Source organism: Rhizobium sp. CECT 9324 (assembly GCF_918741265.1).
Taxonomy (GTDB): domain Bacteria; phylum Pseudomonadota; class Alphaproteobacteria; order Rhizobiales; family Rhizobiaceae; genus Allorhizobium.
Genome location: NZ_CAKKMZ010000002.1, coordinates 542201 through 1276996, shown reverse-complemented (window position 1 = coordinate 1276996; position 734796 = coordinate 542201). Strand labels below are relative to the sequence as shown.

At 58.2% G+C, this 734796-nt stretch carries 634 protein-coding genes, 34 pseudogenes, 2 CRISPR repeat arrays and 2 riboswitches (1 of these 672 running past the window's edge); of the genes and pseudogenes, 269 read left to right on the top strand and 399 right to left on the bottom strand.

Going from position 1 to position 734796, the window contains the following annotated elements; translation table 11 throughout:
- Window positions 1-809: CoA transferase (locus tag LQ231_RS25755; RefSeq protein ID WP_230174978.1), on the top strand; the 809-nt coding region annotated here is incomplete at its 5' end.
- Between the two features lie 18 nt (window positions 810-827).
- Here LQ231_RS25755 and LQ231_RS25750 read toward each other — a convergent pair.
- The 11 genes from LQ231_RS25750 to LQ231_RS25700 form a co-directional block, all read right to left on the bottom strand.
- Entirely contained in the window at window positions 828-1043 is a 216-nt protein-coding gene (locus LQ231_RS25750; RefSeq protein WP_230174977.1) for a hypothetical protein, read from the bottom strand.
- On the bottom strand, window positions 1040-1813 hold the full coding sequence (locus LQ231_RS25745) for a hypothetical protein (RefSeq protein WP_230174976.1): 774 nt from the start codon (window positions 1811-1813) through the stop codon (window positions 1040-1042). Before LQ231_RS25745 ends, LQ231_RS25750 begins: the two co-directional genes overlap by 4 nt.
- Complete coding sequence (locus LQ231_RS25740) at window positions 1810-2913, bottom strand: Rieske 2Fe-2S domain-containing protein (protein WP_230174975.1); 1104 nt, start codon at window positions 2911-2913, stop codon at window positions 1810-1812. Before LQ231_RS25740 ends, LQ231_RS25745 begins: the two co-directional genes overlap by 4 nt.
- Window positions 2910-3068, bottom strand: coding sequence for a hypothetical protein (locus LQ231_RS25735; RefSeq protein ID WP_230174974.1), 159 nt, complete (start codon window positions 3066-3068; stop codon window positions 2910-2912). The genes LQ231_RS25740 and LQ231_RS25735 overlap by 4 nt, the downstream gene beginning before the upstream one ends.
- A 4-nt stretch (window positions 3069-3072) precedes the next feature.
- Complete coding sequence (locus tag LQ231_RS25730) at window positions 3073-3300, bottom strand: hypothetical protein (protein ID WP_356637609.1); 228 nt, start codon at window positions 3298-3300, stop codon at window positions 3073-3075.
- Window positions 3301-3304: 4 nt separating this feature from the next.
- Window positions 3305-4012: an SDR family NAD(P)-dependent oxidoreductase gene (locus tag LQ231_RS25725; protein ID WP_230174973.1), complete on the bottom strand. Its 708-nt coding sequence runs from the start codon at window positions 4010-4012 to the stop codon at window positions 3305-3307.
- Between the two features lie 273 nt (window positions 4013-4285).
- Window positions 4286-5275: an ABC transporter permease gene (locus LQ231_RS25720; protein WP_230174971.1), complete on the bottom strand. Its 990-nt coding sequence runs from the start codon at window positions 5273-5275 to the stop codon at window positions 4286-4288.
- Window positions 5276-5284: 9 nt separating this feature from the next.
- Window positions 5285-6781 carry a sugar ABC transporter ATP-binding protein gene (locus LQ231_RS25715; protein WP_230174969.1) on the bottom strand — a complete coding sequence of 499 codons (1497 nt, stop codon included), beginning with the start codon at window positions 6779-6781 and terminating at the stop codon, window positions 5285-5287.
- A gap of 76 nt (window positions 6782-6857) precedes the next feature.
- Window positions 6858-7808 carry a sugar-binding protein gene (locus tag LQ231_RS25710; RefSeq protein ID WP_230174967.1) on the bottom strand — a complete coding sequence of 317 codons (951 nt, stop codon included), beginning with the start codon at window positions 7806-7808 and terminating at the stop codon, window positions 6858-6860.
- A 128-nt stretch (window positions 7809-7936) separates the two neighbouring features.
- The gene (locus LQ231_RS25705) at window positions 7937-8929 is read right to left on the bottom strand and encodes a sugar-binding protein (RefSeq protein WP_230174965.1); all 993 of its coding nucleotides are present in this window, start codon (window positions 8927-8929) and stop codon (window positions 7937-7939) included.
- A gap of 41 nt (window positions 8930-8970) precedes the next feature.
- Window positions 8971-9951 (bottom strand): NAD(P)-dependent oxidoreductase, encoded by a 981-nt coding sequence (locus tag LQ231_RS25700; protein WP_230174963.1) that lies wholly within the window; start codon window positions 9949-9951, stop codon window positions 8971-8973.
- A gap of 155 nt (window positions 9952-10106) precedes the next feature.
- Between LQ231_RS25700 and LQ231_RS25695 the strand changes: the two genes are divergently transcribed.
- Genes LQ231_RS25695 through LQ231_RS25685 form a run of 3 tightly spaced genes read left to right on the top strand, consistent with a single transcriptional unit; the run spans window position 10107 to window position 12905 of the window.
- Window positions 10107-10847 carry an ATP-binding cassette domain-containing protein gene (locus tag LQ231_RS25695; RefSeq protein WP_113139710.1) on the top strand — a complete coding sequence of 247 codons (741 nt, stop codon included), beginning with the start codon at window positions 10107-10109 and terminating at the stop codon, window positions 10845-10847.
- 12 nt (window positions 10848-10859) lie between these two features.
- On the top strand, window positions 10860-11849 hold the full coding sequence (locus LQ231_RS25690; protein WP_230174962.1) for an ABC transporter permease: 990 nt from the start codon (window positions 10860-10862) through the stop codon (window positions 11847-11849).
- A gap of 45 nt (window positions 11850-11894) precedes the next feature.
- Window positions 11895-12905, top strand: coding sequence for a LacI family DNA-binding transcriptional regulator (locus LQ231_RS25685; RefSeq protein WP_230174960.1), 1011 nt, complete (start codon window positions 11895-11897; stop codon window positions 12903-12905).
- On the opposite strand, the gene LQ231_RS25680 is transcribed toward LQ231_RS25685, so the two are convergent.
- Complete coding sequence (locus LQ231_RS25680; protein ID WP_230174959.1) at window positions 12902-13294, bottom strand: transporter substrate-binding domain-containing protein; 393 nt, start codon at window positions 13292-13294, stop codon at window positions 12902-12904. The two genes, LQ231_RS25685 and LQ231_RS25680, sit on opposite strands and share 4 nt — an antisense overlap.
- Window positions 13295-13620: 326 nt before the next feature.
- Between LQ231_RS25680 and LQ231_RS25675 the strand changes: the two genes are divergently transcribed.
- The gene (locus LQ231_RS25675) at window positions 13621-15897 is read left to right on the top strand and encodes an FdhF/YdeP family oxidoreductase (RefSeq protein WP_230175083.1); all 2277 of its coding nucleotides are present in this window, start codon (window positions 13621-13623) and stop codon (window positions 15895-15897) included.
- Here the strand turns inward: LQ231_RS25675 and LQ231_RS25670 are convergent.
- From LQ231_RS25670 to coxB, 4 genes are read right to left on the bottom strand one after another with little or no spacing between them, the layout of a single operon-like run.
- Complete coding sequence (locus LQ231_RS25670; protein WP_230174957.1) at window positions 15881-16537, bottom strand: cytochrome c oxidase assembly protein; 657 nt, start codon at window positions 16535-16537, stop codon at window positions 15881-15883. The two genes, LQ231_RS25675 and LQ231_RS25670, sit on opposite strands and share 17 nt — an antisense overlap.
- A complete protein-coding gene (locus LQ231_RS25665) occupies window positions 16534-16917 on the bottom strand; it encodes a hypothetical protein (protein ID WP_230174955.1) in 384 nt (127 codons plus the stop codon). The genes LQ231_RS25670 and LQ231_RS25665 overlap by 4 nt, the downstream gene beginning before the upstream one ends.
- Window positions 16917-19424, bottom strand: a complete 2508-nt coding sequence (gene ctaD / locus LQ231_RS25660; protein WP_230174953.1) for a cytochrome c oxidase subunit I — start codon at window positions 19422-19424, stop codon at window positions 16917-16919. The genes LQ231_RS25665 and ctaD overlap by 1 nt, the downstream gene beginning before the upstream one ends.
- Window positions 19421-20413, bottom strand: coding sequence for a cytochrome c oxidase subunit II (coxB, locus tag LQ231_RS25655; RefSeq protein WP_230174950.1), 993 nt, complete (start codon window positions 20411-20413; stop codon window positions 19421-19423). Before coxB ends, ctaD begins: the two co-directional genes overlap by 4 nt.
- Window positions 20414-20623: 210 nt before the next feature.
- Between coxB and LQ231_RS25650 the strand changes: the two genes are divergently transcribed.
- On the top strand, window positions 20624-21127 hold the full coding sequence (locus LQ231_RS25650; RefSeq protein ID WP_230174948.1) for a cytochrome b/b6 domain-containing protein: 504 nt from the start codon (window positions 20624-20626) through the stop codon (window positions 21125-21127).
- 206 nt (window positions 21128-21333) lie between these two features.
- Here LQ231_RS25650 and LQ231_RS25645 read toward each other — a convergent pair whose 3' ends face one another.
- Window positions 21334-21654 carry a hypothetical protein gene (locus LQ231_RS25645; RefSeq protein WP_230174946.1) on the bottom strand — a complete coding sequence of 107 codons (321 nt, stop codon included), beginning with the start codon at window positions 21652-21654 and terminating at the stop codon, window positions 21334-21336.
- Window positions 21655-21715: 61 nt separating this feature from the next.
- Between LQ231_RS25645 and LQ231_RS25640 the strand changes: the two genes are divergently transcribed.
- Genes LQ231_RS25640 through LQ231_RS25630 form a run of 3 tightly spaced genes read left to right on the top strand, consistent with a single transcriptional unit; the run spans window position 21716 to window position 25685 of the window.
- The gene (locus tag LQ231_RS25640; protein WP_230174944.1) at window positions 21716-23788 is read left to right on the top strand and encodes an EAL domain-containing protein; all 2073 of its coding nucleotides are present in this window, start codon (window positions 21716-21718) and stop codon (window positions 23786-23788) included.
- 54 nt (window positions 23789-23842) lie between these two features.
- Entirely contained in the window at window positions 23843-24739 is an 897-nt protein-coding gene (locus tag LQ231_RS25635; RefSeq protein ID WP_230174942.1) for an amino acid ABC transporter substrate-binding protein, read from the top strand.
- 13 nt (window positions 24740-24752) lie between these two features.
- Window positions 24753-25685, top strand: coding sequence for an amino acid ABC transporter substrate-binding protein (locus tag LQ231_RS25630; protein ID WP_113139724.1), 933 nt, complete (start codon window positions 24753-24755; stop codon window positions 25683-25685).
- A gap of 67 nt (window positions 25686-25752) precedes the next feature.
- Here LQ231_RS25630 and LQ231_RS25625 read toward each other — a convergent pair whose 3' ends face one another.
- The 14 genes from LQ231_RS25625 to LQ231_RS25560 all read right to left on the bottom strand — a co-directional run bounded on the left by LQ231_RS25625 (window position 25753) and on the right by LQ231_RS25560 (window position 42827).
- Window positions 25753-27402, bottom strand: a complete 1650-nt coding sequence (locus tag LQ231_RS25625; RefSeq protein WP_230174941.1) for a GMC family oxidoreductase N-terminal domain-containing protein — start codon at window positions 27400-27402, stop codon at window positions 25753-25755.
- 58 nt (window positions 27403-27460) lie between these two features.
- Window positions 27461-28960, bottom strand: coding sequence for an FGGY-family carbohydrate kinase (locus LQ231_RS25620; RefSeq protein ID WP_230174940.1), 1500 nt, complete (start codon window positions 28958-28960; stop codon window positions 27461-27463).
- A complete protein-coding gene (locus LQ231_RS25615; RefSeq protein ID WP_230175081.1) occupies window positions 28953-29795 on the bottom strand; it encodes a class I fructose-bisphosphate aldolase in 843 nt (280 codons plus the stop codon). Before LQ231_RS25615 ends, LQ231_RS25620 begins: the two co-directional genes overlap by 8 nt.
- The gene (locus LQ231_RS25610) at window positions 29795-31522 is read right to left on the bottom strand and encodes a glycerol-3-phosphate dehydrogenase/oxidase (protein WP_230174939.1); all 1728 of its coding nucleotides are present in this window, start codon (window positions 31520-31522) and stop codon (window positions 29795-29797) included. The genes LQ231_RS25615 and LQ231_RS25610 overlap by 1 nt, the downstream gene beginning before the upstream one ends.
- A gap of 60 nt (window positions 31523-31582) precedes the next feature.
- Window positions 31583-32581 (bottom strand): aldo/keto reductase, encoded by a 999-nt coding sequence (locus tag LQ231_RS25605; RefSeq protein ID WP_230174938.1) that lies wholly within the window; start codon window positions 32579-32581, stop codon window positions 31583-31585.
- 4 nt (window positions 32582-32585) lie between these two features.
- Window positions 32586-33551 (bottom strand): sugar-binding transcriptional regulator, encoded by a 966-nt coding sequence (locus LQ231_RS25600; protein ID WP_230174937.1) that lies wholly within the window; start codon window positions 33549-33551, stop codon window positions 32586-32588.
- Between the two features lie 31 nt (window positions 33552-33582).
- Window positions 33583-34584, bottom strand: coding sequence for an ABC transporter permease (locus LQ231_RS25595; protein ID WP_230174936.1), 1002 nt, complete (start codon window positions 34582-34584; stop codon window positions 33583-33585).
- A 13-nt stretch (window positions 34585-34597) separates the two neighbouring features.
- Window positions 34598-36136: a sugar ABC transporter ATP-binding protein gene (locus LQ231_RS25590; RefSeq protein ID WP_230174934.1), complete on the bottom strand. Its 1539-nt coding sequence runs from the start codon at window positions 36134-36136 to the stop codon at window positions 34598-34600.
- Window positions 36137-36211: 75 nt separating this feature from the next.
- Window positions 36212-37225 carry a substrate-binding domain-containing protein gene (locus tag LQ231_RS25585; protein ID WP_113139729.1) on the bottom strand — a complete coding sequence of 338 codons (1014 nt, stop codon included), beginning with the start codon at window positions 37223-37225 and terminating at the stop codon, window positions 36212-36214.
- Between the two features lie 450 nt (window positions 37226-37675).
- The gene (locus tag LQ231_RS25580; protein ID WP_230174932.1) at window positions 37676-38455 is read right to left on the bottom strand and encodes an SDR family oxidoreductase; all 780 of its coding nucleotides are present in this window, start codon (window positions 38453-38455) and stop codon (window positions 37676-37678) included.
- A 2-nt stretch (window positions 38456-38457) separates the two neighbouring features.
- Window positions 38458-39321 carry an aldose 1-epimerase gene (locus LQ231_RS25575; RefSeq protein ID WP_113139731.1) on the bottom strand — a complete coding sequence of 288 codons (864 nt, stop codon included), beginning with the start codon at window positions 39319-39321 and terminating at the stop codon, window positions 38458-38460.
- Window positions 39318-40268 carry an L-arabinose ABC transporter permease AraH gene (araH, locus tag LQ231_RS25570; protein WP_113139732.1) on the bottom strand — a complete coding sequence of 317 codons (951 nt, stop codon included), beginning with the start codon at window positions 40266-40268 and terminating at the stop codon, window positions 39318-39320. The genes LQ231_RS25575 and araH overlap by 4 nt, the downstream gene beginning before the upstream one ends.
- A gap of 12 nt (window positions 40269-40280) precedes the next feature.
- Entirely contained in the window at window positions 40281-41783 is a 1503-nt protein-coding gene (gene araG, locus LQ231_RS25565; RefSeq protein WP_113139733.1) for an L-arabinose ABC transporter ATP-binding protein AraG, read from the bottom strand.
- A gap of 60 nt (window positions 41784-41843) precedes the next feature.
- Entirely contained in the window at window positions 41844-42827 is a 984-nt protein-coding gene (locus tag LQ231_RS25560; protein WP_113139734.1) for an arabinose ABC transporter substrate-binding protein, read from the bottom strand.
- A gap of 190 nt (window positions 42828-43017) precedes the next feature.
- On the opposite strand from LQ231_RS25560, the gene LQ231_RS25555 reads away from it, so the two are divergent.
- The 3 genes from LQ231_RS25555 to LQ231_RS25545 all read left to right on the top strand — a co-directional run bounded on the left by LQ231_RS25555 (window position 43018) and on the right by LQ231_RS25545 (window position 45393).
- Window positions 43018-43791, top strand: a complete 774-nt coding sequence (locus LQ231_RS25555; RefSeq protein WP_230174930.1) for a FadR/GntR family transcriptional regulator — start codon at window positions 43018-43020, stop codon at window positions 43789-43791.
- 38 nt (window positions 43792-43829) lie between these two features.
- The gene (gene dgoD, locus LQ231_RS25550) at window positions 43830-44978 is read left to right on the top strand and encodes a galactonate dehydratase (RefSeq protein WP_230175079.1); all 1149 of its coding nucleotides are present in this window, start codon (window positions 43830-43832) and stop codon (window positions 44976-44978) included.
- A 118-nt stretch (window positions 44979-45096) separates the two neighbouring features.
- Window positions 45097-45393, top strand: coding sequence for a PRC-barrel domain-containing protein (locus tag LQ231_RS25545; RefSeq protein ID WP_113139736.1), 297 nt, complete (start codon window positions 45097-45099; stop codon window positions 45391-45393).
- A gap of 238 nt (window positions 45394-45631) precedes the next feature.
- On the opposite strand, the gene LQ231_RS25540 is transcribed toward LQ231_RS25545, so the two are convergent.
- The 6 genes from LQ231_RS25540 to LQ231_RS25515 all read right to left on the bottom strand — a co-directional run bounded on the left by LQ231_RS25540 (window position 45632) and on the right by LQ231_RS25515 (window position 51146).
- The gene (locus LQ231_RS25540; protein ID WP_230175077.1) at window positions 45632-46924 is read right to left on the bottom strand and encodes an MFS transporter; all 1293 of its coding nucleotides are present in this window, start codon (window positions 46922-46924) and stop codon (window positions 45632-45634) included.
- Between the two features lie 70 nt (window positions 46925-46994).
- Window positions 46995-47396: a MarR family winged helix-turn-helix transcriptional regulator gene (locus tag LQ231_RS25535; protein ID WP_230175075.1), complete on the bottom strand. Its 402-nt coding sequence runs from the start codon at window positions 47394-47396 to the stop codon at window positions 46995-46997.
- Between the two features lie 120 nt (window positions 47397-47516).
- Window positions 47517-48227: an SDR family oxidoreductase gene (locus LQ231_RS25530; protein WP_230174928.1), complete on the bottom strand. Its 711-nt coding sequence runs from the start codon at window positions 48225-48227 to the stop codon at window positions 47517-47519.
- A gap of 327 nt (window positions 48228-48554) precedes the next feature.
- Entirely contained in the window at window positions 48555-49637 is a 1083-nt protein-coding gene (locus LQ231_RS25525; RefSeq protein ID WP_230174926.1) for a nitronate monooxygenase family protein, read from the bottom strand.
- 149 nt (window positions 49638-49786) lie between these two features.
- Complete coding sequence (locus LQ231_RS25520) at window positions 49787-50044, bottom strand: 4-oxalocrotonate tautomerase family protein (protein WP_230175073.1); 258 nt, start codon at window positions 50042-50044, stop codon at window positions 49787-49789.
- 169 nt (window positions 50045-50213) lie between these two features.
- Window positions 50214-51146, bottom strand: a complete 933-nt coding sequence (locus LQ231_RS25515) for a LysR family transcriptional regulator (RefSeq protein ID WP_230174924.1) — start codon at window positions 51144-51146, stop codon at window positions 50214-50216.
- 472 nt (window positions 51147-51618) lie between these two features.
- On the opposite strand from LQ231_RS25515, the gene LQ231_RS25510 reads away from it, so the two are divergent.
- Window positions 51619-52107 carry a twin-arginine translocation pathway signal gene (locus LQ231_RS25510; RefSeq protein WP_230174922.1) on the top strand — a complete coding sequence of 163 codons (489 nt, stop codon included), beginning with the start codon at window positions 51619-51621 and terminating at the stop codon, window positions 52105-52107.
- Between the two features lie 15 nt (window positions 52108-52122).
- Window positions 52123-52725, top strand: coding sequence for a ferric reductase-like transmembrane domain-containing protein (locus LQ231_RS25505; protein WP_356637593.1), 603 nt, complete (start codon window positions 52123-52125; stop codon window positions 52723-52725).
- A 76-nt stretch (window positions 52726-52801) separates the two neighbouring features.
- On the opposite strand, the gene LQ231_RS25500 is transcribed toward LQ231_RS25505, so the two are convergent.
- From LQ231_RS25500 to LQ231_RS25475, 6 genes are all read right to left on the bottom strand, one after another.
- Window positions 52802-54400, bottom strand: coding sequence for an MFS transporter (locus LQ231_RS25500; protein ID WP_230174918.1), 1599 nt, complete (start codon window positions 54398-54400; stop codon window positions 52802-52804).
- Window positions 54397-54840, bottom strand: a complete 444-nt coding sequence (locus LQ231_RS25495; RefSeq protein ID WP_230174916.1) for a DoxX family protein — start codon at window positions 54838-54840, stop codon at window positions 54397-54399. Before LQ231_RS25495 ends, LQ231_RS25500 begins: the two co-directional genes overlap by 4 nt.
- Window positions 54841-55010: 170 nt before the next feature.
- Window positions 55011-56993 carry an amidohydrolase gene (locus LQ231_RS25490; protein WP_230174914.1) on the bottom strand — a complete coding sequence of 661 codons (1983 nt, stop codon included), beginning with the start codon at window positions 56991-56993 and terminating at the stop codon, window positions 55011-55013.
- Window positions 56993-57280, bottom strand: a complete 288-nt coding sequence (locus LQ231_RS25485; protein WP_113139747.1) for a XapX domain-containing protein — start codon at window positions 57278-57280, stop codon at window positions 56993-56995. The genes LQ231_RS25490 and LQ231_RS25485 overlap by 1 nt, the downstream gene beginning before the upstream one ends.
- A 66-nt stretch (window positions 57281-57346) precedes the next feature.
- A complete protein-coding gene (locus LQ231_RS25480; RefSeq protein ID WP_230174912.1) occupies window positions 57347-58036 on the bottom strand; it encodes a hydrolase in 690 nt (229 codons plus the stop codon).
- Between the two features lie 728 nt (window positions 58037-58764).
- Complete coding sequence (locus tag LQ231_RS25475) at window positions 58765-59697, bottom strand: VOC family protein (protein ID WP_230174910.1); 933 nt, start codon at window positions 59695-59697, stop codon at window positions 58765-58767.
- Between the two features lie 119 nt (window positions 59698-59816).
- On the opposite strand from LQ231_RS25475, the gene LQ231_RS25470 reads away from it, so the two are divergent.
- Window positions 59817-60716 (top strand): LysR family transcriptional regulator, encoded by a 900-nt coding sequence (locus tag LQ231_RS25470; protein WP_113139886.1) that lies wholly within the window; start codon window positions 59817-59819, stop codon window positions 60714-60716.
- Between the two features lie 334 nt (window positions 60717-61050).
- On the opposite strand, the gene LQ231_RS25465 is transcribed toward LQ231_RS25470, so the two are convergent.
- The 3 genes from LQ231_RS25465 to LQ231_RS25455 form a co-directional block, all read right to left on the bottom strand.
- Window positions 61051-62031 (bottom strand): alpha/beta hydrolase, encoded by a 981-nt coding sequence (locus LQ231_RS25465; RefSeq protein WP_230174908.1) that lies wholly within the window; start codon window positions 62029-62031, stop codon window positions 61051-61053.
- A gap of 387 nt (window positions 62032-62418) precedes the next feature.
- Entirely contained in the window at window positions 62419-62691 is a 273-nt protein-coding gene (locus LQ231_RS25460) for a hypothetical protein (RefSeq protein WP_230174906.1), read from the bottom strand.
- Between the two features lie 292 nt (window positions 62692-62983).
- Window positions 62984-63970 (bottom strand): MBL fold metallo-hydrolase, encoded by a 987-nt coding sequence (locus LQ231_RS25455; protein ID WP_230174904.1) that lies wholly within the window; start codon window positions 63968-63970, stop codon window positions 62984-62986.
- Between the two features lie 156 nt (window positions 63971-64126).
- On the opposite strand from LQ231_RS25455, the gene LQ231_RS25450 reads away from it, so the two are divergent.
- Window positions 64127-65023 carry a LysR family transcriptional regulator gene (locus LQ231_RS25450; protein ID WP_230174902.1) on the top strand — a complete coding sequence of 299 codons (897 nt, stop codon included), beginning with the start codon at window positions 64127-64129 and terminating at the stop codon, window positions 65021-65023.
- Between the two features lie 160 nt (window positions 65024-65183).
- On the opposite strand, the gene LQ231_RS25445 is transcribed toward LQ231_RS25450, so the two are convergent.
- A complete protein-coding gene (locus LQ231_RS25445; protein WP_230175071.1) occupies window positions 65184-66647 on the bottom strand; it encodes an aminotransferase class V-fold PLP-dependent enzyme in 1464 nt (487 codons plus the stop codon).
- A gap of 128 nt (window positions 66648-66775) precedes the next feature.
- Here LQ231_RS25445 and LQ231_RS25440 point away from each other — a divergent pair, with 128 nt between their 5' ends.
- The gene (locus LQ231_RS25440) at window positions 66776-67258 is read left to right on the top strand and encodes an Lrp/AsnC family transcriptional regulator (RefSeq protein ID WP_113139757.1); all 483 of its coding nucleotides are present in this window, start codon (window positions 66776-66778) and stop codon (window positions 67256-67258) included.
- An 85-nt stretch (window positions 67259-67343) separates the two neighbouring features.
- Here LQ231_RS25440 and treZ read toward each other — a convergent pair whose 3' ends face one another.
- From treZ to LQ231_RS25425, 3 genes are all read right to left on the bottom strand, one after another.
- Window positions 67344-69203 (bottom strand): malto-oligosyltrehalose trehalohydrolase, encoded by a 1860-nt coding sequence (treZ, locus tag LQ231_RS25435; RefSeq protein WP_230174900.1) that lies wholly within the window; start codon window positions 69201-69203, stop codon window positions 67344-67346.
- 1 nt (window position 69204) lies between these two features.
- Window positions 69205-71688 carry a malto-oligosyltrehalose synthase gene (gene treY / locus LQ231_RS25430; protein ID WP_230174899.1) on the bottom strand — a complete coding sequence of 828 codons (2484 nt, stop codon included), beginning with the start codon at window positions 71686-71688 and terminating at the stop codon, window positions 69205-69207.
- Window positions 71689-71849: 161 nt separating this feature from the next.
- The gene (locus LQ231_RS25425) at window positions 71850-72041 is read right to left on the bottom strand and encodes a hypothetical protein (RefSeq protein ID WP_113139759.1); all 192 of its coding nucleotides are present in this window, start codon (window positions 72039-72041) and stop codon (window positions 71850-71852) included.
- A gap of 225 nt (window positions 72042-72266) precedes the next feature.
- Between LQ231_RS25425 and paoA the strand changes: the two genes are divergently transcribed.
- The 4 genes from paoA to ligD all read left to right on the top strand — a co-directional run bounded on the left by paoA (window position 72267) and on the right by ligD (window position 78753).
- Window positions 72267-72785, top strand: coding sequence for an aldehyde dehydrogenase iron-sulfur subunit PaoA (paoA, locus tag LQ231_RS25420; RefSeq protein WP_113139760.1), 519 nt, complete (start codon window positions 72267-72269; stop codon window positions 72783-72785).
- A complete protein-coding gene (locus tag LQ231_RS25415) occupies window positions 72782-73747 on the top strand; it encodes a xanthine dehydrogenase family protein subunit M (RefSeq protein WP_230174898.1) in 966 nt (321 codons plus the stop codon). The genes paoA and LQ231_RS25415 overlap by 4 nt, the downstream gene beginning before the upstream one ends.
- Window positions 73737-75941, top strand: coding sequence for an aldehyde oxidoreductase molybdenum-binding subunit PaoC (gene paoC, locus LQ231_RS25410; protein WP_230174896.1), 2205 nt, complete (start codon window positions 73737-73739; stop codon window positions 75939-75941). The genes LQ231_RS25415 and paoC overlap by 11 nt, the downstream gene beginning before the upstream one ends.
- A 166-nt stretch (window positions 75942-76107) precedes the next feature.
- Complete coding sequence (gene ligD, locus LQ231_RS25405; RefSeq protein ID WP_230174894.1) at window positions 76108-78753, top strand: DNA ligase D; 2646 nt, start codon at window positions 76108-76110, stop codon at window positions 78751-78753.
- 69 nt (window positions 78754-78822) lie between these two features.
- On the opposite strand, the gene LQ231_RS25400 is transcribed toward ligD, so the two are convergent.
- Window positions 78823-79632, bottom strand: coding sequence for a Ku protein (locus tag LQ231_RS25400; protein ID WP_230174892.1), 810 nt, complete (start codon window positions 79630-79632; stop codon window positions 78823-78825).
- A gap of 15 nt (window positions 79633-79647) precedes the next feature.
- The gene (locus tag LQ231_RS25395) at window positions 79648-80544 is read right to left on the bottom strand and encodes a Ku protein (RefSeq protein ID WP_230174890.1); all 897 of its coding nucleotides are present in this window, start codon (window positions 80542-80544) and stop codon (window positions 79648-79650) included.
- A 222-nt stretch (window positions 80545-80766) separates the two neighbouring features.
- On the opposite strand from LQ231_RS25395, the gene LQ231_RS25390 reads away from it, so the two are divergent.
- Window positions 80767-81531 carry an EAL domain-containing protein gene (locus LQ231_RS25390; RefSeq protein WP_230174889.1) on the top strand — a complete coding sequence of 255 codons (765 nt, stop codon included), beginning with the start codon at window positions 80767-80769 and terminating at the stop codon, window positions 81529-81531.
- 308 nt (window positions 81532-81839) lie between these two features.
- Here LQ231_RS25390 and LQ231_RS25385 read toward each other — a convergent pair whose 3' ends face one another.
- From LQ231_RS25385 to LQ231_RS25375, 3 genes are all read right to left on the bottom strand, one after another.
- Window positions 81840-82160, bottom strand: a complete 321-nt coding sequence (locus LQ231_RS25385; RefSeq protein ID WP_113139767.1) for a hypothetical protein — start codon at window positions 82158-82160, stop codon at window positions 81840-81842.
- A gap of 157 nt (window positions 82161-82317) precedes the next feature.
- Window positions 82318-83040, bottom strand: a complete 723-nt coding sequence (locus tag LQ231_RS25380; RefSeq protein ID WP_230174888.1) for a response regulator transcription factor — start codon at window positions 83038-83040, stop codon at window positions 82318-82320.
- A complete protein-coding gene (locus LQ231_RS25375) occupies window positions 83037-84281 on the bottom strand; it encodes a sensor histidine kinase (RefSeq protein ID WP_230174887.1) in 1245 nt (414 codons plus the stop codon). Before LQ231_RS25375 ends, LQ231_RS25380 begins: the two co-directional genes overlap by 4 nt.
- Before the next feature lie 285 nt (window positions 84282-84566).
- On the opposite strand from LQ231_RS25375, the gene LQ231_RS25370 reads away from it, so the two are divergent.
- The 5 genes from LQ231_RS25370 (at window position 84567) to LQ231_RS25350 (ending at window position 89977) form a co-directional block, all read left to right on the top strand.
- Window positions 84567-85583 carry an ABC transporter substrate-binding protein gene (locus LQ231_RS25370; RefSeq protein ID WP_230174886.1) on the top strand — a complete coding sequence of 339 codons (1017 nt, stop codon included), beginning with the start codon at window positions 84567-84569 and terminating at the stop codon, window positions 85581-85583.
- A 117-nt stretch (window positions 85584-85700) separates the two neighbouring features.
- Window positions 85701-87167: a sugar ABC transporter ATP-binding protein gene (locus tag LQ231_RS25365; RefSeq protein ID WP_230174885.1), complete on the top strand. Its 1467-nt coding sequence runs from the start codon at window positions 85701-85703 to the stop codon at window positions 87165-87167.
- Window positions 87164-88111 (top strand): ABC transporter permease, encoded by a 948-nt coding sequence (locus LQ231_RS25360; RefSeq protein ID WP_230174884.1) that lies wholly within the window; start codon window positions 87164-87166, stop codon window positions 88109-88111. Before LQ231_RS25365 ends, LQ231_RS25360 begins: the two co-directional genes overlap by 4 nt.
- Window positions 88108-89049, top strand: coding sequence for an ABC transporter permease (locus tag LQ231_RS25355; protein WP_230174882.1), 942 nt, complete (start codon window positions 88108-88110; stop codon window positions 89047-89049). Before LQ231_RS25360 ends, LQ231_RS25355 begins: the two co-directional genes overlap by 4 nt.
- Before the next feature lie 13 nt (window positions 89050-89062).
- A complete protein-coding gene (locus tag LQ231_RS25350; protein ID WP_230174880.1) occupies window positions 89063-89977 on the top strand; it encodes an SMP-30/gluconolactonase/LRE family protein in 915 nt (304 codons plus the stop codon).
- A 54-nt stretch (window positions 89978-90031) separates the two neighbouring features.
- Here the strand turns inward: LQ231_RS25350 and LQ231_RS25345 are convergent, their stop codons facing one another.
- The 11 genes and pseudogenes from LQ231_RS25345 to LQ231_RS25295 form a co-directional block, all read right to left on the bottom strand.
- Window positions 90032-90292 carry a hypothetical protein gene (locus tag LQ231_RS25345; protein WP_230174878.1) on the bottom strand — a complete coding sequence of 87 codons (261 nt, stop codon included), beginning with the start codon at window positions 90290-90292 and terminating at the stop codon, window positions 90032-90034.
- 393 nt (window positions 90293-90685) lie between these two features.
- Window positions 90686-91717: an L-idonate 5-dehydrogenase gene (locus LQ231_RS25340; protein ID WP_230174877.1), complete on the bottom strand. Its 1032-nt coding sequence runs from the start codon at window positions 91715-91717 to the stop codon at window positions 90686-90688.
- A 10-nt stretch (window positions 91718-91727) separates the two neighbouring features.
- Window positions 91728-92675 (bottom strand): 2-hydroxyacid dehydrogenase, encoded by a 948-nt coding sequence (locus tag LQ231_RS25335; protein ID WP_230175069.1) that lies wholly within the window; start codon window positions 92673-92675, stop codon window positions 91728-91730.
- An 81-nt stretch (window positions 92676-92756) separates the two neighbouring features.
- Window positions 92757-93188, bottom strand: a pseudogene (locus LQ231_RS25330) (gluconokinase); the annotation flags it as partial.
- A 31-nt stretch (window positions 93189-93219) separates the two neighbouring features.
- Window positions 93220-93987, bottom strand: a complete 768-nt coding sequence (locus LQ231_RS25325; RefSeq protein WP_230174876.1) for an SDR family oxidoreductase — start codon at window positions 93985-93987, stop codon at window positions 93220-93222.
- A 57-nt stretch (window positions 93988-94044) separates the two neighbouring features.
- Window positions 94045-94719 (bottom strand): 4-carboxy-4-hydroxy-2-oxoadipate aldolase/oxaloacetate decarboxylase, encoded by a 675-nt coding sequence (locus LQ231_RS25320; RefSeq protein WP_113139779.1) that lies wholly within the window; start codon window positions 94717-94719, stop codon window positions 94045-94047.
- Window positions 94720-94820: 101 nt separating this feature from the next.
- Window positions 94821-95657 (bottom strand): ABC transporter substrate-binding protein, encoded by an 837-nt coding sequence (locus tag LQ231_RS25315; RefSeq protein WP_113139780.1) that lies wholly within the window; start codon window positions 95655-95657, stop codon window positions 94821-94823.
- 42 nt (window positions 95658-95699) lie between these two features.
- The gene (locus tag LQ231_RS25310; protein ID WP_113139781.1) at window positions 95700-96467 is read right to left on the bottom strand and encodes an amino acid ABC transporter ATP-binding protein; all 768 of its coding nucleotides are present in this window, start codon (window positions 96465-96467) and stop codon (window positions 95700-95702) included.
- Complete coding sequence (locus LQ231_RS25305) at window positions 96464-97222, bottom strand: amino acid ABC transporter permease (protein ID WP_113139782.1); 759 nt, start codon at window positions 97220-97222, stop codon at window positions 96464-96466. The genes LQ231_RS25310 and LQ231_RS25305 overlap by 4 nt, the downstream gene beginning before the upstream one ends.
- A complete protein-coding gene (locus LQ231_RS25300) occupies window positions 97219-97926 on the bottom strand; it encodes an amino acid ABC transporter permease (protein ID WP_113139783.1) in 708 nt (235 codons plus the stop codon). The genes LQ231_RS25305 and LQ231_RS25300 overlap by 4 nt, the downstream gene beginning before the upstream one ends.
- A complete protein-coding gene (locus LQ231_RS25295; RefSeq protein WP_230174875.1) occupies window positions 97923-98705 on the bottom strand; it encodes an SDR family oxidoreductase in 783 nt (260 codons plus the stop codon). The genes LQ231_RS25300 and LQ231_RS25295 overlap by 4 nt, the downstream gene beginning before the upstream one ends.
- A 205-nt stretch (window positions 98706-98910) precedes the next feature.
- Between LQ231_RS25295 and nac the strand changes: the two genes are divergently transcribed.
- Window positions 98911-99813, top strand: coding sequence for a nitrogen assimilation transcriptional regulator NAC (gene nac, locus LQ231_RS25290; protein WP_113139785.1), 903 nt, complete (start codon window positions 98911-98913; stop codon window positions 99811-99813).
- Between the two features lie 28 nt (window positions 99814-99841).
- Here nac and LQ231_RS25285 read toward each other — a convergent pair whose 3' ends face one another.
- The 8 genes from LQ231_RS25285 to LQ231_RS25250 form a co-directional block, all read right to left on the bottom strand.
- Window positions 99842-101047, bottom strand: a complete 1206-nt coding sequence (locus LQ231_RS25285; RefSeq protein ID WP_230174874.1) for a pyridoxal phosphate-dependent aminotransferase — start codon at window positions 101045-101047, stop codon at window positions 99842-99844.
- A 59-nt stretch (window positions 101048-101106) separates the two neighbouring features.
- The gene (locus LQ231_RS25280) at window positions 101107-101874 is read right to left on the bottom strand and encodes a 5-oxoprolinase subunit PxpA (protein ID WP_230174873.1); all 768 of its coding nucleotides are present in this window, start codon (window positions 101872-101874) and stop codon (window positions 101107-101109) included.
- Between the two features lie 33 nt (window positions 101875-101907).
- On the bottom strand, window positions 101908-102903 hold the full coding sequence (locus tag LQ231_RS25275; RefSeq protein ID WP_230174872.1) for a biotin-dependent carboxyltransferase family protein: 996 nt from the start codon (window positions 102901-102903) through the stop codon (window positions 101908-101910).
- Window positions 102900-103607 carry a 5-oxoprolinase subunit PxpB gene (pxpB, locus tag LQ231_RS25270; protein ID WP_230174871.1) on the bottom strand — a complete coding sequence of 236 codons (708 nt, stop codon included), beginning with the start codon at window positions 103605-103607 and terminating at the stop codon, window positions 102900-102902. The genes LQ231_RS25275 and pxpB overlap by 4 nt, the downstream gene beginning before the upstream one ends.
- The gene (locus LQ231_RS25265; RefSeq protein ID WP_230174869.1) at window positions 103604-104011 is read right to left on the bottom strand and encodes an acetyl-CoA carboxylase; all 408 of its coding nucleotides are present in this window, start codon (window positions 104009-104011) and stop codon (window positions 103604-103606) included. Before LQ231_RS25265 ends, pxpB begins: the two co-directional genes overlap by 4 nt.
- The gene (gene accC, locus LQ231_RS25260) at window positions 104008-105399 is read right to left on the bottom strand and encodes an acetyl-CoA carboxylase biotin carboxylase subunit (protein ID WP_230174867.1); all 1392 of its coding nucleotides are present in this window, start codon (window positions 105397-105399) and stop codon (window positions 104008-104010) included. The genes LQ231_RS25265 and accC overlap by 4 nt, the downstream gene beginning before the upstream one ends.
- On the bottom strand, window positions 105399-105830 hold the full coding sequence (locus tag LQ231_RS25255; protein ID WP_230174865.1) for an acetyl-CoA carboxylase biotin carboxyl carrier protein subunit: 432 nt from the start codon (window positions 105828-105830) through the stop codon (window positions 105399-105401). The genes accC and LQ231_RS25255 overlap by 1 nt, the downstream gene beginning before the upstream one ends.
- Before the next feature lie 302 nt (window positions 105831-106132).
- Window positions 106133-106921, bottom strand: a complete 789-nt coding sequence (locus LQ231_RS25250; RefSeq protein WP_230174863.1) for an alpha/beta hydrolase — start codon at window positions 106919-106921, stop codon at window positions 106133-106135.
- Between the two features lie 145 nt (window positions 106922-107066).
- Here LQ231_RS25250 and LQ231_RS25245 point away from each other — a divergent pair, with 145 nt between their 5' ends.
- Window positions 107067-107534 carry a MarR family transcriptional regulator gene (locus tag LQ231_RS25245; RefSeq protein WP_230174861.1) on the top strand — a complete coding sequence of 156 codons (468 nt, stop codon included), beginning with the start codon at window positions 107067-107069 and terminating at the stop codon, window positions 107532-107534.
- A gap of 22 nt (window positions 107535-107556) precedes the next feature.
- On the opposite strand, the gene LQ231_RS25240 is transcribed toward LQ231_RS25245, so the two are convergent.
- The gene (locus LQ231_RS25240; RefSeq protein WP_230174859.1) at window positions 107557-108336 is read right to left on the bottom strand and encodes an SDR family oxidoreductase; all 780 of its coding nucleotides are present in this window, start codon (window positions 108334-108336) and stop codon (window positions 107557-107559) included.
- Window positions 108333-108653, bottom strand: a complete 321-nt coding sequence (locus tag LQ231_RS25235) for a nuclear transport factor 2 family protein (RefSeq protein WP_230174857.1) — start codon at window positions 108651-108653, stop codon at window positions 108333-108335. The genes LQ231_RS25240 and LQ231_RS25235 overlap by 4 nt, the downstream gene beginning before the upstream one ends.
- A gap of 98 nt (window positions 108654-108751) precedes the next feature.
- On the opposite strand from LQ231_RS25235, the gene LQ231_RS25230 reads away from it, so the two are divergent.
- The 10 genes and pseudogenes from LQ231_RS25230 (at window position 108752) to LQ231_RS25185 (ending at window position 122985) form a co-directional block, all read left to right on the top strand.
- A complete protein-coding gene (locus LQ231_RS25230; RefSeq protein ID WP_230174855.1) occupies window positions 108752-109657 on the top strand; it encodes a LysR family transcriptional regulator in 906 nt (301 codons plus the stop codon).
- Between the two features lie 1317 nt (window positions 109658-110974).
- Window positions 110975-111580, top strand: a pseudogene (locus LQ231_RS25225) (transposase); the annotation flags it as partial.
- 504 nt (window positions 111581-112084) lie between these two features.
- Window positions 112085-112693, top strand: a complete 609-nt coding sequence (locus tag LQ231_RS25220) for a TetR family transcriptional regulator (protein WP_230174852.1) — start codon at window positions 112085-112087, stop codon at window positions 112691-112693.
- 136 nt (window positions 112694-112829) lie between these two features.
- A complete protein-coding gene (locus LQ231_RS25215; protein WP_230175066.1) occupies window positions 112830-113942 on the top strand; it encodes an efflux RND transporter periplasmic adaptor subunit in 1113 nt (370 codons plus the stop codon).
- A gap of 44 nt (window positions 113943-113986) precedes the next feature.
- Entirely contained in the window at window positions 113987-117067 is a 3081-nt protein-coding gene (locus LQ231_RS25210) for an efflux RND transporter permease subunit (RefSeq protein ID WP_230174849.1), read from the top strand.
- A 501-nt stretch (window positions 117068-117568) separates the two neighbouring features.
- Window positions 117569-119167, top strand: coding sequence for an ABC transporter substrate-binding protein (locus LQ231_RS25205; protein ID WP_113139801.1), 1599 nt, complete (start codon window positions 117569-117571; stop codon window positions 119165-119167).
- A 174-nt stretch (window positions 119168-119341) separates the two neighbouring features.
- Window positions 119342-120346, top strand: coding sequence for an ABC transporter permease subunit (locus LQ231_RS25200; RefSeq protein WP_113139802.1), 1005 nt, complete (start codon window positions 119342-119344; stop codon window positions 120344-120346).
- A gap of 14 nt (window positions 120347-120360) precedes the next feature.
- Window positions 120361-121269 carry an ABC transporter permease subunit gene (locus LQ231_RS25195; protein WP_113139803.1) on the top strand — a complete coding sequence of 303 codons (909 nt, stop codon included), beginning with the start codon at window positions 120361-120363 and terminating at the stop codon, window positions 121267-121269.
- Window position 121270: 1 nt separating this feature from the next.
- Complete coding sequence (locus LQ231_RS25190) at window positions 121271-122122, top strand: ABC transporter ATP-binding protein (protein WP_230174847.1); 852 nt, start codon at window positions 121271-121273, stop codon at window positions 122120-122122.
- Window positions 122119-122985 carry a dipeptide ABC transporter ATP-binding protein gene (locus LQ231_RS25185; RefSeq protein WP_230174845.1) on the top strand — a complete coding sequence of 289 codons (867 nt, stop codon included), beginning with the start codon at window positions 122119-122121 and terminating at the stop codon, window positions 122983-122985. The genes LQ231_RS25190 and LQ231_RS25185 overlap by 4 nt, the downstream gene beginning before the upstream one ends.
- A 48-nt stretch (window positions 122986-123033) precedes the next feature.
- On the opposite strand, the gene LQ231_RS25180 is transcribed toward LQ231_RS25185, so the two are convergent.
- Window positions 123034-123510 (bottom strand): Lrp/AsnC family transcriptional regulator, encoded by a 477-nt coding sequence (locus LQ231_RS25180; RefSeq protein ID WP_113139806.1) that lies wholly within the window; start codon window positions 123508-123510, stop codon window positions 123034-123036.
- Window positions 123511-123672: 162 nt separating this feature from the next.
- On the opposite strand from LQ231_RS25180, the gene LQ231_RS25175 reads away from it, so the two are divergent.
- Both LQ231_RS25175 and LQ231_RS25170 read left to right on the top strand, forming a co-directional pair.
- Window positions 123673-124845 (top strand): amino acid aminotransferase, encoded by a 1173-nt coding sequence (locus LQ231_RS25175; protein ID WP_230174843.1) that lies wholly within the window; start codon window positions 123673-123675, stop codon window positions 124843-124845.
- 6 nt (window positions 124846-124851) lie between these two features.
- On the top strand, window positions 124852-125481 hold the full coding sequence (locus tag LQ231_RS25170; protein ID WP_230174841.1) for a YitT family protein: 630 nt from the start codon (window positions 124852-124854) through the stop codon (window positions 125479-125481).
- A gap of 40 nt (window positions 125482-125521) precedes the next feature.
- On the opposite strand, the gene LQ231_RS25165 is transcribed toward LQ231_RS25170, so the two are convergent.
- The 3 genes from LQ231_RS25165 to LQ231_RS25155 all read right to left on the bottom strand — a co-directional run bounded on the left by LQ231_RS25165 (window position 125522) and on the right by LQ231_RS25155 (window position 128673).
- Window positions 125522-126274 carry an ABC transporter ATP-binding protein gene (locus tag LQ231_RS25165; RefSeq protein WP_113139809.1) on the bottom strand — a complete coding sequence of 251 codons (753 nt, stop codon included), beginning with the start codon at window positions 126272-126274 and terminating at the stop codon, window positions 125522-125524.
- Window positions 126268-127335, bottom strand: a complete 1068-nt coding sequence (locus LQ231_RS25160) for an iron ABC transporter permease (protein ID WP_230174840.1) — start codon at window positions 127333-127335, stop codon at window positions 126268-126270. The genes LQ231_RS25165 and LQ231_RS25160 overlap by 7 nt, the downstream gene beginning before the upstream one ends.
- Before the next feature lie 198 nt (window positions 127336-127533).
- Window positions 127534-128673: an ABC transporter substrate-binding protein gene (locus LQ231_RS25155; RefSeq protein ID WP_230174839.1), complete on the bottom strand. Its 1140-nt coding sequence runs from the start codon at window positions 128671-128673 to the stop codon at window positions 127534-127536.
- 115 nt (window positions 128674-128788) lie between these two features.
- Here LQ231_RS25155 and LQ231_RS25150 point away from each other — a divergent pair, with 115 nt between their 5' ends.
- The 4 genes from LQ231_RS25150 (at window position 128789) to LQ231_RS25135 (ending at window position 131998) form a co-directional block, all read left to right on the top strand.
- Window positions 128789-129592: a class I SAM-dependent methyltransferase gene (locus LQ231_RS25150; RefSeq protein WP_230174838.1), complete on the top strand. Its 804-nt coding sequence runs from the start codon at window positions 128789-128791 to the stop codon at window positions 129590-129592.
- Window positions 129593-129664: 72 nt separating this feature from the next.
- Window positions 129665-129901 carry an AbrB/MazE/SpoVT family DNA-binding domain-containing protein gene (locus LQ231_RS25145; RefSeq protein WP_230174837.1) on the top strand — a complete coding sequence of 79 codons (237 nt, stop codon included), beginning with the start codon at window positions 129665-129667 and terminating at the stop codon, window positions 129899-129901.
- Complete coding sequence (locus LQ231_RS25140; RefSeq protein WP_230174836.1) at window positions 129898-130302, top strand: type II toxin-antitoxin system VapC family toxin; 405 nt, start codon at window positions 129898-129900, stop codon at window positions 130300-130302. Before LQ231_RS25145 ends, LQ231_RS25140 begins: the two co-directional genes overlap by 4 nt.
- 175 nt (window positions 130303-130477) lie before the next feature.
- On the top strand, window positions 130478-131998 hold the full coding sequence (locus LQ231_RS25135; protein WP_230174835.1) for an aromatic amino acid ammonia-lyase: 1521 nt from the start codon (window positions 130478-130480) through the stop codon (window positions 131996-131998).
- 44 nt (window positions 131999-132042) lie between these two features.
- Here the strand turns inward: LQ231_RS25135 and LQ231_RS25130 are convergent.
- A pseudogene (locus LQ231_RS25130) lies at window positions 132043-133254 on the bottom strand (LysR family transcriptional regulator); the annotation flags it as partial.
- 184 nt (window positions 133255-133438) lie between these two features.
- Between LQ231_RS25130 and LQ231_RS25125 the strand changes: the two are divergent.
- The 8 genes from LQ231_RS25125 (at window position 133439) to LQ231_RS25090 (ending at window position 142159) form a co-directional block, all read left to right on the top strand.
- Window positions 133439-134821, top strand: a complete 1383-nt coding sequence (locus tag LQ231_RS25125) for an amidohydrolase family protein (protein WP_230174833.1) — start codon at window positions 133439-133441, stop codon at window positions 134819-134821.
- Window positions 134818-136086 carry a Zn-dependent hydrolase gene (locus tag LQ231_RS25120; protein ID WP_230174832.1) on the top strand — a complete coding sequence of 423 codons (1269 nt, stop codon included), beginning with the start codon at window positions 134818-134820 and terminating at the stop codon, window positions 136084-136086. The genes LQ231_RS25125 and LQ231_RS25120 overlap by 4 nt, the downstream gene beginning before the upstream one ends.
- A 2-nt stretch (window positions 136087-136088) precedes the next feature.
- Complete coding sequence (locus LQ231_RS25115; RefSeq protein ID WP_230174830.1) at window positions 136089-137177, top strand: DUF917 family protein; 1089 nt, start codon at window positions 136089-136091, stop codon at window positions 137175-137177.
- Between the two features lie 67 nt (window positions 137178-137244).
- Window positions 137245-138903, top strand: coding sequence for a urocanate hydratase (locus LQ231_RS25110; protein WP_230174829.1), 1659 nt, complete (start codon window positions 137245-137247; stop codon window positions 138901-138903).
- Between the two features lie 68 nt (window positions 138904-138971).
- Window positions 138972-139409, top strand: a complete 438-nt coding sequence (locus tag LQ231_RS25105) for a globin domain-containing protein (protein ID WP_230174828.1) — start codon at window positions 138972-138974, stop codon at window positions 139407-139409.
- A gap of 233 nt (window positions 139410-139642) precedes the next feature.
- Window positions 139643-140383 carry a GntR family transcriptional regulator gene (locus tag LQ231_RS25100; protein WP_230174827.1) on the top strand — a complete coding sequence of 247 codons (741 nt, stop codon included), beginning with the start codon at window positions 139643-139645 and terminating at the stop codon, window positions 140381-140383.
- A 44-nt stretch (window positions 140384-140427) separates the two neighbouring features.
- On the top strand, window positions 140428-141183 hold the full coding sequence (gene kduD / locus LQ231_RS25095) for a 2-dehydro-3-deoxy-D-gluconate 5-dehydrogenase KduD (protein ID WP_230174826.1): 756 nt from the start codon (window positions 140428-140430) through the stop codon (window positions 141181-141183).
- Window positions 141184-141208: 25 nt separating this feature from the next.
- Complete coding sequence (locus LQ231_RS25090) at window positions 141209-142159, top strand: sugar kinase (RefSeq protein ID WP_230174825.1); 951 nt, start codon at window positions 141209-141211, stop codon at window positions 142157-142159.
- Here LQ231_RS25090 and LQ231_RS25085 read toward each other — a convergent pair.
- A complete protein-coding gene (locus LQ231_RS25085; RefSeq protein ID WP_230174824.1) occupies window positions 142146-142301 on the bottom strand; it encodes a hypothetical protein in 156 nt (51 codons plus the stop codon). The genes LQ231_RS25090 and LQ231_RS25085 overlap by 14 nt on opposite strands.
- A gap of 488 nt (window positions 142302-142789) precedes the next feature.
- Here LQ231_RS25085 and LQ231_RS25080 point away from each other — a divergent pair, with 488 nt between their 5' ends.
- Window positions 142790-143881, top strand: coding sequence for a PAS domain-containing protein (locus tag LQ231_RS25080; protein WP_230174823.1), 1092 nt, complete (start codon window positions 142790-142792; stop codon window positions 143879-143881).
- Between the two features lie 16 nt (window positions 143882-143897).
- Here LQ231_RS25080 and LQ231_RS25075 read toward each other — a convergent pair whose 3' ends face one another.
- The gene (locus LQ231_RS25075) at window positions 143898-145190 is read right to left on the bottom strand and encodes a pilus assembly protein TadG-related protein (RefSeq protein WP_230174821.1); all 1293 of its coding nucleotides are present in this window, start codon (window positions 145188-145190) and stop codon (window positions 143898-143900) included.
- Between the two features lie 330 nt (window positions 145191-145520).
- On the opposite strand from LQ231_RS25075, the gene LQ231_RS25070 reads away from it, so the two are divergent.
- A complete protein-coding gene (locus LQ231_RS25070; protein WP_230174819.1) occupies window positions 145521-145925 on the top strand; it encodes a host attachment protein in 405 nt (134 codons plus the stop codon).
- Window positions 145926-146019: 94 nt separating this feature from the next.
- On the opposite strand, the gene LQ231_RS25065 is transcribed toward LQ231_RS25070, so the two are convergent.
- From LQ231_RS25065 to repA (LQ231_RS25040), 6 genes are all read right to left on the bottom strand, one after another.
- Window positions 146020-147228, bottom strand: coding sequence for an MFS transporter (locus LQ231_RS25065; RefSeq protein ID WP_230174817.1), 1209 nt, complete (start codon window positions 147226-147228; stop codon window positions 146020-146022).
- A gap of 59 nt (window positions 147229-147287) precedes the next feature.
- Complete coding sequence (locus LQ231_RS25060; RefSeq protein ID WP_230174815.1) at window positions 147288-148274, bottom strand: AraC family transcriptional regulator; 987 nt, start codon at window positions 148272-148274, stop codon at window positions 147288-147290.
- Window positions 148275-148714: 440 nt separating this feature from the next.
- Window positions 148715-150472, bottom strand: a complete 1758-nt coding sequence (ggt, locus tag LQ231_RS25055; protein WP_230174813.1) for a gamma-glutamyltransferase — start codon at window positions 150470-150472, stop codon at window positions 148715-148717.
- A 665-nt stretch (window positions 150473-151137) separates the two neighbouring features.
- Entirely contained in the window at window positions 151138-152352 is a 1215-nt protein-coding gene (gene repC / locus LQ231_RS25050) for a plasmid replication protein RepC (RefSeq protein WP_230174811.1), read from the bottom strand.
- A gap of 155 nt (window positions 152353-152507) precedes the next feature.
- Window positions 152508-153506: a plasmid partitioning protein RepB gene (repB, locus tag LQ231_RS25045; protein WP_230174809.1), complete on the bottom strand. Its 999-nt coding sequence runs from the start codon at window positions 153504-153506 to the stop codon at window positions 152508-152510.
- Complete coding sequence (gene repA, locus LQ231_RS25040; protein ID WP_230174807.1) at window positions 153503-154750, bottom strand: plasmid partitioning protein RepA; 1248 nt, start codon at window positions 154748-154750, stop codon at window positions 153503-153505. The genes repB (LQ231_RS25045) and repA (LQ231_RS25040) overlap by 4 nt, the downstream gene beginning before the upstream one ends.
- Window positions 154751-155460: 710 nt before the next feature.
- Here repA (LQ231_RS25040) and traI point away from each other — a divergent pair.
- The 12 genes from traI to trbI are packed head-to-tail and all read left to right on the top strand — an operon-like array spanning window position 155461 to window position 165784.
- Window positions 155461-156099 (top strand): acyl-homoserine-lactone synthase TraI, encoded by a 639-nt coding sequence (gene traI / locus LQ231_RS25035; protein ID WP_230174805.1) that lies wholly within the window; start codon window positions 155461-155463, stop codon window positions 156097-156099.
- Window positions 156096-157067, top strand: a complete 972-nt coding sequence (gene trbB / locus LQ231_RS25030) for a P-type conjugative transfer ATPase TrbB (RefSeq protein ID WP_230174803.1) — start codon at window positions 156096-156098, stop codon at window positions 157065-157067. The genes traI and trbB overlap by 4 nt, the downstream gene beginning before the upstream one ends.
- Window positions 157057-157461, top strand: a complete 405-nt coding sequence (trbC, locus tag LQ231_RS25025; RefSeq protein WP_230174801.1) for a conjugal transfer pilin TrbC — start codon at window positions 157057-157059, stop codon at window positions 157459-157461. The genes trbB and trbC overlap by 11 nt, the downstream gene beginning before the upstream one ends.
- On the top strand, window positions 157454-157753 hold the full coding sequence (locus tag LQ231_RS25020; protein WP_230174798.1) for a conjugal transfer protein TrbD: 300 nt from the start codon (window positions 157454-157456) through the stop codon (window positions 157751-157753). The genes trbC and LQ231_RS25020 overlap by 8 nt, the downstream gene beginning before the upstream one ends.
- A 3-nt stretch (window positions 157754-157756) precedes the next feature.
- Entirely contained in the window at window positions 157757-160225 is a 2469-nt protein-coding gene (locus LQ231_RS25015; RefSeq protein ID WP_230174796.1) for a conjugal transfer protein TrbE, read from the top strand.
- On the top strand, window positions 160197-161006 hold the full coding sequence (gene trbJ, locus LQ231_RS25010) for a P-type conjugative transfer protein TrbJ (RefSeq protein ID WP_230174794.1): 810 nt from the start codon (window positions 160197-160199) through the stop codon (window positions 161004-161006). Before LQ231_RS25015 ends, trbJ begins: the two co-directional genes overlap by 29 nt.
- Window positions 161003-161230 carry an entry exclusion protein TrbK gene (trbK, locus tag LQ231_RS25005; RefSeq protein ID WP_230174792.1) on the top strand — a complete coding sequence of 76 codons (228 nt, stop codon included), beginning with the start codon at window positions 161003-161005 and terminating at the stop codon, window positions 161228-161230. Before trbJ ends, trbK begins: the two co-directional genes overlap by 4 nt.
- Window positions 161224-162411 carry a P-type conjugative transfer protein TrbL gene (gene trbL, locus LQ231_RS25000; RefSeq protein WP_230174790.1) on the top strand — a complete coding sequence of 396 codons (1188 nt, stop codon included), beginning with the start codon at window positions 161224-161226 and terminating at the stop codon, window positions 162409-162411. The genes trbK and trbL overlap by 7 nt, the downstream gene beginning before the upstream one ends.
- Window positions 162412-162428: 17 nt before the next feature.
- A complete protein-coding gene (locus tag LQ231_RS24995) occupies window positions 162429-163106 on the top strand; it encodes a conjugal transfer protein TrbF (RefSeq protein ID WP_230174787.1) in 678 nt (225 codons plus the stop codon).
- A 16-nt stretch (window positions 163107-163122) separates the two neighbouring features.
- The gene (gene trbG, locus LQ231_RS24990; RefSeq protein WP_230174785.1) at window positions 163123-163974 is read left to right on the top strand and encodes a P-type conjugative transfer protein TrbG; all 852 of its coding nucleotides are present in this window, start codon (window positions 163123-163125) and stop codon (window positions 163972-163974) included.
- Entirely contained in the window at window positions 163974-164450 is a 477-nt protein-coding gene (trbH, locus tag LQ231_RS24985) for a conjugal transfer protein TrbH (RefSeq protein WP_230174783.1), read from the top strand. Before trbG ends, trbH begins: the two co-directional genes overlap by 1 nt.
- An 11-nt stretch (window positions 164451-164461) precedes the next feature.
- Window positions 164462-165784: an IncP-type conjugal transfer protein TrbI gene (trbI, locus tag LQ231_RS24980; protein WP_230174781.1), complete on the top strand. Its 1323-nt coding sequence runs from the start codon at window positions 164462-164464 to the stop codon at window positions 165782-165784.
- A 73-nt stretch (window positions 165785-165857) separates the two neighbouring features.
- On the opposite strand, the gene LQ231_RS24975 is transcribed toward trbI, so the two are convergent.
- The 7 genes from LQ231_RS24975 to LQ231_RS24945 form a co-directional block, all read right to left on the bottom strand.
- The gene (locus LQ231_RS24975; RefSeq protein ID WP_230174779.1) at window positions 165858-166175 is read right to left on the bottom strand and encodes a MarR family transcriptional regulator; all 318 of its coding nucleotides are present in this window, start codon (window positions 166173-166175) and stop codon (window positions 165858-165860) included.
- A gap of 1159 nt (window positions 166176-167334) precedes the next feature.
- The gene (locus tag LQ231_RS24970) at window positions 167335-168366 is read right to left on the bottom strand and encodes a hypothetical protein (RefSeq protein ID WP_230174777.1); all 1032 of its coding nucleotides are present in this window, start codon (window positions 168364-168366) and stop codon (window positions 167335-167337) included.
- A 381-nt stretch (window positions 168367-168747) separates the two neighbouring features.
- Window positions 168748-169293, bottom strand: a complete 546-nt coding sequence (locus tag LQ231_RS24965) for a hypothetical protein (protein WP_230174775.1) — start codon at window positions 169291-169293, stop codon at window positions 168748-168750.
- Entirely contained in the window at window positions 169274-169927 is a 654-nt protein-coding gene (locus LQ231_RS24960; RefSeq protein ID WP_230174773.1) for a hypothetical protein, read from the bottom strand. The genes LQ231_RS24965 and LQ231_RS24960 overlap by 20 nt, the downstream gene beginning before the upstream one ends.
- 1 nt (window position 169928) lies before the next feature.
- Window positions 169929-171635 carry a hypothetical protein gene (locus LQ231_RS24955; RefSeq protein WP_230174771.1) on the bottom strand — a complete coding sequence of 569 codons (1707 nt, stop codon included), beginning with the start codon at window positions 171633-171635 and terminating at the stop codon, window positions 169929-169931.
- A gap of 225 nt (window positions 171636-171860) precedes the next feature.
- A complete protein-coding gene (locus LQ231_RS24950; protein WP_230174770.1) occupies window positions 171861-172721 on the bottom strand; it encodes a hypothetical protein in 861 nt (286 codons plus the stop codon).
- Window positions 172721-173083: a hypothetical protein gene (locus tag LQ231_RS24945; RefSeq protein ID WP_230174768.1), complete on the bottom strand. Its 363-nt coding sequence runs from the start codon at window positions 173081-173083 to the stop codon at window positions 172721-172723. Before LQ231_RS24945 ends, LQ231_RS24950 begins: the two co-directional genes overlap by 1 nt.
- A gap of 149 nt (window positions 173084-173232) precedes the next feature.
- Here LQ231_RS24945 and traR point away from each other — a divergent pair, with 149 nt between their 5' ends.
- Window positions 173233-173937 (top strand): transcriptional regulator TraR, encoded by a 705-nt coding sequence (gene traR, locus LQ231_RS24940; protein WP_230174766.1) that lies wholly within the window; start codon window positions 173233-173235, stop codon window positions 173935-173937.
- 11 nt (window positions 173938-173948) lie between these two features.
- On the opposite strand, the gene LQ231_RS24935 is transcribed toward traR, so the two are convergent.
- The 5 genes from LQ231_RS24935 to traA form a co-directional block, all read right to left on the bottom strand.
- Window positions 173949-174257 carry a transcriptional repressor TraM gene (locus tag LQ231_RS24935; RefSeq protein WP_230174764.1) on the bottom strand — a complete coding sequence of 103 codons (309 nt, stop codon included), beginning with the start codon at window positions 174255-174257 and terminating at the stop codon, window positions 173949-173951.
- A 339-nt stretch (window positions 174258-174596) separates the two neighbouring features.
- On the bottom strand, window positions 174597-175220 hold the full coding sequence (locus tag LQ231_RS24930) for a TraH family protein (protein WP_230174763.1): 624 nt from the start codon (window positions 175218-175220) through the stop codon (window positions 174597-174599).
- 4 nt (window positions 175221-175224) lie between these two features.
- Complete coding sequence (locus LQ231_RS24925; RefSeq protein WP_290371392.1) at window positions 175225-176373, bottom strand: conjugal transfer protein TraB; 1149 nt, start codon at window positions 176371-176373, stop codon at window positions 175225-175227.
- 16 nt (window positions 176374-176389) lie between these two features.
- Complete coding sequence (gene traF / locus LQ231_RS24920; protein ID WP_230175064.1) at window positions 176390-176872, bottom strand: conjugative transfer signal peptidase TraF; 483 nt, start codon at window positions 176870-176872, stop codon at window positions 176390-176392.
- A gap of 44 nt (window positions 176873-176916) precedes the next feature.
- Window positions 176917-180219 carry a Ti-type conjugative transfer relaxase TraA gene (traA, locus tag LQ231_RS24915; protein WP_230174760.1) on the bottom strand — a complete coding sequence of 1101 codons (3303 nt, stop codon included), beginning with the start codon at window positions 180217-180219 and terminating at the stop codon, window positions 176917-176919.
- Between the two features lie 255 nt (window positions 180220-180474).
- Between traA and traC the strand changes: the two genes are divergently transcribed.
- The 6 genes from traC (at window position 180475) to LQ231_RS24885 (ending at window position 184108) form a co-directional block, all read left to right on the top strand.
- On the top strand, window positions 180475-180771 hold the full coding sequence (traC, locus tag LQ231_RS24910) for a conjugal transfer protein TraC (RefSeq protein WP_230174758.1): 297 nt from the start codon (window positions 180475-180477) through the stop codon (window positions 180769-180771).
- Between the two features lie 4 nt (window positions 180772-180775).
- The gene (locus LQ231_RS24905) at window positions 180776-180991 is read left to right on the top strand and encodes a type IV conjugative transfer system coupling protein TraD (RefSeq protein WP_230174756.1); all 216 of its coding nucleotides are present in this window, start codon (window positions 180776-180778) and stop codon (window positions 180989-180991) included.
- The gene (gene traG / locus LQ231_RS24900; RefSeq protein ID WP_230174754.1) at window positions 180978-182939 is read left to right on the top strand and encodes a Ti-type conjugative transfer system protein TraG; all 1962 of its coding nucleotides are present in this window, start codon (window positions 180978-180980) and stop codon (window positions 182937-182939) included. The genes LQ231_RS24905 and traG overlap by 14 nt, the downstream gene beginning before the upstream one ends.
- 147 nt (window positions 182940-183086) lie before the next feature.
- A complete protein-coding gene (locus LQ231_RS24895; RefSeq protein WP_356637526.1) occupies window positions 183087-183389 on the top strand; it encodes a thermonuclease family protein in 303 nt (100 codons plus the stop codon).
- 90 nt (window positions 183390-183479) lie between these two features.
- Window positions 183480-183746, top strand: a complete 267-nt coding sequence (locus tag LQ231_RS24890; RefSeq protein ID WP_230174750.1) for a WGR domain-containing protein — start codon at window positions 183480-183482, stop codon at window positions 183744-183746.
- 83 nt (window positions 183747-183829) lie between these two features.
- Entirely contained in the window at window positions 183830-184108 is a 279-nt protein-coding gene (locus tag LQ231_RS24885; RefSeq protein ID WP_230174748.1) for an HU family DNA-binding protein, read from the top strand.
- Between the two features lie 43 nt (window positions 184109-184151).
- Here the strand turns inward: LQ231_RS24885 and LQ231_RS24880 are convergent, their stop codons facing one another.
- From LQ231_RS24880 to LQ231_RS24870, 3 genes and pseudogenes are all read right to left on the bottom strand, one after another.
- Window positions 184152-184460: a DUF736 domain-containing protein gene (locus LQ231_RS24880; RefSeq protein ID WP_230174746.1), complete on the bottom strand. Its 309-nt coding sequence runs from the start codon at window positions 184458-184460 to the stop codon at window positions 184152-184154.
- A gap of 614 nt (window positions 184461-185074) precedes the next feature.
- Window positions 185075-185740: pseudogene (locus LQ231_RS24875) on the bottom strand (dienelactone hydrolase); the annotation flags it as partial.
- Window positions 185741-185756: 16 nt separating this feature from the next.
- Window positions 185757-186692 carry a DUF3991 and toprim domain-containing protein gene (locus LQ231_RS24870; protein ID WP_230174744.1) on the bottom strand — a complete coding sequence of 312 codons (936 nt, stop codon included), beginning with the start codon at window positions 186690-186692 and terminating at the stop codon, window positions 185757-185759.
- A 196-nt stretch (window positions 186693-186888) separates the two neighbouring features.
- Between LQ231_RS24870 and LQ231_RS24865 the strand changes: the two are divergent.
- A pseudogene (locus LQ231_RS24865) lies at window positions 186889-186975 on the top strand (AAA family ATPase); the annotation flags it as partial.
- A 64-nt stretch (window positions 186976-187039) separates the two neighbouring features.
- On the opposite strand, the gene LQ231_RS24860 reads toward LQ231_RS24865, so the two are convergent.
- From LQ231_RS24860 to LQ231_RS24850, 3 genes are all read right to left on the bottom strand, one after another.
- Complete coding sequence (locus tag LQ231_RS24860; RefSeq protein ID WP_230174742.1) at window positions 187040-187807, bottom strand: alpha/beta hydrolase; 768 nt, start codon at window positions 187805-187807, stop codon at window positions 187040-187042.
- Window positions 187808-187879: 72 nt separating this feature from the next.
- Window positions 187880-188701 (bottom strand): alpha/beta hydrolase, encoded by an 822-nt coding sequence (locus LQ231_RS24855; RefSeq protein WP_230174740.1) that lies wholly within the window; start codon window positions 188699-188701, stop codon window positions 187880-187882.
- A 222-nt stretch (window positions 188702-188923) separates the two neighbouring features.
- The gene (locus LQ231_RS24850; protein WP_230174738.1) at window positions 188924-189325 is read right to left on the bottom strand and encodes a cupin domain-containing protein; all 402 of its coding nucleotides are present in this window, start codon (window positions 189323-189325) and stop codon (window positions 188924-188926) included.
- 624 nt (window positions 189326-189949) lie between these two features.
- On the opposite strand from LQ231_RS24850, the pseudogene LQ231_RS24845 reads away from it, so the two are divergent.
- Window positions 189950-190238, top strand: a pseudogene (locus LQ231_RS24845) (type II toxin-antitoxin system RelE/ParE family toxin).
- A 177-nt stretch (window positions 190239-190415) separates the two neighbouring features.
- Here LQ231_RS24845 and LQ231_RS24840 read toward each other — a convergent pair.
- The 7 genes from LQ231_RS24840 to LQ231_RS24810 are packed head-to-tail and all read right to left on the bottom strand — an operon-like array spanning window position 190416 to window position 196890.
- Window positions 190416-191483 (bottom strand): 4-oxalomesaconate tautomerase, encoded by a 1068-nt coding sequence (locus LQ231_RS24840; protein WP_230174736.1) that lies wholly within the window; start codon window positions 191481-191483, stop codon window positions 190416-190418.
- Window positions 191484-191508: 25 nt separating this feature from the next.
- Window positions 191509-192015: a tripartite tricarboxylate transporter TctB family protein gene (locus tag LQ231_RS24835; RefSeq protein ID WP_290371388.1), complete on the bottom strand. Its 507-nt coding sequence runs from the start codon at window positions 192013-192015 to the stop codon at window positions 191509-191511.
- Window positions 192012-193001 (bottom strand): tripartite tricarboxylate transporter substrate binding protein, encoded by a 990-nt coding sequence (locus LQ231_RS24830; RefSeq protein WP_230174733.1) that lies wholly within the window; start codon window positions 192999-193001, stop codon window positions 192012-192014. The genes LQ231_RS24835 and LQ231_RS24830 overlap by 4 nt, the downstream gene beginning before the upstream one ends.
- Window positions 193002-193033: 32 nt before the next feature.
- Complete coding sequence (locus LQ231_RS24825; RefSeq protein WP_230174732.1) at window positions 193034-194551, bottom strand: tripartite tricarboxylate transporter permease; 1518 nt, start codon at window positions 194549-194551, stop codon at window positions 193034-193036.
- 1 nt (window position 194552) lies between these two features.
- Entirely contained in the window at window positions 194553-195437 is an 885-nt protein-coding gene (locus LQ231_RS24820; protein ID WP_230174731.1) for a DUF1932 domain-containing protein, read from the bottom strand.
- A 47-nt stretch (window positions 195438-195484) separates the two neighbouring features.
- Window positions 195485-196159, bottom strand: coding sequence for a 4-carboxy-4-hydroxy-2-oxoadipate aldolase/oxaloacetate decarboxylase (locus LQ231_RS24815; protein ID WP_230174730.1), 675 nt, complete (start codon window positions 196157-196159; stop codon window positions 195485-195487).
- Entirely contained in the window at window positions 196156-196890 is a 735-nt protein-coding gene (locus tag LQ231_RS24810) for a PIG-L deacetylase family protein (RefSeq protein WP_230174729.1), read from the bottom strand. The genes LQ231_RS24815 and LQ231_RS24810 overlap by 4 nt, the downstream gene beginning before the upstream one ends.
- Window positions 196891-197001: 111 nt before the next feature.
- Here LQ231_RS24810 and LQ231_RS24805 point away from each other — a divergent pair, with 111 nt between their 5' ends.
- Window positions 197002-198237 (top strand): LysR family transcriptional regulator, encoded by a 1236-nt coding sequence (locus LQ231_RS24805; RefSeq protein ID WP_230174727.1) that lies wholly within the window; start codon window positions 197002-197004, stop codon window positions 198235-198237.
- A complete protein-coding gene (locus LQ231_RS24800) occupies window positions 198234-198410 on the top strand; it encodes a hypothetical protein (protein WP_230175089.1) in 177 nt (58 codons plus the stop codon). Before LQ231_RS24805 ends, LQ231_RS24800 begins: the two co-directional genes overlap by 4 nt.
- Here LQ231_RS24800 and LQ231_RS24795 read toward each other — a convergent pair.
- The 6 genes and pseudogenes from LQ231_RS24795 to LQ231_RS24770 form a co-directional block, all read right to left on the bottom strand.
- A pseudogene (locus tag LQ231_RS24795) lies at window positions 198389-198593 on the bottom strand (ATP-binding protein); the annotation flags it as partial. The gene LQ231_RS24800 and the pseudogene LQ231_RS24795 overlap by 22 nt on opposite strands.
- A gap of 308 nt (window positions 198594-198901) precedes the next feature.
- The gene (locus LQ231_RS24790) at window positions 198902-200050 is read right to left on the bottom strand and encodes an HPP family protein (protein WP_230174725.1); all 1149 of its coding nucleotides are present in this window, start codon (window positions 200048-200050) and stop codon (window positions 198902-198904) included.
- 482 nt (window positions 200051-200532) lie between these two features.
- Window positions 200533-200805, bottom strand: coding sequence for a hypothetical protein (locus LQ231_RS24785; protein ID WP_230174723.1), 273 nt, complete (start codon window positions 200803-200805; stop codon window positions 200533-200535).
- A gap of 134 nt (window positions 200806-200939) precedes the next feature.
- Entirely contained in the window at window positions 200940-201641 is a 702-nt protein-coding gene (locus LQ231_RS24780) for a SatD family protein (protein ID WP_230174721.1), read from the bottom strand.
- 143 nt (window positions 201642-201784) lie between these two features.
- A pseudogene (locus LQ231_RS24775) lies at window positions 201785-202207 on the bottom strand (HipA domain-containing protein); the annotation flags it as partial.
- Between the two features lie 15 nt (window positions 202208-202222).
- Window positions 202223-202834 carry a glutathione S-transferase family protein gene (locus LQ231_RS24770; RefSeq protein WP_230174719.1) on the bottom strand — a complete coding sequence of 204 codons (612 nt, stop codon included), beginning with the start codon at window positions 202832-202834 and terminating at the stop codon, window positions 202223-202225.
- A 94-nt stretch (window positions 202835-202928) separates the two neighbouring features.
- Here LQ231_RS24770 and LQ231_RS24765 point away from each other — a divergent pair, with 94 nt between their 5' ends.
- The gene (locus LQ231_RS24765) at window positions 202929-203648 is read left to right on the top strand and encodes a YafY family protein (RefSeq protein WP_230174717.1); all 720 of its coding nucleotides are present in this window, start codon (window positions 202929-202931) and stop codon (window positions 203646-203648) included.
- 450 nt (window positions 203649-204098) lie between these two features.
- On the opposite strand, the gene LQ231_RS24760 is transcribed toward LQ231_RS24765, so the two are convergent.
- Entirely contained in the window at window positions 204099-204896 is a 798-nt protein-coding gene (locus tag LQ231_RS24760; RefSeq protein ID WP_230174715.1) for an SDR family oxidoreductase, read from the bottom strand.
- A 117-nt stretch (window positions 204897-205013) separates the two neighbouring features.
- Here LQ231_RS24760 and LQ231_RS24755 point away from each other — a divergent pair, with 117 nt between their 5' ends.
- The gene (locus tag LQ231_RS24755; RefSeq protein ID WP_230174714.1) at window positions 205014-205961 is read left to right on the top strand and encodes a GlxA family transcriptional regulator; all 948 of its coding nucleotides are present in this window, start codon (window positions 205014-205016) and stop codon (window positions 205959-205961) included.
- Window positions 205962-206078: 117 nt separating this feature from the next.
- Window positions 206079-206449: pseudogene (locus LQ231_RS24750) on the top strand (mechanosensitive ion channel domain-containing protein); the annotation flags it as partial.
- Between the two features lie 29 nt (window positions 206450-206478).
- Here the strand turns inward: LQ231_RS24750 and LQ231_RS24745 are convergent.
- On the bottom strand, window positions 206479-207270 hold the full coding sequence (locus LQ231_RS24745; RefSeq protein ID WP_230174712.1) for an aldolase: 792 nt from the start codon (window positions 207268-207270) through the stop codon (window positions 206479-206481).
- Window positions 207271-207280: 10 nt separating this feature from the next.
- Entirely contained in the window at window positions 207281-207988 is a 708-nt protein-coding gene (locus tag LQ231_RS24740) for a haloacid dehalogenase type II (protein ID WP_230174710.1), read from the bottom strand.
- Window positions 207989-208074: 86 nt separating this feature from the next.
- On the opposite strand from LQ231_RS24740, the gene LQ231_RS24735 reads away from it, so the two are divergent.
- From LQ231_RS24735 to LQ231_RS24725, 3 genes are all read left to right on the top strand, one after another.
- Window positions 208075-208941: a LysR family transcriptional regulator gene (locus LQ231_RS24735; RefSeq protein WP_230174708.1), complete on the top strand. Its 867-nt coding sequence runs from the start codon at window positions 208075-208077 to the stop codon at window positions 208939-208941.
- A 312-nt stretch (window positions 208942-209253) separates the two neighbouring features.
- Window positions 209254-210576, top strand: coding sequence for a HipA domain-containing protein (locus LQ231_RS27350; protein WP_356637508.1), 1323 nt, complete (start codon window positions 209254-209256; stop codon window positions 210574-210576).
- A gap of 17 nt (window positions 210577-210593) precedes the next feature.
- Window positions 210594-210887, top strand: coding sequence for a helix-turn-helix transcriptional regulator (locus tag LQ231_RS24725; RefSeq protein ID WP_230174704.1), 294 nt, complete (start codon window positions 210594-210596; stop codon window positions 210885-210887).
- 251 nt (window positions 210888-211138) lie between these two features.
- On the opposite strand, the pseudogene LQ231_RS24720 reads toward LQ231_RS24725, so the two are convergent.
- Together LQ231_RS24720 and LQ231_RS24715 are read right to left on the bottom strand one after the other, a co-directional pair.
- A pseudogene (locus LQ231_RS24720) lies at window positions 211139-211303 on the bottom strand (IS110 family transposase); the annotation flags it as partial.
- A gap of 65 nt (window positions 211304-211368) precedes the next feature.
- Window positions 211369-212463 (bottom strand): GSU2403 family nucleotidyltransferase fold protein, encoded by a 1095-nt coding sequence (locus tag LQ231_RS24715; RefSeq protein WP_230175062.1) that lies wholly within the window; start codon window positions 212461-212463, stop codon window positions 211369-211371.
- Window positions 212464-212770: 307 nt separating this feature from the next.
- Here LQ231_RS24715 and LQ231_RS27345 point away from each other — a divergent pair, with 307 nt between their 5' ends.
- A complete protein-coding gene (locus tag LQ231_RS27345) occupies window positions 212771-213094 on the top strand; it encodes a diguanylate cyclase (RefSeq protein WP_356637504.1) in 324 nt (107 codons plus the stop codon).
- A 597-nt stretch (window positions 213095-213691) separates the two neighbouring features.
- Here the strand turns inward: LQ231_RS27345 and LQ231_RS24710 are convergent.
- From LQ231_RS24710 to LQ231_RS24700, 3 genes are read right to left on the bottom strand one after another with little or no spacing between them, the layout of a single operon-like run.
- Window positions 213692-214060, bottom strand: a complete 369-nt coding sequence (locus tag LQ231_RS24710; RefSeq protein WP_230174701.1) for an Atu4866 domain-containing protein — start codon at window positions 214058-214060, stop codon at window positions 213692-213694.
- On the bottom strand, window positions 214057-214569 hold the full coding sequence (locus tag LQ231_RS24705; RefSeq protein ID WP_230174699.1) for a carboxymuconolactone decarboxylase family protein: 513 nt from the start codon (window positions 214567-214569) through the stop codon (window positions 214057-214059). The genes LQ231_RS24710 and LQ231_RS24705 overlap by 4 nt, the downstream gene beginning before the upstream one ends.
- Window positions 214570-214615: 46 nt before the next feature.
- Window positions 214616-215338, bottom strand: a complete 723-nt coding sequence (locus tag LQ231_RS24700) for an SDR family oxidoreductase (protein ID WP_230174696.1) — start codon at window positions 215336-215338, stop codon at window positions 214616-214618.
- A gap of 109 nt (window positions 215339-215447) precedes the next feature.
- Between LQ231_RS24700 and LQ231_RS24695 the strand changes: the two genes are divergently transcribed.
- The 3 genes and pseudogenes from LQ231_RS24695 to LQ231_RS24685 form a co-directional block, all read left to right on the top strand.
- Window positions 215448-216344, top strand: coding sequence for a LysR family transcriptional regulator (locus LQ231_RS24695; RefSeq protein ID WP_230174695.1), 897 nt, complete (start codon window positions 215448-215450; stop codon window positions 216342-216344).
- 104 nt (window positions 216345-216448) lie between these two features.
- Entirely contained in the window at window positions 216449-217090 is a 642-nt protein-coding gene (locus tag LQ231_RS24690) for a LysE family translocator (RefSeq protein WP_230174694.1), read from the top strand.
- 63 nt (window positions 217091-217153) lie between these two features.
- Window positions 217154-217455: pseudogene (locus tag LQ231_RS24685) on the top strand (transposase); the annotation flags it as partial.
- A 302-nt stretch (window positions 217456-217757) separates the two neighbouring features.
- Here LQ231_RS24685 and LQ231_RS24680 read toward each other — a convergent pair.
- Complete coding sequence (locus LQ231_RS24680; RefSeq protein WP_132669948.1) at window positions 217758-218162, bottom strand: OsmC family protein; 405 nt, start codon at window positions 218160-218162, stop codon at window positions 217758-217760.
- A 184-nt stretch (window positions 218163-218346) separates the two neighbouring features.
- Here LQ231_RS24680 and LQ231_RS24675 point away from each other — a divergent pair, with 184 nt between their 5' ends.
- Entirely contained in the window at window positions 218347-218967 is a 621-nt protein-coding gene (locus LQ231_RS24675; RefSeq protein WP_230175059.1) for a plasmid pRiA4b ORF-3 family protein, read from the top strand.
- Window positions 218968-218999: 32 nt separating this feature from the next.
- Here LQ231_RS24675 and LQ231_RS24670 read toward each other — a convergent pair whose 3' ends face one another.
- On the bottom strand, window positions 219000-219887 hold the full coding sequence (locus LQ231_RS24670; protein WP_230174693.1) for a LysR family transcriptional regulator: 888 nt from the start codon (window positions 219885-219887) through the stop codon (window positions 219000-219002).
- Between the two features lie 211 nt (window positions 219888-220098).
- Here LQ231_RS24670 and LQ231_RS24665 point away from each other — a divergent pair, with 211 nt between their 5' ends.
- The 5 genes from LQ231_RS24665 to LQ231_RS24645 all read left to right on the top strand — a co-directional run bounded on the left by LQ231_RS24665 (window position 220099) and on the right by LQ231_RS24645 (window position 224147).
- On the top strand, window positions 220099-221217 hold the full coding sequence (locus LQ231_RS24665; RefSeq protein ID WP_230175057.1) for an MFS transporter: 1119 nt from the start codon (window positions 220099-220101) through the stop codon (window positions 221215-221217).
- Between the two features lie 59 nt (window positions 221218-221276).
- On the top strand, window positions 221277-222389 hold the full coding sequence (locus LQ231_RS24660) for an alpha/beta hydrolase (RefSeq protein ID WP_230174692.1): 1113 nt from the start codon (window positions 221277-221279) through the stop codon (window positions 222387-222389).
- 176 nt (window positions 222390-222565) lie between these two features.
- On the top strand, window positions 222566-223015 hold the full coding sequence (locus LQ231_RS24655) for a cytochrome P460 family protein (RefSeq protein WP_230174691.1): 450 nt from the start codon (window positions 222566-222568) through the stop codon (window positions 223013-223015).
- A 41-nt stretch (window positions 223016-223056) separates the two neighbouring features.
- Window positions 223057-223731, top strand: coding sequence for a hypothetical protein (locus tag LQ231_RS24650; protein ID WP_230174690.1), 675 nt, complete (start codon window positions 223057-223059; stop codon window positions 223729-223731).
- 62 nt (window positions 223732-223793) lie between these two features.
- Window positions 223794-224147, top strand: a complete 354-nt coding sequence (locus tag LQ231_RS24645; RefSeq protein WP_230174689.1) for a cyclophilin-like fold protein — start codon at window positions 223794-223796, stop codon at window positions 224145-224147.
- A gap of 266 nt (window positions 224148-224413) precedes the next feature.
- Here the strand turns inward: LQ231_RS24645 and LQ231_RS24640 are convergent, their stop codons facing one another.
- The gene (locus LQ231_RS24640; RefSeq protein ID WP_230174687.1) at window positions 224414-225328 is read right to left on the bottom strand and encodes a LysR family transcriptional regulator; all 915 of its coding nucleotides are present in this window, start codon (window positions 225326-225328) and stop codon (window positions 224414-224416) included.
- Window positions 225329-225464: 136 nt separating this feature from the next.
- Here LQ231_RS24640 and LQ231_RS24635 point away from each other — a divergent pair, with 136 nt between their 5' ends.
- The 4 genes from LQ231_RS24635 (at window position 225465) to LQ231_RS24620 (ending at window position 228318) form a co-directional block, all read left to right on the top strand.
- Window positions 225465-225944: a carboxymuconolactone decarboxylase family protein gene (locus tag LQ231_RS24635; protein ID WP_230174685.1), complete on the top strand. Its 480-nt coding sequence runs from the start codon at window positions 225465-225467 to the stop codon at window positions 225942-225944.
- 67 nt (window positions 225945-226011) lie between these two features.
- Entirely contained in the window at window positions 226012-226764 is a 753-nt protein-coding gene (locus tag LQ231_RS24630) for an SDR family oxidoreductase (RefSeq protein WP_230174683.1), read from the top strand.
- Between the two features lie 33 nt (window positions 226765-226797).
- A complete protein-coding gene (locus tag LQ231_RS24625) occupies window positions 226798-227220 on the top strand; it encodes a cupin domain-containing protein (RefSeq protein ID WP_230174682.1) in 423 nt (140 codons plus the stop codon).
- Between the two features lie 72 nt (window positions 227221-227292).
- Entirely contained in the window at window positions 227293-228318 is a 1026-nt protein-coding gene (locus LQ231_RS24620) for a mechanosensitive ion channel family protein (protein ID WP_230174681.1), read from the top strand.
- On the opposite strand, the gene LQ231_RS24615 is transcribed toward LQ231_RS24620, so the two are convergent.
- Together LQ231_RS24615 and LQ231_RS24610 are read right to left on the bottom strand one after the other, a co-directional pair.
- Entirely contained in the window at window positions 228301-228789 is a 489-nt protein-coding gene (locus tag LQ231_RS24615; protein ID WP_230174680.1) for an Rrf2 family transcriptional regulator, read from the bottom strand. The two genes, LQ231_RS24620 and LQ231_RS24615, sit on opposite strands and share 18 nt — an antisense overlap.
- Window positions 228790-229072: 283 nt before the next feature.
- A complete protein-coding gene (locus tag LQ231_RS24610; protein ID WP_230174679.1) occupies window positions 229073-230050 on the bottom strand; it encodes an oxidoreductase in 978 nt (325 codons plus the stop codon).
- 91 nt (window positions 230051-230141) lie between these two features.
- Here LQ231_RS24610 and LQ231_RS24605 point away from each other — a divergent pair, with 91 nt between their 5' ends.
- Window positions 230142-231083, top strand: coding sequence for an AraC family transcriptional regulator (locus LQ231_RS24605; protein WP_230174678.1), 942 nt, complete (start codon window positions 230142-230144; stop codon window positions 231081-231083).
- Window positions 231084-231248: 165 nt separating this feature from the next.
- Here the strand turns inward: LQ231_RS24605 and LQ231_RS24600 are convergent, their stop codons facing one another.
- Both LQ231_RS24600 and LQ231_RS24595 read right to left on the bottom strand, forming a co-directional pair.
- A complete protein-coding gene (locus LQ231_RS24600) occupies window positions 231249-231542 on the bottom strand; it encodes a type II toxin-antitoxin system RelE/ParE family toxin (RefSeq protein WP_230174677.1) in 294 nt (97 codons plus the stop codon).
- Window positions 231539-231781: a type II toxin-antitoxin system ParD family antitoxin gene (locus LQ231_RS24595; RefSeq protein WP_230174675.1), complete on the bottom strand. Its 243-nt coding sequence runs from the start codon at window positions 231779-231781 to the stop codon at window positions 231539-231541. Before LQ231_RS24595 ends, LQ231_RS24600 begins: the two co-directional genes overlap by 4 nt.
- Before the next feature lie 188 nt (window positions 231782-231969).
- On the opposite strand from LQ231_RS24595, the gene LQ231_RS24590 reads away from it, so the two are divergent.
- The gene (locus LQ231_RS24590) at window positions 231970-232533 is read left to right on the top strand and encodes a DNA-binding protein (RefSeq protein ID WP_230174673.1); all 564 of its coding nucleotides are present in this window, start codon (window positions 231970-231972) and stop codon (window positions 232531-232533) included.
- 349 nt (window positions 232534-232882) lie between these two features.
- Window positions 232883-233526, top strand: a pseudogene (locus LQ231_RS24585) (LysR substrate-binding domain-containing protein); the annotation flags it as partial.
- A 303-nt stretch (window positions 233527-233829) separates the two neighbouring features.
- On the opposite strand, the gene LQ231_RS24580 reads toward LQ231_RS24585, so the two are convergent.
- Entirely contained in the window at window positions 233830-234294 is a 465-nt protein-coding gene (locus LQ231_RS24580; RefSeq protein WP_230174671.1) for a hypothetical protein, read from the bottom strand.
- Between the two features lie 11 nt (window positions 234295-234305).
- A complete protein-coding gene (locus LQ231_RS24575; protein WP_029620523.1) occupies window positions 234306-234569 on the bottom strand; it encodes a hypothetical protein in 264 nt (87 codons plus the stop codon).
- Between the two features lie 372 nt (window positions 234570-234941).
- Here LQ231_RS24575 and LQ231_RS24570 point away from each other — a divergent pair.
- Window positions 234942-235175: pseudogene (locus tag LQ231_RS24570) on the top strand (DUF892 family protein); the annotation flags it as partial.
- Window positions 235176-235381: 206 nt separating this feature from the next.
- Here LQ231_RS24570 and LQ231_RS24565 read toward each other — a convergent pair.
- The 3 genes from LQ231_RS24565 to LQ231_RS24555 form a co-directional block, all read right to left on the bottom strand.
- A complete protein-coding gene (locus LQ231_RS24565; protein WP_230174669.1) occupies window positions 235382-235804 on the bottom strand; it encodes a type II toxin-antitoxin system VapC family toxin in 423 nt (140 codons plus the stop codon).
- Window positions 235801-236055, bottom strand: a complete 255-nt coding sequence (locus tag LQ231_RS24560) for a type II toxin-antitoxin system Phd/YefM family antitoxin (protein WP_230174667.1) — start codon at window positions 236053-236055, stop codon at window positions 235801-235803. Before LQ231_RS24560 ends, LQ231_RS24565 begins: the two co-directional genes overlap by 4 nt.
- 167 nt (window positions 236056-236222) lie before the next feature.
- On the bottom strand, window positions 236223-237329 hold the full coding sequence (locus LQ231_RS24555) for a Fic family protein (RefSeq protein ID WP_230174665.1): 1107 nt from the start codon (window positions 237327-237329) through the stop codon (window positions 236223-236225).
- A gap of 384 nt (window positions 237330-237713) precedes the next feature.
- On the opposite strand from LQ231_RS24555, the pseudogene LQ231_RS24550 reads away from it, so the two are divergent.
- Window positions 237714-239320: pseudogene (locus tag LQ231_RS24550) on the top strand (hypothetical protein); the annotation flags it as partial.
- 197 nt (window positions 239321-239517) lie between these two features.
- On the opposite strand, the gene LQ231_RS24545 reads toward LQ231_RS24550, so the two are convergent.
- Together LQ231_RS24545 and LQ231_RS24540 are read right to left on the bottom strand one after the other, a co-directional pair.
- Window positions 239518-240300: an NAD(P)H-dependent oxidoreductase gene (locus LQ231_RS24545; RefSeq protein ID WP_230174664.1), complete on the bottom strand. Its 783-nt coding sequence runs from the start codon at window positions 240298-240300 to the stop codon at window positions 239518-239520.
- 30 nt (window positions 240301-240330) lie between these two features.
- Window positions 240331-241338, bottom strand: coding sequence for an NAD(P)-dependent alcohol dehydrogenase (locus tag LQ231_RS24540; protein ID WP_230174662.1), 1008 nt, complete (start codon window positions 241336-241338; stop codon window positions 240331-240333).
- 120 nt (window positions 241339-241458) lie between these two features.
- Here LQ231_RS24540 and LQ231_RS24535 point away from each other — a divergent pair, with 120 nt between their 5' ends.
- Entirely contained in the window at window positions 241459-242352 is an 894-nt protein-coding gene (locus LQ231_RS24535) for a LysR family transcriptional regulator (RefSeq protein WP_230174660.1), read from the top strand.
- A gap of 464 nt (window positions 242353-242816) precedes the next feature.
- On the opposite strand, the gene LQ231_RS24530 is transcribed toward LQ231_RS24535, so the two are convergent.
- Window positions 242817-243620 carry a hypothetical protein gene (locus tag LQ231_RS24530; protein WP_230174658.1) on the bottom strand — a complete coding sequence of 268 codons (804 nt, stop codon included), beginning with the start codon at window positions 243618-243620 and terminating at the stop codon, window positions 242817-242819.
- A gap of 168 nt (window positions 243621-243788) precedes the next feature.
- Here LQ231_RS24530 and LQ231_RS24525 point away from each other — a divergent pair, with 168 nt between their 5' ends.
- The 3 genes from LQ231_RS24525 to LQ231_RS24515 all read left to right on the top strand — a co-directional run bounded on the left by LQ231_RS24525 (window position 243789) and on the right by LQ231_RS24515 (window position 250039).
- A complete protein-coding gene (locus LQ231_RS24525) occupies window positions 243789-246923 on the top strand; it encodes a peptidoglycan-binding domain-containing protein (protein WP_230174656.1) in 3135 nt (1044 codons plus the stop codon).
- Between the two features lie 126 nt (window positions 246924-247049).
- Window positions 247050-247748 (top strand): hypothetical protein, encoded by a 699-nt coding sequence (locus tag LQ231_RS24520; protein WP_230174654.1) that lies wholly within the window; start codon window positions 247050-247052, stop codon window positions 247746-247748.
- A gap of 515 nt (window positions 247749-248263) precedes the next feature.
- Window positions 248264-250039, top strand: coding sequence for a diguanylate cyclase (locus LQ231_RS24515; RefSeq protein ID WP_230174652.1), 1776 nt, complete (start codon window positions 248264-248266; stop codon window positions 250037-250039).
- 558 nt (window positions 250040-250597) lie between these two features.
- On the opposite strand, the gene LQ231_RS24510 is transcribed toward LQ231_RS24515, so the two are convergent.
- From LQ231_RS24510 to LQ231_RS24500, 3 genes are all read right to left on the bottom strand, one after another.
- Window positions 250598-251014 carry a hypothetical protein gene (locus tag LQ231_RS24510; protein ID WP_230174650.1) on the bottom strand — a complete coding sequence of 139 codons (417 nt, stop codon included), beginning with the start codon at window positions 251012-251014 and terminating at the stop codon, window positions 250598-250600.
- A gap of 65 nt (window positions 251015-251079) precedes the next feature.
- Window positions 251080-252006: a nucleotidyl transferase AbiEii/AbiGii toxin family protein gene (locus LQ231_RS24505; RefSeq protein WP_230174648.1), complete on the bottom strand. Its 927-nt coding sequence runs from the start codon at window positions 252004-252006 to the stop codon at window positions 251080-251082.
- The gene (locus LQ231_RS24500) at window positions 251993-252844 is read right to left on the bottom strand and encodes a type IV toxin-antitoxin system AbiEi family antitoxin domain-containing protein (protein ID WP_230174646.1); all 852 of its coding nucleotides are present in this window, start codon (window positions 252842-252844) and stop codon (window positions 251993-251995) included. Before LQ231_RS24500 ends, LQ231_RS24505 begins: the two co-directional genes overlap by 14 nt.
- Window positions 252845-253114: 270 nt before the next feature.
- Here LQ231_RS24500 and LQ231_RS24495 point away from each other — a divergent pair, with 270 nt between their 5' ends.
- Window positions 253115-253366: a zinc ribbon domain-containing protein gene (locus LQ231_RS24495; RefSeq protein WP_230174644.1), complete on the top strand. Its 252-nt coding sequence runs from the start codon at window positions 253115-253117 to the stop codon at window positions 253364-253366.
- A 1081-nt stretch (window positions 253367-254447) separates the two neighbouring features.
- Here the strand turns inward: LQ231_RS24495 and LQ231_RS24490 are convergent.
- The 4 genes and pseudogenes from LQ231_RS24490 to LQ231_RS24475 form a co-directional block, all read right to left on the bottom strand.
- Window positions 254448-254534, bottom strand: a pseudogene (locus LQ231_RS24490) (transposase domain-containing protein); the annotation flags it as partial.
- Between the two features lie 461 nt (window positions 254535-254995).
- Window positions 254996-255562: an NAD(P)H-dependent oxidoreductase gene (locus LQ231_RS24485; protein WP_230174642.1), complete on the bottom strand. Its 567-nt coding sequence runs from the start codon at window positions 255560-255562 to the stop codon at window positions 254996-254998.
- A complete protein-coding gene (locus LQ231_RS24480) occupies window positions 255559-256683 on the bottom strand; it encodes an NAD(P)/FAD-dependent oxidoreductase (RefSeq protein WP_230174641.1) in 1125 nt (374 codons plus the stop codon). The genes LQ231_RS24485 and LQ231_RS24480 overlap by 4 nt, the downstream gene beginning before the upstream one ends.
- Window positions 256684-257059: 376 nt before the next feature.
- Entirely contained in the window at window positions 257060-258232 is a 1173-nt protein-coding gene (locus LQ231_RS24475; RefSeq protein WP_230174640.1) for an MFS transporter, read from the bottom strand.
- Between the two features lie 86 nt (window positions 258233-258318).
- Here LQ231_RS24475 and LQ231_RS24470 point away from each other — a divergent pair, with 86 nt between their 5' ends.
- The 3 genes from LQ231_RS24470 to LQ231_RS24460 all read left to right on the top strand — a co-directional run bounded on the left by LQ231_RS24470 (window position 258319) and on the right by LQ231_RS24460 (window position 261779).
- Window positions 258319-259089, top strand: a complete 771-nt coding sequence (locus tag LQ231_RS24470; protein ID WP_356637478.1) for a LuxR family transcriptional regulator — start codon at window positions 258319-258321, stop codon at window positions 259087-259089.
- A gap of 202 nt (window positions 259090-259291) precedes the next feature.
- Complete coding sequence (locus LQ231_RS24465) at window positions 259292-260362, top strand: class I SAM-dependent methyltransferase (protein ID WP_230175056.1); 1071 nt, start codon at window positions 259292-259294, stop codon at window positions 260360-260362.
- A gap of 268 nt (window positions 260363-260630) precedes the next feature.
- Window positions 260631-261779, top strand: coding sequence for a hypothetical protein (locus LQ231_RS24460; RefSeq protein ID WP_230175055.1), 1149 nt, complete (start codon window positions 260631-260633; stop codon window positions 261777-261779).
- 97 nt (window positions 261780-261876) lie between these two features.
- Here the strand turns inward: LQ231_RS24460 and LQ231_RS24455 are convergent, their stop codons facing one another.
- A complete protein-coding gene (locus tag LQ231_RS24455; RefSeq protein WP_230174638.1) occupies window positions 261877-262104 on the bottom strand; it encodes a helix-turn-helix domain-containing protein in 228 nt (75 codons plus the stop codon).
- A gap of 316 nt (window positions 262105-262420) precedes the next feature.
- Here LQ231_RS24455 and LQ231_RS24450 point away from each other — a divergent pair, with 316 nt between their 5' ends.
- The 6 genes from LQ231_RS24450 to LQ231_RS24425 all read left to right on the top strand — a co-directional run bounded on the left by LQ231_RS24450 (window position 262421) and on the right by LQ231_RS24425 (window position 270021).
- Window positions 262421-264013, top strand: a complete 1593-nt coding sequence (locus LQ231_RS24450; RefSeq protein WP_230174637.1) for an ABC transporter substrate-binding protein — start codon at window positions 262421-262423, stop codon at window positions 264011-264013.
- Between the two features lie 10 nt (window positions 264014-264023).
- Window positions 264024-264995 carry an ABC transporter permease gene (locus tag LQ231_RS24445; protein WP_230174636.1) on the top strand — a complete coding sequence of 324 codons (972 nt, stop codon included), beginning with the start codon at window positions 264024-264026 and terminating at the stop codon, window positions 264993-264995.
- 11 nt (window positions 264996-265006) lie between these two features.
- The gene (locus tag LQ231_RS24440) at window positions 265007-265882 is read left to right on the top strand and encodes an ABC transporter permease (protein WP_230174635.1); all 876 of its coding nucleotides are present in this window, start codon (window positions 265007-265009) and stop codon (window positions 265880-265882) included.
- On the top strand, window positions 265879-267546 hold the full coding sequence (locus LQ231_RS24435; protein WP_230174633.1) for an ABC transporter ATP-binding protein: 1668 nt from the start codon (window positions 265879-265881) through the stop codon (window positions 267544-267546). The genes LQ231_RS24440 and LQ231_RS24435 overlap by 4 nt, the downstream gene beginning before the upstream one ends.
- A 96-nt stretch (window positions 267547-267642) precedes the next feature.
- Window positions 267643-268878: a CapA family protein gene (locus LQ231_RS24430; protein ID WP_230174631.1), complete on the top strand. Its 1236-nt coding sequence runs from the start codon at window positions 267643-267645 to the stop codon at window positions 268876-268878.
- 618 nt (window positions 268879-269496) lie between these two features.
- Window positions 269497-270021: a cytochrome P460 family protein gene (locus LQ231_RS24425; RefSeq protein WP_230174629.1), complete on the top strand. Its 525-nt coding sequence runs from the start codon at window positions 269497-269499 to the stop codon at window positions 270019-270021.
- 96 nt (window positions 270022-270117) lie between these two features.
- Here LQ231_RS24425 and LQ231_RS24420 read toward each other — a convergent pair.
- The 6 genes and pseudogenes from LQ231_RS24420 to LQ231_RS24395 all read right to left on the bottom strand — a co-directional run.
- Window positions 270118-270216: pseudogene (locus LQ231_RS24420) on the bottom strand (prevent-host-death family protein); the annotation flags it as partial.
- Window positions 270215-270359 (bottom strand): annotated as a pseudogene (locus LQ231_RS24415) (transposase); the annotation flags it as partial. The pseudogenes LQ231_RS24415 and LQ231_RS24420, both read right to left, overlap by 2 nt.
- A gap of 49 nt (window positions 270360-270408) precedes the next feature.
- Window positions 270409-271530, bottom strand: coding sequence for a hypothetical protein (locus LQ231_RS24410; RefSeq protein ID WP_230174626.1), 1122 nt, complete (start codon window positions 271528-271530; stop codon window positions 270409-270411).
- A 163-nt stretch (window positions 271531-271693) separates the two neighbouring features.
- On the bottom strand, window positions 271694-272056 hold the full coding sequence (locus LQ231_RS24405; RefSeq protein ID WP_230174624.1) for a hypothetical protein: 363 nt from the start codon (window positions 272054-272056) through the stop codon (window positions 271694-271696).
- A gap of 364 nt (window positions 272057-272420) precedes the next feature.
- Window positions 272421-272888, bottom strand: a complete 468-nt coding sequence (locus tag LQ231_RS24400) for a hypothetical protein (RefSeq protein WP_230174622.1) — start codon at window positions 272886-272888, stop codon at window positions 272421-272423.
- Between the two features lie 344 nt (window positions 272889-273232).
- Window positions 273233-273931 (bottom strand): hypothetical protein, encoded by a 699-nt coding sequence (locus LQ231_RS24395; protein ID WP_230174620.1) that lies wholly within the window; start codon window positions 273929-273931, stop codon window positions 273233-273235.
- 586 nt (window positions 273932-274517) lie between these two features.
- Between LQ231_RS24395 and LQ231_RS24390 the strand changes: the two genes are divergently transcribed.
- The 7 genes and pseudogenes from LQ231_RS24390 (at window position 274518) to LQ231_RS24360 (ending at window position 282298) form a co-directional block, all read left to right on the top strand.
- Window positions 274518-275336: a DUF1206 domain-containing protein gene (locus LQ231_RS24390; protein ID WP_230174618.1), complete on the top strand. Its 819-nt coding sequence runs from the start codon at window positions 274518-274520 to the stop codon at window positions 275334-275336.
- A 343-nt stretch (window positions 275337-275679) separates the two neighbouring features.
- Window positions 275680-276933: an aminotransferase class I/II-fold pyridoxal phosphate-dependent enzyme gene (locus LQ231_RS24385; RefSeq protein WP_230174616.1), complete on the top strand. Its 1254-nt coding sequence runs from the start codon at window positions 275680-275682 to the stop codon at window positions 276931-276933.
- Window positions 276926-277150 (top strand): helix-turn-helix transcriptional regulator, encoded by a 225-nt coding sequence (locus LQ231_RS24380; protein WP_230174614.1) that lies wholly within the window; start codon window positions 276926-276928, stop codon window positions 277148-277150. Before LQ231_RS24385 ends, LQ231_RS24380 begins: the two co-directional genes overlap by 8 nt.
- Window positions 277151-277248: 98 nt before the next feature.
- Window positions 277249-278153, top strand: a pseudogene (locus LQ231_RS24375) (nucleotidyltransferase and HEPN domain-containing protein).
- Between the two features lie 481 nt (window positions 278154-278634).
- Entirely contained in the window at window positions 278635-279201 is a 567-nt protein-coding gene (locus tag LQ231_RS24370) for a sugar transferase (protein ID WP_230174612.1), read from the top strand.
- Between the two features lie 4 nt (window positions 279202-279205).
- Window positions 279206-281152 (top strand): nucleoside-diphosphate sugar epimerase/dehydratase, encoded by a 1947-nt coding sequence (locus LQ231_RS24365; RefSeq protein WP_230174610.1) that lies wholly within the window; start codon window positions 279206-279208, stop codon window positions 281150-281152.
- A 207-nt stretch (window positions 281153-281359) separates the two neighbouring features.
- Complete coding sequence (locus tag LQ231_RS24360; RefSeq protein WP_230174608.1) at window positions 281360-282298, top strand: NAD-dependent epimerase/dehydratase family protein; 939 nt, start codon at window positions 281360-281362, stop codon at window positions 282296-282298.
- Window positions 282299-282330: 32 nt separating this feature from the next.
- On the opposite strand, the gene LQ231_RS24355 is transcribed toward LQ231_RS24360, so the two are convergent.
- From LQ231_RS24355 to rfbB, 15 genes are all read right to left on the bottom strand, one after another.
- On the bottom strand, window positions 282331-283500 hold the full coding sequence (locus tag LQ231_RS24355) for a glycosyltransferase (protein ID WP_230174606.1): 1170 nt from the start codon (window positions 283498-283500) through the stop codon (window positions 282331-282333).
- Window positions 283497-284438 carry an NAD-dependent epimerase/dehydratase family protein gene (locus LQ231_RS24350; protein WP_230174605.1) on the bottom strand — a complete coding sequence of 314 codons (942 nt, stop codon included), beginning with the start codon at window positions 284436-284438 and terminating at the stop codon, window positions 283497-283499. Before LQ231_RS24350 ends, LQ231_RS24355 begins: the two co-directional genes overlap by 4 nt.
- Window positions 284438-285358, bottom strand: coding sequence for a glycosyltransferase family 2 protein (locus LQ231_RS24345; RefSeq protein ID WP_290371386.1), 921 nt, complete (start codon window positions 285356-285358; stop codon window positions 284438-284440). The genes LQ231_RS24350 and LQ231_RS24345 overlap by 1 nt, the downstream gene beginning before the upstream one ends.
- Window positions 285345-285782: a hypothetical protein gene (locus tag LQ231_RS24340; RefSeq protein WP_230174603.1), complete on the bottom strand. Its 438-nt coding sequence runs from the start codon at window positions 285780-285782 to the stop codon at window positions 285345-285347. Before LQ231_RS24340 ends, LQ231_RS24345 begins: the two co-directional genes overlap by 14 nt.
- A 7-nt stretch (window positions 285783-285789) precedes the next feature.
- Window positions 285790-286889, bottom strand: a protein-coding gene (locus LQ231_RS24335; protein ID WP_113144399.1) for an IS3 family transposase whose coding sequence is annotated in 2 segments (ribosomal slippage) — window positions 285790-286637 and window positions 286637-286889 — 1101 coding nt in all. Because the reading frame shifts where the segments join, the coding sequence is not laid out codon by codon here.
- A 48-nt stretch (window positions 286890-286937) separates the two neighbouring features.
- On the bottom strand, window positions 286938-287915 hold the full coding sequence (locus LQ231_RS24330; protein ID WP_230174601.1) for a hypothetical protein: 978 nt from the start codon (window positions 287913-287915) through the stop codon (window positions 286938-286940).
- 8 nt (window positions 287916-287923) lie between these two features.
- Window positions 287924-288820 (bottom strand): hypothetical protein, encoded by an 897-nt coding sequence (locus LQ231_RS24325; RefSeq protein WP_230174599.1) that lies wholly within the window; start codon window positions 288818-288820, stop codon window positions 287924-287926.
- 115 nt (window positions 288821-288935) lie between these two features.
- Window positions 288936-289871, bottom strand: a complete 936-nt coding sequence (locus LQ231_RS24320) for a class I SAM-dependent methyltransferase (protein ID WP_230174598.1) — start codon at window positions 289869-289871, stop codon at window positions 288936-288938.
- Window positions 289868-291145 carry a lipid II flippase MurJ gene (locus LQ231_RS24315; protein WP_230174597.1) on the bottom strand — a complete coding sequence of 426 codons (1278 nt, stop codon included), beginning with the start codon at window positions 291143-291145 and terminating at the stop codon, window positions 289868-289870. The genes LQ231_RS24320 and LQ231_RS24315 overlap by 4 nt, the downstream gene beginning before the upstream one ends.
- A 15-nt stretch (window positions 291146-291160) precedes the next feature.
- A complete protein-coding gene (locus LQ231_RS24310; protein WP_230174594.1) occupies window positions 291161-292060 on the bottom strand; it encodes a KpsF/GutQ family sugar-phosphate isomerase in 900 nt (299 codons plus the stop codon).
- An 88-nt stretch (window positions 292061-292148) separates the two neighbouring features.
- A complete protein-coding gene (locus LQ231_RS24305) occupies window positions 292149-292856 on the bottom strand; it encodes a glycosyltransferase (RefSeq protein WP_230174593.1) in 708 nt (235 codons plus the stop codon).
- A 9-nt stretch (window positions 292857-292865) separates the two neighbouring features.
- The gene (gene rfbC, locus LQ231_RS24300) at window positions 292866-293405 is read right to left on the bottom strand and encodes a dTDP-4-dehydrorhamnose 3,5-epimerase (RefSeq protein ID WP_230174590.1); all 540 of its coding nucleotides are present in this window, start codon (window positions 293403-293405) and stop codon (window positions 292866-292868) included.
- Complete coding sequence (gene rfbA / locus LQ231_RS24295) at window positions 293405-294289, bottom strand: glucose-1-phosphate thymidylyltransferase RfbA (protein ID WP_230174588.1); 885 nt, start codon at window positions 294287-294289, stop codon at window positions 293405-293407. Before rfbA ends, rfbC begins: the two co-directional genes overlap by 1 nt.
- Window positions 294286-295182: a dTDP-4-dehydrorhamnose reductase gene (rfbD, locus tag LQ231_RS24290; RefSeq protein ID WP_230174586.1), complete on the bottom strand. Its 897-nt coding sequence runs from the start codon at window positions 295180-295182 to the stop codon at window positions 294286-294288. The genes rfbA and rfbD overlap by 4 nt, the downstream gene beginning before the upstream one ends.
- The gene (gene rfbB, locus LQ231_RS24285; RefSeq protein WP_230174584.1) at window positions 295182-296240 is read right to left on the bottom strand and encodes a dTDP-glucose 4,6-dehydratase; all 1059 of its coding nucleotides are present in this window, start codon (window positions 296238-296240) and stop codon (window positions 295182-295184) included. The genes rfbD and rfbB overlap by 1 nt, the downstream gene beginning before the upstream one ends.
- A 416-nt stretch (window positions 296241-296656) precedes the next feature.
- On the opposite strand from rfbB, the gene LQ231_RS24280 reads away from it, so the two are divergent.
- Window positions 296657-296860, top strand: coding sequence for a hypothetical protein (locus LQ231_RS24280; RefSeq protein ID WP_230174582.1), 204 nt, complete (start codon window positions 296657-296659; stop codon window positions 296858-296860).
- Window positions 296861-296875: 15 nt separating this feature from the next.
- A complete protein-coding gene (locus tag LQ231_RS24275) occupies window positions 296876-297556 on the top strand; it encodes a hypothetical protein (protein ID WP_230174579.1) in 681 nt (226 codons plus the stop codon).
- A gap of 256 nt (window positions 297557-297812) precedes the next feature.
- On the opposite strand, the gene LQ231_RS27340 is transcribed toward LQ231_RS24275, so the two are convergent.
- From LQ231_RS27340 to LQ231_RS24260, 4 genes are all read right to left on the bottom strand, one after another.
- Window positions 297813-298832: a hypothetical protein gene (locus LQ231_RS27340; protein WP_356637637.1), complete on the bottom strand. Its 1020-nt coding sequence runs from the start codon at window positions 298830-298832 to the stop codon at window positions 297813-297815.
- 84 nt (window positions 298833-298916) lie between these two features.
- A complete protein-coding gene (locus LQ231_RS24270; protein WP_230174577.1) occupies window positions 298917-300335 on the bottom strand; it encodes an MBOAT family protein in 1419 nt (472 codons plus the stop codon).
- Entirely contained in the window at window positions 300268-300732 is a 465-nt protein-coding gene (locus tag LQ231_RS24265; protein WP_230174576.1) for a ChuX/HutX family heme-like substrate-binding protein, read from the bottom strand. The genes LQ231_RS24270 and LQ231_RS24265 overlap by 68 nt, the downstream gene beginning before the upstream one ends.
- Window positions 300733-300876: 144 nt before the next feature.
- Window positions 300877-301785, bottom strand: a complete 909-nt coding sequence (locus LQ231_RS24260; protein ID WP_230174574.1) for a LysR family transcriptional regulator — start codon at window positions 301783-301785, stop codon at window positions 300877-300879.
- Between the two features lie 179 nt (window positions 301786-301964).
- Between LQ231_RS24260 and LQ231_RS24255 the strand changes: the two genes are divergently transcribed.
- The 4 genes from LQ231_RS24255 (at window position 301965) to LQ231_RS24240 (ending at window position 307441) form a co-directional block, all read left to right on the top strand.
- Window positions 301965-303065 carry a tripartite tricarboxylate transporter substrate-binding protein gene (locus LQ231_RS24255; RefSeq protein ID WP_230174573.1) on the top strand — a complete coding sequence of 367 codons (1101 nt, stop codon included), beginning with the start codon at window positions 301965-301967 and terminating at the stop codon, window positions 303063-303065.
- Between the two features lie 79 nt (window positions 303066-303144).
- Window positions 303145-305142, top strand: a complete 1998-nt coding sequence (locus LQ231_RS24250; RefSeq protein WP_230174572.1) for a tripartite tricarboxylate transporter permease — start codon at window positions 303145-303147, stop codon at window positions 305140-305142.
- A 79-nt stretch (window positions 305143-305221) separates the two neighbouring features.
- Window positions 305222-306313 carry a 4-oxalomesaconate tautomerase gene (locus tag LQ231_RS24245; RefSeq protein ID WP_230174571.1) on the top strand — a complete coding sequence of 364 codons (1092 nt, stop codon included), beginning with the start codon at window positions 305222-305224 and terminating at the stop codon, window positions 306311-306313.
- A gap of 69 nt (window positions 306314-306382) precedes the next feature.
- Window positions 306383-307441 carry an isocitrate/isopropylmalate family dehydrogenase gene (locus LQ231_RS24240; RefSeq protein WP_230174570.1) on the top strand — a complete coding sequence of 353 codons (1059 nt, stop codon included), beginning with the start codon at window positions 306383-306385 and terminating at the stop codon, window positions 307439-307441.
- A gap of 72 nt (window positions 307442-307513) precedes the next feature.
- Here the strand turns inward: LQ231_RS24240 and rraA are convergent, their stop codons facing one another.
- The 6 genes from rraA to LQ231_RS24210 form a co-directional block, all read right to left on the bottom strand.
- On the bottom strand, window positions 307514-307999 hold the full coding sequence (gene rraA, locus LQ231_RS24235) for a ribonuclease E activity regulator RraA (protein WP_230174569.1): 486 nt from the start codon (window positions 307997-307999) through the stop codon (window positions 307514-307516).
- Window positions 307999-308976, bottom strand: a complete 978-nt coding sequence (locus LQ231_RS24230; RefSeq protein ID WP_230174568.1) for a D-2-hydroxyacid dehydrogenase family protein — start codon at window positions 308974-308976, stop codon at window positions 307999-308001. The genes rraA and LQ231_RS24230 overlap by 1 nt, the downstream gene beginning before the upstream one ends.
- A 5-nt stretch (window positions 308977-308981) precedes the next feature.
- Entirely contained in the window at window positions 308982-310067 is a 1086-nt protein-coding gene (locus LQ231_RS24225) for an Ldh family oxidoreductase (protein WP_230174566.1), read from the bottom strand.
- Between the two features lie 99 nt (window positions 310068-310166).
- The gene (locus tag LQ231_RS24220; protein ID WP_230174563.1) at window positions 310167-311048 is read right to left on the bottom strand and encodes a LysR family transcriptional regulator; all 882 of its coding nucleotides are present in this window, start codon (window positions 311046-311048) and stop codon (window positions 310167-310169) included.
- The gene (locus LQ231_RS24215; protein WP_230174561.1) at window positions 310999-311289 is read right to left on the bottom strand and encodes a hypothetical protein; all 291 of its coding nucleotides are present in this window, start codon (window positions 311287-311289) and stop codon (window positions 310999-311001) included. The genes LQ231_RS24220 and LQ231_RS24215 overlap by 50 nt, the downstream gene beginning before the upstream one ends.
- A 120-nt stretch (window positions 311290-311409) precedes the next feature.
- On the bottom strand, window positions 311410-312507 hold the full coding sequence (locus LQ231_RS24210) for an AbrB family transcriptional regulator (RefSeq protein ID WP_230174559.1): 1098 nt from the start codon (window positions 312505-312507) through the stop codon (window positions 311410-311412).
- Window positions 312508-312655: 148 nt separating this feature from the next.
- On the opposite strand from LQ231_RS24210, the gene LQ231_RS24205 reads away from it, so the two are divergent.
- Window positions 312656-313315, top strand: coding sequence for a GntR family transcriptional regulator (locus tag LQ231_RS24205; protein ID WP_230174557.1), 660 nt, complete (start codon window positions 312656-312658; stop codon window positions 313313-313315).
- A 40-nt stretch (window positions 313316-313355) separates the two neighbouring features.
- On the opposite strand, the gene LQ231_RS24200 is transcribed toward LQ231_RS24205, so the two are convergent.
- The 4 genes from LQ231_RS24200 to acnA all read right to left on the bottom strand — a co-directional run bounded on the left by LQ231_RS24200 (window position 313356) and on the right by acnA (window position 319455).
- Window positions 313356-314747, bottom strand: a complete 1392-nt coding sequence (locus tag LQ231_RS24200) for a CoA transferase (RefSeq protein WP_230174555.1) — start codon at window positions 314745-314747, stop codon at window positions 313356-313358.
- Entirely contained in the window at window positions 314744-315898 is a 1155-nt protein-coding gene (locus tag LQ231_RS24195) for a PrpF domain-containing protein (protein ID WP_230174553.1), read from the bottom strand. The genes LQ231_RS24200 and LQ231_RS24195 overlap by 4 nt, the downstream gene beginning before the upstream one ends.
- A 32-nt stretch (window positions 315899-315930) precedes the next feature.
- Complete coding sequence (locus LQ231_RS24190; protein ID WP_230174552.1) at window positions 315931-316668, bottom strand: TSUP family transporter; 738 nt, start codon at window positions 316666-316668, stop codon at window positions 315931-315933.
- A 93-nt stretch (window positions 316669-316761) separates the two neighbouring features.
- Complete coding sequence (gene acnA, locus LQ231_RS24185; protein ID WP_230174551.1) at window positions 316762-319455, bottom strand: aconitate hydratase AcnA; 2694 nt, start codon at window positions 319453-319455, stop codon at window positions 316762-316764.
- 386 nt (window positions 319456-319841) lie between these two features.
- Between acnA and tcuA the strand changes: the two genes are divergently transcribed.
- Together tcuA and tcuB are read left to right on the top strand one after the other, a co-directional pair.
- The gene (tcuA, locus tag LQ231_RS24180) at window positions 319842-321263 is read left to right on the top strand and encodes an FAD-dependent tricarballylate dehydrogenase TcuA (RefSeq protein ID WP_230174550.1); all 1422 of its coding nucleotides are present in this window, start codon (window positions 319842-319844) and stop codon (window positions 321261-321263) included.
- Window positions 321260-322393 carry a tricarballylate utilization 4Fe-4S protein TcuB gene (gene tcuB, locus LQ231_RS24175; RefSeq protein ID WP_230174549.1) on the top strand — a complete coding sequence of 378 codons (1134 nt, stop codon included), beginning with the start codon at window positions 321260-321262 and terminating at the stop codon, window positions 322391-322393. Before tcuA ends, tcuB begins: the two co-directional genes overlap by 4 nt.
- Window positions 322394-322693: 300 nt before the next feature.
- Here the strand turns inward: tcuB and LQ231_RS24170 are convergent.
- Window positions 322694-322944 (bottom strand): annotated as a pseudogene (locus LQ231_RS24170) (ribulokinase); the annotation flags it as partial.
- Between the two features lie 440 nt (window positions 322945-323384).
- Here LQ231_RS24170 and LQ231_RS24165 point away from each other — a divergent pair.
- The 3 genes from LQ231_RS24165 (at window position 323385) to LQ231_RS24155 (ending at window position 327421) form a co-directional block, all read left to right on the top strand.
- A complete protein-coding gene (locus LQ231_RS24165) occupies window positions 323385-324644 on the top strand; it encodes a site-specific integrase (RefSeq protein WP_230174548.1) in 1260 nt (419 codons plus the stop codon).
- A gap of 205 nt (window positions 324645-324849) precedes the next feature.
- Window positions 324850-325512 carry a hypothetical protein gene (locus LQ231_RS24160; protein WP_230174547.1) on the top strand — a complete coding sequence of 221 codons (663 nt, stop codon included), beginning with the start codon at window positions 324850-324852 and terminating at the stop codon, window positions 325510-325512.
- A 229-nt stretch (window positions 325513-325741) separates the two neighbouring features.
- Window positions 325742-327421, top strand: a complete 1680-nt coding sequence (locus tag LQ231_RS24155) for a flagellin (protein ID WP_230174546.1) — start codon at window positions 325742-325744, stop codon at window positions 327419-327421.
- A gap of 256 nt (window positions 327422-327677) precedes the next feature.
- Here the strand turns inward: LQ231_RS24155 and LQ231_RS24150 are convergent, their stop codons facing one another.
- Both LQ231_RS24150 and LQ231_RS24145 read right to left on the bottom strand, forming a co-directional pair.
- On the bottom strand, window positions 327678-328379 hold the full coding sequence (locus tag LQ231_RS24150; RefSeq protein WP_230174544.1) for an endonuclease NucS domain-containing protein: 702 nt from the start codon (window positions 328377-328379) through the stop codon (window positions 327678-327680).
- A gap of 200 nt (window positions 328380-328579) precedes the next feature.
- A complete protein-coding gene (locus LQ231_RS24145) occupies window positions 328580-329554 on the bottom strand; it encodes a hypothetical protein (protein WP_230174542.1) in 975 nt (324 codons plus the stop codon).
- Window positions 329555-329650: 96 nt separating this feature from the next.
- Here LQ231_RS24145 and LQ231_RS24140 point away from each other — a divergent pair, with 96 nt between their 5' ends.
- The gene (locus LQ231_RS24140) at window positions 329651-329926 is read left to right on the top strand and encodes a DUF6626 family protein (protein WP_230174540.1); all 276 of its coding nucleotides are present in this window, start codon (window positions 329651-329653) and stop codon (window positions 329924-329926) included.
- Window positions 329927-329997: 71 nt separating this feature from the next.
- Entirely contained in the window at window positions 329998-331017 is a 1020-nt protein-coding gene (locus LQ231_RS24135) for an ABC transporter substrate-binding protein (protein ID WP_230174538.1), read from the top strand.
- A 61-nt stretch (window positions 331018-331078) separates the two neighbouring features.
- Here LQ231_RS24135 and LQ231_RS24130 read toward each other — a convergent pair whose 3' ends face one another.
- Window positions 331079-332086: a hypothetical protein gene (locus LQ231_RS24130; protein ID WP_230174536.1), complete on the bottom strand. Its 1008-nt coding sequence runs from the start codon at window positions 332084-332086 to the stop codon at window positions 331079-331081.
- Window positions 332087-332094: 8 nt separating this feature from the next.
- On the opposite strand from LQ231_RS24130, the gene LQ231_RS24125 reads away from it, so the two are divergent.
- Window positions 332095-332823 carry a hypothetical protein gene (locus tag LQ231_RS24125; protein WP_230174534.1) on the top strand — a complete coding sequence of 243 codons (729 nt, stop codon included), beginning with the start codon at window positions 332095-332097 and terminating at the stop codon, window positions 332821-332823.
- Window positions 332824-332865: 42 nt separating this feature from the next.
- On the opposite strand, the gene LQ231_RS24120 is transcribed toward LQ231_RS24125, so the two are convergent.
- From LQ231_RS24120 to LQ231_RS24075, 10 genes are all read right to left on the bottom strand, one after another.
- Window positions 332866-333435 carry a site-specific integrase gene (locus LQ231_RS24120; RefSeq protein ID WP_230174531.1) on the bottom strand — a complete coding sequence of 190 codons (570 nt, stop codon included), beginning with the start codon at window positions 333433-333435 and terminating at the stop codon, window positions 332866-332868.
- Between the two features lie 181 nt (window positions 333436-333616).
- A complete protein-coding gene (locus tag LQ231_RS24115) occupies window positions 333617-334381 on the bottom strand; it encodes an ABC transporter permease (RefSeq protein ID WP_230174529.1) in 765 nt (254 codons plus the stop codon).
- A 372-nt stretch (window positions 334382-334753) separates the two neighbouring features.
- The gene (locus LQ231_RS24110) at window positions 334754-336958 is read right to left on the bottom strand and encodes a hypothetical protein (protein ID WP_230174527.1); all 2205 of its coding nucleotides are present in this window, start codon (window positions 336956-336958) and stop codon (window positions 334754-334756) included.
- Between the two features lie 291 nt (window positions 336959-337249).
- The gene (locus LQ231_RS24105; protein ID WP_230174525.1) at window positions 337250-337432 is read right to left on the bottom strand and encodes a hypothetical protein; all 183 of its coding nucleotides are present in this window, start codon (window positions 337430-337432) and stop codon (window positions 337250-337252) included.
- A 24-nt stretch (window positions 337433-337456) separates the two neighbouring features.
- A complete protein-coding gene (locus LQ231_RS24100) occupies window positions 337457-338104 on the bottom strand; it encodes a DAK2 domain-containing protein (RefSeq protein WP_230174523.1) in 648 nt (215 codons plus the stop codon).
- Window positions 338105-338108: 4 nt separating this feature from the next.
- Window positions 338109-339110: a dihydroxyacetone kinase subunit DhaK gene (locus LQ231_RS24095; protein WP_230174521.1), complete on the bottom strand. Its 1002-nt coding sequence runs from the start codon at window positions 339108-339110 to the stop codon at window positions 338109-338111.
- Between the two features lie 15 nt (window positions 339111-339125).
- Complete coding sequence (locus LQ231_RS24090) at window positions 339126-340151, bottom strand: ABC transporter permease (protein ID WP_230174509.1); 1026 nt, start codon at window positions 340149-340151, stop codon at window positions 339126-339128.
- Window positions 340148-341692, bottom strand: coding sequence for a sugar ABC transporter ATP-binding protein (locus LQ231_RS24085; RefSeq protein WP_230175053.1), 1545 nt, complete (start codon window positions 341690-341692; stop codon window positions 340148-340150). The genes LQ231_RS24090 and LQ231_RS24085 overlap by 4 nt, the downstream gene beginning before the upstream one ends.
- A gap of 100 nt (window positions 341693-341792) precedes the next feature.
- The gene (locus tag LQ231_RS24080) at window positions 341793-342803 is read right to left on the bottom strand and encodes a substrate-binding domain-containing protein (protein ID WP_230174507.1); all 1011 of its coding nucleotides are present in this window, start codon (window positions 342801-342803) and stop codon (window positions 341793-341795) included.
- Between the two features lie 30 nt (window positions 342804-342833).
- Window positions 342834-343856 carry an ABC transporter permease gene (locus LQ231_RS24075; protein WP_113144348.1) on the bottom strand — a complete coding sequence of 341 codons (1023 nt, stop codon included), beginning with the start codon at window positions 343854-343856 and terminating at the stop codon, window positions 342834-342836.
- 185 nt (window positions 343857-344041) lie between these two features.
- Here LQ231_RS24075 and LQ231_RS24070 point away from each other — a divergent pair, with 185 nt between their 5' ends.
- Genes LQ231_RS24070 through LQ231_RS24060 form a run of 3 tightly spaced genes read left to right on the top strand, consistent with a single transcriptional unit; the run spans window position 344042 to window position 346894 of the window.
- Window positions 344042-345124, top strand: a complete 1083-nt coding sequence (locus LQ231_RS24070; protein ID WP_230174505.1) for a LacI family DNA-binding transcriptional regulator — start codon at window positions 344042-344044, stop codon at window positions 345122-345124.
- Window positions 345121-345816, top strand: coding sequence for an aspartate/glutamate racemase family protein (locus LQ231_RS24065; RefSeq protein ID WP_230174503.1), 696 nt, complete (start codon window positions 345121-345123; stop codon window positions 345814-345816). Before LQ231_RS24070 ends, LQ231_RS24065 begins: the two co-directional genes overlap by 4 nt.
- A gap of 16 nt (window positions 345817-345832) precedes the next feature.
- Entirely contained in the window at window positions 345833-346894 is a 1062-nt protein-coding gene (locus tag LQ231_RS24060; RefSeq protein ID WP_230174501.1) for an aldo/keto reductase, read from the top strand.
- 71 nt (window positions 346895-346965) lie between these two features.
- Here the strand turns inward: LQ231_RS24060 and otnC are convergent, their stop codons facing one another.
- From otnC to LQ231_RS24045, 3 genes are read right to left on the bottom strand one after another with little or no spacing between them, the layout of a single operon-like run.
- Window positions 346966-347628, bottom strand: a complete 663-nt coding sequence (gene otnC / locus LQ231_RS24055; RefSeq protein ID WP_230174499.1) for a 3-oxo-tetronate 4-phosphate decarboxylase — start codon at window positions 347626-347628, stop codon at window positions 346966-346968.
- On the bottom strand, window positions 347625-348926 hold the full coding sequence (gene otnK, locus LQ231_RS24050; RefSeq protein ID WP_230174497.1) for a 3-oxo-tetronate kinase: 1302 nt from the start codon (window positions 348924-348926) through the stop codon (window positions 347625-347627). Before otnK ends, otnC begins: the two co-directional genes overlap by 4 nt.
- Window positions 348927-348954: 28 nt before the next feature.
- Window positions 348955-349956 carry a LacI family DNA-binding transcriptional regulator gene (locus tag LQ231_RS24045; RefSeq protein WP_230174495.1) on the bottom strand — a complete coding sequence of 334 codons (1002 nt, stop codon included), beginning with the start codon at window positions 349954-349956 and terminating at the stop codon, window positions 348955-348957.
- Between the two features lie 199 nt (window positions 349957-350155).
- Here LQ231_RS24045 and LQ231_RS24040 point away from each other — a divergent pair, with 199 nt between their 5' ends.
- The 6 genes from LQ231_RS24040 to otnI (LQ231_RS24015) all read left to right on the top strand — a co-directional run bounded on the left by LQ231_RS24040 (window position 350156) and on the right by otnI (LQ231_RS24015) (window position 356484).
- Complete coding sequence (locus tag LQ231_RS24040) at window positions 350156-351274, top strand: sugar ABC transporter substrate-binding protein (RefSeq protein WP_230174494.1); 1119 nt, start codon at window positions 350156-350158, stop codon at window positions 351272-351274.
- A 70-nt stretch (window positions 351275-351344) separates the two neighbouring features.
- Complete coding sequence (locus tag LQ231_RS24035; protein ID WP_230174493.1) at window positions 351345-352865, top strand: sugar ABC transporter ATP-binding protein; 1521 nt, start codon at window positions 351345-351347, stop codon at window positions 352863-352865.
- Window positions 352862-353830, top strand: a complete 969-nt coding sequence (locus LQ231_RS24030; RefSeq protein WP_230174492.1) for an ABC transporter permease — start codon at window positions 352862-352864, stop codon at window positions 353828-353830. Before LQ231_RS24035 ends, LQ231_RS24030 begins: the two co-directional genes overlap by 4 nt.
- Complete coding sequence (locus LQ231_RS24025; RefSeq protein ID WP_230174491.1) at window positions 353827-354801, top strand: ABC transporter permease; 975 nt, start codon at window positions 353827-353829, stop codon at window positions 354799-354801. Before LQ231_RS24030 ends, LQ231_RS24025 begins: the two co-directional genes overlap by 4 nt.
- Window positions 354801-355715, top strand: coding sequence for an L-threonate dehydrogenase (gene ltnD, locus LQ231_RS24020; RefSeq protein ID WP_230174490.1), 915 nt, complete (start codon window positions 354801-354803; stop codon window positions 355713-355715). The genes LQ231_RS24025 and ltnD overlap by 1 nt, the downstream gene beginning before the upstream one ends.
- A 1-nt stretch (window position 355716) precedes the next feature.
- Window positions 355717-356484 carry a 2-oxo-tetronate isomerase gene (otnI, locus tag LQ231_RS24015; protein ID WP_230174489.1) on the top strand — a complete coding sequence of 256 codons (768 nt, stop codon included), beginning with the start codon at window positions 355717-355719 and terminating at the stop codon, window positions 356482-356484.
- A 126-nt stretch (window positions 356485-356610) separates the two neighbouring features.
- On the opposite strand, the pseudogene LQ231_RS24010 reads toward otnI (LQ231_RS24015), so the two are convergent.
- The 8 genes and pseudogenes from LQ231_RS24010 to LQ231_RS27330 form a co-directional block, all read right to left on the bottom strand.
- Window positions 356611-356778, bottom strand: a pseudogene (locus tag LQ231_RS24010) (type II toxin-antitoxin system VapC family toxin); the annotation flags it as partial.
- Between the two features lie 94 nt (window positions 356779-356872).
- Window positions 356873-357703, bottom strand: a complete 831-nt coding sequence (locus LQ231_RS24005; RefSeq protein WP_230174488.1) for a ChaN family lipoprotein — start codon at window positions 357701-357703, stop codon at window positions 356873-356875.
- 4 nt (window positions 357704-357707) lie between these two features.
- On the bottom strand, window positions 357708-358439 hold the full coding sequence (locus LQ231_RS24000) for a hypothetical protein (protein ID WP_230174487.1): 732 nt from the start codon (window positions 358437-358439) through the stop codon (window positions 357708-357710).
- Window positions 358440-358480: 41 nt separating this feature from the next.
- A complete protein-coding gene (locus tag LQ231_RS23995; RefSeq protein WP_230174486.1) occupies window positions 358481-360187 on the bottom strand; it encodes an SbmA/BacA-like family transporter in 1707 nt (568 codons plus the stop codon).
- 47 nt (window positions 360188-360234) lie between these two features.
- Window positions 360235-362469: a TonB-dependent hemoglobin/transferrin/lactoferrin family receptor gene (locus LQ231_RS23990; protein WP_230174485.1), complete on the bottom strand. Its 2235-nt coding sequence runs from the start codon at window positions 362467-362469 to the stop codon at window positions 360235-360237.
- A 338-nt stretch (window positions 362470-362807) separates the two neighbouring features.
- On the bottom strand, window positions 362808-363059 hold the full coding sequence (locus tag LQ231_RS23985; RefSeq protein WP_230174484.1) for a hypothetical protein: 252 nt from the start codon (window positions 363057-363059) through the stop codon (window positions 362808-362810).
- Window positions 363060-363150: 91 nt separating this feature from the next.
- On the bottom strand, window positions 363151-363573 hold the full coding sequence (locus LQ231_RS27335) for an SOS response-associated peptidase family protein (RefSeq protein ID WP_356637426.1): 423 nt from the start codon (window positions 363571-363573) through the stop codon (window positions 363151-363153).
- Window positions 363574-363595: 22 nt separating this feature from the next.
- Window positions 363596-363907 (bottom strand): SOS response-associated peptidase family protein, encoded by a 312-nt coding sequence (locus tag LQ231_RS27330; RefSeq protein WP_356637423.1) that lies wholly within the window; start codon window positions 363905-363907, stop codon window positions 363596-363598.
- 475 nt (window positions 363908-364382) lie between these two features.
- On the opposite strand from LQ231_RS27330, the gene LQ231_RS23975 reads away from it, so the two are divergent.
- On the top strand, window positions 364383-364634 hold the full coding sequence (locus LQ231_RS23975) for a hypothetical protein (RefSeq protein ID WP_230174483.1): 252 nt from the start codon (window positions 364383-364385) through the stop codon (window positions 364632-364634).
- A 233-nt stretch (window positions 364635-364867) separates the two neighbouring features.
- On the opposite strand, the gene LQ231_RS23970 is transcribed toward LQ231_RS23975, so the two are convergent.
- From LQ231_RS23970 to LQ231_RS23960, 3 genes and pseudogenes are all read right to left on the bottom strand, one after another.
- A complete protein-coding gene (locus LQ231_RS23970; RefSeq protein WP_230174481.1) occupies window positions 364868-365677 on the bottom strand; it encodes a nucleotidyl transferase AbiEii/AbiGii toxin family protein in 810 nt (269 codons plus the stop codon).
- Window positions 365677-366018: a hypothetical protein gene (locus LQ231_RS23965; protein WP_230174479.1), complete on the bottom strand. Its 342-nt coding sequence runs from the start codon at window positions 366016-366018 to the stop codon at window positions 365677-365679. Before LQ231_RS23965 ends, LQ231_RS23970 begins: the two co-directional genes overlap by 1 nt.
- Before the next feature lie 718 nt (window positions 366019-366736).
- A pseudogene (locus tag LQ231_RS23960) lies at window positions 366737-366880 on the bottom strand (IS3 family transposase); the annotation flags it as partial.
- Window positions 366881-367498: 618 nt separating this feature from the next.
- On the opposite strand from LQ231_RS23960, the gene LQ231_RS27240 reads away from it, so the two are divergent.
- The gene (locus LQ231_RS27240; protein WP_356637419.1) at window positions 367499-367768 is read left to right on the top strand and encodes an I78 family peptidase inhibitor; all 270 of its coding nucleotides are present in this window, start codon (window positions 367499-367501) and stop codon (window positions 367766-367768) included.
- A 71-nt stretch (window positions 367769-367839) separates the two neighbouring features.
- Window positions 367840-368556, top strand: a complete 717-nt coding sequence (locus LQ231_RS23950) for an MgtC/SapB family protein (RefSeq protein ID WP_230174475.1) — start codon at window positions 367840-367842, stop codon at window positions 368554-368556.
- Between the two features lie 148 nt (window positions 368557-368704).
- Here LQ231_RS23950 and LQ231_RS23945 read toward each other — a convergent pair whose 3' ends face one another.
- The 15 genes from LQ231_RS23945 to LQ231_RS23875 form a co-directional block, all read right to left on the bottom strand.
- Complete coding sequence (locus LQ231_RS23945) at window positions 368705-369454, bottom strand: SDR family oxidoreductase (protein ID WP_230174473.1); 750 nt, start codon at window positions 369452-369454, stop codon at window positions 368705-368707.
- A gap of 367 nt (window positions 369455-369821) precedes the next feature.
- Window positions 369822-371093, bottom strand: a complete 1272-nt coding sequence (locus LQ231_RS23940; protein ID WP_230174471.1) for a HipA domain-containing protein — start codon at window positions 371091-371093, stop codon at window positions 369822-369824.
- Entirely contained in the window at window positions 371090-371431 is a 342-nt protein-coding gene (locus LQ231_RS23935) for a helix-turn-helix transcriptional regulator (protein ID WP_113144386.1), read from the bottom strand. Before LQ231_RS23935 ends, LQ231_RS23940 begins: the two co-directional genes overlap by 4 nt.
- Before the next feature lie 144 nt (window positions 371432-371575).
- Window positions 371576-371836, bottom strand: a complete 261-nt coding sequence (locus tag LQ231_RS23930) for a hypothetical protein (protein ID WP_230174470.1) — start codon at window positions 371834-371836, stop codon at window positions 371576-371578.
- A gap of 177 nt (window positions 371837-372013) precedes the next feature.
- Window positions 372014-372898 (bottom strand): ABC transporter substrate-binding protein, encoded by an 885-nt coding sequence (locus tag LQ231_RS23925; protein ID WP_230174469.1) that lies wholly within the window; start codon window positions 372896-372898, stop codon window positions 372014-372016.
- 36 nt (window positions 372899-372934) lie between these two features.
- Window positions 372935-373669, bottom strand: a complete 735-nt coding sequence (locus LQ231_RS23920; protein WP_230174468.1) for a PIG-L deacetylase family protein — start codon at window positions 373667-373669, stop codon at window positions 372935-372937.
- A gap of 67 nt (window positions 373670-373736) precedes the next feature.
- On the bottom strand, window positions 373737-374975 hold the full coding sequence (locus tag LQ231_RS23915; RefSeq protein WP_230174467.1) for an MFS transporter: 1239 nt from the start codon (window positions 374973-374975) through the stop codon (window positions 373737-373739).
- A gap of 21 nt (window positions 374976-374996) precedes the next feature.
- Window positions 374997-376025 carry an amidohydrolase family protein gene (locus LQ231_RS23910; protein ID WP_230174466.1) on the bottom strand — a complete coding sequence of 343 codons (1029 nt, stop codon included), beginning with the start codon at window positions 376023-376025 and terminating at the stop codon, window positions 374997-374999.
- Window positions 376026-376055: 30 nt separating this feature from the next.
- Window positions 376056-377039 carry an ABC transporter substrate-binding protein gene (locus LQ231_RS23905; RefSeq protein WP_230174465.1) on the bottom strand — a complete coding sequence of 328 codons (984 nt, stop codon included), beginning with the start codon at window positions 377037-377039 and terminating at the stop codon, window positions 376056-376058.
- A 32-nt stretch (window positions 377040-377071) separates the two neighbouring features.
- Complete coding sequence (locus LQ231_RS23900) at window positions 377072-377920, bottom strand: aldolase/citrate lyase family protein (protein WP_230174464.1); 849 nt, start codon at window positions 377918-377920, stop codon at window positions 377072-377074.
- Between the two features lie 42 nt (window positions 377921-377962).
- A complete protein-coding gene (locus LQ231_RS23895; RefSeq protein WP_230174462.1) occupies window positions 377963-378889 on the bottom strand; it encodes an ABC transporter substrate-binding protein in 927 nt (308 codons plus the stop codon).
- On the bottom strand, window positions 378889-379755 hold the full coding sequence (locus LQ231_RS23890) for an amidohydrolase family protein (protein ID WP_230174460.1): 867 nt from the start codon (window positions 379753-379755) through the stop codon (window positions 378889-378891). The genes LQ231_RS23895 and LQ231_RS23890 overlap by 1 nt, the downstream gene beginning before the upstream one ends.
- 407 nt (window positions 379756-380162) lie before the next feature.
- Entirely contained in the window at window positions 380163-382226 is a 2064-nt protein-coding gene (locus LQ231_RS23885) for a tripartite tricarboxylate transporter permease (RefSeq protein ID WP_230174458.1), read from the bottom strand.
- A gap of 69 nt (window positions 382227-382295) precedes the next feature.
- Window positions 382296-383327, bottom strand: coding sequence for a tripartite tricarboxylate transporter substrate-binding protein (locus LQ231_RS23880; RefSeq protein WP_230174456.1), 1032 nt, complete (start codon window positions 383325-383327; stop codon window positions 382296-382298).
- 55 nt (window positions 383328-383382) lie between these two features.
- On the bottom strand, window positions 383383-384792 hold the full coding sequence (locus tag LQ231_RS23875) for an MmgE/PrpD family protein (protein ID WP_230174454.1): 1410 nt from the start codon (window positions 384790-384792) through the stop codon (window positions 383383-383385).
- 528 nt (window positions 384793-385320) lie between these two features.
- On the opposite strand from LQ231_RS23875, the gene LQ231_RS23870 reads away from it, so the two are divergent.
- The 3 genes and pseudogenes from LQ231_RS23870 to LQ231_RS23860 form a co-directional block, all read left to right on the top strand.
- Entirely contained in the window at window positions 385321-386556 is a 1236-nt protein-coding gene (locus tag LQ231_RS23870; RefSeq protein ID WP_230174452.1) for a LysR family transcriptional regulator, read from the top strand.
- A gap of 344 nt (window positions 386557-386900) precedes the next feature.
- Complete coding sequence (locus tag LQ231_RS23865; protein WP_230174450.1) at window positions 386901-387494, top strand: DUF6088 family protein; 594 nt, start codon at window positions 386901-386903, stop codon at window positions 387492-387494.
- A pseudogene (locus LQ231_RS23860) lies at window positions 387487-387663 on the top strand (nucleotidyl transferase AbiEii/AbiGii toxin family protein); the annotation flags it as partial. The gene LQ231_RS23865 and the pseudogene LQ231_RS23860, both read left to right, overlap by 8 nt.
- 131 nt (window positions 387664-387794) lie before the next feature.
- Here the strand turns inward: LQ231_RS23860 and LQ231_RS23855 are convergent.
- Genes LQ231_RS23855 through iolD form a run of 5 tightly spaced genes read right to left on the bottom strand, consistent with a single transcriptional unit; the run spans window position 387795 to window position 393590 of the window.
- Window positions 387795-388955 carry a Gfo/Idh/MocA family oxidoreductase gene (locus LQ231_RS23855; protein ID WP_230174448.1) on the bottom strand — a complete coding sequence of 387 codons (1161 nt, stop codon included), beginning with the start codon at window positions 388953-388955 and terminating at the stop codon, window positions 387795-387797.
- Complete coding sequence (locus LQ231_RS23850) at window positions 388952-390013, bottom strand: sugar phosphate isomerase/epimerase family protein (RefSeq protein ID WP_230174446.1); 1062 nt, start codon at window positions 390011-390013, stop codon at window positions 388952-388954. Before LQ231_RS23850 ends, LQ231_RS23855 begins: the two co-directional genes overlap by 4 nt.
- A 1-nt stretch (window position 390014) precedes the next feature.
- Window positions 390015-390827, bottom strand: coding sequence for an SDR family oxidoreductase (locus LQ231_RS23845; protein WP_230174444.1), 813 nt, complete (start codon window positions 390825-390827; stop codon window positions 390015-390017).
- Window positions 390824-391717, bottom strand: a complete 894-nt coding sequence (gene iolE / locus LQ231_RS23840; RefSeq protein WP_230175052.1) for a myo-inosose-2 dehydratase — start codon at window positions 391715-391717, stop codon at window positions 390824-390826. Before iolE ends, LQ231_RS23845 begins: the two co-directional genes overlap by 4 nt.
- Window position 391718: 1 nt before the next feature.
- Entirely contained in the window at window positions 391719-393590 is a 1872-nt protein-coding gene (iolD, locus tag LQ231_RS23835) for a 3D-(3,5/4)-trihydroxycyclohexane-1,2-dione acylhydrolase (decyclizing) (RefSeq protein WP_230174442.1), read from the bottom strand.
- Between the two features lie 105 nt (window positions 393591-393695).
- Here iolD and iolG point away from each other — a divergent pair, with 105 nt between their 5' ends.
- The 7 genes from iolG to LQ231_RS23800 all read left to right on the top strand — a co-directional run bounded on the left by iolG (window position 393696) and on the right by LQ231_RS23800 (window position 403516).
- On the top strand, window positions 393696-394703 hold the full coding sequence (gene iolG, locus LQ231_RS23830) for an inositol 2-dehydrogenase (RefSeq protein ID WP_230174441.1): 1008 nt from the start codon (window positions 393696-393698) through the stop codon (window positions 394701-394703).
- Window positions 394704-394706: 3 nt separating this feature from the next.
- Window positions 394707-396137, top strand: a complete 1431-nt coding sequence (locus LQ231_RS23825) for an NAD-dependent succinate-semialdehyde dehydrogenase (protein WP_230174440.1) — start codon at window positions 394707-394709, stop codon at window positions 396135-396137.
- A gap of 10 nt (window positions 396138-396147) precedes the next feature.
- Window positions 396148-396960 (top strand): aldolase/citrate lyase family protein, encoded by an 813-nt coding sequence (locus tag LQ231_RS23820; RefSeq protein WP_230174439.1) that lies wholly within the window; start codon window positions 396148-396150, stop codon window positions 396958-396960.
- The gene (locus LQ231_RS23815; RefSeq protein WP_230174438.1) at window positions 396960-397928 is read left to right on the top strand and encodes a hydroxyacid dehydrogenase; all 969 of its coding nucleotides are present in this window, start codon (window positions 396960-396962) and stop codon (window positions 397926-397928) included. Before LQ231_RS23820 ends, LQ231_RS23815 begins: the two co-directional genes overlap by 1 nt.
- Window positions 397921-399045 (top strand): Gfo/Idh/MocA family oxidoreductase, encoded by a 1125-nt coding sequence (locus LQ231_RS23810; RefSeq protein WP_230174437.1) that lies wholly within the window; start codon window positions 397921-397923, stop codon window positions 399043-399045. The genes LQ231_RS23815 and LQ231_RS23810 overlap by 8 nt, the downstream gene beginning before the upstream one ends.
- Window positions 399046-399149: 104 nt before the next feature.
- Window positions 399150-402584 carry a pyruvate carboxylase gene (locus LQ231_RS23805; RefSeq protein ID WP_230174436.1) on the top strand — a complete coding sequence of 1145 codons (3435 nt, stop codon included), beginning with the start codon at window positions 399150-399152 and terminating at the stop codon, window positions 402582-402584.
- A 47-nt stretch (window positions 402585-402631) separates the two neighbouring features.
- Complete coding sequence (locus tag LQ231_RS23800) at window positions 402632-403516, top strand: MurR/RpiR family transcriptional regulator (RefSeq protein ID WP_230174435.1); 885 nt, start codon at window positions 402632-402634, stop codon at window positions 403514-403516.
- 3 nt (window positions 403517-403519) lie between these two features.
- On the opposite strand, the gene LQ231_RS23795 is transcribed toward LQ231_RS23800, so the two are convergent.
- The 5 genes and pseudogenes from LQ231_RS23795 to LQ231_RS23775 form a co-directional block, all read right to left on the bottom strand.
- Window positions 403520-404281, bottom strand: a complete 762-nt coding sequence (locus LQ231_RS23795; protein WP_230174433.1) for a sulfite exporter TauE/SafE family protein — start codon at window positions 404279-404281, stop codon at window positions 403520-403522.
- Between the two features lie 33 nt (window positions 404282-404314).
- Complete coding sequence (locus LQ231_RS23790; protein WP_230174431.1) at window positions 404315-405328, bottom strand: ABC transporter permease; 1014 nt, start codon at window positions 405326-405328, stop codon at window positions 404315-404317.
- Between the two features lie 35 nt (window positions 405329-405363).
- Window positions 405364-406899 carry a sugar ABC transporter ATP-binding protein gene (locus LQ231_RS23785; RefSeq protein ID WP_230174430.1) on the bottom strand — a complete coding sequence of 512 codons (1536 nt, stop codon included), beginning with the start codon at window positions 406897-406899 and terminating at the stop codon, window positions 405364-405366.
- 83 nt (window positions 406900-406982) lie between these two features.
- Entirely contained in the window at window positions 406983-407909 is a 927-nt protein-coding gene (locus LQ231_RS23780; RefSeq protein ID WP_163897501.1) for a sugar ABC transporter substrate-binding protein, read from the bottom strand.
- Window positions 407910-408681: 772 nt separating this feature from the next.
- Window positions 408682-409203: pseudogene (locus LQ231_RS23775) on the bottom strand (FGGY-family carbohydrate kinase); the annotation flags it as partial.
- On the opposite strand from LQ231_RS23775, the pseudogene LQ231_RS23770 reads away from it, so the two are divergent.
- Window positions 409197-409319 (top strand): annotated as a pseudogene (locus LQ231_RS23770) (NAD(P)-dependent oxidoreductase); the annotation flags it as partial. The pseudogenes LQ231_RS23775 and LQ231_RS23770 sit on opposite strands and share 7 nt — an antisense overlap.
- Before the next feature lies 1 nt (window position 409320).
- Window positions 409321-410088 (top strand): 2-oxo-tetronate isomerase, encoded by a 768-nt coding sequence (otnI, locus tag LQ231_RS23765; RefSeq protein ID WP_230174429.1) that lies wholly within the window; start codon window positions 409321-409323, stop codon window positions 410086-410088.
- A 629-nt stretch (window positions 410089-410717) separates the two neighbouring features.
- Here the strand turns inward: otnI (LQ231_RS23765) and LQ231_RS23760 are convergent.
- The 14 genes and pseudogenes from LQ231_RS23760 to LQ231_RS23695 all read right to left on the bottom strand — a co-directional run bounded on the left by LQ231_RS23760 (window position 410718) and on the right by LQ231_RS23695 (window position 424692).
- On the bottom strand, window positions 410718-411740 hold the full coding sequence (locus LQ231_RS23760; RefSeq protein ID WP_036567425.1) for an IS110 family transposase: 1023 nt from the start codon (window positions 411738-411740) through the stop codon (window positions 410718-410720).
- 591 nt (window positions 411741-412331) lie between these two features.
- A complete protein-coding gene (gene hmpA / locus LQ231_RS23755) occupies window positions 412332-413540 on the bottom strand; it encodes an NO-inducible flavohemoprotein (RefSeq protein WP_230174428.1) in 1209 nt (402 codons plus the stop codon).
- 34 nt (window positions 413541-413574) lie between these two features.
- Entirely contained in the window at window positions 413575-414288 is a 714-nt protein-coding gene (locus tag LQ231_RS23750) for an MOSC domain-containing protein (protein WP_230174427.1), read from the bottom strand.
- Window positions 414285-414995 carry a glutamine amidotransferase gene (locus LQ231_RS23745; RefSeq protein ID WP_230174426.1) on the bottom strand — a complete coding sequence of 237 codons (711 nt, stop codon included), beginning with the start codon at window positions 414993-414995 and terminating at the stop codon, window positions 414285-414287. The genes LQ231_RS23750 and LQ231_RS23745 overlap by 4 nt, the downstream gene beginning before the upstream one ends.
- A 7-nt stretch (window positions 414996-415002) precedes the next feature.
- Window positions 415003-415569 carry a redoxin family protein gene (locus LQ231_RS23740; RefSeq protein WP_356637393.1) on the bottom strand — a complete coding sequence of 189 codons (567 nt, stop codon included), beginning with the start codon at window positions 415567-415569 and terminating at the stop codon, window positions 415003-415005.
- Window positions 415570-415630: 61 nt separating this feature from the next.
- The gene (locus tag LQ231_RS23735) at window positions 415631-416182 is read right to left on the bottom strand and encodes a peroxidase-related enzyme (protein WP_230174425.1); all 552 of its coding nucleotides are present in this window, start codon (window positions 416180-416182) and stop codon (window positions 415631-415633) included.
- Between the two features lie 77 nt (window positions 416183-416259).
- On the bottom strand, window positions 416260-416976 hold the full coding sequence (locus LQ231_RS23730; RefSeq protein ID WP_230174424.1) for a hypothetical protein: 717 nt from the start codon (window positions 416974-416976) through the stop codon (window positions 416260-416262).
- 45 nt (window positions 416977-417021) lie between these two features.
- The gene (locus LQ231_RS23725; RefSeq protein ID WP_230174422.1) at window positions 417022-417594 is read right to left on the bottom strand and encodes a MarR family transcriptional regulator; all 573 of its coding nucleotides are present in this window, start codon (window positions 417592-417594) and stop codon (window positions 417022-417024) included.
- A 124-nt stretch (window positions 417595-417718) separates the two neighbouring features.
- Window positions 417719-418804, bottom strand: a complete 1086-nt coding sequence (locus LQ231_RS23720; RefSeq protein ID WP_230174420.1) for a hypothetical protein — start codon at window positions 418802-418804, stop codon at window positions 417719-417721.
- A gap of 68 nt (window positions 418805-418872) precedes the next feature.
- The gene (locus tag LQ231_RS23715; RefSeq protein ID WP_230174418.1) at window positions 418873-420324 is read right to left on the bottom strand and encodes a catalase; all 1452 of its coding nucleotides are present in this window, start codon (window positions 420322-420324) and stop codon (window positions 418873-418875) included.
- 61 nt (window positions 420325-420385) lie between these two features.
- The gene (locus LQ231_RS23710; RefSeq protein ID WP_230174416.1) at window positions 420386-420949 is read right to left on the bottom strand and encodes a cysteine hydrolase family protein; all 564 of its coding nucleotides are present in this window, start codon (window positions 420947-420949) and stop codon (window positions 420386-420388) included.
- A 159-nt stretch (window positions 420950-421108) separates the two neighbouring features.
- A pseudogene (locus LQ231_RS23705) lies at window positions 421109-421270 on the bottom strand (pyruvate/2-oxoglutarate dehydrogenase complex dihydrolipoamide dehydrogenase); the annotation flags it as partial.
- A gap of 109 nt (window positions 421271-421379) precedes the next feature.
- Entirely contained in the window at window positions 421380-421919 is a 540-nt protein-coding gene (locus LQ231_RS23700; RefSeq protein WP_230174414.1) for a transporter, read from the bottom strand.
- Window positions 421920-422022: 103 nt separating this feature from the next.
- Window positions 422023-424692: a winged helix-turn-helix domain-containing protein gene (locus LQ231_RS23695; RefSeq protein ID WP_230174411.1), complete on the bottom strand. Its 2670-nt coding sequence runs from the start codon at window positions 424690-424692 to the stop codon at window positions 422023-422025.
- Window positions 424693-425018: 326 nt separating this feature from the next.
- Here LQ231_RS23695 and LQ231_RS23690 point away from each other — a divergent pair, with 326 nt between their 5' ends.
- On the top strand, window positions 425019-425927 hold the full coding sequence (locus LQ231_RS23690; protein ID WP_230174409.1) for an AraC family transcriptional regulator: 909 nt from the start codon (window positions 425019-425021) through the stop codon (window positions 425925-425927).
- Window positions 425928-426587: 660 nt separating this feature from the next.
- Here the strand turns inward: LQ231_RS23690 and LQ231_RS23685 are convergent.
- The 5 genes from LQ231_RS23685 to LQ231_RS23665 form a co-directional block, all read right to left on the bottom strand.
- A complete protein-coding gene (locus LQ231_RS23685; protein WP_230174407.1) occupies window positions 426588-427127 on the bottom strand; it encodes a hypothetical protein in 540 nt (179 codons plus the stop codon).
- A 27-nt stretch (window positions 427128-427154) separates the two neighbouring features.
- The gene (locus LQ231_RS23680; protein WP_230174405.1) at window positions 427155-427796 is read right to left on the bottom strand and encodes a hypothetical protein; all 642 of its coding nucleotides are present in this window, start codon (window positions 427794-427796) and stop codon (window positions 427155-427157) included.
- Between the two features lie 8 nt (window positions 427797-427804).
- A complete protein-coding gene (locus LQ231_RS23675) occupies window positions 427805-429193 on the bottom strand; it encodes a tetratricopeptide repeat protein (RefSeq protein WP_230174403.1) in 1389 nt (462 codons plus the stop codon).
- Between the two features lie 887 nt (window positions 429194-430080).
- Window positions 430081-430485, bottom strand: a complete 405-nt coding sequence (locus tag LQ231_RS23670) for a VOC family protein (RefSeq protein ID WP_230174401.1) — start codon at window positions 430483-430485, stop codon at window positions 430081-430083.
- Between the two features lie 236 nt (window positions 430486-430721).
- On the bottom strand, window positions 430722-432101 hold the full coding sequence (locus LQ231_RS23665) for a transposase (protein WP_230174399.1): 1380 nt from the start codon (window positions 432099-432101) through the stop codon (window positions 430722-430724).
- Between the two features lie 30 nt (window positions 432102-432131).
- Between LQ231_RS23665 and LQ231_RS23660 the strand changes: the two genes are divergently transcribed.
- Window positions 432132-432422, top strand: a complete 291-nt coding sequence (locus tag LQ231_RS23660) for a hypothetical protein (protein WP_230174397.1) — start codon at window positions 432132-432134, stop codon at window positions 432420-432422.
- Window positions 432423-432555: 133 nt separating this feature from the next.
- Here LQ231_RS23660 and LQ231_RS23655 read toward each other — a convergent pair whose 3' ends face one another.
- Window positions 432556-432963, bottom strand: coding sequence for a GFA family protein (locus LQ231_RS23655; protein ID WP_290371385.1), 408 nt, complete (start codon window positions 432961-432963; stop codon window positions 432556-432558).
- A gap of 250 nt (window positions 432964-433213) precedes the next feature.
- Between LQ231_RS23655 and LQ231_RS23650 the strand changes: the two genes are divergently transcribed.
- Window positions 433214-434080 (top strand): transglutaminase-like domain-containing protein, encoded by an 867-nt coding sequence (locus LQ231_RS23650; protein ID WP_230174393.1) that lies wholly within the window; start codon window positions 433214-433216, stop codon window positions 434078-434080.
- 400 nt (window positions 434081-434480) lie between these two features.
- Here LQ231_RS23650 and LQ231_RS23645 read toward each other — a convergent pair whose 3' ends face one another.
- Window positions 434481-437627 (bottom strand): response regulator, encoded by a 3147-nt coding sequence (locus LQ231_RS23645; RefSeq protein WP_230175051.1) that lies wholly within the window; start codon window positions 437625-437627, stop codon window positions 434481-434483.
- A gap of 322 nt (window positions 437628-437949) precedes the next feature.
- Here LQ231_RS23645 and LQ231_RS23640 point away from each other — a divergent pair, with 322 nt between their 5' ends.
- The 4 genes and pseudogenes from LQ231_RS23640 to LQ231_RS23625 all read left to right on the top strand — a co-directional run bounded on the left by LQ231_RS23640 (window position 437950) and on the right by LQ231_RS23625 (window position 440709).
- Complete coding sequence (locus tag LQ231_RS23640) at window positions 437950-438936, top strand: PAS domain-containing protein (protein WP_230174391.1); 987 nt, start codon at window positions 437950-437952, stop codon at window positions 438934-438936.
- A complete protein-coding gene (locus LQ231_RS23635; RefSeq protein ID WP_230174388.1) occupies window positions 438933-439307 on the top strand; it encodes a response regulator in 375 nt (124 codons plus the stop codon). The genes LQ231_RS23640 and LQ231_RS23635 overlap by 4 nt, the downstream gene beginning before the upstream one ends.
- A gap of 305 nt (window positions 439308-439612) precedes the next feature.
- Window positions 439613-439880: pseudogene (locus LQ231_RS23630) on the top strand (transposase); the annotation flags it as partial.
- A 247-nt stretch (window positions 439881-440127) separates the two neighbouring features.
- The gene (locus tag LQ231_RS23625; RefSeq protein ID WP_230174386.1) at window positions 440128-440709 is read left to right on the top strand and encodes a hemerythrin domain-containing protein; all 582 of its coding nucleotides are present in this window, start codon (window positions 440128-440130) and stop codon (window positions 440707-440709) included.
- Between the two features lie 247 nt (window positions 440710-440956).
- On the opposite strand, the gene LQ231_RS23620 is transcribed toward LQ231_RS23625, so the two are convergent.
- Both LQ231_RS23620 and LQ231_RS23615 read right to left on the bottom strand, forming a co-directional pair.
- A complete protein-coding gene (locus LQ231_RS23620; RefSeq protein WP_230174384.1) occupies window positions 440957-441460 on the bottom strand; it encodes an SRPBCC family protein in 504 nt (167 codons plus the stop codon).
- Window positions 441444-441800, bottom strand: a complete 357-nt coding sequence (locus LQ231_RS23615; protein WP_230174383.1) for a metalloregulator ArsR/SmtB family transcription factor — start codon at window positions 441798-441800, stop codon at window positions 441444-441446. The genes LQ231_RS23620 and LQ231_RS23615 overlap by 17 nt, the downstream gene beginning before the upstream one ends.
- 297 nt (window positions 441801-442097) lie before the next feature.
- Here LQ231_RS23615 and LQ231_RS23610 point away from each other — a divergent pair, with 297 nt between their 5' ends.
- From LQ231_RS23610 to LQ231_RS23595, 4 genes are all read left to right on the top strand, one after another.
- A complete protein-coding gene (locus tag LQ231_RS23610) occupies window positions 442098-443321 on the top strand; it encodes an epoxide hydrolase (RefSeq protein WP_230174381.1) in 1224 nt (407 codons plus the stop codon).
- A gap of 101 nt (window positions 443322-443422) precedes the next feature.
- A complete protein-coding gene (locus LQ231_RS23605; RefSeq protein WP_230174379.1) occupies window positions 443423-444298 on the top strand; it encodes a PhzF family phenazine biosynthesis protein in 876 nt (291 codons plus the stop codon).
- Window positions 444299-444350: 52 nt separating this feature from the next.
- The gene (locus LQ231_RS23600; protein ID WP_230174378.1) at window positions 444351-444722 is read left to right on the top strand and encodes a VOC family protein; all 372 of its coding nucleotides are present in this window, start codon (window positions 444351-444353) and stop codon (window positions 444720-444722) included.
- Between the two features lie 212 nt (window positions 444723-444934).
- Complete coding sequence (locus LQ231_RS23595) at window positions 444935-446140, top strand: tyrosine-type recombinase/integrase (protein ID WP_230174377.1); 1206 nt, start codon at window positions 444935-444937, stop codon at window positions 446138-446140.
- Window positions 446141-446578: 438 nt separating this feature from the next.
- Here the strand turns inward: LQ231_RS23595 and LQ231_RS23590 are convergent.
- Window positions 446579-447360, bottom strand: a protein-coding gene (locus LQ231_RS23590; protein WP_230174376.1) for an IS5 family transposase whose coding sequence is annotated in 2 segments (ribosomal slippage) — window positions 446579-447030 and window positions 447030-447360 — 783 coding nt in all. Because the reading frame shifts where the segments join, the coding sequence is not laid out codon by codon here.
- A 123-nt stretch (window positions 447361-447483) separates the two neighbouring features.
- Between LQ231_RS23590 and cas1 the strand changes: the two genes are divergently transcribed.
- The 7 genes from cas1 to LQ231_RS23555 all read left to right on the top strand — a co-directional run bounded on the left by cas1 (window position 447484) and on the right by LQ231_RS23555 (window position 458669).
- Complete coding sequence (gene cas1, locus LQ231_RS23585) at window positions 447484-449409, top strand: CRISPR-associated endonuclease Cas1 (RefSeq protein ID WP_230174375.1); 1926 nt, start codon at window positions 447484-447486, stop codon at window positions 449407-449409.
- A 1-nt stretch (window position 449410) separates the two neighbouring features.
- Window positions 449411-449698 (top strand): CRISPR-associated endonuclease Cas2, encoded by a 288-nt coding sequence (gene cas2 / locus LQ231_RS23580; protein WP_230174374.1) that lies wholly within the window; start codon window positions 449411-449413, stop codon window positions 449696-449698.
- A gap of 19 nt (window positions 449699-449717) precedes the next feature.
- The gene (locus tag LQ231_RS23575) at window positions 449718-450707 is read left to right on the top strand and encodes a hypothetical protein (RefSeq protein WP_230174373.1); all 990 of its coding nucleotides are present in this window, start codon (window positions 449718-449720) and stop codon (window positions 450705-450707) included.
- A 249-nt stretch (window positions 450708-450956) separates the two neighbouring features.
- Window positions 450957-451642: direct repeats of the CRISPR family, unit length 36 nt; unit sequence GTGAAGGGTTTCATCCCGCATGAAGGGAACTGAAAC.
- Between the two features lie 394 nt (window positions 451643-452036).
- Window positions 452037-453410, top strand: a complete 1374-nt coding sequence (locus tag LQ231_RS23570) for a hypothetical protein (RefSeq protein ID WP_230174372.1) — start codon at window positions 452037-452039, stop codon at window positions 453408-453410.
- Window positions 453411-455180 carry an RAMP superfamily CRISPR-associated protein gene (locus LQ231_RS23565; protein WP_230174369.1) on the top strand — a complete coding sequence of 590 codons (1770 nt, stop codon included), beginning with the start codon at window positions 453411-453413 and terminating at the stop codon, window positions 455178-455180. It abuts the gene before it with no gap.
- 11 nt (window positions 455181-455191) lie between these two features.
- A complete protein-coding gene (locus LQ231_RS23560; RefSeq protein WP_230174367.1) occupies window positions 455192-456532 on the top strand; it encodes an RAMP superfamily CRISPR-associated protein in 1341 nt (446 codons plus the stop codon).
- A 1-nt stretch (window position 456533) separates the two neighbouring features.
- A complete protein-coding gene (locus tag LQ231_RS23555) occupies window positions 456534-458669 on the top strand; it encodes a hypothetical protein (protein WP_230174365.1) in 2136 nt (711 codons plus the stop codon).
- Between the two features lie 363 nt (window positions 458670-459032).
- A CRISPR array of direct repeats spans window positions 459033-459569; the repeat unit is 37 nt; unit sequence GTGAACGGTTTCATCCCGCATGGTAGGGAACTGAAAC.
- Window positions 459570-459662: 93 nt separating this feature from the next.
- Here the strand turns inward: LQ231_RS23555 and LQ231_RS23550 are convergent.
- Window positions 459663-459881 carry a hypothetical protein gene (locus LQ231_RS23550; protein ID WP_230174363.1) on the bottom strand — a complete coding sequence of 73 codons (219 nt, stop codon included), beginning with the start codon at window positions 459879-459881 and terminating at the stop codon, window positions 459663-459665.
- A gap of 184 nt (window positions 459882-460065) precedes the next feature.
- Here LQ231_RS23550 and LQ231_RS23545 point away from each other — a divergent pair, with 184 nt between their 5' ends.
- From LQ231_RS23545 to LQ231_RS23530, 4 genes are all read left to right on the top strand, one after another.
- On the top strand, window positions 460066-460518 hold the full coding sequence (locus LQ231_RS23545) for a phage regulatory CII family protein (protein ID WP_230174361.1): 453 nt from the start codon (window positions 460066-460068) through the stop codon (window positions 460516-460518).
- A 100-nt stretch (window positions 460519-460618) separates the two neighbouring features.
- A complete protein-coding gene (locus tag LQ231_RS23540) occupies window positions 460619-462538 on the top strand; it encodes a hypothetical protein (protein WP_230174360.1) in 1920 nt (639 codons plus the stop codon).
- A 4-nt stretch (window positions 462539-462542) separates the two neighbouring features.
- Window positions 462543-463274: a DUF1887 family CARF protein gene (locus tag LQ231_RS23535; RefSeq protein ID WP_230174359.1), complete on the top strand. Its 732-nt coding sequence runs from the start codon at window positions 462543-462545 to the stop codon at window positions 463272-463274.
- Window positions 463275-463478: 204 nt separating this feature from the next.
- On the top strand, window positions 463479-464114 hold the full coding sequence (locus tag LQ231_RS23530; RefSeq protein WP_230174358.1) for a hypothetical protein: 636 nt from the start codon (window positions 463479-463481) through the stop codon (window positions 464112-464114).
- A gap of 56 nt (window positions 464115-464170) precedes the next feature.
- Here LQ231_RS23530 and LQ231_RS23525 read toward each other — a convergent pair whose 3' ends face one another.
- The 9 genes from LQ231_RS23525 to LQ231_RS23485 all read right to left on the bottom strand — a co-directional run bounded on the left by LQ231_RS23525 (window position 464171) and on the right by LQ231_RS23485 (window position 475742).
- Entirely contained in the window at window positions 464171-465592 is a 1422-nt protein-coding gene (locus tag LQ231_RS23525; protein WP_230174357.1) for a restriction endonuclease subunit S, read from the bottom strand.
- Window positions 465589-467124 carry an N-6 DNA methylase gene (locus tag LQ231_RS23520; RefSeq protein ID WP_230174355.1) on the bottom strand — a complete coding sequence of 512 codons (1536 nt, stop codon included), beginning with the start codon at window positions 467122-467124 and terminating at the stop codon, window positions 465589-465591. The genes LQ231_RS23525 and LQ231_RS23520 overlap by 4 nt, the downstream gene beginning before the upstream one ends.
- A 79-nt stretch (window positions 467125-467203) precedes the next feature.
- Window positions 467204-470611: a type I restriction-modification system endonuclease gene (hsdR, locus tag LQ231_RS23515; RefSeq protein ID WP_230174353.1), complete on the bottom strand. Its 3408-nt coding sequence runs from the start codon at window positions 470609-470611 to the stop codon at window positions 467204-467206.
- 279 nt (window positions 470612-470890) lie between these two features.
- Window positions 470891-471985, bottom strand: coding sequence for a tyrosine-type recombinase/integrase (locus LQ231_RS23510; protein ID WP_230174352.1), 1095 nt, complete (start codon window positions 471983-471985; stop codon window positions 470891-470893).
- A 183-nt stretch (window positions 471986-472168) separates the two neighbouring features.
- On the bottom strand, window positions 472169-472615 hold the full coding sequence (locus tag LQ231_RS23505) for a hypothetical protein (RefSeq protein WP_230174351.1): 447 nt from the start codon (window positions 472613-472615) through the stop codon (window positions 472169-472171).
- Window positions 472612-472989, bottom strand: coding sequence for a hypothetical protein (locus LQ231_RS23500; RefSeq protein ID WP_230174350.1), 378 nt, complete (start codon window positions 472987-472989; stop codon window positions 472612-472614). The genes LQ231_RS23505 and LQ231_RS23500 overlap by 4 nt, the downstream gene beginning before the upstream one ends.
- 176 nt (window positions 472990-473165) lie before the next feature.
- A complete protein-coding gene (locus LQ231_RS23495; RefSeq protein ID WP_230174349.1) occupies window positions 473166-473909 on the bottom strand; it encodes a helix-turn-helix domain-containing protein in 744 nt (247 codons plus the stop codon).
- Window positions 473910-474000: 91 nt separating this feature from the next.
- A complete protein-coding gene (locus LQ231_RS23490) occupies window positions 474001-474585 on the bottom strand; it encodes a dihydrofolate reductase family protein (RefSeq protein ID WP_230174348.1) in 585 nt (194 codons plus the stop codon).
- Window positions 474586-474695: 110 nt separating this feature from the next.
- Complete coding sequence (locus tag LQ231_RS23485) at window positions 474696-475742, bottom strand: RNA polymerase subunit sigma-70 (RefSeq protein ID WP_230174347.1); 1047 nt, start codon at window positions 475740-475742, stop codon at window positions 474696-474698.
- A 229-nt stretch (window positions 475743-475971) separates the two neighbouring features.
- On the opposite strand from LQ231_RS23485, the gene nrdF reads away from it, so the two are divergent.
- Together nrdF and fdhA are read left to right on the top strand one after the other, a co-directional pair.
- Window positions 475972-476925 carry a class 1b ribonucleoside-diphosphate reductase subunit beta gene (gene nrdF, locus LQ231_RS23480; protein WP_230174346.1) on the top strand — a complete coding sequence of 318 codons (954 nt, stop codon included), beginning with the start codon at window positions 475972-475974 and terminating at the stop codon, window positions 476923-476925.
- A 69-nt stretch (window positions 476926-476994) separates the two neighbouring features.
- Window positions 476995-477197: riboswitch (cobalamin riboswitch) on the top strand.
- Between the two features lie 169 nt (window positions 477198-477366).
- Complete coding sequence (fdhA, locus tag LQ231_RS23475) at window positions 477367-478557, top strand: formaldehyde dehydrogenase, glutathione-independent (protein ID WP_230174345.1); 1191 nt, start codon at window positions 477367-477369, stop codon at window positions 478555-478557.
- Window positions 478558-478796: 239 nt separating this feature from the next.
- On the opposite strand, the gene LQ231_RS23470 is transcribed toward fdhA, so the two are convergent.
- The 3 genes from LQ231_RS23470 to LQ231_RS23460 form a co-directional block, all read right to left on the bottom strand.
- Window positions 478797-479816 (bottom strand): zinc-binding dehydrogenase, encoded by a 1020-nt coding sequence (locus LQ231_RS23470; protein WP_230174344.1) that lies wholly within the window; start codon window positions 479814-479816, stop codon window positions 478797-478799.
- A 71-nt stretch (window positions 479817-479887) separates the two neighbouring features.
- Window positions 479888-480676, bottom strand: a complete 789-nt coding sequence (locus LQ231_RS23465; RefSeq protein WP_230174343.1) for an SDR family oxidoreductase — start codon at window positions 480674-480676, stop codon at window positions 479888-479890.
- On the bottom strand, window positions 480673-481002 hold the full coding sequence (locus LQ231_RS23460; protein WP_230174342.1) for a nuclear transport factor 2 family protein: 330 nt from the start codon (window positions 481000-481002) through the stop codon (window positions 480673-480675). The genes LQ231_RS23465 and LQ231_RS23460 overlap by 4 nt, the downstream gene beginning before the upstream one ends.
- Window positions 481003-481100: 98 nt before the next feature.
- On the opposite strand from LQ231_RS23460, the gene LQ231_RS23455 reads away from it, so the two are divergent.
- A complete protein-coding gene (locus LQ231_RS23455) occupies window positions 481101-482012 on the top strand; it encodes a LysR family transcriptional regulator (protein WP_230174340.1) in 912 nt (303 codons plus the stop codon).
- 165 nt (window positions 482013-482177) lie between these two features.
- On the opposite strand, the gene LQ231_RS23450 is transcribed toward LQ231_RS23455, so the two are convergent.
- The 9 genes from LQ231_RS23450 to LQ231_RS23410 all read right to left on the bottom strand — a co-directional run bounded on the left by LQ231_RS23450 (window position 482178) and on the right by LQ231_RS23410 (window position 492316).
- Window positions 482178-482996 (bottom strand): N-acetyltransferase, encoded by an 819-nt coding sequence (locus LQ231_RS23450; RefSeq protein WP_230174338.1) that lies wholly within the window; start codon window positions 482994-482996, stop codon window positions 482178-482180.
- A 251-nt stretch (window positions 482997-483247) separates the two neighbouring features.
- Window positions 483248-484237, bottom strand: coding sequence for an AraC family transcriptional regulator (locus tag LQ231_RS23445; RefSeq protein WP_230175049.1), 990 nt, complete (start codon window positions 484235-484237; stop codon window positions 483248-483250).
- 100 nt (window positions 484238-484337) lie between these two features.
- A complete protein-coding gene (locus LQ231_RS23440) occupies window positions 484338-485399 on the bottom strand; it encodes an NAD-dependent epimerase/dehydratase family protein (protein ID WP_230174336.1) in 1062 nt (353 codons plus the stop codon).
- Between the two features lie 506 nt (window positions 485400-485905).
- Window positions 485906-486331: a VOC family protein gene (locus LQ231_RS23435; protein WP_230174334.1), complete on the bottom strand. Its 426-nt coding sequence runs from the start codon at window positions 486329-486331 to the stop codon at window positions 485906-485908.
- 389 nt (window positions 486332-486720) lie between these two features.
- Window positions 486721-488355: an FGGY-family carbohydrate kinase gene (locus LQ231_RS23430; RefSeq protein WP_230174332.1), complete on the bottom strand. Its 1635-nt coding sequence runs from the start codon at window positions 488353-488355 to the stop codon at window positions 486721-486723.
- A gap of 54 nt (window positions 488356-488409) precedes the next feature.
- Window positions 488410-489138, bottom strand: coding sequence for an SDR family oxidoreductase (locus tag LQ231_RS23425; protein WP_230174330.1), 729 nt, complete (start codon window positions 489136-489138; stop codon window positions 488410-488412).
- 21 nt (window positions 489139-489159) lie between these two features.
- Window positions 489160-490422 (bottom strand): sugar ABC transporter permease, encoded by a 1263-nt coding sequence (locus tag LQ231_RS23420; RefSeq protein WP_230174328.1) that lies wholly within the window; start codon window positions 490420-490422, stop codon window positions 489160-489162.
- Window positions 490419-491240, bottom strand: a complete 822-nt coding sequence (locus LQ231_RS23415; RefSeq protein ID WP_230174326.1) for an ATP-binding cassette domain-containing protein — start codon at window positions 491238-491240, stop codon at window positions 490419-490421. The genes LQ231_RS23420 and LQ231_RS23415 overlap by 4 nt, the downstream gene beginning before the upstream one ends.
- A 74-nt stretch (window positions 491241-491314) precedes the next feature.
- Entirely contained in the window at window positions 491315-492316 is a 1002-nt protein-coding gene (locus LQ231_RS23410) for a sugar ABC transporter substrate-binding protein (protein ID WP_230175047.1), read from the bottom strand.
- A gap of 321 nt (window positions 492317-492637) precedes the next feature.
- On the opposite strand from LQ231_RS23410, the gene LQ231_RS23405 reads away from it, so the two are divergent.
- Window positions 492638-493651, top strand: a complete 1014-nt coding sequence (locus LQ231_RS23405) for a LacI family DNA-binding transcriptional regulator (RefSeq protein ID WP_230174324.1) — start codon at window positions 492638-492640, stop codon at window positions 493649-493651.
- Between the two features lie 202 nt (window positions 493652-493853).
- On the opposite strand, the gene LQ231_RS23400 is transcribed toward LQ231_RS23405, so the two are convergent.
- From LQ231_RS23400 to LQ231_RS23385, 4 genes are all read right to left on the bottom strand, one after another.
- Entirely contained in the window at window positions 493854-494567 is a 714-nt protein-coding gene (locus LQ231_RS23400) for an SDR family oxidoreductase (RefSeq protein WP_230174322.1), read from the bottom strand.
- 55 nt (window positions 494568-494622) lie between these two features.
- On the bottom strand, window positions 494623-495300 hold the full coding sequence (locus LQ231_RS23395) for a peroxiredoxin-like family protein (RefSeq protein ID WP_230174320.1): 678 nt from the start codon (window positions 495298-495300) through the stop codon (window positions 494623-494625).
- 93 nt (window positions 495301-495393) lie between these two features.
- Window positions 495394-496164, bottom strand: a complete 771-nt coding sequence (locus LQ231_RS23390; RefSeq protein ID WP_230174318.1) for an enoyl-CoA hydratase/isomerase family protein — start codon at window positions 496162-496164, stop codon at window positions 495394-495396.
- 45 nt (window positions 496165-496209) lie between these two features.
- Window positions 496210-496830 carry a glutathione S-transferase family protein gene (locus LQ231_RS23385; RefSeq protein ID WP_230174315.1) on the bottom strand — a complete coding sequence of 207 codons (621 nt, stop codon included), beginning with the start codon at window positions 496828-496830 and terminating at the stop codon, window positions 496210-496212.
- Between the two features lie 108 nt (window positions 496831-496938).
- Here LQ231_RS23385 and LQ231_RS23380 point away from each other — a divergent pair, with 108 nt between their 5' ends.
- The gene (locus LQ231_RS23380; protein ID WP_230174313.1) at window positions 496939-497814 is read left to right on the top strand and encodes a LysR family transcriptional regulator; all 876 of its coding nucleotides are present in this window, start codon (window positions 496939-496941) and stop codon (window positions 497812-497814) included.
- Window positions 497815-498057: 243 nt separating this feature from the next.
- Here the strand turns inward: LQ231_RS23380 and LQ231_RS23375 are convergent, their stop codons facing one another.
- Window positions 498058-498951 carry a LysR family transcriptional regulator gene (locus LQ231_RS23375; protein ID WP_230174311.1) on the bottom strand — a complete coding sequence of 298 codons (894 nt, stop codon included), beginning with the start codon at window positions 498949-498951 and terminating at the stop codon, window positions 498058-498060.
- Between the two features lie 108 nt (window positions 498952-499059).
- On the opposite strand from LQ231_RS23375, the gene LQ231_RS23370 reads away from it, so the two are divergent.
- Window positions 499060-500160 carry an aldo/keto reductase gene (locus LQ231_RS23370; RefSeq protein WP_230174310.1) on the top strand — a complete coding sequence of 367 codons (1101 nt, stop codon included), beginning with the start codon at window positions 499060-499062 and terminating at the stop codon, window positions 500158-500160.
- A 209-nt stretch (window positions 500161-500369) separates the two neighbouring features.
- Here LQ231_RS23370 and LQ231_RS23365 read toward each other — a convergent pair whose 3' ends face one another.
- Window positions 500370-501101, bottom strand: coding sequence for a prolyl oligopeptidase family serine peptidase (locus LQ231_RS23365; protein ID WP_230174309.1), 732 nt, complete (start codon window positions 501099-501101; stop codon window positions 500370-500372).
- A 250-nt stretch (window positions 501102-501351) separates the two neighbouring features.
- Between LQ231_RS23365 and LQ231_RS23360 the strand changes: the two genes are divergently transcribed.
- Window positions 501352-501594 (top strand): TOBE domain-containing protein, encoded by a 243-nt coding sequence (locus LQ231_RS23360; protein WP_230174308.1) that lies wholly within the window; start codon window positions 501352-501354, stop codon window positions 501592-501594.
- A gap of 109 nt (window positions 501595-501703) precedes the next feature.
- On the opposite strand, the gene LQ231_RS23355 is transcribed toward LQ231_RS23360, so the two are convergent.
- The 5 genes from LQ231_RS23355 to LQ231_RS23335 form a co-directional block, all read right to left on the bottom strand.
- Entirely contained in the window at window positions 501704-502507 is an 804-nt protein-coding gene (locus tag LQ231_RS23355; RefSeq protein WP_230174307.1) for an inositol monophosphatase, read from the bottom strand.
- Between the two features lie 30 nt (window positions 502508-502537).
- Window positions 502538-503596: an ABC transporter ATP-binding protein gene (locus LQ231_RS23350; RefSeq protein WP_230174306.1), complete on the bottom strand. Its 1059-nt coding sequence runs from the start codon at window positions 503594-503596 to the stop codon at window positions 502538-502540.
- Window positions 503593-505824, bottom strand: coding sequence for an iron ABC transporter permease (locus LQ231_RS23345; RefSeq protein ID WP_230174305.1), 2232 nt, complete (start codon window positions 505822-505824; stop codon window positions 503593-503595). The genes LQ231_RS23350 and LQ231_RS23345 overlap by 4 nt, the downstream gene beginning before the upstream one ends.
- A 77-nt stretch (window positions 505825-505901) precedes the next feature.
- Window positions 505902-506927, bottom strand: coding sequence for an ABC transporter substrate-binding protein (locus tag LQ231_RS23340; RefSeq protein WP_230174304.1), 1026 nt, complete (start codon window positions 506925-506927; stop codon window positions 505902-505904).
- 108 nt (window positions 506928-507035) lie between these two features.
- Window positions 507036-508022, bottom strand: a complete 987-nt coding sequence (locus tag LQ231_RS23335; protein WP_162742551.1) for an ABC transporter substrate-binding protein — start codon at window positions 508020-508022, stop codon at window positions 507036-507038.
- Window positions 508023-508272: 250 nt separating this feature from the next.
- Between LQ231_RS23335 and LQ231_RS23330 the strand changes: the two genes are divergently transcribed.
- A complete protein-coding gene (locus LQ231_RS23330) occupies window positions 508273-509013 on the top strand; it encodes a response regulator transcription factor (protein WP_230174302.1) in 741 nt (246 codons plus the stop codon).
- Window positions 509010-511133 (top strand): ATP-binding protein, encoded by a 2124-nt coding sequence (locus tag LQ231_RS23325; protein WP_230174300.1) that lies wholly within the window; start codon window positions 509010-509012, stop codon window positions 511131-511133. The genes LQ231_RS23330 and LQ231_RS23325 overlap by 4 nt, the downstream gene beginning before the upstream one ends.
- 359 nt (window positions 511134-511492) lie before the next feature.
- Here the strand turns inward: LQ231_RS23325 and LQ231_RS23320 are convergent, their stop codons facing one another.
- The 3 genes from LQ231_RS23320 to LQ231_RS23310 form a co-directional block, all read right to left on the bottom strand.
- Window positions 511493-511678 carry a hypothetical protein gene (locus LQ231_RS23320; RefSeq protein ID WP_230174299.1) on the bottom strand — a complete coding sequence of 62 codons (186 nt, stop codon included), beginning with the start codon at window positions 511676-511678 and terminating at the stop codon, window positions 511493-511495.
- 132 nt (window positions 511679-511810) lie between these two features.
- Window positions 511811-512764: a DUF2950 domain-containing protein gene (locus LQ231_RS23315; RefSeq protein ID WP_230174298.1), complete on the bottom strand. Its 954-nt coding sequence runs from the start codon at window positions 512762-512764 to the stop codon at window positions 511811-511813.
- 23 nt (window positions 512765-512787) lie between these two features.
- Window positions 512788-514113 carry a DUF3300 domain-containing protein gene (locus LQ231_RS23310; protein WP_230174297.1) on the bottom strand — a complete coding sequence of 442 codons (1326 nt, stop codon included), beginning with the start codon at window positions 514111-514113 and terminating at the stop codon, window positions 512788-512790.
- Between the two features lie 1218 nt (window positions 514114-515331).
- On the opposite strand from LQ231_RS23310, the gene LQ231_RS23305 reads away from it, so the two are divergent.
- The gene (locus LQ231_RS23305) at window positions 515332-515793 is read left to right on the top strand and encodes a hypothetical protein (protein WP_230174296.1); all 462 of its coding nucleotides are present in this window, start codon (window positions 515332-515334) and stop codon (window positions 515791-515793) included.
- Between the two features lie 156 nt (window positions 515794-515949).
- Here the strand turns inward: LQ231_RS23305 and LQ231_RS27325 are convergent, their stop codons facing one another.
- The 7 genes from LQ231_RS27325 to LQ231_RS23275 all read right to left on the bottom strand — a co-directional run bounded on the left by LQ231_RS27325 (window position 515950) and on the right by LQ231_RS23275 (window position 522525).
- Window positions 515950-516480: an acyl-homoserine-lactone synthase gene (locus LQ231_RS27325; RefSeq protein WP_356637341.1), complete on the bottom strand. Its 531-nt coding sequence runs from the start codon at window positions 516478-516480 to the stop codon at window positions 515950-515952.
- A gap of 159 nt (window positions 516481-516639) precedes the next feature.
- Entirely contained in the window at window positions 516640-517530 is an 891-nt protein-coding gene (locus LQ231_RS23300) for a LysR family transcriptional regulator (protein WP_230175045.1), read from the bottom strand.
- A gap of 279 nt (window positions 517531-517809) precedes the next feature.
- On the bottom strand, window positions 517810-518274 hold the full coding sequence (locus LQ231_RS23295) for a nuclear transport factor 2 family protein (RefSeq protein WP_230174295.1): 465 nt from the start codon (window positions 518272-518274) through the stop codon (window positions 517810-517812).
- A gap of 69 nt (window positions 518275-518343) precedes the next feature.
- On the bottom strand, window positions 518344-518892 hold the full coding sequence (locus tag LQ231_RS23290) for a peroxidase-related enzyme (RefSeq protein ID WP_230174294.1): 549 nt from the start codon (window positions 518890-518892) through the stop codon (window positions 518344-518346).
- A gap of 128 nt (window positions 518893-519020) precedes the next feature.
- Entirely contained in the window at window positions 519021-521087 is a 2067-nt protein-coding gene (locus LQ231_RS23285; protein WP_230174293.1) for a pyridoxamine 5'-phosphate oxidase family protein, read from the bottom strand.
- A 56-nt stretch (window positions 521088-521143) separates the two neighbouring features.
- On the bottom strand, window positions 521144-521755 hold the full coding sequence (locus tag LQ231_RS23280) for a glutathione S-transferase (RefSeq protein WP_230174292.1): 612 nt from the start codon (window positions 521753-521755) through the stop codon (window positions 521144-521146).
- A gap of 410 nt (window positions 521756-522165) precedes the next feature.
- Window positions 522166-522525 carry a helix-turn-helix domain-containing protein gene (locus LQ231_RS23275; protein WP_230174290.1) on the bottom strand — a complete coding sequence of 120 codons (360 nt, stop codon included), beginning with the start codon at window positions 522523-522525 and terminating at the stop codon, window positions 522166-522168.
- 156 nt (window positions 522526-522681) lie between these two features.
- Here LQ231_RS23275 and LQ231_RS23270 point away from each other — a divergent pair, with 156 nt between their 5' ends.
- On the top strand, window positions 522682-523803 hold the full coding sequence (locus LQ231_RS23270; protein ID WP_230174288.1) for an alkene reductase: 1122 nt from the start codon (window positions 522682-522684) through the stop codon (window positions 523801-523803).
- Window positions 523804-524231: 428 nt separating this feature from the next.
- Here the strand turns inward: LQ231_RS23270 and LQ231_RS23265 are convergent, their stop codons facing one another.
- Both LQ231_RS23265 and LQ231_RS23260 read right to left on the bottom strand, forming a co-directional pair.
- Complete coding sequence (locus LQ231_RS23265; RefSeq protein WP_230174286.1) at window positions 524232-524705, bottom strand: SRPBCC family protein; 474 nt, start codon at window positions 524703-524705, stop codon at window positions 524232-524234.
- A gap of 37 nt (window positions 524706-524742) precedes the next feature.
- Entirely contained in the window at window positions 524743-525612 is an 870-nt protein-coding gene (locus LQ231_RS23260) for an NmrA/HSCARG family protein (protein ID WP_230174284.1), read from the bottom strand.
- A gap of 106 nt (window positions 525613-525718) precedes the next feature.
- On the opposite strand from LQ231_RS23260, the gene LQ231_RS23255 reads away from it, so the two are divergent.
- Window positions 525719-526609: a LysR substrate-binding domain-containing protein gene (locus LQ231_RS23255; protein WP_230174282.1), complete on the top strand. Its 891-nt coding sequence runs from the start codon at window positions 525719-525721 to the stop codon at window positions 526607-526609.
- Window positions 526610-527105: 496 nt separating this feature from the next.
- A pseudogene (locus LQ231_RS23250) lies at window positions 527106-527270 on the top strand (AraC family transcriptional regulator); the annotation flags it as partial.
- Window positions 527271-527297: 27 nt separating this feature from the next.
- On the opposite strand, the gene LQ231_RS23245 reads toward LQ231_RS23250, so the two are convergent.
- Window positions 527298-528134: a transporter substrate-binding domain-containing protein gene (locus LQ231_RS23245; protein WP_230174279.1), complete on the bottom strand. Its 837-nt coding sequence runs from the start codon at window positions 528132-528134 to the stop codon at window positions 527298-527300.
- Window positions 528135-528280: 146 nt separating this feature from the next.
- Between LQ231_RS23245 and LQ231_RS23240 the strand changes: the two genes are divergently transcribed.
- A complete protein-coding gene (locus LQ231_RS23240; RefSeq protein WP_230174277.1) occupies window positions 528281-530641 on the top strand; it encodes an EAL domain-containing protein in 2361 nt (786 codons plus the stop codon).
- A 425-nt stretch (window positions 530642-531066) separates the two neighbouring features.
- On the opposite strand, the gene LQ231_RS23235 is transcribed toward LQ231_RS23240, so the two are convergent.
- On the bottom strand, window positions 531067-531426 hold the full coding sequence (locus LQ231_RS23235) for a DUF2934 domain-containing protein (RefSeq protein ID WP_230174275.1): 360 nt from the start codon (window positions 531424-531426) through the stop codon (window positions 531067-531069).
- Between the two features lie 473 nt (window positions 531427-531899).
- On the opposite strand from LQ231_RS23235, the gene LQ231_RS23230 reads away from it, so the two are divergent.
- Entirely contained in the window at window positions 531900-533555 is a 1656-nt protein-coding gene (locus LQ231_RS23230) for a sensor histidine kinase (protein WP_230174274.1), read from the top strand.
- Window positions 533556-533768: 213 nt separating this feature from the next.
- On the opposite strand, the gene LQ231_RS23225 is transcribed toward LQ231_RS23230, so the two are convergent.
- Window positions 533769-534278, bottom strand: a complete 510-nt coding sequence (locus tag LQ231_RS23225; protein ID WP_230174273.1) for a response regulator — start codon at window positions 534276-534278, stop codon at window positions 533769-533771.
- 413 nt (window positions 534279-534691) lie between these two features.
- Complete coding sequence (locus LQ231_RS23220; RefSeq protein WP_230174272.1) at window positions 534692-535606, bottom strand: NAD(P)/FAD-dependent oxidoreductase; 915 nt, start codon at window positions 535604-535606, stop codon at window positions 534692-534694.
- A 501-nt stretch (window positions 535607-536107) separates the two neighbouring features.
- Between LQ231_RS23220 and LQ231_RS23215 the strand changes: the two are divergent.
- Both LQ231_RS23215 and LQ231_RS23210 read left to right on the top strand, forming a co-directional pair.
- Window positions 536108-536340: pseudogene (locus LQ231_RS23215) on the top strand (hypothetical protein); the annotation flags it as partial.
- 91 nt (window positions 536341-536431) lie between these two features.
- Window positions 536432-536851, top strand: a pseudogene (locus LQ231_RS23210) (TetR/AcrR family transcriptional regulator); the annotation flags it as partial.
- An 81-nt stretch (window positions 536852-536932) separates the two neighbouring features.
- Here the strand turns inward: LQ231_RS23210 and LQ231_RS23205 are convergent.
- The 5 genes from LQ231_RS23205 to LQ231_RS23185 form a co-directional block, all read right to left on the bottom strand.
- Window positions 536933-537814, bottom strand: a complete 882-nt coding sequence (locus LQ231_RS23205) for a dihydrodipicolinate synthase family protein (protein WP_230174271.1) — start codon at window positions 537812-537814, stop codon at window positions 536933-536935.
- Window positions 537814-539460: an ABC transporter ATP-binding protein gene (locus tag LQ231_RS23200; protein ID WP_230174270.1), complete on the bottom strand. Its 1647-nt coding sequence runs from the start codon at window positions 539458-539460 to the stop codon at window positions 537814-537816. Before LQ231_RS23200 ends, LQ231_RS23205 begins: the two co-directional genes overlap by 1 nt.
- Window positions 539453-540370, bottom strand: a complete 918-nt coding sequence (locus LQ231_RS23195) for an ABC transporter permease (protein ID WP_230174268.1) — start codon at window positions 540368-540370, stop codon at window positions 539453-539455. The genes LQ231_RS23200 and LQ231_RS23195 overlap by 8 nt, the downstream gene beginning before the upstream one ends.
- A gap of 10 nt (window positions 540371-540380) precedes the next feature.
- The gene (locus LQ231_RS23190; RefSeq protein ID WP_230174267.1) at window positions 540381-541295 is read right to left on the bottom strand and encodes an ABC transporter permease; all 915 of its coding nucleotides are present in this window, start codon (window positions 541293-541295) and stop codon (window positions 540381-540383) included.
- A gap of 81 nt (window positions 541296-541376) precedes the next feature.
- Window positions 541377-542876: an ABC transporter substrate-binding protein gene (locus LQ231_RS23185; protein WP_230174266.1), complete on the bottom strand. Its 1500-nt coding sequence runs from the start codon at window positions 542874-542876 to the stop codon at window positions 541377-541379.
- Between the two features lie 360 nt (window positions 542877-543236).
- Here LQ231_RS23185 and LQ231_RS23180 point away from each other — a divergent pair, with 360 nt between their 5' ends.
- From LQ231_RS23180 to LQ231_RS23170, 3 genes are read left to right on the top strand one after another with little or no spacing between them, the layout of a single operon-like run.
- On the top strand, window positions 543237-544433 hold the full coding sequence (locus tag LQ231_RS23180) for an exo-alpha-sialidase (RefSeq protein ID WP_230174265.1): 1197 nt from the start codon (window positions 543237-543239) through the stop codon (window positions 544431-544433).
- A complete protein-coding gene (gene pdxA / locus LQ231_RS23175; protein ID WP_230174264.1) occupies window positions 544430-545386 on the top strand; it encodes a 4-hydroxythreonine-4-phosphate dehydrogenase PdxA in 957 nt (318 codons plus the stop codon). Before LQ231_RS23180 ends, pdxA begins: the two co-directional genes overlap by 4 nt.
- A gap of 4 nt (window positions 545387-545390) precedes the next feature.
- Window positions 545391-546509, top strand: a complete 1119-nt coding sequence (locus LQ231_RS23170) for an iron-containing alcohol dehydrogenase (protein ID WP_230174263.1) — start codon at window positions 545391-545393, stop codon at window positions 546507-546509.
- A 76-nt stretch (window positions 546510-546585) separates the two neighbouring features.
- Here the strand turns inward: LQ231_RS23170 and LQ231_RS23165 are convergent, their stop codons facing one another.
- The 6 genes from LQ231_RS23165 to LQ231_RS23140 form a co-directional block, all read right to left on the bottom strand.
- Window positions 546586-547287 carry a FadR/GntR family transcriptional regulator gene (locus LQ231_RS23165; protein ID WP_230174262.1) on the bottom strand — a complete coding sequence of 234 codons (702 nt, stop codon included), beginning with the start codon at window positions 547285-547287 and terminating at the stop codon, window positions 546586-546588.
- Window positions 547288-547290: 3 nt separating this feature from the next.
- Entirely contained in the window at window positions 547291-548325 is a 1035-nt protein-coding gene (locus tag LQ231_RS23160; RefSeq protein ID WP_230174261.1) for a four-carbon acid sugar kinase family protein, read from the bottom strand.
- 790 nt (window positions 548326-549115) lie between these two features.
- Entirely contained in the window at window positions 549116-550282 is a 1167-nt protein-coding gene (locus LQ231_RS23155) for a mandelate racemase/muconate lactonizing enzyme family protein (RefSeq protein ID WP_230174260.1), read from the bottom strand.
- A 34-nt stretch (window positions 550283-550316) separates the two neighbouring features.
- Entirely contained in the window at window positions 550317-551174 is an 858-nt protein-coding gene (locus tag LQ231_RS23150) for an ABC transporter permease (RefSeq protein WP_230174259.1), read from the bottom strand.
- Complete coding sequence (locus LQ231_RS23145) at window positions 551171-551980, bottom strand: ABC transporter ATP-binding protein (RefSeq protein ID WP_230174258.1); 810 nt, start codon at window positions 551978-551980, stop codon at window positions 551171-551173. The genes LQ231_RS23150 and LQ231_RS23145 overlap by 4 nt, the downstream gene beginning before the upstream one ends.
- The gene (locus LQ231_RS23140; RefSeq protein WP_230174257.1) at window positions 551977-552993 is read right to left on the bottom strand and encodes an ABC transporter substrate-binding protein; all 1017 of its coding nucleotides are present in this window, start codon (window positions 552991-552993) and stop codon (window positions 551977-551979) included. Before LQ231_RS23140 ends, LQ231_RS23145 begins: the two co-directional genes overlap by 4 nt.
- A gap of 101 nt (window positions 552994-553094) precedes the next feature.
- Here LQ231_RS23140 and LQ231_RS23135 point away from each other — a divergent pair, with 101 nt between their 5' ends.
- Complete coding sequence (locus LQ231_RS23135; protein ID WP_230174256.1) at window positions 553095-553802, top strand: GntR family transcriptional regulator; 708 nt, start codon at window positions 553095-553097, stop codon at window positions 553800-553802.
- Between the two features lie 38 nt (window positions 553803-553840).
- On the opposite strand, the gene LQ231_RS23130 is transcribed toward LQ231_RS23135, so the two are convergent.
- From LQ231_RS23130 to LQ231_RS23115, 4 genes are all read right to left on the bottom strand, one after another.
- Window positions 553841-554698, bottom strand: a complete 858-nt coding sequence (locus tag LQ231_RS23130) for a fumarylacetoacetate hydrolase family protein (RefSeq protein ID WP_230174255.1) — start codon at window positions 554696-554698, stop codon at window positions 553841-553843.
- A 561-nt stretch (window positions 554699-555259) separates the two neighbouring features.
- The gene (locus LQ231_RS23125; RefSeq protein WP_230175043.1) at window positions 555260-558526 is read right to left on the bottom strand and encodes an error-prone DNA polymerase; all 3267 of its coding nucleotides are present in this window, start codon (window positions 558524-558526) and stop codon (window positions 555260-555262) included.
- Window positions 558526-560037, bottom strand: a complete 1512-nt coding sequence (locus LQ231_RS23120; RefSeq protein ID WP_230174254.1) for a DNA polymerase Y family protein — start codon at window positions 560035-560037, stop codon at window positions 558526-558528. The genes LQ231_RS23125 and LQ231_RS23120 overlap by 1 nt, the downstream gene beginning before the upstream one ends.
- Window positions 559958-560713 (bottom strand): ImuA family protein, encoded by a 756-nt coding sequence (locus LQ231_RS23115; RefSeq protein WP_230174253.1) that lies wholly within the window; start codon window positions 560711-560713, stop codon window positions 559958-559960. Before LQ231_RS23115 ends, LQ231_RS23120 begins: the two co-directional genes overlap by 80 nt.
- A gap of 203 nt (window positions 560714-560916) precedes the next feature.
- On the opposite strand from LQ231_RS23115, the gene LQ231_RS23110 reads away from it, so the two are divergent.
- The 9 genes and pseudogenes from LQ231_RS23110 to LQ231_RS23070 all read left to right on the top strand — a co-directional run bounded on the left by LQ231_RS23110 (window position 560917) and on the right by LQ231_RS23070 (window position 570667).
- Window positions 560917-562983 (top strand): ATP-dependent helicase, encoded by a 2067-nt coding sequence (locus LQ231_RS23110; protein WP_230174251.1) that lies wholly within the window; start codon window positions 560917-560919, stop codon window positions 562981-562983.
- 9 nt (window positions 562984-562992) lie between these two features.
- Complete coding sequence (locus LQ231_RS23105; protein WP_230174250.1) at window positions 562993-563670, top strand: SOS response-associated peptidase; 678 nt, start codon at window positions 562993-562995, stop codon at window positions 563668-563670.
- Window positions 563671-563747: 77 nt separating this feature from the next.
- On the top strand, window positions 563748-564827 hold the full coding sequence (gene dinB / locus LQ231_RS23100) for a DNA polymerase IV (RefSeq protein ID WP_230175040.1): 1080 nt from the start codon (window positions 563748-563750) through the stop codon (window positions 564825-564827).
- Window positions 564828-564880: 53 nt separating this feature from the next.
- On the top strand, window positions 564881-565000 hold the full coding sequence (locus LQ231_RS23095) for a helix-turn-helix transcriptional regulator (protein WP_230174249.1): 120 nt from the start codon (window positions 564881-564883) through the stop codon (window positions 564998-565000).
- A 125-nt stretch (window positions 565001-565125) separates the two neighbouring features.
- Window positions 565126-565859 (top strand): annotated as a pseudogene (locus tag LQ231_RS23090) (HEPN domain-containing protein); the annotation flags it as partial.
- A gap of 687 nt (window positions 565860-566546) precedes the next feature.
- Window positions 566547-567410, top strand: a complete 864-nt coding sequence (locus LQ231_RS23085) for an SDR family oxidoreductase (protein ID WP_230174248.1) — start codon at window positions 566547-566549, stop codon at window positions 567408-567410.
- Between the two features lie 436 nt (window positions 567411-567846).
- Window positions 567847-569706, top strand: coding sequence for a diguanylate cyclase (locus LQ231_RS23080; RefSeq protein ID WP_230174247.1), 1860 nt, complete (start codon window positions 567847-567849; stop codon window positions 569704-569706).
- A 372-nt stretch (window positions 569707-570078) separates the two neighbouring features.
- Entirely contained in the window at window positions 570079-570360 is a 282-nt protein-coding gene (locus tag LQ231_RS23075) for a type II toxin-antitoxin system ParD family antitoxin (RefSeq protein ID WP_037125560.1), read from the top strand.
- Window positions 570350-570667 carry a type II toxin-antitoxin system RelE/ParE family toxin gene (locus LQ231_RS23070; RefSeq protein ID WP_230174246.1) on the top strand — a complete coding sequence of 106 codons (318 nt, stop codon included), beginning with the start codon at window positions 570350-570352 and terminating at the stop codon, window positions 570665-570667. Before LQ231_RS23075 ends, LQ231_RS23070 begins: the two co-directional genes overlap by 11 nt.
- A 379-nt stretch (window positions 570668-571046) precedes the next feature.
- On the opposite strand, the gene LQ231_RS23065 is transcribed toward LQ231_RS23070, so the two are convergent.
- Together LQ231_RS23065 and LQ231_RS23060 are read right to left on the bottom strand one after the other, a co-directional pair.
- Window positions 571047-571889 carry an alpha/beta hydrolase gene (locus tag LQ231_RS23065; RefSeq protein ID WP_230174245.1) on the bottom strand — a complete coding sequence of 281 codons (843 nt, stop codon included), beginning with the start codon at window positions 571887-571889 and terminating at the stop codon, window positions 571047-571049.
- A 195-nt stretch (window positions 571890-572084) separates the two neighbouring features.
- Window positions 572085-572603, bottom strand: a complete 519-nt coding sequence (locus LQ231_RS23060) for a DNA starvation/stationary phase protection protein (RefSeq protein WP_230174243.1) — start codon at window positions 572601-572603, stop codon at window positions 572085-572087.
- 377 nt (window positions 572604-572980) lie between these two features.
- Between LQ231_RS23060 and LQ231_RS23055 the strand changes: the two genes are divergently transcribed.
- From LQ231_RS23055 to LQ231_RS23035, 5 genes are all read left to right on the top strand, one after another.
- On the top strand, window positions 572981-574558 hold the full coding sequence (locus tag LQ231_RS23055) for an ATP-binding protein (RefSeq protein WP_230175038.1): 1578 nt from the start codon (window positions 572981-572983) through the stop codon (window positions 574556-574558).
- On the top strand, window positions 574551-575192 hold the full coding sequence (locus LQ231_RS23050) for a response regulator transcription factor (RefSeq protein WP_230174242.1): 642 nt from the start codon (window positions 574551-574553) through the stop codon (window positions 575190-575192). The genes LQ231_RS23055 and LQ231_RS23050 overlap by 8 nt, the downstream gene beginning before the upstream one ends.
- Window positions 575193-575283: 91 nt before the next feature.
- On the top strand, window positions 575284-575655 hold the full coding sequence (locus tag LQ231_RS23045; protein ID WP_230174240.1) for a response regulator: 372 nt from the start codon (window positions 575284-575286) through the stop codon (window positions 575653-575655).
- 30 nt (window positions 575656-575685) lie between these two features.
- Window positions 575686-575991, top strand: coding sequence for a UBP-type zinc finger domain-containing protein (locus LQ231_RS23040; RefSeq protein WP_230174239.1), 306 nt, complete (start codon window positions 575686-575688; stop codon window positions 575989-575991).
- A gap of 52 nt (window positions 575992-576043) precedes the next feature.
- Entirely contained in the window at window positions 576044-577717 is a 1674-nt protein-coding gene (locus LQ231_RS23035; protein WP_230174238.1) for an FAD-dependent oxidoreductase, read from the top strand.
- An 85-nt stretch (window positions 577718-577802) separates the two neighbouring features.
- Here the strand turns inward: LQ231_RS23035 and LQ231_RS23030 are convergent, their stop codons facing one another.
- Both LQ231_RS23030 and LQ231_RS23025 read right to left on the bottom strand, forming a co-directional pair.
- The gene (locus LQ231_RS23030) at window positions 577803-578918 is read right to left on the bottom strand and encodes a 2-polyprenyl-6-methoxyphenol hydroxylase (RefSeq protein WP_230174235.1); all 1116 of its coding nucleotides are present in this window, start codon (window positions 578916-578918) and stop codon (window positions 577803-577805) included.
- A gap of 9 nt (window positions 578919-578927) precedes the next feature.
- Window positions 578928-580151, bottom strand: coding sequence for an MFS transporter (locus tag LQ231_RS23025; RefSeq protein ID WP_230174233.1), 1224 nt, complete (start codon window positions 580149-580151; stop codon window positions 578928-578930).
- Between the two features lie 157 nt (window positions 580152-580308).
- Here LQ231_RS23025 and LQ231_RS23020 point away from each other — a divergent pair, with 157 nt between their 5' ends.
- Both LQ231_RS23020 and LQ231_RS23015 read left to right on the top strand, forming a co-directional pair.
- Window positions 580309-582594, top strand: coding sequence for an FdhF/YdeP family oxidoreductase (locus LQ231_RS23020; protein ID WP_230174231.1), 2286 nt, complete (start codon window positions 580309-580311; stop codon window positions 582592-582594).
- 268 nt (window positions 582595-582862) lie between these two features.
- Entirely contained in the window at window positions 582863-583918 is a 1056-nt protein-coding gene (locus tag LQ231_RS23015) for a Fic family protein (protein ID WP_230174229.1), read from the top strand.
- 768 nt (window positions 583919-584686) lie between these two features.
- Here the strand turns inward: LQ231_RS23015 and LQ231_RS23010 are convergent.
- Entirely contained in the window at window positions 584687-585658 is a 972-nt protein-coding gene (locus LQ231_RS23010; RefSeq protein WP_230174227.1) for an MBL fold metallo-hydrolase, read from the bottom strand.
- Between the two features lie 101 nt (window positions 585659-585759).
- Between LQ231_RS23010 and LQ231_RS23005 the strand changes: the two genes are divergently transcribed.
- Entirely contained in the window at window positions 585760-586752 is a 993-nt protein-coding gene (locus tag LQ231_RS23005; RefSeq protein ID WP_230174225.1) for a LysR family transcriptional regulator, read from the top strand.
- Between the two features lie 565 nt (window positions 586753-587317).
- On the opposite strand, the gene minE is transcribed toward LQ231_RS23005, so the two are convergent.
- From minE to LQ231_RS22985, 4 genes are all read right to left on the bottom strand, one after another.
- Complete coding sequence (gene minE / locus LQ231_RS23000) at window positions 587318-587581, bottom strand: cell division topological specificity factor MinE (RefSeq protein ID WP_113140188.1); 264 nt, start codon at window positions 587579-587581, stop codon at window positions 587318-587320.
- Window positions 587578-588393 carry a septum site-determining protein MinD gene (gene minD, locus LQ231_RS22995; protein ID WP_113140187.1) on the bottom strand — a complete coding sequence of 272 codons (816 nt, stop codon included), beginning with the start codon at window positions 588391-588393 and terminating at the stop codon, window positions 587578-587580. The genes minE and minD overlap by 4 nt, the downstream gene beginning before the upstream one ends.
- A gap of 35 nt (window positions 588394-588428) precedes the next feature.
- The gene (gene minC, locus LQ231_RS22990; RefSeq protein WP_230174223.1) at window positions 588429-589175 is read right to left on the bottom strand and encodes a septum site-determining protein MinC; all 747 of its coding nucleotides are present in this window, start codon (window positions 589173-589175) and stop codon (window positions 588429-588431) included.
- Between the two features lie 185 nt (window positions 589176-589360).
- The gene (locus LQ231_RS22985) at window positions 589361-591115 is read right to left on the bottom strand and encodes a GMC family oxidoreductase (RefSeq protein WP_230174221.1); all 1755 of its coding nucleotides are present in this window, start codon (window positions 591113-591115) and stop codon (window positions 589361-589363) included.
- A gap of 239 nt (window positions 591116-591354) precedes the next feature.
- Between LQ231_RS22985 and LQ231_RS22980 the strand changes: the two genes are divergently transcribed.
- Both LQ231_RS22980 and LQ231_RS22975 read left to right on the top strand, forming a co-directional pair.
- Window positions 591355-592545 carry a DegT/DnrJ/EryC1/StrS family aminotransferase gene (locus tag LQ231_RS22980; protein WP_230174219.1) on the top strand — a complete coding sequence of 397 codons (1191 nt, stop codon included), beginning with the start codon at window positions 591355-591357 and terminating at the stop codon, window positions 592543-592545.
- Between the two features lie 3 nt (window positions 592546-592548).
- Window positions 592549-593298, top strand: coding sequence for a 4'-phosphopantetheinyl transferase superfamily protein (locus LQ231_RS22975; RefSeq protein WP_230174217.1), 750 nt, complete (start codon window positions 592549-592551; stop codon window positions 593296-593298).
- On the opposite strand, the gene LQ231_RS22970 is transcribed toward LQ231_RS22975, so the two are convergent.
- The 6 genes from LQ231_RS22970 to LQ231_RS22945 form a co-directional block, all read right to left on the bottom strand.
- On the bottom strand, window positions 593250-594668 hold the full coding sequence (locus LQ231_RS22970; RefSeq protein ID WP_230174215.1) for a hypothetical protein: 1419 nt from the start codon (window positions 594666-594668) through the stop codon (window positions 593250-593252). The two genes, LQ231_RS22975 and LQ231_RS22970, sit on opposite strands and share 49 nt — an antisense overlap.
- 235 nt (window positions 594669-594903) lie before the next feature.
- Complete coding sequence (locus tag LQ231_RS22965) at window positions 594904-597417, bottom strand: condensation domain-containing protein (RefSeq protein WP_230174213.1); 2514 nt, start codon at window positions 597415-597417, stop codon at window positions 594904-594906.
- Window positions 597414-605555 (bottom strand): non-ribosomal peptide synthetase/type I polyketide synthase, encoded by an 8142-nt coding sequence (locus tag LQ231_RS22960; RefSeq protein WP_230174211.1) that lies wholly within the window; start codon window positions 605553-605555, stop codon window positions 597414-597416. The genes LQ231_RS22965 and LQ231_RS22960 overlap by 4 nt, the downstream gene beginning before the upstream one ends.
- Complete coding sequence (locus LQ231_RS22955) at window positions 605552-607468, bottom strand: non-ribosomal peptide synthetase (protein ID WP_230174209.1); 1917 nt, start codon at window positions 607466-607468, stop codon at window positions 605552-605554. Before LQ231_RS22955 ends, LQ231_RS22960 begins: the two co-directional genes overlap by 4 nt.
- Window positions 607469-607873: 405 nt before the next feature.
- The gene (locus tag LQ231_RS22950; protein WP_230174207.1) at window positions 607874-609244 is read right to left on the bottom strand and encodes a glycosyl hydrolase; all 1371 of its coding nucleotides are present in this window, start codon (window positions 609242-609244) and stop codon (window positions 607874-607876) included.
- A 55-nt stretch (window positions 609245-609299) separates the two neighbouring features.
- On the bottom strand, window positions 609300-610274 hold the full coding sequence (locus tag LQ231_RS22945) for a glycosyltransferase (RefSeq protein ID WP_230174205.1): 975 nt from the start codon (window positions 610272-610274) through the stop codon (window positions 609300-609302).
- A gap of 1197 nt (window positions 610275-611471) precedes the next feature.
- Between LQ231_RS22945 and LQ231_RS22940 the strand changes: the two genes are divergently transcribed.
- Window positions 611472-612881 carry a hypothetical protein gene (locus LQ231_RS22940; protein WP_230174203.1) on the top strand — a complete coding sequence of 470 codons (1410 nt, stop codon included), beginning with the start codon at window positions 611472-611474 and terminating at the stop codon, window positions 612879-612881.
- 100 nt (window positions 612882-612981) lie between these two features.
- On the opposite strand, the gene LQ231_RS22935 is transcribed toward LQ231_RS22940, so the two are convergent.
- The 5 genes from LQ231_RS22935 to LQ231_RS22915 form a co-directional block, all read right to left on the bottom strand.
- Window positions 612982-614487, bottom strand: coding sequence for an oligosaccharide flippase family protein (locus LQ231_RS22935; RefSeq protein WP_290371384.1), 1506 nt, complete (start codon window positions 614485-614487; stop codon window positions 612982-612984).
- Window positions 614488-614544: 57 nt separating this feature from the next.
- Window positions 614545-614697, bottom strand: coding sequence for a hypothetical protein (locus tag LQ231_RS22930; protein ID WP_230174200.1), 153 nt, complete (start codon window positions 614695-614697; stop codon window positions 614545-614547).
- Window positions 614690-615484, bottom strand: coding sequence for a glycosyltransferase family 25 protein (locus tag LQ231_RS22925; RefSeq protein ID WP_230174199.1), 795 nt, complete (start codon window positions 615482-615484; stop codon window positions 614690-614692). Before LQ231_RS22925 ends, LQ231_RS22930 begins: the two co-directional genes overlap by 8 nt.
- Before the next feature lie 129 nt (window positions 615485-615613).
- Window positions 615614-616060 (bottom strand): hypothetical protein, encoded by a 447-nt coding sequence (locus LQ231_RS22920; RefSeq protein WP_230174198.1) that lies wholly within the window; start codon window positions 616058-616060, stop codon window positions 615614-615616.
- Window positions 616053-618071, bottom strand: coding sequence for a glycosyltransferase family 1 protein (locus LQ231_RS22915; RefSeq protein WP_230174197.1), 2019 nt, complete (start codon window positions 618069-618071; stop codon window positions 616053-616055). The genes LQ231_RS22920 and LQ231_RS22915 overlap by 8 nt, the downstream gene beginning before the upstream one ends.
- A 1256-nt stretch (window positions 618072-619327) precedes the next feature.
- Here LQ231_RS22915 and LQ231_RS22910 point away from each other — a divergent pair.
- A complete protein-coding gene (locus LQ231_RS22910; protein WP_230174196.1) occupies window positions 619328-620539 on the top strand; it encodes a polysaccharide pyruvyl transferase family protein in 1212 nt (403 codons plus the stop codon).
- A gap of 92 nt (window positions 620540-620631) precedes the next feature.
- Here the strand turns inward: LQ231_RS22910 and LQ231_RS22905 are convergent.
- Window positions 620632-620853 (bottom strand): annotated as a pseudogene (locus LQ231_RS22905) (transposase domain-containing protein); the annotation flags it as partial.
- Window positions 620854-621081: 228 nt separating this feature from the next.
- Window positions 621082-621234 (bottom strand): annotated as a pseudogene (locus LQ231_RS22900) (IS110 family transposase); the annotation flags it as partial.
- 487 nt (window positions 621235-621721) lie between these two features.
- On the opposite strand from LQ231_RS22900, the gene LQ231_RS22895 reads away from it, so the two are divergent.
- Together LQ231_RS22895 and LQ231_RS22890 are read left to right on the top strand one after the other, a co-directional pair.
- Window positions 621722-622447: a Crp/Fnr family transcriptional regulator gene (locus LQ231_RS22895; RefSeq protein ID WP_230174195.1), complete on the top strand. Its 726-nt coding sequence runs from the start codon at window positions 621722-621724 to the stop codon at window positions 622445-622447.
- Window positions 622448-622725: 278 nt separating this feature from the next.
- Entirely contained in the window at window positions 622726-623460 is a 735-nt protein-coding gene (locus tag LQ231_RS22890) for a response regulator transcription factor (protein WP_230174193.1), read from the top strand.
- A 1749-nt stretch (window positions 623461-625209) separates the two neighbouring features.
- Here LQ231_RS22890 and LQ231_RS22885 read toward each other — a convergent pair.
- The gene (locus LQ231_RS22885) at window positions 625210-626385 is read right to left on the bottom strand and encodes a glycosyltransferase (protein ID WP_230174191.1); all 1176 of its coding nucleotides are present in this window, start codon (window positions 626383-626385) and stop codon (window positions 625210-625212) included.
- A gap of 409 nt (window positions 626386-626794) precedes the next feature.
- Between LQ231_RS22885 and LQ231_RS22880 the strand changes: the two genes are divergently transcribed.
- The 5 genes and pseudogenes from LQ231_RS22880 to LQ231_RS22855 form a co-directional block, all read left to right on the top strand.
- Complete coding sequence (locus tag LQ231_RS22880; protein WP_230174189.1) at window positions 626795-628051, top strand: SLBB domain-containing protein; 1257 nt, start codon at window positions 626795-626797, stop codon at window positions 628049-628051.
- 39 nt (window positions 628052-628090) lie between these two features.
- Complete coding sequence (locus LQ231_RS22875; RefSeq protein ID WP_230174187.1) at window positions 628091-630406, top strand: exopolysaccharide transport family protein; 2316 nt, start codon at window positions 628091-628093, stop codon at window positions 630404-630406.
- Window positions 630403-631344 (top strand): glycosyltransferase, encoded by a 942-nt coding sequence (locus LQ231_RS22870; RefSeq protein ID WP_230174185.1) that lies wholly within the window; start codon window positions 630403-630405, stop codon window positions 631342-631344. The genes LQ231_RS22875 and LQ231_RS22870 overlap by 4 nt, the downstream gene beginning before the upstream one ends.
- Window positions 631345-631346: 2 nt before the next feature.
- The gene (locus LQ231_RS22865; protein WP_230174183.1) at window positions 631347-632645 is read left to right on the top strand and encodes a glycosyltransferase family 4 protein; all 1299 of its coding nucleotides are present in this window, start codon (window positions 631347-631349) and stop codon (window positions 632643-632645) included.
- Window positions 632646-633389: 744 nt separating this feature from the next.
- Window positions 633390-633573 (top strand): annotated as a pseudogene (locus LQ231_RS22855) (IS701 family transposase); the annotation flags it as partial.
- 229 nt (window positions 633574-633802) lie between these two features.
- Here LQ231_RS22855 and LQ231_RS22850 read toward each other — a convergent pair.
- From LQ231_RS22850 to LQ231_RS22835, 4 genes are all read right to left on the bottom strand, one after another.
- Entirely contained in the window at window positions 633803-634888 is a 1086-nt protein-coding gene (locus LQ231_RS22850; protein WP_230174181.1) for a glycosyltransferase, read from the bottom strand.
- Window positions 634889-635388: 500 nt separating this feature from the next.
- Window positions 635389-635604: a hypothetical protein gene (locus LQ231_RS22845; protein ID WP_230174179.1), complete on the bottom strand. Its 216-nt coding sequence runs from the start codon at window positions 635602-635604 to the stop codon at window positions 635389-635391.
- 70 nt (window positions 635605-635674) lie between these two features.
- Window positions 635675-636349 carry a sugar transferase gene (locus tag LQ231_RS22840; protein ID WP_230174177.1) on the bottom strand — a complete coding sequence of 225 codons (675 nt, stop codon included), beginning with the start codon at window positions 636347-636349 and terminating at the stop codon, window positions 635675-635677.
- 255 nt (window positions 636350-636604) lie between these two features.
- Entirely contained in the window at window positions 636605-637051 is a 447-nt protein-coding gene (locus LQ231_RS22835) for a pseudoazurin (protein WP_230175036.1), read from the bottom strand.
- A gap of 232 nt (window positions 637052-637283) precedes the next feature.
- Between LQ231_RS22835 and LQ231_RS22830 the strand changes: the two genes are divergently transcribed.
- Window positions 637284-637799 carry an acyl-CoA thioesterase gene (locus LQ231_RS22830; RefSeq protein WP_230175034.1) on the top strand — a complete coding sequence of 172 codons (516 nt, stop codon included), beginning with the start codon at window positions 637284-637286 and terminating at the stop codon, window positions 637797-637799.
- A gap of 114 nt (window positions 637800-637913) precedes the next feature.
- Window positions 637914-638672 (top strand): SDR family oxidoreductase, encoded by a 759-nt coding sequence (locus LQ231_RS22825; RefSeq protein ID WP_230174175.1) that lies wholly within the window; start codon window positions 637914-637916, stop codon window positions 638670-638672.
- Between the two features lie 24 nt (window positions 638673-638696).
- Here the strand turns inward: LQ231_RS22825 and LQ231_RS22820 are convergent, their stop codons facing one another.
- Window positions 638697-639359, bottom strand: a complete 663-nt coding sequence (locus LQ231_RS22820) for a GntR family transcriptional regulator (protein ID WP_230174174.1) — start codon at window positions 639357-639359, stop codon at window positions 638697-638699.
- Window positions 639360-639797: 438 nt separating this feature from the next.
- Here LQ231_RS22820 and LQ231_RS22815 point away from each other — a divergent pair, with 438 nt between their 5' ends.
- From LQ231_RS22815 to LQ231_RS22780, 8 genes are all read left to right on the top strand, one after another.
- Window positions 639798-641012 (top strand): NRAMP family divalent metal transporter, encoded by a 1215-nt coding sequence (locus LQ231_RS22815; RefSeq protein WP_230175031.1) that lies wholly within the window; start codon window positions 639798-639800, stop codon window positions 641010-641012.
- Window positions 641013-641113: 101 nt separating this feature from the next.
- The gene (locus tag LQ231_RS22810; protein WP_230174173.1) at window positions 641114-641878 is read left to right on the top strand and encodes a 5-oxoprolinase subunit PxpA; all 765 of its coding nucleotides are present in this window, start codon (window positions 641114-641116) and stop codon (window positions 641876-641878) included.
- A 24-nt stretch (window positions 641879-641902) separates the two neighbouring features.
- Window positions 641903-642709 carry a putative hydro-lyase gene (locus LQ231_RS22805; RefSeq protein WP_230174172.1) on the top strand — a complete coding sequence of 269 codons (807 nt, stop codon included), beginning with the start codon at window positions 641903-641905 and terminating at the stop codon, window positions 642707-642709.
- 7 nt (window positions 642710-642716) lie between these two features.
- A complete protein-coding gene (locus LQ231_RS22800; protein WP_230174171.1) occupies window positions 642717-644315 on the top strand; it encodes a 5-oxoprolinase/urea amidolyase family protein in 1599 nt (532 codons plus the stop codon).
- A gap of 41 nt (window positions 644316-644356) precedes the next feature.
- On the top strand, window positions 644357-646087 hold the full coding sequence (locus LQ231_RS22795) for a biotin carboxylase N-terminal domain-containing protein (protein ID WP_230174170.1): 1731 nt from the start codon (window positions 644357-644359) through the stop codon (window positions 646085-646087).
- 314 nt (window positions 646088-646401) lie between these two features.
- A complete protein-coding gene (locus LQ231_RS22790; protein ID WP_230174169.1) occupies window positions 646402-646650 on the top strand; it encodes a type II toxin-antitoxin system VapB family antitoxin in 249 nt (82 codons plus the stop codon).
- Window positions 646647-646820, top strand: coding sequence for a type II toxin-antitoxin system VapC family toxin (locus LQ231_RS22785; RefSeq protein ID WP_230174168.1), 174 nt, complete (start codon window positions 646647-646649; stop codon window positions 646818-646820). The genes LQ231_RS22790 and LQ231_RS22785 overlap by 4 nt, the downstream gene beginning before the upstream one ends.
- Window positions 646807-647037: a type II toxin-antitoxin system VapC family toxin gene (locus LQ231_RS22780; RefSeq protein WP_230174167.1), complete on the top strand. Its 231-nt coding sequence runs from the start codon at window positions 646807-646809 to the stop codon at window positions 647035-647037. Before LQ231_RS22785 ends, LQ231_RS22780 begins: the two co-directional genes overlap by 14 nt.
- A 365-nt stretch (window positions 647038-647402) precedes the next feature.
- Here the strand turns inward: LQ231_RS22780 and LQ231_RS22775 are convergent, their stop codons facing one another.
- Together LQ231_RS22775 and LQ231_RS22770 are read right to left on the bottom strand one after the other, a co-directional pair.
- Window positions 647403-648233, bottom strand: coding sequence for a p-hydroxycinnamoyl CoA hydratase/lyase (locus LQ231_RS22775; RefSeq protein WP_230174166.1), 831 nt, complete (start codon window positions 648231-648233; stop codon window positions 647403-647405).
- Window positions 648234-648290: 57 nt separating this feature from the next.
- The gene (locus tag LQ231_RS22770) at window positions 648291-649871 is read right to left on the bottom strand and encodes an AMP-binding protein (protein ID WP_230174165.1); all 1581 of its coding nucleotides are present in this window, start codon (window positions 649869-649871) and stop codon (window positions 648291-648293) included.
- 150 nt (window positions 649872-650021) lie between these two features.
- Between LQ231_RS22770 and LQ231_RS22765 the strand changes: the two genes are divergently transcribed.
- Complete coding sequence (locus LQ231_RS22765) at window positions 650022-650534, top strand: MarR family transcriptional regulator (protein ID WP_230174164.1); 513 nt, start codon at window positions 650022-650024, stop codon at window positions 650532-650534.
- Between the two features lie 60 nt (window positions 650535-650594).
- Here LQ231_RS22765 and LQ231_RS22760 read toward each other — a convergent pair whose 3' ends face one another.
- Both LQ231_RS22760 and pobA read right to left on the bottom strand, forming a co-directional pair.
- Window positions 650595-652040 (bottom strand): aldehyde dehydrogenase, encoded by a 1446-nt coding sequence (locus LQ231_RS22760; protein ID WP_230175029.1) that lies wholly within the window; start codon window positions 652038-652040, stop codon window positions 650595-650597.
- Between the two features lie 244 nt (window positions 652041-652284).
- On the bottom strand, window positions 652285-653457 hold the full coding sequence (gene pobA, locus LQ231_RS22755) for a 4-hydroxybenzoate 3-monooxygenase (protein ID WP_230174163.1): 1173 nt from the start codon (window positions 653455-653457) through the stop codon (window positions 652285-652287).
- Between the two features lie 104 nt (window positions 653458-653561).
- On the opposite strand from pobA, the gene LQ231_RS22750 reads away from it, so the two are divergent.
- Window positions 653562-654503 carry a helix-turn-helix domain-containing protein gene (locus tag LQ231_RS22750; RefSeq protein ID WP_230174162.1) on the top strand — a complete coding sequence of 314 codons (942 nt, stop codon included), beginning with the start codon at window positions 653562-653564 and terminating at the stop codon, window positions 654501-654503.
- Here the strand turns inward: LQ231_RS22750 and LQ231_RS22745 are convergent.
- Complete coding sequence (locus tag LQ231_RS22745; RefSeq protein WP_230174161.1) at window positions 654487-656112, bottom strand: sulfatase-like hydrolase/transferase; 1626 nt, start codon at window positions 656110-656112, stop codon at window positions 654487-654489. The genes LQ231_RS22750 and LQ231_RS22745 overlap by 17 nt on opposite strands.
- A gap of 74 nt (window positions 656113-656186) precedes the next feature.
- Here LQ231_RS22745 and LQ231_RS22740 point away from each other — a divergent pair, with 74 nt between their 5' ends.
- Window positions 656187-657110 (top strand): lysylphosphatidylglycerol synthase transmembrane domain-containing protein, encoded by a 924-nt coding sequence (locus tag LQ231_RS22740; RefSeq protein WP_230174159.1) that lies wholly within the window; start codon window positions 656187-656189, stop codon window positions 657108-657110.
- 29 nt (window positions 657111-657139) lie between these two features.
- Here LQ231_RS22740 and LQ231_RS22735 read toward each other — a convergent pair whose 3' ends face one another.
- The 3 genes from LQ231_RS22735 to ribA are packed head-to-tail and all read right to left on the bottom strand — an operon-like array spanning window position 657140 to window position 659809.
- Entirely contained in the window at window positions 657140-657895 is a 756-nt protein-coding gene (locus LQ231_RS22735) for an FkbM family methyltransferase (protein WP_230174158.1), read from the bottom strand.
- Complete coding sequence (locus LQ231_RS22730) at window positions 657892-658677, bottom strand: CDP-alcohol phosphatidyltransferase family protein (RefSeq protein WP_230174157.1); 786 nt, start codon at window positions 658675-658677, stop codon at window positions 657892-657894. Before LQ231_RS22730 ends, LQ231_RS22735 begins: the two co-directional genes overlap by 4 nt.
- 25 nt (window positions 658678-658702) lie before the next feature.
- Complete coding sequence (ribA, locus tag LQ231_RS22725; RefSeq protein WP_230174156.1) at window positions 658703-659809, bottom strand: GTP cyclohydrolase II RibA; 1107 nt, start codon at window positions 659807-659809, stop codon at window positions 658703-658705.
- Window positions 659810-659970: 161 nt separating this feature from the next.
- Between ribA and LQ231_RS22720 the strand changes: the two genes are divergently transcribed.
- The 4 genes from LQ231_RS22720 to LQ231_RS22705 are packed head-to-tail and all read left to right on the top strand — an operon-like array spanning window position 659971 to window position 663222.
- Entirely contained in the window at window positions 659971-660975 is a 1005-nt protein-coding gene (locus LQ231_RS22720) for a zinc-binding alcohol dehydrogenase (RefSeq protein ID WP_230174155.1), read from the top strand.
- An 11-nt stretch (window positions 660976-660986) separates the two neighbouring features.
- Window positions 660987-661385, top strand: a complete 399-nt coding sequence (locus LQ231_RS22715) for a 6-carboxytetrahydropterin synthase (protein WP_113140148.1) — start codon at window positions 660987-660989, stop codon at window positions 661383-661385.
- Window positions 661382-662425, top strand: coding sequence for a glycosyltransferase family 4 protein (locus LQ231_RS22710; protein WP_230174154.1), 1044 nt, complete (start codon window positions 661382-661384; stop codon window positions 662423-662425). The genes LQ231_RS22715 and LQ231_RS22710 overlap by 4 nt, the downstream gene beginning before the upstream one ends.
- Entirely contained in the window at window positions 662422-663222 is an 801-nt protein-coding gene (locus tag LQ231_RS22705) for a class I SAM-dependent methyltransferase (protein ID WP_230174153.1), read from the top strand. Before LQ231_RS22710 ends, LQ231_RS22705 begins: the two co-directional genes overlap by 4 nt.
- Here LQ231_RS22705 and LQ231_RS22700 read toward each other — a convergent pair.
- The 3 genes from LQ231_RS22700 to LQ231_RS22690 form a co-directional block, all read right to left on the bottom strand.
- Window positions 663175-663990, bottom strand: coding sequence for a RibD family protein (locus LQ231_RS22700; protein WP_230174151.1), 816 nt, complete (start codon window positions 663988-663990; stop codon window positions 663175-663177). The genes LQ231_RS22705 and LQ231_RS22700 overlap by 48 nt on opposite strands.
- 21 nt (window positions 663991-664011) lie before the next feature.
- On the bottom strand, window positions 664012-664563 hold the full coding sequence (locus LQ231_RS22695; RefSeq protein ID WP_230174149.1) for a cytochrome b: 552 nt from the start codon (window positions 664561-664563) through the stop codon (window positions 664012-664014).
- A gap of 217 nt (window positions 664564-664780) precedes the next feature.
- Window positions 664781-665974 carry a hypothetical protein gene (locus tag LQ231_RS22690; RefSeq protein WP_230174147.1) on the bottom strand — a complete coding sequence of 398 codons (1194 nt, stop codon included), beginning with the start codon at window positions 665972-665974 and terminating at the stop codon, window positions 664781-664783.
- A gap of 440 nt (window positions 665975-666414) precedes the next feature.
- Here LQ231_RS22690 and LQ231_RS22685 point away from each other — a divergent pair, with 440 nt between their 5' ends.
- Window positions 666415-667389, top strand: coding sequence for a transglutaminase-like cysteine peptidase (locus LQ231_RS22685; RefSeq protein ID WP_230174145.1), 975 nt, complete (start codon window positions 666415-666417; stop codon window positions 667387-667389).
- A gap of 13 nt (window positions 667390-667402) precedes the next feature.
- Here LQ231_RS22685 and LQ231_RS22680 read toward each other — a convergent pair whose 3' ends face one another.
- From LQ231_RS22680 to LQ231_RS22655, 6 genes are all read right to left on the bottom strand, one after another.
- The gene (locus LQ231_RS22680; protein ID WP_230174143.1) at window positions 667403-668065 is read right to left on the bottom strand and encodes a ribbon-helix-helix domain-containing protein; all 663 of its coding nucleotides are present in this window, start codon (window positions 668063-668065) and stop codon (window positions 667403-667405) included.
- The gene (locus LQ231_RS22675; RefSeq protein WP_230174141.1) at window positions 668066-669358 is read right to left on the bottom strand and encodes an HlyD family type I secretion periplasmic adaptor subunit; all 1293 of its coding nucleotides are present in this window, start codon (window positions 669356-669358) and stop codon (window positions 668066-668068) included. It lies immediately after the preceding gene.
- Complete coding sequence (locus tag LQ231_RS22670; protein ID WP_230174138.1) at window positions 669355-671511, bottom strand: type I secretion system permease/ATPase; 2157 nt, start codon at window positions 671509-671511, stop codon at window positions 669355-669357. Before LQ231_RS22670 ends, LQ231_RS22675 begins: the two co-directional genes overlap by 4 nt.
- A gap of 21 nt (window positions 671512-671532) precedes the next feature.
- Window positions 671533-672966 carry a TolC family outer membrane protein gene (locus LQ231_RS22665; protein WP_230174136.1) on the bottom strand — a complete coding sequence of 478 codons (1434 nt, stop codon included), beginning with the start codon at window positions 672964-672966 and terminating at the stop codon, window positions 671533-671535.
- A 492-nt stretch (window positions 672967-673458) separates the two neighbouring features.
- The gene (locus LQ231_RS22660; protein WP_230174134.1) at window positions 673459-685725 is read right to left on the bottom strand and encodes an Ig-like domain-containing protein; all 12267 of its coding nucleotides are present in this window, start codon (window positions 685723-685725) and stop codon (window positions 673459-673461) included.
- A 283-nt stretch (window positions 685726-686008) separates the two neighbouring features.
- A complete protein-coding gene (locus tag LQ231_RS22655; protein WP_230174132.1) occupies window positions 686009-686806 on the bottom strand; it encodes an NAD(P)-dependent oxidoreductase in 798 nt (265 codons plus the stop codon).
- 156 nt (window positions 686807-686962) lie between these two features.
- Between LQ231_RS22655 and LQ231_RS22650 the strand changes: the two genes are divergently transcribed.
- From LQ231_RS22650 to LQ231_RS22615, 8 genes are all read left to right on the top strand, one after another.
- Entirely contained in the window at window positions 686963-687706 is a 744-nt protein-coding gene (locus tag LQ231_RS22650; protein WP_230174130.1) for a FadR/GntR family transcriptional regulator, read from the top strand.
- Window positions 687707-687775: 69 nt separating this feature from the next.
- Window positions 687776-688681: a 5-dehydro-4-deoxyglucarate dehydratase gene (gene kdgD, locus LQ231_RS22645; RefSeq protein ID WP_230174128.1), complete on the top strand. Its 906-nt coding sequence runs from the start codon at window positions 687776-687778 to the stop codon at window positions 688679-688681.
- 1 nt (window position 688682) lies between these two features.
- Window positions 688683-689819 carry a mandelate racemase/muconate lactonizing enzyme family protein gene (locus tag LQ231_RS22640; RefSeq protein ID WP_230174126.1) on the top strand — a complete coding sequence of 379 codons (1137 nt, stop codon included), beginning with the start codon at window positions 688683-688685 and terminating at the stop codon, window positions 689817-689819.
- Window positions 689819-690703, top strand: a complete 885-nt coding sequence (locus tag LQ231_RS22635; RefSeq protein ID WP_290371383.1) for an amidohydrolase family protein — start codon at window positions 689819-689821, stop codon at window positions 690701-690703. Before LQ231_RS22640 ends, LQ231_RS22635 begins: the two co-directional genes overlap by 1 nt.
- Window positions 690704-690759: 56 nt before the next feature.
- Window positions 690760-691734, top strand: a complete 975-nt coding sequence (locus LQ231_RS22630; RefSeq protein ID WP_230174124.1) for a TRAP transporter substrate-binding protein — start codon at window positions 690760-690762, stop codon at window positions 691732-691734.
- Between the two features lie 92 nt (window positions 691735-691826).
- A complete protein-coding gene (locus tag LQ231_RS22625) occupies window positions 691827-692348 on the top strand; it encodes a TRAP transporter small permease (RefSeq protein ID WP_230174122.1) in 522 nt (173 codons plus the stop codon).
- Window positions 692348-693628 carry a TRAP transporter large permease gene (locus LQ231_RS22620; protein ID WP_113140129.1) on the top strand — a complete coding sequence of 427 codons (1281 nt, stop codon included), beginning with the start codon at window positions 692348-692350 and terminating at the stop codon, window positions 693626-693628. Before LQ231_RS22625 ends, LQ231_RS22620 begins: the two co-directional genes overlap by 1 nt.
- 203 nt (window positions 693629-693831) lie before the next feature.
- Window positions 693832-694884 carry an ornithine cyclodeaminase gene (locus LQ231_RS22615; RefSeq protein WP_230174120.1) on the top strand — a complete coding sequence of 351 codons (1053 nt, stop codon included), beginning with the start codon at window positions 693832-693834 and terminating at the stop codon, window positions 694882-694884.
- Between the two features lie 73 nt (window positions 694885-694957).
- Here LQ231_RS22615 and LQ231_RS22610 read toward each other — a convergent pair.
- Window positions 694958-695306, bottom strand: a pseudogene (locus tag LQ231_RS22610) (4-hydroxythreonine-4-phosphate dehydrogenase PdxA); the annotation flags it as partial.
- Between LQ231_RS22610 and LQ231_RS22605 the strand changes: the two are divergent.
- Window positions 695187-695888: an FCD domain-containing protein gene (locus LQ231_RS22605; RefSeq protein ID WP_356637630.1), complete on the top strand. Its 702-nt coding sequence runs from the start codon at window positions 695187-695189 to the stop codon at window positions 695886-695888. The pseudogene LQ231_RS22610 and the gene LQ231_RS22605 sit on opposite strands and share 120 nt — an antisense overlap.
- Window positions 695889-695952: 64 nt before the next feature.
- Here LQ231_RS22605 and recX read toward each other — a convergent pair whose 3' ends face one another.
- The 4 genes from recX to repA (LQ231_RS22585) all read right to left on the bottom strand — a co-directional run bounded on the left by recX (window position 695953) and on the right by repA (LQ231_RS22585) (window position 700507).
- On the bottom strand, window positions 695953-696525 hold the full coding sequence (gene recX / locus LQ231_RS22600) for a recombination regulator RecX (protein ID WP_230174118.1): 573 nt from the start codon (window positions 696523-696525) through the stop codon (window positions 695953-695955).
- Between the two features lie 121 nt (window positions 696526-696646).
- Complete coding sequence (gene repC / locus LQ231_RS22595; RefSeq protein ID WP_230174116.1) at window positions 696647-697864, bottom strand: plasmid replication protein RepC; 1218 nt, start codon at window positions 697862-697864, stop codon at window positions 696647-696649.
- A 301-nt stretch (window positions 697865-698165) separates the two neighbouring features.
- Window positions 698166-699254 carry a plasmid partitioning protein RepB gene (gene repB / locus LQ231_RS22590; RefSeq protein WP_230174114.1) on the bottom strand — a complete coding sequence of 363 codons (1089 nt, stop codon included), beginning with the start codon at window positions 699252-699254 and terminating at the stop codon, window positions 698166-698168.
- Window positions 699251-700507, bottom strand: a complete 1257-nt coding sequence (gene repA, locus LQ231_RS22585) for a plasmid partitioning protein RepA (RefSeq protein WP_230174112.1) — start codon at window positions 700505-700507, stop codon at window positions 699251-699253. The genes repB (LQ231_RS22590) and repA (LQ231_RS22585) overlap by 4 nt, the downstream gene beginning before the upstream one ends.
- Before the next feature lie 985 nt (window positions 700508-701492).
- On the opposite strand from repA (LQ231_RS22585), the gene secD reads away from it, so the two are divergent.
- The gene (gene secD / locus LQ231_RS22580; RefSeq protein ID WP_230174110.1) at window positions 701493-704006 is read left to right on the top strand and encodes a protein translocase subunit SecD; all 2514 of its coding nucleotides are present in this window, start codon (window positions 701493-701495) and stop codon (window positions 704004-704006) included.
- Between the two features lie 100 nt (window positions 704007-704106).
- On the opposite strand, the gene mnhG is transcribed toward secD, so the two are convergent.
- The 6 genes from mnhG to LQ231_RS22550 are packed head-to-tail and all read right to left on the bottom strand — an operon-like array spanning window position 704107 to window position 710098.
- A complete protein-coding gene (gene mnhG, locus LQ231_RS22575; protein WP_230174108.1) occupies window positions 704107-704463 on the bottom strand; it encodes a monovalent cation/H(+) antiporter subunit G in 357 nt (118 codons plus the stop codon).
- Window positions 704460-704741: a K+/H+ antiporter subunit F gene (locus LQ231_RS22570; protein WP_113140111.1), complete on the bottom strand. Its 282-nt coding sequence runs from the start codon at window positions 704739-704741 to the stop codon at window positions 704460-704462. Before LQ231_RS22570 ends, mnhG begins: the two co-directional genes overlap by 4 nt.
- A complete protein-coding gene (locus tag LQ231_RS22565) occupies window positions 704738-705214 on the bottom strand; it encodes a Na+/H+ antiporter subunit E (RefSeq protein ID WP_230174107.1) in 477 nt (158 codons plus the stop codon). Before LQ231_RS22565 ends, LQ231_RS22570 begins: the two co-directional genes overlap by 4 nt.
- A complete protein-coding gene (locus tag LQ231_RS22560; protein ID WP_113140109.1) occupies window positions 705214-706842 on the bottom strand; it encodes a monovalent cation/H+ antiporter subunit D in 1629 nt (542 codons plus the stop codon). The genes LQ231_RS22565 and LQ231_RS22560 overlap by 1 nt, the downstream gene beginning before the upstream one ends.
- 5 nt (window positions 706843-706847) lie before the next feature.
- Window positions 706848-707177, bottom strand: coding sequence for a Na+/H+ antiporter subunit C (locus LQ231_RS22555; RefSeq protein WP_230174106.1), 330 nt, complete (start codon window positions 707175-707177; stop codon window positions 706848-706850).
- Window positions 707177-710098 (bottom strand): monovalent cation/H+ antiporter subunit A, encoded by a 2922-nt coding sequence (locus LQ231_RS22550; protein WP_230175023.1) that lies wholly within the window; start codon window positions 710096-710098, stop codon window positions 707177-707179. The genes LQ231_RS22555 and LQ231_RS22550 overlap by 1 nt, the downstream gene beginning before the upstream one ends.
- A gap of 155 nt (window positions 710099-710253) precedes the next feature.
- Here LQ231_RS22550 and LQ231_RS22545 point away from each other — a divergent pair, with 155 nt between their 5' ends.
- From LQ231_RS22545 to ribB, 4 genes are all read left to right on the top strand, one after another.
- Complete coding sequence (locus LQ231_RS22545) at window positions 710254-710526, top strand: helix-turn-helix transcriptional regulator (RefSeq protein ID WP_230174105.1); 273 nt, start codon at window positions 710254-710256, stop codon at window positions 710524-710526.
- Window positions 710527-710649: 123 nt separating this feature from the next.
- The gene (locus LQ231_RS22540) at window positions 710650-710883 is read left to right on the top strand and encodes a BrnA antitoxin family protein (RefSeq protein WP_230174103.1); all 234 of its coding nucleotides are present in this window, start codon (window positions 710650-710652) and stop codon (window positions 710881-710883) included.
- A gap of 195 nt (window positions 710884-711078) precedes the next feature.
- Window positions 711079-711226: riboswitch (FMN riboswitch) on the top strand.
- Window positions 711211-711351: a hypothetical protein gene (locus LQ231_RS22535; protein WP_230174101.1), complete on the top strand. Its 141-nt coding sequence runs from the start codon at window positions 711211-711213 to the stop codon at window positions 711349-711351. (Overlaps the previous riboswitch by 16 nt.)
- 3 nt (window positions 711352-711354) lie before the next feature.
- Window positions 711355-711999, top strand: coding sequence for a 3,4-dihydroxy-2-butanone-4-phosphate synthase (gene ribB / locus LQ231_RS22530; RefSeq protein WP_230174100.1), 645 nt, complete (start codon window positions 711355-711357; stop codon window positions 711997-711999).
- Between the two features lie 336 nt (window positions 712000-712335).
- On the opposite strand, the gene LQ231_RS22525 is transcribed toward ribB, so the two are convergent.
- The 5 genes from LQ231_RS22525 to LQ231_RS22505 are packed head-to-tail and all read right to left on the bottom strand — an operon-like array spanning window position 712336 to window position 717293.
- Window positions 712336-713544 (bottom strand): alpha-hydroxy acid oxidase, encoded by a 1209-nt coding sequence (locus LQ231_RS22525; RefSeq protein WP_230175021.1) that lies wholly within the window; start codon window positions 713542-713544, stop codon window positions 712336-712338.
- Between the two features lie 52 nt (window positions 713545-713596).
- Complete coding sequence (locus tag LQ231_RS22520; protein WP_230174099.1) at window positions 713597-715105, bottom strand: tripartite tricarboxylate transporter permease; 1509 nt, start codon at window positions 715103-715105, stop codon at window positions 713597-713599.
- A gap of 28 nt (window positions 715106-715133) precedes the next feature.
- Window positions 715134-715562, bottom strand: a complete 429-nt coding sequence (locus LQ231_RS22515; RefSeq protein WP_230174098.1) for a tripartite tricarboxylate transporter TctB family protein — start codon at window positions 715560-715562, stop codon at window positions 715134-715136.
- A 26-nt stretch (window positions 715563-715588) separates the two neighbouring features.
- Window positions 715589-716548 (bottom strand): tripartite tricarboxylate transporter substrate binding protein, encoded by a 960-nt coding sequence (locus LQ231_RS22510; protein WP_230174097.1) that lies wholly within the window; start codon window positions 716546-716548, stop codon window positions 715589-715591.
- A gap of 49 nt (window positions 716549-716597) precedes the next feature.
- Window positions 716598-717293, bottom strand: coding sequence for an IclR family transcriptional regulator (locus LQ231_RS22505; protein ID WP_230174096.1), 696 nt, complete (start codon window positions 717291-717293; stop codon window positions 716598-716600).
- A 132-nt stretch (window positions 717294-717425) separates the two neighbouring features.
- Between LQ231_RS22505 and LQ231_RS22500 the strand changes: the two genes are divergently transcribed.
- Both LQ231_RS22500 and LQ231_RS22495 read left to right on the top strand, forming a co-directional pair.
- Window positions 717426-718442 (top strand): hydroxyacid dehydrogenase, encoded by a 1017-nt coding sequence (locus LQ231_RS22500; protein WP_230174094.1) that lies wholly within the window; start codon window positions 717426-717428, stop codon window positions 718440-718442.
- Between the two features lie 33 nt (window positions 718443-718475).
- On the top strand, window positions 718476-719150 hold the full coding sequence (locus tag LQ231_RS22495) for an RraA family protein (protein ID WP_230174093.1): 675 nt from the start codon (window positions 718476-718478) through the stop codon (window positions 719148-719150).
- Window positions 719151-719392: 242 nt separating this feature from the next.
- On the opposite strand, the gene LQ231_RS22490 is transcribed toward LQ231_RS22495, so the two are convergent.
- Window positions 719393-720733, bottom strand: a complete 1341-nt coding sequence (locus LQ231_RS22490) for an ATP-binding protein (RefSeq protein WP_230174092.1) — start codon at window positions 720731-720733, stop codon at window positions 719393-719395.
- Between the two features lie 307 nt (window positions 720734-721040).
- On the opposite strand from LQ231_RS22490, the gene LQ231_RS22485 reads away from it, so the two are divergent.
- A complete protein-coding gene (locus tag LQ231_RS22485; RefSeq protein ID WP_230174091.1) occupies window positions 721041-721901 on the top strand; it encodes a MipA/OmpV family protein in 861 nt (286 codons plus the stop codon).
- 223 nt (window positions 721902-722124) lie between these two features.
- On the opposite strand, the gene LQ231_RS22480 is transcribed toward LQ231_RS22485, so the two are convergent.
- The 10 genes from LQ231_RS22480 to LQ231_RS22435 all read right to left on the bottom strand — a co-directional run.
- Window positions 722125-722847: a response regulator transcription factor gene (locus LQ231_RS22480; RefSeq protein ID WP_230174090.1), complete on the bottom strand. Its 723-nt coding sequence runs from the start codon at window positions 722845-722847 to the stop codon at window positions 722125-722127.
- Between the two features lie 104 nt (window positions 722848-722951).
- Window positions 722952-723569, bottom strand: coding sequence for an isoprenylcysteine carboxylmethyltransferase family protein (locus LQ231_RS22475; RefSeq protein WP_230174089.1), 618 nt, complete (start codon window positions 723567-723569; stop codon window positions 722952-722954).
- Window positions 723570-723770: 201 nt separating this feature from the next.
- Window positions 723771-726848, bottom strand: coding sequence for an efflux RND transporter permease subunit (locus LQ231_RS22470; RefSeq protein WP_230174088.1), 3078 nt, complete (start codon window positions 726846-726848; stop codon window positions 723771-723773).
- Entirely contained in the window at window positions 726845-728080 is a 1236-nt protein-coding gene (locus LQ231_RS22465) for an efflux RND transporter periplasmic adaptor subunit (RefSeq protein WP_230174086.1), read from the bottom strand. Before LQ231_RS22465 ends, LQ231_RS22470 begins: the two co-directional genes overlap by 4 nt.
- 331 nt (window positions 728081-728411) lie before the next feature.
- A complete protein-coding gene (locus LQ231_RS22460) occupies window positions 728412-729578 on the bottom strand; it encodes a GGDEF domain-containing protein (protein WP_230174084.1) in 1167 nt (388 codons plus the stop codon).
- 326 nt (window positions 729579-729904) lie between these two features.
- Window positions 729905-731368 carry an aldo/keto reductase gene (locus LQ231_RS22455; protein ID WP_230174083.1) on the bottom strand — a complete coding sequence of 488 codons (1464 nt, stop codon included), beginning with the start codon at window positions 731366-731368 and terminating at the stop codon, window positions 729905-729907.
- Window positions 731369-731373: 5 nt separating this feature from the next.
- Entirely contained in the window at window positions 731374-732345 is a 972-nt protein-coding gene (locus LQ231_RS22450) for a branched-chain amino acid ABC transporter permease (RefSeq protein ID WP_230174081.1), read from the bottom strand.
- Window positions 732342-733253 (bottom strand): branched-chain amino acid ABC transporter permease, encoded by a 912-nt coding sequence (locus tag LQ231_RS22445; RefSeq protein ID WP_230174079.1) that lies wholly within the window; start codon window positions 733251-733253, stop codon window positions 732342-732344. The genes LQ231_RS22450 and LQ231_RS22445 overlap by 4 nt, the downstream gene beginning before the upstream one ends.
- On the bottom strand, window positions 733250-733996 hold the full coding sequence (locus LQ231_RS22440; RefSeq protein ID WP_230174076.1) for an ABC transporter ATP-binding protein: 747 nt from the start codon (window positions 733994-733996) through the stop codon (window positions 733250-733252). The genes LQ231_RS22445 and LQ231_RS22440 overlap by 4 nt, the downstream gene beginning before the upstream one ends.
- Window positions 733993-734796 carry the 3' portion of an ABC transporter ATP-binding protein gene (locus LQ231_RS22435; protein ID WP_230174074.1) on the bottom strand. 6 nt of this gene lie beyond the right edge of the window, so only the last 804 of its 810 coding nucleotides appear in the window; the start codon falls outside the window, past its right edge; it ends in the stop codon at window positions 733993-733995. The genes LQ231_RS22440 and LQ231_RS22435 overlap by 4 nt, the downstream gene beginning before the upstream one ends.

Genomic DNA, 734796 nt, shown 5'->3' with positions numbered 1-734796 from the left:
TCTGGTGCTCGATCTCAGGTTTTGGCCAGACGGGTCCCTATTCCGACCGCACAGGCTATGATTTCCTAATCCAGGCCATGGGCGGGATCATGAGCATCACCGGGGAACCGGAGGCAGCCGGCGGCAAGCCGGTCAAGGTGGGCGTCGGGATCGCCGATGTTATGTGCGGCATGTATGCGACGGTCGGCGTGTTGGCAGCGCTCAGACATCGCGACCGCACGGGAGAGGGCCAGCATATCGACCTTGCTCTTTATGACAGCCAGGTTGCCTGGCTCATCAATGCTGCCACAAACCATCTGGTTTCAGGCCGGGTGCCCAAGCCGATCGGCAATGCACATCCCAATATCGCCCCTTACCAGACCTTTGCGGCATCCGACGAATATCTGGCCGTTGCGGTGGGGAATGACACACAATTCCAGCGCTTTGCCGAGGCGATTGGTGTTGCAGAACTCGCCCTCGATGACCGGTTCCGGAGAAACAGGGACAGGCTTGCCAATCTTGAAGACCTGCAGGCCCTGATCGAGGCGGAAATCGTCAAGGACACCGCGCTATCCTGGGAAAAACGCCTGCTCGCCGCCGGTGTGCCGGCGGGGCGCGTTGCGACGATCGATACCGTCTTGAGCGACCCCCATACGCTGGCGCGCGGCATGGTGGTGGAACTGCCAGGCGATGAGATCGAGGGCCCGGTTCGTCTGCTCGGCAATCCGCTCAAGATGTCGGCGACGCCGGTTCAATACCGCAGCCGCCCGCCGCATCTCGACGCCGACCGCGAGGCGGTCCTTAGGCTTCTGGAACCTGTCACGGATTGAGGCGGGGCGCGGCCTGCCTCAGCGCTTCGTCCAAACGCTTGCGATCCGCTCCGCCAGTGTCAGAACACAGAAAGCGGCCACGACATAGGCGACCAAAGTGAGATCCTGGAAGATGGTGCCGCGTAGGAACTTCGGGCCTGAGGACCACAGGACCGCAAGAGACCAGACAAGGCCCGCGACAAAGACGAGCCCTGAGAGATGGCGCAGGCGTGAAGGGCGGGCGTCCTCGCTCATGAGCCCATTCCAGGTTTGGCACGCGTTTCGACCTTGAAGATCAGCAGATCGTCGCGTTGCTCGACATCGCCCTCAAGCTCGACCAACACCGCCGTCTGATCCAGCAATTCGCGCGGCAAGGGGCCACCGTCTGCCCCGGCCATCAGCAGGAAGTTTTGGCCTTCCACCGGCGACGTCGTCACGAAAACGGGCGGCACGCCGCCGGTGATGCAGAGATTGGCGCATGCCTTGTGGGCAAGCCCGGTTCCCGGCCGCATGGCGCCGGCGTAACACTTGCCATCGCAGATTTCCCCCGTCAGCCGCCAGCTCCCCAGAGATACCGAGGGTTGGGGCTGACTGACACCCGCTGGCGGTTCTGTGCCCACCAGACCGGGCCTGCCGCCCACCAGCAGCATGTCCAGCGCACCACGCTTGACGAAGATTCCAGATACCGCCGCCCATTGTCCGTTCAGGGGATCAGCTTGGTTTGCGACACCCGCCTTTCCCTGCCCTGACAGCATGATGGCGCGTGGGCCTTGGCCATCCTGTGCGGGCACGCGCAGGATCGGATAGGGCAGCATTTCCAGGACACCGGACAGCTGCCCGCCCTGCAATTCGTCGACATAACCACCCGAGCCTGGGTTCTGCGTCGAGAGCGAAAAGGCCAGTGACGCCGAGACAAGGCCCAAAACCAAGAACACGCCGAAGAGAAGCGCACATTGCGCGATCACCGGCGGGACCTTCCTCGAATAGCCGATGAAGAAACTGGGATCTGGTGGTTGCGGCATCATGGCGACGTCCTCGTCGGCGTTGGTGTTGACGGAGCAGAGGCAGACAGAGCCTCGGCAATCGTGAAAGGCTCGATCCTTGTTCCGAGCGGCACCGCGACAGGATCGACCAGGACACGCGATCCGGAAACCTTCACGCGGTATTTGCGCACCCTTTCCTTGAAGGGCGGCGGCGCGCATCCGTCTTCCAGGCGATACTGGTAGCCGTGCCAGGGGCAGGTCGCAAAACCCAGGACGACCTTGCCCTCCCCGATCGGACCGTTCTGGTGCGAACACAGGTTGGACAGCGCCGACAACCGGTTCTTGAACCGAAACACGGCAACCCGCTCCCCTTGCGGCAACACGCCGACGATGGCGCGTCCTTCCTGAACGGCATCCAGTGCCCCGATATCCACCCAGCCCGTGTCCGCTTCGATCCGGGACGCTTCGTTGTCGATTGCCTTCTCCCGGCGTCCGGCAAGCAGATGGAGGATCGACAAGGTGGCCAGGCTGGCACTCAGGGACATCGCCGTCACCGGGTTCGTGCCATCGACTGCCGCCCCCAGGCCGACATGCAGCACGACGGCGGCATAGGCCGCATATATGCTCATATGCATCGCCTTCCAGACGGGAGGCGACAGGAAGGACAGCCAGAAGTCATGGCTGGTTGCCGCCAGCACGATCAGGATCACCAGCGCGAAGACGCCGAACAATTCGAACGGAAAACCGGCGATGCTGCCAAAGCTCGTATTGCTGGTGAAAAGCGCCGTGAGCTTTGGCGTGGCGCTGAAGGCAAAGTACCAGTCGAGCACGAACATCGCATGAGTAAACGCGACCGCCGCAGTCATGACGCCGAAATGACGTCGGTTGTACAGCAAGGGGAGGAACCGCGGATCGAGCCTGGCAAGCGGACCGATGGCCAGCACCAAGGTCAGCAACAGAAAGGCCAACGAGCCGAAGGCGCGCATCCGCATGATCGGTGTATCAATCGCGCGAACGGAGGGTGATAGAAGCGGTGCGAGCTTGAGATAAAGAAGGATGTAGGCGACCACCCCGCACAAGAGGATGGCGTCGTAAATGAGCTTGTTGCGGTTCCAGCCAACGGGCTTGTATGCCGTGCTCATGGCTGATCCTGTCCGTCGCCGGCATCGAGCCGTATGGACGGCGCGTCACTCGAAAGCTTCGGTTTCGATACGAAGGCGATCGCCAGAGCAAGAGGCAGGACGATCGCGAGCACAGTCCATACTAACTCATGTACCTTGCGGTGTGCGCGTTGCATCGGCTCACCTCTCCCTGTTTCGGGCGAGCACAGCCCAGCGGCACACCACCAAGGGCCATAGGAGAATGATTCCTGGTATCAACAGCGGACGAAACGCGTAGGCCCCCACGGCTGCATGATCGATCCGGTCGATGCCAACGGACAGGAATGCAATTGCTACAAGGGCACCCGGTGTTGCCCAGAGGAGGAGGAGGAGAAACCAAACAGGATCGGCGATCACATCGATGCCCACGACCTCACTCCAGTCCTGTTGCGGGAATGGCAGCACCGGACACGACCGCGGCCTCGGGCGAGATGAGGAAGGCGATCAGCCGCGCAATGGGCTCGGGCGAAACCCAGTCGGACACCTTGGCATCAGGCATGGCAGCACGGTTTTGCGGCGTATCGATCGTGCCGGGCAGGATACAATTGGCGGTGATGCGATTGACGCGGTGTTCAGCAGCAATGCTCTCCGTCAGCCTCAGCACCGCAGCCTTGGATGCCGCATAGGCGGCCTGGTTGGCGCCAGCCTTCAAACCTGGAGCCGCCGCTATATGCACGATGCGACCATAGCGGGCCGCCTGCATGACAGGCAGAACGGCGATGCTGGTGACCAGCGCGACCTGGGCATTCAGTTTCATCATCAGGTCCCACTGGGCAAAGACGTCGCGGCCGACCGGCCCGGTCGCAAAACCGCCGACCGTATTGACGAGGGCATCGATCCCGCCGAATCGATCGACGGCCGCCTCCACCATGGCCTGCGCGGCCACAGGATCGCCAAGGTCAGCCCCGGCAAACGTCAGCACTTTTGCCTCCGGGGGAAGCGACTGAACCAGGGCATCCAGAGCCTCGGTCGTTCGATCCACGCAGACAAGGTTTACACCCTCACTGGCAAGTCTCGCCGCTGTCGCTCGGCCGAGATTGCCGGCCGCACCGGTCACAATCACACATGTGGGTTTTCGCACGACATATACCTCCCATGAGAAAGGCAGAGCGACCGAGGGGGCCGCCGCAACTTTCAATGTTGGTTAGACGTTCTTCGCCTCGGGACGTTACACCGGCGCGAGATGGAATATTTCCTGTCGTTCATTCTTTGCTATCACGCCGCGCGGCGTGGCCAGCGCAACAAGACGCCAGTCGCGGCCTTTGCTGGAACGGGAGTGCTAAATTGATACCAAGACACGCGGCGCATCCTTTGGCATCGAACCACCAGATTTGCGACAATCAACACCACTTGGTTAGTCAGACGTGTCAGCCACGGCAGATTTTGCAGCCGCCTGGCGGCGGCGGTCACGAAAGGCAAGGAACTGACTGTCGGCAATCACGCCGACCAAGATCACGCCTCCCATGACCGCAAAGTTGAGCGACGACGGAATGCCCACCAGGTTGACGAGGTTTTGCAGGACCTGCAGCAATACCACACCCAGCACCACACCCACGATGGAGCCTTCGCCGCCGCGCAACGAAAATCCACCCAGCACTGCGGCCGCTATTGCATAGAGTTCGTAGAAATTTCCGTGGGAAGATGGCTGAACCGACTTCGTGTACATGGCGAAAAAGACGGCAGAAATCGCCGTCAGAAACATGCACAACACATAGGCCAGAATGATCACCCGTTTGGTGTTGATTCCCGAATAGCGCGCGGCCTCCTCGTTCTTCCCGACGGCGAGAAGATGCCGACCGAATACGGTTCTGTGCAGAAGAAACCAGGCAAGGACCGCGAATACGGCAAAAGCGATGACGGAGTGGGGAATGCCTGCCGTTCGCCCGACAAACAGGTATTCGAGCATCGGCAAGTCGGTTCCGAAGGTGAAGCCGGCGGTGCCATCGCGCGTGTAGAAGCGTGCGATGCCGCGATAGATCAACAGACCACACAGGGTAACAACAAAAGGCTGCAGCTTGAGCTGCGTGATCAGCCAACCGTGCAGGAGACCGATCAAGACGGACAGCGCAAGCACGATGGCAAATGCGACAGGCCAGGGCACTCCATGAGAGGCGATCAGGTCGATGAAGATGACGCCGAGCAGGGCGATCACCGATCCGATCGAGAGCTCTATGCCCGCCGTCACGATGACAAAGGCCTCGGCGATTGAAAAAAGCCCGAAAAGGCCGATCAGGTTGGCCGTATTGGCGAGGTTGATCGGCGACACGAAACGGGGATTGACCAGCGTGACGATCGCCCCAACGGTCATGACGAGGACGGCGAGGCCTATGTCCTTTTTGTACATCCGTTTCTCCTATTCCACGGCCAGCCGCAGGATCGCTTCTTCAGACAATTCGCCCTGGGAAAGCACCCCGGCAATGGCGCCGCGGCGCATCACGGCCACGCGGGTGGACACGCCGATCACCTCCTCCATGTCCGACGATATCATCAGCACCGCCGCACCGGCCTCCGCCAGATCGCGCATCAATCGATAGACCTCAGCCTTGGCCCCGACATCGATCCCCCGCGTCGGCTCGTCGAGAATGATGACCCGGGGCTTGAGACCGAGCCACTTCGCCAGCACGACCTTCTGCTGGTTGCCGCCCGAAAGCTCTCCGACGGGCCGATCAAGGCGACGGGCTCGGATCGCGAGGCGAGTGCGGAAGCGATCCGCCATGGCGCGCTCCGCCTTGCGATCCACGAAGCCCGCCGTGGCGATCTCGGAAAGGCTCGGCAGGGCTATGTTCTCCGCAAGCGAGAAATCAAGGAACAGTCCCTCGGACTTTCGGTCTTCCGGAACGAGGCAGATGCCGGCCGCAATTGCCGCCTGCACCGATCCGGACGCGATCTGCCGGCCATCGACCTCGACATGCCCACCCGCGATCGGATCTATGCCGAATAGGGCGCGCGCGAGTTCCGTCCGCCCCGCACCGACCAATCCGGCGAGCCCGAGAACTTCTCCACTTCGCACTTCGAGATCGACGGTAACCGCGGGATAAGTGCGAGTCCGCAACTTCTCCGTTCTAAGGACCAAAGGCCCTTTCTTCACGGCGGGGGCGGTATAGAACTGCTTGACGTCGCGCCCGATCATCAGGCGCACCATGGCGTCCCTGGTAATGCCGCCCGTCGGAAGTTCACCCACATTCTGCCCGTCCCGAAGCCCGACGACCCGGTCGGCGACCTCTTCGACTTCCGCCAGACGATGGGTGATGAAGAGGATAGCGACACCATCCGCCCGCAGGCGTCGGATGACATCCAGGAGCCTTCGGGTCTCCGCCAGGGTAAGGCTTGAGGTCGGCTCATCCAGGATCAGCAGCCGGACATTCGTCGACAGCGCCTTGGCGATCTCCATCAGCTGCTGGTCCGCAAGCGACAGTTCTGAAGCAGGCGTGGACGGCTGGAAGCGGGCACCCAGCATGTCGAGCAGTGGCCGGACGCGATCCGCCATCGCGGCATGGTCGATGAAGCCGAAGGGACGGCTACGCAATTCACGCCCCAGAAGGACATTGCCCGCGACATCGAGATTGGAGAAGGGATTGAGTTCCTGGTGCACGAAGGCGATTCCGCGGCCAAGCGCTCCCGCAGGTGTCAGAGAGGCAGCGCTTTGGCCATCGATCACGATCTCGCCTTCGTCGGGCGCAATCGCACCACCCAGAACCTTCATCAGGGTAGATTTTCCAGCCCCGTTTTCGCCGATGAGCCCGACAACCTCTCCACCCCGGATGCCGAGGGACACGCGGTTCAGCGCCACGGCGCTCGGATAGACCTTGGTGATCCCGACGAGATCGAGGGATATGCGCGCAGCAGACATCAACATCGCACCTTGGCTAAGGTTGAGGCCTGCGCGGATCCGAAGCATCCGCGCAGGCCGCCGACCGGCAGACCTGTCAGCCGCCGACCCGCTCCTTGAGCTGCTTCTCGAAAGCATCGACATTCGCCTTGTCGATCACCTGCGTCGGCACAATGATCAATCCGTCTGCCGGGACCTGTGACTTGTCACCCTTGAGATAGGCCGCCATCAGCTTCATGCCCTGATAGCCCCACTGATAGGGGTCCTGGACCACGGTCCCCGCAAACGTGCCTTCGCGCACGGCACCGAGTGTAATCGGGTCTTCGTCGAAGGCGATCACGGTGATGGCGCCCAGCTTGCCCGCCGCCTGCAGGGCTTCATAGATCTTCGGCGGATTATAGGAATAGAAGCCGACCATGCAGTCGATATCGGGATTGGCCGCAAGCACGTCGTCGACATTCGAACGCGCCCGGGCGAAATCCACGTCATCGCCGCGCACATCGACCAGCTCAATCGACTTGCCGTCGACCGCCTGGCGGAAGCCGTCGATGCGCTCCTTGGCATTGTCAGCGCCAAGGAAGCCGACAAATCCCATGCATTTGCCACCGTTCGGCAGGGCCTTGACCGCAATCTCACCGGCCTGAATGCCCGCTTGGACATTGGACGATCCAAGATAGGCGATCCGTTTCGACTGCGGTGCATCGCTATCCGTGGTGAACAGCGGAACCTGCGCGGCGATACGATTGAAGGCGTCGATTGAGTTCTTCGGATCGGCCGAGGAAATCATGATCGCATCCGTGCCGGCCGCAACAAGGTCATCCATCAGCGCATTCTGAAGCGCCGCCGTCCCCTGTGCGGGATAGCGGAACTGCAGCTCGAAATCCGGAAGCTCCGCCTGTGCCGCCTTGACGCCGGCCTCGGCCAGCTTCCAGAAGTCGGAAGCCGCGTTGACGACGAAGGCGAGTGCCTGCTTTTCCTGTGCGAGCACGGGCGTCGCCGCCAGGGTGAGTGCGGCCGCAAGGGCCGTGATCGATAGTCTCTTCTTCATGATATCCTCCCGCAACCCTCTCCACTCGGGCTGCATCCTGTTGAACTGCAACATGCGAGAAGGCTCCTGCCGGGCCATCCGCATGCGGGACGAGGTCGGCGAGAGAGCGTCGCTCTCTCCTCCGGGTGCTAATTGTCCTTGCAGAATCCAGGATCTTCAGTGTTGCAGACATCGAGACCGGTAAACAACGGATCCTCGACGGCTTCGCCCTTGATCAGCTGGATCATCACGTCAGGCGCCTTGTAGCCCATCTCGAATGGCCGCTGGCCGACCTGGGCATGGCTACGCCCCTCGCGGAACGCCTGGGTCTGTGGTGGCAGCGTATCGCCCGCCACGATAACCAGTTCCTTGGACTTCAGCTTGTCCATCACCTGATCCGTCACCTGCGTGTAGGCCTGGGGTGCGAACTGCGCCCATCCACCGATCAGGATGAAGGCATCGAGATCCGGATGCGCGGTAAAGACATCGGACATCTGCTGGTTGGCGAGATCCGCCTGGTCATTGGTATAGACGGGGCAGCCCTCGATCTCGGACCAGCCGTTCTGGCCGGTCAGACGCTCGATATCCTTGGCCCCGGCGATCGTATCGCGGAAGCCCTGGGCGCGGGCGTTGATATTGGCGGCGGCCACGTTGCCGAGCTGCAGGCAGACGGTTCCACCTTCAGCCTTCAGCTTCTTCGCCTCCTCGGCCATCTTGACGCCCATCAGATAGTTGTCGGTGCCGAGATAGGTCTTGCGGAGATCGTGATCCTTCTCAAGGAAATCCGCATCGACCGTCATGACGGGCACGGTCGGGGCGATCTCTCGCACCCGGTTCGCCATGGCCGGCGCATTCGACGGCGAGATGGCGATGGCCGCGACGCCGCGGGTCAAGAGGTCGTCGACGATCTGGACCTCGCCGGCCTCGTCAGCCGAAGAAGCAGGCCCCGTATAGAGGCACTCATATTCGCTGCCGGGATTTTCCGAGAGCCATTTCTTGCAGCCGAGATTGATCTGCTCGAAGAACGGGTTGTCGAGGCCCTTGACCACGATCGCCAAAGTCTTCTTCTCCTGCGCAGCGCTTTCGCCGGCCAGCAACATGAGAACAGGTATTGCAGTGAATGCCATATATCGGATGTTCATTGCCTTTCTCCTCCTCCAAATCGCCGGCCAAGCCCTCCTGCTCAACCGGGATACCAAACGATGCGCGGATCATCCGCCGCGCGACGGTAGCTCCAGGCACGCTCGATGAGCGCCTTGAGGTCGATCTCGGGCTCCCATCCGAGGATCATCCTGGCTTTCGAGTTGTCGAGCCAATTGCTGTGAAACGGTGTCGGGACATCGTGGCGCTGCCGATTACCGACAGCCACCAACCGGTCGGCCACATCGCCGTAGTCGACCGGGCGATCCATAGAGACGTTGAACAGCTCCCCAAAGGCGGCTGGATTGTCGAGCGCGGCAAGCATCGACGTCACAAGATCATCGACATGGATGAAACTCCGCTTGAGATAATTGCCCCTGACGTCCCGCATCGCCGGCATACCGCGTTGCTCCCTGAGCGCAACCAGTTCCGCAGGCGCGATCAAACTGGACCATGGCGGGCCGCCGAACTGGTCGTCGCCGAGCTCGAAAACGTAGCGAAAGTCATCCTTCTCCATGATCCATGGCGTACGAAGCGTCGTCCAGTTCAAACCTTCCTGCACGCCAAACTGCTCGAGCATCGTCTCTTCCAGCACCTTCGTGAGCGCATAGGCCCCGCGATAGGCCCGTCTCGGCGACTGCTCGGTGATTGGCGCGTCGTATCCATGGAAAATGTGGCCTACGACGCAGTCCCCGCTCAGCAACATGAACTGGCGCTTTGCAGACGAGCGGCAGAAGGCGTCGAGCAGCAGGTAGAGCCCCTTCAAAGCCACATCGATCGCCTGATCCCGGTTCTCCTTCACCGCGGCCAGATGCAGGACATGGGTAACGCCTTCGAGCGCGGCGACCACTGCCTGCGGATCGGCTACGGATCCCTTGACGACGGAGACGCGGGTGGCCGGGACAAGTGTCCGCCTGTTGCAGAGCGTTACCACGTCCCACGCAGCAAAGCGCGGTTCTGCCAGGAAGGCTGGAAGGAATGCCTGCCCCACCTTTCCAGTGGCGCCAGTCACGAGCAACCGCATCAACGCCTCCCGTCAACTCGTTCCCTGATTGCATCGATTAATAATTAGTAATATTATTATGTCAAGCATCATTAATATCAATTTGCGATCTGCCGCAACGCAAGCTATGGTCCCCAAGGAGTGTCTTCGTGAGATCGGCCGAGGGAGGGCGGAGAATGTCACGACTATCATTGCATTCAATTTCAAAGAGTTATGGCGCAATACACGCGCTTTCTCGCGTCAGCTTGTCGATCGAACCGGGGGAGGTTCTGGGCTTGATGGGAGACAATGGGGCCGGAAAAAGCACGCTGGTTAAAATCATCGCGGGCAATTTTCCGCCATCGACAGGCGAAATCCGCATCGACGACCAGCCTGTAGCCTTTCACAACCCGCGCGATGCTCAGCGACAGGGAATTGAGGTCGTCTATCAAGACCTCGCACTGTGCGACAATCTCTCTGCCGCCTCCAATGTCTTCCTCGGTCGCGAGCCGATGCAGAGGCTCGGCCCCTTGCGCTATATCGATTATGCCCAGATGAACCGCGTTGCAGCGACCCTCTTTCGGCAGCTTAAATCGGAGACACGACCTCGCGATCTTGTCAGGCGGATGTCGGGCGGTCAGCGCCAGGCCGTGGCGATCGCACGGACCCTGCTGTCGGAACCCAAGATCGTGGTGATGGATGAGCCCACAGCCGCCATTTCCGTCCGACAGGTGGCCGAAGTCCTCGACGTCATCCGCAGGCTGCGGGACCACGGTATCAGCGTGATCCTGATCAGCCACAGGATGCCCGATGTCTTCGGAGTGTCGGATCGGATCGCCGTGTTGAGACGCGGGGAACTGGTTGCCAGCAAACGCGCCGACCGGTCTTCACCTGAAGAGGTAACGGGGCTCATCACCGGCGCAATCGAAGCTGCCTGAGAGGATATCGCCATGACCACATTGGAAGATGTGATTGCCCAAAGCGAGCACCGGAACTGGTTTGCCCGCGTTTCAAGCCAGCAACTGTTCTGGGTCTTTTTGGCGGCCGTGCTGGCATGCCTGGCACTGAGCCTGCTGACCGACAGCTTCGCCACGGAACGCAATCTCTTCAATGTCGCCCGCAACTTTGCCTTCGTCGGCATCATCGCGATCGGGATGACAACCGTCATCGCCTCCGGAGGTATCGATCTTTCCGTCGGCTCCACTGTGGTGCTGAGCGCGATGGTGATCAGCGTGACGATGGAAGCGGGCACCCCCTTTCTGATCGCAGCGCCACTCGCCCTTCTGGCCGCTGTCCTTGTCGGTGTTTTGAACGGCCTTCTCGTCGCCTATGCCGGCATGCCGCCCTTCGTTGTCACACTCGGCACGCTGTCAGCCGCACGATCCCTCGCCATGGTTCTTTCCGACAACAAGATGATCTGGAACTTCGGCCCCGACCACGACCTGCTGATCTGGGTTGGCGGCGGCTCCACGCTCGGCGTGCCGCACCCTCTCTATGTGCTGGCCGCACTGACGTTCACAATGTCGCTCGTCTACAAGTGGACGCGCTGGGGACAACACCTCTTCGCGATTGGCAGCAATGAAAACGCAGCCTTGCTGACCGGCATTCCTGTTCGTCGAATGAAAGTCAGCATCTATGTGGTCTCCGCGCTGACTGCTGGCCTCACCGGCATCCTCATGGCGGGCTGGCTGGGCAGCGTCACCACCAATCTCGGACAGGGTATGGAACTGACCGTGATCGCCGCGGCGGTGATCGGCGGCGCCAATCTGGCCGGCGGGGAAGGAAACGCGCTGGGCGCCGTCTTCGGAGCACTGTTGATAGAAGTTATTCGCAACTCCCTGATCCTGCTCGGCATCTCGACATTCTGGCAAGGAATGTTCATAGGTACCTTTATTCTGGTCGCCGTTGCGTTCGACCGTGTTCGGCACTTCCGGTCTTGAACACGGGCAATACTAAGAGAACCACGGTTCTTCATGGAGAATGCCTTGAAACCGACAATGATGGACGTGGCTGCACTGGCGCGCGTATCGCAGGCGACCGTTTCCCTCATTCTCAACGGAAGTTCCGGCGCGCGCTTCAGCGAGGCAACCCGCAAGAGAGTATTCGACGCGGCGGAGCAACTGGGATACCGGCTCTCCAACAAATCAGCGGCAAGCAACGGTTCCGGCAGCACACCGGCCAACAAGGTCATCGTCTTCGTCGTCGACGAACTGACAACCGACCCCTGGATGTCCATGGCCTTCGAGGGCGCACGTGAAAAGGCTCTGGAACTGGGAATTATCGTCACGCTGGGCGTCTTCCGGAAGGGCGAAGACCCGGATGGCGGCATTTTCTCGATCTGTGATGGTCAGGTCCTGGTCGGCTACGTGTTCGGAACGATCCTGACGCGCAAAATCGACCCTCCAGAGCCCCTCCTGAAAGTGCCATCGGTCCTGGTCAACTGCTATGATCAGGAGCGCCGTCTGCCTTCTATCCTTCCCGGCGACGTCGCCGGAGGGCGCGCGGCAACAGAACGTCTGATCGCGGCCGACCGAAAAAGGGTGGCCCTGATCAACGGCCAGGAGGGGCTCGACAATCCGCGCGATCGCCTGCGCGGCTACAAACAGGCGCTGGCGAGCAATGATCTCGCCTATGATCCCGACCTCGTCCATTATGGCAATTGGGAACCCTCTTCCGGCTATGAGAAGACACATGCCCTGATGAAGCTGAAAAATCCGCCGGATGGCATTTTCTGCGCCAACGACCTGATGGCGCTCGGCTGCATCGAGGCCCTGAAGGAACTCGGCAAGTCGGTCCCGAAAGACGTCTCGGTCGTCGGCTTCGACAATCGCGATATCGCCCAGTTCACCATGCCGCCGCTAACGACCTTCCACCTGCCGATGTTCGAAATGGGCGCGATGGCAGTCGAATTGATCGCCGATCTAGCCGGCGGCCTGACCAGTTCACACGACCAGTTGAAGGTGGAGTGCCGCCTGGTGGAACGTCAGTCCGTCTAGTTGACTTCCTTCATGCGCTCAGTGGTGACGGAGAAAGCCGAAACGCCAATGTCGAACTTGGTGCCGGGAGCGGGCAATATCGCTTCGAATGCCGACGTCTGGCAGTCGACCTTCACGGCGAGTTTCTTGCCGATCGCGTTGGCGATATCGACATCAATTCCTTCCGGTGTCTGCCCATCCTTTTCGCTGAGGAACTCCCAGGGCCCATAGGCGGTATCGGAACCGATCGTCAGCACCCCCGTCGACTTGATTTTCTCCGGCAGCCGGGCGGCCAGCTCTTCCTCGATCTTGATCGAAGACGTGGCGAAACATTGCGCCATGCCTTGGCCGCTGGTGGCGGTCACGGCAATCGCGACGAATATTGGAAAGCGAGGCAGTTTCTTGAACATTTTTGTTCCCCATATTGTTTTGCGGCGGATTGAGTGAGGTTTGGGAGGACCGACCATCACCATCCGACAACAGCAATATGAGAGCGACAGGACATCCCGTCCAATAATAGACTGGGCCGATCTATTCGCTCAGTTCATTGCTTCGCTGTCTTTTCCGGATCAAGTCGCTCCAGCGCAGTACCTGGGAACTATCGCTGGCGACCGGCATTTTGCTTGTTTCCGTTGCCAATTCTTCATTCGAAGCAGCGCTGTTCAACTGATTGGAAGTCGATGGAAAGGCCGACGCAAGCAAAGCGGCTGGCGGCCCTCCACAGAAAGTGACAATGATGGCTGACACCATACAAAACCCTGAATCCAAAGGCCCGGCAGGTGGTTGGGGGTCGCTCAAATCCATCGCGCGTATCTATCGTGACAACCATCCTCCAGCATCCGCGCTTCACACCCTGTTGCGGCAAAACAAGCCAGGCGGTGTCATGTGCGTCTCTTGCGCGTGGCCAAAACCTGCCAACTATCATCCCTTTGAATTTTGCGAAAATGGCGCGAAAGCAACGATATCAGACCTGACGAGTGCGCGCTGCACCCCGGATTTCTGGAATGACCACGCAGTCGGTGAGCTAAGAGAATGGAAAGACTACGATCTGGAGCAGACGGGGCGACTGACGCATCCGATGCGCTATGACGCCAATGCCGATCGATATGTGGAAGTCACCTGGGACGAAGCGTTCGAGGGGATTGGAAATGTGTTAAAGTCACTCCCCCGTGAGAGTGTCGTCTTCTACGCGTCAGGTCATGCGGGCCTCGAGGCATCTTATCTTTATGCGTTGCTGGCGCGTGCCTATGGCAACAACAACCTGCCGCAGAGTTCGAACATGTGCCACGAGACGACGTCGGTGGGCCTCACGAAGGTGATCGGCTCGCCTGTCGGCACCGTCACATGGGACGACCTCGAACAGGCAGACGCCTTCTTCTTCTTTGGCCAGAACCCCGGTTCAAACAGTCCCCGCTTTTTGCATCCTCTTCAGGATGCCAAAAACCGCGGCTCCCGGATCGTAACCTTCAATCCGGTTGTCGAACAGGGACTCGTTTCATTCGTCAATCCGCAGAACCCTGTGGACATGCTGACCGGCCACGAGACGAAGATATCGGATGAATACCTTCAGGTGCAGTCCGGTGGCGACATCGCGGCGATTTTGGGGCTCTGCAAGGTGGTCATCGAAGCCGACGACGCGGCAATTGCCCGTACAGACAAGCGGGTTCTGGATGTTGATTTCATCACAAAACATACCAAGGGTTTTGACCGTTTCATCGAACTCGTCAGGGCGACGCCGTGGAGCGAGATCGAGCGCGAGAGCGGTCTGGCGGAAAGCGCCCTTCGCCGAGCCGGAGAAATCTACGTCACCTCGGAGCGCGTGATCGCGGTTTACGGCATGGGGTTGACACAGCATGTTCAAGGCTCCCTCAATATTGGCATGCTCGTCAACCTGCTGCTTCTGCGCGGCAATATCGGCCGCGCGGGGGCCGGTTGCTGTCCCGTTCGCGGGCATTCGAATGTCCAGGGCCAGCGTACCGTTGGGATCGCCGAGAAGACGGAACTCGTTCCCCTGGACAAGCTCCGGCAACTGTTCGACTTCGATCCGCCCACGCAGGATGGCACGACGATTGTCGATGCGGTGAAAGGATTGATGAACGGCAGAATTAAAGCCACCATATCGCTGGGCGGCAATCTGCTGCGCGCCGTACCGGATCAGATGGAGATGGAGCGCGTCTGGGCTGGGCAGGATCTGACGGTACTGATTTCCACCAAGCTCAATCGCAGCCATCTTTTCCCCGGCAAACACGCCTATATCCTGCCCTGCCTGTCGCGGCTCGAGGAGGATGTCCAGGCATCGGGTGTGCAGGCGGTCACCTCGGAAGACAGCTTCTCCCATATCTCGGGTTCGATCGGAAAGCGCCGCCCTGCGTCCCCGCACCTGAAAAGCGAACTTGCCATCATTTCGGGCATAGCCATGGCAACGCTCGACCCAAATCCCAAGCTGCGATGGCAGGAATGGACGGCGGACTACCGCCTCGTTCGAGACCTGATCGAATACACCTATCCAGACGACTTCAAGGACTATAATGCCCGCATGTTCGAGCCGGGCGGTTTCTATCGCGGCAATGATGCCCGAAGCCGCATCTGGAACACGCCAGAGAAAAAGGCCGTGTTCACCACGCCGTCCCAGTTGAACGCCCTGTCATTTGCCGATGCAGAAGGGCGGTATCGATTGGTGACGCTGCGGTCCAACGATCAATTTAACACGACGATCTACGGCTATTCAGACCGCTTTCGAGGTATTGAGGGAACGCGCGACGTCGTGCTGATGAGCGAGACGGACATGCGCGCCGAGGGTCTTGAGGAAGGCCAGGTCGTCACCCTCGTCAGCGATTTCGGCGATGGCGTTCGACGTGCGCTGGCAGGCTTGGCGGTTCGGATGCACAACTTGCCCAGAGGTACGATCGGCACCTACTATCCAGAAGCCAACGTTCTCAACGCCATCGATCACTTCGATGAACTGTCGAAAACGCCGGCATCGAAAGCCATTCCCGTCACGATCGAGACTTGACGATCCGAGCCCTCGTGTCCGCAGTGGGTGTCGCAGGCGGCTCTTCCACAAGGCGCTGCGCCAGCCACACCCCGCCGGCCAGATATACGATGGCGCCGACCAGCAGCATGATGATGCCACCAAGCTGCTGATCTTCCTGGGCGCCCAAAACCACCCCGAAGCAAGTCACTTCGCCCTCGCCGTAGAGCGGCCGCTGGCTGAGCGACAGGAGCGCGCCGAGCAGGGTCATGTGGATCGAGGTCAAGAGCAACGCGCCCGCGCCAATTGCTGCATGGATCTTGTTGCCAGGCTGCGCCAGACTGGCCCACCACAGCAGAACGCCTGCCAGCAGAAAGCTCGCTTGCTCGATCACGGTCGCCGGCACAGACGCCTCCGCTATGCGTCGCATGGCCGGTGCATGCCAGCCCCAGACGGTGAAAAGCTCCAGCATGGATGCAGCCACCGGCAGCGCGACGGGCATGGGTGTCCGTGGCCTCCCGTTCCGAGCCAGACCTATGGCGATCAGCGGCGCGGCGACGCCGACAACCCCCATATGCGCCACCATATGCGCCGAAAACGAATCTCGCCATCTGTCCAGCAAGGGGCCGAGCCAGACGACGGCCAACAGCAGCAGGCCTGCCGGCAGCGCGATGCGGCTCATCTGATGCACTCCGTGATGAACAGCGCCGGCAATGCGGAGAACGTCACTGCAACGAAGCTGAGCCCGGACAGCAAAAGCGTTGCATAGCCCTGGAACAGCAGCCGGTCCTTCCGGCTCGGGTCGTCATGCGGTGGATCATCGGTGCCAAAATTCCACTGGCGCCAGGCCAGTGTGGCCGAGACTACGATCAGGATGAGTGCAGCAACGGTCAAAACGCCGATTGCTATCCTGAGATTGTTGAAGTCCAGTCCGAGAAAATCGGGCTTCTCGCAGAAGATCGCGGCCCCGACATAGCAGAACAGGAAATGCAGCGCCCAGATGACGGGCGCCGTGAAGAGCGTCCAGAGGGATTCGACCTCGCGCGGCAGAAGATGCCACATCACAGCGCCTCCGGGAAAAGGCCGACGACGGCGAAGGTGGTGACGGCCGTGACAAGCATAAAATGCCAATAAAGCGCGACATTGCAAATTTCCATGTCGTGCCGGGATGTCATGCGACCGGTGAGGCTTCGCGCAAGACAATAGAGCTGCATGATCACGCCGACCACACCATGAGCCACAGTCCAGATGACCAGGATCCAGACGATTGCCGGATAGACATGGTCGGTCGGGTCCATACCGGTCGTCCAGGGGCCTGCGAGGGCAGCAACGCAACCGACCGAGGCCAGCAGCGCCCCGATCACGATCAGCGACCGCGCCAGCCCAACATGGCCACGCCGGTTGACCTCCCTTGCGCCGACCGTTGCTGCCCACGCCGTCGCGTAGAGGCCAAGTGCTGCCATCGGCCAAAACACACCGGGGCCGCGCAAGCCGCCGGTGAAATCCTGATTAATCGTCCAGAAAAAGAAGTAGCCGAAGATCAGACTGGCGAAGGCGGTTCCGTCTCCGACCATGGTGATGAACATGCCCCACCAGCCGACCGACTTTACGCCGGACGCATAGAGTGGAAGGGTAAGCCCTCGGCCAACATTCTTTTCCGCCTTTTCAGGGATGTGGCCAGTGCCAGTCCAGAGCCACCAAAGTATCGCCGCCAGGAAGGCGACACCGGAAAAGGCTGAGAGAACCCACCACTTGAAGGTCAGCGCGACGAAGACTGTGCCCAAAGTGACCGCGCTGATGATGGTAATATACGATGTCCCGCCGACGCGAAGGACCTGTTCCGGTTCGGCATCGAGTACGGAGGTAACCAACGTTTCTCGATGCCCTTCCTTGGCGTCCGGCAGATACCAGTCGCCACGCTTGACTTCTTCGGCCAGACCTTTCTCGTCCCACAACGGATAACGGCTTTTGATCCGGGGGATGGAGCGCATGCCCCATTTTTCCTCGGGCTCGCTGATCCATTCGAGAGTGCCCGCGTTCCAAGGATTGACCTCACCACGCGGCTGGCGGCGACGATGCAGGGTGACGTCGACGACGACGGCGAACATGCCGATACCGAGCACCACCGCTCCCATCGTGGACATCAGGTTCAGCCAATCCCAGCCGAGGCCTTCGGGATATGTGAATACCCGCCGCGGCATGCCGCGCAGACCCGCTATGTGCATAGGGAAGAAAGTGATGTTGAAGCCGACGAACATCATCCAGAAGGCAAAGCGGCCCACCCGCTCCGACATGTGTTTTCCATCGATCAGCGGATAGTAATAATAGAGGCCGGCAAAGACCGGAAACAGCATGCCGCCGATTAGCACATAATGCAGGTGGGCGACGATGAAATAAGTGTCGTGCGCCTGCCAGTCAAAAGGCACCAGCGCTACCATCACGCCTGTCAGGCCGCCCATGACGAAGATAGCGATTCCACCCATGGCAAAAAGCATGGGGATCGAAAAAATCACCCGGCCGGCCAGCATGGTGGCGATGAAGACGAAGATCTGCACGCCGGTTGGAATGGCGACCGCCTCGGATGCTGCTGAAAAGAAGGCAAGCGAGATCTGCGGCAGGCCCGTGGCGAACATATGGTGCACCCATAGTCCAAAGGAGAGAAAGCCGGTACCCACGGCGGCTAACACGATCCAGGAATAGCCTACAATGGGCCGGCCGGCAAAGGTCGGCACAATCATCGCCAGCAGCGCAATTGCTGGCAGGAAGATGATGTAGACTTCCGGATGCCCGAAAATCCAGAACAAATGCTGCCACAACAGGGGGTCGCCACCGCGCTCCGGATCAAAGAACGGCCAATCGAACATGCGCTGCATTTCAAACAGGAGGTCGCCGGCGATCAGCGGTGGAAATGCAAACAGGATCATCCCACCGACGATCAACAGATACCAGCCAAACAGCGGCATGATGTTCACGCGCATGCCCGGCGCCCGGCACTTCATGATGCCGACGATCAGTTCGACTGCCGCCGCAAGCGAGGCGACCTCGATGAAGGAAAGTCCAAGCAGCCAGATATCAGCACCGATTCCTGCCTGCTCGCTGGTTGCGAGCGGCGGATACATGAACCAGCCGGCATTCGGCGCAGCGTTAAAGAAGATCGAACCGCAGACGAAGACGCCGCCGATCAGGAAGCTCCAGAAACCGAAGGCGCCGAGCCTTGGAAAGGGCAGTTCGCGTGCGCCCAGCATTGAGGGCAAAAGGAAGATCGCCACCGCCTCGAAGATCGGCACGGCGAACAGGAACATCATGACGGTTCCGTGCAAAGTGTAGACCTGGTTGTAGAATTCAGCCGAAAGCAGGTCGTTTTCCGGTACAGCGAGCTGGGCGCGGACGAGCAAGCCAAGCAGCCCGGCAAACAGCATGAACGCAAAAGCGGTCGAGCCGTACCAGAGGCCGACTTCGGTATTGTTGACCGACGTCCAGTAGCGCCATCCCGGCGGATTTGCCCATACCGCCCGGAGCTGTTTTTCCTCGGCGGATGCGTCTTCCTCCTGGATCGGGTCGTCGCTCATTGCAATCCTTTCAGCCATTTGACCACCGCGGACAAATCCTCCTCAGATAGGTTTTGATAACCTGGCATCTGGCTGCCCGGTTTGATCGACCCGGGATCAGCGATGAAGCGTGCCATGTTGGTTTCGCTATTTTCCATCCGGCCAGCGGCGAGAGTGAGACGTGATCCCACATGCGAAAGGTCGGGGCCGGCAGAACCTTTCGCCGCGGTGCCAGCGACGCTATGGCATTCGCCGCATTTTTCGCGAAAGAACACAGCATGGCCGGCATTCGTCGGGTCTGTTGCTGCCGGAACGCTTCGTTGTTCAAGCCATGCCTCGAACTCAACCGGCCCCATCACGACTGCGGGGAAAGCCATAAATGCATGAGAGGTGCCGCAGAACTCGGCACACTGGCCGCGATAGGTGCCCTTTCGCTGGGCCAGCAGCGACAGGCGGTTGATACGTCCTGGGATAAGGTCCATCTTTCCGCCAAGTGCGGGAATCCAGAAGGAATGGATCATGTCCGAGCTGGTGAGGGAAAACTCAACCCGCTCGCCGACAGGCAAACGGATCTCATTTGCCGAGACGACTTTGCTGCCGTCGGCGCGGAGATAAACGACATGCCACCAGAACTGGTTTCCGACGACCTCGATGCGCGTGCTTGCCTCTCCGGATTTCGCAAAGGGACGCAGAAATGGCATCAGCCAAAGGGCGTAAACCAGGAGCGCCGTCAGAACGACGATGGGGAAAACCACCCCGCCCAACAGGATGACCTGGCCGGCCGCCTTCTCTGATATGGTCCCACGCTTCCATCGTGCGGCATATTGAGAAATGGCGACAACGATGGCCCATATGATGAGACCACCAATGGTCATTGCCCAAAATAGCGTTGCCACGCTTTTGGCCTCTTCCCCAGCGGGATCCAGTGCGGACTGCACGCCGGAGCATGATGCAATCACGGGACAGAGCCCCGCGCAAAATGCCATGCTACGCCATTGCGCCGACATCATACCGCCAAATCTGTTGCGCCCACGTCCTATGGCCAGCCCCCTTCACGACAATTATTCCCATCACTGCTCCGACCATTTAGCGCACCAAATGTCATACTGTAGGGGCAAAGGTCGGAAGTTTTGCAGACCGTCGCCAGTTAATGCCGAACTGTGGAACCTCGCGCATCTGAAAACATTGTAATTCTTTGAGCAGTACCCTGGAGCAGGCCTATGTCAGAAAAAGTATCTGGCTATTCTCGATTACAAGTGAGCCTCCATTGGGCAGTCGTAATTCTGGTGGCCTTCCAGTTCCTCGCGCACAACGCAATTGAAGCCACCTGGAACGCCCATCTAGATGGAACTTTACCCTCTCAGGGCTCGGGCTTGCTGACCTATCTGCATATAGCCTCAGGAGTACTGATCCTGGCACTAGCGTTATGCCGGCTCTATCTGCGCTACCGCCGCGGCGTCCCTCAACCGCCTGGCGATGAGCCACGCATTTTGAAAATTTTGTCCGAATCCGTCCACGGGTTGATCTATGCCATGCTCCTGTCACTGCCTGTATCGGGCGTGATCGGGTGGTTTTTCGATTTTCGACTAGCGGTGTTGGTCCATGAATACCTGCAAGCCGTGCTTCTGGGGCTCATCACCGCCCACATCGCCGGCGCCCTGTTCCAGCACCTCATCCGCCGCTCGGATGTTATGATGCGCATGTTTGCGCCGGAAAAGTCATAAGGTCCTGTCAGGCAGCATGCCACGCCGAGACCCATTTGAGATGCTCATTTGGCGGTGTGGCTCCCAGCGGCATACCTTTTGTTTCCGAGCTGTGAATTGCTGTCGACCGGCCAAGAAGCGTAGCGGACAATTGCTGGCGCGATCGATGTGGGTGGGCAGGCCGGGGGTGCCGCCGCTGGCGCCGCCAGACTACACTGTCGCTTCTATCATCGCGTACCGATCCAGCCGTGAATGAGCGTATGCTCCGCACAATTTAAGAGAGTATAAACGAAGAAGCTACAAATTCCACAGCGTCCGGCATCGCAGGCTATTTCCTCAATACATGGCATGTAGATTGTTTGCATTGGGCAAAAATCGCTTTCCCGTGAGCTATGTTTAATCTGGATGGAACCTTGACTGATGGTCGATGAAGCCTGCCAAGCGCAAGCCTCCGTTGCTGCCGGTAAAACACGACGCCCATTGCGGATCTTTCGCTCCATGTTGGTGCTGGCCTTGGCCTGGAAACGATCGCTTCTCTCCAAGGTCATTGTCGTTTTCCTTGGAGTGGCCCTTCTTTCGTACAGCTTGGGCGCTCTGGTCGGCTGGTCCATGTTCGTCGAAGCCGCCAAGGAGCAATGGAACAACCAGGCGCGGATAAATGTCCAGATCGCGAGTTCCACACTGCGCGGTGTCTACACCTATGTCATCATCAAGACCCACGCAGACGGTCAGGTGGAACGCATTGTAACCGCGCAGCCGATTGGCGATGACGATTCCATTCTTTTCACAGGGTTTACCCCGACCGACGTGCTCGCACTCGTCGCCGCCCAGACCAAGAACGACGCATGGCTGTTCCGCCGCGATCCAGAAACCGGGCGATTTTTTGAGGTGGCGACATCATCCGGCGTTGTGCCCAGCGAAGAGTCGTGGATCTCGAGCGAGGAGCTCCTGTTTGCAGGCGATGCCTCGGCCGGGCACGTTTCAACCGGCTTCGCCACAATCGCAGGTGACAGCCATTTTGTCGGTGTCTTGCCGATCGTCAGTCCAGACAATGTAATTCTGGGTGCGGTCGCTGTCTCGATAGGAAAGGCCTCCATCCTGAAACGCGCGCAGCAGGAACTGCTCAGCAATTCGCTGCTCATGATGCTGACGCTGCTGCTTCTCACGGGACTGCTCGCCACCATTTTTGCCAGGCGCCTCTTCCAGCCGGTTCCGGCGCTGGTTCAGGCGACACGGCAAATTGCCCTTGAGGTGACAGACAAGGTCACCCCCTTCCAGCTTCGCACTGACGAAATCGGCGAAATGGCGCGGGCTATCGAGGCACTGCGCGAAGCGGTGGTCGAGCGCGCCGGGCTGCGGGAGATCCGCGACATGGCCATTGAACTTGAGCATATGGCTCATCACGACACCTTGACCGGATTGGCCAACCGGGCCCTCTTGATGAAGACGCTGGAAAAGGCGCTCGATGATGGAGGCAACACCGGCGGCTTCAACATCCTTCTGCTAGACCTCGATCGCTTCAAGGTGGTGAACGACACCCTGGGCCATGGTTGCGGCGACCAGTTGCTGATCACCTGCGCCCAGCGTATCCGCGAGGTCCTTGATGACGGTGACCTTGCAGCTCGTCTCGGCGGCGACGAATTTGCCATCATCCAACTTGTGCGCACTGACGCAACCAACGAAGCGCGCGCATTGGGTACGCGTCTACTCCAGACGATCGCAAATGGCTTCATCCTGGAGGGCCAGGAGATGGTCGTTGGCACAAGCATCGGCGTGGCCTGCGCACCGGCCCATGGCACAAGCGCAGGACAGTTGCTTCAGAATGCCGACCTTGCATTGTACCGAGCAAAGGCTGCAGGACGGGGCAACCTTGTCGTCTTCGAACATGGCATGGACATGGTTGTGCAGGACCAGCATGCCCTGGAGATGGACCTCAGGCTTGCACTCCAGCGTGGCGAGTTTGAACTGCATTACCAGCCCTTCGTCAAAATCGCCACCGGGGACGTGTGCGGCTTTGAAGCGCTGGTGCGGTGGAGGCACCCCCAGCACGGGCTGATAGCGCCAGACCGCTTTATTCCACTCGCCGAGGAAACCGGCGGCATCGTAGCTCTCGGAGCCTGGGTACTCGAACGCGCCTGCACAGACGCCGTCGCGTGGCCGGACGCGATGCGCCTTGCCGTGAACCTCTCGCCGGTGCAGCTACGCCATGGCGGAATTGTCGAGACGGTTCGAGCAGCCATCACTGCTTCCGGTCTGCCCGCCGGGCGGCTGGAACTCGAAGTTACCGAAACGGTGATGCTTGCCGGGGCCGAAAGCCGTGAGGCACTCCGGGCAATCGGCGCCATGGGCATTTCCGTCGTATTGGACGATTTCGGCACCGGCTATGCATCGCTGAGCTATCTCGCCGAAATGCCCTTCAGCAAAATCAAGATCGACCGCGGCTTCGTCGCTGACCTGCCAACCCAACCGACATCCAGGGCGATCGTTGCCGCCATCACCAATCTGGCACGTGAGCTGGATATGGAAATCACGGCCGAGGGGGTGGAAACAGAAGAACAACTGCTGATCCTCAGGGCAGCAGGTTGCACCAATGCACAGGGCTATTATTTCGCCAGACCACGACCGATTGCCGAAATCGATCTTTGTCCGCAGACAGAAAATTCCAAAACGGCATTTGAATGATGCCTTCGGTTACCTGGGTGGAAGAAACCCGGCACCGCCAACGGGAGAAACGACATGCACAAATTGGCCATTGCAGTGCTTTCTCTGGCGTGGATCCCGCCATCGGTCCCGGCATTGGCACAAGAGACGAACAACACCCTGAAGAAAATTGCCGAAACCCACGTTATCTCCGTGGGTTATCGAGAGGCCGAACCGCCATTTTCCTATAAGACACCAGATGGCCAGATTATCGGCTTCTCGATGGACCTCTGTAACCACGTGGTGGAGGCCGTGAGGCAGTACCTGAAGCTCGACAAGTTGAGCATTGACTATGTCGCGGCAACATCTGCCACGCGCTTCGTACTTGTCAAAAGCGGCAAGATCGACATCGAATGCGCGGCCACCACCAACAATGCCGAGCGGCGAAAGATCGTCGGCTTTTCCTATCCGCATTTCACCACGGCCACCCAGTTCATGACAAGGCGTCAGGACGACATCATCAACCTTCAGGGCTTGGCCGGCCGCTCGGTTGCTGCCGCCTCCGGCACGGTCAATATCGACCAGTTGAACGCGATTAACCGCGTCAGACAGCTTAACATCGGCGTGATACCAACTAAAACCAACTCGGAGGCCTTCGATCTCGTAACCGATGGGCGTGCTTCCGCCTTCGTATGGGATGGCATCCTGCTTGCCGCCATGATCGCGCAAGCGCCAGATCCGTCGAAATTCGCGCTGTCGGAAGAAATGTTGAGTCCTCCAGAACCCTACGGGCTTTTGATGCGACATGGCGACGAGGAGTTTCGAACGGTCGTCAACACGGCGCTGAAGCAAGTTTTTACAAGTTTCGAGATCGAGGCTATCTACAGCAAATGGTTTTTATCGCCGATTCCACCCGACGGCATGAACCTGAATTTGCCAATGTCTCCGACCCTAAAGGCGGCATTTGCCGTGCCCACGGACTATCTGGAATAGGGAGGGTGAACAGATGATACGGTCAATTTCCCGACACTTACAAAAGCCAAAACAGCTTCTGTGTGTCACCACCACGGTACTCTCCCTGCTCATGACGGTAGCCGCAGGGCATGCCGAAGAGCCATCGCCGACGCTCCGCAAAATTGCTGAAACTGGGTTGGTCCGGATAGGCTACAGCGCCGAGGACTTTCCCTTCTCCTATCGCCAACCCGACGGTACCGTCACGGGCTACTCGACCGAACTGTGTCTGGAAGTGGTCGCCACCATACGCGACAGTCTAAAGCTCGCTTCGGTGAAGGTCGAGTATGTCGAACGAAACCCGCGCAACCGCGTCAGTATGCTGAGGAATGGCGACTTCGATATCGAATGCGTTGCCAGCACGAACAACGCCGAGCGGCGCAAGAGCGTCGGTTTCTCCTACCCGCATTTTGTCACCGGCACCCAATTTGTCTCGCTGAAAAAAAGCAACCTGAAGACCATTGCGGATCTCGCCGGCCACACGGTCGCCGCCACATCAGGGACGACCAATATCGGACAGCTCAACACAATGAATCGGGAGCGGGCTCTCAATATCGCCGTTGTACCGGTCGAGACCCACAAGGACGCTCTTCAGTTGGTGCGCGAAGGTCGGGCAGCTGCCTTTGTGATGGACGGCATATTGCTCGCTGCCATGGTGGCGAAATCGCCCGATCCAGAACAATTCTCGCTTTCGACCGAAGCGCTGGGATGGCCGGAACCCTACGGTCTTATGGTGCGGCTGGACGATACCGGGTTCAGAAATTCCGTGAATTCCGCACTGAAGAAAATCTATGCCAGCGGCAAGATTGAAGAACTCTATGAGAAATGGTTCAACGCACCGGTCCCGCCAATGGGTATCAACATGCGCCTTCCGATGTCGGCTGAGATACGCGCGGCCTTTGCAAATCCCGTTGATCCCGCCGACTGACACAAGGTAATCGACGTAGCGACATTGGCAATAAGGCAACGGCGCGGATATCACGGCTAGCGCCCGATCAATTCCCGCCGGGAGTGCCGTCACGCAGAAAACCCCTATTGGCGTGCCGGATCAAATCGGCTGCCTTTTCGGCGATCATCACCACAGGCGAGGCGGTGTTGCCGGAGACGATGCGGGGCATGATGGAAGCGTCGACGACGCGCAGGCCCTGAAGGCCTTTTACGCGCAGCGAGGGGTCGACCACGGCATCTGGATCCGGCCCCATTCGGCAGGTCCCGACGGGGTGGAAAATGGTGGTCGCGATGTCGCCGGCCTTTCGCAGAAGGGCCTCGTTGTCCTCGAACTCACGGCCGGGCAGGATCTCCTCGGGCTGGAAGGGACGAAGGGCGGCAGCCGACATCACCTGTCTTGCCTGGCGGATAGCGGCGATCGCGACGGAACGATCCTGGTCAGTGGAGAGGTAATTCGGACGGATCTCCGGCTGCAGGGCCGGATCGGCCGCCGTTATGTGGCAGGTACCGGCGCTGGTCGGGCGCAACTGGCAGACCGAGACCGTGATCGCCGGGAACGGGTGGAGCGGATCGCCGAGCTTGTCGGTGGAGAGCGGCTGGATGTGATATTCGATGTCGGGCCGGTCTTCGTCCGGGCTGGACCGGGTGAACATGCCGAACTGGCTGGGTGCCATCGACATAGGGCCAGAGCGGAAGAGCGCATATTCGGCAGCGATCTTCATCTTGCCGCGCCAGGAATTGGCAAGCTGGTTCAGCGTCACCGTGTTCTTCACCTTGAAGACCGTGCGAATCTGCAGATGATCCTGCAGATTTGCACCCACGCCCGGTTTCGGCAGGCTGACGTCGATGCCGAGCGGGCTGAGGCGTGCTGGATCGCCAATACCCGAGAGCTCCAGCAGCTTGGGAGAGTTGATAGCACCAGCGGCGAGGATCACTTCGCCTGATGCTTTCGCGGAAAATGAGCCTCCGGGCGTGCGATAGTTCACTCCAGTCACGCGTTTGTCCTCGAAGGTCAGGCGTTCGACCAGGGCATGCTGGACAAGGCGCAGGTTGGGGCGTTTTAGCGCCGGTCGCAGGAAGCCCCGCGCCGTGTTCCAGCGCACGCCCTTGTGCTGGTTGACGTCGAAGAAGCCGGATCCCTCGTTGTCACCGTCGTTGAAGTCGGCGCGCGGCTCGATGCCGAATTCGCGCGCGCCTTCTTGAACGGCCTTGAGGATATCCCATTTCAGGCGCTGGCGGCTGACTTTCCACGGACCACCAGTTGCATGCATCTCACCCGACGGCCCGTGATAGTCCTCGGACTTGCGAAAATAAGGCAGCACATCCGACCAGCCCCAGCCCGGATTGCCGAGGTCGCGCCAGCCATCGTAATCGGCCGCCTGGCCGCGCATGTAGATCATGCCGTTGACCGAGGTGCAGCCACCGAGCACCTTGCCGCGCGGATAGGCAAGGCTGCGGCCATTGAGACCCTCTTCGGGTGCCGTGCGCATCATCCAGTCGGTGCGCGGATTGCCGATGCAATAGAGGTAGCCGACCGGGATCTGCACCCAGTGATACAGGTCGGAGCCACCGGCCTCCAGCAGCAGCACGCGGATTGTCGGATCCTCCGTCAGGCGGGCGGCGAGAACGCAGCCTGCGGTTCCTGCCCCGACGATGACATAGTCGTAGTCGCCATCGAGCCGTGTCTTGTCCAGCATGGTCTGTCCTTTTGTTGGCGATCACGATCGCCGATATTCGACCGCATTTGAGTTCGGCCTAGGGCTTCAGGCGGAGCGTGTTCCAGAAATCCCGCATCTGATCGGTCAGGGCCAGATAGATTTCGTATCGCTTGCGAAAATGTTCCGTCAATTCGACATTCGGCCGGAAATCGCTGGCCGACCGGGTCATAGCGGCAACGGCCTCTTCGTAGGAAGCATAGAGGCCGATCGCGACCGTCGCGCCGATCGCCGCCCCCAGAGCGCCGGTCTCGCGGGCCTCCGCGACGGTGAGCGGGATTTCCAAGACGTCAGCCATCATCTGTGGCCAATGGGGACTGCGCGAACCGCCGCCGGACATGACTGCCCGGTCGACCGACAGTCCGGCATTGCGCAGCACTTCGATATGCCGTCGATGCTCGAAGCAGACACCTTCGAAAAGTGCCCTGAGCATGTGGCCCTCGCCATGCCAACCGGCGAGCCCATAAAAACCGCCGCGGAACTCGGCACCGAGGCGCGAGCCGAAGATGAAGGGATGGAAGAAGGGGTCGTCGGCACGGGCTAAGACCTTGCCAATCTCTTCATTGCAGCGATCGAAGGCCTTGCCGCCATGGTCGCCGCGCATGCGGTGCACATACCATTCGAGATTGGCAGCCGATGTCGCGCTCGACTCGATGTTGACGTATCGACCTTCCCCAAAGGTCGTGACCATGAAGACATCGGGGCTGATGACGGGCCGGTCGGCAAAAACCTGGTTGATGCTCCAGGTTCCCGCGATGACGGAGGCCTCGCCGGGATGGATGACCCCGGAGCCCATGGCGCTCGACACGACATCGAAATAGCCACCTATCACAGGCGTGCCCTCTGCAAGACCCGTTGCCTTGGCGGCTGCAGCGGTGACCCGGCCGACGATGTCTGCCGACTGCACGCGCTCGGGAAAGAAGGCCAAGGCATCCTCAAGGTGGTAGAGGCCGAGCAAAGCCGCGTCGAGTTCGGAACCCGGCATGGCAAGGAGTCCAGCGCCACTAAGGTCGGAGATATCGTTGGCCAGCCGGTCCGTCAGGCGGAAGTTGATGAAGTCCTTGCAGAAAAGGACGGCGCCAATCTTGGCATAGGTCTCCGGTGCGTGGCGCTTGACCCAGGCCAGCAGGCTCGGTGTCTGCGATGGCCAGGGGCGCTGAAGACAGCGCGCCTGGAGCGCGTCCCCGTTCTCGCGGTCGAGTTCTGCGGCGATATCGGCCGCCCGGCTGTCGAGCGACTGGATGCCCTTCAACGGTTGGAGGGCACGATCCAGCAGGTAGAGGCCGTTGCCATGGCCCGCGCAACCGATACCAAGTATCCGCGTCGGATCGACACCGGAGGTGGCGATGACTTCACGGATCGCCGCGCAGCCGTTTTCCCAGAGTTCGGAGAGGTCACGCTCGACATGGCCGGGTTCGGGAAAGCTCGACTGCCCGTCGATGGCGCAGTGTGCGATCTGGTGGCCCTGTGTGTCGAAAAGCACGGCCTTGATGACCGTGTTTCCGACATCGACGCCCAAAATGTAGTTTTTCTCAGCCACGGTTATAGATGTCCCATGCTTCCTCGCCACTGGCGCGCTGGTGGATGATCGCCATCAGCGCCTTAACGACCGCCTTCGGATTGTCATGCTGATAGATGTTGCGTCCATAGACCATCCCGTTTGCGCCTTGAGCCATCATAGCCGCTGATTTGGCAAGCACGACGCGCAGATCTTCGCGGCCGCCACCACGGACCAGAACCGGGCAACGGGCGGCTTCGATCACCTTGTGGAAGTCGGCGGGATCACTGGTCGGATCGGCCTTGATGATGTCGGCACCCATTTCGGAGGCAAGGCGGACCAGCGTGACGATCTTTTCGGCATCGCCGTCTACCTGATAGCCGCCGCGTACGTCATTGGGCAGCATCACCAGCGGCTCGATCATCAGCGGCATGCCGTAGCGATGGCAATCGGCGCGCACGCGGCTGATGTTCTCGACACATTGCCGGAAGAGCTCCGGCTCGTCCGGCAGCATGAAGAGATTGACGACGACGCAGGCCGCGTCCATCTCCAGCGCGCCGATGATCGGTTCGTCATGGTTCTGCAGTTGCGACCACATGCTGCGGTGGCGCGTGGCGTTGTAGGGATTGCCCATGTCAATGCGCATGACGAGCGCCGGCTTGTCGCGCTCGGGCCTCGCCTGCAGCAGATCCGCCTGGCCATAGGCCATCTGGATGGCGTCAGGCCCGGCTTCGATAAGCTTGCCCACTACGCCCGCCATATCCTCCAGGCCGATGAGGAAGCTTGGCTCGTTGCAGACGCCGTGATCGATGGCGACGTCGAGGCAGCCGCCTTGACGAAACAACCTGTTCATTCGTGCCTTCTTGGAAACTCGCATCATGACGCCTTGTCCTTTTCCTTGCATCTGTCCTGAAGCATTGCGACCGAGACCCCGTAATAGGTCTCAAGTTCATCGATGAGTTGCCGCCGCTCCGCCAACATCTGTTCGCCCGTCCAGGCGAGCTCGCGGGCCATCACGGTCAGCAGGGTGTCGAGAATTTCGAGATCGATCCGACCGGTGATCGCGAGGCTTGTGCGCCTCAAAACGATGTCGGCTAGATGATGGACGTCTTCGCCCCGGACGAGCCAGATAATTTCTGCAAGCGTCATCGCACTGTACCGAGAGAGGGTCACATCGTCCGGGCGCGCCTGGCAGAAGGCCATGAGATCGAAGGCCCGTGATCCATAGGTCGATGCCAGATGATCGGCGCGGGCCTTGCCGATTGGAAACTCGCGGGAGAGCAGCGCCGACAGCCGCTCGCCATCCGCCGGATGGTTCCGGCCGCCACCGATCGGGCGGTCGGTCGTCGTCGCGATGCGGGGACGGCCGAGGAAGGCGAGAACCTCGTCGGTCACCTGCTCGCCGAAGGCGCGGAAGGTCGTCCACTTGCCACCGACCATGCAGAGCTGCGGCGGGTCGCTTTCGACCCGGTGAATGACATGGCTCCTCGAGATCTTACCCGTGAATTCCGCATCGCTGCGCGGCAGCGGACGGATGCCGCTGAAGCTGAAGACGATATCGGAGGCCAAGACTGCGAGATCCGGAAAGACGGTGCGGATGGCGGCGAGGATGTAGTCGCGCTCCTCCGGCTCGCATCGCGTCCGGCCCGGCTTATCGACCTTGATATCCGTCGACCCGGCCAGCACGCGGCCGAGGTAGGGAAAGAGGACGCAGACGCGATTGTCGGTGTTTTCGAAGAAAATCATGTGGCCGTTGAGGGCCCGGTAAAGGGCCTCGTTTGCCAAGATGATATGCGAGCCCTTTGTACCGGTCACGGTCTTCTCGGTAGGTGCAGCGCCATCGCCGAGCGCCGTGATCGTCTCGTCGATCCAGGCACCCGTGGCATTGACGACCATGCGAGGGCGGACGACGATGCGTTCGTTCGAGCCTTCCACCGAGAGCTGGTAGCCATCGCCGATCCGCAGCAGTTTCGCATAGTTTAGCGCGATCGCCTGGGGCGCGTCGCGGCGCGTATCGAGGACAAGTTCCAGCGCCAGGCGTTCCGGCTGACTGATCCAGGCGTCGTAATAGGTGGCCGAATAGCGAACTTGCGGCGTCAGGGCCGGCCAAAGCGCCCGGGTGCTGCGGGCATTGCGGAACGCGTGACGCGGCAGAAGCCGGTTTTTGCGCGTGACAAAATCATAGAGCGAGAGGCCCGCCTTGATCGCCAGCGCCCCGCGGCTCGAGGGCTTGCCAGCCGAGCCGAAGAAGGTCGCAGCCGCGTTGAAGAGGCCGCTGAAAATCGAGTGGATAGGAATCGTCGTCGGCAGGGGGTGGACCATGTGGGGTGCGAGCCTCAGCAGGGCGTCACGCTCCGCCAGGGATTCCCGGACGAGATTGAATTCGCCATTCTCGAGATAACGCAGGCCACCATGGATCATGCGCGAGGGGGCAGCGCTGCAGCCCGAGGCAAAATCGGCGCGCTCGACCAGAAGCACGCGCAATCCCTGCAGCGCCAGGTCGCGATAGGCGGCAATGCCATTGATGCCGCCGCCGACCACGACGACATCAAAATCGCCGTCTTGCCGTATGCGCCTCAGCGCGTCCTCGCGGAATGTGGACATGGAAGTACCGTTCGCTGGTTTTGAAGCCAACGTCCCAATCTGCTGTTGTGGTGTTGATGCTTACCGGTCGAGGTCGACCAGATGCTCTCTTATGCCGGCCGTGATGGTCGATACGTCATGTTCGGTGAGGTGCAGGCGCGCAGCACCCGCATTCTCGATTGCCTGGCCCGGGTCGCGTGCGCCGCAGAGCGAGAAAGTGATGCCCGGCTGGGCCACCGTCCAGGCGATGACCACCTGGGCGACCGAGGCGTTGTGATGGTGCGCGATCGGGCGGATGACTTCCATCAGTCTCGCGACCTTCTCGCGATTCCCCATGCTGAAGCGCGCATTGCCATGCCGCTGGTCGTCGGCGGCAAAGACTCGGTCCGGACCGATCTTGCCGGAGAGCAGTCCAAGCGCCAGCGAGGAGTAGCTGAGAATGGAGACGTCGTTTGCGATACAGGTTGGAACGAAGCTCGTCTCGATGTCGCGCTTGACCATGGAGTATTCCTCCTGGATCGCATCGAGCGCACCGGTCGCGAGGTAAGCGGCCAGATCTGCCTCAGACACGTTGCTGGCGCCGATCGAGCGGATCTTGCCCTCGTCCTTCAGCCGAAGCAGTTCCCCGACCGTGTCGGCAATCGGCGTCGTTGCATCCTGCCAATGGGTGACATAGTGGTCGATGTAGTCGGTGCCGAGACGGCGCAGGCTCTCCTCAACCTCATGGCGGATGGAAGACGGGCCGAGGTAGCGATGAACCGGCTTGCCGTCCTGGTGGAAGAAATAAGTGCCCTCCGCTACATGCCAGACAAGACCACATTTGGAGACGAGGATGACCTTGTCGCGCTGGCCTGCAATCGCCTTGCCGACTATGAATTCGGCAAGGCCCATGCCATAGGCGGGCGCCGTATCGATGAGCGAAATGCCGGCTTCCACCGAGGCCCTGATGGCGTCGATCGATTGCTTCTCGTCGGTGCCGCCCCACATCCAGCCGCCGATCGCCCAGGTTCCGAGCCCAACGGCTGATGCCTCTATGCCGCTTCGGCCGATGGGCCGGGTCAATATGTCCTTGTCCGTCACCGGATTATCCTTCCCCAAGTGTAACAAGTGCCCGGGCGATTTCTTCATCGACCACGAGCGAGGTCAAAAACCGCCCGGCAAGGGTCGCTGCCACCGGACCTGCCTTCAGGCTGCCTGCCGCCACGCCGATGATGGTCGGGCAGTTGACGAGGTCTGCCGGATCGAGTGCAACGACCCGCGAATTGAGATCGATCTCGGCGAGCGAACCGTCAGCCTTGATCAGATGCGCAAGGAACTCCCCGGCAATGCCTGCGTCGACCAGCGCCTGGCCGCCCCGTGCCGGATCCGGCAAAAGGTCGTAGTAGCCGGAACCCGGCGCCTGGACCGACCCGATGCCGACCAGCGCCACCGTCGCCTGGCGCGCCAGATCGAAGACCTCGCGGATCGAGGCGACATTCATCAACAGGTCGCGCTGCTGCCCGTCCTCGGCAAACAGAGGTGCGTGGACGAGTTGCGCCGTGCCACCGAGCTTGTCAGCCAGTTGCGTCGCCAGATGGTTGACGTCCGTATAGTGCTTGCCCTGCACGCCGCCGGTGAGCGGCACGACCCGGACATCGAAACGACGCTCGGCCTCGAGGTTTTCGACCACGGCACTCACCGCCTTGCCGCCGGTGATGGCGATGACGTCGCCATCGCGAAGGGTTTCGAGGAGATGGTTGGCCGCGACACGTCCGACCATCTGCAGCGTCGTCTCCGGATTGTCGGACACGGTGGGCGTCACCACCGACTGCTTCAGGCCGAAGCGCTGTGTGACGTCGTTTTCCAGATCCATCAGCCGCTGATAGGGGCTGGCGATGCTGATCTTGACCATGCCCGCCTTGCGGCCGGCGGCGATCATGCGGTTCACCTTCGTATGCGAGAGATTGAGCTTCTCGGCGATCTCCGACTGCTTCACCCCCTCGATGAAATGCAGGACGAGAACAGAATACATCTGGCGCTGCTGATCGAATTCATCCCTGTTGTCCACCATGACGGATCGTCTCCTCCTTGCTCTCGGGTGCTCAGCGGCGACGCTTGACCAGGTAATGGTCGAACAGCACGGCGGTGAGCAGAATGCTTCCCTTGATGATGTCCTGCCAGTAAACCGACACGTTGAGCAAGGCGAGCGAGCTTGAAACCACCGAAAGCAGGACCGCGCCGAGGATAGCACCGAAGATGGTGCCGGCACCGCCCGAGAGGCTGGCGCCGCCGATGACGGCCGCCGCGATCACGTTCAGTTCCATGCCGACGCCGAAGCTGGGTTGGGCGGAACCAAAGCGGGCCATGTAGATGACGCCGGCCACACCGCAGAGGGCGGAGCAGAGCGTGGTGGTGGCGAAGATGACACGGCCGACGCGGATGCCGGAATAGGCGGCGGCCTTGGGATTGCTGCCGGTGTAGAAGACCTTGCGGAAGGCCGTGGTCCGGCGCAGCAGGAAGTCGAAGGTAACCACGACGACCACGAAGATGATCAGGACGAGCGGGATGCCGTAGATCGCGCCCTGGCCGATGAACTTGAATTCCGGCGGTAGGGTAAAGAGCCCGAGCGGCCGCCCGCCCGTCGCCAGAAGGCAGACACCGCGGGCAATCACCATGACGCCGAGCGAGACGATGAAGTGGTGCAGGCCGACAACCGTGGTCAGAAAGCCCATGAACATGCCGATGCAGGTGGTGACGGCAATGGCGACGGCCGCCGCTGCCCAAGGATCGATGCCGTTCAGGAAGAGCCAGCCGGCGACCACCATGGCAAGCGCCGTGACCGAGCCGACCGACAGGTCGATGCCGCCCGATATCAAGAGGATGGTCATGCCGACGACGACAATGCTCTCGACGGCAAAGGCCATGGACATTGCCCTGAGATTGTCGACCGTGAGGAAGTAGGGCGAGATGAGGGACATTACCGTGAACAGCGTGAGGATGATCACGATCAGGCCCGTCTCGCGCGCCTTGATCGCGGGTGTCCACCAATAGGCCCGGCGCTCGGCGGCCGAGCCTGCGTGATGCTGTGTGTCGATCGTTACCATTGTTCCCACTCCCTCATGCTTCACCCAGGGGCGAGGTATCGTCCTGGGGCAACTGACTGCTGATCGACGCAAGCTGCATGATCCGTTCTTCGGTCATCTCGGCGCCGGTTACCTCACCGGTGATGCGCCCCTCGCGCACGACCAGCACCCGGTCGCTGACCCCGATCAGTTCGGGGAGCTCGGAGGAGATGACAATGACGCCGACGCCTTCATTGGCCAGATCCCGGATCTGGCGATGGATCTCTGCCTTGGCGCCGACATCGACCCCTCGGGTCGGCTCGTCGAGAAAGACGACCTCAGGTTCGACCGACAACATCTTCGCCAGCGCGACCTTCTGCTGGTTGCCGCCGCTCAAAGTATTCACGGCATCGCCCACCCCATTGGAGCGCAGCCTCAGTCGCGTTCCATACTGCTCCGCCCGCGCCGTCTCCTGTCGGCGGCTGATCAAGCCGAATGGATTGGCCACGCGCTTGAGATCGAGCGCCGAGACATTGTCGGCGATTGACATGTTGAGAAACAGGCCGTCGCCCTTGCGATCCTCGGAGACATAGACCAGTCCCTCGCGAATGCTGTCGCGATAGTCCCGCAACGAGAGTTTGCGGCCTTTCAAGGCCACCTCCCCCTCGGCATTGCCTTCCAGCCTACAGATGGCGCGCACGATCTCGCTGCGCCCTGCCCCGATCAGGCCGGCCAGGCCCAGGATCTCGCCCTTGCGTAGGTCGAAACTGACATTGGACACCCTCCGGCCCTCGTTCAGATTGCGCACGGAGAGGATGACGTCGTCCGACTTAGCCTCAGGCGCCTGCTTGGGCGGATAGAGCTTGTCGAGCACGCGCCCGACCATGCTGTTGACCACATCTTCAGGGGTGATCGACGCGATGTCTGCCGTCTTGATGTGGCAACCGTCGCGCATGATGGTGATCCGGTCGCAATGCTGGAAGATCTCCGCCATGCGGTGTGAAATGTAGATGATCGCGATGCCGCGATCGACGAGGCGACGCATGATCTTGAACAGAGTCTGCGCTTCGGTTTCAGTGAGAGCCGCCGTCGGCTCGTCGAGGATCAGGATGCGGCAGTCGAGCGTCAGTGCCTTCGCAATCTCGACAATCTGCTGCTGCGAAATCGAGAGGTCACCGGCACGGCGTCTCGGATCGATATCGCCGATTTCTTTGAGGATCTCACCGGCGCGGACGACGAGCGCACGGTAGTCCATCAAAAGGGTACGGCTGCGGCCGGTTTCGGCCATGAACATGTTTTCGGCGACGGAAATCTCCGGGCAGAGTGCGATCTCCTGATGCACGAAGCCGATGCCAAGCCGGTTGGCGGCATTCGGCGATGCGATGCGAACGGGGGCACCGTCGAGACGGATCTCTCCGCGGTCGGGCTGCAGGATGCCGTCGATGATATGCATCAGTGTCGACTTGCCGGCACCGTTTTCACCGGCCAGCGCATGGATCTCGCCCCGGCGCAATTCAAGCTGAGCGCCGCGCAGGGCCTGAACCGGTCCGAACGACTTGTGCACGTCCGTCATGCTGAGGACGACCTCGGCCATGACACCCCTCCCTTCCATCGCTTCGACTTCCCCCGGCGCCGCGTGACGCGCCGCCGGGGTCATGCAGGTCGGCGCTCAGCGCCCCTTCATGTATTCGTTGAGATCGAAGGATGCGGCATTGGCCTTGGTGATGACCGCAAAGCCATTGTCCATCGACGGCACCTGCATCGGGTTGAAGCCCGATACCTTATAGTCGTTGAACGGATCGATCAGGTCGGGATGGGCGCCGAGGAAGGTATTCATGAAGCCCATGAAGCCTTGGACGCCCTGGTTGGGGTTGATCGACATGTGGATATTGCCCTGCTTGATGTGTTCGAGCGTGGTGGGCGTGATGTCTGCATGCAGGATCAGCACTTGCTTCTTTGCTTCGAGCACGGCTGCGACCGCACCTTCGGCCGAACCGGCTTCGGGGATCCAGAGCGCGCCGAGGTTCGGATTGGCCTGCAGCATGGCAGCGACCGCCTGGTAGGCCGCGTTGGAATCCTGGTTGGTTGCCTGGCGACCGACCAGCTTCATGTCCGGATGGGTGCGCTCCATGTAGTCGATGAGAGCGGTCACCCGCAGGTCGTGATTGCTCTGGCCCGGGTTTTCGAGAACCGCATATTCGCCCTTGCCGCCGAGCGCCTTTACGATCTCCTCGGCTGCGAACTTCGCCTCGGCGACATTGTCGGAAGTTATGTAGGCCGTACGCTTCGATTTCGGCGAGTCTGCCGCAAAGGTGGTGACCGAGATGCCGGAGTCGATGGCCCGGTTGATCGGCTCAATGAACGGATCCGACTGCATCGGATGCAGCAGGATGCCCTTCGGCTTTTTCACCACTTCCTGCTCGAAGGATGCGATCTGCTTGGTAATGTCATAGTCCGGCGTGCCGGTGAAGGCAGCTTCGCAGCCGAGAGCCTTGGCGGCCTGCTTGAAGCCCTCGAAGACGGGCACCCAGTAAGGATGGCCGGAGACCATCACGTTCATCACATAGGTTTCGCCCGGTTCGCAGGCGAATTTTCCTTCTGCATTCGCCGGCGCGACAGACCCGCCGGTGACGGCAGCTGCGACCAAACCGATGGCAGTCGCGGCCTTCAGAGACTTCAACATTTTCCCCTCCCAGAGATGACAACGATGCGCAATAAATATCTTCATACAGAATTTATTGCATGACGAGAGCTTTAATTGCTAAATCGACCAGCGTCAACTAGGCCGCATTATATTTTTGATGATGCAATTTATTTCATCTCGTTGCCGCTGGGAGACTTGCGGCGCGAAAAGCACGTAGGAAAGTCTCGATTGCAGCGACTGGGGCCTGCGCAGCGGTGATGCATCAGGGCTTTGCGGTAGCGCAGTACAGTCGTTCAAGCTTTGATCACGGTCCGTAAAAGCCGCTTTGATGAAGCCAGATCAGTCAGACCGGCGTAGTGGTGGCCACAGCCACGCTGCCAACTTGAGCACCAATGTCGCTGGCACCGACGTTGACTCTCCGGACCTCTGAAAGAGGTTCTCTTCAACCTTGCCGACCTGGCAAGTCTGAGCTTTTGCCGAGAAGCGGTTTCACGCCGGATGCTGCTGCATGCTCAGGCCCCCGTCGATGGTCAGGCAGGTGGCGTTCATGAAGGGACATTCGTCCGAAACCATGAACACAGCTGCCATCGCAATCTCCTGGGGTGAGGCGATGCGGCCACCGGGATGGAGTTTCAAAGTGTCGACCTTGGCAGCCTCTGGGTCGGGAAAGCTGTTCCAGTAGTCGATGACCTTCTGGGTCGCGACGTAGCCCGGCGCAAGCGCATTCACACGAATGCCCTGTGCGGCATATTCCAGGCCAAGCGATTTGGTCATACCCAGCAGCGCATGCTTGGCCAGAGGATAGGGAAAGGTGTGCTTGATGATGGTGAAGGCATGGGTTGAGGCAATATTGACTATGACGCCGCCGCCGCTAGCTATCATGCCCGGCAGCACCGCGCGGCAGCAGTTCCAGGCGCCTTTCAGATTGATGTCGAAACAGCGTGCCCATTCCTCGTCGGTCGAAGCGAGCGGCTCGGCAAAGACATTGACGCCGGCATTGTTGACCAGCGCGTTGATCTGGCCGATCTCGTGTTTTGCCTGGGACACCGCCTCAGCAATGGCTGCCGCATCGGTAATGCTGGCAGTCGCGTGGCTGACCTTGGTTCCGGAGGCCTTCAACGCCTCGACCGCGGTCGACAGCAGCGCACCATCAAGATCGATCAGCAGCAGGGCCGCCCCTTCGCGCGCGAATGCTTCTGCCATCGCAAGGCCGATGCCCTGGGCCGCACCCGTTATCATGATCCGCTTGCCGTCGAGCCTGCCGCCCATGCCTAAAGTCTCCTGATATGTATGGTGATCTCGCCGCGCATGCTGTCTGCGCCGCCCAGCCGTTTCAAGCCACCATGGTCTGGCATGTGATGACCGTTTGGCAAATGGGTCATCGGCTCGAAACAGAAGAAGTCGCGCCGATCAGACGGCATGTAGAGCATGAAGATGTCATGGACCGGTGTCGCCTCGATATCGGCGGCGAGGCCAAGTTCCGGCCACTCGATCCCAGCAAATCCATCCCAGCCGGCAAAGGCATTGTTGACGAAGCGATCGGGCAGATGCGCGCCGCCTGAGAAATCCAGGCCATCGGGAACTGGCCCGCTATGACCCGGCAGATGGCCCGCACGCTCGTTCCAGAAGTTTGGCGCGCGCACCGTCAGCCGCGTCTGCGGCGTCCGCGCGAAGAAAGGATGCTGGCCAAGCCCGTAAGGCAGCGGCAAACCGCCTTGGTTGCTCACGGAAAGCTGCAGCCTCAGGGTCTCGCCGGCCAGTGACAGCGTCTGGCGCGCGCAGTAGTCATAGAGTGAGGTTTGGTCGGGCGGATGACGCAGCGACAGCACGACATGGGCCTGGCCGAACTCCTCGACATCCCATAGAGCCAACCAGCCATCGCCATGGAGATAGAGCGGATCCTGGCTGTTCGGCTGGAAATGGTACTGCGTGCCCTCAAAGGCAAAGCCGTTGTGTTCGACGCGATTGCCGAAGGGCACCAGCGGGAAACTGGCGATCGTGCCTTCAGGACCGCCGCCCGGCACTAGGAAGGGCACCCCGTCGAAGCTCGCTTCGAGGATCGCGCCACCCTGGCGGGCAACCCGGACGGCAAGGGCACCGTCCGAGAGATCGATGGTTTCCGACGCCGGTATCACCGGTGACGGCCTGCGGCGGAGGAGCGGAGATTGTCAAGCAGAACGGCGATCAACAGGATCAGGCCGCGAACGACATATTGGTAGAAGGCCTGGATGTTGAGCAGGTTCATGACGTTTTCGGCAATGCCCATGATCAGAACACCGACGATCACGCCGCTCATGGCCGCCCGACCACCGGCCAGCGACACACCGCCGAGAACGCAGGCGGAAATGACCGAGAGTTCAAGACCGGTGGCGGCATTGGGCTGGCCCGACGTGATGCGCGAGGCGAGCAGGATTCCGGCAATGGCGCAAACCAGGCCCTGCAGCGCGAAAATCCAGATCCGCATATTGACGACATTAACGCCGGCCAGCCGCGATGCTTCCGGATTGCCGCCGATCGCCAGCGTGTTTTTGCCGAACACCGTGCGGTTGAGAATGAAGCCGAAGACGATAAACAGCGCCACCATGATCCAGATCGGCGTCGGGATACCGAGAAAGCGCGACAGCGCCAGCTGGTAGAAGCCGGGATCGTTGATGCCGACTGCGCGGCCATCGGATGCGATCAGCGCGAAGCCGCGCACGATCTGCATGGTGGCGAGCGTGGTGATCAGCGCGTTGATGCGGAAGCGGGCAATGACCACACCATTGATCAGGCCGACAAAGGCGCCGGCGGCCAGCGCCGCGACTAGGCCGAGGATGATCGAGCCCGTCGCATTGGAGGCCATGACGGCAATCATGCCGGAAAAGGCCACCGTCGATCCAACCGACAGGTCGAAATCGCGCGAGGCCAGGCAAAACATCATGGTACAGGCGACGATGCCGATGGTGACGACCGATTGCAGCAGGCCGAGCATGTTGCGCTCGGTCATGAAATTGGGAACCGTCAGCGCCACAATGGCAAAGGCGATCGCGAAGATCACCACCAGGCCCTGTTCACCGAGAAGAAGTTTTTTGAGGGAAGTCATTGGCGTCGTTCCTTAAGAGGCTGCGGCGGTGCGGTCGGGCAAGGCAGATGTCAGGATGCGGCGTTCGTCGAAATCCGGCCGCTCCACATCGGCAACAACATGGCCTTGGCACATGACCATGATCCGGTCCGAGATGCCCATGACCTCGGGCAATTCGCTGGAGATGACAACGATCGCCATGCCCCCGGCGGCAAGCCCGTAGAGGATCTCGTAGATTTCCGCCTTGGCACCGATATCGATGCCGCGTGTCGGCTCATCGATGACCAGAACCTTGACACCCTGTTCGGACAGCCAGCGGCCGAGAATGACCTTCTGCTGGTTGCCGCCGGAGAGATTGATGATGTCCTGCTTGCGCGAAGGCGTCCGGACCCGAAGGCGCGCGATGAAGTCGTCGGCGACCGAGGCTTCCTTACCGAGGCTTAAGATACCGAAGGGCGAAAAATGCCGCCGTGAGGAAATGGTGATGTTTTCCTCTATCGAGCGGCCTTGGATGATGCCGTCATGCTTGCGGTCTTCCGGGCACAGCACGATGCCGGCGCGGATGGAGGCGCCGGGGTTGTCGGCGGCAACGGCCATGCCATCGATGGTGACTGTACCGCCGTGGCGATGGTCGGCGCCGTAGAGCAGGCGGGCCATTTCACTACGGCCGGCGCCGATCAGGCCGAAAAAGCCCAGGATTTCGCCCTGCCGGACGGAAAAGCTGATTGGCCGCGGCAGATGCGATCCGCTAAGATCCTTCACTTCGAGACGCGGAAGGCCAAAATCGCGGCCATGCCAGCCCCAGATATTGCTGATCTCGCGGCCAACCATTTCGGCGATGATCTGGTCGCGGCTGGTGTCGGCAATTCGGGGATGATGCGCCGCGAGCTTGCCATCGCGCAGCACCGTGAGACTGTCGCAGAGCCGGAAGATCTCGTCGAGCCGGTGGGACACGTAGAGGATGACGGTGCCCTTGGCCTTCAGCTTCTCGATCAGTGCAAACAGCACTTCGCTTTCGCGCGACGACAGTGAAGAGGTTGGTTCATCCAGCGCGATGACGCGGGCGTCGAGAATGACAGCCTTGGCAATCTCCACCATCTGGCGGGCGCCAATGGACAAAGAGGACACCTTGGCGGCGGGATCGATGTCGATACCGATATCCTGGAGCTTTGCAGCAACGCTGTCGATCAGCTTTCGCCGGCTGATGACGCCGCCGGAGGAGGGAAAGCGACCGAGCCAGAGGTTTTCCGCCACCGTCAGTTCTGGCACCAGCTGCAATTCCTGGTGAATGACGATGACCCCTGCGGCAAAGGCGTCGCGCACCGATTTATAGGATTGCGCTTCACCGTCGATGGCAATGGTGCCAGTATCGGCAGACTGGTCGCCGGAAAGCAGGCGGATCAGGGTCGATTTGCCAGCGCCGTTCTCGCCCATCAGGCCATGGACCGCACCCTTGGCGACTGAAAAGGACACGTCCGAAAGCGCCTGGACGCCGGGATAGCCCTTGCTGATATCTTTGAATTCGAGGAAGGCCATGGAAGCTCCGCGGAAAGGCCCGGCGGTCTGGTCCGCCGGGCGTGCTTGCCAAAAGGCAGGTTACTCGATGCCGAGTTCCTTGCGGACGGTTTCGTAGTCGCTGCGCAGTGCAAGTGCACCGGCTGTCAGCGTCAGCTTTTCCGGTTCCTTGCCGTTGGCGATCCACTCGTACATGTTGAGTGCGGTCTCGTAGCCATGACGTTTTGGCGAAATGATCACGGTGCCGAAGAAGCCGGTCGCAGTTGGCTTTTTGAACTCGTTGATGGCCGATTCAGCGCCGCCGATGCCGACACCGAGGACGTTTTCAGCGGGGATGCCGACCGATTCCGTGGCGCGGACTGCCCCAAGCACGGCTTCGTCGTTGAGACCGAAGGCGATCCAGTGCTTTACGTCGGCATGTTTGTTCAACACAGTTGTCGCCGCGTTCAGAGCGGCTTCGGTATCAGTCTTGGCCTGCGGGGCGTCGTAGATGTTTTCAGCCGGGAAGCCGGCAGCCTTCAGGGCCGCGATCGCGCCTTCGACGCGGTCGACGGCAGTCGGCAACTGGTCGTAGGAAACACGGATCGCGCCGACCTGCTTCATGTCCCAGCCGCGCTTCTTGATTTCTTCGGCAAGAGCCTGCCCCACGGTTTCGCCGATCTTCGCGGCCGAGATGCCCATGTGCACCACATCCTCGAGCGGATTGCCATCGGCACCGACGAGACGGTCGTCAACCGTCATGACTTTGAGGTCATTGGCCGCAGCCTTGGCGACAATCCCGGGACCGAGTTTCACATCGGGCGTGCAGATGATGAAGCCCTGGGCGCCCTGGGCGGCAAGGTTGTCAATTGCCGACTGCACCTTTTCGCCGTCCTCGGCGCCGATCTTCACCAGTGTGAATCCCTTTTCCTTGGCGGCCTGGTCGGCGAATTTCCATTCGTCCTGGAACCAGGGCTCCTCCGGCTGCTTCACCAAAAAGCCGATCTTAACATCGGCTGCATAGGTCGAGCCGGCTGCCGCAAACGCGACGACGCCAGCCAGGATGGCTTTTTTCCATGAGCGCATGTGTTCTCTCCCAAATTCGAAAAAATGTGCAACTGCCTCCCCGGCAGTGTGCAAGAATTAGGTTAAATCATCATACCAGTCAATTGCCTTGGTATGATGATTGAGATAAACGTGTCCGCGTTGGTTTTTCAAGTGGCGGCGATATCGTAAGCCCTTGCGAATTCAGGTAGACGGGTAGAGGACGGCGCATATGGAGGCCAGGGTGGAAACGGGCGAGCAGCAGGACAAAGGGCAGCAACCGGCGACGGTTCGCCGACCGCGGGTCCGCCGCAATGTCACTGTGGCCATTGCCCAGGACATCTGCGCCGACCGCTATCCACCGGGCAGCCAGCTTCCGCGCGAAAACGACCTTTGTGATATCTATGGTGTCAGTCGCACGGTTATCCGTGAATCCCTGAAAATCCTCGAATCCAAGGGCCTGCTGCGCGGCAAGCCGCGGGTCGGCACCATCGTGTGCGACAAGGATGACTGGAATATCCTCGATGCCGACGTGTTGGAATGGATCGGCCCCTACATCAAGGATTTCGACCTCTTGGGCTGCATTCTGGAGGCGCGACGCACAATCGAACCGGTGGCCGCTGAACTCGCCGCAATGCGAGCCACGACCCAGCAGATCGCAGACCTTGAAAGTGCCTGGCGGCAAATGCGTGATTCGCGTGATGACCCGGAGCGGTTCACCGAAGCGGATGTGCTTTTTCATACGGTGCTTCTCGCTGCCAGCCACAATCAGGTCTTCCGCCGCCTCTCAAGCGCTATCCATGCAGCCCTGCGCTATGCGCTGCACGCCTCAAACATCGCGGTTGAAAACCGTGAAGGTGCAGTCGCCATTCATGGCGAACTGGTCGAGGCCCTGCGCATGCGGAATGGCGAAAAAGCAAAGCAAGTTGCCAACCGCATGCTTGATCTCGCCGTCCACGATCTGGCCGCTGCCGAACGGGCAATTGGCCGCAACAAGAATATGTAAGGCACGCACGGCCTGTAACAGCAGAGAAGATGAAGCGCATGAAAATCACCAAGCTCACAACCTATATCGTGCCGCCGCGCTGGTGTTTCCTCAAGATCGAGACCGACGAGGGCATTGTCGGCTGGGGCGAACCTGTGGTCGAAGGTCGTGCGCTGACGGTCGAGGCCGCCGTGCACGAGTTGTCGGATTATCTCATCGGCAAGGACCCCTTCCTGATCGAGGATCACTGGACAGTCATGTATCGCGGCGGCTTCTATCGCGGTGGCGCCGTGCATATGTCGGCAATCTCAGGCATCGACCAGGCGCTGTGGGACATCAAGGGCAAGGCGCTCGGTCAGCCGATTCATTCGCTGCTGGGCGGCCAGGTGCGCGACAAGATCAAGGTCTATAGCTGGATTGGCGGCGACCGGCCGTCCGACGTCGCCAACAATGCAAGGGAGGTCGTCGCCCGCGGCTTCCAGGCGATCAAACTCAACGGCTGCGAAGAACTGCAGATCGTCGACAGCAACGAGAAGCTCGACAAGGCAGTGGGGACGATCGGCCTGATCCGCGATGCCATCGGTCCTAATATCGGCATCGGGGTGGATTTCCACGGTCGCGTGCACAAGCCCATGGCCAAGGTTCTGGCCAAAGAACTCGACCAGTTCAAGCTGATGTTCATCGAGGAGCCGGTGCTGTCGGAAAACCGGGAGGCTCTGCGCGATATCGTCAATCACACGTCGACGCCGATTGCGCTTGGCGAGCGACTCTATTCTCGCTGGGATTTCAAACAGATCCTGTCGGACGGTTTTGTCGACATCATACAGCCGGATTTGTCCCATGCCGGCGGCATCACCGAATGCCGCAAGATCGCATCGATGGCCGAAGCCTATGACGTGGCGTTGGCGCCACATTGCCCGCTTGGACCGATCGCCTTGGCCGCTTGCCTGCAGGTTGATGCGATCAGCTACAATGCCTTCATCCAGGAGCAGAGCCTGGGCATTCACTACAACAAGTCGAACGATATCCTGGACTATATCGTCAACAAGGACGTGTTCCAATATGCCGACGGCTATGTTGCCATCCCACAGGGACCAGGCCTCGGCATCGAAGTGGATGAGGCCTATGTGATCGAGCGCGCTAAGGAAGGCCACCGCTGGCGCAACCCGATCTGGCGTCACGCAGACGGCAGCTTCGCGGAGTGGTGATGGAGGTGTCCACCACTGCAGCGGATCATGGCTTCTCCTAAGCATCGCAGACAAATACCTTGGAACAGTTTGCCCTCCATGGGGTTTCCCTCACTTAACACGAACAGGAGGAACCGCAATGGATCACAGTAACCATGTCCGTCTCACCCCGACAGAACTTACCCCGGGCACGCTGGAGGGGGCGACAGTATACGGCGCCGACGATCATAAGGTTGGCAAGGTCGATCACATCCACGGTGCCGGCGCTGGAAGCCAGGCCATTATTGACGTCGGTGGCTTTCTTGGCATTGGCGCAAAGCCAGTCGCCGTGCCACTCACTGATCTCGACTTCATGCGCGACGAGGACGGTGACGTCCATGCGGTCACGACATGGACCAAGGATCAGCTCAAGGACATGCCTGAGCACCACCACTGAAACACCCATCCCACCGACAGCCCGGCCTTCGCGCCGGGCTTCTTTTTGCGCATAACCTTGTTTCATTACATCATGACACGGCCCCCATTCGGTCCCTGCCCGGTAGTGCCTGTGAAACCTGCGCGACGTCGGAGACTTTAGGCTCCATGACGGTGAAGTCGACGTCTTGAGGGCAGGGTCGCAGGGCGGGCAGCCCGCAGGCCCAAACCTCTGATCAAGCTTAAGCCTTCCGAAGGCGCTAAGTGGAGTGGACCATGTCTCCCCTGTCTGCTTTTCGCATCAGTGCCACGGCGAAGGCGGCCATCATGCACATGACACCAGCGATCTGCAGCGCAGGCATGTAAGTATCAAAATCACTTTTGAGATGGCCGGCCCCAAATGCAGCCGTGGCCGCGCCGATCTGGTGTCCGGCAAAGATCCAGCCAAAAACGAGGCCCGCCTTCTCCTTCCCGAAGTGTTCGGCGGCGAGCTTAACCGTCGGTGGCACCGTCGCCACCCAGTCGAGACCGTAAAAAATCGCAAACACCGACAATTCGACAAAGCTGAAGCCGGAGAAGGACAGGTAGATCAGCGACAGGCCGCGCAGGCCGTAAAACCAGAACAACAACAAGCGATTGTCGAACCGGTCCGAGAGCCAACCCGCAAAGATCGTGCCGACGAAGTCGAAAATCCCGATCATTGCCAAGGTACCAGCCGCGGTGACCGCCGCCATCCCGAAGTCACCACATATCGAAATCCAGTGCGTCTGGATCAGCCCATTCGTGGACAAGCCGCAGACGAAAAAAGTGCCGAAGAGCACCCAGAAAACGGGATAGCTGGCAACACTCCTCAGGACAACAAGCGGCGAGACGAGCGTTGCAAGCAGGCTATGGTCTTTCTTCACCGGTTTCGAAACAATCGTGTCTCCAAAGGCCGGAAGGCCGACATCTGCCGGGTGATCGGCCATCAGTAACAAGATCAGCAGCAGGGCTGTGGCGATGACGCCAACGGTAAGGGCCAGAGCCACACGCCATCCATACGCTTCCGTCAGGCCCGCAAGGACAGGGAGAAAGACAAGTTGGCCCGTTGCGTTGCTTGCCGTCATCAGACCGATGACGAGACCGCGGCGCTTGGCAAACCAGCGTGCGGCGATGGTTGCACCGAGCACCAGCGCTGTCATGCCGGTGCCTATGCCGATGACAACGCCCCAGAGCAACAGCAGTTGCCAGACCTCCGTCATAGCCAAAGATGCAAGAATGCCGAACATGATCAGCCCGAGCGCGGTTGAGACCACCTGACGGATGCCGAAATGATTCATGAAAGCGGCGGCGAAGGGACCAAGCAGGCCAAACAGGACCAGGCGCACGGCCATCGCTGAGGAAATGTCGGCAATGTCCCAACCGAACTCCTGATGCAGCGGCTGTATCATGACGCCGGCTGAACCCATGGCGCCGGCTGTTGCAAGCATTGTCAGGAAGGTCGTGGCAGCCACGACCCAGCCGTAGTGAATATTCCTTGCTGCCATCCAGGGAGCAAGCGTTGTCGAGAGCATTGCGGCATTTCCTTTTTCTAGCTGCTGCTGACTGTAAGATCTATCGGTATATACCCGCTTAATGGAAAGATCAGAGCGCTGAAAGCAGCGCGTGCAATTGCTCCAATTTGTCGGATCCCAGACGATCCTCGATGCTCTTCTGCGCAATCTCCCAAACCGGCATTGCCGATGCCAGAACATCAACGCCTTTTGGGGCTATGGTGAGCAAGGCTTCGCGCTGATCCTCTCCATGAACAGAGATCACCAGACCCATTCGTGCCAGGACCTTTGTATTGCGACCCAGTGTCGACCGGTCCAGTTCCACCCTGTGGGACAGGTCCGTCAACGAGACCGGTTGCAAACTGCCGATATTGCGCAGCAGGCTGAACTGCGCAACATTGATCCCAAGCGGTTCAAGGGCTTCGTCATAGTGCGCCGAAACTCTTCGAGACGCCTTGCGCAATTGGATACAGTGACATAGGTCGTGGGCCATAGACATCGGTATATACCCTTATTTTTAAGAGTTCAATGCCGACGTGACGCTCATGGCTTCGGACTTCATTCCATCTGGCTGCATGGCGCTTTCACGCCACGCAGTCTGCTCGCTCAGCTTCTACCAACGGCCAGCATTCTGCCCACCGTCAACGTGAAGGATCTCACCTGTGACAAAGTTTGCGCCTTCGAGGTAGATGACAGCATCAACGATGTCGCGGATGTCGCCCATATGGCCGACTGGATGGAGCGCCGACAGGAACTCATGCGTTTCTGGCGGATGCATCGGCGTCTTGATAATGCCAGGTGAAACGGCGTTCACACGCACGCCGCTCGTGGCGAACTCGATCGCAAGTCCTTTCGTGACCGCATTCAATCCACCCTTGGTGAGGGAAGCGAGAGCCGCAGGCACACTGGCGACCGGTTGATCAACGAGGCTCGTCGTGATGCTCACGATGTGGCCGGATCCTTGCTTGAGCATTGCCCGGGCGGCGCGCTGCGTGATGTGAAAGAACCCCGCGACGTTCACGCCGAAATTCAAATCATAGTCGGCCTGGGTGAAATCGATGAAGGGTTTGGCAGTGAAGACACCCGCATTGTTGACGAGTGTGTCAATACGACCAAAATGCTGGAGCGCTTCACGAACGACGCGTTCCGCCGTCTCTGCCTGGGCGATGTCTCCGGCGACTGTGTGCACGCGATCGTCCGAACTCGGACCGATCGACCGTGAGGTAGCAACGACATTGTAATCACGCTTGCGATAGGCGCGAACAAGTGCTTCACCGATGCCTTGTGATGCGCCAGTGACGATGGCGACCTTCTGACTGCTCATGACATAATCCTTTTCAGTTGCAGCGCGCCTTCATTGGCCCGCCTGCCGCCTCTTGGGCCGGTGCAACTAACTTAGGTAATTTCTCTTTTCGGGAGAATTGTCGTCGATCGGCGATCACTCAACCGTTTTTCGGCATATTGCGGGGCCGAACTGCAACGCCTCACCCGACACCCGGCCCATATCGGCTCGGTGACATGTTCATCGCGGTGGATTGGTGCGCCAGTCTGATTGCGCGCTTTCGAATTGCCACGACCAGCGTTTTCACGTCACACCGTCGTGGACGAAGAACAATGCCTCGCTCGCAAGAACCATCGAATGGCGAGCGTTTCAAACTGATTTCTGGCTCAGGACATTGATGGCCGATTGGTACAGTTCTCGGGTAAGTTCCTCAGCACCCATCCTGGGTGCCAGTCTGGCCCCCTGTCCTGACCACAGACTGGTAAAATCGTCCCTGGAGGCTGCCTCGGCCTTTGCCCTGATTGGCGCAAGCGCGCCGCCGGCTGTCGGAAAGGCGGGAGCATCGACCGAAAGCGGGCCGATTTCGCGCATCAGGCGGTTGACCACACCCCTCGCCGGTCGGCCGGTAAACACGTTGGTGATCGCGGTGCTGTCATCTCGAGATGCCTCGATTGCGCTCCTGTGGACGTCGGGAATTCTTGCCTCTGGACAGAACAGATAGGCCGTTCCCACCTGAACGGCAGATGCACCGAGCATCAGTGCCGCGGCAACCCCTCTCCCATCGGCGATACCGCCCGCTGCAATGACCGGGACCCGGACGGCATCAACAACCTGTGGCACCAGTGCCATCGTGCCAACCTGCGTCGTCATATCGTCAGACAGGAAGTTGCCCCGATGTCCTCCCGCCTCAAAGCCCATCGCAATCACGGCATCGGCGCCGTTTGCTTCGAGCCAAATGGCCTCGGCCACAGTTGTCGCCGATGAGATGATTTTCGCACCCGTCGCCTTGACCCGCTGAACAAGGGCTTGCTCGGGCAGGCCAAAATGGAAACTTACGACTTCGGGGCGGAATTCTTCGACGACCTCGCAGAATGCAGCGTCAAAGGGCGCCCGACCGGCAATTGCGGCCGGGATTGCGGGATCGAGCTCTGCTTCGATATAATATGACGCCAGCATGGCTCTCCAGCGTGCTTGGCTCGCAGCATCGATAGGCGGCGAACGATGCGAGAAAAAGTTGACGTTGACAGGCGCCTTGGTTGAGCCACGGATCTCGACCAGGGCCTGACGCAATCCATCGACGTTCAACTGGGCACTGGGAAGAGAGCCGAGACCGCCGGCCCTGGTCGTTGCAATGACCATGTCGACCGTCGTCGCTCCAGCCATCGGTGCCTGGATTATCGGTAGATTAATTCCGAAAAGATCGAGAATGCGTTGATCCGGCCAGCTCGTCATATCTTCCTCCTCCAAAGTGCTGCAAACCCCGAAAATGGGATGCTCGCCCATTTGCCTAGCGATCGATCAATACAGGCCGTGGTAGCGTCAACACCTTTCAGACCAACCAAAGGCCGGCGCGCATGGTCCGACAGACGACGGGTGGATATCTATCTGTCCGGGGTCCGCGCGTTGGAAGCTGCGTCCGCGAGGAACTTCCGGTATTGCGCGGTCGGGACCCCGCCCCATCCCCAGTTATCGAGCCCGACTTCCTCGATGATCACGTAGGTGGATTCGAGCGGCTTATTGAGCACATCCAGCATGACCTGGCTTACGCCTGCTATGATGGCTGCCTTCTCCTCGGCGGTTGCACGAGACCGGTCGGCTGTGGTTCCTTCACGGGTGATCTGGACGGTGACGATTGGCATCATTTTCCCTTTCAAGGTTTCCCTGGGCGCCCAAGACCATAGCCAGCCAAAAAACCGGCCTGTTTGCAGCCTCACAGGTTTTGGATTTCAATGCCTGCGATTTTAGTCCCATTCGAACCTCGGGAAAACTACCGATCCATGCACGGCACCCGACCGATATTCGGCACAATCAGCCCAGACTGCCGGCCTCCGCCGCGATGGCGGCAAGCTCCGATCGAAGTCGTGGAACAGCAAAATCGATGAAGGCCCGTACTTTCGGGACGCTGGCTCGACCCTGTGGTGTCAACATATGCACGGGAAGCGCCGGCGGCTCGTCCTGCGGAAGAACGATTTTCAAGCGACCGTCGCGAACGTATTTTGCCACGTGGTAGGAATAGAGCCTTGTAACCCCCATTCCCTCGGCGGCTGACGCTGCTGCCGCGCGGACGCTGTTGACGACATATCTTGGGGTGAAGTGGACGGTTCTGGGAATGGACGTACCCGCCTGTGGTGGAAAGCTCCAGGATTCAAGCCCGAAATTCGAGAACGCGATAAGTTGATGTTTCGAAAGATCGGAAGGCGCTTCAATCTCGGGATTGTTTTCCAGATAGTGTGGGGCCGCGACCACGACACGGCGGACATCGCCCCCGATGCGCGTGGAGATGTGCGTCGAGTCATTCAGGTGTCCTATCCGCAGGACAGCGTCCACGCCCTCATCGACCAAATTGACGAAACGATCGAGCATCAAAAGCCGCACGGAGACGCTTGGATGGTCTTTAAGGAAGCGGTCGAGAATGGGTCGCAGCAGCTCCTCCCCGAGAATGGGAGGAGCCGAAATAGTCAGGGTTCCGCGAGGAAATGATCGTTCGGAGCCGGCAATCAGGTCAGCCTCTTCGAGTTCGAACAGAACCCTCCGGCACGCCTCGACATAGCGCTGTCCAGCCTCACTCAGCCGCAGGCTTCGCGTCGTGCGGTGAAGCAGTTCGACGCCGACGTGCTGCTCAAGCAGGTTCAATGCACGGCTGATTGCGGTCGGAGACCGTTTAAGCCTGCGGGCCGCCCCCGCCAGGCTTCCTTCTTCGACAGCCGTGACAAAGACCTTCATTGCGTCGATGCGATCCACAATTCAACTCCTTGAGCCATGCACGCGATTGCGGCTGACCTGATGTCTGCTCATACACCATTGACAAAAGTGCTCTCACTTTCCGTCGACCAAATGACTGCCTCCCCGTCCATTGGGACGCTCAGATAAATTCGAACGTAACGTGTAGAATCGATTGCGCCTGCCTCTACGGATTAATGACCTTAGTCTAGCAACCTCAAGCGGGCGAGCGTCTCGGCATTCAATCGCGATTACCGAAAAGGGGAAACCGACGAATCGCGCTCATTGGATGCTGCGGTCGATATCCTCATTGCCAGTGTAGTCGGGCTTCGGATTGCATTGGGCGGGGGTGCCGCATTCGTTTTAAAATTGCACGTTGCCGAGACTACTTCCCATCACGAAACCGTGCCTTGTTTTGAGCACCGCCCAGATTGGTCAACCGACGAAAGGGCGCTAGTATATGCGCAGTCCATCAGGCGGGAAGGAAATCAGAATGTCTGAGATCAATTTCGAGCGCCGAACTCTGCTTCTCGGTGGCGGCGCCTTTGCGGCAGCCGGGTTTTCTGGCCTCGCAATGCCGGCACGCGCCTCAGGTGTGGCCGCCACTCCCTCGATGCGCGGGGGAGCCAACAACTATATGCCCGGCGCGCCGATAGTCGAGCGAATTGGCGGCGGCGGCTTCTGGATGACGGGCACGGTGCGCCGCGCCGGAGACGGTGCCCCTCTGCCAGGGCAGCGCATCCAGATCTGGGCTCATACAACGGAAGGCAGCGAGCGCGACGCGCACAGCCATGGCGCTACACTGACAGACGCCAATGGCACCTTTCGGCTCGAAATGCCGCAAATCGTGCCGGCACTTGGTCAAGCACATGCCCACCTCGCCTATGACAGCGGCGAATACGATACCGTATTCCTCCGCCCTTTGCTGGCGAGTGCGAAAGACGCAAGCCTCGAGGCGCATTTTATCCTGCAGCCGGTCTGACCCGGCTTGATGCCCATGGCCCGCGCGTTTCTGATCTGGACCGGTCTGGCGCTTGCACTCTTCGTACCGCTGACCTTTGCCGCCACGAGCGAATACCTCGTTTGGCGTGACCCGGTCTACATAGCCGCCGGCTTGGCGGGCGTATTGGCCCTTTGCCTCGTGATGATGCAGCCCCTACTCGCGCGTGGGTGGCTGCCCGGCCTGCACCGACAGCGCGCCCGTCTTGTGCACCGTGCGGTGGGCCTGCTTTTGGTCGCGGCCGTTGTCGTTCACGTCACCGGCCTGTGGATCACCAGCCCTCCCGACATAATCGACGCGCTGCTGTTGCGTTCGCCGACCCCGTTTTCTGTCTGGGGGGTAAGCGCTATGTGGGCGCTCTTCGCCGCAGCACTCCTATCTTTTGTGCGGCGTCACCTCTCGCTGCGCGCCTGGCGCGTTGGGCACACCAGCCTTGCCAGCATCGTCGTGCTCGGCAGCGTTATCCACGCCATGTTGATCGAAGGCACGATGGACACGACGTCGAAGGCCGTCCTTTGTGGTCTAGCCGTTACTGCAACCGTGGCCGCGGTCGTGACCCCATGGCTGCGTGCAAGACGGCGCGCTCCAGGCAAGCAATGAACTTCTGTCGGAGAGACGAATGCCGGCACCGGTCGCTCGGCTAGGGCGGCCTAAGCCGCCCCACCTACTGCACTTTCTATGCTGCGCCTGCACGATTGATTGTCAGGAAGTGACGCACGACAGGCTTCTCAGGACCGAGATGGTAGGTCAGAACCTTGCCCTGCAAATCCGCATCGGCATTGGAGACCCTCTTGTGCTGGCGCAGGTGTTCGGCCCAGGATTCCACCATAAACCACTCGACGATTTTCTCCGGGTCAGCTGAATCCTCGGTGACACCCCACCCATAGGCACCGTCTCGGCGGCGTTCGTGCGAAAGGTTGTCGATGGCATGCAGGAAGGCTGCACGATGCTGCTTCTCGACCCTGTACTCGATCAGGATCAGAACTGGACCGCGGTCGTGGGCAATAGGCTCCGCAACAAGCGGCTCGGGCCAGTGGTTGGACGGCACCATGTCGGCATCGCCTGCGGGAAGCTTGACGCGGTGCATGATGACCCCAGCAAAAAGAAGGCCGACAGCGCCGATCAACAAGGTGGTTTGGATGCCGACCGCTTCACCGACGGCGCCCCAGCCCAGGCTACCAGCCGTCATCGCTCCGTTGAAGACCGTCAGATAGACAGCAAGGCCGCGACCACGAACCCAGTTGGGAAGGACGGCCTGGGCTGCACCATTCAGCGTGGTCAGGGCCGTAATCCACGCGCCGCCCAGGAAGAGAAGAGCGATCAGGGCGACGACCTTCGGCGGAGCAACCGACAGGACAGCCATAACGACTGCCGTGGTCAGCGCTGCACCGAGAAGCAGGCCGTCCGCACTCAAGCGCTCGCGCAACGTCGGCATGACCAGCGCTCCGCCGATTGCACCAGCGCCGACCGCGCCAAGCAGGATGCCATAGAAGCTCGCGTCACCATCGAGAAGCTGCCGGGCAACGAGCGGAAGAAGAGCCCACACGGCGCTGGCAAATGCGAAGAAGATTGCTGCGCGCAGAAGGACGACATGCAGCGGCCTGCTCGAGCGGGTGTAACGAAGGCCGGCACGGAAAGCGCCAAAGAAGTTCTCTTGCAACGCGTCGTTGGCATTCTTGGCCCGCGGCCACCAGACGAGCGCAGCGATCACGAAGATGTAACTGGCAACGTCGGCTCCGTAGGTTATCCCGGCGCCAAAGGCCGCCAGCAGCAGACCGCCAGCTGCCGGCCCAATGGAGCGCGCGATGTTGATGCCGAGCGAATTCAGTGCAACGGCGCTTTTCACGTCTTCGCGCTTTACCAGTTCCGGCACAATAGCCTGCCAGGTTGGCCCCATCAGCGCGGCACCAATTCCGCCGAGGAAGGTTAGGCCTATCAGGGCGCTGACGGAAAGCATCCCCATATGAGCCAGAACCATTAGCGAGATACTCACCGATGCGAGCAGGAGCTGTACCGCGATCAGGAATTTGCGGCGATCCAGAATGTCGGTCAGAACGCCCGCCGGGATCGCCAGCAGGAAGATCGGCAAGGTTCCGGCCGCTTGCACCATGGCAACGGCCGCAGGCGATGCCGACAGATCCGTCATCAGCCAGGAGCTTGCGACATCGCGCATGAAGCTTCCGGTATTGCCAAGGACGGTCGCAATCCAGATTACCGCGAAGACGGGTTGCGCAAGAGGCGCGAATGTCCCTGCAGGAGATTTTGTACCGCTCATTTGCCTGCTCCCTTGGTGAGGTCGGACGATGCTATCAGGATGAATGCACCTGCAAGACCAATGTGCTCGAAGAAGGCGTTGGTCGCCATCATGCGATCCATGCCGGGCGCCATTTCCCAGAAACGAAGGGCGATGACGGTTGCCAGCAAAGTGAAGCCGGCAAGCGCGAGTGCGCCCGCCCAGCGCAGGAAGCCCAAAACTACCATCGAGGATGCCGTAAGCTCGAACACAATGACAGCAACGGCAAAGAAGGCCGCCGGGTGGAGCCCAAAATGCTCCATCTCTGCCAGAGCGCCATTGAAATCAAAGATCTTGGTGAGCGGACCCTGGATGTAAGCCGCGCAGAGAGCGATCAGGGACAAAATACGTGTGATGGGAGAGCCAACGACACGTGCCAGTCCGTTGAGGGCTGAATTCAATACAGGGGATTGGTAGGTCATATCTGCTCCTTTTTGACCGCCGGCATGATTGAGCGGCCGCGTTGATGGAGCGATATTGACTGGCGATCGTCCAACCAACAATTGCAGCAATAGTTTCGATTTAATTGCGAATATTGCAATTATGGGATGGGATCGCTTGGGTGAACAGGCCACCCAAGCGGAGGACGGGATCAGACTGCCCAGCAGGAGCAGCCAAGAGCGCCGAAGAAGCCCTTCAGGTCAGCGATTGGAAGCTTCGAGGTCCATGCTCCTGCGTGGTCATGTCCGTGGACTCCGCAATCGCTTGTGCAGCCACAGGTCGAGATTGCCGTGCGCCGCAGAGAACGCGCGCCGGCACCCTCCGGCTCGCCCCACGCCGCATAACCACCAAATTTGCGGACAGGCGACCAATCGGGCATCGCCGGAGGTACGTCGTTTTCGTCGAGCGTTTTGAAGTCACCCGCTCCAAAGACGATCTTGCCACCGACCATGGTCAGTTGCGAGGTCAGAAAAGAGATTTCGTCTTCGGCGCAGGCGAAGAAGTCCTTGTCCGGCACGATGAGGTCGGCGAACTGGCCTTTCTCGATGCGGCCCTTTTTGCCTTCTTCATTCGAAAACCAGGTCACTTTCTCCGTCCACATGCGCAGCGCGGTCTCGCGGTCGAGGCAGTTGGCCCGCGGGTAGAGTTGCATGCCTCCGAGAGTTTTGCCGGTCACCATCCAGGACAGTGAGACCCAGGGATTGTAGGAGGCCACACGGGTCGCATCTGTGCCGGCTGACACGTTGACGCCCTTGTCCAGCATCTTGCGGATCGGCGGGGTGGCTTCGGCAACGCCGTGGCCATAACGCTCGACGAAATATTCGCCCTGATAGGCCATGCGATGCTGGGTGGCGATACCACCACCGAGAGCCGCGATGCGATCGATCGATCGATCCGAAATCGTCTCGGCATGGTCGAAGAACCAGTTCAGGCCCTCCAGCGGTACATCCTTGTTGACCTTCTCGAAGACGTCGAGCGCGCGTGTGATCGTCTCGTCATAGGTCGCATGCATACGCCACGGCCAGCGGTTCTCGGCCAGTACTCGCACGACCTCCTCAAGCTCACCTTCCATCTCTGGTGCCATCTCCGGCCTCGGCTGGCGAAAATCCTCGAAGTCGGCCGCAGAGAAGACCAGCATCTCACCGGCACCATTGTGGCGAAAATAGTCGTTGCCTTGCTTGTATTTGACCGAGGACGTCCAGTTGAGAAAATCCTCTTTCTCTTCCTTGGGCTTTTGCGTGAAGAGGTTATAGGCGAGCCGCACCGTCATCTGATTTTCGTCTGACAGCTTCTGGATGACTTCGTAGTCGTCTGGATAGTTCTGGAATCCACCACCCGCATCGATGACGCCGGTGACACCCAATCGGTTCAGTTCGCGCATGAAATGCCGGGTCGAGTTGACCTGGTAGTCCAGAGGCAGCTTCGGCCCCTTGGAAAGCGTCGAATAAAGAATACCTGCGTTCGGCTTGGCAAGCAGCATACCCGTTGGATTGCCGTTGGCATCACGGCTGATCTCGCCGCCGGGTGGATTTGGCGTGTCGCGCGTGTAACCCACGGCGCGAAGTGCCGCACCATTCAAGAGCGCGCGGTCATAGAGGTGCAATAGAAAGACCGGGGTGTCGGGGGCAATCGTATTGATCTCCTCAATCGTCGGCAGGCGCTTTTCGGCGAACTGGTGTTCGGTGAAACCACCGACGACGCGCACCCATTGCGGAGCCGGCGTGATCGCGACCTGCCGTTTGAGCATGTCCATCGCATCGGCAAGCGAGCGGACGCCATCCCAGCGCAGTTCCATGTTGTAGTTCAGCCCACCGCGCACAACGTGAGTATGGTTGTCGATCAGGCCGGGCAGGACGCTTTTGCCCTTCAGATCAACGATTTTCGTCCCGGCTCCGGCGAGAGCCATGATCTCGCTATCGGAACCGACCTCCAGAAACAGTCCATCCTGGATGGCGACCGCGGTCGCGGTCGGATTGCTGCGATCAAGAGTCGTGAAGCGCCCATTGTGGAAAATTAAGTCTGGATACATGGCATCTACTCCGGTCTGGTTAGGGTCGGCGGCACTGGCCGTTGAAAAGAGGTTCGAAAACGCCAGGCTCGATGCCCCTCCGAGAAAGGTTCGACGCGTCGTCATCAGCCCCGCTCCCCTACATTCGTTTCCGTGCGATCGGCAACCTCAACAGCATTCCCACCCTTCGGCATATGCCCAAACATGTGCGGCTTCACCTGGTTGAGCCAGGAAACGGCTGCGGGCTCCTTGCCCCAAAGTGACTTGGCGAGCGGAATGATCTGCTCACCGACGAGAATGCCGAGAAGACCCACAAGGGCGATCACAGGAGGTGCGGGCGAACGGACGTTGAGCAGACTGTAGATGATGCCGACCAGCAGACCCGCGCCAAGTGAAAGAAGATAGATTTTCATGGGAAGTCCTCCAAAATAAGAGAAATGCCGCTCCGAGAAGATCGTCGGAGCGGCCCGCTCAAATCTTTACTTGGCTGGATTTGGGCCGATGCGCTTGCCATGCTTGACGCGTTCCTGACCGCCATGAACGTGCGTAACCGCGTAATCGATACCCATTCCGTATGCGCCGGAATGCTCCTTCACCAGTGCGGTAACCGCATCGTAGGTTTCCTTGCGAGCCCAGTCGCGCTGCCATTCAAGCAAAACCTGCTGCCAGGTCACGGGGATGACGCCAGCCTGCACCATGCGGTCCATTGCATACTTGTGGGCATCGGATGAGGTGCCGCCGGAAGCATCGGCGACCATGTAGATCTCGTAGTCCGCAACGTCATGCAATGCGGAGAGCGCAAAGGTCGTGTTGCAGACTTCCGTCCAGAGGCCGGATACGACAATCTTCTTGCGGCCGTTCGCTGCATTCTTTGCAAGCGCATCGCGGACGTTCTGATCGTCCCAGGAATTCATCGAGGTGCGTTCGAGGATGTCGTTCTCCGGATAGACTGCCAAAAGTTCTGGGAAGGTGTTGCCGGAGAAGCTCTCGGTTTCGACAGTGGTGATCGTCGTCGGAATGTTGAAGATCTGCGCCGCCTTGGCAAGACCGACGACATTGTTCTTCAAGGTCTGGCGATCAATCGACTGGACGCCGAATGCCATCTGCGGCTGCTGATCGATGAAAATGAGCTGGCTGTTGGCGGGGGTCAGGACTTCGAGCTTGGACATTGTCAGTTCCTCTTCGGTTGCTTGGACCGCGGATGCGGTTGGTTGGTTGACGCAGCACCTGCCAGTCGTGCACCTTCTCCTGGTGCTCGGCTTGGAAGCTCTGAGTGACTGGACCGCTGTGGGTCTGCCCTTCACTCTTTCGGCTGCTGAAATGAAATCTAACGCGTCTTTGTGAAGTCTTGAATTGCAATATTAATTGCGAATGAATTGCGATTCTCGCAATTATTACCTCCGGGGAAATCGATCCGTTCGGCTGAGCTTGCGCTGTCTGTCGTTCGCTTCGCTGCACAGACGCTCAGGACTTGAAACAAAGGCAGTTGCACTTGGCGAAGATAAGCCTGCAGGCCGAGACTGCGAGATGAGCCACCATTCGCTGACCAGAAGCGTTGCGTCGCATACCCGGCATCGATCCTAGCACATGAGTAGACATCCGCGTGAAATAGCGGTGGTCGAAAAGCCACAGGAAATCGGGATTTCGTACAACGGAACATCAGATCCGACTAGGCATTCCGGCGCCCGAAGGACAGATTGGCGACGCAGCCATTGGTGCAGTGTCGTCCCTGCTCGTTTCGCGGAACGCACGGATGCGACAAGGTGCCCAAGCAGCGTCGCGACGCCACCGACAACCGCGCGGATTGCTACGGTCGCTCTCGCGAAACGCACTGAAGCGTCGCGATCCAGAGGATGCGACGCGTCGGTGTTCTCGGTACATGGGAATCCCCGCCGTATCAGGCGGCAAGCGGCTCGAGATTGGCCTGGATCTGGTCCCGGAACTCCTCGTAGCGGCTCGGGAGCTTCAACACCTCGCCCAGATGTGCGGTATCCTCGTCGCGGTTAAAGCCCGGTTCGTTCGTGGCAATCTCGAACAAAATGCCGCCTGGCGTACGGAAGTAGATGGCCCAGAAATAATCGCGGTCGATGACGGGCGTGACCTGATAACCGGTATCCATCAGCGCCTTTCGAACGTCTAGCTGCTTTTCGCGGTTCTCGACCGCGAAAGCGATATGGTGGACGGAACCGGCCCCCTGACGGGCAAACGGCGTTGTCGGCAATGATGCCACATCGATTGTATCGGCGCCGTTTCCATCGGGCATGATGAAGCGGGTGACCTCACCCTCCTTTCCGGCGCGCTGGTAGCCCATGAAGCCAAGGAGCTCTTCGGTCGCCGCCGTATCGTGTAGGTTGAAACGAGCGCCGGCAAAACCGCGGATCGCCGCATCGCTCGGAATGCCGTCAGCCAGCCACGGCGCGCGTGCGTCTTCAGCGGATTCAACCAATGCCAGGCTGTCGCCGTCCGGACCCGTAAACCGAAGCCTGCTCGCGCCAAAACTGGTGTCGCTTTCCAAGCCACCGATGCCTTCCGCAGTGAAACGGTCCTGCCAGAACGTCAAGGCGCCCTTCGGCACGGAAAACTGCGTTTCGCCAACCTCACCGACACCAGGTCGCCCAAGCATCATGTTTTTGAACGGGAAATAGGTCATGACGGTGCCGGCCGAACCGTTCTCGTCGCCGTAATACAGGTGGTAGATACTCGGGTCGTCAAAATTGACGGTTTGCTTGACGCGGCGCAGGCCCAGCGTGTCGCTAAAAAAGCGATTATTCTGGCGAGCATCCGAAGCCATCGAAGTAACGTGATGTAGTCCTTTGATCTCGGTGATCATGGTCTTACCTTTAATTCTGCCGTCGGCGTTTAGCTGTTGAGGAGTATCTAGGGCAATTGATCACAGCGGAGAATTGCAATATTCATTTTGACTGTATTGTCATTTTCGAAACAATCCCAATGAACGATTACAAAGCTCTGCGCACTTTCCTCCTCGCCGCCGAAAAGCGAAATTTCGCCCAGGTCGCCCGCGAACTCGACATGACACCGGCCGCCGTCACCCGGGCTATTGCGGCACTTGAAGCCGAACTCGGCGTGCAGCTGTTTGTGCGCACCACCCGGCAGGTCTCGCTGACAACAGATGGTGCTATCTTCGCCGCCCAGATCCAACCGGCCGTGAAGACGCTGGAAGAAGCACGCCGTGACGTGATGAACGCTCACAAGGCCGATCAAGGACGCCTCAGGATCAGTGCGCCCACGTGGTTCGGGAAGGCGGTGCTTCCACCGATCCTCTCCGGCTTCAAAGAGCGCTACCCGAAAATGGGATTCGAGATCTCTCTGTCCGACGGTCTGGTCGACATAGTCGATGACGACTACGATCTGGCGATCCGAATCTCGTCTCAACCATCGGACAAGTTCACCATCTGGCGGAAAATCCGTGTCGTGCCGCGCATCCTGGTTGCCGCTCCGGGAAGTCGGTTTGTCGAGATGCCGCATCCCAACGCGCTGACACCAGACGACTGCCTGGCCTACAGTGGCGAAAGCCGACGGGAGAACTGGGTTCTCTCGGACGGCGGCTCGAGCATGACGATATCGGCAGGGCGAGCCTTCAGCGCTAACAATGGTGAAGTCCTGGCTGACATGGCAGCGGACGGAGCAGGCGTTGCCATGCTACCCAACTTTCACGTGTCAGAACATCTGAGGACCGGGCGTCTCGTCCATGTGTTCAAAGGTTGGGCACCAGCCGATCTGTGGTTGACCCTTTACTACCCACCCTATCAGGCATTGCCTCCCCGCATTGCCTCCTTCTCAAAGTTCTTTGAGGAGCAGGTGGCCGCGCAAATGGTTATGCTGGACTGATATCCCGCACTCTTCCCCCCGCGACGTCATTGCTGTGCGGAAACGGCTGCTATCAGTGCCTGTAGCCGTCAGAGGTTTCGATCGCGAGCGCCCTCTACCTGAAGATCGACGATCGTATCGTGCAGATACCGGCCGCGGGATCACCCACCCCGCAGTCGTTCACAAGAACCCTCGCGGCCCAACGCTGGCGTTAAGCCGTGGCTCTTTGCCTGCCCGCTCACTCGAACGCGGACGTCCGGAACAGGCATGCTTGACCAGCCCGACCGGATCGCCTCGTTCTGAAACACCATTCGCGATGACCGTAGCGGGTATCCGCCACGGTCATCCGTTCGTGTCATGCCTGCACGAAGGCCAGCAGATCGGCATTCAGGACATCGGCGTTGACGGTCAGCATACCGTGCGAGAAACCGGGATAGGTCTTGAGCGTGCCATTCTTGAGGAGCTTGACCGCTTTCAGGGCCGCATCCGCAATTGGCACGATCTGGTCGTCTTCGCCGTGAAGTACCAGCGTCGGCACCTCGATCGACTTCAGATCATCCGTCTGATCGGTTTCGGAGAAGGCCTTGATGCCATCATAGTGGGCCTTTGCACCACCCATCATGCCCTGGCGCCACCAATTCTGGATTACGCCTTCTTGAACCGTGGCACCGTCGCGGTTGAAACCGTAGAAAGGGCCTGCCGGCACCTCGCGGAAGAACTGCGCCCGGTTGGCAGCGAGTGCAGCACGGAAGCCGTCGAACACCTCGATCGGCAGGCCTTCGGGATTGGCTGCAGTCTTCAGCATCAGCGGTGGCACTGCGGAAACAAGCACGGCCTTGGCAACACGGCCGGCTGGCTGCCCATGCTTTGCGACATAGCGGGCAACTTCGCCGCCACCCGTGGAGTGGCCGATATGAACGGCATTCTTCAGATCGAGATGCTCAACGACCGCGAAGGCATCGGCAGCATAATGGTCCATATCGTGCCCGTCCGAAACCTGGGCCGAGCGGCCATGGCCGCGGCGGTCATGGGCAACGACGCGGTAGCCGTTGGCAAGGAAGAACAGCATCTGCGCATCCCAGTCGTCAGACGACAGCGGCCAGCCGTGATGGAAGACGATAGGTTGGGCATCCTTCGAGCCCCAGTCCTTGTAGAAAATTTCGACGCCGTCTCTGGTGGTGATGGTTCCCATAGTCTGGTTTTCCTCTGTTGATGTGTTGGCAGAGGCAGCTTGCGCTGCGACGGTGAATGCGGGTGAAATGGCGATCGTGGCTGCCGCTGCGCCGGCTGAAAGCAGTGCCTCACGGCGCGTTGTGGAAAAAGAATTCTTGGTCATATCAGATCCTGCAATTCAATAGTTTCGGTTTCAGTCGACGCTGTCCCTCGGCTGTGCAGGAATATTGCTCCCAGGCTGCCGCCCCAACAATTGAACTAATAGTTCATTATTTATTGCGTTATTTGAAATAAAATAAGGCGAGATGACGGAGCTGGCCGAACCCCAAGCTATCGCTACCCTACGGCCGCGGACCGAAACAGGGGCTTCGGGTGCTCGCTCCTGCTGACCGCTATTGCCGTCCATGTTCACCAAGAAACGAAGCCGCGCATGGAAGCGCTCAAGTGGAGATGTCGTGGGTAAAGCGATAGTCCGGGATACGGCGGCGTCCTTTGTTCCAGGACGTGCTCGAGACTTCCGGCATCCAGGGCGAGCCCACCATCCAATTGGTCAAATAGGCAAGCCCTGCGCTGTCGATCGCGACTGCTGGAATGCGGTGGCAATGATCGAGGACCAGGCCGCCCCTTGTCTCGGTCGCAACAGCATCTGCCCGCCGCTCGAATTCAAGGGGCTTAGCACCGGTTCGGCAACCGTAGCATCCGAATTGATTCTCAACCTCTTCGACGGCTTGGCGTTGAAACCGCGTAGCGCTTCTGCTGCTTCCGCGATCCCCTCGAGAGCGGGTTCAAGCCGCATGAAAAACCGCTGCCCGGCATCGGCCAATGAGATGTCGCGCCTGGAGCGGTGGACGTTCAATCAGTTCTCAAGGCACGCTGTGGCTGAGCGCCGAGGAACTGAGATCACACATGCGAGCGGCAGCTCGAAATCCGTCGAACTGGACACCTGCACTATCGTATCATCACCTCGCAAACGGTGGACCGCGACATATCATCAGCCTTATCGCTACCAAGCAGTTCGCGGTCGATTGGGAAATCGGACGACCTCTCGTCGTCGAATCTGTGGACCACGTGACCTGACCCTCGTGACTTTGCCTTCGTAATCGCCGGAGCGCACTTCAGGTCTGTAACGCCCAGTCCGCGACCTCCCAGCGCATCTGCCCGCGATCGGCGACGACACGGCCGAGCCCTGGGAAAGGCATGTGCGTGGCGGCGATGAGCGCACCTTCCGCAGCGGCTTGCGGAAAAAAGCGGTCGCGCATCGCCTTGGCCGCTGCCTGGTCCTGCTCGAACAGGAAGAACACATCGGTTGCGGCGGGATGCACGACCGGGAAGATCATGTCCGAAACCATGATCAGGCTCTTGCCGTCATCTTCGATCCGCACCCCGATATGGCCGGGTGTGTGGCCGGTCAGGTCGACAATCGAAACGCCTCGCATGATCTCGCGCTCGCCATCAATCGCCTGGAGTTTCGGATAGAGGCGCACGACCTCATCTGCCATGGTAAAGCTGGTCTGCAAAAAATCGGGCGCGCCGCTGCGCTTGGCCGGATCGGTCCAATGCTTGACGTCGCGACGATCGATATAGACTTCCGCATTCGGGTAGTTGTTTTTGCCGCCCAGGATCAGGCCGCCCATGTGATCCTGATGCATATGCGTCACGATCACCGCGTCGATCTGGTCGGGTTGAAGGCCGAGTGTACCGAGCGCCTTGGGCAAATCGCCGGTCTGCCCGATCGAGCCCGCGGCACCTGCATCGATCAGGATGCGGCGCTCGCCATCCTCGACGAGATACTGGTTGAAGAGAAACCGCACGCCGCTTTGCCGGGCGGTGAACTGCGCGACGGCCGCCTTTTCCACCTCGTCGGCGGAACGTCCCGGAAAATAGTTGTAGGGCATATCAGCATAGCCGTCCGTCAGGGCTGTGACCGTGAAACGGCCAATGCGGATCTGCGCCAGCGGCGTAACGCTAACCGGCGCCTTGGCGGCAGCCTGCGTCGTAGCAAAGGCCGGCGCGCCACCGATCAGTCCTCCCGCGAGGAGGCTTCCCCCCATGAGGCTGAGAGGAAGGGCGCTGGCAAAGGCGCGGCGTGACAATTGAGGCATGATCTCGTCCTCCGGATCATTGGCAAATACGGGGCAATACAGGGGCGACACAGTAACTGCCGGCGCCCCCTCGACGACATGAAAGCTATGATATGTACAACCAATAGGGTATCGTGCCTTTTTGAGAACTTTCCTTTCAATTTCCGGAAGGATCCTATGGATCGGTTCGAAGCGCTGTCTGTGCTGCTAGCGGTGGTCGACGCTGGCAGCCTCTCGGCCGGGGCGCGGCGACTGGGCACTCCGCTCGCCACGGTCAGCCGCAAGGTAGCCGATCTTGAAAAGCACCTTGGCGTGCCCTTGGTCACGCGCACCCGACGCGGCCTTGCCTTGACGGAGGAGGGGCGCGCTTTCGTTGCCGCGTCCCGTCGTATTCTTGGTGAACTGGACGCAGCAGAGCGTCAGGCCAGCGGCGATTTCCGCGCGCTGCGCGGCGGGCTGCACGTGACCGCACCGATTGCCTTCGGCGAACGCCACCTGCTGCCACTTGCACTCGAATTCCTCAAAGAGCAACCTGACATCAACCTGCGTCTGACGCTCGCAGATCGGCAGCTCAGTCTGGTGGATGAGCATGTCGATGTGGCCCTCAGGATCGGCCATCTGACCGACAGCGCGCTGATCGCGACGCGGCTGGGCACCGTCCGCCGGGTGATCTGCGCGAGCCCCGACTATCTCGCCCGCAAAGGCATACCGCGTCAGCCGGAAGACCTCGCCCAGCATGACGGCATAAGCTTCCAGGGCTTCGCGACCGCGCCGCAATGGCGCTATCGCCGCGACGGCGTCGCCTTCACCATCGAGCCGCGCGCCAAACTCGCGGTCAACACGACGGAGGCTGCCATTCAGGCGGCACTGGCCGGCATCGGCATTGTCCGCGTGTTGTCCTACCAGATCTCCGAACAGTTGCGCTCAGGCGCGCTGCAGGAATTGCTGACGGAGTTTTCACCGGAACCGCTGCCGGTCAACGTCATCCACGGACCCGCCGATCCCCTGCCGCCGAAGGTGCGGTGCTTCCTCGATTGGATCGGGCCCCGCCTGCGCGCGCAAATCGCCAGCTAGCGCTCCCCCGGGTGGGCTATCCATTGGTGGTGTCGGGCACGTCCCGCAACGGTCGGTCAGCTGACCTTCGTCCATTCAAGCGCCAAACCGCTGGCGATTGATCGAAGCGACATACTGAGTTTTGCCCGTGCGAGCATCGTGATATTCGGTGACAGAAGGCTCAAGCAATCAATGCACCGTCGGCGGCGACCGCGCTCGGAAAGAATATCGCCCGGCTCGGATCGAAGCCATAGTCGTTCTCGAAGGTCGTGGCGTCGACTGCAATCTGCGCCACGGAATCGAGAATGAACCGCACTTTTTCGTCCGGCAGAAGAACGCTGAAATTCAAGCGCACGAAACCGGGCTTTCTGATCTCGTCGCCCGAGAGGATCGCCTGCCTGATTTCCTCTGACTGATCATCGTCGATCGACAGCAGCCGATGGACGTATGGCCCGGCACAGGCACAGCCGCCGCGCGCCTGAATCCCGAACCGATCGCTCAGCATTCGCGTGATCAGCTGCTGGTGAACGTAACCACCCTTCCCGTCCTTCACCCGGAAGGAAAATATCGGCAACCGGTTTGGTTCAAGGAGCCCGAGGATCTCCAGATTAGGAATGTCCCTCCAGGCGCGAAATGCCCGCTGCGCAAGCTCGCGATTGCGTGCAGCCATCTGATCGGCACCAATCGCATCCTTCACAATGAATGCAAGGGAGGCCCTGATGTCACCCACGACATTCGGTGTGCCAGCCTCTTCACGGGACTCGATATTGTCGCTGTAGTCGTGTGTGTGCGGCGAAACAAACTTCACCGTCCCTCCGCCTGGCCAAGATGGCTTGCTGGTCGTCACCGCATCGCGACGCAGGATCAGGATACCCGATGCGCCCGGACCGCCTATGAATTTGTGCGGCGAGACGACGATCGCATCGATTTCAGCATCCGAGGAGGGCGACATCGAAATCGGCACATACGGACCAGCACCCGCATAGTCCCATATCATCTTGGCGCCGGCCGCTTTCACCATCCTGGTGATCTCTGCGACATCGCTGGTGATGCCGGTAATGTTGGATGCCGCAGAAAGCGTGCAGATCGTCAGGTCCGGCGCATTCTGGCGCAGGGCTGCCTCGAGCAGTCCAAGGTCGGGCCCGCCGGAAGAATGCTCTGCGATTTCGACGACCTCGGCGCCACTTTCGCGCCAGGGCAGGATATTGGAATGATGCTCGTAGGGGCCGATGATGACGCGGACCCGCTTGCCTGCAGAAACAGCGCCGGTGACGCCAAAGAGCGCAACGAGACGATTGATCCCCGACGTTGCACCGGAACCGGTAAAGACCACCGCATGTTCGCGAGTGGCACCGCAGAACTCACCGATCAGCGCTCGCGCTTCCCGCCGCATGCGGGTCATCGCTCCGCCGCAGTAAGAGGCCTCTGTATGACTGTTGGCGTAGTACGGCAGCACGTCCTCAAGGACAAAACGCTCAATCTGATGCAACGCCCGGCCGGACGCCACATAGTCGGCATAGACCAAGGCTTTTTCGCCATAGGGTCCGGTCACCCTGGCCTTGGAGCCGACCAAGCCATCCCGAAGGACCGCAATCGTGTCCCCTTCGCCAAGCGTCCGACGGAATTCTGACAGCGGAGTCTCGATCGGCCTGATAGCTTGAATTTGGGCGTCCACGTCATTCTCCTTGCGGCACATGTTGACGAAGATTATATTCTGCCTCAGCCGGAAAGACCTCACCTATTTTTTGCCTTCTTTCATCGAGACCGTGTCATATGATCGCTGATAGTGCCAAAATCGACGATTTTGATATGAAGATTTTGACGGCGATGCAAATCGATGCTGGGCTCTCCCAACGAGACCTGGCCGAAAAGGTCGGCATGTCGCAAAATGCCTGCTGGCGGCGGCTGCAACGTCTTCATTCACTCGGGCTGATACGGGGTTCCCACAGCGAGATCGACCTGCAGGCACTGGGACTCGATCTCACCGTTTTCGTGATGATCCGCACACGTCACCATTCTCGGGAATGGAGCGAGCAGTTTCGAGCCCATGTCGAGAAACTACCAGAGGTCATTGATTTTTACCGCATTGGCGGTGAGTGGGATTACCTGATCAAGGTCGTAACCAAGGGAATGTCGGGCTATGACGCCTTCTATCAAAAACTGATCACCGACTTCGACCTTGCGACCGTTACGGGCTTCTTCTCAATGGAGGCGATCATCAACAACCGCCCGGTCGACCTCGGCAAACTGCGTTGATGCATCTCGCGACCGCCTGATACCGCTGTCCAGGATCATCGCTTCGCGCCGCAGTCCTCAACAGGCGGACCCTCCCGACCCGGTGCTAAGAACGACGGCAGAATATCTTGACGGATATCGGGGCAAGCGATCCTGCAGCACATTGTTGGCCTTCCTGCCATATGCAGTGGTCTGGACCATCATCCAAGGGGACAATCGTTCGGGACAGGTTGGCACGCATGTGTAAAACCATATCCCCGAGTACCCAGTCTATGAAGACACAGCCGTCCGGTGCATCAGAAACGGTTCCCGAATAGTGTTCCGTTGCCGCCAGATGAGGAACAATCATGTCTCGGCGCACGGCCAAAAGCGCTTGCAGCCAGGACGACCATTCCCGTGCCTTCTGGGTTTCGGCGTGTGACCAGTCGAGTTTCGAATCCAGGAATGTCGACAGTGCGTGCGGATCCGGCATGTCGCTTGCCGATGCACCTTGCGGATATCCGCCAAAATTTTCCGCCTGCTGCGGTCTGTCGTTTCGGATGGCTTCTGCCACCTCGCCACGATAGTCCGCAAAATAGTGAAAAGGTCCACTTTCCCTGTAGCAGTCGCCCATGAACAGAAGCGGGACCTGCGGGGAAAGCAAGAGCATGCTGGTGAGGACGCGATGCAGCGTTTCATCAATGCTTGTATGCAGCCGATCGCCCAGAGCGCGGTTTCCCACCTGATCGTGGTTTTGCAGAAAATGTACGAAGGCAGTCGGGGCAAGACAGGCGCTGGGAGGCAGGAATTCGCTGACGATGGGTTCGCCGGGCTCCAGATATCCTTCAGACAAGATTTTGCGCAGTTTGTCGAAAGGCGCGTGCTTGAACTCTTCGTAAAGACCCGTGTCTTCGCCCGTCGCAATCACATGCACGACATGATGGAAACTGTCGTTCCAATCCGCGACAAACAATTCTTGTGACAGAAGATCGGTACCATTCGGAGGATTTTCAGTGATCAGATGAATGTGGCGATCCGCCAGCACCCTACGAACGGTAGTGGATAGTTCCTCAAGGATATGCGTGCTGCTCGGATCCTTGATTTCGTTCACGGCGTCAAACCGCAATCCATCAAGCCGGAACTCCTCCAGCCAGTAGAGGGCATTGTCCACGAAAAACCGCCTGACCGGCTCGCGATCGAACGCGATTTCCGCACCCCATGGGTTGCTCTTGCCCTCACGGAAGAACTCCGGCGCATACCGGCTGAGAAAATTCCCTTCCGGGCCGAAGTGGTTGTAGACCACGTCGAGAAAGACCATCAGGCCAAGACCATGTGCCGTATCGATGAAGGCCTTGAAATCATCCGGCGTGCCGTAGGCATTGTGGGGCGCATAGTGCAATACGCCGTCATAACCCCAGCCTCGTTGTCCCGGGAAATGGGCGACCGGCATGACTTCAATGGCTGTAAAACCGAGATCGGCAAGGCGTTCCAATTTACTCGTGGCTGCCTGGAACGTGCCTTCCGGCGTGAATGTGCCTATGTGAATCTCATAGACAACGGTCTCGTGCCACGGGCGGCCACGCCAAAGCGAGTTTTTCCAGCGATAGACATTCGGATCTGGCAATAACGACAGCCCGGAAACCTCTGAAACCTGCTGACGAGACGCTGGATCGGCGACGATCGTGCCGTCACCCAGAACGAAGGCATATGGCTCGTCGAACGGCTGTCGATCGATCACGACCTCAAACCAGCCGTCATCGGATCGCATCATCGCGTGATCATCCGAAAGGCGAAGCGCAACATGCTTTTCATTCGGCGCCCACAGCCGGAAGCGTGTACCGGTTCCGATGAAATCCGGTCCCCATGTCGAAGCAACCTTCGCCCGTAACTTGCGGGACTTGATCGCGAACGTATCGTGCATAGCGCAGTAGTTCCTTTGATTTACACGTTCTAGCGGCGCTGGGTTTAAGGCTTCGTCACATCTCATCTCACGCTGTTGTCGTCGCAAGGAGAACCACGGGCAGCTTGAATAACTCTGAAACGGGCAGGTCCTCGCAGGCATGTGTCGTGCCATCCAACACATTTCGCAAAACCCCTGAAGAGACAGAGGAAAGGCGCACTGTCGTGTCCCCCCAGAAGGAGGCGTCAACCTTCATCGTGGCCTGCTTGACGGCACCAAATACCTGCAGGGGAGCGATGGCGACGACCAGATCATTTGCGTGACGCCGGGCAAAGGCGAGCACATGATCGCGCATTTGCCCCTCCACCGAGACAGCTATGTATTCGCCCCGCTCGAACAGCATCGGCTTCTGCCGTCTCAGCCACAGGCCGCGTCTGATCAGATCAAGCTTGGTTGTGGCGAGGCTTTCCGTGTCCTGCAAATTTACCGCAGCACCGACCCATGGCCGACGATTGTCGGGATCGACCAGCGACTGGTCGAGGCCCTCTGCGCCCTGGTAGAAGTCGGGAATGCCCGGCGCGACCAGTTTGACCAGGGTCTGCACGAGGCTGTTCACATTGCCACTCGCAACAAACGGCCGAGAGAAAGCGATAAAGTCGTTCACAAAGGCCAGGTTCTCCGGCGACAGAACACCTTCGGCAAAGTGCTGAACGGCCTTCTCGTAGGTCTGGTCCGGAGCACTCCAGTCCGTATGCAGCTTCGCTTCCCGGACCGCTTTCAGTGCGTAGGCACTAAAGCGTTCGCGAAGAACCGGGAGATCATCGATGTCGACACGCGACGGGATGATGCCGAGTAGCGCCTGGTAGAGCATCCATTCCAGATTGAGATCCGGAACCATACCCGTGGGTGGGTGTGAAACGAGAGCGGCGTTGCTCAGTCGCCACCGGGGCAATGCCGTCATCCAGTCATCGACGCCCTCGCTGATCGCATAGAGGCGGGCGCGCGCATCCTCGCCGCGTTTGGTATCATGGGTCGACGTGGAGGACATGCCAAGTGGCTGTTCACGCATTCGGCGCTGCATATGCCGATGGAATCCGGCAATTCCCATGGGCTCGGCAATGGGATCGCCGCCCACTTCGTTGGCAGCCAGCAGACAATTGTATCGATAGAGGAAAGTGTCTTCCATCGCCTTTGCCATGACAGGGCCTGCGACCTGCTGAAACCGCCGCCTGAATTCGGTCGGATCCCGTGTCGGATCGGCTTGTCCGCGCAGGACATTGACCACAGCATCAACGGCGGTTTGATCCTGGACATGTTCCCGCGCAACAAGTGCCGCGTGATCGAGGACGTGGTCTTCCGCGGCCGTCAAAGCCTGGGTCGTATTGTAAAGCCTGTAGACCGGGAATGCGACCAGCAATTCCCGGATCGAAGCGGCTATCGACTGCAAATCGATGCCGGGCAGCAGGCCTGCGGCAAGTTTTACCAACCGATCCACCTCGCCGGCAAAATTAACTGTCACCATCTGGAGTTTGGCCTGACGCAGCCCGGCTCCAGGATCTGCCAGATCTGGAACGAGGATACTGTAGTGCTGCCTCAGCTGCGCGACACCTTGCTTGCTGGTCAATATGTCACTGATGGCATTGATGAATTCGTAGCCCGTGGTGCCCTCGACAGGCCAGTCTGAAGCAAGCGCCTCATCACGGGCGAGAATTTTCTCGACGTAAATCGGCACTTTGCTGCCGACTGCGCGACGCAGGCATTCGAGGTAACCTTTCGGATCGGCCAATCCGTCAACGTGGTCGATGCGCAACCCGTCGACCTGGCCTGACCTGACCAGTTCAAGAACCAAGGCATGCATTGCGTCGAACACCATTGGGTCTTCGACGCGAACGCCGACGAGACCGGTGACCTCGAAAAAACGGCGATAGGACAAGTGTTTCGACGCGGTGGTCCAGGCCACAAGCTGCCAGTGTTGGAGGCGATGCAACGCGCTCAATTTTTCGGGTTGGCTCACAAATTTCCCGGACTCACCACCGACTTCCTCCAGCTGCGCATCCAGCCAGTCGAGGCTTTCTGCGGACAGAGGATAGAGTGAATCTCCAAAGTGAAGCCGAAAGGCCTGACCTCGGTCACGAACCAGATTGAACTTGCCACTGGCGGCCGTGTCATCGAATGCGAGCTCCAGATGGGGCAACGTCAGCGGCTCTGCCCAATCGATGTCAAAATGGGAAGCGTAACGGCTGCTTTCCCCGTTCGCCAGGACGTCGTGCCACCACGGATTGTCCAGGGAAGCGGCCATGTGATTGGGAACGATGTCAAGGATCAGCCCCATTCCATGGGCCTTTAAATGGCGACTGAAATCATCGAAACCAGCGCGCGCACCCAGCGATGGGTCGATCTCATTTGCGTTGGTGACATCGTATCCGTGGGTAGAACCTTGCGCTGCCGTGAAGATCGGGGAAGCGTAGATATGGCTGATTCCGAGACCCTGTAGATACGGCAGCTGTTCAATAGCCCGTTCAAAGGTCATGCCGTTGCGGAACTGAATGCGATAACTTGCGACCAGTTGCATATTTCCTCGCATATCGGACACAGGAAAATGCCAGGCAGCAATCATGCCCAGGCAAAATCCATCAAAACGGAGCGGATGAGCGACGCGGCAATATACGCGCGCAGCAAGTGGCGATTGCCTTCAGAGGCAGCTTGTCCTTTGACGACACGATGGCCATGACCCTAGTAGGTCCGGAACCGCTGTTCCCTGCGCGTATTGTGGCGCAACTCCGCAGCGGTCGCGAAGGCGCCAAAAAGAGCCACAAGCCGAGCTTGTTCGATCGCGTTGACGCCAACCCGTTTGCAGTAATCCTGAACGGACCAAACCTCGGTTGAACTGTCCGTGTCGAATTCGTGGGGCGTTCGCTTTTCCACTGCAACCTCTCATGAACGTGTGATCAACGCCAAACGCTCGGAGGGAGCAACAGTTCCAATCCGCCATGCGGTATACGCACAGAAATTCGCTGACAAGAAGAGCCTGGGGCCATACAAGTCAAACTTCGTTCTGGAACTTTCCCGGCGAGATTGACTTTACACGTTTGGCCGCAATATCGCGGGAACCGATTGCGCCGGGTTGATGGCGTACAGCGGGCGCAAAATATGAAATATGAAACGTCAGTGTCTTTGACGGTCAACGGCAAAGACTGTGAAATTGAGGTCGACAACCGAACAAGCTTGCTGGATGCCCTGCGGGAGCATTTGCACCTTACGGGCACCAAGAAAGGCTGCGACCATGGCCAGTGTGGTGCCTGTACCGTCTTGGTGGAGGGTCGCCGCATCAATGCCTGTCTGAGCCTGGCTGTCATGCATGCCGGCGATGAGATCCAGACAATCGAAGGCCTGGGCGAGCCGGGCAACCTGCATCCCATGCAGGCTGCATTTATCCAGCGGGACGGTTTCCAGTGTGGATACTGTACGCCGGGGCAGATCTGTTCGTCGATCGCCGTCCTGGAAGAGATCAAGGCCAATATTCCAAGCCATGTCACCGGCGACCTTGCTGCGCCAGGCAGTGTCACCGCTGCCGAAATCCGCGAGCGCATGAGTGGCAATATATGCCGATGCGGAGCCTATTCGAACATTGTCGATGCCATCATGGACGTTGCCGGAGCAGAAGCATGAGAGCGTTTACCTACGAGCGCGCGTCCACGGTGGACGCGGCAGTCAAGACTGCTGCGTCGAACCCGAATGCCCGATTTATAGCCGGCGGGACGAACCTGCTGGATCTGATGAAGCTGGAGATCGAAACCCCGACGCATCTCATCGACGTCAATGGACTTTCCCTGGACAAGATCGAGGTGACGTCGGATGGCGGACTTCGCGTCGGCGCCTTGGTGCGCAACACGGATCTTGCCGCCCATGAGGTGGTGCGGCGTGACTACGGCTTGCTCTCTCGAGCCCTGCTATCCGGAGCGTCAGGCCAGTTGCGCAACAAGGCAACCACCGCCGGCAACCTTCTGCAGCGCACGCGCTGTCCGTATTTCTACGACTCTAATCAGCCGTGCAACAAGCGGTTGCCCGGTAGCGGCTGTTCGGCGATCGGTGGCTATTCTCGTCAGCACGCCGTCATCGGCGCAAGCAATGCCTGCATAGCCACGCATCCCAGCGACATGGCGATCGCATTGCGCGCGCTGGATGCCGTGGTCGAGACGGTAAAGGGGGATGGGGCTACGCGCTCGATACCCCTCGCGGATTTTCATCGTCTCCCCGGCGATACGCCGCATATCGAAACCGTCTTGGAGCAAGGCGAGTTTATTATGGCCGTTGTCTTGCCACCACCGATCGGCGGGAAACACATCTACCGGAAGGTACGCGACAGGGCATCCTACGCTTTCGCGCTCGTGTCGATCGGAGCAGTCATCCAACCGGATGGAACAGGTCGCTTCGCCGTAGGCGGCGTGGCCCATAAGCCCTGGCGGGTCGAGGCTGCCGAGAATGAACTGCCCGGCGGTGCAAAGGCTGCGTTCGCGGCCGCCTTCGCAGACGCGCGCCCAACGGAGCAAAATCGCTTTAAACTCGATCTGGTGGAACGAACGCTTGGTTCGGTGGTCGCAGAAGCGGGAGGACTGAACAATGAAATTTGATCGGCCAGAGACCACCAATCCGATAGATCAGATGAAGGTTGTCGGTCAGCCTGTGCGCCGCATCGACGGCGAACTGAAAGTAACGGGCAACGCGACCTATGCCTACGAATGGCAGGATCCGGACGGCCCCTCCGCCTACGGTTACCCTGTCGGCTCTGCCATTGCCAAGGGTCGCATCACCGCCATGGATGTCGCCGCGGCCGAAGCATCGCCGGGTGTGCTCGCCGTTGTGACAACGCTTGCCGTGGGCGATCGCGAAAAAGGGCAATACAACACGGCCAAGCTTTTCGGTGGCGCTGAAATTCAGCATTATCATCAGGCCATCGCCGTGGTTGTTGCGGAAACTTTCGAACAGGCTCGCGCCGCCGCGGCTCTTGTCAAAGTGGAATATGCCGAAGTGCAGGGACAGTTCTCCCTTGCGGACGGCAGGGATACGGCACAAAAACCCAAGGATGTCGACGACACGCCGCCCGACACTGCCGTTGGCGATTTTGACAGCGCCTTCGCCTCCGCGCCGATGACCCTGGACGAAGAGTATACGACGCCGGACCACTCGCATTCGATGATGGAGCCACATGCATCCATTGCCGCGTGGAATGGGGAAGAGCTGACCGTGTGGACATCCAGCCAGATGATCGACTGGTGGCGTACGGATCTTGCTACAACCCTCGGCATCGACAAGGACAATATCCAACTCAAGTCACCCTATATTGGCGGCGGCTTCGGCGGAAAGCTTTTCTTGCGTGTTGACGCGGTGCTGGCGGCGTTTGCTGCCAAGGCATCGGGTCGCACGGTTAAAGTCGCATTGCCGCGTCCGTTCATGGCCAACAACACCACCCATCGGCCGGCGACCATCCAACGCATCCGTATCGGTACCGAGCAGGACGGCACAATCACAGCGATCGCCCACGAAAGCTGGTCCGGGGATCTTCCAGGCGGCGGGCCTGAGCCTGCCGTGATGCAGACGCGCCTGTTATATGCCGGCGCAAACCGGATGAGCTCAATGAGGCTTGCTGCGCTGGATCTGCCTGAGGGCAATGCCATGCGGGCACCGGGAGAAGCACCCGGACTGATGGCCCTGGAGGTCGCCATCGACGAGATGGCCGAAAAGCTCGCCATGGACCCGGTAGATTTTCGTATCCTCAACGACACACAGGTGGATCCCGAAAATCCGAAGCGCCGCTTTACCCATCGCAATCTGATCGGCTGCCTGGAAACCGGCTCTGAACGTTTTGGCTGGAGCGAGCGTCGCCGACCGGGTGCCCGCCGCGACGGGAACTGGCTTGTCGGCATGGGCGTGGCCGCAGCTTTTCGAAACAATCTGCTGCTTACGTCAGCTGCCAGGGTAAAGCTTGATCGCGAGGGCATCGTCACGGTCGAAACGGACATGACCGACATCGGAACCGGCAGCTACACAATCATTGCGCAAACCGCAGCCGAGATGCTCGGATTGTCGGTCGACAAGGTGGTGGTCAAGCTGGGAGATTCGCGCTTTCCCGTATCCGCCGGGTCCGGCGGACAATTCGGGGCGAACTGTTCCACCTCTGGCGTATACGCCGCCTGCGTCAAACTGCGGGAAGCGGTCGCGTCGGCCCTTGGCTTCAATTCGGACGACGTCGTGTTCGAGAATGGCGAAGTTCGCAGCGGCAACAGATTTGCACCGCTGGCCGCCGCCGCGGGTGTCGACGGTCTGGTTGCCGAAGATAAGATCGAGTGGGGCGATCTCTCCAAAACGCATCAACAATCGACATTCGGCGCGCATTTCGTTGAAGTGGGTGTCGATGTCGCGACAGGCGAGACGCGCGTACGCAGGATGCTCGCAGTCTGCTCCGCCGGGCGCATTCTCAATCCGGTCACGGCGAGAAGCCAGGTGATCGGGGCGATGACCATGGGCGTGGGTAGTGCATTGTCGGAGGAGCTCGCGGTCGATACCCGCCGTGGTTTCTTCGTCAATCACGATCTCGCCGGTTACGAAGTGCCCGTGCACGCCGACATTCCCCATCAGGAGGTCATCTTTCTTGAGGAAGAGGACCCGTATTCATCGCCGATGAAGGCAAAGGGTGTCGGGGAATTGGGGCTGTGTGGCGTTTCCGCGGCCATTGCGAACGCCATCCACAATGCTACCGGCGTTCGGCTCAGGCACTATCCCCTGACGCTGGATAAGTTGATCGGCGGTCTTCCGGAGGTCGCCTGAGGTGATGGCGGCAGCTGAACAGGCTGCCGCCCTATGCAATATGAGCCGACATGCTCGCCTCTAAATACCAAGGTCCGACCCGGTTTAAGTGGTTTGCGGTTGTCTCACAGAGTGTGAGGCAAAGGATGCGGAACCTGAACTCAACATCCTGGGAGAGTGATGAGCCATGGTCGATACCCTTTCGAATTACCGTGCGAAACGCGACTTCAAGAAGACAAGCGAACCGAGCGGCGAAACCCATGTCAAACCATCGAACCGTCGGCGATTTGTTATTCAGAAGCACGACGCGACGCGCCTGCACTATGACCTGCGACTTGAACTTGATGGAGTATTCAAGTCATGGGCGGTGACCCGGGGGCCTTCGCTCGATCCACAGGACAAACGGCTTGCGGTGGAAGTCGAAGATCATCCTCTCGACTACGGTGATTTCGAAGGCACGATCGCCAAGGGTCAATACGGCGGCGGCACGGTTATGCTGTGGGATCGCGGTTATTGGGAGCCGGAGGGAAACCAAACGCCCGAGCAAGCGCTGACAAAAGGTGACTTGAAGTTCACGCTGGAAGGCGAGCGGTTGCACGGCAGCTTTGTGCTTGTTCGCATGCGCCATGACAGGAATGGCGGGAAGCGGACCAATTGGCTGCTGATCAAGCATCGTGACGATTTTGCCGTTGAAAAAGATGGCGAAGCCGTGCTGGGAAAACACACGACGTCGGTTGCATCGGGTCGCTCGATGGACGCAATTGCCGCCGGCAAGGGGAAAAAGCCGAAGCCCTTCATGCTGGAAGGTGTGACAGTGACCGCAGACGCGGTGTGGAACAGCCGTGAAGGACTGGCGGCGGAAGAGCGCAAGGCGAGCGTCAAGGTGCCGAAGAAATCGAACGCCACGCTGGCAAAATCGACCATGCCGGCGTTCATTGCTCCGCAGTTGTGCGAAACTCTGGTGCGTCCACCAACGGCCGATGGCTGGATTCATGAAATCAAATTTGACGGTTACCGCATCCAGATGCGCGTCGAGAACGGGAGCGTCACGCTGAAAACCCGCAAGGGCCTGGACTGGACCGCAAAATATCCCGCGATCGCAAAGTCATCCTCAGTACTGGCCGATTGCCTGATTGACGGCGAAATCTGTGCCCTCGACGAAAACGGCGCTCCCGATTTTGCCGCACTTCAGGCGGCAATGTCCGAGGGAAGGACCGACAATCTGGTCTTTTTCGCCTTCGATCTGCTCTATGCTGCAGGCAGAAACCTTCAAGCGCTTCCCCTGACCGACCGCAAGGAACAACTGGCGACGTTGCTGGCTGAATCCGGTGAAGACGCCCGCCTTCGTTTCGTTGAGCATTTCGAAACCGGCGGTGACGCCGTGCTGAAATCAGCCTGCCGCCTCTCGCTTGAGGGCATCGTTTCCAAAAAAGGCGATGCGCCCTATCAATCCGGCCGGTCCTCTACATGGGCGAAGTCGAAGTGCCGGACCGGTCATGAGGTGGTAATCGGCGCCTATGCAAAAACCAACGGCGAATTCCGCTCTTTGCTGGTCGGTGTCTATCGCGGGGACCATTTTGTCCATGTCGGACGCGTCGGCACGGGCTATGGTGCAAAGACCGTCGCAACGCTCTTGCCCAAACTGAAAGCCATGAAGGCGGAGAAATCGCCCTTCACGGGTATTGGCGCGCCAAAGAACTCCCCTGATATCGTCTGGCTCAAGCCCGAGCTCGTCGCCGAAATCCAGTTTGCCGGCTGGACGGCTGACGGTCAGGTGCGCCAGGCTTCGTTCAAGGGGCTGCGGGAAGACAAGCCGGCAGCGGAGGTTGAGGCCGAAAAGCCAGCTCGCCCAGAGCAGGCCAAGGTGCCAGACCCGGATATGGCGAAACCCGTTCCGAAACGCTCTCGACGCGCTGGCGGGAAACAAGAGGTCATGGGCGTGATGATCTCCAGTCCGGACAAACAGCTCTGGCCCGATGCCGGTGATGGCGAGCCGGTAACCAAGGCCGATCTGGCAGGCTATTATGAAGCTGTCGGTCCTTGGATGATCGAGCATATCAAAGGCAGGCCATGTTCGATCATTCGCGCACCGGATGGGATTGCCGGCGAACAGTTTTTTCAGCGCCATGCAATGCCGGGCACGTCGAACCTGGTGGAACTGGTGACCGTGTCGGGGGACAAAAAACCTTACCTGCAAATCGATCGTATCGAAGGTCTCGCCGCCATTGCCCAGATCGGCGGCGTCGAACTCCATCCATGGAACTGCGAAGCGGGACAACCGGAGGTGCCGGGCAGGCTGGTGTTCGATCTGGATCCGGGGCCGGGTGTGGAATTCAAGGCAGTGATCGAGGCGGCGCGCGAGATCCGTGACCGGTTGGAGGAATTGGGACTTGTGAGCTTCTGCAAAACCACCGGCGGCAAGGGGCTGCATGTTGTGACGCCAATCGCGGTCCCCAAACGTGAAAAACTAGATTGGGACGCGGCAAAGAGTTTTGCGCACGATGTCTGCGAAGCGATGTCGCGCGACAATCCGGACCTCTATCTCATCAAGATGGCCAAGAAGCAGCGCGAGGGGCGAATCTTCCTCGACTATCTGCGCAACGACCGAACGGCAACGGCCGTCGCTCCGCTATCGCCACGGGCGCGCGCCGGGGCGACCGTTTCGATGCCGCTCAACTGGAGCCAGGTGAAAGCCGATCTCGATCCCAAACGCTACACGATACGAACGGTGCCCGATCTGCTCGCCAAATCGACCGCCTGGCAAGACTATGGGGATGCACGGAAATCGCTCGGCCAGGCGATCAAGCGGTTGAAGAAGACCACGGCCACGTGATCATCTTCTTGTCGGTCCAGCAATCGACAAGGCAACCTCTGCCAGTTATCGAACTGGCTTGCCGCCGGTTCATTTCCTCGACCGCGTTTCCGCGGCAATGGACTTTTTCAAGGCATCCATGATGTTGATGACATTGCTCGGTGGCGATGACGGCGGGGCTGGTTTCGGCTGGCGCGTGGTCTTTCTCTGGGCCTTCTTCTTCGTGTCAATAATATCCAGCAACCGATCCTGAACGGGGTCTACCACCATTTTCTCGGACCAGTCCTGCGTCTGCTTCTTGATCAGCTTTTGGATGAGCGGCATCATCGCAGTATCCGCTGTCGCCTCGCCAATGCCTTTGAAATAGGTATCTTCATCGCGAACTTCGTCGCCGTAGCGCAGTGTCCAGAGCAAGATGCCTTTGCCGCGTGGTTCTAGCATGACCGCGCGTTCGCGCCGGCTGATCACCAGGCGTGAGATGCCAACCATCTTCTTCGCCTGCATCGCTTCACGGATAACGGAAAACGCCTCGTGGCCCACGGCGTCGTTCGGCGCGAGGTAATAGGGCGTATCAAGCCAGATCCACTCGATACTGTCGCGTGGGGCGAAGGTGGAGACGTCAATGGTTTTGGTGCTGTCGAGTGCAACGGTGTCGAGTTCCTCTTCCTCGAGCAGGACATAGTCGTCCTCACCCCGCTTGAAGCCTTTGACCTCGTCGTCCTGCTCGACCTCCTTGCCGGTGACGGAATCCACATACTGGCTGACAACGCGGTTCTTCGTCTGGCGGTTGAGCGTGTGAAACCGCACCTTTTCGCTTTCCGAGGTCGCCGGCATCATCTGCACCGAACACGTGACCAGCGAGAGCTTCAGATAGCCTTTCCAATAGGGGCGCACTGCCATTTTAATCTGTCCCTGTTAACCGGCGCGACGCGTGGACGCTGCGGACTTTTTGGATTTTACAGATGGCTTCGCCGGCGTTTTTTTACCTCCGGCGTTTTTGTTAGCGTTTGCGGTAGGCCGTTTCCCTCGCTTCGTCCCATCCTTGCCAGCGCTTTCGCGCAATGCCTGCAGCAGATCGGTTGGTTTAAACGCAGCCTCTGGTTTCCTTTTCGGCAAAGAGCGGCCTTCGATCTTGGCCTTGACCAGATCGGCGACGGCCTCTTCGTAGCGGTCATCGAAAGCGGAGACGTCGAATTTGCCTTTTTTGGTACCTATGATGTGTTCGGCAAGCTCCAGCATCTCGCCACCGATTTCGATGTCCGGAATATCGACGAATGCCTCCTCTGCCGATCGAACCTCGTAGTCGAAGTTGAGGGTAGAAGCGATCAGGCCCTTTCCATGGGGCCGGATAAGGACGGTTCGCATGCGCCGGAACAGCACTGTGCTGGCAATTGCCGCCACCTTTTCCTTCTTCATGCCGTCGCGCAAAAGCACAAACGCCTCCGTGCCCAGCTTGTCGGGCGCCAGATAATAAGGCTTGTCGAAATAGGTGGTGTCGATCTGCCCGCAGGGGACAAAGGCTTCGATCTTCAGTGTTTTGTCGCTGTCGGGCACGGCGCCGGCGATCTCGTCCGGTTCAAGCACGATGAAATGACCGTCTTCCGTCTCGTAGCCCTTTACCTGATCGTCACGTTCCACCGGATCACCGGTTTCGCTATCAACAAACACCCGGTTGACGCGATTGCCGGTTCGGCGGTTGAGAGTGTTGAATGCGATGCGCTCCGATGAGGAGGCTGCTGTGTAAAGCGCCACGGCGCAGGAAACCTCCCCGAACTTGATGAAGCCTTTCCAATTCGCTCTTGCGGACACCATGGCGATCCGGCTCCTTTATCTTGTCGACCACATTCAACCAGTTGGATCGGCATTCGTTCCAGACTGACGTCAATAATCTGAAACCAGCGTGCGGCCCGCTGGAGCGCATGCAGAAATGCGACCATGCAGGCGTCTGTTTGCCAGGAGCACACGAAGCCTTAAGCAAGCTGTGATGGATTGTCTCGGCGATTAGACGACCTCAAAAATTTGGAGTGCCAACCTGTGTCGAAACAGTGCGAAGGATGCCGCGACGGTCGCTTGGATGTGCCGTTCTCGATGGCGTTCCAGCCGATTGTCGACATCCGGACAGGCGCGATCTTCGCGCATGAGGCCCTTGTCCGCGGACCGACCGGAGAAAGTGCCACGACGGTTCTTAACCAGATCGACGCCGAAAACCGCTATGCATTTGACCAGGAATGTCGGGTCAAGGCGATCGAACTGGCGTCAGCCCTCTACGACCCGGGCGACCAGGTGAAGTTATCAATCAACTTCATGCCAAATGCCGTCTACGAGCCACGCGCCTGTATTCGTCTGACGTTGGCGACCGCGACGAAAACCGGTTTCCCCCTGGACCGCATCATTTTCGAATTCACCGAGAATGAGAAGCTCGATACCAAGCATGTCCTTCATATCCTGCGCACCTACAGGGAGATGGGGTTCAAGACTGCAATCGATGATTTCGGCGCAGGCCATGCGGGGCTGGCGCTGCTGGCACAGTTTCAGCCGGACATCGTCAAACTGGACATGGATATGGTCCGCGGGATCGACATCGATCCTGTCAGGCGTACGATCGTCAAGCACACCTTACGCATGCTCGAGGAACTTGACGTTGTGCCGCTCTGCGAGGGGGTAGAAAGCGCCGAGGAGCTGAAGGTTCTGAACGACCTCGGCGTTTTTCTCATCCAGGGCTATGTCTTGGCCAGGCCGAGTTTCCAAAGCCTCGCGGTGCCGGTAGACCCCCATACGCTGTTGACCGTGGTGCCGTAGCAGGTCAGCCAGCCAATCGCTGGTCGATTGCGGAATCGACAGTAACTCGGTGATGCCTGCAGCGTGCTCGATGAAGCAGCATTTTGCCCAGGGAGCCTGGTCCAGCAGATTGGACAAGAGATAGCGTGCTAAACAATCGGCGGTAAACCGCGACGTTGTCGAGAGCCCTTCGCCTTCGCTTCCTGCAACCCTTCCGTTTCTGTCTGGGGCGAGCGAGCCATGCAGGCACGGAAACAGAAGGGTGCCAAACATGGGCGATGTGTCGCTGACCATTGTGTGCAACAGTCAGTCTGCGAAAAACTTCGTAATTATTTGTTCTTCAGCAGCCAGATTTTCCCGGCCATGGTAATTTCCTGGTGCAATTGGTCCGCGGCGTCATCCGAACCGAGTTCGTTCAGAAGGCCGAAATCTCTCAGCTGGTTCACGGTCGTTGTCGTGGCGAACCGAATTTTGCGCGCCCGTTCCTTGAAGCGATCGGTCTTGGCATAGGTGATGGTGGCGTTCAAATGTGTCCACTTGTTGCCTTCTTGCGGATAGAGATCACCTTCCAGAGCAAGCTTTAAGCCCCGTAATTGTACGGGCGTCAACGTGATCGGCAGTATTTCAATCTTGTCGGGTGCTGTGGTCAAAATCAGGTCCTTGCGTACTGGAATGAGAATAATCTAAGGCGGCTCATGGCCATCTGGGTTTGATTTAGCACGATGTAACGGCTGGCGACAACGAGGTGTGTGGACTTGCCCGCGCTCCCCTACCCCAAGCCGGCCCAAAATCGCCCTCGAACCATGCTCAATCCGCCTTCAACCAGTCGGCAAGCTCCGCCTCGGCACGCTCGAGAGCCGCGTAATTCAACAGCTTCCGCAGCAATGCCACGGCAACCGCACGCGCGCGCAGGTTGAATCGGCCGTCATCATGGTCGTCGGCCGCCATCTGGTAGACGTCCAGCTTCTCATACAGATGCTGCAGCCGGTTCTGCACGCTGCGCAAAGACAGGCCGCGTCGCCTGGAAATCGCCCGATCGGTCAGGCCCAGCGCGATATCGACGAGGATCTCGTATTCGGTGTCGCTGAAACCGTTGACTTGGCCGAGGCTTTTCTGCTGCATACCGCGCACCTCGCGGTCGATCACACATTGCGCCTCGACGAAGATGCTGCGCAGGGCCAGACGCAGCCGCTCGTCGGACGCCGATTTCAACACATAGCCATAGGCCGCCCCATCGGGCACGATACGCGAGACACCGCGTACATAGGCCTCGTCCGAATAGTTGGACCAGAAAAGGATCCTCGTATCTGGCCGTTCTTTCCAGATGGTACGTGCCGCTTCGATGCCGTTGCGCGCTTGCATCTGGAGATCCATCACCACATGGGCCGATTTGTTGTCGCGCGCGAGTTTTTCGCCCTGCGTGCCGTTATCGGCCTCGATCACCGTGTCGCATTCGGGCAAAGCGGCACAGACCGCCTCGTGCAGATAGGACCGATGCAGCGGATCATCCTCAACGATCAGAACCTTCATGCTCGCTCTCCTGCCGATTTCGGGGTCGCCGGCTCGACGGGCAACTGGACACGCACGACTGTGCCCTTGCCCTCGCGGCACGGGCCGATGGTGAATTTTGCCGAGATCAGCCGCGCCCGCGTCATCATGTTGTCGATGCCTCCACCGCTGCGGCGCCGTGGTTTCGTCATGCCATGTCCGTCGTCAGATACCTCAATCACAACGCCCAAGGCCTGATTGCGCAGCCGCACCGTGATGTGGCCAGCCTGTGCGTGGCGGGCAGCGTTGTTGATCGCCTCCTGGGCAATGCGAAAAAGGGCGATGCGGAGTGTCTTGTCCAAGGTGTCGATCAGGCCATCGGTTTCGTCCACGAGCTCCCAGCGGGTCTCTCCCCCCGTGTCGCGCAATGATCTGTCCAGATGGTTTTCGACGGCCTGGGCAAAGCCGAAGAGTTGCAGCACAGAAGGCTTCGCTTCCTCGATGATCTCACGCAGGTCCTGCATGCAATGCTGCAGGCTGCGCGCAAGCGGTTCCAGCGCATCGCCGGGCACGTCCTGCTCGTTCGTTAACCGGTCGAGCCGGCGCGAAAGCCGCGTCAGATCTGCCAGCGTCTGGTCATGCAGGTCCATGCCGATACGCTGGCGCTCCCGCTCCAGCGCCTCTGTCAGGTTCAATGCGCCAAGGCGCAGACCTTCTTCGCGCGCGCGGGCTTCTGCTTCGACGATGGCAGATTGTTTGGCCTGATCGGCTGCGCGAAGGGCGAAGAAGTAGGGCGACAGTAGGTCGGCGACGGAGCGCGCATTGGCCACGTCCTCGGACGTGTAGAACGAAACCTGATGCGAGGAACATGAGAGCGCGCCGATCACCTCACCCTCGACCTTCAAAGGTACATGGATACGGCTTCTCAGGTTGTGCTCGAAGATTGGCCGGGTGAACGCATCCTGGAAGTGGAAGCGCTGGTCAGCCTGAGCGTCGGGCGTGAGCATCTGGTCGACCTCGCCCCACAGCAACGAACGGATCGGGCTGTTGCAGACTGGTGCTGGCGCGTGCTCTCCCCACGCCGTATCGAGGCCCGTTTCATAGGCGGTGTGGTATTTGCCGTTGACCATCGTGATACAGACATCCAGGTGGTCATGGGGAATGATGTGTGACACCTCCGCACCCACGGCCTTGATGGCCGAGCGGAAGTCGAGCTGCCCCGCCAGCAGGCGCGATATGCCCAGGTAATGATCGAGCAGCGCCAGGGGCGCTATCTTCAACATGTCGTTCCTCTCCTCCCACGACCGCCCACTCCCGACAGGCGCCGTGCACATTGCTCCTAGGATAGAAGCCTTGCTGGCAGCGTCTTGCTGGATCCCGCATCATCTTGCGTAGTTCCCGCACTCACCCTGCTGTCGCAAGCCTATACAAGCCGCGCATTCTATACCATCCTGCCCTTGTCGAGAGGAGGTGCTCGGCATGGGAGTTCAGTTTCGTCCGCTCTATCGCGGGACGATTGAAAAAGAGGAAACCGACCGCCTGAAGGTCGGACTAGAGGGAGAGAGACCATGAAGAAATCCAGAATGCTTCTGGCGACGGCATCACTTTGCCTTGCCTTGACACCCCTGGCCGCGCAGGCGGATACCTCGGGCAAGAAAATCGCGTTATCCAACAACTATGCCGGCAACTCCTGGCGACAGGCCATGCTGACGAGTTGGGAAAAAGTGACCGGCGCCGCCGTCAAGGACGGCAAGGTCGCCGCCGCCGATGCCTTCACCACGGCCGAAAACCAGGCGACCGAGCAGGCTGCACAGATCCAGAACATGATCCTGCAGGGCTATGATGCCATCGTCGTCAACGCAGCATCGCCGACTGCGCTCAACGGCGCCATCAAGGAAGCCTGCGATGCGGGCATCACCGTCGTCTCTTTCGACGGTATCGTCACCGAGCCCTGCGCCTGGCGCATCGCCGTCGATTTCAAGGAAATGGGCCGCAGCCAGGTCGAATATCTGGCGGGCAAGCTGAAGGACGGCGGCAACCTGCTCGAGATCCGCGGTCTGGCCGGCGTCTTTGTCGACGACGAGATTTCGGCCGGCATCCATGAAGGTGTGAAGCAGTTCCCGCAGTTCAAGATCGCCGGCTCAGTGCATGGCGACTGGGCGCAGGACGTGGCGCAGAAGGCCGTCGCCGGCATTCTGCCAAGCCTGCCGGACATCGTCGGCGTGGTCACTCAGGGCGGTGACGGCTACGGTGCGGCCCAGGCCATCGCCGCGGCCAATCGCAAGATGCCGATCATCGTGATGGGCAATCGTGAAGACGAACTGAAGTGGTGGAAGGAACAGAAGGACGCCAACAGCTATGAGACCATGTCGGTCTCCATCGCGCCCGGCGTCTCGACGCTCGCCTTCTGGGTTGCCCAGCAGATCCTGGACGGCAAGGAAGTGAAGAAAGACCTCGTCGTGCCATTCCTGCGCATAGATCAGGACAATCTCGAAGCCAATCTGGCCAATACCCAGGCCGGCGGCGTCGCCAATGTCGAATACGCCCTGGAAGATGCCCAGAAGGTCATCGAGGGCGCGAAGTAAGCCCTATCCGGACCCTCCCTGTTCCGTCCGGCGCCGCGCCGGGCGGGGCAGGCGGTCAGGCAGTCGCGCGCCTTTCGCCGACAGTCGCCATCTTCACATTGCAGTGGGATTGAATACATGACAGAGGCCCGTTTTTCGCAAACGGTGGTCAGCGTCTCCGACGCCAAGGTCGTTTTCGGCGCAGTCAAGGCATTGGACGGCGTAACGCTTGCCATTCGCTCAGGCGAATGTGTGGGACTAGTCGGCCACAACGGCGCGGGCAAATCGACGATCGTCAACGTCATCAATGGCGGGCTGTCGCCGCATGAAGGCACGGTTATCTATGCCGAAGATCCAGCACGCGGCCACGGCATCAGCGCCGCCCGCCAAAGCGGCATCCGGTGTGTCTTCCAGGAGCTTTCACTCTGCCCCAACCTCACCGTGGTCGAGAACACCCGTGTCATGCACAAGCCGCTTTCCGGCTGGGGCTGGCGCCGGCGCGGGAGTGACATCATCGCGCGCAAACTGGACGAGATCTTCCCCGGCCACGGCATCGACAGCGGTGAGCATGTCGGCAATCTCTCGATCGCCGAACGCCAAATGGTGGAAATCGCCATCACCTTCTGCGAGATCGGTCATCCGGTGCGGCTGGTCATTCTCGATGAGCCAACCTCATCACTGGACTCGCGACTGGCCAGTCAACTGCTTGCCTATGTCCGCCGCTTCGTCGCGGCCGGCGGCTCCGTCATCTTCATTTCCCATATCCTGTCCGAAATACTCGGTATTGCCGACCGCATCATCGTGATGAAGGACGGCCGGGTCGTGACCGAGCGCGCCGCCTCAACCTTCTCCGAACACAACTTGATCGAGGCGATGGGTAGCGTGGTCAAAGAACACCGTGCCGCGCGGGTCTTGGCGGACAGGGGAAGTAGCCCGCCTACCCTCTCTGCATCACCTGTGCACGGGCGCGGGCTGGCCTTTGAGGCCTTTCCGGGCGAGATCGTGGGGTTTGCCGGCCTCGGCGGCCACGGCCAGACCGACATGCTGGTCAAGCTCTACCTGTCCCTCAGCGGTGACTGGTTCGGCAGGCGCGATCCGGCCGCAATGTTCGTTGCCGGCGACCGTGCGGTCAACGGCACCTTCCCCCTGTGGAGCATCCTGAAGAACATGAGCGTCGCGTTGCTGCCCGACCTTTCGCACCGTGGCCTGCTGGATGAAGACCGCGAACAGGCACTCGGCCGGTCCTGGCGAGAGCGGATCGAAATCCGCACGCCCGACATGGACAATAACATCCTGTCGCTGTCTGGCGGAAATCAGCAGAAGGTGCTGTTTGCCCGTGCTCTGGCGAGCCGCGCCCCGGTCGTTCTGATGGACGACCCCATGCGAGGCGTCGACATCGGCACCAAGCAGGAGGTCTACGGCATCCTCAGGACCGAAGCCGATCAGGGGCGTACCTTCATCTGGTATTCGACCGAAATGGACGAGGTCTGCCTATGCGACCGGGTCTATGTCTTCAACAATGGTGCGATCGTTGCCGAGCTCGCCGGCAAGGCGGTCACGGAAGAGAACATTCTGGCCGCCTCTTTCACCGAGGTTGCAGCGTGAAGAAAATCTTCTCACCCGATACGATCCGGCTCATCGTTCCGGCACTGTCGCTGACGGTGCTGCTGATCGCCGTCTTCTATCTTCAACCGCGTGCCATGAGCTACACCGGCCTCAACCTGCTCTTTAACCTCGCGGTTCCGATCGCGCTGGCCACGATCGCGCAAATGCTGATCATGACAGTCAACGACCTCGATCTTTCGATGGGCACCTTTGTCAGCTTCGTCGCCTGTGTCACCGCCACCTTTTTGCAGGCAACGCCGTTTCTCGGCATCGTCATCCTGCTCGCGGCCATCGCCACCTATGCCGCCATCGGCGTACTGATCCATCTGCGCGACCTGCCCTCGATCGTCGTCACGCTCGGCATGAGTTTTGTCTGGGGTGGGCTAGCGGTGCTGATCCTGCCTGCACCGGGCGGCCAGGCGCCTGACTGGATACGCGCCATCATGACGTCCAAGCCTCCGATCTTGCCGATGGCGATCGTCGCCAGCATCTTGATCGCCGTGTTTTCACATTTGCTGATCATGCGCTCGTCATTCGGCGTGGTGCTGCGCGGTGTCGGCGGCAATGCCCGCTCTGTCGAGCGCGCAGGCTGGTCGATCATCCGGGCGCGGGCGGCAGTCTATGCGCTTGCCGCCTTCTTCGCGATCCTGGCCGGCATTGCACTGGTCGGGCTGACCACCGCGGCCGATGCCAATATCGCGCTGCGCTACACCTTGCTGTCGATCGCCGGCGTCATCCTTGGCGGCGGCGAGTTCGTCGGCGGCCGTGTTTCGCCGATCGGCGCCGTGATCGGCGCGCTGACGCTGACGCTTGCCGGCTCCTTCCTCTCCTTCCTTCGGATTTCGCCGGACTGGCAAATCGGCGCCCAGGGGGCCATCCTGATCATCGTGCTGGCGCTCCGGCTGCTGCTCAACCGCTTTGAAGCAAGGAGGGCGCGCCGATGACCGCCTTGATGCGCAAGCCCTGGATCTGGTCCTTCATTGCCACGGCCCTGGTGTTCCTGACGACCATCCTCGTCACCGGCGGCGCGAGCATGGCGGGCCTTGCCCAGGCGACGCTGACATTTGCCGCCTTCTCCGTCATTGTCGGCATCGGCCAGATGCTGGTGATCACGCTCGGTCCCGGCAATATCGATCTTTCCGTGCCTGCCACTATGACGCTGGCCGGCACGGTGGCGCTCAAGCTGATGAATGTCGAAGACAGCATGGTGGTGCCGGGCCTGCTTGTCGCCATCGGCATCGGTGCCTTAATTGGAACGGGCAACTACGCCCTGATCAAGCTGCTGCGCATTCCGCCGATCATCGCGACCTTGTCGATGAGCTTCGTGGTGCAATCCACCGCGATCTGGACCAATCGCGGGCTGCGCATCAAGCCGCCGCCGGTGCTGGCGGATTTTACCACATCGACCACGGCCGGCATCCCCAATGTCGCGATCATCGCAATCATCCTCTCCGCCATCGTCTGGGTGCTCCTGCAAAAAACCGTCTATGGGCGCTGGATCGCCGCCATAGGCCAGAGCATTCGCGCTGCCCGCATGGCCGGCATTCCCATCGACGGCATCCGGTTGATCACCTATGTGCTTTGCGCGGTGCTTGCCTCGATCTGCGGCTATCTGCTGGCGAGCTTCTCGGGCGGCGCGGCACTCAACATGGGATCGGAATACCTGTTGATGTCGATCGCCGTCGTGGTTATTGGCGGCACGGCGGTTGCCGGCGGCGATTCCAACGTCCCGGGTATCTGGGGCGCCTCGCTCTTCATGTTCCTGGTGGTCTCCATGCTCAATACCTATGGGTTTGGCGCGGGTGTCCGCCTCATTCTCACAGGTCTCATCATCATCGCCGTCATCATGCTCGCCGGCGGGCGAACGGTCGGAAAACGCTAGGCAGGACAGTATCATGTCGCAAAACCCCAACTATGAGATTTTCGACCCGCGTTTCCGCTCGCTGGTCATCAGCAGCGCCGATCTGGAGGAACTTCATTCCGATTGCCGTTGGGCCGAAGGCCCCGTCTGGTTCGACGATGGCGGATATCTGCTGTTCAGCGATATCCCAAACCAGCGGATGCTGCGTTATGTCGAGGGTGGCGGCATCTCGGTGTTTCGCACACCGTCGAATTTCACCAATGGCAATACCCGCGACCGGCTGGGCCGGCTTGTCTCCTGCGAACATGGCCTTCGCCGGGTCACTCGCACCGAGGTCGACGGCACGATCACGGTGCTGGCGGACAGCTTCAATGGCCGGCGTTTGAACTCGCCGAACGATGTCGTGGTGCGCTCGGACGGTTCCGTCTGGTTCACGGATCCGACCTACGGCATCCTGTCCGACTACGAAGGATACAAGGCAGACCCCGAACAGAAGACCCGCAACGTCTACCGGCTGGAACCGGATACCGGCCTGATCGAGATCATGGTGGACGATTTCCTGCAGCCGAACGGGCTCGCCTTTTCACCCGATGAAAGCCTCCTTTATGTCGCCGATTCCGGCGCGAGCCATGTCGAGGGCGCGCCACGCCATATCCGCGTCTTCGACGTTGTCGATGGTCGCAAGCTCGCCAATGGCCGCATCTTCGCCGAGATCGACAATGGCATACCCGATGGCATCCGCCTCGATATGGCCGGCAATCTCTGGTCCAGTGCCGCAGACGGAGTCCACTGCTTTGCGTCTGATAGCACTCTGCTCGGCAAGATCCTCGTGCCGCAGACCGTTGCCAATCTCACCTTCGGTGGCCCGCGGCGCAACCGGCTGTTCATCACCGCGACGAAATCGCTGTATTCGATCTATGTCACGGCGACAGGCGCTCAAACGCCGTAGGTTCACCGGCGCGTTTGGTGAGCAGACCGGTCGACTGTCGCGACACCGCAACGGTCAGTCCGTGCCCTCGGCCTCATGTCTTTCATCTTGGTTCTGAAAATCCCGGATCTGGCCGTCCTGCAACTGCGCAGACCGCCTTGCCACCGAGTCCTGACGCAGGAGGTCTATAAATCTCCAGCGCATCTCCGGCATCGTGATCGAACCGTCAATCCACAGTTCGAGCAGATCGCGAAACTGCGGATGTGTATCGATAGGCCGACCGCGGTCCCTGCAGCGAGCGATGATGCGTTCCGCTATTTCCCGGCGCGAGTCCATGAGCGACATACGTCCTTATATTCGAATGGAGGCGGGTAGATATCAATGGTCGTCAGCCAGCGCCACCAACGAAAGAGATGTTTGATCGATTACCACAGTTTGTTTCACGCGCCTGTCAGCGGGCCTGTCCCATATCGTCGGACAGGTCGTCCGCTTCTCTCACCGGCGATCTCGCATTCACAACAGGCGCCGGCTGGGTTGGTAGCACACGGCAACTGAGCACACATTTGTGTCATTTCATCCGGCGACGTTCAATGCCTCCAAACGGTCAAATTCGGCTCGTCACTCCGAGCGAGCTTCGGGCCGGATGTACAATACGCACTTGTGTTGCTTGAGCAACGACCATGCGGGTTGATCAAGGCCAAGCCACATTCCGCAGCCCCAAGGCCACGTTCAGAAGGACAGCTGCACTTTCATCGACCGTGTCCTATCTCCGGCTGTTTCGAAGGCCGTGACGGCGTCTGCAAGCGGGAACACACCGGTCAGCAACGGCTTCAGGTCCACCCTGCGTTGATTGATCAGATCGACGGCCAGCGCAAATTCCTCATGGAAACGGAAGGTGCCCTTCATCTCGATCTCTTTTGCCACAACCATGTTTTGCGGAATGGCGACGTCACCGCCGAGCCCGAGCTGAACAAGGACCGAACGCGGCTTGAGCACGTCCAGACCGGAGCGCACTGCCCGCTCGTTTCCGGACGCCTCGAACTGGACGTCGAAATAGCCCTTGTTCGCCGCATAGGCCTGGAGTTGCTCTGGATTGGCGGCAACGTTGATGACGCGATCGGCACCGACCTCAAGCGCTTTTTCGAGAACCGCGTCCATCATGTCGGTCGCCACGATCTCGCGGGCGCCATGGGCGCGGGCAGCGATGATGGCCAGTGCGCCGATCGGGCCGCAGCCGGTGACCAACACCCGTTTGCCAATCAGCGAACCGGCACGAGCCACCGCATGCAGCGTCACCGCGAAGGGCTCGGCCATGGCGGCCTCGTGGATCGAGACACCTTCTGCCACCGTATGACACTGCCACTGCTCGGCCACGAGCCGCTGGCGGAAGGCGCCCTGGATATGCGGCATTGGCATGGCACTGCCGTAGAAGCGCATATTCAGGCAATGGTTCTGATGGCCGGCAAGGCAATAGTCGCAGGCGCTGCAGGGACGACTCGGTGAAACCGCAACTCGGTCGCCGACCGCAAGTGTCGAGACACCCGCGCCCAGAGCCCTCACCGTTCCGGCCACTTCATGACCGAGGATCATCGGCTCGCGCAGCCGCACGGCGCCGAAGCCTCCGTGATTGTAGTAGTGTAAATCGGAGCCGCAAATTCCGCCCGCATCGATTGCCACCTCGACCTGGCCGGGCTCGAGTACTTCGACGTCCCTCTCTTCGATCCTCAGATCCCTGGCGGCGTGAATGACAACGGCTTTCATGGACATGACCTCAAACGACTGCAGTGAGAAGGGAAGCGCCGGCAAAATGTGCGGCAAGATTGTCGCGAACGAGTTTGCCCATCGCCTTGCGGGTTTCGATCGTGCCCGACGCGTGATGCGGCTGCAGGAGCACGTTGTCGAGTGCGAGAAACCGCGGATTGAGCTTTGGCTCGCCTTCGAACACGTCAAGTGCCGCCGATCCCAGCAAGCCGGTCTCCAACGCTGCGAGCAAGGCCTCCTCGTCAATATTGGACGCGCGCGAGATGTTGATCAGCATGCCGTCTGGACCAAGCGCTGCGATCACGTCGCTTGAGACGATATGGCGGGTGACGTCAGATGCCGCCAGCGTGACGAACAGGAAATCGGCATAGTCTGCCAGCGCGACGGGATCGGCGATGAAAGTCATGCCGTCCGCGTAAGGTTTGGCGGACACATCACTATAGGCGATGTCCATATCGAAGCCCTTGAGCCGCTTGGCCACTTCGAATCCGATACGTCCGAGACCGAGCACGCCGGCCTTGCGCCCCCAGATCCGGCGCTTCAGGGGATAGAGGCCCTTGGCCGCCCAGCTTCCGTCCTGCACCCAGCGCTCGGCGCCGATCATGCCGCGCGACTGGCACAGCATCATGGCCACGCCGAGATCGGCCACGTCATTAGTCAGCACATCGGGCGTATTGGTGACACGGATGCCACGCGCGCGGCAGGCCGCAAGATCGACGGCATCATAGCCGACTCCATAGACCGAGACGATCTCCAGCTTCGGCAGCTTGCCGATCAGATCCGCCGAAGCACCGAGTTCACCGCGGGTGGCAATCGCCCTGACAGTGGCTCCGTTGCGGTCGAGGAAAGCTTCGCGATCGGCTGCCTCATAGAGCTTGTGCACCACATAACGGTCTTCGAGATCGACCAGATCCCAATCCGGATAGGGGCCTGTCATCAGAATTTCTGGCTTGCTCATCGTGTCCTCCACATATCTGTCAGTTTGCTCAGTGCCGGCCCTTCGGGCGGACATGCAGGTCATAGGCATATCGACGATGGCCTCCAGCGGCTGGTTGATGTCTATGCTGATCACGTCTGCCTCTGCCACCGGCGGCTCCAGCGCGGCCAACTGGCTATCGAGCAACGAGAGCGGCATATAATGGTCGGTGCGCTCCGCCATGCGTGCGGTCAGCAGGGCCCTTTCTCCGCGCAGGAAGACAAAGGTCACCGGTCGGTCGGCAAGCCGCCGCAACCGATCCCGATAGGCCCGCTTCAAGGCCGAGCAGGAGATGACGATATCGCCGGCTGCGCCCAGCTCCTGTCCAAGTGCATCCAGCCACGGCCAGCGATCATCGTCGTCAAGCGCCAGACCGATGCGCATCTTGCCGACATTGGCGGGCGGATGAAGGCTGTCGCCCTCCAGGAACCGACAGTTCAAGAGCTGCGACAGCCGCGCAGCGACCGAACTATTGCCGCAACCGCAGACGCCCATCACGACGATCGGACCAAACGGATCCTTCCCGTCAGAGGCTGGTGGTGATGCCGCCATCAACATAGAGCGTGTGTCCGTTGACAAAAGAGGAAGCCGGGCTCGAGAGGAAGACCGCAGCCCCGACCAGTTCGTCGACATTGCCCCAGCGGGCAGCGGGCGTGCGCTTCTCGAGCCATGAGGAGAACTCCGCGCTGTCGACCAGTGCCTGGTTGAGCGGCGTCTTGAAATAGCCGGGCGCCAGCGCGTTGATCTGCAGGCCGTACTTGGCCCAGTCGGCGCACATGCCGCGGGTGAGGTTCTTCACGGCACCCTTGGTCGCCGTGTAGGGTGCGATGCCGGGACGCGCAAGTTCGCTCTGCACCGAGGCAATATTGACGATTTTGCCCCGCCCGCGGTCGATCATGTGCCGTGCTACCGCCTGCCCGACGTAGAACACGCTGGAGACATTGGTCTTCAGCAGCTGTTCCCAGCGATCGACGGGAAACGCCTCCAGCGGCGTGCGGAACTGCATGCCGGCATTGTTGATCAGGATGTCGATTGGCCCGACAGTCTGCTCGATCGTGTCGACGCCGCGCTTCACCGCATCGGCATCGGTCACGTCGAAATCGCTGACCGCAACCGCATGGCCCGCCTGCCGCAAACTGTTAGCCGCAGCCGCAAGCTTGCTTCCGTCGCGGCCATTCAGAACGACGGATGCTCCGTGTTCGGCAAGCCCCTGTGCAAGAGCAAACCCGATCCCCTGCGACGAACCTGTCACCAAGGCACGATGACCGGAAAGATCAAAAAGTGGGAAGGTCATAAAACCTCCTTGCGATATGAGAAAACACTGACTCAATTCGGAAGCGGCGGACCGCATTCAGATATCGACGACCAGGCCCTTGGCTTTCAGAACCGCTTCGAGATTGCTGACCTCGATCACCGATTTGCCCTGCTTGTAGGCTTCGATAAAGCCGGTCTCGGCATCTTCCCTGGCCTGCGAAAGCTTGGCCGCATCCTGGGCGTCTTCGCGACGCACGACCACCAGTCCGTCGGCATCGCCGACGATGATGTCACCGGGATGGATGGTTTCTCCGCCGACGATGATGGAATCGTTCACCGCAGCGATGGTTTCCTTTACGGTCCCCTTGATGCAGACGCTGAGCGAAAAGACCGGGAAGCCTAGGTCACGTAGTTGCAGCGTATCGCGCACGCCGGTATCGGTCACCAAACCACCGATGCCTTTGGCAAGGCAGGCATTGGCGAGCACATCGCCGAAGGATCCGGCTTCTTCGTATTCGCCAGCCGACACAACGATGATATCGCCGGGCTTAGCATAGTTGATGGCAAGCTGAAGCATGATGTTGTCGCGCGGGGCGCATTTGACCGTGAAGGCCGGGCCACACAGCTTCATGCGGTAATCCACGGGCTTCAGGCGCGAGGATAGCGCGCCGCGACGCCCCTGGGCTTCATGGATCGTTGCCGGCGAGAATTTGGCAAGGGCGTCGATATCGGCCTGGGCTGGCCGTTCGGCGATGTCTTTAATGTGGATCACTGGATTCCTCCCACGGTTGGACCGGCGGCGGGCACGCCCCGCCGCCTTCTGTCACCATTGTTTTTCAGTTGAGCTGCCGACGGGGCTGAAGCCCTGCGGTCTTAGGGGATCGGGTCGAACTTCAGTTCGGAGAGCGGCACGACCTTGTCGGCGCGTGTCATCTTGTATTCGGTGTCAGGGCCAAGCCACTTGTCCCAGATCTTGTTGATTTCGCCGGACGTATCCAGCTTGCGCAGTACTTCGTTGATCTTGGCAGTCAGGGCCGGATTGTCCTTGGCCATGCCGATGCCGATTGGCTGAAACAGCATCGGATCCTGGATCATCCGCATCTCTTTGCCCTTGGTCTTCGATTCGTTGACGAACTTTGTCGTCGTCATGGTATTGGCTACCATGCCGCGCGCCTTGCCCTGCTGTACGGCGAGATAGGCAGACGCGGTATCCTGGAAGGTCAGGGGCTCGGACTTGTTGAGCTTGATCGACATTTCAGAGGTCGAGCCCTTGGTTGATGCGATGCGCTGACCTTCGTAATCGGACTTCTTCTGGCCGGCGTCGTCGGCTGGAACGATCAGCATTTCTTTTGCGAGATAATAGGGATCGCTGAACTGGATCTGCTCTGCGCGGTTCAGCGTGTATGCAAGGTTGGCGACCGTGATATCAACACGACCGAGTTTGACCTCCGGCACACGGGCTTCGACCGAGACAGGCTTCACTTCGGCCTTGACGCCAAGTTCGGCGGCGATCGCATTGCATAGGTCAACGTCAAAGCCGGCCATTTCGCGGGTTGCCGGGTCAGGCGAGGCGAACGGAGGCACGTCGGCAAACGTGGCGCACCGCAGCGTCTTGTTCGACAAGATCGTGTCGAGCTGATCTGCCTTGGCCGGCGAGATGGCCGATGCGCCGGCCAGCACTGCCGTAAGCGTGAGTGATTTCCAGTTCATTGCTGTTCTCCATTGTTTTGGTTTTGTTTGAGGTTGCGGATGTCAGTGGCGCAGATCGGCAAGGAACCGCTGTGCACGGGGGTGACTAGGTGCTTTGAAAAACTGTTCCGGCGGAGCCGTCTCAATGATTTCTCCGGCATCGATGAACCAGATCCGGTCGGCGACATCGCGGGCGAAGCCCATTTCGTGAGTGACGCACAGCATCGTCATGCCATCGGCTGCAAGGCTTTTCATGACCGCCAGAACCTCTCCGACCATCTCGGGGTCGAGCGCGCTAGTCGGTTCGTCGAACAGCATGACCGGCGGCTCCATGGCGAGCGCACGTGCGATCGCAACCCGCTGCTGCTGTCCACCGGAGAGTTGGGCTGGATAGGCATTCGCCTTGTCTGCAAGCCCTACTCGATCAAGCAGCTTCAACGCCTTGTCGTGGGCCTCCGCGGGAGCAACGCCTTTCACCCGGATGGGCGACATCGAAACATTCTCGACAACGGACAGATGCGGGAAAAGATTGAAGTTCTGGAAAACAAAGCCAATGCGGCTGCGCAGAAGATTGAGCTCCTTGGTCCGCATCGGAGCGTGGATATTCTGGCCGTCGAAGCTGATCGCGCCGCTGCTGATCTCTTCCAGGCGATTGATGGTTCGGATCAGCGTCGATTTTCCCGACCCCGACGGGCCGCAGATCACCACCACCTCGCCGCGGGCAACCTCGGCGTCGATATTCTTCAGAACAGGATGATCCCCGTAGCTCTTGTAGACATTTGCAATTCGAATAGCCTGGGGCTGTTGGGCTGATGTGTCTGACAGGGTCATGGCTGCTCCGATACGATTTTGGACATTGCCAGCGACACCGGCTTTGCGCGATCGGTCAAACCGGCCCGCCGGCGTGTGATCCGGCGCTCGATGACGTTGGCGACATGCGTCAGGCTCCAGCAGATTGCGTAGTAGACGACTGCCAGGATCAGGAAGACCTGGAATGGTTGGGTCAGCAGCTGATTGTTGACCTGGCTTGCCGCGAAGGTGAGATCCGGCACATTGATGACATAGCCGAGCGTCGTGTCCTTGATCGTCGAGACGAAGGTTGAGATGATGCTCGGGATCATGTTGTAGAGCGCTTGCGGCAGGATGACGAACCGCATGGCCCCGAGATAACTGTGGCCGAGTGCTTTGGCCGCCTCCATCTGGCCGTGACCGAGAGCCACAATACCGCCGCGAACGACCTCGCTGAGGAACGCGCCCTGATAGACCACAAGCGTCGTCAGCATCGTCACGAAGCTCGGAACGTCCGCGCCAGTCCAAAGAGGTACCAGGAAATAGCTCCACAGGATGAGCATCAGCAGAGGCACGCCGCGGGTTACATAGACCAGCCCTGTCACCGGCCACCGCAACAGCCGCCATTTCGAAAGCCGTGCCAGTGCAAACAGGATGCTGACCGGGAAGGCCAGTGCAATGCTGAGCGCAGACAGAATGAGCGTATTTGCCAGACCTCCAAGGGGGCCGTTGGGATATTGACCGATCAGTAGCAGCAGCCAGTAGTCGCTGATGATCGCGGTGATGTCGCTGATCATGCGCGTGCCCTCCAGGCTGGGTCAGCGCGCAGTGAGAGATAGGCGCCCGCCCCCATGATGAGAAGGGAGATGAAGAGGTAAAGCACCGTGCCGATCAGATAGATTTCAAAGGTTCGAAAGCTGAGATTTTCGATTTCCTTGACGGCATGCGTCAGTTCAGGCGCACCTATGACGATAGCGAGACTGCTATTCTTGAACAGGGAGACGCTATGATTGATGAGCGGTGGTAAGGAATTGCGGACGCCTTGTGGCATGACCACGAAACGCATTGCCGAGAGATAGCCGTGTCCGAGTGCCTTGGCAGCCTCCATCTGTCCAGGGCTCACCGATCGCAGACCTGAGCGCAAGTCTTCGCTGAAATAGGCCGCTTGGCATAAGCCGAGGCCGACGATGGCAAAGATCGTTTCGGCGTTGTGCTCCACCAGCCATGAGGTCAACCAATCCGGCAGCAACGTGAATATGCCGAAATACCACAGCATCAGTTGCACGAGTGTCGGGACGTTGCGGTGATAAGAGACATAGGCGGCAACAAATCTGTCGCCAAAACGGAACGGCGAGAAACGTATGCTGAGCAGGGTAAAAGCCAGCGTCATCGCCAGCATCCACGAGCCGAAGAAGATGACGAACGTCATTTCGATGCCGTGCAGCAGCATCTGGACATAGTCCGGGTTAGACAGGATTGCGGACAGATCGAATCCGGTCACGGCCGCTGCTCCTCGCCATTCACATCGCCCGCCGGAGCCGGCTGCGGCCGGGCCGTCTGCAGGCCGCCCATGACCTGAAGCGTCGGCGTGATCTCCATGTGCCCGATATTCATCGACACCGGTGCAGCGATAGCAAAGGCGATCGCTTCGGCAATGTCTGCAGCCTGTGGAAGTTCGTAACCGTCGATGAAGCGCTCGCGAATGCTGGGATCATTGCCGTGAACATGATTGAAGATATCGGTCGCCACGCGCCCGGGGCAGATTTCAGTGACGCGCACGCGTTTACCAAAGGCGTCAAGACGCAGCTGGTTCGACAGCATGGCGACGCCGGCCTTGACGGCATGATAGGTCGAGTTGCCACCGAAATTGTAATTCCCGGCGATGGACGAGATGTTGATGACGTGTCCTCGATCACGAGCAACCATACCGGGCACAATTAGGCGGCAGATATGCAGCACTGCACGCAGATTGACGTCCACGAGCAGGTCGATATCGCCTTCATCGGCTTCCAGGAATTTTTTCGGCCGATCGACGCCCGCATTGTTGACGAGAATATCGAACTGAACACGGCTGGCGAGTTCGGCGATTGCCGCGCGATCCGTGACGTCGATCACGTGGGCAATGCAGCCAGTGCGGGTGGCCAGGTCTTGAAGGGCATCGTGACTGCGGGCGATGGCGTGAACTTCGATGTTCTCGCGCCGAAACCGCTCCACGACGGCAGCGCCGATACCGGAAGATGCGCCGGTCACCAATGCAGTCTTGTAGTCGGAGAAAGGCATTATGATCCCCTTGTTGTTGCCTGAGACACTAGCGAAGGTTTAAATCCTTGCCTAAGACCGATTATCTCTGGAGCAATAAGCAACTTGTATGGAGGCGCAAAAACCCTGTCTTACAAGAGACTTGGGTTACCCGACGGATCGCGTTGCAAAAGGGCCTAGCGTCTGCAAACATGCATTTGCACAGCTCAAACAAAATGCGGTCCCAATGGACATCAGACGTCTCAAATCTTTTATCGTGATCGTGGATAGCGGCAGCATAACGCGCGCCGCCGATCTACTGCATATCGCCCAACCGGCGCTCAGCCAGCAACTGGCCGCGCTGGAAGAGCATTTCGGCCAGAAGCTTCTGATCCGCAGCCAGCAAGGCGTCAGCATGACGGATGCGGGTCTCGCTGTTTACCGCCACGCCCAGATCATTCTACGTCAGATGGAGCAGGCGCAGGCGGATGCATCTGCCGCCGGTAATTCACTGGCAGGGCGCGTGTCTGTCGGGCTTGTCCCGTTCAGCAGCGCCGCGACTTTGTCCGTCGAACTCCTCGCCGAAACTCGCCGACGCCATCCTGGCATCCTGCTCCACCTCACCGAAAGCGTCGGCCAGACCTACAGCCAGATGATCATGAACGGACGGCTGGAAATGGCGCTTATCCACGGCAATGGACCGATCAAGGGCGTTCGGTTCGATCCGATCCTCAGCGAGGAATTCTATCTCGTTGCCCATCGCGATCTTGGGATCGAAGGAGACAGCAAACCTGTCCCGCTGGCCGCGCTCGATGGCGTGCCGCTTCTGATGCCGCCGCCTTACAATTTCGTTCGCCGCGCCGTGGATACCGCCTTCACTCGGACACGCAATTCGATGAAAGTCGTGGCGGAAGTCGAGATCGTGCGGACCTTGGCCCGTGCGGTGGCGGCCGGTCTGGGCGCCACTATCATGCCGAAGGCAATTGCCGACCGCATTGTGACGGAAACAAGCGAACCGCTGATCTGCCGGATCATCTCCCCGCGAATCGAGGAGACGCTGTCACTTTGCGTCTCAGATCAGAACCCGCTGTCGGAACCTGCCCTTGCGGTCAGGGACATTCTTGTCGAGCTGACTGAAGGGTTGAAGTAATAAGTAGGCGGCTCGACCGATCAGAAATTCAGCGCATGTCGTGGCAAAACTGGGCGATGCGGGCGCAGCCTTCGGTCAGCATCTCTATGCTCGTCGCGTAGGAGATGCGGAAATAGGGGCTCATCCCATAGGCCGCACCTTGAACGGTCGCAACATGATGCTCGTCGACCAACGCCATGACAAAGTCGACATCGGTCTCGATCTTGCGGCCGCCCTTGCTGGTCTTACCGATCAGGCCGGACATGTTCGGATACAGGTAAAAGGCACCTTCGGGCTTGTGGCAGCGCAGGCCTTCCACTTTTGAGAGCTTTTCGATGACGAAATCGCGCCTCTCCCGATAGATCGCCGCACGCTCCTTGAGCAGGTCCTGCGGTCCGTCGAGCGCGGCGATGGCGGCAGCCTGGGTGAGCGTCGCAGTGCCGCCGCTGTTCTGGCCATTCACATTGCTGATCGCGGCCATCAGTTCCCTGGAACCACTGGCACAGAAGCCTAGCCGCCACCCGGTCATCGCATAGGCCTTGGAGACACCGTTCATCGTCAACACGCGATCATGTAGCCTAGGCTCGACCTCTGCAATCGTGCAGAACTCGAAATCGTCATAGACCAGATGTTCGTAGATATCGTCCGTCAGGATCAACACATGCGGATGGCGCAACATCACCTGGGCAATCTCAGCCATCTCGGTGCGAGAACACGCAGCTCCTGTCGGGTTGTTGGGGAAGTTCAAGAACAGCCATTTGGTCCGCGACGTGATCGCGGCCTCTAGATCCTCTGGCCTCAGCTTGAAACCGGCCTTTTCGTAACATGGGACGGCAACGGGCACACCGCCGGCGAATTTGACGATATCGGCGTAGCTGACCCAGGATGGCGTGGGGATCAGGATCTCGTCACCGGGATTGCAGGTGGCAAGCATCGCGTTGAATATCACCTGCTTGCCGCCGCCCGATACGACGATCTGGCTGGCGTCAAAGTCAAGATTGTTGTCACGCTTGAACTTCCTGCTGATTGCCGCCTTCAGTGCCGCCGTGCCGTCCATTGGGGGATATTTGGTATCACCCTTCAGCGCTGCCACATGGGCCGCCTCAACCACATGGGTAGGCGTTGGAAAGTCGGGCTCACCGGAAGAAAGGCTCACCACCTTTATCCCCTTGGCAGCCAGTTCCCTGGCACGCTGGGTCATCGCGGCGGAGGCGGAGATGGAAACATTTTTGAGACGGTCGGCAGTGATGGACATGAACGTGATCTTTCAGTGACAGATTGAAAAAGGAGCGCCCTGCAGGCGATCGATCTTGTCTAGCTTGCGAGTTGGCCAGCCGGTGCAAGAGTGGCGCCGGCAGCTTCGATCTCGCTTCGCACGATACGGGCGAGATCCAACGCGCCAGGGGTATCGCTATGGACAAGGATTGAGCGTGCCGGCATATCGATCTGCGTGCCGGCGATCGTCTCGACGGTGCCGTCGACAAGGAAACGGTGTACACGCGCGCGGACAGAGGCTTCGTCCTTGACGAGTGCACCTGGCAGACCCCGGGCAACCAGCGCCCCGCTGGAATCATAGGCCCGGTCGGCGAGAAACAGAGCCAGCGTCTTCAAGCCGGCCCGTTTCGCCGCCTTTTCGATCTCGCTTCCGGCCGTGACGAAAATGACAAGGTCGGCATCGACAGCAGCGATCGCATTCATCATCAAATCGGCAAGAACGGGGTCGCGATTGACCATATTGCCCATAGCTGCATGAAAGCTGAAATGCCCAACACGCACGCCTTCGCTCCGCGCAATCGCGATCAGGGCACCCAACTGGTAGAGCATCTGCTGGCGCAGCTCATCCGGCTGGAAAGGCATTTCGCGACGACCAAACCCCATACGGTCCGGCAGGCCGGGATGCGCTCCGACGGCGACGCCATTCTGCTTGGCCAGCCGCACCATGCGCGCCATCGTATCGGGATCGCCACCATGAAAGCCGCAGGCGATATTGGCCGACGATACCAACTTCATCATCGCCTCGTCATCGCACAAACGGTAGGGGCCAAACCCTTCGCCCATATCGGAATTCAGATCGATTTTCATATCGTCCCCTTTTGACCCTCGTTCGCCTGCACGCTAGGCCATCACTTTCAGGGCTCGCTTAACCATCTCGGATGTAACCCTGACATCGTCGAGATACCGAGCGACGGCAAGTTCCACCGTCCGCGCCTCCGCGTGCGTTGACCGCACGAACCGTAACCGACTGCCAATTCGGGCTTGGCCGAGGCGCCAAAAATCGCATTCCATTACGCCGGCGATCTTGGGATATCCCCCAGCTGTATTGGCGTCGCTCATCTGCACGATCGGTTCGCCGCCAGGCGGGACCTGAATAACCCCGGGCACGACGCCATGGGACCTCATCTCGACTGTCTCGACCGGTATGATCGGATCACCGGACAGACGGTAACCCGTGCGATCGCTGCGCGAAGAGATCCGCCAGGTCTGATCCCAGAAAGCCTTTGCGTCCTCGGCAAAAAGCCCATGCTCTCCGGCCGGCAAGGCGCGGATCAGCAAAACACCATCGGAAGATTGGGGGAACACACGATCTAAAGCAACGGCCGGCTCCACCACGGCGATGCCCGAATCTGGCACCGGAAGATTATCTCCACCGGCACCGATGGCGATCCTATCGCCCTTCTCCAATGTCCGGCCGGCATGACCACCAAAGCCCCCGCGGAGCGAGGTACTGCGCGATCCCATGATCGATGGAACGTCCAGACCGCCGGCGACGCAGACGTAGGCGCGCGCCAGTTTCGGCGGCTGCCTGATTTCAAGAACCTGACCTGCTTCGACACGATAGGCACACCAGGCAAGCAGTTCGACACCGTCCAAAAATGGATTGCCATCCGTGCCGGAGACGACGAAGACAGCGCGCTTGTCAAACCGTAAACGAAACGGAAAGGTCTGGATTTCCAGCGCCGCCGAACCTCCATGATTGCCAGCAAGGCAATTGCCAATCCTGACAGCAAGCGGATCCATCGCGCCACTGGCCGAGACACCGATATCGCGGTAGCCGGGACGCCCGAGGTCCTGGACAGCGTTGAACGGGCCGGTTTCGATAACCTCGATCATAGGTCGATCCTCGTGGGCACGAACCGAACAATATCGCCTGGTGCCATCAAGGCCGGCGTTGCCGACCGCGGGTCGAACATCTGCAATTCGGCAAAGCCTATGGAGTTCCAGCCGTTCGGGCCCGTCAACATGGCAACACCGGTCTGCATGCCGCCGATTGTCACGCATCCCTTGGCCATCTTGAGCGACGGAACGGTCTTGCGCGGCATGTAGATGCGCGGATCGAGACCGTGAAGATAGCCGAAGCCGGGTGCGCTCCCCAGAGCGAAGACCCGATAGATCGCTTCATGATGGATACGGATCACTTCCCGATCCGTAAGCCCGGAGAAATCGCACAGCGCCGCCAGATCCGTTGCGAACTCCCCGCCATACTGGACAGCGATCTCGATGGTCTTTCCGGCGAGATCGATGCTGGGGGCAACGTCCCAAGCTTCCGACAGCCGCAATACAACACCCTCTGGATCCTCGGGCGTTTCCGTGAGGATCGCCAGCAAATTGGTCATACCGGGAATGATTTCCGCCAGATCCGGCCAACCTTTCAGCGTTTGCGACAGTGCCCAGATCCGGCGCTGGGACGCGAGGTCGAAATCGCCAGGTGCCTCCAGCAGGAAGGATCGGGTGCCGATCGACGAAATGCGAGGGCGGCCCTTGCTGGCGGGAATGATCTCGTTTGGTGACACATGGTGTTTCAGCATGGCTGTCATGACTGGGGCTCGATCTCGAAAAGGGCATCGCCAAAACCGACCAATGCATTCGCCTCAACACGCAGTTTGGTCAAAAGCCCGGCTCGGCCGGCAGTCAGGGGCAGAAGAACGAGACCGATCCGTAGGAAACCCAATACCTCGGTCCCGGAAATCAATCTCGGCAACTCAGTTGACGTTCCGGAAATGCGGACATGCGAAAAGCACACCACCCCGGCCATGGGTGCCTTGACGATAAATGCCGGTGCGGTTGCCACGACTGTCGGGCGTACTTCGCCATCAGGAGCGATCATCAGGCGCAGGCTCCCCGACGCGGCGGAGATTTCGATACCGCCCACCCCGGCCGCCGTGAGCGCGTCGGTCAGGAATGCTATGGTTTTCGGATCGCTGAAATCGATCGCGCTCATAGCGTTCTCCGCAGCGTCAACCATTTTTCAAGATAGTGGATGTCCGTCTCGCCGTCCGCGAAGGAGCGATCCTCGAACAGGGCACGCAAGAAGGGGATATTTGTGGAGATCCCGTCCACCCGTGTCGCCGCAAGCGCCCCGCGCATTGTCTCCATCGCTTGCGCTCGCGTCGGAGCATGAACGATGATCTTAGCGATCAGCGAGTCGTAGTATGGCGAGACTTTATAACCCGCATGGATATGTGTATCGACGCGGACCCCCTCACCCATCGGCCAGTCAAGACCGGTGATCACGCCGGCCGACGACATGAAACTCTCGGGATCCTCGGCATTGATACGGCATTCGAAGGAATGCCCTTTGCAGTTGATATCCGCCTGGGTCAGTGCCAGCGGCAAACCCTGAGCGACCTTAATCTGTTCCTGGACGATATCGATACCGGCCGTCAGCTCGGTAACGGGATGCTCGACCTGAAGTCGCGTGTTCATTTCGATGAAATAGAACGCATTGTCCTCGTAGAGAAATTCGAAGGTCCCCACGCCGCGGTACCCGATCTGGCGGCAAGCCTGCACGCAGGCCTCGCCGACGGGTGCGATGATCTCCGGCGCCACGCCGGGTGCCGGGGCTTCCTCCACGACCTTCTGATGACGGCGCTGCATCGAGCAATCGCGATGTCCGAGCCAGACTGCATTGCCGTGGCTGTCGCACAGGACCTGGATTTCGATATGGCGTGGATGCTGGAGGAACTTCTCCACATAGAGAGCTGGGGAGCCGAAGGCCTGTCGTGCTTCTTCCCGCGTGAGCGCGATGGCGTCGTGCAGCAGTCCGGCCTCCGGAACGACGCGCATGCCGCGCCCGCCACCGCCACCGGCCGCCTTGATGATGACGGGGTAGCCGATGTCTAGCGCGATCTGCTCGACCGCCACAGCTTCTTCGGGAAGCGCTGTATCGGGACCGGGAACGCAAGGCACACCGGCCGCGATCATCGCCCGCTTCGCTGAAATCTTATCACCCATGGTGGCGATCGATTTGGCATCAGGCCCGATAAAGACAAAACCTGCTTTTTCCGCTGCATCCGCGAAGGCAGAATTTTCCGATAGAAAACCGTAGCCAGGATGAATGGCCCCCGCCCCGGTGAGGCGTGCAGCCAGAAGGATGGCATCCATGTTCAGATAGCTCTTTGCTGCGCTGGATGGCCCGATGCAGAGGAAGCGGTCGGCCGCCTTGACATAGAGTGCTTCGCGGTCTGCTTCCGAGCAAACTGCCACCGTCTTCACACCGAGATCGCGGCACGCGCGCTGGATCCGAACCGCGATTTCGCCGCGGTTGGCAATAAGGACGCTATCGAAGCGCGGTCCTGTCGCTGAGTTCTTGTGTAACGGTTGGGACATCAGGCGATCTCCGCAAGCACGTCACCGGTCTCAACCTCTCCGCCGTCAATGTCGGTGAGGTAGGCAATGCGCCCAGAGCGCGGCGCCGCAATGCTATTGAACACCTTCATCGCCTCGATAACAAACAAGGTCTGGCCTTCTTCCACCTGTTCGCCCAAGCTGACGAACGGCGCTTGCCCTGGTGCCGGGCTCCGATGCAAAATGCCAAAAACTGGCGCCCTAACCGCTACTGCTTTGTTCTCTGGGGCGTCCGCAGCGTCGGTCGGAGTGCCGGAGACGCCTTGAGGTTCACGAACACGGGCGCCCGGCGCGGTGGGGGACGCGGAGCGGCCGAAAATGCGGACTGTCAGGTCCTTTTCGGTCACTGACAGTTCGGTGATATTCGATCGTCCGACAAAGTCGATGAGGGTCTTTATCTTAGACAGGTCCATAAGCGTGCCCGACGTTTCAGGAAGGCTGCGACCGACCTCGGTTTGGCCGGGCCGGTTTCAACTGCCTTCTTCCGTAGCACGAGCTTTCTCTCGATGGGGTCAGACGAAGTTTTGATGGACCGGGTTCACCCGTCGCCAACACCCAGGAAATCTGGCGATCGCCGTCAGATGACTTTCGTCAGCTCCCATGTCCAATGATGGAAGTATCTTCGTCGGCAATTGGCCCAATTCAGCTGACTATACAAACGTTGCCGTCGTCATCGGAGCTGGGTGAAAATGCCCCGATGACGCAGCGTCGGTAACTACTTGGTCGCCGATACGGCCTTGGCAGCTTGGTCAATGGTATCCGCGATGGCCCTGGGCTGGGTCATGAACAAGGCGTGGCTTGCGGACACCTTGGTGATCTTGGCCTTGATGCGTTCGGCCATATGGATCAGCATGGCCTGGTCAAATGCCTTGTCTTCGGTGGCAATCACCGCCCAGCTGGGCTTGGTATGCCAGGCAGCATTTTCGAGCTTCGTGCCGAAAGCCGACATGTTGATCGGGACCTGTGAGTCCCTCATCAACGCAACCTCGGCATCGCTGACGTCATGCGCGAAACCAGCCTTGAATTTGTTCGGGCTTACATAACCAAAGCCGTCCTTCGTCGTCTCGATGACAAATTCGGATGCAGGTGCGAAGCCTTCATATTGTTGAGCCGTTGTCTCGCCGGCATCCGGGGAGAGAGCAGAGACATAGACGAGGCCCGCAACCTTGGCATCGACACCAGCTTCCGTGATGACCGTGCCGCCCCAGGAATGCCCGACCAGAATCGCCGGTCCATCCTGCCGTTCGAGCGCGCGTTTTGTAGCCGCGACATCGTCTTCGAGAGAGGTCAGGGGGTTCTGGACAATGGTGACGCGATAGCCGCGCGCCGTCAGGTTGTCGTAGACACCTTTCCAGCCGGAGCCGTCGGCAAAAGCGCCATGGACGAGGACTACATTTTTTACGGCCTGGTTCTGGGGGACTGTGTCGGCCGCGTGCACCTGCAGTGCTGCGGACATTGCGGCTGCGGCAAGCGCGGAAGCGACGGTTGTGGTCATGCGTGTCATGGCTTTCTCCTCGGTGTTTGTGCGATAACTATTATCGCGATATGTGTAAATAGTCAGATTGCAATTCATCCGTCAAGATAATTCTTATCGCGATATTGGTTTCGGCGATGCCATTGGGTATATTGACGTCGTACAGGAGATCAAAATGACAAAGCCACACAACGATCCGCCCCCCCTGCAAGAGCAACTATGCTACGCAATCTACACGACAGGCATCGCCATCCAGCGTGCCTACAAGCCCCTCCTCGATGCGTTGGGCCTGACTTACCCCCAGTATCTCGTGCTCAACGTGCTGTGGGCCGAAGATGGGCAGACCGTGGGGGCCATTGCCAACGCCCTTGCGCTCGAATCGAGTACACTGACGCCGCTCCTGAAGCGCCTTGAGACAGCCGGCTTGCTGCGCAGGACCCGAAATCTCAGCAACGAGCGGCAGGTGGTCATTTCGCTGACCGAAGAAGGCCGCGCATTGCAGCACGGCGCAGGGTGTCTCAGCGACACCTTGCTCGCAGCCTCGACCCAGACGCCGCAAGAATTGGCGAAACTGAACCGCGACATGCGCTATCTCCGCAACGCGATCTATTCGCAAATCGGCGGGTGGGACGCACCCGCCTGACTTGCTGAGACATATTTGTTGCTCATGCCGTGGGGACCGTTCCTCCATCAATCGTGTATTCGGTACCGGTAATCGAAGCAGCCCGGTCGGAGGCGAGGAATGCAATCAGGTTTGCGACCTCTTCCGGCTTTGCCGGACGACCGAGCGGAATGCCGCCCAGTCCGTCCATGATAATCTTCTTGCCACCCTCGAGGTCTGTCCCCGCCTGTTTGGCCAGGCGCTCGGCGAGATGAACCGAGGCTTCCGTTTCAATCCAACCGGGCGACACCCGAACCACCCGGACACCCTTCGGTGAGACCTCCTTGGACATCGCCTTGCTATAGGTCGAGAGAGCGGCCTTGGCTGCAGCATAGGCGGTCGTCGATTCCGGGAGCGGCAATACTCTCTGAATGGATGTGACATGCACAACCACACCGCTTCCTCTGGCGACCATGTCCGGAACCAGTGTCCGATCCAGTCGCACAGCTGGAAACAGATTGAGCGACAACTCTTTCCACCAGTCGTCATCCGACAGTGCCGCGAATCCGCCCCCGGCTGCGGAGGAGCCCCCCAGCATATGGACAATGACATCGACGCCGCCGAGGCGTTGGCGCGCTGTTTCTGCGACCATTGTGCATCCCTCTTCGGTTGTCAGGTCCGCCTCGACGAAGAGGTCTTCCGGCAGATTTTCCGGACGCGCCCGCGCCGTCGTCAGCACTTGCACGCCAAGTTCGCGAAACAGGCTGACAGTTGCGGCACCGGCTCCTTTCGTTCCGGCCGTAACGAGCGCGCGTTTGCCTTTCAGGTTGAGAAAATCGGTCATGACCGGATCTCCAGCCTGATGATCTTTTCGTCCTTGATCGTGAAGGCGTGGGTGAGCACTACAGGGCTACCGGTAAACTGGCCGCTGACACTCGCGCGGACGAATGCCTTGTCGCCATCGACGGTGGATTCGAGCGGTTCGGCGATGTATTGGGTCGCCTTCTTCGCGGACAACCACCATTGACGGATTGCGACGGAGCCCTGATGGCGGGCGTTCTCGTCCTCGACCACCGCATCGGCGGCAAGCGTGTTCAACAGCGCCTCGGCATCATTGCGCCTGTCGGCATCAAAATACATGGTCACAATATCTGGCATCATCTCACGTCTCTCCTTGTGGACTGACCTGAGAGTTAGCCCTCGACCATTGATTATATAAGTGGGATAGATCGGCATGCGGAAATGAACAGATCGGGACAATGGAGCAGGCCAATCTAAAGGAGCTGGAAGCGGTCATCGCGATTGCCCGGCGCGGGACATTCCGAGCAGCGGCGATCGACCTCGGCATGTCATCGACTGCGCTCAGCCACACGATCGGCCGGCTTGAGGCGAGCCTAGGCGTGCGATTATTCAACCGCACCACACGCAGTGTCTCGCTAACGGATGCTGGCAGGCTCTTCATGCAGCAGGTCGCACCTTCGCTGCAGGATCTCCACGCGGCGCTGGAAACGGTACGTTCGCAACGCGAGACACCTTCGGGAACGATACGCATCAACGCGGCACCTTTTGCAGCACGCGCCATTATCTCACCGCTGGTGCTTGAGTTCCTGCGCCGCCATCCGGACATGAACGTCGATATCGTTACAGAAGGCAAGATGGTCGATATCGTCAGGGACGGGTTCGATCTTGGTGTGCGGGTTGCTGGCCTCGTTCCCACCGACATGATTGCCGTGTCCCTCGGTCGACCTCAGCGCCACGCCGTGGTCGGTTCGCCGGAATATTTCGAGCAACACGGTAAACCTCTCGTACCCCCGGACCTTCTTCATCACAGGTGCATTCGCGTTCGGCTACCGGATGGCTCCCTGTTTCGATGGCGGTTTGAAAAAGATGGAGAAGCGGTCCAAATCGATGTGCAGGGTCAAGCCACCCTCGATGAGGCCAGCCTCGTGAAGATCGCCGTGCTCGAAAGCACGGGGTTGGGCTACACGATGGAACAGGAAGTTCTCAACGACATTGAGGCGGGGCGCCTTGTCCGAGTTCTGGAAGATTGGACCCCGCCCTATCCGGGGCTTTGCTTGTATTATCCTGGGCGCCGAAATCTATCGGCTGGGGTCAGAGCGTTCCTCGAACTGGCTCGCGATCACTCGCGACGACAGGTCAAGTGATCATGACAACGTCTCAACCTGCCATCTCGCCGGCACGGAACGTGCCTGACCAATACTGCGGCGCCACGGCCAAATCCGCCCCTCTCAAACCAAAAACCCGTCGTCGGCTTGGCGAATGAGACAATTCATAACAGATTGAAATTATTGGGGAGAAGCGCCACTACGAAATCGAAGCGGTACTTGGGTTTCTTCACTGCCGATCGTCGGATGGTTAACCAAATCTGACCGGAAATGCATTTCTCAGTCAAAAGACCCGCAGCGCAACATTATCGCTCCTGCAACACAGTCATATTGCCACATTGACCTACTGATTCCAAGAGTGCAGCGATCACTAACGAAAAAAATACGTAAGTTCGATGCTGAGCGTAGCTTCCAGTAAATGCAGAAGCCAGCAGATGGTCCGTCATCCGTTCGACATCCCGCACGCCCCGGAAAAAGGCTTGTAATTTCCCAGCCGGCGCATTTGAGAAGACTTACCCGCGCGGCTGCAATCGGTCGGCGCGGACGCCGTGGCGACCCTGTCATCCGGCGTTTCCGGTTATTGTGGTCAACCACGCTCATGTCCGCGCCTATGTCCATGCGATCAGTCGACGGGCCAAGGCCCACGCGATCGATGCGCGCTGATCGCCGCGGTCTCGACCGGTGGCAGATCGTATCACTTGCATGCCTCGCCCATTGGACCCGGAACCCCGGCAGATGGAGTGCCAAGCGCTTCATCGGGCGGTCGGGGCAATGTGCCCGCCTTGTTGTTCATGGCAGGCTCATCGCCAGCCCTCACAACCCTGTGCTCAAGGCCTTTAGAAACCGTCTATTTGCATCACGTGAACCCAGGAGTATCGTCGCCACCACAGGAAAACTGCTGACCTCCTCGACGCCATCATCCGGGAAGAAAAGCCATGGCACAACGCCTGACTGCCAAGACGGTCGCCCCCTCGGGCATTGGCCATAGGCCCGCCGATGTGCGCGCCGCACCTCACATCTCGATGCAGGCGTACCGGCCATTTCAAGCGGCCCCGGGGCAGTTTCGGCAGGAACGAGATGGGCCGCAGTTGCGAAACAGTGCGCCAACTCAAACCCTCAGACGCTCGACACTTGACCGGTCGCGTTCCGCCGGCCTGCGCCTCTCCCCTTGTAACTTAGATTTTGCCGTTTCTGGTATAGTGCTGGTTGCGGTCGCGGACGGGAGACCGGCCCCCCTCTGGGATGCCAAGCCCGTGAGTGAGCAAGGGTCCTCGTCCGCCGTTCCATCGAACCCAAACAGTCGCTTGGGCCGCTCGAAGCGAAGCCCGCTTGCGCAAGGATGGGATAGGGTGGACGCTCTCTATATTGGTATCGACGTTTCGAAAGATCGTCTGGATGTCGCCGCAAACACCCCCTCGATAGCCCCTACCCATGTCCCGCGCGATCATGGCGGACTGGCCGATCTGGTCGAGCGCTTGAAGCCGCTTCAGGCCGAACGGATTGCTATCGAGGCGACCGTTGGAACTTGCCGAAATCGATCAGGACATCGACGATACCATCCGCCGATTGCCTAACTGGCTCGACAAAGTCGAGCTCATGAAGTCGATCCCTGGCATTGGCGACCAGATCGCCCGCACGCTGATTGCCGAATTGCCGGAACTCGGCACGCTCGACCGACGCCAGGTCGCCGCACTGGTCGGCCTTGCTCCCTGGACACGTCAATCCGGCCAATGGCGCGGCAAGAGCTTTATCGGTGGAGGCCGCGCTAGCGTTAGAACGGCGCTCTACATGGGCGCACTCGTTGCCGCGCGCCACAATCCAACCCTCAAAACCTTCCGTGACTGCCTCGTCGCTCAGGGAAAGCCAAAGCTCGTCGCTATCATCGCCGTCGCTAGAAAGCTCATAACCATCCTCAACGCTCTCGTCAGGGACAATCAATCATGGCGCGAACAAAACGCTTGACTGGCAAGACAGTCGCTCACTCCGCTTTTTTGCGCCACCCAGTGCGATGGTCTCCCCCGGGATCTGGCAGCGCCCTGTGCGGCAACCTTCCGTCACGATCGTGCGCGCACAGATCGGCAATCCATCGAACCGGAGCCCGCTGACCTTCGTCGATCTGGCGCGACATCCTCAGATCGTCCTCTTTGATGGAAATCCGGTCCGCTGTCGACTCACCTGTCGGCTCATGCCTGTTGACAGCTGTCAACATCTCCACCGCGAGGACAAGCATGAGCGAACAGCCCCTGCCCTCCCTTGAGCTCTCACACCATTTCAGCCAGGCGCTCAACACAAACGCGGATAGTCGGCACTACATCTGTGAGCACTTTTTAACGGTCGCAGACCATAGTGCACCACAACTCTGGCGAGACGTCTTTCAGCGTTTTCTTTCATGCGATATATTGACAAATGCCGAGTGAGATTTTAATCCTGACGAAATTCGATATTCATCACTCCTCAGGAAAACCTATGCCCCAGACGCTCGAAGCCGATCAGGAACAGGTTCGCAGTGACAACGTCACGCGCATTCTGGCAGCCGCCGAGCGGCTGTTCCGGCACTACGGATATGCAAAGACAACCGTCGCCGACATCGCCAAGGACCTCGGCATGTCGCCCGCCAATATCTACCGCTTCTTCGCCTCGAAGGTCGAGATCCACCAAGCCCTCTGCGCCCGTATGCTGAATGAGAGCCTGGAGCTTGCAAAGGCATGCGCGGACCTCCCGCTCAGTGCCGAGGAACGGCTGCGCCGCTATTCGTTGGGCCACTATCAGTATACGGTCGAGACCATGCTTGATGCCGAGAAGGTGCATGAGATGGTAATCGTTGCCATCGAGCGAGACTGGCACGTCGTTGATGAGCACATCGACCAACTCCAGGCCATTGTGCGCGGCATCATCGCCGACGGAATGACAAGGGGCGAATTTGCAGCGGGTGATGCGGAACTCGCTACGCGCTGCTTTGGGGCCGCTACGTCAGCACTGCATCATCCACAACTCGTCGCCCAATGTATCGGCAAGGCCAATAGAGCCAGCGCCGCAGAACTGACTGAGTTTGCCATCCAGGCCTTGAAGGCCTGACCCGAGCGGGCGGCAAGCGCTCAAGCCGGCATTTTTTGTGTTTTAGGAGAGTATGTTCATGAGATCGCGTTCATTCGAATTGCCGAATTCCAGCCGCAGCATTGGATCGGCGCTCGCCCATGTGCTCGCACCGCTTATGGTCACACTCGCCTTGGTCTCCTGCTCGGACGATAAGGCAGAGGTCAGCGAGCCGCCAGCGCTGCGCCCCGTCAAGATCGTCGAGGTCAACGCCGCCTCACCTGCCCGGGAAATGCGCTATTCCGGCGCCGTCAAGGCGCGGAGCGAGGCCGCAGCCGGCTTCCGTGTCGCCGGCAAGATCATCGAGCGCAATGTCGATATCGGCGACAGGGTCAACCCGGGTGACGTTCTGGCACGGATCGATGCGACGGATTATGAATTGCAGCTGCGTAGCGCCGAAGCCAGCCTTGCGTCGGCCCAACGTCAGGTCGAGACCACCGAATTTGCCCTGACGCGCGCCGAGGCGCTTTACAAGCAACAGGTGACCACAAAGGCGCAGCTCGAACAGGCGCAGCTTTCCTACAACCAGGCGACGGCCACCCGCGACAGTGCCCGCTCGACCCTTGAGCAAGCCCGCAACCAGGTTGGCTACGGCGAGCTCAAGGCTGACAAGCCGGGCATCGTAACCGCGATCAATGCGGATGCAGGGCAGGTCGTGTCAGCCGGCAGCCCTGTTGTCACGGTGGCCGCCGACGGTGAGAAGGAAGTGCTGATTGCCGTACCCGAGAACGAGATTTTTGCATTTTCCAACGGCAAGATCGTTGACGTGACGTTCTGGTCGAATGCTGGCGTCACGCTCAAAGGCACAGTCCGCGAGGTTGCCGGCTCTGCCGATGCCAGCTCCAGGACATTCGCCGTTCGCATCGCACTTCCCGAAGACGCGCGCGTGCTGCTCGGCATGACCGCCGGCGTGATCGCGACAACGCCAACCGCCGACAATCATTTTAGCCTGCCGCTCTCGGCTTTGGCGCGCGATCCCGCCCAGCAGACAATCGTCTGGACCGTAGAGCGCCTTGATGGCACCGTGCATGCACGGCCGGTTAAGGTCGCCGAGTTCACCGATCTCGGCATCAAGATCTCCGATGGCATCCGTCCGGGCGACCTCGTAGTCGCGGCGGGTACGCAGTTCATGACAGAGGACATGAAGGTCAAGCTTCCAGAAGGCGTCATGACACATTCGGCCGAAGTCGCGGAGCCTGCCATCACCGGCAGCACCAGCGAAACGCCCTGATCGCTTCCTTTCCCTTTCCCGTTCCTCCCGCGCGGACCATTGCCATGAACACCCCACCCGTCGACCACGGCTCTTTCAATCTGTCGCGTTGGGCAATCGGCCACCCCAGCATGGCTCGCTTCCTCTTTGGTCTCATTCTGATTGCCGGCCTGTTCGGGCTGATGCGCATGGGCCAGAAGGAAGACCCTGACTTTACCTTCCGCGTCATGGTCGTGCAGGCCTTCTGGCCGGGCGCGTCGATCACCGACATGCAGGATCAGGTGGTCAACAAGATAGAACGCAAGCTGCAGGAAACGCCCTATCTCGACTGGGTGAAATCCTACACCCGCGCCGGATCGGCAATCATCACGCTTCAGGTCAAGGGAAATACCGACGCTCAGGACGTGGCGGATGCCTTCTATCAGGTGCGCAAAAAGGTCAGCGACATCGAAAACGAGCTGCCGGAAGGCCTGCTTGGTCCCTATTTCAATGACGAGTTCGGCGACACCTATATCACGCTCTATTCGCTGACCGGCGACGGCTACAGCTATCCGGAGCTGAAGAAATACGCGATCCAGGCCCGCGACGTGCTTCTGTCCACTGCCGGTGTCGAGAAGGCCGTGGTCCTTGGGGATCAGCCGCAGAAGATCTTTATCGAGGTCTCCTCGAAAGCGCTGGCCGAACGTGGCCTGACGTTTACCAATCTGCAGGACGCACTGGCCGGCCAGAACGCGATCGACGCCACCGGCTCGATCGACACGGGCGAACGCTCCGTGCGTATTGCCGTCGATGGCGGCTTCAGTGCCGCGGAAGACATCCGCGAACTCCGCCTCAAGGCGGGAGACCAGATCACGCGCCTTGGCGACATAGCCACCGTCACCGAAGGCCTCGAGGACCCTTATCAGCGCAAGTTCCGTTTCAACGGTCAGGATTCCGTCCAGGTCGGCGTCGTCATGAGCAAAGGTTTCAAGGTTACCGATGTCGGCAAGGCAGTGGAAGAAACGCTTTCGCGCTTTGAAGTGAGCCTGCCCCTCGGCGTCGAAGTCTCGCAGATCTCGAACCAGCCTGAAGTTGTCGAGGACGCCGTCGGTGAATTCATGAAGGCGCTCGGCGAGGCACTGTTGATTGTGCTTGTCGTGTCGTTCATCTCGATCGGCTGGCGCTCCGGCCTAGTCATCGCCATAGCCATCCCGCTGGTCCTCGCGGCGACGTTTGCCGTCATGTATCAGGTCGGCCTCGACCTGCAGCGTATCTCGCTCGGCGCGCTGATCATCGCCCTCGGACTGCTGGTCGACGATGCAATGATCGTCGTCGAACTGATGGAGCGAAAGCTGGAGGAGGGAATGAACAAGCTCGATGCGGCGAGTTTCGCCTATACATCGACCGCCTTCCCGATGCTGACCGGCACCCTGATTACCATTGCCGGTTTTATCCCAGTCGGCTTTGCCGAATCCACCGCTGGAGAATATGTCCGCTCGCTGTTCTACGTTGTCGGCATATCACTTGTGATTTCCTGGTTCGTGGCTGTCTATTTCACACCCTGGCTGGGCTACATGATTCTTAAGCAGAGACACCATGTCGGCAGCCATCACGACGCCTTCGACACACCTTTCTACCATCGCCTGCGCGCCACCGTCAGCTGGGCCGTCACGCACCGGATCATCGTGATCCTTGTCACGCTGGGGGCATTCGTCACCAGCCTCTGGGCCTTCCAATTCATTCCGCAGAACTTTTTCCCACAGTCGTCGCGCCCGGAAATCCTTGTTGATCTCTGGCTTCCGGAGGGAACCTCGATTTCCGAAGTGGAACGCCAGGCGACGATCCTTGAAGACCGGATCCTGAAGGAAGACGGTCAACGTTTCGTGGCGACTTATATCGGTGAGGGGGCACCGCGTTTCTTCCTGCCTTTGGATCAGCAACTGCGCAATCCGAATTACGCCCAGCTTCTCGTCATGGCCAAGGATGAAGACAGCCGCGAACAACTGATCACCAAGATCCGCGCCATGCTCGCCACCGACTTCCCCGACATCCGCGGCAAAGTCGACCGTCTGTTCCTCGGCCCTCCGACAGGCTGGCCTGTTCAGATGCGCGTATCGGGACCTGACCGTGCAGAGGTCCGCCGGATTGCCGACGAGGTCAAGAAGACCTTCAATGCCAATCCGGTGCTGGAGGCTGTTCACGATGACTGGCTTGAGCCGGTCCCGGCGATGAAGCTGGTGGTCGATCAGGATCGCGCACGCGCACTCGGCGTCACTTCGCAGCGGCTTCGTCAGATGCTGCAGGCAACAATGAGCGGCGCGCCGCTCGCCGATGTGCGGGCAGGGGAGGAGACAATTTCGATTGTTGCCCGCGAACCAGAGGAAAGTCGCAAGCTGTTGACAGCTGTCAACTCGATCTACATTCCGACCGACAACGGCGCATTCGTGCCCTTGTCCCAAGTCGCCAAAGTCATGCCGACAATGGAACAGGGCATCGAATGGCGCCGCAATCGCCTGCCAACGATTACGGTCCGCGCCACCCTTCCCGACGGCGTTCAGTCGAACGACGTGACGATGAAGATGTTTGCCGAGCTTCAGCCCCTGCGCGATCGCCTTCCACCCGGCTACCAGGTGGAAATCCAGGGCGGGGCTGAAGACAGCGCCGAAAGCCAGAATTCGATTGCCGCCAAAGCACCGATCATGCTGTTGGTCATCGTCGTTCTCCTGATGATCCAGCTCCAGCATTTCGGCAAGGCAATGCTGGTGCTGGCAACCGGGCCGCTCGGCATCATCGGGGCATCCGCCGCACTGCTCATCTCCGGAGCACCCTTCGGGTTCGTGGCTATCCTGGGCGTTATCGCTCTTCTCGGGATCATCATCCGCAATTCGATCATCCTGATCGACCAGATCGACCAGGACATCGCGGCCGGCATGGAACGGTCCGAAGCGATCATCGGCTCCGCTGTCCGGCGTTTCCGCCCGATCATGCTGACAGCCCTGACGGCCGTCCTTGCTCTGATCCCGATCTCGCGCGGAATTTTCTGGGGACCGCTCGCCTATGCAATGATGGGCGGCATCCTGGTGGCCACTGTCTTGACCATTCTGGTTCTGCCGGCCGCCTACTCCCTGTTTTTCGGTCGCACTTCCCCAATGCCCGCGACCGAATAGGGGCGGGAGGGGACCCCAAGCCCCTCCCGACTTCTCATTTTCTTGACCAATTGATCAAACCGCGAGACATGGTAAAATCGCTGTCAAGACGAGCCAAGGCTGGTTTCCGATTTGCGACGCCATCTCGCGAAGCCCTTGGAAACAAATGCTTCTATCATATCACTAAAACGAATTTCGTTCGTCTAGCATACAAATTAAATGTGCAAATTTTGCGCTGTCATTGGCGAATTCCGCCAAATTCCCGCCTAAAATGAAGTGATATTGCGGCAGAATCTCTCTTTACAACGTTTTTTAAGCCGATATGACGTTGATCATGCGGGCCTTGACGTCCGGCACATGCGCTGGCCTCTTTACGACAGCCATCGCGTTATCGCCGTTTGGGTACGCCGGAAGGAGGATCTACACCTCGTTCTGCAAAACACTGGGTGCGAAACACGCACCACGGAACCAAAAGAACCGGCGACCGGACAGTCATGGTCCAACGCCACTGGGAGACTGCTCATGAAATACAAGTTTGGCTTTGCCGCCGCAGCACTGCTCGCGGCTACGTTCCTTTCCAGCGCCGCCAGCGCCAAGACCTTTGTCTATTGCTCGGAAGGTTCGCCGGAAGGCTTCGACCCGGGCATGTACACCGCGGGCACGACATTCGATGCATCCGCCCATCCGGTCTACAGCCGCCTGATGGAATTCAAGCCGGGCACGACCGAAGCGGAAGCCGGACTGGCTGAAAGCTACACCGTCAACGCCGAAGGTACCGAATACACCTTCAAGCTGCGTCCAGGCGTCAAGTTCCACACCACCGAATTCTTCACGCCGACCCGCGAATTTAACGCAGACGACGTGATCTTCTCGCTGGACCGTCAGCTGAAGGCTGATCATCCGTGGAACCAGTATGTTGCGGGCACATCCTGGGAATATGCCGCCGGCATGGGCTTCCCGGAACTGATCAAGTCGATCGAAAAGGTCGATGACCTGACGGTCAAGATCACGCTCAACAAGCCAGAAGCACCGTTCCTCGCCAACCTGGCGATGCCATTCGCCTCGATCCTGTCGAAGGAATATGCCGACAAGCTCGAAGCTGACGGCAAGAAGGAACAGCTGAACCAGATGCCGATCGGCACCGGTCCGTTCTCCTTCGTCGGTTACCAGCAGGATGCCGTCATCCGCTTCAAGAAGAACGCCGACTATTGGGGTGGCGCACCGAAGATCGACGATCTCGTCTTCGCAATCACCACCGATGCTGCCGTTCGCTACCAGAAGCTCAAGGCTGGCGAATGCCACCTGATGCCGTTCCCGAATGCTGCTGACGTCGCCGCGATGAAGACCGACGACACCCTGACCGTCATGGAACAGGAAGGCCTCAACGTCGCCTATCTGGCCTACAACACGACACAGGCTCCGTTCGACAAGCCGGAAGTCCGCAAGGCACTGAACCAGGCGATCAACAAGCCGGCCATCGTCGATGCCGTCTTCCAGGGCATGGCAACGCCTGCCAAGAACCCGATCCCGCCGACAATGTGGTCCTACAACGAAGCCACGCAGGATGATGCCTACGATCTCGACGCCGCCAAGAAGGCGCTCGAAGCTGCCGGCGTCAAGGATCTGTCGATGAAGATCTGGGCGATGCCGGTATCGCGTCCCTACATGCTGAACGCCCGTCGTGCGGCCGAAATCATGCAGGACGACTTTGCCAAGATCGGCGTCAAGGTCGAGATCGTTTCCTACGAATGGGCCGAATATCTCGACCGTTCGAAGGCCAAGGATCGTGACGGCGCTGTCATGCTCGGCTGGACCGGCGACAATGGTGACCCGGACAACTTCCTTGACACCCTGCTCGGCTGCGAAGCCGTGGGCGGCAACAACCGCGCTCAGTGGTGCAACGAAGAGTTCAACGCTTTGGTGAAGAAGGCCAAGGTCACGTCCGATCAGGCTGAACGCACCAAGCTTTACGAAGAAGCCCAGCTGGTCTTCAAGCGCGAAGCACCATGGGCCACCATCGACCACTCCCTGTCCGTCGTACCGATGCGCAAGGAAGTCTCTGGCTTCGTTCAGAGCCCGCTTGGCGACTTCACCTTCGAAAACGTCGACATCGCCGAGTAATCGGATCCGAGACGCATTCGCCGCGGGTTTAAAACCCGCGGCGTTTCTCGTTAAGCGCCACCGGACAAAATCCGGCGATCTCCACGGTTCGAAACCCGATACGGCTTTTCGAGGGACCGAAGAGGCGACAAGCCCACGGTCCGACTTTCATAAGAAAAACAACAGGTCTCCTACATGTTTGGCTTTCTCTTGCGGCGGCTTGCCGTCTTGATCCCGACCTTCATCGGGGTATCGATCATAGCCTTCGCCTTCATCCGGCTTTTGCCGGGCGATCCCGTCGCGCTGCTGTCCGGCGAACGCGTCATGTCGCCCGAGCGGCATGCGGAAATCAGCGCCAATCTCGGCCTCGACCGGCCGATTGTCGTCCAGTATTTCGACTATATAACCGGCGTTCTCACGGGTGATTTCGGCACGTCAATCGTCTCGAAGAGCCCGATCATCGATCAATTCTTCGCTCTATTCCCGGCGACCGTCGAACTATCCTTCTGTGCGATCATGATTGCCATCGCCATCGGCGTACCGGCCGGCATCATCGCAGCGATCAAACGCGGTTCGGCCTTTGACCAGACGATGATGGGTATCGCGCTTGTCGGCTATTCGATGCCGATCTTCTGGTGGGGCCTGCTGTTGATCATCCTGTTTTCCGGCATCCTTCAATGGACACCGGTTTCAGGCCGTATCTCGCTGATGTTCTTCTTCCCGCCCGTTACCGGTTTCATGCTGATCGACAGTCTGCTGTCGGGGCAAAAGGGCGCCTTTACCTCGGCCCTCAGCCACCTGATCCTGCCGTCGATCGTGCTCGCCACCATTCCGCTGGCCGTCATCGCGCGCCAGACGCGGTCTGCCATGTTGGAAGTGCTGTCGGAAGACTATATCCGAACAGCCCGCGCCAAGGGACTTTCGCCGTTCCGCGTGGTCGGTCTGCATGCGCTTCGCAATGCGATGATCCCAGTCATCACCACGATCGGCCTGCAGATCGGCGTCATGCTTGCCGGCGCCATTCTGACCGAAACGATCTTCTCCTGGCCGGGTATCGGCAAATGGATGGTCGACAGTGTTTTCCGACGCGATTATCCGGTGATCCAGGGCGGTCTGCTTCTCATTGCCGGCATCATCATGGTCGTCAACCTGATCGTTGATCTGCTGTATGGCCTGATCAATCCGCGCATCCGCCACTAGAAGGATAAAATCCCATGGCTGAGACAACTCAAAGCCAGCCGGTCACCACAGCGGCGATGCGCCGCCAGATGCTGGCCGAGTTCTGGTTCTACTTCTCCGAAAACCGTGGCGCCGTCATCGGCCTCGTCGTTTTCATCGCCCTTGTGCTGATCGCGGTCTTTGCGCCGCTGGTCGCGCCGCATTCGCCGTTCGAACAGTATCGCGAGGCCATCCTCCTGCCGCCAGCATGGCTGGAAGGCGGAAGCTGGAGCTACCCTCTCGGGACCGATCCGGTCGGTCGCGATATCCTGTCGCGCCTGATCTACGGGTCACAGTATTCGCTGTTCATCGGCGTGTTCGTCACCACGCTTTCACTAACCACCGGCATCGCAATCGGCGTGATCGCCGGCTATTACGGTGGCTGGCTCGATACGACGATCATGCGCCTGATGGACATCGTCCTGGCATTTCCGTCGCTGCTTCTGGCGCTGGTGCTGGTGGCAATCCTCGGACCCGGCCTGACCAATGGCATGATCGCCATTGCGCTGACGCTGCAGCCGCATTTCGTTCGCCTGACGCGCGCCGCCGTGATGTCGGAAAAGACCCGAGACTATGTGACGGCAGCACGGCTTGCCGGGGCAGGGCCATTCCGCCTGATGTTCCGCACCATTTTGCCGAACTGCATGGCGCCGCTGATCGTTCAGGCGACGCTGTCGTTCTCGAACGCGATCCTCGATGCCGCAGCACTGGGTTTTCTCGGCATGGGCGCCCAGCCGCCAGCACCGGAATGGGGGACGATGCTTGCTGAAGCGCGCGAATTCATCCTGCGTGCCTGGTGGGTCGTCACTTTCCCGGGCCTTGCCATCCTGATCACGGTTCTGGCCATCAACCTGATGGGCGATGGCCTGCGCGACGCGCTTGACCCCAAGCTGAAGAGGTCCTGACATGGCACTTCTCGATATCCAAAATCTCACCGTCGAGTTCGAAACAGCATCCGGCTGGTTCAAGGCGGTGGATGGCGTCTCGCTCTCGGTCGACGCTGGCGAAGTGCTTGCTATCGTTGGCGAAAGCGGCTCTGGCAAGTCGGTCGCCATGCTTGCCGTCATGGGCCTTTTGCCCTGGACAGCAAAGATCACCGCTGATCGCATGTTGTTTCTCGGCCGCGACATCCAGGGCATGTCACCGTCGGATCGGCGCAAGCTGATCGGCAAGGATGTGGCGATGATCTTCCAGGAACCGGTCGCCAGCCTCAATCCGTGCTTCACGGTCGGCTTCCAGATCGAGGAAGTGCTGAAACTGCATATGGGCATGGGCGCCAAGGAACGCCGCGCGCGCGCCATCGAGCTGTTCAAGCTCGTCGGCCTGCCGGATCCGGCAGAACGCCTCAACCACTTCCCCCACCAGATGTCGGGGGGACAATGCCAGCGCGTGATGATCGCCATGGCAATCGCCTGCAATCCGAAGCTCCTGATCGCCGACGAACCGACGACGGCACTTGATGTGACGATCCAGAAGCAGATCCTCGATCTCTTGATGCAGCTGCAGGTCGAGACCGGCATGGGCCTGATCATGATCACCCATGACATGGCGGTGGTGGCCGAAACGGCCGACCGCGTCATCGTCCAGTACAAGGGCAAGAAGATGGAGGAGGCAGACGTGCTATCCCTGTTCGAGGCACCGAAGAACGCCTATACAAAGGCGCTTCTGTCAGCCCTTCCTGAGAATGCCACCGGCGACCGGCTGACCACGGTGTCCGACTTCATGGCGGCCGCCCAGACGACGGGAGGTGCAGCATGAGCATCGCAAGCGAAACAACCGGCGCTACACCCATGCTGGAAATCCGCGACATTAAGCGCGACTATCATGTACCGCAGGGCTTCCTGAAGGCAGACAAAACCGTGCACGCGGTCAAGGGCGTGTCGTTCAAGCTCGAAACCGGCAAGACGCTGGCAATCGTCGGTGAAAGCGGCTGCGGCAAGTCGACCCTTGCCCGCATCCTGACCTTCATCGATGAACCAACCGGCGGCGAACTGCTGATCGAAGGCAAGAAAGTCGATACCCGTCCTGGCTATCTGACAGCCGAGATGCGCCAGAAGGTGCAGATCGTCTTCCAGAACCCGTATGGATCGCTCAACCCGCGCCAGAAGATCGGTGACGTGCTGGGCGAACCGCTGCTGATCAACACTAAAATGACCGCATCGGAGCGCCGCGACCGTGCCAACGAGATGTTGGTCAAGGTCGGCCTCGGCCCGGAGCATTATAACCGCTATCCGCACATGTTCTCCGGTGGACAGCGCCAGCGCATCGCAATTGCCCGGGCGCTGATGCTCAACCCGAAGCTTCTGGTGCTCGACGAGCCTGTCTCCGCACTCGACCTGTCCGTTCAGGCACAGGTTCTGAACCTGCTTGCCGACCTGCAGGAAGAGTTCGGCCTGACTTACGTCTTTATCAGCCACGACCTCTCGGTCGTGCGCTACATCGCCGACGAAGTAATGGTCATGTATTACGGCGAAGCGGTGGAGTACGGGACACGCGACGCCGTATTTTCTGCGCCGCAGCATGAATATACCCGCACCTTGTTTGCCGCGACCCCGCGCGCCGATGTCGACTCGATCCGCGCGCGCATGGCGAAACGCGGCAAGCTTGTCAGCGCCGGCTAACCGATCAACGCAGAACAATCAGGGGAAGGGCGCCGGTGGCGCCCTTTTCTATTCCGGCAGATGACCGTAGGACATCTTCGGGCTGTCGAAGACCATGGTCGATCGAATCGTCTTGATCTCTGCCAGATGATCGAATTCCTGCCAGATCAGGCGCTTATAGTCGGCCATGTCACGCACCGAGATCTTGAGCAGGAAATCAAAATCTCCAGCCACCGCGTGGATCTCGACCACTTCCGGCAAGCGGCCGACCATCTGGATGAAGCGATCACCCACCTGTGGCGTGGTCCGGTCCAGCGTGATTTCCACATAAGCCTGAAGGCCCAGACCGACACGGGCCGCGTCGATGATCACCGCCTGACGGATAATGCCACTATTGTAGAGGCGCGCCAGCCTGCGCGACAAAGGCGCGGCCGTCAGGCCAACTCGATCGGCAAGCTCGGCATTGCTGAGGCTTGCATTGTCCAGCAGGCATTGGATAATCCGACGATCCGTACGATCGAGGTCAATGGGATGATCAACTGTCATGGCGCATTGTTGACCATATTCGAGCAATTTTCTAGCTCAATTAGAATTAACCGCGCAATTTTATACAACTCCATGACTACGACGATTAAAAATCGTGGAGGACTTTGCGCCTGCGAATCGTTATGATTTGCCCAACCATAGATCCAGCGGCAAAGGCCCTCCATGTTCGACACGCTCGCCTCCCAACCGAACGATCCCTTGCTCGCCTTGATCGGGCTCTACAATGCAGATGCGCGGACAGACAAGATCGATCTCGGAGTCGGCGTCTACCGCGATGACCTTGGGCGCACGCCGGTGTTGCGCGCCGTCAAGGCCGCCGAAAAGCAGTTGCTCGAAACCCAGGACAGCAAGTCCTATGTGGCGCCAGAAGGCGACCGGATCTTCCTGGACCTGCTGTGGGATCTGGTTGGCGGCACGGGAACCGGCAAATTCGCGGCAGGGGTTCAGACCCCGGGAGGCTCCGGCGCACTCCGACTAGCGTCTGACCTGTTTACCCGTGCCGGAACCCGCCGCCTCTGGCTCGGCGTGCCAAGCTGGCCAAACCATGCCGGTATATTCGGTGCGACCGGTCTTACGGTTGAAACCTATCCCTATTTTGACGTGCCGAGCCAGGCGGTGCGCTTTGCCAGCATGATGAAGGCGATGACCGGCGCCCAGGCAGGCGATGCGGTGCTGCTCCATGCAAGCTGCCACAATCCCACAGGCGCTGGTCTCACCGCCGCGCAATGGCAGGAACTGGCGGCCATCATTGCCGAGCGCCGGCTCATCCCACTGATCGATTCCGCTTACCAAGGTTTCGGCACGGGCATCGAGGAAGACGTGGCCGGCCTGCGTGAGGTGATTGCCGCTGCGCCCGAAGCGCTGGTCGCCGTCTCCTGCTCGAAATCCTTCGGCATCTACCGCGAACGCACCGGCGCGATCTTTGCCGTCGCCGAAACGCAGACTGCCGCCGATATCGCCCGCTCCAATCTGGTCACCATGGCCCGCACAAGCTATTCCATGCCGCCGGATCACGGTGCTGCGGTCGTTCGCACGATTCTCGCCTCAGACACGTTGCGCCGCGACTGGATCGATGAACTGAATTCGATGCGCGACCGGCTCAATGGTCTGCGCCGGGAACTGGCCAATGCGCTATCTGATAGCTGGCAGCTTGCGCCACAGATTGCCGAGCAACAGGGCATGTTCTCCCTGCTGCCGCTGAGCGAGAGCGACGTGCTGGATCTGCGCAAGGATCACGGCATCTACATGCCGACGTCCGGCCGCATCAACATCGCCGGGCTGAAAAGTGCCGACATCGCGCGGGTTGCCTCTGTCCTCAAGCCATTGTTCGGATAACGGTCCATGACCACCGCAACCGTCAACCCGATGGCGCCCGCCGAGCGCCACCGGCTCTATGAAGACGTTTTGGCGATGCTGTCCGGCACGCTTTTCGTCTCGCTCGGCACACTGATCTACACCAAGACCATGCTGACGGTTGGCTCCTCCGCTGGTCTGGCCTTGCTGATGTCGTACGCCTCGGGCTGGGGTTTCGGGCTGATCTTCTTCCTGGTCAACCTGCCGTTCTATATCCTTGCGGTCAAACGCATGGGCTGGGGTTTCACCATCCGCACATTCACCGCCGTGGCGCTGGTTTCGATCCTGTCAAAGCTCAACGGGGCGTGGATCGATTTCTCTCATCTCGACCCGCTCTATGCGACGATCATCGGTGGCGGATTGATTGGCACAGGCCTGTTAATGCTGTTTCGCCATCGCACGGGCCTTGGCGGCATCAACATCCTCGCGCTCTATCTGCAGGAGAAATTCGGAATTCGGGCCGGATACGTCCAGCTCGGCGTCGATCTGGCAATCCTCGCCGCAGCCTTTTTCATCCTGCCGGCAGACCGCCTGGCCTATTCAGTGTTGGGCGCTGCGATCGCGAACCTGATCATCGCCATCAACCACAAGCCTGGTCGTTATATGGGCTTGAGCTGAGCAACGCTCTTGCCGAAAACAGCAAGAACGTCGTCTTCGATCAGGCCAGGGCTGCATCCACGATCACCATCGGGCGACCTTGCGTACAGTTCTCGATCCGCGCATCCACGCGGTAAACCTGCCGGAGCAGGGCAGGGGTGATGACTTCGGCAGTCGGACCATTGGCAACAAGACGTCCGTCGGCAACGACCAGGGAATGCTCGCAGTAGCGCATCGCATGGTTGAGGTCATGCAGGGCTATCAGGACGGCCATGTCTGTCTGGCGGGCAAGCTGGTGCATGTGTTGCAGCACCTCGATCTGCCGGAAGAGATCGAGAGCCGACGTCGGCTCGTCCATCAGCAGAATTTGTGGCTTGCGCACCAGCGCCTGGGCAATGGCGACCAGTTGCCGCTGGCCACCCGACAATTCGCCCAGATCGCGGAAGGCAAGATCGGTAATGCGCAGTGACGAGAGGATGCGGTCGATATCGACCAGTTCCTGATCAGCCACCTTCCAGCCGGAGCCCTGCTTGGAGGCGAGCAGAACGCTTTCGTAGACAGTGAGCACGGCATTGGCGCCGGTATCCTGCGGCATATAGCAGATCGGCCGCAGGCTTTCCTCGCCACTGACATGCACGATGCCGGCGCCCTTCAACAGGCCGGCGATGCGTTTGAACAACGTCGATTTTCCCGCAGCATTCGGGCCAATCACCGCTGTCAACATGCCACCGACGATATCGCCGGTGGTGATATCGGTGAAAATGCGGTTGCGGCCATAGTGGGCGCCAAGCGCCTCGAGCTTCAGGGCTACCATGCGCGCCTCCGATGGGTGAAAATCAGCGAGAAGAAGAAGGGCACACCAACGAGCGCGGTGATGACCCCGATCGGCAGAATGGCACCCGGGATCAGCATTTTCGACACGACCGAGGTCGCCGACAGCAGCAATGCACCACAGATCACCGAACCCGGCAGGAAAAAGCGCTGATCTTCGCCGACCAACATGCGGGCGATATGCGGGCCAACCAGGCCGATAAAGCCGATCGTGCCGACGAAGGAGACGGGAATCGCCGCCAGCAGGCTGACCAGCATCATCGTCTCCAGCCGCAGGGCCTTGACGTTGACGCCGAAGGACGCTGCCTTGTCATCACCGAGACGAAGGGCGGTCAAAGCCCAGGCCTTGCGGGCAAAAAGCGGCACGCAAAACACCAGCACCGCCGCCGTTACACCGACCTTGGCCCAAGTGGCCTTGGTCAGCGAACCCATGGTCCAGAACACGACGGCGGCAAGCGCCTGTTCGGAGGCCAGATATTCCAGCAGCGACAGCAGTGCATTGAAGGTGAAAACCAGGGCAATGCCGAGCAGGACGATTGTCTCGACCGTTACGCCACGCAATGTCGAGACGCTGTAGATGAACAGCGAGGCGAGCATCGCCATCAGGAACGCATTGATCGGCACCATATATTGCACCGCGGCCGGAAACACGGCCACACCGCCAACCAGTGCCAGCGCTGCCCCAAAACCGGCAGCGGCTGAAATCCCGAGCGTGAACGGGCTTGCCAGAGGATTGGCCAGAATTGTCTGCATCTGCGCACCGGCGAGCGACAGGCTGGCGCCGACGGTCACCGCCATCAGTGCGATCGGCATGCGGATATCCCAGATGACGACACGCAGCTGGTTATTGGCTTCACTTGGTGACAAGATCGTCGAAACGACCTGGGCCAGCGTATAACGCGCCGGTCCGAGTGCCATGTCCACGGCAACACTGACAATCAGTGCGATGAGCAAAGCGCTCAGAATCAGGACGCGGCGTGCGGTCAAGGCACGGTAGCGACCGCGCCCCTCAACCCCGGCGACGTCTTCAGTCACGACGGCCATCCAATGTTATCCTTTTCAAGCAAAGCAAAATCGCCGGGCTTGGCAGCCTGCGGCGAGCGTTTCTGGTGGACCTGTGGGGCCGCGAAGGAAGGCGCCGCCAAAACGGCAACTGGGCAAGAATTGTCCGGTTTTTTGCGACCAACACGGGAACCCATCCCGTAAACAAAGGCCGGCGGGTTTCCCCGCCGGCAAAAACCATCAAAGGCCAGCCTTCAGCGAAGCGAAATAGCCCGGCTGGTAGTCGACCGGCAGGAAACGCTCGTGCATTTCCTTGAACGTCGCATCGGCATCGAGATCCTTGAACAGGTCCGGATGCAGCCACTTGGCGATCTGCTGGACAGCGACGAACTGGTAGGGGCTGTTGTAGAACTGGTGCCAGATGGCGTGCACATTGCCATCCTTGACCGCCTTCACGTCGGTAAAGCCGGGGCGCTTCATCAGATCGGACAGCTTCTGGGCAGCGACCGCCTTGTCAGCGCCCGGACCGACGCCAATCCACTTGCCACCTGGAACATAAAGCTCCCAGTTGGACCCGGTGACGATGACCTGGTCCGGGTTCGATGCGATGATCTGTTCGGGATTGACGGTACCGAATGTGCCAGGGATGATGTCCTTGGCCATGTTCACGCCGCCGGCGAGCTCGACCATCTTGCCGAAGTTCTCGTTGCCGAAGGACATGCAGCAATCGTCGGAGTAGCCGCCGGCACGCTCGATGAACACGAGAGGCTTCGTCAAGTCGGCAGCCTTGGCCAGCGTGTCGGTGACACGGGCAATCTGCTCGTCGTGGAATTTGACGAATTCTTCGGCGCGCTCTTCCTTACCGAACAGCTTGCCAATGATGCGCATGGAATCATCGGTGTGTTCCATCGGCTTTTCGCGGAAGTCGATGTAGACGAGCGGGATGCCGACCGCAGCCAGCTTTTCGATATAGCCGCTTTCCTCGGTCGCCGACTTTGCCTCGGTATTCATGATGATCACATCGGGCTTAAGGACCACGGCCTGCTCGATATCGAACGTGCCGTCCTTCATGCCGCCGAAGGTCGGGATCTTCTCCATCTCGGGGAACTTCTTGAGATAGATGTTGTAGCCGTCGAGGTCGGCCTTCTTGAAATCATCGCGCCAGCCGACAACACGGCCAAACGGGTTTTCGGTATCGAGCGCTGCGGTGAAATAGATCTGGCGGCCTTCGCCGAGGATGACGCGCTCGACAGGCACGTTGACCTCGACTTCACGGCCCGTGATATCCTTGATCGTCACGGTCTCGCCAGCATAGGCGGCCGTGGAAAAAAGAACGAGCGAAATCGCGGCGGCGGATGCCACCCTGTCGAGATAAAACACTGTCGCGTCTCCTGTTTGAGATTATGCGGTGATTTATGTTTTTATGACTTTCCCAGTCAAGAATTATCTTTTAGAAGTGTTCCAACCTCTCCATCACTTCCGGAAGATCCAGCCAATGCAAGCTGTTAGCTCTCTATCGAACCATGATCTGCGCGACGAGATAAAGGCCTATTGGTCACAAAGGGCAGAGACATTCGACAGCCAACCCGGTCACGAGATATTCTCGGAAGGCGAGCGGGCCGCCTGGCAGGCGCTATTTGCCAAGCATCTTGGAGTAGGGCAGGGCAGAGCCGCGCTGGATCTGGCCTGTGGTACAGCCGTCATATCGCATATCCTCGACGATCTGGGCTTCACGGTCACCGGCCTCGACTGGGCCGAGCCCATGCTGGAGCGGGCGCGGGCGAAGGCGGAAAAACGTGGCCGGCAGATCCGCTTCCTGATGGGGGATGCCGAAAACACCATGGAAAGTGACCAGTCCTATGATGTGATCACCAATCGCCACCTTGTTTGGACGCTGGTCGACCCGCTTGCCTGCTTTCGCGAATGGCACCGGGTGCTGAAGCCCGGCGGGCGCGTGCTCATCATCGATGGCGACTTCGTCAATGTATCGCCCCTGACCCGGTTGATGAAACGGTTGACGCAGTGGGCGGCCCGTATCGGGTTTGCCAAGGATGCGACGCATGGCGCGCCAAATGCCGATATGGCGGAAACACACAATCGTATCCTCTCGCGCGTGCATTTTTCCCGGGGCGCCCATGCTGTTGCAGTTGCGGAACTGCTGAAACAAGCAGGCTTCACCAAGATCACCATCGATACAGATCTTGGCGCAATCCACCGCGCACAACGCCAGAACTTTTCCTTCCTGAAGGGACTGGAGCGGGCAACACAGCATCGCTACGCCATCTGCGCCGAGAAATAGGCACGCGCCTGCATCTTGCATCGCATGCCCGGAAGTAATACCTTCGCTCAATCAGGTATTACCGAGGGCGCCATGGCGACAACAGTCACATCAAAGGGACAGGTCACGATCCCAAAACCGGTGCGCGACCTGCTTGGCATTGTGCCGGGCACGGAGGTCGAGTTTCGCCGCGCCGCCGATGGCAGCGTGGTACTGACCCGTTCCGACCGGAAGGCCGAGCCAAGCCGTTTTGCTGCCTTGCGCGGACATGCAGGCGTAGGCATGAGCACCGACGCGATCATGGCCCTGACACGGGGCGACGAGGCTTGATCCTCGTTGATACCAATGTTTTGCTCGATCTGGTCACCGACGATCCGGTATGGGCCACCTGGTCCATAGAGCGACTGGAGGCTGCGGCACTTGAAGGTCCGCTCCTGATCAATGACGTTGTCTATGCCGAACTTGCCGTGCGCTATGCACAGATCGAACGGCTGGACGAATTTGTCGACGCTGCAGGACTAACTCATGCTCCAATGCCCAAGGCCGCCCTTTTTTTGGCCGGTAAGGCCTTCACCGCCTATCGCAAGGCCGGCGGATCACGCACCGGCGTGCTGCCGGATTTCTTCATCGGAGCGCATGCTGCCATCGGTGGTTTCCCCGTTTTGACCCGCGACAGCGGACGCTATCGCAGTTATTTTCCCAAGCTGGTCCTGATCACACCTGAAACATGAGCGGGGTAGGCGCCAATCCCTTGGCCAACAACCTGCCAGGGGCGCAAGCGTCGCATTCGCGCATAGAATGTCCGGCATTTGGGATATGCCATGCATGCCAAGGCCTGTATTATCTCTTGCATGATGCGTCGCGACGACTGTTCCCCTGCGCCGCACGTTGGAGAAATTCCCGCCCGTGTCCGGCATCGTCCTTGATTCCCAGTCTCTCACCTTCGCCACCCTCGATGCCATCGGCTCGGGTCGCGTTTCCGTCAGTTTAAGCCCCGCCGGCATGGCGCGCGTGCGCAAAGGCCGCGAGGGCGTCGAGACAGCCATTGCCCGCGGCGAAACCATCTACGGTGCCAATACCGGCGTCGGCGCGATGAAGGATACCGACTGGAGCGAGGACGAAATCGGCACCTTCAACCTCGGCCTGGTGCATGCCCATCACTTCGGCACAGGTGCACCATTCCCCGTTCCCACCGTGCGCAAGGCCATTGCCATACGCATTAATACGGCACTTACCGGCTATGCCGGGTGCTCGCCGGAACTGGTGGAGGCTTTTCTGGCCTTGCTGAACAAGGACGTTATCCCGGTTGTGCGCCGGACAGGATCCATCGGCTGCGCCGATATCGGTCTGATGGGGCAGATCGGCTCGGTCCTCACCGGCGTCGGCGAAGTCTATTACCAAGGCCTGCGCCGCAAGACCTCGGATGTTTTTCCCGAAGTCGGCATCAGTCCACTCAGGCTCGCACCACGAGACGCACTCGCCTCACTGTCCGTAAATGGTGTCGGTTATGCAGCCAGCGCGGTGGCACTTCGCGATGCGGCCAAGGTGCTGCGGGTGTTGATGGGAACGGCGCTGATGTCCTCGGCCACACTTGGTGCGGCCCGCGCGCCCTGGCGGTCGGCGATCACGGTCGGCTGCGCCATGCAATCCGAGATCGGCCGATGGCTGACAGAAACATCGAGCGATTGGGACTGGAAAGACGCCTCGCATGTGCAGGACCCCTTGAGCCTGCGCATGCTGCCGCAGATCTTTGGTGTCGCGGTTGCCGAAATCGCGCGTATCGGTGCCGTCGTCTTGAAGGCCACAGGGCGCAGCGATGACAATCCTGTCGTGGTCGAGGGTGAAGTCCTGACTTCTGGCGGTTCGTTGCCCTTGGAAGTAGCGATTGCCATTCAGGCGGGCCAGTTGGTTCTTGCCCATGTCGCACGCAATATCTTCAACCGCTGTGTCCTGCTTGCCAATGGTGGCAGACGGGGTTTGCCGGTCAATCTCGTACCGTCCGGCGCGGTCGCAACCGGCTTCGGCCCGGCCCTCAAACTGGTCGGTGATCTCTATATCCGCGTATTGTCGATGACCTCTGCCCTGTCGCCTCAGTCGCTGGTTGTGGCAGACGGTATCGAGGACGAAGCGGCATTCCTACCGCTGATCGTCGAGCGGCTCGAGCGACAGGTCGAGGCCTTAAAGCGCATGGCAGCACTTGAGGCTCTATTTGCCGCGCAGGGCACGGATATCCTCGGCGATCGGCCGGAGGGTGTCGCCGCCTTGCTGCATGAGATCACCCGCAGTCACTCCGGCTTCTACCGCTCTGACCGGCCCTTGTCTTCGGAGGTGGAGGCGCTGGAAGAGGATCTGGCCGCCACCGGCACGCTGTCACGTCTCGTCGCGGCGGCGCCGCTGCCCGTCTTCGACAGCTTTTTCGCCCTCTGATCCAATAGTCTTGCATTGGGCTCCAGCGGCAATTCGCTCAAGATATCCAGTGCGACCTTCATCGCTCCGTCGGTCGCAGGCGAGGGCCTGCGTACCAGTGTCAGTCCGATATCGTAATGCTCGGGCAGCGCTATGGCATCCATACCGGCCTCCAGGCCCGCAAGGGCGGAAACCGGCATCACTGTCAGATAGCCGTGATCGACGACGAGATTGGCAATCACCGGAATCATGTCAATCTCGGTCACCGACAGGCGGTCACGCAGGTCACGCGGCAGTTCCTCCGCGATCAGCTGGGTAATCTTCTGGCGCAAGCCAGTGCGTGAAGACGGTGCCGCTAGCTTGTTGGCCATCAGGATTTCCGGCAGATCCGCCAGTGTTTTGCCGGCAAAACTGCCGGTCGGCCCGACCAGTGCCAATCGGGACTGCCAGACACGGCGCCCCAGGAGCCCATCCGGTATCTGGTCACAATCAACCAGAACCAGATCATAAAGCCCGCCGCTCAAACCAGCGAGCAAGTCATCGGCGCTGGCCGATGTCACAAACAGCGGCGCGCGGGCGCGTCGCCTCGGCCAGGCGGCAACGAGAGCTGCGATGATCCGGGCGACCCGGCTACCGGATCCAAGCGGGGATACCGCACCCAGCCGTGTTGTCACCCCAATCCGATGAAAGCGATCATCCGAGCCTTCATTGAGCCGGCCCCAGACCTGGTCGAGGTCTTCGGCCAGCGTCATCAGGCGGCGGCCGAATTCCGTAAGGGCCACACCGGCCTGGCCGCGTTGCATCAACGTGACACCCAGTTCGCTCTCCAGCCGCTGCATCTGGCGGGTCAGCTGTGGCTGACCCATGCCGATTTCCAGGGAAGCCCTGCGTATGCTGCCCGCGCGGGCAATCACCAGGAAGCGCTGCAGCGTGGCAAGCGAAATCGACAGACGTGTTGCCTGGCGGAGATCAGGCGGGGCAGAGGGCAGGGGAAGGGGAAGGGGAAGGGGAAGGGGGCTTTCCGATATCGCGCCATCGATTGGATCAATGCCGAGCCTGGCTATCGCCAATGATAGCTCTGCCGCGCGCGACAATGAACTTTCTAGCCGACGGCCTTCCAGCGTCAGCAGGTTGCGACTGCCCGACGGTGCGAACAGCGGCGTGGCTACTGCCGCCTGAAATCGGCCCAGTGCCGCCGAAACGCTGGATACCGGACGTTCAAGGCGGGCGGCGGCCTTGCGTACCCCGCCATCGATCAAAACGTGATGCACCGTCATCAGTGTCGCGATATCCAATCTGGCGCCTTTCCCACTTTCCTTGCCCCAATTCCGTTGGCCCAATTCCGGCGGCCTATGTCAGTGGCAAGCATAACTTGTCCATGAATTGGGATATGCCACAAAACTGCGCGCATGCCTAATCTCCCGTTCAGCGCCGGATCAACCGGCAGGTGGAGTGATGCTAATGGCTGATTTCGATCTGGTGCTGTCCGGCGCGGTGGTCCTGCCCGAACGTATCTTGGACAATGGCTTCGTTGCGGTGCGCGATGGTGTGGTTGCGCTCGTCGGCCAGGGAACGGCGCCAGCGGCCCGGGACCGTCATGTCCTTCCGGACGCCCTGATCTTTCCCGGTGCCATCGATGCCCAGGTGCATTCCCTGTCCCAGAAAGGCCAGGAGGATTTCATCTGGTCGACACGCTCGGCCGCGGCAGGCGGCATTACCACGATTGTCGACATGCCCTATGACGAGGGACATCTTGTCTGTTCGGCACAGGCAGTTGCGGAAAAAGTCGCTCATGCCAGCACTCAAGCCCGCGTCGACTTCGCGCTTTACGGCACCGTCGATCCCGAGGAGGGGGCCGCCCGTATCGCTGAACAAGCGGCAGCCGGCGTCGCCGCCTTCAAGTTCTCGACATTCGGAACAGATGCCAAGCGTTTCCCGCGCATCATAACGCCACTTCTGGCCGAATGTTTTGCCGAAGTCGCCAAGACAGGCCTTACGGCCGGTGTGCATAATGAAAACGAGGAATATGTCCGCTTCGCAATGAATCAGGTCAAGGCGGCCGGCATTGCTGACTACACCGCCCACGGGCTGTCGCGCCCGCCACTGACCGAACTTCTGGCGATGCTGGAGATTTACGAGACCGGCGCCCTGACCGGTTGCCCAGCCCATGTTGTGCATTGTTCACTGGCGCGCGGCTACGAGATCGCCGCCGGCTACCGGGCCCAGGGCCATCAGGCGACGGTCGAGTGCCTGATCCACTATCTGACACTGGATGAAGAAGTCGACGCCAAGCGCCTGGGCGGGAAATCGAAATGCAATCCGCCGATCCGGCCACGCGCGGAAGTCGAGGCGCTCTGGCGCCAGTTGACTGCTGGCAACGTGACACTTTTGGCCACCGACCATGTCAGTTGGTCGCTCGACCGCAAGACCCGGCCCGACATGCTGGACAATGCCTCGGGCCTGCCGGGACTCGAGATGATGATACCGCTTTTCGTCAAAGGCGCCCTCCAGCGCGGTGTTCCGCTGACCTGGGGCGCCAGATTGATGGCCGATAACCCCGCGCGGCACTTCCGCATTGATCATCAAAAGGGTGCACTCGCCGTCGGTCGCGACGCCGATATCGCCGTGCTGACACCAGAAGCCTTCATCTATGATGCCTCAAAGACCGGCAACAATGTTGCCGGCTGGTCACCCTATGACGGGATGAGTCTGCCTTATCGGGTCTCCGCCACCTACAATCGCGGCGAACTTGTCTATGACGGTCAGACCGTCATTGGCCAACCCGGCCGCGGCCGTTTCATCCGCCCGCCGGCCGCCAACCCCTATCGGGCAACAGCCGCATGAACCGGCGCAACTTTCCCGCCTCGGCCGAACGTATCGCGGCTGACATCGACGCTCTTGCCGGCCTGACGGAGCCAGGGAGGCCCTATACGCGTCGGGCCTTTACACCCCTGCATCTGGAAGGCCGGTCTTTTCTTGCTGAACAGTTCCGCAAGGCTGGCCTCGCTGTGCATGTCGATGCCGGCGGCAATCTGGTCGGACGCCGGGCAGGCAACAACCCCAGTCTCGGTACGCTCATGCTTGGCTCGCATTCCGACACTGTGCCGGATGGTGGTCGCTTCGATGGTATTGCTGGGGTGATTGCTGCGCTCGAAGTCGCCCGCACGTTGACCGAGCAGGGTATTGACCTGGAGCACGATCTCGAGATCGTCGATTTCCTCGCCGAGGAAGTCTCCATCTTTGGCGTCTCTTGTATCGGCAGCCGGTCGATGGCCGGCACCCGCCCGTCCGAATGGCTGTCGCGCGAGGTCGACGGACAGACCTTGGCCCAAGGCATCGCAAATGCCGGCGGCGATCCAGGAAGTCACGAGATCAGATCCGATATTCGCGCCTTTCTGGAACTGCATATCGAGCAGGGACCCATTTTGGAAGCCGAGCGTCTGTCGATCGGCGTCGTCACGGCGATTGCCGGCATTACGCGGATAGAAGTCAAGATCGAAGGTCGCGCCGATCACGCTGGCACGACGCCGATGGACCGACGGGCCGATGCGCTGGTTGCCGCGTCGCGCATGGTGCTGGATATCGAGGCATTGGCGACGACCATGGCCAGTGGCAGGGCGCATTTTGCCGCAACGGTCGGTGAATTCTCCCTGCTTCCCAATGCCGCAAACGTCATTCCATCGCATGTCAGAATGTTGATCGACATCCGCGCAGAAAAACCAGAGGACGCAAAACTCTTCGCCCGCGCCCTGCAGAAGACCGCGCACGAGATTGGCTCCGCGAGCGGCACCACCATCAGCCTCAACCCGATCTCGGAAGCTGCCGCCGTTCCGATGAACTCCTATCTGCAGGAGGTACTTTCGGACATCGCCGGCGTGATCGGCGAAGGGCACCGGCGGCTCGCATCCGGCGCGGGCCATGATGCCGCCTTCATTGCCAGGGTGGCGCCGGCAGGTATGATCTTCATTCCTTGCCGGGACGGGCGCAGCCATGCGGCGGAAGAATTAGCCGAGACCAACGACATCGCACTCGGTGCAATGGTTCTGCTCGAAGCGGTCAAGCGACTGGACAATGAGATGAGCACGACAACGGACAAAGAAAGGCACTGACCATGGGACGCATTCTGACCGAAAAGGACATTGAGCCCGCAGTGCGTGGCGGGTCCGTCTATGCGGCGGGTGGCGGCGGATGGGCCGATCATGGCCGCATGCTCGGTCGCGCCGCCGTCAATGCCGGGCAGCCGGAACTGATCTCGATCGACGAACTCGCAGCCACGGACTGGGTGGCCACGGCTGCGGCCATCGGCGCACCGGCCTCGACGACGCCCTGGGAGATGCGCGGCGTCGACTATATCAAGGCCGTGCAACTGCTGCAGAAAGCACTGGGTGAGCCGCTCGCCGCCCTGATGGTTGGGCAGAACGGCAAATCCTCGACGCTGAATGCCTGGCTACCATCGGCCATCCTAGGCACCAAGGTGCTCGACGCCGTGGGCGACATTCGTGCGCACCCGACCGGCGACATGGGCTCGATCGGCATGGCGGGTTCACCGGAGCCGATGATCCAGACGGCGGTGGGCGGCAACCGTACAGACAATCGCTATATCGAGCTGGTTGTGCGCGGCGCCACCGCCAAGGTTTCACCGGTGCTGCGCACCGCGGCCGACCAGTCCGGCGGCTTCATTGCCTCGTGCCGCAATCCGCTCAAGGCATCCTATGTGCGCGACAACGCAGCGCTTGGCGGCATCAGCATGGCACTTGCGCTTGGCGAAGCGATGATTGCGGCAGAAGCCAAGGGTTCGCACGCGGTGATCGATGCAATCGTGGACACAACCAATGGCGCCATTCTCGCGGAAGCGGAGGTGACGGCTAAGAACGTCGTCTACACAGCCGAAGCATTCGACATCGGCACAGTTACGCTCGGCACCGGCGAGAGGGCCGTGACCCTGCACATTATGAACGAATACATGGCGGTGGACGACGCGGCAGGAAACCGCATCGCGACCTTCCCGGATGTCATCACAACACTGTCGGCCGAGGCCGAAGCCATGAGCGTCGGACAATTGCAGGTCGGCATGAAGATCTTCCTCCTGCATGTGCCCAAGACCGTGATCCCGCTCGCCTCCAGCGTCAAGGATCCGGCCGTCTATCCGTCTGTTGAAAAAGCCATGGGCATCGAGATCGCCCGCTATGCCCTGAGCTGATCTGAACCAGTCTGGCCTGCCTGCCGTCACTGCACCCGCACCGTATTCGAACAAGAGAGTGAGAGCCATGCCGAAGCCCAACCCCCGCCATCCGCGATTTCCGATCCCCGGCGGGCCTTTGCTGCGTGCCAAGGGCTGGCGGCAGGAAGGACTTCTGCGCCTGCTCGAAAACGTACTCTCGGTCGGCGAAGACCCGGACAATCTTGTGGTCTATGCCGCCCTCGGCAAAGCAGCCCGCAACTGGTCTGCCCATGCCGCGATCGTCGAGACGCTGAAGACGATGGAGGAAGACCAGACACTGATCATCCAGTCGGGAAAGCCGGTCGGCCTGCTCAAGACTCATTCGCGCGCGCCTTTGGTCCTGATGGCCAATTGCAACATTGTCGGTCAGTGGGCAAAGGCGGAAAACTTCTATGACCTGCAGCGCAAGGGACTGATCTGCTGGGGCGGGCTGACCGCCGGCGCATGGCAATATATCGGCAGCCAGGGCGTCATCCAGGGGACCTATGAAATCTTCATGCGCATCGCCGAGAAACGCTTCGGCGGCTCGCTGGCCGGGCGCTTCATCTTGACGGCTGGACTTGGCGGCATGGGCGGCGCGCAGCCGCTGGCCGGCCGCCTGGCAGGTGCTGCCATCCTTGTGGTCGACATCGACCCCGAGCGGGTCAAAAAGCGCAAGGAAATCGGTTTCCTCGACGAAGCCGCAACCTCGCTCGACGATGCATTGGCGATGATCGAGAGAGCTGTGTCCGAGAAGAAGGCCATCTCCGTCGGCCTCGTCGGCAATGCGGCCGAAATATACCCCGCGATTGCCGCCCGTGGCATCACGCCAGACATCGTCTCGGACCAGACTTCGGCGCATGACCTCGTCTATGGATACGTGCCGAACGGCATGACGCTGGAACAGGCGCGATCCTTGCGCGAAGACGGGCAGGGCCAGTTGATGGCCGCCAGCCGCGCCTCGATCGTCACGCATGTCCGCGCCATGCTCGATTTCCAGAAAAAGGGGGCGGAGGTTTTCGACAATGGCAATCTGATTCGCACGCAGGCCTTCCAGGGCGGCGTGCAGGATGCTTTCGACATTCCAATTTTTACCGAGGCCTATCTGCGTCCGCTGTTTTGCAAAGCGATCGGACCGTTTCGCTGGATGGCCCTGTCGGGTGAGGAAGACGATATTGCCATGATCGACGATCTGGTGCTGGAGATGTTCCCTGACAATCAGATCGTCACCAACTGGATCCGGCTTGCGCGAGCAAACGTGCCCTTCGAAGGCCTTCCCGCGCGTATCGCCTGGCTTGGCCACGGCGAACGCACCCGACTGGCGCTCGCAGTAAACGCACTCGTGCGCGACGGCACGCTTGCCGGGCCGATCGCCTTTTCCCGCGACCATCTCGATGCCGGAGCAATGGCGCATCCCAATATCATGACGGAAAAGATGAAGGATGGCTCGGACGCCATTGCCGACTGGCCGTTGATCAACGCGATGACACTGGCCTCGTCGATGGCCGACCTGGTGGTGATCCATTCCGGTGGCGGCGGCTATGCAGGCTACATGACCAGTTCCGGCGTGACGCTCGTTGCGGACGGAACGACAGAGGCCGACTTACGCCTCGATCACGCGATTACCAATGACACATCGCTCGGCATCATCCGCTATGCCGACGCCGGTTACGATGAAGCGCTGGAGGCGGCAGAGGCACATGCGGTCGGTCATATCAAAACGTGATTTTGCATTGTCCAGTTTAGCGAAAGCTACTTGAGCTTATATGCCATTTCTCAATCAGGGGAAGTGGCATGACACCGGCACAAGTGGAACGCGTTCAAGACAGCTACAGCTTCATCTTCGCTGTTGGTACGCCGTTCATTCTCTCATTCTACGACAAGCTCTTTGCAATCGATCCGGCTCTGAGACCTTTGTTTCGCACGGAATTGTCAGCGCAGTCGGAAAAATTGCTGATGGCGCTGACCTATGTGGTGAAAAACCTTCACGATGCGGACCGGCTTCTTCCGGTGGCCGAAGTCATCGCCAGGCGACATGTTGGCTACGGCGTCAAGCGCGAAGACTATCTCAAGGTCGGGCAGGCCCTGATCGAAGCCTTGGACGATACGCTGGACATGCATTTTACGCCTGAAACACATCATGCATGGCTGGCCGCCTATACGCTCCTGGCCGGCATCATGTGCGACGCCGCCTATGGTTCTCCCGCTGAGGAGCATATGCAACAGCACTGACATATGAATAGCGTGTGCTGGATTTCCATTCGGCGATTGATTGCGCCGCCGCGTTGCCGCGGCGTATGAGCAAACCAGCGGCCAGGCGCTAAGTGACCGCCAGCACTGATCCGGTATCGTACTGACGCACGAAATCGACGCGCGCCATTCCAAAGCGCGTATTTCCCGTGTCTCTCACAAAATACTAGTATATCAATTTGTCAGGACAGGGAGTGAAGCGGGAGGCTTCAGCAATGGTCGAAGCCGAAAATCCAGGACGATCGGGCACGTCGCGCACCACTGACATGGTTGTCTCCAGAGGGCGCGGCGCGCGGGCCGCCAACCAGATACATGCAGCCCTACGCGCTGACATTGTAGAGATGCGCCTGAAGCCGCTCGATATCCTGAACGAAAAACACCTGGGAGAACGTTTCGGCGTGAGCAGGACACCGGTGCGAGAAGCGCTGTTGAGACTGTCCGACGAAGGCCTCGTTGACATTTATCCCCAATCAGGAACGTTTGTTGCCCTGATCCCCCGGCGCGCTCTGTTCGAGGCGATCCTGATCCGCAAGGCATTGGAAGCGACCACGGTCACACTCGCCATCGCCGGCGACACACCAGGCGGGCTTGCCGAACTTGAGGAAAAACAGGCGCAATTGATCGTCAGTGCGGAGCAGGGCGATATTCTTGCCTTTCACCGCATCGACAGCGAATTCCATCAACACATAGCCGAGCTCGCAGGTTATCCAGGCATCTGGAACGTGATCCGGCAGGTTCAAGTCCAGATCGATCGCTACCGCTACATCACACTCCCACGATCGGGGCGGCTTGATGTGGTCATAGAGGAGCATGCCGCGATCATCGACGGTATGCGTCGCCGCGATGACTGCGCAGCCGTCGCTGCCATGGAAATCCATATTGGCCGGATGATCGAGGAACTCGAAGACATCCAATATCTCGATCCGACCATTTTTATCGATGATCGGCAGTCGTAGCTGCCTTATGGAGCCGGCCAGCGCGCCGTTTGGGAGGTTTTTCTATGTCCGTTTCCTTTGATCTCACCGGCCGGACTGCCATCGTCACCGGCGCAAACACCGGCATCGGCCAGGCACTGGCTATAGCCCTTTCGGGGGCCGGCGCCGCGGTATTGGGTGTTGGCCGGTCGAGCATGGACGAAACGGCGAGCCTGATCGAGAGGCAGGGAGGACGTTTTGCCGCCTTCACTGCCGATCTCAGCGCGATCGCACCGGTCAACGACATCGTCGATGCGGCACTGGATCAGTTCGGCTCCGCCGATATCCTGGTCAACAATGCCGGCGTCATCCGCCGAGCCGATGCTATCGACTTCACCGAAGCCGATTGGGACGCTGTCATGGATATCAATCTGAAAAGTGCATTCTTCCTGTCGCAGGCTGTGGCCAAGCGCATGATCCCAAAAGCTTACGGCAAGATCATCAACATTGCGTCCGTGCTGTCCTTCCAGGGCGGAATACGTATCCCCTCCTATACAGCATCGAAAAGCGGCCTTGCCGGCCTCACCCGGCTTCTTGCCTGCGAATGGGCGAGCAAAGGGATCAATGTCAATGCGATAGCGCCTGGATACTTTGTCACCAACAACACGACCGCTCTTCGAGAAGATCAGAAACGTTCGGCCGAGATTCTCGGCCGTATTCCGGCGGCGCGCTGGGGCAATCCATCCGAACTGGGCGGCGCGGCCGTCTTTCTAGCCTCCGATGCAGCAGCCTATGTGCATGGCACGATTTTACCGGTTGACGGCGGCTGGCTGGCACGTTGAACAGATATAAAAAGGGTAGGGCAGGGTGATGAAACGTATCGTATCCATCGGCGAGTGCATGGGCGAATTGTCGGAAACGGGAGTGCCGGGGCAACTCTCAATGGGATTTGCCGGGGACACTCTAAATACGGCCTGGTACCTGCGTCGCAGACTGCCGGTCGACTGGACGGTGGACTATGTCACCGCAGTGGGTACTGACGGCCTATCCAACCGCATGGTCGACTTCCTCGACGGCGAGGGCATTGGAACGGACCACATCCGGCGGCTTTCCGACAAGACGATCGGCCTCTACTACATCGAATTGAAAGATGGCGAGCGCAGCTTCGCCTATTGGCGTTCCGATAGCGCGGCCAAGCAACTGGCAAGAGATGTTGAAAAGCTTGAGCTCGCGCTCACCGGCGCATCAATTGCCTATTGGTCGGGTATTACCCTGGCAATCCTTGCTCCGGCCGACCGCATCACGCTGATCGACGCCTTGCGAGGCTTTGCAGCACGGGGTGGAAAGGTCATCTTCGATTCCAATCTTCGCCCTCGCCTTTGGGAGAGCCCGGACGACATGCGGGAATGGATCACGCGGGCAGCCAGCATTGCCGATCTCTGCCTGCCCTCTCATGAAGACGAGGCGTCCTGGTTTGGAGACATCGATGCGGAAGCCACCGCCAGACGCTATCAGCGGGCCGGCTCCGGGCGTGTAGCTGTCAAGAATGGCGCCGGCGAAATCAGCCTGCTCGATGCCGACGGCCAATTGATCGTCGTTCCGGTCGAGCCGGCAGCAGAGGTTGTCGACACGACGGCCGCGGGCGACAGCTTCAATGCCGGTTTCATTGCCGAAGAACTTGCCGGTGGTACAATGGTCGAGGCGGCCCATGCAGGGGCTGCCCTTGCCGGCAGGGTTATCGGCGCCCGTGGTGCGCTGGTCCGCCAGGCGACCGGGGCCCAGGGGCCATGGCAGCAGAGACCGGCTAGCCACCCGTGACCGAGAAATAGCCCCAGGCAGCCGCGATCGCCGCGAGCCCGCCGATCCAAATCAGCGCCTTGCGGGCTGCCGGTGTAAGCGACCTTTTTGGCTTCGGCGCCTTGGGTTCCGGCGGACGCTCGAATTTGATGACATTCGACATGGTATTCTCTCGTTTCTCCGATTGATCCTTATAGATGCTTTGGGTTTCAAAAGTCCTGACAGTCTAACATCTCCTTCGGCCGCAAAGTGGCCGAAGGAGACATCGGATCTGGATTTTTCCAGCGTCATCCCAGCGCCATGCGGCCAATGAGTGATTCGGCCCTTGCCGCGGATGAGGTAAACTTGCGCTGAACCGGATTTTCCGTGCGTTGCAACTGGGGACGCTGTGCGTTCACTTGTGATCGTCGTTACACCCGCGACAGGTGTAAAAGATCATTAACCAGTCATGACGAACCCTGAAATATTCAGTCCATTCATTCGAATGTTCGAAAGTTTTTTCTGAACCTGCAAAGGTCTTGAAGTGTATATTTGTGCGCGCTAGCGTCCGCAAATGCAGGAAAACCGGGCTTTTCGGGGCGATGCACGTTCGAGCTTGCTTGTGGCAAAAACCTCGAGCCAGATCAGATAGTCAACCGGTGAACGGGACGAATGCAGGAAAAATCGGCGGTCGGAAGCAAGTCGGATACGGAACTGAGCTCGGAGCAATTCGAGGCAGCGGTGCGCAAGATGTCCGGCATCTCCTCGGCGCATTTTCTCAAGCTGGTTGAGGATCGCGGGACAATCGGATTCTGGTCCAGCGACATCGTGACGGGGGATTGCTCGGCAACCCTTGGTCTGCTTCGGGTGCTGGGACTGGATCACGGCGCGCAATTCCGTATCGGCGATTTTTCCCGATTCATTCACCCGGACGATCGCGGATACGGCGAGGATATCTGGACCACGATCCGCCATGGCATTCCGGTCAACCGGAATTTTCGCATTATCCGGTCCGATCGAACGGTCCGCTGGGTGGAATTCAAGAGCGAGGTGGTTCTGGACGGACAGCAGAAACCCTCAAAGGCCATCGGACTGATCATCGATGTCACCGACCAGCAAGAAGGCCGACAGGCGCTCGAGGATGCACTCGACCGGTACCGAGCCCTGGTTGGCTCTCTGGCAAAAATGGAATGGCGGTCAACGGCGGATGGCAACCCGATCTTTTCCCATGGTTGGACTGCGCTTACAGGACAGAACGAAATGGATGCGGCCAATAGCGGCTGGATCCAGACCATTCATCCCGATGACCGTGAAATGGTGCGCCGCAGATGGCAGGAGTCGGTCTCAACGCTCATTCCCTACGCGGTCAATCACCGTATCCTGCTGGTCAACGGCCACTACGAATGGTTTCACGCCCGCGCCGTGCCGATCATCAAGCGGGGAGGGAGGACCCATGAATGGCTCGGCATCATCATGCGCCAGGCCGATCTCAATCGCGAAGTGCAAGCGCTTCCACCGTCCATGAACATGCTGACGCCCGTTCAGGTCAGAGCCGCCCGCGCCATGCTGCAATGGACACTGGACGAGTTGTCGCGCTTTTCAGGCGTCTCTGTATCTTCCATCCGCCGGATCGAGGGCGAGGGCGACCGGGCAACCAGGCCGGCCTCGCTGCAGGCCATTCGCGCCGCATTCGAAGAGCACGGTATCGAGTTTGCGATCAACCCCGCTGGAACGGTCACCGTCGCTTTCCACAGCCCGAGATAAGCGCCACCAGCGCCAATCAACTTGTCAGGCGCGGCATGCTGACGATTTTCTTGAACAGGGCATTCATCGCGTTCGTGATGCCCTCGCTGGGGCTTACCTCGAAATAGAGGCCTGGCGACGCGCAGGCTTCCATGCGCTTGGGAATCTCCGCCTGGAACGGCTTTATCCAGTCATTGTACCAGTTGTTGGTCGGAAGAGGCAGATAGGTCGTGTAGAGCACCGCAATTCGATAGCCCTTGGCCTTCAGCGCGGTGCATTCAACGATGTCGATCGGCTCCTGGCATCGACCACCCGTCGTCCTTTTCGTACAGCTACTGGGCTTGTAGGCATCGCCGACACCATCGGAAACGAAGAAGACAACCTTTTCAGGACTTCCAGCCGATACTCCTGTTCCCGCGGCTCCGACCAGAGTGCCGATATTTTTCAATGCCCGGTCAAAATCGGTTTGCTGGTCATTGTCATAGCCCTGCTTCGGGATGGACATGAGACCAATCTTGGCCGCCTTGGTTTGCACTGCATCGAGGTTTTCGGTCAGTGAAGCCACTTCGAGAAGTTTGGTGTCCTCTGCCTTTTCGCCAAAGGTATAGACCGCCATGCGATATTGGTTCGCACTTTTGCGCATGCTTTTCGCCGTATCCATCAAGGCGGCGGTTGCCTTGGCCACAACATCGATACGAATGGTGACGCCGAGCCTCTTGGCAAGATTGTAGTAGCTGTTCTTGTCTTCAGTGCCATCCTTGACGATATGGCACGCAAACGCGCACTGATCCGAGGTGTTGTTCACCATCCTCGCGACATCGGCGGGCGTTGCGCCAACGCCCATCGACGGCGTGTTGTCGAGCAAGAGATAGAAATCCCGAAAGGTCTGGGTCTGGAACACGGCTTCGGCTGTCCCGGATACCGTGACCGCATCCTGACCCAGGACCCGCGCCAGTGTTGTCGGGACCTTTGCCTTGTAGCTGAAGACTGCCTTGAGTTCACTGCCCGTCTTGACGACCTGCACATCGGTGCTGACGAGCTCGTAGCCCATGCCGCTGCCGGCCTGTGCGACGAATATCTTGGTTGCGTCGGCAATCGCGGCCGTCAGCGGTCCGTCGGAACTCATCTGCATGGCTTCAGAGACCCCGGCGGAATTCTCCGCCACAGCGGCAATTGCCGCAGCATCTGCTGCGCCCTGAAGCGTGGTCTTAACCAACAAGGCATCGCTGATATCCAGCGCCAGCCCTGCCGTTCCGATGATCGGCACAAGCAGCAGCGCAGTCATCATCCCGAAATTGCCAGATCGATCACCCAAAATACGCTTAAACATAAAATACCCCGAATCCCTTGGGGCATCTTTTACGCCTCGATCGTGAGGAAATCGTTGGCTCGAATGGTTTATGATTTCCTGCTGTTGGATGCGACGGCGCCCGCACATTTCAACAGGATCAGAGGTCATACCGGCAGCTGCCGACCGCTCGGCATGGTAACGTGCCACCCACCCGGTCCATGCTTCGCATTGTCCGGGCTGGCCTTCTTGCGGGAGATCAAACCGTTGCGTTCTCTTGGAACATAGTAACGGTCAGAAGGGTTGATGCTGAGCTGAACGACACATTCGGCCACACTGCCGGCGCTATGCCGGCCAACCGTGGAGACCAAGATGCATCTTCCCCAGAACACCGTGATCGCTGTTGCCGACGGCGAAAAGCTTAGCCTGTTTCAGAATGAAGGTGACGCAGCCAACGTCAAGCTCAACGCAATGTCCGAACCTGAGATGGACAGCTCAAAAATCGCATCCGGCGCTCGCCATGCCAGCAGCGCGGCCAACCCCGATGACAGTCAGCAGGAAGAGGATGGTTTCGGCAGAGGTGTCGCGGATATGCTGAACAAGCAGGTCCTGGACGGCAAGATAGCCAATCTGGTGATCATCGCAGCGCCGCGCACCTTGGGAGAGTTGCGCAAGGGCTACCACAAGGCTTTGTCCGAAGTGCTGCTCGGCGAACTCGACAAGGATCTGACCGGTCATTCGATTCAGGACATTGAAAAGGCACTTGCCGCCGCCTGACGATAGCGAATACCACCTTCCGCCGATCTCCTTCGGCGGAAGAATTTGCATATGTTGGAAACGCCCGGGGCCTGAGAATGCCCGGTAGCGTAGATCAGCTCCTAGGCTGCAGGATCGCCAGCACAACCGTCGATGCGGCGAGGATAGCGGTCAGCGTCAACGGTCCCGTCGCGCCATATGTGTCGACGATATAGCCTCCGACAACCGCGCCAATCGTGATTGCCACCTGGAATGAGGTCACCATCAGACTGCCAGCAGCCTCCAGCGCGTCGGGCGCGGCGCGGGACAGGTTGGTCGGAAGAACGACCGGGGCCATGCCGAAGGCGAAACCCCACAGTGCCGCGAAGCCGAAGGCAATACTGATGTGCACGCCCCAAAATACCAAAGCAAGCGCCGCAACCGCCATCAAAGCGGCCGTGACGACGAGGGCGATGCGGATATTGGCGTCGGCCATGCGACCACCCGCAATGTTCCCGATCACAGCGGCGATGCCAAATCCGAGCAGTGCAAGCGCAATCGGCCCCGTTGTAAGGAGCGTAACCTGTTCGAGGAAGGGGCGAACATAGACCGAACCCGCGAAATGACCCGTCATCAGCAAGAGGATTGCCAGCATGCCAATCTGAATGCCACGTCGCCGTGTCAGCCGGAAAACGTCGCCAAGGCTGTTACTTGTGGTCGCAGGCAAGGTCGGCAGACTGAGCCACTGCAGCAACATGGCAAGTGCGGCCAGACCCGCTGTCATGGCCATGGCGGTGCGCCAGCCCAACCAATCGCTGATCAATGCGCCCATCGACGGTGCGGCAATGGTGGCGAGCGAGACGCCAAGAGTGACGATCGCCATGCCGCGGCCTGTTGCATTGGCGCCAACCAGTCTTGCCACGACGGCAACTGAAAGCGCCCAAAAAGCGCTGAGGGCGATGCCCAACCCCGCTCGACCTAACAACAGCAGCCAAAAATCGGTCGCAGTCGCCGCTAGAATGTTGGAGCCGACAGCCAATGCGCTCAGACCAACCAGCACCGTCTTGCGGTTCAACCGGCCAATTAGGACATTGCTCAAGATAGCCGTCACGGCGCCGACAGACGCGGTGGCGGTCACGACCTGTCCGGCCATTCCCTCGCTGACGCCGAGATCGCGCGCCATTGGTGTCAACATGCCTGCCGGCATGAACTCCGCCGACACCAGAGCAAAGCTGGTGGCTGCCATCGAAAGGACTGCGAACCACGTGGCCGAGCTCCACGCGGCTGGCGGAGCGGTGTCGGGATCGTTTACTGCGTCTTCAAGCTGGAACGTCGTGTCTGCCATTGAGGTATCTCCAAAAGTTGGAGATCTTCATAGACGAGTTTTCTCGGATGTGATGTGTCTTAAAATCCGAAATCCATGTCTGTTCGTCCGGAAATTGTGCGGCGCACAACGCCCGGCGAAACACTTGTGATCCGCTTGAACGCGCGCGCGAAGGACGCCTCGGACTCATAGCCCAGCCGGCTAGCGACATCGGCAACCGACATGCCGCTTTGGCCCAACAACTCGCGGGCGTGCTGCATGCGCATGCGGGCAAGATAATGCACCGCGCCTTCTCCCAACACTGCGCTGAAACGCTCCGCGAAAACCGAGCGGGATTGACCCGCCACGGCAGCGAGTCTTTCGAGCGTCCAGATATGTCCCGGATCTCGGTGCATAGCTGCCAAGGCGCGGCCGATATTGGGGTCACGGATCGCAGCGAGCCAACCGACCGTCGGGGCGCCGGTGCAGTTGACCCAGCAGCGGATCAGCCTCGCTGTGAGGAGGTCCGCCATTCGTGATAGGATTGTGGCGCTGCCCATCTGCGGATGAGTTGCCTCCACAGTCATCGCGGCCAGCAACGGGCCAATGATGGGGTCATTGCCGGCGACATCACAGCCCTTGATGATGGGCGGCATCAAAGCGATCAAAGGATCAAGAGCACAAACGCCCAAGGCCATCGAGCCGCAGAAAAGGGTGCTCGTCGCGCCAGTCCCTTCTCGCACCACGTCGCAAATGTTGGTCCCCAACTTGGTCACCTGACATTCGTTGAGGGAGTCGTCGACAACGTCTGGCGCACTGGCAAGTCGATGGGCGATACCTTGCGGCAGCAGCACCAGATCGCCATCGCGCAATTCCTGCCAACCTAGCGCCGTCGTATGGATCCAACATGGACCTTGGCTGACAAAGTGAAAACGAAGCAGCTGTTGTTGCGGAAAAGCGATGCTCCATGGGTGACGGAGTTCGCAGCGGCTATAGTTAACGCCGCTCAAGCGGAAGTCTTGCAGGACTTCGCTAAGCGGATCCATTGGAATATGCGGTGAAGACGGTTGGGACGAACGGTCAGGCATTTACCTGTTATAGATGCCAATTGTCCGAGAGGCAAATCGGAACATGCGCTCGTTGACACGTCATTCCGATCGTTTCGAGCGCAAAGGATGGGCTAGACGGCACGGCCGCTGACAACACAGCACGCCTTGTGGACGCGCGTCTCCGTAGCCAGTTCATGGCCACATCTGTCTTTTGAAGAGATGGTTGGCCTTGTTGGCGCAGGGCAAAGTCGGCAGATCATCTGCATGTCGGGATCAACTCGCCATTGCAAGCTGGCCCCGTCTTGCGTTCTGTCGCCGGCATCGATCGAATGACCGCCTTATTTTCCGAATGCTTCTTGAAGCCGTATTTTGGCGCCGCAATGACGCACTGACAAGAGCTGCATTGGACATGGTTCTAAAGAATGAAAACCAACATTGTCGGAATATGGCAATCCCGACAAGGTGAACCGGATTGGCACTCAATCGCCAACTGCAACTCCTTCGCGGCGAGGGTCCGCGCTGCCTGCAAGGCCATCTGCGGTCAGCTCCACTGCGTGCAGACCGGAGGTCATTTCCGTCTCGTTCACCTCATAGCCCAGCAACTTCAGCGGCTCTATGAAAGCCTCCGCCCGCGTGCCTAACTCAATGTCAAACTTGCCGAAGCGGTTGACCAGGTGCGGCTCTGCGACGATCCGCTCGACTGGCATGCCCCAGTCTATATATCCCAGGAGCGCCTGCACGACATAGCCAATGATCTGACTGCCGCCGGGCGATCCGATTGCGAGCACCGGCTTTCCCTCCTTCATCACAATGGTTGGCGCCATGGACGAGCGTGGCCGCTTGCCCGGTTCGACCCGGTTCGCAATCGGCAATCCGTCGTTATGTGTCTTGAAAGAGAAGTCGGTGAGTTCATTGTTAAGAAGAAAGCCACCTGTCATGAGGCGCGAACCGAAACCGTTTTCGATTGTGGTGGTCATGGAGACGACATTGCCTTCTCCGTCAACGATGACAAAATGGCTGGTGGATGGCAATTCCATCGAAACATCCTTCCCGAACAGGAGCGCATGATCCCAGGTCGGCTGGCCAGCTTTTACCTGATCATCAGAAAGCGCATTGTACCCATCGAGCAGTCGTGCTCTTTCCCCAAGATAATCCTTACGCAGCAGCCCCTTGACTGGTGCCGGTACGAAATCGGTATCGGCAAGATAACGTTCGCGGTCAGCAAAAGCGAGGCGCTCGGCGTCCCCAATCAGCCGCCAGCTTTGCACGTGGTCTGGACCGAGAGCCCTAATGTCGAAATTCTCAAGCATTCCGAGGATCTGCCCAACTGCCACAGCGCCGGACGAAGGCGGTCCCATGCCGCAAATGTCGAAACCGCGGTAGGCGAGACAGACCGGCTCACGCTCCTTGATCCGGTAACTGGATAGGTCAGTAAGCGACAACACGCCGGGATTGCCTTCGGCCTCACTGACCGTCCTGACGATCGCTTCAGCGATCGGACCGTTGTAGAAGGCCTCCGCGCCGCCTTCGGCTATTGCCCTGAGCGTCGTAGCATAGTCAGGGTTCTTCAACATCGCCCCTGCGGAGAGCGGTGAACCGTCTGGATTAAAGAAATAGGAGCGGGCATCTTGATAAAGTTTCAGCTTGTCGCCTTCCCCCTTCACTAGGTTTGACAGCCGCTGTGAGACCTCGAATCCATCGACGGCAAGCTTTTCCGCCGGTGCGAAGAGCTGAGCCCAGGAAAGCTTGCCATAGCGCCTGTGTACTTCATCCATCAGACGAACGGTGCCGGGCGTGCCAACAGAGCGCCCCCCGACCACTGCATCCAAGAATTTCAGCGGCTGGCCGTCAGAATCGAGAAACAGCTTTGGTGTGGCCTCCATCGGTGCAGTTTCGCGACCGTCGAAAGTCGTTATTTTCCCGGAGGCTGCATCAAAATAGACGAGAAAAGCGCCACCACCGAGACCGGAACTTTGCGGCTCCACGAGGCCCAGTACGGTTTGCACTGCTACGAGGGCGTCGATTGCATTGCCACCCTTAACGAGAATCTCTCGGCCGGCCTGCGCCGCGAGCGGATTGGCAGCCGCCACCATGAAACGTTTCGCTTCCACCCGTTTTGCCGAGGTGACACTCGTCGCCTTCTCTGGAGCAATAATGTCGGATGCCTGCTGCGACAGTGCCAATTGCGGACACGAAAAGGAAAATAAGAAAGCAAGTAACAATGAAACTACGCGCATAACCGCCTCCCTTTTGCTATTCGATTGTGCCGAACAGGGGAGAAAAGAACAAGATACGCTACGGGCTCCGTGCCGGTGGCAATCTTACAATCATGAGCTATCTATCGCACTTGCCTCAGCCCCAGCAAAACCCTGTCGAGGAACGACCTTCATATAGTCGATCCAAAGTTTGCATGTCTTTCAGCACCTTAAACGTGTTGGGAGCGACCAAAGGCCAAGTCTCGCAAGCTTACCTGCGCAATCATGCTGAATGATCGCCGGCATTCTCGCTGCCAGCGCAAGGTGTTCCCCGCGCCGCGTGTCTCATCTGCGGCCAACGCATTCGTTGGATGGCTCTTCGCACCTGCTCCCGGCTGCACTGGTCGTGCCCCACGTCTTTGCGCAGCAACGGTCGCTATCGATCGTAGGTTCAGATTTCGTGTCGGGCTGACGTTGGCACCTCTTCAGCCGCCGTCGCTGTTTCATCCTCGATCCGCCCGTTCGGAACGCTGTGCTGCTGGGGCCGAGCTGTGGATCTAAGCAGGTTCAAACGCGTCAGCAGTTCCGCCGCAGTTGCTTTCGTGTGCATTTCGTCATCGAAACGCTAACTGCCAACCGAATGCGAAACATTAAATCCAAAAAACATATGTTTTCATACGCTTGCGCGGGTTGGGAGCGACCAACAGCTAACCAGCCAGCAATCCTTCCTGCCCGTTCGCCTTGATTAGCGCCATGATCATTGGTCCGAGCGAAAACTCGCCGCGTGCCGCACGCTTTGTTAGGTCGCGAAGATATCCCCCGGCTGACGTGATCATGGTTGCACGTTCCAGGATACAGGCCACAGCTGAGGCCGCATTTTCCGGGCCCATGATTTCGCAGGCGTCCTGATAGGCCGACGGGCTGATGCCAAGCACTGAACGCACCACGACGGCCGCCTTCATCAAGCCGCGCCAGTTCTCAATCATGCCACCATCCCCATAGTCAACGATCTGCGGGCAGGCTTTCAGCACTATGCACAGCGGGAAGGCCTTCAGCAGCGCGTTGCTCGGTTGACGGACTAGGCTCGGCTTCTCGCCCTTCTCATCTCTTGAGCAAGGTTCAAGTTCATATATGGATTTGGTATTTGAATTCTGTTTGTGCTGCTCGATATGAGCGTCATTGGTGCTCGTTGCTGCTGAAACATCCTGAATTTCCAACCGATTGATGACTTCCTCGCGAAGCATCTGCATTTCATCGAGAATTTCTGCCGTGCGCTCCAATACGGCAACGCGAGGAATACGCCCAACCAGGGAGACATACATGTCCTCAATCTCTTGCCAGTCCCCTTCTGCCCCCTCCTCCATGGCAGCCGTGATCAGCTTGCGGACGTCTCTGCGGCAGATCGTCAGGCTCTCTTTTGCCTTCCTGAGTGCCGCTCTATCGGCCATGACCTGCTGTGCCAGGAACGCCAACTCCTCCGAGCGCGCCAGAAGCGGTGACAGATCGAAGCCGTAGGCACATTCAATCTCTCCCTTGCCATCCTTCCTGGCGTAGCGCTTTCCGTTGGCGCTGTCCTTTCTTACGATCAGACCGGCATCGACGAGCACCGCGAGATGGCGACGCAGCGTGGCGCCTGCCATTGAATGGGCCCGCAGACAAAGCTGGGCATTCGAAGGGAATACGACCAACTGCGCGTCCTGCCGGAGCTCATTGTCCGGATGAAATGTCAGCAGCGCGTCGAGAACAGCCAGGCTGTTCGACTGGATGCCCAATAAGTCGATCGCGGCGGACGCGTCCCTAAAGACTTTCCACTTGTCGACAACCTTTCCGGGCTTGATATCGGCCGAGGCTGTCTGCCGCCGCACCAGCGCAAGCGTCATCGGCCGCCGCCCGAATGGCGTCGTTACACTTCCGGTATGCATGGTCTCTCACCTTTCAGCAGGCAAAAGAAAAACGCTCATCAAAACGATGCCAAAGACTCTTGACGATGATTCCAGGAAATGCGATTCTGCGTTTGCTTAGGACACAGAATGGGCTTCCGGAACGGCGACGTTTTGGGGGCCCTTTCTTTTTGCGGTTACGCTTCCTTCTTTTTTAGCTGCGTGGCCTGATGCTCCTCGAAGAGACCGGGCAATTGATCAAGCACGAACGCCGCAAACTCCGGCGTCATCTTCTTGTCGATCGAAATCTCCAGTTTACCACGGCCCTCTTTCACAACGGCCAAGCGCACTCCTGTTGGCGTTGACAACACGCCTGGCGCGCCGCGCTCAACATGGCGTGGCTTGAGATGCGCAATCATCGCCTTGATACGCTCTGCCGACGGTAGGCTCTGGATCGCATCGGACATGGCGAATTTCGACCCCTCCAATGAAGTAGGGGCCTTCTCGAGCAACTCGGAGAGTTGCTGCCACCCACCACGGCCGACGCCCGGTGCCGGACCGATCGCATCGACCAGGTCGCTGGGCAGAGATTCGATCAGGTTAAGCATCCTCGACAGGTCGGCTTTGTCGAGCGACATCGCAGATATGATTGTCTCTCGCGAGAACCGCTCTTTCAACCGTGCTGCAAACCGCGCCTTCTCGATAAAGGTCAGGTCCTCGCGTTCATTGTTCTCCTGGCCCTGAGCGATGACGAGCTGTTCATCGCTCAGCTCGCGGACAATGGCCTTGGCCGGAAGACCCAGTGCGGCAACAGCGCGCAGGCGACGGTGGCCGAAAGCGACCTGATAGCGGCCTGGCGTCTCGGGGTGCGGACGAACCAAGATTGGGACCTGCTGGCCCTGTTCACGAATGGAGGCGAGCAAACCGTCGATATCACCCGGCATTCGATCCTGGACGAACGAGGGATCGACCGCGGCCGTGTCCAGCTCAATAATTACCTGGCCCTCAGCCAATTTCCGTTCGATCTCGTTGGCGCGACGGCTTCTTTCATTCAGATCGCCGATCGATTTGCTGACGGCCGCCATTGGCTTCGACTTGGCCGCATCAAGGAGCGGCCGCACGAATGGTGGTGATGCAGACACCGGGGTGGTCTTTGCTTCGCCGTGCAGTGAGGAGAGAAGGTTCTTGCGGCTCATGATCTGCCCCATGTCGCCTTGATCAGTGTTTCGATCTCGGCGTTGACGTTGTTCATCGACTCAAGTGCCCGGTCGTAAGTGGACCGCGTAAACTGGCTGCGTTCGACCTCGAAAAGCGTCTGGTTGGTTATGCCTGCGTCGGAAATCGCCGTGCTCTTGAGCATAGGATTGACGAGTACGTCCTCGCCGAACATCGATCGAAGGAAGGCCACCATCTGGTTCTGCGGTCCGTCAGTCGGCTCAAAGCGCGTAATCAGGTAACGCATCCAGCTGTTGCGATCTTCCGCGCCGGCTTCAGCGATCTCATCAAGCAAGGCGCTTGTCATCGACAGAAACTGGTTCATCGACATGACGTCCAGCATTTGCGGGTGGATTGTGATCAACACCGATGTCGCTGCCGTCAATGCGGACAGAGTGAGGAAGCCCAACTGGGGAGGGCAGTCAATGACCACAACATCGTAATCGTCACGAATGTCTTGAATGGCAGCCTGTAGCCGCGCAAAAAACAGCACATCATCGGGCTTGCGCTGCATCAGCGCCTTCGGCGTATCGTGCTCGAATTCCATCAGCTCCAGATTGCCCGGGATGATGTGAAGATCCGGGATATAGGTCCCGCGAATGATCTCCTGTATCGGTCGCCGCTCCTCATCATACCGGATCGCACCGTAAATGGTCTCATTCGGCCCTACATCAAATTCAGGTTGATTCCCGAATAGGGCAGAAAGGCTGGCTTGCGGATCAAGATCGATAGCCAGGACCCGGTAGCCACGCAATGCAAGGTACTGCGCGAGGTGAGCAGAGGTCGTCGTCTTGCCCGATCCGCCCTTAAAATTCATGATCGACAGAATCTGGAGACCTTCACCCTCGCGCCGATGCGGCACGTAGCGACCGTTCGCCCGCGCAGGCTTATCGAGATGTACCCTCATGGCCGAAATGTCCTGGACAGAATACATGCGCCGGCCGCCCGCGAGCGCCGGGCTGAATTCCTGCTCGCCGCCTTCGGCCGCTTTTCGCTCCAGCTCAACGGCCGCCGTGCGAAGATAGCCTTCGGCCACACCTAGCAGCTTAGCCGCTTCAGATGGCGTGAATGCCCGAATTCCCTTACGAGCATTGGGTGAGAATATGTTCGTTTGATGCTCTTGCAGCTTAGCCGAAAGCGAGGCCGCATGGCTCTTGATTTTAGAGCGAAGCGGATTTTTTTTGTAGGTTTCGGCCCTCGCGATTTTCGTCATCTTCTCGTCCATTTTGTCCCGTCTGCGGAACAAGGCCGGCAAACGCCCAAACTCCGCATGCGACGAATAAGACCCAATTCCATTCGGCGGGCAAGCTGTTGAAGGCAAATAAATCCCTAATGATATCGCACTGGCTTCAGACTAAGTAATTCAAATCCCAATGAAAAAATAGATTTTCCATCAGAAGTCCCCTCCGCTGCAACATACGAAAAGGAGTCAAAAAAATGCATGGTTGTCGCTCCTCACTTCAATTGAGCGCTACGAATGTCACCACGGATGCCGACTCGGTCAGACCGACTCACAATACGAACTCGAAGCGATTCTGCCGATTTCGCGGGGAAGGAATCGCCGGCGAAGTGCTCGCAATGGTACGGCACGCCCCCCTTGTAGCCCTGCGACAGCGGTGGGCTTAGGAATTTGTCCAGCGATTTCCCCCCTGCTGCAAGAGATTAAATAGGAACAAGGCGTTAATCCGCGCATCGTGGATTCCCCGTTTAAGGTGAATCCCCAATAGGTTTCGCATGCTTAGACTGACTTTCGCGTTTTCATGAAGCTCACCATTAATGCAGATCTGCAGAATTCTGCTGGTGTTACACAAACGCATTGCGCATTGCTTTTGGGCAATCCTAAGAAACGCCAGAACCACCGTCTGCAGATCTGCAGGTGGTCACGCGCCGTTTCAAATGATCTTTCACGCATGTCCACTTTATGCGGAGATCAAGATGCAGGTTTTCACCATTTCGCCAGATCGATATGTCAATCATGCCAATCATCTAAGTCAGATGCACCGCCTAAGAGCCGCAGTCTTCGGCGAGCGCTTGGAATGGAATGTCACAATCACTGACACAGGCGAGCGGGACGAGTACGACCAGCTCAACCCAACTTACATCCTCGCAGTGACGGGCGAAGAGAGGGTCGTCGGCTGTGTGCGGCTATTGCCGGCAGTCGGCCCAACCATGCTTGAACGCACATTTCCAGATTTGCTTTCAAGCGGTTCCCTCAACGCATCGGTCACAATGGTGGAGAGCTCCCGGTTCTGCGTCGACACATCGTTGCCCGCCCACAGGGGAGGGGGACGACTTCATCTCACGACGCTTGCCATGTTTGCCGGAATCATCGAGTGGTCGATGGCAAACAAATACGACGAGATCGTCACCGCAACCGATCTGCGCTTTGAGCGCATCCTGAACCGGGCCGGATGGCCGATGAAACGACTTGGCGACCCTGTGACTATCGGCAACACCGTGGCCGTCGCCGGAACCCTGCCAGCCGATCGGGAAAGTTTTGCACGAGTTTGCCCGCATGGTTACCGCTCAATCAACGCCGAAGATCACAGTCGTCAGATCCGGAGCGTCGCATGACCCAACTCCGTTCTCATCCCCGTCTCGTCCGCAAACTGCAGGATGCACTCGGCGACCAACTCTGCATCGCGCTCGATGACGCCACCGTAGTCGAGATCATGCTCAATCCAGACGGCCGGCTCTTCATCGAACGGCTAGGGCACGGCGTGGCGCCCGCCGGCGCAATGAGCACCAGCGCAGCCGAAGTTGTCATCGGCAGCGTCGCGCATGCCCTGCAGTCGGAGGCCGACGACGAGCGGCCGATCATCTCTGGCGAACTTCCGATTGGCGGACACCGCTTCGAGGGGCTGTTGCCGCCGGTGGTATCCGGACCGGCATTCACGATCCGCCGTCGCGCCTCGCGTCTCATTCCACTGACCGAGTATGTGAAGTCGAAGGTGATGACCGAGGCTCAGGCATCTGCCATTCGAAGCGCGATCGATGCGCGGATGAACATCGTCATCTCCGGTGGCACGGGGTCGGGCAAAACGACGCTCGCCAATGCCATCATTGCCGAAATCGTGACTGCGTCGCCGGATGATCGAATGGTCATCCTCGAAGACACGGCAGAGATCCAATGCGCGGCCGAGAATGCCGTGTCGCTGCACACAAGCGATACCATCGACATGGCGCGTCTGCTCAAGAGCACGATGCGCCTGCGTCCCGATCGCATCATCGTCGGTGAGGTCCGCGACGGCGCGGCACTGACGCTACTCAAGGCCTGGAATACCGGCCACTCCGGCGGCGTCACCACGATCCATTCCAATACGGCGATGTCAGCCTTGCGCCGACTGCAGCAACTGACGGCAGAAGCCAGCCATCAGCCGATGCAGGAGGTGATCGGCGAGGCAGTCGATCTCGTCGTCTCTATTGAACGAACGGGAAAGGGGAGGCGGGTTCGTGAGGTGATCCACATCGAAGGATACCGCAACGGCCGCTACCAGACCGAACACTATGCGCAGATCGACGAGGACAGCCATGTCGCGTAGAACCAATATCTCACTCACCTGTGCGGCACTGATCGCCGTCTCAACTGGTCTTGCAGAACCGGCGCTCGCATCCTCGGGAGGCGGCGGTCTCCCGTGGGAATCGCCACTGCAACAGATCCAGCAATCAATCACCGGACCTGTCGCCGGGTTCATCGCGCTGGCTGCTGTCGCCATTGCCGGCGCCATGCTGATCTTCGGAGGCGAACTCAACGATTTCGCGAGACGGCTTTGCTATGTCGCGCTGGTTGGGGGCGTCCTGCTTGGAGCCACCCAGATCGTCGCTCTCTTCGGTGCGACCGGAGCCTCGATCGGCGAGGGCCACGCACAGGCCGAGCAAGGAACTCCCGAACCGAAGGCGACGCCGGCCACAGCGGGGGAGGGGGCTCATGGCTGAGGCCGGATCCTCTCTGGCGCGCTCGCGTTTGCACAGGGCATTATCGCGTCCGAATCTGTTGATGGGCGCCGACCGCGAGCTCGTGCTGCTGACGGCGCTAGCTGCCATCATCCTGATCTTCGTCGTCCTGACCTGGTACGCGGCACTGTTCGGCATCGCGTTCTGGCTGGTCGCGGTCGCGGCACTCCGCCTGATGGCCAAATCCGATCCACTGATGCGGCGTGTCTATCTCCGCCACATCTCTTACAAGACGTCGTATCGCGCGACGTCGTCGCCGTGGCGCGAGTTCTAAGAGATGGTGGCGCTCAAATCATTCCGCCATTCCGGACCATCGTTTGCCGATCTGGTGCCCTATGCCGGCCTCGTGGATAATGGGGTCATTCTGCTGAAAGACGGCTCCCTGATGGCCGGCTGGTATTTTGCCGGGCCAGATAGCGAGAGCTCGACCGACGCCGAGCGCAACGAGGTGTCGCGACAGATCAATGCCATCTTTTCGCGACTGGGCTCGGGCTGGATGATCCAAGTCGAGGCCGTGCGCGTGCCAACCCACGATTACCCGACCGAGACTGAATCCCACTTTCCCGATCCCGTCACACGCGCCATTGACGATGAGCGGCGAACGCATTTTCAGAAGGAGAGGGGGCATTTCGAAAGCCGGCACGCTCTGATCCTGACATGGCGACCGCCGGAACCAAGGCGCTCCGGCCTGACGCGGTATGTCTATTCGGATGCAGCCAGCCGTTCCGCTACTTATGCCGACACGGTGTTGCAAAGCTTTTTGACCTCGTTCCGTGAGGTCGAACAGTATCTCGCCAATGTCGTGTCGATCCGCCGGATGATGACACGGGAAACGCCGGATCGCGGTGGGTTCCGTGTCGCGCGATACGACGAACTCTTCCAGTTCATTCGCTTCTGCGTGACCGGCGAGAACCATCCGGTTCGCCTGCCAGACATCCCCATGTATCTCGACTGGCTGGTAACGGCCGAATTGCAGCACGGCCTGACCCCAATGGTCGAGAACCGCTTTCTCGGCGTGGTGGCGATCGACGGTCTGCCGGCTGAAAGCTGGCCGGGGATCCTCAACAGCCTTGACCAGATGCCGCTCACCTATCGCTGGTCGTCACGCTTCGTCTTTCTCGACGCCGAGGAAGCAAGGGCGCGCCTCGAGCGCACCCGCAAGAAGTGGCAGCAGAAAGTGCGGCCGTTCTTCGACCAGCTGTTCCAGACGCAATCACACTCGGTCGATCAGGACGCCATGATGATGGTGGCAGAAACAGAAGACGCCATTGCAGAAGCCTCCTCGCAGCTCGTCGCCTATGGCTATTACACTCCGGTCATCGTGATCTTTGAAGAAGATCCGACCCGGCTCCAGGAGAAGTGCGAGGCGATCCGCAGGCTGATCCAGGCGGAGGGTTTTGGCACGCGCATCGAGACGTTGAACGCGACGGATGCGTTTCTCGGCAGCCTGCCGGGCGTCTCCTATGCCAATATCCGCGAGCCGCTGGTCAATACCCGCAACCTCGCCGACCTCATCCCGCTCAATTCCGTCTGGTCGGGCAGTCCAACCGCGCCTTGCCCATTCTATCCGCCGGCCTCGCCGCCGCTGATGCAGGTGGCATCGGGGTCGACGCCGTTCCGGCTTAACCTGCATGTGGACGATGTTGGACATACTCTGATTTTCGGCCCGACCGGATCGGGCAAGTCGACGCTGCTGGCACTGATTGCCGCGCAGTTCCGGCGTTATGCCGATGCCCAGGTCTTCGCTTTTGACAAGGGCGGATCGATGCTGCCGCTTACGCTCGGCCTTGATGGCGATCACTACCAGATCGGCGGCGATATTGGCGCGTCGGCCAGTGGAGAAGGGAAGGCGCTTGCCTTCTGCCCGCTCGCCGAGCTGTCGACCGACGGCGACCGCGCCTGGGCCTCCGAGTGGATCGAAATGCTGGTGGCGCTGCAAGGTGTGACCATTACCCCGGATTATCGCAACGCCATTTCCAGGCAGTTGGCGTTGATGGCAGAATCGCGCGGCCGCTCGCTGTCGGACTTTGTCTCCGGCGTGCAGATGCGCGAGATCAAGGACGCGTTGCATCACTACACCGTCGACGGCCCGATGGGTCAGTTGCTCGATGCCGAGCAGGACGGCCTGGCGCTTGGCGCATTCCAATGCTTCGAGATCGAGGAACTGATGAACATGGGCGAGCGCAATCTCGTCCCCGTTCTCACCTACTTGTTTCGTCGCATCGAGAAACGCCTGACCGGCGCACCCAGTCTGATCATTCTCGACGAGGCCTGGTTGATGCTCGGTCATCCGGTCTTCCGCGACAAAATCCGGGAATGGCTGAAGGTGCTGCGAAAGGCCAACTGCGCCGTTGTGCTCGCCACCCAGTCGATCTCGGATGCGGAGCGCTCCGGCATCATCGATGTACTGAAGGAAAGCTGCCCGACGAAAATCTGCCTGCCGAACGGCGCGGCACGCGAACCGGGCACGCGTGAGTTCTATGAGCGCATCGGTTTTAACGAGCGGCAGATCGAGATCGTCGCGACCGCCATTCCAAAGCGCGAGTATTACGTCGTCGCACCGGAGGGCCGAAGGCTCTTCGACATGGCGCTCGGTCCGGTCGCGCTCTCGTTTGTCGGGGCGACGGGCAAGGAAGACCTCAAGCGCATCCGCGCCCTGCATTCCGAACACGGGGCCGCATGGCCCCTCCACTGGCTCCAGCAAAGGGGGATCGCCCATGCCGAAACGCTCTTTCCGGCCGCTTGATGCGGCGCGCGCCGTCATGATCGCGGCCATCGTCATCCCGGTCGCGTTACCCATTCCAACCTATGCGGGCGGTGTCACGGGTCAGGCCACGGAATGGACGCAGATTGCCAACAATACCGAACTGATCTCGCTGGTCGGCAAGTCGGCCGAGCAGGTCAACAACCAGATTACCCAGATCTCGCAGCTTGCCGAGCAGATCCAGAACCAGATCAACATCTACAACAATATGCTGCAGAACACAGCGCAATTGCCGAGCCACATCTGGGGTCAGGTCGAGAACGACCTGAAGAACCTGCAGAATGTCGTGGCGCAAGGTCAGGGCGTCGCCTTCTCGATGGGCAATATCGACGATGTGCTCAAGCAGCGCTTCCAGAGCTTTGCCGAGATGAAGAGCAACCTGCCTGATGCACAAAGTTTCTCATCGACATACCAGAACTGGTCCGACACCAACCGCGATACGATCGGAGGTACCCTGAAGGCCGCAAACCTGACGGCCGACCAGTTCTCGAGCGAAGAGAGCACGATGTCATCGCTGCGGTCGATGTCGGAATCGGCCGATGGGCAGATGAAGGCGTTGCAGGTTGGACACCAGATCGCGGCACAGCAGGTCGCGCAGATGCAAAAGCTGCGTGGCCTGGTTGCAAGCCAAATGACGATGATGGGCACCTGGTTTCAGTCGGAGCAGGCGCAGAAGGATCTCGCCCAGGCGCGCCGTGAACAATTCTTCAGCGGAAGCGAGCGCGACATACGTGGTGGGCAGACGATGGAACCGCGCTGGTGAGCCCGCGTCTTGTCGTCATCCTTGCTGTCGTGGGGATCATCGCGTCCGGTATCGGCGTCGTTAGGTGGATCGTCCAGCCGCCTGCGGCACGCCTTTCCGGAGCGGGCGAAGCGTCTCTGCAAGCTGCATCCGACGCAGATCGCCGCGCTCACCGGGAAAGGTTCTTCGGTGGCGACACCGGGCACGACATTCGCAGTGGTCAGGAGGTGAAGCCGACATGCTGATTGTTCGACCCTACCGGCTCCTCGAACTCGCCTTCACCGCGATCGGACTTTTCCTGATCGCGAGCACACCTGCTCTGGCGCAGCAAGGACAGGTGCTCACCACACTGGAGACCTCCGTCGCCGCCGCCGCCAAGGGCTGGGAGACGACGGTCATGAATGCGGCGCGGTCGTTGTTCTGGATTCTTGCGGGCATCGAGGTCGGCATCGCCGCCGTGTGGCTGGCAATTAACGCCGCATCGCTCGACAGCTGGTTTGCAGAGCTGGTGAAGCGCATCATGTTCATCGGGCTCTTTGCTTTCATCCTCGATCACGGGCCGGCCTTCGCCAAGGCGGTCATCGATAGCCTCTACCAGATAGGCGCAGGCGATGGTTCGGCCTCGCCCGCCAACATTTTCGACGCCGGCATTCGTGTCGCAACAAAGATGTCCGAGCAAGCGAAGTTTGGCCTCTTTGAGGATAACGCCCTGGCGATCGCCGCTGTCTTCGCCATGGTCGTGGTCGTCGTCTGCTTCTCGCTCGTTGCTGCTATCTTCGTCTCGGTCATGGTGGAAATGTATGTCGGACTTCTGGCAGGAATGATCATGCTCGGATTGGGTGGAACGTCCTATACCAAGGATTTCGCCATCAAATATCTGGTCTATGCCTTCTCTGTCGGCATGAAGCTGATGGCGCTGGTGATGATTGCCAAGATCGGCTCCGACATCCTGCTGGGCCTCGCCGAGGCACCGACAGCTACTTCAGAGCAGTTCATCACGACGCTAGCGATCGCGGGCATATCGGTCGTGGTCTTCGTCATCGCGATGTATGTGCCGCCGATCCTGCAGGGTGTCGTCCAGGGCGCCTCAGTATCCGGGGGCATGGAAGCGATCCGCCACGGCGGGCAGGCCGCTTCGGTTGCGGCGGGCGCCGGCTTTTTGGCCACGGCAGCAGCCAGCAGAGGTTTTCAGGCAGCAGGCGCGGCAAGGGCAGGGGGAGCGTCGCTCGGTAGTGCCGCGATGCGCGGCATGGAAGCTGGGATCGGCGGGGCGGCAGGTGCGCTCAGTTCGGCCGCGAAAGACAAAGCAATCGGTTCGCCCGGGGCATACGCCGGTTCTCTGCTCGGGCTTGCCAATGCCAAACTCGACCAGCAGGCCAGCCGCCCCGGACCTCCTCCACCCCCGCCGATCAACGAGACCAAATAACTGGAGGCCGATCAGCCATGGCCGGACACAATCCGCTTGATCATCCCGATCTTGCCAATCCCTATATCGCCGCCCGCAACGAATGGAACGAGCGCTATGGCTCCTACGTCAGATCCGCCGCCGCATGGCGCATCGTCGGCATAGCCGGCATGACCATGGCCGTGATTGGCTTTGGCTATGCGCTTTACCAAAGCACGCAGGTCAAGCTCGTTCCCTATATCGTCGAGGTCGACAAGCTGGGCACGGCCGTCAACGCCGGATTTCCCCAACAGATCGAATACGCCGATCCGCGTGTGGTACGTGCCACCCTTGGCAGCTTCGTCTCGAATTTTCGGAGTGTGACGCCGGATGCGGTCGTGCAGAAGCAGTATATCGACCGAACCTATGGGCTGCTGAGGACAGCCGATCCGGCGACCGAGAAGGTCAATGCCTGGTTTCGCTCGAACTCACCCTTCGAGAAAGCGAAGAACTCGACGGTGGCCATCGAGGTCAACAATATCGTCGCGCTGTCAAACCAGAGCTACCAGTTGGACTGGACCGAATTCGAGCGTGACCGGCGCGGCAAGGAAACCGCCGTCCGCCGTTTCCGCGGTATCGCCTCCGTAACCCTGACGCCGCCGCACGACGAGGGTGTCATTCGCTTGAACCCCATCGGTCTCTATCTCCGCGACTTCGACTGGTCCGCACAGCTTTGAAAGGCATGGCCCCAAAATGATTATTCCGCACACAAGAACACCGGCCACCCTGACGAGCGTTTTCGCCTCGGCAATGTTGGCGTCTTCAGTGGTCGCTCCTCTGCACGCATATGCTGCCGATGGCGTCACAGCCAACGAAGCAAAGGGCATGGGTATCTCCACCCAGTGGCGCGGCTCGCGCGGTCTCGTCACCAAAGGCCCTGACGGCAAGGTGATCTTTCTCTACGGCGAGGTGCAGCCCTCCGTCGTCTGCTCGCCGCTGCAGGTTTGCGACATTGAATTGCAAGGCGGCGAGGTGGTCCGCGACGTACTGGTTGGCGACACGGTGCGCTGGAAGGTAGAGCCCGCGACTTCGGGTGCTGCCGGCGGACAGGCCATCCACTTGATCATCAAACCGTCGGAGCCTGGTCTCGTGACCTCGATGGTGGTGACAACGTCACGTCGCACCTATCACATCCAGCTCAAGTCGCATCCGAGCCAGTATATGGCACGTGTCGGCTTTGAATATCCGGAGGATGTTTCGGCGAAACTCGCCGACGTCAATGCGCGGCTGGAAGCGAGCACCATCCCGGGTGCCGGCGTCCCGGCCGAACAATTGAATTTTTCCTATTCGGTCTCGGGCAACGCCGGCTGGCGGCCGACGCGGGTCTATTCCGATGGGCTCAAGACCTACATCCAGTTTCCACGCTCGATCTCCGGCCAGGATGCGCCCGTTCTGTTCGTCACATCTGGCGGGCAGAACAGGATCGTCAATTACCGGATGAAGGGCGACATGATGGTCGTCGATTACCATGTCGATCGCGCGGTGCTCGTCTCCGGCGTCGGCTGGAAACAGGAGAAGATCGCGATCAGAAGGGGAGGGCGGTAATGAACATCCCTCTCTCCCATTCGCGCGCCTTGCACCCCCTCCGCAACTTTGCCGCAGCCTACGCCATAGCCGCCCTTCTTTCCGGATGCCAGTCGACCGGAACAGAAGGGCTCGTTTCCAGCACCGCGCCGCCGGAAATCTCCGGTCCCGCAGCCAGCGCAATTGCCGGCGATATGGTGAGCCGCCTTGCCGAACAGGTCGGGCCGGGAAAAGCGACCGTTGTGCTGAAGACTGATGCCTCGCTCTTCGGCCAGGCGCTGGAGGCGGCGTTGAAGGGATGGGGCTATGCCGTCGTCACCGACCAGAAGACAGATAGCAGCGCGACGGTCATCCAGCTCGCCTATGTGATCTTAGACGTCGATGGTCAGGTGCTGGCCCGTCTATCGACAAATCGCGTCGAACTCGGCCGCGCATATACGGTGACGGCGAACGGTGCGACGCCAGCGAGCGCCTTGTCGCTCATGCGGCGCGGGTGAGGGAGGATCATATGGTGCAATCTCTCAATCTCGGCGGCGCGCAAAATAGCCGGGCCCCATCCACTATCCGGCGGATCAACCGTCTGCCGATCATCGTCATTGTCGTTCTTGCGGTCGCGTTTCTGGGCATCATCTTTTATGGGCTCGCCTCGCGCGGGCTGTATTTCAGCAAGGACAATGGCCCGGAGACGAGTTCGGGCAACCCCGCTTCGACGTTCGCCGACCAGATCAAACGCGGCGTCACCGACGGAATTATCGGCGAGCCACAACAGCAGACAATCTTCCAGCCGACGCCCGTCGAGACGAAACAAGTCGACGAAAAAGCCAGCAATCCCTTCACACCACAGCCAGGCCAAAGCGAGGTGCAGCAGCGCGGTCAGGACCTCGAAGCGGAAGCCATCTGGCGGGCCCGTCTTCAGCGGGAACAACAGGAGCAAGTCCTGCGGGAGCGGCAGCGCCAGCGGATGGCCCGCCTGCAGGCGAACAACGCTGCCTATGATGCACCGCTTGCGATCGATCACGGCAAGCTGGAGGCGCGTACGGAGACGAATGACGCGCGTGCGGACGCGGCAGCAAGAGCCGCGACAGTTCCGACAAACACTGGACGAGCGCCCGATCTCTATGCAGCCGCGCTCCGCGCCGGGCTCGGTGGTCAAAACGCAGACCCCAATGCGCAAGGCGCCAAGGAGGACTTCTTCAACGCCGACCTGAAAGAGCTTGGCTACCTGCCGAACCGTGTCGTGTCTCAACAATCGCCATTCGAGCTCAAGCGAGGATCGGTCATACCGGCGACGCTGATCACGGGCATCAATTCCGATCTACCGGGCAGGATCACCGCCCAGGTAAGCCAGAGCGTCTACGACAGCGCGACAGGGCATCGTCTGCTCATTCCGCAAGGAACGAAGCTGTTCGGTCGTTACGATAGCAAAGTGTCATTCGGACAGAAGCGTGTGCTCGTTGTCTGGACCGACATCATCTTCCCGAATGGCTCGACGTTGCAAATCGGCGGCATGTCGGGGACGGACGCGCAAGGATATGGCGGTTTCAGCGACAAGGTGAACAACCATTATTTGAAAACGTTCGGCTCGGCGGTGCTGGTTGCCTTAATCGGAACTGGCATCGACATGGCCATTCCACAAAGCTCGACGCTTGCCACCCAGGATAAGGCCTCCGATGCGGTGCGGCGGAATTTCGCAGAGACATTCGGGCGCATTGCCGACCGGACTATACAGCGGAACATGGACGTTCAACCGACCCTTGAAATTCGGCCGGGCTACAAGTTCAATGTTCTCATTGACCAGGACATCATATTCACTGGCGAATACCAAGGTTGACGTGAGCGAGGGCAACGAATGGGCGCAAGCGACTTCGTGTCAATGACCGAGTTTGGCTCGCATGTTTTACTTTCTATTGATGCGGCTCAAAATTGGCCAGCATACGCTTCAATAAAGCGATGACTTGTTCAACCTCCTGACGGCTGAACCCCTCTACAGCCAAGTCATTTCCACTATCCATAATGTCAGAGATAGCCGGCAATGCATCTGCCGCTTTCTCGGTAAGGCGAATGAAGCTGCTCCTACCATCGTCTGGGTCCTTTCGACGCGTTACAAATCCGTCGCGCTCGAGCCGGCTTAGAAGTTGCGCAGTGCTGGATTGCTCCACCCCAAGATGTTCAGTCAATTGTTTTTGTGTCATCTCGCCGCACTCGGTAAGTGCATTGATCACTGGGTATCCAGCCAGTCCTGTGCCCAAAGGGTGGATGCGCTCTTCCGCATAGCGTGACATCAGCCGCGCTAGCCGCACGACGAGATAGCCCGGCCGATCGCGTAGGTTCCATCTGGGTCGATGCTCGTCCACTTGCATTATATCCTATCTATCTGTATAGGTTCCTATTTTGTATAGCCCATTCGAACAACAACGCAAGGGGCGAAAGGCTCCCTAGAGCAGCACGGTTACATCGCGTTGCTTGATTTTCCTTTCGAAATGGGGGCCGGATGGAACGGTGTTTTGTCGCCGGGAATGTTTCTGCACTCGAGGCACCAGATTTTATCTCAGTCCGCCCGATGCACTCAAATGCCGCTTGAAATGAGGCGGACCCGCATACTTTTGAGCGGCTAACCTCAGCGCCGCGGCAGCTGGGAACATCCGTGCAGTGGAACACCAAGGTCGTCGCTCAAGCGTCTGACGGGGCCCGCGCGTCAAATCTTCTGATGACAGTGATGAAGCCGTATCCATGTAACGGTCGGGCAGATTAACGACGAAATTTCTCTGTAGGTCGGTAACTTCAATAGGTTCCATAATATACCTTATGCGATCCTAGCCGCACAAACCGGGAACAGACGGTGACACTACACCTTTAACGCGAGTTGCGTTTGTGGGGCCGCTTTTTAGCGACCCCTGTTATCTTGCTGAACTGATTTGCGCTTTTTGGCAAGCGCCGTTCAGCGTTTTTTTACATCACACCACGGAATAAATTCGCGTGAGGTTCCCATGCCCGCTGTAGGTTGCGGTCTGGGTTTGCACGTGGGGCCGTCGCGCAACGGGGTTGAACTTTCGTGCTTGGCAGACGTGCTTGGACTGACTTTGTCAGTCACCCCGCGCTTCGCTTGGGGTAGAGGGCGCGCTTCGCGCGCCGGTAGGGGCTTTGCCCCTAGCGAACCCCAAGAGGAGGGGGAGACCCCCTCATCTACCACCCCCCTTTTGTTTCTGGAGGGATTGTTCCTTATCGGATCAACCCTTATTAGCGGTACGCTTACGCGGAAGGTTCCGACCCGCGCTGCGTCGGGAATGTTTTGTGTGATGATTTGAGAGGCCCTTTCGTGGGCCATCGAATGGCCCTCGTCATAGATTTGTCGCCTGTAGGCTCTGTTTTCAGCGGCATCGCTCAACAGATTGAGCGCAGCCAGACGGCTTGGCCGCTTTGGTTTTTGGCTTTCGCTTTTTTGTATCGGCCCAGCCCTTTTGAGAAGGGGCTTATCCACAGGACGAACAGCGGATTGACTACGTGACCGTAGTGAACGATTGCCTTGTTCGATCGGGCTTGGAGCCACTCTGTTTGCATTAGATAGGCCGATTTGGGCTTTGTCACTTGTTTTTCTACGCTTAGCCATTTGCCTCTTCTCTCATTGTACCATTCGAGGAATTCAGGATCCGCGACGAATTCGTCGCTATTCATGCGGTCTTCAAACTCTTGCACATATTCACTATCGGGATAGTGCCACGGCCTACCATGATCGATAGCAGGCGGACCGTGCCTACCCCAAGGTTTCGGCAGGCCGCGCCAGTTTAGAATGTAGTTTTCGCAGAACAGGTCCGAGGACTTGTTTGCGAGTTGGAACCGGATGACAGTTCCGTTTTTTCGCTTCGCTTGATTGGGGAACGTATAATAGGCGTCTTGCGGGCTAACGCCCTCATCTACCAGCTTCATAGAAAGCTGATCGAAGTATATAGCGCCTATCGGCGGGCGCTTTGACATGCAAAGCTTGGATTGTGCTTCAACGTCATCAACATCTTTGTTGATGTATTTACAGGCGTAGCGTACGCCGCCTTTTTCATGGCCGTAGTGGAGTTGATCCCACTGGCTAAAGCCGTGCGGCCAGCATGGTTCGTTGAAGCGTTTGTTCCAGACGAGAGGGACCCAAACCGCTTCGCGCTTTTTGCGCTTTGCGCGGTGCCATGAATTTTGGCCGTAATCCCAGAATCCGTCTGGTAGCTCTTCCTGAAAGAAGAGCAGGATATGCCAGTGAGTGCGGCCCTTTTTGGAGCCTATTTCTCCCACTATGAGGTAGCGGAATTTTAGCCCGCGCTTGCGGAGCTGTTTGAAATATTTCTGGCAATCCGAGTAGGTCAAGATCGATGAGCGGGTGTGACTTTCGTTGCCCTCTTCATCGCGTCCATAGGTCAGGGTTAGAAACACCGACTTGACGCTTGTCCTACTCTCGGCAATGCAGCGTCCGACCCATCCGTCTACGCGGGCTTCCGTGCATTGCCAGCATTTTCGACACCGGAACTCGGTTCCGTCACGCAAGTGACCTCTTTCGAGACACATTTTTTGTTCCTTTCGAGCCGGTGTCAGTAAATGCACATTGAGACAAGGGAGTATGAGGCGCGCGCCTACGTACACATGAGGGTGATACGTAGGCGCGCGCTTTTGCCCGTCGCAATTGTTGCGACGTTGCTTTGCTTATGAGGGCGGGAGGGGCCGTTTTGACGCGGGTTTACCGTCGTCGGTTTAGCACCGGCGTTTTCCCGTCCGCTGTTGAGGGGGTGCGGGGGCGCGCGTTAGCGCCCCCTTTGATCAGGCTAAAGCCTGATACTTTGGCGTCCAGTATTTGTCGCCCGTTCTGGCAATCTGTTTCCAGTTGGCCAGTTCGAAGTGAGCAGGATCGTATTTGGCGGGGGAGAAGTCCCCTCCCCACACGATCTTAATGGACATCGAGAGAGCCACCTCTTTGACGACGTGGCCGATGATGGGCCATGCCTGGGCAATGTAGGGCTTATCCATCCAGCCCATAGTGCCGTGGATCAGATCGACAGCGCCGAATCTGTGCGGCCAGAGGCCGTCGGCGGGGCTGTCCCATGACACTTTGGAGTCGAACGCCGCCTGTTGCTGTTCCTCCGTCCTGACGATGCAGTGCGGGAAAATGGGAATACCCATGCCGTGGAAGCGTTTGACGGACTTGCGGGCAAGCTCGACAATGTGGGGGTGCGCGCCCTCAGTGAGGGCGCGCTTTTGTTGCTCTTGGTATTTCGGCGTCTTGAGGAAGCCGGGATTGCGCATGGCGTTGAGCGCGGATTGATACCGGCTATCCGCCGACCAGCGGTCAGGCTCCGGCGTTGGCATTGGGTTCCCCGCCATTTGCGCTTGCAGCTGGTTCAATTGCCGGAGCAGGAGCTGGTGCGCCCACGGGGGCGACCCCGGCTGGAGCGACCGCTGGAGCTGGAGCTGGAGCAGGTGCAGGCGCAGTGACATTCGCGGCTTCCCTCAGAGCTTGCATTTCGGCCAACATGGCCATGCGTTCGGCGCGATCTTGCGCCATCTGGGCATCTAGCAGGCGCTTGTTCTGGAGCGCCTGATACTTGATCGCCGCAAGAACGGGGTCCTCTTCCTCACGTTCGAAGACGCGAGCGTAGTTTTCGTGATCGGCCTTTTCGACCACGAAGTTGCCCGCATCGTAGGTATGAAGCCAGATATCGCCGCCCGAGGGCGTCAAAAGGAAATTGCCCTGGTAAGCGAAATCGAGTTGTTCAGAACCCGCCTTGATAAAGGCGAGAAGCCGAGTGTCAGAGGCCCATTCGCCGGTCCCCGGGTCGTATTGTTCTTCCATGTTAGTAACGTACAAGGACACATCGCTGTCGCAGTTAAGAGACATCTTGATCGTGCGGGGCTGGTCGTTAAGATATTCCTCCGCCGTGAATGACACGCTCTCGCCTTCACCGATGAGCTTGTAGGCCTGAATTGCATTGAGCTTTTGCATGTTAGACGCCCTTAATGATGCGGGACTGGTCAACATTTGCCAGCACTTCCGCGTATGCGTTGTCGTTTTCGAGCAGCCGCTCACCGAAGATCGTATTGCCTTCGATGATGGCGGACCCCATGATTTGGGCTTCGCCAACGTCAGCATTGAGAAGCTGAAACGGCAATTGGTTCATGTTCTCAGAGATCATGAAGTCCGCATTGTATTGGACGTCGACTTGCTCGACCGTCCAGAACTGCGCACGGTCTTGATTGAACGTCGCGGACGGCGCGGAGCGGAAATACTTCCCGCCGAGGCGCGTGTAGGACGCTTGCCACGGCCAATTGAGAGGGGCATAGCCGAACAGGCCATTGAAGGCAGTATGACTGGTATCCAGCGCGCCGCTGGAAATACGCTGCACTTTCTGCGGATCTTGATCATCCCTGTCGGCGCGAGGAAGCGTTGCGACATCCGTCGTAAACAGGAGCGGGTCCTGCATACGCTCGAAAATCTGATCGGGCAGAATTTCAGCGACCACCATCATAATACCGCCAGTCGGGCAACGTGGCATGACGAGGTTCATAACCGTCATTGCCTCACCATTGACGACGGCGCTGGATAGGTTAGCACCATCAGTTGCCCAGCGTTTGTCAAGGTTCGCGACTTCCGTCTTGTCAGCGACAAGAATAGGCTGTTGCCACATCTTGTCTGGAACATTGATGCCTTGCATCAGAAGATCAATCGTGACGTTGTCGGGCAATTCACCCTGCACGAGACCTTCGAACCGCGCTTTCGCATCCGCGTACCATTGCGCTTTCTTTGCAAGCTCAATGTTCGCGAGCGAAAACTTAATGCCGGCCGACCCTAGATCCGCATACGCGTTTTGAAGATCGGCACGAAGGCCTTGAAGGTTATTGATATCCGCACCAAGGCGCGCGCCCGCGTAATCAACGCCAGTGGTAGACGCGGTAATAAGACTACGATTGGACAAGCCATTAGTGCCGCTGACTTGCAGGGTAGTGGCCCCGTCACCTGCGACAGGCACGTAGCGTTGCGCAAGCGTTCCACGGAGCGGTATGTTGCCCGTGGTGAACGTCAGGTCTACCGCGCCCTCCATAGCGACATCGTCCCAGTCGGGAACAATGTACTTGAACTGTTCATGGTTCCAGAAGGCCGGGGCGAGAGAAGTGGCGGTTTCAAGCCGTTTCTTGGCATTGAACAAGGTCTGCGACCGATTGCGAGCGCGGAAATTCCAAATCAGGTTATAGGCCCTGATATAGGCATCATTGACGTTCGCATTCGCGGGCGCATGAAGACCCAGGTATTTGTGGATCGGGATAGACCCGACAGCACCGGCATTGACGGTTTCGAAGAACGGCGTGACGGGCTGCCCGTTGGCACCCGCCGTCTTCATATAAGACCGGTCGAACTCGTCCCGGCCGCCGTCGAACTTCGAGAAGGCAAGGAACGGCACGAAGTAAGCCATGAAACGTACCCGAATAGGGTTGCGGACAGCTTCAACGGCTTCCATCAAATCGACCTTACAATAAATGGTCGAGGTTTTGAGAGCGTCTTCACGCAACAAAGGAAATGCCGTGACGGGCGTCATCTTGCCCGCAGGCACCGACGTACCAGCCATGATAGGCACTTCACGCGTCGAGCGCGGCAGCTGGAGCGGCGTCGTATTGGTCCGAGCAATATCGCGGATTTGCTTGTGGGTGGTTTGCATTAGCGTGTCCTTTTCCACTTAACCGCGCTTTGGGCCTTGCGCCACACGCGGATTGATGTTTCTTTCAGCTTTTGTGCCCGGGCCTCACAGCCGGAGCACTTGACTTTCGGTTTTTCACTCATTGGAGGCTCCTTTGATCCGGCTTGCTAAGAACGTCGCCGCCTTTATTTTCCTCGTAACAGTCGGTTGCGCCGTCCTACTTCTGCTGGCGGGCCTCTTTCTTGGTTAGTTACCAAACCTGTGCCAGCCATCGGGCGCAGACCGGTTATTCACAACCGGACGACGCGACATGACGCGATAGTTTGCAGCTTGCACTTTGCGATCGACGTAATTGTCGGCAGCGCCATAGGCACGTTTGGAATTATACCAAACGTCCTGCAGGGCAGGGATCACACCGAGGACACCGCCTACGAATTCGCCGTAGGCATCTTCGTATTGCGCGCCATCGACGCGACCGGGATCGCTTTCCCACCACGAGGTCTGTTTACCGACATCCGTGTTGGTGAGTTTCCCGTCTTCAAGATACGAGGCAAGCCTCGTCTTAGTAGCGGGATTAGACCGCGTGACGGGAGAGGTACGCGTGGTTTGACGCGGTGCGACAACCACGCTGCCAGCTCGCAGCGTAGAGCCGCGAAGCTGTTGCGAGACGAGGGGCGAAATAGCGCCCGTCGTTTTGTTTTTGACCTTGATAGGGTCAGCGCGTGCGGCAGACATCGACCCGAAAAGCGGAGCGATTTGGGCACCAGCATCAGCGATACCGGCGCCGATGCTTGCGCCGCCACCAGACGTCGTGGTGACGTTTTTGCCCTGCGTGCGGGTTTGCGTGGTTACGAACCCACCAGTGCCGCCATTGCGGATAGCGGTCAGGGGGTTAAACCCCGCCGCCGCCGCTTTGTCCGCCATGGCCTGATAATCGACCGAGCTTTCAGACGTTGTCGTCTGATCGGTAATCGTCTCTTCTTTCTTTTTCTTAGAACCGAAGAGACCGCCGATGATGGACCCGGCCGCGCCAATGGCCGCGCCGATCCAGCCCTGATAAACATTGCCGGAATAGTAGCTTTCGAGAAGTACCTCTTGGAGCGTCATCAGCCGCTTTCCCGTTCAAAACGGTAGCGGGCCGGATCAAAATAGGCCGTGCTGTCGAGGGGAACATTGCGCCATGGATCCGAGATCGGCGCAAAGCCAAACTCTGTAGCGGGCACGTAGATTGGAGCCTCGAGAGCGGCAGCAACAGCTTTGCCAGCGACTTTGTTTTGGTCACGAAGCTCGAACCAGACATTGACCACGAGGGTCACCCCCGCGATCAACGCCGCTTCGACTTGATTCACCATTCCGGTGCTAAGGCCTTGCGCTGTCAAGTACAGCGAAAGTGCGTTTGCGACATGTCTGACGACAGGCCCAAGCACCAAAAGCATAAGCTTCCGGTCTATGAACCGAGTTATTTTCATGCGAACCCCCTTATACTTGGGTTTCGCGCTTCGGTTGCAGGTTTCACCCTCTGTTCGAGTTCCAGTTTATACCTTATGCAATTTTAGGTCAAGTTTATGCTGGTATTACAGTCGACTCGTTCGACCCAATCAACAAGACGGAGGAAGTTATGCAGCAATTGTTGGACAAACTAACCGATCTCACCGCACTGCAAGGCGATGAGAACACAATCAAACAAGCCCTTGGCCAATTGGCCGGCGAGGCTGGATTTGGAGGCTATGCTTACCTCTTCATCCAGCCCGGCCAAATACTAGCAGTCTCAAACTATCATCCGGAATGGCGGTCTATCTATTTCAAGCGCAAATTCGCCACCCTAGATCCCGTCATCAAACGCGCCAAGACTCTGAAGCACGCCTTTGCCTGGAGCAACGAGCACAACAGCTATCGACTTTCTAAAGCCGAGCAATCGTTCTACGCACACGCCGCCGACTTCGGTATCCGCTCCGGCATCACCATCCCGGTAAAAGCGGCCAATGGGTCGATATCCATGTTCACTTTAGCCTCGGAAAAGACATCGCTCGACCTTGATCGCGATATTGACTGTATCGCCGCCGCCGCCGCGGTGGGACAACTTCATGCCCGAATGTCCCTTCTGCCGCTCACACCCAGCATTCAGCACCCCGCATGGCTCGATGCAAAGGAAGCGGCGTATCTAAAATGGATCGCTGTCGGCAAAACCATGGAAGAAGCGGCCGAGCTGGAAGGAGTCAAATACAACTCGGTCAAAAGCAAGCTTTACGAGACAAAAAAACGCCTCGATATTCACACGATGTCCCACTTGGTTGCACTGGCAATCCGCGCAAAACTCATTTGAGAGCTGCGGATCTAGTTTACTTGAACGTTCGGGACAAAGCCGAGAATGTCGAGAAGCGTGGTAACCGCGTGCATCTGCGCATGCATTGTGATCATGGCCTCGATGTACTCGAGATGCTGTGCGCCGCCGACGACCGCCCCTGTCTTGTACTCGTCGGGCAAGAACTGGAACAACTTATCGGCGTCTCCAACGAGCTGCCTATGTGTCCGAATGGCGTTGACCGTTAACGTTTCAAGGTCCGTTGCGGGAAGTCCGCGCGTAAGCCCAATCACAGGCCGAAGCTCGCATGTGTCAGTTACATTTTGATTTTCCGGTAACATGCCTGATCCCGCCTCGGTAGACGTTGGTCTGCGGTACGCCCCCGCTGACAACGAACCCTGTGAACTCTAGCCGGGGGTTAGAATCCGAGATGAATCGGCCCTGAGACCTTTAGCACCGAGGCGCCTGGACATACGTCACAGGCCCCCGGCCAATAAGGTCAGAGGGTTCTTGGCACCATTCCGGTCGGAACCAACCGTTCATCAGGGGATTCTAAGCCCCAACGCAGTGCGTACTGCGACTCTTTCACTATAAGGGTCAATGCGAAAGGATGCCAGAGGCGGCGCAAATAGAGTTGCTTACTCCGATCTCCCTAGCGCTTAGCTCTGGCCGCGAAGCTTCTATTCCTTGTGGGAACCGACGCCCGACAAATCGATTCGGATGCTTGCTGTGTTGGGGTCGCCTGAAGCCCTGCCCCCGACTGACGTGGTCTCGTTTCGGACTGGCCCTTCGGAAACCCGCGCGTCGACATTATCGGCGTCCGCCGATTTGGGCCGCTTTTCATCACCTGGATCAGCGGCCCCAAACACGGCAACTCCTTCGAAGTAACCTGTCTTCCAGGCGATGATCGCATCGTCGAGGACCAGCGGCAGAACTTCTTTCGCTGTCGGGTTTCCATACCACTTGGTGACTATCCGAAAGACCTTGCCGAACAGCGCGGTACCAAGACGGATGTTCTCACATGCGTCGATAAGATCGGGCTTCAGTTGCCCGGCCTCGATGATACCAAGCCCCGCGGGATATTGCGTGATGCCAACACGCACGGTATTGCGGCCGAGGTTGTCACGTATCAGTGCCAAGGTCTCGTCCGGCGTCGTGGGTTTCGGCACCAACACAATACGGGTTCCGGAGCGTACCGTTACGGCAAGCGGATCCTGCGACCCCGCCCGCTCGATGAACATCTCGGCGATCTCAGGCTTCAGAGCCTTGTCGCCGCATTGTTGGATTAGGGCTGCATCGATCATCTGGTCATTCCTTTGGGTTTTGATTGAAGGCCGTGACGATCGGCACGCCGAAGAGCCGTGACCATGCGCCGGCGCTCGCCCGCTGGATGGCGATGATCGACGTGCCAGATGTCCACCAACCATTTCCACTCGCCACAATGATGTCTGTATCGTGAAGCATCGACTGCAGGATCGGCCAGAGGATGAGCTGCTCGTAGCAGATCAACGGAGCGATCTTGATGCCCGCAACCTCGACCACCGGATTGGCAAAAAAGTGAGCGCGCGCGCCGCCGCCCTGCCCCATCCAGGCCCGCCACGGCTGCCACATTGAAACAGGGACCGGCATGCGCTCCCGGTAGAGAACAAGGGCTTTGGCGGCTGAGATGGCAACCATGACATTGTCGTAGCCTGTATCATCGATGACCGCCGCGCCCGCGATCACCGTAACTCTGGTGCCCCGTAAGCCATCTTGCCAGAGACGCGCCACGGTCGGCGTCCAGAACCCCAGCGCGCTCTCCGGCAGAACGACGAAACGAGCGTCTCCGGCCTTTGCTCTAACCGCTGCGATCAGATCACGATGATAGCTGAGCGAGCCGTCGCGACCGAGATTTTGCCCGATCTCAAGGTCGACCCCTTTCCAGCTGTCTGGTACCTTTGGCTGCGTCCGGTCCGTGGCGGACCAGGCGTATAGTCCCAACAGCACTGCGACAGCGATTTGCCACCGTCGACCTGATATGATGACCAACAGGATCGCGGTCGCGCCGAGGCCAAACCGTCCCCATCCTGGAAATAGGATGCCGGCGGCCGTCAGCGGATGCGCCCAACCGGTGATCCCGAAGGGCGGCAGAGCCATCAGCATCATAGCAACGATATACCGCGCCGCTCGCACCCTTCCCGGTTGCCTTGTCCAGAGGATGGCATGCACGAGGGTAAAGCCTACCGACGCCATCGCCCAAAGCAGGATGCCCGGCCAGAGATCGGCGGCGTAGAAGTTTCCGACACCCTGCGGCAAGCCCAGGGATGCGGCGAGGAAATAGCCTGCCGAGACGGCAGCCGCGACCACGCGTGATGGCGATTTCGCCCATAGCAACGGGAAGAACATGGCGACCGGAAGGGTTATCATGTTAACGCTCCAGGCGATGGCGCCCACCGCAATCGAAAGACCGATCAGGATCGGTCCGTGCAAGCGGTCAGGGGTCGAAGGTGAGGATCGGCTCGGCAAGTCCGAGGAGGCCGCTGTCGGGGACCGGTCCAAAATATCGGGAATCATAGGAGCTCGCAGAGGATGAGTGGAGAAACACGTGACCCGGCGGCACGATGCCCCCGGAATAGGGGATGATCGGACGGCCCTGCCCGTCGCTCGCGCGGACGAGAGAAGCGTTGAGAACAGCGCCGTCGATCGCGACGGTGTTGCCGATCTCGATGTGCTGGCCGGGGAGTGCTGCAATGGTCTTGATGAGGGGCGCAAAACCGCCGGCACACAGTCCGCGGCGGAGATAGCCGCGCTTCCATGCCTCTTCGAGTTGCGGCCTGGGCGGAGGGCAGATGAACACAAGATCCCCAACGACGGGGTCTCGGCTTAGAGGCTCGATACGCCAGATTCCGAGTGGCTCGCTCGGCGTCAGGTTCAGCCTGATGCCGTCGATAAACCCGGTCCCGGCAAGAGCCACCATGACGCTCACGCTCACCGCGGCGAACACAATTCCCCCTCGCCCGTTCACTGCTTGATCACCGGCGTCTGACGCTGGGCGAGCTTCAGGTCCTCTACCTGCTTCAGCGTTGCAACGGTGCGCTCATGGGCCGATAGCTGCTGAGCGGTCCGCATGACCGGCCACGCTTCTTTCAGCCGCCCCTTCTCTCGAGGTGCCAGCCCCTCGGAAAGCTCGTCGAACAGCTGGCCATGTGGTTCGCGTGCCGTGTTGGTCAGAAGCGTGCGCTCGCCGAACCGCTCGGTCACCGCCTTGCCGAAACCGTCGATCTCGGCCTTGGTTTCGCGGTTGCTCAATGCGTATGCCGCAGCAGTGGGAAGATCATTGCGATCGATCGCGTCGCGCACCCGTTCCAGCACGGTCTGCGCCGCCGGCGACAGAGCCGGTATATCGATCGACACGCGTTGGCGCATCATCTTCTCCTCACCTCCGATCCGCTGGAGGGCAACCTCACGGATCCGAAGGTAGGTTTCGATCTCCCGCTTCAGCGCTGGCACGTTGAGTTCCGCAACCCGACGGTCTTCGCGGTCAAACTTACTGGCGAGAATACCGGTCTTTCCCCTAAGCGGGCCGACTGACGCAGGCTCAAGAACAAGTTTGTCGAGCGTCTGCGCTGCCACCTGTTTGTCGGCGAGGACCGCATCGAAGTCCATTGCGCGGAAGGCGGTCTCGGGATCAGCAAACACGCAGCGGAAGCGGGTCGAGACCTCCTCCCATTGGTGTCTCACAGCGGGATCATCCGCTACCTTCCGATCGACGGCATCGCTCAGTGGTACCGGAAACAGTGTTACGCCAGACACCATCGGGCGGGTCTCCTTGGTCGTTTGAGTTTTCAGGGTTTGCAGCAGGCCAAGCCGTTCGCCGACTGTTCGCAGGCGGGTCGCCAGATCGGCAAGCTTCGACTTCTGCTGCAGCGTCCAGTCGAGCCGGTCGCGCAACAAGGTCCGGGCGACCTGAACGATGTGCAGGCCGCGGTTTTCGGCAAAGGCGAGCGCTGGGCGATAGAGACTGCCGCGCTCGTAGTCGAGCGTGGTCTCCTTGGCATTCCTGCGCGACAGGATTTTCGTCAGACCACCGGCTTTCGCGAAGGAACGGCTGCCATAATAGACTGCCAGATCCTCGCGGTGGCGGGTCATCGCGACATAGATGAGATGACGATCGAGCGAGAGGCTGGCCAGCACCTTCACCCGGTCGACCGTCGCACCCTGGCTCTTATGGATCGTCGTGGCATAGCCGTGATCGAGATTGTTGTAGAAGCGCTGCTCGACCAACACCTGACGCCGCTGATCGCCCTCGCCCACCACGACGGATATCCGGTTCGGCGCGGCCTCGACGACAAGGCCGATCATGCCATTCTTGACGCCAAGCGAACCCTCGTTTTTGAGGAGGATGATCTGGTCGCCGGTATCGAAATGGCGGATACCATCTGCCGTCTTGAACGCATGGCCTTCACTGAGAATGCCGCGCTCGACAAGCTTTTCACGCGCCAAGACATTGAGCATGCGCACGTCGCGGCGCAGGTGCGCCAGCATCAACATGGATTTCTTCGGATCGTAATCACGGTTCCAGTCGGCAACCAGGTGTTCGACAGCCTGAGCCTTCAGCTCCGCCCCAAGCACCCTGCCCTCGGAACGATAGGCAGCGAGCGCTTCGCTAACGCGGCCATGCGCCAGATCGAGCGAGGCTTTGCGCATCCAGTCTTCTCGCTGGCGATAGATGGTTTCCAGTTCGGCATAGCCAATTCGATCGGAGATGGCGCGAAACGCAGCGCCCGCTTCGATCGGCTGAAGCTGCTCGGGGTCGCCAACAAGCACAAGCTTGGCACCCGACCTGACCACGGCCTCGACAAACCCGACCATCTGCCTGGACGCGACCATGCCGGCCTCGTCCATGACAAATACTGTCCTGGCATCGAGCGTGTCGCGGTCCTTCCTCCAGCACAGCTCCCAGGATGCCAGCGTGCGGCTCTGGATCCCTGCTTCTTTTTCCAGACCCTCTGCCGCCTTGCCGGCAAGCGCTCCACCGACGACGCGATAACCAGCAAGTTCCCAGGCTTCGCGGGCAGCCTTCATCATCGTGGTCTTGCCAGCGCCAGCACGTCCAACGACCGCTGCTATGCAGGCAGAACCGGCGACGTGCTCGATCGCCGATCGCTGCTCATCCGATAGACGGGCATGGCGCGCGAAGGTCGCCTCCAGCACCGTCTTGGAAACAGCATGCGTTTCCCGCTCGGACAGCCAGAGTGATCGCCGTGCCATTTCCACTTCGAGCCGGATCAGCTCCCGCGTCGTGTATCGTGCCGGCAACCTCTGTCCGGTCGCGAACTCGATTGTGTCGCACTGCAGGCGCAGAGTTTCCGGGGCCTGGAGAATGCGCGCCAGGAGCTGCTGGAAAATTCCGGTATCGTCGATATAACGATGCAGCACCTTCGCCACATCGCGCTCGTCGAATACACTCTTCTCACGGGTGATCAGGTCAAGCACGATGCCTGGGCTACGAAGAATTCGGCGAGCATTCTCACTGCGCCGCTGCTCGTTCAACTCGATCCGCTCGAGCTCCGGACGCACGCCCTGTTCTTTGGTCTTGCGCTCGATCGCCTTGGCGCCGACGCCGAGATGGATGGTTGGCTCCAGGTCGATGCCCTGCTTCTCGAAGGATTGGCCGTCGATGCGAAGATCGATACCACCCAGCGCCAGGTGGTGGTTCTGACGTTCGAACCATCCATCGCGCAAGATGTTGAAGTCGTCCGTCGAGCCGGCCCAGAGCTGGTACAGGATCTTGCCGGTTTTGGTGCGGACTGGCTGGCCATCCTCTCCTGTCACCGCGACTTTCTTTGCCCCGAAACCATCTTCCGTCAGCGGGCGCAATGTCGTCATCAGATGGATGTGCGGATTGCCGGGGTTGTCGTGATAAACCCAGTCCGCCACCATGCCCTTGGCGAGAATGTGTTTTTCCACGAAGTCGCGAACCAGGGCAATGTTCTGCTGCGGCGTCAGCTCCAGTGGAAGAGCGATGGTCAGGTCCCGGGCAAGCTGCGCGTCGGAGCGTTTCTCGAACGTCTCGGCCTTGTTCCAGAAGGCTTCGACCGCGCCGGAGACAGAGCGGTCAGCAATCAACGCCCGTGCCCATTTCGGGGCATCGACGGGAAGCACAAACTCTTCGTGCAGCAGGCCCTGCTTGCGGGTGTAGTCGATGGTGCGGGCTTCGCGCTCGTATTCCATCTTGGCGCAGTGCCGGTACGCAGCAGACAGCACGGCGCTGCGGCCGTCGCCGCGGCTGACAATGCTGGCTGAGAAATGGGCGATGGCCAAGGCGATGAAATCCCCAAAGTTTAAACCTTCGTTTGTCGGGAGCGGCGGTCCAGCCCGGCCCCGCCAGGGCCGTGAGCAACACGTCGCGTCAGCGACGTATAATTGCGCCCTTGGAACCGCTCCTTCGGAACGGCGGGATCATCCACCAAAGCATCGGCTTTGCCGATCTGCAGATCTGCAGATTCCCTTCGTTAAACATCCAGGGAATTCTTGGCGTCGCAAGCAACGCCAAGGACCGCAAGGAGAACGACCGGAATGAAGAAGCCATCGTCGAAGATCAGGGAAGAGATAGCCAGATTGCAGGACCAGTTGAGAGCAGCTGAAACACGCGAGGCCGAACGCATCGGCCGGATCGCGCTGAAAGCCGGCATTGGTGAGATTGAGATCGACGAAACGGAGCTTCAGACGGCCTTCGAGGGGATTGCGAGACGGTTTCGCGGAGGGAAAGCGGTTTCGACGGATAAGAAAAACGGCGGGGACGTCCGAACTGGCAGTGGTACGCCTGCGTCGGACGCGTCTGGCACGGATGCGGGCGGATCTAGTGAGGCTTAATCGGATGGCGAAGGCGATGACGACGGAAGCGCGAAAGAAGGACACACGCGAGAAAATTGCGCTCGGCGGCCTGATCGTGAAGGCGGGCTTGCGTTATGAGAAACGGGCGCTGCTACTCGGCTTACTGATCGAAGCCAGCCACCGTATCAAAGGCAATGAGGCCGAGCGCTCGCGGCTGACGGCTCTCGGCGCGGAGGCGTTCGGCAATGACAGCGAATAGGCTCCGTCTCGGGATTCTTCCTGCAATCATCATGCTGGTCGTCATGTTCGGGACGACGGGCATAGAGCATCGGCTAGCACCTCTGGGAACGAGCGCGCAGGTTAAGCTTTTCCTCGGCCGTGCCGGTCTCGCCCTGCCCTACATCGCCGCCGCCGCAATCGGCGCCATCTCGCTGTTCGCAGCAAACGGATCCGCCAATATCAAGGCAGTCGCACTGAGTGTGCTTGCCGGGAACGGCGCAGTCGTGGTCATCGCGGTCGCCCGGGAAGCAATCCGGCTTGCCGGCATCGCAGGCAGCGTACCGACAGGGCAATCGGTCCTCGCCTATGCCGATCCCGCGACCCTGCTCGGCGGGAGCGCTGCATTCTTCAGCGCAGTGTTTGCCTTGCGAGTCGCCATCAAAGGCAACGCCGCGTTTGCTCAAGGAGGGCCAACGCGCGTCAGTGGCAAACGGGCAGTGCATGGTGATGCCAACTGGATGAGCTTGGCTGAGGCCGAGAAACTGTTTTCCGATGTGGGCGGCATCGTCGTCGGCGAGCGATACCGGGTCGATCGTGACAGTGTCGCGGCAATGGCGTTCCGCACTGACAATGCGCAGAGTTGGGGTGCCGGCGGCAAGTCGCCGCTGCTCTGCTTTGACGGCTCATTCGGCTCATCGCATGGCATTGTCTTTGCTGGCTCTGGCGGTCTCAAGACGACGTCCGTGACAATCCCGACGGCGCTCAAATGGGGCAGCGGGCTCGTTGTGCTCGACCCGTCAAGCGAGGTCGCGCCGATGGTCGTTGATCATCGACGCAATGCCGGCCGGAAAGTGATCGTGCTCGATCCCACCGAACCGGGCGTTGGTTTCAACGCGCTCGACTGGATCGGCCGTCACGGGAATACGAAAGAAGAGGATATCGTCGCCGTCGCGACATGGATCATGACAGACAATGCACGTGCGGCCTCGGCGCGTGACGACTTCTTCCGCGCGTCGGCCATGCAACTCCTGACCGCGCTGATCGCCGACGTCTGCCTGTCGGGACATACCGACACCAAGGACCAAACGCTGCGCCGTGTCCGCGCCAATCTATCCGAGCCCGAGCCTAAACTGAGAGAACGGCTGACGCAAATTTACCAACAGTCAGACTCCATCTTCGTGCGCGAGAACGTCGCAGTATTTGTCAACATGACGCCAGAGACTTTTTCTGGCGTGTATGCCAATGCAGTGAAAGAGACCCACTGGCTCTCCTATCCGAACTATGCCGCCCTAGTGTCGGGCAACAGTTTCTCGACCGACGACCTGGCGGCTGGCATCACGGACGTCTTCATCGCTTTTAACCTTAAAGTTCTGGAAGCCCATCCAGGATTGGCGCGGCTTGTTATCGGCTCCTTTCTCAATGCGATCTACAATCGCAACGGGGAGGTCGCGGGCCGCACCCTTTTCCTCCTTGAGGAAGTTGCACGCCTCGGATATCTGCGCATCCTGGAAACGGCCCGTGACGCCGGACGCAAGTATGGCATCAGCCTCGCGCTGATCTTCCAGTCGATCGGGCAGATGCGCGAAGCCTATGGCGGCCACGATGCCAGTTCGAAATGGTTCGAGTCTTCATCGTGGATTTCGTTTGCGGCGATCAACGACCCTGAAACGGCCGAATACATATCCAAGCGTTGCGGCGACACGACGGTCGAGGTGGATCAGACGAACCGCTCTTCCGGAACGAAAGGATCATCGCGCTCACGGTCGAAGCAACTCACTCGCCGTCCGCTGATCCTCCCGCACGAAGTACTACGCATGCGTGGCGACGAACAGATCGTCTTCACGGCAGGAAATGCGCCACTACGCTGCGGTCGGGCCATCTGGTTCAGGCGCAAGGATATGAGCGCCTCCGTCGGCGAAAACCGGTTTCACAGGCAAGCCCAAAAAGGGTCGGGAGCCAATGAGACGGATCCCGCCCAGGAGAATTAAGGAGACGAGAATTTGAGAATTTTACCGCCTATCGCCGCCCTATCGGCCATGGTGATCTGCCTCGTCGTATCTGTGGGGTTAGCACAGGAGCCGAAGAGCTCGAGCGAATTGTTTTCAGTTTGCGGAAAAGGGCAACGGATCACTTGCGTGGTGGACGGCGATACGTTCTGGCTCCGAGGCGAAAAGGTCCGGATCGCCGACATCGACACGCCGGAGCTCAGCCCGCCAAGATGCGAGCGTGAACGCAAGCGTGGCCTTGCGGCGAAACAACGTCTGCTCGACATCCTCAATTCGGGCCCGCTCTCGTTCAAGGTTGGCGCCAGAGATGAAGATCGATTCGGCCGGAAACTCAGGATCGTCTACCGAGATCGGCGTTCGGTCGGCGATATGCTCGTCGCCGAAGGCTTGGCTCGGAAGTGGGAAGGATCACGACGGAGTTGGTGCGAATGAAACGCACGGATCAACGTTGTGAATCGATAGCGCCCGTCCGATTCAAAACTCTCATTGGACCGCCGGATCCGAACGCGCGATTCTGCTTTTATGATCGTGCAGCCCTATCACATCTATGTCGAGCGTATCGCGCCGGAAAAGAACATGGCGCGGTTCTACGCCCTTGCCGTCCAGCCGACATTGTTCGGCGAGGTGTCACTTGTGCGCACCTGGGGCCGGATCGGTACGCGCGGACAGCAAATGGTGCATTTCTTTGACAACGAGAGCCAGGCCATCAACCTATTCCTCGACATGCTTCGCCGAAAGCGCAAACGGGGTTATCGGCCGAAACGACCTGTGGACATCCTACGGATCTGATCCTCGTCGCCGTCGTCGCCGATGACAATCCGGTCATAAGCTGACACGGATTTTATCTTTGCCAACAAAATGCGAGGAATTCCATGACGACCACCAATGAAATCGCCGACAAGATTGCAACCGATAACGGCCTGACGAAGGTTCAGGCCAAGGGCATTGTCGAGGCCGTCTTCCAGGCAATCGCCGATGCCGCGGGCTCCGACGCTGAAACCTCGATCCCCGGCTTCGGGAAATTCAAAGTGAAGGCATCGCCCGAGCGCGAGGGTCGCAATCCCGCGACTGGAGAGAAGATGACGGTCGCGGCTTCGAAGAAGCTGACCTTCGCGCCTGCCAAGGCGATCAAGGATGCACTGAACAAGTGATCCCTGACATGGAGAGCCCCGCCTCGCGGCGGGGCATCCAGTATCAGTCCCGGTTCGACCGGGACCAGATGACGGAGAGGCCTTCCTCGCCTTCGACCTCGATCAGCGTTGCGTAGATCGGGGCCGGGAAGCTCGGGTCGTCGAGCTTGACCGAGAGGAAGTCGCGGCCTTCGTTAGGGGTCTTCTTCCAGGCTGCGCCGAACTCCGTAGCTCCGGCGAAGATGCGGTAGTCAGGGCCTTTGTCGCTAGTGCGCTCCACGGCGCGGATGATTGCCTTGACGTTGAGGTTGAGGGTCTTGACGGTGCCGGAGAAGCCGTTTCCGGAAGTGGTGAAAGAGCCGATAGTTGCCATTGTCGTAGTCCTTTTCGGTTGTTCGGGCCGCGTCCATCGCGGCCTCGATGGCAGTCGATTGGACCAGAGACGATCGGCCTGCACCTGAAAGGCCGAAACGGAGTGGAGGACGGCCAGGGAGAGGCTTTCTTGGTCACCGCGAGGAATGGGCGCTTCAGCGCACAGGGGAAGAAAACGAGCCGGCCGTTGCGTATGCCGATCGAGCAGAGCATCGCGAGGCGGTCTTTGGTCAGACATGCCCCATCGAGACAGCAGTGGACGTACCAGATGGCAGTTGAAGGGAAACGACATTGGCATCGTCGGGCGGCGCCAATGGGAATGGATGCGTAGCGCCCACAAGCCCCAAACAAGTGGTCAAAGCCAACGAACGGAGAAGGGCGGGTGCAGGGAATGGCGCATCGCTTTTTCGCCCAGCTGGTTGTGGCGCCATGCCTGAATGACAATGCCGAGGCCGGCAATCCTCTCACTCGCAGCTTCAGCCGGGCCACGCCCCGGCCGGAAGACCTACCTGTGCTTCAAGCCGATCGATGTTTTCCGCCGGTCAACCCGTTCCTTAAAACCACGAACGGCCGGGTCGAGTGGAGCAACCTGGCCGCCAATCGACTTCACCGAATTTAGTGATAGCCTTGCGTGACATCCGCAAGCGGCGCGGCTTTACCCTCGAGTGCGAGGCACGCGCTGGGCCATGCACCTTCATCCGCTCGCAACGCCGTCTGAATCCAGGCGAGTGTCAGACGCCTCAAAGCTTCCAGCTGGTCGGGTGCCTCAGTTTCTGTTTCCTTCGCGCCGTCCAACATCAAGAGCGCACTCGCGCCCGGCGCATCGTGAAACGCATCCGCATGCCATTCGGGGCCGCGGTTTGTGAAATACGGATCGTCCGCATCACCGCAAACGACAAGGCTGCGTGTCGTCATTGTCGAGAAATCAACGTCGAAGAACGGAAATCGCGTGGCGTTCTCTTCGGTCATGTTCTTTCCCCTGCGTCCGGGCGCAGCCAACAGGATCCCGGCCGAGATGCGTGGATCGTAGAAAACCTCATCATTCAGCTGGGCGCCCAGTACGAGCCCGACTGTGTGCCCGCCGAAGGAATGACCGGCCGCCGCGATCCGCGAATGATCCAGCCGTCCCGAAACAGCGGGCGCCTGACGTTCGATCTCGGCCAAATGGTCAAGTATTGCTCGAAATTCCTCGACACGCTCGCGCCAGAAGAACGGCGCGCCGGATGAATCCGAAGGCAGTCCGCCAACGCGCGAACTCGCATGCGTCGGTTGGATCACCGCGAGGCGGGCGGTAGCTTCACCCTAGATGCGTTGGCCGCGTATGCGGTAGCTCTCCTCTTTCCCTCATCTCTTTCAATTCCTCATTCCAGTCTTCACATCGCGGCCTCAGCCGCGAGAAATCGCAACCGGCGCATCCCGCCGTCTGGCGCAGGCGATCAGCAAAAACCTCACCCTGGACGTTGTTGTCGGTTGCGGCCACCAGCCATGCGCCCTCGCCGGAGGCTAAGTTTTCCAACGCGAGCGCGGTTAAAGGCGACCAACCGCCTCCGGTGCTGACATAGAGCGTGTCGAATCTTGTCTGCTCGATCGCGGCCAGGCTGAGCGCATCGATCGCGGCCTCCGTGACACAGATCCGACGAGCGTCGTTCATTCCAAACTGGAAGAGCGCCTTGCTCCCGCCGGTGGAAAACCCGCGCCAGTCCGCACCGCGCTCCTCCCAGCCGATGACGGCGCCAGCCCCATCGACATGCTTCGCCCACATCGAGCCATATGGGCCTTCCCGAAGAACGTCTGCATCGATCGCCGCAGAGATGACCTGCCGTGGCAGCGCCCGGTTCTGTCGAAGATAGCTCCACGTCGCCGACGCTCGCCACGGCCGTTTTCTATGGTTCCAGCGGTCAGCGACCGAAGCTCCTGTTTGCGTTTGGCGGAGAGGCTTCTCCCAAGTCGGTGTGGTCGGCTGAAACGCAACGAGATCGCCGACCACCGCGAGGGTCTCGGCAAAGCCGATCCCATGCAGATAGCTTGCGAGCGCGAAAACATCGCCCTTGGCATCCGAACGAGCATCGAACCAGCCCCTGTCGTCGTGTATTACGATGATGATGTCGTCGCCGCGCCGGAATTTGACTGCCCGGCGTGTGCTCTCTTTCCTGTCCATCGCGAAGCCCTCATGCTCAAGGAGGGCTGCGCAGCCCACTCGCGTACGTAGCTCTTCGATGTCATTCTTTTCCATTTCGCCTCCTCTGCTTTCTAACTGTTCGGGCTGTCAGCACCCAGGCCAGAAAGATCGAAGCGCGCAAGGGCGCAGTTCGCAAGGTGCAGATCTGCAGGACAAGCTCACGGCGAACGGTCGGCGATAGGCAAGTCTTGAAAGGATGTGAACCGGCGGCCAGTCAAATTTCGCTCAACTGTTTATGGAACAAAGGTCAGCGCTTGGTCACAAAACTTGCCGGGAAATCCTCTCCATCGCCTATCACCGGGGTCCTCGGCTGTTCGCCACCCTCGCACTTGCAAGACGACCCGTACCGGACCGCGGCTGCGGTCGAAGACCGGTCGCATGCGACCGGTCTTCGACAGACATTATTGTGCAGCTTCTTCAATCAGATCAGCGACGGCCTGCGGCTGGGAGACCATGACCACATGCGAGGCGCCGTTCAAGACAACCGTGTGTTTTGAGCTTGCTCGCTCAGCCATGAAGCCAAGCGCCTGGGCAGGGATGTTCTTATCGCCGTCACCATAGATGAAGTATGAGGGCAACGCTTTCCACGCCGGCTTGCCGGACTTTTCTGTCAGAGCGGCCTCAGTGATCGGCCGCTGGCCGGCGGCCATCAGCGCAGCTTCGTCAGCATCCACGTCGTGAGCGAACTGATCCCGGAACTTTGCCTGATCGATCGAGAGGTCAGTGCCCCCGTCGGCAAGCTTCACTGGGGCGGCCAGCGCCTGACCGAGCGTGCCACCCGGGAACTTGCCGGCAAGATCGGCAGCCGCCTCCCCTTCATCCGGCGCAAATGCCGCCACAAAGACTAACGACTTGACGTTTTCCCTACCGTTGGCGGCGGTGGTGATCACTTGGCCGCCATAGGAATGGCCAATGAGCACCACGGGACCTTTGATGCTGGCGACGATATCGGAAACATAGGCTGCGTCGGAGGAGACACTACGCAGTGGGTTGGCGGTGGCAACGACATTGTAGCCATCCTTCTGCAGGATCCGGGTGACACCGTTCCAACTCGAGGAGTCAGCAAAGGCTCCATGAACGAGTACAATGGTGGGCTTGGCAGGTTGGGCAACCGCGTTCCCCGACAGCAGAGCGCCGACGACGGCAAGACTTGCAACGAACTTTGACATGATAGGTCCCTTTTTTAGGTTGTGCTTAATAGATAAGACGATGGTTTTACTCGCGCATCACGCAGCCGGCGTTCAGCCGCGGACAAAGGCGAGCACGTCAGCGTTGAAACGATCGGTCTCGGTCTCTGCCAAGCCGTGGGAGCCGCCGGAATAGACGTTCAGCGTGGCATTGGGCACGATTTCGACCGCGCGGTGGGCAGAGGCATCGATCGGCACGATCTGGTCGTCATCGCCATGGATGATCAGGGTCGGGCGGTCGATGCTCTTTAGATCCTGCGTATAGTCCACTTCGGAGAACTCACGGATACAATCATACTGCCCTTTGATGCCGCCCTGCAGACCGATGCGACGGAAGTTTTCCCGCAAGGTGTCATTGGTGTCGACACCATCACGGTTGAAACCGTAGAAGGGCACCGTCAGATCAAAGAAGAATTGCGAACGGTTCTTCGCTGTGTTTGCGCGGATGTTGTCGAATACTTCGAGGGGCGTCCCATGTGGATTGGCCTCGGTCTTCAGCATCAGTGGCGGGACTGCACCTACCAAAACCACCTTGGCTATACGTGCCGTGCCATGTCGGCCGATATAGTGCGCGACCTCACCGCCGCCGGTAGAATGGCCGACAAGGATCAAGTCCAGCAGATCAAGGTGAGCTATCAGCTCCGCTAAATCATCGGCATACCGATCCATATTGTTTCCATCGAAGGAATCGTCGGATCTGCCATGGCCACGACGATCATGGGCGATGACCCTAAAGCCGTTCTGACTGAAAAACAGTATCTGCTGCTCCCAGGCGTCAGAGGACAGAGGCCAACCATGTGAGAATAGGATTGGCTGGCCCACTCCCCGGTCCTGATAAAAGAGTTTGGTGCCGTCTGTGGTGGTAAAGATTGTCATGCTGCTCCCTCGCATCCCCGCCAATGTACATTGGATCCTATGTATATTCACACCTCTATATTCCGTTCCATTCCCAGAAGTCAATCTTGCGCAATTAGTTGGTCGACGATTTTATTCGAGTGAAAGCGAACACGGACATTGACGCGGGGAAACGGGTTGAACCCAGCCAAACTGTACCCGTCCCCCGCCGAGGCTCGAATTGCGTATCTCGAAAGTGCGCGTTCATTTTTCCATCACGACGAGGGGCAGATCAGTCTTGACGACATACGTCGCTAGCTCGGACGCCTCGCCGTCACCGACGTTCTTGGCCACGTGCGCTGCTCCTGCCGGAATGAAGAGTGACTCCCCGGTTTTGAGCGTGACTGGCGGCTTGCCTTCGAGCTGATATTCAATCGAGCCCTTCAGAACGTATGCGACTTCTTCGCCCGGATGCGAATGCTTGATGGAGACTGCGCCTGGGGCGAAGTCAACCCGCGCCTGAACGACTTCCAGGCCAGGGGCACTGATTTCATTCTGGACCAGGTCGGTACGTGTCAGAGCAGATTTCTCCTGCGCGAGCGCCATGAACGCAAATGCGGAACCTGCGATCAGAAAGGTGGCAGCAATGGTGTGGGTCAGTTTCATGTCAGTATCCTATAGCGCGTAGATCGAGAGCACGCTGCGATTGCTGCGTTTTCACACTCCATCAGCACGGACATATGAACCTCGCGGTGTATGGGTGATGTGTCGGCCACGGCTCCTTTTTGTAAGCTAGTGTAGCGAGCCTGAAAGGCTAACCCGCACATATCCGGCTTGACCGCGTCCATGGTTCTCGGCAGTGCAGTGCGCGACTTAAAACGCACTGATAGAAAGGGAAAAAACGATGGGGCCTTGACCGTACCTCATCGCCGAAAGCATCAGTTGTAAGGTCGCTTTCGCCTCAAGTGCGCTACGCGCGGTCTTCCTGATCGTGAGAAGAGGAGAAGGGGATCGCACGGCTCGACGGATGCTCCCCCTCGACCTGCTTCCTGTTGGAACCATCGAGCTGGCGCTGCAAAAGCGAAGACTGCAGCAGGAGCAAGATTGTAGGCGCGAGGAGAAGCAGAAGAGCCTGACACTTCAGCTTCCTCCCCCAAACGAATGAGGTCCGCCTTCTCAAGCCGACCTATCTTTGTCTCTTGAGAATGCCAACCATTCGATTGACGCCGACGTCTTCAACCGTCTCGATGCTAAATACCGCGCAATGGCTGACAAAGCCGAAAAGTCGACATGATCCTCGAGTTTTCAAGGGAGGCCGGAAGCCATCTAAAGCAGATCGCTGATTGCTTTGCCGAGCACAATCCACGGCGCGCTCTCATTCATTCGGAAGCTGCGCAGCAGGTGTGAAGATCTCGTCATCAACCCAAACGGCCTCGCCCTCGTCCCACGCTACGAACACCATGGTATCCGTCTGCGCGTTCACTGCAATTACCTGATCTTCTATCGCGCTGAACCAGCTAAGTTGGTCATCGTACATATCCTGCATGGCGCCACGGACTATGGCGTGTTTCGCGCGTAAGTGAGGAAAAAGGCTGGTAGTGCCGCAGCATGATATCCCCTCCCACGCCGTTTCAAAATTTTCGTCTTGAACATCGGTCGCAAAGACTTTGCGCTTGAAGCGCTTGTCTGCCGCTTCATCGCTCTGCGTCACTCACATCATGACGGAACAGGCCTCCATTGCGTGAAACACGGCATATCAATCCTCAAATACCCAGCCATCGAAAAGCTTGCGGGTAGTGCGCAGAAACGAGCACTCGCCAAGCCCGCCGGGCGCTTCCTTGTCAAGACGCAGCAGGATTTCCATGTTGCCGGTCGGGTGCTCGACGGCGACGGTCTTGTCCTCCCCTACCGGAAGAACAGCCATGGAAGCCGCCGGGCTTTCTGGGAACATGCAGGCCGTTGCAACGCTCAGCGCACCGAAGACGCCAATGGAGGCGTGGACCCGGTGCGGAATAAAGCTGCGAGTCATGATCGCGCCGCCTGCGGTCGGAGGCGCGACGAGCGTCATTTTCGGCACGGACTTCTTTGCGACATCCCCGAGGTTCATCAGGGGACCGGCGGCAAGACGGAGGCGTTCGATGCGCGCCTTGACGGTTTCGTTGGCTTCCAGTTCCTCGCGGCTTTCATAACCTGTCAGGCCGAAATCCGTGGCACGCATGACGACGACGGGCATGCCGTTGTCGATCAGCGTACAGGTCACGCCGTCAATCTCGGTTGCAGCGGAGCCGGTCGGCAGCAACGCCCCGCAGCTGGAGCCAGCAGCATCGGTAAAGGCGAGGTACACCGGCGCCGCCGATCCCGGAACGCCATCGATGCGTGCATTGCCGGCATAGACGGGCCGACCATTCTCCGTGCGGATCCGCGCGATTGCTGATTGTGCCGTATTCACCATGAAGATGCGGATCGAGGTCTCGCCCTCCTCGGCCTTGACGAGCCCGCGCTCGATGGCAAAGGCGCCCACACCCGCAAGAATGTTGCCGCAGTTCTGGTTGTCGCTGACAAGCGCCTGGTCGACAAAGACCTGCAGGAACAGGAAGTCGACGTCGAAGCCAGGGCGGGTTGATACCTGCACCACGGCAACCTTGCTGGTCAGCGGGTCTGCGCCTCCAATGCCGTCGATCTGGCGCGGATCGGGCGAACCCATGATGCGCAGCAGAAGCCGGTCTCGGGCGGCGGGATCCACAGGCAGGTCGTCGGCCAGGAAATAGGCGCCCTTGGAGGTACCACCCCTCATCATCATGCACGCGATGCCGTTTGGCGCCATGTCCTTCACTCCTATCGATATGTGTTCAGGGAAGCGGGAGGTCGAGCAATTTGCCGAACAAACCGTAGGCGATCACCCAGAAGCCGATGCCCGTCGCAACCGCCCGTATATACGGCCTGTCACCCGGGAAGAGCAGCGTCGCCACGCCCGTGCCCAGGCCAAGACACAGCGCGAGGCCGATCCAGTTGGCGCTCAGTGCCACCGCGACGAAGAGCCCAAGCAGGCCGGCAACGCGCGGCATGTCGACCCTGCCGCTCGACCCGCCGAGATCAACGCCGCGCAAGACCTGCACCAGATAGACCGCAGAGACGATGAGGCCGAAGACGGAGACCTGCATCGGCAGCGAGCCGGGCCCGACGTCACCGCGTGAATGGCCAGCCGGCAGAGCAAGGCTCATGAAGAGAAACGCCCCATTCCAGGCGCAGAAGATGAAGGCCGCGATTAGATTCTGCCGGAAATGCTTGCGCGTGGCCTCTCCCCCCGATGGGGAGGAGAGGTGGGAACCTGGAACAGCCGAAGCCTGGTTTGTCATTGGGCCAGTCCATTCGCCTTCAGGAATTCGAGCTGGTTGGCAAGGTCGCTCGCCGCGCGCTTGGTGAAATCCTCTTCCTTCCAGTCCGGGCTGTCCTGGAACTGCTCGGTCTGGAACTTCTTCCAGTCTGCCGATGCGGTGACCTTGTCGACTGCAGCCTGGATGGAGTCGACAACATCGTCGGGTGTCCCGGCCTTCACGGCGATGCCGCGCCAGACCGCGCCTTCGATGTCGTAGCCCTGTTCCTTGAAGGTCGGCGTGTCAGGCAGGAATTCGCTGCGCGTTTCGGTGGAGATGCCCAGCAGCCTGATGTCGCCATTCTTGACCTGCGCAAGCCCGGTGGAGGGCGTCATCATGGCGGCGTCGATATGCTTGCCGAGCAGGGCGAGTGTTACCTTGCCGGACGCATCGTGCGGAATCCAGCCGCTCTCGAAGCCACCCGACTTCATCAACTGGTAGAGCATGTACTGGTGGAAACCGCCCGGCGCATGGCCGCCGACCTTCTGACCGCTCGGATTCTCCTTCATGTATTTCACAAAATCGTCGACGGTATTGAACGGGCTGTCGGACAAAACGGCCAGCGAGGATGGTTCCGACTGCATGGCGCGCAGCATGCGGAAATCCTTGAGTTCGAAGGGAATGAGCCCCTGGGCGATGCCGAAGGTCAAAGTTCCCGTGAAGACGAGGATATTATAGCCGTCCGCGGGCTGGGTCATGATCTGCGAAACGCCGACCGCACCGCTGCCGCCTGGCCGGTTGTCAACCTTGACGCTCCACCCGGATTCCTTTTCGAGAAGCTCGGCAAGTTTGCGGCCATAGGTGTCGAGTGCTCCTCCAGCACCCGCCCAGACCACGAGCGTCACGGACTTCTCCGGGAAAACGGCCGCCATGGCCGGCGTCGGCAGGGCGACACTCGACAAGGCGAGCGCCAGTCCCAGAGCGGCCCCTGCCATGCGTGAGCCGAATGTTCTTCTGTTGATGGTCATGTCTTCTTCTTCTCCTCCTGTTAAAATTTTGATCAAAGCGCGACGCTGTTTGCTGCCTCTTCAGCAATCCGCCGCGCACGGCGCGCCTGTAGCCGTCGCCACAGCGGCGTCAGCAAGCTGACGAGGCTCAGGACGAGGAACAGCAGGCTGACCGGATCGGTGATGAAAATCATGTAGTCGCCCTGCGAGGACACAAGCGCGGTCCGGTAGTTGGATTCCACGAGATAGCCGAGCACCATCGCCAGAATGATCGGCGCGACCGGGAAATGCAGCTTCTTCATGAGATATCCGACAAGGCCGAAGCCGAGCATCAGATAGACGTCGAACATCAGATTGCGGATGGCGAAGGCGCCTAGCACGGCGAAGGCCATGATGCCGACGGCAATCACCGCATCCGGAAGCCGCATCACACGGGCCATCAGCGGCAGGAACAGGGAGCCGGCGGCATACTGCACCAGGGATGCGATGATCGTCCCGAACAGGATGGCATATACCAGCGCCGGCTCCTCGGTGAAAAGCTGTGGTCCGGGGTGCAGGCCGTGCATGATGAGCGCCCCGACCATGATGGCGGTCGTCGGCGATCCCGGCACGCCGAGGGCGAGAAGCGGAACCAGCGCGCCGCCGACGGTGGCATTGTTGGCAGCCTCGGGCGCAGCAATGCCGTTCGCAGAACCGAGTCCATACTCTTCCGGATGGCGGTCACGGGCCCGTGCATAGTCGCGTGCGACCCAACAGGCGATGTTGCCGCCGACGCCGGGCAAGATGCCGAGCAGGGTGCCGATCACCGAGCCCGACAGCATGGACCGCCATGTCTCCTTCCACAGCGCGCCCGACATGAAGACGTGACCGACCTTGTCCTTGATGACAGGGGCCACCAACACGCGGTTTTCGATCATCACCAGCGCCTCTGACACGGCGAAGAGGCCGATCAGTGCGGCGAGGAAAGGCACGCCTTCATAAAGCTCGAACATGCCGAAGGTAAACCGCGGCGTGCCGGCGATCGGGTCGATGCCGATCGTTGCGAGCGCCAGGCCGAAAGCCCCGCAGACCAGACCCTTGACCAGCGAGCCGCCGGACAGTGCGGCAACCGAGGTGAGCCCGAAGACGCCGACGGCGAAATAGCCGGCAGGGCCGAATTTCAGGGCGAGCGACGCCAGTGGCATCGCCAGCAGCAGCAAGGCCAAACCGCCGAAGACGCCGCCCACGGTGGAGGCGGTCAGCGAGATGGAAATGGCCTCGTTCGCCTTGCCCTTGCGCGCCATTGCGTAGCCATCGATCGCGGTGGCCGCGGCCGCGGCCGTGCCCGGTGTCGACAGAAGGATCGCGCTGATCGACCCGCCGTATTCGGCCGAGGTGTAAAGCGAGATCATCATCAGCATGCTGAGTTCGGGGCCGAGATTGTAGGTGAACGGAATGAGCAGGCTGAGCCCGATCGACGGGCCGAGGCCCGGCAGGGCGCCGATGATGATACCGAGCAGAGCGCCGATGATGAGGACTGCCATGCCCGAAAGCGAGAAAATGACGCCGAGCGACTGGATAATTCCGTCCATGTCAGATGTCCTTTGCCAGACGGCGGGCCAGCACAGGCACGAAACCGCGATATCCGTCCGTTACAGCAAGACCCTGATCCTTCATGGCCGCGTGCGCTGCGGCGATCGTCTCGCAAGCGGCACGCGACATATGGGCCCGGAGCCCGAAGGACTCGATAGTATCGGCGGCTTCGGTCATCTCGGTGACGCGACGCACACCGTGTTCGAAGGTTCGCGACAGGTAGTAGTCCGCGACCTGGCGCCAGTCGAGGCCCGGAAAGGTCTCCCCGACCGAGTCGAGAATGCGTTCGGTGACGCCGGCCCGCTCCGCCGAGGACAGCGCCTCGATCAACAGCGCTTCCACGCCCTTGATCATCACCGAGCGGATCATCTTCAGCGACGAGGCCTGCCCGGGTGTGTCGCCGACAGCTTCTAGATTCATGCCAAGCGCGTTCAGCCGCTCGGCCGCTTCAGCCGCCCGCTTCCCGGCGACCAGGATGGGCACCTTTTCCGCATAGGGCGGTACGCGCGCCATAACGGCGCCCTCGACGAAGCTGCCCTTGCCGGTGGCGATTTCGCTTGCGGCCAGCGCCTTGGTGTCCGGACCAACGGAGTTGAGATCGATGAAGATGGCATCCTGTGAGAGATAGGGCGCCGCCGAAGTGGCGACTGCCTTTGTCGCTGCTCCGACAACCAGCGACAGGACGACATCGGCCAAAGCGATGTCTGCCATGTCATCCAGCGGCCGGACGCCGCGCTGGGACGCTGCTTCGCGCAGAGCGGCCGAGGTGTCTGGATCCCTGAAACGCAGGTCGTAAGCAACGAGCCGCGCGGCATTGCGGCCGTTCAGTCCCCCGGCGATGGACTGCGCGGCTTCGCCGAAGCCGATGAAAGCAATCGTAGTCATTCGTCCTCCCTTGCGGAAAAGGTTCCTCCCCCTTTTCCGACTTTCATTCAATCAATGTAGGTCAGCCCCTTGGCGGCGAGCGTTTCGCGCATCTTGTAGATATCAAGACCAAGTTCTCCCGCGGCCAGTCGCTCGCGGCTCTGCCGCTCCTTGTCAAGCCTAGCCTTTGATGTCTGGAGTGCGATGTCCGCGTCCGCCTTCGGCACGACCATCACGCCATCATCATCGGCAATGATCACGTCACCAGGTGCGATGCTGACGCCGGCGCAAACAATGGGGACGTTGACAGAACCGATCGTCGCCTTGACGGTGCCCTGCGCCGAGATGAAACGCGACCAGACAGGAAAGCCCATTGCCTCGAGTTCCGCAATGTCGCGAACACCGGCATCGATCACCAGGCCCCGCACGCCGCGCACCTTGAGCGAGGTTGCCAGCAATTCGCCGAAGTAACCTGCGTCGCAAATGGATGTCGGAGACACAACAAGAATGTCACCCTCCCGGCATTGTTCAACGGCAACGTGGATCATCCAATTGTCGGCGGGCGGGATCGACACTGTGACCGCGGTGCCTGCCACCCGGGCACCCCGCCAGATTGGCCGCATGTAGGACTGCATCAAGCCGATGCGGCCCATGGCCTCGTGCACGGTCGCGACACCGCATTCTGCAAGGGCATCCACGACAGCGAGGGGCGCCCGCTCGATGGTCCGATGAACGACGCTCATGCCAGCGCTCCATGACCAAGCGTACCGGTCACATGCGGGAAGACCGCCTCGTAACCTTCGCCATAGATGATTTTGTAATCGGAGTTGCGCGACGCCTGAACACCGCGCTGGAGCGCCACACGGGTATAATATTCCCAAAGATGTTCCTGGCCCTCCATGCACTGGATGGCGGCCAATTTCTGCTCCCATACTCCGGTAATGTCGAGAAGGAAACTGGGGGTCCAGTTGCACTGTTCAGGCTGATGCGGCTCGAAGAGATAGACCGGCGGAGCGCCGAGGACCGGCACCTCCGGCCTGTGGCCATGGGCCTGGGCAATGACGCGCGCATGCTGGGCGAACTCGGTCGCCATCGGGTGATCGAAGTTATAGGGGTCCTGACGGGAGTGCGTCAGCACGAATTCAGGACGGATCCCGCGATAGAGATCGACCAGTCGATCAAATGCGTCCGGCGTGATCTGCAGGGGATAATCGCCAAGATCGTAGAACTGGATATCGTGCACGCCGAGTGCCTTGGCGGCGTTTTCCGCTTCGCGCTTGCGGTCGGCCTTCACGGCCTCCAGCGTCATGCCGGGCTTGCGCCACAGCTTGGCCGATTCGCCCCTTTCGCCAAATGACAGGCACACGACGGTGACGTCGTATCCGAGCTTTGCATGAGCGGCGATCGCACCGCCTGCCCTCCAGACAAAGTCGGCGGAATGGGCGCTGACCACCAGCGCGGTTTTCTGATGCATATCGATGCTCCTCCACTTTTCGAGGCTCACACTGTCATCTATCGGACCCCTGGTGTTAATACGAAAGCCGTTCGGCGTTATAGTTATTTGCGAATCAGCTTGTGAGGCAGAATGACCGGCATCGATCTCAATCTTCGTCATCTGCGCGCCTTCATGGAGGTATGCAGGACGGGCAGCCTCAATCGCGCCGCCCTTGAACTCAATGTTTCGCAGCCCTCCGTCTCGGTGGCGCTTTCTGGTGTCGAGGCTCGCTTCGGCGTCAAACTGCTGGATCGGTTTACCGCTGGCAGCCAGCCCACGACTGCTGGCGAAGTGCTTCTGGCGCGGCTACGCCGCATGGATGACCAATTGGCGCTGGCGCTGGGGCAGGCACTCGGCGCGAGTTCGCAGCGCGAGCCCGCCCTGATCTCCAAAACCCTTGCTCGAATCAGCTTTCGCCAGATCCGGGCGCTGATCGCGCTTGCTGGCAGCAGCTCGATAACAGAGGCGGCACGCGCCGGCGGCAGCTCGCCGGCAGCACTGCATCGCACGCTTCACGAATTGCAGGCCAATGTCGGCAAGGCAATCTTCGTGCGCGGCCCGAGCGGCGTGGCTCCCAACAGCGTTGGTCGCCGTCTCGCAATGCACTGTCAGGTCGCTCTGACCGAACTCGAACAGGCGGTCGACGAATTGAAGGAAGTCGAGGGCCGCATGGAGGGCCGGATCAAGATCGCTTGCCTCCCCCTCGCCCGCACTTTGCTTCTGGCGCGCGCGCTCAATCGCCTTCTTGCGGCCCATCCAAATGCCCGTATTGAGGTGATCGACGGCTCCTACGAACTTCTGTCCCAGCAGTTGCGCGTCGGGGCAAGCGACATCCTGATTGGCGCCTTGCGCTCGGCAAGCGATCTGGCGGGACTGAAAACCGAAGCGCTGTTCGATGACCCTTATGCGATCGTGGGACGGCCGGCACATCCGCTTATGTCACGCAGCAAAGGCGCTTCGCTGCGCGACCTCGCAGGACAGGAATGGGTGGCCCAACGCCCAGGGACCCCTATTCGCGCAGCCTTCGAAGCGCTGTTTGAAAATGGTCCCGCCTCTCCCCGCACCAGTATCGAGACAAGTTCGCTCGTGCTGACCCGCGCCATCATGATGGAAAGCGACCGCTTGTCCATGCTCTCCCGTCGGCAGATCGCCATCGAGGAACGCGAGGGCATGCTGACATGCGTGCCCGTTGCCGAGACTGTGCGCCAGCGGCTTGGCACCCGCACCATAGGCATCACCATGCGCGAGACCTGGCTGCCAAGCCGACTGCAATCCATTTTCCTCGATCACATCCGCCTTACGGCGTCGAGGCTGGAATCGGAGTGACTGCGCCTCCAGGCGGTCGCCCCGAGCACGAAACCTTCCTCGGCCAGACAGACGCCTGCCACTCGAGCGTGCTGGTCACCGATGTCACGGGAAAGACCAGTTCAAGATCGCCGCCTTCTACCACAGTCGGCCAGCGCCCCAGCTTGCCAGTGACGACGCTGGTCCGCTCGTAGAGCTTGCTCAGCAGGTGGAAGAGCAGCGTTGCGCCTGAGGCACTGAACGGACGATATCTCAATTCGCCAGAATCAGCAGATCGAGGCGAACCAGGTCTCGGCAATCTGGCCGGCCTTATCTCTGACCTTGTCCTGCTTGAGCGCGTTGACCAATTCGATCATAGAGAAGAAGCGGACCTTTCGGCGGTGATGCCGCGACGTGGGCCTCTCCGACGAAATCCGGGTTCAGGTTGCCGGCATCGGCGCGCTTGCCGCCCAGTACTGCCGGGCACAAGCGCTGAAGCGGCTCGACCCTTCGGTCGCGTCATGCCGATCGATCTGCTGCGCGTACCCTTGCCGCCATCGTCGGTCACTACGCCTATGCCGAAGCCATCGACCTCGGGGGCTTCCTCGACGGAGGCAATATCCTGCTTCCAAACTACAAGGTCTCTATCATTGATTGCCGCGCGAGTTTGACCCGGTGGGGATGCGGGCAGGTTATGTCTTTCGACTTATCCTCCTGCTCTATCCGCTAGCATACCGACCATCACATCCGATTGCGAAATAATCCCTAAAAGTTTGTTGTTGCCGCTAACAACCGGCAGATAGTGCAAGCCCTGTTCTGCCAGAATGATGATCGCGTCTTCGACTGGCGTTTCGGGGGACACGGTTTTAACCGGCGATGTCATGATGTCTTTAACCGTGCCGTTGGGAGCGCTACGTCCTGAGAATATCAGCCGAATTCGTTGAAGAAGGCCGATGGTCGGGCGACCACTTGCCCAGCTTGCTTTGTCGAGGAAATCTGTCTGCGTCACGATGCCGACGACCTCCGCATTGTCATTTGTCACGGGCAAAGCCTTAAAATGGTGGCTGCGCATTAATTCATGTGCTGTTTTCAACGGATGATCCGGTGCGACGCCCACAACGTCGCGGGACATGATGCTGGCGCAATCCAGATGGGTGGCTCGACGGCGATAGGAGCGCAGTTCGGTGCGACGCAGTATTGTTTCAAGATCGTCGCGATCGACGTCCAACACCTGATCGAAATCCTTCAGAACATCATCCAGATCAGCCGACGAGAAACCGATGCGCTGGACTGGCGCCGGGTCCTTCGTGCCGTGGTTGGTTGGCTGTATGCGCATCGCGTGCGGATAGCGACGACCAGAGAAATTGTTGAAGATGACCGCCACGGCGAGAAGCGCTATTGAATTGCCAGTCACCGGCCAAAGCACGAAGCCATAGCCAAGATCGTGAATGGCCGGTCCGCCAAGAACTGCCGTCAAAGCCACCGCACCGCTTGGTGGATGCAGGCATCGTAGAGCCATCATGGCCGCTATGGCGATGCCAATGGCCAGCCCCGCAGCTACGGAGGGATCCGGAACCAGCCTTGCAATCGTAACACCAATAAGAGCGGAGACGATATTGCCGCAGAGAATGGACCATGGCTGTGCAAGCGGGCTGGAGGGAACCCCAAACAGCAGGACGGCAGACGCGCCTATCGGGGCGATCAAAGCAGGCAGCGCGGTGGTGTTGCTGATTGCCAGATGCCCCAGAAAACCGGTCAGCAGAATGCCAATCAATGCACCCGTCGCGGAACGAAACCGCTCCTTATAGCTAACCGGCATCGCCTCTGGCAGGATCAAGTGCGACAGATGTCTCATTCTGCAAATTCTCGATTCTCATCAGGAATTCGCGTTCTAACAGAAAACAATCCGCTGTATGCATATCACATGAACTTGCCTGGGTGTCTGTCCCACAGAGCGTTGAAATACGGCGCTCTGTGGTCCATTCAAGCCTGCAGTGATTTCTCCGAGGGAGCGCATACAACGTGAAGACGGAGCAAACGATTGTTCTCGGCTGCCATTACGAAAGGCAACAATGCCAGCGCCTTGAAAGGACTCGAACGGCGGGACCGGTTGATATAGCAACATCTGACTATATTCAGAACCCACTGCTCGTGGCTCGCATGGCAATGGGGTCGTACGGCAGCAAATTTAGTTGAACTCGCCGCTTCTGTGTAACGGCTTGGTATGCCATCTCCGCATTTGCGCCGTCACAATCGAGGTAATCGTCGGGTACATGGTGAAACGACAGATGGCAGATGTTAGGCGCGGTGACTGTCCAAGACATTCATGTTCGAGCTTCACTTTGTCGGGATGATTGATGTGGCTTCAGTTGCGTCGATACCGAGCCACTGTTCGCTGTGGTTTCGTAGGTCGATTCCAAAGGTGTGATCGTATGAGAGCCAAGCGGTTGTCACCACCATCGTCCAAAAGATACTGAAAAGCGACCCAACCAGAAAATACTCGGCGAAGCCTCGTTCATCCATTTCTTTAAAGCGTGCAACGGTCTTTAACGCAATCACTGCGGCAAGTATTTCCCAGCTATGTGTGATAATGCCAGTAGCTATTATCATCCGTTCTAGAGCTCCTATCCAGCGTCCAGCGCTGGTGGTAGGGCTCGGAAATTTTATAATTGTGGCCGTTAAGCCCGTAACTTTGAAAACGCCTCGGCAGACGACATTGCCAACCCAGGTCAGCATTACCAAAGCTATAGCTGTGTAAATGAGTGCATGCACCACTTGTTGGCCCCCGGGAGTTGGTAATTCTGGTCAAGCGTTTTCAAAGCTTCGTGAATCGCATTCCACTGGATCACGTATAGATCAAAGTCACCTGCGCTCCGAACCTTGTAAACATTGTGTGCGCTCACGTTGCGGGCATGCGCTATTTCAGCAACCGATGCACCCTGCAGCAATCTGATAATATCGTCACGCTGGGCGTCCGACCACTTACGCTCGATGGCACTCAAAGTGGCACCAGTGGCTTCAAGCATTGTCTCGAGAAGAGCATCATACGGCACAGAAAATCTGTAGCGGTTAGCAGAGCGCTTTTCATTCAGCCGCTCGCGTGCTCGCGCAAAACCTGGCCCCATCATATTCCAAGCGCGTTCGTGATTGACCGGCGTATTGAGATCGACGGTACCGATCACAAACCGGCAGTCTATATTTCTTTGCATCAACTCGAAGCGAATTTCTCGCGCGGCACTGGCCGCTGCTACCAGTGAACTGACCAGGCCCTGAAATTCATCACCAAGCGTAATTGTGAGCGGTGAAACAATATCTGTGCTGAGAACTTCATTCTGGCGATTAATCGCTGCATTGAAGTCGGCATGTAGATTTAGGGTGTCAGTATGACTTTCGCTATCAACGATATCACCCATAAGTACAGCGAAACGGGAAATAGAAGGCACCATTTTTCCTTTTTAGCATTAAACCAAATTCGGGTCAATTTTTGAATTATCCCATATTTGGGTGAATTTCCATATTACCCCAAAATTGGTGTAGCGAGGACGATGGATCCAGAGGAAAACACTGCTATCAAAAATAATGGACAGATCTACGGCGTCATCAGCCTTACATGCGTATCGATACGCTCGAGGACCTCCGCCGGAACGACTTTTCGTTCCGGCATCGACCACCAAAATCCGTTCACCTGTTTAACTGTATCGACCACCGCTTTAAGCGCGGCCGCTTCCGGCAGCCGTGCACGATTGGCAAAGGCTTTCCACCGCTGCACGTTCAGCGCCTTGAAGGACCGCTCGCCGGCCAGCGACAGAGCCATGGCATCCGCGGGGATTTAAGGGATTGTCGAGAGCACGTCGTAGACAGGCGCGAGTTGCGGCTACTCGCCTGCCTCGCGATAGATCAGTGACCAGTTCTTCAAGTGCATGTCGCCATTGCCGGTAATGGCAGCGAGAGCCAGCCGGCGGACGAACTCAAGCGCGGCAGCCAACGATACAGCGACGTTCAAAGCCCCCGCGGCCAGTGCCAGCGATCAAGCCGCAACCACGGTGCGGGCGTCATAGTCGGCGGTCCATTGCAGCGATGGCCGCTCGCCGCAACGCTCAATCCAGGCCTTGACCGCGTCGCTGTCCGGCGTCGCTTCAGGGTACCAGGCAAATGGCGAATACAGCAGCAGATCGACAGCTGTGTATCGCTCTCCCATCAGATAGGGCCCATCCTTGAGCGCGGTTTCGAGGCGTACCGCAAGTTCCGCCGGGCTGCGGAAGGTAAAATCCACAAAAGGATGGGAGATCCCGGCTGCCTGCATGATCAGTACAGGTTCGACCACGCCGGCATACCAGGCGAGCCAGCTGAGATACCGACCGCGCTGCGGATCGCCGGCAACAGGCGCCATCTTCTTTTCCGGGAAGAGATCCGTCAGGTACTGAATGATCGCGATGCTCTCCCAGATGACGACGCCGTCATGGTCGAGCAGCGGCACCTTGCCTTCCGGATGCGGGTTATTCGGATCTTTGCGACCACTGCCATCGACGCGGGTGATGTCGACGATCTCGATCGCGACCTTGTCGATGGCGTCTAGTTCGCGAAGCAGGGTGACGATACGCGTCGAGCGCGAGCGGGGGGAGTGAAAGAGAGTCAGCAAAGTCTGGATCCTCGGTTGCGTTTGGCAATGCGGATCCTATACAGTCCACCAACTGCCAGTTTCCGTCAGTAGGGTTCATCTATCCTCCAAAGTCATGGCTCGTAGTGATCGTCTGTTCCGCCTGCTCCAGGCGCTTCGCACTCTCCCCTCCCCGGTGACGGCCGCGCGCCTCGCCGAGGAAACCGGCGTGTCATTGCGTTCGCTCTATCGGGACATTGAGAGCCTGCGCGCAGCGGGTGCCGTCATTGATGGAGAGCGCGGCTTCGGCTACAGGCTGACGGAAGACATCGCATTGCCGCCGCAGACGTTCACACGGCTTGAAATCGAAGCCCTCGTGCTCGGCCTTGCCGAGGTGCGGCATATGGGTGAACCTGCTCTGGCGGCGGCCGCAGGGGCCGTGCTTTCGAAGGTCACGGCAACGCTGCCCGACCGACTACAACGCCAAGCACTACATGCCGCCTCCCAGGTCTATCGATTCGAGCGCCGCGATCCGCCGGTCGTCAATGTCGGCCTTCTGCGCGAGGCTTGCTGGCAAGAACGCGCCTTGGTGATAAGCTATGTGGACGCGGAGCAGCAACGGACCGACCGGCAAGTGCTGCCGCTGGCGATCGTCTATCTGGAGAGGGCGCTGGTGTTGCTTTCCTGGTGTTGCCTGCGCCAGGATTTTCGCAAGTTCCGCGTCGACCGCATCGCCGGCATCCAGATGACGGAGGAGAGCTTCCGTCCGCGCCGGGTTCAGATGCTCAGGGACTTCGTTGCCATTCTGAACGCCGGTGCGCCCGAAACATCAAAGATGATCTTGAGCAGCCAGTAACCAAAATGACGATGCGGCCGGTGTGGCCACGGACCGCGTTCGGACTGCTGTCGCAGACGCAGCAGATGTCCGAACGGCCGCGCTGAGGCGCAATGCTTGTCACCGCGGGTGGGCGGAATGGCTTCGAGCAAAATGCCTTGCCCGCGACTTCGCCTTGATGGCGCCCGAACGATAAACCCATCCCCCAGGTTTGCTAAGTCTTTGAAACTTCGATCGCTCGGTGCACGCGGGATGTTTCTGCGGCAAAAGGGCAATTCATGGAACGTGAGCCAGTAGGTTTTTGCGCGGGCACGGCGGATGCAACGCTGGCGGCGTGTATCTCTTGGCGTTCAAAAGGAGGCCCGTCTTTATTTGGACGGACCGATCCAATAGGGAATCGGCTGACGTCTCCGTAGCAGAAATGCCATGACTGCCTCTCGATCGGGGCAGCCATGCATTTACAAGAGACGCTTAAGCTGAGTACCGAGCTGCAGGAGCCGCAAGCGACAGGTTGGGACCGAGTGCCAAGCGCGCAGTATCGAAGGTATTCCAGTCGGCGATGTTCGGCAAGGCGGGGATCGTGACCAGTTCTCCCTGATCGAGCCCGGAAAGTGCTGCTTCGACCATGTCAGTCGCGGACATGACGATCTCGGAGGGCAGATGGCTCACTGGAAGCCCTGCAGCATCCCAGAAGTCGGTTGCTGTCGCGCCGGGAAGCACCGCCTGAACCCGGACGCCCTTGTCGGCGAGTTCGTGATGGAGGGATTGGCTGAAGGCCAGGATGAACGCCTTGCTACCACCATAGACCCCGTTGAGAACCTCTGGTGCAATGGCGACGATAGACGCGATGTTGATAATCGTACCGGTGCCGCGGGAGACGAAGGCAGGAGCGACGGCATAGGTCAGTCGCATTGGACCGGTAACATTCAAAGCCACCATGGATTCCATTTTCGCGATGTCGGATTGCAGAAGCGGCGCGGTGGCTCCGACACCAGCGTTGTTGACGAGGAGGGTGATGCTGGCGTCAGTGCGCAGCACTTGCTCGACACGCGCCAGGTCTTCCGTCTTCGTTAGATCGGCGGAAAGCGTTTCGACGGATCGCCCAGTTTCGTCTGTGATGCGTGCGGCCAGTTCTTTCAGCTTGTCTCCGCTACGTGCCACCAAAATGAGGTCGTAGCCGCGCCGGGCGAGACGATCTGCATAGACCGCACCTATCCCAGATGATGCACCTGTGACGAGTGCGGTTCCGTTGTGTGCAATTGTGCTCATTGCCATGCATCCTTCATTCAGAGCGAGCTTGATTGCTTGCCGTGAACAAAAGTACGCTCTATTCCGTCCGTCTCAAATGTCGTATATGCAACCTTTACAGCCATAGGAGAATTCGGCATGCAGCGCATTGGATTTGTCCTGGTACCAGGTTTTCAGCTCATGTACCTGGCGGCAATCTCGGTATTCGAGTTCGCCAATGTCTCCGCTGGCGAAAATGTCTATCAGATCGACGTCCTGTCTGAGGAGGGTGGCGCGGTCCGCAGTTCGCATGGCCTCACAGCCGATACCAAGGCTTTCGAAGATCCCAGTTTCGATACCATCATCTTCGGAGGCGGGATGCAGATCTCCGAGTCATCGTCCAGAATGATAGACTTCGCCCATCGGGCAAGTCTGGCGTCAAGAAGAACAGCTTCAATCTGCACTGGTGCTTTTGTACTTGCCCAGGCGGGTCTCCTTGATGGCAAGCGAGCGACAACTCACTGGCTGTCTGCCCGCGAACTTCAGGAGCGCTACCCCAAGGTGAAGATGGAGGAAGATCGAATCTTCATCATCGACGGAGATATTTGGACTTCAGCGGGCATGAGTGCTGGGATCGATCTGGCCCTAGGAATGGTCGAAAAGGATTACGGATCAGAACTCGCTCGCTCGGTTGCCCAGAAGCTTGTCCTCTATCACCGCCGGGCAGGTGGTCAGTCCCAGCATTCCGAACTGCTCAAGATGGATGCCAAATCCGATCGTATCCAGAGCGCCCTCGACTACGCTAGGAAGAATCTTAAGTCGGCTCTGTCGGTCGAGGAACTGGCCGATGCCGCGCATCTTAGTCCCCGTCAGTTCAGTCGTGCCTTTCGGTCGGAGACTGGACAGTCACCTGCCAAGGCTGTCGAGCATCTTCGTCTAGAAAGCGCCCGCCTGATGATGGAGCAAAGTCGTCACCCCATCGAGTACATCGCGGCCGAAACCGGCTTTGCAGATAGGGAGCGCATGCGCCGGGCATTCCTGCGTGCGTTCGGACAGCCACCTCAGGCTATCCGGCGCAGTGCGCGGGCCGTCGATGAGGACCAATGACGTGACGTCCAAACTTCTCCATTTCGACAGGCCTTGAAACGGTTAGCCCGAAGCGCCGCCATCCCAAGATGGCCAATGGGTAAATCGCCCACATCCCTGTCCGACCCGACGTAGCCTGCTCGCCAGGGACGTCTTCGGACCCTGCTGCCGATCTTTCGCAATGTGCTGGCGGTCATGGTCGCGGTTCTCGCAATTCTGATCGTACTGGCTGAACTCGGTGTCGAGATTGGTTCCCTTATGGCAGGTGCCGGTGTACTTGGGGTGGCACTCGGTTCGGCTCGCAGGCGCTGGTCAAAGATATCATCAGCGGCGTGTACTACATTCTCGATGACCCCTTTCTGGTCGGCCAATACATCCAGGCGAAGAGCGACAAAGGAACTGTCGAGTTCTTCAGTTTGCGATCTATGCGGCTGCGCCATCATCCTGGTCCGGTATATTCGGTACCCTTCGGAGAACTCGGGGCTGTCGAAAACATGAGCCGCAACTATGCCAAAGGCTTTGCCTTTTTCCTATTCCATCAATCGCGATACTCTGGCGCCTGCCGGTCGAGGACCCGCCGGATGCTCTCCAGATGCATCCTGGCACTTTCGGGGTCCCCTTCGCGCATCTGCCTTGCCGCTTCATCCGCGACAGCGGGCACGACCGGCAGAAGTTTCCGGCCGGAACCCATTGCCTTCAACTGAACTTCGGCAGCACGTTCGAGATAATAGAGATCGTCCCAGGCTTCGGCGATGTTCGGCGCGCAGACCATCACACCATGGTTTTTCATGAACAGGATATCCTTGTCGCCAAGGACGGAGGCGATCCTGTCGCCTTCGCTTTCGTCCAGGGCGAGGCCGTTATAGTCCTGATCCACCGCGACACGGCCGTAGAACTTGAGCGCCGTCTGGCCTGCCCAGACCAATGGCTCCCCCTCCACCATGCTGAGCGCGGTGGCATTCGGCATATGGGTGTGAAAGGCGGCCCCCACCCGAGGCAACATCTTGTGCAGGCGCGCATGGATGTAGAAGGCCGTCGCCTCCGGCACGCCATCCCCGGCAACCACATTGCCCTCGAAATCGCAGATCAGCAATGACGAGGCAGTCGCCTCCTGAAACGCCCAGCCGAGGCGGTTGACGATGAAGAGGTCGGGATGGCCAGGCACGACGGCCGAGAAATGATTGCAGATCCCCTCTTCAAGGCCGAGCCGTGCTGCCATACGAAGGCAAGCGGCAAGATCGACACGTGCCTGCCATATCTCGTCAGTATCCAGCGGGAGATTGCGCCGAAGTGCAGGATTTGTCTTCGAAACATTCAGTTCATGCGCCATGTTTGTCTCCTTATCGCTCCATCCAGCCTACTGTGGCAAGGATGGCAGGTATCTTGTCGAGCGCCGGGACGATCTCATTCGGGTGGTAGTCAGCGAGTGGTTTGCGGCCCGTGCCACGGTCGACCCAGACAGTACGAAAGCCAAGCTCACGCGCTGCGACAAGATCAAGATGCGGGCTGGCGCAGATATGCACCAGATCCTCAATGCCGATGCCGAGGCTTTTCCAGGCATGATGGAAGATCTGGCTGGATGGCTTGTAGGCACGGGCCTGTTCCGCAGTGATGACGCGGTCGATGTGGCCACCAAGTTGGGCCACGTTTCCAGCAATGATCGCATCATCAGTATTGGAGATGATCGCCAGGCAAAAACCTGCATCTTTCAACTCTCCAAGGGTTGCCACGACCTCCGGAAACGGCGGCATGTTGGCGATTGAGGAGGTCAGGATTTCGGCATCGATACTCGTGAACGGCAGGTCGAATTCAATCATGGCCCGTTCCAGCGCAAGCGCGCTGACCTCGGCAAACGTGCGGTGCGGACGCTCCTCCTCCAGCGCATGCTCATGGCGGTCGTAGACCGTGATGAAGGCCTTCTGATCGATATCGCCACCTTTTGCGGACAGTATTTTGTCCATTGCTGCAAGCAGGCCTTCGTCCCATTGAATCAGGGTTCCGTAGCAATCAAACGTCAGCCAGGTCGGCTTGGGTCCAGTCAGGGTCATGTGTCTTCTCCTTGATTTCCCGAGGTTGACAAAACTGGCATAGATTGAGAAATTAAATCTCCTCATCATCTTCATTGAAAAATCAAATGAACTTCGGCTTCGATCTGGATCTTCTGAAAACTTTTGCTGCAGTCGTCGATTGCAGCGGCTTCACCAAGGCGGCCGAACGGGTGCGCTTGACGCAGTCGACGGTGAGCCAACAGATCAAGAAGCTGGAGGTCAATTTAGGCACCTCACTGCTGCGGCGGGACAAATCGACCGGAACTGTTGAAACCACGGAAGCCGGTGAGTTATTGCTGAGCTATGCGCGCAGAATGCTCGCCATCGCAGATGAGGCCGCCGAGGTCATGCGAAAACCTCTGGCGCCGCGGACCGTTCGCCTCGGCGTTCCGGAAGATTTTGCCGGGCGGCGCCTCATCGATCTGCTGTCGGGATTTTCGACTGCATCCCCGCATATCAGGCTCGACACGGTTAGCGGCTGGAGCACTGAGCTTCGTCGCCTGCTGGATGCGGGCGAAATTGACCTTGCGCTGATTAAGCGCGAGCCCGGAGATGGGGCCTGTCTTGCGAGCTGGAAGGAAGAGCTGATCTGGGTGGAGAGCGCCACTCGTTTTGTCGAGACGGATCCGGTGCCACTCGCGGTGTTTCCCGTCGGCTGCATCTACCGGGATCGCGCCATCCGCGCGATCGAACGCAGCGGTCGTCGCTGGCGGATCGCCTATACCAGCCAAGGTTTAATGGGGGTACAGGCGGCGGTCGCTTCTGGCCTTGGAATCAGTCTCCTGCCTTCCGGCGCCGTACTTACCGAACACCGACGACTCGGACCAAAGGATGGGTTTGACGATCAGCCCGCGTCCGAGATGGCGCTGGTGAAAGGACGGGTAAGCCTCTCGACAGAAGCCCATTCCGTCGGGCAGTTCCTGGCGGATGGCCTGGGATTTAAATGCCCATGACGCCGGTGCATAGGTTGGCTTGCTCCCTCCTCAGGAGCTATGAAGCAAGACCTTCAGGCCTTTGATGTGCAGATCAAGCCCAAAGGCAAAACGCTGATCGGCATTCGCCTTAGTGATTTCCGTCATTGCAATCGCAGCGAGCGGAGCCTTCGTTTGAGACCGCTCTCAGAGAGGCCGAAAGATGTTCAGCCGGATCAGATGCTTCAACAACCGGTTCGGTAGCTGGCGGTTCTAGTGACATTTATTGAACCACTTTGATGGGTTGAATAAGCTATAAAAATGCATTATTTGAACCATTGAAAGGGTCAATTGATGCGCCTAACACTCCAAATCAATTTTGATGGCCAGTGGCACCACGCCGCCACGCTAGAACTCAAGGACGACGCGGACGGCTTCCAGGGCGCGTCGATCGTTGATTACGATTTCGACTATTTCGTCACCGTGGCGTCGGCGGAATTTGCGGCCGGAAAGACGGTCCGCGACCATCGCGCCTTGTCCGTCCGTTACCCCATTGATCTTGAAAACCGATATAGCCGCAGTTGGCCGCCTTTCCTATTGGATCTCATGCCGCAGGGGCATGCAAGGCGAAAGCTTGCCGAGCATCTCAGTCTTGCTGAAGGCTCGCGCGCCTCTGATCTCCCGCTGATTCTGCGATCGGCGACGGGCGGCATAGGCAATATCCGGATCAAAGAAGCGGCCGAGGCCGAAACGGAACGGCTGCGCGGTGTTGAGCGCCAAGGGGTGACAGAGGCGGAAATCCTTGCGCGCTCGGATCGCTTCATGGAAGTCGCCGATCGGTTCGGAATGCTTGCCTCTGGCTCAAGCGGCCTGCAAGGCGAATGGCCGAAGGTCTCGATGACCCAAGCGAATGACGGTCTCTATTATCCCGACAGCTTCGTGACTGATGATGAGGCCGTGCGCCACGTTATCGTCAAGCTGGTACGCAGCAACGAGCCTGTGGACCGCCTGATCCTCGAAGGCGAAGCTCTATATTCGCGGATCGCACAAGAGATCGGTCTGAATGTCAGCGAACCATCAACCTATGCCGAAGGCGTCCTGATCATTCCGCGTTTCGACCGAAAGAAGAAAGAAGGCGGCGGAACAATCCGGCTGGGACAAGAAAGCCTCGTATCCGCGATCGGCGTTGCCGATTTCTGCCGTGTCGGCACGCATGAAGCATATATCGACGTTCTGCGCCAATTTTCGGCCGATCCTTTTTCGGACATCGTCGAATACCTGAAGCGCGACATCGCCAACCTGGCGCTCGGCAATCCCGACAATCACGGCCGGAATTCCGCATTGAGCAAACACCAGGACGGCACGATCCGCCTGTCTTCGCTCTTTGATTTCGCGCCAATGCGGCTCGCCAAAGAGGGAATCGTTCGTTCTACCCGCTGGGCGATGATGCGTGACGGTGGTCGAGACCATTTTCCTGATTGGAAGCGCATTTGCGCTGAATTGATGCCAGATCCTGCAGAGCAGAAAGCACTCGCGGTTATGCTTTCTGATTTTGCCGAACATCTGCATCAAGCTCCGCTTATGGCGAAAGATTTGGGAGCGTCTCCGGACATTCTGGACCTTGCGATGGGACGCTGCATCGAAATCGCAGATAGCGTTTTGGCTGCATGCCATTGATGACGAAGGGCAGCTAAATGGCTCGTTGGAAGAAACCGACGAAAGAGCAGATTCTGGAAAACCGGCGAACGCTGGCGGAGCGTGCTCGAACCGGTGACTTGAGGTTGCCTGGCGCTGTGGCCGATATCCGTAAGGGGTTCGGCTTGACACAGGAGGAGTTTGCCAAAACACTGTCGCTTACGAGGCGGCAAGTTGCCGAAATTGAAGGGGGGACGGCGAACCCCACGCTTGAAACATTGGAAAAGATCGGTCGGCTGTTCGGGTTCGGAATTGGTTTTGTGCCCAATAGCCGCCAGAGGCAGGCACCATAGGGCGGTCCTGCCCCCTTGATAGTGCCAAAGACCCCAAGCGCCGCATAAAAATCCATCAGTGGGCGAAGGTGAACTTGCTACTAGCTGTGATTGATTTTGCGGCATAGGACATATTAGGAGCTTTTTTTGGACCTTCGCCTTGAACATGGGGTAATCGCGGCGCGATTGTCCCAGGCCAAATATAAATGATGTCTGGTAAGGGGTGGTTGCCCCGATAAGATGGACATACGGGCTCACGATTGGCACCGGGTGTAGAAGCCGGCTTCGGCCAAATGGGCCAAGCCAGCCGCGTCGTTGGCGTCGGTCTTGTTGAGCGTCTCGTCCAAGACCTTTTGCGCGTGCCGAGCTTCGATGCAGATTGCTGGAACCCCTTCGGCCGCTAGCGCATGGTAGAACCATGTCGACAACGGTATCGAACTCTCGGCACTCTATTTGTCTTTGCTACTTCGAATTAAATCTTTGCCTGCAAAGCGTGTACCGCTTATTCGCCAAACGGAAGCTCAATGTCTTCGCGGTTTTTCTTTGCGCCCTCGATTAAGACCGTTTTGAACCGCTCGGCATCCGGTGCCGGCAGCATCCCTGCCCCGGTTCGAATACCTTCTTGCCACGCAGGCCCGCGCTCCCATGCTTCATTGTAGACGAGTGCCAAGTCAGTTGATCGCCGTGTTTGCTGCAGGGCCTCAAAGAGCAGCGCAGCTTGACGAACGTCCTTCCCTCGCTTTGCCGACCCCTGCCCGTCAGTATGCCGACGGCTGGCGACTATGAGCTTGTGGACCGCATACCGAGACGGATCGGGGACGACGACTGGGATGCCGCTTCGGTGGAGCAATGTTGTCCTGACGGGCTCTCTAATAAGAAAGTCGAGAAAGCGTAGTGGGTCCGCGCTGGCGCCGCCATGAGCGGGCATCTTCGCGGGCTGGTCGATGAAGTCGTTTGAACCGCGGTTCGACGTCAGGAATTCGACCCTGTAGCCGTCGGCATTCTGAAATGCCGACGAGGCCGCGGATCCCGATCTATGAGGAACTGGCCTGAAGCTGGCGTCGACGCCCTGCAGCAACTCAACGATCGGAGGCAGACTGTCTTCCACCTCCCGACTGATGGCATAGTCCTGGGCGATGTCGGCATCGCCGGTCAGGATTGCAGCCATGGGAAGGCGTACGCCCAGCAATCCTGAATAACATTGGAAGGCCACCGTACCGATGAGAATACCCCGGAATCGAAAGAGACCCCCATCGGCAAGAGCTTCGACGATATCGCCCGACATAGCGTCGGGGGAGATCATCCCGCCTTCACGGATTAGGGTATTTACCAAGCGCCTGCGAGCGCGTAAATCGTCCTTGTCCCGCTTATGATCAGCTACACGTTGCGCGATATCCGTTCCGTCAGCAGGACCTACATAACGACGCTTCGTGCCACCGTGTCCATCTGGGATGTCGAAGTACCAATATTTGCGCCCCTTAATGTTGGCAGGGGTGAACCGACCCTCTGGAGGGAAATCGGCCGTCCAAGCGGCGTCTAGCGAGCGCTGACCTAGCTCGGCGAGCATAGTCTGGTACATGAGGTCGATGGACTTCATAAGCTCGACTCCAAAGTTATACTGTTTTTCAAAAACAGTACAACGATCGAGAGGATAGGCAGCAAGATGGAATTCCGTTATTTCCGTCGCAGCTGCAAAATGCTTATCCTCACCGGTTTGAAACCCGCCCTCCAGCTCTATCGGGCCGCATCGATCGATCTTCTCGTATTTTTGTTTGCCGCCGTCATCTGGAACTTCGGGTTTCTCATTTGCGCTTTCGACCGACTGCAGGCGAAGGTCCAGCAGCTGGCAAATGAGGATGAGCTGACCGGGATCGCCAATCGCCGGATGTTCATGAACCGCCTGAATGGGATTTGCGGGAAACGGGACGGCGTCAGCTTCAGTCTGTTGCTGTTCGACCTTGATCGCCAAGCGGATCGTGAGCGCGGTAAAAGCCACGACCGTTTCGTGGGGAAGCCTTCAGCTGAGTCTCACAGTCAGCATCGGGACTGCTTCGTCGGAAGGGAGCCCGATCGATCCGGAGATCCTCGTGGACAACGCAGACCGTGCGCTCTACGAAACGAAACGTCGGGGCCGGGATGGGTACAGCGTGTTTGGCTCACCCCTCGAACCCGCCCGCAATATCGTTCGCTTAGGCGACTTCTCGGTTTCCAGCTCCGCCAGGACCTAGGGCTGGCGACTGGTCTATTTGGCGGCCAAACGGGTTCACCGGCCCCTCATGCACAGGTCGCGCTGCCTTGGCGCGGGAGAAGCCCCTCACCGGGGCTGCGCAGAGGTTGGACCATTTATGCAGTTGGCGGCTTCTCCGGCGGTAGCGCGCGCCGGCCATTTTCGCAAACCATTTAATCGCGGTTCTTTCCAAGTCTGGGGCCCACGATGCCAGCTGAAAAATACCCGAACGATATTGTCGGCAATCCGACGCGGCCGTTGAGATAAAGATCGGGTAGTCGAATGTCGGGGTTCTCGGCATGACCCTGAAGTGGGGCCGTTGGAACGTGGTTTTAACACCGCACCGCGCACGCGAGCGCTGCCGTCGCCCCGCCTACCATATATTTACCGCTTCGCCTGATCCTCGTCGTCAGCGACATCATCCTGTGGAATGCTTGCTATCTCAGCCGCGCCGTCAATTATATCCGCAGCCGGCGCCTGAGCATATGCCCACTAGCCCCTTTTGGAGCGGCGTCGCGTAAGTGCAGACGCCACTCATAGCCCTCCCTCCCTTGTGGGTCGAGGGTTACTTACCGCCGCTAAAGCACGGTTGGCAGAGCTAAGGCTTTTCCCTGTAGAAGATCATGCCACCGTGGTGCAGCGTGTCGTTGTCGATAAAGGTGCCGTCGGCAGTGAAGCCCGTGTCGTCCCAGTAGTCGATGTGATTGCCAGTTACAACGTAGCGGCCCTGATAGGCGCTACGGCGGTTGCCGCGAGCCTCGTCATACCGGCCGGTTGGCAGAAGTTCCTGGCGAATACGGCCGTCGCCAGTAACCCACATGCCGATATAGGGATGCTTCTGCGGCTGGGTCGGGGTGTCAGAGTGAAAGTGCATCGTGTTCTCTGCCTTAATGATAGGGGGCACCGCGTTCAGGCATGTGGCGGTGGGGATGATGATGGCGGCAATGATCAGCAGGGTATTGCTCATGGGCTCCCCTCCCCACCTGTCGCCGTCGCAGGGCTTGCTTCTGGGTTGTTTGCTTGGCTTCGCTCCTCGAAAAGTTGCCGGAACGCCTGGGAGGCAGCGATCGCTTTTGGGAATCCCGCCGGTACGGTCACCATGTAGATGACCTCCTTTAGCTCTTCCTCCGACACGCCGATATTGAGCGCATAGCCGGCATGAACCCTCATGAAAGCCGTTTCACCGATGGCGGCGAAGGCGGCTACCGCAGCCAGCTGGCGGGTCCGGTTGTCGAGACCCGGGCGCGACCAGACGTCGCCCAGTGCATAGGCTTCGGTCGCATCGGCCAGGAACGGGAATTCCCGCCGCATGCCTTCAAGCGTTGGCTGCGTCACGCCGTTGTTCAGGCTGCGGATCACCGCCGCCCCGCGCTCGCGCCTTTCGTCCGTAGTCTGGGCGAGAGCGGCGTCGGGAAAGGGGCCGAGAAGCGAAGCGGCGCCGGCCGCAGCGATTTGAGACCTGATTTGCTGAAACATTATAACCTCCTTTTATATCTCTTACTGGCCGTTTCTGAGTGGCTGGTTAGAAAACTGCCCTGGTCGGACGGATGACGATCTCGTTGACGTCGACATCGTCGGGCTGCTCGATTGCGAAACGGACGGCGCGGCCGATGGCATCGGGCGTGAGCGCGATGGCGCGGTATGTCTTCATGCCTTCGATCGCGCTTGGATCAGTGATCGTGCTGGCCAGTTCGCTTTCGACGACGCCCGGATGGATGCAGGTGACGCGCAGCTTGTCGTTTTCTTGGCGAAGGCCATCGGAAATCGCACGGACAGCATATTTGGTGGCGCAGTAGACGGCCGCCGTCGGTGACACCGCCAGTGCGCCGATGGAGGCGATGTTGATGATATGGCCTGAACCACGCTCGGTCATTTCCTGCAGAACCGCAGCGACACCGTAGAGCACGCCCTTGATGTTGACGTCGATCATCCTGTCCCATTCATCGACCTTCATCGAGGCCATCGGCGACAGCGGCATGACGCCGGCATTGTTGACGATGACGTCGACACGGCCGAACTCCCGGCGGGCAGCCTCAGCGAAGGCTGCCACATCGGCACGATCGGTGACATCGACCCTGCGGGTCATGACCTTGCCGCCGGCTGCCCGAATTTCCCCGGCGACGGCGTCCAACCGGTCGGTGCGACGGGCACCGAGCACGACAGTCGAACCGGCCTTCGCCAATTCGTGGGCGATACCGACACCAATACCGCTGGAGGCGCCCGTGATGAGAACAACCTTGTCCATGACTTTCTCCTCTTGCTTCCGCTTCTTCGCGGTTGTCAGGAAGATAAGCCTCGGGCATTGTCGTGATAAGCCATCTACTCGTAAACTAAGAGGTAAGGATTTCTAACCAATGCTGCCGGACTTTAACGCGCTTGCAGTGTTCGCTCTCGTTGCCGAGGAAAAGAGTTTTCGCGCCGCTGCCGACCGGATGGGCGTCACGCGCTCTGCCGTCAGCCAGACGATCCGCAAGCTCGAAGAGACGGTCGGTATCGCGCTGGTCAGCCGTACGACCCGCAGCGTGGCGCTGACGGAGGCCGGTAAAAAGCTCTACGCTGAGGCGGCTCCAGCACTTCTCGAGATAGAAGGCGCCATAGAGGCGGCAGCGAACCTTCGCGGGCGGCCGCGTGGGCGGCTGACGCTTGCGGTTTCGTCGATTGCCGAGAGCTTCTTGTCCGGGCCGCTGCTCGCCTCATTTCTGGATGAAAACCCTGACGTGACGATGCATGTGACCGTCACCGACGAGGAGTTCGATATCGTCGCGGAAGGGTATGATGCGGGGGTGAGGCTCGGGGAAGTCATCGCCCAGGACATGGTCGCCGTGCCGGTCTCGGGTGAGCAGCGCCAACTGGCCGTGGCGTCGCCGGTCTATCTCGAACAATTCGGGATGCCGCGCCACCCCAGCGAACTTGCAAGCCGCCGCTGCGTCGGTTGGCGTCGAGCGGCGAGCCTTGCACCGTACCGTTGGGAGTTTCGAGAGGACGGCCGGGAGTTTTCGGTGGCAGTGGGAGATACGATCACGACCACAGATATGGCGCTGATGGTCAAGCTCGCGACGGCAGGCGCCGGGATCAGCTTTGGCATGGAGGACAGTTTTCGGTCGGCGATCGCACGCGGCGAACTGGTGCCGATCCTGGAAGAATTCTGCCCATGCTTTCCCGGCTTCTTTCTCTACTATCCGAGCCGCCGCAACATGGCGCCGAAACTGAGAGCGCTGGTAGATCATTTACGCACCGGTGCTTTGTTGTAGCGTGAAGCCGGCGACTTAGTTTATGATGAGAAGTCCTCCCCGCTAGCGGCCAACTCCCGAGGCCCCCGCATGCCTTCCCATTTTGCATCGAAAAGAGAATGACAATGACTTGGCAGGACATCGCCACCTTTGCTTTCGCGACCTTCCTTCTCGTATCCTCGCCTGGCCCAAACGGCGCTTTGATCGTGAAAACGGTCTCGACATCTGGCGTCCCAGCCGGATTCGCTAACATCGCAGGGTTTTTCAGTGCCTTTTGGATCCACGGAACGTTTTCGATCCTCGGCCTTTCGGTCATTGTCATGCAATCGGCCATGGCATTCGCCGTGGTCAAATATATCGGCGCCGCATACCTTTTGTGGCTTGGTTTAAAGGCTCTTTATGAAGCTGCCTTTTATCGCGAAAGACAGGGTGGAGGGACTTCCCAGCCGCGGCCGAAATCGTTGAAGCACGCTTATCTCGAAGGACTCTTGACAAACGGCTTAAACCCGAAGGTGTCGATGTTTTATCTGGCCGTCTTCCCCCAATTCATGTCTCACGATGGGGGTCATGTTTTAGTCGCCGCTTACATGCTGGTTGCGATACATTCCACCATAAACATTGCCTGGTTCAGCTTGGTGATACTGTTGTTATCGCGTCTCAGGACGATCGCCCTAGCTGGCGGGCTCCGCCGCGGCCTGAAGGCTATTACCGGAGCCGTATTTATTGGATTCAGCGCAAAACTGGCTGCCGCACAGTCTCCAACTTAACCCGTCGGCCGACGGTAGAGATACCCCATCCGGCTGGTAGAAGGCTGGTCATAAAACCGCAAATCTCATCGCTTCGATGATAGTCGCGCTGGCGATCGGGTCGCCCGCATCTGAAGGGGTATCGCGGTATCCTTCAGAAGGACGGGCATGGTGCCTACGACACGCTCGCCCGATCTGACGGTGGAAATCACGGTGTGATACTGCCGGCTGCCGGTCCCATAGCAGGCGCAAGTTCTACGAACTCCACGCCTCGGAACTGATGGCAAAGCTCTGGAAGGTGGACGCGGCGGCGCGGCACGTCAGGCGGCATCTGCTGCTGTTGCTACCGAGCTCTTCGCCTCTGGCGAAAGACCCTGCCGCGGATCTAGAGCAAGTCGAAGCTGGCCGATGCGCTATGCCGCCTCGGGCATGCGTGGCGACGATGGGGTGCTGGGGATATCCGCTGTCAGTTTCCTCGGGTTTTTATCGTCGAATGGAAGCCGGCAGTGTATTTGGAAAAATTTTTCTGGACGATTTTCATACTATTTGCGTGAGTGATGCCGGACACATGGTCAGGGCTCTCGATGAGAACCGAACCGACGTGAAATAGCACAGGCTGCGGTTCCAAAGCCGGCGACATAGCAATGACGATGCGCTGCTGCTAGCGACCCGGAAATGGCTCCAGCAATCAGACTACCTTCAGCATGGTCTGGACGCCACGATTGAGAGAATTGGCTACCGTGCAGATCGACCATGCTTGATCGATCAAGCTTTTTGGGTCAGTCCCATCCAATGTCGTGCATTTCACGGAAAGGACGGCGCTGGTGGCGACAAGAGGTACACCGTCCAGTTCCAGGTTTACCGTCACGGCTATTTCTCCGATCTCGACGCCGAGATCATGGGCAACATATCGAAGGTCGTTACAGTAGCAACCGCCGACCGCCAAAGCGAGTAACTGCCCGCCGTTGAAGCCGAGGCCCGAACCACCGGCCTTGCCTTCCGGCCTATCGACCACGATGGTATGGCCTCCGGCCCAACCCACTGCGGCTTCCGTGCCGACGACATTCCGCAATTCGACGATCGACTGAACCATGCCTTCTCTCCGTTCTTGTGGTTTCAGGGGAAGCTCATGGCGTAAGCGGACCATGTCAAGCGGGATCATCATTGACTGATGCTGCTGTCGCCAGCTTACTATCGTCTTGAACAACAGTAGCTTGAAACCGGCCATATTCCGTGGCTACTCTCAGCAATCCTCCACCAACCTTGTTCATCAGGCAATGTTCGAAGCAAACGCTGTACAGGTCAGAGTTTCCATCGATGATATCGAGCCGGACATCTGGCGCCGTCTTATCCTGCCGGTCCATTGGAACCTGGAGCAACTTCATTTGGGGATCCAGGCCGCATTCAACTGGTGGAACTATCATCTCTATGAGTTCCGGATTGGTGGCCTGCGGTACGGGGACGTCGAAATCCTGACAGAGGACGCGACCGACGACGATCCTCGGGTCTTCGATCAGAGAGAGGTTCGATTGCTGGACTTCGAACAAGGTTCTGTCTTCAGCTACCACTACGATTTCGGTGATGGCTGGCGGCACACCGTCACCGTCGAGGAGTTCCTGACGCTCGCTACCTCACCCAGGAACGGGACCTGCGTCGATGGCAAGAGAGCGCGACCGCCCGAGGATGTCGGCGGTGTGTCGGGTTATGAGCGGTTTCTGGAGATTATTGCCGACCGGGAGGATCCTGAATACGCCGAAACCATTCGGTGGTGCGGTGGCCACTTTGATCCTGAATGGTTCGACCTTTCGATGACGGACAAAGATCTTCGCAATGCTTTACGGGCGAACGTTAAACGGCGGCTTTATCAACCGAAACCGAAAGCCATTCCAAAAAAATGAGTGAAGATAGGTTCCGCGGTTTGCTGAGATCTTCAGACCCTCAATGCTTCGACAATAACTCTGAAGGCGGGCGAATTCTGCCGGCGGCTCGGATAATACAAATAATAGCCCGGGAACATCGGCGACCAGTCGTCGAGAACCTGGACAAGCTCTCCGGAAGATAGTTCATCTCCGACGAGGCTCTCCGGCACATAAGCGATCCCGTACCCGCTGACGGCCGCGTCGATCATTGCGTAGGATGTGTTGAAGGTGAGCTGACCATCGACCCGGACCCGGACCTCTCCACCTTCTTTCTCGAACTCCCACGCATATAACCCGCCTGCCCGGGCCTGCCGGTGGTTGATGCAGTCGTGAGCAACGAGGTCACGGGGTGTTTCTGGAGCGGCCCGCTTCTCAAGATAATCCGGAGAGGCGACTGCGACCAAGCGCCAATCGGGACCGATGCGAACGGCAATCATATCCTTGTCCAGGCTCTCACCAAGGCGCACGCCGGCGTCGAACTTCTCCTCGACGATATTCCTGAAGCCGTTATCGCTGTTCAGTTCCACCTTGATGTCCGGATACTGCTTGAGCACGGGCCGAAGCTTCGGCCAGACGACGCTCTCCAGGGCGTGATCCGACAAGGTGATGCGGACCGAGCCGGTCGGCTTATCCCTGATTTCCATCAGTTCGTCGATCTCGGTTTCGAGCTCCTCAATCCGTGGTGCCAGCGAGCGGATCAGCCGCTCCCCGGCTTCTGTTGGAACGACGCTTCTGGTGGTCCGTGTCAAAAGACGAAGTCCCATTCGGGCCTCAAGCTTCTTGATCGTGTGGCTGATTGTCGATTGCGATGTCCCGAGCTTGGCAGCCGCCTTTGTAAAACTCCGCTCTTCCGCAACCGCCAGAAACCAGAGCATGTCGTTGAGATCTTCGCGCTTCATCGCCGCCTCCTGCATCGTCCATTCATGTCATAGGCCGATAAGTCCAAGCGAATTGCAATGACTAATCATAGAACCGCACCCGGCATATATTGCCGCCATGACACAGCAAGCTCTCACACACACAGAATTTCTCGATGGCGAAGCCGGACCGAACGCGGTGGCGCCTGCCAACTCGGCTGTGCCGAAGGCCGCCTGGGGCGCTGTCGTTTCGATGGCCCTATGCGTCGCCGTGCTGATCGCATCGGAATTCATGCCGGTCAGCCTTCTGTCGCCAATCGCCTCTGAGCTGGGCGTTACCGAAGGTCATGCCGGCCAAGCGATCTCGATTTCGGGGATCTTTGCCGTCCTGACCAGTCTCTTCGTGGCCGGGCTGACGCGTCGATTGGACCGGCGAGTGGTTCTCGCGTCCTTCTCGCTGATCCTGGTGGTCTCAGGAACGATCGTCACCTTTGCCCCGAACTATCTCGTGCTGATGATAGGACGTGCCATGCTGGGGGTTGCCATCGGCGGCTTCTGGTCGATGTCGACCTCGATCGTCATGCGGCTGGTCCCTGAGGAGTCTGTCCCCAAGGGACTGGCCATGCTGAACGCGGGCAATGCCATTGCCGCGACGATCTCCGCGCCGCTTGGAAGCCTGCTAGGCAGCTATATCGGCTGGCGCGGGGCCTTCTTCGCGGTCGTACCGCTCGCCCTCGTCGCGCTCGTCTGGCAGTGGATCAGCCTGCCCTCGTTGCCACCGCAGCGCAACGAGGGATCATCCAATGTCTTCCGGCTGCTTGCCCGCACACAGGTCGCGATCGGCATGGCCTCGGTCATGCTGCTGTTCATGGGCCAGTTCGCGCTGTTCACCTATCTGCGGCCATTTCTGGAGACAGTAACGGCAGTGTCGATATCGACCCTGTCCCTCCTGCTGCTGCTGATGGGTCTTGCGGGTGTCGTCGGGACTTACTTCGTGAGCCATCTGCTTCTGAACCGGCTGTTTCCCATTCTCGTGGCCATCCCGCTATTGATGGCCCTAATCGCCTTGAGCCTGATTGCCGCTGGATCATCCACTACCTCCACTGCCGCCCTGCTGATCGGCTGGGGCCTGTTCGGCACGGCAGCTCCAGTCGGATGGGGCACGTGGCTAAGCCGCACCATGCCTGACGACGCAGAGGCCGGCGGCGGGTTGCAGGTCGCAACCATCCAGCTTGCCATCACCCTCGGCGCGTCAACGGGCGGCGTGCTGTTCGACGCCACTGGCTGGTGGTCAACCTTCTTGTTCGCCGCAGTCCTGCTTGCCGGGTCATCCCTGCTGGCCTTGGCGGCCTGGCGGTCAACGCGCCCCTGAACCAGCGGTCATCCATTCAAATTGCATTCCACTAAGGTACCACAACAGGAGATATCCCAATGACACACAACATCATCCCAGACGACGACACGCATGTCTCAAGCGCCGGTATCGACCGCCGCAACCTGCTCAAGATGACCGGCGCAGGCGTAGCCGCGCTCGGCGCCATGTCGATGTTCGATATCATGGAAGCAAGAGCGCAGGACTTGTCCAACGGCGCAGACAATTTTTACACCAGTGACAAGGTGACCCTGCACAAGGTCACGTTCAAAACCCAGTACCAGACGTCTGTCGCCGGCAACCTCTACCTCCCCAAAGGCCTCGACCGGGCGGCCAAAAGCCCTGCTCTTATCGTCGGTCACCCGATGGGAGCGGTCAAGGAACAGAGCGCAAACCTCTACGCCACGAAGATGGCCGAGCAAGGTTTTGTCGCCATGTCGATCGATCTCCCCTTCTGGGGGGAGAGCGAAGGCCAGTCGCGCAATCTCGTTTCACCGGAAGCCTATGCCGAAGCATTCAGTGCCGGCGTCGACTTCCTCGGATCGAGTGACTTCGTGGACCGCCAGAATATCGGCGCGCTCGGCGTCTGCGGTAGCGGCAGCTTCGTCATCAGCGCGGCCAAGATCGACCCGCGCATCAAGGCCGTTGCCACGGTCAGTATGTATGACATGGGTGCAGCCTTCCGCGATGCGCTTAACAAGTCGCAGACGGTCGAGCAGCGCAAGCAGTTCATCGCGACCGCAGCCGAACAGCGCTGGGCTGAATCGGATGGTGCAAATATCCAGTACATCGGCGGCACCACGCTTGAACTGACAGCTGATACAGATCCAATCCAGCGCGAATTCTACGACTTCTACCGCACGCCGCGTGGCCAATTCACGCCTGCTGGCGTGACCCGCGAAACGACGACGAAGCCGACGCTGAGCAGCAGCGTCAAGTTCATGAACTTCTATCCGTTCAACGACATCGAGACGATCTCGCCGCGGCCGATGCTGTTTATCTCGGGGGACCAGGCGCACTCGAAGGAATTCAGCCAGGACGCCTATAACCGCGCGTCCGAGCCGAAGGAACTCGTCTGGGTCAAGGGGGCTGGCCACGTCGATCTTTATGACCGCGTCGATCTCATCCCCTTCGACAAGCTGAAGGGCTTTTTCGATCAGCACCTCGCATAGAAATCGAGCAAGAAACGAGCCTCCTGAGGCTTCTGCTTCGTTGCCGCCACGCGGGCCTTCCCGTCTGCGTTGGGGCAATTCCAGATCCGCCCCGTTTTAGAGCGATAGACGGTTCGGCAGTTATTTTGACCGCACGACTTGAAGGATAAGTTACGAAACTGTTTCGCCGGTCTGCCTTGCTGGTTGGGCCGCTCGCTATTGTCCTGACGGGCTACTTCATTGTTGGCACCGAGGTGTCGCCAACCCCAGCGCTTGCAGCGTCCAACTCCGTGACGTTTCCGCCGCTGGAACAGCTCGAGCATTATACAACGGTTCGGCGAGGGATCACCCGCGAGCATATGCTGACAAATCCGGCGGCACTTTCAGCACTCAAAGCCGGGCAACCCGTCCCAACCGGCACCCATATGGTTCTCGTCGATTATCAGAGCGATGTTCTGACACGTTACCTCGTGGCCCAGAAGATCGGTGCCGGCGCGGATCAGTGGGAATACCAGTGGTTCTGGCCGGATCGCAGCGTTAAGGCCGACGAGAATGTCGCCCGTTGCTACTCCTGTCATCGCTCGAAACAGTCCGAGCAGTTCATGTTCACGATGAGCGGAGCGATGTCCGACGATGATCCGCTGTGACGGAGGTGAGAGCTCCGATGTTGCGGTCAGCCAGAGATCGATTGCTTCTTCCTGCCGCCATGGCGGCTCTACTGATATCGGCCCTCGCCTACTGGTGGCTCGACAACGGTCCGCATGAAATCTTCGGCACGTTGATGTTCGGCCTGCTTGGATGGCACTTGACCACGAACCGGCGCTGGTTCTTGAAGCTCCGCAGCGGCCGTTACGACGCGCGCCGATGGGTGGTCCTGGTGACGCATATATGGCTTGGGATAACTATGACGGTGCTGGCCATCACCAGCGTGCTGATCTCACGGTCGGTTCTCAGCTTCGCGCAGTTCACCAATAACGTGCGCGTCGTCGAACTTCACTGGTTCTCAGCATACTGGGTCGCCATTATTGTTGCCGTTCATGCTGGAACCCATTGGACCCGAGTCATGACGGTGACAGGAAACGTCTTGAGGCTTTCTCCATCGCCGATCAGGGCTGGCATATTGCGGCTGGCTGCCCTGTTGCTTCTGGGCCTTGGCACTTGGAGTTTTACGGTGCTGGGCGTGTCGACTAAGCTCATGTTCGGCTACAGCCTCGAGTTCTGGGATTTCACCTCTGCAGTCTCGCCCTTCTTCGCGCATTGGACAGTTGTGATGGCAGGGGTGGCAGTGTTTTCCCACTACGCCATGATCTGTCTGAGACAGGTCGACAAGGTGCGTATTCATAAAATTGAGGGTCAAACATGAGACAGATTTTTAGCGCAGGTTTTATCGCCGCAGCTTTCACGCTCAACTCTGGAGGATCCGCCTTGGCGCAGGACCGTATTCTGATTTCGTCCGACTGGGGCAATGTTTCCGCAGAATTGGCGGATAACGACGCCACTCGCGCGCTCGTTGCGATGCTGCCGTTGACGATCGAAATGGATGATCATCTTCGTCAGGAGAAGACGGGGAACCTGCCGGCCGCCTTGCCGGCTGCTCCCCGTCAGCGCGAATTTTCCGCCGGTACTTTGGGTTTGTGGAGCTCTGGAGATTTCGTCATCTACTATCGCGACGGGGGCGTGCCAGAGCCCGGTATCGTGATCCTGGGGCAGGTCCAAGGCGACGTTTCGGTGTTTGACCGACCCGGGAAGGTCACCGTCAAGATCGAAAAGGCTCAATGAGCCGGCGTGATGGGCATTTGGGACTGCAAACTACAAGTCTTGAAAGGATCTGAACCGGCGACCCACCGTTCGGAGAAGATTTTCAATGAGAATTCCACGCTGTCACCTCCGGCTTATCTTGGGTATCCAGGACCAAACATATCGCGTGGGAGGAGACTCGGCTTCCGCGAATTTCGTCCCCCTTTCTCGGGAAAATGTATCGCCGCGGCCCGCCGTCAAGCTGACCCCCATCGCGGTTAGTCAGCCTTGACCGGCCTGCCGTGAGGTCACGCAGCCGCCTCGGCCGTCCCCATCGATACATCCTCACCAACGGCATCGACCAGGAAATCCAGAACAGCGCGGACACGCAGCGGAAGATTGCGGCGCGAGGCATAGACAATGGTGATCGGCAACCGTACAGGCGGAAAGGCGGGCATCACTTTGACCAAGCGACCCGCAGCGATGTCTTCACGTGCAAGAATATGTGACAGCACCGCCAGTCCACCTCCGGAGAGCGCCGCGCGATGCACCGCCGCGGTATTGTTGAAGATCATCCTCGGGGCGACCTTGACCCTTTGAATGTCGGCGCCATTCAAAAAACTCCAGGACCGCCCCTCGCCTCCACGATTGTAGCAGATGCAATCGTGGTCGGGGATCTCAAGCAGATGGTTGGGCATACCCCGCCTCTGGATATAACTGGGTGCGGCAACAAGGAAGGCTGTTGTCCAGCCGATCCGGCGACAGATCAGACTGCTATCGGACACCTCACCGAGGCGGACTTCGAGATCGATCCCCTCGCCGACCAGGTCCGAAGACTGTTCGCGAAAGAGGACGTCAACGGACAGGCCAGGACAATCCTTCAAGAAGGCAGGAAGCCGGTCGCTGATGTAGAGGCCGAGCGCTGCCGGCAGACTAATCCTGACTTTTCCGGAAGCGATGGCGCCATCAGCCGAGGCGGTTTCGCCCAGCGCTTCCACAGCATCGATAACCTTCTGCGCCATCGAAATCATCTGCTCGCCCTCAACGGTGAGGGAAAGGGCGTTGGTCGAGCGGTGGAACAGCCGTGTGCTGTAGTGTTCCTCAAGCGACGAGACCTGCCGCGACACCGCCGGCTGGGTCAGACCGAGATCCAGCGCCGCAGCAGAAAACGACCCAGTCTCGGCCACACGCAAGAATGACCTTAGCGCTGAAACGACGTCCATCTTGCTCCCCCTCTGCCCATACCATTTGGAATAAGCGTTATGTCGAGAGCTTAGTCCGGTTTTGGTTGCCTGTCCAACAATTAAGGATATTGAATATCCATAAGGATATTTGGAGTCCTTAATAACGGAGAAAACCATGACACAGCGCCTCAACTACGCCGCCCAGTCCCCCGAATTTTTTAAGAAGGTGTCCGAGCTCAGCATGTCGCTGAAAGACAGCGTCATCGAGCAGTCGATCCGCGATCTCGTCAATATCCGTGCCTCGCAGATCAATGGTTGCGCCTTCTGCCTCGACATGCATGTGAAGGAAGCCAAGATCCACGGCGAGAGCGAACTTCGCCTCTATCACGTTTCGATCTGGCGGGAATCCAACCTGTTCGCTCCCCGCGAACGCGCAGCCCTTGCCTGGACGGAAGCCGTTACCGAACTGCCCGAAGGCGGCATTCCGGACGAGCTTTACGAGCGTGTCCGCGGCCAGCTCTCGGAGAAGGAAATCTCCGACCTCACCTTTTCGATCATGACCATCAACGCCTGGAACCGCGTCAGCATCGCCTTCAAGTCCGTGCCCGGCTCGGCAGACAAGCTCTACGGTCTCGACAAGGCCGGCCTCAGCTGAGGCCTGCCAGACATCTGCACCGTATCACCAACCACACGATGTCAGCGCGACTGACGGAGGAACGACCATGAAAATCGTCATCATCGGCGGAACCGGCCTGATCGGTTCGAAGACCACTGAACGCCTTCGGGCAAAAGGCATTGAAGTGATCGCAGCCTCTCCCAATACCGGCGTCAACACCATTACCGGCGAGGGGCTGGCCGAGGCGCTGGCGGGAACGGATGTGGTTCTCGATCTCGCCAACTCCCCGTCCTTCGAAGACAAGGCCGTGATGGAGTTCTTCGAGACCTCCGGCCGCAATCTGCTCGCTGCCGAAAAGGCGGCTGGCGTGAAGCACCACATCGCGCTCTCCGTCGTCGGAACGGACAAGCTCCAGGAAAGCGGATACTTCCGCGCCAAGCTGGCGCAGGAGAAGCTGATCCGCGAGGCCGGTATTCCCTACACGATCGTCCACTCAACCCAGTTCATGGAGTTCCTCGGCGGCATCGTGCAGTCCGCCCTGGTTGAAGGCAAGGTGCATCTGTCGCCGGCCTTCGTGCAACCCATCGCCTCCGACGATGTCGCGGATGCGATGGCTGACGTGGCGCTTGAACCCCCGGTCAACGGTTTGATCGAGATAGCCGGACCGGAGCGCTTCCCGCTGAACGAACTGGTCGCCCGCTATATGGAAGCGACGGGAGACACCCGACAGGTCGTTGCCGATCCGCAAGCCAAATACTTCGGCGCCCGCCTGGAAGAACGCACGCTCGTTTCCGACAACAATCCGCAGCTCGGCAAGATCGGTTTCGAACAGTGGTTTGCCACCGCTCCTCGCAAGTGAAATCCCCCTCCGCATCAATGAAGGAAGAACATCATGATCAGAAAAACAGTTGCAGGAATGGCGATTGCACTCCTTGCCTCGGGAGCCGCCATCGCGCATGACGCCTCCGGCGGCTCGGCATCCAAGGTCACGCTTGTCTATGAACACGAGCTGCCGAATGTGCCAGGCAAAAGCCTCAAGGGCGTCCTGGTAGAATACGGTCCGGGTGGTTATTCCGACGCGCATACGCACCCGGACAGCGCCTTCATCTACGCCACCGTGCTGGAGGGATCGATCCTCAGCCAGGTGAATGACGGTCCGGTCACGGAATACAAGGCTGGAGAACACTTCTCCGAACTGCCGGGCGACCGCCACGGTGTCAGCAAGAACGGCAGCGACACGAAGCCCGCCAAGCTTCTCGCCGTCTTCGTGGTCGATACCAGTCAAAAGGAACTGACCTACGCGATCAAGAAGTAGAGTTCTCGACAAGGACCGGATGCCGTCGCCGCATCCGGTCCCTTTTGCCCTTTAAGTCTGGAGTGACCTGCCATGGCCGTTGACCTGTCCGCACTGGCATTCGCAATCGTCGATATCGTGGGCGTGATCGGCATCCTCGTCTGGCATGTTCAGGGCAAGGATAGACCAACGGCGCGCCTCATTGTCCAGATCCTGTTCTTTGCAGCAATGACCGCGACATTCCTGTCGCAGGGTATCGTCCCGTTTCGCGTGACATCAGGTGAGCTTGAAGGGCTGACCGCCTATCTCGGGAAATCCGCGCGCGTTCTCTGGTGGGTCCACCTCGCCTGGGCAACGATCGGCTTCGTACGCCTCTACATTGCGCTCGACCGCCGGCCGCAGGAGGCGAGACTGATCCAGGATCTGATCGTCGCCGGCGTTTATCTGGGCGTTACGCTTTCCATCATCGGCTTCGTGTTCGGCGCACCGATCGGAACGCTCGTCGCCACCTCCGGCGTCGTGGCCATCATCCTCGGGCTTGCCCTCCAGAACACCTTGGGCGACCTGTTCTCTGGCGTGGCCCTCACACTTGGCCGCCCCTTCTCGATCGGCGACTGGATCCAGCTAGCCGACGGCACAGAAGGACGCGTCATCCAGAACAACTGGCGCTCGACGCAAATCTTGACGCCGGCACATAACGTTGTTGTTCTCCCAAACAGCGCGCTCGCCAAACTCAGTCTCACCAACCTGACGCGACCGGATGAATCGCACCTCGTCATATTGGCCATCCGCATTGCGGCCGACCGACAGCCATCCGCCATCGAAGCAATTTTGTTGTCTGCACTGGAAGATTGCCGGTTCATTGTTCAGGAGCCGAAGCCAATCGTGGCATTCAAGGGGATCGACGCGATCGCAATCGATGTCGAATTGCTGTTCCGCGTGACCAGCCCTGCGAACCGAGTGCCGGCGCGCAACGAGATCATCGATGTCGTCAGCCAACACTGCGCGACCCATGGTCTCGGCTTTGCAATGCCGGCCCACGCCTATCTCGTCGTCGCTGGTCAGAGTGACAAGACGGAGGAACCCGGATCGGTCCGCGCTCTACCCCGCGCGCTTTAGCACCCAATCGAACGTTCCCGCCCAGATGCCCGGATCGATTTCCTGCTCCAGCGTTTTCCCGAGGTCTGCAAACGTAGCCTTCCGGAGCGCCGTCCGCCACGCTTCGTCGGCCTCCCACATGATCCGCGCAATCGCACACGAACCACTCTCACAATAGTCCTTGGGCCGGCAGGGATTGTTGGCACGGATGTTCTGGCAGACGAAGGTCCGGCCACTCCCCTCCACTGCTTCGACGACATCAAGAAAGGTCAGCTCCGCCGGTGCCTTTGCAAGTCGATAGCCGCCCGAAGGGCCAAGCGTGGTATTGACGAGGCCCGCCTGCGACAGGCTCTGCAGTGCCTTTGACAGATATTCCTTCGGAAGCCCGTGCAGTTCTGCCAGCGCCTTGGTCGACAAATAGCGCCCGTCAGGCAGGCCGGCGAGAATGGCGCAACAGTGGAGTGCCCATTCGACTTGGCTTTTGAGGATCATGCGATGGGGACCTTGGATTGCAATTAAGGATATATGATATCCCTATTTTGAATCGCTGTAAATACAGGCGATTGCTGGATGGACCATTTGGCCTGGCATGCCAAATGTCCATCATACGGCTATCGATCGATTTCGGTCCGATGCATCGCACCGATCCGTGCCGGAACGGTACGCGAGTTTATTGGTGAAATGGTGCGGCAGAATTGATTGATGGCATCTTCGAATAGCTGACAATCTTTCGGAGATACGGCCATCCCCAGGGGAATGGCCGTAAGTTGCGTGCTCAGCCCGGACGACCACCCAGCGACAAGCCGGTCAACTGCTCCGAAACCAGCCAGAGCCGTTCAGCTGCCTGTGGATCCATCGCCCAAGGCGCCACACCTTTGGTGCCGTCCGTGTCCGCCTGCGGCAGGGCGACCTCGCAATCTTCGCAATATACACCGCCGAGCCCGTCGAGTTCGGGCCGCGTTGCTGCCCAGACGCTCGTTGCTGCGCCTTGTTCCGGCGTCTTGAGGTCGCGCGAGGGATCGACCCGGCGATTGCCATTCTCTTCATAGACATCAAAAGAGTTGATCTCGTCTTCGCTGAGATGGCGGGCGAGATCGGTCAGGATAACGCCAGGGTGCAGTGAGAATGCCCGCACGCCACGCCATGCTCCACGCCGATCGAGCCCCAGCGCAAACAGAGCATTCGCCGTCTTCGCCTGGCCATAGGCCTGCCACTTGTCATAGGGGCGCGTCTTGAAATCAATGTCGTCGAAGTCAACAGGCCCGATTTGATGACCGCGCGACGATACAGAGATCACCCGCGCGCCGTCTGCCTTGACAAGTGCTGGCCACAGACCTGCAACCAGCCGGAAATGGCCGAGATGATTGGTGGCAAACTGGCTCTCGTGCCCAGCCTCATCACGGGCAAACGGCGTTGCCATGATGCCGGCGCTGTTGACCAGGATTGATATCGGCATGCCCGCCGCAACGATCCTGTCAGCAAAGGCGGCAACCGATGAGGGATCCGCAAGATCCATCGCTTCGATAACAACATTGCCGATACCCGCAAGTGTACATTCGGCCTTTTCGCGATTGCGGGCCGGTACGATGACACGAGCGCCGGCACCTGCGAGCGCCCGCGTCGTTTCGACGCCGAGACCGGAATAGCCGCCGGTGACAATCGCCGTCTTGCCGGAAAGATCGATGCCCTCGGTGACCTCGCGCGCCGTGCTGTATGCGCTGAAACGAGATCCAATAGGTTTTTGTTCGGACATGTCGTTGCTCCTTCATTTATGGCTCTGGTGTCCGTCCCTTATATTGGATAGGTTCTCGGAGCCCCCAGCCTGCAGGATCCGGATTTCTGTCGTGATCGTCCAAAACATCCAAGATCCTCTGTCCGACGTGCTCAGCGCTATCGATGCGCGGGCGCTGTTCTCCGTGCGATTTGCCGCCGGAGGCTCGTGGTCTGTTGCTTTTCCACCACCGGGTTACCTCAAATTCAATGCGATCCGCGAAGGCGGTGCCTGGCTGATCTCGGAGGGAGACGCACCGTTGCGCATTGAAGCCGGCGATTGTCTGGTGGTCAGCGGCAAGGCGTTTATGCTTTGCAGCGATCCCAACGTGAAGCCGATAGCGGCGGCAGAGGTGTTCGCCGGGGGCAGTCTCGATGTCTCAGTGGGCGATGGTCGGGATTTCGTTCTGCTCGGCGGCAGCGTTAACCTCGACACCATCGACGGATCACTCCTCACCGACGCCCTCCCGCCTGTCGTAGTGATCGACCGAGAAGAGGCCGGACCGATTGGCTGGCTGCTCGAACAGTTGGACATGGAGTGGAACAGCGCAGCACCTGGTGCTCGCATCGCCTGCAACGACCTGCTAAGGCTGGTGTTTATCCATGTCCTGCGTGCCTATATGGCGCGCCAGATATCACAGCATCCCGGCTGGCTCGCCGGCCTTGCGGATGCCCGCCTGGCGCCGGCACTGCGGGCAATACACGCCGATCCGTCGCACCGCTGGACGGTTGAGGCACTCGCGTCTCTTGCTGGCCAGTCCCGCTCCGGATTTGCCGAGAAATTTCGCGCCACTGTCGGAGCATCACCAATCGACTATATCGCGGGCTGGCGGATGCGGCTTGCAGCCGCTCGCCTGCGGCGTGGCAACGAGCCGCTGCCACGGATTGCTCAGTCGCTCGGCTATGCGTCCGATAGCGCTTTTGCCGCCAGCTTCCGCCGCGCCCTTGGCCAATCACCCGCGCGCTACCGTGCCCTGTATCGCGACAAAAAGCAGAGTGAGGTTGTCAGGTCGTGACTGCTGTCCTGCCAATTGTCCGATCGAGTGCGCCGGGAAATACAACGGCTAAACAAGTCGCCATTTTCTGTAACCGCCTCCGGTCGGCCCCCGGCAGCATCATATCGCTCTTGAACGGATTCGAACCTGAGGCAAACCCAATCCGACTGCTGCATCCGAAGCGCGCTAAATTGAACTGATAGCCCAATCTTCATGCCCGTGGCGAATTCGTATCACAAAAATTGTCTCATCGTCTTCGATCCGATAAACGATTAAATGCGCTTTGAATGGATGAATTCTCACGGGCGGATCAATCTCATCCCGCTCCCGCGCCATGCGTGGGTTGACAAATATCAGATCAAGCAACGCGAAAAGTTCATCGTGATAGCGCTTTGCCTGGCCCGCTCCGAACATTTGGACGCCTTGCTCGGCGATCGCAATAATGTCCTCTTCCGCTTCGACAGAAAGCTTAAAACTCATGACTTGCTGGCACGAGCCACCGCCTCAGCAAAGAGCTCATCCTTTGATCGGACGCCAACACCACTTTCGAGCCCGGCATCCACGAAGCTCTGCATTGCGGCGATCTTGTCGTTTCGGGTCTGGTCGCGCCGGATCAGGTCGCGCACGTAGTCGCTGGCATTTGAATATCGCCCGGTCCTGGCTTGGGCCTCCACCCAATCTTTCATCGAATCTGGAAGAGATACATTCATCGTGGCCATTGATAACCTCCATTTGAAGGCACCATATACGATTTTGGCAAAGTTTGTCAAAGGTTCGAATGCCTTGAGCGGAATCGAACGGGTGTTGCAAAAACCGCCCCTACCACCGCCCTTGAAATCAGTTCGCACTTTCAGTTATTGCAGTTATAGGTCCTGCTCGCTGTATTGGCGGCTAAGGAGATATCGTCATGGCCAGCCAGATTGTTCATTTCGCCAGACTGTCAGATCGCGATCAAAAAACAGCAACGCCCTTGCCAAAGCTGGTTGCAGGCGACAGGCTGGAACTCCACGTGCGTGATGCAGGCGGCAAGGAGCGGACGCTCCCGATCCCGCCGTCGGCTGCCGCGGCTGTTGAAGCCCTTCTGGCGCACATGCTGCGCGAAGAGCGCGTTGCCGTACTGGCCGAGGACCAAGAAGTGTGCCCGAGCGAAGCTTCCGCCATTCTCGGCATCTCTCGTCCCCTCGTCGTCTTGCGCATGGACCGGGGCGATCTGCCGTTTCGCTACGTCGGCAAACACCGCCGTGCCCTGCTGAAGGATGTGCTCACGTTGAAGTCTAAGCTCGGCAAACGACAGACGGCGATGGAAGCGCTAGCCGAGGACACAGAGGACCTGATCGAGACCTATGGCCTCTCATCCGCCTGTCGCGGTCTACGACGCCTGCGTCCTCTACCCCTCCCATCTGCGAAACATCCTGATCCAGTGCGCCTTCGACGGTCTCGTCGAGGCGCGCTGGACCGACGATATACATGATGAGTGGATACGCAATCTCGCCGCTAACACACCAGGTTTGTCCATCGACCGTCTGGAAGCCACGCGCGACCGGATGAACGCGGTCCTCCCAGAGGCAGTCGTGGCGGACTATCGCCCGTTGATGCACGAGCTCACGCTACCGGATCTGACGATCGACATGTCCTTGCAGCGGCCATCGCAGGGAAGGCCTCCGAGATCGTTACTTGGAACGTCAAAGACTTTCCCGCGAAAAACCTCCTCCCCCACGGTGTGACCAGCAAGTCGCCAGATGATTTCCTCACCGATCTCCACGCGGCGTTTCCTGATGCACTAATCTCCAGTGTCAGAAGTGCGAGGCATAATCTGCGCAAGACAATCCCATCGGGTGAGGCGTTCGTCGGAACTGCTATTGCTGCCCGATCTGACGGCGCGGTTGCGGGATATCGCGCCGGGCATCCGTATTCTCGCCCGCGGTGGTGATGCGCACGAGGTCGACGCGATGCTGGATGCGGGCGTCATCGATCTTTCCGTGGGGTGCAGTTACCTGCCGGATTCACGGCACCATAGCGAGCCGCTCTATCAGTCCAGCGTATTGTGCTGTTTCAATCCGCAGTTACTGAAACTCCCCAATCCGGTGGATCTTGATGCCTATATGGCCGCACAACATGCGGTGATCTCGCAGACGGACAGCCTGAAGGGCTGCGTCAAGGATGCGCTGGAGCATGCAGGTGCAGAACTGGAAGTCGTGGCGGCAGCTCCCGATTTCATGTCGATATTGGCCACCGCGCGTTCATCTGCGGTGATTGCCACCGTATCTTCGCGCATTGCGCTTCGTTATGGCCCGCTGTTGGGGCTTGAGGTCAGTCCGGTGCCATTGGCGCTTTCTTCTCCCCCGTGGCAATGGTCTGGCCGCTTCAGATGGACAGCGATCTTGGCTGCGTATGGTTGCGGCAGCAAATCCGTGAGGCGATGCTGAGGACGAACGAAAGCAACGTCGCGGATATTGCAGCCTGATGTCTCGTAAGTGATCCGTGTGTGTTCCGGGGCCTCGCCTTGAACTGATTCGAACCGTCGACCACGTGCCGTGGACTCGCTAAGCGTTTGGAAACCGCTCACTCACACGCGGGGATGTCGGTCATGATCACCAAGCCTCGCAGCAAGGACCTCCGCTCTCGCTGACGCCGCCCTCACTTGGTTTCGCTGGCTAACCAGCAATGATCCGCATCTAATGGATAGTTAACCGAACGGCAGTACAGCTGAAGTCGCCAGGTTGCTGAGAAATCAGCGCGGGAACGGAGAGGAAGGTGCGGCGGATACCTATGGCTTGTATTCGCACACCGCTTTCAAAAGCGAGATTGTCTTCGCTTGTGCAATTTTCGAAATATCTGCATATCCTTCTCTGTACTGAAGCTTCCCCATAACCGTACTAGCGAGGCCTGCGTTCATTCTCTCGGCGACTGCCAATGCAGCAGCGGCCTTGTTTTTGAACGGCAAGAGAGCTTCGACAACGTATCCATCGCCGAGTGCCTTGGCAATGCACGCGATATCGAACATGTCGCGTGGTTGAAGAGAGGCACCCCGGTAATGAACCTTCTTCGCCATGATCTCGCCCGGTGTCTCAAGGTCAACTTCGATCCCTCGCACCGTGACACGGGACGTAGGCTCGTCGGTCAGGCTTGGAGCGCAAATGTAGTGGATTTCACCAATGCCCGCGAACACGATCTTGAGCGCATGCGTCCCATCCGACACAGACTGGTCGAAGAGACTTTCCCATTGGCTCATCAGGACAGCCCTTAGGCGGCTAGAGCGAGCGGGTATCCGGCTAGCTGCGAGAATTTCTTAGCAATCTCGGATGCGGCCCCGTGGTCAATTTCCATCTCATCCAGAAACTGGTGCTGGAGCTCGGCTTTCACTTCGGAATAGAATGAGAATGCGGAAGCATCGAAATTCTCAACGCTCGCGAAATCGGAAATCTTCGAAGCGAGTTGCTCAGCCGAAAGGTTCGTCCCGTAGGGGGCGTTCACCGTCGACAGTACCTTAAACGCAACGCTAGACATCGTCATCACCACCAGTTTTCAATAAGCTATGTAATACATATCCGTCAAAAACGCAAGAAACACCGCAGATGCAGGCATTCAACGGCAATTGCACAAATGGGAAATGATGTCGCAACGAGCAAGCGCTAGTCGCGAGGTAATCAGCGACGCTGAAACGCTGCCGGCCGATTATAACATCCATGATCGCAATAAAATCCCGTAAGCCTCAGAATATTCGACAGCCGAAAGTAATCCGGCATGAAGGCTGCGCCTTGATGAAATCGAATGCGCCACGGCTCAACATATCCTGGCGTGCGGCGCGAGCTACCGTCCTGACGATCGTGCTCCCTCCATGTTCATTCGGACAATGTTCAAAGCCGCAAACGCTGTGCGGAAGAATACAAGAACTCGGCTGCTCTTGATGCAGGCCTGATCTCCTCGGCGCAAGCGGTCGAGCACTATGAGATCGCGCGCTACGGTACATTGATCGCCTGGGCAAAGCAGTTAGGGCTCAAGGACGTAATCCCTCTCCTTCAGGCAAACCTTGCCGAAGAGGAAGCGACGGACCAGAAGTTGACGCAATTGGCTGAAGCCTCGGCAAACCCCAAAGGCAAAAAAGCCGCCTGATCATTTCAGCGTCTCCTGAGACGCTGCCATTAGGGCGGCCTTTTCTCTGTTTGCCTACCCCATCATGAGGAGAGACCGATGGTCAAAACATCAACCGCGTCAAAAGCAGCTTCGTCGAAGATGCCTGTATCCAAAAATCTATCCGCCCCGACCCAAAACTCGGCCAACGCCGTAATGATCCATGACCAGCAGCTCCGGTCCGGACCTCAGACGCTCCAAGGGTCCAAAAGGACTACTCCTGTTCCCTGGAAATCCTGAATGTTCCGCGTCACCACCGCTAGCCCGTGGACAAGCGCCGTGGCGGCAATGATTGCATCAGCTTCATTACGGCGATCTGGTATGTGCAAATGGGCGCAACGAGTAGCAACCGCATCATCGATTACAATGGTGCGCTCAGCAAACTCCGGGCGAACCCGGCCATCCATCCAGGCGCGCAAACGAGAGCCCTGCGCAATGTCGCGGCGCTGAATGCTAAGTATCCCGCGCTCAAGCTCTAAAATTGTTATCGCAGAAATGTACAGATCACGGGCATCCTGCGCACCTATCCAAGCCGTTACATTCGGATCGGCTTTACCGTCGCCGACCTTTCGAAGTTCGGAGACAACGTTTGTATCGAGCAAATATTTCAAGACAGATCAACTTCGCGGGCTTCTATAGTCGATCGAGGAGGATCGAAATCGATGGCCGACAAACCCGGCATCGATAGCGCATCGACAAGATTATGACGTTTGCCTGTTAGACGCTCAAACTCACCGTAAGTCATCAACACGTGCGATGGCCTGCCCCGATCAGTAATGACGACAGGTCCAGCCTCAGCAGCCTTCTTTGCTCTGCCAACATCGTGGTTCAATTCGCGGCTGGTCAAACTGATGGTACCCATACGAGCCTCCATGTAGGAACATACCTACATGTATGACACCCGTCCTCAATACGCAATGCTCTCGTGGGAAATTGGGTCCTTGGTCAGGTTTTTAAGCTCTTGAAAGGAATCGAACAGCCGTTCGCCTAGATAATGACTATGGTGGTGTTCATTGGAGTGGTAGCGAATTATTTCTGCAATGACAGTGAGTACCGAGTATGCCGACGTTCACCCGTACGCGTCAGTGCACCGATCTCCACGAGTTGCTGAAGGTCGCGTGTTGCTGTAGCGCGGGATGTATCTGTGATCGAGATATAGTTTTCGGCACTTAGACCTCCCTTGAAGCCAGCCGTGCCTTCCTTGAAGATGCGCGCGACTACCTTTTCTTGCCGCTCGTTCAGCTTGTCCCGAAAACGATCATAGAACTTTGCTTTCTGGATGAAGAAATCTACGCGCTCTAGCGTCGCCTGTTGAGCATCCAGGATAGTTTCTGAAAAGAAAATGACCCAGTCGGTGATATCAAGCGTGCGCTGGTGCCGCTCAAGCTCTGAGTAATAGGCCTTCCGGCGCTTCTCGATTGTGAAGGCGAGTGAAATGAGGCTTGGCTGCCCTATGTTTTGCGCCAGGGATTTCTCGGCGAGCGCGCGTCCAATTCGGCCGTTGCCATCCTCAAATGGATGTATGCTTTCAAAGTAAAGGTGTCCTACTGCGGCGCGCGTCAAAGCTTGAAGCGACGTTTGACCATCTGGCCCGGATTGATTGAACCATGTGCTGAAGGTCTCGATCTCAGCGGCAACCTGGCGAGATGGGGGAGCCTCGAAGTGGATAGTGGGTTTGTCCAATCGACCCGATACAATCTGCATGGCGTCTTCATGCGTGCGGTAAGCACCAACCGTTTCAATATATCGGTTTCCGGCCATCAGCATTGAATGCCAGTGGAACAGTCCCTCATGACACAGCGGCCTATGCCAACTTCGATAGACATCCGCCATCATCTCGGCGATCCCCCGCTCTTGGGGGCGGATCTGTCTATCATCAGTGTTTAGCCCGAACTGCCGGCGGAGTGATGACTGGACACTCACGCGGTCCAGAAATTCCCCCTCAATCTCTGAGGTCTTGACCGCTTCGTCGCTCAGCAACTCAATGCGAAGTTGGTTGCTGTCGTCATCGTTGAAATGTCGAACAGCACCGATAACCTCGCCGGCGGACTGCAAGAATTTCTGCTCCAACGATATCAGGCTTGCGGTGTCGTATCTGAAGTTTGGCCAGCCAGTGTTTTGCCAGTTCCATTTCATGAGTTATAGAATCCCTCTCTATAGCTCATAATTATTGCTGAAAATGAGCTATTGCAAGCCCGTCTATTGCTCAGCACCACAATCTGCAGCTCTCCATTCCAGAAGCAGCGATCGACAGCTAACCTCTTGCCCTAAACATATTTTGTTAATGGGCGCCCCCTATTTCCGCTCGCCCTCGGCACTGGTGCCGAGCGAAAAGGAATAAGCATGACCAAACACGACCTTTCATCACGACATTTTCAGCGAAAAATTTCGAAATTCTGCGAGCTTCGTATCGCTCCAGTCGTATCCAGGCGGGTGTTCGAAAACATACGGCCCTATCTGGCCAGTTAGATCATCTACCGCAAATCGCCCCCGCTTCTGAATGGCCATATCGACTGGAAGATGATCGGTCAGGCCGGTGGGATCGAAGCCGAGTTAACGGCAGAACTCAAAAAGCAGGTCCGGCCAGGCTTGGATGCAATCATCCGCTGGCTCGGCGCACCACCAGCTACCGAAGAACGACGACCACCAAAGCCGACAGTTAGCACGGGTAAAATGACGCCCGCCAAGAAGGCAGCTTCCGCACGCTCCGCCCGACAGCCACAACGCGCGGCGATCGCTGGCACCTTTGTCCGGTCTGCGTCAACATCGCCCGGCCCAGCACCAAAACCGATAAGCCCTTTCCCAGAAGCACTATTTGAAGCGACAGAGGACCCGGCGAGTTTTCAGGATGCATTGGTCTACCATATGCGTCGGTTCGGCGACACCTATTGGCAGCTTTACCGCGCCGTTGTTCATCTGAATGAGACCTTCGACAACAAGACGCTGCTATCCTGGATCCACGGAGAGCGCGTGCCCCGATCTGTTGCCAGTTTCAACATCCTCCGCCGCATCGAGCGACGCTATCGACTTTCAGAGGGATATTTCAAAGAGAAACTGCCGCATCAGGCACGCTCGCTGTATGGTCACGATCTCGGTGACATCAGCCCAGCTGAGCGTCGACGGATTTCACTGCACCTGCCCGAAGACTTCAACAGCCTGCCCTTTACCAAGCGCGAGGAGATCCTCGATTGGGTGCGCCGGGTGATCATTTCCGGCTCTACGGAATATCGCCGCTATCAGGCGGCGGCCAGCAAGCAGCGATATGCCATCCGATTTCCCGGCGTCACCTATGCAGCAGTTTTCTTTCCTCTCGGTCATTGGCATCGGCGGCCGGCACCAGTCAAAACGTTGCCGCAGAACTTGATGACCCTGATCTGCTCTCCGGCATTGTCGACGCACCGCCGAGACTTGCCATGGAAATGGCTGATCTCATCCGCTTCAAGACTTCGACGCTGACGGCGATTGGGTTCCAACGGAACGGCGTCTGGGGTGAAGAAACGGCCTCCCAGAAGATTGAGCACCTCGGCTTGATGTTTGGTGCGCTTGCTGCCTAGCCAAACGGTGTCGTGAAGGGTTTCGGTGTGCCAGTCAGCCAGTTAAGCTTCGGCCTTCTCGTCTTCCCTGGCGTTTGGGACTGGTATCTGCAGTGGCGGGAACAGCGACGTGGCTTCTACACCAAGTGGGAAGAAGACATGCTGATGGTCGCCCAAGCCCTATCTCGCGCGGACGTCGGCTGGATCCGGCAGCATCCGGAGCTGCTTCGGAATCTCAGGCCCATTGCGGGCTTGATTGAGCAGGAAGAAATCGATTTCGCGGCTCGCGATTGGCATGGCGCCTGTGATGCGTTTCACCGACATGCCGCTAACCGTTCCAAGGAGATCCAGCGAGTGATGCGCGTGCATCGCGATCCATTTGAACCGATCATGTGTGTACTTGAAGCGGACAGCCCGCGAGCGGAATATCGAAAGATCACGGACGAGATCGTGAGACACATGCCGGATGAGAAGAGATATCCACGACCGGCCGCCGAAGCCGTTAGATCATTCCTATTGCTTCGGTTGGGCCTGCACCTTGGGCTCAGACAGAAGAACCTTCGCCAACTTCGTGTCTGCCCCCGTGGACACTATGGAAATAGCCCGCCTGCCCGACGAGAACCAATCAGGCTCCCTAAGTCCTGATAACCTCGGAAGCGCTGATCCCCTCAAGCGCCACCCCGTATCCAACGCCCGCGTCGATGGTGCGGCGGAGCTTCTGTGTGGCGCGTGGATCAAAGAGGTAGCCGCCGCCTCGGGCGGCCATGATCGACCGACATCGGCATTACACTTTATGCGTCGGCCAGATCGGCAAGGTGCGCGGCGAGGCCGGTCTGGCCTGGCGCAACGTGGTCGGCCATGGTGTGGCGATCGGGGAAGTCGCCGCCGTTTTGCGACCGGAAGGGAATTGGCGTGTCGGCGAATAGCCCGGCGAGGCGCACACGCCATGCTGCCTTAATCGCCTGCACTTCCTCCGCCGTGGAAACGTGACCCGCGCCATAGACCGCGTGCGTCGGGAGCACGTCCATACCGGGGTAAAACAGCGCGCCATGAGTCAGCGGGAACAGCAGTTGCTCGATCGGCCCGTTGATACCCCGCGGGCCATAGTCGGCCGATGGGCCGCCTGCCTGCACGTTGACCAGCGCTCGTTTGCCCTTGAGAATGCCTTCGCCAAAGCGGAACTCGTTGGAGCCATTCTGATAGCCGTAGGCAAAGCCGAAGGCATAGACCCGCTCGATCCAGCCCTTCAGGATCGCGGGCACGCCGTACCACCACAGCGGGAATTGCAGGATCACAGCATCGGCCGCGAGCAGCTTCTGCTGCTCAGCGATCACGTCGGGCGTCTGATGTCCGCTTCCGTAAGCATGGCCTGACTCCATGATGAACGACAGCCGTTCAGGGTTGTCGCGCACTGGAAAGTCATCGGCGTCGTACACCGCCTTCCACTTCATGCCGTAGAGGTCGGAATGGATCACGGTGTGTCCCGCTGCCGACAACGTCTCAGCGGTCACGTCGACCATCTGCCGCGTCAGCGAAGTGGGTTCAGGGTGTGCGTAAACAATGAGAACTTTCATGATAATCTCTTCTTGATAGTTGGGGGGTTGTCAGTATTCGACGACGATCTTGCCGAAGTGGCCGCCAGTCTCCTGGAGCCGGAAGGCGTCGGCGAGTTCGGCGAGCGGAAAGGAGCGGTCGATCACTGGGTGGCTGTGGACCGCGTCGATACCGCGGATCAGGTCCAATTGGTGCCGGCGACTGCCGACGATCAGGCCTTGGAGCCGTTGCTGCCGCGCCATGAGCATGGCTGTTGGCACATCGCCCGCCCTCCCGGTCAGCACGCCGATCAAAGAGATGTGTCCGCCGACGCGTGCGGCCTTAATCGACTGCGTCAGGGTGCCTGGGCCGCCTACCTCCACGACATGGTCCACCCCCGTGCCGCCTGTCAGGTCGCGCACCCGGTCGCCCCAGTTCTCGTCCTCGCGATAGTTGATGACGTGCGCAGCGCCCATCGTGCGAAGCCGCTCCAGCTTCTCGTCGGAGGAGGAAGTCGCGATGACCGTGGCTCCCATGGCCCGCGCGATCTGCAACGCGAAGATCGACACGCCGCCCGTGCCGAGGATCAACACGCTGTCGCCGGCCTTGAGGCCGCCGTTGACCACTAAGGCTCGCCAGGCGGTCACGCCGGCCGTGGTCAGGGTCGCTGCCGCGGCGTGGCTCCAGCCGGCCGGCGCGTGCGTGAATGAGGTGGCCGGCGCCACCACGACTTCCCGGGCGTAGCCGTCGATCCCGTCGCCCGGCGTGGTGGCGAAGTCGGCGAGGGCGGCCTCGCCGTCCAACCATGTCGGAAAGAAGGTGGATACGACATGGTCACCGGGCTTGAACTCCGTGACCTTGGAACCGACCGCCTCCACCACCCCGGCGCCATCCGCCATCGGGATACGTCCATCGGCGGCCGGCTGCCGTCCTGTCACCACGCCTCGGTCGTGGAAGTTCAAGGAGGTGGCATGCACACGCACGCGGATGGCGTCCGGTCCGGGTTCGCCGGGGTCGGGGAGATCCACCAGAATCAGGCCGTCGAGCCCCTGCTGCGGATAAGCCTTGATAGCTTTCATAGGCGAACTGGTATCCGTGTCGTCGATTGTGGCACCGCAGGATCTGACCTGCTCCTAGCTTAAGTAGCCCAACCACCTTGAGTATTGAAATCGAACGTTTTACGTGTTGTTATCGACACGATGGATACCAGGAACCTCGATCTCGGACTTCTCGTGACGCTTGAGACCCTGCTTACTGAGCGCAACGTCACACGCGCCGCGAGCCGGCTGAACCTCAGCCAGCCTGCTTTGTCGGCACGGCTGGCAAGACTCCGCGATGCATTCGGTGATCCGCTCCTGATCCCGGGCCAGCGCGGGATGGTTCTGACCCAGCGGGCACTCGAGCTGATGGAGCCACTGCACGAGGCACTGGAGGGTGTTCGTCGCGTCGTTGAGCAAGGAGCGCCGATCAATCCGGAGACCTTGCGCGCAACCGTGGCGATCGCGGCGAGCGACTACGTCCAGTATGCGCTGCTGGCGCGCTACTCGGTTGTTTTGCGGGCTGAGGCGCCGATGGTTCGCGTCGCCTGGCGGACGCTCGATGTGATGGCACTCACGACACAGTTGGAGCGTGGCGAGGTGGATCTGGCCTTGGCAAGGCCCGAAGAAGCGCCGGCGGCGATGCGCCAGCGCCGGCTATACGAGGAGGAGTATGTGGTCGTCGCGCGACAGGGGCATCCGGCCCTGCACGGCGTCCTTGATCTGGACTTGTTCTGCGCGCTGGACCACGTCGTCGTTTCAAAACTGGGCGGGGGCTTTGCCGGACCTACCGATGCGGCGCTTGAGGCGATCGGCCGCCGTCGTACCGTTGCCTTGTCCACGTCGGGCTTCCTGATCGTGCCGGAGATCGTGTCACGATCCGATATGATCGCGGTGATTCCACGTCGGATCGCAGACGGTTGGTCAGACCGGGTGCAGGTGCTAGAACCGCCGCTCCACATACCCGGCTTTGCCATCGCCAGTATCTGGCACGACCGGACCACCAACCATCCAGCACAAAGCTGGCTGCGTGACCGGCTCGCTGCACTGGTATGACGCTCTCCTCAACTTGTAAGCGACTAGGCCCTTTACCAAAACGCGATCCCAATGGACGGGATTGCAAAGCCTTGGGGTGTCACTCCCCTTCCAACCGCACCCAGCCACCAGCGGCCCATCTTTCAACTGCCCCGTCCGATTTCCTGACACCGACAAAGTCAATCTTTACGTCACCCGATCCAGGGCGGCGACTGGCAGGAATGATGTGCGGAAAGCAAATGTCCGGAAACCGTTGTGTTTTCGACCGCTCTCACTCGCCTTGAAGAGACCTGAACCAGCGACCCGCTGTTAAGCAGCCACATCTAAATCAATTTTCCCAATTGCGGCAGCTACTTGCTCTTCAGAATCGCGGGCAGTTGGGCCGGATGTCGTTTAGCCGCTGCTGTTGCACCCTAAACGACTGCTAACTGTCTCCCAGTTGGACACTGTCGATGTGGGACTGGACGTACACACATTTCGCTGGTTCAGGGTACGACTAGATACTGCGGCGGTGCATCGATCGTCGTGCCAGGGCCGTAGTTGACCAGATACGCATTGATCCAGATCCTCTTGCGATCCTGCCGACCAGGACCGACTGCTTGGTTCTTATAGTGGCCGGACCGCACATGCGGCTTTACATGGCCTCGACCCTCTTCATAAGCGTGCTGCTTTCCATGCCGGTCGGTAGTATATCCGATATGCACCGTGACATAATCTTTGGTGATCGGTGGTTTACCCCTCTTAATCCGCGCAGCGTCGAGCTTCGGGCTGATCGTGGCAGACTCTCGCGTTACGATGCCCCGGACATGCAGTGTCATTGCCAGGCAAAGAGCTATTCCCGCCGTTGGGGCGTAGGAGTTGATGAATGTGTACGTGAACGGTGACGGGACTAAACCATTGTATCGCTGAACGAAAGCTTCTCCCTCAGAAGTAAACGAAGCTGGGAAGTGATCAGCGAACACAAGGTCCCGGCTAGCGCGGGAGTAATGGAAGGCTGGCCAAATGCGATAAGTGTTCGCTCCCGTTCCCTCTATCAGCCAGAATATGCGCCCTTCCGAATTGTCCTGCCATTCGATAAGCATGGTTTCGTATGGAAGTTCGCTGCGGCCCGCGTTGATAGCGACAGCGACGGCATGAGCATATTCGGCGGAATGCTCCACGAGCCACTCTATCACCTCTCGCGAAAACACAAATTTCGGTGCGGTCTGCATACGGCCAAAGACCTCGGCCGCTCCCTGAAAATTGGGATGGGCCAGAAAGCGCAGATCATGAAAATGGCTAACAGGCAATTTGGTCTCCAACAGCAGCTGGTATAACTTTTTTAGGTATCTGCGGACTTTCTATCACTGAATTCAAACGCAAACCTCCGCAATTAACGCGTAAGTAGAATTTTCCCATTGCATTAGGATCATACGGTTGCATACGATCCTGATCGGGCGATTTGGGGGAATAAAACTATGCTGACGCGGACCAAGCTGTTCTGTTGCACGTGCCTGTTTTCTGTGAGCCTTGGAGTAGCCCATGGCTACTCGCAAGACTTTGGCGGCGTGATCAATCTGATGGGACGTATGATTGAACAGGACATGCACAATCAGCAGGAGCGCCGTCAACGCGATGCTGAGCAGCGAGTGTATCGCCAACAGCAGCAGGCGGTCCGCCGCGAAGAGCAGGCGAGGATCGATCAAGAGCGCCGTAAAGAAATCGCGCTTGTGAAGCGTCTGCAGACCGCTCTTTCCAAGCTCGGGTTCTATTCGTCAAAGATCGATGGCGACCGTGGTCCCGGAACCCAGAAGGCCGAAGTTGCCTTCACTCAGGCTTTCGGCGCCGGCAGCATCACACTCGATGACTATACGATCGCCGAGATTGAACAATTGGCTGATCGCGGCTTCCGAAGCTCTGCAGAGCTGCGAGCCGGATCAGACGCTGGGTTTGAGAACCGCGAGGACTTTATCGCCGCACGAGATGGCGGCTTCAGCAACGCACAGGACTTTGCCGTTGCTCGCCAAGAGGGCTTCAAAAGCCACGATCAATACAAGGCCTACAAGCTGTCCGGCTTCGTGAACTCGGCCGACTTCCGCATCGCCGCTGAAAATGGATTCTCCGAACGATCGGAGTTTGAGGCCGCGAAACAGGCGGGCTTCTATGATCGTGCGACATATGTTGATTTCCGGGCCTCCGGCCATGCCGACAAGGCATCGTATGACAAACACAAGGCAGACAAAGCCGCGGCGACCGCAGCATTCGACCTGTGCAAACAGTCAGCCGCGGGCGACAATGACGCGGCCTCTGCGGATCTCTGCCTGAAGGCAGTTGCTGCCGGCGCCAACGACGACGCGATCAAGCTTACTTTTGAACAGCTGAGAGAACGGTTCGAGCAGCAGCTGGCCAAAATGGAGAAAGCTTCAAATGGTTCTGGCACCGACGTGGCGTCGGTCGATGGTGCCGCCGGTGCCACGCCATCGGATGCTTCCACATTCCTGGTAGAACAGGCGAAGGTGCGGCATGTCCTGAACCAACTTGATTGCGGGCTCGCGATCGTTGGTCAATCTTGGTCTGATGCGGCACAGCAATGCGCACTTCCTGCACAAAGCGACACCTCTGTGGCCGTACAACAGCTTCAGACCATTGCCGCCACCGAACAAAAAATTGCCGAAGACAAGGCTGCAAAGGAGCAGGAAGAGAAACGCAAGGCGGCGCTTGAAGAGCAGCAACGCCTGGCTCTAGCGGCCGCGCATGAACGTATGACCGGCCTCTTGGCTGACATAGCGTCATTCACCGAAGCCAAACGCAGCATCGCGAAACCTCTCGACGTAGCCAAAGCGTTGGTACGTCTGCGCCAGCTGAATGGCTCCAAGGACGTGAATACCATCGAACAGGCTTTGGTATTCACCGAGGATCTTCTGAAGAACGAGCCAGACTTCCAGAAATTCCTGACCGAAAAGCAGAAGGCGAGCGAAGTAGCCCAGGTCAATGCACGCACGACCGCCGTGGCGGAGCTTCGTCGAACCTCTGCCTTCGTGGAGAGTTTCGTCGCAAAGAACCTGCTGGATGACTCCGTAAACGATCTTCTCCTGCTTCAGGAGAAGCTGAACGAGGCTCAGAATTCGGGCCAGTATGAGCAGATCTTCAATATGCAGAAGACCGCGAAGCTGGAAATCGAGCGGCTCGATCTCAACACTGATCTCGCCGCATTCGTCTACGAAGAAAATGCGCCGGTGAAATCCGATGTGCAGCAGGCGACCAATGGGTTGGCTGTCACCGACAGCAATCGCGCGCTGCTGGAAGGCGAGCGAAACGATGTCCTCATTCTTGGAAACTTCACCGCACAGGCACCGCACCTGCTGGTGGATCTGGTTGGAAACACGACCTTCGATGCCGGCAAGGTCGATGCGTGTTGGATTTCCAACACCACCACCGAGCTGCCGCTTCGGGATCACGTCGTTCCCGCTCTTAGGTCATTCGGTGGCCAGTCCATAGCGCCTCAGGGCTTTTGCACGGCTGCCACAGCGGCGAAGAGCGACGTGGTCGTCATTGAGCGTGGCGCTTTCCTGAAACAGAACGTTCTGGACGTTCAACCCATCGTCGATGCCTTCGAGCGAGGCGACCTCAAAGTCGTAAAGGCGATACTTTGGTCCGATGTCGGTCAGTCGGCTGAGAACGATGGCCAACTGGCGGAAACAATCCGCACTGAAGTGCTAGGCAAGGTGCGAACCGGCTTTGGTTTCCTGCGCTTCGAAAACGCATCACGGCAGCTGTGCCTCGTGCTCGATCCGGCAGAAGTCGAGTTTCATCAGAGGGCGCTGGCCATCCGTGCTCAGGATCTCGAGCGCGTCCTTCCGCAATATGCAGATTTCGCCACGTTGAGCCTGGATCGGGCATTCGCGGGTGTACAAAAGCAGTCTTGCGGCGCAATCTACGCCGGCGAGGGAGACATGGCTCGTCTCCTGGAAGGTCTCCAGAAAATCAACGCCTCCTATTCAGTGGCACCCATCTGGATCGACGATCAGTTGGTCGAAGAAGGCAGAGCACTCTCACTTCGTTCGGAAGAAGAAAAGCAACGCGAGATCGCCGCTCGGCGTCAGGAGTTGGAAGCCGAAGCCGCGGCATTGAAGGTCAAAAGCGAAGAGGCCGCGGTCGTGCGCGCCAAGGCGCAGGCGGAGCTTCGCGATCGCTATTCGCAGGAGTCTCGTGCAGCCTACAACGATATCGCCGAGTTCAGCAAACGGTTCACGAATAGTGATCCTGACGCTCTGGCGCAGATTGCGGCGCTGTTCCCTGATTTGGCTAGCTGGCGGTCCGAGCGAAGCTCAAATGGTTGGGTGGTCGACCGGTACAATGACGAGCTGGTCGACTATGGTACGGCCGATTGGCAGGGTCGCCGGCTTGAAGCAGTAGTCATCAAAACCTCGGTTACGACAAAGAATGCAGTCCGCGGCGAATACTCGGACGCCTGCTTCGTTCTTGGCTACCTCATCGATAACGAGTTCGAAATGCGCCGTGATCCGATCACCTTGCCCTGTGAGACGGCCAGCACAGGTCTACAAACCTGGCAGACCGGCAGTTCGTTCGAGAGCCGTTGGGTGAGCCAATAGCGTCGTACGTTCCCGGCAAACGAAAGCCGGAGGTGCATTGGGCTAGGTGCAATGGGTACCGAACCTCTTGTGACCTCCACGCCGGCGGTCCTATTCCTAAATCACCTCCTTGAACCGGGGAATACCGTGACAGAAAGCATTTTCATGAAGGCCTCTGCTGGCGCCATCACAGTGGTGTCAGTGCTCGGGATTGGCTACACCGTGGCCAAGTATGCGACCGACTTCGAAGCAGCTAAAGCAGAAATTCAGAACCTGCGTGGCCAGATCGTGCAGCTGCACGATATCCTGCAAAAAACACAGAATAGCGCGGTGGCCGGCTCACGGGGAGTCCCCGGTCCGAAGGGCGACCCTGGGGAAGCCGGCCCGCAAGGGCCACGTGGAGAACCAGGTCCTCCGGGTCCTTCCGGAACAACAACGGCGCAATCTGGACTAACCCTCCAGGATGTCGAGCGGGTCGCTCTTCAGATCGTTGAACGACGTATTGCTTCTTTGCCAACGCAAGCTGGAAACTCCATTCAGGTTTCGATTGATGGGGCGGATGTCTTCAAGTCGGCCGGGTGCATATCCATTCAGACGATCAAGGATCTCCCAGTTTTGACACTCCGTGCTGGCCAGGAGTTCTGCGACCGTGATGGCGCGCTATTGGCGCGCGTTGAGAAATTCAATCCAGATGGTAATTTTCAGATGAACCGTCCCGGTGAACCAAGTGACTATTGTCAAATGGGATCATCTTGCCGCTTGCGGTGGCTTGGCGGCAAACAATTCAATTATGAACGTGTTGGTGAGGACGCAGAAGGTACCGTCGCGCTGTTGCGAGCTCGATAGCGGATCTGCGCATTCCTATCTGACAAGATCGGACTGCGAACGTGGAGCAGGTATTCGCTCCCGGAGTGACGGAATAGATATGCGGGCAAGCGGCCGCGGAACACGTGCTGTCGGGAGCCCATCAGAATAATCGGAGCCGATACATTGCAGCAATGACGAGTAGCATCCTTGCTCTAGCAAAGGGTGTTCACACGACAACGCGGGACGACCTGACTCGGGTCGGCCTGGACCTCGATCAGGTCGCCGGGTCTGAGAGCGAGTTCGGTCGGGCCTAGTCCCACATTTCTTCGCTAGCAGGCTGAAACCGCATAGACTGTATGATCGGGGCGGTGGCGAAGAGCGGTTCCTGCGAATATCGGACAAGCCGCCAAGCGCGCGGCCAATCCTGAACCATGATCCGCAGCATGAGCGATCGTCCTTACGAGAAATTTAACGCTTTTTTACGGCTGTTACTTAGCCGGACAGTAACCGCCCCTTGATAAGCTCTAGCCCAAAGTTATGGCAGGAGATATCGCATGCCGTTCAGCCAATGGTCGTTCCAGAACGTTCGAAACAAGATGACAATCCGCCTTCAGGTGGCCATTGTGACAGCTGCGACCTGCATCGCGGCCGTGGGCATCGCTGCGACCGGAGCCGCTATGGTCGCAAAAACCGAAGCACAAGCCAACGCTAACGAAAAACTTCATACCCTTGCCCGCGCCATGGCTGATCGGCTCGACCAGCACATGTTCGAGCGCTATCGTGAAATCCAGAACATAGCCAATCTGGGTCCTCTCCAAGAAGTCTGGAGCAAGGATGCACCTGCAACCCGTGAAATCCTCGAGCAACTCCAAGCGAGCTTGCCAGAGTACGCTTGGCTGGGTTTTGCGACCCCCGACGGCATCGTTCATGCAAGCACAAAAGGCATGCTAGAAGGGGTCTCGGTTGCGCAGCGCCCCTGGTTCATCAGCGGGCTGGAGAAGCCGACGGTGGAAGATGTTCATGATGCAAAGCTGCTAGACAAGCTTTTGCGCACCTCGACCGATCAGGCTCCGTTCCGCTTCGTCGACGTCGCCATGCCGGTCTTCAACAGCAAGCAAGAGCTTGCAGGGGTCCTCGGCGCTCATATGAGTTGGACATGGGCGGACGACGTTCGCCAGACAGTTCTGACCAGTCAAAACGAGGAGAGTTCTGCAGACCTTTGGGTGGCCGCCCGCGATGGAAGTTTGTTGATTGGACCTGCTGATCACAAGGTCGAGCCCTCAATTCTGTCTGAGGCCGCAAAATCGAACGGCGCGCTTTTCACAGACCCATCGGGTGACGCACCGATGCTTGCTGCCGTGGTTACCACTCGCGGTCAGGGAGACTATCCCGGCCTTGGATGGGCCGTCGTCGCCCGCATGCCAGTTTCCGTTATCTACGCACCCGCAAATCGGCTTGTGCTGCAGATACTTCTGATCGGTGGGATTGTTGCAGCTTTGGCGTCTGCTATCGCCTGGGCTCTTGCCGGATCGGTGACCAATCCCTTGAAAGCGCTCGCCGATAGCCTGGATCTGATTGGACGTCAGCGCAACGTAACCAGCGTAGAGCGCCAGAACGGATCACAGGATATTCTCAAGCTGTCGGCGGCCATCCGTTCGCTGTTGCGGCGGGTTGGAGCTGCTGAGAGCGTCCAAATGTCCGATGCGGCCACCATCACCACTCTCCAGCGCGAAGTAGAGGAACAGAAGAAGGAAGTTGAGGAAAAGATCATGCGCTATGGCGCGGACTTCCATGCCCTTCAAATCTTAGCGGACACGGATGGGCTGACAGGGCTCTTGAACCGCCGAGCTTTCCTCCCTTTCGCTGAAGACGCTTGGAACTACTTCAAGCGCTACGACAGGGGATTCAGTATCCTTATGTTCGACATCGATCACTTCAAGCGCATTAACGATACGTTCGGTCACGCTGCTGGCGACGACGTGATTCGGAAGATGGGCGAGATCATCAGCGCCGGCATCCGAACGACGGACAAAGTGGCTAGGTTCGGGGGTGAGGAGTTTGTCGTTCTGCTGCGGGAGACGGATGAGGAGTCTGCTGCGATGATGGCCGATCGACTGCGCGAACAGATTGCGCGCACGGTGGTCATGTCCGAGGGGCATCAGATTCGGTTTACCACCAGTGTTGGCTGCGCTTTGGGGTCTAATGCTGCACGAGATCTGGAAGATGTCATCCACCTGGCCGACACCGCGCTCTACGCCGCAAAGTCAGGAGGGCGAAACCGTGTCGTGCTGGATGGCGGGGCGGCCGAAAGTCGCAGAGCTGCAGCATAGTCATTCGTCAGTCGTAGATATGGGTTTTAGGACAACCAAGTCGTCGTCGAAAATCGGGGCCAGGCGGCAGATGTTGACAACGGCGGCGCGGTTTGAGCAGGCCACGGACCTCGCGATCATCTCCGTCGACCACGTCGGCAATATCGAGTTCGCTAGTCCGTCTGCGTCACACCTGTTCGATTAGAGGCATACCAGGGCGTGGTGTCGCCGGGCTGCGCCTGCGGCCCGGTAGACATGAGCCATCCTTTGATGACATCACGCAGGAACCCATGTTGCAGGAGCCGCTCGCGGTGAACGCGGCTCATGTCACTCGATTTGAATATGCGTCTTCCCCCGCGTTGCAACTCCTGCAGGGCGCTTAGACAGTCAGCGAGCTTTTCATTGGGGGTAGCCATGGTGGGTCACATCAAGTTTTTTATGTTGCGCCATTACAAGTATATTATGCTGTGTCTTATAAAGTCAATTATGCCGTTAATGTTCAAGTTTTATATGCCGCGCGGTTTCACGTAAATAGTGTTAATAATATGTTTTGAAGCCATTTTCTGAATTTTACTACGACTATTCTTCTGTTGTGGTGTTAGCTTCCCGAGCCCTCAAAATCTGGTAACACCGCAGAAAAGCACAGAGCCACCCTGCATTACCTCTCCCTCTCGAAATCATGCTCACGGCCCCGCCGGGGCCGACGCTCGCTACGCTTTTCGCCGCGCGAGATACGCGGCGCATGGCCATCACGGCGACCGCTCTTGGCCATTCGATCACCATCTTATCAGCATCACGAACGACTACCTGATGCGCGCAATAATCAAGCGCCGCGCGGAGATGATCGAGGAGTTCCTTGACCACGATCTGCATCTCGTCCGAGACCACGCCGGTCTGCATGGCGAACTCATAGCGGTCACCGTGATCATCGCCAATCCATTCCTTGTGTGCCTTGGCCCGCGCCACCAGCGCGGACGCCATTGAAAGCCGATCCATCCCAAACCTCTCACCGCCGTGAATTTCGAACACTGATAATGCTGACAACGCCTCCAGCCGCGGCCTCAGCCATCGGCGATTCCGAGAAGCTTCGAAAGCCTTTCGACAAGCGCCTCGCGAACATCCATCTTGAGCTTATCGAGATTAAGCTGCTTAAATTTCACGGCCGGTAGGTCCGCCGCGCCCGCTACGCCCAGCTTTTCCCAGTCCGGCGCTCCCTTCTTGAATTCGGCCAGGAATTCCCGGTGCTCCACTGGCATGTCGTCGATAAGGATTTCGACCAACCGCGCGCGCGCCGCATATAGCTCTTCCAGCGGAACGGCGGTTTCCGTCATCCCGTCGAAGTTCTTATCGTACTCCGCCGCGATGTCCTTCTGCGCTGAGGTGATCACCTCTCCGATCGGCCGCCCGTGGCTGATCAGATAGACGATGAAGGCCTGGCGAAGTTCGTCCGTGATTCCCTCGTTGGCCAGCAGGTCCCTGATATCGAAGAGATCGCGCGGATGCTGGCGGTCGAGGGCGGCCATGATCTTGCCCGCATACAGATCAGGGAACGATACGACCTGCATCTCCGCGAAGCCGAACTCATCCTCGACGGCCGCCGACACGGCCCTCATTTCAGGGGCAAAAACACTGCCGCGCAGGACGGGCGTCACCTCGATCTTGATCTGCGTGCGGTTCTTGTCCTGAACGACAAGGCGGGTGAGACTGCCGTCATTCTGGCGGCTCTCATGGGCGCGGGCGCCCTTGATGCTCTCCTCGATCCGCTCCTTGATCCGCAGCAAGGCCGCCTCGATGGCGGCCAGCGATTCATCACGCGGCATGACGGGCAGGAATGTCAGGTCGATATCGACCGACAGGCGCGCCATGTCGCGGACAAACAGATTGATGGCGGTACCGCCCTTGAGGGCGAAGTCCTTCTCCTCCGCGACAGCGGGGATTGTCTGTATCAGCAGGGCGACCTGCTGGCGGTACCGTTCATTGACCGGCATACAATTCCTCCGGGACGGTGATCAGGTAGGTGGGGTCAAGGCGCCCGCCCGGCACGAGCATTCGCTTGCCGGTTCCCAGATTGACGGCGTTCTTGTCGAGATGCTTTCGCCAGGGATGGTTATGGCGGTCCGCGAAGAAGAAGAACAGGCGCTTGACCTTGATGCTCTTGCAGTCAAGCAGCAGCTTTTGCAGCCTCCGGGGACTGAGTGTCGCGAGCCCTTCCATGATCTTGTCGGCCTGATCGAAGCTCTCGTGGGCCGGTAGCCCGTCCAGCATTTCAAGGATCGCGCGCTCCGGGGTCGATAGCGTCAGCGGCCAGTCCCACTGTCCCCACGGCATGACGCGGAACGACGCGCCATGCGGGTTTTTGCCGCCGGCTTGGCTGCTCTCTTTCAGGTTCCAGCCAAGACTGGTTAGCCCGAAATGGATCGGCTCATTGCGAAACAGCGCGCCACTATTGTGAGAGACGAATTTGATAGGGAGCGGCAACTTGTTTAGCCAGGTGGGCGCGTCCTCCGGGCCGTAGAGATGAACCTCTTTCTCTTCTCGTCTGAGATAGTGGGAGAAACCGTGAAGCGTGAGCGCTGTTCCACCGCCGACCAGCAGGGGCTTCATAAGCAGGGTTTGCAGTGATATGACGACGTGCTCCCATAGAAGCTTGCCGCCGGGCTTGCGGTAGACGCCGTGTGCCAGTCTCTCCAGCCAACCTGCTGTGACGTACTTACGGCACAGCTGCGCGGAGTAGCCGCGCGCCTTCAGCCACGCCGAGTCCACGAGAAGACCCTCGGGTAGCTCGCGCTGTAGCTGGTTTAGCTTTCCTGAAAATTCTTTACTCATGGTTTATATTATAGGTGCTTCTCAAACCCATGGTCAAGTTTATATTTATCAATATTTGTAAACCTGAAGGCCACATTTATCGCCTTTCTCAAACCGTCGATCTTATGGCAATTAGGCCTGCTTCGTCTGGAGCCGATCATCGCACCGGTACTCTTCGACATGGTGCAGGCCCGGCTTAAAGCCCGAAATCCCAAGGTTACCCCGCCAAGGGTGGTCACCGGCCCCATCCTGCTCACAGGCATAGCAACCTGCGCCAGTTGCGGCGGCGGCATGACGCTTCGCACCGGCAAGTCCGGGCGCTACCGGTACTATACCTGCGCGACCTGCGCTCAAAAGGGCAAGTCCGCCTGCAAGGGCCGCTCGATCCCCATGGACAAGCTCGACAAGCTTGTGACGGATCGGCTCGCCGAAACCCTGTTCAAGCCGGATCGTGTACGAGCCATCCTCGGCGGCCTTCTGGAACGGCAGGCTTCACGGTCAGAAGATCATACCCATCGTATGACTGCCTTCAGAATAAGCTGACCGACGCCGAAGGTCGCCTATCGCGTCTCTATCAAGCGATCGAGAACGGCATTGCCGATTTCTCTGATCCAACGCTGAAGGAAAGGGTTTCCGCCCTGAAGACAGAGCGGTAACCGGTGTTCTGCTCCCACGTTGTCCAATGTCGGCTTATCTGCACGCGCTGTTTGCTTTTACCTTGACCGCGGGGTGTGATGCCTGCCGAAGGCTGGAACATCGCGGGCATGGCAACTCCGAGGCATTGGCGGATGTTCATTTCTCGCGCTGTGATCGCCCGCGAACATACCCGACAACAAACATAACACTCAGGTACGCCATGAGCGCCGAACCGAAGACCAGTGCCAATGCAAGGGGATAGAAGAGGTATGGGGCATCAGCGCTAGTGATGGATGATCCACGTCTGCCAGGCAGCTCTCCATGAAGGAAAGACGTAACTGAATAGGCAAGAAATGTCGGGCCTAGAAGGGAGAATCCTACGATCGCCGCCCACTTTCGAAACCAATTTTTCAAATCCATGTCCTCGATATAGTGGCGACGATAATCGCGGCGGGGGGCCGTTTAGATACATCTTACGCCTGTCCAACAATGAGCGCCGATTGCCTCGCACCTTGACTGATGCCTGGTGAGGCGTTGGAGGACCATCAATGCCCGGCAAGTGAAAACATCGTGGGCTCGATCTTAAAGACAGTTTAGCGGCCTCTGGGCGATACGAGAGCTGAGCCGATCTCATATGAGCTTCTTGGAGGCTTGCGGAGGCGCCGTCGTAGGATGATCCATGGACGCGCAACAGTAGTCGCCAGAACCACGAGAATAACCGTGTAAACAGGCACCGTAGCCAGCGCTGCAGATAGCAATGATCCGAAAACCCCGGCGATACCGACCCAAAATAGAAAAGCACGCGGGCCAGCGACACTGTAGTAGGCGAACAAATACATCATCTCGATGATAACATTCACGACTGTTCGCAACATGCATTGCCCTCCGAAACCCAGGCAATATGACATCGGCCGGTTAGTGACAGGTGAAGGGGAAAATTAAGATTGTCCGTCTGCTTTCCCTGAACGGCAGTGCTTAGGAAGTGCTGTTATTTGTAGTTCCAAGGCAGGAGTTCCACGATCCGGCTCTGCTTGTGGTCGTTTACGATGGCGGTGAGCGTCGTGGTCAGGTAGGCCGTGCGTTCGCAGAACTACGCCCGGAAACCCGCATCACCGAAGAGAAAATCAGCGCCTTCGCCAATTTGATGCGCGACAACGTCGCGAACGGCCCCATCCCCTTCCGCCGCGCCTATCTCCGCGCCACCATCGACGGAGCCGAAGTCGATGACACGGAAATCCGCATCCACGGCAGGAAGTCTATTCTGGAACGAATGGTGATGGGCGGCGGGATATCTCCGGCAGGAGTTCCCAGTTTTGTTCGCAAATGGCGCTCTAGATGAGATTCGAACCTGAAGCTCTGATGATGGCGTTTCGAAAAGCCTTTCTGGTTTCTCAAAGAGTTTCGCTTCAGATGTCGGAGCGTACTTTGCGGCTCCACCTGCTCTGGCAAGCAGAAACAACTTTTCGCTCCGGTCTCATTGACACAGCTGATAGTGGATCCAAAAGTCTTAGGTTCGACCGCGAGGCGGTTTCTTTTTCAGGTTGCGATGCGAACTGTGCGAAGGGCCTTTGCCCATTTCACTAACTGGTCCAACAATGCGTCGAGTTCCTTCAGCTTTTTTTCTGCCGGAACCGGTCTGGAGAACTGCTCGAAATCGCTAAATATCGAGAGGTCAACGTGGTTGGCGATCGTTGCCACGTTCAATGCTGCCAGGATTGAGCGCAACGGCTCCACGGCGCGGACGCCGTTCGCCTGAGCCCCATAGCTAACAAATGCGGCAGCTTTGTCAGCCCATTCCTTGAACAGATAGTCGATGGCATTTATCAGCGCAGGTGCTGGGCCGTGATTATACTCGGGCGTTACGAAGATGAATCCGTCGAACCTCGAAATGGCTTCTGACCACCGCCTGGTGTGATCATGTGAATACGAACCACGGGCCGGCGGAATTGGCTCATCGAGCATCGGTAGATCAAATGCGCTGATGTCCAGGGTTGTGACGTGCAGATCGGTACGGTTTTGCGCATGCCCTGTCACCCAATCGGCAACAGCAGGCGCTTTTGTTCCAGGACGTGTTGTTCCGGTAATGACAGCTATTTCGATCATTCGGCTGCTCCGTGTGTCTGTCGTGGATGCTTGCTGATGCTCTCAAAGAAGTCGAGGAAGCCTCTGGGCGCATCATCGGCAAATGCGAGAGCAAGATTGGAGGCTGACTTCTCCTGATGGGGCGTGCTGCGCTCAAACATTTTCGCCTCGTAGTCGGCGAACGCGGCATCAAGGTTGTCAGGATGAGCAAGTATTGCGGTCGCCAAGTCGCTTGCATCAGCCATGGCGAGATTGACACCCTCTCCGGCAAAGGGAGACATCAGATGAGCCGCGTCACCGACGAGCGTGACACCGTGCGAGCAAGACCAGTATTTCCCTGCCTGCACAGCGTAGATCGGCCTTGGCACCAACGCGCCATCGCTTCTGGAGAGCATGGAATGATAGTCCGATCCCCATCCGTTGAAATGATCGAGCAATACATCCCTGCTCATCCGTTCGCGGGCCATCTCCTCCGGCAGGCTTAGAGCGGCGTAGACGCACAGTTCATCGTTCGGCTCTCGGTGGCCAATAATTCCTTGGCCTTTCGCGAGTGCAAACATCAGGCCATCACCAACAAGACGCTTTGCAACAGAATGGTTGGATGTGGCTTTCAGATATCGCATCTCGATAAAGGTAATACCGGAGTAGATCGGCCTTTGGTCCGTGAGAAGCGAGCGAACGTGAGACCAGGCACCATCCGCGCCAATGACGGCGTCCGTATGGGTGACTGAGTTGTCGTCCATCGTGATTTTAAAACCCCGATCATCGCGCTCAATTGCGCGGACGGTTCGGTTCCATTGGATGATATTGTTGGGTAGGGCCCCGACGATCAGACGACGCAATGTGCCGCGGTCGATCTCGGGTCGGCTCCCGTTCCCCCTGTTGTAGAAAAGAAGTTCTCCATCGCGATTGAGGAGACGGATAGCGTCGCCTCCAGGCAGAACATGATTGAGCACGGACTCATACAGGCCAGCGTTTCGCAAAGCCGCCTGCCCTGTCCTCTCATTGAGATTGAGCATGCCACCCTGGTGACGCGCATCGAGCCCGTGGTCAGCCTCGAGAACGGTACACTCAACCCCACCCTTGTGGAGCATGTATGCGAGTAGGGGACCGGCAATTCCGGCACCGATTATGGTGATCACAACTTACCTCCCATCCGCATCGGAACAGTGCGTCATTCATTTTATATAGGGTCCTATATATAAGATGGCAGCGTAATGCAACGGTGAATGCCGTCATACTCACGTGCCTGTTTGAGATCGGGCGCGGCATAGCTCTCTGTAGAGTCGCCGTCCGCGAAGCCAAGCCATTTTGGTGCTCGGACCGGTTTCATCGATGGAGACGATGGGCGCTAAATCGGGGTCTGGCTGGCCGTCGACCCAGTCCCGCCTATGATTGAGAGGACTTGACCCTCCTGGTCCAATGTAGGTGCAGTCTTTTTGAGAAACATGCGCTTTCGTAAGAGCAGCGCTGCTACCAATGGAAGCCAAACCCGATTTCGGGTTCAACCGCGCCACTCTACCATTGTGACGACGCCTTGCCGGCTGCATAGAAAATCGCGCCGACAGTCGCGAACACGGCAAACAGAAGAAACATCGCAGTTCCCCCAAGTGTGCCAAGTACAGCGCCGCCAAGCGTCGGGCCGATAAAGCTGCCAATGGTCGAAAAGGAATGGGCTCCATAATAGCTTCCACGGTTGCCTGATCTCGATATGCCGTCGACCAGCACATACTCCGAAGGGACAACGAGAATTTCGCCAATGGTGAACGCGACCATCGATATTATGAAACCCGCAAGGTCGACCGAAACTGAAAACCCGATCTGGCTGACCACCAACAGAAAGGCCCCGATGACGAGAGCGCTCAGTGCGCCTCGACGTTCGATAAAACGGCGCGCAAGCGGGTTTCCGCTCAAGACGACGATGCCGTTGACCGAAACCAGATAGGCAAAGATTTCAACACCGCCGCCAATGTCGCGGGCAAGGTACGGGGCCAAGGTTGCAGTCCACTGCCCATAGACTGCAACAAGCGCCGTGCCGCCGCCGATAAAGAAGAGTAGCCGAGGGTCTTGCATGGCAGCCTTCAGACTTTCAGTCACCTGGGCTGGTCTGAAAGAGATGTCATCGCCGGCACCAATCATGGGTGGCAGGACCAACAGCTGCAACGCGAGCGCCAACGTCGCGTAGACAGCTGCTGCGGAAAGAAAGAGAGGCGTGGAGACGACACCTGCCGCAATTCCCAAGAGCGGACCAATCGCCCAACCCATGTTTGATGCCGTGTAGCGCCAGGAGAAGTACTTCAGGCGAGCGGACTCGGCACACATGTCGCTCATCAGGGCGCGTGAAATCGGCCCGTAGACCGCTATTGCGACGGCCGCAACGCATTGGGCAAGACAGAATGCCACGACTGTTTCTGCAATTCCCAATGCGACCGTCGCAAGGGCGAGTACAATCAGGATAAGCGACAACGCCGCCTTGCGACCTGTCCTGTCTGAGAGAGATCCTGCAAAGGGCACGACAAAGGCACCGATCAGCGGTCCCAAGCCCAGTAGAAATCCAATAGTTGCAGGATCCAGAGCGAAGGTCCGGTGCAACTTGATGGCAAGGAAAGACAGCGTCATTGCCCTGGCAAGGGTCACGAGCCCCGCCCCCATGACAAGAAAGACTATTCCATGCGTTTCATGCTTGCTCACACGCCCCAACCATCCTTTTGGCAGATTTGAAGCCACGGATATCTCCCCTAGTATCCCGGCTATTCCCGCCCTTCTCTGCAATGGCCATGCGGCACGGGCAGAGATGGCCTACGAACATCTGGCACTGGATCGGACAGTTGATGAGACTAGCCTTGTCGTTATCTGACATAAGATCTGCAAAGGCCCCGGAAGATCTAACTCCGGTGATCTTCGAAATCAGCGTGCGCTACGAGCTCTCACACATGTCCTTCCTCGTTGCCCGCAGTGGCACTCGGGACACGGGCTACCCACTGTATTTCACGACCTATCCCGCGACCTGGATCGAGGCATACTTGGCTCGACACTTTTTCGAGACCGATCCAGTTTTAGAGGCCGCTCGCAGTGGACATCTGCCGGTAGACTGGTCTTCTCTCGGTCGCACTGTGCAGGATCGCCACTTCTTTGAAGAAGCCCGTTTTCACGGAATAGGGCCAAACGGGCTGACGATTCCTGTCCGCGGCGCCTATGGGGAACTGGGATTTTTCTCCGTCGCTTCAGATCTTTGCAAGGATGACTGGTTTAGGCTGTGTGCCACCAGCACCAACGATTTGCATATTCTCTCCCACTACCTCCATGAAGCGGTGTTTGCGATTACGGGGCTTCGGAAAGGCGTCAGCCCAAGGAAGCTTTCGCGGCGAGAGACGCAGTGCCTGCATCTGCTTGCCACGGGCAAGATTCACAAACAGATTGCAGCGGCGTTGGGGATCTCAGAGAGTTCCGTGCGCCTTTACCTTCGGTCAGCAAGAGAAAAGCTTTTTGCGTCAACGAGCCACCAAGCGGTAGCCAAGGCGACCTACTTGGAGCTGATAAACCTCTGATCTTTAGTGATTGCAGCAGCAAAGATAGCTCGCTGTTGGGGCTGTCAGTCAACCTGCAGGATTCTGCAGATTGCGGTAGCGTCGCGGGACGGACAAGAATCCTGACCAGTATCTCACGAATGGCAGAAGAAGGCGGTGACCGTGCATCATCTTGATGACCGAGATGGGGAGCATTTGCCGACGACTTCCAACGGAGGCGATGATGATTGATCAGCAGACGCTCGAACGTTGGCGACAGGCGCCACGGCTAACCTCTTTTGCCGACTTTTTCGAACGGACGGCCAGTGGCAAGGGAGGTGCCCCAGACCTTGCAAAGCCCCAGCCAGACATGAGCCTTCTTGACTTCGATCTCGACTGCGCCGTTTTTTTCGATACGCACAGGTATCTATGGGGACCCTTTGACAGCCACTACTTCGCCAGCATTCCCTACCGGCTTGAAGAGGAATGCAGACTGGGTGCCGCGATGCTTACGTTTGCCTTACGCGCGTGGGTGAGGAACGCTTCTCCGACAACTGTCTATACCCTTGGTACGGGAACCGGATGCCTCGCACGCACCCTCGCCCTGCTTGGCGGTGGTCGTATCAAGACACTCGCCTGTAGTCCTACCGCTGCGAACCGGGAAGCTTTTCTTGCAAAAAGAGGAAGCGACCATGCGCATTTCTTTCTTGGGCCCTTCTTCGAACTGAACGGCGATCGCTACGCGTCCGACATGGACCTCCAGCCGTTCAACAGCGGCGTCGACATCCTTTTCGAGGACACGACTTTTCAGATGTATGATCGCGACAGGGTTAAACAGCTGGAGTTCATCGCTCCCCGCATTCGCCATGGCGGTGTGCTTGTACAGGTCCAAAAGCTCGCCCACCCGGATCGCGAGCTTTACGACGAGCGTGAGCGTCAGAAAGATGAACTGTTCAAAACCCGCTATTTTTCAACAAGCCGGATTTCCGAAAAGAAGGAAGAAATCCTGAAGACCATGACGGATTTCCAGGTCGACCTGCAAACCACTGAGTCCGCGCTGAGATCTTTTTTCCGTTACTCTGCGATGACGTGGAACAGCGGCAACTTCTACACGATCGTTTCGTCCAATTCTCGGGCATCAATCCTGGAGTTGATCTCGCTGATGAAAAGGCCAGCGATAGTTCCCGCCTTTTGCTACGAACAGCTGCCAACTGCGCTGATCGATACCGAAACGAGGCCACTTGGCTCCGAACTCGCGTGGCGCGGCGACAGCATGATGGCTTCGCTCGAACCGAAACGACAAGCGGCAGCGTGAGATGGGCCAGGAACGATCGCCGGGATCGGAACAGCATTGTAGCGCAAACGATGTTCGGCACTCACTATCGTATTTGATGCCGCATCTGGCGCCCTTCTGGAACCGCCCACTCCGCGAGTATTCGTCAACTGTCTACGAGATGGAGCATTTCCGTTCAGCGAGCGAGGTGCGCATCCAGTCCATGCATCTCCTGCGCAAAACCGTGGAAAACGCGGCACGGAAGGCTGGCTTTGGGGATGAGGATGCGCGCCGCGCTGGTGGTGAATTAGTGGCTTCGCCGGTGTTGCAGACCGGCCCGCATTGCCTGCTGCTCTACGAGCCGGACGCTTTCTACACCCATCTGTTCAGTCTATTGGGTCTGCAGGCCCAGAAACGGGAATGGCACATCACCTATTTCGTCTCAACCACGACATTCAAGGAGTCGGCCAAAAAGGGTGCAGGCTGGCTTCAGGTTGAAGGCACTCCCCTCAATCTCTTCGGACTTCCCCGGAGCCGGATGGACGGCCGCAGTATCGGCTGTTTGAATGGTCCTTATCGGTTCGCCCTTACAAATTCAAAAGGCGACGTCGCTCCGAACGCCTCCGCAGCTCGCCTTCTCTCAAAGCTACCGTCCGATTCTTTCGCGTCCGCCGCGGAAGCGATCAAACGAGCGAATCAGGTTCTCTGGGAGCGTGAATTTTCAACCCGGGTGAAGCTGCTTCAACTCGATGATTTCGACATCGCCGACCTGGTCGCCGACCACCTCGAGGAGACAGAATCATGGATGTCGGCATATTTTATAGGAGATGGTGCTGTTGCTGAGTGCATTCTGCGAGCAATCGACCGACTGAATGAGGGCGCCTGGGCCGGTTGGCTTCGCAGAACGACAGACCTCTTCTGGCGAGCGGAAAAGGACAGAATGATCCCTTTGCGCCTTCAAGACCGCATGCTGAAGACCACGGGGGAATCGAAATTCGAACTAAAGTTTAGCCCTCACGACCTCGCAACAGCACTTCGACAGCGCGCCATCCTCCCGAGCTTGTTTACTGCGTTTCTGGTGACGTCAATTCTACCGGGCGCAAGAGCTCTTGGGGGTTGTCGCCAGACAATCTACCTTCCCCTCATGCGGTATCTCGTTTCAATGGGGATCAAGCACTCAGGCGATTTGAGCCTTCTGAACGCCCTCAACGAACACAGTCGACCCGGCGCATGGGGTCACCGCGTCTTGACCCCAACTGGCGGCGATCCACTTCAGGAGATTGAACGCGCCGGCGGTGTACTGCCCCTTTTAACCAAATATGGTGGCCACTCATTGGCGCAATCGAGCGGCGATCTCGCAAGCTTTACGAGAGACCCTATCTGGGCCGAGCTATCGCGCCACATTGCATCCGGCTCTATCACTCGGGCATCGCAAGAATGGCGATGGTCTGCCTCATGATTCTGGTATGTCGCTCGATTGCTGCTGATGCTCTGCATAAAAAAATCTGGCTACGATCGATACGCCAATCATCGCGTTTGCCGTCGATAGAGCCTAGCTAGGTGGGATCCCTAAAACGAACACCCACACCACCACCGTTCTCGGGAATGAACTCTATTCCTGCATCCTCTAAAACTTGTCTAATTCGTTGGAGCGTGGACTCGCGCAAATCCTCTCCACGCTCGAGGCGAACAATTGTTTGCGTTGAAACCCTTGCCGCCTGTGCAAGCTCAACGACTCCCCAACCCAACGCCGTGCGGGCCAATTTGCACTGAATTGACTTCATATCACCATGGGATGGTGATTTTGGTTGCGTTTCATCGGTTCTTCCTGTACGTCCTCTGGTGCAAACGGCCAAATGGTGGGTTCAAGGACACCACTTGGCCTGACCACAATCAAGCTGTCTGGGAGCTCGGATCATGGCTGATTCTGAGAATAGCAGAACTTTGCCCGCAATCCATCTATGGAAACCTCTCCCGACCTCCGAGTGTGGCAGACCACACCGTTTGAGCGATAATCCACCGCTCCGCGGGCGCTAAAGCGTGCGCGGTGAGAACCTATTCACCGCTGCGCAATCAATAAAATTTAGAGGGAACACCGCAATGCCATTACTGCATCGACTCCGCACGACCATACTTCTCGCCAGCTTCGCTACCGTGACTTCGACTGGGTTCATAGGGACAGCCGCTTTTGCGGAGGATCTCCGGATCGGAACGCAACTCAAGCTGATGACGCTCGATCCGCACTATGCGGACCTCAATGAAAACAATTCGCTGCTCGCGCATGTCTACGAACGCCTCGTAAACCAGGATGCACAGCTGAACCCGGAGCCCGGACTTTCCCTTTCATGGAAGCGGCTCTCGGACACGCAGTGGGAGTTCAATCTGCGGGAAGGCGTCCGATTTCATGATGGTTCGCTCTTCACTGCAAAGGACGTCATCTACTCGATCGAGCGCGTTCGGGATTTTCTGAAGCCTCCTAGCGGCGGGTTTCAGGCGTACACGCTGGCGATCAAATCGGTCTCGGCTCCCGATCCGATGACGGTCCTTATCGAAACGACCGAAGAGGTGCCGACACTCCCGCTTTCGCTGACCTCGATTTTCATCATGCCGCACAGACCGGATGGCTTTTCGACGACAGAAGAACTTAATTCCGTGACAAAGCCGAATGGGACTGGGCCTTATCGGTTTGAGAGCTGGCAGTCGGGCGAACTTCTCACTCTGGAACGAAACGACGAGCATTGGGCCGGCATGCCTGCCTGGTCAGGCGTGGCTTTCCGCGTCATCGAGAGCCCTGCGGCCCGCGTCGCGGCTCTGACCACCGGCGACGTCGATGTGGCGGACTACATACCGGCGCGCGACGTAGAAGGGCTGAAGCAGCGCGGTCTAGAGGTCAATAGTATAAGTGCTGCCAGATCAAACTTCCTTCAATTCGACACGGGGCGAGAGAATGTACCTGGCGTAACCGACCAATCAGGGAACCCGATCCAGAATCCTTTCCGGGACAAGCGCGTGCGTCAGGCTCTGACAATGGCAACGGACCGCGCCTTTCTTGCCGACAAGATTCTCCTTGGATACGGAACGGCAGCAGCGCAGATCTTTCCAGGCGGATTGTCGGGAACCTCTGCGAAACTCACGGTGGCGCCGCCGGACTACAATCGCGCCAAGGCGCTTCTTGCAGAAGCAGGTTTTCCCGACGGCTTCAAGGTCGTGCTCGCCGGACCGGCGGGACGCTATCCAGGCGATGGTGAATCTCTGCAAGCCATTGCGCAAAACTGGGCCAGGATCGGAGTTAACGTGCAACCCGTTGTCGCCCCATTCTCGGTCTTTGCCACGCAACGCTCAAATGGCGACTATCCCGTCTGGTATGGCGGCTGCTCCGGCGAGGCGGTGACGTTTTGCCTCAAAGCCGTTCTGGCTAGTCCAGACGTTGGACTCGGAACGGGTTCGCTGAACTACGGCAAATACCAGAACAAATCGTTCGACGCGATGCTGGCGAAGGCGATGTCCATGGAGGATGGACCCGATCGGAACGCAGCGCTCGCTGATGCCACGGAATTTGTCATGGCCGACTATCCGATGCTCCCTCTCTATCATTTTCACCTGATTGTTGGGCATGGCGAGAAGATCGGTTCCTACGCGGTGCATCCGCGGGGATGGACAACCGCCATGCAGGCTGTTCCGTCAGAAGAGTGAGGGCACGTTCATGATGACCACAATCGTCGGAAGGCTCTCACAGGCCTTCCTTCTCCTCCTTGTCATGTCGTTGATCGGCTTTGTCGGCATCCACAGCGCTGGCAATCCCGTCTACAACATCGTCAACGTCGAAACAGCAACCGCTGCCGACATTCAAAACGCGACGATTGCCCTCGGACTGGATCAACCGGTCTGGCGGCAGTACCTGCTCTTCATGGGTAACGTCGTGACAGGCAATTTCGGTACGTCCTACATCTACCATCTGCCTGCCTTCGGCCTGGTGATGAGCAAATTCCCTGCGACACTTGAACTTGCCATGACCGCGATGGCATTCGCTGCACCCTGCGGCACGCTGCTCGGTCTATTCGCAGGCAGAAATCAGGGCGGGGCCATCGACCGCGTGGTCCTCAAGGCAAGTGTCTTTGCGCTCAGTGTTCCATCATTCTGGCTGAGCATGTTGCTCATCATGGTCGGCGCGATAACCATGGGCTGGTTTCCGTCCGGCGGCCGCGGACCAACGATCTCGTTGTGGGGCCAGGAATGGAGTTTCCTAACCTTGGATGGTCTGCGCCACCTGACGCTTCCCGCACTGGCCCTGGCCATTCCCAATATCGCGCTTATTGCCCGGCTTGCAAGGGCCGGAACAATCGAGGTGGCGGGCCAGGATTTCGTCCGATTTTGCAGGGCCAAAGGGCTCTCACCCAGCCGCATCCTGTTGCGGCACATGCTTCCGAACATCAGCATACCAATCATAACGATTGTCGGTATGCAGTTCGGCGGAATGCTCGCCTTTGCAGTTGTGGTCGAAACCATCTTCGCCTGGCCGGGCATAGGCAAGTTGCTGATCGACTCTATCCAACTCCTCGACCGACCGGTCGTGATGGCAACACTGACCTTCATCTCCGTCGCCTTCGTCGGGCTCAATGCGCTCGTCGATCTTAGCTACGCCGTGCTCGATCCGCGCGTGCGCCTTTCCCAATAAAAGGAAACTCCATGAAGGCCGATACAATCCGTGCGCTTTGGAAGCGCCCGCAGGGACACCGATTCAGCTTGTCCGCAATATTGATTGCTGGCTACATTCTCCTCGCGTTGGCTGCTCCGCTCATCGCACCGCAAAACCCCTATGACCCATTGCAGATCTACGGATGGGAAGCCTCATCGCCTCCCGGAATGTTCGGCGGTGGCGGCTACACTTACATGCTGGGGACGGACGCACTCGGGCGAGACATTGTCAGCACCATTCTCTACGGCCTGCGCATCAGCCTGATGGTCTCAATCACCAGCACGGCGATCGCAGCTCTGATCGGCATTACAGCCGGGGTCAGCGCAGCATATTTCGGCGGATGGGTCGATGCCTTCATCATGCGCATTGTCGATCTCCAGCTCAGCCTCCCCACCATCCTGGTGGCTCTTATCGCCATTGTCACGCTTGGCCCGGGGATCGATCGCATCATTCTGGCCATCATCATTGTGCAGTGGGCAACCTATGCCAGGGTCGTTCGTGGCGTGGCGTTGAGCGAAATCGGCAAGCCCTACGTGGATGCGGCACGTCTCCTGCGGCTGCCAACGATGCGGATTGTTCTTCGGCATCTACTGCCAAACAGCATGGCGCCGGCGATAACCTTGATCCCGATCGAATTGGGCCATGCCGTGGCGCTTGAAGCGACCCTGTCATTTCTCGGACTGGGTGTGCCGGTCGACAAACCGTCGCTCGGATCCACCGTCGCGAGCGGCTTCCAGTATCTGTTGACCGGCCAATACTGGATCAGTCTGTTTCCGGGTCTCGCACTGTTTGGTCTGATCGCAAGCATCAATTTCGTTGGCGAAGGCGTCCGCCGCCGCCTGGATCCGAGGAGCCATTCGATATGACCGAGCACAACAAACCAGAACCTTTGCTCGTCGTGAGCAATCTCACCATGAACTATCGAGCGACGGCGGGTTCAATGACAATCCTGCGCGATATCAGCTTAAGCCTCCAGCGTGGCGAAATCCTGGGAATTATTGGGGAATCCGGGGCCGGAAAGTCTACGCTGGGCAATGCGATCCTTGGCTCGCTGGCGCAGGAGTTCGAACAGATTTCAGGGGCGATCCTGTTCGACGGTGAAACCCTTGATGGGATGAGCGACCGGCGAAGGGACGCCATCAGGGGGAGGAGAATATCCGCTATTTTCCAAGACCATACGGCTTCACTTGATCCGTTGATGACCGTCGGCGCACAGCTCGAGGAGACCATTCTGGCTACCAATGCCAAGGTTTCTGGAAAGGAGGCCCGAAATCGCGCGATCGATCTGCTGGCTCGCGTGGGCATCCAGAACCCCGCCGAAAGGTATCACAGCTACCCCCATCAGTTTTCCGGAGGCCAGCGCCAACGTGTGGTCATCGCAATCGCGCTGGCAGGCTCGCCCGATATTATCATCGCGGACGAGCCGACCTCTGCCCTCGATGCAACCGTCCAGAAGCAAATTCTCCAGCTTTTGCGCGAACTCGTGGAGGAAACCCGCGTGTCCATTATTCTCGTCACACACGACATGGGCGTCGTGTCGGAGATCACTGACCGGGTCGTCGTGATGCGGCACGGGGAGATTGTTGAACAGGGCAGCACATCGTCGCTACTGGATGCACCCCAAAAACCCTATACCCGCAGCCTTCTTGCCGCCGTCCCAAGATTGCGGATGGCAGACCTCGCGGATCGCAAAGATCCCACGGAAGAATTGAGCGTCGGAGGCGTACAAGACGCCGGGGCCGCGCGACCCCTCCTCAACGTACGTGGAATAACAAAGTCTTTTTCCAGGCGAGGGATCTCATGGATCAGCAAGAGCACCTCCAGGCCGGCACTCCAGGATGTCTCAATCCAACTTGAACGCGGTGCCATTGTGGGGATTGTCGGCGAGAGTGGGAGCGGCAAGAGTACAATCGGCCGGATTATTGCGGGATTGGAAACCGCTGGCACGGGTCAGCTCGATATCGATGAAACTTGCTTCGATGTTTCGAAGGCCGGATCTCGAAACGGACTGCTGGGGAAAGTGCAGATGATCTTCCAGGATCCTGCAGTTTCGCTCAATCCCAGAATGTCGATCAGTGAAGCACTGCGGGAAAGTGTCCGTTTCGGCTGCTGCCGCACAGATGAACTCGCCGCGGTTGCGTTGATAATGGATCGACTTGGCTTATCGCTTAATCTTCTTTCTCGATATCCGCATCAGCTTTCGGGGGGGCAAAAGCAGCGCGTCTGTATCGCGCGCGCGCTTCTTGCCCGCCCGAGGATCATTGTGGCTGACGAGCCCACTTCGGCCCTGGATGTCTCAGTACAGGCGGAAATCGTGGCGCTGTTGAAGGAGAATGTCAGCAAAGAGGGCATATCGATGCTGTTTATCTCCCATGATCTGGCGCTCGTGCAGCAGCTCTGCAGCTTCGTCTACATTTTCCGGGACGGCAAGGTGGAAGACGCGGGCTCTTCCGCGTTCATTTTCGGTCGCTCACGAAATCCATACACGCGAAGTCTGATCGATGCGCGCCCTCAACGTTTCACGAGCTGATCTTCGACCGGCCCCATCCATCAGCCGGCCGGGACCGAATTCCTTCCACTTCATTCAAGATCGCTGCGATCTCTCGCAGCAGACGAAAGCAGATCAATGACGAACATGTTCACGATCGCCGTAACCGGGCAATCTCTTATCAAGCATGATATCCGCGGCGTGCGAAGTCCGGGATTTCAGGACGTGCAAGACGTACTGTCCAAGGCCGATTTTTCGTTCACCAACTTTGAGAGTACCATCCTTGGAAGTCATGGTGGATGGCCACTGAAAGGTACGTTCTTTGGGTGTAGCCAGCCGGTCGTTCTGGACAGCCTTCAGTCCCTGGGATTCCAGGCACTGTCACTGTCGAACAATCATGCATTCGATCTGGGTCCCTCCGGGATACTTTCCACCCTGGAGGAGGTCGATAGACGCGGCTTTCTTCATGCGGGTATCGGGCGAAATCATACGGCCGCTGCCCGCGCTGCAACAGGCTCGTTCGGCGGCCGAAACGTAGCTCTGATTGCCATGGACGGAGGCCCAGGACCAGACTTCATGTATGCTGCAGACGCCGCCAATGGTCGTCCGGAACGTCCGGGCGTCAATCGTCTGAAGCTCACGAAAGTGATAGACGTGGATACCGACGCCTTCGAACAATTGCGAACGGTCCGCGACAAGGTCGGCTATACAACAATGGACCTGGGCAACGACAGCCAACCAGACGATACCCCCTACGTGGAGCCCGAATCGGAAGTCAGTATTGCTCGTGCAGTTTTCAGACGTTCCGACCGGTTTGCACGAAGTATCAAGATTGATGAAGAGGACATTTCGCGAAACCTCGCCGCAATATCATCATCCGCAGAGGCAGGATGCCTGGTTATCGCCTACCTGCACCATCACCATTGGGCCTCTGACTGGTATCAGGTCCCTGAATGGGTCGGCGCCGTAGCGAAGCGATGTATCGATGCCGGGGCAACTATGTTCGTCAGCCACGGCGCCCCGGTCCTTCAGCCTGTCGAGATCTACAGAAGCAGACCAATCTTTTACAGCCTGGGCAATTTCATCTTTCACGTAAAGTCCGAGAAATCGCAATGGAGGGCCAGGGAGGTATGGGAGAGCGTCATTGGTTTGTGCTCGTTCGACGCAGACGGCGCGCTAGCGGGAATGACGTTTCATCCAGTCGTTATCGGAGGTAGCGAAGCGTCGAACAACGAAGCCCTGGAGCACCGTCTTGCCCCGGAAGTGGTACGTGGAGCTGATGCCGATCGCATTCTGCATCGCTTTCGAGACCAATCCGCAAGGTTTGGGACTGAGATCAGAGTATCTGAAAATATGGGTTCGCTGGAATTCTAGTTCAGGAAGGATCAAAAGGTCGAGGGTCGTGTCGGAACTTGGTTTGCACAACCTCGCTCGCCATCGGCGAATCTTGATGAAGTCCCATTCAAAAGCACGAGGAGTTCCTCCATGGACGGGCCATGAAGTCTCTAACGACAGCGCAGGCCGGGACGCATGGGCTCGTATCCAGCCTGAGATCGATCCATCAGATACCGCGAGACACGAGATCACTAGTCTCCCGCGTTTCGCAATTAGCTTGCAACTCGGCCAAAACGAAATAGCACCGGACGCCGCGAAACCACTATGCAAAAATTATTCCTTGCATCATATCCTATTTATTTATATAGGATCCTATAGGAAAGATTGATGTGCAGACATATTCCCCGAGAAAGACATGGAAAATGGCTTTCGGCAATCGCATCAGCGGTACGTTACAGTCCAACGATGATAGTGGCGGCGCCAATGCAAAAAAAGGTGCTCACCCGTGCAGAAGGTTTCTGCAGAGGCGGCTTTGACCTCTGCAAAAACTTTTCCAAAGAGGACGCCCTAGCTTGCCACACAGCTAATTTTACGAAGTCGCTACCGCGTGGCAACCGATTGTCGACACGCAGTCATAGACTAATGAGGAGAGGTATTGTGAAAAAGGTCTCCACGCTATGGGTGTTGCTTTCAGTCGCTTCCGCAGCGTTCATAACCGCCGTATCCACGGGCGGAGCGGGAGAAAATGTCTCACCCGTCTATGGCGTCAGTCTTCCCGAGGGCTACCGGAATTGGCGCGTCATAACGGTTGCGCACGAGGCAGGCCAAAACAATGACATCAGGGCGATCCTTGGGAACGACATCGCCTATGAGGCCTTCCGCAACCGCATGCTTCCGTTCCCGGACGGTTCGGTGATCGTCCGGCTTGCTTATGAGTTTAAGTCATCGCCAGAGAATGACGCAGTTTTTCCAGCACCGCAGTCGTTCGTGGCCGGCGCCCCAACAAACGTACAGATCAGCGTCAAGGACTCGAAGAGATATTCTGAAAGTGACGGCTGGGGCTATGGGCAATTCGAGAACGGGATTGCGAACCCGAGTGTACCGTTGGTGAACTCTTGTTACACCTGCCACCAAAAGCTGGACCGCTCGAAGGATTTCGTTTTCAGCCACTACTCGCCGTGACTCAATGCAAGCCTGCTGTGCGAGAGTGGCTCTGGTGTTCCCGGCAATTACCGACTTGCCGCTCAAGCTGGCGAAACGCCCAAAGAGGGTGGAATTCTGAGTGATGATAACTGGATGGCGCAAGGCCTCGGCTATAATGTCGCCTGACTTCCACGAGAGGTCACTCGTGGTGTAGGAACCGGTGCTGCTGGTCATCCAAGCCGCTATACTTCGCACGCCATTTGTAAAAACTGGCACTGCTGATACCATGCTCTGCATAAGTCGGGCGCCGGCATGCCACCTTCCGCCTGGCGCAACACGGCCACGATTTGGGCTTTGCTAAATCGGCTCTTCTTCATCAAAATCTCCTCAAGCATCTTGCCGAGAAAATTCTACTTTTGAAGCCCCTTATTCGCGGGGAGGATTACCATCAATCCACGTTAACATGTGTGCATCGTAGAACGATGCATCGAGCACAGCCTTAGCATCGACCCATCCATCATCGTTGGCGGAATACCACCAGTCACCCCACCAGTTCTGCACACGAATTGCGTCTCGACACTTTTTTCCCTTACAAACCTGTCGATAGCCGACAACAGCGACCGCATGATATTTGTCGCAGTCTTCACTCTTCCTCGCGACCAGTGGCACCTGGGCGCAGAACGCGAGTCCGAGAGGATAACCACCCTTGAGCACATCCTTTATCATCGCTATCGAGCTCAGATAGTCAGCCTTCTCATTTTCGTTGGGAAACACTTTAAAATAGTAAGGTCTTCTGAGCCGCAACATCTCGTTGTTACTCCAGCATTTCTTAGGAACAAGAACATGATCCAAAAACCTTGAAAACGACTCAGAGTAAAGTCCTGAGATTATATCCTCATCGGTAGCAATTAAACTGAAGCGGCTTTTAGCAGTATTACGAATATCATTCGCGAATAACAGACATTTTTCGCAACTATCCTTGCCTGTATTTTTCAGGACTTCGGTGTAATTATTGTATTTTTGCTCAAGCAACGCGAACATTTCGTGGTCTTTTTGCTGAGATTCTGCACTCACTTCAGTTGGTATAATCTGCGAAGTAGGGGCGCAGCGTTCATTGGTGACTTTTTGGACCCCGTTAATCAGATTGCTGAGCGTGTAGGCAGGGTCGCCCCCTTCTTTCAAGCCCCGGTATCTTGTTCGCTTATTGAAGTGATCCGTTGCCACGGTATTACTGTACCTCGACATATCAACCATGGAGGCTCGTTTTTCGTCTGGAGCCTTTGCGCATTCGGCGATATTTTCATCGCGACAGTAAGCATAATCGAACAAGTATGAAACAGTAGCAGCGTAGCAAATACCAAAATTTCCTTGGTTCCCAGATTTCGGCAGATTTCCCAGCGATATCAAACTACCTTTTAATTCAGTGAATTCTTTATCTAATACATTCAAATTGTCACTAGCTGAAGAAACTATCGGATTGAATAGAAAAAGTCCCACCCACCCGATGAAGAGAGCTATTCCAAATTTCCGAGCTAGAGATATTTTCACGTCTGATCGTCCGCCTGATTCAATATAAATGACTACGAGTGTTATTGCTTCGCTGCACGAAAGGTCGCAGATTCCGACAAATATCGATTATGGGCTTGTTATGAAATTATTCGCTCCTCGAGCATTGAGTGAATGTGTTGTTTTGCAATCACTTCAGTAGCCTTCACTCCAGACTTTCGAGACGATCGGCGCTCTGGTACGCGAGAGTCCTCAATCGGTTCCTATCGCGTTCACATTCAAACCTCGGTAAGCGGGCTTTGGCTATCGTCCAAGCTTCCTCCATAATCAGACGTTTCAACATCTCTTGCGATCCCGTAAGTCGTTCGATAGATGACGATGTTTGGTTCAAAGCTTCATTGTAGTCACCGATATATTTCGTCTCACGGCAAATATCCAACAGCAATCCCCAGAGAAGTACCTGACTGACATCCTGCACAATGGACATTTCGAAATCTGAACGAACTTGAGATATAGCATTATGTGGTGCCGTCAGCACTAAATTGATTGCAATGAACAGAAGCTTCATAAATTTTCTCTACTTTTAGCGCTAGTGGAATTCCCAGCCTTTACCTTCAGTGTATCTATATGCACGTTCAACGAAGACGGCATCATATCTTCGCCATCTGATAAATTACCGACGTGCATCATCTGTTCCTGGTGACCCGACGGGTTCTCGGGGTCGAGAGATTTTTTGAACTATTCTCCGCAACTTCAGACAAAAGGGCATGCTGTGTCCTCGCCACGCGCATCACTGCCAAAACCTCCTCTCCCTGCAGATCCACCCTCTCGAGCAATTCCCGATGCAGTCGCAAAGATGCGGCCCTGTCGCGTTCGAAAATCTCTTTCGACCTCGCAAAGCTGCTCGCGCAGAACGCCGTCGATCCTCATCATCAAACGAGCATCCAAGTGCTTGATCTCGTCCAGTCGTCGATCGCCAACATCGCCGAAAGATGCCAAAAGCTCCCCATTCCGTGCGCTTGCTCCATGTCGATGGCAATCCGCGTGGCGCGATGAAGATCAGACCCCTCGCCTGCGGTGGCTCCGTCGTCATACTCCCCGAGGAAAATCTCTTCCGCGGCGATGCCAGCCATGAATAGCGCGATCATATCCAGATAACGCTGGCGGGTCCCATGGTTCTGTCGCAATCTGGCAAACGTCCCTCCGTCGCTTTTGAGCGAGGCTTCATTTATCTGAGACGATCGGTATGCCGATGGAGTCGACAGGCCGTTCATGATGATGTTGTTGATCGCGGCGGTATCGATGGCGGGGACCATGGCCTCACGGACGCGACGATCGGTCATCGGGTCCTTGTCGAGAGCAATCGTCGGGCTCTTGGCACGCTGGTCGATCGCGACCACGACGTTCAAGAGGCTCGGCTGGGTGAGGACCTGTAGCGGTCGTCCGCCTTGCCGAGACAGCAGCCGATGGGAAGGCTGGGATAGCGGCGAACGACGCGATCAATCATTTTTCGCGGTGCCGCATTCAGTCCTCTGCGATGCATAGTCATAACCGCACATGTACCATAGGCCGCTAAACCATGAGCAGAGCGGGTTCTCCATTGCGTACCATATCGGCAGGACCAGCAGATCGTCAGTGCACGCTGATGCCAAGCACGAGGTCAGCGACAAGATGCCGTTCTCCGCGGCGTACTGGGACGCCACTCTACCGACAGTCGGGCGGGTCGCTCCACCGCGACAAACGCCTACTCCGCAAGGGGATCAGGGAACTGATCCCGCACAGCCGCGGCAGCGCTGCCGAACAATGGCGTCACGTTTGATCCATCCTGCGGAACGGCGGACAGACTGCTCCGACGTCGCCGCCAGAATGCCTCGGTTTCCGCAATCTTTTTCCTGAAACCCGCTTCAGGGCTGTAGTATGGGGGACGCTCCGGTCGCTTCACGCCATAAGCGGCACTCAGCCGGTCGATCAAAAAGAGCGCGTCCAGCCCGAGCCTTGAAAAATCCTCCTGCCGGTGCTGGAAAAAGTCACCATTACCGGGAAGAGAAAGATCAAGAGACTGCAAACCGTCGACCACGTTTTGTACGCGGTTAGGAAGCCATTGCAATTCTTCAGCGAGTTCCTGCTTGATCTCGCTCCAGTCCACGTTCGATGGCAAGACGAAGAGCGGGCTGTCGGCGTGGAAAACGAACTCGCCAAGGTCGTTCGGATTAAATTCGGGTGTATCGTGGACGGCCATATAGGCCTCCCCGACAAAATCATCCAAAGCGAGGATTGTCCGCATAGCAATGTCGCGCTGCATTGACGGCTTTGGGTGACGAACCAACCGAAGGCGTCGAGAAAGCCCCACGAGTATCGCTCCACCCAATCCGAACAGGACGCCCATAATTGCGATCAAGCTTCCCAAGACCATCGTGCCTTGCGCCGTTTCAAAAAATTGCATGAACAAGCAATCCTCGTTGGAGCCGGTCATCGGTGACGGCTATCAATACAGATATAGATACTCAGTCCCTCGTGAAAAAGACGGAGTGCTTTACTTATTCCAGTGGCGAATGGGGTTCGAGATGACCGAGTACAATTCTGTCGCTTCGTCCAGGTGGATCATTTTGGATTTCGGATAGCCTTCACTCAACTTGCCAGATCGCCCCTGAAGATGGCGCATTGTGTCAAAACGTGAAGCGCCACCGTCTCCGCTGCCGTTCAAGAATACGGATTTTGATCGCTGCTGAAGGTCAGAAAGCACCGACATTCGCCCAGACGCTTGCGTCCGTTGCGGCATTCTCGGTCACGGCTGACAGCAGGGCCCTGATCCGTCATCAAAGCGTGAAGACGCTTCTGTGCTCCTCGTTCCGAGCAATTTCGGCGCGCCGGCGGATGTAAGACAGTGCTCAACACTCCACATCGTCGGCGGCGCAATCTTGATCGCCACTACGATAGCGCAGGCTAAGGTTCCGTTTTTTTGCGTGGTCAGGTCAACCATCCGTCGAGTTGTGCGTTCCTGACGTGTTGAACACTTGATTGGATCAAGAATGCCTCAGACAATCCATTTTGAAACTCTGGCGAAATCGGGATACGTCGCCCGCGGGGTCGTATTCCTCCTCATCTCAGGCTTGGCCCTGTTTTCCGGGGTGGCCGGCGAAAACTCGGACTCAAAGTCGGCGCTGACAACGCTGCTGGAGCAGCCGTTTGGACGCATTTGGGTAGGCCTGATTGGCCTGGGACTCTTTGGGTTCGTCGCATGGCGACTTGCACAATCCCTCTTGGACAGCGATGGGCACGGCTCCAAAGCTCGGGGAAGGATCACCAGGGCAGCGCTGTTTGCGAGCGCGGTGACGTATTTCATTCTCGCTGTCTATGCACTGGGCCACGCTGTTGGCATGGGGAGCGGAACGGGAGGATCCGGGGAACGAAGTGCGGCCGAATGGATCATGTCGCAACCCTTCGGCCCCTATATCGCCATCGCCGTCGGCCTGGGCTTCGTTGTCGGAGGTGGAATTACGGCTGCCAAGGGCATCCTGCGTAAGTTCGAAAGATATCTCCACGTCCCTGCCCGGCAAACTGTCACGACATGGATCTGCGTCTACGGCCTCGTTGCGCGAGGAGTGGTTTTCGCGACGACCGGACTACTGTTCATATATGCTGGGATTGAAGTGGATGCCAACCAGGCCGGAAGCATGGCCGACGCTCTTCAATGGCTCCGCCGGCTACCCTTCGGATCGGTGATTTATGTTTTGATCGCCGCAGGACTGGCAGCTTTCGGCATATACAACCTCATCGAGGCACGCTATCGGATCGTGAGAGGTCCCGACCTGTCCGAGATGAAGGACGCCCTGCCAAAGTTGCCATAGCCTACAGGCGGCGCAGATCGTCTACGAAGGCTGACAGAGAAGCATCCACTTCTTGTTCTTGGAACCTATGTTGGTGGCGGCTCCCTTCGACAAGGGAGCCAGCGCCCAGAGCATTGAGGGTTCAACGCTTCAGGAACGATCGTTTGTGGGCAATCCCATCGTGACCGCATGCCCTTCCAACACCCGCATTCGGAACCGTATGATGGAGAGGAGGCGCTGTCATTGGAGAAGAGTGAAGCCCATTGGATCTTTGAACAATCTTGAACATTTCTTTGCATAGGCTTCGTTGTCACAAACGAGAAACAGTGGCCAACTGCTCGCGAAAATAGCGAGGAAGGCCAAGATGAGCAAAGCAGTTCATCCGCCGGATGGAACAAGCCGTCCGACCCGTTTCCGCAACGCCGCAACCATGATCGATGCCGCCGGCGCCAGTTTCCAGGCGGCGCATTACCAGGGCATAATGGCGCTGTATGCGGCACCCGCGTCAGGCCGCACGGTTCGGCTCACGGCGGAAGATCGCGACATCACCGATTTCGTCCGCTGCTCCTATCTCGGGCTCGACAATCATCCGGCAATCGTCGCGGGTGCTCAAAAGGCCGTGCACGATGCAGGCACCCTGCACTGGTCCTGCGCCAGAACACGATTGAACTTCAGCATCCTGGGCGAACTTGAAGAAAACCTGTCGGATCTGTTTCAAGCCCGGGTCATCACGTTTACCACCGTGCTGGCTGCCAATATGAGCGCCCTGCCTCTGCTTGCATCCGGCCATCTGACCGGCGGCGTAAGACCTCTTGTCGTCTTCGACCGAGCCGCCCATGCAACGCTTGCCCAGCACAAGGCGACGGTCGCCGGCGAAACCACGGTGGAGACCAGCCGGCACAATGACATGATCGCGCTGGAAGCACTCTGCCGAAGTCATCCTTGTGTGGCCTATGTCTGTGATGGCGTCTACTCCATGGGTGGCAGCGCGCCGTTGAAGGCACTTCGCGCGCTGCAGGAGCGGTATGGCCTCTTCCTCTATATCGATGATGCCCATGGCATTTCGCTCTTTGGCGAGAACGGTGCGAGCTTTGCCCGGTCCGAATTCACCGAGCTTGGCGACAGGACGATTGTTGCCGCCTCGCTTGGCAAGGGGTTCGGTGCGTCCGGCGGCGTTCTGATGCTCGGCACGGCTTCCCAGGAACTGCTGTTTCGCCGCTTTGCGGTAGCTCATGCGTTTTCAGCATCAATGAACACAGCGGCGATCGGGGCAGCGGAGGCGTCGGCGGCCATCCACAGGAGTGGCGAACTGAGAGAGCGGCAGCAGGCACTTCAATGCAATCTGTCACTGCTCGACCAGTTGCTGCTGACCCGTGACAGCACAAGAGACCTGCCGATCCGTACCATCCGTTTCGGCGACGAGCTGATTTCGGTCGCCGTTGCCCGGCAGTTGCTGAAGCTCGGCTTCCACACATCAGCAATTTTCTTCCCAACGGTGGCACGCGGCGACGCCGAATTGCGCATTTGTCTGACCGCATCGCATACAGAGGCGCAAATTCGCGATCTCTGCATGGCGATCGAGGTGATAAGAGCTGAGATCCGCGATGCTCATGCGTGACCAAAGAGAAGACGACAATACACCAGTCCGATTGTCGCCGGTGCAGCTCGTCTGCTTGCGCTGGTCGGCTGGAGGAAAGACGATGAAGGAGGTGGCGATGATCGAAGGCATCAGTGTGTCGGACGTCTCCTTTCACCTGAGCAATGCCCGGGGAGCGCTGGGCGCCGTCAGCATTGCCCAGGCGATCACCACTGCGACCCGGCTCCAGCTGATCTGAGTGCACGGCACACGAACGACGGAATAGAACGACCATCCCCACCGAAACTATGAAATGTGCGAGTAGACGGAGCACAACCTTTGTCCTATCGATTGGCTATGAAATCGAGCCTTGAGCACCTCCCGGAAAAGAAACAGCGTGAGCTTGCTCGCGTCGTCGAGATCATCGAGGAAGAGTTTGCCGACGCGCTTTCCGGCGCCGAAGCCGACTTCAAGAAGCGTGGCCGCATCCTCAAGATCATCCTCTTCGGATCTTACGCAAGGGGCACCTGGGTTGACGAACCGCATACGATGAAGGGCTACCGGTCCGACTACGACATCCTCGTCATCGTCAACACGGGCAAGCTCGCCGATCGGCAATATTGGGACAAGGCAGAAGATCGGCTCTTGTGGGATCCGGCCGTAAAAACACCGGTCGGCCTGATCGTGCATGGGCTACGCGAGGTCAACAAGGCGCTTAACGATGGCCAGTATTTCTTCGCAGACATCCGCCGCGAAGGCATCGTCCTGCATGAAATAGACGATGGACCGCTGGCTGAGCCTCAGTATCTCACTGCAGATCAAGCTCACAAACTGAGCGAGGGGCATTTCAATCAACAGGGACAGGCGACGTGGGAATTTGCGGAGCTGGCTAAAATCGCCTTTGAAAAAGGATGGCAGAACAGATCGGCCTTTCTTCTGCATCAAAGTGTCGAAACCGCCTACTCCCGCCTTCTTTTGACGCTAACCAACTACAGTCCTCCCTCGCATAATCTCAAATTCCTGCGTGGATTGGCCGAGGACCTAGATCGCAAGTTGGTGGAAGTCTGGCCTCGGGATCAGCACAGATTTACCGCCTGGTACAATGTGCTCAACGAAGCCTACGTGAACGCGCGCTACTCCGAACATTTCGAGATCAGCGATGAGCGCTGTCCTGGCTAATTGATCAAACGCAGTTACTGCAGGCGACCGTTGAGATAATTTGCCGGAATCATCTGGCAACCCTCGAAGCGAAAACCCGTTGATATCCGGCAAGCGTTCTCTTACCCGGATCAAATCCGCATGCATGCGTGATCCGGGGCCAGCAATGAAGAATATCGGAGGCATCAGCATCGCGACGGCTGCAAGCCGTGATGCCGGGAATTCTCGACACGCCAGGGACCGGTTAAAACGGTAGCCGCAGGAGCCTCAGCATAGCGACCCGAAGGGAGAGGCGGGATCCGACTGCCCCCGGGCCTGGCGTTCCGCTTGATACCCGCATGTGCGGCCATACCAAGAATGGGCGCTGTACTTTCAGCCGGCTGTGGTTGAAGGGTTGAAGTCGCGGCGGTTTGGCACCGATGACCGCGGCCTATTCTGCCGGTGTCCGGTCACAGGATGCATCGCACCAAGAGGGATATCCGAGGGAAATGATTCAATTAATACGTTCAGTGCTGGCGAATTGCAGCGATTTACCGTATTGACGCGCGTATCGAGTTTCGTAGGTTCAGTTCGGGACAGCCATCAATGAATTCGAAGCGAACATGCGACATCGCCGGCGTCCTGCTGGCGCTCACCATTTTTGCCGTACCCATGTTTATCCTTGCGCTTGCCGTACGCGTCACATCTCAGGGCCCGGCGCTTTACTGGTCGTTGCGCGTGGGGCAAGGCAATCGCTTGTTTTCGATGCCGAAGTTCCGCACAATGCGCACTAACACGCCCGTAGTCGCCACTCATCTTCTGGATGACGCCGCACGGCATCTTACGCCTATCGGCAGTTTCCTACGCAAAACCAGCCTGGACGAACTTCCGCAGCTCTGGTGCATTCTGAAGGGAGATATGAGTTTCGTCGGCCCTCGTCCGGCGCTTTTCAATCAGGATGACCTCGTCGCCGCACGCACGGCTCAGAATGTGCATTTGCTGCTGCCGGGACTCACAGGCTGGGCCCAGGTAAACGGCCGAGATGAGCTGGCGATCCCGGATAAGGTCGCGCTCGACGCCGAATATCTCAAGCGGCGGAGCTTCCTTTTTGATTTGCGCATTCTGGGCCTGACCGCCGTAAGGGTAGTGGGCGCCACTGGCGTCAAGCATTAGTAAGTTGAGTGAAAAAATCATGCTAGAGTCCGAATCGATCAACCAGCTTCTGGTCAAGCGCATCAGAGAAAGTATCATCAAGACACCTCGCCTCTGGAAGCGGGTCTTTATGATCAGCATTGATGTCATCGCACTGATGTTTGCCCTGTGGGCAAGTTATGCGATCAGGCTATCCGTGTGGACGCCGGCGATCACGAGCGAACGCCTGCTGCTCGTAGCATGTGCGCCCGTGGTGGCGATCCCCATATTCATCAGGTTGGGCCTTTATCGGTCCGTGATCCGCTATCTGCCGGAAGCTGCGATCTGGACCATCATCAAGGCTATGCTGATTGCCACGATGAGCTGGGTTATTATTATCTTTCTGATGGAAATGGCGGGCCACGGCATTGTGCCACGCTCCGTCCCTTTCCTTTACTTCATTCTCGGAACACTCTTGATCGGGGGCACACGTTTTGCAGCAAAATGGATCCTCGTGTCAGGCACCGGTCTGAGCCGCGACGAGGAGCCGATCTTCATTTACGGCGCGGGTCCAGCCGCCGCTCAACTCGCACACGCCCTCAGAGGCCACGGCAATCGCTACGTGATGGGGTTGATCGACGACGACCCAACCAATCACGGGCGGGACATCGGCGGCTACCGTGTCTATCCGGCTAGCGACCTGCCGTCATTGGTCGATCGCTACGGCATTCAGGAAATCGTTCTCAGCATGTCTTCCATACCAATGGACAAGCGCCACTCAGCGCTCGGACGCGTTACAGGCCTCGGCGTGAAGGTGCGCAGTCTGCCAGACATTTCGGACCTCGTGGACGGCCGCTATGTCGTCAGCCAGATCCGCGAAATTGAGATCGACGAGCTGCTCGGTCGCTCCTTCGTGCCGGCCGACACGGAATTGCTCGATCAGGCGATCGCCGGCAAGATTGTTATGGTCACGGGCGCCGGCGGCTCCATCGGCTCGGAACTCTGTCGCCTCATCATTCGCCGCAAACCGAAGAACCTCATCCTCTTTGAAGCAAGCGAGTATGCGCTCTACCGCATAGAACAGGAACTCCTGACGGCGGGAAACCATACGGTCGTTCCGGTCCTCGGCTCAGTGACAGACACCAAGACGGTCGAGCGGGCGATCCGGACCCACAATGTTCAGGTGCTTTATCACGCTGCAGCTCACAAGCATGTGCCTCTCGTTGAAGCGAATGTGCTTGAAGGAATCCGCAACAACGTTTTCGGCACATTGACCGTGGCGACGACCGCCGCTCAGCAAAACGTCGAAAGCTTCGTGCTGATCTCGTCCGACAAAGCGGTCCGGCCGACGAATGTTATGGGCGCGACGAAGCGCTGGGCTGAACTCATCGTGCGGCAGATGGCGATCGAGGCGCGGGGGAGACCCGAGAAACAGATTTTTTGCGCCGTCCGCTTCGGCAATGTAATCGGGTCGAACGGATCTGTTGTGCCGTTGTTCAAGCAGCAGATCGCCAAAGGCGGACCGGTTACTATTACCGATCCAGATATGACGCGTTATTTCATGGCGATCCCTGAAGCCGCAGAATTAATCGTTCAGGCGGGGGCACTCTCGGCTGGGGGCGATGTCTTCCTATTGGACATGGGCGAGCCAGTCCGCATCGGAGACCTAGCGGAAAACATGATCCGACTGGCCGGTTTCAACGTCAGAGACGCCAACAACCCAGACAGCGGCATAGCCGTCGAAGTCGTTGGGAAACGCCCGGGAGAAAAACTTTTTGAAGAACTGTTCTACGATCGCAACAATGCCAAATTGACTCGTCATCCTAAGATTATGCGTGCCGACTCGACTGCTATCGCCAACTACGACATCGCCGCATGGCTACGAAAACTCGAACATGCGATTGCCTCGGAAGATGAGGCTCAGGCTAGGGCACTTTTGTTTGCCCTGATTTCCGAAGATGAGATACCGGGTGAGGCAGTCGATCATGACTGAAGGCACTAAAATGACGTTGAGCCTCGACGAGAAGTGTTGAAAACGTACAGGTCTCATTTAAAATTCGGCTCGCGCTGATGAGCGTGAGGAATTGTCGGCGTAACTTGCGTAGTCCGCTTGCCTGCAGACCCTTTAAAGTAATTCCCGTCAGGGCAATGACCGCATCACTGTGAGCGTCGCCCACTTGATGAAATTGGATCAGATTTTATGGGATTGACCTTGGTAACAGGAGCCTCAGGCTTTGTCGGCTCGCACCTCATGCAGGAGATGACGCGACGCGGCCTGCCGGTTCGTGGTGTCACCCGGGGAGCGGCGCCGGGCCTGATCACCGTACCTTGGCATGGCCCCGAAATGGATTGGAGCAACTGGCTTAGGGACGTCGACACCGTCGTTCACCTTGCGGCGCGCGTTCATGTCATGCGGGAAACCGCATCTGACCCGCTCTCTCTGTTTCGGGAGACCAATGTCACCGCGACGGTGAATCTCGCCCGCCAAGCGGCCGCGGCCGGCGTACGCCGCTTCGTATTTGTCAGTTCCATCAAGGTGAACGGTGAACGGACCGAGCCCGGCAAGCCCTTTTCCGCCGACGACCCGCCGAATCCCCGAGACCCTTATGGAATTTCGAAAGCGGAGGCTGAATCGGGGCTAATGGCATTGGGTCGCGAAACGGGCATGGAGATCACGATCGTCCGCCCTCCGCTCGTCTATGGCCCGGGAGTAACAGGGAATTTTCGCAGCCTGATGAAGTGGGCAGCGAGCGGGATGCCGTCGATTTTCACCAAAGTGCCGAACAAGCGATCACTTGTTTACGTGGGCAACCTTTGCGATCTACTACTCACAGTGTTAGACCATCCGAATGCAGCCAACCGTATTTTTCTAGTAAGTGACGGGCGCGCTCTTTCGACACATGAATTGTTGACGAACTTAACAGTGGCGTTCGGACGAAAGCCAAATTGGCTTCCCATTCCCCCAGCCACAATCAAGGCACTCGCTCTTTTAGCCGGCAAAAGAGCAATGGCAAATCGTCTCCTAGAGAACCTTGAAATCAATATGGAGCAAAGCGTTACTGCACTTGCTTGGGCTGCTCCCTTCAACTGCTTGGTTGCATTGAGGTTAACAGCGCAATTAAACGGCAAGCCTGAATAGGACACGGTTCGAAGAATCCCTTCAACGGCAATCTAACGCTGAAACGCTCGCTTCGTTTCTTCCTGATAGAAATCGCTGAGACGCTTGCCGACCACAACTGACGAAAAGTCCGTTTGCACTCGCGCCTGAGCCCTTGATCCAAGCTCTTGAAGGAGGTGTCGATCATCTGCTAAATCACAGATTAAATTTGACAACGCAATGATGTCTCCGGCTTCGAAAAGAAGACCGGTCTCTCCATCAGATATCGAGTCCACCAAGCCTTTAATTTTAGACCCCAACGCCGGCACACCAACGGCTCCCGCATCGACGACTATGGAACCAAAGCCTTCACGATAGCTAGGAACACAGAGAAGATCGCTGACAGCAAGATATTCCTCGTGATTGCTGACTGAACCACGCTCTAATACACCGTGAAACAGTTCCGGTTCTTCAAACTTTAGCTGATCAAGCTTACCTTCAGTTTCATCGGGACCGATATATAGCAACTTGAGGTTCTCTCTCTTTTTTCGTGCCTGTGCGAAGCTTCTCAACATGTCAAAAGCACCCTTGTCTCGAGACTTTCGCGCGATATAGGCAACAACGAAATCGTTGTCAGCTATTTCCAGCGACATCCGAGATACCGGAGATTCTCGCAGCAGTCGGTCTGCATCAAACCTTTGCAGATCAACGCCGACCAGCGATCCTTTCCCAAGAACGCGTAGTGGACGTCCCTTATAATGAACCCCTTCCTGGAACAAGTGGCGGGACTGCGATGGACTATCTGTCAAACAAGACGTGTTGAGCCAAACTATCATCATATCGAGGTTGCGGTAGATCCAACGGGGAATCCCTTTTTTAGTGTCCCACACTTGACCAGTGAACGTGTGTAATCTGACGGGAACCCGAGCCAAGAAGGACGAAACAGCAGATATCATGCCTGCTTTAGGCATTATCGAATGGACTACATCTGGTGAAATCTTTCGGCACAACCTGTAAATCTCGTATGCAGCTATGAGATCCCGCAAGGGATCAGCTTTACGTGCGATGCGAATGTCCACGAAGCAGACACCAGGATATTGTGACGCGTAACGTGAGACACCGTCTCCAGCGACCGTTACTTCAAATTTTTCTTTCAAAGCCCTCAAGATAGGCCCAAGGTGCCAAGGAACGCACTCTGCAACTGTGACAACCCTTAAAACCTTCAGCCGTCGATTTTCTGTCACGTATTATTCGCCCTATAATAACGAACGAGATCTGCCACGCCGCGCTCGGTAGTGGTCACTGTTTTGTAGCCAAGCTCCTGTTCTATTCGGGCTGTGGAATAACGGGCGAAAGATGTCAGAGCATCCACGCGCGAAACCTTCAAAGGCCAATGGGGTATTACTTGCAGCATTTCTGCAGCCAATCTAACAGGGGCCTCGGGAAGCCGCAATCGAGGCGGTCGAGTACCCAGGACTGTCGCCATCCACATGACCATCGCTTCCATTGTACAGTACTCAGATACAATATAAGTCTTTCCAGATGCCTCTGCCTGACCACAGAGAGACAATGCATGAACGACGTTGTCAACGTGAACATAATTTGCCGAGGCGCCCGGTCTTCCAATGAAGAAAAAGATGCCCTTGTCGATCATTCGCAGCATCGCAAACATGGACTGGTTTGGCATGCCGGCGCCAAAGACGATTGTCGGTCTCACTATGGAGTAGGAAAACGCTCCCTGGTCACCAGCAGTTGCTACAAGATGGTCGGAAGCTACTTTCGTAATTTCATAGGCTCCATTCGGCCTGACATCGTCGTCATCTGTCACCACACCTGCACGTCTCGTCCCATAGGCCCCTGTGCTGCTTAGCTGAACCCATCGGCGAACTTTTCCCGCAGCCGCGTCTATGAGGCGAGCCGTGCCATCGACATGAACAGCTTCCATCAATGAGGGGCGGGTGATCTCACCAGCGCAATGGAAAAGAACGTCGGCCCCTTCCACGAAGTCCCCTAGCGCGGATGAAGACGCAAGGTCTCCCATCACGTATTGCGCTCCAGGAAGCCGCGGTTTCTGCCCATCCTCATCTCTAGTTAAAATCCTGACCTTGTTACCCTCAGCCAGAATTGCAGATGCTAGCTTCATACCGATGAAGCCAGTGCCACCAGTGATCGCTGCGAGCATCAATATCTCCCCAACAGAAACAGAAAACGCATAATGAAACTGTCGATCCTCGACTGGCGTGAAACGGGAGGACTGAGGAAGAGACTAACGCGAGCTTTCCAGGTCTTCTTCCCGTCCACCACGCGCTCAAGAATCGAGCGGTGTGAGCGACTAAGCTTGCTTTTATAGCACTCAAGAAATGCCTGGGCCTGTCGAGACAACGGATGTACTCCCCCGCCCTGCGTAATGTACCTGCGCCAGCGCCTGCGGAAATCGTCAATTGGACCTACTGCGGCCCCGATGGCGTTGCCTCCATGTTGGCGGTATTTGATCGACGCTTCCGGATCATAAATGATCCGGCCAAACGCTGAACAGTACATGTATAGCCACCAGTCGTGCATAACGACATCATAGGGTTCTCGCGCCAATACCTCACCAATAACCACACTCTTGATCGCCACAGTACATCCCGTCGCAATGTTTTCCACAACCGCGTTTTCGAACGAGAGTAGGCGAGGTCGACGTGAATAACTAAGGTGCCTCAGCTGGCTGTCGACGTACTCAAGACGACTGCAGTAGAGGACGATCTCCTCAGTGCAGCCCTCCATCGCTGAAACCACGCGAGCAATCTTGTTCGGGTACCAGTAGTCATCCTGATCTGCGAACATGTAGTACTGATGCCCGGGTGCACGACGAAGCAGCTCGAAAAAACTTTTCGCCGCACCTAGCCGCTGCTCAGACGCAATCAACTGGATGTCCAATCGACCTTTATATCCCGCTATCAAGTCCAAGGTATTATCGGTCGAACCGTCATCTCTTACGTAAACGCGGAACTGCCTGAAGCTCTGCATGCACAAGCTTTCGAGGAATTCCTCCAAATATGCAGAGCCATTATACGTCGCAAGCAATATTGCTACGGGGTATCGATTATCTTGTGACATCAAATGTTCCGGCAGCTTTACTCACCTCCACGGATATCCATAACGACAGGAGGATAGAGAAGATAAACATTCCCGTGAAACTGAAAAACACAGGGTTGGTATGGATCTGACAAAGGTAGCCGACGAAAGCTGGAAGCAGCGCCAGTGCGAGTCCGGCGTCGGCGCTGAGTGACCAAAGACGATAGCTGACAAAGGCGAGAAATCCACAATAGAGACCAAACCCAACGATCCCGAGTTTCATCAGCAGAGCGAACGGAACCATCTCATACAGAAAAGGACGTTCTTGATGTCTAACTAGGTCCGGGATGTATGCGCCGTAGCCGTGGCCAAACCAAGGCCGCACTCGCCACATTTCCAGAAGCTCTCGGGACTTGACCTGAGACCCAATTTCCCTCCAGTTTTCGAGAGAGTCTTGGGTTTTCAATCTGGCCTCATGCGGCCTGTTTTTCCATAGCCATTTTCGTTGCGAACTCGCTGGGGGTGATATTGCCCAGCGACGAGTGGGGTCTGTTTCTGTTGTAATCCTCCTTCCATGCAGTGATTGCGGCGCGGGCCTGAGCGAGCGACGAGAACAGCGTCTCATTCAGGCACTCGTCGCGGAAGCTGCCGTTGAAGCTTTCAATGAGGCCGTTTTGCATCGGCTTGCCGGGGGCGATGTAATGCCATTCGACCTTGGTCTCCTGGCACCATTTGAGGATGGCCATGCTGGTCATCTCCGTGCCGTTGTCCGAGACGATCGTCCTCGGTTTTCCGCGTCTGGCGATGAGACTATCCAGTTCACGGGCAAGCCTTGCGCCTGACAGGGATGTATCGGCGACCAGGCATAGGCATTCGCGGGTGAAGTCGTCGACAACCGCCAGCACCCGGAAGCGGCGACCGTCGGTGAAGGCATCGCTGACGAAGTCCAAACTCCAGCGCTCGTTGGGGCGTGACGGCAGAGCCAGGGGACGTCTCGTTCCCAAGGCCCGCTTTCGGCCGCCGCGTTTGCGCACCGTCAGCTTCTCCTCCCGATAGAGACGTCGAAGCTTCTTCAGGTTCATGACGATCCCCTGACGGTCGAGCATCACGTGGATACGGCGATAACCGAAGCGGCGGCGCTCGGACGCCACCTTTTTCATTGCCTCCCGAATGGACGCATCGTCAGGCCGCACGCTGCGATATCGCATGCTCGACCGATCCACCGATAGAACCTCGCACGCCCGACGCTGGCTTACTCCATGCTGCGCACAGACGTGAGCCACCGCATCTCGCTTCACATCGGGCGTCACCATTTTTTTGCAGCGACATCCTTCAGGATCGCATTGTCCAGCATGGCCTCGGCGAGCAGCTTCTTCAGCTTGGCGTTCTCGTCCTCAAGCGCCTTCAGCTTGCGGGCATCCGACACGTCCATGCCGCCATACTTCGCCTTGTATTTGTAGAAGGTTGCATCCGAGATGCCGTGCTTGCGGCAGACATCGACGGTCTTCGCGCCAGCCTCCTGCTCCTTCAATATCCCGATGATCTGTTCTTCCGTGAACCGTGAACGCTTCATTCGTCCGTCTCCTGGTTGTGACGGACTCTACCAAATTCTGGAGGAAGTTCAGGGTCTCAGGTCAGACTGTTTAACACGATCGACCATCCCTTCTTCCTCCGCAACCGAAAAGCCTTCTGCCGCGACATTCACTCGCGCCAAGATCGAGCTCGGCTCGCCAGTGAGGAAACTAGCAACATTGGTAAGCGCTACCGCGAGTAAAAACGCCAGCAGAGAGATCACCACGACACGGCTCCGAACAAGCCGCCCGCGCCACGCGCGTCGTCTCGGAACTACCACCGCTAGAAGAAGCACAAGGGCTCCCAAGATCAAGGCCAGCCAGATCCCTCTTGTAAAGGAAACTATAACTGCAATCGCCATGAGTGTCTGCACGAGCATGAGAACAGAAGATTTTCGAACGACATGCGGCGCAAGAAACATACACGGCACAAACCAGTAGGAGCTAATCCATACAATTCTGGTGTACCACACGCCCGCATTCCACTGCCTAAGGATGTTCACGCCTTCATTTGTGCCGAAGATCATCGTTTCTGCATTTTCGATCACCTCCTGCGGAACCGGATGTACCAGTAGGAAAAGCCAGATGCAGGTCTGGATGCCTGCGAGAACCGCCACCATGGTGACTATCCAGCGGATCCAATCGATCGAAAGGTAAACTCGCTCACGATAAGCAACGAACACCAGCGTGAACACGAGAGGCACGAGCAGTGACTGAGCATCCAGGGCTGCAAGCGAGAGGCCAGGCGCTCCATCATGGAAGATGGAGCGAAGCACCCAAACGAGATTGATCACCGCAAACAACCCGGGAGCAAGAACGATAGGGTGCGCTCGGACGAACTGCAGAGCTGCCGCTGGTCCACGTCGTATGAGCTCGATCAGCGAAGCGACAACCAGGACGGCGAGAAGGAGGTGGCGCTCCCCTCGACCGACGATTCCCAGCGGCCCCCCGAATACGATGCTGAACGTGAGGAGCAACAGAGCCGCAGCCGTAACCCTCTCGCGGAGGAAAGGGGTCGGCTTTTGCACCACTTCCCCTAGCATTGTCGCAGCTCGGCAAACTGTCTCTTTTCTATGAGACGGACCAACGGCGAAAGTGATTCGATGTTCTCCTTGGGCAGATAAACCGTAAGCTTGTAGGATGGACTTTCGTTGAGTAATGCAAAGACCGCCACCATGCTCTCTCCCACAACGATCTCGCCAGAGAAATCCTGCAGCGACCTTTCCAGAGCCACGTCCGCCCCCGCCACCTCCTTGCCTTCAGAACGCGGAAGAACCTGCTTGTTGACATTTGAGTGTCGAACGAGAAGCGTCCCGTTTTCATTCAAACGCAACTCGCTGGCCACGCGCGCGATCGGCGGCGATTCCACGATCAAGCGCCGTGTCGCGCTCAAGTCAATCATTTGTCGGCCCGACCCAGAGAGCACGCCGATGTCTGCGACCCTCTCCACGTTAAACCGACTCAGCCAACGGCCAAGTTCCACGTCATACCGGAACGTATAGAACGTGGTACCAGCGGCAAATTTCTCGGGCTCAACATTTCGCGGCACATTTCGCAATGTATCCAGTCCGTCGTCGATCAGCGACGTTTTCCTCGCAAATGTAAGCAGCCAGAGTATGGACCGGCCGAACCGGTGGTGAGGCAAACAGAGTTCTGCGTTTCCCAAAATGCAATACCTGATCAGCACGAGCGCACACAACCAGCGATGGGTGAACGGAACACAAAGAACCCCTCGCCGCTCCAATTCCTCCACATCGCAACGGTCGGAGTTGTAGACAACGATCGTCTGCTGTTCCTCCGTCTCTCGCCCGAGCAGCGCGTGAACGATAGCCACCGTTACTTGGTTGGCACACACCATCAGTCGGGTTCGCCCCACAAAATGCCGCCATAGAACCCTCTGCGAAGCCTCGATTGCCTTCGACGTTTCTCTCAAATTACACTCCAGTACTGCGCTTTGCAGAACGATTCTCTTGCTTCATCCTTACGTCGAACTACGCGCTCATCGTACGAAAAATTCTGTCAGGATCTACGAAGCCCTTCGGATCGGGCTACCAACGACCTCTGCTCATCAACAATCTATAGAATTTCCGCAGGTAAGGGATCTGGGCAATCGACCTCCTCACAAGATAACGCGCGACTGGTATGCGCCTTACTTGCATCCAAGCCACTTCTTCAGTTGTGCGAGATGTCTTAGTGCTCACTTCGACCGATGATGCTGGCTTGACCGCTACGAGACGTACTGATTTCGGATGATGTGGAGGGCAGTGCTTCTCAATCCTTACCACTTCGTAACCCGCCAGCTCTGCCATTCGCTCCAGAGTTCTCGTGGTGAAGTGAAAAAGGTGAGCAATGTGAAGGTCCGCCAGACTGTTGTATTCATCTGCATCTGGAACATCGACATAGACTATTCCACCATCCCTCACCCTCGTTCTGATTTCTCGGAGCAAGGTCTGTGGATTTATGGAGTGCTCTAGAACATGGCTCACGACGATGGCATCAAAATCGCCATCTAGTTTATCAAGACTTGAAACAACCTCCGCGCCAGTGGTTTGCTCAGCGAATTTGGCGAATTGCTCATTTGGTTCCACACCTAATAGGCGCCCCTCATAACCTTCGTTCCGCAAGGCGCTAAACAACGCCCCTTCGCTGCAACCTAGATCCAACAATCGCTCAACATTATGCACCTTCGTATGCAACATCAGGAACTTCGCCGTGTACGCAAGACGAACATCTTTCCTTGTGGCGCCAATATATTCACTGCTAGGAGTGGTGGTATTCTGATAAAATCTCCGATAGTCTTCCCTATAAAAACGGCCAAGAGCATCCTCATCAGGGCGCGGATTCGTTTGCAATAGTCCGCACTCGTCACAACCGACAGTCTTAGTCCCCATTGCGTATCGGTCGTTTGACTTCAGCAACGTGAAAGCAAGCCCTCCACACAGTGAACAGGGCCGAACCTCTCCGGACAGATATTCCAGCTTCATCTTTTGATCTCCAATCGAGATATTTTCAGCTCTAACGTGACAAGAAAGAGCAAGATATTCATAACGAAGTAGGTGCTGGTTGCAGCAGCCAAACCCAACACCCCGTAGGAATGGAAGAATGCCCACTTCAGCAGGAGACCTACCGAGAAACCGATGACCCCAATGTACACCGGCGTATGCGTATCGCCCATCGAATAGAAAACGTGCACAATGGCTGCACCAGCAACGCTGGCGAAAAGAAAACCTCCTAAAGCCGCAATGAGCGTCAGCAACCGTACCGAATCATCTGCATTTAAAGAGAACGCCCGCGATATGACCAGAACAATCGCGTCAGCGCCGAAATATGCAGCGCTCACGACGGCCACGGTGATCAACAATATAGAGAGAGTAAAGCGGATATATAGATATCGAGCTTCTCGATAGCGACCGGCATCGATTAGTCGCGACATTCTCGGCGCAAGGGGTACGACCGCTGAACGCTCCAATACGGTGGCGAAAGCAGTAATAAAAAGCTGCGCCAGGCTAAGGAGCGTAATGGCGCCAGCATCGGCTAGCGACCCCCAGTAACGATCTACGACCGGGGATGTTTTGTAAATTGACGCTCCCAACAGCAATGGACGCATCAATTTCCAAGAATTACGATCACGTAATCCGTCTTTCACGAAAATCGGCGGCCATTCCGCTAAGTGAAGCTGAATGACATAGATGGTCACGACTCGCCCAAGCGTGATCCAAGCTGCCGCTGCAAGTCCCCAACGCGGCACGAGTACATAGACCATACACAGCGCAACTAGGGTTGCAGCCAATGCCACAGCTTCCCCTATGAAGTAACGCTCCTGCGCCCTCAACGCAATGAGCAAAATTGAAGACTGTGTTGCAACAGCAAATGTACAAAGAAGAAAAATACTGTAGAAAATAGCCTCATGGTGCTGCTTCGGTGTAAAGCCGGGAAATAGAATTGGCAACCATATGCTTACAGTAGTACCGAGAAAGACCAAGAGGGCTCCTCCGAGAAGCGCGCTTTGGCCATTAGCCGTGCCTAGTTCTAGGCGCAGCTTGTTATCCTCTTTCGTTAGGAGGGAAAATCGTGGCAGCCAGACGCTTTGAAGAGCGCCAATCAATATGGCGCCAACTACAGTGGGGACAGCTTGCGCTGCCAGGTAAGCGTCTGTATTGGCACCCACGCCGACAAATTTTACGATGAGCAACTGCATCAGCATTTGAACCAGAAGCTGTGCAGCAGTCACTATCGCGAGATAAGCACCTCGTCTCATTCCGTGACATTCATACTAAACCACGCCTGCCTGCAAAAGTTGTCGCATGTTCAGCGCCCCCACGAGCACGCCGTCGCTGTCGACCACGGGCAGAGCCGATACCTTCCAACGTTCCATCAGTTCTACCGCTGCTACGGCCAATTGATCGTCGGCGATGGTCACGAAGGTCTTTGTCATCACATCGGAAATACAGGTTGCCTTGATATCAACATCGCGATCCAAGCATCGCCTCAGATCGCCATCCGTGAATACGCCAACTGGCTTTCGCACCGCATCTATTGCCACCAAAAATCCCATTCCGCTTTGTGACATTGCATATAGGGCATCTTTAACCATCTGATGCGGCGTCGACATGGGCGCCGCGTCTATATCAGCCATGACATCTTTGACAGCCACGAGGAGACGTCGTCCCAGTGTGCCATGTGGATGCGTCTGCGCAAAATCATTGGGGCTGAAATTCGCTGCCTGCAGCAGACAGATCGCGAGCGCGTCTCCTAGAGCCAATGTTAGCGTCGTGCTCGCTGTCGGAGCCAATCCGAGCGGGCAGGCTTCCTTCGGCACAGCTGTCGATATGACCACATGCGCATGAGCAGCCAACGGAGAAGCACGATCTCCCGTCATCGAGATCACCTTCACGCCGTTCCGCTTGAAGTATGGTATTATCCGCAGGATCTCATCACTTTTTCCCGACTGGGAGATCGCGATCACGATGTCGCCACGGGCAACCATACCCAGGTCGCCATGCCCCGCTTCAGCGGGATGAACAAAGAAGGATGGCGACCCCGTGCTAGCCAGAGTCGCCGCAATCTTTCGCGCCACGTGGCCTGACTTGCCCATACCCATCACGACCACACGGCCACCCTGGGCGATGACGTCGCGGATAAGCTCGATGGCCTCCGCGAAGTCGTCGCTCAATACGTCACGTCCAGCTTTCAGAGCCTCTATCTCTATGTCGAGAACGGCTTTCGCCCGAGAGATATGCTGCACAATGGACGTCATATGACTAGGTTTTCGGCCGTTGCTGAACAAAAGTCATGCGATCACGTTCCGCGAACCATTCATCGGCGAAATGGGAATTCCTGTATTCGTCGAAATAAGGTCCACCTACCGTCCAATGAACGTTCTTAACATCCGCAGGCGGTTCATCATATTCTCCCACCAGCCAATTCCAACGAACGTTCAGTTCGCCAATCTCTTCATCCTTGAGCCAAGTAAACCGGTGCAAGTCTAGAGGTGTAGCGGTGTTAACGAAGTCCGCAGTAACTGCTTTATTGGAGGAGTGACCGCAATCCCACAGAACCACCGACGACCAGTTTTTCCGCGGATAGGCATATTGTACCGTATTGAGATACTTAATGCCTTCCTTGGGCTGATAATCGTGTTGGACAACATACACGGCCTTGCCGGGCTGCTCCTCCAACACTTCAAAGATCTCAGCGATATCGGTACGCATCATCTGGTCGCAGTCGACAAAGAGGGCGTGGCCTTCAAAATTGCAGAGGTGAGGCACCAGAAAGCGGGTGAATGAAAACTCGTTCGACTGTTTCGGATCACGTTCCCTTGTGAAGATTGATTCGAGATTTCTCAGATTAATGGGCACCAGCGCGACCGGACGGCTGCTCCTGGACAAGATAGAGTGAGCCATCGTGTGCCAAGCTACACTCTCGACTGGATCAAAACCTATGAAGACCTTTACAACATCTCTATGCATAACGGTTACCTATTCTACTGGAGCAAAATTACGGGCATTCCGGTCCTTATCCGACACGATCGGTGACTCGTGAAGGGGCCATTTGATGCTGAGCTCTGAATCGTCCCACCTGATGGAGCGCTCATGATCGGGCGAGTAGTAATCGGTCGCTTTGTAAAGAACGTCGACCACGTCGGTCAAGGCGAGAAATCCATGGGCGAAGCCCTCAGGGATCCAGAGCTGCAACCTGTTCTCGCTGCTTAAAACACGTCCGACCCATTTTCCGCATGTCGGCGACCCCGCCCTTACATCCACAGCGACGTCGAAGATTGCCCCGCCAACCACTCTGATCAGCTTCCCCTGAGCCTTGGGGGCAGCCTGATAATGCAGACCTCGCAGAACATTTCTCCCACTCCGGGAATGATTATCCTGGACAAAAGTCTTGCGGATCCCTGTCAAACGCTCAAACTCGGCCGCATTAAAGCTCTCATAGAAGTAGCCACGCTCGTCCTCGTATGGCGACGGCTCGATAATCAGAATCTCGGTAATTTCAGTCTCATGCAGTCGCACTAGAAAATCCTCTCTTGGAGTATGCGCTGAATGTACTGTCCATAGCCGTTCTTCAACAATGGCTGGGCTAGTGCATCAAGCTGTTCAGCGCTGATCCAACCTGCCCGGTAGGCCACTTCCTCGGGACACGCGATTTTAAGGCCTTGACGCTTCTCCATAGTCGAGATGTAGAGTGAGGCTTCCAGAAGGGAGTCGTGTGTACCGGTGTCCAACCACGCATATCCACGCCCCATCACCTCGACATTGAGGCGCCCCGATGCGAGATAGCGGGTGTTTATATCAGTGATCTCCAACTCCCCTCGCGCGGACGGCTTTATACTCTCAGCAATGTCACACACGCCACCATCATAAAAGTATAGCCCTGTCACAGCGTAGTTAGATTTCGGTTGGAGTGGTTTCTCTTCGATGGAGAGCGCACGCCGATCACTGTCAAAATCAACGACGCCATAGCGATGGGGGTCGGTGACGTGATAGGCAAACACAGTCGCGCCTTCTGGGCGCTGGGTGGCTTTCCGAAGTAGCTGCTGAAAGTCATGGCCATAGAAGATGTTGTCACCTAAAATTAATGCGCTTGGCTGCCCGTCAACAAAGCTTTTTCCCAGGATGAAGGCTTGAGCAAGCCCATCCGGACTGTGCTGCACACAGTATGACAAGTTCACGCCCCACTGACTGCCGTCCCCGAGAAGAGCTTCAAATCTGGGCACATCCTGAGGCGTGGAGATCAAGAGAATGTCTCGTATGCCGGCGAGCATGAGCGTCGTCAGCGGATAATACACCATCGGCTTGTCGTAAACCGGGAGTAACTGCTTGGAAACAGCCAAAGTCGCGGGTTGAAGCCGAGTGCCGGAGCCACCGGCCAAGATGATACCCTTGCGATTGCTCATCGATCACAGACCTGTTGCATAACGTGATTTATCGGTATTGTCCAATGTGGCAAATGCACGCCAAAGCTAGTGCGCAGTTTGCTGGTATCAAGCCTTGAATTGAGGGGGCGAACAGCCGGCGTCGGATATTCGACCGAAGAAATCGGGATGAGCGCCTGCGGATGAAGCCGCAGTGGACGCCCAGCAGCTCGAGCCGCCTCCAATATGTACTGCGCATATTCATACCAACTTGTTTCTCCAGCAGCCGCGAGGTGAAAGATTCCCGATGAGAAACTTTTCCGGCCATTAACAAGCTCGCGAATGGTGTGCGCCGTAACGTCAGCAATCAATGCTGCTGAAGTTGGAGCACCGATTTGGTCAACCACAACGCGGAGTTCGTCTCGCTCAGTGGCTAGACGAAGTATTGTTTTTAGGAAGTTATTACCCCAGAAACCGAAAACCCAGCTAGTCCTGAATATCACATAAGCTGCGCCGCTTTCCCTTATCGCGACCTCTCCCGCAAGCTTACTGCTACCGTAAACTGACTTCGGTGAAGTAACCGACTGCTCATTGTGAAAGCCCGCGGCGTGACCGTCGAAAACATAGTCAGTTGAGTAATGGATCACGAGCGCTCCGTGACGCCCAGCCTCCTGCGCAAGCAAGCCGGGAGCAATAGCATTCACGATGAAGGCTCGGTCAGCATCATGCTCAGCAGCATCTACTGCGGTATATGCAGCCGCATTGACGATAAATTGGGGTTTTACCTTGTCAACAACCGCACGGATCGATTGCGTATTCGCGAGATCGCATTCAGAGCGATCTGGCGCGTATACCGTACCTAGCGGCAACAAAGCCCTCTGGAGTTCCCATCCAACCTGGCCGCGTTTTCCAATGAGTAGAATGCGCGCTTGCATTAGCCGTACTGCTTTCCGACCCAACCCTGATACTCGCCACTTACGACATTCGCCACCCATATCTGATTCTGCAGATACCATTGCACAGTTTTACGTAGTCCCGATTCAAACGTCTCCTCCGGTTTCCAATCCAGAGCCATCTCAATCTTACTTGTATCTACCGCGTATCTTCTATCGTGACCCGGCCGATCTTTCACAAAGGTGATCTGATCAGCGTATCCGCGGCCGTCCGAGCGAGGAGCGAGTTCGTCAAGTATGGCGCAGAGAAGCTTAAGAACCTCCAGGTTCGTCATCTCGCATTGTCCGCCGATGTTGTAGGTCTCGCCTACAACACCCTGCTGTAGAACGTGCATAATTGCGGAACAGTGGTCTCTAACGTAGAGCCAATCTCTAACTTGCTGACCGTCGCCGTAGACGGGCAAAGGTCTTCCGTTTATCGCGTTGTATATGCAAAGGGGGATTAGCTTCTCTGGAAACTGATAAGGCCCATAATTGTTCGAGCAGTTTGTCGTGAGCACGGGAAGCCCGTAGGTGTGGTAATAGGCACGAACGAAATGATCAGAAGCTGCCTTGCTTGCGGCATATGGACTATTTGGCTGGTACTGATTGGTTTCTCGAAATGCGCTGGCGCTAGCATCAAGCGAACCGTAAACCTCATCTGTTGAAATGTGGAGGAACCTGAACTCGGCCTTCCTGTCCGCGGGAAGTGATTGCCAAAACAAGCGCGTCGTTTCCAGAAGCCGAAATGTACCTACCACATTTGTCTCAACAAAGTCCGCCGGACTATCTATCGAACGATCTACATGCGATTCCGCTGCAAAATTGATTAGCGCACGTGGCTGATACTTATCCAGCAAAGCGGAAACGGCGGATATGTCGCCAATGTCTGCTCGGACGAAGGTATACCTTTCATCGGTGTGCACTTCGGCCAGGCTCTCACGATTCCCTGCGTATGTCAGCTTATCCAAGTTGACGACGCACTCTTCATTCTGTGACAGCCAATTCAAGACAAAGTTGCTGCCGATGAAACCCGCACCCCCGGTCACCACTACAGTCATTTTCCAAATCCTCACGAGCCGTTTCCCCTCTGCTTAGTCACGATCGGTGATCCCGTCAAACTTGAAGTGGTCGAGTTCTATCAAATGGCCAGTCTGAGCGTTGGAAAACCGCCTTTATTAACTCCCCAGGATCTCAATTGCGGATACCTCGCGCCGATTTTAGCGTACCGCGCTAGGCGAGCTCGCGCCGTACTACTCATACCGGAGCTCTTGTTGTTCCGAATGCGTAAGAGGTGGCTCGGAAATCACCTCAGTCCGTATCCGATACCATGATGTGGCGAGCTCATGTCTCGACCACGGAGAGAACTTTGAACCGGCAAGAGCAGCCAGCTGAAAAGAAGTTGACCTGGGGGATGCGATTAGAGAACTTCCCCCGACCGGGCGTTCCGCTTCCAGAAGCGCCGTGAGACAAGCAATTGGACCGCGCGCTTTCATTCTTGCAGATCCCCTGCACTCAGCATCCCAGCGCATCGTCCAACGCATTCATGGGCCTGCCTGCAAAGATGGTCGAGATCGGTGGGCAGATCATCGAGGGTCTTTGGCAGGGTATTCAGGCCCGATGGGAAGGCGTGAACACAAACGTCATTATTACCACGAACGGCTGGATCGACGATCTATAGCAGGAGGATTGCCCGATGCCATTCAATTCGAACGGGGTCGACCAGCGCACTGTCGATCTAAAAGTTCGCCCCAACGCTCCGATGCCTGACGATACCTGGTCTCTCGCGGGAAGAACATTGCGAAACATCTCCGAAATATCTGGTCGTGTCTGCAACATGATCTTGGTGGGGCAGTCGGCGGATCACAACAGTGTCCAGGGCACGACAACGCCAGCGAACCCGACGAAGATTTTTAATCTTAGCCTCTCTCATCCTATGTCGAGGCAGAATTTCCAGGCTAAAGAGCCTCTCCTCACCAGCGACTTGACAAACGGTCACCATGGGATTTCGCTGGCGGATGAGTTACTGACCGCTGGGCACCTTGACAACTTCGTCTTGACCCAAGTTGCTATCGGCTGCTGCTATGCAGCAGACTGCGCTCCTGGTGGTGGGGACGTCGGCGGCTTCTACGCAGGCAGCAGTAGCGGCGCCCTGGCCTATCGCATCGGATTGGCGGCTAGTCCGTCTATCATGCCGGGTTCTGGAGCACTCCCACAGTCATTGATTGGCAGCAGGGAGAGTGGGACAGCGATGGATCAACTGGCACCAGTTATGCCACTCACAATGCGGCGCTGGAAAAAATTATTGCCGAATTTCGGCCTGTTGGGCTGCTTCGGGCGAGAAACCGCATGCTCGTTCATCGTTGTACGAGGTTGACTAACAGCACCGGTAATCGCAACCCAGTTCGGCAGGCGCAGGCAGATGTTGTGGACGGAGCTCTGGTGAGGGCTGGTGCTGATATCGATACACTCGATCTCAGCCATCGCTATGACGATGATCATTTCACAGCCGCTGGCGCCGCGGCGCAGGCTGCTTTGAAGCTCCCGCTAATTGCTTCCTACCTCTCCACGTGAGGCTGCCTGGGAATCTGCCGGACAAAATTTAAGAACGTTCCTGAAAGGCCATCGATGCGCTAAGGCAGCTCATGGGCCGGTGGGAGGGCAGTGAATTGCGCACTTCGGGCGTCTCGTTGAACAACCGTGACGAAAACGTAATCGGGCTTGAACGACCGTACTAATTCCAGCAGGACGTTGTCGGAATACGCCTGATCCCAGCGAAGCTGAAGAACATTAGAGAATGTGGCAGCCATGAAAGGTGACATCGCCACTCCAAAGGAATCTCGGAGCCAAAGCACCTTCGCGTCATTTAGTGCGCCCGACGATTCGACGAGGAGAGGGGATGAGGGCGATTGGATCTGGGAAATAGGGCCCGTGTTCAAGATCTGGCCCGAGGTCCAGTCTCGCTGAATAACTGTCGTGGGCCAATCGTTGACAGAGAGTTGGGGATCGGCATCGCTCAGATCAGCTTCCAAGTGGAGAAATCTCGCCAAATCGCCTCCTTGGCGCTTTGGCGAGCCAGTAATTGCGTAGACTTCGCGGCTAGGCCAGCGGATAGGGAGGCCCATGTCTTTAGCTCGATCCGAAAGGCTACGAAATGCAGTGCCTGCACCTAACATGTTCCAGTGGGTGTCTGACGGGTAGTACAGTGGAAGAGGCGTGTCCCGCTTTTCACCAATGAGAGCGGCGCGCAGGTCGACATAGTGAGGTCCGGGATTGATTAGCAGCGCGTCTATGGGGCCGTTTTGCGAGGGTTGAGCCCATACAGGAACGGTCTCGGGATAAATCGAGCTCTTATTGGGGCCCACCAAGATAAGGTAAGCCTGAACGCCACGGCGTCGTAATTTATGCCCCCATGCGAGGGCGGCTGCCTTCAATCTAGCGGCCTCGGCTAGGTCAGCTTCAGTCGCGTGCCTACGATCGTCGGAAATGGTAGCGCGATAGTAGTCGCCGAGGTGCAGCCACCCCTCAGTCCCGACTACTGCTTGCGGTGGGTCTACGCTGATACCCCAGTTGTGCACAATTCGGGATGTGAAGCGGAGAGCGAGATCAAAGCTGTACAGGTTGTTGCTAAACCCCGACGACGACAGGTTCATCATTGGAATAGCTGACATCAATGCGGCTGTAACCGCAAAGAAAATTAGAATGCTCGTCCGATTGTAGTTTTGCATGGGCAGCCATTAGAACGTGAAGTACAGGAACACAGTTTCAGTCTGTGCCAACGAAAAGTACATCGCTATAGAAAAAATGAGCGCCGCATATACTGCGTGACTTGTTCGCCAGGAATCGGCAGCGATCTGCGTCGAGTTTTTCAACGGTATGAGGCAGAAGGCTACCGCAAGAAGGGGTATAGCAGGTAATTGGCCGATGAGCGTAATCGGAAGATGTGCTGCAAGCTTGCTCGCTAGCGTGCCGGCCCATGAGAGTTCGGAGGTCTTAATCTGCTCCCAACTTCCTGAGAAGGCAGTTTCGAAATCTACCATGCCCTGCAGTACCCTGACTGCATCTTCGAAGCTATGAGCTCGAAAAAAGACCCAACTGACATTGATGAACATGAAAGTTGTGATCCATGCCAACGCCTGTGGCATTCGTAGTCCCAGTGCTGTCCAAGCCCGGTGAAGGACCAGGGCGATACCATGAAGTGCCCCCCATACTACGAACATCCACGTCGGACCGTGCCACAGTCCGCCGAGCAGAAACGTGACAATCAAATTGAGGTAAGTTCTCGGATGAGACTTCCTGCCGCCGCCTAGCGGAATATAAATGAAGTCACGCAGGAAGCTGCTGAGCGTTATGTGCCATCTGCGCCAGAACTCTTGGATGCTCGTCGCCTTGTATGGCGAATTAAAATTGATTGGCAGCACGATATTGAAAAGCAGAGAAGCTCCGATCGCCATGTCGCAATAGCCGCTAAAATCGAAGTAAAGTTGAAACGTGTAGGACAGGCTAGTCGTCCACGCTTCGTAAAAATTCAAAGGATACTGGCTGTCGAAGCCACTGGTAGCCAACGGCGCCAAGCTGTCGGCAATCACGACCTTCTTGAAAAGCCCTATACTGAAGATCACCAGGCCCCGAGCTATGTTCTCGCTGCGCGGCCTGAACCCCGCAGCGTCTTCGAACTGCGGCATTATATGACCGTGTTGAACGAGAGGCCCGGCAATCAGGTGCGGGAAGAACGTCACGAACAAAGAGTAATTGAGCAACCCGTAGTGGCCGGTCTCACCGCGATAGCTGTCAACCAGATATATGATCTGGGTGAAGCTGAAAAAGCTGATTGCCAGTGGAAGAGCGATATTTTGGAGCGCAAAATCTGCGCCCGAAATCGCGTTGATGTTCTGCAAAAGGAAGTCGGTGTACTTGAAATATCCCAAGAGGCAGAGGTTGGTTGCGATTCCAAATGCCAGCAGCCATCTTCTTAAGGGCTCGGCGCTCATGGGCGGCGTGGAGCCAGTCTTTGCAAGACTGCCGCCGACATAGAAGTTGAAGAGTATAGACACTACTATAAGGGGCAAATAGGCCACATTCCAGTAGCTATAAAAGAACAGACTGGCCAAAACCAGCCACGCCCTCGCGTAGCGCGGCTGGCCGCGCTGGATCATCCAGAAATACGCGAAAAACGTCACCGGTAGGAAAATGCAGATGAACTGCCATGAGTTGAAGAGCATCGATCGCAGCACCTGACAAGCTTCCGCCCAAATACAAGCATGCTTCGTACTTGGCAACTGGCATCTGGAGGAGGGACGAACCTCCCGAAGAGCGGCTGATGCTGGAAATGTCGAAAATGACATCGGCGATGAGGTTCGGATCCATGCTGGACTTGTGATGTATTCCACCACAGACGAGCTTGCCGCTGACCTCCGTCACGGTTTCGACCGTGCCGATCCGTTCATGGGTCGCACCTTTGCCTTTGCCGATAATCATCACCTTGCCCATGGCTGGCAGTCGCTGGATGATATCGGAAGCTCGTGCTTCGAGGCGGTGACGGGTTTGCTTCATGCCTGAACTCTTCGGAAGGAAGTTTCCGCCAACCAGGAACGGAGAAGTCTAGCTTCTCGTTCTTACGGCCTTTGCTCACCTGGCAGCAGACCTAGGTCAAACGCCTGCCGGATGGATATGCCGAACGCGTGCCCTGTCATCGGTTCAATCGGGATCGTCTTTCTTCCAGACGCCAAGAAGCATTTGTCGAAATCGTTCGGCTGCGGGTGACAGTGTTGCAGCGCGACGCCGCACGATGCCGACGGTGCGTGATATCTGTGGGTTGAGCAGCGGCCGCGTTACCAGGAAGGGATGATCGTCTCCGGGCGTTGCCGTGCGCGGCAGAACGGAAATTCCGAGCCCCGCCTCCACCAAGCCGAGGGATGTGGAAAGATGTGTCACCTCATAGAACCAGCGCAACTTGATGTTCGCCTTGGCAAGGCTTGCATCAAGCATCGTCCGATTGCCGCTCGAGCGATGAACCGTAATGAGCCTGTAGGGAGCGAGATCCTCCCAGCCAACCTCGCTCTGTTGCGCCAGTGGGTGGTCTCGGCGCGCCGCCAAGACGAAGGGATCCTCCGCGAGATGCTCGAAAATGAGATCCGGGTCGGATGTGCCGATGAAATTGATCCCGAATTCCACTTCTCCGCGCTCGACTGCCTGAAGGCCGTCCGTGGCGGTCAGGTCCAGGATCCGAAACCGGATATGGGGATGTTTGTGATTGAACTGCTTGATCACGGTCGGAAGAAAATAGAATGCGGCGGTCGGGAGACATGCAATCGTGACCATTTCATTGCTTCGCACCCCGGGTTCTCGAGCAGAAAACAGAGAACCGTCGAATTCCTCCAGCATGCGTCTCACCAAGGGGAGGAGTTCAAGTCCAAGCGCGGTGATTGCGACGTGGCGGGTCGTCCTCTCAAGAAGCGGCGCGCCGATTGAAGCTTCCAGCTTCTGTATCCGGCGGCTCAATGCCGGTTGGGACAGGTTTAGCGCCTCTGCGGCACGGTGGAAGCTTTCGAGTTCAACCACGGCCAGAAAGGCGCGCAGATCGAGAGTTTCACAATTAATAGCCATAACGCATCAATCATCCAACTATTTGCATTTCACTTAATAATGCTATCGGCCCATACCGACAACTGTGGTGCGCCGATGTTCGGTGGCCAAAAATGAGCCGCTTGGTTCTTTACCGCGACCCAAAAGTATGTGTACGTATGTATACAATACAACGCAGTGCCATTCTGGGAGGAAAAAACATGGCAGATTTCACTCGTCGTCACCTACTCGCAACGGGATCGGCGGCCGCGGCCCTCGGGCTCATCGGCGCGCGCCCTTCATTTTCGCAGTCGACCGTCGATTTCGCCGGCAAGACCGTCGAATGGTGGATGCCCTTTTCGGAAGGTGGCGGATCCGACGTCTGGGCTCGTTTCTTCGCACCCTATTTGTCGAAGTATCTGCCTGGCAAGCCAAACATCGTCGTCCGAAATGTGCCGGGCGGCGGCTCCATCACCGGTAGCAACGAGTTTGTTGCCCGCGCGCGTCCGGACGGTCTCGCCATTCTCGGCACGTCTGGCTCGACGCAGTTCCCCTTCCTACTTGGCGACCCGCGCGTACGCTACGACTATGCCAAGCTCATCCCGGTTCTTGTCTCGCCGACGGGTGGTGTCTGTTATCTGCCTTCGAAATTTGAGGTGAAGTCGGCGGCTGACCTCGGCAAGCTCAAGGATCAGGAACTGGTCTATGGCAGCCAAGGCGCGACTTCGCTTGACCTCGTACCGATGCTGGCATTCCGATTGCTCGGACTGAATGTGCGCCATGTCTTCGGGATGAAGGGCCGCGGCGATGGCCGTTTGGCATTCGAGCGCGGCGAAGCGACGATCGACTATCAAACCTCGTCGGCCTACCTGACCAATGTCGTGCCGCTCGTCGAAGCAGGAACGGCCGTTCCCATCTTCTCCTGGGGTGTTCTGGACGCCCAGGGGAATGTCGCCCGTGACCCCACCTTCCCTGACCTGCCACACTTCGTGGAAGCCTATGAAATGCTGCACGGCTCCAAGCCGTCAGGCGTGGAATACGATGCCTATCTCGCATTTTTTGGCTCCGGCTTTGCCGCGCAAAAGCCATGCATGCTGCCAGAGGGCACGCCGGACGACATCATCGCGACCTATCGCAAGGCGTTCGCAGACGCTGTCGCAGATCCTGAACTCCAAAAGGCAAAGACTGAGATCCTGGGAGACTATGATCAAGCTGTCGGCGCTGATGTCCAGCGTCTCTACGAAGTGGCAACGTCGATTTCCCCGGACGCGCGTTCCTGGGTGCGCGATTTCCTAGCGAAAGAGCATAGCGTCCGCTTCTGATCCGCTCAGCCGACCGAAGTGACCGCCGCGCCAATTGGTGCGGCGGCACCCTTTCCCGTGTCCAGAAACGAGTGCCGTCATGTTCGACATCTTTGTACAATCGTTTGCAACTCTGCTCACATTCAATCACCTTTTTTACATGACGGTCGGTGTGGTCGTCGGCCTTGTGATCGGCATCCTGCCGGCTCTGGGCGGCATTGCGGGCATGTCTCTGCTACTGCCATTCATCTACGGCATGGATCCCACGTCTGCGATCGCGATGATGATCGGCATGCTCGCTATCTTGCCGACATCGGATACTTTCTCCTCGATCCTGATGGGCATTCCTGGGTCCTCCGCGTCACAGGCAACTGTGCTGGACGGGTTTCCGCTTGCAAAAAAGGGCGAGGCCGCACGCGCACTGAGCGCCGCATTCGCCTCGTCTCTCGTCGGAGGTCTTTTCGGCGCGCTCATCCTCACCGCGATGGTGGTGATCGCCCGACCACTGATTCTGAGCTTCGGCTCGGCCGAGCTTTTCATGCTGGCAATATTTGGCCTGTCGATGGTTGGCATCCTGTCCGGAAGCAGTCTCGGCAAGGGCATCGCTGCATGTGCCCTCGGTCTCGCATTGGGCAGCGTTGGTTCCGCACCCGCCAGCGGTAGCGAGCGCATGACGTTCGACTCGCTCTATCTGATGAGTGGAATTCAGCTCGCCATCGTCGGACTGGGCATCTTTGCCCTTCCGGAAATCGTGGATCTCCTTCGCAGCAACCAATCGATCTCCTCTTCCGGAAAACTCGGCAAGGGCTGGCGTACTGGATTAACAGACGTATGGCGCAACCGTTGGCTGACACTTCGTTGCTCGGGTTTCGGCGCACTGATTGGGATGATCCCAGGCCTTGGCGGCAGCGTTGTCGACTGGCTCGCCTATGGCCACGCTGTGCAGACGTCGAAGGACCGGGAGAATTACGGCAAAGGCGACATTCGTGGTGTCATCGCGCCGGAATCGGCCAACAATGCCTGTGCCGGTGGCGCGCTCGTTCCCACACTTCTTTTTGGCATACCGGGATCCGGCTCGATGGCGATCTTTCTCGCCGCGATGATCCTGATTGGCCTGCAACCGGGACCAGCCATGGCCGATCCCAACCGCGATCTCGGTCTGACATATACTATTATCTGGACGCTGGCGCTGGCCAATGTCGTCGGAGCTGGCCTCTGTCTGCTGCTGTCCCCTTCGATCGCCAAGCTGACGACCATCAAATACACGCTGTTTGCTCCCTTCATGATCATCGTGATCTCTTTCGGCGCATTCCAGGCGTCACGCTCGTTCAGCGACATGGTCGCTTTGCTGATCGTCGGCGTCATCGGGATCTTTCTGAGGCGGTTCGGCTGGCCACGCCCGGCATTCCTGATCGGTTTCGTTCTTGCCGGACAGGTGGAGACGTATCTCTATCAGGCCGTTCAGTTCGATGGTTGGGGCTTCTTGATGAAACCCATGGTGATCGCCATCGCAGTCTTGACCCTGCTCTCGGTGTGGTTTGGCAGCCGTTCGCGCGGCGGAGACGAAACCGAGAAGAGTCTCGAAGTCGAGGGGGATGGCGAGAACGCAAGGGCGACCAACTTGCGTCCGCAGATCATATTCACCTCGCTGGCTCTCGCAGCCTTCGCCTATGTCTTCTATGCAACGATCGACCTGCCGTTTCTCGACCGAATTTTTCCCATCGCGGTCGCGGTCGTGGGCATTGCATCCACTGCGCTGACCTTGCTGCCTCAGGTTCGGATCGCCAATGGCGGCACTTCAAACAAAGCCAATTTTGATCTCGACGCCCAAGCGACGGACGGTGGCCCATGGCGCTTTGTTGCCTGGCTGGTCGGGTTCATTGTCCTGATCGGTATCCTTGGCTTCTTTCTCGCGCTTCTGGTTTTCTTCATGGCCTTCATGCGCACCGTCGCCAAGACCAGCTGGTACCAGGCTGTCACCCTGACTGTCTCGGCAGCGTTGATGATCATTGTGCTCACCTGGTTCCTTAACATGCAGCTGCCCGGCGGCATCTTGCAGGAATATTTCTACACAGTTCTGCCCTGGCCCCTGAACTAGCCACCGACGCGCTTGCGGCGCGAAGGTGCGAGTTCCTGAATTGTATACGTTTGCACACTAGAAATCAGAGAGATAAATCATGCCGAAGCAACACCCTATTCCCTGCATTCTCATGCGGGGCGGCACCTCCAAAGGCCCATATTTCAAGATGGACGATATCCCGCAGGAGACCGAGGTTCGCGCGCGCGTGCTGCTGGCGGCGATGGGATCGCCCGATGCAAGGCAAATCGACGGCATCGGCGGCGCCGACACCCTGACAAGCAAAGTTGCGATGGTCGGTCCATCGACCCGCGACGGCGTCGATGTGGATTACCTGTTCGCGCAGGTGTCCGTCGATAAGGCGATCGTCGATACCTCGCCATCTTGCGGCAACATGCTCTCGGGGGTCGGACCGTTCGCCATCGAGACCGGCATGGTTCCGGTCAACGGTGAGAAAACCAGCGTGATCATCTACGACATCAACACGCAGAGCCGCATCGAGGCCATCGTCCAAACCACGGACGGCGCTGTCGAATACGAAGGTGATGCCCGGATTGACGGGGTGCCAGGCACGTCCGCGGAAATCAGGCTGAACTTCATGGATATCGTCGGCTCGAAGACCGGCGCACTGCTGCCGACAGGCATGCCCATGGAAGAAATTGACGGCATCAAGGTCACGCTTATCGATGTCGCTGTGCCCATGATGATTGTCCGCGCTGCCGATCTCGGTAAGACCGGCTATGAAACGGCTGCCGAACTGGACGCCGACAAGCCATTCTTCGCGCGAATGGAAGCGCTGCGCATGGAAGCCGGCAGACGCATGGGCCTTGGTGACGTCACCGGCAAGGTCGTGCCAAAGATGGCGATGGTGGCCGAACCGCGCGAAACTGGAAATGTAGCAGCACGCTATTTCGTACCGCAGAAGACCCACGCTGCCTTTGCCGTAACAGGCGCCCTCTGCGTCTCATCCTGCATCATGGTATCGGGATCGGTCTGTGACGGCATTGCAGTCCACCCCGATGGGAACGATTGCACGGTGATCATCGAACATCCCACCGGCGTCATCGACGTAGCAATGACCACACTGCCGAATGGAAATTCCGTCGATATCATCAGCGGCGGCGTCGTGCGCACCGCCCGCAAGTTGCTGCAGGGACATCTTTTCATACCGTCCTCGCTGCTGCAGCCCTAATCTGACCCACTCACCCTCCCCCATTTCTTTTGCAATGGAGCCCTGATGAGTGGCTCTGGAGACCAGAACATGAGACTGCTCGTGCTTCCAGGCGATGGCATCGGCCCGGAGATCATCACGTCCACCATCGCGATCCTTGACGCAATCGATCGGCGGTTTTCGCTAGGCTTACACTACACAACGCGAGATATCGGCTTCGCCGCGCTTGAGAAAACAGGCACGACGCTACCCGATGACATTCTCGATATCGCCCGCAGCCTCGACGGAACGTTGCTCGGGCCGATCTCGCATCTCGACTACCCGCCACGCGACAAAGGCGGCATCAACGTCTCGGCCGCGTTCAGGAGGGATCTCGATCTGTTCGCCAACATTCGTCCCGCGCGCACGCGAAAAGGCGTCTTCCATCGCGGCACCGAGATGGACTTGGTCATCATGCGCGAGGCAACGGAAGGCATGTACCCGGACCGAAACATGTTTGCCGGCACCGGCGAATACATGCCGACCGAAGACGTTGCAATCTCGATGCGAAAGGTGACGAAGAAGGCGATCGAGCGCATCGCCATAGCGTCGTTCGAGCTTGCGATGGTCCGTCGCCGCAAGGTCACAGCCGTTCACAAGGCAAACGCCTTCGTGCTGACCGACGGCCTCTTCCTGAAGGAATTCCGCAGGGTCGCTGCCGACTATCCGGAGGTCGTCGTGGAAGAGGTGCTGATCGACGCCATGGCAGCGCTGCTGGTGCGCGATGCCAGCCGCTACGACGTCATCTGCACGACAAACTTCTATGGCGACACGCTGTCGGATCTCGCTTCAGAACTCTCCGGCAGTCTCGGTCTGGCGGGATCGCTGAATGCCGGCGACGAGCATGCCGCTGCACAGGCGCAGCACGGTTCTGCCCCCGACATCGCCCGGCAGGACAAGGCCAACCCGACATCGATGATCCTCTCGGCCGCGATGCTGCTTCGCTGGCATGGCGAGAAGACCGGGAAGGGCTCCTATGTAGAGGCCGCGATTACGCTGGAAAACACAATCGATCTGGTTCTGTCTGATGCCTCCCGCCGAACCGGCGATCTTGGCGGCCCGCTCGGGACGCGGGCATTCACCGAAGTACTGGTGCAAGCCCTCGCTTAGGAAGCCACTGCCGACAAAAGATGCCGGGCGCCCCATCCTTGAGGCGCCCCGCTTTGTCTTGGGCGCATGATGTCAAAGATGAACGGGACCGTCGGAAACGAGAACGCCATCTACGTCCGCGTAGAGATACTGGCCAGGAACGAAATCGACATTACCAAACCGGACGGTGACATCACGCGCGCCGTGGCCCGTCTTGCCACTTTTCTTCGGCGACTGGCCGAGCGCCAGCACGCGAAAATCCATCAGGTCGATATCTGCCGCATCGCGGACCGCGCCGTGGATGACCAGCCCAGCCCAGCCGTTCTTCTCGGCAATTGCGGCTATCTGGTCTCCGACAAGCGCGCAGCGTAACGAACCGCCGCCATCGACGACCAGCACCTTGCCGGACCCCTCCCCTTCCAGGATCTGGCGAAGCAACTTGTTATCCTCGAATGTCTTCAGCGTGACGATCTCCCCGTGAAAGGCGGGTCGCCGACCATAGGCTTTCCACTGCTTTTCGCAGAAGCGGACCTCGGCATCGTTCGTATCGACCAAATCGGCGGTCTTCAGCATATTCATCAGATATTCTCCTGCCTGTTTGGCGCGGCAAGCACCCTGACCGGGTTGCCTGCGCGCCACTGCGCTATGTTCTCGACCGCATCGCGGTAAAACGCCGTATAGGCACCCTCGGTCACATAGCCGAGATGAGGGGTCAGAACGGTGTTCGGCGCGGTGCGCAATGGATGATCAATCGGCAAGGGTTCGATGTCGAAGACGTCGAGGCCGGCTTTGATACGACCGCCGTGCAGGGCGTCGAGCAACGCCTTCTCTTCAATCAGCGGGCCGCGCGACGTGTTGATCAAATAGGCGCCTGGCTTCATCAGGCCGATCTCATGCCGCGATACGATGTGCCTGCTGCGCTCCCCGAGGATCAGATGCAGCGAAACCACGTCCGCGTCGCGAAACAGCGTCTCCTTGTCGACACGGCGCGCTCCAACCTCTGCGGCTCTTTCCTCGGTCAGGTTCTCACTCCAGGCGATGACATTCATCCCGAATGCCTTGGCGATCGGCACCATGCGGGAGCCGAGCTTGCCCAGCCCGACGAGGCCAAGTGTTTTGCCACCGATGACGCTGCCGATCGTCCTTTGCCAACCGCCCTGATGGACGCGCGCATCCTCTTCGGGAATGGAGCGGGCGAGCGACAGGATCAGCCCCCACGCCAACTCCGGAGTGGCATAAGTGGATTCGCCAGCATGGGTATGGCAAACCGTGACGCCACAAGCGACCGCCGCGTCCATATCAATCGTGCGCACCCGCGCGCCGGTCACGACGATGAGTTTGAGCAGGGGCAGTCTGGATATCAGGCTGGCTGGCAAGGCCATGCGCTCGCGCATGAGGCACAGTACATCGAACCCCGCAAGCGCCCGGACCGCGTCATCCTCGCTCACCATGTTCCGGTCAAAGCGGACGATTTCGCAGTCGTTTCCGAGCAATGACCAATCGGCCAGCGACAGAGCTACGTCCTGATAGTCATCCAGTATTGCAATACGCAGCATGTTGTTCAGCCCTTTCGCAGCGCTTCGATATCCAGGGCAAAGCCTGCAAGCCCCGCCTGTTCCACAAGCATCGCCAGTTCATCCCCGGCCAGTGGAATGCCCGCTCGCATGCGTTCCGCCATGCGGGCGGCTTCCGGCTCGCCGGGCATGAGGATAGGCTGGTCTTCCTCGACGCGCGGGCAGTCGCGCGCACGACCGACGAGATCATCCATGCGATCGCCGTAGATTGCGCTCTCAAGGAACATGTCGGGTTTGAAGGCAATGAAGCTGTGGCCGACATTCTGCGGCTGGTCGAGGTCGCGGTACTGGTCGCCAACCTTGCCGCCATAGGCAGAGCCGCTCATGACCCCGGCGATCACCTCCATCATCAGCGACAGACCGGATCCCTTGGGACCGCCAAGCGGCAGGACGATACCAGCATAGGCGCGGCTCGCATCCGTCGTTTCCCGGCCATCGGCGTCCAGTGCCCAGCCGGCCGGTATAGGCACGCCCTTCTTCGCCGCCTGGCGGATCTTGCCCCGCGCAACCACGGAGGTTGCCATGTCGAGGATGATCGGAGGCGATCCTTGCCCACCGGGCGCGCCGAAGGCAAAAGGACTGGTCCCCAGGAAGGGTGTGCGCCCGCCCCAGACGGGCATGCTGGGCGACGCATTGGTGAAGACAAAGGCCGCATAGCCAGCCTCCACGGCTTCAAGCAGGTAGGCGGCTGCCATGCCGAAATGCGTGCTGTTGCTGACGGACGCCATGCCGATACCACATTGGGCGGCCGCGGCGATCGCTTCCTGCATGGCGCGGCGAGCCACGATGAAACCCAGACCGTTGTCGCCATCCACATGTACCGCAGCTGGCATGGGTCGTCGTATCCGGATCTCCGGCACAGCGGTCACGACGCCCCGCCTTATGCGCTCGGCATAGATCGGAATGCGCGACACGCCATGGGTCGCGATGCCACGAAGATCGGCCAGCACGAGATAGTGCGCCACCGCAGCTGCGTCGGCCGCAGGTACGCCCACGCCTGAAAAAATACGGGCGACCGCATCTTCAAGTCGCGCGGGATTTGCACGAAAATCTCCTGCAACGGTGGTCGGCATCGAGCACTCCTCCTGTCGAAACCCTCACTGCAACATCGACTACCAGCAATTCGCGCCACTGTATACTATTGTATCCAATCTTTTCGACGCACCTTCGGGTTATGCTGGCTCCGCCATATAGGTCTTTCGCGCAAGGGCCAGGAACACGCGGATTGGCGAGGATAATGGGCTTGACGAACGCCGCGCCATCACAAGGGAACGATGCGCCCAGTCGTCCGAGAGACGCGCACTGACGACATCAGTACCGGCCAAAAGATGAAGGCTGGTCGAGCGGAGGAAACCGATACCGAAACCAGCCTCGACCATGCGCACAAGCGACGGAAACGTCTCGACATTCACCCGCTCGCCGAGCGTTCGGCCGGCGTTTGCGGCAGCCACGCTCAGCAGCCGGTCAAGCGCGCCCGAGTGGTGGATCCCCACGACCTCATACTCAACCACCTCTTGGAACGCGACCATATTGCCTAAACTCAGCGTATCGGCCAGCTCATGATCCGGCGCACAGAGCACCAGCACATTATCATCTTCAAAGATTTCAGTTTCGAATCGGGAAAGATCGTTGTTGTCGGCGACAAGCGCAATGTCGGCCTGCCCGTCATCCAGTGCGGAGAGTGCCTTTGAAGCAGACATTTCCTGGATTTCAAGTTTGATGCCGGGATGCAACTTAGCGTAAGTCGCAAGCAGTTCAGGAAGACGACCCGAGAGGACAGAACTGGTGCAGGCAAGCCGCAAGGAACCGCGCGCTCCGGTCGCAAAATCGACCATTCGGGTGTTGAGATCGGCAACATGCCGGAGAATCTCGCGGCAGCCGTCCACATAGACTTCGCCCGCCTGGGTCAGTTTGGCGCCCTGTAGGGACCGATCAAAAAGTGCGACACCCAGCCGGCTTTCGAGTTCGCTGATCCGCCTGCTCACCGCAGAGGGGGCGATATTTTCACGCTCGGCTGCCCGTCCGATAGATCCGTACCGCGAGACCGCGACCACGAGGCGTGCCGTCACCGGATCGAAAGGCTGCATGACTGCCTCCTGAAGGCTTTGGTTCTTTTGCCTCGACGGCGAGCGGCGGGATCGCTTCCGGCGATCTTTCGGACAGTCCGAAATCGCGCAAGGCGAGATGTCTCACTTTCTCGCTCGAACCGAGGAGGCGATAGTCCCCAGCGCGCTGAACAAACGCGACATAGCGCTGCACGAGCTGCAGCATCTTCTTGTACGGAACCATTGACATTGTGATCTCCAGCGGACGAGGAATGTTCGATGGACATGATCTAGCAACTCCTATTGCAGTGCGGTAGCGGCGGTTTGCGATGGCGGCTTCGCGGTTTGGCAACACCTGCACCAATTCATTTCAGTCGCGATCAGGAGACCGCATCAAGCGCAGCCACAATGGCAGGATGAGCGGCGCGGAGATGACGATGATAACGACCCGGCACAGATGATGCAGGCTGACAAAGGCGGGGTTCACGTCGAGCGAAATGGCGATAAGGCTCATTTCCGGCAGACCGCCCGGCACCAGTGCCAGAAACCCGACTGCAAACGGAACATTGAGATAGTGATCGAAGAACATGGCGAAGATCACGGCAGTCGCAAGACTGAAGCAGGTCAGGATGATCCCCAGAATGACCGCTGTTGCCAGAAGGCGCCTTTCGACGCCGGCGAAGTGCTGGCCGATCGTCGCGCCGATGACAATCTGGGCCACTGCAAGGACAACGTCCGGCACTTCGGCCGCCGTTAGGCCGGTCAGGTGGGCCGCAGCGCTCAGCACCAACGGACCCGTGAGATTGGCCGCTGGTAGCCGCAGTCGCCGCCCGAGAATAAGGCCGAGGACAGCGCAGCCGAGGAGAATGGCAGCGTCTACTGGCGGAAGACCGATCGTCCAGTGGACCGTGCGATCGACCGAACCCGCTCCTATCGCCGCCAGAGCTCCCGACAGCGTAAGCGATAACGGCACCGTGGCAATGAGAATGACCAGCCGCGTTGCATGCACCATGCTGACGCTGCGGACGTCGGCTCCGAAGGCAGATGCCATAACGATCATTTCGCTAAGTCCGCCGGGCATTCCGCTCAGCGCCGCAGTTGGCGAATCGAGCCGTCCAAGGCGGGAACAGGTGAACACGCCGAATGCCGCCGTGATCACGGTGTAGACTGCCACCGCGACAAGACTTGCCCACCATTCGCCGACATAGCCGAGAACCTCAGGCTTGAAGGCACTGCCGACCATGAGGCCGATCACGGCGATCATCGCGGCACGCGGGTTCGGCGAAGCTGTCACGCGAATTCCGGCCATTGCAAGCACCATGGTCACGGCCATGGCGCCGAGCAGCCATCCCAGTGGCAGGCCAAGCAAATATCCGATGTACCCGCCTGCCGCACCCAAGGCGAGGGTGCGTAGGGTATAGTTCAGGCTGTGGCTTTCCTTGCCAGGTTGGTTCAAGGTTTGATGCATGGGATGCGCCGACGTCCTTCCGTTCGTCGCAATCATTCTAACTTTACGAACGAATACTGCATACCATCGCATGCAAAGCAACAATACCGTGGACAATTGGCTTTTCCTCCTATAGCCGGAATTGCTCCAGAAGGGGAGAACTGCCCGCATGACGGCATCCAAGGACGTGCTTGCCAAGACACGCGGCCAGAGCACCTATCATGCGATCCTGGCGGCGATTCGCGACGGCATCTACAGGCCCGGCGATCCGCTGCGCGAGGAGGAAGTGGCGACGCGCCTTGGCGTCAGCAGAACACCGGTGCGAGAGGCACTTGGTCGACTTCAGGAAAAAGGCCTTCTCGAAGCGGCGAGCGGACGGGGCGTCGCTGTGTCGATCCTCTCCATGCAGCAGATCTTCGAGCTGTACGCCATGCGCGAGGAACTGGAAGGGGTCGTGGCACGCTTTGCCGCGCGTCATGCGACCGACGCGGAAATCGCCAATCTCGAGCGGATCAACGAGAAATTCGCGGCGGCAACCGACGACCCGAAACTTGCCGCGAACTGGAACCGGCAATTCCACGCCCGGCTCTACGACGCTGCCCGCAACCGTTACCTGCGACAGGCCGTCGAGGACCTCCAGGAAACCATCGCTCTTCTGCCGGATACGACCTTCATCCAAAAAGGACGGACATCGACCGCCACCGACGAACACGTCCTTATTCTGGAAGCGCTCAGGAAACGCGACCCGGAGGCGGCCGAGCGCGCGGCGATCCAGCATATCAAGACGGCGCTCGAAGTGCGCTTGTTGATCACCAAGATCGAAGAGTAGCCTGCTCGTCCGTGGGTAGAGCGTCGCCTTACAAATGGCGTCAGACATCCGGCCAGCTTGCCGGATCGGATCCGAGCTGAGCCGGCACACGTGACCAGACGAGAGGAACACCGTCCATTCGCAGGGCCGGCTTCAACGCCGTCACGCTGCCGAAAGCCGTATCGTGCACCGCCAGCAGGTCCGAGATCCCGGCGGCCGTCGGATTGGCGGCAGGATGAACTGCATCATCGCCCGCCTGCGCGCGCAGGCGCCACATCCACTGCGCTGTTGCGGCAAGTGAAAGCGATGCGTGCCACCGACCCCCCTCTTCATGCCGGCGTATCAGCCCCAGCATGGCTGCAAAGGCTGCAAGATATCCCGTGAGATAGTCCAGCGGCTGACAGGGTAGAAGTTGTGGTGGCAAGCCGTCCGATTGCGACGTCATGCCCATCGTCGCCTGCACAAGACTGTCATAGCCACGCCGTCCGCTCCAAGGTCCCCTATCGGAAAATGCCGATAGCGAAATAGAGACCAGCCCGGGCTTCATCCCTCCCAGCTGTTGCGCGCCGAAGCCGCGCGCGCTGAGTGCACCTGGTCTATAAGCATCTAGGAAGACATCCGCATCGACAAGAAGGCCGCGCAGCATCGCCGGCCCTTCCTGATCGTCAAGATCGATATGAACGGAATGCTTGCCGAATCCGGTATCGATGACGAGGGACTGGATGAAGGGTAGACGGGGGCTGGCGATCAGCAGAACGGTCGCACCGTGTTCGGCCATCGTGCGCCCCGCCATCGGCCCGGCGATGACGCGCGAGAGGTCAAGCATTCTGATCCCGGATAGACCGGCCCCACCGTCTTCTAGCGCCATCACGGGCGCATCGCCGACACGCTCCATCCGGACGATCTGAATTTTGGTAAGCGCGTCCGCATGCGGCTCCGCCAGCCAGTCGGCACGGGTCCGCACACGCGCAGCGCAAAGCCCCCGCAAAATCGCTTCGGCTTCGATGTCACCAGCCTCGCGCTCAAGGACCGCCGCACGGATCGCGTCCGGGTCGTTTTCGACATCGAGCATGGCGAGAAGCCCGTCTCTCAAGTGCGGAAAGTTGCCGTGCAGATAGACCCATTCGCCGTTGGATGCCCGATAGAAGCCGGTAAACGGATCGCGGAACTTGACGGGACGTCCATCGACCTGAAGATAGCTTGAACTTGCCATGGCGAGTTCGGCAGCGCGCGTGTCGAGATGCACGGTCCTGCGTTCGCCGGTACGCAATTCATGGATACGCGAGGCTGCCAATCCAACGGCGCCGAGAGCCATGCAGGCCATCGTCGCAATCGGCCAGGGTGTGGCAAGCACTTTCGGCCTCGTTTCGATTAGCAGCCGGTCCAGGGGCGCATCGCTCCAGCCGACTTCGGCAAGCAATGCACCGAGCATTTCGCGCATCTTGTCGTTCATTTGGATGTTTCCTCCCCATAAGGCGAAACGGCGACTTCCCCTTGCATCAGGCGCCGTGCCGTCCGGTACACCGTCGCACTTGAAACGTTCCACTTCCCCCTCAGGCAGCCGACGGTCGCACCGACAGAAACCGTGCCCGACGGATGACCGACGCGGATCACTTTGGCTTGGGCGTCGGCCGTGCAAAGACCGGTCGGTAGAGAGCTTTCGATCCGGCAGGCAACGGCCAGGCACATCGCCCCGGTCAACGTGACCGCGCGGTGGGCGCGCTCCATCGACAGCATCCGCACCGCGATATCGAACTCCCCCGCCTCTACCATGCGCCCATCCAACGTCCGGAAAGATGCGGGTGCAGACACAATCGCAATCTTCGGATTGGCGAGCCCCACTTGTTCTGGAGCCGGTCCAAGCCCCATCAGCACGCCGGCAGCGCGGCGAAGTCGGTCGAGCAGACGCATGGTCTCAGGCGCCGCCTCGATCGTGTCGGGCAACTCAGTTCCACCGAGGCCGATGTCCTGCGCTGACAGGAAGGCAACGGGATTGCTGGCATCGACCAGCGACATGCTGAAGCGGCGTCCATCAATTTCGACCGTATCGATGACATTGCCCGTCGGCAGCAGGCCGGCCGTCACCGTGCCTCCGGGCTCCAAAAAGTCGAGTGCGATGCGCGCGCCAGTGCCGGACACACCATCGAGAGAGAAGTCGCCGGTCGTGACAGCTTTTCCTCCAGCAACGTTGAAACGGGCATGGATGATCTTCTTCGTGTTGACCTGATGGATGCGCACAAGCGCTGCACCGTCGCTGACTGAAACAAGGCCCTCGTCGACAGCAAACGGTCCGACGGCGGACGAGAGATTTCCACAGTTGGCCCCCCAGTCGACGACGGGGCGATCCACCGCGACCTGCGCAAAGGTGTAGTCGACATCGGCCTCAGGATGCGTCGAAGGCCCGATGATCACCGCCTTAGACAGCGATGAGGTCCCTCCTCCCATCCCGTCGAGTTGCCGGCCATAGGGGTCGGGGCTGCCGAGCGCCGACAACAACATGTGGTCAAGCGCGCGACCAGGTGCCGGACAATCGCGTGCGTGGAAAAAGACGCCCTTGCTGCTCCCGCCGCGATAGAAGGCAGCTGGTACGAAAATCTGTGTCATTGTTACTCTCCCTTGCTCGAAAACGTCGGTATTCAGGCGAGCTGTATGATGCCCCGGACGAAATAGACGGCGCCGATCGCTGTCACTATCCAACGCGTCCAGCTGCGGAAGTTGGCGTCTGTGATGCGCTGGAGAATACCGTTGCCGGCACGGGTCCCGAGGATTGCGATCGGCACTGCCGCCGCAACGGCAAGCCAGCCTTCCGTCGACAGCGTCAACGCAGCTTGCCAGTAGAAAGCCACCTTGGTGCCATGCGTGAGAAATTGTACGGCTGCCTTCGTGGCCACCACGGTGCGCCGGTCCATCGCCGTGCGGATGAAGAAGATGTCGATGATGGGTCCAGATACGCCGACGCCAATAGCCAGCCCGCCGGAAATAATGCCACAGACATAGGCATGCAGGGGTTTCGACGCGTCGAGTTCCATCTTTTTCACCGGTAGCCAGACGAGAACCGGCATGAGGCCGATGACGATCGAGATGACGATCAGGCTCGGACGATAGTCGACGAGCAGTAGCAGGGTAGCGGCGGTCACCAGACCGGCACAAAGCACTCCAAGGATTTTCAGATCAACATATTTGCGAGAAAACCAGGCACGCGACCCGTTCGAGACTACTTGCACCATGCCGTGGACCGCAATCGCTGTCGCAACGGGCATCAGGAACAGGAGGATCCACAACAGGATCAGTCCCCCCGCCATGCCGAAGATGCCTGACAGCAGCGATGTGAGGAAGACGGCCACGGTCAGGCCAGTGAAAAGCACTGCTGTCACGAAAGTTTCCGAGTTCGGTCGACACGGGATGCCGGTAATCGAGGGCAGCTTGCCGCCGGTCATCTCTGACGGGGCGGCAAGCTTCTCATGCGGTTAAGCAGCCAGGTCGCGAAGAACCGTCTGCAGGATGCCGCCATTGTTCATGTAGGTCACTTCGTCCAGCGTATCGATGCGGCAGAGGATCGGAATGTCCTTCACCGTGCCGTCGCTATAGGTGATCTTGGCGATCTTCTTCTCGCGTGGCTTGATGTCGCCCTCGAGGCCATCGATCTCGACGATCTCGTCACCCTTGAGGTTGAGGCTGGCCCAGGTCGTGCCCTCCTCGAAGGTGAAGGGCACGATGCCCATGCCGACCAGGTTCGAGCGGTGGATACGCTCGAACGACTGGGCGATCACGGCCTTGACGCCGAGCAGGTTGGTACCCTTGGCAGCCCAGTCACGCGACGAACCGTTGCCGTATTCGACGCCGGCGAAGATGACCAGCGGCGTGCCTTCAGCCTTGTACTGCATGGCCGCGTCGTAGATCGACATCTCTTCCTTGGACGGATAGTGGATGGTGTAGCCACCTTCCTTGCCGTTCGGGCCGAGCATGTGGTTGCGGATGCGGATATTGGCGAACGTGCCGCGCATCATCACTTCATGATTGCCGCGGCGCGTGCCGTACTGGTTGAAGTCGGCCACGGCCACACCGTTTTCGGTGAGGTAGGCACCGGCAGGCGAAGCCGCCTTGATCGAGCCGGCCGGAGAAATATGGTCGGTGGTGATCTTGTCGCCGAAGAGACCGAGAACGCGGGCGCCCTTGATGTTCTTCAGGCCGGTGCCGGTCTTGCCCATGCCAACGAAGTAAGGCGGGTTCTGCACATAAGTCGACTTGTCGTCCCAGGCATAGGTCTGGCCGGCAGGAACCTGAACGGCTTGCCAGTTGGCATCGCCCTTGAACACGTCGGCATACTTCGATTCGTAAAGTTCGCGGGTGACGTATTTCAGGATGAATTCCTGAATCTCGTGCGAGGTCGGCCAGATGTCCTTGAGGAAGACCGGGTTGCCGTCCTGGTCCTCACCGAGCGGTTCCGTGGTCAGGTCCTTCTGGACGGTACCGGCCAGCGCATAAGCCACGACCAGCGGTGGCGAAGCCAGGTAGTTGGCCTGGACGTCCGGCGAGATGCGGCCTTCGAAGTTGCGGTTGCCCGAGAGCACGCCGGCCGTGATCAGGCCCTTGTCGTTGATCGTCTTGGAGATCGGCGCCGGCAGCGGGCCGGAATTGCCGATGCAGGTGGTGCAGCCGAAGCCGACCAGGTTGAAGCCGAGTGCATCGAGCGAAACCTGCAGGCCGGACTTGGCCAGGTATTCGCCGACGACCTGGGATCCCGGTGCCAGCGAGGTCTTGACCCATGGCTTGGTCTTCAGGCCCTTGGCAACGGCGTTGCGGGCAAGCAGGCCGGCTGCAATCAGCACGCTCGGGTTCGAGGTGTTGGTGCAGGAGGTGATGGCGGCAATCGCCACGTCGCCATGGCCGATATCGTAGTCGGTGCCTTCGACCGCGTAGCGATTGGTCAACTGGCCCGGCTTCTTGTAGTCGGTTTCCAGGGCCGTCGCGAAGTTCGGCGCGATGGTTTCGAGCGGCAGGCGGCCTTCCGGACGCTTCGGGCCGGCCATTGACGGCACGACATCGCCGAGGTCGAGTTCGAGTGTGTCGGTGAAGACCAGCTCAGAACCGTCGCCATCACGCCACATGCCCTGAACCTTGGAATAGGCTTCCACCAACGCGATACGGTCCTTGGTGCGGCCGGACATCGTCAGGTAGTTGATGGTTTCGCCGTCAACCGGGAAGAAGCCGCAGGTCGCGCCATATTCCGGGCCCATGTTGCCGATGGTCGCGCGGTCGGCGAGCGACATCGAATCAAGGCCGGGGCCGAAGAATTCGACGAACTTGGAGACAACGCCCTTCTTGCGCAGCATCTGCACGACGGTCAGCACGAGGTCGGTCGCAGTCACGCCTTCCTTGACCTTGCCGGTCAGCTTGAAGCCGATGACTTCAGGCAGCAGCATGGAGACAGGCTGGCCGAGCATGGCGGCTTCGGCTTCGATACCGCCGACGCCCCAGCCGAGAACGCCCAGGCCGTTGATCATCGTGGTGTGGCTGTCCGTGCCGACGCAGGTGTCGGGATAAGCGGTGGTTTCGCCGTCCTCGTCCTTCGTCCAAACGGTCTGGCCAAGATATTCGAGGTTGACCTGGTGACAGATACCGGTGCCCGGAGGGACGACGCGGAAATTCTTGAACGCCTGCTGGCCCCATTTCAGGAAGCGATAGCGCTCGCCGTTGCGCTCGTATTCGAGCTCAACGTTGCGGGCAAAGGCGGTCGGGGTGCCGAATTCGTCGACGATGACCGAGTGGTCGATGACCAGGTCAACGGGAACCAGCGGGTTGATCTTTTCCGGATCGCCGCCGAGGTTGACCATGGCGTCGCGCATGGCAGCCAGGTCGACGACGGCGGGAACGCCGGTGAAGTCCTGCATCAGCACGCGGGCCGGACGGTAGGCGATTTCGTTTTCGGCCGTGCCCTTGTCGACGAGCCAGGCGGCGACTGCCTCGATGTCCTTCTTGAAGACGGACCGACCGTCTTCATTGCGCAGGAGGTTTTCCAGCAGGACCTTCATGGAATAGGGCAGCTTCGACACGCCGGCGAGGCCGTTCGCCTCGGCCTTCGGGATGCTGTAATAGACGTAGTCTTTGCCGTTTACGGTCAAGACCGAACGGCAATTGAAACTGTCGAGTGATTTAGCCACGGATAGAAACCCCGCTGATACTGATAGCCAACACAATCGTGCGGACGCCTATGCACTTCATGCACATCAGGATGCGGGTACGGCCATTTCCGCTGTCCGCCCGTGAAATATTGCTGTCGCAACCTTCATGTTCGGCACAAGGATGAAGTTCACGCCGACCGCTGGCGTGCTTGCAGGTCTTATAGATAGTTTTTTCCGCAGCCGCTAGTCGTTCGTATACTGTTATTTTGTCATTGGGGTCATCTCCGATGTAGAGGCAGTGCGAGCCGTGCCGGCACTGTTCTTCCCAGGGTTCCCTTACAGACAAAATCTGCGCTATTGACTGTATACAAATGCATGCAGTAAACCCATCTGCATCGGTATTAGAAAAGCGAGATAAACGAGGAATGATCGAACGGTCAGCAAGCTATGACGTGCTCATCGCCGGCGGCGGCAATGCAGCTTTGTGCGCCGCCATCAGTGCGCGGCGTGCCGGTGTGAGTGTTCTGGTTGTGGAAAGTGCGCCTCGCTTCTATCGCGGCGGAAACACGCGCCATACACGCAACATGCGTTGCGCTCACGACGAGGCGACGGCGACGCTCTCCGGTCCCTATACCGAAGACGAGTTTCTTGATGACCTTTTGCGCGTCACTGCCGGCAACACCGACGAGGAACTGGCGAAGATGATGATCGCCGAGTCAAAGGAGATGTTGACCTGGATAGCGGAACAGGGTGTCAGGTTCCAACCGTCGCTCGGTGGCACGCTCAGTCTTGGGCGGACCAATTCATTCTTTCTCGGCGGCGGCCGAGCGATGTTGAATGCACTCTACCTAACGGCGGAAAAACTGGGTGTTCATGTCATCTATGACGCAGAGGTTGTGGGGCTCCACATCGAGGGAAATCATTTTCGATCAGCCCTCGTTCGCCATGGTGGCGAAGATATATCCTTCAAAGCAAAAGCCTTCATCGCGGCCTCCGGGGGCTTCGAGGCCAATCTCGAATGGCTGCGCGAGGGTTGGGGTTCTGTCGCTGATAATTTTCTGATCCGCGGCACGCCGTATAACCGCGGCACGGTGCTGAAAATGCTGATCGAGAACGGCGCGCAACAGATTGGCGATCCGAAACAGTGTCACGCTGTGGCTATCGATGCACGCGCGCCCAAATTTGATGGGGGCATCATTACGCGTCTCGACTGCGTCGTGTTTGGAATCGTCGTCAACCAGCAAGGGCAACGCTTTTATGACGAAGGGGAAGACGTGTGGCCGAAGCGATATGCCATTTGGGGGCGCCTGGTCGCGGCCCAGCCAAATCAGATTGCCTACATCATCTTCGATGCCCCCACGCTTGAGCTTTTCATGCCTTCGCTTTTCCCGCCCGTAAGGGCAGCCACAATCGAGGAACTTGCTGACAAACTCGGTCTGGATCGAGCCACACTGAGCGGTACCGTCAATGGCTTCAATGCAGCGGTTTTGCCCGGGACCTTCGACCCGGCCACGCTCGACGATTGTCGCACCCATGGACTGGAACCAGACAAGACACATTGGGCACGACGCATCGAAACTGCGCCATTTTATGCCTATCCCGTCCGACCTGGAATTACGTTCACCTATCTCGGTGTCCGTGTAGACCGGCAGGCGCGCATCGTCATGACCGATGGTCGCCAAAGCGCAAACATGTTCGCCGCTGGCGAAATCATGGCGGGCAATGTGCTCGGCCAGGGCTACGCTGCGGGCATTGGCATGACGATCGGCAGTGTCTTCGGTCGGGTCGCCGGCCGCGAAGCCGCGGCCCTGCTTTCAACCAGATCACTGCCGCTGGAGGCCGTATGAACATTCACGCTTTGCTCGATCCCCATCATTCAACCGAGAGCCTAGCGGAGGCCGATCGTCTGATGACAGTCTGCAATTCCTGTCGCTATTGCGAGGGACTGTGCGCTGTCTTCCCGGCCATGGAAATGCGGCGTTCCTTCTCGGATGGCGATCTCAACTATCTTGCCAATCTCTGTCACAACTGCGGCGCCTGTCTCCCCGATTGCCAGTTCGCCCCACCGCACGAATTTGGCGTCAACGTTCCACAGACTCTGGCGATCGTCAGAAACGATTCCTACCGAGCCTATGCATGGCCGCGGCCCCTGTCCGGTCTCTTCCACCGCAACGGTCTGTCGATCAGTGTAATCGCGGCAATCAGCGTTGCTGTCTTTATTGCAGGCTTTGCCGGCTGGCATGATCCGTCCGTTCTGTTTGGCGTCCATACAGGTCCTGGGGCTTTCTATAAGCTTATGCCCCACAACACGATGGCCGTGATCTTCGGTGCGGCCTTTTGCTACTCGCTCTTGGCAATTGGCATGGGGGTGAGGCTTTTTTGGAAAGATATTGGCGAACCGGCTGGCACGTTGAAGGAGCCCGCGTCCCTGTGGCAGGCTATGAAGGACGCATCGACACTGCGCTACCTTGATGGCGGCGGTGTCGGATGTATGAATGAGAGCGATCGGCCGACAGACCGCCGGCGACTTTATCATCACATGACTTTTTACGGGTTTATGCTCTGCTTCGCAGCAACGTCGACAGCGACGCTTTACCACTATCTGCTCGGCATGGAAGCTCCCTATCCTGTGTACGACTTGCCAGTGGTGCTCGGGACAGTCGGTGGCATTGGCCTCATCATTGGGCCGGCTGGGCTCTTGAAGGCAAAATGGAGTCGAGATCCCATGTTGATGGATGGAACTCGCACAGGAATGGATGTCGCTTTCCTCGTTATGCTGTTCCTAACCAGTCTGACGGGCTTACTTCTGCTGGTATTCCGCGCGACACCGGCCATGGGGCTCATCCTTGCACTCCATCTCGGCGTCGTCTTCAGCCTCTTTATAACAATGCCCTATGGCAAGTTCGTTCACGGCATTTACCGTTTCCTGGCGCTCGTGCGCTACGCGAAGGAACACAGAATGATCGATCAATCCTGAAACCATTCCCCGCCGATTTCTGACGTTTTCCAGAAGATCAGGCCAACCGGCTCCGCTCTGACTGAAGGTGACGCGCGGTTGCGCCCTTTGTGTCACTTCACGTCGGTGGATTGCCATGCTCACACAGTCGCTTATGCGCATAGCTAGAAGCCGTGAGCGATCTCATGATAGCCACGAATGAACGCGATGGGGATGTGTTGGCGGCTCCGGTTCCCGTGCCTGCGTTCACGTCAGCCGCCGGTTTGGGGAAGTGAAGCGCTCTGGGCCTTGTTTCAGGGCAAGCGACAAGGGTCGTGACCGGGAAATGCGGCCGTCAACATAACGCAGGACATCATGGCCCATGGTGTTGATCCGCTCGGCCTGGTCAACAGCGCGGTGGTCCATCCAGACGAGGATGTCACGCTCGGCCTCCTCGGACGGCCCGACGGCGAGTGGGTAACCACCCTCCCCCAGCACCACCAGCGAGCAGGTCGCATCTAATCCCAATCCCATGACATGGGCCGGATCTACACGGCGGATGCGACCGCTTCACGGATGATCGCGCAGACCGCGTTCTAGATTCCAAAGGTCGTAGGTTCGAATCCTACCGGGTGCGCCACTGAATATATTGTTTTCATTGGCATATCAATTTTATCTTGTTCTGGCCTGCGACGGAAATAAGCTAGCTCAGCAGCGTATTCGGTTTTGAATTCATCAATGATTACAATGTACGCTTACCGGGCGTGGATGCGGAGCATAGCGCAGTTTTAGCGCAACGCTCCGACCATAATAACTCCTTTGGAGCCCTGGTTATGTTGCAGCATACCGAATCAACAAATGCCCCCTTTGCCCTTTTCAAGCGTGAGGGCACCCGCAACTGGTCCATGCGTTATTCGCTCGGTGGTCGGCAAATCAAAAATCATTAGGCACCCACGATTTCGACCGTGCACTTCAACGAGCAAACGAGATTTTCCATGAACAGAAGTATCGGCACAAACAGGGCCTATCGCTGGTGCAGCATCAGTTTCACGATGTTGCAGAGGAATTCATAGAGAAGGTCTGCGCCGAGGCCGAACGCGGTGAGCGTAGTCATTATCACCCGACATTCTGGCCACCGATGATTCGGCGTTTCCCGATGGCCTATTTCGAAAATAAAGCTGTCGACCTCATCACTACTGCCGATGTCGAGCGCTATCTTGAATGGCGAAAAACCTACTGGACCAATGGCCCAGGCTCGAAGATTGAGAAGATCAGATGCGAACGAGAAGATGGTCGCGTGTTCAGCCGCCCTGCCCCCCGAAAAGTCGCTGCGTTGGCAACCATGAAAGGCGAAATGGTCATCCTGCGAGAGCTTTTTCGTCAGGCGGCGCGTTGGGGCTACTGCAAGCCTCTGGAACTGCCCACCATTGATGCGCGGAAGAAACCCGATAACAGGCGGCCCGGCTTCAAACCAGAAGAGTACGAAAAGCTTGTTGCCAAAAGCATCGAACGTATCAACGAACACCATACAAAGCTGAAGGTCATTAAAGCTAAGGATGGGCGGGTCTGGACCCAAAAGGCCATCACCGAGGGCATCCGCGCCGATCGTGTCCGGCTGCACGCCTACATCGAACTGATGGCCAATTCCGGACTGCGCCCAACAGAAGCAAAGAACCTCACTTGGGGAGATATTTCACTCTTCCGCGAAACACGTCATCTTCCACTGCATCAACAAGATGCGCGGTTGGCAGTCCACGGCAAGAGCAAGCATGGCAACACTGTACCGCTTTACGGAGCGCTATCTGCACTCAGCATGCTTTGGGACCTTTTTGTCCATGACATGGACCGCGAACCAGAGAACGAAGATCCGGTGTTTGTTGACGAAAATGGCAACAGCATATTGTCGTTCAAGAAAAGCCTCACTGCTCTTCTAATTGCTGCCGGTCTTGAGAAGGACAATCGTGGGGTTCGCCGCACTTCCTATTCTTTCAGGCATTTCTATATCTCGCAAATGCTCGCCAACAATGTTTCAGTCCATCATGTCGCCCGCAACACCCGCACCTCGCTCACAATGATCGACAAGCACTATGCACAGGTGAACACGGAGCAGATCAAGGATTTCCTTCGCCCCGGCCAAGAGGATTTTGCCAAAGAGCCAATCCTGTTGGATGATGAGGCCTATGCTGAAATCAAACTTCTGGAAAGGCGTATCGAAGAGCTTAAGCGCGGTGGAGAACAAAGCTTTACCGAACAGGAGATGGCGGCTCGGCACTCAAACGAGCATGTGGGTTAAACGTTCATTTGGCCCGACGAGTGCAGTGAGATCCCTTGCGCAGTCATCAATACTGCCTCCAACTCCTGAGCCAATCCGCTTCTACTGAACTCGGATCGATCGAACGAATATTTGTCTGTACATTTTTCCAGTAGCCTTTCTTCTGGGTCAATATGGGGCTACATCCCCAGAATAGTGGCCTTACATCACCGAGGAACTTGCCAGAATGAGCGACGAAGGATCCGAAATAAAAGCGTTCGCGCGTCGGCTTTTCCAAGAGAACAAACAGTTTTTTGATCTATTGAAGGCGCGCAGTTCTGCTTCTGGCTTCGAGCTTGCTATTCACCGTTTGATGGGCGGAAGTCCCCAAGAGAAGAAAGTAGTATCGATTGGTGCAACTCCAATCATCTGTTCAGAGGCCACGAAAAATGCGCTGAGTTTTGTACCTCTGCGATGGCGGGATGAATTCGACAAGGCAAGTGGCCCTTGGCGTGGTTGCGAGAACTGGCGGGCAGGTTATCCGTTTATTGTCTGGGTCGAAATTCGAGGTCGAGATGACGGAACCAGAGGGCACCTCAAACTAAATGCGGAGGTCGGACCTATTGCAAACCGTAAGATACGAATGGGCATCATCGATGCGATCGCGATGGAAGCGTCAGCAAGAAACCTTGAACGCATTCATTTTCCCACTGGGAGCTCTGATGAGAAGAATCTCTACTCTCGGTTTTTGCGTCTAAATTCGATCCCCGTGAATGATGTCCAGGACGTCGGTGAAATTGAGTCGAAAATCGTGCAGCTTGTTAATGGCTTCACGCCGGAGTTCGAAATGATCGCCCGCCTGATACCGCTATTTTGCTCTTCGTCGAATCCGCTGTGGGCATCGCGTTAACTTCGCATTAACCTATTCTGTTGCAAAAGCATTAACGAAAATACTCGGTGAGGTTGAGAATCAATTTCTCCGAATTGGCTTTGGGGCGGATATCCGCCTCAGGTGACGGTCTCGCCATTAAGGCGGGCACCCTTGTGGTTAACCGTTAAAAGTGTTCCGACCATAGCTAGCGTTTTTCCCCGGACTGATAGACGTTCGGTCGCTAGCCTTTGCTCAAGGGGCTTTTAACTTGACCAGCATTCTTACAAATAATTCCGCCATGACCGCTCTGCAAACCCTGAGGTCAGTTGGCAGCAGTCTTGCTCAAACACAAGCCCAGGTAAGCTCGGGGTTACGTGTACAAGTCGCGTCGGACAATGCAGCCTATTGGTCGATCTCGACCACAATGAAGTCCGACAACATGGCGATATCCGCAGTGACCGATGCGCTCGGCCTCGGGGCGGCAAAACTGGATGTTGCCTATGCTGGAACGGAAAACGTTGTAGACCTCCTAAAAGAGTTCAAAGCCAAGCTGGTCGCCGCCTCCGAAGAAGGTGTTGATCGGACAAAAATCCAAGAAGAACTAGACCAGTTGAATGCTCAAGCAGAAAGCACGGTGCGGTCATCAGGCTTCAGCGGCGTTAACTGGCTCAATACCTCGTCACCATCCCACCTTCAGGATATCAGCGTCCTATCTGAGCAGCTAGTCACATCCTTCGTAAGAAGTGCCTCTGGTAGCGTTTCGGTCAAAACAGCTGAAGTTGATTTGAGACGATCGAGCATGCTGAACACCGGAGGCGGAGGTATATTGCAGAAGGATATATTAGACTATTACATGCCGATCGGTTCGATGTACTCCGAGAATTTTTTTCACCAGGCACATGAGGATCACAGCTTCACAGGGCCGGTGACCTTCAGCGCCTCGGAAACGGCAACCTTCGATCTAATTGTTGATCAGAGCGATCTCTCGCCTGGTGACACCTACCCGATCGTTGTGGATAGAACGGTCATTGACACAGCGCTCGGCACTTCGGATGGCATTATCAGTAATGTTGCGCAACTCAAACTGGTTCTGCAACAAGCATTCAACGATGCCGGCGCAGGCCCCTTCGTGACCCTCAACGGCACATTTGCGGCCCCCGCGAACCGGTACGCAATTGAATCTCTCGAGACGTCACCGCATCAGGGATCAAGCATAATTCTCGACCAGCTGACCGGTTCTTTTGGCAAGTTGGGATTAGATACCAGTTCCCAAATAGATCACGACAACATGCACCCAAACGCCGCGATGAGCTTCATTCAGCCGTTCAAGGTTTACCTAGATGCAACCATTGAATTCGACATCAGCATCAACAATGCGCCGGTGACCACCTACACCATAAATCGCGCTGTTGTGGACGCGGCTCTTGGCAGCAGCGATGGCATGATCAACAGCGCGAACGACCTTAAGACAATTGTTGACTATTTGACCCCTGGGATTGGGCTTAACGTCGATGTAGCTGGCAACCAGTTGGCTTACCGTCTCGATCAGACTGTCCACCCAGGCTATGGCGCCAAGGCGACACCGTTTACCATTTCAACATTTCGACCAGATCCGCCATTCACGTTGCGTTTCGATCTGGCCGAAATCGACGTGACATCCAATACCTTCACGGTGGACGAGTACCTTGAGGGGATCGAACATATGTTGAAGGAAGCAATCAGCAGCGCCAGCACCCTTGGCGCTCTTGAGAGCCGCGTCGCAATGCAGGAGGATTTCGCAGAAAAACTCATGGACAGCATTACAAAGGGTGTCGGACGCTTGGTTGACGCCGATATGAATGAGGCATCTACGCGCCTGAAAGCTCTTCAGACGCAGGAGCAGCTCGCGATCCAGTCGCTGTCAATCGCTAATTCCAGCGCGGAAAGTGTGTTGACGCTGTTCCGTTAAAAACTTAGCTCCAACGACGCAACAACCGCCACTGTTATAGTCGGGGACTGCCGTTCTCTTCATCCAAGGGAAGCTTTTCGAAGCTCGCTTGTGATTTGGTGCCCGACCCTTATCGGCAGGGCATCGCTCTATACGTCTCTTACTCAAGGCCGTGGCGGGAGACACGGCCTTGCGGGTGCCAAAAAATCCGACTTACGCTCCTAGACGTGGTGAACATTGGGCAATGGGGCCAAGTTGCACTGGGAATCCCCATCTATCACATGTCGATATCATGCGCAGGCATCACATTGAAGCTGACCGTGTATTCGAACAGGTAGATATTCGGGACAACCGTGCGGGCGTATTTCAAATTGCGATTGACCGATTTGGATACGATGATCCCCGAGACTTCCACGTCGCGGCCGATAGTTTGTTTGACCCATCCCATATAGCGCGCAATTTGCCCCAAGACCCGATCAGAGCTCTGGGCTCTTTTGAGTTCGAAGACAAAAAATGCTCCAGTGTCGTCCACAGCCAGAATGTCGATAGGCCCGACAGCAGTTGAATACTCAATACCGTCACGCCCAGTCGGATCGACATAGAGCCGCAGTCTCTTACCCCCGAAGTCGATGGATGAAAGGTTGGATGCCAGGAAATCTCGAAGCTGGTATTCAAGTGAGAAGTATGGGGCAGGATCGTCAACGGCCCCATTTTCAAAATTTTCATCCTCTGTTCCACCCAACAAATCCTCAACCACACGCGCAGAGTGTCCGGGAAAAATCAACCGCACTTCGCCCGGGGTTTCCTGCATCGTCCATCCTGATTGTCGCAGGGCGGCACGCAATTGGTGCGAGGTATTGTTGGTCCCATCCAGTCCCGCAGGCAAATATTCAGGATTTTGCCGCAGCCAGCTCTTCAGTGGGTAAATTTCCATCCCACCGTCATCCTTTGGGATGACAACCATATGCCGCTGAACCATGTGCCTCCAGATGCCTCCATTGTCTGAAACAGGATTATAAATATACGCTATCGGCCTTCGGCAATCTTTACCCTGACCAAGGAGGGTATTGCTACCTGATGATCTCAATGCTCGCCCTTTGGGTAGATGGCTGTATCCAGGAAACACGTTAAACGGTTTCGGAAAGGATCGCAGCATGTCTCACCTCAAGGCTCTTAAGCTCACCTCGGCAGTTCCCGCTCGTGCTTCGGCAGATCCCATCCTGCGGGCGCGTGAGAAGGTCGCCGCTGCATTGATCGAGCAGAAAAGCCGGATCGCTCCACACATAGCCAGTCAACATATGCGCGGACATCTGCAGCTGGCCACCACTGGCGCACAGTGGGCTTTGCCTCATCGGCTTGTTCAGCCTCAATGAAATTCTGAGCATCTGGCCGCTTGTAATCGCATTCGATACGGAATTTCAGGCAATAGCGGACGATATTCTGGATGTTGTCTCCGGCGTCGCGATGGGCGCGAAATGGTTGGATATCCACCTGATACTTTGCCGTGTGGGTCTCCTTGCGCAGGGCGCTCGCGATTTCCTCTGTCGTCAGCCCACCCTTGCGGACGATAGCATGGAGATGCGGAGGCCAGATTGTTTTGTCCTCGGCTTCCATCAACGGAAAGCCCAGCGCATCCAACGCCAATTTTGTATTACGGCCGCATGTTTCGTAATCACCAAAGCTCATGCGGTCTATTTCCCACCAGCCGAGCAGCTGAAAGTCATCCCAGCGATTATCTTTCTTCCGCTGGCGATCGATGAAAGTCCGAAGACGGCGTTTTTCATTTTCGACGAGATCCGTCATGCCAGAGAAGTTCAATTGCGGCGGCAACAGGATCGTTGCGAATGCAAGATCTTCGTTCACGGCGTCGCAGAATATCTTCTTGACGGCCTTCCCCGTTTGCACTGCTCGTTCCCTCATGTGACAGCGCGGACATAATGGGACGCCGCAATAATCGATGTTTCCGTGACAATCAACTTTGCCACAGGCTTCCATCCACCCTCGGGCCAGATGGTTTGCGGGAAGTGCCGCTTTTACATAGTGTCGTTGAGCTTCATTAGCTTTGGTCAGATATTTCATTTGGCGACGTTCGTGGCGGGTGAAGACACCCTTCGTCATCATATCTGCTTGTAGCTGTTCCATACTCGTCTTCATTGAAAATCCCCTGCTGAAATAACGTGCTATTTATCCAGCACAATTTTAGCACCGTGCCTTCTTGGAAATAAATATTTGTTTCAAGGAGATAGCAGAATGAAGATCAAGGAGATTTACGAGGCGTTGCGTGCGGATGGGCTGACCAGCTCGCAGATGGAGTTTTCGCGAATATGGCTTGGCCGTAGCCCGCGCTACTATTCGCACCTGATCGCCGTCGACCGAGAGCCGGGACTTGCCACGCTTTGCGGAGTTTCATGGCGGCTGAATCGGATGCGCCTAGAGAATTATCCGACGCTGCTAGATTTCCAGCAGAGGCTCGGCAGCGAGATCGAGCGTCGTGCAATAACCGATGTTCGCCGACGTCGATCTTAACGTTTGGCCAACAGCCACCTAATACAATCGCTGCGATTATCTTCCGCATCTTTAAGTATCAGGAATTTCCAATGAACGCGCATATCTTATCTGGCAAGGCAGCGATTGTTGCCGCGCTTGCGATCTCGTCGGTCTCCATCGCCTCACCCGCCTATTGCCTAGACAACGTGCGCTTCGGCACAGATTGGCTCGCCGAGGCCGATCATGGCGGTTTCTATCAGGCCGTCGCTGACGGCACCTATGCGAAATACGGGCTCAACGTGGAAATCCAGCAGGGTGGACCCGGTGCACAGAACCGCGCACTGCTGCTAACTGGCAAGCTTGACTTCTATTTGGGCACACAGCAGGAGCAGCTTGTAGGCATTGAGCAAGGTATCCCGCTCGTTGATGTCGCCGCGTTCTACCAAAAGAACGCCCAGGTCATTTTGGCCCACGCCGACAGCGGCGTTGAAAAGTTCGATGACTTGGCCGAGCTGGAAACGATCTTCATGACGCAGACCGGCTTCGGCGCATATTTCGAATGGATGAAGGCTAATTTTGGCGGTTTTCGGGATGAGCAGTACAGACCCTACAATTTCAGCACAGCGCCGTTTCTCGCCGACAAGAACTCCGCTCAGCAAGGTCTGATCACCGCTGAACCTTTTGAGATCCAGAAGCAGACCGGCACAGAACCTAAAATCTTCCTGCTTGCAGATAGTGGCTACAAGCCCTACGCGACCACGATCACGGTTCAACAGAGCCTCATCGACAGCAATCCCGATCTCGTGCAGCGGTTTGTCGACGCTTCAATTGAGGGCTGGTACAGCTACCTGTACGGGGATAACGCAGCCGCCAATGCGCTGATCAAAACGACCAACCCCGAGATGACTGATGGCCAAATTGAATATGCTATCGACAAGATGAAGCAATACGGAATTGTGGACAGCGGCGATGCGCTCGACAAGGGCATCGGCTGCATGACTGCCGAACGATATAATTGGCTTGCCGCCGAACTGGTGAAAATCAAGCTACTCAAGGCCGATACTGATTACACTAAGGCTTTCGACACCCGCTTTTCCTGCAAGGGCGTCGGGCTGAAATTGAAGAAATAATTGCTTGTCGATCAGCGTCGGGATCGATTGCCGGACGCCTTTCCTACATTAGCAGCGGCGATCAAGCCGCTGCCAGTGTATCGAGAAACGATTGCCATTGCGTCGTTTTCGACTGCGGGTCAGCCCAAATATCCTCGATAGCGAAACGCAGCCCTTTCAGGATGACGGGAATATCGTTCTCGTATTCCTCGGGACTATCGAAAATCCTGTTCACCTGCTTGAACACACGCAGATAGGCTTCGGCGTTGTGGTTCATGAGGATCATGATGCTATCATTGTCGAGATCGGACGAACCGTTCGACCCGACGCAGATGTCATTGACCTTCACACGTGCGCCGACCGTCGTTGACGCAGGGATCGCGTAGAGGGTCTGTTCGGCCCGCTTTGCCCTCGGGCGACGTTGTGCAATTTCCCATGCAAGCTCATTAAGAGTGCGGGTATCCAAGGGGCTTCCTTCTTTCGGCATGGATACCGTCGAGAACGTCCATCCGGTCTTATCCAGCCGGTGGGTCATCAGCGACTGAAACTTCGCAGCGGAAATAAACGGGCCTGCCGTGTCGAACGTGATCTGGAGATCGGGATTCATTTCAGTCACGCAGCGTTGCAGCGCGTTGAACAGGTAGGCGATAAAGGGCGTGGAAATGCCCAATATGTGTATCCACTTCGCTGTCTGCAGCAGGCCATCGTTGCGCATGTCGTGAAGGCGGTTGAGCAGCAACGAAAAGGAGCTCTGGTGAGCACCTGCAAATGCCCAGCCTTCGAGGCCATAACCCTTCACGGCCTCATACCATGCTTTGCTTTCCGCCTCGTTGCGCCCTTGAAGGACGTTGAGCAGTTCCGTTGCCCCAGACTTTCGATTTTGCACGAAATAATCGAGGTTGAGCAAAGACTGTTTCAGGCAGGCATTGAAATCCAGTGACAGGCCGTTGGCCGCGCACATCGCATCGAGATTGTGACCTTCGGCTATCAGCCGTTCGGCATGCATGGCGACATTGCCGGGCGTGATACCGCCGGTTGGGAAGTCCAGCGACATCGAATAGTCGGAATGTGTTTCCAGCCAGCGCAACATGCGCTCGCATGGAAGTTGCCGCCAGCAAGGAGTTTGGTCTGCTTGCCGGACATGGCGGCGGCATTACGCGCGTCGGTCCTCGCATCCTGATCGAAAACCGCATCGATTGCCTCAAACACCTATATGCCAGCGATTTCGATTGGGGCATCATCATGGATGACGATGCAGTGCTGATGCAGGCCGAAACCCATAACAGCAGCTACTGTCTGTTTGCGGAAATGGCAGCGAACGGGAAAGATGCCTACGATGGCGTTGATGTATTTGCCCCGATCTATGGGAGGAAGGTTCCTTTCAGCAAGGAGCTTAGTGCCCCCGGAAATCCGTACGCGATCAATCACGTCTTCAAGAAGAGCACGGATTTAAAGGGCAGCATGATTGTTGTACGCAACTTTGAAAAAGAGGGGCGGAAACCGCTGCTCCCTGATCCGAGCTTCCGAACACATGGCGAAGACACCTATGTCGTGCTGCAAGCCGTCTCACTCGGCTACTCAACCATGACCTCGTGGAATATGGTTCTGGAAGAGCTTTCAGGCGAAAGCACGTTCGCAAACGGTGACGATGACCGGACCGAAAAGATGCGCGAGGGACATGAACTGCTCGTCGAGAAATTCGGTCACTTTGGTTTGCGCATGAAGCCGGGTTCACACACCCTCGATAAGAAGGAGTTCGAAACCCTATGCTGGGGCAAGAAGTCAAAGCGGATCGAGGTTCCTAAACCTCTGCATCTTCGGTCATAAAAGTTCATTGAGTGAACTTTTGCATGTCGGATTGGGCGGCGGTCAGAGCAAATCGACCGCCGCTTTCATCATATCGTCGCGGACATCGATATAGCGTTGCGTCGTAGTCAGGTTCCGATGACCCGCCAGCGTCATGATGACCTTGGGGCTGACGCCGGAATGCGCAAGTCGTGTGATGAACCAACGGCGACCGCTGTGCGAGGTCGCGCCGTCAAGACCCGCGCTCTTATATAATTGCCCCATCAACTGGCAGAGCGTGTTTGCGGAAAACGTCGTACGCTTCTGCGTCAACAGCAGTGGTGCATCGGCACTCCGATTCTCCGACCAGTCCGTCTGATGCCGCTCAATCTCCCGGCGCAGCTTCTCATTCAGGAACACCACGCGGGCATGACCGCCCTTGGTGATCTCGGCCCGCAGCCGCAACTGCTCGCGCACCTTGCCTTCGCCGTCCATCACGTCGCGCACGGTCAGCGCAGCAATCTCACCGACACGCAATCCTGCGAGATGAGAGAGCATCAGCGCCAATCTGTTGCGCCCTGCATGCTTCATTTGCGCTACCACGGCCAGCAGCCGCTTGAATTCGGCATCTGTCAAAACGCGCGCTTGCTTCATCGGCACCTCACAAAAACCGGCATTTCCATGCCGTCCGTTATGTTGCCGATGAGCAGTAAGGGCGAGCCTCAGCGTGAAGTGAAAAATTGCCCTGCGGGATCAATGCGTCAGCGCCATCCGGAGCGTAAACATCAGAAAATGTGCGTTTTATTATGTTCCGATACTCTACACTTCGAACAGACTATTGCTGCTCGCTCACATGCCAACGACGAAGGGCAATCTCGGACATTTTGGAGATGAGTCCGAAGATTATTGCCCCAAGAATTGCGAGCAGGACGAGGCATGCAAAGAGGCGCGGCATATTCAGCCGATATTGCGCCTCGAGTAGCCGAAAGGCCAAACCCGCGTTGGTGCCGGCTTGGCCGGCCGCGAATTCCCCGACAACGGCTGCGACCAGCGCGAGCCCTCCTCCGATTTTTAGACCCGCGAGAAAGCTTGGCAGAGCAGATGGTAGTTTCAGGTAAATCAGCGTCTGCCAGCGGGACGCGTTGTAGGTCTTTAGGAGGTCCGCATGATGCCGGTCCGCGCTTTTCAAACCTTGCAGCACATTCAGCATGATCGGAAAAAACGTAACCAACAAAGCACATATCAACTGCGCAATCCATGGAGTCGGCGCATAGATCAAGATCAGCGGTGCGATCGCGACGATTGGCATAACTTGTATTGTCACCATAATCGGAGAAAGCAGCGTTTCAAGCGAACGCGATTGCGCTAGGATCACCGCCGCGCATCCACCTCCCGCCGCGGCCAAAAGCAACGCCACGACGGTCGTCTTCGTCGTCACCCACAAAGCCCGTCCTAATATTGCCCAGTCGCTAATAAGCGTGTTTATCACCGCTCCCGGCCCAGGCAGAATGTAAGGCGGCACGCCCGACAGAACAACATATGCAGCCCAGCAAGAAATCACTGCGCAGGCACCGACAATCGGTGCGGTCACGCGGTTCAACCAATCCCTCGTTGATGTCTTCAACAACCTTAGCTTGACAGACCTGGTGGTCACGTTGTCTCCCGAATGAAGCGATCGACCCCACAAATACCGAGGCGACATGTTGCGGGTCTTACGAAACTTGCAAAGCGAACATTGCGCCACTACGGAATCTTAGGGTGATGCCTGTGTCTGACGAATAGCCATCGCAATCAATTCTGTACGAGCGGATACGGTGGCAAAATTGATACCTCCGAACCAAAGGTTGATTCGAAGGATTCCCGGGCACCACCGAAGCCGGAGTGGGTGAATGCACCAACGGGCTAGCTTAGGAGAGTACCTCGGATAACATCTGGCGGTGAAGACCAAACTATCTTGGCGAATGGACGAAAGCTAGGCCACGCGCATAGTCCCAGCTTGCTCCGGTAGAAACATAGCCTCAGGGAGAGAATTGAACCACTGCGCAATAAACGCAGCAATATTCTTGCTGGCCTCCACTGTGAAATGTCCGTAGTCAACCATGCCGTTTTGCCCAACAATCTTATCAATATCGGCAAGTTCGACACAGTCGTATTCGCGCGCCATTTTCTTCCATACACCTCCGAATACATTCACTCGTTCCCTCGTGATCCCTAAATTGGGGAAAAGGAGCTCGTCTGAAATGCCTTTCGGATGTCCAACGACAAGCATTCGCTTGCCTTGCGCCTGCAAATGCGCACAAAATTCGCTTGCACACTGTTCATAGAGGCCAACGTCCAGACGCGCGCGCGCAAACTCTGGCCACTTGTCATTGTAGAAGTCCGTGCCAAACTCGTAAACGAGGGCCGGAGCAAATGAATCTCGGAGATAATCTTTAGACAGAACTTGAGGGAGCACAAAAGCTCGCGGAAAATTGTCGATCTGAGTTATCTCACGAAGACCTGAAAAGTGTGCCCAAACACCAGAATGGCAGTTTGCCATGATACGAAGTTTAGGAGGTAGCGACGCGACGCCATCTGATTTCTTTTCTTCCTTCATGATAAAATCGTGGATCTCGGGATCGTTAAAACTCACCTCTTTAAGCCAGGAAGGAGAATTAGGCGTGACCGTGAGCGTCGCGGTCGTGTTCAAGTCAGGAAACATCGCCAACGCCCTTAGAAGCAGCCAATTTTCAATACCCATGTGCATGACGCGGCAAGAGAATGCCATATGCAAGAGCGTCTTCGTCTTCATATCAACTGCGATGAATCCCACAAGACCGTGATAACCGAATCGATCCCAAGCGAAGACGGCCAGGCACTGGCGCAAGGAAGGCTCGGACACGAAATCGACCATTGCTCCCTGTTTGACCCTAGTCTTGAGGAAGTTCAATTGATTGGTTCGATTGATTAGTTCCTCGATACGAGTTGCGAAGTCAACGACATCAGCCCGCCAGGCAATTGCAACATGGATGTCACAGGTCGCCAAAAAGCTCTCTCTATCGCCATCAAATGCCTGCCCCTCGCCGACACGCCTCTGAAGCGAACGATACTCGGACACACGCGATTTTTGCACGTGACAATGCGCTTCTACAAGTTCGAGGAGGAAACTGTCGCAGCTTGAAGACATGGCATTGAACGTATGTAGATCTGGCAGAACTGCATTCGCTTCCGCGAGATTTAAAACGTTGTCATCAATGAAGACACAATTTTCAGGCTTGAGCTGCATGTCGGAAATCAGAGACTTCAGCGCATCACCCTTGGCTACAAAGGCAATGCGCGGAAATACAAATTCATCCCAAATTCCGAACTCTTCGAGCGTTGCTTTGGCCTTGTCTAGGTCATTTTTAGAGCAGATCGCTGACACAACACCTGACCGGTTCAATTTCTTGATGATGTCGACACGAAAGCTATTAAGTTTCAATTCGCCGACATCATCGAGTGTTCCATGCCAAAGAGTGTCGTCAAGGTCCCAGATCACCAATTTTATTTTTGCAGCATAGCCCTGCACCTGCGTGCCGGTACCTGCGTCGCGATCCCGATGAGCCGCAAACACGCCTTGTATGAAATACATGGCCGCATTAGCACCCATAGCATCGAGGCTCGTGGCAACCTTTGGGCGGAAGCAAGTAAAAGTGGGCACACCCGAACTTTCCAGGCGATGAAAATTTTGCAGAAATTCAGAAGGCGACACGAGTTTGTCGAGTTCGCCGTGAACCAAGAGCACAGGCGGAGCGCCCAAAACTTCGCCACCTAGTTCGTCAAAACCGCCAAGTTCCGCGCTGAAAGCGATGATCGCGCCCAATCTGCCCGACCTATTGAGACCGCAACTCAAAGCAACAGCAGCCTCTTTGCCGTACCCAACAATAATGATCTGGCTATCCGTGACACCGTATTTCGGCTTGAGCGCATCTATGTAACGTGAAAGTTCTGCACCGTCCTCGCCAAGAGAATTATCAGCGCATCTTTCGCCAGCAACCGAGCGATTGCGCTCCAAGGAAAGAAACACGGCATCCGGGAAATGCCCGCGCCACATATGCGCTAGTGAGTTAAGAGACGTAGAACCTCGCTCATCCAAGAAGAGAAATACGAATTTGCCTTCACGTCCAGATAACGGCTCGATAATGCTTTCGGAAATCATCGTATCAATCTACCCCTCGTTGCAACACGCCAGGGGTGTTATATATTTTTCCTTGCGTGTAGCTGAACTTTCAACCAGAAATACGTCAATGCATGAAGTATCCAACCCGTGAGACAAAAGATCATTACGGCGCGTGACTATCATCCTCACAGCGGCCATAGAGGGAACCTGTTCGATTCTGCGCTTAGCAGCCTCAGAGAAACGGACTGAGCTACTGGGTGATTAATTCACTAGCGCATTTCTAGCGCATTTCTAGCGCAGTTCAACGTATAAGGATTAAATATCAACTAGTTAGAACAAATGTCTTCCACTTCCGATTTCCGTGCTCGACTGTTCGAAGACCGCGCCGGCTTCGCGGAAGAGCGCAGTATCTCGTTCGGCGACCGACAGCATGCGACCGTCGAGGTCGAAGAGAGCCGCACGCGCACTGCCCGTTCCGACATCGACGCCGATGACGTAACGCTTACGAGTCAATACGGTCTCCATCGAACCCAGCTTTCAACGTGACGCAACGAAATCTGCCATCCGCCGGATCAGGAAGACGCCGACCGTTGCACCAGCATCCTGCAAGCCTATGGTCTTTTCCTGGAACGCCGCCGCCTTGCCGTGCTGCGCGACCATGGACTTCGTTGCTTCCAACGCGTCTTCGGCAGTCTTTGCTGCAAGGGTCAGGGCATCGCCAAGGCTTGCTCCCCTCTGAGCCTCGCCCTCAAGCGCCCTTGTCAGCGGATCCAGAACATCAAGGAGCGTCTTGTCACCCACCTTGGCCTTGCCGCGTTCAGCAATTCCATCCGTATAAGCCCGCCAGAAGGCCGCCAGTGCGGCCGTGTCCAGGGCGTCGAGCCCCTCGACGACCTTGCTCGCTCGCAAAAAGCCGGTTGCCGTCAGCGTCCCCATGGTTGAGGGAGCCGTCCGCGCCATAGTGGCACCTGCGGTTCGCAAGAGCTTTGACAGGCCGGCATCGGCACCTTCGGCGGCGACCGCTTCGGCTGCCGCGGCAAAGGACTTCGACATGGTGATCCCAAGATCACTGTCGCCGACCTTGCCATCGAGCGCGATCAGGAATTCGCGCTGCTCGGCAAAGAGCTGCTGCCAGCTTTGAAACAGGGCAATCAGGTTTGCCGCATCCAATCGTTCAAGGCTCATGCCCTTACCCCGCAACATGTTTGAAGAAAGGAGTGTTCGCCGGAGCGGCCATGAGGCGGTCGAGCTCGGAATCGAGATGCAGGATGGAAATCGAAGCACCTGCCATTTCCATCGATGTGGCAAACTCGCCGATCCAGACATGCTTGGCTTTGACGCCACGGGCCTGGAGGAGCTGATTGACGCGCCGGAAGAAGATGTAGAGCTCCTCGAGCGGCGTGCCGCCAAGACCATTGATCAAGACGGCGACATCGTCACCGGCCTTGTAATCGGTTTCCTTGAAGATCCGCTCCATCATTTCATCGACAACGGCATCGGCGGGTGCCAGTTTCTTGCGGATGATACCCGGTTCGCCATGGATGCCCATGCCGATTTCCATCTCGTCTTCGCCGATCGAGAAGGTCGCATGGCCGATTTCAGGCACAACACAGCTCGACAGCGCGACCCCCATGGTCCGCGTTTTGAGGCGCGCCTTGTCGGCGATCCGTGCCACTTCATCGAGCGAAAGACCCTCAGCGGCAGCAGCGCCCGCGGCCTTGTAGATGAAGAAGATGCCGGCCACGCCGCGACGCTTGTGTTCTTCGCCAACGACTGAGGAGGCGACATCGTCATTGCCGACGACCTGCTTGACAGCGATGCCGTCGAGATCGGCGAGTTCGGATGCCATGTCGAAATTGATGATGTCGCCGGAATAGTTGCCGTAGATATAGAGAACCCCTGCTCCCTGATCGACGGCCTTGGTCACCTGATACATCTGCTCGGCACTGGGAGACTGGAAGACGCCACCGACGGCCGCCCCATCCAGCATCCCGTCACCGACAAAACCGAGAAAGGTCGGAAGATGACCCGAGCCACCACCGGTGGTCAGCCCGACCTTGCCTGCCTTCGGCTTGGCGGTCACCAGGCAACGCAGGTCACCATTGGTATAGGTGACCATCGGATGGGCGGCGTAGATGCCTTCCAGCATCTCATCGACGAAATTGACCGGATCGTTGAGAAACTTCTTCACTCTATCCTCCACTAGTTATTTTTTGCGCTGACGCGTGACGAAGAAGGCAGCGGCGAGCAGGATGAAACTGCCCACGACAAGACGCTGCCAGGTGCTGGGTATGCCGACCAGGACAAGCACGCTGTTGATGATGACAATCAGAAGGACGCCGAGAATGGTTCCAAGAACCGTCCCGGTGCCACCGGTAATGCGGGCACCACCCAGGACCACAGCGGCAATCACGTTGATTTCGGTTCCCACGAGATCAAAGGGATTGGCTTGCCGGTTGGCGCAGACGTGGATGATGCCGGCAAGGCCAGCCAAGGCCCCGGCATAGCCAAACAAGAAGAGATGAACGGTGCGCAGACTATAGCCCATCCGCTCTGCGATACTGGCATTGCCACCCACGGCGAAGATTGCGCGGCCCATCAGTGTTCGATTGAGGATCCACCAGGTGAGGATCGCTGCTGCCGGCAGCACGAGAAAGTAGAAGGGCAAGGTGACCGTTGCACCGTTTGCCGTTTCGAACTGCAAGAGTGGCATACGGCCGAACGGGCCCATCTGCGGCGGCAGCGACATGATCCACACGGTGCCGATGAAGGACAGGAGGAACCCGCGAAACAGATACTGGGTCCCGATCGTCACGATCAGGGACGGCACGCGCAAATGATGAACGAGAAGACCGTTGATCACGCCGAGCGCCACGCCGCCGAGCATCGCGATCAGGATGATCAGCGGCATTGGCGTGCCTGGCAGGTGGTTTTGCACCAGCAGCGTCACCGAATACATGGTGAAGGCGGCAATGGCGGTGAACGAGACATCGATGCCGCCAGCTGCAAGGATGACAAAAACCCCGAGCGCGAAGAGACCCATGACCACGCTGGCACGGCCTATGTCGATCAGCGTCGAGGGCTGCAGGAAGGCGGGATTGGCAATCGAGACCGCGACGCAGATAGTGACCAGGAGTGCGAAGGTGATCGTTTCAGGGCGCCTCCTGATCAGGGAACCGATTCCACCGGGACGGCCCGAGGCCGGCACTACATCTGCTCTTGTCATAGTCATTGTTCAGCCACCTTCGCGCTGCCGAGCATCGCCCGGTACAAGTCATCTTCGGATGCCGTGCTTGCATCAAATTCTGAAACGATCCGGCCATCGTTCATCACCAGGATGCGATCGGCGTTCTGGAGAAGCTCCGGCAGATCGTCGCTGACGACGATGAGGCCCATGCCCGACGCCGAAAGCGACTGGATGACCCGGTAGATCGTGTCCTTCGAGCCGACATCGACGCCGACGGTCGGTCCATGCAGGATAAGCAGTCTGGGACGAATGCTCAGCCAGCGTCCGATCAGAACGCGCTGCTGGTTTCCGCCCGAAAGGGAACTGACAGGAAGGTCGATGTTCTTGGTATTCAGGCGCATCTGGACCGACAGCTCATCGGCAAGTTTCCTGCCTTTGTCGCGGTCGATCACCCCGATTGCATTGGTGAGTTCCCTGACGATCAGGGCAATCTCGTTGTCGAGGATGGACTTGTCCAGGAACAGTCCCTCAGCTAGACGATCTTCCGGCACATATCCGATGCCATATCGGATGGCGTCAGACGGAGAGGACAGACGGGCAGTCGCGCCATCGATCGTCACCGTCCCACCGGTGACGGGCATGACACCGGCAAGCGCCATTGCAAGCTCGTTGCGACCGGAATCGGCAAGACCGGTAATCCCGAGGATCTCGCCGGCATGAAGCGCGAGCGAAACACCCTCGACATTTTCCGTGCGCAGATCCTTGATGTCGAAGAACACGTTTCCTTCGGGACGTCCCTTCCGGTAGCGGGTGGCGGTGATCGCACGTCCCGTCATCAATTCCGACAGATGGTCCTTGGTATAGTTGGCAATCGGCCCCTGGGCGACACATTGTCCGTCGCGAAAGACGATCGCATTGCCGCCGATCCTGTAGCATTCCTCGAGCTTGTGGGTGACGAAGAGCACGGTCACGCCTTCCGCGCGCAGCCGCTCGACCACGTCGATCAGGTTGTCGACCTCGCGCCGGGTCAGCGACGTCGTGGGTTCATCCATGATCACCAGCTTTGCACGTGTTGCTATTGCACGCGCGATCGCCACGAGCTGGCGCACGGCCAGAGGAAGATCGGAAACGATCTCCTGCAGGAAAGCGCGGTCAGATGGAAGGCCGACAGCTGTAAGCGCGCGTGCGGCAGTTTCATTCAGCTGACTGCGGCTGAACAGGTGCGCGAGGCGTCCGGCGGCCGAGACAAGTTGCTCGGTCAGCGCTACGTTTTCGGCGACCGTCATGTTCGGCAGCAGCGACAGGTCCTGATAGACCGTTTCGATACCGGCAGACAGAGACTGGATCGGGGTCAGAGCCTGGAAACGCTTGCCTTCAAGGACGATCTCGCCGCTCGACGGCGGATGAGCGCCGGACATGATCTTGATCACGGTGCTCTTGCCGCAGCCGTTTTCGCCCAGAAGGTGATAGACCTGTCCGCGTTCAAGGGTGATGTTGATGCCACGCAAGGCATGCACGCCCCCGAACCATTTCTGGATATTCTCTAGTCTCAGCAGCTCTGCCGGCCGCCCGATATTGGTTTGCATTGCTACCACGGAGCACGATCCTCAATTTGTCCGCAGCCTGATCCTCGCTGCGGTGAGTGACCGGGAGACTGTCTCCCGGTCACGGTGCTGATCAACAGGATCAGAACAGGAAGCCCTTGTAGGTAGCCTTGTCCGCGAGAACCATGCCGTTGCCGACGACGAGCAGGCCCTTGCCAGCGCCCTGCTTCACGCTGACCTTTTCATAGCCGGGCACGCCGAGATCCATGCCATCCGTAAGCTCCTTCTTTTCGAGCAGGAGCTTTGCGACGGTGTTCATCGCCATGCCGGCCTTTTGCGGGTCCCAGAAGCCGATCGCGGTGATGGCGCCGGATTCCAGAAGATCGGCAGACGGATTGGGAAGGCCGGTGCCAACAAGGCAGACCTTGCCGCTCAGACCGGCTTCGTCGATCGCACGACCGACACCCAATACGTCATTGCCCGCAGACGTCTGGAAACCCTTTATGTCGGGATGCTTGCGCAGGATTTCCTTAGCCTTCTCATAGGTTGCATTGGCATCGTCGAAGGATTCGTTGTTCGCGTCGACGAGCTGCATGCCAGCGTATTTCTTGGCGTTTTCCTCGCCGGCACCGACCCACTGCATGTGGGTGCGGCTGCCAAGCGAACCGACAAAGGTCGTCCACTTGCCTTCCTTGCCCATGCATTCGGCGAGCCGTTCGTTGAGCGCTGCACCGTAGTCAGCGTTGTCGAATGCTTCGACATTGGCGTTGGTGTTGATCTGGTTGTCAGCTTCATGGGTGACCACCACGATGCCGCGCTCCATGGCACGCTGTAGGGTACCTTCGAGAACCGCCGGGTCCATCGGCACGACGGCGAGTGCGTTGACACCTTTGGCCACGAGATCATTGACGATCTGTAGCTGCTGGGCGGAATCGGCCGTGGCCGGACCACTCTGGCGGGCAACCACGTCGGCATTGGCCTCCTGGAAGGCGACGACACCGGTGTTCATACGGTCGAACCACGGGATACCGCTAATCTTGACCACAGTTGCGATCACTGGCTTTTCCTGGGCCACAAGCGCACCGACCGAGCCTCCCAGCGCGACCGCTGCGATCGCAGTGCCGACCATCATTCTCCTGGTAAACGAGTTCATGCTTTCCTCCACAAGTTTTCCCTCGATTTGTTACTTCGGCGATTGAGGGACCGGCGCCGAAGGATCTTCAGTGCGACGCATCGGAGCGAAGAAGCCGATCACGTCGTAACGGCCGACCGCGAGGAAGGTGAGCAGCAGGGCTCCCCAGGCGAAATCGCGGACAAAATTGGAAAGGCCGCCGAAATTCAAAAGGCTCGACATCAGCTGGAGAGCAACAGCGCTCAGAACGACGCAGACCACGCGGCCATAGCCACCCTCGGGGCGAACGCCCGCCATTACGACGATCAGGATCGCGATCAGAAGATAGGAGCTGCCATAATCGAACTTCACGTTAACGTTGCGGGCAGCGATGATGATGCCGGCCAGTCCAGACAGGGTCCCGGACAAAGCATAGGTTGCCAGAATGACCGCGCTTTTGGGAAAGCCGGCAAAGGTGGCAGCCTTCGGATTGGTGCCCATCAGCATCAACCACAGACCAAAAGGCGTGTATTTGAGCACGGCTCCGATTGCCGTTGCGACAACAAGGAAGATGACAAAGCTGATTGGCACGCCAAAGAGCATGTCATTGCCGATGCTCGACAGAAGTGCGGGGCTGCCGACGGTGACGGCGCGGCCTTGCGAGACGACAACGGCAAGCCCCATGAAGGCCATCTGCGTACCGAGCGTGCACAGGATCGGCGTGATATTGAACCGCGCGATTAGCATGCCGTTGAACAGACCACCGGCAAAACCGACGGCAAGGCAGCCTAACATGAAGCCGAGACTGAATGTCGTGGGATCGGCGGACGGTCCAAGCAGAGCGACCATGACGACGGCAGACGCGACGCCTGACAGATTGGCAAGCGCAATCCCTGAAAGATCGATCCCGCCATTGCCGGCGCACATTGCCAGCATGACACCGATCGCCAGGAGCCCGATTTCCGGAACCTGTCCAGCCATGGACTGCAGATTGAACAGCGACAGAAAGGAGCCGCCGGAGATCAGAACTCCAGCGACAAGCAGAAGCACGTTCATGACGACAAGCATCACGAATTGACCGCCAGTTCCGCGCATGGTCTCCTCCCATGTTTAGTGAACATTAAACGACTTCACTAAACGCTAACAAAGCTCAAAGACCGTGGCAAGCCCTATTTTCTGCGTAAATCCAGTTGCGATTGGGTTGCAATTGCCTTAAACATCGCGACTGATCACTATTCTGTTTAGTAAACTCTTTCGCACATGCAGCATCCGGAACCGCGATGAAGAACGGCAAGAACTTGACCATCAGGGACATAGCGGAGGCAGCCGGCGTGTCTGCAGCCACCGTCTCTCTGGTGCTGAACGGAAAGGGCGATATCTCTGGCGTCACGCGCGCCAAGGTTCTCGAAGCCGTGGCGCGCCTCAACTACGTGCCGCGGGCCAGCAGGGCGACGGCCGAACCCGGAGAGACACTCCGCTTTCTGAAGATTGCCAAGCACGGCCACACCGTCAACCGTGATCACAGCGTCTTCATTTCCGACTATATCGATGGGATGTCTGCTGAAGCCACGAGGCGCAACTACACGCTCGAAGTGGTGAGCTTCGAAGGCCAGCCGATCAGTTCGGTCGCCGAATCACTTGCAGGAGCGCCCATCTCTGGCGTGATTGCTCTTGGCACAGAGTTGACCGAAGCCGACATCAGGCTGATCCAGGGACTGGGATATCCGACGGTCTTCATCGATACGTTCTTTGATGTCGTCGATGCCAATTTCGTCGACATGAACAACGAAGACGCCGTCAACAAGGTGTTGTCACGCTTCCACCAACAGGGCTTCAGACGCATCGGCTTTGTTGCATCTCATGTGGAGACAACGAACTTCAGACTGCGCCGTGACGCCTTCTTCAAGAACATGGCACGCCTCGGGCTTGTCGTCGACGAAACCGACGTCCTTTCGGTCGAATCGACCTATGATGGCGCCTATAACGATACCCGCCAGTTGCTCAACGACGGGCTTGAGCTCGCGGAATGCTACTTCTGCACCAATGACATCATTGCCTATGGCTTTATCCGGGCCCTCACAGAGCATGGACTGCATATCCCCGATGACGTCTCGATCATCGGCTTTGACAACCTTCCGCAGAGCGCGACCATGAATCCTGGTCTCACGACAATCGAGGTCTCGAAACGCAAGATCGGCTACCTTGCAGTCACCATCCTTGACGACCTCATTGTTTCGGCCGAGCCACAGCCCGCGGTCAAGATCCTCGTTGGTGCAGATCTGGTCTTGCGTGGCAGCCACGAAAAACTTCGCGAACGCGGTACCAGAAAACGCGCACCCAAGATCGAGCAGCCTGCCGAATGACGAACAATGGGCTTCCAAGGCCAGCGAGAAGGCTGACTTTCATCCACACGGTCCCGGCACTCGAACCGGTCTTTGCGGCACTGGCGAGTGAGCGTCTCGATGGATGGCAAATCGCCGCGGTCGCGGATGAGAGCCTTCTGACGCGAACGATTGAAAGGGGTTATGTGGATGAAGAGGTCCTTTTCGATTTGAACACTCATGTTCAAAAGGCAAGCGCTGATGGCAGCGACGCGATTGTCGTCACCTGCTCGACGCTCGGAGAGGCAGTCGACAAACTGGCCCGAAAGACCGTGACGCCGCTTTATCGGATTGACCGGGGCATGGCTGAACAGGCCGTACAGCAGGCGTCTTCGATCGGCATCCTCGCAACCTTGCCAACAACACTTGACCCTACGACAAGACTTATCAAGGCGACGGCACAACGGGCCGGCCGCCACTGCACGATCGTGTCGAAGCTCTGCGCTGACGCATTCGACTGCCTTCGTCGCGGCGACAATGCGCAACATGACGAACTCGTCCGACGTGCTTTCGAGGACCTCTCCGGCGAAGTCCAACTTGTCGTGCTCGCCCAAGCATCCATGGCTCGCGCGCTTGAACGCGAGGGAGCAGACAAGCGCTATCTCACGAGCCCTGAACTCGGCATGGACCATATTGCAGGATTAATCCGTCTGTCGCGGATGAGCGATTACTGATTTTGAGGAGGACAGGATGGAATACAGAACTCTGGGCCGGTCTGGCCTCAAGGTGTCAGCGATTTCCATGGGCACGTTTTCATTCGGTGGGGTCGGTGATTTTGCCAAAGTCGCCAACCAGAGTGTCAGTCAGGCTCAGCGCCTGGTTGACTGCTGCATCGACCTCGGGGTCAATCTCTTCGACACCGCAAACATGTATTCGCTCGGACGGTCGGAAGAGATCCTTGGTGAAGCGTTGGGAACGAAACGTAACGATGTGCTCATTTCATCCAAGTCCCGGATGCGCATCGGCGATGGCCCCAACGACGAGGGCGCCTCCCGTCATCACATTATTCGTGAATGCGAACGCTCGCTCGCGCGACTGAAGCGCGATCATATCGACATCTATTTCATGCACGAATGGGATGGTCTCACACCACTCGACGAGACGCTGGAAGCGCTCCATACGTTGCGCGAGCAGGGTAAGATCCGCTACATCGGCTGCTCCAACTATTCGGGTTGGCATATCATGAAAGCGCTCCAGACTTCGCAGAGCAAGGGATTACCGCGCTTCGTCACCCAGCAGATCCACTACACGCTCGAAGCGCGCGAGGCGGAATACGAGCTCCTCCCTATATCTGTCGACCAAGGTCTCGGCGTGATGGTCTGGAGCCCCCTTGCCGCTGGCCTGCTTTCAGGCGCGTTCGGGCGCAACAAGACACCGGATCAGTCACGCCAGGCTCAGGGCTGGAGCGAGCCGCCAATTCGCGACAAGGAACGTCTATGGACAATCATCGACGTTCTTGAGGATATTGCCCGGGAACGAAGCGTCTCCGTCGCCCAGGTCAGCCTTGCCTGGACACTCTCGCGTCCCGCGATTGCAACACTCGTAGTCGGCGGCCTCAGCGAAAGCCAGTTTCAAGACAATATAGCGTCGAGCACTCTGACGCTAACCGAGGCCGAGTTGTCCCGGTTGAATGTCGTCAGCCGTCCGGCTTACATCTACCCTTACTGGCATCAGCACAATTTCGCGGCAGAACGCCTGTCGCCGGCCGACAGGGCGCTGCACGCGTCCTTCGACGACCTCGGGATGGTGTGATCAATCCCATCCGAATGACCAGTGGCAGGGTCCTCATGAGGTGAAATGCTCGTGAGGACGAACCACGCGCTCTAGCGTGATGGCAGACCGCTCTGTGCCGAGCGCAAAGCGTCGACCTGCTCAGAGGTCAACGGCCTTAGGCGCTCGCCTCGCAGCATCAGGAAGAGCTTGGCGGTCTCCTCCAGCTCCTCCATCGCATATTGGGCCTCTTTCAACGTCTTGCCCGCAACGACGGGTCCGTGGTTCGCCAAAAGTACCGCATGGCTTTGCGCAGCCCTTTCGCGAACGGCTTGGGCAAGCGCTGCGTCACCTGGGGGGAAATATGGGGCAAGCGGCAAGCGCCCGACCCGCATGACGTAGTAGGCCGTGAGCGGCGGCAAAACGTCGTCGGGATCCAGCCCGTCAAGGATGCTCACTGCAACCGCATGGGTCGAATGCAGATGCACGACCGCGCCCGATGTTTCCCGCGCGCAGTACATACACTGATGGAGAAATGCTTCCTTGGTCGGCTTGTCGCCGCCGACATGGACGCCCTCTGCGGAGAATTTTGACAGTCGCGCCGGGTCGAGGGACCCCATCGAAGCATTGGTCGGCGTCATCAGCATCTCGCCATTCGACAGCCGCGCGCTAATATTGCCGGTCGAGCCGAAGGTGAAGCAGCGATCAAAGAGAGATTTGCCGACCTCGGCGATCTCGTCGCGCAGACGGGTTTCTTCGGAAAGAATTGATGTCATGGCAGGAGGTCCCAGGCCTTAAGGAAGAAATCGGGTGCGCCGAAATTGCCGGACTTGAGCGCCAGCGCCATCTGCTCCGTCTGCCCGAGCGTCAGCGTCCATGGCACGCCGGGATCGATCTCCGGACCGATGAAAAGAGCATCGGGCGCCAGCGCCCCGACCACTGCACCTGAGGTCTCGCCACCGGCGACGATCAGCCGGCGGACGCCTGAGGCCCGCAGGCCAAGTGCTGTTTCGGCGAGGAAGTTCTCGATCAGCGATCCGGCCCGTTCGCGCCCGAGGGCCAACTGGGCGGCCTTGACCTCGTCCGGTTCTGCACTCGAGTAGATCAGTGGTACCGGTGCCCGCTGGGACAAGGTGCTGGAGAAGGCCCCGGACAGCGCCCAGGACAGCGCCCAGGACAGGGCGTCCTCGACAAGAAAGCGGCCTTCGGCGATGGCCAGCGGGTCGAGCTTGAGTGCGGGGGCGCCGGCCGCAACCGCGGTCTTGATCTGGCCGCGGGTCGCCTCAGAGCAGGACCCGGCAAGGATCATCGACCGCCCGGCCGGAGCGGAAAAGGCGGCTCGATCGCCGGACGGTCGCATCAAACCGACACGGCGGAAATTCTCTGGCAAGCCGAGCGCGATCCCGGAACCGCCGGTGATCAGGCCCAGTCCGGCAACTGCCTCGCCGATCACCCTGAGGTCTGCATCGGTCAATGCATCAACGACCAGCACCTGTTCTCCCTTCGCGCGAGCCGTCTCGAAGGCTTGGGTAACTGCATATGCTCCCTGAGCCACCGTCTCGCGGGTCACCAGACCCACCTTCAGCTGCGATTGGCCGGCCATCAGTCGGACCAACGAGCTGTCGGTCATCGGGGTCAGTGGATGGTTGCGCATGGGACTATCGGACAACAACTGGTCGCCGACGAAGAGGTGGCCCTTGTAGATGGTGCGGCCATTGGCTGGAAAGGCGGGACAGACGATCGTCAGATCCGTGCCGAGCGCCTGCATCAGCGCCTCGGTGACGGGGCCAATGTTGCCGTCAGGACTGGAATCGAACGTCGAGCAATATTTGAACATGAATTGCCGGGCACCCTCCGCCTGCAGGAAGGCGAGCGCCTCGAGCGACATGGCGACGGCTTCAGATGCCGGGTTGGTGCGGGACTTCAGCGCCACGACTACGGCTTCGGCGTCTGCGAGATCAAGGCCGGCCTTGGGAATGCCGATCGTCTGGATGGTCCGCATGCCTTCCCGCGACAGCATCAGCGCGAGGTCGGTGGCTCCGGTCAGGTCGTCGGCGATCGCGCCTAGCAGCATTTCAGTCTCCGATAAAAGAGGCGCGCGTTCAGGCCGTCGCGCCGTCGATGATGGCAAATCCGGTGTCGATGACCGCAGGCGTGTCCGGACGCTCGGCCCGCGACAGGAGCGCTTCGACCGCCGTCTTGCCGATGAGGAAGCGGTTCGAACGCACTGTCGACAACGGCATCGGTAGTGCCTGGCCGATCTCCAGCCCGTTGAAGCCGAAGAGGGCAAGGCGCTCGGGCACTGGGATTGCGGCAGCAAGGCAATGCATAAATCCGCCGACCGCCATGTCGTCGTTGGAGAAGACGACCGCATCGGCAATCGCGCCATCGGCGAGCAGCACAGCCAGTGTGTCGCGGCCGGCCATCGTCGAGCTTGGACCGTCATGCCGCTTTTCAACCGAAAGCGACAAGCCGGCCTCTGAGAGCGCTTCGCACAGCCCGTCATAGCGGGCCCGGGCACGGCGGTCTGCGGTCCAGTCGTGACCGACGTAGCCGATCCGGCTGTACCCGCGACGCACGAGATGCTCGGCCGCCGCGCGACCGGCCCGACGATGGGAAAGGCCAACGGCCAGATCGATCGGCGTGTCATCGATATCCATAAGCTCTGCAACCCGGATACGGCTGTTTTCCAGCATACGGCGCGCGGCATCGGTATGCTCGAAACCGGTGGTGATCAGGGCCGTCGGCTGCCAGGCGAGCAGAGAGGAGACGAGTTGCTGCTCCTTGCCGAGGTCATAATCTGTGACGCCGATCATCGGCTGGTAGGGGGTATCGGCCAGTCCGGCGTGAATGCCGCGCAGGACCTCCGGAAAGACGATGTTGGAGAGCGAAGGCAGGATCACACCGATGATCAGTGAAGCTGAGGATGCAAGTGAACCGGCTGCACGATTGGGTACGTAGCCTAGCGTATCAATGGCATCGAGGACACGCTTGCGGGTCTTGTCCGCAATCGGACCCTTGTTGCGGATAACGCGCGACACCGTGTTCTCGCTGACATTCGCCAGGCGAGCCACATGGGTCAGCGTCGGTGTTTCCGGTTGCATAAGTTGTCTCTCCATTTCGCCGCGTAGCCTCAGCAGACGACACCGCGACGCATGATCCGGCAAGCCAGGACCATGTCATACACTTTATCTCAGCGCTAACATAATTTGCTTGAACGTGGCTAGAGGATGTGCTTAAAAAATTATGTTAGCGCTGAGATCAGTGCTTTCTGGGAGATTACCACTTCGGGAGGAGTTCAACGTGAGAACCTTTAACAAGGCCGCGCTTGCCGCGTCGGCCGCGATGCTCTGCGCCTTCAGTTTCACCTCGGTCGTCCGCGCTGAGGATACCTATCGTCCGGAGTGCTTCTCTGCAGCACCCGACAATGCCAAGGTCATAAAGTACGAAAAGCGCGACGGCCCCTACAAGGTTGCCTTCGTCAACGGCTTTGCAGGCAATGACTGGCGCGTGACCGCCATCCAGGGTGCTAAGGCCTGGGCGGCCCGTGCAGAAAACAAAGCGAAGCTATCCGAATTCACCGTCGTCTCCGTCGGCAATGACAGCGCTGCCCAGATTGCAGCGATCGACAACTTCATCGCCGCCGGCTACGACGCGATCACCTTCATCGCCGTCAATCCGACCGCGTTTTCCTCCGTCATCAAGCGGGCCGAACAGGCTGGCACGGTGCTCGTGCCCTTCGATAACGTGCTCGATACCGATGCAATCGTGCAGGTGAACGAGAACCAGTTCGAACTCGGCGCGATGAAGGCCGAAGCCGTCGTGCGTGAAATCGAAAAGGCCAAAGGCAAGGTGGAAGGCAGCGTGCTCGAAGTCTCCGGGCTGCCAGGCAATGCGACCGACCGTGACAATCATCTCGGCATGCGCTCTGTGCTCGACAAGCACCCGGGTCTGAAGGTCGTCCAGGTGGTCGGTAACTGGGATGCCGGCACCGTCCAGAAGGTGACCGCCGACGCCATAGCCACCAACGGCAATTTTGACGGCGTCATGGTTCAGGAAGGCACGATCGGCGCGCTCAATGCGATGAAGAATGCCGGTCACCCGGTCGTTCCGATCGGTGGCGATGCCGGCAACGGCGCCCGCAAGCTGATCTCCGAAGGCAATTATCCGGGCGTTACCGCCGCACAGGCACCTGTCATGTCGGCCGTGGCACTCGAAGCTGCCGTGTCGCTGCTCGAAGGCAACAGCCTGCCGCAGACGGTCTTCCTGCCGATCCCGAACAAGGACAGTGCAGAGCTGAAGGAAGGAACGGACTACTTCCCGAACCTGCCGGATACCTTCTACACAGCGACAGGCTACCCGAACTGCTTCCCGGTATTCACCCCCGAAGAACTGCTCGGCCAGACCCCGGACAATACCTGATCCTCCCGGCTGGACGGCGGTTCCTGACCTCTTAAGGCGCCGCCGTCCGACCCATATCCAGGACATGCCAATGACGACAGCTCCGCTCATCGAGCTTTCGGGGATTTCGAAGTCCTATGGGCCGATCCAGGCCTTGAAGACGATCGACTTTTCCGCCCGCCCGGGCTCCGTGCACGCCATACTCGGCGAAAACGGCGCCGGAAAATCGACCCTGATGAAACTGCTCTCCGGAGCCATCCAGCCGACCACCGGCGAGATCCGGTTCGAAGGCCGTACCATAAGGTTTTCTAGTACGCGCCAGGCCTCGGCCGCCGGCATCGTCTGCATGTTCCAGGAGCTTTCACTGTTGCCGACACTCTCCGTCGGCGACAACATCACGCTCGCCCGCCCCCAGACCCGGTTCGGCTTCATGCTCACCAAAGCCTATGAAGAAGCCCGTGCCGCCCTCGATCTGATCGGTGCCGAGAGCATTTCTCTCGACACACCCGTCGAAGAACTCTCTCTCGCAGACCGGCAGCGGGTGGAAATCGCCAAGGCGCTCTATCAGAAACCGCGTCTTCTCATCCTCGATGAAGCCACCTCCGCACTCGGCGCCTCCGCCGTCGAAAAAGTGTTCACCGTCATCCGGAAACTGCGCGACGAAGGCTGCTGTATCCTCTTCATTTCTCATCGGTTCCACGAGGTCGAAGCGCTCGCCGACACGATCTCGGTCTTTCGCGCCGGACAGCATGTTCGCACCTTCCCGGCAGGCACGATCGACAACCAGAGCATTGTGTCGCTGATGATCGGCGAGACCATGGACCGGCTTTTCCCGCCACCGCGTTCGGCTGTGCCCGCAAATGTTGCGCCGCTTCTTTCCATCAAGCACTTGTCCTTTCCCGGTGAACTCTTCGATGTCGGCTTCACGGTACGCCCGGGCGAAATCTATGGTCTCGGCGGCCTGGAAGGTCAGGGCCAGCAGCGCGTTCTCGAAGCGATCTTCGGCACACTCTCGAGCGTCAGCGGGTCGATCGAGCTTTCCGGCAAAGCCTATGAGCGCCGCTCGCCGCATCGGTCGAAGTCACCGGAGATTGGCATCGCGCTGGTTCCCGAAGACCGCAAGACCGAGGGCATGATCCAGCCGCTATCGATATCAGACAACATGCGGCTTGCCGGTATCGGGCTTCACCACGACAGCGAAGCGCTTGATGCCCGCTGCCTCGCCCTTCTCGAACGCCTCGAGCTGACCTATGGCCAGCTCTCCGATCCGGTTATGTCACTGTCGGGTGGCAACCAGCAGAAGGTGCTGCTTGCCAAATGGCTGGCGCTCGGCCCACGCTGCCTGCTGCTGCTGGATCCCACCCGCGGCATCGACGTGAAGACCAAGGCGCAGATCTACCGCTTGCTTACCGACCTTGCCGGACAGGGTATCGCGATCGTCATGCAGTCGACGGACTACGAAGAGCTCGTGCATCTCTGCGACCGGGTCGCGGTCTTCTATCGGGGCCGCATCGCGCGAGAACTCAGCGGAGACACGCTGACGCCTGAAGACCTGATTTCAGCCGCCATGGGTCTCACCACTACCACACCAGCGCCGGAGACCGTGCAATGACCGCGCTCTACATCCGACGCAACCTACGCGTCATGATCCCAACCATCGCCTTCGTTGCACTCTTCGTGCTCTACATCGCCACGCATCCGCGGGGGCTCTCCACCTATGTACTGACGATCTGGTCCAACCAGTCGGCGCTCCTCGTGTTTGCTGCCTTCGCCCAGTTCTTCGTGGTCCTGGTACGCGGCATCGACCTCTCGGTTGGTGCGGTCGTGGCTCTCACCAATGTCACCGCTTCTTTCGTACTCGCTGGCGATGGTGGATCGCTTGTTTTCGGCATGACTGCCGTTCTGTTGGTCGGCATGGCCTGCGGATTGTTCACGGGCCTCTTCGTCTGCTTCGGCAATGTCCCGCCCATCGTCGCGACGCTGGCCACTGGTGCCATCTATTCGGGCATCGCGCTTTACCTCAGGCCCACACCGGGCGGCGGTGTAAACTCCGAGCTTTCCGATGCCTTCACCTACGCGATCGGTCCTATCCCGACCTCGCTGCTGTTGATTTTTGCCACCGTGCTCGTGATCACCATCGTGCTGCGCAAGACGAGTTTCGGCATGGCGCTGAAGGCGCTTGGAGCAAATGAGCATTCTGCCCAGCTCACCGGCATCAACACAACAGCGATGCGCATCTCCGCCCATGTGCTGGGCGGTCTTATGGCCGGCATGGCGGGGCTCTATGTCTCGATGGTCACGATGACCGGAGATGCCGGCATCGGCCCGACCTACACGCTGAACTCGATTGCAGCGATCGTGCTTGGCGGCGTGTCGCTTGCGGGCGGCATCGGCACGGCGATCGGCGTTGCCGTCGGTGCCATGCTTCTGAAGACCGTCGCCTCGCTGATGTTCTTCTCCGGCCTTCCTCCCCTCGCCCAGCCCTTCTTCGAGGGCCTGATTCTGGCGCTTGCGATTGCCTTCGGCTCCGTCGGCGTGCTGCGCGTCCGCAACAAACTGAAGTTGTTCGCCCAATGACAGACCGTGCGATACCGGGCCCATCGCGGCCGAGCCTTCCCATTGATCCCGCCGTTCTCATTGTTGCAATCGGCTGCGGTCTGCTACTGGCAGCTGGCGGGACCATTCTGCCGACATTTCTGACGGCGGGCTATCTGCTGCAGCAATTGCAAATTGCCTCCTTCCTCGGGATCATTGCGGCCGGCGCCACGCTGGTCATCCTGCTCGGTCATATCGACCTGTCGGTGCCGGCCGCAATCACGGCAATCGCTATCGTCACCACCACGATCGCTGGCTCCCAGGATCCAACGCTGGCGGCTTTTGCCATTCCGATTGGATTAGCCACCGGCGCCCTGATCGGCCTGGTGAACGGCATCGGTGTCGCATTCCTGCGCCTGCCGTCGATGGTCTGGACACTGGCGATGAACTCGATGCTGATCGGATCAGTCGTCTTCTTCACCGGGGGCTTCAAGCCGCGTGGCATGGCCCCGCCACTTTCGATCACGCTGTCGCTTGAGCGGAGTCTCGGCATCCCCAACACCTTCCTGTTCTGGCTGGTGGTGATGGCGGCCATGTTTTACCTGCTGCACCGGACCGTCTATGGCAAATACTTGATTGCCATAGGCAATTCGGAGAAGGCCGTCTATCTCTCCGGAATCCGGGTTCGACTTGTCACCACGCTCACCTTCGTCATTGCAGGCGTCTTTACTGCCATCGGCGCCATCCTGCTCGCCGGCTATGCCAACCAGGCCTATCAGGGCATGGGCGATCCCTATATGCTGCCGGTTATCACCGCCGTGGTTATCGGGGGCACGTCGATCATGGGGGGCCAGGGTGGTTACGGCGGCACGATCGTCGGCGCCATCTTCATTACGCTTCTGTCCTCGATCCTCTCTGTACTGCAGATGCCGGAAGCCTTCCGGCAGATCGTCTTCGGTGTCATCATTCTGGCCATGCTTTTGATCCGTGGCTACAAAAGGAGCTTCCGCTGATGTCTCACCTTCCGTCCGTCGCCGTCGTCGGCCTCGGCTCCATGGGCCTCGGCATGGCTCGCTCTCTGGTGCGCGCCGATCTTGCGGTGCGTGGCTTCGACATCAGTGCCGATGCCCTCACCGCGCTTGAAACCGCTGGCGGCGGCGCTGCCAAAAGCCCGGCCGATGCGGCAGCCGGGGCGGACATTGCCGTCGTCGTCGTGGTCAATGCGGCACAGACGGAGACCGTGCTGTTTGGTGAAAACGGTGTCGTATCGGCCATGAAGCCCGGCAGTGTGGTCATCGCCTGCGCCACCATCTCTCCGTCCGAGGCTAAGCGCTTTGCCGCCCGCGTCGAGCAAGCAGGTCTGCTTTATGTCGACGGTCCGATCAGCGGCGGCTCGAAGAAGGCCGAAACCGGCCAGCTGACTTTCATGGCCTCCGGCTCATCAGCCGCCTTTGCTGCGGCACGACCGGCACTTGATGCCATGGCTGGCACGGTCTACGAACTCGGCGACCAGCCGGGCATCGGTTCTTCGTTCAAGATCGTCAATCAGTTGCTGGCGGGGGTGCACATCGCCGCGGCCTGCGAGGCGATCACCTTTGCAAAGAGCCTCGACCTCGACATATCCAGGGTCTTCGACGTGATTACCAAATCGGCCGGCAATAGCTGGATGTTCGAAAACCGGATCCCGCATGTGCTGGAAGGCGATTACACCCCCCACAGTGCGGTCGCGATATTCACCAAGGATCTCGGGATCGTCTCCGATATCGGTCGCCAGACGAAGTTCCCCTTGCCGATTGCAAGTGCCGCCCTGCAACTCTTCATCATGACTGAAGCCGCCGGCATGGGCCGCGACGACGACAGCTCGGTTGCTCGCCTGCTCGCGAAGATCGCCGGCCTCAAGCTGCCCGGCATGGAAGAAGAGGACTGACATGCCGAAATTTGCCGCCAATCTTTCTATGATGTTCAACGAAGTGCCCTTCCTCGACCGCTTCGCGGCGGCGGCGGACTGCGGCTTCACTGCGGTCGAGTATCTCTTTCCCTATGACCATCCGGCCGAGGTTGTCGCCGAGCGTCTGCGGGCGGCGGGCCTCGCCCAGGCGCTCTTCAACATGCCTGCCGGCGACTGGGATGCAGGCGAGCGCGGTATGGCCGCACTGCCCGGTCGTGAGGCCGATTTTGCCGAAGCCCTGGACACGGCCATCGCCTATGCCAAGGTGATCGGGACGCCGCTCTTACACATGATGGCGGGACTGGCGCCGGCGACCGATCCTGAAGCGATCAAAGCCTATCGCGGAAACCTCAAGCGCGCCACTGAGCGGACCGGCGAAGCCGGCATTGGTCTCGTCATCGAGCCGATCAATGGTCGCGACATGCCGGGCTACTTCCTCAATGACTTCAACCGTGCGGTCGACGTCCTCAATGAGACCAATGCGGCCCATGTAAAATTGCAATTCGACATCTATCATCGGCAGATCCTGCATGGCGACGTGATCATGGCACTCCGGCAGATGATACCGATCATCGGCCATATCCAGATCGCCTCGGTGCCCGAGCGCCACGAGCCGCTGACTGGCGAACTCGACGACCGCAGGATCTTCGCGGAGATCGACGCGATCGGCTACCGAGGCTACATCGGCTGCGAATATCGTCCGGCCGGTGGTACGCACGATGGGCTCAGCTGGATGAAAAAACTCTAATCTTGGCGCGGGGACTCGGGCGGCATACGGCTGGGACCCGCTCCTACAAGACGATTCTTGTTGTCGATGACTCGATCGAACCGAAAACGGAGCCGCTTCCAGGCCGCCAACGCACCAGTCAACGCGTCAGCCCCCACCCATCGTACCAATTCCGGCGTCATTGCTTTCCGAAAGAATGTCCGCCTCTGTGAAGTGGTTGCCCTCGAATAGCAACAGCTCGTCGAAACCTGTGGCGAGAGCGTAGGCAAAACAGTCACCGAAATTCAGTCCAGTTTTTTGCCTGCCCTTGCCGAATAAGACCCAGACGGATGCAATACTTCGACGGAACTTGGAAGCGCACGGCCTGAGCGACTGATGGCTCAGTACTCACCTTCAATTGTCCGAAGTCTCAGGTGGAATCGATCTTCGTATCCAGGCGAAACACGGCGTTGGCGACACCACGGCGATGGCCGAGGTCGAATGAAGGCTCATCTTCCGGCAATAGAACGGCGACATCATCGACGCCGAGATCGCCAAGCTGCCATGGCGTGCCGTGACCGTATTCGAGATGCCCCCTGCCGATCACGCCGACGACAAGGGCGTCGGGCGTCTCTTCAAGGGCATGCGCGATGTTGCAGGCAAACGCTCTGTCCCAGGTTTGCTGGCCACGCACGAAACGATCGAATTCCGGGTCCTGCGCTTCCTTTGCAGTTCGATCAGACCTGGCGCCGCCGGTGATGTCGAACAGATACTGCCGGTAGGCCGCGGATGCCGTCAGGGCTGGGGTCAATCCGTCCCGATCGCTGACCGGAATGGCGTCCCATCCCAGTTTTCCAACCTCTGTTACCAGGGCTCGGCGGCAATTGAGCGCCTTCATCGGCACTCTGAATTGCCTGCAATAGTGGAAGATGGGCAGGTAAAGTTCGGCTGGAAAGCCCCAAACTGTTTTCCACTCTGACTGAGAGAGAAAGTCCTCTGTGTCCAAACTCCCCTCTGTCCATCGGTCCAGGGCAGGCTGGACACGTTGCGGGAACATTTCAAAGCCCACAACGACCTTTTTACGCAGCGCATGCAGAGCCGCAATCACATGCAGTTGCCAGCGGTGAATGTCATACCTGTCATGTGTCTCGCCGAGCAACACGACCCGCTTGCGAGCCATCTGCGCCATCAGAGCCTGATGGCTGACGGTTGATCCGGTGACGCCGTCGAGCCACGTGCCGGGTCGGTGCTCAATCTGCATGCTTTCAGTTTCCCGCGGCGTTTGACTGTGCATCGGACAGGATGAGGGTCAACCCGATCGGCTCACCTTCTGAATTGACGGCTGAGAGACGTTGCCCTGAATCCGCTGTCTCCTCCTTTGTCCAATGCACCACCGTGCCGCCGAGAAGATGCAGGTGGAAGTCTTCGGTCATCACATTGATGAAGCCCATGCCCGGGCTCACTTTCGAGATGATCCCGGTCCAGCTCTGGCTGAAGCCCGGCTCGTCATAGCGCAACGTGACCGGAGCGGCCGCTTCCAGTGCTTGGCTGAGGGGAGCGATTCCTGGATCGGCGGGGTCGAGTTCCGGGCGTTGCGGCCTGCTCATATCGCGGGTCGAAGGGTCTGTGCTGCGGCCGATATCCGCCAAGGCCGTCTCAAACTTTTCCAGCCCCTCGAAGCCGACCACTGCAAACAGGGTCGTGTCATCGGCCTTGCGGAAATCGAGCCGCGGATAAACTTGATTTTGCATGATGCTGGAAATGTCGAAAATGACGTCGGCGATGAGGTTCGGATCCATGCGGGACTTGTGATGTATTCCACCACAGACGAGCTTGCCGCTGACCTCCGTCACAGTTTCGACCGTGCCGATCCGTTCATGGGTCGCACCTTTGCCTTTGCCGATGATCATCAGCTTGCCCATGGCTGGCAGTCGCTGGATGATATCGGAGGCTCGTGCTTCGAGGCGGTGACGGGATTGTGGTTCGATGTCAGTCATTGGTTTTCCATTTGTCGAAACAGGATTGAAATTGGCCTCTCTCAGCGGGAGGCGGAAAGAAGTGCTGGCTGCAGGTCGAGATCGTGGATCTTGAAGTTTTGCAGCGACTGCGGCAGTCTGTGCGCGATCAGAATGAGGATGGTGTCGGGCAGCCGGCTGCGGATCGTCTGCAGCAGCGATGTCTCTGCCACCTGGTCGAGCGAACTCGTTGCTTCATCGAGAACCGCAAACCGGGGACGGTGCAGCAGAAGCCTTGCAAGGGCCAGTCTTTGCAGTTCACCACCGGAAAGCCTTGCCAGGTCTCGATCTGATGCAGCTTGGTGCTTGTGCATCAGGTGGGCGAGCCCGACATCTGTCAAAGCGACCTCGACGGCATGCGTGTCGAAATCTTCGACCCGTGCAGGATAAGCCGCAGCCGCAGCAAGCGATCCCAGTGGGAAGTAGGCTTTCTGTGGCAGGAAGAACGGCTCGCTGTCTGGAATAGCCAGATTACCGGCACCGTGTGGCCAGAAACCAGCCAGTGCCTTGACCAGCGTCGTCTTGCCGACCCCTGAACGTCCTCTAAGCAACAGGGTGTCGCCTGGCGTCAGCGTGATGTCCGGCAAACGGAGTAGCGTCCGGCCGTCCGACGCCATGACCTCGACGTGGCGAAGGCACGCACCGGTCTCCTGTAGTGATCGCGCAACGACGGGTCTGTGGCTACCATGTCGCTCTGCCGCCTGCAGGAACCCATCCAGTCGCGATGCCGTGGCAACCAGTTCCGCAAGATCTCGATAGGAAAAGATGAACCACGACAGCGTCGTCACGACCTGCGAAAATGCCATGCTCAACTGCATCAGGCCACCGAAGGCGACATGGCCTGCCAGATAGCCCGGCAGCGCGACGAACAGCGGTATGCGCAGCACGGAATGCCGGAACGGGAACGTGAAGCTTCCGAGCACGAGTTCAGCACGGATCAGCCTCTTCCAGTTTTCTGCGAGATCATCGAAGCGTTGGCGGAACTGCCGCTTTTCCGCCTCTTCGCCGTTGGACAGGGCGACCTCGTCAAACGCGGTGCGCCACCGAGCCATGCTGAAGCGGAAGCTGGCCTCCCGATGCTGCTGCTCGGCCAGAACGCCCTTCAGGGGCTTGCCAAGCAGATGGGTGACGAGACTGCTGATTGCGACATAGAGGAAAGCGGCCCAGACCATGTAGCGCGGCAGTTCGAGATCGATGCCGATCGGTGCCAGCGACAGGGCGAAGTTCGACAGACCCCAGAGAACGGCGAGATAGGAAAACAGCCCAACGATCTCGCCAATCAGGTCGAGCGTCTCTCCAAGCAGGCCGCGCGCGAACAGGCGACAATCCTCGGCGATGCGCTGATCAGGATTGTCGATCCGGTCGACTGGATCGGCTGCCATGTGCCAGAAGGCCTTGTTGCGGGTCCAGAGCAGCAGTGCATGGTCGGTCAGCGCCCGGCGCAAACGGATTTCCAGCACCTTGCGCAGATATTCATAGGAGAGGCCGCGAGCCGAATTGGCGGCTATAATTACTGCGAAGATGCCGATCTGCCGCAGGACTTCCGGACCGTTGACCTTTTCGATCGCGGAATAGAATTCGCCGGTCCATTGTACCAGACGAACAGCGGCATAAACGCTGCCGAGATTGAGCGCGACTGCGAGCCCATAGAGGAGCAGATTGAACCGTCCTCCGGGTGCCGAAACGCAGATGGCGATAAGCCGCTTGAATTGTCGAATAAGGGTCAACATGATGTTCCCGCTGAGAAAGGTGCCGGCTGAGCCGGCACCTCGTTGGCTCAGAATTTTACCGTGGCACCAATCTTGAAGGTCCGTCCCGCACCGGTTTGCAATTCCAGCGGATTGACGTTGGCGACGGCGGTAGAGCTCGCAACAGTGTTGAAGCCCGTGAGGGTGTTGGGGAAATATCGACGATCGAAGATGTTCTCGATGCCGAACGTCACCTCGACATTTTTCTTCGGTTCCCACTTGGCGTATGCGTCGAAGACGGCATAGCCGGAAGGCAGGTAGTAGGCCGCACTGCTGGCCTCCGTGCGACCGGCAGCAAAGGTGCCGAAGAGTTCAAACTGCAGATTGTAGTCCGGCAGCTCGTGCTTGACGCCCAGCACCGCCGTAAACGGTGCTGCCCCATCGAACGCGGTTGTCGCAGACGCGGCATTTACTTTCTGGCGTCCCTTGCTCCAGCTCAGGTTGGCTGAGAGCGTGGTGAAGTCGAGGACTTCATATTCCCCACTGAATTCGACGCCCCAGAGTTGCACATCCTCGACATTGTTGGACGTATAGGCCGTGACTGGCGTCCCGGATCCATTAAGGACGGTGGTTTCCTGCAGGCTGCGGATGAAATCGTGGTAGTCGGCATAGAAGGTGTTGACGCTGAAGAAGCCTTGCTCGTATTCGCCGCGCAGGCCGATTTCATAGCTCTGAACGGATTCCGGCCGAAGCTCCGGGTTCGGGATGATCGAGCTGCCACTGAACGGATCTGTGCTCGACTGGAAGAGCTGTGCCGAGGTCGGCATCTTGAAGCCTTCGCCGTAGGAGGCATAGACCGAATAAACCTCGTCGAGCTTGTAGACTGCGCTGAACGCCTTGAGCAGTTCGGTGCTTTCCTGCTTCGCCGGAGCATAGCCTGGCAGGCCAGGATAGCTGGCGTCGCCTGTCGGATCGATGGAGTAGGTTGCGAGGCGCACGCCGGGCGTCAGCGTCAGGCGATCATCGAGCAGCGCAATCTCATCCTGCAGGTAGATATCCGCGCGCTGGGTCTCCACCCTGGGAAAGCTGAACCCCTGGTTTGTGGCGATCGTGGTTACCCCGGTCAGGGCATTGTAGGTGGTGTTGGTTCCCTCGTAGTCACCCTGGGTCCGGTCGCCGTCGAAGCCATAGGTTAACGTATGATGGGTTGGGCCGAGGTCAAAGCTCGACGTCATCTGGATGTCGCCTTCGAAGAAGGTTTCGCTGTAGTCGCGGTATTGATTGTGCAGCTGGATCCGGTTCGAATAGACGCGCCGCTGATTGCTGTCGGTGGTGCGTTCCTGAGGCGAGTACGACAGGCGCCAGTTCAGGCTGTCGAGCCACGGCAGATCGGCCAACCACTCATGCTCGAGAGCGATGCGCTTGCGGCTCATGTCGAGGTCGCGGACATAGGGGTCGTTGACATAGGACGTCGTTGTGGGAATGCCGGTGGTCGAGGCGCTCATGTCGTAGAGCTGCAGAACCTCGGTCGCGCGGCCGAACAGTTCTCCGGTCAGCTTGACCGTATTCTGCGCGTCCGGTGTCCAGACCATCTTCAGTAGGGCATTGTCGACATCGGTGTCGGCGGGAAAGAGCTGATCGCAGCCGAAGTTCAGTCGCGTGCATCCCCAGATGCCGCCGTCGGCTCTAGCGTTGCTCAGTTCTGCCTCGCTTGCAGATGTATGGCCATAGCTGCCCAGAACCTGGATATCACCGAAATCATAGGCGCCGGTGATCTGCTTCTTCCAACTGTTGTCGAAGCTGTCATAGCTGCTCTTCAGCTCAAGCGCCCAGGGTTTGTCCGTGTCTGCAAGCAGGTCGGATGGATCAAGGGTTCGGAACATCACCGAGCCGCCAAGTGCATCCGCACCCCAGAGCACCGAGTTCGGCCCGCGCACGATCTCGACCGACTTGAAATTGCCCATGTCGAAGAAGTCGCGGCTACCATCGGTGATCAGTTCCTGGACACGGGAGCCATCGACCATCGTCAGCACACGATTGCCGCCCATGCCACGGATGGTAAAGCTGCTGAGCTGTCCCCAGGGATTGGTGATGGAGGTTGGACGGGCGACGGAAACGCCGGGTTCGCGGCGCACGAGATCCTGGATGTCACGGACGTTATAGTCCTGCAGTTCCTCGCGGGTTACGACGGTGATGTTCTGCGGCACGTCCAGAAGCTTCTTGTCCGAGCGCGTCGAGACGACGATCTGGTCAAGGACGGTGTCCTCGGCCAGAACCGGTGTTGGTAAGCAAACGGCAACAAAGGCAGCGCTTGCGGCCAGCATTTGGACACGGTGCTGCAATGACGCGCAAGGCGTCGCTCGACCCCGGAATTTCATGATTTGACCCCTCAAAATTAGTAGCAAGGCGGTCGTATTTAACATGAACGTTGGAGTCAAGTTTAAACATGATTCTTTTCATCATGTTTATGATTTAACGGAATTCCGTTGCTGCCGTGGCATTTTGAGATCGCGTGTTGGTCATGACTCGTGCTGCCATGAGCAAAAAAAAGACCCCCAAAGGCGGGGGTCAGTTCGTGATGGGAGTTATGTCGGGGAAACATAACGCGCTTCGAACGCGCATTCCCCAAGGTTGGTTCCATGGTGACGTCAAGAATCTCAACCTACTCAGACCCGCAGCCCGGCGCTTGTCTTCCATAAGAGAACTTTCCACCAGGAAGATACTGCTTGCCTTCCGCCATGCGTGTGAGTTCGACAAGCTCCTCTATGTCGGTGACACCTGAACTGACGAACTCGATTATGAGTTCGCGAGCATTTTCCAACTGATCTGGGGCGAGCGGACTCTCGCGCTCAATGTGGGAAAGGGCACGAACGGCGAGATTGGCAGGGGATAAAGGAAGTTGTTCTGTTGACATGGCGACCTCCATCTTCGCCGTGAGTCATACAACAGATTTCGGGCGGGTTGGAGTCTGAAATTTGACCTAGCCCATCTGAGCGTTGACCCGCTCACGTCGTGCCGTCTGGCAGCAGGACAAGTTTGTCATCGGAAAGCGGCCGCTGCAGAGCCCGTGCCTCTGACCAGGACGCCGTCATCCACATTTCGACTTCGTCGGGTTCCGTCAGCAGGACCGGCATCGCCTTTTCGTGGATCGGGCCGACGACGCCGTTTGGCTCTGTCGTCAGGAAGGCGAAGAGGTCGATCGTTGTCAGGCCATCCTTGATCTTTCTCACGCTAGTCCATTGCGGCACCCAGATGCCGGCAAAGAACATGAGGCTCTGCTGCGCATCACGCGCGAACCAGGCATTCGGCGTTCGTCCGTCGGCGGTCTTGTTGCCCGGGTTTGGCTCGGCGAACCTGGTGACGGGAACGACGCAACGATTTTCAACGCCGAGCCACCGCGTCCAGTGCTTACTGTCGGTCTTGCGCACATTGGTGGTGCCGCGATCGGGCTCAATCTTCAGCAGCTCGGCAAACTCGACCGGCTTTCCCCTTTTCCTCGCGCTTGGCGGCGCGCTTCTTTGCGGCCTGCATCAATGCGAATTGCGAGCAAGGCAGACCCCAACGCACGGCTGCAAGCTCACGAACGTCGTCATTATTCCTGACGATCGGCGCAGGGTAGTCAGGATGGACGTTAAGCGATGGTTCCATGTTTCCCATCAGATCGGACATGGTGCGGGCGTTGGCACGGATCGCCTCCTGGTTCGTCGTCACATTATAGAGGTTGCACATGTGTTCTCCGCCGTCGTCGAACTGCAAGGTCAAGAGATGTAGGTGACCAACTCCAAAACCATGGCACCTCACCAGAAAACTGCGAAAGCCAGCGCGCCGATTATCAAAATGGTTTCAAAGGCCCGCATGGGCGCCTGCCTGTCAGCTCTGCGAGAGCTTCATTCAATCGGTCGTTCTCGGACTTGGCAAGCATATGGTTTTTGGAAAGCTCAATTATCGCAGCGACAGATTCAGCCTCACTCCATCCTGCGGTCACGGCCTCTTCAATGAGATCCTGAAATGCGCGCTGGATTGCGTCCTTGCATGTCAGTTGGCGATCGGCACGATCTTCCTGCGGTGGCGGCTCAATTCTCATGACACTGATATTGCGCCGGAGATTTGAACTTCAAGAGCCGATCATCTCGCTACCGCTAGTGGGCAGCACCCTGCCGTCGTCACTACCTTATTTTTCGGAACTTGTGCTGTTCTTGGCGGTTGGTACCCTTCGGGCATAAGCGGCGAGACTTCCATGCATAAGACAGAGGTCCCAGAATTCATCGATGCAATCCTTGCGACCGGCACGCCGTTGATGGCTGTTGGTCATGATGTCTACGTGTTCGCAGAGGCGGATGTGCCAATTGAGGACTTCGACCGGGTCGTCAATGAGGTGCACGAGATTTGCGAACGGTACGGTGAGCGTGATCATCTGAGGCACGACATCGTCGCGTATCTAAGGCAGATCGGACGCTTCATCGATGATGATCATATAGCTCAACATTGAAGAGCCACAGAGTTTTACAGCCGGGTTTCACGCAGAGCGAGTAGGCGACGCGAGGTGCTCGAGCGCCGTATACGATCAACGGCTCAATGAGCTACGTGCCATTGATCTTTCGAGCTGAGCGATTTGGTTAAGCAGCCTCCATCGTCAGTCAACTTTTCCTCAGATCGGGCAGCAAGGCCTAAGACGACCGTCCGGGACGAAAGAAAGTGGCGAACTATCGTGCTTGGACAGAATCATTTTCCCCATCCAGGGGCTACTTCAGGTAGCTCCGGCGTGGTCTCAGGTTCTGAGGTCGCTTTCCGGTATCTTACGCCATCGGCGTCTAGAGCCTCCACCTCTAGTGGAATGTCAGCGGAGTCTGTTGCCAATATCCCAGAAAGGTCGCCTGGCGCCCTCCGAAGGTAGTTCTCCGCCCGATCCAGTGCGGTGATCAGTTCTTCCCGGATCATGGTAGCGCTCCAGTCGGACGGCAAACCGCGCACTGTGGCGTAGTCGTCGCTCGCAATAGACAACCCTTTGCGTCGAATTTCGTCGACGATGCGCAAGGGTGAGAAATGCGGGGGTTTTCCGGCCGCTGCCAGGATCACTGGCCCCAACGGGCACATCTGGTTTTCGATCATTACGAGATCGACGTAGTCGCGTGCCTTTCTCCGCAACGCAGCCGCCAGCACCTTGTTCACAGCGAGATCGGCGGGGTGCAAACGTGCTCCCCATTCTTCATCCCGTATAAGAGGGAAGAACCGCGTCCTAGTCTCACTCATCCATTGCACCAGAGTACGCTCCCCGCCGCGGATGACACTGGCCTCAATGCAGCCGTATGCGTTGACCTCAATGGAAACTTTGAAACCTTCAGCTTTCAATTTTGCAATGTCGGTCTCGGCGGAAGTCCCGATCTCTTCGTCCGTATCGTGGAAGATGTCGATGTCGTCGGAGAGGCGTGCCCAGTCCATATTCAGAACCAGTCCACCAGCGACATAACTGCTGTCGGATCGATTGCCCGCGATGGACGCCATGATCTCCTTCTGAATTTGCGTCAGGGCCATCAGCGAACTGCCTCAAGATAAGAGATCATTTTTCGCCCCATGGAATAAGCTCGCGCATCGCCACGCTCCATTAGGGCATTGGCAACGATGCGGGCCTTTGGTGGAAGTTCGCTCAACTTTTCAATGTCGATGTTGTCGAATACCCTCAGTCCGTAAAGCTCGGACGCTTTCTGGATAAAATCGACAAGGCGTCTCTTCTCAGCCCTGTGCGCAGAACGAAGTTCTGCCGCAGCTTTAACGATCTCGTCTCTGCGTGCCTTTGGGACAAGAACTTCCACCCTCACAAGATCGGCTGCTCCCCCAATCTCGCGGTACTTTTTGACACGTTCATTGACTGCCATCACATCGCTCCTTGTTGAAGGCAAATATAGGCGTATCCGGGACACATATCAAGCAGCGGAAATAGCGCGTGAAAAACTACCCTGTCATGCTAGGTTGCACCGCGCATCCGATCCGCCTCCATTCCCAAAGGATGTCGTCGCACTCCAACCAAGTGAGGCAGATGCCGCACCCGTCCTCATCGAAATCGGTCGCCTCTCGACAGAGCCGACAACAATCGCAGCCGACTGCTGTTCCGGTTGGTCGCCGAACCGACACAAGAATTTCCGTGAGAAGATATTCGACATCGTGTGCGTGGGTCCGCATCGCGACCTCCTTGATCGAGTTGATAACAAAAGAGATGGGAGCTTGTCCGTCGCGAATCCAGAGCCGCATCAAGCACCTTGCCTATCGCCGACCAAGGGCGTTTTGCGCATGATACCGGCGACGTATGGGTGGGGAAATTGTGATGACGTGGGGCAGAGGTCTTTTCAGATGTGCTGATCATACTGTGGATCATCGTCGCGACGTTTTCCGCGTGGCAGAGCGTGGCGCCCCCCTACATCGCTTGGCGCGGCTTCAAGATGGGCCAGGAAAGCCTTTCGAAGCTGTTTGGGCTGAGCCTCTATCGATGCTCACCCAGACGCGAACGCCACGGTCATAAGATGCAAGGCCGCCAGCGAGCACCTGGCCGCGATCTGTGTCTCCCATAGAGCCTAGATCATGTGGGCAGTCCACCAGAGCCGCGACCACAATTGGTGTCAGCACGTTAAAGAAGGCCTGATCCGGCGTCGGCCGGTCAAGTGATGAATGCGAGCGTCGGTATTGTAAAATGTCAGATAACGGCCGATGCCAGCGCGAGCCGGACACCGTTTTGTAGGCGTGCTTTGTCGGAGCCGTTGCCTCGGCGGACCAGTCGTGTGGAGGCAGAACTCGTCGCAAGTGCCAAACGTGTCACCAAAGTCGGAAAGCTGATCGACGGGACAATCCTTGGAACCCGATGCGATGCCGATTATCATTGCCACTCTTCTCAAAGAGCTTTCCGCTTTTCCGCGGCTCTCAGCGAATGCAATGGCTGCGCGCTCAGTCGGTGGGGCGCCTAGGTCAGAGGGTAGTAAACCGCGCGTACACCAAACCTTTCGCGCTGGTGACAAGAATATTCAACAAATGCAAATCGAGAGTTAACGCGTGGCTCGCAGTATTTGCAGCTTAACCGCTATCGAGATCAAGCGACTTCCCCCTCACTGACAGTGGCACATCTCTCGTGACCCCGCCCGCACCGTCGGACAATTTAGATAGTCGTTTGCTTCGGTGCGGCAAAGGCGCCTGCAGAAGATTGCCACCTATTCCTGAAACGATACAACTTGTCCCTTAGAATGCCAGCCGTCGACGCAGCAAGGGAAGTCTTTGCTGCGGCGACAAGGTCTCGAGGCATTTGCTACATAAATCCGTAAATCTCTGTAGGGATCTACATGTTCAAGCCGTCCATGTTCAGCCTAGTCCTTGTTGCAGGACTGGCATCAGCTCTTGCCTCAAGCCGCGCCGACACTATCTTCGATAGCGCCGGCCACAGGGCTATGCAATGCTGAAGCCGCTCAAAGCCTCGTCGACAAGCCGAAGCCCACAGACGCGCAGGCAATGCAACTGACCAACGCAAAGACCGTTCGCCAGATCGAGCCGGGCCAGATGGTGACACAGGACTTCCAAGAAGATCGCGTGACCATCGAGACCGGTACTGTGTCCGGCCTGGTCATTGCGGCCAGGTGCGGCTGAGCGTGATGAAGCGTTAAAGTTTAAGCTCAATCGTGGCTCTCCTTGTCGCGCATGCTGAACAGGAAATGCGAATGTCGTCTTTTGCATCGACCCTCCTGAATGAGCTTTCGATTGCGCCCAATCTCGCCATCGCTGCCTTCCTTGGTATGCTGATCGGACTGGAGCGCCAGTGGCGACAGCGATACACGGGTCTCACCACTCACGCGCTGGTTTCGCTGGGTGCAGCGGCCTTCACCTCGCTTGGCATGCTGATCGACGGCGGCACGGATGTGCGCATGGGCGGGCAGGTGGTGACCGGGATCGGCTTTCTCGGGGCCGGCCTGATCATGCGGGATGGGCTGAGCGTTCGGGGTTTGAGCGGAGCGGCGACAGTTTGGTCTACCGGTGCGGTCGGTGTGCTTGCCGGCTATGGCTATTTGATTTCAGCAGCTGAGGCCTGCGCCTTCGTTCTTCTGATCAACCTCACCATGCCTCGCATCGGCGCGCTGATAGAGCGACATGCGCCGGAGAAGGAGAGCGTTGAGCGTTACTACATGATCGAGCTGAAATGCCTTGCCGAGGAAGAGGCCGTCGTCCGCTCAGCCTTGCTGCAGGCGATGGAGACGCGAAAGCTGCGGCTCCGGGGGCTTGAAAGTCACTCTGCGAGCGAGACCGGCATCGTCGCGGTCGAAGCCGTCGTCTACACCGCGAGCGAGCAGAATCAGCTGGTCGAACAGGTCGTCGGCGATCTCAGCCTGTCGCCGCTCGTCCAGTCCGGCAAGTGGACATCGACGGCCGCACCCGAATAGATACTGCGGGCGTAGCGACAACGAATGTCGGCTCGTCTACTGGCGAGCACGTCGGTAGGTTTTGGCGCCAGTCCGACCGATATTGCCAAACAACCGCGCGAACGCTTGGCAATAGCAGTGAGGAACACGGCGTCCGGACATCGTATCGCTATTTGACGGCTGAATTCCCGCCGTCTGCGAACAACGCAGATCCGGCAACGAAACTTGACATGGAGCTCGCAAGGAACAACGCGGCGCTCGCTATTTCTTCCGGTTGCGCAATTCGTTTCATGGCGTGCAAGCCTGCGGCCCATTCTTTCTGCGCTTGGTCGCCAGCCATCGCAGTATCAGAACCGCCGGGCATGAGCGCATTTGCCCTGATGCCCCTGCTGGCATAGTCGGCAGTGATCCCCTTTACGAGCCCCATCAATCCGGCCTTGGACGCTGCGTAAACCCCCATGCCCGGAAGACCGACGCTGGTCCCGACAAAACTGGATGTGAATATGATAGAGCCGCCGCCTCTCTCGAGCATCGCGGGGATTTGGCTGAGGCTTGCCATGAAGGCTGAAGTCAAATTGGTCGCGAGCGTTTCGTGCCATTCTGACAGAGTCACTTCCGCGAGAGGCTTTAATGGTCCGACCATTGCTGCATTGTTGAAAGCAATATCCAGGCCGCCGAATAATCGCACCGCTTCAGCAGTAAGTTCGTCGTGCGTTTCCGGCTGACTTATATCACCCACCACGATATGGGCTCTGCCGCCTTTGCCCCGGATCGTGTCGGCGACTTTTTCCAAACCCGGAGTGCTTCTGGCATTCAGAATTACGGCAGCACCCTCGGCAGCAAACAGCAATGCTGCAGCGCGGCCTATCCCTGATGATGCGCCGGTGATGATAGCGACTTTCTCTTGCAACATTCCCATGATTGGCTACTTGTGTGGGAGCCTTGGCATAGGTGATAGGGGAAGTAAGCGACCACCCGTTTCTTGCCGCAAGATCCAATTGCCCCTTCATCCCGATACAAAGCTATGTTGATTGCCAACAACAGCTACCGTTGGCGAGAATGACCGAAAATGGCGCACGGCCGAAGGGTGTTGATTTTTCAGCAGGATTTGGCTCATTTTTCGTTTTGCACTCAACCAGCAAATCCGTTGTAACCAATTGTCTGCAAACATCTTTTCGGTGCCTGACCGAATTATCGAGAATGGAAAATTATGTAGCAAATGCCACAGAGCGGCCAGCATCCAGTCATTTCAAGTGCAAATCTAGGCACCTATCCGCCTTTTGTCTCTAGCCCGGAGGCTTCGGACAAAACGATACTTGCAACTCCTTCACGAGGGCTAGTTCGTGCGTTCGCTCAATGACTTTTTTTGCGAGGCGTTCAGGCATTGGGAGGTCCTGTAGTTCCTTCGACCAAGTATCAGCGGCTTTTTGAACCGTGTCGGTCACTACCTTACGGGCAACCTTGGCTGGAATATCGCAAAGTTCGGCTACTCGTTCGAACCGTTGCAGTTTGACGATGAAGGGATTCAGTGTTTCCCTGAATTTCAGCGCCAGATCGTCCTTGCCATCGTATAGAAAAGTGGGAACGATGTCGTAGGCTGGTGTAAGACTACCAGTTGCGCCATCGACATATAGTAACGAATTGTTCTTCAGGTGCGCGTCGCCATTTCCTATCATTATATTGACAGTCAATCTCCGCACCATCTCGACAAACGCTCGTGATCCACCCCCGAAACGACGGGACATGTTGACGACGGTCTCCTCGTTCGCAGCCGCATACTTACGGTCTTTGTGAGCGCCGAGAACCTGGCAGAAATCCTCCATATGGATTCGCCTACCGCCCGCGCGGTCAAATCTAGAGACGGCCAGAACATACGCACCGTGTTCAAGAATGTCTTCGCTGATATCAGACACCGAATCCGAGGCCACCAATTCGCAGTTCGGAATCGAAACGCCGGCAGACTCGGCGAGCTTCATCGAACTGAATTCGACTTCGGGCAGAAACTCGAACTTCGGACTGGGTAATTTGGCTATAATGTCGCCGTTGATTCCCGTAGCAGGAAATGTGAGGCGCTCGTCCCGTTTCATCATACTCATCTTGAGCTGCACACCTGCTAGAGAGAAGCGGATGGCCTTGGGTTGACCTGCTTCTTCGATCTCCTGATGCAGCGGCGTCGGATAACCCCCCTCAGCGCGAACGACAACAGCGCCCGGTAGATCGTGGCCAAGGTACGCAAGTACGTCGAAGTCTGACGTTCGCCCGCTGGGAAGCCCCTTGTTCACCAGATCGCGCAGGGCACCTTCGGGAAGCAGATTACTGAACCATGGATGTAAATCGCGGCCAGGCTGGGTTATGGGGCCGGATTGCAAAATTTTGACGGTGCGTTCTTCGTCTCCTAGAAATCGCACGGACGAACTTAGTATTGGTCGGCTTTCCCCAAGCTCGATGTATGAGCGTTCAACTTCGAAACTCATCATATCCGCTTCATCGCGTACAAGTGTACCGACACGAACTTCCTTTTCATTGGATACGATGCTTACACCAAGCGTATCGGTCATATATTCGATCCCCTTTGGCTTTCTTCATCATCGCCATCCGGAATAAAAATGTCATCCATGACGTTACCCGCGAACGGCCGCTTCGTTTGTGTGGGAGGGGACAGGTGTTCATCGATGATTGAATGCACCCGTCTCGCCAATTTCTTGGGAACGAAGATAATCTCAGCCTCCAGAGCTTCCGCGATCGCCTGAAGTGTTTCCGCCTGAGGGTTTTGTCTTCCCGTTTCGAGCCTGGAAACATAACCCTGATCGATCCCGATCAGCATACCCAACTCACTCTGGGTCATTCGAAGGCTTTTCCTCAGCTTCTTCACGCCTACCATAAACTGAAAGAACATGTGCACTCCAAATAATATGATATTTGATTCATTTTCAGAGAAAAATATGGGTTGTAATTCATATTAAATCAATAGGGCACAAACGCATAGTATGAATTGAAAATCATAAACTGATTTAAAAAATGTATCTGATATCATATTGCACTATGCTCTGTATGCTTGGAAATCAAGCGAGACAGGAGCGGATTGAACACCTCCCTGAGTATCTATCGATTGATCTCCCAAAGCCTGCGGCTGCCGACCTCGCCAGAGTGCTTGAATCAGGTCCTGCTTGTAGAGACCGTCGAGGATGGCGGCGAAACGGCTGGTGAGGTCTTCGACCATATCGCCTAGCTTCTCCTGGGCCACGAAACGCTGCGCTAGTTCCGCCACCTTACCCTTCAACTCGTCCACCATGCCTGCCATTCCCACCCTCCGGTTTCACAACCAGAAGGTAGTTCTCATGGCACCCGGAATCTTGTGGAATTTGCTACATAATTTTGCAATTTCCTGAGTGTTGTTGGCGAGCGACCGCCCCTTTTTCACCCTGACTTACCTCCGGCCATCGTCCTGTCATATGGACCACAACTGTGTGCAAAAACGCTATTCCAGAGCGCGCGTCACGTCGTCAAACAGTTCATCAACCGTAAGATCGCGGTCGATCAAACCCTGCTGCCGGCAATAGAGAATTATCGTTTCCAGCGTCTTGCGATTCGCATCGACACCGTAGGGCCGCGTATCCAGGCCCTTTAATCCTGCCTTTGCCTTACTTTCTTTCAGCATCCGATAAAGTTCACGCACCAGATCTGGCCGTTGTTTCGAAAGATCCTCGCGCACCACAAAAACGTGGTTGAGCGGAATGACCCCGGTGCGCTCGAACCAGGTCTTTGCCGCTTCCTGCGGATCGGCGATGACTGTTTTCAGACGGGGATCATCCGGCATATTACTACCCAGCATGGCCGCATCCAGCGAACCGTCGAGCAGCATGTTGGTCAGTTTTTGCCCCTCCTCACCACGCGTGACGTTCGAAGGTTCGCTATAGTTCTCAACATGGGCATCTTCGAAACAAACCCAGGTGATTTTGCTCAAGTCCACACCATACTCATTCTGCAGTATCCCGCGGACCCAGGCGCCGGTGGTCTGCGTATAGGCACGCACGCCGACCTTCTTGCCCTCCAGATCCTTTGGCGAGAGCACCTGGTTTTCAGCATTGTAGGCAATGCAATGGTGCTGGAAGCGGCCGGAGATAGGAGCCGGCATCAAAACCAGCGGCGCACCGCGCGCCTTGGCCATCAAAAAGGTGACGATCGCCAGTTCTCCGGCCTCGAAGGCTGCATCCCGGACAAATGCCTTGAAACCCAGGTTTGAAGGGTCGTAGTCGGCATAGTCCAGCCGCAATAGCGCAGAATTCACCTCTCCGCTGCGCAGCGCGCGGGTGACGCCGTATTCGGCAAGAAGCGTATAGATCGGGGTCTGTGTCTCGGTCATGGCGGTTTCCTCGGGTCCAAATGGAAGCTTGCGGGCTCAGAGTTCGTCGACGGTGCGCGGGAAGACAGACTGGAAACCTTCCGCGTATTTCGCCGCCCGGCCGCCTGACTGGCCGCCAGAATTACGCATGAAATGATTGGCCCGGTTTTCCGCGACGCGCGTGTAGTATTCCCAGAGGTGTTCCTGGCCCTCCATGCATTCGATCGCTGCGCGCTTCTTGTCCCAGACAGGTGTTATGTCGAGAAAGACGTCGGGCTTCCATGCCATCTGCTCGGTCTGGTGCGGCTCAAACAGGTAAAGCTGCGGCGCACCCAGAACCTCCTGGCCCGGTTTGTGGCCCCAGGCCTGCGCGATCATGCGGGTCTCGAGCGCGATCTGCGTCGCGTACATATGGTCGGTGTTGTAGGGATCGTATTGCGAATGGCTGAGCATGAAACTCGGCTGCACGTCGCGGATCACATCCACCAAGCGATACTTGTCCTCATCGGTCAGCCGCAGCGGATAATCACCCAGGTCGAGGCTGACGAGATTGTGCACGCCCAGCGCCTTGGCCGCCCTCTCAGCCTCCGAGCGGCGAGCTGATTTCACCTTGTCGAGCGTCATGCCCGGCTCCTTCCAGAGCTTGGCGGATTCGCCGCGCTCGCCGAACGAGAGGCACACAACGGTCACCTCATATCCTTTGTCCGCATGCAGGGCGATCGCGCCCCCGCAGCGCCAGACGAAGTCGGCTGCATGCGCACTGATAACCAGAGCTGTTTGTTTCTGTGACATAAACTTTCCTCCCGTAAGATTTCATCGGCCCCCGTCGTTCGGCGGCACAGTCTTCCTTGCGCGGCTCCTAGTCGCCGCCATTCAGTCGGGTAATCCGTCGCTCGCGAAGAAGCACCAATGCTCCAAAGACCAGGATGAACAGTCCGTTGATCCCCAGGGCCCAACGGGCGCCGATGAGACCAGCAAGACCGGCGCTTGCTGCGGTACCCAACTGCACCAAGCCACGGTTAAGCATGAGGATCGAGATAACCCGCCCCCTCACCTCGTTCGGCACCCGCATCTGCAGGATCGTATTATTTGCCGCGTTGTAGGCAATGTGGAACGCTCCCGCAGCCAGCAGCAGGACGGGCGCCACGGCGAGGTAAGGACTGGCTGCGAACACAACGAGAATGGCACCGAAGCCGATCAGGAAAGCCATCATCCACCAACCGGACGCAGCGATCCCTGGCAGACTTGCAAGCATTAAGGCCCCAATGACGGAGCCGCCTGCGGCAAAGGCCATCAACAGGCCAAGCCCTTCCGGTCCGATCTGGAAGACATCATGGGCAAACAAGGTCAGGATGCTCAGATAGGGCTGACCGAAGAATGTCGGCACCAGCGCGATCAGTACAAGCATCAGAACTGTTCGATCGCCACGCACAAAGGACAGGCCCTCGGCGATACTGCGGCCGAGCGGCAGTGATGGCGCGCGGATCGGCTCGGGCGGAAAGCGCATCGCTTGAAGTGATCCGATCACGACGACGAAGCTTGCTGCGTTCAGGGCAAAACAAACACCCGTACCCAGCGTTGCAATGATCAGGCCGGCGAGCGCCGGGCCGATGATCTTGGTCAGGTTCACGGTCATGGAATGAAGCGCTATCGCATTCGGCAGATCGCGCCTCGGCACCAGTTCGGAAATCAGCGAATGGCGAACCGGCATGTTGAAAGCCGTGAAGATGCCTCGCCCTGTCGCCACAGTCAGGATCGCCCAGAGTGGCGCACCGCCCCAAATGACCATCGCGGCCAGAAATATGGCCAGTACCATGGCGACCGCCTGTGTCAGCATCATCAGCCGACGGCGCGGCAGGCGATCAGCCATGGCGCCGCCGACCAGCACCAAGAGTAGGATTGGCAGGCCTCGGCAAAGATTGACCAGGGCAAGCTGGAACGGCGAACCGGTTGTCGCCACGACGAGCCAGTTCAGCGCCACCTGATCCATCCAGTCACCCGTGTTGGAAACAAGCGTTCCCGTCCACATCAGGCGATAGTTTCGGTGGCTCAGCGCCGAAAATGCCGTCCTTATCCTGCTTGCTGACCTGCGGACCATGGTGTTCCCCAAACCTTGCGATCAGCCGTTCATCCGCGCCAGCGCAGCGCCGAGCCTTGGATAGACATGCAGCACATTCTCGTAAAAGATCTTGCGGCGGTCCTCATCAGTCAGCCAGGGCACGTTGTCGATATAGCGCTTGGTGTCGTCGAAGCGATGGCCTGTCTCGGGATCGATACTCTTGACCGCCCCGATCATTTCCGAGGCAAACAGCACATTCTTGACCGGGATCACCTTGGTCAGAAGCTGTACGCCCGGATCATGATAGACGCAGGTATCAAAGAACACATTATCCAGCAGCAGTTCCGGCAAAGGCGGTCGCTTCAGATCCTGAGCCAGTCCGCGGTAGCGGCCCCAATGATAGGGAACGGCGCCGCCGCCATGGGGTATGATGAACTTTAAGGTGGGGAAGTCCTTAAAAAGATCCGACAGTAGAAGCTGCATGAAAGCCGTCGTGTCGGCCGCAAGATAGTGCGCACCCGTACCGTGGAAACACGGATTGCAGGAGGAGGCGACATGTACCATCGCTGGCACCTCTAGTTCCACGAGTTTCTCGTAGAGCGGATACCAGTAGCGATCCGTCAGCGGCGGATCGGTCCAGTAGCCGCCCGAAGGGTCGGGATTGACGTTGCAGCCAACGAAACCCAGCTCCGTCACGCAGCGCTCCAGCTCGGCAATGCAGTTTGCCGGCGATACACCCGGCGACTGCGGCAGCTGGCACACGCCAACAAAGCTTTTCGGGAAGATCTGCGTCGCGCGGTAAATAAGATCATTGGAGACCTCCGCCCATTGCTGGGACACTTTCGCGTCACCCTCGTGATGAGCCATCTTGCCGGCCCCCGGGGAAAGGAGCGTGACATCCGTTCCGCGCTCGCGCTGGAGGCGCACCTGATTGTCTTCCAGTGTCATGCGGATCTCGTCGTCGGAAATCACCAGTTCGCCGTTGTGAGGAGCGGCGACCTTGGCCTTGAACGCCTCGAGCTGGCGGGCGCGGAAGCCTTGCAGTGCCTGAGGCGCGGTCGTGTAATGTCCGTGGCAATCGATGATCATGTCTTTATCCTCTTGGATCGGCAAATGGGCTCAAAAGCCTGCTTCGTCGATAAACAGCTCGGCGACAGGCACGTCGCGGGCCATCAATTGCTGTTGTTCAGCGTAGAGTTTCAGCGCCTCGATCGAGGGGCGATTGGAAGCAAGACCGTAGGGCAGCGGATCCGGACCAACGATCTTCATCAGCTTGCGGCGATCCTCGTCCTGTTTGCTAGAGGCCTCACCCGAGCGCAGACGTGCCAGGTAGATCTCCTTGGCCTGCAGGAAGGCATTGTAGATCTTCGGCGCGACATCGGGGTGAGCTGCAAGGATTTCGTCACGGATCACGAGCGTCGAGTGCATCGGCAGGATGCCGGTTCGCGCATACCACTGCGCTTCCGCGACCTTGCCGTCGGGTATCAGTTCGGGATAGCTGTCTACCGGCTTGGCCGAGGCCGCCCAACCCTCGGTTGGCGGTCCGGCACGCCCGATCCCGGCATTGGCGGTGAAACCTGCCTGCACCTCGCCCGCCGCCATCAGATCCGCCAGAGAATGGCCATCATGCGCGTGAACGACATTGCTCGGCAGGCTCATCTGGGCGACATGCTCCTCATCGTCGACGACCCAGGTAACCTTCGAGCAATCGAGCCCGTATTCGTTCTGCAGCACGCCTCTGGTCCAGACACCGGTTGTCACCGAATAGGCGCGAACGCCGACTTTCTTGCCTTCTAGATCCTTCGGATGGGCGATGCCGGCATCCGGGCGGATGACGAGCCCGGTATGGTGAAACTTGCGCTCGAAGAAGATCGGCAGCGCCGTATACGGGGCACCATGAGAGCGGGCGATGTAGTAGGTCGTCGACGCCAGTTCGCAGACGTCGAACTCCAGATCTCGCACCATCCGGCGATAGGCGGCAATCTGGGGTTCCACCTCGATGAACTCGAATTCGATCCCATCGAGGGTGACGGTACCATCCTTCAACGGCATGGTATGACCCTGACTGCGGACGGATATGGTCAGGCGAAGTGTGTCGGCCACGGGAACGTTCCTTTTCTATCTTGTTCGGGATCTCAGGCGCGACCGGAAAGCCGGCGTCCCGTTTCGAGCGCCGAAAAAGACCTCGCCGGCGCCGCCAGCAGCAGGTCGAAACCGTCGGCGAGCACCTTCTCGACATTCTTTGAGCCCACATGCGGATGGCCGACCCGCATGCCGCGGGCCTTGCAGATACCAACGATCTCGGCCATGGCCGCCACCACCTCCGGATGGTCATACTCGCGCGGATAGCCCAGTTCCTGGCTGAGGTCGCCTTCACCGATCATCACTGCGCCGATACCCGCAACCTTCGTCAACATCTCATCAAGATTGGCGATGCCAGCGAGGTCCTCGATCATCAGGATCACCAGGATTTCGCCATCCGGCGCCAGCGGCCAGACATCGGCCTTGCTGTAATATTCGCCGGCACCGATGCCCCAGAAACGGGATGCCGTCTTGGGACTGTCGCCACGGATGCCCTGCGGTTCGAACAGTGGTGCCGTTTCGCGGCGGGGATAACGGCACGATGCTACGGCGTTATAGGCTTGCTCGGCAGTACTTACATGCGGCCAGACCACACCGAATGCGCCCATATCCAACGCCTGCTTGGCGAGAAACTGGTTCATCTCGCCACCGTTGGCAGGAATACGCACAATGGGCGTGACGGCCGGCGCGCCGGTTTTGGCGATCGACTTGCGGCTGATCATCCACTGGAGGGTGTCGCGCAACTGGGCGGGATCCCAGGGGCGGTGCTCCATTTCATAGATGACGCCGTCATAGGGCGCCTCGGTCACCCAGAGCGCCGATTCCATATCCGCCGGTGCGAATGTGCCGAACGCCTTGCGTCCCTGCTCGAAAGCGCCGATCACCGAGTTAAGTCGTGCCATTTTTTGTCTCCTCCCTTTGCTTGTGCAAGCTGCCCCGACCACTCATGCGGGCAGGTGTGCCTGCGTTCCCAGCAGGCGTGTCGTATCGTCGAACAAGTCATCCACATCGATCGGATGCGAAATCACGCCTTGGGCAAAGGCAAAGCGGATCGCGGCCTCAAGCGAGGGCCGCAAGGCCTCCAAGCCGAACTGGCGCATCTGCATTCCCCCTGCCTCCGGCGTATCGCGGTCGCGACTTTCCAAGAGCAACCGGTAGATGTCGCGCACGACATCGGGGCGTTGCGTGGCAAGATCGGCATGAACCACCGCCATGTGGTTCATTGGTATGACGCCGGTGCGCCGGTGCCAGTACAGTCCGGCCGTTTTGGGGTCAGGGATGACCGGCTGGAGACGCGGATCGTCGGGCATGTCGCTGCCCAGAAGGGCGGCATCGACTTCACCCGCAAGTAGCATGCCGAGCGGGGTCTTGCCCTCGTCCACACGAACCACATTGGCCGGATCACGAAACTCCTGCAGATGGGAATCTTCGAAGCACACCCAGGTCACACGGGCCGGATCGACGCCATGTTCCTCCTGCAGGACACCGCGGACCCAGACCCCCGTGGTCTGCGTGTAGGAACGAACCGCGACCCGGCGCCCCTGAAGGTCTAAGGGCGCGATCACGCCGCGATGTGCGTCGTAGCAGATGCAATGGTGCTGAAACCGTGCGCCGATGACGGCCGGCAGCAACACCAGAGGCTTACCGAGGGCGCGCGCCTGCAGATAGGTCACTATGGCAAGCTCACCGAAATCGAACCGGCCCTCTCGCACCATCGGCTTGAAGCCGTCGAAAACCAGCGGGAAATCGACATAGTCGAAGCTGACAAGATCGCTTCCGATCCGCCCGGCCTTCAGCGATTTCGTGCTGGCATTGTCGGCCAAAAGCGTCGTCAATGTCACAGGTCCGGCGGCCGGATAACGCTTGTCCATCAGTGCGCCTCGGCTGATGCAAGGCGCGGGTACAAAACTTCTGCAGTCCCACCAAGGATCATGTCCCGGTCTGCTTCGCTGAGCGAGGCAAGATTTTGCTTCGCGCGGGCAAGGATCTGCGTAAGCGTTCCTTCCGATGCGGGATAGTTCGACCCGAAGGCGCAACGGTTTGCGCCGAAGGCACCGACTAGCATTGGGAAAAACGTCTCAGGCGAGGCGGCACCTGACGCTGCAAGATCGAAGGTGCGCGGCGTTACTTTCAGGTAGATGTTGGCATGATCCGCCAAGTCAAATAGCGGGCGGGCGTTTGCGTATGGCGGCCCGTCGGTAATGTCAGCGCGCGCCAGATGATCGATGACGATCCGTGTCTGAGGAAATCGCTTGGCCATTTCGACAACAGTCGGAAAAGCCGGCATCCGGCACTGGACACAAATGGGAAGACCCAGTTCGCCAGCTTTCTGCCAGACGGGAAACGACCGCGGGTCGTTCAACCAGGAAAAATCGAATGTCAGCTTGCTGCCGCCGGTATAGAGGCGCAGGCCCGTAATGCCTTTGGCGATCCATCCTTGCATGACGTTGACCGCATTCGGCGAAAGCACGTCGATCGTGCCGACCGCGGTGAACCGGTCGGGATAGCGAGCCACAGCCTCGGCCACATAGCTGTTGTCATAGCCGTAGCAAGAGGCTGCCTGGACCAATGCGGAGCTGACGACGCCTGCCTCGTCCATCGCCGCGACCATGGTCTCAATGGTAACGTGATGCTCCTTGGACCAGTCCGACTGCTTGCCACCCAGCGGCGCACGCGGATAGCCTACTTCGTCGTCCGAGATCACATGTGGGTGGATATCGTGAATTCGCTGCTCCATGGGCTTTCAACCTTCTCCCTTCACTCTTCACGGACGGTAGCGGCATGCTCCCGGAGTGAGTTCCGGAAGACGCCTCAGCAAACGCCGGACGGTTGTTTCGACATACGGAAGCGAAGACATCCAGATGGGTGCCGCCAACAGCTGCTCCACTGGTCGTTCCGGATGGTCAACCGCTTCTTCTCGACCACGAAGCTAACGGGAGCGGAGAATTGAAGCCAATCGGAAGCGCGATACGGATCATAAGAAAATGAGAGACCAGGAATATCTGTTCTTAAAATATATATTGATATTATTTCATTTATTCGTCTGAACGATGCGTCTATCGGCAACGCCTAACGACGAAGCGGCCGCCCCTTGCACGAGGCGGCCGTGTTCTTTGGACTGGTGTTTGCGATGTGTTATGCGGATCATACCGACGGGATAACACGCAGAACGGGGAACATCTGTCCGATCCATGTCAGCGGCCAGTTCATCGTCAAGAGCTGGTCGAAAACGGTATAGACGAACAGCGTGACTCCAATCGCCATCGGCAGCACGAGGCTCCAGCGCTCTCGCCCTTCGAAGCGCATAAAGCCCGCAACGAAGAGCGGTATCGTCGGAAGGATGCCGATGGCACCCATCGAGACGAGGAAAGCCAGAAGCCAACCGGCAAACATCGATGCGCGGCGCAGGATTTCCGATGTCGCCAAGCCTTCGTTGTCATCGACAAGATCCATGTGGATCGCCTCGCTTACGCCGGCCCGCGCCTCCTCCAGTGGCGAGGGTGCGGTAATGCCCCTGCGGAAGACCGCATTGCACAAAGTACCCAGTACCGCGACGAAGGCTATTCCGGTTACGATCTGCGGCACCAGCGCCGTAGACCAGCCCCAGCCGGATGTCCTCCAGAACAAGAATGCCATTGCAGCGAGAAGAGCGACGGGAAAGATGTCAACGAGCGAGAACCTCGGCGATCCAAAGTTGAGGTCCCAGCCTTTGTGCCTTGCCAAAAGCGCAGCAATTACCGGCCGAAGAATCCCGAGTAGCGCAAGTCCGAGGACGATCACCACCAGCGGACGCAGCAGCCAGTCGGCGCCATAGAGGCGGATCGAAATGAAAAGCTGCCGCTCGATCGTGTCGCCCAGAACAACACCCAGGATCAAGGGTGCGCGCGGCCAACGCAAACGCTTCATTGTCCAGCCGGCAAGGCCAAGGACCAACAGCGTTACCAGATCGCCCCATTGCCGGGACCCCTCGTAGGCCCCGATAAAGATGATGCAGACCACGACCGGTAGAACCAGCGTGTAACGCAAGGTGGCCAGGCGGGCAAACTGGGGACTAAAAGCATAGCAGAGCCCAGCACCAATGATGTTTGCAATCGCGATGGACCAGACCATTGAATAGGTAATCGACAGGTTCTTGGTGAGCATGTCGGGACCAGGGACGAGGCCCTGAGACAGGAAAGCGCCCAGAATGATCGCCATGCCGGCGGAACCCGGGATGCCAAACGCGATTGTGGTGATGAGCGAGCCACCTTCTTTCGCATTGTTTGCGCTTTCCGAGGCGATGACGCCGCGTACATCGCCCTTTCCAAATGTCTGACTGCCACCCTTCACTGTCCTGGCGGCATGGGCATAGGCCACCCAATCGACAACGGCACCACCGATACCTGGAATGGCACCGAGCGCCGTGCCAATCCAGCTACAGCGCAGAATCAGCCACCATTCCCGAAAGCAATCCTTGGCACCTTGCACAATGCCGAGGTTCACGTTCTGCAGCGGTTTGCCTTTCAACGAGTGACGCGAGACCATCATGTCGCAAAGTTCCGGCAAGGCAAAAAGACCCAGCGTTAGCGGCACCAGAGGCAAACCTTCCCAGAGATACAGGCTTTCAAAGGTCCATCGAAAAGCACCGGTCCGCGGTTCTGAACCTATCATCGAGATCATGACCCCGATCGCCGCAGCCGCCAGCCCGCGCAGAGGCGTACTGCTGGACAGGGCCGCCACCATTGAAAGGCCGAGGATCGATATCGCCAGCATTTCCGGCGTACCGATATAAAGCATGACCGGTCGCAGCACCGGTACCGAAAGCCCCAGCAGCACCGCACCGAACAGGCCGCCCATCAGGGATGACATGTAGGCGGCACTCAGAGCGCGTCCGGCCTCCCCGCGCTTTGCCATCGGCAGGCCATCAAGCACGGTGGCCGCCGATCCCGCCCCGCCCGGCACACCGAACAGGATTGCGGGTATGGGATCGCCTGTTGAGGTGGTGGCGCCCAGTCCGAGAAGAAATGCGAATGCGGTGTAGGGATCCATGGCGAAGGTGAAGGGTAGCAGCAAAGCGGTGCCGGCCAGACCTCCGATACCAGGTACAATCCCGAGGATCACACCGAGAAACGCTGCCAGAAACAGAACACCCAGGCGCATTGGATCCGCAAGTATCACCAACGCATCCCAAGCCGCGCCCAGCATGCTTACACTTTCGACGGGGTCCATTGTTCGTCCTATTCGTCTTTGTAAGTTGATCTGCCGGAGCCGAGGCTCCGGCAAGCGACGTTGGCCGTGTTAGCGGGCGACCAGAAGTCCCTTGACCATGTCAAGCACTTCGGGCTTCGTCGCATAGAGGTCATCAAGGATCTTGTGGATCTCTAGACCGGGGACCATCTCAACCGTGGCATTCTGCTTGGCGACTTCGGCGATGAATCCCGGATCCTGTGCCGTAGCCTCGAATGCGGCACGCAGTGCAGCCAGCCGATCCTCCGGGACCTCGGGCGGAGCCGCGAAGGGGCGGCCGGCATCCAGTGGCAGGAACATGAATTCAAACACCGCGCGAGCCTTGGGGTCGGTGACGCGGTCGAGGATCATCGGCACATCTTTTACCGCAGGGTTTGGTCTCATTGCCAACTGCGCAACGACATTCAGTTTGCCCTCAGCCAACCAATTGGCGTCATTGCCTCCGAGAAGGCTGGTGGTTGTGACGGCCCGACCCTGTACCTCCCCCCGTTCCATGGCGAGCGCGATTTCGTCATTGCCCTTGTAGCCTGGAATGATCTCCATCTTGCTGCCGAGATATTCGTTGATCATCGCCGGGAAGGTCCGGTTCTCGTTGTTGAACGATGTCGAGCCGATGGTGAGTGGATGGGCAAACAGGTCATCCAGTGTTTTCACCGGGGTGTTTTCCCAGGTAATCAGGACATAGCTTTCCTTGTTCAGGCTGCCGACCCAGTTCACTTCGCGCGGATCGAAGGCAAGTTTTTCCGCCGAGACAAGAGGCAGGTAGAGATTGTTTCTCTGAAGCGCGCCGATCACGGTGCCGTCACGGGGCGCGCTGTTTTGCAACTGAGCCGCCGCCGTCAGGCCGCCGGCGCCGGGTACATTGGTCACGATGACATTTGGATTGCCGGGAAGATGCTTGGACATGAACGGTGCAAAGGCGCGGGCATAGAGGTCGGCACCGCCACCCGGTGCCGCCGAGACGATCAACGTTACGGTATTGCCCTTGTAGAATTCTTCAACCGTCTGGGCATAGGCCGGCGCGCAAAGAAACGCGGCAGACAGTGCGATGGTCGCTGCAGTAGCAAGTTGTTTCAGTTTCACGGTTTTCTCCTCCCGTTTGATGATGCCGGCCTGAAGGCCGGTATCCGTTGATGTTTCAGGCCGTCAGAAGTGACATGACCGGTGCGACGGTCTCCTTGTTACGCAGATCAAGCACCTCCTCGAGGATCTGGATCTGCCGATCGCTCGTCAGGAGGTCTCCCGTTACCTCCTTGAATTTTTCGACGACCGGCGCACGCGCAAGACCCCTGTCGGGGAACGAATGGCCCGGCGGATGGAGGCACTCCGTTGCGATGGTCTCCCCACCGGCCAAGTGAACGCGGATCTGACAGGGCATCGCGTCTGGCGAACGCGCCCGCAGATCCTCGGAGACCGACAGCCGAACCTTGGCAGTCAGCGCTCGCGTTGCGGGCTGAGCCCAGCGTTCGTTCTCATACTGGCGCTCAGTCAGTTCGCCGTCCATCAGCACCACCGCCGGCAGGAAGGTGAAGCTGTGGTCAGCGGTCTCGTGCGTCGACGGCGTCAGGCGTGCCTTCTCGGCCTGTTGTTTGCGGATGATCGGCAGGTCGGCCATGATCACGTCGATCGCCTCGATCTGATCTACCCGGCCCGCAAGTTGCCGATGCGCCTCCAGTGCCGCGATGATCGAGGCTTGGGCTGTGCCAATGCATGCGAAGGTCTTCACATGCGACCCCAGAATGAACAGGTCGTCTACCGGTGCCCAAAGCCTCTCAAAACCAAGCGCTGGATCAAAAACCTCCTGCATGCCCCAGCGATGATCGAGAACCTGCTGCGGTCCTGTCATGCCCTTTGCTGCGAGAAGAGTGAGTTGAACGCCTTCGCGCGCTAGCAGCGCGCCCACCATGTTCTTCGCACCCGAAAGCTCGCCATAGCGGACGATCGAGGGGGTCGCGCAGCGCGCAAACGCCAAAGCCAGGGCGTTTGCCTGGCGTATGTCGTCCAATCCCATGATCCGGCCTGCCATTGCGGCGGCAACCACACCCACGGCACTCGCCCCATCCCAGACGCTGTGCATCGGCATGAGGTCGCGCAGGCGGCGGAACAGCTCATATCCCATGATGATCGCCGTGAGCACATCGCGCCCCGCAGCACCCTGCGCCTCACCCACGGCTAAGGCCGCCGCCAAAACGTCGCTGCAGTGTCCTCCGATATGTAGTTTTCCATCCTTCTGGATAAACTGGACATCGTTGAAATCTTGCGAACGGACCAGGGCACAGTTCAGAAATGTCGCATCCAGCACTGAGCCTCGGCTGGAATGGCCAATCAGAGTACAGACAGGTTTGCTGCCCAGCTCATCGATCATGCCCGCCACCCGACGCGGGGCTGCTGCGTTTCTTGCCGAATAGGCACAGGCGACGGAATCAAGAGTGAGCAGTTCGGCTTGCCGCAGTGCCAAATCGCCATCATAGGCCGGATCCGCCGAAAGCGTCCATTTCGCCAAGCTTGCAATCGAAGTGTCCCGGATACTTGTGTTCATATCGCTCATCAGTTTCCTTGCGGTCGTCTAAAGCCGGTGGCCGGCTGGTTTTCGTGGTCGGAAGAAGGCAGGCGGTTCGTTGCCGACTGCAATAGGAGGCAGATCAACATCGACCTCCCCCTCAATCCAACGGTCATTTGACGCGCCGGCGCTTGAGACATCGAACCATGGTCCGGCTCGCCTCTAAGCGACCGGGTTCCCATCCCACGGGCCGAAACAGTAGACCCGCTTCCCGTCCTGACTTCGTCTATTGGATACTCCTCCTGCCGAACTCCCATCCGGCACGATACAGTCAGCCTTCAAAGGGCGGTAGTTTCAAATTAGAACTGCGTTACCCGGCATAAGAAAATAGGACCCAGCCTATTCGAAAGCCGATCGGCACCGCCGGGTGGGTCAAGTGACGACGGCAGACACCAATTCATCAACTAACTGATAAATATATATAATAAACAAAAAAATGGCGCCGAATTCAGCCTCGCAACGATTGTTAGTGGCCGCATCTTGACGCACCATCCATAATGGTGGCTGAATAAATCCATGTCGACGATTACCGCAGAACCGACAACAGCCGGTGACAACACGCCGCTTCCGAACCTGCGCCACTTGCGGGCGGTTGAGGCCGTGGGTCGACATGGGAGCATCGGAAAGGCCGCACTGGAGTTGCGTCTTTCCCAACCAGCCGTCACCCAGGCGGTCGCCAAGGTCGAAGCCGCGCTTGGGCGCAACCTGTTCGAACGACACCAGAAGGGCACTTACCTGGCGCGCACCGGAGAGGTCTATCTCAATCGGGTGCGACGCTTCATCGACCAGTGCGATGCAGCCTTTATCTCGGTTAGCAACGGAGAACCGGGACGGGCACGTTACCTCACCAGCGTGCAGGTCCGAGGCCTGATCGCCCTTTCCGCCAGCACCACCTTTTCCCAGGCAGCCCATATCAGCCGCATTTCGACCTCGTCACTTCATCGAACTGTGCGTGATCTCGAGGCGTTGGTGGGGCAGCCACTCTACACGAGTTCTCCCTCTGGCCTGCGGATGACCGATACCGGTGCCAACCTCGCCCGCCGGCTTGCTCTGGCACTGCGCGAGATGGATGCTGCCCTCGACGAAATCAGTTCACTCGATGGCCTTGAGGAGGGAAAAGTCCTTATTGGCGCGCTCCCCATGTCTGGAGCCTATCTGATCGGGGCGGCCATTGCGCGGTTGACCGAACGTTTTCCAAAAGCGAGGGTCGTGGTGACAAACGCCCCCTATGCGATCCTCTTCAACAGCCTTCGCAATGGCGGGATCGACATGATCTTCGGCGTTCTGCGCCGGCCAGACTGGGACATGGAGGTCACGGAAGTTCCGCTGTTCACCGATCCTTACTGTATCGTGGCCCGATCGGGGCATCCGCTCGCACGCCAAAGCAAGATCACGCAATCTGATCTCCTCAGTCACGACTGGATTGCGCCGGGTCAGGGCACGCCGCGGCGACGGGAATACGATGCTTTGTTCGAAGGGCAAAGCCAGCAACCGAACATGCTGATCGAAACAAGCTCGATGTCGACCATCCGGGCAATCCTGGCTTGTAGTAACCGGCTGGCGCTGGTCAGTCGTCACGAGATCGAGATGGACGAACAGCTGGGCCTGCTCGCTGTTTTGCCATGGGCGCCAAGCTTTCCGCCGGCGACAAAGGGCATCTCCATCCGTTCGAACTGGCTGCCGACACCGATTCAACATCAGTTCGTCGACATATTAAAAGAAAGCGTGCAGGCACTCGACAAGGGGTCATGATCACGCCTGTTCAGTACTCACAGAGGCCGGAGCCGTCGCCCCTTGCCACCTCATCGCTGACGCCGCCAGCCAACAAGCAGACTGGCGGCTCTCAGCAATAGTAGGGCTTTCGGGAGAACGGCTACAATGAAGGTGCGAAGTCGTCGTAGAGCGTGGACTGCAGTTGGCATTTGAGCACGCTCCCGGGCCAACTTCTTCGCGTTGAGAGGATCTGAACGTACGACCCGCCGCCCTAAAGTCCCAACCGACTGATATATTGATATTTTCTTCCAACGCCTGCGGCTGAAGGGTCTTGCATTGCAAACTGTCAGAAAACTGCATAAATTTCTGACAGGAGAATAGCCATGCAACGACTGACAACACAGATCATGGCCTACGCCGAACAGCTGCCCGAGGGAACGGCGCTGTCCGCAAAGGCCCTCCTGCATTTGGGAAACCGTGCCGCGCTAGACCAGGCTCTGTCGCGTCTATATGACCGCGGCGAGCTCGTTCGGGCTGGTCGTGGGATCTATCTCAAGGCGATCAAGAGTCGCTTCGGAAGCCGGCCGCCGACAGTCGAGCAAGCTGTCGAAGCCGTTGCACACCAGCGCGGCGAGGTCATCGTTTCGAATGGCGCCGCGGCTGCAAATTCATTGGGGCTATCCACGCAGGTTCCGATCCGGTCCGTCTACTTCACATCCGGCCGCAGCCGAACCATAACTGTCGGCAGCCAGATGGTCGAGTTGAAGCACGTGCCGCGTTGGCAGCTCGCCTTGGCTAACAAGCCCGCCGGCGTCGCTGTCCGCGCGCTGGCTTGGCTTGGTCCGGAAAGGGCAGAAGAGGCCCTTCAGAGCATCAAGCGGAAGCTTTCCGCAGAGGCGTTCGGTGAGCTTGTTGCAGCGGCACCTCAATTCCCCAGTTGGCTTGCTCAGAGTGTAGGAAAGGCCGCTCATGGCTGAACAGTTTTTGCGACTGTCCCGCGAAGATCGAAGAGAAGTCCTTGCGATCGCAGCGGAGAAGACTGGGCGGCCGATCCATCTCCTGGAAAAGGACGCGTGGGTTGTCTGGGCTCTGCAGACCCTTTATGGAACGGCGCTCGACGACCACCTTGTCTTCAAAGGCGGCACGTGCGTGCTTGCAACAAAAATTGCGCATTTCGCTCAGAGGTAGAGGCGCTAGCGTTTTCAACACGAAGACGCCAATGGAAAAGGCGGATGCAGCCACCTGAATCCGCCTATTGTCGTCAACCTGAAGGATCATCACACTGCGATGGGTGTTATCCAGGTAGGATTTGTGTTTTCGGCGCTATCAACAACCGCCTCGACAAAAGCGACACCCCTCAGCCCATCATACGCCAAGGGAATGTTACGCCCGACCGCCGTGGGTTCACGCCCCTCCAGCCGGGCACGGATCGCCTCCGCAAAACCACAATATAGGTTTGCAAAGGCCTCCAGATAGCCTTCAGGGTGGCCTGGCGGCGTTCGGGAACGGACTTTGGCATCTTCTGAAAGATCGTCGCCACCGCGCTTGATAGTCTGCACGCGGCCATCGAGTGGCGTGTAAATCAGCTCGTTCGGCTGTTCCTGAAACCACTGGAATGAGCCTGTCGAACCAAAAACCCGCAGCCGCACGCCGTTCGAGTTTCCGAGCGCTACCTGCGACGACCACAGAAGGCCCCGCGCCCCACCTTCATAACGCATCATGACATGTGCGTTATCATCCAGAGCGCGTCCTGGGACAAAGGTTGCAAGATCGGCGGCAAGCTTTTCGAGCGTAAGCCCGGTGACGAATCCGGCAAGATGGTAGGCATGAGTGCCGATGTCGCCGATCGAACCGCCACGCCCATTCTTTTTCGGATCGGTGCGCCACGCCGCTTGGGCATTGCCTTTCTGCTCGATCGCGGTCGCCATCCACTCCAGCGGGTATTCAACCTGTACCGTTCGGATGTCGCCGATCTCGCCTTGCGCCACGCGAACACGCGCCTCATGAACCATGGGGTAGCCGGAATAGGTATAGGTCACACCGACGAAACGGCCGGATTGCCGCGACAGCGCCTCAAGAGCAATTGCATCCTCGATCGTCGCTGTGAGAGGCTTCTCGCAGATGACATCGAACCCGGCTTCAATGAGGGCCTTGGCGATTGGATAGTGGGTGAAGTTTGGCGTACAGATCGCCACGGCATCGACACGGTCCGCGCGTCCACGTTCGCCAGCAATCAAATCCTGGTACGACCCGTAGCTTCTCGCCGGATCGAGACCCTCGTTGATGGCGAACTCCCGGCCACGATCCGGATCGACATCGAACGCGCCGGCGATCAAAGTCCAATGGCCGTCCAAGCGCGATGCGAGGCGATGGATGTTGCCGATATAGGCACCCTGACCGCCACCAACCATTCCGAGACGAAGCGGTCTCCTGCTCATTGTTCCTCCAGTCCGAGCATGGCCCGGTTCGCGCTGCGATTTGCGCCTGATTTTACGAAATCATCGAAAGCCCGGTCCGAGACGCGAATGATGTGATCGGCAATGAAGCGCGCGCCTTCAGCCGCGCCGTCCTCAGGATTTTTGACGAAGCACTCCCATTCGAGCACCGCCCAGCCGTCAAAGCCGTAAGTCGTCAGCTTGGTGAAAATGGCACCGAAGTCGATCTGGCCGTCGCCAGGACTTCTGAAGCGGCCTGCCCGTTTGGACCATGGCTGGTAACCGCCATAGGCACCTGATTTTCCGTCGGGGCGGAACTCGGCATCCTTCACGTGGAAGGTCTTGATCCGCTCGTGGTAGTGATCGATGAAGGCCAGATAGTCCATGCCCTGAAGGACCAGATGCGACGGGTCATACATGAGATTGGCGCGGGGGTGCTCATCGACCTTATCGAGGAACATCTCCCAGCTATGACCATCATGCAGGTCCTCGCTTGGGTGAATTTCATAGCACACGTCCACACCGTGCTCGTCGAAATCGTTCAGGATCGGTTTCCAGCGGCGGGCCAGTTCATCGAACCCCTCCTCAACAAGACCTTCCGGCCATTGCGGGTACGGGTAGAGATATGGCCAAAGGAGTGCCCCTGGGAACGTCACGTGACGATCGATACCGAAACGCTTTGATGCACGTGCGGCAAAACGCAACTGCTCTTCCGCCCAGGCGCGCCGCGCGCCGGGATTTCCGCGAACATGTTCGGGGGCAAAACTGTCCATGATCTTGTCGTGGGCCGGATGCACCGCTACGAGCTGTCCCGTAATGTGCGACGCCAGTTCGGTAATCTCCAGCCCATGCTCACCGAGCATGCCTTTGAGGTCATCGCAATAGGTCTGGCTTTCGGCGGCCTTCTTCATGTCGATCAGTCGAGTGTCCCACGTGGGTATCTGGACACCCTTGAAGCCCTTGTTCGCTGCCCAGCGACCGAGGGATTGCAACGAATTATAGGGGGCGTCGTCGGCTGCGAACTGTGCCAGGAATACGCCTGGTCCCTTGATTGTCCGCATCTCAGGCCTCCAGCTTCTTTGCTGGCACGGGAGCGTCATCGTAACCGCCATAAACCGATTGATCGAATGGGATGACTGCCCCGGTCATCATGCCACTCTCGTCGGATGCCATCCACAGCACTGTGCGGGCAACTTCCTTAGGATCGAGAATTCGGCCGAACGGCTTTGCAGCGGCTGCGCGGTCGATGAAGTCCGGATCGCCCGTCTCCGAGAGAATGAGTTTACGCTCGTGATCCGAGTTCATCCAGCCGATGTCCAGCTGGTTGACATGAATACGGTGACGCATGAGCGAGAAGCCGGCATGGCGGGTGACCGTCGACAGCGCGCCCTTGGACGCCGCATAGGGGGCCAGAAATGGCTGGCCGGCCAAGCCGGACATGGAGCCGATGTTGACGATCCGCCCCTCGATGCCTTCACGGATCATCACCTTGGCGGCGTCCTGAATGAGAAAAAACGGTGCGCGCGTATTGACCGCGAACATCCGATCGAAGAGGTCCGGCGTGGTGTTCAACATGTTGCCACGGTCGGTAAGGCCTGCGGAATTCACCAGGATATCGACGCGGCCGAAACGTGCGTCGGTCGCTGGGATGATGGCTTGCACATCTTCGATAATGCCGAGGTCGGCCGCCACCAGCTCGACCGGCACGCCGGTCTTGTCGGTGATGCGCTTGGCGACAGCCTGGCCCTTTTCCACGCCGCGACCGACGATGACAATGCCAGCGGCCCCTGCCTCTGCAAACTGCTCGGCGATCGCCGCTCCCAAACCTTGCGTGCCACCGGTGATGACCGCGACTTTTCCCTCAATCCTGCTCATTTCATGACCTCATAACCTGCAGCGTCCATGACGCGGAGAAGCTCTTTGTGTCCCTTTCGGGCCATTTCCAGTGGTGGGTTTTTGACGGGGTCTTGCTCCGCTTCGACGACGAACCAGCCTTCGTAGCCCTTGTGCGCCAAGGCCCTGACGATAGTTTCAAAGTCGAGGCTGCCATCGCCGGGAACGGTAAAGGCTCCCTTGATCACCGCGTCGAGAAAACTCTCGGATTTCCGGTCGAGCGCATCGACCACATCACCACGGATGTCCTTCGTATGGACATGGGTGATGCGTGCATGGTGATTTTCGATCACGCGCAGCACATCACCGCCCGCGAATGCCATATGTCCAGCATCGAAGAGGAGCGGCACGGACGAGTGCTTCATCAACAGGTCGAGTTCACTTTCCGTCTCGACCGCTGCTGCCATGTGGTGATGATAGGAAATTGGCATTCCCTGCCCGGCGCACCAGTCAGCATACTCCGACAGTTTTCGCCCATATGCAGCCATCTCTCGCTCGTCGAGCTTGGTCTTGGTTGAAAGGGGAGCAGAGCGATCACCCTGGATCGAGCGTGCTGTTTCACCGTAGACGATGCAAGGCGCACCAGCTGCGATGAAAAACTCCATCTGTTGGGCTATACGGTCCTTCTCGGCTTCGATATCGCCATCAAGCAGCAGGCCGGAGAACCAGCCGCCGCAGACGGAAATTCCGTAGCGCGCAAGGATCGGTCCGAGCTCGCCCATATCCATTGGAAAACGTCGGCCGGTTTCCATGCCGGTGAAACCTGCCTCTGACGCCTGCCTTAGGCATTCTTCGAGACTGACGTCGTCAGACAGTTCGGCGAGATCGTCGTTCCACCAAGCGATGGGTGCAATTCCAAGTCTTGCTTTCATGTCAAACTCCCAGCCGCTGCGCTTCGCGGATTTTTTCCTGAGCTGCGCGCGCAGCACGCACGCTTTCGAACGTCGAGACTTCGGGAACGCCGACATCCCAGTCCGCGTCGCCGGGAACCCACTTCCAGGCATCGGAGACAATCGAGATGAGCGTTACGCCGTCATTTCCTTGCGCCCAGATCATTGCATCTTCGAGATCGGCAAGGCTTTCGACCTTTCGTGCGCTGGCTCCCATGGCTTCGGCGTGCTTGACGAAGTCGACATGCAGGGGATTAGCGCGGTCCTGAACGCGGCAGTCGGCAAGGAGATTGTTGAAGCCCGGAACCCCTTTTGCCTGCTGAAGGCGGTTGATGACGGCGTAGCCACCATTGTCGCAAACCACGACGATCATCCGGTGGCCGGTGAGTGCGGCGGAGTAGATGTCGGAGTTCATCATCATGTAGGTGCCGTCGCCGAGCATGACGATCGGTGTGCCGCCGGCACTGCCTGGGCCGTCCTGGGCCATGGAAACGCCCCAGCCGGCGGCGATTTCATAGCCCATGCACGAGAAGCCGAATTCGCAGTCGAACGTGTTCGGGTTCTTGACGCGCCAGCCCTTAGTGACCTCTCCCGGTGTACCGCCAGCCGCCGCGATCAGAGTATCTTCAGGGCGGGCAACCTTGTTGAGAATGCCAACCACCTGAGCGTAAGACGGAACCGGGGCATTCGTCGGAGCCTGATGCTCGTCCAGCAACTGGTTCCACTCTGAAAACAACGATTTCGCCTGCTGCATGAGGGCTGGATCGGCTTTGTAGTTCCCGAGCGCTTCGTCCAGTTCGACGATCGATTCAAGTGCATCGCCGACGACCGCGAGCGCACGATGCTTGATTGCGTCGAAGCGGGCCGCATTGATCGAGATGAACTGGGCCTCGCGCGAAAATGCAGTCCAAGAACCGGTCGTGAAGTCCTGCAGTCGTGTCCCGACAGCTATGATGACGTCCGCTTCTTTTGCCAATGCATTGGCAGAGGTCGAACCGACGATCCCGATGGGACCCGCATGAACTGGATGGTGATGGGTGAATGCACCCTTGCCAGCGATCGTTTCGACAACGGGAATGCCACGCTTTTCTGCAAACGCTGCAAGTTTGTCTTCGGCCCCCGAATAACGGACGCCGCCGCCCGAGATAATCAACGGGCGCTTCGCATTGGCAAGCAGCTCGGCCGCCTGAGCAACCGAGTCCCGATCAGGACGCGGACGTGGAATCTTCCAGACTTTAGGTTCGAAAAATACCTCGGGATAGTCGTAGGCGAGTTCCTGCGTATCCTGGGCAAGGCCGATAAATGCCGGACCACAGTCGGCCGGATCAAGCATAGTAGCGATAGCCTGAGGCAGCGACTGCAGCAGCTGCTCCGGAAGGACAATGCGGTCCCAATACCGAACAACTGACTTGAAGGCGTCGTTTGCGGTCAGCGTCGGATCACCAAAATGCTCGACTTGCTGAAGGACTGGGTCGGGCAGACGGCTGGCGAACGTGTCTCCTGCGATAAGCAGTACCGGAAGCCGGTTCGCCATGGCAACGCCCGCTGCGGTGACCATGTTCAACGCACCAGGACCGATCGACGTCGCGGCCACCATGAGCTGCCGACGACGCTTCGCCTTGGCGAAGCCGATTGCTGCCAGCGCCATGGATTGTTCGTTCTGGCCGCGCCATGTCGGCAACTGGTCCTGAACCGTTTCCAGTGCCTCGGAGAGGCAGGTTACGTTGCCATGGCCAAAGATGGCGAAGACACCGGCGAACAGGGGCACGCGCTCGCCTTCTATCTCGGTAAACTGGTTGCATAGGTAGCGTACAAGGGCCTGAGCCATGGTCAGGCGTAAGGTCTTCGCGGTCATCTCGCCTCCTCCTGCGGATGTGAATTTAGGTTTGTTCTGGAATGCATATTGACAAATGGAATATTTTGCAATGATTATTGCGAAAATATCTCGGGAGGAATTCAGATGCTGAAAATAGCCGTTCTAGGCGTGGGTCGTATTGGCAAGATGCATGCGGAAAACATCGCGGCGCACCCTCGTGCCTCCCTTGCCGGGGTCTTTGATGTGCACGGGCCATCAGCGAAGGAAGTATCCCTAAAACTGGGCGTAAAACAATACGAATCGGCTGAAGCCGTGTTCGCATCGGGTGACGTTGATGCCGTCTTGATCGCAACGTCCACACCGACACACGCCGACCTTCTCGAAAAGGCGATAGCGGCTGGAAAGCCGGTTCTCTGCGAAAAACCAATCGACCTTTCCCTGGAGCGCGTGAACGCTTGTGCCGCAAGGATTGCAGGGACCAGCATCCCGATCATGCTGGGTTTCGTTCGCCGCTTCGACACCGGACATCGCGCAGTTCGGAACGCAATCGCATCCGGTGCCATCGGCGATCTGCATCAGGTGATCATCACATCACGTGACCCCGGCATGGCACCGGCCTCATATATAGAAGTGTCCGGCGGGATTTTCCGGGACATGACAATTCATGATTTCGACATGGCGCGCTTCATCCTCGGTGAAGACGTGACAGAGGTCAGCGCGACGGGTTCAAGGCTTGTCGATCCCGAACTTATGGCGAAATGCGCGGACTACGACACTGTAACGGTCGTCTTGAAAACAGCCTCTGGCAAGCAGTGCATCATCAACAACTCGCGGCGCGCGGTTTACGGATACGACCAACGGGTCGAGGCGCTGGGTAGCGGCGGAATGGCAATCTCCGAGAACCGGCCGCTCAACGGAATGCGTCTCTACAGCGAACAATTCACTGATCAGGCCGCGCCGTTGATGAACTTCTTCATCGAACGTTATGCAGACGCTTTCGCCGCAGAAATCAGCGCATTTGTCGATGCCGTCGAGAAGGGCGCACCGCCGGAAGTTGGTTTTGAGGACGGCCGCCAGGCCTTGATCCTTGCCGAGGCCGCCATGCTTTCGATTTCCGAAGGCCGCTCCGTCAACACGAACGAAATCGGTTAAGCCATGTACGCGAAATTTGGATTGTTCATCAACGGTAGCTGGGTCCCCGGCTCCGCGTCAGCAGACGTCATTTCTCCGGTCACGGAGAAGGCAATCGGAACCGTTCCTCTCGCAACGGCTTCAGAAACGCGCCAGGCAATTGACGCCGCCGCAAGCGCTTTGCCGAAATTGCGAGCCATGGGCGGGTTTGGCCGCGCCGAGGCGCTGCATAAGGCCGCCGATGAAATGCTCCGGCGGTCGGATGAAGCCGCGCGAATGATTGCAACGGAAACCGGAAAGCCTATCGCGCAAGCTGGCCGTGAATGGGTGCTCGCCTGTGATCAGTTCCGCTGGTTCGCCGAGGAGGCTCGCCGCATCTACGGCCGCATCGTCGACAGCCGCGTGCCGGGTGGACGATTTGAGGTCAGCCGCGAAGCTGTCGGTATTGTTGGGGCATTCACGGCTTGGAACTTTCCCGCTGCCTTGCCGGCGCGCAAGCTTGCCCCGGCTCTCGCGGCAGGTTGCTCCGTTGTGCTTCGGCCGTCTTCGCAGACGCCGGGTGTCGCGATGGTCATGGTCGATTGCCTTCGCGCAGCTGGACTTCCGGATGGTGCAGTCAACCTGGTTGTCGGTTCGACAGACAATACCTACGGTCCGATCATGGCCGATAGCCGCGTCCGCAAGGTTTCGCTAACGGGATCGACCCGCGTCGGCCAGCAGATGATCCGCGACGCTGCGGCCACGGTCAAAAAGGTCTCCATGGAACTGGGCGGCAATGCACCGTTGATCATCTACGATGACGCCGACCTGCAGAACGCCCTGGACCTCACAGTGCCGACCAAGTTCGCCAATTGCGGACAGGTCTGCGTCACGCCGGATCGCATCTTCGTCCACGACAGCTTGCACGACGCCTTTGTCGAGGGTTTCGTTGAGCGTGCTGCCAAGATTAAACTCGGCGACGGCCTCGACGCAGATACTGGCATGGGGCCGCTGATCAATGCGCGCCGCCTGCAGGAAATCGAAGAGATCGTCGCAACCGCCACACAAGCAGGTGCGACCATTGCCTATGGCGGAAAGCGGCCGGCGCAGTTGAACCATGGCTTTTTCTTCGAGCCGACGGTGCTGACCAATGTCACCGACGACATGAAGGTCTTTGCCGAAGAGAACTTCGGACCGATCGCGGCAATTACCCGGTTCGGCAGCGAGGACGAAGCTCTTGCAAGAGCGAACGCTTCCGACATGGGATTGTCGGCCTATGCTTTCACCCGTTCGCCTGACAGGGCGCGCCGAACGGTGGCCGCATTAAAGTCGGGCATGGTCGGCATCAACAGCTTTGCCCTTGCCGCGGCTGAAGCGCCGTTTGGCGGCACCAATCACTCCGGCATGGGACGCGAGGGCGGCATCGAAGGCATCGATGATTACCTCGACACCAAACTTGCTCAGCTCGTGTTCTAGGAAACCGATCATGAAAAAGAACAAGCTGAGACAAATCTGGGCGGAGGGACGTCCCGTTCTCCACGGATGGCTGTCAATCGCCAGTCCATTCACGGCCGAGATCATGGCCGCCCAGGACTATGATGCAATCTCCATCGACATTCAGCACGGCGCGGTCGATTACAAAGACGTGTTGGGCATGTTCCAGGCGATGCGCGCGTCGGACAAGGTGCTGATGGCGCGCGTTCCATGGCTCGACCCCTCCTGGATTTCCAAGGTCCTCGACGCTGGCGCGTATGGCATCATCTGCCCAATGATAAATACCCGGGCGCAGGCCGAGCAATTCGTTCGCTACATGCGTTACCCCCCGTTAGGCGAGCGCAGTTTCGGCCCTACACGCGCCGTCTACGCCGCCGGGGCCAATTATCCGGCGGAAGCCAATGACGAAATCCTCGCATTCGCGATGATCGAAACGGCTGAGGCCATGGGAAATCTGGAGGAGATCGCCTCCACGCCCGGTCTTGATGGCATCTATGTTGGTCCGGCAGACCTCAGCTTCTCACTGTCCAAGGGACAATTGATGCCGGCTTTCGACCGGGAAGAGCCGGAGGTCATCGGGGCGATCAAACGCATCAAGGATGCCTGTCACCGCAACGGTATCCAGGCGGCGATTCATTGTGGAACGGCCGAGTACGCGGCGCGCGCAGTCGAGTGGGGTTTCAACATGACCACTGTGTCGGGCGACAGTCGGCTGATCGCGGCAGCCGCGGCTGAGTCTGTCGCTACTTTCCGCAAGCTTACCACGAAGGCTACGGCCTCCACCGACCGACCGGGAGGCTACTGATGCCAAATCTTTTGGTTGCCGGGAAAATGCATCCTTCCGGCGAAGCCATACTGCGCGAACTGCCCGCGCACGGCTACACGGTCACCTACATTGAAGAAGTATCAGAGGCCTCATACGCACCGTTCATCGACGTTGCCGACGCGATCGTCATTCGCACCCAGCCTATGTCGGCTGCAACCATCGCCAAAGCGGAGCGCTTGAAGGTCGTCTCTCGCCACGGCGTAGGCTACGATTCAGTCGACCTGGCAGAACTGAACCGCAGAAGGATCGCGCTCACCATAGTCGGGGACGTCAACTCCGTCTCGGTTGCCGAACATGCGATCATGCAGCTCCTTGCCGGGGCAAAACGTGCGATCCTCGCAGACAGGTCTGTCCGAGAACCAGGCCAATGGGGATGGCGAAACAAGCTTGAGCAGCAGGAAATTTCGGGCAAGAACCTGCTCATTCTCGGTTACGGTCGGATTGGCCGGCACCTTGCCCGAATGGCATCCGGGTTCGGCATGCAAATCCGCGCTTATGATCCGTACCTCCAACAGACTGGTTGGCCAGATGGTGCCGTAAAGGCAACTTCACTGGAGGAAGGACTTCCCTGGGCGGATTACATTTCCGTCCACATCCCCAAAGGTGCAACACCCGCGATCGGTGAGGCTGAGATTGCCGCGATGAAGCGTGGCGTCGTGTTGGCGAACACCGCGCGAGGTGGCGTGGTTTGCGAGCGGGCCTTGAACGACGCTCTGGTCAGCGGACATATCGGCGCTGTGGGCCTGGATGTCTTCGATGATGAACCCCCGGCAAGTGACTCCCCACTTCTTGCACACCGCAACGCCATACTATCTCCGCACATCGCCGGCCTTACGGCTGAATGTGGTGAGCGCATGGCCATCGCCGCTATCCAGAATGCAGTGAACTTTCTGGCGGGCACCATAGACCCCAACCTTATCGTCAATCCGGATCACGCATATGCCTAACAAACCTGTTCTTCGCATCGGACTGATCGGCACTGGTTTCATGGGCAAGGCTCATGTCTTCGGTTTTGCCTCAGCACCAAAGGTGTTCGACCTTCCCTTTGATATCGAGTTGCATACCGTTGCAGACGTCACCGAGGAGGCAGCGGCACGAGCTGCGGCCGACTTCGGCTTTGCACATTCGACATCCGACTGGCGATCGCTGATCGCCAATGCCGATATCGACGTCATCGACATCACCGCACCCAATGCCTTGCACAAGGAGATGGCCTTGGCTGCCATCGCCGCCGGCAAACATGTCTATTGCGAAAAGCCTTTGGCACCGCTTGCGTCGGATGCTCGAGAGATGGCACAGGCCGCAACCGCGCGGGGCGTGAAAACCCAAGTCGGTTTCAACTACCTCTGCAATCCCATGCTCCGTTTGGCAAAGCAGATGATCGCCGACGGTGAACTTGGTGAAATCCGCGGATACCGAGGGCTGCACGCGGAAGACTACATGGTCGATGCCTCGGGGGCATTCACCTTCCGACATGATCCCGCTGGCGGCGGGGCTCTTGCCGACATTGGATCACATGCACTGGCGACCGCCGAATTCCTCCTCGGTCCGATCACCGAGGTCATGGGCGACTGCATCACCATGATCGGCGAGCGACCTGACGGCAAAGGCGGGACCAGGAAAGTGGAAGTCGACGATGTCGGGCGCGCATTTGTACGTTTCGCCAATGGAGCCCAGGGATCGATCGAAGGAAACTGGATCGCCACGGGGCGAAAAATGCAGCACGACTTCGAGGTCTATGGCACCGAAGGCGCACTCCATTTCAGTCAGGAGCGCTTCAATGAGCTACACTTCTATTCCAACCGCGACCCGGCAGGACGTCGCGGCTTCCGCAAGATCGAAGCGGCCCCTGACCACGAGCCCTATGGTCGTTTCTGCGTCGCTCCCGGCCATCAACTCGGGTTCAACGATCTAAAGGCCATTGAGGTCGCCGGCTACATCCACGCAATCGCCGGCACGATCGAAGAACCGTTCGGCTTCGCTGCCGGCCTTCGCATTCAGACACTGGTCGAGACGATCCAGCGCTCCTCTTCGACGCGTCAATGGATCAGCGTGCCAGCCTGACCAGCATAGCCGCCGGATAGCCTCGGCGCTATGAGGGGGCAAAAGCCCCTACTCCCCGGACGTCCGGCCCTCCCCCGGACGTCCGCTCCTTCACGAGGGCTCCGATGTTCAAGAAAATCCTGATTGCCAACCGCGGTGAAATCGCGATCCGTGTCATGCGCGCAGCCAACGAACTTGGCAAAAAAACAGTGGCCGTGTACGCGCAGGAGGACAAGCTCAGCCTTCACCGCTTCAAGGCTGACGAAGCATATTGTGTTGGCGAAGGACTGTCGCCCGTTGGAGCGTATCTCAGCATCTCCGAGATTATCCGTGTCGCCAAAGAGGCGGGCGCGGACGCCATCCACCCCGGCTATGGTCTTCTGTCGGAGAACCCGGACTTTGTCGAAGCTTGCTCCAAGGCCGGAATTACATTTATCGGCCCGCGCGCGGAAACAATGCGGTCGCTTGGCGACAAGGCGTCCGCCCGAAAAGTTGCCGAAGCCGCCGGCGTCCCTGTAATACCGGCAACAGATGTACTCGGCGATGACTTCGACCTCATCCGAGGCCAAGCTGCGGCGGTTGGTTATCCGCTCATGCTCAAGGCGAGTTGGGGTGGCGGTGGCCGCGGTATGCGCCCGATTAACACGGAAGATGAACTTGCCACCAAAGTGCGTGAGGGTCGCCGTGAAGCGGAAGCCGCCTTCGGGAATGGCGAGGGCTACCTTGAAAAGATGATCCTCAAGGCGAGGCATGTTGAGGTACAACTTCTCGGCGATGCCCATGGAGGTTTATACCACCTCTATGAACGTGACTGCACAGTGCAACGACGGAATCAGAAGGTTCTAGAACGTGCGCCTGCACCTTACCTCAATGAAAGTCAGCGCGCGGAAGTCTGCGGTCTTGCACTGAAGATCGGCAATGCCGTCGGATATCAGAACGCGGGCACTGTCGAGTTCCTGATGGATATGGACAGCGGCCACTTCTATTTCATCGAAGTGAACCCGCGCGTGCAGGTTGAACACACGGTCACCGAGCAGATCACCGGGATCGATATTGTGCAGGCCCAGATCAAGATCGCTGAAGGCGAAACACTGGCTCAGGCAACGGGTGTTTCCCGACAGCAGGACGTCAAACTGAACGGACATGCACTTCAGTGTCGTGTCACGACCGAAGACCCGCAGAACAACTTCATCCCTGACCATGGCCGCATCACCGCGTATCGAACTGCAACGGGCATGGGGATTCGTCTCGATGGCGGAACAGCATACGAGGGTGGCGTGGTTACCCGCCATTATGACTCGTTGCTGGTCAAGGTGACGGCATTGGCGCAGACACCGGATCAGGCAATCCGCCGAATGGACCGGGCATTGCAAGAGTTCCGGATCAGGGGTGTCAGCACAAATATCGAGTTCGTGGTCAACTTGCTCAAGCATCCAACATTTCTGGACATGAGCTATTCCACCAAATTCATAGATACGACACCAGACCTGTTTCAATTCAACAAGCGAGCTGACCGGGGCACCAAACTGCTTCAGTACATTGCCGAAATCACCGTCAATAGGCATCCGGAAACTGCGGGCCGTGCCAAGCCTGCGGCTGAAGCCAAATCAATCAGCGTTCCGACCGTGACCAAAGAAGTGCAACCCGGCACACGCCAATTGCTCGACCAGCAGGGTGCAAAAGCGGTCGCCGCTTGGATGGCGGCACAGAAGAAGCTTCTGATTACCGACACGACCATGCGTGACGGTCATCAATCGCTTCTGGCGACCAGGATGCGCACCAATGACATGGTCAAGATCGCACCGGTCTACGCCTCAGGCCTCGGAGACTTGTTTTCCGTGGAATGCTGGGGCGGTGCAACCTTCGATGTCGCCTATCGCTTCTTGCAGGAATGCCCGTGGCAAAGGCTGCATGCGATCCGCGAGCGACTGCCGAACGTGCTGACGCAAATGTTGCTGCGGGCCTCCAACGGCGTTGGATATACCAACTACCCGGACAATGTAGTCTCGTTTTTCGTCAAGCGTGCCGCCACGTCAGGGGTAGACGTCTTCCGCGTATTCGACAGCCTCAACTGGGTCGAGAATATGCGCGTGGCGATGGACGCGGTCATTGAAACCGGCAAGATTTGCGAAGGCACGATCTGCTACACGGGTGACATCCTCAACCCCGACAGAGCAAAGTACGATCTCAAGTACTACGTCGCCATGGCGAAACAGCTGGAGGCCGCCGGGGCCCATATTCTAGGCCTGAAAGACATGGCTGGCCTTCTGAAACCTGCTGCAGCTCGAGTCCTGGTCAAAGCATTGAAGGAGGAGGTCGGACTTCCGATCCATTTTCATACCCACGACACGAGCGGGCTCGCAGCAGCATCTATTCTCGCCGCTGCTGAGGCCGGCGTCGACGCGGTCGATGCCGCGATGGATGCATTTTCCGGCGGGACTTCTCAGCCCTGTCTTGGGTCCATCGTTGAAGCACTTGCGCGGTCGGACAGGGATACCGGGTTAGATATCGAGACTATCCGCCGGGTCTCGTCCTACTGGGAGCGGGTACGGCATCAATATGCAGCTTTCGAGAGTGGGCTGGAAGCGCCAGCGTCGGAAGTCTACCTGCATGAAATGCCTGGAGGGCAATTCACCAACCTGCAGGCCCAGGCACGAAGCCTCGGCCTTGAAGATCGATGGAACGAAGTCGCCCAGGCCTACGCGGATGCCAACCAAATATTTGGTGATATCGTCAAGGTCACACCGTCGTCGAAAGTTGTGGGTGACATGGCGTTGATGATGGTGGCGCAGGGTTTGTCGAAGGAAGACGTCATAGACCCCGCAAAAGAAGTGTCGTTTCCGGAATCCGTCGCCGACATGTTGGACGGAAACTTAGGGCAACCGCCTGGTGGCTGGCCGGAAGCCATCTCGAGTAAAGTTCTTAAAGGCAAGCTGCCATCAACAGAACGCCCAGGCAAAAACTTGGCCGAGGTCGATCTAGTTGCCACACGCAGTAAGCTGAGCGACGAGCTCGATGGATACGACGTCTCGGATGACGAGCTGGCATCCTATCTGATGTACCCCAAGGTCTTCCTGGACTTCATGGGGCGACGCCGTACGTATGGACCGGTTCACTCTTTGCCGACGCCAACCTTCTTCTACGGCATGCAGGAGGGGCAGGAACTGTCCGTCGAGCTTGCACCTGGCAAAACAGTTGAGATCAGATATCTGACCAAGGGTGAGCCAGACGAGAATGGTGATGTGAAGGTCTACTTCGAGATCAATGGCCAGCCGCGCTCCACAAAAGTTTCAGATCGGACGCGGTCGCCGAGAAAGACTGCACACCCGAAAGCTGACCCGACAAACCCTGGCCAGATCGGCGCGCCTATGCCTGGCATCATTTCGACCATTTCAGGGTTCGTGCATCAGACGGTCAAGGTAGGTGACCCTTTGCTTTCGATTGAAGCCATGAAAATGGAAACCAGCCTCAACGCTCACTGTGATGGCGTAATCGTTGCAATGCATGTCAGCGCAGGTATGCAAGTCGATGCGAATGATCTGCTAGTTGAGATCGTGTAGAGGTCGACCCCCTTGGTTTTTCGCAACAGATATTGCAAGGTTTTGTCATGAAGCAACAACCGACACCCACGACATCACCTAAAGACTACGAAGAGTTGATCCGTCTGATCCATGAACGCCATGATCAGATGAGCAAGACCTATCAGAAGATTTCTGTCTATCTGACCCAGAACCCCAATGAGGTCGCCGTCCAGTCGGTCAACACCATCGCTGAGCGGTGCGGGATGCACGCGTCGAGCTTCGTCAGGTTCGCCCAGGCGCTCGGATACAAGGGGTTCAAGGAGCTACAGGTTCTCTTTCAAAAGAGGCTCGCGACGGCTGCGCCGGGCTTTGAGGCCAGAATCAAGGCGCTCGACAACGAATTGATGAACAGGGAGGATCGATCCGAATACGGCTTCCTTCACGATTTGGTCGTGCGCGACATTGCATCCTTGCAGGACATTCTCGAACGGACCAGCGGCGAAGACCTCGCTATGGCGGCAGACGTCATAGAAGGGGCAGACACGATCTACCTCATCGGACAGTTGCGCTCCGCACCTGTTGTGGAATTGCTGCGCTACATCCTAACAATGCTGGGAAAACGTTGTGTGCTGCTCGATCCGGGAGGGGGCTTGGCTACGCACATGGCGCGGACGATGAAAAGCACGGACGCGTTGATTGCCGTGTCGTTCCGGTTTTATGCAAATGAAGTGGTGAACATCGTCGAAGAGGCGCAGAAGATTGGCGTCCCCGTCGTCGCGATCTCCGACAGCACGCTCTCACCGCTGGCTAAGTCCGCTAAGGTCCTGTTCTCTGTTCCCGAACATGACTATACCTTCTCCCGATCTCTTGCAGCGCCTATGTGCCTAGCTCAGGCCTTGACCGTCGCTGTCGCGGCCCGAGTTCAGAAGAACGATACCGCTCCCCGTATTCCGACAGTGACGGGCATTTAGCGTCTACAGACCAACTATGCCGTCCCAAACGAGCTTCACACCAACGACCGCGACCGAAATGTAAGTCATGGGATAGAACACGGCAGCGTCCATACGGCGTACTGCCCATGCTCCCAGCCATGTAGATGAGATAGCCAGGGGCATCATGATGGCCGCGCGGCTGAGGTTCTCAACACCCAAACCACCCAGTGCTGCATAGGGCACCAGCTTCACAGCGTTGGTGATCGCAAAGAACATCACCGTTGTTCCGGTGAAAACCTTGGGATCAAGTCGCAGTGGCAACATATAGACCTGCAAGGGCGGGGACCCGGCATGCGCGACGAAGCTTGTATAGCCGGCGAGTGTGCCCCAGAAACTGGCAGCCAATGGACGTTCACCGGTCACTGCTCCGGTAACGGTTCTTGCCAACGCGACGCGCAAGACGAATGTCAGGGACACCAATCCGACGATAAGCCGAACGACCGCGTCAGATGTCACTTCGGCCGTCAGCCAGGCTAGCCCAATACCGCCTAGAGCACCCGGCAAAACGAGAACCAGTATTTTCCAGTTTACCCACTTCCTCCAAGCGGCGACGCTGACGATATCCATGACCACAAGAATTGGCAGAAGTATCGCAGCAGCTGTGATTGGCGACATAACCAGAGCCATCAACGGCACCCCGAGAAGGCTCATTCCCCCGAGCCCTCCCTTAGACAAACCAACAAGGAAGACCGCCACCGCTGTGACGGCCAACTCCAAGGGGCTACCAAAAAATCCATCGGCCATGATTGCCTCGAAGACTGGCGAGTTCGATGACACTCAGCCCTTCTTGACCCGAGCTTTCTGCCGATAAACATCGGTGACCACAGCGGCGACGATGATCAGCCCTTTGACGATCTCCTGGTAGTAAGCGTCAACGCGCAGGAACGTAAAGCCGGACATCATCAGGCCGAGAATGACTGTGCCGATCACCGTTCCAAATATCCTTCCACGTCCACCCGAAAGCGATGTCCCACCAATGACGGCGGCTGCAATCGCATCGAGTTCATACATCATGCCCATTCCAGCCTGGGCAGTCTCCGCTCGAGCAGCCGTGACGACCCCTGCGAGACCTGCCAGCATGCCAGCGATCGCATAGACTTTCACAAGGTGCGCCTGGACGTTGATGCCTGAAACACGCGCAGCCTGTGCATTTGCGCCGATCGCGTAGGTGAACTTGCCGTACCGTGTATAGCGAAGGGCAAGATGAAAAATGACCGCTGCCAGCAAGAAGATGGCGACTGGCCATGCACCCGAGCCGATGCTGGCGAAACTTTCCGATGGGAAGGAAATCGGCTGACCCTTGGTGTACCACTTTGCGACACCGCGTGCGGTGACCATCATGCCGAGGGTCGCGATGAAGGGTGGTATACCTGTCAACGCGATCAGTGCACCATTGATGATACCGGCGATCAAGCCGAGGCCGACACCGATCAGGATGGGTACGATTGCCGGCAAGTCCGTAAGACCCGGGTAGATGGCACGCGCAAAATCACTCGTTTGCGCAAAGCTCATGGCAATCATTGCAGTCATCGCGACGACGGAGCCAGAGCTGAGATCGATACCGCCGGTGATGATGACCTGGGTTACTCCAATGGCGATGATGCCGACAACGGAAACCTGGAGGATCATGATGGTCAGGCGCTGGGGATTTCCCAGAAAGCTTTGTCCCTGGACGAACCACCCAAGAAGTTCAAAGACGAGCGCCACTCCGATCAATACGGTCAGGATATTCAGTTCCTGAGGCAGTTTTCGTCTCGTTGGGCTGGCCGGCTGCGCTTGCACGTTTTCCATTTCGTCTCCTCCTCGGCATTCTCGCCTTTGCGACCTCAGCGGGCCGCGAGTTCCATTATCTTGACTTGATCGGCTTCCGCCCGGTCCAGGATTCCGGTCATGTGTCCCTCATGCATGACGAGAATTCTGTCCGACATGCCGAGGACCTCGGGCAGCTCCGACGAAATCATGATGACGGCCACGCCTTCCTTGGCCAGGTTTGAAATCAGTCGATGGATTTCCGCCTTGGCACCGACGTCGATGCCTCGGGTTGGCTCATCCAGGATCAAAATTTTCGGCTTTGTCAGCAACCATCGCGCAATCAGCACCTTCTGCTGATTTCCGCCGGAGAGGTTTTCAATGCGTTCATCAAGGTTCGGAGTCTTGATCCGCATTGCGTTCTTCATCTCGTCGCACAAGATTCTGAGGCCGCTTTCATCGACATAGCCCATTTGGGAATGACCGTGCTGCAAAGCTGCGATCTGCATATTTTCAAGGATGGTCAGCGGCAAAAAACAGCCCGTTTCCTTACGATCTTCAGTCAGTAGCGCCATGCCAGCGCGCATCGCATCGGCTGGGGAACTGATTGTTATCTCCTCGCCGTTGACCCTGATCGTACCTTCGGTGGCCGGGACTACGCCGAAAATCGCTTCCGCGACGTTGGAGCGTCCGGAGCCGACCAAGCCAGCCACACCTAAAATTTCGCCACGGCGCAGATCGAAGGTGATGCCGCTGAAGACACCGTTTAGTCCAAGGTCTTTGACCTCCAGGATTACATCACCGATCGGTGCCTCTTCCTTCGGAAACATGTTGGTGATTTCGCGCCCAACCATCATTCGAATGATATCGTCGCGGGTCACGTCGGTGCTGGCGTGAGTGCCGACGTAGTGGCCGTCACGGAATACCGAAAACTCATCCGCGATTTCGAACAGCTCGTTCATTTTGTGTGTAATGTAGACAATTCCGATATTCCGGGACCTAAGGTCACGGATAATCTCAAAAAGATGACTCACCTCGGATTCAGTGAGGGCAGAGGTTGGCTCATCCATTATCAGAACGCTGGATTCATAACTGACCGCCTTGGCGATCTCGACCATCTGCTTCTGCGCGACTGTGAGCGTGCTGACTTCGGCCGAAGGGTCGATCCCGATCTTTAGCTGATCGAACAACTCCCGTGTGTTCGCCATCATGCGCTTGTGGTCTATGAGACCAAGCGCGTTCAGCGGCTCCCGCCTTATCCAGATGTTTTCGGCGACCGTCATCCAGGCCATCAGAGCGAGTTCCTGGTGGATCATTGCGATCCCCTGCTCCAAGGCATCCCTTGGGCTCTTTAACCGGACTTCGTCACCCCTCAGTTTGATCGTGCCTTGATCAGGCGCATACACTCCCGCGATGATTTTCATCAACGTACTTTTGCCGGCACCGTTCTCTCCCATCAGGGCGTGAACAGTTCCTGGCCGAAGGCGAAACTCAACGCCATCTAGCGCAACGACGCCCGGGAATTCTTTCCGTATGCCCTCAATCTCAAGCAGATACGGCCTCGCCTTCGCTTTGAAGTCCTCTATGGCCTGACGGGTCGATGTCGAAATCATGTATCACCTGTGGTGTCTGCAGGCAGCGCCCAGTTGCCAAGGCGGGGACGATCATGGAAACCCTGATCGTCCCCGCCAGTTGCTTAGTTACTGGACTTGTACTTCGCGACGTTTTCCGGCGTGACGAGCTCGAACGGGATCGCGACCCGCTGTTCGGACTTTTCACCACGGGCAATCTTCAGAACCGTGTCGAGCGAACCTTCGCCCTGGCCCTTCGCGGACTGATAGACGGTGACGTCGAGATCGCCGGCTTCGAGAGCTGCGAGCGCATCCTGGGTCGCATCCACGCCACCGATGATTACGTCATCCATGGCAACACCCGAGGCCTTCAGCGACTGGATCGCGCCAAGCGCCATTTCGTCGTTGTTGGCGAACACGATGGTGGGCTTGATGCCTGAGGTGGTCCAATTGGTCATCAGATCGAGGGCCGGAGTACGCATCCAGTTTGCGGTCTGCTGGTCGAGGACCTTGATGTCCTTGCAGGCATCGCTTTTCAGGACGCGCTCGACGGCGGCCGTACGACCACGCTGGCCGGTCGTTCCGAGCTGGCCCATCAGGATAACTGCGTCACCCTTGCCCGCTGCAAGCTTGCAGATTTCGGTCGCCTGCAGCTCACCTGCCTGCTCTTCGTCCGAACCAACCCAAGCCTGCTTTTCCGGGAACGTGTCCATGTTGGCCGGCAGCATGTTGACGAAAACCAAGGGAATCCCGGCATTTTCGGCAATCTTCGACATAGCCCTGCCGGAGTCAGCATCGACCAGCATCGTGATGATGCCGTCGACGCCGGCGGCGACGAAGTTTTCGATCTGAGACTGCTGGCGTGCGATGTCGCCTTGCGCGTCTTCCATCTGCACTTCCACGCCAAGGTCCTTCGCGTGGCGCTCAATATTATGACGAAGCACTGTCAGATAGTTGTCGTCGAACAGGGACATTGCGACACCGATGGTTTCGGCATGTGCAGCTCCCGACATCAGGGCACAAAATGCAGTAGTGATTGCGAACTTCTTCATCATGAGATTTTCTCCTCCGTTAAATCCCTGCACGCGTCGAACCTGTACGAACGCCCATTCAAGTCCCATCTGGCCATCGCGGACACAGCTTCGCCTTGGCGGACAACGCAAGCGTGCCACCTGGATAAGTTTCGGTCCTTGCGATTAGCCTCCTCGGCACCATCACGAGCGAAGCGTTATGAACGCTTCGCGCTTCTCTCCCATGCAGCGGGTATCCCCCGGTGCATGGTCAACATACTCACGTAAATTCTATTGCGCAACAAAAATTGCGAGAATAATTATACGGCAATATTGCTTCCGGAATTGCGCCTGCATTGCGCGACACCAGCCGACTGATAGGCAACCAAAGAGGCTGCTGTTCACTTATCCCCGATCTCGGACCAGCCAATTGTCCGGGTCCCGTAGGCCCTGTCGGAAGAACCGCGCCATTTGTTCGACAGGCACCTAGCTGCCACATTCGCTATTCGATCGGATCGCCGACTGGATGAATGCCGCGCCTGTATTGCCTGCTTTCAGACCGGGATAAGTCAGGAGCTGGGCGGAATTTGTTACGAACTTGGGAGCCTGCAAGGCCTAAACTTGGGAGTTTGTAATGTGCAAGGGGTGATCTCGCTCCATTGACGCAGTGCTTTGGCATCATGCTATTGAAAATCCCGAGCTCCGAACTGCCCGACGGGGAGCTGAATTCAGCAGCGATTTCGGTGCCGTCATCCCATTCAGAGATCGAGAGACGGCAGCAGACCGGACCTTCTTGCCATCTTAAACAACGGCATCAGACAGCGCGCATCGTTTTCGAAACCGCCTGGAGTTTGACGAAGGCCTGATAACGTTGCTCATGGATTTGCCCAAGTTCGTTGCACGTCGGCTTGTGGACAGCGCAAATCGTGGAGAGGGCTTCCATGGCTTGACGAACATTGGGGTAAACGCCCGCCGCCACGCTGCCAAGAATGGCCGAGCCGAGGAGGACTGGCTCTTCGGCCGCAATTGCGACGACCGGCTTGCCGCAGGCATCCGCGAGGATCTGGCGCACCAGAGGGCTCGCCCCCGCACCACCACTGATCACCACCTGCTCAACGCTAGCCCCGGACTTCGCCTGGGTTTCGATGATCTGGCGCAACCCGTAGCCAATGCCGCAGAGGCCGGCGATGTAAAGCGCAACGAGATTATCGAAGTCGCGCTCCATCCCGAGCCCCGCAATTACGGCTCGGGCATGAGGATCGGCGAAGGGCGCTCGATTGCCGAGGAATTCCGGGACAACATATATGCCGGCAGCGAGCTCCACCGCCTGCGACGCAACTCTTCATCATGACTGAAGCCGCCGGCATGGGCCGCGACGACGACAGCTCGGTTGCTCGCCTGCTTGCGAAGATCGCCGGCCTCAAGCTGCCCGGCATGGAAGACGAGGACTGACATGCCGAAATTTGCCGCCAATCTTTCTATGATGTTCAACGAAGTGCCATTCCTCGACCGCTTCGCGGCGGCGGCGGACTGCGGCTTCACTGCGGTCAAGTATCTCTTTCCCTATGACCATCCAGCCGAGGTTGTCGCCGAGCGCCTGCGGGCGGCGGGCCTCGCCCAGGCGCTCTTCAACATGCCTGCCGGCGACTGGGAGGCAGGCGAACGCGGTATTGCCGCACTGCCCGGTCGTGAGGCCGATTTTGCCGCAGCCCTGGACACGGCCATCGCCTATGCCAAGGTGATCGGGACGCCGCTCTTACACATGATGGCGGGACTGGCGCCGGCGTCCGATCCTGAAGCGATCAAAGCCTATCGCGGAAACCTCAAGCGCGCCACTGAGCGGACCGGCGAAGCCGGCATCGGTCTCGTCATCGAGCCGATCAATGGTCGCGACATGCCGGGCTACTTCCTCAATGACTTCAGCCGTGCGGTCGACATCGTCAATGAGACCAATGCGGCCCATGTAAAATTGCAATTCGACATCTATCATCGGCAGATCCTGCATGGCGACGTGATCATGGCACTCCGGCAGATGATACCGATCATCAGCCATATCCAGATCGCCTCGGTGCCCGAGCGCCACGAGCCGCTGACTGGCGAACTCGACGACCGCAGGATCTTCGCGGAGATCGACGCGATCGGCTACCGAGGCTACATCGGCTGCGAATATCGTCCGGCAGGTGGTACGCACGATGGGCTCAGCTGGATGAAAAAACTCTAATCTTGGCGCGGGGACTTGGGTGGCACGCGGTACACCGATTGGTTCGAAATCGTTGACCCGCGTTCAAATCCCTGATTTTGCCAAATGTACATGCCGAGCTGCTCTGCGCGGGGGACGCTGGCCGGAGGGGTCAGCCGCGCAGTAGAATTTCCCTTCCCTAAAACCAGCCATTTGTCCACGTGGCAAAGTTAGACCTTGGAGCGATTGCAAAAATGGCAGCGCAGCCTCCAGCTACTAATCTTTGGAGGTGAGACCAGCCTGGGCGACGTCAAGCTTGCCCTCCAATTCTGCCGTCAAGGATTCTACGACATCCGCCACACTGTAAATATCGGGATAAATTGTAGGCAGACCTTGGCGCACAAAAAGCTCCGGTTCCTCATGTGTGGACGGCCCGTGGAATGCAAGACTTTTGTATCGATGGGATCGGTCAGGTTCAGTCATGTGTCCGGCCTTCTATCGTGGCATTGTAGCCACTGGCCCTGATGAAGTCCGCGGATGGAGAGCCAATCAATTTGTCGAGCTCAAGGCTCTGGGGGAACCTAGGCTTTGCTCCATCCCCGGTCCAACCGGTTCGCCATCATTACTCAGTCCTTCATTCCTCCGGTCGACGATTGCCGAGCCGGATTCCTTCAAACGGCTGCGTGCCGGTAAGTCTCCTCTCTTCTCAGAAGAGCCCACGCGACGCGGGCGGTCTTGTTTGCGATCGCTACCGACACCATGCGTGCCGGTTTGCGCTGCAAGAGCTTCGCGATCCATGGGAATGATGGGGCATCAATGCGCGCCCGTCGTATGACGGCAGTGGCGCCGACTACCAGCAAGCGTCGGATTGTCCGATCGCCCTGCTTGCTGATCCGCCCTAGCCTCTCCTTTCCGCCACTACTATTTTGTCGCGGCGTTAAGCCAAGCCAAGCCGCGAACTGTCGCGCTGATTTGAATTCCTCGGCATTGCCGACCGAAGCCGCGATTGCTGCCGCGGTGAGAAAGCCGACGCCTGGGATGGTCATCAGCCTCCGAGCGGCAGCTTGGTCCCGGCACCACTGCATTATGGTGCGATCAAGCTCGGCGATCTTATTGCTCAGCTCTTCTAGCTGCATCTGAATGTGCTTGAAGGGTTGCCACGACGGTTCAGGAAGATGGTCTTTCGCGACGTGTAAGGCTTCGAGAGCAGCTTTCAGTCCGAACTTTCCTTGAGGCGTGATGATACCGAATTCGGCCAAATGGCCTCGGAGTGCGTTGATCAGAGCCGTTCTCTGCCGCACGAAAAGATCTCGGGTCTTGTGCTGCATAAGAAGAGCCTGACGCTCGCAATTTTTCACCGGTACGAAGCGCATGGTGGGACGGGTGACTGCCTCGCAAATCGCTTCGGCATCTGCTGCATCGTTTTTCCCACGCTTCACATACGGCTTTACATATACCGGAGGCATAAGCTTCACATCGAAGCCTAAGGCACCGAGTTCCCTCGCCCAGTAATGTGAAGTCGAACAAGCTTCCATGCCGACCAGGCAGGGTGGCAACTGCTCGAAGAAATGCAGGAGCTGGTTTCGGCGAAGCTGCCGCCGGACAATAACATTGCCGACGTCATCGATAGCATGAACTTGAAACACGTTCTTGGCCAGATCCAGGCCGACGACAGTGATCTTCTCGAAAGTCATGACACGGTTCCTTCTCTGAGTTGCGCAGAATGATCTTAGCATCTCGCGCGACGGGTTCGGAGGGCCGTCCACATCATCAATTTTAATTTGATAGCGCCCCCTGAATGCTTGGGACAAAAAAGGCTACGGCAGTAGTCGACGACACTGCTGCCATTGTAGCTCATTTCCATAAATTCGTTTCGAAGCCCTACCGCTTTCCGATGTGATTTGCCGAATTGCCAATAGCGATCACGGCTTGTTTGGATTCGATCATAAAGTTCTCATAGTCGCATGGCCGGTATGTCTTGGTGCGTTTCCACTGCAATTGAAGCTTATGAGGTGACTTGAACATTCGTCAGGTTTGCAGCTTCAATTGCCCCAGACTGAAATCCAACCTCTCACCGTAGGATGCCTCGATCGGCTCCAAGGTCGTTCACAATCTCGCGTAGCCCTAGAACGTGGAGCTTCGTGACTGGCGACTTCCAATGCTCGCACTCAACAAGCCACATTATTTCGAAGCCTACATGCATCGACCTAACCACAACGTCTGTTCGACCCCTTCCTTTGATTGCATGACCCGGGAACACGAGATGCGCTCCCGGGTGATTGTTCTCAAGAGGCAAGTTCGACGGCCGGACCGAAAAACTCGTAGTGAATTCGATTTTTTTCAACGCCTTTCGATATCAGACCATCCACCATCGCAGACAGGAAAGCATCCGGGCCACAAACATAGAAGTTCGCATCGGTGAGCGGCGTGTTCCGTGACAGCCAGTCAATGTCGATCCTGCCCGCGTGGTCATAATGTCTTCCGTGTTCATCGTTGTCGCGCGGTGACGTGTAGAACACTGCCGCCTTGATTTCAGGATGATTTTCAGCGAGCGCTCTCACGTGTTGGCCCATCGCGTGGACATCGCCGTGCTGGGTAGCGTGAACGAAGAACAAAGGAGCGTTGCAACCAGTTTCGACTATCGACTCCAGCATGCTGACCATGGGGGTCAACCCCACGCCGCCGCTCAACAAGACAACAGGTCCTTGCGAGGCTTTGGCGAGAAAAAAGTCTCCAGACGGTGGAGCTACGGACAGCGTGTCGCCTTCATGGACGCTGTCGTGGAGAAACCTCGAGACAAGGCCATGAGGTTCGCGCTTGACGGAAATCCTGTAGGTCCTGTCATTTGGGCCAGACGAGATGCTATAGTTTCGACGTTGGGGGGCTTGTCCCAAGAACGGGAGCTGCAGGGTGATATACTGGCCTGGCAGGTGCCGGGATGCAGGACCGCTATCGGCCGGACGCAGGACAAAGGAGGTAATGGTCGAACTCTCGCGATGTTTGGTCTCCACGACAAAGTCGCGCCAGCCATTCCAGCCGCCGTCCGCCGCAGCCTGGTCGGAATAGATCACCCGTTCTCTTTCCATCAAGATTTCTGCCAGGAACCAGTATGCCTCGCCCCACGCATTTAAGATTTCTTCTGTCGCGACATCGCCGAGGACATCCTTGATGGCGCTGAGCAGTGCGGTCGCAACATGCGGGTAGTGTTCGGGCAGGATGCGGAGGCTGGCATGTTTGTGCGAGATGCGCTCGACAGCCGCTGACAAGACTTCGAGGTTGTCGATGTTCTGGCCGTAGATGACCAGCGCATTGGCAAGCGCATGGGTCTGACGTCCGCCTCCGCCCTGGTTAGACTGGTTGAATAGCGCTTTGACATCTTCGTTCTGGAACAGCCGATCATACATTGCGGCCGCTACCGCGGCCCCGTGTTCGGCCAGCACCGGAACGGTTGCCCTGACGATTGTTTTCGTATGTTCAGTGAGAGTGCGTGGCATCTTCGTGCCCTCCTTCGCTTAAAACTGTATGTTTTCAGTGTCTGGTTGCGACGGGTTCCGGATCAGCACCCGTCAGGCGTTTGGTCCAGTCTTCGACCTTGTTTGTCTTGAGCCTTCGGAGAACGTGGTTGCGCCAGGCCTCGGCGAGTGCCGGGACCTCCGAGAGGCGGGCGAGTTCCTCCGCATTCAGGGTGTCAACGTAGAAGGCGCGCCAGACGCGGGCGACGGTCCACTCCGCCGATCTGCGGGCAACGAGATTGAGTCGATCCGAAGGACCGACTATTCCAGGCGATAGGACGCGGTAGTACCATCCCGTCCGACCCGAAGACTGGACGGCCGTTGCCATGTCAGGTCTGCCGAAACGCTCGTTGAGTTTCCAGCAGGGCTGTCGTCCCTGGCTGACCTCGATCGTCGCGGAGCCGAGTTCGAAAACGTCACCGATCGAGACGGCGTCTTCTGTCAGCCCGACAGTCGAAACGTTCTCCCCAAAAGCCCCGGGTCGATGGAGAAGTTCGTGAGATCCGATCTCGGTCGCCCACGACGCATAGTGCTCGAACGGATAGTGGTGGACTGCCTTTTCGGGGCCGCCGTGCCTAACCAGATCGCCCTGGGCATCACCTTGGAATCCAGTCGAAGTCAGCCGCGTCGGGCCGTCGACAGCCGATTTCACGATGCCGCTTGCAACGGCGCGCTTGCCAAGTGGTTTCAGTGAGCCTGTGAGCAAGGCCGACAGGTGAAAATCGGTCACGGCTTCACCCGAAGCTGGGCCAGCCAGTCCCTGAGTACGAGCGTTGCGACCTCGCGCAGAAGCGGGCCGCGCTCCCGCGCTTCAAACCTCAATGCAGAAATGTCGATCCCGGCCGAGGCCAGCTCGAAGGCGTGCCCGACGAGCCAGCGGTCGAAAGCCTTCTCCGTTTCCGCTTCGAGGTGAAACTGAAGTCCAAGAATAGCCGGCCCGATTGCAAATGCCTGTTGCTCGATCAATGACGATGACGCGAGGTTCGTGGCACCCAGAGGTAGGGAATACGTGTCGCCGTGCCAGTGTAACACCGCGACACCCTCAAGATGCCTCAATGGGCTTGCGCGTCCGGCATCGGTCAGTCTCAGGCTCGAAAAGCCGATTTCCTTGGAACCGGACGGGAAAACGGTTGCCCCAAGCGCAGAAACAATGAGCTGCGCGCCAAGACAAATGCCCATTGTCGGACGATCTGCGACAACGCGGGTTCTGATAAACTCCCGTTCGACGGTTATAAACGGATAGGCGGAGTGTTCATAAACGCCGATCGGTCCGCCGAGAACGACGAGCAGATCAGGCTCCAGGGGATCGCCCTTGCAGAAGTCCAAGTCTCCTACATCGCTATAGACGAAGCGATATCCGGCGTCTTCCAGGAGTTGCGCGAAGGACCCGAGGTCCTCGAAATGTACGTGCCTAAGCACAAGGGCGGTCTTTTCCATGGAGCCCTCACGCGGCGCTCTGCGACGGAAATTCGCAACGGCCGTCGGCGCATCTTTCGTCATCCCCCGAGAAGGACGTCGGGGCAGCGATATCTGGAATGCGGGCAGACAGCGCCATGGCGATCCGAGCTCCGACAGCCAGGTCCTCCTCAACGCCGAATGCCTGATGAATGAGCGCACCGTCGCGGCCGATCAGGATGGAGGACGGGGTCCCGCGCAGCGCGAACCGCTGCATCGTAATCGGGGTATCCGTGCGCTCGTCGGCGAGATCGACAGCGACCGGATGCCTGATGCGGTACTCGTGCAGAAATGCCTTCAAGGTGACGGGAGACATTGCAGCATGGTGTTCAAACACCGTGTGTAAGCCGATAACCTGGAGGTCGGTTTGACCAAAGATGCGCTCGATCCGCTGAACCTGCGGTATCGATTCTGCCACGCAGCCAGGGCAGAGCAGCTGGAAGGTATGAATGAACACAGGGCGACCGCGCAAGGTGGCCAACGTCAGCGGTGCGGGCGTGTTGAACCATTCACTCACCGCCAATTCGGGGGCGAGCGTCGATGATGTCGTAGACATGATTTTAATCCTTATGTTTTGGGGCGGACCGGAGGGGAGGTCGGTCCGCCCCCCAGGTGGTTCAAGCGGCGGCGGCTCGCGTGAGTTTCACACCTGGAAAGTCGACCGGCACGTCGAGAGCGACGTTCAGGTAGTTGGTGAACAGGTTCAACGCGATGTGCGCGACGATCTCTACGACTTCCTCGTCGTCGAAGCCTGCTGAGCGCAGAGCGTCTACATCGGCTGCATCAATTCCGGCGCGCTTGTCGACGACGGTAATCGCAAAGGCGAGAGCGGCGGCCGTACGCGGATCAGCCGAGCGGCCGGCCTGGGCTTCTGCCATCTCCTGCGCTGTAGCACCAGCCTTGCGGCCAAGACCTGTGTGGGCAGCCAGGCAATAATTGCAATTGTTGCGGTCGGCGATTGCGACGGCGATCTGCTCGCCGAGCTTGGCACCCAGGCGACCGCTACCGAGCGCACCGAACGCGCCCCACAGGCTGGTCAGGGCGGCGGGAGAGTTCGCTGCAGCCTTGAACATGTTCGGCACCATGCCGAACGCACCCTTGATCTGGGTAAGCTGCTCCGATGTCTGGCCTGTTGCGTTGGCCGGGTCGATAAGTGTAATTCTGGACATGTTCTTTCTCTCTATTAGCCTGGAGGGGGGAATATGCGGGTTCGTCGATGGCTGTCGGCGGACCCGCGCAGTTCAAGTCACTTCGAAGGCATGACCTTTCCGGGAAGGCTGAGATTGCCGGAAGCGACCTTGAAGACGTTGCTGACGCACAGAAGCGGCGCGTGCAGATTGCCATTGACCTTAAGACCTGCCGTTACGCCGTCGTAAGATGCGCCGGCGATTCCGCCGATCAGAGACAGCGGGATAGTGACGTCCACGGCATCGCCCTTGAACGTCGTTGGATATTCCGGGCTGTCGATGAGCAAGGGTACTCCCGGCCATGTTTCCGGAACTTTCGGCTTAGTGCCTTCCGGGATGTCGATGACCTTCAAGCCACCACCACAGGCCTTGTCGTCAGCCAGCACGACCCAGTGAGGGTGCCACACATCACGGTTCTTTCCACCCTTGGCCGCATCGTCGAAATCCGGATGGAAGGTGACGGCCAGCGCGACGATGCCCTGATCCTTGTCGAAACCGATCTCGCCGCTATTGAGCGATGTCGGCCAGACATAGGCGTAGACATCCGAGCCTTCAAACTTGCCTGTCGCGGCAGGTTTCTCCGAGCCGGCCTCGCCTCGGACGCGTGTTGTGAAGACGGCAGAGTCACCCTTGGTGACGATTGTCGTCTCGATAATGTCGAATGGTGCTTGTATCGCCTCTGCGGGATCGGCCTTGATTGTGTGGGCGCTGGCGGACGTCAGCCATAGCGAGGCCGTTCCGGCGAGAAGCGCGCCGGCTGCAAATATCCTGGTCATTTCCGTATTCTCCTCTTGTCTCCATAGCCTGGAGGGGTTGCAGAACTATCCCTGTTGAAACACGTCCCAGGTGGCTGCCCGTGACGCGGGATCGGCGGTCTCGTGTTCGCGACAGTCGATGCGGATATCCCGCTGGCCGAACGCCGCGTCGACAAAATTGCAGTGATGCGGTTGTGCCGCATCGGAATGGGCGAACGGCGCGAAGTAACGACAGCTGGCGCACATGCGCTGGATCGGGATCGCGTCGATCTCCTGCAGATGTCTGATCATCTTGACCAGTGTAATCAGCAGTTCTTCCTGTTCGTGGTCTGCCAAGGCATCGACCGATTGCTCAGCGACGTTTGGCGAATTTTGGCCTTCCTCAAGCACCGAAACCCCCTCACCCGTGATGCCGACATTAACGCCGCGCCTGTCCGCGCCAGCGCTTCGCTTCGCCACAAAGCCCTTGCGCTCGAGGGCCGCGATCGAGTCTGTCGCCGTCGGCTGCGAGACGCCGAGATTGGCGGCGATTTCTTTTACACCCAGCCCATCCGCTCGCCCTTCCAGCAATTCGAGAATGGCGAGTTGCGTTGGGTTCAGGCCGCTCGTCTTGGCGCGGGTCCAGTCATCGGTCCGCATGGCCATTGCTAAGCGAGAAAGACCTTCGCGGATGCGGTGATTGACAGACGTGGGGTTCTTCGGTGTTTCCATGAGGGCAATATAAATAGGACTCCTATTTAAAACAAGGGCTGATCCGAGATTTTCATTTCGTCGGCGGCGCACCGATACCCGTGTCCGATATCGGCCCGTGTGGTTGTTCTGCGTTGTGCGAATGCGTTGCCCGCTCAGTGGTTGCCAGGCCCGTAAACCCTTCGGCTCCGTAGAAGGCGAGATGCAGGCCCCAATATGCGGTTGCAAACACCACCAACGCGCTGGCTATCCCTCCTGGTATGGCCGGGAGGTGGACCTTCAGTGAAGGCAGAAACCGGGTCACTCGACACTGATCGCAGGCGACCGCCACCAGAATAGCCATGATCAAACCGTGGCCGATCAGATCGACACGCCCGAACGGCCAGACTGCCGCCGTGAAAATCACAATTAGCGCGATTGCCGACAACCGACGGATCAGTGGTGTCCAGAGCAGTCCGAAGCCCATGGTGAATTCCGCGACGCCTGCCATCGGGATGAACACGTCTCTCGGCATGCCGAAAGTCAGGAAAGGTTTTTCGACGACAAGCGGATAGAACCAGTCCGGGTAGGCGAACTTTTCGAGGCTCGACCACATCAATGCAATGGCGAGTCCCCAACGCAGAGCCTCAAAGCGATGCGACCGCCAGGTCTCGTTCTTCGAAGGCTCCAGGATGAGGTAGGCTGCGACACCCGCACCGAGCGCCAGATAGTCGAACAGATGAAACAGGTCGTAATCGCGAATGGCGAGGAGCCAGAGCGCCAAAATTCCAATGCCCGCCAGCGGCATTGTCTTGCGCGAGAAGATGCAGGCGGCGATCAACAATTGAAGCCAGGATACCCATTCAGCTGGGGTTTTGAGATCAGGCGTAAGGTAAACGCCGCCGACAGAGAAGATCGCCACGAAGAACGCGCCGACCGTCACACGGACGTAGTCGTCCAGCCTCTTCCATAGAGGTCCCGCGACACGGTCCAGTCCGTCGTGAACGCGGGCACCAAATGGACTGATCTCAACCAGGCGGGTCAACACAAAGAATACGACGACGAGAACAATGCCGATCCAAAACCACGAATCGGTGAGCACGGTCGCTATCGGTTGCGGAGGTGCGCCTACGATGTACGGGGCGAACCATTTGACATGAGCCTGGGCGGGTATGGCCACCGCGATACCGCTGAGAAAAGCAGCACCTGCAATTGATCGTCTCATCACTCTGCCTCTCACTCTGCCTCTCACTCCGCCGCTTGGGCGATATCGACGCCGATGGCCGCCGCGACACCCGCACCATAGCGTGGGTCGGCCCGCATGCAGTTAACGACGTGGCGTTCCTTGATGTGGTGGTCCGCTCCCGAAATGGCGCGAGCGGTATTGTCGAATAGCGCCTGCTGCTGTTCCGGTGACATCAGCCTGAACAGATCGCCCGGCTGCTCGAAATGGTCCTCGTCAACCCTGTGGTCGAAATGCGCTGCGTAGTCGCCTGTCGGCCATGGCGGCTCTGCCATGTCAGGCCGGGTCTCCCATTCCGCCTCTGAGTTCGGATAGTAGTGGAGCGTAGACCCGAGGTTTCCGTCGGTTCGCATTGCGCCGTCACGATGGAAGGAATGGAACGGGCATTTCGGCGCGTTGACTGGGATGTGGTTGAAGTTGACACCAAGTCGATAGCGCTGGGCGTCGCCATAGGAAAACAGGCGCGCCTGCAGCATCCGATCCGGTGAGAACCCGACACCTGGAACGATGTTGGCAGGACTGAACGCTGCCTGCTCAACCTCGGCGAAGACATTGGCCGGGTTTCTGTTCAGCTCCAAGACACCGACTTCGATCAGCGGATAGTCGCCATGCGGCCAGACCTTGGTAAGATCGAATGGATTATGCCTATGGCCGGCCGCCTGTTCTTCCGTCATCACCTGCACGCATAAAGTCCATCGCGGGAAGTCTCCGGCCTCGATAGCCTCGTAGAGATCGCGTTGATGGCTTTCACGGTCATTGCCGATCACCGCCGCCGCGTCCTGGTCAGTGAGATTGTGGATACCCTGCTGGCAGCGGAAATGGAATTTGACCCAGACACGTTCGTTGTCAGCGTTGGTAAAGCTGAAGGTGTGTGACCCGAAGCCGTGCATGGTCCGGTAAGACTTCGGCGTGCCTCGATCGCTCATCACGATGGTGACCTGGTGCAGCGCTTCGGGAAGCAAGGTCCAGAAATCCCAGTTGTTGGTCGCGCTCCGCATGCCCGTACGGGGGTCTCGCTTGACGGCGTGGTTAAGGTCTGGAAAACGCAGCGGATCACGGAAGAAGAAGACGGGTGTGTTGTTACCGACGATGTCCCAGTTGCCTTCCTCTGTGTAAAGTTTGACCGCGAAACCCCGGATATCCCGCTCGGCATCGGCCGCGCCGCGTTCTCCGGCGACGGTTGAGAAGCGAACGAACGCGGGTGTTTGTTTGCCGATCTCGTTGAACAGCTTCGTCTTCGTAAATCGGGAAATGTCACCCGTGACAGTGAACGTGCCATAGGCTCCCGATCCCTTGGCGTGCATTCGCCGCTCGGGGATAACTTCGCGGTCGAAATGGGCGAGCTTCTCGAGAAGCCAGATATCCTGGAGTAGCGCAGGGCTGCGCGGGCCTGCAGTCTGTATGTTCAGGTTGTCGACGACGGGCGCGCCGTTTGCATGGGTGAGCTTGTTCTTCATAGCGGTCCCCTATTTGCTTTGTGGAGTGTGACCGGACGGCAGCGATTGCCGTCCGGAAACGTCAGGCCGCTTTCGCTGCCGATCCGAGATACTCGTCGGTCGACTGCATGCGCGCGTAGGCGAAGCCGAGCGCCGCCATGAAGGCAGCGTGGGCAAGATGGGCAGGCACGGTCACGCCGTTGAATTCGAGGTCGCGGGAGGCGCATGCGTCGTGGACCACGGTGACGGGATAACCGAAGTCTGCCGAAGCGCGGGTGATGGCATCGACGCACATGTGGCTCATGTTGCCGCAGACAACGACCGCGCCGATGCCGTTTGCGTCGAGGTGTTGCTTGAGATCGGTGTCCCGGTACGAGTTGATATGGTGCTTTAGCACCACATGCTCGGTATCGAGATTGATCACGCTCGGATGCAGCGCCGCACCCTGCGAGCCGGGTTGGAAGAACGGCGCATCGGCAGTCGGAAACTCGTGCCGGATGTGAACGACCAGGTCGCCTGCAGACCTTGCCTCCGCTATCAGCAGCGCCGCGTTGCGGGCCGCGGCTTCCACGCCGGACAATGTCCATTTCCCACCAGGGAAGTAGTCGTTCTGGATATCGACGACGATCAATGCTTTCTTGCTCATGGTACTTTCCTTCATCCAATGCGCTGCCATCCGCGCGGCGGGTGCCGCTGGTGGAAGCCTGTTGCGGGATTGACGACAGGAAGCTTGTCCTTCCTCACCAGTGGCCTGCAGGACAAAACCGAGCCGGCAGGGGTACACACTTCACTTTCCGGGTTCAGCTCAGGAGGCTGCTCGGAGGTCTCCGATAAGCGTGGGCACGAGTTCCGACACGGTCGGATGGATAGGCACCGACCATTGCAGGTGCGGATACGGCGTGCGTGCATTCATAGCGTCGATGATGCCGAGAAAAGCCGCCCCGAGTGTCAGTTGTGTTCCTGCATTTTATCCTCCGCCGCCAACCTTCGATGGAATGAGGTTGCCCAATCTGCGGTCGTTTGACGAGTTAAGCGTCATAAATCTTTGCAAACGGAAGTTTTGACTGCAAAAGGCGTCAACCGATGCGATGGCGGCGTTCCTTCACGATCGCCAGCAGTGCGTGCGCAGCCAAGATAGGCGCTTCATCCATCTTGCCGAAGATCAAAAGACCATCGCCTTCGGCATCAGGGGTAACCGCGCCGGTGTTGCCTGGTATGACTGCAACGGGCTTGCCGTCTCGCAACAGGGAGGTGAGTATGGCGGCTACGCCGTCAATTTCGCTTTCCCACAATGTACCGGAGAACCCGAGGGAAAGAGCCGCGTCGAAGTCCTCGGAGACTATCTGGCTGGCAGCTAAGGTATCGGCGAGATCGTCCCTGGCTGCTCTGTCGAGGAGAAACCGGCGAACACTCGGTTCCTGTGGCTCTGCGGCTCTAAAGTCTGGAAGACTGGGATGACCGCCGGTCAAAGTGGCAAGTACCACCTCCGCGCCTTCATCTTTGAACAGATAATAAGGTGACACAATATGTGCGAGTGTGACTGAGCCATCTGATACATCGGCCCCTTCGTCTGTCGAAAGAATGACAAGTAAACGGATCGGCTGGCTGCCTTCCATGTCGGACTCCTCTTCATTGTAGACAATGCCGGCGCAAAGAGAAGGAAGCGAGTTTAGAGTTGCAAATCCGTGTAAACCGGTCAGCAGGGCCGTGTGCTCCCGGTCAGGCCATGTCGCGTTCGACAAGCCGGGTTAATGCGATTGCCCCGGAAGCACTGGCCGTACGTACCGCGATGTCGAGGCTCAGCCTCGCGTTTGCCACATCTGACATATTAAACTGGATGTTCGCCTTGGCTCGGTAAACTTCCGGAAGATACCAAGCCTCTCCCGAGGCCTTCGTCTTTTGCAAGATGGTATCCAGCACAGCGACAGCTTCTGTATTACGGCCAAGCCTGGACAGTGCGCGGGCTTCAGTCGTCACGAACATCGTCTCGAACAGAATGAAACCAGCTTTCCGGAGTGACTGAAGCCCATGTCGGAGTTGGCGCAGTGCTTCCTGATCGTCACCGCCTCGTCGAATGAGTTCGGCCTCGAAACACTCTGCATAGGTTCGCCAAACATCAAGCATGGTCGCCTTCGTGTGATTTCTGAGCATCGCAACATAGCGTGCAGCCAGTTCGTTGTCGCCGGACATCAGTGCAAGGGGGCAGGCCGCTTCCGCAAGGGCATTGGTCAGAGACGCATAATGGCCAATGCTTTCTGCGTACCCAAGTGTGGCCACCACGTCTGACATGGCCTCCTGCTCACGGCCGAGGAACCACTTGCATCGTGACAGCACGATCCGTGCGGTCACCCGCTGGTCGAACTGGAATCGTATTGCATGCCCAGCCGACGGAAGGTGTTCGTACTCTTCCAGCATGGCGTGGAGGTAATCGGCAGCCTCCGCATGGCGGCCAAGCCAGTGAAGCGTTGCACCGGTCATTCGGCGGCCGATGACCATGTCAGCCGGATCAGGTGACGCTACGGCCACCTCCGCGAACTGCTTGGTCAGGGCAAGCGCCTTGTTTGGCTCGCCCCTGTTCAAGGTGTCCACCCATAATCCCCAGATGGCCCGCAACTGATGATCAACATCTCCCAATCTCTCAGCGATGCGGGCAGATGCCGCCCACGCTTGAGCGCCGCGTCCCGGGGCATCAGCGGCGATAAGTTGAGGCCATCCCAAAGCGGTGTAAAGTTTCATTCTGCTGGCCTCGTCGACATCCGGATTGGCGTCCAGGAAGCTGATCGATGCTTTGACGGCGGATATGCATTCGTCATAGAGCGAAAGTTTGAAGAACAGCGGTAGAGCTGCGACCGTGATTTTTGCACCGAGTAGCCTGTCACCCTGACCGAGAAATGCCCAGTCGAGGCAGGCCCGGAGGCTGGGTACCAAGTAACCGAAGTCCTGCGCGACATCGGCGGTGGCATGCGTATGCATCGTCGAAGCCGAGGTATCCAAAAGGTCCCAAAGAAAACTTCCAAGCCTCCTCATCGTGTTGTCGTAGTCACCGCGTCCTGCCAACTTCTCGCCAGCATATATCCGGGTTGTGTCCAGCAGGCGGTATGACGGGTTGATCGCGGTTGGGTCGGTGACAACCAATGATTTTGCGACAAGCGTTGTCAGGAGATCATAGGCGCTTTCAGTCATGACCGCCTCGGCCGCGCACATGGAGAAGCGACCGCGGAAGACAGAGAGTTCGGCGAGGCCTCCTTGCTCGGCGGGTGTCAATAACAGATAGCTCCAGTCAAGGGCCGCCCGTAGCGTCTGGTGTCTCGGCAACGCCGTCCGCCGCCCGCGGCCCAGAACCTTGAAACAGTCAGTGAGCGATTTGTTCAGCGATTCGACACCCACGGATTCGAGGCAGCCAGCCGCTAGCTCTATTGCCAGCGCTATCCCGTCAAGGCGCGTGCATATCTCAACAACAGTCGGAACATCTGCCTGGCTCAATTCGTACCCACCGAGACAGGCATCCGCTCTTTCGACAAAAAGCTGAACGGCAGGAAACTTCAGCGCCTCGTCCACGCTCACTTGCTCCGCCGGAACTTCGAGCGGCAGGAGGCGGTGAACACGTTCACCGTTGCCCCGGAGCGGTTCGCGGCTTGTGGAGAGGAATCGGACCGTGGTCGTGCGGTTCAATACCGCCTCGACGAACCTGGTCGCGTCATCGATCAAGTGCTCACACCCGTCGAGTACTACTAGCGAGGGTTTACTTTCAAGCGCACCTGAGATGGTTTCCAGCATATCACCCGAGCGGGATCGAACGCCGAGCGTTGTCGCGACGACGGTCGATACTAGTTCGCCCGAAGCCACTTCGGACAACTCGACCCTATAAACAGCAAGCCTACGGGCCAATATGGCTGCTACGGCTTTCGCGACCGTGGACTTTCCAATGCCGGCGGGTCCTGTCAGGGTGACAAGGCGACCTTTGTCCAGCTGAGAGAGGATCGCTTCGATGCTTCTATCGCGACCGAACACCTTGAGCTGTTCGGGATCGCGAAAATCGCGAACCGTGTTCGACACGGACGGAGCCTCCGAGGAGCGGCGCTCCAAACGCGCAATAAATGTGTAACCGCGTCCTGGGACATTGGCGATAAACTGCGGCTCGGCTTTCGTATCGCCAAGAGCCTTCCTCAAGGCGGAGACATGAACCCGAAGGTTGGCATCGTCCACGAAAGTGTCGGGCCAGACATGCTTCAAGATCTCCTGATTGGTTTTAACTTCGCCAGGGTGTGCGATCATGAACAAAAGGATGTCCATGGCTCTGCTTCCGAGGGAGACGGTGACCGCGTCCCGCATCAGACAGCGTCTGACGGGAATCAAAGAGAACGGTGCGAAATGCAGTTCTTCTTCCAACCTAAAACCCTTGCGACACTAATCCGATGTCGAGCGCGTTACTATTTCCCACGCCGTTGACCGGTGCTTCAAACTAACATTAATCAAATCTGCCGAACAAGGCGACGAAAGTACGAGACTGCCAAGCAACCGAACATTGGCAATATTTATCTGCGCGCCGCCACCACGAAAAATCTGTCATTTCGTCCGCCATGATCTACGCGTTCCTGTCAGGCGTCTTGCCCCGCAGTGCCTTCGTTTTGATCCTACGTGCTGTTCCGCTTGATTCCGCGCGGTGCGAGGCTTTACAACATCGCAGGGGCGAAATCTCCATGGAGGCGGCTGTGATGAACTCTTTGCATGAGCATGGATTACAGAAATTCCCTGATGCTGGACTGCTCGCATCCTCCCGTGGGCGAGGATGGGCTGGATTGGCGGCCGAGTTGCGAGCGCATCCAGCAGGTGAAATCCCCGATATCTGCTCGTCAAAAACAGAGATCACATTTGCGGTCCGAGGAACCCGCGACGGCACGGTCGCGCGCAGGGGAAACGGCGATTTCCAGGTTACTCCCAGCCGATCGGGAACGATCTGGCTCTGCCCGAAGGGAGTGGAAGAAGACGAGATCAGGATAACCGAGGCGATCCCCGAAGTTCTGCACGTGTACATACCCGACGAGCAGATCAACGCGCTATCCTCACTGGCTTCGCGGCCCGTAGCTTTTGACGAAAGCCTCTATCAGGCGGGTCTCGAAGACGAGTTTGTCCGCCAGATTTGTTTCCGCATCCTCGCCGAACTCCGGGAAGAAACCGCGGGCGGCGGGATGTTGATGGAACATCTAGCCAGCGTGCTCTTGACCCATATATGTGGGCGCTACACCGACCACCATGCCACCGCGAGCCGGATCGGCAGTCCCGTTGGAGCCCTGGACCAACGACGGTTGAGAAGGGTCCGGGAATACATAGAGGACAACCTGGAAACCGATTTGACCGTGACGGAAATCGCGGCGGTTGCATGCCTGAGCCGCCATCATTTTGCAAGGGCGTTCAGAGCAGCCACAGGTGAGAGCCCGAACGGTTACATCGGCGCGTGCAGGATCAATCGAGCCTTGTCTTTGCTTTCAACTTCGGACATGCCGCTTGCCGAAATTGCGTTCGCCTGCCGCTTCTCCTCCCAGGCCGCATTCGCGAGGGCTTTCCGACGGCAGCTTGGCCAGTCGCCTGGTGAGTACAGAAGGGAAAATTTCTGCCGACGGTAGTTCACATGCTGCATGCGGCATACATCTTTCCTAATCCCGATGAATATCGTCTCCTCCTGATCGCGTTGCGGAAAGGCAGGAGAGCTGCGGTTTTCTCTGCGGAAAAGGAATTTGATCTAACCTGGTCTGTGACCGCTCTCCTGGACATTGGAATGCAGCCGCCGACTGGCTTATGAACAGGCGCCGCCAGGGCGATGACAATTCCGAGCTTCGCCATGATCGCGATGTCGCCAGTGTCAGCAAAGGCCGGCGGGCAACGGGTGTCGTCGGGCCTTCTGGTAAGAGAGACACTCGTGAATTCGGCTTTATCTCGTCGGGCCGGATGCTGATCCACCCGCCCGTGTGAAGTTGCTGACAGACTGTCTCGCAAAACGGCTTGGAAAGTGACCACGAGAGATACGGCTGCGGACGTGATGACCGCTTTTGATGCTGTGGACGGCTCCTCCGCCGGCATCGCGATGTGCCATATTTGCGGTGTTGTTCAGGAACCGCCCCGAGCGCCATTCTGCCGGGTGCGCTCCACGGGCTAGAGCTGGGCCATTCCAAGACCATGTTGGCCGCCTCTATCGTCGCTATACGTGGCACGGTTACCCAGGCGGTCTTGCTCGGCATCGCCGCAACGGTCTCGCACACCCCAAACTCCGTCGTTGCCTAGCAGCCCTAAGTCACTCCACCAGACAGTTTTTCCAATGCTAGCCCCACAAGCATCAGTGCGGTGATTGCGCCACTGCACACGACGATCAGGGAGAAGAGCAAGAAGCTCAGGAACGGCTCGCCGTCGAGCATGCAGCCGAGTCCAAGGAATGATTGTGAATTGCAGGCCGCTTGCCTGGCATATGCCTCGGCGAACGAACTGCCGACATACCATCCGAGAGGGCCAAGTGCCACGAACCCCAGACCCGCCACCTCGAAGCCCTTGCGGTTTCGCGTCAGGTAGATCAGCAAAGGTATGGCGACGGTCAGGAATCCCAGCGCTTTGCCATTCCACGAAAGAACCAATGCGAGGCCGGCCTCCAGAAGGCCGTCGGCGGTCTCCCACATCCGTGCCCCTACCCCAAGCCGTTCATAATAATCAAGCATGGGGACTGCCGATCTGGCGAAATAGATGACGATGGCTGCGACCAGCAGCTCGCCTATCCAAGAGTTGTCCACCGCGACCCCATCCGGTCCCGGATCCGACGGCGTTGCCTCTCCGCTCATGCCTTACCCCTCCACCCGTTTGCAATGCTATTCGATCATGAATTGCGCATAGTCACCCTTTGCGTCGAACATTTCCCTTTGTTCGTGGAAGGTGTTTGAAATTCTCTTAGCCTGTTCCCAGGTGGTCACCTGAAGGCTATTCGCCTTCGTTCCATCCCCACCTGCGATGATGTCACCCGCCACTCCCGCGAGGTTCCCGTCGGCAAACATTGTTCGCGACCGCAGCGCTTCATCCTTGATACCGGTGAGGAGGAAAAAACGGTCGCCGCCGGCGCTAAGGAACCCGATCCCCGTCTGTTCCGTCTTGCCTGACTTGATGGCAGCGTGCCTCACTACGTACCGACCAGGGCCGAGTTTCTTGAAAAAGAGGACCGAGTAATCGGTGCCCGCTACCGCCCGCTTTTTGGTTTCTTCGGGTGCTTCACCAGGTTTTTGGATAAGGAAGGACAATCCATCGACGTCGCGATGTGGAACGATTTCGGCCAGTACCTGCCAAGTTCCCTTTTGTGGATCGAGGCCGCTGAGCTTTGAGATCCTGACAGAACTTAGGCCCTCGACTTCGTCGCTGTTAATGCCGGTCGCCCACAGGACTGTGTCTGACTGAAATGTGCAGGAGCTTAGGACCAACAGCACCAATGACGCTGCCATTCCGCAAATCATTTGCCGCATGTTTCCCCTCACCACTCGCACCGTATCTGGTTGTTGTTCACGACTTTGGGCGACAGGGGCACATGGCATGCGCTCCACTGTATTTTGGATCCGGATATCAGCTGCCATCCGAGTGCGTCATCGCTGTCGGCGAGATACATGGAATCAACAAATGACCGACCGGCTATCTGCTTGACCTCGCACCGGGTCGCGTCCTTCTCGGTAAAAATCGATATGAAATCAGTCAATGCAAAATTCTTGCATATCAGGACGTTAAGGCCAGTGTCGCAATCACTGTAAATTTCGAATTGGGTGTCGTCATAGGACGAACGCCTACCCTTGAGGCAGGCCTGCGCCTCGGTCTTTGGCATAGACCTCAAGGCGGCCAGTAGCGGAGCGAGCGTCTCATCGTTGAACTTCTTTGCGTCAGCGCTCCCGAGTGACACGGCCTTTGCGGTATAGGTTTGTGACAGCGCAGCATCCTTCGCCGTTCCATGGCCGTTGAAGTACATGTGGCCAACGACATAGCTGGACCATGCGTGACCCACATCAGCCGCCTGTCTCAGCCATTTCAGCGCTTCCTTGTAATCACCCTGAGTTCCCCTCCCGAAATAGTAGGCGCTGCCCAGGAGTGAGTAGGATTCAACGACCTGCCGTTCGGCTGCATTCTTGAAGAAGTTGAACGCCTTCACCGGGTCTGCTGCCGAAAAAGCCTGGTCCGCATAGATTGTACCGAGCACATGGAGCGCGTAGGCATCGTTGAGCGCCAGCCACTGCAGCGCATACGCATGCGCTCTACCGAGGTCCTTCTTGCCATAGGCGTCGTCCGAAAACATATCGACGATGCGGGAATAAGAAGCACGCGCAGTCAGAGGATGCAGCGCCGACTTTTCGAGAGCCCGAATGGCCCCGTCGAAATCGTAGGTCGGCGTGCCTGGCTGTCCGATCGCAAATCCAAGTGTGTAGTTCGCAGGAACGTATCCCGCCACAATCGCTTTCCTTGCAAAATCCGCCGCCTTGGCGAGGTTGGCGTCATTCTTCCCATTACCGTACCATGCCGAAGCAAGCCCATTGTAAGCAAGATCGGGGCGGTAGCCGGCCGCGAGCGCGGCTTCGAACATGGGTACACTCTCGGTGTGTTTCCCTCCGGCAAAAAGCGCCCTTCCCAGACCGAATATCGAGCGTGGTGAGCGGTCCCGGTCAACGGCCTTTCGGCACGCGGGGATCGCCAGGTTCGCATCTATCTTTTCAGATGTTAGGGGAGTGAACCCTTGAAGCCCTTCGTCGGGATGCGCAGTCAAGGCAGCGCAATCGGCGTTTAGTTGTTCGGTGGTCAAGAACCAACCAGCTTGGCTGGCCAAAATCGCCAGGCACATGCAGCAGAAGAAAACGCCACCAGCGAGTTTGTACCAACTCATCAATTGCCCCCTCAACGCGCTGGTGTGCATCCGTTCGCCTTGAAACGCGACACGGATAGCCAAACAATAGTGCAAATAAGACGCAGTCGACTAAATGTACTTAAGTGTATTTATACTGCGATTCCTACTCAATTTGGTCAATAATGCGTCTGAAAAACTAGCTGCCAGCTGCTCCGTCTGACTGTGCGAGCACCGGTTGTTGTATTGCGAGCAGACGAAGCACAAATTATGAATTTCGATGTCTGCGCCGAACCCTGCACTGGTGCTATATTCCGTGACGGGTAAAGCCACCAAAATCGTCTCAATCAAAAATATTACTAGCGAACACACTTTCGATGCCGGACGGATTACTGCCAATCCGGCGAGAAGGATAATCCAGGTCGCATCTCACAAGCCGGTGACGCCGATGTTCGGGCAACGCTCTAAGCGGCCGCCAATGCGATGCTCATGCGCTCGATCGCCTGGAGCAAGTTAAAAGCATGGGGTGTGCGACTGATGAAAAGCAAAGGGAGGCGGCGAGCCATCGTCGCTGTTGCCCGCAAAATTGCCGTCTTGCTCCACCGGATGTGGATCGATGGCACTGAATTCCGGTTCGGATCGGAGGCTGCAGCATGAAGTAAGACAGCCAAAGATTCCGATCCTGGCCGGTTAGTCCCATGCGGACGACGGGGTGGATGAAGCCGACTATGACTGCTGCGCTTCGAGCGCGTCCCAAAGCAAGTCTCTCCAGACCGTGATCCCATGCATACGTGCAGCGGCTCCAAACGAAACGGAGCCAACAGACTGCGAAGAGAAGCGTGACACGCGTGAACGATCAGGCCGTCAAAGATCAGAAAGCGATTAGAGAAGCAGTCATATACTCTTTGACGGTATCGCAGGTAGAGCTTTCAAGCTGCTCCATTGATCTCGACGACATTTAAGTCGGGGTCACGGAGATAGAGCTGTGCGAAGCCGGCCAGGCCAGTGCGGGAAACCAGCAGGTACTTGGGATCATCTTCGGGCAGGTCCTCGCGGAAGCCAAGGGCCGTGAGGCGTTCGAGAGTGGCGTCAAAATTATCGGTCCGGAAGGCAAAGTGCCAGTCGTTACGATCGACAACAGGTCGTTGGCGGAACGTGCCTTCGGGATATACGACGAGGTGGACCTGCAGGCTGCCGCAGGCGAGCCATGCTCCCCCGACCGGAAAGTCCGGTCGAGGAATTTCAGAAAGACCGAATACCTCGCAGTAAAACGGAAGTGACTTCTGCAGATCAGCGGTAATGATCGACACATGGTGCAGGGCAAGCGTTGGCATGAATGTCCCCCAAAGAACGTCCGCGTGACCCTAAGATATAGAAATCCTTAACCAAACACCATCGAGGCCTCACCCCTTTTCTCGAACGAGCTTGAATCTAGTTTGTCTGCTTCTGGCGGATTTCGTTGAAAAACTCGACGGATTATCCGCTAGGATGCTTCCTTGGTCTTTCGGACGCTGAACTATGCTGCGATCTGCCCCGCGCCTTGGCGGCAGGGTACAGGTCGATGCCGCCCTCAGGCGGCAATGGCACCGCATGGCGGCATCTGAGGCCTGAGTTTGGCCAGCCTCCTCAAGTTCTGTGCCGTTGCCGCGAGCAGGAATTCGTCTCTCGCGCCACATGGTCCTCGAAGCCGCAACCGTGCCATCCGCAAAATGCGTTTGAGGTGAGCGAAGAGCATTTCGACCTTCTTTCGACGATGCCGTGACTGCTCATATTCAGGTGTCTTGGCAATCGCTCTGGCTACATCGCGCGCATCCTCGTTGAGATCGCGCGGTACTTTGCGCATAGGCATTTTCGGGCAGCATCGAGGCTTCAGTTCACACTGATTACAATCCTTCTTGCTGGCACGGTAAAGCCGGGTCCCCTCGGCCGTGATTCCCGATCTGGGTGGGTCATAGGTGCGGTGGAATTGCTTCAGTTCCTTTCCTGCAGGGCAAAGGTACTGCTCTTTCTCAGCGTCCCAGGTGAAGTCGGAACGCGAGAAGGTGCCGTCCGTCCGCTTTGACTTATCGAAGACCGGAATGTGCGGTGCGATCTCCTTCTCTTTGACCAGCCAGGCGAGGTTGTCGGCAGAGCCGTAGGCACTGTCGGCCGCGAGGTAGTCGGGCCGCAAGCCGAAGCGGTTCTCGGTCCTGTCGAGCATCGTACGGGATGCCCCAACCTCCGCCTGACGGATTGCCCGTGTCGCCTCCACATCCACAATGACGCCGTGATCGGTATCGATCAGATAATTGGTGGCATAGGCGAAGAAGGCATGGCCTTTGTGGGCACCGGTCCATTGGGCGGCCGGATCGGACGGGGAGATAAACTTCGGCGTCACTGGTGAGGCCGCGCCGAAAGCAGCATCGTCGAGAACGGCCAGATATTCCTGTACCGAGCGGCCAGCATCTTCTTTGGCCTCCCATTCCGAACCGGGCACCGACCGCTGCTTGTTGGCGTCGGCCGCGATCAGGCTGGCATCAACCGCAAATCCTTCCGCACCAACCAGTCCCTGGGCAAGACAGCGTTCCACCACCGTCTCGAACATAAGACGCAGGATGTCGCTTTGCCGGAACCGGCCATGACGATTCTTCGAGAAAGTGGAGTGATCCGGAACTTTGCCATCCAGTCCAAGGTGGCAGAACCAGCGATAGGCGAGGTTGAGATGGACCTCCTCACATAGCCGCCGTTCAGACCGTATACCCATGGAGTAGCCGATGATTAGCATCCGCATCATCAGCTCAGGATCAATCGAGGGGCGGCCGGTATTGCTGTAAAAGGGCTTCAACTGTGCTCGCACACTGTCGAGTTCGAGATGACGGTCGATACCGCGCAGCAGGTGGTCGGTAGGAACGTGATCATCAAGGCTGAAGTCGTAGAAGAGCTGCGCTGGAGCTGCCTGACATCCCATCATCGCTCAATCCTCCCCAAATCAATGAGACGATTGAATCATGCCTACCGTGAAAAGAGAATTCGATATTATATTCAATCAACAAAGGCTTCGAAACGAACTGGTTTTGCCATGACGCAAGAAAAAGCCACAGCCATGCGGCGCATAGTCTCGCTCATCAAGATCGTATGGTCAGTGTCGATCATCGTCGCAGCGACTGCGGTGGGAGCCTTGATTGGTTGGGAGAACCATGGCGTTGTCGGAGCGGTTGCTCTTGGATTCGTTGGCCTCGTTGTTGGCGGCTTCCTGAGTTCGCCTTCGCTACTTCTGCAACTCATTACTTGATATCTCGCCAACGTTGAGCCACCTCACATCGAGGGTGTTTTTCAACGATATCGGCGCTATGACGCCTTTTGGACAAGCGACTTACTACCTTACCGGAATCCGCTGATGACGGGATGGCAGTGCGTCAAAGCTCTCAAAGATGGCGCGTCTCTGAGGGCTCGCTGCCCCAGTTGTCGTTTCGGCCATCTCTGAACGACATCGGAGCTGTCACCAGCACGTCGACATCCACACCATCAAGGCACGCGACATTGACGTTGTAGTAGGTCATGCCGCTCATGTTGGGCATGTCGACGCGCGCGAATGGGTGGACACCACAGTGGGAACAGAAAAAGTGATGCGCTACTGGATTGTTGCCGCGGTAGACGCTTAAGTCCGATGCGCCACCTGCCAGATAAAACGCGCTCGGCTCCACCTGCACGGTCCAGTTCCGTAGTTTGGTGCATATTGAACAGTTGCATTTCGTTGTACCTCGAGAGAGGTCCACACTAGCCTCGAATGCCACAGCACCGCAGTGGCAGCTCCCCAAATATCGCTTACACATGCCACGCCCCCAACCACCGCGCTTCTTCGTTCAAGCGGGAGCGTCATTTAGCCAAAGGTGGATCTAAGGAGCAATATGGTCTCTCCAGAATCAGCCTTGCTCTCACTCGTCTTGAAGTCGTTCAATGCGTGAAAGCCACGTCCCCTACTGGCGCTTCTGTGGCAAGACCGGGGTCGGCCCGAAGCGGGCGTTCGCCGTGCGCTTGACACCAATGCGCCCTCGCCGGATCATCCGGCCTTGGAGGATACTCATGGACATGGTTACGCTTGACTACTTCCGAGAGCCGGGCCCGCATTCCACGGCAAAGAGGAATAAGGTCGGGCTGGCAGGCGCTCCAACGGACATCGCCGACCTAGCCGCCTGGATTCAGGGAAGAATGCTTCACGAACACTGGGCGTCGAGATATGGTGAAGAGCTGACCCCGGAGCGCCGTGAACTCTCGCAAAGGAGATCGGTGGACGCCGTACTGGACGGCATCCTTGCGGGGGGCAATTCACCACGTCCTGCTGCGGGTCGCGCGGTTGGTGTCTGCAGCCATTTCTCGCTGCTCGCGGTGTCGGCCTTGCGAGCGAACGGCCGCCCGGCCAGGTCGCGGTGCGGTTTCGGCACTTATTTTGCTCCCGACAAGGCGATCGACCACTGGGTGGTGGAGGTCTGGAATGGTGATCGCTGGCGGATGGTCGATTTTCAGATCGATGACTTTCAGCGTGCAGAACTGGGGCTGGTCTTCGACACTCTCGACTTGCCGTCGGGTGAGTTCTTGCTGGCCGCCCAGGCCTGGCAACTCTGCCGGCGTGGCGAGGACGACCCCAATCGCTTTGGCATCTTCGATGAAGGCGGCTTCTGGTTCATCGCCTCAAATATGATCCGTGACCTCGCCAGCCTGAACAAGGTCGAGATGCTGCCGTGGGACGACTGGGGTGCGATGCCATCCCCAGACGCGGAGATCAGCACCGAAGAACTGCGACGCTTCGATCATCTGGCGGAGGTCCTGCTCGACCCCGACCGTCATAGGGAAGAGCTCCGTTTGCTCTATGGCGATCCAGGGTTCGGCATGCCTGGAGAGGTCTTCAATGCTGTCAGGCAGGTTCATGAGACGGTTTCGGTCGCGCATTAGGTACTCAAAGCTCGTCGGCTGAAGTTCAGCACGCTCGGGTACTACGCGACCGCAAATACCAATGACCGCTGTTGGCGCTTCTGCGCCATGACGGCCGTCGGCCCGAAGGAGACATGGCTGGCCGAACTCCACGGCGCAGCTTCGCGCCCTCATCTCGGCCGTTCCTATTGTCGGCGGGAAGGCTGAAAGCAGACTTTCCGCTCTGGTGATTGCCACAACTGTAACGCGGTATCTTCGATCTCCGAAGTGGTGGAACAGTCTGTGGATATTGGCTCCAAAGCTGCACCACACGCTTGGTGAGTAAGCCGCGATAGCTGGCGTGTAGTCGCATATTTGCGACATGCGACTACACGCCAGAAGTAAAGTACTCCCGGCGTAAACCTGCAGCATCAGAGATCCATCAGCACTTTTCCTGCGCCTGCAACAACACGGTTTTCAGCGCATCGAGCGTGAAGGGTTTGGAAAGTTGCAAGGCGTCATCGATGCCTGACGTCGTTTGGGCTGTATTGTCGCCGCTGGCGAATATGATTTTCACATTCGGCCATCTCTCTCGGACGGTCCGGGCTAAATCCATCCCGGTCATTCGGGGAAGGCCTACATCGGTCAACAAGATGTCGATGTGTCCTTCATCCATGATCTCCAGCGCTTCTTCTGCAGATCCAGCCTCCTCGACGTCATGTCCGAGCTCTTCCACCATATCCACGTTTGACATCAGAATGAGCGGTTCGTCTTCCACGACCAGTATGCGTGTGCGTGTCCTTTGCTTGCCGTTATGCTCGGGTGCGGTTGCCGGTGCCGATGAGATGGCTGTCCGCGACTGCTCGTGACGCCCCAGGCGCTCCACCGCAACCCGATGCTGCTGTGCGTTGCCGAGGACATGGCGGACTTTGCGTGCCAGTGCCTCACGCGTATACGGCTTCGACAACAGCTCGACACCGGCGTCCAATTTTCCGCCATGCACGATTGAATTCTCAGTGTAGCCCGACGTAAAGAGGATCGCCATGTGCGGGAAGAGTGCCTTGGCCTTCCGGGCAAGCTCGGTGCTGCGCATCGGACCCGGCATAACGACGTCTGTGAATAGGAGGTCGATCTGCACGCCGCTGTTGACGATCGCGAACGCCGAGTGCGCATCCTGTGCCTTTAACACGCGATATCCAAGATCGGCCAGAAGCGCGACCGAAGTATCGCGAACGCCGTCATCGTCTTCCACGACCAGGACTGTCTCACTTCCACCTTTCACCGGATGTGAACTGAGATCGGTCAGGCTGTCCTCGACCTGCATGGTGCGAGGCATGTAAAGTCGCATCGTCGTCCCATGCCCTGGTTCACTGTAGATCTTCAGGTGGCCACCTGACTGTTTCAGGAAACCGTAAACCATCGAGAGCCCCAGACCGCTGCCTTTGCCGTCGGACTTCGTCGTGAAAAACGGCTCCAACACATGCTCGATGATCTCGGCAGGGATCCCAGATCCGGTATCTGTCACCGCTACCATGACATATTGGCCGGGCCCAACGTCATCATGCATCCGGGCATAGTCGTCGTCCAAGACCGAGTTTGCCGCTTCGATCGTCAGTCGTCCGCGGCCGTCCATAGCATCGCGCCCATTGATCGCCAGGTTCAATATGGCGTTCTCGAGCTGGCTGGGATCGATCAGTGTGTTCCACAATCCTCCCGAAACGACCGATTCCAGTTCGATCTCCTCGCCGAGTGCGCGACGGAGCATGTCATCCATGTTCTGGATAAGTCTGCGCACGTTGACGACCTTCGGCTCAAGCGGTTGGCGCCTGCCGAAGGCGAGGAGCTGCGAGGCGAGTTTCGCGCCGCGCGCAACCCCGGACAAGGCATTCTGCAGACGCTGTTCGGCCCGCTCGTTTCCTTCTATATCCTTGGAAATCAATTGCAGATTGCCACCCACGACCTGAAGAAGATTGTTGAAGTCGTGTGCGACGCCGCCCGTCAGATTGCCGAGTGCTTCCATCTTCTGAGCCTGTCTGAGGGCAAGCTGTGCACTCTCTCGCTCGACCGTCTCGCTTTCCAGCTTGAGAAGCGCTGTCCTCAGCTCTTTCGTGCGCTGCTCCACCCTTTGTTCGAGCGTGTGGTTGAGGCTATGCAGTTGCTCCTCCGCACGCCGCTGATGGGTGACATCGAAGCCATCGACGAAGATGCCCGTGACCTGGTCTGCCTGATCGAGGATCGGTTGATAGATGAGATTGAGGGACCGCTCGTCGGGCTCGGTCGAGCCCTCCCGCTGGAGAGTAACCTGCACGTTGCGCCCGATATAGGGCTTTCCTGACTGGAACACGCTGTCCAGCAATTCGAAGAACCCTTGGCCCTCGACCTCGGGAAGTGCCTCGCGCACGGTCGACCCCACCAGTTCGCGCTTCCCGACGAGTTGGAGATAGGCGTCGTTGACCAGTTCGAACTTATGGTCGGGACCGCTCAGAATGCACATGAAGCTCGGAGCTTGCTGAAACAGAGCGCGCATCCGGTCCCGCTCGGCCGTGCGCAGTTCCACCTCGGAGGAGAGCTGACGATTGATCTGCTCCAGGGCGGCGGCCGCCTGATCTCGCAGCTCTGCAGCTTCCGCGAGGGCTGCTGCTCTTCGCCGCTCGGTCTCAAAGGCTTCTGCGCTGGCAAGACGAGAGGTGATCTGGCCGGCAATCAGCTTGAGGAAGTCGAGATACTCGTCGGTCACTGCCCGATGGGGGTTGAGACCGGTAAACAATACGCCGGTTGCCTTGCCGTTCCCTTGCCCCGCAAGAGGAATGATTGCCGCCTGCACAGGCGCATTCTGCCATACACCTCGGGGCACATCAGGCGTTCCGGAGAGGTCAACGAGTTCCAGCGCCTGACAGGCCTCAACATCTTTCAGGTTCCAGATGCTGTGTGTCGTATCAATAACAGGTGGAAAAAAAGTAAGACTATCCTCGGTGCCCGAGGTCCATTGCCGCCCGGCCTTGCCTTCTTCGTCGAAAAGGTAAAGCGCACTGAATGGCAGGTCGTAGAGATTGTCTCTCAGAGCTTGATGCGACGCATCGAGCACTTCTCGCTTGGTATCTGCGGCTGCCAGACCGGAGGCAAGTGTGCGCATTGTGCCCATGCGCCGTTCACTGATCACCCGCTCAGTTTCCTCAGTGACGGCACAGAAGACCCCTTCGACTTTGCCGGTGTCGCCGATCAGTGGGCTGTAAGAGAAGGTGTGGTAGGTTTCCTCGGGATATCCGCCTCGCTCCAGGAAAAGAAGTAAGGCCCGGTCCCATGTTGCCTGGCCGGTTCCGTAGACCGTTGCAAGCCGGTCCTTAATATCATCCCAGATCTCCGCCCAGAGGACATGTGTCGGCACGGCAAGTGCGTTGGGATGCTTATTGCCCAGGGTGGGGCGATAGGCGTCGTTATAGAAGAACGCGATGTCTGGGCCCCAACCGAGCCACATCTCGAATTTCGAAGTCAAAAGAAGCCGGATGGCTACCTTGAGCGCCTCAGGCCACCGTTCTGGCGGTCCGAGCGAAGTCTGACCCCAGTTATGTTGCCGCATCATCTGCGCCATCTCGCTGTCACCGATGAAGATGTCCTGATGCAAATTCGGTGCTGCCAGATTCACGCCATTTCCCCAAATGCCCGCATTTCGATGCGAGTAAACTTTTCTGCACCAATTTGGTTCCGCTGCAGCATGCAAAATCTTGGAACGCTTTTTCGGTTGTGGAACTTTTGATAGTTCCCCGAATTCTCCTGCACGATTAGTGAGTACGCAAATGGGGCACCGGGAGTGCTCACACGGCCGATGCCCTGACGCGCCCTCATCGCTCCGCCGATCACCGATTGCCTCGGCTGGTGGTCCGGATTTAAGTCATGCGTCTAAGGGCAAACAGATGATGCTAGAGGACCTTTACCGCTTGTTGAGATCGGGACACATCCAGGCCCAGGGTGTCGTTGACACGATGACCCAGCCCATTGTGGTTCTCGATCAAAACCTGTGCGTTTCCACGGCCAACAACGCTTTCCTGAGAACCTTTCAGGTGGAGAGGGACGATGTTTCTGGCCGAGCGTTTTTTGATCTTGGAAATGGCCAATGGGATATTAAAGATCTTCGCGAGCTCATTGCCTCAGTCGTCCCCAAGGCAAACGCTGTCGTCGGCTACGAGGTCAAACATGAGTTTGCGAATATCGGCGAGCGGACCTTCCTCGTTGATGCGCGTCGCCTGGTTCATCCCGACGATAATAGCACCAGCATGCTCGTTCTTTTCGACGACGTGACCGAGCGGCAGCGCCATGACTTGGAGAAGGACATGATCCTCTCGGAAACCCGACATCGAATGAGGAACCTCTTCGCTGTCGTTCGTTCCCTAGCCATGCGGATCAAAGTCGACGACCTCACAGCGGCCGAATATCGCGACCGATTTCTCAACAGGTTGCAAGGAACCCTGCGTGCCCAGGAGGTCGCCGCCTCTTCCGAGGCCGTGGACCTGGAAACACTGGCCTTGCAGGCGGTGGGGGAGACAGCCGTGCCACAGTTGACCTGCGTCGGCCCGACCGTTGTTATTGCGGGGCATCGTATCGTCTCTCTCAGCATGATTTTTCATGAGCTTGCGACAAACTCCATGAAATACGGCGCACTGTCCGTGCCTGAAGGGAAAGTTCATGCGCGCTGGTCCATGGAGCCTGCGCCCGATGGGGCAAGCCAGGTACGCTATGAGTGGCGCGAAGAGGGTGGCCCCATGGTTTCACCTCCTCAACACAGGGGGTTCGGCTCCGAGCTTATTGTCCGAATGGCTACTCATCTGGGCGGCTCGGCGGAACTATCTTACCATTCGCACGGTTTGGCGGTGGTGTTAGTTTTTCCAAGCGAGTCAGCATGACCGACCTGTTAATCGACAACCAGCCCGCAAAACGAATCCTGGTCGTTGAAGACGAAGTCTGGCTTGCGATCGAGCTGGAGGATGCCCTGCGGGAGGGCGGGTTCGATGTCATTGGTCCTGCCGCATCCGTGAGGCAAGCCTTGACCCTGTTGAATGATCAGCGGCCTGACGCTGCCGTACTGGACGTGACGCTGGGTGGGGAGAAGGTTACGCCCGTCGCGCTTCTGTTAAAGTCGATCGGGATCCCTTTTATCTTGGCAAGCGCCAGCGACCCTGCCGAGCTTGCACGGCATGACTGCCTTGCCCACGCGACGAACCTCGGAAAGCCGACCGATCTGATGAAGCTAGTCGAGGTCGTGCGAGGCCTGTGAGCGGGCTCGTCAAAATGACCAGGCGCGGAATTAGGAGCATCCGGTCGCTGCTGGCTCGCTTGCGTGGATGTCAGCTTACGCTTTGACTTTCTGCTGACGTATACACGCTTGACGAGCGGTAAGCGGAAGATGAGGTGAGCATTCTGGCGTGGCACCTTTGCGCCTTCAAGGCGGCCATTCAAGCCGAAACGCCGAATAGTGGAAAGCTGCCGGTCTGTTTGCATAACTCCCGTGTCAGTGACGGGTGGAGGCTGTGTAAAAAAAGGGTTCTGATGTAGAATCATCTTCGTTGATCGGAGGTGGCAGTGGCAGGCTATATCGAGGGCATCAGCCGTGATCAGGGTACACTCTTTCCAGATCGTCTTGAGGACTGGATCGACGAAGATCACCCCGTTCGAGTGATCGACGCTTTCGTTGACGCCATGGACTTGGTGGGTGCTGGCTTCGGCCGCATGTCGCCTGCGCAAACTGGACGCCCCTGTTATCACCCTTCGGTGTTGCTGAAGCTTTTTTATCTACGGCTACCTGAACCGCATTCCCTCAAGCCGACGCCTTGAACGTGAAGCCGGGCGCTTGGCGCAAAAGCACTTTTAAGAGCCATAACAGCTTGACGGAGCTGCTCAATACGCCTTCTTCTGCCCCAAAACCCGTCCACTTACCCACCAGGGCCGTCTCTGACGCCTCCCAGCCTACGATAAGCGCAAAATCCACCGATCCCGCTCGCTGGCAAAATCCCGACGGTCAAGCTGGAGTTTTCACACAGCCTCGGCCCAGAGCAGACGTCGTTGACTTGGTTCATAATACGCCAATATCATGTTCCATGACTGATCTTTCGACCCAACTGCTGGATGAACTGAGTGTCGATGAGGCTGCGCGACCCAAAGCCCCGCCGGTTCCCGAGGCGACAGACATGCACCGTCAGCAAGGCCGACAACTAGCCGCAATCCACAGCCATCATCTCAGAGAAATGGGTCAAATCGGCGGGGTCCTCGCGAGGATCGAAGCGCGAGAAGCTCCGCCGGAGCAGCTAAAGCAGCTCGTGCTTTCACTCGATATGGCTGAGAATTTTCGAGCGTTCGGATCGCTTTGCGGCCGTGAATGCCAAGTGCTCAAGTTTCACCACGACATTGAAAGCGCCGACATGTTCCCCCGGATTGAGGCAGCGGGTGGCGGCAGGTTTCGCGAGATTGTGGCAAAGCTAAAGGCGGAGCACGAGGTCGTCCATGAGTTGATTATCCGCCTGAGTCGTGCGGCTGAAACATTGGCAGAAGCCCCGTCGGAGAAAAATTTTATTCAGGCGGGCAACACATTCCGAAAACTGGAAGAGGTCGTACGCTCCCATTTCGGCTATGAGGAAACCGAATTGGAGGAGGCCATCGGGTATTACCTCGGATTGATCTGACGCCGCCCTTTTGGGGGGCTGGGCCTTGAAGTACAGAAATAATGGCTCATTCAAATAAGCCGTCGTTGACGAGACATGCAGTCTGCTGGCCGTACGTTTCGTCCGCGTGACAGCCATGCCGACTGTTGGGCCCGAAGCATGCCATCATACTAGCCGGTGCGAATGGCCGCTTTCCTCCCCGCGCCGGCCGAAAGCCCTGGTGTCGCGTCCCAAGATCAGGCGCTCCCTCGAGGCGGGCTTTACCCCGCTATTGGCCTTTGCTCGAAAGCAACTTGTCGAGCTGCTCCAGCTGCTCCGGCAATGCGGCCGCCGATCCCTGTAGTGCTTCTTCAAGCGCCTCTCTCGAGGGATAGACTTCGTTGAAATGCATCAGCGTCTTGCCTGCCTGATCTTCGAAATTCACGGTCGTGACCGCACCCTCTTCGCCCTCGTCATTGGTCCAGACGATGCGCTCGTTCGGCACAACTTCGAGATACTTGCCGTAGAAAGCCATCGTGTTTAAGTCGCTGGTGGTGAATTCCAGCCGATATTTTCCGCCGGTGCGGACATCCATATCGCATGATGTGAGGGAAACGCCGGATACCGATTTTGGCATCCACCAGCGCCGAAATAGCTCGGGCTCGCTCCATGCCCGGAAAACTATGCTCAGTGGCGCATTGAATGTCTGTGTAACGACGAGTTCGCGATCGCCTCTGCGCTCGAGCGATGTGCGGTTCTGCGTACCATCTGCGTTGCTACCTTGCTGGCTCATCGTTTTCCTCCTGCTGCATTTGCATGATGATCTCTTCCAATGCGTCAAAGCGGGCCTCGAAGAGCATGCGATGCGTCTCGATCCACTCGGCCTCCGCCTTGAGACCGCGTTTCCCGAGCTGGCAGGTCCTCACCCGTCCCACTTTCTGTGTCACCACGAGCCCCGCCCGCTCGAGAACCTGTACGTGCTTCTTTATTCCGGTCAGCGTCATCTGGAACCTGTCCGCAAGACTGGTGATCGACGCGTCCCCTCGCACAAGCTGACCGATGATCCCCCGGCGTGTCGCATCGGACAACGCCGCAAACGATAGGTCGAGAGGGGCATTTGAATACTGAACCATACGGTTCAGTATATGGTCTGCGAGCAGAGGTGCAAGTGTCGCAAACGTCTACTGCCCACGGCGTGGCTGGGGTCATTCCGCATGTCCGCAGGTGGCGTAATTCCGACGACGGCCCTTGGCGCTGAGCGGCAGACCCATTTCGGCGCGATGCGGTCGTCAACAGCGCCACAGCCTGCGCATCTCGCCCGCCATAGCAACGTCGCGCGACCTACAACGGAGGGACCGGCACGGAAATTTGCGCTTTTGTACAATCGTCCGGCGGCCACTTGGTCTAGGTTGGTTTCATCGGAACCCAGCATGGACCGACCAGATGAACGCTGTCAGTTTGCCAGCACTCTTGCCGCTTCAACGCTTCTTGGCGGTGTTGTGGCTCATGACGCCTTCGCACAGGAGACGACTGCCATGATCATGCCAACACCATTTAAAATTGCCTTCCCCGCGGCGGACATCGAGGAGCTCAAAGCGCGCCTTCGGTTGACACGCTGGCCAGACGAGCCTGACGGCGCGGGCTGGATGTTGGGCACCAACCTTGACTACATGCAGCGGCTGACGGACTACTGGCTGGACGGCTACGACTGGGGCAAGGCCGAGGCCGTGCTGAATGCACTGCCGAATTACAAGGCGTTGATCGACGGGATTGACCTGCATTTTGTCCACAAACCCTCAACCCGGAAGGATGCGACGCCGCTTCTGCTGTTGCACGGCTGGCCAGATTCCTTTTTCCGCTACCACAAGGTCATCGACCGCCTGTCTGAAGAATTTCACGTCGTCGTTCCTTCGATTCCGGGCACCGGCTTTTCAGGCAGGACCGCGCTGCGATTTGACACTGTCGCCGACCTTGCCGCAAAGCTGATGACCGAGGCTCTGGGGTATCCGAAATTCATCGCCGCGGGGGGCGACATGGGATCGATCATCGCCATGTCCCTGTCGCAGCGCCATGCGGAGAAACTGCTGGGCTATCATGTCACCGATGTCGGCTATCCCGACCACACCACCGACTTCGTGGCACTCAGTGGACCCGAGCAGGCCTATGCGGGGGCTTTGCGACAATGGTTCTTCCAGCACGGCGCTTTCAACATGGTGCAGTCCTCGAAACCGCAAAGCCTGGCCTTTGGCATAACCGACTCGCCCGTCGGGCTTGCCGCCTGGATCCTCAGCTTCATGGCGGGGATGGGGGTCGGTGACGAGGCTGACAGCCGCTTTGGCCGCGACGCGCTTTTGACCAACATCATGATCTACTGGCTGACGGGCACGGCGGCCTCGTCCTTCCGGATCTACAATGTGAACGCCATGCAGCCGCCGACAACCACCGGAACGGACACCAAGGTCCCGGTTGCTGTCGCGACCGAAGCCCCGATCCCCGGCATGGTACGGATGCCGCGCGAATGGGCAGACCGGCAGACCGGCGGGAATGTCGTTCAGTTCCACGACATGGAAACCGCCGGTCACTTTGCCGCCTGGGAGGACCCCGCATTCTACGTCCAGGACTTGCGGGACTTTGACGCGCTGCTACACGGCTGACCGGCGGGTTCCTGGCCGGTGGACTGCTGTCCGACCGGCCAGTTTGCGTCACGGGGCCGATGTCCCCGGCTTGATCGACCCAAGGTCATATGGAGACCTGAATGAACAACTATACCTGTGCCCTTGTGGACGTTTTCGCCGAATCGCCTCTGCAGGGAAATCCTCTTGCTGTGGTCGATGCGGCGAACGGTCTGGCGGACGAGGCGATGCGAAGGCTGGCGGCCGAGTTCAACCAGGCCGAAACCACGTTCATCTTCCCCAGCGACCGGGCGACGCGCAAATTGCGGTCCTTCACGGCCGCCGGATCCGAGGTCTTTGGCGCCGGGCACAACGCCCTAGGTGCCTGGATCTGGTTGGGCTCTAGCGGCCAGCTTGGGGAGCTGGACCAGCCAGTAATCTTCCAGCAGGAAATCGGGGACCATGTCCTGCCGATCCGCGTCTGGCAGCAGGACGGCCGCATCCACGGCGCGATGCGGCAGGCGGCCCTGACCCTTGGCAGAAGGATTGATGATCTATCGGCCCTGGCAGTGGCGCTTGACCTTGGAGCCGCAGATCTACTGCAGCATCCCGGGGCGCGGGTGGCCGACACCGGAGCGAGCCATCTGATGGTCAGGGCGCTCTCGCGCGATGTCGTCGACGCGGCTAGGCCAGACGCCCGGGCGCTGCTGCCCTGCCTCCGCGACAGCGGGGCCGAGGGCTGCTACCTTTACGCCTTCGACGAAGGTGCGCTCGAAGTGGCCTACGCGAGGTTCTTCAACCCGACGGTGGGACTTTGGGAAGATGCTGCTACCGGCACGGCTGCCGGGCCCCTGTGCGCCTATCTGGACCATCATGGGATGCTGTCGGTCAGGAAGCTGTTGGCGGTCGAGCAGGGCAGGCTAATGGGACGACCAAGCATTTTGAGGGTGAGAATGGCTCCGGACGCGGAATTGAGCGGCTCGGGCGTCGTCGTGATGCAGGGACAACTTTCCCTGTGATCCGGGAAGCAACTGCCGTGAACTAAAGACGCGATCAAGTGAGGAATTTGCAATGCAGAAAGTCGTTGGCATCGGTGGTGTCTTCTTTCGCGCCAAGGACCCGAAGGTGCTGGCCAGATGGTACGAGGACGTCCTTGGCGTCGACATCGATAACCGGACCTGGGTGCAGGAGCGTGGCCAGACCATCTTTACACCGTTCAGAGCCGACACTGACTATTTCGGCAGCCCGGACCAGCAGTGGATGCTTTGCTTCCGTGTGAATGATCTTGCTGCGATGCTTGAACAGCTTCGTGCTGTGGGGATCACCGCCATCGAGAACCCCGAATGGAACAGCGAGGTCGGGGTGTTCGCGCGAATCCACGATCCCGAGGGAAACCCGATCGAACTCTGGCAGCCGTCGGACTTCTCCCTTGGTCTGATGTAGCCCTTGTCCCCGTCAGATCCGGTGTCTGCCATACATCGGAATATATAAGACCAAATGATATGGCATAACATATTGTATATGTTTTATTTTCTCGCAACTCGTTTTGTAAAAACATCGTATCCGGACACATCCAGCCACATCCAATCCAACGTCTTGTGATGGGCTGATTGATGGGCTAGGGGATGGACAATGCATATTGAGGATGGTTTGCGATGCTGAGTGACGCGAAGGCCCGAAAGCTGAAATCTAGCGACAAAGCAGTGACCGATGGGACGGTGAAAGGGTTATACCTCTTCCCCACAAGCTCGACCGGCAACGGTAAATGGATCCTTCGATACGTCTCGCCAGAAAACAGCAAGCGACGCGACCTGGGGCTGGGGAGTTATCCGAGTGTGTCCATACGCGACGCCAGGGCAAAGGCACTTGAGCTGCGATCCGTTATCGAAAGTGGTATTGATCCACTTGAAGAGCGAAAGGCGCGGGAGGCTGAAAAGTGCAAACAGGCGCTTATGCCCACATTTGAGGAAGCCGCGAGAAAGCACTACGCCGACCGAGCACCAGGCTTCAAAAACAAAAAACATAGCGCACAATGGATTACGACTCTGGAGGCTTATGTCTTTCCGGCAATTGGCAAGAGATTGGTTATCGAGCTCGGACCTGCTGATTTCGCCAACTGCCTAAGACCAATCTGGCTAAAAAAGGCAGAAACCGCCTCTCGCATCAAACAGCGTTGCGATGCTGTGATGGAGTGGTGTGCGGCCAATGGATTTATCCTTGCCAGTCCTGTTCGGGTGATCGACAAACTCCTGCCGAAGCAACCGGGCAAACGCGAGCGAGTTGAGCATCAACCAGCTGTGCCATGGAGAAAGGTGCCTGCATTTTTTGCGGACGTCCTCCACGCCGGGACGGCAAGCTCGACCATGGCAATGCTAGAACTGCTGATCCTAACTGCCTGCCGCTCCGGCGAGATTAGACAGATGCAGTGGAATGAGATCGATTTTTCAAATGGGATCTGGACAGTCCCGGCGTCTCGTATGAAGGCGAAGCTCGTCCACCGGGTTCCTCTTGGATCGCGAGCTCTAGACCTTCTCCAAAAACAGCTAGAGAAAAACACCTCCGGCGAAGGACTGGTCTTTCCCTCAAGAAACAATACCCCATGCAGCGACATGATTCTGACTAAGTTTCTGCGAGACAAGGAGATTGAAAGCGACGTCCCAGAGCGATTTGCAACTGCACATGGCTTTCGGTCCAGCTTCAGGGATTGGGCATCAGAAAACGGATATCCCCGCGACGCCGCAGAAAGAGCGCTTGCCCATACAGTCAAAAATGCTGTTGAGGCTGCCTATCATCGCACAGACCTATTGGATCAAAGGCGACCCATGATGGAATCGTGGGAGAGCTTCTGCCTTGGGCGCTGACAGAAAGCGCCACAAGGCAGCACAGAAAAATTACTTGCACCGCCGATCAGATTACGGAACTAAGCAAATTGTTGATCTGCCGGCTAGTCATCCTGCAGCTTGGAGCGATGGTGTCTGTCCTGGCATCGCTATCGACATGGCCGCCTCGGCGCGCGACGAGGCGGCTACCTTGGCTAATAGTCGTCCCGCAACGTAGGTGGGTCGTTTCTGATTGAGGGGACGGGCCAATGAATATCCAGACACGAATATGAACCGAATGACCGCAGCCTTCATCGGTAATGTTGAGCAAAAAGTCACTTACAAGTTTCCATGGGAGGTCCTTCCCGACATGGAGAATTGCCAAGGGTGAAATAAATGTCATGATCAACGCCCGGCCTCTTGCCCTGCCACGAACTCCCAATCAGTGCAATACTTTGCAAACTTTCACATACCTCAGTGCTAGGTCCTGTTGACAAAGTATGGCAACCATATCTTTGCAGCGGCCAGGGCGAGGAATGCTGAGAAGGATTTCCGTGTTTTATCGTATCGGGTCGCAACGCGACGGAATTGCTTGAGGCGATTGAACATCCGCTCGATGCGGTTCCTGTCCTTATAAGCCCGGAAGTCGCAGGCAGGTGGGTTCTTCCGGTTTGCTTTCGGCGGAATGACTGGTCTGATCCCATGGATCAGGAGTTCCTCGCGCAGGAAATCGCCGTCATAGCCTTTGTCTGCAAGGAACAGTCTCGGTTTGCCGACCGGTATCGCCAACAAGTCAGGAACGGCGTTGTAGTCCGAAGCTTCGCCGCCTGTCAGGACGAAGCCAAGAGGGCGGCCCTGACCGTCTGCTCGGGCGTGGATTTTCGTCGTAAAGCCGCCGCGTGATCGACCAAAAGCCTCCTGATAAGTCCCCCTTTAGCGCCCGCAGCCTGAGAGTGGCCGCGAACCGTGGTGCTATCGATCATGTGCTGCCAGTCATCCGTCAGCCCCAGTTCAACCAAGGTCTCGAGCATAGCGTCCCACACACCCTGCTCGGCCCAACGGCGGAAGCGCACATAGACCGAATTCCACTTGCCGTATCGCTCATGCATGTCGCGCCAGGGGCATCCGACCCGAAGGACATGCAGCATGCCGTTCAGATATTGCCGATTATCGTGCGACGGTCGGGACTTCCTGCCACGCTCGCTGGGCAAAAGCCCCTCGATGATCCGCCATTCCATATCTGTCAGGTCGCCGCGAGCCAAAACTGCCTCCTAAAAAGCAGTCTTGAATCACGCTTCCGCTGATTTGGGAATCCACTTTGTCAACAGGACCTAGCTTTTCGGCCCATTGGTGGGGCGCCACATCAGCGACAATGACGGTGAAAAATGGGGAAGCTCAAAGGCTTATTTGCCGATGTCGTCGACGTCGAAGCGCTCCGTGCGGCGTTTGACAGGGTTCGGGACAATGATGGGGCGCCGGGGGGTGACGGTCAAAGTATAGCCCAGTTCGAGCGACACCTGGAGAAAAACCTGCAAGAGTTGGCGGCTGATCTGATCAGAGGTTCCTATCGGGCAGAGCAAGCTCGGGCAGTGAAGATCCCAAAACGCAGTGGCGGCATGCGGCAGTTGATGATCCCGGCCGTGCGGGACCGCGTGGTGCAAACCGCTGCAGCCAATCTTCTAGTGCCGGGGCTTGAAACTGTCTTCTCGCCACTGAGTTTCGCCTATCGTCCCGGTCGGTCCGTGCAGCAGGCGGTGCGCATGGTCGATCGCTTCCGCCGCGAGGGGCTAGACTGGGCTGTCGATGCCGACATCCATGCATATTTTGACAGCGTTTCCCATCGTACTCTGATCGCCGTCCTGCAGGTGCATGTCGATGATCCAGCCTTCGTTGATCTTGTGAGTCTATGGCTGGAAACCTATGGTCCGCGCGGGCGTGGACTTCCACAGGGTTCGCCAATCTCGCCAGTTTTAGCGAACCTCTTTCTCGATAATCTGGATGATGCCTTTGTGACTGGCCCCTCGAAACTGGTCCGATATGCCGATGATTTTGTCATCCTTTCGCCAAGCCGAGACGATGCTGAGCGGGCAAAGGCGAAGGCTACGGCCCTTTTGGCCGAACGTGGGCTTGATCTGCATCCGGTCAAGACGCGCATCGTTCACTTTGATCGAGGTTTCCGGTTTCTCGGACGGCTTTTTGTGCGCTCGTTGGTTATAGAAGACCCGTGGGACGAACCGGATGGAGAACAGGTCGAGCAGAAAAAGCAACAGGATCGACTGCAGTCGCGCTCGGGGCGAACAGTTCCGCAGCGCCGGAGCCTCTATCTGGCTACTGAGGGGACCACCGCGCTAGTCGGCACTGGCGGGTGCCTTGAGGTGTGCGAACAGGGCCAGGTAAGGTTGCGCTTGCGTCCTGAGATGCTGGAGCGGGTCGAGATCTATCCCAATGTGACTATCAGCTCAGACGTCTTGCGCATGCTGATGGAAAACGAAATACCGGTCTGCTTTATGGGAGGTTCCGGCCAACACGTCGGCTCGGTGCTCGGACGCACAGGCACCAAGGGCCACCTTCATCTGGCTCAGGCGCGTGCCGTGTTAGATGATGGACGGCGTGTCGCATTGGCACGTAGTATCGTCGAGGCGCGCATTCACAATCATCGGGCGCTGCTGCGTCGGCTGAATCGCAAACGCGGCGATCTCTCGGTTGTGCGCGCGTGCGAGGACATCAACCGCGTTTTGAGGAGACTCCCCACCGCAACGACGGTTGCGGGTTTGATGGCGCATGAGGGCCATTCTGCGAAACTGTACTGGGGGGTGCTGGGCCAATTGCTGCCCGATGGCTGGATCTTCGAACGCCGCGCGCGACGCCCGCCGGCGACCCCTTTCGACGCATTGTTGTCCTATCTATCGACCATCCTGACGAACGATCTTGAACAGGTGGTCCTGCGGGCGGGATTGCATCCCGGACTGGGCCTGTTGCATGCCACAAAGGACAACGGCTCTGCGTGTGCGACCGATCTCGTGGAGGAATTCAGAGGGCCTGTCGCCGAGGCCTGCGCGGTAACTATGGTGAAACAGAAGGCAGTCCGGCCGCAGGATTTTCAACCATCGCATGGAGCAGGGTTTCGCTTGAACGATCATTCCCGCGCACGCATCATTAGCTATTATGAGCGGTGGACGCATCGTGAAGTGAAAGATGCCGAGGCTGATTGCCAGCGCCCCTGGCACCAGATGATGCAAGCGCAGGCTGGACGGCTGGCACGTGCCCTGCTGCGAGACGAACCCTACCAGAGCTATCGGATGGATTACTAATATGCCTCGCGCCCGCATGTTTACAGTGTTCGCCTATGACATTTCTGACGACCGCAAGCGACGCCGGGTGGCCACCATTCTCGAGGATAGTGCGGTGCGGGTGCAAAACTCCGTTTTCGAGGCATGGCTTTCAGCGCGCCAGACCGAGGCGCTCAAAAGAAGGATTGAAGTGTTGCTGGTGGCGGGTGATAATTTGCGCATATATGTACTTGCCCAATCCGGACTTTCCCGGTCCAGCGCGTTTGGCGGTCCGGCGCTGGGAAGCACACAAACCTTCCTATTGATCTGAGAAGATTGTGAGATATCGCATGACTTACGATGAACTAGCACGATTTGCGGCGACATGCGATGGGGCCACCATGCGTTCCTTCCTCACCGAAAACCTGCAGACCGTGTCGCCGGAAGGCTTTCTAAATAAGTTTACGTGGGCAACAGTAACACTTCTACTGGAAGGTCCCATGATCGAGCTGGAAGGGCATGATATTGCCCGAATGGTACGCGGCGGTCTTTGGCCTGCTCTGCAGGCAACATCGAGCCAAGAAGCTGCGGCGGGTCGACCCTGTACCCGCACGCCCGCATGCCTTCTCGATCTTCTATGGAACGATTTTGGGCGCTTGTCCCGGGGACGTGATATCCCGAAACCTTGGCTGATTCGCGCAGGTAATCCGGTACCGAAGGCCGCCAGCACATCGCGCGCCGTCGTTCAATTCATTCTGTTCGGCTTGGCGGCCACTTATTGCGAAGAGGCGGCCGATATCCTGTGCAGCCTCTTTGGGGGAACCGGTAGGACCGCAGACGGGGTCGCTGCTTGGCGGGTTCTGGAGGAAGAGATCGTCATTGATGAAGGCCTTGAGCAGCTATGCTTACCAAACCAGATCCGCATCGATCTTTTGTCTCCACTCAGACTAGCCCGCAATGGCGCCGCCAGCGCCGACTATAATGCGTTTCTGCCCGGCTTGGTTGACCGCGTAGACGGTCTTGCCCTCTGGCAGGGTCTAAAGCTTCATTGCGATTTTTCAGCGCTTCGCCAACATGCACGAGGCATCGAAGTGTTGGATGACGAAACTCAGCAGCATGATTGGCACAGGCGCTCGGGCCGAACGGGCAAAGTGGTGGCATCCAGCCACGCGACAGGCAGCCTGGTGATCCGGGGCGGCCTTGCGCCACTTGCTCCCTTTCTATCGCTTCTTCCTGTGTGCCACGCCGGAAAGGACACACGCCTTGGTCACGGCTGGTGCGCTGTTAACGGCCGTGATGCATACACAGATCTCGCCGGCGCCTTCGCGGTTCGTGCGTAAGCATCAGCCGTTGAACCGTCTTGTTCCGGCAGGGTTATCAATGACCTAGCCGACTCTCGAATGCGACCTGCCATCGTGCAGGCGGCTACCGAGGTATGTGGATAATGAACAGCGCATTGATAAATATAATAAAACTTCTCTTAGTACGTGAAAAATTTGCTCTTGTGGCTCGGCCCAAAAGAACACCTGTCGAGGTATGTGGAAACACCTTGTTTTTTCTCAACCGATGTGGAAGCTTGCGAGGGGCAGGTGAAGGGTTTCATCCCGCATGAAGGGAACTGAAACCTCCTCGTCACTGCGAAGAGGGTTTCGTGGATTGAGGTGAAGGGTTTCATCCCGCATGAAGGGAACTGAAACCCGGATACAATCCGGAGCGTGGCCACCCTCACGTGAAGGGTTTCATCCCGCATGAAGGGAACTGAAACCTCCAGCTCGTGTCGAGCATGACCTTGTAGGCGCAGAAGTGAAGGGTTTCATCCCGCATGAAGGGAACTGAAACCCATCGACCTTGATGGTGACGAAGTTGCCTTCGGCCATGTGAAGGGTTTCATCCCGCATGAAGGGAACTGAAACCCTGCACAGTTGCACCATACATCATGCCTGCAGGTGAAGGGTTTCATCCCGCATGGAAGGGAACTGAAACGGCGCCGGGGCTGACTTCGTAGCCCCGAATGTTGGGTGAAGGGTTTCATCCCGCATGGAAGGGAACTGAAACCAGGTCGGCATCGCCCGTGTCGAGGGTGACATAGTGAAGGGTTTCATCCCGCATGGAAGGGAACTGAAACTTCCGACGAATCGCGTCGACGTATCCGGTCCAGGTGAAGGGTTTCATCCCGCATGGAAGGGAACTGAAACCTTGATACTGCACCTTGACGGGCAGATGCACGAAGCTGTTGTCGTGAAGGGTTTCATCCCGCATGGAAGAGAAACTGGGGCTGTTTTCGGTGACCATGCCGGAACCTAGCCCGATCTCGGCCCAGGTTTCCAAAGCGTAGCTTTCAAAATGTGATTGTATCTCAAAACATGACGTATTTTTTGTTGCGGGGAACACAAAATTTCAATTTTAACGCTTGCACGCTTTAGTCGCATATCGCAGTCTGTGGCTAATATTATGGGGCGTGAGAAATGCGGCAATTTGTTGTACGGGTAGAGGCAGTTAATCTTGCCTCCTCAATGTTTGATACTGAAGATCTTTCAGCAATTCGCGGTGGAAGTTTCGCTGCGCTGGAAACTCCTGGCGCCCTACTGGGGGCGCTTCACGCGCTACGGGTCCAACCTGTGTTTGCAGGCGCATCGCAAGCTATTGCGGTTGTGGATGCTTCCGACGAGATGACGGTTGCCGGATTGGAAACTGTGCTGGATGCGCTGGCCGCCGGCAGTGACCTGCCGGATGAATTTCCACAAAGAATAGCCCAGGCTTTGCCTTTCCTTACAGTAATCGGCGTGGCCGTGCCCTTTGACGGAAACTTCCAGGCGGCCAGCGCGATGGCAACGGCTCGCCTGCGGCGAAAGCAACTGAGCCGCCTTTCACTCGATGTCGGTGCGCCGCCATCGACGACAGCACACCGCCCCTGCGAGATCGACGGGATACGCCCGGCTGCAGTGTCCATCCGCAAAGGTGACGACAACATAGAGGTTTCGGAAAGCGTTGCGGCGCGGCGGCGGATCGGCATCCAGAGCCGAAGCGGCATATATGGACACGAACTCGCAGATACTGTGGCTGACTTGCAGTTTGCGGACAGCTTCGTCGAACTCATCGAACATTCTCCAGCCGGCCTGCCGCCATCGCTTGCCGGCAAGATGGCCGTGGTAAGGCTGGATGGGAACCAATTCACGCGCGTCCGGGATGCATGGATTGCGAGAGATGCTGACAGTCTACAGGCGGCAGCATCCTTCTCGCAAAAGGTAATTGTTGCGCGTCGCCAATTCCTCGCCGGCATTTTGGCGATGGCAAAGGACGACACGCGCATGCGCACTCCGGGCAACAAACTGCGGCTGGAAACCCTGATGTGGGGTGGCGACGAATCACTGTTCGTCATTCCAGCCTGGAAGGTCCGCGACTTGCTTGACGTCATTGCACAAGACATGGTGGGCGACCACTGGACGCTGGCTCCCGGCCTGAGGCTGACAACCAGCTTTGCGATTCTTGTCTGCAGCGTCAAGACACCGATCGCCATTGCATCACGATTGGCGGAATCCATGCTGTCCGGTTCCAAGCGGCTGAATGACACCGGTACCGTTGAGGATCGCCTCAGCCTTCAGGTCATCGAAAGCATCGAGGCCCCAGCAGGCGATGTCGATGGCTTGCGCAAGCAGCTTCATAACACTGATGCTCCGCAGGCATACACCATTTCCGGCGGCAGCGGCTTACGCCGCTATATCGACATCTGCGATCGGATCACCGATCCACAAAGCGGTCTGCCACGGAGTCAGTTGCAGGGCATCCTCGCACGCGGACGCAATGGCATGGCCCTTGTTGCCTCCGGAGATCCGCCCGTCCATCCCGTGGATGATGCCGTTCGCCGCAGCCGCGCAGAACAGGCCGGCGAGCGGAAGGTCGGCATTGAAGCATTGATCGCGGATTTGCGCGACCCCATACTCGGTGCGGCCGCAGGTTTTGACTATCTGCCCTATCAGCGCCTTGCCGAACTGTGGGACGTATTGCGCCCCTTTGGTCACATCGCTGCCGTGGAGGCTGCCTGAATGCTCATCTATCCGCTGAAGCTTTCTGTGGCTGGCCCGCTGATGGCGACCGGCCTACAGACAAATATCAATGGAATTGATGCCCCCTTCCTTCGGGATCACGCAGGCAACTTCATTATCCCCGGCACACAACTTCGAGGCATTCTGCGCCACGTCCTAGAGGCGATGGCGGAGGCTGCGCCGCATCTGGATATTCCCGAAAAGATTGCTCTTCTCTTCGGTCGACCATCCGGTTCAGCAGGAAGCGGCGGCTTCGAGTCCGGCGCCAAAGACTGGGAACCCGATAGGGGGCATGCCGTGATCTCGGATCTCATTGCCAATCCAATCAAGAACGTTTCAAAGACGATGACGCGAATCGCCGTGGATGATTTCTCCGGCAGCGTGAAGCCAGGGCATCTGCAAATACTCGAACAGCCGGTCGGACTGGGCAAAGTCGTGGAATTCCATGGTACATTGTCACTTCAACTCCCGGAGGATCGGGCCAGCGAGTATCTAAACTGGCTGGCCAAGGCCCTGGCCCTTGTGCCTGCGATCGGCGCCCACAAGAGCGCTGGCTTCGGCCGCGTTGTCGATGCCACGCTCGGCCAGACAGCACAGAACAGAACAGCCGAGACACCCTTCGATTCAAAGACAATCGAGGCTGTCGCCGAGGCCGACGCTGCCGAAGTCATCATAACCTTCGACGGACCATTCCTGATTTCAGCTGAAACATGGAACAGCAACCTGCTGAGTGGAAAAAGCCGCGTTCCCGGATCGGCCATCAAGGCAGTCATTGCGCAGCAGATGGGCGCGAAAGATCCGCAACACAAGCTTCATGAGGTGCTCGCAGATGTCATCATCAGCGAATTCCGTCCATCGAAGCCGGCAGGATCGCGAGGCAAGACGCTGCCTCTGTCATATTTCGCCGTCCAGGGAATGGACGAGTTGGTCGATGCCTTTGACTTTGATCCAGAGGAATGGGCTGCTGATGGCGCTGTCGTGTCGTTTCAGCCCGACTGGAAAGATGACAATATCGCCGTTGCAAGTATGAAAACGCAGTTGAACGATCGATACGAAGAACAGCGGCACGTCAGGACACGAACTGCGATCAGCAAGAATGGCACCGCAGCGACAGGTCAACTGTTCACCTATTCCTCCGTCATTCCCGGGGAGTATGTCTGGAAGGGCATCATACGACGTGGGTCCGCGTCGCGCAAAGCGTTTCTGGCGTTGCTATGCTGCCTGCCCGAGCGGCTGGAAGCTTTCGGCAAGACGCGCACCGGTGCGTCGCTCACCATCGCACCGCTGGCGACGAAATCACGATTGACGGCTAAAGGACGGGTGCGGATCGTTCTTGAGACGGCTGCCTGCCTTCATACTCCCGCTGATCTTCATGGGTTTTCCGATGTCACCGATCCGAGCGAAAGGCTGCGGCGACAGTATCAAGCCTACTTCGCTAACGCGTTGCGACAGGCTGGAGTACAGGATGCGCCAAGCTTTGAGGATGACAGCTTACAGCTTCTTTTCTTTGCGCAGCAGCGTCGGGTGGGCGGCTATCTGGCGGCACGATATCCCGTCACTGACGAAGGTTACTACCCCTGGCTCCTGACCGTTGAAGGATCCGCGTTCGAATTTGTCCTGCCTGATGGCTACGAGCAGGCACTACAGACTTTCTTGGCGGCCGGACTGCCATTGCCTGTCGGCTTCTCGGGTCACCGGAGAAGATGGCAGGGCAACCCATTCGTGCCGGAAAATGGCTACGGCGAGATCCGCATGATGAGTGATTGCTGAGGGATAGGGCCATGTTTCTGGAACACGTGAGATTTTCCTTCGACGTCGAGCTACTGACGGACGCGCATATCGGCAACGGGGGCAGCCTCCCGTTGAAGGCCATGCGCCCCGGTCATATTGTTGATGGAGAGCAAGCTGATGTCGAGGTCGCGACAATAGCAAGGGATGACGCTGGAGATCCGGCCATACCTGCAACATCGCTTAAAGGCTCATTGCGCAAGGCCTTAATCTCACAGATGCACCGCAACGAGCTCGACCACCTCTTCGGCTCCATAAAAAGCGACGCTGAAGGTGCCATGGGTCAGTTCAGCTTCTATGCTGGCGTGTGGGACAGCAAGTCTGTTGGCGATCACTTGGCGCTTCCCTACTGGGAGGCGGTCGCAGGAAGCTGGATCGCAACCCGTGTTGCCATTTCACGCCAGCATGGGGCAGCGGAGCACATGAAGCTGTTCAGCAGCGAAATGTTGCCGGCCTGCTCGGTCTTCCGAATTGATGGTATCTGGTTCGACACGCTTGAGCGCGCGCAAACCCATCTTCCCCGTATCCTGTCACCGCTTGGCGCGCGCGAGGGCTTGCCGATCGGCGCCGGCTCCAGGCTCGGCCAGGGAGGCTTGCGGATGCGCAAGGCGGACAAACAGGTTGCTCTCAGCGTAACCCGCTTCGTAGCGGAAACCGGCAACGTGGAAACCCGCTCCGTAAAGGAAAACCTGACGGTTCGTGCGCCTTCAACGACGCAGCCTTCCGCCACACTGAAACTCACATGTGAGGGGCCTTTTCTGTCCGTTGACCAATCTCGCAAGAAGGGTACCAATGAGGCCAACCGCATCCTGGCGTTGAAGCGGGACCAAGATACTCCAGCACTATATCTTTCATCAATCTCCGGCGCATTGCGTAGCCGTGCTGCATGGTTATCTGCCTGCGAGGGATTGGGAGGAGACGAACGTTTCCGCAAATCGTCCAGTTGGAGCGACGCCTGTGAATTGACACCGGTGGAGAGACTTTTTGGCGTCGGCGGATGGCGCGGTCTCCTGCGCCTGTCTCAGCCGAAGCTCATCTCGGCCAAGGGCCATCGCGATCTGACATCGGTGGCGATCGACAAGTTCTCAGGTGCCGTGCTTGATTCCGCCTTGTTCAGCTACGAAGTGTTTACCGGCGTGGAGCTGGAGCTTTCGCTGATGCTGGAACAGCGAATTGATAAACACGGTACGAGTGTGCCATTTGAGGTCGACAAGCGTCTCTTCGAGATACTGCTGAATGACCTTGCGGGTGATGTATTGCTGCTTGGCCACGCCACTAACCGAGGCTTTGGCTGGTTTGCTGTCGATGCCATCCAACGCCAGGAGGCGACGTGAAATGAGTGCTACCGCTCCCTACAGATTTATCCCGATCGAGCGGGATTTTGTACCCCAGGGGCCTGTTGCCCGTGATGCAATCCGATTTGATAGCCCTCTTGAAGGCTGTAGCGTCAGCGGCGTTTTGAACGTCGATTGGACAGCGCAGACCCCCGTTTGTATCGGCGATGTTGCCGGAGAAGCCAGTGAAAACTCGTCGCGGGTCGTGGAACCGCTGAAGATCGGGCAACGGTACTGCCTCTCAGGCACAAGCCTGCGTGGCATGTTGCGCGCCGTCACGGAGATTATTTCCTTTTCGCATCTCGGCCGCATCAATGCCCAGCACCATCACGGCGAGCGAGATTTTAGCGGCATTGGCCCTTTTCACCAGGTGCGTCCGCAGGACATACAGGCCGGCTGGCTGCGCTGGGAAGAGGACGAGGCGGGCAAGGCAGTATGGAAGATCTATCCTGCGCGAAAGACGAAAGACCAAAGCAAGTTCATATTGACTCCCATTTCGAGCATAGTGGACATCATCCCGGATGCCAATCGGCCGTCTGTTGATCAATGGCTGCAAAGTCTCAGCGTGCAGGAAAAGTACGAAGCGCTCCCTCCCGCCTATCATTTCAACGCTCCAATCAAATGGGTCTATAGCAGGGATGGGGGAGACAGTTCACGGAAGCCGTCAAGACCAGGCTTTGACCGCCCGCGCGTGAGTCTGAAATCGACGGGCAAGTCTTTCTCATCGCCGGATTATCCTATCAAGGATTTCTATCTTGTGCTGACCGGCCCCTTTCAGCAGGAGGCGAAGGGAGCAGCCAAAGGCGGCGAAAATGGAAAGAGAAAGGCAACTGAAGCTCTTTTCCCTGGACCGGGTCCTGAAGGCTTTGCAATACCTAACCATTGGATCAACATTTTCCACCGCATGCATGCCGACAGCAGTCGCGAGGGAGGCAACCCGCGCGGCGCTTGGCGCATGTGGCTGCGTGCCATGGGATGGCAGCATAAACTTGCCGGCTTCAAGGAGGGAATTGACAAGCCCGTGCCTCCTGGATTGGTAAAGCCGCTGCTCGGCATTCCAGTTTTCTGGAAGGGCGATATTGGTATTCTGAAGACGGTAGACCAGAACAATCCGTCGTCGCCGGGCATGCAGGACTTCTGGTTCTCGTTGTCGCGCGTGATGCGGTTGCCGCATGCCTTTTCCGTAGGTCATGTTGCCCAACGGTTGTACGGGGGTGCCGACGCAGCGCCGTACCACGTCCCACTCCTTTCCGAGAGATCCGGCTTCGATCTTGGTCGAGCACTGTTTGGAGAGGTTGATGGTGCCAATATCGAGGCTGGCCGGGATAGTGGCATTGCCCGCAGCGATGGAACAAACCGTGCGGATGCGCAGCGCGGACGCGTCGCCGTCGGCTTTGCCTTTGCGCCTGCCGCAACCAAGCCAGAGAGGGAAGTGAAGCGAGGCGTATTCGGCCAGCCACGGGAGAGCTTCTGGCCATTTTACCTGAGACACATGGACGGCGTTGCGCAAGCCGGCAGTCGCAAAGACCTAACCGCCAGCTATTCATCCAACGGAGCAATCCCGGCTGGACGCAAGCGCACATTGGTGCGGCGCACCGCTATCGATTTCCCACAAGGCAATGGCAATGAGGACGTGAAAAGCGGGATACGCTTCCTGCCGACCGGGACGCGTTTCACTGGTCAAATCCGCTTTCACAATCTGCATCCAGTCGAACTTGGCGCGTTGATTTACGCCCTCAGTCTCGGCAGGCCAGACGGTTCGCGGTGGCATCAAATCGGCAAGGCCAAAGCCATGGGCCATGGAGCGCTGTCGGCGCAGGTGTCCTTTGCGAGAGCACCACGCATTACCGGCCTGTTGCCCGAGGAACTGGATCAGAAAAAGCCCGAGATTTTAGAGCCTTGGATGAAGCTTTTTTGCACATGGATGTCGGATCAGCTGGGGAGGCATGGGTTGCCGTCTTTCGGTGACCATGCATCGATCAAGGCCCTCCATGCGACGGCTAATCCCGCAACAGCCGCCCAACTATCATCGAACCTCGGCACAGGTGATATTCCTATGTTCAAGAGGATCCGCGACGATTTGAAGGCAGCTCGAGATGGTTCCTGGGACGGACCCTATCCCCTGGCTGGACCCTAGTCCCGTTCCGGACATCGCCAACGGCCGATCTCAGCATATTTTATCACCGGTATGCGATGTTGGGCTGTGCAGAAGCTGCACAGCCCTCTTTCATCGTAGGCTCTGCCAAGCTGGGCTCATTCAAGTCCAATCTTCTGAAATCGAATAGATTTTATTCGATTTATTCCGCTCAGTCTCAATCGAGGTCCACGAGAAACCAAGAGCTTGGTATGTGGAAGTTTTCTATCTATCTGAATTTAAAGAAAAATACACAACGACTATGTAGAAGTATGAGCAATATGACGTTCGTGTGGCGCAGATTTGGTGCGGTATGTGGAAACAGCTTGATTGATGTGAGATATTCTAAGATCTTACAGATGTTAGGTGAACGGTTTCATCCCGCATGGTAGGGAACTGAAACGTGGAGGAGTATTTCGGGAAATCGGCGATGCGAAAAAAAAAAGTGAACGGTTTCATCCCGCATGGTAGGGAACTGAAACCCTGCACGTTCAATGCCTGAAGCGGCAAGTACGGTGAACGGTTTCATCCCGCATGGTAGGGAACTGAAACAGGAATTCCTGATTGTTCAATCCAATATAGTGTGAACGGTTTCATCCCGCATGGTAGGGAACTGAAACTCGGGCGCGTTGCACGAGCCTTCATGGCGAGGAGGGTGAACGGTTTCATCCCGCATGGTAGGGAACTGAAACATGGAGACCACCCAGAGCCATACCGCGAGAGACGCGGTGAATGGTTTCATCCCGCATGGTAGGGAACTGAAACTGCGAATCGCAGGTGAACGTCAGGTTGTACTGTGAACGGTTTCATCCCGCATGGTAGGGAACTGAAACCCGCAGGCGTTCGGCTTCTGCTTCGGCTGTGCTGTGAATGGTCTCATCCCGCTTGGAAACGAGCTGGGTGAGCGCGTTTGTCTGAATCGTGATTGCCGGGAAATCGGAGTTAGGGTCTGAATTCCAGCCCTTGGAACAGCTTGCGATACCCATATCGGGATTGTTATTTTTTGATGAGAACAACAATACCAATGGTCAGAGCCACCGCAGCCAAACAGACAAGGAAAACCTGCGCGCTCCCTTCAACCCCGGCCAGCATTCCAAAAAACGCGACAATCCCTGTCAGGACTGCGCCAGTCAGAAGCATGACAGGCACGATAGCGAGCCCGATTTCCGACAGGCCGATCAGTAAAAACAGTAACAATAGAATAAAAATGACCACGGTGAGATCTCCAGTTGACGGCGATCATACCCCGCCCCGCGGGACAGGGCGCGCAAGACAGCAAGAACGTTTTGTAGACATCTTGTGACCTACGCCAAATCGGGACGAGGAAACCTGATTTACGTCTTGCGAGAGCTTTAAAATTCCGCTCTGTTGCCGCTTAGGACTGTCTTCAGGGGTAAATATGCTGGATCGCGGCAAAAGCTTTGCGCAACTCGTCTATCAAGTCCTGGTTGTGGAGAGGAAACTGACAGTTGCCACGGCTGCGGCAGAGATTGGGCTGGGCTACGATGCGTTTCATGCGCGCATCAGTGGTCGTACGCTTTTTTCAGCCGATGAGATTTCCAAGCTCATCGCAGCGGTTCCAGATGCGCGCCTGGTGGCCTACCTGCTACGGGACAGCAGCTTTACAGCTGTTGAACGCATCAAAGATCCGCTTGAAAACCCTGAGGATAGCGTTGTCAGGGCAACGCACCGCATCCTGATAGAGACCGCCGATGTGCTGGAGGCCGTAGACGAGGCGCTTCAAGACAAGCGCATAGACCACCGTGACGCTTTATCTATCCAGAAAGAAATCGAGGTTGCAGAAAGGGCGCTTGTCTCTCTGCGCGAACATGTTCGCAACTTGACAAGATGATGCTCGATCAACAATTCCGGCCAGTGCTTTTGCTGGCGGGTGATCTTCTCGTGCTCCATGAGTTTTCCAAGATCTTGCCATGCAATAGGACCTGCCACAGATGACCATGCGCCAATACGGCAATGCACGGGCCGAAGATATTCAACTCAAAAGCGGAAGAGTGACACTGATATGGCCACTGACGCTCCATCTGCATGACCCGCCCGAGCGATCGTCCGTGGTCGACTACACGTCAGACGGAATCGCCAACGACATTCGAGACGCCTACGAAGCGGCAAACGGGCACTCTCGCACCCATATGTGGGAGCCTGTGATCGATCCACTGTGCCACTACCCACGTCCGGAACGGCCAAAGGAAAGCTCAAAAGAAGCCGAAGCGGCGTATGCAGCGCGGTTGACTGCCTGGGAAAATGAGGCATACGCGGAAGCGGTTTACTTTCACGAATTTGTCCAGGCATTTCTCTATCGACAGCATGAAAGCAAAGACAAGCTCGCGCCATTTCGACTGTTTCGGCGCAGCGATGTGCGTGCGGCAAAGATCGTCTTTCAGGTCGGGAGCGGGCAAGTCGAGAAGACTGTCGAAGTTGAGCGCGTCAACCTCTACATTTTCCGCACGGGCGTAGCGCTTTTTACAATGGACATGGTGATACCCCAGATCGGTGAAGCGTCCAGCTGCGGCTGGTCCTTGGCTGAATTTCAGAATTTCCATGATTGCGTACGACGGCTTTACGCGCCCTATTTTCTCAACAACGGAGCGTTTCGTTGCCAGGGGCCGCTTGTAGTCAAGCGGGTTGAGTGGCTTGGGGAAGATCGTCAGATCCTTCACCGGCTCGACGGAACCTATCACTGCTACGACCTGGCAGGTGACGTCACCCAGGTGGATGATTTTGTTGGAAATGAGTTGTCGAGAGGGCAACGCTACCCTCCGATATTCCGGCACTGGCGTGCCCTGCTGCCGAGGGAGATGGCGCTCGCACCTTATGATGACGCATGTCGTCCTAAACATGCCGTTGTTACGCAGGAGGGAGATCTCAGTGCCTGCGCCCGCTGGCATCACGTCGTGGATGAGCGGATGCCGACGCTCGCCATGGTCGACGTAACCGACATGGCAGGTGGCAGTTCGCGATTTGAGCAGATCAACCGCGGCGATTTCATTCGCTTGTGCTTTGCCGATTCTAGCGGCGCCGACAGATTCCCGTACGACGAAGCCTTCGTTGAAAACTTCGAAAAGGACCATTGCTACGATCGCTTTTTTTCCACCGGAACGCGGATGATGGTGTGCGGGTACAGTTTCGTCGCAGTGTCCGGAGGTAACTTTGCAGGTATCCTGTCAACGCATATGAAGCGCCACTATTTCCAGATGGCCCTGATGGCGCATATGGAGGTGGCAAGTCTACTCGGCTTTTCCGGTCAGATCTCCCGCGCTGTCCAGCGCTTCGGCAATGAAGTTGCAGTGCAATCAGAGGAAAAATTCGAACACGCCATGGCCGCGATCCAAGAGCAGTTCCTGCTGTTCATCCACCGCTTCCGCTTTACGGGGGTGACAAACCAGCTACAGGGCGCGGAACTTTACGATCTGTGGCGCAAGCATTTGCGAGCGCAGGGGCTGTTTCAGGACGTCGAGTCGGAGGTTTCAGTTGCCAATGACTACCTACAGGCGCGTGCCGACAGACGCACCAGCAATGCGGGAGAAAAGCTGGCTGTCGTTGGTGCAATCGCGGTCCTGATCGGCACGATAATCGGCCTTTTGGGAATGAACCTATTTTTTGACAGTGGCATATGGGGGCCAATGACCCCAGGAGAGGGATGGAAAAGCTTCAAGAAGCTGGCACCCGTCCATGTCGGTGTAGCTGGAACAGTTACATTTTTCACGGGCGGCGTTGGCCTAGTTTGGCTGTGGCCCCGATCCGGCCGCAGACAGTTGCACGCTCTGGACGCTGTACAAAAATTCTCGATATTCCTCGTGGCCTTAGGAGCGCTTATGGCCGCTGCCTCTGCTTTTGCTCTAAGGGGCGTCTGACCGAATGCCGACGATCATGGAACTGCTGAAGGCTCGTGGTGCCTATTTGCTGCCCGGCGCAACCGAACCAGGGCGTCTCAGCCGGCGCCTCTACCTCTCACGCCGCATAGCTTCGTCGTACGCAGAGTTCGAACCAATCCGTGACGGACTGCTCGGGCGGGGAGAGCTTCATCTCACCTCCGTGGCAAAAGCTTTCCTGGTGACAATGGAAGATTTCGGTGTTGCACATATCGAGTCGGGTGTCTGGCGAGCAGCGAATGGAGAGGCCCGGAAATATCTCTCCGGAGGCTGGCTTGAGGAATATGTTGCCTCGGCCGTGTTCGAAGCGAGGGCCGATGAAGTTTTCTGTGGCCAAAAAATTGCGTGGGAGGCAGCCGGCTTTCGGGGTGAGAATGAAGTGGATGTGCTTGCTCGCTTCGGCGAAAAATTGTTCTTCTGTTCCTGCAAGGCATTGAAGCTAAGGCTTGAAGGAAATGATGTGCGAACACGCGAGCGCCTGATGGATGCTCTGCATGAAGCCGATAATCTTGCGGACCATTTCGCGCGCTCAGATGCGCTTGTAGCTCTCGCGGTAACGACAGATCTCATTGATGAAGCGCGCGGTGGGGTTCGCTTTGAACCCCTGCATGGCAAAGGCGCAGCCCTCGGCGTTCACATTCTCAGCGCTGAGAAACTCTCCTGGCCCGTGCTTGTCAGGGAAGTTCAGCGCTTATTTGCGGATCAGCCGCACGCTTGAAGGTCAGAGTCGATCCTGCCTCTGCACATCACAGGGCCTTCCAGCCTTGGCTGCGCGCTCATTCCCCTCCGATGCAACCACCGCATTGAGGGACTTTCCTCGACCTACGCTCACCAGCCCAAAATTGCTGCGCTGACGCGACTTGCGGCGTTCGCCGTGCCCGGAATAACAAGGTGGGTGGGTTGCAAGATCAGGGGAATTCTCATGAGCCGCAGAAACAGGATCTCGCCGTTCGGAAACATTGAATTTTCAGATGCGAAAGGGTCCTTCATGGGCAACCGCAGGATTTTGGTCGACGCGGCTGGACAGGTTCGCAAGACCCATGCGCACAAGAACTGGATCTGCTGCACCCTGGTCTCGAAGACAGGAAAGCGCGTGACGTTCGACGCACAGGATCACTACACGCCCCTCTTTTTCTGGGACGAGGCTGTTGCGCTTGCAGCGGGCCACCGCCCATGCGCGGAATGTCGCAATGCCGATTACAAGGCGTTCAAGCGCGCATTTGTCGCGGCGACGGGAGATGGCGACGACAACGCCGTGAAGGCCGGCCAGATCGACGCGAGACTGCATGCAGACCGGCTGGAGGGAAAGGCCAAGAAGACCTTTCGGGCGCGCCTTCTCGACTTGCCGGCTGCCTGCTTTTTTGCCTTGGCCGATCAGCCGGATCTGGCCTACCTCTGGCATGGCGGGAGGGCCCTTCCCTGGAGCCATCACGGGTATGGGCCGTCACTTGCCTTGGATCCGGATACAACCGTAGAGGTTCTGACGCCGAAGTTCACCGTCGCTATCCTGGCAGCGGGCTATGCCCCGCAACTTCACTTGCCTCCGGCACCGAACTGAACGGATCTGGGACGAACAGGATTTCAACGGTCTGTCAGCTCACGCCCCATAAGCCATCACGCCGCCCTTCCCCGCCCGCGTTTGGCCTTCGGCGCCGCCTCGCGCTCGGCGCGGATGCGGGCGAGCAGGTGTTCGGCGGGTTCGTCATCTTCGTCCTGGGGGACCAGTTCGCCGCGAAAGGCTTTGGCCAGGATCGCCTCGTCCAGCCTGCCCACCAGGCCCAGCGCGCGCTTTGCCTCTTTTGCCAGCCGGTCGATTTTGGCGAAGGCGGATTCGATGCGGCGGACGATTTCGTGTTGTTCTTCAAGGGGCGCAACAGGTAAGCGAACTGCGGCCAGGATTTCGAGGTTGATGTTCTTCTGAGCGGTGGCTGGGGCGAACTGAGAAATCCGCTCCTTCGCTGTCCTTAGAAAGAATTCTGCGTATTTGGGCAGCATCTTGTCTTCATCACCGGAGAAGCCGACCACACTATCCGGGAAACAGGCGGGGTAGCTCAGCAAGGCAGTCTCAGCGATATTGGCTGCGATGGTGATGCAAAGCGTCTCAGGCGGCCAGAGCTTGCTTTGCTTGAGGCCGAACTCGCTATAAGCCTGAGAATGTTCACGGACATACTGATCGGCGGCTCGGACATCTCCGGTTTGAATGAATGGGAATGGGCCATCGTATAGTCTGGGATCGTTGCGTGGACGGTGCTTCGATTTGCCCCGGTCTAAATCTCCTATTGACGGGAAGGTTAACCATTCCCATGACGTCGGCAGATCGTAAGGCGCATCAAATGATTGCTCCAGGGATAACCGGTACGCAGGCTTCATCTGCTGTGCCTGCCGCGGCCTGACTGGGGCCAAACCTCCCGCGAGATAGCGCCACTCCCGCGTCAACTCCCCGCTGAACGCCTTGCTGAGCACGGCCTGCTTGTAGCGGGAGACGAGGGTTTCGATGCGGGCGAGTTCGGTGCGGGCGCGGGCGGATTTCGCGTTCAGCGCATCCAGCTTGGCCACGATGCGCTTTTGCTCGGCTAGGGGTGGGAGGGGAACAGTGTGGTTGAGCAGATCGCTGTCTGTAATTGCTGGATAGAGAGTCCCGTCCTGCTTCAGGCTAAGTGGACGGATGAACCCTTCCGATCGAACAAGGGCGAACAAAAAATCTGATAGAACTGCTTGCGAGGGCCGCAGCACCGCAATGCCAGTTGAAGTGATTTCGCCGTCCAACTCATCGGGCACCAAAGCGATGTTCTTCAGATACGTCCTGACGGTCGAGAACAAGACATCTCCGCGCCGGATTCTCCGTTTCGCCCTGGACGGCGCGTCACGGCCAACGATTGTCTTAGGGTTTTCAATTGAGAAGGTTTTATTGTTAATCGAGCCGATGTCGACGTACTGAAACTCGAGGTCGCCCTCTTTAGTCGGATCGCAGCTTTCCGTGGGCTGGACTACTTCCCGCACTTCAGCCTCAACCCACCCCCTCGGCAGCTCGCTCATTCCGCCGCCTCCGGCAGTTCATCGTCCAGCTCCGCCATCAGCGCATCGATCTCCAGCGTCGCGGCCTGAAGATGGCCGAGGATGGCGGCGGCGATGTCGTCGGGTTCGATAAGGCCTTCTTCCGCTTCTTCCTCTGCCTCGCGCAGCCAGGCGATATCGAGATTGTCGCCACGGGCGGCGATGGCCTCGCGGGTGAACATGCGCCAGCGGCCGGTTTCGCCTTCATCGGGGCCGCGCTCCTTGCCATAGGGATCCTTGCCGAAGGCCTGTTCGAAGCCTTCGAAATGGGCTTCCGTCAGTGGCGTGGTCTTGCCGAATTTAGGCATCTGGGCCCGCAGGTCATAGATCCAGACGGATTTGGTGTTGCCGGTCTCGGTCTTGGCCCTCGTCAGGAAGATGACATTGGTCTTGACGCCCTGGGCGTAGAAGATCCCGGTCGGCAGGCGCAGGATGGTGTGCAGGTCGCACCAGTCCATCATCATCCGGCGCAGTTCCTTGCCGCGCCCGTCGTCGAACAACACATTGTCGGGCACGACGATCGCCGCGCGGCCGCCGGGCTGAAGCGCGCGGATGCAGTGTTCGACGAAGGGAAGCTGGTAGGAGGAGACGCTCGCCGTGACGCAGAGGTCATCGCGGGTCGGGGCGCCGCCCGCCGGGCCGAAGGGCGGATTGGTGAGGATGAGATCGGCGCGGCCGAGCCCCTTGCCTTTGTCAGACAGCGTGTCGCCGAGATCGACATAGTCGCCGTCGATGTCGTGCAGATAGAGGTTCATCAGCAGCATGCGCAGCGTACCGGGCACGTTTTCCATGCCGTGGATGGCGCGACGCTTCTGAAAATCCTGTTCCTTCTCGCCCAGCGCTAGATAATCGTCGGTTGTCGCCTTCATGTAGCGATCGGCGGCAATCAGGAAGCCGCCCGTGCCGGAGGCGGGATCCTGGATGACTTCGCCGGGCTTCGGCTGCATGAGGCGGACCAGAAGCTCGATCAACACTCGGGGGGTAAAATACTGCCCGGCGCCGCGCTTGGTTTCCTCCGCATTCTTCTGCAACAGGCCTTCATAGAGATCACCAAACTGGTCGCGCTCTTCGGAGAACCAGTCAAGCTCATCGATGGCGGTGACCAGCGTCGTCAGATTCTGCGGTTCGCGCAGGAAGGTGGAAGCGTTGTCGAAGATCTTCTGCACCATCTCCGGCAGCGGACGGGCATCGGCATAACGCTTGCGCTCTTCCGGACTGGCACCTTCGCCGGGAGGCAGCACGAGAGCGTCGTCCTGTCCCAGCTTCGTGCTGGCGGCGCCGAGGGTGACGAGAACCTTGCGGTAATGTTCAAGTTTGCGCAGGCCATTCTCCGCGACCAGATCCGTCCAGCGCATGCCCTTGGGCAGGCTGCCCGTCTCGCGGTTCCGCTCGGCCATCATCTTCAAGAACAGCAGATAGGTCAGCTCGGTGACATATTGCTGATAGGTGATGCCGTCCTTGCGCAGGACCGTGCAGAGGCGCCAGAGTTTTTGGACGATGGCATTGGCATTCATGGCATGATTCTCATCTGATCCGGGATCGTGATTGCGGTTGTAGCGATCAGCAGTCGATGGTCAACGACGGCCTGAGGGCTCAGGCGGCGGGCGGCGCCCAGATCGCCTCGTTGAAGGCGTGCAGCACCTCGTCGAGGTCTCCATCAAACTCCTGCGAAATGCGTTTGAAGCCGCCCTTGTCGGCAAAGGCGCCCTGGTCGAGCAGGGTCGGATCCGCCACCGGCTTGTCCTTCAGGGCACGACCGATCCGGCGCAGCCACTCCTTCTGCCTTTGCGTCCAGGGACGGGAGGCTTCGATCTTCACGATCGCCTTGTCGACGCGGGTGGCATAGGGAATGAGCGGATCGCCCAGCGCTGCCTGGCGAACGAAGCCGATGATATGGGCAGCGATATCGGCATTGCGGGCACGGCCGTAAGCGGCGCGCAGCATGGCTTCGGAATAGTTCTTCTCGTCGAGCAGGCCTGCGAGTTGCGACAGTTCCTTGCGGGTGAGATCGCGCGGGCGCTGGGTAACGGCAATCAGCGCCGGGACCTGGTTCATGTTCTCGCGGACGAAGCGTTCGAAGCCGGTGATGTAATCCTCCGGCGTCGTGTTCTTACCAAAGATCTCCTCGATGCGCAGCAGCTCGTCCTCATGGGTGGAGATGACGACACCATCATTCCTGTCAGTGCGCAGCGGCCGGCGCTCCAGAAGCTCGACGGCGCGGGGATGGCTGGCCAGCCAATCCTGCAACTCGGCACCGGAGCGGGTAGACAGCCGGTGTAGCGCCATGTCCGGGCTTTCTCCCGTATGGCGCTCGAAGCTTTCGCGGGTCTCGGTATCCATGCGCTTGATCATGGCGCGCATGCGCACGATGACCTGGGCTGCGACCCAGCTTTTGTCCTCCTCCGTTTCCGCCTTTTGCAGATCCGTGACGAGCTGGCCAAGCGCGATATCCGGTTTGACGACAACCGGGCGCATGTCGCTCATCTCCTGCAGTTCGGCATAGAGATCGACGGCGTCAAAGATGCGGAAATGCTCCTTGCCGATATCGGGGCAAAGCCGCGTGGCGCGACCGATCATCTGGTCGTAGAGGATGCGGCTCTTGACCCTGCGGACGAAGACGAGATTGCAGATCGAGGGCACATCAACGCCGGTGGTCAGCAGATCCACGGTGACGACGTATTTCGGGTAGGGGTCGTTCTTGAACTTCAGGATCAGGTCGTCGGCCTTGTCGACCGTGCCGGTGATCTTCACGACCATGCCATGCGGAACGTTTTCCTTGCCGTATTCCTCCTGCAGCTCCTCCACCAAAAGCCGCACGATGTCATCCGCATGGGCATCGCGCGCGGCGAAGATCAGCGTCTTGCCAGGCTTCGACGGCGGAATTTCCGTGGCGATCGCGCGGCAGACGATGCGGTTGAAGGCTTCGGAATAGACCCGCTTGTTGAAGTCGGCGAGGTCGTAATCGAGCGATACTTCGTCCGGCAGTTCGAAGAGATCGATCTGTCCCGTCTTGCGGTCGATGATCTCGACTTCCTCGCCGCCTTCGAAATGAATGCCGGCTTCCGACAGAGCGGTCGTAATGCGCCTGGGCGGGAGGTGATCGTTGAGATAGCCTTCAACCACGGCCTGGCGGTAGCCATAGTGGAAGACCGGGTGGCCGAAGATCTCGCGGGTATGAAGTGCAGGCGTCGCCGTCAGCGCCACCTTCACGGCATCGAAGTGATCAAGGATCTGGCGGTAGGCCGACTGGTAGTCATCGATGTTGCGGAATCCGATATCGCTTTCGCGGAGCTCCGCATCCAGCGTGTAGCCGCGATGGGCTTCGTCCACGATGATGCAGTCGAAGGTGCCGGGCGTGGGGCGCTTGGCGGGATCGGGCTCGTTGAGGATGCGCGCGATCAGCGATTGGACGGTCGCGACCTGCACCTGGTCCTCATCCTCGGGCAGCTTCTGCTCCAGCCCCGCGACCTTGTAGATCTGGGCGAAGTTCAGCATGCCCTCGATCTCGGTGGTTTCCAGGGCATCGCTTGTCTGCCGGCCGAGCGCCTTGCGGTCGACGAGGAATAGAATGCGGCGGAAGCGCTTGTGCTTCAGGAGACGATACATCAGCGCAATCGCCGTGCGTGTCTTGCCTGTCCCGGTCGCCATGGAGACGAGGATGTCACGCTGGCCTGCGACCACGGCATTTTCGATCGCGGCGATTGCCTCGTCCTGGTATGGGCGCATCCGGCCTTTGCCGAAGCTTTCTTCGGCCAGACCTTGGGCTGCGGTGTCTACATCGGTATCGAGCTTGTCCAGAAGATCCTTGGGCGAGAACCAGCTCGTCATTGGTATCGCGTGGTTCGTCTCGCGCCTGACATCGCGGTACCAGATACCAGACTTGGTCAGCCACTGGCGCACATAGGGTCGGCCATTGGTGGCGAAGACGAAGGGCACGCGGAAGGGCTCATCCAGGCCGTGTTTCCAGGGACCGTGCGGATGCGCTTCTTCCGGGGCGAGCACGATGGTGCGAGCATAGCGCTCGGCCTGCTGCAGGGTGGACGGCACATCGACGCTTTCGCGCTTGGCCTCGATGACGCCGACGCAGGTCAGCCCCACAAAGAGGGCATAATCCGCCCGGCCACCTTCGGAGGGCCATTCGGCGATGGCGAGGTTGCGACCTTTCTCCGCTCGGGCGCCTTTCTGATAGGTCAGGCGGGCGCTGTCGGCTTCCCATCCGGCATCAACGAGCTGCACGTCGATCAGCCGCCGGGTCTGGCGCTCGTCGAGCTCCAGACGGCTCGCAGCTTTCAGGCCCGCCTGCTTGAACTCGATCTGCAACTGCTCGGGCTGGGCTTCGGCCGCCTTCTGAAGCTCGGCCAGCTTGCGGGCGAGCGCTGCCTGGTTCGCTTCCATCTCGACGGCCGTCTGCTCCCAGACAGCGCTGTCGGCAGAGGCCTGGCGGGCAAGTTCTTCGGCAGCGGCGCGGGCCTTGGCGAGATCTTCCGCCGAAGCATGGGCGGCTGCCAGCTTCTCTTCGGCTTCGCGCACCTGAGCGCGCAACGTTGCCAGTTCCGCTTGGGTCGCCTGGTCGATATCAGCGGAGGCCTTGGGCGGGACAAACGGCCCCGGCTTGAACCCCGGATCGCGCCCATAGGTTCGGCGATACCAGACGCCGAGTGCGCGGCAGAATTTTAGCGCTGCAAGTGCCTCGGCGGGTGAGCCGGCAAGATTGTGGGTCGCGTCGTTGCCACTCTTGCGGACCGCATGGAAGATGTCGGCCACCTCGCGCGGCAACACCTGCTGGCTGCTGAGCCGTCGAAGGAGGTCGTTGGTGGTCTCGCGCGCGGCGGGGTCATAGACGCCTGAAAGAGCAGCAATCTCCTTGACCATGTATTCGCCGAACTGACGGCTCTTGATCAGGGACGTGTTGGCATCCTCGGCAAAGAAGCGCTCGGCCAGCGTGCCGAGGCGATGCAGCTCGGGGCTGATCTCCTGCAGATGGTCGAAGTTTACCGACAATTCCCCACCCAGATGCTTACCTCTTCAGGGGGGAACATGCCACACGTTAGGGGAGCAGGCAAACCAGAGTTGCACGTCTACCGCTGCCGTATCAGTTCCGTGGACGAATGCGACAATGGCTCCGGCTGAAGACCGTCAGCTTTTTCGCTGGCAAGACCAAGTTTTCGAACTATCCCGCGTTCGTTGTACCCCCCAACGCATGGCGTGAAGTAGGGTATGACGATGGCCGCAACTTAAGCACGTTGCGGAAGGGCAATTAGAAGATTGGCCGGCATTTCTTCACCGATCGCCCAAGAGCATCAGCCGGATCGCTTTTCGTTTGAAATCTTCGGCGTTCGCATACGCTAGGACAATATCAAAATCGATCTCCGCCTCACCCCGCTGGCACATGTTCGCGATCAAGTCGTGTTGTTGCACCTCGCTGACCGGACCATAGCGCTCGAATGTGGTGCGCATGCTGACGTGGCCCATGTTCTGACTGAGAGCCTTTTGCTCGGACAGCGTAACGGCCCATTTGTCGATCATGCTGACAATCGTATCGCGCAATCGATGGGGCGTGAAGCGGCTCACCCCCACATCGGCTGCAGCGGCAGCCATGATCCTCACAACCGCATCATCGCTCACGAGGAACTCCCAGCCTTGCGGTGTTTGTGGACCAAACAGGTGTCGCTCGCCGCGGGGAAACAACGGGGTCTCCGGATCGGCGCAAAGCGAAGTCATCTCCGCAAGCCAGTCGATGACGATTTGCTCAAACATTTTTCCTACGGGAAGCCAGGCGGTCCGCATCGTCTTGCTGTTTTTGGTCGCCACCTGATCGGCGGCATTCTGCTTGACCATTCGCCGTTCAATATCAACATGCTTGATCCGCAGAGTGATAAGTGCGCCGACACGGACACCTGTCAGATACGCAAACGAAATGAGCGCACGATTTCGACGGTCAAGAAACGTTTGGACCGGCATCGCCGCCACAACAGTGAGCACATCCTCGTGCGTTGGATAAGTCTTATCCGTTGGTGCATTCGCGATTTGAACAAGTTGCTTAGACGCCGTGAAATATTCCAGCACGTCCTCGGCGATCTCGGTGTAGTCGGCCTGCTTTCGCAACCATTTGAAGAAACCACGCACATCCGCGAACGCGTGCACTATGGTTGAGGCAGACAGTCCTGCGCCATCATTTTCGATGGCCTGCAGCTTCGTCTTGTAGCGCACGATCTGATCGATATCGACATGCCGGAAGTCAGCATTGCCACAAAGCTCGGTGAATTGCCAAATGTGGCGCAGGATCGCGTCTACGGTCTTCTCGTTCCGACCTTTGCCCTCAAGCAAATAGACTTGATACCCATGAATCGCGAATGCGTTCAGATCATTCATCATATTCTTCCATAGTAAAGGTATGTGACTTCTTCGGACGCAATAGGCACAGCCAGGCGAATTTGCGGCCACCGTCAGTGGATTTTCTGAGGATCCAGCGCGATTTACCGCGCCAGATAGGAGCTCGAAAAAGACGGGCGTTGGATGGGGCTCAATCACCTTCCCAGAGGGAGTACACGATACATATTAGTCCGGAGTCTCCGCTCTGGGATCGTGTCCTCGAAGCTCACACAGAGCCGCGAAACGGCTCATCGACATCATCCTCGGTGCCCGAGTGTGTTGCTGGGAGCATTCCACAGCAACCATCATCGCTTTGCCAATTGGCGCGAGGGAGATTGGATCGTCGAGGAGTGAATGTTTGCACTTGCATGCGACACAATACGCCTCGTACTCACCGAGACGCCGCTTTGCAGCATCGCGCCGCCCCTTGTGGAACGCGTTCAGGACCTCTCCCTTGAAGAGCCTGTTACCCTGATGCTCAATGGGCTGAAGGCCGGCCTTTATCCATCTCGAAAGGGTATTCGGCACGATACCGTACAGATCTCTGACTTTTTCAGGCGTATAGAGCCAGTTGGCTTTGGCAAGCCGGACACTCTGCAGATTGCGTCGTCTCTTCGGCTGGGAGAGGCTCATCGACGAGCCTCCTTGATTTTGCTGTCATGCTCGTCAAGCTCTTTGCTTGACCAACGAGTGGTCCCCTCGATCTTAAAGGGTTTGGGGAAGGTTCGAGAGGATTTAGCCCACCGCCAAATCGTTTGCTTCTTCACCTTGTAACGTTCGGCAACGTCTCGATCCGTCAGAAACTGATCGGAGGAAATCGAGGCGCTGGCCACAGGTGAAGGTGGGCGAATGCCGGCCGTCTGGTCGGCCAGCTCCGGGTCAGCCGCCTCTGCTGAAGGAAAAAAATCCCCCTCGATGTCGACCAGCGTCGATTTGGCTCGGGCGTAACCGTTGCTACGGAGGGAATTGGGATCTGTTGCGCGGCGCACTTGCTCATCACGAGCCATAGCTACACTCTTTCTCCGCATCGCGGATTCAAAGTAGGTAGCACGTCTTGCGCATTGCCCGGCTATCGCCGAGCCCTATCGTTTAATTAACGGGTGCATCTAGCACGAACAAATCAGCAACAGCAACATGCAGGTACCGAAAAAATCGTCGCATGCTGAGAGAATGTCGTGATGGGCTAAATGATGGGCCAGCAAACCGGCCCCAGAGAAAATCCAACAATTTCAATCACATGTGAAGTTTTATGGCGGAGAGGGTGGACCGCTTCGAGGTCTGACGGAAGGCAGCCCATTATCTTCTTGATCGACTTGATCATATGCGGCTGATCGGCATAGCCAAGTTCGGCCGCGACGTCGGCGCCGGCGCCTCCGGCCTTCAGCCGGCGCACGGCTTCCTGCGCCCGCCGAATCAACCGGAAATCTGTCTGAGTGATTCCCGTCGTGCGCATGAAATTGTGCTGCACTGTCCGATCGGGCGCTGGATCAGTCGATCCTTTTAGCACCTGGGCCACCAGGTCGTTCGACCTGAGCACGCGTTTCTTTTGCATCGCCGCGACAATGGCTTCGGCGTTTTCGAAGGTCGGCAACGGAAGCATCAGCCCCTTGGCGTCGAACCCCCCGTCATGCACCGGCAGGAAACGGACCCTAGCGCCTGTTGGGGGGGTGGGATCATCGACAAAGTGGACATGACCTGCAAAGGCGATGGCCACCACCTGTTCACCGGCAAGATGCGGCACGTCGACCGGCCTGGCCCTCTGGCCGACATTGACGACCCTTGGCGTGGCACCCGGCGTCAGTAGGAGGAACAGCCGCCAGCACCCGTCGGGCGTCGCCCGATAGACGCCGTCGTCGTGAAAGGAAAACCGCCAGACGCTGTCGATCCATGGATGCGGAGAGACGCGTCTAAAGAAGTCAAAGGCCATGCCCGGATGTTAGCGTTTTCGGTGACATCCGGCAACCGGACACCACTCAGCGGCGTGCGGGTTGCCGGATCTTCCGCGCAAGCGCGCAAGGCTAGGCCTGATTGCAGGTATAGCGCAGCAGTACCGTTTCGCTTTGCGGAAGCTGGCGATGATCAACTAAGATCAAACGGCCGCACGGCGGGGCCAGAAAGAGCCGCTCGCCTTCGCCGAGCACAGTGTTACCAACAAGAACGTGCAGTCCATCGACCAAACCCTGCCCGAGCAACGCGTTCATCAGATGACGGCTTCCGAAAGCCACCACATCGCTGTCCGTTGCAGCTTTCAGTTCTCGGACATGGGCATTGACCTCGGCGCCGCTAATGATGCGGGCATCGCCCCAGTTATCGGTCGGGCCAAGTGTCAACTGATTGCTGACCACGCTCTTGCGCGCCTTGGCAAGTCGACCGGCGATGTCCGCCAGCAATGGATCGGGCGCGATTTCCTTTAACACGCCCGGCCAGAAGGACCGCAGGAGGTCAAAGGTCACACGCCCGAAAAGAAGCGTCCCCGCTCCGCGCAACAGGTCCCGATTGTGCTGGTCGAACTCTGCCCCCATGGGAAGTCCGTTCAGATCGCCTCCCGGACCCGCACAGAAACCGTCAAGCGACATGAGATTGCTAAATATAAGCTTGGCCACGAATTTTCGCCTTTCCATCCAAGTTGCATCGTGACGCGGCCCTTGTTGGAGGCCCGTCATCAGGAATGAGACAGGCGCGCGCGAAAACTAATCGGACCCCTGCCAAATTATCAGAGGTTTTCTTCCGGAAGCCCAAAGCGACGATGCAGCGACGGATCAAGGAAGCTCTGCAGATGCACAATCCGGTCACCATGAAACTCTGTCAGCAGGATCGCCGCCATCTGGTACCGATGGGCACCGTCGGGCCTGAGGTAGCAGGCAAACCCCGCCTGCCCGTTTGCGCGCAACGGTTGAAGCCGCCAATCCGTTGCAAAGACACGCTCGCGGAAGAACAGCGCAACCTGGGCTCGGCCGTCGAACCAGGCCGGAAGCGGGGGCATGGTGAAGCGGACATCCTCGGCAAGCAAACTGACAAGCGCGCCGACATCCCTGCGTTCCCAAGCCGAGACGAAGGCGTTCAGCAATTCACCCTGCCGGTCGGCCGAAGTAAGCAGAGGCTCCTCCCGGCTCGGGTCGGGTGGACGTCGTTGACGCAGGGTGGCGCGCGCCCGTTGCAGGGCGCTCGTCACTGCGGGCACGGACAAGTCGAGTAGCCCGGCAGTCTCTGCTGCGGAAAACTCCAGAACATCGCGCAGCAGAAGGACCGCGCGCTGCGTCCCGGGAAGATGCTGCAGCGCCGCCACAAAGGCCAGGGACACCGTTTCACGACGAGCCAGATGGTGGAACGGATCACCCTCGTCGGAAAGGTCCTGATCTGGACAGGGCTCTACCCACACGCGACCCGGAACCAGCGTGCCAAGATCGGAAGTTGACTGAATTGCCGGCCCATGATCCGACGACAAAAGCCGCTTGGGGCGTTTCGAAATCAATCGCAGGCAGACATTGGTCCCGATCCGGTAGAGCCACGCCGCGAAAGAGCCGCGCCCATCATAAGTCGCAAGCCCGCGCCAAGCTGCGAGAAGGGTTTCCTGAAGTGCGTCGTCAGCGTCATGTGGCGAGCCGAGCATACGGTAGCAGTGACCAAAGATCTGGCGACGATGCAGGTAAATCAGACAGCCGAACGCACGCTCATCGCCCGAACAGGCTTTGCCGAGAAGGTCTTGCTCGCATTGAACCGGGGGGAAGTCATGCATCTTCAACCGAATGCGCGTTGGCACACTTTCACGCCTAGGTTAACCTTATGGGAGCTTGGGGGACGATGCAACAGTTCAGCTATCTCAATAGGGGCGGCCGCGCACCGAGCCGATCAGGTTTGCGCTTTTGTACAATCTGCCTGCACCGCCAAATTCCTATGCTGTTCCTCCCCGACCGCTGCGCGCGAGGCCATTCGGCTTGCGGGGGATCGGCTCGAGGAGCGCAGGCTGAACGGCGACTCAGTCTGGTTGCATGGGCCCTATCCGCGCCATTAACTGGAACCGCATCGAGGACGACAAGGACCTCGAAGTCTGGAACCGGCTGACGGGGAACTTCTGGCTACCGGAAAAGGTGCCGCTGTCGAACGACATCCCGTCCTGGGCAACGTTGAAGCCCGAAGAGCAGAAACTCACCATCCGCGTGTTCACCGGACTGACGCTGCTTGACACCATCCAGAATGGTCAGGGTTCCGTGCGGCTGATGGAAGATGCTGCGACCCAGCACGAGGAAGCCGTTCTGTCGAACATCTCGTTCATGGAGGCCGTTCACGCACGCTCCTATTCATCGATCTTCTCGACGCTATGCTCGACACCCGACGTCGATGACGCCTATCGCTGGTCGGAAGAGAATGAGTTCCTGCAGCGAAAATCGGCGCTGATCATGGAGCAATATGCCTCGGGTGATCCGCTCAAGAAAAAGGTGGCTTCGGTCTTTCTCGAAAGTTTCCTGTTCTATTCCGGCTTCTACCTGCCAATGTACTGGTCGAGCCGCGCCAAGCTCACCAACACCGCCGACATGATCCGCCTCATCATCCGCGACGAGGCGGTGCACGGCTACTATATCGGTTACAAGTTCCAGCGCGCCGTCGAGCGCCTACCCGAAGCGAAACGGCAGAGTATTAAAGACTTCGCTTTCGATCCGCTGCTCGAGCTATACGACAACGAGGCCAAGTACACGGAGGCGCTTTATGACGCCGTCGGCCTGACGGAAGACGTCAAGAAGTTCCTGCACTACAACGGTAACAAGGCGCTGATGAACCTTGGCTACGAGGCGCTGTTCCCCCCGGAAGCCTGCAATGTCAATCCGGCGATCCTGTCTGCCCTCTCGCCGAATGCCGACGAGAACCATGATTTCTTCTCCGGCTCGGGGTCTTCCTACGTCATTGGCAAAGCGGTAGCGACCGAAGACGAAGATTGGGATTTCTGAATAGGCAGGATGTCGTCGCGCACGCCAGACATGTCGCATTCCCAAGCGCGGCGAAGTCACAGCCGTGATCTTTTAGACCTCGCTCACGGTGCCGCCGCGACAGAATTCGTGGCGGATAATTTGGGAAGCCGGCGTGATGCCGGCGCTGTCCCCGCAACGGTAACGGAACAAAAACCCGACGAATGCCACCGGTGATAACACCGCGAAGGCGTTGGGCAGCCCATAAAGACAGTTCCGAAGTCCGGAATCCAGCCCTGAGTGTTGAGCAGACCGATTGCGGCGGGCAATCGAGGGGCAATGGGCAGTGTCGCCTGACCTCTCCATTTCCGTTGTGGTCGCCATGCCCTGGAGCCGGGTTTCGTGTCTTCCAGGGAAATTCAATGACTGGACCGTGTCGCGGAGGAGCGGCGCTGTTTGGTTGCAACGATGGAGGAGATGAAAATGAGCAAGAACCGAGGCGTCGTATATCTGCGACCCGGCAAGGTCGAAGTCCGGGATATCGACGATCCGAAGCTTGAGGCCCCCGATGGCCGCCGCATCGAGCATGGCGTCATTCTCAAGGTCATTTCGACGAATATCTGCGGATCGGACCAGCATATGGTTCGTGGTCGAACGTCAGCGATGCCGGGTCTCGTCCTTGGCCACGAAATCACCGGCGAAGTCATCGAAAAAGGAATCGACGTCGAGATGCTCGAGGTCGGCGACATCGTTTCCGTACCATTCAACGTCGCATGCGGCCGCTGCCGCTGCTGCAAATCGCAGGACACCGGCGTCTGCCTCACCGTTAACCCGTCACGCGCTGGTGGCGCCTACGGTTATGTCGACATGGGCGGCTGGATCGGTGGCCAGGCGCGCTACGTCACCATTCCCTACGCCGACTTCAATCTCCTGAAATTCCCGGATCGCGATAAAGCGATGTCCAAAATTCGCGACCTCACGATGCTCTCAGACATCTTGCCGACCGGATTCCACGGCGCAGTCAAAGCGGGCGTTGGCGTGGGATCAACGGTTTATGTCGCAGGTGCCGGCCCGGTCGGTCTTGCTGCGGCTGCATCAGCACGTATCCTCGGTGCGGCAGTCGTGATGATCGGCGATTTCAACAAGGATCGTCTCGCGCACGCCGCCAAGGTCGGTTTCGAGCCCATCGACCTTTCCATGAGCGATCGTCTCGGCGACATGATTGCGCAGGTGGTCGGCACAAACGAAGTCGACAGCGCGATCGATGCGGTCGGCTTCGAAGCACGCGGCCATGCCGGCGGCGAACAGCCGGCCATCGTCCTCAACCAGATGATGGAGATCACCCGCGCCGCTGGCTCGATCGGCATTCCCGGTCTTTACGTCACCGAGGACCCTGGCGCTGTCGACGAAGCAGCCAAGCAGGGCAGCCTGTCTCTTCGCTTCGGACTTGGTTGGGCAAAGGCACAGTCGTTCCATACGGGCCAAACGCCAGTCCTGAAATATAATCGGCAGCTGATGCAGGCGATCCTGCACGACCGGCTACCGATCGCTGACATCGTCAACGCCAAGATCATACCGCTTGATGACGCCGTTCAGGGGTACGAGAGCTTCGATCAGGGGGCAGCGACAAAATACGTCCTCGATCCGCATGGTGATCTTGCAAAGGTCGCGTAGTCTATCGAAGGCAATGTCTTCGTAGTGACGCCAATGTTGAACACCCGTCATTCTGGCGGGTGTGTCTGGCCATCCAATGAAGGACCGCTTTCGTGAAGAGTTTCGGGCGCCTGCCGGCGTACGAAAGTCTTCACGACGGTGGTCTGGCTTGGGCACCTCGAAGCAAAGAGCGGACCTTGCTTCAGAATTTCACTGTAACGCCGCGCCCCAAGCGAGAGCGGTAAGCTTCATCAATCATGTTATCGCGTGAACACGGTCTTCCCCCGGGTGCGCCCTTCGATCATGTCGCGGATAGCCTCGCGGGCTTCGGTCATTGGCACCACCGCTCCGACTTCGGGCGTTATGTTGTTGCGGATGACGAATTGCATCATGGCCTTCATTTCCTCGAGTGTACCCATAATGGTTCCGCGGATGTCGATCTGTTCGACGAAGATGCGCAGCAGATCGGTCTCGGCGGTGTGGCCAGTCGTGATGCCGTTGATCACCAAAACGCCACCCCGTTTGACAGTTTTCAGGCTGTCTGCCCATGTCGCAGCACCGATATTGTCAACGACCGCGTCAACGCGGCGCGGAAGCACGTCACCATGCCGGAATATCCGGTTCGCACCAAGCCGCTCGGCGATCGCTGCGCCTTCATCATTGCGGGTCGTGACCCACACTTCGAAGCCAGCAGCCCGCCCCATCTGGATGAGCGCCGTCGACATACCACCCGAAGCCCCTTGCACGAGAAGGGTCTGGCCGGGGATCAGTCGTGATTTGGTGAAGAGAGAGCGATAAGCCGTGAGCCAGGCAGTGCCAAGCAGTGATGCATTGAGCGGGGACAGACCTTCAGGAATAGGCACCGCGTTGCGCTTCGGAACCGCGACATAGTCAGCCATTGTTCCGGGCACAAGCTCGCTGAGAACGTGCCAGTGAGGGTCGATCGTCTCGTCGCCCCTCCAGCTATCTGTCCCCATTACCGGGTAGAGCACGACGGACGTCCCGTCTTCGAGCAATCCTGCCGCGTCATTGCCCAGGATCATCGGGAACGGGATCGGCTCCTCTTGGGAGGTCATCCCGCGAAGGGTGAAGATATCGTGCCGGTTTAGGCTGGCATGTGTCACTTTCACGCGCACCCAGCCCTCTTTCACGACCGGATCAGGGCGTTCGCCGACGACAACAGAGGCAAGGGGGTCGTGGAGATTCGCTTCTTTTGCAAAGACGGCGAACATGGTGTTCCTTTCAAACCGGAATGGGAGTCTGGTGCTGCGCGGTGGCATCGATCGATTGTCATCGGCCGCATACAGACACCCGCCCTCCCTAAAAAGAGGACGGGTGTCGGGAGGCACCCTCAGACCGTGCTGATGGTACCGCCATCGATTACAAACTCGGCGCCGTGGATCGCAGCAGCACGGTCGGAGGCGAGGTAGGCGATGAGGTCGGCCACCTCTTCTGGCTCGGCGCCGCGCCCGATCGAGATCCCACCCAAGGCATCGAGCACGGACTGCCGCGCATCCTCAATCGTGCCGCCATTGGCAGTGCGAAGCATTTCGAGAAAATCTCCGGTGGCTTCGGTCATGATCCAGCCAGGCGAGACGGAGTTGACCCGCACGCCCTTGGGACCGAGCTCTTTCGAGATTGACTTGCTGTAGGTTCTCAGCGCGGCCTTCGCGGCGGCGTAGCCCGTCGTGGATTCAGGCAGCGGCAGGACGGACTGAATTGAGGTGATGTGCACCACAGTGCCCTTGCTCCGCTCAAGCATCTGCGGGATCAACAGGCGATCGAGCCGGACGGTCGCCAGCAGGTTAAGGTTCAGTTCGGCGAGCCAGTGATCATCCGTCAGCGCGGCGAAGCCACCCGCCGGCGAACCCGAGCCACCGATGACATGGGCAAGGATGTCGATGCCGCCCAGCCGCTCAAGCGCCGCCTTGGCGACCGCTTCGCTGCCCTCTGCCGTGGTCAGGTCTGCCTGGACATATTCAACGCCGGCGATCGGGTCCTTGATCGTGCGGGCGGCCGTGACAACACGGGCTCCGCCGGCGAGAAAACGCTCGACCGTGGCGCGACCCAGACCCTTGGTGCCGCCGCTGACGAGCACGCGCTTGCCAGCGAACTCTTTGGAATCTGCCTGGATGCTCATACTGTAGTCTCCAGGCTCTTGATGGCGTCGTTCGCCAGCGTTACGCGATAGGTGAAGCGGATCGGGCTGCCCGGGAAGTCTCCATGAGCGGGACCTTCGAGCACGACATTACCGTCTTCTTCGCGAACAGCGTCGGGCGTGAAGATCGCCTTTACCGCGATCGCTTCGTCCTTGAGTAGCTTGCGGATCTCAGCCAGGCCCTCGTAACGCTTGCCGTTGTCGATGAAGACGGCGTCATCCAGGAAGGGCTTCATCATGCCGTCGATATCGAGACGGGCGTTTGCCTCGACATAGTCGGCGATCGGCTTGGGTAGGTTCATTGACATGGTCATCTCTCCTCAGTGGTGATGAGGCTAAGTTAGCGATGGACTTTTCTCCTGATAAGCAAGATAAAGTGCGATGACGTGTTACGGAAATCGGGACAATGACTCGGCATTCGCTGATCGAACTTGAAGCGGTTCTCGCCATCGTTCGCTGCGGCTCGTTTCGAGCGGCGGCGCTCGATCTCGGCATGTCGACCACGGCCATCAGCAACGCGGTGGGCAAGCTCGAGCGGCAGCTTGACGTGCGTTTATTCAATCGCACCACGCGCAGCGTCTCGCTCACCTATGCGGGGCGGATCTTCGTCGCACAGATCAAACCTGCGCTCGAGGGCATCCAAAAAGCGATGAATACGGCGCGCTCCCAACAGGAGACGCCGTCCGGCATCTTACGCATCAATGCCTTCGCGACGGCCGCGCGCGAGATCATGGCACCGCTGGTTCTCAGCTATCTGCAGCTCTATCCGCAGGTTCATATCGACATCGTCACCGAGGGGCGGCTTGTTGATGTTGTGGCGGCGGGCTTCGATCTGGGCGTGCGCAGCGCGGATCTGGTGCCCAGCGACGCGATCGCCATACCGCTGGGTAAGATGCGGCGCATGGCGGTTGCCGCATCTCCCGCCTTTTTCGCAAATAGGGCTATTCCCCAGGTGCCGCAGGATCTGCTCTCTTACCCCTGCGTTCGCGGGCGGCTTCCCAATGGCGCATTGTTCCGATGGCGGTTCGAGAAGGAGGGTGAAGAACTGCAACTCGACGTCGAGGGGCCGATCACTCTTGACGAAGCATCTCTGGCGCGGATCGCGGTGGCGAACGGCGTGGGGATTGGCTATTTCATGGAAACCGATGTCCGCGAAGACATCGCAGCGGGACGGCTCGTGCGCATTCTCGAAGACTGGACGCCGCCGCTCGTGCCGCTGTGCCTCTATTATTCCAATCGGCGCAATTCCTCCGCCGCCTTCCAGGCCTTCATTGCGCTCGCGCGCGACTACGCGGCCGGACGGCTCGCACAGCCCTAAGCCTGCTGGTGCGTGTCCGCCGCTTTTGTCATGTGCGGCTGGTGTCCGAACTGACATGTTACGCAAAGCTGTCATTGCTGGTGGGCGGCATGAACTCGACCAAAACACCTTTCCGGCGTCCTCGCCTTGAACCCATTCGTCGGAACGTTTGACCCCTGTCCAAACTCATCCGGAAAATGGGGGAATGCGGTAGTTCGAGCGCTCGTGGACCCGACGGAAACCGACCTTTTCAAGATTCTGCAAGGAGACATTCGGCACGTCCACGTTGTTCGCAAAGCGAACGGTCTCGGTATAAAATGTCTTGATGCCCCGCCGCAGACCTGCCCCTAAACGCGCACTGATCAAAGCTTTCTGGAGACCTTTGTTGCGATGCTCCTGGAGCGTTGTACCCACGCCCAACCAGGCGCAGCCATCGTTGACAAACATAGCGCCGGCGGCAACGGGTTGATCCTTCCAGTAGCCAATGAGGCAAATCCAGGAATCCGTCCCGACAACGCCCTGCCATATCCGGCCAATGGCGGGAGGAAGTCCGAAACCCTGACTGGTTATTGACCCGAACACGTCAGCGTCTTGAGCAGTCGCTGCTCGGATGCGGAAATCTTCGGACGGATGCTCATCCACGGCATCGCCGCGCCACATGAGCTTCGACCAGTTCGGATTTTCTTTGATCAGCCGCTTCGCATCGAGCCATTCAAGGACCTCGGCAGACGCAAGCTCACGGTTGATCTGGAGATAATGGGTGCCCGTTCCCCGCTCCAGCCAGCCATAGGCCTCCATAAGTTCATCCAGCCCATGCAACCCCTGTATCCGATTGAGCACCAAAGTCGGCGCAGGAGGCAGAGAAATCGCGCATCCTCTGCCAATTGCGCGAAACGCAAGCGACGTGGATTGAGCAAATTCCGCAGGTGCATTCCGAAACAGGTCAATATAGGCGCTTGCTTCCAATGCCTCGCCCAAAAGACTGTCGCCGTGACTTTCAGCCATGCATTCTCTCCTATAGAAGTCTCAGTTGAAGTTTTTGTCGACGAGCTTTCTCTCGCCGAACAAGGGCATCCCGATCCCAGAAAGCTGGGCTTTCTGGACATGCGGTTATCTCAGTTTCGATATTGGGGAGGCCACATGGCGCGTGATCAGCGGCCATTGTTTGCTAGTTGCCAGTCATCCTGACGCCGCCGGCAAATATCGGGTGTGCTCCCCTGAAAATACCTCACATGCGGATGCCGAAACGCTTGCAGTCAAAATGACGTTTTGGACCTATGGCCCTGAACGTTCCGCACTTCATCTTCATTGACGTCGCGCGACTCTGACCGGAAGCGGCCCGGGGTTTGACCGGTCCACTCCTTGAAAGACCTTAGAAACGAGTTTGGATCGTCAAAGCCCAGCAGGTAGGAAATCTCTGCGGGAGACAGATCCGAATGATGAAGGTAGTGGGACGCAAGTTCGCGCCGCAGATCGCTCAGAACATCGCGGTAGTTCAGGTTGCTTTGCGTCAGCCGACGCTGGAGAGATCGGGTGCTCATCACAAGTCTCTTGGCGACCTCGTCGATGGACGATGCTCCGCTCGGCAACATGTCCAACAACACTGCACGCACCCGCTCGGAAATGGATGCCTCGCCGTCAAGGGTTGCCAGACGGGCCCGAAGACCGGGTTCGAAAAAACTCCGCATCGCGAGGTTTTCGCTCAGGAAAGGTCGAGCGGCGTCTTCCGCGGAAAAGCGAATGGTATTGGTCGACCCTTGTCGGATGCTGCAGCCGAGAAACGCCTCGCATTCGGCCTGATGCCCGGGCAATGTCACGAGTTCGCAAGACAGTGGCCGGATGGCGGATCGCGTCGCCATCCGGGCGAGTTGGGTCAGAAACACGGCTTCCGTGATAGCGAAGCTAGGCGGCGGCAGCCTGTCATAACCATAGCAGGTCAGCGTGACGGCTGTTTCCTGAGATCCAACGGAAACATCCGCGACAAGCGGGCCAATGAGCCGTTTGTATTCGGCAAGCCGCCGCAGCGCGACATTGAAGTTTGCACTGCAGAAGCTCGCGTAAATCGGTGGATCGAATGTCTCCACGGAGATCGACTTTCCAAGCAGGACGGCGACGTTCCGGCCATTGCTGCTCGCCTCCAGACCGTGCCACAGACGAAAATATTCCGCCGGCGAAAGCCACGCATCTTTCGCGGCGAAAAGATCGGCGGGCAGTTCCGCGTGAGACAGAACATCGACGGGATCCATTCCCATGTCCTGGATGAGAAGCCGCCAACCCGGATGCATTGCAAAGCGGTTTGCACGTTTCAGCATCATCTTGCTCCCCGCTCACTGGTTTCCGTTGCTACTATTTGTTTGTAACGAGTCCACTGGCAATCATCTGCTCGAACATATCGTTCATTGTCTCGTGCAGCGGTCGATAGGTCTGCCCCAGTTCGCGCCTGCCACGGCCGTTGTCCGCCTTCCAGGCGTGCCCGACATTTCGCGCGACAAATTTCCGGGTAATACCGTCTCCCGCCAGCGGTCCGGCCAACCACATCACCCATTTTGGCATGGCACGGCGGGGAATGGGGTAGGCCTTGCCATATTTCGGCAGCAAGGTCTTCGCGATTTCCAAAAGATCCGAGTTGACGCCGTTGATGATGTATCGGCCGCTTGCAGACGGCGTAAACGCCGCGGCGAGATGCGCCTTGGCCAGATCCCTTACATCGACGGCGCCCATTCCCATGCGCGGCGCCCCCATCTTCAAGGTCCCGTCGCCGATTTGCCTGACAATGCGGAGGCTTTCAGAGGTGGTGTGAGGATTGATTGCAGGCCCGAACACCAGCGACGGATTGATCACGACAAGATCCCAGCGGTTTTGACGCTTGGCGATCAACCAGGCTTCGCGCTCCGCAACGGTCTTGGAATAGGAATAGGGATTATGCTGGAGCGACGACGTCGTATTCCAGATCTCCTCGGTCAGGATGCCACCCGGCGCGTCCTGTACGTCGGCTGCATCGCCATAGATTGCGGCGCAACTGCTGGTCAGGACGACGCGCTTGACGCTTTCGAGGCGACTGGCCTCTTCCAGAACATTGCGCGTGCCGATTACGGCCGGATCGACCAGATCCTTCTGCGGATCAGCCACATTCGTCACAAAGGGAGACGCTGTGTGGAAGACGGTCTGGCAGCCGGCCATCGCCTGCGCATACGAGCCGGCCTTCAAAAGATCCGCCTCGAAGAACTTGATGGTGCCCGGCGTCTTGGCGGCAAGCTCGGTCAAATGCTTGGTCTTACTCAAATCCGCCATGTTGCGCACGGGTGCGTGGACGGTAACACCTGCTTCAAGCAGCAACTTGACGATCCACCCGGCGACAAAGCCGGTGGCTCCGGTGATCATGACGGGATGCGCTGTATCGATCATCATTTTCTTGCGACCTTCTCCAAAACGCCCTGCTGGCAGGCAGACTTCTATGGGTTGGAAGGGAAGCTGTAACTAGCAGACCGCGCCAGTCTTAATGCGGATTATGCCATAGTCCTGATAATCGCCGCCAATCGCCGCTAGCTGATCCACATCGTCCAGGCAGATGCGGAAAGGTCTATGATGCACTAGAGCGGTTACCCGAGACTGCCGGCAAACTGCTCTGGCCACTGATTGCGCTCTGCCAGAGCCGTCACAAAATCGATAAAGACACAGGTCTTTGCAGGGAGCTGTGATCGGCTTGCGAAGTACACCGAAATCGCGCCTGCATCCGAATACCACTGCGGCAACAGCCGGACCAGACGCCCGGCCTCGAGATGAGGTTGGGCGTCTGCCTTCGGAACCAGCGCGACGCTGCCCCCTAGAACGGCAGAGCTGTTGAAAGCCCATCTATCGCTCAGCACCGCAATCTGCAGCTCTCTATTCAAGCAGAGTGAGCGGCGCCAGCAACCTCAGTCCGTTGAAGGAAGCATCTCGGGATTCCAAACAATGTCCCATAGATGCCCGTCCGGATCACGGAAATAGCCTGCGTAGCCGCCGTAGAAGGTGGCGGTCGGGCTTTTAACGATCTCGGCTCCGGCGCGCTCTGCGGCGTTCATCACCGCATCGACCTCTTCCCTGGTCGAGACGTTGTGGCCGATGGTGAACGACGTGGGACTCGTTGGCTCTAGAGGCAACCCAGTGTCGTGAGAGACATCACGCTGCGACCAAACCGCCAGCTTTAGGCCGCCAGCCAAATCGAAGAAGGCGACTGCGCCGTATTCGAACTCTCGTCCTATAATCCCTTCAGTTGGCAAACCGAGGCCATCGCGGTAGAAAGTGACGGATTTTTCAAGATCGGCAACGCCAAGCGTCAAGACTGATATTCTAGCTTTCATGCCCAAGCTCCTACTATCGGCCGCACACCATGCGCGGGCCATCGTAGTCTTGGGCCGCTAGAGAACAGCGGAAGGACCCACTCCGGTGGGGGCCGGGCCAACCTTCCCGAGCCTAACCTGTTTTAGACGGTATCAGGCTAGCTTCTGAGATCGCCATCGTCAAGAACGTCCGCCTGTGGCGCACAGGCGACGTGATGCCACCACCGAGCTATGTCCGCGCTCGGGGCAGAGCGATGACGACCTTTGTGACTGAAGTGACGGCTCAGCGCGGTAAGCATCTCGGAAACGAGCATCATGCAGCAACTCCGTTCACAACGTGAGGCACCGCAATTCAGCGGTGGCCCAATTCGCTCGGGCACATGTCTGCTACTTAAACCTGCCCACGGAAACTAAAATGACCTTAGCACTCTCGAAACTTCCTGAAGTTTTAGAAAAGCTTCATAACGCCGTTTGTGAGTAAGACTGATTTCATGGCCGCGCGGTGTATACGTCGCGGCAATTTGCGAGAGTGCCCCCATAGCGTCGCGAACGTCTGAAAACACACCAGCAGCAACGCTGCCAAGAATGGCCGAGCCGAGGAGGACTGGCTCTTCGGCCGCAGTTGCGACGACCGGTTTGCCGCAGGCATCCGCGAGGATCTGGCGCACCAGGGGGCTCGCCCCCGCACCACCGCTGATCACCACCTGCTCAACGCTAGCCCCGGACTTCGCCTGGGTTTCGATAATCTGGCGCAACCCGTAGCCAATGCCGCAGAGGCCGGCGATGTAAAGCGCAACGAGATTATCGAAGTCGCGCTCCATCCCGAGCCCCGCAATCACGGCTCGGGCATGAGGATCGGCGAAGGGCGCGCGGTTGCCGAGGAATTCCGGGACAACATGCAGACCGGCCGCAAGTTCGACTGCGTCTGAAGCATCCTCGACCTTGGTGAAGGCGATTTCTGCCATGTAGGCGGGCAGCGACTTGCCCTCGGCCCGCGCCCTCGCTGTCGCCTCGTTTGCTGCCGGATGAAAGGACAGAAGCTGGTCGATCGCGGCCCCCGCCGCACTCTGTCCACCCTCGTTCAGCCACATGCCGGGAACCATGGCAGAGTAATAGGGGCCCCAGACACCTGGCACGAAGACGGGCTCGGCTGTCGATGTCATGGTGCAGGACGAGGTGCCGAAAACGTAAGCCAGGTTCTCGGCTGGCTTGCCGCCAATGCCGACGGTGCCGATCCCGCCCGCGTGGGCATCGATCATGCCGGCCGCCACGGCAGTGCCTGGCTTCAACCCCATCGCCTCGGCAGCTTCTGTCGTCAGCCCATGCCCCAGTCGCGTACCGGGTTCGACAATGTTCGTGCCAATGCGGGCAAAGCCCTCCGACGCTAATTCGCCCAGGCCGATCTCTTCGAAATAGCTCTCATCCCAGCGCGCCTCGTGGGCGAGATAGGTCCATTTGCAGGCCACGGTGCAGGTCGAGCGTGAGAGATCACCGGTTGATTTCCAGGTGAGGAAATCGGCGAGGTCGAAGAATTGCCATGCGCTTGCGAAGGTGATCGGGCGGTTTTCCTTGAGCCAGAGGATCTTGGGCGTTTCCATTTCAGGGGAAATGCGTCCACCCACATAACGCAGGACATCATGGCCCTTGGCATTTATCCGCTCGGCCTGGTCAATGGCGCGGTGATCCATCCAGACGATGATGTCACGCTCAGCCTCTTCGGACGGCCCAATGGCGAGTGGCTGACCGCCCTCCCCCAGCACGACCAGCGAGCAGGTCGCATCGAAGCCCACTCCCACGACATGCCCCGGATCGACACCGGCGGATGCGACCGCTTCACGAATGATCGCGCAGACCGCATTCCAGATCTCGGTGCTCGACTGCTCGACGATCGAGCCGGCCTCGCGGAAGAGAGTGATGTCGCGCTTGGCGACCGACAGCATATGGCCCTTGAGGTCGAACAGACCCGCACGCGCGCTGCCGGTCCCGACATCGACGCCGATCACGTAACGCGGGGCTCCCTCGGGCGGAATTGGTGTCTGGGTCATGGTCGCTTGCTTTGCTATCGGATTTGTATCGGTATGCCTCGAACCTAGCCGGCTTCAGAGATCGACGCTGTTGGGCAAGATCACGAGATCGCGAATGGTGACGTTGCGCGGTCGCGACAGCATGAAGAGCACGGCATCGGCCACTTCCTTCGGCTGCATCAGGCTGCCATTTGCAAGCGCCTCCTCCATCTTGGCCTTCGGCCAGTCGTCGAGCAGTGCCGTGACGACTGGGCCTGGCAGGACCGCACCGACGCGAACGCCATGCTGAGCCACCTGACGGCGGGTCGAATGCACGAAGGCCTGGACTGCGAATTTAGACGCGGTGTAGATCGGTTCCCAGACGACAGGAACGACACCGGCGATCGAGCTGGTGAAGAGGATGTCGCCGGACTTCTGCGCGATCATGTGCGGCAAAACCGCATGCACCGATCGGAAAGCCGCGTTGATGTTGAGGTTCAGCATGCGATCCCAGGCATCCGGATCGCCTTCCGCCACCGGGCCACCGATATAGGCGCCGGCATTGGCGTGGAAGATGTCGAGACCGCCCGCCAGTTCGAGAATACGCGGGAGCATGCTGGAAACCGCAGGACCGTCGAACAGGTCGACCACCAGCGGCTTTGCCCGCTCACCGAGTTCCCCGCACAGCATCTCAAGCTTGTCCTTGGCGCGGTCGATCAGCACGACTGTCGCCCCTTCGGCAATCAGCGTGCGGGCGCATTCAAGCCCAATACCGGAGGCGGCGCCGGTGATCGCAGCGACCTTGCCCTTCATCAGTTCAGTCATGATAAGTCTCCAGTCTTTGTATCAGGCGCGGCCGTGGCTGACGCGCGAACGGCGAGCGAGCGAGTCGACGATGACGGCGATGGCGAGAACCGCCCCGGTAATCATGTAACGCAGCGACGAACTTAGGTTGAGAAGCGTCAATCCGTTCGAGATCGCCTGGATGACGATGATGCCGAGCAGGGCCGAATAGGCGCTGCCACGACCGCCGAATAGGCTGGTACCACCGATGACCGCCGCGGCAATGGCGTTGAGGTTGACGTCGCCCGTGCCGGCCTGCTGACTCGACGAGGCGAGGCGCGAGGCCGACAGCGTGCCACCCAAGGCCGCGAGGGTCGAGCAGAGCATGAAGGCGCTCATGTAAATACGGCGGACATTGATGCCGGAGCGGCGGGCGGCTTCACGATTGCCACCGACGGCAAACATCGAGCGACCCCACTTGGTCTTTGTCAGTGCATAATTGAGCATGACGACGAGGGCGACGAACAGACCGAACATCCACGGCACGCCGCGACCGAGGTTCAGGTAGTAGACCGCGGTTTCCAGCACGACGGTCAGCACGACGGCCTTGGCCACGAGGCTGCTCAGCGGTTGCGAGGAAAGATTGACGACTTGCCTGCGCTTTCTGATTACCAGACCGGCCGCAACCAGAACGGCACCCGGGACCAGGGCGAGCAAATAAGACAACCAGTCCGGCATGACCAAGATCTGGCCGAAGCGCACCAGCGGCGACGCATACGGCAGATTGATGCTGCCTGTTGGACCGAGGATGTAGAGCTGCAAGCCGAGCAGCGCGAGGAGACCCGCCAGTGTTGCAACGAAGCTTGGCATGCCGAGGCGATTATAGAGCATGGCGTAGAGCGCACCCACTATTGCGCCGGTGACCAGAGCGGCAAAGATGGCGAGCGGCAGGGGCATTCCGGAATTCACCCAGAGAACACCGATGATCGCCGAGGACAATCCACTCATCGAGCCGACAGACAGGTCGATCTCACCGAGGATGAGGACGCAGACGATACCGAGCGAGATGATGCCGACGGTGGCGCAATCGAACAGAAGGTTCACCAGATTGTTCGGCGCGAGGAAGATCGGATTGAGAATGCTGAAGACCGTCGAGATGACGATCAGCCCGATCGCGACGGGGAGCATGCCGAGATCGCCGGAGCGAACACGCGATAGGAAGGCGCGGACCATGCCCGACACACCGTCGGAATGACTGACACGCTCGTCGCTGCGATCGAGGGCAAGCGGGGTAGGATTATTTTCGTTCGACATTTGAGTGCTCATGCGGGGCTCCCACCGATTTCGGCATGCTCGACGGCTTTGCGGCCGGCACGGCGCGAGACAGAGTTTTCCGTGGCACCGGTGATTGAGGCCACCAGTTCGTGGTTGGAGGCGTCGGGAGTAAAGACGCCATTGTTGCGACCGAGGCGTAAAACCACGATGCGGTCTGCGACGGCACGCACGTCTTCCATGTTGTGACTGATGATGATGACGCCAAGGCCGCGTTCGCGCACCCGCTCGATGAGGTTCAGGACTTCTGCCGTCTGGGCGACGCCGAGCGCTGCCGTCGGCTCGTCAAGCATGATGATCTTGGGATCCAGCAGCAGGGAACGCGCGATCGCGACCGTCTGCCGCTGACCTCCGGAAAGCGAGGCGATCGGTTCCCGGACCGAGGGGATGCGGGCAGCTAGCTCGCGCATCAGCGTCCAGGCGCGCACTTCCATCGACACTTCGTCGAGGTTCCAGGGCGACATCTCGTGACCCAGAAAGAGATTGGCGACGACGTCGAGGTTTTCGCAGAGCGCCAGATCCTGAAAGACCGTCGCAATGCCAAGTTCGAGCGCGCGGCTCGGGCTGTCGAGCGAAACCTCCTGGCCGCAATATTCGATCCGGCCGGCACTCGGCTGGTGAACGCCGGCAAGCACCTTGATCAGCGTCGATTTGCCAGCACCATTGTCGCCGACGAGAGCGACCACTTCGCCAGCCTTCACTTCCAGATCGATGTCCGTCAGGGCGGATACCGCACCGAAGTTCTTCGAGACATTGCTCAGCTTCAAGATGGTCGTGCCCTTGGGCGGCAGACCGATGTCATTTCGTTGCATGACGAGGCGCTCTTCATTGGGACAAGGGATACACCCGGCCGGAGCAAGCCCCGACCGAGCACCTTGGGAGGTTATTACTGGGTAATACCGAGCTTCTTGCAACCCTCGGCATATTCACCGGTGCAGACATCTTCGGGCTTCTGGATGCCCTTGTCGAAGATTTCCGCCTTGATGTTTTCGGCTGTGACAACGGCCGGCACGAAGAGTTCGGACGGCGTGTTATAGAGCGTCGTCTTGGCTTCGACAGTCTCGCCCTTGAGCAGCTTGACGGCAACGTTGGCCGCAGCGGCCGCCACGATTTCCGATGGCTTGGAGATCGTGTTGTACTGGTCGCCCGAGATAATGAGCTGGAGAGCCGCGATCGTTGCGTCGTTGCCGGTGACCGGCGGAACCGGGTTCACGCCCGCGGCCTTGAGGGCGGCGATTGCGCCACCGCCGGTGCCGTCATTGGCAGCAACCACGCCCTTGATGTCCGCGCCAAAGCGGGTGATCTGGCCGGCCGCCCATTCCTGTGCCTTGGGCGGCGCCCATTCCGGCGTGTCGAATTCGGCGAGCGTCTTGTAGCCTGAATCCTTCAGGCCGCGATGGATGCCGTCACGGATGAGGCCGGCGGCCGCATCGGTCGGAGAACCATTGATCTGCAGGACGCCTGCACCTTCGGCTAAGCCACTTGCCTTCAGATGATCGACAAGTGACTTGGCGATCGCATGGCCGATGCCCTCGTTGTCGAAGGAAACGTAATAATCGGCGGCCTTGTCCGGGATCGGACGGTCATAGGCGATGACCTTGACGTCCTGGGACTGGGCGATTTCAACGAGGGCGGCAGCGGCAGCGGAATCGACCGGATCCAGGACGATAACCTTGGCGCCTTGGGCGACAACCGAGTTGAACTGCTGTTGCTGAAGCGCGACGTCTCCATTGGCGTTTTGATAGATGACGGTGCAGGACGCGCACAGCTTCTCCATCTCCGCCTTGAAGCCCGGATAGTCGTGCTCTTCATAGCGCGTCGATGCCTGGTCGGGCATCAGGAAGGCGACGGTCGCCCCTTCCTGCGCGAGAGCAGAACCGGAAACCATTGCGGCGAGACCGACGGTTGTCAGCAGCATGGAACGAATTTTCATGTCTCATTCTCCTCCTTGAATGGAACAGCCTGCGTCGAGAGACTACCCCGGTTTTTCGCCTGCCACCCCCATCCCGCGTCGCCTGACTTCAGGACGCAGTTGATCGTCCGTCGCCGAACTGATCGGCGCCGCAAGACATGGGTAGTGGCTGAACGCCTCCCGGTCGACCCTCCACAGCCAACCTGTATCATCGATGGAGCACCCTTGCTCAATCGATGAAGCAAGAATTGCCACCTTCCCCGTTTAATGTCAAGTTGGGTTTAGCAGGAGGATTTCGTGAATCAACAACGTCCGCAGAAAAAGACAACGATCTACGATCTGGCGGAGCTCGCCGGAACGTCCGCCAGCGCCGTCAGTGCCGTGCTGAACGGCAACTGGAAGAAACGTCGGATCAGCACCCAGCTCGCCGAAAAGATCACTCGTATCGCCGAGGAACAGGGCTATGCCGTGAACATGCAGGCGAGCCTGCTGCGCCGCGACAAGTCAAAAATCATTGGGATGATCGTGCCGAAATACGACAATCGTTATTTCGGTTCGATCGTCGAGACCTTTGAAATCATGGCGCGCGAACGCGGGCTCTTCCCGATCATCACCTGCACGCTGCGAGACCCTAATCTGGAGGTGGAAGCGGCGCGGACCATGCTGTCCTACCAGGTCGAATGGCTGATTTCGACGGGCGCCACGGATCCGGATCGCATTACGGACATCTGTCAGGCGGCCGGCACGCGCAGTCTCAATCTCGACCTACCCGGCACAAAAGCTACCTCGATCATTTCGGACAATTTCGCCGGCGCGCGCGAACTGACGAGGCGAACGCTGATCAATGTTGAACGCAAGACAGGTGTGAAGTCGCCGCTGCTGTTCATCGGCGGGCGCGGCCGCGATCACAACACAGCCGAACGCATCCGGGGCTTCCGCAAGGCCCACCAGGATCTCGGTGTTACGGTTGAACAGGACCACATTCTGGCCTGCGGCTATGCGCCAGAAAAGGCTGCTCAGGCGTTGAGCGCGATGGCTGACAGCGAAGGCAGCGTGCCCCTCGGCATGTTCGTCAACTCGACCATTTCTCTCGAAGGCGTCATGCGTTGGATCAAGTCGTCGCCGCATTTCCGCGGCGCATCCCCTATCATCGGATGTTTCGACTGGGATCCGTTTGTCGCACTTCTCGGACACGATATCGAGATGGCGCGCCAGGATGTGGCGGGCATGTTGACGGCCGCCTTCGACATTGTCGAGAAGGGAACCAGCGACAGCCGAAAGCTGATCGAGATTCCGCCCATCTTTGCGTGAGCTGAGTATGTTGGCCAATCGGATCGATGAACAGGTCTGGAATACGAGGCGCGGACATCGGCACAGCACACATGACCGCGAAGGCTTGACGGTGGCGATGTCTGTGTTCAGGCTGGGGCGGCGGCAACATCTACGCCCGAAATGAAGGCGCAGAGCCGAATGCCGCCGCCTGCCGATGCCTACTCTAGTCCGCCTACTGCAACTAGATCGGAGCCCTTCCTATCGAAGCACCGCCATCGACTTGCAGCACCTGCCCGGTCATGAACGCGGAATCGTCGGAGAGCAGGAAGGCGATTGTCGCTGCAACTTCATCCGGGCGGCCGAAGCGGCGCATGGGGACACCCGCGAGATAACGCGCCTCTCCCTCGCTACCGGGCGCATTGTTCGCACGGAACAGTTCGGTCTCCGTCGGTCCTGGCGACACCGCGTTCGCCGTGATGCCGGTTGTGGCAAGTTCGAGCGCCCAGCTCCGGGTGAAGCTGACGAGAGCTGCCTTGGCTGCCGCATAGCTGGTCCGCTGGATGCTCCCAAGGACGGTCAGGCTCGAGATGTTGACGATCCGGCCCCAACCGCGCGACCGCATGCCGGGCAGAGCAGCCTGCACGGCAACGAGAGCAGGATGCAGATTGAGCCGCATGACGTCTTCGAGCGTCTCGACGGTGATGTTACCCAGTGGCTCCGCCCGGACAAGGCCGACATTGTTGACGATCCCATCGATGCCGCTCTCGCGGACGATGGCCGCAAGTTCCTCGCCGGCTGCCCGGTCTGAAAGATCGAGCTGATGCAGGCGGCCGGGAAACCCATCGGTCGCGTTGCGGGCGATGCCAATCACATCGTGACCCTTCTTGGCAAGGCGCTCTGCCAGGGCAAGACCGATGCCCTTGCTGGCACCAGTGATCAGAAATGTTCTTTTCATTGGGAAGTCCTCGACCCCGCTTCCAACGAAGCAGGGCCTTTTGGTGTGCATCGGATCAGGCGGCGGTGCTGTTTGCTGCTGCACGAAGCGCGGGCAACATGTCTTCCGGCTCGGGGCGGCGAGTGTAGTCCGGGTTGACCTCGGCATAGAGGATGATGCCATCCTGACCGACGACGTATCGGGCGGGCATCGGAAGGGTCCAGCTCGGATCGCCGTTGAAACCGGGAAGATCGTTCTTCAGCGACCTATAGAGCTCGATCAAATAGTCCGGCATCTCGAAGCGCAAGCCGAAGGCGGCTGCGACATCGTTGTGCGGGTCCGACAGGATCGGGAAGGTCAGGTTGTTCTGGCGCACCGACTTGCGGCTGTTGACCGGGTTCTGCGGCGATATGGCGACAAGCCTTGCGCCAAGCGCCTCGAACTGCGGCAGCGCTTCCTGCAGGGCCTGCAGCTCCATGTTACAGTAGGGGCACCAGACGCCGCGGTAAAAGCTGATCACCAGCGGGCCGTGGGCCAGAAGATCGGCGGACGAGACCGGATTGCCGTCCGGATCCGACAGCGTAAATTCCGGCAGGCGATCGCCGGCCTTGATTGCCTTCTGAGCCGCACCAGAGGCAACTAGCTCTGCGGTGGCGCGGTGCATCGTCTCGATGACCGAATAGGGAACGTTGTAAGGCGGCTTGCCGGCTTCAAAATCAGCCTTGAAAGCGTCGAGCTTGGTTTGCAAGGTCATGGTCATTGTCCTTTGATGGGAATTGGATGTGGGGCGAAGAGCGCGCCGGACTTCGCGATATGGGTTGAAGTCCGGCGATGGTCAGGGATGTGATCAGCCGTTGGCGGCCATGGAGCGGGCAACTTCGGCAGCGCTGATGCCTTCGAGCGCCAGGCCGTAGCCAGCACCTTCGTCAACGATGCGGCGCAGTTTCTGCGTCAGTGCGATACGGGTATAGCTCGACGTCAGCGGCGGAAGGGCGGCAATACCCTCGGCGATCTCATGGGCACGGGCAAGAAGCTTGTCTGCCGGCACGATCTCGTTGACCACGCCCCAGTCCTTGGCGGTTGCCGCATCGAGCACCTGGCGGGTCAAGATGAAGTAGCGTCCTCGAATGCTGCCGATCACTTCCGGCCAAAGCAGGTTGACACCATCACCGGGTACGATGCCGAAATCGAAATGCGGCTTGTCCTGGAAGACCGTCTCTGGCGTCGCGATAATGATATCGGTGAGCAGCGCATATTCCGAATGCAGCAGGACCGGGCCATTCAGCGCGGTGATCATCGGCACCTCGATGTCGAGGATGTTCATTAGAACTTTGCGACCCTCGCGAAAGATCTTGTCGTAGCCGCGGGGCGAGAAGAAATCGAAGCCTTCAGGGCTGATCGCGTCCATGAAGGCGTCACCGGAGCCCGTGAGGATGACGACGCGGTTGTCAATATCGGCGCCGATCTGGTGGAAGAGATCGACAAACTGCTCGTGGGTATGGCCATTGAAGACAAGCTTGCCGCCATCGGTGTGCAGCGCGACTTCGAGGACCCCGCTCGGCGTGCGTGTCAGGCGGGCGTTCGGGAAGCTGTTCTTGTAGGTGTCGAACTTCGACATGGTGGTTCTCCTGCGTGTCTGCGTTGATGTGGTGGATAAGGAAGATCAGGCGGCGGGCACGATTGCTTCAACGCGAGCAACGGCTTGCTGGACGGTTGGGCGTGCGGCTACGGTCTCGAACCAGCGGGAAAGGTTCGGGCGACCGTCGAGGGAAAGGCCGGGGAACTGCAGACGCCACATCCAGCCGAAATGGACGATGTCGGCGATCGTGAATTCCTCTCCGGCGATGAAGAACTGCGTGGCGAGCTTCGCATCAAGCAGGCCGAGGATGCGTTCGGCTTCAGTGGTAAAGCGGGCCTCGGCGATCGGCTGCGGCTGGGGCGACGAGCGCTTGAAGAAGCCTGCGTTGCCGAACGCAGGGCTCAAACCGGAGGCATGGAAGAAGAGTTGTTCGAAGACACGAGCCCGGCTATTTCCACTTTTCGGCAGCAGCCGGCCGGTCTTTTCCGCAAGGTAGACGAGGATGGCGGCACTCTCTGTGAGGACAAAACCCTCATCGACCAGAACCGGCACCTTGCCGTTCGGGTTGAGTGCAAGAAACGCCTCGGTCTTCTGCTCGCCCTTGCGAACATTCACCGGCTTCAACTCGTAGGGCACTCCCATCTCTTCGAGGGCGATCAGCACCTTGACGCTGTTCGGAGTGGCAAAGGCGTGGACTTCAATCATCGTTCATCTCCATCGGATCGCGTTCCGTTGAAAACAGTTATGACCATTCCTCCGAGCTTGCGGCAGGTCGCTCATAGCGATAATGCCTATTCCCAAGGAGAATAAGCGATGGACAGATTGCAAGCGATGGCCGCATTTGTGCGCGTGGTGGAAACGGGGTCGTTTTCCCAGGCTGCCCGGCAGATCGGCGTCGGTCAGCCGGCAATCTCGAAGACAATTGCGCAGTTGGAAGACCGTCTGCAGGTCCGTCTGCTCATCCGGTCGACACACGGCCTTTCGCCAACCGATGCCGGAGTTCGTTTCTACGAAAGGGCAAAAACCGCGATCCACGAGGCGGACGAGGCCGAGCTGGAAGCGAAGGGTGCTGGTGCAGGCCTATCTGGACGTCTTCGGGTCTGTGCGGCCACGACATTCGCACGCCTGATGGTCGTGCCGCGCCTGCCGGATTTCCTGGCGGCGAATCCCGAGTTGGAGGTCGACGTCATTCTCGACGACCGGGTGATCGATCTTGTTGCCGAGGGCATAGACATCGCACTGCGCATGGGAGAACTTGCCGACAGTGCCGCGGTCGCGCGCAAGATCGCCACCGGCCGCCGGTCTGTGGTAGCGACGCCCGCCTATCTCGAGCAACACGGCATTCCGCAGGTGCCGGCGGACATCGCCGCGCATCAGGCCGTGGTCTACACCCAGCTTGGGAATAGCTGGACGTTTCGCAAACATGGAACCGAAGCCTCGGTCGCCGTATCGGGACGAGTTCGTTTCACGGCCGCCGAGGGCATCCGCGCGGCTGTTAAGGTCGGCATGGGGTTGGCGGTGACATCTGACTGGATGTTCTGGCCGGAACTGCAGAGCGGCGAAGTCCTTCGCGTACTGGAGGACTGGGAGCTTCCCGACATAGACCTTTGGGCGGTTTTTCCGACAGGACGGCTGGCCAGTGCTAAGGCTCGGGCTTTCGCGGACTTCGTGGAAACGATTGTCGGCTGAGGCCATGCCTCTTCTATTGGCGAGCAGGTTAAGTGACGCTCTGCGAGGTAGTGTACGCTTGCCGGCAATCACGACTTCGATGACCGAGATGGAGGGCGCAAATCGGACAACCCTCATATCGCAAAAAAGCCCACACGCACGCCACTCACGCGTGCCATTGATTGGCCGTGGAGCACACTCGAAAGTGCTAAGCTTGCGCTGTTATCCGCAAGTTGGCTCGGCGGTCCCCACCATCGGAAACTCTCAGCTCTTCATTTTTAATGCGCCGATAAGGGCAAGCAGGGCCGGCGGCGTTTGTCGGCGGCTCGGATGGTAGAGATAGCAGCCTTGAAATTGCGGGCACCACTCATCGAGAACCTGTATCAAACGGCCGGAAGCAATATCTTCGGCAACATCGTCTTCCAACAGGTAGCCAAGGCCAGCCCCTGATCTGACTGCTGCGGCTGCGAGATCGCCGTCGTTGCCGACAAAGGAACCGGACGTCCTGACCTTGATCTCGCGGCCGTCGCGTTCGAACTCCCATGGAAGCAGTCCTCCGGAACTTGCAAGGCGATATCCAATACAGTTGTGGGCTTGCAGATCGGCAGGCGTTTCAGGCTTTGCATGACGCTCGAAATAGGAGGGTGTTGCGACCACAATGGTTCGAAGGTCCGGACCGACCCGCACGGCGATCATATCCTTGGCCACCGTGTCCCCGAATCGTATCCCGGCATCGAAGCCCTCGGCGACGATATCTGTCAGCCGATCATCTATATTCACTTCAACCTGAATGTCGGGATGGGCCAAAAGAAACGCGGGCAGCTTTGTCAAAAGCACGGTTTTCGCAGGGTATGAGAACGTTGTGATACGGACAGTGCCCGAAGGACTGTCACGCCATTCAGCAAGGGCCGCAAGCCCATCCTCAATTGAGGCGAATGCTGGCCTAATGGACTGCAGCAACCTATCACCTGCCTGAGTGGGAGAGACGCTGCGTGTCGTCCTTGCCAGCAGCCTGACCCCGAGTTTTGCTTCCAGCCCACGCATGGCATGGCTGAGCGCCGAAGGCGACATTCCGAGCGAGGCCGCAGCCCGCGTGAAGCTTCGCTCCCGCGCGATCGCCGCAAATACCAACAGATCGTTGAGCTCACCCCGTTCCATTGCTGCAAACTGCTCACAAGTACATGCGCCGCGCAATGGCTAATCGAGCGCCCAGCGACCAGATATGGTTTCAGCAGTGCTTTTCGAAACTTAATCAAGGAGTACAATGTGAACCTGACAAGCTATCGCACACTGGGCCGATCCGGTCTCATCGTCAGCCCGCTTGCTCTTGGAACAATGACTTTTGGTGCCGAGCGTTGGGGTGCAGGCACGAAAGCATCGCGCGAACTCTTCGACACCTATGTGGAGGCGGGGGGCAACTTCCTCGATACGGCTGATGTCTATTCAGGGGGAAGCAGCGAGGAGATGCTGGGGTCGTTCGTCGCCGACACCGGTCTTCGCGATAGGCTCGTGATCGCCACCAAGTCTGGTTTCGCCCGCGGCCAAGGAACACCCCTGCATGGTGGGAACGGAGCCAAGAATATCCGGCTTGGGATCGAAGGCTCGTTGAAGCGGCTGAAGACGGACTACATCGACATGTATTGGATGCACGTCTGGGATCGGACTACCCCTGCCGAAGAGGTGCTGCAAACACTGGTTGACGCTGTCCGGAGCGGTAAAATCCTGCACTATGGATTCTCCAATACGCCATCTTGGTACGTCGCAAAGGTAGCGACATTGGCCGCGGCTCACGGGCTTCCGGCGCCGATCGGGCTGCAATATGCCTATTCACTCGTTGATCGAGGTGTCGAACTCGACATTCTTCCGGCAGCAGCGGAGTTTGGGATGGGACTTGTTCCCTGGAGCCCCTTGGCAGCCGGACTGCTTACAGGCAAGTACCGCCGCGACATGATCGCTCAAGCTGGCGCGAGCGGCGGCCTTCCGGACAAGGCTGCGGCTAACGACGAGACCGAGAGCAACGGCCGACTGAACGGCGACAACCCATTTGGCGGCATGTTGTTCACCGAGCATAATTTCGACGTCGTCGATGTCGTCAGGCAGGTTGCCACAGAGCTTGAACAACCATTGGCGGCAGTGGCGCTTGCATGGCTGGTACAGCGTCCTGGCGTCGACACAATTCTGGTCGGCGCCAGTAGAGCCGAGCAGCTTTCGCAGAATGTGATATCGCTGGAGGTGGAACTGACATCTGACCAATTGGCGCGGCTCAATCAAATCAGCGCACCGCCGTCTTTCAACCCCTACTTTATCTTTGACTTGCCAACGCAGGTGATGTTTGGAGGGCAGACAGTCCAGCCCTGGGGCAAGTGAGATTCAGCACGTCCCCTGATTGATCTCAAATAGGGGACGTGCTCTGAGACGCATGTAACCATAGTGTCTGGTATTAGCAATTTACGGGAGCTGGCGAGCACACCGGCAGCTCGCAGGTGGACAGGACCGTTCCTTTAACGACTGACGTCAAGGCGCCAAGCCGACGCCCTGCCCTTCCTTTTCGCGGTAGGCACAAAGGCTTCACGGGTTTACTGTGGTGGGACCTCAAGGTGCTGTTTCATAAGCCAATCCCAAAGCGCCTGATCGTTTAAGGCGGCCCATTCGACTCCCGAGTGATCTACGCCCTCCAGCACACTCAAACGAGCGTTGCGCTTCAGACCCACAAGGCGCTCGAAAAGCACGACCGAATCCGACAATGGGATGACATCATCGTTCGTGCCGTGGAACACCCAGAAGGCCGCCTTTTCGTTTGTTCTGCTCAAATAGTGGCGATTCCCGCCGCCAGCGATCGGAACGACCGCTGCGAATTTCTCGGGGGACTGCTCTGCCATGGCCCAAGTGCCGAACCCGCCGCGGCTGAAACCCATGACATAGACCCGCGCGCGATCGACGCGATACTTCGACATGACCTCATCGAGTGCCGCCTCTACTTTTTCGATCGGATAAAGGAGTTCTTCACTTGGGTTCTGGGGCGAAAACACCAGGAAGGGAAATGTCTTTCCATCCTCGATTAATTTCGGGATGCCGCTCGATCTCACTTTCTCGATATCGGTCCCGCCCTGGTCGCCGCCGTGCAGCCACACAACAAGCGGATACGCTTTCTCGGACGACGAATAGCCTTCTGGTGTGTACATCAGATAGTTGAGATCATTCTCTATGCTTGTGCTTGATCTCTCCGCGGACTGCTCGGCATGCGTCACTCCCGCATTGCACATTCCCACTACGGCCGCAAAGACCAGCGCCACGATACCCCGTGTCATTCGATCACCTCCTCCGTGATGTTCGGCATATAAAAACATCAAATGGAACACCGGCACTAAAACTCAAGCTGACGGGAACAGAAAATACGGCTGGGGACCTCCTACGCTCGACCTCTTTTAGCGACCTTGCTTGGGTCGCTCTCCATGGATCACATCAGATTGGGAAGGCATCCGACAGCTGGTCGATCAAGCCCAACACGACGGTTCCAACCAAGGCCGCGACCATCCGCATTCGGCCAGAAGACCTCATGTGATCACGGATGCGCCCGGGGACGAGATCTATACCGCAAGAGTGAAGGTCGCCGCGGTCGAACTGGTCGAGGCTGAGAGCTTTGTCCATGGGACACTTGCCGATGGCAGAGACATCGTTTCCCGCGTTAGAGGTCGCTCGGGGATCGAGATAGACGAGAGGGTGCCGATCGCCGCGAATTCATCAAATTTGGCCTTCTTTGATGCGAATAGTGCGCGGCTCGATTTATGCTGTCTCAAATGAAGTTAAGCGGAGCCGTCCCCGGCCCCGCTTCAATCCGCACATGGCGGAATGATTTCCTCAAGGGTTTTGGCGCTCCCAGCCGCAATTTGTCAGCGGGATCGCATGGGCGTCAAAGATTGCTCATGTGAAGCTGCAAGAGTTCGTCATAGCAGGTCGGGTTCGCGGCAAGAACCGGATGCCCATTCAAGAACTCAGCACCACTTCCCGGGAAATCCAGGTTCTTGCCCCCGGCCTCGCGGACAAGGCAGAAGCCTGCCATGCAGTCCCAGGCGCGCATATGGGGCTCGTAATATCCAACCAGTCTGCCGGCTGCCACATAGGCCAGCATCAAGGCACCCGAACCGTTGCGGATGAAGTTACCACCTCGTTCCATCAGACCTGCGATGATCGCGCCGACGCGTTCCGGCGTGACATAGCTGTTGCAACCGATCCCCGTCATCGCATTCTGCAGGTTGCGGGACGGATCCAAGCGAAGTGGCTTGTCATTCAGCGTCGCGCCAAGGCCATGCGCGGAGGCATAGAGCTCGTCCGAACAAGGCACATGAATGACGCCAACAACCGGCTCTCCGTCGCACATGACCGCAACCGAGATACACCAGGTCGGCATGCCGTTCACAAAAGGCGCGGTGCCATCGATCGGATCAACGACCCAGGTGAAGCCGGAGGAGCCTTCGTCGTGTCCGAATTCTTCGCCCAGAAACCCGTCATTGGCGTAGGCGTCGGCCACTTGCTCCTTCAGAAAAGTCTCCACGTTTCGGTCGGCGATCGAAACCACGTCCTGCAGGTCGCGCTTCGTTTCGATCACCAGCGTGTCGCGGCGATTGAAATAGTCAAGCGCGATGGCTCCCGCTTGCGCCGCCAGCGTCTTGGCCAGCGCAAAACGCGTGGCGAGTGCCGTATCATTCACAGTCATTCTCTGGATCCTTGATCTTCTTGAAATTAATCAGCCGCTGATGACGGCAATGCCACGGTTCTTGAACGTTAGTGTGACGTCGCTTGTAGCAGCATGGGCGTGGTCGACGTCGTGATCGATGACGAAGAGTGTCCCGACATCCGTCTCAACCTCATATTCGACGTGACCGCCGAGGTAGGCCGAATGAAGGACGCGCCCCTTCAGGCCCTCTGTGCCGGCCGAGCCTATCCGGATGGCACCGGGGCGGACTGCGAGTTTGGCTGGGCCCTGGTTAGCTGTGGACCGCAAGCGATGATCGAGATTGCTGACGCGCACCAGGACTTCCCCGCCATCGGACTGCACGACCTCGCAGGGCAGCACATTCGCCTCCCCCATGAAGTCGGCGATGAAAGGCGAGGCCGGCGCTTCGTAGAGTTCACGCGGTGCACCCGACTGAGCGATCTCGCCATCCTTCATCACGATGATCCGGTCGGAAACGGCAAGCGCCTCGTCCTGGTCATGGGTGACATAGACGGCGGTGAAACCGAGACGTTGCTGGAGGTCGCGGATCTCTGTCCGGACACGCCGCCTCAAGCGTGCATCGAGATTAGAGAGCGGCTCGTCCAGCAGCAGCACTTGCGGCTCCAGCACCAGGGCACGGGCAACAGCGACACGCTGCTGCTGGCCGCCTGACAGTTCTGCCGGCAGACGATGGCCCATGCCGGCAAGCCCGACCAGCTTGAGGCCCTCCTCGGCCTTCTCGCGCGCTTCCTTCTTGCCCAAGCCGGATGACTGTAGGCCATAGGCGACGTTTTCGAGCGAGGTCATATGCGGAAAGAGAGCATAGGACTGAAATACCATGGAGACATCGCGCTCGTTGGCCGGCAGCATGGTCACATCCTTGCCGCCGATCAGGATCTTTCCGGAGGTCGGGTGCTCCAGCCCCGCCAGCATACGCAGTGTCGTGGTCTTTCCACAGCCGGAGGGGCCGAGCAGGGTCACCAAAGTGCCGGGCTCGATGGTGAGGGAAAGATCGTGGATGGCGGTGAAGGCGCCGAAGGTCTTGCGGACATTCTGAAAGGTAACGGATCCGGCTTTGACGGTGATCATGCGGTTTTCTCCTGACCGAGAGGAACGGAACGAGTATCGCCTAGACCGGCAACACGATTTTCGCGGCGCAGTTTGCGTTCGCCGACAAGGAGCTGGAAACCACCGATGACCGTGATCATCACGACGATCAGCATCGAGGAATAGGCAATCGCCACGCCGTATTCGCCATTTTCGACAAGGCCGACAATGTAGGAGGTTGCCATATTGTGTTCGGCGCTGACGAGGAAGATGACGGCGCTGATCGAGGTGATGGCTCGCACGAACGAATAGACGAGTGCTGCCGTGATTGCGGGCCGCAGGAGCGGAAGGATGATCTTGCGCACCGTGCGGAAGCTGTTGGCTCGAAGCGTCAGCGAGGCCTCGTCCAGGCTCTTGTCGAGCTGGCTCATCGCCGCGATCCCGCCGCGCACGCCGACGGGCATGTTGCGGAAGACGAAGCAGGCGATCAGGATCAAGGCTGAGCCGGTCATTTCGAGCGGCGGCAGGTTGAAGGCCATGATGTAGCTGACGCCAATAACCGTGCCCGGGATGGCGAAGCTCATCATCAGGGCGAACTCGAAGAGGTTCCGGCCAGCGAACTTCTGGCGCACGATGATGTAGGCAGTCAGAAGTCCGACGGCGGCAGTGAGCGGTGCCGAGATCAGCGCGATTTCCATGGTCGTCCAGAAGGAATTCCAGGCAACGCCCGTCCAGGCGATCGAGCCATTCTGGATGCTGACGGAAAACGCGCGTGCGTAGTGTTCGAGCGTCAGCGTGTTGTCCAGGCCCCAGGTGGTCACGAAGCCACCGACGAGGATCATGCCGTAGACGACGACGGTGAAGATCATCCACGGGACGACAAGAGCATGCACGCCGATCGAGATGCCACGCGGCAGGGCAATATGAGCGCCGCTGTCTCCCTTACCGGTGACGGTTGCAAAATTCTTGCCCGACAACCACAGGCGCTGGGCGAGAAAGGCCGACAGCGTGAAGAAGAGGAGGACCAGCGCCAGTACGGCTGCCCGTGACGGATCGTTCTGCGAGCCGACCACGGCGAAGAAAATCTCTGTCGAGAGCACGCCATTGCTGCCGCCGAGTACCAGTGGATTGCCGAAGTCGGCCATGCTCTCGATGAAGCCGATTAGAAATGCATTGGCAAGACCGGGCTTCATCAGAGGCAGGGATACCCGCCAGAAGGTGCGCCAGCGGTTGGCCCTCAGCGTCTGCGACGCCTCTTCCATCGACGGGCTGACACCTTCGACGACACCGATCAGGACGAGAAAAGAAATTGGCGTGAAAGACAGGACCTGTGCAATCCAGATGCCGGTCAAGCCATAGAGCCAGCGGCCAGGCTCGATGCCGAAGAGGCTTGATAGACTTTCGGTGACCACGCCGGCGCGACCGAAGAGAAGAACGAGCGCAAGCCCGATGACGAAGGGTGGCGTGATAATCGGCAGGACAGTGAGAAGGCGCAGGCCCTTCTTGAAAGGAAAGCGGGTGCGTGTTGCCACCAGAGCGAAGGAGAGGCCCAGCAATGTGGAGGCGGACGCCGTCATGATGGCGAGCGTGAAAGTGCGCCAGGCGACACCACATCGCCCGTCACCCACCAGGCAGCTCAGGCTCCAGATGCCGGGATCCTGCATATTGCGGATGAAATCATCTGGCTTGAAGGAGCCATCGAAATCCTGGACCGCAGCGACGAGCATGCTGCCGATTGGGTAAAAGACGAAAACGAAAACGAGAAACACAAGCAGCGAGATCGAACCGACGACGAAGGCATCGCCCTTCATCACGCCGCGCTCGACCAGACCGAAGGCGAACATGAGGACAAAGACGATCGCCATGGTCACGGCGCCGGCACCCATGGATGGTTGGCCGTCGGAGAGCGGCCCGAAGAGGGTTTCGCTGATCCCCCAGGTCCAGCCGGAAAAGCCGACCGCAAGCCCCTGCAGGCAGAGATAGACCAGGCCGGCGGCACCGGCGGCCGAAAAGAAAGCTCCACGGCGCATCGGGTCGGCAATGAAGCGTGCTGCAACACCAAGACTGAAGAAGAAAACGACCCCGAGGAGCCAGAGGCGGCCGTGACCCAAAAGCTGCAGAAAGCCCGGCGCGGTGTCCTCTGTGGAGGGAAAATCACCGAGCCAGCCGAGGCCGAAGAAGCCCGTTTCCAGCCTGTACCAGGGAAGCAGAATGAAGCTCGCGGCTCCAAAGGCCAGCAACAGGTCCAGTCTGCGGTTGCCATGTCTCATGGTCGACCTCATTCGTAGATTCGCAGGAAGAGAGATGGACCGGCGATCCGGAGACCGCCGGCGGAAAGGGACAAGCGTCAGTTGGCGACGGCGCCGATCTCACGATCCCAGCGCTCGAGCAGCGCCTTGCGCTTGTCCGGGTCGCCGTAGGTCTTGAAATCATAGTGGATGAGCTTGATATCCTCGAAGCGAGGAGCCTCCTTGGGGATCTCGGCGCTCTTGTTCGACGGAAGCTGGAAGGATTTGGCATCCTTCATGCGCGACTGGACATCCGGCTTCAGCGACCAGTCGTACCAGGTCTTGGCATTCTCCATGTTCCGGGCGCCCTTGACGATCGACATCGAGCCGATCTCGTAACCAGTGCCTTCGCAAGGTGCGATCGACTTGACCGGGAAACCCTCGGCCGTCTGGGCGACAGCGTCATGCATGAAGACGATGCCGAGACCGGTCTCTCCACGGGCAGCAGCCTTGACCGGTGCGGATCCGGACTTGGTGTATTGCGCGATGTTCGCATTGAGCGCCTTCAGGTATTCGAAGGCCTTGTCTTCACCCATGATCTGTACGAGCGATGCGAGAGCCGTGTAGGCTGTCCCGGACGAATTGGGATTGGCCACCTGGATCTCTCCCTTCAGCTCGGGTGCCAATAGATCAGCCCAGCAGACCGGTTCCTTATAGCCCTTCTGCTTGAAGATCTCGGTGTTGTAGCCCCAGCCGAGCGCACCGGCATAGACGCCGACGGTCTTGAAGCCCGAGCTTTCGGCCTGGCTCTTTGCCCAATCCTGCAACTGGTCCAACATCGGCGACTTGTACTCTTCCGTCAGCCCTTCGGAAGCGGCCTGGAGATGGGGGTCGCCAGTGCCGGCCCACCACAGGTCGGTCTTGGGGTTGCGCGCTTCGGCACGGATCTTGGCATAAGCTTCGCCCGAGGACATGCGGACCATGTTGACCTTGATGTCGTGGGCTTTTTCGAAATCGCCCTGCATCTGTTCGCAGATGACGACGTCGGCCGCGCAAATGAGGTTGAGCTCACCGGCGGCCAGGGCCGAGCCGGCAGACAAGCTCGTGCCGGCGAAGAGTAGAGTGGATAGAAGTGTCAGTCGCATGGGTATCCTCCTGTTGCTTGCGTCTGATGGAAGTCGAATACGATGGACAAGCCTTCGGCGGCGGCGCCGAGAAGGCGCCGTTTCAGCGGCGGTCCGGATGTTGAAAAATCAGTTGGTCGGGTTGATCTCGCTATCGAAACGGCTCAGCAGCCGACTTCGCTGTTCGGGTGAACCAAAGGTGGCAAAATCATAGTCCACCATCTTGATCATCGAGATGTCGGGAGCGGCAGGCGGCAGCATGGCCTTTGCGTTGGATGGGACCTGGTTCTGGCCGGCCGCTGCACCGGTTGCCTGCCCTTCGGGGCTTAGCGCAAAATCGACGAAGCGGCGCGCCTCTTCCAGATTGCGGCTGCCCTTGACGATGCTGACCGCTCCGATTTCGTAGCCGGTGCCCTCGCAGGGCGCCACGATCATGAGGGGAGCGCCCGCCTCCTTCTGGGTGACGGCATCATGCATGAAGGAGATGCCGATCGTGATCTCTCCCCTGCCCGCAGCCTTGACCGGCTCGGCACCGGCCTTGGTGTATTCTGTAATGTTGCGGCCAAGCTCACGCATATAGGCGAAGGCTTCATCCTCGCCGAGCAATTGCACGAGTGTCACAAGCGTCGTGAAGGCAGTGCCCGAGGAATGCGGGTTGCCGGACAGGATATGGCCGCGATAGATCGGCTTGGCGAGATCCTTCCAGCAGTTGGGTGCCGGTAACCCTGCAGCCGAAAGAAGATCCGCGTTGTAGGCGAAGCCGAGCGCACCGGCATAGAGGCCGACGGATGTGCCGCCAGACAGAGAGAAGAAGTTTCGCGCCCAGGGCAGAAGGTCAGCTTCCTGTTTGGGACGATGGGGCTCCAGGAGGCCTTCATAAGCGGCCTGCAGGTGCGTGACCCCGGTGCCACCCAACCAGACATCGACGGTCGGCGCATCCTTCTCGGCCCGTACGTAGTCGAGTATCTCACCGGTGCTCATCCGCGGCATGTTGACCGCAAGGCCGGTTTTGGCCTCGTAGGTCTTCTCCATGACGGCGCACCAGACTTCGTCTACACCGCAGAGAATGTTCAGCGTGTCTGCTGCCCGGGAGCCCGGAGCCGTGGCGAAGGTCACAAGTACCCCGGCGCCGATGGCGGTCAATAACTTCACGTCGTCCTCCCCTGGAACCTCCCCGTTCCAATGAATGAAGCATGTCCGTATCTGTTCGGGCTGGCAACCCGAAGAATGGTTACTGATCTTTCACCGCGACGTCGTCACCCGTTGCAGAGATTGCAAATGTTACAATTGTGACGCTTGCCGATAACCACCAAGTCTTTTGCGTTTTCGGCCTGCCCGGTTATGATGCCGACGGGAGGACTGCAACGTGTTGAACCAGAAGGTAAAAATTCTGATCGTCGAGGACGATCCGGATATGGCGGAGCTTATCTGTGACCTGGTGGAGGCAGAAGGCTGGATCCCGCTGACGGCACCATCCGCCGAGGCCGCGCAAGAGCGATTGCAACACGAGACTGTTCAACTTGTTCTGGTTGATCACAATCTGCCCGGTCTGTCGGGACGCGCCTTCGCGCAGCGTCTGAGAGCTCAGACCGATGTCGGCATCGTTATGGTAACGGCAGCAGGCAGCGCGACCGATCGGGTGCTGGGACTGGAGACGGCAGCGGACGACTATGTCGTTAAACCGTTCGAACCGAATGAGCTTACCGCACGGATCAAGGCGGTTCTCCGTCGCACCCATCCGCAACTGCGCCAAGACAGGGAGGGCGAACGCGAACAGACGCCGACAGCGCTCAGGCTCGGTGAATGGGCCGTCGATCTCGGTCAACGCCGGGCCGTTTGCCTCACCGATCCGACAAAGACGCTGACGTCAGCAGAGTTTGCCCTGCTCGAGATCCTTGCCGAAACGCCGAACAACCCCGTCAGCCGCGCCCAGATTCTCGACCGGATGGGAGCCGACTCCGATCGATTCGTCGATCGAAACGTCGATGTTCTGGTCCTGCGCCTCAGGCGCAAGATCGAGCGAAACCCCGATCTTCCCCGCCATATTCAGACGCGACGCGGCAAAGGCTATGTGCTCCACACAGACGACGCCGGATCATTGCCTTGATCAACCGCGCCTTCTTCTCCTCCATCGCCTTTCGATTGCCCTTCGCAATCGCCTTCATCTGCGTTTCTGTTCTGCTCCTATCGACCGTCGCCATCTATGGTCTGCAGAGGGCGCGCAGTGAAATGTCAGCCTACAGCGTGCAAGCCTTCTCGAGTCTCGCCAAGGTCTCGCTCGTATCACGGCAGGTCTCAGACCTCGTTTCAAGCGCACCATTCCTGATGAATGCCACGTCCCCCTACCGCGTTTCGAGCGAAAGTCGCGCCGTGGTCGCCCAGGTGGAAACGCTTCTTCAAACCATGGCGCCGGATAAGCCAGGCTCTGCCATGCAAGGCACCGGCGCGCACCGGATCATCAAACTGCTTGAGAGCATCAAGTCCCAGACACTGGCACTTGCGGCAAATGCCGATGCCGCACAAATGCACAAGGCTGAAGCGGCCGTAGCACTCGGAGAGATAGCGACCGCTCGCGCCATTCAGGATCAGGAACTACGGCAGCGTCTGAATGACATCGCACAATCAGCCTCCACGTCGGACAGCCTCTTCCAGCTCGGTGAACTTCAACGGCGCTTCGTCGCCGAAACCTCCGCACGCATGCTGGTGCCAGGCCCCAATCTGCGGGTCTCACCCGCACAGCTTGACCCCTATCGGAGGATCTTCGAGGCACAGACACGCTATCTCCTGGAAATGTTCACGATCCGCGCATCCGTCTCGCGCCTGCATACCGTATCGCGGGATCTCTCGCACGCGACGGAAACCCAGTCGGAGGTGGTTGCCAGCGCGCTGAACCGGAACCTCGAATCGACGTCCAGCGCCTTGCGCCAGTTGCTCGTCATGATCGTGCTGGCATCCCTCGCCGTCGTCATCCTGGCAATCCTCTCTATCCGCTCGGTAATTCGGGTCTCGCACGGGATCGGAGACCTCTCGCGGGGCATGAATGCGCTGGCACGCGGAGAAGAAAATGTAGGGCCGCCTGTCTACGCCGGGACCGAAACCGAGTTGATCCGGTTGCTCGATGCCTTTCGCGCCTTCAAGGAGAGCGTGGATCGGGTGTCTCGCTTGAGGAGAACCGCAGAAGCGGCCGCGCGCACAATCCGTTCAACGTTTCGCACCATGAACGAAGGCATTGCCCTGTTCGATCCGGCGGGCCGACCCATCACCATGAACCGTCGCATCGTCGAACTAATGAGGCAGACGGGCTCGTCGCGAAAGATGCCTCTGCGCCGTTTTGTCGGGACGGTGCCCGAGATCGATCCGCGGATGATGCCCACCGAAGACGAAATCGGCTCACTCCAAGAGCGAAATGTGCTCCGTCATCGGTTTCCCGATGACCAGGTCGTGGAGATCTCCGCTTCACGGCAACCGGACGGCGGTGTGGTCTTGCTTGCTCGTGACGTAACGGCCATGGATCGGCAGGAGGTGGAGGCGGCCCGTGCCCAGCGCCTCGACGTGGTGATGCGCATGACGCATCAGGTAAGCCACGAGGTCGGCAATATGATCGGCATCATCACCGGCAGTCTTGGTCTGCTGGAACGCGAACCTGGCTTCACAGAACGACAAAAGCGACACTTGGGGCGCATACGAAAGGCAGCGGAACGCGGACGGGCACTCGCCTCCAGCATGTTGTCCGTCGGCAGCCAGCAGCAAATACGACCAGCCGCGATCGAGGTCGCCACGATCCTTCACGGCATGGCTGATGTGCTGGAAATGGCAATTGGCGTCCGCAATCGGCTAGAGCTGGACCTTACCGCTAATCTGCCAACCGTCAACCTCGACCCTGCGCTGCTCGAGCAGTCCATCCTGAACCTCTGTCTGAACGCCTCAGCAGCCATGCCGGACGGTGGGACGATCCGAGTGGAAGCGCTAGGGACTGCCGAAACCGTAATCATCGCCGTTATCGACGAAGGTGTCGGTATGTCACCTGAAGTCCTAGATCAGGCAATGGAGCCTTACTTTACCACGCGCTCGAAAACTGGTGGCTCAGGTCTCGGTCTCGCAATGGTCTACGGGTTCATCCGCCAGTCTGGTGGTGAAGTCAGGATCACCTCTCGCCTAGGGGAAGGCACGCGCGTGGAGCTTTGTTTTCCTGCAATCGAAGTCGGATATGACGCCATATCAGGCTGAACAAGAGCGGATCCGAGCTAGTCGTTGAAGGCCTATGGCCTTTGCCACCCAAGTGAGTATCACCGCAAACTTGACCACGATGAGCGGTAATTTTTACCGCTTGGGAGCCACTCCTACAAGACAATTCTTGTTGTCGATGGCTCGAACGAACCGAAAGCCGCTACGCCCTGGATATCACTCGATATAGCCGAGCAACGTCCGCTTATTGGCGCCAAAGCTATTGGGGGAACGACCGAAATACGGGCATGTATGGCCGCCAAGAAGGTCTGAAAAGGCGTGGGCACTCAGCATGTCGTCCTCGCTGAGAATCTCTGCCACGCGGCGATGGCCGCGCTCTCGTGCGGCGGACAGGGCTGCCTTCAGTTCGTTGTCCGGTTCGCCAGCCTCTTCGACCGGAAACGCACCTGATGGCCAGCCTTCTGGCTCAGTTGCACCGCCTTGGTAAATTGATTGAGCAACGCTTTTTCGAAATCGGCCTTGCGGGGCAGCTTCATCGATAGCGCGATATTTGGAGTATCGCTTGCCAACGTTTTCGTGACGGGCATGACAATCCCCCTTTCGAAATCAACGTAGGCAAGTTCCGTCAGTTCGTTAAGCTCGTTAAGTTGGTAAACACAGTCAACCGCCGTATCTAGACTAGCGTGTTCCACACCGCAGGCTAACGATCAACGCTAGCTTCAGTCCGCAGCCACCTCCCAATGATCATCCGGATTAAAGGTTTCGATCTCGGCCGCCATAGTTTCCGTCATTTCTCCCAAGTCTGCCTGGTACACTGTCCCATTCGCATTCACCGTGAACGTATGAACGCCAGTCTCACCGTACCGGATCGGCCATGCGACCAGCGCAAATCCGGCGATCATATTGTCGTTGATCACGTAGTCGAATTTGCCGCCCGCAATGTTCGGTCCCTGGCTTTCGATGATCCGGTAGCGATAGCCGTAGTAGCCCTCGCCGGCCTTAGCCTTGTCGAGTGCAGCACTCTCCTCCAGGGCATTGCCGGCAGGGCTCTCGCCCTCGCCGAGGTCCGGCGACCAGTAAAGGCCATCCGTCTTGCCTTCGCTGCTGATCAGCCTGCGGGCATATTCCAGCACGCCGTCCTCGTCATGGTCGGCGGCGGCATATTCCCTCTGGGCATCGACATAGGCGCGCATCGTCGCGATCGTATGCAATTCGTTCTCGCCGATACGGCGGTTGAGGATCTCCTCAAACCCGGCATAGGTATCGAACGACCATTTGCCGTCATTCCCCTTCACCACCGGGAAAGGCAGCGGCCACAGCTTGTTACCGATCTCGACGATCTTGCGGCCATCGACATCCTGCACGAGCACCTTGATTTTCGCGCCGTCGCGGATCTCGGCATAGGTCTCCATCACGCCCTCGTCCGCCTTCGTCTTGGCGGCGTCGAGACCGAGCAGGGCCGCGAACGTGTCGAAGTGGTCGGCTGCGAGAGCCGCCTTGAAGGCATCGATGGCCTGCTCCGGCGTATCGAATGCGGGCGGGTCGGTCGGCGCTGCAAAGGCGGAGATAGTCGAGGCGTCCGACGGCTCGGCAGCACCCGCAATGACCGGGCCGACCAATAGCACGGCAGCGAACACCGAACCCAGGAGCATGTTTCTGGCTGACATTGTCATGGCTGTCTTCCTTGTTCAGGGGGTCATCGACGACGACCGCCGCCACGAGGGATCTGCCGATTGCCGCCGCGATTGCCGCCGCTCATGGCCTGCTTTCCGCGATTGGACTGAATCTGCGTGCGCCTGCCGCTGTCCACATTTCCCAGCGCCGAGGGTTTTCTCGCCCGATTGTCGACCCTTGTTGCGGGTTTCGCCTTTGCCACCGGGCGCTCGGCATTCGGTCGCTGCTTGACGTTTCCGGCAGCCTTGGTCGGCCTTGCTTCCGGTTTCCGGTTCTGAGCCGCCTGAGCCGCTTTCCTTTCAGGTTTATTGCGGTTGATCCTGTCGGCATCGATCTTGCTCTTGCGGACGTCGTTGACGCTGATGCTGCCCGGCTTGTTTCTGATGTTGGTCGCGCGATCGTTGCCGATGACATTCGCCTTGTTGCGGTTGCCGTTCGCTTCGATGTTGTTGCGGAAGGTGGTTCGGTCGATATTGTTGAACTGGTTCTTATCGAACTTGATCTTGCTGCGATCGACGTTCTTCCAGTCGAGGTCGTTGATGTTGACCTTGCCGTTGATGTTGTTGAAGCAGTTGTTGCAGTCGATATCGACATTGCCGTTCCAGCGCCCGCCCGCGACGCCCCAGCGATTCCAGTCGACGGCGGCGACCCATATCGCCCCCGTCACCACGCCGGCAAAGAAGGTCGCAGTCGGGTAGTAGTAGCTCGGATAGGGCTCCGGATAGTAGGCGATCGGGGCCGCGACGTAGCCGGGCTGATAGAGCATCTCCGGCTGGTATTGCGGAACGTAGATCTTCTCCGGGTTTGCAGCCACAATAACGACATTGTCGTTTTCCTGGCTGACTTTGATCTTGTCGTCGCTCTTGATGATGCCGTCTGCGACCGCCTTGTCGCGCAGCTGCTGGATTGCGATCAGCACATCCTTCTGCTGGTACGACAGCGCTTCTCCAAGCGACTGCGTCCAGTCCAGGTCGTCGCTCATCATCGTGACGATCTGCGGATAGTTGAGAAGCGATACGATACTGCCGTCCCACGTGGGTTTCGGCTTCAGCTTGGGGTTCTTTTTGAATTGCTCAAGAAAGCGTGCAGCCTCTACGACCTGCAGAGGGTAGAGCGAGGCCGACGTCACTAGCGCGACGAGTTCGTCCGGATAAAGCGCGACCCGAGCAACGAGGATTTCGAGTTCTTCGTCAGTCAGAGGCGCTGGCGTGTCTTCGTCTGTTACGGCAGGAGCGACCGTTGTCGCATCCTGGGCGAATGCCGACCACGAGCGGTAGCGGTCATTTGGTATTCCTGCAAACGACAGGCAAAGGCCCGTGGCGACTATTAGTTGAAACCGTCCAGCCATTGCAAATGCTCCTTGTCCGGCAGGCGATCTTAAGATTCGTAAATTGTAAAAGGCCTGCTAGGTTCAGATCAATTTTCCAGGATATCACCAAGTCTGCCCATCGAAACTACACGCGGAAAACGCAAAGTATGTTACCGAAACTCAAATATTCAAGCGATATATTACGCTACCGACAAGCTACGACCAAGCAATTGCATTCCCAAGCGTGTTCCAATGATTGGATCGGATTTCAGAATCTCGGCGCAACACTATAAGCTTTCAGTGGCACTAGCAGTTTGCATAGGCCGGCAACTCTTGCCGTGAAACGATGGTCGAGATCGTCCGACTCAACGGTTTGCAGCGGCAGGTGCCCCGTTCTGCTTTGCCAAAGCCTGCTGGGCGGCAGCGACGATCTCCCCGCTCCTTTCGCCGCCACGACCCTAAACTGGCGGAAACGCAGCCCTGATATCGTTGTCGTAGACCGCTTGGCTGATCATCATCAGTGCCGGCCCTGCAACATGAACTGTTCTCCGCGAATTGTGGTAAATTTCATTCACAGGATCAGGCCGGAATCCTCCATAATGTCGATGCCCCGTATCTTGAACGGTTCGATGGTTATCGGGGCGAGTTCCGGGTCGATGAGCAGTTCCTGCCCGATTCTCTTGATGATCTTCCGCGCCTTGTTGCGTCGGTGTCATAGCCAACAGCACCGTCAGCTTCTCGATAAACCTCGTAGACCTTCGTTTGTAGACAGGCCGTGTATCAAACTATCTAAAGAGATATTAGACCGCACGGGGTTTGTCTGAGCTCTAAAGTCCGCACCAGTTCGAGGAGGCGAAGGCCGTGCCGGTGGACGATTTTGATCCTTCGCTACTCTCCGGAACAAGATTCCCAGTTCCACCAGTACCTCGGCAAATTGGCCAAGCATAAAAGTGAGACGCGTGCGGAACCCATGACTGACGTTCGAAAAATGTCCTTTGGCCCGATCGATTTCTGCCAGGGTCGCTTGCCTACCTGACTGATCGTCAACGGCACATACTGAGCCAAATCGACGAACTCTTGCCGTGACACTGTTCGCTCGCCTCGGGTCCGAACGGCGGCAACGGGTAGAGCTGGCCCAAGACTGGACCAGAGCACGTCTTGCGTATCCCCCTGGACATTTCTGCACTCCGGGCGAGCTCCCCTTGACGACCACCATGCGGTATCGCAAGTTCGAGCAGTATTTCAAAGGGGGGCGACATGGCTGATAAAATCCACGGCTTTTTACCGGCTACGGCCGAAATGCCAACGAACCGTCAGCGACTTATTATCCGCTATCTCTTCGGAGTTCTGATCGACCTCGTGGTTCTTGGCCTGTTCGCTGAATTTTCGGATAGCGTAACAGTAGCATCTTTCAGTTGGTCACTGCTAGCAGCCATCCTTTTGCAGGCCCTTTTAAAAGCGACGATTGCCATCGAACATCATGTCGCCATGTTCTTCAACGCAAGGCAAGGTGCGTTCATGAAGATCATGCGGTTCGTCGGCGCATGGCTGGTGCTGTTCCTATCCAAATTCGTGATTCTGGAGGCAATCGCCTTTGTGTTCGGGGATAGGGTTCGCTTCGATGGCGTGCTGCACGGCGTGGTGACACTTATCATCGTCGTAACCGTTATGGTCGTCGCCGAAGAAGTAATCGTGCGACTGGTCAGATGGGTCCGTTGAAACGGACCTTGGTTGAGCCAAAAGCAAAGCCGGAATGGTGCATCGTTGCCATTTTGCTTCACGGCCGGCGGCGTTGATACCGAACGCCGCAATAAAAAACGTTGAGCCGAGGCTTGCGCTGAGACGAGGCGGCTGATCTCATAAACTGCAGGGGTCTCAACAAAGACTTCGCCTCTCAGCAGCTGCGGAAGAACCGATGGAAGGCTCGTTGGCCGCAGAGTTGAGATAATTCTGCATGTAGCAATGACAACGGCGTCTATTTTCACGAAGAGATTGCGCGGTATCTCCCTCAAAAGCGTCGTATTCCATGGCATCGAAGCAGTTCACCTGCCAGCGAAGGCGATCATGGAACACAGACTTCCTGAGCTTGGAAATACCACTTGGGTCATGCGAACGGATACGATGTGACGACTTGGTGTGAACTGAAATATTCACTTTTTGTCCTCCCAATTTAGTCACTCGTAATTTGTGAGGTAGGATCTGATCGCGCGACACCTGTGAGAACAGACAGGTATCGTGCGTTGAGACAATGCATTCAAAGCGACGGCGCCCTGTAGCCGGCGCTAGGACGTGTAAAGCTCCGCCCGGTCCATTGTTGACATGAGGAGATTGGCGGGTTCTTGGATAAATGAAACACGGGTTTGGAGGCCTGCCTCGCCGATCGGGCCTAACTGATCCATCCTGCATTGGTGCGATCACCGAGGAACATCGGCCCGTGTTACGTCGCCTCCGATCTGGGCGAACGACTGGAGAAATACGAGATCAACCAAGTGTACGGTGCTCACGGCCATCCGCAGACGCAGGGCAAGATCGAACGCTGCCACCAGATGCTCAAGAACCATAGGCTCAGTTCAACAATCGATTTTCCCGCAAGCGAACGGTTGCCATGTCGACAAATGCCCGGGCCTTTGCAGGCGCGTGTCTGCCTTCAGGATGAAGGATATGGATGGGCATTGCCGGCTCCTCATAGTCGCTGAGAACGATCTGCAACTCCCCTGTCACAAGCGCGGGGCCTATCTGGTAGTGCAGAACCCTGGTCAACCCCCAACCTGCCTTGGCCGCCGTGATTACAGCTTCATTGGTGTTGCACTGAAGTATGGGATCTATCGTCACCCGGTCATCGTTTCTAAAGCGCCATTCCGGCGAGGCCCAGGCACTTGTTGAAGCCGCAATCCGATGGTTCTTGAGTTCAGCTGGCGTTGTTGGAATGCCAAAGCGCTCAAAATATCCTGGAGATCCACAGACGACGTGCCGAACCGCGCCCACCTTGATAGCCGCGATGCCCGAATCCCGCAGATGGCCGATGCGCACCGCGACGTCTACCCCCTCTTCAACGATGTTGACCGGGCGATCGATAAACAGGGTCCTGGCACGCATGCTCGGATACGAATTCAGGAATTCGGTGACAACAGGAAGCACATACATCTGCCCGAACAAAGCTGATGCCGTGATGGCTAGCGTACCTGTCGGCGTGGCATAGGAGCCCGCAGCCGCTGCTTCTGCCTCAGCGATATCGGCCAGTATGCGGCGGCAATCCTCGTAGTATCGTATCCCCGCCTCGGTCAACTTTACGGATCGCGTCGTGCGGACGAACAGGCGGCCGCCGATGACGTCTTCGAGCGCTGCCACGCTCCGCGTAACGGCCGGTGCGCTCATATACATGTGACGCGCGGTCTCAGCAAAGCTCCCTGTTTCGGCAACCTTTGCGAAAATTCTCATCGCCTGCCATCGATCCATTGCATCCCCCATTCGCTCGTGCTGAATGAATCCGCCATTGCGCATGGTGTTGTACCAATCTCGATGGACGTCCTGCAACACTGTTTGAGCTGGAACGCAACGATCCGATCCCTGGGAGATCTAAGCGGACGTCAATCCAACTTTGCGGCCGAGAATGTGGTAGCATATGCCGGAAAAAACTCGCCTTTCCCATTTTTGTTCAATCACTTAAGACATAACGTGCCCGCGCATTGAGCTTGAATCCGGTCATGCTATTTCGCCTCAACGGAGCTCTCGGCCTCAAAAGCCGAAGTCGCTAAGCCCCGGATGGTCGGCCGGCCGGCGGCCCAGCGGCCAATGGAACTTGCGCTCCGATTCCTTGATAGGCTGTTCATTGATGCTGGCGTGGCGGGCGCGCATCAATCCATCCTCGGCGAATTCCCAGTTCTCGTTGCCATAGGCGCGAAACCATTGGCCACTGTCGTCATGGTATTCATACGCATATCGTACGGCGATACGGTTGCCCTGGAAGGCCCAGATCTCCTTGACAAGCCGGTAGTCGAGTTCCCTGTTCCATTTGCGTGTCAGGAAGGCTTCGGCTTCGGCGCGGCTGGTGACGAATTCGGCGCGATTGCGCCAGCGTGTGTCGAGCGTATAGGCCTGCGCCACCTTGGCGGCATCGCGGCTGTTCCAGCCATCTTCGGCAAGGCGGACCTTTTCGATGGCACTCTGTTGATCGAAGGGCGGAAGCGGTGGACGGGACATCTGCATTTCCTTCTTGTGTAGGCAAAAGGTGGGAAGGCGGCCGCGGGTTGGCCGCCACCCGTGATGAGCTCATGCTGCAAGGCGGCCGACACGTGGAAAATCGATCTCGGTGCCAAGCGCTTCATTGACATAGTTGGTGAAGGTGTTCAGCGCGACATGTGCGATGATTTCCAGAATTTCCGCATCGCTGTAACCGGCAGCGCGAACCTTTTCGATCTCGCCGGCCGGAACCGAGCCGCGAACATCGACAAGCGCACGGGCGAATTCGACGGCGACAGCAGCCTTCGGATCGTTCGACGTTCCTCGGCGGTTGGCGTCAATCTCGTTAACCTCCAGCTTGGCAAATTTCGTGCCGGTATAGGTGTGGGCAGACAAACAATAGTCGCAGCCATTGGCTTCGGCCATAGTGAGCGCGATCCGCTCGCGAGTGGCAGGGGGAAGCTCGCCCTTGCCGAGAGCGTGCTGCAGGGCCGTCAGCCCGTTCAAAGCAGCGGGGCTGTTTGATACCAGGCGAAAGATGTTCGGAACGGAGCCGATCTGCTTCTGGATCGCTTCAAGCACGGGTCTGGATGATTCCGGTGCATCCCCGATCGTAGCAGGCGTTGCAATGCGTGACATGTCTATCTCCTTGAGGTGATTGCGAAAGGCTGTGCCTTTCGTCCCGATGAAGATGCGCCGGTTTGGCTTGGTGGTGAATGTCGAAAACGAGGAAGATACTCTTGCACCAGACGCATCAATGAGGCGCCTCAGAGTTCCAGCTGGATCCGGTTCCCCTGACCATTGTCCTGCTCGGCAGGAACGGCGCAGCAAAGCAGGACCTCACCTTCGGCGATCGCCGCTGTTGGTTCCTTTATGTAGGTCACCGCACCCTTGGTGAGCTTGGTCCGGCAGGTGCCGCATGTACCTTCACGACAACTGAACTCGGGCTCCAGGCCGCGCGCTTCCGCCAGGTCCAGCAGCGTGCCGGTTTCCGGGGTCCACCGCGCCTCCTTCAGCGATCCCATGAAGGCGACCGGCACCGGCTTTGTCGATGGCGGCAGGCGCTCTGGCGCGGTCACGCCAGCGTCGAGGGTTCGAGTCAGGGATGAAGGACCGAAGGCTTCCGCGTGGATGCGGCTGTTTGAAATGTTGTAGCTCCGCAGTCCGTTATAGAGCGATTGGGTAAACTCCGGCGGCCCACAGACGTAGAAATCATAGTCACCGAACGGAAGATGACGGGAGAGCAGTTCCAAATTGATACGGCCGATCGCATCGTAGTCGATACCTTCGCTGGCCCCGTCGGCGTTACTGAGGACCCGGATCAGCCTGATGGCACCCTGGCCTGCATTGACAAGCTCGGCAACTTCCCGGTCGAACGGCCGCTCTGTCTTTGAGCGTGCGGCATGGAACAGGATGATCGGCCGGATGCGCTGTTTGCGCAGGCCTTCGTAAACGACATGGCGAAGCATGGCGAGCAGCGGCGTGATCCCGACGCCGCCGGCAAGCAGCACAGCCGGGCGGAGGGCGCTGGCGTCGATGGTGAAATCTCCGGCCGGTGCCCGCGTCTCGATCATGTCGCCGACGTGGATGTGGTCATGGAGATACTGCGACACGGCGCCGTCGCGTTTGACGCTGATGCGGTAGATGCCATCAGAGGGAGCCGTCGACAGTGTGTAGGTCCGAATGACGGGCTTATCGGCACCGGGAATCTTGACCCGAATGGGCAGATGCTGACCGGCACGATGCGGCAACAGGCCTGCGCTATCGCCGGGCTGAAGATGAAATGAGCGGATCGAGGCACTCTCTTCCACGATCTGCGTCACCGTCAAGCCGCGCCACTGGGTTGCGAGCGTTTTAGCATGCAGCCTATCGGCGGCTTGCGTCCAGTCCCCGGTCATCAAGGAGTTCTGTGACCAGCCGCCTTCCCGGAAGGCCCAGCGCAATGCCAGCACATTGCGCCGTCGCACGATCCGGCGAGCCTTGAAGGTCCACAACCGTTCAGCACCCTGGAAGGCGGCAATCTCTGGCGAATCCAGAATGACCTCGGCATCGCCGCTCATCTGCAACATGTCCCCGTTTGCATAGTCAATGAAAAGCAAGCCGGCTCTGCCGTTCAGCACGATATTGCCGAGCGTGTTGAAGAAAAGATTGCCGTCAAAGTCGGGAATGGTCAGCGTCCCATCTTCGGCGACGCGAACGAAACCCGCTTTGCCTCCACGATGCGACACATCGACCTGACGCCGGTCTTCGCGATCGGCATAGGACGCCACAAAGAAAGCATCTGCAGCAGCGATCGCAAACCGTGCCGCCTCATCAATCGTGGTCAGGTCCTCGACGGTGCCGGCAAAGGGCCGGCCTGGTTCGCGACTGAACTCAAAGTCACGCAGCTGGATATAACGCGGGCAGTTTCCAAAGCTCTGGTCGACATCGACGCGAAAGCCGCCCGGGGCGTGGGAGAAAAACCCGTTCATGCGATTGCGGCGCCTCGTGTGCATCTCCATGCCAAGAAGGCCGATCGGCTGACCATCTGCCAAGCCCTCACTTGCGGGGTCGCTCGCGTCCTCATGCGCTGCAATGTTCAAGACTTTCGATGAAGGAGAGGAGATGAAGCCGGAGCGCCCTTCGAGAAGGGTCGACCAGGCATCGCCGCGGCTGTCCACGCTGCCAACGACAATATATGGCAGCTGCGCGTAGAAATCGCGATGTTGATCCGGCATGAAATCGCGGACAAAGCGCTGACCGACAGTTGCCATGCGTTCTACCACGCCAACCTTCTCTTGTAGGTAGGTTTCACCCTCGTGCCAGGCCGGCAGCGCCTTCAGGGTCTCGCTCATGTCTAATCTCCTTCTGGAAGATAGGGCGCACACAACCGCGCGCCCCGATCACGACATCAGGCGGCAAGGCCTGCGGGCGTTTGAACGAAGGGAACAAAGCCCGGCAAGGCCTCGACACGACGGAGAAATGCATCAACCGCCGGATAGGTGGAAAGATCGACATTGCCCTCCGGTGCCCGCGCCACGTAGCTGTAGACCGCCACATCTGCGATCGTCGGACCACTGCCGACAAGCCAGTTGCGATCAGCAAGGTGGCTTTCGAGCCTGCCGAGCAATGTATGGGCGCGGTCGATGACTTCTTCAGGATTGAATTTGGCACCAAAAACAGTGACCAGCCGCGCGGCAGCTGGACCATAGGCAACTTCACCTGCGGCAACCGACAGCCAGCGCTGGACGGCGGAAGCACCCGCGGCATCCTCGGGAAGCCAATCGGTGCGGGCGGCTTTCTTCGCGAGATAGACGAGGATAGCGTTGCTATCGGCGACAACGATGCCATGGTCGTCCAACACCGGCACCTGGCCGAACGGGTTCAGTTTCAAAAAGTCCGGTTGCTTGTGCGCGCCGGATTTCAGATCGACTTCGATCAATTCGTGAGGCAGGCCAAGCAGTGAGACCATCAGGCAAGCCCGATGCGCGTGACCCGAAAGCGGGTGATGATAGAGTTTCATGGTGCGCTCCTGCGAAACAGTTGGATGGGTTCATTCCCAATCCACATCCCGAAGGTGCAACAAGCGGCCGTCCATGAGAACGGTCGAGTTTCGCAGTTCATAATTACCGCTGACGCAATAGTCCTCGCTAACGAACGGTCCTGAAGCCAAAGGCCCGAGCATGCATTGCGACGCTATGTATTACCTGCAACCCATGGATAGGGCACCATTTCACCAGATGGAATGATGTCTTGTCCATATTTTGACTTCAACATGGGGAGATAAGTAGGATTCTTCCTGTTCAGGTCTTTGATGCGTGCGGGAAAGAAATGCAAGATAACCTTATCATTGCCGAATGGCTCGAAGCCGCGCTCGCCGTGAGCAGGAAGTATCCCCGCGACCTTTGCATGATCCCAAAGATCAATGGCGCGCTACGCTGCCTCTGGTGCTGATTTTCGGTTTTGGACGATGCTGGTGACTTCGGAAGAGTGAAGTGTACCCCATTCGCACAGTGGGGCGAGGACTTTGGACAAGCTTCGGCCAAAGTCGGTCAGTTCGTACTCGACATGAGGCGGGACGGTCTTGAAGTCGATACGGCGAATGACGCCATCATCGACCAACTCCTTGAGATGCTGGATCAACATCTTCTCACTCACATTGGTTACGAGCCTGCGCAGTTGACCGGTGCGCTTGGCGCCACTGGCGAGGTGGAAGAGGATCAGCGGCTTCCATTTGCCCCCAAGGATTTCAAGAACCGCCTCCAGCCCGCATCGAAAATTCGTCTCGGTCATGATGATCTCCAATTTCTGACACTTACCAAATAGTAGGTACTGGATTGCAGGTATGCTTGGGCATACTTGAATTGGACGGCGGTGTCGACGGGCATCTCCTTTATCCCTTCAGGCGCAAACACGCGGATAGCGCTGCCAAAAACATAGAGAGCAGACATGAGCACTCCAAAGTATCCCTTGCTGGATCCCATTCGCCTGGGCGACATTGATCTCCCCAACCGTATCATCATGGCATCCATGACCCGCGCCCGAACGGACAATCCCGACTTTATTCCCAATGTCCTTCAGGCCCAATATTACGCGCAGCGCGCATCGGCCGGCCTTATCCTGACTGAGGGCACATGGCCGAACCGTGACGGCGTTGGCTTCGTCAACGTGCCGGGCCTGTACACGCAGGCGCAGGCCGATGGGTGGCGCCGGGTCACGGACGCCGTCCACCAGGCCGGAGGGCGCATTTTCGTCCAACTCGGCCACATAGGATCATCCTCGCACCCAGACCTGCTTGATGGAGCCTTGCCGTATGCCCCCTCGCCCGTAAACCCGGGGTTGAAGGCATATACGACCGCCGGCTTCAAAGACACAGTAACACCCCAAGCGATGGACCTGAGCGATATCGCGCGGACGGTAGATGACTATGCCAGAGCCGCGCACCTCGCACAGTCTGCCGGTTTTGATGGTGTTGAGCTCCATGGCATCAGCACCTATCTGATCCCGACCTTCCTTTACGAAGGCCTCAACCAGAGAACCGATGACTATGGCGGCACACCTGACAACCGCGCCCGCTTTGCACTTGAGATAATCGACGCCCTTGTCAATTCGTGGGCGCCAGGACGTGTCGGGATCAAACTCAGCCCCGGTTTGACCGGTGTCGGCAAATTCATCGCGACAGCCGAAACCTTGGCGACCTTCGAACACCTGATCGGTCAGTTGTCGAAGCGTCATCTCGCCTATCTGCAGCTGATGAACCCGATAAACGATCTCACGGGGACAGGCGTGGAAATTCTCGGCCAGGACGTCGCCAGGCATTTCCGACCGCTTTATTCCGGCACTCTGATTGCCAATGGCGGCTACACGTTCGAGACCGGCAATGCCTTGGTGCGAGATGGTTTCGCAGATGCTGTCGCCTTTGGAGCGCCATTCATCTCGAACCCGGACCTGGTCGAGCGCTACGGCAACGGCCTAACCATCAGCCCCAGCAATCGCGACACATATTATGGTGGCGGAGCCGAGGGCTATGTGGACTATCCGAGCGCGACCGAATTGGACGGCATCCGATAGACTCTCAGAGAGCTTTTCTAGACGGGCAGCGCAGCGTGTCCCCGCTGCCCGATGGGATTGAAATTAAGTGTTAGGGCGGGGCAATGGCCCGTTGTAGGCGTCAGTTCCGGACGAGCGTCCGAGTGCTTTGAACGGCGGATCGGATGGCGCAAAGCCGTCGTTAACTGCGAACACCTGTTGGCCTCTTGCTTCGGCAGCGACCACCAGAGTTCATTCACGCGCTCGACGGTCTCAACAACGGCTTTCAGTACCGCCGCTGACGAGCGTACCGATCTTCACGTCGTTCAGCAGGACATCCAGCGACGTTGTGGATCTCGGATTGGATGTTGAAAACTGTTTCGGCGACGGGGATTCCCATGATTTCAATCCCTTTGAAGGGTTGGGCGGCTTTTCGAGAGGCCGCCCGTTGGGTGTCGCAAAAGGGATGGTCAGAGCTTGCCCTCTGCGAGCAGCTCGCGGATCCGCTTCAGCGTCGACAACAGCGCTGCTTTGTAGCCTTGGTCGCTGTCGAACTGCCTCTGCTCCACCTGCTCCTCGGGGCCGTCAGACTGTTTGCCGCGAAGGCCAAGATAGCAGTAGAAACGAAGCTGCAGGGCGCCCGTCTCATCCTCGAACAACTCGTTGATAATGGCGCCTTCGCGTGGGCCGGCCGCCTGGAAGAAGGTGACCTTGCTGTGCGGCTCAAGGGTGATGATTTCCCGGATGCCGAGGCCGGCGATGGTCGCTTCGCGTACGAAATGCGTCGCGCTTTCCTCAACGACATCGCAGCGGGTGCAAAGACCGGGCGGCAGAAACAGCCGCGCATCGCGCGCCTTCATTTCCAGGCCCTTCCAGGCCTGCTCAAGGGTGAGCCTTGTTTCGCCTTCGGGGTTAACAGGGACTGTAGCGGTCGAATATATCATGGTCGTGGTCCTTGATTTGGGGTGCGAGTGCTTCGCCTTACGCCGAAGCAGCGGTTTCCGAGGCAAAGCTGCGATAGGAGCGAAGCGGTCGCCCGAGGAGTGTTTCCAGGCGCTTGACATCGCCGCCTTCGGGCAGCATGCCGTCGGTCAGGAAACGCTCCCCCATCAAGCGCATGTCGTAGGCCATCCACGCTGGCATGAACTGCCTGAGGTTCTGTTCGAAAGCTTGCGTGTCGCTGCCGCCGTAGTGGATTGGGCGACCAAGCACATCGGTCCAGATGGCGGCGATCTCAGGTCCGGTGAGTGTTTCGGGACCGACGAGGTTGATGCGGTTGAGGGGAAGCGGCTGTTCGGACTGTTCGCGACGCAGCAGTTCAAGCGCGGCGATCTCCGCGATATCGCGCACGTCGATCATCGCGAGGCCCTTGGTCCCTACGGGCATCGGATAGACACCGTAGTCGGTGATGGCGTCCTTGATCGTCAGATCGTTCTGGATGAAGTAGGCCGGGCGAAGGATCGTCGCGGGAAAAGCCATCCGCTCGATCATACGCTCGACGCCGAACTTTCCGGCGAAGTGCGGCACGTTCACGTAAATGTCCGGATGGATGACCGAGAGGTAGACGATCCGGTCGATGCCGGCCGAGCGGGCAACATTGAGCGCGATCAAAGCCTGGGTGAATTCATCCGGCACGACGGCATTCAGCAGGAACAGCGTCGACACACCCTCAAAGGCGCTGCGCAGGGAATCGACGTCCAGAAATTCACCCGTCGCGACAGCAACGCCTGCGGGGATTTTGGCTGTGGCGGGATCGCGAACGAGCGCACGGACATCTGCGCCGCTGTCAACGAGGTGCTGAATGACTTGCGCGCCGATATTGCCTGTGGCGCCGGTAACGAGAATGGTCATGGAATTACCTCCGGGTTGCTTTGCTTGACACCCCAAATATGGACGGATCATAATCGATCCAATAGACCATCAAACTAGACACTCCGTCTCACCAGTGGAACAGAAAATGGATCTCGTCGCTCTTGCCGATTTCAATCTCGTCGCTCGCCACGGGGGCTTCGGCAAAGCGGCGCGCGCCACCGGCCGGCCGAAGGCGACCCTGTCTCGACGCGTCACGGAACTTGAGGCCGCCCTTGATCTCCGGCTGTTCGAACGAGGCGCGCGCGACCTGAAACTAACCGAGGAAGGACGCGCCCTTTTTGAGCGGACAGCCGTCCTCTTGACGGAACTCGACGAAACCGCCACCTCTATTGCATCTCGTGCCGAGACGCCACGTGGTCGATTGCGGATAAGCGCCCCACTTCTCCTGTCACAAACTGCCATGGGCAAGATCGCGGCAGGCTTCGCGCTCCGCTATCCTGAGGTGCGGCTGGAGATCACGACCGAAGACCGGTCCGTTGACATGATCGAGGAAGGCTACGATCTGGTGATCAGGGTCAATCCCGATCCGGACGAAAGTCTCGTCGGCCGCGCCTTTCTCCATGACCGCCTGGTTGTGGTTGCAAGCCCCGATCTTCCGCGCCCGAGTGAACATCTCCACAGTCCGGGTGTGGTGCGCGGCACCAGCAATCTGCAGACCTGGACCGTCACGACACCGGAGGGATCTGCAACGCTCAGGATCGAACCGGTCCTCATCTTGTCGTCACTCATCATGGTCCGGGATGCCGTGCGGGCCGGCGTTGGCGCCGCGCGCCTGCCGATCTCATTAGTAAGCCACGATCTTGCTGACGGCACGTTGCTGCATTGGGGCGATATCGAGAAATCCGAGATCGCGCTATGGGCGCTCTATCCATCGCGAAGGCTGCTCAGTGCCCGCGTCTCGGCCTTTTTGGATTTCCTCAAGCAGGCCTTCCCGAATGGTACACCTGACGAATTGGCTGCCTACACTGGCCACTAACATTCCGGACTGGAAGGCGGCACCCTGACCATCCATAGGGAAACGTTCGTCGAAACGTCAAGTTTTCGGATATCGCGCCGCCTACAGGCCCCGCCATCGTCGAGAGAACGCCAGGGTATCTGCTGCATCAAGTTGGGCGCTGACCGCATCCTGGGCCGTTCATCGTGCAGATATCGGCAACCGCCCAGCTTTGGGATCGATCACTGCGGCATCATAAGCAAAATTGCCAGCGCGCTTTTATTTAACGAAGCGTATCTGCTAGATGCCGTGCTTCCAATTCAGCCATATGGATGAGATAGGCAAGTGTTTCGTGACCATCATCTTCGGCCATGCGGCAGAGGTGCATTAGTTGTTTCTCTGCTTGGTCCAGTCTGCCGGCAGCTGCGGGTCGGTCCTCCGATGCCGCTTGTTGCTCAGGCAAAGACCGTCCATCTCGATCAGACAACATAGAAAGAACCACCTGTGTTCGATTGAGGTTAACAAAAAAGACCCTAGCATTTATCCACTGGGCACCGCCACCACGAAAGACCGGTTAGCCGCACTGGCTAGACCTTTCGCACCTCGTCACGGCTACAATCAAACCGCACTCTGCCGCATCCAGCACACCGAAACCGTCCTTCACGGCATCCCAGTCTTTCACAAAAACGGAGCCGTTTTTGTCCGGCTGCTGCAGGCATGCAGAACGCTATCAGCGGATGCTGAAGGGAAAATACTTGGCATTGATGGTGTCGTAGGTGTCGTCAGATTGGATCGTATCGAGGGCGGCATTGAACTGAGCGAGCAACTGGCGGTCCGATGGACGCAAGGCGATACCCGCTCCATCACCAAAAAACTCCGTGTTCTTGATGTCGCCACCGAGGAACTCGCAGCAGCTTCCCGCCTTGGTGTTTGCCAACCAGTCATAAACTGCGAGTTTGTCTTCCATGATGATGTCGACATTTCCCTCGGCGAGCCCCTTGTACAGGTCCGGCGAAGCCTGAAACACCGTGGTTGAGACAACCGGGTAAAACTTCTTTGCATAGGCTTCCTGGGAGGTGCCGGAAGTAACGCCTAACCTCGACTTCCTCAGGCTATCCGGCGTGGTTCCGGCGATGACGGAGCCTTTGCGGACGATGAAGACCGACGGGCTGTCATAATATTTCTGGGTGAAGGACACTTTCTCGCGCCGTTCGGCGCTCATCGACATCGACGAAATGATTACGTCGTACTGTTTATCTAGCAGGCCGGGGATCATTGTCGTCCATTCCTGGATGACGAACTCACATTTGAGCTTGGCGGTCTCACAAAGCGCCTTAGCAATATCGACGTCAAAGCCCTGGAGCTTGTTTGCCGAGTCCAGGTAGTTGAAAGGCGGGAATGCGCCCTCGACGGCAATCCGGACAGTGTCATCCCCGGATGCCAAAATCGCCTCGGGTTGGCCAAATGAGGAAATGGATACGACAAAAGCCAGCGCAAAAATTTTCCGCATGAGTAGAGATTTCAATCGCAACATGTCGGCACCTTGATGTGGAAGACGCTCCAGCAAGGAGGCGTCCGGCGGTTCTTGCCCCCTAAAGCCAAACACGAAATGATTAACGAGCTGGTTGTATCGAAGCGTTAATGTTGCAACCGCTTTGAAAGCGTTTGGTAAACAATTGGGAGCAGGATCGGCACAATATCGGAGACGACTGCGTGCTCGACCAACCCCAATCCAAAACAACGACTCATAAACGACCCTGGACCACGTCAGGATCGATATTGCTGCTCCTCGCCATTAGTGGACTTGCAATTCTCGGGTTGGTTTTTCTCGCGGCTATCTGGGCAGGCTCCGAAAGTGATGCCGCTGCCCTTGATCGGCAACGGCAACTTGTCAATGACCGCCTTAATGATCAAGTGAAGCGCGTGTCGCAGGAGATCCAGCTGATTGGCGCTGGCTATGCGTCGTTTCTTGCGGTAGATCCTTTTGCTCACGGCGAGAAAACTCTCGATCAGAACAGCGGTGACGGCGCTTCATCCGCGCAGACCTTCGGCAAAATCGCAACAACGGTGTTCGGCTACAACGCTGCCTTTCTAGTCAAACCGTCTGGGGAGCTTGCGCTGAGGGCCGACACAGAAACCGCACGGCGGTTCAAGTGGGTGCGCCCTCTGCTACAGCCATTGATCCGCGACTTGGAAACCACGCACGCGCAGCGTTCATCGTCGGGTGCCGAACCAACCCGGGTAGAGTTGATGCGGCTTGAAGGCCGTCCCTCCGTGGCAGGGGTCGTTTCGATATCGGCTGCTTCGCGAGCCGATGCCAATGCGCAAGATCACGGCGCTCAGTTTTATCTCGTCGTGTTCCGCTTCCTAGACGGCGCCACTCTAGACATGATCAGCCGGGAACAGGGGCTCGCTGGCGCGCGCTATGCCCGCACCTCGGACCAGGAGCACAGCGAGGTTGCCTTCCAGATCGCGGCGACAGGAAGCGGTGAACCGCTCGGCTTCATTATCTGGGAGCCGGATCTGCCCGGCTCCCGGGTGATAGGTCGTCTCGTACCCGTGCTTTCGATAGCTGGACTTGTTATTGCAGGACTGTTCTTTGCGCTGGTGGGAAGATTGCGCAAAAGCTTGAGGGAACTGAGCGCCAGCGAGCACCACGCTCGGCATCTCTCAGCGCATGATGTTCTGACAGGACTTCCAAACCGCGCGCTGTTCCCACACCGCCTAGAGCAATCTCTTTTGGATCTCGCACCACGGCGCAAGCGAGCAGTCGTTGCGCTCATCGATCTCGACAGGTTCAAGGAGGTAAACGACACGTATGGACATGCCGCAGGAGACGAGTTGCTGCGTGCCGCGGCGGATCGCATGAATGCACTAATCAAGCCGGTGGATACCCTCGCCAGGGTCGGCGGCGACGAGTTTGCTCTTCTTCTTTCGGAGCTTGATCGCGAGGATGATGTTTACCTGACGATCTGCAACGACATCATAGAAGCGTTGAGCAAGCCGTTTCAGCTCGACACAATAGATGCCACCATTCGTATCGGATGTTCCATCGGCGTCGCGCTCTTCGAGGACACGACCTACCCGATCAAGGAGATTTTGCGACGCGCTGACGTCGCACTTTATGAAGCCAAGAACAGCGGGCGCGGGCGACTCGTCGAGTATGATCCATCTCTGGACGATCGGGTTGAGGCCCGGGAAAACCTGAAAAACGATCTTCGCCTCTTGCTTGAGGGGGCCGCGGAAGATACCGGCCAAAACGGCTGTTTGCTTGCGGCCAATGTGGGACGGCTGGAGGTCTACTATCAGGGCGTCTATCGCGCTGATGGCAGTGGACTACTTTCCGGCGCCGAGGCGCTGGTGCGATGGCACCATCCGACGCTGGGGCTATTGTCACCGGACAAGTTCATCCCGATTGCCGAAGAGACTGGCATGATCCTGCGATTGGGCGAACGGGTCCTTCGCAATGCAGCACAGGCAGCGGTCAGTTGGCCGGTCGACTTGTCGCTTGCTGTAAATGTCTCGCCATCACAGATCCGCCATCGTGGATTCGGCAGCGACGTCCTGTCGATCCTTTCGGAGACCGGTCTGCCGCCTTCCCGACTTGAGATCGAACTGACGGAGGCCGCCCTGTTCAACATTGATGAAGAAGGACAGGCGACGCTGGGCCTGCTTCGATCTCATGGCATTGGCATCGCACTAGACGACTTCGGAACAGGATTCTCGTCACTCAGCCATCTCATTCAGTTCAACATCGACCGCATTAAGATCGATCGGTCTTTCGTCAGCCTGCTCGGAGCGAAAGCCGAGGGTGCCGCCATCGTATCTGCCATTCTCGGACTGAGCCGTACGCTTGGCAAAGCGACCACGGCCGAGGGCGTGGAGACTGAAGGCCAGAGAGACTTCTTGGTCGCGGCAGGGTGCAGTGATCTCCAAGGCTATCTGCTTTCCCGCCCCCTTCCCCTGAGCGACTTTATGGAAAAAATCGGCGCCGCCTTCCAAATTGAACCCTCCGACGCTCCGAACGCCGTGCCGAGAGAACCGTCGGCGCTTGGGCGCCTTGCCGGGGACTGAGTTCGCAAGTTGACCAGCGTTGATACCGAAAATAATATCCCCGATCTATTGTGGTCGCTGTAGATATCTTTGATCGACGCAAATGCGTCTATGGCTTCTAGAGGAAAGACAGCCGTTTCTTCGTCACGGGTAAGCAAGGTCCAGTTTAGAACTGATTCCTGTCATTGACTTGTTTGGCCCCCGGTCGCGCTTTGGCTCGGGCCTCCAGTTCCGGTTTGGGGCGTTGGATCTTGATCGATATCTTCAGCAGGCCTCGCGACGTCATCATAGGTCCCTTGATCTGTTCGTTCCGAGGCTTCGTCACCGCAGCCGGCCAGCAAAAAAAGCGACCCTGTCAAAGCGATAAACGACAAACGCTTTCGCATTCTCGTTCTCCGTTACCCACCGTTGGACATACAAAGACACTCGATCTTTGCTAAATCCTGCTATTCCTGTCCGGTAACCGGTGTCGGAATTGTTCCAAGATGATGAACCGGGTTTGTCTTGTCAGCGGCCTCGACCAGCGGCCCGGTTTCGCTGGAACGGCCGCTACGTGCTGGCGGAATGAACGCGCCCACCAATCCTGCCTGGGGTGCTTCGGGAGCAAGACCCGAGGCTTCTCCAGCGTCATCTGCTCGAACACCATCCTGTTGAAGATGTGGCGCGTTGTCGCCAAGTTCCAATTCTGCTCTTCGCCAATGCTCCTCATGAAGCCCGTCGGGTGATCCATCAGCCCGCCAAAATTCGTACGCTCGGTCCTGCAACCGTTGCTGCCGGCTTTTTGCATCCGTATCGTCACTTGCCATTTGGCACTCTCCTTCATTTCTAGCTAAACGAATTTCGACGACCATTCCAAAGTAGAGCCGCTTTCGCGCCCGATGCACGTCGATCTAACAAGTTCTGGGCGATAAGGTTCCTGCCATTGATGCGGTCCAAACGCTCAGTCTTTAAGTTCAAGGGCGTGCTGACCAGCGAGGGCTTTGACCGTCGCTAAACCTCCGCTGGGTGGGAAGAAAAGCCAAACGTCTCACATGGAGCGATGAACACCACCTCGCCAAGGAGCCGCACCAACCACCCTAGTGAGGGCTGCCGCCTGGTCACCGCTTCACCTCGTGGGTTCCCATGCTGGGTACCGGTTGATTTGCAAGAAAAGGAGTGGCGCCGAGAAACGCTAACAGAAGTTTGGAACTCTGGCTGATAGCCCGGATATGGAAAACTGAACGAATTCGTGATAGATAAACAACGCCTGAGTTCGTCGTGATAAGGAGGGGAGGCGCGCGTGCGAAAGCGACTTTTTGCCGTGGCTTTAACCGCCCTTTCCCCCACTATTGGTATGCTCGCCTACAACGAATTCGCGGCTCGTTCCGAACGCAATGTAGAAGTCCATCGTCATGCTGCCCAGATGGCCAGGCAGAGCGCTTCGGACGTTGAGAGCGTTCTTGACGGGATCAAAGGTGTTCTGATCGCAACATCTGCAATACCCGCAGTTTCCGAAAAAAGTCCCGCAGCCTGCAACCTTCTGCTCAAATCGGTCGCAAGCAAGCTTGCGCCAATCCGCAATATTATCGTGATGGATATCCACGGAAAGCTTGTGTGTGACAGCATGGGATGGCAACCCGGCATGAGTTTCATTGACAGGGACTACGTTCAGCAAGCTCTAAAGACGGATGACTTGGTTGTCGGCGAATACACGGTAGCACGCGTCTCGAACGCACCTATTCTGCCGATGGCGATCGCTCTCATACAAGGGGGAGAGACAGTCGGTGTTCTGGCGACGGGCGTGAGACTGGAGTGGCTTCAAGATCAGATACAGGCGCGTGGTTTGGCGCCGGGCGGTGCCATGACGATCGCCGATCGGAAAGGTGTCATTTTAGCCCGTGACCCCAATCCGGCTAGATTTGTCGGCACAACGATACCGAATGACTATCGGCATTTGATCACGGCTAAAGCGCCAGGTACGACGGAGGTGCTCAGCCAGGACGGAACGAAACGCGTCATGGGATACATCCCGGTTTCGGCCAAGAACCCACTCTATGTCAGCGCCGGATTGTCCCTAGATGTCGCCTTCGCTCCTATCAATCGTGCCACGCTCACCGGACTATTGCTGACCGCAATCGGAACCGTCCTCGCACTTGCAGCGGCTATCTTCGTAGGTGATCGCTTCATCCTTGATCCGATCAATCAAATCGTGAATGTCCTTGATCGTTGGCGAAACGGAGACAGACTGGCACGAACGCAGATGCGAGGGCAGTACGGTGAGTTGGGACAAGTGGGTGCGTCTGTCGACGGCCTGCTTGATGAACTTGAGATACGACGCTGCGAAAGCGCCCGCGCGGAGGAAAAAAGAAAGCTCATGGCGAAGGAGCTCTCCCATCGGGTCAAAAACACACTCGCGATAGTCCAAGCGATCGCTCGACAAACCTATAAGAACCTTCCAGAGCAAAACGCCGTGTTTGCAAACCGGGTGCGCGCGCTTGGTGCTGCCTACGACATGCTCATGTCAGACGACGCGAGCGCCGCAGAACTCGCAAAAGTGGTGGAACGCGCTCTCCTGCCCGTGTGCGGGAGCATCGGTACCGGGATCTCGATTTACGGGCCGACGTGCCTGCTTGAAGCCGAGGCCGTAAATGCACTTTCCATGATCGTTCACGAGTTAGCGACGAATGCCGTAAAATATGGCGCACTCAGCGATCCCATAGGGCGCGTAAAGATCGAATGGGAAGAGCGCGAAGGACGAGTTTACTTTAGCTGGCGTGAGTTTGACGGACCCTATGTTGTTTCGCCCAACGGCGAAGGCTTTGGATCCAAGCTGATCTCGAGCGCTTTCCCAATGAGCATGGAGCCCGAAACGAAAAGCGACTTCGCGCCGGATGGCTTAAAGTTCCGTCTCTCTTTCCGCGTAGGCGCAGTTGGAAGTACAAAAGCGATAGCTTGAACTTGAGAAGGAATGAGCCTCGTTTCAGATCGTTGCTCCCTTTCTACATGGGCTGAGAAACGAACATCTCGGCCGGCTGTCAGTGCAGCCTACGGCGTCGCGTCGGGATGGATCATCCCCCCACCTTGACGCCACGGATCGCGCAATCACATTGCGCGGTCATACTTCTCATCTTCGCAAGTGCTCTTGTCGCTGGGATCCGTGCTTCGAGGATTAGAAGGGAGGCCTGAGCAACCTGGTCACAGTCTCCAGATCATAGGGCTTTGGAATAAAGGCCACCCCACCGGCAAGATCAAATCCGCCCAAACTTACGTGTCCCGACGTGACTAGGATGCGGACATTGGGGTAATTCGCACGCACAAGCTTCACCAGCCCTAAACCATCCATCGGCCCGGGCATGTTGATGTCTGTAAAAACAGCGTCGATTGAATGTGATCTGAACTGCAACAGCGCTTCGCCAGCATTTCCCGCTTCATATACCGTAAACCCAGCATCCTCCAGCGCGTCCATCGTCGCAAAACGAATTAGCGGCTCGTCGTCCACGACAAGCACAGAGCTAACCTGCGACCCGCTTTGAAAGCGCGATTGCTCCGTGCGATGTTGAGCATCGTACTCGGTTACAGCTTGATACCAATGATCGCGATCATTGCCGCCGGGTTGCCCTTGCTCCAGCCAGATTTTATGAGCACGGGTACTTATCCAGTTGTATTTTTCGATATCCATTGACTAAGCCTCTCTGCGTTCAAGGCAATGACAGTGACAGGCTATGGAAGGGGGTATCTCGGACCCGCTAAGATCAACGGTCTCATTTCGAGGAGGTTCCGAAGGTTGAATGGCAACAACCACTCTTTTTCCGAATCGTAGGCGCCACCGCTTTACGCCGGGCAGCTATTCGTCCAGGAAAGCAGCCTCGGCATCGGAAAGCCAACTGAGTGTTGCTTAGACTTTGCCCCCGATTTTTTGGGCTTGAAATCTAGGTAGTTTCGTTAAAACTTGGCGGGCGGGCGGCTGCGGACCTCCCCCTTGGCGACATCCCCTGCTGAGGAGAGCTGCCCGTGACCTTTTTGCAGAGCAAAGCTAGGCATGTCACAATCCAGACCCGGTGGATCTGTGCATCTAATCGGTGCCGCCTGCGCTCAGCGTAAAAGCACTGATAGCTCGGAGAGATCATTCCTGATTGTCGTTGCCGCGACCCCGGCCTGCCCCATCGCATGGCTAATCTGATCCAAGCCAATCACGACGTCTCCAGCGGCATATAGTCCCTGCACATTAGTGCGCTGGTGACTGTCGATGCGGATGCATCCTTCGTCCGTCGCAACCGCTCCGACGCTTAGGGCCAGCTCAGATCGCACGTCCGATCCCAACGCCGGATAGATGCAGTCAAAGTGATGGTCGCCCGCGCCTGCGCGGATCACAATCGCGTCTCGTTCTACATTGATTTCGATTGGACCGCGCTGGACCGCGATCCCCAGTTGCTGCAGACGAGCGACTTCGCGGGGCGCGAGTCGATGCTCGCCTGTAGGCGACAGCAACGTTATGCTCCGGCTGTAGCTCCTCAGAAACACAGCTTCCCTGAACGCATTCGAACCCTGCCCGACGATCGCCAAGCGTTTATCGGTGACTTCGAAGCCATCGCAGACCGGACAGTAGCGGATCAGCCCTCGCCTTACTCCCTCGTCGTGCTTGTCCCTTGGCATCGACGGTCTTCGATTGACCACGCCTGTAGCGATGAGAACGGTCCGTGCTGACAGTGCGCCTCCGTCGAACGAAATAACGAACTCCGCTCCCCGTCTGCTCATCGCCGCCACACGGAGATTCCTAATCTCTGCACCGTACTTCCTGGCCTGAGCGCGCATCCGGGAGAGCAGCACAGCGCCGTTGATGCCTTCGGGAAAACCCGCGTGGTTATGCGAAACCGGGATGCTGGCTGCCCTGCTGGTTCCGTCGTCGAAAACCGTCACAGAGAGATGATAGCGGGCCATATAGATGGCAGCCGTTAATCCGGCAGGCCCACCTCCCACGATAATGCAGTCTCGTTTTTCACAGTCCATGCCCTTACCCAATGCCTAACCGCATCCATCCGCGCAGGCGGTGGGAACAATGAACACGTACCTTTGGTTCCCGAGCGCCCTCAGATGAAAGAAAATCGAATTTCACGCCCGTCACAGCTTACGCTGCAGGCAGACACCTGAGGCCCGGATGCATATCCGGTCCGAGGACACATTGGATATCTTCGAAAGATATCGCATCACCTTCGCGAGCTTCGCCCAGACCGCGCTCCGCATAATGCTTCTGACAAAGCTGCGTTCAGGGTACCCCGCACCCAAGACAAGGAGACCATTGGAAGATCACAAAATCTTGGCGAGCAACATGGCATCACGGCAAGGCGAATCATCACGCGATGATGATGTTCGACCATCGACCGGCGATTTGGAGACGGGGTCGCGGAAAGCGCAGTCATGGAGAGTGTGCAATCGATGCTGACCGGTCACATTCAGCTCATTTTCGATATGCGACTTCCCCGTTGAGCCAGGACATTCGGGCATTTTTACAGACCGATCGAAGGGCTGGTCACTCTGAATGAAATTGACCTGGCCACCCGCGACCGGAACGGAGGCTGCAATGCGTTTCACAGGCACGCCACCAACCGGCCAAAGCAGATCCAGCGGGTGATGCGCGTCCACCGCGTTCCGTTCGAGCCGATCATGTGATCTAGGAGGCAGACAACCCATTGGCGGAGTATAGCAATAGTACCGACGAAATCCTCAAATGCATGTCTGACGAGGAAATAGTTTGCCACGTTGATACGGCCGGTTGCGGAACCGTGGAGCAGTCGCGTGAGACAGCAGCTCCGGCTCGCGATAGAGGATCGCCACCATGGCGGCTTTTGCGGACACTTCAACTTAAAGGATGATCTGGTGGCGCATACGCTGGCGCACGCGCTTGCAGCAGATAGTACCGGAAACGGCGATTTCAGCGATTTCGTTCGTTCCCATCTGGCGCCTCGTCACCGGGATAATCCCGGCAATGGATGCCCGACGGCGGGTCTGGCTGCTGCAATACGTCACCAGACGCCGGCCGCGAAAGCTGCCATGACCGAAGGTCTGCACGCCCAAATCGCCCGTATTCAGCAGGCGCTGCCGGATCGGGGTTCAGCCGACAACCGCCGCGCAGCGATCGGGAGCTGGGTTGCTATGGTAGGGGCAGTCATCCTAGCCTGAGCGGTCAACGATCCTGAACTGTCAGAGGAGGTTCTTGAGCAGACGCGCGCATGGATCGATACCCGAGGCGGATAGGTCGCGGGGATTGGAAAGTGCGCGTTCAGAGTACCCTAAGAATCAACCGGTCCGGAGCGCAGCCAGTCGGCCCTAGCCATCCTAGAGGAGCTGGTAGCGCCGTAGGATGTCCGCGATCTTCGCATCCTGCGCCGCATCGGGAAGGAGGGCCGGCTGTCGGCTGGCACCGACCGACGCGTCTTGCAGATAAAGCGCGCGCTTGACCAGAGCCGGTGGAAATCCCAGCGCATAGAGATCGGTGCGGAAAGCAGCAAAAATGGCCTGCTGGCGCTCCGCCTCTGAGATATCGCCGGTATTGACGTAGTTGAGGATGCGCGCCAGCACCTGCGGCATAGCGTTGCCGAGACCGGAAATGCAGCCTGCCGCCCCGTTTTGCAAGGCCCACAGGACCAGATGGTCAGGGCCTGAATAGACCTCGAAACCATCCATATCCTTGGCGACGGCGAGATATTCCTCCAGCGTTTTCTGGGAGCCGCCAGAATCCTTGATGCCAGCGATGTTGCCGTGACTGGCAAGCGTGCGCGCCGTATCGGGCTCGATATGGTTTTGCGTGCGCGCCGGAATGTCATAGAGATAGACGGGTGTCGAAACCGCATCGGCGACGGTCGAGAAATGGCGGATAAGGCCGTCCTGTGTGCAGGCGATGAAGAAGGGCGTAATGACCGCGATGCCATCGACGCCGATCCGGTCGAATTCACGTGCAAGCTTCACTGTTTCGAAGGTTGCCGGCATGCCGGCATTGACGATCAACTTGACGCGGCCAGCTATTTCTTCGGCTACTTCTTCGGTCAGGCGCACCTTTTCCTCGAAGGTGAGCGCGGTAAAATCGCCGTTGGTGCCGGCGCACATGATGTTGTTGCCGGCCCCGACCTGACGGCGAACCTGCGCACGGGTCGCCTGGTAGTTGACGGTTTCGTCCTCGTTGAAGCAGGTCACGAGGGCCACGAAGGCTTGTTTTGACATTAAGATATTCCTTTGGATGTGGCGGCATCGGACGCCTGCTGAAGGCGGGCGGCCCGGTGGGCGGCCTGCACGTCGGGGTCGGGATTGAGCCCTGCAGCGAGAAGGGCCTGGGTGTAATTCTGCTGCGGCGCGTCAAACACCTGACGGACAGTGCCAGCTTCCACGACATTGCCGTTCTGCATGACCATGACATGGTCAGCAAAATCGCGCACCACCGGCAGGTCGTGGGCGATGAAGATGAAGGCAATCCCCATCTCCTTGCGCAGCTTGTCGAGAAGCGCGATGACCTGTGCCTGGACCGAGACGTCCAGCGCCGAAACAGCTTCATCGCAGATGATCAGCTGCGGCTCGAGCGCGAGCGCTCGGGCAATTGCGATGCGCTGGCGCTGTCCACCGGAAAACTGGTGCGGATAGCGCGCCATGTGTTCCGGCCCGAGGCCCACCTGGGCGAGCAGTTCGGCCACATGCGCGCGCCACCTTGCCTTGGGCAGGATGTCGGGGTGGATGATCCAGGCCTCTGAGATGAGCTGGTAGACGGTCATGCGCGGATTGAGCGACTGCGTCGGGTCCTGAAAGACCATCTGAAGATCGCGGCGCAGCTTGTAGAGTTCCGCCGGAGACAGGGTGAAGAGATCCCTGCCCTTCCACAGGGCCGAGCCGGAATCCGGCTCGTCGAGGCGCAACAGGATACGGGCGAGTGTCGATTTTCCAGAGCCGCTCTCTCCCACCACCGCGAGCGTCTCACCGGCCAGAAGGTCGAAGGATACGCCCTTGAGGGCCGCGAACGCGCCGTAGCTCTTGCGCACGTCGCGCACGCTCAGGACGGGCTCGGCACCCTTCCGCGGTTCGTGCATCTCACCCTTGCCGGGCGCAGCCGCAATCAGCTTCCTCGTGTATGGATGCTGCGGGTTCTTGTAGACCTCCCGCACCGTACCTGTCTCTACCAGAACGCCCTTTTCCATCACCACGACACGATCCGCAATCTCGGCGACGACGCCGAGATCGTGCGTGATGATAAGAACCGCCATGCCAGTCTCGCGTTGCAATTCCTTGAGCAAAGCTAGAACCTCGGCCTGAACGGTGACATCGAGCGCGGTCGTCGGCTCGTCCGCAATCAGGAGATCGGGACGCAGTGCCAAGGCCATCGCGATCATCACCCGCTGGCGCTGGCCACCGGAGAACTCATGCGGATACTTGTTCAGGGCATGGACGGGGTCAGGAATACCGACCCGACCGAGAAGCCTGAGCGCTTCGGCCTGGGCCTTGGCAGCATCCGTGCCATGCGTGGTCAGTGCCTCGCGGATCTGCCAGCCCACGGTATAGACCGGATTGAGGTGGCTGAGTGGATCCTGAAAAATCATCGCAATTCGGCGACCATTGATTTCGCGCCGTTTGGACAGCGGCATCCTAAGGAGGTCGACGCCGTCAAGCAGGATCTCTCCGGAACTGATGCGCCCCGGTGGCATGTCGATGAGATTCATGATCGCCGACGACGAGACCGACTTCCCCGATCCGCTTTCGCCGAGGATGGCGAGCGTTTCGCCACGGTCGAGATGATAGGATATGTCGCAAACGGCCTTCACGATGCCGCCCACCGTATGGAATTCGACCGAGAGGTTCCGGACCTCGAGCAGATGGTCAGCCATTCTTGGCCCCTTTCATTTCCAGGCGCCAGCGCTGCACCGGATCGAGCGCGATCCGCATCCAGTTCGACAGGAGGTTCAGCGACATCGTTGTCAGGATGATCGCCAGCCCCGGCCAAAAGGACAGCCACCAGGCATTGGTCAGATACTGCCGCCCCTGGCTGATCATCAGGCCCCAGGTGATTTCTGGCGGCTGGATACCGATGCCGAGGAATGAGAGTGCGCTTTCCGCGAGCATCACATAGGCGAAATCGAGGGTGGCGAGAGTAGTGAGGGTCGGGAAAACCACCGGCAGGATATGCCGGAACAGGATACGCTTGCTGGAAGCACCCATGACGCGAGCCGCCTGGACAAACATACGCTCTCGAATTTCGAGTACTTCGGCCCGTGTCGTGCGCAGATAGACCGGAATGCGGGTGATGGCGAGCACCATCATCAGGTTGAGGATGGAGGAACCCAGGATATAGAGCACGATGACGGCAATCAGCAGCGACGGGAAGGACATGATCACGTCGGCCAGCCGCATGATCACCTGGTTCACGCGCGGTGACGAGAAGCCGGCGATCAGGCCGAGAATCGTTCCGGCCACGGACGAGATCAGCACGGCGCCGGCCGCGACCACAATGGTGTTCTGCGTGGCGACGATAATGCGGGCAAGCAGCGGCCGGCCGAGCGCATCGGCCCCCATCCACCATACCCAGGCCTTCTCGAAGTCGAAGGGAGCCGTGTTGCGGCCGCGCAGGTTCTGCTTGGTGGCAAGATCCCCGAGCCAGCTCGGACCGATCACGGCCATCACGAGAACGAACAGAAGAAAGATCGCCGCACAGAGCGCGAACTTGTCGGCGAGCAGCATGCGGAACATGCGCTTATAGAAGGGCGGCTCGCCGCTGATGGCATTGGCTTCCATGGACATCACGCTCTCCTCAATGCCGGATTCGGGGATCAAGCAGCGCATAGGCGAGATCGATCAGCAGGTTCATCAGGAAGATCGCCAGAGCTGTCACGAGGATCGCGGCCAGCACCACGTTGAAGTCTCGCTGCAGGATGGAATCGATCATCAGCTTGCCCACCCCCGGAAAGCCGAAGATCGTCTCGATAATGACGGCGCCGTTCAGGAGGCTGGCCGCCTGGTCGCCGATAACGGTGATGACTGGCAGCATGGCGTTGCGCAGAGCATGCACAAAGATGATGGGGGTCGATTTGACGCCCTTGGCCCGTGCCGTCTTCACATAGGCAGAGGAGAGCGCTGTGATCATCGAGCCGCGCACCACCTGCACGATGATGCCGAACGGCCGGACGAAGAGCACCCCAATCGGCAGGATCCAGTGCCAGATCGTGCCTGTACCCGATGTCGGCAGCCAGGCGAGGTTCACGGCGAAGACAACGATGGCGACGATCGCCAGCCAGAAGTCGGGAACCGACGCCCCGATCAAGGACACGATTGAGGAAAAACGGTCGAAGAAACCTCCGGCACGGAAAGCGCCGAGGGAGCCGACGACAATCGCTGCAACCGTCACGAGGCTCATAGTGATGACCGCGAGCCAGAGCGTCCAGACGAAGGCTTCAAGGACTACATTCAGCGCCGGCCGCGCCTTGCGCAGGGATTCCCCAAGATCCCCGGTCACGATATCGCCGACATACCGCCCGAACTGCACCAACAGGGGATCGTTCAGGCCATGCAGTTCCCGGAACTGGTTCTTCATCTCCTCGGACGCTTCGACCGGCAGGAACAAGGCCGCCGGGTCACCGGTCAGGCGAGAGAGGAAGAAGACCATGACCACTAGTCCGATCAGCGAGATCAAACTGGCCACGGCGCGTTTTCGGATGAAACTTAGCATGGCGTCCTCGGAGAAAACTGTGCGGCGGGATGATCCCGCCGCATCACTTGCCTTGGAACAGGCGGGTATACCGCCCGACGATTACTTGATCTTGATCTCGGAGAGCTGGAGCATAGAGTTTGTCGCCATCGTCGGCTTGAAGTCCAAACGCTCGGAAACACGCGAGAAACCAACCATGTGGAAGAGAAGCACATCGGCAACCACATCATCATGCACATAGGCGATCAGTTCCGACCAGAGCTTTGCACGCTCGTCGCCGACGGCTGCGGACGCACGCTTGATCAGGTCGTCGACCTTCGGGTCTGAGAATCCGGACTGCGTACCCTCGGTCGCATACTTGAAGAACATCGAGAACGACGGATCGCCTTTCGAGTTGTCGTGCATGGCGGCGACAATCTGGGGACCGCGACCTTCGGCGAAGGGCTTCGAATAATATTGCTCGTGTTCGGCGACTTCAACGAACTTCAGTTCGACCTTGAGGCCGACTTCCTGCAGTTGTTGCTGGATCGCTTCCATGATTTCGGTCACGTTCGGGAAATTGGCCGAACGAGCAATGATGGTGATTGGCGTATCGGTTTTGACGCCATCCGCCTTGGCCTCCTCGATCAGCTTCTTGGCGGCTTCGGGATCATATGCCGGCACCTTGACGTCTGGGTTCCAGCCAAGCGTCGGAGGCGGTACGATAGCTGTGGCGAGCAGTGCGCTGTCTGGCAGCAGCGTACCAAGGAAGGCCTGCCGATCAACAGCAAGGTTCAATGCTCGACGGATGCGGACGTCGTTCAGAGGCTCGATGTTGTGATCGATGCGCAGATAGACGGTTTCGCTGTCGAGATATGAGAAATCAGTTGCCGCATTGGTGGCCTCATTCTGTGAAATCGACGGTGAAAGGTCGGCTTCCCCGGCCTGGACCATGGCGGCGCGGACAGCGGGATCGGCGCGGAACAGATAGGTAGCTTCCGTTACGTCAGGCTTCTGACCCCAGTAATCGTCGCGGCTCGTAAGGACGATCTGCTGGCCAGGCGTCCAGTTGGTGAGCTTGTACGGCCCGGTACCAACCGGCTCTCGGATGAACTCCAGCGGCGTCTCTTCGGGCACGATGGTGACCAGCGAAAGAAGCAGCGGCAGGATCGGCTGGACCGGATCAGCCTTGAAATCGATGGTGTTGTCATCGATGACCGTCGGCGTGACAGTCATGCCGCCGAAATAGCGACGGGACTCGCAGGTGATCTTGTCGCTCATGATGCGGTCGAAGCTGTGCTTGACATCCTTCGCGTCAAAACCAGTTCCGTCGGAGAACTTTACGCCCTGACGCAGGTGGAAGCGCCAGCTGCCGTCTGCATTCTGCTCCCACTTTTCGGCGAGGCGCGGCTGTACGCCAGTACCGCCACGCACATCGAGCTCCGTCAGCGTTTCACTGACATTTTGCATGATGACGCGGCCGATGTTGGAGCGCGTTGCCATGCAAGGCTCGAGCAGGTCGGCCTCTTCTGGAAGGACAATCTTAATCGGTCCCGATCCGGCATAGGCCGGCGATAAGGCGGAGCCCAGCATGAGGGCACCCAAAACAAACATTCTCTTCACGGTCTTTCCTCCCTAGTGAAATCGTGTTCAGGCTGATGTTACTTTTCCAGATCGCGCGGAGATCACCGCCGCGCAACAGATGGGCCGGCCACCGCCACGCGTGGCGAAGGCGACCGGCCGCCGGCATGCAATTTCTCCTCTCCGGCGTCCTCCGTCCGGGTTGTCCTGACCATCGTATTTTCGTTAGAGTTTGTCAAATTAATTTGCCCTGTAAAGTCAATTCCTATTTCAATCAAACAAAGTAACCTGTTTTTTCATATACTTACCACTACGACACTGCTAAACTTTTTAAAAAAAAGACATTCTAAAACTTGACAACTTTGTAAATTCAGCGATGTTTGCGGCATGCAGGAGGAGCACATGGATCCCAAAGAAATCGCGCGCCACATGAATGGCGGGCTTGAAAGCACACTGCCAGGGCGCATGGAAGCAATGCTGCCGTCACCGATGATTCAGAATCATGCAGCTTTCCTGCACGCCCTGTCCGACGGCGCGCTCGTCTGCGCATGGTTCGGCGGCACACTTGAAGGCAAATCGGATATCTCGATCTACGCCTGCGTGCTGCCAATGGGAGCAACACGTTGGGGCGATCCGCAGCGCCTGAGCTTCGACCCCGCACATTCCGAGCAGAACCCGGTATTCTTCACCGCGCCGGATGGCGGGCTGTGGCTCTTCCATACATCCCAGCCCTCGGGCAATCAGGACGAATGCCGTATCCGCATGACGCAGGTTTCCCGCAGCCCGTCCGATCCGACTGCGCTAACATCAGCGGAAGGCCGTTATCTGAACCTGCCGCCCGGCTGCTTCGTTCGGGCGCCGCTTGTGGTGCGAGACGACGGAGCATGGCTCCTGCCGATCTTCCGCTGCACCCAGCGGCCCGGACAGAAATGGAACGGCAGTCACGACACTGCCGCTGTCGGCGTTTCACGCGATGGCGGCGAGACCTGGCAGCTCGACGACCTCGCCCACTCCCTCGGTTGCGTGCATATGTCGCCGGTCGCATTGGAGGGACAGCAGATCGCCGCCTTCTTCCGCCGCCGCCAGGCCGATTTCGTCTACCGCACGGAAAGCTGCGACGGTGGCCGTTCGTGGTCGGCGCCGGAAGCGACGGACGTGCCGAACAACAACTCGTCGATTGCCGCAATCAGGCTTGGGGACGGCCGCGTGGCGATGATCTGCAATCCGGTGAACGCTGCCCAGTCGAGCGAGCGCCGTGCGTCGCTCTATGACGAACTGGGCGAGAACGACGATCGTCCCGACGCCGATCCCGCCGGCGGCTGCGTTCCCGTCTGGGGCGTGCCGCGCGCGCCACTCGCCGTCTGCTTATCCGACGATGGCGGAAAGACCTTTGCAACCCGTCTTCTGATCGAGGACGGGCCCGGTACCTGCCTTTCCAACGATTCGACCGATGGGCGAAACAAGGAGATGTCTTATCCCTGGCTGCTGGCCGAGGCAGACGGCACCTTGCACCTCGCCTACACCTATCACCGGCGCGCAATCAAATATGTCCGTCTGGCTCCCGGCTGGGACAGCACAGACGCACGGAGGCTTTCATGAGCAAAATCATTGGCATAACCATGGGCGACCCTTGCGGCGTCGGCCCCGAGATTTCGGTGCGCGCGCTTTGCGGCATGACGCCGGAAGAGCAATCGGCAATCCGCATCTATGGGAACCTTGTCACGCTGGAAGCGGCACGCGCCACCCTCGGCATCGATATCGACCTCGCCCCCTTCGTGGTAGACCTGCCGATTGAGGGTGCGCCCCTGCCCTTCGGCACACTCAGCTCCGTCGCCGGCGATGCCGCGTTCCGCTTCATCGAGAAAGCGGTGCGCGATGCCGAGGCTGGCGTGATCGGCTGCATCGTCACCGCACCGATCAACAAGGAAGCTCTGAACCTTGCCGGACATCATTATGACGGCCACACTGGCATGCTGCGCAGCCTCACCGGCTCGAACGCCGCCTATATGCTGCTCGCCTCCGAGCGCCTCAAGGTCATTCACGTTTCGACCCATGTCTCGCTGCAGGAGGCAATCCGGCGGGCGACGACCGAACGGGTTCTGGCAACGATCCGCGCCGGTAACGACCATTTAAAGCGCACCGGCTATGCCGCCCCGAAGATCGCGGTCGCCGGGATCAATCCCCATTGCGGCGAAAACGGCCTTTTCGGGACCGAGGATGACGACCAGATCGCACCCGCCGTCGCCGCCGCCCGCGCCGAAGGCATCGACGCCTATGGCCCTATCTCGGCCGATACCGTGTTTTACCGCGCCTATTCCGGCGTCTTTGATCTCGTCGTGGCGCAATATCACGATCAGGGACACATCCCGATCAAGCTCGTAGCCTTTGACACCGCCGTCAACGTCTCTGTGGACCTGCCGATCGACCGCACCTCGGTCGACCATGGCACCGCCTTCGACATCGCCGGCAAGGGTATCGCCGATCACGGCAACATGAATTCCGCCATCGCCTACGCCCGCAAGCTGGTGTCGGGCGCCGCCAAGCGAGGATGACGCCATGACCATCGCTTCCATCACGCTCCACCAGCCCCGCCGGCTCGCCGTCGGCGCCGGTACGATCGCCGAGGTCGGCCTCTGGGCGGCCAATACCGCTTCTGTGCTGGTCATCGCCACGCCGATCACCGCGGGTTTTGCCGACCGGCTGAAGCTTTCCGGTCGCATCACGCTGTTCGACGCGATCCCCGGAGAGCCGGATACCGCAACTCTGGATGCGGCCCTTGCCGCTGCCCGTCAGTGCAGGCCAGATCTCATCGTCGGCCTCGGCGGTGGCTCGGTGCTCGATGTCGCAAAGCTCGTCGCCGCGCTCTGGGACGGCGAACAGACCCTTTCCGACGTCGCCGGCCCGAACCGGGTCGCCGGCCGCCGTTCGCGCCTCGTTCAGGTCGCCACGACTGCGGGCACCGGCTCCGAAGCCGGCATCCGCGCCCTCATTACCGATCCAGTCAAGGGCAACAAGGTCGCGGTCGAAAGCCCTCATATGATCGCCGATTTCGCGGTTCTTGATCCCGAACTGACCTATTCCGTGCCGTCGGCGGTGACGGCCGCGACCGGCGTCGATGCCATGGCGCACTGCGTCGAGGCCTTCACCAATCGCCGTGCCCATCCGATGATCGACGACTTTGCCCGCATGGGCTTCCGGCTGGTCGGAAAATATCTCGCCCGCGCGGTGCGAGATGGCGCTGATACCGAAGCCCGCGAAGGACTGATGCTCGCCTCCTATTATGGCGGTATCTGCCTCGGTCCGGTCAACACCGCCGCCGGCCATGCCATCGCCTATCCGCTCGGCACGCGGCTCCACCTGCCGCACGGGCTTGCCAACGCCATCATCTTCCCTCACGTCCTGGCCTTCAACCAGCCGGTGGCGGCAGCCAAGACGGCCGAGGTCGCCAGCGCACTTGGCCTCGGCGAAGGCCTTTCCGCTGAAAACCTCTTCAATTCCGCGCACGGCTTCTGCCGTGATCTCGGCATCGAAATGTCGCTACGCGCCCATGGTGCCAAGCCCGACGACTTGCCGCTTTACGCAAGCGAGGCCCATGCCAACCGTCGCCTGATGGACAACAATCCCATCGACATGAGTGTCGAGGATGTACTGGCGATCTACCGGGCCGCCGCCTGAAACTTATCGCCTTTCCCAAACCTTCCGGCAAACATCGCCACGAACCAAAAATCCCGGCTCTGCCGGGATTTTGCGTTTATTTGGTTGCCTGGAAGAGGCGTTCGCGTGACCCCGTAAGATGGTCGAGCATCAGTTGCCTTGCCTTGTACCCGTCACGAATGGCGATGGCTTCAGCGATTGCCTCATGCTCGCCGAAGACCCGCGTCAGGCCGGCAGTCTCCCGTTTGACGGAGGCGCCGTGGAAGCGCATGCCTACGGCGATGTGGTCCTTCAGCGCTTCCATGGCGGTGAAGAAATAGCTGTTTTGCGCCGCCCGCGCGATGGCGAGATGGAACTGGAAGTCCGCATCCTCACGGTGAGATTGCCGGTTGGTGGCGTCGCGCATGAGTTCAAGTGCCTGGCGAATGGCCGAAAGCGTACCCGCGTCGTGACGCTCCGCCGCTGCGGCTGCCGCCGCGGGCTCGACCGTCAGGCGGAATTCGTAGCAGTTGAGAAGATCGGCGACATTTTCCAGCTGGCCGAAGCCCAGCGGCTGGCGCATTCCGACGGCGCGCACGAAACTGCCCGCCCCGCGGCGCGAATAGATGAATCCCTGTTCGCGAAGACGTCTAAGGGCTTCTCGGATGATGGGGCGGGACACCTCGAACTCAATTGCGAGATCGTGTTCTGTCGGCAGACGTTCGTCGGGCTGGTACGCGCCGGACTTGATTGCCCGGTGCATGCGTTCGAATACAAGATCGCCGAGGCTCCTGCGTGTTGCTCCGCTCTCCAATCCCATCTGTCATCCCATATTGCGAAGCAGTATGCTCGCGATCTCTTTCAATGTATTCGGATGCCCAAATCCCCCGGATTTTGCAATAATGCAATGTCCATGGGCGTGAGCCAAACCCAGACCGGGCATACATTCCCCCAGCAAACGAAAGCGCGTAATACCCATCCTTTCAAGCACGCCCTCCGCCGTCGCCCCGCCCGAAAGAAGTATTGTCGAGGCGTTGGCGGTTAAATCTGGATACACACTTTCGGCGAGATTACGCGAAACATCATGAGCGTTTACGGCGTCCTCTCCCGGCACGGCCTGCACAAGGGTGATCACACTGCCATCGGACCGATCACTTCTCCCGGTAAGGCGACCGTTGGACGCGGGCAGGTAGTGAAGCTCAACAGTCTCGCAAAGCGCCTCGATCTGGGCAAGGGTAATTGGATCGCGGGATCCAATGACAAAAAGCGCCCTACCTCTGGGTATCTCGGCAGTCTGCGCTGCCGCCTTGCCGCTGAGTCTTTCCGCAAGCGCTTCGGCCAAGCCCCGCGCTCCGATCAGAAGATCGTCACCAGAGCTCTCCGAATGATCAAGCCACGTATGCATCTCGCTCTGATTGGACATATCGGGAATGTTAGTAAAAGCAGCGTGGTGTCCGAGCTTTTCTGCAATGGAAATCGGCGTGTCCACCCCAAAACCCGTCACACAGCTATCTTTCACGACGCGCCCAAATGCAGGAATCGCTGGCGCCGCCAGAGCTGATCGAAAGGACATTGCATCGAGCTCGGCCGCAATATGCCCCTTGAGACGCGAGTCGACCTTTTTGAAGAGCCGTACTCCTGCTGGCAGTGCAGCAAGTGCCCTCTCGACTTGCCGCTGCGCGGCCAGAGCGCCAATCTCGCGTGAGCCTAGATTGATCGAAAGTACGTCCGGAGCCTCGCGAAGTGCACTGCTAATGGCCCCCGTTGCCAGAGCCACTTCCACATGCATCCCCCGCCCCGCGAACGGGGCGCCACTATCCAACGCACCCGTCAGATCGTCGGCAAGAATCGCCAGCATCGCTAGTCCCAAATTGTTGTAATCTTAATTTCCGCCTTCTCCATTGAAAAGTCAATGAAGTTTGACATGGCATTACAAATATCAGGGCAAACGATGGTCGGCAATTGGAGTCCGGAGCTTATCGGCGTGTGCGCGTTCGGCGCTGCGTATTATCCAGCGTCTTACGCTCTGCAAGCACGTCGCATAGAACAAGATATTCGGCCTTGCGTTGCAGGGCCACCATTTCCGCTGTAGCTCATGGCTCGGACGGTTTTGGCGTTCCCCGATCTGCGACACCCACGACTGTTCTGGGAGATGCTGCGGGTCTGCAACCTTTAGCTTTTTTTCTCCACGGAGGGCCTCCGTCGTAGTGGCGCTCCTACGGAGTAATGGGTCGACAATAATTCGTTTATTTCCGAAACACGGTACACAATCAAAGTCTGGATCAGGCGTTTGCCGGCCAAGCCAAGGGTTCGGCCTTGAGAGAAGCGCACCCTTGACCTTGTGATCACATTCCGGTCGGTATTTGTCTTCCTAGGTCGTGCCCTTGGCTTCACTGATACAGTAGACCGAGCTAATTCGTCAGATCGCTTGAGAAAAACCGGCAATCAAGGGGTCGGCCGGGTGTAGCGCTTCGGCGTTTGCCGGATCGCTCGAAATCAGTGCTCAAGGCCAGGAGCCCGAAGGCCTCCAAAATCGGCTCTTTGCTATCGGCGCAGCAAAAAATGGAAGCGGAGCGACTGTCTGCTGAAACATGCCACCATAGTAAAGGCAGCCTCCCATAGCTTACGGGGGGCTGCACGACTTCGTCCTACGCGGACAATGCACGCATCTCGCGAATAAGGTCGGATTTACCCTCGAAGCCAATGCCAGCAATGTCAGGCATCACGATGTGGCCGTCCTCCACCGCAACCCCGTCGGGAAAGCCGCCATAGGGCTGGAACAGGTCTGGATAGCTTTCGTTGCCACCGAGCCCGAGGCCGGCTGCGATGTTGAGCGACATTTGATGGCCCCCATGAGGAATGCAGCGCGAGGGCTGCCAACCGTGGTCATTGAGCATTTGGAGCGTGCGAAGATATTCGACAAGTCCGTAGGAGAGAGCGCAGTCGAACTGCAGCCAATCGCGATCAGGCCGCATGCCGCCGTGGCGGATGAGATTGCGCGCGTCCGGCATGCTGAAGAGGTTTTCGCCCGTCGCCATGGCACCCGGATAAAACTCGGCAAGTGCCGCCTGGAGCTGATAATCGAGTGGATCGCCGGCCTCCTCGTACCAGAACAGCGGGAACTGGCGCAGCATCTTGGCATATGCGATCGCCGTCTCCAGATCGAAACGGCCATTGGCATCCACGGCGAGCTGCGCTTCGGAGCCGATCTCTTCCAGCACAGCTTCGATGCGTCGGGCGTCGTCGTCCACAGAGGCCCCGCCAATCTTCATCTTCACCACGTTGTAGCCGCGGTTGAGATAGCAACGCATTTCCTGTTGTAGGGCCGAATTTTCCTTTCCGGGATAATAGTAGCCCCCGGCTGCATAGACGAACACTTTGGGATTGGCCTCGCGGCCCGCACGCTCCGCCAGCAGGCGGAAAAGCGGTTTTCCGGCGATCTTTGCGACTGCGTCCCACACCGCCATGTCTATGGTCCCAACCGCGACCGAGCGCTCGCCGTGACCACCCGGCTTCTCATTGGTCATCATCGCCGCCCAGACCTTCTCGGGCGAGATGTTATCGCCGGTCTCGTCGAGCAGCGTCTGCGGATCGGCAGTTGTAATACGATCGGCAAATCGCTCGCGGATCAGGCCTCCCTGACCATAGCGGCCGTTGGAGTTGAACCCGTAACCGACAATCGGTTTTCCGTCGCGGATCACATCCGTGATCACTGCAACCAGGCTCGATGTCATTTTGGAGAAGTCTATATAAGCGTTGCGGATCGGCGACGAAATTGGCTTCGTCACCTCCCGGATTTCCACGATACGGGGCATTGAAAAACTCCAGAGTGTCAGAATGTGGTGTGGGCTATTCGCCAACATCGCGGCTGTCCTTGTGCCAAAATACCAGTTTTCGCTGGATGAGGCTCACGGTGCCGAACATGGCGAGGCCGAGAAGGCTAAGGTAGAGGATGAGCGCGAAGACACGCGGCGTGTGGAGCTGCGAAGCCGCCACACGGATCATCTCGCCGAAACCCTTGCCGCCGCCGAGAAATTCGCCGGTGATGGCCCCCGCCATCACGCTCAGCGAAGCAATCTTTAGTCCGGTGAAGATATGCGGCAAACCCGCCGGCATCTTCATATGCAAAAGCGTCTGCCAGCGCGAGGCGCCCATGGTGCGGAAGAGGTTCAAAGCATTGCGATCGGCACTGTTGAGGCCAGCCGCCGTGCCCACAAGGATAGGGAATACGGAAACGAACGTCGCGAGTGCGACTTTCGAGGATATATTGAAACCGAGCCAGGCGACGAAGAGCGGCGCGAATGCAATCTTGGGCATGGTGTCGATAGCGATCAGATAGGGCATCACGGCCCGTTCTCCGAAACGGGTCTCGCCAACCAGAACGCCAAGGCCAATACCGATCAGCGTTGCCAAAACGAAACCGATCAGGACCTCCTGCATAGTGATCCACAAGGCCGCCAGCATGTACCCACCGGTTACGAGATTGGTGCCGACGAAGACAATCTCGTGCCAGGTTTCCAGCGGTGACGGCAGGATGATGTTGGAAACGACACCGGTGGCGGTCGCGAAGTGCCAGATCAACACGACCATGAAGCCCAGCCCGAAGATGGCAAGAGGCCGCGGAATGCTATCGATCAGGGAAACCTCTTCCTTCCAGACCGTACTTTCCACGGGAGCGCCAGACCCGTGCGTATCAATCGTGCTCATGAGCGTGATCCTTGACTTAGCAGATTGCGGATATGAGCCACATAGCGCCCGAAGGCAGGGCTTGTGACCATGTCGAGCGTGCGGGGACGTGGCAGATCAACATGGACCGCCTCGATTATCCTGCCCGGCCTTGTGCCCATGACGAATACGGTGTCGGACAGGATAATTGCCTCCGCGATCGAGTGCGTCACAAGGAATGCCGTTGCATCGCGTTCCATGCAGATACGCTGGAGTTCCATATTCATGAAATCGCGTACCAGTTCGTCCAGCGCGCTGAACGGCTCGTCGAGCAACAACACGGCGGGTTCGGTGATCAACATACGGCAGATTGCCGCGCGCTGCGCCATGCCACCTGAGAGTTCCAAGGGAAAGGACTTCTCGAAGCCTTTCAGTCCGACCAGATCTAGCAACGCCTGGGCGTCACCCGCCTTGGCGCGGGCCGCCGTCTTGCCGTCGCGGATACGGATCGGCAGCAAGATGTTGTCTATGGTCGTCAGCCATGGAAAGAGCGTGGCTTGCTGGAACATCATGCCGATATCCCGGCGCGGCCCGACAACTGGTTTGCCGGCCAGGACCACACTGCCCGCCGTCGGCGAGGTCAGTCCCGCCATGATCTTGAGCAAAGTGGACTTGCCGCAACCGGACGAGCCGATAACCGAGTAAAAGCTGCCCTTGCGCAAATCGAGATTGATATTTTCGAGGGCGACGAGACTGCGGCGCGCATAGACCTTGTCGACGCCGCGGAGACTGTAGATGGAGGGCGCCAACAGCGCGCCCTTTTCCTTTGCGAGTTGAGCCGTCATCATTTCGCATTCCAGGCTTCAACGAAACGGTTGGTGTAGATGGCGTTGAGGTCCGGCAGCGGCTCCTTGAGCTCACCCGACGAAACAAGGCTCTCCTGCCAGGCCTGCCAGGCTTCGAGATCCTGATAGCCATAGCCTTTGGCCGGATCAAACGGGGTCTGGCGAACGACGATTTGCTCGATCAGCGCCTTGGAGAAATCACGGTCTTCGCCTTCCTGCGGATTCACGGCTGCGGCATGATCGATGACCTTCTCGATATTGGCGGCATCAGCGGCGAAGAGAGCACCTTTGACAACAGCTTTGCCGAAGCCTTCGATCACATCCGGATTCTTGTCGATATAGTCAGCCATGGCTGCAAAACCGTTACCGAAGAACACCCGGAACTTCTCTGGCGTGATGTTACGAAGCTTGAGGCCCCGGCTGTTGAGAATGGCAGCATCGCTGGTGGCGGCGACGTAGGCATCGATATCGCCACGCATGAAACCGGCCGTCGCGAGGCCACCGTCACCGACGACGAGGAAAGAATAGTCCTTGCCTTCCTCCATTCCCAGATCTCCGAGGATCGAGCGGGCAAAGGATGCCTCTGCGCCGTCGGCCGTGCCAATGCCGATAACCTTGCCCTTCAGTTCCTCAGGCTTCTGCACGGTCGTTTCCTCCTTAACGACCATGCTCAGCGAACTATTCGGATTGAGGCGATAGATGAAGGTGATGTCGATGCCGCGTGCACGTGCACCGAGGAACGGACCGGCAGCCGGGTTGCCGATCTGGCCCTGACCTGCGGTCAGCGCCTGAAGTACCGCACCCGAGCCGTTGAGAGCCTCGACCTTCACGTTCAGACCCTGTTCGGCGAAATAGCCCTCTCCCATGGCAACTGCGACCGGAATGATGTTGATGGCCGAGGGATTGGCAATAACGAAGGTCACATCCTTGGCCGCCTGAGCGCTGGCCGACGCCGTGCTGGACAAACCGATGATGGATGCAGCCAATAGGCATTTTACAAATTTCAAAGCGTGCATATTATATCCTCCTCCTGTAAGTTCAAAAATAATGTATTATACGACTCAAATAATGTCAAAATGCATTTTCGTCTAATTTCGCGCGTTTACCTAGGGTGACCATGTCCAGAACAAGCCAAGTCAAAACCGCCACTCGTCCCGCCAGCGGCAAGACCACCGCAGCGTCCGCCGTATTTGCGGCCATCAGGCTCGACATCCTCTCCGGCGCCCTCCCCCCAGGATCGCGGTTGCGTATCGACTCGCTCTGCCAGACATATGAAGCAACCATCAATCCGGTGCGCGAAGCCCTCAATCGCCTCACGTCCGAGGGACTGGTCGTCTTGGAAGACCAACGCGGGTTTTCGGTAGCGCCGGTTTCGATCGAGGAATGGCGGGAAATCGTACATGGCCGCTGCCTGATGGAGGCCTGTGCGCTACGCGAAGCCATGCGCAACCGAACAGAGGCCTGGGAAGAGGGGATTGTAATCAACCTCTACAGGCTTTCGCGCACGCCACGCTTTCTCGAGGAGGAGAGTCAGAAGCCAAACCCCGAATGGGAACCGCGCCACCACGCTTTCCACAACGCGCTGCTTATAACCTGCAATTCGCGTATCATATTGGAATTCTGCGAGGAATTGCGCGAGCGCTCGGATCGCTATCGCCACATCGCCTCAATCTCCCCGCAGGCACGACAGACCTACAGCGCCGAGCACAGCGAGATTGCGGATGCTGTACTGGATGGGGATGCGGACAAAGCTGTGAAGCTTTTGACAGCGCATTACCAGCGCACGCTGGCAGTCGTTGAGGCCTATTTCGAAAAGGCCGGTTAAGCCGGCCCTTTCGGGCCGGCTTAAGACTTGGCTCCGGACTAGGTCGCCGTGACGATCCGGTTCGAAAGCGTCGGAATGCCCTCGATTTCAATCTCGATGAGATCGCCTGCCTTCATGAAGACCGGCGGATTGCGCGCAAAGCCAACACCAGACGGGGTGCCGGTCGCGATGACGTCGCCCGGTTCAAGCGTCATAACTTCGGACGCATAGGAAATTATGCGTGCGACACTAAACATCAGATCGCTGGTATTGCCGTCCTGCATGATCTCGCCGTTCAGGCGGGAACGGATAGAAAGACCAACGGCACCTGCGGGAAGCTCGTCCGCCGTGACAATCACGGGACCATAAGGACCGGTCGCATCGAAGTTCTTACCGGCCGTCCACTGGGTGGTGCGGCGCTGGTAATCGCGCAACGAGCCGTCGTTGAATGCTGTGTAGCCGTAGACGTAATCTAATGCTTCGGCCTGTGAAACATTGTGAGCTTCCTTACCGATAATCACCAGCAATTCCGCTTCGAAATCAAGCTTCTCCGAAACCTTTGGAAGAATGATATCGCCATCCGGCGGTAGCAAACTCGTTTGAACGCGCAGGAACAGAGTCGGATAATCGGGGACGTCGCGACCACCTTCTTTCACGTGTTCGAGATAGTTCAGACCCATGCAAATGAACTTGCCCGGGCGCTCGATCGGCGACAGGATCTTCACATTTTCTAGGGATACGCCCTCCGCGCCCGGCAGCGCATCCCGCGCCTGCTCCATCAGTGCAGGTCCAGCTCTAAGGACAGAAATCATATCTCCCGATGTCCCCGGCACCAGAGTGGCCAAATCATACACTTTACCGTTATCCAATACACCTACGCGCTCTTGACCCGCTGCCTTGAACCTTAAAACTTGCATACTTTCTCTCCAAAAAAGACCTCGGCAATCCGTAAAACATTATATAGATCATTTCAACAAATAATGTATTATTTTTCCACTACGCAATGAGCGGTGACTTTCTAGGCGCGCCGAGATTGCTCAGTCACGAGATCCTGTCTCATTGGAGAGTTTATCAAACGGATCCCCGAGAGTTACGGGGCGTGGACCAAATTCGCAGGGACAATCCGAACGACCCCACAAAGCCGTCGTTCACAAGTGGACCTTAATTGAATCGCATACGGTGCTCAGATGGCCGACCTGATATAGGGGACGACTTCTTTCGCCTTGGTGGAGTATGAACTGCTGTCTTCCATTTTTCTGGGCTCGACTGAAATCCCTCGGAATGCTTCATTGCCGCCAGGAGGACTGGGTATGGCATACGAGTGGAACGAAGACCGTGCACGAAAAATGCGCCTGATCAAGTTGGCAGCTGTGTGGGCATTGACTGCGTCGGCGCTCACCGTCCCTGTCGCCTTGCTTTTGACCGCATCTCCTCTGTAGCTGTGCACCGGACTCATTGAAAATTCCGGCTTTTCACCTTCAGCGTGGAAAATTCCGGCTTTTCACCTTCAGCGTGTCGATGTGCAGGTCAGGTACATAAATTTCCCGCACATTGACGCCCATTGGCGGTCTCTCGCGGCTGTCGGGGCTGCCAGGTGAACCATGCGCGAACTCGTCGCCCCGTCCTGACGGCAACCGGAAACCATCCCGCTCGCCCAGGCTTGCCAGATCGGGGGTCAGATCGAACATACGTTGCGCCACCAGATGCACGACGCCGCCTTCGCGCTGGATCTTGCCGTTGATCGCCATCATCGAGGATCCGAGCACGACGCGGCGCTGCTTTTCAAAGAGGCTTGGCCAGACGACGATATTGGAGACCCCTGTTTCATCCTCAATCGTCATGAACATGACGCCCTTGGCACTGCCCGGCTTTTGGCGGACCAGAACCAGCCCCGCTGTCATCAACCAGCGACCGTCGCGCGCCGAGGTTGCCTCGGCGCAGGTGACGATGTTTCGGCGGGTGAGATCCTCTCGCAGGAAGCTGACCGGATGGGCACGCAGCGTCACACTGGTATGGCCATAGTCTTCGACAACATTGGCGCCCTCGGTCATTTGCCGAAGTGCCACATCCGGTTCCTGCTGTTCAGCGATCACCGCCCGCTCGCGATCGGCGGCCGCAGCAAACAAAGGGAGGGGTTCGTCACGCAAGGCTTTGATCGCCCAGAGCGCATCGCGTCTTTCAAGTTTCAAGTCCGGTCGAAAGGCGTCGGCCTCGGCGAGCTTGACCAGGGTAGCCGACGGCACGCCGGCGCGCCGCCACATATCATCGATGGAGACAAAGGGCTCGTTGCCACGTGCCACTGCAATCTTTGCCGCATCCTGTTCGGGCAGCCCCTTCACCAGACGCATCCCGAGGCGCACGGCATGGCTGTCGGTTTCCTCGATCTCTTCGAGCGTGCAATCCCACCGCGAGTGATTGATGCAGATTGGCCGGATCGCTACCCCGTGGGCCCGGGCGTCGGTTACGATCTGCGCTGGCGCATAGAAACCCATCGGTTGCGCATTGATGAGGGCGGCACAGAACACGTCCGGATAATGGCACTTCAGATAGGATGAGGCGTAGGCGATCAGAGCAAAGGACGCGGCATGGCTCTCGGGAAAGCCATATGAGCCAAAACCCTCGAGCTGCGAGAAGGTCTTCTCGGCAAACTCTTCTGTGTAACCGTTCTTCACCATCCCCTGGACAAGCTTGTCCTTGAACTTGCTGACCCCGCCGGTGAACTTGAATGTCGCCATTGAGCGCCTGAGCGCATCGGCCTCGCCGGCGGTAAAGCCGGCACAGACGATCGCCACCTTCATCGCACTCTCCTGAAACAGCGGCACGCCCAGCGTCTTGCCGAGAACAGCCTCGAGTTCCGGCTTGGGATAGACGACCGCTTCCTTGCCTTCGCGCCGTCTCAGATAAGGATGCACCATGTCGCCCTGGATCGGCCCGGGGCGAACGATCGCCACCTGGATCACCAGGTCATAATAGGTCTGGGGTTTCAGCCGCGGCAGCATCGACATCTGCGCACGCGATTCGATCTGGAACGTGCCGAGCGTGTCGGCTTTGCGGATCATCGCGTAAGTGGCCGGATCCTCCTGCTCGATGGTCGCGAAATCAAGCTTCACTCCCTTGTGCTCTTCCAGCAATGCAAAGCCCTTGGCCATGCAGGTCAACATGCCTAAGGCCAGCACGTCAACCTTCATGAACTTGAGCGCCTCGATATCGTCCTTGTCCCATTCAATGGTCTGGCGGTCCTCCATCCGGGCCTGCTCGATTGGCACCAGTTCGTCGAGCCGGTCATTGGTCAGGACAAAGCCGCCCGGATGCTGGCCGAGATGACGGGGTGCGCCCATCAGTTGTTGCGCCAGTTCCAATGTCAGCCGCAGGCGGCGGTCAGACATGTTCATGTTCAGCTCGTTGACCTGCTTTTCGCCGGCGCCCTCCTTGCTCCAGCCCCAGACGCCGGCCGACAGAGCTGTGATCATGTCTTCAGGCAGGCCGAGCACCTTTCCGACATCGCGAAGCGCACCCTTGGCACGGTAGCGGGTGACGGTCGCGCAAAGGGCGGCCTTCTGCCGACCATAGGTCTTGTAGATCCACTGGATCACCTCTTCGCGTCTGGCATGTTCGAAATCGACGTCAATGTCGGGCGGCTCGTTGCGCTCTTCCGAGATAAAGCGCTCGAACAAGAGATCGTTTGCGGCCGGATCGATCGCAGTAATCCCCAGCACGTAACAGACGGCGGAATTGGCGGCACTTCCGCGACCCTGGCAAAGAATATCCTGAGATCGCGCAAAGCGGACAATGCTGTATACCGTCAGGAAATACGGCGCGTAATCGAGTTTGCGGATCAGGTCGAGTTCGTGATTGAGGGTCTTGACCACATCATTGGGCACTCCTTCGGGAAAGCGGTCGCGCGCACCCTCCCAGGTGAATTGTTCCAACGTCTGCTGCGCCGTCAGCCCGGGGATGATTGCTTCCTCCGGATATTGGTAGGTGAGCTCGTTCATGTCGAAACGACAGCGGTCGACAATCTCGCGGGTGCGGGCGAGAGCTTCTGGATAGCGGCTGAACAGCCGGTGCATTTCCTCCGGCGGCTTGAGAAAACGATCGGCATGCCGTTCGCGCAGGAAGCCGGCCCGGTCGATGGTGGTACGATGGCGAATGCAGGTGACGACATCTTGTAATTGCCGCCTGCCCGGCTCGTGAAACAGCACGTCATTGGTGACAACAGGTCGGACCTTGTGCCGGATCGCCAACGTGTTGAGCTCGTGCAGTCGCAGCTGATCATTGGGCCGCCGGCGCAGCGTCAGCGCCATATAGGCGCGGTTGCCGAAAATCTCCTTTATCTTACGCAGCTGGACGGCACATGCGTCATCGGCCTCGTCAGGGATCAGGATAGCGAGCAGGCCTTCAGCATAGAGGGCGACATCCGACAGATCGAGGATGCATTTGCCCTTGCCGCCCCGCCCCTTGCCGAGCGACAGAAGCCGGCAAAGCCTTGAATAGGCCGCCCGGTCCGTTGGATAAACCAGCATCGACATTCCGTCTGTCAGATCGAGCCTGCAGCCGACGACGAGCCGGACGCCGGTTTCCTTGGCCGCCTCCCAGGCACGCACGATCCCAGCCAGACTGTTGCGATCGACGATGCCAAGCGCCTCGATACCCAGTGCCTTGGCAGTCGTGAACAGTTCATCGCAGCCTGACGCGCCGCGAAGGAAGGAGAAATGACTGGTGACCTGGAGTTCGGCGTAGCGCATCAGCCATAGATCCCGTGCAGGAACCATTTTGCCGTTCCAGTCGCGGGATCCACACCGTCGCCGGAGCGATAGACCCAGAAGCGATTGCCGTCCTCGTCCTCGAACGCATAGTAGTCCCTGACTGCCTCCATCTCGGAGGAACGGACCCACCACTCGCCGAATACCCGTTCCGGCCCGTCACCACGCTTGATGCGCCGGCGTTTTCCCCGCCAGGTCATGGATGCCGGCGGATGGTCGGGCGTGAGCGCAATGACCTCGATCCGTTCCGGGTGCGCCAGCATCCGGCTCGGCCGGGGCCAGCGGGTCGGCCAGGCCTGACCGAGTTTTTCGGAAACGGGGGAGACGCGCCCGACATTGCGCTCGGGAACGTCGCTTTCGACCGGCGCCAGCCGATACATGCGCTGACCGCGATTTCCAAGACTGTCGAGCAACGGCGTGACGTCGACGATCATCTCTTCGACCAACGAGGAGATCGACTGCTTTTCTTCGAACGGCTCGATCATGGTAGCAGTGAGGGACAGTTTTTCGATACCGAAACCGGGATCGATCTTCTCGATGCTGGAACAGAGAAGCTTCGTCAGATGCTGGATATCGCGCACCGGCTTGGCCGTTCCGGCACGCAGGGACTGTAAGGTGTTGTCGACGCGGTAGATAATCAGATCTGCGCGGCGAACGCCCTGCCCGCGCGCCTCCAAGGCGGCGCAGAGTTCGACCACCAGCTTGCCGATATATTTGGCGATGGTCTCAGCGGCCCCGATAGGCTCGGAGAACGACCGGGACACCTCGACGAGCTCAGCGGTACGAATGGGATCGATCGGTTCGGCAAGCCGTCCGAAAATCTGATCGAGCCGGCGGCCCACCTCCGGCCCAAAACGCAATGTCAAAGGCGCTCGCGGCGTTGCGGAAAGCTCGCCGACGGTTCGGAACCCCAGTTCGGTCAGGCCGCTGACGATGTCGGAAGGCAGGCGAAGGCTGGAAACCGGCAGATTGACGACAGCCTGGGCCGTTTCTCCAACCGGCACAATGATCGCCTCACGCCGGCCAGCGCGGGCGATGGCGTGGGCGGTGCCCCAAGTATCGGCGATGGCGCCACGGGCGTGAAGGCCGCGACCTCTCAGAGCGTTGACAAGGCCAGTGAGCATCGCCAACTCGCCGCCGCGCAGATGGTCCGCGCCCTCAGTATCCATCACGATGCTGTCGGGACTATCCATTGCTACAACAGGCGTATATTGGCGCAGCATCCACAGCGCCAGTCGCTCGATCGCCAAGGCATCACCGAATGGGTCGGCATCGACCAGATGCAGGCCGGATATCATCGCCTGGGCTTTGGCGGCGGGCATGCCGATCCGGACGCCGGCCTTGAAGGCCGCAGTGTCGATTGCGGCGACGGTGCGTTTCGATCCACTGCGGGAGACGACCACCACAGGTGTTTCAGGCAAAATTCCGGGATCCGCGCGCCTGATCCTGTCCGTCGCGAGCGTGGGGAGAAAGACTGATACGACCCGTGGCATCGCAGGCACCTATTTCAAATTCCGCGGCTTCTCCCGCTCTTGCTCTTATCAATTCCGCCAGCCACCGTGCCCGCCCGATGCCCGGCACGGGAAGCGGCTCGGAGGGCAGGACACTGATGCGCCACCGTGTCGTGGCGGCCGTGGGTTGACCGAAGTCGGCGGCCTCCGTCGGGCGCCGCCATCGTCGAAGCGCAATGCCAATCGTTCCTGAAGCTTCGGCGGCCAGTTGCAGGCGCCGCGAGGCGGTCATCGGCAGGCGCACCAGCTCGGCAACGACAGCGCCAAGTCCACCAAAACGAAGGCCTTCTTCAAAATTGGTCAGCACATCCTCCTCCCGATCGGCTTCAGCATAGATCACCCGATCATGATGGAGACCTGCCTGCGCCAAGGCCGGCGCAAACAGATCGGGCCGCGTCAGGCACCACAGCACGTCGCCCTTGGTGCGCGCGACGATTCCGGCGACAAACAGAGCGGCCGCTGCTCCATGCACCGCATCGGCCCCACCGCCGGCCACCTCATGCAGGGCACCGAAAGCAAGCCCACCGCCGGGCAGCCTGGCATCGATATCGGCAAGGCCGAATGACAGAACCTCGCCCTTACGCACAGCTCTGCCTTCGAGGCGCTGGATGCGCTCGCGAAGATCTGCAATGGTCGGATTGACGGCGGCATTAAGCATAGGCTGCGGATATCTCGTCGATGCTGTTCAGGGCTTTCCAGCGGTGATCGCGGCTGATATGTTCATTATTTGTTCTTCTCTTCCCAATGAGTCAATGCTGATTCAGCGGTGGGCAGGGCGGTGAATAGGGAACACGTCGCACAAGCGACTGGCATCCAAACCAAAACGGCCAGAACAGACAAGCACTTATCGGGGATCACGGCATGACGATTGCCTATCTGGAAAAACTGAACGAACAGCAGCGTCAGGCTGTGGAACACGGCGTTGGACTGGAAGGCGGACAGGAGGCGGGACCTCTGCTGATCATCGCTGGCGCCGGATCCGGCAAGACCAATACGCTTGCCCATCGCGTGGCTCACCTGATCGTCAACGGGGCCGATCCGCGGCGCATGCTGCTGATGACCTTTTCAAGGCGGGCAGCATCCGAAATGGCGCGCCGTGTCGAGCGGATCTGCAAGCAGGTGCTTGGTTCCAATTCGGGGATCCTTACCGACGCGCTTTCCTGGTCTGGAACGTTTCACGGGATCGGCGCGCGGTTGCTGCGGATCTATGCCGAGCAGATCGGGCTGAATGTGGATTTCACCATCCATGATCGCGAAGACAGCGCCGACCTGATGAACCTTGCCCGTCACGAGCTTGGTTTTTCCAAGACGGAAAACCGCTTTCCGACCAAGGGCACGTGTCTCTCGATCTATTCGCGTGCGGTCAATTCGCAGGCACCGCTGAACGAGATCCTGCGTCAGCACTATCCCTGGGTGGCGACTTGGGAAGAGCAACTGAAGCAATTGTTTGCGGCTTATGTCGAGGCCAAGCAGGCCCAGAACGTCCTCGATTACGATGATCTGCTGCTCTACTGGGCGCAGATGGTCAGCGATCCGGACCTGGCCGACGATATCGGCAATCGCTTCGATTATGTGATGGTCGATGAATACCAGGATACCAACAGGCTGCAGGCGTCGGTGTTGATGGCACTCAAACCTGGGGGACGTGGTCTGACGGTCGTTGGCGACGATGCGCAGTCGATCTATTCATTTCGGGCGGCAACCGTTCGCAACATCCTCGATTTCCCCTCCTCCTTCAGTCCGGCCGCCGATATTATCACGCTTGATCGCAATTACCGCTCGACACAGCCTATCCTCGCCGCAGCAAATGGGGTCATCGATCTGGCGCGCGAGCGCTTCACCAAGAACCTGTGGACCGACCGGCAATCGCTGGAGCGACCGAAACTGGTCACCGTCAAGGACGAGACCGAACAGGCGAACTTTATCGTCGACCAGGTGCTTGCCAATCGCGAGACCGGCATGACACTGAAGAACCAGGCGGTCCTGTTTCGCACATCCAGTCATAGCGGTCCGCTGGAGGTCGAATTGACCCGCCGCAACATTCCCTTCGTCAAGTTCGGTGGCCTGAAATTTCTCGACAGCGCCCATGTGAAGGACATGCTTGCCGTTCTGCGGTTTGCCCAGAACCCGCGAGACCGTGTTGCCGGCTTCCGGCTGCTGCAGATGCTGCCGGGCGTCGGTCCAAAGACGGCCGGCAACATTCTCGAGACGATCGCAACCGATCCTGAACCGCTGCTTGCCCTTGCCGAAATCTCAGCCCCGCCCAAGACCGGCGAGGCTTGGACAGGTTTCGTCCAGTTGCTGGCCAGCCTTGGAAAGAACAAAGATGGCTGGCCGTCCGATATCGGGCAGGCGCGCCACTGGTACGAGCCGCATCTCGACCGCATCCACGAGGATGCCGAGACCCGCAAGGCCGACCTGTTGCAACTCGAACAGATCGCGAGCGGATATCCCTCGCGCGAGCGTTTCCTCACCGAACTGACACTCGATCCCCCGGATGCCACCAGCGACCAGGCAGGGGTGCCGCTGCTCGACGAGGACTATCTGATCCTGTCGACCATTCATTCTGCCAAGGGCCAGGAATGGCGTGCGGTCTTTATGCTCAATGTGGTCGACGGCTGCATACCCTCAGATCTTGGCACCGGCACCACCCAGGAACTGGAGGAAGAGCGCCGTCTGCTTTATGTCGCGATGACCCGTGCCAGGGATCACCTGGCACTGATCACGCCACAACGATTCTTTACTCATGGGCAGAACACGCAGGGCGATCGGCACGTCTATGCCGCAAGAACCAGATTCATCCCGGCAATGCTGCTGCAATTCTTTGAAGTGACGACATGGCCACAGGTTTCAACCGCCAGGTCAGAGCGAAGCGCCCAGCAGATCCGCATCGATGTCGCGGAGCGCATGCGCGCCATGTGGAAGTAGGAGGATGGAATGTGCAATCTCTACAATGTGACCACCACCCGTGAGGCGGTGCTTCAATTCACAAAGGCGGTCAGGGATCACGCAGGCTGGAACGACGCAAGCTTCGACGTCTATCCAGGTTATCAGGCGCCGGTTGTGCGCGTAGGCGAGGACGGGAGCCGCGAAATTGCTCGCGCCACCTGGGGCATGCCCTCACCACCGGCCTATGTGAAGAACTACGATCCAGGCGTCACCAATATCCGCAATGTAACTTCGCCTCACTGGCGCCGCTGGCTTGCGGCGACAAGCCGCTGTGTCGTGCCGTTCACCTCCTTTGCAGAGCCTGATCCGGCCAGCAAAGTCGAAGGCGGACGGGTGCCGAATGCCTGGTTTGCCGGCAATGAAGACCGCCCGCTGATGTTCTTCGCAGGCTTCTGGACACCATGGAAGGGCGTTCGCAAAGTCAGAGACGGCGAGCAGGAGTATGATCTGTTCGGGTTTTTAACGACGTCGCCGAACGAGATCGTCTCTCCCATACATCAGAAAGCCATGCCTGCAATTCTCACCACGCCGGCGGAAGTCGATACCTGGCTGACAGCATCCTGGGAGGAGGCCCGCCATTTGCAACGTCCCCTCCCCGCCAATATGCTGGTGATCGTGCCGCCCCAGCCTAATCCCAATCTGGACGATGAAGGTCAGTTGCTTTGAGCATCGTCCATCGTCACAACCGGGGCAGCGAACATCCCGAACGCGAGGCACCGCCGGACACTTTGCGACGCGAAGCGATGGTTAGCGCCTCTGCGCGCAAGATCATCCATGTCGACATGGATGCCTTCTATGCCTCGGTCGAGCAGCGCGACAACCCGGAACTGCGCGGGCGACCATTGGCTGTAGGCGGATCCGCGGCCCGCGGCGTCGTTGCCGCTGCCAGTTATGAGGCAAGGACCTATGGCGTGCATTCCGCCATGCCATCGGTCACCGCCAAGCGGAAATGCCCTGATCTGATCTTCGTGCCGCCGCGCTTTGACGTCTATCGGCAAGTCTCACAGCAAATCCGGGAGATTTTTGCGCAATACACACCAGTGATCGAGCCGCTGTCGCTGGACGAAGCCTATCTCGATGTCACCGAGAACCTGAAAGGCATGGAGATTGCCACTGAGATTGCGCTGGAGATCCGTGCGAAGATCAAGGCGGTCACAGGCCTCAATGCCTCTGCTGGCATTTCCTACAACAAGTTTCTTGCCAAGATGGCGAGCGATCTGAACAAGCCGAATGGCCAGGCGGTCATCACACCGAAGAACGGCCCCGGCTTTGTCGAGGCGCTCCCCGTCAAGAAATTCCATGGTGTGGGACCCGCGACGGCTGAACGAATGAAACGGCACGGCATCGAGACCGGGCTTGATCTCAAGTCAAAATCCCTGGACTTCCTTCAGCAGCATTTCGGCAAGTCCGGCCCGTATTTCTATGGCATTGCCCGTGGGATCGACCAGCGGCAGGTCAGGCCCGATCGGATCCGCAAGTCCGTCGGCGCCGAAGACACGTTCGTTGAGGACATCGATGATCTCGATGTGGCCAAGGCCGCGCTGCGGCCCCTGGTCGAGAAGGTATGGCGCTATTGCGAGGCGCACGACATCACGGGAAAGACGGTAACCGTCAAAATCAAATACTCGGATTTCAGTCAGACGACACGCAGCAGGACCGTGGCTGGATCCATGTCGGACACCGACATGATCCTGCAGATAGCTCAGCCTTTGCTCGGCTCGGTATTCCCGTTCAAACGTCCGGTGCGGCTGCTTGGGATCACCCTGTCATCGCTAAACACCGACGAGAGCGGGCAGGAACCACAGCTCACTCTCAAACTGTAATCACTCTGCACAATCGCGATCTTCTTTCAGACAGTTGCGATGAGGGACGCGATATGACCGAAGGTATCAGTGTGTCGACCGTCGCCTTTCACCTGGAAAATCCCCGGCAGATGCTCGGCGCCGTCAGCATCGCCCAGGCGATCGCCGTTGCGACCCGGCTCCAGCTGATCTGAATGCACAGCACACGAACGACAAAAAAGAACAATCCTCTACACCGATCTATGAAATGTGCGAGTAGACGGAGCACAAATCGAGCCTTCAGCACCTCCCGGAGAATAAACAGCGTGAGCTTGCACGCATCCTCGAGGTCATCCTTTTGAGTCCTACGCACGGACACCTGGGGTCGACGAGCCGCATACGATGAAGGGCTACCGGTCCGACCACGACATCCTCGTCATCGTCAACACGGGCAAGCTGGCCGATCGGCAATACGGGGACAATGCGGAAGATCTGATCTTGTAGGGTCCGGGCGTGAAAACACCGGTTGGCCTGATCTTGCATGGGCTACACGAGGTCAACAAGGCGCTTAAGGATGGCCAGTACTTCTTCGCAGACATCCGCCGCGAAGGCATTGTCCTGCATGAAATTGACGATGAACCGCTGGCTGAGCCGCAATACCTATCGGCCGGAGCCATGTTAAAAGCTGCAATAGAGCATTTTGAGAATCGATTTTCAGAAGCTACTTTGATGCTGAAGACTGCGATCTGGCAGGCTTCTCAAACTGCTTAATCAACCAACTGGAAGCGGCTGACAGCATTCAGTCTTCATCAGGCTGTGGAACATGCATACTCCACTGTCCTATTGACCCTGACGAACTACAGTACAGCATCGCATAACCTAAAGTTCCTGCGCGGGTTGGCCGAGGGCATAGATCGTGAACTCGTGGATGTTTGGCCGCGAGATCAAACCCGGTTTTCCGCATGGTACAATGTCATGAACGAAGCGTACGTGAAGGCGCGATACTCCGAACACTTCGAGATCAGCGACGAGGCGCTACCGTGGTTGATCGGCCAGACACAGATCCTCCACAGAAGAAGCAATATGTCGAAATTATCTCGTCATCCTCGAAGCGAAAATCCGCTGAGCGCGCGCAAGCCGTCCGCTACCCGGATCAAAACCGCACGCGTGCGTGATCCGGGACCGGCATTGAAGAATATCGGAGGCATCAGCAGCGCAACGGCTGCAAGCCGGGATGCCGGGAATTCTCGACACGCCAAGGACCGGTTAAAAGGGTAGCCGCAGGAGCCTCAGCATAGCGACCCGAAGGGAGAGGCGCGACCGACTGCCCCCGGACCTGGCGTTCCGCTTGATACGATCCACGAGGAATTAGCCGCACTTCAATCGGCTACACGGTCCGAGAGCACTTCTTGCTCTTTGCCAAGATCGTAAAATGCGTCTACCGGAAACATCCGCCATCGCTGTCGTGCATCCGGTTGAGGAGCGGCGACGAATCCACCTCAGGCGCACGCCACCAGTCGATGGAACCGTCCGCTCCGATAAGGGCGACCGAGCGCCAATCTTGTTCGCTGACGAGATGATGAAGCATTGAAGACCAATTCAAACTCTCCCTGCAAAAACGAGGGGTAAAGATGACATGGATTTGTCGGGGAAATGCGTGGGCCGCACGCTGTTGTTCCTAACCGAGCTAGAAAACGTCCATGCGGAACCCGGAGAGCTCTTCAGGCTTTATCGCCCTGACCTCAGAAAAGGAGAGAAGTGATGGACAACACTCGACACCCTATTCCACCCTATCCGGAACAGCAGCAAGAGCCACCGGGCAAGACAGCCGAGATGGAACCTGTCCCGGATCATGGTGAAAAGTCCTACAAGGGTGACGGCAAGCTGACAGGCAAAGTTGCCCTCATCACCGGGGCCGACTCCGGGATTGGCAAGGCTGTCGCCATTGCTTTTGCTCGCGAAGGCGCCGACATCGTCATTTCCTATCTCAACGAGGACGACGACGCACGCGATACCGCAAAGTGGATCGCGGAAGCGGGACGCAAGGCTCTTGTCGTTCCGGGCGACATCAAGAACGAAGCACACTGTGTGGATCTTGTCCGGCGTGCAGTAGACGAGCTCGGTGGAATCGACATTCTCGTGAACAATGCCGCATTCCAGCGAACTTACGGTGACATCGCCGATATAACCGCCGAGGAATGGGACGAAACCTTCCGCACCAATATCTACGCGCCCTTCTTCCTGTCCAAGGCGGCCGCTCCTCACATGAAGCCCGGCAGCTCGATCATCAATACGACCTCGATCCAGTCGCGGCAGCCGTCGCCGCAGCTGCTCGCCTACGCTTCTACCAAGGGTGCGATATCGAACTTCACGGCGGGTCTCGCCGAGATGTTGGCTGAAAAAGGCATCCGCGTGAATGCGGTCGCACCGGGTCCGATCTGGACGCCTCTCATCCCTTCTACCATGCCGGCTGAAAAAGCTGCGAAGTTTGGTGAAAATACCCTTGTCGGCCGAGCCGGGCAGCCAGCAGAATTGGCGGGTGCCTACGTCCTGCTCGCTTCTGATCTGGGAAGCTATATGACGGGAGCCGTCATTCCGGTGACCGGCGGCGAGATCATGATCTGACGCACAAGTGGCCGGCGGCCAATCGGGTCGGCGGCCACTGTCAGCGCCCAAATTGTGCGGCATAATGGATCTATCTCCTAAGCTTGCAGTAAGTTCCGACCAAGCCAAGGCCAATGGTGTTGTGATGGCGAGCACTCCGGCTTGAGCCAGGCATGGCTGCGTCGGCCACCGGGTTCAGTCGTCATACTCATGGTTCTCAACCAATCGTCGGAGCAGTATATCCGTTCTCGGCCGCCTCGGACGCATCGTCGAATGGAGGGTGGCGGTGTCCTCGGCAAAATCGTCCTCGGCTTCAATTCTACGCAACAACTCGCGCCCCGGAATAGCCGGAACGGGGCCGGGAGGAGAACGTCCGCTCTAAACTCAGCGTCCATAAGAGCAGGCATTGATGAAAGGCTGACGAAGTCCGGGATAGGCCGTTGCAAATAGGAAATCAGTGCGCAGCGTCTGCCGGCAGCTTGTGCGCGTCGTTCACCAAGTCGCCGATGCCCGTGTTGCTGCCCTTAACGGCATTAAAAGTATTTTGCGCTATCCAAAACCTATGACATCGGGCGGTTTTTTAAAAGATCTAACGGTATATCTGCTTCTGGTGATGCTCGCGCAATTGGGTGCCAACGTCGCCAGCGCAAGCGATTCCACCAGCATTCGAACGTCATGCTGGGCCGCCGCCACGCTTTCTGAAAACATCGTTGCAGTGGCTCGCGATCAACCCCGATGGAACTGCTCTGGCGCAGACCACCAATTCTCCATCGATGCCGAACGAGTGCTCCTCCGCTTCGACATCACACCCAGTCAAAAACCTCCTCGGTATCTGCTTTCAAGGCGAAGCGCGCTTGAAGCGGTGCATCTGCTGGCCTTCGACCAGAACGGCGCAGTTCAGCAGACCTCCTTTCCTGCCGCCGCCTTGCGCAGTTCAATGGCGGGTGGATACTTCAAGGCAGACCTACCGGACGTGACTCGAATGACTCGGCAGATCGTCGCTGTCTTTGATCTGCCGAGCCACCGGATGACGTTGGAGAAAGCATATCTTTCACCTGTTGACGCAGGCGTTAGCGCTGACGATCTGCGGCTTCTGCTGATCATAGCCGGGCTTGCCGGCATGCTCGTCATGCCGCTCATATTCAATGCGGCATTCTACCGAGCCCTGCGTGAAGCGTTCGTTCTCTGGCACTCGGTCCTCACCTTTTCGCTGCTGATGACGATCTTCGTTACATCTGGTCTGTCGGTCGTGTTTTTCGATCCTCCGGCTATGACGCTGAGTTGGATGACGACACTGATTTTCGGGGTTACGATCGGCTCAGGCGCGATGTTCACCTACAGCTTCATCGAGCCGGGTAAGATGCATACCCTCCTGCGGCGCATGTTACCCTATTGTGCGGCCTGGGCGCTCTTTCTGAGCGTCTTTCATGCGACATTTCCCTTCGTTGCACGCCCGATCCAGTCGACAGTTTACACGGCAGCGTTTGCACCGGTTCTTGTTGTCTTCGTTTTCTCGGTGATCGATTCATTGCGTAGGGGAAGCCGAGCGGCGAGGTTCCAGGCCATCGGATACACACCATTGGCTCTGGTCGGATTGATACGACTGGTGACCGGCGTGGCTCCCTGGCTGAACAGCGCAGACGCCATGCTCCTGTTCTATTTCGGCTGCATGTTTGAGGTGCTCTTCACAACGCTTGGGGTGGCGGAACGCTTCATGTCCATCAAGCGAGAACGAGACGGCGCTCGCAATGAGGCCGACCTGCTCGAACGCCTGTCTGAAACCGATCCACTGACCGGGTTGCTCAACAGGCGGGCGATAGAGCGCCAGTTCGAACGGCTTCTCGAGGAGAGTTTTACCGCACTTGCAGTCATCGACCTCGATCATTTCAAGGCGATCAATGATGGATACGGGCATAGCGTCGGCGACGAGGTGCTCAAGGCTGTAGCCGTTGCACTGAAGGCAGGACCGAACGTGCGCGCCTACCGCCTTGGTGGCGAGGAGTTCCTGCTTCTCCTGCGAGGTCACGACGTGGATGCACAGGCCGAGTTTCGCCGCCAAGCAATCCCTGCGACCGTCGCCAATGCAGTTCCGGGTCTCGCTGGGCTCGTGACTGCGAGTATGGGTCTCACACTGATCTCTGGCGATGAAAGCTTTACGTCGTTGTATGAACGAGCGGACAAGCTTCTTTACGAAGCTAAGAGTGCGGGACGAAACACAACCCGCAGCACGATCCAAGCGGCGCAGTCATCAAACTCCATCCCGATAGATCAGGCGATAGTCGCTCGACCCACAGCAGCGCTGGCAGGCACCGGCTGATGGCCACAAGAAGGTTTCAATGCAGATAGAGGCCTTGGTCGGCTGCTGGAGACCTACGAACCCGCCCTAAATCCGAAATCTTGACCAAGTGAACGGGAGCTTTGAGGAAATTCAACGGAAGGCTGAATGACCGACTGGAAGGCGCAAAGCTCTCATCGAGTTCTAGCAGGAATTGGCATCGAGCAAGATGCTTGCTCGGCGTCTTCGCCTTGAGCGGAATCGAACCTGCGGCCTGTCATTTCAACATTCGTCAAACCGATACCGTAGTGACCTTGCAGCTGGACCACTGCACCAAGCGGGCCTGAGCAGCGATGTTGCCCCTCTAAGCTTTTGGTGGTAAAAATTGCTACCAGTTACCTTTGGAGGTCACCTATGCCGAATGTTGAAAAGGTCAGTGTTTCGATGACACCTCAACACGCTGAGTTATTGCGTGATGCTGTGAACAGTGGGGCATATGCTAGCGGAAGCGAAGTTGTTCGTGAAGCCCTGCGGGACTGGTCGGCCAAATGGATGCAGAAGCGCGAAGATATCGCCAAGCTACGTGCGATGTGGGAAGAAGGCAAAGCTAGTGGCCCTGCGGTCGAGGTGGATTTTGATGCGGTGCTGGATGAAGCACGCCAGGAAATAGCGTCTGCCGCTCCTCATGCCCGTTAAGCTTCTTTGGACACCGAAGGCGCGCGCCGACGTTAAGAGCATCTACACCGAAATGGGTAAAGAGCAGCCGCGGAGCGCGGAGCGATACTTCGCCAATTTTCGCCGCAAGGCAGAATTGCTGATCGAGCACCCGCGTATAGGCGAGCGCCACCCTGAAGTGTTCCGAACCGCTCGGATGTTGGTCGAAGCACCCTATGTCATCCTTTATGAGACAAGGCCCGACGCAGATGACGGCCCTATTCATACCGTCGAGATTGTCCGAGTGGTAGACGGATGGCGTGACCTCTCCGCGCTGTTTAAGATCTGATGGGTTGAAGGCAAAGTATCAAACGCCTTGAACGGCATCGAACCGGCGACCCCGGCGTTCAGCAACTGTGAAGCGTTTTTTTCTTTTAGATTAGGCAAGCTATCGCCTCCTGAACGGCCAGTATGGGCCGCCGGAAGAGGACTGGGCTGCTACCAAACTTCTGGGAAAGCGGACATGTGGGGAACAACGACAGCAGGTTCTGGCTCCGAGCCGTCACCGCTTGAATGCAGGGATAACGAAGGACTCAGTACCTCATATCGCCTCTTCCGCGCATTGCTCCTGACGTGACTTGGGACCCACGTTGCGAGAATTATCTTGATGAGAGTCAAACCTGTGGCGGCTTCAAGCAAGCCGCCACAGACGCTCTTGGAATGGAAGCTCAACCCTTGATGAATGCCAGCAGGTCCGGATTGATCACGTCGGCATGCGTGGTCAGCATGCCGTGTGGGAAGCCCTTGTAGATCTTGATCGTGCTGTTCTTCAACAGCTTTGCCTGGAGTTCCGCGGCGTCCTTGTAGGGCACGACCTGGTCGTCGTCACCTTGGGTGACCAGAGTGGGCACGGTGATCGCCTTGAGATCTTCGGTCTGGTCGGTTTCGGAGAAGGCCTTGATGCCCTCATAGTGGGCCTTGGCGCTGCCCATCATGCCCTGGCGCCACCAATTGTTGATCACTCCCTGCGAGATCTTGGCGCCCTCGCGGTTGAAGCCGTAGAACGGGCCGGTAGCCACGTCGATGTAGAACTGCGCGCGATTGGCGGCGAGCGCTGCGCGAAAACCGTCGAAAACCTCGATCGGCGTGCCATCAGGATTTGCTGCTGTCTTGACCATCAGTGGCGGGACAGCACTGACCAGCACCGCCTTAGCAACACGGCCCTGAGGCTGACCGTATTTGGCAACATAGCGGGCGACTTCGCCACCGCCGGTCGAGTGGCCGATATGCACGGCGTTGCGCAGGTCGAGATGTTCGAAGACAGCAGCCGCATCGGCGGCGTAGTGGTCCATGTCGTGACCCTCGCTGACCTGAGCCGAACGGCCGTGGCCGCGGCGATCATGCGCGACAACCCGGTAGCCCTGATTGACGAAGAACAGCAACTGCGTGTCCCAGTCGTCGGAGGACAACGGCCAGCCATGGTGGAAGACGATCGGCTGCGCGTCCTTCGGACCCCAGTCCTTGTAGAAGATTTCAACGCCATCCTTGGTGGTCACAAAATTATGGGCCATCGGTTCAATTCCTTTTTGGTTGAGTGAGGTAAGTGTTTCCGAAGCCAGGGTCGGCATGGCCAAAGCCAGAGAAATGGTGGTTCCGGTCAGCAGAACTGCCGGCGAGAAAGAGAAAACTCGGTGGTCATCGGTCTCTCCGATTTGTTTGTCCAGCTCAAAGCCGAACCGGCACGACCTCTTAAAGGCTCAAATGGCTCACTTTGCGCCGCGGGTTGTCTCGAACAGGAACCAGGCGCGGCGCTCTGCCTCGTCCACCCAGTTTTCGATCAGACTGGCGGTCGCGATGTCGCCGTGTTCGTCGCACAGTGCGTGAGTCTCCTTCATCAGGGAGACCAGTGTGAGATTGTCCTCGCGAAGTTCGGCCAGCATATCGTCCGGGGTGACAAAGTCCGCGTCATTGTCGAGCAGACGCTGCACCCTCGAAATGTGTCCGATCGAACGGACCGTCGTGCCGCCGATCTTGCGGGCCCGCTCGGCGATGTCGTCGGTCATCGCAAAGATCTGCTCACTCTGCTCGTCGAGCATCAGGTGGTAATCGCGAAAATGCGGTCCGCTCATATGCCAGTGAAAATTTTTCGTCTTCAGATAGAGTGCAAAGACATCGGCCAGAAGTGCCGTCAGAGCACCGGCGATATCGGTTGTTGCATTGGAGCTCAGGGAGGTCGGCGTTGCGAGCGGCGACTTGCGGTGTTTCTCGGTAATCTTGCGGTCCATGACTGTCTCCATTGGGATTGTTGCGGTTGCTGGAGACTTTTTAGACGAGAGCCACGAGCCGCAGTATCGAATGCTTGGTTAGTCCGACCCACACCTTGGTATAGTTTCGCAAGGCCGCCGCTCAGGTTACAAATCGGGTGTCTTCTGTCCCCTCCCGAGAAGACAGGCTGGGCTGCAAGGCCCTGACGGTTCAGGCATCCCCTCCCCTGAACCTTCGGATGTCGCGATCCGATTGAGGCCATCCCAGCCGCCCTGGGATGGCCTCTTCTTTTTCAGCTTATGAGATTGAGCTCGCACGGAATTAGCCAGTAATGCGATTGCTTTTTGTCAACCGGAGTGGCTTGATCATCCAATCCAAACCGAAATGGGGTAAAGCATTGCAGCCGCTTGTTCTTGTGAACCCAAAACGGCGTCTGCCGGCACGCCACGAGATCGGAATACTTACATTCGCCGTTGTCCTTGCAGCGACGGTTTTCTATCTCGACACTTTCACAGACATCCACAGCGCGCTCGCCACGCTCTATGTGATCACCCTTCTGCTCTCGGCCGAAACGCTGACGGAAAAGGGTACGCTGCTTCTGACGGGCAGCTGCGTCAGCCTTTCGATGTTTTCGTATGTGACAGCGCATGGGCTACAGGGCGACATGGCGGCGGCACTCCGCCTGATCGTCGCTGTTGCTGCAATGGCAATCACCTGCGCCTTGATCATTCGCAACCAGCGCGCGCGCCTCGATCTGCTGCGCTTCAACGCCGCGCTTCGCAGCAGCGAGGAGCGCTACCGCACAATTTTCGAGCAAGGTCGTGTCGCCCTTTGGGAGCGCGATTACTCCGAGGTGCGTGCCATGTTGATGGCATTGCGGGCACAGGGGATTTTCGATCTGCGTGCGCATGCACGAGACAATCCGGACCTTGTCGAAAACTGCATTGCACGTGTGCCCACAATCGCGGCCAATGCGGCCGCACTTGAACTTCTCGGCATCGTCGATGCGCAGGATGTGCGATCAATGCGCCGTTACATTGCACCTGATGACACGACCTTCCTTGAGCTGATGGTCGCGATCTTCGAAAACAAGAGACACTTCGAGGGTCGAGGGACGATCATTGCGGCCGACGGCACCAACAAAATGGTGTTGCTGACGGTGGGCTTTCCGGAAGATGCCGCCAATTTCAATCGCGTCATTGTTGGAATGTTTGATGTTACAGAACGTGAAATGACCCAGAAGGCACTCTTCGAAGCTCAGGCCGAGCTCGCACTCGCGTCGCGCGCAGCAACTGTCGGCGCCCTTTCGGCTTCGCTTGCGCACGAACTCAACCAGCCGCTCGGCGCACTCGTCGTCAATGCCCAGACCCTGCAGCGCTGGCTTGATCGCGACCCGCCCGATCTGGCGGCCGTTTCTCGCTCGGCCGAGCGCATTGTCCGCGACAGCCAGCGCGCCAGTGACATTATCCAAAGCACAAGGTCGATGCTCGGCAACCATGCACCCGTTATCGAGCCGGTGTCGCTGATACAGCTTGTCGCAGAAACACGCGCCCTGATGGAAAGCGAACTGCTCAGAAATGCGGTCCGGTTTGACATCATCGCTGAAAGCGAACTGCCCACTGTCAATGCCGTCAGGATAGAACTGCAGCAAGTGTTGATCAATCTGATCACCAATGCCCTTCAGGCCATGGCTGATATACCGGAAACCAAGCGTTGGATAGAGGTGACAATTGAAGCAGCCGACGCCCAAAAAGTAGCGATCAGGGTTCGCGACAGCGGCCCCGGCCTTGGCTCAGATATCCTTCGAAACCTGTTCAAGCCGTTCTGTACCACCAAGGAAACCGGCCTCGGCATGGGCCTTGCCATCTGCCGCAGCATGCTGGAAGCCCGTGGCAGCACGCTGGCCGCCAGAAACCATAGTGATGGCGGCGCCGAGTTCGAAATGATCGTACCGATCGAGGCCACCCATGAATGATGCCCGAAAGTCTGCCAAAACGCCGAGCGGCGATATACCCATTGTTTATGTCGTTGACGATGACCCTTCGATCTGCGAAGCGCTGGTCGATCTGTTCCTGTCGACGAGAACGGAGGCAAAATCCTTCGAGAGCCCTCAGGATCTGCTCGACAATGCCGATCTTGGCCGACCGGGCTGCATCCTGCTTGACGTGCGCCTGCCGGGCGCAAATGGCCTGGACTTCCAGCTTCATCTGGAAAAACTCGGCAACCGCATGCCGATCATCTTCATGACCGGTCATGGAGACATTCCGATGACCGTGCGGGCCATGAAAGCCGGTGCCATCGACTTCCTGGCCAAACCGTTTCGGGATCAGGACATCCTCGACGCGGTCGCGGTGGCGTTCCAGAAAGACCGTGAAGTCCGTCAGCAATCCGCTGCCAACGGCGCCGTCTCTGAACTGGCCAAGACACTAACACGCCGCGAACACGAGGTGATGGCAGCCGTGGTCCAAGGTCTGATGAACAAGCAGATCGCCTTCAATCTCGGGATCAGTGAAATCACGGTCAAACTGCATCGCGGCAATGTCATGCGCAAGATGGAGGCGCGCTCCGTCGCCGAACTGGTGCGCAAGGCCGAACTGCTGGGGCTTTGAAGCCAAAACCTAGACCCTTGTATGGTGCAAGGCACCTTTTCGGCGGCGTATATCAAGGCCAGTTGACTTCATCAGGCAAGGCTTGAGTACATTGTCCAAAACACCCGTCGTAGCCATCGTTGACGACGATCGGTCGATCCGCGAAGCCCTTGACGATCTCGTTTCGTCTTGCGGCTACGAGAGCCGACTGTATTCGTCTGCGGAAGACTTTCTCGCCGATGGCGATCGCGCCGGGATCGACTGTATGCTGGTCGACGTCAAAATGCCGGGCCTGAGCGGCATCGAACTGCAGACCGTATTGAATGCACAGGCTGACCATAAGCCGCCGATGATCTTCATGACGTCCTATCAAGACGAACGAACGAGGGCGGCAGCCATGGACGGCGGTGCGTTCGCGTTTCTTGGCAAGCCGGTCGATTTCAACCAGCTTGTCCAGTGTCTCGAAAAAGCGCTGACGCATTGAATACCTCAACACGTTGAAGGAGAGAAAGTCATGTCTCACCGATGCTCCCACACAGCGACGATCAGATCCGTCAAGCCACACACTCTTGGTTGCGAGGAATGCCTCAAGACCGGGCAAGTCTGGCTCCACTTGAGGCTCTGCCGCGAATGTGGTCATGTCGGCTGCTGTGATCAGTCCCCCGGCCGCCATGCCACAGCACACTACAATACGACCCGGCATCCAATCATCGAAGGCTATGACCCACCGGAAGGCTGGGGCTGGTGCTATGTAGACGAGACGATGGTGGACCTGCCGGATCAGACACCGCAGCGAGGGCCGATACCACGATTTTACTGAATCCGCGTCTTAAAACGCTTGGACAATTGACCTAACGAACCGGAGGCAAGTGATGGCAGATCTCAGTGCACGTCAGCACCAGATGTTTCCGGTGCTCACACCCCATCAGATCGAGACGGCCAAACGCTTTTCAAGCGGTGAGCCGAAGCGCTTCGCGCCCGGTGAATACGTCTACAAGGTGGGTGACCATGCGGCACCCGCCTGGCTGGTGCTCGAAGGATCCATGGACGTTTTTCGCCACGAAGGTCTGTCCCATGAGGCGCCAATCACCACCCATGGTGTCGGCCAGCTGTCAGGCGAAGTCAACCAGCTGTCGGGTCGCCCGACGCTTGCAGGCGCACGCGCCGGATCGTCAGGTTGCACGGCCATCGCTTTCGATGCCGCGCATTTGCGCGCGCTGGTCATTGGCTCCGCAGATGTCGGCGAGACCATCATGCGCGCATTCATTTTACGCCGCGTTGGCCTCATCGATGCCGGTGCAGGTTCCGTTCTGATCGGAACGGTGGGAAATGCTGCACTTTCACGGTTGCAGGGCTTTCTAGCCCGCAGTGCCTTCCCATACATCGTGCTCGATGCGACCGCCGAGGGAGAAGGTCGGGCGCTGATCGAACGCCTGGGCATTCTTGTGTCGGAACTTCCCCTGATGGTCTGTCCCAACGGCACGGTTTTGAAGAACCCGACCGATGCTGAAGCCGCAGCATGCCTGGGGATGACACCGCAGCTCACCCCTGGCAAACTTTACGATCTTGCCGTCGTTGGCGCCGGGCCTGCGGGACTGGCCACCGCAGTCTATGCGGCATCCGAAGGTCTTGACGTGATCGTCATCGACGAACGGTCCGTGGGTGGCCAGGCGGGCGCCTCGTCACGCATCGAAAACTATCTCGGGTTCCCGACGGGCATATCCGGCCAGGCCCTGGCCGGCCGCGCCCATACTCAGGCACTTAAATTCGGCGCGGAGATGGTGCTGCCGGTTGAAGTCAACAGCCTGGTCCCGCCAAAGGAAGAGGGCGCGCCCCTCAGGCTTGGCCTCGCAGGCGGCAAGACGGTGGAGGCGCGCAGCGTCGTGATCGCATCCGGCGCACGCTACCGGCGGCCAGACGTCGCCAACATCTCGACCTTCGAAGGGAAAGGCATCTCCTACTGGGCCTCGCCGATCGAAGCAAAGCTCTGTGCTGGCGAGGAGGTGGCTCTGGTCGGCGGCGGCAATTCAGCAGGCCAGGCTATCGTCTTTTTGGCGCCACATGTCAGGAAACTGAACTTGGTCATCCGGCGAGCGCTGGACCAGACCATGTCGCAATATCTGATTGACCGCATCAAAGCTCTACCCAATGTAGAGTTCCATATGAACTGCGAAGTTGATGCCATCGACGGCGAGGCCACAATCGGTCTTTCATCTGCAACTGTGCGCAATCGGGTTTCCGGCAGCGAACTGCAGTTACCCCTGCACCACCTGTTTCTCTTCATCGGAGCCGATCCCAATACCGGCTGGATCAGCGACCGCGTCCAACTCGACGCCAAAGGCTTCATCGTGACAGGGCAATCCTTCGACACGCGTTGCAGCGTTGCTCGCAATCCCCTGCCCCTCGAAACCAGCCTGCCGAACGTATTTGCCATAGGCGATGTCCGTGCGGGATCGACCAAGAGGGTCGCGGCGGCCGTGGGCGAAGGCGCTACAGTGGTCTCTCAAATTCACCAGGCGCTGAGCTTCGCAAGCACCCCTCGTTAATTGCATCTTCCTCCCCAAACGCGAGCGACCCGTCGGCAAGGCAGACGGGTCGTTTTTCATTCTACGCAAGGCATCCGCCTCGTATTCAGAGCGCCGATGCCCCCAGTTGCAGACCATAGGCGACGATGTCTCGATCGACGACCATGCGTTCAGCTTCATAGCGTTGCAAGGCAATGGTGAGATCGCCCTCCTGCGCGAGACAGTTGCTCAAGGCCATGACATCGCCTGCTGCCTTCGACACACCCATGGCCGTGTGCGGCCGTGCGACGAAGGCAGCATCGCCGATCAGCGCGATCGACCGGCCGATCATGCGCGGTGCTTCATAGTCGAAAATACCCTGGATCGATGGGCTCGGCTCGGCTTCGACCGCCAGCGCAAACTGGTGCGGCAGAATCTGCCGGGCATCGTCGCGCAAGGCCTCCAGACGATCGTCGGACAGGCCACCACGCGGCAGAGAAAATGCGTGCCCGCGGTTGTCCATATCCGTGAATGTCCCGGCAAGTTCACTCCGCAGCACCTTGCGGTACCAGACCCAGTTGTAGCGACGGCTGCCGCTTTGCCTTTCCCCCTTCGAGCCCGGCACCAGGTAGCCCAGCACATGCACGCCGGGCTGGACACAGAAGGCGAAGCGATCCAGCAGCAACCCCGCATCCAGGGGAAGGCTCGGCTCCGGGATCAATCCGCGCCAGGCGACATAGCCGCTATAGTGATTCTGATGATCTGCCGGATTGACTGCCCGGCGCACGACGGAGCCGAGACCGTCCGCGCCGATGACGAGATCCGCAGTCTCTCGCGTGCCATCGGCGAAGATCAACTCGGCGCCAGCCGTTCCATCTACGACGTCCACGGCCTTCCGACCGAGGACATAGCTGCCAGGGGCGATACGCCAGGCGAGGGTATCAAACAGGATATCCCAGGAGATCTGGGTTTGCGGCATGTGGACAGTCTGGGCAATGCTGCCATCACGGTTGAGATAGATGCGTTCCTTGGCGACCACGCCGACATGGGCAACATACTCGCATCCTATCAGTCGAAGAATGCGCAGCAGATCGCTCTGACCGACCAGGCCTGCGCCGCGGCCGGCAAGGCCGCTCACCGAGCGCTCGTAGACGCGGACATCATGGCCGGCATTTTGTAGAAGGATGCCGGCAAAGAGACCAGCGAGCGACCCGCCGACGATCCTGATACGGAGTTTTTCCATCTTAGCGCCTCACTGCCCAGCCACAGCGGGCTTGTGCCGCCGATGATGCGCGAACTTGACTGCGAAGGCTGCGATGCCAAGGGCTGCCCCCAGCGCACTGACCATCAGCCAGCCGCCCTCGCCCCATGCAAATGTCGCCATCGCCGAGCCTGCCGCACCGCCGAGAAACATACCCGCCATGAAAATCGTATTGAGGCGGCTGCGCGCATCGGCGTCGAGCGCATACATGATGTGCTGGTTGGAGATCAGCGCACTCTGGATGCCGAAATCCAGCACGATGACGCCGACGACCAGAGTGACGATGGATGCCCATGCGCTGAAGATCAGCCAGGCGACGATGGTCAGCGCGGCCCCGAACCAGACGACGAAATGCGGCCCTCTTCTATCCGCGACCCGACCGGCGAGCGGTGCTGCGAATATACCGACCGCACCGACAATCCCGAACAGGCCGGCGACATCCGCCCCCAGCTGGAAGTTCGGTCCTGCGAGATAGAGCGCCAGGATTGTCCAGAAGGCCGTGAAGGAAGCGAACAAGAATGCCTGAATGACGGTCGCCGCCCTGAGTGGCGGATGCCGTTTCCAGAGCTGACCGAGGGAACGGAGAGCCTGATGATAGCGCAGCGTTGATGTCGGCCGGTGATGCGGCAGGACCGCGAACATCAGACCCGCGGCCAGAAGGGCAAGCGGGACGCCGATCCAGAACATCTCCCGCCAGCCGGCATGTTCGCCGACGAAACCCGAGAGGGTGCGGCTGAACAGAATGCCGGAGAGAACACCTGCCATCACCGTTCCAATGGTGGCGCCGCGTTTTTCCGGCGGTGCCAGCGACGCGGCGAAGGGAACGATCTGCTGAGCAACAGTCGAACAGGCTCCGACAATGACAGAGGCTGCAAGCAGCATCCAGGCAGTCGGTGCCAGTGCAGCCAAACCCAAGGCTGCGGCCAGAACAACGAACTGGCCGATGATCATACGCCGTCGATTGACAAGGTCACCCAGCGGCAAGAGCAGGAAGAGCCCCAGCGCGTAACCCAGTTGTGTCGCCGTTGGCACCATGCCGGTGATCGGCTGATGCTGGAACTCGGCCTCGATAATGCCGAGCATTGGCTGGTTGTAGTAAATATTGGCAACGGCAATGCCGCTGGCAATGGCCATGGCCAGCAATGCACCCTGTCCGATATCGCCGCCACTTGTGTCGGGCGCCCCAGCCGTCTGCCTCGGTCCTGTCATGTCCATAACCTTGCTCCGTTGCCTGATGTAATCGTGGCACAATCTAGGCTCGGAGACGTTTGCCTGACATTCAATGGACGTCTAGCCGAACCTATACATCGGTCTAGGTTCGCCCTCGCGCAGCAGGTGCTAGGTTTTCCTGACATTTGAGATGGAGACAGTGATGAGCAAGAAGCGGCCGGATGGTATCGAGACATATACGGCACCCGCCGGCGGCTGGGGGGCGCTCAAGGCCGTCGCACAGACGCTGGCGCGCCAGCAGATTATCGCCGAGGGTGCGCGGACACTGTTGAAGGCCAACCAGCCTTCCGGGTTCGATTGCCCCGGCTGCGCCTGGCCGGACCCGAAACATACGAGCTCGTTCGAGTTCTGCGAGAACGGCGCCAAGGCAATCACTTGGGAATCGACATCCAAGCGCGCCGGCTCGGAATTCTTCGCCGAGCATCCGGTGGCGGAGCTTTGGCAATGGAGCGACCACAAGCTCGAAGACCAGGGGCGGCTCACCCATCCGCTGATCTACGATCATGCCAGTGACCGATATCTTCCGATTGAATGGGATGCGGCATTTGCGCGGATCGCTTCGGGACTCAATAGCCTGCCGAGCCCGCACATGGCCGAATTCTATACGTCTGGCCGCGCTTCCAACGAAGCGGCGTTCCTCTTCCAGCTGTTCGTCCGCGCCTACGGCACCAACAATTTCCCCGATTGTTCCAACATGTGCCACGAGGCTACCAGCGTCGGCCTGCCGATGTCTATCGGCGTCGGCAAGGGCACCGTGACCCTGGAGGACTTCGACCATACCGACGCGATCTTTTCGTTCGGACACAATCCCGGCACCAACCATCCGCGGATGATGACGACACTGCACGAGGCTTCCCGCCGCGGCGTGCCAATTGTCGTGTTCAACCCGCTGAAGGAGCGCGCACTGGAACGGTTTGCCGCCCCGCAGGACCCGATCGAGATGACGACCCTATCCTCGACGCCGATCGCGTCTGCCTATCATCAGGTTCGCACCGGTGGCGATCTCGCTGCGCTCAAGGGCATGATGAAGCGCATCTTTGAACGGGATGCGGCCGATATCGCAGCTGGCGGACCGGGCGTGCTCGACCGCGATTTCATCGAGGCTCACACAATCGGACTCGACGCACTGAAAGCGGATATCGAGCGCACCGATTGGCACCAAATCTTGGAAAAATCCGGCCTAGCGCTTGAGGCGCTCGACAGCGCCGTCGATGTCTATCTCAAGGCAAAGAACGTTATCCTTTGTTATGGCATGGGCATTACCCAGCACACCAATGGCACGGCCAATGTCCAGCAGCTCGCCAATTTCCTGATGCTGCGCGGTAATATCGGGCGCCAGGGCGCAGGAATATGTCCCCTGCGTGGCCATTCCAACGTCCAGGGCGACCGCACGGTCGGCATCACAGAAATCCCGAATGATGCCCTGATCGACGGCATGGAAAGGGCTTTCGGTTTCCGACCGCCTGCGGAGAAGGGCCACAATGCCGTCGAGGCGATCGAAGCCATTATCGAGGGCAGGTCGAAAGCGCTGGTATGCCTCGGCGGCAACCTCGCCGTTGCCATGTCCGATCCCGAGGCAACCTTCCAAGGCTTGCGACAGCTAGACCTCGCCGTCCATATGGCGACCAAGCTCAACCGCTCGCATCTGCTGATCGCCAAGACCTCGATTATCCTGCCCGTCTTGGGCCGCACAGATCAGGACCTACAGACGACAGGTCCACAGTGGGTGACCGTCGAGGATTCGATGTCGATGGTGCATTCCTCGCGGGGATTCCTCAAGCCCCCTGGTGATGAGCTGAAGTCGGAGCCCGCTATCATAGCCGGCATCGCCGCAGCGACGCTCGGCGACAAATACACAATCGACTGGCAGGCGATGACTGCCGACTACCGACTGATCCGCGACAAAATCGAGATCGTGTTCCCCGACTTCCGGGATTTCAACACGCGCATCAAGACACCCGGCGGCTTTCGTCTCAGCGTTCCGGCCTCCGAGCGCATTTGGAAGACACCATCCGGCAAAGCCGAATTCCTGGTCGGGCCCGGCCTCGATGAGGATCCGCGCCTGCGCGCAAACGACGCGCTGGTCTTGACCACGCTGCGCAGCCACGACCAGTACAACACCACCATCTACGGGCTGGACGACCGCTACCGTGGCGTTTTCGGTCGCCGAGACGTCATCTTCATGAACCGCCTGGACCTTGAAGCGCGGGGCCTGGTCGACGGCGACCTTATCGACATCGAGTCGATTTCGGCACGCAATGCCCGGACCGTGAGCGGTTTCATGGCCGTCGCCTATGACATCCCACCCGGCTCGGTGGCCGGCTACTATCCGGAAATGAATAAGGTCATCGCGCTGGCCGACTACGACAGGAAATCCGGGACCCCCGCCTACAAGGGTGTTCCAGTCACGATACGCGGACGCGCGTGAGGGGCCCCGCTCCAAGGTCGGGGTCACAAGTTGTCGTGGCGACCACAACGGCGGGCCATCTCCGCTTCATTCACATTGCTGATAGCTGTCATCCTCGTTCATCTTCTCTCGTCTCGCTGCAAACTGGATCCGCTCGAGTGAAGTATGGCCAGTCATCTCGCTGACGACCGACAGATCTGGCGAACCCTCTCGTGGAAATTGGATGGAATTGGATGGATAAATAGTGCATGAGAGCGTCTCAGGGAATTGGATGAGAATGGATGCAAAAATGGAATTCCTAGATACGGCGACCGTTCGGATTACGCCCGAAATCCTTTCGCTGATCGCCGAAATCGACGAATTCAAGGGTGCTTGGCGTGCGATCGGCCGGATCGCGCCTGAGCGTCTGTCCGGCCTCCGGCGTGTCGCCACGATCGAAAGCGTCGGTTCCTCCACCCGCATCGAAGGGGCACGCCTCACCGACCGCGAGGTCGAAAAGCTACTGGCAAACATTAGCCTGGGGTCGTTTACGACACGTGACGAGCAAGAGGTTGCCGGCTACGCGGAGGTGATGGAAACCATCTTCAGTGCTTACGAAGCTATTTCGTTCACCGAGAACCACATCCGCCAGCTCCACCGCGACCTTCTTGCACATTCGACAAAGGACGAGCGGCATCGCGGCGCTTACAAAACCCTCTCCAACAACGTGGAAGCGTTTAACGAACAGGGCGAGAGCCTTGGCATAGTTTTCGAAACGGCATCGCCGTTCGATACGCCGCGCCGAATGGAAGAACTGATCGCCTGGCTGGATGAGCAAGGGCGAGAAAAGCGGCTCCATCCACTTTTGGTCGTTGCGATCTTCGTTGTCGTTTTCCTCGAAATCCATCCATTCCAGGATGGCAATGGCCGCCTATCGCGTATTTTGACAACCTTGTTGCTCCTGCGGGCCGGCTACGCTTACGTCCCCTACAGCTCGCTCGAAAGCATCATCGAGCAAAGCAAGGAGAGCTACTACGTCTCGCTTCGGCGCACGCAGGGAACGATCCGCAGTGCCGAGCCCGACTGGAATCCCTGGATCGAGTTCTTTTTGAGGGCCCTGCATCGGCAGAAGACGCGGCTTGAGAAGAAAATGGAGCGCGAGAGAATAATCCTCGCCGACATGCCGGAACTATCCGTAACATTGCTCGAGTTGGCGCGCGAGCACGGCCGGATCACTGTCGCGGAGGCTACACGGATCACCGATGCAAGCCGTCACACCATTAAGGACCATCTCAAGGCACTCGTGGATCAAGGGCACCTCGTCCTGCACGGTGCCGGCCGCGGCGCCTGGTATGGTCTTTCCTAATAAAGGGGTTTCAGGCCCGTCGGAAAGAGGGCGCCTTGAACGGATCTGAACCCACGACCCTGTCGCGAACTGTATCTCCACATCAAAATCTCTCATCCAGGCGGCTTCTGGGCTCTCCGGAATGACCGATTTGGTGAGGTGTCCGGACTGTCCGATTTCGGGGATTGAGAACAACAAGGGGCCGTCGTGCGCTCGCTGACCCAGCGTCAGCTTCCCCTCTTTGATGCAAGTTCGAAGCATAAGTCTGCAGGCTTGTAACTGACTGTCGCCAAGAAGCGCGGCACGACGTCATTCCCCATATCGCATGCACCCGGTTCGCTCATCGCTATAGGCCTACGCCGAAACGATGTCGGCTTCCGGATAGGAACAAACGGCGTGGTCTGGCCCCCGGATAGCGCAACTTGGATTGGCCTATTGCCTCGTGCCGACACCAGATTTGCGCAAGAAGCTCACCGTCGACTATGAAAGAATGTCAGCGATGATCTGTTCGACCCCACCTGGCTTCGAAACGGTGATGAAGCGTATTGAAGCACCCGAGGAGGCGATCAACTCGGCCAAATAGCAGATCCGAAGCCCCACCAAGAAACTCTATACCACCATCGTGGGGTTGGCGGCCGAATCTGCGCAACCCGTCGATCCGTGCAAGGCCTGGTGCCTCTGCCTTGTGTGGCCTGATCGAGCCCGGTGTTATCAACGTAGCATGTTCACTAGAACGCATCCGCTGTACTGACGTCGGGCCCCGTCAGGGAGACGGAGCCCGATCCGAACTCAGTAGTTGGCGCTGTAGGCCAGTGGTACCCAGTCGTAGTTCGTCTCGTCCCGCCTGACATGGCCGATGCCCGGAAAGGTGTGATGGGCGCCTGCGACCAGATATTTCTGATCGGCTGCCTCGGCGAAAGCAACGGAGCGTGAGGCTGCAGCCATCGTCTGGTTCACGTCGAAATCGACCGTGACTTCTGGACGATCGTACTGGAGCACGTCGCCATGCGCAATGTCACCCCAGAACACGATCTTCTTCCCCTGGCTTTCCATGATGATGCCGCTGTGGCCAGGCGTATGACCCGCCCGCAGCACCGAGGCAAAACCGGGCAAAGGGGCGGCATCGTCTGCAAAAGTCTCGAACTTCTTCGCGTCGACGTAAGGGCCGACGCACTGCTCGGCTTGCGCGATCTGCGGACCGAAAACCTTATCAGCCTTGGCCCTGGCATCGGCTTTCAGCCAGAATTCGGCTTCGCGGTGGTTGACGTGCAGGATCGCGTTTTCGAACACGCGCTTGCCATTGGAAACAAGACCGCCGGAGTGGTCGGCATGGATGTGCGTGAGGATGACGTCGTCGATCTGGTCCGCCCTATAACCCGCAGCTTCGATGTTGGACACGAGCTTGCCGAGCGCCGGCCCCATCAGGTCCCCGGTCCCGGCATCGATGAGAACGAGCCTTTCGCCGGTGTTCACCACGAAGGCATTGACCGAAGTTTCCGAATCCGCCTGGAAATGACCGGCGAGATAGGTTTCTGCGTCGCGCTCGGTGATGCCCTTGTATATTTTCGACATTGGCAGTTTGACCGTGCCGTCGGAGACCGCGGTGATCTCGTAGTCACCGAGTTTCAGCCGATAGAAGCTGGCTACTTGCCTGCCGACAATCGGCGCCTTCGCGAACGCGGCCGCAGGCAAGGTGGTCATGGCACTGGCAGCAAGGGCTGCGCCGGCTGTGCTGATGAGAAGGGAACGGCGGGTCTGCATGGGAAACTCCTGGTGCTGGCGTGAAGTTGACGTGAGGGTCTTGGAACTGACCTGCAGAGCACGTATGTATCGCGCCATCAGTAATCAAATCGATGTGGCTCATGACGACTATCGATCATTTCAATTTGCGCTCTTTCGACCTCAACCTGCTTGTTGCCTTCGACGCCCTGATCGCGGAGGGTAACGTCACCAGGGCGGCTCGACGACTGAAGATCCAGCAGCCTGCGATGAGCCATTCCCTTTCTACGCTTCGGGTCCTGCTGCAGGACGAATTGTTCATTCGCGTAGGCCAAGTCATGCAGCCGACAGCGCGGGCGCGCAGTTTGGCCATTCCGGTGCGTCATGCCCTGCGCCAGGCACAGTTGGCGCTAACCGGTAACGAGGCTTTTGATCCCGCAACGGAAGAACGGACTTTCCGCATCGCCATGTCGCCGGAAATCGAGCTGCTGCTGATCCCCGAACTGACGATGCGCTTGCGACGCGATGCCCCCGGCCTCAAAGTTCTAGCGAGGGTGTTTCCCTACGAGGCGATGGAGCCTTCGCTGGAGGATGGCAGTATCGACATCGCAGTCGGATGCACTTATTCGAAGACGAGCCGCCGGTCTTTCGAGACACTTTACGAACCGGAGATGGTATGCTGCTACAATCCCGCGCTGCTGGCACTGTCGAACCCGGTGGAACTCCCGGACTATCTTTCCGCCGAGCATGCGACCATCTCCCAGAACGAGACATTGCAGGGTTGTATTAAGGATGCTCTGGAAATGGCCGGCGTTGAACTGAACGTCATCACGGCCGCACCCGGCTATATGTCGGTGCTCTCGGCGGCACAGGTTGCACCGGTGATTGCCACGGTGCCGAGCCGGATTGCCGCTCGTTACGCGGCAATTCTCGGCCTTGAGGTCAGCCCGTTGCCCGTGAGCCTGAGCTTTCCGCCGGTGAAAATGGTCTGGGCGAACCACGCCGACAGCGACCCTGCTAACGGCTGGCTGCGGCATCAAATCCGCGATAGCCTTGCGTGCACCGCAGCCGGCGGCCAGGAGTCGCAAGTTTCTGTTAAGATCAACGATGACATCTTCGTTTCCCGGCATTCATGAAACTGCTGGGGTAGTTAGCCCAGCAACCCGACCGATTGAAGACAAGGGTTGCTCTGCCAAGGAGGTACAGGAGCGCCGTCCTCCGATCTCGTTGGCGCAGCAAACTATCATGCCCTCGCCAATCACTGCCGGTATGTTCGACATCGCGCGAAGGACCGCGACCAGCCACCCGATCGCTTTGGCAATTGATTGAACGGAAACGCCAGTAGCAATGGAAGCCCCCGACGGCCATTGGCTGATCCCTCCCCGCCTGTCCCGAAAGAACTAAGCCGTAGTTGCCGGCGGGCACGTGGAATTCAGCAAACAGGCCGACTGTAATAATGCTCTAACGTCTCTACAGTAGATTTGCATCGAACTGGGAGCAACCCGCGTGCACTTCGAAGCGTACAGCCATTGTCCGGATGTTCTCGCCTCTCAACACGGATGCAACAACCCGCTCACGAAGGTCGGTCATTCGACAAAGGTGCGGTCATGTGATGCTGGCCTCTCCAGCCAGCATCACTGAATTGCAACAAGAGTGTTGTGGGAAGCCGCTCCGAATGGACAACCTCCTGAAAGCTCACACCTAGGCTGCAAGCCTTGCAGCGTTGAGCGGGATCTCGACATCGATCTCGAGGATGGAAACATCGTCATCGCGGTCCATCTTGATCCGGACCTTGTCGCGATCGAACTCCACATGCTTGGCGATCACGGCCAGGATCTCCTCGCGCAGGATTGCGACCAGATCGGATTCGAGTGACGCGCGCTCATGCGCCAGCAGGACCTGCAGCCGCTCGCGCGCCATCGGCGCAGACCGTTGTTGTTTACGAAACAGCGAAAAAATGCTCATGCGGCCCTCCGCGCGAAGATCTTGTCGAGAAGGCTACGTTTCTCGCCCGGGATAGTGATTGGAATGCTTTCGCCGGCAAGACGACGGGCCGCATCGAAATAGGCTTGCGCTGGAATGCTACGCGCATCGGCCAGTGTGACCGGTGCACCGATATTGGATGCACGCAGCACATCCATGCTCTCCGGAATGATGCCCAGCAACGGGATCGACAGGATTTCGAGTACGTCATCGACCTTCAGCATGTCGCCCCGCTGAGCGCGATTGGCATCGTAGCGGGTCAGGAGAAGATGCTTTTCGATGCGTTCGCCGCGTTCGGCCTTCAAGGTCTTCGAATCCAGCAGTCCGATGATCCGGTCGGAATCGCGCACGGAGGAGACCTCCGGATTGGTCACGACCACAGCCATGTCGGCATGGCGCATGGCAAGCGTCGCACCACGCTCGATACCGGCGGGGCTGTCGCAGATGATCCAGTCGAAATACTTCTTCAGCTCGGTGATGACACGCTCAACGCCTTCGGCGGTCAAGTTGTCCTTGTCGCGGGTCTGAGACGCCGGCAGCAGGAACAGTGTTTCGAGACGCTTGTCACGGATCAGCGCCTGCGGCAGCTTGGCATCACCCTGGATGACATTGACCAGATCGTAGACAACCCGACGCTCTGCGCCCATGACCAGATCGAGATTGCGCAAGCCGACGTCGAAATCGACGACAACGACTTTTTCGTTTCGTTGCGCAAGAGCCGCTCCCAGTGCGGCAGTCGACGTGGTTTTACCCACCCCACCCTTGCCTGACGTTACAACAACAACCTTGCCCATATATCTCTCCTCTATAGCCCCGCTCGAATTCATCATCACATCATCTTCTCAACTTGGATCGCATCACCCTCAAGCCAAAGCTGGACCGGCTTGCCACGCAGGTCCGGGTCCATGTCTTCGGTCATCGCGTAGACACCGTCGATCGCGATCAGTTCGGATTCGAATTTACGGCAAAAGATCCGCGCCTCGCCATTGCCCAGGCATCCGGCGAGGGCCCGCCCCCGCAAGGCACCGTAGATATGCACGGAACCACCGGCGATCACCTCGGCACCGGACGCGACAGATCCGAGTACGGTGATGTCACCCTGTGCAAATACGATCGACTGGCCGGATCGCACCGGTTCACGCACCATCAACGATGGCGCCGAAGCATATTGCTCTACAACGGCCACGGGTTCGGCCGCCTGCTCCTCGACCTGTCTTGTCGGTTTGGCCGGCTCATCCGTCTGTGGCACCTCGTAGTCGGCTGCCGCCCGTCCACCTTTCAGCGCCGGCGGCATGCCCGGCTCTATCAAGGACGGACGCCCGCCCTCGATGCCCATGATGCTGACATTGCGCGCCGAAAGCGCGGCAATCAGTGCCTTCAACTGTGGACGGTCGATTTCGATGTCCGATACATCCAGAACAACCGGACGCCCCAGGAAAAAGCCGGCGGAGCGCGCCGCCAGATCGTCCAGGCGGATCAACCAGTCGTCAAGTGGGAGATCCGGCGCCAGAACGACTGCCAGGAAGGACCGGCCTTTGATGCGGATGGAACGGGAATCGCTTAGCACTTTGGTCATCTACGTAAACAAATCGTTTACGATGACTAGCGCGTATATGGTTAACAAATCGTTAACAGGCGCCGCTTGCCTAGAGGGAAATTAACCGAAACCCCGATGGCCAACCCGCGTTTTTTTGCCATACCGGTTTTATGGAGTGAACGGGAATAGTGCGCGCTCCAAGCTTGAGCCGCGCCTGCTGATCTCTATTGTTCCCGGATCTTGTGATCGAATGCTGCGGCAAGCGGAAGAATTTCCCCACTCCGTTGACCATTTGGTGTTCCCGCTTGGACAGTCATCCCATAAGATATCGCACGACGCTTGAGGTGATCTGCGAGACGTAAAGCCAAGGTCACGATCATCAGGGTCGGATTGGCATGACCGGCCGTCGGGAAAACCGAACTTCCGGCAACAAACAAGCCATCCACACCATGGACCATGCTGTCGGCATCAACGACGCTCGTCGCTGGATCAGTCCCCATCCGCGTTGTGCCGGACGGATGCGCCATATCCATGAATGCGCTCGCCTGATCATCATCCGCCAATATCCAGTCTGCCAAACGCGGTTCTGGCAAGCCAGCGACCTTAAATTCGGACTGCATCAGACGCGCGAGACGTTTTACGCTTTGCCGCTCAAGCGCGCCGATCCGCCAGTCGACCCGTGCCAGAGGTGTTCCCAAACGATCGGTGGAAGACGAAAGCGTGATCCGGCTTTCCGGATTCGGCGGCTGCTCGACCATCACGTCAAAGCGCAGTTCGTCAGACTTTCGCGGCAAGCCACGATACAGGACCTGCCGCTCGTAAAGACCGCGCACCACCAAGTCAGGCGAGCGCAGAACGGTCAATAGATCACGCCCTGGCGTTCTTGATCCGCGGACCATGCGCTTCAAGGCGGCCCAGGGATCATTGGACGACAAGGTCTGGACAGGATATGCGGCGCAATTGAGCAACCCTTCCCGCGCCTGGATGGCGGGACTCAGGGCCAGCCCGTGAAGATAGAAATGCCGCTGGCCCCGGTGGGTCAGCCCAAAGAAGCCGAATTGCCTTGCGACTGGCTCTAGAGCAGGGCTGGGAAAACTGGCAATCACGGTGCGAGGATGATCGGCCAAGTAGCGGCCGACGACATCGCTGCCGTTTCCGACGCCCTGTGGCATGACAGAGTTCGACGCCAGAAGAAGCCTTGCATTTTCGACACCGCCCGAACAAAGGACGATGGTGCGCGCCTGCACGAGAGCGCGATGGTCGGAAAGGCTTCGAACTTCGAGCGAAGTCACAGCTCTTCCGGACGGCTCGACATTAATCCGCGTCACGGTCGCATGGGTCAGGATCTCGATATTCGCCGCGTTCAGGCCACGTGCAATCTCAACAAAACGAAATGGCTCACGCTTGCTGGCACTCTGTTGGCTAAACTGCCAGAAGAAAGATCGTAGTTTGCTCTGATCGAAACCCAGCTCCACTGGAGGAGAGCGGAGATGTTCCTGTAGGCGGGCGTCGTAGAGGTTGGGACCGAGGTTAAGTAGACTGCCGGCCCGATCGAGAAACGGTTCAAGGCTTTCGCGCGTGACCGGCCAGCCGGAACCCGGGAGCCATGTACGGTGCTCGAAATCGATTTCATCAAACGCCGCACATTTGCCCACCCAGGTGTGGGTACTTCCCCCCACGCCACGGTTGCGCAGCTCAAAGGCTGGGATATCGTTGAGCGAGGCGAGGCTGTCACTATAACCCCGCCCCGGCAAGCCCACCGCGTCGCGCGGCTTGGGTTCACCGATATTGTCGACGCGATTGAGCCCTTGGGCCACCTCGTCAAATTCAAAGCCGCCACTTTCGACGATCAGTACACGGAGCTTCGTGTGGGCCAGTTCCCGAGCAATCGCAAGACCGGCCGGACCAGCGCCGACGATGGCGATATCGGCGTGATAGAGGGTATCCTTTGCAGCTGTCCGCAGGTCACGCGCGCCCATGCCATCATCCCTCACACTCGTTGTATGCAGCCTTTCCGAGTGCTAACAAAACGGCTGAAGCGTTGAAATTGTCCAATATGCTTAGACCAAACAACCATTCTACACATTCAGGACAGCCTGTCGGCCGTAGGCGGAACAAGCCTACTCCCGATAACCATTTTGATTTGCGCTACAACAAATCCTAGACTTGCTGCATGGACAGATTGCCCGTGACAAGGGCTATTGGGTTGGAGATGTGAATGGCAAAAGTTGGCTTGCGAGAATGGTTGGCGATCGCTCCCGTCATCGCATCGGGGCGGCTGTCGCGTTATGGCGGAAGCGCCGGAAGCCCGCTCAACCGTTTCGAAAAAGAATTCTCTGCCACCTTCGGCGTTCAGCACACGTTGGTTGTCAGCAGTGGCACGGGCGCCTTGATTGCGGCCCTTGCCGCCGCCGGCATCGGCCCGGGAGACGAGGTACTGGTTCCCGCCTATACCTGGATCGCCACAGCTGCGGCCCCCCTCGCCGTCGGGGCGGTGCCGGTACTAGTTGAAATTGATCAAAGCCTGACGATCGATCCGGCAGATATCCTGCGCAAGATCACGCCCAACACACGCGCGATCATTCCGGTGCACATGGCCAATGTGGTTTGCGACATGGACGCTATCATGCAGATCGCCAAGGATCACAATCTGCTGGTCATCGAGGATGCCTGCCAGGCGGTCGGCCTGACTCACAAGGGCAGGAAGGTCGGCACGATCGGTGATGCTGGCGCTTACAGCTTCAACCAGTTCAAGAATATCAATGTGGGTGAAGGCGGCGCCATCGTTACCAATGACGACCAGCTGTTTGCCCGCGCGCGCATGTATCACGACATCGGCGCAGTCTTTCGCGGGCATCTAGACAATGCCAATGCTCCGCTGATCCCCGGCGTCAATCTGAAGGCCAGCCAGATCCAGGGCGCCATGCTCAATGTGCAACTCAAGAAGCTCGACCCCATGCTACGCCGCATGCGGCGACGCTACGAGGCGATGGCAGAGATCCTGACCCGCCGCGGAGGTCTGCGCCTCATTCCACAGCACGAGGCTGCAAACGCAGCAGGGCTGCATGTGGTGTTCGACACTGAAGAGGAGGCACGCGATTTTGCCGCCCGCAACAAGCGTGGCGTGCACCGGGTCTACGATTCCAGTCGTCATGTTTACACATTCTGGCAACCGATCCTGGAGCAGCGGACCGTTCATCCGAAACTCGACCCCTTTGCGTGGGCGGCGCGGCCCATGGATTACTCTCCCAAGGCATGTCCGCGCTCCCTGGATATCCTCAAACGGACATGTCGGATCACGGTTGGTGAGAATTATCCACTGGCGTTCATGCGCTACATGGCTCACCGCATGATCAAGAATCGCAACCTCTCTCTCGGTCCCCTTGTGACAAACGCCGGACTATCCTGAACCATGCTTGGCGACGCCCCGCAGACGACCGCCTCGTGCCCCATCGATATCTGGTCGTGGTCTCTCGACATGCCGTCCGGTGAAGACACCAAATTTGGCACATGCCTGTCGCATGATGAGCTTGAGCGAGCATCACGCTTTGTCAGATCGGACGATACACGGCGCTACATCGCTGGCCGAACAGGGCTCAGATCCATTCTCGGCCGCTATCTCGACACTGCGCCGAGCGATATCAGCTTTTCCTATAGCGAATCCGGCAAGCCGGGCATCCAATCAACCGGGGCACGCCCGCTTGAGTTCAATCTGAGCCATAGCGGCGACCAGGCACTGCTTGCGGTATCCAGACAGTTCGTCCTCGGGGTCGATATCGAACAGATCAAACCGATCGCCGAAGATGTGGCAGGGCATTTTTTCTCCGCAGCGGAATGCAGCGAACTCAAGGCCTATCCAGACCAGGGGCGAATGTCGGCCTTCTATCGTTGCTGGACCCGCAAGGAAGCCTTCGTCAAGGCGCAAGGCGCCGGACTGTCGCTTGCGCTAGATTGTTTTGATGTTTCGCTTTCGCCACAACGGCAACACACGCTCCTGCGGCTCGATCCGTCCGTCGGAAGTTCACAGGACTGGGTGTTCCTGACAATCAGCGTGGCAAACGGCTTTTGCGCCGTCGCGGCCATCCTCACCTTTGGTCAAGATGTTCAGCTCCGCTATTGCGGTGATTGGCGCGAACGTCCGAGCATGCCATCCATGACATAGCGCCCGCCCGCTGCATCAAGGTGGTGACAGGCAACGAGACCTGGGCTGAAATCGGGCGTGATGGTTCGAATGCAACGCTCCCGGAAGGTATCGAGATCGATCTTTTCAATCTCCATGATGTTCAAGGCGTAGCCATAGACACCGAATTCATTGCGCTGTGACGGGCGGAAGAGCTTGCCATTCTGGACAAAGGGCCGTCCGCCATTTCGGGCAACCGTGCTGTCGATGACCACCGGGTTGTTCCTGTGGGTAACGACGGTCTTCAGATCCGGTCCATCGACTTCAAATATGTGCAGCTCGCTGCAGTGATCCTCATAGGCATGGAAGTCGGACAGATTGGTCATTAGCCACCATCTGCCGTCGAACAAGGTCAATGAGCTATCGGCAGACGACAGACCTTCAAGGGCTGTGGAATGAAGTTCCCAGCGCAGCGGAAACTCCAAACAGCGCCAGATTTCGAGACGCCGCGCCTGATTTGTTTCCGGCATCATAAACAGTTGGCCGTCATGGCGAAAAATGAATGGGTAAGACAGGTGATGCGCGCAATTCAGGGCGATCCCCAGCCTCTCAAGCCGGTTGCCGACGAGGCGGCTGACAGCAATATGAGCCTTCCCGTCGCCCGGCGCATAGGCTTCGTAGAACAGATAGGTTTCACCTTCATGCTCGAGCATGAAAGGGTCCGCCCGGATCTCGTCCTTGTCCGGCGGAATCTCCACCGCCTTGTGCGGATCGAAGTCGTGCGGACTCCCTTCGCCGACAAACAGCGTCCAGACCGCCACCCCACCGCCGAGCTTGACTCGCATCGCCTGAACGATGCGCGCCACCAGCTTGATCGAAAGCCGCCGGGCATATTGCAGCAGCTGCCAATCAGATGGCGGGTCTGAGCGAAGCACTTGGGGCAATCGATGATAGGAAGGCTCGATCCGGCCTGTTTCTGCAAGGCGCCGAAGTTCGCGCATGACTAAGGTCACGGCGCGCTCCTTGATAAAATCAGCGTTGCGAGCTGCACTGAACTTTGTGTTGAACGCTGCAGCAACGAGATTGGTAACCTGCGCTGGACCGCCACGTCGGATATCGATCCGCATCTCTGTTGCCGGCCTATCCTCGATCACCCCAGCATAGCCCGACCAGTCGGTACCCTCGAAGGTCGCATTGGCAAAAGAAAATCGCCACTCTCCAAAACGAAGGCTGGCGACAATCTGATCCGGGAGAACCGAGGAAACGAGGGTCAAAACCAGGTCGAGCTTCAGATCGGCGATTTCCGTAGACGCCGTTTTTGCATCACGACCCTCAACCCAGGAGACCTGTTGAAACGGCAGTGCTGCCGGATCGAAATTCTGTGGTCGATAGGCGGGTTGACGTGCAAGCATGATGCGTTCGAGAGCTGCAGCAAACCGCAAAAGTCTTGACGGCCTGGCTGTTTTTGTTGAGGGCTGACACACCAGAACCGATGCCAGGCAAAAGCGGCTGTCGCCCAAGATCCGATCTATGATCCGCAATTGCCAGTTCTCAAAGCCTTCTCGCCGGTCCGTCAGAATCCCGATCCGCATTGCGGAGCTTTCCGAGCTCAAGATCAGGCCCGCGGCCTTCGCAAGTCCGTCCATATCAGAGACGCTCCAGCATAATTGCGTCTTCGATCGATCTGGCAAGTGTACACATACCTTTGTCCGTCAGCGAGTCTTCATGCCAGCCCTCGAGATCAACCACGCCAGCATTTCCAGCAATCGCCCGCTCCCATCCGAACAGCAGCCTCTTTGCGCGACGCGGATTAGCCTGGCTCCTGAAAAGCAGAAGTTCCCCGCTGGGGCGGCTCGCATAATCGCGGGCTGCACGCATAAGATAATCGGTGACCCGCGCATTGGCTGATTCATCGGCTGTTAGTTTGGCGGCACCGACGCCGAATATCCCCATCAGCCAAAGAGTGACATTGAATTCCCTTAGGAAGGCAACCAGCTTCATCCTTCCCGACAAAAGTTTACCGACGAAGTAATTTACCCGCCTAACGCGCCGTTCGATACTCCAGAGTCGCCGACCTAGCTGCGGCACGCCCCGGGAATACGCTGGTGCCCAAGAATCGATGATGGCAATGCAGGTGACATCCACATTCGCTTCACGCAGTTGCCGAGCAATCTCCACGGCCAGCACACCATTCACGCACAATCCGACTAGTGCAATTGGTCCGTTGCGAGCATCGATCTGCATAGCCTCAACCGCCTCGGCAGCTATGTCCTCAAACGATACCGCCGATGATGTCTCTTCGACGGTCGCACCAAACATATTGACGTTATAGACCGACACCTTGTCATCGAGGACATTGGCCAGCGGATAGTAAAGAAAGGGGTGGTTCAAAGTGTAGACCGATCCGGAAGCGGTCCCAGTTTTATAGGTGTTTGTCTTCCATGAATTGGATGGGCTTGCTGCCGGAGCCGACAAAGCAGCCGCCTGGCCACCGAACAGCGACTGGGTAAACTCTTTCAGGGTTGGTTCTCTGAGCAGCAAAGCAAGATCGGGCTTGATGCCAAAACTGTCCCTGGCGATCGACAACATGCGCAGGGCCGCAAGCGAATGGCCTCCAAGAGCAAAAAAATTTCCATCGGGTTCGACCTGCGGCTGATCAAGCACATCGGCCCATATCTCGCCCATTCGTGCAATCCTTTCGGCCGCGGACAAGGCCGCAGGTGTCGCGGCAGGCGCGTGAAGAGCAGATATAGGAATTGCTGGAAAACCTGTGGCCTCCGAATTCATTGATGTGAGTGAAGACGTATCCGGCACAAGGGGCGCAGACGAACTGCCCAAAGCCTGCTCGTAAACGTCTTGCCAAAGCTGCAGCATCCGATCGACCGTGCTCTTGTCGAACAGATCCGTGTTGTATTCGATCGACATCCGCCAGCCGGAGGGACGCCAGACCATGCTGAAACTAATGTCGTAAATTGCTCCTGACGTTTGCGATGGTGCACTGATCAACTCAAAACCACCATAGTTATGATCTTCGAGGAAAGCCTTGGAGAGATTGAAATTCACGGAGATGAGCGGATTGCGGGAAGGATCACGCACAGGGTTTACCAACTCCACCACCTTGTTGAACGGCATGCGTTGATGATTAAGCGCCGCGGTCACCGCCTCGGTTGCCACGCGGATATGTTCATCGAAAGAACTTCCCGGCCTGACCGCCAAACGTATCACAAGATTATTGATGAAAACGCCGATCATCGGTTCAAGGTCAGTCTGCTCACGCCCAGCGATTTGCGTGTCGAACATAATGTCAGTTTCGCCGGTAAATCTATGCAACGCAGTGCTAATCACAGCGACGCCATATGCATAAAGCGAGACACGGTGATCACGCGCCGCCCTCTCGATGCGCTCGCCGAACTCAAGCGCTTTAACGACCGAAATAACGTCGCTGCTGGCGCTTCTGGTCAATGGTCTCTGATGATCGGACGGAACTTCAAAATAGGGCGCACCAAGCAGGAGTCGCTTCCAGAAGGCAGTTTCGGTCTCAAAGCTGTAGCGAGATAAGAACTCCTCTTGCCAGAGCGCATAATCGCCATATTGCAGCGGCAACTCCGGCAGGTCGACTGTTCGGCCAGCGTCGATCGCCGAAGCAATTTCACCAAGTTCCCGCCCTAAAATGCGGATCGACCAGCCGTCGAAGCAGGTATGGTGGGCGGTAACAAGGATGAAAGCGCGGTTGTTCTCGACGATCATCAACGTGACCCGAAAGAGGTCGCCCTGCGCTAGATCGAAGCGCGCGCAAGCCGTTTCCTCGCCAATCGACAATATGCGCTCCTCACGCTGATCGATTGGCACATTGCGCAGGTCGATCACAGACATTTTGAAGTCGATGGTATCGAGGACCTGCTGGTAGGGAATGCCACGCCGCTCGACAAAGCGCGTTCTGAGTATTTCGTGACGCTGGATGATCCTGCGGAAAGCTGCTTCAAGCGTCGAGGCCTTGAAGGAACCCCGAATTTCCCACCTTTCGGCAACATTCAACGCGGGATTGCCCGCCTCCAGTTGGTCGAGGACCCAGAACCGTAATTGGGCCTGACTGCAAGGGAACTCACCGATGACCTGGGCTTTCGTCCCGATTAAGTTTGTTATATTTTCGGTCTGGTTCACGACAGGCTCTCCATCCGGCGACGGGCACCATTGCGGAAATCCGAAAGGGACGGCATCTGGTAGACGATACCGACGGACGGCGTTTCTTCCTGCTGCTCGGCATAGGCTGCCAGCTCGGCGATGGAGGGATGGCGAAGGAGGTGTTTTGCCTCCAGCGGCAGTCCGGCATCCAACATGCGCGCGGCGATGCGGAAAATCGTCAGCGAGTCCGCACCAAGCTGGTACAGATTGTCTTCCACCCCGATGGTGTCGACATCTAGAACCCCCTTCCAGATCCCCCAGAGCTTTTCTTCCATGGCAGTGCGCGGCTTGATTTTGACGACCGCTTGATCCAGATCACCACGGCGGATATCGCGCGCTGTCAGCGTCTTGCGGTCAAGCTTGCCATTCGCCGTCTGTGGCAGATCGGTCTCCAAAGACCAGATGCTCGGCACCATATAGGCCGGCAATTGGGCCTTTACGCTGGACGCCAGCTGCAGGCTGTCCGACGCCGGCGAGCCGGGCTCGGCAACGAAATAGCAGACCAAAACGAGATCACCCTTGCCATTGCGCGCGCCGACCACAGCGCATTGGCGAATGCCGGGGACCTGCGAAATCACCGTTTCGATATCACCAAGCTCGATGCGGAAACCGCGCAGCTTGATCTGATTATCTTGCCGCCCCAGGAGCTGCAGGGAGCCGTCAGCCAGCCGCTTGCCAAGATCACCGGTCTTGTAGAGGCGCGCAGCACCACCGGTCCCGATATCGGCTGCGACAAAGGCAGCATCGGTCAGGTCCGGCCGCTCGAAATAGCCCTGAGCCAGACCGTCGCCCCCGATGCACAGTTCGCCAGTGACACCAACCGGGGCAAGGTGGCCATCGGCACCCAGGATATGCAGCTGGGTATTGGCAATCGGATGCCCGATCGTGATCGGTGTATCTTCATCGGCTATTTTGGCGACTGAAGACCAGATGGTGGTCTCAGTTGGACCATACATATTCCACAAATCGCCCTGCATGCCGGCCAGCGTACGGGCCAGCGCCTTCGGCAGCGCCTCGCCGCCGCAAAGCTTCTTCAGCGGCACGGAACCGTCCAGGCCTGCCTCGACAAGCATTTGCCATAGGGTCGGCGTCGCCTGCAGGACCGTTGCTCCACTTTCCTTCACCAGGTGAACCAGGCCGAAGCCATCCTCCACTTGAGACCGATCAGCAATCACGACCTGTCCGCCAGCAATCAGCGGCAGATAGAGCTCCAGCCCGGCGATGTCGAAGGAGATGGTTGTGACGGCAACCAGAACATCATTGGAGGTGAAGCCCGGCTCGCGGGCCATCGACTGGAGAAAATTCGTCAGGGCACGATGGGAAATCGCAACGCCCTTTGGCGTACCCGTCGAACCCGAGGTGAAGATCACATAGGCTGTGGTTTCGGTATCGGAAGGAAGTTCTTCCAGTTCCGATCCAGACAAGGTCGCAATGGTGTCCGCGTCCCTGTCGAGATGGATCAGCGTAACGTTGTCGCCAGCGAGATCCGCACCAAGCTCGCTGTCGCAGACCAGGGCGATCGGATGTGCCGTGGCAAGCGTCTGGCGCAGGCGTGTCTCCGGGTGGCCGGGATCCAGCGGAACATAGGTATGTCCCGCCTTCATGATGCCAATGAGTGCGACAAGCATGTCGAGCGAACGATCGGCCAAAAGCGCGATGCGCTCCCCCTGCCCCGGAACGACGGAGCGCAGATGGCGGGCGAACTGGTTGGAGCGTTTTTCCAGGTCGTCGTAGGTCATGACTTGGCTGCCATGACGGGCGGCCACCGCGAGGGGAGCCTTTTTCGCATTGTCAGAAAAGAGCGAGAAGGCGAACCGGTCACGATCATAGTCAACCACCGTCTGGTTGAGCTCCTCTGCCAGCCATGTCGTCTCTTTTGAAGACAGGAGCGGCAGCGATGAGACCGGTCGTTGCATGTCTTCGGCCAGTTCGGTCACGAGCGTGGCCAGATGACCGATCCAGCGATCCACGGTGACGCGATCTAGGACATCGGCGTTGTAGTTGATGTCAATCCGGATGCCGTCCGCTCCCTCGATCATATTGAGGAACAGGTCGAAGTTTGAGAACGACTTTGGATTGGGCACAATCTTCGTATCAAGACCGGGGAACTCTGCGTTCGCCGCAATCCGGTCAATGTTGAACTGAATGCCGGTCAGCGGCAAACGGCGTGGATCGCGCTTGACGCAGAGTGATTTGACAAGCGTCCCGTAGGTGTAGTCCTGGTACTCAAAGGCATTCAGGACTAGCTGTTGCGTCGCCTTCAGATGGTCCTCAAACGAGGCGGACGCATCAACCGTCTGGCGCAGCGGCAGGAGGTTAACGCAGTGGCCAACAAGGATCTTGTCTTCGAGCCGGCTCTGGCCGGCCGATGGAACTGCGATTACAACGTCGGCTTCTCCCGACAAGCGAGTTATCATCACCTGGAGCGCCGCTAGCATGGTGGAAAACAGTGTCGCGCCGGAGCGGGCACCCCGTATCTTAATCTTTTTGTAGACGTCTGCAGAGATCATCGCCGTGCAAGTGCCACCGGCATAACTTTTCTGGTCCGGATAGTGTCTGTCGAACGGCATATCGGCAGGCTCGGGCAGAACTTTATACTGGTCCTGCCAGAAGCGTGCGGTCTCCCGGCCGACATCATCCTTCGGAACAAATTTCATCGCATAGTCAGCAAAAGACAGAGCGGGTCCGAATTCAGCCTGTTCACCACGCAGCGCTGCCGAATAGGCTGCGGATAGTTCATTGATGATCACGTTCAACGACCAGCCATCGCAGATGATGTGATGAGCAGTGAAGACAAAGACATGTCTGCTATCACCAAGGCGGACCAGATAGGCTCTAGCCAGAGGGCCTTGTATCAGATCAAACGGTGTGGACCCGTCCCTTTTAATCAAGGCCTCAAGTTGAACGTTAGCGCCGACCTCCGCTGACAGGTCAACAAACTCGACAGGCAAGGCGAAATCCGGCGTGAAGCGGAACCGCTCGCCATTGCGGTAAAAGCGGATGTGCAGGGCGTCGTGGCGCTCGACCACAGCCTTTACAGCCGCCTCGAAGGCTCTGCGATCGAGAGCTCCGTCCAATGTCAGCGAAAGCGATTCATTGAAAGAGCACGACGCCTCTTCGCCTGCCTGGGCCGCCAGCCAGATTTCCGACTGTGCCTCTGTCAGTGCTATGCTTTCCGGCCTTTCAACCTTTTCAGAATCCGCCACGGTGAGCGCCGCAGGCGGATCGGCAAGCCCGCTCTGTCCCTTCGACGCAAAGATGCCGACGCATTGCAGGGCATCAATCGCATCACGGAATGCGCGTGCGATCGTCTTGAAGTCTTCCTCGGTATGGGCCGTCGTCAAGAAACAAGGATAGCCGTCCTGAATGTGGATGCCGTTCATCCGGAGATAGGGGTAAAACAGGCCGCCAAGCGGATCTTGGCTGCTGAAATCCGTGACGAACCAGCTCTTGTAACCACGCAGGCTTGGCGCAATACCGCGCTTCAGCAGCTCGGCATTGATTTCTTCGACAAGCGCTTCTGTACGCGATGCGACGCGACTGTAAAGCGCCGACCCCTCGCCCTTGATGTGATGGAGCACAGCCTTTGCCGCGGCCAGGACCACCGGATGACGCACAAATGTGCCGGCAAAGAAGGTGGGCACGACATTTGGCCTGGAATCATCGCCATAGCTCCAGTAGCCGCCGTCGAGCGCGTCCATGAAGCGACTGGTCCCGGTGAGCGCGCTGATTGGCATTCCGCCTCCGACTACCTTGCCGAAAGTTGCCATGTCGCCTTGGATGCCCCAGAGCGCCTGCATACCGCCTGGATCGACGCGGAAGCCGGTCACGACTTCATCGAACACGAGCGCAAATCCTGCGTCGGTTGCAATCCGGCGCAAACTGCGCACAAATTCCTGCGGTCGTAGTTCCGGATGCCTGCTCTGGATCGGCTCGATGATCACCGCGGCCAGATCCTGCGCATTAGAGCGGATCCAGTCGAGGCTTTCATCGCTGCCGTAGTGTAGGACAATCATATTGCCGACCGAGCCGGTGGGGATGCCGGCTGCAATCGGAAGTGCCACCGGCTCTTTCGTGCCGGCTCGTCCCTTAACGAGAACCTCGTCAAAATGGCCGTGATAGTCATTGGCGAAAACTACGATGCGGTCACGACCCGTAACGGCGCGGGCAAGCCGCATAGCCGCCATCACTGCCTCCGAGCCCGTATTGCAAAAGGTCACGCGTTCATGGCCGGTCATTTCGCTGATCAGCGCGGCAACCTCGCCGGCAAGCGGCGTCTGCGGCCCGATGGCGAAGCCTGCGTCAATCTGGTCTTTCATCGCATCGACCACAAAGTCCGGCGCATGACCGAACGCCGTCTGGCCATAGCCATTGACGAGATCGATATATTCATGCCCATCGATATCCCAGATCCGCGCACCCTTGGAACGATCGCAAACGACCGGGAAGATCATTTCCTTCCACTCGGCGCGGAAGCCGGACGCCGTGCGTGGGTCTGCGAGACGCTTGCGGTGTTCCTGCGTGTAAGCCTTCGATCCCTTGTTCCTGTTCGAATAGGCGAGGATCAGATCGTTGAGAAACGTCTCCTTCTCCGGTGACAATTCGGAGCTAGCTTTTGTGCCAGGCTCCTGGCAACGTAAATCGCGCTCACTAACGATTTCGGATTCTCTCTCACGGACGGAAACCGCACCGGTGGATAAAAGGCTGGCAGACGGCGCAACCGGCGTCTGCCTTAATGGTGCGGCCGTGGGAGCAGCCGGTGCAAGTAGCGCTGGTGCAGCAGTCGGCGGCAAAGGCTGACGGTAGGCCTGAAGAAGCTGTAGCTGCTGGGCAAACAGGGTCTGCGCGAGGGCAAGCTGCGACTGCAAGACTGCTTCGAGGCCGCCATCGACAGCGCCGCCGTACGCAATGGTTGGCAGGGTCCCGGTCTGCAGAACCGTCGGTGTCTCAGGCATAGTCTGTGTGTTGAGCGCCGTCGACATAGAAACAGAAGATACGATCGGTATCGCCATTTCCACCTCGGTTTTTTCAGGCGGCAGTGCCTTGTCGAGGTGTTTAGCGACTGCTGCAATCGATGGGATATTGCTCAGCAGCTCTCTGAAAGAGATCTTGACACCATACTTCTTGTCAATCTTCTGAGCGAACTGACCTATGAAAAGAGAATCAAAGCCGAGCTCCAAGAAACTGTCGTTTCGATTGCCCGCTTCGAGCACTTCGCCAGACATGTCGCTCAACAGCGTCAGGAGCGATGTCTCTAGTTCGGGAATGCGATCTGCGTTGGCCATTATGCTGACAGCATTCATGGTCTCCACCTCACTATTTGAAGATAGCTCACGTGTAGCGGTCTGGGATGCTGCCGTAATCTTGGCTGGCTGAACCGCACGGGCTCGGCGAACCGGGGGGGGGGCATCGATCCAGTGTCGCTGACGTTGGAAAGGGTAGGTTGGCAAAGGCAGGATACGCTCGCCGCCGAGCGGAAGGCTCGGCCAGGGATGATCGCTTCCAGCCATCCACATCCGGCCATGGGCCAATGCCATCACCCGAGGTGCAGCATGAGCATTGTCGTGTTCAGGCAGCGACTGCACTATGGCGCTCAATTCGCTACGACCAATCGTCTGGGCAGCAAAGGCCGACAGGGTGCGACCCGGTCCGACCTCAAGCAGGATCGGGCTCTGATCCTGGCAGAGCGTGATCAGACCGTCGGAAAAGAGAACCGGTTCCCGGCAATGTCTCGACCAGTAGTCCGCTGATGATCCCAACTCATCGTTCTGCCAACCACCCGTGACGCACGAAATATAGGGTATGGTTGCGCGGCCATAGGTTACCTTCGAGGCAACGTCCCGCAGTTCGTCGATGCAGGGCTCCATCATCGCCGAATGGAAAGCGTGCGACGTGTGCAGCCGGCTGAATGCAATGCCGGCTTTTTCGAGCGCAAAACACAACGCTTCGATGTCGTCCATCGGACCGGACGCGACGCAGAGCTTCGGTGCATTAATCGCAGCGATCTCGGCACCTCCCCGCAGATAGACCTGCAGGGTCTCCGGCGATGCGCGAACTGACAGCATGGCGCCGGGGGCCTGGTGTTGCATCAGTTGACCGCGAGACGCTACCAGCGTCAGCGCGTCTTCGAACGAGATGACATTGGCAAGGGTTGCAGCAACGAATTCCCCAACGCTGTGCCCGATCATCGCATCGGGTTTCAGTCCCCGGCTTATCCAAAGCTGCGCGAGAGCATATTCGACGAGATAGAGGCAGGGCTGCGCAATATGGGTTTCACGCTGTTCTGCGGCCATAGCCGCACTGACAGGTCCGGTGTGACATATGTAGTCGCGTACATCCACGCTGAAGCGCATCTTCAGCAGCTCGGTACCACGGTCTATCCAGCGCGCGAATTCGGGTTCGCTGCTGTAGAGGGCAGCTCCCATGCCGACATATTGTGACCCCTGCCCCGGAAACATGAAGACGACCGGTGGTGGCCTGTCTTCGGCAATGCCAGTCACTATCGTTTCTGCCCGGAGTTGCTCCACGGCGGCGGCCACCGAAGTCGCGGCGACGGCGGTTCGGATCTTGAAATCATGCCGACCCTGCTGCAACGTTCTAGCGACTTGCGACAAAGGAACCGTGCTGTTCGTTTCGAGATAACTGGCGAGGTTCTTGCACATTTCCGACAAGGCTGCGTCCGACCGAGCGGACAGTGGAAGTATGAACTGCCCCGCACTGTGTGCGGCATCAGTACGATGCGAGGCCGGTGCTTCTTCCAGCACGACGTGAATATTGGTGCCTCCTACGCCAAAAGCACTGACGCCAGCCCGTCTCGGCGTCGCACCATCGGGCCAATCCCGGGTTTCGGTCGGAATGTAAAAAGGTGAGCTCTGCAGATCGATGCGCGGATTGGGCGATTTGAAATTGGGCATCGCCGGTATCTTGCGGCGATAAAGTGCCATGGTGGCCTTGATCAGACCCGCCACGCCAGCTGCGGCATCCAAATGACCAATGCTGCCCTTCAGAGAGCCCAGCGCACAGTGTTTATGTCCACCGTTGACTGCCGCAAAAGCCCCTCTCAAACCGGAAAACTCGATCGGGTCACCGAGAGGGGTCGCTGTGCCGTGGCATTCAACATAGCCTATTGTCGACGGATCGATACCCGCATGGGCGATCGCTGCTTTAATCGCCTCCGCCTGCCCTTCTGCGCTCGGCGCCACAAAACCAATCTTGTCTGAGCCGTCGTTGTTGACACCATATCCGCGGATTACCGAATAGATCCGGTCACCATCATCGATCGCGTCTTGAAGACGCTTGAGCAATACGACCCCCGCACCGCTTCCAAACACAGTACCTGACGCATCGGCATCAAATGGCCGGCACACGCCATCGCGCGAAACCAAGCCGCCCTCTTGATAGATGTAGCCGCGTTGTTGCGGCATCGTAATAGAGACTCCACCCGCCAACGCCATGTCACAGCTGTAAGTAAGCAGGTTTTGGCACGCCTGGGAAACAGCAAGCAAAGAGCTCGAACATGCCGACTGAAGTGAGAAAGCGGGGCCGCGCAAGTTGAATTTGTACGCAACACGGGTGGCGAGCGTGTCCACAAGGGAGCCAACAAGCTCACTGTAGCAGCCAATCTGATAGTTTGACGTCAGCTCCTCAACGGCCTCACGATCCGGCATAACGTTGTTGAGCAAGTAGGTAGGCAACGAACAGCCGGCGAAGACGCCGACAACGGCTGGATTATGATAGGGGTCATATCCCGCGACTTCAAATGCCTCCCAGCACAGCTCCAAGAATAGACGATGCTGTGGGTCCGTCAGCGCGGCTTCACGGGCAAACATCCCGAAGAACTCCGCGTCGAACTGATCGGCATCGACAAGGTACGGCCGGGACGCGACGTAGTCCGGCGAGGCCCGCTCTTCGTCGGTGAAGCTGTCCTCGATTTCATCTGCGGCAAAAATCCTGAACGAATTTTCACCGCGCTCCACAAGCTGCCAAAGTTCATCGACAGTCGAAGCGCCAGGAAAGCGACCAGACAGTCCAACGATCGCAACGCCGTCGCCCTGAGAAGTGGAGTCACTTCCGTCGCTACCCGAGATGAGGCCCGTGGACGTCTCTTCCTCTTTCATGGAGTGCTCCGCCGGAACTGCGACATCGTCTTGCGTTGGAGGGCCGCGCGCTGGTCTGGCGTCATGGAACGAGTTTGACTGGGGGTGCGGCCATCCAAAAAGCTTGCCATTTCCCGAATGGTTGGATGCTTAAAGAGGTTAATGACCTCGCAACGCAGCGCTAGTTCAGACTCAAGCCCTGCGTGCACATGCATTAGCTGAAGCGACGTACCTCCTAGATCAAAGAAGTTGCGATCAACCGGGATCAATTCCGTGCCCAAGGCTTCGCGCCAAAGCCGGACTAGAACCTCTTCGCTGCGGCTTTGTGGTACAGCGGGTTTGACGTCCACAATTGGGGGCATCGGCAGTTTCGAACGATCGATTTTCCCGGCCTGCGTCAGCGGAAACACGGCAAGAACAATCGCTGCATTCGGAATCATGTAGGCTGGCAAAGTGTTTCGGAGCCGTTCCATCACCGCTGGAACTAGGTTGGAATTGCCCAAATCTTGCGGGTCGCGAGGTCGCAGATAGGCGATTATGCGCTTGATGCCTGCCGGATCGCGGCACTCGACAACTGCATCTAAGAGGCGCGAATGAGAACGCAAAGCCGCTTCAATCTCCTCCAGCTCGATCCGCTTGCCATTGATTTTGATTTGGCGGTCCGTTCTTCCCCGAAAATGGAACAGGCCGTCCTCGTCGACCATCCCAAGATCGCCAGTCAGATAACAACGCAATGGGACATTTTCCTTCTCGATGGTGACAAATCGCTCATTTGTCAGATCGGGACGATTGAAGTAGCCGAGCGCCACCCCATCGCCAGCTATGACGATCTGCCCCTCCATTCCTGCTGGCAGGACTTTCAAGCTGTCATCGACTAGGAAGACATCTGTGTGTGCAATCGGCTTTCCTATCGGCAATTCAGTAGCTGTAAAATCCCTTGGTACCGTATAGGTGGTGGCGATGCACGTCGCTTCGGTGGGCCCATAGACGTTGGTCAGGGTACAATTGGGGTAGGCCTCAAGGAACCGCCGAACATGCCCGACGGAGGCTACTTCACCGCCGAAATTCACCTGACGCAGGCTCGGCAATCCGCCATCAGTGTGGTCGACGAACAGATTGAACACACCAGTCGTCAACAAAATAATGGAGATCTCTCGGGCACGGATCAGTTCGCGGATATCCGTTAGCGAAAAGTTCGCCTTCGGCATGATGACGAGAGTGCTTCCGTTGAGCAGCCCCCCCCAGACCTCAAAGGTAGAGGCATCGAAGGAGATCGTACTCGAATGGAGGATCTTGTCATCGTGACGAAGCTCAATGAAATTCTGCTCCATGACCAGACGCGTGATGCCGCAATGCCGTACAGCCACCCCTTTCGGACGGCCAGTCGAGCCGGATGTGTACATCACATAGGCGAGATCATTGCCATGAACCGAGGGTAGCGCGTTAGCTTTGTCCAGCTCAAGTGTCGGAAGAAGCCTCGGTAAATCGACGACACGGCCACCCGTAAAAACAAGTTCGACGTCCAGATTTGATGCCGCATCCGTAAAGACAACTTTTGGGCAGCATTCCCCCAACACATACCGCAAATGATCGATGGGGTACGACGGATCGACAGGCAGGTAGGCGCCACCAGCCTTAAGGATTGCAAGTTTTGCCACAACAGTCGTCAAGGCACGCGGCACAAGCAGGCATACAACATCACCCTTCTGAACACCGCAGTCGACAAGATAGCTGGCAAGCGCCTCGGACAGACGATCCAACTCGCGATAGGTCATTTGAGTATCGTCGGATATGATCGCAATGGCTTCAGGTTTGCCAAACGCATGCTGCTTTACGATGTCGGAAACACTACGTGTTTTGTCGTATTGGATGCCGTCGGGTCTGCTATCTCTCGGCGCCTGACCCGCACCGATAATATCATGGAGCCCATTCATCGGCTTCCCCCTGCTTTATCGCGCTCATGCGAGCGAAATCGCGGAACCCCTTGCCCGCACTTGTCAGAAAGGCTTCAAATTCCGCCATCTCTAAGCAGCCAGAATTTCATGAGGCGATAAAATAGAAAGCTGCCAATTGGGTGGACACAACCAGCCGATCAGCTCATTAATCTAATTAATTCGGCTAAGAACCCCAATCGAATGCCTTTTGATCAACCATTATCTGGTGTTTTGGTCATTTAAAACTAGACGGATTTCTAAGTGCGCCGCTGTTTTTAAGACGAGGGGTTCATTGACAGTGAGCAGCGCCTACAATGTACTCGGTGCAAAGGCTATCGTCCTACCAGTAAACGAGAGTAAGCGATCCACGCAAGTTCGAACCATTCGAAGCGGGAGCCCTACTCCTCACTGCACAGTAATTATGACCGGATGATTGCTAATTTTCACTATAATTTCATCTGCGTCGACATATTCCGTTTGCGGTAAAGTATCTATAGTCGGATCAAAAACAGCAGCCTTGGCAGCAGTCCTATTGAATTTTACGGTCACCGTATTCTCGCCCTTCAAGGCCTCTCCCCACAGAACAAGCTGAAACGCGCCGTCGCTACGCTGAAGCAACAGGTCATGGACTGTCTCGTATTCCGGCTCGATGGAGTATTCTAATAGGCCCGTAGGTATCATAGTCGAATCGTCGGCCAGGATCAGAGTTAAGTTGTGCAGGTAATGTGCCGCCATTCTAGGTGAGTAGTCCGGGCGAAAAAAGCCGTAGGTCTGTACCCCTTCTTCGTCAGTACGATCGCGCAGAAGGTAAACGGCTGTGTAGGAATAGCCGCGCGCGAACTGCGACAAATAGATGTTGATCAGATTCGACGCCTGTAACGCCTCATCGACCTCACCGGATACGGCGACGCCAGTTTCCGTCGTTACTTTTGGCAACTGCGCCAAATCCTCTTCCAGGTAACCCTGGTGGCCACGACCCCATGTTTTGCCGAAATTGCCGTAAAGGCCATCGACCCGGGACGACCTACCTGGATCCGACGCGTCCCAGCTTTTGTTATCAGATGGTAACGGTACGTTTGGATGATAGGGATAATTATGAACGTTGGCATAGTCTGCATAACGTGTGCCAGGTGGCATGAGTGTGTCGGCACCTTCAGGAATCTGTAGAAACTGCAATCCGACATTATCAGTTTGAGCGCCCGATTCCGAGATTGACCAAACTGGGTAAGTCGCAAGCAAAGGATCGCTCTTGACTGAGCGATAGAGATCCGCTTGCAAACCCGCAACGGGAAGCCATGATTTTGTCCCTCCTCCTTCTTTTCCGTGATAAACGACAGGCCAGTTGTTGGGTTCGTTGTTTCCCTCGAATGCGAGTAGCGCGCCTGCATTTGCAAGAACTCGACCGGTCGCCAAAAGCTTGTCCAGGTCGTTACCCCCGCTGCCCAAACCCCAACTTATCTTCACACCGGTCTCCTTGTGGATCGCGAGGAACGTATCAATAGTTACCGGACCATCACCGGTAACCCCCTCGATACCACCCCGTAGCCATCGAAATCCGCCATACCGAAGCATCTCGACTGTCTTGGAATGGGCTTGCCCACGATCTTCAAATGTCGACGCAACGCCGATGCTGTTCAGAAACTCCTCTGCTGGTCTCGCGGGCAACCCTGATGCATTTGCTTGTGTGTGCGAATAGGTTGCCAAAACCACGGCAAGCCGCAGCAAAGAGGCGAGGCACAATCGCTTACAGGTGACATCTGGTTTCATATGCATCATCAACCTACCCTCCTCAGTTCCAGTTTGCGCATAAAAATTCGCTAAAGTTCCGCGATCACTGCATGGTAGAAACGGGGCTGGGCACAAGCGAAGAAAATGCGTCCGAAGGGGCAAACAGAGCGTCATCGCACTGCCAGTCCAGAACGACGCGTCGCAGTTCACTCTGATACGCAGCCAGCTCAAAGAACGGTATGCGGCACGCAATTCGATCGCCCAAAGAACGAACCTTGTAGGCACAACGCCTGGCGGTCGAGATTTTTCTCACGAACGGCTCCAAACTCTGGTTTTCTCGCAGAGCCTGCCTATAGGTCGCGGTTTCGGCCTGTGACCAAGGAAAAAAGACTCCGTCCCATGGCTTTGGATGAGAGGCGAAGTGAATGATTGAGGGGCGCGTCCCAGCTAGGTGCAGAAACTGCCTGGGGAAATTCCACCGATTTGACATCAAAATCAGCCCATCCCCAGCCACCGCGTTCAGCGCGCCTTGATCATGCAACTCGCCGCCGTGTGTCACGAAGTAATCAAAAGCATCTTGCCCAATCCAATCTGACCGGTCGAACTTGAGAACGCCAGAGTTGAAGTACCGATGGGAAGCGTTGCCGCGCGCGCGCTGAACTATTGATATATAGTCAAGCGCAGCCAATATCTTCCCTGCGGGTACATGAATCTGCTCCAATGGAGAAATTTTGCCGATGATTTGGGTATCACCGTCGATGTATATCACCTGCTGATAGTGGCTTGGCAACACATCCGACAAAAGCAAACGCCCCATCGCAGCGACACTCACCCGGCCAGAAAAATCTCTTTGATCGATCTTGGCAAATTTTTCGGCCAGAAATTGGGCCCCATCTACAAGAACAATTTTTGCATCGCGACAAAATTCTTCTGCGTTCGATTTGTTCCGAAACACCTCGGTAGCAACGATTACGATATCTGTGGAAGACAAAGCCTCCTTTCTCGCCTGCAACGCCGAAACCGCTGTCGGAAAGAAATAGCCTTCATCCGTGACATACACTACGCACTGCACATTCACGGGTAAATCTCCCATCTCAGACAATTGAAAAACACAGTAGCTTCAGTTTCCGCCCAACGCCAACCTCGCATCTTTCCCAGCCAGATCTTACGTGATATCTAATGACTGTACATCCTTCGGAACCTGCAGAAATTCGGGAATTGATGCAGAGCGTGAAATGTCCGCAGATTACTTTCAGTTTCTGCGACGGACACATGGGTTGGTTTCTTTGTGTGCTTTGAATGTCATCAAACAACACCGCTAGCTCCCCGAATGAAAGCGTTGTGCTCGAGTTTGCTCATTTGGCAGAGAACAAGGACTATGTTCGCTGGAGGGAGAGTTGAATGGCTGGCACTCTAGTAAGTATCAACGACGGTAGAGCACATGGCTTCGGACGAGCAACTGACCTTGGGAGCAAATCATTGTTTTCCCGATCACGCCGAGAAGGGAAATTCTCAAAATTCGCAAGATACATCGTACCCGGCTTACTCGGCTTTGATATTCCATATGCTTCGCGCCAAAGAAAGGAATTGGCTGAAGATCACATTATATGGACGTGCGATGAGACAGAATGTGTCGCCATTGTGCCAGCGTGCAGGTTGACATGGATCACGCGAAAAATACTTGAACAAACGGTATGTTTGCTTGATCGTTGGGCCAAAATAATAGAGACGGCAACTCTCATCATACCTAGTTCGGTGCATCGATGCGATCACTTTCCTCTCACAACCGAATATGGAAGTCACTCGCACCTTGTTTGCCGCCGAGTATTTACGTTTGGTTCCATTCGGAATGCCAATCAACAAAAAGATCCCGCCTGGATTGCGACGACATCAGCCGATGAAGGTTTGACAATGGGCAATGAAAGGCGCCGGGACTGGCAGCCGCTCGTCACTGCGTTGCGAAATCGGTCAAATGTTACCCTCGTAATTCTTTCGAGCACCATTACAAATTCACTCGCGCCCGGCGCGCAAAACAAAGATGCACGCCTTGCGAAGTCCGATGCAGAGTTGACACGCGGAACGGAAGGAGATGCCTGTTCGGGTTCGGGGTAGGTGTTTACATTAGCAGTCGTTTGTTGATCAGCTGAGAAATATTGCTGTGCAAGGGTATCCAAAGGCACCCTGTACAATGAAAGTTTCAGAGGAAAGAATTACAGAAAGCGATTTGCGGCAGAGGGTCTGAACCGATTGGATTCTCAGATAGGGTGAGTGAGACATGGGGGTAGAACCCATCGGAATTTTGACCTTGCTGATAGGCCTAATCTGCATGTGGCGAGGGAGCGGGGCAACGGTTATTGCCTTCTCGATACTTCCAGTTTTGGGGGGAGCCGCCGCTGTGATGTTCGGCTCGACGGGTATCCAGCCGGGGCATCTCTTTATAGCGTTCCTTGCATTCTCGATATTATGGGGTCGCGGGGAGCCATCATCCACGATAGATATCGCCCTCCGCTCTTCCCCAGTAATGTGGCTAGGTTTGCTGGTGGCTTACGGCATACTGTCAGGTTACTTTTCACCACGTATGCTATCAAACGCGATCGAAATCGTACCGATCGGAGCTCAAGCAACTCCGAACAGCGACGGAACCGTCCCTCTCGGGCCAGTCGGTGGCAATTTCACCCAAGCGATTTATCTCATTGCCGATCTGATCACATTTTCCTTGATATTGTCGATTGCATCGACCCCCAATGGATTTCGCAACGTAACAATAGGACTGATGGGATTTGCTGCCGCAAACCTCTCCTTCGGGATCGCGGATATGGTCAGCCCAGGCACACCGCTGGTCACCATGTTTACTTATATTCGCAATGCGCAGTACGCTTTTCATGCCGACGAAATCGTGTCGGGAATGCGGAGGATAATCGGGTCATGGCCCGAAGCTGCTTCTTTTGCTGGAATAAGCCTAGGTGTCGTGGGGTTCTGTGGCACCTTGTGGATATGCGGGCGCCACAGCGCGACAAACGGAATTCTGTTCCTGTTGTCCTGCCTAATGATCGTTCGTTCGACTTCGTCAGGGGGGCTGGCGGGACTTCCAGTTTGTCTAGGAATATTGTACGTGACCAGTGTATTCCGCGCTGGCGGCATGTCTGGAACACGCGCCAGCGTAATTGTCCTTCTAGGCTTCCCGCTCGTCACTTTAATGGTTGCTTTTTTCCTGATATTGAATCAGGGCTTTTATGATTTAGTCTACGACTATATCGAGGTGACTATTCTCAGCAAACCCACCTCACCGTCAGCGATAGAGCGCGGCACCTGGAACGCGTATGGTCTGTCGAATTTCTTCGACTCCTATGGATTTGGTGTAGGTCTTGGCACCTCAAGGACGTCGTCTTTCGCCGTCGCGCTGTTGTCAAACGTTGGGGTGCCTGGAACTATATTCTTTTTAATGTTTCTGTTCACGTCAGTCCTTCGTCCGAGGGGCATTCCGAGGAGCTACCCGGCCGACGTCGGCCTAGCGGCCAGAAACGGCTGCCTATGCCTTATTGTCGGCGCCCTAATATCGGGAACGACGCTAGATCTGGGTTTGTATTTCTTCATAATGGCCGGATTAAAGAGTGCGATACCCACCAATCCAAGCAATTTTGGTTTGATCGAAGCAAGAGAGCTGATTAGAAAGCAAGAGGCTTAAACGGCTGCAACCATTATTGAGTGCAGACGGTGGTGTTCTTTACAGATTGGACTTCAGTCCTGCCAATTAATTTGTCCGACTGCGGACTGCCGAATATTTCTTAATGTGAGCGTTGTATTTTAGAGCCCACGATTTTCCTCAGCACGTTCAGCGCTATCGCTTCCCAACCATCCGGACAGCCTAAAATTCTCCACAGTGCTAGATTCGTCACCATGAATATAGCAAGCGAAAGGCTACACACCCAGGAGAGATTCAGGAATATGTACAGTTCACTGTCATGGGGACCGAAGAGCTTCGACGCCACCTCTAGGAAGCCTGCCATAGAAGCCAAGGCTACGGAGGGCCGGAGGAGACTAAGCAATTGAGTCAGTATGCCGAGGCGTGTCAGCCTTCTGACCAGAAGTAACGTCGTGAAGAGAACTAAGGCCGATGAAATCGCATGTCCGATCAACATTCCCTGCAATTTCATTGCCATAGTCAAAACGATGATCAGGGGAATTTTTATGCAAAACTCAATTGCGAACTTTACGAAAGCCAAGTTCGCTCGATTGAGTGCTACCGCAAGTGCAGGCAGGAGGACCGTTGGCAAATAGCCGAAAGCGGCGGCTAGGGCTAACCAAGTTAGTATGGGGCTGACCCCTTCCCACTTTGAGCCCAGGACAAGGTGAATGATGGGCTGAGACAGCATCGCCATCATAAGAAGAATTGAGCCCACAAAAGAATATACAGCGGTCGAAGCCTTTAGATAAACCCTACCAATATCGCCATTGTGACGAACCGCGATGAAAGCCGAGAATACCGGTGGTGTTATTGGTTGAATAATTGCCTGAATTGGGATGGCGACGAGAGCATCCGCTGTGGTAAAGCGACCAAAGGTAGCAATATCTACAAACCGTGGCAGGACAATTTTATCAGTTTGCCAGTTGATAGCAGACAAGGTCTGCCCCCCCGCAATCCACCCGACCATATCGGCAAATAAATGCCATTCGGAGAGGCTAAAACGAATGCGTTGCGGAGCAAGAATATACGATGCGATCATTATGATTGCAGAAGTTGAAATTGTGGCAAATGCAATCGCCCAATAGCTTCCGGTTGTTACAGCCAACACAACTGCAATGGCGAGGGAACCCGCCTTTCCTAGAACATCAAGAGCAACATTCCGGCGGAAATCCATTGCGCGCGTATATTCAACCAACCGCTGACTGATAAGACCGCGCATGGCGGGAGCAAAAGATAGTGCGCACTGGAGCGCGATCAACCGCGGTTCGTTATACAAAAGTGACAGTGGCCACGATAGCGCGCACAGAACCAAGACAACCAAAAAAGCGCGCAGGAGTGCAATTGAAAAGGCGGTATCATACATCGCGTCAGTCGGCGTTTGCTGATTTAGAAGCGCCGCTGACAAAGGCATCTCGGAGACGGCCTCAACGATTAAAACAGCCGTCATTGCCATGGCAACGACGCCGAACTCTCCTGGGCCGAGAAAACGAGCCAGCGTGAGAAGGGAGATGAAGTCCAAACACTTAGTAAACAGCTTCCCCCCAACGGTCCATAGCCCGGCCTTTGCAGTCCTCTCTGATAATGACGGTACGTGGTTACTACTCACAAGAGGATACCTCAGGTGCCAGAAAGGTGGTTGCTGTCCGCTAGGAATTTCGGTCGATCAGCAAGACATTTCGAAATCCGTTGTCTGCATGATGGCCTTGGTGACCAAAAGATGCCCGATGTAACTGCAGATGGCGGCGTCGATGAACCCCAACGTTGCCACCATTCTTTGCAGCGCCGCTGCCAGTTGGCGATCGAGGATTTCAAGCATCTCTTACGTCTTCAGAACGGATTTGTTGGAAAACGTTTGCACTAGCTCTCAATCGGGTGTCGGAAGAAACAAGCGCTATGTTCTGCCTGATCTTTTTCAGCTTTTGCGATATCCTGTGCAAATAGGTAGCAGCAACTTCTATCGCGTCGAGCTGAGCTGGAGGGTATATGGGGATGGAGCTCGCAGAAAAACGTTCGATAACAGGAAAGGGGAATAGGGAATAAATTGGCAATCCAGTCTTCCAAAACTGATCCATAGCAAGGTCAATTGGAGAGTTAATCGTCTTCAGCGATGATATCATCCTTGCCGCCCCTTCTTTTGATAGCAAGTAGGCCTGCGTGCCACTAGGACTAGATTTGTACCGCAAGATTGATCTATCATACCATGCAGTGATCCGAACTGCGGGAGCATTATACATGCCGAACAACCGCATGTAGTGAATGTCGCTTTTCGCCATGTAGTCAATTAGCCGGTCTACCGGCAGAGCAACGTCGAATATGACGTCATCCTCGAATACCAACAAGTAATCGTGGGCGCTATGATCGAGAAAGGTCTTAATGGCAAAATAGTGGCTAGACCACACACCTTGTTGGGGCGGGGAAAGGGTGCGACCAAAGGTCTTCAAAATCTCAGTTGAACTATATGAGATTTCGGCTGTGTCCAGCGAAGTATGCGCAGTGAAAATGGACCAGTCAAAAGATGATCGATCAAATATCTGGCGTATCATTTCTCGGCGATGAGTAGCGCTTTCCATGTTTATGATCTTAACTTCTAGATTGTTGATCATGTTCAACCCTCCGACATATGGTTTCAAACATTGATGAAATCTTGGCATTGGAGAGATCGAAATCATACGCTGCGTTGCGATTGTGAATAACATCTCAGAGAATGAAGAGTTCTCGAATGATTGGTGGTGCTAAAGACGAGCATATTGACGGCGCACCTCCCTCGCGATCGTAATCCGATATTCGATGTTCTTGGCAGGTTCGGCAGCAGTTGGACCGAAATGCTGCCACGACATAAGCGGTGATTTGGCGCAAGTGTGCATGGACCCAATTCTCTCTACTGAGCCGGCTCCGGCGGTTACCGAAAAACTTGAGGCCCGTCGCCCCTCGTGCAGTACCTGCAGCACAATCGCCAGCATATCCGCGCCGACAGCCCGCTCAACGCACCACGCTTGTCCCGACACAGCTCCCACTAACTTGGAGGACTGGTTCGCATTCGCATTCAAGGTCGGCGATAAAAAGTGGACGAAAACAACAAAAGCCAGCACCCTCGCGATGACATGGGGAACTGCACCGAGCGTGATTGACCAGCACAACATGGCCGGCATTTCTACTGGGTCTGGCAGATTGTTAAGCATCCCTATGCTCCCTGCCCGCCCGCACCGTAGTCTTGAGAGTTCCGAAGGCGGCAATGTTGTCAGGAGCCAACTCCCCACGTGCAGCATCTATCAATGCGCGAATATTTCCTTTCATCTTCCCCTTTTCGCGACCATTGTGCGCTGGCGTGAGCTCACGTCGAAGGTTACTGATTACGTTGCGCAAAACGCAAATTGCGACCTGGCGACGCGTCATAGTACCTTTTTTGAAAAGGTGAATGGGATTCGCGATCTGGGAGTAGCCTAGACATTCGCCATTTGTCCAATCAGTCTTTATACCCAAGTGAAGCCCTGCGGATCCAGACGACTTAACAAGTCGATGACCACGCAAGGCCAACTGTTCCCCAAAGTCATAGGCCTCAAGCCAGCTTTGAAGGACCAATCGTTCGTCAAAACAAAGATCGCCAATCGCTCCGACGCGGAATGCCATACTACTGCGGTGAGGACTGCAGGGCTCTGTCCATCTTTCTCGTGCACCGATCGACTTGAGGTCTTTCAAGGCATTCTGAAATCCAACCCCCACACCGTCGAACCTATAGTCGACAACGTCTCCGGTAAGGCTGGCGACGTTGCATTCGTCCCGGAAGATCTGTGCAGCATTGGAGATCCATTCCCCATCTGCAAAGAAATCGTCATCGAAAAAGGCGACTATCTCTGTCCCATCTTTGAGACTGGTAAGTGCCGTATTGCGCTGCGCCGACGAACCGATTGGCCCCAGGACAACTCTTACGCCATCGAGCGCAACCAAATCTCCGGCGTCCTCAGGTACTACACATGAAATGATAACCGAGGATGGGCGCAGGGTTTGCGTTGCGACGAAGTGTCGAACTGTCGTCGACACAACATCTGGCCTCCCATGAGTGACGAAGACAGCCTCAACATCTGGCTGAGGAGGTGGTTTGGGGGCGGATTTAATGGGTATGCGGCTCGGGTTATCCAGTATTTCAAGATATCCCTCAGCGGTACTTTTCCACGAAAAATGCCGGCACTGCTCGCGCCCGTAGCCTATGAGATCGTCGCGCAATCCGCTCGACTGCGTCAGCGCCCGGATATGATGGATCCATTGCTGGGGATCAAAGGGGGAAGCCAACAAAGCCGCATCACCGCAAACTTCTGGCATACTTGCACAATCGGAGGAAACTACTGGGCAACCACGTGCCATTGCTTCGACAATTGGCAGCCCGAACCCCTCGGTAAATGACGGAAACGCAAGACATAGCGCATTGTCCAAAAGATAAGCAAGATCGTCATCCGATACTCTCCCGCAGAAATAGACGTTTCGCCGATCCGTAAGAAGTTCCTGTCTGTAAATATCACCTCCGCCGCCAGCGATGACGATGTTGACGCCCATCTCCTCTAGACTAGTCGCAATCTCCAAAAGCAGAGCCATATTCTTGTGCATCGCTCTGGAGCCTATAGCCAGTAAGTATGGCGGAGCAAATGCCTGAACGGGCAACTCGCTCGGCAGAGAAGCGAGTTTTGGGTCCCAGCTTAGCGCATGCTCATGTCCGTTTGGCAAAATCGCTATATTCGCCAGTGATATCGGCAAGTATCGGGCAAGTTGACGGGCGGCGGCGTGGGAAACCGTGGTTATCTTTAGCGCCCCGCGAACCATCATCGGCTGGAGGCTGCGATACGCCGCGCGAAACGCGAGACTGTAACTGTCTGGCGCCGAAAATACGTTTGCGTCATGGATACAAATGATCTGGTCCCTCTTAACGACGGGAGCGAAATTGCAAAGATTGAGCAGCATCTTTCCCTTCGCTGCACGGGGCAAATCTATCTGCTCCCAGATGTGCCCATGGAACGCACCTGTGGTAACCGTAGTCAAGCTTTGAAAGCCCGGGTCGAAAACCGATTTCGGAGTCATCACAACCGAGCCAAACACGCCATCCAGTCGGTCAATCGCGCTTACGACATTACGGGCATACCGTTGAACACCGGTCATTCTTTGTGTTAGGTAGCGCCCGTTCACCACAAAAGAAGCGGTCATATTATAAACCTGCTTCCTGTACCGATGAGCTTGTATTCAACGCTGTCACGCACCACTCCTCTCCGACGGAGCCCGCGTCCGATTTCTCTCAAGGCTTTGAAATTTGGGACGCAGACGTCGGCTGACCGAAGACATTTCCTAATTGATACACAATATTCAACAGTCTAGAGGTTTCATAGCTGGAGTTTTTGTTGTGCTTTACTCATAAAGGAGTACCTGTGAAGCAGACAGCAGCCGCTCAAGAGCGATGGCCGCTACCTTGCTGGACGGTCAATGCGTGACAAGGATCAGCAGTACAATGCCTATTTCCGAGTCCGCCTCGGCAGTTCCCAGCATGCAACGATAAGTGGATTTGGCACTACATAAGTTGGAGCCATCTGAGCTGACATCGTTTCAATCGAAAGTTCACTGAAGACTTAGTCAACGATACTTGGTTTGGTTTACTCAGCCTTCTTGAAGTCGATCTGCAGCTCTTGAACTTGGACACCAAATGCGATGTTGTTTTGCGTTGCCGGACACCAGCGGTTACGTTTTAAGCGCCGGGCAATATGAGTTTCCGGCGCTACTGCTAAACTAACCAAATATTGCTGTCCCCATACCGAATTAGGTTTAATGCACCAGCAATTGCAGCGTGCTAACTTCGTCGCGAGGCAATCTGCTCGGTTGCTTTGAAGACTCAGCCAGGTCTGGACGATTGGTGATCGGATAGTATTCCAATTATCAAAAAATCCCGCAGTAAACCGATCTCGGATTGACAACCTGCGGGCAGTGCCGGTGGTAGTTGCACTAGCAACTCTCATTCAAACCTTGAGGGAATGGGACAATGGTTCCTTTGATATGAATTTTAGTGCCGCAACCTGTAGTAGACTTGGCTGGGAACATTGTGTTCCGCGTGCCATGCCCTTACAATCGATAGTCAATACCTTTGGAAATGGAATTCCCATGATCAGCCCGAGTGTACCGGGTTTAAGCGTACAGCGGTCAAAACTCCGCGCCCTAAGCACCGCTTTCTGCGTTGCGATCCAAAACAAGGTGCTCGACGCGCACGGAACCGGCACACGAACTACAGTAATTGTAGCGACCAGTTGCGGATGGATTTCTTTGCTCCTCGGCATCTGCACTGCCGATGAGGCTTATCACCACTTCTTGCGGTGTCGTATTGCGGCCCTGCCTATTGGGATTGGGCGGTCAGGAAAGAATATTATTGAGGCCTACTTTCGTAAGATGAGGGTACCCATCGAAATCGCGGCGTCATCATGAAGGTACTAATATTTAACGTGAAGTACAGCGAGAATCTCGGAGATGGGCTTTTGGCCCAGTGCCTAGAAACTGCATTGTCAAACCAATGCGCTATGCAAGTGGAAACAGTTGATCTAGCGGGGCGCACCGCCTTCGGCACCACCCATCCGCGGCGGCAATTTGCTATCCGCGCGCTACGCAGGCTTCCTGCATTCGCTCGACGCCTAGCAGTCAAGGCAATGCTCGGTTCAAAATTGGACGACCTTGCGAAGGACTGGTCAATCAAAATTGAAAATGCCGATGCCATCGTCGTGGGCGGAGGAAACCTGTTTCAGGATGATGACCTCAACTTCCCGCTCAAAATTGGCAAACTGTTCGACTGTGTTCGCAAGAGTGGCAAGCCATTGGCAATCTACTCCGTTGGCGTTAGTAACAACTGGTCACCGGAAGCCCGTGAACTCTTTGGCAAGATCTGCCATATCCAATTGCTCCATGTTTCGGTTCGGGACAATCTTGCGCTCAAAAACTGGAGAAGACACTTTCCGTCGGGACCCTCACCACTTGTATTGGTTGATCCCGGACTTTTAGCGTACAATTCCGCGGATAGTTCGAGTGCCGTGCTGAAAAAAATTCCTCGATCTCTGGTCGGTATCTGTGTCACGGATCCTGTAATACTACAGCGGCATGCGGGCGGATCATCGACTGATATAGCGCTAAAGTCCGCACGAGAATACAGTGCGGTTATAAAGCATCTGATTGAAGAGGGATACCGCATCCGGCTCTTCTGCAATGGTGCCCGCGAAGATCAGGCTTTCGCCAAACGATTGCTGAGTGAAAAATTATTGCAGAATTATAAAGCCGAGAACTGGATCACTCTAGCGGTACGACCCCAAAGACCAGAAGACCTCGTCGATATTATTCAATCTGTATCTGTCGTGCTCGCACACCGGCTGCATGCCTGCATCGCCGCCTACGCCCTGGCAATCCCCCATGTCGGGCTGGGATGGGATCCCAAAGTAGAAAGTTTCTTTCAAATAGTAGGGCGCGATAGCTTTTTCGCAGGCGGGCTTGAGGCGACACCCGTGCGACTGGCATGCCTTGTGAAAAAGGCCGAAGATGACGGTATAGGCCATGCAAGCCGTTTGGCGATGGTAGCGGCGGCGGCGGCGGGCATCCAGACGCTTTACGAACACCTCTATCATCTGCCGCCAAGACACGATGGCACATAACAGGTTATTGCCTCCAGCATGCTGTTGAAAAAGCTCTGGGGCATTGCTCCGGCCCTACGTAAGCATCCGGCGAAGGCCGCAGGCTAGGCCGCCTAAGCATTCAGCGTCTCGGGTGTCCAGTTCCACGGCAGCGGTTGCTCCAGCTTGCTGATCGGCGTGTCCGCAATTTTGGCGATGACGTCTGCAAGCCAGGACTGCGGGTCGATGTCATTGAGCTTGGCGTTCATGATCAGTGTCGCCATGAACGCCGCACGTTCAGCACCACGATCCGATCCGGCAAAGAGCCATGACTTCCGTCCGAGCGCAATGCCCCGTTCATTCTGCCCATGTCGGCGATGATGTCGAGGTCCATTATCGGTGGCATCCGTATTTCGGCAAAAAGGTTTCCATACGCCGCGTTGAAGAACGAGCGACAGGTCGGTTTCTGAAGGTTTTAGGGCCGACAGGTGTCGTGGTCTCGATTTCGTGAACGCCGATCAACTGTCAGGCCATCTCCATTCCACTCGCAAACATCGTAGGCTGCGCTCCCGGCAGCCAGTGACTCAGATTGCCGCTACACCATAGGCCCGTTCATAGGGCTGCCCCTTGCGCAACACCGCCCAGGCGATACGCGCGAGCTTGTTTGCCAGGGCCACGATCACGACATTGCGGTGGACGCCTCGGGACAACATCGTCTGGAGCCATTGCCCGATTGGCGTGTCACTTTGACTGAGCGTGTGCATTGCCGCTCGAGCGCCGTCATCTACCCCAACAACGCTGCAGCTGTTCTTCCCGATGTCGATGCCCAAGATAGAAATCTGCATGACTCTGCTCCTTTCCCTTCAAGAAAAGGACATCATACTCGATGTCCTCGGAAGGGCGGGCCATCCCATAACCAACAAATTCGGTCACCGCGCGGGTTCTTAAACCGTCAAACAGAAATCTGATCCTGTCCGGTTTTTATGGGGCATACACCACGACACGTTTTTATTCAGAGCATACAGCACCAACCTCTCCGCTCGGAGCGGGACACCACCTGAGAGTGAAATTGTGAATGGATTGAACCGCGGTTGAAACACCTCCCGATTAACCAAGATGGGTAACCAAGATGACAGTTCACTACCGAAAGTGATTATGATGCCCAAGTATTTTGTGGTAAATATTCTGTTAGTCCTCGGGGGTCTTGGACAGGTGGGCTAATAAATGGGGCTAGGACATCATTTAGACAGCAGACCAGAACTCAGCTTCGACTATCAAAAAGGTAGCGCGAAGTTGACAGGCGCGGTGTTGCGCAATTACGCGGCAGGAACAATTATCTTCGATCCGGAATGCGAAGGCTCTCGCATTTTGTTCATAAACGGTGGTTGGGTTGTCTCTAGCAAGACCATGGCAAACGGAACGCGCATCGTCACCGATTTTTCTTTGCATGGCGATGTCCTGTCTTCGGCGTCGGCGTCGATCGCCCAGGAAACCGTCCAGGCTATCTCGAACGTAAAATGTTATGAATTTGTCGGCCATTTGTCAGCCAAGGCAGGTGAGACTCCATCTCAGTTGCCCCTAATCATGACGATCGAGATGATGAAGCGCCACGCCCGCATCGTCGAGCGCCTCGCCAGCATCGGACGCCGGGATGCCTTCGGTAGGACGGGCCATTTGCTTCTAGAACTGGCGGTTCGCGCAGGTGCGGCGTCTAGGCCCGATTTAGACGGGTTTGAATGTCCGTTGAAACAATCGGAAATTGGCGATGCGCTTGGGCTGTCGACGGTGCATGTCAATCGCGTTCTCAAGGAAATGAGACTGGCTGGACTTGTTTCCTTTCGCAACGGGATTGTTGAATTTCTCAATCGTCGTAAGCTCATAGAGCTCGTAGAGTTCGACTCCAGCTATCTGGTGGGTCACTCCTCTGAAAATGTTCCATACGCCGTATAATGGAACAATACAAACAAGAACAGAGCAGTACGAAAGCCCAACTTAAAATCCTAAATGGTTGATTTAACCAAGGCCTTCACAATATTGCGGCCTTTTTTGGTCAAAGTACGACTTTTGGCGTACCAACTTAACTTGGGTTAATGCAGCCTTAACAGATGTGTGAAAAAATCACCCATACAAAATGATAGTGATCATGCCTCCCTGAGGGCTGCGCGAACCCGGGAACGAAGAAGACTTTTACAGCCGAACGCAAATCTGAACAAATTGAGGGGTTTAAAATGAGTGCATATGCGTCGACCTCGCACAATATCGAAACGGTATCGAAGGCCGATATTGATTACTTCAGTTCACTCGCAACAAGCCAGATAGGTGATGCGAGATGCGATGAATACGTTCTTATTCTTGACAGCCGAGTGCTGGATCGCGAGTGCCTTTCCCGCAGTCTCGCGACTTACGATCCTGGAATGCGGATTGTAACCGCTGGGTCAGTTGATGACTGGCGCAAGCGGCAGATGGCGATTGATCCTGCCGCTGTCCTTCTTGTAGTTGCCGGAGGAAAACCGAACGAACCCAGCGTAGGCGATAAAATCGAACACGCAGCGTCCGCATTCAAGCTCAGCCCGGTCATCGTCATTGCAGAATCCGATGACCTCGGCGACATAGTTAAAGCGATTGATTGCGGAGCCCGCGGTTATATTCCGACGAGCGTCAATATCAGCATCGCTGCCGAAGCCATTTCACTGGCGCGCGCTGGTGGCGTGTTTATTCCCGCCAGTAGCCTTCTTGCCAATCGTGAAGCACTAAACTCGATGGTGAAGGGATCAAGTTATCTAGACGAGGGCTTCACGCCTCGTGAAATCGAAGTTGCCGAGGCCCTGCGTCGGGGGAAAGCCAATAAGATCATTGCCTTCGAGATGAACCTCTGCGAGAGCACCGTGAAGGTGCACATTCGAAATATTATGAAAAAGCTGAATGTAACCAATCGCACCCAGGTGGCCTTCAAGCTAAGATAACTGAATAGGCTTACGGGAGACGGGGCTAGCTTCGAACTGCTGGGATAAAGCAGAACGCCCTTTTGACGGTTTATCGGACAAGAGTTTGAACTTTCTTTGTTACTCACGTTGCCGACGCGACAAACCTTTTTTGTCGTTCTCCATTTGCAATAATCGTCGCGGCGTTATCGCAGACGCGTCAGCGCACCATCTGTGCCATAGCCGCTTCTGAGGCACTGGATCAGCCTACAACAATTTGGGCGGATTCGACCGGTCACATCAATCATGATAGGACGAAACACCTAAGAATCATGCCCAAGAAAGGCGAGAGAAAGAGCCGATGACGAGTTCTGGCACTCGACGCCACCGATTGGCAATGCAGTATTCACCATCCATATGACCGAATGTGCTCTAGGCTCCGTCTTAATCAAAATCACGCCGTAACAATACCAGCGATGTAGCATGTGGCCGCGAAATTGAGCATCGCGCACGGCCGCGTTCAGCGCTTGGCCCAGCCGCGCGTGATCTCGTTCTTTTGCCCGATCCGGGCCTCGTCTTGGAACCAAATCTCTATTCACTTTCCTCTGGCCGCTCCGGCGGCAATCTCTGCCACTGCGGCGGGGAAACTTTTTTAATATCTTCAAATAGCCTGAGAGCCTTGCGCGTGATGTTTGTGCCGGGTAGCAGGCTTGCGATAGCCCATGGCCCGCACTGCGCGGCCCAACGTTTGCTCGCTCACAGGAAGGCGAAACTCTTCTCAAAACCCCTGAGACAGATCGCATAAACGCCAGCGAGCGACGCTATCGAGATTGGGTGTCGGTCAACGCTCGATGGCCTGCGCCAAAGCCGCCCTCGGCTGACTCTTCAACCGTAACGGCTGACCAGGAGCCTTGCCGTCAAAAGCCCTTAGGGACAGAGTTCGTTGAAGCGCAGTCAGAACGATCTGGAGCGTGACATTGCCGAGCCGGCGGTATCGGAACGCGTGCCGCCGTCATAGATCGACGCCAGCGCCAACAAGTGCCGTGCCTGCGCCCCGTCTTTTGTCTGCCGCTCGAGCCGCCGCAGATCTTCTCCGTCAAAATCCTTACGAAATGAAATTCCTGATCGCATCCCGGTCCTCGGGCTTGCATCAGAGATTCAGAAGCACCGAATTTTGGGAAGGCTAAAGAGTCGAGTTCACCAAGACGCCGTATAAGCCGTGTCTGCGGCACAGGGTCGGCTGGGAGGCCGAGGCGCAAGCATCAGAATAGCAGCGGGCGCGCCGCCGTTCTGTCCAGGTGATGTTCGCAACGCGACTGGGCGGCAACCATCGATCAAAGCGTGTCGTTTTGCGGCCTGGCGAGCGGCCGTTTGGGTCTGCATCCGCCCTCCCTTTTAGCCGCAGGCTGATCAGTGTACTTGTGCGGCAATGCACTCGATCACGTGGATGCCTCGAGCAGCCATTTGCGTCGGGGCCTAGAAAACTCGCCATGTGCCATTGGCAGACCGGGGATGAAATCGCTTTTAAACGGCTATTGACGACCCGTAGCAGACCGGACAATCTTGCCTCGGAGCCCACAGATCGCAAAACATGGATGATCGCACTGATGGCATGGCGATTGTGGGTACGATGCGCGCCGGGTTGGTTGGTTGGTCGGGGAAGCAGAGGAGCAATCTCCGCCCTTCGCCGATCATCAAGCCAGAATCCTCCTGCCGAGATCAAAACTCTCGCTGCTACAAATCGCCAATCGTGCAGAACATACTTGATCAATAGCTTAATTGGTTTGACCACTAGTGCAGCGGCACATGTCCTGCATCGTCTAGGAGGGCTGCCAGTGATGTGCCGAGAACAGTCGGTTCAACATGTGTACTGCGCTTGGCGAGCTCATTGTCGATTATTTTCTTCATACCTGCCCTAAAATTCGCGACGCTGAACTGCGAAGCGTGCATCTGTATGGCTTCCGGCTGGAACCGATGTTCCATGGCTTCGAAAATCTCGACCGCATCGATTAACGATTCAACCGACTGCTCCTTGAACAGGACACCTGTATAACCAGGCACCACGGTATCCATTGCGCCGCCTCGCCCATAGGCAATCACCGGTCTGCCGCTTGCCATCGCTTCGACCGGTACGATACCGAAGTCTTCTTCACCCGGAAAGATAAGGGCACGACAACGGGCGAGATGCGACTTGAGATCCGAGAAGGAGGCCTGCCCGACAAAGCGGATAGTGGGGCCGGCATCACGCTTCAACGCATCGATATCGCGAGCATCGCCACCGCCTAGAACCACAAGTTTGCGGTTCATCTTCGTAAAAGCGCGCACAGCAAGATCGATCCGCTTGTAGGGAACGATCTGCCCAGCGCAGAGGTAAAAATCATCCAGGTCTACACTTGGTGCAAAATCATCGACGGTGACGGGTGGATAAACAACAACGGAGGAACGACGGTAGTATTTACCGATGCGGTTTGCGACATGATGTGAATTGGCAACGAAACGATCAACCCGAAGGCTGGAATTTGCGTCCCACGTTCGTAGGATCGGCGCTAGCAGCGGCATCATGATTCGCGCGGCAAGGCCGGCATTCCCACGATAAAAATGATAGTGATCCCACAGATAGCGCATCGGCGAATGGCAATAACACACGTGCACGGCGTGAGGCGGAGGAATTATGCCTTTGGCCGGCCCGGATTCGCTCGAGATGATCAGGTCGTATTCCCGCAGATCAAAGCTCTCGAGCGCAAAGGGCATCAATGGCAGAAGCGATTGATAGTATTTTGTTGCACCCGGTAGGCGCTGTAGAAATGAGGTGACGATGCGATGGCGCTTTATTTTCTCGGACAGCTTTTCGCGATCGCATACCAAGGTGAATATGTCCGCGTCCGGGTACATATCACACAAGGCCTCGATCACCTTTTCGCCTCCACGCATTGACACCAGCCAATAGTGAATAATGGCCACTCGCATGGGCTTTTCCTCTCTCGAAACTAGCCACGACGCTACGCGCTTGCCATGTCGTCCGCCCAGAACCCTCTTAGGCCTGCCTACCTGGTCAAAGGGACGGATTTTTAGGCCGAAAATGACAATCTACAGCCAAACGAAGGACGCAGGGCCCAGTTGAGGGAGCTGAGTTCATCCAATCGGCTTGTAGGATTAGTTTTCCTTAGCAATAGGGACTAGTCGTGAGCCGATTCAGGAGAGTTTACTCCGCGCGCTTCAACGCGATGATGGAGTGACACACGTTTCCACAAGGGTCAGCATCAACTGGCTAAATACAAGCCTGCTTCATGAGGTCAAGGCCATGCCACACCAGCACCAACGCCCATGCAGTGCAACTTCATCGCAACGATCGGGCGGCCTATACCGATCCACGCTGTTGCGCTACGCACTCGCGTTTGTACTGCTTTTGCCCACCACCGCCGTCGCAGAAGAACCGTTGCGGCCTCAGACCCGGATCAAGCTCACAATCGTTGAATGGGTCGCCTCCACAGGCGAATATAAGGAATGGACGGCACTCAACGGTGAATATGCTGTGTCGTCCGGGGGGACAATCGCAGTACCGCTTCTGGGTGAGTTTCCGGTCGGAGACGACACGCCAAGCACCGTGGCGCTCAAAATCGGCCAGCTTTTGAAGAACAAGACAGGGCTCTCTGCTCCACCCGTGGCCACGGTCGAGATAGTTCGTTATCCAATGTTTTATGTTTCGGGCGTTGTCGCCAAACCGGGTGAGCAAGAATACCGCCCAGGCCTAACAATCACTCAAGCAGTTGCTATGGCCGGCGGGCGCGAGCGCCGCGCCAATCCGAACGGCTCGTGGGAACTAGAACAGGTGAGATATGCTGGTGAACTGAACAGATTCGATCTGGCGCTGAAGCAGTTGATGGCAAAACGTGCCAGACTTGAAGCCGAGCTCAAAGACAGCCCAAGAGTCGAGTTCCCAGATGAACTCGTCAACACGGCAGACAGCAGCGCGAGCAAACTTACTATCGACAGCGAAAGCGCCTTGTTCGTCGCGAGGGCGGAAGCGTTGAAACGCCAGCTCGCCTCACTAACGGAGTTGCAAGTTCTCCTGCAAAATGAAATCAGCGTGCTCGATGAGAAGACAGCAGTGCAGGATCGCCAGATCAAAATTGCCCAAGACGAACTCAAAAGCATCGCTTCGCTCGTCGATTCCGGGACATTGGCCAAATCGCGGGAGACCGCCCTCGAACGGGTTGTCGCTGACCTAAGCAGTGACAAGCTTGATTTGGTGATTGCTGCGATGCGCGCAAAACAGAAGTTGAGCGAGACGCAAAGGGACGCGATCACCTTACGGGGGCAACGGCGGACCGAAGCCGGCCGCGATCTGCAAGAGGTACTGGCGGAACTCGAAGATACCAAGCTGAAGCGCAAAACCACGATAGATCTGCTCCAGGCGACTGGCGCCTCGGTATCACGCGACGCAGCGCTGGAGGCCGGAGATCTTCAACCATTGGAATATTGGGTCACCCGCGTTGACGGCTCGGGAGTCGCGCAAAAGCTACCTCCAACAGCCGACCTTGAACCGGGCGACGTACTTGACGTTCGCTACGACATCTCATCAAGCATGACAGTGGCGCATCAAACGGCCCCCACGACGGGACCATCACAGTAGCTATGAACCCATCAGCTGACGAAAAACAGGGAGAAACCCATGGGGCTCCATGAGTTCGCGACGATCGAGACCTACCCACCGATCGAAGGACGCGGAGAAAAACGGGAGGAGTACACTTCTATCCGAGACGTTTTCAACTTCCTCGTGAAAAACATCCGCGTCATCGTGTTCGCCATGCTGGCTGGGCTCTGCCTTGGCATTCTGTACATCCTGAATACAACGTCCAGCTACGAAGCGACTACGCGTCTCGTGATCGACCCAGAACAGGGCCGCATCGTTTCCCAGGACGTGTCGACAGGAACTGTTATTATCGAAGCAGCGGAAATTGCCAGTCAGGTTGAAATCGTGAAATCGGAAGCAATTGCCGAGGACGTCATCCGAAACCTTAGTTTGATTGGGGATCCGGAAATCGTCGACGATCGTTCATGGAAGTCGACTTTGCGCGGCCTTTTAACGTCGGCGCTCGAGGTCGCTACCGGCTCCAGAGATGTAGATCAAGGACCACCCTCCGACGAGGAACGGATGAGACGGACCATGGACGGCTTTCTGTCACGTGTCTCCGTCCGGCGTGTCGGCCAATCCTACGTGCTGGAAATCGGCTACCGCTCCGGAGATGCAGAAAAAGCGGCTAGAACTGCCAATGCCTTGGCCGAGGCCTATATACGCAATGGCATGAATGATCGAGCCGCGGCGGCTAAGCAGGGCGCTCAATGGCTAGAGGGACAGTTGATCGATGTCGGCCGCAAAGCTCGTGAGGCAGCGCTTGCTGCGGAAGAATATCGCAATGACCATGACATCACAGCCATGTCAGATGCGACTTCGCTTGATCAGCAACAGCTGGCGGAAGTCAGCAGCCAGATGCTTGCAGCCAGAGCTGCCACGGCTGACGCCTCTGCCAAGCTGACGACTTTGAGTGAACTGATCGCGAAAAATTCCACTGATGCGAGCTTACCCGAAGTTGCCGACAATCCTCAAATTCAAAAGCTGCGTGACGACATTCGCCTCGCACAGACGCGCCTAGAAAGTCTCAAAGATCGCTATAGTATCGGCAATCCAGCGATTACCACCGCCGAAGCAGATATAGCGCGCATACAGGCAGCCATTGCCGTCGAACTTCGCCAAGTCGAAGGGCTTTATCGATCCAATCTGGAAATCGCGAAAACACGCGAAGCCCTAGCTGAACAGCAGTTTTCTGCCGCCAATAGTCAAGGTGCCGACAAGAACATAGCCCGCGTCGAACTTGCTGAAATCGAAAGTCGGGCCAACACTTATAGGCGTATCTACGAAAGCATCTTGCAGCAATTTGTAGGCACCTTCCAGACACAGTCTTTCCCGATAGGAAAAGCTCGTATTGTTGCTGCTGCCACTGAGCCTTTCAGCAGGAATTGGCCAAAGCCTGCCGTGATAGTACCGTTCTCCCTGGTCATTGGCCTCGCATTTGGATTACTCGTCGCCGTGTTGCGGAGTGCTTTAGACCGGAGAGCGGGAACGAGCGAGCGCCTACAGCGCGAACTTGGCATCACGTCCCTCGGACATGTGCCCGTTTACAAGCCCCAGCGGTCGGGTAAAGATCACGGGAGTGGACTTCCTGCATCGCTCTCCCCGTTGAGATCCATTTTGGACATGCCATATTGTCCATTCTCTGAGGCGCTCCGTGGCGTAAAGCATTCGCTGGATTCCATGGTTCAGACAAATGGCTCCATGGTCATCGGCATAACGTCAGTCGGCTCGGGTGAGGGTAAGACAACAATTGCCACTAACCTGGCGCAACTTTATCAGAACGAGGGACAGTCTGTACTGCTGGTGGATGCAGATTTTGTCGCAGCGCGTTTGACTCGGCTGGCCGTGAATGCAGCCTCCAAATTGGCCCTCAAGCCGATTCACCCGGCAGCACTTGGCGATCCCGTTGTTGGCCCTAATGGTTCGCGCCTGCGTTCCTCCCAATTTGGCCCGCCCCCCTATCTCGAACAGAACGAGGATGACGAAACAGCGGATACCGCCATTCCCGTGCCGCTTTTGACTGTCGAGCAGACAAGAAGGTCGGCCGCTACGCCCTACAGATATGGGCATCTATCTGCGCTAAAAGATGCCTTGGCAAAGCTTCGACGGCAATACAAAGTTATTATTGTCGATATGTCAGGTTTCGAAGATTCAGCCGATACCCGCGCAATATGTTCCTATGTGGACGGAATTATCCTCGTCATCGGCAACACCAAAAAGCTGACGATAGAGCGTCTTTCAGATGCTTTGAAGGCATTTGGACGTTCCCGCATTGCATTGCTGGGCGTGATTTCAAACCGAAGTGGCACCAAGCCACACCGAAACACCACGCTCTTTGGTGGGCTGTCCCAATGACAGTTGAAACGGCGCAAGCCCTGGCACGAGCGAATAACTCCATGCGCAGATCCGAAATGAAGATTATAGTCGGCATCCCGAGCGCCGGACGGCGTGATATCGTTGCGGCCGTCCTGCCCCATCTGTCACAGCAGATACGGCAACCCGATGAAATCATCATCTGCGTTCCGACGGCGGACGATGTCGATGCAACAGCTCTACCGCGCCTCCCCTGTCCCGTCAGGGTTCTGGTCTCGCAACGCGGCAGTTGCAGGCAGCGCAACGCAATCCTCGATGCAGCTCCCGACGCTGACATAGTTCTCTTTCTTGACGATGATTTTCTGCTGTCGCCCAACTACTTGTCTGAAATGGAGCATCTTTTCCTGAAAAACCCCGACGTCGACATTTCGACAGGCACTGTAATTGCTGACGGTATCACCGGGCCAGGCATTGCCGTCACCAAAGGGCTGGAATTGTTGCGCAGCACCCCAGAACCGAACGATGAGACACCAATCAGCACAACCTATAACGGTTATGGATGCAATCTGGCCGTCCGAATGTCAGCCGTGCATATCGGTGGCCTGCGCTTCGATGAGAACCTGCCTCTTTATGGCTGGCTCGAGGACGTCGATTTCAGCCGAGTTGCTGCGCGTTATGGGCGCGTGGTCACCTCTCCGAGATTGATCGGGGTGCACCTGGGTACCAAGGTGGGGCGGACATCGAGCCTACGGTTCGGCTACTCCCAGATCGCCAACCCCATCTACCTGATGCGCAAGGAGACAATGAGCCTGCGCCACGCCACTACCCAGATGGGACGGAACCTTCTTGCCAATCTGTTCAAAGTCTGGCGACCCGAGCCCTGGATTGATCGGAAAGGCAGGCTTAGCGGCAATCTCCTTGGGTTGCGTCATCTTGTTACCGGGCAGCTCGCACCTCGAAACATAGAGAACATGGACTAGTCATGGCACAGCGGCAACCCGACCGTGTCGTCATCATCAACGACCGATCGGCTATGGTGGGAGGCGCGTCCAATCTTGCCATCCTTTCGGCGAAAATGTTCAGGCAGCGGGGTCTTAATGTTACCTACTTCTGTGGTGATCATCCAGGTGTCGACAAACCTGCGCCAGACACAATCGGACTTGCCGGCAAGCCTCTTGTGAACCAGGGAAAGCTCTCCGCCTTTTCGAGTGGGTTATACAATGCAAAGGCCTACACAACCCTAAACGATCTCATTCGAGAACAGGATACGCCTTCCACGATCTATCACGTCCATGGCTGGTCGAAGATCCTCTCCCCTTCCATATTCCGAGCCCTGTCGCGAGTTCGGCAAAGGACAGTGCTCCACGCCCATGACTACTTCCTCGCCTGCCCCAATGGCGGCTTCACTAATTACCGGACCGACCGCCTCTGTAAGCTGCGCCCCATGTCTGCGCAATGTTTGATGAATCAATGTGACAAGCGCGGATACCAACAGAAGTTGTGGCGCGCTGCCCGGCACCTTTTAAGAGAGGATTTCTTTTCCATCCGCGACATGCCGGCAAATATTGTGATGGTGCACGAGCGCATGCGGTCAAGTTTCGAACGTTCGGGCATTAATACCGAGGAGATTACGACCATCCGGAATCCGGCGGAACCGTTCTTCACGGTGCCCCACGACCCCGCCGAACACCGTTCGTTCTTTTTCATCGGACGGCTTGAGCCAGAGAAGGGTTTTGAAGAGGCAGCGCGCGCTGCGCGCTTGGCGAATGTGACGCTTGAGGTGATCGGCGAGGGTCCAGGAAGGGCCGTGCTAGAGCGCGATTATCCCGAAGTAATGATCCACGGCTGGCAATCGCGCGAGGGTTTGCGTCTCCTCATGCAGAATGCACGAGCCATAGTGATCTCATCACGGGTCCCAGAACCTTTTAGCCTTGCAGCCATGGAGGCCGTGTCGAGTGGGATTCCAGTGATCATGCCGGATTCCGCTCTGTTGAGCACAGAGATTGCGGAACTCGGATGTGGTTTTGCATTTTCACATGGCCAACCGGAAGCGCTTGCCGAGCGCATGCGCACGATGGCTGTCGATGACCGACTCGTCCGCACGCTTGCTGAAAATTGTCGCGAACAAGCGCCAGCATTGGCGTCAAGCAACGAGTTGTGGATCGACGCATTGCTGGCACTGTACCGCAGGGTTCTTGACCGAGCTGACAACAGGGCAGAGCGAGGTATCTTGCCGAATTCCTCAGCCAGCGCCGGCTACTTCGCCACGCGCAGACTTTAGGCCTCATTTGCTAGATTTAAGTACAACTGGTTTGCTATCATTTGTGTTCTATTCCTTGGAGCCGAAAGCCAGCATTGTAATATGCGTGAAGAGGGCGGGCCATCTCACAAAGCTTTCCCGCCGCAGTGGCAGAGATCGTAAGCCGGGCCGCGCAAAGGCCCGGATCGGTCAGAAGAATAGGATCACCCGCCGTTGGACAAAGCGCGGAACGCCGCCCTCGGCGCCAGAGGACTAGCGCGCGCCCTCGGCCTACATCTTCGGTGCGATCTGCCCCAAGTACGGCCATGCGGCGGCTCTCGTTCCACTTGGTGCGATACCCCACGCCATGAGCCAGAATCATGCCGAAATCTCCCGCCATTGTCAGTACCGGAGCAATACTCCCCAATAGTGCCGTTTGAATCTTCCCCCAGGTGCTGCGGCCGCCGGTCTTCCTGCACCGATCGTTTGCCTTCTAAGATGCCGTCGACAACGTCCTGGCACAGAAGAGCCGTCTATGAGCGCCACCCTTGACCCCATTTCGTCGATTATCGACCGTAGATGCCGCGCGCACTCGAAGCCCTCGACCATGTCGTGCGCCGTCTCGAGTATTGTGAGCTGCCGGCATATCCTCCTGTCGGAAGAATTCATCCTTCGCGAGAACAGTCGCATCAAAACGCTCGCTGGCTTACTTTACCTTCCAGCCCTCACTGGATCGGGATCGCATTTCGTCATCCCTTTTCAACATCACGATCCTGCCACTGCCGCCTTTCCAACTTGCCGGCCGATGTGGTGGCGGCGGCCACTAGGCTTGATGGGTTTGCGAGCAAGCGCATCATCAAATGAAAGAGCAAATTGGCCTCGAGCACTTCAAAGCAGATCACAGAAAGGGCTAAATCGGGATGCCCTGATGACGATGATTGCCTATGCCCTCTTCCAGCATCAGAGATTGCAGACTGAAGAGTGGAAAACAGAAGCGACAGGCGTGCAAGGGACCACCTGCGTCAGCCCTGCTTGCCATCCGTCCAGCCGTCATCAGCGCGCTCGCCATACCAAAGATGCAAATGCAATGTCCCCACTGCCAAGATAAAATTCGAAGCGAAAGATCCAACCAGAGCGGTACTTGGACACCACGTGGCCGGGCGATGGCAATGTAGCGTTCACTACATCCCATCTGGCTGTCACAAATTGCCCACAGAACCTTCAGAGCGCCTGCTGGCTCTGCCATAGACCTCCCTGTAGCTACGATACAGGTTGGTTATGAAAAAGCGCCCCAATCCAGATGACGCGCGTCTTTTCATCTCAGATAACAACTCTGGGTCTCTCAGAAGTATTTCCAGTTTGTCTGCAAGATCTTTTGGATCGCCCGGTCGCACCAACAACCCGGCGCGCCCATCGTCCAGAGCTTCGGGAATCCCTCCGACCTCTGATGCAATAATTGCGCAACCGGCATTACGGGCTTCAATATTTACTAGTCCCAAAGGCTCAGCAAGAGACGCCAACACGAATATATCCGTCTTATCTAGAACTATAGATGGATTGTTAAGCTGTCCCAAAAAAACAACACGACCGTTTAGACCAAGGCTATCAGCTTGCATTTTCAGCTGACGTTTGTCTGGACCATCGCCAACGACACAGAGTGTTATGTCATACTTTGTCGCCAACATAGAAAAAGCGCTAATTAAGAATTTTACGCCCTTACGCGCATGAAGCCCACATACCGTGGTTATAAGAATTCCCGGCGGCTTACTGAATACCACCTCCTCCGAAAGAAATTTTGTCCTGAAGCCGCCCAGAGTTGCGTTAAATACCACGTCAATTTTACTTTTCTCAAATCCCATTTCACGGAGTTGGGACCTATCTGAATCGCTGACCGCAACGACCCTATCGCCGAGTTTCATGATAGACGAATGTTTGTCGAACGAATTGTGAACGGTCGTGACCAAACTAGCGTTTGAAAATCGAGTCGCGATATAGCCAAAAACTGCGCCGGCCATCATATGCGCGTGCACAATGTCATACTCATTTCGCCTTACCAGAAATGCGAGGGAGATGAGTGAAGCCGCTAATTTAAATGGATTTTTTCCGCGCTGAGTAAGCTTAATATGCTGCACCCCCATCGCACCTAGACACTGCTCGTACTCTCCCCCATCGCTTGCGTAGCCAACAAAGTCCCCACTCGACGCCTGAATACATGCGAGATCAACTGCAAGATGAACGTTTCCGTGTCCATGATGGCAATGATTAGCCAAATGAAGAATGCGCATATTTCCAATGTTCCCTGCTAAAATGAACCAAAGTGCAACTGGACGATCACCAAGCTAATCTGGGTCTAGAACGAAGCGACTAGCAGGCCGACATGCAGCAATTCAATGCGGACGCCAAGCACGGGGCAGAGCAAAAGTCGGTTAGCATCTCCGCTACGCTGGACAGGATGGATGGCAGTGGTTGCGATCTGGCCCAATCGGTCGCATCACGATAGCGAGTTCGTTCCATCCTCCTCTGTGAGGGTGATGATTAGCATCACAGGAGGAGCAACTTAGGCAACAACGCCGAATGCATTAGATCCCCAAGCTGGGGCGGCAATGATGAATGTTGCCAAGTTTGTTAACTGCACCACGACCATTGCCAAAGGGACCATGGCATGGCTAAGCAGGAACCGCATGATGGAACCCAGGTGCGGGGTGGTACTGCGGCGAGCAAGCCTCATGCAAGTTTTCGAATGTAATCTTGGCGTCAGCAATCCTGCCTTATTCCATGTCTATGATCATTGGTGAACTGCACAAGTTTCCACACGCTGTTGCGGATAGTCCGGAACAGGAAACGACTTTAACCTTTGTTGACCTTTCATCGGTAGATTCATGGCACCCAAATTGAACCGCAAAGAGATCCGCCCGTTTTCAACGTCGCCGACAGCGGTTTTTGAGGCGGCGCGGCCGATGAAAGGCCTATCCATGAGCGAGATAGCTTTGAAGTTCCACATTCGATGGCTCGTCATCCTGTTCTGCTTGAGCGTCTGGGCTGCCGTAGTCTGCTGGTTATTGTGAACTGTTTCAGCGTTCGTTCTGGGCAAACAGCACGACACCAACTGTCTTGATGATGATGACGAGGTCGGTGCGTAGAGACCAATTGTTGTAGTATTCGACGTCGAATTGCACCCTTTGCTCGTAGGAAGTGTCCGTACGGCGTGAGACCTGCCACAACCCCGTCAGTCCAGGCGTCATCGTCAAATAGCAATGCACATGCTGGCCATAATGCTCGAGCTCCTCGGCCAGGATCGGTCGCGGGCCGACGATGCTCATCTCACCCTTCAAAATGTTCACAAGCTGCGGAAGCTCGTCGAGACTTGTGATGCGCAGGTATTTACCCAGCCAGTGAACGCGTGGGTCGCTTTTCAGCTTCTGTGTTTCCCGCCATTCCTGCAGACGCGCCGGATCGCTGGCGAGCAACTGGTTCAGCACCTTGTCGGCGTCTCTGCGCATGGTGCGAAACTTTAGGCAGTAGAAAGGCCGACCGTCGCGCCCGATCCGCTTGTGGCGGAAAATGATGCCCCGTCCGTCGACGACCAACAGAGCGACCGCGATCAACAGCAATGCGGGAGACAGGAAGAGCAGCGCCACGAGCGAAAGGATAATGTCGAAGGCGCGCTTAAGACCACGCCGGCCAGCATGTCTTGCCGACAAGTCCCTTGCATTACGCTGCGCAAAATTATCCGAATACAAAGACATCACCCGCCCCTTCCAGCCAACTTAAAGCTGCCTGTCAAAGCGGGATGAAGCAATTGATCCTGAAAGCCAGCGGCTCCACTGATAGAGGTAGGTGCCCGCCCATTTTTCGACCTAAAAGCCGATAAATGCCTTTCGGAACCTTCCGTTCTCTCGGTAAACGACGCTGATCTGCGTAATAAACTGGTATCGGGCGCCCGCCTAGGACCGGCATCGCCGGCTCTGGGCTTAATCAGAGGTTTTCAGGCCAGGCTTTGTCTATTGGGTGATGGCAAGCGCCGCTTCCATGCGCTCGTGTGCTTTTTTTGGCAGTTTCGCCGCCTGGAAGGCTTCGAGATTGGCGGCCGGATCGTCAACGACGATGGCAGCAACCATGCCCATGCCGACATGTGGCGCGCATTTGATCCCATAAACGCCTGGCACGTCGAAGGTGATCTTGATGGTTTCGTTGACCTTGCCTTTGAATTCGGTCGCGCCATCCGGGCTCATGCCCTTGATGCTCTCGGCGTTGTGACCCTTGTCCGTCGGGATGAATGTCACGGTATCACCCGCGGCCACCTTCAGGCCTGCGGGTTCAAAGACCATGGTCTGGCCATCGGCGCCCTTGTTCAGCATATGGATCTCAAAATCCGCAGCACCTGCGGAAGCCGTCAGGGCCGCGATAAAAAGGCTAGAGGCGGCAAAATGCTTCAGCATTGTCAACATGTCCATTCCATCTCCGTCGACCAGATCCCATTTGATCCGTTGGTGATGGGATTACGCGCCTTCGCGATGCACTTCTTTGACATAGCGCAAACCGGGACATTGGGCTTGCATGGCCGCTGGCGCAAAGATGTCAGCTTCCCTCGCCGGGCAAACTCTCCTAGTTTCACGATCGGGACTACGACCATAACTCCTTTCGACAGTTCGCCAACGCAGAAGGACAGCAGCACCCATGATGGAACGAGGGCACGATACAAGCCAGCTTGAAATGGTGGTGCTGATGACGCCGGACATGGCCAATTTTTCCGGTAAGGTGCATGGCGGCGCCTTGCTCAATCTGCTCGACCGGGTCGCCTATTCCTGCGCTTCGCGTTACTCGCAGCAATATGCAGTCACCCTTTCCGTCGATCAGGTGGTGTTTCGACAGCCAATCCATGTCGGCGAACTCGTCACCTTCCGGGCCTCAATCAACCATGCCGGTCGGACATCCATGGAAATCGGCATCCGGGTCGAGGCAGAGGATATTCGCAGCGGCGAACGGCGCCATACAAATTCCTGCTATTTTACCATGGTCGCCGTCGATGCCAATGGCCGGCCCATCGCCGTGCCCCCCTATGAACCGACGACCCCTGCCCGCAAGCGACGCCAGAGGGCAGCTGAGATCCGTCGCAGCCTACGGTTGGAATTCGAGGCCCGGTTCAAGCAAGCCAGCGCACTCGCTGATGAGAAAAATGAAGATGTGTGGGCATGATATGCCATTCGCTCCTCCTACCCTTTGTTCGACAAACGCAGACCTCTGCAAGCCTTGACTTGACTCAATCCATGCCCATTTGTCGTCCGCAAACGCCAGCAGTGGGAGAACGACATGGGGCACGTACTTTTTGACCTGGCCGGGCGCCGAGCGCTGATCACGGGCTCATCGCAAGGCATCGGTCTGGCGCTGGCCAAGGGATTGGCGGAAGCGGGCGCCGAGATCGTGCTCAATGGCCGTGACATCGGCAAACTGGAGATTGCAGCCCAAGAGATCGGTGGCAGCACCCGTATTCTCGCCTTCGATGTCACCGATCATGCGGGCGCCCGAGCCGCCGTCGACCGTTTTGAAGCCGAAATCGGTGCCATCGATATCCTGGTCAACAATGCCGGCATGCAGCATCGCGCACCGTTGGAGGATTTTCCGGCCGAGGCGTTCGAAAAGCTGCTGGCAACCAATATCTCCAGCGTTTTCAATGTCGGCCAGGCCGTTGGTCGCCACATGATCGCACGCAAAAGGGGCAAGATCATCAATATCGCCAGCGTCCAGACACGCGCCGCACGCCCGACGATCGCGCCCTATACCGCGACCAAAGGCGCCGTCGGCAACCTGACCATGGGCATGGCGACGGACTGGGCCAGGCATGGCTTGCAATGCAATGCGATTGCGCCCGGCTATTTCGAAACGCCGCTGAATGCAGCTCTGGTCGCCGATCCGGCCTTTACCGGCTGGCTGGAGAAACGAACACCGGCCGGTCGCTGGGGCAAGGTCGAGGAACTGGTCGGTGCCTGTATATTCCTTGCGTCGGATGCATCGTCGTTCGTTAACGGCCATATCCTCTATGTCGACGGAGGAATGACCATTTCGCTTTAGGATTGGCTCCGCGCAAAGCCGTTTTCAGCTGTTCGTGTCGATCCGCGAGAAGGCAGCGAGAACCGTGCGTTCGGACTGTAGAAGATAGGTCTCGAGTGCCGTGGCTGCCTCTTGCGTCTGTCCTGTTTCAAGCTTTTCCAGGATTGCAGCGTTGAGATCGACATAGGGCGCGTGCAGGAGTTCGGGATCATCGAGAAGCCCGAAGCTGAGACGCAGCTCGGCGGCGATCTGGGCATAAAAGACATTGAGCCTCTGGCTATCGGCGAGATCGACGATCGCGGCATGGAATACCATGTTCTGGCTGCCGACCGTCAGCCAGTCCTTCGCATCGCGCGCCGCCCTGGCATGCTGGACGGCTGTCTTCATCCGAGCAACGGCCGGATGATTGGGATAGGCATTGGCAATCGCCCGGCATTCGATCGTGCGGCGAACCCTGTAGATATCGATGATCGAAGACATGCTCGGGGTCGCGACAAAAACGCCGCGATTGGGCTCGTGGCGCAACAAGCCTTCCTTTGTCAGTAGTCGGAATGCCTCGCGCAATGAGTTGCGCGACACATCGAGACCGGCGCTAAGGGCTGCCTCCGACAGGCGCTGGCCAGGCCTCAATTCACCGGCAATCAGCTTGTCACGAATCTGTTCCGCAAGCCTTGGCGCAAGCGCCGATGTCGTATCCTGCTCAGCCATGATGTCCCTTGTGCACCTAACCTTCGATGCGCCATCCCTTGGGCCGCATCGTTACCGTGCTTCGGGCAGAAACAAAACCAGCCGTCTCCGGTGAAAACAGGTTTATCTTATCAAGGAGCCGCTTTGAAGTTTGGGCTCTCGGGCCTGAAAGAGGCGTAGATCTGCGAGCGATGTGGAATGAGTGACCAAATTTTGACCGAAACCGGCATGGAACATGCCCGGAAGAGAAACAAATCGCTCACCATTTGCACAACTTAGTAGAACGATAGAATAAAATCGTTGAACAATCTTGACAGAATTGTGAAACACGACGACGCTATCCTTATCGATAGTCAATTCACAAGACATTTTGAATGACGTGCGATCAACGGAGAGGGTAACATGGATCAGAATTCGACATCCCAAGGCAGCGCGAGCCCCGGCAGCGCATCGGGCGGCATGTCCGTCAAATCACGCCGCGCCGCACTCACGGCCGCCATCTTTCTTATGGCGACATCGGCCATCGGTCCGGGTTTCATCACCCAGACAGCAACATTCACCACCAAGCTCGGCGCGGCTTTCGCCTTTGCCATTCTCGCCTCGATCCTGATCGACTTCGTCGTCCAGCTGAATATCTGGCGGATCGTCACGCTGACCAAGATGCGCGCCTCCGACATCGCCAATGCCGCCATCCCCGGCACCGGCTATGTTCTGGCCATTCTCGTCATTGTCGGCGGCCTATTCTTCAACATCGGCAATATCGGCGGCGCAGGCCTCGGCCTCAACGCCATGCTCGGCCTTGACCCGAAATGGGGCGGCGCGATCAGCGCCTTGATCGCCATCGCCATCTTCATGTCGAAGCGCGCAGGGGTCGCGATCGACCGGCTGATCGTGGTTGCCGGCGTCCTGATGATCGTCCTGACGCTCTATGTCGCCATCGTCTCGGCTCCTCCTGTCGGTGATGCGCTTTTCCAGACCTTCCTGCCGAGCACGATCGATTTCGCCACGATCACCACCATCGTCGGCGGTACGGTCGGCGGTTACATTACCTATTCCGGCGCGCACCGCCTGCTCGACAAGGGCACCGTTGGCATTGAGAACCTCGGCGCCGTCAACCGCGCGGCCCTGACCGGCATCGCGGTGACCGGCCTGATGCGCTATGTGCTGTTTCTTGCCATCCTCGGTGTTGTCGCCAGCGGCGTCGTCATCGACGTATCCGGCAAGGGCGCAAACCCTGCGGCCCAGGCCTTCCAGGCAGCCGCCGGTGATGTCGGCTTCCGCATCTTCGGTGCTGTCCTCTGGTTTGCCGCAATCACCTCGGTCATCGGCGCTGCCTACACGTCGGTGTCCTTCATCACCGTATTCAAGCAGGACATAACTGAACGTGCCCGCAACATTGCGACAGTGATCTTCATCGCCGTCTCGCTGTTCTTCTACGTCGTCATCACGACGCCGCCAGCCCAGATGCTTGTCTTCGTTGGTGGTCTGAATGGCCTCATTCTGCCGATCGGCTTGTCGATCTTCATCTACGCCGCCTGGGCGCGCTCCGACCTGATGGGCGGCTACCGTTATCCGCGCTGGCTGCTGGTGCTTGGCGTGCTGACCTGCGCCTTGACCTGGTACATGGGTTACAAGTCGATCGGGCCGATCTTCGCCCTGTTGACTGCCGGCTGAAGTACGGTTCCGCGTTTCCCCGAGACGCGGAACCTCTCATGCCTTTTGTTCCAAGCAAATCGCGGGACAAACTTGCTGGACTTTTTCTGAGGAGACCTGACATGACTGCCATCGATCTGAACAGTGATCTCGGCGAAAGCTACGGCGCCTGGGCCATGGGTGATGATGCGGCGATGCTCGCCATCGTCTCCAGCGCCAATGTCGCCTGCGGTTTCCATGCCGGCGATCCCGTCGGCATCCTGAAGACTGTGCGGGCGGCGGCTAAAAACGATGTTTCGATCGGGGCTCACGTCTCCTATCCGGATCGCGTCGGCTTCGGCCGGCGCGATATGGATGTCACGCGCGATGAACTGATTGCTGACGTGATCTACCAGATCGGCGCGCTGAAGGGCGTCGCCGCATCTGCTGGCGTCACCGTCTCTTATGTCAAGCCGCATGGTGCGCTCTATAACCGGATCGCCCAAGATACCAAGCAGGGACAGGCTGTGATCGACGGCATCCTGGCTATCGATCCAAGCCTCGTGCTGATGGGCCTTGCCGGTGCGCCGATCCTCGATCTCGCCCACAAATCCGGCCTCAAGGTCGTCGCCGAAGCCTTTGCCGACCGCGCCTATACGCCAGACGGCCAGCTTGTTTCGCGCCGCGAGCCGGGTGCCGTCCTGCACGACACGGCCGAGATCGCAGGCCGCATGCTTCAGCTTGCACAAAGCGGTACACTGGAAGCGATCGATGGCTCAACGATCAAGGTCGATGCCCAGTCGATCTGCGTGCACGGCGACAGCCCCGGCGCTGTTGCCATCGCCCGCGAAATCCGCCGCACATTCGAGGAAAACGGCATCATCGTCCGCTCGTTCTTGTCGGCCTGAACTCAGATCCTGGGAGGGATTTCAATGATTGCCCTAGACTACCTTCGCCATGTCGATGTCGAGCCAGCCCGTAGCGCCAGGCAACGTTATCGTGCCGGTCTTATCGAACCGACGTCAGGGGTCGCACCCGGCTTCACCCAGGCCAACATGATCGTCCTACCACGAGATTGGGCTTTCGACTTTCTCCTCTACGCCCAGCGCAATCCGAAAGCCTGCCCGGTTCTCGACGTATCCGATCCCGGCTCGCATGCGACGCTTCTAGCACCAGGTGCCGACCTGCGCCGTGATCTGCCGCTCTACCGGATCTGGCGCGACGGTAAGCTTGCCGAGGAAACGGCAGACGCGACGACCGCCTGGGCCGAGCATCCTGATCTCGTCAGCTTCCTGATAGGCTGCAGCTTCACCTTCGAGACGCCGATGGTCGAGGCCGGCATCGAGATCCGCCACATGACCGACAAGTCCAACGTGCCGATGTATCTGACCAACAAGGCCTGCCGTCCGGCCGGTCGCCTGCATGGCAATATGGTCGTCTCGATGCGGCCGATCCCGGCATCGCGGGTGGCCGACGCTGCGACCATTTCCGGCCGTTTTCCTGCCGTGCATGGTGCACCCGTTCATGTCGGCGCGCCCGAAGAAATCGGCATCAGAGATCTGGACAAGCCGGAATTCGGCGATCCGGTGCGCATCGAGCCCGGCGAAGTGCCAGTGTTCTGGGCCTGTGGCGTGACCCCGCAGGCAGCCGTAATGGCATCCGGCGTGCCGTTTGCCATTACCCACGCGCCGGGGCACATGTTCATCACCGACATTCCCGATTCCGCCTATCACGCCTGAGGTCCCAATGCGTTTCCTGCCCGTCAGCCTGACAGTTCTTCTGATCGAACTCGCCGATCTCGACGAGACGCTGGCGCTGTTTGCCTCGCTCGAAGCCGATCCGGTGGACGGCATCGTCGATATGGTGCCGGCCGCCCGCACCCTGATGATCCGGTTTCGTCCTGAGAAACTGACCGCCGAGCAGCTTGCCGCCGCTATCGCGACGCGCGATCTCTCGGCCCGTGTTGCGCCGTCGGACATGCTGGTGGAAATCCCGGTGAACTACGATGGCGAGGACCTCGCTGACGTAGCACAACTGACCGGCCTTTCCGTCGAGGACGTGATCCGCCACCACACGGACAGCACGTTCACCGTCGCTTTCTGCGGCTTTGCCCCAGGCTTCGGTTATCTCGTTGGTGGCGACCCTGCCCTGCAGGTGCCGCGCCGCCAGAGCCCGCGGACAAAAATTCCGGCTGGCTCGGTTGCCTTGGCCGGTGCCTTTTCCGGTGTCTACCCGCAAAACAGCCCCGGCGGCTGGCAGATCATCGGCACGACGCCGGAAAAGATGTGGGATCTGTCACGCGATCCGCCGGCGCTGTTTCAGCCAGGCTACCGGGTTCGTTTCGTCGATCTGGCGAAATCGTCTCGCGCTTTTGCAACATCCACCAAGCTTGCGACGGCTGCATCGGTGGTACCTTCGGCAGCCGACCTGACGTTCAAGGTCCTTGCAGCCCCCATGCCAGCCCTGTTCCAGGATCTCGGCCGCTTCGGCCAGACCGGCCAGGGTGTGTCGTCATCCGGCGCGCTCGACCAGGGCGCGTTAAAGGCTGCCAATCGCGTGGTCGGCAATCCTGCCGGAACGCCTGTGCTGGAGATCATCCTCGGCGGCTTTTCCTTCGAAGTCTCCGGCCGCACCGTGCTTGGTATAGCAGGTGCTCCCTGCCCGATCACCATCCGCGATGCATCGGGACGCAGCATCGAAGCCTCGACCTATCAGCCGATCGCACTCGAATCCGGCGATGTCGTCACGCTCGGTCAGGCCGCAAAGGGCATGCGCAGCTATCTCTCGGTGCGTGGCGGCTTTGCCGTCAAGCCGGTGCTCGGCAGCGCCTCGACCGACACGCTTGCCGTTGTTGGCCCCGATCCCGTGACTGCCGGCACCGTGCTGACGATCAACACCGAGACAGGCGGTCTCAGCAGCGTTTCACTGACCGAAGCACCCGCCTTCGATCATCCGGCCTCCGGCGACGTTGTCACGCTTGACGTAGTCATGGGGCCGCGCAGCGACTGGTTCACGGAAACCGGCATCGCCACGCTGTCATCGCAGCTCTGGCAGGTCACACCACAGTCGAACCGCGTCGGCATCCGCATCAGCGGCGACGTTGCGCTTGAGCGCAAGGACAAGGCGGAGCTTCCGAGCGAGGGCACAGCCACCGGCGCCATCCAGGTGCCACATAGCGGGCAGCCTGTTCTCTTCCTCGCCGACCATCCCCTGACCGGCGGTTATCCCGTAATCGGTACGGTTGCCGAATACCATCTCGATCTCGCCGGGCAGATCCCGGTCAATGCCCAGATCCGCTTCCGGCCCGTGACCAGCTTTGCCGATATCAAGCCTGCAAAAGCCTGAAACGAGCAAAATCGCACGAAGAATACTGTGAGGAGACATCCATGAAAAAAGTGCTGATCGCCAACCGTGGCGAAATCGCCGTCCGCATCATCCGCGCCTGTCGTGACCATGGCATCCGGTCGGTTGCGGTTTATGCCGATCCCGATTTGGATGCGCTCTTCGTCCAGCTCGCTGACGAGGCCTATGGGCTGGACGGCAGCCGCCCGGCGGAAACCTATCTCGACATCGACAAGCTGATCGGCATTGCCAGGCGCTCGGGTGCCGACGCGGTGCATCCCGGCTATGGCTTCCTATCGGAACGGGCGGAATTCGCCCGTGCCGTGCAAGAGGCAGGCCTGATCTGGATCGGTCCCGATCCGCATGTGATTGAAGCGCTGGGCGACAAGGTCGAAGCGCGGCGCATCGCAACCAGCGTCGGCGCCCCTCTGGTCGCCGGCAGCGACGGCCCGGTCGAGACGGCAGCCGAAGTGATCGCCTTTGCCGAACAGCACGGCATGCCCGTTGCCATCAAGGCCGCCCATGGCGGCGGTGGCCGCGGCCTCAAGGTCGCCTGGACCATGGAAGAAATTCCAGAGCTCTACGAATCTGCCGTGCGCGAGGCGAAGGCCGCCTTCGGACGCGGTGAATGTTTCCTCGAGCGTTTTCTTGACCGCCCGCGCCATATCGAAGCACAGGTTCTGGCCGACAAACATGGCAATGTGCTTGTTCTCGGCACCCGCGACTGCTCTTTGCAGCGGCGCAACCAGAAACTGGTCGAGGAGGCTCCTGCCCCCTTCCTCACCGAGGCGCAGCGCCATGAGATCCACGATGCTGCAAGGCGCATCTGCGCTGCTGCCGGTTATTCTGGTGCCGGCACGGTGGAATTCCTGCTCGGCGTCGACGGCACGATCTCCTTCCTTGAGGTCAATACCCGCCTGCAGGTGGAACATCCCGTGACCGAGGAGACGACCGGCATCGACCTCGTCATCGAACAGTTCCGCATCGCAGACGGCTTACCGTTGATGGTCACGGAAACACCTGCCCCGCGCGGTCATTCGATCGAATTTCGCATCAATGCCGAGGATCCCGGTCGCGGCTTCCTGCCGACCCCTGGTACGATCACGAAATTCGACGCTCCGTCCGGCCCCGGCATCCGCCTCGATACCGGCGTCGTCTCCGGCTCGACCGTGCCTGGAACGTTCGATTCCCTCATGGCCAAGCTGATCGTCACCGGTGCCACGCGCGAACAGGCTCTGTCCCGCGCCCGCCGTGCCTTGAAAGAGTTCCGGATCGAAGGCATTGCGACTGTCCTCCCCTTCCACCGCGCGGCCATGGAGAGCCGGGACTTCACCGGCGAAGACGGCTTCAAGGTGCATACGCGCTGGATCGAGACCGATTTTGCCGCAACGCTGGAAGCAGCAGCCCGGCCCGAGACCCCTGGTGACAGCACCATGATCCGCACCCATGTCGAAATCGACGGCAAGCGCCATGCACTCGGCATTCCAGCCGCCCTGCTGGCTGGTCTCAGCGGACTTTCCGGTCACAATACCGGCGCGGCTTCATCCGCGAAAGCCGAAGATGCACTCAGTATCGCGGCGCCCATTTCCGGCACGCTGCAGGCATTCAAGGTAGACGACGGAGCGGAGGTCGCGGCCGGCGAATTGCTTGCCGTCATGGAAGCGATGAAGATGGAAACCCAGGTGACGGCGTTGCGTGCCGGCAAGATCCGCCTCGTCGCGGAAGCTGGAGCCTATCTTCAGGCCGGCGCAGAGATCGCGCGGTTCGAGGCCTAGGTGATGGGCCTCGGCATTTTTTGGATCAGATCGAAGATGAAACTTTCCGGTTCTGCGTCCGAAGTTCAAACCGGCTATGAAACTCTCGAGACGGTGCCAGCCCGCCTTCGGCACCAGAGCCGACATCATCGCCGGTCGACCCGTAAATTTCCGGAGCCGTCGAGCGGCCCGGATATCGGTCAATTCAGAACTTCGGCGCGACCAAAGCGAATGAAGCAAAAGTGTTTCGATACCTATGCTTCCTTGTAGACTGAGGTGCGAATGAGGTAGAATGGTAGAATATTGGCTGGCTAGGTAGAATGGTGTTTCTCCGCATGAGCCTCAACGTGAAAGACCCCGAAGCGCATCGCCTTGCTCAGGCGATCGCCCAAGCAACCGGGCAGAGCATGAGCCGTGTCGTGACTGACGCTCTGCGTGAACGGTATACAAAAATTCAAAAACAGAGAGGCAGGGCTTCTGTCAAAGAGCTTCTGGCAATCGCTAACAGGGCCGCAGCCCATCTGAAGCAACCTTATGCCGATCACGCAACGCTTCTCTATGACGAGGACGGCCTGCCGAAATGATTGTCGACACATCAGCCATGGTGGCTATTCTTTATGGAGAGCCAGAAGCCGTTGCCTACACGCGGCTGATCCATGATTCTGCAGCCTGCCGGATCAGCGTGGCGAACTATTTGGAACTGTCCATGGTGATTGAAAAGCAGCACGGCGCAAGAAGGCATGAGGCAGGCTGATGCCTTCTTGCGCCGTGCTGCGATCGATATAGAGCCCTTGACTGTTGAGCAGGGCCATCTGGCCCGACAAGCCTTTCTAGATTTCGGGAAGGGAAAGCATAAAGCTGGACTGAATTTCGGCGACTGTTTTGCCTTCGCTCTGGCCAGGGATTTCGACGAGCCATTATTATTCAAAGGCAACGACTTCACAGAGACAGACATCCTTTCCGCAGCGTGACGCACGAGCGGGTATGATGGGTTGGGACTGACGTGCTGATTGGCGCTTTGGCGCGCCGGATGGGGGGCCGCCTTCCGCTCGTTCGAGTCATCGACAACAAAATTTGTATTGCAGGAGATAGTCGTACACTCGAACGCACTACCCGCATCTCGCCGAGATCGGCCACCGGCTGACGCTTTCTCACACGGACATCGTCGGCCCGCTTGGCAATACTAGGATTGCGCTGTGATGAGGTTCGTACGACACACTAGCGATCAAATCCACGATGAAACATGATCGCTCACTCAAATCAAAGTCGCGAAGAAAACACCTGACCCCATTGAGGCAACCGGCCAGAAATCCTGGCCGGTTGGCATTTCCCAGCTTCAACGCTTGTAGGTGCCAAGGCCCGGACGATAGGTCTTGTCGTCGAGGAACTGCTTGAGGCCCTCGGCGCGGCCATTGCTCTTGTCGAGAAACAGCATCTGCTCGAGCTTGGCATAGATGTAGTCGTCGGCCAGCTCCCAGGGCATGTTGCGCACGCGCTTGAACGTGTCCTTGGCCGCCTTCAGCACCACAGGGTTCTTTTCCAGCAGGGTCGCGCAGATGGCGCGAACGCGCGTTTCAAGCTCGGCAAGCGGCACGGATTCGTTGACCAGTCCCATGTCGCGCGCTTTCTGGCCGCCGAAATTTTCGCCGGTCATGATGTAGTAAAGCGAGTCGCGATGGTTCATTACCTCGGCAACTGCACGCGTGACATTGCCGCCCGGCAGAATGCCCCAGTTGATTTCCGACAGGCCGAAGGTTGCCTCATCGGCAGCAACCGCCAGGTCGCATGCCACCAGCGGCGTAAACGCGCCACCGAAGCACCAGCCATTGACCATGGCGATGGTCGGCTTTTCGAAATACATCAACCGGTTCCACCAGCCACCGGACTGGCGGCGGCTCTTCAGGACCGCGGCCCGGCCCTTGCCGTCATTTTCGCGGAAATATTCCTTGAGGTCCATACCGGCCGACCAGGACTGGCCGGCGCCGCGCAGCACCAGAACGCCGCAACGCTCATCAGCTTCAAGATCCTCAAGCACTTCCATCATCCGCTTGTTCAACGCCGGGTTCATCGCATTGCGCTTTTCCGGACGGTTAAGCGTGACGAAGGCAATGCCGTTGTCGAATTCCACGAGGACCGGATCGGCCACGGTTTTGTCTGTTTCGGTCATGATGTGCTCCCTTGAAATTCTGTTTTTTTCCGATCTGCGCAGATCGGCTCGTCATGTTCAGGATGGAAAATGGGTCTGCCGCAGAACGTGTTTTTGCGCCTTGCCTGATGCTGTCCGCGGAATCGTGTCGAGGAAAACCACGCGGGTCGGCCGCTTGTACGGGGAAAGTCGCTCTGCGCAGTGGACAAGGATCTCTTCTGCAGTAGCACCAGCCTCCGCAGCCACAACGAAGGCGAGCCCGCACTCGCCCCATCGGGGGTCATCGACCCCGATCACGGCGACGTCTCGCACTTTCGGATGGGCGCCGATCACAGCCTCGACCTCGGCCGGAAAGACGTTTTCGCCGCCGGAAATATACATGTCCTTCAACCGGTCGGGCACGTGGATCACGCCACCCGGATCGCGCCTGCCAAGATCGCCGGATCGATACCAGTCGCCGACAAAGGCCTTGGCCGTCTCCTCGGGCTTGTTCCAGTAACCGGGCGTGACCGACGGACCACGAAGCCAGATCTCTCCGACCTCGCCATCTGCCACGTCCACGCCGTCGTCGCCGACCAGCCGAACCTCGATCAAAGGCGCCGGGAAACCGACACTGCCGGGATAGGCTGCCACCATGTCACGGTCGAGCGCCATATGGATTGCCGTACCGGCCTCGCTCATGCCATAGCCGTTGACCAGCGGAATGCCGTCATCGAGAAAAGTTCTGATCAGGCCGGGCGACAAGGGTGCTCCGCCGATGAAGATCGCCCGCAAGGCCTTTAGCGCTGAAGGATCCCAGATTTCGGCCGATCGCAAGGCAGCGGCCATCTGGGGCACTGCGAAATAATGCGTCACGCCCAGCGCAGGATCACCGAGCGTCGTCAATGTACGTTCAGTCAGGAACCTGTCTGAGATGACAAGACGGCCGCCCATCAGCAAGGTGGTCCGGCCAATGGCGACAAGGCCGATCGTGTGGAAAAACGGCAGATCACAGAGGGATACCGACGCTGCCGTTACCGCGCCAACCAGGGCAAAGTTGATCGCGGCGGCAAAGGCATTCCGCCTTGTGATGATCACGCCCTTTGGCACGCCGGTCGTCCCGGATGTGTAAAGCATGATGCACGGCGCATCCCCTTCGACAGATGCCGGTTCGGCACGCGACACGGCGCCAGTCATGGACAAAAGACCGCCCTCGCCGTCAACCGACAACTGCCTTGGCGCAAGATCGCGGATCAGGCCGAGCACGTCGGCAAATTCCGTGTCATGCAAGAGAATCGCCGGCTTGCAGTCATCGATGATCGGAGCAAGTTCGATTGCGCCAAGCCGCCAGTTGAGTGGCACAAAGACATAGCCGGCCCTTTGGCAAGCAAGGCAGACGGCGATCTGGGCAATCGAGTTACGGCCGAGATAGGCAATACGCGCGAAGGCTTCGCCAGACCCGATACGGGACCCGATGCCTGATGCGATCTCGTGCGCCAGGACCGTGGCGATCCGAGCAACGTGATCGTCGAGTTCGGCATAGGTCAAGCTCTGCCCCGTCGCGACTTCGAACACGGCCGACCGATTAGGGCCAATTTTGGCCCGGTAGATCAACGGGTCATCCGTCTCGATACCGACGGCGCCGGGATGCATTGTCGCGGTCAGGACGCGCTGTTGCATATGTTTCTCCTCCACATTGCCTCTCCCTGGCAATTTTGTAAGTTACACATACTATATAAAAGCAGGGACAGACAAGTAGATTTTTGGCTGCTAATGTCCATTGTCATCAGCAAGGCGCAAACAAGATGGCGCACAAGCGAAAGACAGGCCATGACGCGAGCGGGCGATCTCAGACCGGACAATGACGATGAAGCTCCTGAGACAGGCCTCGGCCTGCGCACCGGGCGGCTTGACGATATCCTCGGCTTTCATCTTCGCATGGCCAATGTTGCAATCTACCAGGACTATAGCGCCGCCATGTGCGATATCGGCCTGACGCAGAAGCAATTCGCCGTCCTGGAACTGATTGCCGCCAATCCCCGCGTCAGCCAGATCGATATTGCCAATCATCTGAGCATGGATCGCGCCACGATGATGGCATTGGTCAACCGGCTGGAGGCACGCAAACTGATCGAACGCAAGCCATCAGCCGTCGACAGGCGACGCCAGGAGCTGTTGATGACCGCAGACGGCCAAGTGCTCATCCGCCAGGCCAGGGCGATCCAGGAGCAGCATGAACTGCGCTTTACCGGACGTTTCTCCCCGGAAGAACTTCAGGTTTTTGTCGAGGCACTGAAGCGCATCTATGCAGACATTATCCCGGGCCGCGGCGACGTCGAGTAGCAATGCCCGCCATGCAAAACGGCCGCCTTTCGGGCGGCCGTTTGTATCAAAGCCCTATCCTCAAAAAGGATAATGCTGGTTCGGATCCTCGATGGTGATCCAGCGCAGTTCGGTAAACTCTGCGATCGCCGCCTTGCCACCGAAACGGCCATAGCCGCTGCCCTTGACACCACCGAACGGCATCTGAGGTTCATCAAAGACCGTCGGTCCATTGATATGGCAGATGCCGGATTCAATGCGTCCGGCAACCGAAAGTGCCCGCTGGATATCGCGACTGAAGACGGCCGCGGACAGCCCGTATTCGGTGTCATTGGCAATGCGGATCGCTTCGTCCTCGCCGTCGACGCGAATGATCGGCTTCACCGGACCAAAGCTCTCTTCCGAATACATGCGCATATCCGAGGTCACATGATCGAGCAGCGTTGCTTCCACCACACTGCCGTCACGCTTGCCACCGGCCACCAGCTTTGCGCCCTTGGACACGGCATCGCTGATCAATTCCTCCATCTTCTTCGCTGATTCCAGGCTGATCAGGGAGCCCAGAACGACATGGCCGCGTGGATCACCAGCCGGCAGTTTCGAAGCCTTGGCCGCAAGCTTTTCGACAAATTCATCGGCAATCTTGGCGTCGACGATGATGCGCTCGGTCGACATGCAGATCTGGCCCATATTGGCGAAGGCACCGAAGGCAGCCGCATTGACCGCAGCGTCGATGTCGGCGTCATCCAGAATGACGAGTGGCGCCTTGCCGCCGAGCTCCAGCAAAGCAGGTTTCAGATGGCGACCGCAAAGTTCGCCGATGATCTTGCCGACCTTCGTGGAGCCGGTGAAATTCACCCGCTTGACAGCCGGATTGGTGATCAAGGCCTCGACAACACCGGCCGCATCTTCCGGCGCATTGGTGATCACGCTGATCACACCGGTCGGCAAACCAGCCTCGACAAGGCACTGGGCAATCAGGCGATGCGTTCCCGGGCACTGTTCCGATGCCTTCAGGATGACGGTATTGCCGCAGGCAATCGGCATGGCGACGGCGCGGGTGCCGAGGATGATCGGCGCATTCCAGGGTGCGATGCCAAGGCAGACGCCAACCGCCTGGCGCATGCCCATCGACAGCGAACCCGGCTTGTTCGACGGAATGACCTCGCCGGAAATCTGGGTGGTCATCGAAGCTGCTTCGCGCAGCATGCTGGCCGCCACCATGACATTGAAGCCGCCCCAGTGACCGGTGGCGCCCGTTTCGGAAATCACCAGTTCGCTGAACTCGCCGGCCTTGGTCTCCATGATATCAGCGGCCTTGAGCAGGATCTTGCGCCGCTCGCCCGGACCTGTCTTCGACCAGGCCGGAAACGCCGCCGAAGCGGCATCAACCGCTGCCTGCACGTCCTTCAGGCTCGCAGCAGACGCTGTCGTTGCAACCGTCTGGGTAAAGGGATTGATCCGGTCAAAGGTCCGGCCGCCTTCGGCCGCCTGCTCCGCACCATTGATCAGCAGTGAAATATGCAAATTCATGAATGTCTCCTCCTTTGTCGTATTGATCTATCCGCCAGCTTGCACAGGGCGCACCCTGTTGCTGGGCTCCAAAACCCCGCCGCATCTCCCAATGCGTCCAATCGATCCTGCAAGGCGTCTCGCAGGGCACTCCTCGTGCGAGACCACCCGGATCCGCCAGCGTGTCCCTGTTCAGGATGCACCATCGCGCTTTAGTAAGCTTAACATACTATTTTACGACGGCAATACTGCCCGGCCATCAATAGGGCAAACCGACATAGTTCTCAGCCATGGCTGTCGCGGCCGCTCGGGAATGGGTGAGGTAATCCAGCTCCGCCTCCTGGATCTTCTGGCCGAAATCACCATTGTCGGGAAAACGATGCAGCAGCGTCGTCATCGACCAGGAAAAACGCACGGCATTCCACACCCGTTTCAGCGCCTTGGCGGAATAGGCATCTATCCCGGCATTCGACTTGTCCTCGTAGTGCTCGAGCAGACCCTCGATGAGATAATAGACGTCGGATGCCGCCAGATTGAGCCCCTTGGCGCCGGTCGGCGGCACGATATGCGCCGCATCGCCGACCAGGAACAAACGTCCGAAACGCATCGGCTCAGCGACAAACGAGCGCAAGGGCGCAATCGATTTCTCGAAACTCGGGCCTGTCACCAGGGCATCGGCATGATGGGCCGGCAGACGGCGGCGTAGTTCATCCCAGAAGCGATCGTCCGACCACATGTCGACCGTGTCGTCGAGCGAGCACTGAACATAATAACGGCTGCGGGTATTTGAGCGCATCGAACAGAGCGCAAAGCCACGGGGGTGGTTCGCATAGATCAACTCGTGATTGACCGGCGGCACATCGGCCAGAATACCGAGCCAACCGAAGGGATAGACCTTTTCGAAGGTCTTGATCGCAGCTTCCGGGACCGCTTTGCGGCTGGCCCCATGAAAACCATCACAACCGGCGATGAAATCGCAGTCGATGCGATGGGAGATACCGTCCTTGTCATAGGTCAGATAGGGACTGTCGCCATCAAAACCTGCCGGCGTAACATTGGCCGCATCATGGATCGTGATGCCACCTTCCCGCTCCCGCCTTTCAATCAGATCCAGGGTGAGTTCGGTCTGACCATAGACCATCACCCGCTTACCGCCTGTCAGATCAAAAAGATCGATACGGTGGTCGCGGCCATCAAACGCCAATGAAAAGCCGTCATGCGGCAGGCCTTCACGATGCATGCGCGCACCGACACCGGCACGGTCGAGCATGCCGACCATGCCTTCTTCCAGAACGCCGGCCCGCACTCGGGCGAGGATATGTTCCTTGCCTACCCGGTCGATGATGATGTTATCGATACCGGCATTGTTCAAAAGCTGACCGAGCAAAAGGCCTGACGGGCCTGAGCCAATGATGGCAACCCTGGTGCGCATGATTCCTCCCGAATGCGTCTGCAAACTTGTCTATACGCAAACTTTGGCCCTGGATCGGCGCCACAACAATGGACTAAGGACGTCTTTTATTGCACATTTCGAACATGACGAACCACAAAGCTCTTGCTGACAGAATCATCCCGACCTATGAGCTCTACGGCGAAGATGAGCCCGCCTCGGCGGGCTTTTGGGTGCACTGCGAAACGATCCCGGCGCGAAGCAGCCAATACCATTGGGAAATCGGCCTGCATCGCCACGACCATTTCTTTCAGGTCCTGCTGGTCACCGGCGGCTCCGGCGATGCCCTCTTTGGAAAAGACATTGTGCGTTTCGAACCCTGCGCAGTGTTGACCGTCCCGCCCGGCATCAATCATGGGTTCCGCTTCTCGCCAGACATCGACGGCCACGTCCTGACCTTCCTCGCATCGCGTCTGCCTGTCCGCCCCGGCGAACCCAATCAGCTGGGCGCCTTTCTGTCGCGCGCGCGCGTCACGCAGATCGACGACAAACATGCCGATTCCAGTTTGATCAGGGAAAGCATCCTACGACTTTGTGACGAGTGGCAGGAGCGACGCAGCGGTCGTGCGATTATGATGGAGGCCTGCCTTGCCACTGCACTGACGCTGACAGCGCGCTTGGCCGGGCAGGATGTCGCAGATGCCGAAAGCACGGATCCGAACGACCGTCGCATGGAGGCTCTGACGGCCATGATGCACCGTGAGGTGAGAAACCATCGCACAGCAAGCTTCTATGCCAAGGCCCTCGGTATATCGGCGACCCATCTCAACCGTATCGTGAAGGACAAAGCCGGTATCAGCACCCAGGACCTGCTGATACGCCGCCTGCTGGAGGAAGCCCAGCGCGAACTGCTTTTTAGCCCCGGCAGCGTCCAGGAAGTGGCTTTCCGCCTCGGCTTTGCCGATCCAACCTATTTTTCCCGTTTCTTCACGCGCCAGACGGGTTCAACGCCCCGTGTCTGGAAGATGCGCGAACAACAGCGCCTCGGTGAGCGCGACAGCAATGATCCCGTCAACGAAACATCGTGAACAGATCCATCAGCACTCCACGCATCTCGTCCATCGGCCATTCGCGGGTGGCAGGTTTCGGTGTCATGCCGGCGACAAACCCCGCCGCCTGGAACCGATCGATCAGCCCGCGATCCGCGCTGACGATATGCATGGGTACACTGCGCGGCGCATCCGAACCAGTCACGATTGACGCTGGCTGGTGATCGCCGAGAATGACGAAGATCGTCTGCTTGCCGAAGCGAGCCATGTAGCTTCCCAATGTCTCCAGTGAATAGTCTATGGTCTGGATGTAGTGTCGGCGCACGCGTTCAGGATCAGCCCAGACAACCGAAGGAGGATCTCCGCTCGATGCCTGCGCATCGAAGATCGATCCATCTCCAACCGACGGCCACTCCACAAGACTTGCCACCGGCGTCCAGGGCGCATGGCTGGAAATCAGCGCGATTTCGGCCATGACTGGCTCGCGTTCATTGACCGGACGATCGCGCACCAGCTGCTCGAAGGCCGAGAGCGTATACTGGTCAGGCATTGTCACCCAGTTGAACGGCTGTCCCCGATAACCCAGATCGGCGGCCGCCAGTATCTGGTCATAGCCAAAATAGGCGGCCTCAGGCCAGGCCATGGTTATGGCCGGCATCACAGCCACACTCTTCCAGCCGGCCTGCGCGAACAATCTGTTCAGGCTTGGTTTTTCACTGCGTATCAAGCGGTCGTAACGCGCTTGGCTGTCGACCCAGAGACCAGACAACAAGGTTCCGTGGGCAAGCCAGCTCAAGCCTCCGACTGTCGGAGAGCCGACCCAGGCGCTGGCGGAGGCGAGGCCCGCTGATGCCAATTGTGTCTCAATGGCCTCCAGACGAGGCGCCGTTACCGATCTGTAGCGCGGATCCTCGATCGCGCTGCGGCCATAGGATTCAACGAAGATCAGCACGACATCCTGGCCAGTGATGGCCGAAAACAAAGACCGGCTTGAAGCCGGCTCATCTGTCTGGGTCAATTCGGTCTCGAACGCCTTCAGATCCTCTACCGAGTGCGCAACCAATGCCAAACGCTCGACGAGATAACCCGGCATCCGGACGTCGATGCGGGATTGCCCCAGGGCGAAACCGAAAGCGCCAACGAGCAATGGGGAAGCAAATGCAATGAGCAGAATGTGACGCGCCCTGCCCTCGGCCGACGTCATCCAGGCGATGGCGCGCCGAAACAGAAACACGGAGCAAATTAGAGCAGAAAGAACCACCAGGATAGCTGCAAGGGCTGCCCCTGTGCCAATCGAACCCGAGAGCAGGTTCCAACCATCCGTCAGCATCCTGACATCGAGATAAGGATTGAAGGGACGCTGAAATGCGGCCTGTGTGCCGATATCGGCAAGCTTGAGAAACAGGACGACAAAGACGAGCAAGGTTGCCAATCCGGCAAGAAAGCGTGCCGATCTGCCGCGGACGATCAACAGCGCCAAGCCGATAAGCGGCATCTCCGGCGGCAACGTCAAAAAGGCGTCGAAGCTGAAAGCACCGGGATGATCCGGCACAGTGAAGGCGAACCAGGCGGTGGCTGCAAACAAGAGCCCGCCAAAGTACCAGAACTGCTGCGATGCCGGCTTGCGATCAGGGATTTTGCGGCTCATGACAGTCCAATCCGATTGCCCGCTCGTAACAGGCTGAGAGAAGAACCCAATACCTGATCAGAAAGTCCAGCCGCTTGTTTCTGTTTCGCCTTGCCGCCCCGATTGTCACCATCGCCCTGATTGCTGTGATAGCGATGTGGGTCGACAGGGCAGCCCTTGCCCGAGCGTTTTCCAATGTCTCGGTGGCCAATCTTGTGCTTGGCCTGGCACTTGTTCAATTGCAGATCATGTTTTCGGCGCTGCGTTGGCGTTTCACCGCCGGTCGGCTTGGCCAGACGATACAATTGCGCCATGCGATCGGCGAATACTATGTTGCCAGTCTTTTGAACCAGAGCCTGCCGGGTGGCATGGCCGGTGATGCGATCCGCGCATGGCGTATGCGGACCACGGAGCAAGGCGGCTGGAAGCTTCCGGCCAAGGCCGTCGTCTTCGAGCGCCTGTCCGGTCAGGCGGCCTTTTTCGTCCTGGCTGCCTGTGGGCTTGCAAGCTGGCCTCTGCTGCTCAGTACGCGTGAACTCGACAGCGTACCTGCGATAATGCCCGTCACGCTCATCCTGGCCGTGATTGTCGTATGTGTCCTGATTGCCGCCATCCGCACCGGCATCTTCGTGCGCTTTGAAGCCCTGATCCCCGAACTGAACCGTGCCTTTGTCGAAGACCGTGCCTGGATGGTGCAGACAGGCCTCAGCCTTGTCGTTCTCGCCAGCTATGTCGCGGTCTTCCTGCTGGCATCGCAGGCCGTCGGCGCGCCTCTGCCCTGGGCAGCCGCGCTGACTGCCATTCCGCTCACCCTGCTTGCCATGTTGATCCCGTCCGGCTTCGGGGGCTGGGGCACACGCGAAGCGGCCGCGATGGCGCTTTGGCCGCTTCTGGGTGCAACGTCCGCCGATGGGCTGGCGGCCAGCCTGCTGTACGGTGCAATCTCTCTTGCCGGTGCGGCTCCCGGGCTGCTCGTGCTCCTGCTGACCGGTCCTGCCCGTGGCCGATCGATCAGATAGACCCGCGTCCTCAGCCCTGCCGCTGTCGATCATCGAGATTCCAGACGGGCATAGATATCGCCGGATTTTGCGTCGGCTGGAAGATCGCCTAGCTCCTTGAGCATTTCCTCGCCAGTTATCCAGACGTCACCGACAAAGCGATGGCTTTCGCCGATCACCCGGTTGAAACGGTAATTGCCGAGCGTCATAAGCCGATTGATGGACTGAGAAAGGATCGACGGCATCGCCGGGAGATATTCGAACGCAATCAGCGCAATCGGCGTGGTCAAGCCCTCAAGTATCTCCGCCTCGGCGCCTTCCACGTCGATCTTGCAAAAGACCGGCAGACCATGGCGGGCAATCAGTTGGTCAAGCGTGACCATTGGCACGATTACCTTCTGGTCCCACACGACCTGCGCAAAACCGGGGGCGTGCATCACCGTCTCGACAAATCGCGGTGAAATACTGGTCACGGTCGGATGCCGACTTGAAATCAACAGGTCGATTTCACCCTCCGCATTGCCAACCGCAACCCGCTCGAAGGCCCGAAGACGCCCCTTGAAGCGGCTTTCGATAAAATCGGCGAAAGCAGGTTGCGGTTCAACCGCGACCACGTGTGCCCCAAGTGACAGCAGCGTCTTGGTGCGGCTTCCAACATGAGCACCGATATCAAAGACAAGATCGCCTGGCCGGATCAGATTACCGTAGAACCGCTTGAGGGCGAGCCTGCGCCAGGGCTGCGCATAGTAGACGACGAGCGAGCGGGCCAGACCAAGAGACGTACCAAGACACGCGATGACAGTCATCGGAGCGTGTCCGGCCGGGTCATGAGATACAGCGTATCGACGGTGAAGGAATAGATCAGCATCGCGAGTGCAATAAGTGAGAGGGCAGTCGAATAGGCTGGTTCGACAACGGGCATCAACACCAGGCAAAGTGCAACAATCTGTATCACGCAGACAAGTTTTCGACGGAAGGAAGCAAAGAGCTCTCGGCGCAATTTTGGCAGAAACCACTGGGCGGCAACAAAACCATACCGCATGATCCCTATCAGGATCACCCAGGCCCCTGCCTTGTCGGCAAGGGCCGCAGCGACAGACAGGATCAGAATCAACAGCGCGTCGACCTCCATGTCGAAGCGCGCGCCCAGTTCCGACTCCTGGGCATAGCGACGGGCGAGATAGCCATCGAAGCCGTCCAGTGCCAAAGCCACCAGCACAACGACAATCAATGTCCAGAGAGCCGCGTCCGAATGTTCCAGCCGATCGCGAAACAGTACCGCCGCACCCGTCAGGCTGACGAGCGATGCGCGAAACGCGGTCACAAGATTGGCGAAGCCGAAGCGTGGATGCGGATGGCTCGGAAGCGAGTGCAGCACGAACGCGAAGATCAGCCCGATCATGATCATCGTCGCGGCGACAAAATGCCAGCCAAGCGGAAAATGCCAGGTGACGACCAGCGCCAAACCCAGCGTGAATGCCGAAATGCCCGCCAGATGCAGCAGACTATCGCGCAGCAGGCTATCTGACGGAAGGACAGGACGTTGCCCGCCCTGCCAATTGCCGACCCTGTCTGGCTCGCTGACCATGATCCCCTCCTCGACTGGCCGCAGCTTACTCTGCGGCCACCAAAGTTTCGAGATCCATCATATGACCCGCACGCAGCGTCTTGGTTCGCAGGTAGTTCTCGTTTTCAGCTGTCACAAGCCCGGTCACCGGCGCACGCGCCTCGACCGTTATGCCACCTGCACGAAGGGCCGCAATCTTCGTTGGATTGTTGGTGTAGACGGCGACCCGCTTGATATCGAGGAGTTGCAACATGGCGATAGCGGCCTCATATCGGCGATGATCCGTACCCAGGCCGAGTTCGGCATCCGCGTCGATCGTGTCCAGGCCGAGATGTTGATATCCATAGGCTCGCATCTTGGCGCCAATGCCCGTGCCGCGACCCTCCTGGTCAAGATAAAGCAAAACGCCGCCGCCAGCCTGCTTCAGCAGGGCAAGACCGTTACGCAACTGATCGCCGCAATCGCATTTCAGCGAGCCGCAAAGATCGCCGGTCAAGCAGGAGGAATGAACGCGAACAGGGACTGCCTTGGTGACATCAGGCTGACCAACGACGATTGCGACCTGATCCTTCTGCGCCAGGCCTCCGCGGAAAACGACAAACTCTGCCTGGCCGAGACCCGCCAATGGCACGCGCGTTCTCACCACCTTGTCGAAGCGCTGTCTAGCGACATCGGCACCGCGCAGCTGGCTCGCCGCTATTGCACAGCAGCCGGCAAAACGATCGGCGCTGTAGGAAATGTCAGCGACCACCATGGCCGGAAGCAGAAGCGCGATGCGTGCAAGTTCGGCCGACACCGATGCAAGGCCATCGGCTGGCTGGAACGATTGTGGCTGAACGGCACCCAAAGCATAGGCCAGTCGCGATGCCCGGTCGAAACTGACGCCTGCGAGCGGTGCCAGCATGTCCTGCGTTTCACCAAGCCCAAGACGGCCGGCCCGTGGTGCGGTCAGGAGAAGCGCATGGCTCTGGTCTGTGGCCTCAGCGAACTGGTCGTAAAGCGATGGCGCCATGCAATCAAGCGAAAGCGCTGCCAGCTGGCGTTTTCCTTCCTTCAGGATCACCGGCCGACCGTAGCGCAGTTCCGAAACGGCGCGCTCAACTTCGATTGCTGGCGTTGTAAACTGGAAGACGGAACTGCTCGTCGAGGACATCTGGGCACTCCTTTGATCATTGTCGATCATTACGCCTAGGCAACGCGTCCGGATTGCGCCGGCTCAGTAAATATATTTTGATCAGAACGGTAAGCAATTGCGCTCTACCGCACTAGGTATCGGCAGATATATGGTCTCAATACGCGAAAGAGGAAGACCGCGTGAAGCCTGAGAGTGATGAACAGTCTGTGTTCGATGCCATGACAGCTACCGCGCTGTGGTTCGAGGCGCCTGGCCTCTGTCGAATGCGACAGGAAAGGCTGCCGCAACCTGAGGAAGGCGAAGTTCGCGTGCGTACGCTGTTCAGTGGCATCAGCCGAGGGACGGAAGCGCTTGTCCTTGCTGGCAAGGTTCCGGTCAGCGAACATGCACGCATGCGCGGGCCCAACATGGGCGGCGATTTCCCTTTCCCGGTCAAATACGGTTACGCAGCCGTCGGCCGAATCGAAACCGGCCCGGACACGCTGATGCATCGAACCGTCTTCTGTCTTCATCCGCATCAGGATACCTTCGTGGTCACCGCCGATCAGGTGACTGTCTTGCCGGAGACATTGGCACCCGGCCGGGCCATCCTGGCAGCCAATATGGAAACCGCCCTGAACGTCGTCTGGGATGCCGGCATTCTGCCCGGTGACAAGGTGGCCGTGTTCGGCGCAGGCGTCGTTGGCAGCTTGATCGGTTTTATTGCAACCGGCATTACCGGTACCGAGACCTCACTTGTTGATCGCGATCCGGGCCGGGCACACCTGGCAGCAAGCCTTGGACTTCGTTTTGCCGAGGCGTCAGCCCTCGTAGGCGAGTATGACGTGCTGATCAATGCGTCCGGCTCATCCGAAGCCTTGGCAACCGCCATTGATCATGCCGGCATGGAGGCACGCATTGTCGAAGCAAGCTGGTATGGTGACCGCCCGGCAAACATACCGCTCGGTGGCGCTTTCCATTCCCGTCGGCTGCAGATTGTCAGTTCTCAGGTCGGCGCGATTTCCGCCACCCGCCGCCCTCGCTGGAGCTTTGCCCGCCGTATGGCAAAAGCGCTTGAGCTTTTGGAAGATCCAAGGCTCGATGCTCTGATTTCCGGCGAAACAGAATTCCACAACCTCGATGCCACTTATCCGCAGATTCTGTCTTCGCCAAATACCCTCTGTCACCGCATCCGCTACTGTTGAAAGATAACGCCATGTTCGCCGTTGAAGTCCGTGACCACATCATGATCGCCCACAGCCTGCCGCGCCCCGTGTTCGGCCCGGCCCAGGGCATGCATGGCGCAACATTTGTCGTTGATGCAGCGTTTTTCACCCGCGATGTCGACGAAGACGGCCTGGCGGTCGATATAGGGGCCGCCAGCACCGTGCTGGCCGAGACCCTGAAACCGCTCAACTACCAGAACCTCGATGAAGTCGCCGTCTTCAAAGGCAAGGTGACGACAACCGAAGTCATCGCCAAGCACATTTTCGACCAACTCGCGCAAGCCGTCGCCGACAAGCGGCTCGGCCCGGGAAGCCATCGCATCTGCAAGCTGAAGATCACGCTGCACGAATCCCACGCTGCCCGCGGATGGTATGAGGCCGACCTTTGAGGCGCAGCCTGACGTTTGCCTATCCCGGTGCGCTCGATCTCAAAACCGGCGGCTACGCCTATGACCGACACGTCATCGGGGCGCTACGCGAAAGCGGCTGGACAGTCGATCTGCTTGGACTGGGAGACGGCTTTCCCTTTCCTTGCGCAGAGACATTGGCCACCGCGCAAGAGCGGCTTTCAGCGCTCAAGAATGGACAATTGTTGCTGATCGACGGACTGGCCTATGGCGTGATGGACAGTTGGGCGACAGGTGAAGCGCAGAGGCTGGATATCGTGGCGTTGGTCCACCATCCCCTGGCGCTCGAGACCGGCCTGGACGACGATCAGCAACAAGCCTTTCGGACATCAGAAACTACGGCTCTGTCGGCAGCGCGCCACGTCATCGTCACATCGCAGATGACCTTGCGCGAACTTGTTGCCAACTACGGCGTGGCAGAGCACAATATCACGGTCGCCCTGCCCGGCACCGACAAGGCTCCGCGCTCCAAAGTCAATGGCGATCCGCCGGTGATTGTCTCAATCGGCAGCCTTACGCCGCGCAAGGGGCATGACGTGCTGATTTCCGCCCTCAAGTCGAACGAGGATCTGGCTTGGCATGCCCGCATCGTTGGCAGCCGCGATCTCAATCCGCAGACTACAGCGGCACTGGAGGAACAGATCAATGCCCTTGGTCTGTCCGACCGGATCACGCTGGCCGGCGAATGCAAGGACAGCCGTCTGGAGCTTGAACGGGCCGACATCTTTGCGCTTGCCAGCCGTTACGAAGGGTATGGCATGGTGTTTGCCGAAGCCCTGTCGCAAGGCCTGCCGATCGTCGCCTGTCATGCCGGCGCCGTGCCCGATGTGGTACCGCAAGACGCAGGCATCCTGGTGCCAATCGATGATGTACAAGCCTTTGCAACGGCACTTCGCCGGCTTCTTGCAAACCGGGACGAACGACTTTTACGCGCAAAAGCTGCAGAAAAGGCCGGTAAACTGCTGCCGCGCTGGAGCGACACGGCAGCAGCAGTCGTCCAAGCACTGGACAGAAACACATGAGCGGCTTCGACAAGGACTGGCTTGCACTTCGAGAACCCGCGGATCGCAAGGCACGTGCAGGAAACCTCATCGACCGCCTCTGCCTGTACATGGTTGCGACGAAGCCACACCGTGCATTGCTGGATATAGGCTGTGGCACAGGTTCGACCTTCCGCACTCTGTCGCCGCTTGTACCCGTGGACACCGACTGGCATTTGCTGGATTACGATCGGCTCTTGCTCGAGGAAGCCAAGCGACGGACCGGCGAGCGGTCTAACATCCGTTTCCGGCGGCACGATCTGAATGATCTCGATAGCCTGCCACTCGACGGCGTGACAGTTGTCACCGCCTCGGCACTTTTTGATCTCTGTTCGGCAGACTTCTGCAACCGCTTCATCGATGCGATCAGCCCACACGGCGCGGGGCTCTACGCAGCATTGAACTACGACGGCGTGATGCAGTGGACGAAGCCTCACCCACTAGACGAGCAAGTGGTCGCCGACTTCAATCGACACCAGCACTTCGACAAAGGCTTTGGTCCAGCTCTCGGACCGGATGCGACGCAGCATCTGCGGCTCGGGTTGGAATGGAACGGTTACCACGTGTGCACCGCGCCTAGTCCCTGGGTGCTGGGACCCGATCAGGCCCGACTTCAGGCCGAACTCCTGCACGGGATAGTTCGTCCCCTCACCGAAGTCGGCAACCTGTCATCGGCAGAGATCAGCGACTGGCTGGGTTTCCGCCGCGCAAGCCTTCCTGCACCAGATAGCTCATGCGTGGTCGGCCACACGGACCTGATCGCGCTTCGCAAACGCTGAGGTGTCTTCACCCTCAGATCGCAGGTTACAGTCGAACAGGATGTCACTGCCGAGGTTATAGACGCTGGCGGCCGGTCGCGTCGCCCCGGACAATTGGTCAATCGGCGGCAGGCAGATACCGGTCGGCCCAGATCCTATGATCAACGGCGCAATCGCCACGTGGAGGCGATCGACAAGCCCGCCTGCGATAAACCGCGCGATGGTGCGGGCACCCCCTTCGACCAGGATACGGCCAAGGCCACGTTGGCCCAGAACATCGACAATCTCGCGTGGATCGAGCCCATTTGCGTGGCGACGTATGCGGATGACCTCGGCCGGGTAGCGCTTGTACTCCGCATCATGCGCCTGCAGCAGAATGACAGGTGCTCCACCATCGTCGAACAATCGTTCCTCGCCGGACAATTCGGCGCGACAATCAACGATCACGCGCACTGGGTCTGGACCCTCGACGACACGGACGGAAAGCCTTGGATCATCGCATTTGACCGTACCGACACCAACGATGACGGCGTCGACGAGTGCCCGACATCGATGCAGATGGGCAATCCCGTCGGGTCCGGAGATATCGCGGGCATCGCCGGTGGGCGTTGCCACACGGCCGTCAAGGGATTGGCCGACCTGCGCCAGCACGAAAGGTTCGCCAGCGGTTGCAATCGGGCCATAGAGTGCAAGAGCGGGATCACACCCTGGGCCGACCGCAAGATCGCACCTCCCGCGCATGGCCAGAAGCCTTGCCCACAGCGCGTTATTCATTTCGATCATTCGCATACGGGCCAGTCCTGCGATCTTCTAGAGGATGCGATACAAGGTTTCGTCACGCCGGATGACGTGATGGAAGATGACCGCTGCAAAATGCAACGCGAACAGGGCCAAAAGGATCCAGGCGCTCCATTGATGAATGGTCGATAGCGTTGCTGCAACATCGGGGCTTTTGCCGATCGGGCTCCAGATCGGGACTAGGCCGAACCATTTGAGCGGAAATCCATGGGCATTGGTGGCGAGGAAACCACTCACAGGCATGACGACCAGGAAAACATAAAGCAGGCCATGAACGAGCCCGGCCACAAGGCGCTCCAATGCCGGCCCATTAACGGCCGGAATGGTGCCGGTCAACCGCGATCCGATACGAACAAGCATCAACCAGAGGACCAGAAAGCCCAGGCTTTCGTGCACGGTGTAAAAATCGAGCTTCACTGCATCCTTGACAAAACCAATCATCAGACCGAGCGGCCAAGTTGCCAGGACCAATCCGGCGATGATCCAATGCAGCAGTCGGAGCCGCGCCGGATATCTGCGCACCGATCCGAGACTTCCTCCGAGCTCTCGCTGAAGCTCTGCCATCCTGATCTCTCATTTCCCCAGATGGATTGGTCGAAAGCTCCTCCGCCCGACCCTATCCATTGATTTCACAGTAAATTAGGATGATCCGCTTCCACCGCAATGTAAACACCGTTGGAATTCCGCAGCGAATGGTCACACTCTGGTGATCGGACTGCCAAGATGCGAGTGAGGGATGATCAAACAAGGCTGAGGGATTGGGCTAACCAAGGCGCAATGCTTAGAGCGTCGCCGGTGCCCTCTGGAAAAACACGTAGGACCCCTTGGCAACTTTGAAGATGTCGCAGTTCCGTCGCACTTTGCCGTTTTCTTCGAGGCGAAAGACACCAAGCGAACCGGAAAAGCCTTCAGGCGCCTTCATTCGTTGGGGTGAAAATGCAAGATCGCCATAGCTGTTCACCAAACCAATTGTCATGGCCATGGCATCAAAGCCATAGCCTGCCTGGGGCGATACTGGCATGCCGTAGCTATCAATGTAGCGCTTGCCGATTCTGGCCTGGATGTTCTGATCATATCGGCAGACAATCGCACCAGTCAGTTTTGGGTCGGATAGGTCAGCGGACGTCAAGACGGTGCTCGCGACGAGGCGACGCCCAGGCTTTGGCGGCTTTGTCGCGTCGGCCTTCTTGATGAATTCACCTGGTTTTTTAAGGCCCGGCATCAAGACGACCATGTCTGCGGCGCTCCAGGAGGCCTGGTGTTTTACACCGAGCCCGCCAGTACTGGCGTCAATCAGTGGCGCAACTTTACCACCGAATGCAGTAATCTGGCGTGCGACGCGCCCTGCTTCGATCTTCTCTGCGGCTGAAGAGACGACAATGACAGCTTGCCGTGCGCCTTCCGCCATAGCGAAAGATGCGCCTTCGATCATGCTGTCGACGGGACTAGACACAAAGGGATACACCCCCTCGGGGAGAGCCGCCTCGTTCGTCTGGAATGCAAGGATCGGCACCTGGCGTTGACCCAGAGCCTTTTTTATCGCGTCGAACTCCGAGCCCCGCGCGGTGGTGATCAGCATCGCCATGTTTTGACTGCTCAACGATTTCACGGCAGCTTCTATAGCTTCAGGCTTTTCAAGCGTTTCCAGCATAGTCAACTTGACCGTCTCGCTGCCCAGTGTGTTGACGGCGAGAGCGGCTCCATCGCGATACTCGCTGTCAGCCTGACGACTCGGTTGATCAATTCTCCGCACACCGAGAAAGCCGACGCGCACAGACCCGGCTCCAAGAGTTTGATTGTAAAGGCCGCTGTCGCCAGTCGGGGGCGGGTTGTTCTGACCCGCAGCCGCGGCCTTGTCGGCGTCTGTCGGCTTTAGCGCGTCAGTCTGACACCCTGCCAGCGCAAAAAGAATGATAGCGAGAACGGGAAGACGGACCGAGCCCTCTCCTGCCTTGCGGCTTTTGCCCGATTTCATGCTTCCCCCAACCCATTTGGCGTTCTGATGATCGTTGTTTAATCATCAGCTGAGATCAGAAGCAAGGATCCGGCTCGACCGAAAGCACTGTCCAAGATGAAGATGGGGTCACACCCAAAATTGGGCCGGTTTATACAGCCACCCCATGGAATTTGAGCGGTTTTCATTTAGCGGAAACGCGCGCACACGCTTTTAACAGGCACTGTCACGCGGGAAAGGTGGCAGTCCGATCACCAACGGCGGGGACCCACCCAGGGAACGACCCTGGCAAAGTCAATATACCTTTCGGTAAAATCGATCTATCTCCGTAAAGACAAACTATATATTTTCCATAAAATTTTACACAAAAGCACTGATTTTGATTTGCGCAGTATTAACACTGCCTTTGAACGTCGTATTCATGACTATTTTGTAGTGTCTCCCAATCAAGGGAGACAAAGATGCTCACAATAAAAACAAAAAAAACAGCTGGAATCGCGAGTTTTCTAATTTCCATTACACTTACGCAGCCATCCATTGCTGCACCAAGCGCACTCTTGATGTCACAATCCATCCAGACGGCGCCATCGTCGCAGCTTTTTGGGACAGGCGTGGGCCTCATGCCTTTGGCACTTAGCGCCACGGGCTACATTCAAAGTTCAATTTCTTCTCTGCTCAATCAGTTTTCGAAAGTCGAATATTCGAAGACCAATACCGCTTCATCCGTCGCAAGGACAAACCCTGTTTCTATTGTATTTGTCGCCCCAAAGACAGCGGAGTCGGTCGGACTATCAAAACCAGCCCAGACGGATACTGCCGTATTTGACACAGTTGCGATCCCCTTCAAGCGCCTTGGTGCTTTGAAGAAAATTGGGCCCTCGCTCGCCGAGATGAAGTCGTCCGGCGATTTTGACTGCAAGTCGGCCCGGTGCGGCCCAGCGGCCGAGCGCATTTCCACCTCATTGGGCCGTGCGGGCTCATCGATCAGAGACAAACTTGACGCAGTGAATGCTAGTGTCAACCAGGCCATTCGTTATCGCAAAGATTCAGACATCCACAACGTCTTGGACAAGTGGTCAACGCCAAGCGAAACACTGGCCCGCCAACAGGGCGATTGCGAGGATTTTGCGATTCTGAAAATGGCGATGTTACACAAGCTCGGCATCGATCTGAACGACATGTCGGTTGTTGTCCTGTTTGACCAGAAGCGCCATTTCTATCACGCCATTTTGTCGGTGAAGGCCGGAGGTCGCCACTACATACTCGACAACATGCGCGCCCAAGTTCTGGTCGATACGCAATTGCCCAACTATATGCCGCTGTATTCGATCACGGCCGGCAAGGGCTATCTGCACGGGTCCCGCCGTAAGGGCGAAACCGCAAGCGCCGTCGTGTCGCTAGACCGCATCGCGCCTGGTGAAGGCGCAATCCAATGAAATCGAACGCAGGTCAATAGCGGCTGATGTAACCAATCAGCATTTGACGATCATGGGCGGGTGCGATCGCCAGGTTCATGGTACCCCGAATGGACTGTGATCCAAAAGCCACTGTGAAGCTCGTGCTCAGCGTCTTGCCCTTGTTGCCCTCCAAGGTCGAGATTGCCTCTTCGACTTGGACGTCAATGGAAAATCTGAGACTTGCAGCCAGCTGAACGGCTTCCGCGACGGGCAATTTCTGCCTGAGAACCGTCAGAAAGGCGTCATTGAACATCTGAATGCGCTTTGTCCTGGTCAATACCAATGCCGGCGAAGGACAAGCCTGGATTAAGGCATGCAGATTGTCGAGAGACGAGACCCTCTCCAACATATTCATGCGCACCATGGCCCACTTCAGACTTACGACCCGCATCAACGACGTCACATTGGTGCCATCGGGAAATTGCGCTGCCGTGATGTTGACCAACTCCGCGGTGGATAGCTTGCTGGCGGCCGACATCCTATGAAGCCCGTCCCAGTAGATGCGCTCCAGCCGGATCCCTCTGCGTTCGCCAGCTCGCCCCGTGACTGCGCGAAAATGCGGCTCGATATCTTCCTGCCCCAAGGCAGGAATCACCGAACTCTCCAGTCCAGAGGGACCTAAATTGGCGACAGCCTCGGGCTTTGCGATCAACATCTACCGCTCCGTTAACGCTACGGAGCGCGCTTTGTTGATCGGCTTCATCAGATAGCTGAGCACAGTTTTTCGGCCGGTCATGATTTCAACCGATGCCACCATTCCGGGAATGATTGGATAGGCCTTACCGTCTCTTTGGAGCTCGGAACTCTCCGTTTTCACCTGAACAAGATAGTAGGTTTCGCCTTTTTCCTTCTCAACGATGCTATCAGCAGAGACATTGGTGACTTCACCTTGCAGCCCTCCAAAGATCGAGAAGTCATAGGCGGTCACTTTGATGATCGCTGGCTGACCACGTCGAACGAAAGCCACATCACGCGGCGACAGGCGCGCCTCGATCAGTAGAACATCGGCTGTCGGTACGATACCTGCCACAACGGTCCCCGGGTCGACATAGGCGCCGATCGTGTTGACTTCCAGCGTATTGACGATGCCGTCGACGGGAGACCGGATATCGGTTCTTTCTACCCGGTCTGACGCACCGCGGATGGTCTCGCCGGTCACCGACAACTCGGAGAGCGATAGCGCCTTCTCCGTCAATGCCTGCTGCCTGAGTTCGAGTGCCAGTTCCCCGACCTGAAGTCGCGCCTCTTCAACAGCGCCCTCAAGCCGTTCGAGGCTTTCCTGATAGACATGCATCTGGCCTTGCTGATCGGTAAGATCACGCTCGATCGTCAGCAGCTCGGTCTGCGCCACCAACCCCTTTTTCGCCAAAGGCTTGATCAGCTCATACTGGCGGTTGGCTGCGGCGATGTTCTGTTCCAGCCGCGTAACATTGGCATGTGCCTCGCTGAGTTCCGTCTGCCGCTGCTTCACACGCTCCTGCAAAACGCCAAGTTTATTGTCATAGCTCGCCTTGTTGGCAGCAAACAGCTGTTCCTCATTGTCGCAAACAGCCTTGGCGACCTCAAGGACATCCTGCGGACAGACAAATTTCGTGTCGTATTTGCCCGCCTCTTCGAGCTCCAGGCGGGCCACCTTCGCGCCCAATGCACGGGCCTTGGCAACGGATTCGCCAAGCGACGATTCTGTCGTGCGGTTGTTCAGCTGCACGATCAATTCGCCCTTGCGGACAACCTGTCCCACCTGGACCGCAATCTGCTGGACAATGCCGGCCTCGGAGGACTGAATGATCTGGGTCTTTGAAACAGGAATGACCTTGCCTTCACCCCGGGCTATTTCGTCGATTTCCGCGAATGCCGCCCAGGCGACAAAACATATGACGCAGAGACCGACAAAGCCCAGCAGCATACGGGCGAAGAACGGTGGAGTGTCATGCACGCTGCGGCTCATGATTTTGCCACTCCCTTGCGCTGCATGGCTTCAATGACCACCTGTTTCGGACCATCGGCGACAATGCGTCCCTTTTCAATCACGACCAGGCGATCAACCAGTTCCAGCATGCTATGACGGTGGGTGGCGATCACCAATGTGGTGTCTCGACCAAATGCCGTTGAGAGCCGATTTATCAGGTTCCGTTCGCTGGCCAGGTCCATCGCGCCGGAAGGTTCGTCGAGAAAGACGATCTTTGGCTTGGTCAAAAGCAGGCGCGCAATTGTCAGCGCCTGCTTTTGACCGCTTGACAGATTACTACCGCGTTCTCCGACGGGCATGTCAAAACCGCGAGGATGATTGGCGACAAAATCGTCCACACCGGCGATGCGCGCGACTTCAACCAGCTCTTCGTCGGTTGCGTCAGCACGCCCGATCAGAAGATTTTCCTTGACCGTTCCAGAGAACAGATCGGAAGACTGCCCGGCAATTCCAACTGCCTCGCGGACTTCTGCCATATGATATTGACGGATATCCACCCCATCGATCAGAAGTCTTCCGTCGGTTGGCAGATAGAGACCGTCCAAAAGCCGGCCAAGCGTGGTCTTGCCCGACCCAATGCGTCCAATCAAGCCAACACGCTCACCCGGAGCAACCGTCAGGGACAATTGGTTCAACACGGGATAGTCAGACCCGGGATAACTGAAGCTCACATTCTGAAAGCTGAATCCTCCGTGACGGATAGAGCGATTGACGAAACCCACCGTAGAGGGTCGGTCATCCGGCAGTTCCATGATCTTGTCGAGAATGCGCAATGACATCGTTGCCTGGCGGAAACGGGCGAGCGTCATTGCGACCTGGCCAAGCGGCGCGCCGGCACGACCCGCCAGCATTACAGTCGCGACAATCGCGCCCATCGCCAGATTGCCCTCGGAGAACTGATAGGTGCCTGCGATCACGATCAGAACGCCGACCATCTGTTGAACGAAGGTCGTCATATTGATTGCATTCGACGAGATGTTCTTGATCTCCTCGCTGGTACGGCTGGAGTATTTCATCAACTCCTGCCAGCGCCGCAACATGCCGGCCTCGGCTCGCAGGCTCTTCAACGTTTCGATTGTCGAAATAGTCTCGACCAGAAGCGACTGCCGCCGCGACGCCTCGTTGGCGGCAGCCGCCATACGATGACCGATCTGCGCCTGCGCCCAAAAGCCGATTGCGATCGACAGTAGAAACGCCACCGATGGAATGACGACCAGCCAGCCCGCGATCAGGTAGATCACAATCAGGAAAATGAAGACAAAAGCGCTGTCTATCAGAAGACCAATCGTATTCGATGTAAAGAATTCGCGAACGAACTCATATTGCATGACCCGGTTCGCATATTCACCGGTCGACATCGGGCGCGATGCGAGGGACGTATTGAGAACCTTGTCGAAGATCATTTGTGACAGCCGCATGTCGGCGCTACGTCCCGCGTGATCAATCAATGAGGAGCGGGCAGTCTTCAGCAAAAAATCGAATAGATAGGCGATCGTGATCCCGACCGCGAGGACCCAAAGCGTCGGTATCGCCTTGTTAGGAAGAACCCTATCATAGACATTCATAGTGAACAGTGGCGAAGCGAGCGCGATCAGATTTATGAACAGCGCAGCAAACACGACACGAAGATAGGTGCGCCAATAAGGCACAAGCGCGCGGGTCAGCCAGTGACGCTGCTCAATTTCTCCGGCATCGCCGACGGTCGCCTCATCCGAGGCATTGCGATAGAACAGCGTGAAGGCAAAACCGAATGTCGGCTTGAGCGCCACCAGATCACGCTGAGTAAGCCGAATAGCCTTGCCATCCTGCGACAAGACGTCTGTCACATAGAGACCGTCTGCATCGACTTCCAGAAGTGCCAGCACACCGCTGTCAAAGACAAGGATAGCGGGGCAATCAAAATTGCCCTCACGACAATCCCGCTCTTCGTGTTTGACTGCTTGAAGTCCGATGCGCTCAGCCAAATGCTCGACATCATCGAGTTCAAGCGATTCCGAAACTTCGTCAGGCACGCCCGAGAACAGGACCGTGTCTGAACTGGGGCGCCCGTAAAAGTTTGCAACCGATTTGAACGCGGCCTTGAAGTTCTGAAACGTACCGGCGGTCGTCGTTTCGACCTTTACATTCAGCATGGCGTCCCTGATCTGTGGCGATTAACGGATCGGCGCCAGAAGATCCATCGGAACGCCCGAGCTCTGACGAGATTCAACTTCCACGTAAGTCGGATTGGCATCACTCTTCACCGAGAACTCGCTGCGAGCATAGGCTTCCGCCTGCTGGACCGGCTTCAGGTTCATCGACTTGAGAAGAGAGCCGGATGCAGCGAGGATCTTGTATTCCGCGAACAACGAAGCGACCTTCGCCGTCTCGGCGATAATGCTGGTGTTGAAACGCGTGTTCTGCGCGTCCAAAACATCAAGCAGCGAGCGCTGACCAACGCTGAACTGTTCGCGGTAGGACGAAACCAGCTTTGCGTTCTGCGAGGACTGCGATGCCAGAATCTGCGACAATTGGGTCCGGCTGCTGCGCTCGTTCCACGCAGAACGGATCGATTCCTCGACCTCGCGATAAACTTCCGCAGACACGTAGCGCTGCTCGCTGGCGCGCCGCACCTGCTCCTGCTCGCGAGCCTGGTCGATTCCGCCGCGATAAAGGTTCCAGCGGGCAACGACACGAACCTGAAGGTCTTCGGTCCGGCCTTCGTCGCCATCGATATCATTTCCGACGCGTGCTGAACCTTCTAGGTTGACGGTTGGCGCATAGTTTGAGCGGGCCGCATCAACGGCCGCGTCAGCTGCATTGATATCGGCGCGCGCCGAATGAATGCGCGGGTTGTTCTGCTGGGCGATCGCGATCGCCTCTTCCATCTTGCGCGGAATGAACCGTGCCAGGGAAGGCGGGGTGTTGGCTTTACCAATGGGCTCGCCAACCGTCTTCAGGAAACGGATCTTCGTGACTTCCAGCTCTTCCTGAGCCTCACGCAATCGGGCACGTGCCGCATCGAGGCGTTCGCGTCCCTGTGTATTGTCAACGTCGGTCAGGGCTCCACCCTTGATGCCCTCGCCGATATCGCCAAGAATCTGATTGTGGAAGGAAACGTTTTGCTGCGCCACACCGACGATCTGGCTCTGCAGCAGGTATTCGAGATAATCCTGCACCACTTGCAGGGCAAGCGTCTCCGAGCGCTCGACAACGCGGAAGGAAGCACCGTCGACACGCGACGCCTGCTGCGACAACTGGGCGCGACGGCCACCGCCATCGAGCAATGTCTGCGTGATGGTCAGGCCAACATCAGCTGGAGAATAATCCTCTGAGTCATCCGTCAGGTTTCCCGTGCTGGAATTGCTCAGACGCCGTGCGCCAACGCCGGCTTCTAGGTCAATGGAGGGGAGGTAGAGGCCCCGCGCCTGGCGAAGCTCGAACTCAACCGCTTCGCGGTTCTTCACCGCCTGCATGACCTGCGGATTTGTTCTGAGCGTCTTTTCGACTGCCTCCTGCAAGGACATTGCATTGGCCTCGGCGCACATGCCGCAACCCAGCGCGACGGATGCATACAGTAGCGCAATGATTTTATTGTTCTTTAACAAGACAGTCGCCCCTCAAAAACCCCGGTCAATTGTGAGGAGTTATATACTGGGGTTGGTATCAGTGTGAAGTCGTATCAACGGCTTTACACGATACACCCAAATTTGAGCCGAGGGTCATTCAAACGGTGTATTTAAACCAAGAACTAGATTCTTCGTTCTCGAAACGAATGATTCGTGGAAAATTCTCGCTAAATTAACGCTCTTCTGGCGGTTCCATTGGTTATTGATTGGAACAACTTTGGCCGCAGACGTTGGATTTGGTCGCCAAACACGCAAAACTTGCAAGCAAGTGTATCTGAATAGCAACATTATTCTCTACCGACACGATTGAATATATCGGTGTAAAGCGTTTTGCAGCGCAATAGATTTCTCAGTTCATCAGCCAAATCCCCATTAACCACAATGTGTTAATGGCGATATCTGTCAATGCCAGACAAACAAAAAGGGAGGGCGCCTGCGCGCCCTCCCCGATTTTACTTTGACTACAATCAATCAGCCATGGGCGACATCGATGGCATTGTGCTTGTCGTCGAACAGGATCTTCACGGCGGTGGTGTGATCCTGCAGAACGGCGACATCCTGCCAGCTATCGGCGCCGGTCTGAACGCTGACCGTCGTGTCATTACCGGTCACAGTCGCCCGGACACTGGAGGTAGCAGCGTCCGCCGTCGCATCCGGTCCAAGCAGCGAGTCGAGCAGCGCCGAGACGTCGAGTGCATCCCCCTCTTCCGAGCTGAAGTCGGTGATCACATCGGCGACATCGAACTGGTCGAGAGCCGAGGCATCGAGGACGAAGGTATCCGCACCCAAGCCACCGGAAAGGGCGTAGGAACCCAGACCACCCGCCAGGATGTCGTCGCCGTCGGTACCAACAAAGGTCAGGGCGTCGGATACGTCCGAACCGAAGATCGTGTCGAAGCCGACTTCGAGGAAGATCCCCTCGGACCCGTCTTCGAAGGTGAACGCGCCCTCCCCGAAGACAGTCTGGCCGTCTTCCACACCGCCGGTCGTGTCGACGGTGAGCGAGATTCTGGCCACATCGTGATCGGCAAGTCCGGAGAGCTCGCCATCGTCGCTGACACCGTCATTGTCGGCATCGATCCAGACCTGCAGCTTCGAGAAGGCCTCGTCGCTGGCATCGATCTTGCCGTCGCCATTCGTGTCAAGCGAAGCCAGAGCCGCCACGCCGCTGGCAAACTTGCCCCCGTTGAAGTCAGGCGTGAAGATTTCCGAGCCGTTGTCGATCAGGCCGTTGCCGTCAACGTCATAGGCGAGAATGCCGTCGTCGCTGGTCCAGGCGATTTGGTCCGCCTTGCCATCGGCATTGATGTCGAAGGTGACACCGTCGCCGATCGACGAGAGGGCGAAGCCGTTCTTGTCGAGGTCGAGGATGATGGGGTCGTTAGCGCTGTGGACCAGAACGTCATTGAAGTTGCTGATCGTGGTACCCTGAAGAGCGACGAACGTATGATTTGTGCCCGCGGTGGCACCACCCTGCTGATATACAAAGGTGTAGGTCACACTGGAAATCACAGCCTGGAATGCGACCGTCGCGCCTGCGACACCCAGATTGTTACTCTTTAAGTAGTCCAGCGCCATCCCGACCTCCGCAAAGGAGTCAATGTTCCTGGCTTGAGAGAACGTGTTCTGGTCGTCGAACCGGACAATCCCGTTCGAAATCGAGTGCGACTGGAACCTCGTTCCATCAGTGCTGTAGTCAGAGTCAGAACCGTTCGTGCCCGCAGTATTTGCTGCCGCAACTCCAGAAACAGGCAGCTTGAGTTTATCGACGCCGACCACAAAGTCGGTAATGACGTCATAGCCTGCCACGCCGCTGATCAGATCACTCCACGTCGAAACTGACCCCAGAGAGTCGGAGTTTGCGAAGCAGAATGTATCAGCATCTGAGCCACCGGTAAGGGTATCAGATCCGCTGCCCCCATAAAGCACATCCCGCCCAGTTCCGCCAACGAGTGTGTCGTTGCCATCCTGACCAAACAACGTGTCATCTCCGGCACCGCCGTAGATCGTATCGCCGCCATTCTGGCCATACAGGATGTCATCTCCGGCGAGGACAGGGTTGGCAGCACCCGAAGCTGGCAGAGTGTTGCCGCTGCCTGTCCCGCCGATGATGTTGAACGTCTCGGTATACGATCCACCGAGAGCATCCGTCACCTTCACTTCAATCGCGTAGGCCGCATTGTTGGCGATCGCACTGGTCGTGAACACCTCGCCCGACGCGGTTACGGTTACACCCGTACCCGTAACCAACTCATAGGTGTAGCCGCCGGTATTGTCAGGATCCGTGACAGAGAGCGAAGCGATCTTGGTGTTCGCCGAGGGGAAGCTTGATCCCGGATCTACGGCGTTCCAGGTGATATCCGTGGGCGTCAAGTTTGGTGGACGGGTGTCGACGGTATAGTTGCCGCTCACCAGACCCGTGCCGGCATTGCCTGCCGTGTCCGTGTAGCTTGCCGCAACTGTAACGACATTCGTCGCGTCTTCAATATTGGCCGTGGGCGTGAACGTACCCGTCCAGGTCTTGCCACCATCAGAGCTGCTCAGCGCGCCGAGCGTGCCCTTCTCGACAGTCACGTCCGTGTTGTCGAAATTGGCGACCTTCTCCGAGAAGGTGATCGTCACCGTCGACGTCTCACCGATCTTCAGAGCCATGTCGTTCATCACGATCGAGCTGACAACCGGTGCGATCGTATCGACCGTATAGTTGCCGCTCGCCAGACCCGTGCCAGCATTGCCGGCAACGTCCGTGTAGGTCGCGGCGACCGTCACCACGTTGGTGGTGTCTTCGATCGGAGCCGAAGGCGTGAACGTGCCCGTCCAGGTCTTGCCGTCATCCGAGGTCGTCAGGGTGCTGAGCGTGCCGTTCTGGACCGTCACGTCGCTGTTGGTGAAGCTGGCGACCTTCTCCGAGAAGGTGATCGTCACCGTCGACGTCTCACCGATCTTCAGAGCCATGTCGTTCATCACGATCGAGCTGACAACCGGTGCGATCGTATCGACCGTATAGTTGCCGCTCGCCAGACCCGTGCCAGCATTGCCGGCAACGTCCGTGTAGGTCGCGGCGACCGTCACCACGTTGGTGGTGTCTTCGATCGGAGCCGAAGGCGTGAACGTGCCCGTCCAGGTCTTGCCACCATCAGAGCTGCTCAGCGCGCCGAGCGTGCCCTTCTCGACAGTCACGTCCGTGTTGTCGAAATTGGCGACCTTCTCCGAGAAGGTGATCGTCACCGTCGACGTCTCACCGATCTTCAGAGCCGTGTCGCTCATCACGATCGAGCTGACAACCGGTGTGACCGTATCGACCGTATAGTTGCCGCTCGCCAGACCCGTGCCAGCATTGCCGGCAACGTCCGTGTAGGTCGCGGCGACCGTCACCACGTTGGTGGTGTCTTCGATCGGAGCCGAAGGCGTGAACGTGCCCGTCCAGGTCTTGCCGTCATCCGAGGTCGTCAGGGTGCTGAGCGTGCCGTTCTGGACCGTCACGTCGCTGTTGGTGAAGCTGGCGACCTTCTCCGAGAAGGTGATCGTCACCGTCGACGTCTCACCGATCTTCAGAGCCATGTCGTTCATCACGATCGAGCTGACAACCGGTGCGATCGTATCGACCGTATAGTTGCCGCTCGCCAGACCCGTGCCAGCATTGCCGGCAACGTCCGTGTAGGTCGCGGCGACCGTCACCACGTTGGTGGTGTCTTCGATCGGAGCCGAAGGCGTGAACGTGCCCGTCCAGGTCTTGCCGTCATCCGAGGTCGTCAGGGTGCTGAGCGTGCCGTTCTGGACCGTCACGTCGCTGTTGGTGAAGCTGGCGACCTTCTCCGAGAAGGTGATCGTCACCGTCGACGTCTCACCGATCTTCAGAGCCGTGTCGTTCATCACGATCGAGCTGACAACCGGTGCGATCGTATCGACCGTATAGTTGCCGCTGACCAGACCCGTACCAGCATTGCCGGCAACGTCCGTGTAGGTCGCGGCGACCGTCACCACGTTGGTGGTGTCTTCGATCGGAGCCGAAGGCGTGAACGTGCCCGTCCAGGTCTTGCCGTCATCCGAGGTCGTCAGGGTGCTGAGCGTGCCGTTCTGGACCGTCACGTCGCTGTTGGTGAAGCTGGCGACCTTCTCCGAGAAGGTAATCGTCACCGTCGACGTCTCACCGATCTTCAGAGCCGTGTCGTTCATCACGATCGAGCTGACAACCGGTGCGATCGTATCGACCGTATAGTTGCCGCTGACCAGACCCGTACCAGCATTGCCGGCAACGTCCGTGTAGGTCGCGGCGACCGTCACCACGTTGGTGGTGTCTTCGATCGGAGCCGAAGGCGTGAACGTGCCCGTCCAGGTCTTGCCGTCATCCGAGGTCGTCAGGGTGCTGAGCGTGCCGTTCTGGACCGTCACGTCGCTGTTGGTGAAGCTGGCGACCTTCTCCGAGAAGGTAATCGTCACCGTCGACGTCTCACCGATCTTCAGAGCCGTGTCGTTCATCACGATCGAGCTGACAACCGGTGCGATCGTATCGACCGTATAGTTGCCGCTGACCAGACCCGTACCAGCATTGCCGGCAACGTCCGTGTAGGTCGCGGCGACCGTCACCACGTTGGTGGTGTCTTCGATCGGAGCCGAAGGCGTGAACGTGCCCGTCCAGGTCTTGCCGTCATCCGAGGTCGTCAGGGTGCTGAGCGTGCCGTTCTGGACCGTCACGTCGCTGTTGGTGAAGCTGGCGACCTTCTCCGAGAAGGTAATCGTCACCGTCGACGTCTCACCGATCTTCAGAGCTGCATCTCCCATCACGATCGATTCAACTGTCGGCGGTGTTGTATCCGGCACCTCGACCGTCACCACGAACTTCCCGGTGGTCAGAGACACCGCGTCGCCGTCGAAATCCTTTGCTTGGATGATCGAGGAGAAGTCGATCGCCACGTCGCCAGCGCCACCGAGCGGCTTGAAGATCGTGAAGGTGCCCTTGCCGTCGGCTGCGAGCGACAGGGTAAACACGACAATCGCACCGGCCTTCGCCGTCAGAACGTTGTTCACGACGGTATAGTCGAGGTTGGTGCCGCCGGAAGACAAGGCAGGCAGACCGGAGGTGACGGACTTCAGGCTGTAGGTCAGGCCTTCGTCGGCGCCGACCTTGACCAGGCTGGCGACATCGAACTGTGCGATGGAAGGCGCGGTTCCCTGGGCCGGCGTGCCGGCCAGACCGGCGATGACCGTCTGGAGCGCCGTGCTGAGCCCGGTCGGACCGGTGATGTTCGAGGAGCTGCCGCCCGGTCCTTCAACCTGGCCGAGACCCGTGAGGCCCGACGAGCTTGCACCCACGCCGTAGGCTTCGATGGTGAAGGCCTGGTCGCCGGTGACGCCGTTGGTCAGACCTTCGATCCGCGTGACTTCGTCGGTAATCGCCGCCAAAGCAGTCCCTGCACTCACGGATCCGAGATTGACCGTCATATTCGGCTGGCCATCTGAGAGGACGATGAGCTGATTGACATCGGCATTCGGCAGCGTGCCCGGAAGCACACCGGTGGTCGTCACCGACTCCAGATCGACATCGCCGTAGCCATAGCCGACGGTGAATTCCACATAGGCGATCGTCTTGCCGGCATTCGCACCAGTTCCGGTGATCGTCACATTGGTCCCGTTGTTGTCGACAACATTGACCCCGTCCTGGAACGACGCGTCGGTAAAGACAACACGGTAGCGGAACTGAGTGTCATCGGGACCGCTTCGCTCATAATTGTCATCAAGCTTGAAGACAGCGCTGGTGACCGGAATGCCGTTGAAGCTGCCGGCATTCGCATAGGCCTGATTGCCGTCGAAGTCGTTGAATGCTCCGAAATCGAACCGCAGCATCTGGCCGGCATCGATATCGGTATCGCTGGTGCCCGAGCTTGCACCCATGCCGTCGGTCACATCGCCGTTTGCATTGATGAGGTCAGGCGATGTGGTGCCGGGAACGTCCCAGCCGGATACCAGGGCAATCTGGGTGCTGCCGTTTCCAATGATGCGCGCCGTGTCCTCGCCATTGCCGCTGTTGGCATCGAAGGAGGAAATGTTGGTGGTCACATTGATCGAACCCGCCGGAATGCCCTCGATCCACTGTAGTGCCTGCTGCAGGCCACCCTCGTAATTGGTGCCGCCGTTTCCGCTAACCGTGGCGACATCTGCCAGAGCCTCGGCCAGAACACCGGCATTGATTGTGCCGTTGGAGATCAGGTCATAGGTGCCGACAGGCGAGGCCTTCTCGCCGAATTCGACGATATGGACGCGCACGTCGTCTGCGCCGGAGGCGTTGAGCGTCTGCAGGAAGTCGACGACCTGCTGCTTGATCAGCGTAACGTTCGTGCTGCCCGAAGCATCGAGAACCAACACGAAGTTGGCCACCTTGCCGGGCACCGCTTCGATGGGCTGCGGCGCCTCGACAGCGATCGCTACCGATGCTGTGGTCACCGTCGGGATGTCGTCGCGGACGTCCACGACGAATTTGCCGGTGCTGAGTGCGATCGTGTCACCATCGCCGTCCTTGCCGATGATGTAACTCGAGAGGTCGAGACCGCTGGCGATCAGATTCTCGGCATCGTCGAAAGCACCATTGGCCTGCGGCGCGACGCCATTAAGCGTCGGGTGGTCGATCTGATCCTTCAGGGTGAAGGTGTAGGAGCCATTGGCGTTGACGGTGAGTTCGAACACGACGCGGCCATCGGCCGTGCCGGTCAGCGTGCCGCCGTCAACCGTGACCAAGATCGGCTGGCCTTGCGAGGTCAGTCCGGTCGCTGCGTCGGTTGCGGGCTTCAGCGAGATCGCCTGGCTGGCATGAGCGCCATCGGCGCCGAAGTTGAACAGAGCCGTCAAGGCACCGGCTGCGCCCGAATAAGTCGCAGAGCCACCGGCATTGATTTCCGTCGATTTCAGCGGATTGGCGTCGGCATTTGCCGTCGACAGACCGTCTTCATCGACTGTGAAGCTGATCGAACCCTGGTTGATGCTCGGACCATGGTCCTGGAACTTGATGTTGCCACCAAGGTCGATCGTCGCGCTGTCGGTTGCCTTGTCACCCTCATCGTCTGTGATCGTGGCGGTAGCAGTCAGCTTGACCAGGCCATCCATGAGGAACTGCACATCAGTGGTGTAAGGCGCGCTGGTGTTCGACGTCGTGTGATCGATTTCGCGGAACTGGCTGAGCGTCACGACGCCAGAGCCGTTGACCGAGATCGAGAAGACGAGGTCGCCAGAGGTGGTGAAGCCCCGAACCTCGCCTCCGTTTTGGAAGAGCTTGATGTCTTGACCGTCACTGTTCAGGCCGGAGTCGACACCGTTCTGGCCGTAAAGACCCAGCTGATAGCTGAGGGCCGAGACATTGCCGGCACCATCGGCACCGTAGGACTGCGAACCGATCGAGAAGACGCCGCTGAAGTTCGCGGTGCTCGAGGCATAGTCGGTGATGCCGGAGCCGATCGTCTCGCCGTCCTGCGTCTGCAGAACGATGGAGGCGTCAGGAGCTGCAACGACGTCGATGCTCGGACCGTGGTCCTGGAACTTGATGTTGCCACCAAGGTCGATCGTCGCGCTGTCGGTTGCCTTGTCGCCGTCACCATCCGTGATCGTTGCGGTGGCTGTCAGCTTGACCAGACCGTCCATCAGGGTCCGCACGTCGCCGGTGTAAGGGCCGCTCGTGTTCGTCGTCGCGTGGTCGATTTCCCGGAATTGGCTGAGCGTCACGACGCCGGCACCATTGACCGAGATGCTGAACACAACGGTGTTGTAGCCAGTGATCCCGTAGACCGTGCCATTGTCCAAAACGATGCGGATGTCCTGGCCGTCGCTGTTCAGGCCCGAATCTGAACCGTTGGGCTTGTAGATGCCGAGCTCATAGCTCAGAGCCGAGACATTGCCGGCACCATCGGCACCGTAGGACTGCGAACCGATCGAGAAGACGCCGCTGAAGTTCGCGGTGCTCGAGGCATAGTCGGTGATGCCGGAGCCGATCGTCTCGCCGTCCTGCGTCTGCAGAACGATGGAGGCGTCAGGAGCTGCAACGACGTCGATGCTCGGACCGTGGTCCTGGAACTTGATGTTGCCACCGAGGTCGATCGTCGCGCTGTCGGTTGCCTTGTCGCCGTCACCATCCGTGATCGTTGCGGTGGCTGTCAGCTTGACCAGACCGTCCATCAGGGTCCGCACGTCGCCGGTGTAAGGGCCGCTCGTGTTCGTCGTCGCGTGGTCGATTTCCCGGAATTGGCTGAGCGTCACGACGCCGGCACCATTGACCGAGATGCTGAACACAACGGTGTTGTAGCCAGTGATCCCGTAGACCGTGCCATTGTCCAAAACGATGCGGATGTCCTGGCCGTCGCTGTTCAGGCCCGAATCTGAACCGTTGGGCTTGTAGATGCCGAGCTCATAGCTCAGAGCCGAGACATTGCCGGCACCATCGGCACCGTAGGACTGCGAACCGATCGAGAAGACGCCGCTGAAGTTCGCGGTGCTCGAGGCATAGTCGGTGATGCCGGAGCCGATCGTCTCGCCGTCCTGCGTCTGCAGAACGATGGAGGCGTCAGGAGCTGCAACGACGTCGATGCTCGGACCGTGGTCCTGGAACTTGATGTTGCCACCGAGGTCGATCGTCGCGCTGTCGGTTGCCTTGTCGCCGTCACCATCCGTGATCGTTGCGGTGGCTGTCAGCTTGACCAGACCGTCCATCAGGGTCCGCACGTCGCCGGTGTAAGGGCCGCTCGTGTTCGTCGTCGCGTGGTCGATTTCCCGGAATTGGCTGAGCGTCACGACGCCGGCACCATTGACCGAGATGCTGAACACAACGGTGTTGTAGCCAGTGATCCCGTAGACCGTGCCATTGTCCAAAACGATGCGGATGTCCTGGCCGTCGCTGTTCAGGCCCGAATCTGAACCGTTGGGCTTGTAGATGCCGAGCTCATAGCTCAGAGCCGAGACATTGCCGGCACCATCGGCACCGTAGGACTGCGAACCGATCGAGAAGACGCCGCTGAAGTTCGCGGTGCTCGAGGCATAGTCGGTGATGCCGGAGCCGATCGTCTCGCCGTCCTGCGTCTGCAGAACGATGGAGGCGTCAGGAGCTGCAACGACGTCGATGCTCGGACCGTCGTCTTCGAAGACAATGCGGCCACCGATTTCGACCGAGTCTAAAGCTTTATCGCCGTCGAAGTCGGTGACGGTCACAACCGCCAGGACCTTTCCGGCCAGGGTCTGCTGGATCGGATTGGGTGTGTCGTTCGGCGAGGCGTCGTTCGAGCCCGTGCCATTATCGTTGTTCTCGTCGTGGTCACCACGATCATCATGTTGGATGGAGACATACTGCACGAGTGACAGTGTGCCGTTGTCGGCGATGTGCAGTGCGAAGGCTGCTGGATCAGAGGACGATACCGTTGTGTTGCCGTCCGTCGGGCTATCGTAGCGGCCGACGATCAAGCCGCCCTCGAGGAAGAGATAGATCGTACGGCCATCGGTTGTCAGAAGACCAGAGTTCAAGCCCTGCTGTCCGTTCAGCTTCAGCGTCCAAGTAACAGTGGCATTTTCATCCGCACCGGTTGCGACATTGGCCGCCACGAAACCAGCCTGCTGCGCATATTGCGGTGCCATGTTGGGGTCAAAGCCTGGGACGCCCAGATTGCCGAACACGCCGAGGGCACTGACTTCGTCGCCGCCCGACTGGCTGCCGGCCGTTTCGTCGACGACGAGCTTTGCGGAGGTGTTGAGGGCGTCGACTTCCGGAATATCGTCGCGGATTTTGATGGAGAATGCGTCGTTCAGGGAGATGCTGTCGCCGTCATTGTCGGTCGCCTTGATGAGCGCGCCGAAGTCAATGGCCGTGACGTCGCGGATGAACGAACCGTCCTGGAGATCGAAGTTTTCATCAGCGCCCATGTTCGGACGGTCATGATCGAGCTGATCGAACAGCTGGAACTCATACTTGCCGTCGCTGTCGAGCGTGAGCGAGAAGACGAGCCTGTCCTGGCCGGCGTCATAGCTGCTGCCGATCGAGGAACCGGCATTGTCGAACGCATAGAGCGTGCCATTGCGGAGTTCGTAGCTCAGGGTCTGGCCCTGGGACTTCAAGCCCAGCTGCAACATGGCGTTGACGGCTGCAGACCCGCCGAGGAAGGAGAAAGTCATGTTGTCGTCTGCGCCGACCTTCACCAGATTGGCGAGCATGCCCCTCACGGTTGCCGGACCCGGCTGACCGCTGCCAGCAACGCCCGTGAAGGAACCATCCGAATTGGCGTCGTTCGGGCTCGTGCCGAGCGATTCGCCCGGGTTCGCGTTGCCGATCGTCGAAATGTCGTCTTCGTCGACAATGCGGTCTTCCGATGCACCGCGGACCAGTTCCGGAACGTCGTCACGGATCGTGACCGAGAAAGCGCCGCCTAGCGAGACGCTGTCGCCGTCATTGTCGGTCGCTTCCAAAACGGCGCCGAAATTGATGGCGCTCACATCACCTGGGATGCCGTCCTGCAGATCGGTGTTCTGGTTTGCGCCGAAGAGAGGTGTGTCATGGTCGAGCTGGTCCAGAAGACGGAACGAATACGACCCGTCCTCCTGGATTTCGAGCGTAAACACCACCCGATCCTGGTCGCTATTGTACTCGACGCCAATTCCACTGGCGTTGACGAAGGCGTAGAGCATGTTGCCCTGTACGTCGAAGCTCAGCTCTCCGCCCTTCGATGACAGGCCGAGCTGTGCCAGCGTGCTGCGGACATTGGCCTCGTCGATGAAGGAGAAGGTCAAGCCTGCGTCTGCGCCACCCTTGACCAGATTGGCGAGCGAGCCAGAGATGAAGGCGGGGCCGGTCTGGTTGTTGGAGGGGTCCTGCGTGAACGAACCGTCGGCATCGCCGTCATTCGGGCTGGTGCCGAGCGAGCCACCTATCAGGCCATCGTCCAGTGTGGAGATGTCGTCTTCGTCGACCAGGCGGTTCTCGGTGGTGCCGCTCAACTCCGGAGCGTCATCGAGAACAACGACCGTGAACGAACCGTCGACGGTGTCGCCGTCGGAATCCTTGCCGGTGAAGCGGATGTCCAGATCAAGGCTGTCGAGTTCGATTCTGCCGGTCTCGGTGCCAACGACGTGGTCGAGATTGCCCTGCAGGTCGAATTGGTAGCTGCCGTTGACGGTCGTGGCGTCGAGCGTGATGGTGAAGATCACTTCTTCGGACGAACCTTCCACCAGCGCCGACACTTCGTCAGAGAGCGCTTCCGGCGGAAGGTCGAAGGAGCCGGCCTTGAATGCGACGAGAACATAGCCGCCGGTCCAGTTGCCGGCCCCGTCCTTGAGATATTCGATGCGGTAGCTGAGCGTCGTGCCATCAGAGGAAAGACCGGCAAGCGATGGCATGGCGTCGATGATCGCATCGGAATCCGACGCCGTCGTCAGGCCCGTGAAGCTGACAGTGCGACCGACCGGGTCGTCGTCGTTCTCGTTGTTGTCGGAGGTGTCCTCCGACTTCAGATCGTCATCGGAGCCCCAAACGATCCCCAGGGTGCCGGAGGTCGACACGGAAATCCCTTGTGGATTTCCTGTCGCAGCATTGCCACCCTCGAGATAATCCTCCGAGACGACGCCACCGGCGGTGGCAGCATCGCCGTCATTGACATCGATCAGGGTCGGCGCATCGTCCTGCACATCGATGTTGAAGGAGCCGGTGACGCTGTCCCCGTCCAGATCAGTGACGGTATAGTTGAAGCCGAGGCGCAGCAGATCGTCCAAATCATCCTGCGATCCGTTGGCGCCAGCATCCGGATGTTCCAGCTTGCCAAAGAGTTCAAAGGTAAAATCGCCAGTGATGCGGTTGTCGACGGTGATCGAGAACACGACCGTTTCAACACCATTGATAATGGTCACGCCCTGCAGCGCGACGAAGCCGAGGACGGTGCCATCGATCGGAGCCGTGAAGGTCCGAATGAAGATCTGCGCACCGCCGGAGGTCAGCGGGAAGGCTGCCGAGGTATTGCCAGGTTCCGCGATGTTGCGCGCACCGGTAAAGCCGATGGCCGAGATCGTGCCGAAGTCTGGACCTGCCTCGAAAGGCAGCCTGCCGGTTATGATTTGATTTCCGGAGATTCCATCGGCGATCACCGCTTCGTCAAATATGAACGCAGTTGTGAGCGGTGTAGATATGCTTGGCTCACCGCTGTCGCCCAAGATCTGACCTGAGCGCAGCCCATCACCAAAGGTCGTATCTCCAAGCAGATCAGCAAGGGCGAACTCTTCTGGACCTGCGTTCAACTGGTCGTCATTGAAGTCTGCGCCATTGCTTACCGCCTGCTGGTTGGCCGAGAAAGTGCCGTCCGGACCTGCCGCTACATTGATGCCGCTACCTTCAAGTGCTGCAAAGAGAACCTGCTGCGGCAGCTCGACATCACCGAGCATCAATGTCGGAATGTTGATGGCACCATTGACGATAGTGATCTCCGACCCATCGGCCTGAACCAAAACCAGGTTCGCGCCTTCAACCCTGACGTCATCAAACGTGACGCCGATAGGGAGGCTTACGATATTGTTCTGATCAGCGGTGACTTCGGAGGGAACTGTCGCCGGTGCGACTTCCGTGGCAACACGATCAACCTTGACCGCCGGGTCGGTGGCCGCCTGGGCGACTTCAATCGCGCCTTCTTCGCCAGCGCTCAAAGCAAGACCTTCCGCAATATCGGAAGTGTATTCCTGCGCTGCAGTTTCGTTTTGAATGCCAGATGAACGGAGATCTTCGATGGACATGGTTACTCACCCCTTAAGAACAGAATTGCACTTAAGTGTTTGTGGGGAATGAGCGCAATACTTTCTTAACTACCGCAGCATAACCAGTTATGCTTCAACCGACCATTATTGAAAAGCGGTTAATTTGTAGGAGCTTGAGGAGGATAAACGGCCGCCAACTGTACTCGCCTTCAAAATAGAACTGACCCAAAGCGGCGCGCAGCAAAACAAAAAAAGGGGCCGTGTGAAACAGCCCCTTTTTTAACTTCGGATCTCGTGCACAGTGCACGCGGGAAACTTTACATCAATCCTCTTCAAAGATCGGATCGTTGACGAAGGGGCCACCCTGATAGATGGCGATATCGTCCTGCGGACCAGGTCTGGGTACTGTCGCCTCGATCTCCGCGCGAAACTGCTCAGCATTGTCCTTTGGGTGCCAACCAAGATAGGCAACCGGTGTGTTGTCCCACCAGCGACTGTCATTGTTCGAGCATCCCCATATGATCGGGCAACCAAGGCGGGGCACGCGAAAGATGCATTCGATCATGGCGAGGAAATCGTCATGGCTCATCCAGGTTGACAGCATCCGATGGTTCTTCGGCTTCTCCATGCAACTGCCGATCCGCACCAGTGCCGTCTCCTGGCCGAACTTTTCGAAGTACATTCTGGCCAATGCTTCGCCGAAGCATTTCGATACGCCGTAAAGCCCGTCAGGCCGCATTGGCGCGCTGGCATCGAGATAGTCGTCCTGGGCGTAGAAACCGATCGTATGGTTCGAGCTGGCAAAGAGAATGCGCGGCATGCCGTTCGCCCGCGCGGCCTCGTAAAGATTGTAGAGTCCGAGCAGATTGGCGTTCATAATCTTGGAGAACTTGTCCTCTACGGAAACGCCGCCAAGATGAATGATACCGTCGCAGCCTTCGACAAGCCTGTCGACGGCATCCCGGTCACCCAGGTCACACATGACCAGCTCCTCGTGCGCCGCCGCTTCGCCCATATCAACAATGTCGGACAGACGCAGGACGTCCGCCATGCCTTTCAGGCGGCCACGCATCGCCTTGCCCAATCCGCCCGCAGCCCCGGTTACCAATAGTCGCTTCACACAAACCTCCCTCGTCCAGTCTCGGACCATGCAACTCATCATACAGGTCATGTCAATACCGTCAATATTGCGCTAATTTCCCGTGGACGCTTGGCTAACTTGACAGACGAGTTTATGCATAAGTGCAATAACGGACGAATGGACACGGAGACGAGCATGGCGCTGCAGGCAAAAATGGAGGCCGGATCGGGAACGCTGACGCAACGGCTGAGCGACAATCTCCGCCGCGCCATTCATGGCGGTCAGTTTCTGCCAGGCAGCAAACTCCCGAGCGAAGCGCAGTTGTCAGAGGCCCATGGCGTGTCACGCACCGTCGTGCGCGAGGCGATTGCTGCACTTCGCGCAGACCGCCTCGTCGAGGCCCGCCAGGGTGCCGGCGTCTTTGTGCTGGAGCCGCGCGAACCTCTGCCCGCTCCTCTCTCTCTCGCGCACATCGATCCGGCGCGCGTCTCATCCATGATAGAATTGCTGGAGCTTCGCACGGCTGTGGAGGTCGAGGCTGCAGGGCTTGCAGCACTTCGCCGCTCTCCCGCCCAAGAAGAGGCAATTCTCGATCAGCACTATGCCGTACGCGCCTGTCTCGATGCCGGAAAATCCAGTAGCGACGCGGATTTCGCCCTGCATCTGGCCATCGCCGAGGCGACCAACAACCCGCGCTTTCGCGAATTCCTGGCGATGATCGGTAAAAATGTAATTCCGCGCGCCGCCCTGCGCGGGGAAGAAAGCGACGAGGATCAGGCAGCCTATATCCGGCTGATCGATGCAGAACATGCCGATATCGTCGAGGCGATTTCAGCTGGCGATGAAGAGGCGGCACGAGAAGCCATGCGCCGGCACCTGCGCGGCAGCCAGGCCCGTTATCGCACGCTTTTGCGCGAGCAACGCCAACCTGTACGATAACTATTGACGAACTGCCACATAATACGTATGACAACTTTGCCGGAGGAGGCAAAGAGAGGATATACGCATATGACGCCGCAAGAAATCAAGGTCGCGCTTGGCGCCGGCCTGTTGTCTTTCCCTGTCACGCATTTTGATAGCGAAGGCCAGTTTCAGCCAGACAGCTATGGCAAACATGTCGAATGGTTGTCCGGTTATGATGCGCCAGTCCTCTTTGCCGCAGGCGGCACCGGTGAGTTCTTCTCCCTGTCCCCCAGTGAGATTCCGCGCATCGTCGCAACCGCCAAGGAAGCGGCCGGCAAGACAGCGATCGTATCCGGCTGCGGCTATGGCACGGAAATGGCCATCGAGATCGCCCGCGCCGCTGAACAGGCCGGGGCCGACGGGATCCTGCTTCTACCGCACTATCTGATCGATGCCCCACAGGAAGGCATCTACAACCACGTCAAGCGCGTGTGCCAGTCGGTCGGTATCGGCGTCATGGTCTATAACCGCGACAACTCGGTCATCGGTGTCGACGTGCTTCAGCGCCTGTGCGATGCCTGCCCGAACCTTGTCGGCTTCAAGGACGGGACCGGCGAAATCGGATTGATCCGTCAGATCACCGCAACACTTGGTGACCGCCTCACCTATCTCGGCGGCATGCCGACGGCGGAACTGTTTGCCGAGGCCTATCTCGGCGCCGGGTTCACCACCTATTCGTCGGCAGTGTTCAACTTCGTTCCGGGATTGGCCGTCGATTTCTACAAGGCATTGCGCGCCGGCGAACGCGAACGCTGCGAAACCATCCTGAAGGACTTCTTCTACCCCTTCATGGAACTGCGTGGCCGCCGCAAGGGCTATGCCGTGTCGGCCGTCAAGGCCGGTGTGCGTCTGCAGGGCTTCAATGCCGGCAAGGTTCGCCCGCCGCTCGATGACCTTACGCCGGCGGAAGAAGAGATCCTCGCCAAGCTGATCGAACCCTGGAAGCGTTGATATGAAGATCGTCGACGTCCGCACCCATCTACTCGAGCACCGCCTCACTGTCCCGTTCCAGAGCGCTTCCATGCGCTTTGACCGGCGGGCTCATGTGCTCGTCGAGATTGTGTGCGACGATGGCACCACGGGCTGGGGTGAATGCCTCGGTCCTGCGCGGCCGAATGCGGCTGTGGTTGCCGCCTACAAGCCATGGCTGATCGGTGCCAATCCTCTGGAAACCGAGAAAATATGGGCAACACTCTACAATGCGCTGCGTGATCAGGGCCAACGTGGCCTGACCCTCACCGCCCTGTCCGGCATCGATATCGCGCTGTGGGATATCAAGGGTAAACATTTCAACGCCCCGATCTCGATCCTGCTCGGCGGCCGCTTCCGCGAAACCGTCAAGGCCTATGCCACCGGTAGTTTCAAGCGCGATGGCGTCGATCGTGTCGAAGACAATGCCACAGATATCGCGGCCTACCGGTCGCAAGGTTTCCATGCCTCGAAGATCAAGGTCGGCTTCGGTATCGAAGAGGACCTGCGGGTGATCAAGGCGGCGCGCGAAGCCGCCGGCTCCGATATGCGCCTGATGGCCGACGGCAATCATGGTTACGGCGTGCTGGAAGCGGTTGAGTTCGGCCATCGTGCTGCCGAATACGGTCTCGACTGGTTCGAGGAACCGGTCGTCCCGGAACAGCTCGCATCCTACCGCGAAGTGCGCGCAAAACAGCCGATTCCGGTTGCCGGCGGCGAGACCTGGCACAGTCGCTGGGGCATGAAAGAGCCGATCGAAACGCGTTGCATCGATATTGTCCAACCGGACCTGGCAGGCGTCGGCGGCTTCACCGAAGCCAAGCGGGTAGCCGACCTCGCAGCCCTGCACGGCGTGCGTGTGGTTCCGCATGTCTGGGGCACGGCTGTCCACATCGCAGCTGCGCTGCAATTTATTGCCGCCATGGTGCCCGATCCGGTCCGTGTCAATCCGATCGAACCGATCCTCGAATTCGACCGCACCGACAATCCGTTCCGTCAGGCGGTGATCAAAACCCCGATCGAACATCAGAACGGCGTTGTCGCCATCCCGAATGGTCCAGGCCTTGGCATCGAGATCAACCGCGATGCCCTCGCCGACTTCAAGATGAAGGACGACTGATGACACTCGTTCGCCCCCTTTCCGGTCGCAAACCAAACGTCGCGCTCCCGAAGGGGGCGATCGACACCCAGATGCATGCCTATCTGCCGGGCTTTCCCGCGATCGAAGGTGGCCCACCATTGCCGGCTGGCGAATTGCCAAGCCCATCGCAATACCGCGAATTCATGAAATGGATCGGCATCGACCGGGTGATCGTCACCCAGGGCAATGCCCACCAGCGCGACAACAACAATCTGATCGCCTGCCTGAAGGACTTCGGGGACCTCGCCTGGGGTGTGGCTGCCGTCAATGGCCAAGCGACCGAAGCCGAACTTGATGACCTGGCTGCTGCCCGCGTCATCGGCCTTCGCATCATGGATCTGCCGGGCGGCGGCGTCGACCTGACCCATCTGGAAGCCGTCGACGCAATTGCCGCGAGCCGCAACTGGATGCTTGCCGTGCAATTCGACGGCAGCAACATCGTCGATCACGAAGCCCGTCTGTCCAGGCTGAAATCACGCTGGGTGCTCGATCACCACGGCAAGTTTTTCTGCGGCGTGACACCGGACAGCCCGCAGGTGGCCGCGGCAAAACGTTTGATCGACCGCGGCAATTGCTGGTTCAAATTTGCCGGCGCTTACGAATCGTCGAAGACCGGGGCGCCTGATTTCGCCGATGTGGCTGAGGTTGGCCGCACGATTGCGGCGCACGCGCCCGAACGCATCGTCTGGGGATCGAACTGGCCGCACAATCTGGCGAAGACACATGCCGATTATCCCGATGACGCTGCCCTTACCGACACAATTCTTGGCTGGCTGGCTGATGATGCCGACCGCCATCTCGCACTCGTGGACAACCCCGAGCAGCTCTTCGGCCTTGAACCAATGGGGAGCAAGGGGACCTGAGAGTTTACCGTCAAACCTGGGAGGTTTTGGCGGATCATTTAAAAGAGGAGGAAGACATGAAAACTGCCGCAATGCTGAGCCTCGCGATGGGGCTGACACTGGGTGCTGGCGCGCTGAATGCGCAAGAGATCACGCTGCGCTCCGCCGATATCCATCCGGATGGCTATCCGACCGTGGATGCGGTCAAATATATGGGCGAACTGGTTTCCCAGAAAACCAATGGCCGCATCAAGATCCAGGTCATGAACAATGCCACGCTCGGCACTGAAAAAGACACGATCGAACAGACCCGCTTCGGCGTCATCGACATGAACCGGGTCAACAGCGCACCATTCAACAACCTCGTTCCGGAAACCGTCGTCTTCGGCCTGCCCTTCCTGTTTCGCGATACCGAACACATGCACAAGGTCGTCGATGGCCCGATCGGCGACGAAGTGCTGGCCGCATTCGAGCCGCACGGCCTGATCGGGCTTGCCTTCTACGATTCCGGCGCGCGCTCGTTCTATTCGACCAAGAAGCCGATCGAGAAACTCGCCGACCTCAAGGGCATGAAGGTGCGTGTCCAGCAGTCGGATCTGTGGATCGCGATGATGGAAGCCTTCGGTGCCAACCCGACCCCGATGCCTTTTGGCGAAGTCTATTCCTCGCTTGAAACCGGCGTCGTTGATGCTGCCGAAAACAACTGGCCTTCCTACGAATCCTCGCGTCACTTCGAAGTGGCGAAGAACTACACGTTGACAGACCATTCGCTGACCCCGGAAATCCTGGCGATCTCGAAGATCACCTGGGACAAGCTGACCCCGGAAGATCAAACGGTGTTGCGCGAGGCTGCAAAGGAATCCGTCGGCAAAATGCGTGAGCTGTGGCAGGCCCGCGAAAAGGCCTCGGAAGAGAAAATCCGTGCGTCGGGTGCGAACATCATCACGGTCGACAAGGCGGAATTCTCCGCAGCGATGCAGCCTGTCTATGACAAATTCATCACCGATCAGAAGATGAAGGACCTCGTCAAGCGCGTCCAGGACGTGAAGTAATATAAGGGCCCGGCCGGATCACACGATCCGGCCGGTTTTCATTCGCGGACTTGCATTGTGGCCGTCGATCCGCCGCGGCTGTGGAGGAGACTATGTTGCGCTTTATGAGGGCCATTCGCCCGGGGCTTGGCCGCCTGAGCCAGCTATGCCTGTATATTTCAGGTATCGGCCTGGTTGCGATGACCGTGATCATCGGATGGCAGATCTTTGCCCGATACATATTGAACGATACGCCGAGTTGGTCGGAACCGCTTTCGCTCTTGCTGATGTCGTGGTTCATTCTGCTTGGATCCGCCGTCGGCGTGCGCGAAAGCGTGCATCTCGGCCTCGATTTCGTCCGCCACGGTGCATCGAAACCCATTCAAAAAACCATGGATCTGGTCAGCCTCGGATTGATTGTCCTGTTCGGCATCGCCATGAGCTATTACGGCGCGCTGCTTGCCATCGGCACCTGGACTGCAACCATTCCCGTTCTTGGCCTGCCCGGCGGCGTCGATTTCTTCCCGCTGATCGCGGGCGGAGCCATCATCGCCATCTTTGCCGCAGAGCGCTTCGTTGACGTTGCCATCGGCGAGGAAATCGCCGCAACCGTTGTTGTCCAGGAGGCTGCGTGATGGCCTATACCGTTTTATTCGGCGTCTTTACCTTCTTGATGATGATCGGCATGCCGATCGCCTTCTGCCTGGGCATCGCCTCGCTGGCCACCGTCCTCTACATGGGCCTGCCGCCGATCGTCGTCTTCCAGCAGATGAATTCAGGCATGAACGTCTTTGCCATGATGGCCATACCGTTCTTCATCTTCGCTGGCGACCTAATGGTGCGTGGTGGCATAGCAACCCGCCTGATCCGATTTGCGGCCGGCATTGTCGGCCATCTCCGTGGTGGGCTGGGACAGGTCAATATCGTTGCATCCACCTTGTTTGGCGGCATTTCCGGCTCGGCCGTCGCCGATGCCTCGGCCGTAGGTGGCCTGATGATCCCGCAAATGGCAGCACGCGGTTATGACCGCGGTTATGCCGTCAACGTCACGGTCAATGCCGCGATCATCGCACTGATGATCCCGCCGTCGCACAACATGATCCTGTATTCGATTGCCGCGGGAGGTAATGTCTCTGTCGCCGATCTGTTTACGGCCGGCATCATTCCCGGACTGCTGCTGGCGGCAGCGCTGATGGTGACGGCCTATATCGTGGCGCGTCGCCGTGGTTATCCGTCTGAGCCCTTCCCCGGCTTCTACAAGCTCGGCTACTACTTCCTCTCGTCGCTGCCCGGCATTCTTCTCATTGGCATCATCTTCGGCGGTGTGCGCTCGGGCATCTTCACCGCGACGGAGAGCTCCTGCATTGCCGTTCTCTATGCCTTTCTCGTCGCTATGCTCGTTTACCGCGAACTGAACTGGGACGGCTTCATCGAGGCCGTCCTGGGAGCTGTGCGGACCACAGCGATGGTTCTGCTGGTAATCGGCACAGCTGCGTCCTTCGGCTGGCTCATGGCCTTCCTGCAGGTCCAGACACTGCTGGTTCAGGCGATCGGCGCAATCTCCGACAACCCGATCATCGTACTGTTGATGATCAACATCATCCTGCTCTTGCTCGGCACGTTCATGGATATGGCACCGATGGTAATCATCGCAACACCGGTGCTGCTGCCAGTGGTGAAAGCCTTTGGCATCGACCCAGTGCATTTCGGTGTAGTGATGATCCTCAACGCTGGCATCGGTCTGAACACGCCACCGGTCGGAACTGTGCTGTTTGTCGGTTGCGCGGTGGGCGGCATCACCATCCGCGAAGCGATGAAGACAATCTGGCCATTCTTCGGCGCCAGCATCGCGGTGCTGATGGCCGTCACCTATATCCCGGCGCTATCGCTTTGGCTGCCCAGCCTGTTCAAGTAGGTCTACCTTGAATCCTAGCCGACATCTCGCGGGGGCTTCGGCCCCCGCCTTTTTTTCCCACCGCCGGCTAGGATCTTGCACTTTGCGCAACACCGCTAAGCAAAACGTTAGTTTCACCAATCAAACCGATAGATTATCGCCATTTCGCATACCCCGTCCGTCGGATTAGACTGCTTGCAGATTAGCTCCAGCACCGGTGGACCATGACAGCACCCAGCCCTTCGGAAAAAGCCTTCGTTCCCTTCGTCAGCGTCGAAAACATGATGCGCCTTGTGCATCACATCGGGATCGAAACCGTCCTGACCGAGCTCACGGATGTCATCGAAGCCGATTTCCGCCGCTGGCCGCTTTTCGACAAGACGCCGCGCGTGGCGTCACACTCCCGCGAGGGCGTGATCGAGTTGATGCCGACTTCCGACGGTGAAATCTACGCGTTCAAATACGTCAACGGCCATCCGAAAAACATGGCCCAGGGACTACAGACCGTTACGGCATTCGGGCTGCTGGCTGAGGTCTCCACCGGCTATCCGGTTCTGCTCACCGAAATGACGCTATTGACCGCCCTGCGCACGGCGGCGACCTCAGCCATGGCCGCCCGCCATCTGGCACCCAAGGGTGCGAAGACCATGGCAATGATCGGCAATGGCGCACAGGCGGAATTCCAGGCTTTGGCAATGAAGGCCCTGCTCGGCATCGACAAGATCCGGCTCTATGACATCGACCATCATGCCAGCGACAAGGTCGCCCGCAATCTGGCGGGCTCAGGTCTGGCCGTCACCGTATGCACATCGGCCCAATCAGCGATCGAGGGCGCCGAGATCATCACCACCTGCACTGCCGACAAGCAGAATGCAACGATCCTGACCGACAACATGGTTGGGTCAGGGGTTCATATCAATGCAATCGGCGGCGACTGCCCCGGCAAGACGGAACTGCACAAGGACATCCTAAAGCGTGCAGATACCTTTGTCGAATACCCGCCGCAGACGCGCATCGAAGGCGAGATCCAGCAGATGGATCCCGACTATCCGGTGACAGAGTTGTGGAAGGTGGTGACCGGCGAAGTTATCGGGCGTCGCGAGCCGGGCCAGATCACCCTGTTCGACAGCGTTGGTTTTGCCGTCGAGGATTTTTCCGCCCTGCGCTATGTGCGAACCAAACTTGAAGGCACCGGCTTCTACCAGGATATCGACATCATTGCTGATCCGGACGATCCGCGCGACCTGTTCGGCATGCTCCAGCGGGCAAAGGACTGAGATCTACCCTTTGAATGGCCAATTTTTTGGGCGCGGCTCCAGCCAACACGGCAGGGTACCAAGAATTCACATATTCGGTGCTGAACAACCCGTTCTCGCCCCGATGCGGGTAGAGGACCGCCGTGGCGATGCGAGCCATCTGGCCGAGCAGCAGGAATGTTTGTGACTTGCCTCGATGGTCGCCAGTATACGCGCAGTCTTTGCCCCTTCGATTGGCCCTTCAGCGAGACACGGTCGATACATGGATGGTGTTCAACGGTTCGGACGCGAGCAGCATGGACAAACCATCTCAAGCCGGTCAGATGGGTGAGCACTTCGGTGTGGCCATCGCTATGATGGCTGGTGAGATTCATCTGCTCCTTGTTGATAGGCGCGATTACAATGACACCGGCCCGGCCGCTCACGGCAAGATGGGCGGCGCGGCGTGTCGGCGTGTCGTAAGTGACGGGCTTGTGCGCCTGCGCATACAGGGCATCGTCTACGTACGCTTCGGCGCCGGCTCATTTGTAAGCGCCCAAGGCTCGTCTTCCGCCCCGCTGTCTTACTTGCCGGTCAAGACGATCGCCGATATCCAGCGGTGTTGCGAATTCCGTCTAACCATTGAACCTGCCGTCGCCTATTTCGCCGCCAAGCGCCGGGATGAAGCCGCAATCCAGAAGATTGCAGCGGCTCTGGACGAATTGCGGGAAGCGACCAGTCACCAGCATCTTCTCACCGATGCCGACTACGTTTTCCATCGTGCGGTCACGGAAGCTGCAAACCATCACTATTACACAGCCTCACTTGATGCCTTGAAGGCCCAATCGCCGTCGTCGTGCATCTGCCCGACCTGTCCCTGCTCGGTCCTAAACTCGGCCTCGAGAAGGTTCTATAAAAAACACAACTCGATGTACCGAGCGATTGCCGAGGGACGGGCAGATGATGCCAAGAGCGCCATGCTCAAAGATCTGGAAGGCTCTCGTGATCGTCTGTTCCAAGGCCGCGCGCTCGATCTCTCTATCTAGGCTGACCGCTACGTGAGCAACCCCGTGGATTTTCGGGGTAACACTCCCGCCTTACCTTAAGGGATCACGGCGCCCACGCTCGAGGATTTGCGTAGAGGATTTCCTCGGCTTCCTCGAGTTCCATCTGCATGACCCGCCGGCCCAGTTCGAAACCGAAACCATTGCGGGCGAACGACGAGAATTCCTTTGCGCGCTGCTTTTCATCCGCGTCGGCTTTGCGAAACGGACCGAAGGCGCGCTTGCGGGCAAGAACGACGGCTGCGCGCAGATCGTCAGCCTCATCGAGCACCGACGCGACTATCTCCCGATCGACCCCTTTTTCACTGAGCTTGCGGGCGATTGCCCGTTTCGACTTGCCGCTGCGCGCTGCCGAGTTGGAGCGGATCTCCGCATAGGCATGATCGTCGAGCACCTTCATGTCACGACCGAACCCGACCGCGAAATTCCCGAGCGCCTTAAGTTGCGCCTCGGAAATCCCTTCAAACTTCTGTTTTGCCTTGCGCATGATCGCGTCGGCCAATTCGCGCTCTGTCATCATCCGCTTTGCCAGCCGGTAGGCGGCGGAATTGCGAGCCCAGGACAGCATCCTGGCTGTGGGCATCTCAATTTCATCCGCCGGGCTCGTCATCACATCCATCAAATCATCCTACCGAAACGCTTCACTGGCGAAAAGGCCGCCACACATGCCCGTCAACTTTCGTTGACAGCTGTCAACGTTTACATGTCATCGGGCGCCACTTTCACTGTCCGACCGCCGTTCATTCCGTTTGTCGCTCAAGCGCCTGCAGCATCGGATAGACGCTGAATGCCGATTTCTCAGCCTTGCGGGTCAGATCGCGCAGATAGCCGCCCGGCGAGCGGATCTCATCGGCACGCTCCAGCATGATCGCCACAACGATAGATGCAGCCTGTTCGCCCATCGCCGCCTTGGCTTTCTGCCAGGCGTCGGGTGAAACCCCGAGCATAGAGCGAACGAGATCGGCCGCGCGGATCAAATCCTGCCAACCACTCATGCCGCCGCGGGCATAGTCGCCGATTTGCGGGCAGATCCGCTTCATTCGTTCGAGGCTTATCGCCATCTTGCGGTTTGGAGCCAATGCCGTATCGCCTGGCTTCGCGTTTTCTATGACTCTTTGGCCTTCTAATTCAAATGGTAGGTCTGTATTTGAATTCTGTATATGATGCTCACTAAGGGAGTCATTGCCGCTCATTTCTTCTTCTGAGAGCGATGAAAGATAAGCGTTTTCGACCTTAATCCGGAATGCAATCAGGCGCTCGCGAAGAGCGTTCAAAAGTGCCGGATCGTAGCCTCGCGGCAGGCTGCCAAAAGACATTTCCTGAAACTCAGTCGCAATCTCCGCCCAGCCACCGTCACGGCCCTCTTCCAGGGCGGTGGTGATGATCTTGGAGATGTCGCGCAAGTGCAGGGTCACCTCCGAGCGCTGTGCACGGATCATACGCGCCTGAGCGCGGGCCTGCTCTGCCAGAGACAGGATCTCCGACGACTTCAACGCCAGCGGAGCGAGGTCAAAGCCGAAAGCATCCTCGACAACACCATTGTCGTCCCGGCGGCAGAAGCGCTTGCCGTTGGCGCTGTCGCGGCGAAACAAAAGGCCAGCCTCGACCAATGCCGTCAGATGTCGGCGGATCGTGGCCGGAGCCATGCCCCGTGCCCTCAGTGACAGTTCTCGATTGGAGGGGAAAACGATGATCGGGTTGGCGCCATCCAGCACACGGTCGGTGGTGAAGCTGACCAGCGCCTCGAGCAGCCCGATTGCCCTGTCGCTCAGGCCAAAATGGTCTCGAGCTTCGGTCAAAGCCCGAATGAGCTGCCACTTGTCGCTGGCGCCCTTGTCATTGCCGCCGTCGCCGGCGCGTAGTTTTTCTTGCCTCTCAGCAACCGACGCCTGGCGGGCAAAAAGCCGCGCAGTCATCCGGCCGCCGCCAAAAGGCGTCGTTGCCAGTCTCTCCACCATGTTCAGGTCCTCTGTGAGGAGGCAAGAAGGACCCGAATAACGTGAAATTCAGCAATAGTTTCAATATCCGGACTCGACATCACTGTCGCCGACTCTTGACTTTGCCTGCTGGAAGTGATTCTCTCGGATTGCTACATAGGAGAGGGGCTTCCGGAACGTCAGGTTTTGGGGGCCTTTTTCTTGTCTCCGCGCTTCCTTTCTTGGGTTTCGCGATGTTTCAATCAGTGTCAGTTCGGCAATTCAGGTCCGGGATCCGATGCTCACACTTAGCAAAGCGAAGGGCTAGCAATGTAGCCCCGCGTCATTTGCCTGTTTCCTTAGCCCTCAGATGTGTCGCATAGGCCTCGTTCACATGCGCCGATAGCGCATCGATGAAGGCCTGGTCCACGTCCTTGGCAAAATCAATCTTGACCGCCCTGCCCTGCCGTTTGTAAGCCGCAAAAACACGACCTCCTGGCGCAAGCAACTGATCCGGTTCCGGCTTGTGCGCACCAGTATTGCGCGCCAGCCGGGCAAACAGCTGCTCGAAACGGCGATCGGTCTCGGCTTCCTTGAAAGCCGCGACCTTGATCTCGTCCTGGGCCTTCTCGTTGCCGGCCGGGCGGGCATAGAGTTCGACGAGTTTCATCCAGCGATCCCGGCCAGCTTTTGGCGCCGGACCAATAGCGCGAACGATATGCTCCGGAATGCCTTCGGCGACCTGAATGAGGCGCGAGAGTTCGGATTTCTGCACCGAAAGTGCGTCACCGATCAGCTTGCGATCAAACCCTCTTGTGACAAGAGTCTGGGCAAAAACAGCGCGCTCGATAAACGATAGATTTCGCCGCTCGGCATTTTCCTTGCCCTGGGCGAGCACCAGCTCGTCATCGGACAGTGCGCGAACCAGCGCCTTGACCTCGATGCCCAGGGTTTGGGCCGCGCGCATGCGCCGATGGCCATAGGCAACCTGATAACGACCTTCATCGTCGGGATGCGGTCGCACCAGAATGGGAACCTGCTGGCCGCTTTCGCGCATGCTCTCGACCAGCTCGATAAATTGCGGGTCATTGACTTCGCCCTGGCTCAGGCGGTCTGAGATGAAGGAGGCATCCACACGCGCAGTATCGAGCGAAATTACACGCTCGCCCTCTTCGAGGGCCTGGCGAAGTTGACGCGCCTCTTCAGCCTCACGCGCAATCGAGGATAGAGAGAGCCCCATGGCCTTGACCGCGCCCGATGCACTGCGCGCGGGCGCCGCATTGGTTTCGGTCTGGCCAGACGGCACATGAGGGCCCTGGCTGGTTTCAGGCGGCTCGCTGGCTTCGGCAACGGACTTTGTTTCGGGTGCGGGGGTCAGCGCCTCACCAAACAGGGCCTTGATCGAATTCTTGCGGTCGCGTCCCGTTGTCATGCCGGTCGCCCCCAAGCTGCGTGGATCAAGGCTTCCACTTCAGAATTCACCGCGTCCAACGATTCCATCGCACGATCGTAGGTCCCGCGCGTGAAGTTCTCCCGCCCGACTTCATAGAGGGTCTGTTTGGTCAGACCAGCATCTGACACCGCGGTCGACTTCAGCATGGGGGCCGTCAGGACACGTTCGCCAAATAGCGACCGCAGGAAGCCGACAATCTGTGTCTGTGGTCCGTCATGCGGTTCGACGCGGGTGACGAGATAGCGCAGGAAGTCGAAATTCAGCTGACCACCTGCCTCGCGCACCACGGCCAGAAGATCCGACGTCATGAACAGGAACTGGCTCATCGAGGCCACGTCGAGCATCTGCGGATGCACCGTGACCAGGACCGAGGTTGAGGCACAAAGCGCCGACAGAGTAAGATAGCCAAGCTGCGGTGGGCAATCGATGATCACAACATCATAGTCGTCGGCGACTGTGGCCAATGCCGCCTGGACGCGGGTAAAGAACAGCGAATGCGTATCACCTGCGCGACGCTCGGCAAGAGCTCGCGGAGTTGCGTGCTCAAATTCCTGCAACTCAAGATTACCTGGAAGCAGGTCTAGATTGTGGAAATAAGTCTTGCGGATAATGTCTTTCAACGGCCGCACTTCGCCGTCATATCGGATCGCACCATAAATCGTGTCATTGCCGACAAGATCCAATTCCGGCTGGTAGCCGAAAAGAGCCGAAAGAGATGCTTGCGGATCGAGGTCAACAGCAAGTACGCGATGACCCGTCATGGCGAGATACTGGGCCAGATGCACGGAAGACGTCGTCTTGCCGGAACCGCCCTTAAAATTGGTGACGGAAATGATCTGCAAGTGCTCTCCACGCGCAGGATCGCGCCATTTTACATACGAGCGCGCCTTGGCGTCATTGCCCTTGGCGCGGGCCTGATCTGCCAGGAAATGGCGTAGGGCGTCGATATCGGCAAGCGAATAATACCGCCGTCCCCCCGTACCGACCTTCGGCTGCGGTCCTTCGCCGGCAAGCGAGAGCTGGCGCAGGTATCCATCCGATACGCCAATCAGGCGCGCCGCCTCACCCGAAGTGAACGAGCGCAGTGTCTTTTGCGATGTCGGCGGAAACAACCTCTCGCGCATCGCTTTCAATTGGGCCGAAAGCGCCTGCGCGTCTTCGGCGATGGTCTCGTCGGCAGGGCGCAATTTAATTGCCTCTTCCTGTGTTGCCGTGATCGATGGACTGCCCATCAGACCTTCTCCATTCTTTTCGCCGTACCGAACAACCTCGCAGCCGTGGCGCGCTTTCGTCGAAACAGGCACACTGATTCTACATCTGCGATTCTTCCCGCCATGGAAATACGTGATTGCGGGAAACAACAGGCTTTTTAGTAATTTACGGCAAAGCCTCGCTGTTGCGGCTTTTATCCGTAACAGCGTGTGACATCGACCGAGTCGCGTCAAGAGAATTCTGTCTCCGGCTCACTGAGGTGGCAGGCCATTCTCGGCATGAGGCTCACGTGACATAATATTGTCGGCGTTTTCGGACCACGACAAAACGATCGCTATCTCGGACATGGTGGTCCACAACCTACTACGGCCATCTCCAAGCTGCGAACAAAAGAGCCCCAATTTCACGGTCATTGCTACCTAAGACCAGTTTTTTCTGTTAGGCACAGTGCCAATGAAGACAGCATACCAGACACAGCCATCTGAAAAAGACTGCCGTCTGATGCCACCCCTTGGCACAGGCGATCGGCGTGCGCTGGCAATTTTCGTCTCAGCCTTGCAATCCCTGGTGTTTCTACTGCTGCTTCTGCAAGGCGACTGGGGCCAGGCGCGACAAAACCATCTGGGCCGTGGTCAGGCACTCGCCGACGCACAGGATACGAGAGATCTTCTTACCACGGGATCCGAAACACCAAGAGCATTGGCTGCCAGCGCCGACCGCCAGCGCGGCAAGGCACGCCCCGGCGATGCGCCTGAGGCCACACCTCCTTGCCAAGTAAGCCAGATATCTCGTCCCGACGGAAATTCTCGGCATGCCGACGCACATCAGGTCCAGCCAAACCGGTTCGAAAGCTCTGCCTACCGGGCGCGGGCGCCGCCTAGGCGCGTGATCTGACGCTTTCACGCCCATAACAAAAAAGGCCGCGTCGCGCCGTGCACTCCCTTCGTAGCTGAAGCTTGCGAGAGGAATCCCAATGGCGGCCGGACCACATTAGGATTTATTCCGTTGAAGAACTCTCCCTGGAAGGTGCTGACCTACGCGGTCATCATCATCATCGGCGTGCTAATTGCATTGCCCAACATCCTCTCCGAAAAAACGCTTGCCTCCTGGCCATCCTGGCTACCGTCGAGCAAGATTTCGCTTGGCCTCGATCTCCGCGGCGGATCGCATCTGGTGCTGGAGGTCGACAGACCGTCGCTGGAAGCCGAATGGCTGCAGAACCTGACGCAGGACGCGCGTAACAATCTGGACGCTGCAAAGATCGCCACAACGTCCATCCGTCGTGAACAAAACGACGTCGTGGTCACGGTCCGGGACCCGGCCCAGCGCCCGGCAGCACAGACGGAACTTGCCAAACTGGTCAATCAGGTCACCTGGGGCACCTCCATCGGCGTGTCGGATCTCGACATTGCTGCCCGCGGCGACAGCGCCATTGCAGTGCGGCCATCCGAGATTGGCCTCTCCCATCGCATCAGCGGTGCCGTCGACCAGAGTCTCGAAATCATCCGCCAACGCGTCGACCAGGTCGGTGTTGCCGAACCGACAATCCAGCGTGTTGGTGCGGACCGCGTTTTGGTCCAGCTCCCGGGCGAACAGGATCCCTCGCATCTCAAACAGCTCCTCGGCTCCACCGCGAAGATGAGCTTCCATCTGCTCGGACGCGCAGGCGAACGCGGCGTATCGGAGCTCAAGGACGAAGAGGGACAGATTTATCCTGTCGAGGACCGCGTGCTGCTTTCGGGAGATCGACTGACCGATGCCCGCGTCGCTTTCGATCCCAACAACAATCAACCTGTTGTCAGTTTCCGCTTCGACCAGACGGGCGCCACCCGCTTTGCCGATATTACAAGCCAGAATGTCGGAAATCCCTTTGCCATCGTCCTTGACGGGACAGTCCTCAGTGCGCCAGTCATTCGCGAACCCATTACCGGCGGCGCTGGCCAGATTTCCGGGTCGTTTACCGTTGAAGGCGCCAATACGCTTGCGGCTCTTCTCAGAGCCGGCGCGCTTCCTGCGAAGTTGAACGTGATCGAAGAGCGCACGGTCGGCGCAGATCTTGGCGGCGATGCGATCGAACGTGGCATTCTGTCCGGCCTCGCTGGCTTCGCCCTTGTCATGGGCTTCATCCTGCTGCTCTACGGCACCTGGGGCCTGCTCGCGGTCCTTGCCCTTGCCCTCAATGTCATCCTCACTTTTGCAGGCCTCAGCATTATCGGCTCGACGCTGACCCTGCCGGGTATCGCCGGCATTGTTCTGGGCATCGGCCTTGCCGTGGATGCCAATGTTCTCATCAATGAACGTATCCGCGAAGAAAGCCGCAAGGGCCGCGGCGTGCATGCGGCAATCGACCAGGGCTTCCAGAAAGCATATTCCACAATCGTCGACAGCAATGTAACGGCGCTGATTGCAACCATCCTGCTGTTCTGGTTCGGGTCCGGTCCTGTCCGCGGTTTTGCCGTCACGATGGGTCTCGGCATCGCCATCTCCATGTTCACGGCAGTGTCGGTCGTCCGTGTGGCGATGATTTCCATCACGACACGCTTCAAACTGAAGAAGATCAACATCAATGCGCTGCTGCCGATCCGACTGATCCCGGACGGGACGAAGATCGACTTCATGAAGGCGCGTCTGTTCGGCCTCGGCATATCAGCCTTTCTATCGATCTCCTCCATCATCCTTTTCTTCACGCCCGGACTGAACTATGGCGTGGATTTCAAGGGCGGCATACAGATCGAGGTGTCGACGGCAAAGGCTGCCGATCTTGGCGCCTTCCGCGCCGGACTGGAAGGTCTCGGTCTCGGCGAGGTTGCCCTCCAGGAATTCGGCGACAGCAACCACATCCTGTTGCGCGTCGAACGCCAGCCCGGCCCTGAATCGGCACAGAACGAAGCGGTCGAGAAACTCAAGGCGGAGATTCAGACCATAGACCCGACGTCGCAGATCCAGCGGACCGAAGTCGTTGGCCCCAAGGTCAGTGGTGAACTTGCAACCGCCGGCTTTCTCTCCGTGATCCTCGCCAGCATCGCGATGCTGATCTACATCTGGAGCCGGTTCGAATGGCCATTTGCCGTGGGGGCGATTGCGACCCTCATCCTCGATGTGACCAAGACGATCGGCTTCTTTGCCCTGACCGGTCTCGACTTCAATCTTACGGCCATCGCGGCGCTGCTGACGCTGGTCGGCTATTCGGTCAACGACAAGGTGGTCGTCTATGACCGCATGCGTGAAAACATGCGTCTCTACAAGGCGATGCCGTTTCGCGACCTTATCAACCTGTCGATCAATGAAACCCTGGCCCGGAGCATCTTCACTTCGGCCACGGCCTTTCTTGCCATGCTGCCAATGGCGATCTGGGGTGGAAGTGCCGTCGAGAGCTTTGCAATCCCGATGGTCTTCGGGATATTCATTGCCGCGTCGTCATCGGTGTTCATCGCGGCTCCGATCCTGCTTTTCCTGGGCGACTGGCGCACCAGACGCCGCGCGGCAGCCGATGTCGCAGCTCAGGCTGAAGCGGCCTGACCCGATCAGAGACAAACAGAAAAGGCACCCGGTTCGTCCGGGTGCCTTTTTAGGTTCGTAAAGAGCTCGCGAATGTCACGTACCCAACAAGATTGGGCGATCAAGGCTCTTCCTGTTTAGCCGGCACCTTGCCATTCTTGGCCGCCCGGTCCCGATGCAGTGCTGCGCGGGCGAGAAGCATGAAGGTCACCGGTGTGGTGACCGTGACGAAGATACCGATCAGGACTTCGTGGATCACCAGGCGCTGCGAGGTGACCGTGAAGAAGATCATCGATGCCAACATCACGCCGCCAATGCCCCAGCTTGTGCCAAGCGTGGGTGCGTGGAGACGCTCATAAAAGGTTGGCAGACGCAGGAATCCAATGGCCCCGATCAGTGCCAGCGATGCGCCGATCAAAAGAAAGGCGGATACGACGATGGCTGCCCACAGCGGGAGATCAGCGGCTGGCTGCATCATTCGATCACCTCCCCGCGCATCAGGAATTTGGCCAGTGCGACCGTTGCGACGAAGCCGATCATGCCAATCACCAGTGCCGCTTCGAAATACACCACCCGACCGGTGCCGATGCCGAATGTCACCAGCAACAACATCGCATTGATGTAGAGCGTATCCAGGCCAATGATGCGATCCTGCGCGCGCGGACCGCGAAACATTCGGATAGACGCGATCGCCATGGCGCAGGCAAGCAGCAATTGCGAGAGAGACACCGCCGTGAAGAGGATAACCGCGCTCATGCAAAGATCTCCATCAGCAGTTTCTCATAACGGTTCTTAATGGTGCTCACCCAGGCGTCTTCATCAACAAGATCAAGGACATGCAGCAGCACGGTCCGCTCGCGGGAATCATATTCGAGCCAGGCTGATCCCGGCGTGCTGGTCAAAATGACTGCCAACAAGGCCAGCGCCGTGCGATCCTCCAACTCGAGCGGCAGGAGCAGGAACCCGGAATGACGTTCGCTCGATTGACCGCTGAGGATCACTCGTGCCACCGCGAAGTTCGAACGGACGATATCCGAAAATGCCAACAGGAACAGCTTGGGCAACAGGTACCATTTGCGCAGGCGCGGCTTTTCCGGGCGCAAGGCGGCAAAGGCCCAACTGGCAAAAACAGCAACGAATGCCCCGAGAAGCAGATGGCCCAGACTGAAGCCATTGAGCAACAGCCACATGACCACAAGCGAAAGTGTCAGGATCGGATAGGGAAGCATCAATTTCCTCCCGTCTCTTGCGATTGCTGACCGGTGCGCGTTTCAATCGCCGCCGCATTCTTAACAGCATCGATGTAGATAGCCGGATTGCTCAGCGTGCGAATTGTGGTGTCCATGTAGCGCATGGCAGCACCAGCCTGAAGAGTAAGCGCAAGGGTGAGGAACAGGAGGAACATGACCGGCACGAGTTCGATCACCAATACACGCGGAACGGTTCCCTCGATCGATGTCCAGAAGGTTCTGATGCCGGCGCGCGTCATGGCGATCAATGCTGCGACACCTGAAAGGATGACGAGAACGACAAGCGTCCACACACCGGCAGTCGGCGGCACACCCGTTGCACCGGCACCCATCATCGCCGACAACATCGCGAACTTGGCGACGAAGCCGGAAAGCGGCGGCAAACCGGACAAGAGGATGCCAACAGCTGCAAAACACGTGCCGAGGATTGCCATGGTTCCCGGCATGGCAAGTCCGCCACCTTCCTCGACCTCGTCCTCACCCTCGCCATAGGCCTCCATGGTTACCACCAGCACATTCGCTCCGGCATCCTGGCCTCGCTCGACAAGCTCGATCAGCATGAAAAACGCCCCGATCGTGAGGGTCGAACTTACAAGGTAAAGCAAGGCACCGGATGAGACTGCGCCGTCATTGATGCCGAGCACCATCAGCATCGTGCCTGACGAGACAAGCACCGAGTAACCGGCAAGCCGCCCGAGCGCCTGGGAAGCCAGAACGCCGATCGTACCGAACACAACGGTTGCAATTCCACCGAAAAGCAGAAGTTCCGCACCAAATCCGGCAGACGGTCCATCGCCGAATAGGAGCATGGTCAGGCGCAGGATGACATATATCGCCAGCTTGCTGAGAATGGCAAACATGCCGGCAACCGGTGCAGATGCGGCGCTGTACGCGGTCGGCAACCAGAAGCACAAGGGCCACATACCGGCCTTGATCAGAAACGCGATGCCCAGCACACCCGCACCCGCTTCCATCAGCATACGCCGATCAGCCTCCATCTCCGGGATGCGCGCAGCAAGGTCGGCCATGTTGAGCGTACCGGTCGTGCCATAGATCAGACTGACGCCGATCAGGAAGAACAGCGCAGCAACCAGGTTGACGGCGATATAGTGCAGGCCTGCCTTCACCCGCAATGCACCCGAGCCGTGCAGAAGCAGGCCATAGGACGCAGCCAGCATGACTTCAAAAAAGACAAACAGATTGAACAGGTCACCGGTCAGGAAGGCACCATTGACGCCCATCAGCAAGACCTGAAACATCGAATGAAAATGCGCACCCACCGCGTGCCAGCGGGCAAAGGAAAACACCAGGGTTGCCACAGCCAGGAGCGAGGTCAGGGTCAGCATCAGCGCTGACAGCCCGTCGAGCACCAGAACGATGCCGAAAGGTGCCACCCAATTGCCGACAAGATAGACACTGTTGAATGTTTCCGATGCGTTTTGCATCTGTAGCAACAGGATCGAAACGCCTGCAATCGCAAGCGTCGACGCCAGGCTGATCATCGCCTTTGCTACGCGACTGCGTTCATCGACGAACAGCAATGCGGCCGCCGCAATCATCGGCAGCAGGATCGGCAGGATGATCAGATGGTGTTGCCAGCCGCTCATGCGCCTCAGTTCCTCCCATCGACATGGTCGTTGCCGGTCAAACCGCGCGATGCGAGCAGCACAACCAGAAACAATGCCGTAGTGGCAAAGCCGATGACGATTGCCGTCAGCACAAGCGCTTGAGGCACCGGATCGGTCAAGGTGGAGGGCAGGACGTCATCGCCCAGAATCGGCGGCACATTGCTTTTGACGCCGCCGACGCCAAAGATGAACAGGTTGACGGCATAGGACAGAAGAGAGAGGCCAACGATTACCTGGTAGGTGCGCGGCCGCAAGATCAGCCAGACACCGCAACTGGTCATCACACCGATGGCGATCGATAAAACGAGTTCCATTACGCCTCCTCCGTTCGATTGGTCTCGATCGTGCGCAACCGGTTGATGCGGATGGATTGATGCGCCAAGGCGACAAGGATCAACACGGTCGATCCGACCACAAGCATGAAGACCCCAAGATCAAACAGCAGTGCGGACGCTGCCGGCACCTTGCCGATCAGTGGAACATCGACATAGCGAAAATGCGAGGTCAGGAACGGATAGCCGAGAAGCCATGCACCTATGCCTGTCGTGACTGCCGTCAGCAGTCCTGCTCCCATCCAGCGCAAGGGCAGAATACGGATCCGGTCCTCTGCCCATCGCGTGCCCCCTGCCAGATACTGCAGGAGAAATGCAATCGATAGCGTCAAGCCCGCAGAGAATCCCCCACCCGGCAGATCATGACCGCGCATGAACAGATAGACGGAAAAGGTAATGATGACCGGGAACAGCCATTGCATGATCACCGATGGCACCAACAGATAGTCGCGCACCGTGTCTCCGGCCGATCGCTCAGGGCGTTCCTCATCAAACCGGTTCTGGATTTTTTGCTGTTCCGGCATTTCGAAGCTGTCTTCCGCCGGTCGGAAACGGCGCAACAAAGCGTAGACCGTCAGCGCGACGACGCCGAGTACCGCAATTTCCCCCATCGTGTCAAAGCCGCGGAAATCGACCAGGATGACATTGACGACATTGCGCCCTCCACCCTGCGAATAGGCGTTTTCCAGGAAATAGTTGGCGATCGCGTCGGGCACCGGCATCGTCATCACGGCATAGGCGACAAAAGTCATGCCGACACCGCAGGCGACCGCCAGCATCAGATCGCGGAAACGTCTGAAACGGCCACGCAGGGTGATTTGATCATCAGTGTTCACGTTCCGCTTCGGCAGCCACCGCAGTCCTAGGAGAATGAGGACTGTGGTGACGATCTCGACTAGCAACTGCGTGATGGCAAGATCTGGGGCCGACAGCCACACAAATGTAATGCAGACAATCAGCCCGACACCGCCGAGCATAATCAGGGCCGCCAGACGGTGGTACTTCGCAAGCATTGCGGTTCCGATCGCCAGGCAGATGCCGAGGGACCAGATTGCGGCAAAGGCCGGATCGATACCGGTAAAGGCAATCTCCCGCATCTCGAAGCCCGCCAGATAGAGCGGCAACAGCGCCGACAGGAATCCGACAGCAACCAGCCAACGCAATTGTGGCTGCAGATTGCGCGTACCCAGCCGCCGTTCGGCCAGACGGGCCCAACGCCATGAGACATCGACCAGCACGCGCTCGAAAATACGCTGTCCTTTCAGATTGCGCAGGATCGGCGGGCCATCATCGCAAGAAGCGAGATATTTGCGCAACACGACGTAGAGGATAACCCCACCGACAATAGCAATGATGCTCATCAGCAGGGGCAGGTTGAAACCGTGCCAAACCGATAGACTGTATTCCGGCATCTCGCTTCCCAGCACGCTGGTCGCGGCAACGTGGAGATATGGCCCGATCGATATCGCCGGTATGATGCCAACAACCAGGCACGCAATCACAAGGATTTCGATTGGCAACCGCATGGAATGTGGCGGTTCATGTGGCTTGGGCTTCGGCAGGTCGGTCGGCGCCGGCCCAAAAAACACCGTGTGGATCAGGCGCAGCGCATAGACGACGCTAAACGCACCGGCCAAGGTGGCCACATAGGGGAGCGCCCGATCAAGGATCGAATCCGCGTGGGTCTCGACCGCTTCGGCAAAGAACATTTCCTTTGACAGAAAGCCATTGAGCAGGGGAACGCCTGCCATGGCGGCACTTGCGACCATGGCGAGCGTTGCGGTGATCGGCAGGAAGCGAAACAGCCCGGTTAATCGCCTGAGGTCACGCGTGCCTGTCTCATGATCGATAATGCCGGCCGCCATGAACAGCGACGCCTTAAAGGTCGCGTGGTTGAGCATGTGAAAGATCGCGGCGACCGTAGCAAGTGGGCTGCCGAGGCTCAGTAAGGTCGTTATCAGACCGAGATGGCTGATGGTCGAATAGGCCAGAAGTCCCTTCAGGTCCTGCTGAAACATGGCGAAATAAGCGCCAAGCAAGAGAGTCAGGATGCCGGCCAACCCGACAAGCCAGAACCATTCATAGGTCCCCGACAACACCGGCCAGAGGCGCACGAGCAGGAAAACGCCGGCCTTGACCATGGTTGCGGAGTGCAGGAGTGCCGAGACAGGCGTCGGCGCCGACATCGCATTGGGCAGCCAGAAGTGGAATGGAAACTGCGCGCTCTTGGTGAAAGCCCCCAAAAGAATAAAGACCAGCGTCGGCAGATAAAGGGGATGGTTGCGGATCAGATCACCGGAGGCCAGGATCTTGTCGAGATCGTAGCTGCCAACGATATTGCCAAGAAGAAGCAGGCCGATCAGCAGGCTGAATCCACCAATACCGGTTACGGTGAGCGCCATTCGAGCGCCATCACGGGCCGCAGCATTGTGATGCCAGAAACTGATCAGCATGAACGAGAAAATGCTGGTCAATTCCCAGAACACGGACAGCAGAATGACATTGCCCGACAGGACGATGCCGAGCATCGCCCCCATGAAGGCCATCAGAAACGAAAAAAAACGTGCGACGGAATCATCTTTGCCCATGTAGTAGCGGGCATAGAGCACCACGAGAAATCCGATAACCGTGATCAGCATGGTAAAAATCCATGCAAAGCCGTCCATCCGCAAGCTGAAGTTCAAACCTAACTGCGGGATCCAGTCGACAGAAAAACGTACAGCCTGCCCGTCAGACACAGACGGATAAAAACCTGCGGTCAGAAGAATCGCCAAAAGCGTGACGGCACCACCAACGGCGACAGGCAAGTCCCGTGATCTGTTGTTTAGAAGAGCCACACAAATCACGCTGCCGAGGAACGGCAGGGCGAGCAGAACCGCAATAAAATATGGCGCCAGCGTTATCCCAAGACCTTAAGACCTTCCCGATGAACCACCGCACGAGATCGGAGAAACGAGCTCGTGGCATTGCCGCACGCATCTGGATATTTGCGCCGAACCACTATATTATGGTGTATAGTGACCAATATGGGTAACTTATCGCATTGGGTCAACCCGAAATGACGAAAACATTGACACCAGCATTGTGTCGAGCGGCGCGCGGCTTTCTCGATTGGACACAGTCTGATCTTGCCGAGCGATCGGGCGTGTCCCGCAGCACCGTAAGAGATTTTGAAGGCAACCGCCATGACGTACACCGATCCACCGAAGCGCAACTCTGTCTTGCATTTGAAAAGAGCGGTATCCGTTTTATTCCCTGCGAGGGCGACCATGTCGGCCTGTCCGGCCTGGATCGCCAAGGCGAGGACCCCGGCGTCACGAAGGGCGAATGATCGTCTCTCACCTGTAGGTTAACGGTCGCCACAGCTTCACACAATCGAATCGTGCAAACATGCAGATGAAGCGTGTTATTGACACGGCGCTTATCGCGCCTCCGGCATCGAAGGATTAAGAGTATGGCCCAGACACCACGCAGACCTGTCAATCCGAAAGACGCAGCCGAAGCGCTGTTCAGGCCGGTCAAAAAAGCAGCGCCGCCTGCAATCGAACGGACTGCCCTTCCCAATACAAAGGAACTGGTGTCGATCAAGATCGACAGCGATGTTATCGCCCATTTTCAGGCCGATGGCCCGGGCTGGCAGGATCGCATCAACGCAACGCTTCGCGCCGCCGTCGATCGGGCCTCTTGATGGCACTGCGCGCCATCGGAGGCTACATTTCTCTGGCGCGGCGGTTGCTGTCACCAATAAATCACGGGTGGTGTAACTCCGCCGCTCCCAAGGGAGCATCAACCATTCAACAGTGCGTTCATTGTTGCAGCGCGAAATAACGCGCCGCTTGCGCGAGCGCCTCTTGCATTTTCACATCGCTTACCCCAATCTTTCTGGTGTTCTCAGGGCGGGGTGCAATTCCCCACCGGCGGTATCGGGAGAAATCCCGGAGCCCGCAAGCGCTTCCGGGCATGCTCGGAAGGTCAGCAGATCCGGTGCGATGCCGGGGCCGACGGTATAGTCCGGATGGAAGAGAGCAAGGCCAAGGCTGTCGTCCGCAAGGACGGCTCGGCGGTGTTTGTTCGCCCAAGGGAAGTTTCGCCGGTGCGTGAAAACGCGTTCGGCACAACACAGGCCGGAAATCCGGCTCAACCCTTGAAAGACTGATTGATGACTATCTCGAAAATTGAAGACGCAGTTGCAGCCATCGCCCGCGGGGAAATGGTTGTCGTGGTCGACGACCAGAATCGCGAGAACGAAGGAGACATCGTCTTTGCATCGGAAGATGCGACGGCCGAGAAAATCGCCTTCATGATGAACAACGCGCGCGGGCTGATCTGTGTGGCAATGCAAGGCGAACGGCTTGATGCACTCGACATTCCATTGATGGTGCCCAACAACACCGAGTCGCTGAAGACCGCCTTTACCGTTTCGGTGGACTACCTCCCGAATACGACAACAGGCATATCCGCAGGCGACCGCGCCGCGACCATCCGGGCTCTGATCGACCCATTGGCCAAGCCTGAGGAATTTGCGCGACCGGGCCATATCTTTCCACTGCGCGCCAATCCTGACGGCGTCCTTGCCCGACCAGGCCACACAGAAGCAGCGATCGATCTTTGCCGTCTGGCGGGCAAGGTTGCCTCCGGTGTAATTTGCGAGGTAGCCAAAGATGATGGAACCATGGCGCGCCTGCCGGACCTCGAACTGTTCGCCGAGCAACACAATCTTCATCTTGTGACGATCGAAGACCTGATCAGCTATCTGCAGGCATCCATCCCGGCGGCAACAGATCTGATCGAAGTGGCTGCATAAAGGGCTAGCAACAAGGGTTTGGCTATTTGTCCCTGGCACCGCGCGCGCTCGTCGAGTGCGGTGCCAGGGACAGGCCGTCTGTCTGCGCCAGACCTGCTTTTGCTCGCATGATATGCCAGCCTACCTCAGACCGTGTTGCAGTTTTGCACGCCCTCGACTCCGATGAGAAATTCTGAGTGTAGTTCCGTCAAGCAGAATGGCGCCCCTCCGGCCCCCACATAAAATGCGCCATCGGAGTGGCAACAATTGCAGGCTTATCAGAAAGCGCCTTGCCGGGCATAAATATCAAGGCAGGGCGATCACAGGCGGGTATCTGAAACGTGGATTGTCATTTTACTAGCGAATCGATCTTCCGCATCTGTTGTCCACTACCAGATCCATTGCGATCTCATTCGGCCTAACCACGCCCAGTAGAGCCATGTTGCGGCTGAGCTCGTCCTTCAAGATTTCCGCGGCTCTCGAAACACCCGCCGCTCCACCAATGGCAGCTGCATAAAGAAATGGACGACCGACGAAAACGAACTCCGCACCAAGCGCCATTGCTTTCATAACATCGGTTCCCCGTCTTATACCACCGTCAAGCATGACCACCGCCTTTCCCGCGACACGATCGGCGACGGCCGGCAACGCGCACAAGGGAGAGATCGTCCCATCGAGCTGGCGACCACCATGATTGGAAACGATGATGCCGTCTGCTCCGCAACGTACTGCAATTTCCGCATCGTCCTCATGCATGACACCCTTGATCACCAGCCTACCTTTCCAACGTTGTCTGATACGCATGAAATGGCTCCAGTCGAGGTGATCCCGCTTTCCGAAATCCCGCGTCACGGTCGAGGACATGATGGGCGCGCCACGGGTGGCGTAGGAATTCTCGAAATGGGGTATGCCGTGTTTCAAAAGCGTTCTGGCGAACGTATTGATACTCCATGCGGGATGAGACAGACCTTGCCACAAGAGGGCCGGACTGGGCCGCAGCGGCGTCGAAAAACCTGCCCTGACATTGTTCTCGCGATTGGCAAGTGTCGCAGTATCAACCGTTAGCAACAGCGTTTTGAACCCTGCCGCAGCCACGCGGTCCACGAGAGCGTCGATACGTTCGTTTTCACCGGGCAGATAGGCTTGAAACCAGCTCCGCGGCGCAATGTCGGCGAGCTCCTCGAGGCGGATCAGAGAGGAGCCGGACATGATCATCGGAATTCGGGCCTCGTCGGCTGCCTTCGCCAGCACCAGATCGCCGCGGTAAGCCATCAGGGCGCTTATTCCCATCGGCGCGATCCCGAAGGGCGCGGCATAGGTTTCGCCAAAGAGCGCCGTCTCGGTGCTGCGTTGTGACACATTGGTCAAAACCCGCGGCTTGAAACCATAGCCTTGGAAGGCCTCCCGGTTGCCCCGTAGAGAGGCATTGGTCTCGGTGGCGCCCGCGATATAGCCAAACAGCGGCTTTGGCAGGTAGCGTCGCGCCCGCGCTTCGAAATCATCGAGAGATAGGATGCCACGAAGTCTGCGGCTCGGTCTCCCGCCATTGCCTTTGCCCGCAGTCACCATCAATCCCTCCCCGAGCTCGAGGGGACGCCGTTGCCGGCGCCCCAAGGTGTTAATCTTCGCTGGCTTCGAAAGCCTCTTTGCGTCCCTTGCGGATCGACGGCAGGATCAGGGTTATCAGCATCAGGGCGGTAATGGCCAGCAGGACTGCGCTGATCGGATGGGTGACGAATACCGACCAGTCCCCCTGCGACAGAAGCATGGCCCGGCGCAGGTTGGTTTCCAGCAATGGCCCAAGAACGAAGCCGAGCAGAAGCGGCCCCGGCTCACACTTCGCCTTGCGCAAAATGTAACCAAGTATGCCGAAAATGATGACCAGCGCGACATCGAAGCCACGATTGCTGACGCTGTAGACGCCGACACAGCAGAACAACAGGATTGCCGGATACATCAGCCGGTAGGGAATGCTCAGCAACTTCACCCACAAGCCGATCAACGGCAGGTTGATGATCAGGAGCATGGCATTGCCGAGCCACATGGATGCGACCAGTCCCCAGAACAGTTCAGGCTGGTTCTGGATAACCGACGGTCCAGGCGTGATGCCGTGGATGGTCATTGCGCCCAGCATCATCGCCATGATCGAATTCGAAGGAATGCCAAGTGTCAGGAGCGGGATGAAGGATGACTGGGCGCCTGCATTGTTGGCAGCTTCAGGCCCGGCGACGCCGGCAATCGCGCCATGTCCGAACTTCTCAGGCGTCTTGGAGATTTTCTTTTCCACCGAGTAGGCGCTGAACGCACTCAACGTCGCCCCACCACCGGGAAGGACACCGAGAATTGTCCCAACACCGGTTCCGCGGAGGATGGGAGCCCAACTCTGCTTGAACTCGTCGCGCGTCGGCCAAAGCCGCCCAATCTTACTCTGCAGCACGCCGCGCTTCTCGGTCGTTTCAAGGTTTGTGGCAATCTCCGCCACGCCAAAGAGGCCAACAGCGATCACGACGAACTCGATACCATCGTAAAGATCTGTCGACCCAAATGTGAGGCGGGCGGAACCGCTGTTGACGTCGATCCCCACCATGCCGAGAACGAGGCCGAGGCAGACCATGCCGATTGCCTTGATCACGGATCCATGCGCGAGAATGGTCGCCGCCAGCAGACCAAAGATACACAGCGACACATATTCCGCCGGTCCAAAGGACAAGGCGAAGGACGAAAGGGTTGGACCGGCAATTGCCAAGGCAATCGTTGCAACCGTGCCCGCGAAGAATGAGCCTAGCGCGGCGATTGCGAGTGCAGCACCCGCGCGCCCTTGCCGCGCCATTTGATACCCGTCAATCGCAGTGACAACTGCAGAAGCCTCACCTGGCAAATTGACGAGAATAGCCGTTGTCGACCCGCCATATTGGGCACCGTAGAAGATGCCCGCCAACATGATCAGCGCACCGAGCGGTGGCAAGAAGAAAGTCACGGGAAGTAGTATTGCGACCGTTGCCGTCGGTCCGATACCCGGCAGCACACCGATCAAAGTTCCCAGCAGTGCGCCGATGAAACAGAAGAGAAGATTTGTCGGCGTCAACGCTTCGGAAAAGCCGAGCACAAGTACATCAAGAAAAGCCATGATTTTGTCCGATCAAAACGGAAAGTGGTCAGAACGGCAAGATGGGCATCTGAACGCCGAGGCCATAGACGAAGAGAAGCGCGCCGAAGGATGCAAGCACCGCGGTCAAAATCAAAACTTCGCGCCATCTCGATTCGGAATCGGCAAGACTGCCGATGACCAGCAGCCAAACCGACGCGACGATGAAGCCAAAGCTCTCGGCGGCAAATGCAAAGCCCGAAATTGCAAGCACAAGGATTGCGAGCGGACGGACGTTGACCGTCTCGAAATCTTGGCGGGGTTTTGACAAGCCCTTGACCAGCACGAAACTACCAATCGCCATCATGATGACGCAGAGGGAGTTGGGAAGAAATCCCGCTCCCATCATCGCAGGCGAACCGAAGGTCAAGTCACGCCCGGCCCAAAGGCCGAGCGCTCCCAATGCGATCAACAGGCCACCCGCCAAAATGTCTGGCAAGTCCCGCTGTTTTTCGCCGCCGGATATCATTGCTGCACCCAAGGCGTTTCGTTCCAAATCTTCTGGAAGCGGTCCAGGCGCGCCGGCATCGCCTTTTCCCAGTCCGGGCCGCTCAGATAGGCCAGCGGGAGTGCGAGCTTCTTCGCTTGTTCCTGGAATTCAGGATTATCGAGTGTCGCTTTGATCGCCGCTGACATCTTGTCGGAAATCTGGACCGGCACCTCGAGCGGCGCAGCAATTCCACGTTCGGATGTCATTTCGACATTGAAGCCGGATTCGATTGCGGTCGGCACATCGGGAAGCTGGGGCGAACGCTCGGCGCCGAAGCTCACAATCATCCGCAGACCCGATGTATCGTTGCCGGCGAATTCGCTGATGTTCAGACCACCGCCGGTGACCTGGGATCCGAGAATGGCGGTGCGGGTTTCGCCCGCACCGTTGAACGGGATATGGGTGATCTTGGTGCCTGTCTCGGAGCCCAGAATGATCATTGCGAGGTGATCGTCAGTGCCGACGCCGGAGGAACCGAAGGAGACGGCACCCGGATTGGCTTTGGCCGCTGCGACGAAGTCGGCGATTGTCTTGATTTCCGAAGCCTGCGGCACAACGATCGCCGCCGGATCATCGACGATACGGGCGATCGGCTTGATCGTCTTCGGATCATAGCCCAGCTTGCGCTGAACCTGCATCGACAGGAAGCCCGGCGTGTTGATGTAGGAGAAGGTATAGCCGTCCGGCTTGGATTTTGCCAATGCCGTGTAGGCGATCTCGCCGGACGCGCCAGGACGGTTTTCGATTACGATGTCCGCGCCCAGTTCCTTTTCGAGAAAGGGCTCCATCGCACGGGCCATTACATCCGTGCTGCCACCGGGTGCAAAGGCAACAATCATCTGGATCGGACGGTCATTTGGCCATTCCGCGTGCGCAGAGCCAAATGCCGCAAGGATCGTGCCGGCCGACAGTGCGGCAATTTTCAGAGTTCGCATGCGTAGGTTCCTCCCTGGAACAATGTGCGGGCCCGGACCCCGCCAAAGACTAAACCGGGTCTCCTCCCATGGCCGCACTCAACTTCCGCGCGGCCACCTGAAGTATCTGAAGATTTTTTGAGATCGCTTCGTCGGTGAAGCGCGGCGTCGGCCCGGTTAAGGCCATTGAGCCGAACAGCTTGTGTCCATCACGAAAGACCGGCACCGCAATGCTTGCGACCTGCGGGTCCCGTTCGCCATGTGTCGCATAGAAACCGCGCTCGCGTATCTGGTCGTAAATCTCACCGGATGCGCCCGAAAACGCCAGGATGACCCGGCCCGGGGCGCCACGATCAAGCGGCAAGGTGTCGCCGATACGGGCGGTGTGCCGGATGGATTGGGTTGAGTCGTGTCTGTGCAGGCAGACACGCGCGTCGCCTTCCCTGACGTAGATGGCGGCACTTTCGCCGCTGGCATCGCTGATCTCGGCCAGCAACGGCTCGACGACAGCGGATGTCTTGAAGGTCGACTGGTAGAGAGCCCCCAACCGGACAAGCTTCGGGCCAAGGCGCCAGCTGCCGTCATCGTTGCGAATGAGCATCGAGGATTTGGCCAGCGATCGCGCGATGCGGAGCGCCGTCGACTTGTCGAGCTCCGTCCGACGCGCAAGCTCTCCGAGCGTCAGCGAATAATCGAGCTCACTGAATGCTTCGAGCAGTGACACGGCTCTTTCGACCGCCACAACACCTGATGAATTTCCTGGCACTTAGCATCCTCCGGTAAAAAGAACTGTTGTACTAGGTACAACGTCTTTTCATTTAGTACAATACCCGATAATAGACATTCGTCAACACTGGCGGAGGCACTCCCCAGAGAACGATTGAAGCGGGAGGTTTTGATGAGTGGTATCAGCGAGTTGCCGAAGGCGACTCAGCACAGCGTGTCTAAGGGCGCGTCGGCTTCGGTGCTGGTTACAGGTGCGGAACTTGCCGCAGAAGCCGGAGAATTGTTCGAGCGATTCTCGATCAAGGCAGTTTATGCCGACGGCTACAGCGGTTCGGAAAAACTCGCTCAACTGGCTGCCGATCACCAGGTCGACGCCATCCTTGTGCGCCAGGGCCAGATCACCGACACCGTAATTTCTGCCTCTCCCCGGCTACGCGTGATCGCCAAACACGGCAGCGGCGTCGACAATATCGATCTGCTGTCGGCGACAACCCACCGCATACCTGTCTTGCGGGCACTGGCCGCCAATGCGCAGTCGGTTGCCGAACTCGCCCTGACGCTGTCGCTGACGGCGATGAAGGACATCAACCTCCTCAACACGGCAGTGAAGGGCGGCAATTGGCCGAAAACCAAGTATGTCGGTCGCGATATTGCAGGTGCCCGTTTCGGCATTGTCGGCTTCGGGGAAATCGGGCGGCGCGCGGCCAAGTTGGCGCAGGGTATAGGCATGGAAACGCTTGCCTACGACCCCTTTGCCATGGATAGCGACGGTACGCGGGTAACCCGAGAACTAAACGAGGTCTTGTCCTCCAGCGACATCATCAGCCTGCATTGCCCGCTGACCCCTGAAACCCACCACCTTGTCAACGCAGAGCGGCTCGCCCTGATGAAACCTGGTGCATTCGTGGTGAACACATCGCGAGGCGCAGTGATCGACGAGACTGCCCTTTTCGACGCTCTCACCCAAAACATCATCGCAGGTGCTGCCCTCGACAGTTTCGAAGAAGAACCGCCGCGGGCAGACCACCCGCTGTGGGGCCTGCCGAACCTTATCGCCACCCCGCATGTCGGCGGCGCCAGCAGATCAGCCTTAAGAAACATGGCGGTTCAAAGCGCCCAGCACATTGTCGATGTGCTGACGGGCCAGGCATTCGATCGCCGCGCGCTGGCCAACACGGACCTAACCTGACGAGATCTAACACAATTCAACGGAGGAAACGCAATGCTTGGCTTCAAGGTCTGCAAACGCAAGGAAACGGTCGCAAATGATTGGATCACAAAGTTCTTAGAGCTGCCAGTTGCCAATCTGAGTGACGTGATGGCACGCATGATGGCAGGCGGCGCATCGCTACGTCCATACTACACAGGTGGGCGCATGGTGGGGCCTGCGATTACCGTCAAAGCCCGTCCGGGCGACAATCTTATGGTTCACAAGGCCCTCGATATCGCAGAACCGGGCGACATCGTGGTTGTCGATGCGGGCGGCGATCTGAGCAATGCGATTATCGGCGAACTAATGGTTGCTCATGCGGAACAGCGCGGACTTGGCGGCATCGTGATTTTTGGCGCGATCCGCGACAGTGCAGAAATTTTGGCCGGATCGTTTCCCGTCTTTGCGGCCGGCGTGACGCATCGCGGCCCCTATAAGGATGGGCCGGGCGAGGTAAACGTGCCGATCGCCATCAACGGCATGGTCATCAATCCCGGCGATCTGATCTGCGGCGACCCCGACGGCCTCCTATCCGTACCGATCGAATTCATCGCAGAGGTCTACGACGCTGCATCAAAGAAGCACGCCGCAGAGACGAAGCAGATGGAAAACATCAAACTCGGAAAGAACGACCGCGCCTGGGTCGACGCCGCGCTTGCTCGCCTAGGCTGCACCATCGAGCTCTGATCGACGGCGACGAACGATGCGGTGCGCGGATCAAAAAGCCGCGCCTTGCATTTTGGATCATAGATGACACTCCGTCGGTTATCACACACCACGTGGCTGCTATGACAGGCCTTGCGTGCAAATCGAACCGACGTCGTTTGCAAGGTGCTTCCGTGAGGAAACCGATTGAGCCGCGAAGCCAGATCGTTGCGCTGAAGATGGACGCATGCATGGAACCAATTTGCTCAAGCTGTGATCCTGGCCTAATCCTTGCTCTTGCTGAGACTTCGCGGAATCTTGATGCGCGCTATAAGTCCGGTGGGTTGGCGGGCCAGCAGTTGCAAGCGTCCATGATGCGCCTCAACGATTTCTGAAACGATTGAGAGGCCGAGACCGAAACCCGCATTGGCACCTCGGCGTGCTGCGTCGATCTTGTAAAATGGCTCGAGCACTCGCGCGCGATGTTGCTCTGAAATACCCGGTCCGTCATCAGCGACATCGACCACCGCCTCGCCCATTGCCTCGGTGAGTGTGACATCGACCTTGGTTCCAAATTTCACCGCGTTTTCACAAAGATTCGTCACGGCGCGCGTCAGGGCGCGCGGCTTGAACTCTGCGATCAAATGCGACGGGCCGTAATAGGTCACGTCATGGCCCATATCGGCAAACTCGTCAGACACTGTCTGCAGCACGGAGGCCAGATCGGCGCGTTGCGACGCCTCGCGCTGATGATTGTCGCGCAGATAGCCAAGGCTCTCCTTAAGGAGATGATCGATCCGCTTGATATCGACCAGCAACGCCTCGCGAACCTCTTCTTCGCCGACACGTTCGGCACGCAGCCGCAACCGCGTCAATGGAGTACGCAAGTCATGGCTGATGCCGCGCAGCATGCGGGTGCGCGCCTCGACCATAGTCGAGATTCGGCGTTGCATGGCATTGAGTGCACGCGCAAGGGCAACGATCTCAACGCTACCCCGCTCCTCGAATGGCGCTGATCCGAGCGAGATGTCCGCCTCCATTGCCGCCGCCGCGATCCGCCGCAAGGGGCTGGTAATCGCCCACACAGCGAACATCGAAAACAGGATGATCAGCGTCACCAGCGCGACGAGATAGTTGGAACCAAAACTCACAGCATCGCTGCGTAAAAAACTGCCAGGCATCTGTTCCATCACAAGAATTAAATCGTCATCGACCTTGGCGGCCATGACGCGCTGGGTCCCGACGAAAGTGCGCCAGCCACCGAACGGCGTCGTGTTGTTGTCCGGCGGAAAAAGCCAGTCGATCGCCGACTGAATGAACGGCTCGTCCGGTGAAGACGTCGTGAACTGCGCCGCGTAGGACAGCGGCTTCAGCGACAGGTGCCAGTCGCCGCGATTTGCAGTCGCGACAATCGTGTCTCTTTCCGATGGGGTGGCGGCAGCAAGGACAGAGGCAACGGCCGAGAGCCGGTCCGAAAGGCCTTCCAGATCAGGAATGTTGTAGTCCGCCTTGACCCAGCGCTCCAACATAGAGCCGGTAATGATCACGATCACCAGACAAACGAGAATGATGGCCGTGATCTGCCCGTGAATAGTTGAATTCGGCAGCCGGAAGCGAAGTCCCAAAATCCCTCCCAGGGCGATCTTGCCCGACACACGAAACGAACCGGCACGTGCTGGCACCGGAGCGCCGAGAATAGATTGTTGCGCTGAATTTCCATATTAAGTTTTGTTTCTTTGCGACAGCGAACAGAAGCAAGAAACCCGGAATGTCTGCGGTCTTCAATTGTCCTTCATACGCCATACGCCCGACTGCAACAAAGTTTAACACAAAGACACGCCCGGCGAGGTCTATCCGTGACAGGAGACAGGTGTTGCACACACGGTCCGAGGGCGAATGCCGGCGGCCCCGTGTCAAATCACTGGAGCACCCATGTCATTTATCCAACGGACCAACCGGCGACATCATTCGAGCGCCCTCCTCTCAGGCGCCTTCGGCGTCACTCTCGCCCTGACAGGGACAGGCTCGGTCGCCTATTCCGCCGACGCCATCCTTGCAGAACAATCGCCGGAACCCCCCTTCGATCAGGCGCGCCTCAACCCCAAAACCGATCGCAACTGGAGCCTGATCGTCGGCGCCGGCGGTAGCTACGAGCCGGAATATGAAGGAAGCGAAAACTTCACCGTCAGCCCGATACCCGTCATCGTCTTCACCTATGGCGAATGGCTGGAAATTGATCCCACCGGCGTGACGATTACCGCGATTGAACATAACGGTTTTGCACTGGCCGGCAGGGTCGGCTACGAAAGCGGTCGTGATGAAGACGACGGCGACCGGCTCAAGGGGCTCGGCGAGATCGACTTCGCTGCAACTGTGGGCGCAAAGGCCTCTTACACCTGGAACAGCCTTGAACTCTATGCCACGATTGACCAGACCATCGATGGCAGCGAAAGCCTGATCGGTACGATCGGCGCCGAATACCAGGCGCCGGTCACTGAAAGGCTGATCCTGGGCGTAGGCGTCGAGGCGTTGATTGCCAACGACAAGCACATGGAATCCTATTTCGGCGTCAACGCTGTGCAGTCTGGAAACTCCGGCCTTCCGGAATACCAGACTGAAGCCGGCTTCAAACGTGTCGAAGTGTCGGCGTCTGCCACCTACATGCTCACCGAGAATTGGCTGGTGCGCGGCGAGGCGAGCCTCGGCGTATTGACAGGCGATGCCGCCGACAGCCCGATTGTAGACGAAAAGCTGCAGCCATCGACGTCCGTGTTCGTCGGCTACAAGTTCTGATCCAGAACCAAGACGCGCGCGAAGAAAGCCGGCCGCGACGCGCCGGCTTTTTTCGGCTCTCGACTTGGATATTGCCCCAAGGCGTCTCATCGCCGGCCGAAGGCATTCTGTTGGCATCAAGGAAAGCGGCAGAGCGTGACAGGCTTGCACGCCCAACGGCCAGTCCGGCTGGACAATCAGGCGGTCTGTTTGATCCAGCCGAGCGGTAGCTTTCCGCCAAACTCTAAGCTTGATCGACGCTGGCAGTGAACATGTAGCCGCCGAGCCTGACAGTCTGCAGCAGGACGGGATTCCTCGGATCCGCCTCGATCTTCTGTCGCAACCGACTGATATGCACGTCGACACTACGCTCAATGGGGCCTGCGAGACCGGTATGGGTGAGCGACAGGAGCTCTTCCCGGGTGATCACGCGGCCAGGATTGCGGCAGAAGGCCAGCAGCAGGTCGAATTCAGTCGTGGTCACTGCGACACGGGCGTTGCTCGGGTCGTGCACTTGTCGGCGTAGCGGATCGATCTGCCAGCCTTCAAAGCGCAGTGTCCGCGGGACAGCATTGTTGACTAGGCCGTATGAAGCGCGCCGCAGCAGGCTGCGGATGCGCGCGACAACTTCTCTGGGGCTGAATGGCTTTGTCACGTAATCGTCAGCACCGACTTCGAGCCCGACGATGCGATCGACCTCTTCGCCGAGTGCTGTCAGAAGGATGATCGGAGTCGTCTTTACGGAACGGATGCGCCGGCAGGTGCTCAACCCGTCTTCGCCCGGCAGCATGACATCCAGGATGATGAGATCGAATTCGTTACTACGCAGCAGCGCATTCATCACGTGCCCGTCTTCTGCAACGGTCGCGACCATTCCGTTTTCCTGCACGGCAAGCGCAAGCAGCTTGCCGATCTCCGGGTCATCCTCGACGATCAGAATTTTAGCATTCGTGGTGTTGCCCTGCACTGCCGTATCCCCTGCAAGTCCGAAAGCATGCACACTACCCCGCGCGCAAACCAAAAATGTTGCGCTTTATTACATTTTGTGACGACGATTGACAGGCAGCGATGTCAGGCCGGCAAGACCCATATGACCGGCAGGAGACCCGCGAGCTGGGCCACTTTGACGAGTTCGATTACAATCCAGGCACCAAGAAAGACGATTCCATCCCTCAGGCTGCCGATAGCGCCGGCCGACCTTAGCGGTACGTCGGCGCATTCCCGCCACAGCGAAAAATCGGGCCAAAGACGGGGTACCATCCGCTTGTAATCGTCAAAATCTCGACCAAAGCGGCCGGCCAGATAAGCCTCCTCACCACGCACGGCCATATCGAAGGCAAAATAGGCTGCCGTGAGGAACAAACCCGTCAACAGCAGGCTTCCGGTCTGCGCGCCGATACCGGCAATGCCGATCAGGCTAAAGACATAAAGTGGGTTCCTAGAAATCGAATAGGGACCCATAGTCACCAACTCGGAGTTCTTGCGTCCACCAATATAGAACAGCGTCCATGCCCGGCCGGCAATCGCGACAAAGATAGCCAGCAGTCCGGCCCCCGCGAACATGACATTCGACACTGGAGAGGCCGGCGGTGCGGCAGTAAAAGCGATCAGGCAGAATCCTAGACCGCCGAGGGCCCGCAGGGCGTTGATACGATAATGCTGGAAGAACGGATGCCGGGCGTAATTCATGTTCGTTCAGAACCTCGTTGGGATGAAACCTTTTCGTTTTGTCCCATGTACGCTCCGGCTTTCGCTTAACGATATGTTACGCGCTGTTAAATGCTACGCAGAAAGATGACGAGACCGGCATGTAAAATGCCAATCCCGTCATCGAGTGTCCGACCATCAAGCGTCGCGACATCAAGGGCAACTGCATCTGACACACAATCGTCAGCGGTTTCCGTCGCTTGCTTCGGCCGACGGGAGGTATGGCCTGAAGACCAGGGCAAGGTGATCGCTGAAACCCGATAGGATGAGATGCAGCGACGGGATGACGATCAGTGACAGCAGCGTGGACACAAGCAGCCCACCGATGACCGCGATCGCCATCGGGGCCCGAAACTCTCCGCCATCACCGACACCGAAGGCAGACGGCAGCATGCCACCAGCCATTGCAAGCGTCGTCATCACGATGGGGCGGATGCGCTCCAGGCACGCCTCGACCATCGCCTCGACCCGGGAAAGACCATGCGCCTCGCGCTCGATTGCAAAATCGACCAACATGATGGCGTTCTTGGTCACGATGCCCATGAGCATCAGAATTCCGATCACCACAGGCAGTGATATCGCATGGCCGCTCAAAAGCAGCGCTGCAGTCACGCCACCAATTGAAAGCGGCAGAGATGCAAGAATGGTGAAGGGCGACAAGACGCTCTTGAACAGCAGTATCAGCACGATCAGCACCAGCAGGATGCCGGCACCCATGGCGACCGCGAAACTCTCAAAAACCTCACCTTCCGTATCGGAATCGCCAGTCGCCTGAACGCGCACGCCATCGGGCACGTTCTTCACGCTCGGCAACTGCAACAGGCGTTCAAGCCCCTGGCCAGACGTCAGCCCCCCGGCCATATCCGCGCCGATCTCGATGCGCCGTTGGCGGTCGAAACGGTCTATTGCGGCGACTGTTTCCTCCAAACTGATTTCAGCCACCGCAGACAAAGGCACCTGACCGCCGTCGGCACGGGGCAGGCTGAGTGTTTCAAAAATCGGCAGCCGACTGCGCGCTGCGGGGTCAAGCAACACCCGGATCGGTAACTGCCTGGAACCATCCGTAAAATTTGCCATCCGTGAATCAACGTCGCCGACCGTCGATATGCGCATCGTGCTGGCAATCGCAGCCGCAGTGACCCCCATTGTCGCCGCCTTATCGGTGTCCACGGTCATTCTCAGTTCTGGACGCATGGCAACATTGTCGCTGGCCGGGCCGACAAAATGCCCGTCTTGCTCCATATCACGCAGTATCGCATCAGAGACCCTCTGCACTGCGGCGCCATCGCTACCCAACACGGCAAACGAGACGTCACGGCCGCCGCGATTATTGAGGAAGCGAAGCCGCACATCGGGCATTGTGACCAATGCTTCCTCAATTTCCGCCTCGATGACGAAAGACGTGCGGGATCGCTGCGACTTGTGCTTCAAATCGATCGACACGACCGCATAACGCACGTCTTGCTGGCCGCCCATGCTCGCTCCAGCACGTATGAGCACGCCCTCCACCTCTTCCATTTGACTGACCTTGGCCGCAATCCCATCCGTCACGGCACGGGTTTCAGCAAGTGTCGCGCCCGGTGGCAATTCGACAGTCAGCATCAGGCGCCCGGTATCTTCCGCCGGAAGGAAGGTCGTCGGCAATGATATCAACGACATAACAGCGAGGCCGAACAAGCCGAAGGCGGATACGACGGTTATGCACTTCGACCTCAAACTCAACCGCAAGAGCCTTTCATATGCCGAAATCGCCTGTCCCCTGTGCTCCACAGTTGTCGGTGCGCGGGTCATGATATACGCCGCCATGATCGGCGTGATCAGGCGCGCCACCGCCAAGGAAAAGAACACCGCGATTGCAACCGTCAGGCCGAACTCGCGAAAATAGAGGCCGACTTCGCCACTCATCATGCCGACCGGCGCAAACACCGCAATAATGGTCGCGGAGATTGCGATCACCGCAAGTCCGATCTCATCTGACGCATCGAGTGCCGCTCGATAGGCGGATTTTCCCATGTTGCGGTGGCGCACAACATTCTCGATCTCGACGATGGCATCATCCACGAGAATGCCGGTGACAAGCGTGATGGCCAGAAGACTGAGGATGTTGAGTGAGAACCCCAGCAGATCGAGTGCGAAGAAGGTTGGAATAATCGACAGCGGCAAAGCAGCAGCCGCGACCAGGGTCGCTCGCCAATCTCGTAGAAACAGGAAAACGACAACAATCGAGAGGACAGCACCCTCGATCAGCGTGTCCATGGCGGAGTGATAGTTGCCGGCAGTGTAGGACACATTGTCATCGACGGCCGTAAAGCGCAGGTCGGGACGAGACCCGCGCAGTTTTTCGACGGAAGCGGCCACCTTCTCCGCGACAGCCACGTCGCTTGCGCCTTGAGAACGGTAGATGGCAAAGCCGACGATGTCCGCACCATTCAACGTCGCAAAGCTGCGGGCTTCGGCAACTGTATCGCGCACATTGGCCACATCTGCGAGGCGTACGGAATTTTCGCCTGAAAGCGAGATGCGGTGGTTCGCCAGTTCGGCCACTGTCTTTGCCGCCGCCAGGGTCGTCAACAATTGCTCCCTGCCCTCCAACTCGCTGCGCCCGCCGGAACGGTCGAGTTGGGTCTGCATGATCGTCTCGTTGACAGTGCTGACCGAAAGTGAAAGCGCCTGCAGTCGATCGGCATCCAGCTCGACATGGATTTCCCGGTCGGCCCCGCCGATCCGCTCCACCCGCCCAACGCCGGCAAGCCCCTGCAGTTCACGCGTTACGGTATCATCGACGAACCACGACAGGTCGGCCTGCGTCATATCATGGCTGGAGACCGCATAAGTGACAACGGATTGCGCCTCTTCCTCGATGCGTTCGATCACCGGCTCGTCAATTGTGCCTGGCAGATCTCCCCTGATGCGGGCGACCGCATCGCGCACGTCTTCCATTGCCCGGTCCGGTGAAACGAGGCCGAGTTCAAATTCCACGGTCGTGACCGAGCGGCCCTCACCTATTGTCGATGACAGTTCCTTGATGGCCGGCAGCGAGGCGATGGCATTTTCAACCAGGCGCGTGACCTCTGTTTCCAGTTCGACCGGCGTTGCACCAGACTGTTCCACAGTCACCTTGACTTCCGGGGTGACGATCGTCGGGAAATAGGTGATGGGCAGCCGGGCAAAGCTGTAGAGCCCGACAATGGTGAGAACGACGAACAAAAGAATGGAGGGAAGCGGATTGCGGATCGCCCAGGCCGAAATATTGCCGTTCATCGCTGGACTGCTCCCGTTGGCTGCGGTGCGCGCAGAGAGGCTGCCAGCTCGTTTTCCGCGGGCCTATCCATTCTAACGATGACCGGTTGCACCTTTTCCTCAGCTTTGAGGAACCCTGCCGATTTCAGCACGACCATTTCACCATCAATCACGCCGTTGACAATCTCCACCGACCCGTCCTGGCGCGCGCCGACGGAGACCTGGCGAATGCCCACGACACTACCTTTCACCACGAAGACGCTGTTGAAACCGCCGATGGTTTTGACGGCGCTTCCGGGTAGCAGGATGTTATGACGCGTCGATGCGTTGATGCTGCCGCGCGCAAAAACACCAGGCTTCAGGCCTTCGACCGCGTCCAGTTCGATCCGCACTTCGCCACTGCGTGTCGCTGGGTCGAGTTCGGCCGCATTGAGCCTCAGCCTACCTCCGACAGATGCCGCATCGCCCGCTAAGACGATACTGGCGCGCATCCCTTCGTGAAGCCGTACAAAGCTCGTTTCCGTCACCTGCGCCACAAACTCGATGAGCCCATCCTTGGCGATCACGAAAAGCGGCGCGGCCGAACTGGACGTCACAGCGCCAATCCGGGCCGCTCGCCTCAGAACCAGACCCGCCTGGGGCGCGCGCACCATGCTGCGCGCAATCGTCAGCTCGATCTCCTCGCGTTCACGTGCAATGATCTGCCCATCGGCTTCGGCAAGGGCCAGCGATTGACGGGCCAACCCCAATTCCGCGAGCGCGCGGGAATGGGCGTTCTGATGCTCGTCCAGCAATTGCCGCGAAACGGCGCCCTTTGGTTGCAAGGCACGGCTGCGCTCCAACGTCTTGCGGGTTTCCGCCTCGGTCACACTGGCAACGTCGAGTTTACTTGCCTCTACGGCCACCGCTGCCTTGGCTCGCAGGATACTGACCGAATTCTTGTCGAGCAGCATCCGCGCTTCGGTCGTATCGAGCCCGGCCAGTGCCTGGCCCTTCTCGACATATTGTCCCGTCTCCACCAGGATTGTTTCAATCATCTGACCCTGAATGAAGGGACGAACTTCGATCTCTTCTCTCGCAGCCAGCGAGCCGACAACCGGGATCTGTTCTGTGACCGCGCTCTGTCGGGCAACGACCACCGTGACCGGCATCTGCTCCTGCGCCAGTGCAGCGGGCACACAGGCAAACCACATCAACACGGCGCCCATCAACGGGCGCCCTTTCAACAATTTTGAACGGGATATCCCACTCATGGCAATGACCTTCCGTTTGATCTGCAGGCAGTTGCACCTGCGGATGATCCGGAATGGACCCTAACGATCACCGTCTCCGGCGGGATGTCATTGCGTTAAGAAACGTTGCACTTGGCCAATTGGCAGTTCTATCAGGCCATATCCGCGCGAGACGGCACTCGAATATTTCCGGACCTGCAAACATTCGCAGCCTAGTCGTCGCGATTCCCCGATCGACGGGTTTCACACTGAGCCTTTAGGTAGCATCCAGCTCAACCACATGTGAGAACTTCTCACCGGGAATTTCGGCCGCGCTGCCCATCAAGCCTTACAACAGGTCGTTAGAATTCCTTCAACGCGACCTGACAGATTCAGGATGGGAGAGTGAAGCTACCTGCATCTCGTCAACCAACACCACCTTGTTCCTGCCGAGGCCCTTTGCAGCATACAGCGCCTTATCGGTTGCCTTAAAAAGGTCTTCGGGGCGTTGCGGCTCCTTGCAGACCCCAACACCCGCGCTGATACTCAGTGAAATGGGTGTCGAATATTCGACGTTAAGCACCCGAATAGCCATGCGAATACGTTCCGCCAGCATTCTAGCGCCTGCTTCATCGTGATCGCGGACAAAGATTCCGAACTCCTCCCCGCCGAGCCGAGCAAATGCATCTCCCGGTCTCAACTGCCGCGCCACCTCCAGGGCCACCGCCTTCAGCGCCACATCGCCACCTTCATGACCAAGCTGATCGTTCACACGCTTGAAGTGATCGATATCCAGGATGATGAAGCAATCACCAGGGCTGAGGGATGCGGGAAGTTTGGAATAGAACCAGCGACGGTTTTTCACACCGGTTAACACATCGGTCTCGAGAAGCTTTCGAAGCTCGGCTTCCGCGCGTTCGTTTACGAAAATCAAGGCAAAGAGGGAAACCGCAAAATGACAGATTATGAGGAGAAAAAAGTAAAACCGGACATCGTCAGCTATGTGTTGCCACCCTGCTATACCCGAGAGCACCAAACCCGTCAGAGCTGTCGCTCCTGCAAGTGTCGCACCAAGCAAGAAGCGCGCCGACAAGGGCTCACGCTGGTTATCCCACAAAATCTTGACTGCTGACGCTCCCAGGAAAATGGAAGCGTTCGCGTTGAACATCGTCCCACGGCTCTGATTGTCCAGATGAAATCCTGTCGCCAGTGCAACAGCTACGACCAAGGCGGGCAGGAACAGTGAAATCCAGTCCTTCACGTCGACATTGCCGCTACTCAGTCGCTTGATACCGACCCATATCGCGGCGTATCCCAATACCCCAACCGAGAAACTTCCAATCGTCCAGACTCGGAAAGGAAGGGCTTCTTTCTCGCCCCAGCCAGCAACGGTTGATGCAAAGGCGAGAAGCAGGAACCCTACGGCTAGAGACCCAAGTCCTTTGGACGCCTGTGGTGATTGCCATTTTACATACGCAAAGCAGAACGCACCAACCAGGAACGAGGATTTGTGAAGTAGTAGTACAGTTGCGAGATCCAACGTTCCAGCTATCCCAAGCAGTTACGAACATTCAGCGCGTATGTAGCTGCTCAAGCTTATTTTTTAGTGAACCATGACTGATACTTCGGCTCAGGGTTCGATGGTCACGGAAACAGGAACGGTGCCTAAGAGCGCCTCCAATAAAACGGCCAGTTGGCCTGAACGATGAAGAGCCAGCGTTCCTCCTGTACAAGAATGACTTCAATTTGCGATAACGGCAAACTTCACGCCTCAATACATGGTGCGCGACAGACGCCCCCCCAAAGACAGAATCCTCGTCGGACATCGCTTTCAAGTTGGAATACCTGGCAGCAGCGGCGCCGCCGTCATTGCGCCTCCAGCACCGCCTCAGCCTCGATCTCCACCTCATAATCGCCAATCAGGTTTCCTGCTTCAATCAGTGTATTGGCGGGAAGGATTTCTGAGAAAAAGCGACCATGGGCACGCGACACCGGCTCCCATTGCGAAGCATCCCGGAGATAGATGCGCGTGCGCACGACATCCTCCATGCGTCCGCCAAGTGCGGTAATCGACGCCGCGATCTTGTCGAGGATATAGGTGGCCTGGGCACCGGCATCGTTGGGTGCAACACAGCGGTTGCTGCCATGCGTCGCAGTCGTACCCGACACCAAGATGCGGTCGCCTGTCCTAACGGCCCGGCTATAACCCGCCAGAGGCTCCCAAATACTGCCGGACGAGACACGCCAGCGATCCTTGCGGCCCGGCACGGGTGCAGCGTTGTAAACGGACGGGATCGCGTCCAGGTGATGGCTGAGATCGCCGGAGGCAGTGAGAAAGGGCGGCTTGCGGTATTCGTCGCCGCAATCGCCCGGGATCGGCGTGCTGGCGGCAAAGGCCGTCCCGAGAAGAGCTCTATCGTCATCGTCGAGCGTGAAGGTAAAGACCCTCAAATTGTCGTCGCGATGCTCGTTTTCGCCAAGCCTTGCGCCAATGATCGTGGCGGCGACCGCCGGATGTTCGAGGATAAAGCGGCTGGCCACGTTCGAAATGGACACGCCGTGTTTGCGCGCGATATCAGATGCTGCTTTCAGAATTCCCTGATAAACGGCCCAGCCGCCCGCGGTATCGATAAAACGTTTGTATTTCGAACGACTCCAGTCTGGGATCGATGCCGGTTCGGGCTGCCCGAGCCATTTTTCGGAAAGAAAGCCCCCGCAAAGGGTGCCGTAGGCGAGAAGCTTTACACCCGTCTTCTGACACAGCACTGACAAGTCACCCGCCGCCCGCCGGTCGATCAGGGAGAAGGACACCTGGTTGCTGGCAATCTCGATACCGTCGGCAAGGGCGAGACCCAGATGGGCTGCGTCAAAATTTGTCAGGCCGAGCGCACCGATCAGCCCTTCCTCCTTCATCGCCTGCATCTCGTGCAGGGCATCCAGCCAGGCAGGATGTTCAAAGGTCCACCAATGGAACTGCAGCAGATCGACCTTTTGCGTGCCAAGCCTTTCCAGTCTCTCCTCAACACCGCGTCGCACAACATCGCGGGTCATCGGACCAGGCTCGGGGCACCATTTGGTGAAGGCGACGGGCCGCCCGGATCCGACAGGCATGCGCTTGAGTAGATGGCCGGTAATGATCTCTGCCGAACCATAGTGGTCTGCCATGTCGAATGTGTCGAAGCCAGCCTCGGCATAGGCCTGGAGCGCGTTGGCACCGTGCTCCGGGTCAATTGTGCTGCCGTCTTTCTCGATGTCTGCGACCTGCCAGAGGCCACAGACAAGCCGACTGATCGAAAGCCCCGGTGCAAGGTTTGTGCGGTCTGGATGCATGGTGATTATTCCTTGGCGGATAAAGGCAATTTGTTGCGCAGGCGGGAGAGCGGGCTGACTTCGCCGAACAGACCGCGCGGACGCAGCAACAGCATGAGGCAGAGGCCGACGCCGATCGCAACGATTTGCAGTGCGGCGGCGCGCGCCTGATCTTCGGGCGGAACGAATGCGGAGACGGCAGCTGCGGTTAACGCCCACAGACCCCAGACGAGGATCGCGCCGGCAATGGCGCCACGATTATTGCCGGAACCGCCAACGATCAGCATGGCCCAAACCTGGAAGGTGAGGATCGGCATATAGTTGTCAGGAGCGATGAAGCCGATGAAATGCGCCTGGGCAGCGCCGGCAAGCCCCATGATGGCACCACCGACGGTGAAGGCCTGCAGCCGAAAGCTGGTCGGTCTCTTGCCGAGCGCCTGCGCCGCAACCTCATCCTCGCGAATTGCGCGCAAGACGCGCCCCCATGGGCTATGGGCCAGATGCTGAAGTCCGGCATAAAGCGCGAGCACGACGAGCGCCAACAGGCCGCAATTGGCAAGAGCGAACAACAGGGCGTCGCCTTGCAGGCCGGCAAAGGGCCGAGGGATGAAGCCGATCCCAAAGGCACCGCCGGTCAACGGCTGCAAATTCAGCATGCAAAGCTGGACCGTGACCGCAACGCCGAAGGTTGCAATCGCTAGGTAATCGGCCCTCAGCCGAATGGTGAGTGCGCCGACACCCCACGAGAGCAATCCCGAGACGATAGCAGCCCCCAGCCAACCGATGGCGATCGGCATATCGAATCCACCGAAACGTTCGGCGGTTTGCGGAGTGGTGAGGATTGCCGAGGTATATGCGCCGACGGCGACGAAGGCAGCAATGCCGACATTGAACAGACCTGTCATACCCCATTGTACGTTGAGCCCAAGGCAGATGATCGCATAGGTCAGAGCCATAGTGAGAAAGAATGCGCCATAGGCGACAAGGTCCAGGATCATGACGCTTTTCCAAACAGACCGCGAGGTCGAACAAGAAGGACGGCAATGAGGATCGCAAACGACACTGCCGAGCGCCATTCCGCCCCGATGATCTGGACCGTAAAGGCCTCGCAGAGACCGATGAAGAGGCCGGCAATCATTGCTCCCGGAACGGAGCCAATGCCGCCGAGAATGGCGGCGGCAAACAGCGGCAGCAGGAGGTCGTGGCCGAGATAGGGGCGGATCTGGATGATAAGTCCGCTCATCATGCCGGCAATGCAGGCAAGAGCTGCACCTAAGAACCAGGCGGTTCGGATCACCCGGCGCACATCGATCCCGGCAATCCCGGCAAGGCCGGGATTTTCGCTGACTGCGCGCATGGCGCGACCGATGTCGGTCCGTGTCATCACAAGGTGCACGGCCACGACTGCGATCAACGCCACGGCTAGCATGGCCAATTGGTCCGGTGTGGCGCGCAGACCGCCACCAAGCTTCATGGCAATCTGCAGTGCCTGGGTGAAATAGGCGGGCTTGGAGGTGAACAGGAATTCGAGCAGGCTGCGCAACGCCAGCGATGCGCCAAAGCTTGCCATGACCATGATGATGATCGCACTACCCCGTCGCCGGAAGCTGGAAAATAGCGCCGCATCGACGGCAAGCGCCAGAAGGCCGGTCACGATGACAGCCAGGACGGCTGCTATCGGTAGCGACCAGCCGAACGAGAACGGACCTATAGGCGTGGTCCACCCTGCCCCCAACACACCGATCGCACTACTGATGCCAAGCGCCAGATAGGCGCCCCAGGACAGAAGCTCACCATGGGCGAAGTTGGAAAAGCGCAGGATCGAATAGGTGAGCGTCACACCGATCGCGCCAAGTCCGATGATCGCGCCGGCAATCAGTCCATCCATGAGAAATTGCGGGTTCATCGGGCAGCCTCGCTGGAGACATGCGTAGCGGTGCCGAGATAGATTTTGCCGATCAGCGGATCATCGGCAAGCGCCGCCGGCGTCCCTTCGTGGCGAATGCACCCCTCTGCCAGGATGACGGCGCGATCGGCAATCGCCATCGCCGCCTTGACGTTCTGCTCGACCAGGACAATCGTGACGCCATCGCCGTTGATGCGCTTGAGCATGGCAAACACCTCGCCGACAATTTTTGGCGACAGGCCGGCGGAAGGTTCATCGAGGATCAGAACCGGCGGATTCAGTGCCAGTGCCCGCGCGACCGCCAGCATCTGTCGCTGGCCGCCGGAAAGTGCGCCTGCCAGTCGTCTGGGCTTGATGGCAAGATCGGGAAAGCGGGCAAACAAAGCCTCGATCATGGGCTGGCGGTTGGCCTTGGGAAGGAGCGCCACAGCGATCTGCAGGTTCTCCAGGATGCTCATGCTGGCAAAAACGTTTTCCGTCTGCGGCACGAAGGCCAGACCTTCCGCCAGTTTGCGATGCGGTGGGACCTTGGTGATGTCCCTGCCCGCCAGATGGATCGAACCGGAATGGACCGGCACCATCCCCGCAATCGCCTTTACGAAGGTGGATTTGCCGGCGCCATTCGGGCCCAGAAGAACAACAAGCTCGCCTTTCGCCACGGCGAAATCAACGCCGCGAACGATCGGCAGATCCGGTTCATAGCCCGCAACCAGTGCGGACGTCGCAAGAATGCTGGCGGTCATGCGCCACCGCCCAGATAGGCGTCGATAACGGCCGGATTGGCCGCAACCTCGACCGGCGCTCCTTGAGCCAGCACCTTGCCGAGCGCCATGGCGACTACGCGGGAACACAGTCTCGACACCATTTCCATATTGTGCTCGATCAGTAGGATAGACCGGCCCTGCGCATTCAACTCCACAATGCGTTCGATGATTACTTCGAGCAGGGCCGGATTTACCCCGGCGGCCGGTTCGTCGAGCAGGATGACCTGGGGATCGGCCATGAGCACGCGGGCCAGTTCGAGCAGCTTGCGCTGGCCGCCCGAAAGCACACGCGCCGGTTCATGCGCAAGCCTCGACAACGTGACGAAATCCAGCAAATCATGGGCTTTCTTCAGCGCCGCCTTTTCCTCGCGACGGACCAGACCTGGCGTCATGAAATTGGCAAAAAGCCGCTCGCCAACCTGCTTTTGCGCCCCGACCAGCAGGTTTTCAAGCACGCTCATCTCGAGGAACGGCCGTGGAATTTGGAAGGTACGGGCAACCCCATGGGCGATGCGTCGCTCGGGAGGCTCGCCGGACACTTCGCGGCCGCCAATCCAGATTTCGCCCGCACTTGGCTTCAAACTGCCGGCGAGGAGGTTGAACATCGTCGTCTTACCCGCCCCGTTCGGGCCGATCAGGCCCAACATTTCACCGTGCGCGAGCTCAAGCGACATATCGGAAACAACCGTCAACCCATCGAAACGCTTCGTCAGTCGCCGCGCCTCGATAGACGGCGGCGCTGCCCCGGAAGGCAAAGCAGGTGCATGGACGGTATCGGC

What these genes read in the sequence shown, in the direction of transcription:
- LQ231_RS25750 (WP_230174977.1), bottom strand. Translation starts at nt 1,043, where the DNA reads ATGAGCGAGGACGCCCGCCCTTCACGCCTGCGCCATCTCTCAGGGCTC.
- LQ231_RS25745 (WP_230174976.1), bottom strand. Translation starts at nt 1,813, where the DNA reads ATGATGCCGCAACCACCAGATCCCAGTTTCTTCATCGGCTATTCGAGG.
- LQ231_RS25740 (WP_230174975.1), bottom strand. Translation starts at nt 2,913, where the DNA reads ATGAGCACGGCATACAAGCCCGTTGGCTGGAACCGCAACAAGCTCATT.
- LQ231_RS25735 (WP_230174974.1), bottom strand. Translation starts at nt 3,068, where the DNA reads ATGCAACGCGCACACCGCAAGGTACATGAGTTAGTATGGACTGTGCTC.
- LQ231_RS25720 (WP_230174971.1), bottom strand. Translation starts at nt 5,275, where the DNA reads ATGTACAAAAAGGACATAGGCCTCGCCGTCCTCGTCATGACCGTTGGG.
- LQ231_RS25715 (WP_230174969.1), bottom strand. Translation starts at nt 6,781, where the DNA reads ATGTCTGCTGCGCGCATATCCCTCGATCTCGTCGGGATCACCAAGGTC.
- LQ231_RS25710 (WP_230174967.1), bottom strand. Translation starts at nt 7,808, where the DNA reads ATGAAGAAGAGACTATCGATCACGGCCCTTGCGGCCGCACTCACCCTG.
- LQ231_RS25705 (WP_230174965.1), bottom strand. Translation starts at nt 8,929, where the DNA reads ATGAACATCCGATATATGGCATTCACTGCAATACCTGTTCTCATGTTG.
- LQ231_RS25700 (WP_230174963.1), bottom strand. Translation starts at nt 9,951, where the DNA reads ATGCGGTTGCTCGTGACTGGCGCCACTGGAAAGGTGGGGCAGGCATTC.
- LQ231_RS25695 (WP_113139710.1), top strand. Translation starts at nt 10,107, where the DNA reads ATGTCACGACTATCATTGCATTCAATTTCAAAGAGTTATGGCGCAATA.
- LQ231_RS25690 (WP_230174962.1), top strand. Translation starts at nt 10,860, where the DNA reads ATGACCACATTGGAAGATGTGATTGCCCAAAGCGAGCACCGGAACTGG.
- LQ231_RS25680 (WP_230174959.1), bottom strand. Translation starts at nt 13,294, where the DNA reads ATGTTCAAGAAACTGCCTCGCTTTCCAATATTCGTCGCGATTGCCGTG.
- LQ231_RS25675 (WP_230175083.1), top strand. Translation starts at nt 13,621, where the DNA reads ATGGCTGACACCATACAAAACCCTGAATCCAAAGGCCCGGCAGGTGGT.
- LQ231_RS25670 (WP_230174957.1), bottom strand. Translation starts at nt 16,537, where the DNA reads ATGAGCCGCATCGCGCTGCCGGCAGGCCTGCTGCTGTTGGCCGTCGTC.
- LQ231_RS25665 (WP_230174955.1), bottom strand. Translation starts at nt 16,917, where the DNA reads ATGTGGCATCTTCTGCCGCGCGAGGTCGAATCCCTCTGGACGCTCTTC.
- ctaD (WP_230174953.1), bottom strand. Translation starts at nt 19,424, where the DNA reads ATGAGCGACGACCCGATCCAGGAGGAAGACGCATCCGCCGAGGAAAAA.
- coxB (WP_230174950.1), bottom strand. Translation starts at nt 20,413, where the DNA reads ATGATGTCGGCGCAATGGCGTAGCATGGCATTTTGCGCGGGGCTCTGT.
- LQ231_RS25650 (WP_230174948.1), top strand. Translation starts at nt 20,624, where the DNA reads ATGTCAGAAAAAGTATCTGGCTATTCTCGATTACAAGTGAGCCTCCAT.
- LQ231_RS25645 (WP_230174946.1), bottom strand. Translation starts at nt 21,654, where the DNA reads ATGACCTTGGAGAGAAGCGATCGTTTCCAGGCCAAGGCCAGCACCAAC.
- LQ231_RS25640 (WP_230174944.1), top strand. Translation starts at nt 21,716, where the DNA reads ATGTTCGTCGAAGCCGCCAAGGAGCAATGGAACAACCAGGCGCGGATA.
- LQ231_RS25635 (WP_230174942.1), top strand. Translation starts at nt 23,843, where the DNA reads ATGCACAAATTGGCCATTGCAGTGCTTTCTCTGGCGTGGATCCCGCCA.
- LQ231_RS25630 (WP_113139724.1), top strand. Translation starts at nt 24,753, where the DNA reads ATGATACGGTCAATTTCCCGACACTTACAAAAGCCAAAACAGCTTCTG.
- LQ231_RS25625 (WP_230174941.1), bottom strand. Translation starts at nt 27,402, where the DNA reads ATGCTGGACAAGACACGGCTCGATGGCGACTACGACTATGTCATCGTC.
- LQ231_RS25615 (WP_230175081.1), bottom strand. Translation starts at nt 29,795, where the DNA reads ATGCGAGTTTCCAAGAAGGCACGAATGAACAGGTTGTTTCGTCAAGGC.
- LQ231_RS25610 (WP_230174939.1), bottom strand. Translation starts at nt 31,522, where the DNA reads ATGTCCACATTCCGCGAGGACGCGCTGAGGCGCATACGGCAAGACGGC.
- LQ231_RS25600 (WP_230174937.1), bottom strand. Translation starts at nt 33,551, where the DNA reads ATGGTGGACAACAGGGATGAATTCGATCAGCAGCGCCAGATGTATTCT.
- LQ231_RS25595 (WP_230174936.1), bottom strand. Translation starts at nt 34,584, where the DNA reads ATGGTAACGATCGACACACAGCATCACGCAGGCTCGGCCGCCGAGCGC.
- LQ231_RS25590 (WP_230174934.1), bottom strand. Translation starts at nt 36,136, where the DNA reads ATGGCCGAGGTCGTCCTCAGCATGACGGACGTGCACAAGTCGTTCGGA.
- LQ231_RS25585 (WP_113139729.1), bottom strand. Translation starts at nt 37,225, where the DNA reads ATGTTGAAGTCTCTGAAGGCCGCGACTGCCATCGGTTTGGTCGCAGCT.
- LQ231_RS25580 (WP_230174932.1), bottom strand. Translation starts at nt 38,455, where the DNA reads ATGGGCGGCAGGCTCGACGGCAAGCGGATCATGATAACGGGTGCGGCC.
- araH (WP_113139732.1), bottom strand. Translation starts at nt 40,268, where the DNA reads ATGACTTCCCTCAAAAAACTTCTTCTCGGTGAACAGGGCCTGGTGGTG.
- araG (WP_113139733.1), bottom strand. Translation starts at nt 41,783, where the DNA reads ATGGCCTTCCTCGAATTCAAAGATATCAGCAAGGGCTATCCCGGCGTC.
- LQ231_RS25560 (WP_113139734.1), bottom strand. Translation starts at nt 42,827, where the DNA reads ATGCGCTCATGGAAAAAAGCCATCCTGGCTGGCGTCGTCGCGTTTGCG.
- LQ231_RS25555 (WP_230174930.1), top strand. Translation starts at nt 43,018, where the DNA reads ATGGAGGCCAGGGTGGAAACGGGCGAGCAGCAGGACAAAGGGCAGCAA.
- dgoD (WP_230175079.1), top strand. Translation starts at nt 43,830, where the DNA reads ATGAAAATCACCAAGCTCACAACCTATATCGTGCCGCCGCGCTGGTGT.
- LQ231_RS25545 (WP_113139736.1), top strand. Translation starts at nt 45,097, where the DNA reads ATGGATCACAGTAACCATGTCCGTCTCACCCCGACAGAACTTACCCCG.
- LQ231_RS25540 (WP_230175077.1), bottom strand. Translation starts at nt 46,924, where the DNA reads ATGCTCTCGACAACGCTTGCTCCCTGGATGGCAGCAAGGAATATTCAC.
- LQ231_RS25535 (WP_230175075.1), bottom strand. Translation starts at nt 47,396, where the DNA reads ATGGCCCACGACCTATGTCACTGTATCCAATTGCGCAAGGCGTCTCGA.
- LQ231_RS25530 (WP_230174928.1), bottom strand. Translation starts at nt 48,227, where the DNA reads ATGAGCAGTCAGAAGGTCGCCATCGTCACTGGCGCATCACAAGGCATC.
- LQ231_RS25525 (WP_230174926.1), bottom strand. Translation starts at nt 49,637, where the DNA reads ATGACGAGCTGGCCGGATCAACGCATTCTCGATCTTTTCGGAATTAAT.
- LQ231_RS25520 (WP_230175073.1), bottom strand. Translation starts at nt 50,044, where the DNA reads ATGCCAATCGTCACCGTCCAGATCACCCGTGAAGGAACCACAGCCGAC.
- LQ231_RS25510 (WP_230174922.1), top strand. Translation starts at nt 51,619, where the DNA reads ATGTCTGAGATCAATTTCGAGCGCCGAACTCTGCTTCTCGGTGGCGGC.
- LQ231_RS25505 (WP_356637593.1), top strand. Translation starts at nt 52,123, where the DNA reads ATGGCCCGCGCGTTTCTGATCTGGACCGGTCTGGCGCTTGCACTCTTC.
- LQ231_RS25500 (WP_230174918.1), bottom strand. Translation starts at nt 54,400, where the DNA reads ATGAGCGGTACAAAATCTCCTGCAGGGACATTCGCGCCTCTTGCGCAA.
- LQ231_RS25495 (WP_230174916.1), bottom strand. Translation starts at nt 54,840, where the DNA reads ATGACCTACCAATCCCCTGTATTGAATTCAGCCCTCAACGGACTGGCA.
- LQ231_RS25490 (WP_230174914.1), bottom strand. Translation starts at nt 56,993, where the DNA reads ATGACGACGCGTCGAACCTTTCTCGGAGGGGCATCGAGCCTGGCGTTT.
- LQ231_RS25485 (WP_113139747.1), bottom strand. Translation starts at nt 57,280, where the DNA reads ATGAAAATCTATCTTCTTTCACTTGGCGCGGGTCTGCTGGTCGGCATC.
- LQ231_RS25480 (WP_230174912.1), bottom strand. Translation starts at nt 58,036, where the DNA reads ATGTCCAAGCTCGAAGTCCTGACCCCCGCCAACAGCCAGCTCATTTTC.
- LQ231_RS25475 (WP_230174910.1), bottom strand. Translation starts at nt 59,697, where the DNA reads ATGATCACCGAGATCAAAGGACTACATCACGTTACTTCGATGGCTTCG.
- LQ231_RS25470 (WP_113139886.1), top strand. Translation starts at nt 59,817, where the DNA reads ATGAACGATTACAAAGCTCTGCGCACTTTCCTCCTCGCCGCCGAAAAG.
- LQ231_RS25465 (WP_230174908.1), bottom strand. Translation starts at nt 62,031, where the DNA reads ATGACCAAGAATTCTTTTTCCACAACGCGCCGTGAGGCACTGCTTTCA.
- LQ231_RS25455 (WP_230174904.1), bottom strand. Translation starts at nt 63,970, where the DNA reads ATGCCTCAATTGTCACGCCGCGCCTTTGCCAGCGCCCTTCCTCTCAGC.
- LQ231_RS25450 (WP_230174902.1), top strand. Translation starts at nt 64,127, where the DNA reads ATGGATCGGTTCGAAGCGCTGTCTGTGCTGCTAGCGGTGGTCGACGCT.
- LQ231_RS25440 (WP_113139757.1), top strand. Translation starts at nt 66,776, where the DNA reads ATGATCGCTGATAGTGCCAAAATCGACGATTTTGATATGAAGATTTTG.
- treZ (WP_230174900.1), bottom strand. Translation starts at nt 69,203, where the DNA reads ATGAGATGTGACGAAGCCTTAAACCCAGCGCCGCTAGAACGTGTAAAT.
- treY (WP_230174899.1), bottom strand. Translation starts at nt 71,688, where the DNA reads ATGCAACTGGTCGCAAGTTATCGCATTCAGTTCCGCAACGGCATGACC.
- paoA (WP_113139760.1), top strand. Translation starts at nt 72,267, where the DNA reads ATGAAATATGAAACGTCAGTGTCTTTGACGGTCAACGGCAAAGACTGT.
- LQ231_RS25415 (WP_230174898.1), top strand. Translation starts at nt 72,782, where the DNA reads ATGAGAGCGTTTACCTACGAGCGCGCGTCCACGGTGGACGCGGCAGTC.
- paoC (WP_230174896.1), top strand. Translation starts at nt 73,737, where the DNA reads ATGAAATTTGATCGGCCAGAGACCACCAATCCGATAGATCAGATGAAG.
- ligD (WP_230174894.1), top strand. Translation starts at nt 76,108, where the DNA reads ATGGTCGATACCCTTTCGAATTACCGTGCGAAACGCGACTTCAAGAAG.
- LQ231_RS25400 (WP_230174892.1), bottom strand. Translation starts at nt 79,632, where the DNA reads ATGGCAGTGCGCCCCTATTGGAAAGGCTATCTGAAGCTCTCGCTGGTC.
- LQ231_RS25395 (WP_230174890.1), bottom strand. Translation starts at nt 80,544, where the DNA reads ATGGTGTCCGCAAGAGCGAATTGGAAAGGCTTCATCAAGTTCGGGGAG.
- LQ231_RS25380 (WP_230174888.1), bottom strand. Translation starts at nt 83,040, where the DNA reads ATGAAGGTTCTGATCGTTGAGGATGATCCGCTGCATCGGTCCTATCTG.
- LQ231_RS25375 (WP_230174887.1), bottom strand. Translation starts at nt 84,281, where the DNA reads ATGTTGAAGATAGCGCCCCTGGCGCTGCTCGATCATTACCTGGGCATA.
- LQ231_RS25370 (WP_230174886.1), top strand. Translation starts at nt 84,567, where the DNA reads ATGAAGAAATCCAGAATGCTTCTGGCGACGGCATCACTTTGCCTTGCC.
- LQ231_RS25365 (WP_230174885.1), top strand. Translation starts at nt 85,701, where the DNA reads ATGACAGAGGCCCGTTTTTCGCAAACGGTGGTCAGCGTCTCCGACGCC.
- LQ231_RS25355 (WP_230174882.1), top strand. Translation starts at nt 88,108, where the DNA reads ATGACCGCCTTGATGCGCAAGCCCTGGATCTGGTCCTTCATTGCCACG.
- LQ231_RS25350 (WP_230174880.1), top strand. Translation starts at nt 89,063, where the DNA reads ATGTCGCAAAACCCCAACTATGAGATTTTCGACCCGCGTTTCCGCTCG.
- LQ231_RS25345 (WP_230174878.1), bottom strand. Translation starts at nt 90,292, where the DNA reads ATGGACTCGCGCCGGGAAATAGCGGAACGCATCATCGCTCGCTGCAGG.
- LQ231_RS25340 (WP_230174877.1), bottom strand. Translation starts at nt 91,717, where the DNA reads ATGAAAGCCGTTGTCATTCACGCCGCCAGGGATCTGAGGATCGAAGAG.
- LQ231_RS25335 (WP_230175069.1), bottom strand. Translation starts at nt 92,675, where the DNA reads ATGAGCAAGCCAGAAATTCTGATGACAGGCCCCTATCCGGATTGGGAT.
- LQ231_RS25325 (WP_230174876.1), bottom strand. Translation starts at nt 93,987, where the DNA reads ATGACCTTCCCACTTTTTGATCTTTCCGGTCATCGTGCCTTGGTGACA.
- LQ231_RS25315 (WP_113139780.1), bottom strand. Translation starts at nt 95,657, where the DNA reads ATGAACTGGAAATCACTCACGCTTACGGCAGTGCTGGCCGGCGCATCG.
- LQ231_RS25310 (WP_113139781.1), bottom strand. Translation starts at nt 96,467, where the DNA reads ATGACCCTGTCAGACACATCAGCCCAACAGCCCCAGGCTATTCGAATT.
- LQ231_RS25305 (WP_113139782.1), bottom strand. Translation starts at nt 97,222, where the DNA reads ATGATCAGCGACATCACCGCGATCATCAGCGACTACTGGCTGCTGCTA.
- LQ231_RS25295 (WP_230174875.1), bottom strand. Translation starts at nt 98,705, where the DNA reads ATGCCTTTCTCCGACTACAAGACTGCATTGGTGACCGGCGCATCTTCC.
- nac (WP_113139785.1), top strand. Translation starts at nt 98,911, where the DNA reads ATGGACATCAGACGTCTCAAATCTTTTATCGTGATCGTGGATAGCGGC.
- LQ231_RS25285 (WP_230174874.1), bottom strand. Translation starts at nt 101,047, where the DNA reads ATGTCCATCACTGCCGACCGTCTCAAAAATGTTTCCATCTCCGCCTCC.
- LQ231_RS25280 (WP_230174873.1), bottom strand. Translation starts at nt 101,874, where the DNA reads ATGAAAATCGATCTGAATTCCGATATGGGCGAAGGGTTTGGCCCCTAC.
- LQ231_RS25275 (WP_230174872.1), bottom strand. Translation starts at nt 102,903, where the DNA reads ATGATCGAGGTTATCGAAACCGGCCCGTTCAACGCTGTCCAGGACCTC.
- pxpB (WP_230174871.1), bottom strand. Translation starts at nt 103,607, where the DNA reads ATGACAGCCATGCTGAAACACCATGTGTCACCAAACGAGATCATTCCC.
- LQ231_RS25265 (WP_230174869.1), bottom strand. Translation starts at nt 104,011, where the DNA reads ATGAGCGCGATCGATTTCAGCGATCCGAAAACCATAGCATTCCTGACC.
- accC (WP_230174867.1), bottom strand. Translation starts at nt 105,399, where the DNA reads ATGTCCCAACCGTTACACAAGAACTCAGCGACAGGACCGCGCTTCGAT.
- LQ231_RS25255 (WP_230174865.1), bottom strand. Translation starts at nt 105,830, where the DNA reads ATGGACCTGTCTAAGATAAAGACCCTCATCGACTTTGTCGGACGATCG.
- LQ231_RS25250 (WP_230174863.1), bottom strand. Translation starts at nt 106,921, where the DNA reads ATGACACGCATGACCACAACCGTCGCTTCCGCGCTTGCCGCAGCCGCA.
- LQ231_RS25245 (WP_230174861.1), top strand. Translation starts at nt 107,067, where the DNA reads ATGACAAAGCCACACAACGATCCGCCCCCCCTGCAAGAGCAACTATGC.
- LQ231_RS25240 (WP_230174859.1), bottom strand. Translation starts at nt 108,336, where the DNA reads ATGACCGATTTTCTCAACCTGAAAGGCAAACGCGCGCTCGTTACGGCC.
- LQ231_RS25235 (WP_230174857.1), bottom strand. Translation starts at nt 108,653, where the DNA reads ATGATGCCAGATATTGTGACCATGTATTTTGATGCCGACAGGCGCAAT.
- LQ231_RS25230 (WP_230174855.1), top strand. Translation starts at nt 108,752, where the DNA reads ATGGAGCAGGCCAATCTAAAGGAGCTGGAAGCGGTCATCGCGATTGCC.
- LQ231_RS25220 (WP_230174852.1), top strand. Translation starts at nt 112,085, where the DNA reads ATGCCCCAGACGCTCGAAGCCGATCAGGAACAGGTTCGCAGTGACAAC.
- LQ231_RS25215 (WP_230175066.1), top strand. Translation starts at nt 112,830, where the DNA reads ATGGTCACACTCGCCTTGGTCTCCTGCTCGGACGATAAGGCAGAGGTC.
- LQ231_RS25210 (WP_230174849.1), top strand. Translation starts at nt 113,987, where the DNA reads ATGAACACCCCACCCGTCGACCACGGCTCTTTCAATCTGTCGCGTTGG.
- LQ231_RS25205 (WP_113139801.1), top strand. Translation starts at nt 117,569, where the DNA reads ATGAAATACAAGTTTGGCTTTGCCGCCGCAGCACTGCTCGCGGCTACG.
- LQ231_RS25200 (WP_113139802.1), top strand. Translation starts at nt 119,342, where the DNA reads ATGTTTGGCTTTCTCTTGCGGCGGCTTGCCGTCTTGATCCCGACCTTC.
- LQ231_RS25195 (WP_113139803.1), top strand. Translation starts at nt 120,361, where the DNA reads ATGGCTGAGACAACTCAAAGCCAGCCGGTCACCACAGCGGCGATGCGC.
- LQ231_RS25190 (WP_230174847.1), top strand. Translation starts at nt 121,271, where the DNA reads ATGGCACTTCTCGATATCCAAAATCTCACCGTCGAGTTCGAAACAGCA.
- LQ231_RS25185 (WP_230174845.1), top strand. Translation starts at nt 122,119, where the DNA reads ATGAGCATCGCAAGCGAAACAACCGGCGCTACACCCATGCTGGAAATC.
- LQ231_RS25180 (WP_113139806.1), bottom strand. Translation starts at nt 123,510, where the DNA reads ATGACAGTTGATCATCCCATTGACCTCGATCGTACGGATCGTCGGATT.
- LQ231_RS25175 (WP_230174843.1), top strand. Translation starts at nt 123,673, where the DNA reads ATGTTCGACACGCTCGCCTCCCAACCGAACGATCCCTTGCTCGCCTTG.
- LQ231_RS25170 (WP_230174841.1), top strand. Translation starts at nt 124,852, where the DNA reads ATGACCACCGCAACCGTCAACCCGATGGCGCCCGCCGAGCGCCACCGG.
- LQ231_RS25165 (WP_113139809.1), bottom strand. Translation starts at nt 126,274, where the DNA reads ATGGTAGCCCTGAAGCTCGAGGCGCTTGGCGCCCACTATGGCCGCAAC.
- LQ231_RS25160 (WP_230174840.1), bottom strand. Translation starts at nt 127,335, where the DNA reads ATGGCCGTCGTGACTGAAGACGTCGCCGGGGTTGAGGGGCGCGGTCGC.
- LQ231_RS25150 (WP_230174838.1), top strand. Translation starts at nt 128,789, where the DNA reads ATGCAAGCTGTTAGCTCTCTATCGAACCATGATCTGCGCGACGAGATA.
- LQ231_RS25145 (WP_230174837.1), top strand. Translation starts at nt 129,665, where the DNA reads ATGGCGACAACAGTCACATCAAAGGGACAGGTCACGATCCCAAAACCG.
- LQ231_RS25125 (WP_230174833.1), top strand. Translation starts at nt 133,439, where the DNA reads ATGGCTGATTTCGATCTGGTGCTGTCCGGCGCGGTGGTCCTGCCCGAA.
- LQ231_RS25120 (WP_230174832.1), top strand. Translation starts at nt 134,818, where the DNA reads ATGAACCGGCGCAACTTTCCCGCCTCGGCCGAACGTATCGCGGCTGAC.
- LQ231_RS25115 (WP_230174830.1), top strand. Translation starts at nt 136,089, where the DNA reads ATGGGACGCATTCTGACCGAAAAGGACATTGAGCCCGCAGTGCGTGGC.
- LQ231_RS25110 (WP_230174829.1), top strand. Translation starts at nt 137,245, where the DNA reads ATGCCGAAGCCCAACCCCCGCCATCCGCGATTTCCGATCCCCGGCGGG.
- LQ231_RS25105 (WP_230174828.1), top strand. Translation starts at nt 138,972, where the DNA reads ATGACACCGGCACAAGTGGAACGCGTTCAAGACAGCTACAGCTTCATC.
- LQ231_RS25100 (WP_230174827.1), top strand. Translation starts at nt 139,643, where the DNA reads ATGGTCGAAGCCGAAAATCCAGGACGATCGGGCACGTCGCGCACCACT.
- kduD (WP_230174826.1), top strand. Translation starts at nt 140,428, where the DNA reads ATGTCCGTTTCCTTTGATCTCACCGGCCGGACTGCCATCGTCACCGGC.
- LQ231_RS25085 (WP_230174824.1), bottom strand. Translation starts at nt 142,301, where the DNA reads ATGTCGAATGTCATCAAATTCGAGCGTCCGCCGGAACCCAAGGCGCCG.
- LQ231_RS25080 (WP_230174823.1), top strand. Translation starts at nt 142,790, where the DNA reads ATGCAGGAAAAATCGGCGGTCGGAAGCAAGTCGGATACGGAACTGAGC.
- LQ231_RS25075 (WP_230174821.1), bottom strand. Translation starts at nt 145,190, where the DNA reads ATGTTTAAGCGTATTTTGGGTGATCGATCTGGCAATTTCGGGATGATG.
- LQ231_RS25070 (WP_230174819.1), top strand. Translation starts at nt 145,521, where the DNA reads ATGCATCTTCCCCAGAACACCGTGATCGCTGTTGCCGACGGCGAAAAG.
- LQ231_RS25065 (WP_230174817.1), bottom strand. Translation starts at nt 147,228, where the DNA reads ATGGCAGACACGACGTTCCAGCTTGAAGACGCAGTAAACGATCCCGAC.
- LQ231_RS25060 (WP_230174815.1), bottom strand. Translation starts at nt 148,274, where the DNA reads ATGCCTGACCGTTCGTCCCAACCGTCTTCACCGCATATTCCAATGGAT.
- ggt (WP_230174813.1), bottom strand. Translation starts at nt 150,472, where the DNA reads ATGCGCGTAGTTTCATTGTTACTTGCTTTCTTATTTTCCTTTTCGTGT.
- repC (WP_230174811.1), bottom strand. Translation starts at nt 152,352, where the DNA reads ATGCATACCGGAAGTGTAACGACGCCATTCGGGCGGCGGCCGATGACG.
- repB (WP_230174809.1), bottom strand. Translation starts at nt 153,506, where the DNA reads ATGAGCCGCAAGAACCTTCTCTCCTCACTGCACGGCGAAGCAAAGACC.
- repA (WP_230174807.1), bottom strand. Translation starts at nt 154,750, where the DNA reads ATGGACGAGAAGATGACGAAAATCGCGAGGGCCGAAACCTACAAAAAA.
- traI (WP_230174805.1), top strand. Translation starts at nt 155,461, where the DNA reads ATGCAGGTTTTCACCATTTCGCCAGATCGATATGTCAATCATGCCAAT.
- trbB (WP_230174803.1), top strand. Translation starts at nt 156,096, where the DNA reads ATGACCCAACTCCGTTCTCATCCCCGTCTCGTCCGCAAACTGCAGGAT.
- trbC (WP_230174801.1), top strand. Translation starts at nt 157,057, where the DNA reads ATGTCGCGTAGAACCAATATCTCACTCACCTGTGCGGCACTGATCGCC.
- LQ231_RS25020 (WP_230174798.1), top strand. Translation starts at nt 157,454, where the DNA reads ATGGCTGAGGCCGGATCCTCTCTGGCGCGCTCGCGTTTGCACAGGGCA.
- LQ231_RS25015 (WP_230174796.1), top strand. Translation starts at nt 157,757, where the DNA reads ATGGTGGCGCTCAAATCATTCCGCCATTCCGGACCATCGTTTGCCGAT.
- trbJ (WP_230174794.1), top strand. Translation starts at nt 160,197, where the DNA reads ATGCCGAAACGCTCTTTCCGGCCGCTTGATGCGGCGCGCGCCGTCATG.
- trbL (WP_230174790.1), top strand. Translation starts at nt 161,224, where the DNA reads ATGCTGATTGTTCGACCCTACCGGCTCCTCGAACTCGCCTTCACCGCG.
- LQ231_RS24995 (WP_230174787.1), top strand. Translation starts at nt 162,429, where the DNA reads ATGGCCGGACACAATCCGCTTGATCATCCCGATCTTGCCAATCCCTAT.
- trbG (WP_230174785.1), top strand. Translation starts at nt 163,123, where the DNA reads ATGATTATTCCGCACACAAGAACACCGGCCACCCTGACGAGCGTTTTC.
- trbH (WP_230174783.1), top strand. Translation starts at nt 163,974, where the DNA reads ATGAACATCCCTCTCTCCCATTCGCGCGCCTTGCACCCCCTCCGCAAC.
- trbI (WP_230174781.1), top strand. Translation starts at nt 164,462, where the DNA reads ATGGTGCAATCTCTCAATCTCGGCGGCGCGCAAAATAGCCGGGCCCCA.
- LQ231_RS24965 (WP_230174775.1), bottom strand. Translation starts at nt 169,293, where the DNA reads ATGCCAACGCCGGAGCCTGACCGCTGGTCGGCGGATAGCCGGTATCAA.
- LQ231_RS24960 (WP_230174773.1), bottom strand. Translation starts at nt 169,927, where the DNA reads ATGCAAAAGCTCAATGCAATTCAGGCCTACAAGCTCATCGGTGAAGGC.
- LQ231_RS24955 (WP_230174771.1), bottom strand. Translation starts at nt 171,635, where the DNA reads ATGCAAACCACCCACAAGCAAATCCGCGATATTGCTCGGACCAATACG.
- LQ231_RS24950 (WP_230174770.1), bottom strand. Translation starts at nt 172,721, where the DNA reads ATGACGCTCCAAGAGGTACTTCTCGAAAGCTACTATTCCGGCAATGTT.
- LQ231_RS24945 (WP_230174768.1), bottom strand. Translation starts at nt 173,083, where the DNA reads ATGAAAATAACTCGGTTCATAGACCGGAAGCTTATGCTTTTGGTGCTT.
- traR (WP_230174766.1), top strand. Translation starts at nt 173,233, where the DNA reads ATGCAGCAATTGTTGGACAAACTAACCGATCTCACCGCACTGCAAGGC.
- LQ231_RS24935 (WP_230174764.1), bottom strand. Translation starts at nt 174,257, where the DNA reads ATGTTACCGGAAAATCAAAATGTAACTGACACATGCGAGCTTCGGCCT.
- LQ231_RS24930 (WP_230174763.1), bottom strand. Translation starts at nt 175,220, where the DNA reads ATGATCGATGCAGCCCTAATCCAACAATGCGGCGACAAGGCTCTGAAG.
- traF (WP_230175064.1), bottom strand. Translation starts at nt 176,872, where the DNA reads ATGGTGGCTCTTGCCGGGACCGGGTTTATCGACGGCATCAGGCTGAAC.
- traC (WP_230174758.1), top strand. Translation starts at nt 180,475, where the DNA reads ATGAAGAAGCCATCGTCGAAGATCAGGGAAGAGATAGCCAGATTGCAG.
- LQ231_RS24905 (WP_230174756.1), top strand. Translation starts at nt 180,776, where the DNA reads ATGGCGAAGGCGATGACGACGGAAGCGCGAAAGAAGGACACACGCGAG.
- traG (WP_230174754.1), top strand. Translation starts at nt 180,978, where the DNA reads ATGACAGCGAATAGGCTCCGTCTCGGGATTCTTCCTGCAATCATCATG.
- LQ231_RS24890 (WP_230174750.1), top strand. Translation starts at nt 183,480, where the DNA reads ATGATCGTGCAGCCCTATCACATCTATGTCGAGCGTATCGCGCCGGAA.
- LQ231_RS24885 (WP_230174748.1), top strand. Translation starts at nt 183,830, where the DNA reads ATGACGACCACCAATGAAATCGCCGACAAGATTGCAACCGATAACGGC.
- LQ231_RS24880 (WP_230174746.1), bottom strand. Translation starts at nt 184,460, where the DNA reads ATGGCAACTATCGGCTCTTTCACCACTTCCGGAAACGGCTTCTCCGGC.
- LQ231_RS24870 (WP_230174744.1), bottom strand. Translation starts at nt 186,692, where the DNA reads ATGGAAAAGAATGACATCGAAGAGCTACGTACGCGAGTGGGCTGCGCA.
- LQ231_RS24860 (WP_230174742.1), bottom strand. Translation starts at nt 187,807, where the DNA reads ATGTCAAAGTTCGTTGCAAGTCTTGCCGTCGTCGGCGCTCTGCTGTCG.
- LQ231_RS24855 (WP_230174740.1), bottom strand. Translation starts at nt 188,701, where the DNA reads ATGACAATCTTTACCACCACAGACGGCACCAAACTCTTTTATCAGGAC.
- LQ231_RS24850 (WP_230174738.1), bottom strand. Translation starts at nt 189,325, where the DNA reads ATGAAACTGACCCACACCATTGCTGCCACCTTTCTGATCGCAGGTTCC.
- LQ231_RS24840 (WP_230174736.1), bottom strand. Translation starts at nt 191,483, where the DNA reads ATGGCGCCAAACGGCATCGCGTGCATGATGATGAGGGGTGGTACCTCC.
- LQ231_RS24835 (WP_290371388.1), bottom strand. Translation starts at nt 192,015, where the DNA reads ATGACAAACCAGGCTTCGGCTGTTCCAGGTTCCCACCTCTCCTCCCCA.
- LQ231_RS24830 (WP_230174733.1), bottom strand. Translation starts at nt 193,001, where the DNA reads ATGACCATCAACAGAAGAACATTCGGCTCACGCATGGCAGGGGCCGCT.
- LQ231_RS24825 (WP_230174732.1), bottom strand. Translation starts at nt 194,551, where the DNA reads ATGGACGGAATTATCCAGTCGCTCGGCGTCATTTTCTCGCTTTCGGGC.
- LQ231_RS24820 (WP_230174731.1), bottom strand. Translation starts at nt 195,437, where the DNA reads ATGACTACGATTGCTTTCATCGGCTTCGGCGAAGCCGCGCAGTCCATC.
- LQ231_RS24815 (WP_230174730.1), bottom strand. Translation starts at nt 196,159, where the DNA reads ATGAGCGTCGTTCATCGGACCATCGAGCGGGCGCCCCTCGCTGTCGTG.
- LQ231_RS24810 (WP_230174729.1), bottom strand. Translation starts at nt 196,890, where the DNA reads ATGCATCAGAAAACCGCGCTGGTGGTCAGCGCCCATTCCGCCGACTTT.
- LQ231_RS24805 (WP_230174727.1), top strand. Translation starts at nt 197,002, where the DNA reads ATGACCGGCATCGATCTCAATCTTCGTCATCTGCGCGCCTTCATGGAG.
- LQ231_RS24790 (WP_230174725.1), bottom strand. Translation starts at nt 200,050, where the DNA reads ATGAGACATCTGTCGCACTTGATCCTGCCAGAGGCGATGCCGGTTAGC.
- LQ231_RS24785 (WP_230174723.1), bottom strand. Translation starts at nt 200,805, where the DNA reads ATGATAATAGCTACTGGCATTATCACACATAGCTGGGAAATACTTGCC.
- LQ231_RS24780 (WP_230174721.1), bottom strand. Translation starts at nt 201,641, where the DNA reads ATGGTGCCTTCTATTTCCCGTTTCGCTGTACTTATGGGTGATATCGTT.
- LQ231_RS24765 (WP_230174717.1), top strand. Translation starts at nt 202,929, where the DNA reads ATGGCTCGTAGTGATCGTCTGTTCCGCCTGCTCCAGGCGCTTCGCACT.
- LQ231_RS24760 (WP_230174715.1), bottom strand. Translation starts at nt 204,896, where the DNA reads ATGAGCACAATTGCACACAACGGAACCGCACTCGTCACAGGTGCATCA.
- LQ231_RS24755 (WP_230174714.1), top strand. Translation starts at nt 205,014, where the DNA reads ATGCAGCGCATTGGATTTGTCCTGGTACCAGGTTTTCAGCTCATGTAC.
- LQ231_RS24745 (WP_230174712.1), bottom strand. Translation starts at nt 207,270, where the DNA reads ATGGCGCATGAACTGAATGTTTCGAAGACAAATCCTGCACTTCGGCGC.
- LQ231_RS24740 (WP_230174710.1), bottom strand. Translation starts at nt 207,988, where the DNA reads ATGACCCTGACTGGACCCAAGCCGACCTGGCTGACGTTTGATTGCTAC.
- LQ231_RS24735 (WP_230174708.1), top strand. Translation starts at nt 208,075, where the DNA reads ATGAACTTCGGCTTCGATCTGGATCTTCTGAAAACTTTTGCTGCAGTC.
- LQ231_RS27350 (WP_356637508.1), top strand. Translation starts at nt 209,254, where the DNA reads ATGCGCCTAACACTCCAAATCAATTTTGATGGCCAGTGGCACCACGCC.
- LQ231_RS24725 (WP_230174704.1), top strand. Translation starts at nt 210,594, where the DNA reads ATGGCTCGTTGGAAGAAACCGACGAAAGAGCAGATTCTGGAAAACCGG.
- LQ231_RS24715 (WP_230175062.1), bottom strand. Translation starts at nt 212,463, where the DNA reads ATGAAGTCCATCGACCTCATGTACCAGACTATGCTCGCCGAGCTAGGT.
- LQ231_RS27345 (WP_356637504.1), top strand. Translation starts at nt 212,771, where the DNA reads ATGGGATTTGCGGGAAACGGGACGGCGTCAGCTTCAGTCTGTTGCTGT.
- LQ231_RS24710 (WP_230174701.1), bottom strand. Translation starts at nt 214,060, where the DNA reads ATGAGCAATACCCTGCTGATCATTGCCGCCATCATCATCCCCACCGCC.
- LQ231_RS24705 (WP_230174699.1), bottom strand. Translation starts at nt 214,569, where the DNA reads ATGTTTCAGCAAATCAGGTCTCAAATCGCTGCGGCCGGCGCCGCTTCG.
- LQ231_RS24700 (WP_230174696.1), bottom strand. Translation starts at nt 215,338, where the DNA reads ATGGACAAGGTTGTTCTCATCACGGGCGCCTCCAGCGGTATTGGTGTC.
- LQ231_RS24695 (WP_230174695.1), top strand. Translation starts at nt 215,448, where the DNA reads ATGCTGCCGGACTTTAACGCGCTTGCAGTGTTCGCTCTCGTTGCCGAG.
- LQ231_RS24690 (WP_230174694.1), top strand. Translation starts at nt 216,449, where the DNA reads ATGACTTGGCAGGACATCGCCACCTTTGCTTTCGCGACCTTCCTTCTC.
- LQ231_RS24680 (WP_132669948.1), bottom strand. Translation starts at nt 218,162, where the DNA reads ATGGTTCAGTCGATCGTCGAATTGCGGAATGTCGTCGGCACGGAAGCC.
- LQ231_RS24675 (WP_230175059.1), top strand. Translation starts at nt 218,347, where the DNA reads ATGTTCGAAGCAAACGCTGTACAGGTCAGAGTTTCCATCGATGATATC.
- LQ231_RS24670 (WP_230174693.1), bottom strand. Translation starts at nt 219,887, where the DNA reads ATGAAGCGCGAAGATCTCAACGACATGCTCTGGTTTCTGGCGGTTGCG.
- LQ231_RS24665 (WP_230175057.1), top strand. Translation starts at nt 220,099, where the DNA reads ATGGCCCTATGCGTCGCCGTGCTGATCGCATCGGAATTCATGCCGGTC.
- LQ231_RS24660 (WP_230174692.1), top strand. Translation starts at nt 221,277, where the DNA reads ATGACACACAACATCATCCCAGACGACGACACGCATGTCTCAAGCGCC.
- LQ231_RS24640 (WP_230174687.1), bottom strand. Translation starts at nt 225,328, where the DNA reads ATGGACGTCGTTTCAGCGCTAAGGTCATTCTTGCGTGTGGCCGAGACT.
- LQ231_RS24635 (WP_230174685.1), top strand. Translation starts at nt 225,465, where the DNA reads ATGACACAGCGCCTCAACTACGCCGCCCAGTCCCCCGAATTTTTTAAG.
- LQ231_RS24630 (WP_230174683.1), top strand. Translation starts at nt 226,012, where the DNA reads ATGAAAATCGTCATCATCGGCGGAACCGGCCTGATCGGTTCGAAGACC.
- LQ231_RS24625 (WP_230174682.1), top strand. Translation starts at nt 226,798, where the DNA reads ATGATCAGAAAAACAGTTGCAGGAATGGCGATTGCACTCCTTGCCTCG.
- LQ231_RS24620 (WP_230174681.1), top strand. Translation starts at nt 227,293, where the DNA reads ATGGCCGTTGACCTGTCCGCACTGGCATTCGCAATCGTCGATATCGTG.
- LQ231_RS24615 (WP_230174680.1), bottom strand. Translation starts at nt 228,789, where the DNA reads ATGATCCTCAAAAGCCAAGTCGAATGGGCACTCCACTGTTGCGCCATT.
- LQ231_RS24610 (WP_230174679.1), bottom strand. Translation starts at nt 230,050, where the DNA reads ATGTCCGAACAAAAACCTATTGGATCTCGTTTCAGCGCATACAGCACG.
- LQ231_RS24600 (WP_230174677.1), bottom strand. Translation starts at nt 231,542, where the DNA reads ATGAGTTTTAAGCTTTCTGTCGAAGCGGAAGAGGACATTATTGCGATC.
- LQ231_RS24595 (WP_230174675.1), bottom strand. Translation starts at nt 231,781, where the DNA reads ATGGCCACGATGAATGTATCTCTTCCAGATTCGATGAAAGATTGGGTG.
- LQ231_RS24590 (WP_230174673.1), top strand. Translation starts at nt 231,970, where the DNA reads ATGGCCAGCCAGATTGTTCATTTCGCCAGACTGTCAGATCGCGATCAA.
- LQ231_RS24580 (WP_230174671.1), bottom strand. Translation starts at nt 234,294, where the DNA reads ATGAGCCAATGGGAAAGTCTCTTCGACCAGTCTGTGTCGGATGGGACG.
- LQ231_RS24575 (WP_029620523.1), bottom strand. Translation starts at nt 234,569, where the DNA reads ATGTCTAGCGTTGCGTTTAAGGTACTGTCGACGGTGAACGCCCCCTAC.
- LQ231_RS24560 (WP_230174667.1), bottom strand. Translation starts at nt 236,055, where the DNA reads ATGGGTACCATCAGTTTGACCAGCCGCGAATTGAACCACGATGTTGGC.
- LQ231_RS24555 (WP_230174665.1), bottom strand. Translation starts at nt 237,329, where the DNA reads ATGAAATGGAACTGGCAAAACACTGGCTGGCCAAACTTCAGATACGAC.
- LQ231_RS24545 (WP_230174664.1), bottom strand. Translation starts at nt 240,300, where the DNA reads ATGAAAGTTCTCATTGTTTACGCACACCCTGAACCCACTTCGCTGACG.
- LQ231_RS24540 (WP_230174662.1), bottom strand. Translation starts at nt 241,338, where the DNA reads ATGAAAGCTATCAAGGCTTATCCGCAGCAGGGGCTCGACGGCCTGATT.
- LQ231_RS24535 (WP_230174660.1), top strand. Translation starts at nt 241,459, where the DNA reads ATGGATACCAGGAACCTCGATCTCGGACTTCTCGTGACGCTTGAGACC.
- LQ231_RS24525 (WP_230174656.1), top strand. Translation starts at nt 243,789, where the DNA reads ATGCTGACGCGGACCAAGCTGTTCTGTTGCACGTGCCTGTTTTCTGTG.
- LQ231_RS24515 (WP_230174652.1), top strand. Translation starts at nt 248,264, where the DNA reads ATGCCGTTCAGCCAATGGTCGTTCCAGAACGTTCGAAACAAGATGACA.
- LQ231_RS24510 (WP_230174650.1), bottom strand. Translation starts at nt 251,014, where the DNA reads ATGGATCGGCTTTCAATGGCGTCCGCGCTGGTGGCGCGGGCCAAGGCA.
- LQ231_RS24505 (WP_230174648.1), bottom strand. Translation starts at nt 252,006, where the DNA reads ATGCCGGTCAATGAACGGTACCGCCAGCAGGTCGCCCTGCTGATACAG.
- LQ231_RS24500 (WP_230174646.1), bottom strand. Translation starts at nt 252,844, where the DNA reads ATGAGTAAAGAATTTTCAGGAAAGCTAAACCAGCTACAGCGCGAGCTA.
- LQ231_RS24495 (WP_230174644.1), top strand. Translation starts at nt 253,115, where the DNA reads ATGACGCTTCGCACCGGCAAGTCCGGGCGCTACCGGTACTATACCTGC.
- LQ231_RS24485 (WP_230174642.1), bottom strand. Translation starts at nt 255,562, where the DNA reads ATGATCGAAATAGCTGTCATTACCGGAACAACACGTCCTGGAACAAAA.
- LQ231_RS24470 (WP_356637478.1), top strand. Translation starts at nt 258,319, where the DNA reads ATGCGGCACGGGCAGAGATGGCCTACGAACATCTGGCACTGGATCGGA.
- LQ231_RS24465 (WP_230175056.1), top strand. Translation starts at nt 259,292, where the DNA reads ATGATTGATCAGCAGACGCTCGAACGTTGGCGACAGGCGCCACGGCTA.
- LQ231_RS24455 (WP_230174638.1), bottom strand. Translation starts at nt 262,104, where the DNA reads ATGAAGTCAATTCAGTGCAAATTGGCCCGCACGGCGTTGGGTTGGGGA.
- LQ231_RS24450 (WP_230174637.1), top strand. Translation starts at nt 262,421, where the DNA reads ATGCCATTACTGCATCGACTCCGCACGACCATACTTCTCGCCAGCTTC.
- LQ231_RS24445 (WP_230174636.1), top strand. Translation starts at nt 264,024, where the DNA reads ATGATGACCACAATCGTCGGAAGGCTCTCACAGGCCTTCCTTCTCCTC.
- LQ231_RS24440 (WP_230174635.1), top strand. Translation starts at nt 265,007, where the DNA reads ATGAAGGCCGATACAATCCGTGCGCTTTGGAAGCGCCCGCAGGGACAC.
- LQ231_RS24435 (WP_230174633.1), top strand. Translation starts at nt 265,879, where the DNA reads ATGACCGAGCACAACAAACCAGAACCTTTGCTCGTCGTGAGCAATCTC.
- LQ231_RS24430 (WP_230174631.1), top strand. Translation starts at nt 267,643, where the DNA reads ATGACGAACATGTTCACGATCGCCGTAACCGGGCAATCTCTTATCAAG.
- LQ231_RS24405 (WP_230174624.1), bottom strand. Translation starts at nt 272,056, where the DNA reads ATGAAGCTTCTGTTCATTGCAATCAATTTAGTGCTGACGGCACCACAT.
- LQ231_RS24395 (WP_230174620.1), bottom strand. Translation starts at nt 273,931, where the DNA reads ATGCAATTTTTTGAAACGGCGCAAGGCACGATGGTCTTGGGAAGCTTG.
- LQ231_RS24390 (WP_230174618.1), top strand. Translation starts at nt 274,518, where the DNA reads ATGCCTCAGACAATCCATTTTGAAACTCTGGCGAAATCGGGATACGTC.
- LQ231_RS24385 (WP_230174616.1), top strand. Translation starts at nt 275,680, where the DNA reads ATGAGCAAAGCAGTTCATCCGCCGGATGGAACAAGCCGTCCGACCCGT.
- LQ231_RS24380 (WP_230174614.1), top strand. Translation starts at nt 276,926, where the DNA reads ATGCGTGACCAAAGAGAAGACGACAATACACCAGTCCGATTGTCGCCG.
- LQ231_RS24370 (WP_230174612.1), top strand. Translation starts at nt 278,635, where the DNA reads ATGAATTCGAAGCGAACATGCGACATCGCCGGCGTCCTGCTGGCGCTC.
- LQ231_RS24360 (WP_230174608.1), top strand. Translation starts at nt 281,360, where the DNA reads ATGGGATTGACCTTGGTAACAGGAGCCTCAGGCTTTGTCGGCTCGCAC.
- LQ231_RS24350 (WP_230174605.1), bottom strand. Translation starts at nt 284,438, where the DNA reads ATGCTCGCAGCGATCACTGGTGGCACTGGCTTCATCGGTATGAAGCTA.
- LQ231_RS24345 (WP_290371386.1), bottom strand. Translation starts at nt 285,358, where the DNA reads ATGTCACAAGATAATCGATACCCCGTAGCAATATTGCTTGCGACGTAT.
- LQ231_RS24320 (WP_230174598.1), bottom strand. Translation starts at nt 289,871, where the DNA reads ATGAAGCTGGAATATCTGTCCGGAGAGGTTCGGCCCTGTTCACTGTGT.
- LQ231_RS24315 (WP_230174597.1), bottom strand. Translation starts at nt 291,145, where the DNA reads ATGAGACGAGGTGCTTATCTCGCGATAGTGACTGCTGCACAGCTTCTG.
- LQ231_RS24305 (WP_230174593.1), bottom strand. Translation starts at nt 292,856, where the DNA reads ATGCATAGAGATGTTGTAAAGGTCTTCATAGGTTTTGATCCAGTCGAG.
- rfbA (WP_230174588.1), bottom strand. Translation starts at nt 294,289, where the DNA reads ATGAGCAATCGCAAGGGTATCATCTTGGCCGGTGGCTCCGGCACTCGG.
- rfbD (WP_230174586.1), bottom strand. Translation starts at nt 295,182, where the DNA reads ATGCAAGCGCGCATTCTACTCATTGGAAAACGCGGCCAGGTTGGATGG.
- rfbB (WP_230174584.1), bottom strand. Translation starts at nt 296,240, where the DNA reads ATGACTGTAGTGGTGACCGGGGGTGCGGGTTTCATCGGCAGCAACTTT.
- LQ231_RS24275 (WP_230174579.1), top strand. Translation starts at nt 296,876, where the DNA reads ATGCCATTCAATTCGAACGGGGTCGACCAGCGCACTGTCGATCTAAAA.
- LQ231_RS27340 (WP_356637637.1), bottom strand. Translation starts at nt 298,832, where the DNA reads ATGAACCTGTCGTCGTCGGGGTTTAGCAACAACCTGTACAGCTTTGAT.
- LQ231_RS24270 (WP_230174577.1), bottom strand. Translation starts at nt 300,335, where the DNA reads ATGATCCAGCGCGGCCAGCCGCGCTACGCGAGGGCGTGGCTGGTTTTG.
- LQ231_RS24265 (WP_230174576.1), bottom strand. Translation starts at nt 300,732, where the DNA reads ATGAAGCAAACCCGTCACCGCCTCGAAGCACGAGCTTCCGATATCATC.
- LQ231_RS24260 (WP_230174574.1), bottom strand. Translation starts at nt 301,785, where the DNA reads ATGGCTATTAATTGTGAAACTCTCGATCTGCGCGCCTTTCTGGCCGTG.
- LQ231_RS24255 (WP_230174573.1), top strand. Translation starts at nt 301,965, where the DNA reads ATGGCAGATTTCACTCGTCGTCACCTACTCGCAACGGGATCGGCGGCC.
- LQ231_RS24250 (WP_230174572.1), top strand. Translation starts at nt 303,145, where the DNA reads ATGTTCGACATCTTTGTACAATCGTTTGCAACTCTGCTCACATTCAAT.
- LQ231_RS24245 (WP_230174571.1), top strand. Translation starts at nt 305,222, where the DNA reads ATGCCGAAGCAACACCCTATTCCCTGCATTCTCATGCGGGGCGGCACC.
- LQ231_RS24240 (WP_230174570.1), top strand. Translation starts at nt 306,383, where the DNA reads ATGAGACTGCTCGTGCTTCCAGGCGATGGCATCGGCCCGGAGATCATC.
- rraA (WP_230174569.1), bottom strand. Translation starts at nt 307,999, where the DNA reads ATGAATATGCTGAAGACCGCCGATTTGGTCGATACGAACGATGCCGAG.
- LQ231_RS24230 (WP_230174568.1), bottom strand. Translation starts at nt 308,976, where the DNA reads ATGCTGCGTATTGCAATACTGGATGACTATCAGGACGTAGCTCTGTCG.
- LQ231_RS24225 (WP_230174566.1), bottom strand. Translation starts at nt 310,067, where the DNA reads ATGCCGACCACCGTTGCAGGAGATTTTCGTGCAAATCCCGCGCGACTT.
- LQ231_RS24215 (WP_230174561.1), bottom strand. Translation starts at nt 311,289, where the DNA reads ATGTCAATGGTTCCGTACAAGAAGATGCTGCAGCTCGTGCAGCGCTAT.
- LQ231_RS24210 (WP_230174559.1), bottom strand. Translation starts at nt 312,507, where the DNA reads ATGCATCAAACCTTGAACCAACCTGGCAAGGAAAGCCACAGCCTGAAC.
- LQ231_RS24205 (WP_230174557.1), top strand. Translation starts at nt 312,656, where the DNA reads ATGACGGCATCCAAGGACGTGCTTGCCAAGACACGCGGCCAGAGCACC.
- LQ231_RS24200 (WP_230174555.1), bottom strand. Translation starts at nt 314,747, where the DNA reads ATGAACGACAAGATGCGCGAAATGCTCGGTGCATTGCTTGCCGAAGTC.
- LQ231_RS24195 (WP_230174553.1), bottom strand. Translation starts at nt 315,898, where the DNA reads ATGACACAGATTTTCGTACCAGCTGCCTTCTATCGCGGCGGGAGCAGC.
- tcuA (WP_230174550.1), top strand. Translation starts at nt 319,842, where the DNA reads ATGATCGAACGGTCAGCAAGCTATGACGTGCTCATCGCCGGCGGCGGC.
- tcuB (WP_230174549.1), top strand. Translation starts at nt 321,260, where the DNA reads ATGAACATTCACGCTTTGCTCGATCCCCATCATTCAACCGAGAGCCTA.
- LQ231_RS24160 (WP_230174547.1), top strand. Translation starts at nt 324,850, where the DNA reads ATGAGCGACGAAGGATCCGAAATAAAAGCGTTCGCGCGTCGGCTTTTC.
- LQ231_RS24150 (WP_230174544.1), bottom strand. Translation starts at nt 328,379, where the DNA reads ATGGTTCAGCGGCATATGGTTGTCATCCCAAAGGATGACGGTGGGATG.
- LQ231_RS24145 (WP_230174542.1), bottom strand. Translation starts at nt 329,554, where the DNA reads ATGAAGACGAGTATGGAACAGCTACAAGCAGATATGATGACGAAGGGT.
- LQ231_RS24140 (WP_230174540.1), top strand. Translation starts at nt 329,651, where the DNA reads ATGAAGATCAAGGAGATTTACGAGGCGTTGCGTGCGGATGGGCTGACC.
- LQ231_RS24135 (WP_230174538.1), top strand. Translation starts at nt 329,998, where the DNA reads ATGAACGCGCATATCTTATCTGGCAAGGCAGCGATTGTTGCCGCGCTT.
- LQ231_RS24130 (WP_230174536.1), bottom strand. Translation starts at nt 332,086, where the DNA reads ATGTTGCGCTGGCTGGAAACACATTCCGACTATTCGATGTCGCTGGAC.
- LQ231_RS24125 (WP_230174534.1), top strand. Translation starts at nt 332,095, where the DNA reads ATGGAAGTTGCCGCCAGCAAGGAGTTTGGTCTGCTTGCCGGACATGGC.
- LQ231_RS24120 (WP_230174531.1), bottom strand. Translation starts at nt 333,435, where the DNA reads ATGAAGCAAGCGCGCGTTTTGACAGATGCCGAATTCAAGCGGCTGCTG.
- LQ231_RS24110 (WP_230174527.1), bottom strand. Translation starts at nt 336,958, where the DNA reads ATGATTTCCGAAAGCATTATCGAGCCGTTATCTGGACGTGAAGGCAAA.
- LQ231_RS24100 (WP_230174523.1), bottom strand. Translation starts at nt 338,104, where the DNA reads ATGAGCCTTGAACGATTGGATGCGGCAAACCTGATTGCCCTGTTTCAA.
- LQ231_RS24090 (WP_230174509.1), bottom strand. Translation starts at nt 340,151, where the DNA reads ATGACTATGACAAGAGCAGATGTAGTGCCGGCCTCGGGCCGTCCCGGT.
- LQ231_RS24085 (WP_230175053.1), bottom strand. Translation starts at nt 341,692, where the DNA reads ATGCAAACCAATATCGGGCGGCCGGCAGAGCTGCTGAGACTAGAGAAT.
- LQ231_RS24080 (WP_230174507.1), bottom strand. Translation starts at nt 342,803, where the DNA reads ATGAACTCGTTTACCAGGAGAATGATGGTCGGCACTGCGATCGCAGCG.
- LQ231_RS24075 (WP_113144348.1), bottom strand. Translation starts at nt 343,856, where the DNA reads ATGCGCGGAACTGGCGGTCAATTCGTGATGCTTGTCGTCATGAACGTG.
- LQ231_RS24070 (WP_230174505.1), top strand. Translation starts at nt 344,042, where the DNA reads ATGAAGAACGGCAAGAACTTGACCATCAGGGACATAGCGGAGGCAGCC.
- LQ231_RS24065 (WP_230174503.1), top strand. Translation starts at nt 345,121, where the DNA reads ATGACGAACAATGGGCTTCCAAGGCCAGCGAGAAGGCTGACTTTCATC.
- LQ231_RS24060 (WP_230174501.1), top strand. Translation starts at nt 345,833, where the DNA reads ATGGAATACAGAACTCTGGGCCGGTCTGGCCTCAAGGTGTCAGCGATT.
- otnC (WP_230174499.1), bottom strand. Translation starts at nt 347,628, where the DNA reads ATGACATCAATTCTTTCCGAAGAAACCCGTCTGCGCGACGAGATCGCC.
- otnK (WP_230174497.1), bottom strand. Translation starts at nt 348,926, where the DNA reads ATGCTGCTAGGCGCGATCGCCGACGACCTGACCGGAGCCACCGACCTC.
- LQ231_RS24045 (WP_230174495.1), bottom strand. Translation starts at nt 349,956, where the DNA reads ATGCAACCGGAAACACCGACGCTGACCCATGTGGCTCGCCTGGCGAAT.
- LQ231_RS24035 (WP_230174493.1), top strand. Translation starts at nt 351,345, where the DNA reads ATGACGACAGCTCCGCTCATCGAGCTTTCGGGGATTTCGAAGTCCTAT.
- LQ231_RS24030 (WP_230174492.1), top strand. Translation starts at nt 352,862, where the DNA reads ATGACCGCGCTCTACATCCGACGCAACCTACGCGTCATGATCCCAACC.
- LQ231_RS24025 (WP_230174491.1), top strand. Translation starts at nt 353,827, where the DNA reads ATGACAGACCGTGCGATACCGGGCCCATCGCGGCCGAGCCTTCCCATT.
- ltnD (WP_230174490.1), top strand. Translation starts at nt 354,801, where the DNA reads ATGTCTCACCTTCCGTCCGTCGCCGTCGTCGGCCTCGGCTCCATGGGC.
- otnI (WP_230174489.1), top strand. Translation starts at nt 355,717, where the DNA reads ATGCCGAAATTTGCCGCCAATCTTTCTATGATGTTCAACGAAGTGCCC.
- LQ231_RS24005 (WP_230174488.1), bottom strand. Translation starts at nt 357,703, where the DNA reads ATGCAGATTGAGCACCGACCCGGCACGTGGCTCGACGGCGTCACCGGA.
- LQ231_RS24000 (WP_230174487.1), bottom strand. Translation starts at nt 358,439, where the DNA reads ATGACTGACATCGAACCACAATCCCGTCACCGCCTCGAAGCACGAGCC.
- LQ231_RS23995 (WP_230174486.1), bottom strand. Translation starts at nt 360,187, where the DNA reads ATGTTGACCCTTATTCGACAATTCAAGCGGCTTATCGCCATCTGCGTT.
- LQ231_RS23990 (WP_230174485.1), bottom strand. Translation starts at nt 362,469, where the DNA reads ATGCTGGCCGCAAGCGCTGCCTTTGTTGCCGTTTGCTTACCAACACCG.
- LQ231_RS23985 (WP_230174484.1), bottom strand. Translation starts at nt 363,059, where the DNA reads ATGTCAACAGAACAACTTCCTTTATCCCCTGCCAATCTCGCCGTTCGT.
- LQ231_RS23975 (WP_230174483.1), top strand. Translation starts at nt 364,383, where the DNA reads ATGCATAAGACAGAGGTCCCAGAATTCATCGATGCAATCCTTGCGACC.
- LQ231_RS23970 (WP_230174481.1), bottom strand. Translation starts at nt 365,677, where the DNA reads ATGGCCCTGACGCAAATTCAGAAGGAGATCATGGCGTCCATCGCGGGC.
- LQ231_RS23965 (WP_230174479.1), bottom strand. Translation starts at nt 366,018, where the DNA reads ATGGCAGTCAATGAACGTGTCAAAAAGTACCGCGAGATTGGGGGAGCA.
- LQ231_RS23950 (WP_230174475.1), top strand. Translation starts at nt 367,840, where the DNA reads ATGTCGTCTTTTGCATCGACCCTCCTGAATGAGCTTTCGATTGCGCCC.
- LQ231_RS23945 (WP_230174473.1), bottom strand. Translation starts at nt 369,454, where the DNA reads ATGGGAATGTTGCAAGAGAAAGTCGCTATCATCACCGGCGCATCATCA.
- LQ231_RS23940 (WP_230174471.1), bottom strand. Translation starts at nt 371,093, where the DNA reads ATGACCGATACGCTTGGTGTAAGCATCGTATCCAATGAAAAGGAAGTT.
- LQ231_RS23935 (WP_113144386.1), bottom strand. Translation starts at nt 371,431, where the DNA reads ATGTTCTTTCAGTTTATGGTAGGCGTGAAGAAGCTGAGGAAAAGCCTT.
- LQ231_RS23930 (WP_230174470.1), bottom strand. Translation starts at nt 371,836, where the DNA reads ATGGCAGGCATGGTGGACGAGTTGAAGGGTAAGGTGGCGGAACTAGCG.
- LQ231_RS23925 (WP_230174469.1), bottom strand. Translation starts at nt 372,898, where the DNA reads ATGACCGAGACACAGACCCCGATCTATACGCTTCTTGCCGAATACGGC.
- LQ231_RS23920 (WP_230174468.1), bottom strand. Translation starts at nt 373,669, where the DNA reads ATGTCACAGAAACAAACAGCTCTGGTTATCAGTGCGCATGCAGCCGAC.
- LQ231_RS23915 (WP_230174467.1), bottom strand. Translation starts at nt 374,975, where the DNA reads ATGGTCCGCAGGTCAGCAAGCAGGATAAGGACGGCATTTTCGGCGCTG.
- LQ231_RS23910 (WP_230174466.1), bottom strand. Translation starts at nt 376,025, where the DNA reads ATGATCATCGATTGCCACGGACATTACACGACCGCGCCTCAGGCACTG.
- LQ231_RS23900 (WP_230174464.1), bottom strand. Translation starts at nt 377,920, where the DNA reads ATGGCACGACTTAACTCGGTGATCGGCGCTTTCGAGCAGGGACGCAAG.
- LQ231_RS23895 (WP_230174462.1), bottom strand. Translation starts at nt 378,889, where the DNA reads ATGGACAAGCGTTATCCGGCCGCCGGACCTGTGACATTGACGACGCTT.
- LQ231_RS23890 (WP_230174460.1), bottom strand. Translation starts at nt 379,755, where the DNA reads ATGGAGCAGCGAATTCACGATATCCACCCACATGTGATCTCGGACGAC.
- LQ231_RS23885 (WP_230174458.1), bottom strand. Translation starts at nt 382,226, where the DNA reads ATGGACCCCGTCGAAAGTGTAAGCATGCTGGGCGCGGCTTGGGATGCG.
- LQ231_RS23875 (WP_230174454.1), bottom strand. Translation starts at nt 384,792, where the DNA reads ATGAGCGATATGAACACAAGTATCCGGGACACTTCGATTGCAAGCTTG.
- LQ231_RS23870 (WP_230174452.1), top strand. Translation starts at nt 385,321, where the DNA reads ATGTCGACGATTACCGCAGAACCGACAACAGCCGGTGACAACACGCCG.
- LQ231_RS23865 (WP_230174450.1), top strand. Translation starts at nt 386,901, where the DNA reads ATGCAACGACTGACAACACAGATCATGGCCTACGCCGAACAGCTGCCC.
- LQ231_RS23855 (WP_230174448.1), bottom strand. Translation starts at nt 388,955, where the DNA reads ATGAGCAGGAGACCGCTTCGTCTCGGAATGGTTGGTGGCGGTCAGGGT.
- LQ231_RS23850 (WP_230174446.1), bottom strand. Translation starts at nt 390,013, where the DNA reads ATGCGGACAATCAAGGGACCAGGCGTATTCCTGGCACAGTTCGCAGCC.
- LQ231_RS23845 (WP_230174444.1), bottom strand. Translation starts at nt 390,827, where the DNA reads ATGAGCAGGATTGAGGGAAAAGTCGCGGTCATCACCGGTGGCACGCAA.
- iolE (WP_230175052.1), bottom strand. Translation starts at nt 391,717, where the DNA reads ATGAAAGCAAGACTTGGAATTGCACCCATCGCTTGGTGGAACGACGAT.
- iolD (WP_230174442.1), bottom strand. Translation starts at nt 393,590, where the DNA reads ATGACCGCGAAGACCTTACGCCTGACCATGGCTCAGGCCCTTGTACGC.
- iolG (WP_230174441.1), top strand. Translation starts at nt 393,696, where the DNA reads ATGCTGAAAATAGCCGTTCTAGGCGTGGGTCGTATTGGCAAGATGCAT.
- LQ231_RS23825 (WP_230174440.1), top strand. Translation starts at nt 394,707, where the DNA reads ATGTACGCGAAATTTGGATTGTTCATCAACGGTAGCTGGGTCCCCGGC.
- LQ231_RS23820 (WP_230174439.1), top strand. Translation starts at nt 396,148, where the DNA reads ATGAAAAAGAACAAGCTGAGACAAATCTGGGCGGAGGGACGTCCCGTT.
- LQ231_RS23815 (WP_230174438.1), top strand. Translation starts at nt 396,960, where the DNA reads ATGCCAAATCTTTTGGTTGCCGGGAAAATGCATCCTTCCGGCGAAGCC.
- LQ231_RS23810 (WP_230174437.1), top strand. Translation starts at nt 397,921, where the DNA reads ATGCCTAACAAACCTGTTCTTCGCATCGGACTGATCGGCACTGGTTTC.
- LQ231_RS23805 (WP_230174436.1), top strand. Translation starts at nt 399,150, where the DNA reads ATGTTCAAGAAAATCCTGATTGCCAACCGCGGTGAAATCGCGATCCGT.
- LQ231_RS23800 (WP_230174435.1), top strand. Translation starts at nt 402,632, where the DNA reads ATGAAGCAACAACCGACACCCACGACATCACCTAAAGACTACGAAGAG.
- LQ231_RS23795 (WP_230174433.1), bottom strand. Translation starts at nt 404,281, where the DNA reads ATGGCCGATGGATTTTTTGGTAGCCCCTTGGAGTTGGCCGTCACAGCG.
- LQ231_RS23790 (WP_230174431.1), bottom strand. Translation starts at nt 405,328, where the DNA reads ATGGAAAACGTGCAAGCGCAGCCGGCCAGCCCAACGAGACGAAAACTG.
- LQ231_RS23785 (WP_230174430.1), bottom strand. Translation starts at nt 406,899, where the DNA reads ATGATTTCGACATCGACCCGTCAGGCCATAGAGGACTTCAAAGCGAAG.
- LQ231_RS23780 (WP_163897501.1), bottom strand. Translation starts at nt 407,909, where the DNA reads ATGAAGAAGTTCGCAATCACTACTGCATTTTGTGCCCTGATGTCGGGA.
- otnI (WP_230174429.1), top strand. Translation starts at nt 409,321, where the DNA reads ATGCCGAAATTTGCCGCCAATCTTTCTATGATGTTCAACGAAGTGCCA.
- LQ231_RS23760 (WP_036567425.1), bottom strand. Translation starts at nt 411,740, where the DNA reads ATGACTTTCGAGAAGATCACTGTCGTCGGCCTGGATCTGGCCAAGAAC.
- hmpA (WP_230174428.1), bottom strand. Translation starts at nt 413,540, where the DNA reads ATGCCACGCACTCTCACTGAACATACGAAAACAATCGTCAGGGCAACC.
- LQ231_RS23745 (WP_230174426.1), bottom strand. Translation starts at nt 414,995, where the DNA reads ATGGAAAAGACCGCCCTTGTGCTTAGGCACGTACATTTCGAGGACCTC.
- LQ231_RS23740 (WP_356637393.1), bottom strand. Translation starts at nt 415,569, where the DNA reads ATGTCTACGACATCATCGACGCTCGCCCCCGAATTGGCGGTGAGTGAA.
- LQ231_RS23735 (WP_230174425.1), bottom strand. Translation starts at nt 416,182, where the DNA reads ATGTCCAGAATTACACTTATCGACCCGGCCAACGCAACAGGCCAGACA.
- LQ231_RS23730 (WP_230174424.1), bottom strand. Translation starts at nt 416,976, where the DNA reads ATGACCAGGATATTTGCAGCCGGCGCGCTTCTCGCCGGAACGGCCTCG.
- LQ231_RS23725 (WP_230174422.1), bottom strand. Translation starts at nt 417,594, where the DNA reads ATGCGGACCGATGACTGGACCCGCGCCAAGACGAGCGGCCTGAACCCA.
- LQ231_RS23715 (WP_230174418.1), bottom strand. Translation starts at nt 420,324, where the DNA reads ATGAAGAACAAGCTCACCCATGCAAACGGCGCGCCCGTCGTCGACAAC.
- LQ231_RS23710 (WP_230174416.1), bottom strand. Translation starts at nt 420,949, where the DNA reads ATGAGCAAGAAAGCATTGATCGTCGTCGATATCCAGAACGACTACTTC.
- LQ231_RS23700 (WP_230174414.1), bottom strand. Translation starts at nt 421,919, where the DNA reads ATGGAAGGCAGCCAGCCGATCCGTTTACTTGTCATTCTTTCGACAGAC.
- LQ231_RS23690 (WP_230174409.1), top strand. Translation starts at nt 425,019, where the DNA reads ATGAACTCTTTGCATGAGCATGGATTACAGAAATTCCCTGATGCTGGA.
- LQ231_RS23685 (WP_230174407.1), bottom strand. Translation starts at nt 427,127, where the DNA reads ATGAGCGGAGAGGCAACGCCGTCGGATCCGGGACCGGATGGGGTCGCG.
- LQ231_RS23680 (WP_230174405.1), bottom strand. Translation starts at nt 427,796, where the DNA reads ATGCGGCAAATGATTTGCGGAATGGCAGCGTCATTGGTGCTGTTGGTC.
- LQ231_RS23675 (WP_230174403.1), bottom strand. Translation starts at nt 429,193, where the DNA reads ATGAGTTGGTACAAACTCGCTGGTGGCGTTTTCTTCTGCTGCATGTGC.
- LQ231_RS23670 (WP_230174401.1), bottom strand. Translation starts at nt 430,485, where the DNA reads ATGCCAACGCTTGCCCTGCACCATGTGTCGATCATTACCGCTGATCTG.
- LQ231_RS23665 (WP_230174399.1), bottom strand. Translation starts at nt 432,101, where the DNA reads ATGATGGGATGTCAGGCAGCTCCAGCGCAGCTCTTCTACGACTTCAGC.
- LQ231_RS23655 (WP_290371385.1), bottom strand. Translation starts at nt 432,963, where the DNA reads ATGTGTAAGCGATATTTGGGGAGCTGCCACTGCGGTGCTGTGGCATTC.
- LQ231_RS23650 (WP_230174393.1), top strand. Translation starts at nt 433,214, where the DNA reads ATGGACATGGTTACGCTTGACTACTTCCGAGAGCCGGGCCCGCATTCC.
- LQ231_RS23645 (WP_230175051.1), bottom strand. Translation starts at nt 437,627, where the DNA reads ATGGCGCAGATGATGCGGCAACATAACTGGGGTCAGACTTCGCTCGGA.
- LQ231_RS23640 (WP_230174391.1), top strand. Translation starts at nt 437,950, where the DNA reads ATGATGCTAGAGGACCTTTACCGCTTGTTGAGATCGGGACACATCCAG.
- LQ231_RS23635 (WP_230174388.1), top strand. Translation starts at nt 438,933, where the DNA reads ATGACCGACCTGTTAATCGACAACCAGCCCGCAAAACGAATCCTGGTC.
- LQ231_RS23625 (WP_230174386.1), top strand. Translation starts at nt 440,128, where the DNA reads ATGACTGATCTTTCGACCCAACTGCTGGATGAACTGAGTGTCGATGAG.
- LQ231_RS23620 (WP_230174384.1), bottom strand. Translation starts at nt 441,460, where the DNA reads ATGAGCCAGCAAGGTAGCAACGCAGATGGTACGCAGAACCGCACATCG.
- LQ231_RS23615 (WP_230174383.1), bottom strand. Translation starts at nt 441,800, where the DNA reads ATGGTTCAGTATTCAAATGCCCCTCTCGACCTATCGTTTGCGGCGTTG.
- LQ231_RS23610 (WP_230174381.1), top strand. Translation starts at nt 442,098, where the DNA reads ATGGACCGACCAGATGAACGCTGTCAGTTTGCCAGCACTCTTGCCGCT.
- LQ231_RS23605 (WP_230174379.1), top strand. Translation starts at nt 443,423, where the DNA reads ATGAACAACTATACCTGTGCCCTTGTGGACGTTTTCGCCGAATCGCCT.
- LQ231_RS23600 (WP_230174378.1), top strand. Translation starts at nt 444,351, where the DNA reads ATGCAGAAAGTCGTTGGCATCGGTGGTGTCTTCTTTCGCGCCAAGGAC.
- LQ231_RS23595 (WP_230174377.1), top strand. Translation starts at nt 444,935, where the DNA reads ATGCTGAGTGACGCGAAGGCCCGAAAGCTGAAATCTAGCGACAAAGCA.
- cas1 (WP_230174375.1), top strand. Translation starts at nt 447,484, where the DNA reads ATGGGGAAGCTCAAAGGCTTATTTGCCGATGTCGTCGACGTCGAAGCG.
- cas2 (WP_230174374.1), top strand. Translation starts at nt 449,411, where the DNA reads ATGCCTCGCGCCCGCATGTTTACAGTGTTCGCCTATGACATTTCTGAC.
- LQ231_RS23575 (WP_230174373.1), top strand. Translation starts at nt 449,718, where the DNA reads ATGACTTACGATGAACTAGCACGATTTGCGGCGACATGCGATGGGGCC.
- LQ231_RS23570 (WP_230174372.1), top strand. Translation starts at nt 452,037, where the DNA reads ATGACGGTTGCCGGATTGGAAACTGTGCTGGATGCGCTGGCCGCCGGC.
- LQ231_RS23565 (WP_230174369.1), top strand. Translation starts at nt 453,411, where the DNA reads ATGCTCATCTATCCGCTGAAGCTTTCTGTGGCTGGCCCGCTGATGGCG.
- LQ231_RS23560 (WP_230174367.1), top strand. Translation starts at nt 455,192, where the DNA reads ATGTTTCTGGAACACGTGAGATTTTCCTTCGACGTCGAGCTACTGACG.
- LQ231_RS23555 (WP_230174365.1), top strand. Translation starts at nt 456,534, where the DNA reads ATGAGTGCTACCGCTCCCTACAGATTTATCCCGATCGAGCGGGATTTT.
- LQ231_RS23545 (WP_230174361.1), top strand. Translation starts at nt 460,066, where the DNA reads ATGCTGGATCGCGGCAAAAGCTTTGCGCAACTCGTCTATCAAGTCCTG.
- LQ231_RS23540 (WP_230174360.1), top strand. Translation starts at nt 460,619, where the DNA reads ATGACCATGCGCCAATACGGCAATGCACGGGCCGAAGATATTCAACTC.
- LQ231_RS23535 (WP_230174359.1), top strand. Translation starts at nt 462,543, where the DNA reads ATGCCGACGATCATGGAACTGCTGAAGGCTCGTGGTGCCTATTTGCTG.
- LQ231_RS23530 (WP_230174358.1), top strand. Translation starts at nt 463,479, where the DNA reads ATGAGCCGCAGAAACAGGATCTCGCCGTTCGGAAACATTGAATTTTCA.
- LQ231_RS23525 (WP_230174357.1), bottom strand. Translation starts at nt 465,592, where the DNA reads ATGAGCGAGCTGCCGAGGGGGTGGGTTGAGGCTGAAGTGCGGGAAGTA.
- LQ231_RS23520 (WP_230174355.1), bottom strand. Translation starts at nt 467,124, where the DNA reads ATGAATGCCAATGCCATCGTCCAAAAACTCTGGCGCCTCTGCACGGTC.
- LQ231_RS23510 (WP_230174352.1), bottom strand. Translation starts at nt 471,985, where the DNA reads ATGATGAATGATCTGAACGCATTCGCGATTCATGGGTATCAAGTCTAT.
- LQ231_RS23505 (WP_230174351.1), bottom strand. Translation starts at nt 472,615, where the DNA reads ATGAGCCTCTCCCAGCCGAAGAGACGACGCAATCTGCAGAGTGTCCGG.
- LQ231_RS23500 (WP_230174350.1), bottom strand. Translation starts at nt 472,989, where the DNA reads ATGGCTCGTGATGAGCAAGTGCGCCGCGCAACAGATCCCAATTCCCTC.
- LQ231_RS23495 (WP_230174349.1), bottom strand. Translation starts at nt 473,909, where the DNA reads ATGGCCTTTGACTTCTTTAGACGCGTCTCTCCGCATCCATGGATCGAC.
- nrdF (WP_230174346.1), top strand. Translation starts at nt 475,972, where the DNA reads ATGGGCCCTATCCGCGCCATTAACTGGAACCGCATCGAGGACGACAAG.
- fdhA (WP_230174345.1), top strand. Translation starts at nt 477,367, where the DNA reads ATGAGCAAGAACCGAGGCGTCGTATATCTGCGACCCGGCAAGGTCGAA.
- LQ231_RS23470 (WP_230174344.1), bottom strand. Translation starts at nt 479,816, where the DNA reads ATGCCACCGCGCAGCACCAGACTCCCATTCCGGTTTGAAAGGAACACC.
- LQ231_RS23465 (WP_230174343.1), bottom strand. Translation starts at nt 480,676, where the DNA reads ATGAGCATCCAGGCAGATTCCAAAGAGTTCGCTGGCAAGCGCGTGCTC.
- LQ231_RS23460 (WP_230174342.1), bottom strand. Translation starts at nt 481,002, where the DNA reads ATGTCAATGAACCTACCCAAGCCGATCGCCGACTATGTCGAGGCAAAC.
- LQ231_RS23455 (WP_230174340.1), top strand. Translation starts at nt 481,101, where the DNA reads ATGACTCGGCATTCGCTGATCGAACTTGAAGCGGTTCTCGCCATCGTT.
- LQ231_RS23450 (WP_230174338.1), bottom strand. Translation starts at nt 482,996, where the DNA reads ATGGCTGAAAGTCACGGCGACAGTCTTTTGGGCGAGGCATTGGAAGCA.
- LQ231_RS23445 (WP_230175049.1), bottom strand. Translation starts at nt 484,237, where the DNA reads ATGGATCCCGTCGATGTTCTGTCTCACGCGGAACTGCCCGCCGATCTT.
- LQ231_RS23440 (WP_230174336.1), bottom strand. Translation starts at nt 485,399, where the DNA reads ATGATGATCGATACAGCGCATCCCGTCATGATCACCGGAGCCACCGGC.
- LQ231_RS23435 (WP_230174334.1), bottom strand. Translation starts at nt 486,331, where the DNA reads ATGAAAGCTAGAATATCAGTCTTGACGCTTGGCGTTGCCGATCTTGAA.
- LQ231_RS23430 (WP_230174332.1), bottom strand. Translation starts at nt 488,355, where the DNA reads ATGACCCAGACACCAATTCCGCCCGAGGGAGCCCCGCGTTACGTGATC.
- LQ231_RS23425 (WP_230174330.1), bottom strand. Translation starts at nt 489,138, where the DNA reads ATGACTGAACTGATGAAGGGCAAGGTCGCTGCGATCACCGGCGCCGCC.
- LQ231_RS23420 (WP_230174328.1), bottom strand. Translation starts at nt 490,422, where the DNA reads ATGAGCACTCAAATGTCGAACGAAAATAATCCTACCCCGCTTGCCCTC.
- LQ231_RS23415 (WP_230174326.1), bottom strand. Translation starts at nt 491,240, where the DNA reads ATGCAACGAAATGACATCGGTCTGCCGCCCAAGGGCACGACCATCTTG.
- LQ231_RS23410 (WP_230175047.1), bottom strand. Translation starts at nt 492,316, where the DNA reads ATGGTTTCCGGTTCTGCTCTCGCGCAGGAAGGGGCGACCGTCGCCTTC.
- LQ231_RS23400 (WP_230174322.1), bottom strand. Translation starts at nt 494,567, where the DNA reads ATGAAAAGAACATTTCTGATCACTGGTGCCAGCAAGGGCATCGGTCTT.
- LQ231_RS23395 (WP_230174320.1), bottom strand. Translation starts at nt 495,300, where the DNA reads ATGACCTTGCAAACCAAGCTCGACGCTTTCAAGGCTGATTTTGAAGCC.
- LQ231_RS23390 (WP_230174318.1), bottom strand. Translation starts at nt 496,164, where the DNA reads ATGTCGAAGTTCGACACCTACAAGAACAGCTTCCCGAACGCCCGCCTG.
- LQ231_RS23385 (WP_230174315.1), bottom strand. Translation starts at nt 496,830, where the DNA reads ATGATTGAAGTCCACGCCTTTGCCACTCCGAACAGCGTCAAGGTGCTG.
- LQ231_RS23380 (WP_230174313.1), top strand. Translation starts at nt 496,939, where the DNA reads ATGGACAGATTGCAAGCGATGGCCGCATTTGTGCGCGTGGTGGAAACG.
- LQ231_RS23375 (WP_230174311.1), bottom strand. Translation starts at nt 498,951, where the DNA reads ATGGAACGGGGTGAGCTCAACGATCTGTTGGTATTTGCGGCGATCGCG.
- LQ231_RS23365 (WP_230174309.1), bottom strand. Translation starts at nt 501,101, where the DNA reads ATGACACGGGGTATCGTGGCGCTGGTCTTTGCGGCCGTAGTGGGAATG.
- LQ231_RS23355 (WP_230174307.1), bottom strand. Translation starts at nt 502,507, where the DNA reads ATGACTGTGAATGATACGGCACTCGCCACGCGTTTTGCGCTGGCCAAG.
- LQ231_RS23350 (WP_230174306.1), bottom strand. Translation starts at nt 503,596, where the DNA reads ATGATCACCGTCAAAGCCGGATCCGTTACCTTTCAGAATGTCCGCAAG.
- LQ231_RS23345 (WP_230174305.1), bottom strand. Translation starts at nt 505,824, where the DNA reads ATGAGACATGGCAACCGCAGACTGGACCTGTTGCTGGCCTTTGGAGCC.
- LQ231_RS23340 (WP_230174304.1), bottom strand. Translation starts at nt 506,927, where the DNA reads ATGCGACTGACACTTCTATCCACTCTACTCTTCGCCGGCACGAGCTTG.
- LQ231_RS23320 (WP_230174299.1), bottom strand. Translation starts at nt 511,678, where the DNA reads ATGCCCGTCACGAAAACGTTGGCAAGCGATACTCCAAATATCGCGCTA.
- LQ231_RS23315 (WP_230174298.1), bottom strand. Translation starts at nt 512,764, where the DNA reads ATGACAATGTCAGCCAGAAACATGCTCCTGGGTTCGGTGTTCGCTGCC.
- LQ231_RS23310 (WP_230174297.1), bottom strand. Translation starts at nt 514,113, where the DNA reads ATGGCTGGACGGTTTCAACTAATAGTCGCCACGGGCCTTTGCCTGTCG.
- LQ231_RS23305 (WP_230174296.1), top strand. Translation starts at nt 515,332, where the DNA reads ATGGCTGATAAAATCCACGGCTTTTTACCGGCTACGGCCGAAATGCCA.
- LQ231_RS27325 (WP_356637341.1), bottom strand. Translation starts at nt 516,480, where the DNA reads ATGCAGGATGGATCAGTTAGGCCCGATCGGCGAGGCAGGCCTCCAAAC.
- LQ231_RS23300 (WP_230175045.1), bottom strand. Translation starts at nt 517,530, where the DNA reads ATGGATCGATGGCAGGCGATGAGAATTTTCGCAAAGGTTGCCGAAACA.
- LQ231_RS23295 (WP_230174295.1), bottom strand. Translation starts at nt 518,274, where the DNA reads ATGTCCCGTCCACCGCTTCCGCCCTTCGATCAACAGAGTGCCATCGAA.
- LQ231_RS23290 (WP_230174294.1), bottom strand. Translation starts at nt 518,892, where the DNA reads ATGTCACGCATTGCAACGCCTGCTACGATCGGGGATGCACCGGAATCA.
- LQ231_RS23285 (WP_230174293.1), bottom strand. Translation starts at nt 521,087, where the DNA reads ATGAGCGAGACCCTGAAGGCGCTGCCGGCCTGGCACGAGGGTGAAACC.
- LQ231_RS23280 (WP_230174292.1), bottom strand. Translation starts at nt 521,755, where the DNA reads ATGAAACTCTATCATCACCCGCTTTCGGGTCACGCGCATCGGGCTTGC.
- LQ231_RS23275 (WP_230174290.1), bottom strand. Translation starts at nt 522,525, where the DNA reads ATGACCGAGACGAATTTTCGATGCGGGCTGGAGGCGGTTCTTGAAATC.
- LQ231_RS23270 (WP_230174288.1), top strand. Translation starts at nt 522,682, where the DNA reads ATGAGCACTCCAAAGTATCCCTTGCTGGATCCCATTCGCCTGGGCGAC.
- LQ231_RS23265 (WP_230174286.1), bottom strand. Translation starts at nt 524,705, where the DNA reads ATGATATATTCGACCGCTACAGTCCCTGTTAACCCCGAAGGCGAAACA.
- LQ231_RS23260 (WP_230174284.1), bottom strand. Translation starts at nt 525,612, where the DNA reads ATGACCATTCTCGTTACCGGCGCCACAGGCAATATCGGCGCGCAAGTC.
- LQ231_RS23255 (WP_230174282.1), top strand. Translation starts at nt 525,719, where the DNA reads ATGGATCTCGTCGCTCTTGCCGATTTCAATCTCGTCGCTCGCCACGGG.
- LQ231_RS23235 (WP_230174275.1), bottom strand. Translation starts at nt 531,426, where the DNA reads ATGGCAAGTGACGATACGGATGCAAAAAGCCGGCAGCAACGGTTGCAG.
- LQ231_RS23225 (WP_230174273.1), bottom strand. Translation starts at nt 534,278, where the DNA reads ATGGATATCGAAAAATACAACTGGATAAGTACCCGTGCTCATAAAATC.
- LQ231_RS23220 (WP_230174272.1), bottom strand. Translation starts at nt 535,606, where the DNA reads ATGGACTGTGAAAAACGAGACTGCATTATCGTGGGAGGTGGGCCTGCC.
- LQ231_RS23205 (WP_230174271.1), bottom strand. Translation starts at nt 537,814, where the DNA reads ATGTCAAAACAAGCCTTCGTGGCCCTCGTGACCTGCTTCAACGAGGAC.
- LQ231_RS23200 (WP_230174270.1), bottom strand. Translation starts at nt 539,460, where the DNA reads ATGGCTGACCATCTGCTCGAGGTCCGGAACCTCTCGGTCGAATTCCAT.
- LQ231_RS23195 (WP_230174268.1), bottom strand. Translation starts at nt 540,370, where the DNA reads ATGTCCATGGAAGCCAATGCCATCAGCGGCGAGCCGCCCTTCTATAAG.
- LQ231_RS23190 (WP_230174267.1), bottom strand. Translation starts at nt 541,295, where the DNA reads ATGCTAAGTTTCATCCGAAAACGCGCCGTGGCCAGTTTGATCTCGCTG.
- LQ231_RS23180 (WP_230174265.1), top strand. Translation starts at nt 543,237, where the DNA reads ATGGATCCCAAAGAAATCGCGCGCCACATGAATGGCGGGCTTGAAAGC.
- pdxA (WP_230174264.1), top strand. Translation starts at nt 544,430, where the DNA reads ATGAGCAAAATCATTGGCATAACCATGGGCGACCCTTGCGGCGTCGGC.
- LQ231_RS23170 (WP_230174263.1), top strand. Translation starts at nt 545,391, where the DNA reads ATGACCATCGCTTCCATCACGCTCCACCAGCCCCGCCGGCTCGCCGTC.
- LQ231_RS23165 (WP_230174262.1), bottom strand. Translation starts at nt 547,287, where the DNA reads ATGGGATTGGAGAGCGGAGCAACACGCAGGAGCCTCGGCGATCTTGTA.
- LQ231_RS23160 (WP_230174261.1), bottom strand. Translation starts at nt 548,325, where the DNA reads ATGCTGGCGATTCTTGCCGACGATCTGACGGGTGCGTTGGATAGTGGC.
- LQ231_RS23155 (WP_230174260.1), bottom strand. Translation starts at nt 550,282, where the DNA reads ATGCCCCGTATCGTGGAAATCCGGGAGGTGACGAAGCCAATTTCGTCG.
- LQ231_RS23150 (WP_230174259.1), bottom strand. Translation starts at nt 551,174, where the DNA reads ATGAGCACGATTGATACGCACGGGTCTGGCGCTCCCGTGGAAAGTACG.
- LQ231_RS23145 (WP_230174258.1), bottom strand. Translation starts at nt 551,980, where the DNA reads ATGATGACGGCTCAACTCGCAAAGGAAAAGGGCGCGCTGTTGGCGCCC.
- LQ231_RS23140 (WP_230174257.1), bottom strand. Translation starts at nt 552,993, where the DNA reads ATGCACGCTTTGAAATTTGTAAAATGCCTATTGGCTGCATCCATCATC.
- LQ231_RS23135 (WP_230174256.1), top strand. Translation starts at nt 553,095, where the DNA reads ATGTCCAGAACAAGCCAAGTCAAAACCGCCACTCGTCCCGCCAGCGGC.
- LQ231_RS23130 (WP_230174255.1), bottom strand. Translation starts at nt 554,698, where the DNA reads ATGCAAGTTTTAAGGTTCAAGGCAGCGGGTCAAGAGCGCGTAGGTGTA.
- LQ231_RS23125 (WP_230175043.1), bottom strand. Translation starts at nt 558,526, where the DNA reads ATGCGCTACGCCGAACTCCAGGTCACCAGTCATTTCTCCTTCCTTCGC.
- LQ231_RS23120 (WP_230174254.1), bottom strand. Translation starts at nt 560,037, where the DNA reads ATGCCACGGGTCGTATCAGTCTTTCTCCCCACGCTCGCGACGGACAGG.
- LQ231_RS23115 (WP_230174253.1), bottom strand. Translation starts at nt 560,713, where the DNA reads ATGCTTAATGCCGCCGTCAATCCGACCATTGCAGATCTTCGCGAGCGC.
- LQ231_RS23110 (WP_230174251.1), top strand. Translation starts at nt 560,917, where the DNA reads ATGACGATTGCCTATCTGGAAAAACTGAACGAACAGCAGCGTCAGGCT.
- LQ231_RS23105 (WP_230174250.1), top strand. Translation starts at nt 562,993, where the DNA reads ATGTGCAATCTCTACAATGTGACCACCACCCGTGAGGCGGTGCTTCAA.
- dinB (WP_230175040.1), top strand. Translation starts at nt 563,748, where the DNA reads ATGGTTAGCGCCTCTGCGCGCAAGATCATCCATGTCGACATGGATGCC.
- LQ231_RS23095 (WP_230174249.1), top strand. Translation starts at nt 564,881, where the DNA reads ATGACCGAAGGTATCAGTGTGTCGACCGTCGCCTTTCACCTGGAAAAT.
- LQ231_RS23085 (WP_230174248.1), top strand. Translation starts at nt 566,547, where the DNA reads ATGGACAACACTCGACACCCTATTCCACCCTATCCGGAACAGCAGCAA.
- LQ231_RS23075 (WP_037125560.1), top strand. Translation starts at nt 570,079, where the DNA reads ATGCCGAATGTTGAAAAGGTCAGTGTTTCGATGACACCTCAACACGCT.
- LQ231_RS23070 (WP_230174246.1), top strand. Translation starts at nt 570,350, where the DNA reads ATGCCCGTTAAGCTTCTTTGGACACCGAAGGCGCGCGCCGACGTTAAG.
- LQ231_RS23065 (WP_230174245.1), bottom strand. Translation starts at nt 571,889, where the DNA reads ATGGCCCATAATTTTGTGACCACCAAGGATGGCGTTGAAATCTTCTAC.
- LQ231_RS23060 (WP_230174243.1), bottom strand. Translation starts at nt 572,603, where the DNA reads ATGGACCGCAAGATTACCGAGAAACACCGCAAGTCGCCGCTCGCAACG.
- LQ231_RS23050 (WP_230174242.1), top strand. Translation starts at nt 574,551, where the DNA reads ATGAATGATGCCCGAAAGTCTGCCAAAACGCCGAGCGGCGATATACCC.
- LQ231_RS23040 (WP_230174239.1), top strand. Translation starts at nt 575,686, where the DNA reads ATGTCTCACCGATGCTCCCACACAGCGACGATCAGATCCGTCAAGCCA.
- LQ231_RS23035 (WP_230174238.1), top strand. Translation starts at nt 576,044, where the DNA reads ATGGCAGATCTCAGTGCACGTCAGCACCAGATGTTTCCGGTGCTCACA.
- LQ231_RS23030 (WP_230174235.1), bottom strand. Translation starts at nt 578,918, where the DNA reads ATGGAAAAACTCCGTATCAGGATCGTCGGCGGGTCGCTCGCTGGTCTC.
- LQ231_RS23025 (WP_230174233.1), bottom strand. Translation starts at nt 580,151, where the DNA reads ATGGACATGACAGGACCGAGGCAGACGGCTGGGGCGCCCGACACAAGT.
- LQ231_RS23020 (WP_230174231.1), top strand. Translation starts at nt 580,309, where the DNA reads ATGAGCAAGAAGCGGCCGGATGGTATCGAGACATATACGGCACCCGCC.
- LQ231_RS23015 (WP_230174229.1), top strand. Translation starts at nt 582,863, where the DNA reads ATGGAATTCCTAGATACGGCGACCGTTCGGATTACGCCCGAAATCCTT.
- LQ231_RS23010 (WP_230174227.1), bottom strand. Translation starts at nt 585,658, where the DNA reads ATGCAGACCCGCCGTTCCCTTCTCATCAGCACAGCCGGCGCAGCCCTT.
- LQ231_RS23005 (WP_230174225.1), top strand. Translation starts at nt 585,760, where the DNA reads ATGACGACTATCGATCATTTCAATTTGCGCTCTTTCGACCTCAACCTG.
- minE (WP_113140188.1), bottom strand. Translation starts at nt 587,581, where the DNA reads ATGAGCATTTTTTCGCTGTTTCGTAAACAACAACGGTCTGCGCCGATG.
- minD (WP_113140187.1), bottom strand. Translation starts at nt 588,393, where the DNA reads ATGGGCAAGGTTGTTGTTGTAACGTCAGGCAAGGGTGGGGTGGGTAAA.
- minC (WP_230174223.1), bottom strand. Translation starts at nt 589,175, where the DNA reads ATGACCAAAGTGCTAAGCGATTCCCGTTCCATCCGCATCAAAGGCCGG.
- LQ231_RS22985 (WP_230174221.1), bottom strand. Translation starts at nt 591,115, where the DNA reads ATGGGCGCGCGTGACCTGCGGACAGCTGCAAAGGATACCCTCTATCAC.
- LQ231_RS22980 (WP_230174219.1), top strand. Translation starts at nt 591,355, where the DNA reads ATGGCAAAAGTTGGCTTGCGAGAATGGTTGGCGATCGCTCCCGTCATC.
- LQ231_RS22975 (WP_230174217.1), top strand. Translation starts at nt 592,549, where the DNA reads ATGCTTGGCGACGCCCCGCAGACGACCGCCTCGTGCCCCATCGATATC.
- LQ231_RS22970 (WP_230174215.1), bottom strand. Translation starts at nt 594,668, where the DNA reads ATGCTTGCACGTCAACCCGCCTATCGACCACAGAATTTCGATCCGGCA.
- LQ231_RS22960 (WP_230174211.1), bottom strand. Translation starts at nt 605,555, where the DNA reads ATGAAAGAGGAAGAGACGTCCACGGGCCTCATCTCGGGTAGCGACGGA.
- LQ231_RS22955 (WP_230174209.1), bottom strand. Translation starts at nt 607,468, where the DNA reads ATGAATGGGCTCCATGATATTATCGGTGCGGGTCAGGCGCCGAGAGAT.
- LQ231_RS22950 (WP_230174207.1), bottom strand. Translation starts at nt 609,244, where the DNA reads ATGATGCATATGAAACCAGATGTCACCTGTAAGCGATTGTGCCTCGCC.
- LQ231_RS22940 (WP_230174203.1), top strand. Translation starts at nt 611,472, where the DNA reads ATGGGGGTAGAACCCATCGGAATTTTGACCTTGCTGATAGGCCTAATC.
- LQ231_RS22930 (WP_230174200.1), bottom strand. Translation starts at nt 614,697, where the DNA reads ATGCTTGAAATCCTCGATCGCCAACTGGCAGCGGCGCTGCAAAGAATG.
- LQ231_RS22925 (WP_230174199.1), bottom strand. Translation starts at nt 615,484, where the DNA reads ATGATCAACAATCTAGAAGTTAAGATCATAAACATGGAAAGCGCTACT.
- LQ231_RS22920 (WP_230174198.1), bottom strand. Translation starts at nt 616,060, where the DNA reads ATGCTTAACAATCTGCCAGACCCAGTAGAAATGCCGGCCATGTTGTGC.
- LQ231_RS22915 (WP_230174197.1), bottom strand. Translation starts at nt 618,071, where the DNA reads ATGACCGCTTCTTTTGTGGTGAACGGGCGCTACCTAACACAAAGAATG.
- LQ231_RS22910 (WP_230174196.1), top strand. Translation starts at nt 619,328, where the DNA reads ATGAAGGTACTAATATTTAACGTGAAGTACAGCGAGAATCTCGGAGAT.
- LQ231_RS22895 (WP_230174195.1), top strand. Translation starts at nt 621,722, where the DNA reads ATGGGGCTAGGACATCATTTAGACAGCAGACCAGAACTCAGCTTCGAC.
- LQ231_RS22890 (WP_230174193.1), top strand. Translation starts at nt 622,726, where the DNA reads ATGAGTGCATATGCGTCGACCTCGCACAATATCGAAACGGTATCGAAG.
- LQ231_RS22885 (WP_230174191.1), bottom strand. Translation starts at nt 626,385, where the DNA reads ATGCGAGTGGCCATTATTCACTATTGGCTGGTGTCAATGCGTGGAGGC.
- LQ231_RS22875 (WP_230174187.1), top strand. Translation starts at nt 628,091, where the DNA reads ATGGGGCTCCATGAGTTCGCGACGATCGAGACCTACCCACCGATCGAA.
- LQ231_RS22870 (WP_230174185.1), top strand. Translation starts at nt 630,403, where the DNA reads ATGACAGTTGAAACGGCGCAAGCCCTGGCACGAGCGAATAACTCCATG.
- LQ231_RS22865 (WP_230174183.1), top strand. Translation starts at nt 631,347, where the DNA reads ATGGCACAGCGGCAACCCGACCGTGTCGTCATCATCAACGACCGATCG.
- LQ231_RS22850 (WP_230174181.1), bottom strand. Translation starts at nt 634,888, where the DNA reads ATGCGCATTCTTCATTTGGCTAATCATTGCCATCATGGACACGGAAAC.
- LQ231_RS22845 (WP_230174179.1), bottom strand. Translation starts at nt 635,604, where the DNA reads ATGTGGAACTTCAAAGCTATCTCGCTCATGGATAGGCCTTTCATCGGC.
- LQ231_RS22840 (WP_230174177.1), bottom strand. Translation starts at nt 636,349, where the DNA reads ATGTCTTTGTATTCGGATAATTTTGCGCAGCGTAATGCAAGGGACTTG.
- LQ231_RS22835 (WP_230175036.1), bottom strand. Translation starts at nt 637,051, where the DNA reads ATGTTGACAATGCTGAAGCATTTTGCCGCCTCTAGCCTTTTTATCGCG.
- LQ231_RS22830 (WP_230175034.1), top strand. Translation starts at nt 637,284, where the DNA reads ATGGAACGAGGGCACGATACAAGCCAGCTTGAAATGGTGGTGCTGATG.
- LQ231_RS22825 (WP_230174175.1), top strand. Translation starts at nt 637,914, where the DNA reads ATGGGGCACGTACTTTTTGACCTGGCCGGGCGCCGAGCGCTGATCACG.
- LQ231_RS22820 (WP_230174174.1), bottom strand. Translation starts at nt 639,359, where the DNA reads ATGGCTGAGCAGGATACGACATCGGCGCTTGCGCCAAGGCTTGCGGAA.
- LQ231_RS22815 (WP_230175031.1), top strand. Translation starts at nt 639,798, where the DNA reads ATGTCCGTCAAATCACGCCGCGCCGCACTCACGGCCGCCATCTTTCTT.
- LQ231_RS22810 (WP_230174173.1), top strand. Translation starts at nt 641,114, where the DNA reads ATGACTGCCATCGATCTGAACAGTGATCTCGGCGAAAGCTACGGCGCC.
- LQ231_RS22805 (WP_230174172.1), top strand. Translation starts at nt 641,903, where the DNA reads ATGATTGCCCTAGACTACCTTCGCCATGTCGATGTCGAGCCAGCCCGT.
- LQ231_RS22800 (WP_230174171.1), top strand. Translation starts at nt 642,717, where the DNA reads ATGCGTTTCCTGCCCGTCAGCCTGACAGTTCTTCTGATCGAACTCGCC.
- LQ231_RS22795 (WP_230174170.1), top strand. Translation starts at nt 644,357, where the DNA reads ATGAAAAAAGTGCTGATCGCCAACCGTGGCGAAATCGCCGTCCGCATC.
- LQ231_RS22790 (WP_230174169.1), top strand. Translation starts at nt 646,402, where the DNA reads ATGAGCCTCAACGTGAAAGACCCCGAAGCGCATCGCCTTGCTCAGGCG.
- LQ231_RS22785 (WP_230174168.1), top strand. Translation starts at nt 646,647, where the DNA reads ATGATTGTCGACACATCAGCCATGGTGGCTATTCTTTATGGAGAGCCA.
- LQ231_RS22780 (WP_230174167.1), top strand. Translation starts at nt 646,807, where the DNA reads ATGAGGCAGGCTGATGCCTTCTTGCGCCGTGCTGCGATCGATATAGAG.
- LQ231_RS22775 (WP_230174166.1), bottom strand. Translation starts at nt 648,233, where the DNA reads ATGACCGAAACAGACAAAACCGTGGCCGATCCGGTCCTCGTGGAATTC.
- LQ231_RS22770 (WP_230174165.1), bottom strand. Translation starts at nt 649,871, where the DNA reads ATGCAACAGCGCGTCCTGACCGCGACAATGCATCCCGGCGCCGTCGGT.
- LQ231_RS22765 (WP_230174164.1), top strand. Translation starts at nt 650,022, where the DNA reads ATGACGCGAGCGGGCGATCTCAGACCGGACAATGACGATGAAGCTCCT.
- pobA (WP_230174163.1), bottom strand. Translation starts at nt 653,457, where the DNA reads ATGCGCACCAGGGTTGCCATCATTGGCTCAGGCCCGTCAGGCCTTTTG.
- LQ231_RS22750 (WP_230174162.1), top strand. Translation starts at nt 653,562, where the DNA reads ATGACGAACCACAAAGCTCTTGCTGACAGAATCATCCCGACCTATGAG.
- LQ231_RS22745 (WP_230174161.1), bottom strand. Translation starts at nt 656,112, where the DNA reads ATGAGCCGCAAAATCCCTGATCGCAAGCCGGCATCGCAGCAGTTCTGG.
- LQ231_RS22735 (WP_230174158.1), bottom strand. Translation starts at nt 657,895, where the DNA reads ATGACTGTCATCGCGTGTCTTGGTACGTCTCTTGGTCTGGCCCGCTCG.
- LQ231_RS22730 (WP_230174157.1), bottom strand. Translation starts at nt 658,677, where the DNA reads ATGGTCAGCGAGCCAGACAGGGTCGGCAATTGGCAGGGCGGGCAACGT.
- ribA (WP_230174156.1), bottom strand. Translation starts at nt 659,809, where the DNA reads ATGTCCTCGACGAGCAGTTCCGTCTTCCAGTTTACAACGCCAGCAATC.
- LQ231_RS22715 (WP_113140148.1), top strand. Translation starts at nt 660,987, where the DNA reads ATGTTCGCCGTTGAAGTCCGTGACCACATCATGATCGCCCACAGCCTG.
- LQ231_RS22705 (WP_230174153.1), top strand. Translation starts at nt 662,422, where the DNA reads ATGAGCGGCTTCGACAAGGACTGGCTTGCACTTCGAGAACCCGCGGAT.
- LQ231_RS22700 (WP_230174151.1), bottom strand. Translation starts at nt 663,990, where the DNA reads ATGCGAATGATCGAAATGAATAACGCGCTGTGGGCAAGGCTTCTGGCC.
- LQ231_RS22695 (WP_230174149.1), bottom strand. Translation starts at nt 664,563, where the DNA reads ATGGCAGAGCTTCAGCGAGAGCTCGGAGGAAGTCTCGGATCGGTGCGC.
- LQ231_RS22690 (WP_230174147.1), bottom strand. Translation starts at nt 665,974, where the DNA reads ATGAAATCGGGCAAAAGCCGCAAGGCAGGAGAGGGCTCGGTCCGTCTT.
- LQ231_RS22685 (WP_230174145.1), top strand. Translation starts at nt 666,415, where the DNA reads ATGCTCACAATAAAAACAAAAAAAACAGCTGGAATCGCGAGTTTTCTA.
- LQ231_RS22680 (WP_230174143.1), bottom strand. Translation starts at nt 668,065, where the DNA reads ATGTTGATCGCAAAGCCCGAGGCTGTCGCCAATTTAGGTCCCTCTGGA.
- LQ231_RS22675 (WP_230174141.1), bottom strand. Translation starts at nt 669,358, where the DNA reads ATGAGCCGCAGCGTGCATGACACTCCACCGTTCTTCGCCCGTATGCTG.
- LQ231_RS22670 (WP_230174138.1), bottom strand. Translation starts at nt 671,511, where the DNA reads ATGCTGAATGTAAAGGTCGAAACGACGACCGCCGGTACGTTTCAGAAC.
- LQ231_RS22660 (WP_230174134.1), bottom strand. Translation starts at nt 685,725, where the DNA reads ATGTCCATCGAAGATCTCCGTTCATCTGGCATTCAAAACGAAACTGCA.
- LQ231_RS22650 (WP_230174130.1), top strand. Translation starts at nt 686,963, where the DNA reads ATGGCGCTGCAGGCAAAAATGGAGGCCGGATCGGGAACGCTGACGCAA.
- kdgD (WP_230174128.1), top strand. Translation starts at nt 687,776, where the DNA reads ATGACGCCGCAAGAAATCAAGGTCGCGCTTGGCGCCGGCCTGTTGTCT.
- LQ231_RS22640 (WP_230174126.1), top strand. Translation starts at nt 688,683, where the DNA reads ATGAAGATCGTCGACGTCCGCACCCATCTACTCGAGCACCGCCTCACT.
- LQ231_RS22635 (WP_290371383.1), top strand. Translation starts at nt 689,819, where the DNA reads ATGACACTCGTTCGCCCCCTTTCCGGTCGCAAACCAAACGTCGCGCTC.
- LQ231_RS22630 (WP_230174124.1), top strand. Translation starts at nt 690,760, where the DNA reads ATGAAAACTGCCGCAATGCTGAGCCTCGCGATGGGGCTGACACTGGGT.
- LQ231_RS22625 (WP_230174122.1), top strand. Translation starts at nt 691,827, where the DNA reads ATGTTGCGCTTTATGAGGGCCATTCGCCCGGGGCTTGGCCGCCTGAGC.
- LQ231_RS22620 (WP_113140129.1), top strand. Translation starts at nt 692,348, where the DNA reads ATGGCCTATACCGTTTTATTCGGCGTCTTTACCTTCTTGATGATGATC.
- LQ231_RS22615 (WP_230174120.1), top strand. Translation starts at nt 693,832, where the DNA reads ATGACAGCACCCAGCCCTTCGGAAAAAGCCTTCGTTCCCTTCGTCAGC.
- LQ231_RS22605 (WP_356637630.1), top strand. Translation starts at nt 695,187, where the DNA reads ATGGGTGAGCACTTCGGTGTGGCCATCGCTATGATGGCTGGTGAGATT.
- recX (WP_230174118.1), bottom strand. Translation starts at nt 696,525, where the DNA reads ATGGATGTGATGACGAGCCCGGCGGATGAAATTGAGATGCCCACAGCC.
- repC (WP_230174116.1), bottom strand. Translation starts at nt 697,864, where the DNA reads ATGGTGGAGAGACTGGCAACGACGCCTTTTGGCGGCGGCCGGATGACT.
- repB (WP_230174114.1), bottom strand. Translation starts at nt 699,254, where the DNA reads ATGACAACGGGACGCGACCGCAAGAATTCGATCAAGGCCCTGTTTGGT.
- repA (WP_230174112.1), bottom strand. Translation starts at nt 700,507, where the DNA reads ATGGGCAGTCCATCGATCACGGCAACACAGGAAGAGGCAATTAAATTG.
- mnhG (WP_230174108.1), bottom strand. Translation starts at nt 704,463, where the DNA reads ATGATGCAGCCAGCCGCTGATCTCCCGCTGTGGGCAGCCATCGTCGTA.
- LQ231_RS22570 (WP_113140111.1), bottom strand. Translation starts at nt 704,741, where the DNA reads ATGAGCGCGGTTATCCTCTTCACGGCGGTGTCTCTCTCGCAATTGCTG.
- LQ231_RS22565 (WP_230174107.1), bottom strand. Translation starts at nt 705,214, where the DNA reads ATGCTTCCCTATCCGATCCTGACACTTTCGCTTGTGGTCATGTGGCTG.
- LQ231_RS22560 (WP_113140109.1), bottom strand. Translation starts at nt 706,842, where the DNA reads ATGAGCGGCTGGCAACACCATCTGATCATCCTGCCGATCCTGCTGCCG.
- LQ231_RS22555 (WP_230174106.1), bottom strand. Translation starts at nt 707,177, where the DNA reads ATGGAACTCGTTTTATCGATCGCCATCGGTGTGATGACCAGTTGCGGT.
- LQ231_RS22545 (WP_230174105.1), top strand. Translation starts at nt 710,254, where the DNA reads ATGACGAAAACATTGACACCAGCATTGTGTCGAGCGGCGCGCGGCTTT.
- LQ231_RS22540 (WP_230174103.1), top strand. Translation starts at nt 710,650, where the DNA reads ATGGCCCAGACACCACGCAGACCTGTCAATCCGAAAGACGCAGCCGAA.
- LQ231_RS22535 (WP_230174101.1), top strand. Translation starts at nt 711,211, where the DNA reads ATGGAAGAGAGCAAGGCCAAGGCTGTCGTCCGCAAGGACGGCTCGGCG.
- ribB (WP_230174100.1), top strand. Translation starts at nt 711,355, where the DNA reads ATGACTATCTCGAAAATTGAAGACGCAGTTGCAGCCATCGCCCGCGGG.
- LQ231_RS22520 (WP_230174099.1), bottom strand. Translation starts at nt 715,105, where the DNA reads ATGGCTTTTCTTGATGTACTTGTGCTCGGCTTTTCCGAAGCGTTGACG.
- LQ231_RS22510 (WP_230174097.1), bottom strand. Translation starts at nt 716,548, where the DNA reads ATGCGAACTCTGAAAATTGCCGCACTGTCGGCCGGCACGATCCTTGCG.
- LQ231_RS22500 (WP_230174094.1), top strand. Translation starts at nt 717,426, where the DNA reads ATGAGTGGTATCAGCGAGTTGCCGAAGGCGACTCAGCACAGCGTGTCT.
- LQ231_RS22495 (WP_230174093.1), top strand. Translation starts at nt 718,476, where the DNA reads ATGCTTGGCTTCAAGGTCTGCAAACGCAAGGAAACGGTCGCAAATGAT.
- LQ231_RS22485 (WP_230174091.1), top strand. Translation starts at nt 721,041, where the DNA reads ATGTCATTTATCCAACGGACCAACCGGCGACATCATTCGAGCGCCCTC.
- LQ231_RS22475 (WP_230174089.1), bottom strand. Translation starts at nt 723,569, where the DNA reads ATGAATTACGCCCGGCATCCGTTCTTCCAGCATTATCGTATCAACGCC.
- LQ231_RS22470 (WP_230174088.1), bottom strand. Translation starts at nt 726,848, where the DNA reads ATGAACGGCAATATTTCGGCCTGGGCGATCCGCAATCCGCTTCCCTCC.
- LQ231_RS22465 (WP_230174086.1), bottom strand. Translation starts at nt 728,080, where the DNA reads ATGAGTGGGATATCCCGTTCAAAATTGTTGAAAGGGCGCCCGTTGATG.
- LQ231_RS22455 (WP_230174083.1), bottom strand. Translation starts at nt 731,368, where the DNA reads ATGCATCCAGACCGCACAAACCTTGCACCGGGGCTTTCGATCAGTCGG.
- LQ231_RS22450 (WP_230174081.1), bottom strand. Translation starts at nt 732,345, where the DNA reads ATGATCCTGGACCTTGTCGCCTATGGCGCATTCTTTCTCACTATGGCT.
- LQ231_RS22445 (WP_230174079.1), bottom strand. Translation starts at nt 733,253, where the DNA reads ATGAACCCGCAATTTCTCATGGATGGACTGATTGCCGGCGCGATCATC.
- LQ231_RS22440 (WP_230174076.1), bottom strand. Translation starts at nt 733,996, where the DNA reads ATGACCGCCAGCATTCTTGCGACGTCCGCACTGGTTGCGGGCTATGAA.